We start from the raw sequence: 922,746 nt of genomic DNA, 5'->3' as shown, positions 1-922,746 counted from the left end.
TCCGGTACGGCATCAAAGTAATCGGTATGCACCGTACAAGACTGCACATCATCCTCATGCACGTTTCCTGAGGCCGGCTGCAGTTTGGTCCATGTTCCTCCCTGCACCGCAAACAATCGCAAGGCCGGCGTTGCGTCCCCCGGCAGCGCTCCGGTGACGGCATATTCTGTCCGTGTCTCACCGGGGGTAGCTTTCACACTGAACAGCCTCACCCCATTTTGTTCACCGCCCTCAATCTGACCTGTGCGGGTAAGGGAGGCGTCTGCCGAAACCGTAAAAGAAAGCGTGTAAGACCCCTGCAGCGGCGTCTTTACTTCTGAACCGACGACGCCATCCCCTGTTTTCACCCCCACCAGGTGGGATAGGGTCAGCGATGCCTGCATATCCTGGGTATCGCCGGTATAGTTCTGCAGATTATAGTCCATCTCACAGACAAAGGTTCTGGCATCCTGTTTTCGGAAACAAGGCAGGAGATCGTTGGTCACGGGCTCTCCATTCAAGGTAACGCCGCCGTACAACGTGTTAGCCTCCGCCTCGGTGGTATCTTCCCACAGAAGGGGCGGATCGATGGTCACGGTCTCAAAACCCGCCAGACTGTCATCTTCGGCAGTCAGCACAAGCCCCACCCGCAGATACAGTTCGTCGCAGTATACCTGACTCAGCGTCACCGCATAAGGCAGCCCCAAGGTATCCTGCTGCGCATCGCTTTCCGGGGCATCCTGCTCCGAGGATTCCGCCTGCAGCTGCACCGACTGGGCATATTCCGTCAGCTGTTCACTCTGCAGCGGGGCCTTTGTCAGATGGTTGATATAGGCAAACACATCTCCCAGCACGGGCAAATCCTGCGCCAATGCCGGATTGAAACCATTAAGCCCCACCAGCAATACCGCGCATGCTACGCCGCTGACCAGTACCTTGCCCCAGACGGGCCATTTCCGCCTGCAGTACCTGCGCCCGGAGTGTGCGGACTTTTCCCGGATACGGTGCAGTACCGCCATGCTCAATGCATCCATCTCCGATTTCGTCAGCGGTTCGTCATCACTTGCAAGATTGTTCAGACAATTCATCAGATCACGATCGTCATACATGGGTGATACCTCCTTCGCGCAGTTGTCGGCGCAGCCGTTCCCGGCCACGGGAAAGCCGTGTATTCACATTGGTCACACTCAATCCCAGGGCAGCTGCGATCTCCCGGCTGGATTGCAGCAGATAGTATTTGCGCAGAAAAATTTCTCGGTCCGGCGGGTCCATGGCCGCCACCAGCCGTCCCACTGCTTCGGTGGCGTCCCCCGTCCTGCCCTCCGTCAGATCCGCCAGGGTGCGGACCATCTCCTCGGTCAGGGGAATCTCTGTGCGGCGGCTCAATCTACGATAGCGGTTTATGCCGGTGTTCCGTGCCGTCACAATCAGCCAGGCCCGCACCGGAATTTGCTTCTCCTGCAGGTGCTGGGCATTGCGCCACAGCGCCACAAAGACATCCGCCATGCATTCTTCCACATCGTCCTCCCTGCCGGGCAGAATCCGTCGCAGGATGCCGCGGACCAGCGCAGCATAGTCCCGCATAGCCCAGCGTAAACCGGTTTCCGGATCACGCAGGATGGCCTGCGTCAGCATGGGTGTGCCGGTAGTTTCCATTGCCTCTCCTCCTTTGTGGTTTTCGTTTCACCCTGATAAACAAACCGCGGCGGGGATTTCTTACGTCCTGCGTGCCCTTTCACAAAAAAACAGCCGCCCCGGTCAAAAGCCGGGACGGCTGTACAAAGCTGTCATTTTTTGTTTTGATCGTCGATCTTATCGATCTCATTCTGCAGCAACTGGGAAACCGGATTGCGTGCATTGCGCAGCCGCCGGCTGCCCGCCGGTTTGGGCGATGCCGGAGCGGCGTTCCGATGACTCCGCAGCGGCTGCGCCGTCGCTTTGACGCGGAACTGTGGTGCAGACGGCTTGGAGGGAGCGGGTTGCTCCTGGGCAGGCTGCGGTTCCGTCCACTCCGGCGTTCCCTGAGCAAAATCCCGCATTTCGGTGCCCAGTTCTTTGAGTTCTGCCTCGGTGTCATCCAGCGCCTGGTAAATTGCCTGGGTCAGGCCATCCAGATCCAGCGTGGCCGCGCTCAGGCGCTGGTCCACGCTGGCCAGACGGTCACGGACCAGCATCACTCCAGCCGCAATACCGCGGGCATTTTCCGCCATACGGCTCTTCTGGGTGTCAGCCTGCTGCTTGAGTTCTTTCTCGGCACTCTCGGCATAGAGCTTGGCATCCGACAGGATTTTGCGGGCTTCCAGACGTGCTTCCCGCACCGCATCGGGTGTCGGTGCGGTTCCTGTCTGCCGCGACGCTGCCAGCTGCTTCTGCAAATCTTCCACCTGCTGCTGGAGGTCATGACACTTGAGCTGCCAGACATTGGCGTTTTTCTGGCTTTCTTTCTGGCCGGACTGGTATGTATCCAGCTGTTTCTGCAGATTCTCCAGCTGTTCTTCCCCCTCGCGGCGCTTGTTTTCCGCCGCCTCGGCCCGCTGGTTGGCCGCAGCCGCTTCTGCCTGCAGAGCCTTGATGCGAGCATCCGCATCCTGTCGCTCGCTGCGCAGCGTGTCCAGTTCCGACTGTACCCGGCGCAGCTTCTGCTCGTATTCCATCTCATGCTGCTGGGCTTCGTCTGCCAATGCGTTCATGTACGCCAGCACATCATTTTTATCAAATCCGAACAAACTGGAACGGAATCCCTGTTCCTGAATGTTCTTGGTATCAGAAGGCATGGCGTTTTACATCCTCTCGCAGCAAAATGTGCAGAAATCAGGAGCGCTTGTTCAGAATGCTGAGCAGATCATCGAAGTAATCGCCGTCATCCTCTTCTTCAGCCGGGGCCGGGCTGCTGCCCACCTGGGTATCCACACCGGTATTGAAAGACTGGGTGAAGATGGGGTTGGGCATGACGGGGCTGATGTCCGGAGCTGCCGTCTGCGCCTTTTCGGCGGGCTGAGCAGCCTCCACGGGCTGGGTCGCTGCAGCGCGCTTGGCGTCCACATGGGCCTGGATCGGCTCGTCGACCTCCGGCGTGCTCTCAAAGCCGGTGGCCACCACGGTGATGCTCATCTCATCGCTCAGGCGCTCATCGAAGGCAGTACCCCAGATGATGTTGGCATCGGGATGGGCAGACTGGGTAATCATGGAAGCAGCGGTCTCCACATCGTCCAGACCGATATCGGGGCTGGAGGTAATGTTGATGATGACGCCGCGTGCACCGGCAATGCTGGTCTCCAGCAGCGGGCTGGAGATGGCCGCCTTGGCCGCATTCTCTGCCTTGCCAGCGCCCTTGGCCACGCCGACGCCCATGTGGGCAAAACCGGCGTCCTTCATGATGGAGCGCACATCGGCGAAGTCCAGGTTGATGAAGGCCGGAATATTGATCAGGCTGGAGATGCTCTCGACGCCCTGACGCAACACATTGTCGGCCGCCTCAAAAGCGTTCATCAGCGTGATGCGCTCCTGGCTGATCAGCTTCAGGCGCTCATTGGGAATGACAATCAGAGAGTCCACATGCATCATCAGGGAGGCAATGCCCTGCTCAGCCAGGCTCATCTTGCGCTTGCCTTCAAAGGCAAAGGGCTTGGTGACAATGCCGACGGTCAGGATACCCAGGTCATGGGCAGTCTCCGCCACAACAGGGGCAGCACCAGTGCCGGTACCGCCGCCCATGCCGGCAGTGATGAAGACCATCTGGGCACCCTTCAGGGCGTTGGAAATCTCGTCCTTGCTTTCCTCGGCAGCGCGCTGACCAACCTCCGGGTCGGCGCCGGCACCGCGGCCCTTGGTGAGCTTGGCGCCCAGCTGGACCTTCTGCGTGGCCTTGGAATTGAGCAAGGCCTGCTGATCGGTGTTCATCGCAACGAACTCGACCCCGGACAGGCCGGACTCCACCATGCGGTTCACAGCGTTGCCGCCGCCGCCACCTACGCCGATGACCTTGATATTGGTCACATTTTGCATTTCTTCGTCGAGAACGAATGCCATGAGTGTATCCCCCTAAAATGTAAAAGTGTCAGCGGACCTTCAGGTCATCCCACCAAAATGGGCACACTGGTCCGTGAATTTTTTGCATATAACCGATTATTAGAATAACAAATTTTCGCCCCGATTTCAATACCTGTGGGGAAAATTCGTAAAAATTGCCTGTTTCAGCACATAATCCACCAACCGTAGGGGGCGGTCCGGCAGATTATTTTGGCGCAAACGTAGAATTTCACCCGGTCGTTCTTTCCCGTTCCGGTATTTTTCCCCGCTGCACGCTGCAGTGCGCGCCGAGGCTGTTCAGTTCTGCCGGCAGATCGGCATACCCGCGGCGGATATGCCCCGGATCACAGAGTTCCGTGACCCCCTGCGCGGCCAGAGCTGCAATCAGCAGGGCCGCCCCGCCCCGCAGGTCCGGTGCCTGCACCCGGGCACCGTGCAGATCAGCCCCGCCTGCGATCCACAGACGGCGCCCCTCCGCACGGCAGCAGGCGCCCATAGCGGCAAACCCTGCCGCACAGGCGAACCGGTTGGCAAACAGGTGGTCATAAATTTCACTGGGGCTGTCGGCTGTGAGCAACACTGCCGCCGCCAGCGGAGCGGTGTCCGTGGCAAAAGCAGGCCATCCGTTGGCATACAGATGCTGTCCGCCGTGCAGTTTCCGGGCAGGATCCCGCGCGACCTCAACGCCGCTTTCCCCCGGCCGGACTTCCACGCCGCAGTCCTGCAGGAAGGTCAGAAAAGCATGATAGTACCGGGGCGCACATCCCGCCACCGTGACCTGTCCTCCGGCTGCTGCAGCCGCAGCCGCATAGGTAGCTGCCGCAATACGGTCCGGCAGCGGTGTATAGCGTACGCCCCCCAGTGCCCGGCGGCCCTGAATCACAAGAACAGGCGTTCCCTCCCCGGTGATCTGGGCGCCGCAGGCACGCAGGAACCCCACAAGATCACAGACCTCCGGTTCGCAGGCCGCTCCCCGCAGCACCGTTGTGCCCATGGCGCAGCAGGCTGCCATCAACAAGGTCATGGTTGCGCCAACGCTGGGCAGCCGCAGCGTGAAATCTGTTCCCTGGAGCGGGCCGAACCTCCGCAGCGTCACTGCCTCCCCCTCCAGTTCCACCTTTGCCCCCATCGCCGCAAGACCGGCCAGATGGATATCCACCGGACGAGGTCCCAACCGGCATCCTCCGGGCAGCGGCAGACGCACCATTCCTGTGCGGCATAACAGTGGGGCCAGATAAAATACCGAGCTGCGCATGGCACCTGCCAGATGGGGCGGGATCTCGCCGCACAGATCCCGAACGTCTGCAGGCAGCGTACACAGATCCGGACCGTGGCGTACCGCTTTGGCGCCCACCGCCTGGAGCAGTGCAAGGCTGGTGTCCACGTCGGACAGTTCCGGAGCATTTTGCAGGCAGCACGGCCCCGCACACAAAAGAGTGGCCGCCAGCAGTGGCAGCACGCTGTTTTTAGCGGCGGCCGGCCGGATGGTTCCCTGCAGGGTATGCCCGCCGGTGATCGTGATTGTCTGCATGATGGCCCCCCAATCCAGATGCGGCACAGCGCAAAAAGGCACGGCACCGCCCCTCGGGACGCGGTGCCTCCGCTGGTATGCCGATATTTCCTCACTAACTTATATATGAAAGCCGGTGCTTGATATGCCATTCTCACAGAAGCATGGGCTGGATCTGCACCCCCCGAAGAGCACTTTCCAGGGTATCCGGCAGCTGGGTAAAATCGCTTTTCAGGCTGTTTGGTTTTTTGTAGCTGTCATCCTGCCCGAAAGGCACAAAATAATAGTGTTTGCGCTGCAGCAGCGCCGCCAGTGCCGGGGCACTGCCCGACAAACCATCGTTGGTGGACGGTGCCACCACAACCGGACATCCGCCGCGCAAAAGACTTTTGGCCGCCAGCGTCACCGGTGTCGAACTGATTCCCGCCGCCAGCAAGGCCATGGTGGTGCCGGTAGCAGGCGCGATGATCAGCGCCCGGGCACGGTGTTCAGGCCCCAGCGGTTCCACGGCCTGCAGGGTGGTGAGCGGTGTGCGGCCGGTCAGTTCCCGCAGGGATTCCCGCAGGGCCTGTGCTGTGCCGAAACGGGTATCCTGTGAAGCAGCACTGGCGCTGAGAATGGGCAGCACATCCCACCCCCGCTCCCGCAGCGCCTGGATCTGCGGCAATACCACCGAAAAACTGCAAAAGCTGCCACACAGCGCAAAGGCCACGGTGCGGGCGCTTTCTTCATGGTTCGTCATGCAAGCTCCCCCTTTCCTCCAATAAGGCCAGCACCGTCTGGGCTATCAGAGTGCCTGCCGTGCGCGGGGCACACTTGCCGGGCAGCGCCAGCGCGTGTTCCGCACGGATTCCCAGTTCGCTTGCCGCCGTAAAGTCCGTGCCGCCAGGACGGCTGGCCAGGTCAATGATCAACGCCTCGGGCGGCAGCTTTTGCAGCAGTTCCCGGGGCAGCACCATCGCCGGGATGGTGTTGATGACGGTGTCAAAAGCTGGCAGAAGCGTCGGCAATGCGCCGAGCGGCGCGGCATGATGACCGGCACACCGTGCATTGGCACGCTGTTCAGCATTGCGGGCCACGACCGTTACATGTCCGCCCAGCAGCTCCAGCCGCCTGGCAACAGCCCTGCCCACCCGTCCGTATCCCAGCACCAGGAAATCGCTTTCCCATATCGTACGCTGCCGCAGTTGCAGCAGCATCGCAAGGCAGCCTTCCGCCGTGGGCACCGCGTTCAGGCATTCCAGTTCCGGGCGCCGGAAGTAGTCGACCATAGGCAGACTGGCTTCCCGTATCGCCCGTTCCACCGGTGCACCCGGGCGTCCTGCCAGCAGCAAGGTGCCCGGGCGTACCGTCTGGAGTGTGCGCGCCACTTCGTCGCTGACCCGGTCCTGAGACATGGGCAGCAGCACATAATCTGCCTGAGCGGCAGCCTCCGGGCCGACCACCCGGTATCCCGCCGTCCGCAGTGCCTGTGCCGCCGCCCGCTGGCGGGCATCACCGCCCACCACACAAAAAGTTTTCGGCATTGCGTCCTCCCCTCCTTTGGGCCATACTATGGCTGACGGGGCCCGGGTGTTCCTCACGCATCGGGGACAGGCATACAAAAAGTGCCCTGTCCCAAGGGGACAGGGCACCAACGTGCAGAATCAATAATATTTGAGGGCATCACACTGACCACGCCAGACCTGCAAAGGATCCACCGGCACTGTGCCAATGCGGACCTCTGCCACGGTGGTCTTGTTGCAGGTGGCAAGCGTCTGCCCCTGTTTGAGCTCCTCGCCGGACTTGACGCTGATCTTCTGCAGATTGTAGAAGATGCTCTTGACGCCGGCACCATGGTCAATGACCAGCGTATAGCCGAAGTCACCGCCCAGATCCTTGGCCAGCAGAACCTTGCCGCTGGCCGGCGCGATCAACAATTCACCGGACGTGGTATCCAGCACCAGATTGGTCAAAGTACGGCCGCCGGACCCGTTGTTGGAATTGCGCTGGCTGTAATTGCGTCCTACATACTCGGTGGTTCCGAACGCCAGCTTGACGTCCAGCGTATTGAGGAACGGCTGGACAAACCCGCCGTTGGACCAGGCAATGGCCGTATCGCTCTGGGTCAGAAGCTTCTGCAATTCGGCCGGAATGTCATACTGCCCGATGTAGGGCGAAATACGCTGGGAATTGTTGTAATAATCCTTGTACTCCCAGCTGACGGCCTTGACCTTAAGTTCCAGTGTTTCGGTATAGCCACCCGCCGTGACCACGATGGTCTGGGTACCTGCCGGTTCATCCCAGGGGACAGGAAGATAGCAGACCCATCCGGAGCTCGCCTTGAAAAAGCCTGCATTTTCCAGCTCGGTCTGCAGGGTAGGCTGTGAACCATCCAGCGTGTCGCCGACGCGAACCGCCACCGCGCTGCCCTGATTGGCCGCCGTGCTGGAGAGCCGGACCGAGGGGCGCACCCCCACAGTAAAATGGAAGTACCAGGTTTCGCTGCCTGTCACCGAGGTATCCCCGGGCACCGAACTGGCGTCACTGTGCACCACCAGCTTGGCCGTGTAGGTACCGTTGCTGGTGAACTGGAAGGAGGAGAAGGTATCGGTATCCCCTTCAAAAATCACATTCTCTTCCGCGTCGGTCACCGTAAGCTCGGTACGGTAATCCGAGGGAGAAATCACAAAGTCTGGGGAGACCTGATCGATGGTCTCGCTCAGATCCACCGGTGTGCTGCTGTAGGTATCGGCATAGGTCCGTTTGAACAAGTTGCCGATGACCGGGACCTTCCACTTGTAGGCGGTGGGTTCCAGCGTCTGGCCGGCAAAAGTCACGGTAATCTGCGGCAGCATATCCGGCGTGGCACTGCGATACAGCCAGGCCACCCCGCAGCCGGCAATGACCAGCACGAAGAACACCACCAGCAGGAACCACTTTGCCATGCCGGACAACCCAGTGCGCAGATGATCCTGCAGGGTAACGGCGGCTTCCTCCTCTTCGTCGTCCGCCTCGGGCTGGATCTCTGCGGCTTCTTCCGCAGCCTCCTCTTCACTGACGCGGGACATGATCTGTTCTACCGACAGCTGTACCGTGCGCGTCAGATCCGAAAGCCGCTGCTCATCTTCCTCGGGAAGTTCTTCTTTAGCAGAAGAATCCTCTTCGGTTTCCGCCAAAGCGGGTTCTTCCGGGGTTTCCTCTGCGGTCTTTTCTTCGGTTTTCTCATCCGTCTCCGGTGTTGGTGCCGTTTTTTCCGACGGTTCCGGAATTGCCGGTTCCTCGGATTTTTCCGGGGATTCAGTCGTTTCCACTTCCGCAGGCGGAGTCGGGCCGGGATTTTCCGGCGCACTCTCTTCCTTGGCGGAAGTCTGCTCTGTTTGCGAAGGTTCCAGGGACTGCGGCCCCTCTGTTTCACCCTCCGGCACCGCCGCTTCCGGTTCCGCGGCAGCCTCTTCATCCGCCGATTCTTCGGCCTTTTGTGCCGGCGTGTCCTCGGCTTCCTGTACGGTTTCCACGGGCTGCGCAGGCTCAGCCAGTTCCGGGGATTCCGGCTCGGCAGCCACTGCGTCCTGCGCCGGGGTGTCTTCTGCCGCCGGTTCAATCTCTTCGCCAGCGGGTTTTGCCTCTTCCGTCACCACATCCGGCTGTGATGCAGCCGGTTCAGGCGGCTGTTCTGCCGTTTCTTCCAAAACGTTTTCCGGCTCCTTCTTTTCCTGTTCCGGCGTTGCCTTCACCGCAGGATGCGCCCCGGCCGCAGAGTTCTTCTTTCTGCGGCGACGCTTTTTGTCCGTTTTCTGCCCAGGCGTGGTCCTGTTCTTCTCTTCTTGCATGGTCTATGCCACTCTCCTGTTCCCCTCGTTGCGCACACCCTGAAAACGCTGTGCAGTCTTCAGGGATTTTCTATGCAAAGGCAGAGCCGCTTATTCCGACTCGCGGTATTGCAAGCCGCTGCTGCCCAGAATCGCTTTATCGGGATCGACAGATTTGTTGCCGATCCGCAGTTCGTAAATCAGGTCATGCTCCTCCCCGGCTGTTCCCACGGCATCACCGGTACTGACCGTCTGGCCTTGCTCCGCCGTGACGGTCTGCAGCCCATACAGATAGCTCTTGACCCCACAGCCGTGGTCGATGACCACCGTGCCGCCCGTCAGCGTCAGTGTGCCGGCAAAGACGACCTTTCCGTTCTGGGGCGCCGTGATGGTCTCTCCCGGAGAAGCCGCATAAGTCAGACCGGTCGCCTGTCCGCTGCGCTGTCCGTCCACCATCTGTACTACGCCATAGGATAACGTGACCTCGGCGGCGCTGGGGCGCTGGAAAGCCCCCGACCAGAGCTTTTCGCTTTCCCCCGTGGTGTACAGCGGCCAGATGGCATTGCGGAATTCCTCGGCCCCACCGGAGTCTTCCTCCGCCGGAACCGCCGCATTGCCGTACTCCGTCTTGCTGACCGACAGGGTCACTTCCTGGGTGAGGCTGCCGCAGGTCAGCGTCATGACATGATCGCCGCTCTCGGCATTGTAGGTTACGGGGATGTAACCCATATATCCGCTGGCCGTTTTACGGAACCAGACCGTTCCCAGGTCAGTTTCCAGGGAAGGCTCCCCGTCCAGAATGCCGGACAGCATGATGGCCACCACACTGCCCTGGGCTGCCCGTTCACTGCTCAGCGTCACAGTAGGCGTGAGCTGCATCGTGTAAGCGGCATGATAGGCATACCACCCCTGGGCGTCAGCGGGCGGCTCATTTTCCTGGTGATAGGCAGTCACGACCAGGTCATAGTCGCCGTTCTGTGTGTAGGTATAGGTATTGCAGTCTTCCACACCGCCGGACCAGCTGGTACCGTCCGGTGCGGTGATCGTGATCTCCGCCCGCGTCACCCAGGCAGGCAGCACAAGCTGGGGCACCGTATCGGTAAAGGTGCCCAGTTTCTGCACGGTCAGATTGGTAAGACTTTGATAGGTCTTGTTGACCGAGTCGCCCAGTACAGGCACAACCCAGTCCCAGCCATTGGGTTCCAGTGACGTCTCACCGAAGGTGACCGGTTCCTGCGGCAGCGCATCCTCCCCGGTACGGCTGTATAAAAAGGCTGCCGTACCGCCCAGAATCAGCGCGACCATGACAATGACCATGACCAGCCAAAGCAGCAATTTGCGCATAACGTCTCCTTGCCAAGCCGTCCCGCATACCGGGGAACACGCACCGGACTCCGGGCGGCTTGCGGCGGGACCGCAAAGCGAGCCATCGCCTTGCGGTGACTAAAAAGCCGGGCGCGGTCAGGTTTGCGCCCGGCGGCTTATTGTATTTTCAGTGGGGCAAAAGCGGCGGATCACAGACCCGCTTCGTCCGCATCCCCGGTAGCTTCGGGTTCCGTGGCAACCGGCTCTTCCTGAATCTTTTCGTAGACGGGACCGTCATCATATTCGTCGTCGTCCTCGTCCTCATATTCATCGTTGAAGAGCAGACGTTCGTACTCGTCCAGCTCCTTCTCACGGCGGTAAAGATACAGCGCAGCAGCGGTCAGCGCACCGGCTGCAGCAAACAAAAACGCCAGCACGGCGCCAAAAGTCGACTTCTTCATCATGGGGCATTCTCCTTTCCGGAATCGGGGCTGCGCAGCCGCAGCCGTACGGTTGTGAACGTCCCGCTGTACGGGCACACACGCCCCGCATCGGGTCCTCTTTATTATACCCGACCCCACACCGGAATACAACACCGCATATGTAAAAATTTGGCGGATCGGGTTTCTATTTTTTCATGTAAGCCGCATAGGCATTGGGCACTGCATAAACCTGTTCCAGCTCTTCCGGCGCTGCCCAAACCCAGCCTTCCGGCAGCGCACAGGCAGGCGCCGCGGCATGCCAGCCACCCAGGTTCCAGATCTTATGGGTAAAGACATGGCGGGCAGCAGGCAGCGCATCACCCCAAGTGACCTGTACACCAATTTTACTCAGTTCTTCTGCCAGTTCTGCCTGGGACATGACAGTTTCCCAGGCTGCCGGCTGCCACAGTCCAGCCAGCAATCCCCTGGCCGGGCGGCGTTGCAGAAGAAGCCCCGCCGGGCTTTCCACCAGCGCCACTGTAACAGCCACCGGTGTTTTTACCTTGGGTGCCGGTTTGACCGGCAGGTCCGCCTGCCGCCCCGCCGCGTATCCCAGACAGAGTGCGGCCAACGGGCAGGCCTCGCAGCGCGGCATGCCCGGCACACAGACCAGCGCCCCCAGTTCCATCAGGGCCTCATTGTAGGGGCCGGGCGTTTCCTTGGGCATCTGCTCCAGCACCCGACCGGTGAACAGCCGCTTGGTGGCGGGCTGCATGATGTCGGCATCGTCATTGTACAGGCGGGCAAAGACCCGCAGCACATTGCCGTCCACCGCAGGTGCCGGGATGCCGAAGGCAATGCTGGCAATGGCACCGGCGGTATAGTCGCCAATGCCCGGCAGTGACCGCAGGGCATCGTAGTCAGACGGCAGGTCCCCGCCGTACTGCTCGCAGACGATACGGGCTGCTTTCTGCATATTGTTGACGCGGTTATAATAACCAAGTCCCTGCCACAGCTTGCGCAGGGCGTCCGGCTCGCAGGACGCCAGCGCCGCCGGATCAGGCAGGGCTGCAATAAAACGGTTGTAGTAGGGAATTGCCGCGGCCACACGGGTCTGCTGGAGCATGATCTCGCTGACCCAGATATGATAGGCAGAAGGCTCCTGCCGGAAAGGCAGGAGCCTTTTGTTTGCCTGAAACCATTGCAGCAGCGGCGGCGCAATGGGCCGCAGCATTTAGAAACCTCCACAGGTGCGCGGGAACGGGATGACGTCCCGGATGTTGGGGATGCCGGTCACATACATCAGCAGGCGCTCGAAGCCCAGGCCGTAGCCCGCATGCTTGACGCTGCCGAAACGGCGCAGATCGAGGTACCAGTCATAGTCCTCCCGGCGCAGTCCCAGCTCGTCCAGACGGGCCAGCAGCACATCCAGGCGCTCTTCACGCTGGGAACCGCCGATCAGCTCGCCGATGCCGGGCACCAGCATGTCGGCAGCGGCAACGGTCTTGCCGTCCTCGTTCTGGCGCATATAGAAAGCCTTGATCTCCTTGGGATAGTCGGTGACAAAGACCGGCTTCTTGAAGATCTGCTCGGTGAGATAACGCTCGTGCTCGGTCTGCAGATCCATGCCCCAGGACACCTTGTACTGGAAATTGGCATCGTTCTGCTTGAGCAGCTCGATGGCGTCGGTGTAGCTGACGCGGGCAAAATCAGAGTTGGCGACCAGCTCCAGACGCTCGATCAGGCCCTTGTCAAAGAACTGGTTGAAGAAGGCCAGTTCGTCGGGGCAGTTGTCCAGCAGATAGCGAATGACATACTTGGTCATTGCCTCGGCGGTGTCCATATAGGTGTTCAGGTCAGCAAAGGCCATCTCCGGCTCGATCATCCAGAACTCGGCCGCATGGCGGGTATCATAGCTCTTCTCAGCACGGAAGGTCGGTCCGAAGGTATAGACATTGCCCAGGGCCATAGCCATGGCTTCCGCTTCCAGCTGACCGGACACCGTCAGGTTCACCGGGCGCTTGAAGAAATCCTTGGTATAGTCCACGGCACCGTCCTCGGTGCGGGGAATGTCGTTGAGGTCCATGGTCGTGACCTGGAACATCTCGCCGGCGCCCTCACAGTCGGAGCCGGTGAAGATGGGGGTATGCACGTAGGTAAAGCCCCGCTCATGGAAGAACTGATGGATGGCAAAGGCAGCCTGACCGCGCACACGGAAAGCCGCGTTGAAGGTGTTGGTGCGCGGACGCAGGTGGGTCATGGTACGCAGATAGTCCATGCCCATCTTCTTCTTCTGCAGCGGATACTCGGGACCGCAGGGCCCCAGCACCGTGATAGCATCGGCGTTGATCTCAAAGGGCTGCTTGGCATTGGGGGTCAGCACCAGCGTGCCGGTGACCTCAAAGCTGGTATACAGACCGCACTTGGCGATCTCGGCGTAATTGGCCAGTTTATCGGCCTGGAATACGATCTGGACAGGCTTGTAGCAGCTGCCGTCGGACAGCGAGATAAAGCCGATATTCTTGGAATCGCGCACCGTTTTGGCCCAGCCGCAGACGGTGACTTTGGTGCCGTCGGCGGGGGTGGCCTTGTACAGCGATACGAGTTCGGTTCTCTGCATGGGTGGTCCACTCCTCTTTATTAAAAACAATGATTGTTTTTATTATAGCGGGTCGGGACCGAATTGTACAGTATTTTTTTGACAGGCTTTCCTCATTCCACATGGCCGCCCAGCAGCACGGCCAGCGCCTCGGCTGCATACTGTCCGCCGCGGATTGCCTCCGCCACTGTGTTGGCATGACCGCCGATCTCGATGAGCAGGCTGCCGGTGGTCAGGTCCTGATTGTAGTACCGGTAGGCGCACATGACCGGCCGGGTCAGCCCCGGCGTGCGGCTTTCCATGGCATCTTCCCAGGCCGCCGCGAAGCGCAGATTGAGCCGCCAGTTGGGCAGGCGGATACTGGAACCGTTATCACACCCGGCAATGATCATGACCTGGGCGGTGTCTTCCCCGTCCACGGTGCACAGCGGTTTGACCCGCGTGCCGTCGGCATCCTCGATGGCATCCCGGTGGACGTCCAGCACCACCTTGATGGAAGGGTATTTTTCCAGATACGCCTGGGTGGTGGCGTAGCTGCGGTCATAGCTTTCGGTGTAGCTGGGAGAATCGTGGAGTGTGGTGTCATGCAGCGTGTTGATGCCCGCCGCATTGAGAACTTCCGCCATCTTCTCCCCCACCGCGCACATATTGAGTTCGTTGTTCTGGGTGCGGGCGGTAAAGTCAGGATCGTAGACAAGATCCGGCCAGGTCTGGTAGGTCTCGGTGGCGTGGGTGTGCAGGATCAGCACCTGGGGTTCCTCGCTGTCCACCTCCACGGCAAAGGGCAGCGACGGCGTCGTGACGGCTGCCCGCAGATCGGCGTCGCTGTACTGGGTAAGGTTATGGATGCTGCCGGCTCCCAGGGTAATATACCCGGTCCCGCTGCCCTGCCCGTACTGTTCCGCCCGGATGGAGCCGGGGTTTTCGATTTGCGGCGCAGCGCTGGGCAGCGGTGTGACGGTGGGTTCCGGGGACGGGGACGGAGAAACAACCGTGCTTTCTGGTTGTGAGTCCGGGGAAGGCTGCGGAGTAGCCTCGGGGCTGACCGCAGAAGGCTGCGGAGTGGCGGGGCGCGGCTTTTCCACCGGCACCGGCCAGCTCAGCGATACCGTCGCCGCCGGGTCCTGGCAAAGCATCGCCCCGCGCAGCAGCCAGGCCCGCCCCGGCAGACGGGCCACCGCCGCCAGTGTCAGAGCCGTTCCGCCCACCAGTACCGCCGTACAGAGCAGAACCGCCAGGCAGCGGCGCAGCAAAGCCATAGACTCCACCTCCATTCCCTCCCACTTTATGTGGTTTTTGTGCCTTTCATGAATATTTTTTTGAAAAAGGACTTGCAAGGGCTGAAAAAATGTGGTAGGATAACTTGTACTGTTATGGGGAACCAAGGAGGTGGAACGAATGCCTAACATCAAATCTCAGAAGGACCGCGTTGTCCAGGCCAAGAAAGAGGCCATGCACAACAAGGCCATCAAGTCCAACCTGAAAACAGTGATCAAAAAGGCAGACGCTGCCATCGACAGCAATGCTGCTGACAAAGACGCCGTCATGAAAGCCGCCGTCTCTGCCATTGACTCTGCCAAGAGCAAGGGTGTCATCCATAAGAACACCGCTGCCCGCAAGGTCAGCCGCATGGCTAAGCGCGCCAACAAGGCTGCTGCTCAGTAATTGATCGCATGAACAATGCCCGCCGGGGAAACCCGACGGGCATTTTCATTTGCCTTAATTCTGATCCCGGCTTTTGCCCACCAGCGCCGCCAGCAAGGCAAACAAAAGGCTGGCCGCGATACCGCCGGAAGCTGCCGTCAGGCCGCCGGTAAAAACGCCGGGCAGCCCGCACTGGTCCACCGCCTGCCGGACCCCCTGGGCCAGCAGATGGCCGAACCCCAGCAGCGGCACACTGGCCCCGGCCCCGGCCAGGTCCGCCAGAGGCTTGTACAGTCCCACTGCGCTGAGGATTACCCCACCGACCACGTACCCCGTCAGGATCCGCGCCGGACTCAGACTGGTATAGTCGATGAGCAGTTGCCCCACGACGCAGATGGCGCCGCCAATTACAAAGGCCCAAAAATAATTCATACCGTTTCCTCCCCTGCCAGTTCCACACAATGGGCAATGCCGGGAATGCTCTCCCCCTGCAGAAAGGTGGTCTGACTCATCAGAGCCCCGGTTGCCACAAACAGCACCCGGTGGTATTGCCCGCTCTGCAGTCCCGGCAAAATATGGCTGCAGAGTACCGCCGCGCTGCAGCCGGCTCCGCTGCCGCCCGCCTGTACATTCTGGGCGGGCACATCATATAAAAGGCAGCCGCAGTCCTTGTGATTGGGCAGCGGGATGCCCTCCCGTTCCATCTGCTCCTTCAGAAGCGCACTGCCCACTTCGCCCAGATCCCCGGTAAACACCGCATCAAAATCCGTCGGTGCGGCACCGGTGGCCGCAAAATAGCGAAGCAGCGTGGAGGCTGCCGCCGGCATCATGGCGGCCCCCATATTATTGATGTCGTGCACCGCATAGTCCTGCACACGGCCGAACGTCACCGACAGAACCGGCACGCCGCGCTGTCCGGGCCCCCGGAGCAGACAGGCTCCCGCGGCAGTGGCTGTCCACTGGGCGGTAGGCGTGCGTTTGGCGCCGTAATCCAGCGGTGTACGGAACTGACGCTCCGCTGCACAGAAATGGCTGCTGGTCAGCGCCATCACCTGATGCACAATACCTCCGGCAGCCAGGGAAGCCGCCAGGCATAGCGTTTCGGCCATGGTGGAGCAGGCGCCATAAACACCGGCAAAGGGAATCTCCAACGCCCGCATCGTGTAGTTGCTGGCCGTACACTGGGCCTGCAAATCCCCTGCCAGAGCCAGGTCCACCTCCTTGCGGCTGATACCTGCCTTGCGCAGACAGAGTTCGGCGGCCTTCTGCTGCAAAAAGCTCTCCGCCTGCTCCCAGTTGGCACACGATTGGTCAGGGAAAGAGGCATCCTGGGTCAGAAAATCAAACCCCGGCGCCAGCGGACCCTCACTTTCTTTTTTGCCGCCCGCTGCCGCCCACGCTGCAATGACCGGCGGCTTTTCAAAAAGTACGGTATCTTTTCTGCGGATGGCCATGGTTCACCCGACCTTTCCCAGCAGCCAGTAGAGCACGCCCCACACCGCCGATGCCGCGGTGCCGTAGGCGATGACCGGCCCCGCAATCCCGAAAATTTTGGCGCCCACACCGGTGACCCAGCCTTCCGCCTTGAATTCAATGGCCGGGCTCACCACCGAATTGGCAAAACCCGTGATGGGCACGAGTGTCCCTGCACCTGCTTTGGTCGCCAGTTTCTGATACCAGCCCAGTGTCGTGCAGACCGCTGACAGAAAGATCAAGGCGATGCTTGTCAGCGTGCCGGCGAGAGACGCGTCGTACCAGATCAGGAAAAACTGGCGTAGCGCTTCCCCCAGCAGGCAGATCCCGCCGCCAACAAAAAATGCCCACAGGCAATCCCGGATCGCAGGCGAAGGCGGCGACGCACGGGATACCATGTCGGCATACTCTTTTGGATTCAGTTTCATCGTTACTACGCCCCCTTGAGGGGTAGTATACCCTCAGGGACCGAAAAATATCACGTTGCCGCGATAATAGGGTTCCGGGACCATCATGCGGTAAAGATCCTTGAGTTCCTGCCCCACCACTTCGTCAGCCGCGTGACCGCCGCAGGGCAGCGTCAGGATGCGGTAGCGCACGCCGAACACCCGGCTTTCGATCCGGGTGGCACAGGCCCCCGCCCGCAGATAAAACGCAATGCGGCGCTCTGCCACTGCCCGGTCGGGCGCTTCGTCGGGGTGCTCACACTCCAGGATCAGATCATCGAGGCGATCTTTGTAATAAGCGGCCAGGGTGTGCAGGGCCCGGGTCCCGATGCCCCCGCCCCGCAGGTCGCTGCGAACGGCGAAATAGTCCAGCAGGGCGCTGCGCCGCCCCGGGAGCAGCACCTGCCAGGCGTAGGCCTGCAGATGACCGTTCTCATCTTCCAGAGCCAGGGGTTCGTAGATTCCCGCCTGCATCATCTCACGCACGGCGGTAAAGGGTTTGAGTTCCGCAGCAGGAAAGTCCTGCACCATGCGGGTCTCGTAGATTTTTTGCGCCGCAGCGCAGTCCAGCAAACGGATTTGCATGGGGATTTCTCCTTTCTACATTGAATTGTGAGGGGGTTTCCTGTATAATACAGATAATTTGAAACGGAGGACTTTTCGTATGGAATGGACCGATATCAGCATCACCGTCGCCAAACGCGACGCCGACACCGCCGAAGCCATCGCCACGATGGTTGCCAACGGCGGCATCTATATTGAGGATTACAGCGACCTGGAACAGCAATCCTGGGAGATCGCCCATGTGGACCTCATCGAGCAGGAACTGCTGGACAAGCCCCGGGACATCGTCATCGTGCACATGTATCTGGCACCCGACGAAAACCCGGCGGAGATCCTGCCCCTGTTCGAGGAGCGCCTGAAAAACAGCGGCATTGAATACCAGCTGAACACCACCGGTGTGGAGCAGGAAGACTGGCAGAACGCCTGGAAAAAATACTACCACCCCATGGATATCGGCAATCGCCTGGCCATTGTCCCCGGCTGGGAGAAGTATGACACCGACCGCATCGCCATCACCATGGATCCCGGCATGGCCTTCGGCACCGGGACCCACGAGACCACCAGTCTGTGCCTGGAAACGCTGGACGCCATCGTAAAAGGCGGCGAGCGGGTACTGGATATCGGCACCGGTTCCGGCATTCTGGCCATCGCAGCCTTGAAACTGGGGGCCAAAGTGGCCGAGGGTGTGGACATTGATCCCATGTGCGTGCGCACCGCCGGGGAAAACGCCGAGCGTAACGGTGTAGCGGACCGCTTCACCGTGCTGGTGGGGGACCTTTCGGACAAGGCGAGCGGTCAGTACAACATCATCACCGCCAACATCGTGGCGTCGGCCATTCTGTCGCTGGCACCTCACGTACCGGCTTTGATGGCACCGGGCGCCCGGTTCATCGCCAGCGGTATCATCGACGAGCGCAAGCAGGAAGTGCTGGACGGTCTGGCGGCCGCCGGGCTGACGCCGGTGGAAGTCAAGGAAAAGCGCGGCTGGGTCTGCATCATCTGCGAAAAGAAAGAGGCATAAGATGCCGCACCGCTATTTTACCAGAGAACTGGCCGATGGGCAAGCCGCCCTCACCGGCAGCGACGCCCATCATCTGGCCAACGTCATGCGCGCCCGCGCGGGGGAGGAAGTGGTCCTCTGCGGACCGGACGGACTGGAATACACCGGCACCGTCACCGCCATCCAGCCTGGGCGGGTGGAATTTTCTGTCAGCGAGGGTGCCCCCAGCAAGGCAGAACCCGACATGGCAGTCACCCTGTTTGTGGGATACCCCAAGCAGGGCAAGCTGGACGAGATCATCCGTCACAGCGTCGAGTTGGGCGTGCATGAGATCATCCCCTTCTTCAGCCGTTACTGTGTGGCCGCCCCCAAGAAGGAAGATGCCAAGAACGAGCGGTACAACCGGATTGCCGCCGAAGCTGCCAAACAGGCCGGACGGGCACAGATTCCCCATGTAGCTATGCCGCTGGAGAACTTTGACGCCGTCTGCCGCGCCCTGTCCGCCTACGACAAATCGCTCTTTTTCTACGAGGGAGGAGGTTCCCCCTTGCGGGAACTGCTGACCCCCGGCTGTGCGCAGCGGCTGGCCCTGGTCACCGGCAGCGAAGGCGGCTTTTCCACCGAGGAGGCCGCGGCCGCCGCAGAAGCCGGTGCCATGACCGTGGGTCTGGGGCCGCGCATTCTGCGCTGCGAGACCGCGCCGCTGGCCGCACTGACCGCCGCCATGCTGTTGACCGGCAACCTGGAGTAACCCATACTATGGCAGTCAGCTTTCCTGCGTGTCTGCCTTTTCCCGCCGCAAAGATAAGCCCTCTGTCCAAAAGACAGAGGGCTTTTGCTGTTTTCAGTTGTCACCGCGGCCATGGGCATGCTGGAAGGCTTCCCGGTATTCCTCCGGGATATCTTCCGCCGTCTGGCCATCATGGATGGAGGTCGTACCGGCGGCCTCGGAGGTCTGGTAGAACCAGAGCTTATAGTCCAGCAGATCCAGCGTCTTCTGCAGCTGGGCCATCTGCTGCTGCACAGCCCGGCGCCGGTTCACAAACAGCTGCAGCCGCTCCGGGATGGTGGAATCCCCTTCCCAGCACAGATCGATGTACCGCCGGATCTCCTTGATGGAAAGCCCCGACTGCTTGAGGCATTCGATGATGCTCAGCCATTCGTAGTCCTTCTCCTTGAAGACCCGGATGCCGCCGTCCGAACGTTCCACATAGGGCAGCAGCCCTTCCTTGTCATAATAGCGCAGCGTCGAAGGGGCCACCCCCAGACGTTTCGCCATCTGTCCTACCGTATATTGCATGATGGTTTTCCTTATCAGAACAGTTTGTCCGTGGGATACAAGCCGTCGGCGCTCATCTTCTGCAGCGCCGCCACAAGGTCGGGCTTATCCTCGCGGTAGGTGATGCCGTACCACTTGTCGGCACTGGTCAGCACATGGACATCCGCTTCTTTCCGCTGCAGGGAAGCCGTCACCACGGAGGGCAGGTAGTACTCGCACTTCAGCGGATTCACCGGCAGATTCTCTTTCAGGAAGGCGGCAAAACCGGCCTTTGCCTCGGCAATGTACCCCGGCGTAAAGCCCCACAGGTTCATGGAGACCACTGTGTCGGCGGGCAGGTCGGTCCAGGTGGTGCCGCCGTCCTCGGTAAAATGGATACCGCCGTCATAGGGTTCGATACAGGTGCGCTCGGTCACACTGACCAGATTGCTGTTTGCATCCGTAACGCAGACGCCGCGGCTGACACTGCCGTTGGCGCTAACCGTATTGCCCAGCAGGAACCCGACCATTGACCAGGCATACCGGTCGCCGTCCGCATGGGTGCTGAGGTAGTCGTAGATCAGCCGGAAGCCCTGGGGACCATAGTAATCGTCGGCGTTGATGACCGCAAACGGGGCGTCGCCGATGGCTTCCTCTGCCACCAGAATGGCGTGAGCCGTGCCCCAGGGTTTGACGCGTCCCTCCGGCACAGGGAAGCCTTCCGGCAGCTTGTCCAGCTGCTGGTAGGCATAGCGGACTTCCAGCCCGGCGCGCTGGGCCCGCGCTCCCACAGCCTCCTTGAAAGCGTCTTCGATTTCGTGCTTGATGATAAACACAACCGTCTCAAAACCCGCGCGGCGGGCGTCGTAGAGGCTGTAGTCGATGATGGCTTCCCCGGAGGGGCCCACCGGATCAATCTGCTTCAGACCGCCGTACCGGCTGCCCATGCCGGCGGCCATGACCACCAGAATCGGTTTTTTTGCCATAAAGAATCTCCTTCCCCCACCCGGGCACAGCAAGGCAACCGGATGGTTTCCACTGTCTCCATGATACACGCTCTCCGCCTTTCTTGCAAGTCCTGCACCGCCAAGGGAACAAAATCCCGAAAATGTTACGCAATTCCTGGTAGCAATCCCCGGTGGAGAATGGTATAATGGGTATAAATATCCATTTTACCTGCAAGGAGGGGTGCCGCCATGCCGAGATCCAAGCCTGTGCGCGCGCTGGTCCTGGCCGGCGGCGGCGCCAAGGGCAGTTACCAGGTAGGCGTCTGGCGCGCCCTGCAGGAGCTGGACTGGCATCCCGCCATCATTACCGGCGCCAGTGTAGGAACGCTCAACGGCTGTATGTTCACCCTGGGCAAGGCCCGCGAGGTGGAAGAGCTGTGGCGATCCCTGGAGATTCACGATGTTCTGGACGTTCCCGCCACCCTCAACCCCGAAGAGCTGAACGCCTTTTTTCAGGATGTGATCCGCAGCGGCGGCCTGAACGTGGAACCCCTGGCCGAGCGCATCGACGTCCTCATCGACGAAGATGCCGTACGCCGGGCACCGATTCACTTTGGTCTGGTCATGACCGAGATGTCCACCATGCGCAGCCTGCAGTGTCCCATTGAAGCCATCCCCCAGGGACGGCTGAAGGATTACCTGCTGGCCTCCAGTGCCTGCTTTCCGGCGCTGCGCCCCCGTGAAATCGACGGTGTGAAATACATCGACGGCGGCTGGCGGGACAACATGCCCCTGCAGCTGGCCGCCTCCATGGGCGCCACCGAACTGTTGGGAGTGGACATCGACGGCATCGGCATCGTACGGCAGAACAACACCGGACTGCCCACCCGCATCGTGCGCAGTCACTGGAATCTGGGCCCCACCCTGGACTTTGATCCCGCACGGGCGGCGCGTAACATGGCACTGGGATACTTTGACACCCTGCGTCTGTTTGGCCGCATGGGCGGTACCGCGTATGCCATCCAACCGGATCCCGACGCGTTTCTTTCCCGTTTTGCAGAAGGCTATCAACGGCTGCTGGCCGAAGTCAACGCCCGCGCCCCCGGTATGGACCGGGTGGAAAAGAGCGCCCGGCAGCGCACCGGTTATCCGGCCCCCTTCGCCCCCAATCCCAGTGCCCCCACCCGTGGAGCACTGGCCCCGTTGGAACTGGCCTGTGAACGGCTGCATGTGCCGGAGGACCTGGCCTACACCCCTAAACTTCTGGCGGCCGCTTTTCTGGGCAGCTTTGACAAGGACCCGGCTGATCGCTTTCCCGCGCTGCTGAGCGGCAAGGACGGCAGTCTTGTGGCGGAACGCGCTCTAGCCACCGCTGTGCCGGAAGAATTTGTGACAGCCTTGGTCAGCCGGGTTCTGACCGGCATGTCCCCGCTGTAACCGTCAAAGGAGGCTTGTATGTATACATTTACCGGTGTATCCGCATCCGCCGGGATCGCGATCGGCCCGGTAGAGCAGATCGATCACGGCACCGCCGGGCTGCACCGCATTGTGTGTGACCCGTTCCGGGAGCGCGCCCTGTACGATGTAGCGGTGGTGCTCGCCAAGGATGAGCTGCGCCGCCTGAGCCAGCGCGCCAAAGGACCGGACGCTGACATTCTCCTGTTCCAGATCGCGCTGCTGGAGGATGAATCCTTCACCAACGAAATCGGTGATTACATAGCGGCCGGCGCCGGTGGCGCCGCCGCCGTAGAGCGTGCCGAGCAGATTTTTGCCGGGCGCCTGAACAATGTGGATGATGAATACATCCGGGAGCGCAGCGTGGACGTCTGCGATGTATGCCGCCGTGTGGTGGATATTCTGGACGGCCGCCCCCGCCGCCGGCTGCACCTGAAGCGGCCAAGCATTTTGGTTGCGGACCGCTTTTTCCCCAGCGATCTGTTCAGTCTGGACCGGCGGATGATCCTGGGACTGGCGAGTAATCAGGACAGTTCGGTGAGCCACGCAGCCATCATGGCCCGCAGCATGGGCATTCCCGCCGTGATCCAGCTGGGCGACGGCGTGGCGGCACTGGCCGCCGGACACCGGGCGATCCTGGATGCCTCCGACGGAGACACCGGCACCCTTATCATCGAACCGGACGGAACTCATATGGCTCAGGCCGACTGCAAAGTGGCCGAGAATCGGCTGCACGGGCGCACACCCGACCCGGTGGCAGCCCTCCCCTGCCTGACCAGGGACGGCACAGCCTTCCGCCTGTTGACCGCCACCAATGCCACCTCCGACCCCGGGGAACTGCTGCCCCAGGGTTCAGCGGGCATCGGCCTGCTGCGCACCGAATCCGTCATCATGGATGATCTTTCGGAAGACGCGCAGTTTGCCCGTATCCGGGAAAAACTCCAGTATTCCGACGGTGCCATGGTGGCCGTACGTACCTGCGACACCCACGCAGATGACGACTCTCCCTGGACCGCCGAGATTGCCAAACGCCTGCAGGGGCACCGCCTTTTCTGGCCCCAGATCAAAGCCCTGCTGCGGGCAGCACCTTACGGAGACCTGCGGCTACTCTTCCCCATGATTGCCGGCGTGGAGGACTGGGACGCCTGCATGAATGAAGTGGAGACCTGCCGTCAGGAGTTGTACAAAGACGCCCCCGACGCAGCGATGCCGCCTTTCGGCTGCATTGTGGATACGCCTTCGGCGGCGCTGCTGGCCGGGGAGCTCATTGAACACGGCGCCCAGATGCTGGCGATCGACATTGAGGATCTGACCCGCTACACACTGGGCCTTATACAGGATTCCACCGCTGCCGTCGCCAAGGTGGATAACCCTGCCGTGCGGCGCCTGGTCAAGGAGGTCCTGCAACAGGCCGAGGCCCGCGGCGTGGAAGTGTATCTGTGCGGCATCACCGTCGAGAGCATCGCCCGCATTCCGGTTTATCTCCATTTAGGAATACGGACCTTCAGCGTGGAACCAGCGGCCATTCTGCCGCTGAAAAAGCTGCTGATGCAGGAAGACCTTCGCCAGGATCAGAACTGAATTCCGTGGATAACAATAAATCCCACCTGCTTTGCGGCAGGTGGGATTTTGCTTCATTGACTCTGTGCGGAATCCGAGGCTGCGCTGTCTGCACCGCTCTGGCTTTCGCCGTCACCGGTGGTTGCCACCAGCGTATCATCCCGCTCTCCGGCAATGAAAACACTGACGATGGTCTTTCCGGCGTCAAACTTGGTTCCGGCCAGCACATCGGTCTTGGCCACACAGCCTTCCGCCATGGTGCCGTCGTTTTCCACGATCTGCATCTTGTACTGGATGCCCCGCTCATCCAGCTGCTTGCTGGCATTGGACTGGGTGAAACCGATGATATCCGGCATTTCCACCAGGTTCGGGCCTTTGCTGACCACGATCTGGATGATCTCCCCCTCCTCGGTCTTGAGGGTTCCCGCCACCGGATCCTGGCTGATGACAATTCCCGCCGCAATCTCGGAACTGTTTTCTTCGGTCATGACGATGCGGTATCCCGTATACAGGTCATTGTCCTTGATCTCGCTGGCATAGCGCTTTCCCACCAGGTCCGGGATGGTTTCCGTCGCCTGGGAGGACGCCTCCCCGCTCTGTGCGCTGTCACTGGCTGTCTGAGTCGGCACCGGTGTCTCCGCACGGTTGTTTCCGCTGGTATCCAGCAGGCTCCAGACCAACAAAATCGCCAGCACAACGATCACAACCAGCGAGACCGCCATAATTTTGCGGGTACTGATCTGATTATCCCCCCGCTCAAACATGGCATTGGCCACATTGGGGTCGGTGAGAGCGCTCATCAGTTCCGGCACCGTCTGCATCCGGCGTGCGGGATCCAGACGCAAGGCGCAGGCCAGCACCTGGGAAAACCAGGTCGGCACACCGGCTTCCAGGCTGTGTGCCGACTCCAGGCTGTCCCGCACCTTGCGTTGGGGCGCCGAAACCGGGGTCTGGCCCGTCACCAGTTTGTAGCAGACTGCCGCCAGGGCATAGACGTCTGTATAGCGGCCACTGAACTCCGCCGCCGAATATTGTTCCGGCGCCGCATATCCCGGATACAGCTGACTCTTCAGTTCGCTGCCGCCGGTGCGCAGAGCCAACGTTCCATAGCCGGTCAGCCGGGCTGTACCATCAATGGGCAGCAGAATATTGTCCGGGCAGATGCCGCGATGGATCAGCCCTGCTTTGTGCAGTTGGGTGACGCCCTCCATGATGGGCTGCAGCAGCGTCCGGGCTTCGGCAGGCGTCAGCGTGCGGCTGCGCAGACTCAGATAATGCGTCAGCGTCATGCCTTTCTCGCTTTCCTCCACGGCATAGACGGTATTGTTTTCTTCCATGACATCCAGGATCGTGCTCAGTCCGGTGGCCGGTGTCAGATTGTGGAGGTCATCGTACAGATCCTTGAAATCCATCCGGCTGGTTTTGAACAGCACCTCCTTGCCCTCCTTGGGCATCAGGGCTCCGTCGGCGCTGCGTCCGTTGCAGAGCGTCACCGGGAAGTATTCTTTGATCAGGACGAACCTTTTTTCCTCATTGAGCACGCCCCGGTAAGAAAGTCCGTCGCCGTCGGCGCTGAGATAGCTGCCCACCGTGTAGCGTCCCGCCAGCTGGGTGCCCAGCGGCAGCGCTCCTTCGGGATTCTGGTTTTCCAGCGATCGGCCGCAATGGGGACAGTCCCCGTGGTACCCGCCCGCAAGAGGCTGCAGGCAATGCGGGCAAAGAAGTTCCGCCATAGAAGTTCCTTTCGTTAAAACAAGAAAAGAGAGCTGGGTTTGGCCCTTCGCTCTCTCCTTTTCCTCTTATCGGTCGAGGTCTTCCTCATTCTCCAGCGAATGCCAGGCGTTCTGCACGTCGTCGTCATCGTCCAGCGCATCCAGCAGCTTGCCCATCTGGGTCAGCTGGTCGGGATCGGTCAGCGTGGTGGTGGTGGCGGGCACCTGCGCCACATCGGCGGAGATGAAAGTATATCCCTTGTTCTGCAGCGCATCGCAGACCGCAGTGAAGTTTTCCGGCGTGGTGGTGACCTGGGCGGCTTCCTCCCCGGCGTCAAAATCCTCTGCACCGGCATCCAGGGCATCCATCATCAGTTCATCGGGATCCTTGTCCTCCAGATCCACAACGATAACGCCCTTCTGGGTGAACATGAAGCTGACGCAGCCCATCTGGCCCAGGTTACCGCCGAACTTATCAAAGTAGTGGCGCATGTTGGCCGCCGTACGGTTGCGGTTATCGGTCAGGGTCTCCACCATGACTGCCACACCGCCGGGACCGTAGCCCTCGTAGGTCATGGCTTCGTAATCCGCCTTGTCGCCGCCTTCGGCGCGTTTGATGATGCGCTGGATGTTATCGTTGGGCACACTGTTGGCCTTGGCCTTGGTGATCAGGGCCGCCAGCTTGGAGTTGGAGGCAGGGTTGGAACCGCCTTCCTTGACAGCAACAGCGATCTCGCGGCCGATCTTGGTGAACACCTTGGCGCGGGCGCCGTCGGTCTTTTCCTTCTTACGCTTGATATTGTTCCATTTGCTATGTCCGGACATAAATATGGGTCCCCCTCGTTTGTATTCATTCAGGCTTTTGACTTTGAGCCGATAATTACCAGTTAAGTATTATAGCACAACCAGACGTCCTTTTCAAGTACCGGCTCCGCCGCTTCTGTCAGGAATTTGGGCAGTTTTACGGCTGTCCATACAAAAAAAGCCCCGCCTGTCGGCGGGACCCGAATACCGTTTAATATTTGGCCGGGTTGGCGGAGAGGTACTTCTTGACCATCAGCGCCACCTTGAAGACGATGGCATCGTCAAAGTTGCGCAGATCCAGACCGGTCAGCTTGCGGATCTTCTCCAGACGATAGACCAGCGTGTTGCGGTGCACGAACAGCCCACGGCTCGTTTCGGAAACGTTGAGGTTGTTTTCAAAGAAGCGCTGGATGGTGAACAGTGTCTCGGCATCCAACGAATCAATGCTCTCCTGTTTGAAGACTTCCCGCAGGAATGCCTCACACAGCGTGGTGGGCAGCTGATAGATCAGACGGGCGATCCCCAGGTGATCGTAGCTGATGACCTGGCGCTCGGTATCAAACACCTTGCCCACTTCCATCGCGATCTGGGCTTCCTTGAAGCTGGAGGCCAGATCCTTGATGTTGTTGATGGGCGTACCGATACCCACCACAGCCTTGATGTAATGGTCCCCCTGGAGCGTATCCACGATGGAGGTGGCCAGTTTTTCCATATCCCGGGTGTTGTTGTCAGGCTTGATCTCCTTGACCAGGACGGTATCGCTCTCGCTGATGTTGAAGACGAAATCCTTCTGCTTGTCCGGGAAGAGGCCGCTGACCACATCATAGGCCGAGATATCGTTGCCGGAGGTCACACGGATGAGCAGCACCACCCGCTGTGCATCCGAGATGAAATGCAGCTCCCGCGCCTTGGCATAGATATCGCCGGGCAGGATGTTGTCCAGCACCACATTCTTGATGAAGTTGGTTTTGTCAAACTTCTCATCATGGTACTGCTTGATGCACTGCAGGCTGATGGACAGCATCGCCGCAAACTGTGCCGCCGTGGGGTCGGTGCCCTCCACAAAAGCCGCATAGTCATTGTGCTTGGCATTGGAGAACTGGTGGTAGGAATATCCGTCCCGCACAAAGGCGTCCCCGGCCGTCTGCCGCACGGCGGCCACTCCGTCGCGCACTTCGCCGATCTGCCCCAGTTCGGAGCAGGAGATTACCGTACCGGTTTCATCCACGACGCCGACCACGCGGTCAACGGCCTCTTTCATCTGGTACACCACGTTCTGGAATACCCTGTTCGCCATAGTCTGTAACTCCCCTTTGGTTCATTTGGGCGATTTGGCAAAATGCCTTTTGGTAAACTGCCCGAAAACAGAAAGCTCTTGATGTATATTTTACACAATCCTGTTGACTTTTGCAACATATTTTAACGAAAAAAGCAAGATTTTCTTGTACAATTTTCGTTCATCTGCAAAAAACACCCCGCTGAAGCGGAATTCAGCGGGGTAAAAGCTCCGTCATTTTGACGACGTATCCTTTTGGGAAGCGTCCATTGCCCCGGTGCCGCCCTCGACGACACCGCGGCGCTGGAACACATAGGTGAAGCTGCGGAAGAAGATGCTGCAGTCCATGCCGAAGGTCAGGTGGGCCGCATACTCACCATCGTACTTTGCTTTCACATCGATGGGCAGTTCATCGCGGCCATTGACCTGCGCCAGCCCGGTCAGACCGGGGCGGATATCGTTGGCGTGGACCTTATCCCGCGCCTCAATCAAGTCATACTGGTTGTACAAAGCCGGGCGAGGCCCGATGATGCTCATCTGCCCTACCAGAATGTTGTAGATCTGGGGCAGCTCATCCAGACTGGTCTTGCGCAGAAACGCACCGCTTCTGGTAATGTAGCTGTCGGGGTTCTTGAGCAGATGTGTCGGCACATCATGGGGGGTGTCCCCGCGCATGGTGCGGAATTTCAGGATATTGAAGTGGGTCTTGCCCTGCCCTACCCGGCGCTGCTTGAAAAAGACCGGTCCCGGGGAATCACATTTGATCCAGATGGCAATGATGGCCATAGGAATTGCCAGCACAATGACCGCCGCCAGCGAGAGCAAAAAATCCAGCAGGCGTTTGATATAGCGTTGATACACGGCGTCAGCCCTCCTTCGCCGGGTTTTCGGATTGCCGTTCCTTCATCTGTTTCTCGATTTCTTCTTTGGAGAAAAGGCCGGTGTTGCCATTCATCGCCACCACCGTGTGGTCGGCACGGACACGGCGGTTGGGATGGTAACTCGGCACCATATGCTGCAGGCACTCCACCACCGCGTCGTCGTTGTGATGGGCCGCCACCAGCAGCGCCTGCAGGCCATTGTAGAAATCAGCCAGATCGATCTGCATGGGCGGGGCGATGAAGATCTTGTTGTGCGCCGTTTTGCGCATCTTGTCCTGCTCGGTGTCCATGAGCAGTTCCTCGTAGAGCTTCTCACCAGGTCGCAGACCGGTGATCTTGATCTGCATGTTGACCCCCGGCTCATAGCCATAGAAACGGATCAGACGATTGGCCAGATCCATGATCTTCACAGGTTTTCCCATATCCAGCACATAGATGCTGCCGCCTTTGGCCAGACCGCCGGCCTGCAGCACCAGCTGGGCCGCCTCGGTGATGGTCATGAAATACCGGACAATGTCGGGATGGGTGATGGTGACAGGGCCGCCGCGCTTGATCTGTTCCTCAAACAGCGGGATGACACTGCCATGACTGCCCAGCACGTTGCCGAAGCGGACCGCCATGCACTTCATATCGGTACCGCCGTCAAAGGACTGGATCAGCATCTCACACAGCCGTTTGGTACAGCCCATGACGTTGGTGGGGTTGACCGCCTTGTCGGTGGACAGCTGCACAAAACGCTCCACGCCGTGTTCCGCCGCAGAGGTGAGCAGATTCTTGGTGCCGAAAACGTTGTTTTTGACCGCTTCCGCCGGGCTGATTTCCATCAGCGGCACATGCTTGTGGGCTGCGGCATGGAAGACGACCGACGGATGGTAGGTGTCGAATACCTCATCCAAACGTTCCTTGTCCCGGATAGAGCCGATCAGCGTGATGACCGGCGCATCGGCACCGTACTTGTTGCGCAGTTCGGTCTCCAGCTCATAGGCGCAGTTTTCGTAAATGTCAAAAATGAGCAGCCGCCGGGGCTGGTAGCGCATGATCTGCCGGCAGAGTTCACTGCCGATGGAACCGCCGCCGCCCGTGACCAGCACGACCTTATCGTGCAGGTACTCCGAGATCTGGGCATTGTTGAGCTGGATCTCGTCTCGGGAGAGGAAGTCCGCCGTGTTCAGTTCCCGGAAGCCGGCCGCCACCGGGTTGCCGTTCTCGTCCACCGCCTGGGGATCGGACAGCATCCGAACCCGGCAATGGGTGGAGTTGCAGAGGTTGATGATTTCGCTCAGGCGATCGCCTTTGACTGTCGTGATGGCGATGACGATTTCCATGATGTGGTATTTCCGTACCAGTTCCGGAATATCCGAAATGGTGCCCCGTACCGGAACGCCCTGCACGCGCAGCCCCTTCTTGGTCAGATCATCGTCCACCATGCAGATGGGATCCCCGAAACTCTGGTTCTTGTTTTTGCAGAGGTTGACGGCCCAGGCGCCGGCATTGCCCGCGCCGACAATGAGCAGCGGCGTGGGGTTTTCCTGTTTGTGGGAGCGGGCACCACGCACGGTCTTGATCAGCCGCCACAAAAAGCGTACACCGGCAATGGCCGCCGTATTGAAGACCGCGCCGAAGATCAGTACTGCGCCGCTGATGGGGCGGCTGCGGTAAAACAGATCGAAGAGCATGATCAGGCCGGTGGCCAACCCGGAAAGACAGGTCAGCCTGGCCAGGTCCCGCATGCCGGCGTACTCCCACATGATCTCGTACAAGCCGCCGAACCAGAACACGATCATGTAGATGGGCAGCACATAGTACAGCATGGGTGCCATCGCCCGCAAGACCTCGGCGCGCTGGTAGGCCTCACCGCTGTCGAACCGGAGCATGACGGCCAGCCAGTAACAGAAAACGATCAGTCCGCAGTCCAGCAGCATCAGGGCGATACGCCGGGGCAGACCTTTGATGATTTGTTTGGAATCCTGTAGCATGAGTCTGTTTGTTCCTTTTATCTTCCATCGATCCGAAGATCGGAAATTGCTCTATATGGCAGTATTATAACACAAATCTGCCCCGTTTGTCTTGCGGCAAACGAGGCAAACGGGGCGAAAACTACCCAAAAATAGACAACAAATTTTGGCAAATAAAGCGACGGATCTTATTCGACCGTCACGCTCTTGGCCAGATTGCGGGGTTTATCCACATCCAGCCCCTTGGCGCAGCTGACATAATAGGCCAGCAGCTGCAGCGGAATGACGGCCAGGCTCGTGGCAAAATGCGGATCGGTCTTGGGAACATAAACCGTGAATCCGGCTGTGTCCTCAATGCTGTAATTGCCGTAGGTGGTCAGACCCATGAGGAACGCACCGCGGCTCTTGACCTCCACCATGTTGGAGACGCTCTTCTCGAAGAGATCCGGCTGGGTCAGGATTCCCACCACCAGCGTACCGTTCTCCACCAGAGAGATGGGGCCATGCTTCATTTCGCCCGCGGCAAAAGCCTCCGAGTGGATGTAGCTGATCTCCTTGAATTTCAGACTGCCTTCCAGCGCCGTGGCATAGTCCAGTCCGCGTCCGATGAAGAAAGCGTCCTTCGCATTGGCATACTTGCTGGCAAACCACTGGATTCGCTCCTTGTCTGCCAGAATCTTTTCAATCTTGTCGGGCAGCGCCTCCATCTCGGCGACCAGGTTCTCATACTGGCCGTCCACCAGTGTGCCGCGCACCCGGGCAAACTCTGTGGCCAGCAGATAGCAGGCCGCCAGCTGGGTGCTGTACGCCTTGGTGGTAGCCACCGAAATTTCCGGTCCTGCCCAGGTGTACATCGTGGCATCCGCCTCCCGGGCAATGCTGGAGCCCACCACGTTCACAATGCCGATGGTCCGGACGCCCCGTTCCTTGCACAGACGCAGGGCAGCCAGCGTGTCGGCAGTCTCGCCGCTCTGGCTGATCACCAGCGCCAGGGAATCCTTCTCCAGCACCGGATTGCGGTAGCGGAACTCGCTGGCCACATCCACTTCCACCGGCAGACGGGCCAGACTCTCGAAGACGTAACGGGCCGCCATGCCCACATGGTAGGCGGAACCGCAGCCGATGATATAGACGCGGCGCACCGTGCGGATGGCCTCCTCATCCAGGGCCAGCTCCGACAGATCGATCTTGCCGTCCTTCAAACGGGGGGAGATGGTATCCCGCACGGCGGCCGGCTGCTCGTGGATCTCCTTCATCATGAAATGCTCATAGCCGCCCTTTTCGGCCGCCTCAGCATCCCACTCAATGGTGGTAGTCTCATGGCTGACAGGTTCTTTGTCGATATTGAAGAACTCGATGGAGTCCGGCGTCAGGCGCGCAATCTCCAGATTGTCGATGTAGTAGACGGTGCGGGTGTACTTGAGCAGCGCCGGCACATCGGAAGCGATGATGGAGCCGTTCTCGCACTGACCGACAATCAGTGGGCTGTCCTTGCGCACAGCATACAGTGTGCCGGGCTGATCCGCGAAAAGGATGCCCAGCGCATAAGAGCCGCGCACATGCAGCATCATGCGGGAGATGGCATCCAGTGCATCACCGGCCGATTCCCCGGTGTAGTAGTAGTCCAGCAGCTGGGCCACCACCTCGGTATCCGTCTGGGAGACAAAGGTATATCCACGGTTGACCAGGCGTTCCTTGATCTCCAGGTAGTTTTCGATGATGCCGTTGTGCACCACGGCGATCTTCTGGTCCCGGGAATAATGCGGATGGGCGTTGACCACCGAAGGCTCCCCATGGGTAGCCCAGCGCGTGTGACCGATCCCGCAGCTTCCCGGCACAGCGTTACCGCCGTCGGTCATTTCATGCAGGACCTTCAGGCGCCCCTTGGCCTTGACCACTTCGATCTTGCCGGCAGCATTCTGCACCGCCAGTCCGGCCGAATCATAGCCGCGATATTCCAGTTTGGCAAGTCCGTCCAGCAAAATCGGCGCGGCCTGCGCCGCCCCCGTAAAGCCTACGATTCCACACATTGGCGTACTCCTCCCTGTTGCAGGTGTGATAACTATGTATTTAGAATTCTTGTGTTTTCCTTTATAGAAACAGGTATACTGATTACCAGTATATTCGATTGGGCCGAAAATGTCTACCCGTTTGTACAAAAAAGCGGGCGGCCGTCAAGGGCAACGACCGCCCGCCTTGCGCATTCTCCCTTTCCGGTTTCTTACACCATAAGAACCTTTCCGAGTCCTTGCGCAGCTCTCAGCATACCACATTTTGGAAGAGTCAGCAAGCCAAAAGCAGCACGCCGCTTCCTTTTGCCGCCTTTACAAAATAAAATGAGGTATTGGCATTGAAAACTTAATTTTATTTGTCATCTACCCGGCGTGCCACGACCACATACCGGCCATTGTCACTGGAATACTCGCAGGTGGATAGGGTCAGCAGCTGCTCGCCGTAGCTCGGACGGATTCCGGTGTCCACATCGCTGCGGGAAATGACCTCCTCCACATACTCGTTGTATTGCGCTTCGTCCAGATCCACGTACTGATTGTAGGCAAAACTCGTATCGTTCACCACGTCAATGGCGAAGGCGGCGAATACTTCGTAGGTTCCATCCCCGTACACCGTATCAAATTGGATCCGGGGATGTTCAGTGTAGTAATCCGCCTTTTTGTAGCCGGTCAGGCAGCCGAAGATCGTGCCGGTCTTCATGTTGTGCCCATAGACGATGAGGTTTTCACTCTGGTCGTTGGCCCCCAGCGTCGTCTTTTCATCGAGATAAGGCACCCCGTAGACGCTGTATTCCTTATTGAAATCATGCCGCAGGTAGAAATCCTTATTGTCCGGGGCAAACATCACCGGGAAATCCAGATTGGTTCCCTCGATGGAGATCCAGCCGATGAAATCGCCGTTCTGGTCCCGCAGGGCAGCAAACTTGGCGCTGTTGCTCTCCTCCCCCGTGGCCGCGGCATCCGTATCGATCATGGACTGCAGATTGGCAAACTCATTCTCGGTCTGGCGGTCATCGTAATACCGCTTGGCCAAAATGCCACCACTGACCAGAAAGACCGCCAGGCAGATGAACATCAACACGTTGTAAATCACATTGGATCTGCTGTGCTTTCCGCCGCCTGCGGAGCCGCTCTGCTTACGGCGGCGCGGCGGTTCTGCCTGGGGGGTATGCTCTTCCGGCCGGGGCGGTTCCGGCGTCGGCTCGGGCACCTGGATGGGAGGCAGATGCCGTGTTTTATAGGGATCATCGTCCCGACGAATTTTTGCCATACTTGTCTTCACCTCGTCAAAGTCGTTTTTACTATACGCCTTTGGGACGGAAATTGCAAGCAAAACCGCCGTGCTCCTTCACGGAACACGGCGGTTTTTACGGCCGGATCACTCGCGGATCTCGATGCCGAGTTTGAATTTCAGGTTGCCCAGGATCTTCTTGATGAAGCGGTCGATCTCCTCGGGCGTAAAGGCTTTTTCGCCGGGCTGGAAGTAGAGGCTGAATGCCATACTCTTCCTGCCCGCGCCCAGCTTCTCGCCGCGGTAGATATCAAACAGTTCCACCTTGGTCAGCTGCTTGCAGGCACGCTGCATTTCGGCCATCAAAGCACCGCACTCGGTTTCCTCCGGGGCCACCAGTGCCAGGTCGCGCTGGACCGGCGCCAGTTCAGGAATCGGCGTGTAGTGCAGCGCCTTGGGCACCAGATCGTAGAACTTGGGCCAGTCGATCTCGCCCAGGTAGATGTTCTGGTTGCTGCGGCTGTCCTTGGGCAGCTTGAGTTCGGCGGTCACATCATTGGCCAGCTTGCCGAAGACGCCGATACGCTCCCCTTTGCAGAGGATGTACGCGGCAATGCCGGGATGCAGCCAGGCCACGTCGGCGGCGCGCTCCACCGTCAGGTCGGTGCCGAAGGCAGCGCCCAGCGCCTCCACAGCCCCCTTGACGGCAAAGAAGTCTTCACCGTCGCCCCAGGCTGCGAAGCCCAGGTGCAGACGTTCCTCCGGCAGTTCGGTGACGGGCTGCTGTTTGGGGATATAGATGTTGGACAGTTCGAACAGACGACCGTCGTTGTTGCCCTTCTTCAGGTTCTCCACCACCACATTGAGCAGAGACGGTGCCAGCAGAGAACGCATGATCGTCAGGTTGGAGGAGATGGGATTCAGAATGCGGATGACGTTGCGCTCCGGCGCGTCGGGAGCGATGTGCAGCATGTCCAGGTCGGCATCGGCGTAGAAAGCCAGCGTCTCGGCCTCATAGAAGCCCTGGGCGCACATGGCACGCTTGGCCTTGGCACGGGCCTTCTGAACGGTGGTCAGGCCGCCGGTGGTCACCTGCGCTGCTTTCAGGAAGGTGGGCTTGATGTGTTCGTACCCGTACTCACGGATGACTTCCTCCGCCAGATCCGGCTCACCGATCTCGATGTCCTCACGCCAGCGGGGCGCAGTGACCTCCATGGTATCGCCGTCAGCCTGCAGCTCCACCTCGAACTGCAGGCGGCGCAGAATATCCAGCACCGCGTCGGTGGGCACCGTGATGCCGAGAATGGCGTTGATGCCGCTGATGGTGGCGGTGAATTTCTTACCCTCCCGGGGCGCACCTGCCGAGCAGTCGAAGTGGGTAGCAGTCACTTCACCACAGCCCAGCTCCTGAATCAAATGCAGGGCGCGGGCCATGCCCAGCTCGGTGGTGTACTCCGAAATGCCTTTCTCGTAATGGCTGGAGGCATCGGTGTTCTGGCCGAGACCGCGGGCCGTCTTGCGGATGTTGTCCCGGGCAAACTTGGCAGACTCAAAGAGCAGCTGGGTGGTGGTATCCTTGATTTCGCTGTTCAGACCGCCCATGACGCCAGCCAGCGCCACCGGCTTGCTGCCGTCGCAGATGACCAGGTTGTTGGGGGTCAGTTTGAATTCCTTGCCGTCCAGCGTGGTGATCTCCTCGCCGTCTTTGGCGCGGCGGACAATGATCTGGCAGCTTTCCAGCGTGTCCATATCAAAAGCGTGCATGGGCTGACCGATTTCCAGCATGACATAGTTGGTGATGTCCACCACGTTGGAAATGCTGCGCAGACCGCACAGGGCCAGCTGGCGGCGCATCCAGCGGGGCGAGGGGCCCGGCGTGATGTTGTGCACGTAGTGGCCGATGTACCGCGGGCAGAGATCCGGTGCCTCCACCGTGATGGACAGACGGGGATCGGTGGTGTCGGACTCGGTATAATCGATGGCCGGCATCTTCAGGGGCTTGCCCAGCACGGCCGCCACTTCACGGGCGATGCCGAGAACGCTCTGGCAGTCGGGACGGTTGGAGGTAACGGCAATATCGAAGATATAGTCGTCAAGGCCAACGACCTGCTGGATGGGTGTGCCGGGGACGGTGTCCTTGGGCAGATCCAGAAGGCCGTAGACTTCGGCTCCGGGATACAGGTCCTCGTTGAGGCCCAGTTCCTCACCGCTGCAGAGCATGCCGTTGGACTCAACGCCCATCAGCGGTTTGGCCTTGATCTTCACGCCGCCGGGCAGCGTGGAGCCGTCCAGTGCCGCAGGGGTGTGCATGCCCTCATAGACATTGGGGGCACCGGTGGAGATCTGGATATCGTGGCCGTATTCACCGCAATCCACCTTGCAGATGTGCAGATGGGTTCCCTCCTGCGGGACACACTCGCTCACAACGCCAACGACGACCTTGTCGATGTCTGCGGACAGGTCGATGAGCTCTTCCACCTCAAAACCACAGTCAAAGAGCTTCTTTTCCAGTTCTTCGGCGGTGACGTCAATTTCTACATACTGTTTCAGCCAGCTGAATGGTACTTTCATTCCAGACTTCCCCCTCTCAATCTTCGAACTGCTTCAGGAAACGCAGATCGTTTTCAAACATCAGGCCGATGTTGTTGATGCCGTACTTGAGCATGGCAATACGCTCAATGCCGATGCCGAAAGCAAAGCCGGAATAGACCTTCGGATCGATGCCGCAGTTCTCCAGCACGCTGTGATGCACCACGCCGGCGCCCAGGACCTCGATCCAGCCGGTGTGCTTGCACAGCGAGCAGCCCTTGCCGCCGCACTCAAAGCAGGAAACATCCACCTCCACGCTGGGTTCGGTGAAGGGGAAGTAGGACGGACGCAGCCGGGTCTTGACCTCGGGTCCGAACAGCGCCTGGACAAACTTGTCCAGCATGCCCTGCAAGTCGCACAGGGTGATGCCCTTATCCACGACCAGACCTTCCATCTGATGGAACATGGGACTGTGGGTGGCGTCGGAATCCGAACGGAACACACGGCCGGGCACCAGCACCTTGATGGGCGGCTTTTCCATATCCATGACACGGATCTGGCCGCCGCTGGTCTGGGTACGCAGCACGATGTCGTCGGCCACATAGAAGGTATCCTGCATGTCGCGGGCCGGATGGTTCTTCGGCACGTTCAGGCGGGTGAAATTGTGGTCATCGTCCTCGATTTCAGGGCCCTCGTAGATTTCAAAGCCCATGCCGGAGAAAACATCCACGATCTCGTTCTTGACGAGGGTGATGGGATGCAGATTGCCGGTGGTGCGGGTCTTGGCCGGCAGCGTGATGTCCACCGTTTCCGCCGCATTGCGGGCGGCCAATGCTGCCTTCTCCACCTGGGCAGACAGCGCCTGGTACTGCCCCTCTGCCCAGTTCTTGAACTCGTTGATGGTCTTGCCCATGGCAGGACGGTCTTCCTTGGGCACGTCGCGCAGCGCCTTGGTGAGACCGGCCACCGCACCATTCTTGCTCAGAAACTTCTGCCAGAACTCCGACAGTTCCGCCTCATTGGCGACGGCCGCGCCCGCCTGCTCGATGGCGGCGCGCAATTCCTTGATTTTTTCTTCCATAGTGCACCTCTGCTCTGTACGGGGCGGGGCATACAAAAAAGGCCTCGTCCCTGGATTTGCTCAGGGACGAAGCCTTGACGTTCCAAAACTCCGCGGTACCACCCGTGTTCCGCATCCTGGGATGCGGCACTCTTTGTCTGCCGGTAACGGTGCAGGACCGTTGCGCACTACTGGACTGCCCTGGGGCAGCTGTTCCCGCGCACCACTCGGGAGCGAACTTCGGTGCGGGTGCTTCGCAGGCGGCTTACAGCCGATGACCGCCCTCTCTGGTCCCAAGACCCCGCACGTACTTTCTCCGTCAGCGTGTTTTTTCAATACGAATATTAGTATAGCCAGCCCGCCGGAATTTGTCAAGGCTGGCACGACGCAAAAAGGAGGGCCCGCAGGCCCTCCCTTTCCGGCAGATCAGTCGTTGCGGCGACCGACCATGCGCAGGATATACAGGAAAATGTTGATGAAATCCAGATACAGATTCAGCGCACCGATGATGGAAGCCTTGTGCAGCATCGCCGCATCCCCGCCGAAGTAGGCGTAATGATGCTTGAGCATCTGGGTATCATAGGCAGTCAGCCCCATGAAGATCAGAAGACCGATGGCGCAGAGTACCAGGTCCATCAGGCCGAAGCGCACGCCGAACAGGCTGAACAGGCTGCCTACCAGGGAGCAGACCAGCATGGCGATCAGACCGGCAAACAGCTTCGGCCCCCAGCCGGTGAGATCACGCCGGGTGGTCGCACCGTAGACGGCCATGACCCCGAAATAGACGGCGCCCACCAGGAAGGCCAGCACCAGGCTGCCCACATCGTACACCAGGAAGATGGTGGAAAGATTGACGCCGTTGAGCACGGCATAGCCGAAGAACAGACCGGTAGCGGTACCGGGCTGGATATGGGTAATCCGGGCCGAGAGCACGAACACCATCACCAGTTCGGCAATAGCGGTAAGGAAGATCAGGCCGGTGGAGGCAAACAGCCAGACCAGACCGCTGGTCACGGTACCGATGCCGACGGCAAAGGTCACCAGCAAACCGGCGAACATCCAGCCGAAAGTTTTGGTCATATACTGACTTAGCGTGCCAAACGGGCTTTCCGCATAAGAAATGTCATTGTAATTTTGGTACATGGTTGATTCCCCTTTCTTAATACGGTATTATAGCCATAAAAGATGTGAAAACCATCACAAATTTATGAAGGACCTGTTAACAGTATCCTATAGAAAAGGAAAAAAGTCAAGAATGGATTCTTTTGGTATCTATCTGCACATTCCCTACTGCAAATCCAAGTGCCGCTACTGCGATTTCTACTCGGCACCGGGCGCCCTCGGCGTCCCCCAGCCCTATGTGGATGCCCTGCTGCGGGAGTTAGAGAAAAACCGCCGCCGTCCCGACACCCTTTATTTCGGCGGCGGTACACCGGCCCTGCTCTCCCCTGCCCAGGTTTCCATCCTAATCCAGGCTGTCAATCCGCTGCCGGGTTCCGAAATCACCCTGGAAGCCAACCCGGATGCCGTAACGCCGCAGTCCCTGCAGGGTTTCCGGGCCGCCGGGGTGACCCGTATCAGTTTCGGCGTTCAGAGCGCCGATGATGTCCAACTGAAGCGTCTGGGGCGCACCCACACCGCGGCCGGAGCCGCCGAAGCGCTGCAATGGGCACGGCAGGCCGGTTTTCCCGAGATCTGCGGCGACATCATGCTGGCCCTCCCCAACTATTCCAACGCCGAATTCGATGCCACGCTGGACCTTTTGCAGCAAGGCGGCTGTACCCACATTTCCGCCTACCTCCTGAAGATTGAACCCGGCACCGCCTTTGCGAAATTCCCTCCCGACGGTCTGCCCGGCCCTGACGAGGCCGCCGACTTTTATCTATATGCGGTAAAACGGCTGGCCGAAGCCGGTTACCAGCAATACGAGATCAGCAACTTCTCCCGGCCCGGCCATGAGGGGCGGCACAATCTTCTGTACTGGAACTGCCGGGATTACCGGGGCGTGGGACCGGCAGCCCACAGTTGCATCCAGAATGTGCGCCGTTATTGGCCCGACGATGTGCAGTCTTTCCTAGACGGCCGTGCCGTGGAACAGGAAGAAGGACAATGCGATGCCGAAGACTTTCTGCTCATGCAGCTGCGGCTGAACCGCGGGCTGGATCTGGACGAGTATGCCCAATGGGGCGGACATTTCACCAAAGCCCAGATGGCATTTCTGCGCCATTGCGTGGCCAGCGGCTATGCCTTGTTTGACGGCAGCCGCCTGCGGCTTACCCCCTCCGGCATGATCGTACAGAACGCCATCCTGGAAGCCCTTATATAACAAAACGGAGGCACCCACCATCAGGGTGTCTCCGTTTTGTTGGTTTTATTCCTCAAAGTGCCGCACCGGCCAGCCCAGCATTTCGGCGGCCGCCGCATCATGGGTGACAAGGATCACCGGCCGCGCTCCCGCCAGACGCACCGTGACAGCCGCCGCCTGAACCACCAGTTCGGCGTCCATCCCGGTGAAAGGTTCGTCCATCAGCAAGGTCTTCGCGTCCTTGCAGAGCAGCGCCCGCAGCAGGGCAGCCCGGCGTTTCTGTCCGCCGGACAGCCGGCAGGCCGGCAGCTTCAGGTCGCTTTCAGCGAACCCCAGCGTTCGCAGCTCCGTCTCGGCTTCCCGCAGCGTCAGACCATGGCCCGTCAGGACAAGATTGTCCCCTGCCGTCAGCTGCGGGCAAAGCCGGTCTTCCTGAAACACCGCCGCCGGTGTTTCCGCTCCCGTAACAGTCCCGGAATCCAAGCGTTCCAATCCCAGCAGGATGCGCAGTAGTGTAGTTTTGCCACAACCGGAAGGTCCCATGAGCACCATCGGGCGGTTCACCGTCCAGCTGAAGTGATCGAGGACGGTCTTTTCTCCGAAACGCTTACAGAGGTCGTCCATGATGATGCTCATGCCGTCACCTCCCCGCAAAGCCGCACTTTGGCCGCACGCAGCAGCCGGGCCGCCACCGCCGACAACAACGCCGACAGCAGCACGATCACCAGTGTCCAGGCAAAAACGTCAGGCGTGGAGAGGGTGATCTTGGCGCGATACAGTGCGTCCCCCACCGAATGATCCGGCAAACCGATGACCTCGGCCGAAACACCGCTTTTCCAGCACATCCCCATGGCCGCGATGCAGCTTTCACTGAAAGACGGGAAGATTCCCGGCAGCCAGATATAGCGCAGCCGCGCCATCCAGGGCAATCGGTAGACCCGTGCCATTTCCAGAAGCTGGGGGTCTGTATCGGCTATTCCCGCCAACACACCGGCGTAGACCACCGGCAGCACATGGGTGAAGCTGACAATTACCGAAAGATTGCTGCCGCTGACCCACAACAGCGCCAGAATGACAAAGCTTGCCACCGGCATAGCGCGGATGAGCTGCATCACAGGATCCACAAAGACCCGCACGGCATGCCATCGGGCGCCTGCCGCTCCCAGCACCAGACCGCCCACCACAGCCAGCACAAAACCGGCCACAATGCGCAACGCACTGAAAGCAATACGGTGCCAGAAAGCGGATGTCGGGAGCAAAAGCCCCAGCGCCCGCAGCGTCTGCAGCGGGGTAGCCAGGAACAGTCCACCGTGGCCCAGTGTCACCGCGGCGATCTGCCAAACGATGACCCAGGCTACAATAGCGATCAGACATTCCCGGTACTTAGACGCCATAGTAGAAATCGTCGGCCGGCATAGCGCCGCCCACACTGGTGGGATCGGCGTCGTAAAGGACCTGGAAGTAGTTGACCAGATCGGTCTTCATCTGTTCGCCGCGCTCAAAGACAATGTTGCACTCCGGCAGTGCCTTCTGGGCCAGTGCCGCCTTGGCCACGATGCCATAGCTTTCACAGAGGGCTGCCGTGCCTTCCAGATCGGTGTTGGCCGCCTCCACACTGGCCGCATAACCGTTCAGGAACTCCTCGAATGCATCGGGATCGGCTTCCACCGCATCCTTGCGGACCACCAGCACACCGGTGACCAGCTGGGAACCGGCAACCTTCTGCCATTCCTCATTCATATCCAACGCCACACGCAGGCCCTCGACCTGAGACAGCGCGCTGGTCACGAAAGGCTGAGGCAGCATGGCAATGGTTGCCTCCCCGGCCTGGACCTTGCTCAATGCTTCGGTGGATTCGCTGCAGTACTCGATGGTGACGTCGTTGTCCGGATCAATACCGTTCTCGCTCAGCACATAGCGCAGCACGTACTCCGGCGTGGTGCCCTTGCCGGTGGTCACAATGGTCTGGCCCTTGAGGTCAGCCACCGACTGGATGGTATCACCGTTTTCCACAATGTAGAGAACACCCAGCGTGTTGACGCAGGCCACTTCCACCTGACCGCTGGTCTTCTGGTAGAGGGTCGCCGCCAGATTGGCCGGGATAGCCGCCGCATCCAGATCCCCTTTGACCAGCAGCGGCACGATCTCGTCTGCCGCGCCGTACATCGTAAAGGTGTAGTTGGCACCGTCATCGCTCTCCATCAGGTTGACAAGGCCCATGGTGGTGGGGCCTTTCAGGCCGGCCACACGCAGCCCCTCCGCTGCGGTTTCCGGGCTGGCGGTCGCTTCCGCCACCGCAGAGGATGCCGGTGCAGACTCCGCCGTAGCAGCCTCAGAAGAAGCCGTGGACGAAGCCGCCCCGCAGCCCGCCAGGGAAACACACAGGGCCGCCGCCGTAACGGTCGCCCAGATACGCTTGAAATTCATAATGCCATTCCTCCTTATTGCATTTGCGGCCTCACTATACTATAATGTTAAAAAATTGTCTGTTGCCTTGGCAACAGTCTCTTGTGAGGTTGTGTATGGACTATACCCCTTATTATGAGGTGCTGCGCCGCACCAGTTTACTGCAGGGCATGCCAGACCGGGACCTGGAAACACTGATGACCTGTTTTGCCCCCCACATGCGCCGGTATGATCGCGGCGAGCTGCTGCTGATGGCCGGATATCCGACCCGGGAAGTGGGCATCGTGCTGGAGGGCGAAATCGTGGCGGCCAAGCCCATGCCCGACGGCACGGCAGTAGTCATGGCCCGCATGGGGCCGGGCGGCGTTTTTGCCGATGTACTGGCCGGCGGGCAGAGCAAGAGTCCCGTCAACGTAACGGCAGCGGCCCCCTGCCTGGTTCTGTACCTCCCCTGCGAGGCCCTGCTGCGCCCCTGCGGTGCGCTGCATCCGGCTCATCTGCAGCTGCTGCACAATTGGCTCCAGACCATCAGCAGCAAATACTTTGCGTTGGACCGCCGCCTGGAACTGCTGTGCTGCAAGAGTCTGCGCGGACGCATCTGCCTGTGGCTGCTGGAGCAGCGGGAGGAAGCCGGTGCAGACACCTTTGACACGCCGCTGACCCGGGCGGAGCTGGCCTCCTATCTGAACTGCGACCGCAGCGCCCTGTGCAGGGAACTGGGCCGTATGCAGGAGGAGGGACTGATCGAGCTGTTCCGGCGCAGCTTCAAATTGTTGGCGCCTAACCGGCTGCGTTCCATGGTGCAATGATTGAAGTTCCAGACCGTTCTATGTTATAATGGATGCGTTTACATTACATTCCTGAATCGTTTTCATTTGCTACGCAGGTGGATGCTCCCGTACCACAGGGAAGACCACTTGCCAGAGCGTCCGCGACGACTCTTCCGACCGAGGTATGATTGCTATGGAAAACCGTCAAACACCTGTTCTCTATATCGTGATTCCCTGCTACAACGAGCAGGAAGTGCTCCCCCTCACGGCACCGCAGTTTCTGAAAAAAATCACCGACCTGGCGGCTGCCGGCAAGATCAGTTCCGACAGCCGGGTGCTCTTCGTGAACGACGGTTCCAAGGACCGCACCTGGGCCATCATCCATGAGCTAGCCGCCTCCGACCCGCACTATGTAGGGATCTGCCAGAGCCGCAACCGAGGCCACCAGAATGCCGTGCTGGCCGGTCTGATGGAAGCCAAGGACCGCTGTGACATCACGATTTCCATCGATTGTGATGGGCAGGACGACATCAACGCCATGGATGGGATGGTGGATGCCTACCGCGACGGCTGTGACGTCGTCTACGGCGTACGCAGCAAACGCGATACCGATACTTTCTTCAAGCGTTTCACCGCGGAAAGTTTCTACAAACTGCTCAACGCGATGGGCGCCGAGGTGGTTTTCAATCACGCGGACTACCGCCTGATGAGCGCCCGTGTGCTGCAGGAATTTGCCCGGTTCAAAGAGGTCAATCTGTTTCTGCGCGGCATGGTGCCGCTGGTCGGCTTCAAATCCACCTGCGTGACCTACGAACGTCACGAGCGCCTCGCCGGAGAAAGCCATTATCCCCTGTCCAAGATGCTTTCCCTGGCCTTTGACGGCATCACAAGTCTGTCCATCAAGCCCATCCGTTTCATCACCGGCTTCGGGGTGCTGGTAGCTCTGATCAGCTTTATCGGCGTGCTGTGGGCTGTGGTGGAGGCGGCTCTCGGCATGACGGTGTCCGGCTGGGCCAGCATGACCAGCATTATCTGCTTTGTGTCCGGTGTACAGCTGATCTGCCTGGGTGTCATCGGCGAATACATCGGCAAAATCTATATGGAAACCAAGCGCCGTCCGCGTTACATCATCAGTGAGACGACCCCCAATTTTACACGCAGCAAGGAGGAAGATGCATGAGCCGTCAGGTCTGGAAGGGTTCCACCCTGCTCAACCCCGAACCGCCGGTGCTGGTAAGCTGCGGCAGCCCCGATAAGCCGAATCTGATCACGGTGGGCTGGTGCGGCACCATCTGCACCCAGCCGCCCATGCTGTCCATCAGTGTGCGTCCCGAGCGCTACAGCCATCACCTGATCAAGGAGAGCGGCGAGTTCGTCGTCAACTTGCCCACCGAATCGCTGGTGCGCGCCGTGGACTGGTGCGGTGTCAAAAGCGGGCGGGATGTGGATAAATTTGCCGCCATGAAACTGACCCCCGTGCCCGCCGCCAAAGTGGGTACCGTGCTGGTGGAAGAAAGTCCGGTCAATCTGGAATGCAAAGTCACCCAGGTGATCTCCTTGGGCAGCCATGATCTTTTCCTGGCCGAATGTGTGGCCGTGGACGTGGACGAATCCCTGCTGAATGAGGACGGCAAGCTCTGTCTGAACAAGGCACGGCTGATCGTCTACTCCCACGGGGATTACCTGGCCCTGGGCCGCCGCCTGGGTACCTTCGGCTACAGCGTGCGCAAACGCAAACCCCGCCGGTAATCTTTTTAACAGCAATGAAGATGAACCGAACCAGTAAAATCAGACAATAGACAAAACGCCCCCTGATGTAGGAAAATGGAAGTACTACATCAGGGGGTATTTTAATGACCAGGAACTATGAAAAAGTGAAGGCACTTCTTCCAGACGTCCAGCAACTGCAGGCGGAAGGGAAAACGAGGAAGAGATCGCAAAGTGAGAGAGCAGTAAAAGATTTGCTCTGCCGCGCACGACACAAGCAGGAAAAGGTCCTTCCTAAACAGCGGGGAAGAAAGCCAGCCAAGACATTGGCGGAGTACAAATACGAGAACAAAAGGCTAAAGATGGAGAACGAACTGTTGCGGGATTTTCTGCAATCTGTCGAAAGGAAGTGAGGCCCAAACTCAAATACCAGGTGATATACCGGCACCGAGCAGAATATTCCGTGTCCGTCATGTGCAGATTTTTTGGTGTATCCCGCAGCGGCTATTATGATTTTGTTCGCCGTGCAGACAGGCCCAACAGCAAATGGGGCACGGACATTTCCTACATTCACACCAAGCAAGGTGTACTGTACCTGTCCATGATCCGCGATCTCTACGATAATTGCATTGTAGCTTACAAAACCGGAACGGAACAAACAGTAAATCTGCTTCTGGATACCATGCATCTTGCTATGAAGCAAGTAAAAAAGAAGGTCGCTGAAGCGCTGCAACTCCACAGCGACCAGGGTGCTCAATACGCCTCGCAAGCATATTTTGAGCCGACTCCAACATACGGCATTACGCCGTCTATGTCAAGACGAGGAAACCCATATGACAATGCGATGGCAGAAAATTTCTTCTCTATTCTCAAAACAGAATGTATCTACCGATACAAACCAGCTACCTTTTCAGAGGCCAACGAGATGATTGACCGCTATATTCAATTCTATAACCATGAACGTATCCAGCTAAAAACTGGAGAGGCGCCGCTGGCGCGACGCCTCTCTTACTAAAACTTCCGTTCCCTTACATCCCCAGGCGTTTTTTGTGATGTCCGCACAATTTGGGGCAGTTCACAAGTCTGCGGGGCGGCTTTTCTTATTTCAGGATACCGGGAACAGCACTTTCTGGCTGTCCAGGTCAAACAGGTTTTCCCGGTTAATGACGCGGGTCGCGGTATCCACGTGTTTTTCCACTTCACTGCGCTGACCGCTGAGCAGTTTGTAGGCGCTCTGCACCCCAAAATACCCCATCTCGTAGGTGTTCTGAATGACCAGCGCATCCACCACGCCGGTCTGTAGCGCGTCGATTGTGACCAGATTGGAATCAAAGGCCACCATCCACAGGGCATTCTGCAGATGCAGCTCCTCCACCGCCTGAGCCGCCCCCACGCTGGTGGGTTCGTTAAAGGCCAGAAGCGCATTGATCTCCGGGTGGTCCTGCAACATCTTCCGGGTATCCTCCTGAGCGCTGGAAGCCTCCGCCAGCGTGTGGATCGTGGCCACAATTTCGGCCCGTCCGCTCTCGGCAAAGGTGTCCACCGCGCCGCGCTCCCGGTCCTGTCCATTGGCACTGTTCACATCGTAATTGACGATGCCCACTTTCAGGGTGCCTTCGGTCCCCTGCAGCGCTGCCTCAGCCGCCATCTGCCCCGCGCTGTAGTTGTCGGTGCCAATATAGGTTGCCACATCCTCCGTATTCACCGCCGAGTCGATGACAACGATCTTGACTCCTTTATCTGCAGCTTCCTCGATGGCCGGGGCATTGGCATCAAAATCAATGGCCGAAAATACCAACGCCTGGGCCCCGTTCTCCACGGCTTCGGCGATCATCCGGTTCTGGGTCTCGTAGTCTTCCTCGGTCTCGGGACCATCGATGGTCAGGTCCATATTGTATTCGGTGGCTGCCGCTTCCGCCCCCACAAAAACCGCTTTCCAGAAATCCGTGTTGGTGGATTTGGCCACCAGCGCCACCTTGTAACGGTTTTCCTCCGGCACCTGAGCCGCAGAGGAGGCGCATCCCGCCAGCAGACAGAGCGCTGCCAGCAGCGCCGGCAGGCGCTTACTGTGTTTTATCATAATCGCCCTCCCGGTCCTCCGGCACGCGCGGCATCCGGATGGTCACCGTCGTTCCCTCGTCGGGAACGCTTTCGATGGACATGCCGTACTGCGGGCCAAAATAGATCCGCAGCCGGTCATTCACATTCTTGATGCCGATGCCGGTGCGGTCACTGGGTTCATTCTTCAGAAGTTCCGCCACCTGTTCCCGGGACATGCCTATACCGTCATCGGTCACCTTGAACAGGATGTCATCCCCGTCGGAGCAGACCTCGATCTCAATATGTCCCGGGTCCACCAGGAGGTCCAGTCCGTGGGTGATGGAATTTTCGATGATCGGCTGCAGCGTGATCTTGTTGCACAGGCAGTGCAGACAGCTTTCATCTACCGTAAAATGATAGGTGAACTGGTTTTTATACCGGAATTTCTGGATCAGCAGATAGGATTCTGCATGCTGCAATTCCTTTTCAATGGGGATCAGCTCATGTCCACGGCTGATGCTGATGCGGAACAGCCGCGCCAGGGCGTGGACCATCTTTACTGCATCGGCATTCTTTCCGCGTTCGCACATCCAGGCAATGGAGTCCAGCGTATTGTACAGGAAGTGCGGGTTGATCTGCGCCTGCAGGGCCTTGAGCTCGGTTTTGCGCAGGTCGATTTCTTCCTCCCGCACGGTGGTCATCAGCTTCTGGATGCGCACGACCATATGGCCGAAGGAATCCGAAAGTTCCTGTACCTCCCGGGTGCCGGCCACCGGCGTATAGGTGAAACCGTCGGCATTCTGCTCAAACTCTTCCATGGCGGTTTCCAGCTGCTGCAGCGGGCGGCTGAGCAGATGGGAGATGACCCATCCGGCCAGCAGCGCCGCCGCCAGAATCAGCACCGAGGACGCCAGCGTGATGCGGACCATCTGCCAGAAGCTCTGGTTCACCGTCTCGTCGATATAACTGACGCCCACCACCCGCCAGTTGCTGTCCGGTACATCCTGCAGGCTGTAGATGACGGTATCCTCCACATAGGTACCGTCCGCGAGGTTGGCCAGCCGGGCCACTTCCTCGCTCTTGATCCCGGCGTACAGCAGCTGCTGCTGGGGATGATAGACCATGTTGCCATGCTCATCCATCAGGTAGCAATACCCGTGCTGGCCGATGCCGACGCCGTTGATGCTGGATCCCAGCCCCGAAAAACGCACATCCACCGCCACCCAGCTGGCACTGCCGCCCCCCGGCATGGGGCGTACCACTGTGACCACCCAGGGATAGTACCCTTCAAAGATGGATTCCACATGGGGCGAACTGATATAACCCTCGTCATACCATTGGGCCATGCTCAGGTCAAAGGAAAGATTTTCAAAAATTTTCCCACGAGGCTTGTGCCCCAACGCCCAACAATCCTGCAATGTACCGGCGGCGTCGTAGGTCGTCACGGCCACCACCTCACTGCGGGCGTTCAACCATGCATTGAGGTAGGCGTCCCGGCTCTCCTCCGGAGCATTCATCTCCTCCATGACGTCGTTGACCGTCTCTTCCAGGTTCTCCACATAGTTGCTGACGGTTCCCACAACCTGGCTTACCGCCTGGGCACTGCTGGTACGGGCGCTCTGCACCACCGAGGCACGGTAACTCTGCAGGAAGGTTCCCACGCACAGCAGCAGCGTGACCGCCGCCACCGCCGTGATCAGAACAACGATCAGCGGCGCCGTGCGGGGCGGCCGGCAGGACCGCTTCATGAGACAGCCCCTTCCCTGGCTGCCTGGGCCGCGCGCTGACGCCGCAGTGCCCCCGGCGAAGTTCCGCTGTACTTTTTAAAGCAATAACTGAAATAATGCTGGTCGGAGTAGCCGCAGCGACGGGCAATTTCCTGCACCTGCAGGTTGGTGGTCAGAAGCAGCTGCTGAGCAGCCTCCATCCTCCGACGCACCAGAATATTGATAAAGGTCTCCCCCGCTGTCTTCTTGATGCAGGCGCTCAGATGGTTGGGGCTTACATCCAGCATAGCGCTCAGAGACGCCAGCGAAAGGTCTTCATCCATGTAATGCTGTTCGATGATCTCCAGCGCGCGCTCGCACAGCCCCCCGCCCTTGCGGGTATCCGCCGTAAAGCTGACGCCGCCTTCGCTCTCCTCGGCAGCATGCAGCGCTTCCAGCGCCTGCCGGTAGGCCCCGTTGAGCTGGGTGAACTGGGCCACCGGGCGTCCTACGCCCACCAGCACCCGCTCTCCCAGCGCACGCTCGGTCAACTGGCAGATCTCATCGGCCAGAATATGCAGATACTCATCAAAATCCGAGGGATTGCCGAGGAGCACCGCCACCGCCCGTCCACTGGACAGAAAGACAAAATGGCGCAGATATTTGTTGGCCAGCTGCTCCACCAGGCGCACAAAGCCCGGCTCACAGGGCTTGCCGTCCGACATCATCGCCGTCAGGACCACCAGCAGGGCGCGGTCATCCACACCGCGCAGCAGGCCGCAGGCCGCCGCATTTTCCCGCAGAGAATTTTCCAGTCCCTCCGGGGCTGCGTCGTAATGTTCCAGCACCAGCGGGATCAGGAACGCCGCCCGGTCCCCCTGGTTGTTGTCCCGACGACGCAGGCTGGCATAGCGCTGGTCGATCTTTTCGTGAATGACCTTCAGTTCCGCAGCCAGACCGTCCATCGTCAGCGGCTTGAGCATGTAACTGATGATGTTGTACTGAATGGCCTGCTTGGCATACTCAAAATCATCATAGCCGCTCAAGAACGCAATGTGCATGGCGGGACGGATCTCACGCACCTGGCGGGCCAGTTCAATGCCTGAGATAAAAGGCATCCGGATATCGGTCAACAGCAGGTCCGGCTCCAACCGCTCCACCAGTTCCAGGGCATCCAGACCATTGCTGGCATTGCCCACCAAATGGAAGCCCAGGGCCTCCCAGGGGGTCATGGTACAGACCGCTTCCCGCAGCTCGTCTTCGTCGTCCGCCACGACCACCGTATAAATATTTTTATCAGCCATACGATTTTCTCCTTCGTTTGCTGCCTTTTATTATAGTGGTTACGACTCCATTATGCAAGGCAAAAGGCCCTCCCGGATAGCTCCGGAAGGACCTTTTGGTGAACCGGTCACAGCCAGAACTGGACCAGGCGACTCACATTTTGATACAGCGACGGATTCTGCCCGATCAGCCCGGGCTCCGCCGTAAAATACACGCAGAAATTGTAGGCGGCTCCCACCAGTACCGCCAGCGGCAGCGCCCTGCGATAGCAGGTTTGCAGCATCCTCATCCCGGGCTGCCCTGCATGGTCCTGCAGGACCTGCTCTGCCAGCAGCCAGGCCATAGCTCCCGCCAGGAGCAGCGGTCCGAGCCAGTCGCTCTGATACCGGTAGAGCACGCCGGCCATCTCGCAGTCCAGGACAGCCAACAGCAGTACGAGTGTCAGGACAACGTACAGTATGCCCCGCAGATCGCGGTGTTTCTGCAGACGCTTCGGAACCATGGGCAGAACCGCCAGCGCCCACAGAAACGGCAGGCAGACGAGTGCCCCGCCGTAGAACAGCTCGGTAATGGTCAACCCCATATAGTTGGTGCTCATTTTCGTAGCGCTGAGGTACGGGAACACCGTGCTGAATCCCGGCACCCCAAACAAGAAGGTCACCACCGCCGGGGCAATGCGTCCCACACTGAACCCGCGGCGGGTCATGTCGTTGCTTGTCAGATTGTAGGTTGCCCCAAAGTCAAAGGGCGAACCAAAGCGCGCGGCATTGTACCACAGGAGCACCGCCGCCACTGCCATGACCGGCAGCAGGAAAGCCACTAACTCTCCCGCTCCGGCGCGACTGCGCAGGCGCTTTCCCGTTCCATACCGCTGCCAGAAAATCGGCAGCGCCAGCACGGCAAAGACCTCCATCTGCGGTCGGCATCCGGCCACCAGTGCCATGCACAGACTGCCCACTGCAAGGTGCGCGATCAGACGGCCCCGTTTTCCCACCGGGGTATTGGCAGCGGTCAGCCATTGCCAGAGTCCCAGCATGACGAAAGCGGCTCCGCAGAGGATCGCATATTCATAGACCGAAGGCCGCAACAGCAGATACCAAATCTGGCTGCCGGACGCCGCGCCGGTGGCAGCCAGCAGATAGGCCGCCGCACTTGCCCGCGGGAACCAGCGTCGCAGGGTCTGCTTGACGCAACCGAAAGCCGCCAGGATCATAAGCCAGGACATAAGGATCATGGGCAGACTGGGCGGCAGGTCCCCCACACCGGTCAGCGCCTCAAAGGGCAGCTGGAACAGAAGGCAGGGCACCAGACCAAAGTATACGTAGTAGCGTCCCCCATAGTAGGCCACATCCCACAGCGCGTCGGGCGCTGCATCCTGCCGGGCGGCGGTGTCGTAGGGGTTTTCCAGGGTGGCCATTCCTTCCGGCGGATCCTTTTCCAGATCCAGACGCCCGTTCAGAAGACTGTGTGCCAGCGAGCCGTATTGGGCAGCCGTGTCGTTGACCCAGTCATTGATGTGTTTGGTGAAGGTAATGCGGCTCTCTCCGTCCCAGTCTGCCGTGTTGTAAAACGAGGTGGCCACGCCGGCGTTGAATCGATCGGCAAAGGGAGCCAAAAACGCCAGCACCGCCAGCACCGCCATAACCAGCAGCACCGCCGGGCGGTAACGGCGGGTGTGTTCCAGATAGGCATCCCGCCACAGGACACTGGCCGGGCGCAGCGCAAAGGCCGCTCCCAGCAGCGCAAACAGCACCGCGAACCGCACCAGGGAAAAATCCAGAGGACGCGGCACATTGGCATACACCGTCTGCAGCGTATAGCTGAGGGGATACTGGCGGTACTCCCCCGCATAGGCATAGCCGGTCAGCGTCAGGGTGGACGCCTTGCCCGAGAGATCCAAGCTGCAGGTCTGACTGCGCACCGCGTTGGCGGCAATCTGCCAGGGCCAGCTCTGACGGGAGACCGAACTGGCTTCGTCGGCAGCGGCCACCGTCATGGTAAACAGCGGATTCTGCACCTCGGGGTGGGGACCGTCGTACTGATAGGAAAGACCCGAAAGCTGGAGGTTGTACAGTTCCTGATCCAGCCCCACAAACGTCAGGGTGTTGTGTTCGTCGTTCAGCGTCAACGGTGCGTCCGAATCGGCCTCCTCCGTCAGGTAGGGGCGCAGGTCCACCGGTGTGTAGCTGTGGGTAGCCCAGAAGTTGAGGTTGCAGACAAACAGTTCCAGTCCCAGCGCCGAGACCAGCAGCAGGCCCAGCGCCGCTGCGGTACGCCCTTTGGGCAGGTGATGGCGCAGCCGGAATCCTGCTGTGACGGCGCAAGCCCACAAAGCCATCCCGGCGATGCCCAACAGGCGGAATCCGTCAAAATCCACCGCAAGCCCCGGTTTGGAATAAATGCACCCCGCCCAGACCCAAACCGCCAGGACAAGCCCCGGACCGCTCAGGACGTCGGCCCGGTGCAGAGGGCGATGTTCCAGCCGAGCCGGAAGCCAGGCAAACAATACCGCGATCAGCAGTGTCAGAAGAATCGTAAGAATGAGCATAGAACGCTCCCCTGTGTGTTGTTTTTGCAGATGGTCATATTCTGACCGCCATTCCGATTATACTCCATTGCGCAGGGCGTTGTACAGCTTTTCCGCCTTGGCGTGGCTGATGCCCTTGACCTCCTCCAGGTCCGAAATGCTGGCCGCCTTCACCGCCGCCACCGTCTTGAAATGCGCCAACAAAGCCGCACTGGTCTTTTCCCCCACGCCGGGCAGGGCGGTCAGCGTGGCCGCATAGGAGCGCTTTTTCATGGCGCGTTTTCGGTAGTCATTGGCGTAACGGTGGGTCTCGTCCTGGATGTTCGTGACAAACGTAAAAATATTGCGGTTCCGGTTGATGGCAATTTCTCCGCCTGCATCGTCCACAATGGCACGGGTGCGGTGATGATCGTCCTTGACCATGCCGAAGGTGGGCACATGCTCCAGCGCCGTGCCTTTCAGCGCCTGTTTGACGGCGCCCACCTGCCCCCGTCCGCCGTCGATGAGCAGCAGGTCCGGCAGCGTGGCGAACTGGTTCTGGGGGCCATCCGGTTTTTCACCCCGGCGGGCCGCTTCATACTCTGCCGCCCGGCGGGAAAGCGTCTCTGCCAGCGAAGCATAGTCGTCGGTTCCTGCCACCGTCTTCATCTTGAAGCGGCGATACCCGGAGCGGTGGGGTTTGCCATCCTTGAAGACCACCATACCGCATACGCTGGAGCCGTCCCCCCAGTTGGAGATATCATAACTTTCAATGACCCGGGGCGGCGCCTTCAGTCCCAGCATCTGGGCGGCTTCCTCCAGCAGTTTTTCCTCCCGGGTGTAGCGGCCGCTTTCCCGGCCCAGACGCTCCACTGCGTTGGTATACGCCATGGTCACCAGCTTGGCCACATCCCCCCGCTGGGGTACATAGAGTTCCACCTTGCTGCCGCGAGTCTGGTTCAGCGCCTCGTTCAACGCCTCGGCGTCGGCGGGCAGTTTGTCCACTGCAATGATTTTGGGGATGGTCTCCCCATCCAGATAATACTGGGGCAGGAATTCCTCCCGCACCTGTTCGATATCGGTGGTATCGTGAAAGACAAATTCCCGTTTGTCGGTCAGGCGACCATCCCGATAGCGCAGTACCGCCGCACACACCGCCCGGGTCGTGCCCGCCAACGCGATGACATCCATCTCGGTGTCCCCATCCATAACCACCTTCTGACCGGCCGCCACCCGTTCAATGGCCTGGATCTGATCCCGCAGCAAGGCGGCCGTTTCAAAATCCAGCCGCTCCGAAGCTGCCTCCATCTTTTCGCGCAGCTGTTTGACGATGTCCTTTTTGCCGTAGCGGATCATCCGCAAGGCTCCCTGCACCGCTTCATTGTAGGCTTCGCAGCTGATCTTGCCGCTGCACACCGCCATACATTTACCGATATGGGCATTCAGGCAGGGACGCCCTTTGCCGAAATCCCGGGGGAATTCCCGGTTACAGCGCGGCAGCAAAAAGCAATCCTGGGCCATCTCCACCATTTCCCGCACCGCAAAGGAGGAGGTAAAGGGGCCGATATAGTCGGCACCATCATCGTCCTTCTGCAGCGCTGCCGAGATCCGCGGCCAGGGGCCCTTTGTCACCTTGACATAGCTGTAGCCCTTGTCATCCTTGAGCAGAATGTTGTATTTCGGCGTATGGGCCTTGATCTGGCTGGCCTCCAGTACCAGGGCCTCAAACTCGCTCTGGCAGACGATCACATCGAAGGTAAAGGCATGGGCGATCATCTGGGTCACCTTGGCATCATGGGGCACCCCTTCCCGGAAATATTGGGATACCCGGGTCTTGAGGCGCTTGGCCTTGCCGATATAGATGATGGTGTCGCTTTTGTCCCGGATGATATACACACCGGGCAGCAGCGGCAGCATACAGGCTTTGCGGTAGAGTTCAGCTTTTGTCATGAGTCACCTTTACAAAACAGCAGAAAATAAAAAAGCGGCGGGTCGCCCCGCCGTTACAGTTGTGAGAAGAATTACTCGGCAAAGCCGGAGCTGACCAGCTTGACCAGACCGTCGACCGCAGCCTGCTCGTCGGCGCCATCGGCAATGATGCGAATGGTCGTGCCGCCCACGATGCCCAGGCTCAGAACACCGAGCAGGCTCTTGGCGTTGACGCGGCGCTCCTCTTTCTCGACCCAGATGGAAGACTTGTACTCGTTCGCCTTCTGGATGAAGAAGGTAGCCGGACGGGCGTGCAGACCAACCTGATTCTCAACGGTAACTTCTTTCACGTACATAGTTATTCTCTCCTACTTTTGAAAATAATATGCCCCTGCGTTTCTACCGTGGGCGCTTGTCGTCAGGCGGTCTTCGCGCATGATACGCCGCCTTGATTGTTTCTATTTTATCCTATTTCGTCGATTTTGTACAGTAGGATTTTGCAAATTTGGCAGGATTCTGTAATTCCGCCAAATCTCAGCTTTTTCCTTTGTGCATATTTACCAGTTTATTTTCAACATCATTGTAGATTGACAACAAAACCTTGTTTTATTGTGCCTCATATCGTAATTTTAATTCCTGGCAATACACGGCAGCTGTGGGATCATCGGCCGGGTCATACACCGCCTCCACCCCTGCCGGACGCCAGCCCATACGGCGGTACAGCGCCAGCGCCCGGGTGTTGGTATCCAACACCGTCAGCGTGGGATGCTCGTATTCGGCCAGCTTTTTGCGGGCAAAATCCAGCATTTTGCTTCCGATGCCCCGACCGCGGGCTTCCGACGTCACAAACAGATGGCTGATCTGCCCGGTTTTATGGCAGACCCCCACCATGCCGTCCGCCTCATTTTTGGTGGAGTGCAGATAAAACGCCCAGCCATTCTGTCGTTCGCTTTGCAATTCCTCCCGGCAGTGTTCCGGCGTCAGGGTATCAAGATACAGCGGCGTGCATACGTCCTTGCAGACATCATGGCGTCCCTCGGCGAAAAGCCGGGCCGCCACATCCCACTGTTCCTCGGTCTTGACCAGCCGCATGTTTTCGCCGCGCTTCCACTTGGGCAGTTCTGTCAGCGGATGGGTATCACACCAGTGCTCATAGAGATCCGGCCGGCGCAAACGGGTGCGGGTACGGCTCTGCTGTCCCCGCCAGGCATCAATCTTCTGGTGATCCCCGGTCAGCAGTACCGATGGGACAGCTCGTCCTTCCCAGACTTCCGGGCGGGTGTACTGCGGATATTCCAGCAGGCCATCCCAGTAGCTCTCCTCCTGGTATCCCTTTTCTTCCGCCAGCACCCCGGGCTGCAGCCGCAGCACACTGTCGGCCACCACCAGACTGGCCAGTTCCCCTCCGGTGAGCACATAATCCCCGATGGAGATTTCTTCATCGCCGAAGGCTTCAATCACCCGCTCGTCAATGCCTTCATAGTGGCCGCAGACCAGTGTCACCGCCTCATACTGCGCCAAGCGCTTGGCCGCCTCCTCGTTATAGGGATGGCCCGCCGCCGTCAGAAACACCACATGGGGCTTGGCCCGGCCCTGTTCCGCACACTGGCGCTGCACCTCCCGCAGGCAATCAGCGATAGGCTGGGCATACAGCACCATGCCGCAGCCGCCCCCGTAAGGGTAATCGTCGGTCTGCTTCTGCTTGTTGGTGGTGTAGTCCCGGATCTGGTGGCAGTGCGCCTCGAACAGATTCTTGGCACGCGCCCGCCCCAGAATACTGGCCGACAGGAAACTGTCACACAGTTCAGGGAACAGCGTCACAATATCAATGCGCATGGCTTACTCCTTGTCGCCGTTGACGGCCTCATTGAACATACCGTCGATGGGCGTCACCGTGATGGTGCGGGCTTCCAGGTCGATCTCCCGCACAAATTCCGGTACCGCCGGCAGCATATGGGTGCCGCCCTCCCCATCGGTCACGGTATAAATGTCCTGGGCGGCGGGATGATCCACCGCCGTCAGGGTACCGTACACCCGGCCGTTTTCGGCATCCACCACACGACAGCCCAGCAAATCATCAATGAAATAGCGGCCTTTGGGCAGCCGGGCATCCCCTTTGGCAAAATAGTAGGTGCGCCCCACCTGGGCCCGGGCGGCATCCATGTCGGCGACCCCCTCCAGGCGCAGCAAAATCACATTGCCCTGGGCGCGAACGCCCAGCACCCGGACTTCTCCGGTGCCGTCCGCTTTGGCAAACAGCCGCTTGAATTTGGAAAGAAACGCCGCGCCGTCACACAACGGCAGCGCCTTCATTTCGCCCCGCACTCCATGAGTGGAGACGATCTTGCAGGCGGGAAGATAGTTCTGCATAGTTAATTCGACCTTCCGTTCGTTTGGGTAAAAAGGCGGCCTCACCGCCCGATATACAAAAAAGCACTCTGCCAAAACGGCAAAGTGCTTTTGGCTTTTAGTCGATCTCGACGATGACTTTTTCGCCCTGACGGACCGCGGCGGCACGCATGACGACGCGAATCGCTTTGGCAATGCGTCCCTGCTTGCCGATGACACGGCCCATGTCGGCCTCGGCCACTTTGAGGTGATAGACGACGGTGCCGTCCTCCCGTGCGGGATCAACGGTCACCTGCACGGCCTCCTTGTCCTCGACAAGGCCGCGGGCAACGGCTACTAAGAGTTCCTGCATGCGGCGTTCCCTCCCTCAGAAAAAGTGAACAGCAGATTACAGAACGGCAGCCTTCTTCAGCAGCTCACGGACGGTGTCGGTGGGCTGGGCGCCGTTGGCGAGCCACTGCTTGGCCTTGTCGGCATCGATGCTGACAACGCTGGGCTCCTTGGTCGGATCGTAGTAGCCGATCTCCTCGATGAAGCGGCCATCACGGGCAAAACGGCTGTCGGCAACAACCACACGGTAGAAGGGAGCCTTCTTGGCGCCCATACGGCGCAGACGAATCTTAACCATTGTAAATTCCTCCAAATACTTGTTTACGGCCCTTGTGGGGCGAATTTTATATTGTACATCCCGTGGGCCGTATAGCCGTGCGGGTCATACCAAAACAATCAGCGGCCGAAGCCTTTGAAGCCGCCCATACCGCCCAGATTTCCCAGGCTGCGCATGAATCCCTTGGGATTGCGGCGGACCTTCTTCATCATTTTCTGCATCATTTCATATTGACGCAGCAGTTTGTTTACTGCCTCCACCGTCTGGCCGGAACCGGCCGCGATGCGGCGTTTACGCTTGGGATTGATGATCTCAGGCTTGGCCCGTTCCGCCGGGGTCATGGAATAGATGATGGCCTCGATGCGGGGCAGCATCTTGTCGTCCAGCGCGTCGGCGTCGATCTGGTTGCCGCCGGGCATCATCGCCAGCAGCGCCGAGGCGCCGCCCATCTTCTTTACCTGCTGGAACTGCGCCAGCAGATCGTTCATATCAAATTTGTTTTCCATCATCCGCCGGGCGGCGGCTTCCGCTTCCTTGTCGTTCTGGACGCTCTGGGCTTTCTCGATGAGGGAAAGCACATCGCCCATGCCGAGGATACGGCTGGCCATCCGGGAGGGATAGAAGGGTTCCAGATCCTCCAGCTTTTCGCCGGTGCCCTGAAAGTAGATCGGCTTACCCGTAACCGCCAGCACCGAGAGGGCTGCACCACCGCGGGTATCGCCGTCGGTCTTGGTCAGTACCACACCGGTGATGCCGATCTTTTCGTTAAAGGTCTTGGCCACGTTCACGGCTTCCTGGCCGGCCATGGCATCCACCACCAGCAGCGTCTCGTCCACCTCGACGGCTTCCTTGATGCGCACCAGCTCATCCATCAGCGCATCGTCGATCTGCAGACGGCCGGCAGTATCGAGGATCACAATATCGTTGCCGTGATCCCGGGCGTGGGCCATCGCCTGCTGGGCAATATGTTCCGGTTTTTCGGTGCCCATGGTAAAGACGGGAACACCGGCCTGTTCACCCACAATCTGCAACTGCTGGATGGCTGCCGGGCGATACACGTCACAGGCAACCAGCAGCGGGCGGCGGCCCTGACTGCGATAATACTTGCCCAGTTTGGCGGCGTGGGTGGTTTTACCATTGCCCTGCAGACCACACATCATCAGGACCGTCTGCCCCTTGTTCTTGATGTGCAGATACTGCGGTTCGTCGCCGCCCATGAGCTTGGTCAGCTCTTCGTTGACGATCTTGACCACCTGCTGGGCGGGGGTCAGACTCTCCATGACCTCCTGACCCATGGCACGCTCCGAGACCTGCGCACAGAAATCCTTGGCAACCTTGTAGTTGACGTCGGCTTCCAACAGCGCCATACGGACTTCCCGCATGGCCGCCTTGATGTCCGCTTCATTGAGCTTGCCCTTGCCGCGCAGCTTTTTGAATACGCCGTTCAGGCGCTCTGTCAATGATTCAAAGGCCATCGGTATCCTCCTGCGTATCCAATCGGTCCAAAATCCGAAGCATTTCGTCGGTGTCGGTGCGGATCTGCGGGACCGGATTGAAGAGTCCCGAGTTGCAGCACCGGATCTCCATGACCAGCTGGCGCAGCCGCGTCAGGTCCTGCTGCGTCGCCGTGTGGTGCCGCGCATTCCCCAGTTTGGCTTCCAGTTCGTCCAGAGCGGCCTCGCCATGCTTGATGGCGTCCCGCACCCCCTGCCGGGTAATGCCGAAATTTTCGGCGATCTCGGCCAGGGAAAGATCCTCGTCATAATACTCTGTCAGGATCAGGCGCTGCTTCTCGGTCAGGACCGGGCCGTAAAAGTCCAGCAGGACCGAGTAGGCCAGATTTTTCTGCGGTTTGCCCGCCATAATCTGCGCCCCTTCCTGTATCTGACATGTTGTGTAAAGTTTTTTTCTTTACATCCAGCCTATGAATTATAACAGGGAGCAACGGGAAAGTCAAGGGGATTTCCCTACTTTTTTACACATTCCGGCGTAAAATCAGCCGCTTGCCCCTCCGCCATGCTACAAAAATGAGAGGAGGTTTCCGGTTTTTCCGTGCAAAACCGGTCGGAGTGTGTTATAATATGGAATACTCTGCCCTGCGCGAAAGGAGGTGTCTGCCGTGGGAATTCTCAAAAGCTACTATCAGGAAGTCTACCGTTCTCCCGTTGTGCGCCTGGACGGTTATTCCGGCCGCCACAATCTGAGTTCCAGTATTCTGGCGTATCTGGATTTCGGCGGCGCAACAGGCACCTCCAAGGACGGTCTTGCCGAAACGATGCTGGCCCTTGCCACCGAAAGGGGTGCGCTGAAGCCCGGCATGCCGGTGGTGGAAGCCAGTTCGGGCAGTTTCGGTGCGGCGCTGGCGGTAAGCTGCGCTACCACAGGCCATCCCTGCATCCTGGTCGTGCCCAGCAGCCTGCCTATCGCACGCCGTAAGCGGCTGCAGGATCTGGGAGCCAGGATTGTTGTCAGCAGCAGCGCCGGCCGCCGGGCAATGGACCGTATTGCGGAAGAGACGGCCCAGCGTTATGGCGGGTATTTTACCCATTACTTTGCCAACGATGATAATCCCGAATACCACCGCCGGGTGACCGGGCCGCAGATTCTCAAGGCCGCCGGCGATGCCGTGGATGCCATCGTCATCGGCGTAGGCAGCGGCGGCACTGTCACCGGTGTGGGCGAATACATCAAAGCGTGGAACAGCATGATCCGCATTGTGGCGGTGGAACCCACCGAGTGTGCGGCCATTTCAGGGGGCTTCATCGGCCAGCACGGCATTGCAGGCATTGGCCCCGGATTCGTGCCGGAGAATTACAACCCCTATGTGGTGGACACCGTGTTGACGGTAACCACCGCCGACGCGGAGCGCGCCGCGCAGGAAGTCCTCTTCTTTGACGGGGTGCCTGCCTGCGCCAGCGCTGGCGCCACCCTGGCTGCGGCGGTCCAGCTGATCGGAACCGGAAAAGCCAAACGACCGCTCTGCGTCTTTGCCGGGCGAAAAATGTACGAATAGTTCCCTGCCATCCGCCTTGTACGGATGGCTTTTTCGTTTCTTGCCGCTTCCCTCCAGCGTATTTGGGCGGTTCGGACATATCCGCACCTTTTTTCACATAGGATTTGACAGAAATTCCATGTGAGGGGGTAAGGGTATGAAAGGTGACCCGGAGGAGCGGGCTGTGGCCGTAGGGCGGTACATCGTGCGCAGCGGCGCCACCGTGCGCGCGGCAGCCGCGGTGTTCGGGGTGAGCAAAAGCACGATCTGGAAAGATCAGAGCAGGCTGCGCCACACCCATCCCGGCTTATGGGCCGAGGTGCAGACCGTAGTGCAGCGTAACAAGGCCGAACGACATCTGCGGGGCGGCGAGGCTACCCGCAGGAAATATTTACACAAAGAATCTTGCGCCACCGTACGGCGCACAGTATAATAAATGTAAAAAATACAAAGGAAAGGGACGCTATGAAACGAACGGATTATATCAGCTGGGATGAATACTTTATGGGCATTGCCCTGCTTTCCGCCATGCGCTCCAAGGATAACAACAGCCAGGTGGGCGCCTGCATCGTCAGCCCCGAAAATAAAATCCTGTCGCTGGGCTACAACGGTATGCCCATCGGCTGCAACGACGACGATATGCCCTGGGAGCGGGAAGGCGACGACCTGAACACCAAATACATGTACGTCTGCCACTCGGAACTGAATGCAATTCTCAACAGCCCACACAACGATCTGACCGGTGCGCGGATGTACGTGACGCTGTTCCCCTGCAACGAATGTGCCAAGGCGATCATTCAAAGCGGCATCAAGGAACTGATCTACCTGTCGGACAAATACCACGACACGCACGCCAGCATCGCCAGCCGTCGCATGTTCAATATGACCGGCGTCAAATATCGTGCCTACCAGCCCACCGGCCGGGAGATTCATCTGGAAGTGTAAAAGAGAGGGTACGGAATGAATACCATCATCATCGGGATTGCCGGCGGCACCGGCAGCGGCAAGACCACTCTGACTGAACGGCTTCGTGACCATTTTGGTGCCGACGAGGTCAGCGTCATCAACCACGACAGCTACTACAAGCGCCACGATGAGCTGCCTTACGAAGAACGCTGCAAACTGAACTACGACCATCCCGACAGCTTCGACACCCCACTGATGGTTGCTCATCTGCGGGAGTTGCGGGCCGGACATCCGGTACAGGTTCCTGTGTACGACTACACCATTCACAACCGCAGCAACGAGACGGTGCTCGTCAAGCCGGCCCCGGTCATCATCGTGGAGGGCATCCTGATCTTTGACTCTCCCGAACTCTGTGATCTGATGGATATGAAGGTCTTTGTGGACACCGATGCCGATGTGCGGATTCTGCGCCGTATCGTGCGGGACGTGAAGGAGCGAGGCCGTACGCTGGACAGCGTAGTGACTCAGTACCTGACCACCGTCAAACCGATGCACGAACAGTTCGTAGAGCCCAGCAAGCGCAAAGCGGACCTGATCGTCCCCGAAGGCGGCCACAACCTTGTGGCGCTGGAGCTGCTCATCAAATGGGTGGCGGATCATTTAAAGGAGCAATGATATCATGTCTGTTATAAAGCAGCGATACAATTCATTGGATTTTATTCGGGCACTTGCTGCCTTCTGCGTTGTTGTCAATCATAGTATTGGATTTTTATTTTCTCAGACCGATCTATCAAAAGCTGGATGGTATACAAGATGTTTTATGTATACATTCTTCACATTTGGTAGATTAGGCGTTCCATTTTTCATGTTATTAACGGGCTACCTACTTTTTTCAAGAGCTTATACTTATGACCAAACCATTCATTTTTACAAGAAAAATCTCCTTCCATTGATCATCACTTGGGAAATATGGCTCCTGCTATATAATATTTTTTTGTCCTATTATAATCAATCTCCTTTTAGCTTTTCGACCTATATTCGCAATGCACTTTTCCTTCAATCGCTAAGTCTTGGGCATGGCTGGTACATACCCATGATCATTGGAACATATATTTTTCTTCCGATTGTATCGACTGCGCTGCACTCCCTCCCCAAAAAATTGATTATTTCTGTATGTGCGGTTTTGTTTTTGTATGAATTTCTTGTTCCTAGCAGCAATTGGCTGTTACCCTTTCTCAATCAACCAACTATCGTCACCCAACTAGATTTGAGTTTTGGTGGTGGACAATACGGTTTATATTTCATCCTCGGATATATATTTGCAAAAATGTCTCCTTCCACATGCAAAAAATTCCAACATCGGATTTTCTCTTTTATCATTTTCGTTTTATTTTTCCTTACAGTTATTATCGAAATGATCTGTGTAGAAGGTGTTTGGTATAATTTTTTCTCCCTTCCCATAATGAGTAGTTTACTTTTCATTCGTCTAAAAGGGATCCATTTAGGAAATCTCCTTAGTTTTATCCAGTCTCTTTCTCTTTGTTCTTTCGGTATATATCTTTTACACTATCCCTTACTCATGATATTTTATCGGCACCTCGGGACTGATTGTAATCCATTCATTTGGAGTATCTCTCTAGCGCTTATCACCTATTGTATCGCCTTTTTGCTAGTATACGCTATAAGTAAATTTTTTCATTGTGGTCAGATCCTCTTTTTAAAAAAATACTAATGTGATTGCAAACAGTAAGAATTTTCTAGTGGAGAATTTCACATACATTATCTTTCATTTAACAACAGTTGTTTCTTTGTGAGGGTAAAAGTATTTTCTCGGCTAACACCACAACAATCACATTTTACAAGAGCCGCAGTATGGAAAGCAAATGGTTTCTATGCTGCGGCTCTTACTCCGTTTGTGCAATGACCACTGCATACTGTCCCCGTTCCAGATAGCATTCTGCAAAACGGTCCCGGCTCACCGTTTCCACTTCCAGCATGGGGTCCGCCAGATAGCAGGTTTCGTCATCGTAGCCTGTCAGCACCAGACAATGAGAGTTGCTGTAGGGCCAGCTGCCGTTGGGCAGCTGAAAGGTGTAGTTGTACAGCGGATCACTGAAAGCGCGGGTCGTCCAGACCAGCACCGGCGTACCGTTGGCCACCCACTGGTAAAGTTCCTCCACAGGCGCCCCGCTGATGTCCAGCGCCGTGTAGCTGCTGCCCACGTCCTCCAGATAGTCGTTGACCGCCGTAACCACCGCCCCCGGCAGACAGTAAAAGGCCAGTTCATCCTCCGGATTGCCCATAAACTCCACGTTCGGGTCGGCATCCCAGTACGGCACATACCGGGGCAGATACTCCTCGGCCAGGGTCACTTTATCCACATCGAATCCCAAATAGTTCAGTACGATGGCCGCCGAGGTAATCTCACAGCCGTTGGGCAGTTCGGGATTCTGATCAATATTTTCCACCTCCAGCTGCGCCTCAAACGGCAGCCAGACCGCGGTTTCAGCCGTTCCCTGCAACATCGCCAGCACCGGCCAGACGTCCTCCGGCACATCCCCCTCAGGCAGCATGGACCCTATCTGACTGCGGGAAGCGGCTACCGCAGTCTCCCCCGTCGCCTGATTTTCCGCCGGGATGACCGCCGTGGCTCCGCACGCCGAGAGTGCCGCGAGCAGCATTAGAACCGGACCCAGTCGTTCCGGAAATTTGTTGTCCACAATTTTCACACTCGATCTTTTCTCACTTACACAGGTTCTTTTTATTTTAAGATAAAACAATTCTGTGAAAAACGCAAGAAAAAAACCGGCGGGTTTCCCCGCCGGTTTTGAAACATTTGTGAAATTTTCCTCCGTGCCTTCGCTTACCAGAGGTTGACGACCTCATTGTACAGGCCCTCGTAGCTCTTCGCCGAGTTGGCCCAGCTGAAATCGCACTCCATGGCACGGCGGACCAGAATCGGCCAGCCATCCTTCTGCCAGTAGCCTTCCTTGGCACGCCAGCAGGCTTCGTACAGTTCATGGGCGTTGTAGTTGGCAAAGGTGAAACCGTTGCCGAAACCGTCGCCGGAGTCGTGAATGGAGTCCCGCAGCCCGCCGGTTTCCCGGACGATGGGAATCGTGCCGTACCGGCAGGAAACCATCTGCGCCAGACCACAGGGTTCAGAGCGGGACGGCATCAGGAACATATCTGCACCCGCGTAGATACGCTGGGCCAGCTGCGCATTGAAGCCGATGTAGACGCCCACACGTCCCGGATTCCGTGCGCAGAGTTCGTTGAAGAAATTCTCGTATTGCGCTTCACCGGAGCCCAGCACCACCAGCTCGATGCCCTGCTGCAGCAAACCTTCGGCGATGGCGCGGACCAGGTCGACACCCTTGTGACCCACCAGGCGCGTGACCATGGCCATGACGGGGCTGCCGTCCTTGTGCAGATGCATCTCATCCTGGAGCGCCGCCTTGCAGACTGCTTTGCCGTCCTCAAAGGTGTTGACATCGTAATTCTTGGCAATATCGGGATCGGTCGCGGGATTGAAGACATCCACATCGATGCCGTTCAGAATGCCGCAGGTCTTGTACTGCTTCTGACGCAGCAGACCATCCAATCCATGGCTGAACCAGGGATCCAGAATCTCTTGGGCATAGGTCGGACTGACAGTGGTGACCTTGTCGGCGGTCTCGATGGCGCCCTTCATGAAGTTGGCACAGCCGTCATATTCCACCACATGGGCATCCCGTGCGCCGATGCCGCAGGTATCCTCGAGAATATCCAGGCCATACTTGCCCTGGTAGGCGATGTTGTGGATGGTGAATACCGTCTTGATGCGGTTGAACTTATCCAGATGGCGATAGTACAGGTTCAGGTACACCGGAGTCAGCGCCGTCTGCCAGTCATTGCAGTTGATGATGTCCGGCTCGAAATCGGTGTAAAAGAGCATCTCCAGAATGGCGCGGGAGAAGAAGGCGAAACGTTCGCCGTCGTCATAGAACCCGTACAGGCCGCTGCGCTTGAAATAGTACTCATTGTCGATGAAGTAGAATACAACACCGTCGCGCTCCGCCTTGAACAGGCCGCAGTACTGACTGCGCCAGCCCACCGGCACGCTGAAATTGGTGACATAGGTCAGGGTATCCTTGAATTTCAGATCGCCGTACAGCGGCATGACGACCCGACAGTCGATCCCGTCCTTGACCAGTGCCTTGGGCAGTGCGCCCGCCACATCGGCCAGACCGCCGGACTTGGCATACGGGGCAGCCTCACTGGCCGCGTACAAAATTTTCATAAGCACCTCCATACAGATGGTGAGTGATTCAAAAAAACAGGAGGACGGGCAGGCCGTACGGTCTCCCCGTCCCCCTCATCTAAGCTGTCTCCGGGGAGAAGGAGAGCAGCCTCTATGAGCTCATTATACGCTGTGGTTCTTGGCAATGAAGACCGGGAAGGTATCCGTACCGGTCAGCTTCTTGCCTTCGGTGATATGAACATTCTTATCGGTGACCACGTGCTCCACCACGCAGTTCGGCTCCACCACGGTATCCTGCATCAGCACGCAGTTCTTGACCACGGCGCCTTTCTTGACCTGGCAGCCACGGAACAGAACGCAGTTCTCCACCGTGCCTTCGATAACGCAGCCGTCGGCCAGCAGGCTGTTCTTGACAGCACTGCCTTCCAGGTAACGGGTGGGGTTATCGTCACGAATCTTGGTGTAGATGGGAGCACCACCGAACAGTGCCTCCATGCTGCCGGGCTCCAGCAGACGCATGTTCTCGTCGAAGTAGCTCTTCATATCGGAGATACGCGCTGCGTAACCCTTGAATTCAAATGCATGTACATTCAGCAGCTTGAGGTTGCGTGCCAGAATATCGCGCTCAAAGTAAACCAGGCCGCGCACGGCTGCATCGTGAATCAGATGGATCAGGCTCTCACGCTCGATGACGTACATATTCATCGACAGATTCTGCTCACCAAGACGGTAATCGTTGGAGAGGATCTCGGTCACACGACCGGTATCGTCGATGCGGATGGTGTAGTTATCGCTGCGGGCCCCCTCGGGAATCGGTGCACGATTGTAGACCATCGTGACATCGGCGCCGCTGGCCACATGCTCGTCAATCAGCTTGCCGAAGTCAAAGTTGACAGCGATATAGGAGTCGGAGAGGATGACGTAGCGCTCCTTCTGGGCTTCCAGCCAGGAAAGGATGCTTTCGATGGCATCCACGCGGCCGGAATACATCTTGACGCTGCGCTCCGCAAAGGGAGGCACAATGTTCAGGCCGCCGCGCTTGCGGGTCAGGTCCCATTCACGGCCGGAGCCGAGGTGGTCCATCAAAGAGTGGTAGTTCTTACGGACGATGACCGAAACGTTGTCGATGCCGGCATTGGCCATGCTGGACAGCGTAAAGTCGATCAGACGATAACGGCCGCCGAACGGGATGGACGCCATAGAGCGCTCCGCCACCAGTTCGGGAACAAGATTATCATAGGTGTTGGCGAAAATGACGCCGAGAGCGTTGACGTTGCTGTTTACCATTGTTCCTCACCATCCTTTACATCGCTGGAAACCATTGCTTTGGGGCCGACCGTTGCACCTTTGCCGATCACGACGCCGGAGCCAACAGTGGCGACATCACCGGGTTCGGCGATGTTCAGGCCGCCTTCGGGCATAGCGCCCACCGTAGCGCCCTCTTCGATCGTGACGTTCTCCGCCACAATGCAGTGCTTGACGCTGGCGCCCGCCTTGATGATGGTGCCGCCCATGACCACGGCTGCCTCCACCGTGGCGCCCTTTTCCACGACAACGCCGGGGAACAGGATGGAGTTATTGACCGTACCGTCCACACGGCAGCCTTCCGAGATCATCGAGTTTACGATGGTCGCGTCATTGCCGATGCGCTGGCAGGGTTTGCCGGAGTTACGGGAGTAAATCTTCCAGTTTTCGTCAAACAGGTTGATGCCGGAATGGCTGGGATCGAGGACCTCCATGTTGGCCTGCCACAGGCTGGAGATGGTACCCACATCCTTCCAGTAACCGCTGAAGTGATAGGCGTACATACGGCGGCCGTCACGCAGCAGGTTGGGGATGACGTTCTTGCCGAAGTCATTCTCGGAGTTGGGATCGGCTTCGTCCTCGGTGAGGTACTTCTTCAGGATATCCCAGTTGAAGATGTAGATGCCCATGGAAGCCAGATTGGACTTCGGGTTCTTCGGCTTTTCCTGGAATTCGCTGATCTTGTCGTCCTCATCGGTGACCATCAGACCGAAGCGGGATGCTTCGCTCCAGGGCACTTCCATGACGGCGACGGAGAACTCGGCATCCTTCTCCTTGTGGAAACGCAGGAAGTCGGAGTAGTCCTGTTTGCAGATCTGGTCACCGGACAGGATGATGACATATTTGGGATCATACCGGTCGATGAAAGAAATATTCTGATAGATCGCGTTGGCCGTGCCTTTATACCAGTCGGAGCCGGAAGCCTGCTGGTAGGGCGGCAGCACATGGACACCGCCATGCAGACGGTCAAGGTCCCACGGCTGGCCATTGCCGATGTACTCGTTGAGGACCAGCGGCTGATACTGGGTCAAGATGCCGACGGTGTCGATGTCGGAGTTGACGCAGTTGGACAGCGGGAAGTCGATGATACGATACTTTCCGCCGAACGGAACTGCAGGCTTGGCGAGCTTTTGGGTCAGCGCATACAGGCGCGATCCCTGGCCGCCGGCCAGGATCATTGCGATCATTTCTTTTGCCATAAGATTTCTCCCCTTAAATTTCTGGCTTACGCCATTTCTACTAGACTATGGGTATACGATCTATCCATCACGCAGGAACAGCTTAGGCCTGCGGTTTGGCTTTGGTAGTGCGGGTGCGCTTGGCTGCCGGCGCCTTCTTGGCTTTGGCAGATGTCTTGGATTCCGTGTCCGTCTCTTCCTTCTTGGCGCGGGGCTTGCGGGCCGCCGGGACCTGGAAGTACATCGTGGACAGCGGCGGCAGCGTCAGCGATACGTGCTGCTCGAAGCCATGCATTTCGCCCTTCTTGCTGCGCACCGTACCGTTGGTCACACCGGAACCGCCGTACTTGGGATCATCCGAGTTGAGGATCTCCTTGTAGCTGCCGGGATTGGGCACGCCCATCTCGTAGTTCTGACGCAGCACCGGGTTGAAGTTGCAGACGATCATGATCATCTTGCCCTCGGCATCCCGGCGCAGGAAAGCGATGACGCTCTGCTGGTTGTCGTCCGGCACGATCCACTGGAACCCTTCCCAGCTGTAATCCACCTGCCACATGGCGGGGGTCTCACGATAGAAATGGTTCAGATCCTTGACGTAGTTCTGCAGCTGACGATGCTTGTCATAACCGAGCAGCATCCAGTCCAGCTGCTTCTTCTCATCCCATTCGATGAACTGGCCGAATTCCTGCCCCATGAAGAGCAGCTTCTTGCCGGGATGGGCCATCATGTAGCCGTAGAAGGTGCGCAGATTGGCGAACTTTTCTTCATAATCGCCGGGCATCTTGTTGATGAGGCTGCACTTGCCGTGCACCACTTCATCGTGGCTGATGGGCAGCACGAAATTCTCACTGAAAGCGTAGAAGAAGCTGAAAGTCACCTTGCCGTGATTGCCGGCACGGAACAGCGGGTCGGTCTTCATGTAGCTGAGCATGTCATTCATCCAGCCCATGTTCCACTTGAAGTTGAAGCCCAGACCGCCATCCGCCGCAGGCTTGGTCACCAGCGGCCAGGCCGTGGATTCCTCGGCGATCATCATCTTGTGAGGATAGCGTGTCAGAACCGCGGTGTTCAGTTTCTGCAGGAAGGCAATGGCTTCAAGATTTTCCTTGCCGCCCTTGGAGTTCTGCTCCCACTCGCCGTCACGACGGTTGTAATCAAGATACAGCATGCTGGCCACGGCATCCACACGCAGACCATCCACATGGTATTTCTCGATCCAGAACATGGCACTGGAAACCAGGAAGCTGGCCACTTCGTTCATGCCATAGTTGAAGACCATGGTGCCCCATTCCTTGTGCTCGCCGCGGCGGGGGTTGGGATCCTCGTAGCAGGGGGCGCCGTCAAACATGTACAGACCATAGGCATCCTTCGGGAAGTGGGCCGGTACCCAGTCCAGGATCACGCCGATCCCCGCCTGATGCAGCTTATCCACAAAGGCCATGAAATCCTTGGGGGTGCCGTAACGGCTGGTGGGCGCAAAATAACCCGTGACCTGATAGCCCCAGCTCCCATCAAAGGGATACTCTGTGATGGGCAGCAGTTCCACATGGGTGTAGCCCATCTCTTTTATGTAGGGCACCAGCTGATCGGCCAGCTCGGAATAATTGTACGGCACGCCGTTGTCGGGGTCTTTCATCTTCCAGCTGCCGGCCTGCAGCTCATAAATAGACATCGGGCTGTTGATGACATCCCGCTTTTCCTCCGCCTTGTTCCAGGCGTCATCCCCCCAGGGATAGCCCTCAATATCATAGACCTTGCTGCCGTTGGAAGGCCGGGTCTCGGTATGGAAGGCATAGGGATCAGCCTTATAGATCAGCTCGTCCGATGCGGTGGTAATGCAGTATTTGTAAACGTCGTATTCCTTGATGCCCGGAATGAACAGTTCCCAGATGCCGTCGGCGACCTTCTGCATGGGATGGTCCCCCGGCGCCCAGTTGTTGAAATCTCCTACGACCGCGACCGCGTTGGCATGCGGCGCCCAGACACGGAACACCGCGCCGGCCTGGCCGTCCTGCTCACACAGATGCGCACCAAAATACCGGTACGCTTCCTGATTGTTGCCCTGCCGGAACAGATAGATGGGCAAGTCAGAACTCTTGGGCGTCTGTTTGCCTTGCTTCAACGTAATCTCCCCTTTTGGGCTGCGTTTACACACAGTCCGTGTATTTAGCTATTACTATATTACCCGTTTCAGGCATGAATTTCAAGGTTTTTCTGTAATAATCCGCTAAAATTTTCCGGCTTGTCATTTGTGATTTGTGCAAATTCGACACAATGCTCGTTGTAATGTTGTATCGTTATACAAAAAAGCCCTACGCAAGGTACTTTTTACACCTTGCGCAGGGTTGTTTAACAATTATGCCCCGTAAATGTAATAGGGGTTTTGTCCGCTGTACAGGCTGCGGCGGTTCCATACCGTGTGCGTGGCGAGGTACTCCGCCCAGGCACGATAGCCGGAAGGTGTGAAATGCACACCGTCGGAAGTCTGGTAATCATCGATCTGGCTGCCGTCCGCCGGGTTGGTCAGCACCTCCCGGATGTTGACAAAATAGCAGCCCTTGCGCAGCGCCAGATTGGCCAAAAGGTCATTGACGGTGGCAATGCGGGCGTTGTCCAGTCCGGGCTTGGACTGCACAACGGTCTCCTGTACGCCGGGAATGGCCTGGATATAGTAGATCACCCCGGGGTTGAGCTGCTCCCGCAGCATATCGATAAGCCGCTCATAGTAAGCCAGAAAGCTCTCCTCGTTGCCCTGGGTCACCAGATTGTTGGTTCCCACAAGAATATAGACATAATCCGGCTGGGAAGCCACGATGGTCTCCATGGGCGTTTCCTCGGTTTTGGTCACAGCGTTCTTCATCGTGGTATTGTTGACGAAACTGTTGACGCCGGCGCCGGTATAAGTCGCATAGTGAGCGTTGGGGTAACCGGTGGTATAGATCCCCAGGCCCGAGGCGATGCTGTCCCCCACAAAGGTAACAGTATCGAAATACCGGTTGGTGACGGTGCCCAGCATGGGGACGCCGATCATGCGGTGATCGGTGTTAAGATATTCCGTATCGATGGTCTGTGCCACCGCCGTGGAGGTATTCCACGCAGCGGTATCCACCGCCTGCACGATACGTTCCGGAGATTTGCCGGTAACCGGTGTGGGCTGCGGCGTTGCCGTCGCTTCCGGAGTTGCCGTCACTGCGGCCGTCGGTTCCGCCGATACTTCCGGCGCCGAACCGTTGCCGTCTTCTTTCTGATACCAGAACCAGCCGGCCGCCGCGCACAGCAGTGCCAGAATGATCAGCAAAATCAGCACCAGACGGCGCTTGCGGCGCCGCCGGGCGAACTCATTGCGATAGGTATAAAAATCAGCCATTGAAAGCTCCTGACTTTTGTTGCATTGTGATGCTCCTATTATAACGCGTTTACCGGGCAGGGGCAAGGGGCCCGCCAATCTTTTACAAACCCGCCGGGACAGGGCGCAAATCTTTCACTTGACGGGCCCGTCCCCGCCCCCTATAATAAAATCAAAATGACTTTTATATAAAGGAGGCACTGCTTTATGGCGTGGATGATCGTATCCGACAGTTCCTGCGAGATCCGGGAACTGCAGCATCCGGCCCCCGGGGTACAGTTTGCCTTGGTACCTTTTAAAATCCGGATCGGTGAACGGGAATACGTAGACCTTCCCACCCTGAATGTGCCGCAGATGCTGCAGGCCATGACCGATTACAACGGCGCCAGCACCAGCGCCTGTCCCAGCCCTGAAGAATGGGCGGAGTGTTTTTTACAGGCAGATCAAATCATCGCACTGACCATCAGCAGCAACCTTTCGGGCAGCTACAATGCAGCGCTCTCGGCACGGGAGATGATCCTGGAGGAACACCCTGAGAAACAGATCTTTATCCTGGATACTCTGAGTTGTGCCGGTGCGCTGGGCGATGCCGCCGAGCTGGCCAACAAACTCATCGGAGAAGGGCTTGGTTTTGAGGACGTTTGCTTTGCGCTGAAAAAATTCGCCGCCACCACCCACATCCTGTTCGCCCTGGCCAGCTTTGACAATCTTGCCAAAAACGGCCGTGTCAACCGGGTGGTGGGCTTTATTGCCGGGCGGCTGAACATGCGGGTGCTGGGACGCCGTACCAATGACGGCAAGATCGACTTTTTCTTCAAAACCCGCGGCGAGACACGTGTGCTGGCCAAAATTCTGGAACAGATGGATGACGACAAATACGACGGCGTGCATCCGGTTCTGATCAGCCAATGCAACAACATGAACGCCGCCAAACTTCTGGAGCACGGCATCCATTCCAAGTGGCCGGAGGCATCGGTCCGCATTCTGCCCTGCTCCGGTCTGTGCAGCTTCTATGCTCAGGATCAGGGGCTTATCATCACCTATTGATCATTGCAGCAAACAAAAAGTCCCGGATGGTCCGGGACTTTTTTCTTATGCCTGTTCGCGTTCCTTCTTGCGTTTCATTCGCTCCGCCAGGGCTGCGCGCTGCTTGTTCCAGCGTGCATCGGCCTCCGGCGTGGCGGGGTCTGTGCAGCGTGCAAAACTCCAGTGCAGTCCATCCCGGCGGCTCAGTTTGAACCGCACATACCAGGGACCGCAATACGGGCAGATGCTGCGGGTGTAATAACCTGTATTGCCACGCTTGAGCCATATCTCATCGTGGGTCAGCGGTGCACCGCACTCCGGGCACTGGGCCTGGTTGACTTCCGGTGCATTGCGGTAATCGTCATGGTCCAGCCGGTCCGGAAAAATCCGAACATCCCGCGCCGCGGTGTCATCGCCCAGCAGCGCTTCCCGCAGCATCTCCTCATCGGTGGGATAGGTCGCCAGCCCTTCGTTCAGCGGCAGCTTGCGGCAGATCTTCGCAGTGTACAGCGCATCATCCAGCGCATTGTGGAACGGCTCCTCCTTGGGAATGCCCAGCCGGTCCACCACACTTTCCAGCGTCATCCCCTCCCCTTCTTTGCGCGGATAGGTCTGCAAAAAAATTCGCTGCAGATCATACCAGCGCTCAGGCCAGCGTTCATCCAGCCCGTTCAGGAAGAGATTCTGCTTGAGCACCGGCACATCGTCCAGTCCCCACTCCGCCAGTTCGGCATCGGGTCCGGCCCAGTCCAGAAATTTCTGCAGGCCTTCCTTCATGGGCATTCCGGCATCCAGGTCTCCCTGGCTGAGGCCGGTCACCTTGGCAATATGATGCTGCAATTTCCGGAAGATCCGCGGCCGCAGGTTCACTTCAAAGGTATCCAGCACGTCGCCCCACTCGTTGATACGCGCAGCACCGATCTGAATGATCTCTCCGCGCAGCGTCAGTTCGGTCCCATGATACAGGAAAGTCTTGGGCTGGTACCCGATATTCCATTCCAGGTCAAAAACGATCAGATTCACAAATCAGGTCTCCTCGCTCAAAATATACTGTTCCACAGCCAGACCGACACCATCATGGTCGTTGTCGGCCGTCTGGCAGTCCGCAGCCGCCTTGACCGGCGCCTGGGCATTACCCATTGCCACGCCCAGCCCTGCAAAACGGATCATGGGCAGATCATTCCACCCGTCGCCGCAGGCCATCAGGTTTTCCGCCGTGAGCCCTTTGCTGCGCAGCAACAAATCCAGCGAGGCGGCTTTTTCCACATTCAGCGGCATCGTCTCGATGAAGAAAGGCTGGGAACGGTAGATGGAAAGCTTGCCGGCAAACTCCTGCTGCATCAGTTCCTCCACATGGGGCATGTCCGCCGGATCGCCGGTCAGCAACAGCTTATGAATAGGATAGCGCACCTCCGCCGGGAGATCCGGCACTTCCCGTACCGGGATCTTGTTGATCCGTGCCTCCTCCTGCACATAGGGGCTGTCTGCATGTTCCGTCACCACACCGCCGGCATCATAGGTCAGCGGCACCACGTTCCAATAGCGGCTGAAGGTGCACACTGGCTCGATGAGATCCGGCGGAAACGCATGCTGTACCAGCGTCTTGCCGGTCTTGCAGTCGATGATTTTGCCGCCATTGTAGCTCAGAATGCAGCCGCCGAATTTCTCCAGTTCCAGTTCCCGTGCCAACGGCTGGATGCCCACCGTCGGACGGCCGCTGGCCAACACAATGCAGACGCCACGCCGTGCCGCCTCCTGCAATGCAGCTTTCGTCCGCGGCGTGATGATTTTTTCGCTGTTGGTCAGTGTGCCGTCCAGATCCAGCGCCAATACCTTATATTTCATACTTCCGTCCCCTTGGTCCAGTTTATGCCTATTGTACTCTAAAACCGACCATTGTGCAAGCTGCAATCCCCGATCTGACAGCTTCGCTTGACAAGGACTCTCCGGCATGATAAGATACTAGCAATGTGTAAGGGAGTAGTCGGCACAGTAGCGGAGCAGCTGCGGTGCAGTTCTGTCAACAGAATGGGCCTTATGGCTCTGGCTTAACTTGAAATGGCGAGACTTACCTGTTCCGTATCCGCGGGACAGGTGGGTCTTTTTTATTTTTCAAAAACGGAGGCTTTTACCTATGACACTGTTCGACCTGATCCTGATTGCCATCAGCCTTTCGATGGACGCCTTTGCCGTCTCCATCTGCAAAGGGCTGTCAGTCCGCAGGGTAAATTTCCGCCATGCCCTGACCTGCGGACTGTGGTTCGGCGGTTTCCAGGCCCTGATGCCCGCACTGGGGTATTTTCTCGGCGACCGCTTTTCCTCGCTGCTGACCCGCTTCGGTCCCTGGATTGCCTTCCTGCTGCTGACCATCATCGGCACCAATATGTTCAAGGAAAGTTTCGGCCAGGAGGAGTCCCTGGATGATGACTATTCGGCCAAAGCCATGCTGCCCTTGGCCATCGCCACCAGCATTGATGCCTTCGCGGTGGGCGTGAGCTTTGCTGCCATGCAGGTACAGATTCTTCCCGCTGTAGCGCTCATCGGCTGCACCACCTGCCTTCTTTCTGCTCTGGGCGTTAAAGTAGGCGCCCTCTTTGGTGACAAATACCGTGCTCCCGCCGAACGCGTCGGCGGCATTGTGCTGATCTTAATCGGCTTGAAAACGCTGTTCAGTGGCTTGGGCATTTTGTAATATATACCGTAAAAAGGACGGAGCGTCTGCCCCGTCCTTTTCTTTTGCCGTCTGCAGCTCCGGCCCCATCTGGCAAGCCCTTGAAAGCGCTTTTCCTGCCTGTCAAACCGCAAAACCGGTCAGCAGTCCTATAGCGATACAGAGGATGCCTGCTATTTTTGCGCCCAGTACAGCGTTTTTCTCATAATCACTGTTCTTCCATCTCTCAGGGCAAACCGGATGCAAAAGACAGAGCCCTCCATACAGTATCCAGGCATGGTTGACCAGAACGCCAGCATGAAGCACAAAGGCCATCCCGTTGGCAACAGCGATCAACACAACGCCCACCAAGACGAGTCTGTCAAACGTCAGTTTTTTCATGGCACGGTCACCTTGTTTCTGTAATTTTCTGTCGCTTAGTTTTCCGCATTGTACCATACTTCCCACAATCCCGCAAGATCATTGATCCCCCTGTGCGGTTTTCACACTAAGCCGCATTTTTCTCGATGATTCGGAGGTAAACGAATCATCGGTTTACTTTCTGAAAACTCCGTGCTATGCTTTTAACACAAAGAAGGGGGCATTTCTATGGATGCAAAAGCATTTGGCTCTTTTTTGGCTGAGACCCGCAAAGCCAAAGGCCTGACCCAGAGTGCATTGGCAGAGCAATTGCACGTGACCGACAAGGCAGTCAGCCGCTGGGAACGAGGATTGGGCTTTCCCGATATCAACACGCTGGAGCCCCTTGCAGCGGCCCTGGGGCTGACGCTGGCTCAGCTGATGCATGCAGATCCCGGCGACGGGGAGGACGCTGGTCAGTCCCTGGAAGATTTTTTTGCCTTACTCGTTCCAGGGCGTATTCAGTGGATATCCGTTGCCAACGCCATTTTCTGGCTGACCATCGGACTAGCTCTTTGGATTCAGCTGGTCCTGCCCTTTCAGGTCGCCGTGCAATGGCATCCGGAAGAAAACGGTATCCTTACGCCAAGCCTGACCATGCCCAAACCGGTTGTCTGCCTTATATGCATCGCGCTCAGTGCTTTGGTAACGCAGATCTGTAAAGCAGCAGAGCATGGTTTCTTTATGCATTCATTTTTTATCTGGGGAAGGGCTTTTCATTCCCGCCTTTTTTCCTGGTTGGAACTTGCCCTTCATCTGTGGTATACCTGGATGTCCCTGTGCCCTCCATTCGTGGAAGCAATGATTCTTTTGTTTAATTAAATAAGAAAGGCGGCAGGACAGATCTGCCGCCTTTCTGTGTTTTCAAATTAAGACAGATGTTTGCCGCTGAACACAGGAAACACGTCAAACTCGCCGTAGCTTTCAATCTTTTTCAGCGTCATCAACGTCTCCATATCGGCATCTGCAATGACGAAATCCACCGATGCATTACTCCGCATATGGGCTGGGTTGGCGGTCTTGGGCAATGCCACCGTTCCCAACTGAACCGCATACCGGATGCACAATTGAGCCGGTGAGACGCCGTACTTTTCTGCCATTTTCGTAACCGCCGGATTTTCCAGGGCTTTTCCGTGGGCAATGGGAGAGTATGCCTCCACAAGAATATTTTTTTGCCGGCAGTACTTCAGCAGGTCAAGGTCTGTGTTGGTAATATGCAGCAGGATCTGATTAACCATCGGTGCCACACGGCAATCCGACAACAGATGATCCAGATCATCCTGCAGGAAATTGGATACACCGATAGCCCGCAGCTTGCCCGCCTGGTAAGCATCCTCCAGGGCACGCCAGACTTCCTTATTTTCATGGAAATAGCGTTTTTCCTCCCGGAACTCTGCCCAGGGCTGAGGGCTGTGGATGATCATCAGATCCAGATAATCCAGCCCCATTTTGCTCAGGGTCTCCTCGATGGAGCGCGCAGCGCTCTCATAGGTTTTGGCTTCTGCGGCAACCTTGCTGGTAACAAAAATCTGATCACGCGGCATACCGCGGGTCCGCACGCCCTCGCCTACGCCTCGCTCGTTGCCATATGCCTGAGCCGTATCTATCAGGCGGTACCCCTGGGCAATCGCCGCGCGCACGGCCTCGGCAGCCTCCTGATCTTCGATAAACCAGGTTCCCAATCCCAGTTTGGGAATAGCAACACCATTGGGAAGGCGGTATGTTTCTTGTATAATCATCTTTTTCTCCCTTACGCTCACAGGCCGGCATACTGCTCATCCGTGACGGGTTCGCACCATTCATTGCTGCAGCCATCCCCAGGCACCTCAATGGCAATATGGCTGAACCAACTGTCCGCCTTGGCTCCATGCCAATGTTTGACCTCCGGCGGAATCGTAATGACCGTTCCCGGGACCAGACTGACTGCCGGCTTTCCCTCTTCCTGATACCATCCTTCGCCTGCCGTGCAGACCAGAATCTGACCGCCACCTTTGGTCGCATGATGAATATGCCAGTTGTTGCGGCATCCAGGTTCAAATGTCACATTGGCCAGAAATACGCCACACTGTGGATCTGTCAACGGATTCAGGAAAGAATGACCAATAAAATATTGCGCGTAGACGTCATTGGGGGCACCAGCACCGAATACATTTTGTGCTTCAAATTGACCTTTGTCTGTTATTTTCATTTCAGATACCTCCCGTTTGAGAATTCAAAAGATCAGAAACAAAAACCTGACAATAGCATTCCGATGGTCAGCTTGATGCGGTACAATTTGTTTCTGTATCATTATCATACAAGTTAAACCGCACTTTAAGTCAAGAGTTTTTTATAAAAAAAGACGCTGCCCTGTGGCGCAACGCCTTGATCATAATAAAAAAATACCTGCTCAAAATGAGCAGGTATTTTCTGGTGACCCGTGCGGGAATCGAACCCACGTTAACGGCGTGAGAGGCCGCTGTCTTAACCGCTTGACCAACGGGCCATATAAAAGAGAAGCCGGCATCTACCTATTTTCACAGGCCGTCTCCAGCCAACTATCTTCGGCACAAGTGAGCTTAACTTCTGTGTTCGGAATGGGAACAGGTGGAACCTCACCGTCATCGACACCGGCCATGCAATGACCTTTGTCATGCTTCTCTTTTGTTGAGGATGTACCCTCAAAACTGAATATCGAACCGCTTTGCAAACAGAGTATCTGATCAAGATGGGGTCAAGCCCTCGACCTATTAGTACACGCTTGCTGAATGGATCACTCCACTTACACATTGTGCCTATCAACCTTGTAGTCTTCAAGGGGTCTTACCTGATTGACTCAGTGGGATATCTTATCTTAAGGCCGGCTTCACGCTTAGATGCTTTCAGCGTTTATCCGATCCGAACATAGCTGCCCAGCTGTGCCACTGGCGTGACAACTGGTGCACCAGAGGTTCGTCCATCCCGGTCCTCTCGTACTAGGGACAGCGCCTTTCAAATATCCTGCGCCCACGACAGATAGGGACCGAACTGTCTCACGACGTTCTGAACCCAGCTCGCGTACCGCTTTAATTGGCGAACAGCCAAACCCTTGGGACCGAATTCAGCCCCAGGATGCGATGAGCCGACATCGAGGTGCCAAACCTCCCCGTCGATGTGGACTCTTGGGGGAGATCAGCCTGTTATCCCCAGGGTAACTTTTATCCGTTGAGCGATGGCATTTCCACTCACATACCACCGGATCACTAACTCCGACTTTCGTCTCTGCTCGACCCGTCAGTCTCGCAGTCAGGCTCGTTTATGCGTTTGCACTCTTTCATCTGGTTTCCGTCCAGATCGAACGAACCTTTGAACGCCTCCGCTACATTTTAGGAGGCGACCGCCCCAGTCAAACTGCCCACCTGACAATGTCCCCCGCCCTGATTCAAGGGCGCAGGTTAGAATTCCAATGTCGCAAGGATGGTATCCCAACGTCCGCTCCACAAAGGCCAAAGCCTCTGCTTCCTAGCGTCCCATCTATCCTGTGCATGCAACACCGAAACCCAATATCAGGCTACAGTAAAGCTCCATGGGGTCTTTCCGTCTTGTCGCGGGAAACCGGCATCTTCACCGGTACTACAATTTCGCCGGGCGGGCTGTTGAGACAGTGCCCAGATCATTACGCCTTTCATGCGGGTCAGAACTTACCTGACAAGGAATTTCGCTACCTTAGGACCGTTATAGTTACGGCCGCCGTTCACTGGGGCTTCAATTCAATGCTTGCACATCTCCTTTTAACCTTCCAGCACCGGGCAGGCGTCAGCTCGTATACGTCATCTTTCGATTTAGCACAAACCTGTGTTTTTGGTAAACAGTTGCCTGGGCCTATTCTCTGCGGCTCACTCTCGTGAGCACCCCTTATTCCGAAGTTACGGGGTCAACTTGCCGAGTTCCTTAACAACCCTTCTCCCGTTGGCCTTAGAATCTTCTTCCTACCTACCTGTGTCGGTTTGCGGTACGGGCACCTTAGATATACACGCAGCTTTTCTCGCCTCTCATTCAGCCAGACTTCGGTACTAAATTTCCCTCGATCACTACCGGAACCAACACCCGGCTCTGACCTTCAAAAAGTGTCCCTGCGCTTAAATCTTTCGGTGGGGACGGAATCTCTACCGTCTGTGCATCGGCTACGCCTTTCGGCCTCACCTTAGCTCCCGCCTAACTTGGAGCGGACGAACCTTCCTCCAAAAACCTGAGGTTTCCGGCCATGCAGATTCTCACTGCATTCGCGCTACTCATTCCGGCATTCTCACTTCTGTAAACTCCACAGCCGCTTACGCTACTGTTTCTCCGCTTACACAACGCTCCCCTACCCCGCATCTTACGATGCAGCCTAAGCTTCGGTTTGTATCTTAGCCCCGTTAAATTTTCCGCGCAAAGACGCTCGACCAGTGAGCTATTACGCACTCTTTAAATGAGTGGCTGCTTCTGAGCCAACATCCTGGTTGTCTGTGTATTTTCACATCGTTTTCCACTTAGATACAATTTGGGACCTTAGCTGTAGATCTGGGCTGTTTCCCTTTTGACAATGAGATTTATCTCACACTGTCTGACTCCCATGCATCGATACTCCGGCATTCTTAGTTTGATAGGCTTCGCTACCCTCTCGGGCGCTAGGCCATTCAGTGCTTTACCTCCGGGTATCTAACATGAGGCTAGCCCTAAAGCTATTTCGGGGAGAACCAGCTATCTCCGAGTTCGATTGGAATTTCTCCGCTACCCACAATTCATCCGCCGCCTTTTCAACGGAGGTCGGTTCGGCCCTCCATGAAATTTTACTTTCACTTCAGCCTGATCATGGGTAGGTCACCCGGTTTCGGGCCCATTGCACGTTACTGAACGCCCTATTCAGACTCGCTCTCGCTACGCCTCCGCACCTGAAGTGCTTAAGCTCGCAACGTACAATCGCTCGCCGGACCGTTCTACAAAAAGTACCATATCACACGTTGATGTGCTCTATGTGCTTGTAGGCACAAGGTTTCAGGTTCTTTTTCACTCCCCTCCCGGGGTCCTTTTCACCTTTCCTTCACAGTACTATACGCTATCGGTCACTGGGTAGTATTTAGGGTTGGAGGGTGGTCCCCCCATCTTCCGACCAGGTTTCACGTGTCTGGCCGTACTCTGGAACTCGCGCAGCCCTCGCCGTTTTCGCCTACGTGTCTCTCACACTCTCCGGATGGCTTTCCCACACCATTCGGCTAACAGCTTGGGTCCTAAAAGCGGTCCGTACCCCGGAAGGATTTCTCCTTCCGGTTTGCCCTCTTCCGCGTTCGCTCGCCACTACTAACGGAATCTCGGTTGATGTCTCTTCCTCGCCCTACTTAGATGTTTCAGTTCAGGCGGTTCCCCTCCTGCACCTATGGATTCAGTGCAGGATACTGAAGTATGAGCTTCAGTGAGTTTCCTCATTCAGAAATCCCTGGATCAAAGGATGTTTGCTCCTCCCCAAGGCTTATCGCAGCTTACCACGTCTTTCATCGGCTCCCAGTGCCAAGGCATTCTCCTTGCGCCCTTTGTAGCTTGACCGTTGTTTATCTCTCGATAAACATATCTCTTTTCAGATTCTCCATTTGCCAACGAGATTTTACCGCTTGGTGAAATTATAGATTTTATTAAAAAATCAGGAATTTTACTAGCTTAAAATCTCATTTCGCAGTTCTATATTCAGTTTTCAAGGTACTTCCTTGCATAAGGATTTGGGTTACCCAGCACACTGGATAACCAGTGGTGGGCTGAAATGGACTCGAACCATCGACCTCTCGGTTATCAGCCGAGTGCTCTAACCAGCTGAGCTATCAGCCCAAATGGTGGAGATAAAGGGATTCGAACCCTTGACCCCCTGCTTGCAAAGCAGGTGCTCTCCCAACTGAGCTATACCCCCGCGCCTTTACAGCGTTTCGGGTTTCGCTGTCCCTTATGCTTTGAGGTTCGCTTTGCAGCGGCCCTCAAAATTGAACAATACTGAAACTTGTTTCCCTGTCCATTCACTCAAAGACCAGCTTTGACTGAATGTCTGACTCCCTAGAAAGGAGGTGATCCAGCCGCACCTTCCGATACGGCTACCTTGTTACGACTTCACCCCAATCACCAGTTTTACCTTCGGCGGCGTCCTCCTTGCGGTTAGACTACCGACTTCGGGTCCCCCCGGCTCTCATGGTGTGACGGGCGGTGTGTACAAGGCCCGGGAACGTATTCACCGCGGCATGCTGATCCGCGATTACTAGCAATTCCGACTTCATGCAGGCGAGTTGCAGCCTGCAATCTGAACTGAGACGTTGTTTTTGAGTTTTGCTCCACCTCGCGGTCTTGCTTCTCTTTGTTAAACGCCATTGTAGTACGTGTGTAGCCCAGGTCATAAAGGGCATGATGATTTGACGTCATCCCCACCTTCCTCCGTTTTGTCAACGGCAGTCTCGCCAGAGTCCTCTTGCGTAGTAACTGGCAATAAGGGTTGCGCTCGTTGCGGGACTTAACCCAACATCTCACGACACGAGCTGACGACAACCATGCACCACCTGTCTCGATGTCCCGAAGGACTTCATGCATCTCTGCACTATGCATCGGATGTCAAGACCTGGTAAGGTTCTTCGCGTTGCTTCGAATTAAACCACATACTCCACTGCTTGTGCGGGCCCCCGTCAATTCCTTTGAGTTTCAACCTTGCGGTCGTACTCCCCAGGTGGATTACTTATTGTGTTAACTGCGGCACTGAAGGGGTCAATCCTCCAACACCTAGTAATCATCGTTTACGGCATGGACTACCAGGGTATCTAATCCTGTTTGCTACCCATGCTTTCGAGCCTCAGCGTCAGTTGGTGCCCAGTAGGTCGCCTTCGCCACTGGTGTTCCTCCCGATATCTACGCATTCCACCGCTACACCGGGAATTCCACCTACCTCTGCACTACTCAAGGCCAGCAGTTTTGAAAGCAATTTATGGGTTGAGCCCATAGATTTCACTTCCAACTTGCCGGTCCGCCTGCGCTCCCTTTACACCCAGTAATTCCGGACAACGCTTGCACCCTACGTTTTACCGCGGCTGCTGGCACGTAGTTAGCCGGTGCTTTCTTGTTAGGTACCGTCAAGATTCGTCCCTAACGACAGGAGTTTACAATCCGAAAACCTTCTTCCTCCACGCGGCGTCGCTGCATCAGGGTTTCCCCCATTGTGCAATATCCCCCACTGCTGCCTCCCGTAGGAGTCTGGGCCGTGTCTCAGTCCCAATGTGGCCGTTCAACCTCTCAGTCCGGCTACCAATCGTCGCCTTGGTGGGCCGTTACCTCACCAACTAGCTAATTGGACGCGAGTCCATCCTGAAGCGAATAAATCCTTTTCCCTCAATCCGATGCCGGATCGTGGGCTTATGCGGTATTAGCAGTCGTTTCCAACTGTTGTCCCCCACTCCAGGGCAGGTTACTCACGCGTTACTCACCCGTTCGCCACTAAGTTAAACCAGTATCCATCCGAAAACTTCAACCGGAATAACTCCGTTCGACTTGCATGTGTTAGGCGCGCCGCCAGCGTTCGTCCTGAGCCAGGATCAAACTCTTTATAAAATGGTATTAAATCACTTTATAAGTGTTTAATCTTGTAAATCACTCAGACACAATCGCTTGCGTCCTGTTTGAATTACTTGTAATTTGGAATTGATTTACGTGGGTTTCCACCCACGATAAGGTTCCACAAGTTTCAGTTTTGTTCAATTTTCAAGGTCCCGCTCGCTGTTCGCATCTCGCGTGACAGCCTATTTATTATATCTCGTGAAGTTCATTTTGTCAAGAACTTTTTTGAGATTTTTTTGAAGTTTTTTCAGGAGCCGAAGCTTCCGAAAAGCCCTCAAAGGCTGTTGTTATGCGGTTTTTCAGCGGCCGTCCGTGTCGCTTCCGCGCCGGACAGCCTGACTATAATACCACCAGAGGTCTCGTTTGTCAACACCTTTTTCGATTTTTTTCGCAGATTTTTTCAAACCCTTGAGAGAAAGACGTTGTATCGTTTTTTCCTTCGATGGTAGGCGTATCATACCACACGCTGTACGATTCTGTCAATATAAAAGTCGCACTTTTGGTAAGAAGCACAATTTCCAAAGCAAAAAGCGTGCATTTTGACGAACGCACGCTTTCTTTTGTTGGATTATAACGCAGGCAAACTTTCCCCTAACAGTTCCGCCCGCATCCATTTGAGAACTTTGCGTTCCCGCCGGGATATCTGTACCTGGGTTGTCCCGAGAACCCTGGCTGTTTCGCTTTGGGTTCTCCCTCCAAAAAAGCGAAGTCGAATCATCTGGCGGTCCGTCGGGGACAGCTTTTCCATCACTTCCGCCAGGCCGATGCGATCCGACAGGCTCTCTTCCGGGGAGTCCACCGGAACGTCCCATTCTCTCTGCCCATCTTCCTCGTCGGTAGGGGTCAAGGAGATGGCCGGCAAGGATGCACGGATGGCCAATGCAATCTGCTCCGGCGTGGTCTGCAGGATTTCTGCCAGCTGGGTCACACCAGGTTCCTGACCGGTCTTTTTGAGACAGCGTTCCCGTTCGGCGTTAATTTTCAGGCTCAGCTCTTTGAGAGATCGGCTGACCTTGACCGTGCCGCCGTCCCGGAACAGCTTTTTGATCTCCCCAAGGATCACCGGCACCGCATAGGTGGAGAAACATACTCCGCGGCTTGTATCAAACCCATCGCAAGCTTTCACCAGCCCCAGACACCCCGCCGCATAGAGTTCCTCGTATTCAATGCCGCGGCCCTTGAAACGTCCGGCGCAGGCATGAACCAGCCCCAGATTCTTTTCAATAAATTCCGCGCGCGGCAGCAGCTCGATGCTTTGTGCAGGCATAGCGGTTCCCCCTTCACTATATATGTAAAGGTCAATCGCGGGGCGCCAGCCTCTTGGTCAGGGTAACGCGCGTCCCCTTGCCCGGGGTGGAGGAAGCCCGGACTTTGTCCATAAAGCTTTGCATTACTGCAAACCCCAACCCCGCTCGCTCCGATGGATCTCCGGTGGTAAACATCGGCTCCATTGCTTTTTGAACATCCTCAATCCCCACGCCACGGTCACTGATGGTGATGCGAACCAAGCCGCCTTCATACAGCCCTGCCGTCATCGTGACAGGACCAATGGAATCCGGATAGGCATGTACAATACAGTTGGTAACCGCCTCGGACACAGCCGTCTTCAAATCAGCCAGCTGTGGTACCGTGGGGTCCAGCTGCACCAAAAATGCAGCCAGCGCCGCCCGGGCAAATCCCTCATTGACAGAACGGCTGGCAAACGTAATCTTCACTTGATTGAGCATTTTCATGGCAGATTCTCCTCAGGCATAGGTAATACGGGCCAAATCCAACATACGTCGCACGGCAGGCGGTGGGTTCTGTACAGTCAGCCTTCCTCCCAGGGAAGCAATGTGCCGGTCCCGCCCCAGAATCAGCCCCACACCGGACGAGTCCATAAATGTAACGCCGGAAAAATCCAGCGTCAGCAACTCCGGCAACCGATCATCCACCTGGGCGTCAATTTCCCGCCGCAGCGACTGCGCGGCATGATGGTCGATTTCGCCGCTGAGATAGGCAGCCAACGTGCCGCTGCCCGGCACAAAACACACCTTCGCCATAAGGTTGTCCCCTTTTCATTACGGATTGTGCGGCCCGCACCAGCCGCAAAGGCTATACAAAAAAGCCTGTATCTTTACGATACAGGCTTACAGGCAAATATTTTGTTGGAAGAGGGCGGCTTCGGATTATTTTTCCGCTTCTTTGAGCAGCCAGGGACGCGCTTCCGCCGCCAGATACAGCGATCCGCAGACGACCACCCCCGCCAGGTTATGATCCTCCGCATAGCGCACCGCCGCGCGCAATGCCTCAGGTACGGTAGCGGCCGCTTCAGCATCCATGTGGAATCGTGCAGCCTTCTGCAGATCCTCCCCGCTGAGTGCCCGCGGGCAGTTCGGGGTGACGGTATACACTTTGGCAAAGCAAGGCGCCAGGATTTCCAGCATCTTCTGGTAGTCCTTGTCCGCCAGCATACCCAACACCCCCACCAGGTTTTCCTCGTACTTCGCTTTCTGCAGGGTTTCAGCCAGAGCACGGGTTCCGTCCGGATTATGGCAGCCATCCAGAAGCAGCAGCGGATGACGGCGCAGTACCTCGATGCGGGCCGGCATGCGGGCAGCCGCCAGCCCCTGCAGAATGGCATCATCAGAAATTTCGTAGCCGTACTCCCGCCAGAGCGCCAGCGCGATCTCTACCGCCATAGCCGCATGGTTGGCCTGGTGCGCACCGGGGAAGGCCAGTGAAGCCTGATACCCTCCGTAATCAATGCGGTTTTCCAGCGTCTTGCCGGGCAGCTGACGGATATCCTCCAGCTCCGGTGTAATGATGCTGGTATGTGCCTCCGCGGCGGCAGTCAGGATGGGGCCCATCGCCTCGGCCGGCTGGTCGGGATAACAAACTACCGCGCAGCCTTCCTTGATAATACCAGCTTTTTCTGCCGCAATTTTGTCCAGCGTGTCCCCCAGCAGTTCCATATGATCGTAGCCGATCTTGGTGATGGCCGCCACCAGCGTATGGGGCACCGCATTGGTAGCATCGTACCGGCCGCCCAGACCAGTTTCCAGAACCACCAGGTCGCACTTCTCCCGGGCAAACCACAAAAGAGCCAGCGCCGTGACTGCTTCAAACTGGACAGGTTCTTCCCCGCCCTCCTGCCGGATTGCTTCTATGGCACCCAGCACTTTCTGAGTCAGCGAGGCCAGGGTACGGGGAGGAATCATCTCTCCGTCGATCTGAAACCGCTCTCTGAAATCCACCACATAGGGGCTGATGGTAAGGCCGGTTTTATAACCAGCGGCCGTCAGGATTGCCGCGGTCATGGCCGCCAGACTGCCCTTGCCGTTGGTGCCGGCAATATGCACACACTGCAGGCTTTCTTCCGGATTGCCCAGATGTGCCAGCAGGTTCTTCATCCGCTCCAGCCCGGGTTTGCCGCTGCCCAACCGGGGCAGGGCATGCAGGGCTTCCATTGCTTGTTGTGTCGTCATTCCGAATGTTCCTCCTCATTTTCCCACGGTGCTTCAGAATTTATCTCGCCATGTCCGAGCTGCGCTTCGTGCGCGCGGTGGGCTGCACGCTGGGCCAGACGCTCATGTTCCTGTTCCTGCTGAGCACGGCGCAACTGCTCCCGCTCTTCCCGCAGAGCCCGGTTTTCCCGTTCAATACGGGCGAACGCCATCACGGCGCGCACAATCAGCAAAATAATCAGCGCTACCAGCAGGCCAGCCACAATGCCCATCATGTCGATCCAAACGTCGGTAACCATAGAGGTCCGGTTGGGAATAAACAGCTGAATGGTCTCATCCATCAAAGCGGTACTCATTCCAATCAGTAACGGCCAACTCATATGCCGTACAAAATGGGCCGTATAGACGCGCAGGCAAAGCATCAGCAAAAAGCCTTCCAGCGAAAACTCCAGAAAATGTGCCGTTTTTCGGATCACATGTTCCGAAACCGGGCCCAGATGCACCTTTCCCAGTGTCTCATTGACAGCTTGCATCACGGCCTGGCTGCGCGCAGAAGACTGGGCTCCGGTCTGCAGCGAGTTACGGAAAATATATGCAATGCAGGCCAGCAGCGCGATCGTAAAGATCACACGAAAAGCGATCAGCCACGGATTGTTTTTTTGTGTTTCCATAGTTCTCCTTTTATATACTTGGTACAGAATACGCCTCTGTAGAACGATATTATAGCACCCCCATACCGCCACGGCAAGCCAGTGCCAGGAAAAAAGCCCGCAGACACTACCGGCATGGGGCGATTTTTCACTTGACAACGGCCGGAAGGTGCGGTAGGATACCTAATATATAAATGCTATGAAAAAGAGTGCGCTTTGTTCCGCTTTTGCAGAGAGCCGGCGTCGGGTGCGAGTCCGGCAAAGCAGGCAAAGCAGCTGTCGCTTTTGAGCAGGTACGGTGAGCCTTTGGGGTAGCTGTACACGGGTTTGCCGCCGTTATCCGGGCAGGCGGGGTGTTTGCTCTGCCGCAAAGAGGCCTTCGTCGGAAGGCAACTTGGGTGGTACCGCGACTTGATTTTTTCAGGCCGTCCCATGATCGTTCATGGGGCGGCCGTTTTGTTTGTCAAAAAGGAGCCCCGCAACAAAGACCAGGAGGTTTTGTTTATGCCGAAAGAACTCGCCAAACAGTATGCGCCCCAGGGCGCCGAGGATCGCATCTACCAGAACTGGTGCGACAAAGGGTATTTCCATACCCAGATCGACCGCAGCAAAAAGCCGTTCACCATTGTGATGCCGCCGCCGAACGTCACCGGTCAGCTGCACATGGGCCATGCCATGGACGAAACCTGGCAGGACATCCTGACCCGCTATAAGCGGATGCAGGGCTACGCGGCCCTGTGGGTGCCGGGCACCGACCATGCATCCATCGCCACCGAGGCCAAGGTGGTCGCCAAGATGCGGGAAGAGGGCCTGACCAAGGAAATGGTCGGCCGCGACGGTTTCCTGGAACGGGCCTGGGCCTGGAAAAACACCTACGGCAACCGCATCGTCAGCCAGCTGAAAAAGCTGGGCTGTTCCTGCGACTGGCAGCGTGAGCGTTTCACCATGGATGAGGGCTGCTCCGATGCCGTCAAGGAAGTGTTTGTCCGGCTGTACAACAAGGGCCTGATCTATCGGGGCAACCGGATGGTCAACTGGTGCCCTCACTGCAACACTTCCATTTCCGACGCGGAGGTGGAGTACGAAGCCAAAGAGGGCAGCTTCTGGCACCTGCTCTATAAAGTAAAGGAAACCGGCGAGATGCTGGAACTGGCAACCACCCGTCCCGAGACCATGCTGGGTGATACCGCCGTGGCCATCAATGCCGACGACCCGCGCTACGCCCATCTGCACGGCTGCCATGTGATCCTGCCGCTGCTGGACCGGGAAATTCCCATCGTCTGCGATGAGCATGCCGACATGGAAAAGGGCACCGGTGTCGTGAAGATCACCCCCGCCCATGACCCCAACGACTTTGAGGTCGGCAAGCGCCACAACCTGCCGATGATCCGCGTGCTGACCTATGACGGCCACATGACCGGTGCTGCCGACAAGGCTGCCGTAGACGCCGAAAAAGCCGCCGGCCGTGCCGCCGCGGACGAGCCCGATGTGCTGGATTGCGGCAAGTACGCCGGTATGACTGCCATGGAAGCCCGCAAGGCGATCCTGGCCGATCTGGAAGCCTGTGGCGCCCTCAAGGAGACCGAGAGCCTGACCCATGACGTAGGCACCTGCTACCGCTGCCACTCGGTCATCGAGCCGATGGTTTCCAAGCAGTGGTTCGTCAAGATGGAACCCTTGGCCGGTCCCGCCATCGAGGCGGTGGAAAAGGGCGACATCAAGTTTGTGCCCGAACGCTTCACCAAGAACTATATCAACTGGATGAAGGGCGGCCGCGACTGGTGCATCAGCCGTCAGCTGTGGTGGGGTCACCAGATTCCCGCCTGGTACTGCGACGACTGCGGTGAGACGGTAGTGGCCAAGGAAGCGCCTTCCGTCTGTCCCAAGTGCGGCAGCACCCATCTGACCCAGGACCCCGATACGCTGGACACCTGGTTCAGCTCCGCCCTGTGGCCTTTCTCCACCCTGGGCTGGCCCGATGAAAATGCCCCCGATTACAACTACTTCTATCCCACCAATACGCTGGTCACCGGCTACGACATCATCGGTTTCTGGGTTTCCCGCATGATCTTCTCAGGTCTGGCCTACACCGGCAAGGCGCCCTTTGACACGGTACTGATCCACGGTATCGTCCGCGACAGCCAGGGCCGCAAGATGTCCAAGAGTCTGGGCAACGGCATCGATCCGCTGGAAGTCATCGACCAGTACGGTGCCGACGCCTTGCGCATGATGCTGATCGTCGGCTCCACCGCCGGCAATGATATGCGCTACAGCGACGAAAAGGTCACTGCCAGCCGCAACTTTGCCAACAAGCTGTGGAACGCCGCCCGCTTTGTGCTCATGAATCTGCCGGAAGATTTCCAGCCCGGCATGCCGGAGGAATCCCTGCTGGATATGAGCGACAAATGGGTACTCTCCGAGCTGGCAAAAGTCACCGCCGAGGCCACCGCAAACCTGGACAAATACGAGCTGGGTCTGGCCGCCGAAAAGGTGGAGAACTTCATCTGGGAAGTCTACTGCGACTGGTATATCGAGATCTGCAAGTCCCGCCTGAACAGCGACGACGCCGTCCAGGCCGATACCGCCCGCAAGGTGCTGGTCTATGTGCTGGACAAGGCGCTGAAGTTGCTGCATCCTTTCATGCCGTTCATCACCGAGGAAATCTATCAGGCTCTGCCCGGCAGCGGCGAGACCATCATGCTGGAGACCTGGCCCGGCAATCTGGAAATGCCGATCTGGGCGGACGAATGCGCCGACTTTGAGAAGCTGATGGACTACATCAAGGCCGTTCGCGCCATGCGCAGCGAGATGAATGTCCACCCGGCCAAGAAGACGACGATGGTCATTGAGACCGCCTCGCCTGCCGCTTTCGAGAAAGGCAGCGCCTATCTGGCCCGCTTTGCCTTTGCCACCGATGTGACGCTGACCGAAAAGTACGAGGGTTCCACCGAAGGCATGGTTACGGTGGCCACGCCCCATGCCCGCGGCTTCATCCCCATGATGGAACTGATCGACCGGGACAAGGAGCTGGCACGCCTGAACAAGGAGCTGGCCAAGGCCGAGAAGGAAATGGGCATGTTCCAGAATCAGCTGAACAACCCGAAGTTTGTGGAGAAAGCGCCGGCCAAACTGGTGGAGGATACCCGCGCCAAGCTGGCCGCCGCCCAGGAGAAGGCCGCCAAGATCCAGGATTCCATCAAGGCGCTGGGCTGACCCGCCGTTTTGCAAAGGAGCGATAGACTATGGAAGCAGGTATCACACGGGAACAGGCCTGGACCCTGCTGCGGGAATATAACCAGGAACCTTTTCATCTGCAGCATGCCCTGACGGTGGAAGCCGTCATGCGGTGGTTCGCCAACGAATTGGGCTATGGAGAGGATGCAGATTTCTGGGCGCTGTGTGGCCTTTTGCACGACGTGGATTTTGAGCGCTATCCCGAGCAGCACTGCACCAAAGCTGCCGAGATCCTGCCCGCTGCCGGCGCCAGTGAGGCGCTGACCCACGCGGTGTGCTGCCACGGGTATGGCCTGTGCAGCGACGTCAAGCCGGAACACGAGATGGAAAAGGTGCTGTTTGCCACCGATGAACTCACGGGTCTGATCGGCGCCGCCGCCAAGATGCGCCCCAGCAAGAGCTGCACCGATATGGAGCTGTCCAGCCTGAAAAAGAAGTTCAAGGACAAGAAGTTTGCCGCCGGCTGTTCCCGGGATGTGATCCGTCAGGGTGCCGAAATGCTGGGCTGGGAACTGGACACCCTGCTGGACAAGACTTTGCAGGCCATGCGCGCCAGTGAAGCGGAAATCCGCACAGCGATGGAAGCTCAGTAAAAAACATTTTTTTGCAATACAGCCCCCTGCGGCGATGCCCTCCCCCGGGCATCACCGCAGGGATTTTTTTGCCCTTTTCAATCAAAAAAGCCCCCGTACCTTTCGGCACGGGGGCTCACTCGTTCCAACACAAAATTCGCAGCAGGGATCAATCCGACGGTGGATTATTTGCCGGTCTTCTTGGAGACAGGCTTCTTGGCCGCGGGCTTCTTCGCAGCAGCCGGCTTCTTGGCGGCAGACTTCACAGCCTCGCTGGCAGCCTTGACGGCCTCCTCCACCACAGGTTTGGCGGCCTTGACAGCTTCCTTGACAACGGGGGTTGCGGCTTTGACTGCCTCATCGGCGGCCGGCTTCACCGTATCGGTCACTGCTTTGACGGTATCGTTGACGGCCTTGGCGGCCTTCTTGGCAGCGGGTTTGGTGCTGGCCTTCTTGACAGCCTTGACCACTTCCTCGGCGGCATCCGCAGCAGCATCGGCCACATTCTCTGCGGCGGCAGTCAGCTCTGCCTTGGCCTTGGCCGCACTGGCTTTGGCGCTGGCCTTCGGCTTGCGAGTCACTTCGCTGATGGTCCAGTACTGGGTGGTACCGTTCTCATCGCGCCAGATCTGCAGCGCAGCGCCGTTGTCAGTGTTCATGCCCACCACATCCAGCAGCTTGCCTGCCAGGTTGGACTTGATCTTGACCCGGCCGTCATTGGAAGGCTCCACAACCCACAGCTGGCTGGACGCCGGAGCGCCCTCCCACTGATGGACGCGGGTACCGTCGCTGACTCCACCGCAGTCCAGATCCAGCATCTTGCCGGTAAAACGGTTCTGGATGCGGTAGACGCCGTCGCCGGCGGCGACGAAGTTCCACTGCTGCCATTCGGCGTTCACATTGTCCCACAGCTGGATCTTGGCGCCGTTGTCGATGTTATAATCAGCAACCTCCACGACCTTGCCGTTGGCAGCGCTGATGGTATAAAACTTACCGTCGGTAAGTACGGTCTGGGCCACTTTCTTTTTAAGTGCCATATCGGAATTCCTCCTAATACGTTGGGCGGCCGCTTTTCTGTGTTTGCTCCCTCGGGCCGCATAGTGTTCCACAGCAAATTTGCGTGGCTACGTCCTCTATTATAACCACTTTTTTCCAATTCGTCAACTTTTTGGCGCTGTTGCGGCATTTTGCACAAAAAAGCCGGAATGGCACAAAGCCATCCCGGCAAATTTGATTGATTCCTGTGGATTTTTTACCGTTCTTTTACGAATTCTCAGCAAAATTACCGGTGTACAGACGGTAATAACGGCCCTTCTGGGCAATCAGTTCGTCGTGGGTACCGCGCTCGATGATGCGGCCCTGCTCCAGAACCATGATGCAGTCGGAGTTGCGGACCGTGGAAAGGCGGTGGGCAATGACGAAGGTGGTGCGGCCGTACATCAGGCCGTCCATGCCGTCCTGAACCAGTTTCTCGGTGCGGGTATCGATGGAGGAAGTCGCCTCGTCCAGGATCAGCACCGGCGGATCGGCCACAGCTGCACGGGCAATGGCCAACAGCTGACGCTGGCCCTGGCTCAGGTTGGTACCGTCACCGGTCAGCATGGTGTTGTAGCCGTCGGGCAGATGCTTGATGAATCCATCGGCATTGGCCAGACGGGCCGCCGCGATGCACTCTTCATCGGTGGCTGTCAGGCGACCGTAGCGGATGTTCTCCATAACGGTGCCGGTGAACAGATGGGTGTCCTGCAGCACAATGCCCAGGGAGGAGCGCAGAGCATCCTTCTCGATGGACTTGATGTCATGACCATCATAGAGAATCTGACCCTTCTGGATGTCGTAAAAACGGTTGATCAGGTTGGTGATCGTCGTCTTGCCGGCACCGGTGGAGCCGACAAACGCGATTTTCTGGCCCGGCCGGCCGTAAAGATTGATGTCATGCAGCACAATCTTGCCGGGATCGTAGCCGAAATCCACATCCTTGAAGACGATGTCGCCCTTCAGTTCGGTATAGGTGCTCTGGCCGTTGGCATCAGTCTTCTTCCAGGCCCAGGTGCCGGTGGGCTCGCTGGCCTCAGTCACGCTGTTGTCGGGCTGATACTTGGCGTACACCAGAGTGATATCCCCTTCGTTGACCTCCGGCTTCTCATCCAGCAGCGCGAAGATACGCTGACCGCCGGCCAGTGCCATAACCACCGAGTTCAGCTGCATGGAGATCTGGGTGATGGGCTGGTTGAAGTTGCGGGTCAGTACCAGGAAGCTGGCCAGCTTGCCCAGCGTCAGGCCGCCGAAACCGTTGATGGCCAGGGCACCGCCGATGATGGCGCAGAGCACATAGCTCAGGTTGCCCAGCTGGCCGTTCACAGGCATGGCCACCAGAGAGAAGGCGTTGGCCTTGTCGGCGCTGTGGAACAGTTCGTCGTTGAGTTCGTCGAACCGCTCGATAGCAGCTTCCTCATGGCAGAAGACCTTGACGACCTTCTGGCCGTTCATCATCTCTTCAATGTATCCGTTGACACGGCCCAGTTCCCGCTGCTGATCCACGAAGAACTTGCCGGAACGGCCGGTGAGGAACTTGGTGCAGAGCAGCATGACACCCACCATGAGCAGGGCCACCACCGTCAGGGCCGGGCTGAGCACCAGCATGGAGATCAGCACGCTGACCACCGTGATGCAGGTATTGACCAGCTGCGGCAGACTCTGGCTGATCATCTGGCGCAGGGTATCGGTATCGTTGGTGTAGATCGACATGATGTCGCCGTGGGCATGGGTGTCGAAATACTTGATGGGCAGCGTCTGCATGTGGGTGAACATCTCATCACGCAGATTCTTCAGCGTGCCCTGGGTGACGCGGGCCATCGTGCGGTTCTGCAGGAAGATGGCCAGAATGCCGATGGCGTAGAACACTGCCACGCGGGTGATGGCCCGGATCAGGCCGGAGAAGTCGTTGCTCTTCTCGGTCAGCATGGGCGTGATGTAACCGTCGATCAGGGTCTGCATGAACAAGGTACCTTGTACCTGGGCGAAGACGCTGATGAAGATGCAGCAGAGCACGGCAATAACCGGGAACTTATAGCGGTGCATGACATAGGCAAGAATGCGCTTGAGGATCTTGCCGGGGTTTTCCACCTTGGGACGCGGGCCGTGGTTGCGGCCGGGGCCCACCAATTTAGCCTGCTGTGCCATTACGCCTCGCCCCCTTTCTCGTCGAAGTCTCCGGAGCCTTTGGTCTGGTTGTTGTAGACTTCCTGATAGATCGCATTGGTCTTGAGCAGATTTTCCGGCGTATCGTAGCCGCTGATGCGGCCGTTGTCCAGTACCAGAACGTGATCGGCGTTCTCTACGCTGGAGATACGCTGGGCAATGATGAAGACGGTGGTGCCGGGAATCTTCTCGGCAAAGCTGTGGCGGATCTTGGCATCGGTAGCCGTATCCACCGCGGAGGTGGAGTCGTCCAGGATCAGGATCTTGGGCTTCTTCAGCAGCGCACGGGCAATGCACAGACGCTGCTTCTGGCCACCGGACACGTTGGTACCGCCCTGCTCGATGTAGGTTTCATACTTGTCGGGGAAACGCTCGATGAACTCGTCGGCGCAGGCCTGCTTGCAGGCTTCCTCGATCTCGGCATCGGTGGCGTGGGGATTGCCCCAGCGCAGGTTCTCGGCGATGGTACCGCTGAACAGTTCGTTCTTCTGCAGCACCATGGCCACGCTGTTTCGCAGGGTCTCGAGGTCGTACTTGCGCACGTCCACACCGCCGACCTCCACACTGCCTTCGGTCACGTCGTACAGACGGGGCAGCAGCTGCACCAGGCTGGACTTGGCAGAACCGGTACCGCCGATGACGCCCACCGTCTCACCGGACTTGATGTCCAGGTTGATATTTTCCAGCGCCTTTTCGCCATCCTTCTTGTAGGCAAAGCTGACGTTGTTGAACTTGACGGCACCGTCCTTGACTTCCGTCACAGGATTCTCACCGTTGGTCAGGTCGGACTTCTCATCCAGGACTTCGGCGACACGTTTGGCGGAAGCGGCGGACATGGTGATCATGACAAAGACCATGGAGAGCATCATCAAGCTCATGAGGATGTTCATGCAGTAGCTCAGCATGCTCATCAGGTCACCGGTGGTGAAGCTGGTGGCGCCGGACAGAACGATCAGACGGGCGCCCAGCCAGGAGATAATCAGGATGCAGCTGTAAACAGCCAGCGTCATGAGCGGGGCGTTCCAGGCCAGGATCAGTTCAGCACGCATGAGCAGCTGACGCACGTTCTCGCTGGCCTTGCGGAATTTTTCGCCCTCAAATTTTTCACGCACGTAAGCCTTGACCACGCGGATGGCGGAGACGTTCTCCTGCACGCTCTCGTTCAGGTCATCATACTTACGGAAGGCGCCGGTGAAGTAGTTGGTGGCATGCACCATAATGTACATCAGCGCGCAGCCCAGCAGCACCACAGCTACCAGGTAAACGCTGGCCAGCTGGGCATTGATGGTGAAGGACATGATCAGCGCCACGATCATGCTGGCAGGCGCACGGATTGCCATGCGCAGCAGCATCTGGTAGGCGTTCTGGATATTGGTCACGTCGGTGGTCATACGGGTGACCAGACCGGCTGTGGAGTATTTGTCAATATTAGCAAAGCTGAACGTCTGGATGTTGCGGAACATGCCGCGGCGCAGGTTGCGCGCAAAGCCCGTTGCCGCGTGGGAACCGAACATGGCCCCCAGGATGCCTACCAGCAGGCCGATGATTGCGGCCACTAGCATTTTGGCACCGACCGAATAGATGACATCCATGTTGCCGGCGGTAACACCGTCGTCCACGATGGTTGCCATCAGTTTGGGGATGATCATTTCCATGATCACTTCGCCGATCATACAGATCGGCGTCAGGATCGAGACCAGACGAAAGCCCTTGGTCTCACGTCCAAGTGTCTTGAACAAGATTGATTGCTCCTTTCTTCCTTTACATACTGCCCTTCCCTACCGGGAAAAGCGGGCTCGCGCCCGCGTCAGCCATTTTCTGCGGCCGTGCTTTCCGATGCCGGCCGTGTTTCGCCTGCCAGACTGTGCGCATTGGCCAGGATCTGTTCCAGCACCGCCCGGGCCACGGCCTGCCGCTCCGGCTCGACGCCGCGCTGCAGCTCCCGCTCGAAGTTGTCGATGCTCAGGCGGATGCGCTCATGGTAGGCAACGCCTTTGGCCGTGGCATTCAGCCTCTTGAGGCGGGCGTCACGCTCTACGGAACAACGGGTAATGAACCCGTCCTGCTCCATCGCCTGGAGGACCGCCGTCACACTGGAACGCCGGATCTGCATCCAGTGCTCCACATCCCGCTGGTAAACGTCCCGGTTTTCCTTATTGGCCCGGACGATTTCTCCCAGCAGCATACCGCGGACACCCGTCAGTTCGGGCGTCACCTCGGCCGCAATGCGCGCATCCATGGCGCGGCGGATCACGCGGAAGGTCTGGCCTACCAGCGCGCCGAAGTGTTCCTCGCCGCAGCAGCCGGACATACAGCCGGTCTGTTGTTTCTTCGTGTTCGTCACCTGCCCCCTCGTTTTTGTTAGCTTGCGAACAGTTCACTTCCTAACAGTTCGTTGGCGTACCTAACCAGTATAACACGGGTTTATCAATTGTCAATAGAAAAAAACATAAAAAAAGCGAGGCCTTTTTTTCCTTGTCGGCAGCAAGAAACCGGGACACCTTTTTATAAGGTATCCCGGTTTCAATAATGCAGATCATTCAGGGGCTTTCATGCTCTCCACCATGGAGATTTTCTTCAGAGTCCGCCCCATCACCAGATTGACCAGTGTACTGAACAAAAGCGTCAGCGCAATGGCATACACAAAGCTGAGCGGCTGGATGTCGCGGCCGAACATCACCGCATCCACCTCCACCGTCACTATGATGAACCGATGCAGGGCCATGCCGCCGAAGATACCGAAGAGTGTGCCGATCAATGTCAGCGCCATGCTTTCGCGGTTGACATAAGCGTACACCTCCCGATCATAGAACCCCAGCACTTTGATGGTGGCAATCTCCTTGATACGTTCGGCAATGTTGATGTTGGAAAGGTTATACAACACCACAAAGGCCAGGCAGGCTGCGCAGACAATGATCAGCACCACCACAGCATCGATGGAATTGAGCATATTCAGCACCTGGGCCACGCTATCCCGTGTGAAGGTCAGACTGGCCACATTGTCCATCTCCAGCAAAGCGGCGGAGACTGTATCATGCGCTTCTTCGCTGTCATCGGCCATCTTGCTGATGACTGCATTGTAGCTGACAGCCTCCCCGAAACCAGCCTCGTAGGTGGAGGCGCTCATATAAACATAGTTGCTCACATAGTGCTCACAGACACCGCTGACCACAAAGGTGCCGGTCTTTTCATCCCCGTTTTCCAGGGTGACGGTATCTCCGGCCTGGACACCCAGCAGTTTGGCCAGCTTCTCGGTCAGGACCACGCCCTCCTCACCCAACGGAGTGGGTGTGCGGCTGATGCGTTCATGGAGATCCAGGAAATCGGCAAACTGCCCCACATCCTGCGGCACCATCAGGTAGACGTCGGCCTCTCCGTCGGCCACCGGCTGGCGGGTGCTTTGAACAGCCACCGTCAGGGATTCGGTAAAGTTTTGAGGATCGTTCAGATAGGCATATACATCCCCCTGTTCAGTGGCCCCCTCCTTGGTGACCACCGTCATCAGGTCATAATGGGAGATATCACTGAACTGTTTGGTAATAATGGCATTGAGAGAATCCGAAATGCCGAAGCCCGACACCAGAAGCGACATACATCCCGCCACACCGATGACCGTCATCCAGAAACGCTTTTTATAGCGCAGCAGATTGCGGCAGGTGACCTTCCAGGTAAAGGGAAAACGCCGCCACAGCGGGGTGATGCGCTCCAGCAGAATGCGCTTGCCGGCCTTGGGGGCGCGGGGCAGCATAAGGGTGGCCGGCACTTCCCGCAGGGACGCCCGGCAGGCCAGGGCTGTGACCCCTACCGACAGCACGGTAAGGGTGCCGCCCGCAAAGATTGCCTGGAAAACCCGCCAGGGCGTATAGATGGCAGGCATGTAGTACATCATGGCATAGGCCGACCAGATAATGGCCGGGAAGGCCCGGAATCCTACGGCGAGGCCCACAGCGGTACCACAGGCTGCCGCCGCGAAAGCATACCACAGATATTTCTGCATGATCTCCCGGCGGGTATATCCCAGCGCCTTGAGCGTGCCGATCTGCAGGCGTTCCTCCTCCACCATGCGGGTCATGGTCGTGGAGACCACCAGCGCCGCTACCAGGAAGAAAAACACCGGGAAGATCGTGGTGATGGCGGTCAGCTTATCCACGTTGCCGGTAAAGGAAGCATAGCTCACATTGTTGCTGCGGTCCCAGACATACCATTCCGGCATCTCGATCTCGTCCAGTTCCTTCTGGCCGTCCTCGATCTCGGCCCGGGCATCGGCCAGCTCCTGCTCCGCCTCGGCTTTGGCATCCTCGTATTCGATCTCACCGTCGCGCAACTTCTGGGCGTTCTCCGCGATGGTCTGCCGGGCGTCATCCAATTCTGCCCGTGCGTCAGCCAGTTCCGCCTTGGCGTCGTTGATCTGGCGGCGGGCATCGTCCAGTTCCAGCTGTTTGTCGGTCAGGGTCGCCCAGCCTTCCTCCAGCTGCTTGCGACCGTCGGCCAGTTCTTTCTTGCCGGCTTCGTACTCCGCCACTCCGTCATTGTATTCTTTCCAGCCATCATCCAGCTGTTTTTTGGCCGCTTCCAACTGCGGGGCACTGGCTTCCAGCTGCTTACGGCCGTCAGCCAGCTTCTGTGCATTGGCCTCATAGGCATCCCAGCCGGCATCCAACTGACGGCGTCCGCTGACGACCCGGGCAAACCCGGTGACCGCCTCTCCCATCAGTGCCTGTTCCTGCTGCAGTCCATACAGACCAACGTTTACCAGCGCGGCAAAATTCTGGAGAAGATCCGATTTCTGGCTTTCTTCATCCTGCGCTGCCCACCACTGCTGTGCATCCGTCAGAACGGCCTGCATCCCGGCGCGGTCCGCCGTCACGATAGCGTTCAGCTGTCCCGCCAGTTCGGCCAGCTGCTCCTCGGTAAGTCCCGGCTCCGTGGGTACTGTCGGGTCCGACAGCGGCGCTTTCTGCTTGGAGGCACTTTCCGCGCGCTCCTCCTGCGGCTTTTCTCCGCCATTCGGTTCCCCATCGTTCGGAGTGGGTTCCGTCGGTTCTTCCGTTTCAGGCTCGGCATCCCCCTCTGCGGGAGCACCATCTGCAGGCTCCTGCTCCGCCCACGCCGATTCTTGCTGTGTTTCCGCTTCCGGCTGCTCTTCCGGCAAGGTTTCTGCCTCTTCGGGAATTTCATCCGCCGGGATGGTTTCTTCCTGCGGCAGCTCCGTTATTTCTGCTGCCTGGTCCTGCGGTTCCGCTGTTATTTCCGGCTTGGAATCTTCCGGCGCACCGCCTTCTTCTCCGGTCTGCGGCGGCATGGTGCTCATCATTTCCAGCATCTTTTGTGCACCGCTCTGGACTCCACGGGCAGCGGAAGTCAACCCGACCCCCTCGGCGGTGAGCCCATATGGCTGCAGATAAGCGTCCAGATCATCCAGCAGTTCGTCATAGCTCTGCGGGACCGGGTATTCATTTTCATTCAGCCAGCTGACAAAATCACCGATATCCTCCGCTTTCACTGTAACCGTCAGATCCGGGTCCTGCTTCTGGAGCATAGCGGTAATTTCCGCCGCCATGCTTTCCAGCCCCGCGGCATAGGTCTGTTCCTGTTTGTTCAGCTCGGCCTTGCCGTCGGCCAGCTGTTGCTCCCCTTCCTCGATATGAGCCAGGGCATCGTTGTATTCCTGCAGACCGGCCTCGTATTCCGCCTGCCCTTCTTCCAGCTTTTTGCGGGCATCTGCCAGCTTCGGCTCATTGGCTGCTAGCTCCGCTTCGCCCTCTTCTACCTTGGCCTGGTTGTCCAGCAATTCCTGCCGGCCTTCCTCCAGCTGTACGGCGCCGTCATTGACCTTGGCCTCGTTGTCGGCCAGTTCCTGCACACCGTCGGCATATTCCTGCTCGCCGTCCCGGTATTCCTGCTCGCCGTCCGCCAGTTCCCGGCGTCCGTCCGCCAGTTCCTGCGCGGCGTCGGCCAGCTCCTGCTGTGCGTCCGCCTCCGCATCATAGTATTCCGACCAGGCATCGTCGATCTCCGCCTGTGCATCGGAGCGGATTTCATCGTAGCGCGCCTGGCAGCGTGCGTCCTGAATGGCTTCCACGCGGGTCTGGACCGCCTCAACGGTGGCCTCGTATCCATCCTCCATGCTGTTTTGCTGCAGGGCACCTTCGGCGGTCACGTATATTTCGGTGTAAGTATCGTAGGCGAAATCTTCCGGCAGAAGGTACATCACCAATTCCACCGTACCGTTGCCCACACTGGCCGGTTCCCGCTCAAAACTGAAATAGTTGGTGTTATGTACAATGCCCACCACCGTGTACTCTGTGCAGGACAGCTTGGTATCCAAATCTTCGTTGTCCGCACTGCTGACGGTCAGAGTGGAACCGATAGGATAGTCCCCGCCGGTGATGTTGGCACTGGCTTCCACCACGCATTCCCCGGATTTTTCCGGCAGGCGTCCTTCCGCGAGAACCAGCCGGTTAATGGCATCCTCTTCTTGCGGCGGCAGGCTGTGCAGCCGGGACACCACCACGTCACTCCCGGCTTCTACCAGCAGATCCGCCGAATAGGCCGGCTGCACCGTTTCGACGCCGTCCACCTGACGTAAGGCCTCCACATCGTCGTCGGTCAGTCCCATAGTGGAGACGATGCGCAGATCATAAAAGTTGCCATCGTCCAGATACTGCTCCATGGATTCCTTCATGTCCACGGGCGTTGCATTCAGGCCTGCCAAAAAACCAACGCCCAGGGCTACGATGGAAAAAATCGCCACAAAGCGGCTGCGTGCACTTTTAAAGGTACGCAGTATATTTTTTCGGTAGGTTCGCGTCATTTACCATTCGATCCTTTCCACGGGGGTGGGGTTGGGATTGATTTTTTCCTCGATCACGCGGCCACTGTTGATTCGGATGACCCGGTCAGCCATGGCGGCCAGCGCACTGTTGTGGGTGATGACGATGACCGTGCGGCCTTTCCGGCGGCAGGTGTCCTGCAGAAGCGCCAGCACCTGTTTGCCGGTCTTGTAATCCAACGCACCGGTGGGTTCATCACAGAGCAGAATCTTGGGATTTTTGGCCAGAGCCCGGGCAATGGAGACACGCTGCTGTTCCCCGCCGGAAAGCTGTGCCGGGAAGTTGTTGCGGCGATGGGCCAGCCCCACTTCCTCCAGCACGGTATCGGCATCCAGCGGATCACGGCAGATTTCCGCCGCCAGTTCCACATTTTCCCGCGCCGTGAGATTCTGCACAAGGTTATAGAACTGGAACACAAATCCCACATCATACCGGCGATAGGTCGTCAGACGCTTCTGATTGAAGCTGCTGACTTTTTCCCCGTCCAGCAGGATGGTCCCCTCATCACAGGTATCCATCCCGCCCAGCATATTGAGAACCGTGGTCTTGCCGGCCCCCGAAGGACCCAGAATGACGCAGAATTCTCCTTTTTCGATGGTGAAACTCACATGATCCGATGCGGCAATCCGCGTATCTCCCATCTGATAATATTTGCATACGTTGTCAAATACGACAAAGGGCTGATGCCCGGTTTGTGTGTTGGCCATGGTTTTCTCCCGTTTTTTATACACCTTGTTTAGGGTTATTATAGCAAAATTTTCATCAGAATTCCCGTACATTTTCTGAACATTGACAAAATCCGCAGAAATTTCACCTTTTTCCATCGTTTTTCTGAAGTCCCTTTTTCCTCCCTTTTCGAGTCATTTTTTAAACGAACCACGCAGCATTTTGTTCTTTTTGTCATCTTTTGAATATTCAAAAGTTTCGTTTTCGTCTATTTTTTACAAAATAAAGCAAGAAATGCCTTGACGTGCCCCGAATTCTTGTATACACTGGTGTAAGTTGCCTGTCTGTACCCTGAAGGCCCGGACCACCTTCTGCGGTCAGTATCCTGCAGCAAAACCGAAAGAAAGGACCAAGTATCGTGGAAAACAAAGAATTCCAACCCTATGTGCCTGCCGACAAGGTCATGCCCGAGTTTACGGTGGTATCCATCGTTCTGGGCGCCATTCTGGCCATTGTGTTCGGCGGTGCCAACGCCTATCTGGGCTTGCGCGTCGGCATGACGGTATCTGCCTCCATCCCTGCAGCCGTTATCTCGATGGGCATCATCCGCAAGATTTTGCACCGGGACTCCATTCTGGAAAACAACATGGTGCAGACCATCGGTTCCGCCGGTGAATCGGTAGCAGCCGGTGCCATCTTCACCCTGCCCGCCCTTTTCATGTGGGCCAAGGAGGGCCTCTGCGCCACCCCTTCTCTCATCGAGATCGGCCTCATCGCCCTGTGCGGCGGTGTGCTGGGCACCCTGATGATGATTCCCCTGCGCAGCGCTCTCATCGTCAAGGAGCATGGCACCCTGGCCTATCCGGAAGGCCAGGCCTGTGCCGAAGTCCTCATTGCCGGCGAAGAGGGCGGTGCCAAGGCCTCCACCGTCTTCTCCGGCCTGGGCATTGCCGCCGTATACAAGTTCGTCACAGACGGCCTAAAAATCTTCCCCAGTGAAATCACCTACGACATCTCCGCCTACAAAGGCGCCGGTGTGGGCATTGATGTCCTGCCTGCCCTGGCGGGTGTGGGCTACATATGCGGCGCCAAAGTGTCCTCTTACCTGTTTGCCGGCGGTGTGCTGGGCTGGCTGGTCATCATGCCGCTGATGGTTCTCTTCGGCGGTGAGTCTGTCCTTTTCCCTGTTACCGATATGACCATCAACGAACTGGTCGCCCAAAACGGTGTCTCGGCCCTGTGGAGCAACTACCTGCGTTACATCGGCGCCGGCGCCGTGGCCTGCGGCGGTGTGCTGAGCCTCATCAAATCCCTGCCCCTCATCGTCCGCACCTTCCGTGACTCGATGAAAGCCTACGGCAAGGGCCGTACCGCCAGCAGCCTGCGCACCGAGCAGGATATTCCCATGCCTTTTGTGCTCCTCGGCGTGCTGGTCATCGCTGTGGTGCTGTGGCTGTTCCCCGCCATCCCGCTGAACTTCTTCACCGCACTCATCGTCATCATCTTCGGCTTCTTCTTCGCCACCGTTTCCTCCCGCATGGTCGGCCTGATCGGTTCTTCCAACAACCCCGTTTCCGGCATGGTCATCGCCACCCTGCTCATCTCCACCATGCTGCTCAAATCCACCGGCTCTACCGGCATTGAGGGTATGACGGCAGCCATCGTTATTGGCGGCGTCATCTGCGTCATCGCAGCCATCGCCGGCGATACCTCCCAGGACCTCAAGACCGGCTTCCTGGTGGGCGCCACCCCCAAAAAGCAGCAGATGGGCGAGATCATCGGCGTGGTGGTTTCCTCCATTGCCATCGGCGGGATCCTGTACCTTCTGTCCATGGCCTGGGGCGGCTATGGTTCCAACGACCTGCCCGCCCCGCAGGCGATTCTCATGAAGATGATCGTCGAGGGCGTCATGGGCGGCAACCTGCCCTGGAACCTCGTCTTTGCCGGCGTCTTCATCGCCATCGTCATCGAGATCCTCGGCATTCCTGTTCTGCCTTTCTCCATTGGTCTGTATCTGCCCATCTATCTCTCGGTGCCCATGATGCTGGGCGGCGCCCTGCGCTGGGTCCTGGAAAAGCGCAAGTACGCTTCCGACAAGGAGAAAAACAACGTGGTCCAGTCCGGCGTTCTCTACTCCTCCGGCCTGATTGCCGGTGAAGGTATCGTCGGCATTCTGCTGGCAGTCTTTGCGGTCATCCCCATGGGCGCCAGCAACGTCGGTGAGTTCATCAATATCAGCGGCATCTTCAGCATCGGGCAGATTGGCGGTCTGATCGTCTTTGCCCTGCTGCTGGTTACCATCTATCTCTTTGCCACCAAAGACCAGAAGAAGTCCAAATAAACGCATTGCGTTCTTGCAGACAGGGCTGTATACTTGGGTATGCAGCCCTGTTTTGAGTAAAACAATCCGGGAGAATATCTATGGCCAAAAGCAAGCAGGAAAATTATCTGGATTTTGTCCCCGTACCCAACCCCAAAAACAGCTGGAGCGAGGACGACAAAGGCATTGTCACCATCGATATGGTACACCGCGGTTTCTATGCCTCCATCGCGCAGAAATTCTTTCATACGCCGCGGGTCAGCCACATTGCCCTGGACGAATACGGCAGTTTTCTGTGGAAAGAGATAGACGGCGTGCAGAGTGTAGGGGATCTGGCCCGCAAAATGAAAGCCCAGTTCGGTGACAAAGCGGAACCCTTGTACGACCGGCTGGTCAAGTATATGCAGATTCTGCACAACAATGAGTTCATTCTCTTTGTGGGGAAAGACAAGGTGAAGCCATGAGCATCCCGCAGATCATTCTGGGCATTCTGTTGTTCGCTGCCGCAACCATGGTACTTTATCTCTGGGGGCTGCGCCGCAGCATGACGCAGCAAAGGGATCTGGAGCGGATCCTACTGAGCAAATGTGCCGCACGGGTACTTCATCGGCTGAAGAAGCAGCAAACCATCACCCGCAAAGAGTTAGCCCGTGAGATCCAGGGTGTCCGGGCCGGACTGTTCTGGTCCCGCAATCGTCTGGAGGTTCAGGATGCCGCCGCTTTTGCAGACAAACTGACCCGCTATATGGTAGAGCAGCAGATGCTGCAAGAGGCCGGCGGCGGTCGCTACCGGCTCCGCAGCTAATTTTGTAGAAAAGGAGTGTCGTCTATGAAGATATTGGAGAATCTGGAACCCCAAAACGTATTCCGCTTTTTTGAAGAGATGTCCGCCATCCCCCGCGGCTCCGGCAACACCAAGGCGGTGAGCGACTGGTGTGCCGCCTTTGCACGCCAGCGCGGGCTGGAATATCACCAGGATGCCGACAACAATATAATCATCATCAAGGAAGCTACCCCTGGTTATGAACAGGCTGAGCCGGTGATTCTGCAGGGGCACCTGGACATGGTGTGTGAAAAAGAACCTGGCTGCCCCAAAGACATGGCCCAGGAGGGACTGGACCTTGAGGTGGAGGGAGACTATATCAGCGCCAAAGGAACCACGCTGGGCGGAGACGACGGCATTGCCGTGGCGATGGCGTTGGCCGTGCTGGATGCCGATGACCTTCCTCACCCTCGCCTGGAAGCCGTCTTTACGGTGGATGAGGAGATCGGTCTGCTGGGAGCTGGTTCACTGGATGTGAGCCCGCTGAAAGGCCGCCGCATGCTGAATATGGACTCCGAGGCTGAGGGGATTTTCACGGTCAGCTGTGCAGGCGGCAACAATACCATTTCCCTGCTGCCTCTGATACACACCGCCTTTGCTGGTGCGGCCCTTACTGTCACAGTGGGGGGACTGACCGGCGGTCATTCCGGTTCCGAGATCGACAAAGGCCGGGCCAATGCCAACATGCTGATGGGCCGCGTCCTGCAGGATCTGGCAGCCCAGACACCCCTGCGACTGGTAGAGGTGCATGGCGGGCTGAAGAGCAACGCCATCCCGGTAGAAAGCACCGCCACCGTGGTGGTCGCCGACGCACAGGCCGCCCGCAATGCCGTTGCCGCTATGGAGAAGACGCTGCGCAACGAATATCGTGTGACGGATCCCTCCCTTTTCCTGCAAGTGGAAAACGCTACGGTTGCCGACGATCCCATGGATGCCGCAACCACTGAGAAGGTGGTCTGCCTGCTGACCTGTCTGCCCAATGGCATCCAGGCTATGAGTCCTGACATTGCAGGGCTTGTGCAGACCTCGCTGAACCTGGGCATCCTGACCACAGAGACCGATACCCTGCGGGCCGTGTCCAGCCTGCGCAGTTCGGTGGACTCCCAGAAGGAGATGCTCAAACGCCGGCTTGCCTGCTTGCTGGCGCAGTTGGGAGGCCGGGTGGAATATGAGGGTGAATACACCGGTTGGCAGTACCAGGAGCACTCTCCGCTTCGTGAGTTGATGGTACAGGTCTATACTGAACAGTATGGTGAGGCCCCGCGGGTGGAAGCCATCCACGCCGGTCTGGAATGCGGCCTGTTCGCCGGTAAGATGCCGGGTTTGGACTGCGTATCCATTGGTCCCAACCTGTTGGAGATTCACACGCCCCGTGAGCGGATGAGCATCAGTTCTGTGCAGCGCGTGTGGAAGTTCCTGGTGGAGGTGCTCAAGCGCGCCCGCTGATTTTTGCCTATCGATAACAGAACACCGCCGGAAGCAAGGCTGCTTCCGGCGGTGTTTTTGTCGTTGTGTCATGGAGATTCTGTGGACTCCGGCTGCACTTCTGGTTCGATACCAAGATACGGCAAAGCTTTCGCCAATACCTCGGCGCAGACCGGTCCCGAAAGTGTACCGCCGCTGGTCGTCCAGCTGTGGGGTTCATCCAGACAAACCAATACCGCCAGCCGCGGCGCATCAATGGGCGCCACCGCCACAAAACTGCTGATGCGGGCTCCTTCGTTTTCGCTGTCCAGCTTCTGGCTGGTACCACTTTTCCCGCCCACAAAATAACCGTTTACCGCCGCATGCTTGCCGGTCCCCTCCGTAACGACCCCCTCCATCAGCTGGCACATGGTGGCACTGGTTTCCTCGCTTATGACCCGGCGCTTGACCGTTGGTTCTATTTCCTGCAGTACCGTACCGTCTGGGGCCTGGATCGTCTGCACTACATACGGCTGCATCAGATTGCCGCCGTTGACCACGGCACACACCGCCGTGAGCATCTGCAGGTAACTGACCTTGCTGCTCTGTCCGAAAGAACAACTGGCCAGCTCTACCGGGCCCGGCTGGTACAAGGGTTTGGACTATAAAATCATTCCCCTTTATCAGGCATACATCTCACTGGTTTTTGTACAATCTTCTCGACGAAGATCATTTTCAATTTGGCTTTATAAGCATGTTTAACAATGCTGACGTAATTACGCTTTTAATTTCAAAATTATATGGCAGATACGGTCCACATCTTCCAGCGCCAAGTCTGCATAAAGGGGAAGCGTCAACACCCTCTCCGATACATAACGAGCCACAGGTGTTTCATCCGCATTGTACTTATTATGGAAACAAGCAAAAGTATTGGTCAATGGATAAAAATACTTGCGTGCACAGACTCCCCGCTTTGCCAGTGCATCAAATACCTCATTGCGGCTGGCACCAAACACTTTTTCATCAAACACTACCGGGAAGTAAGCATAATTGTACTTCACATCCGGCTGCTCCACATTCAGCTGCAGACCCGCAACACCTTCCAAGTGTTCACGGTAACGTTCTACAACCTTTTTGCGCTTCGCAATTTCTTCGTCCACATGCCTCAAATTGCATAATCCCATGGCCGCGCAGAACTCATTCATCTTGGCATTTGCACCTACGGCATCCACTTCTTCGGGGCCATGAATACCAAAGTTTTTCAGTTCATACAGCCGTTTACCCAGTTCTTCATTGTGATAGCATACTGCGCCACCCTCGATAGTGTTGTACACCTTAGTTGCATGGAAGCTGAAGCAAGAGGCATCTCCAAAAGAGCCAATCCCACGCCCCTTATAGGTTTCACCAAAAGTATGGGCTGCATCATAAATCACTTTCAAACCATACTTTCGGGCAATACGTTCAATTTCCTCCATATTGCAGACGTTACCATAAACATGTACAGGCATGATGGCACAAGTACGGTCAGTAATCAATTTTTCTACTTTAGACGCATCCAATGTATAGGTCACCGGATCAATATCACAAAAAACCGGCTCCAAGCCATTGCGCACTATGGCGTGCGTAGTAGACGCGAAGGTAAATGGCGTTGTAATAACCTCCCCCTGCAGGTTCATGGCCTGAAGGGTCAGTTCCAGCGCCATATGGCCATTGGTTAACAATTCCACATAATCAACAGCCAAATATTCTTCAAGTTTACGTTGCAGTTCCTTATGCTTCGGTCCCATATTGGTCAGCCAGTGGCTTTCCCATATGGGGCGGATTTCTTCTATGTATTCCTCCAGACTAGGCATGGAGGAACGTGTAACTAGAATATTATCCATCATATACCTCAATCCCAATAATGCGTACGCTTCACCAAATCATGATATTCTTCGGCCAAAATGCCAACGACCACCAAGTCTCGATATGAGCCATTTTTGAAAATATATTCTCTGCGTACACCTTCTTCTACCCATCCACATTTTGTATACATCGTTTTTGAGGCAATATTATCTTTGAACCATGCGCCATCTAAGCGATGAAGTTGTAATTCATCAAATGCATAGCGCATAATGGCCATCACAGCATCCGTTCCAATTCCTTTTGAGCGCCGTTCCTTTTTTGCCAGTTTAATACCATGATCAGCACTTCTATTTTTCCAGTCGATGTTAGTCAACGTAGCAATTCCAACCGCCCCGTCTTCTGGCGTTTCAATCACAAAGCGGAAATTGGTATTGTCTGCATAATGATTTTCAAACCATTTCTCCTGAGCATAGCTGGAAAGGGGGAACGCCCAACCAATCACTAGCTTTTCAATTTCCGGATCATTAAACATTTCCCGGACCATCTCACAATCTTGTTTTTCCATTGCCCGGAGAGTAACTCTTTTCCCTTTGATATTCACTGTGTGCACTCCTCACTTTCTACAAGAGAAACTAATTTTTGAATAGAATTCACAATATACATCATATCTTTCTCCCCATATCGCTGGTCGATAGGGAGTGGCAATATATCCTCGGCATATTTATATTCTAGCATATCTTCCGAACACCATTCTTTTACAGAGGGCCATAGGGTTGGTATATAAATTTTTTCTTGCTGCAATTTTTTACGAATCAGTGCCCCGTTTTGAGTCATAAAAGGATACATGAACGTTCCTTCGTTCTCATTCAGACAAAGTTGATTTTTATGTCCGAGTTCCCTATGCAAAAAAGCAAAATTTTTCTTTCTAATCTTCTCTATACCGGAATAATCGATTCCTCGCAACAAATTTTGTGTCAACCGGGACATCTTCTTCAAAGGCTCATTATCAAAGAAATCGTTATTGGCCACGTATTCCGAATAAAACTCACTGGCCGAACGTTCGAATCTTCCTAAAAGGAAATGCATTCGTTCGTGGGACTCATCCCGCTCTAGTGGGCGCTCCAGTTGCGTATCAGTATACAAAAAAGCTCCATCCGCCACGCCGAAATACTTACGGCAGGTATATAAAGTGTCTACACCTTCAACCGGCATTTGAAAATAGCTCTGTGCGTTATCAACAATTATTCGGTCATACTGTACTTTCAAGCGGCTAATTTCCTCGTTAGACAGTTGGCCATAATAATTAACCAAGTATAGCCAAGCACCTTCTGACGACGATTCTGCAAACAGCGGCTCCAATTTTGGTCCAACATGGTAGAACTGATAATCAATCTTCAGTTTTTTGCATTCATTCACTACCGAATCGCAAAGAAAATAAGGTAGATACAGTTTTTGGATTTTCTTTGTCTCCCACAGATACGCCAGCGCGCTTCGTCCACAGTTCAAAGCCACTGCACTATCATGGAACATACTGCCGTTATAGTATTCAAACTCAATATATCCGCCAATTTCTCTCACATTGCACCTTCTTTTCTGCCCACCGCAATCGTTTGGTCATTTTTTCAGATTAACATACAGCCAGCGCTCCGTATGGCCTGTAATCTCGTCCAGCTGTTCCCGACTTTCAAACTGCAAAAACATATCTCCCAGGGACATATTGGCTCCCGTAAAGGGCTGCACATGGTCTCCCTCTTTTTTCGTCAGGCTAATCTGACGGAGATATTTTTTCTCCACTTCACGGTCCATCCGGATACTCTGCAAGATTCCTTCCATGCCTGGTTTGGCATGAACCACCAATTCACACCAGTGCCCCTGGCAAGGATGAGGCTGCAATTCCAGTAAAGGCATTCCCACAGCCTTTCGGACTTCGTTTTCGATCAGATCAACGCCATAGGCCATCTTCTGTAATTCAGCGATACGACATCCACCTCCCCTGGGGGAGACTTCCATAATATAGGGTTTATCATTGGCCCCCACACAGGTCTCGATGTTGTATATGCCTGTCCCGGTATGCAAAAGGTCCATTAACCGCTGGATTTCTCTTGTCAGATACTCCTGATGTTCTTCTTTCATGGACGACGGCCAAATAATTCTTGCCGGCGTATAGGGGTTTTCTGCTTCAGGGTCAAACAGCTGGTCTGAATAGGTAATAAACTGCAACTTTCCATCCACAGTAAAAGGATCGGTACTTGAATGATAACCTTCAAACGTAAGGAAATCTTCAATGATAAAGGCGCCGTTATGTGATTGTTCAACCGCCACATCAATCGCTGCAAGCAATTCCTCCGGTGTGTTTACCTTTGTGACGCCTTTGCTTCCCGCAGAATCTACCGGCTTAACAATAACCGGCCAGGTAAAGAAGTTCAAATCTTCTGCTGGCACATTTTTCTCAGTATAGCGTTTTGCGTGGGGCACATTGAATCCATGCTTGGTAAGAAATTCTCGGAAAAGCCCTTTGTCTTGCAAGATGCAAGCAGCCTCATAGGAGCACTGGAACGGGAGTCCCATTTTTTCTGCCACATATGCCGCAGTCACAACTCCAGGGTCGCAGGCGAAGGACATAACACCACTGATATTCTCTTTTTTAGCAGCCTCTAACACCTTATCTTTTTCAATAATACTGAGATCAATATATTTGTCTGAGTACTTATGAGCTGTATTATCCGGCAAGTAGTCACAGGTGATCACATAGAGCCCGAGCTTACGCGCCGTTTCAATCACTGGCAATAAGTATCCAGATCCTCCTAAAAGAAGTAATTTTTTCATAAAGGGCCTCCTCCCCCAATCTCACTCAACGTCAATTTTCAAGTCGCTATTTTAAAAAGAGCCAATACTCGTTTCTTCAAATACTCGTAAGATTCAAACCTAAACAGGGCGGATCCCACCCAATAAATAAAAGCTCCCAACGGAATTTGAATCAATAAAGTGACTCCAACTTTCAGATCTAAAAGAGATACTCCCCATACACAGACACCCATTATAACTGCCAGTAAGATAGATGGGAATATATCCCGTAGCTGGTCCAAGTAATTGTACTGTAATAGCTTTCTGTTTGGCCAAGAATTGATAATTTGTCCTGCTACACTTGAAATGATCATACTGTAAGCCATTGCCAAAACACTGATGCGCATCGCAATAAGCAACAAAAGCAGCCCAACAATTTTTTTCACAATCTCCAGTCGCAAGAAAATATCGCTACGGCCCATCGCTTTAATGGCATTTAGGTTTGCTGTATGTATTGGCCAAAACATATAAGTAAAACAGAATATTCTTATATATGGCACACATGGCAACCACTTTTCAGTCAGAACCAGTTTCACAATAGGTTCGGCACAAAATGCCAGTCCCATCATGAGAGGAGCCATAATATAAATGCTTGTTTTGATAGCACGACGTGTCATACTCCTGACACGCACTCGATCATCTTGAGCGCTAGACATCGTCGGCAGCAAAACGCTATCAATCGATGTATTTATATTTGTAATAACGGTCTTTGGGAGTTTATCTCCCTGATTATAGTAAGCCAGATCTGAAGATGAATATAGCTTTCCAATAATTAAGTTGCACAGATTATTGTACGTAGTATCTAAGAGCGACGATACCAGCAGTTTCCAACCAAATGATAACAGCCGTTGTAATCTTTTCCACGAAAACATCTTTTGGGGACGCCACTTAACCGTAACCCAAAGTATTATTGTGCCCACAATTACATTGGATAATTGTTGGACTACCAACGCCCAAACCCCAAAGCCAGCATAGGCCATCCCGACGCCAAATATGGCAGAAACAACCGTTCCGCCAAGTGTAGAAAAGAAGAATCGTTTAAATAGCATATTGCGGGAGACATAAGATTGCTGAATTCCCCGCACTCCAGACACTACAATGGTTAAGCTTAACACCCGCACCACAGGTACTAGTGTAATATCATTATAGAATAAAGCGATAGCTGGTGCAGCGGCAAAGATTGCGACATACAGAATGACGCATACCAATATATTAAAATAAAATACCGAAGAGAAATCCAAATCATTAGCGTTCTTTTTCTGAACAAGAGCTGTGCTCAAACCGCTGTCCACGAAAACCTGTAAAATTGTTGTAAAGACAGTTACTAGTGCAATTGTACCATAATTTTCTGGTGTCAAAAGGCGTGCTAAAAGGATCGACACAACAAATTGTACGCCCTGCGATCCACATCTTTCAGCAAAACGCCACAACAAATTGCTGATGGTTGATTTCATTATGTTCCCCTATATCTTATTTTTATGCCCTAACGATTGATGGCTTCTAAGAAATCGTTCCACTCTCGTATATACTGTTCATAAGTAAAAGTTTGGTCACATATATTTTCATTTTTTTCTTTATCTTTTGATGTAAAGTGAATAAATTGTTCATAAGTCAATTCAGGAATTTTTGCTGCATCAAATATAGTGTATCCTTTTGAACAGTAGCTTTCCCACATCGTCGTTTCGCGTCTAATATAAACCTTTTTACCTAAAGCAAGTAAAAAAAGAATATTTCCCATTCCTTGTTGCCGATTACAATTAATGATTCCAATATCCATTGTGGACAAAAACTTTACGTAGCTCAATGTATTCATGTATTGCACAATTGGGACCGCAGATATGCCATATTTTTCTTTTGAGATTCTAATAATTCTATTTCTATATTCGGAATCTCCATAGGAAAGCGGCATATAGATTGTAATTTCCTTATCCGAATACTTACTTAACCAGTTAAGCACTTCTTCGTGCCTATTAGATTTCGTTGCAGAGTTACCAATCATAATATTAATATTGTTTTTTTTTATTTTTTTCTGTCGCAGTTCACAAATTTCTTGCACTATTTCTTTCACATAGTCCGTAGGCATAGACACAACAAAATTCCTGTCAAATTTCCCGAATATCGCTTCATATTTCTTGTATTCTCCCTGAATCAAAAAAATATGCCCTGCACAACTATTGTACAGTCGTTTTCTCATAAACCTATGTAGATAATAACGAATATGAATCGGGGAGCGGAATTCAGAGTAACTATAAAAATCCGCTCCCCAAAATTGCAAATACGTCTTTTTTAATAACCTTCTGGGCAACTGCTTTAACAAATAAATGCTATTAAAAATTCCGGAGAAAATAATAGCATCACTTTCATCCATTAGTGCCAGCAATTCATTTGATATTGTTTTTTCAAAGCTTTTAACATAAAAAACATTGTTTTGATCTACTAGGTCGAGTTTTTGTTCCGCTTGAATTATAAAACAATGTTCATATCGAGCCATTTGTGTTTTCATAAAGTTAATATACCCTTTTGTAAATTTATCTCTATGGACCACATGTATGACTTTCATAAGCCACAAATTTCCTTTCTTCCTATCAACCGTTGTATCGCCTTATCCAAAATTCCAACACAGATGCACACATTCTACACTCAGTTTTGCCTTCACTGCCGTGGTTTTCTTTTGTTCAGAATCATTTTCACTATCTCATAATCTTTTCTTTTAGTTTATTTTTTATCATCTTTAACACCATCCCGCCTGCATAACGTAGACTTTCCACTTTAGTGTCATAATACCACTGCTCTAAGGTCGTATCGCAAAATTTGTTTTCCGCACGTTCTTTCGTATCATAAAGATAAATAGATTTTCCCGAAATTCCCAACAGTACGTTCATTTCTGCGGGTCTCAATTTATACCCATACTGCTCTAATATTTTATATCCAAGTTGCTGTGAAGACACAAGATATCGTTTTTGCGAATCTATCTTTCTGACACCATTAATATCAAAAATCACATCATCCTTCGAAATTTTCAATCTATCAATACCAATTTCACGCTCAAAAAACGCATCATAATAAACACCATCTTCCGCACCAAAACGGCAAAAATTGTATCGTTCTTTATGACCATAAAGCATAGGCACTTGATATACTGAGCTAGGGATCTTGCAATGTTGGCCTAGCTCCACAAAGTTGGTGGACAAAGAATCGTACGGGTAGACAAAATACTTATTTTCTAAAATACAGTATTCGATATGATATTTCAGCCACGACGTATTAGGCCATCTTCGGAGGTATTCAGGTATTTTATCAGAAGAAATAATATCTCCATCGTTGTTTTTATACCATTGCCGAAATTGACGCCATTGTTTTGTCATCCATATCTGGCCCCAGGATTGGGCATACTTTAGAAAATAATTATCAAAATTTCCTTTTTGTGCGAGAAAAGGGCGCTGACAATTCTCGCAAAACATATGATTATATAGAGAAATTCCTGCAATGGATTCATCGTCTTTATAAAATCCTACTGCCTGCTTCATATAATTATAGAAATCCGGAGAAACAAAAATGTCATCTTCGAATACTGCAATCGCACTATAATCTTCCGTATAATCGCCACATTGCAAAATGTGGTTTCTCAATCCCTGCCTTTCCGGGAAGGTTCGGATAATTTTTTCTCCGTATTCCCATACTACAGTATTTGCATACATTTCAACTATATTAGTCCCTGAATTATCAATGCTGATAATTAAGTCAACGGTATCCCCCATATAATCTACTTTTTGCAAGGAAGATATCAATCGTTTCAGACTATCACAACGGTTATATCCCACTACTACGATTGCAAATTCAGATTTTCTCGTCGTCATTTCCTATCTCCTCACCCAAATATACTATATTTTAAATATGTATAATAACGCTATACTTTATGACATCTAGGATTCTAAAATGTTTTCTGGAATCTTGAAATATAAATAAAAATTCTGAGTTTATAATATCCCTCTACTGAATCACAATATACCATACCAATTGGCGTAGTAATTGCGAGCTTTCGCCTTACGACTTATTATCAAATCAATTCTACTCTTCGAACAGTTCTGAAACACCATCGCTTCAACGATTTACTTGTCTTAAAATTTTGTTTCTTACAAACGAAAAGCCGATGAAATAGTAAAAACAACATCAGATAATATCTAAAGTATCAAACATAGCTTGCAGCTCGCGTCAAGTTAAGTTCGCAAAAAGGTTTCCCACAAGATACAAAGTTAAGCCTCCGACCGCAGCACCGTCTGAACAGTTTGCTTCTTGGAAACCTTTGAGGCTCCCCCAAAAAGTCCGGTGTGTGCATTGGGAACCACCAATCTCGGAGTGCGAAGTTTCTGCTCTTGCACTCCTCGGAAAAGCACAAGATACGATTTTTTTCAACTTTACCATCATGCGTTCTCTCTGCACATACTCATCCACACCACAGACCACAAGTACTACCATTCTTACAATTCTGCTTTTCCATCTTACGAGCGCATATCCCCTACACGAAGGCAACCTTAACCATCTGAATCAATGCCGCTTCACTGCGCTTGCGCTCAGTAACAAAGAACGGTATGTTACCACCATGTCGTACCTTCGGCATCATGAATACAGGGTACTCATCCGCATATTCAACCTGCGAGACCGGTAGCCGTCACACTTCTCAGATTCCTTCATTTCGAGAATCAGCTTTTCCCTACAAAGCTATCAACCATTTTTCCATTTATAATCTCTTGTATTTTCTCTCATCTGATTTTTCAACACGGTCTTTTAGTAGTTTTATATCCGAGAAATATAAAGCATGGTTTTGTATCCATTTTTCTTGTCGATTCCACCATTGCAATTGATTTAGAAAGTTTATTTCATCCTTGGTGAATCTGTACCGAATAATCTTCGCGGGGACTCCTCCGACAATTGCAAAATCAGGCACATCTTTCGTGACAACTGCGCCAGAAGCAACGATCGCGCCGTTTCCGATTTTAACTCCCTGCAGTATAATTACATCACTGCCTATCCAAACATCATTGCCAATCTCACAAAAATACCGTTTGTCATCATCCACATAGCGATACTCTTCAAAACGCTGTTCCTGTGTATATGAACAGATGCCCTCGGTTTTTATTGAGAAGAAACCTGGGATATGTAGAAACCCAGTTCTTTGCAGGATGTGTTCCCGCAACAAGTTTGACATTCCAAGAGATTGAACAGTATTTGCCAATTCTCGTTCTTGGCAAACTGCTGTTTTCTCTAATATAACTGCCATACCCGATCACTGAATTTGAAAGATTTGATCGTGCTGCAAGTAGATTTTTCCCTTCAAATTTCGCGTTGTCTACATGAGCAGTTATGGAAATTCTAACCTTTTTCTTTTTGTTGATTATAATTGCCTTTATCACATTGAAGAATCGCTGAAACATAACGCATCTCTCATCACATTAAAGTTGATTTGCAAAGTCACTTTTAGAATAACCTCTTTCACTCAAGTTATCCAACAGCATCAGCAAGCTATGGTCCTACTCCAAAGACTGAATTGCTCTCGCAATATTTTTCCATTGTTTGCCTCAACGTAGCTGTTCCTTCAATTTAAACTCAGATTGGACGAATCTTTTGCCCTTCAAATCCCATATATTCAGCACAAAATCTAGCCAACCAAATTTAGCAAATTAATTAGAAATTATTATACCTTAGTAGGGCAAAAAAGTCTAGGTTCTCATATGATTTTCGTTTTACGCCCCAAAATCTATTGTATTCCAACAATGATTAGTCACGGCCATTATGAAATCAATTTCGAAGGCATTTGTCCCTCCTTCCGGGAGGAATACTTTGTTGGCTGCAGCGAGTGTGGCCGCCTGATCTCCAACAGCGAAGCATGGTATGACGGGAACGACTACGAAACGCTGCCTTACTGTGAATCCTGTTACCGGGAGAAAGTAGGCAACGCCCTGCATCCCTACAGCTACAAGCCCTCCCCCGTATTCTATGGCGGTGGGCCGCTCTATCTGGGGGGGGGACCTGAAGTTGACGATACCGAGCAGAGCGCCTCCCATACCCGCACAGTCTTGAATGTAATCAACCGCCTGGAAGAGTACGCCTACATGAAAACCGGCGGTAGCCTGGATGATGGTCTAGAGCTGGTGACCAATCCCTGCACGCTGGAAGAACACCGCACCAAGGTCCCCTAGGCCGAAACGGTGGCCGCCTTCCGGGAGATGCACTATAACAGCCATAACGCCGGGACCTTCGGCCTGCATATCCATGTGAACCGGGACGCCCTGGGTGAACACAGCGCGACCCAGGATGGAACCATCTCCAAAATCCTCTATCTGTTCGAACGGTTCTGGCAGGAGATTTTACGATCCAGCCTCCGCACCGAAAGATTAGGCTGCCCGCCATGAGTATAAGATCAACGCCAAGGAAATTCTGGAGCCCCCTCAATATAACTCAGGGAACGGTTGCTATGCCTGCGTCAACCTGACACCCCCAACACCATCGAGTTCCGGGCTTTTCCGGGGTAAGCTCAAGTTCAACACCCTCATAACCCCACTACAGTTTGTGGATCGCATCTGCCGGGTGGCTCTTGCTTTATCCGAGAGTGAGGACAAGAATCTGAGCTGGCCCGAGTTCGTGCTCCGTCTGCCCCCCGGAATCAATCCAGTATCTGAAAGAACGCCGTCTGTACATCAACGAGCCGGTAACGGCAAAATGGGAGGTGTAATCACGTGCAGATTGTTTGGATTCAGTGACCCGTCTCGCAGCCTGCCCCACGCCAGGCCCGTCAGCGTCTTCGCTCCTTGTCGTTGAGCAGCATGGTACAAGGTACCGATGCACCGGTATTGCCTACAACATCCATGACCGGCTGCACATCTACAAACGCCCCAAACCCGCCAACAAGACACTGCTTCTGACATCTGCCTCCGTCCGTGTAGTCATGGGCCATGTACGGATGACTACACAAGGGAATGCCCAGTCCAATTATAACAATCATCCCTTTCCCGGCAATCTGGACGGACACCTTCCCGGCAACGGTCCCGACTTTGCCATTGCCCACGACGGCATTCTGAACAATGCTCTTCTGCTGCGCCATCAGCTGCATCTGCCCAAGACGCGGATCGAGACAGACATCTATGTTGCCGTGCAGATGCTTACATCCACCGGAACACTGGGCATACCAGTATTGACGGATATTGCCAAGCAGCTGAAAGGAACCTTCGCACTGACCATTCTGGACAAGCTGTACAGCCTCTACTTCGTGCGGGGCAACAATCCCGCCTGGTAAAATTTCCCCGTACGGGATTATTTGTCTATGCCAGCATCTCGGAGATCTTTCAGAATGCCATTTCCCGTCTGGGTTTTGAAGAGGAAGATGTGATGATCTTACAGGGATGCGGGTATTGTCCCTATGAAATAAAGGTATGGATTCCGACCTTATCATGATAAAGCTGACAGACAATGGAAGAAAACGCTCAACACTTGGAAGCATTATAAAATTTCTCCTGAAGTTCAGAAAATCCTGGGGGGGGGTAAGGACAGAAATATACCTTCAAAAGCCAATCTCATAGAAAGACAAACGATCACATAATAAATAGAGGAAACGAACAAAAAAGAAGGCCAGTTGAGCCTTTCCGCCTATGAGCGGTCGGTTCAATCAGCCTTTTTCCCCGGCTCCATGAAATTAAAGGTAACGGTAATATGCTTGTGGGCATCCACCTCCACACGGCGTACCAGCTGCTGCAGCTGTCCTTTTTCCAGATGATCGAATTGCAGAAACGTCCGGATCTTTTTTTCGATGGCATCCGTCTGGTCCAGATCGTTTTCCAAGTGTGCCAGTTGTTCCAGTTCCTTTTGACAGCGTTCCTCCTCCTTGCGCAGATTCTGAGAGATATAGGAAAACTCATCCTCACGCAAGATCCCGGCGGCTTTATCCTTGTAGGCACCCAACCGGGTTTTGCGTGCTGATTCCATCTGCTGTTCCAGCTTGCTGCGGCGGCTTTTCAGATCCTGCCGTCCCTGCTGCTTTTGCGCACGCTTGCGGGCCATCGCCTTGGAATCCACCTGATTCTGTGCCAATGCACGCAGCGCATCCACCACCGCCTGCACCACCACATCTTCCCGGATGCTGTGCGAGGTACAGTGATGTGCTGTGGGGTCGCGATAGTATCCATAGCAATTCAGATACCAGTACTTTCCCCTCTTTTTGGCATAGAGGGGGCTGCCGCAGTCGGCGCAGTAGGCAATGCCGGTGAGCAGATGGGGATGGTCGGTGGTTTCGTATGTACGGACCTTCTGCATCTGCTGCGCCAGGGCGAAGTCTTCCCGGCTGACCAGTGGCGTATGGGTGTTTTTCACCACGATCCAGTCCTCGGGATCGACCCGGCGGCGATTGTGCACCTTATAGTTGATCGTGCGGGTGAACTGCTGGGCCATATCGCCCTGATACACCGGATGGCTCAGGATTCGCCGGATGGTCTCCGCATTCCACAGCCCCGTAAAACGGCGGCTCTTGTCGGTCATCTGCTTTTGGGCTGCCGGCGAGGGAATCCCCTCCCGATTGAGGACCTTGGCAATCCGGGTACGGCTGGCTCCGCCCAGAAACAGCGCAAAGATGCGCCGCACCGTGGGAGCTGTCTCCTCATCGGGCAGAAGATGATATCTGTCATCGGGGTCGATGCGGTACCCATAGGGCGCCTGCCGCCCCAGGAATTTGCCCTGCCGCTTGAGGATGCCCAGAGAGGTCCTCACCTTGGCACTGGCATCGGCGGCATATAAATCGTTGAATACATTTTTGAATACGGCCATCTGCTGGACACTGTCGGTGTTGCTGGCAGAGTCGTATTGATCGTTTACGGCGATGAACCGGATTCCCAAACGCGGGAAGATTTCTTCCAGATATCGCCCGGTCTCGGCATAGTTGCGCCCCAGACGGGAAAGGTCTTCTTGTGTCAAGTAGGGACTAAAAAAATTTTGAGAATTTACAAGCCGTTCATAGGTGGACAACCACCCGTGAACGGCTTGCGTTTTCTCTATGCTCTTGTGCCGTTCTTTGTGCGACGCTTCTTATACGCCGCCGCAAATGCCTCCATCATCGGAGTGACCGGAAGCTCGTTGTCAGGCTTGGACAGATATTCGAACCGAATGCCGTTCTCCCGAAACTTTCGCTCAAACCTCATGAAAGAGGAAGTGTCCCGGCTGATTCGCGAGGTGTCGCGGGTGAGGATCGTACCGATGTCCTGACGCTTGGCTTCGTTCAGCAGGAAGTTCATGATACCTTCCGTATGGACGCCGGAGATGCCGTCTGCCGCCACAGCAGCAGCCACCTCATAGCCTTTGTCCTTCGCATAGCGTTCCAGCTCTTCCCGCTGGTCTGCTGCCGCAAGCTGATCCGCACAGGCAACGCGGGTATAAAGAAATACTTTCATTTGGCTTCTCCTTCTGATGTAGTGAGGAAGTCCTTGAACTTCCAGACGATTTCTATGTTGTCAAGATCGTAAATGTAGACCGCAGAAATGAATGCGTGGGTCAGCTCATAGGTCAGAGCTTTGCAGTCGGCGTACTGTTCGCAGACCGCATCCAGCTTTTCATCTGAACAGGCGGTCTCGGAGTCAAGCTCCTTCATCCGTTCGTGACTGCGCTGGATTACTCCATCGTTTTCAGCAATCTTCACATCCGCTGCCGCCTTCTGCTGAATGTACGCCTCCTTCGTGATGCTTCCGGCTGCATACTTCTCGTAGAGCCTCAGCTTGGACGCCTTGTGCTGCTCGTTCTGCTTTTGCAGAGTGCGGATTTTATCAGCACATTCCTTGATGGCAGATTTCCGCAGATCACCGACTTCGCGGTTCTGTATTGCTTCCTTCTGTGCCAAAGCAAGAAACTGAGTAAGGGCATGGAAGACAACCTTCTCAATATCCATTTCCGGAAAGCTCCTGCCAACCGGACAGTCTGTGTTTCCGTTGTTGACCGAGTGAATGCACTGGAAGTATCGAATGCCAGCCTTGTTCTTTCGGCGTGTCATAGCACGTTTACAGTTACCGCAGCGGACGAGTCCCTTGAGCGGATAGTCATGCTGCTTGCGCGTGGGATTCCGTCCTCCGCCTCGAATGACCTTCTGAGCAAGCTCAAAGTCTTCCTTGCTGATAATCGCTTCATGCGTACCTTCTACGATAATCGGCTCATTGACAACACGTTTTTTTGAGCCGACACCGCAGGACTTCATTTTGCGGCTGACCAGTGTTCCGGTGTAAACAAGGTTTTTGAGGATGTTATAGACCATCACGGTTTCCCAACTGATTTTCTCGCTCATGTTACTGAACTTCTTCTTGTCGGGATGCTTGCTCTTGAAGTATTGCCCCGGCGTCGGGATGCCGTCATCATTCAGGCTGCGGGCGATCTGAGAGGTGTTGCTGCCTTCCAGCGCCTCGCGGAAAATACGACGGATCACATCAGCCGCCTCCGGGTCTACGGCAAGTTTGTTCCGAATGGTGGGATGCAGGACGTAGCCGTATGGGGCGTAGCCACCGACATACTTGCCCTGCTTCATCATCTGGATTTTTGCCGATGTGGTCTTTACGGAAAGGTCTTTGCTGTATGCGGCGTAGATGATGCTGCGCATAACCACTTCCAGACCGCCCGTTGTGCCTTTGTAATCGTCACTGTCATAGCCGTCGTTGATGGAAATAAAGCGGACGCCCATGAATGGAAAAGTGCATTCCAGATAGTTTCCCGTTTCAATGTAGTCACGAGAAAAGCGGGAAAAGTCTTTGACGCAGATCAGGTTAATCTCGCCGCGCTTGACCTTCTCCATCATCTGCGTGAACTGAGGACGGTGAAAGTTCGTGCCGGTATAACCGTCATCCGCAAACTCAGACCGCTGACAGTGAGACAACTCCAAATGATTGTCGAGAAAGCGATTGATGAGCATACGCTGGTTGCCGATGCTGTCACTTTCCGCCTTGCTGCCATAGCCGGTATCTTCATCAGCCATTGAGAGGCGGATGTAGATGCCAATGTTGTATTCCTTGCTCATTTACATCGCCTCCTGTACTTCCTTGATACTCTGAACGGTCAGAGCGTAAATATCGCCGTATTTCATGACCAGCTCGATTGAGCCGTCCTCATAGACTTTCACAAGCTCTACGGACTCGTCAATCAGCTCCTGAGAGAGCATCGTTGCACCGCTGACGGATTTCATCAGCGTGAGCCACTTGTTATCCTCGGACATTGCCTCGGCAAACTTTACCTTCCGCTGAACCGCTTCATCCAACCGCCGGGAAAGGTCGGCATACTGCTCATCGTAGGCTTTCTTGGCAAAGGCGTATTCCTCTTCATCGAGAATGCCTTCCGTGAAGTCCTCATAGAGACGGGTACGCTTCTTGGAAATACCGCTGAGTTTCAGATTCAGGCTTGTAATGAGCGCATTCTGCTGATCGCGGATGCTGCGTTCGCCTTCGCTGTTTCTCAGCTTGGCAAACAGCTTATCGTAATTGAGAGCCGCCTTGACTTGAAGCTGGATCGCCGCAAGCACATCGGCTTCGAGTTTGTCCTGCCGCGTATAGTGCGGCGTACAGAGATTGCCGCGCTTGACGGATGAGCTGCACTCATAGAAGGCGTACCATGCGCCGTCCTTGCGCTTGTCAACGCGCTTGCGATGGAAATAGAGCTTCCTGCCGCAGTCTGCGCAGACGATTTTGTCTTCAAAGAGATTGATCAGTGTAGCACGGATTTTCTCCGTGCGCTCCATCTTCTCAATCCTTGTCCTTGCAGCAGCGTCGCGCAGCTCTTGTACCTTTTGGAAGTCCTCACGGGAAATAATCGCCTCGTGAGTATTGGGAAAAACAATCCATTCCTCGCGGTCGATATGCTGATTCTTGACGCCCTTGTAGATGGCGTTCAGCGTCCGTCCGAGAACGGTATCTCCGACGTAATGGGGATTATCCAGAATGGTAGTGAGTGAAGACTTGTTCCAAATCTTCTTTGCCGTAGCATTGCCTGTGCGGACGCCGACCTGATACTTCTGAAACTCCGGATTGGGCGCGTTCATTGCATCAAGCCGGTCTGCAATCGCAGGAAGGGACAATCCTTCAATTTTCCATTGGAAAATCTTCTGGACAATCGGTGCGGTTTCTTCATCGAAAACCATATTGCTGTGTTCTTCATCCCAGCGATAACCATACGGGAGATTGCGCTTCTTGAACTCTCCACTTTCCATCTGTGCTTTGAGCGCAGTAGAAACCTTGCGGGAGATGTCCTTCGAGTAAAGGGTGTTGATCATGTTTTGCAGAGGGATGATGAGGCTTTCGCCGGAGCCGTCCGTATCAAAGTTGTCGTAGTTCTCTTTGATAGCGATAAACCGAAGCCCGATCTGCGGAAAAACCCGTTCCAGATAGGTTCCAGCCTCGATGTAGTCACGCCCGAACCGGCTGAGATCACGAACTACAAGGCACTTGATCCTGCCGGTGCGGATGTCGTTCATCAGCCGGTTGAACTCCGGTCTATCAAAAACCGTTCCTGTTCGTCCGTTGTCCACATAGGTATCTATCAGATTCAGGTAGGGACGCTCTGCAATGTAGGACTTGCAAATCTCAATCTGATTTGCGATGACATCCACCTTTTCGGACTTGCCGCTGTTTTCAACGGAAAGACGGGCATAGATGGCTGTTGAGAAGACCTCGGAAGAAACAGGTTCGATAACCGGCTCTTCGACTGCAATTTGTTTTCTGCTTTTTCTTGCCATTTGCTCATCCCTCCTTTATACGGCAATATCCAGTTCGTCGGCATAGCCGAGAATGTATTCAAGCGTCTGCTGGTATTCGTCCCTATATTTGAAGACGATTTCGATTGCATGGTTTTCGTGAATCAGGATGCGGTCAACCAACGACATCAGCACACGGCGGTTCAGCTCTTCGACGTTTTCATACTGCTTGAAAAGCGTCACCCAGTTTCGTTCAGTCGTACCGGTTGTCACCGTCTGCTTCATTTCTTTTTTAACCCGCAGAAGCGCGTCCTGCTTGCCCTCAATGATTTTGGTGTAGCTGTTGCGGAACTCGAAGTATTCCGATTTATCAATGACGCCGCCGATGAAGTTTTCGTAAAGCCCCAGCTTGAGCTTTTGGTACCGTTCAATCTCTTCCTCGATTTTGGTGATCTGAGCTTCGTAATTGAAAGCCTTACGGCTCTGAGACGGAAGCCGTTCTATCATCGCAAGCGCGTGTTCCAGATTGATGACAAGCTCGATCTGATCATGGATGGCACGGAAGACCTTTTCCTCAACCTCTTTTGCGGCGATGCTGTGCGGGCTGCACGTCCGGCTGTGCTTATTGGTGGAGCAGACGTAGTAGATATACTTTTTCGTCTTCGACGGGACAGTCTTGCGGATCATTGGCTGCTGGCAGTCTCCGCAGAACAGGAAACCGGAAAACAGGTGTGCTTCATCCTGATCGGGTGAGCAGCGCATATCCCGCTGCATCATGACCTTGACTGCCATGAAGTCCTCGTAGGACACAAGAGCTTCATGCGCGTTTTCAACCTTGACCCACTCGGATTCATCCTTGCTTTTCACGACGCGGACTTTGTAGTTGGGAGTGCCTCGCTTGCCCTGAGCCAGAACGCCGATATAAACCTCGTTGGTGAGAATACGCTGGACGGCTTTGTATGTCCATTTTGCGGTATCGCCGGTTTTGAAGACGGTATCGAACTTTACGCCGACGGAATGCTTGTATTCCATTGGGGACAGGACGCCCATCTGGTTCAGACGCTTTGCAATACGTCCGATGGAGAAGCCGTCCTTGTACATGGAAAAGATCATCTGCACATATTCGCTGACCGCTTCATCCACGATGAGCTGATTTTTGTTCTCCGGCGATTTCATGTAGCCGTAAGGCGCGAACGAGCCGACGAACTCACCGCTCTTCTGCTTGACTTCCAGACTGCTTCGGATTTTCATGGAGATGTCCTTGCAGTAAGAATCGTTAATCAGGTTTTTGAACGGGATAACAAAGGAGTCGGACTGCGGATCACCGGTCAGACTGTCATACGCATCATTGATTGCAATGAAGCGAATGCCGAGCTGCGGGAAAATCTTTTCAATGTAGCGCCCGCCGTCGATGTAGTTTCTTGAGAAGCGGCTGAGATCCTTGACCACAATGCAGTCAAGCGCACCCTTGCGGATTGCCTCTTCCAGCTTTTTGAACTGAGGACGATTGAAGGAAACGCCGCTGTAACCGTCATCCACAAACGGCTCACAGACCAGCTCCAAATCCTCATGCCTTGCGATGTAGTCCTCGCAGATGGCTCTCTGGCTGGCGATGGAGTTGCTTTCTACTTTGTCTCCATCCTCACGGGACAGACGGCAGTAGATCGCCGTGCGGTAAACCTTGTCTGGCATAAAAATAACCTCCGTTTTTCTGTTTGGTGTGGTACATCAAATCAGAAAGACGAAGGCTTGCTTCAACTCTTATGAAGAGGAACACGAAAACGCCACATGACCATCAAGGCAAGCGGCTTAATCCGTATTCTTCTTTTTTGACCGATTAAATTATACCACAGGCTCAATCGCTTGTCCATAGAACCGGGCGAAAAGATTCAGACTGTTCATAAATCAAAGACCTCTCAGATAGTGTTCCAGACAATCTTCCATTGTCGTATCCGTCTCGGTGAAGCTGATCTTCACCACAGTTTTTCCGTCCAGATAACAATAGGGATTTCTGATCTGCTTAATGAACTCCCTCAGCCTGTCCTCTCGCGGTGCCGCAGGATCAAGCCGGATGCTGCTTCTCTGAACGAGTGTGCTTCGGTCAACCGTTTTCGGGCTGACATTTTTCATTGCTTCAATGCCCATCATATTCTAAGCACCTCCTGTTTCGTGAAAATATTCAGGACAAAAGGATATGGCAGAGCATCTTGTGAAGATACCCTGCCACATAGTTTTCATCCTGAAACTATATAGTAAGTTTCTTTTGGGTTTGTTTCATTGTCCGGCATATTTGCAGCACGCGCCCCTGCCAGAAGAACTTTGCAGTTCCGGGAATGCTGCGGACTACCAATGGTCAATCGGTATCATGGGACTCTCACCCCTCCGAGGAACGCTCCGAGCCGCCCATTCAAAGAAAAGACGGAAGTATCATTATACCCGGCATCTGCATCGTCGCAAGCAGCCGCACCACACGACTGTTATAGCTCTCCGGAGGTCGCTCACTCCCTTTCGGGAGGTCTTGGCGTCGGAAGCTGTGTTGCTTCGCAGAAGCGGAAAGATCCGCAGCACTGAACTATTCAGTTTTCAAGGAGCAGTGAAGTGGTCTGATTGACCCTTTCACTTTACAACGGACATCTTTTTGCCGTTTGTTGAGTACCGCTCAAAAAATTCTTTGAAATTTTTTCTGCACCGCTGCTTTGAGGTCAAATGCAGCTCTGATGCCGATGCCTTTCCTTCGGGCAAACTCTCGAAGAGTCAGTCCTTCACGGGTCATCGCAAGATACAATTCGCGCTGCTTCTCGGTCAGAATGGAAAGAAGCTCCTTCTCTTTGAGGGCGGTGATCAGTTCCTCCATGCAGTCGCGGGAGTCTGCCAGCCATGCAGCGGACTTCACATCGTCCTCCGGCATAGCGTCAAGGGACAGCACGGTATCAGAAATTTTCTCTGCGCCGTCCTCATTCTCAGAGGTGTTGTCAGAGCCATACGAGCGTCTGATCCGCTTTTCCTCCGCGCGAAGGATTCTCATAACCTTGCGGTCAACCTCGGAAACTTCGCCGGTTCGTTTCACGCGAACCATGCACTTGCCGTCCTCCGTAGTCCAGAGGTCGTAATCGAACGCGATAGGGGTTTTAGGGATTTTCATTGTTCATCCTTTCCGCTGCGCGGGAGCAGCGGGAAGGGTGAAGACAGAAAAAGAGCCGCATGACGGTGAGGTTTGAATCCCATGCCGATAAAACAGAGTAATTACACTCTGTCTCATGCGGCATTAGGATGACTTCACCTATCAGGCGGCTCCACAGCTCAGCTATGACATATATTTTATTTTAGAACAGAGGCTTGTCCTCTGGTTCTTACTTGGTACGCGGTCGCAGTCTTCTCATATTCAGCACATCAAAGACTGTGATCCGCCCGCATTTCTTGCACTTTGATTCTACATGACCTCTCGTGTCTTCGTAGACAGCAATGGCATTATGCTGACAATAGGGACATTTCAGGTATCGGGGCTTCTGCTGGGAAATGGCAACTCTTGCCCTGCGGATTTTTTCGATCAGCTCCGGCGTCGGTTCCTGAACCCGAATGGATGCTCTCTTCATTACCACACCTCCAATGGGTCAACATACTCACTGAATGGACGATCTACCATGTAGCCGAGCTGACGAAGGCGGATAGACGCCGTTGTCTTGGAGACACCGAACAACCGGCAGAAAAGGCGCAGCGTTAAGTGATCACCATACGAATACCTCCCCTCGTAATTGATCAGCGACGTTTCTGCAAACCGACGCATTGCCAGGTCAACCTCTTTTTGAGGAAGCAGGATCGCCGCGCCCAAGACATTTGCTTGCCACTCGTTCCAGTCCTCGCGGGTTTTCAGCTCTCGCGGCGTATAGGCTGTCCGTGCGGAATATTTCATTTCGCAGGACGCCTTTACCTCTTCCGATTCCAGTTGGAAGAGAATCTGATGGGCGCACTCGTGGGCAAGGGTAAATCTGCGCTTGGCGCAGAGCCGCTGCACGTTTCCGGATCGAATGAAGCTCTCGTCCAAGATGACCTGATTACGCTTCAAAGCCAGTGTGCGCGTAATACCAAGTTCCGTGATCTTGTACTCAGTGTCGGCATAGGCAGTGACACCGCAGATGCTTCCGTCCGGCGAGAGACGGGCGAATGATACGCGAAGACCGAGATAGTTCTTTGCAAACTGATCAATGGGTGTTGGCAAAGCTGATCGGTCGGGCTTGTCAGCCTCATCCCCGAAAAAGAACCGGTTGAAGTCCTTCGTTGTTGAGGCTGCAATTTCTTCAAGTTGGCGCTGGGATAAAATCATGAGCAGTTGTCCTCCTTTGCTTCGACGAACCACTTGTCTCCTTCGTGGAAAAGAAATGACTCCTTTCCGCGAATCTGAACTGTGTAACGGATGCCTCCGCCCCCAACCTTTTTGGATGTGGCGCGGCATTTGTATAGAATCTGGTCGATTTGAAAGATTACACCGTTGTCCCACCAGATAAGGCGAGGAAGGATTGCCCCCTCCTTGTCCACATCCAGCGTAACCGGGACGTATGCTTTTCTGTACTGTGTAGCCATTTCCGTTTTTCTCACTCCTGTTCCCTCATACCGGTGTATGCCGGTACGGATGATCTTCGGCAGCATAAATGCCTGTCCATTTGAACTGCTCAAAAGATGTAACTTTTTCGTGTACAACTACTCATGCCCCTTGACAGGATGAGCAATTCAAGATATACTATGAGTAGTTGGATTGCTCAGTCATTATTATACGCACTTCAAGTGCCTTTGTCAATAGACTTGCGCAATTTGATGTCGCAAACTTTTTGTGAACAGGAGTGATTACCAAAATGACGTTTGGAGAGAAATTCAAGGCTGAACGGGAGAAGCGGAAGCTGACCCAGCAGGAAGTAGCCGATGCACTGGGGATCAACAGGCGTATGATTACCCGGTACGAGAACGGCATTTCCTTTCCCCGTACCAAGGACGCTTACAGAAAAATCGCGGAATACTTCAAGGTGGATGTGAACTATCTGCTGACCGAGGACGAAGAGTTTGTGGTTCAGGCATCCGAGCAGTACGGCTCCCGTGGCATGAAACAGGCAAAGGACCTAATTGAAGGGATGTCCGGCTTGTTTGCGGGCGGTACGCTGTCTGAGCAGGACAAGGATGCGGTGATGAAGGCGTTGCAGGATATATATTGGGAATCCAAAGCCCGGAATGTTGAGAAATACACGCCGAAGAAATACAAGAAGACCGGTACGGACGCAGAGGAATAACTGTCTGCGTCTCGGTTTCTTGACGGATTTACTTTGACTGTTTTCAACATGAAAGGGGTGAAGGTCCCGTGATAATTCGCTCCGAGGAAATATACAAAAAGGCGAACAGTATTGTCAAAAGCTGTGGAACAAGAGATACCTTGAAGATTGCCCGTGAGCTGGGCATTCATCTCCATTTTCTTGACAATCTGAACGATCTGCTCGGAATGTACACCTACCGCCATAAAGAGCGGCATATTCTTCTGAACTCCAACATGGAGTTTCTGATCATGCAAATGGTTTGCGGTCACGAGATCGGGCATGATACCTTTCACCGTGATCTTGCCAAAGGAAACGAACCGCTCCCGGAGTTCGTGCTGTTCGATATGCGCACAAAACACGAATATGAGGCGAATGCGTTTGCCTCACACCTGATCATTGACGATGATGAGCTGATTGACCTGATGAAGCAGGACTACGATGTGGTGCAGCTCTCGGCTGCAATGGGAACAAACATCAACCTGATGCTGATCAAGCTCAACGAACTGAACCGCATGGGCTGGCAGCTCAACTTGCCTTATGTACCGCACTCTGACTTCCTGAAAAATGTCAGACCGGAGGGGTGAATGAGGATGAAGGATAGTAATTAGATGAACAACGACGACTATAAAGAAGCCCTTTTCTATGCCGCTTCCATCTTTAACGAACGCTTGGGGGCAGAGTTCAGTGAGGACAACCTTGTACTGCGCTGCTTTCAGACGGAAAACCAGCAGGAAGTCTTTGAGCAGTTCTGCAAGCAGTATTTCCCTGACCGGCTGGAAGACCGCTATACAGAGGACGGCTATTTTGACTTTCACGCCTCTGCCTTCATCGGCAAAGAAGACGGCGTTGACGGAATCCTGCTGCGGACAGACATAGCGCGTCATCCGGCAGTGTTAAAACACATTCTTCTGCATGAGCTGGCGCATATCTTCTGCATCCGCAACGAGCTTGACGGAGATAACTTCTATGAGCAATACTGTATGGACGATACCATCAGCCGCGAAGAGGACGGAACCATTAACGCCGGTTATGCGGTCTGGCGGGAACTGATTGCGGAGCTGATTGCATTTGAACTGGATGACAACTGTGATATGGTTCCGCTCCGACGCAAGAAAGACCTACTCAGCTATTACGAAGGAGAACTCCTGACCGGCAACGGGAAAATGGGCATCAGCATGATTCTCTGCGAGGCGATGACCAGTGCTGAGGGCGAAGCGTCCATGACATGGGACGCTGCCAAAAGCAAGTTTGCACGGTTCAAGCCCTTTGATGATCCACTGTACAGGGACTTGCTGGAACTGGTCTTCACACACATTAGAGAATGCTTTATCGAGATTGACCGCGACTTTATTTATGAAATTGGAGTTTTGTATCTAAGCATTGCCGCACAAGCGATGATTGCGTCCCTAAAGAACAGATTTCAGGAAGAATAGACAGACCGATAGAGAGAAAGGACGGGCAATGATATGAAATATAAGCTGTTTCGCTCCCCCGGTGATCTGGACAAGGCGGTCCGGAAGCACGAACTGGTTGCCGTGGAGACCGGCAAAAGCATTGATGATGTGGCAGACGCGCTTATCCGTGATGTTCGGGATGATCTTGCGGAAATGCCGGAGTATGCGCACTGTGAAACCGCTGCGTATGCACCGGAACCAATTCAGGAGCATCGCCGCGTAAGACGTTATCAGTATGAGATGATGGGTGTTGTTTACCCGCAGTATGCGGAGAAGAACATCCTGATTGATTATGGCGTGATTGAAGAGGCAGAGTAATGTCAGAGCGAGATGTCGGACAACTGCATAGTGCCGATGACTTGATTGCCGCTGTTGAGCAATACGGCTTTCTGCCCTTCTTTCGGAATGAGATTCACGGCTTCTCCATCGAGGAACTTTGTCCACCTGAGTTATGGTTTGCGGATGATGTAGATGGTCCGTGGGAATGGAAAGGTCCGGCTGCGCGGAGCGGCAAATGTCTCTACGGCAAACTTTTCAACAAGAAAGCTGGATTTGTGAGTCGGGAGTGGATTCCGGACTTTGCGAACTTCCGGCGTGACGGCTATGACTTTGACGCCCGTTGGGATGACGGCTTGGCGTCCTACAAGGACAAGGAGCTTTATGAAGCCATAGACGGTGAAGGCGGGATGCTTTCCAAACGGCTGAAAGAGGCTCTGAACTACCGCAAGGGCGGCAACACCGGTTTTGAGACGTGCATCACGCGGCTGCAAATGCAGAGCTATGTCTGCATCGCGGATTTCGTCTATATGCAGGACAGATACGGAAGACCTTATGGCTGGGGTGTCGCAGAGTATGCGACGCCGGAAGAACTTTTCGGGTACGACCTTATCACATCTGCCTATCAGCGAGACCCGCAGGAATCCAAAGAACGCATTCTAAAACATCTGCAATCACGTCTGCCTAACGCGACCGAAATGCAGCTTGAGAAAATCATAAAGGGGTAACGCAATGGACGATATTATCTTTGAGAAGGATTACCGGGAAACCGAGTCTGCCGAATACGATAAATGGTGCGATGAGGTGTTTGACCGCGCAGTTAATTGTGGTATGCTGAAAGCGTACTCCGAAGCAATGGACAAGATACCAAAGATCATTGTACCGGAGGACAAGAAGAACTACGAGTATCTTCTGGAACGCTGTGATGCGTTTGTCAAGCAACACCGCGGGTATATCAAGGGAATCGTGGACTATCATCGTTGGCACGCGGAAATCAATATGTTTCTTCCGTTTGCGGAGTTCGATGACTCAGAAGACCTTGCATTTTTGAAAGAAATTGCAGAAAAATCGCAAACCGTCTGCTTCTCCCCGGACGAAGAAGGTGGCATTCGCGTTCATATTTTTATCAACTACTTTGAAGAATTGATGTCAGCCGAACACAAGTCATACATCGAATACGATGCTATTATGCAGGACAAGAAACTATCTGAGTTACTTGGCATACCGGAGCTTTCTGACGAGGAAAAAGAACTCGCCCTGAAAATGAAGGGCATACTTGACCGCATTGATGAGGAAACAAGGATTGACCGTACCACGGCTTTTCGAGCCGTGCTTGATAAGATGACAAAAGAGCCGGAAGAAAACTGGTCGCTTCATTATATGGCAACATTGCTGGAAGCTCTGCTATACTTCATGCTGAATGAAGGAAATGAAAAGATTGATGAGGAAGAACACAATGAGTAATAAACTTGTAGCATATTTTTCTGCGTCCGGCGTGACCGCGAAGGTAGCTGAGACGCTGGCAGAGGCAATCGGCGCGGACATCTTTGAGATTGAGCCGAAGGTGCCTTACACGGAAGCCGATCTGAACTGGATGGACAAGAACGCCCGCAGCACGATTGAGATGAACGATCCTGCTTCCCGTCCTGAGATTGCCGTAAAGCGGGACAACATGAAGGACTACGATACCATCTTTGTGGGCTTCCCGATCTGGTGGTACGTTGCGCCGACGATTATCAATACATTTCTTGAGAGCTATGACCTGACCGGCAAGACGGTCATCCCGTTTGCGACCTCCGGAGGAAGCGACATTGGCAAGACGAACGAACGCCTTGCGCCGAGCTGCAAAGGCGCAAAGCTGATGGACGGCAAGGTTTTCAAGGGCTGCGTCGGGCATCAGGAGCTTGCGGCGTGGGTTGAAGGACTTGGACTTTAAGGGGCAGACAAATCGGAAGTTGTGGAGGTGCTTTATGAACGAGAGAGAAAGAATTATCCGATTATGGTTTGATATGTGGATTAAGAAAGCAGATTTAGGAATTGACAATATTTTTACAGATGATGTTGTATATACTGAGAGTTGGAGTCCTAAATATGAAAACCGCAAAACGGTAAAGCACTGGTTTGACGAATGGAATACACGCGGAAGTGTTCTTGTCTGGGAGATTAAGCAATTTTTTCATCAAGGCAATCAAACAATCGTGGAGTGGTATTTTAAAAACAAAATGAATAATGGAAATGTTGAAGAATTTGACGGAATATCTTTAATTGTATGGACACAGGATAACAAAATAAAATCATTAAAAGAGTTTGGTTGCAATCTTCATAATTACAATCCATATCGAGATAGTGATATTCCCGTATTTCGAGAAGAAAAAGCAAATTGGTTTTGAGAGGACTATAAATTCCAGTTTAACGAACAGGAGATGATGAACGCATGAAAATCCTACATGAACTTTCTTGGCTATGGGAAACGCTGGGCATTGCGCTTGTTGCTGCGGCTGTCTGCATGGCTTGCACTGCTCTGATTGGCAAGGCAGCAAAGAAGAAACTCAGCAAAAAGTTGTTGGCGGTCATAGGGGCTGCGGCATTTGTGGGCGCGATTCTGGCGGTCATTCTGATCGCCCGGACACCGATGCCGCTTTGACAGAATAGGAGAAACTGACAATGATTGTTCTTACAGAGCAGATAGAGATTCCGGCTTCCTATGAAAAATTAAAGGCATGGACTGCTAACTTTGAGGAAGAGTTTGTGAAATGGAGTCCCTACCACATCGAATGTAATCTCTATAACGGGAACTATCATGCGGGAAGCAAGGTCCGCTTCCGCGAGATTGTTATGGGGCTGGACTACGATGTGACAGGCTCGATTACGGAATGCGAACAGGATGAGAACCACTTCCGCATTGTATTCCGGAGCGACAAGAAAACAGCGTTCATCATCTTTGAAGGAAAAAGAACTGAAACAGGATGCCATTTCTCTCACACCGAGGCTTTCGGCATGACCACGCCGGTAATTGGGGCGATCATGAACTTTCTGATCTTCAAGGTGTTTTTCAGGAAAAAGGCAAACTGGCAGCTTATCCGGGATGATATGATTCTGGATAACAGGTATTTATATGACATTCTGACCGAGGGAAAATACCCGGAAAGAATCCCGATGGACAAGCTGCTGACCGGCGCGAAGTAACCGAATGGGAGGGCTTGATCATGCCGCTTCAAATCGTCAGAAATGACATCACAAAAATGAAGGTGGACGCCATCGTCAATGCTGCCAACGAGTCGCTGCTGGGTGGCGGCGGTGTGGACGGCTGCATTCATCGCGCTGCAGGACCGGAGCTGCTGGCGGAATGTGAAACGCTCCACGGCTGCAAAACCGGGAGCGCAAAAATCACGAAGGGCTACAAGCTGCCCTGCAAATATGTCATTCACGCAGTCGGTCCGCGCTGGTATGACGGGCGGCACGGTGAGTGCGAACTGCTGATCTCCTGCTATCGGACATCGCTCATGCTGGCGAAGAAATACGGATGCGAGTCGGTTGCGTTCCCGCTGATTTCCTCCGGCATTTTCGGCTATCCGAAGGATCAGGCTCTCAAAGTGGCGATTGACACCATCAGCAGTTTCCTTCTTGAAAACGAAATGACGGTGTACATCGTCATTTTCGACCGCAAAGCCTATCAGATCAGCGGCAAGCTGTTTGCCGACATTGCAGCGTACATAGACGACCGCTATGTGGATGAGCATACCGATCCTCGTTCTGAGCGGCTGCGCAGAATGAGTGCCTTCCGGATGGAAGAGCCGATGCCTTGCGAGTCATCCGTCTGCGATGAAGATGCAATCGAACAGCTCATCCCTCCTGTCTCTGTGGCGGCTGCTCCTAAAAAGGCGGCAACTCTCGACGATGCACTGGAACAGATCGATGAGAGCTTTTCCGAGATGCTGCTGCGGAAGATTGACGAACGCGGCATGACGGACGCGCAGTGCTACAAGAAGGCAAATATTGACCGGAAACTCTTCTCGAAGATCCGCTCGGACAAGTCCTACAAGCCTTCCAAGCCCACCGTCATTGCATTTGCCATCGCTCTTGAGCTGCCACTTTCCGAAATGAAGGATATGCTCATGAAGGCGGGCTTTGCACTTTCCCACTCCAACAAGTTTGACATCATCGTGGAGTATTTCGTGGAGCATGGGAACTATAACGTCTTTGAGATCAACGAGGCTCTGTTTGCTTTTGACCAGAGCTTGATAGGAGCATAATCTGACTATGAAGGAGGCTTAGAAGATGAAACAACACACCTATATCGCAATCGACCTGAAATCTTTCTACGCCTCCGTGGAGTGCCGGGAGCGCGGCTTAGATCCTCTGGACACAAACCTCGTTGTTGCAGATGAGAGCCGGACGGATAAGACCATCTGCCTTGCCGTTACTCCCTCTCTCAAGAGCTACGGCATCTCCGGACGCGGGCGGCTATTTGAAGTCAAACAGCGCGTGAAGGAAGCGAATGCCGGACGGCAGCACGACGCACCGGGACGCAGACTGGACGGCACATCGCACTTCTTCTCGGAGCTGCAAGCAAACCCGTCTCTGTCGATTGACTTCATCATCGCGCCGCCTCGGATGGCGTACTACATGGAGTACAGCACCCGCATCTATCAGGTTTATCTCAAGTATATTGCCCCGGAAGATATTGTGGTCTACTCCATCGACGAGGTGTTCATGGACGTGACGGACTACCTGAATACCTACAAGCTCTCAGCACATGACCTCGCCATGAAGATCATCCTCGACGTGCTTGAGACAACCGGCATCACGGCAACCGCTGGGATTGGGACGAATCTCTTTCTCTGCAAGGTGGCAATGGACATTGTGGCGAAACACATCCCCGCCGACAAAAACGGCGTCCGCATTGCGGAGCTGGATGAAATGAAGTTCCGGCGTGAGCTTTGGGCGCACCAGCCTCTCACGGATTTCTGGCGCGTGGGTCGAGGTATTGCGAAAAAACTTGAGCAGAACGGGATGTTCACAATGGGCGATGTTGCCCTCTGTTCAGAGCGGAATGAGGACTTGCTTTATAAGCTGTTCGGCAAGAATGCGGAATTGCTCATCGACCATGCGTGGGGCTGGGAACCGACCACCATTGAAGCAATCAAGGCGTACCGCCCCAGCTCCAACAGCCTCAGCTCCGGTCAGGTTTTGCACTGCCCCTATGAGGCAGATAAAGCGAAGCTCGTCATCCGCGAGATGACGGACTTGCTTGTGCTGGACTTGGTGGACAAGGGGCTTGTTACCGACCAGATGGTTCTCACAGTCGGCTACGACATTGAGAACCTGACCGATCCGGCACGACGGGCAAAGTATCACGGCGCGGTTGAGACAGATCATTATGGGAGGCAGATTCCGAAACAGGCGCACGGCTCTATCAATCTCGACGGTCACACATCATCTACTCGCAAAATAATGTGTGCTGTGTCAGAACTCTTCGACCGGATCGTGGATAAGAATCTGCTCGTCCGCCGTATGTATGTTGTGGCAAATCACGTCCTGCCGGAAGCGGACACGCCGAAGAAAAATGACGGGGTTGTCCAGCTCGACCTCTTTACCGACTATGCCGCCGAAGAGGAAAAGCAGAAAGCCGAAGATGCCGCTTTGGAGCGTGAGCGGAAGATACAAGCCGCCACGCTTGCCATCAAGAAGAAGTATGGAAAGAACGCCATCCTCAAGGCAATGAATCTTGAAGAAGGTGCAACCGCGAAAGACCGCAATGCGCAGATTGGAGGGCATAAGGCGTGAACGGAAAATACGACGAGATCATGGGACTTCCTCACCACGTTTCCAAAACGCGACCACAAATGCCGATGTCAGATCGTGCAGCGCAGTTTGCGCCCTTTGCCGCCCTCACCGGCTATGATTCTGCAATCAAGGAAACCGGACGTCTGACCGACGAAAGGATTGAGCTTGATGAGGGAGCCTTGACCGCTTTGAACATGAGGTATCAGCTCCTCATGGATGCCCTTGATGAAGAGCCGGAGGTTGAAATAACCTACTTCAAACCTGATGAGCGCAAAGCTGGCGGTGCGTATGTAACTGCAACCGGCGCAGTCATAAAGGTTGATGACTTTGAGCGCCTGATTACCATGCAGGACGGCACGAAGATTCCGATGGATGACATCCTAAGCATTGACGGAGAGCTGTTCTTGTCCTTAGAATAATGTCGCTTGCCATACGACCAAATGAAGTGAATACCGAAGTACAATATGACTGTAAGGTGAGACACCAAGCAGTCATATTTTTATATACGGAGGTACAAAACATGAGAAAGAACTTGACGGAGATCGTATTCATCCTTGATCGCAGCGGCTCTATGAGCGGACTGGAAACAGACACCATCGGAGGATTCAACTCCATGATTGAAAAGCAGAAAAAAGAGAATGGCGAGGCATTGATCTCTACCGTTCTCTTTGACAACGTGAGCGAGGTTATCCATGACCGTGTGCCGGTTCAGAAGGTGGAGCCGATGACCGACAGGGACTATTCCGTTCGCGGCTGCACCGCGCTTCTGGATGCTATCGGCGGAGCGATTCATCACATTGGGAATGTCCACAAGTACGCAAGAAATGAGGATGTCCCTGAACATACGCTGTTCGTCATCACAACGGACGGCATGGAGAATGCAAGCCGCCGTTATGACAGCGAGACAGTTAAGAAAATGATCGAGCGGCAGAAGGAAAAGTACGGCTGGGAGTTTCTATTCCTCGGCGCAAATATTGACGCAGTTGAAACGGCAAAGCACTTCGGTATTGGAGCAGACCGAGCGGTCAATTATCACTCTGACCATAAGGGAACGCAGCTCAACTATGAGGTTCTGAGCGAAGCGGTTTCTGCTGTCCGTTGCAGCGTACCACTGGGTACGAATTGGAAAAAGCGTATTGATGAGGACTTTAATTCCAGAAAGGACGGGAGAAAGCAATGAGAACGATCACCGTAAAAGGGACAGGCAATGTCTCCGCAAGACCGGATTACATCATCCTCTCCTTGAACATTGAAACCTTATCTAAAACCTATGACCGTGCAATGTCGGAAGCTACCGAGAGAATCGAAAGACTGCAAGGTGCCGCAGTCTGCGTTGGGTATCACAAAGAAGACTTGAAAACCACGAGCTTTGATGTCCAGACAAGGTACGAGAACGTCAAGGATCGGCAAGGAAATTACAAGCGAGAGTTTGTCGGATATGCTTGCAGCTATCGCTTGAAACTTGCATTTGACTTTGACAGCAAACAGCTTGCAAAGGTCATTTCTGCGATTGCGGATTGCGGTGCAAAGCCGGAACTCAGTATCGCATTCACTGTAAGAAACCCATCAGCGGTCAGCGAAAAGCTGCTGATCAGCGCGACGGAGAACGCCAGAGCGAAGGCGGAGATTCTTTGCAAAGCATCAGGAAGTACGCTTGGGCAGTTGCTCAACATCGACTACAACTGGGGCGAACTCAATGTGTATTCCAGAACGAGCTACGAGGTTGAAGACTGCATTCAGCCTCTTATGGCGATGAGTAAATGCTCTGCGCCGGAGATCGAGCCGGACGATATTGACGTGTCGGACACCGTGGCTTTCACATGGGAAATCCAATGATTTTTTGACTTTTTTGAAATCCGGTACTCAACAAACGCTCTTATTGTGTCCGTTGTAAAGTGAAGGGACATTTCACGGAGGAATCTTCGGGGAATACGATTTTGGGAGATTAGCAAGCAAATCCGGTGAGTACCCACCGGAGAAAAATCAGTTAAGGGGACCCTGCCCTTAACATCAGATTTTTGCTTGTTGGGATAGCCCCAAACCCTTCTAATCTTTACGACGGAGGGCGCAGCATGGTACGAAGAACACGAGACATTCAGAAGAAGATTTGGCTGACACCGCAGGAAGAACGGACGATTGCAAAGAAGATGGAGATGATCGGCACGGAGAACTTCGGTGCGTATGCAAGGAAGATGCTGATCGACGGCTACATCATCGTTGTGGACTACACGGAGCAGAAAAAGCTCGCCGCCGAAATCAACAAGATCGGTGTGAACATCAATACCGTCTGCCGCAGGATCAACTCGACGGGACGATTCTATCAGGACGATATTGACGAGCTGAAAGAAAAGATGGATGCAGTATGGCAGTTACTAAAATCAAAGCAATCCGAGGAACTTTGAGCAAGGCAATCGCGTACATTCTGAATCCCGAAAAGACCGACGAGAAGCTGCTGGTCTCGTCCTACGGCTGTGCCAGCGAGACCGCAGCGCGGGAATTTGAGTGGACGCGGAAAATAGCCGAGCAAAAAGGGATGAATCCGGTCAGGATCATAGCCCGTCATGTGATCCAGTCCTTTGAAATTGGAGAGGTCACACCGGAGCTTGCCCACGAGATCGGCAAGCAGTTTGCAGATGAAATCCTCGGTGGAAAATATGAGTATGTGCTGACCACTCACATTGACAAGGATCATGTTCATAACCACCTGATTTTCAATGCGGTTGACTTCATGGACTACCACGCATACAAGAGCTACAAGCGGATTTACTATGATATGCGTGAGGTCAGCGACCGGCTCTGTAAGGAAAACGGTCTCTCTGTTATCCCTCCCTCTCAGAACAAGGGCATGGGCTACAAGGAGTACACCGAAGCCAAACGCGGCACGAGCTGGAAGCAAAAGTTCAAGCAAACCATCGACCGGCTTGTCATCACAGCCAAGGACTACGATGATTTTCTGCGGCTTATGCAGGAAGCCGGTTATGAAATTAAGACCGGCAAATACATCTCCTTCCGCGCTGAAGGTCAGGAGCGGTTTACCCGTTCTAAGACCATCGGAGAGAACTACACCGAGGAACGCATCAAGGAGCGTATTGCCGGACGGACGCCCCGAAGAAGTCAGAGACAAGCCACGCCGAAGGGCATCTCTCTTATCGGAGATATTCAGGCGCGGATCAGGCTCATCGACAGCAAGGGTTACGAGCATAAAGCAAAGCTCACTATCCTCAAGGAAGCGGCACGGACACTCAACTATCTCACGGAAAACAACTTGCTTCAATACGCCGATCTTGAGAAGAAGGTCGAGGATGTTCACAGCTCCTATGACCGTACCGGCAAGGAACTGAAAGGCGTTGAAGCACGTCTGCGGGAAGTCCAGCCGCTTATCAAAAACATCTCCAACTACCAGCGCCTCAAGCCCGTATATGACGCATTCCAGAAGGCAAAAGATAAGCCGGGTTTCAAAGCAAAGCACGAAGCCGAGCTTGTGATCTTTGAGGCAGCGAGAAGCACATTACTTGCCATGCAGGGCGATGAAAAACTGCCGAGCTTGAAGACACTGCAAGCGGAACAGCAGCGACTTCTTGAAGAGCAACAGCGGCTCTATGATGAACGTGTGAAGCTCAAAAAAGAAGTAAAGCAAATAGAGACGATCAAGTCTAATGTTGATACGTTTCTCGCTCCTTCTGTTGACCATGACCGTGATCATCTGCGCAGCACACAGCGCGAATAGTCCTTTCAAAAGCAGGGCATCTCCTGTTGACCGGAGATGCCCTGCATCCTTAAGAGAAGGTTCGAGAAGTTGAAACTTTTTCTTTAATTTCTGCATCAACGGATTGCTTTTGAGAACGAAATCCAGTATAATATTATAAGCGATGTTGAATGCAAGCAAGCGAAAGGATGGTTGCCGTGCGCATAAGCTATAAGAAACTATGGATGCTTCTTCTGGAACGCGACATAAAGAAGGCTTCTCTACGACATGAAATAGGGCTGTCTGCCGGAACATGGACAAAACTGAATAAGGGGGAAGAAGTGTCCCTCTCTATTTTGCTGCGCATTTGTGATTACTTGAACTGTGACATCGGAGATATATGTGAGGCTGTGCGAACGGACAAGAACTGAGTCCGGTTTTTCGTACAGCTCTTTTTGTAAAATAGGTTAGATAAATACACAGGGAGGATTTTGATATGGCACGAGCCGCATCGGCACCGAAGAAGGAGATTTCTATGGAGGAAGCTCTGTGGAAGTCCGCAGATAAACTCCGTGGTTCTGTCGAGCCAGCAGAATATAAACACGTCGTTCTCAGTCTCTTCTTTTTGAAGTTTGCCAGCGATAAGTTTGAGGCACAAAGGAAAGCTATTTCTGAAAAATACGGTGAGAAGTTTGTTGACAATGTTGCCTTCTATACGAAGGATAATGTATTCTTCCTGCCTGAGATCAGCCGTTGGTCTTTCATCATGGAGAATGCGAAACAGGATGACATTGCGCTGAAAATCGACACCGCCCTCTATACGATTGAGAAAGCGAATCCCGCACTGAAAGGCGCACTGCCGGACAACTACTACTCACGTCTTCACATCGACACAGCAAAGCTGGCATCACTGCTGGACGAGATTGATAAGATCAACACCGGCGATAAAGAGAATGACATTATCGGGCGGGTCTACGAATACTTCCTGAGCAAGTTTGCTCTTGCGGAAGGCAAGGGCAAGGGCGAGTTCTATACGCCGAAGTGTATTGTCAATTTGATTGCAGAAATGATTGAACCGTATGATGGCATTCTGTACGACCCTTGTTGCGGTTCTGGCGGTATGTTCGTGCAGTCAATGAAGTTCGTGGAGGCACATCACGGCAACAAGAAGAAGGTCTCTATCTATGGTCAGGAATATACAAACACGACGTACAAGCTGTGCAAAATGAATCTGGCTATTCGCGGCATCTCTGCAAACCTCGGAGAAATGGCAGCGAACACATTCACCAATGACCAGCACAAGGACCTCAAGGCAGATTACATTATGGCAAACCCGCCTTTTAATCAGAAAGAATGGCGTGGTGATAATGAGCTGATTGATGATCCGCGCTGGGACGGCTATGAAGTTCCGCCCACGAGCAACGCAAACTATGGCTGGATTCTGAACATTGTTTCAAAGCTCTCTCAGAACGGTGTTGCCGGTTTCCTGCTTGCAAACGGCGCACTATCTGACGATGGTACAGAGTTAAAAATCCGCCGTCAGCTTATAGAGAACAATCTCGTCGAGGCAATCATTATCCTTCCCCGAAACCTCTTCTACACCACGGACATCAGCGTTACGCTTTGGATTCTGAACAAGAATAAAAAGGCTCGTGTGGTTGAAGAAACCGGTGAAGTAAAACGCTTCCGTAACCGTGAGCGCGAGATCCTTTTCATGGACTTGCGGCAAATGGGAAGCCCTTATGAAAAGAAGTATATTGAACTGACAGAAGAAGACCGTGCAAAAGTCACGGGCGTCTATCACGCATGGCAGCAGGAAGGCTATGAAGAAACTTATCAGAATGTGCCTGAATTTTGTTACAGCGCATCCTTCGATGAGGTTGCTGAAAAGGGCTTTACCCTTGTTCCGAGCCGTTACATTGAGTTTGTAAACCGCGATGAGAACATCGACTTTGATACGAAAATGAAGGCGCTGCAAAGTGAACTGCGTGATCTGCTCATTGCAGAAGAAAAGTCAAAGGCAGACCTGTTGACCGTGTTTAAGGAGCTGGGCTATGAAATCGAATTATGAACCTCTTGGTAAACACATTCGGCTTGTTGATTATCGAAACTCCGAGGAAGTCACCAGCACTGTTCTTGGCATAAGCATCGACAAAGAGTTTATGCCTTCCGTCGCAAATGTAATTGGCACAGATTTGAGTCGGTATAAACTGATCAGCAAGGGGCTATTTGCCTGTAACCCAATGCACGTTGGACGCGATGAACGTCTTCCGATTGCGCTCTATGAGAAAGACAACGCCGCAATAGTTTCTCCGGCGTATTTCATGTTTGAGATTATTGACCGCGATGTCTTAAATGAAGAGTATTTGATGATGTGGTTTCGTAGACCGGAGTTTGACCGTGAATGCTGGTTCATGACGGATGGCAGTGTTCGTGGCGGCATCTCATGGGATGATCTTTGCCGCATTCAGCTCCCGGTTCCTCCCTACGAGCGGCAGCTTGATGTAGTAGAATCCTATCGAGCAATCACAAGGCGAATTGCTATGAAGAAGGAGATAAATGATAATTTAGAAGCGGTACTGGCGGCGTCGCATTCTAAGATGTTTTTTTCAAAAGACACATCAGAACACTCCAAATTGGGTGAGCTAATGACTTTCGGTAACGGAAAATCGCGCCCGAAAACAGATGGACCTATCCCTGTTTACGGAGGAAATGGCGTTCTTTCCTACACAGACCATCACAACATTGAAAACGCAGTCCTAATCGGTCGTGTTGGTGCATATTGCGGAAGCGTTTACCTTGAACAAGGAATATGCTGGGTAAGCGACAATGCAATTTTCGCAAAATCAAAAATCACAAAGGATGAGTTTTTCGATTATTTCCTTTTGAAGAGACTGAATCTTTTCAATCACCACGTTGGAACTGGTCAGCAGTTGCTCACGCAGGAAATCTTAAATAATATAGAAGTTCCAAAGCCGGTCACTGAACAGATAGAACTCTTTAATCGAAAAGCTACATCAATTTTTGAAACCATTTTCACAAACAGCCGTGAGATCATTCGGCTTCAAGAGCTATCTGATTTGCTGCTTTCTCGATTGGCTGGCTAAGCCGCTAAATTATCATTTATCTTCCGCTTGAGTTCAATCCGATCCGTAATCGTATTGTATGCCTTTACAATGCTGCGTTGCTTCTCGATAGAGGGGACAGGCAGTTCAACCTTGCACATTTCATCCCAGTCCATAATTTCCCGGACGCTGCCGTGAGACTTAAAACGTGCATAACGATCAAACTCCGGTCTGCTGAACCAGAGCATTAGGTATTCGGGCAGTAGCTCGTTTTCATCTTTCACTTCAAAAACGGTATAGATATTGCTGACAAGCCCCTCATCATAATCCGTTAGAAGAGCAATACCAATTTTGTCTCCACGCCGAGAAGTATCTGGAATGTAGGTAAACTGCCCCCGTTTGACTACCTTGTATTTCGTAAAGTCGGTACCAACCGTGTTTGCAATAGAGGGAATGAACATCTTTTGGACGGAAACACCTAAAAGGTTTTCCTCTTTTCCGTCTGTGTTCCTGACATCGACTTGGCGAATGAAGTCTCCAAGCAGCCTATATCCTTCTTTCATTGTGACACCTCACCCTATGTATTTTCTGTGTGCCAGCTTGACGTTTTGCTGTTTGACCATAGCATAGTGCATGGTCGTGTCGATCTTCTGATGCCCTAAGAGCTGCTGGACTTGCTCTATGGGCATTCCTTTATCTATGGCTGATGTTGCCAATGTTCTTCGGAACTTATGTGGGTGGACACGAGGCAAATCCAGTCGTCGTCCCAACTCCCGCAATCGTCTTTCAATACCGCCGATCTGTAACCGCCCATGTGGGGATGCCAGAGAAACAAACAAAGCGGGATTGCTGTCACTACGGCTCTCCAAATAGTTTTGAAGGTGAATCTTCGTCCTGGCATCGAAGTAAACGATTCTTTCCTTGCTGCCTTTTCCGAACACTACGCATTCGCGCTCGTTGAAATTGATGTCATCTCTGTTGAGTGCGCTCATTTCTCCGACACGCATTCCAGAGGATGCCAACAGATCAATCATGGCGAGATCACGGATAGAAGAGCAGTTATCTCGCATGATCTCCAAAGTCTCGTCTGAATAAGTCTCTTTGATTACCTTTGCCGTTTTGACCTTATGTATGCGGCGAACCGGACTTTTCACGATATGATCTTCATCCTCCATCCACGAGAAGTAGCTGGATAGAATCCTGCGAATGTTATCAATCGTGACCTTGCTGGATTTTCTTTGCGTTTGGTAGTCCGTGAGATACCTGCGCAAGTCTTCTGTGGTGATTTCCTGCGCCAATTTTCCAATGCCGGACAGCATTGCAAAGATGGTCTGGCGATAGTAGTTCAGCGTTTTTTCCGAGCAGCCCTCAATTCGCTTGGCTGTGATAAACAAGGAAACCGTGTCTACGCTTTCACTTACATCAGCAGCTTTGTCTCGATGGACTGTTACGCCGGTCAGTGCCTTCTCAAGTACAGCTTTAAGCTGCTTGAGCTGTGCATTGTTCAGATACGGAAGCATCTGCCGCTGCACTTCTTGAATTAGATGTTCTTTCATTGTCGTTTCTCCTTTGTTTTAACTCAGAGAACGACAATCAGTGGCAGTTCCTTGTGGTAAAACTCTCGCCACTGGTGAGAGTTGTGGACTGTAAATGATAATTTAGCGGCTTGATAACATCTTCACCATTGTATCTTTGACCTCGTGGAGCTTTGATATTTCCGTTTCATTAGACTCGATAACTCCGAGAAACGAGGAAATCTTTGTGTTGAACTCTGGCAGACTTTGCTTATTAGGAATAGAAAGCTCAAATTCCCCTAAAAGCGGAGGATTTGCTTGCGGTTGAGCTGAACCCCCAGCGTTCGTCTGAACAAAATTAAGGAACTCGGCAGATGTAATTGCAAGTCCAAAGTAGTATCTGTATTCGTCATCAATGGGTCTTATTCTAACAAGGAACGATGCAAATACAGAATCGGGAATATTTCTGCCGACCATTTTAGCATACCCCACGGTTGCTCCTGTCCGAGCTACAACGACATCGCCTTCCGAGAGAACATATTTTTCATGATTTTCCTCGCTGATTGGACAATATGGTACACCATTCCAATCAATATAATTTTGAGCGATGTCTGTTATACGCAAGAACTTCGGTCCAACTGGTTCGGTGGTAGCTGTTTCAGTGTAACCGTACTGCATAACTGAGTAATCTTTGAGTTTGCCTGTTATTGAAGCGTTATTTGCTGTATATTCCTTGAAATATGCTCGCATTTGAGCCGCTAAATTATCATTTTCCTACGAAGGGAGGGACGAAAATGGACAAGGAAACATTGATCAGAATTGCCGAAGAACTTCACCAGGGAGCTTTCGACGCAAAAGCCTACTACCTGATCATGCAGCAGTATCGGAAGAACCAACGTAATTATGCCGAAGAGATGAAGGTTTCGCCAGCATTCTACCATACAGTCTATGATGCTCTGATGAAAGCCTGTTTCATGGAGATTGCCAAACTGTATGATACCTCGAATGGTGTCGTGTCCATTGGAACCCTCCTTGTTAAATGCGAGGGAAATCAAGACCTTTTCCCGAAGTACAGAGAAACTTTGACGGTGGATCATGACGGAACAACCTTTTTCTACCCGATCCCATATCAGCACCAACTCAAGCCGCAAGAGGAATGCTTTTTTAAGGATCGGGTTGAGGCAGATAGAAAACTCTTCGCCGCGTTTGATATTCCTGATGCGGACAATGTTCCTGTTCGGGTGGATTTGACTTTTCCAGAATTTTTAGACCTATATCAGAAGCGGTTCAACGGACTGAGTAAAAAGAGAGATAACATCCGAATGCAGAGAAACAAACTCTATGCCCACAACGATGAGAAGCGCATCGTGAACAGTGAAAACTTTCCGAATCGTTACCCTATTTCCTATCCGGACGTTCAGGAAATGATAGACTTTGCGCTTGATTGTACGGGCTTGATTCTTGGTATTCTCACAGATGTAAACCACGCAACTCAATACTCAAATATAGATGACTGGGAAGGTACACTCATGCTGGCACGTCTGGGTTTGAAGTATCAGGAGTACGACTTCCAGCAAAGTGAAAAAGCCTTTGAAGCAGAAATGCAGAGGCAGTTAGGGGGAAATGATAATGGCGAACTTCAATGAGCATTCTCTTGAAATGTCCATCATGGATTTGTTTCAAGATGAAGGGTATATCTATTTGAATGGTGAGCAGATCCACCGTGAACGCTCTGAGGTTCTGCTTATCGACGATCTGCGGAAATACCTCCTGAACAGGTATGCCTCAGAGGGACTTACCCCAAGCGAAGTTGATAGCATCATCCTTCGCCTGAGGTCTATTTCCGGTACGATCTACGAAGCAAACAAAGCAGTCTGCAAAATGATTTGTGACGGCTTCATCTTCAACCGTGAGGATCACACAAAGAAAGACATTTACATTGAGCTGATTGACTTTGATGAGCCAGAGAAAAACGTGTTCAAGATCGTCAATCAATTTGAAATTGAAGGCATCAACAACCAGCTACGCATACCGGACGGGATTGTCTTCATCAACGGCATTCCTGTTGTTGTGCTTGAGTTCAAGAGCGCAGTCAAAGAAAACACAACGATCATGGACGCCTATACTCAGCTTACCGTGCGTTATCGCCGTGATATTCCTGAACTCTTCAAGTATAACGCCTTCATCGTCATAAGCGATGGTGCAAATAATAAATACGGTTCCTTCTTCTCCCCGTATGACTTCTTCTATGCGTGGAGAAAGATTGAAGCTGACGATAAGGAATTGGACGGCATCAATTCCCTTGTAACTATGGTGAGTGGACTGTTCCGCAAAGAACGGCTTTTGGCAGTCATCAAGGATTTTGTCTATTTCCCTGATAGCTCGGACAAAGACCTCAAAATCGTCTGCCGCTATCCTCAGTATTTTGCTGCGGTCAAGCTGTTTGAGAATATCAAGGCACATCTCAGACCGGAGGGGGACGGCAAGGGCGGCACATACTTCGGCGCGACAGGCTGCGGAAAAAGCTATACTATGCTCTTCCTCACAAGAATGCTTATGAAGAGTACCTTCTTCCATAGCCCTACAATCCTGATTATTACCGACCGAACGGATTTGGACGACCAGCTCTCAAAGCAGTTTGTAGCATCCAAGAAGTACATTGGTGACGAAACCGTTGTGAGCATTGATTCCCGCGAAAAGCTGCGTCAGGAACTTCAAGGCAGGGCAAGCGGTGGGGTGTACATGACCACCATCCAAAAGTTCACCGAGGACTTGGAGCTTCTGACGGATAGAGCGAATGTGATCTGCATATCCGATGAAGCACACCGTAGTCAGATAAACCTCGATCAGAAAGTCAAGGTCACTGCCGAAGGTGTAGAGCGAAGCTATGGATTCGCAAAGTACCTACACGATTCTCTCCCCAATGCTACCTATGTCGGTTTCACCGGCACGCCCGTAGATGGCACGATTGAAGTCTTCGGTCCGGTTGTCGATGCCTACACAATGACAGAGGCGGTCAAAGACGGTATCACAGTCAACCTTGTCTACGACGGACGCGCTGCACGGGTCACTCTTGATCAGGCAAAGGTTCGGGAAATTGAAGATTATTATGACCGCTGTGCTGTTGAAGGTGCAAATGAGCATCAGATTGAGGAAAGCCAGAAGGCGGTTGCTCATATTGATGCGATCATCGGTGATCCTGACCGACTTCACGCAGTTGCGGAGGACTTCATTAACCACTATGAGACCCGCGTTGCCGAAGGAGCTACCGTTGCAGGAAAAGCAATGTTTGTCTGCTCTAATCGCAAGATTGCATACGCTTTTTATCAGATTATAGTTGGAATGAGACCGGAATGGGCAGAGAAAAAGATTTGCCCTGACAGGGTTCAACTGACGGAAAAAGAGAAAAAGGAACTCAAACCCATCGAGAAGATCAAGCTCATCATGACGCGAAATAAAGATGATGAGCCTGAGCTATATGAAATGCTGGGAACGAAAGAGGATCGCAAGGAGTTTGACCGTCAGTTTAAGAACGTTAAATCAAACTTCAAAATTGCCATCGTTGTTGATATGTGGCTTACCGGCTTCGACGTACCGGCACTCGACACAATCTACATCGACAAGCCCATCCAGCAGCACAGCCTTATCCAGACGATTTCCCGCGTCAACCGCGTCTATACCGGCAAGGACAAGGGCTTGATCGTGGACTACATCGGCATTAAGAAAAACATGAATCTCGCCCTCAAGAAATACACCAACTTTGAGAGCGATGAGTTTGAAGGCGTCGAGCAGTCTATCACGATTGTTAAAGACCAGCTCGATGTCTTGGCTCAGATGTTCCACAACTTCAATAGCACGGATTACTTCAACGGCTCACCGAAAGAGCAGCTTGCTTGCCTCAATCGGGCTGTTGAGTATGTACAGCTCACGGAAGATTTGGAAACTCGCTTTATGGCGGCAGTCAAACGCATGAAACAAGCGTTCAACCTATGCAGTTCAAGTGAGGCTATCTCTGATAAAGAAAAGGACTATCTGCACTTCTACTGTGCTGTGCGCTCTATTCTTTTCAAACTCACAAAGGGTGATGCCCCTGACATTTCACAAATGAATACCCGTGTCCGTGAACTTCTTGAAGGTGCAATTCAATCTGATGGTATAGAGGAACTGTTTGAGACGGGAAAGCACATCTCTGTTGATATTTTCAGTGACGAGTATCTGGATAAGATCAATGCAATCCAACTTCCAAACACAAAGATAAAGGTGTTGCAGAGGCTTCTTTCTCAAGCGATTGATGAGTATAAAAAGGTCAACCGCATTATGGGCATGGAGTTCTCAGACCGCCTCAAGCGGGTTGTTGATGAGTACAACAATCGCCGTCGTGATGAGGCTTTTGCTAATGAAGTTCTTGACGATGTGGCGGAGCAGCTTGCGAAGCTCCTTGAAGAACTCAAAAAGGAAAAAGACTCCTTCAAGGGCATGGGAATTGACTACGAGGAAAAAGCCTTTTATGACATTCTCAAGGCGGTTGCCAAGAAGTATGAGTTCGAGTACCCGGACGATAAGATGATTGAATTGTCAAAGCGGATTAAGATTATTGTCGATGACAAAGCTAAATACACCGACTGGTCTACCCGCGATGACATTAAGGCAAATCTGCAAGTTGACCTCATACTGCTACTGGATGAATTTGACTATCCCCCCGTAACCATTGATGATGTCTACAAGGAGGTTCTGGAACAAGCTGAAAACTTCAAAAAGTACGCTCAATAACCCGCGTTCCATCGAAAGGAGTAGATCATGGGCAATTCAGTCATGTTGAATGGCGTCGAATATGCCGGAGAACAGATTGCCTACAAAGACAGCACCTATGAACTTGTGTCAAAGGTAGCATATCTGATCGGCGTCCCGCTCCGTATTTTTCAAAATGAACACGAGCCGCCGAAGATAGAGATATACGACCGGCTTGAACAGGATAAAAATGTGCCCCCATACCCGATTTGCCGGACAGAAAAACAATCTGTATAATGGAAAGGGGTAATGAAAAATGTCAACCAAAGAACGAAAACACCCAGCGCCGCCGCGTTACGATGAGGCCTTCAAGGCGGGGGCAGTGCGGATGGTCACCGAGCAGGGGCGGCCCAGCCGGGAGGTGGCCGCGGAACTCGGCATCTGCATCGACACGCTGCGCAGCTGGCTGAAAGCGGCGGGCGCACCATCGCCGGGGCAAGCAGACCGCCAAAACCGCGACGCCAGACGCCTGCGCGAACTGGAGGCGGAGATTCGAGCACTGCGCAAGAAGCTTGAAGAGAAAGACGGGGTCATTGACATCCTAAAAAAATCCGTCGGCATACTTTCCAAACCATAGAGGACAAGTACCGGTACATCCGTACGGCCCGCGCGGGGGCCTCTGTGGAACTTGTATGCCGACTGCTGGAGGTCTCCCGCAGCGGGTACTACGAATGGCTGGGCCGCAAACCCTCTTTGCGCCGGCAGAAGGATCAGGAACTGAAACGCCGGCTGCTGAGCCTGCACCAGCGTTATCCCGCCCTTGGGCTGGACAGCCTGTATCACCTGATCCGCCCGCAGCTTTCCTGCTCGCGCAAGCGCATCCACCGCCTGATGAACGAGATGAACATCTCCTCCACACGCAGGCGTGCCTACAAAGCCACGACCAACTCAAGACACGCGCACCCCATCGCGCCCAATCTCCTTGCGCGCCGCTTCTCCTTTGACAAGCCAGACACCGCATGGGTCGGCGATATTACCTATATCCCCACCGGCGAGGGCTGGCTCTACTGCGCTGTTGTGAAAGACCTTTGCACAAAGCAGATCGTCGGCTACGCCTTCTCCGACCGCATCGACACAAATCTCACTCTCGCCGCCCTCGGCATGGCCGTCCGGCGCCGCAAGCCTCTGCCCGGCCTCATCTTCCACTCCGACCGCGGCGTCCAATACGCCGCCTACGCTTACCGTCAGCGTCTCGCCAGCCTCGGCATCCGGCAAAGCATGTCCCGCAAGGGCGATCCCTATGACAACGCCGTGGCCGAAAACTTCTTCAGCTGCCTCAAGTGCGAGTGCGTCCATCTGCGCCATTTCGCCTCAAGGGCACAAGCCATGGCAGACGTCTTCGCTTATATCGAGACCTTTTACAACCCGGTGCGCCCGCATTCCTCTATTGGCTGGCGTCCTCCGGATGCCTTCGCGCGTGCCTTGTCTGAGCATCCCGCCGCCTGACTGTGATACGACAAGATATCCTGCGTTTCTTTCTGTTTTTTCTTCATTTTTACTGTCCACGAAACCGGGAAGGGCACACTAAATGAACTGTCTCATAACTAAGACACGGAAAAACGCCCCCGACACTGTGCCAGACGCACAGTGCCGGGGGCGTTCCCGTTTCCAGCGATTTATTTTTCTCTCGGCAAGGGACTGTTCATAAGGTGACACTTTCCGTTTTACGAAGCCGTGAAAATTCGATGTGTTCCGTGGAGATGTTCACTGGGCAGCATACGCCGTACACGTTTCCAATAATCACCGAGTAGTGCAATGTGTATTCACTATCGGGAAATACTTCACGGTTTTCGCAACGCTTGATTCAGGAGTGGGATTTTTGCCTTATTCCCGCGTGACATCAAGGGAAACCGGATTGATAACGATGATAGATTTGCCCTTTTTGTGGGCATATCTCACGGTGTTCCCGGTACCGCTGGGGCATCCATTCCATACTGCGAGAATATAATCGGCGTGATCGACCATGTACCGATTTCTCTTGTCCATGCAGTCCGACGTGTACTCCCGTTGCAGCATGGTCTCCTTGTCACACTTTGCCGCGATATTATAATACCGTTCCCGTGAAGCCATAGACCATTTGATCGCTTGTGTCTCACAAGGGATTGCACTTTCCAGAGTAATGTGAGGGTATTTTGATTTCAAATCGAGTACAATTTCCGCAGCGTACATATCGACGCCAAGAGCCATGCCGGTAATAAAATGCGTGACGCCCTCGTTCTCGATGAGTGCTACAATCTGATCCCGCATAACAGATTTCAAAGAAGTACAACGCTTATCGGATTCATCAAAGCCGAACGGAAGACTCTGCGGTCTATGACCGGTAAACGCACAAGTCTTGCCTTGAACGGATTGCTTTTCAGCTTTTTGAGCAGACTTTCTAAACTCAATAATGCGCGACATGACACCCCTTCTTTCACTCTTTTGGTAGGTAACTCCATTCTATCACCCTCATCACGGACAGTCAACGCATTGTCGTTAGTAAAATCAACGACGGCGTACCGTGGATAATGACACCGCCGTTAGGTACACTAAATGCAAAGGTGGTGAGGCTATGCGAGAGAAGAAGGACATCAATATTGAAATCGGCGGCAATATTCAAGTGGCAAGAGAACAGGCGGGCTATACGCAGGACACGCTCTCAGAAATGCTTGGCATGACGCCGAATCACCTGAGTGCTATTGAGCGTGGTGCTTCCGGTATTTCTCTTGAAGCCTTGCAGCGTCTTTGCCGTTTGCTGGGCGTCAGTGCGGACCGAATTATCTTTGGGACCGATGAGCCAGAAGCGGAAGCCCTTGCGCTTGCCAGACGTATTTCGGATATTAAGCCGGAATACCGGCAACAGGTTCAAGAGCTGCTGTCCGCTATTTTGAATATGTCGTAAAAAAAGAGCCTCTGCCGACACCCAAACCGGGCATCGACAGAGGCTCTTGGTTCGTTTTCCGGGCATTCAAACAAGTGCCGAAATCGACACTTATTTCCGCGCTAAAGAAGAAACTGCGCAGGGAATACAATCACTTAGGCTGGTCAATTTGCGCCGCTCTGAGGCTTGCAATCACAGGCTTTTTCGACCCCTAACTGTCTACACTGCGATGCCTTGCGGGAGAAGTGCGGACAGGCGATGAGATCGGCACGGAAACTCTGCTTGCAGCTATGGACGCAGCGGACGCAGAAGCGGTTATACTTCCGGCGTCCGCTGTCCCCGATGAAGAACGACCACTCCTGTCTCCATTTCTGACTTCTGCTCACAGCTCAATCTCTCCTTTGTGCTTTTTGGGAGGGCAGCATTCCTTCTGCTTTTCAGCCTTTGCAGACTTGAGCCTGTCCATGATGGAGGACTTTTCGCCCCTTTCGGGGGCTTTGACCTCTGCGGTCTTGTCTTCCTTCGGACCGTTGTTGATGATCCCGTCAATCATGCCGTAGTCATCCTCCATCGACATCTCCGCTGCCTTGAGGTAGTTTTCCTTCTCAAGTGCCGCCATCCAGCTTCCCTTGCTGATACCGAGCATTCCGCCCTTTGCCGCATGATCGGCAATCTCTTTGGCATCAACGCACAAGCCCTCGGTGTTATCGGAATAGAGACGGTAAACCTCGCAGCCCTTCTCCAAAGCCTTCTCAGCCGCCTCCTGACCGGCGGGAAGAACGCCAGCCCATGCGTAGCCGTAGTCCTTCATATCCTGAACGGAGAGCGCGGGATCGGGCATTTCCGGCACTTCCTTGACTTCAAGGTCAAGAAGGCGGAGTGTGTCATCGTCAAAGCCGTTGTAGACATCATCAAGGACGAGTTTGCCGCGCTCATCGACGATGATGCAAGCCGCCTCATCGCCGTAGGTGTCATGCTCCATCAGATAAAAGCTGTGACCGCCGACTTCGTGCTGGTCAATGGTGTGCCACGTCCCGATGTGACCGGCAACCGTCAGACCGGAGATTTCGGCGTTCATCTCAAAGTCCTTCTGCTGGGCGACTTCCTGTTTCTGCTGTTCCTTCGAGATCATGGGGATCGCAACAATCTTATCGCCCAACTTAACAAACTGCTCCGGAACTTTGAAGAGGTCGGAGAACTTCTGCATCTGCTCTACGGTCAGAGAACCGAAGCTGTCATCCGTCAAGCCGACTACCAAGAATGTTCCGGCAACAATGTCGTAGATGTCACCGTCCTCATCCCGCAGAGCGCGGTTCAGGGGCAGACCTTCCAGCTTGCCTTCCTCGTTGCAGACTAAGGCAACAGGGTCTTCGTAGGGATAAATTGCCTCGATGTAACCGCCGACCTCATGCTGCAAGGACTCCAGACCGGAGTCAATCTCCTTCACATAAGGCTCCTTTCCCGGCTCAACAATGAGAACGGCGATGGTGCTGTCACGCTCGGTGACTTCCCCTGAGCCGGTGATCCGGTATTCATCGGGAATATCATCAAGCTCCCCGTTAAACTGCCTGTCCCACCTCTCGCTTGCGACACGGACATAGCCCTCATCGGTGAAGCGTCCCTGCTCATCCATCGCAATGTCGCGCCCATAGCGTTCATAGTCGATGTAATTTGCCAGAGGACCGAGATCCTTTTCAGCGTAGATACCGGCTTCGTGGGCGTAATAATAGCCGAGGTCGGATTCATCGTTGATACCGGGCATGATGTCGTAGCAGTCCAGATTGAACGTCAGGTTGATGAGATCGTCGATGTCGCTGACCTCATCGCAGCCAGCCTCCATAATGGCAACGAGCTTTTCCTGATCGCTCAGGGAAAGCTCGTCAATCAAAGCGGCAAGGTAGTTGAGCTTATCAAGGCTCTCGTACTCGCCAAGCATCTTCTGAACGCCGTAAATGGGGCATTCGTAGTCGGTGATAAACCACTCTTCATAGGGCTGACCGAACTCATCCTGCTTGCCGATCCCGATGCGCTCAAAGACCTTCTGCATCTCTTCCTCGGTGGTGGGCAGCTTCACCCACTCACCGACCAGCATACCCTCGTTGTACTTGCCAAGGTTCGTGACGAAGGCTTCAAAATCACCGTCTAATACGGGCATAGGCATCCTCCTTTCAGTCATCCAACATGCCGTCCGGCATGATATACAGTTCCTCAAACTCCGCGTCGCTCATGGCTTCGAGCTTCTGGATGGTCTTATACATCAGCTCTGCGATCTCTCCGTCCATGTCGTTCAGGGTGACGCTCTTCATATCGTCGATCAGCCGCTTCCGGCTGGACGTGTTGAAGCAGCACATCAGGTTGATTTCTTCCACGGTAAAGTTTTTCATATCAGAGTTCCATATCCTTTCCTTTCAATTTCTGCGGCTTCGGTGTGTGGGGCGGCTGGGCTTTCTGCGCGGATTTCAGCTTGTCGCGGATGGATTCACGGGCAGCGGGCTTCTTTGGGATGGTGTCGTAGATGGCAGTTCCGGCATCCTCCACATAGGAGCGGACATACTGGATGCTTTCAGAAAAGCGAATGGGGCGGTTCTTGTCCTCGATATTCGTCAGCCGGACTTCATCGACGGCAAAATCAACCGCGTCGATTCTGCACTTGATCCCATCCACATTCAGCGTCGCACCGACAGGAATGTAATCTGCGGCTTTGAGTTCCTTGAAGGTCTCGCCGTCCTTGCTGAGAAAGACATCCACGCCGGACTTCCAGAGCTTGTGAGAACCGGCTACCCATGCGCTTTCACGGAAGCCGGTCACCGGCATGGAGGGCTTGCCGCGTACCTTCTTCTCAAGGAGCTTTGTGCCGAGAAGCGGCGCGGCTTTCTCCGCGTCCTTGCCGTAAAGCTCAAAATAGCCGTTCTGGGCAAAGCAAACCAGCGCGTCGGGATGTACCTTTTTGACCGCTTCGTACTTCCGGAGTTCTGCGACGGGGAGCGGCGAAAGCACCTCCGTCCTATCTGCCTCCGGCAGTCTGTCACGGCGGGTTTTCTGCTTGGACAGCACTTCCGCCAGAGCATCCGCGTCCTTCGGGAGCGTCTGGTGGGTCTTGACGCCGCCATGCTCACCGATCAGAGCCATTGCTGCATCGAAGCTGCTGCGGCAGGGGGCTTCCAGCACAAAGCCGTCTGCAAAGGTCAGCCGGTCGTGATCCGGCGCAACCGAGTTCTGCGCCACATTTGCCGCCTGTTCCCGGTAGTTGATCTCAAAGACATCTCCGAAGACCTTGCCGCGCTTGACGGCTTTCGGGACAATGACGCGGGCAACGCATTCGTCGTAGGTCTGTTCCGCGTAAAAGCGGAAGGTGTTGTGATCTCGCGTTCCCTGAATAAAGACTTGATTTTCATTGAGGCAGTGCGTCCCATGCGGACGGCAGAACCACATCAGCGTCTTGTCTTCGGGATTCTGGCTTTCGGCGGCGCGGCGGATGATGCGCTTGTCGATGTCGAAGTCTTCCTTGTAGCTGTCTACATGACTATCCACAAGCTTCTGCAGCTCCGCAACGATGTCAACGTCTGTGTATTTCTTCATGCTTCTCCTTTCTCACAACTCCATGTCGTGTGTTTTGGATTTGACCGGGGACTTCTTCTCCGGCTGCGTTTTCGCGGCAGCTTTGAGCTGATCGCGGATAGAGGGCTTTTCCTGCTTCTGCTCCTGCTTGACGTATTCCAGCGTCGGCATCAGCTCACGGTAGCAGCCCTGTGTTTTCCGCGCCGCATGACGGCGATGGATTTTGAACAGCGGCTCACCGTTCTGCGTGACCGTGTTGCCCTCGATCCTGACGCCGTTCCGTGCCAGCAGATTGAAGGAATGGTTAGAGGCGCGATAGGACGCCCGCATACCGTCATTGTTATAGGCAATCTGCCCCTTGAGCGTGTCCATGACGGCGGCTTTGATTTCCTTCTCTTCGGCAGTCAGGCGGTGTGCCTTCGGTGCTTTCGCTGCTTCCTCCGGCAAGGGGACAACGGGAGGCTTGACCTCCACGGTTTTTACCTCGATAGAGGTAATCTCATCGTTCTCCCACGCAACGACCTCCGGGTCTCTTTCCTCTGTTTTCTCAGAAGTGACTTCCTTCTGGGGTTCGGTCTGCTGACGGAACGCATCCACGAAAAGTGCGGTCAGTCCGGGATTGGCTTTGTCCACGAGGAAGTGGGAGGCGTTCTCAGGGCAGACCTCAACGTTCTTCGCCCATTCCTTGAGGGGCTGGGGAATGCGCCCGTCAAAGTCTTTCTGCTGAATGGTGTTTGCGAGGACATACCGGACGCGCTCTGGAGAGAACTGCTCAAGGACACTTTTCACGGCAGCATCCGCATCCAGTCGGTTGTCCCCATAGTTAGAACTGATCGCCGCTTCAATCGCACTGCGGCATTCCACGTTTGCGGCGAGAGAAGCACGGTATGCTTCCATCTCACCGGCTTCATAGGCGTAATTCGCTGTCTCGCGGTAAATGGGGACTTCCGGCTTTTCCTCCGGAACAGCTTCCTTTATGGGAGCTTCGACTTCCTTCTCTGCGGACTGTGCTTTCTCTGCCAGCAGCACCTTGAGCTTGGCGTCAATGCCCTCGATCATCTCAGCCGCCGTCTTGCGGATGGTGTCCAGAGAGCTTTTCAACTCCTTGGTTTCCTTGCCGGATGACCAACCGGCGATGTACCCGAAGGAGTAGTCCGAGGTTTCAATGCCGTACCGCTGACAGACAGTGTAAGCTACGCTTTCCGCTTCAACCTCCTTGGTGTGACGATCCTTCTTGTCTTCGGGGGCGGTTTTCTCGTCCGGCTTTACAGCGTGGAGCTTTGCGTGGGCGATCTCGTGAATGGCGGTCTTGACCGTTTGGATTTCGCTCATGCCTTCCTGAATGGCAATGCGGCTTTCAACCGGTGAGAAGAATCCCTTTGCGCCGCCCGGAATATCCTCAAAGGAAATGGGGACGGGAGATTCCTGCTTGAGTGCATCGAAGAACGCCTCGTAGTTCTCGACGGTGCCTTTCAGCTCATCGACGATGATGTCCGGAAGCTCCTTGCCGTCCGTCTGGGAAACATCAAAGACACTTACCACCTTGAAGGCAGGACGCAGGACCTCAACCGTTTCCGTGACAGCCTTCCCATCTGCGCCGATCACCGGCTTCTGCGTCAAAGGATCAATCTTCTCACGCTCTTCCTGCGCCTTGTACGGCGCGGGTGCAAGAATCTTGATGCCCTTTTCGCCCTTCATGACCTGACGGTCAAAGTTGCGCTGCCACGAGGTATAACCGGCAACATAGGTTGCCTCCGGCTTCTGCATCGCAATGAGCAGCGTGTTGTTGAAGGAATAGTTGTAGAACTTGGACATCGTGCGGAGATATTCCTTGAACCGCTCGGATTCAAAAAGCTCCTTGATGCCCTGTTCCAGCTTGTCCGTGATTTCGCGGACTTGCTGTGCATTTCTGTTTTCAGCCATATCAAACCTCCATTTCGTATTTGCTTCGGGGAGAAGAAAACCCCGTCTGGGATTTGCTCAGTAAACGAGCCTTTACCTCAGACGGGGTTTCTCTGCGCGTCATCCGACGATGGAAGATGTTATCCTCGTTCTCCCATTCAATCAGCCGGTCAAATATATCCGGGTGCTTTGTGACCATGTGCAGCAGCTCCGAGTCACTGGCGTTGGGACAGAACCAGCAGCCGTTTCTTCGGCAGTGAGCGTAGATTGGGGAAAGCAGCCCGTGTTCCTGACAGAGCTTGTAGGCGTCCGCCTCGGTCATACCGTATTTGGCAAGCAGACTGACCTTCGTTATTCCATCCAGACGAGCAAGGCGTTTTGGCTCATCCTCCGCGATGCCGACATAGCTCACAGTGTCCGGCGAGAGTGCGGCATTGTACTTGCGGACTGGCGGGATTTTGCAGTCACGATTGACTGCACACATACCAGCCCATGCAAAGCCGCGAACCACACCCTTGTGCGGTCCACGGGTGATGACATGATGGAACACCTCATCGTAGGTCTTGTCTGCATGGAGAATGGTGAACTTGATGCCCAGCTCCTTTTCGCAGAAGGGCTTGAGCCGGTCATAAATGAAGTCCCGGTGTTCCGGGACTTCGCCGCTTGTGTCCTGATCAAACATGACCTCACTGAAAACCGCCTCGTCAAGCGGCTCATTGTGCTGTGCAGCCAGCAGGAGCGTCGCTACGCTGTCTTTGCCTCCGCTGCATGAAGCAACATACTTTGGGTGGGTCATCGATCAAACTCCATCTTGAAGCTGACGTATTTGCCGCCGCTGTCATCCAGCCGGATCACCGCATCGTAGAGCTGAGGCTTCTTCGGCGTGTAAAGCCCGGTCACGCGGCACCAGCCCTTGTCCAGCAGCTCCTTTGCAATCTTCTTGGTCAGCTTCTTTTTCTTGCTGGAAAAGAACTTGTTGTCTTCCCACAGGCAGAAGGAGCATTCCTTGTTCGAGCAGTAGAAATTGCCCTTGCCGACATAGACCGGAGATCCACAGCGGGGACATTTGCCGATTTCCTCTTTGCCCGTGCCGAAACGCTGGGCTTCGGCATCGGAGAGAAACGGATAGGCTTTCACGAGATCCCCGGTCATCCGGACAATGCCGCTGAGGAATGCGTCTGCATCCGCATTGCCGCGCTCAATCTCCATGAGCGTGTTTTCCCATTCCGCCGTCATTGCGGGAGATGTGATCTGTTCCGGCAGGACGCAGACAAGGTTGCAGCCGTCCTTCGTGGGAATGAGGGATTTGCCTTTGCGCTCTGCAAAGCCGGATTTCACCAGCTTTTCAATGATACCGGCGCGGGTCGCGGGTGTTCCGAGACCTTTCTTCTCGGTGTCATCGTCAAACTGATCGTTTCCGGCAGTCTCCATTGCAGACAGGAGCGTGTCTTCTGAAAGCTTTTGTCAAGGGGGTGCATGGATATTTTTCATATTACTTACGCAGATTCTCCCTCTGCTTCTGCCTGAATAATGCGTTTCAATCTGTCCTCAGCAGTCAAACCGCTACTATGGTCAAAAAACACTTTGACTTTATAATTTGTTTTGCCTTGCTTAATCACAAAAACTCCATCCGGTTTGTTTTTCTCCGAATGGTTATTTGGGGTGGGTAGTGTACTGTTCACGATATTTGTCATACGATATTCCTCCTTAAATGAAAAAAGCCCGACAAGGAAAGGTCTGACAACGAAGTTCCGACAACGGACATCAGAAAACCTTTTTTCTTTATCGGGCGATACTATCTTTTTACTATTTTCTTTTTCTCTATAATATTGGTTGTCATGGTTGTCAGAGAGGGAAAAGTGCCGCAATATCAAGGCTTTCGGGATTTTTGCCCGACAACCAGACCGACAACCGGCTCGACAACCGAAGCGACAACGGGCTTTTATTTTTGCTTCAACCATTCCTCCGGAAGTCCTAACTGTTCCATTTCCTCTGTCGGGATTTCCTGAAAACCATCCATGCTGTTGTCAGGCTCGTTGTCGTTCCTGATACGCTCCCAGCCCTTTTGTCTGCGGTAAGGCTCTGGAAAATATCTCGGATTGCTGAACGCCATCCAGCCTGTGACAGCGTTATTCATAATGTCATTGATCTCTCGCAGTTCCCATTGTTTCGGTTCGTCATAATCATGCCCCAGTGCTTCCTTGTAAAGCTGCTTAGAGCAGACTATGCTGCCGGAATAGCGTTCCAGATAGTCTAAAATCTGTCCTGCCTTTGTGTCCTCCGGCATAAAATCCTTTTGGTGGGCTTTCAGATAATCGTTCATAGCCGGACTGAATCTCAGACGGAAATTGCCGCTTCTGTAAATCTCCATAGCTTCTGCCCACATCTGATTGATATACTCTCTGGAAGCCTGTTCATCCGCCAAAATATGAACCTCAGCCCTTTCAGGATAGACCATAACCGGAACGAAGCGGCGGTTGCCTGTTCGGTCAAGGGGAAGAAAGTCAAGGGTATTAGAAGAACCTCCAAACACACATTGTCGTTTTCTGTCTGCCGGATGTGTTTCATACGGTATCTTATAGGTTTCCTTTTGGCGGCTCAGAAAGGACTTGATTTCTTCAATGCTCTTAGCGTTAGCGGTTGCAATCATTTCCGACATTTCAATAATCCAATGCCCCTGCATTTTGCGGTACACATTTTCATCATCCAGCTTTTTCAAGTCATCAGAGAACCAGTCATCATTGACCGCAAGCAAACGGAAGAAAGAGGACTTTCCAGCTCCCTGACCGCCCACAAGACAGAGCATAACCTCAAATTTGCACCCCGGCTTAAAGGCTCGTGAGATAGCACCCAACAGAAACAACTTCAATGCTTCATAGGTGTAATCATCTGTATCAGAACCGAGAAAGCGGTGCAGACAGAAGCGTATGCGTTCTGTTCCGTCCCATTGCAGGGCATTAAGAAAATCACAGACAGGGTGGTAACGGTTTTCGTTGGCAATAACCGCAACTGCGTCTATGATTTTCTTCTCTACGGTCAATCCATAGTTTTCTTCAAAATATAGGAGCAGATATTTCACATCCACATCCGTCAATGTCGGGCTGTCACGATACCAACCGAGGGGCTTCACAATGTCGATTCTTTCGGTCAGAAGATTTTTTCGGATAGCCCCTTTCAAAAGTGGATCATATTGCAGAACACGCTTATAATTTGCGGCAGTATTATAAACCTTACCTTTCTCGCTCTGCTCTAAGCTGTTTCGGATTTCTTCTACTGTGCATGGTTCTGTCTGCTGACAGTTCTGCAATTCGCTGTTCAAGTTTTAACACCTCCTTTCTCTGTTCTGCCACAAGTGCTTTTCGTTCCTCCAATGAACCATACAGAAGAATATCAAGCAGATATTCGATATAGTTCTTCTTATGCAGTGCTTCTGCAAACAGGGGATTCCATTCCTCATCCGGCTGTTTAGGAGCGTATTTCTTTTCCCATTCTCTAAGAAGATGAAAATAATCCGTCAGCACCTTGTAGCAATGATTTTCTCCTTTTTGATACTTCTGTTCCGGTGTCGGCTCACGAATACGAGGGCGGACACTGGGCTTTTGTCGGCTGTCATAGTTAAGACCAAAATCTTCAGCAAGTTTGACAGCAGCTTCCCTCAGCCCGATACCGAATAGCTTCGCTGTGAGATCAACAGCGTCTCCGGTTGCTCCGCAGCCAAAACAGTAATAGCGTTCATCCAGCTTCATACTGGGGGACTTATCTGAGTGAAACGGACAGCACGCCATACCTGTGCGACCCACTTTCAAGCCATAGGCTTCTGCGGCTTGTCGGGCAGTAACATTTTCTTTTACAACTTCAAATACATTCATGTGACTCCTTTCCTGAAACGAAAAAAGCACCTGTCATTTTCAAAACGAAAACAGCAAGTGCCTTAGAGTTCCATATTTAATTTTAGGTGCAAAAAAGCAGGAGACCTTTTCAGATTTCCTGCTTAGCAAAGCTGTGAAGATTTAATTGTGGTTGGGTTGCCAGTTATACAAACTGGAAATTTTCTTTTTAGAATGAATTATTTAATTTCTACAATAGCACCATATTTCGTATGCGGAAGATATTGTACCTTTAAATAAGTATTTTTATCAATATACCTTGAAAATACTGTGATTTCGATTTCATCATCTTTAACTTTATCATATAGAAAAATACTTCTTCTTTCAGAAGATATATCTGCACCACCATGAGATTGTTCAGTTACATATCCTTCTGCATAACTATACTGTTTGTTTATGATGTAAGGCATATCTAAAACAAAATCTTTCAAATATAAGATTAAAAGAATAGCTACTATAACAAGAATGGTATTAGCCAATCGAAGAAATATTATATCATTTTTTCCAGTATATTCTTTTTTTATCGCTTCTTTATCAAAAAATATCGAATAGATAAGTTTTCTTTTTTTAATTAGATAGATAATGCAAGCAATTAACGCTATAACAAATAATGAAACTCTTATAAACAATCTAAATATAGCAAAATCCATAATATCATCCCCTTAAACTTCAAGTTTGTTGCTTACATTATACTTCATCAACCTAAAGAATGGAAGATTTTTTCTTGCCTCCCAAAGCAAAAGCACCTGTCATTTTCAAAACGAAGACAGCAAGTGTCTTAGAGTTCCACATTCTATTTTGAGTGCAAAAAAGCAGGAGAACTTTTCAGATTTCCTGCTTAGTAAAGCTGTGAAGATTTAATTGTAGTCAGTTTTTCTTATACCATCCGAAATTTATACTTTAATGTTCTCTCATAACAAAAATCAATTTTGTCCTCCAACAAAAATACCGTTTGGGGGATTATCCCATATAAAATTATCCTCAGCCACTTCGCTCTCCAATGCAATTTCAATTTTATATATCCCCACATTTTGAGCATTTTCATCATCCTCACTATACATATAAAAATTCATACAATACCGTTCCTTCTCTGTCAATATGAGATACATACCATCCAATTCCGTTTTCCTTTTACCATAGTTGCTTTCACTTGATGATGCACAATCGCCCTCAAAACTTTGGATACTGCCCTCAATATAATCGAAAAAAGCAGAGATTTCAGTGTCTAAATTCTCAATGTTCTTTTTGCTTTCTTCGGAAAATAGAGATTTGAGTTTCTCTGAATCCTGTTGCTTACATGCCTCGATAATTTGTTGACACATCTTATCCGTTTCATTTTGTTCAGAGCTAAACCAGTCATTGAAATATTTGTTAGAGCAGCCTGTTAAACCGAGTATAATAATCACACTGGAAAGCAACAATACTTTTTTCATATAATTACATCCTTTACTGAATAATTGCAAAATCACTTATTGGATTAAGGTCATTACAAAAAATTTCTTACTATCATTATACTTCATCAACCTAAAGAATGGAAGATATTTTCTTACTCCCTAAAGCAAAAGCACCTGTCATTTTCAAAGTGAAAACAGCAAGTGCTTTAGAGTTCCATATCCTGTTTTTTGCTTTTTGCCTGATCCGTCCGGCTGACTTCACGCTCTGCAATTTCTTTCTTTTTGCGGCTCAACTGCTCTATAATAGAATTTTTGGCTTTCTTCTTGATTTGCTCCGTTCCGGCTTTTTTGACCTCCGGTTTCATCAGCGTGGTTTGGATTTTCTGAATGGTTGATTTCATAGCGTTTGTGATTCTGGCAATCACGCCATCCAATCGTTTCACTGCATACTCAACTTCTTTCTTTGAAGCCTTACGCTCAGGGGAGAGAACCCACGCTTTAGACTGCTCCACCAGCTTAATATCCTCCTTGTGCGTTTCCAGTTTTACAGTATCAGCAACGACCTCAACCGCCTTGTCATAGGCAATATCGGCAACCTCGTCCACCAGAGCTTCCACATCTTCAATCTTCATCGTGAGTTCTTCCAACTTTTGCTCCTGTGCTGCCAGTTGCTCCTTTTGCTTGAAAAGAATATAGTCCTGTTTTTCCAGATAAGCACGACCACCATATTCCGGTTCTTCTTCCAGTTGTAAGCCATGCTTTTTCGCCACATCAAACAACAGCACTCGGCAGGCTGAATCGAAAGTCATCTTGCGGTTATTTTTTCTTCCGACAGGCTTCTCCGGTTCTGGCAGTTCAAACCCCAGTGCTTCCAAAGCCTTTTCCTGTTGTGGGGCAATCTCCCCATATTGATTTTCACAGTCGAACACATGACGCTCGTGAATATGAGGGGTGCTTTCATCCAAGTGCAGTGCCCAATTCAGGATATGGACATGAGAGCCGAAACGCTCATTTACGATTTCCATAAATTCTGTGACGATCTCAATGAGCAGTTCTGGTGGAACATGATTATCAAGCGTTCCAATCTGATAGACCGTTTCCTCTGGGCAGGTCTTTTTGCTTTTGAGCAAATCTCCGGTTTCCTTATTTCTTTCAGGGTGTCGGTTCTTCACATTTCTTTCGTTCTGTCCGGTCACAAAATCACGATACCGCTGACGATAAAAAAGCTGTTCCACATCTTCAAAAGTGGCAGACAGCTCATTTTCCTTTTCGGGATTTTTGAAATTGCGGAAGCCATTGTAACAGTCCCAATAGAGATTTTGTTTGGCTCGTTCTTCGTCAATGTGTTCGCTGTTGGCAATGTCAAAACTGCGGTCATTGTGCTTCGGATTATAAACGCCATTCTTTCCGGCTCGTCCATTGTGCCTTGTTAATTTCACATGAGTTCCTCCTTCTTTTTGATTTCCCCGACAGGGGAGAAGGGCAGCGAAGCTGATTCCTTGCGGCTTTCTGCGTCAAGTAATACCCAGTACTAAGTGGCGAAACGCCACTTAACTGGGCAAGGCTGCCGCCCTTGACCTGCACAGGGATATTGCATTCCCTGTACCCATGCACAAAGGGTTGCACCCTCTGTACTCCCGCCCGAACAAACTGACTTCGCCCCGTCCCAAGCTCTGTCAGTTCCTTCGGTTTTACAAAACAGTCCACCGGACTATTTTGCAAAAAGAAAAACCGACGCATGATCGCTTTACGCTCAATACATCGGTTTCTTCATCTGACCTTGACGGTCATATTCAGTTGTGGCAGATTAGCCAATTTGAAAAATTACTCTGGCACATCTACTGAGTAGCTCAGACAATCGCCTCTTTTATTGCTTTTCAAATCGTTATAATACCACATATACATCGTTCTACCATATTCTTCATATTCTATAATCCCATCTGGCTTTTGACCTTCTACTTCTAATGAGTAAATTTCTTTATCATGTGCATAGCCAAAAACGAATCTGGTATCCGGATAATTTGGATTTAAGTCTTGTTGAATATCACTTATTGTTAAAGATAAATGGATAAATTTTTTGAAGTCTCCCCCATAAGTGGTATCTGGTGTAGTGGTAGCTGGTGTAGCATTTACAAACGCATATTGTGTACTTTCATTTTCTATCTTTTTTTTGCAGCGTGCAATCACAAAACCTTGAACGGGATCGTTATCACTTCCTGCCCGATAGAAAATAGTATCATACTGTTTGCCATTCCATATATGCAATATTTCATCAACATGATTAAGAAAATCTTCTGGAACAGAAAATTCTTCATTTTCAGCATTCAAAGGAGAATTCAAAATAGCTTCTTCGACAGAACTATAATATATGAGTTCAGAATCCTTTTTATCGTAATCACTCAAATTGAATTCGACATATGCATTGTCTTTATTGTCATCTTCCGGAACATAAGTATAACGACCATTTTCAATATGGTCATCATAATCAACAAACAGTCCAATACATATCAGCGCTGCAAAAATCAAAAAAACTATTCCTACAATGATTAGCAATATTTTCAAAAATTTTTTCATACAAAAGTCCACCTTCTTGCTTCATTTCAGTAAATTATATCATACCGATATGAACAATTCAATTCACGCTCTATCAAGTAGTTTTTTACTTACCTATAACGCACATTTCCGCAAAATCCATAGTCTCCGATACTTTCCTCACAGGCGATATACAGTCGGAATTCTGTCAGCTCATGAAATAAGAAAAACCGACGCATGATCGCTTTACGCTCAATACATCGGTTTCTTCATCCGACTTTGACGGTCATATTCAGTTGTCTAACATCGTACTGTTATAAAATCTATGTCATTTACGATTCTTCTTATGCTGATTTGTCCAGTAAGATTTTACAGGGATTCTTCTTCTCTCTATATCTTCCATAAATTCTTCTTTATCGATATTACTATCAATGGTAAATAGCTTTTCCCCATTTACATATACACGCACAGAACCTTTTTTTCTCTCGCAGTAGGTAATATCCCCAAAACGAAAAGTTCTCTTTTTTCCAAAAGTTGACCGCCATGTGATTTCATCTCCGTTCACTTCCAGTTTCCACATTACCATATTGACTATTCCGCTTATGCCTACTAAAAAAAATATTCCAAATATACAAATGACAAACATATCTTCTTTTTCCCTAAGACTCATAGCCGTACAACAAGCAAAAAATATTGTACCTACGATAAATGCCACGACAAGGAATTTCTCTGTTTTTATTGTATAATGCGTTCTAATTATTCCCTTTTTCTGTTCTTCCTCTCGTTCTTTAGCTCTCTTTTGTTGAAGATTTACAAGATATTTCAAAAGAAGAAGTACAACTAAATAGGGACCTATTTGTGTAATTATATTAAAACACATTCGTAAAAAATCATTCATTTTGCCCTCCATAGTCCCAGATATATAAAAATGATTGTTTGAAATCGAGCATTAAAAACCTCAATTTTTCATATTTTATTATACTTCATCAACTTAAAGAATGGAAGAAAAAATTTTGTGTGCAGAGTTCCTGTTCAAGCCTTGTAACGCACATTTCTGCAAAATCCATAGTCCCCGATACTTTCCTCACAGGCGATAGGCAACGGTCAAAACATCAGGTCTGTACCTGACATTTTAACCGCATATCAGCCCTGATTATCACATTATCCCTGCTGACTGTTCAGCCCATGCTTTTTCGCATATTCACTGGCTTTCTGTCTGCGTTCCTCACTGTAAGGCGGCAGGAAACGGATAGACAGACGGGACTTTGCCAGCTCATAAGAAACACCGCCTTGAACATTGGATTTTTCCAGTCGGCAAAGGTCAGGGTACTTCTTAGCAAAAGCAGCCAACCTCTTTTTCAATCCGGCGTTGTGGGTGTAGATATTTGCCTTGTCCTCGCCCTCATTAAAGAGAACGATTGTTTCTTTCTCAATCTTCGTCAGTCTCTCCATAGCAGCCCTCCCTATGGTTTTTCAACACACGCAGCTTGCAGTAAAAGCAGCGATACCACCTTTCAACACCCTCAGCACTCAGCTTGACAGAAAGCATATAAAACAGCTTCTTCGCCGCTGGATCGGGTGCAAGGGCAGCCACCATACGCAAACGCTCGACAGTTGCTTTCAGGTTCGGACAGCCAAAGGCATAAAGGGTTTCCATTTCATTCCGGTTCATCTTCATTGTGTTTTCCTCCTTAAAATTTGATAAATGAAAAGCGACAGACACTTCATAAGGAAATACCTGTCGCTTCGTTTACGATATAAATTTGTTGGTTTTGGACTTGATAAAATCAGCAGTAAATCATTTCCTGTCTGATGATTTCTTCGGCTCGGTTACGAATAGAGTTCATGGACTGTACCCACAACATCTGATTGTCTGCTTTCATGGTTTCGGTCACACCCTCGGCTTGTTTCATCTGCTCAATGATAAGGCTGCACCTTTCCGTTGCCTGTTTGTTCAGGTCAGCAAGGTAAGTATGCAGTTCGCCGGATAAACAGAGGGCAGAGAACCTTGCAGGGCGGTATTGCTCCAAATATGTCCTGTGCAGTCTGCCCCACATACCGATAGGGCGGTGTTCCTCCGGCAGCTTCAAGTCCGGCACATAGTAATCGCCCACAAGAACATAGTCCAGACCGTTGCTTTCATCATGGATTCGTGGTTTCAATTCTGTCATGCTATTTTTTCTCCTTTCACTTTTTGCCGATTTGATTTGCTTGTGGCGTTCTGTTCAGCACACAGCTTGCTATCAGAACTTTTTTCTTCTGCTATACGCTCATGCTCCGCAAATTTTTTTGATTTCTCACGAATCTTTTTCATATACTTACGATTGGATTCTCGTTTTCTGCGAAGTCGATCTGCTTCTTTTTCAGCAGCAATCCTTTCTTCCTCTGTTGGTTCATGCTGCTCCACAGGTACTTGAAATTGCCCGACATAGTTAAGATATATCTCCACCTCTGTGGTGCGGTCTGCACCTTTTCCCTGTGGCTCGTGAACCAGTATTTTATCTATAAATTCATTTATCATGACAGGAGTAAGCTCTGTAATGTTCTCATACTTTTTAACCAGCTTTAAAAAACGCTCCACATTATTTTGACCGCCTATAATTCGTTGCATATCAGCGGTGTCAGTCTCAATAATCTTGTTTAGCTCGTTCTGCTCATTTTCATAATCAGTAAGCATACTCTGAAAAAGCCTGTCCGGCAATCTTCCAATTACATTATCTTCATAGATTTTCCTGATAAGCATATCCAGTTCGTGAACTCGCTTCTGATTTCTTTCAATGCGGTTTTTTACAGTTTCAGAAACAGCAATATCTTTCATCGCCGATTCTTCTTGCAGAGAATAAACAAACTCCCGCTCATTCAAAGAAACATAATGGCAAGTCTCCTGTATGGTTTTCAGAATGATGCTTTTAAGTGCTTTTGTTGAAATATGGTGGCAAGTACAATGCCGGTCATATCTCTGACAACCCAGATTATATGTGGAACATTCATAACAATCTGCCGGATTGGAATGACTTGTCCTTTTTTCGCCTTTGGCAGTATAGTATATTCTTTCTCGCCCTTTCCGCTGCCTGTGATTATACATCGGCGCACCACAATCAGCACAGTAAATCTTTCCGGTCAGAACATTAGGCTCGCCCATAGGAGCTGCTTTTCTTACATTCTGTCTTAACTTTTGAGCAAGCAGCCATGTTTCTTCATCGACAATAGGCTCTTGTGTATCATCAAAAACCACCCAATCTTCCTTATCTGCCCTTTTCGTCTTTTTGTCCTTATAGGAATTTTTGAATGTCCTGAAATTGACAGTCTTTCCGATATACTCTGGTCGGGCAATCAGAGTAGTAACCTGATTTCCTCGCCACATATACGGATTTTCTTTGTCATAGTTGCTTGCATGATTTCCAAGTCCCTTTTTGCCAAGATAATAAGATGGTCTTTCTATTTTTTCTTCTGAAAGTTCTCTTGCTATCTGATAAGGTCCTTTTCCCTCAATAGTCATGCGATAAATTCTGCGGACTACTTCAGCAGCTTCTTCATCAATAATCCAATGGTCGGGGTTTTCGGGGTCTTTCAAATAGCCGTATGGTGGAATATTACTTGTATGAGCGTTGCCGGAAGAACCTCTGGATTTCAGTACAGCTTTAATTTTCTTACTTGTGTCCCTGACAAACCACTCATTCATGATATTCAGAAAAGGGGCAAACTCACTGGTTTCTTGACGGTCACTGTCAATACCATTATTGATTGCTATAAATCGAACTTCCTTTTCTCTAAACAGAATGTCAGTGAAAAAACCTACTTGCAGATGATCTCTGCCGATTCTGGACATATCTTTGCAGATACAGGCAGTGATTTCTCCGTTTTTAACACCTTCAACAAGTCTGTTCCATGAAGGTCTGTCAAAGGTCGCTCCACTCCAACCATCATCGGTAAAATGAACAAGATTCGTAAAACCATGTTTCATAGCATAATCTTCAAGCATTTGCTTTTGATGAACTATACTGTTACTCTCTCCAGCATTATCATCATCACGAGACAGTCTTTCATACAAAGCAGTAATGCCATTGCTTTTATCTTTTTTTCTTCTCATGCTGAACTCCTTTCTTCAATTCCTATCCACTCCTTACGCTCACAAAATATCACATCCGTGTACTGCTTCGGAGGCGTTGTGAAGCGTTCGGTGACGCTGGCAGACACACCATCCAGCATATCGCCCTCATGGACTTCGGGCAGGGACTTCACGGGATCGTCTTTTTCCTTCGCCTTGAGGGAAGCCTTGAACAGCTCTTCGATGGCTTTCCATCCGTTTTGAACGACGGTCTTGCCCTTGGTTTTGAACTCGTAGCCCTCGCAGGAGAGCGAGATCTGCGTTTCTGCGTAGGTGTGCTTCTCGCCGGTCGCACACAGAAGGCGCATCCCGACAAGATTGAGAATTTTCTGCTCCGACTGAGGGAGTGCGGAAACATCCTGCTTTTCAAGCTGGACGGTCGGGAGAATGGCATGGTGATCTGTGACCTTGCTGTTGTCGGTTACGCGGGCAGTGTCCGGAGTAACCGAAACACCGGAGAAAAGCGGAAGCTGGCGGCAGACAATAGAAATGACCTGACGGGCGGTGTCCTCCATATCGTCCGTAATGAACTGGCTGTCCGTGCGCGGATAGGTCAGGAGCTTCTTTTCGTAGAGTGTTTGTACGAGATCGAGCGTCTGCTGGGCGGTGAAGCCGTAATATCGGTTTGCCTCGCGCTGCAAGGTGGTCAGATCATAGAGCTTCGGAGGGTTGACGGTTTTCGTCTCCCGCTTGAGAGAAGAAACGACGGCTTGCTTTTTCTCGCAAGCCGCCGCAATCTTCTTTGCTTCCTCTTCGGTTTTGACCTTTTCCAGATCGGCGGTCAGATCGCCCTTGCCGACGTGGACGTTGAAATACTTCTTCTTATGGAACGTGGAGATTTTCCCGTCACGCTCCACCAGCATTGCAAGGGTCGGCGTCTGGACGCGCCCGACCACCAGCTTCTTGTGATAGAGCGTGGTGAACAGGCGGGTGCCGTTGATGCCGACAATCCAGTCCGCCTTCGAGCGGCTGAGTGCCGCTTCATAGAGGCGGTCATATTCCTTGCCGTCCCGGAGATGGTTGAAGCCTTCGCGGATGGCGGAGTCCTCCAACGAGCTGATCCACAGACGCTTGAAGGGCTTGACGCATCCGGCTTTGTCGTAGACCAGCCGGAAGATCAGCTCACCCTCGCGTCCTGCATCGGTTGCGCAGACCAGCTCAGTGACGCGCTTGTCCTTCATGAGAGCGGACAGCACCTTGAACTGCTGTGCTTTGTCCTTCGTGACCTCAAACATCCAGTTTTCCGGAACAATAGGCAGATCGTCATACCGCCACTTGGCATACCGCTCATCGTAGGAGCTGGCGTCTGCCAGCTCCACCAGATGACCGAAGCACCACGAAACGATGTAATTGCCGCCCTCCATATAGCCGTCCTTTCGGGACGTTGCGCCCAGAACCTTTGCGATGGACTGGGCAACGCTGGGCTTTTCAGCAATGACTAAGATCAATCTTCATCACCATCCGTTTCAGCATCCTCCGCAATCTGCGGCTCATCATCCTCGTTGATGTACGGCTCTTCCTCGTAGCCTTCATCGTCGAAGAAGTCCATATCTTCATCCTTGGGCTTTCTGCCCTTGACGAACTTGATGTAGTAATAAGCTGCACCCGCAGCACCGGCAAGAACGAAGATGACGAGGATCATGCCGATGTTGGATTTCTTTTCGGGTTTAGGGGCGGGAGCATCGGTTTCCGCATCCTTATCCGGCTCAGGTGTAACGGGGGCTGTGCCGGTGCATTCGCTCATGTTGGTCTTGCAGACCGGGCAGTCGGTGTTGACCTGACCGGCAGCGCATTTCTCTTTGCAATTACAGGTAGTCAGAGCAGCCGCAGTGTCTTCATCCAGCAGCGCAAGCAGATCGCTCTCATCGACCATGTTGAGAAAGTACGTCTGATACTGTTCCTCATCCTCGTTGATGGGCGCATCGTAGTCGATGACAATGAAGAAGGTGTTGCCGTTCTTCGTTTGGACAGTGATGAACTGCTTGTTGGTTGCCTTGTCATAGAGCAAGTCGCGGGTGTAGGCGTTGCCCTCATCGTCAATCGGCTCACCCTTCGGCTTTTCCGGCGCGGGAGTAGTCTCAGGCTGCTGTTCCGGCTGGGTTGCCTCCGTAACGGGAAGGTTCTGCTCGGTATCATCGGCGTAGGCAAACGCCGTCACCGAGAAGCAGGACAGAACCATGACGCAGACCGCAAGGACGGTCAGAAAACGAAACTTCTTACGCATTGTCGATTACCTCCGTATTTCCGGCGGGCTTGGTGCCGCCCTTCATGGAAGACAGGAACGCCATGATCTGATCCTTTTCCATAACCATAGAGCGCACAGTATTGATGATTTCAAGGTTTTCCAGCTCTGTCTTCTTGTCATACAGCTCCTTGAGCTGACCTTCGATTTCGGACTTCTTCTTTTCAGCCTTCTCAATGTCGGAGAGGACTTTCTGATACTTGGGATTCATGAAAAACTCCTTTCTTTTAATAGGCGGGTCTTCCGAAGGCGTAGAAATGCTGCTGCCAATAGGAAGAGTTGATGGATGTGTACTGAATGGGATCGCCGCAGTGGATCATGACCCCATCACCAACGTAGATGCCGACGTGAGACACGCCGGGGGTGTCATACGTCCCGACAAAGAAGATGAGATCACCGGGCTGTGCATTCGCCTTTGAGACCGGCGCACAGACGTTGTAAAGCCCCTGTGCGCCCAGCCGCCCGGTGTTCACAAGCCCGCTGTTCGTGAGAACATAGCTGACAAGGCCGGAGCAGTCAAAGGATGTGTCGGGATTGGAGCCGCCCCACACATACGGATAGCCGAGATACTTTTCCGCCTCAGTGATCAGTGTCGCAAACTTCTCGTCGTTCAAGTATTCCGGGTTGACATCGTAGTCGGCAGGAGGATTTGTGATGTACTTGTCCACATAGGGAGAGTCACCGAACAGATCCTCGCGGTTGCCCAGCACCGACATATACGTCGCGTACATGGAAAGCTGTTCCTGAGACATGATGTAGACCGGGACGTGGGAGAGATTGAAGTTTTCGAGCTTCACGTTGCAGATGTAGTAGTCATACGGGACACGGTAGGTTTCCGTGTGCGTGTTGCCGTCTGCGTCCGTCCATGTGTCGGTCTCCGTGCGGTATCTGGTTTCGACGATGACCTCTTCGGTGAGGATGTACTGCTTTTCAAACAGCATTTGGAGCGTACCCTGCACCTCGTCCAGTGTGAACTCGCCCTCATGGAGAGCCGAGAGAATGGAGATCAGCACATAGGGGTCATGCTCAATATCATCCAGATCGAAGTGATATTCGTCATAGTCATGAGTGCCTTCATAGTTATCCAGATAGCTTTGCAGCTCTTGCTCCATCCGGTAATACTGCGCTTCCGCGCCCAGCATCGCGTCATCCTCACTGAGATAAGAGGAAGCGATAACCGTCGAGCCGGTAGAAGTAAGCATCGAACACGAGCTGATTCCGGCACCGAGCAAAACGAGAAGGGCAATTCCGACGCCGATCCAGATAAAGACCTTCTTGTTCTTCTCAAAGAACTCCTTGATCTTTTCGGACGCCTTCTCACCGAGCTTCTTGCCGGTATTCTTTGTGGCAGTCCCGGCAGTCTGAGACCCGGCATTTCGAGCGGCGGCATATTCCTTCTTAATGTTCTGCTTCTGGTAGTGCTTGTTCATGTTCTGCTTCTTCATCTCAGGATGCTCCTGCTGATTTCTCTCATATTGGAGCTTCGCATCAGCAGCATCCGCCTTGTGTTCCAGCTTGGAGACCTTCTCGTAGGGCTTGTTGACGCTGCTTTCCCGATGATGACTGAAATGCCGAGCGGCAATCTCAGCGGCGATCTCCGTTTTATGCGCCGCCTCAACCGCCGTGTTTTCCTGTTCGACCTCATGGATTTTGCCGTGAATGCCGGAAGCAAGGGTGTCACCGACCTTGCGGACGGTTTTATCTGCCTCAAATTGCAGCTTGCCTTTGCTCTTGGGCTTTTTCAGCTCATCCTCAAAATGAAGGCGGGTTTTGCCCTTTCCGGTCTCTTCATCAAAGACACGCTCTTTCTTGAGAACCTTGTGCGTGGGCAGCTTTTCACGGGCAGCATCCAGACGCTCATGTGCCTTCTCAGACTTCCTTTCGAGCTTCTGCATCCGCTTCGTGGGCGGGACGGCATCGTCCGAGAGCGGCTTTGCAGAGGCAGTCTCCGCCGCTTGAGTGAGAACGGCATCTGCATCAACGGCTTCAACCGCAGAGGTCTTGCGCAGCTTGTGGGTGACAACCGTTTCGGCAATCACCGTGCCGGTATGCGAAGAAACGCCGTGCTGCTCCAAAACAGGGGGATTGAACGGCGTTTCCGAGGGCAGCGGTTCAGGTGCATTCTGGGGTGGATTTTCTGCCCTTTTCTCTTCTGTGACGGACGTTTCCGAGGGCGGCTGTGTGTCGTTATCCTCGGCGTGTTCCGCCTGAAACTGACGATGCTGACGGCGCATCTGCACCTTTTTCTGTTCCTCCGCAGAAAGAGCTTCGGAAGGCGCGACTGTCTCAGCGGACTTCACCAACTCTGCTTCTTCCAGCCGCTTTGACACACGCTGCTCGGTGCCAGCCGTCAGGTTTTTCTCGACCGCGCCGTCTCGCGTCATCCGCAGAACTACCTTGTCGCGGGCTTTGAGTTCCGGTTCCTTGGACATCAGATTTCACCTCCGATCCGCTTGTAGGCAAGCTCGGTGTACGCCGGATTCAGCTCGATGCCGACGAAATGACGCCCCATCTGCGCGGCAACCATGCCGGTTGTGCCGCTTCCCATGAATGGGTCAAGCACAACGCCGCCTTCGGGACAACCGGCGAGAAGGCAGGTCTCAACCAGCTTCGGAGGGTAGGCGGCGTAATGACCGCCCTTGAAGGGAACGGTGTTGATCTTCCAGACATCGCGCTTATTGCGAAGCGGATTGATGTCTGCGTCCTTGATCTCGCCATGCTCACGGGGGCGGTTGATGGACTGCGGCTGAGGCTGACCGGGAACGGGCTTGCCGTACTTGTTACCGCCCTTCATGCCGCGCTTGAGGCGTTCCGCCGTTGCAGGGGCAATCGGCTCGGAGATCGCCTTGTAGTCAAAGAAATACTTCTTCGACTTGGAGAACAGAAAAATATGCTCATAGCAGCGGGCGCACCGGTCTTTCACACTCTCCGGCATGGGGTTATCCTTCATCCAGATGATGTCGTTGCGCAGATACCAGCCGGTATCGCGGAGGGCAAAAGCCAGCATCCACGGAATGCCGATCATGTCCTTGGGCTTGCAGCCCTCAACCTTGTTGTTGAGAGCCACAGCCTGACCGTTTCTGCCGTTGGGGTTCTTCGGGTCATTGAAATCACCCTGATTGCCCTTTCCGGCGTAGGTGTCTGAAATGTTCAGCCAGAGCGTTCCATCTGAACGCAAAACGCGCCTGACTTCGGTAAACACTTCCGTCAGGCGCGAGATATATTCCTTCGGCGTTGTCTCTCTGCCGATCTGAGCATCCATGCCGTAATCGCGGAGCGCGTAATACGGAGGGGACGTCACACAGCAATGAACGCTGTCATCGGGCAGGGTTTTCAGGATTTCAAGGCAATCGCCGGTATGAATGATGTCAAGTTGTATGGTGATGTACCTCCTGTTCTGTTGGATTTGTGTTCCACTGAAATGTTGGCTGTAAAACCCGACAACATTTCAATGGGTATCAGTCGGAGTAATACTCGTCCGGCTCGTAGTCCTCATCTTCAATGAAGTCCTCGTCGAGATCGTCAATCTCGTCTGCCCAACGGTCGAAGATTTCCTCGGCTTCCTTCGCCGCCTCACGATAGAGGCTCAGGCGGTTATTCTCAAAGGCAGCAAAGGCGGGGACGAACTTGCCGAACTCGCGGATTGCCTTCACATCCTGCGTGCGCATATCTGCGACGCACTGAATGATTTCGGACATGGTGAGCAGATCGTCGATCATCAGCTCATACTCATCCTTGGGGATAGATACGGTTTCATCATCCGCCGCGTCAGCGAAAGGGGTATTCTCGTCGCTGTTGCTGCTTTCGGAAACATCAACCTTGAAGTAGAAACCGATCATATCCACAGATACCTTTGTCATAATCTGACGCGCCTCCTTGACCTTTTCGTCGATGTCCTCCCTCACATGGAGGTAGGCGCGGTGATGCTTCTTGAGGTCGCTTTCCAGTCGGATCAGATCGGTCAGCTCCCACAGAGCCTTAAACAGCGCGGAGGTGTTCTCTCCGTATTCGATAGCGTCCGCGTAGGGAATGGTAATCATCGTGTTGTTCATATTCAAAATCCTCCTTAGTTCTGTACGGTTTCTTCTAAGCGGGTGGTCATGATGCGGTAGAGCTGGGTGTCCTTCGGGAAATCGTCCTTGAAGGGAACGATGGTCGAGCCGTAGAAGATCAGTCCCTCACCGGCGTTGGAGTTGGTGATGTAGTTCTGCTGGCTGGGCGAGATGTTCAGCGCCTTCGAGAGAATCTGCCGGTCGCCGGATGCCTGATTCAGAAGGTAGACAAAATCCGAGTTTTCAAAGATGTTCTCCACCTCACGGGACGCAAGAAGATCCTTGACGTTCTGCGTAATTCCGGTCGGGATGCCGCCCCATTTTCTGAAACGCTTCCAGATTTCCACGCTGTATGCGGCGGTCTGTTCCTCCTTCAAGAGCAGATGGAACTCGTCCATGTAGTAGCGAGTTGCCTTGTGCTGGGCGCGGTTGATTGTAACTCTGTTCCAAACCTGATCCTGCACAATCAGCATACCGAGCTTCTTGAGCTGCTTGCCGAGTTCGCGGATGTCATAGCAGACGAAGCGGTTGTTGACATCCACATTCGTTCTGTGATTGAAGACGTTCAGAGAGCCGTGAACATAGATTTCAAGGGCGGTTGCGATGCGCTGCGCCTCCGGCTCCTTCTGATTTCTCAGAATGTTGTAAAGGTCTTCGAGGATCGGCATTTTCTCCGGTTTGGGGTCTGCAAGGAACTCCTGATAAACCATGCGGACACTGCGGTCAATGATGGTCTTCTCAACCGGCTGCAAGCCGTCCTTGCCGCCGACAATCAGCTCACACATGGAGAGGATAAAGTCGGATTTCAGCGTCAGCGGGTTTTCCTCTTCGGAGTAGTTCGTGTTGATGTCCAGCGGATTGATGTAATCCGTGCTGACCGGCGAAATGCGGATAACCTGACCACCGAGCTTCTGCACAAGGGGGAAATACTCGGCTTCGGGGTCACAGACGATGATGTCATCCTCCGTGATGAGGAAGGCGTTCGTCATTTCGCGCTTGGCGGAGAAGGACTTACCGGAACCGGGTGTACCCAAGATCAGCCCGTTGGGGTTCTTGAGCCGCTTGCGGTCAACCATGATCATGTTGTTGGACAGCGCGTTCAGCCCGTAGTAGAGAGCTTCGCCGCCCTGAAAAAGCTCCTGCGTGGTGAACGGCACGAAAACCGCCGTGCTGGAAGTGGTCAGTCCGCGTTCAATTTCCACCTGATTAACGCCGATAGGCAGAGAGGACATCAGCCCCTCTTCCTGCTGGAAGTCAAGACGCTTGAGCGCACAGTTATACTTTTGGGCAATGGCGGCGGTCTGGAACACCGCATTTTCGAGCTTCTGGCGGCTGGTTGCTGTGTTCATGATGAGGATAGTCACAAGGAACAGTCTCTCATTGCGGGTCTGGAGATCCTGCAACAGACGCTTCGCCTCACCGCCGAAGGTGGCGAGATCGGACGGGATGATGTCCATATCGTAGCCGGAGCGGACCGCCTTTTTCTGCTCTTCAATCTTCATCTTGTCGAGGTCGGTGATCTTCGACTTGATGCTCTTGATTGCCTTCGCCTGGTCAATCGTCCGGATATGAAAATTGACCGTGATGTTGCTGTCCATCTCAAGGAAGTCGGCAAGCATACGGTCATTGAGTTCCGGAGCGAGGATTTGCAGAAAGCTCACCGCGCCGACGGTTCTGCCCATCTTGAAGCACTTGCCTTCACGGAAATCAAAGGAAGTGGGCGCGATGAAGTCCTTCGTGCTGAGTCCCGTCCGGGCTACCATGTCAAAGGAAAAGCGGAACGGCTCATTGGTATCCGTGTTGAACACATCATGAAGCACTTTCAGCCGCTCGTAGCCGGACAGCGGCTCGGTTCTCACACCGAGGGTTTTGAAGTTGTTGAGAATGTCGGTTTCAATGCGTTCGAGCTTCGGCTTTGCCGTGCGGAGGGAGTCTGCCTCAATGCCGAAGGTGATGTACTTCTTCTTGACCAGTCCGTTGTTGCCCTTGGTGAGCTGGTTTTGCAGCATACCGGAATACTCGGAGCGGATGTCGTTGAAGGCGTCCTCCCGTGCCGGAATGTTGATGCGCTTGCGGAACTCATTGAGGCTTGCCTTCTGATTGATGAAGGAGAGCTGGACGAAAATCGAACTGTCGAAGTAGTTCAGAAAGTCGCACCAGTTCTCAAAGATGGCAGTTTTGTCCTCGTTCTGCGCAAGCTGGTAGTTGATGTCCTCAAAGGCGATGGACTTCGTGTAGAGGCGGCTGTTCACCTTGCAGATACCGTCACGGCACATCTCCACATAGGGGATGGTCTGCTGGGCGGACTTGCGGACTTTCTTTGCCTTCCTGTCCTTTTTCTTCTGCATGACGATCCGCTTCTTTTCCTGAGCGGAAAGGGCATCGCCGTAAACGACGCCGTTTTTGACGGTCATCTTAGGCTTTGCCTTTGCTGTGCTGTTGTTCAAGCTGCAATTCCTCCTGTTCTTTGATTTTCTGCTGAATCTCAGCGTAGAGATTGTTCGTGCGGTAGGGACGCACCTTGTCCCGGATGAACATGGACTGTACGATGTGGTACAGATACTTTTCGGCGGGCTGACCGTCCTTCTCGTAAAGCGCGAAGAAGATAAACGGGAGCATGATAACCACCATCAGCATTGCCGCCGTAGACAAGTCGAGATGTGCCTTCGCCAGAAAGAAAATCGGGACACCGACTGCCGCAGCGATGGAAAAACAAATGAGCTGCCGCTTGGTCAGGTTGAACATGACCTTCGTTTTGACGCGGTTAAGATCCTTCGGGACCGGAACAAATGCCATTGACTGTTTCCTCCTTTCTAAGCTGCTTTTCATAGCGCAGCTTCATTTGTGCGGGATATTGATCCTCCTTCGGCTGACGCTTGCCTGTCCAGCGAAGCCCACCCGCTTTGCCTTGACAGATCCAGCCGGAAGCACGAAGGCTTGCACCGTTTTCGCTTTCCAGCGTGTAGGTGATGATGCGCTTATAGCCCATAGCCGCAGCAGCTCTTGCCGCCGCGCCGTAGAGAAAGCTGCAAGCGTTCTTCGCCCCGTTGGTGCATAGCCTTGTAACCTCCAATGTGAAGCCGTCATCCAGATACCGGCTGACGGGACGCCCGACGATGATTACACCGACCAGCTCACCGTCTGCTTCACAGCCGATGGAAAACTTGTGACCGGCAACCGGCTTATGATGCCGGTGATACTTCCGGACATACTCGTTGGCGTCTCGAAGAGAGATAGGTCTTAGCCGCAGCATGGTGTTTCCTCCATTGGAAGATGTGCCGTGCATTCGACCTCGTTGCCCCAAACGTCCCAGCCTTCGGGAGACTGACGGGCAAAAAGCTCTACGCGGGGAAGGTCTCCCATGAGCCGAACAATGCGTTCCCGCGCCTCATCCGGCTTTTTGGAATGCTCTTCGATGTGGCTGAGGATGACCTGACGCACACCGGCGTCAACTCGCTTCGGATGTCCCTTCGTGGCAAGGATGCAGATTTCCGCGTTTGCCCTTGTCCAATACCCCATGCCGGTGAAGAGGTCATCGTTCTTGCGGTTTTGCTTCACCCATACAAAAGCCACGGTCTTATAAGAAAAGCCCCATGCCGTCAGCACTTCGAGTGCTTCACAGAGGCACGGGAACGTGATCCAGAGGGACAGAGCGCAGTCCTTGGCGGCAAGCTCACCGACCGGAAGTGCCTTGATGTCTTCAATGCACATCGTCGGATAATGGCTTTCTGCCGACCGTCCCTGTCCCTTCTTGGAGTAAGTCCGATACGCCCAAGGGGGATCGGCGTAGATGATGCTGTACTTCTTCATGCTGCCGACCTCCTTAGTGCGCATGGAAAATGGATTTTGCGAGGCTTCCGGTCTTGAACAGCGAGAAACACAGAATGACCGTGTACGCCGCCACAGAGAACAGAGCCGAGTGAATGTTGTCTGCAATAATCATGCCGTTGATCAGCACCGCATAGATGCCGACGCAGACCATGATGAGAAAGCCCTGAAATGCCAAAGCGAACAAGCCTTTCAGATAGTTCGTGCCGATGCTGCCCCATTCGCGGTTGCTCATGGTTGCGATGGGAATAGGCGCGATGCTCACGGTGCAGTAAATCTCAATCATGCGCCCGTAGAGGATAACCGTAATGAGGATCGCCATGATTTTGAGGCACAAGCTGATCAGGAGCGTTTCTATCGACAGTCCGAGCAGTTCTCCGACACCCATGTTCTCCATGCCGGTACGCATCTGCGCAATCGTCGAATCAATATCAATGCTGGTGTTGCCGTGGATGACTCCGGCTGCACCAGAAACCACGTTCTGCCCGATGTCGAATACTGCCATCACGATGTCAAACGTATGCGTCACGAGGTAGATCGCCACAGCCGCCTTGAAAAACCACTTGAAGAACATCCATGTGTCCATGTCGTGAAGGTTGTTTTTCTCGGTGATCATGGAGATCAGTTCGTAGCACAAAACGAAGGTGATGATGATACCAGCGATGGGTACTATCACGTTTTCGGATAGTCCCCGGATCATCTGGTACACGCCGCCGTTCCAGCCGGACGGGGTTTGTCCGACCTCGGCGGCAATCGTTCCTACCTTCTCATTGACATCGGTGAACATATTGGTCAGGTTGCTCTCGATCCATCCGATCAGCATATCCTTGAGAGCCTGTTCGATCTTTTCTAAAATGCTGCCCAATATTTCACCACCCTTCGGTTAAGCTGGGCTTGCCGTGGATTAGCCGAACAAACCGGAGAGCAGGGGGATGAGGGTCGTGCCGATCAGCACCACACCGCCGCCAGCCATGAGCTGCTTGATGCCCTGAGACTTAGCGCCGGGGTTGTCGTTGCCGTAGCCTTCCATGAGGTTGACAACTCCCCACACCGCAAGACCTGCACCGAGGGCGATAACAAGCGTCTGGAGAACCGTAACTGCCTGATTGATAAATGCCATACTTGAATTTCCTCCTTAAATCGTTGGTGAATTGTGAAGGGCGAGTGCCTTTTCCGGCACCCGCCCCGATGGTTACTTCTGCGTGGCTGCCGGATTAACCGAACAGACCGGAGAGCAGAGGGATGAGGGTCGTACCGATCAGCACCACACCACCGCCAGCCATGAGCTGCTTGATGCCCTGAGACTTGGCGCCGGGGTTGTCGTTGCCGTAGCCTTCCATGAGGTTGACAACACCCCACACTGCGAGACCTGCGCCGAGGGCGATAACGAGCGTCTGAAGAACCGTGACAGCCTGATTGATAAAAGCCATAGATTTTCCTCCTTGAATCGATGAAAGTTGAGTGTGTATTTTTGAAAATGGGCATAAAAAAAGAAGCCCCGTCGCTGTTCTGCTTTGGGATGAGCCATCAGGCTTTACCCACTGCGCAGTGCAGCGACGGGGCTTTAATCTGCATCGACCTCGCCCATATCATAGAGGTCGAATGTGTCATCGGGCTTGACTACCAGCTTGTGCTGCCGGTACTTCTCGATGTCAAAGACGTTCCGCTTGTTATAGTCGGAGAGCTGCCGGTACTTTGGATGCTTCGTAATGTCGTATTTGTTACTGAGAAAAGGTCTCACGCCTCGAAGCTGCAAAATACACTTTGCTCCGTCCATGACGGCGATCTCATCCTGAGACATCAGTTCCTTGCCGGTTTTCTGATAATTCAAGCCATAGGAGTTGTTGTTGGAACGGGTTTCTGAGGTGTTGTAAAGGTCGATTGTCTCCTTACCCAGCACCTCGCTGATTTCCTTGAGCGTGGATTTCTCCTTACCGCCAAGAAAAAGTGTGCAGTCGCAGTTACCTGTGATGGTGTCAGCCGCATCCTTGTAGATGGTCTTGAGCTGAGACTGGGACTGCAAGATGATTGACGCCGAGATTTCCCGGCTTCGGATGGTTGCGATGAGCTTATCAAACTTGGGGATTTGACCGATGTTCGCAAACTCGTCCAGCAGACAGCGCACATGGACGGGAAGCCGTCCGTTGTAAACGTCATCTGCTTTGTCGCAGAGAAGGTTGAAGAGCTGGGAATACATGATTGCCACAACGAAATTGAAGGTATCGTCGGTATCGGAAATGATGACGAACAGCGCCGTCTTTCGGTCTCCGATGGTGTCCAGCTCCATTTCATCGTAGCTCATCAGATCCCGCAGCTCTGCGATGTCGAAGGGCGCAAGCCTTGCACCGCAGGAAATTAAAATCGACTTAGCGGTTTTGCCCGCCGCCAGCTTGTATTTGCGGTATTGCTTGACCGCAAAGTGGTCAGGATCGCAGGCTTCCAGCTCATCGAACATGACATCCACGGGGTTCTTGAAGGTCTCATCGTCCTCTCTGGCTTCCGAGGCATTGATCATTTCGAGCAGAGTAGTAAAGTTTTTCTCGTGGTCGGGTGCCTCGTACCAGATGTAGCCGATGAGAGCTGTGTAGTAGAGCTTTTCCGCCTTGACCCAGAAATCTTCGCCGGACTTATCGCCGTCTCCCTTCGTATTGACGATGATCGTATTGACCAGCTTGAGGATGTCCTTCTCGCTGCGGATGTAGCTGAACGGGTTGTAGTGCATGGATTTCCGGAAATTGATGGTGTTCAGCGACTTGATGACGTAGCCGCCCTTTTCGAGCATCCTGCCGCACTCTACCAGCACCGTACCCTTCGGGTCAGTGACCACATAGGAGCTGTGCATCTGCATCAGGTTTGGCTTCACGAAAAAGCGCGTCTTACCTGAGCCGGAACCGCCGATGACAAGGATGTTTTTGTTGCGGGCGTATTTTGGCTGCTTCGGGCGGCTGTTCATGGTCAGGAACTCCGTCTGCGTCAGGATAACGTTGTTGGAAAACTCCGGGTCCATGTACGGCTTGATGTCCTCCGGTTTGCCCCATCGTGCAGAGCCGTACTCTTCGCCCTGCCGGAACTTTTTGCGGTTCTTGCCCTTGACGTAGACTGCCAGCTTGAGCAGCGCACCGGCAATCAGCCCGATAAGCAGATCGACGGGATGAAAGCTGGGCAGCGGATTTGCAAAGGCTGTGCCGAACACGGCAAAACCGTTTGTCAGCTTGTCGATGAACTCTGTGCCGGGTGCGAGACGGAACACGGCGGCAATCTTATCTGCAAAGTAGAAGGCGAAGACATACGGAAGGTTCAGAAGAACGAGCTTCTTCACATCGGGTTTGTTCACAGCTCCACACCCCGATCCTTGGTTTTGACCTTGACCTTCTCCTTGTGCTGCGCCTTGCTCTGAGCTTTCTCCTGATCCAGCTTGTGCCGGATGGACGGCTGTTCCTTCTGCTTGACGGTTTTGGCGGAGAACTCCTTGAACGCGGCGGTCATCACATCAACATCTCGTCCCTTGAAGAAGACAAGATAGCTGGGCGGCTCAACGGAAACGTCCTTCTTGAGCGCAAAGTCCAGACCGTATTTGCTGGCAGTACGCTCAAAGGACTTGATGTTGCCGTCCGTCACTTCAATGTTGGAGATGGCGGCATTCTGGCTCATCAGATGCTTGATGGACTGCTTGCCGCGATAGGTTTTTGGCTGCTGCATCTGCTTCTGCGCCTTCTCAATCTCCTGCACGAACTTGTCCAGTGCCTTTTTCAGCACCTCGGCTGAGATTTTGCCGCCCTTGATCATGATTGCAACAACTTTGGTGTTGACTTCATCCTGCATTGCGGCGTTTACCTCCTTTCGTTGGAATGATTATGGGAATGCTACCTCAGCTAAGGCGGCACAATCCGGCGATAGATGATTTTCATTTACACTGTCCTCCTTTCCGAGCATTGCTCACGATGGTATTCATTAAAGAGTGTCTTCACAAAGGCTATAATCGTAGGTCTTCGGCTTCTTTGACCCTGCCGATCTGTCCTGCCCGTAGAAATCATGATTGACGAGCGCGGAGTAGTAATTGTCTATCGTCAGAGAGGCGTTATACAGAGCGGTCAACAGGTACGCCCGGATATTACGGATGTCTGACGGGTTCTTGTTCATTGCTTCCAGAACGTACTCTATGTGGCTGCTATTCAGCTTGAGAAAGCGGGACTTAACCACTTGCTGCGGCATATCCTCGCCATTGATACGGATGGTCGTAGCGGTAGAGCAGACGGCATCCAGCATGATGTCCATGATCTCCCGGAAGCGGTCTTTATCGAACTTCGGATCCTGACAGAGAATGTCGTAGTCAAGATTCTCTTTGATAATCTCTTCATACTCGCTTCGCTCATCCATCCTGTCCATCCCATCAAGATTGATGGATTGATAGTTCTTTGAGAGAGTATTTCTTTCTTGGGTAATTACTTGATCAGTATTTATTTGTGCGGACTTATCCCCGCGTGGATTATCCACATCTGGCTTCTCCACACATGGATTTTCCGTGTGTGGCTTTTCCCGTTCTGGCGTGGACTCCTGCGGCTCTTCGTATATCTCAAAGATTGTGCAGCTCATCCTGCCTTTACCGTCTCTCTGCCGGTGCCGGACAAGGTAGCCGTGCTTTTCAAGCTCACGGAGCGCGGAGAGAATGGCATCCGGACCTTCCTTGCAGATTGCAGAAAGCCCCTTGGTTGAGAACTTCCAGCCATCATTGAACGAGAGCATCTTTGAGAGAAGACCGACTGCCTTGAGTGACAGGCTCTTGTCTCGAAGGTGGAAGTTCGCCATGACGGTATAGCTACGATTCTTGTTTACGCGATAGACTGCCACGAAAATCACCTTGCCATCTTGGGAAGCAGCTCTTCACCGCACTTCTTCTGGAACTTCATTCGGACGACCTCCTTGCCCTTCGGCGTGAAGTAGGTCTGAGAACCGGTGTAGCAGTACGTCACAAAATCGCGGACGATGAACAGTCCGGCATTGCTGTCCTTGTTGTAGGGAAGAAGCTGACCGGAGGGAGAGCGAAACAGGTACTTCTCTCTGAGAAGGAACTGAACGAACTTGCGCTCCGGGATTTTCAGTTCCTTCGCCGTCGTTCGGATATTGGTGCAGTCATCCGGATTGATGAAGGCGTCGTAGTAATCGGCTTTGGGCTTTGCCGTGTTCAGCTCACACTCAAGAGCCTTCACGCGATTCTTTTCCAGAATCAACGCCTGAGCGAACTCCATGATGACCGCCGGTTCCTTCTGAATGCGTTCCAGAAGGGAGTCTGTCATGTATCCACCGGTTTTGCGGATGGTGGGAATGACCTCATGTGTGATCCAGCGTTTGAAGGCTTTGGCTTCGGGCTTGCGGCTTTTCAAAATAAGCGAATAGAGTCCTGCTTCGCTGATTACATTCAGCATTTGAGCGCCGCCCAGCTTTCCGGAGTGACCCTCATTAGTAGTGAGGGTCACTTTTTCGTCATCGTCGAGCTTTGAAATAGCTTGCGACGGATTCCCAATATCAAGGGCATTGCACACATCAACCGCAACAAACCACGGTTCACCACCGATGAGGATCGTCCGCACCTCACCGAACTGTTCGTTCTTGAAGATTTCAATTTTGTTATCCATGACTGGCTTCCTTTCCGGCATCAGATGTGCCACTTTGATTTTTGAGGGTTGAAACGGGATTGCTGCAGTAGGGACACTCTGCAAACACGCAGGACTGATATTTCCAGAAGGGACGATGAAAGCGGCAGCTTCGGCACTCAGGGAGAATGCCATCCGCGCCGCTGTCAAAATGCTCAAAGCCGGGTGTGGTCTGCATCAGTAATTCCAGTGCTTGCAGATCACCGGCTGTCATGCGTTTCATGCTTAAAAACTCCTTTCTTTCGCCGCATCGCCAGCAAATATTCCGGCTTTTGGGCAACAAAAAAAGAGGGTTTGCTTCTTACTCCAAATTGGAGAAGAAACAAACCCTCTTCGTTTACGATGTAGTTCAGATGATTTCTCGGATGGTATGAATGACACCGAGCAGCAGCCCGATGAAGAAGGCGAGTCCTCCGATAAGACCGCCTATGATTAAGTTCAATGCGAAGATGCCGACTGAGCCGGAGATGCCGTAACCGCTTGGAACGAGCCAGAGGCACATCCTCCGGATGCCGAATGGCAAGCCGACGCAGATCCACATTAGGAAGTAGTCGCATACGCCGTCAGGCATATAGATCGGCTTGAGAAATGACGCAAGACAGAACGCAAGCGCGATTGGCAGCACAACCTCCTTCAAGAAGACTTTGATAGCACCCACTATATCCTCCTTCTGCCGGAAGTGTGCAGCGGCACCCTCCGGCTTGCTTGATTATTGTGAAAGTCCTTTGTTTTCGGTCAAAAAAAGAAGGGACTAAGCCAGAATGCCTTGGTTTTCAAGGTCTTTCTGATTTAGTCCTATTATCGCACAATAATCCTTGACGATGACGCAGCGCACGCTGCCATCCATCAGGCATTGACTCAGTTCCTGAAAACCGGGACGCGCAAAGTCTGTGCCGGTGTGGCCATCGTCCACAAATTCCCGGGCAATAGTAATGTCATGATGTTGTGCCCATTCCCGAAGGAAGGAACGCTGATTTTGTATAGAGTCCGACTCAGCGGCAGGACCGTCGGCGGCGGACAGTCTTAGGTAAATGGCAGCCTCCTGTGCAAAACCGGTCAGCACTCGCTTATTGCCTTGTCTCATGCATCTTTTTTCTCTATTTTCTCAAGATCCAAGTTGCACAACAGTTGCTCCAAACATTCCTCCAGCGTTCGAGCTCCCTTTTCTGTTGAGAACACAACCGTAACATACTGTACATTCATAATTGGACTCCGTTTCTTCGTGCCCTACGTTCGTCTGTTTCTTTAGCCAATACTATGCAGGTTCTTCACAAGATATTTTCTTTTTTAGATGAAGTAAGGTGAAAATCGGATTACCTTCTAGATGCATGCGAACAAGTGTGCGCTGATCACTCCTGGTGCAATGTTTCAGGATTTTTTCGGAACCAGAGATTTAATTAGGCATCTGCCTCACAACGTTCGGTGACCTCATCACGGTAAAGCGGATTCTTTTCCGGTATACTCCTTGCAGTAACTGCAAGGAGGGTTTCCATGAATCCAGGGAAGAAGCGCCGCAAGGCCGTTGTGGAAGAACGGGACTGTGTGGCCTGCGGCTGTTGTGTCAAGGTATGCCCGCTGGGCGCCATCCAGGTACTCCACGGCATCACTGCACGGGTGAATCCGGACAAGTGCGTAGGCTGCGAGAAATGCGTCCGGGAGTGTCCGGCCAGCGTGATCCAGCTGCAGGAGGTGGAAGCATGAAAAAACACTGGTACGACTATCTGTGGATCGTTTCGCTGCTCTACCTGGTGCTGGGATTTTTCAACATCCTGTTTGCCTGGCTGGGTCTGGCTTGCTTCTTTCTGCCGCTGCTCATCTCGATCACAACGGGCAGCAAGGCGTACTGCAACCGCTATTGCGGCCGGGGCCAGCTCTTTGGATTGCTGGGCGGCCGGTTCGGGTTATCTCGCAAGCACGATATTCCCCGCTGGATGAAAAGCAAGGCATTTCGCTACGGCTTTCTGGCCTTTTTCTTTGTGATGTTCTTCGTGATGCTCTGGAACACCTGGCTGGTCTTTGCCGGCGCCCAGGATCTCAAGCAGGTCGTCACCCTGCTGTGGACCTTCAAGCTGCCCTGGCATTGGGCCTACCACGGCACGCTGCTCCACCCCGGCGTGGCCCAGTTTGCCTTCGGCTTCTACAGCGTCATGCTCACTTCCACCGTGCTGGGCCTTGTGACGATGGCCCTTTTCAAGCCCCGCAGCTGGTGCGTCTACTGCCCTATGGGCACCATGACCCAGCTGATCTGCAAAGCCCGGAACCCGGTACGCTGACCCGCTTTTCCGCCGGGTGCACGGTCATTCACACAAAAAAAGAGCTGCTCCTGCGTTTCATCCCGCAGGAGCAGCTTGTTTTTTATCGTTTATTCGTTATTTTTTAATAGTCCAAAACTCTGTACCAGCCCCATCCGATCGGCGGTATAGTATTCGCTGCGCTTGATCTCGCCCGGCAAGTCTATGCCGGTAGCCTCCCGCAGACCAAAAGCCTCGAAATAGTTGCAGAAGTTTTCCTTGCCAAGCCGCGCCCCAATTTGAATGAAGCAAGGGTTGCAGCTGACGGCCAGTCCCTGGGCAAAAGTCTCCACGCCGTGGATATGCCCGTTGGCGCAGCGAAACCAGGTCCCCGCCACATTGATTTTGCCGGCGCAGACAAAGGTATCGGTCGGGGTACAGACGCCGGTGTCCAGCGCCGCAGCTGCCGTAATGAGTTTGAATACGCTGCCCGGTTCATACAGATCGCTGATGGCCTTGTTGCGCCACTGGGTCTGCTGCGCCTCCTGCAGGGCTGCACTGCGCGCTTCCCCGGTCAGCGCATCCACCTGGGCACGAATCTCCTCGTTGATGATCTGCCGCGGTGTATTGGGGTCGTAATCCGGCTGGCTGGTCATGGCCAGAATCGCCCCCGTCTGCACATCCATGACAATGCCCACACCGCGCTGCGCCACATTGTGTTCCCGTACGGCGGCATCCATCGCGCTTTCCAGCCAGTGTTGGATATTGGCATCGATGGTCAGTGTCAGCGTATTGCCAGGCACTGCGTCCACCAGTGTCTGGTAATGGGTGGGCATATCGTACCCCCAGGCATTTTTGGCCGTCAGAATTTCTCCGTTCTGTCCGGTGAGTTCCTCATTGTACTTCAGCTCCAGCCCCCACAGCCCTGCATTGTCCACATCGGTAAAGCCCAGAATGCCTCCCATAAAATCCCCTTCCGGGTAGACACGCTTGGTGTCCTGCCGGATCTGGATTCCTTCGGCTCCGTTTTCAATACACCAGCTGCGCACGGCCTCGGCCATTTCGCGGTCCACACGGCGTCGCAGCAGGCAGTCATTGGAGGTCCGCTGGCTGAATTTTTCCAGCGTGTCCTCATACTCAATTTCCAGAATCTCGCTCAATGCCCGGGCTGCCGGTTCCACCAGCGCATCGTCCAGTTCCCGGGGAGACGCCCGGATCGTCCAACAGGTTTCACTGGCTGCCAGCAACGTACCATCGGAGGAATAGATTTTCCCCCGGGGCGCCGGCAGCGTTGCACCGCGCAGCTGCTGATCTGCCGCACGGGCCGCATACCCATCCGGATCCATCACCTGCAGAAGGAACAGTCGCACCAGCAGCCCGCCGAAGCAGACCAGCGCCAGAATGCCTGCCAGAATATGGGCCCGCCGGCGCATCAGACGATTTTGCAGCGGGGTCAGATGACGCATAATCGGCCTCCTTTCCGTGCGAAACAGAGTGGTTTCGCCCCTGTTGCACCCTATGCCCACACATCCGTCAAAATGCCGAATTTATGTGCGCAAATTCTCCTTATCGCCGATTGACGTTTGGACAAAGATTCGGTATACTGTAGATAATCACATTGACAATTTATTGTCAATTCGTTAGGAGGTCATTCCCATGGCAAGATTTACTTTACCCCGCGACCTGTATCACGGCCCCAATGCACTGGAAGCCCTGAAAACGCTCCCCGGCAAGCGCGCGATGATCTGTGTCGGCGGCGGTTCTATGAAACGCTTTGGATTCCTGGATCGTGCCGAGGCCTACTTAAAAGAAGCCGGTATGGAAGTTGCCCTGTTTGAAGGAATCGAGCCCGATCCGTCGGTAGAGACCGTCATGAAGGGTGCAGCTGCCATGCAGAAATTCCAGCCGGACTGGATCGTCGCCATCGGCGGCGGCTCCCCCATCGACGCAGCCAAGGCCATGTGGATCAAGTACGAATATCCTGACATCACCTTCGAGGATATGTGCAAGGTCTTCGGCATTCCGCCGCTGCGCCGCAAAGCACATTTCTGCGCGATTTCCTCCACCTCCGGCACCGCCACCGAAGTCACTGCGTTCTCCATCATCACAGACTATGCCAAGGGCATCAAGTATCCCATTGCGGACTTTGAGATCACCCCTGACGTGGCCATCGTCGATCCCGAACTGGCTCACACCATGCCCAAAAAGCTGGTGGCCCACACCGGTATGGACGCCATGACCCACGCCATCGAGGCCTATGTTTCCACGGCGAACTGCGACTTTACCGATCCGCTGGCCCTGCATGCCATCGAAATGATTCAGGCGGATCTGGTGGGCAGCTACAACGGCGATATGACCAAGCGAGACGCCATGCACAATGCCCAGTGTCTGGCCGGCATGGCTTTCTCCAACGCTCTTCTGGGCATCGTCCACAGCATGGCGCACAAGACCGGCGCAGCCTTTGCCGACTACGGTGCCCACATCATCCACGGTGCGGCCAATGCCATGTACCTGCCCAAGGTCATCGCCTTCAACGCCAAGGACCCCACCGCCAAGAAGCGCTACGGCGTCATCGCCGACAAGATGCACCTGGGCGGTGAGAACGATGACGAGAAGGTCGCCCTGCTGATCAAGTATCTGCGCGGCATGAACGACGACCTGAACATCCCGCACTGCATTGGTCACTATGGTGCCGATTCTTTCCCCTGCGAGCAAGGCTTTGTGCCCGAGGAAGTGTTCCTGGAGCGCCTGCCTGAGATTGCCAAGAACGCCATCGGCGATGCATGCACCGGGTCCAACCCGCGGCAACCCTCCCAGGAGGAAATGGAAAAGCTGCTGAAATGCTGCTACTATGATACCGAGGTAGACTTCTGACCCATACCTTCCCGCGGCAGGGAATTCCTGCTGACCGGAAAAAACACGCTCTCTGTCATGCAGAGAGCGTGTTTTTGTTTTCGGGGCGAACCCGGTCCTTTCTTGACAGAATTGGTCTATCGTGATAGACTTTCCCTATACAGGTCTATCACAATAAACCGTTTTCCCGATTCAAGAGGACTTTTGCCATGTCGTACTCCCATCTGCGTTGTGCCGTCGCCGCTTTGCTGTTCTTACTGTTGGTTGTGGCCGCTCTGCCGGCGGCCGCTGAGGACCGCCAGCAATCACTTAGCGAACAGAAAACGCAGGCACAACAGGAATATGAAAACGCGCAAAAGGAATTGTCCGAAATCCAGGAGCAGCAGGCGGAGACCGAATCCCAGATCGGACAGTTGGAGGGGCAGGCCGCGACGGTAGCCGCCCAGCTCCAGAATGTATATGCTTCCCTGCAGGAAGCCGAGCGGGAATTGCTGACACGCCAGGCAGAGGCAAACCAGGCCGCTGAGGCGCTGGTTCAGAAGCAGGCCGAATACAATGACTGTCTGGGGCGCAGCAAAGAGCAGATGCGCGCCATGCAGATGCTGGAGGGCGACGGAGCCATCGGTTTGCTGGCCCAGGCCAAAAGCCTGTATCAGCTGCTGACATTTTCCGAAGTTTTGCAGCAGATCGTTTCCAAAAACAATGAGGTCCTCACCGACCTGCGTGTTCAGGCCCAGGCCCTGGAGGAAGCCCGCCAGCAGGCAGAGGCCGCCGCACAGGAGGCAGAATCCGCCAAACTTGCATTGGATGCGCAGCAGAACCAGCTGGACAGCATGCAGGATGCGCTGGAAACCGCCCTTCAGCAGGCCAATGAGACATGGAGTGCCCAGGAATCCGCCGAGCAAGCCCAGGCGGTCATGACCGAAGCGGCCAGGAAAGCTTACGAGGAGGCCACCGCTGCCCTGGACGCCTATGTGCGTGCCCAAAGCGACCGCTACACCACCGATGACCTGATTTTGACCAGCCTCGATTTTCGCTGCCCCTTGGACAGCTACAGCATGATCACCACACAATTCGGAGAGGCGGATCCCTGGGGCATCCCCCACCGGGGAACGGACTTTGCCGCCCCCAACGGCACGCCGATCTACGCCATTGCTGACGGCATCATCAGTGCGGCCGGGCCGGTGAACAGCTACGGCAACTGTGTGCAGGTCAGCCATGGTACCGCCGGGGACGGCAGCCGCTATGACAGCTTGTACGCCCATATGAGCCGCATTGCCGTCAGTCAGGGACAAGCGGTGCACAAGGGGGATGTCATCGGCTATGTGGGCAACACCGGCAATGTATTCGGTGCCAACGGCGGTTATCATCTGCATCTGGAGCTGCGGGTCAACGGCAGCCGCGTAAATCCGCTGGCCTACGTGCCGCAATAAACACTGGAAGGAGATCGTTGCGGATGCCGCTTTTTCGCTTGCTGCAAAATCCACTGGGGGATTTTCTCTACGCTGTTGGATTTTTTGTGGAATATACCCTGGTCCGGCTTTTCCGCAGGCTGCGCATGGTGTTTTGCTGGCTGCGCCGGGCCCTGGGCAATCTGTTGCTGCTGGCGCTGCGTCCGCCTATCCAGGCGCTGCTGGACCTTGGTGTCGCGCTGCATTCTCCGGGACGATTCCTCCTCGGGTATCTCCTGCCGGCAGCCGCCACAATCGGGCTCATCCTGCTGGTCCGTGCAGGGCTGTCCCTCCCCTTCGCCCTGCGGGTGACCGTCAACGGGCAGACGGTAGGGTACGTTGCCAGCGAAGAGGCTTTCGACAATGCCCGCGCCGATGTGCTGGCCCGTGTGAACTCCGCCCGGGAGCTGCTGGCTGCCGACCGCCAGACATTGTCCTGGGATCTGGAGCCCAGCTATACGCTGTCCATCAGCGATGTGACCATGACGGAAAGCGAAGTGGCCAACGAGATCCTGCGCATCAGCGGCAGCGAGATCAGCGAAGCCACCGCCGTTTATGTGGACGGCGTGCTGTGCTTCGTGACTACCGAGGGAGATCATCTGCGCCGGTATCTGAACAGTATCAAAGCCCCGTGGGAGGATCCCACCAGCCAGACCACACGGGTCAGTTTTGTGCACGGGCTGCGGTTGGTGGACGGCATCTATCTGACGGATTCGGTGGTCCCCTATGCCGATGTTCTGGCCGCCCTGCAGGCCAATGACGGAGAAGACCTCCAGGTGAAGGTCAGTGAGCGTATCACGGAAACCCAGGAGATTCCCTATGACACCGAGACCCAGGAGGACAGCGAGCTGGATTTCGGCAAAAGCGAAACCGTGCAGGAAGGCGTTCCCGGCAGCGAGGCCGTCACCCGGGAACTGACCTACATCAACGGAACCCTCGTGGACGACCAGGTCGTGGATGTCCAGGTGCAGCAGTCCCCCACCCCGGAAATCATCCGCCGGGGCACCCGGCTGAAAAACGGCATGATCGGCAAACTGGGCACCGGCACCTTCATCTGGCCGGTGCCGGGGTACCGGACCATTTCCCGCTGGGCCAACCTGCAGGTTCGCGGCGGCCACCGCGGCGTGGACATTGCTGCCCCCTACGGCACACCGATCTATGCCTCCGACAGTGGCACCGTGGTGGAGGTTGTGAACATGCACCCCAGCTGGGGCAACTATGTGACCATCGATCACGGCAACGGGTACAAAACGCTGTATGCCCATATGTCCTCTTTTGCCGTTTCCCTGGGCGATACCGTAAGCCAGGGACAGGTCATCGGCTATGTGGGGTCCACCGGCGACTCCACCGGCAACCATTGTCATTTCGAGATGAGTTACAACAACGTCCTGTTCAGCGCCTATGACGTCTTCCCCAATATGCCGATCAAGAATCCCGACTTCTGAGACAAACAGAAACCGCCCGCCCCCAAGGGGCAGGCGGTTTCTGTTTTGCTTATCGGGCGCCGCGGCCTGCAAAGACCACGACCACCGTTTTGAGCAGGATCTTCACGTCATTCCACAGTGACCAGTTGTCGATGTAGCGGACATCCAACCGAACCACTTCCTCGAAGTTCTCAATATCGCTGCGGCCGCTGATCTGCCACAAACCTGTGATGCCCGGCTTCATGCTCAGGCGGCGCTTGTGATGACTCTCATACTGTTTATACTCATCCAGTGTGGGCGGCCTGGTCCCCACCAGCGACATATTGCCCCTGAGCACATCAAAGAACTGGGGCAACTCATCAATGCTGGTGCGCCGGATGAATCGTCCCACCTTGGTGATGCGCGGGTCATCTTCCATCTTGAACATCAGACCTTCCATCTCGTTCTGAGACATCAGTTCCTTTTTGCGCGCCTCCGCGTCCACATACATGCTGCGCAGCTTGTGAATATAAAAATACCGGCCATTGAGGCCCACCCGCTTCTGCTTGAAAATCAGCGGTCCGGGACTTTCCAGTTTGAGCGGGATTGCCACCACGGCGATGATCGGAATGCTGATGATGCATCCCACCAGAGCACCGACAATATCCATCATCCGCTTGAGCATCATATCCCGCAGTTCCAGTTCGATGGTGCCCATGGTGACAATGTTGCCGCCGGCGCAGCGCCCCAGCTCCCGGCTCAGACGGGCCGCGCTGGTTTCATCACAGCAGACCTCCTCAATGCGGTCCAGCATCTTGAGGCGGAAATGCACGGTCAGGCCCATGCTCTCCATCTCTTCGAGGTAAGGAATAAAGGATTCCCCGCTGTCCATCGGGATATCCACATAGATCTCATCCAGCGCCGCCCGCCGGATCCAATCCATGAAATCATCAAAATTGGCGCGCACCGGTACCCCTCCGAAATCCTTGCCCACCTGCTCGGCCGGCGCGTCCAGCAGTACCACGCCGCACACCCGTTTGGACCAATCGTCCCGCAATTCCCGGATGACGGCGCCCGCGTGGTCCACCGTTGACAGGATGCCCACCAGACTTTCCATGCCGCTGCGGTTCTGGGAGCGCAACAGATAGCGCTTGAGCAGCGTGTGCGTCAGCGGCATCATCAGCGCATTGACCAGCGGCACCGCTACGGCGAAGTACCGGGAATCCAGCATTTCCGCTTTGGCCAGCAGCATCAGGGTGGAGTAGACCGCCGCCATCAGCACGTTGAAGCGCACCGACAGTACCATTTCCCGTCCTGGCCCGCGGGTCACGATATTTTCTCTCTGGTTGAAAAAAAAGAAGGTCATGATAAAAGCGACTACTAGCAGACAGATCGTCTGCACCCAGTCGCTCCTGCTATAGGGGACAATACGCCCCAACAATCCGTCTGTAATGAGCCATGCCAGCAACACGCTGAGCAGCAGCGTTACCAGATCCAGCGCAAATACATAGGCATATTGCAGTTTTTCGCGTTTATTGATCATTCCGTTTTCCTGATTTCCCTTTGTCTCCCTGTTCCCGCGCACAGAGAGCCTATTCTCCATAATATCAGTTTATTGTAGCATGTTTGGTCTGTTTTTTCAATTGCGGGCCAAGGATTGTCAGCAGAGTGTCACTTTTTGCTCCGTTTTCGCCAAATTGCAGCTTCCGTTTTTCTTTCTTTTGTGTTTTCCTTTACTTACCGTGCCTCTTGTGCTACAATACTTTCGATAATAAAGCTTTCACCTTTTCAATACACGACACCATCTGTGGCAAGGAGTCACCTTATGGATCATATAGACCGCAAAATTATTGACATGCTGCAAAAAAATGCCCGCGCGCCGCTGAAGGAAATCGCCGACCACGTCTTTTTGTCCAGCCCGGCCGTATCGGCCCGCATCGCCCGGCTGGAAAGCGCCGGCATCCTCTCCGGCTATCAGGCCCAGATCGACGCCCCCAAGCTGGGATACATGGTCAAGGCCTTCATCAATCTGGATATGGACCCCCAGCGCAAACCGGAGTTTTATCCCTATATCCAGCAATGCCCTCAGGTCGTGGAATGCAACTGCGTGACCGGTGACTACAGCATGCTCATCGAGGTGCTCTTCGGTACCACCCAGGAACTGGACCAGTTCATCAACCACCTGCAACAGTTCGGCCGCACCCATACGCAGATCGTCTTTTCCACCCCGGTGGAGCACCGCGGCGTCCCGGTGTCGGATCCCGATGAAGAATAACCTTTTCCCGCCCCGCAAGGGCGGGATTTTTTTGTTCTGCCTCTTGACAACTGTGTATATCGTGTATATACTGTAAATATCGAATATGTACAGTTCGATGCAAAGGAGCGCTTCATGGAAATCTATCTGTCCAATTCCGGTCAGGAACCGATCTACGCGCAGATCACGCGGCAGATCAAAGAACAGATCCTGTCCGGGCAACTGCACGAGGGGGACGCCCTGCCCAGCATCCGGCTTTTGGCCAAAGAACTGCGTATCAGCGTCATCACCACCAAACGTGCCTACGAAGACCTGGAATCCGCCGGGTTCATCCTCACCCAGCCGGGGCGCGGCAGCTTTGTGGCGGCCCAGAACCCTGCGCTGGTCCGGGAAGAACATCTGAAGAACGTCGAGAGCAGCCTGCAGGGTGCGGTGGATGCCGCACGGCTGGGCGGCATCGGCTACGAGGAAGTATGCGAGATGTTGCGCCTTTTATGGGAGGGCTGACTATGGCAAACGAAGCCGCCGTTCTGCGAGGAGTGCAGAAACAGTACAAAAACTTTACTCTGGGTCCCATCGATCTGACGGTTCCTGCCGGCACCATCGTGGGGCTGGTGGGGGAAAACGGCGCTGGAAAAACCACCACGCTGAGAATCCTCTGCGGCGTGAATTCCCCCGATGCCGGGGAGGTCACCCTGCTGGGCAGCACCCCCGCCGACAAAGCCGCCCGGGCCCGGCTGGGGGTAGTGTTCGAGGATGCCTACTTTTTTGGTGGCCTTACCGCCGAGCGTATCGGCAAGAGCATGGCGGGGATTTTTGGTTCCCGCTGGGATGCCGGGCAGTTTGCCGCCTATCTGCAGCGGTTCGGACTGGACAGCCGGAAAAAGTTTTCGGAATACAGCCGCGGCATGCGGATGAAGCTGAGTCTGGCCACCGCTTTGGCCCACCATCCCGACCTGCTGGTGCTGGACGAGGCCACTGCAGGGCTGGACCCGGTGGTACGCGGCGAGATGCTGGACCTGTTCCTGGAGTTCATCCAGGATGAACAGCACAGCATCCTCATGAGCAGCCACATCACCGGCGATCTGGAGCAGGTGGCGGATTCCATTGCCTACCTGCACCATGGGCAGCTGCTCTTCCATGAAAATAAGGATGCCCTTTTGCAGGAATATGGCCTGCTGCGGTGCCGCCGCGCCGATCTGGAGAAGCTGCCTGCCGGCTGCGTGGTCTTCACCCGGCAGAATGCGTTCGGCTGCGAGAGCCTGGTCAAGAACCGGGAGACAGTCCAGCGGCTGCTGCCCGATGTCATCTGTGATTCGGCCGGCATCGACGACATCATGCGCTTTTACAGCGGGAGGGATGGACAATGAAAGGCTTGCTCTACAAAGACTGGACGATGATTTTTGGCGGATACAAAACCAATTTTCTCTTTCTGCTGCTGTTTTACGGTGGCTTCACGGCTCTGTGCCGGATCAGTTTCCTGAGTTACGCGCTGGTCTTTGTGTTGGGCATGTATGCTTCCTCCACCATCAGCATGGATGAAAGCAGCCATTGGGATGCTTACGCTCGGACGCTGCCCGTTTCCCCCCGCCAGTTGGTATCCGCGAAATACCTGCTCACCCTGTTGCTGACCGCGGTCAGTATTCCGCTGGGCCTTCTGCTGATTTTGCTGATTCCCGATCCGAAACCCTCCGTGATGGAAACCGCCAGCGGCATGATCTCCGCCGCTGCCGTCACCCTGATGTATATCTCCTTTGTCATGCCGCTGTCCTACCGCTTTGGTGCCGCCAAGGCCCGCAGTTGGGTGTCCATCACGATTTTCATCGTGTTCTTCGGACCTGTGGCTTTCTTCGCCTTGATGAAGGATGCCGAGAGCAATCCGGCAACACAGCTACTGCATACGCTCAAGCAGATGATGGAGGCTTCTTCCCTGTCGGATCAGCAGTGGATTTTGCTGTTTCTTTCCGCTGTGTTGGGTGCAGCGTTGGTCTGTCTTCTCATCAGCTGGGCCGTCAGTGTCCGTATCTACGCCAAAAAGAACTATTAAAAAGAAGCGGAGTTTCTCCCCCAACGGGAGTCACTCCGCTTTCTGTTTAAATAAGATCACAGCCAGCCGCCGCCGTGCAGAATAAAGATCCACCCGGTGAGCGTCAGGGCCGAAAGCAGCGTCGTCGCCGCAATGGCGCTGGCCGTCACCACACCTTCATGACCCATATTTTTGGCCATGACGTAGGAACTGGGAGTCGTGGGACTGCCCAGCATGATGAGCAATGCGATGAGTTCCTTTTCCCGGAAGCCCAGCGCCAGCGCGCAGGGAATAAAGATGGCCGACAACCCCACTGTCTTGATCAGGGCAGCCACCAGTGTGGGGCCGGCCTTTTTCAGCGCCTTGGGCCCCTCAAAGCTGGCGCCGATGGACAGCAGCGCCAGCGGTGTGGTCAGCGAAGCCAGACTGTTCAGCGTCTTGTCCGCAATGGTGGGCAGCTCTACCGGCAGCAGGCTGAAAATGGTGCCTGCGATAATGCCCAACAGAATGGGGTTGGTGATCACGCCGTGCACCAGCTGGCCAGGACGGGGCGCTTCGTGCTGTTCCTGGGGAGATTCGATCATCAGAATCAGCACCGCAAAGATGTTGAAAAGCGGCACGCTGCCCAGAATCATCAAGGGTGCCATACCCGCTTCGCCATAAATATTCTGGATAAAGGCCACGCCCAGCACCGCCGCGCTGCTGCGGTAGGATGCCTGCACGAACTCACCGATGATGGATTTATCCCGCATCAGCAGCCGCGCCAGTCCCCAGATCACCAGAATACTGATCAGCGTTGCCCCGAAGCAGAACAGCACGAACCTGGGCTGAAAATCATGGCGCATATCCACATCCGCCATATCCAGGAACAGCATGATGGGCAAGGTGATCTTAAAGGTCAGCTTGTCCGATGCCTTGCAGAATTCCTTGGGCAGAAAGCCCAGCTTTCCCAGAATACCGCCCGCCACCATGACCAGGAAGACCGGCAGCGTAGCATCCAGGCTGAAAATCAGATTTTCCAAACCATTCATATTTTTCCCCTCACACACAAAACGGACCTTGTACGGCCTTGCCGATTTATGGTATCATGAAAATGTTGATTTTGCAACCCGGTGGCAAAACGGGGCAATTTTCGTCTATTTTTCTGCATACAGCGCGAAAAACCCGGCCGGCAGCCCTTGACAAGAAACCAATGACTTGCTATAATAAATTGCTGTGCCAAACGGCACAGTTTATCCTTGCCCTTTGCATGGGCAAAGGGCCATACGTCCAAAAGGAGGTGCACAGAATATGGCTAAGTACGAAACCATGATGGTTACCACCGCCAACCTCGACGAGGAGGCTTCCGCCGCTCTGATCAACAAGTTCAAGAACCTGATTGCGGCGAATGGTACGATCGATTCTGTTGATGATTGGGGCAAGAAGCGTCTCGCCTATCCCATCAACGATGAGACCGAGGGTGTGTACACGGTGATCAAGTTCACCAGCGAGCCCGATTTCCCGGCCGAGCTGGATCGTGTCTACAAGATCACTGAAGGCGTTCTTCGCAGCATGATCATTGCTGAGGAGGAGTAAGGAGTACCGAAAATGCTGAATGTTGTTGCTATTATGGGCCGCCTTGCCCGCGACCCCGAACTTCGCCAGACCACGTCCGGCAAAAGCGTGGCATCCTTTACCATTGCGTGTGACCGCAACGGCAAGCGTGATGCCAGCGGCCAGAGCCAGGCCGACTGGATCCCCGTAACCGCGTGGGACCGCACGGCGGAATTTGTGTGCAAGTATTTCCAGAAGGGTTCGCTGATTGCCGTGGACGGCCGTCTGCAGAGCCGGTCCTATCAGGACAAAAACGGAAACAACCGCACCGCCATTGAAATCGTGGCCAACAACGTCAACTTTGCCGGACCCAAATCCGCCAACGCAGCACCCAGCATGGGCGGCGCCAACTACGGCGCGCCCATGGCAGACCCCGCCGCCCGCCCCGCTGTGCAACAGGCACCTGCGCCGAGCTATTCTGCCGGCAGCAACGATGACTTTGCACTGATCGAGGATGAAGGCGATCTGCCGTTCTGACAAATCGATTGTAGAATCCAACAAGGAGGTTACCACAATGGCTATGGATCGTTCTTCCCGCCCGATGCATCGTGGCCGCAAGAAGGTTTGCAGCTTCTGCGTCGATCGCGTTGAGCACATTGATTACAAGGATCTGCCCCGCCTGCGCAAGTACGTGAGCGAGCGCGCCAAGATCATTCCCCGCCGTGTGACCGGTACCTGCGCGTTCCATCAGCGTGAGCTGACGGTCGCCATCAAGCGTGCCCGTTATATGGCGCTGATGCCCTACGTGAGCGACTAATCGCCCCGGCATCCAAACCGTGCAAAAAAAGAGCAACTCTTGCGAGTTGCTCTTTTTCTTTTGTAGGATAACACAACAGCCGGGCAGCCCTTGGAGGGCCGCCCGGCTGATTTTGTGTACTCAGGATCAGGAGCTGAACCGGTCACGCAGATTCTTGAAGAATCCCTTGCGTTTCTCGTAGTTTTCGTCCTTGAGGCTGTCCTCAAAGGCTTTCAGTGCCTCACGCTGGGTGCGGTTGAGTTTCTTGGGGATCTCCACCTCCACGATGACATACTGGTCACCGCGGCCGCGGCCATTCAGATACTGGATGCCCTGACCGCGCAGGCGGAATTTGGTGCCGCTCTGGGTCCCCTCGGGGATCTTCTGCGCCACCTTGCCATCCACGGTAGGCACCTCGATCTCGGCGCCCAGAACCGCCTGGGAGTAGGTGATGGGCACACGGACATACACATCGTAGCCGTCACGCTCGAAGACCGCGTCCCGTTTGACCGTCACATGGACGATCACATCGCCGGCAGGGCCGCCGTTGCTGCCTGCATCGCCCTGACCGCGCAGCGCGATGTTCTGATCATCATCGATACCGGCCGGAATCTTCACTTCCAGCGTCTTGCGGGTGCTGGTTTTACCGGTACCGCGGCAGGTCTTGCAGGGGTTCTTGATGATGGTGCCGCGACCACCGCAGTGCGGGCAGGGCTGCTGGCTCTGCATCACACCAAAGGGGGTGCGCTGCTGGGTCACCACATAGCCGCGGCCTCCGCACTGGGTGCAGGTCTCCGGGCTGGAACCGGCCTCACAGCCATTGCCGTGGCAATCGGGGCAGGTCTGCTGACGATTCAGGGTAATCTTCTTGGCGCAGCCGTGGGCGGCCTCCTCGAAGGTCAGGATCACACTGGCCTGGATGTCATGCCCCTTGCGCGGCGCATTGGGATTGGAGCGGGTGGAACCGCCGAAACCACCAAATCCGCCGAAACCGCCGCCGAAGATATCGCCGAAGATATCGCCCAGGTCCACACCACCTGCGCCGCCGAAGCCACCGAATCCGGCACCGCCGCCCTGGCCGGCCCCATAGTTGGGGTCGACCCCGGCAAAGCCGAACTGGTCATAGCGCTTGCGCTTTTCCGGGTCCGAAAGAATATCGTGGGCCTCGTTGACCTCCTTGAACTTTTCCTCGGCAACCTTGTCGCCGGGATTCAGGTCGGGGTGGTACTTTTTGGCCAGCTTGCGGTAGGCGCTTTTGATCTCGGCATCGGTGGCATTTTTGCCGAGGCCCAGCACCTCATAGTAATCACGTTTTTCTGCCATAGAATCAATCCCCTCTATTTGGGCTTTCTTTCATTAACCCCGCAAGGGCCGCCGCCTTGCCGGGCGGCGGCCTTTGTTTCAGGGTTCAGATTGTATCAGACTTCGTGGAAGTCGGCATCCACAGCGCCGTCATCCTTGGGCTGGCTGCCGCCCTGGGCACCGTTGTCGGCACCGGGCTGCTGCTGCGCACCCTGGTTCTGGGCGGCCTGCTTGTAGACCTTCTCGCTGATGGCGTAGAAAGCCTTCTGCAGATCATCCTGCTTGGCCTTGATGTCATCGATGGAACCGGTCTTCAGAGCTTCCTTCAGGGCGGAGAGCTTGGTCTCCACGTCGCCCTTCTCCTCGGCGGAGATCTTGTCGCCGAACTCGTTCATGGCCTTCTCGGTCTGGAACACCATCTGGTCGGCGTTGTTGCGGATATCCACTTCCTCACGGCGCTTCTTGTCCTCGGCGGCATACTGCTCGGCGTCCTTGACAGCCTTGTCGATGTCGTCCTTGCTCATGTTGGTGGAAGCGGTGATCGTGATGCTCTGCTCCTTGCCGGTGCCCAGATCCTTGGCGCTGACATGGACGATACCGTTGGCGTCGATATCGAAGGTAACTTCGATCTGCGGCACACCACGGGGCGCCGGAGCAATACCATCCAGATGGAAGGTTCCCAGGCTCTTGTTGTCCTTGGCGAACTCACGCTCGCCCTGCAGGACGTTGACCTCAACGCTGGGCTGGTTATCCGCAGCGGTGGAGAAGATCTGGCTCTTCTTGGTGGGGATGGTGGTGTTACGGTCGATGATCTTGGTGCAGACACCGCCCAGAGTCTCAATGCCCAGGCTCAGCGGGGTAACATCCAGGAGCAGCAGGCCCTTGACATCGCCCTGCAGGACACCGCCCTGAATGGCGGCACCGACGGCGACGCATTCATCGGGGTTGATGCCCTTGAACGGCTCGCAGTTCAGTTCCTTCTTGACGGCGTCGTAGACGGCGGGGATACGGGTGGAACCACCGACCATCAGCACCTTGGCCAGATCGGAAGCCTTCAGACCAGCATCGGCCAGAGCCTTGCGGACAGGGGTCATGGTGCGGTCCACCAGGTCAGCGGTCAGCTCATTGAACTTGGCGCGGGTGAGCGTCATATCCAGATGCTTGGGGCCGTTGGCGTCGGCAGTGATGAAGGGCAGGTTGATGTTGGTGGAAGTGGCGCTGGACAGCTCGATCTTCGCCTTCTCGGCTGCTTCCTTCAGACGCTGGGCAGCCATCTTGTCCTGACGCAGGTCGATGTTGTTCTCGCGCTTGAAGTCCTCGGCCATCCAGTCAATGATGCGCTGGTCGAAGTCATCGCCGCCCAGGTGGGTATCACCGTTGGTGGCCAGAACTTCGGTAACGCCGTCGCCCATCTCGATGATGGAGACATCGAAGGTGCCGCCGCCCAGGTCGTAGACCATGATCTTCTGATCGGCTTCCTTATCGATGCCGTAGGCCAGAGAAGCGGCCGTGGGCTCGTTGATGATACGCTTGACGTTCAGGCCTGCAATGGTGCCGGCGTTCTTGGTGGCCTGACGCTGGCTGTCGTTGAAGTAGGCAGGCACCGTGATGACGGCCTCGGTAACGGGCTCGCCCAGGTAAGCTTCGGCATCCGCCTTCAGCTTGGAAAGGATCATGGCGCTGATCTCTTCAGGGGTGTAATCCTTGCCGCCGGCATGAACCTTCTCGGCAGTACCCATCTTACGCTTGATGGAAGAAATGGTATTTTCGGGGTTGGTGATCGCCTGACGCTTTGCGACCTGGCCTACCAGGCGCTCGCCGGTCTTGGTGAAACCGACGACAGAAGGCGTGGTGCGCGCGCCCTCGGCGTTGGCGATAACGACGGGCTCGCCGCCCTCCATAACGGCAACACAGCTGTTGGTGGTGCCAAGGTCAATACCAATGATTTTGCTCATACTATAAAACTCCCTTCAAAAGAACTTTGAATGTGGTGAATGTCTATTTATCTGAAACGGGCGATGCCCGATTCATGCGTTATTCCGCGACGACCACCGTTGCATGACGGATGATCTTGTCGCCGATCTTGTAGCCCTTCTGGAACACCTGAACCACGGTGCCGCTCTCCTGCCCTTCAGCGGGCGGGACCTGCTGCACAGCGTTCATGAAGTTGGGATCAAAGGGCTTGGAAAGCGCTTCAATCTCGGTGATGTGGAGATTTTCCAGCGCTTTCGCAGCTTTGTCCAGCGTCATCATGACGCCCTTCTTGTAGTTCTCGTCACTGCAGGCGGCATTGGCGGCCATGTCCAGGGTATCCAGGATGCCCAGGATCTGGGTGACGGCGTGGGAAATGCCGTCGTTGAATTTCTGGTCCGCCTCGCGCTGGGAGCGCTTGCGGTAGTTATCATACTCGGCCGCGGTGCGCAGCAGCTGATCTTTCAGCTCGGCGTTTTTCTTCTCACTGGCTTCCAGTTTGGCCTGCAGCGCCGCTTCCGCGTGGTGATGCTTTTCTTTCTTTTCGGCCTTTTCCGCCTTGGGAGCCGCTTCTGCGGTCTGTCCCTTGGCTTCGGTCTCGGGGGCCTCGGCAGCCTGTTCAGGCTGTGTCGCCGTGTTCTTTTCTTTTTCTGTCTCGTGGCTCATTGCGGGTCCTCCTTATCTGTTTATTGGCCCTGCCCGGCCATGCTCTGTCCCAGCTTGACGGAGAAATAATCCAGAATCGGCAGCAGCCGCCGGTATTCCATCCGTGTGGAACCGATCAGCGCCACCGAACCGGTCAGACCGCCGCCGGCCAGATACCGCTTGCTGACGATGCAGGCCCCCGGCATGGCAGGATCCAGATCACTGCCCAGTGTGGCCGTGATCTTGCCGCCGTCGGGGCGAAGCAGCTCGGTGGCTGCCTCGTTGTCGGAAAAGATCTCCAGCAGCGTGCCGAGATTCTCGCGCACGTCGGGCATCTTGGCCAGGTACTGGGCGCCCTGCAGGCAGGCCTGCGGGCCGGTGGTGACCAGTGCCTGAGCAGCCAGCACCACCGGTGCCAGCCGCTCCCCTGCTGCCAGCACCATGCTGGCCGTCAGCATCGGGCTCAGATCCTGGGGCGCCACAAAGGTCAGTCCCCGGTTGAGCAGCTGGGCCAGGTTGGCGGCATCGTCCCGCGTCAGGCCGGTGTCCACCCGGGCCACCCGGGTGCGGACGCCGCCTGCACTGGTGACGGCCAGCACCGCTGCCGAATAGCGGCCGACCTGCACGACCTCAAAGTGAGCGATGCAAAGGTCCGGTGCCTGAGGCGTGGTGACGGCTGCTGCACATTCGGTCAGATCAGCCAGACTGCGTGCCGCCGCGGGGGCCAGTTTTTCGGGCTCCACATCCATGCCCGCGAAGAGGTCGTCGATGTGTTCGCGATCCTCCTCCGGCAGCTGGATGCTGCCCGGAGCGTCGATCAGGTGATCCAGGTAGTAACGATACCCTTGAGCGCTGGGCACCCGCCCGGCACTGGTGTGTGGCTGTTCCAGCAGCCCCAGCTTGGTCAGCGCCGCCATCTCATTGCGCAGGGTGGCGCTGGACAACGCCATATCAAAGTAGTTGGCCAGCAGACCGGAACCCACCGGCTCACCGTCACTGGCGTACAGGGCAACAATAGCTTCCAGGATCCGCTGCTTGCGCGCGTCCATCGCCATGTCGCTCATCTCCTTTGTGCTTCCCTTTGATTCGTTTTAGCACTCCTTATCTCTGAGTGCTAAATTTATTATACCCTCCTTTTTTTCTCTGTCAAGGGGTTTGGCAAAACTTTTTGCAAGTTTAACAGTTTCGACACAATCCCGGCTTCGACCTGCCTTGACACCTTCCTGCGCCGGATTTATACTACTTTATAACCTTATTATAATGTAAAGAAGGGACCATTGCGATGCAAACCCATTCCGACGACAAAGCGTTCCTCGCCACCGACCCTCTTGGCAGTCTTCTGCTTCGGCTGGCACTTCCCACCGTGGCCGCGCAGCTCATCAACATGCTGTACAACATCGTGGACCGCATCTACATCGGCCACATCCCAGAGACCGGCGCCCTGGCTCTGACCGGCGTGGGGGTCTGCCTGCCGCTGATCATGATTGTCTCCGCTTTCGCTGCCTTGGTGGGCAATGGCGGCGCCCCCCGTGCCACCATTGCCATGGGTCAGGGCAACAAAGAAAAGGCCGAGGTGATCCTGGGCAACTGCTTCGCCCTGCAGATCGTAGTCTCGGTCGTGCTGACGGTGATTCTGTTTTTGGGGGACCGGGCCTTTCTGCTGGCCTTTGGCGCCAGCGCCAACACCATAGACTACGCGGTGGCCTACATGGATATCTATGCGGTGGGCACCATCTTTGTGCAGATGACGCTGGGCATGAATGCCTTCATCACCGCCCAGGGCTTTGCCAAGGAGGGCATGCTGTCGGTGCTTATTGGTGCCGTAGCCAACATCATTCTGGATCCCATTTTTATCTTCTGGTTCGGCCTGGGGGTGCGGGGTGCAGCCCTGGCCACCATCTTGTCACAGGCCCTTTCCTGTATCTGGGTACTGGCCTTTCTTTTCGGCAAGCGCACCTTCCTGCGGCTGCGCAAAGAGACCATCCGCCTCTCCCCTGCCGTACTGCTGCCCTGTGTGGCACTTGGCGCCGCCACCTTTATCATGCAGGCCAGCGAGAGTGTGATCTCAGTAGCGTTCAACTCTTCTTTGCTGCAATACGGCGGCGATCTGGCCGTAGGCGCCATGACGATCCTGTCCAGCGTCATGCAGTTCGCCATGCTGCCGCTGCAGGGTCTGGGCCAGGGAGCACAGCCTATCATCAGCTACAATTATGGTGCCGGCAAACGGGACCGCGTAAAAAAAGCATTTTTCCTGCTGCTGCGGGTCAGCCTGTTCTACTCCTGCCTGCTGTGGGCTCTGGTAGAGCTGTTTCCCCAGGCGTTCGCCTCCCTGTTCACCAGCGATGGGGAGCTGGTCGCCTACACCGGCAACGCCCTGCGCCTCTACGTAGCGGCGCTCTTCCTGTTCGGTATCCAGATGGCCTGCCAGATGACCTTTACCTCCCTGGGCAAGGCCAAGCAATCCATCCTGGTGGCGGTCATGCGCAAATTCATCCTGCTGCTGCCACTGATCTATCTGATGCCTGTCCTGTTCCGTGACGATCAGGCCCGGGCCGTCTATATGGCGGAGCCGGTGGCCGACACATTGGCGGTGCTCTTCACTTCGGTGCTCTTCTTCTTCACCTTCCGCAAGGTGCTGCGCCAGATGAACAAGTCCGCCTGAGGGGTCATTCCTCCATCCAGCGGGAAAGGAAATTGGCGGCAGTAGCCAGCACCTGTACGGTGTCCGGGCGGGGTGCCGGGTCCCGCGCTGTGCCGGGCAGCAGGACGCCGCCCTCAATATCTCCATGAGCCACAATGGGCGCCGCACAGAGGATCAGACGCTCGCCGCGCTCAAACAAATGCAGGCGTTTGGCAGAATTGTCCGGCGCCGTGTAGACCGTCCGCCCGGACAGGAGATGCTCCACCTCGGTGGAGATTTCCCGTCCCATCATATCCCCCTTTCCGGTGCCGGAGGCCGCCGTAATGCAGGTACGGTCGCAGACCAGCACCGTGCAGCCGAGGCTTTTGGCCAGCACATCGGTGTAAATGGCCGAGATCTGCCCCAGTTCCACCAGAGGAGAATACTTTTTGAAGATGACCTCCCCGTCGGCGGCGGTGTAGATTTCCAGCGTATCGCCCTGGCGGATTCTTTGGGTGCGGCGGATCTCCTTGGGGATCACCACCCGCCCCAGTTCATCGATACGACGTACAATTCCTGTTGCTTTCATACTGCTTCCCTCCGGGATGATTTTATGGTAGTATCTGCTAAAAAACCCGATTTATGTATAGGAGACTGTGTATGGATCTTTTGCAGACCACCCTTTGCTATCTGGAACACAACGACTGTTACCTGATGCTCCATCGCGTAAAGAAGAAAAAAGATGTCAACCATGACAAGTGGATCGGCGTCGGCGGCAAGTTTGAGCCCGGAGAGGATGCCCTTACCTGCGCGCTGCGGGAGGTCCGGGAAGAAACAGGTCTGACGATGCAGAACCCGCAGTATCGCGGTATCGTGGACTTTTACTGTTCCCCCTGGCCCGCCGAGCGGATGCATCTCTACACCTGTACGGAATTTACCGGCTGCATGATTGACTGCAATGAAGGCACGCTGGAATGGGTCCCCAAAGAAGCGGTACCAGATCTGCCCATCTGGCCGGGCGACAAACTGTTTTTCCGGTTGCTGGCCGAAGAGGCCCCTTTTTTTCATCTGGAACTTACCTACAACGGCGACTCTCTGACCCGGGCCGTGCTGGACGGGCAGGAAATGGCGCTCTGACACAAAAACACCCCGCATGGAAAATATCCATGCGGGGTGTTTCGTTTTGAACGTATGTTACAGCGGGCAGACTTTGAAGCCATCCTTGCCCAGGACCTGAACCTTGGAGTAGCCCAGTTCCTTGAGCTTGGCCGCTGCTTCCTCGTAGCCGAAGGTCAGCGCCTTGGCGTCGTGGGCATCCGCCGTGATAACCACGTTGCCGGAAAGAGCCAGCCAGTCCTTGAGGATCTCATCCGAGGGGAAGAAGTCCTTGCGGAAGCCGCGGAAGACCGCCGAGGTGTTGACTTCCAACACGCAGCGGTTGCGGGCCGCCACCATCAGGGCGCTGTCCGCCGCCGCCTTGTAGCGCGGGTCATGCTCATCGAAGAACTTGCCGTCGCCGTTGATCTTTTTGATCAGGTCGAAGTGGCCCAGGATGGTGGGCTTCTTCTCCGCCACCTTGGCCACATTGGCAAAGTAGGCTTCCACCACTGCCAGGCCATCGCCGTCAAAGTCATCGGCGATGCAGGCGGCCAGGTCGCTTTCCCGCCAGTCGATCTCGTAATACTTGCCGGTCTTGGGACCCTGGACGTAGTGGCAGCTGCCGATAAAGTAATCATAATCCGCCGGGTTATCGTCGCTGAAGAGGTCCCACTCCAGTCCGCAGAGGATATCCAGCTTGCCGGCGTAGCGCTCCTTGAGCTTGGCGATCTGCGCCTTGTAGAGCGCCGTGCGGCTCTGGGTCATGCAGTACTCCAGATCGCACGGGGTGTGGCTGTGGCCGCTGAAGCCCAGCGTCTGCAGACCGGCACGCCACGCCGTGACTGCCAGTTCCTCTAAGGTGTTTTTGCCGTCGCACAGTTTGGAATGTACGTGGACGGAACTTTTCAGGTATTCGCCCGCCATATTACTGCATCCTTTCCTGCTTTACTTTGTGGTCGATGACATGCCGCTTTTCCAGCTCCTTGGTGATATCCTCCACCGAGATGCCCAGTTCGATCATCAGCACCATCACGTGATAGGCCAGGTCACTGATCTCGAAGATGGTCTCCTCTTTGTCGCGCTTGGCACCGGCAATGATGACTTCGGTGGATTCCTCGCCCACCTTCTTGAGGATCTTTTCCAGGCCCTTGTCAAAAAGGTAGCTGGTGTAGCTGCCCTCTTTCGGGTCGGTCTTGCGCCCCTCGATCAGTTCATACAGCCCCTGCCAGGTGAACTGCTTCAGTTCATCCGACACATAGACGGGATTGAAGAAGCAGCTCTCGGCGCCGGTATGGCAGGCCGGACCGGACTTGATGACGTCGATGACCAGGGCATCCTTGTCGCAGTCCGCCGTGATGGAGACGACCCGCTGCACGTTGCCGGACGTCTCGCCCTTGCGCCAGATCTCCTGACGGCTGCGGGACCAGAACACCGTGCGGCCCTCCGCGATGGTCAGCGCCAGCGTCTCGGCATTCATATAGGCGAGAGTCAGCACCTCTTTGGTATAGTGATCCTGCACGATGGCCGGAATCAGCCCGTGGGAATTGAAGTGGAGCGATTGGGAATTCTGGGTGATTTCCATCTTGAGAAACCTCCTGCTCAATAACGGTTGGTGCGGGCCGCACTCATGGCACTGCCCGCCCAACGAAAATATATGTATAGTGTACCTGTTTTCGCCGCGTTTGGCAAGGGGTCAAAGCCGCATTTCCACACCGTTTTCGCGCAGATAGCCTTTGAGATCCCGGATTTCCACCTGCTTGGTGTGGAAGATGGAGGCTGCCAGCCCCGCATCCACCGCCGGGTGATTGCGGAACAGCTCCAGGAAATCCTCCTTGCGGCCTGCACCGCCCGAGGCGATGATGGGCACCGCACAGCGGGCCGCCACCGCATCCAGCAGTTCCAGGTCAAAGCCGTTCTTGACGCCGTCGGTATCGATGGAGTTGACCACCAGTTCCCCGGCGCCGTTCTTCACCCCCTGCTCCAGCCAGTCCAGGGCATCGATGCCGGTATTTTCCCGGCCGCCCTTGGCAAAGAGCATGAATCGGCCGTCCACCCGTTTGATGTCTGCCGAGAGTACCACGCACTGATTGCCGTACTTCTGAGCCGCTGCGGGGATGATCCCGGGGTTGGCGATAGCACCGGAGTTGACGCTGACCTTGTCGGCGCCGCATTTGAGGACCCGGTCAAAATCCTCCAGCGTGCGGATGCCGCCGCCCACCGTCAGCGGGATAAAGATCTGGCTGGCCACCCGGCGCAGAATATCGGTAAAGAGGGTGCGCCCCTCCACGCTGGCGGTGATGTCGTAAAACACCAGTTCGTCAGCGCCGGATTCGTTGTAATACCGGGCCATCTCCACGGGGTCGGCCATATCCTGCAGCCCCTCAAAGTTGACCCCCTTGACCACACGGCCGTTTTTGACGTCCAGACAGGGAATGATGCGTTTGGTAATCATGCTGCGCCCTCCTCAGTCCTGATAGCGGCGCACGGCCTCAGCCAGGTCGATGGCGCCTGTGTAGATGGATTTTCCCAAAATGGCCGCATGGCAGCCCATGGCCTGCAGTTCGGCCAGTTCCTCCATGCGGGCGATGCCGCCGGAGGCCGTGACTTCGATGCCGGGGATCGTCAGCAGTTCCCGGTAAAGATCCAGGTTGGTCCCCTGCATGGTGCCGTCCCGGGAGATATCGGTGGCGATGATGGCCTTCACGCCGGCATCGGCGCAGCGGCGGCAGAAATCCACACCCGGCTCGGGGGTGACTTCCTTCCAGCCGTTGACCGCCACATATCCCTGTTTCATGTCCACCCCCACGGCAATGCGGGAGCCGTAGATCCGGGCCATCCTTTCGGTGAAGGCAAAATCCTTGACCGCAATGGTTCCGAGGATGCAGCGATCGACGCCGAGATCCAGATAGCGCCGGATGCGTTCCTCGTCCCGGATACCGCCGCCCACCTCGATCCGGAGGCCGCCCTGTCCGGCAATGGCCGCAATGGTCTGCAGGTTGGCGGTGGTATCGTCCTTGGCGCCGTCCAGATCCACCACATGGAGGTACTGGGCGCCGGCTTCGATGAAGGACCGGGCCTGGGCCACCGGATCCGCGTTGTAAACGGTCATCTGATCGTAATCACCCTGATAGAGCCGCACGGCCTGACCGCCGCGCAGATCAATGGCGGGATAGAGTTTCATACCGTCCCCTCCTTACAGTTCTGCAAACGCCTTGAGCAGGCGCAGGCCGGTGTCGCCGGATTTTTCGGGGTGGAACTGGGTGCCGTATACATGGCCGCTGCGCACCGCACCCGTAACGGGAATGCTGTACTCGCTGGTGGCCAGGGTGGAGGCCGCGCAGTCCTTGGCGTAGTAGCTGTGGACGTAGTAGACGTACTCCCCGTTTTTCACATACCGGAACAGCGGATCGTTTTCCCGGCCCGGTACAATGTCCAGCGCGTTCCAGCCGATGTGCGGCACCTTCAAACTCGGGTCTTTCAGATCGTCGGCCAGCGGGCAGACCGAACCGGGAATCAGTCCCAGGCCGGCATGTTCGCCGTATTCGTAACTCTTTTCAAAGAGCAGCTGCATGCCCAGGCAGATGCCCAGCAGCGGCTTGTGCTGTACCTCTTCTTTCAGAACCGGAACCAGGCCGGTGGCCTCCAGCTTGGCCATGGCATCGGCAAAGGCCCCTACGCCGGGCAGCAGGATGTGACTGGCCGCACGCAGGTCCTCTGCTTTGCCGGTGACGCGCACCTCGGCCCCCAGACTCTGTACGCTGGACGACAGGCTGAACAGGTTGCCCACGCCGTAATCCACAATGGCAATCATGACTTTCCCTCCTCTTCTACATCTCAGCTCCGGGGCAGGATTTCATCCAGCGCCGCGAAGAAGCGCTCCATCTGTTCCGGCGTGCCGATGGTGATGCGCAGCCAGTTGTCGATGCGCGGAGCGCTGAAATAACGGATCAGGATGCCCCGTTCCCGCAGTTTCTCAAAAATTTCCCGGCAGGGCATCCGGTCGGTGGTGACAAACAGGAAATTGGTGGCAGAATCCAGCACGGTAAAGCCCCGTACCCGCAGCTTTTCGGTGGTATCGGCGCGGGTGGCCAGGACTTTTTGAGTGACCTGGCGGAAGTACGCTTCGTCCCGGATAGCCGCAGTACCTGCCGCCTGGGTCAGAGAATTGACGTTATAGGGACTGTAGCTGAACTTGACCCGGTTCATATCGGCGATGAGTTCCGGCCGGGCCAGACAGAAGCCCAGCCGGGCCCCCGCCAGGTTGTGGGTTTTGGAGAAGGTATGGGTGATAACCAGATTATCGTATTTTGCCAGCAGCGGCAGGCAGGTGGAGCCCGCCGGGGCGAATTCTATGTAGGTCTCGTCCACAATGACGATGTTGTCCGGATTGGTGCGCAGTACCTCCTCGATGGCATCCACCGGCGCCAGCAGACTGGTAGGCGCGTTGGGATTGGCGATCACGATGGTCTCGTGCAGTCCGTGGTATTGGTGCAGGTCGATGGTAAAGTCATCCTCCAGAGGAATGACATGCTGCGGAATATGCAGCAGATCACACAGAACCGGGTAAAAACTGTAGGTAATGTCGGCGAAGGCCAGCGGGGTCTCCTCGTCGCAGAAAGCCCGCAGCGCCAACAACAGGTTTTCGTCGCTGCCGTTGCCGCATAGGACATTTTCCGGCTGGACACCCCAGTGCCCGGCAATGGCCCGGTTGAGTTCGGCGTTGGTCAGATCGGAATACAACCGAAGCCCCGGCACTGCCGCCGCCACCGCCGCCGCCACGCCGGGCGCCGGCGGATAGGGATTTTCATTGGCGTTGAGCTTGACGAGGTTGTCCATTTTAAGCTGCTCGCCGGGGGTATAGGGTTCCAGCGCGGCCAGCGTTTTGGTAAAATAACGGCTCATCCTTTTCGCCTCCCGCTCACTGGTCCTCAAATCGGATGGTCACACTTTTGGCGTGGGCGTGCAGCCCCTCGTGCTCCGCAAAGTTGGCGATGCGCTTTTCCACCTGGCCCAGCGCCTCCCGGGTATAATAGATGAAGCTGGACTTCTTCACGAAATCATCCACCCCCAGGGGGCTGCTGAACCGGGCCGTACCACTGGTAGGCAGCGTGTGGTTGGGACCGGCAAAGTAGTCGCCCAGCGCTTCCGGCACATTCTTGCCCAGGAAGATGCTGCCGGCGTTTTCGATGCGGCCCAGTACTGCAAAAGGATCGTCCACACAGATTTCCAGATGCTCCGGCGCGATGATGTTGACCGCCTCGATGGCCTTGTTCATATCATCGGTGACGATGATCTTGCCGTTGGTGTCCACGCTGGCCCGGGCAATGGCTGCGCGGGCCAGCTGCGGGATCTGAACTTCCAGTTCCGCCTGGACCGCCTTGGCCAGCTCCCAACTGTCGGTGACCAGCACCGGTGTGGCCAGTTTGTCATGTTCTGCCTGGCTGAGCATGTCCGCCGCCACCCAGGCCGGGTTGCAGCTGCCGTCCGCCAGCACCAGGATCTCCGACGGGCCGGCGATCATATCGATGCCCACCTTGCCAAAAACCTTCCGTTTGGCCGTGGCCACATAGATATTGCCGGGGCCAACGATCTTATCCACAGCGGGCACGCTCTCAGTGCCGTAAGCCAGGGCCGCCACCGCCTGGGCTCCGCCGCTCTTGAAGATCTTATCGATGCCTGCGATGACCGCCGCCGCCAGAATGCCGGGGTTCACCTTGCCGCCGGGGCCCGCCGGCGTGGTCATGACGATCTGTTTGACGCCTGCCACTTTGGCAGGGATCACATCCATCAGCACGGTGGAAGGATAGGCCGCCGTGCCCCCCGGCACATAGACGCCCGCCCGCTGGATGGGGGTGTATTTCTGTCCCAGCACCACGCCGGGCTTGTCGGTCAGGATAAAGTTCTTGTGAAGCTGCTGCTCATGGAAATGCCGGATATTCTCCGCCGCCATTTTCAGGGTCGTGATGAATTCGGGATCCTGGGCGTCCAGTTCCGCGAAAGCCTCGTCAATCTCCTGCTGGGTGACCTGCACCGACTGCAGCTCCGCATGGTCGAACTTGGCCGCATACTCGATCAGGGCAGCGTCCCCCCGGGCGCGCACATCGGCAATGATGGCATCCACCGTGGCCTCCACGTCCGCTTCGGCACGGATGTCGCGGTTGAGAATTTCCTCAGGTTTGACTTTGTCAAAATCATACAGGCGGATCATTGGGCAAGAGCCTCCTTCATCTTGTTGAGCAGTGTGCTCATCTGCTGATATTTGAACTTATAGCTGGCTTTGTTGGCAATAAACCGGGCGGAAATGGGCATGAATTCCTCGATGACGGCCAGATTGTTTTCCCGCAGGGTAGTGCCGGTCTCCACGATATCCACGATGACGTCGGACAGCCCCAGAATTGGTGCCAGCTCGATGGAACCGTTGAGTTTGATGATGTCAATATCCCGGCCGCAACGCTCGTAATGGTCCCGGGCGATGTTTACAAACTTGGTGGCCACCCGCAGCGCCCGGCTCTCGTCATCTGCAAAGTCTTTGGGGCCTGCCACGCACATCCGGCATTTGCCCATGCCGGTATCCAGCAGTTCGTAGACGTCGGCATCGGATTCGGCCAGGATGTCTTTGCCTACGATACCAATATCCGCCGCGCCATGCTCCACATAGATGGCCACGTCGCTGGGTTTGACGAGGAAGTACCGCACCCCGGCCTCGGGGTTTTCCACCACCAGCTTGCGGGTGTCGTTGTAATCCTCATTGGCACGGTAGCCTGCCTCCGCCAACAGTTTATAGGCCTTATCGCCCAGGCGGCCCTTGGGCAGCGCAATGTTGAGCCAGACCTTTTCGCTGCCGGGCCGGTCTTCCCCGCTCTGTGCCGTCAGCCGTTCCAGCTCATCCAGATAGATGGCAAAACCGATGGCGTTGGCTCCCGGCGTGAAACGCTGCATCAGATAGTCATACCGGCCACCCTTGAGCACCGCACGGGGCACACCGGCCACATAACCGGTAAAGACCAGGCCATTGTAATATTCCATCTCATCGGCCATGCTCAGGTCCAGCATCGTGCCGCGGCCGTCTTCTCCCAACCGGTTCTGCAGCGCCTGCAGTTCTTCCAGCGCCGCCCGCTGGGCATCACTGCGGCAGCAATTCCGGGCAGCCGTCAGCGTAGCCCCCAAGGGGCCATGGAGCTGCAGCAAGCCGCACAACGCCTCGGCTCCCTCCTCGGTCAATCCAGCGGCCCGTGCAGCAGCATCCAATTCATGGGCATTTTTCTCGTTGAGCAATTCCAGAAGCCGGCCGCGGGATTCCTCCGGCACCTTCAGCGCATCCAGCAGGCCGGTCACAAAGCCCATGTGGCTGACCTCCAGCACCGTGGGGACCTCCAGCGCCGCCAGACTTTGCAGCGCCAGCCGCACGACCTCTGCCTGGGCCGCCGCATCCACCGCGCCCATACATTCCAGTCCCATCTGGTGTATGGTCTGGAAGGTGTGGCTTTCCCGGCTGGGACGGCAGACCTCCTCATTATAATAGAAGCGTTTGCATTCACCGGGCGCCGGCTGGGCTGTCTTGGCGATGGACAGCGTCACATCCGGTTTGATGGCCCGCAGTTTGCCGTCCAGATCGGTAAAGGTCACCACCTGGGCATCCGGCAAAAATCGCCGGTATTCCTGATACAGCGCATACTCCTCAAACCGGGAGCACCGGTATTTGCGGTAGCCCGCCTGCTCGTACAAAGCCCGCAGCCGGAAGGTCGCCTGCTCCGCGGGGGTAAAATTCTGCAGCTGGATTTCCATTGTCAATTCCCTGCCTCTCGCACATATAAGTGTATTATACTTTAGTGCAATAAAGTTGTAAAGCGCATTTTTATTCAATTGAATCCAAAATAATGCAAAAGGCGCACCTTTGCCTTCACAAAGATGCGCCTGAAGCGTTCGGTTTATCAACCCTTGCAGCCCTGTTCGTCCCAATCGCCAAAGTCCGCGGGATCCGCGATCTTGGTAGCGTCGTACTTACCGTCTGCCGTCTTGGGGACCTCCACAGCACCCAGTTCCACCGGGTTTGCATTGGGGGTATCGTCGCCGGTCTGCACGGGATGGGCAGCCATGGGCGGCTGGTATACGGCATCAGTCTCCGGGGACGCGGCGGCAGGGGCCTGTTCAGCCTCGGCAGACGCATCGTCTTCGGGCTCGGCGTCGGTTTCAACCTCGTCCGCCGGGCCCACAATATGCTCGTACTCCTCGCCGTGCTCGCGCTTCTGCAGCACATACACAGCGGCGCCCACAGCAGCGGCACCCACGGCCAGACCGGCCAGTTTCTTCAGCAAAGACATGTCAAAACCTCTTTTCGCATTCCCAACTTGGTTTTGGGTTAGTATACCACACTCCGCGGCAAAATACAAGTATAGGAATTTTTTCACAAAATTTTGTTCTGGTAATTGTATGATCTGACAAGAAGTGGTATGATGAGTCAGCATTCTAGCATAAAGAGGGATCGTATATGAAGTTCGTGTTTCAATTTGCCCGGATCGTGGGCTTCTGCCTGCTGGGGGAAGCGTTGGCTGCCGTGCTGCCGCTGCCCATCCCGGCCAGCGTCTACGGCCTGCTGCTGATGGTTGCCGCGCTGAAGCTCCGATTGCTCAGACTGGAACAGGTACGGGAGACCGGTCTGTTCCTGACCGGCATCTTCCCGCTGCTGTTCGTGCCGGCGGCCAGCGGTGTCATGGAACTGGGCAGCCAGTTGGCGGATGTCTTTGTGCCGGTGGTAATTGCCATCATTCCCATCACAGCTTTGGTCATGGCGGTGACCGGTCTGGTGGCCCAACATTGTACTGCCGGCCAGGAGGTGGAAAGTCATGAGTGAATTCCTGCAGAATTGCGGCAGCTGGGGCGTTTTTGCCACGCTGGCCGCCTATGCCCTTGGTGTTCTGATCAATCGCAAAACCCGGCTGGCCATCTTTAACCCCCTGTTGATGGGCAGCATCTTCATGATCGTTTTCCTGCGCTGTTTTGCCATCCCTTACGCCGACTACAGTGCCAGCGCCGCCCCGGTCAACTGGCTGCTGGCCCCTGCCACCGTCAGCCTGGCTATTCCTCTGTATGAGAAATGGGATCTGCTGGAGAAAAACGTGGGCGCCATCCTGGCGGCGATTCTGGCCGGTGTCATCACCAGCCTGGGCAGCGTCCTGGTCATGGCTCACGTACTGAAAATGGCCCATGCCAACGCCGTTACACTTCTGCCCAAGTCGGTGACGACCGCCATCGGTATGGATATTGCCGCAACACTGGGCGGCACGGCCGCTCTGGCGGGCGCCGTCATCATCCTGACCGGCATCGCCGGCAGCCTGCTGGCGGAGACCGTCTGCAAAGTTTGTCATATCACCCACCCCATCGCCAAGGGGTTGGCTCTGGGCACCTCCGCCCATGCGGTGGGCACCAGCAAGGCCCTGGAGATGGGCGAGGTGGAAGGCGCCATCAGCGGACTGGCCATCGCGGTGGCCGGTGTGCTGACCGCAGTGCTGGCCCCGGTGGCAGCCAACTTCCTGCCGTGACCCCTGATCCTTTATAAAAACACCAAAGCGGCGCCCTAAACGGGTGCCGCTTTTTTATCAGGCCGCGCGGCGGCGCTGGATCCACTTGACCAGTTCCACAATGGGAATCACCAGCACCGCCAGGGCCAGGGCCAACAGGTATTCCGGCAGCGATACCGGCGTAAAGCCGAACATCCTGGCCAGCACCGGGATTTCCAGCACGGCGGTGGTCAGCAGCAAACTGCCCAGCATCGCTCCCCACAGCATAAAGTTATGGGTATGCAGAGAGAATACACTCTTGCGCTGGCTGCGCAGATTGAAACTGTGGAAGATTTCGCACATGCTCATGGTCAGGAACGCCATGGTCATACCGTCGGGACTGACGTCCCGGGGCATTTCCAGCGCTCCTGCCTCGATGCAGTGGCCCAGAATATAGGACAGCATGGTGATTCCCGCAATGAGAACGCCCTGGTAGGCAATATCCGTTCCCAGCCCACCGGCGAAGATGCCGTCGGAAGTACGGCGGGGTGGCCGGGACATAGTGTCCGGCTCACCGGGTTCCATGCCCAGTGCCAGTGCCGGGAAACAGTCGGTGATCAGGTTGATGAAGAGGAGATGCACCGGGTTGAGCAGCGTAAAGCCCAGCAGGGTGGCCCCGAACACCCCCAGCACTTCGCTCATGTTGGACGCCAGCAGGAACTGGATGGACTTGCGGATGTTGTCGTAGATGCGGCGGCCTTCCTCTACCGCCGCCACAATGGTGGCGAAATTGTCATCCGCCAACACCATATCGGCCACATTTTTGGTCACATCGGTGCCGGTGACACCCATGCCGATGCCGATATCCGCCATCTTCAGGGAGGGAGCGTCGTTGACCCCGTCTCCCGACATGGCCGTCACGGCACCGCGGCGGCGCCAGGCAGCCACAATACGGGTTTTATGTTCCGGCTGCACCCGGGCATAGACGGTGTAGCAGGTCACGGCTTGCGCCAGCTCCTCGTCGGAGAGGGTATCCAGTTCCGCGCCGGTCACTGCCTGGGAGGCATCGTCCAGAATCTGCAGCTGGCGGGCGATGGCCACAGCGGTGTCCTTATGGTCACCGGTAATCATCACGGGACGGATCCCCGCCCGGCGGCATTCCGCGATGGCATCCATGACCTCCGGCCTCACCGGGTCGATCATACCGGTCAGTCCCAGGAAGCATAGGTCCTGTTCCAGCATTTCCGGAGCCTCGGACGCCGGCTTCTGCCCCCAGTGCCGTTCTGCCGCCGCCAGCACCCGCAGCGCCCGGTCTGCCATCGCTTTATTTTTTTCCAGAAACTCCCGGCGTTTTTCGGGCGTCATGGTATAGACCGTACCGTTTTCCCGGTAGGCCGTGCAGCGATCCAGCACTACGTCGGGCGCCCCCTTGGTGTACTGGATAAAGCCGTCTGCCCCCCGGTGTATGGTAGACATCATCTTGCGCCCGGAGTCAAAGGGAGCTTCCCCTACCCGGGGCTGTGCTGCCTCCAGCCTGTCCTTGGGCAATCCTTCTGCAGCGGCGAAGTCCACCAGAGCCGCCTCGGTGGGTTCGCCCTCGGCACGGCCATCGTCGTTCAGAGCCGCATCACTGCAAAGAGCCATCGCCGTGGCCAGCGGAACTATATCTCCCTGGTGTTCCACCACCGTCATCCGGTTCTGCGTCAGCGTACCGGTTTTATCGGTACAGATGACCTGGGTACAGCCCAGCGTCTCCACCGCCGTCAGCCGCCGGATGACCGCCTTACGGCGGCTCATGTTGGTGACTCCGATGGAGAGGACCACCGTCACCACAGTGGCCAGGCCTTCCGGGATGGCTGCCACCGCCAGCGAGACCGCCACCATAAAGGTGGAGAGCACGCTTTGCAGCGTGAAGGAGCCCGCAACAACCAGGTCAAACACAAAGATGAATACGCAGATGGCAAGCACCAGCTTGGAAAGAGTGCGCCCCAGTTCATCCAGCCGACGCTGCAGCGGGGTCTGTTCTTCCCCGGTTCCGGAGAGTGCCCCCGCAATCTTGCCCATCTCGGTCTGCATACCGGTAGCTGTGATGACTGCCCGCCCCCGGCCGTAGACCACCGTTGAACCCATATAGCACATATTTTTGCGGTCTGCCAACGGCACTTCCCCCTGCCCGGGCGCCAACCCCAGCAACTGCACCGCCTTGGTAACCGGCACGCTCTCTCCTGTCAGCGCTGCCTCCTCAATCTTGAGGCTGGCGCTCTCCAGCAGACGTCCATCCGCCGGGACACTGTCCCCCGCTTCCAGCACGACCACATCGCCAGGGACCAGCTCCTCGCTGTGCAGCACCCTCTGATGCCCGTCCCGCAGCACCTTGCAGGTGGCTGCCGTCATGGTCTGCAGTGCTTCGATGGCCGCCTCGGCCTTACTCTCCTGCACCACACCAAGCACCGCATTGAGCAGTACCACAATGAGGATGATTGCCGCTTCTGCAAAATTTTCTCCAGCGAGGAAATCCGTCACGCCCGAGACCACCGCCGCCGCCAGCAGGATCAGCAGCATGGGGTCCTTGAGCTGCGCCGCAAACCGCTGCATCAGTGTGGGTTTGGGCACACCGCGCAGCTTATTGGGGCCGTATTGCTGCAGACGCGCTTCTGCCTGCTGCGTGGAAAGCCCCTGTTCCGAAGCGTCCAGCTGCCGCAAGAGTTCGGCAACGGATTGAGTGTATGCCTGTTTCATCGCGGGTCGCTCCTTTCCGGTGGGTAATAAAAAAACTCATGCACAGGGTAAGCCTGTGCATGAGTCTCATTCCTTTGTTCCGGCGGTCCGGGCCGGGTGGCCGGGTATGGCGAACACGCCGCGCACCATGCAGTGCGGAATTACTCCCCCATGGCACTTTCATTGTACGCAGAAAGCCCCATGTTTGTCAAGGATAACCACACCACAAACCGGCGTCAGCCCGTCTTTTCCACCGTAATACTGGTGATGGTGACGGGCGTATCATCCAGCGTGTGCACCGCCGTGCGCCAATAGTACAGCGGCTCCCCGGTGGAGAACGTGAAAACCATCTTTCCGGGGTCGATCCCGATGAACTCAATGTCCAGCTTATAAGTTTCCTGGTTGATGAGTCCATGGCGCGCGTAAATATAGCTGTGGTCAAAACCGCTCCCGGTGAGCGTCACCTGATAGGTTCCCGGGAAGAGCATCCAGGCATCCGTCATCATTTCGCCGCCGCTGCTCAGCTCCACGCCCTCCCCGGTGACGGAACCATTGCTCACATCGGAAAGACTCAGATCCACCTCGTGGGCATCTGCCGCGGGCACCGGGTCTTCCGTCAGGTCCAGTGGTTCCACACTGCCGATCAGAACACCGTCGAGCCGGTAATAGTGCAGCCCGAAGGAGTCCCGTGCCAGCTCATCCTCATCGATAAAAACGTACAGCGTGTCGGGAGAAAGGGTGTTCATCTCCCCGGCCAGCGTCACCGCCGCCAGGTTGCCGTCCATATGGCCCATGTAGAAGCTGTTGGACGTCCAGCCATGGTCCGCCGCAAAAGCGGCAAGATCCCAGAACTCATCGTGTTCAAAGTCGAAGCTCACAAAGGCCAGATGGCTGAACTTGCCCTGCTCGCCCAGCGTCTCCCAGGCAGGATCGGTCAGGATGGTCTGGTTCGTATAGGTTTCAGCGTCGTGGTAACGGCTGAACCGGTTTGCCAGTTCCTCCCGCTGGCCGTATCCCTGGAGAAGTGCGCCAGCCGCCAGCAGGATCACCGCCGCGCGGCCGTTCCAGAGCCGCAGCACCACACCGCAGGCCAGCAACGCCAGCAAAAGCCCTGCCAGCCAGGCCAGCCGCGCACAGGAAGAAAACATGGCCCAGAAGTCCATCAGCGCCTGGGGAATGGGGATGGTGCCCAGTGTGTGACCGCCCAGAGTGAGGGTGTTGCCCATGGCAGCGACCGCATCCAGGACCAGCACCGCTGTGCCGGCGAACATCCAGCCGCCATGGCGGCGGCAGAACGCCCCAAAGCGGATTTTGCCCCGCACGCAGGCCACCACCAGGCTGACAGCCGCCAGCACCAGAACCGCCACCGCACCGAGGCCGATGTAGACATTCTGTTCCCAGCTGGCCTCGATCCCCGGCACCACCAGATTGAGCAGATCGGCACCACTGAGATAGCCGTTGGAATACCCCGCGAAATTGGCCGCAAAAGCGCCCAGAATGACCAGTTCGGCGCCAGCCGCCGCGCAGAAGCAGAGCACCGGCAGCAGCACGGCGGCCGCCCCGCGCTTTTGCAGGCCGCGGCGAACCGCATACCCTACCAGGACAATGCCGACCATGGGCAGATAGTACAGATGAATTCCCGCACAGAGGATACCCATACCCGCCCAGACCAGGCAAGCGCGATGGGTGGTGGGCAACAGACGATCACTTTGCAGCCAGAGCCATACCGCCAGCAGAATCAGCCAGTTGGCGGCCAGCGCCGTATGGGCGAACATCCGCATGGTCAACGCCGGGAACAGCACAACAATCCCGGCCCCCGCCACCGTGGCCCAGCCACGGGCAGTCTGCTCTTTGCGCACACCGCCCAGCCGGGCCAGGATGGCCTGGGCCAGCCCGCCCTGCAGGGCATAGCAAGCCAGACCCCACCACCCGAAATACTGGAACCGATCCGGCAGAATGGGGCTGAGACATTTGAACAGCAGCGCCAGCAGCGGGATGGAATCGGTGAACAGGATGCTGGTACGGTAGGGATAGATGGCGCTGTAGTTGGCGCCCAGATAGGGCGGGCGCACCGTGCTCCGGCGGAAGAAGGCCCACCCCAGATAATGCTGGGAGGGATCGGGGCTGGGGTTATTCAAAATCCAGTCCACGCAGGTGGGGTCCAGCACCCGTACCCCGTATAAAGCCACAAAGACCAGCGCGCCCAAGAGCGCGCCGGTCAGCGGCCAGCGATTACGACGGATCGCAGCAAATCCTTGCATGAGAACTCCTCAGCGCACGAAAGTCGTGGACAGGGTGGTGGACCAGCTCTCGCCCCGCTTGAGCGACGCCGCACAGGGACGCTGCTCCCATTCCAGCGGACCGTCCTCTTCCCCGGGCAGGCTGTGCCAGGGTTCGATACAGACGAAATGGAGCGGTTTTTTCAGAGCCGACCAGATCAGCACATACGGATACCCCTCCACGTCGCAGATCACGCTGCGGCCGGTATCCTTCTCCACGATGGAGACATGCTGGCTGCGCAGATTCACCATACAGTGGCTGTCGTTATCGAACAGATCATCGGTCAGCGGAATGGCCTCCACGTTGCGGGCCAGATAGTAGCTCTTGCCGCTGAGCAGACCATTGGGCATAGCGCTGACACACAGGGGAGATTCAATGCCGTCAAAGCGGATCTCGTAATCCTCGGTGGTGTGACGGTCATCAAAGGGCAGTGCAAAAGCCGGATGATACCCGATGCCGAAACGCAGCTGTTCCTCCACAGGATTCTCCACACAGAGGGTGTGGTGGACAGTCTCCCCCTCCAGCACAAAGGTGGAGCGCAGCACAAAGGCATAGGGCCACTTGGGCAGCGTCTGGGCATTGGCGTGCAGCTCAAATTCCAGGGTGTCGTCGGTCTGGCGGGTCATCGTGTGCTCTACATCCCGGGCAAATCCATGCTGAGCGCCCTGGTATTCCACCCCTTTGGCGATCATCTTGCCGCCGGTCAGTTTGCCGGTGTAGGGGAACAGAATCGGCGCGTGACGTCCCCAGACTGCGGGATCGCCGCTCCAGATCATCTCCGCACCGGTGGGTTTGTGAATGACACTGACCACCTCGGCGCCCAGGGAATCCACTGTCAGGCGCAGGATGTCATTTTCGATGGTATACTGCATAGCTGTTTCCTCCCGAATCTTTTGTTTCCCGCGGCTGCGGGCAGTTTTTATAGAACGACCACCTGCAGAAGCATGCCGGCCACCGCGCCGACCGCCCACAGAAGACCGGTCATGAACAGATTCTGTTTCCAGCTGGGGTTGACCCGCCACAGCACTGCCAGGCCCACACCGGCACCGGCCGTCAGGCCGGCAAACAGGCTGCCGAAGGAGATTGCCCCCTCCATATAGAGCTGGGCCAGCAGTACGCTGGCAGCACAGTTGGGTACAAGGCCCACCAGTGCGGTGAGCATGGGCTGGAAGATGCCCATACCGGCCAAAGCCGAGCTGATAGCGTCCTCCCCCACCGAAGCAAAAACAAGGCCGATCAGCAGACTGAACAGCAGAATAAAGACAAAGATCTCCAGCGTGTGACGCAGAGCCGCCAGCCAGATGCCGCTGTGCTCTTCGTGCTCTTCATGGCAGTCCACCTCATCTGCGTGACCGGCGTAACCGCCGTACAGGGACTTGGGCAGCACATGCCGCAGCGGAATATCCAGCAAGGCCCCGCCCACCATACCGAAGCCTGCCTTGCAGACCAGCAAGGCCACCAGACTGGGCCACTGGGACGGCTCTGCCGCCAGCAGCGGCACGGCTTCATCACTGGTGGCGATAAAGACCGCCAGCAGTGTGCCAGGGGTGATGACCCGGCTGGCATACAGGTTGGAAGCCACCGCGCTGAATCCACACTGGGGGATACAGCCCAACAGAGAACCCGGCACAAAGCCCCAGCGTCCGCCGCCGGCCAGCGCCGCCTCGATGCGGTCGCCGTGATGGCGTTCCAGCCATTCGATCAGCAGGTACGCCAGATAAAGAAACGGCAGCATTTTGACGCTGTCGGTCAATGCATCCCGCAGCGCATCCAGAAAGAATTCCATAAAACCTCTATATTCATCATGATTGTGTTCAGCGGAAACTGCGCAGCAGTTTCACCGCCGGACGCACGGCCCTGTCGGGGATCCGTGCCCGGAACCGGGCCACCGTGCGGGCCGAAAACGGCATTTGGTCGGTGAATGATTCCATTCCCAGAAAATATTGCAGGTAGGGACTTTCCTGCACCAGAGACACGACCTCCCGGTCCGATACCCGGTAGTGCAGCTGGATGATCCGGCAGCCCAGCGCGATCCGCGCCGAGATAGCCGCCTTGCCCCCCGGGGCGAACAGCTCACTGTAGGATTTCTCAAACTGGTCCCAGTCGATGGCATCCGCCAGCAGCATCCAGCGGTTGCGGCCGCTGAGTTCGCCGTGATACGGCGGCAGGAAATCATAGATGGACATCTGTTTTTCCCGGGTACGATACACGTCCAAAGCCCCTTTCCATGTTTGGGGCTTCAGCCCCTTTGCCTCAATACCGCTGCAGCAGCGGGAAGATCAGTGCCAGCACGCACCAGACCGCCTGATACAGCACAAAGGCCGCCAGCGGCAGGGTAATAAGTCCGCCGGTCAGCGAGAGCAGCACGCCCAGCGCACAGCCGAACAGTGCTGCGGCCGTCACGAAGACAGACGCCTTGTGTTCTCCCTCCGCGGCACCGGCGGCAGCCTCCAGGCCGCCCACAAAGCTGGCAAAGCTGCCCAGATGGAGCATGTTGCCCTCGCTTTCCGGCAGCCAGGCCACGGCCGGGTCCAGCGTCTTGCGTTCTGCCGCGTTCAGCACCTTGACCGAACCGGCGGGCAGGCTGTATGCCGCTTCCAGCAGCTGTACATCGCAGTTGAAGTCATCACAGTCCACCACGAGAGAAAGTCCCGTGCGGCGCAGGCTTTCCAGCACCACAGCGGTATCGGGGTCGCGCTGATAGGCCACCTGGAACATGGCAAACATCTTGCCGGATACCGCCAGGTAGATGACCCGGCGCTGGTTGACGGTATGGTGCTGTTCATATTCCAGACTGGGAACTTTAACGCCGTAATCCTGCATGAGGGCACGGTTGCCCACCAGCACCCGGCGTTTGTTGATCCAGCCCACATAACCCTTGCCGTAGACTGTCTCCCGGTCCTCCACTTCCGCAAGCAGATTGCGGTTTTCGCCCAGCATGCCCAGGAATACCTCCCGCAGCGTGGGCCCGGCTTCCGCCAGGATGGAGGCGGCATAGACGATGGCCAGATCGATGTGTTCCGGTTTGACCGGCTTGATACCGGAAAGCGTCACACAGCCGGTGGGGAAAAGATCCCGGGCCGTGACCTGAATGACGTTGATGCGGCCGAGCTGACGGATATCCCGCCAGCCGGGCACCACGGCGCCCACCTGCGCAGCGCTGCGCTGCATCATGCGGGCAGGCAGTGCCGACAGAAGCGTCCCTGCCAAAGGAGCGCCCAGGCAGAGCACCGCCGCCAGAACCATCATGGCCGAGGCGCTGTCCTTGGTACGGATCAGCGTGATCAGCATGGCCACCAGTGCGCAGACACCGGCCAGCCAGGCAAACTGCTGCTGATTTTTGTCGCTGGTGCCCGCTGCCGTGCTGTTGCGCAGGAAACTGCGGAAGATCTGCGTCGGGCGGTTAATGAGCACATTGGGATGCGGCTCCGCCAGACCGGTGGTCACGGCGCGCAGTGCGCCGGCATCCTTCAGCCGATAGGCCACCGAATGTTCCACCTTTGCGCTGACCAGACGGAAGTTTTCCTGCATGGTGCAGGCATTCATACGTTTGCCGATGGTGTTCAGGCAGAGGACCAGCACCGCCGGACCGGCCATCAGCGTCACGTCGGAAGTATAGTTGCCTGCGATGAGCAGCGCCACACACTGTATGGCAGCCCCCAGCAGAGGAAGTACCGCCAGACTGTCAGGCGTGGCCCGTTTGGCCAGTCCCACCACACCGGAAACCACGGTGCGCCAGCACAGACCTCCCGCCGCCAGCAGCAGAACAAGCACCACCGCCGGATAGACGGTGGGGTCGGCCAGCGGACCGGGCAGCGACGGCAGAGCCGCCGCCATCAACCCCAGCACCAGCAACACCACCGTGATGGCTGCCGTGGCAAAAGTGGCCGTAGTGTAATAAAGCACCTGCTGGCTCAGTTCCCGGCGCACCACCGGGGCGTCCTCGGCGCGCTCATACTCATGGTGGCGGATGGGCGGGATCTCCGCCGTCTCAAAAGGCTGTGCTGCGGAATCCGCCTGCTCATCCTCCGGTTTGCCGCCCAGCCGCATCATATTCTTGGCCAGGCGTTTGGCCCGTCTGCGGCCGCGGCGTTCTTCCTCCTCTGCCGCATCCGCCAGCGACTCCGTCAGGCGGGCGGCTGCCGTATCAAAGCGGGCAGTTCCTTCCGGCGCGGTGCCCGTATTGATGGCCTGGGCAATGTCGTGCACAAAGGACGCCGTACCCGGTTCGGCCGGTTCTCCTCCCGCCAGATTCTGGGTGAACCCGGTGGATGCCTGTGCGCCGCCACCCAGATCCTGGGTAAAGCCGCTATGAGCCGGAGCCGCTGCGCCGCCGCTCAGGTCCTGGGTAAAGCCGCTATGCTCCGGCGCCTGGGGCGTCAGTCGGATTTTGCCGGTCAATGTATCCACGAGTTCGTCCACTGCATCCGGCTCCCGGCGCCCCAGCAGACTTTCTTCGGAAGGCAGCCCCACCACCCGGGTATCGGCATAGGGGTCCCGGCCCGGCGTCTGCGGGGCAGACTGCGCCGGTGCCTCGGCTTCTGTATGCTGCTGCGGATCGGCCTCACGGGGTGCCGTGCGGGGGCGCACCGCATTGTAGGCGTTCATGAAATCCTGGGTGCTGTCCACCGGGGCAGCATCCAGTGCGCCCAACTGCATGGTAAAGCCCGTACTGGCAGCCTGATGCCGGGGCAGATTGATGGGCTCGCCCACCGGTTCCCCGGCAGGAGGATCCGGCATTGCCTGGGCAGGCGGTGCCGTGCGGATCTTCTGCCCGGGGGTAAATTCCACCGTATTGCGCTTTTTGCGGTAGATGGTACCCGTAGCACTGGTAGCACTCGGGGCCGTGCGCTCCCGCATCCCCTTCTGGATGCCGCGGAGCATCTGCATGGTATCGCCCTCGTCTGCCGAGGGCGCTGCCGGAGCCGCCGGAGCACGGGTATACTTGCTGTGCCAGACATTTTCCACCGTATCTCCCTGAGGTTCTTCCTGGGGTTCCGGTGCCCGCCGCTGGGCATGGTAGGTGGCCGGCGGTTCCTCCTGCCGTGCCTCGGGAATAACGATCTCCTCGGTATTGGACTCCCTGCTGCCGAAAAGCCCGCCCAGCAGACCATGCTTTTTGGCGGGCGGCGCAGACCGCACCGGTTCCCGGTCGGGGAAATACTCCTCCTGCGGCGATTCCTCCACAGGTTCCTGGGCAGACTCCTCCTGATTCTGGCTTCCGCCGCCCAGCGAGACATTGATGGGCACAAATTCGTCGGTATCTTCTGCGGATTTCAACCCGAACAGGCCCCGCTTCTTTTTGCCGGGCTCCCGGATCTTTCCCTTTTCATCAGGCACCACCGCCACCGAGTCCCGGAAAAATTTCTGGAACTGGTTCTTGCCCTGATTCAGCGCATCGGTATCCGCCCCGGCATCCGGTGCCATCTTGAGCAGAAAACCTTTGATGATGCCGGTGCGGGTGGTATCTCCCAGCGTGCCGGTATCGGAGGGGTCCTTCGCCGCCTCCTGCTGCACCTCGGGGCGTGCCGTCTCCACCGGACGCACAGGCTGCGCCGTCACAGGGGCTGCCTGTACCGACTGCACCGGCTGTGCAGTGGATCGCGGCGCAGCCGTCCGGGAGGATGCCGGCACCGCAGCCGTCTGTCGCGGCTGCACAGGTGCAGGATTGACAAAATCCTCAAACCCATCCAGGTCGTCAAGGCCCGCAAAGGCAATCTTATGGTCCTGTTCCGGCGTGCCATGCAGCGGTGTGGTGGAAATGCCCACACTGCGCAGGATCTCATCCACCTGATGATCGGTCACGGTGTTCTGCACACCGGCGGCCGTCTGCTGCTGGTTGAGATCCTGCAAAATGCGGTCCACTGAATCATTGGTACGTTTGCTTGGCATGTTCGATTGCTCCCTTTACAGAAAAGGTGAAATTCACTGCGCGGTACGGCGGCGCAGCACATCGTAGCACAGGATGCCTGCCGCCACACTGACATTATAGCTGTCCACACCGGTTGCCTGGCCGGGGGCCATTTCCAGTGTCACCGCTGCGTCGCAGAGCTTGCGGGTCAGTGCACCAGGACCGCCGCCCTCACTGCCCAGCACCAGGGCCACCGGCCCCGACAGGTCGGTGCGGGAAAGCGGGGCGCCGCCCAGATCCGCGCAGTAGACAAAAACATTATGTTCCTTGATCGTGCGGATGGCCTGGGCAAGGTTGGTCACCCGGGCTACCGGCAGGCGGGCCGCCGCACCGGCGCTGGCTTTCATAACCGTACCGGTCACCCCCACGCCGCCCCGCTTGGGGATGACAACACCGTGGGCGCCGCACAGATACGCCGAACGGATGATGGCCCCCAGATTATGGGGATCCTCCACCCCGTCACACAAGACGAGGAACGGCGCTTCGTTTTTGGCAGAAGCTGCGGCAAAAAGGTCCTCCAGGGAAGCGTACTGCACCTCTGCCGCGCGGGCCGCAACCCCCTGATGATCAGGCGTGCCGCAGAGCTTCTGCAGCTTGTTGCCGGGCACCCGCTTGACCACAGCGCCGCTCTGTTTGGCCAGTGCCGTATAGTATCCCGCCACCGCCTGGGGCAGCGAATCCGCCAGATAGACAGTATCCACCGTCTCCCCGCTTTTGAGCAGTTCGGTCACGGGGTTCTTGCCCCATACCAGCGTGTCGGTGTGCTGCGGTGCCTGTTCGCGACCCGGTCTTTCCATCCCATACCTCCTGGGGGACGCCCTGGTCCCCTGCCTTTATCTTTCTGATTTGTAGTGCTGACTATACAGATAACAGTATAGCACAAGGCGCGACGCTTTGTCACCTTTTTTTGCAGTTTTTGTCGGGTCCTGCGGTGTTTTTTTCCGCCACGCTTGCCGGGATGCGCCAAAAGTGCAAACCCTTTTTCGGATTGCACGATACAACATCCTTTATACGTTTTGTAGAGGAAAACCGGTTTTCCCATTGTTGAAAACTCTGTGGAAAGTGTGGAAAAGCCGCATTCTCATCCACTTTTCCACCATTTGGGAGCCAAGTTTTGCACCGGCTGTTGAAAAGTTTTCCCTATAACAGCCCGGATAAGTCCTTTTGTCAAGTGGGCAAAGCGATCAATTTTGACTGCAAAAGTCCCCGGTTTTCCCGCGGAATTTACAAAATCTTCCACGCAATTTCTTTTCGCGGCAAAATGGGCAAAAAGTACATAGAGCCCGGCAAAAAATGCTGTTGCTTTTTTGTCAAAGTCAGGGTATAATGAAACCGACGGCACGCCGGGGGTCGGTGTGCCCTGTCCGACAAACATCATGTGGAGGTATCTGATATGCTGGTAAATGCTACCAATATGCTGCTGAAAGCACGCGATGGCCACTATGCAGTGGGCCAGTTCAACATCAATAACCTGGAGTGGACCAAGAGCATCCTGCTGACTGCGCAGGAACTCAATTCGCCCGTGATCCTCGGTGTTTCCGAGGGCGCCGGCAAATATATGACCGGTTTCAAGACCGTTGCCGCCATGGTCAAGGCCATGGATGAGAGCCTGGGCATCACGGTTCCCGTCGCCCTGCATCTGGATCACGGCACCTACGAAGGCGCCAAGGCCTGCGTTGCCGCCGGCTTCACCTCCATCATGTTCGACGGCAGCCACTACGACATCGAAGAGAACGTTGCCAAGACCACCGAGCTGGTCGCGCTGGCCCATGACCATGGCCTGTCCATCGAGGCCGAGGTCGGTTCCATCGGCGGTGAGGAAGACGGCGTCATCGGCATGGGTGAAGTGGCCGATCCCGCACAGTGCGCCATGATCTCCAGCCTGGGCATCGATTTCCTGGCTGCCGGCATCGGCAACATCCACGGCAAGTACCCCGCCAACTGGAAGGGCCTGGACTTCGACGCGCTGGACAAGATCCACGCTGCCACCAACAACATTCCTCTGGTTCTGCACGGCGGCACGGGCATTCCCGATGACATGATCAAGAAGGCCATCAGCCTGGGCGTTTCCAAGATCAACGTCAACACCGAATGCCAGCTCAGCTTTGCGGATGCCACCCGTAAGTATATCGAGGCCGGCAAGGATGTGCAGGGCAAGGGTTATGATCCCCGTAAGCTGCTGGCTCCCGGTGCCGAGGCCATCAAGGCCACCGTGCGCGAGAAGATTGCCCTGTTCGGCTCTGCCAACAAGGCCTGATTTCCTCTCGTTTCATTCAATACAGTCAAGGGGCCGGCGGGAAATTCCCGCCGGCCCCTTTTTGTGTTCACCTTTTGTCCCCCGCTGTCATAGCCTGTGGGCAGGAGGTGTTTTTTGTATGCCAAATGGAACATTACGCGTCTTTGCCTCGGTGGCGAATCAGGCAGCACCGCTGTCCGGCGTACGGCTGACGGTGCAGAGCGAATCCGGCAATGTCCTGGCCCGGCTGACCACCGATGTATCGGGCGCCGCCGGTCCTCTGGACCTGGAGGCCCCCGACGCCAGCTACAGTCTGGACGAAGACAATCAGACCATCCGGCCTTACGGGGTCTACCGCCTTGCCGCCGAAGCCGACGGCTGGCAGAGCCAGATTCTGGACGGGGTGCAGATCTTCGCCGGTCAGGAGACCGTCGCCCGGTTGTCCTTCCTGCCTGCCGGACCGGCGGACGTCCCCACCCTCACCGACGCCCGCACCGAAGAGCAGAATGTGGAAGTTACCACCATTCCGCCCCATGTCTTGTTTGCGGGAGGCGGCGGCAGCGGCCCTACTCCGGAGGAAAATCTCAACGCCCGGGTCCTGAACGAAGTGGTCATTCCCAAAAAAATCACGGTACACCTGGGCAAGCCCTCCGCCAACGTGAGCAACGTGACGGTAGGGTTTCAGGAATACATCGCCAACGTAGCTTCCAGCGAAATCTACCCCACCTGGCCCGAGCAGGCCATCCGGGCCAACATCCTGGCACAGATCAGTCTGGCGCTCAACCGCATCTGGACCGAGTGGTATCCCAGCCGCGGCTATGCCTTCAATATCACAGGATCGCCAGGCTACGACCAGGCCTACGTAGCGGGACGCACGGTTTTTGCCATTATGGAACGGATCACGGCGGAGCTCTTCAACACCTACGTGCGGCGCTCCGGCGACCAGGAGCCCTACTTCACCGAATACTGCGACGGCAAGCAGGTCACCTGCCCCGGTATGAAACAGTGGGGCACCGTGGATCGTGCCAACGAAGGAAAATCCGCCCTGCAGATCCTGCGGTACTACTACGGCGACCGAGTACAGCTGGTGACGTCCAACAACATTGCGGATATTCCCGTCAGCTGGCCCGGCGTGACGCTGAAACTGGGTTCCACCGGCACCAGCGTGAGCACTCTGTAGCGTCAGCTTTCCCGCATTGCCAAGGACTATCCCTCCTTTGGCAAGCCGGAGGTTACCGGCACCTTTGACGCTGCCACCGAACAGTGTGTGAAAAACTTCCAGAAACAATTCAGCCTGACCGCCGACGGTTTGGTAGGTAAGGCAACCTGGTATAAAATCAGCTACATCTACGTCAGCGTCAAGGATCTGGCCGAGCTGACCAGCGAAGGCGAGACTGCCACCGGCACAGAAAGTTCCGGCAGCTGGCCCGGCGTGGTTCTCAAACGGGGTTCCACCGGCAGCGAAGTGGAGCAGGTGCAGTTCTGGCTTTCGGAACTGGCACAGTTCAACAGTGCCCTGCCGGCTCTGACGGTGGACGGGAACTTTGGTGCCGCCACCGAGCGGGCCGTCAAGATTTTCCAGCAGGAGCAGGGCCTGACAGCCGACGGCGTTGTGGGGCAGGCCACCTGGGAGGCACTGTATTCCGCCTGGCTGGATATGCAGAGTGACCTGGGCGGCACCGCCTGGCCCGGCATCGTGCTGCGTCGCGGAGACACCGGTATGGAAGTTCGTCTGGTACAGTTCTGGCTGCGGCTGGCGGCGGAAAACTACTCAGCCCTGGCCGCCGTCAGTGTGGATGGCAATTTCGGCGCCTCCACCCAGCGGGCTGTCACGGGATTCCAGAGCCTGTTCGGGCTGACGGCAGACGGTCTGGTGGGCCGTGCCACCTGGAACAAACTCAACGAAGTGGCGCTGGCCGTAGCCAACGAGATCGTGGAGCCCAATGTAGCTCCCGGCCAGTTCACCACCACCGTGCGGGAAGGCAACCGCGGCACCACGGTGCGGGCTGTCCAGTACTATCTGCGCCGGTTGTCGGCGTACTACAGCGACATCCCCTCGGTGACAGTGGACGGCGTTTTCGGTTCAGCGACGACCAAAGCCGTGAAAGCCTGGCAGGCCCGGGCGGGCCTCACGGTAGATGGTGTTGTGGGACGGCTGACCTGGAACAGTCTGTATGCCGCCGTGGAGAATCTGGCAGAGAGCGGCCCTGTGGTACGGGCAGCTTCTCTGCCGGCGCCGACTTCGACGCTGCAGCCCGGCGATACCGGTGCCTCGGTGCTGCGGCTGGATCGTCTGCTCCTTTTCTTGGGACAGTGGCTGCCCGAGATCAACTTTTTGGGCAGTACCGCACCCAGTGATGTATACTCCAACGACCTGGAGATCACCGTCCGCAGCGCCCAGCGGTATTTCGGCCTGCCGGAGACCGGTCAGGTGACCGCCGCCGACTGGAATGTTTTCCTGAAAGCAGCGCAGTCCCTGTCCGAGGTCAACCCTGCGGCCGCCGCCCCGGAACCGGATGGAATCTGGCCTGCTTCGGCGCTGACGCTGGGCAGTTCCGGCCCTGCCGTGCTGCAGGTGCAGCGCTGGCTGAATCTGATTGCCTCGGTGGACCAGGGATACAGCTTTGTACCGGAGACCGGGGATTTCGATGACGCCACCCAGAACGCGCTGGAGAATTACCAGCTGACTGCCGGTCTGCCAACGCTGGGCGTGGTGGACGCAGCCACCTGGGAGAGTCTGCGCACCGCCGCCGAGGCGCTGTGCAGCACCTGCCAACAAGCCAAGGAGGGATAACATCATGGCAAAAGTATTTGTTTACGACTCTTACACCAACAAATTCTACACCTATACCCTGAACGAGAGCGATCCCATGCCCTACAGTTCCGGCACCACACTGCGGGTACGGGAGTTCCGCGGGTCCAGCAAGTCCAGCGTGCTGTGGACCACCGTGGCCGCCATGGAGGCCTGGAACCTGACCCGGCGCAACTACGGCAGCAGCATTCCGGTGGGGTATGCTTTCAAACGGATCTGGGAAGGCGGCCACGGCACGACCAGTCAGCACTATGCCGGTGTAGCCTTCGACGTAGGCCAGAGTCTGAGCAGCACCGCCCGCAAAAAGATCTATGACACCGCTGTGGCCACCGGCGCCTGGGGCTATGTGGAGCCGTTGTCCATGACCCCCACCTGGGTCCATTTTGACCGACGCTACGGCAAACCCGCCTGTCCCAACACCACCGCAGGCTACCCCACCGTGCGCCGCGGCAGCCGGAACACCTATGTGTTGATCCTGCAGGACGCCCTCAATGCCCTGGGCTATCCCAGCGGTTCCCTGGACGGCGTATTTGGTTCCGCCACCGAAAGCGCCCTCAAAGCCATCCAGAAGGACTTCTCGCTGACGGCCGACGGCGTCTGCGGCTGCAACAGCTGGAAAAAGATTGCCTCCGCAGCCGTAGGCATCGGCCGCACTTCCACAGTGGTTGATAAATAAAGTCAGGACTGCTATACTGATACAAAAAACAAAGGATGTGACCCTCTGTGGATATGATGGAATTTTTGCGTACCCGGCGCACCTATCGACGCTTCGAACAGCGCCCTGTGGCACCGGAAATCCTGACCGAGGCTGTGGAAGCCGCCCGCATTGCCAGCTGCGGCAACAACCGGCAGACCCTGAAATATGTGATCGTGCAGAGTCCTGAGGCCGTGGCCGCCGTCCAGCCGCTGGTGCATTGGGCCGCCAGCCTGCCGCCGGAGTTGGGCTGTCCCAAACCGGGTGAACAACCGGTGGCTTTTATCGCCGTACTGCAGGACGAACGCCTGCCCGGCTGCAGCGACACCGATGTGGGTCTTGCCATGGGCAGCATGACAGCCGCCGCCTGGGCTCACGGGGTAGGCAGTTGCCTGATGGGCTCCATCGACCGGCCGGCACTGACAGAACTGCTGGCGCTTCCCGAGGGCGTCAAGCTGCGGTATATGGTGGCTTTCGGCTATCCCAGCCATCAGAGCCACCTGGTCACCGCCGTGGACGGCAACACCAAATATTATTTGGACGATGCAAGGGACTACTGTGTGCCCAAGCGCCCCATGGAAGAAGTTCTGCTGAAGACCCTGTAACGGATACAGAAAATGTCCCCGACCCAATATGGGCCGGGGACATTGTTTTTGTATGGCCGGATCAGCCAAGAATGGCGAAGCTCTGGGCGCCCAGCAGCAGGGTTTCCCCTCGCACTTCGGCGTTGCCGATGACGAAGAGGGGCCGAGTTCCCTCCTCCAGCTTGAGAGGCAGTTCTGCCGCTGCCCCCGCCGGGTTGACGGCGCAGATCAGTGCGCCGCAGCGCCAGGCAAAGGGGCGGTACTCCCCTTTTGCCTTGGGGGCAAACAGGACCTTGAACGGCGCGTCGGAATCCAGATCCCGGTGCCCGTGGCGGAAAGCCAACAGCTCCTGCACCGTATGCCACAGGCTGTGGGGATCTGTCTGCTGGGCTGCCACCGTGGGCGCATCGGCCGCCGGGTCCACCGGCAGATAGAGAGCCTCCGGCGCGGCGTCCGAGAATCCCAGATTTTTCCCCGGTGCCCACTGCATGGGGGTGCGGGAACCGGTGCGGAAGTAGCCGCCCTCCTTGGTGGGCAGTTTCTGATACCGCATGCCGATCTCGTCGCCGTAGTAAAGGAACGGCGCACCGGGCATCGTAAAGATCATGGCATAAGCCAGCCGCAGTTCCTCGGTGGTAAGTCCCGCCGAAGGCCGTACCGTATCGTGGTTGCAGGTGATCAGGCAGTAAAGTCCGTCCTTGTGCGTCGCCTTGTAGCTGGGCAGCCAGTCGTCCAGGAACTTGTCGATCCCGGTGCCGGAATCCTTGCAGAAGTAAGCCTTGCCGATGTTGTGGGGATTGGAATCCATCCCGCCGTCGTAGGCACGCATCAGCCAGTCATATCCGTTGCCGTCCTGGTTGAGCATGAAATCCATATCAAACCCGTTTTTCAGTGCCATCCGCGGTCCGTTCCACTCGCTGACCAACACCGCCTCGGGGTATTCCTCATGCAACATGGCGGCTATGTCCCGCCAGATCGCACAGGTATATTTTTTGTGATGGGTATCGTTCTTCACAAGACTGGACGCCATATCCACCCGGAAACCATCGCATCCCCTATCCAGCCAGAACCGCATGACATCCTTCATGGCCTCCACCGTCGCCTTGCAGTCCGGCGCATCGGTGGGCTGCTGCCAGCTCTCGTGGATCTTGCCGTAGCCATAATTCAGCGCCGGCTGGCATTTGAAAAAGTTCAGAATATAGGTGCCGCTGCGCTCGCTCTCCCCGCCGATGAACGGCATACCGTCCCCCGAGGCAAAACAATGGTTGGTCCAGATGTACCGCCCGGAATATTCGTTTTTCTCCGCTTTGCTGCTGGCAAGGAACCAGGGATGTTCTTCACTGGTGTGCCCCGGTACCAGATCCAGCAGCACATGGATGCCTTTCGCGTGGGCCGCTCGGAACAGTGCCTCCGCATCCTCATTGGTGCCGTAGCGCGGCGCGATTTTCTTGTAATCCCGCACATCATAACCCGCATCCTTGAACGGGGAATCAAAGCAGGGATTGATCCACAGGGCATTGCATCCCAATTCCTTTATATAATCCAGTTTGGCAATGATACCCGGCAGATCGCCGATGCCATCACCATTGGTATCGTAAAAACTCTGGGGATAGATCTCATAAAAGACTGCGTCCTTCAACCACGCTTTCATCACAGACCTCCTGTTTGCTGCGGCGGATGCGCCGTTTTTCTTTATACTAGTCAATCAAATGTGTCTTGTCAATTCTGCACCTTTCACAAAACAGTCCATATATTTTCTACTTTTTTGCCCAAAAATTGTCATTCTTCCAAATTATTAATAAATTATGGATAAATTGTTGACACGCCCACATCAGCGCGCTAAAGTAATGAAGCAAGCGATTGTAATCCATTATACGGAAAGAGGGAGTAAGAAATCATGAATACGCTTGTGATCGTTCTGATTGCAGCGGTCTGTCTGGTATGTGCGTACGCCGGGTATGGCCGCTGGATCGCCAAAAACTGGGGTATCGACCCCAACGCCAAGACTCCTGCTGTGCGGCTGGAAGATGGCAAAGACTACGTTCCCACCAACGGCTGGACCGTGTTCAGCCACCAGTTCTCCTCCATTGCAGGTGCGGGCCCCGTTACCGGTGCCATCCAGGCCGCTGCGTTCGGCTGGCTGCCCGTCCTGCTGTGGGTACTGCTGGGCGGCATCTTCTTCGGTGCTGTGACCGACTTCGGCGCGCTGTATGCCAGCGTCAAGAATGACGGCAAGTCCATGGGCATGCTGATCGAGAAATACATCGGCAAGCTGGGCCGCCGCCTGTTCCTGCTGTTCTGCTGGCTGTTCACCCTGCTGGTCATCGCGGCCTTCGCCGACATGGTGGCCGATACCTTCAACGCCTACACCACCACCGATGGCGTGACTTCTCTGGCCGCTGCCGCCAACACCAACGGCGCCGCCGGCATGGTCTCCATCATGTTCATGGTGTTTGCCGTCATCTTCGGCCTGATCCAGAAGAAGTTCAACTTTGACGGCTGGAAAGAAGCGGTCATCGGCATCGTCTTTATCGTGCTGTCCTTCGTGATCGGCTCCAACTGCCCGATCATCCTCGCCAAAGAGGGCTGGATCTACATCACCTTCATCTACATCTTCTTCGCGGCTGTGCTGCCCATGTGGCTGCTCAAACAGCCCCGTGACTACATGACCACCTTCATGTTCATCTTCATGATCGCCGGTGCGGCCGTCGGTCTGCTGGTGGCCCATCCCACGATGAACCTGCACGCCTTCACCGCCTGGAATGTGGTCAAGGGTGAGAACGGCAGCCTCATCAGCGGCAGCTTGTTCCCCATCCTATTCGTCACCGTGGCCTGCGGTGCCGTGTCCGGCTTCCACAGCCTGGTTTCTTCCGGCACCTCCTCCAAGACCGTGGAGAATGAAAAGGATATGCTCAAGGTCGGTTACGGCGCCATGGTGCTGGAAAGTCTGCTGGCGGTCCTGGCCCTCTGCGTGGCCGGTGCTTCCGCCGCTGCGGACGGCACTCCCGCCGCCGGCACCCCCTTCCAGGTCTTCAGCAACGGTGTGGCCGGTTTCTTTGAGATGTTCGGCGTGCCCGTGTACGCCGCCACCGTCTTCATGACGATGTGCGTTTCCGCTCTGGCCCTGACCAGCCTGGATGCCGTGGCCCGTATCGGCCGCATGAGCTTCCAGGAGCTGTTCAGCGTGGACGATATGGAACACGCTGAGGGCTGGCGCAAGCTGTTCTGCAACACCTACTTCTCCACTATCGTGACGCTGGTTTTCGGCTTCATTCTGGCGAAGATCGGTTACAGCAACATCTGGCCTCTGTTTGGTTCTGCCAACCAGCTGCTCAGCGCTCTGGTGCTCGTCACCCTCTGCGTCTTCCTGAAGGTGACCGGCCGCAGCAACAAGATGCTCTTCCCGCCGCTGGTCATTATGCTCTGCGTGACCTTCACCGCCCTGGTACAGATCCTGGTGGGCTGTGTGCAGGCCTATGCCGCCGGCACCGCCACTTTCCTGATGCAGGGCCTGCAGCTGATCCTGGCCATCCTGCTGATCCTGTTGGGTGTCATCATCGTGGTCAACTCGCTGCGCGTCTACGCTGCCAGCGAGAAGAACAGCGAAAAGGCTTCCGCACAGTGATCCGTTTTTTCCCAATTCGGGAAGCAATCTTGACAAAGTGGAGTCTATAGCGTACAATACCGATATGGCCGCAACGGCGCGGCTGCGCGCTGCGCCGTATTGCTGCCGGGATTTGTAGCTTAAACCCCGGTATTCCACGAGAATACCGGGGTTTTTAGCGGTATTGAGGGAAATGGTAAATCTAAGGAGGAGACCCTGATGAAACTGAAGAAAACATTGAGCCTGTGCCTGGCTGCCCTTCTGACGGCCGGCCTGGTCGGCTGCGGTTCCACCGCGACCACCGACAGCACTGCTGCCAGCGACAGCGCCGCTTCCACCGCCGAAACCGGCACCGAAGCGGATACCACGGCTGCTCCGGACGGCGACGGCGATCCCACCACTCTGACGGTGGCCATGGAATGCGCCTACGCCCCCTACAACTGGACCCAGAGCGACGATTCCAACGGCGCTGTGCAGATCCGCGATTCCAGCGACTATGCCTACGGCTATGACGTCATGATGGCGAAGAAGATCGCCGAGGCGCTGGGCCAGAATGTCCAGGTCGTCAAGCTGGACTGGGACAGCCTGATCCCCGCTGTCATGAGCGGTGATGTGGACTGTGTCATTGCCGGCCAGTCCATCACCAGCGAGCGTGCCCAGCAGGTGGATTTCTCTGACCCGTACTACTACGCTTCCATCATCACCCTGGTGAAGAAGGACGGCCCCTACGCCAACGCCAAGAGCGTGGCCGATCTGAGCGGTGCCACCTGCACCAGCCAGCTGGGTACCATCTGGTACGACAACTGCCTGCCCCAGATTCCCGACGCCAACATCCTGCCCGCCCAGGAGACCGCTCCGGCCATGCTGGTGGCCCTGAACAGCGGTGCCTGTGATGTGGTCGTCACCGACCGTCCCACCGCCCAGGCCGCTCTGGTCGCCTACCCTGACTTTGTGGCGCTGGACTTCGGCGGCGGCGATGAGGACTTCCAGGTCAGCGACGAGGATATCAACATCGGCATCTCCATGAAGAAGGGCAACACCGCCCTGAAGGATGCCATCAACGGCGTGCTGGCCACCATGACCACCGACGATTACAACACCATGATGGACGAAGCCATCAGCGTGCAGCCCCTGAGCGAGTAAAATCGTATACCCGTTGCCCCAGGCAGTCCTCTCGGACTGTCTGGGGCTATGGTGGTTTCAGGCCCCCTGGCGAGGAAATCAAAAAGGAGTTATCCCCATGCAAGACTTTTTCGTAAACTGCGCCACCGTACTGCAAAAATACGGTTTTTCCTACCTGCGCGGCGCAGGCACTACCCTGCTGCTGGCCCTGGTGGGCACCTTTTTCGGTTGCCTGATCGGCTTTGCCATCGGCGCACTGCAGACCATTCCGGTGGACAAGCAGCGTGATCCCGCCTGGAAACGGGCCCTGATCCGCATTCTGCACGGCGTACTGCGCTGCTATGTGGAACTGTTCCGCGGCACCCCCATGATCGTGCAGGCCGTCTTTATCTACTACGGCCTGCTGCAGGTATTCGGCATCAAGATGGGGATGTGGACAGCCGGCTTCCTCATTGTCTCCATCAACACCGGCGCCTACATGGCGGAGACGGTCCGCGGCGGCATCGTTTCCATCGATCCCGGCCAGACCGAGGGCGCCATGTCCATCGGCATGACCCACTGGCAGACCATGCTCCATGTCATTCTGCCCCAGGCGCTGCGCAACATCATCCCCCAGATCGGCAACAACTTCATCATCAACATCAAAGATACCTCGGTGTTGTCGGTTATCTCCATTACCGACCTGTTCTTTGTCCACAAGAGCGTGGTGGGAGCCCTGTACACCTACTTTGAGAGCGCCACCATCGTCATGATCATTTATCTGACGATGACGCTGCTGGCCAGCTATCTGCTGCGCCTGTGGGAGAAAGCGCTGGACGGCCCGCAGAACTACGACCTGAACACCACCGATACCCTGGCCTACACCAGCGGCATGTACAATGCCCCCAACCCTGTCCATGAACCCCAGAATCTGGATATGAAAGGAGAGGTTTCCCATGTCTGAGCCGATCATCCAAGTGCGCCACCTCTCCAAGAGTTTCGGCACCCATGTGGTGCTGCGGGATGTGGATTTTACCGTCAACGCCGGCGACGTGACCTGTGTCATCGGTGCTTCGGGCAGCGGCAAATCCACCCTGCTGCGCTGCATCAACCTGCTGGAAACGCCCACCAACGGCAACGTGCTCTTCCATGGGCAGGAGATCACCGCCAAAGGGTTTGACCCCTGCGCCTACCGCGCCAAGGTGGGCATGGTGTTCCAGAGCTTCAACCTCTTCAACAACATGTCGGTGCTGGACAACTGCACGGCCGGCCTGCGGTATGTGCTGCATCAGGACAAGGAGACCGCCCGCCGCACCGCGCTGGCCAACCTGGAAAAGGTGGGTATGGCGCCCTATATCCACGCCAAGCCCCGCCAGCTTTCCGGCGGCCAGAAACAGCGCGTGGCCATCGCCCGCGCCCTTTCCATGCAGCCGGAAGTCCTGCTCTTCGACGAACCCACCTCCGCCCTGGATCCCCAGATGGTGGGCGAAGTGCTGGCCGTTATGCGGCAGCTGGCCAAGGACGGCCTGACGATGATCGTCGTCACCCACGAGATGGCCTTTGCCCGGGATGTTTCCAGCCATGTGGTCTACATGGCCGACGGTGTCATCGCCGAGGAAGGCACCCCCGCCGACATCTTTGAGCATCCCCAGAATCCGCGCACCGTGGAATTCCTTTCCCGGTTCCGCCAGGAATAAAGCCGCAAAAGAGCCGCCTGACAAAACAGGCGGCTCTTATTATTTATTGCAACAGTTCCCGTACGGTCTGTATGCCTTCTTCGGTCAGGGCGCTCTCCTGCCCCGCCCGCTGTGTGGCGGCCGTGGTATATTGGACGGTCAATCCCGACTGGGCGGTCAGATAGGTCAGCGTCTTTTCCACCCCTCCCAGCTCGGTGGCCATCAGGTCGGTCAGTGTGCGGGCGCTGTACTGCCGCCAGGCTTCCGGCAGTGAAGCCAGAAGATCAGGATTCTGCCGGACAAAGGCCTCCCACACCGCGGCCCGCACGTCCGCCTGCTTGCCGGTGGTATCCAGGCAGCTCTGCATCTGTTCGATCAGTGCGGGGGCATCGGCGGCGGTGATCTCAGCCACCGAGTCCTCCCCGTAGCCGATCTCCTCCCGCTGGCTTCGGGAAAGGAGCGCCGCGGTATCCAGGCGGGCCGTCGTGCTCTCTCCCACGCAGTCCTGCCAGCAGGCAGGCGTAGCCGCCAGGTAGTACAGCTGCTGCACGGCAGTCTCTCCCGTGGCCGCCGTCTGGCTCAACAGCTGGGCGGCCCGTCCCGCCCCTGCCGACAGTGCACAGGCCGACAGTGTCGTCGTTCCCGCCGGCGCCGCCACCTGCAGATCTCCGGGCAAGGCACAGAGCGTCACCGTCTGCGCCGGACCGTCCACCCGGGCCAACACAAAGGCGGGGTCCTCCTGCTGGACCACCAGCAGCATCCGCCAGGTATCCTGTGCCCCCTGCTCCACCGGCAGGCCGCCCCGTTCCGCTGCCGCCTGCCGCAGCACATTCTGTTCCTGCCGTTGATGAACAAAAAAGGCAGTCAGACCGATCAAAGGCAGCAGCAGCAAAAGCGTCAGCCCCAGGCTGTACCAAAAAACACCGGGCCGTGAACGCATAAACAACACCTCACTGTGTCAGAATCTAGGTATAGTGTGGGCCAAGGAGCCCGCCTGTATACCAAAGGAGGTTGTAGTTATGTTTCATGAACCGTTTGGCCCCCGGGGCGCTGAGGATGAGCGAGATACCTTCTGGACTGACCTGGGTGAAGTGACCGACGCCGCTTACCGGGAAGACCCCGAAGAGGCCGCCGCCCGCCGCACCGTGGGCACCGAGGCTGCCCGACATCCCGCCCACTACGTGCCCGATACCGTACAGCAGGTCCTGCCGCTGGCCCCGGAGACTCTTTCCGGAGAGGACACAGCCAGCCGTCAGGATCCGCTGGGCAGCTGGACCGGCGTACCCAGTGACAACGAATACGAGACCCCCACCCAGGACGCTGACGATCTGTAACCATCAAAAACAGCCCTCTGCCAAGTGGCAGAGGGCTGTTTGTCTGTTCTTCAGATTTTGCGGTAAACAAGATAGCGGAACCCGATCTCGGTGGTCAGACGGTGACATGCTGCCAGCCGGGCAGCGCCATCGGCCGGTGTATTCCAGTAGTAGGGCGTCATGGCAAAGAGCTACTGCACGCTCTCCCCTTCCAGGGTAATGGAGGCCGCGGCCTCCCGCTCCTCCACAAAGGCAAAGCCGTCATAGGCGGTCTGCTTGACCTCGTTTTCGTAGGGCGTGGCATAGAGTACCTGCTTGAGCCCGTAGAGATGCCGGGCCGTGGGCACCGCATAGACCAGGAATCCTCCGGGGCGCAGCATGCGATGAAACTCCGTTCCCGCAAAGGGCGAAAAGATGTTGAGCAGCAGATCGGCCCAACCGTCCCGCACGGGAGCGCTGAAGCTGCCTCCCACGCAGAAAGCAGCTTCGGGCACCCGTTTGGCCGCCAGCCGAACCGCCTCCTTGGAGAGATCGAATCCCACGATCTGCGCCTCGGGCAGGGCATCCTGCAGGTAACGGTCATAGCTGCCTTCCCCGCAGCCCGCATCCACCATGTGGGCGTGGGGCAGCCCGGCGCAAAGTTCCGCCAGCACTTTCATCAAAGGCGCATAATATCCTGCCGAGAGGAAGGCGCGGCGAGCACGGACCATTTCCTTGCCGTCGCCAGGGTCAGCGGCATGTTTCTTCTGGATGGCCAGCAGGTTGGCATATCCCTCTTTGGCCAGGTCAAAGCTGTGGGCCTTGGGGCAGCGCAGACTGCGCCCCACCAGCAGAAGCGGACCGCCGCAGACCGGACAGCGCAGTGCCTGCGCCAGCGCGGGGGTCATTCGGCGGCTCCCTCAGCGGCCGGGGACGTTTCTTCCTCCGGCAGCGGTACGGTCATACCGCCGTGGGCAGCCAGATACTCCTCGAAGTTGGCAAATTTCTGTTTCGGCGGGCGGCGGGCAATCAGCTCCAGCCCCGGGTCCTCATCCACGGCTTTGCGCTGGCTGCGTGCAGCACGGGAGGAAGGCTTCTGGGCATGATTCTGCTCCTTGGCCGGCGCCTGCTGGCTGCCGTTTCCACCGCGGCTGCGGCGTCCGGCAGGTGCAGCCTGCGGGGCCGTTTCTCCCTGGGCACCGCGATGGCGGCTGCGGGAAGCCGGAACAGCGGACGCTGTCTCCTTGTTCTCCTTGCGGCCAGGCTGCTGACGACTCGTCTTTTCCTTGGCGGCAGGCTGGGAAGCCTTACCGTTCTCCCGCGTCGGATTGGCCTGGGGATTCTGGGAAGCTCCCCCGCCGGAACCGCGACGACGGCGGCGACGGCGCGGTGCGCCGGACGGATTTTCTGCGGTTTTTTCCATACTTCACCTGATTTTCTTTAACCGATCACTCGGCATTCATTGTAATAACGTTTTTCCTCGGCATGCCCCATGCTGAAGGTCTTGCGGGGCAACACACCGCCCAGCACAACGCCGCGGAAGAGGTCCGCCTTGTCGAAGTCGGGCAGCAGGATGGCAGCCGCCGGATGGTCAGGCCGTGCTGCCAGCGCCATCGCCGTGGAGGCGCCATGGATGTAATCCACCCGGGCGTCCGGATGTTTCGGGAGCCATTCGCTCAGGAAAGCCTCAATGCTCCCCACTGTCAGCGGCGCCGGCGGATTCTGCAAGGCCACCGCGATCTCCCCCTGACGGTCTGCCAGGCGGAAACGCTGGGCGGAAGGCTCGGTCCGATTGTCCTGGGCGTTGTCCCACCGGTCCAGGTCCTGATACAGTTCTTTGGCTGTTACACCGAACACCACCCGATGGATGGGTTCGATCTCGATGGCCGGACTGTGCACATTGCAGACTTCCGCCAGACACCACCGGGCCGGATGATTCTGCTTCTGCTCGTCGGTCAGGGTGGGTTTCAGTTCCTCCCAGTAGGCCTTGGCGGTGGCAAGACTGTGGTTGCCGTCGCCCACGGCCAGGACCATGGGGGTCTGCCCCGCCGCGGCCGGCCAGCGCCGGGCAAAGGCTTCGGGATCGGCCAGGGCCGCCAGGGCCGCGTCAATCTGCGCAATCTTGGCAGGATCTTCCACGGCCCAGCCGCGCAGATGGCCGCCGCCCAGCATCAGCTCCCCATCGTAGAGCAGCGGCAATTCCTCTTTGCAGGCACCGATGGGCTCAATCAGCGTTTTGCCGGCATCATCGGCCAGCATCATCACATGGGGGGTTTCCAGCAGCGCCCCCCGCCGTACCTTCAGGCGCGGCGGGATGCGCTCGACCACAGTGCTTTCGCTGGGGCGGATGGCCGTATTGCTGCCCGGCGTGTAATCGTACGCCTCCAGGTCCACCGCACCGATCAGTCCCTGCCGGACGCTGCCGTCCATCTGGGTGCGTTCCACATAAACATATCCGTGAACATGACGGGTCAGCACCTGAATGCGGTACCGCTCCATCGTGGCGCGGATGTCATGCAGACGCTGTTCCTCCTGCGGGGTTCCCAGATAGGCCTCGGGCAGGACAATGTGCAGTGTGCTGGGGTGGTCCTTGGCCAGTTCCTCGGCTCGCTGCCAGTATTCCGGCTGCGAGGTAAACTGATCCACCGCAATGCAGGCCCAGGGATTCAACGGGGTTTCTGCGGCGGGAAGAAGGATATCCGCAGCGACAAAGCACGGAAGTGCCATAGTAAAAGCCTCCTATAACATCAGAGCACAACGGCATGGCCGACCAGACCATAGATGGCCAGCGACAGAACGCCGATATAAATCAAGGAACTGGGCAGTCCCTGGAAGATAGAGGGTACATCCTTACTGCGCAGACGGCGACGGCCTTCGCGCACGATAAAGATAATGAAGACATAGCCCAGCGCGCTGCCCAGGCCAAAGGCGATGCTCTGCATCATGGTATAGTTCTGGTTGGCGCAAATGAGCAAAGTGCCCAGCACAGCCGTGCTGCAGCCGCCCAGCGTCAGCTGGGCATGGCAGGCCTGCCGCTGACGGCGCGGCAGCACAAAGAGCAGCAGCCAGGTGAGGATCATGGCCACAGAAGCGCAGCTCAGATAGATCAGCGGGCGCAGCGCCGAGACCGGCAGCCAGGCAGGCAGGTAGTTGCGCAGCCAGGGGAAGAGCATGTTATGCACCGCCCAGCCCATAGGGGCCGAGATTGTCATCACCAGAATGAACGGCAGGCTGAAATCCCAGACCTGGGCTTTATGGTCGGGAACGAGTTTCAGCAGACGGGTGACGCCGAGGGCGCGGGCCAGGATGACGTTTTCCGCAAAGATGGCAAGGCCCATATAGCTGATAAAGTCCAGCACACCGCGCAGCAGCGGCAGGAACTCAATGTTTACGGCCGGCATACAGGCGATGCACCTCCTCCCGTTTATAATCGGTGTAGGCGTTGGCCACAGCACACCATACCGCCGCGATAACGCCCACCAGCACGAAACCGCCGGCAGGCTGTGCAGCCAACGGCAGCAGGGCCATATGAATCACCTCATGGCCGAATACCGTGCCGCTGGCCAGGAACTCCCGCAGGCAGCCTACGATCAGCAGGGCCACACACATGCCGATGCCGTTGTTGAAGCCATGCCGCAGCGCATCCCGCAGCGGCTCCAGCTCGGCAAACTCCATGCGCTTGACGATGGCCGGCTCCACCACGAGAATGGGAAGGTAGATGCCCAGCGCCGTCAGACTGTTGCCGAAGAATTCATAGAGCAGAATGTACACAGGAATGTACAGCAACGCGGCAGCATAGCTGTAGATGATGGGGCGGAACCGGTTGCCGCTGAGATGGCACACCGCCACCGCCAGCACCCGCGTGAAGGTGATGAGCAGCAGGCTGGCCACACAGAGAATCAGGGCCCGCTCTCCATCCAGGGCAGCCCCCACCACGGGGGCCAGGCCGAGCCCGCAGACCATCACCGGGTTGGACAGCCAGATATGATCGCTGCGGATCTTTTCGTTCAGTTCCGCCTCCGCCTCAGCACGGCTGCGCAAAAGGCCCGCATGCCGTTTGGGCGCAGGCTGTGGTTGTTCCTTCGGTGCAGCCGGTGCAACCGGCGCAGCAGGTTCTGTGGACTTGACCGGCTGCGCTGCCGCCTTCGGTTCGGGAGCCGGCTGTGCCGGTCCCGCCACACGGGCAGGTTGTTCCTGAGGCTGGGGTTGCGGTGCCGGCTTTACCGCCGGTATGCGGATCGTGGCATCCGGCCGTGTTTCCGCCGGTTCTGCCGGTGTGGCGGCGGGCGGTTCCTCCCGTGCAGCCCGGGGGGCCGGGAAATGCCAGGCCGGACGCTGGGTGCGTCGGGAGGCTTCCTCCCGGCGTTCTTCCTCGCGCTGGGCTCGCTCCTGGCGCATCTGTTCCAGCATCGCCTTGCGCTCCTCGTCGGTGTGGCGCTTGCGGCTGGTGGGGATGATGCGGCGCGCATCCGGTTCCGGTTTCGGCTGGGACTCCGGCTCCGGATTCGCCGTGGCGACCCCCTGCATCTGGGCGATGGCCTGCTCGATCTCCGCACGGGAGGCCCCCTGCGCGGCCATGGCGCGCGCCTTTTCCAGCATCTCTTTGGTGATATGGGGAATGATCAGCGTTTCGGAATGTTCCTCCCGCTTGCGGCGGTTATTCCGGTTTTGTGAATTGGGCAAGGCGCCGTTCCTCCTTCCTCATGAAGCGGATGCGTTCGGTGCGGTGGCTGATCAGATCCAGCCACTCGGGGATGGCGCCTACAATGAGCAGCGCAAAACAGGCCGCGCTCTCGTAGGGGCTGAACACCCGGAAGGCGTGGGTGGCAATGCCCAGCGCCGTGCCGTACACAATACGGCTGCTCGTACGGTTAGGCATCGTCACCGGTTCGCAGATCAGGAACAGGCCGCCAAACAGCACCGTGCCCGAGAGAATGACATACTTTTCCAGATAAATGCGCTGGCGCACATACTCCCACGGCCAGCTGAACACCGGCAGCTCACTGAGCTGCGGCAGCAGCCAGGGCAAACCGATGCAGAAGATCAGGAAGGGAATCAGCACCGACAGACGGATATGCCCCCGCACCAGCAGGAACAGGCCGCAGGCCATCACGACGAGAGCTGCCGTGATGCCCAATCCGCCCGAAACATTGCCGGTCAGCAGATTCATGGTACTGGCACTGGGCAGACCGCCGTTGCGCAGCGTGGCATTCATTCCCTCCACCAGGGTTCCGTCAGAAGCCCCGAACACCGGCAGCCAGGTGCCCGGCGTCGGATAGCGGTAGACAGAGTCCGGCCAGGAGATTCCGGCCACCGCCATGCCTACCGCCGCCGGGTGGAAGGGATAATGCCCTTCGCCGCCGAAAGCCTCCTTGACCAGTACGGCGGCAATAACCGCCGCCACGACCACCGCGTAAGGCACAGTGGCCGGCATCATCAGCACAATGAGCGCCGCGAAGCATTCGCTGGACGGCTCGTGGGAGTGGTACCCTTCCCCGTGCAGCGGTGCCAGGGCACAGTCACACAGATAGGCGACCAACAGCCCCGTCAGCATCAGCAAAACCGGGCGCGGGCCGTAATAGTACCAGGCCATTCCGGTGAGCGGAACAGCACACCACAGCAGATCACGATAGTAGTCGTAATTCTCGCTGCGTTCGATTTTCATACGATTGGCCATGGGATTTGGTATCTCCTTTGGTTCGTTCAGGCTTGTCCGTGGAGCAGGCGTACCACGGCTGCCGGATCCGCGGCATGGAACAGCGAACTGCCGGCGACCAGCCAGTCCGCTCCTGCCTGGACGCACAGCGGTCCGGTCTCGGCATTGATACCGCCGTCCACCTCCAGGATCGTGGCGCAGCCCCTGCGTTTGCGCTCGGCATCCAGGGCAGCCAGCCGCTGGGGGGTACCGGGCAGAAATTTCTGTCCGCCGAATCCAGGCTCCACACTCATTACCAGAATCAGGTCCACAACCCCCAGATAGGGGAAAGCAGCTTCCACCGGCGTACCTGGCCGGATGCTGATGCCCACCTGGCAGCCGGTGGCCCGGATGGCGGCAATGACTTCTTCCGCCGTATCAGGCACCGCTTCCAGATGGAAGGTGATGAGCCCGGCCCCCGCTTTGGCGAAATCCGCCGCATAGCGGGCGGGATCGCTGATCATCAGGTGGACGTCATAGTAGGCATCGGGCAGCGCCTTGTGCAGACACTGCAGAACCGGCGCACCGTAACTGATGTTGGGCACAAAGTGGCCGTCCATCACGTCGATATGCAACAGATCTGCGCCCTCCTGCAGCAGGCGCGTACAGTCATGCTGCAGGTTGGCAAAGTCAGCCGACAGGATCGAAGCGGCAATTTTGGTCATAGAAAGTTTCTCCCTTTGTCTATCTTTCCCACAATCGCCTGTGCCATCATTCCGCACAGCGATATACTAGATTATTATAGCTTATCACCGCTTAAAAAGCAAGGCGGCCACCCGCCGGCCATCAGCAAAAATACCGCAGGTCCGCCCTCCGGCGGCTCTGCGGTATTTTTTTGCATCAGGCCAGTTCAGCCCGCACACGGTCCAGCGCCACTTCGATGACGCGGTCCATATCGTAGTACTTGTACTCGCCCAGGCGCCCGCCGAACAGTACATTGGGCTGGGCGTCGGCCAGCTCCTTGTAACGGGCATACAGGGCCCCGTTTTCTTCATCGTTGACCGGGTAGTAGGGCTCGTCGCCAGGCTTCCACTCAGCAGAATATTCCCGGCTGATGACGGTCTTGGTGCCCGGTTCGGTGGAGCCGAACACAAAATGCTTGTGCTCGATGATGCGGGTATAAGGGGTCTCGGAATCGGTATAGTTTACCACCGCATTGCCCTGGTAGTTGGGCATATCCAGCGTTTCGGTCTCAAACCGGACGCTGCGGTACTGCAAGGCCCCCAGCTTGTAATCGAAGTAGGCGTCGATGGGACCGGTGTAGACTACTTTTTTGGCCAGCGCATCCAGGGCGGACCGGTCGGCGAGATAATCGGTGTTCAGGCGGACCTCAATGCCGTCCAGCAGATTGACGACCAGCGCTGTATATCCCTCGTTGGGGATGCCTTGATAGAGGGCGTTGAAATAGTTGTTGTCGAAGGTGAAGCGCACCGGCAGCCGCTTGATGATGAACGCCGGCAGAGCCGTGCAGGGACGTCCCCACTGTTTCTCGGTATACCCTTTGATGAGCTTTTCGTAGATATCCATGCCCACCAGGTTGATGGCCTGCTCCTCAAGATTCCGGGGATGCTCGGTGTAGTGCGCAGCTCGCTGTTCCTCGATCTTGGCCTGCGCTTCCGCCGGGGTGATCACCCCCCACATTTTGTTGAAGGTGTTCATATTGAAGGGCATGTTGTACAACTCACCCTTGTAGTTTGCCACCGGGGAGTTGGTGTACCGGTTGAAGGTGGCAAACCGATTCACATAGTCCCACACCTCCTTGTTGTTGGTGTGGAAAATATGGGCACCGTAGCGGTGCACAGCAATGCCTTCCCTATCCTCGGTATAAATGTTGCCGGCAATATGGTCCCGCTTGTCGATGACCAGGCAGCGCTTGCCTGCCGCAGTAGCTTCATGGGCGAACACAGCGCCGAAAAGTCCAGCGCCAACAATCAGATAATCATACATAAACTTTTTCCTCCTCAACTGTTTTCTTGCGCAAGGGCTGCCGCCTGCGGCGCAGAGACTGCACCGCCCAGCCAAGCAGGCCCAGTGCCGTCACCAGGGTGACAGCCTCGGCAATATGCCAGGCCACCGGCGGTGTATAGCGCACCTGCACGGTGCCGCTGTACCCTGCCGGTAAAGTGACCCGCAGGCAATGCTGCTCATTTTCGGTCAGCGGCAGGACCGTGCCGGTAGCCGCATCCGTCGCCGTATAATACCGGTAGGCCAGCAGCGGCAGATCCACGTCGGCCGTCTGTCCGGAGTCATTCCGGCACTGAACCATACCCTTTCCCTGCCAGGCTGCCGATACGTCCGCATCCCGGGTGGTGGCTTCCACCCGGGCAAAGGTGGAAAAGTCCGCCCCTGCCGGCAGATAATCGTAGCCCATCGTTTCATAGGGAAAGTCGGTGACGGTTTCGGTACTGATAAGCGTCATCGTCCCCTGCCGATATGCATAATCGCTGTAAAACACACCCACATACATCAGGGTTGCCGCCACCAGAGCGATGGCAGTTCCCCGGGCCAGGCGCGGTGCCACAGATTCTGCCAGATCCAGCGCCAGCACCGCGACCACTCCGATGAGTACCGCCGCAATGGCCAGATACCGCCAGCTGAACTGGGGCTTGAGCAGAATGTCAATCACCTTCTGCGGCAGTTTGTTGGTCAGCCAATCCCAGGGAAACAGCGTGGTAGACAGCCACATGGCCAGCAGGCACAGGGCAAGACTGCCGCGCAGCCCCAACCATTGCCGGTTGGTTTCCTGCGTATATTGCCAGCGGGCACGCTGCAGGCAGCACCACAGTGCCAACACAAGCACCAGACCGCCCGCCAGGCCCAGGGTCAGAGGCATGTCGCCGGTGGTTCCTTCCCCTGAGCCGCCGCCTGCAAAGCCGAAGAAGCCCAACAGCTGGATCAGATAGGTTCCCGTGGACTGCAGCGGTGCCGGGTGCACGTCGCTGATCATAACTTTCTGGTTGCGCAGCGTATCCATGCAGGGCAGCAGATACCAGGCAGTCAGGCCTGCCGCAGCCACCACCGCCTTGCAGGCCGCCAGCAACCGGGCCGGACGGAACATGACCTGCAGATTGCAGATCCAGAACAGCGCCAAAAACAGGCCCGCCAGTTCGGTGGTAAGCAGATGGCTCTGTACCAGCCCCGCCATGCCCAAAGCCAGCGGCAGCCAGTCCCGGGCCTGCGGACGGTCCTGCCGTGCGATGGCCCAGGCTCCCAACGCCACCAGAGGCAGGAAGATCATGGCGGTATACTCCCCTACCGCTCCCCGCAGCAGCATATTGGTCAGGCGGTAGGCGCACAGTGTGTAGACAAAGGCGGCCACCGCACCGTACAGACGATTCCCACCAATGCGCGCAAAGCTGTAATAAGCGGCCAGCATCGTGGCAGCATTGACAAGCAGCACATAGATCTGGTAACAGGTCTGCAGCGGCAGGAAGGCATTATACAAAAGTGCCGGAACATACAGAAACAGATCGCAGTAATACAGGGGCGTCGCCGCGCCGTATCCGTTAAACCCATCGGTAAAAATCCGCACCGGGAACTGACCGTCGGCAATGGCCTGCGCTGCCGCCCAGATGCGGTAACAATGGAACCGAAGATCATGTCCGGTATACAGAAAATCCGCACAGTACGGCAGACTGGCCACCACAATACCGCCGGCCAGCAACAAAACCACGCCCCAACCGCAGCGCGGCGCACGGGGCGCCTGCCCCAAAAACAACACGCTCAGCAACAGATCCACAACCGCAAAGAGAAGCAGCCAACCGAGCAGGGAGGTCACCCGCCAAACCGGCTGTTCCGTCAGGGTAACGCTTTGCAGTTCCACTGTCTGTCCTTCGGCCGGAGTCTCGGCTAGGGTCAGCGTCAGATCGTTCACCGTGGAAGCCGTGCCGATCCAGAGCCGTGCCGTTACGGTGGAAAAGGTATCCGTGAGAGTAATGGTGTCGCTTTGCAGCGCCGCCGGATTTCGGGAGGAAGCGAAACGCAGGGTCGCCACCGGTTGTGCGTCGGTACGTTCCGGCTCTTCCGGATAAAATGCCTGATACTGAACCGTGACCCGGTATCCGCCGGCGGACAGCGTCATGGGCTGAGAGACTGCGCTGCCGTCCTCCTGCTGCGTCATTTCTTCCAGCGGGATGGAGATCTCCGCCAGCGGCCGCAGGGATCCGGCCAGCATCGCGGCCAGAAACAGCAGCTCTACAAGAAATACCGCCCCGAACAGCGGATGAATTTTCAGGAATGCCCGGGTGCGGGCGGTGGTATTCATTCCCGGGCCGTGCTCTGCCAATGCTGCACGGTCTGAAGCTGGAATTCAAAATCGCGGGCATCTTTCGCCAGCTGACTCGAGAGAATGACGCCCGACACAAACAACAGCAGCGCCGCCACCAGCACAAAGCAGCACACGATGAGCGTGGGGAACCGCGGGACCAGGCCGGTGTGGAAATATTCATTGAGGACCGGGATCATAAACCCTACGCCGAACACCGCCAGCACCGCCGCCAGCACGCCGAAAAACGCAAAGGGGCGATAGTTTTTGAACAGGCGCAGGATGGTCCCCAGAACTTTGAACCCGTCGGAATAGGTGTTGAGCTTGCTTTCAGATCCTTCGGGACGGTCGCGGTATTCGATGACCACGTTGTCCACCTGCATGTTGCGCTGCAGGGCATGAATAGTCATCTCGGTCTCGATCTCAAAGCCGCGGGACAGTACCGGATAGGTCTTGACGAACTGGAAGCTGAAGGCGCGGTAACCTGTCATGATGTCCTTGATTTTACCGCCGAACAGGTTGTTGGTACAAAAACGTACCAGATCATTGCCGAAATTGTGGAACGGACGCTTGTTCTGGGTGTAGTAGGTGCTGGACAGACGATCACCCACCACCATATCCGCCTGCCGCTCGGTGACAGCACGCACCATCTCAGGGGCGGCCTCCGCAGGATAAGTGTCATCACCGTCCACCAGCACATAGGCTTCGGCATCGATTTCCCGGAACATCCGGCGCATCACGTTGCCCTTGCCCTGCTGATATTCATGCCGCACCACCGCACCGGCTGCTGCGGCCAGCTCTGCCGTCCCGTCGGTCGAGTTGTTATCATAAACGTAGACCGTTGCCTCCGGCAGCACCCGCCGGAAATCCGTGACGACCTTTTCCACCGTTTTGGCCTCGTTGTAACAGGGAATCAAAACAGCAATTTTGTCCATAAAACGCGGACCTCTCTTTCTTGCCTTTACATCCAGAACTGAACCAGCCGGTTCACCGTATAATACAGCGACGGATTCATTCCCTGCAGCCAGGGTTCCATCGCAAACAATGTGCAGAAACGATAGAATACACTCCATGCCAGCGTCGCCGCCATACCGATGCGCAGTACCGGCAGCAGGGAAACAGCCAGGTTCTCCCCGCCGTCAGCCCGCCGGGCCAGCGTTGTTTCGGCCAGCAGCCAGCAAAGGGCTGCCCCCAGCAGCAATACCGGGCTGTAATCCATCAAATACCGGTAGAGCACCCCTGCCATCTGACAATCCAGCACCGTGATCAGCAGCATCGCCGCCACCGAGCCGTAAACAACAGCCGCCGCCCCCCGGCGCCGGTGCAGGCCGCGCCGGGCCAACGGGATCACCGGAAGCAACAGCGCCCAGGTGAAGGGAGTAGCCCCCAGCATGCCGCCGCAGAACTTTTCGCTGATGGTACGGATGACCGCATTAGTGGTCACATCTGTCTCCTGCAGATAGGGGAACACGCTCTTCAGCCGCGGCAGATCCAGCAGGCTTGTGAAGATTGCCGGACCGATGCGCACCACATTGAAACCGCGCTTGGTCATATCATTCCCGGTAATATTATAGTTCGCACCAAAATCAAAGGGCGACTCAAAGCGGGCGTAATTGTACCACATCAGCCCCGCTGCCACGACCAGCACCGGCAGCAGAAAGGCCACCGCCTCCCGCACGCCGGCGCCACTGTGAAGCCGTCTGCGGGCAATATAGCGATTCCAGAAAATAGGCAACGCCAGCAGGGCAAATACCTCCATCTGGGGGCGGCAGCCGGCCACCAACGCCACGCACAGGCTGCCCAGGGTCAGCCGAAGCGTCAGCAACCCGCCGCGGGATACCGGCGTAGCCGCTGCTGCGAACCAGAGCCACAATCCCAGCATCAGCAGGGCCGCACCGCACACGATGGTATATTCGTAGATATAGGGTCGTACCAGAAGGGAGTACAGCTGGCTGCCCAGCACCAGTGCGGCTACACAGATAAGATAGGCCGCGGTAGAAGCCTGGGGAAACCAGCGCCGTACCACTTGACTCAGCACACCAAAACAGCTGAGCAAAAACACAAGCCCCAGAATCACCATACACGGGGCATAGGCCAGATTCTGAATTCCGGTGATGGCTTCAAAAGGCAGCTGGAACAAAAGACAGGGTACGATGCCGAAATAGACATAATACCGGCCGTTGTAAAAAGCATGGTCCCAGCGTCCCCCCTGGATCTGCAGGGCATCCCGGGCCGCAGCATCATAGGGGTTTTCCATCTCCACCAGTGCGGCAGGGGGATCTTCCTCCAGATCCAGGCGTCCGTTGAGCAAGCTGTGGGCCAGCGCTCCGTATTGCTGGTAGACAAAGCTGACTGTGCTCTCCCCGTCCCAGTAGGCCGTATTGTAGGTGGCGGTAGCCAGGCCGGTATTGCCAGGCTGCCAGAAGGGCACAACCACCACAAATCCTGCCAGGATCAACCCCAGCACCACTGCCGCCGCACGGTCACAGACATTGCCGGCCAGCCACCGCCGCTGCCACAAACCGCTGCCGGGTCGCAGCAGATACAACGCACCGAAGATCATCCACAGCACGACAAAACGCAGCAGAGACAACTGCAGCGGCCGCGGCATGTTGGCTGTGATGCCGGTCACCGTAAAGGCAACCGGATACTGGGCATGATCGCTGCTGTATCCACTGGCCTGCAGGGTCAGGGTTCCCACACGGCCGGTCAGATCCAGGCTGATGGTGTGGGTGCGTCCGGCCTGCGGTGCCACCTCCCAGCTGCCGAAACGGATCAGCGCCCCGTTGGCTTCATCCGTTCCCTCGATGGTCAGGGTAAAGGTACTGTCTGCATGCAGCGGGTCGGTATCGTCATTGGTAAGGTTATCCAGATGCAGATTGTAGATGGGCTGACCCACTTCCAGGAACCGCAGATAGGTGCGGTCCTCGTCCAGGGTATAGGTACCGTTGCCCCGCCCCACATTGACATTGGGATCCAGATAGTCCATGAGCTGGAACGGCTCATAGCTATGGGTATTGAAATAGGTCACATTGCCGACAAACAACTCCGCGCCGGCCGCCAGCACAACGAGCAGAGGCAGCACATACCGCGCGCCGCGGTGCCCGAAGATCCGCAGTCCGGCGGCGCAGATTCCCGCCCAGCCGGTCATCGCCGTAATGGCTGCCAACCGGAACAGGTCAAATCCTACGGTAAGACCGGGACGATGATAGGCACACAGAGCGTACACCCATACAACCAACCAGATCCCGGCCGCCCAGCCGAAATCCCGGCCCGCCGCCCGGCGCCGTTGGATGGTGGCCGGCAGCAGTCCGAATATCAGGGAGATCCCGATTGTCAGGAGAATCGCGAATAAAATCATGTCAACCGTTTCCGCCTTTTTCCTTTACGGCAGGGACTTGTCCTCGCCAGCGGCAATACAGTTCTGCCGCTGCGCAGGAGAGTGCCCACGCCGTAATCATGAGCTCCTTATGGGTGTATCCGTAGTGGATGTAAGAATGGTTCACCGTCACAAAATACCATGCGAACGGCATGCAAGCCACCAGTAACAGAGGCACAAGCATCGACACATCCTTGGCAAAGGAGCCTTTTCCTTGCAGGATCCTCACCACAATCAGGAAAACCAGTGCTGCCAGCAACAAGCCAAAGAGAACCTTCCAGATTCGGAGATCATACCCCTTGAAATTATTCTGCAGTGTGGCACCGTAGGTAAGTTCCTGCCCCTCCGTTTCGTGGGAGGAACGCAGCATCAGGCTGTTCCAGGCATCCGCAAAGAGATTTTCTCCCAGTACCAGAGAACCAATGATCCACTTTTCGGCCCAGAAAGCCACATAGCCGATGCCCCAGCAGAAGCTGCTGCGCACGATCGCCACCACGCCACCACGCCAGGACTTTCCCACCAGCAGAAGATACAAAACCAGCGGAATCCCCAGCGTGATAAGGGGGAAAGTCAAGAAGTCCAGGTAACAGGTTGCCATACCGATGGCCAGGAAAAACAGCCCTGCATGGCGGCATACAAAATCGGGATACCGCAGCACAACCACGCAGGCGATTGCCATAACATAGAAGCACGGCATATACTGCAGGCATAACGCCATGGCAACCGGTGTCAGCATACCAAACGCCAGTGCCATAGGAAGCAGCAGATATCCCCGACTTCTTTTCAGCAGAAGCTGCGCGATCCAGAGCATCAGCAGCAGCTGTGCCAGCATATTGAGCGTGAGAATATCCTTGTAATCGAAAACAAACAGCAGCGGTTTGAGATATACCAGGTTGCCGTGCCAATACCGTGCATAAGCGGCTCCGTTCTGCTCTTCTTCCAGAGCCGCTTTCACTTTGCGCAGCGTCCAGGCTTCCTCCCCTTCCGCATTGATCGCATTACTGTAGACAGCGGCGGCCTGATTCCAGGGAGATTCCTCCCCTTTGTACACTGCTTCCGCCAGAATCATGGAGTCCGTCAGGTAATCCACCCACATTCCGGTATCATCCTTCAGCAGTGTGGTGGGCCCATCGGCAAAAGCGTCCACGCAGCTTTCCAGATGCTGCTGCATCCGTTCCACCGGCAGACAGTACACCAGAACCAGCAAAAGATATCCCACTACCGCCCCGGCCAACAGCAGGATCAGCCCCTGCAGCCATCCGGATGGTTGTTTTTTTGCCATACTCTTTCTCACATCCAAAACAGATTATTGCTCCGCGTACTTCTTGATCTGTTCCAGCCAGAAGGCCGCCGTTTTGTCCCAGCTGTACTTTTCCAGTACCTTGTCGGGCGGCGCCACCGGCTGAGCCGCCAGCGCGTCCAGATCCACCTCATAATCATAGGGATCAAAGTACCGCGCCGTATCGCCGTACAGTTCCGGCAGGCAGCTGGCCCGGGCCAGCGCAATGGGAGCTCCCAGCGACAACGCTTCCAGCGGCGGAATTCCGAATCCTTCAAAGATCGCCGGATGCAGGAACAATTTGCAGTGCTTCATCAGCGCAGCGTTTTCCTCATCGCTGACATAACCAGGATAAAAAACATTGGCGGTGTCCTTTGCCTCGGCATCGTCCCCGAAAGCGCGCAGATCCTTGCCGCCCGCCACCACAAAGGTCTTGTCGGGGTTGCGGCGGGCAACCTCCCGGATCCATTTGAAATTCTTGTGCTTGGCAAGACTGCCCAGCGCGTAAAAATACGCTCCTTTTTTCACACCCGGCAGTTTGTCAAAAACGCCTTCATCGGGCACCACACTGCGCATATGTTCCCAGCCGTTGTAGGTAACGCCGATCCTGTCCATGGGGATGCCCAGTTTGTCGCTGATCAGGCGGCGCTGATCCTCGCTGACTGTGTAGACCTTCTGTGCAAACCATTTGGTGGACAGACAATGCACCCAGAACTTAAACCGGAAAAAGCCCCGGTCGGTATCCATCACCAAGGGGCGGATATCATGCAGCACCACCACGCTGCGGCGGGTCATGAGCATATCGCTGGCCAGCCCCACAAAAAAGGCGTGGTTGCGCCGCAGATAGGTCGGCAGCACCACCATGTTGTAAAAGTACTTGACTGCCTTGAGCGGTACCAGCTTGATATTTTTCAGTTCCGGCAGGTGGATGGGCCGTCCGTCATCCCGGTAGGCGATGCGCACATCCAGACCCGTTCCCTCCAGCAGGGTATCCAGCCGGATGACCGTCTCATACACATAACGCGGAATACCGGTGATATTGTCGCACAGCACCGTGCCGTTGATGACAATGGGGTTCAATCCAGTTCCTCCTTCTGCCAATGGGAGCAGTCCAGCAGTTCCTGCTGCCAGTCTGTCATGCGACGGGCGCAGTATTCCCGCAGCTCATTTTCAAACCGTTCCTCGCTGAAAGAGCGGCTGTGCTCCCGGATTTCTTCCTTGGAATAGGCCACGCCGTCGCGTTCAAACAGTTCAATACAACGCATAAGGCTATCGGCGGTCTGTTCTGCAAACCAGTAACCGGTCTTGCCGGGCAGTACCGTCTCGCAGGCGCCGCCGCGGCCATAGGCCAGCACCGGCGTGCCCGCCGACTGAGCTTCTACCGGCGTGATGCCGAAGTCCTCTTCCCCCGGGAAGAGAAACGCCTTGGCCCGCAGATAATACTGACGGACTTCTTCATCGCTGAGTCCGCCTCCCTTGAACTCAATGGTGGGGCCAGCCATTGCCTTGATTTTGCCTTCTTCCCCACCGCTGCCGATGACTACCAGCCGTTTGCCCAGTTTGGTACAGGCGGCTACCGCCAGATCAATCCGCTTGTACCAGGTCATACGGCCGACCACCAGGTAGAAGTCCTCCTTTTTGACAAAGGGGGCTTCGTTGATATGGCAGCAGGGATAAATCACATCGCTGTCCCGACGATAGTATTTTTTGATACGCTGGGCGATATAATGAGAATTGGCAATAAAATAATCCACCCGGTCAGCGGCACACTTGTCCCAGATCCGCATCTTGTGCATCTGATGGGGCATGACCCTGCGCACCAGCCAGTTGGCGTTGTCGCGATAGGTATAGTAAAAGTCCCACACATACCGGATCGGCGTATGGCAATAGCAGATATGTACGGCGTCCGGCCGCGTGATGACCCCCTTGGAGCAGGAAGATGACGAGGACAGCACCAGGTCATACTCCGACAGGTCCAGCGCTTCAAAAGCACCGGGCATCAGCGGCAGCAGGCTCTTGTAGATTTTGGTGGCGAAAGGGATCTTCTGCACCCAGGTGGTGCGGATGTCGTAGTCCTTGAACCACGCCGGCATCTTCTTCTCATCGTAGACCAGCGTATAGATCACAGCGTTGGGGAATACATGATGCATGCAGTCCACCACCCGGTCGGCGCCGGCGTAGGTCACCAGCCAGTCGTGTACGATGGCAACTTTCGGTTCTGTCTTGCTCATAAACTCTCACCCGGTTTCCAGTGGGCTCACTGTATTTTTTCGTCGTTGATCATCTTGCCGCCGAACACCGTGCGAAAGATAATCTTGATATCCAGTGCCACGGTCCAGTTTTCGATATACCAGATATCATAGCGGATACGCTCGGCAATGTCGGTGTCCCCGCGCAGGCCGTGGATCTGCGCCCAGCCGGTACAGCCGGGGCGCACCTGCTGGCGCACCAGATACCGGGGAATCTCCTCCTTGAAGTGCTCCACATGGAAAGGCACTTCCGGGCGGGGCCCCACCAGGGACATATCCCCTTTCAGCACGTTGAAGAACTGCGGCAGCTCATCCAGGCTGAATTTCCGGATCAGGCTGCCGAACCTCGTCTTGCGGGGGTCGTAGTCGGTGGACCAGCCGGTCTCCTGCCTGGCGTTGACCCGCATGGAACGGAACTTGTACATCATGAAGGGCTTTTTGTTGAGCCCGATGCGTTCCTGCCGGAAGATCACCGGTCCGGGGCTGGACAGCTTGACGCCGATGGCCGTGACCAGCATCACAGGACTGGTCAGCACGATCAGAAGAAGGCTCCCCACAATGTCCAGGCCGCGCTTGACGGCCGCATTGAGGATGTTGTCAAAGGGGGTCTGCCGCACATTGATGAGCTTGCACTCGTCCAGCACATCGATGGTGGGACGGGCGGGCAAATAGTCACTGTAGAACGGCACCATGGTGATCCGGGTGCCATGTTTGTCACAGGCCGCGAAGGTGCGGGGCAGCATCTGGATTTCGTCCGCCTCCAGCGCCACCACCACCTCATCGATCAGGGGATTTTCCAGGCAGGTATCCAGCTTTTCATAGCTGCCGAAGTAGGGCACCCCAAAGCCCGGTTCTTCCATAGGGGCAAGGTATCCATCCACCGCGAAACCGTAGTACGGATTATGTTCCAACGCCCGCAGATACAAAGCGGCCGACTTGCCGCCGCCTACCAGCAGAATATGCCGCAGCCCCAGCCCCTTGCGCCGGCGGGCACGGTCGTACCAGCGGCGGATCATCCGTTTGGCTACCACCAGCGCCGTGGAGAAGCAGTAGAACAGTGCCAGCACCACGCGGGAGTAGTCGTCCAGGTGCATCAGGTAGAGAATAAAGACAAAGCCCAGAATGCCCCCGGCATTGATGACGGCGATCCGGGTACAGCGCACCGACAAGCCACGCAGCCGGGAATTGCTGTAGATGCCCGCCACCCAGTAGACAACGACCAGCAGCAGCGCTGTAGCTGCTCCCGCCAGAAGGTTTCGCGGGTCCTGGGCCACATGCAGTGCCGGTCCGGCACCGCCCGGCTCGAAAAAGCGGACATAGTTGAAACGCACATAGTTGGCCAGCAAAAATCCGGCAAACAGCAGCACCACATCCAGCAAACCGCTGAGGATACTTTTATAACGTTGGTTTTTTTCCAGCACCGAGGGTGCCCTCCTTACGAGATTGGTTCTGTGCCGCCGCAGCGACCGGTCTTTCCGCCATAGCGCGGAAAGTGTATCGTATCAGCATACCACAATTTGCACGGTTTTGCAATCAACGATAGAGCTCCTGCAAACGATCCAGCGTCTTTTTCATCTCGGCGCGGACCTCCGGAGGTCCGGCCACAACCACGCCCGTGCCGAAGCCCGCCACCCAGCCGAAGAACTGCGGGCTGACTTGGATCTCGGCAGTCATGGTGAAATGCTCGCCATCCTCGCAGGGAAGAAGAATAGGCCCGGTGCCGAAACGGTCGATCATCGCACCGGCAAAGCGGTTTTCACACAGCAGCGTCACTTTTTTCAGCGGGCCGTTGAACATGCCAAACATCTGCTGCATATAGGTGTTGACATCAAAGGCAGCGTATTCGGCGGCACCTTCCCGCTTGCTGCCGGCCACCTGATGCACGTTCTGCATCTTGTCCACCCGGTAATGTTTCAGGCGCCCCTCGGTGTAGGCAATCAGATAATAGTTGCCGTTTTCCCACACCAGCACCCAGGGGCTGACCTGGTACAGCTGGCCGTCGTGGCGGGGCGTCATCTTTTTCTGCAGATTCCAGTCGCAGTATTTGAACTGCACCTGCTCCCCTGCCGTGATGGCGGTATGCAGCGCATCCACGGTATACAGGATCTTTTCATCGGTACTCTTGATCCGGCCGCTGACCAGGACCTTGCGGTCCAGTTCCGCCTGACGGTAGCGCGAGGTGAACTGCCCCAGTTTGTCGATCAGCGTCTTGGATTTCCGGGCCGTAATAAACTTGCTGGCATACACAGCATCCACCAGCAATTTGAGCTCGGCCAGTTCAAACAGCACGTCGGTCATATAGTAACCGCCGCCCCGGCCGCGCAGCTGCACAATCTCGTAGGGAGCCCCCGGCAGGCTGTTCAGTGTATTCAGATCGCCGTAGACGCTCTTGCGCTCGGCTTCGATCCCATGTTCCTGCAGCTTTTCCACCAGCTGCGGCACACTCAACGGATGTTTTTCGTCCGTTTCCCGGGCCAGGATCTCCAAAAGGACAAGCAATTTGCGTTTCTGACCTTCTTTGCGTGGCATGGCGCAGTCCCTCCCGTATTTTCACATATACAGTCCTATTATACACCCTGCAACCCTGTTGGGCAAGTAGCGGGCAAGAGTTTACAAATCTTTCAATTCCACAGCAAAAAGCCGCCGCCCGGCAGATACCGGGCGACGGCAGAAATTATGCAGTTTGCAAAGGAGATCAGGCGTTGGCCTGGGAAGCAGCAACCGCGCAGGCGACGGTCATACCGACCATCGGGTTGTTGCCGGCGCCGATCAGGCCCATCATCTCCACGTGAGCAGGCACGGAGGAGGAGCCAGCGAACTGGGCATCACCATGCATACGGCCCATGGAGTCGGTCAGGCCGTAAGAGGCAGGACCGGCAGCCACGTTGTCGGGATGCAGGGTACGGCCCGTGCCGCCGCCGGAAGCGACGGAGAAGTACTTCTTGCCATTCTCGATGGCCCACTTCTTGTAGGTGCCGGCAACCAGGTGCTGGAAGCGGGTGGGGTTGGTGGAGTTACCGGTGATGGAAACCTCAACGCCCTCAGCCTTCATGATGGCAACGCCTTCCAGAACGTCGTTGGCGCCGTAGCACTTGACGGCAGCGCGCTCACCATCGGAGTAAGCGGTGGTGTTGACAATCTTCAGCTCGCCGGTCTTGAAGTCATAGTCGGTCTGGACGTAGGTAAAGCCGTTGATACGGCTGATGATCATAGCAGCATCCTTGCCCAGGCCGTTCAGGATAACACGCAGGGGCTCCTTGCGGACCTTGTTGGCGGTACGGGCAATGCCGATGGCGCCTTCGGCGGCGGCGAAGGACTCGTGGCCGGCCAGGAAGGCGAAGCAATGGGTGTCCTCATGCAGCAGCATGGCGCCCAGATTGCCGTGGCCGAGGCCAACCTTGCGCTGCTCGGCAACAGAACCGGGCACGGTGAAGGCTTCCAGGCCCTCGCCGATGGCGGCGGCGCACTCGGCGGCGCTCTTCAGGCCGCGCTTGACGGCGATGGCCGTGCCGAGGGTGTAAGCCCATACGGCGTTGTCGAAGCAGATGGGCTGGATGCCGCGGATGATCTTATCGCAGTCGATGCCCTTGGCCAGCAGCATTTCGTTGCAGGCATCGAGGCTCTCCAGGCCATTGGCTTTCAGGCAGGCCTCGATCTTGGGCATACGGCGTTCCTGGGATTCAAAAGTTGCCATAGTGTATGTTCCTCCCTCTCTTATTCTTCACGCGGGTCGATGTACTTGACAGCGCCCTGCTCAGCAGAGAAGCGGCCGTAAGTGCCGATGTTCTTCTCGTAGGCTTCCTTGGGATCCTTGCCGTGGCGGATGTCTTCCATCATCTTGCCGAGGCGGACAAACTGGTAACCGATGACCTGGTTGTCCTTGTCCAGCGCGGTCTTGAGGATATAACCCTCGGTCAGTTCGAGGTAACGAACGCCCTTGGCCTTGGTGGAGAAAATGGTGCCGGTCATGCTGCGCAGACCTTTGCCCAGGTCATCCAGGCCAGCGCCGACGGGCAGGCCGTTCTCAGAGAAAGCGGTCTGGCTGCGGCCGTAGACGATCTGCAGGAACAGCTCACGCATGGCCACGTTGATGGCATCGCAGACCAGGTCGGTGTTCAGCGCTTCCAGAATGGTCTTGCCGGGCAGGATCTCACCGGCCATGGCGGCGGAGTGGGTCATGCCGGAGCAGCCGATGGTCTCGACCAGGGCTTCTTCGATGATGCCGTTCTTGATGTTCAGGCTGAGCTTGCAGGTGCCCTGCTGAGGAGCGCACCAGCCCACACCGTGGGTATAGCCGCTGATGTCCTCAATTTTATAGGCCTTTACCCATTCGCCCTCTTCGGGAATGGGCGCGGGACCGTGCTTGGGCCCTTTTGTGATCGGGCACATGTTATTGACCTGTGCGGAGTATTCGATCATAATTTTCTCTCCTTTGCATATTGTTAGGCTTTTCACAGCTAAGTTTATTATAAAGGGTCGACGCGCTTTTTGCAAGATGTTAGCAAATACTAACACTTCGTTTTTTTGCCCGTTTTCCCCTTTTTCTCAAAACAGAAATCCGAAGAACACCCGGGAAGCCGCACCGCACACCGCCATCATCACAACGGCCGCCACGGCGGGCGGCGCCCACAGCCGAATAAGCCCCGGCTTGGCCAGCGGTTCTTCCCTCTTCTTTGCCTTGCCGTGCCGCGGTTTTTCCGCCGGGGCGCTTTCCTCCTCCGGCGGGCGGCAGAACACCATCAGCAGGGCAAAGAGCAGCATGATTTCCGGAAAGATCATGGACACCCGGATGGACACCACCGCATGGGCCAGATAGCTGACCAGTGCCAGCGCCACCGGCGCCACGCCGGGCCGCAGCCAGTTTTTGGCAGCGCGGCGCAGATGGGCCACGATAAACCAGACCCAGGCAGCCAGCCCCAGCACGCCGGTGGTGAGCAGCTGTTCCAGATATTCATTATGGGCTGCATAGAAGGTTTTCATACGGTCAGTGACGCCGGTGCCCGCCCAGTCCATCATAGCGGTGTGCATCATGCCGGTACCCACCCCGATGATCTTGCGCCACAGCGGCTGGGAAAGCCAGGTGCTCCAGGTGATCCGCCAGGCCGTACCGCGGTAGGTGCCCCAGTCGTCGTTGATGATGAGGATATCATCCAGCCGTCCGAGACTGGGAAACCCCGGCCAGAAGTTGGCCAGGCCGTACAGCAGCACCGCCGCCGTCACGGCCACCGCCGCCACCACACGTCCGGCGCGCCAGAGGGGAATTTCCCGTCCGTGCAGGCCGAACCGCAGTACCGCCCACAGAATCGTACAGGCAGCCAGTCCTTCCAGCCCCATATGTCCCAGCGCCGCCAGCATGGGTTTGCCGCCCTGGGTATAGACGTGGGTGCGCATGTACTGCATCCAACCGGCGTGGAAAAAGAAAAAGGCTCCGATCACTGCGATGCGCCGCAAGGTGCGGGTGGTAAACATCTTCTGGCAGATGAGCACCAGCACCGCCGCGCCGATACCCAGAGCCAGACCCTCGGCATCCACCACCGCCAGGGCCAGCCCGCCGAAGAAGGCCGGGATCCCGTAGAAAATGGTGTGCCGTACGCCCCGGGCCACCAGGAAGGCGTAAAAGACCAGCGGCAGTGCGAAGGCCATGAAACCGGAGTTGAAGTTTTTCTGGCCCAGGGTAGAAAAGAACTGGGCACGCTCCACCACAGCGGTGTCGGCGTAGGTACCGATGAGGTCAATATTGAAGATGTTGAGCACATAGAGCACCGTGACGATGGCCGTGGTGATACCGACGCAGAACGTCAGACCGTTGAGCAGATCCTGGGGTGCAAAGGCCCGGATGGCCAGGTAGCCGGCCGCCGTAAAGAACACCATCATAAGACCGCCGTAGTAACCGCCCAATCCCCAGAAGGACGCTACCGGCGACAGGGACGTTGCGGTGGAGACCAGCGTCACAAGGACGAAGGCGCCCAGCGACCAGAGGGTGGGATCCTGGGTGGTGAATCGCCCGGGGCGGGGCACAGCGCCCACCAGTGCCAGGGCGCCCAGCCAAAGGCAGAACGCCCAGGAGAGGGTGCAGACGCCGGTGAACTTGACCACGCCGAGGTTGGAAAATTTATCGATGTACAAGGGGTAAACGCAGAGCACCGCCAACAAAAAGGCGGTGGCCGAGCGCGCTGCGAGCTGCCGCAACTGTTGTGTTTGCTGCATGGGTCCTCCTTTGGAATCGTTTGCGAAAAGGGATAACCTATATAGTGTACACGTTCCAACGCGCCATTTCAAGATTTTGCCGCAGGTTTTACAAGACGTACACAGAACAGCCCCGCCAGGGCGCAGCCGCCGGCCAGCCAGTGACGCGCCGTGAGCGGCAGGGCCTGACTGCCGACATAGCTCAGCAGACTGCCCGCGCTCATGCCCAGGGCGATGAAGCCGTAGTTGACCCCGGCATGGCGCAGCCCAAAGAGATCGGTGTTGAGGGCCGGCTGGACGGCAGCCCCGCCGGAATAGAAAAAGGTCAGCAGCGCATAGGATGCCAGCACCCATCCTCCCCGGGCAAAGGCAAAGCCCACGGAACCCGCCGCCAGGCCCAGATACACCCCATAGAGCACCCGTTTACGCCCCCAGTGATCACTGCCCGCCGGGCAGAGCAGCCGCCCGGCCGCGCTGGCCGCCGACCCCAGCACAATGCTGAACGGAGCCAGATTTTCCGGCAGGCCGCGGTCTGCCGCAATGGTGTAGATCTCCGGGCTGAAGAGCAGCACCGGGGGCGCGCTGAGCGCTACCGCCGCCACACAGAGTTTGTATTGTTTTGTGCGGATCATCTGCCTGTAGTCGATGCCCGGCAGAGGCGCAGCCTGCCCGGGTCGGGGCGGATCCTGCAGCACAGCGGCCCCACTGCCGCAGACGATCAGCATGAGAAGTCCCAACGCCGCAAAGCAGATCCGGATCCCCCACTGTCCGCCCACCAGACGGACAAACAACGTATAAAAAGCGCCGGAAAGTCCCATGGCTACCCCGGTCACGCCGGTGGCCCAGCCTTTTTTCTTCTGATACCATTTCTGGGCGCAGGCCAGTACCGCCGGAGCCAGAAAGGCGCTGCCCACCCCAGCCGGCAGGCTGTAGACCAGAAGAAACATCGGCGCATTGCCGGCAGGCACCAGAGCAGCGGCAAGGAATCCCCCCGACAGCAAAGCTGTTCCCCAGAGTCCGGCCGCACGAGGGCCGCGGCGGTCCTGCAAAAGGCCGCCCACGGCACATCCCACCCCGTAGGAGGCCACCAGCACCGCAAAGACCAGCATGGCCTGCCCGCGAGACAGACCATATCCCTGCATGACCGGACGCTGGAATGCCCCCCACGCTGCCGGAATACCGGTAAGCAGCTGTACGCCGGCCCCCGCCGCCAGAATGTACGGTCCGCGGTTCTGTTTTTTCATCCAGGATCCCTCCCCTGTCCTTTCAGTATGCCCGGTTTGCATTGACAAAATGCGGCAGGGAGTTTATCATGATACCATTATAAATGTTAAGGAGTCCTTGCCGATGAAAACCCAGCCATTAAAAGGCATGCGCGACCTGCTGCCCCATGAGCAGGCTCTGCGTGACTATATTCAGGGCCAGATTCTGGCCACCTACCGCGCCGCGGGCTTCCAGCGGATCTCCACCCCCATTCTGGAGGATATGGAGAATCTGGACAAGAGCGACGGCGGCGACAACCTCAACCTGATTTTCAAGGTACTCAAGCGCGGCGACAAACTGGAGAAAGCGCTGGCCACCGGGGACGAGAAACAGCTTTCCGACATGGGGCTGCGCTATGACCTGACGCTGCCCCTCTCCCGCTATTATGCAGCCAACCGCAATGAACTGCCCACCCCCTTCAAGGTCATCCAGACCGACCGCGTCTACCGCGCCGAGCGCCCCCAGAAAGGCCGTCTGCGGGAATTCGTCCAGTGCGATATTGATATTCTGGGAGATTCCAGCCCCAACGCCGAGGTGGAGCTCATCGATGTGACCGCCCGTGCCCTGCTGGCCATCGGCTTTACCGGCTTTACCGTCAACATCAATGATCGCCGCATCCTGCGGGCCATGCTGCAGAAGATGGGATTTGCCGCCGGGGATCTGGATTCCGTCTGCATCAGCTTTGACAAGCTGGACAAGATCGGAGCCGACGGCGTGAAAGCCGAGCTGACCGAGAAGGGTTTTGCTGCTGAAGCCGTAGAAGCCCTGGATGAATTCCTGCGCGCCGGAGATTTCAGCCTGGACACCGTGGCCGCCAAGGTGGACGACGAGGCCCTCACCGCCGATCTGCGGTATGTCATCGCCACCAGCGAGAAGATTGCCGCCGGGCGGTACGGCATCGCCTATGCTCCCAGCCTGGTCCGCGGCCAGGGCTACTACACCGGCATGGTATTCGAGGTCACCTGCCCGCAGTTCAGCGGTGCGGTGGCCGGCGGCGGACGCTACGACAACATGGTGGGCAAGTTCATCGGCCAGCAGGTACCGGCGGTGGGCTTCTCCATCGGATTTGAGCGGGTCTGCGGCATCCTGCTGGAGCAGGGCTACCAGATTCCCGGTGCCAAGCCGCGTCTGGCGCTGCTCTACTGCAAGGACGCCGATTTTGCCGCCGTACTGGCCAAGGCCCAGACGCTGCGCGCCGACTATGACGTGACGGTGCTGCCCCAAGCCAAAAAACTGGGCAAGCAGTTCGGCACGCTGGAGGGCGCCGGTTATAACGCCGTTGCCTTTGCCGACAACGACGATCTCAAGCTCCTTGGGCAGAAAGCCGAATAATCCTTCCGTTTTTGTGGAACAGGCCGGAATTTGTCCGACCTGTTCCTTTTTTGTAGCCGTTTTGTTGGCAAGCTGTAATCCACAAGCCGCGGTTTTTATGCTATACTGAAGCCACAGAAAACAGGATATACGGAGTTGCTCCGCCACCAAGAAAGGAGGGCCTTATGAAACGACGCATTTCCCGCCTGGCGGCCACCCTGCTGGCTGCAGCTTTGCTGGCCGGCTGTGGTGCTTCCGGCGGCAGTACCAACAGTTCCGCTGCCACCTACGAGATGAGCAGCGATGCCGCCATGGCCCAGGAGGCCGGCGGCGCCGAAAGTGCCCTGCTCCCCGAAGGCACAAACGCCACCACCGAGACTGCCCAGAAGATGATCTACCGGGCGAATCTTTCGCTGGAATCCACCGATTTCGACACCGCCCGGGACACCCTGCTGGCCGCTGTGGATGCCAACGATGCCTGGCTGGAGTACAGCCACCTCAGCGGCAGCGCCGACGACCATGACCGCCGCGCCAGCTATACGGTGCGGGTCCCGGCGGACAACTACAGTACCTTCCTTGCCCAGGCCGGGGAGAGCGGCAACCTTCTGAATCTGGAAGAAAATGCCGAGAACGTCACCAGCGACTACATAGACCTGCAGGCGCGCATCGACTCGCTGGAAAACCAGCGGGACCGCCTCAACGAGCTGGCCGCCGGGGCCGAAACCACCGCCGATCTGCTGGAAATTGAGAGTCAGCTTTCCGACGTGCAGTACCAGCTGGAAAGCTACACCCAGCAGATGCGCGCCCTGAGCGGACAGATCACCTACTCCACCGTGGACATCTCTCTGCGGGAGGTTGCCTCGCTGACCCCCTCCGGCACCACCTTCCCCGAGCGCCTGACCGACGCCTTCCGGGGCGGCTGGAACGGCTTTGTTCTCTGTGTACAGGGCATCGTGCTGGTGGTCGTCTATCTGTGGCCTCTGCTGATCATCGCTGTCCTTGCGGTCATCGTGATTCGGGTACTGGCCCGCCGTCATCGCGCCCGCCATCCTCGGCCGTCCAAACCGACCGCCCCCTCTTCCAGCCCGGCTTCTTACGGCGCACCGCCAACTTCTTCTGAACCGCCGGCGGATGACACAAAACCCAAATACTGAAAACACACAAGGCCCCCGCTCTACGGCGGGGGCCTTGCCCTGTAAAAAAGCCCTGCGTCTGTGTGACGCAGGGCTTTGGTAGTTTATTCTTTTTCCGGCAGGGTCAGCGCAATGGACAGATCAGCCAGCTGCTTCTCGTCCACCACATCAGGGGCGCCGCTCATGGGCTCACCAGCGTTCTGCACCTTCGGGAACGCAATGACGTCGCGGATGGAGTCCTTCTTGAGCATCAACATGACCATGCGGTCCAGGCCGTAGGCCATACCGCCGTGGGGCGGCGCACCGAACTTGTAGGCATCCATCAGGAAGCCGAAGCTGGCGCGGGCCTTCTCCTCAGTGAAGCCCAAAGCCTTGAACATCCGGTCCTGCAGGGCCGGATCGTTGATACGCATGGAACCGCCGCCCAGTTCCACACCGTTGAGCACGATGTCGTAGGCCACGGCATGGCAGGCACCGGGATCGCTCTCGATCTTGTCCAGATCTTCCGCCTTGGGCATGGTGAAGGGATGGTGCATGGCCATCCAGCGTCCTTCCTGCTCGCTGTACTCAAACAGCGGGAAGTCCACCACCCACAGGAAGTTGAACTTGTCATTGTCGATGAGGTCATGCTTGCGGGCAATGTCCAGACGGACCTGGCCCAGGGCCGTGCAGGCCTTCACCCAGTCGGCGTCGCTGACCAGCAGCAGCACGTCGCCCGTCTCGGCGCCCAGGGCTGCATACAGGGCAGTCTTTTCCTCCTCGGTGAGGAACTTCTCGAAGCTGGAGGAGGTACCGTCGGCGGTCAGACGGCTGTAAGCCAGGCCCTTGGCACCGTAAGTCTTGGCGACCTCGCCCAGCTTGTCAATGTTCTTGCGGCTCAGCTTGTCGGCCAGGCCCTTGGCGTTGATGGCCCGGATGGTGCCCTTGGCCTCGATGACGGCGGCAAAGGGCTTGAACTCGGTATTCGCAAACACCGAAGTGACATCCTGAATCTCCAGGCCGAACCGGGTGTCCGGCTTGTCGGAGCCGAAACGGCTCATGGCGTCGTTCCAGGGCATCCGCTCAAAGGGGGTGACCAGGTCGATGCCCAGCATCTCTTTCCACAGACGCTTGAGCAGTCCCTCGTTGACGGTCATGATATCGTCCTCGGTGACAAAGGACATTTCCTCGTCCACCTGGGTGAACTCGGGCTGACGGTCGGCGCGCAGGTCCTCGTCGCGGTAGCAGCGGGCGATCTGGAAATACCGGTCAAAGCCGGACAGCATCAGGATCTGCTTGTAGAGCTGCGGGCTCTGGGGCAGCGCGTAGAAGTGGCCCGGCTGCACGCGGCTGGGCACCAGATAGTCACGGGCGCCCTCCGGCGTGGACTTGATGAGGGTGGGCGTCTCGATCTCGGTAAAGTGGTTGTCAGTGAAGTAGCTGCGGATGATCTGCATGATCTTGCTGCGCAGCACGATGGGCTCATGCATGGAGGGACGGCGCAGATCCAGATACCGGTAGCGCAGACGCAGGTCGTCATTAACGTTGATCTCGTCACGGATCTCGAAGGGCGGGGTCTGGGCTTCGCTGAGCACCCGCAGTTCCGAGACATACAGCTCCACGTCACCGGTGGCGATCTTGTCGGTCTTGGAGGCGCGCTCCCGCAGCTTGCCGCGGCAGATCACCACATACTCGCTCTTGAGGCTCTCCGCCTTGGCGAAGACCTCTTTCGGCGTATCCTCATCGAACACCAGCTGCAGAATGCCGGTGGTATCGCGCAGGTCGGCAAAGATGATGCCGCCCTTATCGCGGGCACGGGCGATGGAGCCGCAGACGGTCATCTCCTGGCCGGCGTCGGCCAGGCTGACCTCCCCGCAATAACGGGTACGGCGCAGGTTGCCCAAAGTTTCCATATTTCCAATCCCCTTTACGGTTTTTATTCTAAAAATGTATTATACCGCGACGGCGTCTGTTTGGCAAGGGCGGCCGCAGAAAAGCCCGGGGATTTTTTCGGATTTGTTCGGAAAAAGATATTGACAAACGCCGCCCGCCTTGGTATACTATTAAGGCTGCAATCCCAGTGATGCACAGCGTCATGTGCCCGTAGCTCAGTTGGTAGAGCATCTGACTTTTAATCAGAGGGTCCAGGATTCGAGTTCCTGCGGGCGCACCAAAAGCCGTACGACAATGTCGTACGGCTTTTCTTTTTTGCCGCATTGCACAGCCGTTCCGGGTATGGTATACTGGTTCCGACAGGACCGGCGGGGCGCTTCCGACCGGCATTCAGCACAGAGAAAAGAGTTGTGTAATGAAAATAGGATTTGATAACGACAAATATCTGGCCATGCAGTCCACCCACATCCGGGAGCGGATTGCCCAGTTCGACAACAAGCTGTATCTGGAATTCGGCGGCAAGTTGTTCGACGACTACCATGCTTCCCGCGTTTTGCCGGGTTTCCAGCCCGATTCCAAGCTGCAGATGCTGCTGCAGCTGAAGGATCAGGCCGAGATCGTGGTGGTCATCAGTGCCGAGGACATCGTCAGCAACAAGCTGCGGGGCGACTACGGCATCACCTACGACATGGACGTGCTGCGCCTCATCGACGCCTTCCAGGGCGTAGGGCTGTTTGTGGGCAGCGTCTGCGTGACAATGTACACTCCTGCCCCCGAAGTGGAGGCTTTCGAGAACCGGCTGCACACACTGGGCATCCGCACTTTCCGCCATTACAAGATCGCCGGCTACCCCAACGACGTGGCCCGCATCGTCAGCGATGAAGGCTACGGCAAGAACGACTACATTGAGACGGAGCGCCCGCTGGTGGTCATCACAGCGCCGGGGCCCGGCAGCGGCAAGATGGCGGTCTGCCTGTCCCAGCTCTACCACGAGCACAAGCGCGGCGTCAAGGCCGGTTACGCCAAGTTCGAGACCTTCCCCATCTGGAATCTGCCGCTGAAACATCCGGTGAACCTGGCCTACGAGGCCGCCACCGCCGATCTGAACGACGTGAACATGATCGACCCCTTCCATCTGGAAGCCTATGGGGAGACTGCCGTCAACTACAACCGGGACATCGAGATTTTCCCGGTGCTGCACGCCATGTTCGAGATGATTTCGGGACAGAGCCCCTACCAGTCTCCCACCGATATGGGCGTGAACATGGCGGGCAACTGTATCGTGGATGACGAAGTCTGCTGCGAGGCTTCCCGCAAGGAGATCCTGCGCCGTTACCTCAAATGTCTGTGCGAGCAGAAGGTGGGCGGCACCGTCAAAGAGGAGCGCTTCAAGTTGGAGCTGCTGCTCAACCAGGCCGGGCTGACCGTGGGCAGCCGCGCCGTGGAACAGCAGGCCCATGCCCGGTCCGAAGCCACCGGCGGACTGCCTGCCGCGGCCATCGAGCTGGCCGACGGCACCATCGTCACCGGCAAGACCGGTCCGCTGCTGGGCGCAGCCTCCTCGGCGCTGCTCAATGCCCTGAAACAGCTGGCCGGCATCGGTCCCGAGGTGGAGCTGGTCTCAGCCCGGGCCATCGAACCGATCCAGACGCTGAAAACCACCTACCTGGGCAGCAAGAATCCCCGGCTCCACACCGACGAGATCCTGATCGCCCTGTCCAGCTCGGTATCGGAAAACGAGTATGCCGCTGCAGCGCTCTCCCAGCTGCCCAAACTCAAGGGCTGCGATATGCACTCCACGGTGATCCTGTCCAGTGTGGACAGCGACACCCTGAACAAACTGGGCATCTATCTGACCTGCGATCCCGCCTACGAGGAGGAAGATCGCAAATACCACAAAAAGTAAGGGGTACGGCCCCCAGGAGGCTGCCATGAAACTGCTCATCGTTGTGGACATGCAGAAGGATTTTATCGACGGAAGTCTGGGGACGCCCGAAGCCCAGACCATTCTGGACAATGTGGCGGCCAAAATCGCCGCCTACGCCCCGGAATCCGTCTTTGTCACCCGGGACACCCACACGCCGGACTATCTCGCCAGCTGTGAAGGGCGGCATCTGCCGGTGGTACATTGTGTCGCCGGCACCCCCGGCCATGCCCTGGACCCGAAAATCGACGCCGCACTGGCGGCAGTGGCCCCCGACCACATCTTTGACAAGCCCACCTTCGGCTCGATGGAACTGGCTGAACGACTGCGCCCTCTGGCCAACGGGAACGAGCCGGTGGAGATCGAGCTGGTGGGCCTTTGCACCGGCATCTGTGTGCTCTCCAACGCCATTCTGCTCAAGGCTGCCCTGCCGGAAGCGGAGATTTCGGTGGATGCGGCCTGCTGTGCCTGCGTGACACCCCAGTCTCACGACACCGCTCTGGCCGCCATGAAACTGTGCCACATCACGGTGGAAAACGAAGGGCAGGAACCCTGGCGCCACTGATTTTTTGACAAGCAAAGAGGAGCGGATTCTCCCTGCAGGGAGAATCCGCTCCTCTTTTATTCCTTATGATGTTATCCCAACAACAGCACCGCTCCGCTGCCCAGCAGCGTGCCCACGGCATTGAGGCCCACATCCAACCAGGCAAAGTGCCGTCCCGGCACCATCCGTTTGGTGACCTCATCTCCCCAGCACCAGAGGAGCTGGGCTATCCCCGCCGGGAGCAGGCCTGTCCGGCAACCGGCAGATCGCAGTGCCAGACCAATAAACATCGCCAGTCCGGCAAAGAGAATCGGGTGTGCGGCTTTGCGCAGCAAGATGTTGAGGGCGTCTGTCTCCACCCCGGGCAGCAGACTGTGCAGTTCCTCGGCCAGTTCCCGGCTGGTGCGGCTGGTCTCGGGCCCGGCCTGGTGAGAAAGCCAGGTCATCCCCCCAAACCAGACTGCGGCCACGGTGACCCACAAAACCGTCGTCATTCCGGTTTCCTTTCCGGCAGCGGCGGGCGTCAGCCCTTGTGTGCCGCCAGGAAGGTCTTGATATGCATCGCCTTGTCGATGCTGCCCTCCACCTTCAGCTTGCCCATAAGCACCGACGCCACCGGATCCGCCTTGCCCGCAGCCAGCTTGAAGAGCAGGTCTGCCGAGCAGGTAAAGGCCGCGTCGCAGTCATGGTATTCGTAGGGTTCAATAAACATTTTCCCGTCCCGCACTTCCACATAGAAGGCGCCGGCGCCCTCCCCTGTGATGTTGAACTGGTACGCCAGATGCTCCCGGATGTTGCTCACATCGGCACTGCCGAACATGGTCCGGACTTTTTCCACTACTTCCTGATAAGTCATAACAATCTCCTTTCCACGCCGCCGGGGCGGATGGTTTTTTCTTTTCCTCAGGGACGTTTATTCCTCGCCCCAGCCTTTGCAGACATCCACCCAGGCCTTGTATCCCGAATATCGTTCCAGTTCCGGGATGGTCAGTTCAATGGCACTGTTGCTGCTGCCGCAGGCCGGGAAGACCGTTTCAAACCGCTTGAGGGATGCATCCAGATACACTTCCACACCGGGCTGCACCGCAAAGGGGCAGACACCGCCCACCGCATGGCCGATGCGTTCGGCCGCCTGTTCCGGCGTGAGCATTTTGGCCTTGGTGCCGAACTGCGCCTTGTATTTGTGGTTGTCGATTTTGGTGTCGCCGGCCGCCACGATCAGCACCGGGATCTCCCCCACCGCAAAGGACAGCGTCTTGGCAATGCGGCATGGCTCGCAGTGCAGCGCCTCGGCGGCCAATTCCACCGTGGCGCTGGATACCGGGAACTCCAGAATGCGGTCCTGCATCCCAAACTTTGCAAAATAGGCTTTTACCTTTTCAATGGACATAATGTAAATAACTTCCTCTCCCCTGTATGGCTTTCCTTTTACCCTTCCAGTCCGGTGAGCACCGCTCCCAGATCCTCAAACAGGTCCTGGGGCAGCATAGCGGTCATGCTCCGGCGCTCAGCACAGTGGTCCGCTGCCGCACCGTGCAGCCAGACGGCCATCATGGCCGCTTCCAGTGCGCTGCGTCCCTGCCGCCAACCCGCCGCCAGAATACCGGCCATGAGTCCGGCCAGAATATCCCCGCTGCCGCCCCGGGCCAGCCCGGCATTGCCGGTGGTGTTGCGCCAGACCGGCTCCCCGGGCGCCGCGATCAGCGTACCGTTGCCTTTGAGCACCGCCACACAGTGATATTCCTCGGCCAGCTGACGCACTGCCTGTTCCCGGTCGGCCTGTACCTCGCCCACCGTGGTATGCAGCAGACGGGCCGCTTCCCCGGGATGCGGTGTCAGGATGGTGTGCTCCGGCAGCGGGCCGCGCAGTGTTCCCGCCGCCAGGGCGTTGAGAGCATCTGCGTCCAGCACAGCCGCCACCCAGGGGGCCCGTTTACCCAACAGGCCGCCGCAGATGGCTCCGGCGCCTTCCCCCAGCCCCGGCCCCGCCAGCAGCACGGTATTCTTATCGGCAAACCATTCCCGCAGCGCAGCGGTGTCCTGGGCACGGATGCCGCCGCCATTGTCGGTGCGGCATCCGCAGGGGCAGCACTCCGGGGTGCGGGTCAGCACCAGCTGCAGGACCGGTTCGATGGCCGCCAGATAGACAAGCCCTGCGCCGCCCCGCAGCGCCCCCTCTACACAGAGCGATGCCGCCCCGCGGTACGCCATACTGCCGGCCACCGCCAGCACACTGCCGAAACTGCCTTTGTTGGTATCGGCATCGCGCCGGGGCAGCAGCCCCTGCACCACACTGCGCGTGATCTCCTGCATCTTGCATCCCCCTTGTTTTGCACTTATAATGTAGTTATACGCTGCGTTTTTTCCATTATAATCCATCCGCAGCAAAAACGAAAGGGGAAGTTTGTATGGTTCCGGCGCTGGAAGCGATCCTGGCAAAATCCAAAAATATGGTATTTTTCGGCGGGGCAGGAGTTTCCACCGAGAGCGGCATTCCGGATTTCCGTTCGGTGGACGGTCTGTACCACCAGAAATTCCGCTACCCGCCTGAGGTCATGCTCTCCCACAGTTTCTACGAGACCCATACGGCGGAATTTTTTGATTTCTACCGCAATAAACTGATCGTGCACGGTGCCAAGCCCAACGCCGCCCATCTTCGGCTGGCCAGGCTGGAGCGCCAGGGCGTCTGCAAGGCCGTGGTGACCCAGAATATTGACGGTCTGCACCAGGCGGCAGGCAGCCGCACGGTCTACGAGCTGCACGGTTCCACTCTTCGCAATTACTGCACCCGCTGTGGGAAATTCTATCCGGTGGAATTCATCGAGCAGGCCGCCGGCCAGGGGGACGGCATCCCCCGCTGCACCGAGTGCGGCGGCATCGTAAAGCCCGATGTGGTGCTCTACGAGGAGGGCCTGGACGAACAGACGATGGAAAATGCCGTGCGGGCCATCGCCGCCGCCGATACCCTGATCGTGGGCGGCACCAGCCTGGCCGTCTACCCTGCCGCCGGGCTGCTGCGCTACTTCCGGGGCGACGATCTGGTGGTCATCAACAAGCAGCCCACGCCCGCGGATTCCATGGCCACTCTGGTACTGAATCAGCCCATCGGGCAGGCTCTCCGTGAAGAGGGCAATCCCTAAAATTGTATTTTTGTACAAAAGACAGATTTTTTTCAAAAAAAGCATTGCCAAGCACCGGGTGCTTTTGTTATGATAGGGGTGTATAAAGTATCGTCCGGGAAGGCATTGGGGGGTTGGCATCATGGCAAACGCATTGACGGATTTTACCAAAAGACGTGAATTTTTGGTCTGCATGGATTCAGACGGCTGTGTGATGAACACCGTGCGCATCAAGCATACAACGGTCATGTGTCCGGAGCTCATCCGCGTGTTTGCGCTGGAGGACTATGCCGACTTTGTCTCCTCCGCCTGGGAGGAGATCAATCTCCATACTCTCACGCGGGGCATTTCCCGTTTCGAGAGCGTGGTGCTGATCTTTGACCGGCTGAAAAACCGGGGCATCGAGATCCCAGGCAGCGAGGACATCGCCACCTGGGTGAATACCGCCACCGAGCTCTCCACCGCCAGTCTGCAGCTGGAGATCAAAAAGACAGGCAGCCTGACGCTGCGCAAGCTGTTGGAATGGAGCAACGCCTGTAACCGGCGCATCCAGGCACTGGAACCCACCTTCGAGCCGTTCCCCGGCGTACAGGAAAGTCTGCGCCAGCTCCATACCGTGGCAGATCTGGCGGTGGTAAGCGCCGCCAACGAAAGCGCCATCGCCAGCGAATGGAAACGCTACGGTCTGGCCCAGCACGCCGACATCATCTTCGGTCAGGAAGTGGGCAGCAAGGCCAATTCCATTGCCACCATGCTGGCCTGCGGGTATGAGAGCCGCAAGGTCATGATGGTGGGCGACGCCATGGGGGATGCCCAGGCCGCCGCTGCCAACGGTGTTTCCTTTGTGCCGATCCTTCCGGGCCGTGAAGCCGAGAGCTGGCGGCGCCTCCAGGAGGAAGCCCTGCCCAAACTGCTGCACGGCACCTTCAGCCCGGAATATCAGGCTGAACTGCTGGCTGCCCTGCGCAGTGCCCTGCACGGCTGATTGTATAGCTTTTTTCTTGCCACCACTCTTGTGGTGGCTTTTTCTTTATGGTATACTGACTACGTATATTTATCATTCCAAAAGCAAAGGAGCCGTTCCGTATGGACCTGTTACAGCAAGCGCGCACCGAAATCGACGCCATCGATGCCCAAATGGCCACCCTCTTTGAACGGCGCATGCGGGCGGTGGCCGATGTGGCGCGCTACAAGGCCCAGACCGGAAAGCCGGTGTTCGACGCCGTACGCGAGGCGGCCGTTCTGGATAAAAACACAGCCCGTCTGCAGGACGAAGCCCTGCGCCCTTACTACCGTACTTTTTTGCAGGAAGCGATGGCGGTCTCCCGCGCGTACCAGCGTGCCATGCTGGGCCGGGACACCGCCGCTTACCAGGGAGTACAGGGGGCCTGGAGCCACATCGCTCTGCGGCGGCTGTTTCCTTTTTCCCGCACCCTTTCCTTTGCCACCTGGGGCGAAGTATTCGACGCCGTCCAGAACGGCGATGCCGAGTTCGGCGTGCTCCCCTTTGAAAATTCCAATGCCGGGGATGTTTCCACCGTACTGGATCTGCTCTACACTCACCCCGGCCTGATCGTGGCCCGGATGTGCGATCTGCCTATCCGCCAGGACCTGCTGGGCGTACCGGGGGCATCGCTGGCCGGTGTGCGCACCGTCATCAGCCATCCCCAGGCACTGGCCCAGAGCAGCGTGTTCCTGCAGCAGCACGGTCTGGCCACCCAGGCCTGGAGCAACACCGCCGACGCCGCCCGCCATATTGCCGAGCTCAACGACCCGTCGGTGGCGGCCATTGCCAGCGCCGAGACGGCCGACCTCTACGGGCTCAAAATTCTGGCGGCGGGTGTGAACGCTGACGGTGACAACACCACCCGGTTTATCGTGATTGAGCGCGCCGACGAAGCGCCTGTGATGACCGGCGAGGGCCAGCGGCTGGCGCTGCTTTTTACCGCCCGGCATGAACCGGGGCAGCTGGCCGCCGTGCTGGATCAGATCGGCGCCCGCGGCTTCAATATGGAGTGCATCAAGAGCCGCCCGCTGCCCCATGTTCCCTTTGAATATTATTTCTATGTCCAGTTGGTCTGTCCGGCCGGCAGCACCCGCGCCGACTGCGAGGCCCTGCTGGACACTCTGCGCACCGACTGCAGCACGCTGCGTCTTGTGGGCGCATTTACCCTGGATACCGCGGAAAAATAACCGATGACAAAAGGACGTGCGAAGCATGAAACTGACGATGCAACTGAAAAGCCGCAGCTATGACATTATTCTGAAAGCGGGCTGTCTTGCCAACCTGCATCAGTTCACCAACGTAGAGAACCGCAAGGTATTTGTTCTGACCGATTCCGGCGTGCCCCGGCAGTATGCCGAGACCATTGCCGCCCAGTGTCCCCATTCCACGATCTATACCATTCCCCAGGGCGAGGGCAGCAAATGCCTGAAAGTCTACGGCCAGGTCCTGCAGGCCATGTTGGAATTCGATATGGACCGCAAGGATCTGCTGGTCGCTGTAGGCGGCGGCGTGGTGGGCGATCTGGGCGGATTCTGTGCCGCCAGCTATATGCGCGGCATCGACTTTGTCAACTGCCCCACCACCGTGCTGGCTCAGGTGGATTCCTCCATCGGCGGCAAGACCGCTATCGACCTGGGCGAGACGAAAAACATCGTCGGCGCCTTCTGGCAGCCCAAAGTCGTGCTGGTGGATTTTGATACCCTGGCTACCCTGCCCCACCGCCACGTGGTCAACGGTCTGGCAGAGGCCCTCAAAACCGGCCTGATCGGCGACGCCCAGCTGTTTGCCCTCTTCGAGAGCAAGGACCCCGAGGCTCAGATCGAACAGATCGTCTACCGCAGCCTGAAATTCAAGAAGAAGATTGTGGAGCAGGACGAGCGGGAGGGCAGCGTACGCGCCTGCCTGAACTTCGGCCACACCATCGGCCACGGCATCGAGGCGGTCCGGGGCATCCGCGGCCGCCGCACCACCGGACTGTACCACGGCGAGTGCGTGGCGCTGGGCATGCTGCCCATGATCGAAGATCCCGCCCTGGTCAAACGGGTGCGGGCCATCTACCGCACGCTGGGCCTACCCACCCGCACCGGCGCCAACAAAGCCAAAGTGCTGGAATATATGCAGCACGACAAAAAGACCCGCGGTGATCACATCACCGTCATCAAATGCCCGGGCCTGGGGTGCTGGCGGGCCGACACCATCTCCACCACCGAACTACCCCAGTTGCTGGGCATGGAATAATTTCTCTGCGGCGGATCATTTCTCCGCGGAAAGGACCCTTCCTGATGAAAAACACCTTTGGCAACGCGATCAGCCTGACCATTTTCGGGGAAAGCCACGGCCCTGCCGTGGGGGCGGTGCTGGACGGCCTTGCCGCCGGTCTTCCGGTGGATGAAGCTGCCATCGCCGCCGCGATGGACCGCCGCCGCGCCCGCGGCGACGGTCTTTCCACTGCCCGCACCGAGGCCGACGCCGTGGAGTTTCTCTCCGGCGTATACCAGGGCCATACCACCGGCACGCCGGTCACGCTCATGATCCGCAATCTGAATACCCGCAGCGGCGACTATGCCAAAACCGCCGATCTGCTGCGCCCCGGCCACGCCGATTTTACGGCCTACGCCAAATATGAGGGATTTCAGGACGCCCGGGGCGGCGGACATTTTTCCGGCCGGATCACTGCGGCAGCAGTGGCCGCCGGGGCCCTGTGTGAGAGTGTGCTGAAGTCGCTGGGCATCCGGGTCTACACCCACATCGCGGCCTGCGCAGGCATCGAGGATGCACCGCTTTCCAGCGCCGCCGGGCTGGTGATGCCTGAACCGGAACCCGGCCATTTTGCGCTGCTGGATCCCGGCAAGGAAGCCGCCATGCAGGAGGCCATCCGGGCGGCCGGCAGTGACCGGGACAGCGTGGGCGGCATTCTGGAGACCATCGTCACAGGGCTGCCCGCCGGGATCGGCGAGCCCTGGTTCGACAGTGTGGAAAGCGAACTGGCTCATCTGATGTTTGCCATTCCCGCCTGCAAAGGGCTGGAGTTCGGCGCCGGGTTCCGGTTTGCCAGCATGCGGGGCAGCGAGGCCAACGACCCCTTCACCATGCGGGAGGGCAGGATCGTCACCGCCACCAACCGCAACGGCGGTATCAACGGCGGCATCACCAACGGCATGCCGCTGGTCTTCCGCACCGTTATCAAGCCCACCCCCAGCATTTACAAAGAACAGCACACCGTGGATTATCTGGCACAGACCGATGCCACTCTGCAGATCAAGGGCCGTCATGATCCCTGCATCGTACCGCGGGCAGCCGTGGTGCAGAATACCCTGACCGCCTTCGGGCTGCTGGATCTTCTGACGGTGCGTTACGGCACCCTGGCACAGAAGCACGGCCTGCCTGAATCTCATTCTGAGGAAAGGATGTGAACCGCTATGGAACACAAGTTGTATGGTCTGATTGGTGCCAAGCTGGGGCACAGCTATTCCAAAATCATCCACGAGCAGCTGGCCGGATACCAGTATGAGCTGATGCCGCTGCCTACGGAGGCCGAAGCCCGCGCCTTTATGGAGAAGCGCGCTTTTTCCGCCATCAATGTGACGATTCCCTACAAGCAGCTTGTCATCCCCTACTGCGATGTGATCGACCCCAAGGCCAAATCCATCGGAGCGATCAACACCATCGTCAACCGGGACGGCAAGCTCTACGGTTACAATACCGATTACGCCGGATTTTCCTATCTGGCCCGGGTACACGGCGTGGATTTTGCCGACAAGACCGTGCTGATCCTCGGCACCGGCGGCACCCATTCCACAGTGGAAGCAGTCTGCCGTGATGAGGGTGCCCGAACGATCCTGTCCGCCAGCCGTACCGGAAAATACGGTGCCCTGACCTACAACGAGGCCATGCGCCGGCGGGATGTGCAGATCATCATCAACACCACCCCTTGCGGCATGTACCCCAACGTGGGGCAGTGCATGCTGGATCCCACGGCTTTCCCCGCCCTGGAAGCGGTGCTGGACGTCATCTACAACCCGTTCCGCACCGAACTGCTGCTACGGGCCGAGGAACACGGCATCAAGACCGCCGGTGGCTTTGAGATGCTGGTAGCCCAGGCGGTCTACGCCGCCCAGCACTTTACCGGCCGGTTCTACGCCGTGGACAGCGTGATTCCCACCGCCAGCCGCCGGCTGCAGCATCAGCTTGCCAACATTTCGCTGATCGGTATGCCGGGATGCGGTAAATCCACGGTGGGCGCCGCCCTGGCCAAACGGCTGAACAAGACCTTAGTAGACCTGGACGAGGAAATCGAGCGCCGTACCGGCAACAACATTCCCGACATCTTCGCCCATGAGGGAGAGGATGCCTTCCGCCGCTACGAGGCGGAGATCCTGGCCGACATCGCCAAAGGCACCGGGCAGGTCATCGCCTGCGGCGGCGGCGTCATCAAGACGCCCGCCAACGTTCACGCCATGCGTCAGAACGGCTGCGTGCTGTGGGTCCAGCGTCCGCTGGGCAAACTGGCCACCAGCGGACGGCCGCTGTCCAAAGGCGGTGCCGCCCTCAAGCAGCTGCAGGCCGAGCGCACGCCGCTCTACCGTGCTGCGTCCCACGCGGTGCTGGACAATTCCGGCCCGCTGACGAACACCGTCGAGGCTGCCGTACGGTTGTTTGAATCGGATATTGCACTGTGATGTTGTATAAATTTGTGAGAAAGAGGTTTCCTTCATGATTATTTCCACCAAAAAGGGTACGCCGCAGGCGGAACTGGACCGCATTATTGACAGTTTTGAGAAGCAGGGACTTTCGGTCACGCTGATCCGCGGCACCGACTATAACGTCTTTGGTCTGGTGGGCGATACCACCAAGATCGCCGAAAAGGACGTGCTGGCCAATCCCTGGGTCGAGAACGTCACCCGTGTTTCGGCCCCCTACAAGCGGGCCAACCGCCTGTTCCATCCCGAGGACACCATCATTGACGTCAACGGCACCAAGATTGGCGGCCAATCTCCTATCGCCGTCATGGCCGGTCCCTGCAGCGTGGAAGGCGAGGAGCATATGATCAAGATGGCCAAGCTCGTCAAGGCGGGCGGTGCCAACTTCCTGCGCGGCGGCGCCTACAAGCCCCGCACCAGCCCGTACTCCTTCCAGGGTCTGGGCACCGAAGGCATTCTGGACCTGGTCAAGGCCCGGGAAGCCACCGGTCTGCCCATCGTCAGCGAGCTGATGGACGAGGCCCACATTGACGAGTTCGAGGAGTACGTGGATGTGGTGCAGATCGGCGCACGCAACATGCAGAACTTCCAGCTGCTGAAGGCCGTGGGCAAGATGCACAAACCGGTGCTGCTCAAGCGCGGCCTGGCCAATACCATCGAGGAGTGGATCATGTCCGCCGAGTACATCATGGCCGGCGGCAACGAGAACGTCATCCTCTGCGAGCGCGGCATCCGCACCTTCGAGCGCGCCACCCGCAACACGCTGGATCTGTCGGCGGTGCCGGTGGTGAAGGAGAAAACCCATCTGCCCATCATCGTGGATCCCAGCCATGCCACTGGTGACTACAAGTATGTGGAGAGCATGGCCATCGCCGCCGTGGCGGCCGGTGCCGACGGTCTGGAGATCGAGGTACATGACAATCCACAGTGCGCCTGGAGCGACGGTGCCCAGTGCCTGAAACCCGACAAATTTGCCGAAACCATCGCCATGTGCCGCAAGGTGGCCGCGGCCATCGGCCGGGAGATGTGAGCGTGGATGCCCGTCTGTACGTCAGCCGCCTGAGCGGTTCGGCCACCGTGCCGCCCAGTAAAAGCGCAGCCCATAGGGCGGTGCTCTGCGCGGCGCTGGCCGACGGCGTGAGCCACATTACCAACATCGAATACAGCCAGGACATCCGGGCCACCCTGGGAGCAGCCGCCCAGCTGGGCGCCAAGATCCAGGAGGAGCCGGATTCCCTGACCATCACCGGGCGGGGCAACGCCAGCGGCTTTGTCACGGTGACGCGGCCGGTCTTCTGCAACGAGAGCGGCTCCACTCTGCGGTTCATGATCCCGCTGTTCAGCCTGACTGCCCAAAAAGTCCGTTTTACCGGCAACGGGCGTCTGTTTGACCGGCCCCAGGCAGTCTACCAGATGCTGTTTGACCGCCAGGGGCTGCGGTTTGAGCAGGCCCACGACGGCATCACGATTTTCGGGCGGCTGCGGCCCGGTGGTTTCACCCTGCCGGGGGATGTATCCAGCCAGTTCATCAGCGGCCTGCTGTTTGCCACCCCGCTGATGGAGTCGGAGAGCACCATTGAGGTATTGGCCCCCTATGAGAGCCGTTCCTACGTGGATCTGACCATCGCGGCCATGCAGCAGTTCGGCATCAAGGTGGCCTCCCGGGCGCGGAAGAACGGCAGCGTGCTCTACCGCATTCCGGCGCCCCAGCGCTACATCGCCAGCGACTTTGCCGTGGAGGGCGACTACAGCCAGGCCGCGTTCCTGGCTGTGCTGGGCTGCGTGATCGGCGGCATTTCGGTGACCGGACTCAACCCGGCCAGCCAGCAGGGCGACAAGGTCATTCTGGAGATTTTGCAGCGCTGCGGCGGCAAGTTCAAGGCCGTGGAGGGCGGATACAAGTTCTCCCGCAGCCTGCTGCGCGCCACCGAGATCGACCTGGCTGACTGTCCTGACCTGGGACCGGTGCTCTTTACGCTGGGTTGTTTCTGCAGCGGCGAGACCGTCATCCACAATGCGGGGCGGCTGCGGCTGAAGGAATCCGACCGCATCGAGGCCATGCAGACCGAGCTGAAAAAGATGGGGGCCCGCATTGAGGTGGACGGCGACGAGGTGCACATCACCGGTGTGGCGCTGCACGCCCCCAACGCACCTCTGTCCGGCCACAACGATCATCGCATCGTCATGGCACTGGCCGTGGCTGCCTGCGGCTCCGGCCTGCCGGCACTGATCTCCGGCGCCGAGGCGGTAAACAAAAGCTGGCCCGCTTTCTGGGATACCCTGCGCTCCCTGGGGGCCAAAGTGGAATTTGACTAAAGTTTGGGCGTGAGTACTATGTTGGACAAAAGCAAAACCTATCTGATCGTGGGGCTGGGCCTGCTGGGCGGCAAATACGCCCAGGTGCTCAGCCAGAAAGGCTACCGCGTGACCGGCATCACCCACAGCCAGTCCACGCTGGACTATGCCCTGCGCCACGAGTATATCTGTGCCGGAAAGACCGCGGATTTCGCCGATCTGGTGCAAGAGGCCGACTGCGTGATCTTCGGCCTCTACCCCACCGTGCTGCTGGACTGGATCCGTTCCTACGGAGATCTCTTGCAGCCCGGCGCCCTGGTGACCGACGTGTCCGGCGTGAAGCGCGGCGTGGTGGAACCGATCCAGGAGATGCTGCCCCAGGGTGTGGAGTTCATCGCCAGCCATCCCATGGCCGGGCGGGAGACCAGCGGCATCACCCACAGTGCCGAGGTGGATTTTGCCCCTGCCAACTTCATCATCACCCCCACGGTTCGCAATACCCAGGCCGGTATCGACTGGTGCCGCGACCTGGCCGAAACCCTGGGCTTCAAGCGCATCAGTGAGCTGACCCCCGCCGAGCACGATCACATGATCGGCTATGTGAGCCAGCTCTGCCACGCCATCGCCGTGAGTCTGATGTGCGCTTCGGACAACTCGGAGCTGGCCTGCTACACCGGCGATTCCTTCCGGGATCTGACCCGGATCGCCCGGATCAACGACAAAATGTGGGCAGAGTTGTTCCTGTGGAACAAGGACAACCTGATCTCGGAGATTGACATGTTCACCAATGCGCTGCTGGATATGCGCAAGAAGCTGGTGGAGGATGACCGGGAAGGGCTGGAGGAGATGTTCCGCCTGTCCACCAAACGACGGGAAGCCTTCGACAAGCGATAAAAAAATCCCTGTGCCTGACAAGGCACAGGTTTTTTTACATATGCAGGCGTTTTTCCAGTTCGCTGCGCAGGTTGCGCCCCTGGAAGATGATCAGGCCCAGGCAGGTCACGGCGCTGATGATCAGGCAGATGACCCAGGGGATGCTGTGGGCATCGATACGCCCCGTCCCCACCCGGAAGAGCAGCAGCAGATAGGGCAGGATGCCCACACCGATGTTCAGGATCATATACACCAGCGCATTCTGGGTGAAATGACTGCGCCAGAAGGCAAAGATAAAATTGCACACCAGCGTGACGCTGCAGAGAATTGGGATGACTATATCCAGGCTGTACCCGGTATAGCCGTTGTACCAGTCGGTGAAGATGAGCAGCGCCGACACCAGCAACAGCAGCGAGAACACCTGCCGCGGCCCGTTGTAGCGGCGGCGCAGCAGCCCCCGCAGTACCAGCAGCGCCGCCACCACCCAGACCAGCATCAGCAGGCTTTCGTGGTGGTGCGGTTCCGGCACCAGCAGAAAGTCGATGGCCATAACCACCATCGTGGCGGCCAGCAGCACAAAGGCAACGATCTTGAACAGCAGACTGAACCGGCGCACCTGGGGCGTGATCTTGGGCCACCAGGGGGCCTCATCGGGGCCGGACAAGCGGTTCTGGCAAAGCGGGCAGTAGGTGGCATTGCCGCCGATCTCGATATGACAGTGCGGACAGGTCTTCACTTTTCCACCTCCGTTGCATAGAGCGTCACATGCAGGCCGTCGGCGGCCAGCCCCCGGTAGAATCGCCGCAGCACGTTGGTGCTGCGCAGCGCCGAGGCCGTCCCCAGCACCAGGTCATCTCCATAGGAGCAGACGCAGGTAAACAGCCCTTCACAGCTGGAGAACGCTGCGAATTGCCGGATAAAGGGCCGCAGTTCTTCGGCCACATCCACCCGCCCCATGTTGGAGAGCACCGCCGTGACATGCTTGTCCTCCAACCGGGTGAAAAAGCGCACCGCCATGTTCTTGATGAACAGCGGCACCGGGCGGATGCCCGGCATATGCTCCAGTTTTTCGTATTCATCCATCTGGGCTTTGATGTTCTCGGGATGCAGGATCTCCTTGAGTTTGGCGTCAAATACCGGCGCCACCGTAGCCAGCGTGTCGCCGTCTGTCAGGGTATGGCTCACATACACCGAATTGAAGAAATTGCGCGCCGTCTCGCTGGGATAGTAGTTGCGCAGATTCACAGGCAGGCTGATGGAAATGGGTTTGCGGCGGTCCATCGCGGCCATCTCCCCATAAACGGCCAGCATCAGGGAGGCCCCGAGATAGCTCGTCAGCGACACACCCAGCGTGCGGGCCCGGGACAGTACCTCTTTGGCGCTGAGATGCCCCTCGAAATACTGGAGCTGATCGTAGGGCAGCCGTGCTCCCCGCAGATGGTAGGCCTTGGGCAGCTTGGCCGGACTGGCGCGGCGGGTCCCCTCATAGAAATTCTTGAAGCTGTCCTGGGCCAGATCCGCCTCCGAGGCCCCGTTGGGGGTGGGCACATTCTCCAGCGTACCGGGATGGCGCAGCACCAGATAGTTGCGCACCAGGGATTTCAGAAACAGAAAACCGCCATTGCCGTCGGTCATGGCGTGGAACATCTCCAGGTTGATCCGCGCGCCAAAGTAGCTCACCCGGTAGATGAGCTGGTTGCGGCGCTCCGGCACATAGAGCGGTGCACAGGGTTCCTTGTTTTCCAGCTTGGCCACCGGCAGCTGGTCGGTGGATTCAAAATAGTGCCAGAACAGACCGCGGTGCAGCGTGACCTGAAACTGCGGCCATTCCTGGGCCGTGCGTTGCAATGCCTCGTTGAGGGTATCCGGGTCTACCTCTTCCGTCAGGGTGCAGGAAATCCGGAAGACCCGCGGATCGCGGCGGGTGGTGGTGGCCAGAAACACCTTGGCCACATTATCAACTTTGTACCATGCTTGGGACATAGGACTCCTCGTTTTCTGGGCGTACAGCGGTCACATCAGCCGCTGTACGAACCGCCCGGCAGCCTCCATCGCCACCTCGGCGCGGTGAATGGGCATCTGCTGGAATACATGCCAGCACTCCTCGTACACTTCCAGTTTGGCGTATCCGCCGGCCTTTTGCAGGGCTTCGGCCAACCGTTCGCTGTCGGAACGCAGAATTTCATTGGTTCCCACCTGGATCAAAGCGGGCGGCATGCCGCGCAGGTCGGCAAAAAGCGGGCTGTAGCGCGGATCCGCCCATTCGGCATTGGGTCCGGCATAGGCGGCCCGCACCGCTTCCACATATTCCAGGGTCAGCATGGGATCCAGATCCTTACAGGTGCGGTAGCTCTTGCCGCCGGCCGTCATGTCGGTCCAGGGGCTGAACAGAAGCAGCCCCCGGGGCTGGGCCCGCCCCTGGGCCTTGAGTTTGAGGCAGAGCTCCAGCGCCAGGTTGCCGCCGGCGGAATCCCCCGCCACGATGACATCCCGGGCTCCGTAGCCCATATACATCATATAATCCCACATGGCCAGTGCGTCCTGCAGCGCCGCCGGGTAGCGGTGTTCGGGCGCCAGACGGTACTCAAAGGAGAGCACATCAAACCCCGTACAGAGCGCCAGCTTGCTGGCAAGGATCCGGGCATACCCCAGCTGACCGCAGGTATAGCCGCCGCCATGGCAGTAGAGCACCGCATGGCGCCGGTCATGGCCGTGTTCCAGGCTGACCCACTCGGCGGGCACCTCTCCCACCGTCAGGCCGTCGTTGCGGATGCCCAGGGACGGCGCCACCAGTCTTCCGAACAGCTCCTGGGCCGCCCGTTGGTGTTCCAGGTCCTCCGGGGAGGTGGAGGTATTGTCGGTAACGCTGTGCACCGCCTTGATGGCACGCATCATGGGCCCCAGCTCGTCGGCGCTCTGGCCGCGCTGGGGGATCAGGGTCTTGATGACGGTTTCCAGCCGTTGGGTCAGGTCTTTGGGGGTGCGTCGGGACATAGGTTCTCCTTTTTACCACGATTTAGCTCAGTTTAACCAGAATCCATACCCATAAGGTTTTTAAAAATGGGGGACGTGCAGCAGGCAAACAGCAAATTTTACGTATCTTCTCCATTGACGGAAAGTTTCCCGTTTTTACATACTGATTATAAATCAATTTAAGCTGTCGTTCCTTGGCAGCGCCGGGCAAATGTAAAACACAAACGGGATCCAAAATATAATTTGTGCAGACAAAATAAAAATGCCAGCCCAGCCAGTATCGAAAAATATAGGCGTTGGCCGCCCGCACCGGCTCCCCGGCCAACAGACTCCGGTAGGCCGCACCGCACCAGATAGCTTCGTCCCCTTCTCTGGGGGTGATGTCTGCCGCCTGCAGCTCAGCAAAATAGTCACAGCACCGCTGCAGAAATACTTGTAACCGTGCCTTGCTGCCCGCCACCAGTTCACCACCGAAGTGGGTCAAAACATGAGGTGCTCCTTCGGGGCAGACTTCATCATAAATCCGGGAAATGGCCTGTGCCATCCCCTGGCTGGCCGCGTGGGGCGTCTGATACAGCAGCACGGCCTCATCGGCCTCCCGCCAGAGATCGTCCAACGGGTATTGGGTGTAGGTGTCCAGGTCCAACATGGCCGCCCGGGCGAAATCCCGATGGGCCAGCACCCACTCCATGGCGCAGAGCTTATAGTAGGCCAGCGCCCAGTTGGTATCCGCCGGGACACGGTAGGTTTCGTACGGGCAGTCCCAGACTTCCACCCCCGCCGCCGTCAGCTGCCCCAGATAGGGCTCGGGCAACGGCGCATTGGTCACCAGCGCCACCGTACAGTTGGGGTTCTGTACTTTGGCGCTGCACAAAGCCACTACCGTACAGCGATCATATGCTACTCTGCCACGGTTTTGTCCCTCCCCTTCGCGGTAGCCGTCCAGTGTGGCAAAGGCACCGAAAATCAGGTTTTCCATCGCGGGCCTCCTCTATTGTACAGATAGTATTATTATAGTCGCTTTTCTGTGCCTTGTCTATGGCCGCCGCGATGGGCCACGGGGTACCTTCCGCGAAAAAAATGCCTGTTTCTGTCGAATCCTGCCTTGCCGAATCCGCTGCGACGCCGTATAATGGAAACAGATGTAAAATTTTTATGAAAGATGCAGGTCCCTGTATGGCATTTTCCTCGGTACAGTTTCTCTTTGTATTTCTGCCGCTGACGCTGGCAGTCTATTACCTTTTGCCCCGCTTTGCACGCAATGCCGTGCTCTGTCTGTTCAGCCTGGTGTTCTTCGCCTGGTCCGGCCTGCGGGGTGCCGCCCTGCTGGTGGGTCTGGCGGCCCTCAACTGGCTGGGAGGTCTGGCCCTCAAGCGGATTCCTGCCAAAAAGGTGCTGCTCACCCTGCTGATCCTGGCGGATCTGGGTGTGCTGGCGGTCTTCAAATATGCCGGTTTTGCCGCCGAGAGCGTCAACGCCCTCTTTCCCGGCCTGCTGCCGGTACTCTCCCCCGCCCTGCCCCTGGGCATCAGCTTTTATATCTTCACCGCCATCGGTTACTGCATTGACGTAGCCGCCGGGCATGTGCAGCCCGCGCGCAGTCCTCTTCGTTTTTTTGTGTTTCTCGCTTTCTTCGGCCATGGTCCCTCCGGCCCCATCGTCCGCTACGGCCAGCAGGCCCCTATGCTGGACCCCCGGGCGGAGCCCCGCCGCGTCACCGCCGACCGCTTCTGCTACGGCATCAAGCGCTTCATCTTCGGGCTTTCCAAAAAGGCTCTCATCGCCGATCAGATTGCCCTGATCTACCAGCGGGTGACCTCTGTGCCCGCCGACACCGTCCCTGCCCCCATGCTGGTGCTGGGGTATGTGGCCTACATGCTGCAGCTGTATTTTGACTTTTCCGGCTACAGCGATATGGCCATCGGTATCGGCTGCTTCTTCGGGCTGGACCTGCCGGAAAACTTTGACTACCCCTACCTTGCCAAAAGCGTGGGCGAATACTGGCGCCGGTGGCATATTTCCCTGTCCAGCTGGTTCCGGGATTACCTCTACTTTCCCCTGGGCGGCAGCCACTGCAGCACCCTGTGTACCTGCCGCAATCTGGTCATCGTTTTTCTTCTGACCGGTCTGTGGCACGGCGCCGCCTGGCAGTATGTGGTCTTTGGCCTGCTCCACGGCTTGCTGCTCTGCCTGGAACGCCTGGGCTTGCGCCGCCTGCTGGAAAAGCTGCCCGGTGCGGTACAGCATCTCTACACCGTGGTTGTGCTTTGGCTGACCCTCATCATCTTCGGTGCGCCGGGCCTGGGCCAGGGGTTGGGCGCTTTAAGCGGTATCTTCCACTGGCAGAGCGGTGCCCCCGGCTATACGCTGGCGGCCTTTACAGACACCAAGTTGCTGCTCCTGCTGGCGGCAGCCGTGATCCTTTGCGGTCCGCTGCAGGCCCTTTTCCCGCGGCTGAAGGAAGCCCTGTATTCCCGCGAAACACCGGGCCTTCCCATGATGGCGGGGCTGCTGGTGCTCTTCTTTTTCAGCCTCATGCGGGTGACCGCCGGCACCTACAGCGCTTTTATCTATTTCCAGTTCTGAGGAGTGTTCACCCATGAAAAAAACAGCGCAAACCATTTTTATTGTGATCTTCTGCGCGGTACTGGGGCTCTCCTTTGCCGTGTTCAACATCTTTTCCAAGCAGCTGTCTATGGACAGCCATGAAAACCGGCTGATGACCGGTCTGCCCCAGGTCCTGCAAAGTCCTCTGCGGGAACTGAGCAAAAACCTGGACAATTTCTTTGTGGACAACTCCCCCTTCCGCTACCAGTTTGTCCTGCTGAATGCGGGGCTGGACTACAAGCTCTTCGGCAGCAGCCAAAGCGATCAGGTACTGCCGGGCAAGGACGGCTGGCTGTTCTACAAGGACGGCCCCACAGCGGCTCAGCCGGTGGCCAACTACCAGGGTTTGACCAGCCAGGAGGACAGCGAGGAGACCCTGGCCCACGCCAGCGCGGCGTTGCAGATCCTGAGCGACGACCTGGCCGAAAACGGCTGCACCCTGGTGCTGGATCTGACCCCCAGCAAGGACCGCATCTACCGGGAATATATGCCCGACGGCTACCCCATCGTCAACGAGGAGAACCGCACCGACCGGATGGCTGCCTACCTGCAGTCCCACACCACGGTGCCGGTGGTCTGGCGGTATAACACCCTGCGCAGCCAGGCAAAGCTCCACCCCGACCGGCTGCTCTACTACAAAACCGATACCCACTGGAATGCGGTGGGCGCCCTCATCGGGCTGGACGGTATTTTTGAAGCGCTGGGCATGTCCACCCTGGCCCCGGAAGAGTACCCCGTCCAGGCCAGCGGCACCACCACCGGCGATATGGCCAACGTGGCGGCGCTCTATGCTGTACTGCCCCCTGAGTCCTCCTACGAGGTACCCGGCTACGACACCCTGTTTGAGAAGGATGACCGGGTGGTGCGGGTCATCGGCGATTCCTTCAGCGAATACTATATGCCCTATCTGGAAAGCCGGTTTGCCGGCTGCTGGCGCGAGCATATCGATACCTTTGACCCCATTGTCGCCGAACAGCCCGGCTGCGACATCCTGATTCTGGAATTCAATGAGCGCAGCCTGGATACCATGCTCTCCATCCTGTCCAACTTCTATCCTGCCTAAAGAGAAAAAGGGCTTCCCTCCCGGGAAGCTCCTTTTTGTTATTCGTGATTTTCTGCGCTGCGCATCGCAATGCCCAAGTCCGCCAGAATATCGGTGCGGGAGTCCAGCGCCATGGCCGCAATCCGCCGGATGCGTTCCGGGGTCATATAGGGGGTCAGGCCGCTGATGGAGAAGGCGCTGTCCGCCCGGCCATCCGGTCCTGGAATGGCCACCGCCACGCAGCGCACCCCCAGCTCGTTCTCCTCGTCATCCACCGCGTAGCCGTTGGCACGCACCTCCTGGAGCTGTTCCTGCAGATGGGGCAGATCCGCCACCGTACGTTCCGTCAGCTTGCGGGGCCGGCTGTGCGCCCATACATCTGCCACCTCCTCGGCGGGCAGCGTGGCCAGAATGGCCTTGCCCACCCCCGTGCAGTATAGCGGGCTGCGCAGTCCCACCCGGCTGGACATCCGCATGGGACCGTTCTCTGTTTTATAAATGTAGACGATGTCCTGCCCGTCCCGGATGACCAGATGCACTGCCTCGCCGGTGCGCTGAGCCAGACGTTCCAGATGTGCTTTAGCCACCCCCATAATGGCCATACTATTGACGATGCCGCTGGAAAGTTCGAACATCTTCAGCGTCAGGCGATACCGCCCGGTGGTCTCCTCCTGGGAAACGTACCCCAACCCCACCAGACTGGCCAGCAGCCGGTGGACCGTACTCTTGGCCAGGTCCGTTCCCTGGGCCAGACTCTGCAGGCTGGCCCCCGCCGGGTGGGCTGCCAGCAGCTCGATCAGTGCAAAGATCCGCTCCACACTCTGCACGCCGTTCTTTTCCGCCATAAGATCGCCCTCTCCCCAAAATTTAACAAAATATTCACATTTTCGTCGTTGGCGGCTGCCGCGCGCCATCGTTCCGCAATACGGAACGATTATAACAAGGATCGCCGGAATTTGCAAGTCCTTATGCCGGATTGCGGAATCCCGGGCTTTTGTGACAAAAAATATTTGCCTATCACTGTATATTTGGCCCGATTGACGGCCGCGGCACCGCTGGATATAATGATACTAAACCAGTACGCAGGTATGCGCCGGGCCCTCCGGCGGCACCGCGCACCGAACCAGTGAAGGAGAATTGCTATGAATCCTGTTGTACAGCGTGTGTATGAGATCGGCATTATCCCGGTCATTGCCTTCAACAGCGTGGACGAGGCCCTGCCCCTGTGCAAGGCCCTGATTGCCGGCGGCCTGCCCGCTGCGGAGGTCACCTTCCGCACGGCCTGCGCCGAAGAGTGCATCAAGAAGATCCACGAGGAACTGCCCGACATGCTGCTGGGCGCCGGCACCGTTCTGACCACCGATCAGGCGGACCGTGCCATGGCTGCGGGCGCTTCTTTCATCGTCTCGCCGGGCTTTGACCCCAACGTCACCAAGCACGTCTTCGACAAGGGCGGCCTGATGATGCCCGGTACCTGCAGCGCCGGTGAGATGCAGCAGGCCATGAACTTGGGCTGCGAGGCCATCAAGTTCTTCCCGGCCGAGGCTAACGGCGGCGTGGCGATGCTCAAGAACATCGGCGGCGCCCTCAAGACCTGCAAGTGGATGTGCACCGGCGGCATCAACGCCAAGAACGTCAACGAGTACCTGGCCTACGACCCGATCTTTGCTGTGGGCGGCACCTGGATGTGCAAGAGCGACAAGATCAAGGCCGGCGCCTGGGATGAGATCACCGCCATGTGCCGTGAGGCCGTTGACACCATGCTGGGCCTGGAGCTGGGCCACATCGGCATCAACTGCGCCGACGACGCCGAGGCCGCCAAGACCGCTGAGACCATCGGCAATCTGCTGAGCATGGCCGTCAAGCCGGGCAACAGCAGCATCTTCGTGGGCAAGAAGGAATTCGAGATCATGAAGCAGCCGGGCCGCGGCACCCATGGCCATATCGCGATCCTGACCAACAATGTTGACCGCGCCATCTTCCACCTGGGCCAGCGCGGCATCAAGTTCGACATGGACAGCAAGAAGGTCAAGGACGGCAAGACCACCGCTATCTATTTTGCGGATGAGATCGCCGGCTTCGCCCTGCACCTGGTCCAGCGCTGAGCTTTTCCACCTCGTTTTGAAAACAATATACAATAAATATACAATAAAGGAGTCTCTTCATGAAAGTCGTTACTTTTGGCGAACTGATGGTCCGTCTGCAGCCGTACAACTACGAGCGTTTCGTTCAGGCTGATCACCTGGAATTCACCTTCGGCGGCGGTGAGGCCAACGTGGCCGTCTCCCTGGCCAACTATGGCGCCGACGCTGTCTACGTGACCAAGCTGCCCGCCCATGCCATCGGTCAGGCCGCTGTCAACAGCCTGCGCCGCTACGGCGTCGACACCTCCAAGATCACCCGCGGTGGTGACCGTGTGGGCATCTACTACAACGAGAAGGGCGCTTCTCAGCGTGGTTCTGTCTGCATCTACGACCGTGCTCACTCCGCCATTCAGGAAGCCACCACGGCCGATTTCGACTGGGATTCCATCTTCGAGGGCGTGGACTGGTTCCACTTCACCGGCATCACCCCGGCCCTGGGCCCCAATGTTGTGGACATCTGCCGCGAAGCCTGCAAGGCTGCCAAGGCTCATGGCGTCAAGATCAGCTGCGACCTGAACTACCGCGGCAAGCTGTGGACCCGTGAGCGGGCCCGCGCTGCCATGACCGACCTGTGCCAGTACGTGGACGTCTGCATCTCCAACGAGGAGGATGCCAAGGACGTCTTCGGCATCGAGGCTGAAGCCACCGACATCTACGCTGGCGAGATCAACCGCGAAGGCTACAAGAGCGTTGCCAAGCAGCTGGCCGACAAGTTCGGCTTCGAGAAGGTTGCCATCACCCTGCGTGAGAGCCACTCTGCCTTCGACAACGGCTGGAGCGCCATGCTCTACGACGTTGCTTCCAACGAGTACTGCTTCAGCAAGAAGTACGACCTGCACATCATCGACCGCGTCGGCGGCGGTGACAGCTTCGGCGGCGGCCTGATCTATGCTCTGCTGTCCGGCAAGAGCACCCAGGATGCCGTGGAGTTCGCCGTGGCTGCTTCTGCCCTGAAGCACTCCATCGAGGGCGACTACAACATGGTCACCGTGGCTGAGGTTGAGAAGCTCGCCGGTGGCGACGGTTCCGGCCGTATCCAGCGCTGATTCTTCCCCACGTTGCTTTTTACGAAGAGGTCCGCATTCGCGGATCTCTTCTTTTTTTACAGTGATTGTCAACCCTTATTTCCCATTCACGTTGACATCGGCAACATTTCCCGGCTATACTGAGGAGGCAGGTGCAAGGGAGGGATGCCTCTTGGGAAAATCACAAGTCCTGGCGGCACTGGAGTGCGCCCGCGGGCGCTATCTTTCGGGACAGGAGCTGGCACAACAGCTGGGTGTCAGCCGTACCGCTGTCTGGAAGGCCGTGGCCGCCCTGCGTGCCGATGGAGTTCCCATCGAAGCGGTAACCAACCGGGGGTATCGTCTGTGCCCCGAAGCCGACATCCTCCATGGGGATGCCGTCACCGCCCTGCTGGATCCCGAGGTTGCCTCTGCGCTGCACATCGAAGTCTATGACCGGCTGCCCGGCACCAACGCCGCCTTGCGCGGCCGTGCGGCAGAAGGTGCCCCCGAAGGGCTGGTCCTCATCGCCCAGGCCCAATCGGCCGGACGCGGCCGCAGCGGCCGCAGTTTCTTTTCCCCGCCGGGCGGCCTGTATATGAGTCTGCTTGTACGGCCCGCCTTCGGTGCCCGGCAGGCGGTTCTCCTCACGGTGATGGCCGCCGTGGCCGCTGCCCGTGCCTGTGAGGCCCTCTGCGGAGCACCCATTCAGATCAAATGGGTCAATGACCTGTGGAAAGATCAGCGGAAGGTCTGCGGCATCCTGACGGAAGCCTCCCTGGATGTGGAATCCGGCCTTCTGGACTACGCCATTGTTGGCCCCGGGTTCAACCTGATTCCCCCCGCCGACGGCTGGCCCGACGAACTGCAGGGCATTGCCGGGAGCCTGTTTGCACACACACCGCCGCCCGGTGCCCGCGCCCGCCTGGCGGCCGCCTTTCTGAACGAGTTCTGGCCCCTCTACCGCCATGGCCGGAAGCGGGATTTTCTGCCGGAATACCGGACCCGCCAGGCACTGCCGGGCTGCCACGTGGAAGTCCACCCCGGCAGCGGCACACCCTACGGTGCCACCGTGCTGGATGTGGATGAAGAGTGCCGCCTACTGGTCCGCCCCGACGGCAGCACTGATCCCGTCGCCCTGAGCAGCGGCGAAGTGCGCATCCTGCCCCAGTATCTCCCCACACAACCATGAAAGGAACATCCGCTATGCATACCGCTTCTGCCAATCGCGTTCGCCACCTGGTCCTCTGTGCCCTCTTCGCCGCGCTGACCGCTGTCTGCAGTCAGATCGCTATTCCCATGCCCTGGGGTGTCCCCATCAATCTGGCCGTCTTTGCCGCCTGTATGGCCGGCAGCATGCTGGGCCCTGTCTGGGGCACCGCCAGCCTGGCTGTCTATGTGGCACTGGCCGCCATCGGCGTGCCGGTTCTGGCTGGGTTCCAGGGCGGTCCCGCCGCCATCTTCGGCAAGACCGGCGGCTATGCCGTGGGCTATATCCTCACGGCACTGCTCACAGGCCTTTTGGCCAAGGTGCTGGGACGCCGTTTCTGGACGCTGTGCTTTGCCATGGTCGTAGGCTGCCTGGCCTGCTACGCTCTGGGGACCCTGTGGTTCATGTTCCTGACCCACAGTCCCCTGCTTACCGCCCTGACCCTCTGTGTGCTGCCCTACCTGCCCGCCGATGCCCTGAAGATCGCCCTGGCCGCCCTGCTGACGGTCCAGCTGGACCGCCGCCTGCCCCAGGGACTTCTGTAATTCCAGAACCTCTTTCTGCCGCCCGTATGGGCGGCTTTTTGTTTGCGTTGCGGGCCCAAACGTGTTATACTGATGCCAAACCCTGTAACCAAAGGAGAAACCGCCGATGAAATGGCTTGCCGTAGACTACGGCGATGCGCGCACCGGGTTGGCCGGCTGTGACGCATCGGAAACCATCACCAGCCCCATCACCCCGCAGATCGAGGAAAAAAGCATGAACAAGGTGGCCGCCGCCGTCACCCAGGTGGCTGTCCAGCGCGGCGCCGAGGGCATCGTCTGCGGGCTGCCCAAGAATATGGACGGCACCGAGGGTTCCCGCGCCGCCAAGAGCCGCCGGTTCGCCCAACGGCTGGCCAACACCGCCGGACGTCCCGTGGTGTTGTGGGATGAACGCCGGACCACCGTCTCCGCCACCGCCATCCTGGCCGATAACGACACCTTCGGACAGAAGCGCAAGGCGCGGCTGGATTCCGTCTCGGCCGCTGTGATTCTGGAAAGTTTTCTCAACTGGCGCGCCCATCACCCCGGCGAGGAACCGCCGGAGCAGCTGCAGCCTCAGGCGCCCGAACAACCATAACCGAAAAGGAGTCCCGTTATGCCCAACGAAACCGTTTCCCGCATTCCCACCCACGCCGCCATCATCGTGGACGGCAACCGCCGCTGGGCCCGTCAGCGCATGCTGCCCGCCAGCCTGGGCCACAAGGCCGGCTTTGACCGCCTGAAGGAGATCACCCGCTACGCCGTAGGCGACCGGGGCGTGAAGGTGCTGTCTCTTTACGTCTTCTCCACCGAGAATTTTGCCCGCGACGCCAAGGAAGTGGGCTATCTGATGGATCTGTTTGCCAACAACTTCCGCACCATTGCCGACGAGATGAACGAGCGCGGCTGTCAGGTGCTGTTCAGCGGCCGCCGGGAAGGGCTGCAGCAGCGGGTGCTGGATGCCATGGATTACATGATGGATCTGACCAAGGACAACACCAAGGGCATCGTCAACTTCTGCCTGAACTACGGCAGCCATGCCGAGATCACCGATGCCGTGCGCAGCATCGCCCGGGAAGTGAAATCCGGCACGCTGCAGCCGGATGCCATCGACGAGAAAACCATCGAAAGTCATCTCTACCGCCAGCTGCCGCCGGTGGATCTGATGATCCGCACCAGCGGCGAAGAGCGGCTTTCCAACTTCCTGCTGTGGCAGTGCGCCTACGCGGAATTCTATTTCACGCCGGTGCTCTTCCCCGATTTCACCAAGGAATGCTTCGACCAGGCACTGGAAGAGTACGCCCGCCGCGACCGCCGCATGGGCGGCAACACCAAGAAGTGATTGCAATATAGCCAAAAAATCCCCGTGAACTTTGGCCGGTCTGCCAAGGGTTCACGGGGATTTTGCTGCATATTCTAGAAGCAGTGGGGCGTTCAACCCACCGCCTCGCTGTGCGAAGAAGCGGAGGATTCCGCTGCGCTCTCGCTCTGGGCGGCCAGTTCCTCTGCCGTGGGCCCTGGATAGTTGGCAATGGTCACACTCTCGATGGTGATGGTATCCTCCTCAGTGGGGCGCCAGGTGTCGGTGCCATCCTCATTCTGTTCGGTATCCACGCAGGCCATCTTGTCCACCACATCCATGCCCTGGTAGACCTGGCCGAACACGGTGTCGGTGTTGTCCAGGTAGGGCAGGCCGCCCGCCGCAGCATAGGCCGCAATCTGAGCCTCACTGTAGCCGTTCTGGGCCAGCTGCTCCTGCTGGGTCTTGTCCACACTGTCGGGCAGTGCCTGCACAAAGTAGAACTGGCTGTTGCCGCCTGTCGCGTCACCGCCCGAAGCAAAAGCTGCGCAGAGTGCTCCCGCATAATGTTTCAGGCTGCCGTTCGCCTCCAGCGGGTAGGGATTGTTGCTCCAGATGGTGGAACCGCCGGTCCCGGTGCCGGTGGAATCGCCTCCCTGCACCGCAAAGCCGTACTGGCTGCGCCAGATGATGGTGCCGTTATAGTAGCCCGTGCGGGCCAGGCCCACAAAATTGTAGACCGCCATGGGGGCAGCGTCGGGATACAGAACCGCCCGCACCTCGCCGAGATTCGTAGTGAAGATGGCGATGAGGTTCCCGTCGGCCGGCGCGGTGAACTGCCGTTCCTCGCTGGTAACTTCGGGCCGATTGGGCGCGGATTTCCCGCTGCCGCTGCAGCCGCACAACAGTGCCAGCAGCAGCGACAACACCACACAGACCGTCTTTTTCATGGCGGAACCTCCCCGGGGCGAAAAAATTTGTAATTACTCATAGTATACCACACTTTGCGTGCCATGAACACCCTTGACGTTTCTTCAAAAAAAGGGTACACTAGAGGCAGTAAAAATTCCAAACACAGGAGGGACGATCATGTCTGACGAACTGAGCCCCGAAATGCTGGAAGAAGCCAAGCCCGATCTTCTGACCCTGGAGGATGAGGACGGGCAGGAAGTCACCTTTGAAGTTATCGATGCCACCGAAGTCAACGGCACCCGGTATCTGGCCGTCATCCCCTACCAGGAGGATCCCGCCAGCCTGCAGGAGGATGCCGAGCTGATTCTCATGCGTATCGGCACCGACGACGAAGGCGAATATATGGATATCGTGGACGACGACGAGGAGCTGCTGACAGTCGGTAAAGTCTTTGAGGAACGTCTGCGCGCCATGTACGACATCGACGATTCCGAATTGGACTGAGTTTTCGTACCCATCCCTGCTCGGTGCGATTTGTTGCAGCCTTTATAGAATCCTACTAATCAAATATTGGGAGCCCGCGTCGGATGCCGGATCGCAGACCTCCCGCCTCGGCGGAAGAAGGGAGCGTGATCGCACCCGTAGGGCACCCACCTGCCTGTACCGGTAGGTTTTGATTGGCTGCAGACGGCCAAGCGGGGTTTTTCTGACATTTCACCCGGACGGTTCACCCTGTCCGGGTTTTTGGGTGATTTACCAAAAGAAGGAGGTTGTTTCATGGCAGAGAAGATTGCTGTCGGGGACAAGCTCCCTTTCTTTTTGTACGACACACCCTACAGTGCCCAGAACCGTTTCCGTGATCTGCTGGCGGCCAAAAGCCCGCTGGTGCTGATTTTCATGGCCAACTTCGGGCATCCCATCACCCGTACCTTTGCCAGCCGTTATGCCGAGACCTACGGTGCGCTGCGGGACGGTGCCATGGCTCTGGTGGTTCGCTCCCGGGCTGACAAGCTATCCCGGAACATCGGGCCCGACACACTGCCTTATCCCCTGCTCTGTGATGCTGATGGTGTGCTGTATGAGTATCTGGACATTCCCCAGAACAGCAGTACCCTGATGACCTACTCACTGGAGGGCTGGCGCATCCTGCGGGAAGCCAAAAAGCAGGGCTACCGCGCCGCCAAGGGTACACCCCAGCAGCTGCCGTTGACGCTGATTCTGGACAAGGACGGTACAGTCCTGTTCTGCCACTATGGCGCCAGCCTGACCGATGTACCGGAAGACTGCGAAGCAATCCAGAGCCTGCTGGAAGAACTGGAGCTGACACCGGAGGAACCTGAGATCGACGCGGAGGCCTTCCACGAGGTCTACGATACGCATAGCGACACCGTTCAGGAGGATGAACCCTCCGAGCGCCCCCGCCGCAGCCGTCATGGGCGCCGCCGCAGAACCGCGGTGGACGATTTCGGCCCCTCGGAGCGGGTCCGGGAATATAACGTTCCCGATATGGACAAAACCTCGGTGGTCAGTCTTTTCGACGATCCCTACGCGGATGACTGATTCCCTTTCCAAAAAGAAAAAATCCGCCGGCTTTCAAGCCGGCGGATTTTTTGTTTGCAGGTCATCCTATGGAAGGGTATTTCAGTTTTCCGTACACACACTGGTCGTGGAAGGTTCCGTTTTTGAAGATGGCATCTTGCATCCGACCTTCCGCCTGGAAGCCGTTTTTCTCCAGCACCCGGCAGGAAGCCGTATTGTCGGCGTACACAAGGCCGGTAATCCGCACAATGTCCAGTTCCTCAAAGGCAATGGCACAGACCTGACGGACCGCCTCGGTCATGATGCCCCGGGACCACAGCCCGGTGACAAGAAAATATCCGATGTCAGCGTCCTTGCGATATACATCTTCCTTTTGATCCACCGAAATGGTCCCGACGATCTGTCCATCCACCACAATAGCCCGGAAGATGCCGTTCTTACCGTCCCTCGCCATCACACTGTGCAGCCACTGGTCCGCCGCCGTTTCGGTATACGGATCCGGCAGCCGGTCCGACAGAAAACTTCTGTCCACCGCATTGCCGATGGCCGCCAGGGCAACCCGGTCTTCGGGCGCCCACTTTTTCAGTTGAATTTCCATCCCGCACTCCCCTTTCCGGTGATTCAGTCCAGCGCCGCTTTGGCCGCGCGCACCGCTCCGGCATCCGTCTGCTGGATGTGCCACTCGTCCAGACCGGGCAGACCCATGGGCACGCCCTCACGGCGGAACCGCATACCGCTCTCGATGAGTATTTTGCCGCTCATATGAAAGGCCCGTGCCCCGGGCAGGCGGGCCTGCAAGGTGCGGATTCCCTCGGCGTTGACACCGGCGCCAATCAGCACTTCCGGGCCACCGATTTCCTCCCGCAGCGCCAGCAGCCGCGCCAGCATATCCATCCCCTCCAGGCAGGATGCAGCGGCTCCGCTGGTCAGGACCGTATCAACCCCCAGCGCCGCCGCGGTACGGTAGACCTGCTCGGGGTCCTGCGCCACATCGATGCAGCGGTGCAGCGTGACTGGCTGCCCGGCGCAGGCATCCAGAAGTTTCTGCATGGCATCTTCATCCAGAGCACCGTCCAGCGTCAGGGCGCCCAGCACAAAGCCATCTGCCCCTGCCGCACGCAGATGCCGGATCTGTTCGCATAAAAGTTCAATTTCTTCTGCCGTATACAAGAAATCCCCGGCGCGCGGGCGCATCAGGCAGCGTACCGGCAGCGCACATACGGCTTTGATCTGCTGCAGCAGCTCCCCGTAAGGGCTCAGCCCCCCTACCGCCAGCGCACTGCAGAGCTCCAGACGGTCGGCTCCACCCTCAGCCGCCGCTTTTGCAGAGGCGAGGCTGTCCACACACACTTCCAGAATCTTCTTCATCGTTCCCACGCTCCTTTGTGGGCATTGTAGCACACCATGCGGCAAACAACAACCCCCGGACACCGCTGTGCCCGGGGATTGCTGTTGTTATATGCAGTACCCGCACCAGAGCAGGGATACCCTTGCTTCAGGCCGCACGGCCGCCCCGCACAACACGCAGTTGTACCGGGCGCAGGGCCTCCGGCTGTTGTGCCTCCTCTTTTTTCTCCTCCGGGAGCAGCACCCCGCAGGCCGTATTCAGGATCATGAGGCCCAACACGCCCAGCAGAACCGCTGCCCACACCGGCAGGCTGCCGGCCGCCGCAGCCGGAACCAGCACCAAAAACAGCAGCATCGAAGCCGTCGCCGCCAGTTTTCCCATCAACGCCTTGATCCATACCTGTTTCATCCCGAATTCCTCCTTCTTTAATTCCAAGGGCTATTCTGCCCACCGCATTGGAATAGACAACTCTTTGTTGTTTGTTGTCTCTACTATAATACTACCATTAGTTGTTGTCAAGAAGTTTTTACAACTTTATTTTGATTTATTTTGGATTTTTCTCTTTACAAAGACCACGTGCAGTTGTATAATGAACGTAACAAAAAGGATTCCACCCGTTACAAGTAAGGAGTTCCGCCATGTTTGCAGATCGTCTGAAAGAAGCCCGCAAGGCGAAAAAATACAGTCAGGCTGAAATCTCCCGGATGCTGGGCGTCACCCAGCAGGCTGTGGGCAAGTGGGAAACCGGCCGTTCCACGCCGGATCCCCAGACGGTGGCCCGGCTGGCCGAGATCCTGGACACTACCGCCGATGTGCTGCTTGGCCTGCAGAAGAGCCCTTCTGAGGCACCGGCCGTAGGCCGTTACGCTTTCAGCCGCTATGCCGAGTGCCTGATCCCGGTGGTCGGTACCGTTCGGGCCGGTTACGGTGCCCTGGCCTTTGAGGAGGACTACGGCAAAGAATATGCCAGCGTCAAAGACCCGCAGAATTATTTCTACCTGGTGGTCAAGGGCGACAGTATGGAACCCCGTATTTCGGATGGTGACCTGGCCCTGGTTCATCGTCAGAACACGCTGGACAACGGTGACCTGGGCGTGCTGGTCTACGGTGCCGACGGAGAAGGTACCTTAAAGAAGTACATCCAGCGCGGCAACTCGGTGGTCCTGCACCCCTTCAATCCCGCCTATGAGGAACTAGTCATCAAGGGTGAAGAGCTCGACCACCTCTACATTGCCGGCAAGGTTGTAGAGACCAAAGCCAAGTGGTAATCTCTTGCTGACAAGATCATTGTAGCAAGTAGTTTATCCCATAATACGGACTTTCAAAAGCGATCCGCTCAAAATACTGCCCGCAGCAGGCTTGCAAGACAAGCCTATGCGGCGGGCTGTATTTTTTATACCCTTTTTTCAGGAGAACACGACCATGGACCTGGGTGAAAAACTGGAAATTCTGGCCGACAGTGCCAAATATGACGTAGCCTGCACCTCCAGCGGTGTGGACCGGCCGGGGCAACACGGCAGCCTGGGCAGCTGTGCGGCAGCGGGCATCTGCCATGCCTTCACGCCCGACGGCCGCTGTGTCTCGCTGCTGAAGGTCCTCTACTCCAACGCCTGCTCCTACGATTGCAAGTACTGCGTCAACCGCCGTTCCAACGACCGCCCCCGGGCCACGTTCACTCCGCGGGAACTGGCAGATCTGACCATCGGATTCTATCGCCGGAATTATATTGAGGGGCTGTTTCTTTCCAGTGCGGTGCTGGGTACCCCTGACCGTACGATGGAGCTAATGATCGAAGCCCTGCGGATCCTGCGTCAGGAATACCATTTCAACGGCTACATCCACGCCAAGACCATTCCCGGATCCGATCCGCTGCTGGTGGAGCGCATCGGGCTTTTGGCAGACCGGCTCTCGGTCAACATCGAGCTTCCCAGCGAGATGAGCCTGAATCAGCTGGCCCCCGACAAAAAGAAAAACGCCATCCTGCGCCCCATGGGACAGATCGCCGTAAAAAGCGCCGAAAGCCGCCGTGAACTGGCGGTCTACAAGCGCGCCCCGGCCTTTGCACCGGCCGGGCAGAGCACCCAGATGATCATTGGCGCCACGCCGGAGAATGATCTGCACATCCTGAATCTTACCGAAGGATTATACAAAAAATACGCGCTAAAGCGCGTATTCTTCTCCGCTTATCTGCCGGTGGTGGCCGACGACCACCTGCCCGCGCTTACCACCCGTCCGCCTCTGTTGCGGGAGCATCGCCTGTATCAGGCAGACTGGCTGCTGCGGTACTATCACTTTTCCGCCCACGAGCTGCTCAACGAGGAGGAGCCCAACTTCGACCCCTACCTGGATCCCAAATGCACCTGGGCGGTGCGTCACCCGGAGTTTTTCCCTGTGGAAGTCAACACCGCCAGCCGTGCCGAACTGCTGCGGGTGCCGGGCATCGGCCCCAAAAGTGCCACCCGCATCGTACAGGCACGCCGGCTCCAGAAGCTGGGTATGTCCGAACTCAAACGCATCGGGGTGGTGCTCAAGCGGGCCCAGTATTTCATCACCTGCAGCGGCCACACGCCCAATCACGGTACCCGCGCCGAGATTGCCGGCGCCTTGCTGGATCCCAAGGCCTTCGGCGTAGGGGTCCAGCAGCTGAGTCTGGACGATTTCACCACCAAACCACTGCCGGCGGCCGCCCCCGCCGTGCACGAGCTGACCGACCATGGAATGGCCGCTGACCAGGCCGCCCGCCTGGTGCGGGAGGAGGCACTGACATGCCTTACCAAGCGAATGTAACCGACACTGCCTACCACTACGACGGCAGTTTTCCAGGTTTCCTGTGCTGTATTTTCGAGAGCTTTTCCCGTCGGGAGATTCCGGCCGCCGTCTGTCCTCCTGAGGAGGCCCAGATGACTCTGTTCGGCATGCGGGAAATTGCCACCGATCCTGTCCGTGCCCGGCGTGTGGCTTCCGGTCTGGAGCGGCTGGGTCCGGTGGTGCGGGATCGCATCACCACCGGTTTTTTGTGCACCGATCCCGGCAAGGACCTGAAGCTGCTGCGCTTTGCCCGCCTTTGCTTTGATGTTGGGCCGCGGGCCGCCCAGATGCTGGGCAATGCCGACGCCGCCGATGCGTTTGCCATCGAAAGGGCCGTCAACTGTGAGGCCCACCGCTACATCGAATTCATCCGCTTTGAGGAACGGGACGGCATGTTGGGTACCGTGATCCATCCCAAGCACCACGTACTGCCCCTTTTGCGGGGACATTTCTGCAGTCGGCTGCCTGACGAGGATTTTCTGATCTTCGATGCCACCCACGGCTCCGCCTTGCTGCGCCGCGATCGTCGGGTGCAATATCTGGCGATGGAGCACTATACGCCCTGCACAGACGAAGCCGAACTGAACTGGCAGTCACTCTGGAAGCGCTTTTTCAAGGCGCTGACCATCGAGGAGCGCCGCAACGAACGGCTGCAGCAAGGGCACGTCTTCAAACGGTTCCGGCCCGACATGTGCGAGATGCGTCCCGATCTGCCCGCAGAGCCGGGTGCTCACTCGTAATCGTATTCGGGATTGGCGGCCTGATACTCCCCCAGCCAACGCAGCAGGCGTTCGATATCTGCATAGCCGATGCGGTCGGTATCGGCCAATGCCCGCACAAAGCGGCGCAGATCGCCGCCGTACAATGTCTGCAGATGAGCCTCACTGACAGCACCGCAGTAGGTCAGCCTGCGCACCAGCGGTGTATACAGGTTTTTGTTGCCCTGTTTTTCCGTGCGGAGAAACGATTTTTTCTCCAGCCGCAAAAGAAAATTCAATAAAGTAGTATCCGCCCAACGGCATTCCGGCGGCAGTTTGGCCGCGATTTCCCGCCGGGTGGCAGCCCGGCCGCAGTCCCAGAGTGCCACCATAACCTGTTCTTCCCTGCGAGATAAGATCTCCATAAAAGCCTCTTTTCTACATTTGTAGTAGTATTACGATTTATATTTTACATTTGTAGTAGTTATTTTGTCCAGTAGGCATATTGCACAAAATAAAGGCTGTCATTTTTATATGCAGATCCAAATTCTTCTACATTTGTAGTATATACTGTTTTTCTATTAAAAACACTTTGCCGTTTTACAGAAACACCTCGCTTTTTTGCTTTCTTTTTTCGGGATTTTGCCCGCTTGCCGCCCCGGATGCACCTCCGTATAATAAATGCATAGCCGCAGCGGCGCGGCACAGGCAGCCGCCCAGCGCGCTGCCATTTGTATTGTTTGAACGGAGGAAACCATCATGGCAAGAGTATACAACTTCAGCGCCGGTCCGTCGATGCTGCCGGAAGCTGTTCTGAAAACCGCCCAGGCCGAGTTGCTGGATTATCACGGTTCCGGCATGAGCGTGATGGAGATGAGCCATCGCAGCAAATGGTTCGACGAGATCATCCAGAACACCGAAGCCTCCCTGCGCCGGGTGCTGAACATTCCCGACAATTACAAAGTGGGATTTTTCCAGGGCGGCGCCACCCAGCAGTTTGCCATGGTTCCGCTGAACTTCCTGACCACCGGCACCGCCGATTACCTGGTCACCGGCAACTTCAGCAAGAAGGCTGCCGAGGAAGCCGCCAAGTTCGGCACCGCCCGCATCGCGGCCAGCAGCAAGGACAAGAATTTCACCTACATTCCCGACGTGAAAGCCATCGATTATGACCCCAACGCCAGTTACATCCATATCTGCCAGAACAACACGATCTTCGGCACCAAATACGTGGACGTTCCCCAGGTGGATGGAATCCCCCTGGTAGCGGACATGAGCTCGATGATCTGCTCTGAACCGGTGGACGTGAGCAAGTACGGCGTCATCTATTTCGGTGTACAGAAGAACGTTGCCCCCGCCGGCATGGCCGTAGCCATCGTGCGGGAAGACCTGCTGGGCAAGAGCGCCAAGGGTATCACCCCCGCTCAGATTCCCACCATGATGAACTACACCACCCTGCTGGAGAAAGACAGCATGTACAACACTCCTCCCTGCTGGTGCATCTACATGACCGGTCTGGTGATGGATTACCTGGAGCACGAAGTGGGTGGTCTGGAAGAGATGAAGCGCCGCAACGAGGCCAAAGCCAAGGTGCTCTACGATTATCTGGACAGCCAGGATTTCTACCACAACCCGGTGCAGAAGGAATACCGCAGCCTGATGAACGTGACCTTCACCAGCCCCGACGCCGACACCGACAAGGCGTTCTGCGCCGCCGCCACCGAAGCCGGCTTCGTCAACCTGAAGGGGCACCGCCTGGTGGGCGGCATGCGCGCTTCCATCTACAACGCCATGCCCGCCGAAGGTGTGGACAAACTGGTGGCGTTCATGGAGCAGTTCCGCAAAGAGCACCAATAAAGCAGGAAGAGGACGATCATTATGTATACCATCAAAACGCTGAACGCTATTTCGCCGGTGGGCCTGGCCAAGCTGCCCGCCAGCCAGTTCGAGATCGACAACGAAGCCGCCGCGCCCCAGGGCATTCTGGTGCGCAGTGCCGACATGCACGAGATGCCTCTGCCCGAAAGCCTGCTGGCCATCGCCCGGGCTGGCGCCGGCACCAACAACATTCCCATCGAGGAATGCACCAACGCCGGCATCGTGGTGTTCAACACCCCGGGCGCCAACGCCAACGCTGTGGCGGAACTGGTGGTGGGTGCCCTCATTGCCGGCAGCCGCAACATGGTGGACGCCGTCCAGTGGGCCCAGGGCCTGAAAGGCCGCGACACCATTGCCAAGGATGTGGAGAAGGGTAAAAAGCAATTTGTAGGCCCCGAACTGCGTGGCAAGACGCTGGGCGTCATCGGCCTGGGTGCCATCGGCGCCCGGGTGGCCAACGCCGCCGTTTCGCTGGGCATGGAAGTGCTGGGCTATGACCCGTACATTTCCATCGATGCCGCGTGGAGCCTCTCCCGCAGCGTACAGCACTGCGTCACGCTGGGCGATATGCTGCCCCGCTGCGATTACCTGACCATCCATGTGCCCTACCTGCCCACCACCCGCCATACCATCAACGCCCAGACCCTGGCCATGTGCAAGGACGGTGTGCGGGTACTGAACTTCGCCCGCGGCGAACTGGTGGACAATGCCGCCCTGCTGGACGCCCTGGACAGCGGCAAGGTGGCCCACTACTTCTGCGACTTCCCCACCGAGGAGCTGCTGGGTGTCAAGGGCGTGGAGTGCACGCCTCACCTGGGCGCCAGCACGCCGGAAAGCGAAACCAACTGTGCCGTGATGGCCGCCGCCGAGCTCAGCGATTACCTGAAAAACGGCAACATCACCCACAGCGTCAACCTGCCGGATGTGAGCCAGCCCCGGGTAGGCGGCCGCCGCATCTGCATCATCCACAAGAATGCTCCGGGTGCCATCTCGGCCATCACCGGTATTCTGACCGCCGCGCACCTCAACATCGAAAATATGGTCAACAAGAGCAAAAAGGACATCGCCTACACCCTGCTGGATGTGACCGGCGAGATTTCCGACACGCTGGCAGCCGAGCTCAGCGGCATCGAGCCTGCCATCCGTGTGCGCATCCTGTAATCTTCCTGCAAACAGCAAAGCTCCCGGCAATGAGCCGGGAGCTTTTTGCGTCACCAGTGCATCTGCTGCACAGCTTTGTCCAGATCCACCAGGGTCTTTTCCGCGCCTTTGGCCAGCTTATGGACGGTCTTGCGCATCTGACGGCGGTCCTGGGTAGCCATGCCCATCACCGCGGCGCCCACCGCCATGCCGACAGCCGCCGAAGCCATTGTGGAAACATTCATAACGTGCCCCTCCTTTGGTTTTTCAGGTACGGCCTTATCATGTGCCGTTCCCGCCGTTTTATGCGGATTTTGCCCCGAAAAAGACAGGGAAAAGTTTTCTTTCGCCCCGATACGCCTTTTTTTGTGGGCCCGTTTGTGATAGAATCGTAGAGAAATCACACAACAGAAGGATCTTTGTCTATGTCCAACGCACCCAAAACCGTATTAGCCATCCATGACCTGCCCGGATTCGGCCGGGCGGCCCTGTCGGTCATTGTGCCTGTGCTGTCCTGCCTGGGCGTGCAGGCCGTGGCCCTGCCCACCGCCGTTCTCTCCACCCACACCGGCGGGCTGGGTTCTCCTGCCAAGCTCTCCAATCCCGGGTACGGCCCCGCCGCCCTGGCACACTACCACCGCCTGGGACTGCGCTTTGACTGCATCTACTCCGGGTACTTAGCCGATCCTACCCAGGCCAAACTGGTGGAGCAGGCCTTCGAGCTGTGGCCTCAGGCACTCAAAGTGGTGGACCCTGTGCTGGGCGACAGCGGCCGGCTGTACAAAGGTCTTGGCGCCGAGATGGTCCCCGCCATGTACAATCTGTGCAGCAAGGCGGACCTCATCACTCCCAACGTCACCGAAGCCGCCCTGCTGCTGGGGGATCCGCTGCCCGGCGTGGGCAGTGCCGAACAGGCCGCCGAGCAGACGGCCCGGCTTACCCGCATCGCACCCCAGGTGGTGGTCACCGGCGTGACCGGTGTTTCGGGCGGGCGCTGCATCGGCTGCGTGGGCGCCGCCCGGGGCGGCCAGGGATATTTTGTCAAAACGCCGCTGATCCCGCGGATGTACCACGGCACCGGCGACATCTTCGGCGCCGTACTGGTAGGGCGGATTCTCCAGGGCAATGTGCCCCAGGCCGCCGTCCAGGCCGCTGCCGCCTTTGTGGCGGACTGCATCCGGATGACGCCGGAAGGCGCCGACGAACGGCTGGGAGTCTGGCTGGAAGCCGCCCTGCCCAAACTGATGACGCAGTGAGCCCGCCGGGCCGCTGCCGGAAAAAACAGGAAGTGAAACGATGCCAACCGTAAACATTGTACTGGTGGAGCCGCAGATCCCCCAGAACTCCGGCAATATTGCACGTACCTGCGCGGTAACCGGAGCGCGGCTGCACATGGTGGGACCGATGGGATTTGCCATCGACGACAAAAAATTAAAGCGTGCCGGTCTTGACTATTGGCACCAGCTTGATATAACATATTATAAGGACCTTGCGGATTTCTTTAGCAAAAACAAGGGGCCGTTCTTTTATTTTACCTCCAAGGGACCGCGCCGCCACGTGGATGTGCAGTATCCCGATGGAGCGTATCTGGTCTTTGGCCGCGAGGACGCCGGCCTGCCCGAAGAACTGCTGGTCCGGCACGAAGCGGACTGTGTGCGCATGCCCATGCGGCGCGGGGAACGCTGTTTGAACCTTTCCAACGCGGTGGCCGTCGGTGTGTACGAGGTATTGCGGCAATGGGATTTTGCCGGGCTCGAGACCCACGGACAGCTGACCCGGTACGAATGGAGTGAGGATGTACAATGAGCAAAATCGGATTTTTGACGGACTCTTCCGCTGACATTCCGCAGGAACTTGCGGAAAAATACGGAATCGAAGTCATAGGGTTCCCCATCAATGTAGATGGCACCGAGTACATTGAACGCAAGGATTTCACCAACGACCAGTTCTATCAGATCATGCGGGACGCCCAGGGCGTCCCCACCACGGCGGCCATCACCCAGCTGCAGTGGTGCGAGATCTATGAGCGGTATGTGGACGAAGGCTACACCGATCTGGTGCACCTGAGCATCAACAGCAACGGTTCCAGCACCTACAACAATGCCCTGAAGGCAGTAGAGATGCTGGCCGAGGAACGTCCCGGCCACAAGCTGCGCATTCAGGTACTGGACAGCCACACCTATTCCATGGTGTTCGGCTGGCATCTGTGTGAGTGCGCCCGCAAGGTGCGCAACGGCGGAGAACTTTCCACCTGCATCGACGAAATGATGTACAACCTGGACTGCGCGGAGGTCTGCCTGGCCGCCTACAGCCTGAAACAGATGAAGAAATCCGGCCGCGTCAGCGCGGCAGCCGCCGTTGTGGGTGACCTGCTGGGCATCCGGCCCATCATCAGCCTGAACGAGGGCATCTCCAAGGTGGAGGCCAAGGTGCGCGGCGACGCGGCGGTCCCCCCTGCCATGGTCAAATGGGTGGCCAGCCGGGTGGACAATGTGCGGGACATGCCCTACATCGTTGGCTACACCTCCAGCAAGACCAAGCGGGACGAGCTGGTCAAGCTCTGCAAGAAGACCTTCGGCCATGCTCCGCTGACCACCTTCCAGTTGGGTGCGGCCGTCAGCGCCAACACCGGTCCCGATGCCATCGCCATTGCCTTCAAGGGCAAGCCCCGTCATCTGGAGGCCTATGCGCCCCAGCTGCCGTAACAGAATCCTTCTTCCGGGAGAGACTTCGGTCTCCCCCGGTTTTGTTTTGCGCGCCTTGCACCTGCCGATAAACTCTGCTATAATACAATCATTCTGAATGAGGGGGCCTATTGTACTATGAAAGCTGTTATCACCGTCATCGGCCGCGACACCGTGGGCGTCGTCGCCAAGGTCAGCGCCGTCTGCGCCGAACTCAACATCAACATTGAAGATATCTCCCAGTCCATCATGCAGGAGATGTTCTGCATGATCATGCTGGTGAGCCTGAACCACTGCACCGCCGATCCCGCCGCTGTGCGCGACCGTTTTGCCGCACTGGGCGAAGAGATGAAGATGCAGGTCACCGTGACCCGCCAGGAAGTCTTTGACGCAATGCATACCATCTGACGGGGAGGGCTATACAGACCATGAGAATTCTGAACAGCGGCGATATCCTCGAGACCATCGAGATGCTGACCGCCGAAAATCTGGATGTACGTACCGTCACCATGGGCATCAGCCTGCTGGACTGCATCGATCCCGACGGCGACAAAGCCTGTGAGAAGATCTACAACAAGATCGTCCGGCTGGCCGGCAATCTGGTCCCTGTGGTGGACGGCATCAGCGCCGAGTACGGTGTGCCCATCGTCAACAAGCGCATCAGCGTGACCCCCATCGCCATGCTGCTGGGCGCCGCCCCCGACGCCGATCCCGTGGCCTACGCCAAGGCGCTGGACCGCGCCGCCAAGGCCGTGGGCGTCAACTTCATCGGCGGCTTCGGCGCGCTGGTCCACAAGGGCTTCTCCGCCGGAGACAAGCGACTGATCGAGGCCATCCCCCGCGCGCTGGCAGAGACCGACCTGGTCTGCTCCAGCGTCAACGTCGGTTCCACCAAGTCCGGCATCAACATGGATGCCGTCCGTCTGATGGGCCAGGTGGTCCGGGAAACCGCCGAACTGACCAAGGACAACATGTGCATGGGCGATGCCAAGCTCGTGGTATTCTGCAATGCGCCGGAGGACAACCCCTTCATGGCCGGCGCCTTCCATGGTCCCGGTGAGCCGGACTGTGAGATCCACGTGGGCGTTTCCGGTCCCGGCGCTGTGCGCGCTGCCCTGGCCAAACTGCCCAAGGACGCCCCCATGGACGAGGTGGCCGAACTGGTCAAACGCACCGCTTTCAAGATCACCCGTCTGGGTCAGCTGGTGGCCAACCTGGCCAGCGAACGGCTGGGCGTGCCCGCCGGCATCATCGACCTGTCCCTGGCCCCCACCCCGGCCATCGGCGACAGCGTGGCCAACATCCTGGAAGAGATGGGCCTGGAAAGCTGCGGCTGCTGCGGCACCACCGCCTGCCTGGCCCTGCTGAACGACGCCGTCAAAAAGGGTGGCGTCATGGCCTCCAACCACGTGGGCGGCCTGTCCGGCGCCTTCATTCCGGTATCGGAGGATGACGGCATGATCCAGGCCGCCAACTGTGGCAGCCTGACCCTGGAAAAGCTGGAAGCCATGACCGCCGTCTGCTCGGTAGGCATCGACATGGTGGTCATTCCCGGCGACACTTCGGCTGAAGTCATCAGCGGCCTCATCGCCGACGAAGCCGCCATCGGCATGGTCAACAGCAAGACCACCGCTGTGCGTGTGATCCCCGCCATCGGCCACAAGGCCGGGGACGTTCTGGACTTCGGCGGCCTGCTGGGCCACGCCCCCATCATGCCCATCAGCCAGTACAGCCCCGCCGTCATGATCCACCGCGGCGGACGCATCCCCGCCCCCATGCAGGCGCTGAAAAACTGATCCGTTGTACAAAAGGAGCCTTTCCCGACCGGGAAAGGCTCCTTTTTCTGTGGTTTTACGCCTGCTGGACCCAGACAGCCCGCGCGGCGTTCAGCGCATTGAACAGCCGCGGGATGCCCATGTAAGGCATGGCATGAACCAGAGCGGCCAGGATACGGTCGCGGCTGTTGCCTGCCTTTTCAGCGCCCAGCACATGGGCCTTGACCTGTACCTCGGCACCGCCCAGAGCCGCCAGCATGACTACCGTCAGCAGTTCCCGCCGGGCCTCGTCAAGACCGTTGCGGCTGGCAAAATCCCCGAAGCAGAATTCCGTCAGGAACCGCGGGATGGCCTCGGCATAGACCTCCGGCAGATCCCGGTACCGGTCGGCGATCTCGGTGCCGTAGAGCGGCGCCTGGACCGCCAGGCCGGTTTCATACCGTGTTTCCTCGGTCACCGTGCCCTGGGGTTCCAGGGGCAGCGCAATTCCAGCCGCCGTGAACGCCTCGTTCATCGCCGCGATGGCATTGAGGGTCTTGGGGAACCCGATGAAGGGAGCGCACTGATAGACCGCTTCCCGGATGGCCACCGGCGTGCAGCCCGCGTTGAGCGCCGCCCCCACATGGGCCTTGAGCTGGGGCAGCGTCTGGTTGACGGCCAGCACCGTCACCGTGACCAGTTCCCGGTCCTCATCGCTGAGTTCGCCGGTATAGCAGACTTCCCCAAAAATAAAGCGCTGCAAAATCTTCATAAATTCGGGATCGGTGCCTTCCTCTCCGGCCGGAGCAGCGCCAAACAGCATACCGAATTTTTCCGCGCAGCGTTGGATACGATCTTCCATAGAAAAAACCTCCTGACTTCGTTGCTTTGTGTACATCGTATCACTTAAAGTGCACTTGAAGTCAAGAGGTATTTTCTCAATCCAGGATCCGACCGTCGGTGGAGATCGTCACCACCTGCCACGGAATAAACTTGCCGCTGGCCTGCAGTGCCCGCTTGGCGGCATTCTCCAGCCCGCCGCAGCAGGGCACCTCCATCCGCACCACCGTCACTTCCCGGATATCATTGCGGCGCAGAATCTCGGTCAGCTTCTCGCTGTAGTCCACACTGTCCAGCTTGGGGCAGCCCACCAGTGTGATATGTCCACGGATGAACCGCTCATGGAAGGCTGCATAGGCGTAGGCCGTGCAGTCCGCCGCGATGAGCAGCTTGGCACCGTCAAAGAAGGGCGCCTCGATAGGCACCAGCTTGATCTGGACCGGCCACTGGCGCAGACGGCTGGGCGCAGCAGTGGGCGCCGCCGGTTCTTCGGCACCGCCCGCAAATACCTGCGCCCGGCTGCCGGGGCAACCTGCGTGCAGGGCATGGGCTGCACTGCCGGGGCAGCTGCCGGCTGCCTGGGCCTTGCGCTGCTTGGCAGCCAGCACCGCGGCCTCATCGTAGGGAACGGCCTCCCGTTCCACAAAGGTGATGGCACCGGTGGGGCAAGTGGGCAGGCAGTCACCCAGTCCGTCACAGTAGTCATCCCGCATCAGGCGGGCTTTGCCGTCCACCATGGCGATGGCACCCTCGTGGCAGGCAGCTGCACAGGCACCACAGCCGTTGCACTTGGCTTCATCAATCTGAATGATCCGTCGTTTCATAGTTTTGCCTCCGTATTGACTTTCTGGAATGAGTTTACTACAATGGGCACAGAATGTATGTTGTAGCTACAACGTTGCAGGAGGAAATCCCATGGATATTCAGGATCTGCCCGCCACGCCGCTGTTCCGGGGTCTGACCGCCGGGGAAGCCCAGCGGGCGCTGACGGCCCTGGACGCCCGCCGCCAGACCTTTCAAAAGGAGGAGCTGCTGCTGCAGGCCGGGCATTGCATCACCCATATGGGTCTGGTACTGAAAGGCCGGGTACACATTGAACATCTGGACGTGTGGGGCAGCAAGACCCTGTTGGGGCAGGCCGGCGAGGGAGATCTGTTCGCCGAAACCTATGCCTGTCTGCCCCAGGAGGCCTTGCTGGTCAACGTGATGGCCGCCAGCGACGGGGAAGCGCTGTTTCTGGCCGCCGACCGGCTGCTGCATCCCGGCAGCGAACCCTGGCTGCAGCGGATGGCCCAGAACCTCTTGCAGATCGCCGCACGGAAAAACCTGGGCCTGGCACGGCGCAACCTGTACACCGCTCCCAAGACCATCCGCGGCCGGGTGATGGCCTATTTTTCGGCGCTGGCCGTCAAGAACGGCGGGCTTCGGTTCACCCTCCCTTTTGACCGGCAGCAGCTGGCGGATTTTCTGGGGGTGGACCGCAGTGCCCTGAGCAGCACCCTCTCCCAGATGCAGCGGGACGGGCTGCTGACTCTGAAGCAGCGCACGGTGGAACTCCATACCGCGCCGGAGGATTTTTCCCTCTGACACACAAAAACCGGGGCACAGGCTAACACCTGTGCCCCGGTTTGACTGTTTAAAAAAATCTTACTTGGTGCCGAAGATACGGTCGCCGGCGTCGCCCAAGCCGGGAACGATGTAACCCTTGTCGTTCAGGCCCTCGTCCAGGGTGCCCACGTAGATGTCCACGTCGGGATGGGCTTCGTGCAGGGCCTTCATGCCCTCGGGAGCCGCGATCAGGCCGATGAACTTGATATGCTTGGCGCCGCGCTTCTTGATCTGGGTGATAGCGTCGGAGGCGCTGCCGCCGGTGGCCAGCATGGGATCCAGCACGATGACTTCGCGCTCGTTGATGTCGCTGGGCAGCTTGCAGTAGTATTCCACCGGCTTCAGGGACTCTTCGTCACGGTACAGACCGATGTGGCCCACCTTGGCGGCGGGGATCAGGCGCAGCATGCCGTCCACCATGCCCAGACCGGCGCGCAGAATGGGAACCAGCGCCAGCTTGCGTCCGGCCAGCACCTTGGTGCGGGCCAGGGCAATGGGCGTTTCCACTTCCACTTCCTCGGTGGGCAGGTCACGGGTGGCCTCGTAGCAAAGCAGCATGGCCACTTCGCTGGCCAGATCACGGAATTCCTTGGTGCCGGTATTGCGATCCCGCATCAGGCTGATTTTGTGCTGAATCAGGGGATGATCTACGATTTCGACAACGCTCATGGTACAATCTCCTTGTCAAACAATTTTTATCGGCAGCCTGCGCGGGCAGGCCAAAAACAACTTACTGGTTCTGCAGCGCCATCATCTTGTCGATGCGCGTCTGGTGGCGGCCGCCTTCAAACTCGGCGTTGAGGAAGGCGTCCACGATCTTGCAGGCAAGACCGGCCCCCACCACACGGCCGCCCAGGCACAGGGCATTGGCATTGTTGTGGCGGCGGGTAAGTTCGGCGCTGAAGGTATCGCTGCAGCAGCAGGCACGGATCCCCTGCATCTTGTTGGCACACATGGACATACCCACACCGGTACCACAGCAGAGAATCACCAGCGCACAGCGGCCATCCTGCACGGCCTTGCAGCCCACCACGGCATAGTCCGGGTAATCCACACTGGCGGTGGAATCGGTGCCGAAGTCCTCATAGGCCACACCCAGCTCATCCAAATGAGCCTTGATGGCCTCTTTCAGCTCGTAGCCGCCATGGTCGGCAGCCAGTGCGATCGGTTTGTCAAATTGCATTGGTCGTTTCCCCCTGTTGTTTTTCTCTTTCGGCCCGTTCCCGCTCTGCCTGGCTCAGCCGGTGGTAATCCGGCAGCAGTTCGGCAGGCGGCACACAGCCGTTCTGTTTCCACAAAGCTCTGGCGGCCAACGCCACCCCTGCTCCGCGCAGCACCTGCAGCGCGGGCGGGCAAACGGTCACGCCCGGCACCTGTTCATAGGTATTGTAACACAAAGCGGCGCCGTCGCCAACAAAAAACAGCGGTTTTTTACAGTTCTGTACAAATTCCTCCAGCGCCGTCACCGGCTCCGCTGCATCGGGGGTCAGCCGTTGGTGGCTTTCCAGATCGAAAGCCGCCCAGTAGACCTGCCCGCGGCGGGCGTCCTGGGCACCGATCACCGTTCCCTGCCCCGCCATGCCGTAGGCCAGCGCCGCCATGGTGGACACCGGTGCGCAGGGGATCTGCCACGGCAACGCCAACCCCTTGATCACCGACAAACCAATGCGCAGTCCCGTAAAGCTGCCCGGACCGTTGGTGGCGGCCAGCAGATCCAGGTCCTCCACCGTCAGGCCGCAGGCACGCAGCGCCGTGTCGATCATGGGCAGCAGCGTCTCGCTGTGTGTCAGGCCATTGTTGCACTGAGTCTCATACAACAGGGTATCGTCGCGCACAACCGCAACCGCCGCTGTCTTGCCTGCGGTATCAACCGCCAGTATATTCATAGAATCACCTGTACAAAATGTAATATTTTATATGTTCTATCCAGTTTGTATCCTCACTCAATGGTGATCCGGCGCGTCGTTTCGTCGATGCGCTGGATGTCAATATGAATGGGGTGTTCCTGTTCCAGCAGGTCGGCGCAGTTCTCGCTCCATTCGCAGGCCACCACCGCCCCCATATCCAGATAATCATAGAACCCCGCCGCTGCCAGATCATTCTCGGTATGAATGCGGTACAGATCAAAGTGCGCCAGCGGGCGCGGCCCCCGGTAATAGTTGACAATAGCAAAGGTGGGGCTGCTCACCGGGTCGGTACAGCCCAGCCCTTCCGCCAACCCCTGGCAGAACGCCGTCTTGCCGGCACCCAATCCGCCGGTAAAGGTGATGAGCGCCCCCGCGGGCAGCGTTTTGGCAAAGCTGTGGCCCAAGGCCACCGTCTCTTCCCGGGAATGTGTGGTATACTCCTGCATGGCAGTCATACTCCTTGCTGCGTAGTCGTATTTATTATAGTACACAACGGGCGATTTGTAAAATTTAATTCTCAGCCGTGGTCAAATGCCCGCCGTTGCGCTATAATAAGAGAAATGACCCGAAGGGAGTTGCCGTATGTACCCACTGATCCGCCGATATCTGCACCGCGTGGATGTGCTTTATCTCGCCCTGTGCGTGCTGTGCTCGGCACTCAGCGTTGTGGTGCTGGTCTCGCTGGGGTACAGCCAGCTGGGCTCCAACAACAAGGCATCGGTGCAGGTCATCGCCAGTCTGCTGGGGGTGATGCTGGCCATCGTCTTCTCCACCGTAGATTACCGCGCCCTGGCACGTGCCTGGCCGCTGCACGCCACCGTGGCCTGGGGCCTGGTCCTGCCCACCCTGTTTTTCCACAATGTAAACTTCGGCGTGCTGACCATCGGCTACGACGCCGGCGGCACCTCCAACTACAGCTGGTACCGCGTGGGCGGCATGACCTTTCAGCCCGCGGAACTGGCCAAGATCAGCTTCATCCTGACCCTGGCCCTCCATCTGAGCCAACTGCGGGGGCAGGTCAACCGGCCGAAGAATCTGTTTTTGCTGCTGGTGCACATGATCGTTCCGCCCTTCCTCATCCATATCCAGGGCGACGACGGAACAGCACTGGTCTTTTTGGGCATCGGCCTGGTGATGCTTTACGCCGGCGGGCTTTCCCACTGGCTGGTGGGCGGCGTACTGGCCGCCGGGATTGCGGGCGGCGGCGCCCTGCTGATGCTCAAGCCCGACCTGCTCAAAGGCTATCAGTTCCAGCGGATCATGGCGATCCTGACGCCGGAAGATCCTGCGCTGTCCGATATCACCTACCAGCAGAACAAAGGCGCCATGGCCATCGGCACCGGCGGCCTGACCGGGCAGGGCCTGTTCAGCGGCGACCACATCTTCGTGCCCAATGCCTGGAACGACTTCATCTTCGCCTATCTGGCCAATGTGCTGGGATTTCTGGGAGCGGCAGCGGCCCTGATTCTGCTGTTCGCCCTCTGCCTGCGCACCCTGCAGACGGCACTGCGCAGCGCCGACGCTCTGGGGCGTTATATCTGTGTGGGCATTTTTGCCGCCCTGTTTGTGCAGAGCGTCATCAACCTGGGCATGAATCTGCAGGTGTTGCCGGTCATTGGTGTGACGCTGCCCTTTTTCTCGGCGGGCGGTTCCAGCGTGGTCATGATGTACTTCTGTGTGGGATTGGTGCTCAGCGTGGGCATGCATGCCCGCAGCAGTCATCTGCAGGCGGGACCGGTACTGTAAACTATGTAAGGCGGGCTATTGCCCGCCTTTTTCAATGGGTATGAGGCTGCGCCTGGGGTTCGTCGCCCATAAAAAGGCTGGGCACCAGGCAGAGCGCCGCTACACCGACCACAATGAAGATGGTGCGGGCCAGCCAGTTCAGGCTGCCGCCGGTGAGCCAGCCCACGGCGTTGAAGCCCCAGATGCCGTAGATACCCCAGTTGATGCCGCCCACAATGGCGAGCAGCAACAGAATCTTTTTGAACATGGACATAAAAATCCCTCCTTTGGGTAGCAGTATGCCACCCAAGGGAGGGATTTATGCGTAGCGGAACGGTTTGTGCCCGGACTGACGTGCATTTTTCCTTGAGGGATAGGGTCTTGCGCAGACAGCCCTGTTCACTTTCTCCCCACGTCCATACAAAAAAGCGTCCCCAGGCGGGACACGCCTGGGGACGCCTTTTTGTATGCCGGTGGTGGGGGTCGAACCCACACGGTGTCACCACCAACGGATTTTGAGTTTTCGGGACAATCCCGAACCTGCTACCCTCTAGTGGAACCAACTGGACTTCTCGGACACCTACTGAGGGGTCAAAAACCGCTGAAATACTGATAAAATCGGCATTTCCAGAACAAAAGCCTTAAAAACCGGGCATTTCCCAGCCATCCAAATTCTAACCGCTTTGGAGCTGTTTTTGAGCCGTTTGCGGGATGCGGAAGGGATGTGTGCGGGATACCCACGAACTTAATTATGATTCGAGTGGCGCTGCCACTGCGAAATTAACATCATTGTAGCAGATCTTCCCCGCTGTTGGCAATACATTTTGGAGGAATATGCTCAATGAAAAACCGAAAATATTACGAAAATCTTTTCGCAGACTATCCCAGCGTTGTGACGCTTACACAGTTTCGCGGGATGTTAGGCGGGATAGGCGACAGCACCGCTCGGAAGCTGATGAGAGAAAATCGCGTGAAACATTATTACATCCGCATGACTTATCTGATCCCCAAGGATTGGGTGATTGACTATGTTCTAAGCGAACATTATGCGGAGTACAAGGAACAACTGAAGGTCCAGGTTTAGCCCTGCCCTTCTCCATACCGGCATCGAAAGGCACTCAGAAATGGGTGCCTATTTTTATGCCCATACGGGAGGTGAATATAATCTATGAACCCACAAATCATCGCCGTCGCCAACCAGAAGGGCGGCGTCGGCAAAACGACCACCTGCGCGAACTTGGGCATCGGGCTGGCCCAGGCCGGGAAGAAGGTGCTGCTGGTGGACGCCGATCCCCAGGCCAGCCTTACCATCAGCCTGGGCAACCCGCAGCCGGACAAGCTGCCCTTTACCCTCTCGGACGCGATGGGCCGCATCCTGATGGACGAGCCGATCAAACCCGACGAGGGTATCCTGCACCACCCGGAGGGTGTGGACCTGATGCCCGCCGACATCCAGCTCTCCGGCATGGAGGTCAGCTTGGTGAACGCCATGAGCCGAGAGACCATCCTGCGGCAGTATCTGGACACGCTCAAAGGACAGTATTCCCATATCCTGATTGACTGCCAGCCCTCCCTGGGGATGCTCACGGTCAACGCGCTGGCCGCCGCCAACAGGATCATAGTCCCCGTCCAGGCGGAGTATCTGCCCGCCAAGGGCCTGGAACAGCTACTGTCCACCATCAACAAGGTCAAGCGGCAGCTGAACCCCAAGCTCCAGATTGACGGAATTCTGCTGACGATGGTGGACAACCGCACCAACTTTGCCAAGGAGATCGCCGCCCTGCTGCGGGAGACCTACGGCAGCAAAATCAAGGTGTTCGGCACCGAGATACCCCATTCCGTCCGGGCCAAGGAGACCAGCGCCGAGGGCAAGAGCATCTATGCTCACGACCCCGGCGGCAAGGTGGCCGAAGGCTACCGAGATCTGACGAAGGAGGTGTTGAAACTTGAAAAGCAGCGCGAAAAAAGTAGAGCTGGCTTCGGTCGATGACCTGTTTTCCACCGAGGAAAGTCGGGCCGACGCCCAGCGGGAAAAGGTTCTGGAAATTCCCTTGTCGGAGCTGCACCCGTTCAAAGACCACCCCTTCAAGGTCAAGGATGACGGGGCCATGATGGAAACCGCCGACAGCATCCGGCAGTATGGCGTGCTGGTCCCAGCCATCGCCCGCCCGGACCCGAACGGCGGCTATGAGCTGGTCGCCGGGCACCGGCGTCACCGGGCCAGCGAACTGGCTGGCAAGGATACCATGCCGGTCATTGTCCGTGACCTGGACGACGATCAGGCCACCATTATCATGGTTGACAGCAATTTGCAGCGGGAAAGCCTGCTCCCCAGTGAGCGGGCTTTTGCTTACAAGATGAAGCTGGAAGCTATGAACCATCAAGGTGCCCGCGCCGATTTAACTTGTTCCCAAGTTGGGAACAAGTTGCCAGGAAAGAAATCCAGCGAGGTATTGGCTGAACAGGTCGGCCAGAGCAAAAATCAGATTTTCCGCTATATCCGCCTCACCGAGCTGATCCCCGAACTGCTGGACATGGTGGATGAAAAGAAAATCGCCTTCAACCCCGCCTACGAGCTGTCTTTCCTCAAAAAAGAGGAACAGGTTGACCTGCTGGACGCGATGGAGAGCGAACAGGCCACCCCCTCCCTCTCCCAGGCCCAGCGGCTGAAAAAGTACAGCCAGGAGGGCCACCTGACCCTCGACATGATGCGGGTCATCATGGGCGAGGAAAAGAAAAGTGACCTGGACAAGATCACCTTCACCAGCGACACCCTGCGCAAATATTTTCCCCGGAGCTACACGCCCCAGCGGATGCAGGAGACCATCATCAAGCTGCTGGAACAGTGGCAGCGCAAGCGCCAGCAACAGCACGACCGCTGAGAAAGGAGAGCCTATGAGGGATATTTCAGCCCGTGAGCTGAAAGGACATAACATTTTGGCTGTGGAGCGATTTCAGGACAGCACCCGATGGATGATTGAATTTGCGGTCCGCAAGCCCCGTACCCCCTACGGCAGCCCCGGCGATGAGGTTCGCCTGTTTCTCACCGAGGACGGCTACCGGCAGGCCCTGGACGCCCAGCGCAGCCAGCAAATCAAAATCAAGCGGTATGCCCACGTTGTAGAGGGCCATATCCTCGATTTCAAACCGAGAAAGAAACGCCGTCACCCGTAAACCTGCCATCTACCAAGAAAGGAATGAATTATGTGTACCGTTACTATGACCTGTTCATCGACCTGCACCACAGTACCAACCTGCGCACCACCGCCAAGGAGCTGGACGTGCCGGAGCGGCGGTTCGTCCGCTTCCTGCTGGAACGGCGATTTGTCTACCGCGCTCCTTCCGGCTGCGTGCTGCCCTACGCCAAGAGCGCCAATGATGGGCTGTTCTGTGTGCGGGACTACTACCGCAACGGCCACACCGGCTCCTACACGCTGGTGACGCCCAAGGGCAAACTGCACTTTGCCGGTCTGCGTGACCTGATTCTGGTGACGGTATGACGGGCCGGTATCTTTTGCGGCGGCTGGTGGTCCCGCCTTAGTATTCAAGACCATCCACTGCATAACCGACGAAGGGAGGGATGACCTATGCAGGAGGAAGTGGAAAACAGGACTTTGACGCTGGTAGTCAGCGGCACCAAGTTCACCGGCAGGCTGTTCAAGGCCGCCATATCCAAGTACATGGCCCACCGCAGGGAGAAAAAGCTGGAAAAGCAGCGCAGCCGGGATTCTCCCGTTACCCCGAAGGGCAAGCAGACGGTGAAGCAGCTCATCGGGCAGAACCAGGGCGTCTCCAACATCGAGATCAACGACCCGTCCATTCGGGATTTTGAGCGCATCGCCCGCAAGTACGGCGTGGACTATGCGGTGAAAAAGGACCGCAGCACCTCGCCGCCCAAGTACCTGATCTTCTTCAAGGCCCGCGATGCCGACGCCCTGACGGCGGCATTCTCGGAGTACACCCAGAGGAAGGTCAAGAAGGCCGACCGCAGCGAGCGCCCGTCGGTGCTGGAGAAGCTCAGCCACTTCAAGGAGCTTATTAAAAATGCGGTGGTGGACAGGACAAAGCGGAAGGAGCTGGAACGATGAAGCAGCTGAATGTAAAAAAACTGGTGCTGCTGAACCTGCCCTATTTTCTGCTGGGCCTGTTTGCCACCAACTTGGGCGAAGCCTGGCGGCTGGCTGTTGGGGCGGATGCCTCGGCCAAAATGCTCTCGTTCTTTTCCACCCTGCCGGTGGCCCTGGGAAGCTGGTGGCCCAGCCTGCACCCGCTGGACCTGGCTGTTGGCCTGTGCTGCGGCGCCGGCCTGCGTCTGGCGGTGTATCTGCACGGTAAGAACGCCAAGAAGTACCGCCACAATGTGGAGTATGGTTCGGCCCGTTGGGGCACCCATGACGATATTGCCCCCTACATCGACCCGGTGTTCCAGAATAATGTCATTCTGACCCAGACCGAACGGCTCACCATGTCCAGCCGCCCCAAGAACCCCAAGTATGCCCGCAACAAAAACGTGCTGGTCATCGGCGGTTCCGGCTCCGGCAAGACCCGCTTCTGGCTCAAGCCCAATCTGATGCAGATGCACAGTTCCTATGTGGTCACCGACCCAAAGGGCACCATCCTGGTGGAGTGCGGCAAAATGCTTCAGCGGGGCGCGCCCAAGCTGGGCAAGGACGGCAAGCCGGTGAAGGACAAAAACGGCAAAGTCATCTATGAGCCGTACCAGATCAAGGTGCTGAACACCATCAACTTCAAGAAGTCCATGCACTATAACCCTTTCAGCTACATTCACAGCGAAAAGGATATTTTGAAGCTGGTGACAACGCTCATCGCCAATACCAAGGGCGAGGGCAAGGCCGGGGACGATTTCTGGGTCAAGGCCGAGACGCTGCTGTACTGCGCGCTCATCGGCTACATCCACTACGAGGCCCCGGTGGAGGAACAGAACTTTTCCACACTCATCGAGATGATAAACAGCATGGAGGTCCGGGAGGACGATGAGGAGTTCAAAAATGCCGTTGACCTGATGTTTGATGAGCTGAAAGAGCGGGAACCCAACCACTTTGCGGTGCGCCAATATGCCAAATATAAATTGGCCGCAGGCAAAACTGCGAAGTCGATTTTGGTGAGCTGCGGCGCACGGCTGGCGGTGTTCGACATTGCCGAGCTGCGGGAGGTCACAGCCTATGACGAGCTGGAGCTGGACACCCTGGGAGACCGACGAACCGCATTGTTCCTGATTATGAGCGACACCGATGACAGTTTTAACTTCCTCATCTCCATGTGCTACACCCAGCTGTTCAACCTGCTCTGTGAAAAGGCCGACGATGTGTACGGCGGGCGGCTGCCGGTTCATGTGCGCTGCCTCATTGATGAGTGCGCCAACATTGGCCAGATCCCCAAGCTGGAGAAGTTGGTCGCCACCATCCGCAGTCGAGAAATCTCTGCCTGTCTGGTGTTGCAGGCGCAGAGCCAGCTCAAGGCCATCTACAAGGACAACGCTGATACCATCATCGGCAATATGGACAGCTCCATCTTCCTGGGCGGCAAGGAGCCGACCACGCTCAAAGAGTTGGCCGCCGTGCTGGGCAAGGAGACCATCGACACCTACAACACCGGCGAGAGCCGTGGGCGGGAAACTTCCCACTCGCTCAACTACCAGAAGCTCGGCAAAGAGCTGATGAGCCAGGATGAGCTGGCCGTCATGGACGGCGGCAAGTGCATCCTCCAGCTGCGCGGGGTGCGGCCGTTTCTGTCGGACAAGTACGACATCACCCAGCACCCCAACTACAAGTACACCGCCGACGCCGACCCGAAAAATGCGTTCAGCATTGAAGATTTCCTGCGGGCCAGGCTGAAGCTGAAACCCAACCAGGTCTGCGACGTGTATGAGATCGACGCCGCAGCCGACGATTGATGTTCCGCTATGAAAGGAGGGGTCCTATCTACCCGCCACAACCGCCCCGGACGGGGCCATCGGCGTACAAAGCGGACGATCTCTATCAAAAAATGAAAAAGGAGGAAGGCCGGAGTCAGCCAGCCCGAAAACCGGGCGGCAGATTGTCCGGCTTTTGTATGCCTATGAACCATGACTAAAAACCAATTTCAAAACAGATTCCGGCCAACTTTATTTATGGAATTTTTTAATCAGGCAATCACCGTTCTCCAGACCCTCGTTATCGCCCTCGGTGCCGGTCTCGGCGTGTGGGGCGTGATTAACCTCTTGGAAGGTTACGGCAACGACAACCCTGGTGCCAATGCTCATGTACGGTAAGGAAGCAAGCAACCGAAAACAAGAGATAGACCGCCAGCACTACACTATTCCGAACCAAAGACCAAAAGATAAGCATTGTGGGAAAATCTAAACTTTTGGATTTTCCTACAATGCCAACTACGGCGGAATCCCTCCCACTCCTTATATCTTTCTGTATACATTGAATTTGTATTTAGTAAAATGCAGACAACACCACGGATCGGCTTTTGGTTGGACAATTCCAACCAAACACCACAGCAGACAGCAGAAAACATTCTGAACGCTAGGAAGCCGGTATGATTGTTACATATAAGGGGAAGAAAAATTTCTTTTAGGTACTTGCTTTCCTAAAACTGATGTGATACAATGATTTAATCCAGAAAAGGAGTAAAAAATATGCGGCAAGGTATTCTTAAATAAAACTATAATCAAATAGTGGGAACAAAGGATTATGATAGCTCCTTTTGTAGGGGCTTATTTTTTGTACCCAATTTAAGAATACTTTTGCCTTATCAATTTTGACATATCCCCAAAAACAGCAATCACAAACAGGTGTATGCTGTATATGTGTATGTCCGCAACTTATAATCCCCAGTGGTAAAAGTATTTTACTGCTGGGGATTTTTATGCCCTTTGGGGCTGTAAAGGGAGGACAATCACATGAAAATAATCAATATTGGAATTCTTGCCCATGTAGACGCTGGAAAGACGACCTTGACGGAGAGCCTGCTATATGCCAGCGGAGCCATTTCAGAACCGGGGAGCGTCGAAAAAGGGACAACGAGGACGGACACCATGTTTTTGGAGCGGCAGCGTGGGATTACCATTCAAGCGGCAGTCACTTCCTTCCAGTGGCACAGATGTAAAGTTAACATTGTGGATACGCCCGGCCACATGGATTTTTTGGCGGAGGTGTACCGCTCTTTGGCTGTTTTAGATGGGGCCATCTTGGTGATCTCCGCTAAAGATGGCGTGCAGGCCCAGACCCGTATTCTGTTCCATGCCCTGCGGAAAATGAACATTCCCACCGTTATCTTTATCAACAAGATCGACCAGGCTGGCGTTGATTTGCAGAGCGTGGTTCAGTCTGTTCGGGATAAGCTCTCCGCCGATATTATCATCAAGCAGACGGTGTCGCTGTCCCCGGAAATAGTCCTGGAGGAAAATACCGACATAGAAGCATGGGATGCGGTCATCGAAAATAACGATGAATTATTGGAAAAGTATATCGCAGGAGAACCAATCAGCCGGGAAAAACTTGCGCGGGAGGAACAGCAGCGGGTTCAAGACGCCTCCCTGTTCCCAGTCTATCATGGCAGCGCCAAAAATGGCCTTGGCATTCAACCGTTGATGGATGCGGTGACAGGGCTGTTCCAACCGATTGGGGAACAGGGGGGCGCCGCCCTATGCGGCAGCGTTTTCAAGGTTGAGTACACCGATTGCGGCCAGCGGCGTGTCTATCTACGGTTATACAGCGGAACGCTGCGCCTGCGGGATACGGTGGCCCTGGCCGGGAGAGAAAAGCTGAAAATCACAGAGATGCGTATTCCATCCAAAGGGGAAATTGTTCGGACAGACACCGCTTATCAGGGTGAAATTGTTATCCTTCCCAGCGACAGCGTGAGGTTAAACGATGTATTAGGGGACCAAACCCGGCTCCCTCGTAAAAGGTGGCGCGAGGACCCCCTCCCCATGCTGCGGACGACGATTGCGCCGAAAACGGCAGCGCAAAGAGAACGGCTGCTGGACGCTCTTACGCAACTTGCGGATACTGACCCGCTTTTGCGTTGCGAAGTGGATTCCATCACCCATGAGATCATTCTTTCTTTTTTGGGCCGGGTGCAGTTGGAGGTTGTTTCCGCTTTGCTGTCGGAAAAATACAAGCTTGAAACAGTGGTAAAGGAACCCTCCGTCATTTATATGGAGCGGCCGCTCAAAGCAGCCAGCCACACCATCCATATCGAGGTGCCGCCCAACCCGTTTTGGGCATCCATAGGACTGTCTGTTACACCACTCTCGCTTGGCTCCGGTGTACAATACGAGAGCCGGGTTTCGCTGGGATACTTGAACCAGAGTTTTCAAAACGCTGTCAGGGATGGTATCCGTTACGGGCTGGAGCAGGGCTTGTTCGGCTGGAACGTAACGGACTGTAAGATTTGCTTTGAATACGGGCTTTATTACAGTCCGGTCAGCACGCCGGCGGACTTCCGCTCATTGGCCCCGATTGTATTGGAACAGGCATTGAAGGAATCGGGGACGCAGCTGCTGGAACCTTATCTCTCCTTCATCCTCTATGCGCCCCAGGAATACCTTTCCAGGGCTTATCATGATGCACCGAAATACTGTGCCACCATCGAAACGGCCCAGGTAAAAAAGGATGAAGTTGTCTTTACTGGCGAGATTCCCGCCCGCTGTATACAGGCATACCGTACTGATCTGGCCTTTTACACCAACGGGCGGAGCGTATGCCTTACAGAGCTGAAAGGATATCAGGCCGCTGTCGGTCAGCCGGTCATCCAGCCCCGCCGTCCAAACAGCCGCCTGGACAAGGTGCGCCATATGTTTCAGAAGGTAATGTAAAGATACATAATCGTCAAGACGGCAACAATCAGAAGTTATGGAGGGTAACAATGGAATATAGTAAGGAAGATTTAATGGAAGCAAAAAAGCAAATTTGGGGAGTGGGAGAGAACATGGGAACAGAGGAAAGTAAAAAAATCTGGGAGGAGAACGCACAATTTTGGGATAATGCAATGGGTGACGAATCTAATGAATTTCACAGAGAGGTAGTGCGTCCCAAAGTAACGGAACTTCTATCTCCTAATCCTGCGGATTACATTTTGGATATTGCGTGTGGCAATGGAAATTATTCTTCGTATCTTGCACAAAGAGGCGCTTCGGTTGTCGCTTTTGATTACAGCAAAAAAATGATAGAATTGGCTAAAAGACGGCAATCACAATATGCAAAACAAATTGAATTTTGTGTGGCGGATGCGACCGATAGAAAAAGTATATTAGAATTAAAAAGAAATCGAGCCTTTACGAAAGCAGTTTCTAATATGGCAATTATGGATATTACGGATATTGAACCACTTCTTATGGCTGTTTATGAACTGTTGCAGGAAAGCGGAATTTTTGTCTTTGCAACGCAACACCCTTGTTTTGTCACGTTGACTGAAAAATATATGACACCGCACAGTTACTATGATATAGCGATTGAAGGGCAACCGAAAGAGCAGATTTATTATCATCGTTCCATACAAGATATTTTTAACCTTTGTTTTAGAGCTGGATTTGTCATTGATGGATTTTATGAAGAATGTTTTAAAACCAACAAAGAAATTCCTATGGTAATGATAGTAAGGCTTAAGAAGGTAAAACGTGATAGCTTAAAATAAATTCAAGTTTGTCGGGTAAATAGCAAACCCAGCCGAGCCAGTCAACGGTCAAGATGAACGGCGCATATGCGCAGCCGTTGACAGCCCCGCCCGCCTTTGCTGGTAGGCAATCAAGGGGCGACAGCAAGAAGTGCCACCGCCCCGCACTATTATTCAGAAAGGGGAATTTCCATGACCGACCAGATAGCCTATCAAGAATATATCCAGCGCAGGTACAACGCCTTTTGCAAGACTGTTATCCGCTGTGCCGCCTTGGACAAGATTTTGAAGCTTAAACGGCAATGGGAACGGCAAGTTTCCCTTGACTATCTGATGAACGAGAAGTTTGTCCAGTTTGCCGCGTCGGAGCCGGACGAGGAATACCCATTTACCGTCTGCGGTCAGACCGTCCTGCTCTGCAACGCCGCCCTTGCCGACGCGATCTCTGTTTTGCCGGAGCAGACGCGGGAAGAAATCCTGCGCTATTACTTTCTGCGCCAGCCGCAGCGCGTGATCGGCGCGTGTATTGGCCGGTCACGCAGCACAGCGGGGCGGCATATCCAGCTTGCCTTGCAGCGGCTACGCGAAGAAATGGGGGTGAGCCGGTATGAGTAGACTTCTCCCCTATGAAACAATCCTCAAAGCCCGTGAGGGCGACCCAGAAGCCGTGAACGCTGTCCTGCTCCACTACGCCGGATATATCCGCTATTTCTCAAAAGTGAACGGGCAGGTCAACGCCGAGGTGGAGGACTATGTAAAGCAGCGGTTAATTGACTGTCAATTCAAGTTCCGGCTTGACGAACCACCGGACAAGTCATAAAAACTGAATACCAGCCGCCACCGACGCGGCCAGCGAAAGCAGTAAGTCTTGAAAAAGATTTACTGCTTTTTTTGTTGTCCGGCTCCGCTCCCGGCCATTTTGCCCCCTGCCGGTTGTAGTAGTAAGCGAGGAGGGAATTTTTCTGCCCTGGTGTTTGGCATTTGGAGCATTTACCCGTAGTAGAGGGCAAAGAGAAAGGATTTCTCCAACACCGGGTAGAAACCACTGCGTCCGGTGTCATTTTAGCGAAAGCGGGCAGGAATGCCCTTTACAGGATTAGTAGTAGCAGAAAAAGAGAAACAAACTTTTGTGGTTGCAGTTTTCCAAAAAAGTGGCGGACGGAAGTGAGAGAAAGTTTGCAGTCACGGAGAGCAAGTTTCTACCACGGTGCCAAAATCCGCAATTCTGCAGTTTTGCCCCTCGCGGGAAACTTGTTGGGGAGTGCCTTCCCCAAACCCTGCTCATGCGCCCTTACGGGCGAGAAAGGAGGTCACACCATGCGAAAGAAATACAACACGCCCCACCGCAGCCGCGTTGTGAAAACCCGGCTGTCCGAAGATGAGTATGCCGACTTCACAGCGCGGCTTGCGCCCTATGGTATCAGCCAGTCCGAATTTCTCCGGCAGGCGATACGGCGGGCGACCATACGCCCGGTTGTCCATGTGTCGTCGGTCAATGACGAGTTGCTTTCCGCTGTCGGGAAGCTGACAGCCGAGTACGGCAGGATCGGCGGCAACCTCAATCAGATTGCCCGGTATCTGAACGAATACGGCGTACCCTACTATGACCTGGACATGATCGGCCACGACCCGCATGAGCTGGCGGCCTATCTGGCCGCCGTCTTGCAGGGCTACACGCGGGCAAGCGCCCAGGCGGAGTTGGAACGCATCTTCGCAGCCCAATACCAGCTGACGCTGACCGAGGAAGTGGAGGTGCGCTAATCCGTATCCTTGCCGCATTCTTCCGCAACTGCTACGATATAAGCGTCAACAGCGGGTGAATACAGCTACTGCTTGGAAGGAGGAAAACAATGGTAGCAGGACACCTGAGAGAACAAAATGGTTACTATCAAATGATTCTGAGCTGGAAAGGCAAGGATGGAAAGCGCAAAGGCAAATCCATTAGTACCGGGCTGCCGGTCAAAGGCAATAAGAAGCGGGCGGAGGCAATATTGCTCAAAACACGCAAAGAATTTAACCCGGACAACCTTATGGAAAATGCAGATATGCTTTTCACGGACTTCCTCTCTAAATGGCTCAAGGACAAAGCTGTGGCGCTTGGCACCAGCACCTATGCTGAGTATGCCTACGACATCAAAAACTACATCATGCCCTATTTCCAGGACCATCCGATAGCTCTCTTAAAGATGACGGCCAGAGACTTGGAGAGTTTCTACCGCCATGAGCGTCAGCAAAACGAAGCGACTGCCAATGAGCTGCTGATGTACCATGAGATCATCGTTGCGACTTTTCAATATGCGGTCGATCTGGAATGGGTCAAAGAAAACATCATGGCGCAGGTCAATCCCTGCGCGGATGAAGCCCCGATTCTGTTTACGGATTTTTTGCTGGAATGGCTGGATATGATGAAGAACAGCGTGGAAGTCACAACGTATGCTTCCTACTGCACATCCATCAAAAGCAGCATCATCCCATATTTCCAGGACAAAAAGCTCACGCTTCAAGACCTGGAAAAGCACCCAAAGTACATCCAGGAATACTATCAGCAAGAACTGAACGCAGGGCTATCCGCGAATACGGTCATCCACCGCCACGCGAACATTCGCAAATGCCTGCAATATGCGTTCCAAATCGGCCTGATTAAGTCTAATCCTGCCGACCGCGTGGAACGGCCCAGAAAGGCCAAATACGTTGCTACTATCTACAATCAGGATGAGCTTGAAACTCTTTTCAATGTGGTGCGTGGCGACCCGATTGAGCTGGCTGTTATTCTTGCCGCATTTTATGGCTTGCGCCGCAGTGAGGTTGTTGGACTGAAATGGGACGCCATCGACTTTGAAAAAAAGACGTTCACCATTAAACACACAGTAACGCAGGTTACGGTGGACGGTAAGGAAGTCACGATCCAGAAAGACCGAACCAAGACGAAATCCAGCTATCGCACGCTGCCGCTGGTCCCGCCTTTTGAGGAATTACTGCACCGGCTCAGACAGGAGCAACTGGTCAATCAGAAGGTGTGTGGAACAGCCTATTGCCAGAAGTACCTTGATTACATCTATGTCAATGCGATGGGCGAGCTTGTGAAGCCAAATTTTATCACCCAACATTTTGAGATCACACTGAAAAATAACGGGCTGAAAAAAATCCGTTTCCACGACCTTCGCCACCCGTATGTCAAGCACACGACAAAAAAATATAATTCTGAAAAGCAGAAAACCCAAGCTACCAAGATTGTGGATTTGATAGCCTGGGGTTTCTGTTTTTGTTTCGTCTGTTATTCAAAGCGGTCATGGACCTTGTAAACAATCCCAATGCGGTTGTCGGGGAATATATATACCTTTTCAATCAGCAGATCGGTCAGCTCGGAAGTTAGCGCATCCGCTTCTGCAATCGAGTGAACGATCTCTTGCCGGTTGCTTTGGCGGTCCTGTTCTTCTCGCTTCAGTTTTGCCTGGGCGGTGACAGCAGCATAGGCATTTTTGACTTTCCGTATTTCTGCGTCATAATCTGTTTTCCGCGATTTATAAGTGTCCAGCTCGATCTGCCCCAGGAGATACCGTTCAAAGAGAGCTTGCTTCTGATCCCTCAAATCTTCCAACTGTTTCTCATATTCGGAGCATTTAGCGGCGGTGGCGTCCAGGTGAAGGGTTCCGTCCTCATGTGCAGGCAGCAGGATTTCCAGCTGTTTTTTCAATGTGATAAGCACCGCTTCTTCCAGCCCGGCAGCGTCCGCTCGTATAGTATGGCAGCGGCTGTTTACGTCGGCAGTCGAATGACGGCACATATAAAACGGCTTCTTTTGAGCAATGCGGGAAAGTGCATGGTCACAGCAGCCACAATAGACCTTGCCTTTCAGTGGATACTCCCTGATTTTCCGGGTCGGTAAGGAAAACCGGCGCTGCACGGCCTGCACCTTCTCAAACAGCTCTTTCTCAATAATTGCCGGATGGTGGTCGGGAATAATGAACCATTTGTCACGGTCCTTCATGCGGCTCCGTGTACCTCCCACTTCAATGACTGCCCGCCGTCCAATGACGTAGGAACCGATATAGCGTTCGTCCTCCAGGATGTGGAGAACCGTAGAACTGCTCCAGCGGCCACGAGAGCGTGAGACATCGTGGTACTGCTGTCCATGAGCGGCTTTATATTCCCCTGGGGTTGGGATGCCTCGCTTAAATAGTTCCCTGGTAATGGCTGCCGCCCCAATGCCGGTTGCCGCAAGCTGGAAAATGAGCTGTACCACCGCAGCAGTTTCCGGGTTTGGCTCCATTCTGCCATCGGCGCTTTTGCGATACCCATACGGGCAAATCTTACTCTGATATTCTCCGCGCTGCATTTTGGCGTACTTGGCGCTTTTGGTTTTCATGGACATATCGCGGCTGTAATACTCGCTGATCAAATATTTGAAAGCCACATCCATCCCGCCGGTATCGCCTTTGTGCTGATCGCTGTCGAAATCGTCATTGATGGAGATGAACCGGGTGTGAAACAATGGGAACACCCGCTCGATGAAGTATCCGGTTTCGATGCTGTTTCGCCCAAATCGAGAAAAATCTTTGACAATGATGCAGTCAATCTGATTGGCCCGAACCAGTTCAATCAGTTCCTGGACTTTGGGACGCTCAAAATTTGTCCCGCTATATCCGTTGTCGATAAATTCCAGAACCTCTGCGTCAGTGGACTCCGGCATGGAAGAAACGAACTCGTTCAGCACAAGGTGCTGGTTCTCAATGCTCATGCTGTCGTATTTGTAATCCTCCAGGGAAAGACGGATATATAGGGCGATTACATATTTCTGCATTGGTTCAGCACCTCCTCGCAATGCTCAAATTCGCTTTGAAAACGGAAATGAACTGTAATCTGTTTCTCCCTGGAAACCTCCACACGTTCAATCAGCCGGTCAATCAGGGCTGCCGTCAGATGGCGATCTTCCTTGATATGCTGTGCATCCTGGGACAGCATTTTATACTGTTCCAGCTGCCTGGCAATAATCGCAAGCCCTGCTTTCAGCTGCTCGATTTCCTTGCTGACCGCCTCGATTTTGGCTTCGTACTTGTCCTTTAAGGCAAAATACTCGTCTTGTGACAGATGGTTCTGGATCAGACCCTCATACAATCCGCGCTGGTAGGTACGCAGCTGTTGGATTTCCTGTTTCCGGCTGGCAATTTTATCCTGAATACTTTTCTGTTCCTTAGCTTCTTTGGAGAGATTTTCCGGGCTGAGGGAGTATTGCCCCAGCGTGGTATCGAGCTGTTCCTGCAATATATCCGCCAACGCATCCAGCAGGTTCATTTCATCAATGAAAACGCCGGGGCAAGCACCCTTTTTGATGCGGTTATTGCTGATACAATGGTAGACATATACATCCGGCGTCTTTTTGCGGACGCATTTTTGCCGGTGGAGGCTGTGTCCGCAGTGGGCGCAGAAAATTTTCCCTCTCAAAAGATTGGGGGACCAGGAATGTATTTCCCTGTCTTTGGCCTGTTGTGCGGCACAGTCTAAGACTTTTTGTACAGCATCGAACAGCTCTCTGCTCACAATGGCCTCATGCGTATCACGAACGACCGTCCATTCATCGGCGCTGGCCCTGACCTGTTTGTGGTCGATGACCTTGGAAACGCCCTGCACAAGATCGCCGGCATAAACGCCTGCCCGGAGAATTTTGGCAACCGTGCGCGTCTGCCAATTCCCATTTCCAATCAAATTCTCATGGGTAATCTCGCCCAGCCTTTTCTTATAGTGACTTGGGGCGAGGACTCCGGCCTCGTTTAATCGAACCGCAATAGTGTTCAGGCCATCGCCTTCAGCGGCCCACTGAAACATAGTTTTGACCACCTCAGCCGCCACCGGGTCAACGATCAGCTGGTGGCAATCATCGGGGGCTTTCAAATATCCATAGGGTGTACGCCCGCCAACGTACTTGCCATCTTTCATTGCCTGCCGCTGCTGCGCTTTGATCTTTTTCGCTATATCCAGCGCATAGGCTTCGTTAATCATGTTCCGCAGAGGAATGATGATGCCATCATGGGCATGATCCGGGGAGGAAGAATCATAGCGGTCATTCACAGCGATAAATCGAACCCCCTGTGCAGGAAAATACCGCTCGATATAGTAGCCAGTGTCGATGACATTCCTCCCCAGGCGGGAAAGATCTTTGACAATGACACAGTTGATAAGGCCCGCTTCAATATCGGAGAGCATCTGCTGGAAGCCGGGCCGGTGAAAATTCGTACCCGTTGCACCGTTGTCAATGTAGGTTTGAACCACGATGATTTCCGGGTTCTGCTCCAGACACCGGGCGATAATCAACTGCTGGGTTTCAATAGAGGCAGTACGGGTATGCTTATCCTCAACGGAAAGCCGCACATAAACTCCGGCACGGCAAGTTGTATCTATCTCCGGTGCAGGAAGCACCACGGTTTCTTTTCTGCTTTTTCTTGCCACAAATCATCCCACCTTTCTTTGGCTTGTCTGCTCCGCCAGCTGAATCAGCTGAATGGCTTTCTGATATTCATCCTGATATGTGAAGGTGATCTCCAGTTCCTTTTTCCCAATCACCTTGATACTCTGTATCATGTGGACCACAGCTTTGCGGTCCAGGGTCTCCATCGTGGAAAACTGCGTGAAATGAGAAATCCAACGGTTTCGCTCACTTCGGTTTTCCAACACATCGGACAGCTTATCTTTCAGAGTGCGGATCGCTTCTTTCGCATTTTCCGCAGCCCTTGTGTATTTGGCTTTATAATCGGTGTATTCTTCTTTGTTGATTGTGCCGGTAACCAGGTTTTCGTAAAGGCGGGCCTTAAACTCCAACGCCTGCGCCAACTGCCGCTCATTGGCTGCGATGTGGGAAGCGTATTCATTCGCCAGCGCCTGGTTGATGCTGCTCTGGTCGATGCCGTCCAGAATGGCTTGCAGGCAGGTCACATTGTCTATGTACCCCTTCAGGCTGTCTTTGACACACTCCACCAGATCGCTCTCCTTGAGCATCACAGGATTGGCACAGCCATGCTTTTTCCCGGTGGGGCAGTAATAATAGTGGTATTCCTTGCCCTTGACCCGGTTCGTTTTCCGCGTCATGCGCGCCCCGCAGCAGCCGCAGATTAAGATGCCGGAGAACAAATACACAGTGTCTTTCTTTGGTGACGTGCGGGTATCCAGTCTGCGGATACGCTGAACAAGCTCGAAATCCTGCTTGGGGATCAGCGCCTCATGAGCGTCAGGAACGCGAATCCATTCAGAGGATGGCCGCTGCTCCATCTGCTTGATTTTATAGTGCGGCGTACCCTGTTTTCCCTGTACCAGCGTGCCAGTATAGGTTTCGTCCTGCAAAATGCGGATAACCGTCGTAGCAGACCATTTACAGTCCTCTTTGTCTGTGTATCCATGTTTGGCATAAGGGAAACCGTTGTTTTTCTTATAGGCCAGTGGCGACAGGACGCCCATCTCATTTAAGGTAGTGGCGATCCGCAGTGCGCTTGTCCCATCCAGGCGCATACGGAAAATGTCCTGGACAACACGGGCCGCATACGGGTCTGGTACAAGCAGGTTTTTGTCTTCCTCTGACTTCATATAGCCGTAAACAGGGAAAGCCCCAACAAAATCTCCGTTCCGCCGCTTTATATCCAAAGAGGTACGGGTTTTGATGGAAATGTCCCGGCAGTAGGCTTCGTTCATAATGTTCTTGACGGATACGGTCAAGTCGTCCCCGCTGTTTTCATGGGCGGTGTCGATGTTGTCCGTAATCGCAATAAAACGGACTCCATAAGCGGGAAACACCCGCCGCAGGTAGCGCCCGGTTTCGATGTATTCCCGCCCCAGGCGGGAAAGGTCTTTGACTATGACGCAGTTGATCTTGCCATCGGTAATATCCTGCATCATTTCCTTAAACGCCGGACGGTCAAAAATGATACCGCTGTAACCATCGTCGATTTTTTCGGATATGATTTCAATGTCCGGGTTCCGTTCAATAAAATTCTCAATCAGCTTTCGCTGATTGGTAACGCTGTCGCTCTCGCTGGAGCGGTCATCTGTGTAAGACAGACGAATGTAAGAGGTTGCCTGATATTTTGGCATGAAAAAGCACTCCTTTCCTCCCGGAAGCTCCCGCAAGAAAAGAGAGGTTTTTGAGGTTTTCAGTTTTCATCCTTTTCCAAGTCCATCGTAACATGGGCTCTGGAAAAAATCGAGGATGTCGATCATCTCAAAATCCCTTGCAGGCATTCCTCCAATGTGACCCCGTTGTTGGCAAAAGCAGCGTTTACCACAAAATCGCCGCAGCGGAAACGATATGGATTTTTGATTTGGTGAAGAAAGGCTGCAATCCGTTCCTCTTTGGGTAGTGCCTTATCTACCGCAACTTCACGGATGTCAACCAATTCATCGGTTGTAGCTGGTGAACAAGTTTGCATCAACTGGCTCATAGGGATACTCCTTTCTTTGTGGTCGTGTTCAAAGTTACATGAATACGCTGGCAGCCGAAACTGCCAGCGCATGGTATCTAACTTTGAAAGGCAACCCCCATCGGCGCTCATGCACCGATGGGGAATCGCCGCGAAAACAATTTGGTTATCACGCCACATTTGCCACGCATCCCTGACGCTGGGGACAGAACAGGTCTCCGCTGGCGCGGCTGTCATAACTCCGCAACGTCGTTCATAGCGTGCGCCGCAGGGTTCCCCCCAAGTCTTTGGCGGGCCGTGAGGAAGTATCTTTAAGCCCCCGCGTCCTCATCGCGCCGGATGTGCCACCATCCGGGGTACAGGGCCGTTGATCGCTCCGAAACAGCTTGTCCATCACCTCCTGGCTGTTCCATCTTCGCGGCGTCCTGCACTCGCTCATACGCGGGTTATGTACCTGTTCTGCCGTGTATTCGGTTGTCAAAGATCAGCGAAGGAAAAATCCCCTTCTTGATAACCATGACAAAAACAGGCGATTTGTCCTGCCTGTTACGCAAATTTTTTGAAAAAATTTTTAGCCTTGCCGCCTGGCCGGGGCTGTACACAGAGCAAGCATCTGGTAAACAAAATAAAATAGGTACTATCGTGCCCAAACGAGCCTCCTATAAGGTTCTTCCAGACAGAGAATGGGAACGATAAAATATTATTAAGGAGACGATAGTACCTATGGAGATGTTAAAAGAACTGGGACGGCGAATTCAAAAAGCCCGTAAGGTGAAAAAACTTACACAACAGGAACTCGCTGATTTGAGCCATGTTTCGCTGAAGCACGTTCAAAGTTGTGAAAGAGGGGAAAAGAACCCTTCTTTTGAGGTTCTGCGTGCTTTTGGTAAAGTTTTGAATTTGTCCTTGGACTCCCTGATGAATCTTGATCTGCCCGAAGATGAACAATCCGCCAACGATATGCGGCAGCTCTACCTTTCGTGCCCTCCGGCGGCCAGAAAGGCGCTGTTAAACTCGGCCCGTGCGCTGGCTGATGAACTAAAAGAGATGACGCAGGCAGACGAATGTGACCAAGATAAAAAAGCAGAGGAGAAATAAGCCGGTGGAGGAATAAAAATCCCCCACCGGCTCTTTTTTTGCCGCTGTGCGGCGGTCAGGTTATCGGGCTGTGTCCAGCAGGCGCGCCAGCTTCTTCAGCCCGCGACGGATGCTCGCCCACACGCGGCGGCGGTCGGTGCCCTCGATCTGGGCGATCTCGGCCACCGTCATGCCCAGGTAGAACCGGGCGTAGATACGCCGGGCCTGGATGGCGGGCAGCTTCATCAGCGCAGCATACACTTCTTCCCGCAGTTGCTTCTGCTCCAGAATTTCCTCCGGGGTGAGCGGCCGGTTGAGGGCATCGTTTTCAATGCCATCCTCCCGGTTCAGAGAGTAATGGGCCTTGTGCCGGAACTTCCGACGCTCATAGGCCGCATCGCCCTGCTCCTGTCCCTGGATCGCGGCCAGCACTTCCTCGGCCACATCCACAAAGACATCGGTTTTATACACATCGGGATACAGCTCCCGAAGATTGATCTTCTGCATTATGTACCTCCGTTTCAATTCACTGGTTGACGGGTGAACCGAAACGAAGGCGGCGGGCGACACCGTTCGGGGAAATTCCCGAAAAAACGACAAGGAAAAGCGCCAGCTTCCGATGTACGGTGGCTGGCGCTTTTTATATGCGTCTTATAGGTCTTATGAACCATCCACGATAGTGCCTGTTCATAAGCAGATGGGGGCCGGTTGGCGGCCTGGCTTTTTTTGGCAGGTAAATCCCTGCCGAATTATGTCGAAGCTGTTCTCGCTTCACGGCGGCTCCCTCCTAAAGCCGCCGTTACATTCAGCACAGGGTCGTCATCCTCATAAGGGCATAGAGAACGGCGGCCTTGAAATGTATTTCAAAACCGCCGTCTGGATAAAGTTATGTAATGGGCGCACGAAACTACCTACCCCAGCAACGGTTTTTTTCTTTCCCCGTTTACCGGGGCAGGATAGTCTCGATTATTTAATTTAGTCCTGTTCTTGTTCGGCTGCCTCTTTCAGCCGTGAAAAGCTCTCATCACTGATGATGTGTTCAATCCGGCAGGCGTCGGCCTCCGCAGTTTTGGGGTCAACACCTGCGGCAATAAGCTGCTCGGTAAAGAAACAATGTCTCTCATAGATTTTTTCGGCAACCTCGCGGCCCACATCGGTCAGATGGAGAAAGTGATCTTCGTCCATCGTGAGAAAGCCGCCGTCCCGCAAGGTAGCCACTGCATGGCACACGCTGGGCTTTGACACCTCCATGTGCCGGGCCACATCTACGGAGCGTACCATACCGAGTTTCTTTTGGAGAACAAGGATGGTTTCCAGGTAGTCCTCCCCGGACGCATGAAGTTTCATTAAGACCTCCCTTACTCTATCCGCCAGCCTTCGGCTTGTTCACGGATTTGGATGAACTTTTTATAAGTCCCTTCCTGTTGCAGCAGTTCCCTATGTGTACCTCTCTGGGCCACCGTCCCGCCATCAATCACAAGGATTTGGTCGGCGTTTTCAATCGTAGCCAGGCGATGGGCAATCGTAATAATGGTCTTGCCATGTGTCAGGGCAGAAATAGCTTCCTGGATCAAATGCTCATTCTCAGGGTCAATGCTTGCTGTTGCCTCATCCAAGATAACAATGGGAGCATCCTTGAGCATTGCCCTGGCGATAGAAATTCTTTGCTTTTCACCGCCGGAAAGAGAAGAACCCCCTTCACCAATCACCGTGTCATATCCGTCTGGCAAAGCCATTATGAAGTCATGACAGCGGGCGGCTTTTGCGGCGGCGACAATCTGCTCATCCGTAGCGTCCGGGCTGCCGAATTTAATGTTATTCTTGATGGTATCCCGGAACAAATAGACATTCTGAAAAACCATACTGATATTTTTGAGCAGACTATCGCAGGTAAATCTGCGAATATCCGTTCCACCAATGGTAATCATTCCGCTGTTAACATCGTAAAAACGGGCAATCAGGTTACACAGCGTAGATTTTCCACTGCCAGATGGCCCCACGATGGCCGTTGTACTATTCTGCGGAATTTTGAAGTTCAGGTCATGCAGAACAATCCGGCTGTCATATCCGAAAGAAACATCCCTAAACTCAATATCATAGGTTGCCGGTTTTATGTCGGTGCCATCCTGGTCGATATAGTTTACATTCTCCAATGCTTCCAGCTTATTCATAGCAGAGTCCACAACTCCAAGCATATGGGCTGCGTCATTGATATTCTCCACGCTGCCAAACATCACAAAAGAGAACAGAACAAACATCAGGAAGAATGCTATACTCATTTGTCCCTGCAACGCCTGCCATGCACAAATAAAGACAATTCCCATCGAAGCCAGTTTTAAGGCAAACAAATGCAGACAGTTAAAGGGGGTAAAGCCTTTTTCCACCTTGATATGAATATCTTTCAGGTCTTTACTGGCATTACGAAAGTTCTCAATAGAGGCTCCTTCCTGTCCAAAAGACTTCACAATGGAAAGTCCCCGGATGTATTCAATCGCTGCGCCGGACATATCTTCCATTGCTTTATGGGTTGTTGCAGCGGTTTTTTCACTGTGTCTGCTGATCCCTTGCAAAGCCAGCGCCGAAAGAGCAACGCCGACAATGGAAATAACCGCAGCAACGGGGCTGAAGAAGATCAGACATAAAACGATGGCAATAAACTTTGCGTATCCATTGATGATGACATCCACCATTTTCATGCCCTGTAATTCCAAAGTAGACAATTCCGTGGTAACACCTGCCAGAATGTCACCGACACTGTTCTGCGAAAAGTATCCAAGGGGAACCCGTTTCAGTACATCGCCCAAATGAATGCGCTGTCCGGCGGCCACTTCATATCCAATGCTTTCCTGCAATACTGCCCGGAGATAAGAAAGCAGGAAGTTCAGTGCAATCGAGCCAATAATGATCCCCAGCATTTGCCAGATTAAAACAGTATCAATCGCAGTATTCGTCCAGTATGCCTGGATCGCTTTATCCAGTGCGAATGCGGCTACCATTGTAGGAATGGCAGTAGACAAACTGCTGAAAAAGGAACACACAGAGCCAAGATAGAGGCGGCCTTTATATTTACCAGCCCATCGGATAATGCGTTTCATTGACTTAAACATTGACACCCACCTCCTTTTTCTCGCCCACAGACCAGTTCTTTGCGCCAATATGCGCCTGCCACATATCTGTATAAAGCGGGCAGCGTTCCAAAAGTTCCTCCTGCTTTCCGCAGTCAACAATCTGCCCTTTCTTCAGAACGACAATCTGATCTGCGTTTTGAATGGTAGACAGACGATGTGCGATCACCAGCAGGGTCTTTCCTTTGGAAAGGGCCATGATGGATTTCTGGATTTTATCTTCGTTCTGCGGGTCAGTGAAGGCAGTTGCCTCGTCCAAAATCACAATAGGCGCATTTTTCAGGATTGCTCTCGCAATGGCAATTCGTTGCTTTTCTCCGCCGGAGAGCCGCTTGCCAGCGTCACCGGCCGGGGTATCATATCCTTTTTCCAGCCGGACAATGAAATCATCACAGCAGGCCGCTTTTGCGGCGGCATATACTTCCTCATCCGTAGCATTTGGATTACCCAGGCGGATGTTCTCTTTGAGAGAGCAGTTGAACAGGAAATTGTCCTGTGTCACGAAACTGACCAATTCGGAAAGCTGCCGGATGGAAAGTTCCTTGATATTCGTACCGCCTATGGAGATACTGCCGCCGGTCACATCCCAAAATCGAGCAATCAGTCGGGCAACGGTGGACTTGCCCCCGCCGGATGGCCCAACCAGGGCTGTAAAACTTCCCTGCGGCATTTTCAGGCTGATGTCATGCAGCACTTCGTTTTGCCCGGTGCCATCATAGGAGAAAGACACATTCTGTAAAACAATATCTGTGTGCCTGATCGGAACAATCTTTCCAGAGTCCGGCAATACAGGCAGGTTCAGAAGTTCATTTGCGGCTTCTACTGCATACTCCATTGACTTTGCCTCGTTGATAAAAGTAGTAGCTTTCATCAGCGGGCCGACAATACTCAGCGAAAGAATAATTCCCATCGCCAATTCAGCAGGCGTGATACTTCCACTCTGCGCCAGCAGCAAACCGATGGGAAGTACCCCCAACAGGGTGGTGGGCATAATCGCCATCATCAGGTTCATTGTTTTCCAGGTACTCTTGAACCATGCCAGAGTAAAATCCTTAAAGGACTTTACCGCTCCTACAAACTTTTCATAGGAACTGGTGCTTTGATTGAACGCCTTAACAACCTCAATGCCTTCCACATACTCAATAATGACATTGTTTACATGATTGTTTGCCTCCATATAAGCTGCGTACTGGCTGTTATAGTTCCGCATGAGAAAGAACATGGGGATCATGGCCAGAACCGGGGCAATCAGGACTGCAAGGCCCAAACGCCAGTCAATCGCCAGCATCCAGATAAAAATGGCAATCGGAAGGAGCAGGTTCGATGTCAGCTCCGGGATCATGTGGGCCAGAGGCGGCTCCAAATCCTCCACCTTGTCCATGATAATATTCTTCAAATACCCAATCCTTCGTCCCATTACTTCGCCAAGAGGCGCCCTCATCAGACGGTTTGCAATTTTCAGGCGGATGCCTTCCAGTATCGTGTAAGCGGAGATATGTGCCAAAATTGTGGAAATGCCAAAGCAGATGACGCGGATCAGGTATCCGCCCACGCCCACCAAACACCAGAGCATAATGTTGTTCAAAGTAGCGGTCCGGTTAATGAACAGGAGCAGGATTTCATACACCGCCCAAAACGGAACAAAGCCTCCGACAACACTTAAAATGGCACACAAAACCGAGAGGGTCATTTTCCCCTTGCAGGGACCTGCAAAAGAGAAAAGTGTTTTGACCCAATGCTCTTTTTGCTGCTTCATATCAATTCACCTCTCTCGATCAATTTAGCCAGCAAAGAAAAAAGGATGGTTAATCTTCGCTAACCATCCTCAATGCTATCACAATTCAATTTTTCTTTCCGCTCCACACGGCCTTTTTTATTCCAATCAGATAATTGATTTTCGATATTCCAGCGGCGTTTTCCCCATTGTCTGATGAAATGCGGACGCAAATTTGCTGGGACTGTCATATCCCACAAGTCCCGCAATCTCAGCCACTTTCAACGACTTATCTGATTTCAGTAAAGAGGCAGCATAGTTCATGCGATAGTTTCTCATGTATGTAAAAATCGGGCTGCCATATACCGATTTGAAACAGTTTTTCATAGGGGTCAGGGCAATATCAAACCGCGCGGAGAGTTCTTCCAAAGTATAGTTTTTTGTCAAATCCTGCGTCAGAAGTGCCTGGATCGCTTTGATTTTTTCAATCTGGCCTTTATAAAAATAGGGGCGTTCTTCTGTATGGCCTGAAAGTTCCAGCGCGTCCAGATACAGCAGCAGCTCCAACACCTTAATCTTGAAATAGTCCTTTTTGATTTTGACCGGCACATTGTAGAGTTCGGAAAAAATATGCTCAATGGCCGGTTCTCCTGGAATGACATAGGGTGTACGGTCACTGCAATACTTTTTCTGCAATTCATAAAGATCCACAGAAAAGCCTTTCATAGAGGCCGGGATTTCTTTTGCCGCAATCTCCATCTGAAAGCCAATGGAAATGCCGTGGTAGTGAGAAAGTGGAAATTCCACCTTGCCGGAATGATGGATGCGGCGATCCACCCGAAGATCGCCAGCCTCCAAATAGCTAAAGGCATTCTGGCCGACTTCCTGTTCAATGCGCCCTTCCCGGCAGTGGTCAATACAGAGCAGATCCATATCTGTCTGGAAGCCCGAAATGCACTCCTTCATGTGGAAATCATTATACATGAGAAATACACCGGGAAAGACATGATAGAGCGTCATCATGCCTTCACCGGAGTTATCACTTAAACGCATGACCTTACAATCATCGGACTCGACCAGGTTTTGAACATTCGGGCCGTAGTACATTTCCTGGAATAATTCCGGCATAGACGCTGCCTCCTTTCCTCTGTTTGGCGTGCTTTTCACGCCCTCCAGTTACACCCACAGGGTGTTTCTTTGGAGCATCCCTCCATATTAAATATTTTATCACAAGTCCGGCCCAAAAACTCAAAATCATGGGAAACAATGATGATAACTTTATTTTCATCATTCAACTTGCGGATCATGTCGCTTACTTCCAGCATACGATGATAGTCCAGCCCACTGGTAGGCTCGTCAAAGACAAGCACATCCTTGTCGGAGAGAATAGCGGTTGCCACCGCAAGGCGCTGTTTCTGTCCTCCTGACAGGGCCATCGGATGACGGTCTTTGAAATCCAGCAAATCAAAAGACCTGAGAATTTCTTCAATCCGCTCCGGCGGACAATCCGGCTGCGCCAGTTCACATTCGTTCCATACGCTGTCTGAAAAAAGCTGATGGTTCACATCCTGCATCACGCAGAAGCTGGCCTTATTACGCTGTTTTGCTTTCAGTGTTTGTCCGTCCAGCCGGACCGTTCCATTCACTTCTTTCAAAAGCCCGCACAGGCAGCGTGTCATCGTCGTTTTTCCTGCGCCGTTATGACCGACAATCCCCAACACTTCACCCCGTTTTGCAGAAAAGCCGAGGCCGCTGAATACCGGCTGCTTATCAAAGGCACAGGAAAGATTTTCTACGGATAAGCCTTCCTGCGCTCCTGGCGGATCGGCGGGAGGCAGCTCCAGCACAGGATGGACAAGACTTCTAAGCCCCATACTGATACGCTGCTCATCTGAAAGATTACGAAACTCATCCCCGGAAAATATCTGAACGATTTTCCCCTTTTGAATGAAGATTGCGCGGTCAATCAGGTCCATCAGGAAATACAGGCGGTGTTCGGCAATAACAACCGTCCGTCCTTCTTTTTTGATCTGGATAATCTGCTGGCGTAAGGTGTCAATCGCGTCAGCATCCAGATTTGCCGTCGGCTCGTCCAGTACAAAAATAGATGGGTTCATGGCATATACAGAGGCAAACGCAAGACTTTGTTTTTCTCCGCCAGACATGGAAAAAATGTTCCTTCCCAAAAGCGATTGAATTTTCAGGGCGGAAACAGTGGCCTCATATCGCTCTTTGATTTTCTTTGGTTCGACACCCGCATTTTCCAGACCGAAAGTGATTTCGCTGTCCGAGTCAATATTGAAAAACTGAGATTTCGGATTTTGGAACACAGATCCAACCTGCTCTGCCAGACGGTACATTTCTGTTTTCGGCACTTCCATACCGTTTACAATCGCCCGGCCAGATAAAGTGCCGCCCTCGACAAAATGAGGAATTAAGCCGTTAATCAGTTTTGTCACTGTTGTTTTGCCACAGCCCGACTCCCCTGTAAGGACAACGCATTCTCCCTGTTGGATATTCAAATCAATATGGGAAAGCGTTCCCTGCTCTTTCTCATATTCAAACGATACATCCTGAATTTGGATCACATGGAACACCTCCTTATCCCACTGTAATTGAAATCACACAGAAAACCACACCTGCCGCCAAACATAAAAAGTCCTGCACGCCGAACTTCATTTCAATCATGCTGGTCTTTGGCGCAGGATTTTCAATGCCCCGCGTAACAGCGGCTGCGGACAATTCTTCCGCTGTCGTTGTTGCAGAGATCATGGTCGGCACCAATAAGCACTCAATTTTTTGTACCCCATGAATATTACGGAGCTTCATGGCATCCCGGATATAGCTGGTTTCTTCTTTCAAGGCCGGAAAATACCGGACGGTTACAGACAAAGGAATAATCAGTCCCTGCGGGATATGCCATTTCCGAAGGGCAACCATCAATTCCCGGACGGGCGTTTTCTGTAAAACCATCGTACCGACAATCAAACAAGGGAAAATCTTTCTTGCATACGATACGATGATCGTGAAGCTGCTGGCTAAAATTTTTGGCCCGTTTGGGAATACATAGTATTGCAGCGCCAGACAAATCCCAAATGCGATTGCCAGTTTGCCTGCGGATTTTTGGCACCCGCAGGCAACAATCAGCAGGAGCAGAAAAACAACCCATGTAATTTCGACCCATACGGAGTGCTGGGTAAAGGCCACAATATTTGCCAGCACCAGCAAAAGCAATTCCGTCCGTGGATCGAACCTTAATGTATGTTTTTTGCCCGCCCCATTCATCACACAATTCCTGCCTTTACAAAGTGCTTTTTGAACAAACCTCTGGCAATAAATGCACCGATGATACCACCGATGATTGGAGCAACAAACAGAACGATTAACATTGCATTGGACGACAGAGCTTCAACTGCCGCAACATAATCAGCGGGCATTCCCTGTTCTGTAATCTGCGCCAGGAAATCGGCCTTAAACAACCAGATGGGAAGGGGAGAACCAACCATTCCCAGCGAAAAAATCACATAGGCAATCGAATTTCCCTTGAAGCTGTTATACTTAGTCACAGCTCGGACAACTTCGGCCAAAATACAGGTAGAAGCCATCGAGATCAGAATTACCAGGGTAAATTGTCCAGTGACAAAATAGATAAGAGCAGTGATAAGCCCCATCAGGAAAACTGCACCCAGTTTTTGAACCTTTGCGACCATCAGCATAAAAGGAATGCCTGCAAACGCAGCAATGAAGCCGGGCATCAGCATCCAAAGAACAGGGTGAATCCCTCCCAGAAGCATGAAGGCAAAGTTGATGACAAAGTAGATTGCGGAAAAGATACCGATTGTAATGAGGTCTTTTCCTTTCAGTTTTTTGTCCGTACTCACTTCAGACATTGAACATTCCTCCTTTTAGTTAGGTTTTGCTAACCCATAGGCTTTTTGAAAGCGCCCTTCGGCGCTTACAGTAACCATCATAGCAGACCTGAAAAGTCTTTTCCGCTCCAATCGGCCTTTTTTGTTCCGATAAGACTTTTTTCTCTTTGCCGTTTACATGGTGTCATTCAAACAACTCTAAGAACATAAAAGCAAAAGCCGGGGAAATACACCTTACAGTATTTTGCTCCCGACTTCTGCTATATCACTAAATTTATATGTAGATTAGTTCTTGAAATAAAACTTCCTCCGCCTGTGCTTTCGGCGTGTTCATTAGCCCTACCCAGCGCATAGGGTCGCGGGCTTTCAATTCCTCGGTGACGCCTGCCGCCTCCATCATGCGGGGCAATATGGCGTCCATCCGTTCACGCGCGGCCTTAGTAAAAGCCGATGGAGACAAATTGCCCCCACCGGCTCTTTTTTTGCCGCTGTGCGGCGGTCAGGTTATCGGGCTGTGTCCAGCAGGCGCGCCAGCTTCTTCAGCCCGCGACGGATGCTCGCCCACACGCGGCGGCGGTCGGTGCCCTCGATCTGGGCGATCTCGGCCACCGTCATGCCCAGGTAGAACCGGGCGTAGATACGCCGGGCCTGGATGGCGGGCAGCTTCATCAGCGCAGCATACACTTCTTCCCGCAGTTGCTTCTGCTCCAGAATTTCCTCCGGGGTGAGCGGCCGGTTGAGGGCATCGTTTTCAATGCCATCCTCCCGGTTCAGAGAGTAATGGGCCTTGTGCCGGAACTTCCGACGCTCATAGGCCGCATCGCCCTGCTCCTGTCCCTGGATCGCGGCCAGCACTTCCTCGGCCACATCCACAAAGACATCGGTTTTATACACATCGGGATACAGCTCCCGAAGATTGATCTTCTGCATTATGTACCTCCATTTCGATTCACGGGTTGACGGGTGAAGCGAAATGAAGGCGGTGGGCGACACCGTTCGGGGAAATTCCCGAAAAAACGACAAGCAAAAGCGCCAGCATCCGAAGAACGGCGGCTGGCGCTGCTAAAAGAGGACTTATGACGCTTATGGACCAGCCACGATAGTGCCTGTTCATAAGCAGATGGAGGCCGATTAACGGTCAGACTTTTTTTGGCAGGTAAATCCCTGCCGAATTATGTCGAAGCTGTTCTCGCTTCACGGCGGCTCCCTCCTAAAGCCGCCGTAATCTTTAGCGTATGGTCGTCATTCCTTCGAAGGGTACAAAAGAGCGGCGGCCCTGAATTTCTTCAAAGCCGCCGGTACATGATAAAGGCATGGTAATTGCCTGCTGAACGACGGCTTTTTTTCTTTTGCCGTCGTCCGGCAGATGTTGATAAGAAATTTTCTAAAGTAGATTGCAATTATAATTCGTTGATTGTTTCAGTAATTGCCAAGTTGCGTATGCGTTTTGCCGGAGCGTAAACGGATATAACACATGAGAAAATGACCAGTAAAAGTATGATTGCAATCGAAGTAAAAGGAATCTTCCAAATACCACCAAAATGGGTAATAACAACCTTTACATAAATCAGATGGTGCAGCAGCAATCCAAGTACAACCCCGGCTACTGTGCCGCAAATAGAGTATGTAGCAGCTTCAGCAGCTATCATTTTTGTTACCTGTCTGCTTCCCATTCCAACCGCACGCATGACCCCATATTGCTTAATTCTTGCAGATACGCCCATTGAAACGCTGTTCATAATATTCAATATGGTAATAAGGGAAATAATCGCCAAAAAACTATACGCAGCAATTCGGAATACCCAATAAGAGCCACTTACTTCGCTGTTTTTCTCCCTGCTATCTGCAATTATATTTCCCTCTGCCAAATCGTAAATTTTATTTACTGCCATTTCGGACACATCTTTTTCCAATACAACGCCTACCATAGCGTAATCCTGTTCTCCTGTTAAGCGCGTATAAGTTTCTTCCGAACATACCACAACTGCTGAACCACTAACGCTTCCTACACCCTCGGACACAACGCACCCAATTTCAAGTTCTTCGTCTCCAATTTTAACCTTATCTCCGACATTCAAGGCGGTGTATTCACTATATACTGCCAACACATATTTGGAATTTCCATATATCTTTGACATATCTCCGCTGATAACGGATTTTTTGAAGCTGTCCATCATGGTATCCCCGTAGGAATATAGATCAACCGTTTCCGCATTTCCGTTAATTTCAGCAGGACATTCTATACTATACATCATGCCAAAAACAGACTCTATTCCTGGTATCTCCGAAATTTCTTCTGCCAAACTCGGGTCTATGGAATTCGAATCATCTTGACTTGCGATCGTAATGTCCGGAGTAAAATCACTCACCGACGGAAGCAGCTTATGAACAATATCAAGGCAGGCTGAGAATGTCAGAAAGAGCATAATCGTAAGTGCAAAGGAGCCTGTCATAAGGATTAAATTTTTCTTAGCTCCTGTTGCATGATGGATACCAAGAGAGGTTTCCACTTTGAGAAATTTGGTATTTGCTGCATGGACAATTTTTCCCGATACGCCTGTGTTACCAGATATTGCTGCCACAGGGGAAACCTTTGACGCCTGTTTAGCCGGTGATTGGGCTGCGATAAATACAGTGATAATACCGACGGCAGCTCCACAAAGGATACCGTTTATACTCACCGAAAACAGCGGCATATCTACCCATTCGCCTTTTACGATAAATTTTAATACCGCACACGATACCCAACAAGTTACTGTTCCCAATGCACAGCCAATAGGAATTGCGGTTTTACACCAATTCAACGCCTCAAGCCTAACAAAACGTACAATCTGCTGTTTGCTTGCACCAATACAGCGCATCATTCCAAAAAATTTTGTCCGTTGCGCCACATTGCTGTTCATACAGCTTGAAATCATAAAAATTCCTGCGATTAGAATGATAACAAAGCAAGCTACCGCTAAAGGATAAAGCGCATTTATACTTTCATTTGTACTTGCTCCCAACAGGCTCAAAACGGGTGTATTCTCACTGACATTTTCAGATGTGAGGGAATACTGCTCTTTTATATTGGCAATCGTTTTTTTCAAACCGTTCTCATTCTTAAAGCGAACATAAAATCGAGACATGGATTCCAACCCATTTAGGCTTCGCACTTCATCAAACGTGGCTCTGCACATATACACACAGGTCCCGTCAATAATATCGTTAAAATCCTCGTCATCTTCATAAAACCCTGATATAGTATAATTAAAATCTCCCGCAGGTGTATTCAAGATAATGTTGTCGCCTATCTGGACGTTAAAGAGTTCCTTTGCGTCTGCACTAAGAGCAACTTCTTTTTCGTTTTGTGGATATGAGCCTTCCAACGGATATTTCATAATATCCGTAACATAAGTTTCCTCAATACCATACAGCACAGCATTTTTCCCATTGATATAATAACCCTGGTCTGCATTAACATTTATATCATCATACCAAGAAGAATACGCTACATCAGAGCTATCTATAATCTGTTTTGCTTCATCTTCGGACATATTTTGAAGAATAATGTGCCAATCGCCATGATTACTCCTCATTGCCATTGTTTGTCCATTTGTCCACATCTCTAACAAAGAAAAAATCGAGGTGACAAGAAAGACAGCAAGAATGATACAAATGCGTGTCATGCGGCTTTGCCGCCTATGCACCTTTGCAGAAATCGGGATCAAGCTCAGATAACTTTTCATTCCTTGCACCTCCCCAAATCCGTCACCACACCGTCCGACACCCGCAAAATGCGATCGGCGGTCTGGGCGATACTCTGACTGTGGGTAATCATAACGATGGTCTGCTCATATAGCCTGGAGGCTTCTTTCAGCAGAGCGATCACCTCACTGGTATTTTGGGTGTCCAGGTTGCCGGTCGGCTCGTCGGCCAGAATCAGGGCCGGACGGGTAATCAGAGCGCGGCCTATCGCCACACGTTGCTGTTGGCCGCCGGAAAGCTGGCTGGGCAGATGATTGCGCCGCTCTTTCAGGCCCAGCACCGTCAGCAGTTCTTCCAGATACTTTTTGTTTGGCTTCTGGTAGTCCAGCAGCACCGGGAAGATGATGTTCTGTTCTACCGTCAGCTCTGGGATCAGGTTGAAACTCTGGAAGATGAAGCCGATGTTTCGTCGGCGGAACACCGTCAGGTTACGCTCTTTCATCGAAAAAATATCTTTTCCGTCAATGAACACCTTCCCCGAAGTGGGAGTGTCCAGCGCGCCGATCATATTCAGCAGCGTACTTTTGCCGGAACCAGACTCACCGACAACCGCAACAAACTCACCTTTGGGGACGGAGAAGGTGGCGTCTTTCAAAGCATGAACCGTAGCCTCGCCGGTCCCGTATGTTTTTGAGATATTCTTAACTTCTAACAAATCCATATCGTGTAACACCTCTTTCTGTTTTGATGTAGAAAGAGTAACACGTCAATCCTACTGCATTATGACAAGAACCCTACAATTTTGTAGGAATTGCAGAAATCAAAACCACCCGTTGAACGGGTGGTTTGAACAGGCCCTATAAGGGCCTATCTCCTGTGGTAGCCCTCTAAAGAGGGCATTGAACTATTTTTCAATCACACCTTTTGCACTGCAAGCCCCTTATACGGGGCTATATCAAGCAATCTGTACACTATTCAAAACCATATTCCTTCACTTTAGGTTCCGGCTAACGCCGGAACCTATTCCATTTACTGAAGTAATTTTATTGACCCCCAGTTGAACTGGGGGATTTTATCATGCCTATTCGGCGCCAATAAAAGCAACGGCCTTGATGGTTATCTCAAAGCCGTTGCTTTTATGTATGACGCTATTTATTTTGTAATTGTCTTTGCCTGATCTTCGGTAATATAGTCGTACTTTACCATCTGTTTGACCACATATTTCTGCCGCTGCTCCGCCAAAGCGGGATTTTCTGTCAAGGAGTACACGGAGGGCGCATTGGGAATCCCCGCCATGAGGGTACACTCATAATCCGTCATTTCAATGGGAGATTCACTCAAATAACCTTCGCAGGCGTCACCAATGCCGTAATAGCCATCTCCAAAATAAATGGAATTGACATACAACTCCAGAATTTCCTCTTTCGTGTAAGCGCGTTCCAGCCGGAACGCCATAAACATTTCTGCTACCTTGCGAATAAAGCTCTTTTCCTGCGTGAAATACATATTTTTTGCAAGCTGTTGCGTAATTGTGCTGCCGCCTTCCCGCAGGCTCCAAGTGGTTAGGTTATTCCATGCGGCCCGTCCTATGGCAATCAGATCAATTCCAAAATGCTGTTCAAAACGATGATCCTCAACGGCCACAACGGCATTCAGATACATTTCAGGAAGTCCTGATAATTCCGTATAGCCCGGATCTGACTGAATTTCCTCTACTTTGCTTTCAAGACTTTGCTGGGTCAGCGCCGCCTGATACATCTGGTAGCCACGGCCAATCAACACACATCCTGCCATAACCGCTGCGGCAATTACCAGAAGCAACAGCCGCACAATGGTTTTTCTCAATGTCCTCATGGCGCGCTTTTCCCTATGTTTGTATCGGCTCATAACTGCCGTTACAGTTCGTTGATGGTTTCCGTCACCGAGATGGTTCGTATCCGTTTTGCCGGAGAATAAGCGGCAAGCACCGCCGCGGCAATGACAAACAGGACGATGACGGCCAGCGACCCGACAGGCAGGCTCCAGGACGCATAAGGGAATTGGTTTGTGATAAGGAAATCGTACATCATTTTGCTGAAGGGCAAGCCAATCGCGCAGCCAATGAAGCAGCCCCAAAAAGCATAGGTGAAGGCTTCTGCCAGAATCATCTTGGAAAGCTGGCGGCCATCCATGCCCACCGCCCGCATGGAACCATACTGCTTGATGCGGGCCGATACACTCATAGAGATGCTGTTCATGATGTTCATCACAGTAACCAGCGTGATAATACCAAGGAAAGCATAGACGCAGGCAACAAAGGCAAAATAGGTGCCGGATGTACGCTCGTCCCGCTTATCGTTCATGGTATAACCGTTTTGCTCCACGATCTGACGAATTGCGGCCACTTCCTCATCCGTTACACCGGAAGTTGTCTGAATCATAATCAGTGAATAGTCGGTGATACCAGTCAACCGGGTGAATGTCTCGCCAGATGTAATCAGCGTGATCTTCCCGCCAGTAAGGCCATCTCCGCTGAACGGGTCATATTTCAACAGCCCGGCAATCGTGAGCTGCTCGTTCCCTACAAGGATGGTATCACCTACGGCCCAGGAACTGTTCTGATCCCAGGTTGCAAGGACATACCCGCTGTCGCCATAGACCTTTGATAAGTCACTGCCCCAACGAAGCGTACCGTCTTTTTGGAGAGCCTTCAGGTCAAAATCGTCAAAGGAAACCAAATCCACAGTGCTGGAAAGGGTCGTGTCTCCGTCCAGGCCAGCAGCCACGTCGAAGCTGCTTCTGCGTCCGTAAACCTGTTTGACACCTTCCATATTTGTAAGTGTCTGCACCAGATCGCTGTCAATAGAATTAGCCCCATCGCTGCTTGAAATGTCAATATCAGAGGTGGCAGCCGATTGCGGCATCAGGTGATCGACAAAATCAATCAGGACAGAAAAGCTCAAAAACAGAATAATACTCAGGGCAAAGGAGCTAATCATTAAAAACAGGTTCTTCTTTGCGGCCACAGCATGATGAACCCCCAGCGTTGTTTCAATCCTGAGAAAGCCTGTATGGACGGCGTGGTGACCCGTTTTTACCGTTTCAGAATTTCCAGTAACCGCCGCAACGGGAGAAACCTTTGCGGCGTGTTTGGCCGGAGTCCTCGCTGCCAACAGGACGCTAATCACACCAACCAAAATACCACTGACAATTCCAATGCCGCTGATACCAAACAGCGGAATGTTGGAGAATTCTTCCCCGACAAGAAATCGTAAGACAGCGCATAATACCCAGGAAGCCAAAATTCCCAAGACAAGGCCAATGGGAACGGCGGTTTTGCACCAGTTCAGGGCTTCCAGACGGACAAAGCGGATAATCTGCTGCTTACTCATGCCGATGCAGCGCATCATGCCAAAGAACTGAGTGCGCTGCGCCACACTGCTGTTCATGCTGCTGGAGATCATCAGTACCCCGGCAATCAGAACCAGCAGAAACATTACAACCGCCGTAACCATCAGCGTCTGTCCCATTACGGTGTCCACCAGACTGTCAACGAGCGAAAAATCACCATGTTTATCTGACAGCCTGGATTGTTCAATCCGAGCGCCCATTTCCGCCATGCTGAAAATAGCTGTGACCATAAACACGGCGAAAATGATGCAGAGCAGCGTCATGCGGTTTTGCCGCCGGTGAACCTTTGCAGAGATGGGGATCAGGCTCAAATAACTTCTCATTCCCGGCACCTCCCAAAATCCGTCACCACACCATCTGATACCTGCAAAATGCGGTCAGCGGTCTGGGCGATACTCTGACTATGGGTAATCATAACGATGGTCTGCTCATACAGCCTGGAGGCTTCTTTCAGCAGAGCGATGACCTCACTGGTATTTTGGGTGTCCAGGTTGCCGGTCGGCTCGTCGGCCAGAATCAGGGCCGGACGGGTAATCAGAGCGCGGCCTATCGCCACACGTTGCTGTTGGCCGCCGGAAAGCTGGCTGGGCAGATGATTGCGCCACTCTTTCAGGCCCAGCACCGTCAGCAGTTCTTCCAGATACTTTTTGTTTGGCTTCTGGTAGTCCAGCAGCACTGGGAAGATGATGTTCTGTTCTACCGTCAGTTCCGGAATCAGATTAAAACTCTGGAAGATGAAGCCGATATTCCGTCGGCGGAATACCGTCAGGTTGCGTTCCTTCATCGAGAAAATGTCTTTACTGTCGATGAACACTTTGCCGGAAGTGGGAGTGTCCAGTGCGCCGATCATATTCAGCAGCGTACTTTTGCCGGAACCAGACTCACCGACAACTGCAACAAACTCACCTTTGGGGACGGAGAAGGTGGCGTCTTTCAAAGCATGAACCGTAGCCTCGCCGGTCCCGTATGTTTTGGAGATATTCTTAACTTCTAACAAATCCATATCGTGGTTCACCTCTTTCTGTTTTGGTATAGAAAGAGTAGCACGTCAACCCTACTGCATTATGACTGGAATCCTACAATTTTGTAGGATTCAGAAAATTGATGGTAAAGGTCGTACCGACACCTAACGTACTATTCACCTCAATCGTTCCATTATGATCTTCTATAATCGCTTTCGCCAATGGCAATCCCAGGCCAATTCCCTGGGTATCTTTGGAAAAACGGCTGCGGTAAAACCGCTTAAAAATATGGGGCAGATCCTCCGGGTGGATACCGCTGCCATTATCGCTTACGATAATCTGCACCATAGAAGCGAAAGCACGCCATGCAATACGGATGGTAGCTCCTGCTTTTGTGTGGTCGAAAGCGTTTTTCACGATATTGCTGATTGCTTCGATCAGCCAGGTCTGGTCGCAAACAAGGGTGACTTCCTCATCCCCTGAAAGAATAAGAGTTTTTCCCTGCTGCTGTGCCTGGTAAGCGAAGTGCCTTTCAATATATCCCATCATATCCGCAACATTTTGGGGCTGCTTTTCCAGTGTAATGGTTCCCGCGTCCAATTTTGTGATTTTCAAAAGGTTTTGGACAAGGTTTTCAATCCGATCTAATTCCTGCTCGGAGAGAGAGGTGAACTCTTTCAGTTCCGGGCTGTCGTTTACCTCCTGCTGCATTAGACCATTATAAATATTGAGAGCGGCCAATGGCGTTTTCAACTGATGGGAAATGTCTGAAATGGTATCCTTCATAAAGGTTTTTGCGCGCCCTTCGTTCTCGGCATGAGCGTTCAAAATTGTTACCAGGGAATTGACCTCATGGAACAGCTTGTACAGATCACCCTCATCATCGCATTCGATACGGGCATTTCGGTTCCCAGCAATATATTCCCGAATTTGTGCTATGGCTTCATTCATGGTTTTGCTTTGATCCCGAAAATACCAATACAGGGCAGCAAAAATGATGAGCGTCATCAGCACGGCAGCGATTGCCACATAAAGGGCCGCGTTATTCAGTCCCAGGCAAATTGTGAGAACGGAAGCTGCGGTGAACACTGCCACCGATAGCAACACACACAGAAATAGCCGTTTAATTTTTCGATTGACCAGTATTTTCATGGCTCACCTCATCCCGTTGTGTTCCATTTATACCCCATACGTCGGACCGTCACAATCTTTTGAGGATCGGCAGGGTTATCTTCTACTTTTGTTCGGAGTCGCCGGATATACACAGTCAGAGTATTGTTATCAATGTATTTCTCATCACAATCCCAGAGCTTGCTCAGAATTTGCTCTGGAGAAAGAATGATGTTCGGGTTTTCCATAAACAGGCACAGTAATTTATATTCGCTGGCTGTTAAGTCAAGCGGTGTCCCGTTTTTAATAACCTTTTGCTTGAGAAGCTGAATCTGTATACCATTGGATTGCAGCTCTGTCTCAGCCTGTTCCTGATTAAAGTTTTCACTACGCCGCAGCAAGGCATTGATCCTGGAAAGGAACACAGCCAGTTTGAATGGTTTTGTCATATAGTCATCGCCGCCAATGTCAAGACCCATGATAATATCCGTTTCTTCGTCGGCAGCCGTCAAAAACATGATCGGCACTTTGGAGGATGCCCGGATTTTCCGGCACAGGTCAAAGCCTGATCCGTCCGGCAATGTCACATCCAAAATCACAAGATCATAGTTACCATTCGTCCACAACTGTTCAGCTTCAACGCTGGTACGCGCAATCGTCAGTTCATAGCCTTGCTTCTTGATTGCAAAGGATAGGCCGTTGATTAAACTCAAGTCATCCTCCACAAAGAAAATGTGCTTCATTTGTTTTCACCATCCTTACAGCGTGTGCTTTTGAATCTTCTGTCGGCGGGCTTTTGAGAATCTTTAGGTATCAACCAGACGGTTCCCATTTTTATTGCGCCAGGAATCCGTCCAGAAGAACAATAATAGTTTATCCAGCGTGGGGTTACTCCCCATATTGCACTTGCTTCCTTCAGTGTCATATAGTCCATAGATGCACCTCCAAACTTATTATAATTCGTTTTCTCGAATAGCACAAGATTGTTCCAGAGGCAAAAGACACTATGACTGAAGATTAGCAAACTGCGAATGAGATGTTGCAACTTTGTCTTTCGTGTCCTCCGGCAGCCAGAAAGATTCTATTGAATTCGACCCGTGCATTGGCTGATGAGCTAAATTGGAAAGTAAATAGCCGGTGGAGGAATAAATGAACCCCCACCGGCTCTCTTTTTGCCGCTATGCGGCGGTCAGGTTACCGGGCCGTGTCCAGCAGACGCGCCAGCTTCTTCAGCCCGCGCCGGATGCTGTCCCACACACGGCGGCGGTCGGTGCCCTCGATCTGGGCGATCTCGGCCACTGTCATGCCCAGGTAAAACCGGGCGTAGATACGCCGGGCCTGGATGGCGGGTAGCTTCATCAGCGCGGCATACACTTCTTCCCGCAGCTGCTTCTGCTCCAGGATTTCCTCCGGGGTGAGTGGCCGGTTGAGGGCATCGTTTTCAATGCCATCCTCCCGGTTCAGAGAGTAATGGGCCTTGTGCCGGAACTTCCGGCGCTCATAGGCGGCATCGTCCTGCTCCTGGCCCCGGATTGCGGCCAAGACTTCCTCGGCTACGTCCACAAAGACATCAGTTTTATATGTATCGGGATACAGGTCCCGAAGATTGATCTTCTGCATGATGTACCTCCGTTTCAATTCACTGGTTGACAGGTGAACCGAAACGAAGGCGGTGGGCGACACCGTTCGGGGAAATTCCCGAAAAAACGACAAGCAAAAGCGCCAGCATCCGAAGAACGGCGGCTGGCGCTTTTGAAAGGGGGTTGATAGTGCTTCCGAACCAGCCACGATAGTGCCTGTTCATAAGCAGATGGAGGCCGATTGACGGTCAGGCTTTTTTTGACAGGTAAATCCCTGCCGAATTATGTCGAAGCGGTCTTTGCTTCACGGCGGCTCCCTCCTAAAGCCGCCGTGTCAGCGTGTAGTCGTCACTCCTTTGTCGAGGGCATAAGGAACGGCGGCCTTGATTTTGTCAAAGCCGCCGTAGGTGTATTTAGGGCATGGCGATTGCCTGCTGAACGACGGCTTTTTTTCTTTTGCCGTCGCCCGGCAGAGACATTGTTTACCCTTATTCTATTGCGATCTGAATATAGCCTGAATAGTCGGTTCCGCTGATACCGATATAGTTAGCTCCTGCTTGAAGTTGAACGGTAACGCTCCCGTTGCCGGATTCAGCAAGCACTTTTTCCTCTAATTCAGGGGAAATATAGATGAGCTGGCAGTTCCCAGATTGAACATCAAAACTATACTGGATGGTGATTTCCCGGCACTCATTTTCTTTGAGGTCGGTATCTGCTACCAAAATATCCTGTCCATCGAAGCCCATTACAGAAGCGTCATAAGTAGCTTGAAAAGCATCGCTGTCCGAAGTACGGCTGCCCTCAAAGGACTGATAAGGTGTTATAAGTGCGTTGCTTTTCCCAATTACCACATCGTCACTGAGTTGCTCTGCCCCGTCCTTCAAATTATCACTTAATCTTTCGAGGCCGGAACAGGCAGTACAGGATAGTAAAGAAAGAGTAATCAGACAGCACCCAAAAATTTTTCCGATTTTACGCATAACCATTTCCTCACTGAACGAAAGAAAGGAACAAAGCGAGTGCGACAATTCCTACCATCAGCAACAACCAAAAAGCACTGACTGCTGTTGATACGATATTGATAACACTGCGGCTTTCCCTGTTCCGCACACAAACTACCGAAAGAATCAGGCCCAGCAGGACAAAGACGATATTGGCTCCGGCCCAAACAGTTCGGATGCCGTCCGACAGCGAGAGGTGCAGAAAGGACGGGACAAGGGCTGCCAGCGGCAGGATGCTCACAATGAGCGCAGCAATACTGATTGATTGAAGTTTTTTCTTTTCCATAGATTTACCTCATTTCTTTTTTCCCAAAGCGGGTGACAGCCAGCGCGAAAAGCAGACCGAACACGATGATCGCACATGGCAGGAACGGAAACAGCGAAAAAGCGGCATCGGAGGTTTCTGCTGTAAAGTCATGGAGAGAGCAGGAAACGAGATAGCCACTGTAACAGTACGGATAAACAATCCACAGCGGCGTATTCGCAACCAAGATACCGGGAATTACAAGCAGCAAATTCAACCCAACGGAAAGAAGCGGCTTTTCAAACAGAACCGTGATTGCCCACATAGCCGCAATACACGGCAGCATTGTCAGGAACAGCCCCAGGCACCATTTCAGCAGATACAGGATCGGCAAGGTTTCTGTTACTCCCATCGTCTGTGTCGCAATCAATCCCGCAATTACAAACACTGCAAGAAACACCACCATTTCCATGAACAGGTAAAATGCCAGCACACAGAACTTGGCAATCGAAAGCGCGTATCGGCTGACCGGCAACGCCAGCATTTTTAAGATGCCATTGTTACCGGTTTCCCGGCCTGCAATCATTACACAGACAACAATCATACTGAACGGCAACAGGTAATACGCATAAACCAGTGCGCTCTGAATGAACATGGCAGGCCATGCGTTTGTATATTCCGGGGTAAAATAGCGGCTCAGGCTTGCAACCCCGGAGGCAACCACCAACAGTGGTGCGATAAAGATCAGCGGCACGATCTTTGAACGTTTTACCTTCATAAACTCAATTTTGAGCAGTTCCAAAAAGCTCATATCTTCAATCCCTCCTTACTCATAGCGTTTGCTTTTCGCCAGCCACAGTGCGATAGCAAGGAACAAAACAGTCTCTATCAGAGATACCACGCTCACAGTCATATCGGGCTGGGCGCTCATGGCAACTGCCGGTTTCAGCATAAGCACAAAAGGATGAGCCATCAGGACAGCAAGATTTGAACTGGCCAGCGCCATACCGCTTAAAAATCCAGCTACCCCTACACCGAGTGGTATCCACATATTTTCAAAGCGCGAAGAAATCAGCAACATAAACGATAACACCGGCATGGATGTGAGGAAAGAGTATCCGGCAAAGCGCACCAGTGTTCCCATCTCAAATGCTCCTTCCGGCAAGTCTGTCATGCCGATCTGCATAAGCGCTAAATTTTGCAGTACGATTGCAATCAAAAACATGACCGTCAGAATCAGAAATTTGCATAGGTACATAGCCGGAACGCTCATAGGGAGCATATACATCTTCTTAATGGCGCTGCCCTTAAACTCCATGTTGTAGATCATGCAGGTGGCAACCACGATGCCGAACAGGTTCAGGATCATAATTACACCGTAGAGCTGGGTCAGCAGAACATCCATCGGGGCCAGCGGCAAATTGAGAAGCGTGTCTTTCCTCACAAGGAAATTTACAAATGCGTAGGCTGCACCTAACACGCCAACAGCCAGCAACACAGGAATGACGCCGGTTCGCTTTTCTTTCCGAAGTTCGATTGACAGTACATTCATAGCTGTGCCCTCTGCTTTCTGGCCGCGTTATCTTTCTCTACCATCGAGAGGAACATATCCTCCAAATTGTCCGCCGCGAAACCGGCCCGTAAAGCACTTTGGCGAAGCTCATCCAGACTTCCTTCAAACAGAAGCCGGCCATGATTGAGAATACCAATATCATCCGCGATCAGTTCGATCTCTGACAGCATGTGGGACGAGATCAGGATGGTGCAGTCGTACAGATCCGGCAGGGACTTCACCAGGTTGCGGATTTCATGGATTCCGGACGGGTCAAGCCCGTTTGTCGGCTCATCTAAAATCAGGATCGGGGGTCTGCCCAGCAGCGCACCAGCGAGGCCGAGACGCTGTTTCATTCCCAGCGAATATTTTTTTGCCAGCCGATCACCAAACTCAGTCAAGCCAACAAGGTCCAGTGCATCCTCCACGGCACTTTTCGGCAGGCCCAAAATCCTGCGGATAACATCGAGATTTTCCCGGCCCGTCAGGTTCGCGTAAAACGAAGGTGACTCAATGAACGAGCCGACCTCCTTCAAAATCGCAATACGGTCAGTCGGGAATTGCTTTCCATCAATGGTAAAGCTGCCTTTTGTGGGGGCGGTCAACCCCAGCAGCATTTTCATAGTGGTGGATTTGCCTGCCCCATTCGGGCCGAGAAAACCATAAATACTGCCTTTGCGGATATGAAGCGAAACATGGTTGACAGAAGTGAAGTTCTTATATTTCTTCGTCAACTGTTCCGTAGTAATCATGTAATCCATAAGAACATCTCCTTTCATTGACTTCATCATAAAACATCAACCTGACTTCTACATTCTCGCGTCCTTACTTTTACCTTACTTTTTCGGAATACCCGTCACAGGCTGGCATCCTGTGCTATAATAATTTCAGGAGGTGACGCTATGGACAACTCTTTTCTGCATCGAAAAAAGCTCCTGCTTGTAGATGACGAGCCGGAGCTGCTGAAAATGGTATCAGATATTTTGAAAGATGCCGGTTTTGAAACTGTTCTTACTGCCGGATCAGTGAAAGAAGCTGTCATGGCGGCAAAACAGGAAAAACCTGATTTGATGATATTGGATGTCATGCTGCCGGATGGAGACGGCTTTTCCCTGATGGAGCAGCTCCGCACCTTTACTGATGTGCCGGTTATTTTTCTGACTGCAAAAGACGAAGCGGCTGACAAACTGGCCGGTCTTGGCCTTGGTGCGGATGATTACATTTCAAAGCCATTCATGCCACAGGAGCTATTGCTGCGTGTCTATGCGGTCTTGCGCCGCACTTACAAAGAGGACAGCCCTCTGGTTGTCCTGGATGGATGCACGATTGATTTTAGCCGGGCAGAGGTCAACAAAGGCGGCAAGATTATCCCCCTGACCGCAAAAGAACATACTCTATTGGAAACGCTGGCTCGCAACGAGGGAAAGATTGTTACGGTTGATGCCCTTTGTGAAGCATTATGGGGTGACAATCCTTTCGGCTATGAAAACAGCTTGAACGCCCATGTGCGGCGTGTTCGGGAAAAAATTGAAGCCGATCCCTCAAAGCCTGTTTCCTTGATTACGATTAAGGGGCTGGGCTATAAATTGATTACAAGGAAGTGACGCCATGAAATCTTTTGGAACATATATTTCAAAGCATTTGGCGTCTTTCGCTGTATTTCTCCTAATACTGGTGATCGTCAACATCATTCTGTTTGGCATGACCTTTTATCACACGGTTTCAGAGGATTACGGAGAATCGTCCCCACGCGCTATGCTTGAGATGACCTCTACTGCGGCAACCACCGAAGGCTTGCCCGATAACGCGGTACAGAAATTGCGCCAGTACAATATTTGGGCCATGTATCTGACGCCAACAGGCAAATGCTTTTGGACGCTCGATCTGCCGGAAGAAGTGCCGCAAAACTATAACATTCAGGATGTAGCCCTATTTTCAAAAGGCTATCTGGAAGATTATCCCGTTTTTGTCTGGAATACGGATGAGGGATTGTTAGTTTTAGGGTATCCAAAGAATAGCTACATGAAGCTCACCAGCAACTACTATTCCATTGAGGCAATTCAAAAAATTCCTCTCTATGTGATAGGAATGGTAGGCATGGATGCACTGTGTCTGTTTTTGGCCTATTATTTTTCAAAACGCAGGATCATCCAGAATACAGAGCCGATTGTAGATGCCATTGAAACATTGGCTGATGGCAAACCTGCTTCGCTTCATGTTGAAGGTGAGTTGTCTGAGATTGCAGGCAGTGTAAATAAAGCATCTCAGATAATAAGCAGACAGAACGAAGCCCGCGCCAACTGGATCAGCGGCGTCTCCCATGACATCCGCACACCGCTTTCTATGATTATGGGGTATGCTGGCCGGATTGCTGCAAACGAAGCAACCAGTGATACAGTTAGGGAGCAGGCAGAAATCGTGCGAAAACAAAGCGTCAAAATCAAAGAACTTGTGCAGGATTTGAATTTAGTATCCCAACTGGAATATGAAATGCAGCCGCTTCACAAGGAAAAAATACGCCTGTCTAAACTCATTCGTTCCTATGTGGCCGAATTGCTCAACTCCGGGCTTTCTGATGCCTATACGATTGAAATTGATGTAGCACCCGAAGCGGAAAACGCCATGTTGGAATGTGATGCTCGATTGATTTCACGGGCGGTCAACAACCTTGTCCAGAACAGTATCAAGCATAATCCGCAAGGCTGCAAAATCCAGCTTTCCCTTAAAAGCACCGGCGAGGCACTTAGTCTAATTGTTGCAGACAATGGTGTAGGGCTTACCCCTGAAAAGCTGCAAGAATTAGAAGAAAAGCCACACTATATGGAAAGCACCGATGAACGGCTCGATTTGCGGCACGGGTTAGGGCTTTTGCTTGTGCGCCAAATCGTTGAGGCGCATGGCGGATCTATGAGAATGGATAGTATTTCAAATCAGGGATGCCAAACTACCTTATCCTTTCGGGTAAGCCCAACAAGAGGATAAATTGCTAAAAGAGCAGGAAGGAAAAATGGATGAGCCAATATTTAGAAGCATTACAACAAGCCATGTTCATCTTTCCGATAATCGTGATTCTGTTCACGGTGCCATACATCGCATGGAGCTATCACAAATATGGGTCAGTTCTCAGTTTACGAGTGCTGATTGTGTACAGCTTTATCCTATATCTTCTCTGCGTTTACTGCCTGGTCATTCTTCCATTACCTACGCCGGAGAAAGCTGCTACGCTGCATGGACATAAAGCACAGCTTGTCCCTTTTTCTTTCGTAGCTGATATAGCCAAACAAGCGCAGATCCAGCCTGGACAGCCTGCAAGTTGGCTTAGCATTTTCACCGGCAGTGCCTTCTGGACCACCGTATTCAATCTGTTTATGACAATGCCTTTCGGTGTCTATCTGCGTTACTACTTCTGCTATAATTGGCGCAAAACTTTGCGACTATCTTTTTTGCTCTCTCTGTTTTTCGAGCTGACCCAACTCAGCGGCCTGTATTTTGTCTATCCAGGCAGCTACCGCCTATTTGACGTAGACGACCTGATCGTCAACACTGCGGGCAGCATGATTGGATTTGCCTTGGCTGGACCAGTGAGCCGTCTACTGCCTACCCGACAAGAATTGGATACCGTCAGTTTCCGGCGGGGTGCATCCATCTCCTTTACGCGGCGTGTTTTCTCATTTCTGGCCGATATGGCTTGCCTGACCTTTGCATCGTGCATCCTGGCCGTGTTCGTAGTTCCGTTTGGAATCACCCTTTCCATTCAATGGCTGCCGGTTCTATTTCTTCTATACTTTGGGCTGCTTCCTGCTTTTTGTCACGGGCAGACCCCAGGTAAGCGGCTGACACGAATGAAAATCGTGCAAGCGAACAGCGACACAGCGCATTGGTATCAATATTTTCTTCGGTATGGCCTGCTGATAACTGGTCTGGTCGGGGTTCCATACTGGTTGAACCGGCTGCTGTTTATTCTGATGAATGTACTACACCTGGACAGCCTGGCATCTCTTGTACTTCACGGATTACTGGTCGGCGGGTATTTGTTCTGGCTATTCTTTGCCGGGATTCGCATGGCCCTGCACAAACCCTTGTTCTACGAGCGATGGTCGAGGACAAAGTTAATAAGTACAGTAAAACGCACATAAAATCAGACTTTGTAATATTGTAAGATAAGGACGGGAGTGACCGGCAAGCAATGCCCCTGGATAGCCATTCGGCTTCCGGCGCTGCTTGTTGAGGGTATCCCCCAAGCCCCCATGAACGCAGAATTTCATTCTGCGGCTGCGCGTCCGTTGGACGCTTTTAGCCAGGCTAAGAATAGCCCTGAATATGACTTTTGAGGGATCTGTTTGTTGGTAAAAAATAAATCGGGCGGCAGAATTGCCGCCCGATTCGTATATGACTGGGGATAGTATATTTTTATTCCCCCTTAAGTCGTACAGGTGAACAGATACTTATGAACGAAGAGTAAAACACAGAATTCACCATAGGAATTCACGACTGCGGGAGCTACGCTGTTTCGAGAGGAGGATCAGCGGGAGTTTTAACTAAATACCATTCTTCGTTAATCCAAATATAGCAGTCATCTATGCTCAGATAACGAAAGCGCACTTCTCCACTATTTATGTCAAAGAGCCAAGATTCTCCACCGGCATAAGTTTCGTTTGGAGCCTCTCCCTCGGCAAAGGTTGTGTAGTGAAGTTCAAGGTTTTCTGCCCATTCTTTAATAGCACTTAGCTCAACACCACTCATTTTTCGTGATGTAATAGAAGTGTTTTTCTCATGGGTAACTTCTATTGAAGTGACATCATCAGGGAATAGAGCCAGTGCTGTTGTTTGCTTTTGTTGACCACATCCAGAGAAAAGGGAGAAAATAAACAGAACACAAAGAAGCCCGATCCTGCACTTTTTCATTGCCCACAATCTCCTTTGCTTCAGTTCACAGCTTCGTCTCCATTAAATTCACAGTTGGTTTTCCCGTTTTGATTACAGCTTACGGTTATGGTTGCAGACGAAGAAAGTGTATCTCCCCAGAAACCTTCTTTGTAAAGATTAAAAACTCCAACTGCTTTTGCAAGAGTGGGCGATACCTGTTCTTCTGACGGGGTATCTTCTACCCGCCAGCCGTCAGCGACATTCCAAATACTGTTTTGGCAGTCTGTCACATTACAGATAGACCCATCATATGTGAACGTTCCGGTGGTCTTAAATTCCCCCAGCGTTGAATTATCCGACTTCAAATAAAATCGACCAGATTGCCATGCAGATTTTTCCCGATAAGCAAAAGTTGTGATGGGGTTGGAAATATAAATTTCAATGCCAACCTCTGGATTATTTGTGTTCAGAATAAGGGAACCATTATGTACAGGTTCAACCGGAGGAATATCAGTTGCGAATGAATTGGTAGGCAATGCAATACAAAGCATAAATGCCGCAACAACGACAGCAAAGATTTTTTTCAATCTCTTTAACATTGTGTCTTTCACCCCATTTCAAATCTTAGATAATGGTTGATTCATCATAGTTCCCAGAAAAAGTGATGGTTCCATTTTTAGTGCATTTTGCTTTGCAGCTGGCACTGTTATTATATTTTCCATCTTTTTTGAGTGTATAGTTCCCGATGATTGCCGCACTTCCATCATCATTTTCTTCGTCATTCAGATTATACGATCCACTCCATCCAGTAGCCGCCGAATTATGATAGCCGCTGGAACCAGTTGGTGATGCTTTGCTCCCAGTATATTCAAAGGTTCCTTCTAAGCCGTATACTGAAACAATTTCCTTGTTTGATGTTAAACGGAACCAGCCTTCCATAGAAAAACTTTTAGCACTGCTACGGCTTAAATTATCGACCCGGATAATGATTTCGGTATAAACCTCTTCATCTATATTTAGCGTAACAGGGATAGATGTGATTCCATTTTGAACAGTAATATCAGCGGGATTGGCCAACGAGAGAGCTTCTTCCAGCGATATTTCAAATGATTGACCCGTCTGTGCTTCATTGAAATCAGCAGCAAATGCCGGAATGGAGATACTGAAAATCAACGCAAAAACGGTTAATAATGATAAGATTTTTTTCATATTTATGACCATTCCTTTCCGCTGCGCTCCAAGGCACCAAAGGAATATGAAACCCGGTACCTCTAACGCAGCCAGTCGTAATTTGTTAGAATAGGCTTGAGGAAGCAGGCACACTACAGAGCACGTGAAGGTGAGTAGGCTCAACATTGTGTTGGACTGAATATTTATGTGTGCCGGACGCTCTTTCAAGCACCGATGAGTAGGGCATTGTACCCTGTAACCTTATCTTTGGAGAGACGGACTACTTCAATCTTTCAGTGAGCGGCCAGTCCCTGCCTGTTCCCCTCAAATACTGTTTCGAGGGGATGTGTTATGCTTAAAATCGTCTACCGTATCTGCTGTGGAATGGATATCCACAAATCTTTTGTCGTTGCCTGTATTGCTTCTACCAATGAGCAGGGTGTGACAACCTACAAGAGCAAACGTTTTTCCACCTTCACTGGGGATTTACGACGGTGTGCGGATTGGCTTTCTGAGAACAACTGCAAGGATGTGTGCATGGAATCCACCGGGAAGTATTGGATTCCTGTTTATAACATTCTGGAACCCACCTGCAACATCGTCCTCGCCCACCCTAAGTATGTGAAGGCCATCCGGGGCAAGAAGACCGACAAACGAGACGCCAAGTGGATTGCCGACATCTTCAAGCACGATCTTGTCTCAGGGAGTTTTATCCCTCCGGCAGATATCCGTCAGCTTAGAGATCTGTTCCGCTATCGTTGGAAACTCACTAACTTTACTACCGGCGAGAAAAACCGGGCGCAAAACTGTTTGACAGTCTCCAATTTCAAACTGGACGATGTGTTCTCGGATGTGTTTGGTAAAGCAGCCTCCGCAATTACTGCTTGGATTCTGGAACATCCAACGGAGAAAATTACAGATATTTCTGCCTTCCGAACCAAAGGCATGAAAGCGACCGACGAACGGGTGCTCTCTGCTGTGGATGGAGAGATGTGTGAAGAACAGGCTGAAAAGCTCCGCATCATCCGCTCCCACATGAGTAGTCTCCAACTGTGCAAACTCGATCTGGAATCTCTGATTCTGTCTACCGCTGAGAAGTACCTTCCCCAACTCAATCTTGTTATGACGGCGCCGGGTATCCAATCCTTTGCCGCAATTGGCATTATTTCTGAAATCGGAGTGGATATGTCCGTGTTCCCCACCTCGAAGCACCTGTGCTCATGGGCTGGGCTTACGCCGCAGAACAATGAGAGTGCCGGAAAGAAGAAAACCACCAGAATCAGCCGGGCCGGAGCTTACATCAAGCCATTGCTTGTTCAGTGCGCTCTCTGCGCCATTCGTGCCAAGCAGTTCCCGGAAGTCCGCAATCGCTACCTTGCACTCAAGAAACGCAGAGGCAACAAAAAAGCAATCATCGCTATTGCCAGGATGCTGCTCACCGCCATTTACAATATGCTCAAGAAAAATGAGCCTTACAATCCTGAACTATACCGGAAGGCAGACCGGCCGCCTGCACACCGTGAGGTTTCCGTAGACGAGGCCATCTTTATCCTCCAGCGGCAGGGATATCTGGTGACTGCTCCATCCACCACTTAGACTTTAAGCATAACTGCATTTTTCGCCCGCTCTTAGGGGGCTTGGTTTTGTGCGTCCTTTTTCGGAATGGTACTTAGATTACAATGTTTCAACCTTTATTTCTCCTCGGAACTATTTAGCTGTTGTTTTTTTCCTTGCAAAAAAGAAAGAAATACTGCAAACAATAACGACTAATGCGATAATCACTCCGTAAAAAAGGAACATTGGGTGTCTGGCTTCAATATTATCAACCACTGTTCCTCCAGCTAACTCAGGATCTGCTTCCGGCAAGTTATTGGCTATATCTTTAACCCGTTCGTAACTGAAAATTTCAGAACCGCCCCTTGTGGTAGGACCAATCAGATTACTGTCATATTCTGTATCAGTAACTGGGATAAGACTATCAATCATTCCTGCATCGTTTGGAATGAGTGCTACAACATCTTGGAAAATAGGCAGGCTACCAACTAACAATGTTCCTTCCGGTATCTCTCCGATTATGTTAGAAAGTCTTGCTTCGTAATTGTAATTTGAATTGCCCGAGTTATAAAAAGCAAGACTGGAAACAGTCCATTTTCCAACATTGTCGATAACTTCCTGTTGTTCATCTTCTGTGAGGACAGCTTTGGCATTGTCGCTTAACGGAAGCCCTTTTTGAAGATTGACTACTACTGTTCCATTAGCTGTATTAACCGGAAGCACATAAACATAGTTTCCGTTTTCAAGGGCTGCTTCAATCTCAGCCGCGGAATTAGTGGTTAATGTAAATACATCAGTATCAACATAAACCTTATAGGCTTTAGCATAATCTACGTCCGCAGCTGTGACAGTAACACTTTTATCACCATACACTTCATTGATCGCTGTTACAATCTTGTTTGATACGCTCTCCAGCTCATATTCTGCGTTTCCCGAAAAGTCAGTCGCAAAGGCTGGAATGGACAGCAAAAAGGCCATCGAAAGCGTTAATAGACTAGCAAAGAATTTTTTCATGGTCGCTACCTCCCAACTATATTAAGTTCAACGACTTTATAGGCCGATTACTGTCTGTAAATAGTGGTTTCATAACAGCGTGTTCCCAGTGTTCCCGTACTACCATTTACAAGACCTGTATACGAAAAATACTGTGCATCAACATTAGGTGATGGATCGAGGATATACAGATAATTTGTAGAACCGGTTTTATATCCACTGGCTACTATGACATGGCTTAGTGCACCATTTTTTCCTTGCAACCATACGATAAACGGATCGCTATTGTCTATCTCCGTTTCGCATTCACTAAAAGAAAGCGCGCTTGATTTACTCGTGAAAGTTACACTGTTATTAGACACATATTTTATCGCGTCGCAAATATTGGAAGTATTACCAGGCTGATTATCTGTATTTCCTTTGATATATTCAACTAGATCATACTGATCACGGTTACTTCCGCTATCATAATATTTGCCAATCATTTCCGAACAAGCTGCCCAACACCATTCCGTTTTATTTTGGTCAATTTCCGAAACCCCCAGGGTTTTTGAAGCCGCAAAAGCCGGAATAGCTAAGGCAAAAAACAGCGCAACAACAATAGAGAACGTTAGCAAACGATGTTTCATGAGATATTCCTCCATTCTTTGAAGCGAATTATTGTTAAAAACTGATCGACAAAAAACAAACCATTGGAATCACCCCTTTTTATGGTGAATTATGGGCAAGTTCCTTCGATAGAAAACTCAGGCAAAGCTTTCCCTTCAAGAGTAACATCAACCGTTAATTTATAAGTTTTCCCCCTGGTAACACTTGCCTCTCCGCTAAAGGCTAGATCTCCAACAGAAGATCGTTTCCAAGTTTCGATGCACCGGCTTCCTTCCCACAACTTTATTACTGCATCAATGTCGTCAGTCATTTGTTCTGCAGCAATGAACACCGTACAGGTAGCCGTTGTCCCACTAAAAGAGATACCAGGAACAACTTGTGCTACTCGAGGTGAGGCAGCATAGGCAGTGGAGGAAAATACCATAAGAAAGACAAACAAGATGGGAAGAATTCGTTTTTTCAATGAGATGACCTCCTTCATTCGCTTATACCCCGTAAACGAATGAAGGAGGTCATTTTGGACAGTTACTTTGATTTTTTGATTATTTTTTTTGGATGCCTTCAGCCAGTTTGATTATCGTATCTTTTGACAAAGGTGCCGTAATGCAAAAACACAAGTTTTCTTTCTCTGATACCCAAACCAACCCATTAGGAGATGTTTCTTGGCTAGCTTGATAGAAGTCTGCTTTTATGCTTCCAATTTGAATGGATTGTACTTCAGTATAGTCCGCTGCCATAAATAAACTCGTAGAATCATTTCCTTGCAAATAGGAAAAAATAATGCGCTGCCCAGAATTATCAGTATAAGTGAGATATGTGCTGTTACCAAGACTCTGTTCTTTTTGAAAGGAAAAACCTTCAGGCAGCCATGTTAACTCATAATCCACAATTTCACTTTCTTGCGGCGCTTCACCAATAAATCTGTACTCAACAAATGCCTCGTACTGCTCACGCACCCATGCGAAAAAAGCAGCTCTGGCTTCAACATCAACGGTCAACCATGTACCGCCAGCGAGAGCTACCACAAGAACAAAGCAGGCTGCATATTTGGGCAGTTGATAGATCACAGGATGGTTTGCTTTGCGGAAGATTCGGCGCATTTTTCTTTGAAACGATGGGGAAAATTCATGTTTACAGTCTGCTGGAGCGGGGAGCGAATTCCTAATTGCCTGATCCGCTTCAGCTGCCGCTTTTTTCAGCATTTCTTCGCTTATCACAGGATTCCCGCCTCCTCACACAATTTTTTCAATTTGTTTTTAGCCCGCTGATCCAATTTGATTGCAGCTGCAAGGGAGATGTCCATTATGTTGGTAATCTCTCTAACACTGTATCCATGATGATAGCGAAGCAATATCATTTCTCGATAACGGGCAGGTAATTTTAAGATGCATTTTGTTAAATCGTTATTCCCTTCATAATGTGCCTCTGTCCCTTGAATATCATCAATTAGTTCGACAGTCTGGTGTTTTTGCCGCTTTCGGTACTGATCTATTGCTTTATTCTCAACAATAGTAACGACGTAGCTATGCGTTTTTGGACACACCGGCTCACCGATTCTTTTAATGTTTTCCGCCACCTTTACAAAAGCCTGATGTACAGCATCCTCGGCATCCTGCTCATTATGTAAAATATCATAGGCCACATGGAACATGAGCCCTTTATACTCCAGATAGATCTGTTCAAATTTTGACCGTTCCGCTGGAGTGTCAATCATTTGCAAGTATATTAGCATAAATCTGCCCTCCCGCAGTTGTTACCATTAATTATACCGTAAACCACGCCTACTTTCTATGCCCAACGTAATGAGGGCAGAATAATTTGGAAGGAATAGAGGTTGCAACAGTTTAAGAGAAAGTAAGCCGATAACAACAAGGGGCACATGAAATGAAACGACCTCGCTTCAAATTTTTCCGCTTATAAGGTCTTATCGGCCATGCCCATGGTCTTTATCTTCCTGTCTTTCTTCCTCCATGCTCATAAGTCGATCCACATTGTTCTTGACGGTCAGCAGCTCCCGCATGGTGGCGCGGGTCTGCCGGTACTCTCCGTAAGCCGCTTTCTTATCCGCCAGCAGCTGGGCATACTCGGTCTGAAGCTCCTTGACCGTAGGCAGCTTCTTCACATTCAGCTCGTTGAAGGCTTCCTTGGCGGCCTGGTGCAGCAAGATTTCCTCCTCATGCTCCTGCCGGAATTTCCGTGAATACCCGGCCTTGCGGTAAGCCACATAGGTGTCGCGGGTCTTGGCGTAGTTGACGATATGGGTGCGCAGCACGGCGATCTCGGCCATGCGCTTCTCGGCGGCCTTGATCTGGTCGGACAGCGCATGGTAACGGGCCGTCGCCTCTGTTGTTTTTGTTTCCAGATCGGCATAATCCAGCAGCCCGTGTTCGGACAGGTAGTTGAGGGTCTGCGCCATCTGTTTGAGGTTGAACACCTTGGCCCAGCGGGCATACCCGGCACCTTTCCCGTCCTGCAATTTCGCCTGGATGTCCACCAGCAGATTGACCTTGAGCGGGGCGGCCTGCGGGACGGCTTGCTTGCGGGGCGTATGCTCTTTCTGGCCGGAGAGAACTGCCAACAGATCGTCCAGCGTGTAGCCGTCCCCCAGCCGGTCAAAGCGGACGTTGTTGCCCCAGCCCTCCGCGCCGATGGAGATGGTTTTTCCACGCCGGTGAACGGTAAAGCCGTCCTGCTCCAACAGGCGCAGCAACTCCTCCAGGCTGGCCGGTTTCTGTGCCAGCGCCCGGTCAATAGCCTGGCGCAGCTGCTCTTTGTGGGAGGGCTTTGCCGCATTGCCCAGCCACTTGTTGTAGCTCTGGCCGCGCCGCTTGGGAGCCTCCACAATGGAGTAGCCGTTTTCGATGCAGATGGTATCGCTCAGACGGTGGACAGCGCGGGTGCTGCCCCAAAAGTTGCGGAACTTGCGGTCACACTCCAGCGTGGTGGAGTTCCATATAATATGGTTGTGGACGTGAGCCTTGTCGATGTGGGTACAGACGATGAAAGCGTGCTTGCCCTTGGTGAAGCGCCGGGCCAGCTCCACGCCCAGGCGGTTTGCTTCCTCCGGCGTGATCTCGCCCGGCACAAAGGACTGCCGCAGGTGGTAGGCGATCACGTCGTCCGCACCGCGCACCCGGCCGGTGCGGGCGGCGTAGGTCTGCTTGTCCAGCAGGAACTGCGCATCGGCCACGCGGCTGTCACACTGGTAGCTGGTGATGAGCCTACCGTGGTCGGTCTTTTCTGGATTTTTTACATAGTCGATGATGTCGCTGATCGCCTTGCCGACCGTGCGGCCCTTGCCGGCGTGCAGCGGTATAATGCGGGTGGTGGCCATGTGGGGTCCGCCTCCTTTCCAAAAAATAAGCGGCCTGCTCATCACAGACCGCATCGGTTTACTCTATATCAGTTTCCTCGTCCATATAAAAATCGAAATCTTCTTCAAAGTCATCTTCCAATTCATCCAGTTCTATCCTGGGAGGGAACCGAATTTCATATTGTTCCGTCGCCAGGGTTCGCACGGCATCCCGCTTGTCCTTCATCCGTTTCTTCAGCCACGAAAGTTGTTCTTTGGATAATCGCCAGGGAAGGTTGACAAGCCGGGTAAGCGTCATTTCTTCTGCCTGCTTTTCTGGCGGGAGAGCGGCGCAGGTTTTACAAATGTGCGCGGCGTGTCCCTTGCCAGAAAACTTTTCGTTTGCCTTATACTCGCCACAGACCTTGCAGTAGTGTCCACGCTTTTTCATACCGTGCCCTCGCAACGAGCGAACAGCTGACGGACCGCAGCCATGACCGTATCCCAGCCAAGGTCGGACGCATAGGAGAACTTTTTCTGATAGGCCGCCCACAGGTCCTGCATGACCGGGCTGTTCTCCACTTCATCAAAGACTTCGGCGGCCTCGGCCAGATGGCGCTCGGTGCCGCGCTTGTGGGCTGTCGCCAGCAGCGCGTCATGGAGAACGTGCGGGTCCAGAGTGCTGCCATAGAGTTGTTGTAAAATGGCGATGTCGTAAAAATCTCTCATGCGGGTGTTGGTCGTGGTGCGGGTGATGATGGTTTCCAGCTTTTCAGCCAGCACGGTCTCCAGGTTATAGGCCCAAACGTCAATGGAGCGGTCCTCCAGCATGAGCTTGAAGCTGTACCGCACCTCTTTAGGGGTGATGGCGTCGCCGGTGGAAATGTCGATTTTCAGCGGGGTGCGCACCCCGTCAAAGAGCGTTGTCATCGTGACCCGAATGCCGGGATATTCCGCTTCATCCATGATTTCCGAAATGCTTTTCACCTGGAAGGTAACGCCGTCATCAATGGGAACAGCGATGATCTCGGCCATCATGTTCTCCACATCCTCGACACTGACGTTGGCCCCCTTGACCGTTGCGTCCAGGTCCATCGTGGAGCGGGCGTCCAGACCGACCATCGCGGCCACCAGCATCCCGCCCTTGAGGATGAATTTGTCCTGGTAGGACGAGAGAGAAATGCGTTCCAGAAAACGCTCCATCATATAGTTGCGCGTCAAAACCTGCGCATCCGCAGCATTTTTCTTTGACAGGTTACGGATCAAATCTTTCAGTTGTCTGGCTGTCTTTATCATAGGAGTACCTCCAAATACTGGCGTAAAATCTTCTCGACCCGGAACAGCCTGGCATAGCGCACCAGCGTCCGCAGGTCCTTATCTTTCCGGCGGGCATACGCTTTCAGAGCGTCTTGGAATGTCTGTATCTCAATGTGGCTCCGGCTGCGCAGCACATCGCAGATTGTCCGTTCCATATCATAGACCGGCACATCGTGACCGAAGGGGGTCTGCGCGGTTGTCAGGCCGACCTCATGCAGCTCCGCCTTGATGGTAAAGACCTGGACGCCCTCACCTTTAAGCCGGGTGGGGTTGTACCCCGTCTTGACCGTGACAGAATAGGCCAGCGGCTCCCGGTCGGTCAGGTCGTGGAAAAACAGCGCCGTTTCATGGGAAAAAACCGCCTGCGGACAGCGAAGATGCAGCAGATACATGGCATCCACCCAGGCGTCTTTGGAAAGATAAATCCCATGCGCCGCCTGTTCCAGCCCACGAGACTGCACGAATTGATAAAAAACAGGTTTTGAGATCCCGGCCGCGAGGGCCTGCCCGGTGCGCAGCATCCCGTCCTGACGTTCCATCAGCTGGTCCAGCTGTTGAAATTGGCTCACGTCCTTCACCTTCCTTTCATGCTAATATTATACGCGAAATTAGCACGAAAGTAAAGTCAAAATTGCCGGGGCTTCACTCCCGGCAATTCTTCGCTTCCTATTCAGCCGTACACCGCGTCCTGGATCGCATACCGCAGGTCCTGCACCTTACCCACCAGCCAGGCAGCGGCCATCGGCAGGCCCAGCGGGCTGACCAGGAAGGCAATCACCAGCAGGATCAGGCCGTTTTGCGGCGAGTAGGTCACAAGCACCGCGATCCCCAGCAGCGCCACCACTGCGGAGGCCAGGCCGAAGATAAAGCTGGACGCATACAGCAGCCCGAAGCATACCCAGGTGAACAACATCAGCGCCAGCACCAACGGCGCAGCCAGGATTTTCAGCCCCAATTTCAAAACAAACAGCACCGCTCTCATTTCAGCGCCTCCTTCCGCCAGTCCAGGTAGGGCTGGCACAATTTTCCCACGGCTTTTTCATCGGCCTCTGTAACCTCTCGGCGGCCTTTCGTCCGGCGGAGCAATTCAAAGTCCTGGTAATCCGTGAGCAGCAGGTCAAACAGTTCCTCCGGGGTCCGGCAGAGGATGCCGTCCACGCAGTAGCGGGAATCCTTGTTCCAGGTCAATCGGACATAGCCACGCTTGCAGGGGAGGACTTCTTCCTCCGAGTCACGCAGCAGATACTCTTGAAACAACTCCAAGATATTTTCAAATGTCAACATCAGCCTTCACCTCCGTTTCTGATGATATTATCGCCTGCGGCCCGCAAAAGTGCAACGATACGGGCAAAGAAAAAAAGAGGGAGGCCAGCGATGCAGCCTGCACACGCCGGACCTCCCTCAAAGCCGGGGCGTATGCCCCTGTCACGTCAGCTTTGCCAGCTGGGTCAATATCCGATGCACCCCATCCCACAAAGCATCCTGCCTCCGGGTTATATCCTCCAGGTCGGCGTCGTAAATGCGCCCGGTTTCATGCACGCGGCGGGTCAGCTGGTTTAAGTTGTTGCTGGAATAGCGCATCAGGGACACCAACTCCTTCAGCTCCGGCAGTTCCAGGCGCACCACATAGCCGTCCAGGGCCATCTTGCGCAGGTAGGCTTCCCGGTTCTTTGTCCCCAGCTGGGCCATCTTCTGCTCAATCAGCGCCAGTTCCTCCGGCGAGACCCGGAAGTTCAGCTGCACCTCCCGTTTGCGTTTGGGGCCGCTCACCGCTCCGGCTCCTTTTTCTTATGGATGTGAGCTTTCTTTTCAGCGGGGCGCGGCTCCTGTTTCAGCTGGCGGCGGACCGAAGGGCGGCGCTGGCGCAGCTCTTTGGAACGGTCCTCGCTGGCCAGGATAGTGACATAGGTGCCGGGGCGGTCCACCAGCCCGGTGATCGCCAGGCTGCGGAACGGCAGCAGCGCCATCAGCCGGTCATGGGCCTGGGTGCCGGCGCGGGCCAGAAAGTCCGGCGAGATGCGGGCCATGTAATGGGTGCCGTGGGGGCTGTTGGGCGTATCCGGCGCACGAAGCTCCTGCAACAGCCGGGCGGCCTCGGCGTGAATCTCCTCCGATGTCAGCGGCTGGAGCCGCAGATAATCCTGCCGCGCCTGGCTCAAGAACAGATCGACCAGGCCGGAGTGGCTGTCCACCACAAAGTCCAGGTTGCGTTCGCCGCCAAAGCCGTCCGGGTTGGGCGGGATGTCCACCGTCCTGGCCCACGCCTTGTTGGCCGGGCTGAAACGCTCATCCCACTCTTTCTGCTGCACGGTATTTGCCAGCACATAGAGGGTGCGGGTATAGCCGAACTGCTCAATCACCTGGGGCACCGCATCCTTGTCCAGCCGGTTGTCCCGGTAATGTTCCGAAATGGACGCCTCGATGGCCTCCTTGCAGGCGATGTTGGCGCGGCGGGACGCCCGGTACAAATCCAGATCGCCCTGTTCGCGGGCATAGGCGGCGTCGTGCCGGTAGAGCGGAAGCTCCCGCTGGGCGTCCAGCGCCGCCTCGGCCCGCTGCTCGATACTGTCCCGCACCACATCCATGTAGGAAGTCTCCCGGTCGGCAAACTCCTTGTAGACATCCGCCAGCGGGGACGGGGAGGCCAGCAGCGCGGCGGCCCGGCTTTGGGGCAGGTCCAGTTCCTCCATCGCCATCAGAATATCCTCTCGGACGGTATACTCGTAGGCATGATTTAAGATTTCCTCCGGGGGATGGCTTTTCAGCCAGTCCCGAAACTTATCCTGTTCGGCGGCCATCTTCTCATAGAGGGCCGTGTTTTTATTGGTATTCATGTTATCGCACCTCCTGTTCGTGGTGTTTGGGTTTCTTCTCAGGGCAGCGCGGCGGCACCGGGCGTTTCAGCCCTTCCAGCACCGAGGGGCGGCCGCTCTTGGCAAGCACCGCTTCCGGCGCAGGGCGGCCCCGGCCGTCCATGTTCAGCAGTACGTCCAGCTCGGCCAGCCGGGCGGATTTGTCTCGCAGTTCCTGTTCCTGGGGGAAGGGCTTGCCCACTTCGGCCTTGGCGGCGGCCTGCTGCTGGTAAAGGTTGTCAAGCTGGTTCTTCACCGCCTCCAGCCGCTGGGGCATCTGACTGAGCGCATTGTCGATGCGAGTGAGATTTCCACGCGGGTCAGTGCCGAGGGTCGCCCGGTGGGTCATCTGGCTTTTCAGCAGGAGCATATACTCCTGCCGGAAAGCGTCAAACGACACCGACATAGCGAAGCCCCGGTAGCTGCCCACCGGCACAGGGTCGGACCCCTTGACCTCCTTGCAGGCGTCCAGCAGCGCCGCACCGGCATTCTCCTTGTCGGTGAGGGTGTCGCCACGGACTTCCATGCCAGCAAAGCCGTCCTCCGGGTGGGGGTGTTCCGCCAGCGTTTTCATATCGGTTTCCAGCCCGGCGATAAAGCCCTTATTTTTTTCGATCTCCTCCGGGAAGGTTTTCAGCAGCTGGTCCTCCAGCCGGTACTGCTTGCTCTGGTGGTCGGCCTTCAGCAGCTTCAGCCGGGACACGTCCACATCCAGGTCCATGCGCTCTTTGATGCGGGGGTCCCCGGCGCAAAGGGCCTTGATCTCGGCAAAGGAGAGCGCCGTTTCATCCACATCATCACAGGAGCGTACCGGGCTTTTGGAGGTCATGATTTGACTGATGAATTTCTGCTTGTTTTCCACCGTCTGCCAGAGGTAGGCATCAAACGTCCCCTCAGTGACGTAACGGTACACATGGACGGTCTCGTTTTGGTTGCCCTGTCGTTCAATTCTGCCTTTCCGCTGGGCCAGGTCGCCGGGCCGCCAGGGGCAGTCCAGGTCATGCAGCGCCACCAGGCGGTCCTGGACGTTGGTGCCTGCGCCCATCTTTTGGGTGCTGCCCAGCAGGACGCGCACCTGGCCGGTGCGGACCTTGGAAAACAACTCCTTTTTGCGCACTTCGGTGTTGGCCTCATGGATAAAGGCGATCTGTTCGGCGGGCACGCCTTTGGCGATGAGCTTTTGACGGATGTCCTCATACACCGTAAAGGCCGGTTCCGGCTCCGGCAGCGGCACCGCGTCCTCCAAAGCGTGGAGGGTCGGGTTGTCCAGGGCCTTCGCCACCTTTTTGGCGGGTTTGGCCTGGGGCGTGGAGATGTCGCAGAACACCATCTGGGTCAGCTTGTCGGCCTCGCCGTCCCGCCAGATCTGCATGATGTTGTCCACGCACTGGTTGACCTTGGTGCCCGGTTCGTCCGGCAGCATCTGGTTGATGATCCGCTGGTCCAGGCCCAGCTTGCGCCCATCCGACGTGATCTTGAGCATATTGTCCACTGACGGGTCCACGCTGCCCCGGTGTACTTCGGACGCACGTTCAGAGAGGGCCTTTACCATCTCTTTCTGGATGTCGGTGGGCTGGGCCACGATGTTGTGGTACTCCACCTGGGGCGTGGGCAGGTGCAGCTGGTCGGCGGTCTTGATGTCCGCGATTTCTTTGAAAAGGTTCATTAGCTCCGGCAGGTTAAAAAACTTGGAGAAGCGGGTCCGCGCCCGGTAGCCGGTGCCCTCCGGGGCCAGCTCCAGCGCCGTCACGGTCTCGCCAAACCGGGAGGCCCAGCAGTCAAAATGGGTCATGCCCAGCTCTTGCAGCCGGTCATATTGGAGATACCGCTGCATGGTATAAAGCTCGGTCATGGAGTTGGAAACCGGCGTGCCGGTGGCAAAGATAACGCCCCGGCTGCCGGTGATCTCGTCCATGTAGCGGCACTTGGCGAACATATCGCTGGATTTCTGCGCGTCCGTCGTGGAGAGGCCCGCCACGTTGCGCATTTTTGTGTAGAGAAAGAGGTTCTTGTAGTTGTGCGCCTCGTCCACGAACAGCCGGTCCACGCCCAACTGCTCAAAGGTCACCACATCGTCCTTGCGGCCTTCCGCTTGCAGCTTTTCCAGCCTGGCCTCCAGGGATTTCTTGGTCCGCTCCAACTGTTTCACCGTGAAGCGTTCCCCGCCGCTGGACTCCACCTCGGAGATGCCCTCGGTGATTTCCCAAATCTGCTCATGCAGCAGCCGCTCCTGGCGTTCCTTGCTGATGGGGATTTTCTCGAACTGGGAGTGGCCCATAATGATGGCATCATAGTCGCCGGTGGCGATGCGGGCACAAAACTTCTTGCGGTTGTGCTTTTCAAAGTCCTTTTTGGTTGTCACCAGGATATTGGCGGACGGGTACAGACGCAGGAACTCCGAAGCCCACTGTTCGGTCAGGTGGTTTGGCACCACAAAGAGGGATTTCTGGCACAGCCCCAGGCGCTTGGCCTCCATCGCGGCCCCCACCATTTCAAAGGTCTTGCCCGCGCCCACCTCGTGGGCCAGCAGCGTGTTTCCGCCGTACAGCACATGGGCGATGGCATTTTTCTGATGCTCCCGCAGGGTGATGGACGGGTTCATGCCGCCGAAAACAATGTGGCTGCCGTCATACTCGCGGGGGCGGGTGGCGTTCATTTCCTCGTTGTACTGGCGCACCAGCGCCTGCCGCCGCTCCGGGTCCCGCCAAATCCAGTCCTTGAACGCCTCCCGGATGGCCTGCTGCTTCTGGGCGGCCAGGGTGGTCTCCTTGGCGTTCAGCACCCGGCGCTCCTTGCCGTCCGCATCTTCAACAGTATCGTAGATACGCACATCCCGCAGGTTGAGGGAATCTTCGAGGATTTTATAGGCGTTGGCGCGGCCGGTCCCGTAGGTGGTATAGGCTGCCACATCTCTCTGTCCCACAGCGTTTTTGCCGGAGATCTGCCACTCGGCGGTAAATGCAGAGTAGTGGACTTCAATGCTGCGCTGAAGGTAAAAGGGCGTGTCAAAGGTTTCGTACATGAATTGCTGAATGTACTCTTTGTCAATCCAGGTTGCCCCCAGCCGCACCTCGATCTCGGAAGCGTCCAGGTCCTTGGGCTGGGCGGCGGTGAGGGCCTCCACGTTGACCGCAAAGGCCGGGTCCTGTTCCGCCGCCCGCTGGGCCTGGCGCAGCTTCCGGCGCACGTTGCCGGAGAGGTATTCATCGGCGGTCACATAATGGGGCGTCCCGTCCGGTTCGGTCTGGCCCGGCACACGGAAGATGACACCCCGCAGCTCGTCCGCCAGTTCCTCGCCGGTTTTGCCGGTGAGCTGTTCCATATAAGCCATGTCCACGCAGGCTTTCTCCGAGATGGAGACCGCCAGCGCCTCGCTGGCCGTGTCCACGGTGGTGACGGCCTCATGGGGTTTGATAGTGCGCTTGGTGAACATATCCGCCTTGCGTTCCAGCCTGCCGTCCTCGTCCAGCACTTCCAGCGCACAGAGCAGGTAATAGCTGCTGTCATCGGCAAAGGCCAGCCGGTTTGCCCGGTCGTTGATAAGGCCATATTTAGCGGAGAAATCGTCATAGCGGCGGTTCAGTTCGGCCATCTGCGCCCGGATGTCGGCATCCGGCGCGGCGGCGTCCATCTCCAGGTCGATGAGCTGCTGCACACAGTCCCGCAGCCCCACCAGCCCTTTGACGCGGGCCTCGGCGGTGGCGTTTAAGTCAGGGCGCACCATGCGGCTGTTTTCCCGAAAGTACACCGCCCCGTCCACCACCGTGTAGGAATAGTTTTTTACATCCGGGTCAGCCGGGAGGGAATCGTCGATGTCCTCGCCCTCGCCCAGCTCCGGCAGCGCGGCCTCCTGGTAGGTGCCGTGAATATACTTCACGGCATCGTGCAGCTGGTCGGCCAGCTCCAGCCCCTCGATGGGGACCACGGTGTAATCCTGCTTGCCGTATTGGGTGCTTTCGGCGGTGGGCTGCCCCAGCACCATCTCCGGGTGGTCGAGAAAATACTGGTTGACCGTGAAGCCTTCCTCGGTCCGGCCGGTCTGCGTCCAGTCCGGGGTAATGTCCAGCGGACGGTCCCGCTTTTGCAGGAAGAGAATATCCGAAACGACCTCAGTTCCGGCATTTGCCTTGAACGCATTGTTTGGCAGGCGGATGGCTCCCAGCAGCTCGGCCCGCTGGGCCAGATACCGGCGCACGGTGGAATCCTTGGCGTCCATCGTATAGCGGCTGGTGACGAAAGCCACCACGCCGCCCGGCCGCACCTGGTCCAACGATTTTGCGAAAAAGTAGTTGTGAATGTTGAAGCCCAGTTTGTTGTAGGCTTTGTCGTTCACCTGATACTGTCCGAAAGGGACGTTACCGATGGCAAGGTCATAGAAGTCCCGCCGGTCGGTGGTCTCAAATCCTGCCACGGTGATGTCGGCCTTGGGGTAGAGCTGCTTTGCAATCCGGCCGCTGATGGAATCCAGTTCCACGCCGTACAGACGGCTGCCGGCCATGCTCTCCGGCAGCATCCCGAAGAAATTGCCCACACCGCAGGACGGCTCCAGAATGTTGCCGGTGCGAAAGCCCATCTGTTCTACCGCGTCGTAGATGGCGCGAATCACAGTGGGGCTGGTGTAGTGGGCGTTGAGGGTGGAGGCTCTGGCCGCTTCATATTCTTCCGGGGTCAGCAGTTCCTTCAGCTCCGCATACTCAGCGGCCCACGCGGGTTTGTCCGGGTCGAAGGCGTCCGCCAGCCCGCCCCAGCCCACATATTGCGAGAGAATATGCTGTTCTTCCGGGGTGGCATAGCGATTTTCCTGCTCGATCTGCTTCAGTGTGGCGATTGCTTTGATATTGCGCCAGAATTTTTCCTTTGGCCCGCCTTTCCCCAGGTCATCGTCCAGAATGCGGAAATTCTCAGGCGGACGCGGTTCCGGCGGCGTAGGTTCCGGCTGGTTAACGTGCAGCCGCTCCACCACCACATCATAGGGCAGATGGTTCTGTTCGCCAGGATAGACGGTCACCGGCTCGGAATGGAACGCCGGTGTCTCGGCGGTGGGTTCCTCGGTGGGCTTGGCGGTTTCAATAGGTTCTTCGACAGTGGTATCAGCGGCAATAGCCGGTTCGGCCTGCTCCTGCCCAAAGCCGTCCAGCTGGCGGGCATACAGCCCGCGCAGCAGGGGCGCGACCTCATCCCAGCGGAAGAACAGCATGGCCAGCCGCTTTTCGTCTGCATCCAGCACTTCCAACTCGATGCCTTCGGACGTGGTGCGGTAATCGGCGGTGTCGCCGGTCTCCAGCTCCATCGTTTCCACGATGCCGGGGAAGGCCCGGCCCAGCCACTGGGCGATCTCGCGGTTGGGCTTGCCGGTGCGCATCAGTTCGGACAGCTCCGCCTTGTCCGGCGCGCCGATCAGGCCGTGGGCCAGCACGTCCCGCAGGTCCTGGTCTGCCGTGTCGGGGTTTACAGGCAAAAAGTCGTTGATGGCTTCGTTGCGGGTGTCCGCACGCAGCAGCGTCTCGAACCGCTCCCGGCTCTCGACCCGGTAAATGGGGTAGCTCATGCCGGTGGGCAGCAGCTGCACCGTATCTTCCCGCAGCTCGGTGAGCTGGTACTCCTGATTGTCCAGATAAACCGTATCACCCACATGGTAAGGGGGTGTTGCGGGGTCGTAGGTGGCGGGGGCTTCTGTTTCCGGGATAGCCTGCCGGATGGCTTCATCTTCCTCATCCGATACGGTAATATCCATCTCATGGGTAGGTTCGCCGCTGCCGATGGTGAGAGTGTCTCCCTCGCGGGTGATGGGCTGGCCGGATAAGTCCGGCACAGGTACAGGCAGGAACTCACCATTGTCCAGATATTTCTCAAATATTTCGCGCCGCATCTCTACTGGCTCCTGGTCAGGGACGCTGGGCATGGTGTACCAAATGTAATCCTCGTCCACATGGTCAAGAACCATCCGAACCACGGGGCTTTTATCATCAATGAAAGCGTCTATGGCATCTCCTGGGTGATAGGTGCGGCCACCTGGGCTGGTGTAGGCTTCCGGCTCATCCCCTCCGGCGGCACGTTCCACGTTGGCCATGACCTGCTGGATAAACGGGTCATTGTCCAGCTTTTCCGGGTCTACCACCTGGCCGTTCACGATGCCGCGCTCGGCCAGAGCTTCCCGGATGGCGATGGGGTCGATGTTGTCAAAACGGTCCTGTTCCACTTCGGTATAGAACCGATCTTCCTTGATAAGCTGGGCGATCCGGCGCTGCACCTTGGGCCAGGGCAGCATCGTTCCATTGGGGCTTTCCGGGCGTACTGCAAACGGAGTTTTGCTGTCGCCGCCGTCAAACTCATGGGCCAGCCATGCGGCGGTGTCTTTTTCACGGGCGTGGTCCTTCATGTAGCGGACAACGGCGTGCTTGCTTTCGATCTTGCCGTTCCAGTCCTGGATGGCTCGGTCAATGTCATTGTCCGAAAGTGGGCGCAGCAGCTCATGGAGTTTGGGATAGGTCTCGTCAATGACCTCGCCATGCAGGCGGTGACGGAACTCCGGCACATCGGAGTAGAGCCGGATCAGTTCCAGGTCGCCGGAATTTAGCACCGCCCGGCGCACGGCGGCGTTGCCCTCGATTACTGCGTTTTCGTGATCCGAGTGGCCGCAGGCGTTGCGGTAGGCGGTATCCGCCTCCAGCGCGGTGCGAACAATGGGTTTGTACTGTTCCAAAGAATCCTGGATGGACAGTTCAGCCTGCTGCGCCGCCATAGCGTCTGCTTCGGCAAGGTCTGCTTCTTCCTGCCGCTGCTCCAACTCGGCCTGCTCCTGCGCTGAAAGGTAGCGCCCTTGTTGAATCAGGGCGGTGATCCGCTTGGCAGCTTTATCCCAGGTGAGATGCACGTCCGGGCATCCGGCTTTTTTGAAGTGCAATCCTTTTCCGTCATACCATTCATCACTGCCAGCCGCGCCGGACAAGGCGTGGGAACGTCCGCCGATGCCATATTCGTGCTTGAGAAAATCTACCTTCTCCTTGTCGGTATGGCTTTCCTGGAAAAAGGCAAAAATACGTCCTTTACCGCCTGCCATGCCGCTGCCGCTGGTCAGAGCGGCATCTATTTCATCCTCTGTGATAAACCGCTTGGCCGATGGCACCTCCGCCAGCTCGGTAGAGAAGGTTTTACGCGGCAGGTCCAGGTCACGGAGCCTTGCCAGCATCCCTTCCAGGTGGTGATAATGGAACCGCAGCAGCGCCCGGTTATCCTGATGGGCAGTCAAAAACTGCTGATACTCGTCCAAAAGTGCTGCCCGAAACGCCGGATTTGCCAGCTGCCCGGTAAGCCACGCGGACTCCTCCGGGAAACCATTCCCTTGAATGAGGGAAAGGCTTTGCAGGTATCCGGCGTTCCTGGCTTCCTCACTTAAGTCGTGGTACAGGCTCCAAAACTCGTCTGCCAGCAGGGACCGTTCATAACTTTCGGCCTCAGCCAGCTCCACATTGGAGGCAAACTGGCCCACTTCCAAAAGCTGCCCAATCCGTTCGGCGGCGTCCTGCCAGGACAAAAGCTGCGCGGATCTGTCATAGCGGGCGAATTTTCCGTGGGAAAGGTGGATGCCGTCCTCGGCGTACCATGCGGTAACACTGCCGACCCCGCTGCCGCCGTGGTAGAGGGTTGGCAGATACGCCGCGATTTCTGAAATAGGCTTCTGCTTTTCAAATTCCACAGCGACACGCTCCCGAAAGCGGTCCGTGTTGCCGCCGAGCCGCAGAACATGGTCTATATCTGCCTGGGCAAAAGAAAAAGCAGAGGGCGTTTTCACACTCTCTGCTTCGTCGATCTGTTGAATCTGTTCCGCTTCGGAGAGGAACAGGTTTAGGGTCAGCTGTTGATAAGTTCCATCATCAGAATCTCCTCGGCCTGGGCTTTGCAGGTGTTCATCAGGCCCACCCACTGCATCGGGTCGGCGGCTTTCAGCGCTTCCGTCGCGCCCACTTCCTCGGCCAGCTGCGGCATCATCTGTTCCAGACGGCTCTGTGCCGTCTCGTCGATCTCCAGAAGGTGCGGGTACAGCTTCTCGGTCATCAGCAGCTGGTTGTAAAGGATGGGCCGGTGTTCCTTCAGATAGGCTTTCCTCATCCTGCCGTACTTGCCCAGGGGCTTCTGCGGCTGCTCGCTCAGGCGCAGGTCGGGAATCAGGTAATCCCCGCTCTGAATGTAAGTCAGGTTGTTCTCCATGTGTGGCACTCCTTTCCGCGCTCTTGGCGCGCTCATAGTTCTGGATGGTGACGCCGATCTGCCGCAGCACCTGCTGGTTTGCCTGGCTGATGGCTGTGCCCAGCGCCCCGATCACGGCGGGGGTGTTGAAGTCGAAGATCGGCATGAAGTCCTCATGGCTGAAATATTGCTCCGGCTCCAGCCCGCAGCGGGACATCAGGGCGTAGGTGATGCTGACCGTGGCGGCGGATTTGAACTGGACTTCGATGTTGTACTCATCGTACTCCTCCAAAAAGGAACCGTCAACGATAGGGAGAATATCCCGCCGGTGGTCAGCCCAGTATTCCTCCGCCAGCTTGGCGGCCACATCGGCCAGCTGCTGGGCCAGGTCGCCGCCGCTCACATCGTAGTTGCGTTCCAGCATCGCCATGACCGGCGCGGTGTGTTCCTCGTTCAGCGTCCACAGCCAGGGGGTGCGGGAATGTTCCCGCGTGCCGGTGTCGGAAATATCGAACACATAGCGCAGGCGGGGCCGGTCCCCGGAATCGTCCACCAGGGCGATGCCCTTGGAACCGCGCCGCACATACCGGCCCATGCGGTCATTCCACAGGTCGTACTCGGCGCAGGCGGTAGCGTCCGGGCGCTGAGCGTAGATCATCAGCTGCTCATGGAATGGATACTTGTAGAGTCGGGCAGCGTTGGTGAGAAAGCCCGCCCACTCCTGCCAACTGCCGGTGAGCTGGACCGCGACCTTCTCCGCCATCTGCGCGTACATTTCTGCTTTGGTTGGCATGGTTATCTGTCCTCCCTTCCATTCAGGAATCGAAAAGGGGCGGCACGGTGGCCGCCCCGGCTGGTCAAAACAGGGTGTTACTCGTCAAAATCCGGGTACAGTTCCAGCTCGTCAAACTCGACGTCAGTCATGGCACGCAGCTTGGCGAGGGTGCTGTCGGTCAGGGCCAGCAGTTCGGTCTCGTCCGGCTCCAGATGGCCACGCATCTCGGACAACGCCTCGATGGCTCCCAGGCGACTGCCGGGGTTGTAGATACACAGCAAATTGGTTTCCTCAAAGGTCATAGCGTTCATATCAGATCTCCCTTTCCGCGCTCTTTTTGGGCGCTGTCTTTTTGTGTTCGGATTTAGGCTGACTTTTCAGCTGATCCATGACGGACTTCTTCTTGTCCCGATCTTCCCGGTGGGCGGCGGCCGCCAAATCCATGAGAGAGATGGGCTGGCCGCTGCGGGCCTGCTGTTCCAGCTGGGCCACCGTCGGCTCCTTGGTGCCGTTGTTGATAACGCCGTCGATCATGCCGTAGTCGTCCTCCACCGTCATCTCCGCACTTTTCAGCGGATTGTCCGGCAGGAAGCCGGGGATTTGCTGAAAGCCAAAACTGTCGCAGTAATGACAGGATACCTTGCCGTCCTGCTTGATGGCAACGATGTCACTGACGCTCATAGACGGGTGGCGGTAGTCGGCAGGGTGTTCGTTGTTGAAGCGGTATTCAAGATTATCCAGCACGCTGCCTTTCAGGTCGCCGGGTGTGAGCGGCGCAGTATAGACCAGATCGTAGTTATCGCGCTGCACAGTCCGCCCGATGGACTTGACCCATTCCAGCCCTTCATAGCGAATGTCCCTCAGTTCATCGGTGTGCTTTACCTGATAGATGGCATAGCAATCGCCCTTGTGGTTGAGAAACGCCTGCTCCCGTTCCTGCTGGTGGTCCATGCGGTCCATGACCTGAGCATCAAAGGAGGGACTATCCTCCCATTCCTCACGGGTGACGGCAAAAATGCCATCGTGGGCGTCCAGGTCGGCGGTATCAAAGGCCATCGCCGGATTCTCTCCCTGCTGGACCATGTACACAGTCAGGTCCTGCGCCATCAGCTCGTAGGCCCGCTCTTTGGAAAGGGGCAGAAGGTCGCTGTCCAGGTAGCCGCACTTTTCCAAATCGTCTTGGGTCAGCGCCGGGTCCGGCATGGGGTATTCGTCCAGCGCCTGCTCCGGGGCATCCGGCAGCTGGGTGACTTCCGGCACAGCGGCTTGAGCCGCTGCCTGCATCTGTTGGATTGCCGCCTCCTGCAAGGTCTCGATCATGGACAGCGGTGCATAGCGAATGGACTGGCCGCCCATGCCGCGCATCTCACAGATTTTCAGCGCAGCGGTGGACAGCGACAGCTCCGGCGCATCCAGCTGGCCGCCGTCCAGCTGCTTCATGGTCGCTGCATCGTAGAGCGTGTAGTCCCAGCCGGTGTCGCAGGACTGAACATGAAGATAAGTGGCATCATCAACCAGCAACAGGGCCTCCTGGGCTTCGGCGCTGGGCTGGGTCCTTTCAGTATCGAAGGATACCGGGAATTCCTTATCAGAGTTCCACGCAGTATCTACGCCCATCGCCCTCGCTTCATCCGCCATTTTCACAAGGTTGGGGTCAGGTTCCGGCACCAGCTGGTCCAGACGATCCAACAGCTCGGCAGCTTTTGTGACCGCTTCTCCAGGTTCATTTTCATCGGCAAATTCCTGGAGCCAGTCCCGAACACCGCTGGCATCCCCGCTGCGGAGCGTAGCGGTCAGTTCCCGCAGCGCATCCTCACGATTATCCACCTGATCCCGATATTCATAGGTATCGTAGTCAAAAGAAAACTGGTCGATGTCGGCTGCCAGCTGCTCGATAGGGTCCAGCTGCGGTTCCGGGGCAGCAGTCAGGTCAATACCGCGCTCCTTGCAGATAACCTTATAGTGCCGGTCGATGTCGTTAATCAGCTCACCGGCGGTCTTATTGATAGTTTCCAAACTGGCCCGCAGCTCCGGCAGCTCCTTACCCTGGCTCCAGTTGGCGATGTAGCCGAAGCTGTTCTCGCCGGTCTGGATACCGTAATACTGGCAAACCGCGTAGGAAATGCTCTCGGCTTCCACCTCCTCGGTATTGCGGTCTTTCTTCTTGGGCGGCTCCTTGTCACCGGCCCTGACCGCTTCCTCCTGAGCCTTAGCGTAGTTGTGCAGCTTGCTGTGGGCGATCTCATGGACGGCGGCGGAAACGGTCTGTACCTCGCTCATGCCAGCACGGATGGCGATGCGCTGCCGGTCCGGCGAGAAATATCCGTCCATGTTGGCTGCCATCGGCTCCACAGAGAGCGGCACCGGCGCGGACCGGCGCAGCGCCTCCATGAAAGCCTCGTAGTTCTGGACGTTCCCGGACAGGGTGGACGCCAGCTCCGGCAGGGGTTTGCCGTCCGTCTGGCTTACATCGAACACCTTCACCGGGCGGAACATGGGGATCTCAACTTCCCGTTCCTCCATGACCGCCTTGCCCTCTGCGTCCAGGATGGGGGCCTTGGTGTCCGGGTCCAGCTTCTGTTCCTCAATCTTTTTCTTGAATGGCGTGGGCGCAATGATGGTAATGCCGTGTTCGCCGCGCTTCACATGACGCTCAAACTGATTTTTCCACTTGTTGTACCCGGCCACCAGCGTGGCGTCCGGCTTCTGCATATAGATGAGCATGGTGTTGTTGACGGAGTAGCGGTGGAACCGGGACATCACGGACAGGTAGCGCATATACTTTTCGCTCTCGAACAGTTCCTTGATACCCTGCTCGATGCCCGCCGTGATTTGCTGCAACCGTTCCCGGTTGGTGGGTTTGTCAGCCATGATGTTCACTCTCCCTTCTATGGCCGAAATTTCAGCGGTGTGTTCTGCGATCCACTGGTCCTGTTCCTCGGTGCTGCTGTCGAGAAAGGTGTCCAGCAGATAGCCCATGTAGTCTTTTTTCTGGATGGCCTCCAAAAAGCGCGGGTGCGGGTCCTCGTCCGGCATCTTGGGGGAATAGTCGGCCTCCCATTTTCGGAGCAGGTGGTAGTAGTCCGTCAGGACGCGCCAGCCGTGTTCCCGTTTTTCTTTCCGTACCTGCGCCTCGGATTTTTGCCGGACATAGCTTCGCCGGGGCGGGGCCTTGTTGTCATAGGAAAGGCCAAAATCCTGGGCCAGCTTTTCGGCGGCCTCCTTGGGGGACAGGTCATAGAGCCGGGCGGTGAAGTCGATCACGTCGCCGTCTGCGCCGCAGCCAAAACAGTGGAAACGGGCGTCCACCTTCATGCTGGGGTGGCGGTCATCGTGGAAGGGGCAACAGGCCATGCCGCTGCGCCCCACCGCGATGCCGTAAAGCTCCGCCGCTTCCCGGACGGTGACGGACTGTTTTACGACTTCAAATACGCTCTCGCCCATGCTCACTTACCGCCCGCTTTGGGGATGGGCGGCCTGTACCCGGCAGCCTTGGCCCGTTCGCTGGCGGCCTTGCGGCGCTCGGCGCTGTACGGCTCCCGCACCGACACGCAGCGTTTGGGCACCACGAAGGTCTGGCGGTCCTTTTTCACGATCTGGTCCGGGTATTTCTCCGCCAGCCGCCGCAGCTTTTCCAGCAGGCGCGGGTCGTGGGAATAGACCTCGGCGGTGGCCTCGGCCTGGTTATAGAGGATAATCGTTTCCTGTTCATACAAACTCAGTTTCATTTGCCGCCGCCTTTCTGCCGGTCAAAGTCCAGCTTGAAGTTGACGTACTGGCCGGTATCCTCCAGCACCACGGTGGCGTCGTAGGTCTTGCCGCTTTTCTCGGAATACAGGCCGGTCACGCGAGCGCGGCCATCCTTCAAAAGCGCCGCCACGATGGCCTTGGTGGGCTGTTTACGCTTCGCGGCCCACCACTTGCTGTTCTTCCAGATTGCAAATTTGCAAGATTTGTCCTGGCAGAAGAAGCCTTTTTGCATTTCTGCAATTTCGCCGCCGCAGCGGGGGCATCTGCCCACTACCTCACGGGGCGGGGTGAACAGGTACTCGCTGCCCTTGATGACCTGATAGGTCCCCACCAGCTCCTTCAGCATGGCGGTGATCTCGGCCATAAAGTCCTCCGGGGCCAGCTCGCCGCGCTCGATCTTGCCCAGCCGGTACTCCCACTCGGCGGTCAGCAGCGGGGATTGAAGCTGCTCCGGCAGGACGGTAATCAGGGAAATGGCATCGTGGGAGGGCATGAGCTGTACGGTTTTCTTACTCTTTTTGCGTTCCAGAAAGCCGGTGGACACCAGCTTTTCCAAAATCCCGGCACGGGTGGCAGGCGTCCCCAGCCCTTTGCGCTCGGCATCCTCCGGCATATCGTCTTTCCCGGCAGTTTCCATCGCGGAGAGCAGTGTGTCCTCGGTGAAGTGTTTGGGCGGGGTAGTCTTGCCCTCCTTAACGGCGGCACCGGCGACCGGCAGTTCCTGGCCTTCGGCCAGTTCCGGCAACGCCTTATCTTCGGAATTGCCGTCCTGTTCCGGCGCACTTTTCATGCTGGCCCGATAGGCAGCGTCCAGCGCCCGCCAGCCGGGCTGCTTCACCGTGCGCCCTTTGGCGGTGAACTCCGCGCCATCGCACTCCACAACAACGGCAGTTTCCGCAAAGGTATAGGGCTGGGCCACCGCACACAGCAGCCGCAGGGCCACCAGCTCCAAAATCGCCCGTTCCCCCACTGGCAAAGCAGACAGGTCCGCCTCCCGGATGTTGCGTGTAGGGATTACCGCATGGTGGTCGGTCACTTTCTTGTCGTTGATGACCGCCGCTGTATCGCAGGAAATGGCGATGCCTTTGCGGAACGGCATGGCGTTGGCGACCAAATTCACCAGCACCGGCAGGCTTTCAGCCATATCCGAGGTCAGGTATCGGCTGTCCGTCCGGGGATAGGTGCATAGCTTCTTTTCATAGAGGTTTTGCAGATAGTCCAGCGTCTGCTGCGCCGTGAAGCCTAACAGGCGGTTGGCGTCCCGTTGGAGGGTGGTGAGGTCATAGAGGGCGGGCGGCTTCTCGGATTTGTCCCTGCGCGCCACCTGTTTGACCGTCACCGTGCCGCTTTGGCAGGCGTTTTTCAGCTGTTCGGCATCGGCTTTCTTGTCCATGCGGGCGCTGGCAGCGGTAAAACCGGGCAGGTCCAGCGCCACCGTATAAAACGGCACCGGCTTGAAGGCGTCGATCTCTGCCTCCCGCTGAACGATGAGGGCCAGCGTCGGGGACATGACCCGCCCAATGTTGAGAGTGCGGTGGTACAGTACCGAAAACAGCCGGGTGGCGTTGATACCCACCAGCCAGTCCGCTTTGGCACGGCAGAGGGCCGCCTGATGCAGTCCGTCATAGTCCGCGCCGGGGCGCAGGTGTGCAAAGCCCTCCCGGATGGCGGAATCCTCCATGCTGCTGATCCACAGCCGTTTCATGGGCTTCTGGCAGCCCGCCAGGCAGTAGACCGTGCGGAAGATCAGCTCGCCCTCGCGCCCGGCGTCGCAGGCGTTGACTACCTCGGTCACGTCCTCCCGCCGCAGCAGGGTACGCAGCACGTCAAACTGATCCCGTTTGTCCTTGGCGATGGTAAAACGCCAGGTTTCCGGCAGAATCGGCAGGTCATCATAGCGCCACTTGGCATAGTCGGGGTTGTAAGTGGCGGCATCTGCCAGCCCGGCCAGGTGCCCCAGGCACCAGCTCACCAGCCAACCGTTGCCCTCCAGGTAGCCATCTTTGCGGGTGGCAGCGCCCAGCACGGTGGCCAGGGATTTTGCCACCGAGGGCTTCTCAGCGATCACAAGGCGCATCTTCCTCAACCTCCATTTCTTCGTTGGATTTTTTCAGTTTTCTGGAAACGCTGTTGCCATCGTCCAGAAGGCAGTCATAACCGACGTTGTAATCATAGCGGTACAGCTTTCCCAGCAGGTCGTTGATGATGACCCGGCAGGCCAGCAGCACCCGCTCCTTATCTACCTGCATGAGCTGGTAGCGGCGGTAATCGCTGAAATATTCCTCGCGCTGGCGGGTCCGGGCGGCGGTTTCCTCCATCAGAATGTCGATCACGTCCTTGTCGCCGTCCTCTTTCGCACCCTCGGCGTAGTTCAGCATCTCCATCACCATCGGGAAGCTCTGCTCATCCATCGGGGCTTCCTCTTTGAGATAGCCGATCAGGGCGCAGAACAGGAACCGCGCCGCCGTCTGCTCCGGCTCGGTCAAGGTGGAAAGCGTCTCCTGCCCGCAGGGCAGAAGTTTGTTTCGGACAAAATCGTGGACCTCGCCGCGGAACAAGTGGCGGATGGCGTCAATGGACAGAGGCGGTTCAGCGGGTTCGTCCTCCACTTCAAATTCATAGGGGTCTTTCTGGCCCGGTTTTTTGCGTACCTTGGCAAGCGCCGTGCAAACGATGTCGCCGCCAAAGTAGACGCCGAAGCAGATCAGGTCGAACACAATGAGAAATTGAATAAAAGGGTTCATTTTGCTTTTTTCCTTTCACGCAGCCACGCGGTCAGCTCTTTGTGGCAGAAACCCACGCAAGGCTGGCCGGGGCGGTAGTTTCCGCAGCCATAACAGGGGTGGCCGGGAGATAAAGAGGGAGGACGGGAAGCTGCCTTCCCGCCCTCCGGCCTGCGCGTCATCATGGGTTCATAGGGGTTGTCGGTAAATCGGGTCATTTGGCCGGGGTCTCGCTTTCCTCATCGCCGCCCCCGTCAACGTCCTCCGGCTCGTCGGATTCCTTGGCCTCCCAGAGGTCCTCGTCCTCCTGTTCGGTATCGTCCTCGCCGTAGTCGTAATCATCCAGGTTGTCGCTGCCCTTGGTCTTGGGCTTCTGCTTGATGAATTTGAAGTAGACCAGCGCACCGATGCCGCCCAGCACAGCCAGCACCACCAGCAGCATCGCCGGGTTCAGCCCTGCCGGTTCCTGTTCCGGCTCCGGCTCTGTTTCCGGGTCAGGGGTGGGTTCCGGCTCCTGGCCCGTACACTCTGCCATATTCACGGCGCACACCGGGCAGGCCGTGTCCACCGCACCGGCGGCGCATTTTTCCGTGCAGTTGCAGACGGCAGGGGCTTCCTGTGTAGTCTCTTCGTCCTCCATCAGCGCCATCAGGTCGGCCTCGTCCACCTGGTTTAAGAAGTGGACGGCGGTTTCCTTGTCCTCGTTGGCACGGTCGATGAGGATATAGAAGTAGTTGCCCGCCTTGGTGGTGACGGTGATGAGCTGCTTGTTGCCGCCGTAGTCATCCACCAGGGCGGCGTTGCCTTCCGGGGTCAGCGGCGGGGTATCCTCGGTTTCTTCCACCACCACATTGCTGTCGTTGGTGGCGTCCGCAGCCGGTGTGGCCGTGGGCGCAGGGTCAGCGCCCTGGGCAAAGGCAGTCACAGAGAAACCGCCCATCAGCATCAGGCAGATGCAAAGGGCGGCAAAGGTTCTGAAAATCTTCTTATTCTTCATGGGTCATGTCCTCCTGTTCGGGATCGGCGGGAAGCGCCGCCTGGCCGGGCACCATGCCGCCCGACAGCAGGGCGTTCAGCTGGGCCGGGGTCATGCGCACAGCGCGCACCATCTGAACGATTTCCAGGTTCTCCGCCTCGGTTTTCTGCGCTTCCAGGGCCTTCAGCTTTTCCTGCTGTTCCGCGATCTTCTCGCGAGTTTTGGCGATCTCCTGGTCGATGCGCTCGATTTTGTTCTTAGCCATAGTCAATCACTCCATTCCATATCGCTCTTTCCAAGCGTAGTTGCGCCCCAACCCCTTGACGGTCTTGAGATGGGGCATTGCATTTTCTTCAATGGCAAGCGCCCGCCGGTACAGGTCGGGGTATTGCCGTTTCAGGGTTTCGATTTCCTTGCGCTTCATACTGGGGCAGAAAAAGCAGGACGATTTGCCGGGCAGAGGCAGCCCCGCCTCCTGGATCGCCCGAATACAATCGTCTCGCGTCCAGTGCCAATCCTCGATCAGCGGGTAGCGGTTCTCATATTTTTTGTCCGCCTCATTGAATTTTCTGGAATGTTCATACCGTTTCCGCTCCCCGGCATCGTAGCCGATAAACCGCGTGACCCGTCCACCTGCCTGCCACACGGCGCGGCACAGCGGGTGATGGTTGCAGAATTTCTCCTGCGGTCCGATCTTGTGCTTCTGTGAACACCGCTTGAAGCCGTAGGCGATGGAGGGCAGCGTACATGAACGCAGGCACTCGGTTTCCAAAGTCAGGCGGTTGCCGCTGCGGTCCATCTTCTCCACCACCGTGATGGGCGGCATCCCATGTTCCCGCAGCCATTGGTTCATGGTTTCAAGGAACTGATAGGTGTGGGGCTGCTCCGCCCCGGTGTCCGCAAAGGTGATGAGGTCAACGGGAATCCCGTGCCGGTGAAGCCCAACTAAAAGAGCGGCACTGTTCGTGCCGCCCCCAAAGGATACAATATTCAGTTTTTATACCTCCGCAAAAATCACCAGTTCATCAGGCCGTAGCCCTTGATGCACTCATAAGTCAGCGAGTAGCTCTTGATCTTGCAGGCGTCGCCGGAATTGCCCTCCACAGTGTAGACTTTGCTGCCGTCGGTGCCCACCACGATCCCCACATGGTCGGCCCGGCCGTCCAAATCCCAGTCAAAGAAGATGGCATCGCCGGGGGCGATGTTGGCGTAATCCCGCCCGCCCCATTGTCCATGCGACTGGAACCAGGGGATGCCCTGGGCCTGGCAGGCCGAAAAGCGCGGCTCGGAAAGGCCCATCTGGCCGTAGCACCAGGACACGAAGCAGGCGCACCACTCCACGCGGGAATTAAAACCGTACCAGCTCCAATAGGGCTGGCCGCCCACGTTGCCCACCTGGCTTTTAGCGATGTCCACCACCTCCTGATTGCCGGGCCGGGTGCCGTTCACAAACTCCACACCGGCCAAACTCTCGGAATCGCTGGTGTCGGCGGACCCGCCGCCGAAGATCAGGGGCTTGTTGCCCAGCGTCTGCCGGTACACCTGGTACATTTCCAGCTGATCCGGCGTCAGCAGCTCCAACGCCACGGAGGAGATGGGCTTGCTGGTGAGGGTCACATTTAAGATGTAGTAGTTGTAGGGCACTTCCACGTCATACTCGTTGCCCTCGCTGTCTGTCCGGGTCTCGGTGCGGTAGCGCACCTCCACTTCCTCGGTCAGCGTCAGCTGGTATTGGGCCGCGAAAATGCGTTCCAGCTCCGCCTGGGCGCTTGCCCGCGTGTAGCCTTGCAGCACAGCGGACAGGTAGGCCGCCAGCTCGTGGGGGTCGTGGCCGATCATATCCAGGTCATAGCGGTACTCGTCATAGCCGGGGTGGCTGCTCTCGATGTTGTCGATCTCGGCTTGCAGCGCGGCCTCCTTGGCGGCGTAGTTGGCCTCCACCGCCACCAGCTCCGGGTCATCCGATGGGTAGGTGGTGCCGGAGATCATCGAACCGATGCTCTGCGCCATCATGGAGCAGGAGGACATGGTGTTGAGCAGCAAGCAGACGATTAAAAATAGGCCCAGGGCGATGCCAAAGCCCTTTTTATGGCGCATCACATAGGCCCCGGCCTGCTGGGCTTTCTCCTTGACCGTCTTGGCCGCTTTGCCGGTCTTTTGGGCGGCACCGGCGGCGCTCCCGCCGGACTGTGCGGCCCGTTTGGCGGCGGCGTACTGCTTCTTGATCTGCTGTTTCTGCTGCCAGCGGGACAGCGGGTTGCTGGCTGCCGCAGGGTTTTCATAGACAGACTTCTGGAACAGCGCCTCGATGTTGGCCTTTTCCAGCTTCCGCTCGGCCTGGGCGGCCTTGCGGTAAGGTTTCAGTTTGTGGCTGCGGTAGCCCTCCCTCGCCAGATGCACGCCGGTCTCTACGGCTTCCTCAGACTTGTGGGCGCTTTCCACGCCCACGTTACCGTCCTCGGTCTTGCGGATCTCCTGGTGGAGCTTGCCCGCCACTGCGTTGCCCGGCGCGTCCCGCACTGTATGGGACAGTTTGGAGGGCGGCCGGGGCTTATCCTCCAGCACCAGCTTGGTCGTGACCTTGCCGGTCTTGGGGTCCACCTCGGCCCGTTTGACCTGCTTTTTCGGGATTTTTGCCTGCGCCTTGTCCGCTTTGACGGCGGCCTTCTCCGCCTTGCGGATGGGCTTTTCCAGCGCCGGGTCCGCCCGTTCTTCCTCCGTGAAGCGCAGGCGCGGTTCCTTAATCAAACCATTCCCCCAGCATGAGGGAGGCCGCCATGCTGGAAAGCTCCGCATAGGCCGCCAGCCCCAGCGGACCCACGAAGCGGCACTCGGTCAGGCAGGCGTAGAGCTGGGCCACTACGTCGGCCAAAATCTGGACCTCGGTGCCCTCCAGCACAGTCTCACCGGCCTGCCCGCGCTGGACCTTGGCGGCGCACAGAATCTCCACCAGCCGCAGCAGGCCGGTCTCGCCGGTCTCGGTCAGTTCAGCGGCCTGATCCGCCGCCGTGCGGCACTCGGAAACGGCGTCCGCCATCGCCGTCAGGAGCGCGGTGCGCTGGGTTTCCAGCGCCCGGTCCAGAAACATCATGTGGTCGTTATGCAGAATTTCGGGTTTCATCGTCCATCAGCCTCCTTCATTTCCTGGGGTTTGGTCGTCATAATGCGATACAGTTCGGTATTCTTGGGGAAGTGGTCCACAAAGGGCAGGATGGTGGAGCCGTAGAACAGCAGCCCCTCGCCCTCGCCGGAGTGGGTCACATAGGACAGCTGGTGCGGGGAAATACCCAGCTGCCGGGCCAAAATCTGCCGGTCACCGCCCGCCTGGTTGAGCATATACACGAAGTCGGAGTTTTCAAAGATGTTCTCCACCTCGCGGGAAGAAAGCAGGTCCTTCACGTTCTGGGTGATGCCCGTGGGAATGCCGCCCCACTTTCGGAACCGCTTCCAAATCTCCACCGTGTAGGCGGCAGTCTGTTCCTCTTTCAAGAGCAGGTGCATCTCGTCGATGTAGTAGCGGGTAGACTTGCGGGCGGCCCGGTTGATGGTGACGCGGTTCCACACCTGGTCCTGGACCACCAGCATCCCGATCTTTTTCAGCTGCTTGCCCAGCTCCTTGATGTCGTAGCAGACAATGCGGTTGTTGATGTCCACGTTGCTGCGGTGGTTGAACACGTTGAGGGAGCCGGTGACGTAGATTTCCAGCGCCGTTGCGATGTACTGCGCCTCTTTCTCATCCTGCGCCCGCAGCAGGTCGTACAAATCCTCCAGAATGGGCATATTCTCCGGGCGCGGATCGTTGAGGTAGTCCTGATACACCAGCCGCACACAGCGGTCAATGATGGTTTTCTGCACCGGCTGCAATCCGTCCTTGCCGCCCACAATCAGTTCACACAGCGACAGGATAAAGTCGGATTTCAGCGACAGCGGGCTTTCATCGTCCGAATAGTCCAGGTTCAGGTCCATCGGGTTGATGTAGTTGGTGGAGGTGGGCGAAATCTTGATGACCTGCCCGTGCAGGCGCTCCACCAGCGGCGCGTACTCGGCCTCCGGGTCGCAGATGATGACATCATCCGAAGTCAGCAGGAAGCAGTTGGCGATCTCGCGCTTGGCGCTGAAGGATTTGCCGCTGCCCGGCGTACCCAGAATCAGGCCGTTGGGGTTTTTCAGCAGTTTGCGGTCCACCATGATGAGGTTGTTGGACAGGGCGTTGATGCCGTAGTACAGCGCCTCCTTGCCGTTCTGAAAAAGCTCCTGGGTCGTGAACGGCACGAAGATGGCGGTGGAGCTGGTAGTCAGCCCCCGCTGAATTTCCACCTGGTTCAGCCCCAGCGGCAGAGAGGACATCAAGCCTTCCTCCTGCTGGAAGTCCAGCCGGGTCAGCTGGCAGTTGTACTTTTGCGCGATGGAGCTGGCCTGGAAGATGTTGTTGCCCAGCTGGCGGGGATTGTCCGCCGTGTTCAGCACCAGGAACGTCACCAGGAACATCCGCTCGTTGCGGCTTTGCAGGTCCTGCAACAGCTTCTTGGCCTCGGCCCCGTAGGTGGCAAGGTCGGAGGGGATGATGTCCATGTCATACCCGGCGCGGACGGCCTTTTTCTGTTCCTCGATCTTGCTGCGGTCCAGGTCGGTGATTTTCCGCTTTACCGTCTTGATGGCCTTCACCTGATCCACCGACTGGATGTGCAGATTCACAATGAGGGAACTTTCCATATCGAGAAAGTCCGCCAGCATACGGTCATTCAGCTCCGGGGCCAGAATCTGCACGAAGCTGACGGCCCCGTACTTCTTTCCCATGCGGAACTGCTTGCCGGTACGGAACTCGAAGCCGGACGGCGCGATAAAGTCCTTGGTGGAAAGGCCGCTGGGAGCCAGCCAGTCCCACTCGAACTGGAAGGGCGCCTGCTCGTCCATGTGGAAGATGGCGTGAAGCTGGGCCAGCCGGGCTTTGCCGTCCAGAACCTCGGCGGCCACGCCCAACCGCTTAAAGTTGTTCAGCACATCGGTCTCGATGCGCTCCAGACGGGGCTTGGCGGAGCGGATGCTGTCGGCCTCGATGGAAAAGGTCAGGTACTTGGTCTTGATGAGGCCGTTGTTGCCCCGCGCCAGCTGATTTTGCAGCATCTGCGTGTACTCCACCCGGATGGGGTCAAAATCATCCCCCTGGGCCGGAATGGCGATGCTGTTGGCGAAGGTCTCCTGGGACGCCGCCAGGTTCAAAAAGGACAGCTGGAAACGGATGGAGCTGTCAAAATAGTTGAGAAAATCACACCATCCCTCGAAGATGGCGGTCTTGTCCTCGTTCTGGCTGAGCTGGTAGTTGATGTCCTGGAACTGGATGGTCTTGGTGTAGCGGCCATCCGCCACCTTGCAGATGCCGTCCGGCCACATCCGCTCATAGGGGATGCTGTCCTGGGCGGACAGCTCTTTTTTGTCCGTGCGGTTAGCGCGGGCAATCGCTGCCTCGATCTGTTTGCGTTCGGCGCGGGTCAGCTTACGCCGGGGTTTGGTCTGCGGCTCTGCCGGTTCGGCCTGCCGCTTTGTCTTTGCCGCGAACAATGTCATACACCTCCTTGTCGAGATTTGCCTGCCGCTCCAACACGGCATAGAAGTTGTTGGTGCGGTAGGGGCGCTGCTTGGGCCGGATGACGGCCACCTTGAGGATGTTGCCGATGATCTTTTCCAGGGGCTGGCCGTGTTTTTCATACATCGCCAGCATGAAGAAGGGCAGCATGACGAGCATCATGCACATGGCCGCCACGCTGTTGCCAGCAGGCCCCCGGAGCAAAAAGAAAAGCGGCACGCCGATGAGCGCCCCGCAGCCGAAGCAGACAAGCTGCCTTTTGGTTAAGTTGAATGCGACCTTGGTTTTGACTTTCGTCAGGTCTTTGGGTACGGGTACATAAGCCATTTTGCGTTTCCTCCTTCCTGGCTCAGTGCGCCTGAAACACTGCTTTCGCGAGACTGCCGGTTTTGAACAGTGTGAAGCACAGCAGCACGGTATAGCCCACGCAGCTCCAAATCGCCATGATGATGTCCTCCTCGGTGGCGATGTTCTGCACCAGTACGGCGTAGATCGCCACACAGACGATAATCAAAAACGCCTGGAAGCCCAGGGCCAGCAGGCTGCGCAAGTAGTTCTGGCCCATGCCGCCCCATTCCTTGCCCATCATGGTCGCCATTGGGATGGGGGCCACCGATGTGACCAGGTAAATTTCGATCATACGGCCATAAATCACGATAAAAATGCAGATATACAGCGCCCACATGGTAATGCCGATAAAGAGCGACTGGAACCACAGGCCGAACAGCGGCCCCAGGTCCATATCCATCAGCCGGGACTCCATATCGGTCATGACGGCGGAGATGTCGATGGAAGCGTCCGAGCCGATGATGCCGGACGCTTGGGCCACCACGCTTTGGGCCATGTCGAACACGCCCATGACGAGGTTCCAGGTGTTGGTGACCAGCAAAATCACGGCGGCGGATTTGAACACCCATTTGAAGATCATCCAGGTGTCCACATCATGCAGGTTGTTGCGGTCGGTAATCATCTGGATCAGCTCCAGCGTCATCACGATGGCCAGGATCACGCCTGCAATCGGCACCATGATGGAGTTGGAGAGGCTCTGGATCATGTTGAAAATGTCGCCGTTCCAGCCCTGCGGGGTCTGGCCCACCTGTACGGATATATCCGCGACCTGCTGGTTCACGCTGTCGAACATCCCCGTTAAGTTTCCCATGATGCCGCCCACCAGCATTTCCTTCAGCCAGTTGGTCAGGGCATCCAATAAGAAATCCATACGGTGTCAAACCTCCTTTCTGCCCCTCCCGTGCACAGCGGGAGGGGGCGAGGATTTCAGCGGGTAACGATCAGACGGTGAACAGGCCGGACAGCAGGGGCACCAGCACCATGCCGACGATAGCGACACCCGCGCCGGCCATGAGCTGTTTCATGCCCTGGCTTTTGGCACCGGGGTTGTCGTTGCCGTAACCTTCCAGCAGGTTGATGACGCCCCACACGCCGAGACCGGCACCGAGGGCGATAACGAGGGTCTGGAGAACGGTGATTGCCTGATTGAAAAATTCCATAAATAAAGTTGGCCGGAATCATTTGAAAAAGATTGATTAGTTATGGTTCATAGGCATACAAAAGCCGGACAATCGCCGCCCGATTTCCGGGCTGGCTGATTCCGGCCTTCCTCCTTTTTCATTATTTTGATAGAGATCGTCCGCTTTGTACGCCGATGGCCCCAGCGGGGCGGTTGTGGCGGATAGATAGGACCCCTCCTTTCACAGCGGAGCATCATTCGTTGGCTGCGGCGTCGATCTCATACACGTCGCAGACCTGGTTGGGTTTGAGCTTCAGCCGGGCCTTGAGATAGCCTTCAATATCAAAGGCGTTCTTCGGGTCGGCGTCGGCGGTGTACTTGTAGTTGGGGTGCTGGGTGATGTCGTACTTGTCCGAGAGGAACGGCCGCACACCGCGCAGCTGCAAAATGCACTTGCTGCCGTCCATGACGGCCAGCTCGTCTTGGCTCATCAGCGCCTTCCCCAATTTTTGATAGTTGAGCGAGTGGGAAGTCTCCCGCCCACGGCTTTCGCCGGTGTTGTAGGTGTCGATGGTCTCCTTGCCCAGCACGGCCTCCAGCTCTTTGAGCGTGGTCGGCTCCTTGCCGCCCAGGAAGATGGAAGAATCCATATTTCCGATGATGGTGTCGGCGTTGTCCTTGTAGATGGCCTTGAGCTGGCTCTGTGCCTGCAAGACCAGGCAGGCGGAAATCTCCCGGCTTCGGATGGTGGCGACCAGCTTTTCCAGCTTGGGGATCTGGCCGATGTTGGCGCACTCGTCGATGAGGCACCGCACATGGACCGGCAGCCGCCCGCCGTACACATCGTCGGCCTTTTCACAGAGGAGGTTGAATAGCTGGGTGTAACACATGGAGATTAAGAAATTAAAGGAATCGTCCGTGTCACTCATAATCAAAAACAGCGCCGTCCGGCGGTCGCCCAGGGTGTCCAGCTCCAACTCGTCGTAGGACGTGACCTCCCGCAGCTCGGCAATGTCGAACACCGCCAGCCGGGCGCCGCAGCTCACCAAAATCGACTTGGCGGTTTTGCCCGCAGCCAATTTATATTTGGCATATTGCCGCACCGCAAAGTGGTTGGGTTCCCGCTCTTTCAGCTCATCGAACATCAGGTCCACGGCGTTTTTGAACTCCTCATCGTCCTCCCGGACCTCCATGCTGTTGATCATCTCAATGAGGGTGGAGAAATTCTGTTCCTCCACCGGGGCTTCGTAGTGGATGTAGCCGATCAGCGCGCAGTACAGCAGCGTCTCCGCTTTGACCCAGAAATCGTCCCCGGCCTTGCCCTCGCCCTTGGTGTTGGCGATCAGCGTTGTCACCAGCTTCAAAATGTCCTTTTCGGAGTGAATGTAGCTGAAGGGGTTATAGTGCATCGACTTGTTGAAGTTGATGGTGTTCAGCACCCGGATCTGGTACGGCTCGTAAATGACCTTTCCGTGCTTGTCCTTCATGGGCTTGCCGTCCTTGCCCAGCTTGGGCGCGCCACGCTGAAGCATTTTGCCGCACTCCACCAGGATGGTGCCCTTGGGGTCCGTGACCACATAGGAGCTGTGCATCTGCATCAGATTGGGCTTCAACCAGAAGCGGGTCTTGCCGCTGCCGGAACCGCCGATGACCAGCACGTTCTTGTTGCGGGCATACTTGGGGTTCTTGGGGCGGCTGGACATGGTAAGCCGCTCGGTTTGGGTCAGAATGACGTTATTCTGGAACACCGGGTCGATGTAGGGGGCAATATCGTCATGGGTGCCCCAACGGGCCGAACCATACTCCACGTTGTGGCGGTACTTCTTGGCGTTCTTGCCTTTCAGGTACACCGCCAGCCGCAGGCCAGCGCCGCAGCAAAGCCCCACCAGCAAATCCAGTGGGTGCAGGCTGGGCCACCAGCTTGCCAGCGCCACCGGCAGGGTGGAGAAGAACGAGAGCATCTTGGCGGACGCATCCGCGCCGGTCGCCAGCCGCCAGGCTTCCCCCAGGTTGGTGGCAAACAGGCCCAGCAGGATATAGGGCAGGTTCAGCAGCATCAGCTTTTTCACATTCAGCTGCTTCATCGTTCCAGCTCCTTCCGGCGGCTGCGGTCCACCACGGTATTTTTGAGCAGCTCCTTGAACTGAGCCAGCTTCGCCAGCACGGACGGGCGCTCGCTGCGGTCGGCCTTCTTGACCTTCTTCTGGGTGTACTCCGAGAATGCCGCCGTCAGGGCGTCGGCGTCACGGGCTTTGAAGAAGATCAGGTACTTGGGCGGCAAGGCGCTGCGGTCCTTTTTTACCGCATAGTCCACGCCGTACTTGCGGGCGATGCGCTCAAAATCACGGATGGACGGGTCGTTGATCTCGATGTTGGAGACGCCCTGGTTCTGCCCGATGAGCTGCTTCACCGTCTGCTTGCCCTTGGGGGTAACGGGGGAATCCCGGCTGCGCTGCTTTTCCAGCTTTTTCTCCCTGCGGTGGGCCATGTACTTGGATATGGCGGCCTTGAACAGCCGCCCGGTGAACTTTGTCCCGCTGACGATCAGCGTCAAAGTCCTGTTTTCCACTTCCTCCTGCATTTTTCTCGCCTCCCTTCGTCGGTTATGCAGTGGGTGGTCTTGAATCTAAGGCGGGACCACCAGCCGCCGCAGCAGATACCGGCCTGTCATACCGTCACCAGGATCAGCGACCGCAGTTCTGCAAAGTGCAGCTTGCCCTTGGGCGTCACCAGCGTGTAGGAGCCAGTGTGGCCGTTGCGGCAAAAATCCTTCACACAGAACAGCCCCTCGTTGGCGCTCTTGGCGTAGGGCAGCACACAGCCGGAGGGGGCGCGGTAAACGTACCGGCGTTCCAGCAGGAAACGGACGAAGCGCCGCTCCGGCACCTCCAACTCCTTGGCGGTGGTGCGCAGGTTGGTGCTGTGCCGCAGGTCGATAAACAGGTCGTAGTAGACGGCCTTGCCTTGCAGCCGGGCGTTGTCCGCTTGCAGCGCCGCGTTCTTCTCGCGCTCGGCCAGCAGGTCGGAGCAGAGCTTCAGCAGCGCCTCCGGCGAGGTGGCGACCTCCCACAGTTTTTCCCTGGTGAGGTAGGCCCCGTGCTGGCGGATGCTGGGCAGGACCTCAGACGTGACCCAGCGGCGGAACTGCTTTGCTTTGGGAAGTTTGCTGGACAACACCAGAGAATACAGGCCGGACTCGTTGATGATAGGGAGTTTCTGAATCCCGCCAGGGGTGAGAATTTCGCTCACCCCTTTGTCCTCTGCGTCAACGTGGTTGCGGATCGCCTCCTGCGGATTTTTATACCCTAACGCTAACGCCACATCTTTTCCGACCAGCCAAGGCTCTCCGTCAATCTCTACGGCGCGGATAGCCCCAAACTCCGGGTTTTTGAAAATTTCCATCTGGTTCATATCGTGCCTCCTTGGGCGGTGCAGCAGAAAAGGCGGCCATTACCAGCCGCCTGCGTGCATATCGTGGTTGACCTGGGCCGTGTAGTGATTGTTCATGGTGGTGGGCGCGTTGAACAGCACGGTCAGCAGGTACTGCTTCATGTTGCGGACCTCGGTGGTGTTGTTGTGCAGACACTCCATGACGAACTCGATGTGGGAGCTGTCCAGCTTCAAGAACCGCGACCGCACGACCTCATGGGGAAAGTCCGCCCCGGCAATGCGGGTGGTCTTGCGTCTGGCGCAGACCGTTTCCACGATCAGCTCCACGATCTCGTCCAGATCCTCCCGGTAGGTCGAAAACTCCCGGCACAGGTGGTCGTACTCGATGTTCTCCAACACCAAATCCCGATAACTCTCCATTTCTTCCACCGACATCGCATCCCGTCCTTTCCGTTCCGGCGGCCTGGCCGCCGCAAATCCCCGGAAGGGAATGGAATCGGTACTTGGTACATCCGTTGTTTGTTTTTGGGCCTTTGATTTCTCTATATTTAATTCTGCGGGCTTTTCCGTATCCGGGTCAGCCAGATACGGGTTTTCCGTATCTGGTGAAGCCGTATCCGGCTGGGGCGTATCCGGCTCTTTGGGCTGGGGCTTCTCATAGATGACATACTCGGTGTCGCTGATGCGTCCTTGGCGGTCCCGCATCTGGTGGCGGACGATGTACCCGGCGGCTTCCAGCTCCCGCAGCGCCCCGCCGATGGCGTCCACGCCCTCCTTGCAGATCTTCGCCAGACCGCGTGTGGTGTAGTTCCAGTCCTCTGGCAGAGATAACATCATGGACAAAAGCCCCTTGGATTTCAGAGACAGCGCCTTATCACGCAGGTGGTGGTTGCTCATCACGGTATAATCACGGGTCCGTTCAATACGAAAAACGGCCATTTCATCACTCCTCTCGGCATTCATGGCATGAAAAAAGCCGCAATCTTCAAAGAGACTGCGGCGGTCAGGTGCGGTAGTTCCGGCTGTGCCAGGAATACGGCGGCTTCGGCACAGGGGGCCGGGTAAAAACATCCTGCGCGGTGCCGAAGGGCAGGCGCTGCATCACCTGGTCGATCTCGGTGCTTTCCATGTCATGCTGGGATTGGCAGTGTTCGCGGATGGCTTCTTCAATGTCTCTAACGGTACACATAGTTCATTCCTTTCTTGGCAAGTGGTTGGTTTACGGGTGGCGGCGCTTTTTCTTCGGCTTGAAGTCGATGATGTGCCCCTCGACAACGTGGGCATGGCGCTTAATTTTGATCTGCTGGCTGCGCTGGGCGTCCAGGGCCTGCCGGTAGCCGTCCTCGGTGAGAAACAGGCGCACCTCGTCGCCGGGGCTGCCGTAAGGGGTGCGGGGCTTGCGGACCGCAAACTCCACCATCCAGCGGGTGCTGTCCTGAAATCGCTCCACAGCCAAAATGTTATGTCCTTTCAGCTCGCGGGCTGAAATATCCCTCATAGGCAACTCCTCTCTCAGCGTTCATGCTGTTGCTGTCGCTTGCGCTGCCACTGTTCCAGCAGCTTGATGATGGTTTCCTGCATCCGCTGGGGCGTATAGCTCCGGGGAAAATATTTGCGCAGGGTGTCGCTGGTGAAGGTGATCTTGTCCAGGTCGCTTTTCTTTTCTTCGCCCATGATGACCCGCATCATGTCGAGGGTCAGGTGGCCCTCCTGGCTGTACTTTTTCAGCCGCTGGGCCTGGGAGAGCGACGGCGTGGCCTGTTCGCTGTCCATCGCGTCCAGCAAATCCACCTGTTCCTCTTTTTTGAGGAAGGACAGCTCGTAGGCCGGATTGAAGGCGATTTTCTTCTCGTCCACCATGTCCAGCAGTTCGGGAATTAGCTCGGTGAGGCGGATATAACGAAAAATCTGGTTTTTACTCTGGCCGACCTGTTCAGCCAATACCTCGCTCGACTTCTTCCCAAAATCGTTCCCAACTTGGGAACAATTTTCTTTGGACGGTCTGCCAGCTTGTCGCTTCATAGCTTCCAGCTTCATCTTGTAGGCAAAAGCCCTTTCACTGGGGAGCAGGCTTTCCCGCTGCAAATTGCTGTCAACCATGATGATGGTGGCCTGGTCATCGTCCAGGTCGCGGACAATCACCGGCATGGTTTCTTTACCCGCCAGCTCGCTAGCTCGGTGCCGCCGGTGCCCGGCAACCAGCTCATAGCCGCCATTAGGGTCCGGGCGGGCAATGGCCGGGACCAGTACGCCGTACTGCCGGATGCTGTCGGCGGTCTCCATCATGGCCTCATCGTCCTTGACCTTAAAGGGGTGATCCTTGAATGGGTGCAGCTCCGACAAGGGAATTTCCATGACTTTTTCACGCTGGGCGTCGGCGCGGCTTTCCTCGGTGGAAAACAGGTCATCGACTGAGGCCAGCTCTACTTTTTTCGCGCTGCTTTTCAAGTTTTATCACCTCCCGCGTCAGATTTTTATAGGCTTCCGCCACCTTGCCGCCGGGGTCATGTGCGAAGATGCTCTTGCCCTCGGCGCTGATCTCCTTGGCTCGAACCGAGTGGGGAATCTCGGTGCCGAACACCTTGATTTTGCTGCCGTAGGTCTCCCGCAGCAGGGCGGCGATCTCTTTGGCAAAGTTGGTGCGGTTGTCCACCATCGTCAGCAGAATACCGTCGATCTGGAGCTTGGGATTTAACTGCCGCTTGACCTTGTTGATGGTGGACAGCAGCTGTTCCAGGCCCTTGGCGGGCAGATACTCCGCTTGGACGGGGACTATGATCCTGTTGGCGGCGGCCAGCGCGTTGACCGTGAGCATTCCCAGGGAGGGTTGGCAGTCGATGAGGATATGGGAATACTGTCCCTTCACCGTGTCCAGATACTGCCGCAGAATCGTCTCGCGGCTCATGGCATTCACTAGGGATACCTCCATGCCGGAGAGCTGGATGTCGGCAGGCATCAGGTCCACGCCCTCCGGGTGGTGCAGGATGCCCTCGCCGGGTTTGATCGGCTCGTCCATGAGAATACGGCCCATCGCATCGGACAGGGTAAAGGGCAGCTTGTCCGGCTGCGGGTTGCCCAGGCTGATGGTGAGGCTGGCCTGCGGGTCAGCATCCACCAGCAGCACCTTCTTTCCGGCCTGCGCCAGCCCGATGCCTAAGTTGGCGCAGGTAGTCGTTTTGCCGACGCCGCCCTTCTGGTTGGCAACGGCGATGATTTGTGGGTTCAATGACTTCACCTCATTTCTGATTGGGTGTTGTCATGTGCCTGCATAACAGCCCTGGAAACAACAAAAGCCGCCACTTAAAACAAGTGACGGCTTCGCTTAAATCCAATATTCTGTTGTGTTTGGAATCAAAAGGTTTTGAGTTCCTTTCTGCTATTCATTTGTCGTTAATGAAACACCTCCTGCAATTCGACTTATTTCAGTATGATTTTTCGGTTTGGAAAAGGATGAAAAAATCAGACTGAAAACCTCAAAACCCTTGATCCTACGGGGCTTTTCCGGTTTGTCGTAATTATACCGTAAGGGCACAGCTGCGCCAGCCTCCTTTACGCAAATGGCGTCAGCTTGAAGGAAATCCAGGAATGGCTGGGGCACAGTGATATTGGAACGACTTCCAACATCTACACCCATCTGGATTACAGCAGCAAGGTTTCTTCTGCGAATGCGATCCTGGCGTTCTACCCAGAGAACACGGGAGTACAGACCATTGGGCAATAGAAAAGCCCTGAACCGTGAAGCTCAGGGCTGAAAATTCTGGTGCCGGTGGTGGGACTCGAACCCACACGGATTTCTCCACACGATTTTGAGTCGCGGTCGTCTGCCAATTCCGACACACCGGCATTTATATTTTAATTTCCCTTGTGTCCCGCACATCTCAGATTTTGGAGGGATGTGCGGGAGGGATATTAAAACCAAATGAAAATATGAAGTTGTGAAAGCGCCGATTTATCAAGGGTTTTGCCAGGGCACCCAACATTCTACGAAGTAGATTTTGAGTCCGTCTCGTCTGCCAATTCCAACACACCGGCTTGTAACTCTTGAATTATAAACGGTTTGCGTGGGAAAGTCAAGCCCGTTTGCCCTTTTACGTCAATTTTTGCGTCAAACCCTCTTGCAACCGTTATCTTGCTTTGTTATAATAGCATTTTGTTGAGCAACTTAGGATTTTAGGCTCCGCCGCAGCTTCCGCGGCGCAAACCGGTGTCAGGCTGGCGGTCTGGCATGCGGTCAAAATCTATCCGCCGGAGTGTTTGTATGTATATTGCAATTCTGTCCGTCGTCGCCATTGTGGCGGCGTTCCTGGCCGTTCGTCTGGCCCTGCCCCGCACCGATGGTCAAGTCTCGGTCCAGCGTCTGGTGCGCTGCGCCGTCATCGCTGCCGTCTATGTGGTGCTCTGCCTGGTGCTGGCGCCCTTCAGCTACGGTGCCGTCCAGGTCCGCATCGCAGAGGCCCTCTGCCTGCTGCCCGTCTTCGGCGCCGAGTACATCATCGGCGTGACACTGGGCTGCTTCCTGGCCAACCTGTTCGGCTCCACCATCATCGACGTCATCTTCGGCACCATCGCCACCCTGCTGGCCTGCCTTGTGACCTACCGCCTGCGTAATCTGCGCATCAAAGGTCTGGCGATTCCGGCCTCCCTGCCGCCGGTACTCTTCAATGCCGTTATCGTGGGCATTGAGATCACCCTCTTCTTCACCGATTACACCGCCATGAGTGCTCCCGTCTGGCTGCTCTGCATCACCAACGGCATCTCGGTGGGTATCGGCGAACTGATCAGCTGCACCGTCCTGGGTGTGGCTCTGGTCAAACTCATTGAATCCAACACCGCTCTCAAGCGGATCTTTACCGAAAAATAATCTGAGGTAACACCCTATGCGCCCGGAACTGATTTTGTGGGATTGGAACGGTACCCTGCTGGATGATGTAGCACTGTGCGTGGACGCGCTCAACCGTCTGCTGGCACGCTATGGTTATCCCCAGCGGTACGACCGCGATCAGTACCGGGCGATTTTTGGTTTTCCGGTGCAGGACTACTACGCCCGCGCCGGGTTTGATTTCAGCCGCGACAGCTTTGACGAGCTGGCCGTCAGCTTTATGGAAGATTACATCCCCGCCAGCGAAGCCTGCCCCCTGGCAGACGGTGCCCGGGACGCCCTGGACGCTTTTGCCGCCGCCGGGCTGCGGCAGGTGATTCTTTCGGCCAGCCCCATCACCACGCTGCAGCACCAGGTGGAAACGCGGCGTGTTGCCGGGTATTTTGACCGGCTGCTGGGCCTGGGCGACATTTATGCCAAGAGCAAGGTAGAGCTGGGGCTGCAGTATCTGCGGGAAGCCGGCTTTGATCCGGACCGCGCCGTGATGATCGGCGACTCCACCCACGATTTTGAGGTGGCGCAGGCACTGGGTGTTCACTGCGTGCTGCAGTCCGCCGGGCATCAGCCGCCCGAGGTGCTGCGCCAGACCGGTGCACCGGTGGTTCCGGGCCTGCGGGAAGCCGCCGCTTTGATTCTAAGGAGGAAAAACGAGGATGTCTGATCGGGTAAAGGGCGCCTGTCTGACCATGGGCGGCGCAGCGTGCTGGGGCGTATCCGGCTGTATGGGGCAATATCTCTTCACGCGGGAGAACATGGACTCCACCTGGCTGGTGCCCATCCGGCTTTTTCTGGCCGGGCTGCTCCTCTGCGGATTCTACTTTTTCAAAGACCGCAAAACGCTGTTCGATCCGTGGAACATCAAAAAGAATCCCCGCAACGCCATCGACCTGGTGATCTACGGAGTGGCCGGTGTCAGCTGCTGTCAGTTCCTTTACTTTCTGACCATCCAGCTGTCCACCGCCGGCATCGCCACCATCCTGCAGGATCTCTCCCCCGTACTGATTCTGCTGGTGCTCTGCCTGCAGCAGCGCCGCGCCCCCCGTCTGTTTGAACTCTGTTCCATTGTGCTGGCTCTGGTAGGCGTCTTCCTGCTGACCACCCACGGCAGCTTCACCAGCCTGGCCATCAGTCCGGCGGCGCTCCTTGCCGGTATTGTCTGTGCCGGCACCGTGGTCATCTACACCATGTGGCCCAAAAATCTGCAGGCCCAGTACCCCACCCCCATGCTCCAGGGGTGGGCGTTCCTGATGGGCGGCACCCTCTTTCACCTGGTGTTCCGTCCCTGGACCATGGGCTATGTCCCCAGCGCTGTAGGCGTTTTCGGCATCATCGTGGTGGTGGTCGTGGGCAATGTGCTGGCCTTCAGCCTCTATATGTCCGGTGTGCCGCTCATCGGTCCCCAGCGCGCCAGTCTGTACAGCTTCGCCGAGCCCGTCACCGCCGCCATCATCAGCACCCTGGTGCTGGGCTCCCCCTTCACCGGCTGGGACGCCCTGGGCTTCGCCTGCATCTTCGTGATGCTGGTCCTGTTGAGCCTGCCGGCTCCTCATAAAGACGCAAATTAATTTGGAAATACACCCGCACAGGTTTGACAGCATCCCCTGTGCGGGTGTATTATATTAGAGTGTGTAAAACTAACTTGCCGCGCCTGATTGCGGCGGAAATACAGGGGTTTTCCTATGTCTTTTTTTGAAAAACTGTTCGGGTCTTTCTCGGACAAAGAGCTCAAGCGCATCAAGCCTCTGGCGGACAAGGTGCTGGCACTGGAGCCGGAAATGCAGAAGCTGACCGATGAGCAGCTGCAGGCCAAGACCACCGAGTTCAAGGACCGGCTGACCAAAGGCGAAACGCTGGACGACCTGCTGCCTGAAGCCTTTGCCGTCTGCCGCGAAGCCGACTGGCGTGTGCTGGGCCTCAAACCCTACCCGGTGCAGATCATCGGCGGCATCGTACTGCATCGCGCCTGCATCGCCGAGATGCAGACCGGTGAAGGCAAAACGCTGGTGGCCACCATGCCGGTCTACCTCAACGCTCTGACCGGCAAGGGTGTTCACGTGGTCACCGTCAACGATTACCTGGCCCGCCGCGACAGTGAGTGGATGGGCAAGGTGTACCGTTTCCTGGGCCTGACCGTGGGTCTGGTGGTCCACAGCGTGGCCCCGGCCGACCGCAAAAAGGCCTACGAGGCGGACGTCACCTACGGCACCAACAACGAATTCGGTTTTGACTATCTGCGGGACAACATGGTGGTCTACAAGGCCAACATGGTCCAGCGCGGTCACGCCTACGCCATCGTGGACGAGGTGGACTCCATCCTCATCGACGAGGCCCGTACCCCGCTGATCATCAGCGGCAAAGGCGAGGATTCCAGCGCCATGTACAAGCGCGCCGACGACTTCGCCAAGACGCTGAAGAAGAGCGTCATCGTGGAACTGGACGACAAGGTGGCCGCCGAGGAACAGGTGGACGGCGACTACGTGGTGGACGAGAAGCGCAAGACCGCCACCCTGACCGAGTCCGGTGTCCAGAAGGCCGAAGCCTACTTCGGTGTGGAAAACCTGGCCGACGCCGACAACATGGCTCTGCGCCACTACATTGACGGCGCCATCAAGGCCCGGGGCGTCATGCACCGCGATACCGACTACATCGTCAAGGACGGCGAGGTCATCATCGTGGATGAGTTCACCGGCCGTCTGATGTACGGCCGCCGGTTCAACGACGGTCTGCACCAGGCCATCGAGGCCAAGGAAGGCGTCAACGTGGCCGCCGAGAGCAAGACGCTTGCCACCGTCACCTTCCAGAACTACTTCCGTATGTACGACAAGCTGGCCGGCATGACCGGTACGGCTTCCACCGAGGCTGACGAGTTCAGCGAGATCTACGGTCTGCAGATCGTCACCATCCCCACCAACAAGCCCCGCGCCCGCAAGGACCTGCCGGACAGCGTCTACAAAACCGTCAACGGCAAGTACAACGCGGTCATCGAGCAGGTGGCGGAGTGCCACGCCAAAGGCCAGCCCGTTCTGGTGGGCACCGTCAGCGTGGAGAAGAGCGAAGCGCTGTCCAAGCTGCTGAAAAAGCGCGGCATCGAGCACAACGTCCTGAACGCCAAGCAGCATGAGCGCGAGGCGGAGATCGTCGCCCAGGCCGGCAAGCAGGGCGCCGTGACCATCGCCACCAACATGGCCGGCCGTGGTACCGATATCATGCTGGGCGGCAACGTGACCTATATGGCCAAGGCAGCCCTGAAGAAGGAACTGACCAAAGAGCTGACCAAGGACCTGGACCAGCGCAAGGACGAGTATGAGCACGCCAAGGCCCGTGCCAAGGCCACCGGCACCGAGCTGCCCACCCCGCCGGAAGCGGACATCGACGCCAAGCTGGAAATGCTGCTCACCGAGTGTGACGGCCATGCCGACACCGAGGACGCCGAGATTCTGGCGGCCCGCAAGCGGTTCGATGAGCTGTGCGCGGAGTTTGAGCCGGAAGTCAAGCGGGAGGCCGAGGCCGTGCGCGAAGCGGGCGGTCTGTTCATCATCGGCACCGAGCGCCACGAAAGCCGCCGTATCGACAACCAGCTGCGCGGCCGTGCCGGCCGTCAGGGCGACCCGGGTGCGTCCCGGTTCTTCCTGAGCCTGGAAGACGATCTGATGCGCATCTTCGGCGGCGAGCGGGTGCAGAACCTGATGGATACCCTGGGTCTCGAGGAAGATGTGCCCATCGAGAACAAGCTCATCACCAACACCATCGAGAGCGCCCAGAAAAAGCTGGAAGCCTCCAACTTTGCCATCCGCAAACAGGTGCTGCAGTACGACGACGTCATGAACCAGCAGCGCGAGATCATCTATAAGCAGCGCCAGATGGTGCTCAACGGTGAAGATATCTCCGACAAGCTCCATGAGATGATGCGCCAGAGCATCGACGATGCCTGCGCCAACTACCTCAACGGCGACACCGCCGACGACTGGGATTTTGCCGGTCTGCGCCGCCATTTCATGAACTGGCTCTGCCTGCCCACCGACTTCAACTACACCACGGAACAGCTCAACGACGTGACCCGCGAGGGTATCGCCGACGAGCTGTACAAGCGCGGCATGGACATCCTGACCGCCAAGGAAGCCAAGTACGGTGCCCCCACCATGCGGGAACTGGAGCGCATCTGCCTGCTGCGCAACGTGGACTCCAAGTGGATGGAGCACATCGACAACATGGACCAGCTCAAACAGGGCATGGGTCTGCGCGGATACGGCCAGCACGATCCCGTGGTGGAGTACCGCATCGAAGGCTTTGCCATGTTTGACGAGATGATCGCTTCCATCCGGGAGGATGCCGTCCACATGCTGCTGACCATCGAGATCCGCCAGCAGAGCGCCCAGCCCAAGCGGGAACAGGTCGCCAAGCCCACCGGCGAAGGCGCCCCTGCCAAGGCCGGCGCCAAGGGCGCGGCTCCGGTGCGGGTGACCAAGATCGGCCGCAACGATCCCTGCCCCTGCGGCAGCGGTCTGAAGTGGAAGAAGTGCACCTGCAAGGAATATCATCCCGACCTGTAAATTTTCTTTGACCTGAAGCGCGCCGCCGCAAGACGGCGCGCTTTTTGCAACACGAGGTATCTGTTATGAAAGCACATATTGTCCGGGAACCCCGCTGCGCACTGCTGTGGCGGTTTGATTCGTCCAGCGCCGGCTACGAGGCCGTGGAGCGGGCCGCGCACGCCTGCGGTGTTAAGCTGCGCCTTGTGGGCAACGCCGAGCTGGGCGGCATCGTGGGGGATCTCTGTGCCGGAAAGGCCGCCCCCGCCTTTGCACCGCTGATCGCCGTGCCGGAACGCCCGGCGCTGATCGTCAGCGGGCTGAGCCACCAGACCGGGGAACTGGGCCGGTTCATCGACCTGGTGCGGGAGAGCGGCGCCGACCTGCCGCTGCGTGCCATGGTGACCCCCACCAGCAAGGGCTGGACGCTGTCCGCCTTGCTGCTGGAGCTGAACCGGGAACATGACGCGGTATCGGAGGGCGGCAACCCATGACCTCCCGTCTGCCGCGCATCGGTCTGGCGCTGGCGGCAGCCGTCCTGCTGGCGGCCATCGTCGTCACCAGCGCAGTGAACCGCCGCACGCTCTACACCACCACCTGGTTCGATCTCTTCGACACTGTCTCGGTGGTCAAGGGGTACGCCCGCAGCCAGGCGGAATGGGACGAGCAGATGGAGGCCCTGCACGCCGATCTGCTCCACTACCACCAGCTGTTTGACATCTACCATTCCTATGACGGCATGGTGAACCTCTGCGATGTCAACGCCCGGGCTGCCGAAGCGCCGGTGGCGGTGGAAGATGACCTGTATGGGTTTCTGGACTGGTGCGCCAATACCATCTATTCCGAGACCGACGGCGCCACCAACATTGCTGCCGGGGCTGTGCTCTCTCTCTGGCACGACGCCCGGGAGAGCGACGCCCCTGCCCCGCCGGACAGCGCCCGGATCGAGCAGGCACTGGGGCATATCTCGATGGAAAACCTGCAGCTGGACGCCGCTGCCCATACGGTGTTCTTTGCAGATGCTGCCATGAGCCTGGATGTGGGGGCTGTGGGCAAGGGCTATGCGGTGGAAAAAGCCGCGGAAGCCGCCCAGGCCCGCGGTCTGGACAGTGCCCTGCTGAACATCGGCGGCAACCTGCGGGCCATTGGAGAAAAAGCCAACAGCGAGGGGGCCTGGACCGTGGGGGTGGAAAATCCCTGGGGCAACGAGCCTACCTACATTCAGACGCTCACCCTGCCCGACGGCTACAGCCTCATCGTCAGCGGGGACTACCAGCGTTACTTCGAGTATGAGGGGGTGCGGTACTCCCACCTGATCGACCTGACCACCGGGTATCCGGCACGGTACTGCAGCAGCGTGGCCATTCTGGCCCCGGCCGGAGGCGGCGGCACCGGGGATGCCCTTTCCACGGCATTGTTCTGTCTGCCGGAAGAGACCGGCCGCACCGTACTGGAAAACGCCGAAGGGTACGAAGCCCTGTGGATGTACCCGGACGGCAGCACCACCCAGAGCGACGGCTGGACCGGACAACCCACCGAATAACGGAAAAAGGACCACCCTTGCGGGGTGGTCCTTCTTGCATTCAGGCATCCTTGCTCAGCAGGATGCGGTCGTTGTCCAGCTGGTGTCCCACATTCTGGGCGAAGCGTTCCAGCAGCTCCGGCACCGTCATGTGGGTGCGCTCTTCCCCGCCCACATCCAGCACGATGCGGCCGTGATCCATCATCAGGGTCCGGTTGCCCAGAGTCAGGGCATCGTGCATATTGTGGGTGATCATAAGGCAGGTGATATGGTGTTCCGCCACGATCTTTTTGGTCAGATCCAGCACCTTTTCGGCGGTAGCGGGATCCAGGGCCGCCGTATGTTCATCCAGCAGCAGCAGTTTGGGCGTCACCAGGGTGGCCATGAGCAGGGTCAGCGCCTGGCGCTGTCCGCCCGAGAGCAACCCCACCGGCTGCTTCATCCGGTCCTCCAGGCCCAGGCCCAGCGCCGAGAGTTTTTCGGCAAACAGCGCCCGGTCCGCCTTGCTGATGCGTGAGAACGGTGAGGTCTGATGGGAAGCACGCAGGAAAGCCAGGGCCAGATTTTCCTCGATGGTCATGTGGGGGGCCGTTCCCTTGAGGGGATCCTGGAACATCCGGCCGATGACCTTGGAGCGGCGATAGTCCGGCATCATGGTGATGTCCTGCCCCGCCAGAGTGATGGTGCCGGTGTCGGCGATGAATTCCCCGGCGATGGCATTGAACAGGGTGGATTTACCCGCCCCGTTGGAGCCCACAATGGTGGCGAAATCGCCCTCCTCCAGGTGGAGGTCCACATTCTGCAGCGCCACCTTCTCGTTGACGGTGCCGGGGTTGAAGGTTTTGCTCACATGTTTCAGATCAAGCACGGGGAGCACCTTCTTTCTCGGCGCGGGCGCGACGGCGGCGGAAGGCTGCCTGCGCCTGCAGGGCGGGCGCGGCAATGGCCAGCGCCACGATGACGGCGGAAATCAGTTTGAGGCATTCCGACGGGACGTTGGCCCGCAGGGCAATGGCGATGATGAACCGGTAGATCACGCTGCCGGCCACCGCCGCCACGGCTTTGCGCCACATACCGCTCCGGCCGAAAAGCGTCTCGCCGATGATCAGCGATGCCAGGCCGATGACCACCATGCCGGTGCCCAGGTTGATGTCGGCGGATTTCTGGTACTGGGCCAGCACGGCGCCGGAGAGGGCCGTCATGGCGTTGGCAATGCAGAGCCCCACCGTGATGGTAAAGGTCGTATTGATGGAGGATGCGCGCACCATGTCGGGATTGTCACCGGTGGCCCGGATGGAAAGGCCCAGCCGGGTGCCCAGAAAGAGGATCAGCAGCACGCAGGCCACCACCGTGATGAGCACCGCCACCAGCAGTTTGTAGGGGGCGCTGTCCCCCAGCACCGTCTGGGCGGCGGTGAAGATGGTTTGGGTCTTGAGCATAGGCACATTGGAGGAAAAACCCATAACCGCCAGGTTCACGGTGTACAGTCCGGTGTTGGTGATGATGCCGGCCAGAATGGAGGGCACGGCCAGACGGGTCTGCAGAAAAGCGGTGACAAACCCGGCTGCTGCACCGGAAACCATGGCCAGCGGCAACCCGAGAAAGGGATGCCCGGCCACAGCCGCGGTGGCGGACACCGCGCATCCCAGCGTGAAGGCGCCATCGGTGGTCATATCGGCGATGTTGAGCACACGGAAGCTCAGAAACAACGCCATGGCAACCAGCGCGTAGATAAAGCCAAGTTCCAGTGCACTGAGCACGGTGGCAACGGTAAACATGAAACAGAACGCTCCTTTGTATGGGGATTCAGCGCAAAAGAGAAAAGGACGTGATGGCGTCCCCTTCTCTTTGCAAAGTCAGATTATTGGGCGCTGGTGGTCACTTCCACCACCTTGCCGGCCAGTTCCTGGAAGGCACTGTAGTCAATGCCCAGCGCCTTGGCGGTGTCGGTGTTGACGGTGATGATGCCGCCGTCCATCACATGGTATTCCGGCACGGTGCCCGTCTCCAGCACATCCAGCGCCATGTCAGCGGTGTAGGTGCCCAGTTCGGTGTAGTTGACGCCGTTGGTAGCGAAGGCACCGGCGGTAACGAAGCTGTCGGCCCCGGTATAGAACGGAATGCCCGCCTCGGTCAGCGTCTCGGAGACGGCTGCCGCAGCGTTCATGACCACGTTATCGGTGGGGGTGAAGACGGCATCCACCTGGCCTACCATGCTGGCCGCCGCGGTGAGGATCTCATCGTTGGTGTTGCCGGTCTTTTCAATGTAGGAAATCCCCTTGGAATCCAGGTATTCCTTGGCCTCGGCAATGGGCGTGGCGGAGTTGGCTTCCGAGTTGGAGTAGAGCAGCCCCACCGTCTTGACGTCGGGCTGGACGGCCAGCATCATGTCCAGGATGGACTGGGTATTCAGCGCATCGGAGGTGCCGGTAACGTAGTCGATCCCGGTGAGATCCGCGGCCGCCGGATCGGAGATGGCGGCGTAGATCACAGGCGTTTTGGTGGACTCGCAGGCGGTGGCCATGCACTGGGCCGCCAGCGTGGCGATGGGAATGACGGCGTCATAGCCGTCCGAAATGACCTGGGTTCCGATCTGGTTCAGCGTGGTGGCATCGTTCTGGCCATTGAAATCCTTATACTCGATGGCGATGCCCTGCTCTGCCGCTTTGGCGTCCAGCTCCGCCTCGATGGCGGTGCGGATCTCGTCCAGGCTGGAGTGGTCCATCTGCTGGACAATGGCGATCTTGTAACCGCCGGAAGTCGCCTCGGCGGTGGCGGCGGAGGACGCGGCAGAGGAAGAACCGGCGGTGGTGTCAGCGGTGGCACCGCAGGCGGCCAGGCTGGTCATCATGGCGGCGGCGGACAGAACAGCAACAAACTTTTTCATGGTAGAATCTCCTTTTCAGCAAATCATAGATGGTTCATTGTTCGGCCAAAAAGGGTCGCCATCGCTCTTTCAGCTGGATCATCTTCATCGTTGCAACCTCCTCGGGTTGGTGTGCAAAAACAAAACTGCCCTTGCACAGAAGGATTCCTTCCGTGCAAGGGCAGATACAACGATCTGTGGTGCCACCTTGCTTGCTATGCCTGGCATAGCCACTCTGTAGGGAACCAACATTCCCCTGCCCTGTAACGGGAGCGCCCGTCAACGGATACTCAGGCTCTGCCTTTTCCCCGTGCCCTCCGCGAACCATTGTACTGCACCGCTCTGCATCCCTTTTCCAGCGCCGGGGACTCTCTGTAGCTGCGCTTGCAGTTTTACTTTCGCTTCATTGGTTTGAAGCATTTATACCACAATGCCGCGCGTTTGTCAACGCCTTTTGGCAAAAAAGTTCAGAAAGCCGTATCCGACGCGGCATCTTCCGGCGTCGCCGTGCTGACCTTGTTGTCAGGATTCAGAATCAGCAGCTTCTGCGCCACACGGGTCACATCCGCTTCGGCGTCCTGCAGCAACGAGGTTTCACCATCATCAAAGGGGCAATCCTCGCCGTCCAGCGCCAGCAGCAGATCCTTGCCGGGGGTGACATATTCGCCCAGCCAGTCTCCCAGGCCCTCGGCATTCCAGAGGCCCTCTTCCTCGGGGTTAAAGGTCGTGTCGTTGCGCCACTTGCCGTAGAGCACCCCGATGGAGCAGACCTTTTCGTCCGCCTCATCCAGCGTTTCCTGCAGTCGGGCCGCTACACTGTCCCCACTCTGCAGGGCTGCGTCCCCCGGCACAAAGGCCAGGATCTGTTCCTCCGGCCAGGCTTCCAGCAGTTGGGTGAGGTCTTCCGTGACCTGATCGTCCCCTGCTTCCAGGTTGCCCTGCAAACCATTGTACAGACGCTGGGCCAGCGCAAAGGCATCCTCGCCCAGATAGTCCGCCATGGCCTCGGGCTGTTCCTCCATGGCCTGGCGGAACCAGTAGACCACCGTGCGGGCATTGGCGCTCTGCATTCCCTGCACAGCGTTTTCCAGTTCTTCGGCCGGCGTGCCCACACTCTGCCCTGTCAGCAGCTGTGCGGCATAGCCCACCGCCGTCTGGGCGGAGTCCGCCCCCACACCCGCCGCGTGCAGCGCGCCGGGATACTGACGGTAGGTCTCCTGCCAGAGGATCCGCGCCTCGGCGCGCTGGTCGGCGGGCAGCGTGGCCAGATAGCGGCTCAGCGAGACACCGTCGCCGGTCTGCAGGTAGTCGTCCAGCAGCATACCGGCCGCCGCACCGCCCGGCACCGCGATCACCCGCACGCCCTGGGCGGCAAGGTAATCCACCAGCGTGTTCCGCACATCGATATCCCGGCTGCCGCCCAGGGAAGCCAGGAACAGGCGGTACTCGCTGCTGCCGAAGTCACTGTCGCTGAGCGGATAGGCCAGATCCACTGTATGCAGATTCTGGCGGATGTATGTTTCCGCCGGATCGGTCTCCCGGTCCCAGGCAGAGGTGGATTCTGATTCGGATGCCGGGTCGCTATCCGAATCACTCTCTTTTCTTTCCTCTTCGGCGGCGGCTGTCTCCGGTGTGGCTGCGATGACCTCGTCGGCCGTCTTACCGTTGTACAGGAAATCCTGCAGCGCCGTGGTATTCACATACCAATCGGGATCGTACATCAGACGGTCATCCATGCCGGTGCGCACCCCGTAGGTGCCCTGCAGCGGCAGCGAGAGCTGCTCTACATCGGCCCCCAGGAAGGCCGGCAGCTGCACCAGCAGCGCCGTGATTTCCGACTTGGTAAAGTTGGTCTGCACCAGCGGCAGCACGGTGTTCAGCAGATTGTCCAGCTCCACCACGCTGGCGTTCTTGACCTGATCCAGCACTGCGTTGATCACGGTGCGCTGGCGCTCAATGCGCTTCCAGTCGCTGTCGATCTTGCGCAGACGGGCATACTGCAATGCCGTGTAGCCGTCAAAATGGTTGAGCCCCGGCTCCACCTTGTTGACGATCAGCATGGAGTTGGAGGGCACTTCCCAGTTCAGGGCCTTGGCCTCCAGATCGGTAATCTCGATGTCCACACCGCCCACGGCGTCCACGATCTGTACGAAGGAGTTGAAGTTCACCCGCACATAGTGATCCACCTGCACGTTGAAGCAGTCCTCCACCGTGTCCATGGTCAGCTTGGCGCCACCGTAACGGAAGGTATGGGTGATCCAGTCATACTGGCCCTCGTAACCGTCCAACAGGATGGGCACGCCGGTGGCACGCTCGATGGAGGCCAGTCGGATGGTATGATCGTTGATGTTCAGCGAGACAAGAATCATGGCATCCGCCCGGGCATCATCGCTGAATTCGGTGGTATCCTCGGTGCCGTCCAGCTGGTTCAGATGGGTGAAGGCATCGGCATCGTTGACGGCCTCGGTGCGCTCATCGGTGCCGATGAGCAGGATGTTCAGCACATTTTCGTCGGCGAAGGGACTGCCCTCGGGCATCTCCATCTCGTCGCTGTTATGTACCAGACCGCTGGCATCCAGGTCCTGGTCTTCGCTGGCGTGGATGGTTCCCACACCATCCACGCTGCCGTCATCGTAGCGCAGCAGGTCCAGCTTGCCGTTGACATACAGCGCTCCGGCACCTGCCACCACTGCCAGCACAACCACCACCGCAATAAGGATCTTGCCCCACCGCGGCAGCTTCTTGCGGACCTTCCCGGCCGCTTCGGTTTTCGGTTTTTCTTCCGTCGTTTTCATATACTTTCCTTTTTTCCCATCAAACGTCGCGTCATCTTGCGCAGATCACAGGCAAAATACAAAAAGGCCAGCCCTGCAAAGAGCGTCAGGCCCAGGGCACGCCAGGTGAACCATCCATGCTGGATGCTGTGGGTGCGCAGCACGGCAAACCAGACCAGCGGCATGGCCGCCGCCAGGGCCAGGGGCAAGGCCCGCACCAGCGCCGCACGGCTGCGGACGCTGAGCGCAAACACCGCCACAGCCACCACAAACAGCCCCACCAGCGGCCAGAACAGGCTCCGGTCCGCCAGCGTAGAATATACAAACTGTATAATATTACGCCATGTCAATTCCATGCCGTGCCAGGTGTCGGCGGCGGTGCGCACGCCGATCTGGTGCAAAGCATCGTCGATGACGCTCTGTCCCGTCACAAGGCCCGCCAGTACCCATTTGAGGGCCCAGCAGACACCATACCCGGCACCCCAGCTCAGGGCACCGCCCACAACCAGGGCACACTGTCTGCCGCCGGCGCGCAGCCGCTGCTGGGGTTCCAGCAGCCAGCAGACCAGCGGCAGTCCCAGGGTCAGGATCGGCGTGACCAGAAGATCACAGAAAGCCGTCACCGTGCCGAGGACCACCAGCCCCAGGCAGAGCACATCGCTGCGGCGGGGCCTGGCCAGCACCCAGACGCAGCCTGCATAGGCCACGGCAAAACAGGTGAAATACTGAATCTGGTGCGGCACCCAGAAGACCGTCACCAGCAGCTGGCTGACAGCAAACCACAGGGCCGCCCGCAGTCCGGCACGGCGGCGCAGCAGCACCAGCACCGCCGCAAACAGCGCGAAAAGCAGGATATACTGTACCACCCGCACCCCGCTGTAAGGCATGAGGCAGAGCAGCGGCCGCACCCAGATCAGATACCCATGCCAGTACCGCGCATAGGAAAAAGGTTCCAGCCCGGCCTGCTCCCCCGTCTTGCCTGCCTCCCGGGCCTCCAGATAGGCGGCCAGGTCCTCCCCCAGCGTTTCAAAGTTGTCCACGTTGTAGGCGGTATTGGTCATCATGGCGGTGAGTGGGTCCGTCTCGTCGGCGGAAGCCGCTTCCATCAGCATGAGGGTGTCGGTGTAGTTGTCCATCTGGAAAAGCTTACACCCAAAATAGGAGGGATACAGACCTTCCTCGATGATGGTCGCCGCCGAAGCGGTCAGGTGGGCGCGCACCGGCTCGCCGGGCAGCGCACAGGCCCCCAGCAGCAGCACAAAAAGAAGTACCAGCGTCACGCCGAAGGCCGCCAGCGCCCGCAGCGCAAAAGGCGGTTTACGGTTTTGTGTTTCCGGCACGGCTTCACCCCATTCTCCTAGAAATACTGATTTATTATACGGCAAAAGGCCACGGGATTCAACCGTGGCCCTGTGAAATTTTGTCGGAATTTGTTGACAGTTCAAACCAGGTCCGCCTGCCGGGAGACCGAGAGTACAATGCCCATTTCCCCCAGCAGCATCATCAGGCTGGTGCCGCCCGAGGAGAAGAATGGAAGACTGATGCCGGTGTTGGGGATGGTGTTGGTGACCACCGCAATGTTGAGGATGGCCTGCAGCACCACCTGCACCACAAAACCCACCACCAGCAGGGCGCCGAATTTATCCCGGGCGCGCACGGCGATGGAGATGCCCCGCAGCAGCAGAAGAAGAAACAGCAGGACCACCAGCGCCGCCCCGATAAAGCCCAGCTCCTCACAGAGGATGGAAAAGATGAAGTCATTCTGGGGCTCCGGCACGTAGAGGTATTTCTGGCGGCTGTTGCCCAGCCCCAGCCCGGCAATGCCCCCCGACGCAATGGCATAGAGGCTCTGGATGGTCTGATGCCCCTCCCCCAGGGGGTCGGCAAAGGGGTCCTGCCAGGAGACCAGGCGATCGGTGGCATAGGGCACCAGTTCCGGCAGGGCGATAACGGCCGCCGCAATGGCACCCACGCCGAGACCGCCCGCAATGCCGAACCATTTGAGGCCGGTGCCGCCCACAAACATGAGCACCGCACCGATGGAGAGGATGAGCAGCGTACCCGAAAGGTGGGGTTCCAGCAGCATGAGCACCGCCACGGTGCCAAGGATGAGCCCGAAAGGCAGCACACCGGTGGAAAAGGTCTTCATCCGGTCATGGTTCAGCGAGATGATATGGGCAAACACCAGCACCACCGAAAATTTGGCGATCTCGCTGGGCTGCAGAGTGCCCAGTCCCGGCAGCACGATCCACCGCTTGCAGCCGTTATACTCCGGCATAAAGAGAACGATGGTAAGCAATAGCAGCGAAATCCCCAGCATAGGCCAGGCCAGCTTGTGCCAGACGTGATAGTCGATGAGGCTGGCCGCATACATGGCCGCCACGCCCAGTGCCGCAAAGAGCAGCTGAGGCCGGATGTAGGTGTAGGCATCACCGCGGCGGTAGAGCGCCACCGCATACCCCGCCGAGAACAGCATGATAAGGCCGTAACACAGCAGGATCAGCAGAATGGCGAGAAAGGGCACATCCAGTGCCGGACAGGACGCAAGACGCGTCCGCAGACGTTGTGCGTAGGACGACATAGAAAAATCCCCCCGCGTATAGTCTACGCAGAGGGATCCTTTGGTATGCGAAACCGTCCGGTCACAGCAGGCCAAAATGGCGCAGCGCCTTGGCCAGACCGTCGGCGGTCACATCGTCGGTGATGTAGTCGGCGGCCGCTTTGGCTTCCGGGCAGGCATTGCCCATGGCCACGCCGATGCCCGCCCAGCGCAGCATCTCCACATCGTTGCCGCCGTCCCCGAAGGCGATGGCCTGCTCCCGTGCAAGGCCCAGGGCCTTCAGCACATGGGCGAGCCCTTCGGTCTTGCCGCCGCCCGCGGGCAGTACGTCGGCAAAGGCGTCATTCCAGCGCACCGCCACACAGCCCGGGCAGCTGCGCAGAAATTCCGCCTCCTTGGCTTCCGGCAGAAAAGCGCTGAGCTGGTAGATGGGAGCCGCCTCGATGCGGGCCGCCACGTCCCCGATGTCCTGCTGCATCCGCTGACAGAACTCAGCGCTGAGGTCATCAATGAGATTAAAGGTGGAACGGTCTTTTTCGATGAATCCCACCGAAATGCGTTCCCGCTGGATGTAGGGCAGCAGGGTGCGCAGGGAGGCCGGGTCGATGGCATGGTCGTAAAGCAGGGTACCGTCGCGGAGATAACAATACTGGCCGTTCATCGTCACATACCCGTCGAAGGGAATCCCGTCCAGCGCATGCAACAAAGGCAGATGGATGGGCGGACGGCCGGTAGCGATAAAGGTCCGGACGCCGTTGCGATGCAGGGTTTCCAGAGCGTTCCGGGTGGAAAGGGGCAGTGCCTCGGCCCCGAAGGGCAGCAGTGTGCCGTCAATGTCAAAGAAGGCGGCCCGGATGGAAGGCTCCATACCGATGTACCTCACTCCCGTTTGAGATCACGGCCCATCAGGGAAGCCAGCGCATTGCTGGCCGCCAGACGGCCGCCGAGGATGGCGTCCACACTCTGGACGATGGGCATGTCCACCTTGTATTTCTTGGCCAGACGGCAGGCGGCAGGCAGCGCGTTGATGCCCTCCACCACCTGACCGACCTCGGTCTTGGCTTCCTCCACGGTCTTCCCGTGGCCCAGCAGCATACCGGCGTGGAGGTTGCGGCTGTGCATGCTGGTACAGGTAACGATCAGGTCACCCATACCTGAGAGGCCCGAGAAGGTTTCGGGCTTGCAGCCCATAGCGATGCCCAGGCGGGACAGTTCGGCGTTGCCGCGGGTGATGAGCGCCGCCTTGGCGTTGTCACCGTAGCCCAGGCCCAGGGCGATGCCCACGGCCAGCGCGATGACATTCTTCACCGCACCGCCCAGCTCGGTGCCGCGGCGGTCGGTGTTGGTGTAGACCCGGAAGGTGGGCGTGGAGAAGGCTTTCTGCACCGCCTTGGCGGCTTCCTCGTCCTCGCTGGCGGCCACGATCAGGGTAGGCATATCCCGGGCGACCTCCTCGGCATGGGTGGGGCCGGAGAGGGCCACCACCCTGGCCGACCGCTTCTGCTTGGTGAGCTCATCCTCGATGATCTCACTCATGGTCATCAGGGTCTTGTCCTCGATGCCTTTGGCCACATCCACGATCAGCTGGCTGTCGGAAATGTAGGGTGCCGCCTTCTTGGCTGTGGAACGCACAAAAGGAGAAGGCACCGCAAACAGCAGGATGTCCTTGCCGGCGCAGGCCTCGGCGATGTCAGCGGTGTAGTGCATCGTGGACGGCAGTTCCATGCCGGGCAGATTGGGGTGACGGTGGGTGGTGCTCAGGGACTTGAGTTCGGTGGGAATGGCGCTCCACACTGTGACATCCCGTCCGTTGACCGCCAACAGGCGCGCCAGAGCAATGCCCCAGGTACCCGCGCCAAAGACTGCGATTTTGATCATAACTGTTCTCCTTACCCTAGATTATCTCTGCCACAGGCGCGACATCAGCCGATGCTGCGGCCGGGGCGGCGCCGGTTCCACATCCAGATAGATCCGCTCAAAGCAGTTGACGATGCGGGTGGACCCGTACAGGTGCTCCCGCTGGATGTTGGCGCCGTAATTCATATGTACATGACCGTGCAGCATCAGCTGCGGATGGTACCGGTCCAGAAGTTCCCGGAACACCGTAAAACCACGGTGGGCCAGGTCGTTGAGGTCCCCGTAACCATGCAGCGGCGCATGGGTCACCAGCACGTCCACCCCCCGGTGCCGCTCGATCTTGCTGCGCAGGTGGTTGACGCGCTTTTTCATTTCCGCCTCGGTGAACTGCCAGGCACCGGTGCGATACCGGCAGGCTCCGCCCAGCCCGGCAATACGCAGGCCATGGTATTCGATCACGTCATCATCGATGCATACAGCCCCCTCCGGCGGGTGGCTGTCGTATCCCTCGTCATGGTTGCCGTGCACATAAAACACCGGCACCGGCACCATGGTGGCCAGATACTCCAGATAATGCCGGTTCAGGTCTCCACAGGCCACAATCAGTTCCACACCCTCGAATTTTTCGGGGCTGTAGTACTCCCACAAAGCCTTGCATTCTTCGTCCGCAACGGCCAGCAGCTTCATAGTTCGGCCTCCTTCTCCACCGGCAGACGGTCACGGTGGATTCCCTGCATCCGGTACATGGCACGGGAAGCCTCGGCCAGTTCATCATATTCCGGCACATGGCCTTCCACAGCGTCGCACAGCCAGTCCATGTGCACGATCTGTTCCAGATCCAGTCCGCGGCGGCCGCTGTTCTTGGTGCTGCCGTCCTGGGCGGTGATGCGGCAGGCAAAGGGATCGATCATGCCGGAGATCACGCCCTCCCGCAGGATCCGTGCCAGATGCTGCACATCCTGGGGCAGTTCGCGGCTGAGCAGCACATCCATGACGCCGCTGTTCATGCCCCACCAGTAGTTAACGGCACGGCCGTCGGTGCCCGATTTGTCCCGGGTCCAGCCACCGTCCAGCACGCTGCGCACCACGTTTTCATAGAACTGGCCCCAGTGCCAGAACGGCGTGGCCAGATCCTGCAGCACACCGCCCGGACGGATCAGGAAGGTACCGAACTCCCGCTGCGGCCGCCCCGGCATGGGCGCGTCCCGGCCGGAAACCACCGTGATGCCCTTGCGGGTGAAGAGGGTCAGCGGGTCCTCCTGCTCCGGCAGACAGGTCCAGAACAGTTCCACCTTGATGCGGGGGTTGACCATCCGGGCCCCCAGGGCAAAGGCATTGATGTTGGCGGGCACGCCGAAGCTGGGGTAGTCCGCTACATAGCCGATGCGGTCCCCCACCGCCATGGCACCGGCAATGGCGCCGGTGATGAACTTTGCTTCATAAACACGGGTATAGTAGGTGCGGATGCTGGCGTAGGGCATCTCCATGGAACAGTTGAGAATGCGCACCTGCGGATGCTTCACCGCCGCCCGCAGCGACGCGCCCACCAGCTTGGGGCTGGTGGTAAAGACAATGTCGGCGCCCTCGGCGATGGCCTGCTCTACCAGATCGTCGGCATTCTCCCCCGCCACGGCGTTGAAGTAGGCGGCGGTTTCCACCTTGCCCTCAAAGACGGTATCCAGCTGGCTGCGGCCGAATTCATGCTGGCTCGTCCAGGCGCTGGTCTCCGCCGTACGCTCGTGCACAAAGGCCACCTTCAGATGGGTGGGGGCGGTCTGGCGGATGCCGGGCAGGATCTTCTCGATGAGGGTCTCCTTGGGTTTGGCGGGTTCCGCCGGCTTCACGCTGACCGTGACGGGGTCATCGTTCTGCAGCGCCAGCACGTCATCCCACAGGGCGTCCAGCTTCTGGCTCAGCTCCGCCGGGGTGCTCTCGGCCAGCTGCTGGCGTGAATACAGCCGCAGAAGCAGCAGCAGTACATCGCCGGTGGTGCAGCGCAGATTGTCGCCCCCATGCGCCCGGAAGGCCTTGCCCACCCAGTTGTACAGCGACAGGATGTCGGCGCGGTCCTCGTCGCTCCATTCCTCCTCGGGGCCTTTGCCCATGAGTTTCTGCAGCCGGGCAAAGCTGCCGGTTTTGGTGAACCGCAGCGTATAGGTCTTGATCAGCGGATAGTAGCGCATGAACTCGTAGTACAGACGCACTTCCGGCGTCTCGTTGTACCGCGGCACCACCCGGGTGACGTTGGCCGACACGCTGCTGGCGTCAAAGTATTTCAGCACACTGACCCGCTTGTTGCCTTCCTGCACATAAAAGCGGCCCAGGTATTCAAAGCAGCGGATGGGATCCCGGATGCCTTCCTCCAGGTGGGCGATGCACAGGCTGGTCCACTTGGTGCCGAACTCGCTCTTGAGTTCCAGCAGCGGCATGAAGTTGCTGGCAAACGCCGCCGTGCGGCCCGCCGTTTTGGTGCCCACCACCAGTTCCAGCGGCACCTCGATCAGGCCCAGCGGCAGCTGGTTTTCGATCTCCACATTCTGCAGGATGTCATCCAGCACCGGCAGGAACGGGGACTGTCCGGCCGCGGTCTTTTCCCGGTATTCACGCTGGCCCTGTTTCTGAGCCTTGGTGTAATACTCCATTGCCTCTGTACGGGTCATGGCAGAATCCTCCTCCGATTCCTGTGTCACATTTCACAAAATTCTATCTTTATCTTCGTACAAAATGATTATAGCACATTGGGCGGAAAGATACAAAATAATTCTGCTGCGTCCTCAGCCGGTGTGCACTGCCTTGGGATAGACTGCCTGCATACGGGCGTCATCGTAGTGTTCGTCCAGGTAGACCTGCAGACTGTTCTGGGCCGGCACTCCTTCGATACGGGCGTTGTAGCGCATGAGGGCCAGCGAACTGACGGCGATATCCGCCACCATGAACAGGCACAGCGCCCAGGTCAGCACCGTACCGGCCCGGCGGGGAAGCCGCTCGATCAGGTCCGAGATGGGCGGGTAAAGTACCTTGAACCAGGCCACCGCCGCAAAGCCCCAGAAGAAGCAGTAGAGCAAATTGATGCGGCCTCCCAGGTTGAAGGGGATCTGGCTGTAGTCCCAGAACACCGCCCCGAAGACCACCTCGGTGAAGACGCTGCACAGGTATTCATAGGCGCCGCCCAGCAGTGTACCGGCCACAAAGAGCCAGCTGGCGGATTTGTCCTTATACCGGTAGAGCAGCAGCGTGACCAGCGCGATGGCCAGCCCCCACACGATGGAGAAGGGCCCCCACACCACGCTGGAACGGCTCATCCAGTAGCCTGCAGTGATGCGGCAGAAGATGGTCTCGATGACATCGCCGAGGAAGGCGCCGATGAAAAACAGCAGCACGATCTTGTACGGGCTGCAGCCGGCGGCGAACACCGTGGTTTTCGCCTTTTTATGATGTTCAAAGGTCAGGGCGGGATGAGCCTTGGCCATACGGTTTTCCACGCTGCCGAGGATCCACATGCCGGCGCGCAGCGTCAGGTTTGCCAGACGGTTTTCCACCGCTTCCGCCGGGGGCCAGCGATAGCGCAGGCCCAGCATGGTCAGCACGGTGCCCACGGCGTCGATGGCGAAGACCACCAGCAGCACCCAAATGGCCACCGTACGCACGGTGACGGGGATCAGCCCGAAGAGCGCCAGCAGCAGCGGGTTGCCCCATTTGATGGTGATGACGCTCAGCGCACCCCACAGGAAGGAGGCGCCCAGGCAGATGTAGCCGTCCAGGTTGAACCATTCATCGCTGTAGTCCCACCACCGGGTGCCGCTGACCCGCTCCAGCAGGTGACCGGCCACCCATTCCAGCACGGTGGCATAGATGGCACTGAGGCCAAACAGGAAAACCCAGCTCTGCTGCAGTTCTCCGAGGGCAAAGCTGACGGTCAGCCCGCCCACACCATACAGAATACACAGCGGCCCGTTGAGGACGCCGCGGTCCTGATACCGGCGCTTGCGCACGGCGGTGGTGACGACCTCGCCCAGCCATCCCAAGAAGGAGTAGGCAAAAAACAGATAGACAAACTGATAGAAACCCATACAAAGCTCCTCTTATTCGCAGGTCAGGCGGCGGCCGGGGGTGTCCTCGCTGACATAGCGGGTGGTGCGGCTCATCTGGTTATCCAGCGTCTGGCCGGCAGCGAACCGCTGCAGATTGTGTGCGAAGATCCCCACGATGTTTTCCAGGGTGCGGGGCAGGCTGAATCGCCCCGAGATATGGGGCGTGATGAGCACGGTGTCCAGCCCCCACAGAGGATGGTCGGGCGGCAGCGGCTCGGGGTCGGTCACGTCGATGGCCGCCCCATAGAGCGCTCCGCTCTGCACGGCGGCCGCCAGCGCATCGCAGTCCACGGTGCTGCCCCGCCCCACATTGAGCAGGATCGCCCCCTGTTTGCAGCGGGCCAGCCGGGCGGCATCAAACATCCGGTACGTCTGGGGTGTGCCGGGCAGGCTCAGCGCCACCAGGTCGGCCGCGGGCAGCTCCTCGTCCAGGTGGGCGGTGTCCACCACCCGCAGGCAATAGTCGGGGCATTCTCCCGCATGGCGGCGCACCCCCACCACCTCGGCGCCCAGCAGATGGGCCCGCCGGGCAAAGCTGGCACCGATGTCCCCCATCCCGACGCAGAGCACCCGCGCCCCGGCGATGGAACGCACCGGACGCTCGATGGCATTCCACTCGTGGCGGTGCTGCCGGTCGCGGTAGAGCACCAGATCCTTGGCCAGGGCCAGCCACATGCCCAGCATCCACTCGCTGATGGCCAGCCCGTAGGCGCCGGTGGCGTTGGTCACAAGGCAGTCGGCGGGCAGCACACCGGGTTCCAGATAGGGGTCCGGCCCCGCAAAGTTGGACTGGAACCAGGCAAGATGGTCATTCTGCCGGATCAGATCCACCGGCACGTTGCCCAGAATGGCATCCGCCCAGAGGATCTCCTCCCGCGTCACGGTCTCCTGGGTGGTGAAGCGGTAGGCAAACCGGGGCGCCGCCTGCCGGATGGTCTCGCGCTGCGCTTCCGTCAGGGGCAGCGCCACAAGGATGTGTTTTTCCATAGTATTTCCTTTTCCTCTATGATTTTTCCGGAAGGGTCAGACGCCCCGTTCCTGTTTGCTGAATACGCAGCCGCAGTAGTCCTGCCGGTAGAGCCCGTATTCCGCGCTGAGCTGCAGGCTGCGCTTGTAGCCGTCCTTTTTGCGGAACTCGCTGGGCAGGAACCGCACGCCGTACCGTGCCCCCAGCTCGTTTCCCAGCGCGTTGATGCGCACCGGGTCCTTCATGGGAGAGATGGACAGGGTGGTGCAGAACCAGTCAAACCCGTTTTCGGCGGCGTACCGTGCCGCCTGTTCCAGCCGCAGCCGGTAGCATGCCGTGCAGCGCTCCCCTTTTTCCGGTTCCTGTTCCAGCCCCTTTACGGCATCGTAAAACTCCTGGGGTTCGTAGGGCAGCTCCACCACCGGGAAGCGGTACCCGGCCTGCTCCACAAACCGTTCCAGTTCTGCTTCACGGCGATGGTATTCCGCCGGAGGATAGATATTGGGATTATAATAAAGAATGGTCAGGTCAAAATGATCGGCCAGCCGCTCCAGTGTGGCGCTGGAACAGGGGGCGCAGCAGGCGTGCAGCAGGAGCTTCGGGCGGATGCCCTCTGCCTCCAGCTGCCGGAAGACCTTCTCCATCTCCAGTTGGTAATTGATTCGATTCGGCATAGTTTCTGTTTCCTTTTTGTGGTAAGCAGGCCACCCGAGGGAAGTCTGCGATGTCTCTTTTCCATGATACCATATGCCGCACCGTTTTGCATCAGGTATCGCAGATTTTCTCCTGCTTTTTACGACAGGGATTTTTAAAATTTGTTTCGATTTCTTTTGCAATTTCTTGAAACTTCTTTCACCTCTTTGTCACAAACAACCGATATACTGTAAGTGTCCTCAGGAAGGGAGCAGGGACCCGACCCGAGGCAGGGACCCCAAGTTTTTTCATCCATACTCCTCTTTTCTTTTGACACCAGAGCGGCACCGGCGAAAGCCTGTGCCGCTTTGGCGTTTTTTCGGCCCAAAGGGACATTTTCCGCCCCGCAGGCTTGCCAAACCAGCTAAAAAAAGGTAGAATAAGATGATATGGTATCGGTAGGAGTAGGCTGTTTGTGACTCCCACACGCAAAAAAGTGCGTTGGAACGATACCGATCCCGCAATTTCCCGTTTTTCCGCAGGAGGTTACATCCCTATGAGAGTTGGTTTGGACATTGGTTCCACGACCATTAAATGTGTAGTGCTGAACGACGCCGGTGAGATCCTGTTTTCCACCTACGAACGTCATTTCAGCCATATTCTGGAGAAGGGCAAAGCCCTGCTCGAAAAAGTGGCCGCCGAATACCTGCCCGACGGCCGTGCCTACCTGGCCATTTCCGGTTCTGCCGGCATGGGCCTGGCAGACAGCTGCAAAGTTCCCTTTGTGCAGGAAGTATTCGCCACCCGTGTGGCAGCCAACCGTCTGGTGCCCGGCACCGACTGCATCATCGAGCTGGGCGGTGAGGATGCCAAGATCCTTTTTCTGACCAACGGCACTGAGGTGCGTATGAACGGCAGCTGTGCCGGCGGCACCGGCGCCTTCATCGACCAGATGGCCACCCTTCTGAAGATGGGCGCCGATGAGATGGACGCTGCCGCCCAGACCGCCACCCGCACCTACACCATCGCCAGCCGCTGCGGTGTCTTTGCCAAGAGCGACATCCAGCCGCTGATCAACCAGGGCGCCCAGGCCGGTGACATCGCCGCCTCCATCTACCAGGCCGTGGTCAACCAGACCATCGCCGGCCTGGCCCAGGGCCGTCCCATCCAGGGCAACATCGTCTATCTGGGCGGGCCTCTGACCTTCAGCAAGACGCTGCGCCAGAGCTTTGACAAGACGCTGGGCGTCAAGGGCCTCTGCCCCGAGAACAGCCTGCTCTTCGTGGCGCTGGGCGCCGCCTTCTACGCCGACGAGGAGTCCGACCTGCACGAGGTGGCCCGCCGTCTGGACGATTACAGCGCCACGGCCACCTACGTGAGCCTGCCGCCGCTCTTCGCCAACCAGCAGGAATACGAAGAATTCCATGCGCGGCATCTGAAAGCCACCGTTCCCTGCCTGCCCTTCAGCGCCCAGTGCGGGCCGGTGCACATCGGCATCGATTCCGGTTCCACCACCATCAAGCTGGTGGTCATCGACCAGAACGCCAACATCCTGTTTGAGAGCTACCGCCCCAACCTGGGCAACCCGGTACCGCTGGTACGGGAGACGCTGCTCAAGCTCTACCAGGACCATCCGGGGCTGGAGATCGCCAGCGTCACCACCACCGGCTACGGCGAGGAGCTCATCAAGAACGCCTTCCACTGTGACCGCGGTCTGGTGGAGACGGTGGCCCATTTCACCGCTGCCAAGCATTTCATGCCCGACGTGGATTTCATCATCGACATCGGCGGTCAGGACATGAAGTGCTTCAAGATCGAGGACGGTGCCATCAGCAACATCTTCCTCAACGAGGCCTGTTCCTCCGGCTGCGGCAGCTTCCTGCAGACCTTTGCCCAGGCTCTGGGCTACGATGTCAAGGAGTTCGCCGCCCTGGGCCTGTTCGCCGACAAGCCCGTAGACCTGGGCAGCCGCTGCACCGTCTTCATGAACTCCTCGGTGAAGCAGGCCCAGAAGGACGGTGCTTCCATCCAGAACATCAGCGCCGGTCTTTCCATCTCGGTGGTCAAGAACGCGCTGTACAAGGTCATCCGTGCTTCCAGCCCCGAGGAACTGGGCCGCAACATCGTGGTCCAGGGCGGCACCTTCTACAACGAAGCCGTACTGCGCGCCTTTGAGAAGGAGATGGGCGTGGAGGTCATCCGCCCCGATATCGCCGGTCTGATGGGCGCTTATGGCGCGGCGCTCCATGGCCTGAAACATGCCGGAGCGAACGCCCGCAGCACCGTACTGACCCAGGACGAGCTGGAGAACTTCAGCCAGACCGTCAAGACCGTACAGTGCAACGGCTGCGGCAACCATTGCCAGCTCACCGTCAACGTCTTTGCGGACGGCAAACGGTTCATTTCCGGCAACCGCTGCGACAAGCCGGTCACCGGCAAGGCCAACAACGAGGACCTCAACCTCTACGCCTACAAGCTCAAGCTGCTGGAGGACTACCGCAACGCCCCAGCGCCGGAACAGCCCCGGGCCAAAATCGGCATTCCTCTCTGCCTGAATATGTATGAACTGCTGCCCTTCTGGCATACCCTGTTTACGAAGCTGGACTTCCAGGTGGTGGTCAGCCCCTTCTCCAGCCGCAAACTCTACCAGGCCGGACAGGCTACCATTCCCAGCGATACGGCCTGCTTCCCGGCCAAGCTCAGCCACGGTCACATCCACTGGCTGGCCGAACAGGGCGTGGACGCCGTATTCTACCCCTGCATGAGCTACAACCTGGATGAACACCTGGGCGACAACCACTACAACTGCCCGGTGGTGGCCTACTATCCCGAAGTGCTGGAGGGCAACTGTCCCGAACTGACCAAGATCCCGCTGCTCTACGATTACTTCAATCTGGAGCGGCGCAAGGATTTCTACAAACGGTTCTACCAGTCCATCACCAAGACCTTCCCGGGGCTGGACAAGAAGGCCGTCCATGCGGCCATCGACGCCGCCTACGACGAGTACGCCCGTCATATGCAGCAGGTCCGCGACAAGGGCACGGCCATCATCGCCGAAGCCCGCAAGGAGGGCAAACATATCATCGTGCTGGCAGGCCGTCCCTACCATGTGGACCCCGAGGTCAACCACGGCATCGACCAGCTGATCATCCGGCAGGGCGCGGCCGTCGTCACCGAGGATTCGGTGAGCTGGCATGAAGAGAAATTCAACACCTCGGTGCTGAACCAGTGGACCTATCACAGCCGTCTGTACGCTGCTGCCAAGTACTGCATCGGCCAGCCCGACATGGATCTGGTGCAGCTGGTCTCTTTCGGCTGCGGTCTGGACGCCATCACCACCGACGAGACCCGCGAGATCCTGCAGGCCGGCGGTAAGCTGTACACCCAGCTGAAGATCGACGAGATCACCAACCTGGGCGCCGTCAACATCCGGTTGCGCAGCCTGTTCGCCGCACTGGAAGAGCGCCGCGAAGCCGCTGCCGAGCGGGCGTGACGCATCTTCTTTCCTGAAAAAGAGGCAAAGTATATGGAATACATGACCCCCAATTTTACCAAAGAGATGGTAAAGACCCACAAGATCCTGATCCCCAACATGGCGGTGACCCAGTTCCGTCTGATGCAGGCCGCCCTGGCCAGCGAAGGCTACCAGACCGAGGTGCTGGGCAACTGCGGCAGCGAGGTGGCCCAGCTGGGCCTGAAATACGTCCACAACGACACCTGCTACCCCGCCCTGCTGGTCATCGGACAATTTCTGGACGCGCTGAACAGCGGCAAGTACGATCTGGATCACACGGCCCTGCTCATCACCCAGACGGGCGGCGGCTGCCGTGCTTCCAACTACATCAAACTTCTGCGCAAGGCGCTGGTCAAAGCCGGCTACGGCAACATTCCGGTGGCGTCGCTGAACTTCTCGGGCCTGGAGAAAGGCAGCGGCCTGCCCCTGACCCTGCCGCTGCTGCGCAAGGTCATTGCTGCCATCTTCTACGGCGACATGCTGGTAGCGCTGCGCAGCCAGACTGCCCCCTACGAGAACCGCAAGGGCGACGCCGACGCCATGACCGAGAAGTGGATCGCCCGCATCCAGGAATGGATCCGCAGCGACCGCAACTACTCGGCCCCGGCCATGAAGAAGCAGTTCCCTGCCATCGCCGCCGACTATGCCACCATTCCCGTCACCCGGGTCCCCAAGGTCAAAGTGGGTGTTGTGGGCGAGATCTACGTCAAATACTCCCCCCTGGGCAACAACGACCTGGAAAAGTTCCTGGAAAGCCAGGACTGCGAGGTCAACCTGCCCGGTCTGATGGGCTTTGTGGAATACTGCGTGGCCAACACCCGGCTGGACATCGACCTCTACGGCGGCAACAAGCTGGTCGCCGGCGGTGCCGACGCCTTCCTGGGCTGGCTGGATTCTATCGGCGTGGCCAGCTACGACGCCATGCGGAAGTACGGCTTCTATGCGCCGGGCTCCTTCCGGGAACTGATGAAAAAACCGGAGGGCATCATCTCCCTGGGTGCCAAGATGGGCGAGGGCTGGCTGCTCACCGCTGAAATGCTGGAACTGGTGGAGGGCGGCTACGGCAACATCGTCTGTGCCCAGCCCTTCGGCTGCCTGCCCAACCACATCGTGGGCAAAGGCATGATCAACAAGATCCGCGCCCTGCACCCTGAAGCCAACATCACCCCCGTGGACTATGACCCCAGCGCCACCCGCGTCAACCAGGAAAACCGCATCAAGCTGATGCTGGCCGTGGCCCGGGAGCGGCTGAACCAGCCTGTCGAGGCACCGTCCCCCCTCACCGCCGAGGAGCTGGCCGGCGGCGCCCCCCAGTTGCAGACCACTGTGCAGTAATTTTTCTCTGATACAGCAAACACCCCGCACATCTTCGGATGTGCGGGGTGTTGTTGTTTTATTTCAGATGGTGCAGATCGCCGCTCTCCCGGAAGTCCTCATAGTCCAGGGAGAGAGAGGGATTGTAGTATGGGTCGTGGAGGATGTTTTCCCGGCCATGCACCTCATACAGGCGGTCATGTTCGGCGTCAAACCGGGCTTTTTTGGCGGGATCCTTCTCGTCGGAACCGCGGGATTTGCTCTCGTGGTGGTAAAGCTCGGCGTAGGGCGTCCAGACGATCCGCCAGCCGGCATCCCGCACCCGCAGGCAGAAGTCCACATCGTTGTAAGCCACGGTCAGGCTCTCGTCCAGGCCGTGGACGGCGTCGAACACCGCCGTGCGCACCAGCAGGCAGGCCGCCGTCACCGCGGAGAAATCCTGCACGGTGGCCAGCCGGAACATATAACCGCTGCCGCCCCGCTTGTGGTACTTGTGGCTGTGACCCGCATAGCCGCCCAGCCCCGTGATGATGCCGGCATGCTGGATGGTATCGTCGGGATAGTAGAGCATGGCGCCGCAGATGCCCACACCGGGCTGCAGGCACTCCCCTACCATCTGGGTCAGCCAGTCGCCGTTGATGACTTCGATGTCATTGTTGAGCAGCAAAAGGTAGCTGCCGGTGGCGTACTTGCGGCCGAAGTTGTTGATGCGGCTGAAGTTGAACCCGCCCTTATAACGCACCACCCGTGCGCGGTCGTACCGCTGGGGCAGCTGCTGATAGTAGGCTTCGGTGGCGGGGTCGGTGGAGTTGTTCTCGATGACGATGACCTCGAAATTGTCGTAGGTCGTTTTGGCATACAGACTGTGCAGGCACTTCTCCAGATCGGCGGTGTGGTCCTTGTTGGGGATCAGGATGGACACCAGCGGCTGGGGTTCGGGAATCTCCCATACCACATGGCAGGTGCCGGGGAACTTGCCCGCTTCCACGGCGCCGTGGCGGCCGGTGGCGGCCAGATGGTCGGCCACCGCCTTGCGGGCCGCTGCCTCCACATAGGGCTTGGCCCCGGTGCCGCCGCTGGTGGACGCCGCATGCACCCGCCAGTAATAGAGCACCTGGGGAACGTGCAGGGGGCGCGCCGCCGGGTTCCGGCGCTGCATCTCGTCGATAAGGCGCAGGAAAAGGTCATGGTCCTGGGCGCCGTCACATGCAGGGCGTTCGCCGCCCACCGCCGCAAACAGCTCCCGACGGAACACTGCCAGGTGGCAGATATAGTTGACGGCCATCAGGTATTCCGGGGCGTAATCCGGCTTGAAGTGGCCCACCCGCGGGCGCTGGGGGACCTTTTCAAAGAGGGCTTCGTCACTGTAGGCAAAATCGGCCTTGCTTTCGGCCAGGGCCTTGCTCATGCAGTAGATGGCATGGGGGGCCAGCATATCGTCGTGGTCCGCCAGCGCCAGATAGTCCCCGGTGGCCAGCGCCGCCGCCGCGTTGGTGTTGGCCGCGATGCCGCCGTTTTGAATTTTTTGGTAGACAATACGGCTGTCCTCCGCGGCCCGTTGCTGTACCGCCCGGCCCACTTCGCCGTGAGCGTCATCGCTGGCGTCCACCAGCACCAGCTGCCAGTTGGGTGCCGTCTGCTCCTGGACACTGTCCAGGAATTGCTGCAAAAACCGGGGCGGCGTATTGTACAGCGGCGTCAGGATGCTGATGGTGGGCCATTCTTTGGCATGCAGGGCGGCCTCGCTGCGCTGGGTTTCCAGCGTCTTTTTGGCGGGCAGATACCGCGCCCGCTTGCCGAAAAACCGCCGCTTGAAAAAGCCGGCGGCCCGGCTGGCCATGACCCCAACGCCCTGCTCTTTGGTCAGAGTGCGGGCGTAGCCGAACAGTTCCTTGATCCGTTTGGTCTGCTGACTCATGGCATCAGCCGTGCAGGCCGTTGGCCTGACGCTCCATATTTTCGATGATGATGGTGTGGATGTCACCCTGGGTGGCGGCGTATTCCAGCACCTTCCAGGGGGTATCGGTGTGGTAGTGGACCTTGATCAGGTCCTCGTCCCCCACCACCAGCAGGCAGTCGCCCTCGGCACAGTTCAGGATGCCTTCGTGGATGACGTCCTCATCCAGGTCGTGTCCTTCGATCAAAAGCTGGGTATCAAAGCGGTTTTTCATGGCTGGGCCTCCTTATTTCAGGCCGAAGTTTTCAAACAGATTGTTGAAATGCGGGTTGTAGTAGGGATCGTAGTTGTCGATATACTGCCGGTATTTGGCGTAGAAGTTGGCCTTCTCCCGCTCGTAGCGTTTGGCGTTCTCCGACAGGGTATCCAGTCCCCGGCTCTTGCTCTCGTAGTGGTAGGCTTCGGCGCGGGGGGTGTAGACATTAAGCAGACCCTGCATCCAGAGTTTCAGGCAATAGTCCACGTCGTTGTAGGCCACGGCAAACCTTTCTTCGTCGAGGCCACCAGCTGCCTTATACAGCGAGGCCTTGGTCATCAGGCAGGCGCCGGTGACGGCCATATAGTCCTGGGTAGTCACCAGGCGGTACATGTCGCCCACCGCCGTGCGGGGGTAGCTCTTGTGGCTGTGGCCCGCACTGCCGTTGATGCCCATGAGCACGCCTGCATGCTGGATGGTATCGTCGGGATAATAGAGTTTGGCGCCCACCGCGCCCACGTCGGGGCGCTGGCTGTAGCTAAGCAGTTCCCGCAGGAAATCTTCCGAGAGAATCTCGATATCGTTGTTCAGCAGCAGCAGATGTTCGCCCTGGGCAAATTTTGCGCCGAAGTTGTTGATGGCCGAGAAGTTGAAGGGCCCCTCATACCGCACCACCCGGCACCGGTCAAACCGCTGGGGCAGGGTCTGGTAGTAGGCTTCGGTGGCAGGGTCTGTGGAGTTGTTCTCGATGACGAGGACCTCGAAGTTATCGTACCCGGCGTTTTTATAAAGGCTCGTCAGGCAGCGGTCCAGATCGTCGGTATGGTCCTTGTTGGGGATGAGCACGCTGATCAGCGGATGACCCGTGAGTTCGTACCGCACCTGGAAAGCGCCGGGCGCGTCGGCCACTGCCATGGCCCGGCCGGGCAGGCCCAGCCGCTTCAGCTGGGCGTCGATGGCCCGCTCCCCTGCCGCAATGGCGTAGGGTTTGGCTTCCATGCCCGCCGCCGTGGATCCCGCGTGGCCCCGCCAGATATAGAGCACCTGTTTGATGTGCTCGATCTTTTTGGCCTTTTCGGTGAGCCGCAGGATCAGGTCATGGTCCTGGGCGCCGTCAAACTCGCTGGATTCATAGGCCCCCGCCGCGTCCAGCAGCGGACGGCTGAATACCGCCAGATGGGTGATGAAGTTGACGCCCCGCAGATAATCGGGAGCAAAGTCCGGTTTGAAATGGTAACCGCCCAGCTGTTTCAGGTCTGCCGACAGCACGATCTCGTCACTGTAGACAAAATCCGTGCCGGTATTTTGGATGGTCTGCACACATTCAAAGAGGGCGTTGGGATAGAGCACGTCGTCGTGGTCCAGCAGGGCCAGATAGCCGCCGGTTGCCGCAGCAAAGCCCGCCGTCGTGTTGGCAGCAATGCCCTGGTTTTCAATCTTCTGGCAGATGATGCGGCTGTCCTTGGCGGCGTACTGTTGTGCCCGCCGGGAGACCTCCCCGTGGCCTTCGTCGCTGGCATCCACCAGCACCAGCTGCCAGTTGGCATAGGTCTGGCGCTGGACGCTCTTCACCATCTCGTCGAAAAAGCGCAGCGGCGTATTGAAGACCGGCACCACCACACTGACGCAAGGGCCCTGCAGACCGGCGGCCCGCTGGGCTTTCAGGGTGCGGCGCAGGGGCAGGTCTGCCCGGTGCCGCCAGTCGTCGTGATGAAAGGCCAGCCCCACCCGGAAGGACACATCCCGCCAGAGCTGTTCCGCCCCCTGCTCCCGCAGAGTGACCATCGAACGGTGGGCCAGATCCCGCAGATGGGCGGGATTCAGCAGACGGCGGGCCATCCCGCCCACGCTGTCCTGTACGGCCAGATCGGCGGGACGTTCGTTGTTGGGTTGTTGCTTCATGGGTGGTTCATTCCTCCGTCCGCTTGGCGGGTAGGGCGTCTTCCTTCTGGAAATGGCGGTATTCCGGGGTGATGTCGGCGGTCAGGCCGTTGCGGCGCAGATGGCCGTGGTCCAGCCAGGCCACCTTATTGCACATCCGCTCGATCTGGTCGATAGAATGGCTGACCAGGATGACCGTGGTGCCGCCAGAGAGCAGCTCCGCCATGCGGCGCTCGCATTTTTCCTGGAAGAGGAAGTCGCCCACCGACAGGATCTCGTCGGCGATGAGGATATCTGGCTTGGTCATCGTCGCCACGGCGAAAGCCAGGCGGGCTACCATGCCGGAAGAGTAGTTTTTCAGCGGCACATCGAGAAAATCTTTCAGTTCGCTGAACTCCACAATATCGTCGAACTTGGAGTCGATATACTTGGGTGTGTAGCCCAGCACCGTACCGTTGAGGTAGATGTTTTCCCGGGCGGTCAGGTCCATGTCGAAGCCGGCCCCCAGCTCGATGAGCGGGGCGATGGTGCCGCGTACCGTCACCTTGCCGCTGGAGGGCTTGTACACACCGGAAATGATCTTGAGCAGCGTGCTCTTGCCGCTGCCGTTGAGACCGATGAGGCCGTAGAAGTCCCCGGGCATGATGTCAAAGCTGACGTCATCCAGGGCGAAGAACTCGTCAAAGCGGACACCGCCGTGCATAAGGGCCACAAAGTATTCTTTCAGGCTCTCGTGCTTTTCCTTGGCGAGATTGAAGCGCATCGAGACATGGTCGATGGAGATGATCGGCTGTTGCGCTGCCATAGGTGCGCCCCCTTACATGTACAGGACAAACTTGTCCTGATTTTTCTTGAAAACCACAATACCCAGCACCATGCTGACGGCGGCGCAGAGGAAGCAGACCACCATCATGGTGGCATCCAGCCCCTGGCCCCACAGCACACAGCGGCGGAAGGCCGTGATATACCAGTACATGGGGTTGATATGGATGAGCCGCTGCATGATGCCGGACAGCGTTTCGGGATCATAGAAGATGGCGCTGGCGTAGACCAGCAGCGTGCAGAACACTTCCCAGATATGCATGATGTCCCGCACAAAGACGTAGAGCGCCGACAGCAGCAGGCCGATGCCCAGGCTGAAGAAAAAGAGCATGATCAGCGGGTAGATGGCCATCCAGGCGGTGGCCCAGGTCACCGGCGTCCAGGTAATGACAAAGACGATGACCAGCGCAATGAAACTGAAAGCGCAGTTCACCAGGGCGAAGCAGCACTTCTCCATGGGGAAGATGTATTTGGGGATATAGACCTTGCGCAGCAACGGCGCATTCTTGAGCACGCTCTCCATGGCCATGCTGGTGGACTCCCGGAAGAAGTTGAACAGCAGCTGGCCGATGATCAGAAAGCCCGCAAAGTTGGGGATGCCCTCCCCGCGCAGGCCCTTCATGATGGAGTCGAACACCAGGAACATGACCAGGCAGGTCAGCAGCGGGTTCAGCACGCTCCAGGCCACGCCCAGCACGCTGCGCCGGTATTTCAGCTTGAAGTCCCGCGTGATGAGGTTCTGCAAGAGATAACGGTACTTCCAGAAACTGGCAAAACTGTTTTTGAAACTTTGCACGGTGACTCCTTAGTACTTCTCGAAGAATTCAAACTTCTGTTCCGCGAAGGGGGTATGCTCCTTGTCCTTGGCGCTGGTCTTGTGCTCGCAGCCGCAGTCCGGCCACTGCACGTTGACAGTGGGATCATCGTAGGGGATGCCGCCTTCCGAGGTGGGATCATACACATCGGTGCACTTGTAGCAGAATTCCGCCACGTCGGACAGCACCACGAAACCGTGGGCAAAACCCTCGGGGATGTAGAGCATCTTCTTGTTTTCGGCCGAGAGGGTCACGCCCACCCATTTGCCGAAGGTGGCACTGTGAGGACGGCAGTCCACGGCCACGTCGAAGACTTCGCCCAGCGTCACACGCACCAGTTTTCCCTGGGTGTGGTTCTTCTGGAAATGCAGCCCGCGCAGCACGCCCTTGGTGGAACGGCTCTGGTTGTCCTGCACAAAGGGCTTGTCGATGCCGGCAGCGGCAAAGTCGTCGATCTGGTAGGTCTCCATGAAATAACCGCGGTCATCGCCGAACACTGTCGGTTCGATCACCTGCACTTCGGGGATCTCGGTCTTGATAAAATTGAACTTGCCCATGATGAATACGGCTCCTTTACTTCCTACACAAATTCAATGTGTTTTTCTTTCTCTTTCGGGATATTGGCACATAACAATACAGGATATATTATACTCCATTTTCCTGCTGCGGGCAAGATGGGCACTCCCCCTTTGCCGCAGTTTTCACCGGATACGGTGTAGAATTTTGTTACTTGCCAGAACCCGCCGCCTGTGGTATGATAGCCGCGAACCGGGAGAAGGAGGGTTCGCCATGACCAAACGGGAGGCCCGCGCCCGCGCAAAAGCCCTGCGCGCCGCGCTGAATATGCAAACTACGGGCAGGGATATGGCCAAGGCGCTGTTTGCGCTGCCCTGCTGGCAAAAGGCGGACACCGTGCTGGCCTTTGCCTCCCTGCCCGACGAGCCCAACACCTGGCCTATTCTCCAGCGCGCCTTAGCCGACGGCAAGCGGCTTTTGCTGCCCCGGGTGAGCGGGGCAGGCCGGATGGAGTGGGTGGAGATTCCCGATCTTGCCCTTTTGCGGCAGGGTGCCTACGGTATTCCGGAACCGCCCGGCGACCTTTTGGCGGTCTGTCCGCCCGAAGGCGACCGCACGCTGCTGCTCATCCCCTGCCTGGCCGTCCGGTCCGATGGTGTGCGGCTGGGCCGCGGCGGCGGGTATTATGACCGATTTTTGGCACATGCTAAGGGAAAGCGTCTGCTGCTTTGTCCCGCAGCGCTGGTACTGCCCGACCTGCCCGCCGATGGATGGGACATCCGGTTTTCCCCTGATGAAATTCTGACCGAGAAAGGACTTTTACAATGAAAAAAGCACTGTTTTGCCTGAGCCTGGCCGCTGCCCTGCTGCTTGCTGCCTGCAGCAACACCCAGGAGCCCACCGAGGCCACCCCCACCCCGCTGCCCGATGAGATCCTCAACGATCCCGTGGCGTCGGACGACGGCGTTGCCTCCGATCCCGGCATGGAAGTCACCCCCGAGACCGGCGTGGCCCTGACCCCCGACGCCGAACTCAGCGGTATGGTGGACAAGATCTACGAAGCCTACCCGGTGGAACTGATGATGCTGACCACCAATGCCATCGACCTGAGTGACGCCAGCTGGTGCACCTACCACACCGGCCTGACCGCCGACCAGGCCGCCCTGGTGGATGCGGGCGTATATTCCGAATCGCTGACCGGCAGCCAGGCCTACAGTCTGGTGCTGCTGCGGGTCAAGGACGAAGCCGATGCCCAGACCATCGCCGATGCGGTGCTGGAGAACGTCCAGATGAACAAGTGGGTCTGCGTCATGGCCGACAAAGCCCGGGTGGCCACCTTCGGCGACAAGGTTCTCTTTGTGATGACCAACAGCGAGCTTACCGACGTAGACGCCCTGATGGACGCCGTCCCCGGTGCCCTGGGTGTGACCTTCGATTACACCAACAGCAAGGACGCTGAAATCTGATTGTAATAACAGTGAAGAGCCGCTCCGGTAAAACGGGGCGGCCTTTTTGGCAATCTGCAACACAAAAAGGCGCCGCAGCTTTCGCTGCGGCGCCTTTTATTTCAGATCAACGTGATCCGGAAATCAGGCCTTGGCGGCGCGGATCTCCTTGATCAGTTCGGGAACGACCTTGAACAGATCGCCGACGATGCCGTAGGTGGCAACATCGAAGATCGGGGCGCTCTCGTTCTTGTTGATGGCGATGATGGTATCGGAATCCTGCATACCGGCCACATGCTGGATGGCGCCGGAGATACCCAGGGCCACATAGATGCGGGGATGCACGGTCTTGCCGGTCTGGCCGACCTGATGATCGCTGGACAGCCAGCCCTCATCGGTAACGGCACGGGAAGCACCGACAACGCCGCCCAGAACGCCGGCCAGTTCCTCGGCCAGGGCAATGCCCTTGTCCACGTCGGAGCTGATGCCGCGGCCGACGGAAACGACCACATCGGCACCGATCAGGTCGACCATCTTCTTGGCGCTCTTCTTGATGTCGAGGATCTCCACATGGATATCATCGGCGGTCAGTGCGGGAGCGATCTTCTCGACAACGACCTTGGCAGCACCGGCCTCGTCGAAGGCCTGGGTCTGCATAACGCCGGGACGGACGGTGGACATCTGCGGACGGAAACGGGGGCAGATGATGGTGGCCATCAGGTGACCGCCGAAAGCAGGACGGGTCATCTTCAGGTTGGTGTTCTCCTCGAACTTGGTGTTGTCCACGTCGATGTTGGAGGTGGTGCGCAGGAAGTTCTTGTACTTCTCCACGTCCACATCCAGGTGGGTGCAGTCGGCGGTCAGGCCGGTGTGCAGACGGGCAGCGCAGCGGGGACCAAGGTCACGGCCCAGGTTGGTGGCGCCGATCAGCATGATCTCGGGCTTCTTCTCCATGATGAGGTCGCACAGCGCCTTGGCATAGCCATCGGTGGTGTAGTCCTTCAGCAGGGGGCTGTCCAGGTAGTAGACGCGGTCGGCACCGTAGCCGCCCAGCGCCTTGATGTAATCTTCGTTGAGCTCGCTGCCCATAACGACACCGCACAGCTCAACGCCGAGGTCGTTGGCCAGCTTGCGGCCTTCGCTCAGCAGCTGATAGCTGATGGTCTGGATCTGGCCTTCGCGCTGCTCGCAGAAAACCCACACGCCCTTGAAGGCGGCGGTGTCCATTGCATTGAATTCAGCCATTGTACGTTTCTCCTTCCTCAAATCAGGTGCTTGTCGTTCAGGATGCCAACCAGCTGGGCCGCATCCTCGACCATCATGCCCGCGCCCTTGACCGGAGGAGCAAAGGACTTGTAAACATTCGTCGGGGAGCCCTTGAGGCCGATGGTGTCGGTCTCGATGAGCGGGTCATCTTTCAGGGTGTTGTAATCGAAAACGTCGATGGGCTTGTCGTAGCACTCGAAGATGCCGGACACGCTCATGTAACGGGGATTGTTCAGCTCCTTGATGCAGGTCAGCAGGCAGGGCGTGTTGACCTTCAGCTCCATGTAGCCGTCCTCAAGCTGGCGCTTGACAACCAGAGAGTTGCCGTCCTTCTTGATGTCGGTGACATAGGTGACCTGGGGCAGATGCAGCTTCTCGGCGATCTGGGGACCAACCTGAGCGGTATCGCCGTCGATGGCCTGACGGCCGCAGAAGACGATGTCCTCGGGGCCAACGCCGATCTTGTTGACGGCAGCGGCCAGGATCTGGGAAGTAGCGAAGGTATCGGAACCGCCGAACTCACGGCCGGAAACCAGCACGCCGCGGTCGGCACCGCGGGCGATCAGCTCACGGAGCATGCCTTCGGCCGGCGGCGGGCCCATGGTGACGACAACGACTTCGCAGCCGGTCTCGTCCTTGAGCTGCAGGGCGGCCTCGACGGCGTTCAGGTCGTCGGGGTTGGTGATGGTTGCCATCGCTGCGCGGTCCATGGTGCCGTCAGCCTTGACAGCGACCTTGCCCTGCGTATCGGGAACCTGTTTGACACAAACAATTGCTTTCATGGTACGTCTTGCCTCCTTACTTCAGCATCGCGCCGGAAATGACCATCATCTGGACTTCGCTGGTGCCTTCGTAGATCTCGGTGATCTTGGCATCGCGCATCATGCGCTCGATGGGATAGTCACGGGTGTAGCCATAACCGCCGAACAGCTGCAGGCAGCGGCGGGTCACATCGCTGGCGGTACGGGCGGCGATCAGCTTGGCCTCGGCGGCCTCGACGCTGTAACGGGCCTTGGCGCCGTCCATCACGCTCTGCTTCTTCAGAGCGGCCTGGTAAACCAGGAACTTGGCGGCATCCACGCGAGCCTTCATCTCGGCCAGCTCGAACTGGGTGTTCTGGAACGCAGAGATGGAACGGCCGAACTGCTTACGCTCTTTGACGTAGGCGACGGTCTCGTCCAGGGCGCCCTCGGCGATGCCCAGAGCCTGGGCAGCAATGCCGATACGGCCGCCGTCCAGGGTGGCCATGGCCAGCTGGAAGCCCTTGCCCTTGACACCCAGCAGACGGTCCTTCGGGATGATGCAGTCTTCCATGATCAGCTCGCAGGTGGAGGAACCACGGATGCCCATCTTGTCCTCGGGCTTGCCGACCTTGAAACCGGGATCGGTGCGCTCGACGATGAAGGCGGAGATTTCCTTCTGCTTGCGGCCGCGCTTGTCCAGCACGGTGCCGGTAACGGCGATGATGATGAAGACGTTGGCGTAGCCGGCGTTGGTGATGAAGATCTTGGAGCCGTTCAGCTTCCAGTGATCGCCCTCGTCAACGGCGAAGGTCTGCTGGCCCTGGGCATCGGTGCCGGCGCCGGGCTCGGTCAGACCGAACGCGCCGATCCACTCGCCGCTGCACAGCTTGGGCAGGTACTTGGCCTTCTGCTCGGGGGTGCCGTTCTCGAAAATGGGAGCGGCGCACAGAGAGGTGTGGGCGGAGATGATGACACCGGTGGTGCCGCAGACCTTGGACATCTCCTCAACGGCCATGACGTAGGACAGCACATCGCCGCCGGCGCCGCCGACTTCCTTCGGGAAGTAGATGCCCATCATGCCCAGCTTCGCCATCTTCTGAACGGTCTCAACGGGGAAATATTCCTCGGCATCGACCTTTTTGGCGAGAGGCTTGACTTCGTTCTCAGCAAATTCCTTGTACATTTTCTGGACCATTTGCTGCTGCTTGGACAGAGTAAAATCCATTTGATAAACCTCCATTACTCAAACAAACGCAGCCCGGCGCGGTATTGCCCGCGCCAGGCGCGAAAGTTTTACTGAATTACAGGGCGTCCACAGGGGTCTTGGTGCGATCGGCGTTGTAGACATAGAAGCCCTTGCCGGTCTTGCAGCCCAGGTTGCCGCCGCGGACCATCTTGCGGATCAGCGGGCAGGCACGGTACTTGCTGTCGCCGGTCTCCTTGTACAGGACGTCCATGATGGCCAGGCAGATGTCCAGGCCGACGAAGTCGCCCAGCTCCAGGGGTCCCATGGGATGGTTGGCACCCAGCTTCATGGCGGTGTCGATGCCGGCGATGTCGGAAACGCCCTCCATCTTGATGAAGGCAGCTTCGTTGATCATGGGGATCAGGATGCGGTTGACGACGAAGCCGGCAGCCTCATTGACCTGAACGGGAGTCTTGCCGATCTCCACGCTGATCTTCTTGATGGTCTCCACGGTCTCGGCGGGGGTGTTCACACCGGCGATGACCTCGATGAGCTTCATGCGGTCGGCGGGGTTGAAGAAGTGCATGCCCACCAGAGGACGGGACAGGCCCTTGCCGATCTCAGTGATGGACAGAGAGGAAGTGTTGGAAGCGAAAACGCACTCCGGCTTGCAGATCTTGTCCAGCGCGGAGAAGGTGTCCTGCTTGACCTTCACGTCCTCGAAAGCAGCCTCGACGATGAGGTCGCAGTCGGCGCAGATGTCTTCCTTCAGGCCCGGGGTGATGGCCGCCAGACGGCGATCCACTTCAGCCTGGTCCAGCTTGCCCTTGGCAACCAGCTTGGCGTAGCCCTTGGCGATCTTGTCCTTGCCGCCCTCGGCCCACTCCTGCTTGATGTCGCACAGAGCCACGGTGTAACCCTCGACCTGCGCAAAAGCCTTTGCAATGCCCTGGCCCATGGTGCCAGCGCCAATAACGCCTACCTTCATAGTAGTAACCCTCCTGAAATTGTTATTTATAAAAAATCAGTTGTTGGTGAAAACCGGTTTGGGTTTCGGCTTCTCGCGGCTGAGGAAGCAGCCCATGCCCTCCACCTGATCGTGGGTCTCGAAGCAGTCGCCGAACAGCTTTTCTTCCACTTCCACGGCCTTCTCGATGGGCAGGCTGATGCCGTCGTTAATGGCCTTCTTGCAGTTGCGGACGGCGATGGGCGCGTTCTTCGCGATCTTGCCGGCCAGCTTGAGCGCCGCAGGCATCAGCTCTTCCTGGGTGTACACGGCGTTGACCAGACCGATGCGCAGAGCCTCATCCGCCTTGATGTTCAGAGCGGAGTAGACCATCTGCTTGGCCATGCCCATGCCCACCAGACGGGCCAGGCGCTGGGTGCCGCCGAAGCCCGGGGTGATGCCCAGGCCCACTTCGGGCTGACCGAAGACGGCGTTGTCGGAGCAAATGCGGATGTCGCAGCTCATGGCCAGCTCGTTGCCGCCGCCCAGGGCAAAACCGTTGACGGCCGCGATGACGGGCAGCGGGAAGTGCTCGATCATCAGGAAGATGTCGTTGCCCAGCTTGCCGAAGGCCTCGCCTTCCGCCTTGGTCATGGTGGACATGGAGCCGATATCGGCACCGGCCACGAAGCTCTTGTCACCGGCGCCGGTGAGGACCACGCAGCGCACGGTGTTCTGGTCAATGGATTCGAAGGCGGCCTTCAGGTCGGCCAGCACTTCGGGATTCAGGGCGTTGAGCGCCTTGGGACGGTCAATCGTCACAACGGCGACAGCGTCCTGGATTTCGGTATTGACAAAGGACATTTCCGATTCCTCCGTAACTTACATTTCCACGATGGTGGCGCAGCCCATGCCGCCGCCGATGCACAGGGTAGCCAGGCCCTTGTGAGCGCCGCGATGCTTCATGGCGTAGAGCAGGGTGACGAGGATACGGGCACCGGAAGCGCCGACGGGATGGCCCAGGGCGATGGCGCCGCCGTTGACGTTGACCTTGCTCATGTCGAACTTCAGGTCATGGGCAACAGCCAGGCTCTGCGCAGCGAAGGCTTCGTTGGCCTCGATGAGGTCCATGTCGTCCACGGTCAGGCCGGTCTTGGCCATGACCTTGTTGGTGGCGGCGATGGGGCCGACACCCATGATGGAGGGATCTACGCCGCCCAGAGCGCCGCCGACCCAGGTAGCCATGGGGGTGATGCCCAGTTCCTTGGCCTTGTCCTCGCTCATGATGACGAGGGCAGCAGCGCCGTCGTTGATGGCGGAGGAGTTGCCGGCGGTGACGATGCCGTCCTTCTTGAAGGCGGGCTTCAGCTTGCCCAGCACTTCCATCGGGCTGAGACGGGGGCCTTCATCGGTATCGAAGACGATCTCGGCCTTCTTGGTCTTGATGGTGACGGGAACGATCTCGTCCTTGAAGGCACCGCTCTTGATGGCGGCGTCGGCCTTGACCTGGCTGTTGTAAGCGAACTCGTCCAGCTGCTCACGGGTCAGGCCCCACTGCTCAGCCACGTTCTCAGCGGTGATGCCCATGTGGTAGTTGTTGAAAGCGTCCCACAGAGCGTCGTTGACCATGGTGTCCACCAGCTCGCTCTTGCCCATGGGGGAGCCCATGCGGTAGCCGTAGCGGCCCTTCATCATGGCGAAGGGAGCCATATCCATGTTCTCAGTACCGCCGGCCACGACGATGTCAGCATCGCCGGCCTCGATCATCTGGGCAGCCATGTTGACGCAGTTCAGGCCGGAGCCGCAGACCACGTTGACGGTGACAGCCGGGGTGGTGACGGGCAGACCGGCCTTCAGGCTGGCCTGACGGGCAACGTTCTGGCCCAGGCCTGCCTGGATGACACAGCCCATGTAGACATGGTCGACCTGCTCAGGCTTGATGCCGGCGCGGTTGATGGCTTCCTTGATGACAATGGAGCCCAGTTCCGCAGCGGGGACGTTGGACAGCGTGCCGCCGAACTTGCCGATGGCAGTACGGCAGGCGCTTGCAATGACGATCTTCTTCATAAGTAGCCTCCTGAAAACATTTTTTGTGGATAGACTTCTTTAGTAAACCGTGTATCTTCAAACCGCCGGGGCGGTGTGAATTCTGTGCTCAGAGTTTGCCTGCCGCCCGCTTGGCGAGCAGTTCCTTCTCCACGTTGGGCGGCACGAACCGGGAAACGTCCTGCCCGTAGTGGGCGGCCTCCCGCACGATGGTGGAAGACAGGTAACTCCATTTGATGGCCGTGGCCAGGAACATCGTCTCGATCTCCGGCATCATGGCGTAATTGGTGTGGGCGAGCTGGATCTCATTCTCGAAATCCGTGACCGCGCGCAGCCCCCGTACCATGACGGTGGCCCCCTTCTGCTTGGCAAAGCTCACGGTCAGGCCGTTGAAGGAATCCACCTCCACGTTGGGCATATCCTTGCAGCACTCCCGCAGCATGGCAACGCGCTCCTCGACCGTAAACAGCGGCGTCTTCGCACTGTTGACCAGCACGGCGACGATCAGCTTGTCAAACATACGGCTGGAGCGCTTGATGATATCCAGATGCCCGCGGGTAACGGGGTCAAAGCTGCCGGGATACATGGCAATGGGCATGGTACACAAACCTTTCCTCTTCCGCCCTATCTGTTAAAAATTAAACAACCTTGGGCGGAAATGTAGGCACCGGCGCCGTGGCTGGCTTCAGGCAATCATCAAAAACCGACTCGGTCAGGTGCGCGGCGGCTGGTGCCGCAGGGTTTCCGGCGCATTTCCAGAAACTCTACTATAGTTTTACCATCTTGTTAAGGTTTTGTCAATTGCCCAACTGTTAAAATTATGTTGAAATCGCAGATTTGTTTTGGCATTCCGCACAAAACTTTTCTTTTCCGCAGGGGTGGTCTCCATGCAGCCTACCTATTTAATAGGGGTACTGCGCCGTCCGCGCTGAACAGCGACGGGTGTTTTGCCTCTTGACCCGCAGGCGCTACCGTGTTATTATTTTAACATGCGAGGGTGTGTCCCTCTGGATTACCTGCCAGGATACAATAAACGAGGTGCTGTACCATGAATTTTGAGGATCTGATCGCAAAAGTAAAGACCTGCGGCAAGCAGAAGCTGGCCGTAGCCGCCGCCGAGGACGACGCCGTTCTGGAAGCCGTCGACGCGGCCCACAAGCAGGGCATTGCCGACGCCATTCTCGTCGGCGACGAAGCCGCCATCCGCAAGATCGCTGCGGAGCTCAACATTGACCTGAGCGACTACGAGATCATCAACGAGCCGGACAAGGTCCAGGCCTCGCTGAAGGCCGTCAAGCTGGCCCACGACGGTGTGGCCAACATGTACATGAAGGGCCTGCTGGACACCAAGACCTTCCTGAAGAGTGTGCTGGACAAGGAAGTGGGTCTGCGCACCGGCAAGACGCTGTCCCATGTGGCCGTGTTCGAAGTCAAGGGCATCGAGCAGCTGCTCTTCCTCACCGACGTGGCCTTCATGACCTACCCCACCCTGGAGGACAAGGTCCACATCATCGAGAACACCGTGGCCGTGGCCCATGCCTGCGGCGTGGAGTGCCCCAAGGTAGCGCCCCTGGCCGCTGTTGAGGTGGTCAACCCCAAGATGCCCTGCACCGTGGATGCCGACGAACTGCGCAAGATGAACGAAGAGGGCAAGATCACCGGCTGCGTGGTGGACGGTCCCCTATCCATGGACATCGCCATCGATCCCGAGGCCGCTCATCACAAGGGCGCCCAGGACCGTCCGGCCGCCGGCCATGCCGACATCCTGCTTTTCCCCGACATCCAGGCCGGCAACCTTGTCTACAAGACGCTGGTCCACACCGCCGAGTGCAAGAACGGCTGCATCCTGACCGGTACCAAGGTGCCCGCCATCCTGACCAGCCGCTCCGATTCCTTCCAGACCAAGGTCAACTCCATCGCGCTGGCCGCCGTTGTGGCTGCCGGCCTGAAGCAGGAATAAGAGAAGAAAAGGAGAAGAGATACCATGTCCATCAAAACGTTGGTCATCAACCCCGGTTCCACCTCCACCAAGGTTGGTGTGTTCGAGGATGAGACCCTGCTGTTCGAGGAAACGCTGCGCCACCCCACCGAGGAGATCGCCAAGTACGCCAGCGTCATCGACCAGAAGGACTTCCGCAAGGAGATCATTCTGGACTTCCTGAAAGAGAAGAACTGTGACCCCAAGAGCCTGAACGTCATCGTCGGCCGCGGCGGTCTGCTCAAGCCCATTCCCGGCGGCACCTACGCCGTCAGCGACGCCCTGCTGGCCGACCTGAAAGCCGGCGTCCAGGGCCAGCACGCCTCCAACCTGGGCGGCATCCTGGCCCGCGAGATTGGCGACGCCCTGGGCGTGCCCAGCTACATTGTGGACCCCGTCGTGGTGGATGAGCTGACCGACAAGGCCCGTCTGTCCGGCATGCCGGAGCTGCCCCGCCGCTCCATCTTCCACGCCCTGAACCAGAAGGCCGTGGCCCGCCGCTTCGCCAAGGAGAACGGCAAGCGCTACGAGGATCTGAACCTCATCGTCATCCACATGGGCGGCGGTGTTTCCGTCGGCGCCCACAACCACGGCAAGGTGGTGGATGTCAACAACATTCTGGACGGCGAAGGCTGCTTCAGCCCCGAGCGCAGCGGCACCGTGCCGGTGGGCGACCTGGTGAAGATGTGCTTCAGCGGCAAGTACACCCAGCAGGAAGTCTACAAGAAGATCTGCGGCAACGGCGGCTTCAACGCCTATCTGCACACCAACGACGCCCGCACGGTGGACAAGATGGCCAAGGAAGGCAACGCCGAAGCCAAGCTGGTGCAGGACGCCTTCTACTACCAGATCGCCAAGGAAGCCGGCGCCATGGCAGCCGTGCTCTGCGGCCAGGTGGACCAGATCATCCTGACCGGCGGCATCGCCTACAACGACTACACCCGTGAGGTTCTGCAGAAGTACCTGGGCTTCATTGCCCCCATCACCGTCTACCCCGGCGAGGACGAGCTGCTGGCGCTCTGCCAGGGCGCCCTGCGCGTGGTCACCGGCGAAGAGGAAGCCAAGGAATATTGATGGCCCGGCAGGGTCCCTCTCCCCTGCCATGAATAAAAAAGCAGGAAAGGCAATCGCCTTTCCTGCTTTTTGTTATGTTACGAAGCGGAATCGTCAGAGGCGTCCATCTGCGCCAGCAGCGAATCCATGATCTCGTTGTTCTGATCCTCGTACTGTGCCGCCACCGCGTCATCGATGATGTAGACCGTCACCGGCACCACGGCGCTCTCCACCGATTCCTGGTAGGTCTGGTAGTACAGATCCACGAAGGCGTGGCCCTCCATCATGGCGGTACCGGTATCCGCCGCATAGGCGTACCCGTACACAAAGGTCCCGTCGTCGCTGGTGATGTACATCAGGGTCCCGTAGGGAATGACATTGGGATTGACCGCCACCGTGCCGTAGGTCAGCCGCCGGCCGCTGGCCCCCTTGGCCGTGGACGATGCGGAATACCCTGTGGAGCGCTGGCCGGTATACGTCTCGGTAACGCCCTCCGAGGGCACACCATCCACGATCTCCGGCCCCACAAAGGAGGATACCGGCGCCTGATCCCCATAGACCTTGACGATGGTGGGCACCATGCCCACCTGGGTCACGCGGTCCAGTTCCTGTTTTTCCGACCATTCCCCGTCAATATAGACGTCCCGCCAGGTCACGGTATCCAACCCGTCGCTGCCTTCCTGCAGCGTCATGGTTTCGTCGTGGTCACGGTAAAACAGGCTGGTGGGGATCTCCTGCCGCTCCGACGGGATCACCACGTCCTCGGTGTAGTCCACATATTCCACCCGCTGCAGCGTCAGGCTGCTGCCCTCCGTTACAGTCTCATCCGCCGCGGGCGTCAGGATGTCGTTGTCATCGTAGGAAATTCCCAGCTGGGCCAGCAGTTCCGAGGCGGTGGCGCCGGTGGTAATGACCTCCCGGGTCTCTCCGTCTGCCGTGACCGGCACGGTATAGGCCCGCAGCACCTGCATCAGCCTGCCATCGGCGTTCTGGGACCAGACGATCTTGTCGTTTTCTTCCAGAGGCGGCGTGTCGGTCATGGTGAGCAGCGCTTCTTCACTGCTGGAGGATGTCAGAATGCGGGTGCTGCCGCCGTGGGTGTCGCTGACCACCACAAAATGCAGCGACTGGGACGTGAACGCAATGGCCAGGCCCAGTGCCAGGGCTCCACCGGCCAGAGCGCCCCATTTGGGCAGTTCCAGCACAAGGCGGCGGCGGATATGTTCTTTGGTTTTGAGGGATAAAGGCATAGGGGGCTCCTCACAAAGAAAGTGCCGGCCCCGTGAAGGACCGGCACCATGGAATAGAATACAGGGTTGATCAGCATCTGCTGAATTTTGCGGTGCGGGCAACGAGTGATTTTCGTTTCAATTCTTGCACTTTCGAGTTGAAATAATAACACAAAATCGTGTGTTTTGCAAGCATTTCGACAAAACAACCGCACTTATACCCAAAATTTACCGGGGCTGCGGCTTCTTTTGTGCTTGTTGCCACGGCCCGGCAGGACGTACTGCGCCGCCCTTACAGCAGGACATACTTGAGGATGAACAGCACCGTCAGCACGTACATCAGGGGGCTGATCTTCTTCTCCTTGGCCTTGCCGGTGATGAGATTCAGCAGCGTCCAGGAGATGACGCCGATGGCGATGCCCTCCGAGATGCTGTACGCCAGGGGCATGGCCACGATGGTCAGGAAGGCCGGGATGGCATCGGAAGGATCGTCAAAGTCGATCTTTGCCACCGCGCCCAGCATATAGAAGCCCACCACGATCAGGGCGGGAGCCGTCGCAAAGGAAGGGATGGTCAGGAACAGGGGGCTGAAGATCACCGCCAGCAGGAAGAGGACACCGGTGGTCATGGCCGTCAGGCCGGTGCGGCCGCCCTCGGTGACGCCGGAAGCGCTCTCCACGTAGGTGGTGGTGGTGGAAGTGCCCAGCACGGCACCGGCGCTGGTGGCGATGGCATCGGCCAGCAGCGCGCCCTTGATGCGGGGCAGACGGCCATTCTCATCCAGCATATCCGCCTTGGAGGCAACGCCGATGAGGGTGCCCAGGGTGTCGAACAGGTCCACAAAGAGGAAGGCGAACATCACGGCGAAGAAATCCAGCACGTTCAGTCCGGCGAAGTCCACCTTGAACACCTGGCCGAAGGTCTGGCCCAGGGCGGAGAAGTCAAAGCTGACGAAGGAAGTGGGAATGACGGAGTACATACCGGCCTCGGCGTCGGGGATGTACACACCGCACAGTTCGCAGAGGATGCCCAGCACCCAGGTGATCACGATGCCGTAGAGGATGGCCCCCTTGACCTGCTTGACCAGCATGATGGCGATGATCAGCACACCGATCAGGGCCAGGATGGCGCCCACACCCACGCTGTGGAAGGTTTCGCCCTTAAAGCTCTGGTAGGTCAGCAGAGTGGAGTCACTGTTGACGATGAGCTTGGCGTTCTGCAGGCCCACAAAAGCGATAAACAGGCCGATGCCCACGCTGACAGCGGATTTGAGGGTGGTGGGGATGGCGTTGAAGAGCGCCTCCCGGACGTTGGTCAGGGACAGGATGATGAAGATGATGCCTTCCGCAAAGACGGCCATCAGGGCCATCTGCCAGGTGTAGCCCATTTTCAGGACGACGGTGTAGGCGAAGTAGGCATTCAGGCCCATGCCGGGGGCCAGCGCAAAGGGATAGTTGGCCAGCAGTGCCATCAGCGCCGTGCCAATGAAAGCAGACAGCGAAGTGGCAATGAGGATCGCGTTGGGATCCATACCGGCAGCGGACAGGACGCTGGGGTTGACCGCAAGGATATACGCCATGGTCATGAAGGTGGTGATACCTGCCATGATCTCTGTTTTGACGTTGGTATGATTTTCCCGCAGTTTGAAAACTTTTTCTAACATGAAATTCCTCCCGTTTGAATTTATGGTTTTTCTCCTCGCTCCTCGGGCAGAAGCGTGGGCCAAAAACACGAAAACCATTGTACCATCTTGGACATAGTTTGTCCATATTTCGGCAAAATCCATTTTTGTGTCCATTGGCAGGAGGGCGCCCCCTCCCATAAAAAAGCCCGGAACCTTCCGGTTCCGGGCTTGGATGCATGGGAAAAAGGAATCAGCGCTTGCTGAACTGTTTCCGGTGCGGCGACTGTGTTTTGGCTACTTCGGTTTGAGCGTTTTCCGGAAGCAATAACAACACAGAACCGTGCATTTTACAATCATCCAGGCAAAAGTTTTTACAACTTCAGCCAGAATCTGCAAGGCACCTTGCTTCTTTTCTGCTTCTTATCCACGGCAGCTCAGGGCTGTGGAGGGAGTACGAAGGGGCAAGGTGCTTATTAGCTTCCCCCAGCATGCGGGTGCTGTAATTAGCTGGCGCTTTTTTCGCTTTTTTCCATAGATACAACCGGTAGACAAGGAACGGAAGAATGTAAATAGCATTATAGATAAAAATTGACAGTGCATCTAAAAATCCTGTTGCATTGATTTTCCCTACAGAAGATGGATTCAGGGATATAAAAACAGCAAACTGGTTGTTCAGATAATGTAAGACAGCCAACAACCAGATATTATTTGTCACTTCTTTTGAGAAAGTCAAAAAGAAGCCCAAACAGATGCAGAATGCAATTTGCCTTAATCCCGCATAGAAAACGTCATTGCTTGCATGGCTAAGGATAAGCATGGAAATATGCCAAAGACCCCGCATAGAACCATTGATCAGCGTGCCGATCCAATATCCGAACTTCTTTTGCAATAATGACTGCAGGCAATATCTCCAGTCATATTCCTCCCCCAAAAACGGCAGATATGCCACAACAAACAGGAACGGTAAATAGAGAAGATACAGGGCTCTCTAATATAACTGCTCCGCGAAGGCTTCTGTATATTCCAGGTCTGCATATCCGGGGGTCAGTCTAACGAAGTACAGTAGAATAAAGAGCGCAATGACACAGCCATTGGTACTACCTTTTCCAAAGAAGTAAATTCAGAATACAAGGCCACATCGGAATAGATCATTAATCGCTCTTTGAATTTCCTGATTTTCAATGCCAGACGATTTCAACTGCATAGCATAAATAATCCGTTGTAAGAAAATCAAATCCAACAAAGATAGACCTATAAAATCCTCGTCCAAGTCGCCATGCGCGAAATGATTTCTCTGATCTCCAATCCTTTTGCCCATATCAGCATAATTTAATTGCTCTTTATTCAAACTATATAGCGGTTGTCCAAAAGGCTCTAGCAACGCTCCCATATCAGAACCTATTTTTTCGATTTTATTGGCCAAACTTGGGCTGAACTCTATACACCTCAACAGGGATTTGTAAATTTTCTTAGTCTTTCCACTGCTCATGTCAATTAGTTCGTTGAGTTTTTGAGAAACCTCGTGTTCAGCGTCTATACGTTGTTGACTTTTTTCAATTCCATCAGGGAATAACCTATCAAATTCCCACTCGAACGCTGCGGTAATCATTACAAAACGCGCTGCATCAATATGTTTACTACTTTCAAGAGAGTCAGGCAAATGACGTAAATATAATTTATCGTCTGCTATGTCTGCCAATATCTGTCCTTCATGGCCTGATATATACACCTGTTTAATGTATTGTCCATCCTTTAGCCCTTGAATGTCCGCCTTTTCTCCTCCATCCAGAACATATAGCTCTGCAAAATTCTCATGTTTTCCATCTTGATATGGTGCAGCTAATTCCACTTTATTAAACTCCACGTTTTTCCTATAACAAAGGAATTGAATAAACTGCTTTGCTATATACCATAGTCTAAGAATAAATCTATAATCATCAGTTGCATCAAATTCGAACATCATATTTGACGAAAGCGTCATGGGCGGTTCCCAGATCTTCGCACCCATCGTGCGGGAAATGCCAAAACAAACAGAAACTTTTTTCCCGTCCACAACAAATGGCTGCCTTTTAGTTGTGGTGCACTCAAAATCTTTCGTCGTCACTGCAAAGGTACCATTATTTATAAATGATTCTATATCGAACGTACATTCGATGGCTTGATTTGTAGGATGAATACAATTGATTTCTGGACCATTAAAGCTAATTCGGTCTATGGAATTTCTTTCACGTTTACATACAATGTAAGCCGTCAGCTTAATAATCAACACAGTATTGGTCTTAGAAATATATGCTCCTTTTTGGGGCAGAAAAACGATTTGCTCATTACTTTCATGACATCTTCCAACTAAAATATCCTCTTCCATACGAGGCGGCTCATCCGATGTATAAACTCCTTTGGCAATTTCTTTCTTGCCAAATTTCCACATTTCCGCTCTTTTTTCTTTGGACGCAGGAATCAGTTTTAATTTTCCGCTTGAAAAAACAAATTGGTAATCATCACCTGCATACTCAAGTATTCCTGTATAAATTTTGTTATCAAAATCCGCATCCTTACTGCTCATAGTACCACCTTCTTATCATTGCTCTGTGAGATTTTTTGTAGATATTACTTAGACGCTCCTACATCGACATATTCTTATTAATAATTGTCTTCTATCCATGGGGCAAAATCGTTTTTAATTATGGCGACAATGAAGACATCTTGGTCAAAACTAGAACAAACAATATTCCGTAGATGACCGATCTATTTTAAAAAACATTTACGAGTAGTTGCTGAATAATATCATCATTTACGCCAACATTTTTCAAAAAACTAGCGTAAAGAAGCGCTAACAAAATCACATATGTTGCTGCATTATCGCCCCATTCGATTTCACCGTTATGTGTTTTATTATTTCTTAGCCTTACAAAAGATCGTACTCTGCTTTCATTAATTTGAGGTAAAGATTTATGAGCTATAAAGCCATCTATTATAGATTGACACTCACTATAAAGTGTGAGAATCTTATCAGTTAACGTAAAATCCAAATATTTAAATGCACTTGCTATATTTGTATCATCTTGTATGCTGATTTCTAGCTCACCTTGTTTTAATTTGCTCTGGACAAATGCGCTTATAGTATCATTAATAGAGGCTTTCAGTTCTTCAATCAATGTGTCTTTAGGCCTTTTATGTTTGTTCTCATTGTATATTATTTCTAACGCAGTACATAAATCTTGAACATTGGTTATTGAAATTCGATTTATGTTCGCGTTATCATCAGGAAGTACATCAAGGATAGACTGAGCCTTACCTACTGCAATGCTTTCAACTATCTTAGGGATATGATCGAATACACTTAATATCTGTATTACTTTATGGCTCTTGCGAACAGAATAATTTTGAAAGCTATCAAATATTTTACAAACACCAGTTCTGTGAAATAATCCATCTTTCTCTTTTTGGCTTAGATAAACATTAAATACAACATTATTCTGTGCAGTTAAAATTGCTATTAAAGAATAAATAATCTGATAGTATCTCTCAATCTTTTCAAACTTTTGTGCCTCGTCGAAAGAAAGTCGTACATAGGCGCTCAATTCTCCGACATTATAAGAATTCATGTGTTCTTCATTAGTTCCCTCCGTTTGATAAAGGGAAACCGTAAGCGTTGATTTTGTTCCATCAATTTCAATTTCGGTAGAGTGTGAATAATAACTACTTGGCTGAAGTTCAATAGCTATCGCTTCTTCACCATCAACCTGTCCTTGAGAATACCTAGGTTTTCGTGCAATAGCTGGAGGAAAAATTGCATTTATGTTCCCCCCAAAAAAGGTTATTGCATGAAAGCAATCCCATTCAGCCGTTAATTGGCTTTTGAAATAGTGAGTATTACCAGCCGCCTTAATTATAATTGGTGTTCTAAACCTAACAATTGGGCTCAACTGTAGCACGTCCATAGAAAAGTTCGTGTTACGTTCAAAGGCTATTGTACTGTTCCCATCATTTCCAAAAAAGAACTCAGGGTGATCAGTATCGTGAGATCGTAGCCGAGAAAGCATTGCTTCAATTTTCTTTGGGTCGCTTTCCGCTGGAAGTAATGTAACCAACGATTTAGTTATATTGAAGACGAATTTATCATTTCCTACATTTAGATATCCGCAAAAATTGTTGCCTATTTTTAACATATCAAATTACTTCTCCTTAAATAGTTCGCCCATTCAATTCCAATTTCCAATATTTAATATCATTATATCAAATAAAAAAGATCAACTCTATATAGAATTCTACTTTACATACAAAGCAAGTTTTATATTTTCGAATTATTCAAACACCTCAAGTCATTTAGAATTTATAATAACAAAAGCCGACCAGGATAACTCTCGGTCGGCTTTTTCTTTTCATGATTATACAAGATCTACATTTTTATCTCTCGTTTCGTTCGGTGAACAGATTTTCCTTCCATACAATTCCATGTTTACGCAGAAGCGCCACCATGCCTGCCTTTTCCCGTTTGAGGCGTGTGTTTTCTTTTTCCATCTGCATCCGCCGTGCTCTTTCCAACATGAGTGACTGACGATGATGAGAGGTCTGCTCTGCCAGTCTGTTGGTCAGATCATTCACTTTCTCTTTCAGACTGTTCAGCACACTTTCCAGCTGCCGGATTTTCTCCTGGGCGGCATCCAGCAGTTTCTGCAGCTGTTCATCCTGACGGCGGTACACCACATACTGTTTGGCCGCATGGAACAGGCTCTCAAAGTCACTGCGCGGCAGCGTTACCCGATCACTCAAAAGCGCCTTTTTCGCACTGACAGCCTCGATCTTATCAAGGTCCACCACTTGTTTCTGGACCGCCTGCAAGGTATCCTCTATCTTTTCCACTTCGGTGCGTTTCTGCGCAATGGCGGAATCCAGTTCCTTGACCTCCTTGCTGCGTTCCTGCTTTTTGTACTCCAATACCGATAGGTGTTCTTCGTGGGTGCCGAGCTGCTCCCATTCGATGCCATGCTCCCGCATGATATCCGCCAGCACCTGCTTTTCCCGCTGCACCCAAAGATTCCACTCTGTGGCGCTGCGTGTTCCGCCCACAAAGCCCATCTGCGCCAGCGCCTGTTTGAGGGATACACGGGTATCCATTCCCCGTTTGCTGCCGGTGATATAGGGCACAAAATCAATATGGACATGGGGCGTCGCTTCATCCATGTGCAAATGAGCGGAGAACATACGCAGTGTGTGGTTTCGCGCTTGGAAGCCGTGGACATACATTTCCAGACATTGCCGGGCGAGGTCTGCCGTTTCCGAGCCGATACCGGTATCATCCTTGTTTCCGATTTGCAGCACAATCTCATGGAAGGGCTTTTCCTGCTTGGAAGAACTGATTTTTGTGTAATAGTCCGCTATACGGCGGTCACTGCGTGTCTGCCTTGCATTGTAACGCTGCTGTGCTGCGTCAAACAGTTCATGATACACCGTTCGGATATCTTCCTTGCAGAATTCCACGTTCAGATGGCTGCGGGACGGGTCTACATTGGGGGCGTAAAACTCACGGCTGTTATGATTGAGGGAGCCTTTCCCAACCATGGCGCTGATTGTCCTTTTCAAAATTTCTCCTTTCTCCGGCGCAAGCCGGCGGGTTCTGTTACTCTTGCCAAGAGTAACGCAAAAGCACTTTTGACACTTCGCATCAAAAGCGCCTTTGCGCCCTGCGGGGCTACCTAGCTGAAAAAGCAATCTCTTGTTTTCAAGAAGGCAAGATGCCCTGTTCTTATAGATAGGGTCATCTTGCCTCCTTAAATTATTCTTGTGGCAATTCCCACAACCATCGTTTTCCCACCTTGTGGGAAGTGACACCCAATTCGTACCGGGCATTGCGCAGCGTTTTGGGCTTGATGCCTTTTTGCTCCGCAGCTGCCTCTATTTCAGTTTGCGGCAGAGCCCCTTCCGCCAGCACTTCCTGCAGGAAATTCTGTGCTTCCCGCAGCTTGTGCCCTCGGCTGTTGCCTGAAAGCAAATCTTCTGCGCTGATGTCATATTCACCTGCCCATTGAAAGCCCTGCTCCGGGTCGAGGCGAAAGGCGATAGCCTTTCCTTCCGGAGCCAGGGAACTTTTGGTGGGGCAGACAACCCGCAGCGTCGGATCATCCTTGATACGGCCCACCACCAGAACACTTCTGGCAGCAGCCTGAAAGTCGATGGAACCGAGTCCCCGGTAACTGGATTTTTCCCCGCTGTTCTTGTTCATGTGCCCGATCAGGACAATGGCACAGTGATGCTTTTCAGCCAAGACACCGATCCTGTGCATCAGCGGTCTGATCTCATTGGCGCGGTGCATATCCACCCCGGCCCCGATGTAGCCTTGGATCGGGTCAAGCACAACCAGCCGTGCATGGGTCTGCACAATGGCCTGTTCCAGCCGGTCATCCTCCAGTGTCAGCGCCCTATCGCTGTCGTCGATCATCAGCACCTTGTCACAGGCCGCACCGGCGGCGAGCAGTCTTGGCTTGATGGTATCCGACAGACCATCCTCCGCCGTCTGGTAGATCACGTTGCCGGGTGTCATAGGAGACATTCCGTCCCATGCAGGTCTGCCGGTAGTGAGACGCGCGATCAGCTGCAGAATAAAGGTCGTTTTCCCTTCGCCGGGATCGCCCTGAATGATGGTGATCTTTCCGCAGGGAATGAATGGATATACCAGCCACTCCACTTCTTGTACGGGAATTGTATCCAGGGAAATCAATTTTACAGTACTCTCATTTTCCATAAAGCCTCCCATTTTTTCTTCAAAAATGGCGGCTGCTGTGGTAAAATATCAGTGGTGCCTGATAGTTACACACAGCAGCCGCTGTTGGTACTGTCTTTCATCGGAGCGTTTACCCCTGCACGGGTAAGCGCTCTTTTTTGTTACCCAACATGACTCTCCGGGTTAAAATAGCCGATTTCCTCCCATACCTTGCGGTCAGGACAGTAGTAGTTATACTCGTTGGAACCTTCCAGCTTGACTGCGTAACCGAACTTGAAAATTCCCTGTTGCAGGCCCACTCGTACATACTGCGCGTCCTTGTGCATTGCCCTTGCAATTTCCGTTACCGGCACATTTCTCCCCGTAAACGGCGGCATCTTTCCGTAGTTCTGACTTTCTCCCATGCTTTCCACCTCCTTCTGCTTGTGATTGCTTTTCAGCAATTACATTATACGCAGTTTTATTGCGTATGTCAATCTTGTATATGAGTTTAATTTTCATATAATTTGCCTAAGATGCTTGATTTCTTCGCATTCCTATGATAGTATTAAGACGAGGTGAGAAGCCATGAATCTTACAAACGAACAAATCGGACAGCGCATCAAAGAAGTCCGCACAGAAAAAAATATTACACAGACTCAACTTGCGAAGTTTTTGGGGAAAAGCCTGCGCACCGTGCAGAGCTACGAAAGTGGTGAAAGCAGGATTTTCTTTGACACCGTATGCAGCATTGCAAACTTTTTGGGGGTAACCCCTTCCTACCTGTTGGGGTTTGAAGAACCCCAACTGCAACTGAACTCTCTGTCCGACGTCATCGCAGTACTCTATGAGCTCAATAAAAAGAAAGAGCTACATTTTGATGTGGACATCAAACACGAACAAAACGATGATGGGAATTTCACCGCTTCCCTGATTTTTCGTGCTGACAATCCCGATGCCAGTCTGAATGGAACGCTTTGCTACCTTCTGGAGAACTTCTCCTCCGCACGCACATGGTCCGAAGAGTACTGGCACAATCCCAAACAGATGAAAAGCTGGATGCAGGAGAATACGGCCCAATATGCCGGAACGCCCTTGACAGACAAGCCCCTCTACTCCGCCGATCTCAGCAAATATAGCCTTGCCGAGCTGAAGACCATGACCAAGGAGCAGCTGGAAAATCTGAAGTAATGCTGATAAGAGGTTTTCCTCTTTATCATAAAATCTGCCTGAGCGAAAGGGAGTTTGATAAAAACATGAAATTACCCAATGGCTACGGCAGCGTAGTCAAAATGTCCGGAAAACGCAGAAAACCCTATATGGTACGCAAAACCATCGGCTGGCATTTGGATAAAGGAAAAGGCAGACAGATTCAGGATTTCATCATCATCGGCTATGCTGAAACCCGAGCCGAAGGTCTGAAAATGCTGGCCGAATACAATCAGAACCCTTATGATGTGGATACCGCCAAGGTCACTTTCGCCGAAGTGTACGAGCGCTGGTCCAAATCCAAGTATCCCACTATCTCACATTCCAATGTAAAGGGGTATGAGGCTTCGTACAAAGTCTGCGGATTTTTGTACGATAAAGCCTTCCGTGAGATCAAACTGTGTGACTTGCAGCTTGTCATTGAAACCTGCGGCAAGAACTATCCTACGCTGAAAAAGCTAAAGGGTCTGTTCAACCAGATGTATGCCTATGCCATGAAGAACGACATCTGCAATAAGGACTATTCCCAATTTGTCGATCTGGCAGGTTACCGGGACAAGAATCCCAACCGGCGTGACCGCAATATCTTCACAAAAGAAGAGCTGGCAACCCTGTGGGCGCACAAAGCCAATCCCTATTGTCAGATTTTGCTCATGCTCAATTACAATGCCTGCCGCATTTCGGAGTTTCTGGATCTGAAGAAGGAGAACGTCCATCTGGAAAAACAGTATTTTGATGTGGTGGAAAGCAAAACCGAAAACGGTATCCGGAAGGTGCCCATTGCAGACAAGATGCTGCCCTTTTACAAAGGATGGATGGAGCGCTCGCCCTGCGAGTATCTGCTTTGCACCACCGACGGCAAGCATCTGGACTACTTCAATTACTGCGACACCTACTGGGACCCTTTGATGGAAGAATACGGGATGAAGCACAAGCCCCACGACACCCGGCATACCTGTATTTCCATGATGGCTGATGCCGGTGTGAACCCCACCATTCAGAAGAAGATTGCCGGTCATTCCGGTGCCATGAGCCTGACCGAACGTGTGTACACTCATCTGGATATCCAGACCCTTATCGACGGTATCAACATGATTTGCAAGCCATAAGGTCTTTCTTTTTTGCAAATAAAAAAGCAGGAGACGTTCTCCTTGCGAAAAACGTCTCCTGCGATAGGCAATTTGCTTCGGGATGGTCTGCTGCATACTCGCTTCTTACCTGCTGCTTTTTCAGCAGGTTCCAAGGCGATTTGCTGCATTCCACCACGTCAGGCGCATCCGATTTTCTGCACACAATCGTGCAAAAAAGTCGTGAAGCGTACTGAAAAGTTCGCAAGTAGTGCGGACAATCAGCGCTTGCTGAACTGGGGAGCGCGACGGGCAGCCTTCAAGCCGTACTGCGCGAGTTTTTGAGCTGTTTTTCCTTGATACTCCGGGCTTTTCCGGCTTTCTGCCTCTCAGTTATCCGGTGTGCGGACCATAAAAAACGGCCTTTTTTCATTCAGCAATAGCCTGATGAAACGCACCATTTACTACCCCAAACAGCTCCTCTGGTTTATTGTACTTCACTTTTGCATAGATGTCCATAGTTGTTTTGCTGTTTTCGTGTCCGGCAAGGTATTGGACGGTCTTTGGATCAACACCAGCATAGAGAAGATTGGTAATGTAAGTGTGCCGTAGCTGATGCGGGGTTACATCAAAGTCCAGCGTATATCTGATTTTGGGTTGATTTTTCTGGGTCATGCCCAGCGTTGGGGTAACCGCGTATTTGATGCTCTGCCCATTCACATACTTATAATAGTTCCGGGGCTTAGTGGAGCGGACAACGACATACTGCCACACTCTTTGAAACTGCGAAGCAGCCAGCGGCTCCCCTTTACTGTCAGCAATCACATAATCTGATATGGAATTTTCTTTCGTTTCTCTCAGACAATCCACCAAACACTTCGGTATCGGAATATCCCTTTTTGCCGCCGGAGTCTTTAGCACCGTAGAAATCACGGGTCTGTTATGCTCTGTACGCCATGCCCGCCTCACCGATAGATAAGGTGTATCCTCGTCCAGAAATACACAATCCCATTGCAGTGCAAGAATTTCTTCCCGACGCAGACCGGAATATAAACCGAGCATAATAAACAAATATGGAGGAAGCCCCTTGACTGTATCCAGAAGCACGGCTACCTGCTGATCTGTCAATGCCTCTCTCTTTTTTGATGGTTTTCCGCCCTTGCCCGATATTCCCACACAGGGATTGTGTTCAAGAATTTGGTTTCTCTCTGCCGCATAAAAAATGCACTTGAGTAGCATATTGACCTTATTGTATAAGCCTTCCGATTTCTTTGACAATGGAACAAGCGCCAGCCGAATATCGTCAGCGGTCACTTCTTCCATATACATCTCTCCCAGAGGTTTTATGATATAGTTTGTCATATCCCTCGTATAACCTCTGAGTGTAGACGCAGACACCTTTGCCGACTGCATCAGCAGCCACTTCTCTCCATACTCGGCTACTGTCGGGTGCTGCCGGTGAAAGATAATTTCTTCCACCTGCTTCCGGGCCTCTAACTGCTTCTCATACAATTCTTCACAAGTTGCGGCATACAAACTCAACTCTTTGCCATCTGCATCCGTAATCCTGGTTCTGTAATACTGGATTCCTTTCAATGTAATGGTCCCGTACTTCGGGATCTGTGTTTTCTTTTTTGCCATCTTTGATCGTCCTTTCTTGATAATGTGTAGTCTCCGTATCTACACTCTCTTTTTATCAGAAAGCCTCGATTTAATCAAAGATACGGCTGAGGTAAAACAAAGAGCGAGACATCCTTGCCTCGCTCCTGCTTCATTTCCTATTTGTTATTACTGTGCTGCATCCCAGCTTGCAAACGCACAGTTCATTGATCTGACCAACTCATTTGGTCTGTTGTACTTAACCTTTGCATAAATGTCCATGGTAATCTTGCTGCTTTCATGGCCTGCCAGGTATTGAACCGTTTTGGGATCTACCGATGCATGAATGAGATTGGTAATGTAAGTATGCCGCAGCTGATGGGGTGTTACTTCAAAGTCCAGACTGTAAACCACTTTTCCGTTATGAGCAGCCTTTTCTCCCAAGACAGGTGTGACAGTATGCTTTACTCTTTTTCCATCTTCATACCGATAATAGCTCCGCTCCTTGACCGTCCTCGTAACAATATACTGCCAAAGTCGCTTAAACTGCGTGTAGGACAGCGGTTCGCCATCCCGGTTTGAAACCACATACTCCGAAGTCGAAGTTTCCTTTGCTGCTTTCAAACACTCAGCCAAGCAAACAGGAAGGGGGATATTTCTCTCCGCAGCCTTGGTTTTCAATTCATCCGAAATCACCGGTCTGTTATGTTCGGTGTGCCATGCCCGTCTTACCGTCAGATATGGAGTATCTGTATCCAGATATACTGAATCCCATTGCAGAGCAAGAATTTCTTCCCGGCGTAGCCCTGCATATAAACCAATCATGACAAAGACATAAGGCGGCAAATCTCGGATAGCATCCAAAAGGCGCTCCACCTGTTCATCTGTCAAAGCCTGACGATCCTCTTGTGGAACACCGCCACCTTTTGTGGTCAGATAAATCGTTGGGTTGTGGTCAATAATCCTGCTTTCCATCGCTGCGCGAAAGATAGATTTGTAAAGGATTACCACAGATTTATAAACCGATGCAGATTTTTTGGAAACCGGAACAAGGGCAAGCTGAATATCATCCAGGCTAACCTCACCCATCCGTTTATCTCCCAATTCCGCTATAATATGCCGCCTGACCTTTGATGTGTAATCCGTCAAGGTAGTGGCTCGTACATGAACCGACTGCATCAGAAGCCACTTTTCACAATACTCTGCAACTGTGGGCGTTTTCCGATGAAAAGTAGCATTCTCAATCTGTTCCAACGCAAGCGTTTCTTTGTTATATAGTTCTTCAGGTGTTTTTGCGTAGATAGCTACGAGCTTACCATTCGCATCTTTGATTCTGGTCCTATAATATAGGACACCTCTTTTCATGACTGTGCCATATTGAGGAAGTATTATTTTTCTATTTGCCAATTCCTCCACCTCCTAAGAATAATCTCCAGCGCTGTACCTTTGTTTTATCAGACCTCTCTGATTCCATCAAGGATACGGACCGGCTCACGATCTTCCGCTTCGAGGTTTACGGTAAGTTGCGCTTCTCTCAACTGGTTTTGCTCTGTGCGTGCATTTTGCGATATACTCCTGGAGACCTGCCGCAGTAAAATACACACAGCCATTCTGAACATACTGCACATAAGAGATTAAGCCGTTGTTACGGGCGGCATCCAGCGTTGCTATGCTGATTCCTAAGATTTCAGCAGCTTCTTTTCGTGTAATGAGCTTTTCCATAGACTATATTCCCTCCTATCTGTCAAGGTTATCATCGTGCTTTCAAAATCACATGAATACGCTGGCAGCCGAAACTGCCAGCGCATGGTATCTGATTTTGAATAGAAAGCGGCCACCCAAAAGAGCAGTCGCTTCCTATTTTAATATGACTCAATTCTCGTCACATTTGCCACGCCCCCTGACGATGGGAACACAACAGGTCTCCGCTGGCGCGGCTGTCATAACTCCGCAGCATCGTTCGTATCGTGTGCCGCAGGGTTCCCCCCAAGTCTTTGGCGGGCCGTGAGGAAGTATCTTTAAGCCCCCATGCAGTCATCGCGCCGAATCTGCCACAATCCGTTTTATGAAATCGTAGATCGCTCCGAAGCAGTTCTTTCATCACCTCCCTGACTGCTCCATCTTCGCGGCGTTTCATATTCGCTCATACATGGGTTATGTACCTGTTGTGCTGTCTATTCGATTGTCAATGTACTGATGAAGGAGGAAAACTTGTCCTTCTTATTAACACTGACAAAAAAGGCAAAAAACAGGCGCATCAAATGAAACTTTATCAAAAATATTTTCCGAGCTGCTTTAAACCACGCCGGATGCTGTCCCGGACACGGCTTGGGTCTACACCTTCTACTTCAGCAATTTCATTTACCGTCATTCCCAGGTAGTATCTGGCATAAATCCTCTTTGCCTGTTTCTCCGGCAGCTTCATCACAGCAGCATAGACCTGCTCCTGAAACTGTTTTTCCTCCAAAACCATCTCCGGTGTTTGCGGCTTCAACAGCACCGCATTTTCAATGCCGTTGTCACAGTCCAGGGAGTAATGCGCCTTATAGCGATACATCCTCCGGTCATAGGCAGCTTCTGCACGCTCAGCAGCTCGAATAGCCTCCATTACTTCCTCTGTCACATCTACCAAAAAGTCTGTTGTATAAACATCAGGATAAAGTTCTCGAAGGTTAATTTTCTTCATTCTGTACCTCCATTTCGATTCACGGGTGATTGACAAGTGAATCGAAAGGAGGTGGGGAACGGCATCGGCAAACAACCGGATCATCTCTGAAAAAATGGCAACAAAAAACGCCAGATTTCCGCGATGGAAAACTGGCGCGCCAAAAACAACCACTATTATGCCGAATTACATAGAACGATAATGCCGATACAATATTATACTTGCCCGGAGGAGGAGCAATGCTTTTTTTAACTGATGTAGATCATGTGAGCTTTGAAAAAGCAAACGGGACACGGTAAATTAACCTCCAATCGGCTACCGTGTCCCTGCAAGTCGTCATTGGTTTGTGCAAACGCAAAGAAACGGCGGCTCTGAAAATCAAAGCCGCCGTTTCAAATGGGCGTGTCAAATTGTCTGCTCTACGACGGCTTTTTTTCTTTTGCCGTCGTCCGGCAGATGGTATCTTTATTTAGTTGCTGACTAAGGCTTTAATTTTACGGATTAAATCAAAATCAGTTTTGCAACAGAAACCACCATAGTACAGTTTGGCTTTTTGCTCTAATGTTCTACTGTCATCGCCAGACATTAGCAGAAAAGGCGTTCTCAAACCTTTATGTCGGATTTTTTCAAGCAAACCCAACCCCGTGCCATCTTTCATGTTGAAATCGGAACAGATTGCATCAACTGTGACTGCTTGAAGTATGTCCAATGCTTCCTTGACGCCCGTGGCCTTAATCGTATCAAAATCGCCCGATAACACAGATGACAGGACTTGCAGATATTCCGTGTTATCATCCACTACCAATATTCGTTTCATATCATTCTATCGTTTATCCCACAGTAATCTGGATCGCGCCCGAATAGTCTGTGCCGGTGATTCCGATGTAGTTCGCTCCAGCTTGAAGCTGAACGGCAACGCTTCCGCTGGCAGATTCAGAAAGCACTTGCTCCTCCAAGTCCGGGGAGATGTAAATGAGTTGACAGTCCCCATCAAGAGAATCAAACTGGTATCGGATTACAATTTCACGGCACTCATTTTCCTTGAGGTCGGTGTCAGCAACCAAAATATCCTGTCCGTTAAATCCAGTTACAGAAGCGTCATAGGTGGCCAGAAAAGCATCGTTGTCCGAAGTCCGGCTGCCCTCAAAAGACTGATAAGGGGCTATAAGAGCGTTGCTTTTCCCAATCACTACATCATCACCTAATTGCTCTGCTCCTTCCCTGAGATTTTCACTTAACCTGTCGAGGCCGGAGCAGGCAGTACAGGCCAGTAAAGAAACAGCAATCAGGCAACATCCAATGATTTTCCGCATAGCAATTTCCTCACTGAACGAAAGTAAGGAACACGGCAAGCGCAACAATTCCCACCATCAGTAACGCCCAAAACGCGCTGATTGCCGTGGATGCGATATTGATAACGCTGCGGCTTTCCTTGCTCCGCACACATACCACCGAAAGGATCAGGCTCAGCAGGACAAAAACGATATTGGCTCCGGCCCAAGCGGTTCGGACTCTGTCCGACAGCGAAAGGTGCAGGAACGACGGGGCAAGAGCCGCCAGCGGCAGGATGCTCACAATGAGCGCAGCGATACTAACTGATTGAAGTTTTTTCCTTTCCATAGTTTTACCTCATTTCTTTTTTCCCAAATTGGGTGACAGCCAGCGCGAAAAACAGACCAAACACGACTATCGCGCACGGCAGGAACGGAAACATCGAAAAAGCGGCGTCGGAAGTTTCTGCTGTAAAGTCATGGAGAGAGCAGGAAACGAGATAACCGCTGTAACAATACGGGTAGGCGATCCACAGCGGCGTATTTGCAACCAATACACCAGGAATCACAAGCAGCAAATTCAATCCCACAGAGAGAAGCGGCTTTTCAAACAGTACGGTGATGGCCCACATAGCCGCAATGCACGGCAGCATAGTCAGAAACAGCCCCAAGCACCATTTCAGAAGATACAGGATTGGCAGGGTCTCTGTGACCACCATTGTCTGTGTTGCAATCAACCCAGCGATTACAAATACGACAAGAAACACCACCATCTCCATAAACAGATAAAAGGTAAGCACACAGAATTTGGCAATGGATAATGCGCAGCGGCTGACCGGCAGCGCCAGCATTTTCAGAATCCCATTATTTCCTGTTTCTCGTCCTGCGATCATCACGCAAACCACGATCATGCTGAATGGAAGCAGATAGTAGGCGTAAACAAGCGCACTTTGAATAAACATAGCAGGCCACGCATTGGTGTATTCCGGCGTAAAGTAGTTGCTCAAACTCGCAACCCCAGAAACCACCACCAATAGAGGTGCAATGAAAATCAGGGGTACGATTTTGGAGCGTTTTACTTTCATAAACTCGATTTTGAGCAAATCCAAAAAGCTCATTTCTTATTATCCCTCCTTACTCGTAGCGTCTGTACTTCGCCAGCCACAAGCCAACACCAAGGAACAACAGTGTTTCCGCCAAAGCGACAAGAGCAACCGTCGGATCAGGCTGGGCGCTCATGGCTACCGCAGGTTTCAGAATAATCACAAAAGGATGCACCAGCAAAAGCGTCAGCCCCGAATTTGCAAGGGCCATACCACTTAGAAAACCGGCAACACCAATTCCAAGCGGCACCCACATATTTTCAAAGCGCGAGGAAATCAGCAGCATAAACGACAGTACCGGCATGGATGTGAGAAAAGAGTATCCGGCAAAGCTTACCAGCGTACCCATCTCAAACGCTCCGTCCGGCAAATCCGTCATGCCGATTTGTGCAAGCGCCAAGTTTTGCAGCACGATTGCAACCAAAAACATGACCGTTAGAATCAGAAATTTGCACAGATACATGGCCGGGACGCTGACGGGAAGCATATACATCTTCTTAACGGCGCTTCCCTTAAATTCCACGTTGTAGATCATGCAGGTAGCAACCACGATACCGAACAGATTCAGCACCATAATCATGCCGTAGAGCTGGGTCAACAAGACATCCATCGGGGCCAGCGGCAGATTCAGAAGTGTGTCTTTCCGCACAATGAAATTGACAAATGCGTAGGCGGCTCCCAAGACACCAACGGCCAGCAGCACAGGAATCACGCCGGTTCGCTTTTCTTTCCGAAGTTCGATTGCCAGCGTTTTCATAATTTTGCCCTCTGCTTTCTGTCCATGTTATCTTTCTCAACCATAGAAAGGAACACATCTTCCAGATTGTCCGCAGCAAAACCGGATTGCAGAGCGTACTGACGCAGATCATTCATACTTCCCTCAAATAGCATCCGCCCGTGGTTGAGAATCCCAATGTCATCTGCAATCAATTCGATTTCAGACAGCATATGGGACGAGATCAGCACCGTGCAGTCGTAAAGGCTGGGCAAGGATTTTACCAGATTGCGGATTTCGTGGATACCGGACGGGTCAAGGCCGTTGGTGGGTTCGTCCAGAATCAGGATCGGCGGACGCCCCAGCAGCGCCCCGGCAAGGCCCAAGCGTTGCTTCATTCCCAGCGAATACTTTTTTGCCAGCCGGTCGCCAAACTCAGTCAGCCCTACCAGTTCCAGAGCATCCTCCACATCGGCTTTCGGCAGTCCCAAAATGCGGCGGATAATATCAAGATTTTCCCGCCCGGTCAGGTTTGCGTAGAAAGACGGCGCTTCGATGAAAGAGCCGATCTCTTTGAGAATGGCAATCCGATCATTCGGGAACTGCTTCCCATCAATAGTAAAGCTGCCCTTTGTCGGCGCGGTCAGGCCCAGCAGCATTTTCATGGTCGTAGATTTCCCCGCACCGTTGGGGCCGAGAAAACCATAAATGCTGCCCTTGCGAATATGAAGCGAAGCATTGTTGACCGAGATGAAATTTTTGTACTTCTTTGTCAACTGTTCCGTTGTGATGATATAGTCCATAGAAACATCTCCTTTCGATGTTTTTATGGTACAGCTTCAACCTGACATCTACATTCTCCCGTCCTTACTTTTACCTTACTTTTTAAGGGACAAGATCGCAGAATGGACAGCCTATGATATAATAGAAGCAAAGAAAATCAGATTGGAGAGGATGCTATGGATAATTCTTTTTTACATAGTAAAAGGCTCCTGTTGGTAGATGACGAACAGGAACTATTGAAGATGATATCAGATATATTGAAAGATGCAGGATTTGAAACTGTCCTTACTGCTATGTCGGTCAAAGAAGCTATTTTGACCGCAAAAGAGGAAACTCCTGATTTAATTGTTTTGGATGTCATGCTGCCAGATGGGGACGGCTTTTCTTTGATGCAGCAGCTCCGCACCTTTACCAATGTGCCGATCATTTTTTTAACAGCGAAGGACGAGGCAACAGACAAATTATCGGGGTTGGGGCTTGGTGCAGACGATTACATTTCAAAGCCCTTTATGCCACAGGAATTACTACTGCGTATCTATGCGGTACTCCGGCGAACCTATAAAGAGGATTCCCCACTGCTTGTATTAGATGGGTGTAAGATTGATTTCAGCCGGGCTGAAGTCTATAAGGGCAACGAGGTTATTTCCCTAACGGCCAAAGAACACGCCCTGCTTGAAACGCTTGCCCGCAATGCGGGAAAGATCGTTACCGTAGATGCGCTTTGCGAAGCCTTGTGGGGGGATAACCCATTCGGCTACGAAAACAGCCTCAATGCTCATGTGCGGCGTGTCCGGGAAAAGATTGAAACCGATCCATCAAAACCTGTATCCCTGATAACTATTAAAGGTTTGGGCTACAAGCTGATAGCAAGGAAGTAATGCCATGAGATCATTTGCACATTATATATCAAAACATCTTATATCTTTCGCTACTTTTATTCTGATACTACTGTTTCTTAACGCAGTGGTATTCGGCCTGACATTTCAAAAGGTTGTGACCGAGGATTATGGAACTTCATCCCCGCACCCCATGTTGGAAATGACCGCTGCTGCCGCCACACCAGAACGATTATCAGATGACGCAGCGCAAAAGCTCCGGCAGAATCATATTTGGGCAATCTACTTAAACGCTGATGGGCAGTGTTATTGGTCGGTTGATTTGCCCGATGAAGTGCCAAAAAGTTACACTATTCAAGATGTCGCATTGTTTTCAAAAGGATATATTGAAGATTATCCGGTTTTTGTCTGGAACACCGATGATGGACTGTTGGTATTGGGTTATCCAAAAGACAGCTATACAAAACTCACCAGCAATTACTATTCCATTTCAGCACTTCGACGGCTCCCCGTCTTTGTGCTTGGAATGTTGGGATTGGATGTACTGTGCCTCTTTTGTGCCTATTATTTCTCCAAACGCAAAATCATCCGTAATACCGAACCGATCGTATCTGCCGTGGAAACTCTGGCAGATGGAAAGCCAGTCTCACTTCATATCAGCGGAGAACTGTCGGATATTGCAAGCAGCGTAAACAAAGCTTCTTCCATTTTGAATCGGCAAAATGAAGCACGGGCGAACTGGATCAGCGGCGTTTCCCATGACATCCGCACACCGCTCTCCATGATTATGGGGTATGCGGGCCGCATTGCGGAAAATGAATCTACCAGCAAGACCATCCAAGAACAGGCTGAAATAGTACGGAAGCAAAGCGTAAGAATCAAAGAACTGGTGCAGGATTTGAATTTAGTATCGCAGTTGGAATATGAAATGCAGCCACTTCACAAAGAGATGGTTCGCTTATCCAAATTGCTACGAACCTATGTAGCAGACCTATTGAACATAGGAATTTCCGATAGCTATAATATTGGAATTGAAATTGCTAATGACGCTGAAAACACTATGTTAGAATGTGATGCCAGATTGATTTCACGAGCCGTGAATAATCTTGTTCAAAATAGTATGAAGCACAACCCGCTGGGATGTAGGATTCTGTTATCTTTAAGACGGATGGAAAATACCATTCAGCTTATTGTGCAAGACGATGGTATAGGACTCTCCGAAGAAAAACTACAAGAACTTAAAGAAAAACCTCATTATTTAGAAAGCACAGATGAGCGCTTAGATCTTCGACATGGGCTGGGGCTTGTTTTGGTTCGACAAATTGTAGCGGCACATGAAGGGACTATGACCATTGACAGTAAGATTAACTGTGGATGTAAAATCATCTTGACTTTTGACTCTACAGATACAATCCCAAAAGCCCATTTGAGTTAAGTCAAAAGCATTTTGGATATTTATCACTAGCACAAAAGAAGCCGGAAATCTGAAAAGGTCCCTGCTTCTTTTGCATCCAAAGACAACTCTGCGAAATACTCCTCTAAAGCTACTGCAATAGATGGGGCGCAAGGTCCTGTGCCAGAAGCACTTTGATACCTTGCGCCCTTTGCTTATTCTATCTTAAAAAACTTTGCCAGTTGCTTCAGACCGCGCCGGATGCTGTCACGGACACGGCTTGGGTCTACACCCTCCGCTGCGGCGATCTCGCTCACACGCATACCCAGATAATACCGGGCATAGATCCGCTTGGCCTGTTTCTCCGGCAGCGCCATCACTGCGGCGTAGAGCTGCTCCCGCAGCTGCTTTTCCTCCAGAAGCATTTCCGGTGTCTGGGGCTTCATCAGGATCGCATTTTCAATGCCGTTGTCGCAGTCCAGGGAGTAATACGCCTTATAGCGATACATCCTCCGGTCATAGGCAGCTTCTGCACGCTCAGCGTCACGGATCGTCTCCAGCACATCTTCTGTTACCTCTATAAAATGATCTGTTTTATAAACATCAGGATATAAGTCCCTAAGATTGACTTTCTTCATTATGTACCTCCATTTCGATTCACGGGTGGTTAACGGGTGAATCGAATGGAGGTGGAGACCGACAGCGGTAACAAACCGCTCGTCTATCTAAAAAACAGCAAGCAAAAACGCCAGCTCCCCGCAAAGGGATACTGGCGCGCAAAAATAAGCCATAATTATTCCGTTTTACCTGCCATGATAATACCGATGAATGAGCCTGATAACCTAGAGGAGGGGCAAGGCTTTTTTTAACTGATGTAACTCATGGGTATTGTGGACCACTAACGCAGACATGACGGCATCCTCCTTATATGCCGCCCCAGCTGATTGCATAAGGGTCGTCGGGTTTCTATTTTAGGCAAAAAGAAACGGCGGCTCTGAATTTCTCAAAGCCGCCAAAAGATAGTATAGGCGTGTTAATAGGTCTGCTGTACGACGGCTTTTTTCTTTTGCCGTCGTCCGGCAGATTTTCTCTTTTAAGGAAATATTTATGAAGTTCTATGATACAGCAAGATCCAATAAGTCTACTCACTTTTTATTGCTGATAAAATACTCGCTTTTTTCAATTCCATTTTGGAATACATCGAAAAAACAAGGTATATCACCAATAATACACAAATCAGTGCCAACAGGAAAAACCACGGTAATTTCAACGTAATACAATGATTGATGGCATCTAATCGTCTGCATACAATTACACTAAAAATACTTCCGCATATAAGAGATATTGCCAATGAACCTCCGAGGTAAATTCCAATCTCCCTATTCAGCATTGCTTTCAACTGTTTTCGCGTTACCCCAACAGCTTCCAACAGACCGAATTCACGCTTTCTATTCTGAAAATCAACCATAAGCATATTCATAAGACTGATACTTCCAAAGACGAACAGAATAGCAGAAGTCATATATAGAGCATTTATAGATGCACTGTATCGATGCTGAATATTTTTAATCGTTTGTTCAATCGTATTTACTTCTATTTTTTCATTTTTATCCGCAATCTTCTGAACTGCGGTCAAAACTTCATCAAAACATCCCTCTGAATTTTTAATCGCCAGAATCCCCGTCTGTTCCGTTATCCCTGTCAGTTTCTTTGCTGTGTCATAAGTCATAATGAAGTAGGGGCTTCCAGGAACAACCGGGCTATCCTCCATTAAATCAGATCTATTGTATGTGCCTACAACAACGGCTTCCACATCAAAGGTTCTACCATCAAAAGCTCTGCCCTCAATCTTCAAAGTATCGCCAACTTGTGCTATATCTTCTGCAACCAATATTCCATTTTTCTCAACCATATCATCGTAATCTGCTGTTCCAGAGGATAACGCCGCCTGCTTTTCTTCTGTCTGTTCCCGATTTAAGGTTGGAAAGAAGTCTGAAATGCTCGTGATAGAACCACTTTCGCCCGAAAAAGTAGCTGTCATATAAACGCTGTCAAATGCGGTAATCTTTTCTATCCCATCTACCTTTTCTAATTCCTGCATCAATGCCTGATCTTCAAGTGGATTTTCTTCCAGTTGCAATTTTGCACTTCCGTATGGCTCCGCTTCGTTATCGAAAGAGCTGCCAACTGTATTTCTTATTTGTATAAGAATGTTACCGGCAGGATAATATTTGAAACTTGCCTGTTTTGCCGGATCAATAGAACCAGCAACCGTAGAAGTAACCAGTAAAAGAGCTCCGCTTACTCCAAGCATTAAAAGCGTCAGAACTGCTTTTTGTTTGTTTCTTTGTATATTTATTTTCGCCAGATTAAACGGCGTAAGTTTCCGATGCAGTTTTGAGCTGCTTTTTGCCTTTCCAGCATACGCAAGGTATTTAGCACCCTCTACCGGGGAAGTATTCATTGCTACTCGGACAGGCTTAAAAATGGCAATATTCACTGTTACAAAGGCTACTGCGGCAATCAGTACAGCATAAATAACTGTTGTTTTTAGCCGGAATCCATCAGGACAGCCAATAAATCCAATCAGTACACCAATGACAAGCCCCAAAGGAATACCAGCTAAGGCATATAAACGTCCCTCTTTACTTGCCATCCGTTTAATCTGTCTTTTTGTCATGCCAACTGTCCGCAGTTGCCCAAACATCTGAACATTTTTTACAATCTTTGTGTAAAAAACACCATAGACAATCGTTGCCGCCAAAATAGCCGTCAACGCCGCCAGTAGTGGTACTGGAATCGGAATACCCGATGTTATCACACCCGACATAACAGCAGAATACTCTGTAAGCATTACCTGTTCCTCGACAATGCCTGTATTTTGTATTGCTTTGCCGGCAAAATTAAGAATAGCCGTGGAACTTATGGCGTCTGTATTCAACCGCGTATATGCTGTAACCTGAAAAGAATCTTTTGCCAAATCTTGGGCAAGCTCTTTACTAACATAAATAAAATATCCGTTGCTTTCTTTTGTATTATTCAAAACACCTGAAAGTGTATATTCTGCTTTCTGTCCTGTTCCAGTCAGGTCAATAGAAATTGTATCGCCAGTCTGATAGGATTTTCCTAAAAAATCAAGGTAGTTCTGGGGGAGCATAATCTCATCCGCTTTCTGCGGCACACTTCCCTGAAAAGTTTTTTCTTCCTGATGTAAAAAATAATCTTCATTTCCATAAGCAACAGTGATTGTTTTATTTTCAACATAAAACACACCTATAGCGGAATATTCGCCAACCCATGTAATATTTTCGTTTTGATGCAGCTGAGCCGTTTGTTCGTCTGTAACTCCCAAAATGCCAATCTGCGCTTTATTCCTCTGTGTGTTCTTGAATTTCTCTTGTGTACCTGTTGATATTAGGAGAATCGAAAAAACCATACAGACAGAGATGGCGATTGTCAAAAGCAGAAATGCCTTGTTTCTCTTATCCGCTTGCATACTCCTACCTGCCAATTTTTTTACAATGGCACTTGTATCATTTTCAAAAGGCCATGTCATAGTCTGCCACCTCCTTACTCCACAATCTTGCCATCCTCAATGCGGACAATCCGATCTGCAAGGCGGGCTATGTCGTTATTGTGGGTAATCATCACAACAGTCTGCCGGAACTCCGCACTTGTGCGCTTGATAAGCCCCAGCACCTCGGCGCTGGTCTTGCTGTCAAGGTTGCCGGTCGGCTCGTCGGCCAGCACGATAGCCGGTTTGGTAATCAGGGCGCGGGCAATCGCCACACGCTGCTGCTGGCCGCCGGAAAGATTGTTAGGCATATTTTTCAGTTTATCTTCCAGCCCCAGCAGGTGAACGATCTCGTCCAAAAACTTCTGATCCACCGTGTCCCCGTCTAACTCCACCGGCAGGACGATGTTCTCATACACATTCAGGATGGGAACAAGGTTATAGTTCTGGAAGATAAAGCCGATGTTGCGGCGGCGGAAGATGGTAAGCTGCTCGTCGTTCATTTTTGACAGCTCTTTGTCCCGGACAATGACATTGCCGGAAGTAGGGGTGTCCAGCCCGCCCATCATGTGAAGCAGGGTAGACTTGCCGCTGCCGGAGGTTCCCACAACAGCCACAAACTCGCCGTCCTCCACGGAGAAGTTCACGCCGTCAAGGGCGCGGGTGATGTTCGGCTCTGTGCCGTAATACTTTTTCAGATCAATCGTCTGTAAAACGCTCATACTCAAAACTCCTTTCAAGGCTTTCTGCCTGTTGATAAGGGTATTGTAAAACCCAAATGTCCGCGAAATGTTACAGCGGCCAAAAAATTTCATTGAAAATCAGGGTGAAATGTTACAACGCTCGGACATTTCAAAAAAATTTACGGCGGCAGCCGGAAATGGCCGTCCGCCGCGTTCTATTTTGTAGGCAGCATAATGGAAAATTCCGAACCCTTGCCCGGCTCCGAAACCACTTTGATATAACCGCCCTGTCGCGTTACGATCTCGCGAGCCAGATATAGGCCAATGCCCACGCCCTGCTGTTCGTGTACTTCTTCCTCACGATAGAAGCGCCGGAAGATGGCGGCCTGATTGCTTTCAGAAATGCCCTTGCCGGTGTCGGTCACTTTGATCTCCACATACATTTCCCACAGCACCACCAACACAGCGATTTTCCCGCCTGCCGGGGTGTACTTCACCGCATTGTCCAGCAGGTTAAAGAGGGCTTCGGATGTCCACTTGCTGTCATGGGAAACGGTCAAATCCTCCGGGCAGTCCACGGACACGGCAATTTCCTTTTTCTCCGCTGCATACACGATCCCACTCATGGCCTGCGCCACAGTATCAAAGAGGCGGCCCGGTTTCTTGTTCAACTGGATCACGCCCGTTTCCAGCCGGGAGGTTTTCACAAGGGCCTGAAAGAGAAAGTCCAGCTTATCCGTCTGGCTGCGGATTCCCCGGATAAAGTCGGTGCGCTCCGCCTCGGTCATGGGCTTTTCCAGCAGGGTGTCCGTCGCCATTTTCAGATTGCTTACCGGCGTTTTCACTTGATGGGAAATATCCGATACAAGGGTCTGTAACTCCTGCCGTTCCTCGTCCACCCGGCGGCGGTTCTCCTGCATGATCTGGTAAAGCCTTGCCAGCCGGTGCCCGATTCTGGCAAGCTGGGTTTCGCTGTCCTCCGGGCGCTGGGGCGCTTCATTTCCAGCGATCATGTGGTCTAAAGTCTGGCACAGGTCAGCGGTAAACTGCGATAGCCGCTTTCCAAAGGTCTGCGTTAATACGAAAATCCCCACAAGGGCGCACAACAGCAGCGCCCCGCCCGTCAGCAGCACCGCAATCTGTTTTGTCACAAGAAACAGGGCTATGGTGATCCCGGACATGGAGAGGACAAGCCCCATTGCCACCCGGCCAAACAGCCGCTTTACCGAGAGGTTTTGAAACTTCATTTTGCCTCGCCTCCCGTCCATTGATAGCCCATGCCGTAAACGGTCTTGATGTAGGGGGCACCTCCGTCGGATTCAATCTTGCTGCGAATCCGACTGATGGAGGTTGTCAGGGTGTGTTCGTCCACATACTTCTCGTCTATATCCCACAGCTTTTCCAAAAGCTGTCCACGAGTCAGCACTTGCCGGGGATTTTTGCGAAACAGGTTCAGCATTTTGTACTCCATCGGGGATAGAGTCAGAGGCTTTCCATTTAAGGAAGCCGCCTGCTCTGAAAAGTCCAGAAACAGCCGTCCATCGTCGTAAATGTCTTTAGCTGGTTTGTGGTGTTCCAGCATGGCGAACATGGCTTTGATTTTTCGCTGCAAGGCTCTGAGCACAAAGGGCTTTGTGATGTAGTCCACCGCGCCCACCTCATAACCCCGTATCTGGTCGCTCTCCTGATCGTTGGCGGTCAGGAAAATTATGATGGTGTCCGGGTGCTGGGGCTTTATTAGCCTGCACAGTTCAAAACCGTTGCCGTCCGGCAGGTTGACGTCCAGCAGAACTAAATCAAACTCCCGTTGGCGGATGGCATCGGCTGCGGTTCTGGCGTTTAGGGCAGAAGTCACGCCATAGCCATCTGCGGTCAGGTTATAAGTCAACATCTTATTCAAAAAACTGTCGTCCTCGACAATTAAAATCTGCTTCATATCCTCACTTCCTTTGCTTTTTGCAGATAGTATAACAGGCAAATGTCCGCGAAATGTTACAGCGGACGGATTTTTTTCAAAAAAATTTCCATCTATATTATAAGTTGATCCAGTTAGTGATACAAGGATGGTATTCAGGTCTTTATTAAAAACCGGCATAATCAAACCTATTAACCGGTATAATAAGGTTATTCCTTTGTGCAAATCGGCACGATAGAATATACTTGAGGTGGATGATTATGCCGATTGATGATTTAACTGCTTTAGGGCAAAAAATGCGGGAAGCCCGAAAGAATAAAGAACTGACACAACAGGAACTTTCCGATCTAAGCCATGTTTCTGTAAAGCAAATTGCCAATATCGAAAAAGGGAAAATGAACCCGTCCTATTTGATTTTGAGAGCATTGGCAAAGGTCCTGCACATCTCTTTAGATACGCTTATAAATCCAGATATTTCTCTGGAGGATGAGGGTGTCAATCAGATGAAAATGCTTTATTCCAGCTGTCCGCCAGAAATGCGCGACACCCTGTTGCATCACACACAGGAAACGGTGAAAGAGCTAACAGAGTTGTCCGAGAAATTTGAAATGAATTGAGCCAGTGAGTGAAATTTAACGATTTTCTCACTGGTTCTTTTTATTTCCAGAGAAAAGAGGCAAGCAATGCCTGTGTTAATACACACAGGCCCGCAGAGAAGAAAATCCCTCCGTGATTTTCCTCTCCGCTTGCTTGTTGAGGGCAGCGCCCCCAAGCCCCTTTGAACACAGAATTTCATTCTGTGGCTGCGCGTTCTGCGAACGCTTTTGACCAGGACCAGCTTACCGCTGGCCGTGGTCTTTTTCTTTTTCAACATCCTGTTCTACCTCCATTTTCAGCACTCGATCTACATTTGCCTTTGCCGTTAAAAGCTCCCGCATTTCCTCACGGGAACGCCGGTACTCGGCATAGGTCTTTTTCTTTTCTTCCAGCAATTTCGCGTACTCCGTCTGCAACTCTTTGACCTTGGGAAGCTTCTTGACGCCCATCTCATCAAAGGCATTCTTAGCAGCCTGGTGGAGCAGAATTTCTTCCTCATGTTCCTCCCGGAATTTCTTAGAGTAACCCGCCTTGCGGTATGCCACATAGACCTCACGGGTCTTGGCATAATTTACGATGTGAGTACGCAGAACAGCGATCTCTGCCATGCGCTTTTCAGCCGCTTTGATCTGCGCCGAAAGATCATTGTGATGTGCCGTGGCAGCCGCAGCCTTTTCTTCCAAAACCGCATACTCCAGCAGGTTATGCTCTGACAGGTAATTCATGGTCTTTGCCATTTGTTTCAGATTGAAAACCTTAGCCCATCGAGCATAGCCAGCACCTTTTCCGGCCTGCAATTTTGCCTGAATGTCCACCAGCAGATTGATCTTTGGCGGCTCTGCCTGTGCGACTGTTTTTTTTCGCGGGGTATGTGCTTTCTTCCCTAAGAGAACTGCCCGCAAATCTTCCAATCCATATCCTTCGCCCAGACTCTCCATGCGGGCGGCTTTCTCCCAACCAGAGAGCTTCAGTCGATACGATTTTCCGCGCTTTGAGACTTCACAACCATACTCTTGCAACAGCTTCAGCAGTTCTTCAAAGTCAGCAGGACTTTGTGATAATGCGTTGTCAATCATCACACGCAGCTGTTCCCGATGGGAGGGCTTGGCCTGTTCGCCCAGCCACTTGTTGTAGCTTTTTCCGTGGGGGTTTGGGTCCTCCACAATGGACAATCCGTTCTCGATACAGATGGTATCGCTCAAGCGCCGGACGGCTCTGGTGCTGCCCCAAAAGTTGCGGAATTTTCGGTCACAATCTGCATTGACCGCCGACCAGATGATGTGATTATGAACGTGCGATTTGTCTATGTGGGTGCAGACCACAAAGGCGTGATTGCCCTTGGTAAACCGCTTGGCAAATTCCACGCCCAGGCGGTTTGCTTCCTCCGGCGTGATTTCACCGGGTTTGAATGACTGGCGCACATGGTAAGCAATCACATCATCCGCGCCGCGCACTCGTCCGGTGGCGGCAATGTACTGCCGCTTTGCCAGAAGAAACTCTGCATCGGCGGTCCGGCTGTCACACGCATAGCCGGTAATGAGCTTGCCGTTATCTGTTTTCTTTGGGTTTTCCACATAGTCGATGATGTCACTGATTGCCCGGCTTTCTGTGCGACCCTTGCCAACATGAAGCGGCATGATTCTTGTAGTTGCCATAATAGAAGGACCTCCTCTCATAAATATTTTTGTTTTCGCTGAACTCTTTGTTTCTATCGTTGCAATAACTTTCTCCGCTGGGTATAATAAAAAAGAACTTTCTACAACCTCAAAGGAGGGATTTTTATGATAGAACAGCTCATTGCCGAAGCAACAGAATGTGATTTCAAAGTTGCTCTCGAAATAAAAAAGCCAAAAAGCTGGTTAAAAAGTGTCAGTGCCTTTTCCAATGGAATCGGCGGCACTCTGTTTTTCGGGGTCTCTGATGACCGGAAGCCTATCGGCTTGTCTGATGTTCAAAAGGATGCTGAGGCGATCAGCCGCTTAATCAAAGAACGAATCACACCATTACCTCAGTTTATCTTAAAGCCATTGCAGGAAGATGGTAAAAACCTATTGGCTCTGGAGGTTTCTCCCGGCCGCAGCACCCCATATTATTACAAGGCAGACGGAGTGATGGAAGCATATATCCGTGTTGGAAATGAAAGCGTAATTGCCCCGGATTACATTGTGAATGAACTGATCTTAAAGGGAACCAATCAGTCCTTTGATACCCTAACAACAGATGCGGTAAAAAAGGATTACAGCTTTACACTTCTGGAAGCAACCTATCTGGAACGGACTGGTCTCCGCTTTGAGCCATCCGATTATGTCTCCTTCGGTTTGGCTGACAAAAATGGGGTCTTGACCAATGCCGGAAAGCTCATGACCGATCAGCACACAGTCTATAACTCCCGTATGTTCTGTACCCGGTGGAATGGCTTGGAAAAAGGCTCTATCTTTGATGATGCATTGGACGATAAAGAATACGAAGGGAATCTGATTTATCTACTGAAAAGTGGCAGTGAATTTATTCGCAATAATTCCAAAGTCCGTTTTGTCAAAGAGGCACAGTATCGTGTAGACAAGCCGGATTATGCTGAACGAGCTGTGACAGAGGCTCTTGTCAATGCGCTTATCCATCGTGATTATATTGTGCTTGGCAGCGAAATCCATATTGATATGTTTGATGATCGGGTGGAAATCACATCTCCGGGCGGTATGTTTGGCGGCGGCTCAATTCAGGAATACGATATTTACAGTATTCGTTCGATGCGACGAAACCCTGTGATTGCTGACCTGTTCCACCGCATGAAGTACATGGAACGCCGTGGAAGTGGTCTACGCAAAATCGTCAGTGAAACCGAAAAGCTGCCTGGATACACAGAGGCATATAAGCCCGAATTTTCCTCAACAGCGACAGATTTCAGAGTTATTTTGAAAAATGTGAATTACCATCTTAGTCAGAAAGACTTAGTCAGTGACCAAGATTGTGACCAAGTTAGTGATCAAGATAAATCACAGGACATCCTACACGCAGTCTTGGATTTTTGTATAACAGAAAAAAGCAAACAAGAAATTTGCTCGTTTATTGGTTATCGAAATCTCACTTATTTTACAAGAAAATATTTGAATCCACTACTGGAAAGTGGCCAGCTTAAAATGACTATTCCAGATAAGCCAAACAGTCGAAAACAAAAATATATTACAGTTCGTTCCGAATAAACAGAGAAGCAGGGCATTGGGTCTCATCTCCCATTGTCCTGCTTCTTTTTCATTCCAAATTATATTCACATCATTTACCCATACACCCAATCCTGTATCGCAAATTTCAAACTCTGCACCTTTCCCAGTAGCCGGATCGCAGCCAGCGGCAGCCCCATCGGGCTAATCAAAAATGCCATAACCAGCAAAATCACACCATTCTGCGGGGAATAGGTAATCAGCACAGCCACGCCAAGCAGAGCAATTACTGTGCTTAGTAGACCAAGCACCAGACCGGATATGTAGATCAGCCCCGTGCAGAGCCAGACAAAAAGCGTCAACACCAAAACGACCGGTGCAGTTACGATCATCAGCAGACATTTCAAAATCTTCATTCCTGTTCCTCCTTCCAACGCTCCAGATGCCGTTTGCACAGGGCATCCGCTTCTCTCTCATCATCTTCCGTCACTTCCCGTTTTCCTTTGGTCAGTTCAATCTCCAGATAAGTCCGGTAATCATCGGCTAAGAGGTCGAACAGTTCCTTGGGAGTATGGCACACCTCGCCAGAGCAATAGTGAAAATCTTGGTCAAATTCAACTCTTACACATCCATGGCGGCTGATATAAACTTCTATGGTCTCGTCTGCGGTCAGGTAATCCGCAAAAATCTCCAGCACCTTTTCAAAGGTCAGCATCTGTTTTCACTCCTTTGCTACGCTTCTTATTCTACTCATATTATCCGGTACGGACAGGCAAAAGACAAGGATACAGACAAAAAGAAAAAGCGGAGGAAGGTGCGGCGAAGAAACGCCGTTCCTCCCTCCGCAAATGGAGTACCTATCCCTGTTATGAAAGTTTGGAGAGTTGGGTAAGGATTTCCTTCACACCCTCCCACAGTTGTTCCTGCCGCTGGGATATATCCTCCAAGTCAGCATTATAAACCCGCCCGGTCTCATGCACTTTGCGGGTCAGCTGGTTCAAGTTGTTGCTGCTTCGGCGCAGCAGGGATACCAGTTCTTTCAGTTCCGGCAAATCCAGCTGCACCACATAGCCGTCCACAGCCATTTTCCGCAGATAGGCGCTCAGGTTTTTTGTCCCAAACTGTGCCATTTTCTGCTGAATCAACTCCATTTCATCAGCGGATACCCAAAACAGAACCGGCACATCCCGCTTGCGCTTGGGACTGCTCATCGCTCCGGCTCCTGATTCTTCGGGGCGACAGGCTTATGGGCAGGCGGTTCCTGTTTGAGCTTTTGCAGGACAGAACTTTTCTGCTGTTCCTGCATGGTTTTTCTGGCCTGCCTGGTAAACAGATCGGTCAGACCGGGATTGACCCCATCCACAACCAGATAGGCGCAGTGGCGGGAAGCGCCGCTGTCCTCCGGCATGGGAATGGTTTTTGCCCAGGCTTTATTGTCCTGAGAGATACGCCCGTCATGGTTCTTGTGCTGGATGGTGTTTGCAAGAATGAACTGTACCCGTTCCGTCCCGAACTTTTCCAGCACATCTTTGACCGCAGCCTCCGTATCCAGCCGATTCTCTGCATAGTGGGCGCTGATGGTCTGCTCAATGGCTTCTTTGCAGGCGCTGTTCGCCTGATATGAGAGGTTGTACTGTGCCATTTCCCCATGCTCGGACGCATAGGCAGCAGAATGTGGATAGACCGGTGTTGTTCGCAGTTCCTCTTTGGCTCTGCACACATCGTCGGCACGGCTTTCAATGCTGTCCCGGATCACATCCATATAGCCGGTCTCCAGCTTTTCAAAATAGCGGTACACATCCGCCAGCGGAGAGGGAGATTCCAAAAGTGCCTGAGCCTGGGTGTCGATCAACTCCAGTTCCTCCATTGCCATCACGATGTCCTCGCGGATGGTGTACTCATAGGCATGGTTTAAGACTTCTTCCGGGGGCTGGCTTTTCAGCCAGTCCCGGAACTTGTCCTGTTCGGCAGCCATCTTTTCATAAAGGGCTGTATTCAGATCGTTAGTATTCATGTTATCGCACCTCCTCATGCTGTTTTGGTTTCTTGTCTGTACTGCGGGGTTGCACCGGGCGTTTTAGGTTATCCAGCACCGAAGGCCGTGTACTTTTGGCAACAACAGACTCGGTGTGTGCCTGCCCCTTTCCGTCGATGTTGAGCAGGGTATCCAGCTCCACCAGACGGGCGTTTTTGCATCTCAGTTCTTCTTCATAAAGGAATGGCTTTCCGACTTCCTCCTTTGCCGCAGCTTGCTGCTGACAGAGGTTATCCAGCTGTGCCTTTGCCGCCTCCAGACGCTGGGGCATCTGGGCGAGGGCATTGTCGATACGGGTAAGATTTCCGCGAGGGTCTGTACCAAGGGTTGCCCGGTGGGTCATCTGTCCTTTCAGCAGGAGCGTATACTCCTGTTTCCATGCGGAAAATTCCACGGATATGGCATAGCCCCGGTAGCTGCCGATCTGCACCGGATCGGAGGTTTTGACCTCCTTGCAGGCATCCAAAAGGGCTGCGCCAGCGTTCTCCTTATCGGTCAGCAGATCGCCGCGGATTTCCATACCAGCAAAACCGTCCTCCGGGTGCGGGTGCGCTGCCAAAACCTCCAGATCGGATTCAAAACCCTTGATAAAGCCTTTGTGCTTTTCAATCTCCTCCGGGAAGTATTTGAGCAGCTGGTCCTCCAGACGATATTGCTTACTCTGGTGGTCGGCTTTCATCAGCTTCAGGCGGGATACCTCCACATCCAAATCCATACGCTCCTTGATGCGGGGATCTCCGGCGCACAGAGCCTTGATCTCGGCAAAACTGAGGGCTGTTTCATCCACATCATCGCAGGAACGCACCGGCGATTTAGAAGTCATGATCTGGCTGATGAATTTCTGCTTATTCTCCACCGTCTGCCAGAGGTATGCATCAAAGGTTCCTTCTGTCACATAGCGGTACACATGGACAAGAGGATTCTTGTTACCCTGACGCTCGATACGACCCTTGCGCTGGGCAAGGTCTCCCGGTCTCCACGGACAGTCCAGGTCATGAAGTGCCACCAGACGGTCCTGCACATTGGTGCCTGCGCCCATCTTGGCGGTGCTGCCTAAGAGGACACGAACCTGACCGGTACGGACTTTAGAGAACAGCTCCTTTTTCCGCACTTCGGTATTGGCTTCATGGATAAAAGCGATCTGGTCGGCAGGCATCCCCTGGGCAATAAGTTTCTGACGAATATCGTCATATACCGTAAAGGCCGGCTCCTGCTCCGGCAGAGGCACAGTGCCTTCCAATGCGTGAAGCAGTGGATTATCCAGCGTTTTCGCCGCCTTGCTTGCAGGAGCTTTTGCCTGTGGTGTAGAAATGTCGCAGAACACCAGCTGGGTCAGCTTGTCAGCTTTGCCGTCCCGCCAGATCTGCATGATGTTGTCCACACACTGATTGACCTTTGTGCCAGGTTCGTCCGGCAGCATCTGGTTGACGATCCTCTGGTCAAGCCCCAACTTACGGCCATCCGAGGTAATCTTGAGCATGTTATCCTGGGACGGGTCAACAGTTCCGCTGTGTACCAGCGATGCACGCTCCGAAAGAGCTTTGACCATTTCCTGCTGATGTTCGGTGGGCTGCGCCACGATGTTGTGGTACTCCACTTCCGGGGTAGGGAGATTTAACTGGTCGGCAGTCTTAATGTCCGCCACTTCTTTGAACAGGTTCATCAGCTCCGGCAGATTAAAGAACTTGCTGAATCTCGTTCTTGCCCGGTAGCCGGTGCCTTCCGGTGCCAGCTCCAATGCTGTGACGGTCTCCCCAAATCGGGAAGCCCAGCAGTCGAAGTGGGTCATGTTCAGTTCTTGCAGGCGTTCATATTGAAGATAACGCTGCATGGTGTAAAGCTCGGTCATGGAGTTGCTGACCGGTGTGCCGGTGGCAAAGATCACGCCACGGTTTCCGGTGATCTCATCCATATAGCGGCACTTGGCAAACATATCGGAGGATTTCTGTGCATCCGATGTGGAAAGACCAGCCACATTCCGCATTTTTGTGTATAGAAACAATGACGATAGGTAATCCTTTGAACGTGATGTGCGGCGAAGCCGCACATTCGTTTCCTCCGGATTTTCCCCCGTCTCACGCCGGGCGTGCACCTTTCAGCGCACCCGGCCTACCATCAGATTGACTTACTTTCTACTGATTTCATTGCATCTGTACCCTCACGAATACAGCGCACTTGTAAATTTCACTTTTTGAGTTTTTCACGATATTTCTTGATTTTGCGTACCGCCTTGGCATCCAACTCTGGCGGTATAGGACTGTTGTGTACCATGCGGTGACACGGTATACATAGCCATGCTAAATTTGGAACTTTGTTGATTCTTTCAATCGGAAGTCGTGGATTTACATGATGACAATGCTTCGGAATCAGTTCAGAGAAATATCTACCACAGCATTTGCATTTTCCCTTATCTCGGTTGTAGGCATATTCCCGATTCATAAAATACTCGAAATTGGCTTTCCATCCCTTGCCGCTAGCGTAGATGGATAAGGCTATATCTTCGGGTGTATTGATGGAGGGGCGGTCACAGGGCAACGGTTTATGCTTGGTACGATAATTTACATACCGCCTGCGTCCATCCTCCGTATAAGGGGTCATTTTCTGGTCAAATGGTTTGCTTTCATAACGACTGTGTGTAATAAACGCATAGGTTATTCCGAACCATTTCCCATCAATTTGAATTGCGAAGGTTTTACTGTCATAACCTTCGTGCCGATGTGGCAGATTACTTAATTCCTTTAACGGCACCTGCATTTGGTTGTACTGCTTGGGAAACAGGTTTTTCCATACTGCCAACGCCGTATTATTCACTCTACGGTCAATGGCATGGTAGGCATGAGAACAGATAGAGGGTTGCAAATACTGTGCCAGTCCCATAATCACGGAGTTCACATACTGGATTTGAGCCGCCTGCGTGTTGGATTGCGTGTATAATCCAATTTTCCTAACTTCTTTTTGCAAGGTATGGATTTTCTTCGTCAATCGTTCCATATCAGGGAATGGCTTTCCTACCAGATTATCTGACCATGTGGCTGGGTCTGGTGTTTTCCTCTTTCGTTCTGCCTTGACTATGTAACCGAGGAAATGAATACCATTCTTTCTCAAATCGGTTACATAGGTCTTTTCCTGTGACAGTTCCAACTTCATGCGATGCTTAAAATACTTTGTCAGTTCATGCTTCATACGGAACGCTTCCTGTTCCGTAGAGGTCAGGATCACCCAATCATCCGCATAGCGAAAATTGTATTTCGGGGTGATTCCAGACCATTTCAGCCTTCGGGTATCGTTGCATTTGTGCTTGCATTGACGGTGCGGCTCCATATAGCAGCGCCCCACATACCAGTCAAAGTCATTGAGATACACATTGGACAGCAACGGAGATAATATACCGCCCTGTGGTGTTCCCATTTCTGTTGCATGGTATAAGTCCTGATCGATATATCCGGCTTTTAGCATTTGGCTGATGATTTTCAGAACCCTCTTATCGTGGATTCCGATTCGCCATAGCTTTTTCAGCAACAATCTATGATTGATGTTGTCAAAACAGCCCTTTATATCTCCCTCGACTGCCCATACCGGCTGGTCTTTGGATTTCACACTTGCATTGATGACATTGACAATATCCCGGATAGCGTGCTTCTGCGCCCGGTAAGGACGGAAACCATAGCTGTGCGGATAGAATCTCGCTTCGCATATCGGTTCCAGAATCAGTCGCATACATTCCTGTATAATCCTATCCAATACAGTGGGAATACCCAGAGGTCGCTTTTTGCCGTTTGCCTTTTCGATATACTTCCGTTTGGCTGGCTTCGGCTTGTAATTGGAGATATTTGATTGAATCAACTGAAATAGTTCTTCTTTTGGCATTTGCAGATACTTGTCCATTTTCATCCTGTCCACACCGGCAGTTTTGCTGCCCTTGTTGGACTTGATGTTATGAACAGCGGTTACAATAGTCACTTCGCTGACCATTGCTTCCAACAGTCCCGTGAATGAAACGCCTTGCCCCGATTTTTCATAGAGCAGGTCTTGAAACTGTTTCAATTCTTTTTCTGTTGAAAATCTGACGCTTAAATGCACAAGGTTTTCACCTCGCAGTTCGCCACCCGTCTTTCAGGGAGTTATTGGATTTTCTTTCGTGAAATTTACAAATCAATCTGACTCGTGCCCTTCGCCGTGGGGCATTTCAGCCCCGTGTAATTGGCATTACCCAATTGCAGACTACTATGGCGCGGCTGACTTCCTGTATTCTTCATTGTGCTGTAACACTCCAAATACAGGCTCTCAAACGTTCCCAAATCTCTATCCTTGTGGTCAATAGACCGTTGAAACCCTTAGGCCGCTACCTTACACCGGGAGAACCTAACCACACTTTGAATCACAGTTGTTGTGTGGTTCCGCATGAATATTTCATTTCATGGGGCATATACGGAAAAACCAGCCGTATCTGCTTTCTCCAATCTTCATCCTTTCGGATGCCAAGCACTCTTACGATGCTGCATAGCTTTCACTACTGGATAGCCATAGGTTTCGGAAGCCCGCACCATTATTATCCATGCCTTTCGGTTTAGGTTTTCAGGTTACGACTTCACCACGCTTTGTACCCTGTCTATTTACAGATAGACAACGCACAGTGGAGTATTAGCTCTCGTACTGCCTGCGGTTTGACAGACCGCTGAGGGATTTCTCCTTTCCGGCATTGATTCTGTACGGCAGAGGAATTTCGCCTCTGAATTTGAGATTTGAGTTCTCTACGATATTTTCTTGATATATCAAGTGCTATCGCATGGTGCTTTTCGTCATAGCTGTCTGCTACGACTTATGCACAACGTTTCGCACGGTTTTTATAGTTGTGGGCCTCGTCCACAAACAAACGGTCCACACCCAGCTGCTCAAAAGTCACCACATCGTCTTTTCGTCCCTCGGCTTGCAGCTTTTCCAGTCTGGCTTCCAGAGACTTTCTGGTACGCTCCAGCTGCTTGACGGTAAAACGCTCGCCGCCACTGGCCTGTACCTCTGCAATCCCCTCAGTGATCTCGTCGATCTGTTCATAGAGAAGCCGTTCCTGACGCTCCCGGCTGATGGGGATACGCTCAAACTGGCTATGGCCCATGATGATGGCATCATAATCACCCGTCGCAATACGAGCGCAGAACTTCTTTCGGTTATTGGTCTCAAAGTCCTTTTTGGTGGTGACTAAGATATTGGCGGAAGGATAGAGACGCAGAAACTCCGACGCCCACTGCTCGGTCAGATGGTTTGGAACCACAAAGAGAGATTTCTGGCACAGTCCCAGGCGTTTGGCTTCCATCGAAGCAGCTACCATCTCAAAAGATAGCGATAGGTAATCCTTTGGGCGGGATATGCAGCCGCAGGCTGCATATCCGTTCCTCCAGATTTTCCCCCGCTCCAAACCGTGCGTGACAGTTTCCCATCACACGGCTTTCCATCGTCAGCACTTTTTATGACAATCTATACATCAAACAGATTTGCCCTTTAGAAAACGAGTTCCAGCATTTCTGCCATCACACGAAGTTTATTGAGCTTTGCCAACTGCTTTTTATCCAGGTTTAGCACTTTCAGATATTTTCGGATGGTGCGCTCATTACTGGAATGAATGAGAATGTGAACCACAGCGGAGACAATAATCAGGTTTTGGTAGCTGTCATTGCCCCCAAGCACCAATGGCTTTTTGTGGTGACAGTCCACTTGCTTTGCTTCCAGTTCCACACCGGAGACGGCACATTTTCCTTTCTGTGCAACATAGAGCGCAATGCGGTTATCGTTGTATTCCACACTTTGCTTACCGCATGGATTGTTCATCAGATGATAGAGTACTGCCATATTGATACCGGCAAGATCCTTATGAATCTCAACCCGTCCTTCTGGCGTGTACTTGTTTACTCGACTTTTCTTATCCATAGGTACTCTATGCTGAACATAGGCAATCGGGACGATGGCATGACCATTCAGATAACGCACCTCCCGGCTTGTGCCGTATTTTTCCTTGATATACCTGTTTGTGATTTGACCTTTCTTTTGCAGTCTGTGCTTCAATCTGTTGTAAAGGCTCTTTTTGACATCGAAAGCGATTTTGTGGAAGTCAAGATTCACATGGGTTGCAATGCTGTAATAGTTATGAACGCCCATGACATAGGAGTTGTATTTCTGTATCAGACGATATTCCATTCCTGGGTCATAGGTCTGCCGTATCTGCCCAATAATTTCCTTGCTTTTCTCCCGGATTTTCTGCAATGCTTTATCCTTGATATGCGCTTCTACTACATACCTTGGTTGTCCATCTGGCTTCTTTCCTTTTGTTCGAACTTTCAGCTTAAAGCCAAGAAATTCAGAGTAATGGCGTTTCAGATTTACGATCTTTGATTTCTCTGGGCTGATTTCCAGTCCCAGACGATCTAAAAGCCATTGTTTCGTAGCCTCGAACAGCTTGACTGCATCCGACCGCTTTTTGCAAAAGATTTTGAAATCATCTGCATAGCGGACAAAATAGCACTCTTTCAGATTCGTGTAGTTGCGCAGGGTTCGGATGGTACTGCTTTTGTCGGGAGTTCCATTCGCATAGATTCTGTGTACATAGTTCCTTTGGGTAGGCATTTCTTCCCACTGGCTGACAATCCACCAATCCAGTTCATTCAGGACGATGTTTGACAACAGTGGGGAAATGATACCGCCCTGTGGCGTACCCTTTTCGGGAAAACCGATTCCAGCCACTTCTGCCTTTAGCATGGCAGAAATGATAGACAGCAGCTTTTTATCCCTAATTCCGAGTGTCCACATCTGCTTCAGCAGTTTTCCGTGGTTCACATTGTCAAAGAAAGACTTGATATCTATATCAATGACATAGTGGCAACCTACGTTCTGTATCATTCTCTCCGCTTGGGCAATGGCATTTTCTGCACTGTGGTTTGGTCTGAAACCATTGCTTCGCTTGAAGAATTTTGCTTCACAGATAGGTTCTAATACTTGCAGAATACATTGCTGAATGAGCCTGTCCATAATCGTGGGTATTCCAAGGGGGCGGGTTTTCCCGTTATCCTTTGGTATTTCCACTCTGCGGACAGCATTAGGAACATACCAGTCCAGCTTGCGCTGAACATGGGCGACCAGAGCATTTTCGTTCCATTTGTTCAAATCGCTTATTGTCTTATTATCCACACCCGCCGTTCGACTGCCGCTGTTCTTTCGGATATTTCTGTAGGCCAGCTTGATGTTTTCAGGGCGTTTTATCAGTTCCACAAGATTGCAGAACCGCTGCCCCTTGACACTTGCGGCATACAGTTCGTCAAGAACGAGCTGCATATCGTAGTATTCGGAGTTGCGGATTTTCTGTTTCTTTAAGGGTTTCTTCTTGTTTGCCAAAGTCAGGTACTTTCCTTTCTTTCGAGAGGATTTCGCTTTTCTTAGTCATACTCGAACCTTTGTGTCTGTATAGTTTTCAATTTATTGATTGCTGACGACTAATGGCCATCCCTCCACCGTATTTCTACGGCTTCAACGGTACTGTGCCATCTCTCTCAACTGGATAAAGGATTGTTATACGCAATACGCTTTCCAATCCAACACCTCATAGCCTGTAACCGGCTCCGTGTTCCAGCCTTTCCACGTTCCAATATTCCTATCTGTACATATCTGCCCTTAGGTGTCCCTCTGAGCCTGTATGCTGGGCGGTGCCTGTAACACCGCAAGGACTTTCATAGTAAAAATTCTTACTCATCCTCACATACTTCCGTAATCGGAAAGGAGCATTTCTGCTCCTGCGCCTTTTAGACCCGTACATTCGGGATTTCGTCAGTCATCCATGACATTCTGACCATAGGCAGTTTATAGACCTCCGGCGTATCATGCACATATCCCACCTCTGGGACACTTTCCACGGCATAATCCGTTTGGGTGCATTTCCGCCGACTTTAGCGAGCGTTATACCGTAGCCCTTGTTACAGAGGACTGCCGCATATCGCAGTTTATAAGGTAGGCGTTTCAGGGCGTTACCCCTTCATTCCACCTATCGGAATATTAGTTCTCCAAGTCTTTTCAGGGACTCCTTTCAAATCCCGATTCTATTGTTAGCTGACTTGTGCGTAACCTTTTCAGTTACGAACGTGTCGCACTTTTGCCTGCGCCTACTTCATGTGCCAACAGGGTATTTCCTCCATACAGCACATGGGCGATGGCGCTTTTCTGGTGTTCCCGCAGGGTAATGGCCGGGTTCATTCCCCCAAAAGTGATATGGCTGCCATCATATTCACGGGGACGGGTAGAGTTCATTTCCTCGTTGTACTGGCGCACCAAAGTCTGGCGGCGTTCCGGGTCTCTCCAGATCCAGTCCCTAAAGGCTTCCCGGATTGCCTGCTGTTTTTGAGCCGCCAGGGTGGTCTCCTTGGCATTCAGTACGCGGCGCTCTTTTCCGTCTGCGTCCTCTATGGTGTCATAGATGCGGACATCCCGCAGGTTCAGGCTGTCCTCTAAAATCTTGTAGGCATTGGCACGACTGGTCCCATAGGTGGTATAAGCTGCCACATCGTTGTAGGATACAGAAGATTTCCCCTTGATCTGCCATTCAGCGGTAAAGGACGAATAGTTGACCTCGATACTGCGCTGGAGATAAAACGGGGTGTTGAAGGTCTCATACATAAACTGCTGGATGTACTCTTTGTCGATCCAGGTAGCTCCCAGACGCACCTCAATCTCCGACGCATCCAGGTCTTTGGGCTGGGCGGCGGTAAGAGCTTCCACATTGACTGCATAAACCGGGTCCTGCTGTGCGGCCCGCTGCGCCTGACGCAGTTTGCGGCGTACATTGCCGGAGAGGTATTCATCAGCAGTCACATAATGGGGCGTTCCGTCCTGCTCCAACTGTCCCGGTACACGGAAAATTACGCCTTGCAGCTCTCCGGCCAGTGCTTCTTTTGTTTTTCCGGTAAGCTGGCTCATATAGTCCATATCCACGCAGGCTTTTTCCGAGATGGACACCGCCAGTGCTTCACTTGCCGTATCCACCACAGCCACCGCCTGATGGGGCTTGATGGTCCGTTTGGTGAACATATCTGCCTTGCGTTCCAGCTTCCCGTCCTCGTCGATGACTTCCAGCGCACAGAGTAGGTAATAGGAAGAATCATCTGCATAGGCCAGTCGGTTTGCACGGTCATTGATAAGGCCATATTTTTCAGAAAAGCTGTCATATAGGCTGTTCAGTTCCGCCTGCTTTTGGGTAATGGTGCTGTCTGGAACCGCTGCATCCATCTGAAGGTCGATCAGTTCCTGCACACAATCACGCAGTCCCACAAGACCTTTCACGCGGGCTTCTGCGGTGGCGTTGAGGTCAGGGCGCACCATACGGCTGTTTTCCCGGTAGTACACCTGCCCGTCTACAATGGCATAGGAATAGTTCTTCACATTGGGGTCAGCAGGAATGGAGGTGTCAATGGCTTCGCCTTCGCCCAGCTCCGGCAGCTCTGCCTCCTGATAAGTGCCATGAATATACTTCACCGCATCATGCAGCTGGTCGGAAAGCTCCAGTCCCTCGATAGGGTTCACGGTGTAGTCCATACCATGAGCAGTGCTTACCGGCTCCTGTCTGCCCAGCACCATTTCCGGGTGGTCGATAAAATACCGGTTGATGGCAAACCCATCCTCCGTTTGTCCGGTCTGCGTCCACTCTGGTGCAATGTCCAGCGGACGGTCCCGCTTTTGGAGAAAGATGATGTCCGATACCACCTCGGCACCGGCATTCTTTTTGAACGCATCATTAGGCAGACGGATCGCTCCCAACAGCTCGGCACGCTGGGCAAGATAACGGCGCACGGTGGAATCCTTGGCGTCCATGGTATAGCGGGAGGTCACAAAAGCTACCACACCGCCGGGACGCACCTGATCCAGTGCTTTGGCGAAAAAGTAATTATGAATGTTGAAATTCAGCTTGTTGTAGGCTTTGTCATTGACCTGATACTGACCAAAAGGCACATTGCCGATGGCAAGGTCAAAGAAGTCACGCCTGTCGGTGGTCTCAAAGCCGCCTACTGTGATGTCCGCCTTGGGATAGAGCTGCTTTGCGATGCGCCCGGAAACAGGGTCCAGCTCCACGCCGTACAGACGGCTGTTTCGCATTTTCTCCGGCAGCATACCAAAGAAATTGCCCACACCCATAGACGGCTCCAAAATATTTCCGGTCTCAAATCCCATACGGTCCACCGCTTCATAGATGGCCTGAATGACCGTAGGGCTGGTGTAATGGGCGTTGAGGGTAGAGCTTCTGGCGGCGGCATATTCCTCCGGGGTCAGCAGTTCTTTTAGCTGGGCATACTCTAAAGCCCATGCCGGTTTCTCCGGGTCAAACGCATCAGAGAGACCTCCCCAGCCCACATATCGAGAAAGAACCTCCTGCTGTTCGGGGCTTGCCTGCTGTCCGGCAGCTTCCAGCTCTTTCAGCAAACGAATCGCATTGACATTTGCCTGGAACTTGGCTTTCGGACCGCCTTCGCCCAAATGCTCATCGGTAATGCGGAAGTTTTTTGCATTGCGGCGCAGGTTAGCCTTGTATTCCTCATAGGAGGCTTCCTCGGCAGCTTTGGCATTGGGAAAGGTCTGCCACTGGCCATTGACCTGAATGGAAACCGGGTGTTCATCCAACACTTCCTCAAAGGTTTTCTCCGGCTCAGTCACAGGGGCTGGTGGCTCCGGCTCCTCGATATGCAGTCGTTCCACCACCACATCATAAGGCAGATTGTTCTTATCGCCCGGATAGACGGCCATGGTCTCAGAATGGAAGGTCGGGGATTCGGTAGCCGGTTGGGGCTGTTCCTGTCCAAAACCGTCCTGCTGACGGGCATACATCCCGCGCAGCAAAGGCGCAACCTCATCCCAGCGGAAATACAGCATAGCCAGACGCTTTTCCTCTGCATCCATGACTTCCAGTTCTATGCCCTGTGCCGTGGTACGGTAATCGGCAATATCGCCGGTCTCCAGATTCAGTGTCTCAATCTCACCGGAATAGGCTCTGCTCAGCCAGTAGGCGATCTCGCTGTTGCTCCTGCCGGATTGCAGCAGCGTGGAAATCTGCTTTTTATCCGCTTCATCCATCAGTCCATGAGCCAATACATCCCGCAAGTCCTGATCTGCCTTGTCCGGGTCAATAGGAAGAAACTCGGTATAGTAAGCATTGCGGCGGTCTGCCCGAAGCAGCTGCTCGAACTGTTCTTTGCGCTCTGCCCGGTAGATGGGATATACCATCCCGGTGGGCAGAAGCTGTACGGTGTCCTCCCGCAGCTCTGTGATCTGATAGGCGTCATCTTCGATATACACGGTATCGCCCACGGCATAGACCGGGGCGGCTGGGTCATAGGAGGTTCTTTGCGGAATTGGGCGGCGAACTGCGTCATATTCCTCATCGGAAATGGAAACTTTGGAAGTCTGCTCTGTCTCGGCATCTGCGATCTGCTCGGCATCTGACATCACCTGTTGGATAAACGGGGCATTGTCCAGTTTTTCCGTGTCTGCCACCTGGCCGTTGACGATCCCTCTTTCCTCCAGAGCTTCCCGGATGGCGATTGGGTCGATGTCGTCAAAACGGTCCTGTTCTTCTTCGGTATAGAACCGGTCCTCCTGAATGAGCTGGGCAAGCCTGCGCTGTACCTTCGGCCAGGGCAGCTGCGTTTCCTCCGGGCTGCCGGCACGGACAACGAACAGGCTGTTGCTGTTACTGCCGCCGTATTCCTGAGCCAGCCATGCGGCGGTATCTTTTTCTCTTGCATGGTCTTTCATATAGCGGACAACAGCGTGTTTACTCTCGATATTGCCGTTCCATGCACAAAGGGCAGTATCAATATCTTCCTGAGAAAGAGGGCGCAGAAGCTCATGGAGCTTTGGATAGGTCTCGTCGATCACTTCCCGGTGTAGACGCTGACGGAACTCCGGCACATCCGAATAGAGTCGGATCAGCTCCATATCCTTAGAACCAAGGACTGCACGGCGCACAGCGGCATTGCCCTCGATGACAGCATTTTCACGGTCAGAATGACCGCAGGCATTGCGATATGCGGTATCCTCGGAAATGGCGGCAGTCACCACAGGCTTATACTGCTCAAACTGCTCCCCAAGGGTAGGCTTTGGCGTTTCTTTCTCCACCTCCGGCTGCTGTGCTTGAATGGCATCTTCTTCGGCCAGTTCCTGTTTAGACTGGATTTTGTCATACTGCGCCTGTTCCTGTTCGGTAAGATAGCGGTCTTTCTGGACAAGTGAGGTAATGCGCTTGGCAACCTTTTCCCAGTTCAAGTGAACATCTGGGCAGTCCTGCTTTTTATAGTGCAGTCCTTTCCCATCGTGATCTTCGCCGCTGTGTGTTGCGCCGGACAGGGCATGAGAGCGTCCGCCAATGCCATACTCGTCTTTGAGGAATCTCACTTTCTCCTTATCCGTATGGTTTGCCATGAAGAACGCATAGATACGGCCTTTTCCTCCGGCGAAACTGCTGCCGCCGGTCATAGCGGCGTCGATCTCATCCTCGGTAATGAAGTGCTGAACGGTTGGCACTTGGGAAAGGTCTGAAGAAAAGGTCCTGCGTGGCAGGTCAAGGTCCTTCAGGTTCTCCCAGATCTCCCTTGGTCTGTGATAGTGAAAACGCAACAGATCACGGTCCTGCTGATAGGCAGTCCAGAAGGCGGCGTATTCTTCCTTGAGTGTCTGGCGGAAAGCCGGGTCACTCAGCTGCTCCGTCAGGCGGCGAGTCTCCTCCGGGAAACCATTGCCTTTGATCTCTGACAGGCAGGACAAATATCCGGCTTTTCTGGCGTCCTCACTGAGATCGTGATACAGATGCCAGAGCTTTTCCGAGAGGAGGGAGCGTTCATAGCCTGCCGCTTCTGTAAGCTCCACATTGGAGGCAAACTGGCCGCTCTCCAAAAGCTCCCCGATACGCTCTGCGGCGCTCTCCCAGGAAATGACCTGGGCAGACCTGTCATAACGGACAGACTTCCCATGGGAAAGATGGATACCATCCTCGGCATACCATGCGCTCACACTGCCAAGGCCATTGCCGCCGTGGTACAGCGTTTTCAGTATCTTGGCAATCTCAGCGGTGGTTTTCTGCTTTTCAAAGGCTGCAACCACACGCTCCCTTTGACGGTCTGTATTGCCGCCCAAACGCAGCACATGGTCGATGTCATTTTGGGCAAAAGAAAAAGCAGAGGATGTATGCGCTACATTCTCTGCTTCATCTATGGATTGGATCTGTTCCGCTTCGGAGAGGAACAGGTTTAGGGTCAGCTGTTGATAAGCTCCGCCATCAGAATCTCCTCGGCCTGGGCTTTGCAGGTGTTCATCAGCCCCACCCACTTCATGGGATCGCTGGCTTTCAGTTCCTCGGTGGCTCCCGCTTCCTTCGCCAGTTGGGGTATCATCTGCTCCAGTCTGCTCTGGGCGGTCTCGTCGATCTCCAGAAGGTGCGGGTACAGCTTCTCGCTCAGTAGCATCTGGTTGTAGAGGATGGGACGGTGTTCCTTCAGATAGGTTTTCCTCATCCTGCCGTACTTGCCCAGGGATTTCTCCGGCTGCTGGCTCAGCTTCAGGTCGGGAATCAGATAGTCTCCGTTCTGGATATAGGTCATGGGATTGTTCATCTTGTTTGCTCCTTTCTTGGTTGGCTTCGCGCTCTGCATTTCGGACGGTGACGCCGATCTGCCGTAGCACCTGCTGGTTGATCTGGCTGACCGCTGTTCCCAGCGCCCCGATGGTGGACGGGGTGTTGAAATCAAAGATCGCCATGAAATCTTCGTGGTCGAAGTAGCGTTCCGGCTCCAGTCCACAGCGGGACATCAAAGCGTAAGTGATGCTGACGGTGGCGGCTGCCTTAAACTGCACTCCGATGTTATACTCATCATATTCCTCCAAAAAGGAACCGTCAACGATATAGAAGAAGTCCTGCTGATGCTCCGTCCAGTATTCCTCGGCCAGTTTTCCGGCTACCTCGGTGAGTTGTCCGGCAAGGTCATCACCGGAAACATCGTAGGTGCGCTCCAGCATGGCCTGCACGGAATCCAGATGACGCTCCTCCAGCTGCCACAGCCAAGGAGTGCGGGAATGTTCACGGGTTCCGGTGTCGGAAATGTCAAAGACATAGCGCAGGCGTGGTCTGTCCCAGGAATCGTCCACCAGAGCGATTCCCTTGGAACCGCGCCTTACATATCGGCCCATCTTTTCATTCCACAAATCGTACTCTGCACAGGCGGTGGCGTCCGGTCGCTGGGCGTAGATCATCAGCTGCTCATGGAACGGGTATTTGTAAAGGCGGGAAGCAGTGGTGAGAAACCCTGCCCATTCCTGCCAGCTCCCCGTGAGCTGTGTTGCCACCTTGTCCGCCATCTGCGCATACAGTTCAGCTTTGGTTGGCATGGTGTTCTGTCCTCCTTTCGGTTTTTGGATAAAAGAAAAGCAGGAAACCTAAATAATTTCCTGCTGGGTAAAACTGTGAATATTAAATTGGGGTTAGGTTATTTGTTATGCAAACTGTATTTTTTATAGATTTACAATCATAATATACTCCTCATCATTTTCGTCAACAACAGTAAATCCCACTTTCTCATACATTTTCACTGCATAATTACTTTTCTGAACGGACAGGGATATTTTTGAATATCCAGCCAATCTTTCTACTTGTAATAGTTGTTTCAATAATGAAGTTCCAATGCCTAATCCTCTATATCGAGGGCAGACAGACATAGCAAGAGATGGTGTATCATTATCAATGTGTCCATAATCATTCATAATTCTTACCCAAATAGCTCCTACTATATCTCCTTGAATTTCTGCAACTAAGGCTTTATCGTGTTTTCGATTCCCAAACTCAATGATATATTCTTGTAATTCTGGAAAGTCTATGACTGATCTAGGTGGTGCTTCAACACCTTCCGGAATATAAATCGCTTCGTATAAAAAATCGCTTAACAATCTGTATTCTTGGCTTTTCATTTCTCGTATCATATATTGCATAACTTCTCTCACCACCTCATCTTGGTTCAATAAATTTACTGGTCAACATCTGGATACAACCCCAGTTTAGGAGTAAGGTTTTGAGTGTTTAGTTGTTTAATATCTCTGCAATCGTGTTTGGTGCATATTTATTGAGTTCATGTCCTGCATTTGGAACGATGTGCAAAGTAGCTTGGGGTAGCAATTCTTTTAGCCTTTTAGAAGCCTTTAGATTGGCAGTATCCTTTTTGCCACACAAAATTGTCACTGGACAACAAATATTATTTAATTGCGCAGTAAAATCCAATGATCGCATAGAGTGAGCCAATTTTATGGTGCTGCTTTTTGATAGTCCCATACTTTCAAAAGCCTTGTTTGGCATACAACGGAAGATAAGATTTTGAAAATCTATCAGTAAGCTTGGAACTTTATATTGTGCGCCAATCAAAACCAGCGAAGCCACTTTTTCTTCATGCTGAATAGCAAAATCAATCGCAAGAAGCGCACCTAACGAAAGACCACAGATACGAAGCGGCTCTTTTTCTTCAGAATACCGCTGTTCTAAATCGCCTAAAATCTGCGAATATGATATTTCATCTTCTGTTGAAGAAAAAAGTTCTGGGCAATCGACATCGGAAATTGATAGTTGTTGGACTACTTCTTTCCAATCCTGTGCAGTTTGTCCCAACCCATGTAAAAGAACCGTTTTCATTAAACACCTCCTAAGTTCAAGATATTCATCAACGCACACAAGTTGCTCTTGAAAACCTGTCATTGTGTTTAGAATTTTCAACAATCCATTCGTCCAAAAACTTCATCTGTTCTTCTGTATGAAACCAGTGTTCTCCATTTCTCATGACAGAAAGTGTTGAATGGGTTCTTTGGGCAAATTCAAATATCGTTCCATAAGCGGTAAGATTATCTTTTTCACCATACAAAATGTGCGTTGGGATTTTCCATATAATAGGATTTTCTCTTACATAGCAAAGATAATCCCATGAAAGGGTCTCTCCAAAGGTTGTCTGAATTTCTTTTTTCTCTTTGAGTTCATCTTCTGTAACATTTGCCCAAATCATCATATCAGCAATAAGCCTTTCCATATCTACAATGGGCGAAATAAAATATGCTTTCTCTATTTGCTGATTTGATAAGGCATTGATAGCAAAATACGCTCCAATGCTATTGGCGATTATTTCAACAGTCTTGTAGTTTCTATAAATCGAATTAAAAAGTAATGGAAATTCTTCTTTTGCTTCCCATGGAAACTGTGCAGTATAGTCAAGACCAATTACATCACAATCACTAAAGAGCGACTTGTAATGGAGAGCTTCTTCAGCATCTCCTCCTTTTCCATGTATATAAATAACTGCTTTATCCACGATAGTAATCCTCCATAATTTCTATGTTTATCCATCATTCATTATAATTTCCTCAACCTTAAAAGTATAGTGGGCTTTTGTAAAAAACAAAAGAAACCGCCTTTCCATCGGACAGTTTCTCTCACTATGTCATCCTGACACGATAAATTTACTGGTCAAAATCCGGGTACAGCTCCAGCTGAGAGAAGTCCTCATCGGTCATCGCACAGAGCTTCGTAAGGGCACTGTCGGTCAGCTCCCTCAGTTCCGTTTCCTCCGGCGAAAGCTCGCCGTGCATTTCACGCAGGCTGTCGATCAGCCCGGTGCGGCTGCCGGTATTGTAAATGCACATCAGGTTCATTTCCTCAAAAGTAAAGTTTCCCATATCAAATCTCCCTTTCCGCACTCTTTTTGGGTGCTGTCTTTTTGTGTTCTGCTTTGGGCTGGTTTTTCAGCTGTTCCACAACGGATTTTTTCTTTTCCCATTCCTCCCGATGGGTGGCGGCTGCCAGAGCCATCAGGGAAATGGGCTGACCGCTTCGGGCCTGCTGTTCCAGCTCTGCCACCGTAGGCTCTTTTGCGCCATTGTTGATGATGCCGTCGATCATGCCGTAATCGTCCTCTACGGCCATCTCTGCATTTTTCAGCGGATTTTCCGGCAGGAATCCGGGGATCTGGGTAAAACCAACGCTGTCGCAGTAATGACAGGATACCTTACCGTCCTGTTTGATCGCAACGATGTCGCTGACGCTCATGGAGGGACTGTGAAAGTCTACGGGTTTTTCCAGATTGAATTGCTGATAGAGTTTTTCCAGCTGCTCCGGCACAGTGCCAGACTCACTCAGCGGAGCGGTGTAGATGAGGTCATAATTGCTGCGGTCTACGGAAACATCATGGGACTCTAACCAGTCCAGATTCATAAAGCGCACATTCTGCGGATCGTCACGGCTCACCTGGTAGATGGCAAAGCAGTTTCTGTTCTGGGAGAGAAATGCCTGTTCTCGTTCCTGCTGATGTTCCTGACGCTCCATGACCTTTTCGTGGAACTGAGGGCTTTTCTCCCATTCCTCACGATCCACGCCGAAAAGACCGCCATGCTCCATGATCTCCTGCGGGTCAAACACCATGCTCTCCGTATTGTCCTCATGCAGCACATAGACAGTCAAACCGGCGGCATCCAGTTCCAGCGCCCGTTCTCTGGTAACAGGGAGCATCCCGTCATAAGAGTAACCGTATTTCTGCATATCCGGTGTGGAGACCTGCTCATCCGGCGTTGGGTATTCATCCAGCGCCTGCTCCTGTGCCTCCGGCAGCTGGGAAGAAGCAGTCATCTGACTGGCCTCTGCCTGCATCTGCTGGTAGGCAGCTTCCTGCAAGGTCTCAATCATGGACAACGGTGCGTATTTTACCGAGTCTCTGCCCAAATCGTTGTCATCACAAATCTGGAGAACTGCCTTCATGCGGGAAATCTCCGGCATATCCAGCTGACCACCATCCAACTCTTTCATGGATGCGGCATCGTAAAGGGTATAGTCCCAGCCGCTGTCACAGGACTGGATATGAAGATAGGTGGCATTGTCGATCAGAAACAAAGCCTCCTGCTGATTGGCGTCCGCCCCCAGCACTTCCATTTCCGGCATTGCCGCAGCCAGTTCCTTTACCGCTTTTTGCACCAGAGGATTATCACGGTAATAGTCGATTGCCTGGATGGTGTCCAGGTCAATGGTCTGGCCGGTCAAAATCGGAAAAGGTCCTTCATAGTCGCTTCCGTCTTTCAGCTCAAAACCAATGCCCTTGATCCCGTTCATTCGCTCTGCCGGAATCTCCTGATAAATGCGGACAGCTTCCTCCAAAGACAGGTTATCGTGGTATTCTCCGAGGTTTGGAAACTCCATGCACTCTGCTACATAGTAGGTCAGATTGCCGGTCTGCTGTCCATCAGATACCTTAGCGGCATCTTCTGGCTGCTCTATCGGGGCGGGTTCCGGCTCTACCTTTGCATGAGGGTCGATTCCGCGCTCTTTGCAGATTTCCTTATAGTGGCGCTCAATATCGGAGATCAAAGTGTCGGAGGTTTTGTTGATGGTCTCCAAACTGGCTCTCAGTTCTTTCAGTTCCTTGCCCTTACTCCAGCTTGCAATATAGCCGAAGCTGTTTTCTCCAGTCTCGATGCCAAAATACTTGCAGACCGCATAGGAAATGCTTTCAGCCTCCACTTCCTCCGTGTGACGGTTTTTGATTGCCTGTTTTTCTGCGGTTGCATCTTCCTCAACTGCAAGCCGCCATTCAAACTGATTTTCGTCCACATAGCGCCAATCCATATCAGAAGCAAACTGTTCAGCTTCTTTTTCTGTGGCAAAATCCAGCTTGAAATCATGCTTGGTTCCACCTTCACTCTCCAGCACAACCTTCCATGACGGTAGCATTTCATATTTTTTAGGGTCATGGAGCTTGCTGTGGGCAATCTCGTGTACTGTGGCCGAAACCGTCTGCACCTCACTCATGCCCCGACGAATGGCGATTTTCTGATGATCGGTAGAAAAATAGCCGTCCGTATCGGCGGCCATTGCTTCAAAAGTGATCGGCACCGGCGCACTGCGGCGCAGAGCCTCCATGAATGCCTCATAATTTGGCACATTGCCGGAAAGGGAGGAAGCAAGCTCCGGCAAAGGTTTCCCATCGGTCTGGCTCACATCAAAGACCTTGACCGGACGAAACATGGGGATTTCGATTTCTTTTTCCTCTGTGACGATCTTTCCGTCTTTATCCAGAATCGGAGCCTTGGTATCCGGGTCCAGCTTCTGCTCCTCGATTTTCTTCTTATACGGTGTGGGGGCGATGATGGTAATGCCATGCTCGCCCTTTTTTACATGACGCTCAAACTGGTCTTTCCACTTATTGTATCCGGCTACCAATGTGGCGTCCGGCTTCTGCATATAGATGAGCATGGTGTTGTTTACCGAATAGCGGTGGAAGCGGGACATGACGGACAGATAGCGCATATACTTTTCACTCTCAAACAGTTCCTTGATCCCCTGCTCGATGCCATCTGTGATTTCCCTTAGCCGCTCTCGGTTGGTGGGTTTGTTCTCAGCCATGATTTTCAATCTCCTTTCCAAGTGTGTGATTTCTGCTGTGTGTTCTGCAACCCATACCCTTTGTTCTTCTTCACTTTCATAAAGAAAAAGGTCCAACAGGTACTCTACATAGGTTTTCTTCTGGATTGCTTCCACAAAGCGGGGGTGCGGTTCTTCCTCCGGTGTCCGGGGAGAATGGTCAATCCCCCATTTTTTCAGCAGATGGTAGTAATCGGACAGTACGCGATAACACCGCTGCCGGTCCTCACGAAACTTCTGCGCCTCGGTTTTCTGCCGGACATATCTCCTGCGGGGCGGGGCCTGACTGTCATAGATCAGGCCAAAGTCCTGTGCCAGTTTCTCCGCCGCTTCTTTTGAAGAGAGGTCAAAGAGCTTTGCGGTAAAGTCGATCACATCCCCATCTTCACCGCAGCCAAAGCAGTGGAACCGCTGGTCTACCTTCATGCTGGGGTTCTTATCATCGTGAAAGGGACAGCAGGCCATGCCATTTCGTTTGACTTTTATCCCATAAAGCTCTGCCGCTTCTCTTGTGCTGACCGACTGCTTGACTGCTTCAAATACATTCTCTGCCATGTGCCTTTAACTGCCGGACTTTCTCGCAGGGGGCTGGTATCCGGCAGCTTTCGCACGCTCACTGGCAGCTTTGCGGCGTTCTGCGCTATATGGCTCTCGGACTGATACACACCGCTTGGGGACGGTAAAGTTATGGGCGTCCTTTCGGATGATCTGGTCGGGGTGCTTTTTTGCCAGCAGATCCAGCTTCTCCATCAGACGGGGATCATGAGTATAGATCTCAGCCATTGGTTCTGCCTGGTTATAGAGGAGAATGGTTTCCCGTTCCACTAAAGAGAGCTTCATCGGCTGCCTCCTTTCCGCTGGTCAAATTCCAGCTTGAAGTTGGCGTACTGTCCATCATCCTCCAAAACCACAGCGGCATCGTAGGTCTTTCCGGTTTTCTCCGAATATAGGCCCGTCACATGGACACGGCCATCGTTAAGCAGTGCAGACACCACAGCCTTGGTCGGCTGTTTTTTCTTGGCAGCCCACCATTTGTTATTTTTCCAGATTGCAAATTTGCAAGAATCATTCTGACAGAAGAAGCCTTTTTGCAGTTCTGCAACTTCCCCACCGCAGCGAGGGCATTTGCCTACCACCTCACGGGGCGGGGCAAACAGGTACTCGGTTCCCTTGATGACCTGATAAGTCCCCACCAGATCTTTCAGCATGGCACTGATACCGTCTAAAAACTCCTCCAGGGCAAGCTGCCCGCGCTCGATCTCGCCCAGGCGGTACTCCCACTCGGCAGTCAAAAGCGGAGATTGCAGCTGTTCCGGCAGAACGGTGATCAGGGAAACTGCATCGTGGGAAGGGAGAAGCTGCACCGTTTTCCTGTTCTTTTTTCGTTCCAGAAAACCGGCAGATACCAGCTTTTCCAAAATACCGGCACGGGTGGCCGGTGTCCCCAAACCTTTTCGCTCGGCATCCTCCGGCATATCCTCTTTTCCGGCAGTCTCCATCGCGGACAATAGGGTATCCTCCGTAAAGTGCTGAGGCGGACTGCTTTTGCCTTCTTTGACGATTGCCGCAGCAACCGAAAGGGTCTGTCCTTCAGTCAGCTCCGGCAGGGCTTTCTCTGCGCCCTCTTTTTTCGGCTCTGCATCCTTCATTTTGGCACGGTAGGCGTCCTCCAGTGCTTTCCATCCGGGGTGCTTCACCGTTTTTCCTTTGGCGGTAAACTCCCTACCGGCACACGCTGCAATCACAACGGTTTCCGAATAGATATGGGGCTGGGCCACTGCACACAGCAGACGCAGGGCCACCAGCTCCAGCACCGCTTTTTCTCCCGCAGGAAGGGCAGAAAGGTCTGCATCCTTGAGATTTCTGGTAGGGATTACTGCGTGGTGGTCGGTTACTTTCTTATCGTTGATGACTGTCTGCGGATCACAGGTAATGGCGATCCCTTTGCGAAACAGCATAGCATTGGCAACCAGATTCACCAACACCGGCAGGCTGTCTGCCATATCACCGGTCAGATAGCGGCTGTCAGTACGGGGATAGGTGCAGAGCTTCTTTTCATACAGGCTTTGCAGATAGTCCAGGGTCTGCTGGGCTGTAAATCCAAGCAGGCGGTTGGCATCTCTTTGCAGAGTAGTCAGGTCATAGAGGGCAGGCGGCTTTTCGGACTTTTCCTTGCACTCCACTTTTTTGATTGTGACAGCTGCACCCTGACAGGCTTCTTTCAGCTGCTCTGCGCTTGCTCGGTCACTCATACGCTCCCCGGATACGGTAAGACCGGGCAGCTCCAGCGCCACGGTATAAAAGGGAACCGGCTTAAAGGTGTCGATCTCAGCTTCTCGTTGGACAATGAGCGCCAGCGTTGGGGACATAACGCGCCCGATGTTGAGGGTGCGGTGGTACAGCACGGAAAAAAGCCTTGTCGCATTGATCCCCACCAGCCAGTCGGCCTTGGCACGGCAGAGGGCAGCATCTCGAAGTCCGTCATAGTCCGCACCGGGGCGCAGGTTTGTAAAGCCTTCCCTTATGGCGGAGTCCTCCATTGAAGAAATCCAGAGCCTTTTCATCGGCTTTTGACAGCCTGCCAGCTCATAGACGCTGCGGAAGATCAGCTCGCCCTCGCGTCCGGCATCGCAGGCATTTACCACTTCGGTCACATCCGGGGCGTTCATCAGCTTTTTGAGAATATCAAACTGCTTTTTCTTATCCTTTCCCACCACCATCTGCCAATGCTCCGGCAGAATAGGCAGGTCATCATATCGCCACTTGGCATACTTGGGATCATAACTGTCTGCATCCGCAAGACCGGCCAGATGGCCCACGCACCAGCTGACACGCCAGCCGTTCCCCTCCAGATAGCCGTCCTTACGAGCAGTCGCGCCGATCACGGCGGCCAGACTTTGTGCAACCGATGGTTTTTCAGCGATTACCAGTTTATATCTCATCATCTTCAGCCTCCCATTCTTCCCGCACAGGCGTGTGCAGTTTTTTCTCTATGCTGTTTTCCTCATCCAGTAGCAGGTTATAACCAAACCGGTAGTCATAGCGGTACAGTTTCCCCAGCAGGTCATTGATGATGATACGGCAAGCCAAAATGACACGGGTTTTATCCACCTGCATCAGCTGGTAGCGTTGATAATTGCTGTAATATTCTTCGTGACGGCGGGTATTGCAGGCGGCATCTTCAAGTAAACTATCTACTGCATCCTGACAACCATCTTCTTTTTCCCCTTCCATGCAGTTCAGAAGTTCCATCATCAAAGGAAAGCTCTGTTCATCCATAGGAGCTTCTGCTGCAAGAAAACCGATCAGAGCGGATAAGAGCAGATGAGCCGCCGTCTGTTCTTGTTCCGTCAAAACGGCCATTGTTTTCTCCGCATTTGGCAGGATCTTTTCTTCCACAAAATCTGCCGCGTCACCGGAATAAAGCTGACGGATAGAATCTATGGACAATGAAACTGTCGTGGTATCTAAGGAGAAATCAAAGGGATCATCTTGCTTTGGCTTTCTCCAAAGTTTGTTTAACATGGTAGAAAGAATGTCGCCGCCAAAATACACGGCGATCACAAGCAGGTCAAAAACAGCAATCAGCTTGATAAATATAATCAGAACACTCATTTTTTTCGTTTCCTTTCTTTGAGCCAGCGTTCCATCTCACGATGGCAGATACCTACGCAGGGACTTCCATAACTCCCGCAACCATAGCAGGGGTGGTTGTGGGATAAAGAATGAGGACGGGAAGTTTCCCTCCCGCCCTCCGGCCTGCGTGTCATCATGCGTTCATAGGGACTGTCTGTGAAACGGGTCATTTCACACTGTCCTCATCATCATCTTCTGTGCTGCCCCCGCCAGCGTCAGGCTCATCTGACTCCTCATTTTCGGTTTCCCATTCCTCGGAATCTTCCTCGCCATAATCATAATCGTCCAGACTGTCATTGCCCTTGGTCTTAGGCTTATTCTTAATGAGCTTCAAGTAGGCAAATACGCCACCGCCTCCAAGCAGAGCCAGCAAAAGGACTATCGCAGCCGGGTTCAGTCCGGCAGGCTTCTCTTTTTCCGGTTCCGGTGTTTCTGCCGGAGGTTCCGGTGCTTTGCCCGTACATTTACTCTTATCAGTTGCACAGACCGGACAAGCCGTATTGACTGCCCCTGCTTCACATTTTGTCGTGCAGCTACACACAGCAGCCGGCTTCTCTTTGACATTTTCATCTTCCATCAGTGCCATCAAATCCGCTTCATCCACCTGGTTCAGAAAATGAACAGCAGTCTTTTTATCCTCATTCGCCCTGTCGATCAAAATGTAAAAATAATTGCCAGCCTTGGTGGTAACAGTAATGAGCTGCTTATTACCTCCAAAATCATCCACCAGTGCCGCATTCCCCTCCGGTGTAAGTGCCGGTGCTGGTTCTGTTTCTTCCACAATCACATTGCTATCATTGGTAGAATCCTCTGCCGGTGCCGCCGGAGCCTGTTCTGACCCCTGTGCAAAAGCAGGGATCGTAAAGCCAAATGCCACAACCATTGTCAGGCAAAAGGCGGAAAGTGTTCGGAGCAATCGTTTATTCCTCATAGCTGTTTTCCTCCTGTTCGTTATTTTCATCAGCCAAACTGCCGGGAACTGTGCCACCGGACAGCATGGCGCTCAACTGGGTCGGGGTCATACGCAGGGCGCGCACCATCTGGACGATCTCCAGATTTTCTGCCTCGGTTTTCTGTGCTTCCAGCGCCTTGAGCTTTTCCTGATACTCTGCGATCTTCTCGCGGACCTTTGTAATCTCCTGGTCAATGCGCTCAATTTTGTTTTTTGCCATAACCGTTCACTCCTTTCCACAAAGTCTGTTACCAGTTCATCAGACCATAGCCTTTAATGCTTTGATAATTCAGGTCATAACTTTTGATCTTGCAGGCATCGCCGGAATTTCCCTCCACAGTATAAACACGGCTGCCATCCGTACCGATCACGATACCCACATGGTCTGCTGTCCCATCCAAATCCCAATCAAAGAAAATTGCATCTCCGGGAGCCAGATTATTATAGCCTCTTGCACCCCATTGTCCATGAGACTGGAACCACGGAACGCCCTGCCACTCACAGCCTGCAAAGCGCGGTTCACTTTTTCCAGCCTGGTTATAACACCAGGATACAAAGCAGGCGCACCACTCCACGCGGCTGTCAAAGCCATACCAGCTCCAATAAGGATAGCCGCCCACATTGCCCACCTGACGCTTGGCCAGTTCCACCAGCTGAGGATTGCCGGGGCGGGTACCGTTAATGAACTGCACACCGGACAGATCTTCCGAGCCGCTGGTATCAGGGGAACCGCCGCCAAACAACAACGACTTATTGCCCATGGTCTGTCGGTAGACCTGATACATTTCCATCTGCTCCGGGGTCAGTAACTCCGACGCCACAGCGGAAATGGGCTTGCTGGTGAGTTTCACATTCAAAATGTAATACTCATAGGGGACTTCTTCTGAGGTGGTCTCGCCGGTCTCCGGGTCGGTGGAGGTCTCCGTGCGGTAGCGAATCTCCACTTCCTCAGTAAGCGTCAGCTGATACTGTGCTGCAAACACACGCGCCAGCTCTGCCTGAGCGCTCTGCTGGGTGTAACCTTGCAAGACGGCAGACAGAAATGCTGCCAGCTCATGAGGGTCATGGCCGATCATACCAAGGTCATAGCGATACTCGTCATACCCTGGGTGGCTGCTTTCAATGTTGTCGATTTCCTCCTGCAGCTGGACTTCTCTGACTGCATAATCTGCCTCCACTGCCAACATTTCCGGGTCATCCGACGGATAAGTGGTGCCGGAGAGAACGGAACCGATGCTCTGCGCCATCATGGAGCAGGAGGACATGGTATTCATCAGCATACAGGTAATGAGGAACAAAACCCCTGCCATCAGGAAACCCTTCTTGTGGCGCATGACGAACGCCCCTGCCTGCTGTGCCTTTTCTTTTACCGTCCTTGCGGCTTTTCCGGTTTTGGATGCAGCCTGGGCGGTATTTCCGGCAGTCTGACCGGCGTGTTTGGCGGCGGCATACTGCTTTTTGATGGCCTGCTTTTGCTGCCAGCGGGAAAGAGGGTTGCTGGCAAACTGGGGATTTTCCTGTAAAGATTTCTGGTACAGAACATTTACATTTGCCTTTTCCAGTTGGCGCTCTGCCTGTGCTGCTTTGCGGTATGGCTTCAGCTTGTGGCTGCGATAGCCCTCCCGCACCAGATAAGCGCCGGTCTCCACCGCTTCCTCGGACTTGTGGGCGCTTTCCACGCCCACATTGTCCTGCTCTGTTTCCCGGATCTCTTTGTGTAGCTTGCCTGCGACCAGATAGACGGGAGCTTCCCTGACTCCTTGAGAAACTTTGGAGGGTGGCTTTTTCTTGTCCTCAAAGGTCAGCTTCGAGGTCTTTTTTCCGGTATCCGGGTCAATGACCGTCTGCCTGACCTTTTTCTTTGGGATATTGGCCTGCGCCTTATCTGCTCTAGCCGCAGCTTTCTCCGCTTTACGGATCGGCTTTTCCAGTGCAGGATCAGACCGTTCCTCATCAGTAAAGCGCAGGCGCGGCTCCTTATTCAAACCATTCTCCCAGCATGAGGGAGGACATCATGTAGTGCAGCTCTGCATAAATGGCCATTCCCACAGGATCGTTGAACATACAACCGGACAGGTAGGCGTAAAACTGTGCCACCACATCGGACAGGATTTTCGCTTCGGTTCCTTCCAGAACCAGACCGCCCATACCTTCCTTGGCACGGATGGTGCTCCAGACCTCTGCCAGACGGAGCAGCCCCACCTGACCGGTCTCATTCAGTTCGGCTGCCTGATCTGCCGCCGTGCGGCACTCACTTACCGCATCGGCCATGACCGTAAGCAGCTGGCTGCGCTGGGCATTTACCGCCCTGTCAAAAAACATCAGCGGGTTTTGATTCAAAATGTTGGGGTTCATCATCATTCATCCTCCTTCTTTTTCAGTTCCTGGGGTTTGGTGGTCATAATGCGGTACAGCTCGGTACTCTTCGGGAAGTGGTCCACGAAAGGCAGAATTGTGGAGCCATAGAACAGCAGGCCCTCGCCCTCACCGGAGTGGGTCACATAGCTAAGCTGGTGCGTGGAAATGCCCAGCTGCTTGGCGAGGATCTGACGGTCTCCGCCTGCCTGGTTGAGCATATACACGAAGTCGGAATTTTCAAAGATATTTTCCACCTCGCGGCTGCTCAAAAGGTCTTTGACATTCTGGGTGATACCTGTCGGAATACCGCCCCATTTTCTGAATCGCTTCCAAATTTCTACCGTATAGGCGGCGGTCTGTTCCTCCTTCAAAAGCAGGTGCATCTCGTCGATGTAGTAACGGGTGGACTTGTGGGCGGCACGGTTGATGGTAACGCGGTTCCATACCTGATCCTGAACCACCAGCATACCGATTTTTTTAAGCTGCTTGCCCAGTTCCTTGATGTCATAGCAGACAATGCGGTTGTTGATGTCCACATTGCTCTGGTGATTGAATACATTGAGGGAGCCGGTTACATAGATTTCAAGGGCCGTAGCGATATACTGAGCTTCCTTTTCTTCCTGTTCCCGGAGCAGGTTATACAGATCCTCCAAAACGGGCATATTCTCCGGGCGCGGGTCATTGAGATAGGTCTGATAGACCAGGCGCACACAGCGGTCGATGATGGTTTTCTGCACCGGCTGCAAGCCCTCCTTACCACCCACAATCAGCTCACACAAGCTGAGGATAAAGTCAGACTTGAGTGACAGCGGGCTTTCATCATCCGAATAGTCCAGATTCAGATCCATCGGATTGATGTAGTTGGTGGAGGTAGGCGAGATCTTGATGACCTGCCCATGCAGACGCTCCACCAGAGGTGCGTACTCTGCTTCCGGGTCACAGATGATAACATCATCACTGGTAAGCAAAAAGCAGTTGGCAATTTCTCGTTTTGCGCTGAAGGACTTACCGGAACCCGGCGTACCCAAAATCAGGCCGTTTGGGTTTTTCAGCAGCTTTCGATCCACCATGATGAGGTTGTTGGATAGAGCATTGATGCCATAGTACAGAGCTTCTTTGCCGTTCTGGAATAATTCCTGTGTGGTGAACGGTACAAAGATAGCCGTAGAACTGGTGGTCAGTCCTCGCTGGATCTCGATCTGATTGAGTCCCAGGGGCAGACAGCTCATCAGCCCTTCTTCCTGCTGGAAGTCCAGCCTGGTCAACTGACAGTTATACTTCTGGGCAATGGAGCCTGCCTGGAAAATGTTGTTGCCAAGCTGACGGGGATTGTCCGCTGTGTTCAGCACCAGAAAGGTCAAAAGGAACATTCTCTCGTTGCGGCTCTGCAAATCCTGCAAGAGTTTTTTCGCTTCACTGCCGTAGGTAGCAAGGTCAGATGGAATGATGTCCATGTCGTATCCGGCACGGACTGCTTTTTTCTGTTCCTCGATCTTGCTGCGGTCCAGGTCGGTAATCTTCCGCTTTACCGTTTTGATGGCTTTCACCTGATCCACCGACTGAATGTGCATACTCACAATGAGCGAGCTTTCCATATCCAGAAAATCAGCCAGCAAACGGTCATTCAGTTCCGGTGCGAGAATCTGCAAAAAAGAAACAGCCCCGTATTTCTTGCCCATACGGAACTGCTTGCCGGTGCGGAACTCAAAGGAGCTTGGTGCAATAAAATCCTTTGTGGACAGACCGGAAGGAGCCAGCCAGTCCCATTCAAACTGAAACGGGAGTTGTTCATCCATGTGGAATACCGCATGAAGCTGAAAAAGCCTTTCTTTACCGTCCAGCGTTCTGGCAGCTACACCAAGACGCTTGAAGTTATTAAGTATATCTGTCTCAATACGCTCCAGACGGGGCTTGGCGGCTTTGATGCTGTCCGCGTCGATACCAAAGGTCAGGTATTTGGTCTTGATGAGACCGTTGTTACCTCTGGCCAGCTGATTTTGCAGCATTGTGGTGTATTCCTCGCGGATACTGTCAAAGGCGTCCCTCTGGGGCGGGATGGAAATGGAGTTAGCAAAGGTCTCCTCCGATGCCGCAAGGTTCAAAAAAGACAGCTGGAAATGAATCGAGCTGTCAAAATAATTGAGGAAATCACACCACCCCTCAAAGATTGCCGTCTTATCTTCGTTTTGGGAGAGCTGATAGTTGATGTCCTGAAACTGGATGGTCTTTGTGTAGTGGCTGTCCGATACGCGGCAGATTCCGTCCGGCCACATCCGTTCATAAGGGATACTGTCCTGCGCAGATTTTCCTTTTTTGTCCGTGCGGTTAGCGCGGGCAATGGCCGCTTCGATCTGCTTCTTATCGGCGCGGGACAGCTTTTTCTTTGTCTTTACCGGCTGCACAGTTTTTTCCTCGGTTTTTCCGAACATCCGATGCAGCCATTTTTTTATTGCGGTGAACAATGTCATACACCTCCTTATCGAGCATTTCCTGCCGCTTTAATACGGCATAAAAGTTGTTGGTCTGGTAAGGTCGCTGCTTTGGACGGATCACAGCTACTTTGAGAATGTTGCCCACGATCTTTTCCAGGGGCTGTCCATGCTTTTCGTACATAGCCAGCATAAAGAAGGGCAGCATAACCAGCATCATACACATAGCCGCTACACTGTTTCCGGTAGGTTTTCTGAGCAAAAAGAAAAGCGGTACGCCAATAAGCGCTCCGCCCGTGAAGCAGATAAGCTGCCGCTTGGTCAGATTGAACATGACCTTTGTTTTGACTTTTGTTAAGTCCTTGGGTACGGGTACATAAGCCAATGTGGAAACCTCCTTCCGTTTTAGTGCGCCTGAAAGACTGATTTGGCGAGACTTCCGGTTTTGAACAGCGTAAAACATAGCAGTACGGTGTAGCCCACGCAGCTCCAGATTGCCATGATGATGTCATCTTCCAGAGCGATGTTCTGCACCAGCACAGCATAAATTGCCACACAGACGATAATGAGAAACGCCTGAAAGCCCAGTGCCAGCAGGGATCGGAGGTAATTCTGTCCCATACCGCCCCATTCTTTACCCATCATTGCAGCCATTGGAACGGGAGCCACCGAAGTTACAAGGTAGATCTCGATCATACGGCCATAAATAACGATAAAGATACAGATATACAACGCCCACATGGTAATGCCAATAAAGAGGGATTGGAACCACAGTCCGAACAGCGGTCCCAAATCCATTTCCATCAGCCTCGGTTCCAGATCGGTCATAACTGAGGAAATGTCAATGGACGCATCCGAATTGATAATCCCTGCCGCCTGCGCCACCACGCTCTGCGCCATATCAAAGACGCCCATCACGATATTCCATGTGTTTGTGACAATGAGGATGGCAGCAGCTGATTTGAACACCCACTTGAAAATCATCCAGGTATCCACATCATGCAGGTTGTTCTTGTCTGCAATCATCTGGATCAGGTCTACGGTCATCACGATAGCCAGGATCACACCTGCAATCGGCACCATGATGGAGTTTGACAGATTCTCAATCATATTGAAAATACTGCCATTCCATCCCTGTGGGGTCTGTCCTACCTGTACGGATATATCCGCGACCTGTTGGTTTACGCTGTCAAACATCCCCGAAAGGTTGCTCATAATACCGCCCACCAGCATTTCTTTCAGCCAATTTGTCAGGGCTTCAAGTAAGAAATCCATACGGTGTCAACCTCCTTTCCGCCGCCCCCGCAAAGCTGCGGGAGCGGCAAGGATTTCATGCAGGAACGCTTAGACAGAGAACAGTCCGGAGAGCAGAGGTACAAGGACCATGCCGACTACGGCTACACCAGCGCCGGCCATGAGCTGCTTCATGCCCTGAGATTTTGCGCCAGGGTTGTCGTTGCCGTAACCTTCCAACAGGTTGATGACACCCCAGATACCAAGACCAGCGCCCAGAGCGATAACGAGAGTCTGAAGAACGGTAATTGCCTGTTCAAAAAATGCCATATAGTTTGTTAGCCGGAATCTGATTAAAAAATAGGTTTGTCATGTTTCATAGGCATACAAAAGCCGGAACAATCTACCGCCCGGTTTCCGGGGGCATGATTCCGGCTGTCCTCCTTTTTCATTATTTTGTTGATGATTGCCCGCTTTGTACGCCAATGGCCTCAACAGAGGCAGTTGCGGCAAATAGATACGATCACTCCTTTCTCAGCGGAACCGTATTACACGCCCTCCGTGTCTACTTCATATACATCGCAGACCTCATCAGGCTTGAGTTTTAGTCTGGCAGACAAAAATGCTTCAATATCAAAGGTATTTCGCTTGTCTGCATCAGCTGTGTATTTGAAATTAGGGTGTCTGGTAATGTCATACTTGTCTGAAAGAAACGGACGCACACCGCGCAACTGCAAGATGCACTTGCCGCCATCCATAACTGCCAGCTCGTCCTGGCTCATCAGCTCTTTTCCCAATTTCTGATAGTTGAGCGAGTGGGAAGTCTCCCTGCCACGGCTCTCTCCGGTGTTGTAGGTGTCGATGGTTTCCTTGCCCAGCACGGCAGCCAGCTCCTTGAGGGTGGTCGGTTCCTTACCGCCCAGGAAGATGGAAGTATCCATGTTACCGATGATGGTATCCGCGTTGTCCTTATAGATCGCCTTGAGCTGACTCTGCGCCTGCAACACCAGACAGGCGGAGATCTCACGGCTTCGGATGGTGGCCACCAGCTTTTCCAGTTTCGGAATCTGCCCGATGTTGGCACACTCATCAATCAGACAGCGCACATGAACCGGAAGCCTGCCGCCATACACATCGTCGGCCTTTTCACAAAGCAGGTTGAATAACTGGGTGTAGCACATGGAAATGAGAAAGTTAAAACTGTCATCCGTATCACTCATAATGAGGAACAGGGCAGTTTTCCGGTCTCCCAGAGTATCCAGCTCCAGCTCGTCATAAGCTGTGACCTCGCGCAACTCTGCAATGTCAAATACGGCAAGGCGCGCACCACAGGAAATAAGAATCGACTTGGCTGTTTTTCCGGCTGCCAGCTTATATTTCTTATACTGCCGCACTGCGAAGTGGTTTGGCTTTTCCGATTCCAGTGCATCAAACATCAGGTCTACCGGGTTTTTGAACTCCTCGTCATCCTCCCGAACCTCCATGGCGTTGATGAACTCGATGAGGGTAGAGAAATTCTGCTCCTCTACCGGAGCCTCATAGTGGATATACCCAATCAGCGCGCAATACAGCAAGGTCTCTGCTTTGACCCAAAAATCGTCCCCGGCCTTGCCTTCGCCTTTGGTATTGGCGATCAGCGTTGTGACCAGCTTCAAGATGTCCTTTTCGCTATGGATATAGGCGAAAGGGTTATAGTGCATTGATTTTCGGAAGTTGATGGTATTTAGAACCTTGATGCGGTACGGCTCATAAATGACCTTGCCGTGCTTATCCTTCATGGGCTTTCCGTCCTTTCCCAGTTTGGGTGCGCCCCTTTGGAGCATTTTCCCGCACTCCACCAAAATGGTTCCCTTCGGGTCTGTGACCACATAAGAACTGTGCATCTGCATCAGATTTGGTTTGAGCCAGAAACGGGTCTTACCGGAACCGGAGCCGCCGATCACCAGCACATTTTTGTTTCTGGCGGTCTTTGGGTCCTTGGGGCGGCTGTTCATGGTCAGGCTTTCGGTTTTTGTGAGAATGACATTGTTCTGGAACACCGGGTCGATGTAGGGAGCAATATCCTCACTGGTTCCCCAACGGGCAGAACCATACTCCATGCCATGACGGTACTTCTTGGCGTTTTTACTTTTGAGATACACCGCCAGACGCAGGCCAGCACCGCAGCACAGCCCCACCAGCAGATCCAACGGGTGCAGGCTGGGCCAGAAACTTTGCAGCGCTCCAGGCAGGACAGCAAACAGGGAAAGGAATTTCTCTGAAGCATTTGCCCCCTGTGCCAGCCGCCATGCCTCCCCGAAGTTGGTAGCAAACAGCCCCATCAGGAGATAGGGCAGGTTCAGCAAAACGAGCTTTTTGATGTCAAGCTGCTTTTTCATCGTTCCAGCTCCTTTCGCTTGGTGCGGTCCACCACGGCATTTTTGACCATCTCTTTGAACTGACTGAGTTTTGCCAGCACAGACGGGCGTTCCGTTTTCTCGGCCTTCTTGACCTTTTTGCTGGTGTACTCGGTAAATGCAGCGGTCAGCGCATCGGCGTCACGGCCTTTGAAAAAGATCAGGTACTTGGGCGGGGAGCTGCTGCGGTCTTTCTTCACCGCATAATCCACACCATATTTCCGGGCGATCTTCTCAAATTCCTTGATGGAAGGGTCTGTGATCTCGATATTGGAGATCCCCTGATTCTGACCAATGAGCTGCTTGACGGTCTGTTTGCCGTGGGGTGTCACAGGAGCGTCACGGCTTCTTTGCTTTTGCAGCTTCTTTTCCTTGCAGTGGGCCATGTACTTGCTGATGGCGGCTTTGAGCAGCCTGCCGGTGAACTTTGTTCCACTGACAACCAGCGTTAAAGTCCTGTTTTCCACTTCTTCCTGCATTTTCATCGCCTCCTTTCCACAAAATGTGCAGGGGTGGTGCATTTATTTCTAAGGCGGAACCACCAGCCTCCGGAGAAAATATTTCTTCATCGCTCCATCCCGCGGCTCTTTTTCTTTACCGGCTTCTTATCCGGCAGATTCCACTCTTTCCGAAACTCAGCCACACCTTTGGGGTCAAATGCCTTCAACTTCTCCAGATCAAAGGCAACGGCAGAATATTTTCCATAACCGGACTGCACCTGGTAGGGAAGCACCTTCCCCAATTTGTTCTCTTTGATGAATCGCAGCAGGTCCTTGCTGATGTCACCGGAAATAAACGCCTCTCCGGGGTCCAGGGAATACCCCGGAAGGTTCACCGTCATATCTGCAAACGGTTCCTCCCCATCTTCTGTATGGGTAATCATGCCGATATAAAGCCGCTGATTATTCGCATACATCCCAAGTTGCAGCGATATGGTTTCTTCCCCATATTCCCACTTAAAGGCTACTTTCTTTTCCTCATTCATATCGGATTCCTCCTATCGTATCTGTTCTTTGTGGTCATAAAACAAATCTCCATTTCTGACCTTTGCATGGCTGAGAATCTTGATCTGCCCCTTTGCCTGACTGTCCAGAGCTTTTTCATAGCCTATCTCTGACAAAAACAGGCGGGTGCGTTCTCCTTTCCAGCCCACCGGGGAATCATGCGTCAGCACATCAAAAATAATCATGTGCCGGGTGTTCTCCGCAAACCGCTGGAGATCCATGTAGTCATGGCCGTGATAGTTCTGCGCCCCGGCTTTCTGGCGCATTTCCTCCATCAGCTGACCGATTGTTTTGCCTTCCTGCATAAAACCCACTTTCTTTCCGTTCTTATGAGACCAGCAAGATCATCTCCCGCAGCTGGGCAAAGTAGAGCTTTCCCTGGGGCGTGACCAGCGTGTAGGAACCGGTATGACCGTGGTTGCAGTAGTCTTTAACGCAAAACAGTCCTGCATTTTTCACATTGGCATAAGGCAGCACATTGCCGGATGCCGTGCGGTACACAAACCGCCGTTCTATCAGAAACCGGACAAACCGGCGCTCTGGGACATCCAACTCTTTGGCGGTAGTCCTGAGATTGGTGCTGTGCTTTAAGTCGATGAACAGGTCATAGAAAGCGGCTTTGCCCTCCAGCTGTGCATTTTCCTTACGCAGAGAAATATTCGCTTCACGCTCAGCCAGCAAGTCTGAGCAGAGCTTCATCAGAGCTTCCGGGGAAGTGGCAACCTCCCACAGCTTCTCTTTCGTGAGATAGGCCCCGTGCTTGCGAATGGTAGGCAGGACCTCATCGAACACCCACCGTTCAAACCGTTCTGCCGATGGCAATTTGCTGTGAACGATTAGGCGGTACAAATCGCCTTCTGGGATAAAAGTCATACTGATTTTGCGGTCGGGGCTTTGTGGGTGAGGTGCGTCGCGTTTCACGACATACCTACAATGGCGGATAATTGCATCGCGGGGATTACTGTACCCCAGCGCAGCAGCCACATCCGTTCCGCTGAACAAGTATTTGCCGTTTTCCTCAATGACACGGATACTGCCAAACTCCGGGTTTTTGAAAATTTCCATCTGGTTCATGTCGTGCCTCCTTTGGCATGATAAAAGGCGGCCTTTACCAGCCGCCTGCGTGCATATCGTGATTGACCAGTGAAGTGTAGTGGTTATTCATGGTGGTAGGCGCATTGAACAGCACCGCAAGCAGGTACTGCTTCATGTTGCGTACCTGGGTGGTATTCTTTTGCAGACAGTCCATGACAAACTCGATGTGGGAGCTGTCCAGTTTCAAAAAACGGGAACGCACGATCTCGTGAGGGAAGTCTGCCCCAGAGATCCGGGTGGTCTTTCGTTTGGCACAGACCGTTTCGACCAACAGCTCTACGATCTCATTCAGGTCATCCAGGTAGAGAGGATAACGCTGTTTCATGCAGTCATACTCGATATTCTCCAAAATCAACTCCCGATAATTTTCTATCTCTGTGACAGACATCGCATCCCTTCCTTTCCGTTCCGGCGGTCTTTCCGCCGCTGTTTCCCGGAAGGGAATGGAATCGGTACTTGATCCATAAGTAATTGATTTTTCTGTATTTGATTTCTCTATATTTAATTCTGCGGGCTTTTCCGTATCCGGTTTTACCATATCCGGGTTTTCCGTATCTGGTGAAGCCGTATCCGGCTGGGACATATCTGGCTGGGGCTGTTCATAGATGACATACTCGGTATCTGTGATCCGCCCACTTTTATCGCGTCTCTGATGGCGCACGATATATCCGGCTCCTTCCAGTTCACGCAGGGCAGCACCGATGGCATCCACGCCCTCCTTACAGATCTTTGCAAGGCCACGGGTGGTGTAGTTCCAGTCCTCTGGCAAAGACAGCATCATGGAAAGCAGCCCCTTGGCTTTTAACGACAGGTTTGCATTTCGTAAATGATGATTGCTCATCACGGTATAATCACGGGTCCGTTCAATGCGAAAAACGGCCATCGACCTCACTCCTTCCGAATTTTGGGTACAAAAAAACCGCAATCCTCATTTCAAAGAATTGCGGTGTTCAGCGCTTTTCAAATTTTCTTGCATAGAACCAAAACAGTGGCTTTTGGGGACGCACCTCTGTAAATGGCTCCTCCTGGGCGAAAGGAAGTGTTTGCATCACGCGGTCAATATCTGTTGAATCCATGTCATGCTGAGATCTGCAATCTTCCCGGATTGCTTCTTGAATTTCCTTTACCGTACACATAGTCATTCCTTTCCTTTCGTTGTATGGGTTTATGAGCGGCGGCGTTTTCCCGGTTTGAAATCGAGGATATGTCCCTCAATCACACGAGCGTAACGCTTGATCTTGATCTCCCGGCGCTGCTGGCTTTGCAGGGCGGTCTGATACCCGTCCTCAGTCAAAAACAACCGCATTTCATCTCCGGGGCTTCCGTAAGCAGTGCTGGGACGCAGGACGGAAAACTCAATCATCCAGCGCGTGTTATCCCAAAACCTCTCTACGGCGAGAATGTTGTGTCCTTTCAGCTCACGGGCTGAAATATCCCTCATAGGCGGCTCCTTGTATTATAGAGTAGTAGTTATTAGAGCCCCTCTCCAAGGGCTGTGCTACACTGTAAGGGATGCTGTGGATTGGTTGGCGGCTCCTACCACAAGATGGTTCACGAAAGGTTCCAACCACAGCCCCTTACAATTTTGTTAATCAGTTAAATACCGCCAGACGGTTTATGTGGAACAAGGCTACAAAAGTAAGGTGTACTGTGGATGCAGCATCACATATTTTCTCTGGAGGTATTTGTTATGGTAGTTTCTGTTGGCATTGATGTCTCAAAAAACAAGCATGATTGCTTCATTGTAAGCTCAGAGGGTGAAGTCCTGGCGGATGTTTTTACTATCCCTAACAACATGGACGGTTTTTATGCTCTACTGGAAAAAATTCGAGCTTGTACTACACCGCAGGACAAAATAAAAGTAGGGCTTGAGGCAACCGGGCATTACAGCTACAACATTCTTGGGTTTCTTCTGGACAACGGTCTGGCCACCTATGTCTTGAATCCCTTACGCACGAATCTCTACCGGAAAAGTCTCAGCCTGCGAAAGACCAAGACCGACCGTGTAGATGCTCGAACCATTGCTGCTATGCTGTTATCCGATGTGGGCCTCAAACCCTACACGAATACAGCATATCACAACGAGGAACTAAAGTCACTCACCAGATACCGTTTTGACAAGGTGAAAGAACGAGCAAAGCTGAAAAGCTCAATTTCCAGACTGGTTTGCATTCTCTTCCCTGAACTGGAGAAGCTGGTGTCCTCTCTCCATTTGGCGACTGTCTACGCTCTGCTGGAAGAGTTTCCAGGTTCCAAACAGATTGCCAAGGCACACCTGACAAGGCTCAAAACCCTTTTGGGGAACGCCTCCAAAGGTCGCTACGGTCGGGATATGGCTGTTACTATCCGGAGCGCTGCTCAGAATTCTGTTGGGTCCTGTATGCCTGCCAAATCCCTGGAATTGCAACATACCATCCGGCTTATCCGTGAATTGGATGCTGAGATCGCTGAAATCGAGGCTGAAATTGAGACAATGATGGACAAGATACAGTCTCCCATTACAACTATCCCTGGCATGGGCTTTCGTATGGCTGCCATGATTCTTGCTGAAATCGGCGACTTCTCTCGGTTTGAGTCACCGGACAAATTATTGGCCTACGCCGGAATGTCGCCTTCTACTTACCAGTCCGGGCAGCTCAAAAATTGCTATCCCCACATGGAGAAGCGTGGCTCTCGATACTTACGCTACGCTCTTTACAACGCAGCCAAGTATGTATGTCACTGGGACCCAACCTTTGCTGCTTACCTTGCTAAGAAAAGAGATGAAGGCAAACACTACAATGTCGCACTTTCTCATGCCACCAAAAAGTTAGTTCGTCTGCTGTTTGCCCTGGAAAGATCCAGACAGCCTTATTGCAGCTTGGCGGCCTAATTCCATCTTGTTAGCCTACGCCGGGGTCCCTACGGACCTCTGCTTTGCTATACCTTTCTTGAACTATCTCTTTTCACCACCACCATTCATTTTTGGGGTTGACTTTTAATAGTTAATCTTTCATCGTTCATGGTCTCTCTGGCGCTTTTTCTGCCACCCCTCCAGCAGCTTGATGATGGTTTCCTGCATCCGCTGGGGCGTGTAGCTCTTGGGAAAATACTTCCGCAGGATGTCGGCAGAAAGGGTCACTTTGTCGAGATCGCTTTTCTTTTCCTCGCCCATGATGACGCGCATCATATCAAGGGTCAGATGTCCCTCCTGGCTGTATTTCTTGAGCCGCTGGGCCTGGGAGAGAGAAGGGGTAGACTGTTCGCTGTCCATCGCGTCCAACAAGTCCCGCTGCTCCTCTTTTTTGAGGAAAGACAGCTCATAAGCCGGGTTGAGCGCGATTTTCTTTTCATCCACCATATCCAGCAGTTCAGGGATCAGCTCCGTCAGGCGGATATAGCGTTGCACCTGCCGCTGGCTTTCACCGGCTTGGCTTGCAACAAGCTGAATAGAAGTCTGCGACTTCTCGCCAACTTGGCGAGAAGTTAAGTCAGAGCGTTCCCCCTGATGTTTAATAGCCTCCAGCTTCATCTTGTAAGCAAAGGCCCTCTCGCTGGGGAGCAGGCTTTCCCGCTGCAAGTTGCTGTCCACCATGATGATGGTGGCGGCATCATCGTCCAGGTCTCGGACAATGACCGGCATGGTTTCTTTCTCGGCCAGCTCACTGGCCCGGTGCCGCCTGTGACCGGCCACCAGCTCATAGCCGCCCTCCGGGTCCGGGCGGGCAATCGCCGGAACCAGAACACCATACTGCCGAACGCTGTCGGCGGTCTCCATCATGGCCTCGTCATCCTTGACTTTGAAGGGGTGGTTCTTGAAAGGATGCAGCTCAGACAGCGGGATTTCCCGTACTTTTTCCAGCTTGGCATCCTGGCGGCTTTCCTCAGTGGAAAACAAGTCATCGTATGGAGCCAGCTCTACTTTTTTCGCGCTGCTTTTCAAGTTTTATCACCTCCTGGGTCAGATTTTTGTAGCCCTCGGCCACCTTGCCATTAGGGTCATGGGCAAAAATGCTTTTGCCCTCGGCGCTGATTTCTTTAGCCCGGACGGAATGAGGAATCTCGGTGCCAAACACCTTGATTTTGCTGCCGTAGGTTTCCCGCAGCAGGGCAGCGATCTCCTTGGCAAAATTGGTGCGGTTGTCCACCATCGTCAGCAATATGCCGTCGATCTGGAGTTTGGGATTGATCTGCCGCTTCACCTTATTGATCGTCTGGAGCAGCTGTTCCAGGCCCTTGGCGGGCAGATACTCCGCCTGGACGGGGATTATGACCCTGTTGGCGGCTGCCAGCGCGTTGACCGTGAGCATACCCAGGGATGGCTGGCAGTCAATCAGGATATGGGAATACTGTCCCTTGAGCGTGTCCAGATACTGCCGCAGGATAGTCTCTCGGCTCATGGCGTTCACCAGGGAGACCTCCATGCCGGAGAGCTGGATGTCAGCGGGCATCAGGTCAACGCCTTCCGGGTGGTGCAAGATACCCTCGCCAGGGCGCAGCGGCTCGTCCATCAGGATACGGCCCATAGCGTCGGACAGGGTAAAGGGCAGCTTGTCCGGCTGGGGATGGCCCAGGCTGATGGTCAGGCTTCCTTGCGGGTCCCCGTCGATCAGCAGCACCTTCTTCCCGGCCTGCACCAGCCCGATCCCCAAGTTCGCGCAGGTGGTTGTCTTGCCAACGCCGCCTTTCTGGTTGGCAATGGCAATGATTTGCGTGTTCATTGACTTCACCTCATTTCTAATTGTTTCTGTTGCTTCTGGAAATAGAAAAAGCCGCCACTCCAAAATAAAAGGTGAAGTGACGGCTCTTTCTATCGCCGGAATACGAGTTCCTGAAATGAAAAAAGCACCCAGTCATTTTATACTGAGTGCTGAATCAAATTCATATTCAATTATTCAAATTAGGTCAAACTATGCCAAACTGCCACAGCCCAAAACGAGGGGAAGGCAGGCTGAAAAGCACCTCCAAAAACACCCCCAAAATCGGCTCTCGGTTAACCACTTTGGGCACCACTTGACCCTCTTTTTGCCCTCTTTTTGGCCGGTTAACCACTTGCGGACCACTAAAAATTGGGTGAAAACGGCTCTAGTTTTGCCAAATTTGGTCAAACCATATCAGCCCGTTTAGATATAGCAAAAGCCCGGAAAACCTTGATTTTCCGGGCTTTTTGAACCATTTTGATATAGTCTGAGCAGTCGATTATCGCTTGCTGAACTGCGGAGCGCGACGAGCTGCTTTGAGACCGTACTTCTTACGTTCCTTCATACGAGGATCGCGGGTCAGGAAGCCAGCCTTCTTCAGCGCGGGGCGCAGCTCAGGGTTGAACTGCAGCAGGGCGCGGGACAGGCCATGACGGATAGCGCCGGCCTGGCCGGAGCAGCCGCCGCCAACCACGTTGACGACCACGTCGAACTTGCCTTCGGTCTCGGTGAGGACCAGCGGGCTGTTGACCAGGAGCTTCAGGGTCTCCAGGCCGAAATAATCGTTGATGTCGCGGCCGTTGATGGTCATCTTGCCGGTGCCATTGTAGACACGCACGCGGGCAACGGAATGCTTACGACGGCCGGTGCCGTAGAAATAAGGTTTCGTCTCGTACATCTTCTATTGCCTCCTTAACTCAAAACTCAACGGCTTCGGGCTTCTGAGCCGCATGGGAATGGTCAGCAGCCTTGTAGCAGTGCAGGCGGGTCATGGCCTTGGCGCCCAGGGTGTTGCTGGGAACCATGCCCTTGACGGCATAGGTCATGGCCTTGTCGCTGGCCTCAGCCATCAGGGTCTTGTACTGGGTCTCCTTCAGGCCGCCGATCCAGCCGGAATGGGTGCGATGGAACTTCTTCTCCAGCTTCTTGCCGGTCAGGACAGCTTCGTCGCAGTTGATGATGATGACATGATCGCCACAGTCAACGTTGGGAGTGAAAGTGGGCTTGTTCTTGCCGCGCAGGATGACAGCAGCCTTGGCAGCAACGCGGCCGAGGGGTTTGCCGGCGGCGTCGATCACATACCACTTGCGGTCAGCCATTTCAGCGGGCTTAGCGAGAGTCGTGCTCATAATAGGGACCTCCATTGAAATAGTAACACGTCCGTTCCAAAACGGTATCTTACAGCGCCGGACAGCGAACGTGTCCGCGGCGCTTTTTCGCGCAAGTGTGATTATAGCAGAACCGCACTCCGAAGTCAACGATTTTTGCCAAGAATTTTAATATATTCCCGTGTAGCTTTCAATTCCTCTTGTTTTCTCTTGAATTCTCTTGTTTTCTAAATTCCTATTTTTCGTTTTTCCGATAGGGGTATCACGCTGCATCGATGCAAAAAGCCCGGCCCGCCGGACAGACAAAGCTGTACCAGCGGGCCGGGCTCTCTTGGTTGGATTTCCGATTTACTGTTTGATTGCGCTGACGACGCGACGCAGGTCGCACTCATCTTCGCAGACAATCTTCACGGGGTGGCTGTAGTCCAGGCTCATCATCCCCAGGATGCTCTTGGCATCGGCAATGCTGCCCTTCATGTCGTGCACGCCGACCGCGTTATAGCATTTGGCGGCAGCAGACACGATTCCCTTGACCTCAGTAAAGTTGGAAACCTTGACTTGTTTCACCATAGTTATGACCTCCAGACATTTTCCCTCTGCAGACCGCCTTGGGCGACAACATCCAAATGATGTCCGCCGCGCGGTCCGCATCCAGGGCGGGCCGGACCACCATGTCCTGTTTTCCCGTCCCTGTATTGGGCATTATATCACAATTATTCCCGCTTTGTTTGTGCGAGATGCACAAAGCCCATTTTTTCCATTTCCTGCACAAAAGGGCCAAATCTGCATTTTAGGGATTTGTTGAGTTTGCTCAATTTTCTGAATTATAACGGGTGTTCTTTCATATTGTTTTCGTTTTCTGGAAGTATTATTTATGTATTTGCACCGATTTTTGGCATTTTTTGAATTTTTCAGATTTTTTTTGATCCGAAATTCCGCCAATTTTTAAGACTCGTTGCAACAAAAGCACATATTTTAGGGTGCTTATACGGACAAAACGCTCTTTTACAGGCCCTTCATGGTCAACGCAATACGCTTTTTGGCAACATCCACAGAGAGAACTTTCACTTTTACGATGTCACCGACCTTGAGCACCTCCCGCGGATGCTTGATGAAACGGTTGCTGATCTGAGAAATATGCACCAGGCCATCCTGATGCACCCCCAGATCCACGAAGGCGCCGAAGTCGATGACGTTGCGCACCGTACCGGTCAGCTCCATACCGGGTTTGAGGTCCTCCAGGCTCATGACGTCGCTGCGCAGCAGCGGTTTGGGCAGGCTGTCCCGCACGTCGCGGCCCGGCTTGCACAGTTCCGATACGATATCATGCAGCGTGGGAGCGCCGACGCCCAGCGTTTCGCAGAGGGTCTTCTCCCCCTTTGCCTTGACGGCGGCAGGCAGCGCCGACAATTTCTCGGTGCCGATCTCTGCCGTGGTGTAGCCGCAGGCTTCCAGCAGCGCCTTGGCCGCCGCATAGCTTTCCGGATGGACCGCGGTGGCATCCAGACGGTTTTTCGCTTCCGGCAGCCGCAGGAAGCCCGCACACTGTTCATAAGCCTTGGGCCCCAGCCCCTTGACCTTTTTCAGCTGGGCACGGGAGGTAAACGCCCCCTCCTCCTCCCGCCAGGCCACGATGTTCTTGGCCGTGGCGGCGCTGACGCCTGCCACACGGCGCAGCAGCGGCGCGCTGGCGGTATTCAGGTCCACACCCACGCTGTTGACGCAGTCCTCCACCACACCGTCCAGTGTTTCGTTCAGGCGTTTCTGGGGCATATCGTGCTGATACTGCCCCACACCTACCGCTTTGGGATCGATCTTGACCAGTTCCGCCAGCGGATCCTGCAGACGGCGGGCAATGGACACCGCACTGCGCAGGTTCACATCGAACTGGGGGAATTCCTCGGCCGCCAGCTTGCTGGCCGAATACACCGAGGCCCCCGCCTCGCTGACCACCATATACTGCAGATGCAGACCGGATTCCTCGGCCAGTTCCCGGATGACAGCGGCGGCAAACTCCTCGGTCTCATGACCGGCGGTACCGTTGCCGATGGCCATGACCTCCACACCGTTTTTGCGCACCATTTCCTTGATGATCCGTTTGGCCTGGTCCACCCGCTTGAATTCCGGCACCGGGTAGACCACGTTGGTATCCAGCACCTTGCCGGTGGGATCCACCACCGCCACCTTGCAGCCCATCCGGTAGCCGGGATCCAGACCCATCACCGTTTTGCCGCGGATAGGCGGCTGGAGCAGCAGCTGGCGCAGGTTATCACCGAAGACCTTGATGGCCCCTTCGGCCGCTGCATCGGAGAGCTCTCCCCGCAGTTCATTGGAAAGGCTGGGGTGGATCAGCCGGCTGTAGGCATCCAGGGCAGCCTCCTCCACCAGCGCCGCGCTGGCGCCGCCGGTCTTTTTGCGGGCAAACATCCAGGCCGCAATGGCCCCGGCCCGCTCGGCATCCACCTCGATGCTCACCTTCAGATACCCTTCCCGCTCGCCGCGGTCCAGCGCCAGCACGCGATGGCCAGGAATCTTGGCGATGGGCTCGGCGTAGTCGTAATACTGGGCATAAACGCTGTCCTCATCCTTGGCCTTGGTGCTGGCGATCCGTCCGAACGCACGGTAGTACCGGCGCAGCTCGGCACGGCAGGCTGCATCGTCGGAAACCCTTTCCGCGATGATATCCCGGGCACCGGCCAGCGCCGCCTCCACGTCGGGCACTTCCTCGTTGAGGTACGCCGCAGCAGCAGCCTGCGGGTCCAGGGAAGCGTCCTGCCGGAAAATGGCGTCGGCCAGGGGTTCCAGCCCCCGGGCCTTGGCGATGCTGGCCCGGGTCTTGCGCTTGGGTTTGTAGGGCCGGTAAAGGTCCTCCACCTCCGCCAGCGTCTTGGCCTTGGCCAGGGCTGCGGTCAGTTCCGGCGTCATGGCCCCCTGTTCGGTGATGGAGGCGGTGACCTCCTCCTTGCGTTTGTCCAGGCCCCGCAGGTATTCCAGGCGGTCCCCCAGATTGCGCAGCACCTGGTCATCCATCGAGCCGGTGGCCTCCTTGCGGTAGCGGGCAATGAACGGGATGGTGTTGCCCTGGTCGATCAGATCGATGGCCCCCTGCACGTTCTTGACGCTCAGATTCAGTTCAGCGGCCAGTTGTTCAGCATGGTTCGGCATTCAGTTTCCTCTTTCTTATTCGATACAAAATCAGCAGATACACGCCGTAGACCATCACCCCGGCCAGACTGATTCCGGCCGAGAGCGACAGCCCCGGTGTGTGGTACGTAAAGGTAATATCGGCGTCCCCCGCCGGGACCAGCACCGCCATCAGGCCGTTGTCCACCTTCTCGATGACGGCCGGCACGCCGTTGACGGTGGCGGTAAACCCATCATCGTAGGGCACACTGAAAAAGACCAGTTCCTGGTCGGCATAGCTGGTGTGGGCGGTAAACCCGGTACGGGTGGCCGTAAAGTTTGCGACACTGCTGCCCCGACGGTCGGCGCAGTCCTCGGTGTAGGTGGTAAAAGAACGGTCATCCAGTTCCGCCTCGGGCAGCGGCTGCAGCAGTCCGGCGTAGGTTTCCGCCTGATCTTCGTCCAGCAGCAGCGCCCGCATCAGGATCTGGGCGCGCTCCTCCTCCGGCACCGCTTCCAGCTGGTCGGCGGTGACGTAATAATCGTAGGTAAAGCCCATGGGCACCCAGTTGTCGTTGCGGTAGATGTCATAGGCCGACGTCTCACCACAAAGGGTCCAGCCGGCCAGCTTCTCGTTGGCCCAGTCATCGGCGCTGTCCTTGGCCACCAGCGTATACCGCACGCTGAGCAGCCCCCGCAGCGCATAATTCTGGGCGGCGGGCTTGGAATTCACATCCCGGGTGACACCCACCTCGGGGTAGAATTCCATGATGCTGGGCGCCACAGTGGAGTTGAAGAACTGCAGGCAGCTCTTGTCAAACCACAGGCCCAGATTGTTGTGCGCCCCATAGGCATCCAACCGGTAGAAAGCATCCTCGGGCAGGATCTCGTTGATCTCGTCCACGGAATCGTAGGTTTCGGCGATGAGGTTGGCATCGGTCTCCCATTGGGGATATTTGGTCAGGGACAGATGCACCGTTCCGTACAAAAAGCTGAAGGCCAGCACCCCTGCCAGAAAGGCCCTGGCCCAGCCGCGGCGGCCGGCGGCCAGTTTCCAGAGCGCCCAGAAGAGCAGCACGCCCAGCACACTCACCGCAAAGATGCCCCAGAACCGGGGCTGCAAGTCCACCACACCCAGCTTGAAATTGCCGTCCTCATCGGTGTTGGGCACCACCGCAAAGGCCGCGGCACTGAGGGTCACCAGAGCCACCAGCCGCCAGGCGCGGGGCACCTGACGCTGGGCCAGATGGGGCCGTCCCAGCACATAGGCGGTGGCGCCGCAGAGCACCAGCACCGGCATATAATACCACCGGGCGTAGTAGCTGGAATTGAGGGCATAGAAGGCACTGTTGAGCACCGGCACAAAGGCGCAGAGGATGCAGGTCTTTAAAATATAGGTAAAGGGATGGTTGCGCCGCCCGCGGCAGAAGGCAATGCCGCCCACAATGCCCACCAGCGGCAGATAGGCCGTCATGCTGGTATGTTTGAGGATGCCCTCCTGGAACATATCCTTGAAATAGGGAGCATCGGGCATGAGGAAGGCGCTGTAGAGAATGGCCCCATACTGCTGGGAATTGCCGTAGACCAGATACCCATAGCCGTTGTAGGGGTCGATGGTGCGTGGATTCTGCAGCAGCGAAAGGCCCGCCGGGATCAGCAGCACACAGCCCATGGCGCAGCCGAGGATCGTCTCCCCCGCCAGGGCCGCAAAACTGCGGGGACCGATCTTATAGACCCGCCCCGCCAGCATACACAGAAAATACAGGATCAGAAAGACGGCCTGGCCGGCAAAAAAGAAGTAGTTATTCACAAGATTCAGCGCCACCCAGAAGGGGAAGGGCCCCCGCTTGCCGTCCAGCACAGCGTCGTCCAGGGAGGCCAGCATATAGGGAAACAGCGCCACCACGTCCAGGAAGTGGTTGAAAAAGATGTTGTAGACCGTAAACCCGGAGAAAGCATACAGGCAGCCGGCCACCACGCTCCAGTCCTCGTTGCGGACCCAGCGGCGGGCCCACAGGTAGGCACCGCCTCCGGCCAGGGCCATCTTGAGGCAGAGCAGCGGCACCATCATCCAGGGCATGAGCCGGGCGGGCACCCAGAGGCTCAGCCAGAAGAAGGGACTGCCCAGCAGATAGAAGGAATAGGCGTTGACGAACCCGCTGCCCAGATCGGTGGCCCAGCTGAAAGTCCCGCCCTGCTTCACAAAGGCGTTGGCGTACTGGTAGAAGTTGATCTGCTGGTCATTGAAGTCGCCGGCATAGTGGAAATACCCGCCGCCTCCCACCGCGTCCGCGATGCAGTGGGGCAGGAAGAGCGCTGCCGCCACCAGGAAGCAGAGCAGAAAGACCTGTCGGTAACGGGATTTTTGTTTTGGAAGTGTAAGCTGCATGGCCAGAACCCGGGAAACAATCCCAATCAATGTACTGTGTTTATGGTAAAATCGTGGTATACTGATTCTAACACACAGGAAAGGTCGCGTAAAGATGAAAACCTACCCGCTGAGTGCCCTGCTGGGGCGCATGAAGTACATCACCCGCTGGAGCCTGATGCGCAACGGCCGTCCCGAGAGTCTGAGCGAGCACACCGCCGACACGGCCCTGCTGGCCCATATGCTTTGCCTGATCGCCAGAAAGTGCACCGGCACCGGCGCCGGTCTGCGCCCCGAGATGGTGGCCACGGCGGCGCTCTACCACGACGCGCCGGAGATCCTGACCGGAGACATGCCCACCCCGGTGAAGTACAAGAACGATGCGCTGCGCAACGCCTACAAGGCCGTGGAGCGGGAAAGTGCCCGGGTGATGGCCAGCCTGCAGCCCGAAGAACTGCGGGCCGAGACCGAAGCCTATCTGACGGGAACGGTGCTCAACGATGCCGAGCGCAAGGTGCTCAAGGCAGCGGACCGGCTTTCCGCTCTCATCAAATGTATCGAGGAGAGCCAGGGCGGCAATCATGAATTTGAGGCCGCCCGGGAACAGCAGCTGGCTGCCCTGCACGAGATGAACTGCCCCGAGGCAGAGTATTTCATCCAGCACATGCTGCCCTGCTACGCCCAGAACCTGGACGAGCTGACCCGGGGGCGTTTTTAATCCTGCAGGCGGTAGACGGCATCGATCAGTTTGTCTACGTCGGTAAAATGTTCCAGCATGGAGCAGTAACGCCGCAGGGAAGCCGCCCCCCGCAGCCCCTTCATATAATGCATGGCCTGGCTGCGGGCCTGGGGCATGGCCAGCCACTCCCCTTTTTCCTCGCACATCTCGTAGATCTGCCGGCGCAGCGCCATCATCCGCTGGTTGAGGCTGGGTTCGGCGGGCGGTTCCTCGCCCAGCAGTGCCGCGCGCACCCGTTCAAACAGCCAGGGATCTCCCAAGGCGCCCCGGCCGATCATGACGCCGTCACAGCCGGTTTTGGCCAGCAGATCCAGCGCTCCCTCGGCGGTGGTCACATCGCCGTTGGCCAGCACCGGGATCTGCACCGCCTGCTTGACGGCAGCAATGGCGTCGGTATCGATGGGCGGGATATACATCTGTTCCCGGGTGCGGCCATGCACCGCCAGCAGGTCGGCGCCGTTGGCTTCGCACTGCCTGGCCACCTCCACCCCGGTCATATGATCGGCGTCCCAGCCGATGCGCATTTTAACCGTCAGGGGCGTGTCATCTCCCAGCGCCTTGCGGGCGGCAGCCACCATGGCACCGCAGAGGGGCGGATCCAGCAAAAGATGGCTGCCCGCGCCGCTGGAGGTGATCTTGGGTGCCGGACATCCCATATTGATGTCCAGAATGTCGAAGCGGATGCCCTTTTCCCGCACCAGCAGAATGGCCTTGGCCAGGGTTTCCGGCTCGGCACCGAAGAGCTGGATGGCATAGATGCCATGGGGATCGGGGTCCTTGAGCAGGGCGAAGGATTTGCGGTCACCGAAATTCAGCGCCTTGGCGCTGGCCATCTCGCTGACGGTCCAGGCCGCTCCATGGTCCGCCATCATCCGGCGGCAGGCGGCGTCGGTCAACCCGGCCATGGGCGCGAAAACCGCCCCCACCGGGATCTGCAGATTTTTCAGTTGCATGGGATACCTCGTTTTTCAATTTCGCATTCCATTCTACCACATTTGCGCCGTTTGTGGTATACTTATTCCATATGCAAATGGCACCAAAGGAGCTTTTCTATGAAATTGATGGTACTGGACGGCAACAGTCTGGTCAACCGGGCCTTCTTCGGCATCAAACTGCTGACGACCAAGGACGGCCGCTACACCAACGCGATCTTCGGATTCCAGAACATTCTGCTCAACCTGCTCAGCGCCCACCAGCCCGATGCGGTGGCCATCGCCTGGGATGAGCGGGCCCCCACCTTCCGCCACAAAGCCTACGACGGCTACAAGGCCACCCGCCACGGCATGCCGGAGGAGCTGGCCCAGCAGATGCCGGTACTGAAGGAACTGCTGAAGGATCTGGGCTTTGTGCAGGTGAGCAAGGAGGGCTGGGAGGCCGACGACATCCTCGGCACCCTGGCCGCCGCCTGCGAGGCACAGGGCGGCACCACCCTGCTGGCCACCGGCGACCGGGACAGCCTGCAGCTGGTGGACGACGCCACCACGGTACTGCTGGCGACAAACAAGGAGACCATCCCCATGGATCCCGCCGCCATCCAGGAGAAATACGGCGTCACCCCGGCCCAGCTCATCGACGTGAAGAGCCTGATGGGCGATTCGTCGGACAACATCCCCGGTGTGCCGGGCATCGGCGAGAAAACCGCCCTGGCTCTGGTCCAGAAGTTCGGCAGTCTGCAATCCATTTATGACCATCTGGAAGACCCCGCCATCAAGCCCGGGCAGCGCACCAAGCTGGGCGCCAACCGGGACAAGGCGGAGCTCTCCTATATGCTGGGCACCATCCGCAAGGACGCCCCCATCGACACCGATCCCGCCGCTTACACCCGCCGTCCCGGCGACCCGACGGCCGCTGCCCATCTGCTGGCCGGTCTCGAGATGCACAAGCTCATCGACCGCTGGCAGCTGGAAACTGGCAGCACCCCCGCCGCGGCGGAATCGGCGGCACCTTTGGAAGCGGTGGAACCTTCTCCCCTGCCGCTGGTGGTGGAAGGCCGGCTCTACCTGGCCCAGAACGCCGATGGCAGCTGGTATGCCGTGCAGGACGGACAGGTTTTTCTGCCCGGCACCGACCGGCTGGCCGCCCTGCTGGACAGCGACGCGGACCTCTGGGTCTTCGATGCGAAACCGCTCTACCACCTGGCACTGGACCGCGGCGGCATCGGCAAGGCCATCCATTTTGACGGCAAGCTGGCGGCCTATCTGCTGAACCCGTCGGCCAGCGGCTATGCCGTGAAAAATCTGGCCGGGGAATACGATGTACCCGCCGCCTTTACCTGTGAAGCCGCCCCCGACGCCGGGGTACTGGCGGCCCTGCTGGACAAGCTGGCCGCCGCCCTGGACGAGAGCGGGCAGCGCAAACTCCACGATGAGATGGAGCTGCCCCTGGCCCGGGTGCTGGCGGATATGGAACGCATCGGCTTTGCGGTGGACGCCGACGGCATCCGCGCTTTCGGCGACAGCCTGCGAGGCGAGCTGGACGGCATCCTGCAGAGCATCTACGAGGAAGTAGGCTACGAATTCAACGTAAACAGCCCCAAACAGCTGGGCGAGGCTCTCTTTGACAAGCTGGGCCTGCCGCCGCGGAAAAAGACTTCCCGCGGTTATTCCACCGACGCCGCCACCCTGGAGAGCCTGCGCCCCTACAGTCCGGTCATCGACCAGATCCTGAAATACCGCACCTACGCCAAGCTGCTCTCCACCTACGTGGAAGGGCTGCTCTCCGCCCAGGCCGCCGATGGCCGGGTGCATTCCACCTTCATCCAGACCGAAGCCCGCACCGGGCGGATCTCCTCCACCGAGCCCAACCTGCAGAACATCCCCATCCGCACCGAACTGGGCAGCCGTCTGCGGGGCTTCTTCGTGGCCGGGGCTGGCAAGGAACTGGTGGACGCCGACTACTCCCAGATCGAGCTGCGCATTCTCGCCCACATCACCGGCGACGAGGCCATGCAGCAGGCGTTCCTGCACGGGGCGGACATCCACCGCTCCACCGCCGCCAAGATCTACCACATTCCGGAGAGTGAGGTCACACCCCAGCTGCGCTCCGCCAGCAAGGCCATCAACTTCGGCATCATGTACGGCAAGGGGGCCTTCTCCTTGAGCAAGGACCTGGATGTATCGGTGAAGGAAGCCGACGCTTTCCTGAAAACCTATCTAGCCACCTTCCCCAAGGTGGATGGCTATATGCAGGACTGCATCGCTCACGCCAAGGAAAAAGGCTATGTGGAAACGCTGTTCGGACGCCGCCGGGCCTTGCCGGAACTGGCAAGTTCCAATTTCCAGGTGCGGGCCAGCGGCGAACGGATGGCCCGGAACACCCCCATCCAGGGCACCGCGGCCGACATCATCAAGCTGGCCATGGTCCATGTGTGGCAGCGGCTGCGGGACGAAAAGCTGGAAGCCCGGCTGCTCTTGCAGGTCCACGACGAACTGATCGTGGAAGCCCCCGAGGCCGAGGTGGAGGAAGTCAAGCGCGTGCTGCGCGAGGAAATGGAACAGGTCGTGCAGTACAGCGTACCGCTGACCACCGACGTGGGCACCGGCAAGACCTGGCTGGAAGCACATTGAGAGGACTGGATTACCCATGTATGTTTTAGGAATTGAATCCACCTGCGACGAAACCGCCGCCGCCATTGTGGAGGACGGCCGCAAGGTGATTTCCAACGTCATCGCCACCAGCGTCAAGGAACAGGCACTTTACGGCGGCGTGGTACCGGAGATTGCCAGCCGCCGCCACGCGGAATATATCAGTGCCACGGTGGACAAGGCCTTGGCCGACGCCGATATGACCATGGCCGACGTGGGCGCCGTGGCTGTCACCTTTGCCCCGGGTCTCATCGGCGCAGTGCTGGTGGGCGTCAACTTCGCCAAGGGGCTGGCCTATGCCGCCGGCAAACCGCTGGTGCCGGTGCACCATCTGCGGGGACACATCGCCGCCAACTATCTGACCCATCCGGCGCTGCATCCGCCGTTTCTCTGCCTGGTGGCCAGCGGCGGTCACAGCCACATCGTACTGGTGGAGGACTGGTGCCGCTACAAGGTGCTGGGCCGCACGGTGGACGACGCCGCCGGCGAAGCCTACGACAAAGTGGCCCGCACACTGGGGCTCTCCTACCCCGGCGGTCCCAGCGTGGCCGCCGCGGCCAAGGGCGGCAATCCCCACGCCTACAAGCTGCCGGTGCCCCATGTGGAGGGCAAGTATAACGTGAGTTTCAGCGGCCTGAAGACTGCTGTCATCAACGAGGTGCACAACGCCCAGCAAAAGGGCGAGGAGATCAATGTCTCCGATATGGCGGCCAGCTTCCAGGAACGCATCGACCAGATCCTGGCCAAAAAGCTGCTGTCGGCCGCTGCCGACACCGGTGCCCAGACCATCTGTCTCGCCGGCGGCGTGGCCGCCAACGGACGGCTGCGTCAGCTGGTCAACGACGGCGCCCAGAAGCTGGGAGCCAAGATCTATCTGCCGGAGCTGAAATACTGCGGCGACAACGGCGCCATGATCGCGGCCCAGGGCTACTATGAATACCGGGACGGCAACCTGGCCGGCTGGGATCTCAACGGCCTGCCCACCCTGCCCATCGATTACCGCTGATCGTTCCATACAAAAAGCCGACTGCCCAAGCAGTCGGCTTTTTCCTTTTTTGTTCAGCGCACCATCGGTGCCAGCAGGCAATGTTTGCCCTCCTTATTGCGCAAATCCGCTTTGCGCTGCAGATAATGAAAGTAGTCCTCATCCACTGCGCAATGATGCAGCGCTGAATACAGATTGCAACGACGGCAGAACAGGAAATACGGCAGCATATACTTCCAGCCCAGGCAGTTGTACACCCGGCGATACCGGTCTTCCCGGCTGGCACTGCGGTTCAGACTGGCCGGGCGGTGGTTCGGGTCCAGAAATCCCCGTTTGGAGAAATCCACCTCGATGCCTTCCTTGGCAAACAGGGGAACCACATCCTCCCGGACCCATTGGCCATGGCAGATGCCCATCCACTGTCCTTTGCGATACCCGTAGTCCATAAATCGGTCTTCCTCGCGCAGGACACAATAGAACTTTTCCTGCGGATGCGCCGCCGTCAGGACGTTGCAGCGCTCCTCCCAGTCCCAGGGACTGACGTCGTGCTGCCAGTATTCCCGCATCTTGCTGGTACGCCAGACCGCCGCCTGCAGATTCAGCGTATAGCGGTTGCCCGCCGGCAGCCGGCGGTACCCCGGATACCGGTTGACTTCCCGATCACAGGCAGCCTCGGTCACGTCACAGTTGAAATAGACGATCTTTCGGTCCGCCTCCATCCAGTCAATGATGTCGGCCAGACGATCCATCCGGACCGGTTCCCGCAAAAAGAAATCGTCCAGCATCAAAAGCAGATACTCGGTGTCGATCTTGTCCAGCGCCGCCCGCATCCGCGCGCCGTAGCTTTCCGCCGTGGAGTTCACCGTATCGATCCGCAACCCGGGGAAGGTACAGGTTTTCGTCTCGGTATTGACGACGATCCGCATCTGCAACGGCACAAAATAGCGCTGCAGCAGCGTAAAAAACGGCTGCCACAGATCCTCATAGGCGTCGCAGGTATTGACCAGCAGCGTGACCTTGTTTTGCCAGTTGGGATTACTCATCGTTTATGTCTTCCTTTTTGGGCGGCAGGCGGCGCTGCAGCCAGCGTGCCGCCCGCTTCATAAAGTCATTGCAGCGCACAACATACCGGGGCAGCTCGGTGGCCGGAGCATCCTTGCGCAACTGCTGTACATCGAAATACCGTGCCTTGCTGCGGATCAGGATACGGCAGGGCAACGGCAGATTCCAGCCTTCCGGCCAGCAGTAGCTGGGCGAAAGCACCCGGACATCCCTGCGCCACAAAATATACCGGTTGATGTGGGATTCATCGTGCCACTGGGCGATGACATTGTGAGCCAGATCCTTGCGGATGCGCTTGTCCAACGTGTGGCACAGTTTGAGAAAGGCCGCTGCCTCACCGCCGTTGATGCCGCCGCAGACATAATATCTGCCCAGTCCCATGGGGATGAATGCCCGGCAGCGGGGGTTGCGGTCATAGGTGAACTCATAGTTGGGTTTGGTGTAAAAGGACGGATGCTGTACCACCAGCAGATGCTCTCCCCGGTCCGCCCGGGGTAGAAACATTTCCGGTGTGATTGTCGTCATGATCTGGGCATTGGCGTTGAAAAAGAAAATATAATCAAACGCCTTCAGTTCCTCTTCCCGGCTGAGAAAGATTTCGAACCGACGCAGCGTGGCAAAAGGCCAGGAATATGCCTCCTGCGGGCAGCGGTGAATCCGGGGATTGGCTTCTTCCCCGTACAGGACAGGCGCATCGGTGAACACAAAGTAATGCACCTCACACCCCGGCAGCAGATTCTGTTCGGCACTGTCGTAAAATTCCGGCCAGAACGCAATATACTTGCCGGTGCAGATATACAGCGCAGCAACTTTAGTCATGGTACTTCTCCGTTTTTTCGGTCAGCACGGCATTGGGCAGCTGAATGGGGCCCCAGGCCACCGTGTTCCACTCGGTTTCATGTTCCAGCAGGGTATCCACAATCTTGAAGGTCATGCCGGGCACCCAATCCTCCACCGTATGGGCACCGCCCTCCCCCAGCGTGAAGACGGTAAAATAGCTGCCGTGTTTGCCGGGTGCCAGCACGCTCAGGTCATACCGCACGGTGAATGCGGTGATTCCCTCGCTCAGTTCCAGATCGTACACACAGGCGGCAGCCAGCGGATTGCCCACCTCATCGCGGATCTCCAGCCGGATTCCCACAGCTTCAGCCGGCTGTTGCGCCCGGATCGTGTACCGGAGCACCACCGGTTCACGGCGCTCCAGCACGCCCTGCCGGGAACTGAGCATCCGCACCTCCTGCAAGCGAAGATTGTCACGCTTATACCAGTTGTCGCGTTTGTAATGGGAGTAGTCCACACAATCGGAATCCTGGGTTTTGGTGGCCAGATACCGGGCAATGCCCTCATCCACATCGCCGTCAAAGACAATGCGTCCCTGATCCAGCACGATGCACCGGTCGCACAGGTCGCGGATGGTTGCCATATTGTGGCTGACATAAAGCACCGTCTTGCCGTCCCGCTTGGCAGCCTGGCGCATCTTGGTCAGACATTTTTTCTGGAATTTCATATCCCCGACGGCCAGCACTTCGTCCATGATCATGATCTCGCTGTCCAGATGTGCAGCCACGCTGAACGCCAGCTTCACATACATGCCGCTGGAATAGCGCTTCACCGGGGTGTCGATGAAATCGCCCACCTCAGAGAAGGCTATGATCTCGTTCATCTTGGCGTCGATCTCCGACCGGGTCATACCGAGGATCGCACCGTTGAGATAGACGTTCTCGCGGCCGGTCATCTCGGGGTGGAAGCCAGTGCCCACCTCCAGCATGGAAGCTACCCGGCCATACAGATCGATATCCCCTTCCGTCGGAGCGGTAACGTGGGTCAGCAGTTTGAGCAGCGTGCTCTTGCCGGCACCGTTGGAGCCGATGATGCCCACGGCTTCCCCCTTGTACACATCAAAGCTCAGTCCGTTCAGCGCCATGAAGGTGGTGCCGATGAGCCGCTGATCGGTGCCGATGAGGGTATTGGGGTCCTCCTTGCCGCGCTTGCGGGCCCACCAGCTCTGCAGGTCACCGCGCAGTGTGCCGCCGCCGATCTGGCCCAGTTTGTACTTTTTCTTGACGTTGCGGACGCGGATCATGATTTCCTTGTTTTGCTGCATGATACACGCCTCCTTACACAGTATCGACAAAGGTCTTTTCGACCTTGCTGAAAAGGGACAATCCCAACGCCAGCAGGGCAACGGTCCAGAGAAGAGAGATCGCCCACATCAGGGCGTTCACCTGCCCGGAACCGAAAAAGATATAGCGGAAAGACTCCATCGGTGCCGTCATGGGGTTGAGGAGCATGGCCGCATACAGTGCCCGGCTCATTCCCCCTACCATGGACAGCGGATAGACCACCGGCGTGCCGTACATCCAAAGCTGTACGCCGAAGGTGACCACCACCATCAGGTCACGGTAGCGGGTGGTCAGGCTGGAAACGATGATGCCGCACCCCAACCCCAGCAGGCCTACCTGGGCCAGCAGCAGCACGGTCAGCGGCATCAGCACCCAGTTGGGGTGGACATCGCCCTTGGCCACATAGAACAGCAGCATCACGAAGAACATGACGAACTGCAGCACAAAGTTGATAAACGCCGACAGCATTGTGGAGATGGGCATGGCCAGGCGCGGGAAATAGACCTTGCTGAAGATGGCCGAGTTGGTGGTGAAGGTGGCGGAAATTTTGTTGATGCAGGCAGAGAAAAAACCCCACAGGGCGGTTCCGGCCAGATAGAACAGCGTCTGCGGCACCCCGTCGGTGGACAGCCCTGCGATGACGCCGAACATGACGGTATACATGGCGGCGGACAAAATGGGGTTGATGAGCACCCACGCCGGGCCCAGGACCGTCTGTTTGTACATGACGGTAAAATCCCGCTTGACAAACAGCCAGATCAGGTCTTTATAGCGCCACAGTTCGCGGAAATCCACCCGCGCCCAGCCTTTGGCAGGACTGTAGTGTACGTGGTATTGCTTTTGCATCTGCTCCATGTGTAGCTCCTTTTTTCTCCGGCATCCGCCGGACGGCAGTCCTTACTGCCTGCTTTGCAAGAATTTGAGATAGACCGGCAGGCCCAAACGCAGCAGGAAAGCCCGCAGGGCCATACTGTGCTGTCCGGTCCGGCGTGCCAGCATGCCGTAGGCATCGGCACAGCCGCGGCAGGCCACCCGGTACCGTTCCCGCTGCCTTTGGGTGGACAGGTCGAACCGTTCCTTTTCGCTGAGGTTGCGGATAGCATCGTTCAGCAGGCCTTCCGCCCGCAGCATGTCCCCTTTTCCGGCAAAATAGTCGCACCATTCCAGCAGGAATTCGCTGCGGTCCAGATAGTTGCGGCTGGATCCCTGGGCCATGATGCTGCCGCCCCGCTGCACATAGCGGTACCCCGGATAGCCCAGGCAGACGATGGTCCGGCACTGTGCCAGCAGCCCGGGCAGCAGGAACTGGTCCTCGTACCGTTTGCCCTCGGCATAGCGCAGGGTGGCAAACAGCTCCCGTTTATAGAGTTTGTTCCAGGCCACCACATAATAGATCTTCTGTTCGGCCAGCGCAAAGTAACGCTGCCATACCTCGTCCGCGTCCAGAACTTCATCCCGGAAACCGGTAAAATCCGGTACAGGCAGCACTTTATTCCGGTCATCCACATATACCAGGTTAAAAATCACCAGATCGGCGTTGTGCTGCCGCTGGGCCTGGTAAGCCCGGCGCAGGGTATCGGGTTCCAGCAGATCATCGGCATCCACAAAGGCCAGAAAGTCCCCTGTGGCCGCCTCAATCCCGGTATTGCGGGCCGCCGAGAGGCCGCCGTTTTCCCGGTGGATCACCCGCACCCGGGGATCCTTCTGCGCCCAGGCATCACAAAGGGCCGGGCAGCCGTCGGGACTGCCGTCGTCCACCAGCAGGATCTCCAGGTCGGAAAACGTCTGTCCCTCCACGCTGGCAACGCAGGCGTCCAGATAACGCTCCACCTGATAGACCGGGATGATGACGCTGATGGCAGGCATGGCAGTCTCCTTTTTGGTAAAATCAGCTGTGCCGGGCAGCCAGCAGGGTCCGGTAGGCGTGGAATACCGGCAACCCCGCATGCAGGGCCGCCGCGCGCAGTTTCAGCGAGCGGGCCCCTTTGCGGACCGCCAGATCGTTGTAAACGCGGCAGAGTTCCGTTTTGACGGCGGTGAACTCGGCCCGGTGGCCGGGCTTGCGCAGATCGTAGGCCGCCTTGTTGCGGTAGAGAAACTCCGCCGCATCGGTGAGCGCCCCCTCGGCCCGGTCATACCATCCGCGGGTGAGAAAATACGCCGCCCGGTGGATGTCGCCCCGGGTCATGGCCAAACGCACCTCATGGCGGGCCGTGGCCGTGATGCTGCCTTCATGCTGCAGCACGTAGTATCCCGTATAGGCCAGGCACTGAATCTTGCCGCACCGGGCAATGAGATCGGGCAAAATATAGTAATCCTCGTGCACCATGCCCTCGGGGTAGCGCACACCGTCAAACAGCCTGGCCGCATACAGCCGATGGGCCGTACCGGTGAACTGGTTGATCCAGGGGGTGTTGAAGGCGTCCCAGAAGGCGTCCTCCTCCAGCAGCGTGTCGGTGCCGAACCGCTGTTCTGCGGGCAGGTCCCGGCAGCTGCCATCGGGAAAACGCTGGCAGCTGTTGCAGATCACCAGATCGGCACCGCTCTCCTGCGCCGCCGCATACAGCGTGGCAAAAAGATCCGGGGCTATCGTATCATCACTGTCCACCATGGTGATCCAGGCGCCCCGGGCCGCATCCAGCCCGGCGTTGCGTGCACCGGACGGTCCCGGGCCTGTTTTTTTCGGGTGCAGCGCCCGGATGCGCGGGTCCCGGGCTGCCCAGGCGTCGCAGAGCGCCGGACAATCATCGGGGCTTTCGTCGTCCACCAGCAGCAGTTCAAAATCTTCCAGCGTCTGGGCCAGGATGCTCTGCACACAGGCATCCAGCGTTTCTTCTGCCCGGTAGACCGGCACCAGTACGCTGATTTTCGGGGTTTGTTCCAACATAACGGTTCCTTTACCGGGCATCGGCCGGCTGATCGTCCACCCCAGGCAGATGCATCATGCTGCCTACATAGAGGTTGGCGCTTTCGGGGTGCCAGCGGGAGATACCGCTCTCGGTGGTCAGGGTCAGCTCCCCGAACTTGATAGTTCCGTCGGGCAGCGAGTACAGGTCCACCCGCACCATCGTGAAGCCGGCGCTGAGCGTCCGGGCGATCTCCACCATCTTTTCCAGATTCTTCGGGCGCGGAATATCCTGGGGCTGTTCCAGCGGCATATCGTAGTTGAAGGGCTGCAGGTTCCAGTCGGTATCGTAGAAGATCATCCGCTCCTGCCCGTCGGTATAGCGGTCCGTCACATACAGGATGATCTTCGGTTCCCCGTCAAAGCAGAAGAACTTGTAGTCGTAGAGATCACCGCCGTTGTTTTCGATATACTGTTCAATGATGATGCGCGGGCGGATCTTCTCATACTGACGGTCCAGGCCGCCCATCAGGTAGCAGTAGTTCAGCTTGAGCCAGCGCTCCACCTTTTCCCGGGCTTCGGCTTTGTCAAACTTGCTCTTGTCCAGGACGGGAATGTTCCACCCCGCGCCGTGGTTGGTCTTGAGCATGAACTTGTCCGGCAGCTTGTCAAAGTCGATCTCATCAAAGTGATCGTAGACTCCCAGCAGCGGGATCAGGTACTCCTCTCCGATCTTTTCCTTGACCCAGTCCCGCACAAGATACTTGTCCACCAGCATGTACTTGTCTTCCAGATGGTCGTGCAGCTTGAGCCACTGGGTCTTTTCGCTGAAGGTCCTGGGATGGTCCAGGTCCAGCGGCGTGTGGGTGTAGTTGGTCTCCAGGAACCACTTTTTCAGCGCCTCGGGATAGTCCTTCTCCTTCAGGCAGGCCCAGTAGGCATAGTCCTTGTTGGCGATCTTGTGGTACTTTGCATACAGGATGATGTACCGCACACTGGTCACCGGGCCGTTGTGCAAAAGGTACTTCAGGCCCCGGGCCGCATGGCGGGGCAGCCAGGTGATGGCCCGGCCGATTTTGTAGGATGAGGAACCATATACCGCTTCCAGTTCATGGCGCAACAGCTGCGCCTGCTGTTCAGCGGTCAGTTCATGCATATCTTCCATAGGATGATCCTTCCCTTTTCAGGCATTCTGTTCCTGCTTGCGGCGCGATTCCTCCAGCAGAGCACGCACCTTCGGTTTCCAGATAAAATGGCGGCAGACCCGGGTGAGAAAGAACCAGACCGGATTCTCGATCTCGCACCACAGGCGCGCCGGAAGACTTTCGTTGTTGTAGTTGACAATGCGCCGCAGACGCCCCGCATGATACCTGCGGATGTTGTCCATATAGGTCTGGGCTTCCCTGGTCAGCTGAGGATTCCTGCGGGCGGCAAACAGCTCTCCGTATTCGAACACGGTGCGCACCAGACCGCTGGCAAAAAATCCCTTGCAGATCACCGCCTGCTGATAGAGCATCAGCGCATTGAGAATATAGTTCTGGTAGACACTGCGTCGATGGTAGGTGCTGCCCTCCATCTGCCGGTAGTTGAACATGCAGTCGGGCAGATAGTAGATCCCGCCATAGGGCAGGAACTGGAAGGTGAGCATATTGTCGATGATCTGCACCCCGCTGGTGTAGGGATCGATCCCCTGCAACCCCACATTGCGCAGCATCAGGGCGTTGGTGTGGATGTAGAGGAAACTCCAGTACTCCTTCGCCGTCAGGCTGCAGGCGCGCAGCGGCTTTTCGATGGGTTCGGTCCTGCCGGTACTCTCCCAGTAGTAGCAGCCGTTGTGGCCGCAGCCCACGTATTGATGCTCGGTATCGGCGTCGAGAATGTCCGCCTGCTTCTGCAGTTTGTGCTCGTCGGTATAAAAATCATCCCCGTCGAGGTAGCAGACATATTCCCCTTTGGCCTCATAGAAGAGACGCCCGCGGATGGCGTTCATCCGCTGGATGCGCTCGTTGGCCTCGTATTTGGCTCCGGGGACGCGGTCCATCACGAAGACCCGCACGGAGTCGGGATATTTCTGTTCCCAGGCCCGCAGCTTTTCGATGGTGCCGTCGTCTGAACCGTCATCGGCGCAGAGGATCTCCACCGGGAAGTCGGTTTTCTGGGCCAGGACGCTTTCCAGCGTCTGGTCCACGTAGGGCGCCAGATTATAAAAGGAGATCAGTACACTGACCTTTGGCTGTTTCATCGCTTCGTTTCCTTTTCAGAGTCTTCGGGCAGGAGGGACTCCAGACCGAAGTGCTGTTTTCCGGCCAGGTCCAGTCCGTCGTACCAGCGTTGGAAATCGCTGTCCTCCCAGGGCATATAGGTCTTGAAATGATGCCGCCAGGGATACACCGGTTCCCCGGTGATCTTGTTTTTCACCTTGCGCACATCGGAGGTCACCCGGCCGGGATTGCCCACAACCACCGCATAGGGCGGCACCGGCTTGGTCACGATGGCGCCGGCCGCCACCAGGGCGTCCTGGCCGATTTCCAGCCCCGGCATGACCAGCGCGCCGGTGGCCACGATGGAAAAGCTGTGCAGGTGCACCCCCACAAAATTTTCCGAGGGCGGTGTGGGATCGTTGGTCAGCACCACATAGGGGAAGATCCACACAAAGTCATCCACCCGGGACAGCTGTCCGATATGCACATTGCTGTGCATCCGCACGTAGTTGCCGATACGGCAGTTGCCCTGAATATCCGACAGGGTGCCCACGCTCACATGGTCGCCGATCCAGGTCTTTTCCCGGATCGTCACGTGGTGCCCGGTCTGGAAGCCCTCCCCGATGGAAGAACCGCTGTACAGAACCGTGTTGCTGCGGATCAGCGCATGGGCCCCGATGGTCAGCGGATGAACGGGCGCGCTGCGATCCCGGCAAAAATCCATCTGATATTCGCCGAGGATGCAGTTGGCGCCCACAAAAGAATCCGCCCCCAGCGTCACCCCGCGGCGGACGATGGTGTTGGAATCGAGATAGACATTGTCGCCAAGGACTACGCCGTCCTCCAGGATGCAGTGGTGGCCCAGCGTGACATTTTCACCGAACCGGACATCGCTGCCGATGACACATTGGCTGCCCTGCCGGGCGGGCTGATTCTGCTGCATAGTGTGTTTCCTCCTGGGTCAGTTCTGGCCGGGATGGGCAACCGCCGCCAGAAAGGCGTCGTAATCCCGGATGTAATCGTCGGCATCGTAGTAAGAATCGGCCGCCACGCAGAGCACCGAGTCCTTCTGCTGCCAGATCATCTCCCGCCACATATAGTGCTCCACGATGAGCCCCTTGGCCGGGTCATTGAGCAGTACCTCGCTCTTTTCGGTGCCGTCGTCCAGCCGGATCAGGATGCTGCCGTAGGGGCACCACAGCACCTGGCGCAGCGCTTTATGGGCATGCCCGCCGCGCTGCACCCCTTCGGGAGCCCCGTAAATATAATAGATGCGCTTGATGGCAAAGGGCACATCCCGCTCCGCCTCAAAGACCGAGAGCGTTCCCATCCCCTCTGCCGTCACGCTTTTCATGCTGATGGTTTGAAGAATCATCGTTTGCTGCCTTTCTTTATGAGATCCTGACGACCGCTGTACCGTCGATCATCGCACAATAGCCGTCATACGGATAGACCGGCATCTCTTCCACGCGGGAATCTTCCGCCCAGGCATTGAGCTGCGCCTGATCGGCCACCACGTTGGCCGTGCTGCCCATCACATGCTGGAACCACCATTTGATGGTTCCGTCGTAGGTCACGGCGGAGTTGACCTGGTGCAGGTCCCCCTCCTCATAGCGGCTGAACGCCGGATTTTCATAGGCAAAGAGCGAGTCGGTGAAATCCCCCACGAAGGCAACCGGCGTGGTTCCCTCCTCATATCCGGGCAGCTGCTGTACCTCTGCCATCACAGCCGTCATCTGCCGCGCCGTCTGGTCATAGACCAGTTTTGTGTAAACATACGCGCCGTTGGCACAGATGATCATCCGCACCATCAGGAACACACAGAGCAGGGCCGTACCCCAGCGCCAGAGCGCACGGGGCGGGCGGGGAAGGTCTTCCCCGGAGAGCAGCAGCAGAGGCAATGCATAGATCAGGAAAACCGCGTGCTGCATCAGAATGTACACATTGCCGGATGCCAGCAGATATACCACGTTGAGTCCCAGGGGCAGCAGAACCACCGCGATCAGCGTCTGCAGCACGGTACGGTCCTTGCGTCCGCGCAGCCGCACCCAAAGGCCCCACAGGGCCAGCAGCAGCATGAACGCGCTGGCCACCCGCATCCCCCGGTCATTCCACCCGGAATAGCCCAGCAGGGTCTGGAAGAAGTTTTTATAGGTAGCCGGGATCCCCGCCAGGATCGCCGCCGGCCCCAGCCGGGTCAGCTGCGCAAGACCATTGCCGGTATCAGCCAGCTGGTAGCCGGTCAGCGCCAGGGAAACCTTGACGGAAATCAGATACAGCACGGCTCCCGCCGCCAATGCCGCCAGCGCGCGCACGCCGTGCAGCAGCCAGGCCCGCCAGGAGGTATCTTCCAGGGCCTGCCGCACCAGGATCAGCAAAAACAGTCCCAGCGCGAACTGAATATAGGCCTGATAAAAAGCCAGACAACCGCAGAACAGGACCGCCGCGGCGCAGAACCCGGGAACCGGGCGTGCCTTTTCCAGGCAGAAGACGCCGGCGCAGGCCAGGACCATCCCCATAAGATGGGCATCCGTCCACAGATTGTAGGTGGCCAGCATAGCGGTCACCGTAGCACAGCAGGCGAGCAATCCGGTCAAAAGTGCGGCGGCGCTCCGGCGAAGCCGCAGCAAAGCCGCTATGCAGTACCCCGAAAATGCAATATACACCGTACTGAAAATACCGATCAGCCAGGGCGCCGCAATCTTGCCGCGGATCAGCGGAAAGTAGAGGTTCTGCGCCCAGCGGCCCAGCACGTACATGGTCCACTGGGCGTCGAAAACGACGACGGTGCTGTCATGATTGGGGAAAAGGTTGGCGAAAGCAAACCCGTGAGCCAGCAGCATACCGGCCAGTGCCGCCAGAGACACCGCCGCCAGCAGCGGACGGTCAATCCGCCTGACTCCGCCGCGCACCTTCTCTTCCATTGTATCCAAAAACTGCTCCATGAAGGGGGCTTCTCCTTACAGACTGGTTTTACGGCTGTGCCGCCGTGGCATAGATTTGCTGCAGCTGTGCGGCCTCCCCGTTGGTCGGGGGCTGCCAGGCCCGCTGCGCTTTCTTGAACGGCGCGTTCTGGGGTACCACCAGACGCCCGATCACCCCGCGCACCAGCCGGCTTTTGTGCCGGTCATTGAAAAAATAGGCGTATGCCAGGCGGACCGTGCGGTCCCTGGGATACTGCCGGTGGAGCAGTTCCACCATGGCACGCCATTCGGCGGCCATCCGCCGGCGGGCTGCCTCGTCGGTGGAAACACCCCCGCCATACTCATACCAGCTGGTCAGCCGGTCATACCGCGTAATACGGATGCCCTGCACCGCAAACAGCCGCAGGGCAAAATCCTCCGCCAGGCGGACCTGCCCGGCCATGGTCTGCAGCGCCTCCGCCAGCAGATCCCGCTCGTACACCATGCCGCAGCCGCTGATGCCGTCATCGTAAAGCAGCAGATTGCGCTTGATAGCAGCCGCATCGTAGTGCGCCGGGTCATAGGGAGTGCGGTCAAAGGGTGTTTCCCCCGGAACGGGTATCGGTTCCGGTACCGGCGTGTAGTAGGCCTGCCGGCCGAAGGCTACCCGAGGTTGATCCGCCTGCAGGCGTTCCAGCCACCAGCGCAGCGTCCCCTCATCATAGAGATAGTCCCCCGGCGAAATGGTCAGCACCCAGCGGCTGGCAACCTTCTGCAAGCCGTTGAGGACGTTGCACACCGTACCGCCGTTCTGCGGCAGAGCCACGGCCTGCACTTCGGTGATGCCGTGGGCTGCCAGGTAGGCTGTACTCTCCGCAAAGAAATTCTGCGAAGAACCGTCATCCGCCAGCACCACGGAGAAATCCCGGGTATCCTGCAAAACCAGGGAAGCCAGCGTGCGCCGCAGCGCCGCCCCGTCGGGCCGGTACTGTGCCACCAGCACGGTCAGCAGATTTTCCATCGCGGCCCATTCCCCTTTCGTTGACAGTTCATTCCATGCGCCCCATCCGGCCGCGCCAGAAATCCAGCGCGCCGCGGAAAGCGCCATAGCTGCGGCCTTTTTTGCGGCCCAGCAGTTTGGTCAGAGCGTACCGTGCCGCCCCGGTCAGAAGCACCGGCAGTGTCCTGGCGCGGATGGCGGCAGGGCTTTTGCCCTTGCAGGTCAGATACAGCGTGTTGCGGGTGATGTAGTATACCGACAGCATGCCGCCGGCACTGCCGCCGGCCTTATGCCAGATTCTGGCATCGGGCAGAAACCACAGCGGTACACCGGCGTCCGCCAGACGGATGCAGTAATCCACATCCTCGCAGTACATAAACAGCGTTTCATCCAGGAAACCCACCCGTTCGATCACCTGCCGCGGCAGCAGCACGCAGCAGAAGGTAATGAAACTGACCTGTTTTTTTTCGGCAAAGGCCGGACCATCCTTCGCGTGGCCGCCCAGGTGCTTCACCTTGCCGGTGGCCCGGTCCAGTTCCCCGCCCGCAAACCAGATCTCATCCGGCGGGTCCATAAACAGCATCTTGGGGCAGCTGACCGCCCCCGCCGGGGTTTCCCGCAGCAGCGTTTCCACAAAATCCGGGGCAGCCACCGTATCATTGTTGAGCAGCAGCACCCATTGGCAGCCGTCCGCCAGCGCCCGGCGCATGCCCACGTTGTTCACCGCCGCAAAGCCGGTGTTTTCCTGCTGGGGCAAAAAGACGGTATTGTCTGTCAGATGCTGCTGCAGCTGCTGCACCGAATCGTTGGTGGAGGCATCATCCAGCAGGATGATCTCGAAGTCCCGGCAGGTCTGCTTTTGCAGGCTTTCCAGACACCGGACGGTGTCCTGCCAGCCGTTATAGTTGGAGATAACGATCCCGACGTTTGGCATGATTACTCCTTATACGAATTGACGGCGTCGATGACGGCCTGCACCTGTTCTTCGGTCATTCCGTAGTACATGGGCAGACTGAGTTCCGTGGCGGAGATTTCCTCGGCGATGGGCAGTGCCCCGCGGGCAAGGCCCAGTTCCCGATACGTCCCCTGCAGGTGGATCGGGGTGGGATAGTGTTTGTTGGTGCCGATGCCCCGCTCGTGGAGGTGGGCTTCCAGCGCATCCCGGCTCTTGCAGCGCACCGCAAAAATATGGTACACATGCTCGCAGCCCTCGGCCACGGTGGGCAGGATCACCGCCGGATTGGTGATGCCGGCGCAGTAGCAAGCCGCAATGCGGCGGCGTTCGGCGTTCATCCGGTCCAGGTGGGGCAGCTTGGCCGCCAGAAAAGCAGCCTGCAGTTCATCCAGACGGGAATTCTGCCCTTTATAAATATGATGGTATTTGTAGTCACTGCCGTAGTTGCCCAGTGCCCGTACCTTTTTGGCCAGATCCGGGTCGTTGGTAGTCACGCAGCCGGCATCCCCCAGGGCGCCCAGGTTCTTGCCGGGATAAAAACTGAACCCGGCGGCATCGCCCAGACTGCCCGCACGGCGGCCTTTCCAGGTAGCGCCGTGGGCCTGGGCCGCATCCTCGATGACCTTGAGGCCATGGGCTTTGGCGATGGTGCAGATGGCGTCCATCTCGGCGCACTGGCCGTAGAGATGCACCGCCATAATGGCTTTGGTGCGGGGCGTAACGGCAGCCTCGATGCGGTCAGGGTCAAGGTTGTAGGTGGCCAGTCTGGGCTCCACCAGCACCGGTTCGGCCCCCGCATAGCTGATGGCCAGCACGGTGGCGATGAAGGTGTTGGAGGGCACAATGACCTCGTCCCCCGGGCCGATGCCCATCGCCTTAAGGATCAGCACCAGGGAATCCAGTCCGTTGCCGCAGCCGATGCAGTACCCCACACCGCAATAGGCGGCAAAAGCCTTTTCAAATGCTTCATCTTCCCGGCCTTCAATGTACCAGCTGTTCGCCAGGACCCGGTCAAAGGCCCCGCGCAGGTCGGCGTCCAGTTCCTTCTCCAACGGGCGGAAAGAAACGAACGGCACGGAAATCGGCGGATTGGACATACGCAGCGCGCCTCACTTTGCAAAAAATTGGCAGACGGGCACACGCCGCCTACTATATCGTCTTATTATACAACGATTCGGGCGCTTTCGCAACCGTAAAAAACAGGGCGCTCCCTCCCACGGGAACGCCCTGCAGCGGCTCAGGAACGGCTCTGCCGCGCCGTCTTGCGGGTGGTGCATTTGGGCCCGCAGCCGCACTCATCGATGCAGACGTGATCGGCACAGCAGGCCCGCCCCTCGAGATATTTGCAGCCCTTGTCGTCGCAGCGGACTTCGGTCTCCACCGTGGCGGGGGCATTGTCGGTGGCCACATTGCCCACGCTCTCGTTGCAGCGGTAACTGCTGCAGACCGCGTCCTTCTCCCCTGCGTGATGCACCTTGATGCTGCCCAGGTAGCAGGCACCGGCTTTATTGTGACAGCAGTCGTACTGCGCACAGTCCAGATAAACCATCTTGAAACACCTCCGGGGCTAGTGTGCCCGCCTGCGGTGCTGATATACAAAAAAACAGCGCTGCGTAAAAACGCAACGCTGTTTTGGTTGGGCCGGCCGGATTTGAACCGACGGATGGAGGAGTCAAAGTCCTCTGCCTTACCGCTTGGCGACGGCCCAGAAAAAGAAAAGACCGTGCGGGACGGGCCTACACGGTCTTTGGTGGGGTGCCTAGAGAGATTCGAACTCTCGGCCTCCAGAGCCACAATCTGGCGCGCTAACCAACTGCGCCATAGGCACCACGAAATGCGCCCGAAGGGACTCGAACCCCTGGCCCACTGCTTAGAAGGCAGTTGCTCTATCCACCTGAGCTACGGGCGCACATGGTTCGTGCCCATAGGGGCATGCTGCGAGGGATATTATAGCAAACAGTGCGGCACAAGTCAAGAGGATTTCGCAAGATTTTTTGACATTTTTTAAAATTGCGGCGGCAGCGAGTCCACGAAGTAGAGTTCGTACCACAGGATGAAGCAGTAGAAGCTCCAGATTTTGGTCATGGCATTGACCTTGCCGGTGCGGTGAGCCTCCAGCAGATCACACAACGCCCGGGTGTCGAAGAATCTCTCGGCCACAGGCCCCACAAACTTTTCCCGCACCATGGTGTAGTAGGTGTCCTGCCGCAGCCAGTCCGCCAGCGGCACCGGAAACCCCCGCTTTTTGCGCCCCGAAAGTTCCGGCGGCAGACTGCGGGCTGCAGCAGCCCGCAGCGCCACCTTGGTTTTGCGGCGGGTGCAGCGGTAAACGCGGGGCAGTCCCATGGCGACGGCCAGCACCTCCCGGTCCAGGAAGGGAACCCGCAGTTCCAGACTGTGGGCCATGCTCATCCGGTCAGCCTTGCGCAGAATATCCCGGGGCAGCCAGGTATGCAGGTCCACCCACTGCAGCGCCGTGGCTTCGTCGAGGCTGCGCACTCTGTCAAAATACGGTTTGAACCGCTGGGCCGGGGTCTGGGAAGAATATTTTCGTTTGAGGTAGCGGTCCCGCTCTTCCGGCGAGGCAAAGACGTAGTTGGCCCGGGCGCAGCGCTGCCAGCGGCTCTGGGCGCCACGCCGCAAAAAGCCACGGTCCGGCGCCAGCCGGGCCAGGGTCCGCCGCAGTCCTTTGGGCAGACGCTGCCAGGCATCCATATGCACCCCCTGGCAGTAGAGCGGATAGCCGCCGAACAGTTCGTCGGCGCCCTCCCCCGAGAGCACCACCTTGACCCGCTGCCGGGCGCTCTTGCAGAGAAAATACAGCGGCACTTCCGCCGGGTTGGGCATGGGTTCGTCCAGATACCACTGGATGGCCCGGTTGGCGGCAAAGAACTCACCGGCGCTGACGGTGGTCTCGGTGCAGGGTACCTCCAGGGCTTCCGCTGCCTGCCGGGCGGCGGGCAGCTCGGAGTAGGCTTCCTCGGCATACCCCACCGAAAAACATTGCAGATGACTCTGCTGCCGGGCCGCCTTGCAGGCCGTCAGGCTGGAATCCACCCCGCCCGACAGAAAGCATCCCACCTCCACATCGGCGATCTTGTGGGCGGCTACGCTGTCGGTAAAGGCTTTGTCGATACGCTCCGCCCACTCGTCCAGGGTGCGGTCCTCCCGGATACGGTAACGGATCTTGCCATACCGCTGCAGATCCAGGTGCCCCTCCTGCCAGGTGAAGCAGTGGCCGGGCAGCAGCTCATGGACACCGACAAACAACGTTTCGTCCCCGGGCAGATATTCGGTGCTCAGGTAATCGGGCAGACGGTCCTCGTTGAACCGCTTTACAAATCCCGGGTGGGCCAGAAAGGCTTTGATCTCACTGGCAAAAAGCAGCAGTTCCCCCCGGCGATAATAGTACAGCGGCTTGATGCCGAACAGATCCCGGGCCCCGAACAGCGTGCCGGTTTCCCGATCCCACAGCACAAAGGCAAACATCCCACGCAGCTTGCCGGGCAGCGCTTTGCCCCACTGTTCCCAGCCGTGGAGCAGCACCTCGGTGTCCGACCGAGTGGCAAAGGTATGCCCCGCTGCCGACAGCTGCCGGGCCAGTTCCCGGTAGTTGTAGATTTCTCCGTTGAAGACCACCACCAGGCTGCCATCCTCGTTGAACATGGGCTGGCCGCCGCCCTCCAGATCGATGATGGACAGCCGCCGGTGTCCCAGTGCCGCCCGGTCATCGGCGTACAGCCCCTCCCCGTCGGGGCCGCGATGCCGGATCAGCGCCGCCATCCCCTGCAGGGTGCGGCGGGCTTGGGCGGGGTCATGGTGTGCTTCGGCAAAGCCGACAATGCCGCACATGGCGTGCCTCCTTCCGATACAAAAAGCGGGCCGCAGCGGCCCGTCAGGAATGGTTTCTCATCTTGCGTCCATAGGCACCCTGCCGCAGCAAAAACCAGAATCGCCGGGCAGGGCCCTCCCCCGGTGCCAGCAGATGACACCGCCCGCGTCCCCGGTACCGCAGGCTGGCCGCCCGCCGCAACAGATGCCTGTCGGGGCAGTACCGCCGCACCACGCCCCAGGGCGCTGTATACCACACCGAGGGACGCAGCACCGGCAGCGTGACAGAATCCTGCAGCACCAGATCCTCCACCAGCGGCCGGGCCAGGTTGGCCCCCGCCGCCGTGCAGAAGTAGGACGCCCGCCCCTGCCGGGGATTCATCTCAAAAAGGACGGGTTCCCCGCAGCGGTCATATTTCAGGTCAAAATTGGCATAGCCCCGCCAGCCGCTCCGGCGCAAAAGGTTCGCCAGAGATTCCAGCAGCGCGGTGTCCTGCCGGGCGGGTTCCGTCAGAATGGCCCCATAGTTGCCGATGCCTTCCGGCGTGCGTTCCTGCAAAAGCACCTGGCCCTGCACGATCCACGGCACGCTGCCATCCCGGGCGCAGTAGGCGTTGACTACCCCCAGCGCCGTGTCGGGGCCGGGGATGTACTCCTGCAGCAGCAGATCTGCCGTATAGCCTCCCTGACGGACGGTCTGCACCACCCTTTCCAGTTCCGTTTCGCTGTGGGTGAGATACACCTTCCGTTTGCCGGGGAAATGGCAGTTCCAGTAGGCCGGGGAATCCGCCGGCTTGACGATGACCGGCCCGGCAAAGGGCAGGTCCGGCAGCGGCGCTCCGGCAGCCAGCGTAACACTCCGGGGGGTACGCAGGCCCTGCTCCGCGCAGACCCGGGCAAAGCCTTCCTTGGTCCCCAGGGATCGCACCGTCGCCGGGTCGGGGCAGGCAAAACGATAGTAGGGTGCCAGGGCTTCCCGACAGCGGGCCAGCTGCATGGTGTACCCGTCGGCGCAGGAGACCAGCAGGCAGGTTTTGTCCGGGTGCGCTTTGGCCAGCGCCGTGAGCACCGCCGTAAACACGCCGTCTTCCTCCAGACGCCCGTTTTCCACCGCCGCTTTCACGAGACGGCTGTGGGCCAGCGCCGGCAGTGCCCGTTTGCACACCGCCACACTGTGCACACCGTACGCCTCATAAAAGCTGCGCGCCATGCCGTAGACGTTGGCGTCGCCGCCCAGCAGAACAGGCAAGACCCCGGCCACCGCCATCACCCCCTGTCTTAGTGTATGACAAAAGGGCTTGGCTATGCGCCGGGGTCCCGGAAATTTCCTGTATTATGGTTTTTCCGAAAGCGGGTGAATATCCGTCCAGACATTGCCGTTTTTGTCGGTGACCTGGGCCACAAACCTGACGTCGCCGTCCTCGTAGGGCCAGCCATCCTTGACTTCCTCGTTCCAGAAGGTCCCGCTCCACTGCGACAGGTTGCGGGTATCGCTCTGCCAGCTATCGTCACACGTCAGCTCGATCTCCGCCGCCGGTTCCCCGGCCGCTCCCTTCAGCCGCAGTTCCACCGTCACCGACTGTATCTGCATCCAGGCAGGACAATCCAGGTCCATTTGCACCGAATAATTCGTCAGGGTCAGCATCGTCCGGCCGACTTCCATCCGGGTGCGATATCCGTAGTCAAAGTCCGTACCATATCCATCCCACAAAAATTCCGGACCAAGGGTATACTCGGTGCAAACCACCGTGCCCAGCGGTTCGTTGGTCGTCGTGCCGCCGGTGCTCTGCCACTGCACCGAGAGGTCCACCGTCTCCCCCACGGTAAAAATCAGCCCCCGTTCCACCCGGTAGACGCCGTCGGCCCCCAGGGACATGGCCATCAGCTCGGTGGTGCCGTCGTACCGGCCGCCCTGGTGGACCACCACCAGCTGACCGGTCATCCCCTCGGTGGCGGTGCGGGGCGTCACCGAAACGCTCACCGGCACCCAACTCCAGTCCAGGTCATGGACCACCTTGCCGTTGGGCTGCCAGCTCCAGTCCAGCACGGTGGCCTCCCCCTGCCGTATCGCCGCCTGCAGCTCCTCGATCTGGGCCGAGAGTTCACTCTGGGTGGCAGAGAACTGCTGCTGCGCCTGGGCATAGTTTTCCTTCAGGGCTTGCACCTGGCGGTCATACTGCCAGGCCACGCCGAAAATCCCGCAGAGCAGCAGCGCCGCCACAGCCAAAGCCGCACCGCCCCACAGCCGGGTCCGGCGCCGCTTTTCGGCATCCCGGGCTTCCAGCAGCGCCCGCAGGGTATCCAGGGTCAGCGACGGTTCCGGGGTGCCGCCCGGCCGTGCCGTTCCCAGCAGCCCATCCACGCTCACATCCAGGGCAGCGGCCAGCGCCTGCAGATTGTCCAGGCTGGGCAGGGCGGTATCCTTCTCCCACTTGCCCAGGGCCTGGCGGCTGACCCCCACCTGTTCAGCCAGCGCTTCCTGGCTGAGTCCTTTTTTCTTGCGCGCCGCCTGGATGTTCTCTCCCAGCGTCATGGAAAGCGCCCCCTTTCTTGGGTCTCATTGTAGCATACCCACTGCCAAAACACCAGCAAGCCCTCTTGCCAAACCGGCAACCCGTGGTTGCTTTGGCATTTCTGCGCATACTATAAAGCAGTTCAGGGGAAGTGAGGGACACGGCATGTGTGGAATTGCGGGATTTGTCAACGCCCGGGGCGATGCGGAAGGCCCGGTACTGCAGGCGATGCTGCGGCGCATCGCCCACCGCGGGCCGGACGGCCAGGGCGTATTTCTGGAGGGGCGGGCGGCGCTGGGACACCGGCGGCTGGCGATCATCGATCTGGAGGGCGGCCCCCAGCCCATGTTCAACGAAGACGGGCGTTTTGTGGTGGTTTTCAACGGGGAGATCTACAACTACCAGGCACTGACGGAAGAACTGGTCGCCGCCGGGCACACCTTTGCCACCCGGTCGGACACCGAGGTACTGCTCCACGGCTGGGAAGCCTGGGGCCGGGATCTGCTGCCCCGGCTGCGGGGGATGTTTGCCTTTGCCCTGTGGGACCGAAAAACCGGCACGCTGTTCTGTGCCCGGGACCCTTTCGGCATCAAGCCGCTGTATTATTACCAGGCGGCGGACGGCACACTGCTGTTCGCCAGCGAGATCAAGGCGTTTCTGGATCATCCGGCCTTTGAAAAGCGCCTCAACGAGAGTCAGCTGGAACTCTACCTGAGTTTTCAGTATTCACCGGGGGAGGAGACCTTTTTTCGCGGCGTGAAAAAGCTGCTGCCCGCCCACTGTCTGACGCTGGACAGCAGCGGCCTGCGGGTGGAACGGTGGTGGCAGGCAGAATTCACCCCGGAGCTTTCCCCCACCGACTGGGCCGCGGCCATCGACGATACCATGCAGGGCAGCGTCGCCGCCCACAAGATCGCCGACGTGGAGGTGGCGGGCTTTCTTTCGGGCGGGGTGGATTCCGCCTACATCACCGCACTGGCCCGCCCCACCCGCTGCTATACCATCGGGTATGCCGAGGCCGGCTACGACGAAGCGGACCAGGCGGCCCACCTGGCCAGGGTGCTGGGCATCCAGAGCCGGGTGCGGCGCATCACGCCGGAAGAATTCTGGAACGCCATTCCCGCCGTCCAGTACCACATGGACGAACCGCTGGCGGATGCCGCCGCGGTGGCCCTGTATTTTCTCAACGGGGAGGCGGCAAAGGATGTAAAGGTCTGCCTTTCCGGCGAGGGTGCCGACGAATTCTTTGCGGGGTACAACATCTACAAAGAACCCTTTACCGCCACCTGGTACGACCGGCTGCCCGCCGGGCTGCGCCGGGTACTGGGAGCGGTGGCGGAACGTCTGCCCGCGGTGCCGGGGGTGAATTTTCTGGTACGGCGGGCGCGGCCGCTGGCCCAGCGGTACTACGGCAACACCGCCCTGTTCACCGAACGGCAGAAACGCAGGCTGCTGCGCCACGACTACCGCGCCGCCCTGCCCTTTGACCTGGCTCGTCCCTACTGGCAGGCCAGCGCCGGGCTGGACCCGGTGACCCGGATGCAGTGGTGTGATCTGCACCTGTGGCTGGCCGGGGACATCCTTCTTAAGGCCGACAAGATGAGCATGGCCCACAGCCTGGAGCTTCGGGTGCCCTTTCTGGACCGGGAGGTCTTTGCCCTGGCCCGCCGCCTGCCCCCCGACGCCAAAGCCGACGCCCGCCAGACCAAAAAGGCCCTGCGGGCCGCGGCGGCCCGGCATCTGCCTTTGCCCAGCGCCGAGCGGAAAAAGCGGGGTTTTCCGGTGCCGGTGCGGGACTGGCTGCGGGACCCGGTGTACGCAGCCCGGGTGCGTGCCGCTTTCGACAGCCCGGCGGCGGCGCGGTTCTTTCAGGTTCGGCAGCTGCATATCCTGTTAGACCGGCACTTGCGGCGCCGGCAGGACAATTGGCGGCAGATCTTTTGTATCTACTGCTTTCTGGTTTGGTATGAGCAGTTTTTTGGGAGTGATGCGGCATGAATTTGTGTGAGCTTTTGCAGGCCACCGACGGCGTCCTGCTCCAGGGAGACGCCCGCGCCGACGTACAGACCCTGTGTTATGATTCCCGCGCCGTGACGCCGGGCGCGCTCTTTGTCTGCCTGCCCGGTCTGCACACCGACGGGCACGCCTATGCAGTCCGGGCCGCCGCGGCGGGGGCCGTAGGCATTGTCTGTGAGCGGCCGATCCCCGGCCTGCCCGAAGCACTGCCCGTGATCCAGGTGACCCACAGCCGCCGGGCGCTGGCCCAGCTGGCCATCCGGCTTTACGGCGAACCGGCCCGGCAGCTGACCATGATCGGCATCACCGGCACCAAGGGCAAGACCACCACCGCCCATCTGGTCGCTGCCGTGCTCACAGCCGCCGGGCGCAAGGTTGGACTCATCGGCACCAACGGTGTGCGCTGGCCGGGATACCGCCATCCGCTGGACCACACCACGCCGGAGAGCAGCGATCTCCAGCAGCTTCTGCGCCGGATGGTGGACGCCGGCTGCGACACCTGCGTCATGGAGGTTTCCAGTCTCGGCCTCAAGATGGACCGGGTCACCGGCATCGAATATGACATCGGCATCTTCACCAACCTTTCCCCCGATCACATCGGGCCGGGAGAACACGCCAGCTTTGCCGAGTACCGGGCCTGGAAGAGCGTGCTGTTCCGACGCTGCCGGGTGGGCATCGTCAACGCCGATGATCCGCAGACCGAAGCCATCCTGACCCAGCACACCTGCCGGGTGGTGACCTACGGCATGGACCGCCCCGCCGACTGGCGGGCCGGGACGGATTTCACACTGCTCCATCGCCCGGGACTTCTGGGCGTCACCTTTACCGCCGCCGGGCCGGAGGGCGGTTCCCGGGAATACCAGCTGGCCATGCCGGGACGGTTCAGCATCTACAACGCCCTGGCGGCCATCGCCGCGGCGGGGATTCTGCAGCTGCCCGACACCGCCGTACAGACAGGGCTGCGCACCGCCGTGGTGGAAGGCCGGGTGGAGCCGGTGCCGATCCACGCCCCCTTCACCGTGGTACTGGACTACGCCCACAACGAAGCGGCCGCCGAAAATCTGCTGACCACCCTGCGGGCTTACCGGCCCACCCGGCTGATCGTAGTGTTCGGCTGCGGCGGCGGAAGAAGCCGGGTGCGGCGGTTCGGCATGGGGGAAGCCTGCGCCCGGCTGGCGGATTTCTGCATCGTGACGGAGGACAACAGCCGCGGGGAACCGCTGGCGGATATTCTGGCAGACATCCGCACCGGGCTGCGCCGGGGCAATCCCGACACGCCTTTTGTGGAAATTTCCGACCGGCGGCAGGCGCTCTATGATGCGCTGGACATGGCCCGTCCCGGGGACATTGTGGCGGTCATCGGCAAAGGGCACGAGACAACGCTGCAGCGCGGCAGCGAAACGATTCCCTTCTGTGAGCGGGAGATCATCCGGAATTACATGGCAGGCAGACGGACATAAAAAAGCGGAGGCATCCCGGACCGGGGTGCCTCCGCTTGGTTTATCGTTTTTGCAGCAGGGCCAGTTCTTCGGCGGTAAGTTCCCGCCACTGTCCCGGTGCCAGCGCCGCATCCAGCGCTACGCCGCCGATGGCGTACCGGTGCAGGGCATTGACCCCCGCCCCGTAGACGCCGAACATCCGTTTGATCTGGTGGTAGACCCCCTGGTGCAGCGTGACCTTTACCACGCAGGGGTCCTCCCCCGCCGGTTCCGCTTCCGCCGGAGCCATGGTCTCGCCGTCGGCCAGCGTCACCCCCGCGGCAAACCCTGCCCGCATGGCGTCGGTCAGCGGAGTGTCCAGGGTGACCAGGTACTGCTTGTCCACATGGTGAGCCGGAGAGAGCAGGTCATGGGCCAGGGCGCCGTCATCGGTGAGCAGCACAAAGCCGGTGCTGGTCTTGTCCAGACGCCCCGCCGGAAACAGCGCCCGCCGCGGGAAATCCGCCGCCACCAGGTCCACCACCGTGGTGTCCCGCTTGTCCCGGCTGGCACTGACCACCCCCTCGGGTTTGTTCAGCATGATATAGACATATTTCTGGTAGCTGCCCGCCAGCGGGGTGCCGTCCACGGCGATGGCCGCGTCCTCGGCCACCTGGGTGTCCGCCTTGCGGCAGACCATGCCGTTCACCGCCACCCGGCCTTTGGTGATGGCCTTGCGGCTCTCGCTGCGGGTCAGGCCGGTGCGTTCCGACAGGTACTTATCCAGCCGCATCATGCCTCGTGCTCCTGGGTGATGGCCGCCGTCTTGCCCCGGGAAGCCTTGATCAGGTCGGCGGGAGCGCACTCGATCTGGGTGCCGATCCGCCCGCCCGAGACCAGCATGGTGGGCTGGGCCAGGCAGCTCTCGTCAAACACCGTGACGTACTGCTTCTTCATGCCCACCGGGCTGCAGCCGCCCCGGATGTACCCGGTGACCTTGTTGATGTCCGCCACATGGATCATGGCCACGCTCTTGACGCCGGCCGCCTTGGCCGCTTTTTTCAGGTCCAGCTCCGCCAGCACCGGCACCACGAACACATAGTAGTTGCGGTCCGCCCCCTGGGTGACCAGCGTCTTGAACACTCTGGCCGGGTCCTGCCCCGTCAGCCTGGCCACCGAGGCGCCGTCCACCGCCTGGCCCTCCTCGTGAGGATATTCATGCGCCGTATAGGCGATCTTGGCGCGCTCCAGCATCCGCATGGCGTTGGTTTTTGCTTCTTTTCCCATAAAGAATCCCTCTTTTGCAAACTCTTGTTGGCCCCTATTATAAGCCGGTCCTCTTTTTTCTGCAAGGGGGCTTGACTTCAATGCTTTAAAGTGTTAAAATCCCGGTATCGAGAAAAATCTAGGGTACAGGAGACAGGAAAATGATCATCGTATTGAAGCAGAACGCCCCCGCCGACCAGGTTGCCGCTTTTTGCACCGAATTGCGCGGTATGGGTTTTGAAATCAACGACTCCACCGGCCATGACACCCACATTCTGGGACTCATCGGGGACACCAAGGCCCTGGCCGAGAGCTGGGTGCTGGCCAACCCCGTGGTGGACACCTGCCGCCGGGTCAGTGAGCCCTACAAAAAGGCCAACCGGAAATTCCACCCCGACGATACCGTGGTGGATGTGGGCGGCCACAAGATCGGCGGCGGCTACTTTGCGGTGATGAGCGGTCCCTGCAGCGTGGAAGGCAAGGACCAGATCATCGGCATCGCCCAGCGGGTGAAAGCCGCCGGAGCCAGCATCCTGCGGGGCGGGGCCTTCAAACCACGCACCAGCCCCTACAGTTTCCAGGGGCTGCGGGCCGAGGGGCTGGAGCTCTTGCAGGAAGCCCGGGCCGTGACCGGGCAGCCCATCGTCACCGAGCTGATGAACAATGAGCACATTCCCCTATTCCTGGACGCCAAGGTGGATATGATCCAGATCGGCGCCCGCAACATGCAGAACTTTGAGCTGCTCAAGGCGGTGGGCAAGCTGAAGATTCCTGTGCTGCTCAAGCGGGGACTCTCCTCCACGCTGGAGGAGCTGGTCATGAGCGCCGAGTACATCATGGCGGAGGGCAACCCCAACGTGGTGCTCTGCGAACGGGGCATCCGCACCTTCGAGACCAGCATGCGCAACACGCTGGACATCTCCGCTGTGCCCATGCTGAAAAAGATGACCCACCTGCCGGTGGTCATCGACCCCAGCCACGCGGCAGGCATTGCCTTCATGGTACCGGCACTGGCCCAGGCGGCCGTGGCTGTGGGGGCCGACGGTCTGATGATCGAGACCCACAACGATCCCGCCAAAGCCAAGAGCGACGGCGCCCAGAGCCTGACTCCCGATCAGTTCGACGCGCTCATGGGCGTGATTCGTCCCGAACTGGAATTCTTCGGCAAAACCCTGAACTGATTTCCATTCCTCCAAAAAAGGCGAACGGTCAAAAGACCGTCCGCCTTTTTGTGTTACGTGGACAGGGATGTGATGGCCTGGGAGAAAAAGCTGAGGATGATCACAATGGCAACGATCCACCCGAGCCAGCGGTTGGCCGCCTTCTGATCCTGCTTTTTGTTTCCCAGCTGATAGGGATGGGCCGGTGTCCGGCGCGGCTGCGGTTTGGCAGGGCGTGCCGCCGGTTTCCTGTCGGGCACCTGCCGTACCCGGTGCAGAATCTTTTCCCTGTTGACTTCGTGGGTGTGTACAGTTTCGCTGCGCAGGGTGTAGCGGTTTTCCGGCGGGATGGGCATGCCGCAGTCCTCACACCGTCCGTTGACGACTTTGCCGCCGCACAGGCTGCATTTTTGCATAGGGGTCCCTCCTTCCATAGATTTCTGAAGTTTTATCGCCTTTTCAGGACGCTGCGTTGGCAGCTCGGTGGGCCGCCGTCTTGCGGTGCATGGCCTCCGAAGAGACCGTCATAAGGATCAGTGCCGCCAGCAGATACCACGGGAACAGCGTCATGCTGATATGCTGGGCCAGCAGTCCGAAGAAGGGCGGCAGCAGTGTGGTGCCCACATAGGCAGCGGCCATCTGCACCCCGGTCATGGACATGCTGAGATTGCGCCCGAAGTTGGCGGGGGTTTCGTGGATGATGCTGGGATAGATGGGCGCGCAGCCCAACCCCACGATGATGAGGCCCGCGAAGAGCAGGCCGTTGCCCGCCGGCAGGAAGATCAGGAGCAGTCCCGCCAGGATCACCGCCTGCCCGCCCAGGATCATCTGGTGGTCGTTGAATTTCATGGTGAGAAAGCCGCAGAAAAACCGGCCCACCGTGATGCCCAGATAGAACAGGCTGGCCCAGCCCGCCGCGGTGCCGGCGTCGATGCCCCGCACCAGGGTGCAGTAGCTGGCCGCCCACATACCGGTGGTGCATTCCACTGCCGAATAGCAGGCGAAGCTGACCATGACCTCCGGCACGCCGGGAATCCGCATAAGCTGGGGCAAGCTGCGGTGTTCCGGCGTAATATCAGCCGCCCCCGTCCGGTCCGGACGCTTCCAGAGCGGCAGACTGAAAACCAGCACCGCGGTGAGGACGATCTGCAGCAGCGAAATGATCCGATAGCCGCTCTGCCAGGTATCTGCCGCCAGAGCCCACCCCATGATCACAGGGCCGATGCTGGCGCCGATGCCCCACATGCAGTGCAGCCAGCTCATATGGCGGCTTTCGTAATGAAGGGCCACATAGTTGTTGAGGGCCGCATCCACGCTGCCGGCGCCCAGACCGTAGGGCACCGCCCACAGGCAGAGCTGCCAGAAGGCTGTGGAGAGGGAAAACCCGAACAGCGCCACCGCCGTCAGGGCCACACTGCAGGCGGTGACCTTGCCGGTCCCCAGGCGGCTGTTGAGCCGGTCGCTGGCCAGGCTGGACACGATGGTGCCTGCCGAGATGATCATGGATACCGCCCCGGCCCAGGAGAGGTCCGCCCCCATTTGTCCGTACATGCTGGGCCAGGCCGCTCCCAGCAGACCGTCAGGCAGGCCCAGACTGATGAATGCCAGATAGATCACCGGCAGCAGCAACGAAACCATAGAATCCTCTTTTCCTGTTTCTCCAATCTGTCTTGATTATATCATGTCCGGTCGCCGGTGGGTATGCCCTTTGGCGAATTTTGTCCGCTTTTTCCACAAAAAAACACGCAGCGGCCGCACAACCGCTGCGTGTTTTGTCTGGATCAGCGCGTCACTTCAGTACAGCGCCCTGGTTGGCGCTGGTGACAAGCCGCGCATACCGTGCCAGCCAACCCGACTTGACGTTGGGTTCCGGCTGGACGTAGGCCGCCTTGCGGCGGGCCAGCTCTTCGTCGTCCACCGCCAGATGGATGGACGCGTTGGGAATATCGATCTCGATGGTGTCTCCCTCTTTGACCAGACCGATGGGACCGCCCGAGGCTGCCTCCGGCGAAACATGGCCGATGGCCGCACCGCGGCTGGCCCCGGAGAACCGCCCGTCGGTGATGAGCGCCACGGTGGTGTCCAGCTTCATGCCCGCCAGCGCGCTGGTGGGGTTGAGCATCTCCCGCATGCCGGGGCCGCCCTTGGGACCCTCATACCGGATGACCACCACGTCACCGGGATGGATCTCGCCGGCGTAGATGGCCGCGATGGCGGTCTCCTCACTGTCGAAGACCCGGGCCGGACCGCTGTGGACCTGCATTTCGGGCGCCACGGCGCTGCGCTTGACCACGCAGCCGTCGGGGGCGATGTTGCCCCAGAGGATCTGCAAACCGCCGTTGGGACTGTAGGGGTTGGTGATGGGCCGGATGGCCTTCTCGTCCAGAATCTTCGCCCCTGCGATGTTCTCTCCCAGGGTCTTGCCGGTGACGGTGGGCACCTCCAGGTCCAGCAGGCCCGCCTTGGCCAGCTCCGCCTGCACGGCGGGGATGCCGCCCGCCTCGTAAAGGTCGGGCATATGGGTGGGACCCGCCGGGGCCAGATGACAGAGGTTGGGCGTTTTGGCGCTGATCTCATTGAAGAGCTTCAGGTCGATGGGCACCCCTGCCTCCTCGGCGATGGCCAGCAGGTGCAGCACCGTATTGGTGGAGCAGCCCAGAGCCATATCGCAGGTCAGGGCATTGCGGATGCTCCGCTCGTTGATGATCTGCCGTGCCGTCACGCCCCGGTTCACCAGGTCCATGATGGCCATACCGGCGCGCTTGCCCAGCTGGAGCCGCTTGGCGTAGACGGCGGGAATGGTGCCGTTACCGGGCAGCGCAATGCCGATGGCTTCGCACAGGCAATTCATGCTGTTGGCGGTGTACATGCCGGAGCAGGAACCGCAGCCGGGGCAGCAGTTGCAGGTGCAGTCCTCCAGCTGTTCGTCGTTGATGAGGCCCGCTTTATAGGCACCCACCGCCTCGAACATCTTGGAAAGGCTGACCTCCTCGCCGCCGTAGCGTCCGGCCAGCATGGGGCCGCCGGAGCACACGATGGCGGGCACGTCCATCCGCACCGCCGCCATGACCATGCCGGGCACAATCTTGTCGCAGTTGGGCACCAGCACCAGGCCGTCCAGCTGGTGGGCCATATACATGGTCTCCACGCTGTCGCAGATCAGCTCGCGGCTGGCCAGAGAGTATTTCATACCCACGTGGCCCATGGCGATGCCGTCGCAGACGCCGATGGCCGGGATGAGGATCGGGGTGCCGCCGGCCATCCGCACACCGGCCTTGACGGCATCCGCCAGCTTGTCCAGGTTCATGTGGCCGGGCACGATCTCGCTGTAGGCCGAGACCACACCGATCAGCGGGCGATCCAGTTCCTCCGGCGTGTAGCCCAGCGCATAGAACAGGCTGCGGTTGGGCGCCCGTTCGGGGCCCTTTTTCACGTTATCGCTGTTCATTGGTCTTTTCTCCATTCGGTTGGATTTGAGGGATTCTCCGGCGCAGAATTACTTCTTCAGCCAGCTCATCATCTGACGCAGTTCCTTGCCCACCTTCTCGATGAGGTGCTCGGACTGCATGCGGCGCTCCGCCAGGAAGTGGACCTTACGGCCGCCGTTGGGGCTCATCTCGGTGAGGAATTCGGAGGCAAAGGTGCCGTCCTGGATCTCCTGCAGGACCTTCTTCATCTCCTTGCGGGTCTCGGCGGTGATCAGGCGCTTGCCGGTGCGGTAGTCGCCGTACTCGGCAGTGTTGGAGATGGAGTAGCGCATCTTGTCGAAGCCGCCCTCGTTGATCAGGTCGACGATGAGCTTCATCTCATGGCAGGTCTCGAAGTAAGCCATCTCCGGCGCGTAGCCCGCTTCCACCAGGGTGTCGAAGCCGGCATGGATGAGCTCGCAGACACCGCCGCACAGCACAGCCTGCTCGCCGAAGAGGTCGGTCTCGGTCTCCTCCTTGAAGGTGGTCTCCAGGATGCCCGCACGGCCGGCGCCGATGCCGGAAGCATAGGCCAGGGCCAGATCCTTGGCCTTGCCGGTGTAATCCTGCTCCACGCAGATCAGGGACGGGCAGCCCTCACCCTCGGTGTACAGACGGCGGACGATGTGACCGGGGCCCTTGGGGGCGATCATGATGACGTCCACATTCTTCGGCGGGGTGATGGTCTTGAAATGGATGTTGAAGCCGTGGGCAAAGGCCAGGGCCTTGCCTTCGGTCATGTAGGGGGCGATCTGGCGGTTGTAGATGTCGGCGCACAGTTCATCGGGCACGAGCATCATGACGATGTCGCCGGCCTTGGCAGCCTCTTCCACTTCCATGACCTTGAAGTTGGGATGGGTGGCGGCAAATTCAGAGGCCTTCTCCCAGTGGCTGGAGCCTTTGCGCAGACCGACCACGACGTTGACGCCGCTTTCGGCCAGGTTTTCGGAATGGGCGTGGCCCTGAGAACCGAAGCCGATGACGGCGACGGTCTTGCCATCGAGCATGCCGAGGTTGCAGTCGGAATCGTAGTACTTGTTGATAGCCATGATGATTGTCTCCTTTTTATATAATCTCTCTATAATCTTCCTCTATAGGGGGAACAAAGTGGTGGGCCCTCACTCCTGAGGGCAGTGGGTGCCGGGCAGCGGCAGCTGGGCTTCCCGGACTTCCTGCACCGGCTTCTGCATGTGCTGGTGCTTGCCGCCCCGCTCCAGCGCCGTGACGCCGGTGCGGCAGAGTTCCAGGATCTCGTAGCCGCCGAACATGGTCAGGAACGCATCGATCTTGTCCGGCTTGCCGGTGAGTTCAAAGACCATACTGTCCGGCGAAAGGTCGATGATCTTGGCTTTGTAGATGCTGGAGATCTCCCGCAGTTCGGCCCGGTTCTGGTTGGTGCAGGCCACCTTGAGCAGCAGCAGTTCCCGCTGCAGGCTCTTCTCGGGGGTCAGTTCAAAGATCTGACGGGTGACTTCCAGCCGCTCGGTCTGAAGGATCAGCTGGCTGACTTCCTGCTCGTTGCCGTGCAGCGTCACCGTGATGCGGCTGATCTTGGGATCGTTGGTGGCGGAAACCGTCAGGCTGTCGATGTTGAAGCCGCGGCGGCAGAACAGGCTGGCCACCCGCGCCAGAACACCGTTCTGGTTGTCCACCAGCAGGCTGATGACCCGCCGCTGGCTGGCATTGTTTTGCTGCATAGAATCCATCCTGTTCACCTCATTCCATGATGATATCGTTGATGTCGCCGCCGCCGGGGATCATGGGCAGCACCTTCTCGTCCTTGCCGATGCGGCAGTCGATCCAGCTGGGTCCCTGTTGCTTCATGGCGTCGGCAAAGGCCGCCTTGAATTCCTCCGGGGTGGTGGCGCGGTATCCCTTGGCTCCGAAGCCCTCGGCCACCTTGACGAAATCGGTGTGGCGGTGGGGGTCGGTGTCAGAATAGCGCTTGCCGTAGAAGGTGGTCTGCCACTGGCGGACCATGCCCAGCACCTGGTTGTTGAAGATCACCGTGATGATGGGCAGGCCGTAGCTGACGGCGGTGCAGCCCTCGTTGAGGTTCATGTGGAAGGAACCGTCACCGGTGAGCATGATGACCCGGGCGTCCCGGCCCAGCGCCATCTGGGCGCCGATAGCCGCGCCGTAGCCGAAGCCCATGGTGCCCAGACCGCCGCTGGTGAGGAAGCCGCGGCTCTTGGTGTGGTGCAGGTACTGGGCCGCCCACATCTGATGCTGGCCCACGTCGGTGACGTAGACCGCCTCGGGACCGGCCTGGCGGCAGATCTCGGCGATCATCTGGTGGGGCTTGAGTTCGGTGTCACTGTCCACCGGCTTGTAGTCGTTTTTCTGCCACTGGCGGATCTGCTCCATCCAGAGCTTGTGCTCGGTCTTTTCCACGTAGGGAAGGATGGCCTGGAGAATGTAGCTGGCGTCGCCGGTCAGGCTCAGGTCCACCGCCACGTTCTTGCCCAGCTCGCTGGGGTCGATGTCGATCTGGATGATCTTGGCCCGCTTGGCGAAGGTGTCGGGATTGAGCGCCACCCGGTCGCTGAACCGGGTGCCCACGGCGATGACCAGGTCGGCCTCGTCGATGGCCTTGTTGGCGGTGTAGCAGCCGTGCATGCCCAGCAGGCCCAGGTTATGGGGTTCGCCGTAGCTGAGAACGCCGGCGGCCATCAGGGTGTAGGTGGCCGGCATACCGGCCTTTTCCAGCAGGTCCCGCAGGGGCTGGCAGCCCGCCGCGCTGCGGACGCCGCCGCCGAAGTAGACGACGGGACGCTGGGCGGCGTTGATCATCTCGGCCGCTTTCTTCACGTCCTCCTCATTGTAACTGGTGACGGTGCGGATGAGTTCCGGCGCCTTGGGGGTGAACTCGCAGACGGCGGCAGTCACATCCTTGGGGATGTCCACCAGCACCGGGCCCTTGCGGCCCTGCTGGGCGATGCGGAAAGCCGCCCGCATGGTGTCGGCCAGGTCCTCCACCCGGCGCACCGTGTAGTTGTGCTTGGTGATGGGCATCGTGATGCCCTCGATGTAGGCTTCCTGGAAGGAGTCCCGGCCCAGCAATGTGGTGGCCACGTTGCCGGTGAAGGCAACCATGGGCACGCTGTCCATATAGGCGGTGGCGATGCCGGTGACCAGATTGGTGGCACCGGGGCCGCTGGTGGCCAGCACCACGCCGGTGCGGCCGGTGGCCCGGGCATAGCCGTCCGCCGCGTGGGAGGCGCCCTGCTCGTGGGCGGTCAGCACGGTGTGGATGCGGTCGGAATTCTTATACAATTCGTCGTAGAGGTTGAGGACGGCGCCGCCGGGATAGCCGAACAGGGTATCGACCCCCTGCTCTGCCAGGACCTCAACAAAGATCTGCGAACCGTTGAGTTTCATTTGCTTCTTCTCCTTCCTATTTTCTGCGCCGGCTGCGGGGTGCGCAAACAAGAATAAAAAAACAGCCTTTGCCCCTTGAACCCAAGAGACAAAGGCTGTGTAAGCGCTCTGCGGTACCACTCTTATTGGGACGTTCGTCCCCACTCACCGGACTTCCAACAAAGTCCTGCACTGTAACGGGTGCCCCCGTATCCTCTTACTGGCCGAAGCGTTCAGTGGATCTGCTCCGGGATCAGTTCGCGATCTGCTCGCCCTGCTGCCTTGCACCAACCGGCAGTTCTCTGGTGGCTGTGTTCAGACCGTTACTAGTTCCCATCCAAGCATTTGCTGAATTTGTGTTAAACTATACCGCACTTTGACCCGTTTGTCAAGTTTTTTTGTGAAAATCTTGCAACTTTATGCGGTACTGTTTATACTGAGAGTAGTTTTCTTGGGAAAGGATCGATAACTATGCAACGTATGGAATGGCTGGCACGTCTGGATGCTCTGGTGGTGTTCCGCAATCTGCTGGACACGGCGCTCCTGCGTGCGCTGCGCGCGGCACTGGCCGCGGAGGAATGTGATCTGGGCGGCACGGTGGCCGCTTTTGAGGCGGTACTGTTTGCCCGCGGCACCAACTGGACCGACGCCCTGCTGGACGCCGTGCTGGAGGATGAGAACCTCTGTCTGCGCACGGCAGCGGGAGGCGATGCGGGGCCGGTGCTGGAAAAGGCCCTGACCGGAGAGCTGGACTTCCTGCAGGCGCTGGGCCGGGCAAGCCTGGACGACCTGTGCCACGGTGCGCCGGACTATCTGCCCCGGTGGGAGACCACCCCGGATGCCGACTTCCACGCCGCCTACGCGGCACGGCGGGCGGCGGTGGGCCAGAAGGGCTACGGCATCTTTGCCCGGCATCACGTCTTCACGCTGGAGGACGGGCATCTGGTGCCGGTGCGGTACCCCGATCCCCAGCGGCTGAGCGAACTGCCCGGCTATGAGCGGGAGCGGGAAAAGGTCATTGCCAACACCCGGGCGCTGCTGGAGGGTAAACCCACCAACAACGTGCTGCTCTACGGCGATGCAGGCACCGGCAAGTCCAGCACGGTGAAGGCCATCGCCAACGAGTTTGCCCCCGACGGGCTGCGGCTCATCGAAGTGAAGAAGAACCAGCTGTATCAGATCCCCGCCCTGATGGATGATCTGGCGAAGAATCCCCTGAAGTTCATCCTCTTCATCGACGACCTGAGCTTTACCGCCAACGACGACAACTTTGCGGCGCTGAAAGCCATTCTGGAGGGCAGCGTGGGCGGCCGCAGCCACAACGTGGCGGTGTATGCCACCAGCAACCGGCGGCATCTTGTGAAAGAATCCATGTCGGATCGCAGCGGCGACGACCTGCACGCCTCGGACACCCGCCAGGAGCTCATGAGCCTGGCGGCCCGCTTCGGCCTGACGGTCACCTTCCAGCAGCCCGACAAGGAGCGGTTCGACACCATTCTGCTGGAACTGGCCCGCCAGTACGGCGTCCAGATGCCCAGCGACCAGCTCTTCATCAAAGGGTCGGCCTTCGCCCTGCGGGCGGGGGGCCGAAGCCCCCGGGTGGCCAAGCAGTTCATCGAGATGCTGGCCGGCGGCGTGAAGGTGTAAATCAGAAGATGGGGACAGGGGTCTTCGGGCCCCTGTTCTTTTTATACGCGCTCGCTGACCAGTTCAAAACCGGCTTCGGTGAGGCGCTGCTTGATTTCCTCGATCTGGGCGGCGTTGCGGGTCTCCAGCCCCAGCTTGAGGAAGCAGCTGGTAATGGCCATGTTGGCGTCCGACCGATCGTGGTGAACGCTGACCACGTTGGCTCCGCAGGCCGAAATGATGTCACTGACCAGCGTCAGCTGACCGGGTTTGTCCTCCAGGGCGATCATCAGGTTGGCTTTGCGGCCGCTCATGACCAGCCCGCGGGTGATGACCCGGGAGAGGATATTCACGTCGATGTTGCCCCCCGAGATCAGGCAGACCACCTTTTTGCCCGCCAGCGGCAGCTTGCCGAAGAGGGCCGCCGCCACCGGCGTGGCACCGGCGCCCTCCGCCACCAGCTTCTGGTTTTCCATCAGCGAGAGAATGGCCGCGGCGATCTCATCCTCACTGACCGTGACCACATCGTCCACGTAGTTTTCCACCATCTGGTAGGTCAGCTCGCCGGGCGTCTTGACGGCGATGCCGTCCGCAAAGGTGTCCACACGGTCCAGTGTTTCGTAGTGGTGATCGTGGAAGGCCCGCGCCATGCTGGGAGCACCCGCCGCCTGTACACCGTAGACCTTGACTTCGGGGCGCAGACTCTTGATGGCAAAGGCTACACCGGAGATCAGGCCGCCGCCCCCCACCGGCACGATGACCGCGTCCACATCGGGCAGCTGGTCCAGGATCTCCAGACCGATGGTCCCCTGCCCCGCAATGACCAGTTCGTCATCGTAGGGATGGATGAAGGTCATGCCTGTCTCCTGCTGGAGCTCCACCGCCCGGTCATGGGCATCGTCGTAGGTGCCTTTGACCAGTTCCACCTCGGCCCCCAGCCGCTTGGTGCTCTCCACCTTCATGATGGGGGCGCCGTCCGGCATGCAGACCACGCTCTTGATGCCCATGCGGGTGGCGGCCAGCGCCACACCCTGGGCATGGTTGCCCGCCGAGCAGGCAATGACACCCTTGGCCCGCTCCGCCTCGGTGAGCTGGCTGATCTTGTAGTAGGCGCCGCGCACCTTGAAGCTGCCGGTCACCTGCAGGTTCTCCGTCTTGAGGTACAGATCGGTGCCGGGGCAAAGCCGCGGGGCGGCGATGAGGTCGGTCTTGCGCGCGATCTGCTTGAGAATGAATTTGGCGTGATAGATCTTATCCAGTGTGAGCATGGACGTCTCCCCCTCGTTTGACAAATAGCACAGCCCGACCCGGAAAACTTCCGGACCGGGCTTTGGATTGCTTCCTCGCAATCTGTGGCGCTTGTTTGATTATAGTTGAGTATTTCTAATTTGTAAAGTGAAAAATATTCACGTATAATGCAATTGTACAGTTGCACAAAAGACGACTTTATTTTTTGTGCATTCCTGAGAAGATTGTCCAGTGAAAAAAACAAAACAGGCCTTCCGCACTTCTGTGTGGAAAGCCTGCCAAACAAAAACCGGGGTGCTCCAGCAGGGACACCCCAGTTTTTACGCTTGCTTATTCCTCGGTGAAGGAATCCTTGCCCAGACCGCAGACGGGGCAGACCCAATCAGCGGGGACATCCTCCCAGGCAGTGCCGGGGGCGATGCCATTGTCGGGATCACCGACGGCGGGATCATACACATAGCCACAGGGGCAGGCATACTTCTTCATAGTAAAACGCTCCTTTTATCGTAAAAAATTTGGAAAACTGGGAAATCAAGCCTTCCACAGACCATGCAGGTTGCAGTAGGCGTAGACAGCCACGACCTCGTCGCCGGCCGTCAGGGCGAAATCCGCCTTGGGGGCCTCGCCGGGCTTCAGATGCTTGATCTGGCTGCCCTGCTTGGTCTGCAGCGAAATCCAGGGGATGTAATGCTCGTCCATCATGGGATGCTCCACGCTGCCCACCGTCACATGCACGACGCCATTGTCGACGGTGTAAACCGGGATGTGCTTCTCATGGGCAGCCTCCACGGTGCCGGGCACCAGCGGAGTCATCTTCTGACCGCAGCAGAATACCGGGACACCCTTGTCCTCCACCATCGTGATGATGTTGCCGCAGTGCTCGCAGATAAAGTATTTCAGTTCCATAGCTTGCCTCCTTGGGTTTGCTCTGTATTATAATTAAGATTACTTCTCAGTGCGGACCGTGCTCCCCGGTCCTTGGCTTTATTATATCATACTATTTTACTTTGTAAAGGGCTTTTTAAGATTTATTACTAATTTTTTTGAATTGTACAATCACCCTGTACAATCGGGGCGAAAAAAGGTACAATAATAGCATTCTGCACAAAGGGGATAGGCTATGAAACGTTTGGTGGTAGGTCTGATGGCCCACGTGGACAGCGGGAAGACGACGCTGGCCGAGGGGCTTTTGTACCGCGCGGGAGTGCTGCGCAAGCTGGGCAGGGTGGACCACCGGGACGCGTTTCTGGATACCGACGCCCAGGAGCGGGCGCGGGGCATTACGATCTTTGCCAAGCAGGCGGTACTGACGCTGCCCGCGTCCGGTGACGCCGAGGAGACCGAGCTGACCCTGCTGGACACGCCGGGGCATGTGGATTTTTCCGCCGAAGCGGAGCGCGCCCTACGGGTGCTGGATTATGCGGTGCTGGTGGTCAGCGGCACCGATGGCGTGCAGGCTCACACCGAAACCCTGTGGAAGCTGCTGGCCCGTTACCGGGTGCCCACCTTTGTGTTTGTGAACAAGATGGATCTGCCGGGAGCTGACGCCGCCGTGCGGCTGCGGGAGCTGCGGGGACGGTTCGGGGACGGCTGTGTGGATTTCACCGGCGAACCCGACCCGGAAGCCCTGGCGCTCTGCAGCGAACCGCTGATGGAGGAAGTGCTGGCCGACGGCGTACCGCAGCACGATACATTGGTGACGGCCATCGCCCGGCGGCAGGTATTTCCCTGTTTCTTCGGTGCGGCGCTGCGGCTGGACGGCCTGGACCGGCTGCTGCAGGGCCTGCAGACGCTGACCCGGATGCCGCCGGTCTGGCCGGAATTCGGCGCCCGGATATTCAAGATCAGCCAGGACGACGCCGGCACCCGGCTGAGCTGGCTGAAAGTCACCGGCGGTGAACTGCCGGTGAAAGCGGTGCTGCCAAACGGCGAGAAAGCGGACGCCCTGCGGTTGTACAACGGCAGCAAGTTCCGCCTGGTGAGTACAGCCTGTCCCGGCATGGTGGTAGCCGTGGCCGGCCCCGCCGCCACCCGCCCCGGCCAGGGGTTGGGTGCCGAGGCGGACGCCGAAGCGCCGCTGCTGGAGCCGGTTCTCAACTACCGGGCGGACTGTCCCGATGCCGACCCGCACACCCTGCTGAAAGCCCTGCAGACCCTGGAGGACGAGGACCCGCAGCTGCATGTAGCCTGGCGGGACGATCTGGCCGAGGTGCACGTGCAGCTCATGGGCGAAGTGCAGCTGGAGATCCTGCAGACGCTGCTGGAGAGCCGTTTCGGGCTGAAGGTCAGTTTCCACGAGGGCGGTATTCTATATAAAGAAACGATCACTGCATCGGTGGAGGGCATCGGTCATTATGAGCCGCTGCGCCATTATGCCGAGGTGCATCTGCTGCTGGAGCCGGGGCCCCGGGGCAGCGGCGTGCAGCTGGCGGCAGACTGTCCGCCCGACACGCTGGCGGAAAACTGGCAGCGGCTGGTCCTGACCCATCTGGCGGAGCGTACCCATCCCGGGGTACTCACCGGGGCGCCGCTCACCGATGTGAAGATCACCCTGGCGGCGGGCAAAGCCCACCTGAAACATACCGAAGGCGGCGATTTCCGCCAGGCCACCTACCGCGCCGTGCGGCAGGGGCTGCGGACGGCCCAGAGCAAAAACGCCGTACAGCTGCTGGAGCCCTGGTATGATTTCACACTGGAGGTGCCGGCCGACGCCATCGGCCGGGCCATGGCGGACATCCAGCGGATGTGCGGCACCTTTGAGCCGCCCGAAACGCTGGGCGATACCGCCCGCCTCACCGGACGCTTGCCGGTAGCCACCTCCCGGGGCTATGCCCGGGAGATCGCCGCCTACACCCACGGCCTGGGCCGCTGGGCGGTGCTGCCCGCCGGATACGATGCCTGCCACAACGCCGAGGAGGTCATTGCGGCGCTGGGGTACGACGCCGACGCCGACGTGGAGAATCCCGCCGATTCGGTGTTCTGTTCCCACGGCGCCGGGTATGTGGTGAAGTGGGACGAGGTGCCCGCCAAAGCCCACGTGGACAGCGGACTGGCCCGACGTCTGGCTCCCGCCGGGCAGGCGGAAGCACCCGAAGAGGAGGACAGCGGGGCACGTCGCCGCCGGGCCGACGCCTACCGCGGCACTCTGGAGCAGGACAAGGAGCTGCTGGCCATCTTTGAGCGCACCTACGGCAAGATCAGGCACCGGGGCGAGAACGGCACCGATGCCAAGAAGGCCGCCCGGGCGGCGCTGCACACCGCCCCGGCCAGTGCTCCGGCACCGGCCAAGCCCCAGCCCACCGGGCCGGATTACCTGCTGGTGGACGGATACAATGTGATCTTTGCCTGGGACGATCTGCGGCGCATCGCCGAGAGCAACCTGGACGCTGCCCGCCGCCGGCTGATGGACATCCTTTGCAACTATGCCGGGTACAAGCGGTGTGTGCCCATTCTGGTGTTCGACGCCTACAAGGTGCGGGGCGGCGTGCGGGAGGTGGAGAAATTCCACAATCTGTATGTAGTCTACACCCAGGAGGCCGAGACTGCCGACATGTACATCGAGCGGGCCACCCACGAGCTGGCGAAGGAGCGCCGTACCCGGGTGGTGAGCAGCGACGGGGCCGAACAGGTCATCGTACTGGGGCACGGCGCGTTGCGGGTGTCGGCCCGGGCCTTTGCCGAGGAGGTCGCCGCCGTGGAGAAAGAGATCCGGGAATTTTTGCAGCAATAAAAAAACAGGCATCCGCCTTGCGGCGGGTGCCTGTTGGTTTTATGGGACGTACGGGGATCAGACGATGCCCTGGCTCATCATGGCGGAGGCGATCTTCAGGAAGCCCGCGATGTTGGCGCCGGCCACCAGGTTGCCCTTGCAGCCGTATTCCTCGGCGGCAGCGGCAGCGTTCTTGTAGATGTTGACCATGATGTCGTGCAGGCGCTGATCGACCTCCTCGAAGGTCCAGCCCAGACGCAGGGAGTTCTGGCTCATCTCCAGACCGGAGGTAGCCACACCGCCGGCGTTGGACGCCTTGGCGGGTGCAAACAGCACGTTGTTGGCCTGCAGGTAGGCGATGGCCTCCGGGGTGGAAGGCATGTTGGCGCCTTCGGCCACGGCGTAGCAGCCGTTGGCAACGAGCGCCTTGGCACCTTCCAGCGGCAGCTCGTTCTGGGTGGCGCAGGGCAGGGCGATGTCGCAGGCAACGGTCCAGATGCCCTGGCTGCCCTCCACGTACTTGGCGGTGGGAACGTAATCCAGGTAGGTCTTGATGCGGGCACGCTTGACTTCCTTGATCTCCTGCATGACCTTGTAGTCGATGCCGTTCTCATCCACGATGTAGCCGTTGGAGTCGCTCATAGCGATGACCTTGCCGCCCAGCTGGGTAGCCTTCTGGTTGGCGTAGATGGCCACGTTGCCGGAACCGGAGATGACCACCTTGGCGCCCTGGAAGCTCTTGCCGTTGGCCTTGAGCATCTCGTCGGCAAAGTAGCACAGACCGTAGCCGGTGGCTTCGGTGCGGGCCAGGGAACCGCCGAAAGGAATGCCCTTGCCGGTGAGCACGCCGGTAAACTCGTTGCGGATGCGCTTGTACTGGCCGAACAGGTAGCCCACTTCACGGCCGCCCACGCCGATATCACCGGCGGGCACGTCGGTGTCGGGACCGATGTGGCGGTACAGCTCGGTCATGAAGCTCTGGCAGAAACGCATGACCTCGCCGTCGGACTTGCCATGGGGATCGAAGTCGGCGCCGCCCTTGCCGCCGCCCATGGGCAGACCGGTCAGGCTGTTCTTGAAGCACTGCTCAAAGCCCAGGAACTTGATGATGGACAGGTTGACGCTGGGATGGAACCGCAGGCCGCCTTTGTAGGGACCGATGGCAGAGTTGAACTGCACACGGTAGCCACGGTTGACCTGGACCTTGCCGTTGTCATCGACCCAGGGCACGCGGAACATCACAACGCGCTCGGGCTCGACCATACGCTCGATCAGACCGGCCTTCTCGTACTCGGGATGGGCGGCAATGACGGGTTCCAGGCTTTCGAGGACTTCCTCGGCCGCCTGCAGGAACTCTTTCTGCTCGGGGTTGCGCTGGACCAGGCCGTCATAGACGCCCTTGAGGTACTCATTCGTAATCGACATGGGGGACACTCTCCTTTATATAAATTTCTTAACACCGCCTCTATCCTATCACCCTATACGCAATTTTTCAAGTTTTTTGTATATATTTTCAAAATTTTTGTCTGTTGTCAAGTGGCAGGTGTCCCTATATCGCGTACATATTTTTACTTTTTATCATTCCACCGTCGTTATCAATGTGTAGTCTGTGCTGCCCTGCAAAAAGGCTTCGGCGTCGATGAGGGCGTAGTGATAGTCATAAAAGTCGTCGCTCCGTCCCACACAGAGCAGGAACCGCCCGTCATCGGTGAGGGGCGGACTGCCCAGATCCTGTTGGAGCCGGACCTGCTCGGAGGACATCGTGGGTTCATATAACACGCCGGAAAGTCGGTCCAGAATCTGCATGGACAGCAAGCCACCGTCACCGCTGTGTATAAGCCACAGGTACCGTCCCTCCTGCTGTGCAACATCCGGCAGTCCCACCACGGTGGGATCATTCATCCAGACACTCTTGCGGGGCAGATGGTACTCCAGTTCCTGCTGCCCGGTGGTCGTGTCGAAGGCAAGAATCGTCATGAGGACATCGCCCTCGGGCTGGGTCTGCTGCTCCAGAAAGTAGAGCTGCCCGCCTGCGATACCGCTGAAATCCCCATTTTGGGCGATCAAGCTGCCCGGCAGTTCCAGCAGTTTTTCACGCTTGCCGCTGGCCGGATCCAGACTGTAACATTCCAGCGTGGCATTTTGCAGGATGGCCTGGTAGGCCTCCCACTCGGTCTGCGGATCGGGGAAAGGAACGTCCGACACCACCCGGGCCGTCAGTAGCAACCGCCCCTCGGCAGCCACAATCCCTTCCCCCGCCAGCATGGAAAAGGTCGTCACCTGGCCGGTGGCAAGTTCCACCCGGAAGCCCTGTACCGGGGTATCCAAGGCGTCGAGAGACAAGCAGCCGTAGAGCGCCGTACCGTCGCACCAGCACAGCGCAGTGTTCCGTTCCAGATTCTCCGACAGGTCGATGCGCCGTTGTTCACTGCCGTCCCGCGCCATCGCATACAGACAGGCGGGCTGACGGAGCTGAACGAACCGATTGTGATAGGAGATTTCAAATTCCTGGGGCGTCCGGCCCTGCAACATATCTTCGTCGTTCAGATAGGGCGCCACATTCTGCTCATAGTAGCTGTTCCAGTCCGTGACCTCCTCGTACGAGCGGGCTTTGTAGACATAGACGGTATCTTCAGTGGCAAAGGTGGTGTAATCCCAGATCTGCCCCGGCAGCCAGGCCGGACAGGCATCGGAATCGTGGGTACAGCCCGGCACACTGCAGAGCACGCCACGGGTGGCGGTATCGCAGTCGATTCGGAACAGCAGACAGTATCCACTTCGCGGCCGCAGTTCATAGAACACATCGCCGGCGTTGAACAGGGTATTCATGCCAATTACCGGCTGTATGGCATAGAAGTCCCCGGCCACCGGGATTGCCGCAGTCTCGGCAGTCTCCACGGCCTGGGGCGTCGCAGCCGTTTCCGGGGTATCGGCGGTTTGGGGCTGGCCGCTGCAGGCAACCAGTTCCAGCGTCAGCGCCGCCGTCAGGGCGAGGGAAAGAAGCCGTTTCATACGCTACACCTCCGGTATGGATATATCAGGACGCCACAACGGGCGTATAGTCGGTGCTTCCCTGCAAAAAGGCTTCGGCGTCGATAAGACCGTAGACGTACACCGGACCACCGTATTCGTCCTGCTGCTGTGCTGTCCGGACCAGGAAGCGTCCGTCGTCAGTGAGGGCGACGACACCCGCGACCCAGTTGGAGACTCCCTCCCCCTCCATCTTCTGCGTCACCGGGAAGAGTTTTCCGCTCTGGGTATCCAGCATCCAGCCCAGGTTTTCGCCGCTGACATTGTCGGAGCCACTGAGCCAGAGATACCGCCCCTGCTGTTCGGCGCTGCCGGGCAATGCCGCCACCGTCACACCGACCAGCCGCATAGTCTGGTCCGTGATGGGACGCAGCAGGTCCTGCCACTGGCCGGTGACGGTGTCGTAGGCACAGAAGGCGTTGCGCCGGGGTTCGCCATTCTCCTCCGGCGTCCAATCTTCAAAATAGAGCTTGCCGTCCAGCAGGCCGAAGAAATCCGCATTGCCAAAGGTAGAACCATCATGGGGGCGTTCCAGCACCTTGGTGCGGGCGCCGGTGGACGGGTCCAGACAGTCATATTCCACCGTGGCGTTCTGCAGAACTGCCCGGTAGGCATCCCAGCCTTCGGCGTTGTAGTCGGGCAGTGGTATCTCGGTGACCGTATGGGACGTGAGCAGCCGGGTACCCTCGGTGCCGAGAATCTGCTCCTGCTGCTGCAGGGGGAAGGTGGTCACGCTGCCATCCGCCAGAGAAATTCGATACCCGGTGGAATTGCCAACTGCGGGTTCCGACAGCTCATAACCGTAGAGCGCCGTGCCGTCGCACCAGCCCACCATCACGTTGCGCAGGTCCTGGGACGTCTGAATATCCTGCCGGGAGGCGCCGTCCCCCTCGATGCAATAGAGGCCCGCCGAGGCAGAACGTTCCTCATACTGGCCGCGGCAGCAGGCCACCAGTTCCTCGTCGGTCAGGTCCTCCCACCCCTGGGGACGCTCTTTCAGCCAGCGTTCCACGATCTCGGCGTAGTAGTCCTCCCAACTGCCCGCATAGTACATGGTGGCCACCGGGTGGTAGACATAAACCGTGTTCCCCGCCGTGAAGAGCCTTACCTCGCTTCCCTTCCCCGGCAGCCAGGCCGGGCAGGCTTCCGAATCATGGGTGCAGCCCGGCACGCTGCAGAGCACCCGCCGGGTGGCGGTGGCGTAGTCGGTTTTGGTGACCAGGCAGTAGCCCAGATGATTTTCCAGAGAGTACCAGGCATCCCCCGCGTTGAAGCCGGAGCCGGTGAGATAGTTGGAACTGATGGTATAGAAGTCCCCCGCCGGGGTGACTTCCGCCGCGGCCTCTGCCGGGGCGGTTTCGGGGGTCCGGGTGGCCTGCGGGGTGGACACCACATCGGCCGTCGTGCCGCAGGCGGCAAGACCAAAGGCCAGCGCGCCCGCCAGGAAAAGGGCCCGCGTCAGGCCCAGGGAAACAAGTTGTTTCATGCAAGATTCTCCTGTCCGATCATTCCGGCATCGTCACCGGGGTATAGTTTGTACGCCCCTGGAGAAAGTCCTCCACAGGCTGCAGACTGTAACAATCCTCCACCCGAAGGTCGGTGATGCCATAGGCAGAGATGGGTTCCTCCCCGCTGTCTTTCTGGGCCGTACAGAGCAAAAAGCGTCCGTCATCCGTCAGGGCCAGCGGCATCACGGCCGTCTCATAGAGCGCTCCCTCCACTTTCTGGGAAACGGTATGGAGTTCGCCGCTCTCACTGTCCAGAATCCACCCCAGGTTGAGTCCCTGCCAGACATCCGAGCCATCCAGGCGGAGATACCTCGCCTGGCTCTCTGCCGCTTCCGGCAGCGCCGCCGTAGGTTCACTGCGCAGCTGTGCCGCCGGGTCCGGAAGGGTTTGCAGGACCGTCTGCCACTGTCCGGTGGCACTGTCCAGCGCCCGCACGGCGGCCTGTTCGTCCTCGCCATAGTTCACAAAATAAAGCATTCCGTTTGCCAGACCGCGGAAGGCTGCTGTGCCATCCGCCGTGCCGTCGCCCGGTTGCTCCAGCACCTTGCTCCGCGTCCCGGTGGAGGGGTTCAGCCAGTCAAATTCCACCACCGTATTCTGCATGGCCGCTTCGTAGATGTCCCAGCCAACCATCGCCGGGTCGGGCAGCGGCGCGTCGGTGACGATCCGGCTGGTCAGCAGCCGATCCTTTTCCGCTCCGCGGATCAGTTCATTCGCCATCATGGGGAAGGTGGTCACCTGCCCGTCTGCCAGACTGATCCGGTACCCTTCGGTGTCGCCGTTTTGCCCACTGTACTCGCCGTACAGAGCAACGCCGTCACACCAGGAGAACCCGATATTGGGGATCTGCCGGGACAGTTCAATGGTCTCCCGGACCGCGCCGCCTTCCCCGATCCGGTAAAGACAGGCCGGCGTGACCGCCTCCCTGTAACAGTTCTGGTAATAGCGGATGAGTTCCTCCTCTGTATGGCCGCCCGGATTTTCCAGCGCCGGTTCCACCACCTCGGCGCGGTATTGTTCCCAGCTGCCGTCGTAGGCCATGGCCGGTGTGCTGTGGTAGAGATAAACGTCCTCCCCCGCGGTGAAAAGACTGTATTCCAGCCCCGTCCCGGGGAACCAGGCAGGGCAATCAGAGGAATCGTGGGCACAGCCCGGAATGCTGCAAAGGGCCCGCCGGCTGGCCGTGGCATAGTCTGTCTCGGTGACCAGAAAATAGCCCGGGCTATGCGGCTGCAAGGAGTAGAAACACGCCCCTGTGTTGAAGGTGGAGCCGGTCCTGTAAAAGCCGGACGGTTCCGCCGCGGTTTCTGCCGTGGCCGTCTCGGGCGTCCGGGCGGTTTCCGGAGCCGGGGTCCGGGGCGGGGCGGCACAGGCCGTCAGCGAAAGGACCAACACTGCCGTAAGACCAAAAGAAACAAGATGTTTCATAGCCATCCTCCTTTTCAGAACGCAGTCAGGACACCAGAGTGGGCAGCTCCTCCGGCGTACAGGGTTCCAGGCTCAGGCTCAGGAACCACCGGTCACTGACGACGGAGCTGCTGTTGGCCCAGCCCGTATACTGATAGGGGCTTACGGTGGCGGTGATAAGCGCCGCCCCGTTGGCGCTGTAGAGCGCATGGGTGTAGGGAGTCTGGTCCGGCACCGCCCAGTCTCCCAGACTTTCCAGCCCGGCCAGGTCCGCAAAGGCCCGCAGCCCCGCCTCGTCGGGGGCCGCCGGGGCGGTATCGTCTTCCCGCGGGGCCGAGATCCAGAGCTGGGTCACCACACCGGTGCGGGAATCCATTGTCAGGCTGAAGACGGTGTACAGCGACCCCTGATCCAGCGCAAACCGCTTGAGGGTGACAAACCCCAGACTGTCGGTGGCGTAGTAGGGCACGTCCAGCGCATAGGTCTGCCCGTTGTAGCCCTCGTAGTATTGGTTCCCGCCCCAATCCGTGGCCCACTGCGCCCAGCTCACGTCAATGACGCCCCTTTCCGCCAGGCTTTGCAGGGTGGTGCTGACTGTCTCCATATAATCGTAGCCGTTGACCATGCTTTCCAGGCTGTTCTGCGCACCAATGTACATTTTCAGCGCCATGGATGTCCGGTCTTCTTCCTCCGGCGGTGCGTAGGCGGCTGCGCTCTGCTGCTGCCGCGCCGTAAGCTGACGCAGAATATAGTAGTCCTCTCCTCTGGGGGTCGGCGCCTCGTAGGCATTTTGCACCGACGCACTGCGCCCCAGCACCGCCGCATCCACCGCTGTCAGAAACACCGCCGGTGCCGCCGCGCAGACCAGCACCGCCGCCGTACACAATCCCGCCATGAAGCGGGGATGCTGCCAAAGGCTCATACGGCGCCTCCTTTCTGCAGAAAGACACGCACGGTGGTGCCGCGTCCCTGCACACTCTCGATCACAAGATCACTGCCGTGGGCCGCCGCAATGCGCTTGCAGAGCGCCAGCCCCAACCCACTGCCTCCCTGTTTGCGGGCGCGGGATTTGTCCACCATGTAAAAGGGTTCGGTGACACGCCGGATCTCTGTCTCCGGAATGCCGCAGCCGTGGTCCTCCACCGCCAGCATCACCGCCGTACCGTTGTCCCGGCAGAGCACCGCTACCGGCGTGCCGGGCGCACTGGCCTTTGCCCCGTTCTGCACCAGGTTGCAAAGCAGATCCAGCAGCAGATCGGCGTCGCCCCGCACCATCCAGTGCCCCGCAGGCGTCTCCAGCGAAACGGTGGGACAGGCCGCCCGCAGCGGTTTCCACAGGGTCGCCAGATCCACGTCGGTCAGTTCCAGCTCCTCGCCGCCCAGCGCCAGCAATGCCAGCAGCTTCTGGCTCAGGGATTCCAGCCGCCGCCCCTCGTGATAGATGGCGGCCGCCGCCTCCCGCTGCTCGTCGGGGTCGGTCTGCAGATTGCGCAGCACGTCGGCATAGCCGATGATGCTGGTCATGGGCGTCTTCAGCTCATGGGTGAAAGCCCCCATGAAGTCCTCCCGCTTCTGCACGTCGGCCTCCAGGTCGGCGATCTTCTCCTGCACAGCGTCCGCCATCTTGTCAAAGCTGCGGCTCACCTGCTCGATCTCGTCACCGGTATGCAGCGCCGTCCGCCGGGCATAGTCGCCCCCCGCAATCTCGGCACTGGTGGCGGTGAGCACCCGCAGCGGACGGGTCACCTGCCGGGCCAGCAGCGCCATCACCGCCGCCCCCGCCGCCAGCACCACCGCTTCCAACCCCAGAAACCGCCGCAGGCTGGCATCCCGGTCCCGGTAGAGTCCCGTCAGATCAAAGGAACTGACCAGGTGCAGCTCTCCCTGCAGGTCACTGCCGTAGAGCGCTGCCACCCTGTCGCCGCTGCGCACCGTGCGCATGGTGCCGTTTTCCAGCGGGGCGTCACAGGGCACCGCCAGCGCATCGTACAGCAGTGTCTCGTCCCGCCACAGAGCCGCCGTTGCCCCCTGGGCTTCCAGTAAAGCCGCCACCGTTTCATCCCCGGTGTCGTCGCCTCGGCGCTGCAGGTCGAGGATCTCGGTCTGCAGCAGTGTGCAGGTCTGGGCGTGAGCGGACGCGTTGGCCGTGCCGGTACGCGCCAGCTGTACGCCGAAATCGCTGTACAACAGATAACAGCCCCCCACGCCGAAGGAGGCGCTGAGGACCAGCAGCAACAGACAGATGAGTTTTTGTGCGTAACGCATGGGGTTACTCCTTTTTTAAGCGGTAGCCGATGCGGTAAACGGTCTCGATATGGTCGTACCAGTGCAGCTTGCGCCGCAGTCGCATGATGTGCAGATCCAGGGTGCGGGTGTCGGTCTCGGCCCGGTCGCCGCCCCAGACCCGCTCATACAGCGTGTCCCGGTAGAGCGCCGCCCCCCGGTTGCGCATGAGCTGTTCCAGCAGCTGGAATTCGTTGGGGGTCAGATCCACCGGCTGGCCGTTCTGGGTCACCGTGTGCTCCCCCGCGTCCAGCACCACGTCAAAGGCCTGCATGACGTTGCCGCGGCCTGCCCGGCGCAGCACCGATTCCACCCGGGCCAGCAGTTCCTCCACCACAAAAGGTTTGACGATGTAGTCGTCCGCCCCCCGGCGCAGTCCTTCCACCCGCTCTTTTACCGTGCCCTTGGCCGTAATGAAGATCACCGGCACCCCCTGGGGCCGCAGATAGTCCAGCAGTTCGTAACCGTCCAGTCCCGGCAGCATGATGTCCAGCAGCGCCAGGTCGTAGTCATTTGCCTCGATCAGATCGGCGGCGGTACGGCCATCCCCCGCCACCGTGCATGCATATCCCGCCCGCGTCAGGCTCATCTCGATGAGCCGCGCGATGAGGTGTTCGTCCTCCACGATCAATACCTGTGTCATATCCAGACTCCTTTTTCTTCCCCTGTATCCTACACCCGGTTTGTATCGTACTTGTAACAAACGCGGTGGTAAATTTACACAATTTCCTTTATTTTAGCATAGGTATCGTGATATAATGTACCAAAACCACGAAAAATGTCAAAAAGGAGTCAACGACCATGAACGCTACGGTGGAAGAACTGGTTCAGGCCCTGACGTTGGAGGAAAAGGCCGGCCTGTGTTCCGGTGCGGATTTCTGGCATACCAAGGCGGTGGAGCGGCTGGGCATTCCGGCCATGATGGTGTCCGACGGCCCCCACGGGCTGCGCACCCAGAAGCCCGGCAGCGACAGCCCCAACGACAGTATCGAGGCGGTCTGCTATCCCGCCGGCTGTGCAGCTGCCGCCAGCTTTGACCCTGCGCTGACCCGACGCCTGGGCGCTGCTTTGGGCCGGGAGGCCCGGGCCTCCGGTGTGGGGGTGGTGCTGGGGCCGGCCATCAACATCAAGCGCAGTCCGCTGTGCGGCCGCAATTTTGAATATTACAGCGAGGACCCGTTCCTGGCCGGAGAGCTGGCCGCCGGATTCATTCAGGGCGTCCAGAGCGAAGGGGTAGGCGCCTGCCCCAAGCATTTTGCCGCCAACAGCCAGGAGACCCGCCGCATGACGGCGGACAGCCGGATGGACGAGCGGACGCTGCGGGAGATCTATCTGCCCGCCTTTGAGACGGCGGTGAAAGACGGCAAGCCCTGGACGCTGATGTGCAGCTACAACCGGGTGAACGGCACCTATGCCAGCGAGCACCCGCTGCTGCTCAGCGAGATCCTGCGGGAGGAGTGGGGCTTTACCGGCTTCACCATGTCGGACTGGGGAGCCGTCAATGACCGGGTGCGCGGTGTAGCGGCCGGCCTGGACCTGGAGATGCCGGGTTCCGGCGGCGTGAACGATCAGAAGATTGTAGAAGCCGTGCGCAGCGGTGCCCTGGATGAGGCGGTGCTGGACCAGGCGGTAACCCGCATTCTGAATATCGTGCTGCGGGCGGCGGATCTGGCCAAAACGCCGGCGGTGTTTGACCGGGCAGCGGACCATGCTCTGGCGGTGGCCCTGGCCAAGGAGAGTGCCGTGCTGGTGCAGAACCTGGGCGCGCTGCCGCTGCGCGAAGGACAGCGGGTGGCCTATATCGGAGCCTTTGCCGAGACCCCGCGCTACCAGGGCGGCGGTTCCAGCCACGTAAACACCCAGGCTGCCGTGGGCGCCCTTTTCACCGCCCGGGCCAGGGAACGGATGGTCTCCTACGTGGAAGGCTTCCCCGCCGACCGCGACCAACGGGACGAGGAGGAATTCCTGCGGGCGGTCAGTGCCGCCGAGGAAGCCGACGTGGCGGTCATCTTTGCGGGGCTGCCGGAAATCTTTGAGAGCGAGGGCGCCGACCGCCGCCACATGCGGCTGCCGGACTGCCAGAACAACCTGATCGCCCGGGTGGCCGCCGTACAGAAGAACACCGTGGTGGTGCTGCACACCGGTGCGCCGGTGGAATGCCCCTGGGCGGGAGATGTGTCCGCCGTGCTGTGCATGTATCTGGCCGGGGAGGGCATCGGCGAAGCCACCGACGCCCTGCTTTGGGGCGAAGCCAATCCCTGCGGCCGCCTGCCGGAGACCTGGCCCCTGCGACTGGAGGACACCCCCTGCTATTTGGATTACCCCGGTGACGGCATCACTGCCGACTACCGGGAGGGGGTCTACGTGGGCTACCGCTGGTACGACGGACGGCGGATGCCGGTGCGCTGGCCTTTCGGCCACGGCCTGAGCTATACGGGCTTTGTCTACCGGGACGCCGCGCTGGACACCCCCACCCTCACCGAGGACGGCAGCGTCACACTGCGGGTCAAGGTGCGCAACAGCGGGGCCCTGGCCGGGGCCGAGGTGGTGCAGCTCTACGTCAGCGACGCCACCGGCACGCCGGCAGCGGGCGGCCGGGTGGTACAGGCCTTGCGGGGCTTCCAGAAAGTATGGCTGGAAGCCGGTCAGGAATGTGAGGTCAGCTTTACCATCACTGCCCGGGACCTGAGCCGTTACAGCGAGGAACTGCACGACTGGTACGCCGCACCGGGCCGGTACGAGCTGCGCCTGGGCCATTCCAGCCGGGACATCCGCACCACGGTGCCGCTGCAGTTTTCCACCCAACGGCACCTGCCGTTGACGGTGGACGAAAATACCCCGCTGGGTCTGCTGCTGGCCGATCCGCGCACGGCAGAGCCGGTGCGGCAAATGCTGGCAGCCAACAGCCAGGCTATGGCCAACGGCGGCGGCGACGGTCTGATGCCCCCCGACGCGGTAGCCCAGATGCTGGACGCCATGCCCCTGCGAGGGCTGGTGAACTTCGGCGGGCCTGAGGCAGCCGCTGCACTGCCCGCCCTGCTGGACACCCTGCGCAAAGCCGCAGAATCCTGAACCATACAACAAAAACCACCTCCGGGAGGCAATGCCCGGAGGTGGTTTTGCTGTATCAGGGATCACCGCGCGTTGCGGGTGTCCTGCTGTTTCTGGATGGTGCGGCGGTATTCCATGGGGCTCATCCCCTCCAGACGGCGGAAGCTCTGGGAGAAATAGCTGGGAGAACTGAACCCCACCAGCTCGCTGATCTGGGTCAGGCTGTGGTCGGTGCTGGCCAGCAGGGCCTTGCTCTCGGTGATGCGGCGGCGCAGCAGATAGTTGATGGGAGAAATGTTGTACTCCTTCTGGAACGCATGGGCCAGATAGTACTTGTTGATGTGGGTCACCGACGCCAGCTGGTCCAGGGAGACGCTCTCCCGGAAGTTTTCGTCGATGTACCGCTTGGCAGCCTCGCACTCCTTGTTCTTGGAGGGCGCCTTGGTCAGCCGCAGCGACACCGACGCCCGCCGCACCAGACGGACCAGCAGCACTTCCAGGATGTCCTGGCAGATCATCTCGCAGCCGTCCTCCTTGTTGTCCATCTCCCGCAGCAGCAGTCGGATCATGTAGAGCATATCCTCCCGCATGTCGTGGCACTTGAGCATGGTGTACCCCAGGTTCTTCTGGTCAAAGAGGAACTCCACCCCCTCGATGCCCAGCACCACATACTCCAGCGGGCTGGCCTGGTAGCTCAGCTCGGTGTGCTGCACCCGGGGATTGACGATGATCAGATCGTCCGGCTCCACGTTGTGGAGTTGCCCCTCGATGTTGAACTGGCCGCGGCCGCCGATGCAGTAAAACATCTCGCTGCAGGCATGGGTATGGGGCACCGAATGCCAGTCCCCGCCAAACCGGCTCTTGCTGATATACAAAAGGCGTACAGCCTCCCGCGGGGGTACTTCCATGTTCAGATCATAGCGGGTATTCATGACAGCCTCCTCGCCGCGCAAAATATATAAAGTTTAGAGCAAATCAATTAAAATTTCACACACATTCAAAAATTGCGCTTTCTTGTTTTTATTATAACGAGACCCTTCCGGTTTGACAAGCACCTTCCCGCACTTTTTTGTTTTTCTATGTTTTTTCGAAAAAACGTAAAAAATCCGTTTTGTTCCTGTCATGCGCAAATTCCATAAGAAAGTTTCCTCAAATTTGGGCAGTATTTTTCAAAATCTTGTTCCTTTTCTGATTTTGCGCAGCTTAAAGCAATATCTCTAAATAGTTACTCAAGAAAATATCTGTCGGACAAAGGCAGAACCCGGTATCATAGGGATGACAACAGGAGAACCCGCCGGGGCGCGGGTTCGCTCCGCCCGTTTCTTTGAGAAGGAGGAAACACAATATGAAGAAAGTCATTTCCCTGGCGTTGGCTGCCAGCATGGCGCTTTCCCTGGCCGCCTGCGGCGGCGCGGGTTCCAGCTCTGCCGCGGCCGACAGCACCGCAGCTACCGGCGAGGGCGCTGCCGCCGAAGCCACCACCATCAAGGTCGCGGCCATCGAGACTGCCTACGGCACCGAGATGTGGCAGAAAGTGGCCGATGCCTTCACCGAGCAGACCGGCATCAATGTGGAGCTGACCACCGACAAGAACCTGGAGGACGTCATCGGACCCTCGATGCAGGGCGGCGACTACCCCGACGTGATCCACCTGGCCACCGGTCGTGAAGCGGCTCTGACCGAGCAGTTCATCAAGGGCAACCTGATCGCCGACATCACCGATGTGCTGAGCATGAACGTGCCCGGCGAGGATGTGAAAGTCAGCGACAAGATCGCCGGCGGCTTCACCGAGACCTCCCTGACCAACCCCTACAACGACGGCAAGACCTACCTGGCGCCCATGTTCTACAGCCCCTGCGGCCTGTTCTACAACGCCGGTCTGCTGAAGGAAAAGGGCTGGGAAGTGCCCACCACCTGGGATGAGATGTGGGAGCTGGGCGACAAGGCCGCAGCGGAAGGCATCTCGCTGTTTACCTACCCCACCACCGGTTACTTTGACGCTTTCTTCTATGCGCTGATGTACTCCGCCGGCGGCCCCGAGTTCTTCGAGAAGGCCACCCACTATGAGGAAGGCATCTGGGATACCCCCGAAGCGCAGACCTGCTTTGACATCGTCACCAAGCTGGCCCAGTACACCAACCCCATCACCCCGGCCCAGGCCAACGACCAGGACTTCACCCAGAACCAGCAGCTGGTGCTGGACAACAAGGCGATCTTCATGCCCAACGGCACCTGGATCGTGGGCGAGATGGCCGAAGCGCCCCGTGCCGACGGCTTTGAGTGGGGCATGACCGCCCTGCCCGCCGTCACCGCCGACGGCGACCGCTACAGCTACACCTGGTTCGAGCAGTGCTGGATTCCCAGCGGTGCTGAGCATCAGGATGCCGCCAAGCAGTTCATCGCCTTCCTCTACAGCGACACTGCCTGCCAGATCTTCGCCGAGTCCGGCGCCATCCAGCCTGTGCTGGGCATCGCCGACACCCTGGAGGGCGACAACAAGCTCTTCTACTCCATCTACGACAACGGCGCCAAGGCCGCTATGGGCAACTTTGCCGCCTTCACCGCCATCCCCGGCGTGGAAGTCCGCACCGCCTTCTTTGATCCCGTCAACTCCCTGGTCTCCGGTTCCATCACCGAGCAGCAGTGGATCGACGGCGTCAAGTCCGCCAGCGATCAGATGCGCGCCAACATCATCCAGTAACTGCAGCAAGAGCGGGGGCGCGCGCATGCGCCCCCGCCTTTTCTTATCATGAAAGGAGCGACCGGTTCCTATGAATAAAAACAAGGGCCGCAGCCGGTTCCTGGTGCTCTGTCTGGCACCGGCTACCATCCTGTTTTTCGTATTTATGATCATCCCCACCCTCAACGTCTTCCGGATGTCGCTGTTTGAGCGGGGCGCCTACTCCCCCAACGAGACCTTCGTGGGGCTGAAAAACTTCCAGATGCTCGTTACCGACACCCAGTTCATCCGGTCCATGCAGAACATGATCCTGCTGGTGGTCATCGTCACCATCATCACCTTCGGGTTTGCCCTGGTCTTTGCCGGCATCCTGACCCGGGAGAAAATCAAAGGCCAGAACTTCTTCCGGGTGGTGTTCTACATTCCCAACATCCTGTCGGTGGTGGTCATCGCCGGTATCTTCTCGGCCATCTACAAACCGGAAAACGGCATGCTCAACAGCATCATCGGCCTCTTCACCACCATGACCGATCCCATCCTCTGGAAGGGCGAGACCCTGGTCATCCCCTCGCTGATCATGGCCATGGTCTGGCAGGCCATCGGCTACTACATGGTCATGTACATGGCCTCCATGTCCGCCGTGCCCGAGAGCCTCTATGAGAGCGCCAACCTGGACGGCGCCGGCCGGGTGACCCAGTTCTTCCAGATCACCATCCCCCTGATCTGGACCAACATCCGCACCACCCTGACCTTCTTCATCATCTCCACCATCAACATGGCTTTCCTGTTCGTCAAGGCCATGACCAGCGGCGGCCCCAACGGTGCCTCCGACGTGGCGCTCAACTACATGTACAGCCAGAAGGACGCCGGTCTCTACGGCTACAGCATGGCCATCGGCGTGGTGATCTTCCTGTTCTCCTTCGCGCTGTCCGCTGTGGTCAACAAGGTCACCGACCGCGAACCGCTGGAATTTTAAGGAGGGCCAACCATGCAACAAAAAACATCCTCCCGTTCGGGCGAACGGCTGTATATGGCGTTCATCTACCTGGTCCTGGCGCTGCTGGCCATCAGCATCCTGGTGCCGGTGGCCTGGGTCTTCATGGCGTCCATCAAACAGAATTCGGAATTTTACGGCAACCCCTGGGCCCTGCCCGCCGGTTTCTACTGGCAGAACTTCGTGGAAGCCTGGAACGGCGCCAAAATGGGTTCCTACATGCTCAACTCGGTGATCGTCACGGCGCTGGCCCTGGTACTGCTCCTTGTCATCGCCCTGCCCGCCGCCTACTGCCTGGCCCGCTTCAAATTCATGGGGCAGAAACTGCTGCACACCCTCTTCATGGCGGGGCTTTTTATCAACGTGAACTACATCGTGGTGCCCATCTTCCTGATGCTCCGCGACGGCGACAACTGGCTGAAAAACCTCACCGGCACCAGCTTTTTGCTGAACAACCTCTTTGTGCTGGCCGTCGTCTACGCCGCCACCGCCCTGCCTTTCACCATCTATCTGCTGTCGGGCTACTTCGCCACCCTGGCCCACGATTACGAGGAAGCCGCCTACATCGACGGCGCCGGCTACGGCACCACGATGATCCGCATCATCTTCCCCATGGCCAAACCCAGCATCATCACCATCATCCTGTTCAACTTCCTCTCCTTCTGGAACGAATACATCATCTCGATGACGCTGATGAGCTCCACCAGCGCGCCCCGCACCCTGCCGGTGGGTCTGCTCAACCTCATGCAGGCCCAGCAGAGCGCCGCCCAGTACGGCACCATGTACGCCGGCCTGGTGCTGGTCATGCTGCCCACCCTCATCCTCTACATCTGCGTGCAGAAACAGCTGACCCAGGGCATGACCGTGGGCGGCCTGAAAGGCTAAGGTGATCCTATGGCATTCTGGAAAGAACATCCCGCTCTGCGCATCGCGGCCATCGCGGTACTCTTCGTGCTGGCCCTGGTGCTCATCGTGGCCGGCTGGGGCATGACCGGCGAACTGGCAGGCCTTGGCATTATGGTGCTGGGCGTGGCCCTGCTGCTGGCCGCCCTGGCCATCTACAACAAACCGTTCGAGGACGGCAAACCGGGAAAGAAATAAGAAAGGGAGAATCTCACTATGCAGGATTCCAAACCCCGCGGTCGCGTCACCATCCCCACCGACATCGACGTGATCCCCCAGACCAAAGAACTGCTGGCGCGCTGGGGCGCCGACGCCATCCGCGACTGTGACGGCACCGACTTTCCGCAGGAACTCAAAGACACCGGCGCCAAAGTCTACGCCACCTACTACACCACCCGCAAGGACAATGCCTGGGCCAAGGCCCACCCCGAGGAAGTGCAGCAGTGCTACATCATGACGGCGTTCTACACCGCCGACGAGGGTCCGCTGTCCATCCCGCTGATGAAGGGCATCAGCCCCGAGCTCATGCAGCCCAACACCCGGGACGACATCACCCGCTGGTGGGAGGTGGTGGACCGCACCACCGGCCAGCCCATCCCTGCGGCCGCCTGGTGTTATGACGAGAGCACCGGCTGCGTCATCATCGACAAACCCGCCCCCTACCATGAGTACACCGTCAGTTTCCTGGCCTACCTGATCTGGGACCCTGTGCATATGTACAACGCCGTGGTCAACGACTGGAAGGACTTTGAGCACCAGATCACCTTCGACGTGCGCCAGCCCAAGACCCACCAGTACACCATGGAGCGGCTGCGCAAGTTCATCGAGACTCACCCCTACGTCAACGTCATCCGGTATACCACCTTCTTCCATCAGTTCACCCTGATGTTCGACGAACTCAAGCGGGAAAAGTACGTGGACTGGTACGGTTATTCCGCCAGCGTCAGCCCTTATATTCTCCAGCAATTTGAGGAAGAGGTGGGTTACAAGTTCCGCCCCGAGTTCATCATCGACCAGGGCTACTACAACAACCAGTACCGGGTGCCCAGCAAGGAGTACAAGGACTTCCAGGCCTTCCAGCGCCGGGAGGTGGCGAAACTGGTGCGGGAGATGACCGACATCACCCACGAGTACGGCAAGGAAGCCATGATGTTCCTGGGCGACCACTGGATCGGCACCGAACCTTTCATGCCGGAGTTCCAGCAGGCCGGGGTGGATGCCGTGGTGGGCAGCGTGGGCAACGGTTCCACCCTGCGCCTGATCTCCGACATCAAAGGCGTCAAGTACACCGAGGGCCGGTTCCTGCCCTACTTCTTCCCCGACACCTTCCACGAGGGCGGCGACCCCGTCCGGGAAGCCAAGGAAAACTGGGTCACCGCCCGCCGGGCCATCCTGCGCAGCCCCATCGACCGCATCGGCTACGGCGGCTACCTGAAACTGGCCTGTGAATTCCCCGAGTTCCTCGACTATGTGGAGAGCGTTTGCAACGAGTTCCGGGAGCTGTACGGCAACATCAAGGGCACCACGCCCTACTGCGTCAAGACGGTAGCCGTGCTGAACTGCTGGGGCAAGATGCGGGCCTGGGGCTGCCACATGGTGCACCACGCCCTCTACCAGAAGCAGAACTACAGCTACGCCGGCGTCATCGAGGCGCTGTCCGGCGCGCCCTTTGATGTGAAGTTCATCAGCTTTGACGACATCAAGGCAGACCCCCATGTACTGGATTCCATCGACGTGCTCATCAACGTGGGCGACGGCGATACCGCCCACACCGGCGGTAAGGTCTGGGAGGATCCCGAAATTGCTGCGGCGGTCAAGGGCTTTGTCTACCGCGGCGGCGGCCTCATTGGCGTGGGTGAGCCGGGCGGCCACCAGTACCAGGGCCGGTACCTGCAGCTGGCAGCCCCCCTGGGCGTGGAGAAGGAGACCGGCTTCACCCTGAACTACGACAAGTACAACTGGGAGGAGCACCGGGACCACTTCATCCTGGCCGACTGCCCCGACCACGATGTGGACTTCGGCGAGGGCAAGAAGAGCATCTACGCCTTGGAGGGCACCGAGATCCTGATCCAGCGGGACAAGGAAGTGCAGATGGCCGCCCATGACTACGGCCAGGGCCGCGGCGTCTACATCAGCGGCCTGCCCTACAGCTTCATCAACAACCGGGTGCTCTACCGCGCCATTCTGTGGGCGGCCCATGCCGAAGACCAGCTGCACACCTGGTTTTCCACCAACTGCAACGCGGAAGTCCACGCCTATGTCAAGAACGGTAAATACTGCGTGGTCAACAACACCTACGAACCGCAGGACACCACGGTCTACCGGGGCGACGGGTCCAGCTTTGATCTGCACCTGGACGCCAACGAGATCCGCTGGTACGAGATCTGAGGGGGATTTTATATGGAATACTGTTTTGAACACCCCGATGTGCTGGCTGCCTGGGACTGGGGCGGCACGGTAGCCGGTGCCCTTCCCTATGGTGAGGGACACATCAACGCCACCCACTGCATCTATGTACAGCTGCCCGACGGGGACAGCCGCCGCTATATTCTGCAGAAAATCAACACCGCCACCTTCACCGACCCCGACGGTCTGATGGAGAACATCTGCGGTGTGACGGAATATCTGCGTCAACAAGCTGTGGCACGGGGTGCCGATCCCGCCCGGGTGACGCTACAGGTCATCCCCACAAAGGACGGCAAGCCGTACTACCGGGATGCCCAGGATGGCTGCTGGCGGGTCTACGCCTTTGTGGAAAATACCGTCTGCCTGCAGCAGGTCCAGACGCCGGAGGATTTTTACCAGAGCGCGGTAGCCTTCGGCAATTTCCAGAAGCAGCTGGCCGGCTACCCCGCCGCCACCCTGCACGAGACGATCCCCCATTTTCACGACACGCCCCGCCGGTTCGACAACTTCGAGAAGGCCCTGGCCGCCGACACCATGGGCCGGGCCAAGGACGTAGCCGCGGAGATCGCTTTCGTGCGCGCCCGCAAGGCCGACTGCGCCTATATGACCGATCTGCTGGCCGCCGGCAAGCTGCCGCTGCGGGTCACCCACAACGACACCAAGCTCAACAACATCCTGTTTGACAAGGCCACCGGCGAAGGCCTCTGCGTCATCGACCTGGACACCGTCATGCCGGGTCTGGCCGCCAATGATTTCGGAGATTCCATCCGGTTCGGCGCCAACCACAACGCCGAGGATGAGCCCGACCAGTCCAAGGTGCACTTTGCCCTGAATCTCTTTGAGATCTACACCAAAGGATTCCTCCAGGCCGCCGGGGACGCCTTTACCCCCCTGGAAAAGGAGACCCTGCCCTGGGGCGCCAAGCTCATGACGCTGGAATGCGGCATCCGCTTCCTGACCGACTACCTGGAGGGCGATCACTACTTCCACACCACCCGGCCGGGGCAGAACCTTGACCGGGCCCGCACCCAGTTCAAGCTGGTGCAGGACATGGAGGACTGCTGGGCGCAGATGGCCGCCATCGTGGAAAAATACAGCTGAGCGTTTCTCTTCCTACTGAAAATCCCGCGGCGGGACTCCGGACCGGAACCCGCCGCGGGATTTTTCATGTTTACCGATTGAGCAGCCAGACCGCCCCGTTGAGATACCCCGCAAAGGTCACCCACAACAGATAGGGGATCTGCAGCCAGGCCGCCGGACGGCTGACGGCCGCAAAGGCAGCGATCATGGCCAGGATGGCCAGCCAGAGGATCACCAGGCAGAGCAGCGCCGCAAAATAATACCCGCCGCCGAAGAACAGCAGACTCCAGCTGAAATTCAGTGCCAGCTGCAAAGCCCAGAACACCACCGCCTGGGTCACCCCTGCCCCGCCTTTATACACCACCAGCCCCAGCCCGACGCCCATGAGGAGATAGAGCACCGACCACACGATGGGAAACACCGCCCCCGGCGGCGTCAACGGCGATTTTTCCAACAGCGGATAGACCGTTTCCAGCCCTGTGCGGGACAGAAATCCCGCCAGGCCGCCCACGGCCAGTGCGATAACCGGAAACACAAAAAATCCCCATTTTTTCATTGCCTGCACCTCCCTGTTCCCACTGTATGCAGGATGGGCCGGTGGGGGTGCATCCAGACAAAAAAAGCGACTGCTTCCGGGAGCAGCCGCTTTTCATGGCTTTGTGTCAAGATCCGGCGATCATATCAATGCCTTTCTGCAGGGTGTCGCCGTCGATGGCGCCCCGGGCCCAGGCCGTGATGGTACCATCCGCCGCAATGAAGTAGGTGGTGGGCAGCGAATAGACGCTGTAGGTCATGGCGGCGTCGGCATCGGTGTCAAACAGCACCGGGAAGGTATAGCCCTCCTGCGCCAGCAGCGCCTGGGCGTCTTCCTTGGTCTCCCGGCCGGTGGTCATGTTCACCATCAGGAACTGCACATCGGCCAGTTCCTCATATTTCTGCTGGAATTCCGGCATCTCGCTCTGGCAGGGGCCACACCAGCTGGCCCAGAAATTCAGCACCAGCGGCTTTCCGAAGTAGTCCGAGAGCTTCACCGCGTTGCCGTCGGCGTCATAGGCTGTGAAGTCCGGCGCGGTCTGGACAGCTTCCGCCGTGGGTTCCGCCGCCTCGGCGGTGGCCGCCGTCTGTTCCGGCGAAGCCGTCTGGGCGGGGACGGGCGTTGCCTCCACCGCCAGCTGATTGGGGGCATACCGGCTGCCGAGGGTCTTATACAGAATTCCCGCGCCGACGATGAGCACGACGAGCAGGGCAACCAGAATTCCGGTCACTTTGTTACGCATGGTTTCCTCCTTAACTGAGCAGGCTCAGGAAGCGGCCCATCAGGCCGGTGGCCATCAGCACACCCACCAGAATAAGGAAACCGCCGCTGACTGCATTGATGATATCGTAATGGCGCTTGATCCAGTCAAAGGCCGTCTTCAGCCGGTCGATGAGCACCGCACTCAAGACAAAGGGCACGCCCAGGCCCAGGGAATAGACTAAGAGCAGCAGCATGCCTTCCAGCACATGGCCCTGCTGGGAGGCCAGCGCCAGCGCCGAGCCCAGGAAGGCGCCCACACAGGGGGTCCACCCCACCGAGAAGATCACCCCGAATACCAGCGCCGAGAAGAAATTCATGTTGTCGGCCCGGACGGCGTGGTGGCTGCCCTTGAAGAGGGTCAGCCTGATGACGCCGAGGAAGTTCAGCCCAAAGAAGATGACGACGAGACCGGAGATCACATTGACCGCCGTCTGGTGGTGCTGCAGAAAACTGCCCAGCGTACCGGCCAGCGCTCCCAGCAGTACAAAGACCACGGTAAAGCCGGTGACGAAACCGGCGGCACCGGTCAGCGTCTTGCGGGAAGAATGTTCCCCGCCGCCTGCAAAGTAGGACAGGTAGACGGGCAGCATGGGCAGCAGGCAGGGCGAAACGAAGGTGATGATACCTTCAAGGAAGGAAATCAGATATTGCATCGGCAAAACTCCTGTTGCTTGGTGTGTATGGACATTGTATCGTGATCCCGCGGCCAATTCCGTGACAAGGTCACGCAGCCGGGCTATTGCTTTATCCTACCACATCGCCGGGTTTCTCCGCAACCGGAGGCAGGCGGAATTTTGCCGGACATTTTCCCGGAAAGTATGCTATAATGAAGAAAAATTGTCAAGGAGGGTCTTCCATGCTGGAAGTTTTGTTCAGCGACAGCGCCGCCGGCAGCATGAAGTACGGCATGCATCATGGTGCGGAGATCGGCGGGGCCATCAGCGTCATTGCCACCGATGAAAAGGGGTGTCCTGTTTCCTCGGAAGAAACGGCCCGGCTGCAGCGGGAGGCGGAAGAAAAGGAGCGCCGCCGCTGGGCCGAAGCGGTGCCGCTGGAGAGCAGTGTGCAGGATATTCTGCCCTTTTCCCTCTGGCTGAGCATCGGCCCCATCGACGAGGAGGGGATCGGCCCCGCGCGGGAAGCGACGCTGACCCGGCTGCTTTCCATCTATCCCCAGGGGCAGCAGACCGCCGCCGAGATCCTGACCGCCGCCCGCCAGCGGCTGCGCAACCTGCTGACCCGGGCATCCAAAGAACCGGTGCGCCTCTGGGTGGATCACACCCCCGACGCCGCCTGCGGACTGCGCTGGGTGCTGGCGCAGCTGCGCCCCCTGGGGTTGAAGCACCTCGACCTGCGGGTGGTGGAATTGCCCGCCCAGGCCCCCCACAAAGAAGGCGGCCTGATCTTGCGCAATCTGGGGGAACTGCATCCCAGCGAGTGGGGTGGTCTGGCCAGGGACGCGCGTGTGCTGCCCGCCGCCCAGGCTGCCGCCCTCGTCACCCAGTGGCAGACGCTGCAGGCGCAAAATGCTCCGCTGCGGGCGGTACTCAACGGGGTGCTGGTCAGCGCGGATGAAGGGCTGTATGACCCTTACCTGCGGCGGATGCTGGACGGTCTGCCCGACACCTTCCGCGAAGCCGAACTCATCGGGCGGACGCTGGGACAGTTCCCCCTGGGCTGCGGCGACGCCTGGCTGGCCCTGCGGGTGGAGCAGTGGATCGCCGACGGAAAGCTGCAGGCGGTGACCCAGCCGGAACCTGACAGCCCCCTCTACCACCGGACGCTGCGAAAAATCACCGTCTGATATAGATACAAACCCAAAATCCCGGAAATTTCCCTTGCTGGAAAATTCCGGGATTTTTTTGGAATTTGTTGCAAAAAAACAATTGGTCCGATCGTTAGTATAGGCAAAGGATCATTTTTCCTCTTGCCAAGGAGGTTTTCTCTATGAAGATTTTACTGACGACCGACACCTGGACCCCCACCGTCAACGGGGTGGTCACTTCCACTGTAGCGCTGCGCACTGAGCTGCTGGCCCGGGGCCATGATGTCCGGGTGCTGACGCTGGCGGGCAGCGGCCGCACCTTCACCGAGGACGGCGTGACCTATCTGGGTTCCCTGGACGCGGGGCTCATCTACCCCGGCGCCCGGCTCCGGGCCCCTGCCCTGAACGGCGCGCTCCATGCCCTGGCCGCCTGGCAGCCCGACGTGGTGCACTCCCAGTGCGAGTTCAGCACCTTTGCCCCCGCCCGGCAGCTGGCCAAAGCCGCCGGTGCACCGCTGCTCCATACCTACCACACCGTCTATGAGGATTATACCCACTACTTCTCCCCCAGCCGCCGGATGGGCCGGTGCCTGGCGGAGCTGTTCACCCGCAGCATCTGTGCCTCCTGCGATGCCGTCATCGCCCCCACCCGGAAGATCAAGTGGCTGCTCACCGGCTACGGCGTACACTGCCCGGTGGAGGTCATCCCCACCGGGCTGGACCTGGACCGCTTTGCCGTACAGCCCGACCCGGCCCTGCGCCGGGCATTGGATCTGCCGGAGAGCGAACCGGTGCTGCTCTACCTGGGACGGCTGGCCAAGGAGAAAAACATTGCCGAACTCATTGCCGCGCTGCCGCAGATCGCCCGGGGGGTACTGCTCATTGTGGGGGACGGGCCCGAACGTGCCACCCTGGAACAGCTGGCCGAAGAGCTGGGGGTAGCCCATCGGATACGGTTTGCAGGCATGGTCGCCCCCGCGGACGTGCCCTGCTACTATGCCCTGGCCGACGCCTTTGTGAGCGCCTCCACCAGCGAAGCCCAGGGGCTGACCTACATCGAGGCACTGGCCGCCGGGCTGCCGTTGCTTTGCCGGGACGACCCCTGCGTGCGGAGTCTCATCACGCCGGGGCAGGACGGCTGGATCTACCATACCGCGGAGGAGCTGGCTGCCCTGGCCAACGCCCTGCCCTGGGGCCCTGCCGCCGAACCGCTGCGGCAGAAAGCCCGCCAGGCTGCCGCGCCCTATGGCCGGCAGACCTTCGGCGCCTCGGTGGAAGCACTCTACCGGCGCACCATTCTGGACAAAACCGCGGCGCCCCGCGCCGCCCGACCCAAGGGGGTACTTCTATGGTAAAAACCATCAACCGTGCAGCCTCGGTGCTGGGGCTGGTGCTCTGCTGCGTGATGGCCTATTCCTTCTGGCGCGCCGGGCTGTTTGACTCCCGGGAGGCACTGACCTCCTACATCGGCCAGTTCGGCTGGGCCGGACCGGTGGTCTTCATGGCGTTCCAGGCCGTGCAGGTGGTCATCCCCATCCTGCCCGGCGGACTGGGGTGTCTGGCGGGCGTCATCCTCTTCGGCGCCTGGCAGGGTTTCTGGTACAACTACATCGGCATCTGCGTGGGTTCCCTGGCGGCTTTCGCCATCGCCCGTGCCTGCGGACGGCCGCTGCTGGAATCCCTGTTTCCGCCCAAGATGATTGAAAAATACGACCGCTGGATGGGCACCGGCAACCGGTTTGCCCGGTGGTTTGCCTTCCTGATCTTTATTCCGGTGGCCCCCGACGACTACCTGTGTTTTCTGGCCGGGACCACCCGCATCGACTGGCGGCTCTACACCGCCATCATCTTCCTGTGCAAGCCGGCGGCCATCGCCCTCTACAGTCTGGGGCTGACCGTGGTGGCACAGAACGTACTGGGACTCTGGAGGTGACGGAAATGTTTCGTGTGCATATCTACAGCGGATCGCTGGCTCTGGTGGGCAAAAGCGGCGTGGGACAGGCTGCCAACCATCAGCATGAGGCCCTGGAGCGCACCGGGGTATCGGTGGTCACCGACTGGCAGCCCCGGGCAGACGTCGTCCACATCAATACCGTGCTGCCCTGCTCCTTCCGGGCGGCCCGCCGCGCCCGGCGGGAGGGCATTCCGGTGATCTGGTACGGTCACTCCACCGAGGCGGATTTCCGCCACTCCTTTGTAGGGTCCGATCTGCTGGCCCCCCTCTTCAAGCGGTGGCTCTGCCTGTGCTACAACCAGGCCGACCTGATCCTGACCCCCACGCCCTATGCAGCAAACATTCTGAACGGCTACGGGCTGCGTCCGCCCGTACAGGCCCTCTCCAATGGGGTGGATACCGATTTCTTTGCCCCTGACCCCGCCCGGCGCCGGGCCTTCCGGGAGGCCTACGGTCTGACGGACCGGGACAAGGCCGTCATCAGCGTGGGGCATTTCATGGAACGCAAAGGCATCCTGGATTTCATCGAACTGGCCCGCAGCACCCCTCAGGTACGGTTTTACTGGTTCGGACACACCGACCCGGCGCTGGTGCCCCGCAAGATCCGCGAGGCCATGGCCGCTGCCCCCGCCAACCTGGAATTTCCGGGATTTCTTTCCCAGAGCGAACTGCGGGACGCCTACTGCGGCGCCGACGCCTTCCTCTTCTGCAGTCACGAGGAGACCGAGGGCATCGTGGTGCTGGAGGCGCTGGCCTGCGGCACTCCCGTTCTGCTGCGGGATATTCCAGTCTACAACGGCTGGCTCACCGACGGCGTCAACGTCTACAAGGGCCGGAACGGCTGGGAACTGCGGCAGAAGCTGGCGGGCATCCTCTCCGGACGGCTGCCCGACCTGACCGAAGCCGGACGCCAGGTGGCCCTGGCCCGCAGCCTGCCCAACATCGGCCGGGCGCTGCAGGACATTTACGCCGCACTGCCTGCCCGGAAGAAATCTTCCCTGCCCCTGCGGCCCCGCCGCCGCATGGCATAAACCAAAAAAATTCCCGGACCGCTTGGGTCCGGGGATTTTTGTTTGTATCAGGATCTGTGCGAGGTGGCACGCAGACGGGCTGTGGCACGGGCCAGGGCCGCCTTGCTGCGGAAATGTTCCTGCTGGCTGCCGTGCTGGCGCAGGCGCTCTTCGGCACGCTCCTTGGCGCGGGCGGCACGGGCCGCATCGATCTCCTCCGGCTTTTCCGCCGTGGAGACCAGCACCACGGCATACTCCGAGGTGATCTCGGCAAAGCCCTGGGTCACAATGACGTTGTGCCAGACGCCGTCCGCCTTGAAGCGGGCCTCGCCCGGCTCCACGGCGGTCACCACCGGCTCATGACCGGGCAGGACGCCGTATTCGCCGTCCAGGGCGGGCAGCACGAGGCTTTCCACCTGGCCGGTATAGAACTGGCGCTCCGGCGTGATGATTTCCAGCTGAAAGGTCTTTTCCATCAGACCGCCCCCTGTGCACGGGCTTTCTCACGCACTTCGTCGATGGTGCCCACCGAGGCGAAGGCGGATTCGGGGTATTTGTCCAGCTCGCCGCCCAGCAGGGCCTCGAAGCCCTTGAGGGTCTCGGCCAGCGGCACGTACCGGCCCTGCAGACCGGTGAACTGTTCGGCCACGAAGAAGGGCTGGGAGAAGAACTGCTGCATCCGGCGCGCACGGGCGACGGTACGGCGGTCATCCTCGGACAGTTCCTCCATACCCAGAATGGCGATGATGTCCTGCAGGTCGCGGTAGCGCTGCAGCAGCTCCTGGGCACCACGGGCGATCTCGTAGTGACGGCGGCCCACGATGTCGGGCTCCAGGATCCGGCTGGTGGATTCCAGCGGGTCAACGGCCGGGTAGATGCCCTGTTCCACGATCTTACGGGACAGAACGGTGGTAGCATCCAGATGGCTGAAGGTGGTGGCGGGCGCCGGGTCGGTCAGGTCATCGGCGGGCACATAGACGGCCTGCACCGAGGTGATGGCGCCGTCCTTGGTGGAGGTGATACGCTCCTGCAGAGCACCCACTTCGTCCGCCAGGGTGGGCTGGTAACCGACGGCGGAAGGCATACGGCCCATCAGGGCGCTGACTTCCGAACCGGCCTGGACGTAACGGAAGATGTTGTCGATGAAGAGCAGCACGTTCTGCTTCTGGCGGTCACGGAAGTACTCAGCCATGGTCAGACCGGTGAGGGCCACGCGCATACGGGCTCCCGGCGGTTCGTTCATCTGACCGAAGACCAGGGCGGTCTTGGACAGAACGCCGCTCTCCCCCATCTCGCGCCAGAGGTCGTTGCCCTCACGGGTACGCTCACCGACGCCGGTGAAGATGGAGTAGCCGCCGTGTTCGGTGGCGATGTTGCGGATCAGTTCCTGGATCAGAACGGTTTTGCCAACGCCGGCGCCGCCGAACAGGCCGATCTTGCCGCCCTTGGCGTAGGGAGCCAGCAGGTCGATGACCTTGATGCCGGTCTCCAGAATTTCGGTGGTGGGGCTCTGTTTATCAAAAGCCGGGGGATCCCGGTGGATGGACCACTTTTCAGGGGTTTCCACAGGACCCTTCTCATCGATGGGCTCGCCCAGGACGTTGAACATACGGCCCAGGGTGGCTTCGCCGACGGGCGTCTCGATGGTGTGGCCGGTCGCGATGACTTCGTCACCACGGCCCAGACCTTCACCGGGCGAAAGCAGGATGCAGCGCACGGCGCCGTGTCCGATCTCGCGGGCGACTTCCATCACACGGTGCTCGCCGTCTTTCTCGACGACCAGCTCCTCGTTGATCTGCGGCAGGCTGCCCTCGGCGAACTGTACGTCCACCACGGGGCCCAGCACCTGCGCGATCACACCTTTGTGTTGCATAGCAGTCTTTCCTTTCTCTATGGTTGTCCGGTGGGAGACCGGAAGTTACAGGTCGGCTTCCTCGTCGGCCCAGTCGTCGTCCTCCCAGTCATCGCCGCCCGGCTGCGCGCCGCCGACGATCTCGGTGATCTCCTGGGTGATGGCGGACTGACGCGCACGGTTGTAGTGCAGCGACAGTTCCTTCAGCAGGGACCGGGCGTTGTCGGTGGCGGTGTCCATGGCGTTCATACGGGCGTTCTGCTCGGAGCAGAAGGACTCCACCAGGGTGCCGAACAGCAGCCCTTTCAGGTAGGAAGGTACGATGTGGTTGAGCACGTGCTCAGGGGACGGCACATAGGTCACCACGTGCCGTTCGCTGCCGTCGGCGCTGCGGCGCGGAGTCCAGGGGAAGGCGTCGCGGTCCAGGGGCAGCAGTTTGACCATCCTGGGTTCCATCTGCATGGGGGTGACCATCTCGGTAAAGACCACGTACACTTCATCCAGATGTCCCTTGCGGAACAGCTCGATGAAGGTATCGCCGATCTCCCGGGCACGGTAGACCGTGGGGTCCTGGGCGGTGTACATGAACTCACCGTCGATGTTGACACCCTTGTGCTGGAAGTAGTTGCGGCCGGCCTGGCCGATCAGAAACAGTGTGGGATCCTCCACCTTGGCCATTTCCTCTTCCACCAGGCGCAGCACGTTGTGGTTGTAGGCGCCTGCCAGGCCCTTGTCGCCGGTGATGACGATGTAGCCCACCTTGTGGGGACGGCCGGGACGGGTGTCGAAGTAGACATGGTCCACGCCTGCCGTGCGGTGCAGAATGTCGGAAATGGTCTGGGTGATCTTCTCAAAGTAGGGCTGCACGTCGGTCAGCTGACGGCGGGCCTTGCGCAGCTTGGAGGAGGAGATCAGGTACATGGCGTTGGTGATCTTGAGGGTCTGCTGCACACTGTCGATGTGGGTGCGAATCTCCTTTATGCTTTCCATGTGGCGCTCACCTGCTCTTTGTAGCTCTGCAGCGTGGTGCGGATCTGCTCGGTGGCGGTGCCGGACAATGCACCGGTCTCGTTGATCTCCTGCATCAGGTCAGCCTGCTCGCGCTCCAGCAGGTCGGCGAAATCCTTGGCGAAGGCGGCGGACTTCTCCACCGGCACGTCGTTCAGCAGGCCGTTGGTGGCGATGTACAGGATAACCGCCTGGCGGGCCACCGACATGGGCGAGCAGAGGGGCTGGCGCAGCAGCGCCATCATCCGCTTGCCGTGGTCCAGGGCCTGGCGGGTCTCGGCGTCCAGGTCGGAGCTGAACTGGGTGAAGACTTCCAGTTCACGGTACCGGGCCAGGTCGATACGCAGGGTACCGGCGGTCTTCTTGATGGCCCGGGTCTGGGCGGCACCGCCCACACGGGACACCGACAGGCCCACGTTGACGGCGGGGCGCTGGCCCGAGAAGAACAGGCCGCTTTCCAGGTAGATCTGGCCGTCGGTGATGGAAATGACGTTGGTGGGAATATAGGCCGAAACGTCGCCGGCCTGGGTCTCGACGATAGGCAGGGCCGTCATGGAACCGCCGCCGTACTCCTTGGTCAGGCGGCAGGCGCGCTCCAGCAGACGGGAATGCAGATAGAAGACGTCGCCGGGATAGGCTTCACGGCCGGGAGAACGGCGCAGCAGCAGGGACAGCGTACGGTAGGCCACCGCGTGCTTGGACAGGTCATCGTAGACGATGAGGACGTCCTTGCCCTTGGACATGAAGTATTCGCCCATGGCAGCGCCCGCATAGGGAGCGATGTACTGCATGGAAGCACCCTCGGCGGCGGGAGCCGACACGATGATGCTGTACTCCATGGCGCCGTGCTTCTTCAGGGTCTCCCGCAGGCGGGCGACGGTGGAAGCCTTCTGGCCGATGGCCACGTAGATGCAGATCATATCCTGCCCCTTCTGGTTCAGGATGGCATCGGTGGCGATGGAGGTCTTGCCGGTCTGGCGGTCGCCGATGATCAATTCACGCTGGCCGCGGCCGATGGGCACCATGGCGTCGATGGCCAGGATGCCGGTCTGCATGGGCTGGGTGACCGGTTCACGGCTGACCACGCCGGAGGCCTCATGCTCGATGGGGCGGGTCTCGGTGCAGTCGATGGGGCCCAGGCCATCAATGGGCTGGCCCAGGGCGTTGACGGTACGGCCGATGAGGGCTTCGCCCACCGGCACGTCGGCGGGACGGCCGGTGCGGCGCACCAGGCTGCCCTCGGTCAGACCCTCGGCGCTGCCCAGCAGCACCACACCGGTGCGCTTGCGGCGCAGGTCCAGGATCAGACCGGCGGTGCCGTTCTCAAATTCCACGCGCTCGCCGTAGACGGCGTGGCGCAGGCCGCTGACGTTGGCAATGCCGTCACCGATCTCCAGCACGCGGCCGGTCTCGGTGGCCATGGTATCCCCGGCAGAACCGGAGAGGGCCTCCTTCATCTGGGCAGCCAGCTGATCCAGCGTATCGTCGCTGTTGTTGTTCTCGATGCCGCGGGCCAGACGGTCCAGACGGCCCTTGACGCTGCGGTCATAGGTCACGCCGTCGATATCCAGCACAAAACCGCCCAGCAGGCTGGGGTCGATCTTGATCTGCAGCACCACATTGTCGGCGCCGCGCAGCTTGCAGGCCGCCTTGCGCACGGCCTCCTGGGTGGCCTCGTCCGGCTGACGGGCGCAGGTCATCACACATTCCATACCGCCCTGGGCATTCAGTGCCAGGCGGGAAAATTCCGGCAGGATCTCCGGCAGGGCGTTCAGATGACCTTCCGCCAGCAGCAGCTGCAGGAAAGCCTTCAGCGCGTCCTGTCCGTCCAGCTGCGGCGCACCGGCCAGCAGCTCCTTCTTCTCGGCGTCGGTGGTGGCATCACTCACCAGCACGTTCCAGCGCTGGGTGTCCGCCATCAGGGCATCGGCGGCAGCGCGCACGGCCCCCGCGTCGCCCTGGGCAGCCCCGAACAGGGCCGCAGCGTAACGCTCGGTCGCTTCGCTCATGCCTGCTCACCCACCTTTGCCAAGAATTCCTCCGCCAGCGCACGGTCGGAGTCGGTATCCAGCCGCTTGCCGGCCACCTCGGTGGCGGCCATCACGGCCAGATGGGCCACTTCGCCGCGGGCAGTGCGCAACATCTCGCTGCGCTCGGCGGCAATGCGGGCCTCGGCTTCCGCCGCCGTCTGCTTGGCGTCGGCTTCGGCCTGCGCCATACGGTCGGCGTAGGCCACATCGGCACGGCGCTTGGCGTCCGCCACCAGATCGGCGGCTTCCTGCCGGGCACCGGCCAGTTTCGTCTCATATTCCTGCTTGGTCTTCTGGGCCTCGGCGTTGTTTTTCTCGGCCTCCTCGACCTGGCTGCGGATCAGCTGCTCACGCTGTTCAAGCACGGCATTGATGCGCCCAAACAGGAATTTGCGGAAAAAGAAATACAAAATCAACAGGTTGACGATGGTAAAAAAGATCGTCCACGGCTGGAAATCCAGCATTTGGGCACACCTCCTTTTAACCCACGAAGATGATGATCAGCGCGGTGATGAAACCGAAGATGGCAGTACCTTCTGCCATGGCGCAGCCCAGCAGCAGGGTGCTGTTGATCTTGCCGGATGCTTCGGGCTGACGGGCGATGGCGTCGCTGGCGTGGCCGGTGGCGATGCCGATACCGATACCGGCGCCAAAACCGGTGAGAACTGCGAGACCTGCGGCGATGATTCCGATAGACATAGTAGTTTCCTCCTGAAAGTTCTTTTCATGGGAGCGCGGCATGTACCGCGCGGGTGGGGGCGGGGCTTACTCTTCTTCCTTGATGCCCTCGCCTGCGAACAGAGCGGTCAAAAAGACAAAGACAATGGTCTGGATGAGGCCGTCGAACAGATCGAAGTAGATGCAGAAGACGGCGGGCACCACGGCGGGTACCAGGTACTTGATGATCTCCATGATGATGAAAGCGCCCAGAACGTTGCCGAACAGTCGCATGCACAGCGCCAGCGGACGGATGGCGATTTCCATCAGGTTGATGGGGAGCAGCACAGGCATGGGGTCGGCAAAACGCTTCATACCGCCGCGCAGACCGTTGTAGCGGAACTGCGCACCGTAGATCAGCACCAGGCTCATGAACGCCAGGGCGGCGGTCACGCTGACGTCCTTGGTGGGGGGCGTCAGGCCGAAAATGCTGATGATGTTTGCCAGGCCGATGTAAAGCGCCACGCTGCCCAGATAGGGGGCAAAGGGCCGCCAGTGGGGGCCGATGGTCTCCTTGACGAATCCGTTGAGGAACTCCACGGCGGATTCCAGAATGACCTGCAGCTTACCGGGGTTGCTGACCTTCAGATTGCGGGTGGCCAGCAGCGTGAAGATGATCCAGAACGCCATAATGATCCAGGTCACCAGCACGGCCGAGCTGATGGGAATGCCGCCGAGGACCGGGATCGTGAACGCGGTCTCATTGGCAAGGGCATCAACCAGGGCTTCTTTAAAACCTTCCAAACTTGTTCACCTCTTTTTCGTACCCATCTTACGCCCGCGGCGGCGGGGTGGTAAGTCTTACGAAAATAAAAAAAACAAAACCGTGCAAAGGGATGCATTTGTCCTGCCGATGGCGGAGAAACTTTGTGCAAGATTGACGATTCTGTACGAAGGTGGTATCATTACCGCAGAAACTGTCCTATTATAAAAAAGGGGTGTCCTATGGAAAAGAAGTCGACCGGCCATACCGTCTACCAGCAGATCCGCCGGGTGTCGGTGCTGGGCATTCTGGTAGCCATGGTGCTGGCCACCGGCGCAGGGCTTTCGCTGAACCTTTTCCAGGAGCGGCGCATCCGCGACGACACCCTGACCACCGCGGTGCAGGCGGTCTCCCATACGCTGACCATCACCGACGGCGACGAACCCGCCCTCATCATGGAATATGTGGACCGGACGGTGCACGGCATCTCGGGCATTGACCTTTTTGCCGTCTACGACGCCGACGGCCAGCCGGTCTATCTGTGCGACGTCACCGACAGCGAGAGCAGCGCCGCTTCCCTGGAATCGCTGGACGAGGCCCTTATGAACCGCTTGTCCGCGAGTGAGGATGCCCTGCTGGACGATGCCCGTGCCCCCGAGGGCGCCGACCACTGCGCCTACGCCGCCGTGCACCGCCCTGACGGATCGGTCAAAGGCTATGTGATGGCCGGGCTCTACCTGAGTTCCATCCGCTCCACCGGTCTGCGCACACTGGAGATCTATCTGCTCATCGGCGCGGCAGCGTTGGGGGTAGGTTCCTTTTTGAGCATGCAGCTGGCCCAGCGCATCAAGAGCGACCTGCTGGGCTACGAGCCGGACGCCTTCCGCGATCTGTTTTTGCGCCGGATGGAGCTGCTGGACGCCCTGGACGAGGGACTGCTGGCCATCGACCGGGAGGAGCACATCATCTACATCAACCGGGCGGCGGCTGAGATGCTCTCCTTTGACAAAAGCGCTGTGGTGGGCAAGCCTCTGTCCGAGGTTTATCCCCAATCCACCATCCCCCGGGTCATGCACACCGAACAGCCGGAGTACAACATCAGCCTGGAATCGCTGCACCACATCCGCATCCTTTCCGACCGGATGCCGGTACGCCGGGACGGACAGATCGTGGGCGCGGTGGCGATTTTCCGCAACCGCACCGAAGTGGCCAACCTGGCCCGGGAACTGACCGGCGTGCAGCATATCGTGGAGGCCATGCGCGCCTACACCCACGAATTCATGAACAAGCTCCACGTGATCCTGGGGCTTCTGCAACTGGGCGAGGCCAAGCAGGCCGAGGACTATGTGCTCCAGCTGACCCAGACCAAGGCCCTGTCGGTGGGGCGGATCTCCCAGAGCATCGCCGAGCCGTCGGTGGCGGCGCTGCTCATCGGCAAGAGCTGCCGCGCGGCAGAGCTGGGAGTGCGGCTTACCCTGGACCCTGAGAGCCACCTGAGTTCCGACACCCACTACCTGCCCGCCTCCGGTATGATCACCATTCTGGGCAATCTCATCGAGAACGCTTTCGACGCCTTCGGCAATACCCCTTCCGACACCCTGCATGAGATCGACGTCTCGGTGCGGGAGAGCGAACGGGGGCTGATCCTGAGCGTGGACGACAACGCCTGCGGCATGCCGGAGGAAGTCCGGGAACACATCTTTGAGCGGGGCAGCACCTCCAAGGGGGAGGGCCACGGCACCGGACTGTTCTTAGTCAAGAGCGTGGTGGACGCCTACGACGGTGAGATCCGGGTGGAGTCCACCCAGGGCGTGGGCAGTTCCTTCATCATTACCTTCCGTCCGCCCCGGGCGGCGGACACCTGAGAAAGAGGCAAATCATGTACACCGTTGTCATCGTAGAAGACGATCCCATGATCACCGAACTGAACCGCCGGTACGCCGAGAAGGATGGCCGGTTCACGGTGGCCCAGACCTTCAGCCAGCCCCGCCGGGCGCTGGACTGGCTGCGGCACAACCCTGCCGACCTGGTGATCCTGGATTTCTACATGCCCCAGATGAACGGGCTGGAATTCCTGCGGGCGGTGCGCGCCGCCGGGGTGGAATCCGACGTCATCATGATCACCGCCGCCAACGACGCCGCCACCGTGGAGGCGCTAACCCGGCTGGGGGTGGTGGACTATCTGGTCAAGCCCTTTGCCTACGAGCGTTTCTGCCGGGCGCTGGATGCCTTCTGCCGACGGCGCAGCGCCATGCGGGGCAGCCTGGACCAGACCGCCCTGGACAATCTGCTTCACGCGGTGCCCCCTGCCCCGGCCACGCTGCCCAAGGGGATGCAGGCACAGACCCAGGAACGGGTGCTGGCCTGCATGCGGGATGACCCAGGCCACGCCTACACCTGCGAGGAGATTGCCGCAGCCTCCGGACTTTCGGTGGTGACGGTGCGGCGCTACATGGGCTATCTGGCCCAGCAGGGACAGGTGACCGGCGACATGAACTACGGCACCGGCGGCCGGCCCTGTCTGGTCTACCGGCTGGCGACCTGAATCCTTGGAATTTACCGCCGCACCTTGCTTGGGTGCGGCGGTTGACTTTTGGATCAAAAAGTTTTATACTGATTGTTGTACGTTGTTTTGTATCGTCGGGGCCGGGACCTGCTTTGCGGGACCTGCCCCGCGTTGTGTTGTGGGAAAGGAGGAAATCCATGAGCTCTGCCAAAGCCGCGGCGGTGCGTTCCTTCGGGAAGTTTTCCGCCTCGTCGCTCTCCTCCAGCGTGGTGGACCTGGGTGCCTTCACGGTGCTGTGCGCCCTGCTGCGGCCCTACCTGGGCGGGGGTCCGGCCATCGTGGCGGCTACCATTCTGGCGCGGGTGCTATCGTCGCTGTGCAACTATCTGCTGAATTACTTCCTTGTCTTCCACAGCCACACTTCCCACGGCAAATCCGCCAGCCTCTACACCGTCATCACGGTGCTCAAGACCCTGGCCAGTGCCCTGCTGGTGGCTGTCCTGGCCGGGTGGCTCCCCGCCGGCATCCCCGAACTGGCCGTGAAGATCCCGGTGGATGTGGCGCTGTTCTTCGCCAATTATCTGGCCCAGAAAACCTTTGTCTATTGATAAAAAAATCCCGGACCCAACAGGTCCGGGATTTTTCGTTTACAGGATCCAGTTCAGGATCAGCAGCAGCGCCAGCATGCCCACGTTGCACACCGTGAACCAGATGAGGTAGGTGTTGCGCCGTTCGGGGCTGTTCTGGGCCACCAGCTTATAGGAGATCAGGCTGGCCATGGAGGCGATGAGAGTCCCCAGACCGCCCAGATTGCAGCCGATGAGCAGCCCCTTCCAGTCTTCGGTAAAACCGGAGAGCAGCAGGGCCGCGGGCACGTTGCTGATGACCTGGCTGGCCAGCACCGACACCGCCACCACATGGCCGTCCAGCACCGAGGCGATGAAGTCCTTGAACCAGGCCACGCTGCCCAGGTTGCCGATGAAGATAAAGAAAGCGATGAAGGTGCCCAGCAGGGAGTAATCCACCTTGGCCAGCACACCCCGGTCATAGAAAGCCAGGAACACAGCGGCAATGGCCGCGATGATGAGCGGCGGCAGCACATCGAAAATGCCCAGCAGACAGAGGGCAAACCCGGCGCCGTAGACCGCCAGCGTGCGGGGCGGCGCCAGTTTGCTCTGGACGGTGGCCGCCTGCACCGGCACCGAGTCGCACCGCAGGATGAGCAGCGCCAGGCAGACCGCCGACAGCAATGCGTAGGGCAGCATCAGGCCCACCAGCTCCAGAAAGGACGTGCCGGATTTTGTGTAGAGATACAGATTCTGGGGGTTGCCCATAGGGGTGAGCATGCTGCCCAGGTTGGCCGCCACCGTCTGGAGAATGACCAGCGGCACCACCAGCCAGTCCTGCCCGGCCATATGCAGCACCACCAGGGCGAAAGGCACAAAGGTGATGAGGGATACGTCGTTGGTGATGATCATGCTGCAGAAAAAGGGCAGGAACACCAGCACAAAGAGCATTTTGCGGGTGGTGTCGGTGCGGCGCAGCAGACAGTTGCCCAGCCAGACAAAAAGCCCGGCCTTCTGGAATCCCTTCATCACCGCCATCAGGCTGAAGAGCATGGCCAGGGTGTCCCAGTCGATGTAGCCTGCATAGGCCGCGCTGGGCGGGTTGAAGACTACCGAGATCACCGCCAGCACCGCCGCGATGCACAATACCGTTTCCTGCTTGAAAAAGGCAGCACACCGCTGCCCGAATCCGCTTTTCATGTTTCCATGCCTCATTTTCAACCAAATTTCCTACGGTATTATAGAAAACGGGCGGCGGACTGTCAATTCTCTTTTTACACAAAAATCCCGCCGGGCACACAGGCCCGGCGGGATTCGGGTTAGGGAGGATCACTCAGCAGGCGGCACGTCGATTTCCATATCCGCCCGCGGGTAGGTCACACAGGGGTGGATCCAGCCGAACTTGCGGTCGGCGGCCCGGCGGCCGTCCCGGCCGTCCGCCACCAGATAATCGCCGCCCAGCCACTTGCTGTGGCAGTAGCCGCAGCCGCCGGCCCGGCACTTGTTGGGCGCCTGGATGCCGGCCCGCTCCATGGACACCAGCAGCGTCTCGTCCTCCCGGGCGGGCACGGTGTAAACCTTGTCCCGGATGTGGACGGTGAGGGTGAAGGTGCGGGGGTTTTCCACCGCGCAGGCACCGCAGCAGGTGGCGTCCTTGCGCACTGCCTTCACCGGCAGGTGCAGCGGCGCCAGTTCTTTCTGGATAAAGGCGTACATGGCCGCCGGGCCGCAGAGGAAGAAGGTCACATCCTGCAGGTCGGCGTATTTTGCCATCAGCTCCGCCGAGACAAACCCGTGCTCGTAGCCTTCCCGGGTCTCGTCGCTGAGGACGTAGACCACCTGGAGCACTCCTTCGGCGGCCAGGGCGTCCAGCTCGGCCTTGTAGGCCAGATGGGCCTCATCCCGGGCGCCGTAGAAAAGCAGCATCTCGTAGGGTTCGTCCCCCTCCTTCCGGCTCTTGGCCATCGAGAGGAAGGGCGTGATGCCGCTGCCGCCCGCCACGCAGAGGATCTTTTTGTGATCCCGCAGCGTCTCGTAGTGAAATTCCCCGGCGGGCTCGGTCATGAGGAAGCGGTCTCCCACCTTGGCCTGACGGTTGAGGTAGTCTGAGAAGAATCCGGCATCCTCGATGCCCAGGGTCAGCTTGTTCTGCAGCGCTTCCCGGGGGCTGGAGGAGATGGAGTAGGGACGGCTGACCACGCTGCCCTCCACGGTGCCCTGCAGCGAGACATACTGCCCCGCCCGGAAGAAGGGAAACGCATCGGCATCGGTGCGGCGGAAGGTCAGTTCGGTCATCCGGTCGGTGAGGGCACGCACGGCGGTGACCTCCACCTCCATGCGGCCGGGATGCAGCGCCTTGGCCAGCTCGTTGACCCGGTACTGCTGGGGCAGCGGCGTATCGGCGCCGGAAGCCAGCTCCTTGCGGCGGTTGGGCACCAGCTTGGTGAAGCGGAGCATATCCATGAATCCGAAGATCTGTTTTTTGAAGTTCATATCACTGCGCCTCCTTCTTGAGATCGCCCACCGTCTGGCGGCCGGACAGATCGCCCGACACATAGGCACTGGAATAGCCGCTGGAACGCATGGCGTAGCCGCCGGCAAACCGCAGACCCGGGCAGAGGGCGGCGTCCTCCTTCATCATCATCATGCGGGGCATCAGGCTGTCCCAGCCGGCGGTCTCGTAGCCATAGATGACGCCCTCGGGATGGCCGCAGTACCGCGCGTAGGTCGTGGGGGACGCCACGGCGATCTCCTCGATGGCATCGCGGATCTTGCAGCCGGTCTCCCGCTCAAAGACGTTGATCATATCCTCTGCCAGGCGGTCCTTGGCCTTGAAGTAGTCCGTCTCGGAGACATTGCCCCAGTCGTCCGACATGATGAGGGTGGTGAAATACATCATGCAGGTGCCCTCGGGGGAGCACTCGGGGTAGGCGTTGTTCAGGCAGACGGTGGCCTGGGCATGGTTGGTGGAAACCTTGCGCATCAGGTCGTACTGTTTGGCGGTGTCGGCGGTATCGTAGATGAAGTAGTTGTGGCTCTTGATGCCCAGTTCCTCGGCGGATTTGTTGAGTCCCAGGAAAAGGGTGAAGCCGCGGCCCGCGAAGGTCCGGGCGTTGGTGGCGCGGACCTGGGCCTCGGTGACGGACTTCTTGTCCAGCATCTTGCCAAAAACCAGGTGCGGGGCACAGTTGGCGATGACATGGCGGGTCTCGATGACGGTGCCGTCGGTGAGCTGCACGCCGGTGATGGCCCGGTTGGCATCGGTGAGGATGGACGCAGCCTCGGAATGATACCAGATGTCACCGCCCAGCTCCCTGATGCGGGCGTCCATGGCCAGGCTGATCTCGTGGGAGCGCATCTTGGGCATCCAGGCATCCCGGGTAATGTAGCGGATGACCATGGAGCCGTAGTGCAAAAAGCTCAGCCGGTCGCAGTCCACGCCCAGATAGCACCAGTAGGCGTTGAGGATGTCCTGGGCCGCCTTGGGCATCTTCAGGGCGTCCAGCACCTCATTCACCGAGTAGCTGCCTGCCTTGATGAAGTTGGGGAAATGGGACTTCATATAGTCCGAATCGGTGTTGCCGTTCACCGAGTTGGAGTAGGTCTGGGCGTCCCGCACCTCGTTGCAGAGTTCGAAGAATTCCGTCATGGATTTGCGGGAACCCGGCACATACTGCTCCATCTTGTCGATGAAGGCCTCCACGCCGAAGGGCATCTCGCAGTCATATTTCTTGTCGGTGGTGATCAGGTGGTAGGCCTCGGGGATGCGGATCCAGTCGATCTTGTCCTCCACCCCCAGGTCCCGGAACAGCGTGCGGATGTCGCCGGGTTCGGTGGGCGAACCGAAGTCGTTGAGCTCGTGCAGGCTGGCCTCGAACTCGAAGCGCCCCCGCTTGAAACTGGTGGCAAAGCCGCCGGGCAGATTGTGCTTTTCCAGCAGCAGGCAGGAATACCCGCCCTGCAGCACCCGGATGGCGGCGGTCAGACCGCCGTTGCCGGCGCCGATGACCACCACGTCATAGCGTTTTGTGTTTTGCGTTTCCATAAAAACCTCCTTGCAAATCACAGGATCAGATGGCGGGAACGCCCCAGCCAGTACTGCAGCTGGGCGTCGTCGGTAATGCCCTTGTAATGGCGCAGGATGATGATGTAAAACTCGGTCAGTTCGGCTTCGATCTGCGCCTCCGTGAGTTCGCAGTAGTCGGTGGCCAGCATGACGCCCATACCGTAACAGCGATACTGCATCTGGTGATGCATCCGGCGGGCGGTCTCGGGATCCATCTCCAGGTTCTGGCTGAGCAGCCGGATGGTCTCGTCAAAGTTGATGTCATCCAGCAGCGTCTCCCCCGGCGCCCGGCGGCGCAGATAGACGAACCGGAACAGTTCCTTCTCCTGCCGGGCAAAGTTCAGGAAATGGCGGCCAAACTCTTTATAGTTGCTGCACCGGAACTGCAGATAGTGCTCCCGCACATAGGGCAGCAGCGCTGCCCGCAGCTGCTCCACGTTTTCAAATTCGTAATACAGCGGCTGGGTGGAACACCCCAGCTCCCCCGCTATACTGCGCACCGTCAGCGCGCCCTCCCCTTTTTGCCGGATGATCTCTGTGGCGGCGCGCAGGATGTCCTCCTTCTCAATCTGTTTGGTACGCGGCATGGGTCCTCCTTTTTTGTAACAGGTGTTATTTTATGATTCCATTGTACCACGCCTTGTTAAAAAAGCAACAAAAATTTTGCCCATTTTGCGAATTTTTACAGCAAAAAAACAGCAGCGCCTTTCCGGGAAGGCACTGCCAGGGTTATGGGTGTTTGGGATGGGCGGCTTTGGGGGCTGTCAGGGCATAGCTTTCGCCGATGAGCTGGAACACTTGGTTCTCGGTCATGGATCCGTCCAGGATGATGCCGATCCAGTGGCGTTTGTTCATGTGGTAGGCCGGGACCACCGCCGGATAGGTGGATTTCCAGAAATCTCCCCAGCCGGGCTCCGCCTTGACGTTGACCCAGAGTTTTCCCTGGTGTTCAAAGATCAGGGCAAAGGATTTATGGTTGCTTTTGTGCCGCATGACGGTCCAGTTGGGGTCATGGAAGGGATAATCCTCCCAGGCGTCGGGCAGCTGCAGGCAGAGGCGGATCACTTGGGCACGGTCCATCTTGCTTTCCTCCTTGCTCACAGGTCCAGCGGCATCCCGCTGTGCAGCGGCTGCAGCTGATCCCCCGGAATTTTCAGCAGCCCACCCCGGGCGGTTTTGCCGGTACAGCGGCCGGCAGCGGTCCGGAATGTTGAGAATCCCGTTGTGGGCGCACCGGGGGCGTTCTCCATGAGTGTGATGATCCGCATGGGCCATTCCTCCCGTTTTTTGGTTCCAGTATAGCACAAAAGGCGGCACAGCCCAAGCTGTGCCGCCCGAAAGATCGCGCTTTTTTCCGATCAGCCGGTGACGGTGACCGAAGTGATGTGGGGGTTGACGCCCTCGTACCAGTAGAGGAAGCCCTCGGCATCGATGGTCTGGCCCACCTGCAGATTCTTCACGGCGCTGTACACGTCGGTGGTGTTGTCGCAGAGGTAGCTCTCCACGGTGAAGGTGTAGGTCTCGCCGTTGTAGGAAACGTTGAAGTACAGGTCGTCGCCGTCCTCACCGGAGCCGTCGTAGTTGTACAGGAAGGCAGCCTCGTTGCCGTTGGCATCGGTGCTGGGCTCCACGGTCAGGCCCTTGAAGGTGACCAGCTCGTTCTGATGGTCGATGAGCTCGTCGGTGCCCAGCAGCTCGGTGACATCCAGAGGCTCGGCCACGAAGGTGTCGGCGCCGTCCACGAAGGTAAAGGTCGCATCAATGATCTCCACCTCGCCGCTCCACTCGCTCTTGTAACCGGTGACGCGGATGCAGGTGCCCTGGGTCAGCTTGTCGTAGTCCTCTTCGGAGCAGGCCATGTCATAGGCAAAGTAGGCGCCATCCTGGTCCTGCAGATAGACGGTGGCGGTAGCCTGATCGGCGTACCAGGACTGCTTGGCCTGGACGTAGGCTTCGATGGTGACCTCGGTGTCCAGATCGGCGGCCATGTACTCGTCATAGCTCATCACGGTGCCGGCAGCGGCAGCCTCGGAAGTGGCCGCTTCGGAAGAAACAGCCTCGGACTCGGCGGCAGAGGCAGACTCAGACTCGGAAGCAGCTTCGCTGGAAGACGAAGTGCTGCCCGCACAGGCGGCGAGCGAGAAGGTCATGCCCAGTGCCATCAGCACAGACAAAATCTTTTTCATTATTCTTATCCTCCTTAACGGGACCGCAGTCAGGTGCGATTCCCTTGCTATTATACCGCAACGGGCAGGAAAATCAACCTTTTTTGCCCACATCAAGGCCTTTTTGCACCGTTTGGGCACGGCGGCGGCGCATCGTCTGGACCGCCAGGTAGGCAAGAATCAGCACCCAGGCCAGGGCCAGGCCTGCCAGCAGCGCCACCGCCGTGCCGGGCAGCGGACCGAGATCCGCCTTGCCGCCCGAGGGGGAAGCAGCGTCCAGATGGTAGAGAGACTGGGTATCGGCATAGAGGGACTGGATATAGGCTTCATCCACCGTCTGGCTGCGCCGCACCGACTTGGTCACGTCCTCGATGAGCTGACCCGCCGCGTCCCGCAGGGAGGCCGAGCCGTTGAAGACCGCCGTCACGAAGGTATCGTCCAGATGGTCCAGCAGCAGCTGCACGGCATCCAGCTTGACCTGGTAGTGGGTATCGTTGTCCTCTCCCGCCCGGCTCAGATAGTCCTGATAGTCGGGGTCCTGCTGGGCTTTGGTGGTCACCGGCACATAGCCCTCCGTCTCGGAGTAGGCGATCTGTACCTTGTCGGTGAGCAGATACTGGGCAAACAGCCAGGAGGCCAGCACCTCCTGGGGATCCTCCTTGTTGAAGATGCAAATCGACGGCCCCTGGGAGATCATCTGGGGATGGTCGGGGTCAAACTGGGGGATCATCCGCACTTCGGTGTCAAAGGAGACTACCTCGTCGGCGGCAATGTCCATCAGCGGCGCGTCGCTGCCCATCCAGGTGGAACCGGCGGTGGAGTCCACCGCAAAGACGCACTGCCCGGCGTTGAGGAAGTTGGCCGGGTAGCCGGAAATTTTAAAGGTGGAGAAGGCGCCGCTGGCCGTATGGGCGGCGATGCCCTCCAGCAGCTGGGTGGTGGTGTCGTTGAAGAGCTGGATGTCGCCGGTGGAGGTGGAGTAGCCCGCCCCCTTCTGGCGCAGCATCTGGATCATCATATTGTCGGTGGATTTGTAGAGGAACGGGATCAGCACCTTCTGGCCGTTGAGGCTGTAGACCCCGTCGGCCCCCTTGGTGGCGGCCGCCGCTTCCGACACTTCCCACACAAAATCCCAGGTCAGCACATCGGGGACTTCATAGCCCAGCGCTTCCACAAAATCCTTGTTGATGTAGCAGGCCTCGGTGGAGCGCATATAGGGGATGGCGTAGTAGCTGCCGCCCAGCTTACATTCCTCCAGGAACTGGGGCACGATCTCGTCCTGTGCGGGGCCGTCGTAGAGCAGCTCGTCACCGCCCAGACCGTAGTGCTCGTCGGCAAACAGGTCGTCCAGGGGTACCACTACGTTATCGCCGGTAAGGTAGGTGGCGATGTGGTCGGGATAGGTGATGCAGACGTTGGGAGTGGTGCCGGTGGAGATGTTGGTGATGACGTCGTTGTAGATATCGCCGTAGTCGGTGTAGAGCCGCAGCGTCACCGTAATGTTGGGATAGAGCTGCTGGAAATCCTCGATGGCCTGCTTATAAATGTCGGTCTGGGTCTTGTTGGTATCGTTCTTGGCCCAGAAGACCACCTCGTAGTTTTTCGAGGTGTCAAAGGAGTCCGGCACCGCGAAGGCCGCCTGTTCCCGGCGGCCGTGGCAGCCCGAGAGCGCCAGCGCCCCCAGCAGCAGCGCCGCCGTGCAGAGGGATATAAACTTTTTCATCCTTTGATGCCTCCCCGGGACGCGCCCTCCATGATCTTGTTGCGGAACGCCAGGAAGAGCGCCACCAGCGGCACCGAGATGACCACCACGGCGGCCATCATGGCGGGGATATTCTCCCGGCCGAAGCCCTCCTCCCGGATCTGCTGGATGCCGTTGGACACCAGGAAGTAGGCCTGATCGTCGGTGACCAGCCGGGGCCAGACGTAGGAGTTCCAGCATTCGATGAGCTTGAGAATCGTCACCGTGACGATGGTGGGGCGGCAGATGGGGATCATGACCTTCCACAGATATTTCAGGTCGGAGGTGCCGTCCACCTTGGCCGCCCGGTAGAGTTCGTCGGGCACCTGCTCAAAGCTCTCCTTGAGCAGGTAGATATAGAAGATGGAGGTGATGGAGGGCAGGATCAGGCCGGTGAAGGTGTTGCGCAGATCCAGGTTGGTGATGGTCACATAGTTGGTGATGACCACCAGTTCGCTGGGGATCATCATGAGGGACAGAAAGGCCCCGAAGAGCAGGTTCTTGCCCCGGAACTCCAGCCGGGCGAAGGCGTAGGCGGCCAGCGTGCTGACCACCACCATGGCCGCGGTGGTGATGAGGGCGAAGATCAGGGTATTGAGCAGATAGCCCCCCAGCGGCACCGCCGTGAAAGCCTGCTGATAGTTTTCCAGGGTGGGATGCAGGGTAAAGAACTGGGGCGTATGCTCCGAGTTGTAGGCACCGTAGCTCTTCAGCGAGGTGAGCACCATCCAGTAGAACGGAAAGAGCACCACCACGGCCCAGATGCTGAGTCCCAGATAGGTCAGCGCCTGGCGCAGCCCCGCTTTGCGGCCGGCCGCACGGCGCCGGGCTTCAAAATCTTCCGACATAGTACAGCCTCCTTAGTCGCGCAGCTGCCGGCGGGTGACCAGCAGGTTGATGCAGGTGATGGTGAGGACGATGACGAACAGGATGATGGCCGCCGCCGACGCGTAGGACGGGTAGCCGCCGCTGTCACCGTAGAGCATGTCGTAGACATAGCCCACGATGGTGTTCATCCCCGCGGCGTTGAGGTCGGTGCCGAAGAGGGCCACCGCGTCGCTGTAGGCCTTGAAGGCGCCGATGAAGCCGGTGATGACCAGATAGACGATCATGGGCGAGATGAGCGGCAGGGTGATGCGGAAGAAGATCCGCCGCCGGGAGGTGCCGTCCACCCGGGCGGCCTTGTAGTAGTCCTGGTTCACCGAGGCCAGCGCTCCGGTGAGCACGAGGATCTTGAAAGGCATGACCACCCAGATGGTATAGAAGCAGAGCACGAACATCTTGGCCCAGTGGGGACCGTTGATGAAGTCGATGGGTCCGGCGCCGAACCAGCGGAGCATGAGGTTCACAAGACCGTCGGTGTACTCGGTCTTCTGGAAGAGCACCATGAAGACCAGGCCCACGGCCAGGGTATTGGTGACGTAGGGCAGGAAGTAGACGGTCTGGTAAAGTTTGCGCAGCGGCCGGATGGAGCTGAGCCCCGCCGAGATCAGCAGCGCCAGCCCGGTGGAGATGGGCACTGTGATGATGACAAGAACGAAGGTATTCCGGACCGCCTGCAGGAAGTAGGGGTCGTGGAGCACATAGCTGTAGTTGTACAACCCTACCCCGAAGTAGGTCTGGGAGGCAAAGTTGAAGCCTTCCTCCACCGAGTAGATCAGCACGTCGATGAGGGGATAGACGAGAAACGCTCCCAGCAGTACCAGCGACGGCAGCAGGTAGAGCCACGCCTTGTGGGAATTGCGATGCATGGACAGTTTCCTCCCTTCGGGGTCGTCAGCCCTGGGTGCCGAAGCGGATGCGGGCTTCGGTCTGGTGATCAAACAGGAACACCTTGTCGGGGTGCAGGGTGAAGCGGACGGTACCGGCGGCATCGTCCACATCGTGGCGGGCGTTGACGATGGCCCGCAGGGTGTCGGTGGTGCAGGCGGGATGGGTGCAGACGATGCTCACGTCCCGGCCCAGGACCTCCACCCGGGAGAGTCCGCACACCACCGGGCCCTGGGGGTCGGGCACAAATCCCTCGGGGCGGATGCCCACCCAGACGTCGCCGTCCGGGGCGCCGGGCACGGGGAGCACATCTTGCCCGGCCAGCAGCAGCTGCTGGTTCCGGACCGTGCCCTCAAACACATTGATGGGCGGTGTGCCCAGGAATTTGGCCACAAACAGGTTGGCCGGGTCGTCGTAGACCTGCTGGGGTTTGCCCTGCTGCATGAGCAGACCATCCTTCATCACCACGATGCGGTCCGAGATGCTCATGGCCTCCTCCTGGTCATGGGTGACGAACAGGGTGGTGATGCCGGTCTTTTTCTGGATCTTGCAGATCTCCTCCCGGGTCTGCAGCCGCAGCCGGGCGTCCAGGTTGGAGAGGGGTTCGTCCAGCAGCAGCACCTTGGGCATCTTGACCAGCGCCCGGGCGATGGCCACCCGCTGCTGCTGCCCGCCGGAGAGTTCCTTCGGTTTGCGGTCCAACAGTTCCTCGATCTGTACCAGTGCGGCGGCCTCCAAAGCGCGGCGGCGCATCTCGGTCCTGGACAGCTTCTGGGCCCCTTTCAGGTTTTCCAGCGGAAAGGTGATGTTCTGCAAAACCGTCAGATGCGGGTAGAGAGCGTAGTTCTGGAACACCATCCCCACACCCCGCAGTTCAGGCGGCAGGTCGGTCACGTCCTTCCCGCCGAAGAAGATCCTGCCCTCCGTGGGGGTCTCCAACCCGCAGATCATGTTCAGCGTGGTGCTCTTGCCGCAGCCCGACGGGCCCAGCAATCCCACCAGCAGACCGTCCGGCACTTCAAACGTCAGCCTGTCCACCGCCGTGACCTCGCCGCGGGCTTTCCGGCCCCGGGCCGGGAAACGCTTGGTCAGGTCCTGCAACTGAATATTCATGCACTCCATCTCCCCTGTGCTTTGCGTTTTGTCCTTTATTATACAGGGTTTCGCCCCGCTTCACAAGGCTTCGGCCGGTTTTTGCCTCGATCCATGCTTGACACCCTGCCCCGGGGCGCGTAGGATAGGAGAGAAATTATACAAAACAGAGGTGTGGGAAAAAGCGTGTTTGAAAAAAATGTTTCCCTGACCAGCGGCAGCGTGGCCAGGGGTATGCTTGTGTTTGCGGTGCCCATCTTCTTCAGCAACCTGTTCCAGCAGCTCTACAACGCGGTGGACTCGCTGATCGTGGGCAACTTCCTGGGCGGTGAGGCCCTGGCGGCTGTGGGGTCATCGGGCAGCCTGATCTTTCTGCTCACCGGCTTCGTCAACGGCGTCAGTCTGGGTGCCGGCGTGCTGGTGGCCCGCCATTACGGTGCCAAGGACGACACCGCTCTGCGTCGGGCCGTTCATACCACGGTAGCCCTGGGCCTGGCCGCCGGTGTGGCCTTGAGCGTCATCGGCGTACTGCTGACGCCCCAGATCCTGCGCTGGATGGATACCCCCGAGGAGGTCCTGCCCAACTCCATCATCTACTTCCGGGTTTACTTTCTGGGTTCCCTGGCCGTGGTCATGTACAATGTGGGGGCCAGCATCCTGCAGTCGGTGGGCGACAGCCGCAGCCCCATGCGCTACCTGATCACCGCCTCGGTGCTCAACGTCATCCTGGACCTGTGGTTCATCGCCGGGCTGCACATGGGCGTGGGCGGTGCGGCCTTCGCCACCATCCTCTCCCAGACGGTCAGCGCCGTGCTGGCCTTCCGCCGCCTCTCCCTGACCAAGGAAGCCTACGGCGTGCACTGGCGGGAAGTCCGCTTCCACCCCGCCACCCTGCGGGCTGTGGTGGCCCAGGGCGTGCCCTCCGGCGTGCAGAACTCGGTCATCTCCATCGCCAACGTCATCGTCCAGGCCAACATCAACGCCTTCGGTGCCAACGCCATGGCGGGCTGCGGCGCCTACAGCAAGGTGGAAGGCTTCGCCTTCCTGCCGGTGACCTGCTTCTCCATGGCGCTGGCCACCTTCGTGAGCCAGAACATCGGCGCCGGTCAGCTGGACCGGGTGCGCCGCGGCATGCGGTTCGGCATCGTCTGCTCCACCCTGCTGGCGGAGTGCGTGGGCCTGGCCATGTTTACCCTGGCGCCCATCCTCATCGGCGCTTTCAGCGGCGAGGCGGATGTCATCGCTTTCGGCGTGCATCAGGCCCGCACCGTGTCGCTGTTCTACTGCCTGCTGGCCTTCAGCCACTGCTGCGCCGGCATCCTGCGGGGACTGGGCCGCCCCATGGTGCCCATGGTCGTCATGCTGGCCATCTGGTGTGCACTGCGCATCACCTACATCACCATCACGGTGCACTTCATTCCCCGGATCGCGGTGGTTTTCTGGGCCTATCCCATCACCTGGACCATCAGCTCGCTGCTCTTTGCCTGGTATCTGACCCACTGCCCCATGCCGGCCCCCGGCGGCGGTGCCCAGCAGCATCCAGCCTAATTTTCAGCAAGACAAAACGTGAAGAACTGTACAAAAAATCCATTGATTTTACGATGCAACGGGTGTATCATAGAATAAGCGCATCCTATGCAAAAAACACCGTAACCACTGAAACGGGCGAGGGTTTTCCGGTCGGTCTCCGGCCGGAGGACCCGCCGTTTTTTTTGCACAGGCACCGGCGCGGAGAGTAGAGAGAGGGAACATTATGCAAGTAGTAGAGACTTTCGGGCGGGCCGTGGAGTCCTGGAGCAACCAGAACCCCACCCGTGCGCGCAGACTGCTGCGCACCGGCTGGGAAGCCCAGAACCTGAAAAACCGGTTCAGCCCCGACAAACGCCTGCAGCCGGCGGACCGCAAGCTGGCCCGCATCATGATGGACGCCATGCTGGCCCCGCTGCAGGACCCCGACCATTCGGCCATGGTCAGCGTCTTCACCCCCTGTGAGATGCTCCAGGAGGTGGGACTGCACCCCTACAATGTAGAGGCGTTCTCCTGCTATCTGTCGGGCTCCCAGGCGGAGCGCGGCTTTCTGCAGCAGGCGGAGAACACCGGAATTTCCGAGACGCTGTGCAGCTACCACAAGACCTTTCTGGGAGCGGCCCAGAAAGGGGTGCTGCCCCAACCGAAGTGCATCGTCTACACCAACCTGACCTGCGATGCCAACCTGCTGACCTTCCGCACGCTGAGCCAGCTGTACCATGTGCAGCCCTTTGCCATCGACGTGCCCATGCAGCAGAACGAGGACAACGTGGCCTATGTGGCCGCCCAGCTGCGGGCGCTGGCCTCCTTCCTGGAGCAGCAGACCGGCCGCACCATCGACGAGGAAGCGCTGAAGGAGCGGCTGCGCCGTTCCAAGCGCACCCTGGAAAAATACCGCAGCTATCAGCAGAAGCGGGCCGACCGGTATGTGCCTACCGATCTGGTGACGCCGCTGTACTGCGGCATGACCAACAACATCCTGCTGGGCACGCCCCAGGTGGAAGCCTATGTGGACGAGCTGCTCCGGGACGTGGAGAAAGCTCCCGCCGCCAAGGGCAAGCGCATCTATTGGATGCACACCATCCCCTTCTGGTCGGACGCCATCAAGGAAGGCCTGCTCTTCCAGGAGGACGCCCAGATCGTAGGGTGTGAACTCAGCGAAGTATCCGAACCGGACTTTGATTCCGAACATCCCTATGAGGCCATGGCCCACCGGATGGTCTACCATGCCCTCAACGGCAGCGCGGTGCGCCGCATCGAGGCGGGCATCCGCCACGCCAAGCAGGTAAAGGCCGACGGCGTGGTGTGGTTCGACCATTGGGGCTGCAAGCACACCCTGGGCGCGGCCCAGCTGGCCAAGAAGAAGTTTGAGGAAGCGGGGCTGCCGCTGCTGATCCTGGACGGCGACGGCTGCGACCGCAGCCACGGCGGTGAGGGCCAGACCTCCACCCGCCTGGGCGCCTTCCTGGAGATGCTGAACGAACCGGGCCGCACCGAGGAAGGAGCGCAAGGATGAACAAAACCTATTATGTGTGCAAATATACGCCCATTGAACTGCTGACCGCTCTGGGTGCGGAGTGCGAGAACCTGAACGGCATGCAGGAGGGCTTTGACCGGGCCGATCAGCTGGCCCATTCCAACATCTGCGGTTTCGGCAAATCCCTGCTGGAAGCGGTGATGAGCGGCCAGGTCCACGAGCTGGTACTGGTGAACTGCTGCGACACCATCCGCAGCGTCTACGACGTCTTGGAGGAGAGCGGCAAGCTGGACTTCCTCTACATCGTGGACATGCTGCACAGCGGCGGCGAGTGCAGCCGGGAGCGCACAGCTGCCCAGCTGAAAGGGCTGGCCAAGGCCTACGCGGCCTACAAGGGCACGACCTTTGATGCCGATGCCTTCCGGGCGGCCTTCCATGCTCCCGAGAAGACCCGCGGTCCCCACATCAGCGTGCTGGGTGCCCGGATGGGCAAGGAGCTCTTCGAGATGGTGCAGAACGCCATGCCCTATCCCGTGGAGAACGAGACCTGCGTGCACAACCGGTCGGTGGGCGAGGTGCTGCCGCCGGAGGACGCCGACTTTGACGCCCTGATGGAGTGGTATGCCGCCGAGCTGCTGGGGCAGATCCCCTGCATGCGGATGATGGACAACACCGGCCGCAAGCGGCTTTTCAACGATCCCGACCTGAAGGGGATCATCTATCACACGGTAAAATTCTGCGATTTTTACAGCTTTGAGTACGCCCAGGTGAAACAGAGTGTGGCGGTGCCGCTGCTGAAGATCGAATCCGACTATACGCTGCAGAGCAGCGGTCAGCTGCTGACCCGTCTGGAGGCCTTTGCCGAGAGCATGGACCCCAGCCAGGGGGAGGAAAAGGAGATCAAGATGGGAAAAGGCTATTTTGCAGGCATTGACAGCGGTTCCACCAGCACCGACGTGGTGATCCTGGACAAGGAAAAGCAGATGGTCACCGGCGTGATTCTGCCCACCGGTGCCGGCGCTGCCGTGGGTGCTGAGCGCGCCCTGGAGCAGGCCCTGGAACAGGCCGGACTGCAGCGGGAGGACATCGATGCCATCGTCACCACCGGCTACGGCCGCACGGCCATCCAGGACGGCGACAAGAGCATCACCGAGATCACCTGCCATGCCCGGGGTGCCCACTATCTGGATCCCAGCGTCCGCACCGTCATTGACATCGGCGGTCAGGACAGCAAGGTCATCCGGCTGGACGAAAACGGCGCCGTGGTGAACTTCGTCATGAATGACAAGTGCGCCGCCGGCACCGGCCGCTTCCTGGAGATGATGGCCCGCACCATGGAGATGAACCTGGACGAGATGAGCAAGGCCGGTCTGCATTATAAGGAAGACATCACCATCTCCAGCATGTGCACGGTGTTTGCCGAGTCGGAGGTCGTCTCCCTCATCGCCCAGAACAAGCCCACCGACGACATCGTTCACGGGCTGAACAAGGCGGTGGCCTCCAAGACCGCCGCGCTGGCCAAGCGCGTGGGCGGCGAGGAGCGCTACATGATGACCGGCGGCGTCTCCAAGAACCAGGGTCTGGTCAAGACGCTGGAAGAAAAGCTGGGCACCACCCTGGTGGTCAGCGACAAGGCACAGCTCTGCGGTGCCCTGGGTGCCGCCCTGTTCGCCATGGATATGGTAACCACCCACTGAGTCTGCCAACAAAAAAGGCCTGCTTTCTTACGAAAGCAGGTCTTTTTTTGGTTTACCGCAGCAGTTCCGGGTCAATGGCGTGCTGTTTGAAGTAGTATTCCCGGTCGTTGTCGCTGACCGGGCGCAGCACCCGGCAGGGGTTGCCCACCGCCACCACATTGTCCGGCAGGTCCTTCGTCACCACGCTGCCCGCGCCCACCACCACGTTGTCCCCGATGGTGATACCCGGCAAAATCACAGCCCCCGCGCCGATCCAGCAATTCCTGCCGATGTGCACCGCCGCGTTGTACTGATACCCCTGGGCCCGCAGTTCCGGCAGGATGGGATGGCCCGCCGTGGCCACCGTGACGTTGGGGCCGAACATGGTGCAGTCCCCCACATAGATGTGGGTATCATCCACCAGGGTCAGGTTGAAGTTTGCATAGACATTTTTTCCGAAATGGACAAACTTGCCGCCGAAGTTAGCGTGCAGCGGCGGCTCAATGTAGCTGCCCTCACCGAACTCCGCAAACATCTCCCGGAGCAGAGCGGTGCGCTTTTCCCCTTCCCCCGGGCGAGTAGCGTTGTAGTCGTAGAGTTTTTCCAGGCACTTGGTTTGTTCCGCCACGATGGAGGGGTCGTTGGGCAGATACAGCGACACATTGTGCATCTTTTCCTGCATCGTCATACGTAGTCCTCCTCCAGATCCGCCTCTTGCTGTTCCGCCGCCAGATGGATGAGCTTGGCCATCAGCGGCAGATAGGTCACAAAGAAGAGCGGCAGCCCGACGGCCACAGCGGTCTTTTTATGTTTGGGCGGGACCATCGCGCCTATGACAATTCCCAGCCCCAGCAGGCAGAATTTGAGCAGGGCCATGGTCTTCCAGTCGGATTCCTGCAGAAAGCGGTCAGCCAATGCAAACAGTTTTTTCATGGACGGTCCCTCCTGTTCCATTTTTCTTCATTATGACAGATTACACACGTTGTGTAAAGAGAATTTTTGTTCCTTCTGCGGCAGTTTACGGCAGTCAAATACGGAAGGCGTCCTCCGCAGGGAGGACGCCTTCCGTTTCTATTTCTTCTATGGTATTCCTCAGAAGATGGCCCGGACTTCCGCTTCGGGCACCACGCTGGTGATGCCGCCGTGGGTCTGGGTGGAAAGGCTGGCCGCGCAGCAGGCAAAGCGGGTGATGGTGCGCAGTTCCTCCACCGTCAGGGCCTCGGGGGCCTTGCCCAGGTGCAGGAACTGGCTCATGGCGCTGCCGCCGAAGATGTCCCCGGCGCCTGTCGTGTCGATGACATGCAGTCCCGTGGGAGAAGGCACTTCGCAGCTGCCGTTGCGGTTCGCCACATGGCAGCCCTTGGGGCCTAAGGTGGCGTAGACCAGTTTCACGCCGTATTCCCCGAGGAGTTTCTGAGCGCCTTCCTCGGGAGAGAGGCCCCACAGGAATTCGATCTCCTCGTCGCTGATCTTCACAATGTCCGCCTGGTGCAGGCCCCACTCGATCTGCTCCTTGGCGGCCTCGTCGCTGGGCCACAGGGGCTTGCGCAGGTTGGGGTCAAAGCTGATGAGCTTGCCCTGCTTTTTGGCGTAGGCCACCGCGTCCCGGGTGGCCGAGCGGGCGGGTTCGCTGGTAAGGCTCAGGGTGCCGAAATGGAAGACCTTGCAGTCCTCCAGCAGGGCGGTGTTGACCTCCTCGCTGCGCAGACAGGTGTCGGCACCGGGCTTGCGGGCAAAACTGAAGGACCGGTTGCCGGTGGCGTCCAGCGTCACAAAAGCCATGGTGGTGAAGACCGCCGGGTCGATGATCAAACCGGTGGTATCGATGCCGATTTTGTCCAGCGTGCCTTTGAGCAGATGGCCGAAGGTATCATCCCCCACCTTCCCGATGAGGCCGGTGGTGCAGCCGTACTGCTGCAGCGCCGCCAGGAAGTTGCCGGGGGCGCCGCCGGGCTGGGCTTTCAGGGTGGGATAGCCCGCCTCGTCGGTGGAAACAGGGGCAAAATCAATGAGCAGTTCGCCCAGGGCTACAACATCTTTCATGGAAAACCTCCCTACAAAGCGCTTTCCTGCGCTTTATTCCTGACAGCATTATAGCACACATTCCTGCCGGCGTTAACGATTTTCTGAAAATTCTGCCGGAAGCCGTTCAGGATTCCCGGAACGCATGCACCACAAACCGCTGCAGACCGCTGCCATAGCTGGTGGCGCAGGTGGAGAGCGTCAGCACCTGTGCCCCCTGGGGGACTTCCGTGCCGGTGTCATAGAGCGAGGCCGCCTTCAGTTCCGCCACGAAGGCGTCATATTCCTCCCCGCTGGTACGCCCGGTACGGTAGAGTTCCTCGGTATCGGTGGCGTCGTGGCAGGAGAAGATCCGCCAGGTCTGGTCCCCCTGCGGCGTGCAGAGGGTAAAGGTGGGGTTTGCCTGGAAGAACGCCTCTTCCCCGTAGCGGGTCAGCCCGCTGAACATGGAGCCGGTATGCAGGTTATGGCCGTAGATCACCCGGTAGAGGTCCGGTTCCTCCCCGCCGGACACCCCGAAGAAGAGGCATCCCTCGGGGGAAGGCTGTCCGTCGAATCCCTGATGCAGCCAGGTCTGGTTGTCCTTTGCCTGGACCACCGGCAGTTCCAGTTCCAGACCCGGCATTTCCAGCCAGGCCGCGGTATCCCCATTGATGGCCTGCAGCGCTGCGAAATCGATCTTGCTCCCGCTTTCCTCCGCCGCTTGCCCGGTCCGGACAGTCTGCTGCAGTTGCTGGTAATAGCGGCCGCTTTTCAGGTACCCGTACTGCTCATACCCGAAAAGGCCGAGAAATCCCACGCCCGCCAGCAGCAGGAGAAGGCTGAGCACCAGCCAACCCCGGGCAGGGGGCTTGATCAGGCGGCTGTCGCCGCGAAAACTTTTCATTGGTCACGCATCCCCAATCGCCAGTAGGCCGGTATATGGGACCGGCGGTAGTAGAACAGCCCTGTGACTGCCGAGGCACACAGGCAGACAACCCCCAGTGCCAGCCAGACCCACATCCAGGGGCTGTCCCCCGTCTGGACCCGTTCCGGCGGGGTGGACGGCGGCGTGGTGGGCGGGGTTTCCGCCGGCGGTGTGGCAGTGGGCGGCGTCTCGGACAGGTCCTCCATCGTCACGGTGTAATATCCGTGGTCGGGGATCGTGCCGTCCCCGTTGAAGACAAACTCCACGTCCTCCGCCAGCAGATACCCTTCGGGGGCGCTTTCCTCATGGAGAAGATAGGTATGCCCCGCCACCAGTACCGTGCCGCCCTCCGTTTGGAAGGTGATCTCGTGGGGTTCCGAGGTGGTGGTCCAACGGTCGATTTCCGTTCCGTCGGTCTTGTCGGTGAGCGTCAGCACCGCCCCCGGCAAAGGATTGCCGGAACCGTCCACCTTGGCAAACTTTACGGTCAGTTCCCGGTCGGTGACGATGAGGGTATCCCCGTCCAGCGAGCCGGTGTCCCCGTCCAGCTGGACCGTCAGATCCTCCCGCACCGTGAAGGGAATATCCTGACTGACGGCATATCCCGCCGGAGCCAGATCCTCATGCAGATTGAACCGCCCCGGGTTCAGCTGTACCGTGTGGGGTTCCGAGCCTGAGGTCCACTGGTCGATCAGGGTCTGCCCGCCGTCGCTGGAAAGGCAGTACAGCTCCATCCGGGCGCCGGCCAGTTCCTCCTCCCCCGCCAGGCTCCGCTTGCTGATGAAGACCGTCTTGCTGCTGGTATTGGTAAAGGTATAGGTCGCCCCGTCCTCGCTCACCGTCATGGTGCTGGTATAGCCGTCCAGCCCCGTCATGTCCTCCTCCAGGCGGCAGTTGGTCATATCATTGCGGATGGTGAACTCGGCCTCCGCATCGTCTCCTTTCAGAATGCGCTCCGAGGTTTTTTCCACCCCGTTTTCGGTGTAATGCAGTACGATCTTGGCGTCGGGGTGCGGCTGCCCCCCTGTCTGCCAGATCTTCCGCACATGGATGTCGCCATAGGTGCTGATGGTCCCCAGCATGTCGCTGGGGGATTCCGCCACCACGAGCGGAAACACCCAATCGTCGGTACCGGGCACATAGTAGCCGTCGGTGCCGGGAATGCGGATCTCGTCCAGCGCCTTGCCCAGCGTCACCCCGATGGAAAAGTACCCTGCATCGGCATAGGTATCCTGCCCGATGCCGCCGGGAAAATAGACATACAGATACTGATCCCGCTGCTCGAAGGATACACCGCCCTCGGTGTACTCCACCTGGAATCCGTCGGGGCAGGACTGCAGCAGCCAGCTCAGATCCAGACGCAGACAGCTGCTGTCCGCACTGCGGTTGATCACCATCAGGGAGGAATCATCCAAAATGCCGGTGGCACCGGGGGCCACCGTCTCCCCGTTCAAATAGGTGGTTCCGTTGGTATACACCACATGCACCGACCCATCCTCGTCCAGCTGGGTGGGATCTTCCGGCTCATAGGCACGGCCGCACAGCGCAAACCGGAAGTTGAAGGAGGCCGTATCCCCCAGCCCCAGCGTCAGCGGTGTTCCCGCGTTTTTCAGCGCCTGCAGTTCCTGGGTGGTGTATTCCTGTCCGTTCACCGTCATGGTGATCTGCTTCATGTAGGCCATCAGGTCCAGATACCCGTTCTGAGCCGCCTGATACCCCGGATAGAAATAGGAATCCTCTGTCGCCTGTGCCCGGACCGGCAGCGCTGCGGCTGCCATCAGCAGACAACCGATGCCGAACAGCAGCAGCGCCCGGCCCAGTTCCCCCCATCTCCTTTGTCTCATCGTTCCCCGTCCCATCGTTTTTCTCTATGCCGCTTTTCCGAAGGAAACAGGCACCGTCTTCTCTGCTCTGCGGCGGATCGGAACCGTGCCTGCACCCCATCCTATTTACATCATTTCGGTTTTTTCGTTGTATTTTCCCGAAAATTCATTCGATAAAAATTGTAGCACCGCGCTTTGCAATTGGCAAGCGTTTTTCACTGTATCGCACGGTATTTTCCTGTATCTTCCCGTATATGACCGGGTAAAGAAATCCACCCCGGGTATCTGCCCGCCGGATGCGCAAAATAATACTTGCATTCGGGGCAAAATCATGGTATAGTTTCTTGTTGAAAAGGGAGTAGTTGTAAGTCGCACCGTCAACATCCCGATTCCGTACAAGGAATCGGGCGGAGCGCGCCCATCATGTGGTAACAAGACTTTTCGGCCGGGAGCGATCCCACAGGCCGGGAAGTCTTTTTTCTTTTCCCGTCCGGGGCGGCCCGGTACATTTTTGAACAGGAGAGGCGAGAAATAAGTATGCAGAAACCCTATTTCAATCTGTCCCCCAAAGAGACCCTGGAGCAGCTGGGCGTCACAGCCGGCGGTCTGACCGGCCAGCAGGCGGCCCAGCGGCTGGAGCAGTACGGCCCCAACCGTCTGGCGGAAGGGGAAAAGAAGAGCTGGCTGGCGGTGTTTGCCGAGCAGTTCAAGGATCTTCTGGTGGCCATCCTCATTGTGGCGGCCATCATCTCGATGTTCTCGGGCAACCTGGAGAGTACCCTGGTCATCTTCGCGGTGCTGATCCTCAACGCCGTGCTGGGCACCGTGCAGTATTTCAAGGCCGAGAAATCCCTGGAAAGCCTGAAAGCCATGAGCGCTCCTTCCGCCAAAGTGCTGCGGGACGGCCAGCGGATGGAAGTCCCCGGGGACCAGGTGGTGCCCGGCGACATCGTGGAACTGGAGGCCGGCGATCTGATCGTGGCGGACGGCCGCATCCTCAACAGCTGGTCGCTGAAGGTCAACGAGAGTTCCCTCACCGGCGAGTCCGAAGCCGTGGAGAAGAGCCGTGACGCCATCGAGGGCGCCGAAGTAGCCCTGGGCGACCAGAAGAACATGGCATTTTCCGGTTCTCTGGTCACCTACGGCCGGGCCACCATGGTGGTCACCGGCACCGGCATGGACACCCAGCTGGGCCGCATTGCCAGCCTGATGAACGAGACCCAGCAGCGCAAGACCCCCCTGCAGAAAAACCTGGACGATTTCTCCGGCAAGCTGGCCGTGGTCATCATGGTCATCTGCGCCGTGGTGTTCCTGCTGTCGGTGTTCCGCAACGGCATGGGGGTGCTGGACGCCCTGATGTTCGCCGTGGCCCTGGCTGTGGCGGCTATTCCCGAGGCGCTGAGCTCCATCGTCACCATCGTGCTGGCCATGGGCACCCAGAAGATGGCCCGGCAGAACGCGATCATCAAGGAACTGAAGGCTGTGGAAAGCCTGGGTTCGGTGCAGGTCATCTGCTCCGACAAGACCGGCACCCTGACCCAGAACCGGATGACCGTGCAGAAGATCTGGGCCGACGGCACCCTGACCCCCGGCACCGACCTGGAGCTGGCCAACGACGCTCAGCGTGCCCTACTGAAAATTGCCGTGCTGGACAGCGACGCCACCATGAACGCCGAGAGCGGCGCCGGGGTGGGCGATCCCACCGAGGTGGCGCTGGTACAGCTGGGCAACTACTTCTATGTGGATGCGCCGGTCTACCGCAGCCAGCATCCCCGCCTGGCGGAGCTGGCCTTTGACTCCGACCGCAAGCTGATGAGCACCCTGCACAACACCGACGACGGCCCCATGCTCTACACCAAGGGCGCCATCGACGTGCTGCTGGATCGCTCCACCCATCTGCTGACCGGCGACGGCGTGGTCCCCATGACGCCGGAACGCCGCGCCGAGATCGAAAAAGTCAACCGGGAGCTCTCCGAAAACGGCCTGCGGGTGCTGGCCTTTGCCCAGCGTCCCCTGCCCGAAGCCCGGCTGCTCACCCTGGAGGATGAGCAGGACTACACCTTTGTGGGCTTGATTTCCATGATCGACCCGCCCCGTCCCGAGAGCGTCAAGGCGGTGGCCGAAGCCAAGAAGGCCGGCATCCGCACCGTCATGATCACCGGCGACCACAAGGTCACCGCCACCGCCATCGCCAAACAGATCGGCATCTTCGAGGAGGGCGACCTGGCGGTGGACGGCGTGGAACTGGAGAACATGTCCGACGCCGAGCTGGACGAAAAGCTGCCCCACATTGCCGTGTATGCCCGTGTTTCCCCGGAGCACAAGATCCGCATCGTCACGGCGTGGCAGCGCCGGGGCTGCATTGCGGCCATGACCGGCGACGGCGTCAATGATGCCCCCGCCCTGAAGAAGGCCGACGTGGGCGTGGCCATGGGCATCACCGGCACCGAGGTCAGCAAGGATGCCGCCGCCATGATCCTGGCGGACGACAATTTTGCCACCATCGTCAAGGCGGTTCTCAACGGCCGCAGCGTCTACGCCAACATCCGCAACGCCATCCAGTTCCTGCTGTCCGGCAACATGGGCGCCATTCTGGCGGTCATCTACGCCTCTCTGGCAGGCCTGAGCGTCCCCTTCCAGCCGGTGCACCTGCTCTTCATCAACCTGCTCACCGACAGCCTGCCCGCCATCGCTCTGGGCATGGAGCCCGCCCGCCCCGGTCTGATGGACCAGAAGCCCCGGGATCCCAACGCCTCCATGATGGACAAGCCCATGCTCAGCCATGTCTTCGGCCAGGGCCTGATGATCGGTGTGGTGGCCATGATCGCCTTCTATATCGGTCTTGCTCAGGGCGGCGCGGCGCTGGCCAGCACCATGGCTTTCTCCACCCTGACCCTGGCCCGGCTGTTCCACGGCTTCAACTGCCGCGGCACCGAGTCCATCTTCCGGTTGGGCCTTTCCGGCAATCCCTATTCCCTGATGGCCTTCGGCACCGGCGTGCTGCTGCTGGCCTTTGTGCTCTTTGTCCCGGCCCTGGAAGGCCTGTTCCTGGTGGCTCCCATCAACGGGTTCCAGCTGCTGTGCATCGTGGTGCTGGCCTTCCTGCCCACCCTGCTGATCCAGCTCTCCCGTGTGATCCGCGGCAAATAATTCCTTACAGCCAAAAGGCGGCACCTTCGGGTGCCGTCTTTTTTTGTCGGATGTACAATTTTTTTATTACTTTTTGGGTAAAACGTCACTTGAAACCTTCCAGCCATTGCCTGTAGACTGATACTATACGGCGGCCGGCATCGCCAGTATCCCTGCTGCGGTGCCAATCCCGGCCGCCGAAAAGACAGGGTTGCGGGGATCCTATTGCACAACAGCCGCAGGATCCCAAAAGAGGTGTTGATTTTGAAAAAAGCAAAATCCCTTTGCGCGCTTGGCGTGATCTTTTTCCTCTGGTTCCTGCTGCCGGCAGCGGTGCGGGCCGAGCCGGCCGATGCCGAAGCCGGCTCCGTCCGGGTTCTTCCCGACACGGAGACCTGGTACACCGACACGCTGGCTTCCTTCCCCGCACCGGATTCCTCCTGGGATTCCACACTCACCGGACCGCCCGCCGGCTACACCGAGGATGCGGGCAGCCGGACCGTCACCCTGGGGACCGCTGATGCCCTGGCCTGGTGGGCCGGGCAGGTCAACAGCGGCGCTTCCTTTGCGGGATATACCGTGAATCTGACCGCCGACGTGGACCTGTCCGCCCACAGCTGGACACCGGTCTGCGGCACCGGCGGTGCACTGGAGGGCACCGTCTTCCTGGGAGGCGGTCACACCATTGCCGGGCTGACCGTCCGGGAAGGGCAGGACCGCGCGGCTTTTATCGGATACAATGACGGCAATCTGACCCTGGAGGACCTGACCTTTGCCGACGCCTGGATCGCCGCCGATGAATCCTCCGGCGACTGCGGCGCTGCGGCTGTGGTGGTGGGCACACAGTCGGGCGGCAGCCTGACGCTGCGCCGTGTGACGGTATGCCGCGGACAGGTCCTGGCCCCGCAGCAGGTTTCCGCCCTTGCGGGCAGCCTGACGGAGGGTGCTGCACTGACTGCCGACCGGTGTGAGATCACAGACAGCTTTTTGTCCGCCCGCACTCTGGCCGCTCCCATCGTGGGCTGCGGTACCGAAGCCCAGGTCACGGTGAAGGGCATCCGGCTCTCCGGCAACACCATCACCGCCGGTGAGGCCGGGTGCTGTACCTTCGACGACGCGGCCGGCGCCCAGTACCGCTGCGATCCCCGCACCCCCGACGGGAGCTCCGCGCTGAACGCCTGCACCACCGCCCTGTTCACCGACGGCCGGACGGACACGGGTTCCGGCCATCCGCTGGACCTCACGGCCGAAACAGAGGACTACCGCTATCCCACGCTGGCCGCTGCCGTACAGGCGGTGGTGAATTCCCACAGCCAGGCCGGCACGGTCACACTGCTCCGGGATGCGGCGGGCAGCGGCATCGGACTTTTCAACAAAAACGAGGCCAGCCATGTCGCACTGACCATCGACTTCGGAGGACACACCTATACCTGCCGGGACCCCGCCCCCGGCTGTCTGGACACCGAGACCCAGGGCTTCTATCTGGAGAAGGGCAATACCGTGACGCTGAAAAACGGCACGATCCGGGTCGATGAGGAGAGCTGGAACACGGCAATCCTCCTGCAGAACTACAGCGATCTGACCCTGCAGGATCTGAACCTGCAGGGAGGAGCCTTCACACAGTATCTGATCTCCTGCAACTACGGCAGCATGGTGCTGGACAACGTCAATGCCGACGGCACTGCCCCCGATCTGGTCGCCATCGATCTGATGCACTGGCTGAACGAGCTGTACCGGGACCAGGCTCCGGCCATCGCCATCCACAATACAGAGGCGAATACCATCCGGGGCAGCATCGACGTATACTGCTACGACGATGCCACCGGCGCCATTGCCTCCGACTGTGCGGACAAACCCTCCCTGCGCATTTACGGCGGCAACTACAGCACCGATCCCACCCGTTATCTGGCACAGGAGGTTTCCCTGACGGTCCGGCCGTCAAAAGAGTTCTACCAGGTGAAGATCTATGATCCGGAGATCGTGGTATCTCCTGTTCCGTCCGGGACGGAGGAACTGCAGCTGGACATGGGGGAGGACGCACAGCAGCAGCTGACCGCCGAGGCGGAACAGATCGTGACAGAGATCCTGCAGGGGGATCTGCCCGCGGGCGTCGACGCGGAGACGGCCGGAAAACTTTCGGCGACGCAAGCCGACCCCCTCACCGTCTCGGTGGAATTCCAGGAAAAAAGTACGGACGACCTCCATCCTGCCGAGATCACCGCGGTGGAAAATACCACGGCCGCCAACGATACCCTGGCCCAGTTCTTCTCCCTTTCGCTGGTGCTGAAGGACGGCCAGGAAGACCTGGGCCTGCTGACCGAACTGAGCACCCCGCTCTGCTTTACCCTGTCCGTGCCCAAGGCACTGGTGCAGGACAGCCGCACCTTTTTTATCCTCCGGGTCCACAACGGTCAATCGGAAAAACTGCCTGTGGAATTTGACGCGGATCAGGCTGCACTGACCTTTTCCACGGACCGATTCTCTACCTACGCGCTGGGATATACCGATCTGCCGGTTTCCCCATCCGCAGAACCGGCATCTACCTCCGGAGCCGCGTCCTCCGGGATGGCCGCCAGCCGGGAGGAAAAAGCCGCCGTTCCCACCGCGCCGACCCGGCAGGCCGCTCCAGCTCCCGCCGCACCGGTTCCCACCGCGGTCCCTGCCGCCCACATTTCCGCGGCCTCGATCCCCCAGACCGGCGACAACAGCCATCCCCTGCTGTGGATGGTCCTGTTCAGCCTGTCCGGCGCGGGCATTGCCGCCCTTGGGTTCCTGGCTCTGTGGAAGAGAAAACGCCCATAACCGCACCTTACCGCAGCAACAAAAAGCGGCTGCCCCTTTACGGGGCAGCCGTTTTTCCTGTTTTTTATGCTTGCCGGGAGGGCGTTTTCCGCTTTCGCCGGCGGCGGGCCCACAGACCTGCGCCCAGCAGCAGAAGCAGCGCTGCACCCGCACCTGCCAACAGCGGCAGCGGAATGGAACGGCGGGGCACCGCGGCCAGGGCGGTATCCCCTTCCTGCAAAGTGCAGACAAGGTAGCTGCCGTCATCGGTGGCATCGGCCTTGCGCCAGCTTCCGTCCGCCCCGCGCAGGTAGAGGTCCGTATGGTCCTGCAGCGGCAGATAGTGCAGCCGCACGGTGCCGGATGTCTCGCCGGGCAGGGTGAACTGCCAGCTTTCCGTCGTACCGGGGGCCGGAGTATCCTCACAGGCGGTCAGCGTCATACTGCCGCCGTCAAAGCAGCCCTCGGCCAGCAGGATGGCCCGGCCGTCCTCCCGCTGCTCGGCACCGGTGATGACGGTTTCATAGGGGGTGTAGACCGCCGCAACGGTCTGGTCAAAGGTAATGGCTTCCCGGGTGAAATCCGGCCAGGCAGCGGTATACCCCGCCTTTTCGGGAATGGCCGGGGCGTCGGACGGGTCGAAGTCGGCCCCGTATTCCACCGGGATCGTGGCCACCGTCTGGCCATCGGCCACAAAGGTCAGCGTGATGCGGGAGAATGTTTCCGGCAGACCCTCCTGCTGTGCCCGGGCACTGAAATCCGCAAAAGTCACCGGTTCGGCCTGCCCGGCGTAACTCACGCCGTCAATGCCGCCCAGCGTCTCGCTGACAAAGAGATTGCCCTGCAGGTCACTCTCGCTGTCCTGCAGACGGTTGACCGTGTTGCTCAGGGAATCCTCCGCCAGCAGGCCGCCGGCAATGGCGCCCAGCTGCTCGGTGCCGGTGACTTCCACCATGGCGCGGCAGTCGGTCAGTGTATAGCCGCTGCCCGCAATGCCGCCCACAAAGCGATCGCCGGACAGACGCCCCTTGGCGGCACACTGACGGATGGGCGCGCGGCTCTGTCCGGCAATGCCGCCCACATAATCGGCGTCCTCCGCCAGCAGATCGGCGGTGTTGTAGCTCTGCAGCACACTGCCCAGCTCCATGCTGCCGACGATGCCGCCGGCACACTGCTTTTTGGCCTGTACCGTGCCCTGGTTGGTGCAGCCCCGCACCACGATGCGGGTCTTGTAGGTCATGTTCAGCGAACTGCTGCCGCTGATCTTGGTGTCATCCTCGGGGTCCAGGTCATTTTCCCGCGCCATAGCGCCGGTGATGCCCCCCGCGTTCAGGTCGGCATAGACCTCCCCTGCATTCAGGCAGTTGGAGACTTTGCCCTCGGTGTCCCCGTCGCCGTCCTCATCGGACACATCCTCAAAGATGGTGCCCTGTCCGGCGTTTTCCGCCGCCCCCAGCAGTGTGTTGCCGATCTTGTTCAGCTGATTGGTGATGGCCTCCATATCCCGGATCAGGGCCTGGGTGTGGTCGCCGGTATCGGTGGTGAGGGAATCCACCCCGTCGGAAATGGCCGTCAGGCTGCCGCTCAGACTGCTGCGCGCCGCCGTAATGGCATCCTGGTTGTTGATCTCGATGCTCGGCACCGTCAGGTTGGCCTGGCCGTCCAGCGACGCCGAGCCTTCCCCGCCTACGCCGCCGGAAACCTGGACGCCATTCTCCTTGTCGATGGAAATTTCCGGTGCCCGGTGGGGCGGCTGGTTATGGGCCTCCTCGGCGCGGTCGGTTACCCCGGCGTCCGTGGGAACAGATTCTGACGAAGCGTCGCTGCTTTCCGGGACTTCCTCCGGGGTCGGCTGCGGCGTGGTTTCCGGCACAGGGGTGGGTTCCGGTTCGGGGACAGGCGTATTTTCAGGGACCGGCGTTGCCGACGGCTCCGGTGTTTCGGTGGGTTCCGGAGTGGGATTGACCGTCACATCGGTGGAGGAAGAGGTATCCGCCTGTACATCGCCGCCGGCACTGCCCTGCCCGGTCAGATCCGCCAGAGCCGTTACCGTCAGGTTCTGGGTGCCGATGTCGATGCCGTCAGCCACCTTCTGGAGCAGGGTGTCCACCGCACTGCGGGCGCTGTCCACCCGGTTCTTGAGATCCTCAAACCGGGCGGTCAGTTCGCTGGAAGAGGCCGAAGCGTCACTGGTGGCCTGGTTCATCAGCCCTTGAAGCGTATCCAGTTCGCCCCGCAGCTGCTGCAGGGTATCCTCGCTGTACTGCAGCACGCTGGAGGGTTCCATCTGGCCCACAATGCCGCCGCCCTCCTTGCGGGCATGGACGGTACCGTAGTTGACACACCCCTCCACATAGCCGGTCTGGCTGCCCGCGATGCCGCCCACATTGTAACCGATGTGGTCATAGCCCACAGCACCCCGGTTGATGCAGGCGCGCACCACGCCGGCAGAGTTGCCCGCGATGCCGCCGATGTCGGTGATGTCCGCCGCGCGCTCGGTGGTGAGCAGATCGGTAAGGGTCAGGTCATTCAGTTTGACCTCGTTCTGGCTCACCGTTGTGTTGACGGCGGCGTTGTTGGTGCAGCCCGAGACCACACCGTCATTCTGGCCGGTCATGCCGCCCACAAAGTGGTCGCCGTAGACGCTGCCGTCCACCGTGCAGCCGGTGATGACCCCGGTGACGGTATTGCTGCCGGCGATGCCGCCGATGCGGCTGGTGCCGCTGACGGTGCCGCTGAAGGAGCAATTGCGGATGGTGCCGGCGTTCTGCCCGGCAAAGGCGCCCACGTCAGCCCGGGTCCCGCCGGGCTGGACCGTACCGCTCAGATGCAGATTCTGCACCACGGCCCCCTGCTGGAGATAGCGGAACAATCCCTGGACACTGCCCTCCGTCGAGAGGGTCAGTCCGCTGATGGTATGGCCGCCGCCTTCCAGCGTACCGCCGAAGGTGGGAATGCCGGCAAAGTCGGTGCCGGACAGGTCAATATCCGCCGTGAGTTCCACGATGCGTCCCTGACTCCAGCTGTCCAGTCGGCAGTCCCGGGCGAGAGCCAGCAGACCGTCGGCATCGGAGATCTGCAAAGCGGCGGGTTCTTCTTCCTCGGCCCGGACGGCCGGTGCCAGCAAAGCCGCCAGCATACATAGGCTCAGCAGCGCCGAGAGAAGGCGTTGTATTCTCTTGTTCATACTTCCTCCCCCTCGGTATAGCTCTGGGCCCAGACCGCGGCGTCCTGCGGCAGGGCGTAATCCGGCTCGGCCGGTTCGATGGTGGTGCCCGAAGTCACGGCGGCGTTCAGGGTGCCGTGCAGCGTGCCCTTGATCTCGGCGTCAATGACGCCGTTCACATAGCCGCGTACCCGGCCGCTGACCCGCATATTGCCGCTGGCCGTGCGGTTGATCCGCGTCAGATCGATGGGGGCCTTCATGGCAAAGCTGGTGCGTTCCACAATGGAGTCACCGATGAGCAAAATCTGCGGCAGCACGGCCAGGACCAGCACAATGGAGATCACTGTACCGCGGCCCAGGCAGCTGCCGATGGCGGCGATGACCGGGTTGGTGGTCATGCGGCCGATCAGCGCACCGGCCACCGCCAGGATGGTGCCGGAGGTAAAGATGGTGGGGAATGCCTCGTTGAGGGCGGCCACGATGGCCTGCCGTGGCGGCATCTCCTTTTTGCGGTCACTGTAATGGCTGGAGATGACGATGGCGTAGTCGATGTTGGCGCCCATCTGGATGGCATTGACGATGAGGTAGCCCAGGAAATACAGCGGTTCCTGCTGCAGCGTGGGCACCGCGAAGTTGATCCAGATACTGCCCTGAATGACGATGATGAGCAGGATGGGCAGCCCCACCGACTGGAAGGTGAACAGCAGGATCAGCACCACGAAGAGGGCCGACAGCACGCTGATGAGGACGTTGTCCTGCACGAAGGAGCTGGACAGGTCCTTGACGTTGGTGGAGTTGCCCACTACATAGGTATTGCCGCTGTAGTATTTTGCCAGGATGCCGTGGATGGTGTCCAGGAAGGCCATCGTCTCGTCGCTTTCCTCGGGCAGATTCAGGTAGACCACCAGACGGCTGTACTGGTCGCTCTGCAGCTGGACCTGGGCCCAGTTGAGCTGGTCGAAGAGATCGTCCACCGTCTGCTGCATCTCCCCTTCCAGCGTGATGTTGCCCGCCTTCATCTCATCCTGCAGGAACATGAACAGGTCAAACAGCGGCACCTTGTAATCGCCGATGCCGCTGAGCACGCTGCCGTACTCATCATGGTCCACGGCGTAGGCCACATACAGTGCCTCGGCCACCTCGTAGTCGGTGCCCGCCAGTTCCGAGAACTGCCGGGGCGTCACCGCATCGGCCAGCATGTAGCCGTCCTGGGCCTCGGTGTTGGCCAGACCCTGACAGGACTTGACCTCGGGGCAGGCTTCCAGCTCCTGGAGCACGGCGCGCTCGGCGTCATAGTTGCCCTTGGGCACGATGAGCGCCACCATATTCTCGTTGCCGAAGGTGGCCTTGATCTTCTGGTGGGCGATCTGGCTTTCGCTCTGCTTGGCGGTGACCAGGTCGGTGAAGCTGTAGCAGTAGGGACAGTTGTTGGCCAGCACCGCCGCCACGATGACCACCACCGCAAAGACGGGCGGGATCACCCAGCGGGTGGCCACGTCGAACTTACCCAGGAAGTTGATCTGGGGAATGAGTTTGCGGTGCCGGGTGGCGTCGATCTTCTTGCTGAAGAGCATGAGCAGACCGGGCATCAGCGTAAAGACCGACAGCAGGCTGAAGAGGATGGCCTTGATGAGGACGGTGGCCATATCCCGTCCAATGCCGAAGTGCATGAAGGCCAGTGCCCCCAGACCGGAGATGGTGGTCAGGGAGGAGGAGCTGATCTCGGGAATGGCTTTGGCCAGCGCCGCGATGCAGGCCTCCCGGGTGTCCTTGGTCTCGTGCTCGTCGGAGAACCGGTGGCAGAGGATGATGGCATAGTCGATGGCCAGTGCCAGCTGGAGAATCACCGTCACCGAGTTGGAGATAAAGGAGATCTTGCCGCACAGGAAGTTGGTGCCCATATTGAGCACCGCCGCCGCGCCGAAGGTCAGCAGCAGTACCGGAACTTCGGCGTAGGAGCGGGACGTCAGGGTCAGCACTACCACGATGATGACTGCCGCAATCACCAGGATGGTGCCCATTTCATCGGCCAGCTCCGCCGACATATCCTGCCCCACTTCGGTGTCGATATAGACATCCTGCCCCGCCAGGGCCTCCCGGATTCCCTGTACCGCCGCAATGCTCACATCATCCTCGGCGGTACCATCGAAGGTCACCGAGTAGAGCGCCGCGGCCCCCTTGTAGTGCTCCTCGGTGGCGTCAAACTCCACACTGTAGACGCCATCCACATCCTCGATGGTCTTCTGCAGCGCGGCGGCGGTGTCCGCCGTGACATTGGATACCATGACCCGCGCCGTGCCGAAGGTGGTGAAGTTGTCATCCATCACCGTCAGGCCCTGGCGGGTCTCGGTGTCGGCGGGCAGGTAGGTGGTGATGTCATTTTCCACCTGTACCCAGCCCGACGCGACGACGCTGAAGATCAGCGCCAGAATATACAAAAGGAAGAACAGGTTGCGTTTGTCCACAATGAACGCTGCGACCTTTTCCATCCCGCTGGTTTTCGGTTTCTTTTCCTGCAAAGAGAAGTCCCTCCGTTCCATAAGAAAAACAGCCCCTCCCAGAGCTGTTTTTTCATCATACTACGGAAGGACTCCCCGCACCATGGACACTTTTGAACATCTGTCTAATGTTTAGACGTTTTTTCTTCCTTTGTATTAAAAAAGCCGGCCCACAGGGCCGGCCTGAAAAGGCTGTCAATGACTGCGCAGTGCCTGCGCTGCCGCCAGGGCACCGCCCTCCTGTACGAACAGAGCGGCGTACCGCTGTTCTCCCGCGGGGTCTGCCGCCGCCCGGCTTGCCAGCACCAGCATCCAGCAGACATCCAGCTTGGCCAGCTTGGTGGGCAGCCGGCGCATGGTCTCCTCCAGAGCGGCACGGTCGGCAGGGCGCCCCCGCAGCAGACCGCACCAGGTGGTATACAAGGTCACATCCCCCTGCAGATTGTCTGCCAGGCGAGGGTTGGAGGCCCGCAGTGCTTCCACATTCCCGGCAAAGGCCTGCAGTTCCTTCCGGGCCTGTTCCGGCTGGCTGCCCCACAGACAGTACCGGCATCGGCTGCGCTGCACCAGCGCCTGCAGGGCACTGCGCCGGGGCTCCGGAATGGCCGCCGAGGGCATCACAAGGGTCTGCAGGGCCTGCTGCCAATTTCCGTCGGCGCAGTATCCGTCCGCCAGATTCACCGCCGCCGTGACAGCTCCCGCCGAATCGGGCCGCTGCGCCCGGACGACCGATTCATAGTCACGCAAAAATGCCCGGGGCTGCAGTTTCAGATGCAGCTCCTCCAGCATAGATTCCTCACAGGCGGAAGCCACCATACCGGCGACCAGACGGGTGGCAGTCAGACAGACCACGGCCGCCAGCACCAGTGTCACAACCTGCTGCCACACCGGCATTCCGCGGCGGCTGATGACCAGTGCCGCCAGGCAGACCAGCGTGGCCAGTCCCCCGGCCTGCAGTACCCGGCGGCTTTTGGTCAGTTTCCAACACAGACCCATTGGGAAAACCTCCTCTTCCGTTTGTATCCAGCATACACCTTGCAACAGAAAATGAAAAGTAGAATTCACAGCCTGTGTTTTTGTGCACTTTTTATCAAAAACAATCTTTTTGACAAAATATTGTAGCATTCTTGTTATCCATACCAATGAAAATCTGTCGACAACATGGTATAATAGCGACGATATAGATATAACAGAACAGCCCATCCACCCAAGGAGGAATCGCAGATGATCCGCATAATGACGTTGATGGAAAATCAGCCCTCGGAGAACAAGGCACTGAAAGCCGAACATGGCCTTTCCTTTCTGGTGGAAGCCGGCGGCAAACGATTTCTTTTTGACTGCGGCTCCGGGGAAGATACCTTGTATAACGCCCACCGCCTGGGCGTGGATCTGACCCGGGTGGATTTTACGGTCTGTTCTCACAGCCATTACGATCACGCCGCAGGGTTCCGGGATCTGGCAGAACAGGGGGCCGGGGGAGGCTGCCTGTACACCGGACCGGGTTTCTGGGAAACCAAATACGCCTTTGACGGCGTCAAATACACCGACCTTTCCGCCGGATATGATGCGGATTTTCTGAAAGAGCACCAGATCGCCCACCGGGTGTGCGAAGGGCTGCTGCCCCTGGCCGAAGGATGCTGGCTGGTAGGAAATTTTGCCCGCCGCACCGCCTTTGAGACGATTCCGCCTCGCTTTGTGAAGGGCGAGATTCCCCATACCGTGACGGATGATTTTTCCGACGAGATCTGCCTGGCCCTGCAGACGAGCCGGGGGCTTGTCGTGCTGGTGGGGTGTTCCCATCCGGGCATTCTGAATATGATCCGCACCGTACATGAAGTTTTGCACCAGCCGGTGTATGCGATCTTCGGCGGCACCCATCTGGTGGAGGCCGACGAGGCCCGCATCCAGGCCACCGTCACGGAGTTGCAGACGATGGGACTGACCGTTCTGGGGCTGTGCCACTGCTCCGGTTCTCTGGCCGAAAACTGGCTGACCTGTCACAGCAGCCTGCAGGCCTGTCATATGGCGGTAGGCGACTGCATCGCATTTGAATAAGGATTTATGCATTTTGAGGAACTGGCACAACAACTTGTGCAGACAGCGTCCACCTTGCTGAACGGACGCATTGTGAATATCATGGACACCCGGGGTATTATCGTCGCCTCCACCGAAGCACACCGCATCGGCACCCGGCACGAAGGTGCCTGTCAGGTACTGCGCACCCGGCGGCCGGTGGCCATCCACCGGGAGGAGCTGGCTCTCTACCCGGGCGCCAAGGAAGGCTACAACCTGCCGGTCTGGAACGACGGCCAGCTCATGGCTGTGGTGGGGATCTTCGGCAATCCCGACGAAGTGCGGGACAGCGCCCATATTCTGGCCGCCTATACCGAACAGTTTTTCCATCAGCATGCCCTGGACCAGCGGGCCCGGGTGGCCGGGGAACTGCGCTCCAGTTACCTGCGTATGGTGCTGAGTACCCTGTCCCCCGACGCCAGTGAACAGCTGGCCATCCTGGCGGAGGCGCTGAACCTGCACCTGCGGTTTCCGGTGCAGGTGCTGGCCCTGCGGGTTCCCAGCGTTACCAGCCCCTGCGACCAGCAACAGCTGCTGGACCGGGCCATAGAGGAACTGATTTTCCGCCGCCTGGTGGCACCGTCCTGCGATGTATGGGCCATCATGGACAACCGGCTGATGCTTCTGAAAAGCGCCACCGACACCCCTGCTTCCCCCCTGCCCAGAATGGTCAGTGCGCTGGAACAGGCCCTGGGCCGCCCGGTCCAGTTGTGTGTGGGTACGCCCTGCACCAGCGTGCGGCAGATCCACCGCGCCGGGGCGGAGGCTTCCCTCCTGTGCGATCTGGACCGCTCCGGCGTGCTGGACATCCAGGATGCTTCCTGTCGGTTTTTCTATCTGATGCAGCGCACCGCCCTGCGGGAGTCCGATTTTATAGACGATATGTTGGAAAAACTGGTCCGGCAGTTCGGCGACAAGGAGCTGGACGTGCTGCTGACCACCGCCTGCGCCTACTATCACTGCTGCGGCAGTGTGAACCAGGCGGCCACGCAGCTGCACATCCATAAAAATACCCTGCAGTATCGCCTGCACCGCCTCTGGGACGTTCTGTGTCCCGGCGATGAATCTCCTTTTGAACGGGAATATCTGCTGCGGCTCTGTATCATGCGCCGCCTGCACCGTTGACAGCTTTGTCCTTTGTACCAAAAGGCACCGCAGCCTTAGAAATATTTTTTGAACGGAGGAATCAAACCATGTCATCCATCTACCTGTTCGGCGTGATCTTTCTGGCCGTCCTGGTCATGATCATCGCGATCTCCAAATTCAATCTGCACCCCTTTATCGTGCTGGTTGTCATCTCCATTGCGGTGGGTCTTGCCTGCGGCCTGGACACCGTCACCGTGATCAACACCGTCAAGAGTGGCTTTGGCAACATACTGGCCAGCATCGGCATCGTGATCTTGTGCGGTACCATCATCGGTACCATCCTGGAAAAGACCGGTGCCGCGCTGACCATGGCCAACACCATCCTGAAAATTGTGGGCAAAAAGCGCAGCGTGGTTACCATGGGTGCCATGGGCTACGTCACCGGCATCCCCGTCTTCTGTGATTCCGGTTTCGTCGTTCTTTCCCCCATCAGCCGCGCTCTGGCCGCCCAGAGCAACACCTCGCTGGCCGTCATGGCCACCGCCCTTTCCGGCGGTCTGTATGCCACCCACTGCCTGGTTCCTCCCACCCCCGGCCCCATCGCTATGGCCGGTACGCTGGAAGCTGACCTGGGCCTGACCATCCTTGTGGGCCTGCTGATTTCCATTCCTGCGGTTGCCGTGGTCATTCTGTACGCCACCAAGATTTCCAGCAAAATCGACATCCCCGCCAACCCCGAGTACACCATTGAAGAACTGACCGAAAAGTACGGCAAGCTCCCCGGCGCGCTGCACAGCTTCTCGCCCATCCTGCTGCCCATCGTCCTCATCGGCCTGTCCTCCATTGCCTCTCTGCCTTCCCTGCCTTTCGGCGAGGGCGCCGTGTATGCCTTCCTGAACTTCATCGGCAATCCTGTGGTGGCTTTGCTGCTGGGCGTCTTCCTGTCCATGACGCTGATCCCCAAGAGTGAACAGAAGAACACCCTGGAATGGGTTACCAAAGGCGTCACCGATTCCGCTGCCATTATCGCCATTACCGGCGCAGGCGGCTCTTTCGGCGAGATCCTCAAGCTGCTCCCCATCGCAGATGCCACCACCGGTCTGCTGGCCACCGGCCTGGGCGTGCTGGTTCCCTTTGTCATCGCGATGATCCTCAAGCTGGCCATGGGCGCTTCCACCGTGGCGATGATCACCACCGCCGGCATGGTGGCCCCCATGCTGACCAACATGGGCCTCACCAGCCCTCTGGGCCGCGTGCTGGTCGTCATGGCCATCGGCGCCGGTTCCATGGTCGCCTCCCATGCCAACGACTCCTACTTCTGGGTGGTATCCCAGTTCTCCGACATGAAGACCAGTGAGGCTTATCGCTGCCAGACCGGCATGACCGCCGTCATGGGCATCACCGTCATCATCATCGTATACATTCTTTCGTTGTTCGTTGTCTGACCGCCCTTTCGTCAGGCAATCGCCCTTGGCCCGGCCGACCGCCCCCTTTCCGGGCGGCGGCCGGGTTTCTGTTTCACAGGAGGTAGTACAATATGAGCATTCGTCAGGACGCAGACCAGATTCTGCAGCAGGCTCTGCACGCCGCACAGCCCGACACCGCCGTGGCCAAGGCCCTGACCGGGCATACCTTCCGCCCCGGCAAGCTGGTTCTGATCGCCGCCGGCAAGGCTGCCTGGCAGATGGCCAGCGCCGCCGTCGCCCTGCTGGGGGACCGCATCGACCATGGCGTGGTGGTGACCAAATACGGGCACAGCAAAGGCCCATTGCCGCCGCTGCGCATCCGGGAGGCGGGGCACCCGGTGCCGGATGAAAACTCCTTTTCCGCCACCCAGGAGGCCATCGATGCCGTCACCGGCCTGACCGACCAGGACAATGTCTTGTTCCTGCTGTCGGGCGGCGGATCGGCTCTTTTCGAGAAGCCGCTGGTTCCCGCCGCCGACCTGGAGGAAATGACCCGGCAATTGCTGGCCTGTGGCGCCGGTATTGTGGAGATCAATACCCTGCGCAAGCGGGTCAGTGCCGTAAAAGGCGGACGCTTTGCCCAGCTGTGTGCCCCGGCCCAGGTGTTCTCGGTGGTCTTGTCCGACATTCTGGGAGACCCGCTGGACATGATCGCCTCGGGCCCCGCCTACCCCGACGCTTCCACCTGCCGGCAAGCGCTGGACATTGTTGAAAAGTATCATCTGCGGCTCAGCGACGCCGTTCTGGAGCATCTGCATCAGGAGACCCCCAAGGCATTGGATAATGTGGAGACCTGCATCACCGGCAGTGTGCGCCAGCTCTGCGCCGCCGCCCGGCAGACCTGCCTGGAACTGGGCTACGAGCCGGTGGTGCTGACAGCGGAACTCTGCTGCACCGCCCGGGACGCCGGCAGCTTTTTGGGTTCCATCGCCCGCCACCACAGCGGCGGAGGCCGCAAGCTGGCGTTTCTGGCCGGCGGCGAGACGGTGGTCCACCTGACGGGCCACGGTCTGGGCGGCCGCAACCAGGAAATTGCCCTGGCCAGCGCCCCGCTGCTGGATGGATTGCCGGATGTGGCCGTTTTTTCCTTTGGCTCGGACGGCACCGATGGTCCCACCGATGCGGCAGGCGGCTATTGTGACGGCCGGACCATGGCGGCCTTGCGAGCCGCAGGCCTGGATGTGGATGCCGTGCTGGCCGATAATGACGCCTACCACGCCCTGCAGCAATGCGGCGGGCTGCTGATCACCGGCCCCACCGGCACCAACGTGAACGACCTCTCGGTTGCGCTGATCGGCGGCTGACAGATACAGCACAAAAAGAGGCTACCCTTGCGGGTAGCCTCTTTTTGTGTGAAAGGAAGATCAGACGCGGTACTGCTCGGGCAGCTGGTCGATGGTCTGCCATTTTTCCATGGCTTCCTCCAGCTTCATGCCGTTGGCAACAGCATCGCGGCGGCAGGAGTTGATGGCCTGGATTTCCTTCATCTTGTCGCCGGTGAGGGTATACCCCTTCATGGCGATGAGGGTAGCAGCCCAGGCGACCATGGGAATGATGCAGAACAGGATGATGACCACCCAGTTCATGCCGCTGGCGTACTCGGTGTACTGCGTGGGCAGCTTGGACAGGCCAATGGCCGAGACAGCGATGCCCACCACGGTGGCGGACAGGCTGGAGACCAGCTTGTCAACCAGGCTGAACAGCGTACCCATGATACCGGGGATATACTTGCCGGAACGATAGGTCTCGTAGTCGGAGCAGTCGGCGACCATGGGGATGGGCATGTCGGCGGTGGCGTAGTAGGCGCCGTAGCCGATGCCGAAGAAGACGATGAAGAGCACCGTGTACAGGTTGATGGTCAGGTTGAACTTGCCGTCCGTCATGGAGTAGATGGAGAACATGAAGTTGGGGTTCTCGGGGTTCCAGAGGAGCAGCAGGACCAGGACGCCCACGTACATCAGCAGTGCGATGGAGACGTAGCGCACCAGAGAGGCCTTCTGGCCCTTCTTCTGGCTGGTGCGGACCGTCAGCAGGAAGAACGGCACGCTGAAGACGTAGCCCAGCACCATCATGGGCAGATACAGGGTATCGTAGTTGCCCATCATGCAGCCGTAGAGCATGCACAGAACCGTGGTGTTGGTGGCGATGGAGAGGGCCAGCTTGCAGCCGGCACCGGCGACCATCAGGCGCTGCATGGGGTTGTTGGCCTTGATGATGGCGATATACTCGCTCATCTTGACCTTCTCGGTGGAGGTGCTGCCGCCCAGACCGAAGTACTTGGGCTGGTCCTTCTCCCAGATGCCGATGATGGCCAGGATGGTCAGGGCAATGGAGATCACGATGCCCACGGGGGCAAAGACCGCATAGAATTCTGCGGCGCCGTAGCCGCCTTCCGCCTGGAAGCCGGAGGCGATGATGGGAGCGGAGAACTGCATGACACCCATGCCCACCAGGCTGCCCACCGTATTGAAGATGGTGAACAGCGGGCGCTGCTTGGGATCATTGGTCAGAACAGTCTGGCCCGCACGGGTGACCGAGGTCTGGAAGGTGTAGCCGATGACCCAGACGCCGTACAGCAGCACGAACATGACGTAGCGCAGCGGCATCATGGTTTCGGGGATCATGGGGGTGGCAATATACAGGATCAATACGCTGACCGCCATGATCAGGTTGCCGATGACCATAAACGGTCGGAATTTACCAAATTTACCGTTGGTACGGTCCATCAACGCACCGATGATGGGGTCGGTGATGGCGTCAAAGACGCGCATTGCGGTGACCATGACCGAAGCGAACACCGTGCCCAGCAGCAGAACCGTGCTGCCGAAGGTGGCCACATAGGACAGGATCAGAACATAATAGACGTTGGTCGCACCGTTATTCAGGGGGAAAAGCACCAGCTGATACGGCTTGGCACGATTGAGACCGGTCGTCTTGGGGGTCTGTTCGCTCATCTGCGGATTCTCCTTTGCCAAAAAAGGGGTGCCCCCGCCCCGGGATGGGCGGGGGCACAGGGTTTCATCAGTTATACAATGGGAAAGTGCGCAAGACCTGGGGGATTACTCCGCCTTCATGGTCTTCTTCTTGTTGACGGCCTTGACCAGCATGACCACGCAAATGACGGTCAGCACAGCCAGGACACCGCACAGGCTCCAGGCAGCCAGTTTCCACCACGGAGTAATGACTTCCAGACGGTCGGCAGAAGACCAGCCGTTCATGGCGTTGGAGTTGACCACGGTGTACAGGATCTTGTGGGTGGCTTCGCGCATCTGGGTAACGATGTAGGCATCGTTCTCATAGTTCTCGAGGATACCGGTGTGCAGCGGCGTGGGGCTGTCCCAGATCTCGGTACCGGCGATCAGCGCATCGGCGGAATCCATATAGTGGCTGCCGCCGGAGTAGTCGGTGATGGACATGCCGCGCATGCCCAGCTCGCCGCGCAGGTAGTCGGTCTGCAGGTTCTCGTACTTGCCGCACCAGGTGGCGCCCCAGCGGTTGAAGCCGGACATGGTGCACCAGGCACCGCCGTCCACAACGGCCTTGTCGGCCACTTCCAGGTAGACCTCACGGGCGGTCTGCTCGTTGACCCAGGTGTTGACGCCCATACGGCTGGACTCGGAGTCGTTCAGGGCCACATGCTTCAGGTAGACATAGACGCCCATGGACTGGATGCCCTGGACCTCGGAGGCGCAGATCTCGCCGGCGATGAAGGGATCCTCGGCGTAGTACTCGAAGTTACGGCCGGAGTAGGGAGTGCGATGCATGTTGATGCCGGGTCCGTAGAGGCCGGAATAGCCCATGGCCAGGCAGTCCTCGCCAATGCAGCGGCCCACATCGTTGATCAGGTCGCGGTTGAAGGTGGCGGCCATGACGTCCTCGGAGGTGTAGCACATCGCGGAGGCACCGCCGGTCAGGGCGGCCGTCAGGCCCTGGGGACCGTTCTCGTCCTTGGTGGCCGTCTTGCCGATGGAGGCAACGGCCTTGGTGTTGTGGAAGCCCTGGGTGATGAGCAGGTTCATCTCGTCGAAGGTGATCTGATCCAGCAGAGCATCCCACTGGGGATCGTCGTAGTCGGCACCGATCATGCTGGCGAGGGTCAGGTCGCCTTCGGCACCCAGGGTGGGCATCTCGACGCTGTCGGCCTGAGAGCCGTCATACTGGGTGTTCTCCAGCGCGGCGGCCAGCTCATCGTTCATGGCCAGATCGAAGCTGCCGGTGGGATAGGTGGCAGTCCAGTCGGAGCGGCTCAGCCAGGTCACGCTGCCCGGAGAGTAGCTGACCTTGTTGGGGTCGGCGTCGTCAAACAGGTTGGTGATGGCGTTGCCGGTAGCTTCGCTGGTAGCAAAGGTGGTGGTGTCGAGGGCGGCGTTGTTCCACTTCCAGGTCAGGGTGGCGTCGCCGGCGGTATCCATGCGGTTCTCGGTGGTCTCGGGGGTGTAGCCCTTGGCGGCGAGGACGTTGTTCACAGCCTCGTGGGAGCCGTCGGCCACGGTGAAGTAGTAGTCACCGGCATCCAGGATGTAGGTCTTGGCGCCGTTGGAATCGTAGGTGCGCAGTTCGCTCTTGTCCACCGTGATGGTGACATTCTCGGAAGCGCCGGGCTCCAGAATGGCGGTCTTCTCAAAGCCGCAGAGCTCCACGCTGGCCTTCTCGATGCCGTTCTGCTTGTCGTAATCGGTGTAGGGGCTCTGGAAGTAGACCTGAACGGTCTTCTTGCCGGCCACGGAACCGGTGTTGGTGACGGTCACATTGACGGTGAAGGCATCGGCATCCTCGGTCACAGAGTAGTTGGAGTAGCCGAAGGTGGTGTAGCTGTCGCCGTAGCCGAAGGGATAGGCAACGGTGGTGCCGTAGTTGAAGGTGCCCGCGTTGCCGGTGCCCATGACGTAGTCCTCGTAACGGGTCTCAGCGTAGCGGTAGCCCAGGTAGATGCCCTCCTGGTAAACAACGTAGTAACCCTGGTTGCCGTTGTCCTTGTCGTCAGCGGCGAAGCCATAGTCGGCGTTGTTGGTGTAGGGGCGGGAGTAGAAGTTGGTCACAGCGGGGTTGGCCAGGTTGTCGTACCAGTAGGTATCCACCAGGCTGCCCGAGGGGTTGACCGCACCGGCCAGCAGCATGCCCACGCCGTTGGCGCCGGTCTGGCCCACGTCACCGACCCACAGGCAGGAGTCGATGCCGTAGTCCACGCCGCAGATCTCGGGGTTCAGGAAGTCCAGCTCCAGAGCATTGGAGGTGTTGAGCAGCACGATGATGCTCTTGAAGGTGCCGGCGTCCTTGAGGGCCTTCAGGCCGGAGAGCAGGTCCTTCTCTTCCTGGGAGAGTTCCAGATAGTTGGTGTCGCCGGTCCAGTCCACACCGGAGCCGTTGTCACCGCTGGGCAGGTCGGCACCCTCGCCGCCGGAGCGGGAGAATACCACGATGGCCGCGTCGCCGTACTCGGCGAAGCTGGAGGCGTTGGCGGTCTCGACTTCAGACCAGGGCGCCTCGTTGACGCCGTACTGGCTGTTGGCACCCAGCGCATCGGAGATGGCGTCGGGGGTCACACGGCTGTACTTGGAGGCAATGTCCTCGGAGCTGTACCAGTCCCACAGGGTCTGGTTCACGGTGATGCCCTGGGCTTCCAGCGCGTCCTTCAGCGTCGGGGCGGAGGAGGTGTCGACCGCACCGGAACCGGTGCCGCCGTACATCAGGTCAACCGAGCCGCGCGCAAACAGGCTGACCTTGGCGCCGGATGCCAGAGGCAGCGCGGCGTTGTCGTTCTTGAGGAGTGCGGCACCCTCGGACTCCACGGTGGCGCAGAGTTCCGCTTCATAGGCCTCGCGCTCATCGTCAGAGGCAAAGGTGCTGGTGAAGTAGTTGGTGTCTTCGTTGGTTTCGCCCTTGATAATGCGGTAGGTGCTTGCGTTCGTGGCCACATTGATGGTGGTCTCGTACATGGGAGCCACCACAAAAGTAGCCACCATTGCGGCCGCCGTCAGAACGGCGCTGACCGCCGTCAAGCCGGACCACAATGCAACTTTGGGTTTCTTTTGCATGTTGTTTTCCTCTCTTCCGTTTATCTTGGACCGGTCCCCTGTTCCGCGCAGCGGCCGGCTGCGCGCGTTGCACAGCCGCTGCGGGTTCGCCGGAGGCCCGCCCTGTCAACCACCCTGCCTGCCGGCAGGGGATAACCTTGGTACGGCAGCGCCTTATACCCAGTTGGCGCTGTTGGAACTGGCCCGACTCAGCTTATAGTCGGGGTTGGGGGCATCCACGTGACGGAACATCGCTTCGTCGATGCGGTCACCGGCCACCGCCTTCACATGGACCTCACCGGACAGGGGCAGGCGGAAGGTGAAGACATGCTCACCGGTCTGCTCGCCGATCTTCTGGCCGTCGGCGTAGAGGGCCACGGTCTTCTGGTTGGAGTAGACCTTGACTTCGATCTCGCTCTCGGTGCGGTCTACAAACCGCTTGGAGCAGATGTGCACGAAGGGATCGTTGCTCCACCAGGCTTTATAAATGAAGAAACTGTCCTTCTTGGTCTTGCGGTCAAAGGTCACCAGCCCCTTGTGGTTCATGCCGGGTTCGCCGCCCTGGTCACGGGCGTCGGCGGCAAAGTCGAACATGTTCCAGACGTGGGTCGCCCACAGCCAGGGATGCCGCCGGAAGCACTCCAGCATATACTCGTGGTAGACAGCCTGGTATTCCTCGGTGTGGTCACCGCGGCGGGGCTTGGAGCTGTGCAGGTTGGGCATGCCCTCGGCACCGTACTCCGAGAAGCCCAGCGGGCGGTTGGGGTAAACGGTGTGGAAGAAGTCCATCCACAGATCGTTGAGGAAGAGGCCCGGCACATACCAGCCCAGGTACAGGTTCCAGCTGACCAGGTCGGTGATGTGGGCCACCCGGTTGAAGGGGCCGCACATGGCGTAGCAGGCCAGGGTGGTCAGACGGGTCTTGTCCATCTCATGGCAGAGGTCGTTGAGGACGCGGTGGTTGTCCAGCATGTCCTTCTTGTCCTTGGTGGAGATGGTGATCTCGTTGGAGACGCCCCAGCAGACGATGGAGGGATGGTTGTAGTTCTGGACGATCAGTTCCTTCATCTGGCTGATGGTGTTGTCCCGGCCGCCCGGCATATGCTCCGAGATATAAGGGATCTCGGCCCAGACGACCATGCCGTTCTCGTCGCAGAGATCGTAGAAATACTGGTCGTGCTGGTAGTGGGCCAGGCGGATGGTGTTGGCGCCCAGCTCCTTGATGAGTTCCATATCCTCATCGTGCATCTCCCGGGTGATGGCGTTGCCCAGGCCCTTGCGGTCCTGATGGCGGGAGACGCCGTGGAGCGGATAGGCTTTGCCGTTGAGGAAGAAGCCCTTCTTGGCATCCACCGAGAAGCTGCGCACGCCGAAACGCTGGCGCACCTCGTCCACGGGGGTGCCGTTCTTGACCATACGGACCACACAGGTATAGAGATAGGGATCCTCGCGGCCGTTCCAGAGGTGGGCGTTCTCGATCTTGAGATCGGCGTCCAGCCCGCTGCCCTGCGCCACCACGGTGCCGTCGGCAGCCTGGAGTTCGATCTCCACCTCGCCTTCGCCCTCCACCCAGGTCTTCACGTTGACCGAGGCGTCGGCGCCCTGGACGGTGGGAGTGATCTGCACGCCGCAGCCGCCCAGATAGCCCAGGGCGATGTGGTCGCGGCTGACCACGATGAGGCTCACATCCCGGTAGATGCCGCCGTAGAAGGTGAAGTCCGCCTTCTGAGGGTAGACCGAGTCGTTGCGGCTGTTGTCCACCGCCACGGTCAGGGTGTTCTGCTCTGCCAGGATGCCGGTGATGTCGGCCCGGAAGGTGGAGTAGCCGCCGTCATGGTGGGTGACCTTCTGACCGTTGACCGTGACATCGGCGGTGGCGTTGACGCCCTCGAACTGCAGCCAGACCTGCTGGGTGGCCGCGTCATAGGCGGGCGCCGCGAACTGGGTCGTATAGGTGCAGGTACCGCGCCAATAGTCGTTGCCGCCGTCCTGGCCATCGATGTTGTTCCAGGTGTGGGGCAAATCGACCGCGGCGGTGCTCCCGTCGGGGCCGGTGAACTGCCAGTTTTTCATCAGCTTGGTATAGGTGCGCATAACCCGCCTCCATTTGTTAATTTTTTGCGAACGTTGATAAGAATATGGTATCGTATGCACAAAAATTGTGCAACGGGTTTGCGAAAATTGGTTGCTTTATGTGAATAATTGGTTATTTCGCATCAAAAAAATCCGCGCCGACTTTGTGTAGTTTGCACAAAGTTGGCGCGGATTGTATTACGACTCAGACGGCAAAGGAATCAAAACCTTGAGGGAAGAGAACCCTTCCCGGGTCTCTGCCGTGGCGGTGCCGCTGTACTTCTGGGCGATGCGGCGCACCACCTTGAATTCATACCGGCTGGCCGGCGGGGCAGCGGCGGGGTCCTCCGGCCCCACCAGGTTGAGCACCGCAAACCCCTGCCGGGCGTAGAGCAGCAGATCGATCATGGCGTGATCTGGTGCTTCCTGCCGGGACGCCGCCTCGATGGCGGGATCCAGGGCGTTGGCAAACAGTGCATAGAGGTCGCCCGGTTCCAGGAAGGCCAGGCAGCTCCCGTCCGCCACGCAGTTGAGGCGGACGCCGTGGGACTCGCAAAGCAGGCTTTTTTCGGTGAGGGCCACATCCAGCACCTCGTTGCCGGTGTGCACATCGGCATTGTAGAGCTTGGCGGCCTGTTCCGCCTCGTCCAGGCTTTTCTGCATGCCGGCGTCGGGATGCAGCCGGCGCAGATCGGCGATCTGTACCTTGAGCTCGTGGCATTTGCGGTTGATGATCTGCACGTTCTGCCGGGCCACCCGGTATTGCTGGCGCTGGCGGTCATACAGGAGGTTGAGGGCCTCCATCTCCTTCTGCATGGCGGACTTCTTGAACAGTTCGGTCTGCAGGTAGAGCAGCGTCAGGCAGTACAGCTGGGTCAGCACCGCCGGTACGGTGAGCTGTTCGCTCCAGTCCGAGGGCATGCCCCAGATGCGCTGCAGGGAGAGGAACTGGAACCAGAACATCCCCCCCAGCAGGACGGCGCTGAAGATCTGCCGCGGACCGATGCGGTAGATGCCGTCCTCCGGCATGCCGCGGCCGATGGTCAGATGAATGCCCAGGCAGCACAGGGCAAAGAAGAGAAGCTGAACGGCCCGGGCCGGCAGCGTGTCCGGCGGCGGGGCAAAACCGGCGCCGGCGGCCACCAGCGTCAGAAAAAGCCAGAGTTCGTAGATCACATCCACGGTGAGCAGGATCCAGATGGAGCAGTAACAGCTGGCGATCCAGTCCTGTTCCGCGCAGAAGTGTACCGCGACGATCCCCCACCCAAGGCTGACCAGGCTGCTGGCAAAGTAGTACGGGATGGTGTTGCCCAGTCCCCAGGACAGGGCCAGCAGCGGCAGCAGAGCCACCGCCAGGCAGAGGACCAGACGGCGGGCAAAGTGCGTTCGGCGGCGCAGCGGCAGCAGAAAGGCCAGCGCCGCACCGCCCAGCAGCAGGAAGAGGGTCATAACAGCGCACCCCCGACGTAGGCTGCCACCGCCGCCATGAATGCCGTGCGCTGGCGGCGGCTGATGGCCAGGCGGTCCTTGCCCACCAGGACAAAGTCATCCTGCACCGACTGGATGTGCCGCAGATTGACCAGATAGCACTGATTACAGCGCACAAAGTGGAAGGCCGCCAGCTGTTTTTCCGCGCTCTGCATGCTGGCACGCACCGGCAGGACCTCGTCGGCGGTATGGTAGTAGAGCATCCGGTTGTGGGTCTCCAGATAATAGATGTCGTCGGTGTTGAGCACCCGCAAGGCACCGCCCGTCTGGATGGTCACCTGGGCACTGCCCCGGCGTTCGATACGGCGGATAGCCCGCTCCAGCTTGACTTTGAACTGGTAGTAGTTCACCGGCTTGAGCACGAAGTCCAGCGCGTCCACCTCGTAGCCGCGGATGGCATACTGTGCCATGTTGGTCACAAACACCAGCACCACACTCTGGTCCACAGCCCGGATCCGCGCCGCGGTGTCCAGCCCCCCTTGCTGCGGCATCTCGATGTCCATGAAAATAATGTCAAAACCGCCCTGGTAGGGGGTGATGGCACTGCCGTCCGCAAAAGCTTCCACGTCCAGCGGAATCTGGCTTTCCGCCGCGTATTGTTCCACAAAACCGCAGAGCTGTGCCCGCACGTCGGCATTGTCTTCCACGATTGCGATGCGCATGGGCGTTCTCCTTTACCTTGTTGGGTCGGGCAGAGGCCCCAGGCCTGCAGCTGCCCTATTTTCCTAATATTATAAAAGAGAGCGCCGACAAAATCAAGCGGCATTGTCATACTTTCGGCGGCACAAAAAGCCCCGGTGCCGGAACGGCATCGGGGCGGGCAAAAGGCCGCTCAGCGTTCGCTGAGGAAGGGGCCGTTGAAGACGTAGCTGTCCAGGTGGCGGAAGGCCTCCTCCACCCGGGAAAGAGGCAACGCCAGGTTCATCCGGATGGCGCAGGGGCCGTGGAACATCCGGCCGTCCTGCCAGGCCACTCCCACGTCCCAGCCTGCCTGCAGCACCTGGGCGATGGTGCGGTCATGGGCGGCACACCAGTCGGTGCAGTCCAGGAAGAGCATGTAGGTGCCCTCCGGCTTGGCCACCGATACCCCGGCAAAGTGTTCGGCGATGTAATCGCAGGCAAAGTTGATGTTGCCGCTGAGCACCTGGCAGAGCTCATCCACCCAGACGTGGCCCTCCGGCCGGTAGGCGCCGATGAGGGCGTGCATGGACAGGACGTTCATCTCATTGTAGTGGGGTTTGGAGCTCTTGGCCGTCACCCGGTCCCGCAGATAAGGATTATAAATGATGTGGTAGCTGCCCACCAGACCCGCCAGGTTGAAGGTCTTGCTGGGGGCATAGAGGGCCACTGTGCGCTGCCGGGCATCCTCGCTCACCGACTGGGTGGGGGTATGCTTGTGGCCGTTGAGCAGGATATCCGACCAGATCTCGTCGGAAATGACCAGGCAGTCATTGGCCCGGTAGACCTCCATGGCCTGCTCGATCTCCTCCCGCGTCCAGACCCGGCCGCAGGGATTGTGGGGTGAGCAGAAAATCGCCACATGAATGTGGTACTGTTTGAGCTTGGCATCCATATCGGCGTAGTCCATCCGCCAGACGCCCTGCGCATCCCGGACCAACGGCGAATGCACGATGCGGTAGCCGTTGTTTTGGAGGGACTTGGTAAAGCCGATGTAGGTGGGGCTGTGGAGCAGTACGCCGTCCCCGGGGGCGGCAAAGCTGGTCAACGCCGAGACCACACCGCCCAGCACGCCGTTCTCATAGCCGATGCAGTCCTTGGTCAGCAGGGCAGGATCGGCGCCGTTGCGCCGTACCTGCCAGTCGATGATGGCGTTGTAGTAGGCGTCGGTGGCTTCAAAATAGCCGAAGGCCGGGTGCTGCGCCCGCCGGATGATGGCTTCCGGCACGGTGGGAACGGTGGGAAAATTCATGTCGGCCACCCACATGGGGATGGCGTCAAAGCCGGGCTTGGGCGCGCCGGGGGCAAATCCGCCCGGTTTGCCCAAAGCATCCACCGCAATGGCATCCTGGCCGCGGCGGTCCATGATCGTTGTGAAATCGTATTGCATGAGACTGGGTCCTTTCCGACGGCGGCGACCGTCTGTTTTATGACCCATTATAGCACATTCTGTTCCGATGCAACAGCAAAATACAAACCCCCGCCCCTGTCCGGTCAGACAGAAGCGGGGGACCTGTGCTCAGACGCCGTGGGCGTCGCAGTGGGCACAGTTCTCACAGTCGGGGAAGACCTTTTTGTCGTAGTCGATGCCGTGGCGGTCATAGTAATCCTTGAGCGCCAGCTTGATGGCCTCCTCGGCCAGCACCGAACAGTGGATCTTGTGGGTGGGCAGACCGTCCAGCGCCTCCACCACCGCCTTGTTGGTGACGGCCAGGGCGTCGGAGACCGGCTTGCCCTTGATCATCTCGGTGGCCATGGAGCTGGAGGCGATGGCGCTGCCGCAGCCGAAGGTCTCGAACTTGGCGTCGGTGATGGTGTCGTTGTCGATCTTGAGGTAGATCTTCATGATATCGCCGCACTTGGCGTTACCCACCTCCCCCACACCGTCGGCGTTCTCGATGACGCCCACATTGCGGGGATGGCGGAAATGATCCATAACGGTTTCGCTGTACAAAGCCATAGCTAACACTCCTTATGCAATGATGTAATCCCGCACGCCCCGCTGCAGGTCCCGCCATACCGGCGAGATGCTCCGCAGATAGGCCACGGTCTCGGTGACGGCCTGGATGAGGTAGTCGATCTCTTCTTCGGTGACGTCGGCGCCCAGGGACAGCCGCAGGGAGCCGTGGGCCACGTCGTGTACCCGGCCGATGGCCAGCAGCACGTGGCTGGGGTCCAGGGATCCCGAGGTGCAGGCCGACCCGGAGGAGGCACAGATGCCCTTGTCGTCCAGAAGCAGCAGCAGGGATTCCCCCTCGATGCCCTCGAAGCAGAAACTGACATTGCCGGGCAGCCGCTGCTTTGCGTCGCCGTTGAGTACCGCGTGGGGGATCCGGGACAGCCCCGCAATGAGCCGGTCCCGCAGCGGGATAAGGCGGGCGGTGTACTCATCCAGATGGTCGCAGGCCTCGTCCAGCGCCGCCGCCATGCCCACAATGGCGGGCAGGTTCTCGGTACCGGCGCGGCGGCCCCGCTCCTGGGCGCCGCCTTCGATGAGGGGTTCCAGATAGATTCCCTTGCGCACATAGAGGGCGCCGGTGCCCTTGGGGCCGTGGAATTTATGGGCCGACAGGGAGAGCAGGTCGATGTTCTGGGCCTTCACGTCGATGGGCAGGTGCCCCACCGCCTGGACCGCGTCGGTGTGGAAGAGCACCCCCGCCTCCCGGCAGACCCGACCGATCTCAGCAATGGGCTGGATGGTGCCGATCTCATTGTTGGCATACATCACGCTGACCAGGCAGGTGTCCGGCCGGATCGCCGCCCGCACCTCTTCGGGGGTGACGATGCCGTTCTCATGCACGTCCAGCAAAGTGACGGTGAAGCCTTCCTTCTCCAGCTTGCGCAGGGTGTGCAGCACGGCGTGGTGCTCAAAGGCCGTGGAGATGATATGCTTTTTGCCCTTGGCCGCGCCCAGGTGGGCGATGCCCCGCAGGGCCTGGTTGTCCGCCTCGCTGCCGCCGGAGGTGAAGATCAGCTCAGCAGGCTCGCAGCCCAGCCGGGCCGCGATGCGCCCGCGGGCGTCGGCCAGGGCTTCGGCCGCCTTCTGACCGGCGGAGTGCAGGCTGCTGGGGTTGCCGTCGCTCTCCCGCATACAGGTGAGCATGGCGTCTATGGCCGCCGGGCTGATGGCCGTGGTGGCGGCGTTATCTGCGTAGATTCGCATGGAATTCATCCTTTCCCGCAGGGAGGGGGCACCGGGCGGCGTCCCATTCCCTACTTGTTTTGTATGTATTGTACGCCTCATTTTCCTACTTGTCAAGTAGGTTTTTGATTTTGTCTTTTGTCCGCCGCCCCTGACACAAACCGGCAAACCTCTCGGCGGTTTTTGCCTATAGTAGGGATATGGCGCTGCTGCGCCAGGAGAGGAAATCCATGATGAAGCATTTGCTGCAACGAATGACCGCGCTGCTGCTGGCCGGGGTCCTGGCAGGCTGCGGTATGACGGCGGCGGCCCTGGCCACCCCGGAGCAGGCTGCCACCCCGGAGGCCGCCGTTCCGGAGCTGTCCCCCGCCCCGGAAACCGCCACGCCGGAAAACGCTGCCACCACCCTGCTGCAGGCGCCCTCCCTGCCCCGGACCGGGCAGGTGGTGACCGGCACGGTCTCCCCCATCGGCACAACGATCAACCTGTTCGACTACTGGATCACCACCCGGGACGCCCCCGACAATGTGAACCCCGCCAATATGGACCAGGGCATCAACGCCGGCAAAGCGCTGATCTTCACGGCCAATCCCGGCCGCGGCAGCGGCATCAACAACTATACCGGCAGTGCCAGCCCCCGCCCCAACATGGTGCTGCCCACACTGCAAGGCGGGTATCCCCAGCTGACCCAGAGCGGCCAATCCCTGGATTACCTGTTCAATCCCGCCCTGCCCAACGCCGGCAAGGCCTCCTACGCCAACGTGCGGGACCTGTTGCAGATCGATTCCGACGGTTATTACTATTACGACTGCACCCAGGATTTTGCCCAGTTCGACGAGGCTTCCAACGCTTTCACACTGTACACCCCGCCGGGTGTACAGACCGCCGGGGCTCAGCCCCTGCTGGGACAGTTCTTTCCCTTCAACAATTACGAGCAGGTGAAAAACCTCAACGCCCGCAACCCCGCCATCAACCACTATTTCGGTCTGACCATGACCACCCGTTTTGTCCAGCAGCCCTACGGCACGGTGGACGGCACCGCCGGCGGCACCCCCGTGACCTACGACTTCTCCGGCGACGACGATGTCTGGGTTTTCATCGACAATGTGCTGGTGGGGGATCTGGGGGGCATCCACGATGCAGCCTCCCTGTCCATCAACTTCCAGACCGGGCAGATCCTCATCAACGGCCAGCCCAACGGCACCCTACGCAGTAAGTTTGAGGCCGCGGGGGCGCCCTGGACCAACGGCAGTTCCAACACCTTTGCCGACGACACCTACCATACCCTGAAATTCTTTTATCTGGAGCGGGGCAACGTGGACTCCAACATGCAGCTGAAATTCAACCTGGTCTCCATTCCCCAGAGCGATCTCATCAAGGTGGACCAGACCGGCGCTGCCGTGCCGGGGGCACGGTTCAACCTCTACTACGCCAACGAGGACTATACATACGATCCGCAGAACCTCATCGCCACCGGTACCACAGGGCCGGACGGCACCTTTGTGTTCCAGAATCCCGACGGCACCCTGCTGAGCCTGAACAACCTGAAAAACGAATACGGCGGCCCCGGCCAGACCGGCAAGTTCGTGCTGGTGGAGGAGGACGTGCCCGCCGGCTACCGCGCGCCCGGGCCCATCGACCTGTATTTTCCCGCCGACTTTCCCCAGCTGGCCACCCTGCTCTCGGCCAATCCCTGGGACACCGGCGCCTATGCCAGTCCCACCGTCACCGTGACCCTGCCCGATACCGTGGAGGACCTGCAGGGGCAGCAGTATCCCGCCGATTCCGGCACCTACTTTGCGGTGGTGCTCAAGCGCCAGACCGCCGGCGGCAACGGCAGCAGCACCCAGAGCCAGTGGTACCCGGTGTCGGGGGACCCCATCACCGGTTGGAACGTGGCAGCCGGCACCGACATGAGCGCTGTGCTCCAGGCCGCCCGGGCCAATCCCTACCTCTTTGTGCTGGACAGCAGCGGTGCCTACAAGGATACCATCGACAATCTGCCCGGGGACATCCTGACCTACTACTATGTGCTGACCTCCAACGATCAGTTGACCGACAGCAATGCCCAATATACCGTCGGCTTCTACCGTACCAGCGCCGCCAGTCTGGCCGATGCCACCCCCGAAAACACCGTGCGCCTCAACGACGGGGAGGCCATCAACGGCCAGGACTTCGACCGGGAATTTGCGGTGCGGCTGTTTGTGCCCGACATCAAGAACTATCTGTTTGTGCAGAAGGTAGCCGAGGACGGCTACACCCCGCTGACCGGTGCGGAGTTTGCCCTGTACCAAGCCAGCGACGTCACCGACGGGGTGGTAAACCCCGGTGCCCAACCCTTTGACACGGTGACCACCCGGGACCAGAGCCAGGCCCAGGGCGATGTGATCACCCTGGGCGGCGCAGGGGTCTTTCCCAACACCCAGCCGGTGCTGCCCGACGGCACCTACTATCTGAAAGAGCTCCAAGCACCGGCCGGGTACGCCCCCAGTTCCGATCTGGTGGAGGTGGTGGTGGACAACACCGACGTCTACGCCGACGCCGGCACCCCCTACGACGACGTCACGGTGCTGCGGGGCGTGGGCAAGATCGTGCGTAGCATGCTGCAGTTCGCCGTGCCCGACGACATCAACGCCACCCTGACCGACATCAAGGCATCCCTGTACACCGCCTCCCGGTATACGCCGGATACCGGCAACGACTGGTCGGTATGGACAGCCTCGGGGCAGGCACCACTGGAGCTTTCCTACTATCAGAACAACCAGATCCTGGAATACGGCCCCACCGTGCCGGGGGATCCCGTCTATTTTGCGGTGCCCGCCGGGTGGTCCCGGCTGAAAATCACCCAGAACTACACGGCCGGCACCGACCAGGACCTGAAGATCGATCTGGGCGACCAGGACGTGAGCAATGTCTTTGCCCGGAGCACCATCGTGCAGGTGCGCAACCAGTCCACCCGGCTGGTGCTGCAGAAGGTGGTCACCGGACCGCTGGGAGAAGTGACCCGGCCGTTTTCCTTCACGGTCACCCTGCGGGACGGGAACGGTACCCCACTGACAGGGGAATACGGCGGACTAACCTTCAGTGATCAGGGCACCGCCGAGACCGCCCTGACCGACGGCGGCGAGATCACGCTGCGCGGCCTGCCGGACGGCACCGTCTGCACAGTGCACGAGGAACCGGTGCCCGGCTACGAAACCACCGTGCGCATCAACGGCGGGGCCCCCCTCCCCGGCCCCGAGGCAACGGTGACCACCCAACCGGGACTGACCAGCATCCTGTATACCAACCACTGCACCCTGACGCCGCCCCCCGATGAACCCGGCCGGGGCACGGGAAGCGCTCCCACGCCCACCCCCGGCCCTGCCGCCACTCCCACCGCGGTGGTTTCCTCCCCCACTCCGCCGGGCAATCCCCCCACCGGAGACGACTTTTCGCCCGGGTTCTGGCTGGAGCTGAGCGCCGCCGCAGGCGGGCTGGGACTGATGCTCCGGCGGCACAAAAAACTGTAATGCACAGCGGACACCCCGCACCGGGTGGCCGCTGTTTCTTTTTACAAAAACGGAGCCTTTTGTAAATTGCGGCAAAACATTTTGGAAATTTCTGTAAAGATTTTGTCCCGCCCCCGGCCTGTTTTCCGGGCAAAAAGCGCCCCGCGCGCTGTTTTTTGACGTGCTGCGGTCTTTTGACACAGCCACCAAATGTTTGCACAGGTTTTACCAAATCATGGACGACAGCGCCGGGGCCGATGCCGTATGATAACGGACGGGCGGAAAAACCGCCTGCAACCCATGTGCTACCAGAGGGGGAGACAAAATTCTTTATGGCTGAGATCGTGTTGAAAGATGTTTGCAAGGTCTTTGAGAAGGACCAGTACGCGGTGAGCAACTTCTCGCTGCGCATCCGGGACGGGGAGTTCATCGTGTTCGTGGGACCGTCGGGCTGCGGCAAGTCCACCACCCTGCGGATGATCGCCGGACTGGAAGATATCACCAGCGGGGAGCTGTGGATCGGCGACCGGCTGTGCAACTACGCCGACCCGGGGGAGCGGGACCTGTCCATGGTGTTCCAGAACTACGCCCTCTACCCGCAGATGTCGGTGTACGACAACATGGCCTTTGCGCTTTCGGTGCGCAAGGTCCCCAAAAAGGAGATCCGCCAGCGGGTGGAGACCACCGCCGAAATGCTGGGCATCTCCCACCTGCTTTCCCGCCGGCCGTCGGCGCTCTCCGGCGGGCAGAAACAGCGGGTGGCCATCGGCAGTGCCATTCTGCGCAAGCCCAAGGCCTTCCTGATGGACGAGCCGCTGTCCAACCTGGACGCCAAACTGCGCACCCACATGCGGGTGGAACTGGCCGCCCTCCACCACAAGCTGGGCACCACCACCATCTACGTCACCCATGACCAGACCGAGGCCATGACCCTGGCCGACCGCATCGTGGTCATGAAGGCTGGTTACATCCAGCAGGTGGCCACCCCGGTGGAACTGTACAACCGCCCCACCAACATGTTTGTGGCAGGCTTCATCGGTTCCCCGGCCATGAGCTTCCTGCGGGGCAAGGTCCGGCGCGCCGGGGACGGTGCCGCCTTCCTCACCGAGGCAGGGCAGGTCTTCCCGCTGACCGCCGCCCAGGCAAAAGTGCTGTGGCCCCAGTACGACAACCGCGCCCTGGTGCTGGGCATCCGCCCGGAAGACCTGTACGCCGCCCCCGCCCGCACCGGCAGGCTCTACGGCAAGATGCAGGGTATGATCACCGCCTGCGAGAGTCTGGGCCACGAGGCCATCCTCCACCTGGAAACCGAAGACGGCGAGTTCGCCGCCCGGGTGGAGCCCGGCCACGGCGCCGCTGTGGACCAGCCGGCCACTCTGTATCTGGACATGGCCAACGCCCACTTCTTTGACGGCGAGGCCGAGCAGAACATCTTTTACCAGTGGAGGAACGAAGAATGAAAGCCTTTGCGGAAAAACTCAAGGGATGCAGTCCCTACGCCTATCTGATCCCCTGCTTTGCCATCTTCGCCATGTTCCTGTTTTATCCCTTTGTGAAGACCATCTACCTGAGCTTCTTCCTCACCGATAAACTGGGCCGTGCCAAGATCTTTGTGGGGGCGGAAAACTACACCGACCTGCTCACCTCGGAGAGCTTTTACAACAGCATCCTGGTGACGCTGATCTTCGTGGTCATCGTGGTTTTCGGCAGCATGCTGCTGGGACTCATCGCCGCCGTGCTGTGCAGCAAGACCTTTCCGGGCATCCGGGCGTTCAGCACCGCCTACGCCCTGCCCATGGCCATTGCCTCCAGCGGCGCGGCCATGATCTTCAAGGTCATCCTCAATCCCACCATCGGCCTGTTCAACAAGATCACCGGGCTGGACATCAACTGGATCAGCGATCCCCGCTACGCCCTGATCTGTGTGGCCGTGCTCACCGCCTGGCTCAACAGCGGCATCAACTTCCTGTACTTCTCGGCGGGGCTGGGCAACATCGACGAATCCATCTACGAGCGCGCCTCGGTGGACGGCGCCAACGCCTTCCAGAAATTCTTCCGCCTGACCCTGCCGGGCCTGAGCCCCATCATGTTCTACACCCTGGTCGTCAACATCATCCAGGCCTTCCAGTCCTTCGGCCAGGTAAAGATCCTGACCCAGGGTGGCCCCGGCGAGTCCACCAACCTCATCGTCTACTCCATCTACCGCGATGCCTTCTTCAACTACAAATTCGGCAGCGCGGCAGCCCAGTCCGTGATCCTCTTCCTCATCATCATGGCGCTGACGCTGGTTATGTTCAAGATCGAAAAGAAGGGAGTCAAATACTGATGGATACCTCCGCTGCCCTGCACGCCCCCGCCGCGTCTTTGACCCGCGGGCGCTATACCAAAGAAGAACTGCAGGCCCTCCACCGCAAGATGGGGCTGGCCGCCCTGCGCCGCCGGCGCATCCGCACCGCCGTGCTCATCACGCTGAATATCCTCATGGCCCTGTTCATCCTCTTCCCGCTGCTCTACGCCGTCAGCGTCTCGCTGATGCCCGGTGAGGAACTCTTCACCATGGAGATGAACCTGCTGCCCAAGCATCCCGATTTCGGCAACTACCTGCGCGCCTGGACCCAGGTGCCGCTGGTGCGGTTCATCCTCAACTCCTTCCTGGTGTCGGGATGCATCACGGTGGGCCAGATCATCACCTGCTCCCTGGCGGCCTTCGCCTTCTCCTTCCTGAACTTCAAGGGCAAGAACGTGCTGTTCATGCTGGTCATGGCCACCATGATGGTCCCCGGTGAGGCCACCATCATCTCCAACTATCTGACCGTCAGCTCCCTGGGCATCCTGGACACCTACCTCGTCCTCATCCTGCCGTCGCTGACCTCCGCCATGGGCATCTTCCTGTTCCGCCAGTTCTACATGACCTTCCCCATGTCGCTGTACGAGTCCGCCAAGCTGGACGGCTGCTCCAACCTGCGGTTCATCGTCAGCATCCTGCTGCCCCTGACCAAGTCCGCCATCGGCGCCATGTCGGTGTACACCTTCATCAACGCCTGGAACATGTACATGTGGCCTCTGCTGGTCACCGGCTCCCAGGAGATGCGCACCGTCCAGATCGGCATCAGCATGCTGGACAACACCGACGCCCAGTCCATCACCCTGATGATGGCCGGTGTGGTCTCGGTAATCATCCCCAGCATGATCATCTTCATCGTGGGTCAGAAACAGCTGATCCGGGGCATGTTCTCCGGCGCTGTCAAGGGCTGATTTTGCTGGACCGGTGACTTTTCACCGTTTCATATAGATTTGTGCAAAAAAATGTACTATTATTAGGAGTGTGTAAGTAGATGAAAGCCAACAAAGTTCTCACCGGCCTGCTGGCCGCCGCCCTGGTGGGCGTTCCCCTGGCCGGCTGCAGCGCCCAGGCCGCCGATACCGCCACCGCCGACACCGCATCCACCGCGGCCGCCAGTGAAGCAGAGGCCGCCGCGGCCCTCATCGGGGACGATTTCAACACCCTGGACACCACCGGCACCAAGCTGACCTTCTGGCATTCCATGGGCGGCGTCAACGGCGAGGCCATGACCGCCCTGGTGGACAAATTCAACCAGGAGAACGAATACGGCATCACCGTGGAGGCGGTCTACCAGGGCAGCTACGACGACGCCATCAACAAGCTGAAAAGCGCCCAGATCGGCAACATGGGCGCCGACCTGGTCCAGATCTACGACATCGGCACCCGTTTCATGATCGATTCCGGCTGGGTGGTGCCCATGCAGCAGCTCATCGACGCCGCCGGGTACGACGCCTCCCAGATCGAGCCCAACATCGCCGCCTACTACACCACCGACGCGGGGCTGTACTCCATGCCCTTCAACTCCTCCACCCCGCTGCTCTACTACAACAAGGATATGTTTGACGCCGCCGGCATCACCGAGATTCCCACCAGTCTGGAAGGCATTGCCGCGGTGGGCGATCAGCTGAAAGAAAAAGCCGGCACCCAGGAAGTGCTGGCCATGAGCGTCTACGGCTGGTGGTTCGAGCAGTTCCTCTGCAAGCAGGGCCTGGAGATGGTGGACAACGGCAACGGCCGCACCGCTCCCGCCACCAAAGTGGTCTTTGACGAGAACGGCGGCGCGCTGAACATCCTCAACGCCTGGAAAGAGCTCTACGACGGCGGCTATGCCCCCAACGTGGGCCGCAGCGGCAGCGATACCGCCACCACCGATTTCACCTCCGGCAAGGCGGCCATGATGCTGGGCTCCACCGCCTCCCTGAAGCAGGTGCTCCAGGATACCGGTGACTCCTTCGAGGTGGGCACTGCCTACTTCCCCGCCGTCACCGACGCCGACCAGGGCGGTGTGTCCATCGGCGGCGGCTCCCTGTGGGCGCTGAACAACAACGACCCCGTCAAGCTGGCGGCCACCTGGCGGTTCATCGAGTTCCTGATCTCGCCGGAATCCCAGGCCTACTGGAACGCCCAGACCGGTTACTTCCCGGTGACCACCGCGGCGGCCAATGAGGATACCTACAAGGCCAACATGGAACAGTATCCCCAGTTCCAGACCGCCATCGACCAGCTGCACGATTCCGCCCCGCAGTACGCCGGCGCCCTGCTCAGCGTCTTCCCCGAGTCCCGCCAGATCGTGGAGACCGAGATTGAGGAGATGCTGAACGGCACCCAGTCCCCCGAGGAAGCGGTCGCCTCCATCACCGAGCAGGTCAACGACTCCATCGAGACTTACAACCTCATCAACGGATAAGGCAACACTACCGGGAAAGGCCGCGGCTTTTCCCGGTTTTTGCACAGGAAAGGAAGCTGTACGACAATGAAACAGGTAAAGGTATACGCCCATCGGGGCGCCAGCGCCTACGCGCCGGAAAACACCCTGCCGGCCTTTGCGCTGGCCATGGAACAGGGGGCCGACGGCATCGAGCTGGACATCCATCTGACGAAGGACGGCGAGCTGGTGGTCATCCACGATGAAAAGGTGGACCGCACCACCAACGGCACCGGTCTGGTACAGGACTACACCCTGGCCGAGCTGCGGGCCCTGTGTGCCGACAACGGCATGGACGGCTTTGCCGAGGCGCGCATCCCCACCCTGCGGGAGGTGCTGGCCCTGGTGAAGCCCGGCAAGATGCTGGTGAACATCGAGATCAAGACCGGCATCCTGTGGTATGACGGCATCGAGGAGAAAGCCCTGCGTCTGGTGGAAGGCATGGGGATGCAGGACCGGGTGATCTGGTCCTCCTTCAACCACTACAGCATCGAAAAAATCCGCCAGCTGGCCCCCGAGGCCGCGACGGCCTACCTCCTCGGCGACATCATCTGCGACGTGGAGAAATATGCCGCCGCCCACGGAGTACAGGGGCTGCATCCGGGGCTGTACAACGTAAAAATGGCGGACCTGCTGCAGCGGTATCTCGACAGTGGGCTGACCGTGCGGGTCTGGACGGTGAACGGGGCGGAGGATCTGCGCTGGCTGATGGGCCAGGGTGCCGACGTCATCACCAACGACCCCAAACTGGCGCTGGAGATCCGCCGCGGCCTCACGGCGAGCCAGGCATGACCAAGCGGCTGTTTCTTCTGGACATCGACGGCACCATCTGCCGGGGCAACGCCCTGATCCCCGGTGCCGGGGAGTTTCTGCAGGCGGTGCGGCGCAGCGGGGGGCAGTATGTTTTCATCACCAACAATTCCACCCGCAGCACGGCGGATTACATCCGGTTTTTCCGCACCCTGGGGGTGCCCAGCGACGAGGGCAACTACCTCACCGCCGGGACCACCACCATCCGTTACCTGAAAGAGCACTACGCCGGGCAGCACATCTACGCCCTGGCCACCGATTCCTTCCTGAAGGAGTGCCGCCGCAGCGGTCTGCAGATCACCACCAATGCCCACGACAAGGCCATCACCTGTGTGCTGGTGTCCTACGATAACGCCCTGACCTACGAGAAGATCAAGGACGTCTGCCTGCTTTTGACCACCCGGGAGGTGGATTATATCGCCACCAACCCCGACCTCGTCTGCCCGGTGGATTTCGGCTATCTGCCGGACTGCGGCGCCATCTGCAACATGATCGAGACCGCCACCCACCGGCGTCCGAAATTTCTGGGCAAGCCGGAACCGGCCATGGTGCAGTACGCCCTGGAGGCCACCGGATTTTCCCCCGAGGAAGCCCTGGTGGTGGGCGACCGACTCTACACCGACATTGCCTGCGGCCTGCGCGCCGGGGTGGACACCGCCCTGGTGCTCAGCGGCGAAGCCACCCTGGCTGACGTAGAGGCCAGCGCCCACCGGCCCACCTGGATCTTTCCTTCGGTGGCGGAGCTGCGGCAGGCATTCCTGCCGGATCCCGCCCGGCCCTGCCACACCAGTTCCCCTGCGGGCATTGCCGCCAACGCATAAGCCAAAAGCCCCGCCGCCGCGGAAATCCGCGGCGGCGGGGCCGTTTTGTTTTGGTTCAGCTGCGGCGCACAGCGCGCAGCACCAGACCGATGACCAGACCGATGAGGGCGGGCAGCACCCAGCCGAAGCCCTGTTCACACAGCGGCAGCCAGGACTGGGCCAGCGCCACCACGCCTTCCAGATGGAGGAACGCCTGGGTCTCCCCGGGCAGGGTGCGCAGCAGGTCCACCAGCGCCGCCAGCGCCGTGCAGCCGATGGTCCAGCGCAGCACGGTGGGATGGTTGCCGAAAAGCCGCCCGCCCAGCGTGAGCAGGATCAGCACGATGGACAGGGGGTACAGGAACATCAGCATGGGGGTGGAATAGGCCAGGATGGCGTTGAGTCCCAGGTTGGCGATGAGGAAGGACACCACACAGAAGGTCACCGCCCACACCCGGTAGGAGGGGCCGTGGGGGAAGATCTTCACGAAGGTCTCGCCGCAGCTGGTGATGAGTCCCACCGCCGTTTTCAGGCAGGCGATGGTGACGGTGGCCGCCAGGATCAGGGCCCCCGCCGGTCCGAAGTAGTGCTCGGCGATCTGGGCCAGGGCCTCGCCGCCGTTGCTGGCTGCCGCGAACTGGCCGCGGCTCTGGGCGCCCACCACGGTGACCAGCAGATAGATCACTGCCATGAGCAGCGAGCTGAAGATGCCCGCAAAGACCGTGCTTTTGGCCACCTGACCGGGTTCCTCCACCCCCAGGCCCCGGATGGCGTTGACCACAATGATGCCGAAGGCCAGGCTGGCCAGGGCATCCATGGTGTTGTAGCCTTCCAGCAGGCCGGTGGGCAGCGCTGCCGCAGCGTAGCTGCCGGTGGGGTCGATGTCGGCCACGGCACCCAGGGGTGCCGTAAGAGCCCGCAGCACCAGCACCGCCAGAAAGACGAGGAACAGCGGGTTGAGCACCTTGCCGATCCAGGTGAGAATCTCCCCGGGGCGCAGAGAGAAGAAAAGCACCGCCGCAAAGAACACCAGGGAGAAAACCGCCAGCGCCAGGGTCTGGCCGGTTTCGGGGAGCATCCGCTGGATGCCCACCGTATAGGATACGGTGGCGCAGCGGGGAATGGCGAAGAAGGGGCCGATGGTCAGATAGAGCAGACAGGTGAAGAACAGGCCGTAGCCCTTGCTGACCCGACCGCTCAGTTCCAGCAGGCCTTCTTCCCGGCTGATGCCCAGCGCCGCCACACCCAGCAGCGGCAGCCCCACGCCGGTGATGAGGAAGCCCACCGAGGCCAGCCAGAGGTTGCGTCCCGCCAGCTGACCCATGGAAGCCGGGAAGATCAGGTTGCCCGCGCCGAAGAACATGCCGAACAGCATACTGGCCACGGTCAGCAGCTGCCGAAAGGTAAGTTTTTTCATAGTCCTATTTCCTTTACACACACGGTTGAAATCGGTTTTATTATAACGCGGTTCAGCGCCGGGGTAAAGACAGAACGGCGAAATTTTACAGCAGACAAGGGGCGGCCGACCGGCCGCCCCTTGCTTTGATTCATTCGATTATTCGTTGTTTTTCTCCTGGTCATCCGGCAGCGTGCGCACCCCGAACAAGAAGTAGAGCACATGTCCCACCCAGACAAAGGCCAGCACGATGCGTCCCACCGCCACGGCATCCATGGCGATGAATCCCGCCGCCATGAACAGCGTGACGGTGACCATGATGCGGATCTTGGCGCGGCGGGTCAGTCCCCGGCCGGCGGCCAGGTCCTCCAGGTTATCCCGGTAGAGCCGGGTGCCTTTGAACCAGCGGTCCAGCCGCTCGCTGCCGCGGCCGAAACCGTAGGCCGCCAGCAGCAGAAAGGGAAAGGCGGGCAGCAGGGGCAGTACCGCCCCCACAGCGCCCAGGGCCAGCCCCAGAAAGCCCAGGGCCAGATACAACAGTTTGCGCAGGGTCATGGGAGTCTCCTTTTCTTGCGTTCGTGATGGGATTCCAACAGGTGGCGCACCGCCAGCACCGGGTGGACCAGCAGCATCCGCGGACCGGCAAACCGCATGACATCGCGGATCTTTTGCCGCATATCGGCTCGGTAACAGTGCACGGTGCAGTGGGAACAGAAGGTCTTGGTCTCCATGAACGGGCAGCGGTCGCTGCGCTGCCGGGCGTAGTCGTCCAGCGCGGCGCAGTCGGGGCAAAGCCCGGTTTTTGTATGATGTTTGCGGCGGCAGTACAGGGCGATCATGCAGGAGACCACCTGCTTTTCCCGCTCCCGCTTGTGGGCGGTGGTCATCAGCTCACCCTCCCGTTTTCCACCGAATAGACGGTGTCGGCGATGCCCATGGTGGACACCCGGTGGGAGACCAGCACCACCGTGCGTTTGCCGTGTTCCTCCGCCAGCGCCCGCAGGATGACCGCTTCATTCAGGCTGTCCAGGTTGCTGGTGGGCTCGTCCAGCAGCAGGAAGGGGGCATCGTGCAGGAAGGCCCGGGCCAGGCCCAGCCGCTGCCGTTCCCCGCCCGACAGGGTATCCCCCAGTTCCCCCACGGGGGTGTCGTAGCCCCGGGGCAGCGCCGCAATGAAGTCATGGATGGATGCCTTTTTACAGGCGGCCACCAGTTCCGCATCGGTGGCGTCCTGCCTGGCGATCCGCAGATTGTTGCGGATGGAATCCTGGAAGAGATGGGTCTCCTGAGTGACGAGGGCCTGCATCCGGCGCAGATTTTGGGTATTGATCTGCTCCACGCTGCGACCCGACAGCTGTACCCGGCCCTGTTCCACCTGCCAGAACCGCAGGAACAGCTTGAGCAGGGTGGATTTGCCGCTGCCCGACCGGCCCACAATGCCGATGGTCCGGCCGGCGGGAACGGGGACCGTCACGTTCTGCAGGATGGTCTCCTCCCCGTAGCCGAAGGTCACATCCTCCGCCCCCGCCCCGGCAAAGGTCACATCGGGCTGGCCGTGGATGTCCCGGACCAGGGGCGTTTCTTCCAGAATATCCAGCACCCGGTTGCCCGCGGCGAAGGTATTCTGCAGGGTGGCGCCCAGGTTGGCCAGTGCCACCACCGGGCCGAAGGAACTCATGAGCGCCAGGGTGGGAAGGAGCACCCCGGCAAAATCCACCGCGCCCCGCAGATAGAGGGCGGACGCTGCAAAGAGCATCGCGAGGTCAAAGCACCAGAGGATCAGCTGGGTGGCGGCAGTTCCCCGCCCGGCCGCCGCCTTGAGCCGTGCCTCCCTGCGGGAGAGGGCCTCGGTGCGGTCCTGCATCTGCTGCAGCCGGGATGCACCCGCACCGTATTGCAGAATTTCCGGCAGGCCCCGCAGGCTGTCCAGCACAAAAGCTGCCAGCGCTCCCGCCTCGTTGCGAAGCCGCAGCCCCTCCTGACCGCTGGCCCGGGAGACGGCCAGCGGCACCGCCAGCCCCACCACGGCGTAGGCGGCCAGTGCCAGCGCCCCCAGCAGCGGATGGTAGCTGCCGATGAATGCCGTCAGCAGCCCGCTGAAGAGCAGCGCGATGAGCGCCGGGGAGATGGTGTGGGCGTAGAACACCTCCAGCAGCTCGATGTCCGAGGTGATGACGGCGATCAGGTCCCCCTTTTCCCGTCCCTCCAGTTTGGCCGGGGCCAGACGGCGCAGGGCGCGGAACACCTTGTCCCGCAGCAGGGCCAGCAGTTTGAAGGCAATAAAATGGTTGCAGGCCTGCTCGCCGTAGCGCAGCACCGCCCGCAGTACCGCCATGACCGCCGCCGCGACGAACAGCCCGGTCAGGGGCAGCGGTGCCTCCAGGCCCAGCACCCGCAGGATGCCGAACCCGCCGAGCACCGTAATCCACGTGGCGCAGAGATGCCCCGCCAGACCCATGGCTACGGCCAGGGCCATATACCCGGCCAGCGGCCGCACCAGCCCGATGAGTCGGGCCATCACGGCAAAACCGCTTCGCTTCATGCCGATACCTCCTGTCCTGTATAGTGTTCCAGCTGCTGCTGGGCATTCCACAGCCGGGCATAGGCCCCCTGTGCCGCCAGCAGGTCGGTGTGGGTGCCCGCTTCGGCCACCCGGCCCTCCGCCAGCAGATAGAGTTTGTCGGCGCCGGTGACGTTGGCCAGCCGGTGGGAGATCAGGATCACCGTTTTGCGGCAGGCCAGCGTGCGGATCAGCGCCATAATATCGTTTTCACTCTCCACGTCGATGTTGGAGGTGGCTTCGTCAAAGATATACACCGGGGTGTCGTGGAGCAGCGCCCGGGCCAGGGCCAGCCGCTGGCACTGCCCGCCCGACAGGTTGGACGCCTTCTCCTGGAGCGGGGTGTCCAGCCCCTGTTCGGCCCGCAGGAAGTCCGCCAGCCGCACCTGCTCCAGCACCTTCCAGAGGGCGGCGTCATCGGCATCGGGGGCGGCCATCCGCAGGTTATCCCGCACAGTGCCCTTGAAGAGGTAGCTGTTGTGGGAGAGATAGGTCACCGTGGCGGCCAGGCTTGCCTCGTCCAGTTCCCCCAGCGGCACACCGCCCAGGGTGATGCGCCCCGCCTGCCCATGACGGCGGCCGGTGAGCAGCGCCGCCACGGTGGATTTGCCGCAGCCAGATTCCCCCACAAGCGCCGTAAAGCTGCCTTTGGGAAATTGCATGGTAACCTTCCTCAGGATGGGGCGGGCTTCCTCAAAGGCAAAATCCACCGCTTCCAGGGCCAGGGTACAGTCCGCCGGGGCGGGGCGGTTTCCCCGGGCCGGTTCCGGCGTATCCAGCAGCCGGAAGATCTTCTCGCTGGCGGCCATGCCGTTCATGGCCACATGGAAGAAGCTGCCCAACAGGCGCATGGGCAGGAAGAAATCCGCCGCCAGCAGCAGGATCATCAGGCAGCCCTGCAGGCTGATGGCCCCCGCCGCCAGCCGGCTCACCGCCAGGATCATCCCGGCCGCCGCGCCGCCGTAGGCGATGAGGTCCATGATGGTGATGGAGTTGAGCTGCATGGTCAGTACCCGCATGGTGATCTTGCGGAAGGCCTCCGCCTGGGCGTTCATCTCCCGGTTTTTGAAGTCGTCGGCCTCGTAGATCTTGAGGGTGGTCAGCCCCTGCAGATTTTCCAGGAAGGTATCCCCCAGCGCCGTGTACTGGCCCCAGTAACGACCCAGCAGCTTTTTGGCCCAGGTCTGCACCGCTGCAATGGACGCCGGGATCAGCGGCACACAGAGGAGCAGTACCGCCGCCGAGGGCAGATCAATGGGCGCCAGCACCGCAAACAGGGTCAGCGGCGCCAGCATGGCGTAGAAAAACTGGGGCAGGTACTGCCCGAAATAGATCTCCAGCTGGTCCACGCCTTCCACGGCCACCTGGACCACCTCACTGGTCTGGACCGACTCCCGGTAGGCCGTACCCAGGCGGAGCAGCTTTTCGTAAAGCAGGCCCCGCAGCCGGGTCTTCACCCACCGGCTGGAAAGGTAACTCATCCGGGCGGCCCCCACGGCGCAGGCGAACCGCACGGCCAGGGCCACCACGGCCACCCCCGCCGTGGCCGCCAGATCCCCGGAGAGCGCGGTCCCCGCCCACAGGCGGGTCAGCAGACGGCAGACTGCCGTGACCAGCACCATGTTGGCGGCCAGGGCCAGCCACTGCAGGGCCACGTTGGCGGCAATATACCGTTTGCTTTCCGGGACGGCGGAAAGCAGACGCTTGTCGATCATCATGGTTCAGTTCTCCTTTCCCAGGCGGCGGTACGCAAAGACAAAAATATGAATGGCCAGGAAAAACACACAGGTAATGGACACCGCCTTGTGCAGCGCCAGCACCAGGGGCAGCTCCGCAAAGACCAGGCTGAGCACCCCCGTCCCGAAAGCCAGCAGGATCCCGCCCAGCAGGGCCCACCGTTTGGCGCCCAGCTTTTTGCGGTACAGGATGACATGGACCAGACAGAGCAGCAAAAACACCGTGCTGGCCAGCTTGTGAACGATGAGGCCGGTGAGCGGCACCAGCAGGGTGAGGACAAAACTGGCCAGCAGAAGCCAGGAAAGACATTTTTTCATGGAGACAACCTTTCTTTCCGATCCTCCAGGAAGTTAGTATAGGCTAACACCCAGGCCGTAAAAAAGCCGCCGCAGATTAGCGACAGCTAACTCTCGATAGGATACCAGATTTCCGACGCCTTGTCAACCCCTGTTTCCGCGCGGTCATGGTCCGGAACGGTTCAGCGCTTGAGAGCATAGCCCTTGCGCATAACGGCCCGCAGTTCGCCCCGCAGTCCCAGCTTGCGGCGCAGCCGGGCAATGTGGATGTCCACCGTGCGGGTGCGGAGGGGCACCGTGACGCCCCAGACCCGGTACAGCAGTTCCTCCCGGGAGAACACCCGTCCGGATCCCCCCAGCAGCACCAGCAGCAGGCGGTATTCGGTCCGGGTCATGTGGACCTCCTCCCCCTGCCGCCAGACGCGCTGGGCGGCCGTATCCACGAGTATATCCTTGTAGTGAATCATATCCGCCTGCCTGGTTTGGATGGGTTTCGGTGTACCCTTTCAGTATAGCCCGGCAGGGGCGGATTTTCCAGAAAACGGTCATGAACGCAGGAAACCGTGTCGTGAACGCAGGGTACCCGCCTCCGGGCCAGCGTCGTCGCGGTCCGGCCAGTCCACACTGAAGACAAAGCGGCCGTTTTCATAAAAACAGGTAAATTCTGCCTGGTAGCGCTCCAGGATCTCCCGCACGTTCTGCAGCCCGAAGCCGTGGAGCAGCGGGTCGGGTTTGGTGGTGGCCACCCGGCCGTCGGTCACCGTGACGGGACGGCTGGGGTTCACCACCGAGAGGGACAGGCTGGGCGGATTGCCCTGGGCGTGGTAGAGGATCTCCGCCTCCGCCCACCGGTCCCGCTCCGGCAGGCCGGCACAGGCTTCCATGGCGTTGTCCAGCAGATTGCCCAGCACCAGCGTCACATCCACGGCGTTGAGCCGCAGCGCCGACAGATCGTTGACCCGGAACCGCAGGTCCACACCCCGTTTGCCCGCGGCGTAGCCTTTCTGGTTGAGGATGGCGTCGATAGCCGCGTTGTGGGTGTTCACCAGCAGGATGCGCTCGGTCTGGCGGACCTTGAGTTCTTCCAGATACCGCTGGGCCTGGGCCACCTCCCCTTGTTCCAGCAGCCCCGACAGGGTGGTCAGGCAGGCGCGGAAATCGTGGGTCAGCTTGCGCTGGGCGCCGTAGGCCTGGCTGAGAGCCTGCAGGTTTTCATCCTGCACCCGGGCCCGTTCGTGGGCGGCTACCAGCGCCTCCCGGTCCATGGCGCTTCGTTCCAGCCGGTCAAAGAGCAGCAGGGCCGCCACGTCCACGATCTCCAGCACCAGCAGCGTGCCCTGCCACTGGCGGGGGTCCTGGGCGTAGGTGCCGTACAGGGCCACCAGGGTCAGCATCGGGAAGATGGTGGCCAGCGGCACCCAGACGCGGGGTGGTGCATCGGTGGCGGGCAGCGGTTTGTGCAGTCGCCAGATGAGCCAGCCCAGGAGCAGGCTGGCCAGGGATTTGCCGATAAACACCACTGAATAAAGCGGAATGTTCCAGACCAGTTCCTCCCGGCTGAGCCCCAGCAGCTGCATGACGACCCAGTCGGTCCAGTAGTTGGGCGCGCTGCACAGCACGTAGGCTGTCACCGCCACAAAAAAGGCCCGGTCCCACCGCGCCCGGTAGAGAAGCCGCATGAGGACGGCATTGAGCAGGCAGATGCCCACCGCCCGAAGCAGCTCTTTTCCACCGTCCCAGGATCCGAACAACAGGCAGAGCCCCGCCAGATACCACGCCAGCAGAGCGCTCCCGTACCGGAATCCCCGGGTGGTACGGCGAAAAAAGCTCTCGAAGATCAGCAGCATGCCGGCACTGTTGGTGAGCGAGTTGAAAACCGTCAGGATGTTCCCCCACAGATCTAGCATATCTGCCGTCCTTTCCAGGCCAGAAACCGCTGTTTGCTGGTACGGTAGCTCCGGGCACTCACCGGCAGGGCGGTACCGTCGGTCAGGCGGGCGCCGGTGCTCTGCAGGGTATCCAGAAAGGCCATATTCACCAGATAACTCTTGTGCAGCCGCAGGAACCCTTCCTCCGCCAGCATGGTTTCCAGCTGGGCCAGCGTGGTGTGGGTGACCAGCTGGGCCCGGGGCCCCCCCTGCAGATGAAGGCGCCGGTCCCGGCCCCGGCTTTCGATGTACACCAGAGAGGGCAGCGGTACTGCCACCGGTTCCCCGCCGCAGATCAGCTCCACCGTACGCCGCCGGGCACAGCACACCGCCAGGGCATCCTCAAAGTAGGCCGCCAGCTTGCTGTCCAGCTCCCCCTTGGCCAGATACCGGAAGGCGTTGACCTCATACCCTTCGGGGGCATATTCCTTGTAGTTGGTCACGAAGATCAGCACGGTATCCGGCCGGGTGCGGCGCAGGCGGCGGGCTACTTCGATGCCGTTTTCCCGGCCCAGGTCGATGTCCAGGAACAAAAGGTCGCAGGGTTCCTCCGCCAGCGCGGCGGCGTCGGTCAGGCACCGCACCCGCATGCTGCGGGGGGAGAAATCCGGCAGGGCTTCGATCCTTTGGGCCAGCGACGCAGCAAAGGCCGCCTCGTCATCGCAGACCACGATGTGCAGCATACATGTTCCTCCTGTTTGACAAAAAGGATTCTGTTTTCACAATACGCCCCGGGTGGGATTTTGTCAATCGCTTCGGCAGCCGGCGCCTTTTGCGCAAAAGGCAAAGCCCGGCCCCTTGCGGGGGCCGGGCTTTGCAACATGCAGAAGAATCCGGAAGATGGCAAAAAGAATGGATCAGCCTTCACACAGCCAGGGCAGGATCTCGCGGATGGTCCGGTCCCAGTAATCCCACTCGTGGCCGCCTTCGCCCTCCACAAAGGGGACGTCGGCGCCCATGGAGACCAGACGCTCGTGCACGGCCTTGTTCATGCCGTACAGGAAATCGCTGCGGCCGCAGGCGTGGTAAAGGGCGGGCACGCAGCCCTTGGCGCGGTCGGCTTCATACAGGGCAAAGAGGTCCGCCTTGCTGCCCGCCAGATGTTCGGGATCGGCGAAGACGTTCTCCCAGGGGAAGGGGCTGTCGATGACGCCCTGCTTGCCCTGCTCGTAGGTGGCCACGATATCCAGCGCGCCGGACATGGCGGCCGCCTTGCCGTAAAGGTCGGGGCGGGACAGGGCCAGGAACCAGGCGCCGTAGCCGCCCATGGAGAAGCCCGCCACATAGGTCTTTTCCCGCTGATGGGTGACGGGGAACAGATGCTTGACCAGGGTGGGCAGTTCCTCGGTAAAGAAGGTGAAGTAGGGGTTGCCGTGGGCCATGTCCTGGTAGAAGCTGTTCTCCGCCGAGGCCATGATCAGCACCACGCCGTACTGCTGGGCGTACCGCTCAATATTGCTGAAACGGCTCCAGGAGGCGTAGCTGCCGTAGGCGCCGTGCAGCAGGTAGATCACCGGAAAGCCGTCGCCGTCGGCGCGGCTCTTGGTCTGCTGGTCGGTGACCTGCTCGTTGCCTTCGGGGGTGGGGACCACCGCATTGAAGGTCACATTCTGTTTGAGGGTCGTGCTGAAGCAAGTACAAGTCAAAATCGCCATGACGCTTATCCTCCTGTTGCTGGTTAAGTTGATTTTTCTTCCAGTATACGCAAATTGCCGCCGGCGGGCTATACGCAAATTGCCCTTCTTTTGGGGATGTTTAACATTTTTTGCTCAATATTGACTAAAAAATTGAGGATTGTTTCCCGAATTTGACTGGTGATAAAAATCACAAAAACGGCAAAATACGTCAAACTTCCCGGGCAGAACTAGCAATTTCGGTGTAGTGCCAAAAGCCCGTACAGGCTACAATGGTAAAAGAAAAAGTCCGCCGGACCAACCGGGTCCCGCGGGAAAAGGGAATCATGTTTCGGAAAGGAAGTATGCCCATGAAAGTTTGTACGCATGTGAACGAGATTCGCCGGGAAGGCGCCACCGTCCGCATCCTGACGGACGGGGTGGAGTTGCGGGTCCTGCTGCTGACCGACGACATCGTACGCATCCGCGCCGGCTTTGACGGCGACTTTGCGGAGGAGTCCTACACCCTGGTGACCACCGCCTGGGAGGACCGTCTGGATGATTTCATGAAGGATATCCGCAAGCGCATCGAGCCCGCCGCCTACACGCTGGAGGACGGCGCCGACAAGGCGGTGCTCCAGGGCGCCAAACTGCGGGTGGAGATCGAGAAGGATCCCTTCCGCATCTGTGTCTATGATGCCGAGGGCACCCAGCTCCACGCCGACATTGTGGACCTGGCCTATCTGGAGGACAGCAACCACCGCCGCATCCACACCAGCGAGATCTCGCCCCGGGATTGCTTCTACGGCTTCGGCGAAAAGACCGGCCGCTGGAACAAGGCCCAGAAGTTCATGGGCATGAGCCCCAAGGACGCCATGGGCTACGATCCCCAGGAGACCGACTCGCTGTACAAGCACATTCCTTTTTACATCAAGCTCAACCGGGACACCCGCAAGGCCGTGGGCTATTTCTACCACAACACCTACGAGTGCGACTTTGACATGGGCCGGGAGAAGAGCAACTACTGGAAACCCCACAGCCGCTACCGCACCGACGGCGGCGATATCGACCTGTTCCTCATCGCCGGGCCCACCATCCGTGAGGTGGTGGAGCGCTACACCGACCTGACCGGCAAGCCGGCCATGCTGCCCCGCACCGCCCTGGGCTACCTGGGTTCCTCCATGTACTACCCCGAGCTGGAGCGGGACTGCGACGACGCCATCGTGGAGTTCATCGACACCACCAAGGAGGAAGAGATCCCGGTGGACGGCTTCCAGCTCTCCTCGGGCTACACCTCCCAGGAGACGCCGGAGGGCCTCAAGCGCTGTGTCTTCACCTGGAACACCCAGCGGTTCAAGGATCCCAAGAAGTTCTTCCGTCAGATGGAGGAGCGGGGCATCACCGTCTCCCCCAACGTCAAGCCGGGCATCCTGCTGTGCCATCCCGACCTGGAGGCCATGAAGGCCGAGGGCATCTTCGTGCGCAGCAGCACCTCCGACGAGCCCGGCGTGGGCACCTGGTGGGGCGGCAAGGGCGTCTTTGCGGACTTCACCCACGCCCACACCCGGGATGTCTGGAAGAAGATGCTGAAGGAAACGGTGCTGGATATGGGCACCTCCTCGGTGTGGAACGACAACTGCGAGTACGACAGCATGGTGGACAAGGACTGCCGCTGTGACTTTGACGGCAAGGAGGGCACCATCGGCCAGCTGAAATCCGTCATGTCCAACCTGATGTGCCACATCACCCAGGAGGCCATCCAGGAGACCTATCCCGACCGCCGTCCCTTCATCGTCTGCCGCAGCGGCCACTGCGGCATCCAGCGCTACGCCCAGACCTGGGCCGGCGACAACCGCACCGGCTGGGATACCCTGAAGTACAACATCGCCACCATCCTGGGCATGGGCCTGTCCGGCCAGCCCAACGAAGGCTGCGACATCGGCGGCTTCCACGGCGAATCCCCCGAGGCCGAGCTCTTTGTGCGCTGGGTCCAGAACGGCATCTTCCAGCCCCGGTTCTCGGTGCATTCGGTGAACACCGACAACACCGTCACCGAGCCCTGGATGTACAGCGGCCACAAGCAGTACATCCGGGACGCCATGCAGTTCCGCTACCGGCTGCTGCCCTACCTCTACGCCCTGATGACCCGGGCTGCCGAGACCGGCCTGCCCATCATGGAGCCGCTGTGCAGCGCCTTCCAGGAGGATCCCGCCTGCTACGACGAGGGCGTGGACTTCATGCTGGGCGACAGCCTGCTGGTGGCCAACGTGGTGGAGAAGGGCGCCACCACCCGCAAGGTCTACCTGCCCGCCGGCCGCCGGTTCTACGACTTCTACACCCGCGAGGCCTATGAGGGCGGCCAGACCATCGAGGTCCCGGTCACCATCGCCTCCATCCCGCTGTTCCTGCCCGAGGGCGCCATCCTGCCCCTGGCCACCAACCAGATCTTCAATGCCGCCACCCAGTCCATCACCGGTCTGCACCTGATCTGCGCGCCGGGACGGGACAACACCTTCGCCCTCTACGAAGACGACGGCATCACCCTGGGCTATCAGCGCGGCGACTATTGCCGCACCCGGGTGGAGATGACCGGCGGCGAACGCACCACCCTGGCTTTCCATCAGGAAGGCAACTATCCCACGGCCGTGGAGCGGATGGAGCTGGATGTGATCCACCGCGAAAAGGCTCCCTACTGGGTGACCCTGGACGGCGCCGAACTACCCCACTTCCTGCACCGGCGCAAGTTTGAGGAAGCGGAGCGCGGCTGGTACTACAGCCAGACGCTGAAATCCGTCCAGATCAAATACCCCAACCCCAAAGGCGATCATACCGTCGTGATCTCCTTTGAGCAATTCGACATGCTTGGTATGTGAGGAAGGAGAAAAACACAGATGAAAAAGCGTGTACTCAGCATTCTGTTGTCCGGCATGATGCTGCTGGGCCTGAGCGCCTGTTCGGACTACGGTGTGACGAACAGCGCCGATGCCACTGCAGAAAACCCCATGGTCATCACGCTGGCACACAACCTCAGTGACACCCACGTCACCGGTATCGCCATCCAGGAATTTGCGGACAAGGTCAAGGAACTCAGCGACGGCCGGATCGAGATCCGGATCTTCCCCAACGGCACGCTGGGCAGCGAGACCGAGGTCATGGAGCAGCTGATGGCCGGCGTCGTGGATATGACCAAGGTCTCGGCCCCCGGCATGGCCACCTACAATGCCGGTTACCACACCTTCGGCCTGCCCTACCTCTTCGAGAACGAGGAGCAGTTCTACAAGGTCATGGACTCCCAGGACATGCAGGACTTCTTCCTCTCCAGCGAGGATGACGGCTTTGTGACGCTGACCTACTACACCTCCGGCGCCCGCAGCTTCTACACCGTGGACAAGCCCATCCGCACCCCGGAGGACCTGAAGGGCCTGAAGCTCCGCGTACAGGACATGAAGAGCCAGACCGACATGGTCAAGATGCTGGGCGGCACCCCCGTGGCCATGGCCCTGGGCGATGTCTACACCGCCCTGGAGACCGGCATCATCGACGGCAGTGAGAACAACGAGACCGCCATGGTCCTGGGCCACGGCGAAGTGTGCAAATACTACTCGGTGGACCAGCACTCCATGATCCCCGACGTCATGGTCATCAGCACCTCTACCTGGAATTCCCTGACGCCGGAAGACCAGCAGATCCTCCTGCAGGCCGCCAAGGAATCCACCGCCGACCACATCGTGGCCTGGGACAAGGAGATCGACGAGGCCATCGAGACCGCCAAGAACGAGCTGGGCGTGACCTTCATTGAGGATGTGGACAAGGAAGCCTTCCAGGAAGCCACCGCCAGCATGGTGGATGACTACTGTGCCCAGTATCCGGAGGTCCAGGAAGTCGTCGACATCATCGAAGCCAACAAGTAAGGGGGAAAAACGCATGATCGAACTTATGACCAAGATCCGGCGCGGCATCAACGCGCTGCTTTCCACCATTGCGGCGATCATTCTGATCACGATGAGCGTGCTGGTCATCTACCAGGTGTTCACCCGCTACGTCCTGAACAATCCCGCCGACTTCACCGAAGAGATCATCCGCTACCTGCTGATCTGGATCTGCTTCATCGGCGCGGCTTACGCCTTCAACTCCCGCCAGCATATGGCCCTGCTCTTCGTGCAGGCCAAGATGAAACCCGCCGCCCGGCGCGCCCTGGTCATCTTCTCGGATGTCCTGGTGCTGCTGTTCGCCATCTTCGTCATGGTCATGGGCGGCATCAACCTGGCCGTCAGCGCCCGGCAGGAGTTCTCCTCGCTGCTGGGCATCCCCCGCAGCCTGGTCTACGCCATGGCGCCCATCGCCGGCGTCTTCACCATCGTGGCGCAGATCATCAACCTGGTGGAAGACTTCACCGGCATCGAGATCAAGTAAGGAGGGCGCTGTATGAATATTTTACTTTCCGTTATCGTTCTGTTCGGGATTTTCTTCGTCCTGCTCTTCCTGGGCGTGCCCATCTCGGTGGGTATCGTCATCTCCTCCCTGGCCACCACCCTGATGAACCTGCCCTGGGATCAGGTCATCTTCATCATCATGCAGAAGATGAACAGCGGCGTGGAAAGCTTCAGCCTGCTGGCCATCCCCCTGTTCATCCTGGCCGGCAACATCATGAATAACGGCGGCATCGCCCGGCGGCTCATCAACTTCGCCAAGCTCATTGTCGGCCGCATCCCCGGCGCCCTGGCCCACACCAACGTCCTGGGCAACATGCTCTTCGGCGCCCTGTCCGGCTCTGCCGTGGCGGCTGCGGCGGCCATCGGCGGCACCCTGAACCCCATGGAGGAGGAAGAGGGCTATGATCCCGCCTTCTCCACCGCCGTCAACATCGCTTCCGCTCCCACCGGCCTGCTGATCCCCCCGACCAGCGCCTTCATCGTCTACTCCAGCATCGCGGGCGGCGTTTCCATCTCCGCCCTGTTCATGGCCGGCTATGTGCCCGGTATCCTCATGGGCCTGGTGGCCATGGTCATTGCCTTCTTCTACGCCAAAAAGCATAACTACTCGGTCACCGAGAAGGTCCCCATGAAGGACGCCATCCGCATCACCCTGGATGCCCTGCCCAGCCTGCTGCTCATCGTCATCGTCATCGGCGGTATCGTCGGCGGCATCTTCACCGCCACCGAGGGCGCCGGCATCGCGGTGCTCTACTGCGCCATCCTCTCGCTGATCTACCGCAGCGTGGACTTCAAGACCCTGATGAAGATCCTGCTGGACAGCGCCAACACCAGCGGCATCATCCTGTTCCTCATCGCGGCTTCCTCCGCCATGAGCTGGGTCATGGCCTACACCGGCATCCCCAACGCCATCAGCAATGCCATCATGTCTGTCTCTGACAACAAGTATGTCATCCTGCTGCTCATGAACGTGGTGCTGCTCATCGTGGGCACCTTCCTGGACATCACCCCCGCCTGCCTGATCTTCACCCCCATCTTCCTGCCCATCGTCACCAGCCTGGGCATGAACCTGGTCCAGTTCGGCGTGGTGCTGACCTTCAACATGTGCCTGGGCACCATGACCCCGCCGGTTGGCTCGGTCCTGTTCGTCTCCTGCGGCATCAGCAAGCTGCCCATTGAAAAGGTCATCCGCACCCTGATCCCCTATGTGGTGGCGGAGATCATCCTGCTGTTGCTGGTCACCTACATTCCGGCCATCTCCCTGGCGCTTCCCACGGCGATGGGTCTGGTCTGATCGTATCTTTCCCGTGCAGGCCGGAGCCACAGGCTCCGGCCTGCTTGCTTTGTATTGGCAGAGGAATCTGTTTCGTGTATAATGGGGATATTCCCCGGAAAACGGCGCACCGGCGCCAGAAAGGAAGCGCGCTATGGTCGACAAGGCAGCATTTTTCATGGCGGAGGGCAGACCGTTTGCCAGCGAGCGGATCGCGGGCGTCAACGACAATATGGTCCGCTCCCACTACCATGAATTTTTTGAAATCTACTATCTGGAACAGGGCCGGCGGCAGCACATCATCGAGGACAGCCAGTACATCCTCCAGCCCGACGAGTTCATCATCTTCCCGCCCTTTGTGATGCATCACTCCTTTGAGGAAAATGATGTGCCTTTCCGGCGGCTGCTGCTCTACTTCAACCCCGAAGTCATCCGTTCTCCCCAGATCCTGCGCACCCTCAGCGAGCGCGCCCGGGTGTACAAACTGCCCCGGGCCCAGAGTGCGCCCATCTACAATCTCATGAAGGACATCCTGCAGGAACAGGAGCGGGACGATCTCTATTCCCGGGAACTGATCACCCTGATGGTCAACGCCCTGGCCCTGCAGCTGGTGCGCAACTCCGACGAGGCCGCCCGCCCCGAACAGCGCAACCGGGTCACCGACATCATCAACTACCTCCACGAACATTTTACCGAGGACATCACCCTGGAACAGCTGGCCAACCATTTCTATGTCAGCCAGTATCATCTGTGCCGGGAGTTCAAGCGCTACACCAGCAGCACCATCGTGCAGTACATCCACAACCTGCGGGTGCTCCACGCCCAGCGGCTGCTCCAGGAATCCGACTACTCCATCACCGAGATCAGCAAGCGGGTGGGCTTTTCCAACGTGACCCACTTCAACCGGGTCTACAAGTCGGTGACCGGCATGTCCCCCTCCCAGAACAAGCAGGCCTATCTCAAGCGGGGCAAACCCGCCGACCTGGGCATGCTGGAATCCATCCGGGATGACATGACGGTGGGGGATCTGTGCCAGCTGGCTCCCCTCAAGACCCTGTCGCCTTATCTGTTCACCCATATGTCGGAGGATATGTGGAGCCGCCAGCTTTCCGCCTTCGGGCTGGAAAAGTGCGCCATTCCCCAGGCTCTGGGCGCTTTCTGCCAGGCCGAGCGGGCCGGCACCTTCCGCATCCTGGACGTCTACAGCCGGGAGGTCACCGACCGTGACCCCGAAAAGGCCCAGGTCAAGCTGCTCTACCTGGCCGGCAAGGCCGACATGCCCTTTGCCCTGGTCTGCCCCGGGGGCGGCTACAACCGCCAGTGGACCCTGGTGGAAGGACTGCCCATCGCCTGGCAGCTCAGCCAGATGGGCTACCACGCCTTCATCCTGCTCTACCGCGCCGGCAAGACCGGCCTGCTGCCCGACCCGCTGGAGGACATCGCCCAGTCGCTGCAGGTCATCGGTTCGCTGGCGGAGTCCTGCCATTTCACCACCCAACACTATGCCGTCTGCGGTTTCTCGGCGGGGGGCAACCTGGCAGCCCTCTGGGGCACCCGGGCGGAAGGCTACGCCCGCTACGGCGCGCCCCGTCCCGCGGCCCTGCTGCTGGGCTACCCCAGCACCGCCCACGGGCTGATGTACGACCTGCTGGAAGCCTCCCGGGATCCCGCCTTCCGCACCGGCACCGGCCAGTATCTGGCCCGGGTGGCGGGCAGCAACTTCACCCGGGAGTCCCTGGGGCGGTTCAGCCCCGTCACCCAAATGGATGCCGACTTCCCGCCGGTCTACCTGGTGCACTGCCAGGACGATCCCACCGTGCCGGTCCAGAGCAGCCACCTCTTTGAGGAGGCCCTGAACCAGGCGGGCATCGTCCACCGCTGCCGGTTCCCCGCCCATGGCGGTCACGGCTTCGGGCTGGGCATCGGCACTGACGCCGAGGGCTGGCTGGACCAGGCGGTCCGGTTCTGGCAGGAGGCGATGGGCCCCACCGACGGGAAATGAACTTTTTTGACAGAATCCATTGACGTGCCCCCTTGCCGGGGCTATAATAACAACAAACAGAACAACCGGGGGAGCTTGTGTTGACAGGCTGAGAGGAAGGAATCACCTTCGACCCTTACACCTGATGCGGATAATGCCGCCGTAGGAAGTCGTGGTAGATTGTACTTTTTCCGGGAGGCACCGCGCAGGTGCCTCCCGATTTTTTTGTGTTTTTTCCGGGAAAGGAAGTGAAAAGGGGTCCGCGGACGGTGCCGCGGCGGGCAGAGGGGGAGCGCCCTGTGTTCCGGGAGGTTCAGCGATGGGAAGCCGTGTTCCGGCGTGAGAGGAGGCCAGCAAGCCTCGACCGCTTTTTCCGTGTGCGGGGATTGCCCTGCACGTCCTTCTGCGGGAAAGTGTCGCTGTTCGTCCTTTCCCGCCCTGTCTGCAAAGGAGTTTTTTACCATGAAACATCAAAACGTCCATAAGCTGGCCCTGGCCGGCATCTTCTGCGCCATCGCCGTCGTCGGCAGCCTCTTTTCCTTCCCCATGTTCGGCAGCAAATGCGCGCCCATCCAGCATATGGTCAACATCCTGTGCGCCGTACTGCTGGGACCCTGGTACGGCATCGGTGTGGCCTTCGCGGCCAGCCTCATCCGCAACCTCACGGGGCTGGGCAGCCTGATGGCCTTCCCCGGCAGCATGTTCGGCGCCCTGCTCTGCGGTCTGGCCTACGCCGGCACCCGCAACCTGCCCCTGACCCTGATTGCCGAGGTGTTCGGCACCTCCATCCTGGGCGGGCTGTGCGCCTATCCTGTGGCCATCCTCTTCATGGGCCAGGCCGCCGGAGACATCGCCTTCTACGCCTACATTGTGCCCTTCCTGGTCTCCACCGCCGCCGGGTCCATCCTGTCCGGCGTGCTGGTCTACGCCCTGCGGGGCACCGGCGCCCTGAACCGGATGCAGAAAACCCTCTCCCACTGAAAAGGAATCATCTATGTTTGCACCGCTCCTCCAGAATCTGCGGGACCGCCATCCGCTGGTCCACGCCATCACCAACTACGTCACCGCCAACGACTGCGCCAACCTGCTGCTGGCCTGCGGGGCCTCCCCCATCATGGCCGATGAGCCGGAGGAAGCCCCCGAGATCACGGCCCGGGCCGCCGGGCTGGTGCTGAACCTGGGCACCCTGCACCGAGCCACCCTGCCCGCGCTGCCCGCCTGTGGCCGCACCGCCAATGCCCGGGGCATCCCTGTGGTGCTGGACCCGGTGGGAGTGGGGGCCTCCCGTTTTCGCCGGGACACCGCCCTGCGCCTGCTGCGGGAGGTGCGGTTCACCGTCATCCGGGGCAATCTCTCCGAGATCGAGACCCTGGCCCGGGGTCAGGAGGGCGCTCCCGGCGTGGACAGCACCGACCGGGTGACCGCCGACAATCTGGACGCCTGCTGCGCCCTGGTCCGGGAATTTGCCCGCCGCACAGGAGCCGTGGTGGCCATGAGCGGCTCCGTGGATCTGGTCAGCGACGGGCAGACCGTCTACTGCATTCGCAACGGTCACCCCATGATGGGGCTGGTCACCGGCACGGGCTGTCAGCTTTCCTGCCTGACGGGGGCTTTTGCGGCGGCCAACCCCGACCGGCCGCTGGAAGCTGCCGCCGCGGCGGTATGTGCCATGGGACTGTGCGGTGAGATCGCCCACGCCCGGCTGGGGCCGGAGGACGGCAGCGGCAGCTTCCGCACCTACCTGATGGACGCCGTGTGCCGTCTGACCCCCGACCAACTGGAGAAAGGAGCCCGTTATGAACTTCGATAAAGACCGGCTGCGGCTCTACGCCGTCACCGACCGCAGCTGGCTGCACGGCCAGACGCTGCGCGCCCAGGTGGAGGCCGCTTTACAGGGCGGCGTGACCTGTGTGCAGCTGCGGGAAAAGCAGCTGCACCGGGAGAGTTTTATCCATCTGGGCCGCAGCATCGGCTGCCTGTGCCAGCGCTACGGCGTGCCGCTGATCATCAACGACGACCTGGAGGTAGCGCTGGCCTGCGGCGCCGACGGCGTCCATGTGGGACAGGACGACCTGCCGGTGGAAGAAGTGCGCCGCCGGGTGGGCGACAAGATGATCGTGGGCGTATCGGCCCACACCCCCGAGGAAGCCCGCCGGGCGTACGAAGGCGGGGCTGACTATCTGGGCGCCGGGGCGGTGTTCGGCAGCACAACAAAAAACAACGTGACCGCTCTCTCCCACGAAACGCTGCGCGCCATCTGTGACGCTGTGCCCATCCCTGTGGTGGCCATCGGCGGCATCACCCGGGAGAACCTGCCCCGGCTGGCCGGCACCGGCGTAGCCGGGGTGGCAGTGGTCTCGGCCATCTTTGCCGCCGAGGACATCACCGCCGCCAGCCGGGAACTGCGCGCCCTCTCGGACGCCATGACCCAATCCCACTGAATCCCCGCGGCAGACCGGGGGCACCACTCTCTGCCGCGTTACAAAAGAAATGCGAGGTATCTGTATGAGAACTGCATTATCCATCGCCGGAAGCGATTCCAGCGCAGGCGCCGGTATTCAGGCCGATCTCAAAACGATGACGATGAACGGCGTCTACGGCATGACCGCCATCACCGCTTTGACCGCCCAAAACACCACCGGCGTGACCGCCATTTCCGAAGTCAGCCCCGAATTCCTGGCCCAGCAGCTGGACGCGGTGTTCACCGACATCCGCCCCGACGCCGTCAAGATCGGGATGGTCTCCTCCCCCGCCCTCATCGAGGTCATCGGGGAGCGGCTGCGGTTTTACCAAGCCAAACACATCGTGGTGGACCCCGTGATGGTGGCCACCAGCGGTGCGCGGCTCATCCGCCCCGAGGCCGTGGAGACGCTGACCAGAACCCTGCTGCCTCTGGCCGAGGTGGCCACCCCCAACATTCCCGAGGCGGAACTGCTGGCGGGCTGCACCATCGAAAGCCCCGCGGAGATGGAGGCGGCCGCCCGGACCATCCGGGACCGGTACGGCTGCGCCGTGCTGCTCAAGGGCGGGCACTGTGTCAACGACGCCAACGACCTGCTGCTGGACGGCAGCGGCGCCCGGTGGTTCACCGGCAAGCGCATCGCCACCACCAACACCCACGGCACCGGCTGCACGCTGTCCAGCGCCATCGCGGCCAATCTGGCCAAGGGTTTTGCCCTGCCTGACGCCGTACAGCGGGCGAAGGACTATCTGTCCGGGGCGCTGGCCGCCGGGCTGGATCTGGGCAAGGGCAGCGGTCCCATGGACCACGCCTGGACCTTACAGGGACGTTACGCCGAACAAGCGGACTGAATACATACAAAGGAGCAAAACAAAGATGAGTGAACGGAATTATGCCACCCAGATGGAGGCGGCGCGCAAGGGCATCGTGACCCCGCAGCTGGAGATCGTTGCCAAAAAAGAGCGTATGACGGTGGAGGAGCTGCTGCCCCTGGTGGCCAGCGGCAAGGTGGTCATCCCCGCCAACAAGAACCACACCTGCCTGGACCCCGAGGGCGTGGGTTCCATGCTGCGCACCAAGATCAACGTGAACCTGGGCGTGTCGCGGGACTGCAAGGACTACGACGTGGAGATGCAGAAGGTGATGGCCGCCGTCAAGATGGGCGGCGAGGCCATCATGGACCTGTCCAGCCACGGCAACACCCAGCCCTTCCGCCAGAAGCTGACCCACGAGTGTCCCGCCATGATCGGCACCGTGCCGGTGTATGACAGCGTCATCCACTACCAGCGGGATCTGGACACCCTGACCGCCAAGGACTTCATCGACGTGGTGCGGCTCCACGCCCAGGACGGCGTGGACTTCGTGACGCTGCACTGCGGCATCACCCGCAAGACCATCGACCAGATCCGCAAGCACAAGCGCAAGATGAACATCGTCTCCCGGGGCGGTTCGCTGGTCTTCGCCTGGATGTGCATGACCGGGGAGGAAAATCCGTTCTATCAGTATTATGACGAGATTCTCGACATCTGCCGGGAATACGACGTCACCATCTCTCTGGGCGACGCCTGCCGTCCCGGCTGTCTGGCCGACGCCACCGACGTCTGCCAGATCGAGGAGCTGGTGCGGCTGGGCGAGCTGACCAAGCGCGCCTGGGAGAAGGATGTCCAGGTCATGGTGGAAGGCCCCGGCCACGTGCCCATGGACCAGATCGCCGCCAACATGAAGGTGCAGCAGTCCATCTGCATGGGCGCCCCCTTCTATGTGCTGGGCCCCCTGGTCACCGACATTGCCCCCGGCTACGACCACATCACGGCAGCCATCGGCGGCGCCATTGCCGCCATGAACGGCGCGGCCTTCCTGTGCTATGTGACCCCCGCCGAGCATCTGGCCCTGCCCAACCTGGAGGACGTGAAGCAGGGCATCATCGCCAGCAAGATCGCCGCCCATGCCGCCGACATCGCCAAGGGGGTGCGCGGCGCCCGGGAGATCGACGACAAGATGGGCGATGCCCGCCGCGCCCTGGACTGGGAAGCTCAGTGGGCCTGCGCCCTGGACCCCGAGACCGCCAAGGCCATCCGGGCAGACCGCTCCCCCGAGCATGACGACACCTGCTCCATGTGTGGCAAGTTCTGCGCCGTGCGCAGCATGAACAAAGCCCTGAACGGCGAACACATCGACATTCTGTAACTGTTACAACAAAAAGACTCCCTGTTTTGCCAAAAGGCAGAACAGGGAGTTTTGTATTAACAGTATTTTACCGCGTATGCCAGGCATCCGCCGGGGAGGGAATTTTCAGGAACTCTTCCCGGTAGCGGAACAGGAAGACACCGAATCCGATGCCCGATACCGCACCGGCCACACCGGCCAGGGCATTGAAGAGGTTGCCCGAGAGAACCGCCAGAAGAGAGAGCAGACCGCCCAGGATGCTCATAACAGCCACATAGACAGAGATTTTGCCCTGAGGCGTACCCGTCCGGATGGATCTGCGGAAGCATTCGATGGTGGTGATGGTTTTCACCGAATAGAGGATCGCCAGCGCTACTATGACGGCCGCGATCAGAAGAACCACCACGATCAGCGCGCTGGCAGCACCGGTATTATCATACGACCCCAGCGTGCTGATCAGGATGGCGACGGCACCGAACAGCAGCAGCACCAGCAGGCATACCACCACCAGCGAAATGATCTGAAGGACCCGGAGAAGGGTCAGACCGGCGGTCTTGATGGGCGCACCGGACTGGTTTGCCGCCGAGGCAAAGGTCATCCAGATGCCCACCGCCGCCAGGATGGAGAAGATATAGCTCAGCGGCAGGGCACTGAAGGTCACCGAGGTGGTGTAGATGTTCTGAAGGAACGCGTTGGTTTCCACCGTCTGGGTGACCACCGGGTCCAGAGAGACCTGGGCGACGCCGAAGAAGGTAGCCGCTATCTGGAAAAGGACCATACAGGTGTACGCAATGGCCGGCACCAGAAAAACCGGCGAGCGGGCCATCCGGCGCATCAGCTGGATCACCGGCATTTCCGACGACTGGTACGCCGGCTGGTACGCCGGGGGTGGGTCAGCCACCGGCGGCCGCGTATAGATCGGCGCCGAGGCCTCCGGTTGGGCGTTGGGCTGCAGGGATGCACCGCAATACGGGCAGGTCATCGTGCCGTCTTCGACGGATTTTCCGCACTGGGGACAGAGCATAGTTTTTTCCTCCTTTCGGTTTTGAAGGCCGTGGCGGCGGAGCGGAACACTTTCCGCCGTTTTTCATCCTGGTTTCAGTATACCAGCCGGTCTCCCCGCCCGCAAGGGGAACGCCGCCGTTTTTCGCCTTTTTTTCGGCAATACGCAAAAAAGCGGCACATCTGCTTGACGGCTCCCATAAAATGGGGTATAATATGAAAACTCTTTGCACTGCATTACATCCCCCGATCGGGGTGCGAGATCTCCAGTACAAACTGAGCAGGCGACGCCCTTTGCAGGGCGTGGGGCCGGGCCGCCCGTGCGGCAGCAGATGAAGGTAACGGCATCTGTGGGACAGTTGTATGTTCCACAGGTGCCTTTTTCTATTCTTTTTCGGGGTTCCTGGGAACAACCGTTCTCGAAAAGGTGCACACAAGAGTAATCACACCGCCGGGATTTTCCCGGTCACAACAGGAGGTTTTCTTGTATGGCAACCCAAAACAAAACGGCACCGCTGGATGAAGCGGTGGTCATCCGCAAACTGTCCCTGGTCAGCGTCATCGGCAACGCGGTGCTCTCGGGATTCAAGCTGTTCGCCGGCGTCACCGGCCACTCCAGCGCCATGATCTCGGACGCCGTCCACTCCTTCTCCGATGTGCTCACCACCCTCATCGCCTGGATCGGCGTCAAGATCTCCAAAAAGGCGTCGGATGAGGAACATCCCTACGGCCACGAGCGGCTGGAATGCGTAGCCTCCCTGCTGCTGGGCGTGGTGCTGCTGCTCACCGGTCTGGGTATCGGCAAGGCCGGACTGGAGACCATCTTCTCCGGCAACTACCAGACCCTCGCCGTGCCCGGGCCCATCGCCCTGGCTGCCGCCATCATCTCCATCGTGGGCAAGGAGGCCATGTACTGGTACACCCGCCACTATGCCCTGCTCATCCATTCCTCGGCCTTCCTCGCCGACGCCTGGCATCACCGCTCCGACGCCTTCTCCTCCATCGGTTCCCTCATCGGCATCGCCGGTGCCATGCTGGGATTCCCGGTGCTGGACTCGGTGGCCAGCGTGGTCATCTGCCTGTTCATCCTGAAAGTGTCCTACGACATCCTGAAGGACGCCATCAACAAACTGCTGGACACCTCCTGCGGGGAGGAGTATGAAAACAAACTCCGCGCCTTCATCTCCGGCCGTCCCGGCGTGGAGGCCGTGGACCTGCTCCATACCCGGATGTTCGGCAACAAGGTCTACATCGACCTGGAGATTGAAGTCGACGGCGACAAAACGCTGCGGGAAGCCCACGAGGTGGCCGAACAGGTCCACACCGACGTGGAAAAGGAATATCCCGAAGTCAAGCATGTGATGATCCATGTAAACCCGGCCAAGACCTGACCCCCTTGCCAAACCGGCCGGTCCGCCGTATACTGGGGGCAATCCAACCAAGGGAGGGCTTTTTGTGAAAGTATACGGAACCCATATCTGCATCGACTGCCGCAACTACCAGGCGCTGCAGGCCCGCCGGGGTTTTGCGGCGGACTTCGTTGACATTACCGAGAACACCGCCAACCTCAAGGAATTCCTGGCCCTGCGGGACCACGACCCGGTGTTTGCCCCGGTGCGGGAGCGCGGCGGCATCGGCATTCCGCTGTTTGTGAACGAGGACGGCCGCAAGACCTTCGATGTGGACGAAGCGCTGGGCTGGATCGGCCAGCCGCCGGTGCAGCCGGAGGAGATCGCCGAACAGCGCCCGGCCTGCGGGGTGGGCGGCTGCCGCTGATTTTGGAATTTCTTCCAAAAGTACGTCCTTTTCTTTAGTAAAAAAAGCAAATTTTCAACGGACCACTTGACAAGCGCTGCAGATTCTGGTACACTCCCAGACAATTCAACGAGTTAAACTGTTGAATCAGCAAACCGAGGACGCAGAAGAGTACGCAGAGAACCGGGATCCTCCAGAGAGCCGCGGACAGGTGGGAGCGCGGCGGTGACCGCTTTGCCGAATGGACTGCCGAGGGCGGAGCGAACGGGTCAGTGCCCCAGTAGCGGCCGACGGATTTCCCCCGTTAGCGGGAACGGTGTGTGTTGGCACATCGGATGAGCGGGCGAAGCAATTCGCCAATTTGGGTGGCACCGCAGAAGCTATCAGGCTTTTGTCCCAAAGGGTATTTTACACATGCCCTGTGGGACAAAGGCCTTTTTGTTTTGTCCCGCGCGGCACACAGAAAGGAGCCTGTTGTATGAGCACCGAGAAAATCCCCTACAAGATCTACCTGTCCGAAGAGGAACTGCCGCGCACCTGGTACAATGTCCGGGCCGACATGAAGACGAAACCCGCGCCGCTGCTGAACCCCGGCACCGGCCAGCCCATGGGCTACGACGACCTGCGCCCGGTGTTCTGCGACGAGCTGATCCGCCAGGAACTGGACAACGACACCCGGGAGATCCCCATTCCCGAGGAGATCCGGGACTTCTACAAGATGTACCGCCCTGCGCCGCTGGTGCGGGCTTACTGCCTGGAGAAAAAGCTGGGCACCCCGGCAAAAATCTACTACAAGTTCGAGGGCAACAATACCTCGGGCAGCCACAAGCTGAACAGCGCCATCGCCCAGGCCTACTACGCCAAGCAGCAGAGGCTGAAAGGCGTCACCACCGAGACCGGTGCCGGTCAGTGGGGCACCGCGCTGTCCATGGCCTGCGCCTATCTGGGTCTGGACTGCAAGGTCTATATGGTAAAGTGCTCCTACGAGCAGAAACCCTTCCGCCGGGAGGTCATGCGGGTGTACGGCGCCTCGGTGACGCCCTCCCCCTCCCCGGAGACCGAGGTGGGCCGCCGCATCCTGGCCGAACATCCCGGCACCACCGGCTCTCTGGGCTGCGCCATCAGCGAGGCGGTGGAGGTGGCCACCACCACCCCGGGCTACCGGTATGTGCTGGGCAGCGTGCTCAACCAGGTGCTGCTGCACCAGAGCATCATCGGCGTGGAGACCAAGACTGCCCTGGACAAATACGGCGTCAAGCCGGACATCATCATCGGCTGCGCCGGCGGCGGCAGCAACCTGGGCGGGCTGATCTCGCCGTTCATGGGCCAGAAGCTCCGGGGCGAGGCGGACTACCGCTTCATCGCCGTGGAACCGGCCTCCTGCCCCAGCTTCACCCGGGGCAGATTCGCCTACGACTTCTGCGACACCGGCATGGTCTGTCCCCTGGCCAAGATGTACACCCTGGGCAGCAACTTCATCCCCTCGGCCAACCACGCGGGCGGCCTGCGCTACCACGGTATGAGTCCCGTGCTGGCCCAGCTCTACCACGACGGTCTGATGGAGGCCGTGGCGGTGGAACAGACCAAGGTCTTTGAGGCCGCCGAGCAGTTCGCCCGGGTGGAGGGCATCCTGCCTGCGCCGGAGAGCAGCCACGCCATCCGGGTGGCCATCGACGAGGCGCTGCGCTGCAAGGAGACCGGCGAGGAGAAGACCATCCTCTTCGGCCTGACCGGCACCGGCTACTTCGACATGGTAGCCTACGAGAAGTTCCACGACGGCACGATGACCGACACCATTCCCACCAACGCCGAGCTGGAAGCCAGCTTTGCCCGGCTACCCAAGGTGCCCGGCCAGAGCTGATCGTCATAATAACGGCAGGGCGCCCTCCGCCATTGGCGGAGGGCGCCCTGCTGTTGGATGGAAGAGAAGATTCCCAAAAGGAAGGAAAATGTCAGATGCGGGCGATGGTGTTCAGCCGGGCGTTCAGCGAGAGCAGCGTTTCCTTGGTCAGCTTGTTCTCACCCAGGGTGCCCACCAGGCCGGAGAGCCGCAGCACCGTGAAGCCGCCGATCATCCGGGCGAAATTCTCATCGGGTTCCCCGTTTCCGCCCATACCCACCGTGGACAGCAGATCGAGAATGACCTGTTTGCCCTCGGGGGCTTTCATGATGTCGCTGATCTTGTCGTTCAGCGAGTAGAAGCCCTCCTTTTCGGTGACGTCAAACCAGTTGAGGATGGCGCCGCGCTCCCGCAGGCGATAGCTTTCGTCGGGGGTATCCACATGGCAGATGGTGCCGCTGTCACGGCAGGCACCGGCCACAGCCTCCAGCCGGGTCACGCCCTGGTTGGGCACCGTGAAGCGGAAGAAGTGGTCCTCCGCCCGCTGCACGCCCAGGGAGATCCCGTTGGCAAACAGTTCCACCTCGGGCTGGTTGGAGTAGACGGTGATGCGCACCGTGTCGCCGGTATGATTCACGAACCGCTTGCCGCACAGGTGGACAAAAGGCTCATCGGATAGCCAGGCCTTGTAGGCGTAGAAGGCATCCTTTTTGTACTGGCGGTCGATGGTCACCAGGCCCTTGTGGTTCTGGCCGTTCTCGCCGCCCTCGTTGCGGGCGTCGGCGCCGAAGTCAAACATATTCCACACGTGGGTGGCCCAGATATAGGGCCGGCTGAAAAGCTGCTTGATGAGCTCCTCGTGGTAGTAGGCCTGGTATTCCTCGGTGTAGTCCCCCTGCTGCGGGGTGTCGGAATGCCAGTTCAGAGCCTCGCAGCCGTACTCGCTGCAGCCGATGGGCAGGGTGGGATGCTCGGCATGGAACTTGTCGAACCAGGGGCCGTTCATGGCGGTGTCGCCGCCGTACCAGCCGAAATAGTGGTTGTAGGAGATGGCATCGGGGATCTCCAGGTAGGGGCTGTCGGTGGGGCACATGCTCACCACCGCCATGACGGTGGGGCGGGTGGGATCCATGGTGTGGCACAGGTCGTTGAGCTCATGGTGGTTGTCCAGCAGGTCAGGGTCGCTGTCCCCTTTCATGGTGATCTCGTTGCTCAGGCCCCAGACCACGATGGACGCATGATGATGGTTCTGCACGATGAGTTCCCGCATCTGGCTCAGGGTGTTCGCCCGGCCGGTGGGCATATGCTGGGAGATATAGGGGATCTCGGCCCAGACCACCAAGCCGCGCTCGTCGCACAGGTCATAGAAGAACTGGTCGTGCTGGTAGTGGGCCAGACGGATGGTGTTGGCGCCCACCTCGCAGATCAGGTCCATATCCCGGATGTGGTCTTCCTTGCTGATGGCGTTGCCCTTCTGCCAGCCATCCTGGTGGCGGGAAACACCGTGCAGCGGATAGCTTTCGCCGTTGAGGAAGAAGCCCTTGTCGGGGTCGATTCTGTAGCTGCGGAAACCGAACCGGCGGCTGACGCTGTCCAGCACCGTGCCGTCCCGGAGCAGCTCGGCGGTGAGGGTGTAGAGGTAGGGGTCCTTGCGGCCATGCCACAGATGGACCTGGGCCACCTGCAGTTCGGTCTTGTCGGCGGCGGTGGTGGTCTGGGCAGCCACGTTGCCGGCGGCATCGCAGATGGTATACCGCACGGTGGTGCCGTCGGCAGGACCGGCGAGCCAGCGCTCCACCGTCACCTTGCCGCTGACATCGGGGGTCAGGTGCAGGCCGCAGCCGCCGTAGTAGGACAGCTCAAAATGGGTGGCGGGCACGCAGAGGATGTTCACATCCCGGTAGAGGCCGCCGTAGAAGGTGAAGTCCGCCGACTGGGGATAGACCCGGTCGTTGGGGGCGTTGTCCACCGTGATGACCAGCAGGTTTTCCTCCTGCAGCTTGCCGGTGAGCTCCACCCGCCAGGTGGAGTAACCGCCGTCATGGTGGGCCAGCTTCTCGCCGTTCAGGTAGACATCCGCCGAGGAGTTGGCGCCATTGATCTCCAGGAAATAAGCCCCGGCTTCGGGCAGGTCGGCGCGCTCCAGCGTCCGCACATAGACGGCGGTGCCGCGCCAGTAGTCATTGCCGCCGTCCTGGCCGTCAATGTTGTTCCAGCTGTGGGGCAGATTGACCAGGTCCCAGTCGGCGGGGAAGGTTTCGGGCAGCGGGGCGCCCTTGCGGAAAGCCCATTTGTGGTTGATGTTGCAGACAGTTCTCATACAGAAGTACCTCCTTGTGGATTATGCTTCGGCGGCATGCTTTTCTTTCAGGGCCTGCACGTTCTCCTCCACCTGCTTTTTATGCAGCGGATACCAGAACCACAGGATGGCGGCCAGCAGGGCAAATCCCAGCGCCGGCACCAGCACCGAGATATTGAACAGTCCTTCCTGCACCACGGGATCGGTGCGGGTGGCGGCCGAGTAGCCGATGAGTTCCAGCAGCAGACCGGTCAGACCGGCGGAAGCGGCCTGGCCCAGCTTGCGGGCAAAGGAATACAGCGCGTAGACGGTGCCGTCCTCCCGACGGCCGGTCTTGAGTTCCGAGTAGTCGATGACGTCGGTGATGAGCGCCCAGCAGACCATGGAGAACATCCCCAGGCCCAGCCAGCAGAGGAACTGGAAGCCCACATAGACCCAGACGTTCTGGGGACGTACAAAGAAAAGGATGACGTTGACCACCACGGCAAAGACGCTGGCCGCTACGCTGATTTCGCACTTGCCGAACCGCTTGGCCAGCGGCTTGACCGCACCGGCGGCCAGCATCATGCCCACCATCATGGTGAGGGTGGAGGCGGACTGGGCAGCCGCGTTGTTGTAGTAGTCGGGGTAGACGTAGCCGCTCATGCCCTGCATGGTGAGCTGGGCCAGCAGCATGACGATGGACGCCGCGATGATGGAGATAAGGGCCCGGTTGTGTACGGCGCTCTTGAGCATCTGGAGTACCGACTCCTGTTTGCGGTCGGGTGCCTCCACGCGGACACGCTCGGTAACCAGATTATAGCACAAAAGGTAGCAGGCCACAGCCAGCACCGAGAATACACCGGCCGCCAGGGTGACCCGGGAACCGATGAGGGTCTCCACACCGTCCACCTTCTGGTAGGCGATGAGGGGCAGGCCCACGCCGATGATCACACCGGCCAGCGTGCCGCCCATGGTGCGGAAGGTGGACAGGGACTGCCGGTCATCGGGGTCCTCCGAGATGGCGGAGGCCATGGACCCGTAGGGAATGTTGATGGCCGTATAGAAGACCGATCCCCACAGGATGTAGGTCACGAACAGGTAGGCGATCTTGGCCCCCATGGGCAGTCCCGCCAGGCCGCTCTGGTAGATCAGGAAGGAGGCAATGGCCACCGGGCCGCACATGCGAAGCAGCCAGGGCTTGAACTTGCCGTGGTCCGTGGTGCGGCTGCGGTCACAGATACGGCCCATGGTCACATCGGTGAAGGCATCCACGATGCGCGCAATGGTCATGACCAGGCCGACCACACCGGCCGAAACACCCATGACGTCGGTGTAGAACTTCATGAGCATCATGGTGGAAAAGATAAAGGTAAAATCGTTGCCAAAGTCTCCGAACAGGTAACCGACCTTGTCGCGGAGCCCGAAGGGACGTGCCGTGGCGCTGCGGTTCATACAATCACTCCTTACTCCAACAGTGTAGAGGGTAAAAATTCGTTGTCCGGACGTTGTATGTATCTTATCAGAATTGGGGTTCCTTGGATTAGAATGTTTTCGTGCCAAAATAGCATTATTTTTGTTTTCTCTCTTGTCATTGTGCAGAAAAAGGCGCATACTGTATGTATAGTTTGCTGACACCGCCAAAAGTTTGAGATGTTTTTTGTATGAAGTGTGCAAATGAGTTTGCTTTTTTCCTGAAAGTGCTGGAAAGATCCGGCATCGGCAGCCGGGAATTCACGCTGCCCGCCGATACCGACCTGGAGATCGACGCCGGGCTGCGCCGTCAGCTGGGGGTGACACCCTCGGTATTTGCAGGATGCCAGATGTTTTTCCCCCACATGGAGGCAGGCTCGGTCTACCATGTCACCGATTGCTTTTATCTGCACTATCTGTTTTTTCTGCTGCCCGACACGCCCCGCTGCATGGTGATCGGGCCGTATCTCTCCCTTCGGCCTTCGGGACAGCAGATCCTGGAAACGGCAGAACGGTATGACCTGCCGCCGGCCCGGGCGCATCTGCTGGAAGAGTTCTACCCCACCCTGCCCCGGATCGCCGACAACAGTACCTTCTACGCCATGCTCTACAGTCTGTGCGAGCTGCTGTACGGCCGCCAGGCCGAGGTGCGTCCCATCAGTCTGGAGGATGAGCTCTCCCCCGCCGCCCTGTCGGTGCCCACCCGGGAGGCCGATCTGCCCGCCGCCATGCAGCGGCTGGAGATGCGCTACCAACTGGAAGATGCCATGCTGCAGGCGGTGGCCGATGGGGATCGCGCCCGGCTGCATCAGCTGCTCCACGACGCCGACCTGAATGTGGCGGTGGAACACCGGCTGGCCGATCCGGTGCGCAACATCAAAAACTACTGCATCGTCCTCAACACTGTACTGCGCAAGGCCGCCCAGCGGGGCGGGGTGCATCCCATCTATCTGGATGATCTGTCCCGCACCTGCGCGGCCCGCATCGAGCAGCTGCCCACCACCGGCGCTGCCCAGCGGCTGGTGCAGGAGATCGCCGACCAGTACTGTCTGCTGGTGCAGCGCCACAGCACCCAGGGGTACACCGAACCGGTGCAGACAGCCATGCTCTATGTGCGCCAGCATCTGGCCGAACCGTTGAGCCTGCGCACCGTGGCCGGCGCCCTGGACTGCAACGCCAGCTATTTTTCCGCCCGCTTCAAAAAAGAGACGGGGCATACCCTGACCGGATTCATCCTTCAGGAGCGGATGCGGCTGGCGATCAGCCTGCTGCTCAGCACCCGGCTGCAGGTCCAGACTATCGCCCAGCATTGCGGTTTTCTGGATGTGAACTATTTTTCCCGCATTTTCCGCCAGACCACCGGCTGCAGCCCCAGCGAGTACCGCAAAACCGGCCGTGCCCTCCAGCTGTGATCTCTTTTCCGGACAGATCCACCGCTTTGTCCATTGCGCCGGGCTGTTCCCTGTGATAAGGTAAAGTCACCGGGGCGCGGGTATAAACGGACCCACACCGTCGCATACCAATGCCGGGAGGAACTGTGCATGAAAAACAATCGTCATTCCATCGACCGCAACCTGATGAACCTGATCCTCTGCATTGGCGAGATCGTCATCGGTGCCTTGCTGCTCATCAACCCCGTCGCCTTCACCTCTGCCGTCCTGGTGGCGCTGGGGGTCATCCTCGTCCTGCTGGGCGGTGCCCGCCTGACGGGCTATTTCCGCGCCGCCCCCGAGGTGGCCGCCCAGAGCGGCGGTCTGGTCACCGGGCTGAGCTTTCTGCTGGCGGGCCTGTTCTGCATCTTCCGATGGGAATGGTTTGTCCTCACCTTTCCCATCCTGACGGTGGTCTACGGGGTGCTCACCCTGGCCAACGGCATCAACAAACTCCAGTGGGCCGTGGACGCCCTGCGGCTGGGCCAGAAATACTGGTATCTGGCCATGATCGGCGCCGGTCTGACGCTGGTCTTCGGAGGGCTGATTGTCTTCAACCCCTTCACCACCACCGCGGTGCTGTGGACCTTCATCGGTATCTCGCTGATCATCGAGGCAGTGCTGGACATCCTCTGTTTCGTATTCGGGAAAAAATAAGAAAAAACCGGCCGGAGGCAGCAGCCTCCGGCCGGTTTTTCGGCTGGAAAGGATCAGACGGCAAAAGCGGGCCGCCGGGTCCGGTAGACATAGACCGAGAGCAGCACCGTGAGCACGTCGGCCACGATCTGGGACCAGACGATGCCGTACATACCGATGCAGAAATTCAAAAGATAGAGCATGGGGATGTTGAACACCGCCCACCGCACCACGCCCAGGAAGAGGGAGATTCGTCCGTTGCCGAAGCCCTGGAAGATGTAGACGGTGAAGAAGCTCAGGAACATCAGGGGCGTGGCCAGGATGCGGATGCGCAGGAAGGTAGTGGCCAGCGCCACGGTGGGGGCGTCCGAGATGAAGACCCGGACGATCCAGGGGGTGAAGAGTTCATACAGCAGGATGCTGGCGGCAGCCACCACCAGTCCGGTGGCCAGGGAGAGCCGGATGACCTGGTTCATCCGCTTTTCGTTGCCCGAGGCACAGTTGTAGGCCACCAGCGGCACCATGCCCTGGCAGATGCCGATGCCCACGTTGAGGGGCAGCCGTTCCACCTTGAGGACAATGCCGATGGCCGCCAGGGCCACCTCGCTGTAGGAGACCATGAGTTTGTCGATGACCACATAGTCCAGATCAAACAGCAGGCTGGCCACCGCCGAGGGGATGCCCACACCGAAGACCGCGGCGATGTTCCGCCCGCAGGGCAGGCCGCCCCGGGGGTCGGCGGTGAGGACGGTATGCTGCCGGATCTGCCAGAGGATCACCAGGAAGTAGACGCAGGCCACACAGTTGGAGAGCAGCGTGGCAATGCCCACCCCCAGCACCTGCTGGCCGTCGGGCAGGATCAGGTACATGAACACCGGGTCCAGGGCGATGTTGAGCACCGCCCCCAGAGTGATGCCGAAGCCGGCCTCCCGGGACATGCCCACGCTGCGCACCAGGTGGGCCATAACGTTGGAGAGCACCGTGGGCACCGCCCCCAGCACGATGACGCAGAAGGAATACTGCCGGGCGTAGAGGAAGATGTTGTCCCCCGCCCCCAGGAACCGCAGCGCCGGCGTCATGAAGCAGCCCAGCCCCAGGGAGAAGGCCAGCGACAGGGCCACCGCCAGCCAGAAGCTGAAGGCGCTGACCTTGCGGGCCTCCTCTTCCTCCCCGCTGCCCAGCAGCCGGGAGATCAGCGTCCCGCCGCCGATGCCCGCCAGGGAGGACAGGCAGAGCAGCATGTTGAAGACCGGCAAAATCAGCGACGCCCCCGCCAGCATGTAGGGGTCGTTGGTGCGGCCGATATAAAAAGTATCGGCCATGTTGTAGATCAGCACGATGATCTGGCTGACGGCGGCAGGCACGATCATCTGCCGCAAAGCCACCGGCACCGGCACCGAGGCAAAGAGTTCATTTTTTTCCATCCGGGAAGACCTTCTTTTCGATTGTATGGCATATTTTCAGTATAGCCCTTTTGGCGAAAAAAGCCAATCCTTTCCCAAAAACGGAAAAATTCGCCGGTTTATTGTGTTTGCTGCTAAAAAGAAAAACCGCAGGAGCCAATGGCTCCTGCGGTTGGATCGCGGTAACATTCAGGACTGCATCGTCTCGCGCTGGGCAAAGGCGATCATCTTGCTGTAGGTTTCCTCGCTGAGATCATGTTCGATCTTACAGGCATCGTGGGCGGCCACCTCGGGATCCACCCCCAGCGCCACAAAGAACTGGGTCAGCTTGCGGTGCCGGTCATAGATGCGCCGGGCAATGACCATGCCGGGCTCTTCCAGGTGGATGTAGCCGTCGCCATCCACCGAGATATAGCCGTTTTCCCGCAGATTCTTCATGGCCACGCTGACGCTGGGCTTGGAGAATCCCATCGCCACGGCAATGTCGATGGAACGCACCGAGCCTTTCTGCTCCTGGAGCATGAGGATCTTTTCCAGATAGTCTTCCGCCGATTCATGAATCTTCATGGGAACGGCCCCCTTTCGGTACGGTATGTATTTAACTATACCACGCGGGGCGCCGTTTTGCAACCAAAAGCGGGGCACGCTGCCGTGCCCCGCCAGGAAGTTCAGGTTGTCTTTTGGGTGTGACAGTGGCCGCTGCATCCGCTGCAGCCCCCGGCGCAGCCGCAGGAGCCGGAACAGCCCCCGCAGCTGCAGGAACCGCCCGCCTTGTGGCTGCGCCAGAGCAGCCAGCCCGTACCGCCGAAGACGATCACCGCCCCGATCACGGTGGGCAGGTTGAAGTTTGCTGTCAAGAATTCCAGCATGGCAAGGACTCCTTTCCGAAAAAAGCGTTATTCCGTGACGGTCGCGCGGGAAGGGGCCACCCGTTCCCGCTCTTTCTCATAGGGGTTGGGGCGCACCAGCAGGAAGATTGCCAACGCCACCAGAGCCAGCGCTACCACGGTGAAGAAGTTGAAGCCCACTTCCCCGGTGACCAGCCCGCCCAGCTGGTAGACCACCAGCGCGGTGCAGTAGGCCAGCAGGCACATATACCCGATGGCAATGGCCGTCCAGCGGCCGTTGTTCATCTCCCGCTTGATGGCGCCCATGGCGGCAAAGCAGGGAGCGCAGAGCAGATTGAAGATCATGAAGCTGTAGGCCGACAGCATGGTGAAATCCCGGGCGATGTTGGCCCAGATCTCGTCGCCGTTCTCCGCCACCTCGGCAAAACCGTAGAGCACACCGAAGGTGCCCACCACGTTCTCCTTGGCGATGAGGCCGGTGACGGTGGCCACGGTGGCCTGCCAGCTGGCGAATCCCAGGGGGGCAAAGAGCCAGGACACCGCCCCGCCGATGCCGGCCAGCAGGCTGGTGTTGTTATCCTCCACCATACCGAAGGTGCCGTCGGTGAAGCCGAAGCCCTGCAAAAACCACAGCACGATGGTGGAGGCCAGGATCACGGTGCCCGCCCGCTTGATGAAGGACCAGCCCCGCTCCCAAGTAGCCCGCAGCACGTTGCCCCAGGCCGGGACGTGGTAGGCGGGCAGCTCCATGACAAAGGGCGCCGGGTCCCCGGCGAAGAGTCTGGTCTTTTTGAGGATGACGCCCGACACGATGATGGCCGCCATGCCGATGAAGTAGGCCGAGGTAGCCACCAGACCCGAACCGCCGAAGAGGGCTCCGGCGAACAGGCCGATGATGGGCATCTTGGCGCTGCAGGGGATGAAGCAGGTGGTCATGATGGTCATGCGGCGGTCCCGCTCGTTTTCAATGGTGCGGGAGGCCATGACGCCGGGCACGCCGCAGCCGGTACCTACCAGCATGGGGATGAAGCTCTTGCCCGACAGGCCGAACTTGCGGAAGATGCGGTCCATGATAAAAGCCACCCGAGCCATATAGCCCACATCCTCCAGCAGGGAGAGCATGAGGAAGAGTACCAGCATCTGGGGCACAAAGCCCAGCACGGCGCCCACGCCGGCCACGATGCCGTCCACCACCAGACCCTGGAGCCAGGGGGCCACGCCGGCCCCCTCCAGGAAGGCGTTGAGGGCGTTGGGCACCCAATCCCCGAAGAGGACATCGTTGGTCCAGTCGGTGGCCATCCGACCGATGGCAAAATTGCTGCTGCCCATGGACAGGGTATAGATGGCCGCCATAATCACCGCGAAGATGGGCAGCGCCAGGATGCGGTTGGTCACGATGCGGTCGATCTTATCGGAGACCGTCAGGTGCTCGGTGCGGGCCTTCTTCTGCACCGCCCGGCTCACCACCCTGTGAATGTAGGCGTAACGCTGGTTGGTGATGATGCTCTCGGCGTCATCGTCCATCTCCTTCTCGCAGTCGGCGATGTGCTCGTCCAGATGGGCCAGCAGTCCGGCGTCCAGTCCCAGTTCCGACTGGACCTTGTCGTCCCGCTCGAAGAGCTTGACCGCATACCACCGCAGGAACCGCTCGTCCACCTTGCCCTGGATGGATTCCTCGATGTGGGCCAGGGCATGTTCCACGCTGCCGGTGAAAACATGGGGCAGTTCCCCGGTGCAGGATTCCCGGGCGGCTTCCACCGCCAGTTGAGCCGCCTGACGGCTGCCCTCCCCCTTGAGGGCGCTGATCTCGATGGCTTCACAGCCCAGTTCCCTGCTCAACCGCTTCAGATCGATGGTGTCGCCGTTTTTCCGCACCAGGTCGATCATGTTCACCGCCATCACCACCGGGATGCCCAGCTCGATGAGCTGGGTGGTCAGGTAGAGGTTGCGTTCAATGTTGGTGCCGTCGATGATGTTCAGGATGACGTCGGGCTTCTCCCCCACCAGGTAGCCCCGGGCCACCACCTCCTCCAGCGTGTAGGGGGAAAGTGAATAGATGCCCGGCAGGTCCTGGATGACCACGTCCTTGTGACCCTTGAGCCTGCCTTCCTTCTTTTCCACCGTCACGCCGGGCCAGTTGCCCACATACTGGTTGGAGCCGGTCAGATCGTTGAACAGCGTGGTCTTGCCGCAGTTCGGGTTGCCGGCCAGTGCGATTTTGATTGCCATTATTCCAATTACCCCTTTCCGGACGCCTGGGTGCAAGCGCCTGTTTACTCGACCTCCACCATGGCGGCGTCGGCCTTGCGGATGCTCAGCTCATAGTTGCGCACCGTCAGTTCCAGCGGATCCCCCAGGGGCGCCACCTTGCGCAGATACACCTGGGTACCCTTGGTCAGACCCATGTCCATAATGCGCCGCCGCACCGGCCCTTCGCCGTGCAGCCGCACCACCGTGGCCGTCTGGCCCACTTTCAGTTCCTTCAATGTCTTCATTGCATTGCCTCCCCGGATTTTTCTATCGTTGCGGGACATTCGCCCCGGAGCGTCGGCTTTCAGGCCACCAGGATCCGCATGGCCAGCGTCTGATCCAGCGCGATGCGGCTCTCCTTGACCTGCAGAATCAGGTTGCCGCCCAGCACATTCACCACCGTGACCGACTCCCCCACCACAAATCCCAGCTCGGCCAGGTGCTGGCGCACCTCGTCCCGGCCGGTGATCCTGCGGATGGTGACGGTATCCCCTGCTTTTGCCATGGTCAACGGCATACTCTGTGACTCCTTTCCTGTCTCCACAAATTAGTTTCAACTAACCATCGAGTCCAAAAGAAGCTCCGCAGCAGCAGGCGGCGCTGGACCGGCTCAAGGTTAGTTATAGCTAATCCAATATCCCGATAAAACCGCACCGCGCGGAAGGTCGCCGCACGGTACGGTCATGGTTGGGGAAAATCGGGCCGTAGCCCTCTGTCTGGTCTGTGGTTAGCTTTCGCTAACACCGATACTATACCACGGAGCCGCGGCTTTGTCAACGGCATCGACAAAAAAATTGCAAAAAAAGAGAGGGGCGCTGCCCCTCTCTCTGCGGTGCTCAGTAGTTGCTGCTCTTGAGCTCGAAGTAAGCCTGCGGATGGGCGCAGACCGGGCACTTCACCGGCGCGTGCTGGCCGATATAGATATAGCCGCAGTTCCGGCACTGCCAGACCTGCTCGGTCTCCCGGGCAAAGACCTTGCCCGCCTCGATGTTGGCGGCCAGGGCCTTGTAGCGCTCCTCATGCTCCTTCTCGATGGAAGCTACCATGGTGAAGAGGGCGGCGATGTGATCGAACCCTTCCTCCTTGGCTTCGGCAGCCATCCGCGGATACATCGAGGTGTGCTCCTCGTTCTCACCGGCGGCGGCCATCTTCAGGCAGGTCAGGGTGTCGGGAATCTCACCGTTCTCCATCAGGAGCTTGAACCAGATCTTGGCGTGCTCCTTCTCGTTGTTGGCGGTGGCGTCGAAGATGGAGGCAATCTGCTCATAGCCTTCCTTCTTGGCCTTGGATGCAAAGTAGGTGTACTTGTTGCGGGCCTGGCTTTCACCAGCGAATGCTTCCCACAAATTCTTCTCGGTCTTGCTGCCTTTGAGTTCCATAACGCTTACCTCCGTTTGTATGATTTGTTCTCTTGCTTCAAGAATCCGTCTTGCTTTGGCTTCATTATATCATAATTTTTTTCTCTGTCAACCCTATTTTTAAGAATTATTCTTATTATTTCTAGAATTGCCTGTTGACAAAAATCAAGAAATCGTGTATTCTATCTTTTAAGATAAAGTCTTATTCAGGAAGGAGGCCCGCCCATGACCCGCCAAAAAGCGCTGATCCTGGAGATCATGCGCCAGCAGCGCCCGCAGCATCTGACGGCTGACGAGATCTTTTGCCACGCCCGCCAGCAGATGCCCCACATCGCCCGCGGCACCGTGTATCGCAACCTGAAGCTGATGGAGCGCGACGGAGAAGTCGCCCATCTGGAAATGGCCGGTGGTCCGGACCGCTACGACTGCAACCCCATCCCCCACGGACATCTTCTGTGTGACGGATGCGGGGAACTGACCGACCTGCCGGTGGTGGGACTGATCCGCGAGGTGGAAGCCGCCATCGGCACCGAAGTGCGCGGTTACACACTGACCATCCATTATCTGTGTCCCCATTGCCGCGCCAAAAACGCACAATGACCCCCTGCGCCGTACGGCTCTGCTTGCCGTGCGGCGCTTTTTGCGGTATACTGACCTTATTCTAAAGGAAACGGGGTACATCTTTATGGCGAAACAGCGCGACGGGGTCCTGGATGCCATGCGCGGCATCGGCATCGTGCTGATGGTGGTGGGGCATTCGGGCTTTCCCGGCTCCGGTTTTATCTATCTGTTCCACATGGCCCTGTTTTTTATGCTCAGCGGCTATTTTTTCCGGCTGGGGGAGGGTGTGGCCGGGCTGCGGCATTTCTGCGTCCGCCGCCTGCTGACGCTGTGGCTGCCCTTTGTGGCCGCCAACACGGTGTTCACCCTCTGCAACAATCTCTTCCTCCGGCTCAACATCCTGACAAGCGATCCCCGCATCCTGGACCTGCCCGGCAACCAGCTCACCGACCCGGTGACTCTCAAGGACATCGTGGGACGCACCCTACACTGGTGCGTCTTTGACGGCGGCACCCAGCTGGGCGGCGCGCTGTGGTTCGTGCAGGCGCTGTTCCAGATTTCCCTTCTGTACGCGTTGGTGGAGTTCCTGCTGCGCAGACTGGCCCCCGGACGGGACACCCTGCTGCCCCAGGGCCTTGTGGCCGGGGCGCTGCTGATGGTGGGCTGGACCTGTTCCCGCACCGGCTGGAACGTCTGGGGGCTGGGCATTGCCGCCAGCGGGTATTCCCTGTACTACCTGGGTGCGCTGGTACACCGCATCGGCCAGCCCGCCCGCAAACCGGCAGGACGGGTGCTCATCGCCGCCGGGGCTTTTGTGGTCCTGCTGGTGCTGCTGCCCCTGGGCTCGGTGGGGCTGGCCGCCAACCAGTACCCCCACTGGCTGTTTTTACTGATCGCCAGCGCCGCGGGCTGGGTGCTGGTCTATGAGTGCGCCCATCTGGCCGTGCTGCTGCCCCGGCTGGGCCAGGCGCTGTCCGCCCTGGGCCGGGCCACCATGCCCATCGTGATCCTGCATTTTCTCAGCTTCAAGCTGGTGACCTGGCTGGGCCTGCAGATCACCGGCGGTGAGCCCTATCTGCTGGCGGCCTTCCCCACCCTATTCACCGGCGGGGCCTGGTGGCTGGCCTACACAGCGGCGGGGCTGGCCCTGCCCCTGCTGGTCTACCAGCCCTACCGGGCCGTCAAGCAATCCATCCTATGCAGAATGAGGAAATCCTGATGCAAAAAGAATACTGGCAGGGCGAGGTTTTTGATGCCCTGGACCCCGGCGCCCTGCTACGCGGGGCGGAATACAACGACTGTACCTTCAAAAACTGCCGCTGGGACGGCGTGCGGATCGAAAACTGCAGTTTTCTGTCCTGCACCTTTGAACATTGCACCTGGAGCGGCGTGGTGTTCAGCTTCAGCCAGATGAGCGACGCCTGGTTTTCCGGCTGCGCCTTCCGGTCGGTGGCCTGGGGCGGCCTGCAGGGACGCAGCGCCCTGGTGCAACCCTTCGGCAAGGCCGAGCGGTGCGAGTTCCGGTACAACGAGTTTTCCGGCATGACGCTGACCCGGTTTGATTTTTCCAGCTGCCGGTTCGGCGACTGCACCTTTGATGACTGCCGGCTGGCGGGGGCAGATTTCCGCGGTGTGCCCCTGGGCCGCACCCAGTTCAGCCGGTGCGACCTGGAAAAGGCGGATTTCCGGGAGGCGTCGGAGTACATCATCGACCCAACCGTCAACCGACTGCGGGGTGCGCGGTTCAGCTTCCCCGACGTGGTGGCGCTGCTGAGCGGCTTCGGGCTGAAAATCGAATAAAAGTGAAAGCGGCAAAAATTTGCCGCTTTTTTGTTTAGGGGTGACACAAACAGAGCTCTGGCGGCGTTATAAGGGTGAAAAGACTCCCAGGAAAGGAAGTGATCCGGTATGCAGACCGAGCAGGACCTGGAAAAACTGGTCCGCGCCTACACCCCACCGCTGCTGCGGTACTGTACGGCTATGCTGGGCAGCGAAGCGGACGCCCAGGACGCCGTGCAGGCCACCTTCGTGAAGGCCTGGCTGCGGCGGAACAGCCTGCGGGGCGACGGGCAGGACAACGAGCGGGCCTGGCTCTACCGCATCGCCTACCGCACGGCGCTGGACATGCTGCGCGCCGCCAAGCGGGCGGAGCAGCGCAGGCCGCCCGAACCGGCCCCGCCGGACCCCGGCATCAGCGAAAATCTGCGGGAGGCGCTGAACACCCTGGACCCGCTGGACCGGGCGCTGGTGCTGGAACGGGTGCTGGACGGCATGGACTACGCCGCCCTGGCGAAGATCCACCACCGGCCAGAAAGTTATCTGCGTACCCGCTACCACCGGGCCAAACGACGACTGGCCGCACTTTTGGAGAAGGAGGGATTTTGCCATGACACCTGACCGCGACGAAGCCCTGCTGCGCCAGGCGCTGCAGGAAGGGCTACACCCCGCCGAAACCGACCTCTGGTCTGCCGTGGCCGAGGCGCTGCCCGCCGGGGAGAAACGGCAGAAGCGCCGCACCCGGGCCCTGCGGCTGGCAGTCTGCATCGGGGCGCCGCTGCTGCTGGCCGCCGGAGCCCTGCTGGGCCGGGCGCAGTTCAGCAACCTGCGCACCAATCCCCGCCCTAGCTTTGCCCCCGAAAACAACACCGGATACGCCATACAGTACGACCAGACCGCCTATCAGCTGCCCGACAAGCTGATGGATTCCCTGATGGCACACTATAACGATGAATGGGATGCCGACGGGGTGCCGCCGATGGAAACATATCTGAGCGGCCGCGACCTGCCACCCTCGGGTCCCGGCGGTCACGGCTACAGCAGCTGGGCCGACCTGACCGAGGCCACCGGCCTGCCCCTGGCGCAAAGTGACCTGCTGGACAGCGGAACGCCCATGGACAACTCTTTTTACGTATCCCCTGTCACGGCTGAAATCCCCCGGCCCGACAACTTGGAAACCATGTCACTGGAAGAAGTAAACGCCTTTTACAAAGCTTACTATGAAGATTGCAACCGTCTGGCCGGAGCCTGGCCCGCAGGTTTCTCGGTTGAGTGGGAGGAGGACGCCCCGCTGCAGCTGTTCCCCCGCCGGATGGATATGCTGGAAAACGGTTACACCATAGAGACCCAGGCCTATGTGCTGCTGGCCTCGGAAGACCGCCCTGCCGGGACCTCATTGGCCGGGCACCAGGTTTATTTTGCTAAAAAGGACGGTCTTGTGTGGGAAGTGGAGGAATACACCACCCCGTCCGGCATCACCGCGCTGCTGCCTGTCTGCACCAGCAACGGGAAAACCAGTCCCTACCTGAATTCCTACGTGTTCTTTGAGCTGAACGGCATCTTCTACCGCCTGGATGTGACACCTTACAGCGGTTACGGCAACACCGGCGACGCCGGTGCCGCCGCCCGCAACGTCCTGAAGGAAGTGCTGGACAGTTTCACGCCCGCGGCGTAACAGGGCAAAGGCGTAACACCGCGAAAAATACCGCAATTGGGCCCAACATTCACAATTTAGCCAAATTTATACAGCGATATGCTTGTGTGTGCAGGCATATCGCTGTTTTTCCTTTTTAAACAAAATTTGTACACAATTTCGCGCTACACTGGGGGAGTAAAAATCCGCCTCAGGCGAAGGGAGCTTCGGAACATTTATGTCGGAACATGACACTGCCGCGCGCCGTCCGCTGGACTGGTTCAAGCGCCACAATCCCCTGCATTGGTTCAAACGTCACAAAAAGCTGACGATTTTTCTGGTCATTCTGCTGCTGATCCTGGCCTTTGTGGTCTCCTTTCTGGGCCGCACCGCCGCCGTCAGCAAGACCCTGACCTATCAGTTTGTGCGCACCACCACCCTGCAGAAAACCAACCTGACCGATTCGGTCAGCGTCAACGGCACGGTGGCCTCCGGGTCCACGGCCAGCGTCACGGCTTCGGATTCCGTCAAGACCTACAAGGTAACGGCGGTGAACGTGGCGGTGGGCGACACCGTCAAGACCGGCGACGTCATCGCCACGCTGGACACCTCCGACGTGGAAAAACAGATCGAGACCGCCCAGCAGAACTACAACGACAGTCTGGACCAGGCCGAGACCACCTACACCCAGAGCGTGGAGGACCAGGCTACCAACCTGGCCCAGTTGCAGGAGAAACTGGACCAGGCCCAGCAGGACTACGACACCCTGGGGCTGACCGACTACTATTCTTCCATGCAGAACGCCAACGGCGCCAAGGGCACCAACCGCGAGCTGGTGGAATACTACTACGGCCTGTACTCCGAGAAGATCGCCCAGCTGCAGAATACCATCTCCAATCTGCAGATCCAGCTGACCCAGGCCCAGAGCGACGGCAGCACCGACCGCCAGCAGGAAATCCAGAACCAGCTTTCGGATTACCAGAATCAGCTGAGCATCGCCAAGGGCGAGTGCAGCATCCCCGAACTGGGCCTGCAGGGCTTTGATACCATTGCCCAGTACTACAACCAGATCGAGCAGCTGCGGGATGCCCTGGATCAGGCCCAGCAGAACTACGACAACGCGGTGACCACCAACTCCCGCAACGTGGACAGCGCCGAGACCAAGCTGGAACAGGCCAGCCGCACCTCCGACACGCTGACCACCCTGCAGTCCACCCTGGAGGACTGCACCCTCACCGCCACCATGGACGGCACCATCACCGAGCTGAACGCCACCGTGGGTTCGGTCTGCACCGGCACCGTGGCCACCATCCAGGACGTGTCCGACCTGACGGTGGAGGTCACCATCCCCGCCAGCTCGGTGGGCAAGCTGTCCACCGGCATGCAGTGCAATATCACCAGCGACGCCACCGGCGACGCGGTGATCCCCGGCACGCTGACCCGCATCGACCCCGTGGCCAACTCGGAGGGTTCCTTCGGCGCCACGGTCACCGTCAGCGGCACCGACTCCGGGCTGCTCATCGGCATCTCCGCCCAGGTGGAGATCGTCATCAGCGAGAAGGACGACATCTTCACGGTGCCCCGTGACGCCGTGGGCACCCATGACGACGGCTCCACCTATGTGCTGCGCAAGACCGGCGGCGAGGGCGTGGACATGACCTTTGAGGAAGTGACCGTCACCACCGGCGAATCCAATGACTACTACATCGAAATTTCCGGCGATGACCTGAACGAGGGCGACGTTATCCGTTCCAGCGCCGACCTGACCCAGGGCATCGAGACCACCGACAACACCACCGACCCGCTGACCGAGATGATGCAGGGCGGCGGTGAGATGGGCGGTGCCGCCCCGGCGGACGCCCCCGTTGGCGGCGGTGACCGCGGCCCCGGCGGTGGCGGCGATATGGGCGGCGGCAACGCAGGCGGCGCGCCGGGAGGCATGTAAGATGCACGACACCGAACAATTTGCCAAAGAGGTCGCCAGCAAACTGCTGGATGAAACGCCCGAGGCCTCCCGCAAGCTGCATCTGCCCGACGCCCCGGGGGAGGCCCCCCGGCCGCTCATCGAGATGCACGACATCCACAAGAGCTACTACATCGGCAAGCCCAACGAGCTGGAGATCCTCCACGGCATCAGCCTGCAGGTCTACCCCGGCGAGTTCGTGGCCATCGTGGGCGAGTCGGGTTCCGGCAAGTCCACCCTGATGAACATCATCGGCGTGCTGGATAAACCCACCAGCGGCCAGTACACCCTGGACGGGGTGGACATTCACAACGCGGCGGACAACGAACTGGCGGCCATCCGCAACCGCAAGATCGGCTTTGTGTTCCAGACCTACAACCTCATCGGCCGGCAGAGCGCTCTGAAAAACGTGGAGCTGCCCATGCTCTATGCGGGCGTTCCCGCGGGGGAGCGTACCCGCCGGGCCAAGGAATGGCTGACCCGGGTGGGGATGGCCGAACGGATGAAACACCAGCCCAACGAGCTGTCCGGCGGCCAGAAACAGCGTGTGGCCATCGCCCGGGCCATGGTGAACGAACCGGCGCTGATCCTGGCCGACGAGCCTACCGGCGCCCTGGACAGCCAGACCAGCCGCATCGTCATGGACCTGTTCCATGAGATGCACGAAAAATACCACAAGACCATCGTGCTGATCACCCACAACCCCCAGTTGGCCGAGGAATGCCAGCGGGTGCTGACGCTGCGCGACGGTCTGATCGTGGGAGAACGAAAGGGGTCCGGCGAACGTGCAGCTCTTTGAGAATATCTCCATGGCACTGGCCAGTGTGCGCAGCAACAAGATGCGCAGCCTGCTGACCATGCTGGGCATCATCATCGGCATCGCAGCGGTCATCGCCATCGTCACGGTGGGCAACAGCATGACCGGCACCGTCACCGATTCCATGTCCGGCATGGGCGTGAGCAACATCACGGTCAGCCTGACCCAGAAGGACTCCGACGACACCTCCGGCACCGCGGCAGGGGTAACGCTGCGGCGGTTCATGGACTCCACCCCGTCCGCCGACGACCTGATTACCGACGACATGCTGGCGGACTTCACCGCCGCCTTCCCCACCGAGGTCAGCCGCATCGAGCTGACCCAGGAGGTGGGCACCGGTACCATTGAAAAATACGGCGACCCCACCACTACCATCAGCGCTTCGGTGTCGGGCGCCAACGCCGCCGAACTCCAGGCCATGGAGGACGATACCCCCATCCTGGCGGGGCGCTGGCTGGACGACACCAAGGACGCCGGCCGCAAGGTGGCGGTAGTCTCCGAGAAGTTTGTGGAACAGGCCATCGGCGGCAGCAATCTGGACGCCATCGGCAAGTCCTTCACGCTGACCATCAACAAGAATCTGTATACCTTTTATATAATGGGCGTCTACGAATACACCGAGAACGTCTACGCCAGCATGTTCGGTGTCACCGACGACGACCAGATCCAGACCAACATCTATCTGCCGCTGGATGTTGCCAAATCCATCACCGACGCCGATCCCGGCTACCAGAGCATCACCGTGGTGGCCGCCTCCGGCGTGGATGTGACCAGCTTTGTGGACACGGTGGGCAGCTTCTTTGCCAGCTACTACACCTACAATGACACCTGGACCGTCAGCGCCAGCAGCATCTCCAGCCTGGTGGAATCCATGACCGAAATGCTGGATACCCTGTCCCTGGGCATCTCGGCCATCGCCGCCATCTCGCTGCTGGTGGGCGGCATCGGCGTCATGAACATCATGATGGTCTCGGTCACCGAGCGTACCCGGGAGATCGGCACCCGCAAGGCGCTGGGCGCCCCCGGCTCCGCCATCCGCATGCAGTTCATCACCGAGAGCGTCATCCTCTGCATGATCGGCGGCATCATCGGCGTGGCCCTGGGCATCGGCCTGGGCGCGCTGCTCAGCAGCGTGGTGGGCATGGCCGCCAAGCCCAGCATCGCTTCCATCCTCATTGCGGTGGGCTTCAGCATGGCCATCGGCGTCTTCTTCGGGTACTACCCCGCCAACAAGGCCGCCCAGCTCAACCCCATCGACGCCCTGCGCTACGAATAAGCTCTCCGGGCGCCTCTGCCCCGTGCATTGCACGGGGTTCTTTTTTGTGTTATACTCATCTGCGGGAAAGTTATAGAGAGAAGGGATTTGCTGCCATGCAGCAACAAAACAAACCGATTTTTACCAACCGCCAGCTCATCACCCTGCTGTGGCCCCTCATCATCGAGCAGGCCCTGGAGGTCCTGGTGGGCATGGCCGATACCATGATGGTCTCCTCCGCCGGGGAGGCCGCCATCTCCGGTGTTTCGCTGGTGGACATGATCAACCAGCTCATCATCACCGTCTTCGGCGCCCTGGCTACCGGCGGCGCCGTCGTCACCAGCCAGTACCTGGGCGCCCGCAAGGAGGGGGCAGCCGCCCGCAGCGCCGGGCAGCTGGTCACCCTCAGCGCCATTCTGGGGTGCGCCATCGCCGCCTTCTGTCTGGTGGCCCGCACCCTCCTGCTGCGCCTTTTCTTCGGCTCCATCACCGACGACGTCATGCACGCCGCCCTCATCTACTTCACCATCACAGCGCTCTCCTTCCCCTTCCTGGCCCTGTACAACGCCGGTGCGGCCATCTTCCGCTCCACCGGCAACAGCGCTGTCTCCATGAAGGTGTCGGTCATCGTCAACATCATCAACTTCTGCGGCAACGCCCTCTGCGTTTACGTGCTGAAAATGGGCGTAGCCGGTGTGGCCGTCCCCACCCTGGTTTCCCGTGCGGTGGGCGCCGTCATCATCCTGTCCCTGGCCTCCCGCCACGACTACCAGCTCCGCCTCACCGCCCGCAGCGTCACCCATCTGGAGGGCGGCACCGTCAAAAGCATCCTGGCCATCGGAATTCCCTCAGCCTGCGAGAACAGCCTCTTCCAGCTGGGCCGCGTTCTGGTGGTCAGCATGATCTCCCTCTTCGGCACCGTCCACATCTCGGCCAACGCCGTGGCCAACAACCTGGACAACGTGGGCTGCATCATCGGCAACGCCATGTGCCTGGCCATGATCACCGTGGTGGGCCGCTGCGTGGGCGCCCAGGACTTTGACCAGGCCGTCCGTTACACCAAAAAACTCATGCGGTGGGACTACATCGCCCAGGGCCTGACCAACGCCACCGTCCTGGCGCTGCTCAACCCGCTGCTCAGCCTGTATACCCTCTCCCCCGAGACCGCCAAACTCTCCGCCCAGCTGATCTGGATCCACTGCGGTATGGGCATCCTGCTCTGGCCGCTGGCTTTCGTGCTGCCCAACGCCCTGCGCGCCGCCAACGACGTGCGGTTCACCATGATGGTGTCGGTCATCTCGATGCTCGTCTGGCGGCTGGGCTTCAGCCAGATCCTCTGCGTCCAGCTGGGCTGGGGCGCCCTGGGCGTCTGGTGGGCCATGATCATCGACTGGGTCTGCCGGCTGCTCTGCTTCGTCATCCGTTTTGCCAGCGGCGCCTGGAAAAAACACGCCGTCAAAACCCCTGCCTGATCCCCACAAAGGAGGACCTCTATGAAATTCGTAAGCTGGAACGTCAACGGCCTGCGGGCCTGCCTGAAAAAGGGCTTTGAGGAGACCTTCCGCACCCTGGACGCCGATTTCTTCTGCATCCAGGAGACCAAGATGCAGCCCGGCCAGGCCGATTTTGCCCCGGAGGGCTACACCGAATACATCTACAGCGCCGACAAGAAGGGCTATTCCGGCACCGCCATCTGGGCCAGGACCCCGGCGCTGTCGGTGCGGTACGGCCTGGAGGAGGACCTGCACAACCACGAAGGCCGGGCCATCACGCTGGAATATCCCGACTTTTATCTGGTGAACCTCTATGTGCCCAACTCCCAGAATGAGCTGGCCCGCATCGACTACCGCATGCAGTGGGAGGACGACCTGCGCCGTTATCTGCAGGCACTGGACGCCCAAAAGCCGGTGATCCTCTGCGGCGACCTGAACGTGGCCCACACCGAGATCGATCTGAAGAACCCCGGCCCCAACCGCGGCGCCGCGGGCTTCAGCGACCAGGAGCGGGGCAAGCTGGACGAGCTGCTGGCCGCCGGTTTCACCGACACCTTCCGCCATCTGCACCCCGATGCCACCGGCATCTACAGCTGGTGGAGCATGCGGTTCCGTGCCCGGGAGCGCAACGCCGGATGGCGCATCGACTATTTCCTCGTCAGCAACCGGCTGGCCCCCCAGATCCGGAAGGCCGACATCCTGATGGACATTCTGGGCAGCGACCACTGTCCGGTGACACTGGAACTGGACCTGTAAGGTTTGCTTCAACCAAAATTTTTTTCAAAAAAATTCCCCCGCGTTGCAAAATCCGACGCGGGGGAATCGTCTTATTGAATAGAAAGAGAACGCAAAGGAGGTGTGGGGTCTGACCAACGAAGAATTCACCGGCTTGATGCAGCAATACCAGCGGCTGATCTATACGGTCTGTCTGCAGTTCGTCCACGACCCCCACACCGCCGAGGACCTGACCCAGGACACCTTTGTAGCGGCATTTTCCGCCATTGACCGGTGCGAACCGCAATACTACAAGGCGTGGCTGGTGCGGGTGGCGGCCAACAAGTGCAAGGACCACCTGAAAAGCGCCTGGGTGCGCCGGGTGGAAGCGCCGGGGGACGACGCTCTGCCCGAACCGCGGGGCGCGCCCCAAGGGGACGCCGCCGACCCGGCCGAACAGCTGGCCGACCGCGCCGGGGCCGAGGAACTGGAAGCGCTGGTCCGCAATCTGCGTGAACCCTACGGGCGGGTGGCGGTGCTCTATTTTCTGGAACACCGGGACACTGCCCAGATCGCCGCGCTGGTGGGCCGTCCCCCCGCGACGGTGAGCAGCCAGCTGTGGCGTGCCAAACTGCTGCTGCGCCAGCAGATTCATGAGAGGAGGCTGAAGGAATGAGCCTGTATTTTGACAATGAAAAACTCTTTGACCAGGAAGGACATCTGACCGACGACGGTCTGTACGCCCTGAAAGACGGTACGCTGGATGACCTGGGCGCCCTGGAAGCCGCCGAACATCTGAGCTTCTGCGATCTGTGTCTGCTGCGCTACACCGACCTCATCGACGCCGCTCCCGCCTGCCTGCAGGAACCCATGCGGGATCTGATCCCCCAGGTGCAGAACCTGATGCGGCTGCGCCGGTTCCGGATCATGACCAACCGGTATGTGTCCGCCGCGGCGGCTGTGGTGCTGGCCTTTGTGCTGTGGGGCTTTGCCTCCCTGGGCGCTTCCCGGCGGATGGCCGAACGCACGGTGGAACCCCAGCAGCCCCGGGCGAGTTTCGGCCAGTGGCTGGACACCACCGTCAGCGGTTTCTACGACAGTCTGGACGACACTTTCAGCAACTTTACGCTGGCCGCCGAGAACGGTCTGGCCCAGCTGCAACACCATGAGGACGGCGACACGTCCGCCAAGGGAGATTGATACCATGAAAAAGAACGCCTTGCTTACCTTTATCTTTGCCTGCATTCCCGGCGCCGGGCAGATGTACTACGGCTATATGCAGCGCGGACTTTCGCTGATCACGCTGTTCTGCGCCTGCTTCATCCTCGGCGCCCTGGCCAGCCCCCTGGCCATCACCTGTTTTATCGTCTGGATGTACAGCTTCTTCGACACCTACGACCTGATTCGTCATCTGGCCGCCGGGGATCCCAAGCCCGACGAGCTGTTGCTGCTGGGCAACTGGAACGATGTGAAGCTGCTGATCCCCCGCCACAACCGGCTGCTAGGCTGGGGTCTGGTGGCCCTGGGCGCCTGGTCGCTCTACAGCATCCTCATCGAGCCCATGCTCTATGACCTGCTGACCCTGCTCAACATCGATAACGCCTACTACTATATCAGTTCCATCCCCACGATGATTATCGCACTGCTCCTCATCGCCGCGGGTATCTGGCTGTTGGGGCTTCATCCCCAGCGCCGGGAGGGCAGCGATCTGCCCCCCTACCCCCACGACGATCTTCCGCAGTAATACAATCCGTATAAAATAGCAAGAGGTAAACAAAATGGACGAAAACAAGACTGCTTCGGCTTCCCAGACTGCCCCAGCCCCCAAAAAGGTACGCCGGGTGGGCCGCATCGCCTTTGCCCTGCTGCTGATCCTGGCCGGCGTCCTGCTGCTGGTGCAGCAGTTCGTGCCCCACTTTGATCTGTTGAGCATTGTGCGGTTTTCCCCGGTGCTGCTCATTCTTCTGGGCATCGAGGTACTGGTCTACTCTGCCAATCCCGCCATCCAGGTCAAGTTTGACTGGCTCAGTCTGCTGGGCTGCGGCTTTATCCTGGTGGTCGTGGGATGTTCTTCCCTGGTGCCGGTGGTGTGGAACCTCTACAACCCTCAGCGGGACTACAGCCAGAGCCGCTACCAGTCCCAGCTGCAGAGCCAGTTCTACCAGGCGCTCAACGCCGACACCGATCTGAAAGCCAGGATCCGCAATCTGCAGATCTATGTGGACTTTAACCACACCGAGAGTGGGGAATACACACTGCAGGATGGCGATACGGTGACTGTCTATGTGGAACTGCCGGAAAACGGTTATGCCGACGCCGCGGCTTTTGCCGCCGACTGCCGCCGCATCACCGAACTCAGCGAGCAGGGCGGCGTACGTGCCGACGACTACAGCTTCACCAGCTCCACCGGCAACAGCGGCACCGGCAGCGGATACTCCCTGGATTTTCTCGCCAGCTTTGCCAACGGCCTGACCGATGAACAGCTGGCTCAGCGTGTTGTGTCCTACTACGAGTACGACGGCACCCGCTACGACACCAAGGCGGAGCGGGACAGCGCCGCCAAGGCGGAACTGCGGGAGCAGATCATCGACGAGTTTGCCAGCGAGAACGACGGCAACTATCCCGGGGAAGACTACCTCAACCAGGAAGTGGAGAAGCGCTTCCAGGCGCTCTTCCCTGCCGCACCGGCAGCACCGGCCGCCACCCCTGAGACGGCAGCCTGATTTTTTCAACAAGACAAGCGCCCCGCACCGGACATCCGGATGCGGGGCGCTTGCCGTTTTTGGGGAGACGTTACTTTTTCTGGCCGCGGTCGATGGCAGCCACCACACCGGACAGCGCCAGCAGCGCCAGCAGGTTGGGGATGGCCATGAGGCCGTTGAAGAAGTCGGCCATGGCCCAGACCAGATCCACCTTGAGGGTGGAGCCGATCAGGATGAAGACCACCACGATGAGGCTGTAGAGGGGCAGGGCCTTTTCTCCGAAGAGGGCCTTGAAGTTGGTGTGGCCGAAGAAATACCAGCCGATGATGGTGGAGAAGGCGAAGAAGAACATGCAGATGGCGATGAAGATAGGGCCGAAGGCACCGAAGGACTGGCTGAAGGCCGCCTGGGTCAGGGCGGTACCGGTGAGGCCCTGGGGCACGAGGCCGGAGGAGATCAGCACCAGACCGGTGAGGGTAAGTACCACAAAGGTGTCGATGAAGACGCCCAGGATGGCCACTGCCCCCTGGTCCTGGGGCTGCTTGACCTTGGCCAGCGCGTGGGCGTGGGGCGTGGAGCCCAGGCCCGCCTCGTTGGAGAAGAGGCCGCGGGCCACGCCGAACCGCATGGCCTGCTGGACCGTAACACCGGCCACACCGCCGGCCATGGCCTGGGGATCAAAGGCCAGCACAAAGATCTGGGCGAAGGTGTTAGGCAGGGCCCTGGCGTTCATGACCAGGATGACCAGACAGCCCAGGATGTAGAAGGCCGCCATGACGGGGACGATCTTCTCGGTGACGGAGGCGATGCGCTGCACACCGCCCAGGAAGATGAAGGCCGCGATGGCCGCCACGATGACGCCCACCAGCAGCCGGTTGAGGCCGAAAGCGTTGGCGAAGGCATCGCCGATGGAGTTGGACTGTACCATGTTGCCCATGAAGCCCAGGGCCAGGATGATGAGCACCGAGAAGATGCCCGCCAGCACCCGGCCGAACCGGCCTTTGAAGGCCGCCCGGATGTAGTAGGCCGGACCGCCGGTGACCCGGCCGTTCTCCACCGTCTTGTAGTGCTGGGCCAGGACGGCCTCGGCGTAGATGGTGGCCATACCGAAGAAGGCCGACACCCACACCCAGAACAGGGCGCCGGGGCCGCCGCTGACCACGGCGGTGGCGCAGCCGGTAATATTGCCGGTGCCCACCTGGGCCGCAATGGCGGTGGTCAGCGCCTGGAAGGAGCTCATGCCGTCATGGCCGGCCTTTTTGCCCCGCAGGGTGAAGCCGCCGAAGACCCGGCGGAACCCCTCGCCGAAGCGGCGGAGCTGTACGCCCCGCAGCCGGATGGTGAAAAAGATGCCGGTGCCCACCAGCAGAAACAGCAAAAGATAATCCCACAAAAAACTGCTGGCCTGTTCGACCAGCGCAGTAAACAGTTCCATGATCTTCCCCCTATACTTTCTTAACAATCCATACATTTCCCCTGCCGGCCGCGCGGCAGACAATGTAGTAACTATACTATGCTTTTTGGATAAAGTCAAGTGTATTTGTATGGCGTACAGTTTTAAGAAAACAAAATGCCGCCCGGAGGGGAGATTCCGGACGGCAGGCGGTCAGCGCACGGTGACGCCGTGGATATATTTGCGGTCCAGACCGTAGCGGACGGCCGCGCTGAGCACCACCCAGGTGAGGAACACTTCCAGGGGCAGCAGCAGGGTGTTTTTCACAAGACCGGTGGTGGCATAGTAGAGATAACCTTTGCCGTAGAGCATGGCCTTCCAGACGCTGCCCAGCAGCACGTTGCTGCCGTAGTTGATGATGAGCCGCAGCAGGATGATCCGCCACACCGTGGGTTTGCGGCGGTAGAGCACCAGCCCGTAGAGCAACCCCGACAAAATGGCGGTAAGGAGAAACCCGGGGAAATAGGGTTCCCCGAAGCTGGAGATCAGAAAGCCCACCGTGTCGATGACCGCGCCGGCCATCATGCCCACCAGGGGGCCGTAGCACATGCAGCCCAGCGACACGGCCAGAAAGCTGAAATAGATCTTGAGGCTGGGCCCCATCAGGAAGATGGGGAAACTCTCCAGCACAACGGCCATGGCGCAGACCAGCCCGGCGAAAGCCAGCACCCGCACGTTGCGGAGCTCGGCCCGGGCGGTGTGCCAGTAGGCGGCGGAAAAGACGGACAGCGATTGGTTCTGCATACAACAATACCTCCTCGATTGTGCATTGCTGCACAAAGGAGGAGGCAAAAAGGCGGGCGTGGACACACTGTACCACACCCGCCGTTGCGCACCGTCATGCAGCAGCGGGATGCGGGATGCGCACCGCGGACCTTCCGGTCACTTCGTCCTGCCACAACTCCCCGTCGGTCAGGCACTTCGGGGCCACTGCCCCACGCGCGGATCCCTACTCTGCAATGGATTTACCAACGCCATTATAGGCTGCTCCGGGTAAGAATGCAACCCCTTTTGGCGAAAATTTACGAATACAGGCACATCATTGCCCGCTGGCGCCGTAGTTGGAGAGCACCCGGGCGCTGGGGTCGTTGACGTCGCAGCCCGGCCATGCCTTGTTGGGCATCCAGTAATCCACGATCATCTCGGCCTGGCCGGGGTAATATTTCTCGAAGATCTCCCGGTAGAGCAGGCTCTCCTTGGTGAAGGGCCGGGCATAGGCGTACTTCCCTGCCCGCTCGGCAAACTCCCGGTCGGTGTACTTTTCCTCGGCGTACTCCTTCAGGTCGTCCACCATGGAATGGCCCACCGCGTCGCTGAAAGCCGCCTTCTCACGCCAGAGGATCTCGTCGGGCAGCCAGTCGCCCTCGAAGGCCTTGCGCAGCAGGTACTTGCCCTTGCCGTAGGTGTTCAGCTTCTTCGCCGGGTCGATGGCCATGACGTATTTCACGAAATCCAGGTCGCCGAAGGGCACCCGGGCCTCCAGACTGTTCACGCTGATGGAACGGTCGGCGCGCAGCACATCGTACATATACAGCTCCCGGATGCGCTTCTGGCTCTCGGCCTGGAAGGCGGCGGCGCTGGGGGCGAAGTCGGTGTATTTGTAGCCGAACAGCTCATCGGAGATCTCGCCGGTGAGCAGCACCCGGATGTCGGTGTGCTCATGGATATACTTGCAGACCAGATACATGCCCACCGAGGCACGGATGGTGGTGATGTCCCAGGTACCCAGCATGGCGATGACTTCCTCCAGGGCATCCAGCACGATCTGCTTGTTGATGATGACTTCGGTGTGGTCGCTGTGGAGATAATCCGCCACCTGCTTGGCGTATTTCAGGTCGATGGCGTCCTCGCTCATGCCGATGGCAAAGGTGCGGATGGGTTTGCCCAGCTTCTTGGCCGCGATGGCGCAGACCAGGCTGGAATCCAGGCCGCCGGAGAGCAGGAAGCCCACGGGGGTGTCGGCGTCCAGGCGTTTGTCCACGCCGGCCACCAGCTTTTCCCGGATGTTTGTGAGGATTTCCGGCATCTCGTCGTGGGAGTAGGCCGGGGTATCGGCGATGTCGCAGTACCGCACGAACTGGCCGTTGCAGTAGTAGCTGCCGATGGGGAAAGGATAGACCTTTTTGCACAGCCCGATAAGGTTCTTCGCCTCCGAGGCGAAGGCGATGCAGCCCGACTCGCTGTAGCCGTAGAAGAGCGGGCGGATGCCGATGGGATCCCGCGCCGCGATGAGCAGCTTCTTGCGGCTGTCGTAGAGGATCATGGCGAACTCGGCGTCCAGATGCTTGAACATATCCAGACCGTACTTGTAGTAGAGCGGCAGGATGATCTCACAGTCGGAATCCGACTGGAAGGTGTAGCCCTCCGCTTCCAGCTCCTTTTTCACAGGGCGGAAGCCGTACAGCTCGCCGTTGCAGGCCACGCAGTCCGCCCCGCGGAAGAAGGGCTGCATGCCCTCCGGCGTCAGACCCATGATGGCCAGACGCCCGAAGCCCAAAAGACCGAACTCGGTCTCGCAGACCCGCTGGTCATCCGGCCCGCGGGAGGTGGTGCGCAGAAGATACTCGGTGAAAGTTTCCTTGGGCAGATCATGCCCGGCATAGCCCATGATACAGCACATTTTGATGACACTCCTTACTTTCTTACAACCGTGTTTCCCCGAGCGGCTCCAAATAAAAAAAGACAGCCCGCTCGCCCTTTGTATAGGACGAGTTGCTGTCTTGAACCCGCGGTGCCACCTATCTTACCGCAGCCGGAATAACCGGCGTACGGTCACTTTTCCGTACACGTTCACCTTTGAAACGCTGCCGCTGTAACGCGCGGCCTGCGGCGCCCCTACTGCCCGCTTTTCAACGGGGTTCAGGTTGCAGCTCCCGGGTGTTCTTTCCCGCCCCGTCCCTGTCCCGGCTCGCAGCCTGATGCCGGGCTCTCTGTGCAGATGTTGGGCGGTACTTTTCCCGATCAACGCTTTTAACAGCTAAAGCATAGCACCATTGCCCCCGCTCTGTCAAGATTTTTTTCGGGTCCAGGCAGAGATTTTTTGCTAAAATCTACCATTTTTATAGAGATTCCCCTTGTACTTTGCCCCTGTTCATGGTATAGTATTATTTCGGTAGGATACGGCAATACTTGCACTATCCCTAACCCCCAACAAAGGAGCTTCTTTACCATGCTAGAACTGCGTAACGTCGGCTACGAAACCGACGACAATAAAGAAATCCTGCACGATGTCTCTCTTACCGTACAGGAGCGTTTTGTGGCCATCACCGGCCCCAACGGCGGCGGCAAATCCACCCTGGCCAAGGTCATCGCGGGCATCTACCAGCCCACCAGCGGCCAGATCCTGCTGGACGGCGTGGACATCACCCATATGTCCATCACCGAGCGCGCCAATCTGGGCATGAGCTATGCCTTCCAGCAGCCGGTGCGGTTCAAGGGCCTGCAGGTCAAGGATCTGCTGAGCCTGGCCGCCGGCAAGAATACCAGCGTCACCGAGGCCTGCAACTACCTCAGCGAGGTGGGACTCTGCGCCCGGGACTACATCGACCGCGAGCTCAACGACAGCCTTTCGGGCGGCGAGCTCAAGCGCATCGAGATCGCCATGGTGCTGGCCCGGGGCACCAAGCTGTCCATCTTCGACGAACCGGAAGCGGGCATCGACCTGTGGAGCTTCCAGAACCTGATCCGCGTCTTTGAGAAGATGTACGAGCAGACCCGCGGCAGCATCCTCATCATCAGCCATCAGGAGCGAATCCTGAACATTGCCGACAAGATCGTCGTCATCAAGGACGGCCAGATCCAGAAAGAAGGCCCCCGCGCCGAGATCCTGCCCGCTCTGCTGGGCAGCGCCGACGCCTCCAGCCCGGCCTGCAGCGTTCTGACCGATAAAGTAGAGGGGGTGCGCGGCTGATGGACGCCATTGAAAAGAATCTTCTGAAAGAAGTCGCCGAACTGGACAGCCTGCCGGTGGGCGCGTACAATATCCGGGCCAACGGTCAGCTGGCGGGGCGCAACACCACCGCCAACATCGACATCGTCACCAAGACCGACAAACCGGGCATCGACATCTACATCCGCCCGTTCACCAAGAACGAGAGCGTGCACATTCCGGTGATCCTGAGCCAGACCGGCCTGAAGGACCTGGTATACAACGACTTCCACATCGGTGAGGGCGCCGACGTGACCATCATCGCCGGGTGCGGCATCCACAACTGCGGCGGCGGCAACGCCGAGCACGACGGCATCCACACCTTCTGGCTGGCCAAGAACGCCAAGCTGCGCTATGTGGAAAAGCACTACGGCGAGGGCGACGGCCGCGGCAAGCAGATCATGAACCCCACCACCATCGTGCATCTGGCCGAGGGCGCCGAGATGGAGATGGAGACCACCCAGATCGCCGGCGTGGACGACACCATCCGCAAGACCGGCGGCGACCTGGCCGAGGGCGCCAGCCTGGTGGTGAAGGAGAAGATCATGACCACCGGCGACCAGCATGCCGTCACCGACTTCAACGTGGACCTGAACGGCGAGGGCTGCTCGGCCAACATCGTCTCCCGCAGCGTAGCCAAGGACGAGAGCAAGCAGGAATTCATCAGCCACATCAACGGCAACTGCGCCTGCGCGGGCCACTCCGAGTGCGACGCCATCATCATGGACCATGCTTCGGTCATCGCCAGCCCGGCCCTGACCGCCAACAGCGTGGACGCCAGCCTCATCCACGAGGCTGCCATCGGCAAGATCGCCGGGGAGCAGCTCATCAAGCTCATGACCCTGGGTCTGACCGAAAAAGAAGCCGAGGACCAGATCGTCAACGGCTTCCTGAAATAAGGAATCTTACGCAGAGAACCCCCGCCGCGGCATCGCGGCGGGGGTTCTTTTGTTTATGGGATTCAGGAGATGGTGGCGGGGTCCCGGCTTTCCGGTTCCGCTGTCTCATCGGGTTGGGGCTGGGGTGTGCCGTCCCGGTGGCGGCCCTCGGCGTCGATGCCCCGGCGGTCCAGCAGATAGACCACCACCTCATGGAGCAGCCCGTAGAGGGTGGCGAACAGCGGCACGCCGACGACCATGCCTACGAGACCGAAGAGGTCGCCGCCCACCACGATGGAGAAGAGCACCCACAGCGAGGAGATGCCGATGGACTGGCCCAGGATCTTGGGGCCGATGAAGTTGCCGTCCAGCTGCTGGATGAAGAGGATAAGCACCGCGAAGATCAGCGCCTGGACGGGATCCACCAGCAGCAGGATGAAGATGCTGGGGATAGCGCCGATGAAGGGGCCGAACACCGGGATGATGTTGGTGATGCCCACAAAGACGCTGACCAGCAGGGCGAAGTCCAGCCGCAGGATGGACATGAGCACGAAGGTCAGCACGCCGATGATGGCGGAGTCGATGATCTTGCCCACAAAGAAACCGGTGAAGTTTTCGTTGGCATAGTGGCAGATGCGCAGGGTGTTGCTGGCCACCGATTCCGGCAGGAAGGCGTGGACCAGCGTCTTGATCTGGTGGATGAGCTTATCCTTGCCGGAGAGCATATAGACGCTGGAAGCCACCGCCGTGAAGACCGCCACAAAGTTGGAGGCCACGCTGCCGATGGTGGTGACGATCTGGGGCATGGCCGCGACGGCCACATTGTACAGTTCCCGCATCATGGCTTCGGAATCGTCCAGGATGCGCAGCACGTTCTGCATCTGCAGGCCGTAGTGATCCTGCAGGTAGAGCAGGGTGTTCTGCAGTCCCTCAAAATAGCCGGGCAGGCTGTTGAAGAGGATGGCGATGCTGGAGATGATCTGCGGCACCACCAGCCAGGCCAGCAGTGCCAGCAGCAGCGCCGCCACAATGTAGGACAGCAGGATGGCCACCCACCGCAGGCGGGGATCCTGCTTCAGCAGCACCCGGTGGAACCACATGGCCATGGGGTTGAGCACAAAAGCGATGACCACGCCGCCCGCAAAGGGAGACAGGATCCGCAGCAGTTCGCGGAAGCCGCCCACGAAATAGCCCAGGTTGCTCAAAAACAGATAAAAGGCAATGCTGGCAAAGATCAGTGTGGTCCATTCCAGTATGGTATCGGGTTTTTTATCCCAGAAATGCTTGGTGTTCAAGGTGTGATTTTCCCCTTTTTCAACGTCTTCCCTCCTATTGTACCGTTCGCCGGACGGAGACACAAGGGGCCACTTGTTAATTTTTTGTGTCGGGCAGAGGATTTCCGTCCTCGTCGATGCCCCGGGCCTGCAGGCCCGCCCCCACCGCTTCCTTGAGCAGGGTCACGATGACCGCCAGAGTGGGCACACCAATGACCATGCCGGGGATGCCGAAGAGACTGCCGCCCACGATGATGGCCAGCAATACCCCCAGCCCCGGCAGGCCGGTGGCCCCGCCGATGATCCGCGGCGCGATGAAGTTGCCGTCGATCTGCTGCACCACCAGGATGATGAGGACAAATTCCACCGCCTGCAGCGGGGATTCCAGCAGCAGGATGACGGCGCCGGGCACCGCTCCGATAAAGGGGCCCAGCACCGGGATGATGTTGGTCACCCCCACCAGCACCGCGATGAGGGGCGCGTAGTCCAGCCGGAACAGCGACATGAGCACAAAGGTCTCCACCCCCACCAGCAGGGCGTCCACCAGCTGGCCGCCGATATACCCGCTGAAGGTGCGGTTGGCCATGGTGCACACCGAGAAGAGGCTTCCCGCTTGGCGGGGCGGCAGGGCCGCCCGCAGGCAGGTACGCACGGCGCGCAGCAGCAGGTCCTTGCTGCCCAGCAGGTAGATGCTCACCGCCAGCGTCACGAAGGCATCCATGGCAGCGCCGGCCACCCCGGCTGCCGCGTCAGCCGCCGCCTGGGCCGCCTGGCCCGACACCGACTTGAACCAGTTCTGCAGTTCCCGGGTCAGCTCCCCCACATACCCTTCCAGGGTCTCGGTGTCGATGCCGAAGGTCTGCCGCACCCAGTCCAGGGCGTTCTGAATGTCCTTCTCGTAGGTGCTCAGGCGTCCCACGAAGGAGCTGATACTCTCCGCCAGCTGGGGCACCACCAGGGAGAGCAGCAATCCCACCACACTGAACAGCAGCAGGTAGCTGAGCACCACCGCAAAGCCCCGCTTGCCGCCGAAGAGTTTTTCGGCAAAAAAGCGGGCGGGGATGTCCAGCACGTAGGCCAGCACGATGCCCCAGGCAAAGGGGCTCAGGATGTCCATGAATTTCTGCACGCCGCCTGCAATGGCCGGCAGCTGCCACACGATGCCGAAGATCACCGCCACGCCCAGCGCCAGGCGCAGAAAATCGCCGGAGGTCCGGGGCATTCGTTCCAACCAATGTTTCAAGAGAAGTTTCCTCCCTGGGTTCGTTCTGTTTGAAGGCCATTATAGCATATACCATTAGAATATGCCACCGAAGCGGCGCGGCAAACCAGAAATTTACAAAAAACGGCCCGCGCCTTGCGGCGCGGGCCGGTAACTCAATGATGCTTGTAGTAGTTGATGAGGCAGCCGTCCGCCAGGATCTGGCGCTCGGCATCGGTCATGGCCCCCAGCCGCACAGTGAACTTCACCATGCCGCCGTCCGGCTTAACCGCCACGGCCTCCAGCTCGTCCGCCGCTTCCAGCAGCGCTTTGCGCACGCCGGGCAGGTAGACGTAGTCGCCGTTGTCCAGCACGTTGGGGGTATCCAGCAGGAAGGGCAGCATGCCCCAGTTGATGCAGTTGGAGCGGTACCGCTTGGTGGCGTACTCGCAGGCGAAGTTGGCCGCGCCGCCCAGCACCCGCTGGCAGCTGGCCGCCTGTTCCCGGGCGGAACCGTCGCCGGGCTTGTTGGCAAAGATGGCCGAACCGATGTTGGTGGCCTTGGCATCGGGGGTGTAGCCCAGCTTGGCCAGTTCGGCGTAGACCTTGGCCACTTCCTCGGGCAGGTTGCCGGCGCGGCGGGCCTCATCCAGGGCATGGACGGCCTTGGCGCCCGGCACATAGGCCGGGTCCTTGCGGGAGAGGGTGAACTCCGCCAGACGCAGCGGGTTGGACCGGAAGGAGGAAGTCTCACCGGAGGGGATGAGCTCGTCGGTGGTGGTGACGGGGTCGGTGATGTAGCTGACGATCTTTACCAACAGGTCGTCACTCAGGGCGGGCTGCTCGGGCCAGTCCTTGATGTTGGGGCCGAACTTCAGGGCGTAGTCCGGTTCGGGATGGCCCCAGCCGTTGTAGACCCGCTTGTCGTAGACGCCCTGATCGAAGTGGTATTCGGGGGCGGTGTACTCGGTGTCGCAGACCTCGCTGGCGGCGGTCAGGTAGCCGCCGTTGGCCGCCGTGGCCGCAATGGACCGGGCGTCCATGAGGGCCACCGCGCTGATCTGGCCCTCGCCGGGCTTGGAGCCTTCCCGGTTGGGGAAGTTGCGGGTGGTGTGGCGGATGGAGAACTCCCCGTTGGCCGGGGTGTCGCCGGCGCCGAAGCAGGGGCCGCAGAAGCACTCCCGGAAGATGCCGCCCGCGCTGACAATGTCGGCCACCGCACCGTTCTTGACCAGTTCCAGGTAGGTGGGCATACTGTCGGGGTAGACGCTGAACTTGAAGGCGCCGTTGCCGCAGTTCTGCCCGCGGAGGATGTCGGCCACCGCACAGATATTTTCATAGGTACCGCCGGAGCAGCCGGCCACCACGCCCTGCTCCACATAGATGCGGCCGTCGGGCTGGATCTTGCTGACCAGGTCCATGGTGACCTTGCCGCCCAGCTGCTTGTTGGCCTGCTCCTGGGCCGCCGCCAGAATTTCCTTGGCGTTGGCTTTCAGTTCCCGGATGGGATAGGCATAGCTGGGATGCATGGGCAGCGCGATCATGCACTCCACGGTGGACAGATCCAGCTCGATGCAGCCGTCGTAGTAGGCCACATCGGCGGGTTTCAGTTCCTGGTAGGCTTCGGGACGGCTGTGCTGCAGGAAATACTGCTCGGTGACTTCGTCGGTCTGCCAGATGGAGGACCAGCAGGTGGTCTCGGTGGTCATGACGTCGATGCCGTTGCGGTAGTCCGCCGACAGGTTGGCCACGCCGGGGCCGATGAACTCCATGACCTTGTTCTTCACATAGCCGTTGGCGTAGGTGGCGCCCACCAGTGCCAGCGCCACGTCATGGGGACCCACGCCGGGGTTGGGCTTGCCGGTGAGGTAGATAGCCACCACGCCGGGGTAGGCCATATCATAGGTGCGGCCCACCAGCTGCTTGGCCAGCTCGCCGCCGCCCTCGCCCACCGCCATGGTGCCCAGGGCGCCGTAGCGGGTGTGGGAGTCGGAACCCAGGATCATCCGACCGCAGCCCGACATCATCTCCCGGTTGTAGCTGTGGATGACCGCCATATTCGGCGGCACATAGATGCCGCCGTATTTGTGGGCGGCAGACAGGGCAAACTGATGGTCGTCCTCGTTGATGGTGCCGCCCACGGCGCACAGACTGTTGTGGCAGTTGGTCATGACATAGGGCAGCGGAAATTTCTCCATGCCGGAGGCCCGGGCCGTCTGGATGATGCCCACATAGGTGATGTCGTGGCTGGTCATCGAGTCAAACTTCATGCGCAGGTTGGCCATATCGCCGCTGGTGTTGTGCGCTTCCAGAATGGAGTGCGCAATGGTGCCGCGGCGCGCGTCGGCTTCGGTGACGCCGGCAGGGGCGCTGTCCTGCAGCACACCGTTCACAAGATACACGCCCTGGGGGTGCAGTTTCATCGTGGATGTTCCCTCCGTTTCCGATTTCAGACACAGCAGCGCTTGGACACGCTGCCCGATTATCTATACTCTTCTTACACTATACCCGCTTTGGTCGGGGTTGTCAACGCGGTTTTTTATGCAAAGCCGGGTAAAGCGACCATCAGCTTAATAAAATAAAGTGTCCGCTTGGTTATTCTGACAGAATTTTAAGTTTTTCTTGACGAAAAGCAGGGAGCATATTAGAATGAAAGTATTCACCCCGCGCGGGAGTGTTGCATGAACCGCGCAGGATGCGCGAATAAATATACAATATACAGGGAAAGAAAGAGGGGCTTGCCGATGTATTACCCGGACGTACCGGCCCTGGAGCCGGATGAACTGGAACTGCTTTGCCATGAGTATCTGGAGCACAACGCGCACCTGGACCCCAAGCTGGCCGACCAGATGGGCGTCAAGCGCGGCCTGCGCAACCTGGATGGTACCGGCGTGCTGGCCGGCATCACCAACGTATCCAGCGTAATCGGCTACGACCGGACGCCGGACGGGACCATTGTGCCCATTCCGGGACGCCTTGTCTACCGCGGCATCGACATCGATACCCTGGCCGCCGAGGCCGACAACCACGACCGGTTCCTCTTTGAGGAAGTGGTGTGGCTGCTGCTCTTCGGCTCACTGCCCAACAAGGAGCAGCACGCCAAGTTCTGCAAGCTGCTGGAACACCACCGGGAACTGCCCCGGGGCTTTGCGGACGACATGATCCTGAATTCGCCCTCCCCCAACCTGATGAACAAGATGGCCCGCAGCGTGCTGGCCATGTACAGCTACGATGAGCACGCCGAGGACTCCAGCCTGCCCAACATCCTGCGGCAGAGCATCAACCTCATCGCCGAGCTGCCCACCATGATGGTCAACGCCTACCAGATCAAGCGCCGGGTGTACGACCGGTCCAGCATGTACTTCCACCTGCCCACCGAAGGCCAGAGCACGGCTGAGCACATCCTGAGCACCTACCGCGCCGACCAGAAGTTCACCCACGAGGAAGCCCGGCTGCTGGACCTCTGCCTGATGGTCCACGCCGACCACGGCGGCGGCAACTGCTCCACCTTCACCTGCCGCGTGCTGTCCAGCTCCGGCACCGATACCTACGCGGCCATCTCGGCAGCCATCGGCGCCCTGAAAGGCCCCAAGCACGGCGGCGCCAACCTGAAGGTCATGCACCAGCTGGATTACATTCTGGAAAATGTGGAGAATCCCGCCGACGATGGCGAGGTGCGGGAATTCCTGCGCAAGATCATCCGCAAGGAAGCCGGCGACGGCAGCGGTCTGATCTACGGCATGGGCCACGCGGTGTACACCGTCAGCGACCCCCGCGCCCAGATCCTGAAGAATCACGCCCGCCGCATGGCCTATGCCAAGGGCTACGACGAGGAATTCGAGATGCTGTGCAGCATTGAGCGGCTGGCTCCCCAGGTCTTTGCGGAGGAAAAGCACGGTCCCAAAAAGGTCTGCGCCAACGTGGACCTGTTCAGCGGTCTGATCTACCGTATGCTGGGCATCAGCGAGGATCTGTACACGCCGCTGTTTGCCATCGCCCGTGTGCCGGGCTGGTGTGCCCACCGGGTGGAGGAAGTGGAGTTTGCCAACCGCATCATCCGCCCTGCCTACAAGTATGTGGGCAAACCTCAGCCCTACATCACACTGGCAGAACGCGCCTGAACCAAAAATGCCGCCCCGGCCGGGGCGGCATTTTTTTATACTGTGAACACCCCCTGCACCAGCACCATGTAGAGGGCCGTGCCTGCGGCAATGCTGAGCAGGGTATTCTTGCGCCAGAGCTGCAATCCCACCACGGCAGCCCCGGCCAGCAGTTCCGGCAGGGCGTGGGTGGGCCCCAGAGGATCGGCGCCCCGCAGACAGTAGACCACCAGCATGGCCATGATGGCGCAGGGCAGCACCCGGGCCAGGTAGACCACATACCGGGGCGTGGGGCGCCCGCCGCCGAACACCGCAAAGGGCAGAAAGCGCAGCAGCATGGTCACCGCTGCGATGACCGCCACCAGGGCGGCGGAATGCAGATCAATCCCGAACATCGTCCGTCTCCTCCTTCGCCTGCAGTGCCCCGCGCAGCAGGGTGAGCACCAGGGTGATGCCGATCATGGCCGGGATGAGGAAATCCTCCGCTCCGAACACCAGCAGGCAGACCAGGGATACCCCCAGTCCCGCCAGCGCCGGACGGTGGTCCTTCGTGGTGCGCCACTGTTCGGTCATGACCACAAGGAAGAGCGCGGTCATGGAGAAGTCGATGCCGGTGCTGTCAAAGGGCAGCACGGCGCCCACCAGAGCCCCCGCCACGCTGCCCGCGATCCAGTACAGATGGTCGAAGAGCGACACCAGGAAGAAATACCGCTTCCGGTCCACCCCGTCCGGCACCTCGCCGCTGCAGACCAGGGAGTAGGTCTCGTCGGTGAGGGCAAAGATCAGGTAGGGTTTGGCCGGCCCTGCGTCCCGGTAGCGCTCCACCATGGAGATGCCGTAGAACAGATGCCGCGCGTTGACGGTCACCGTCATGAGGGCTGCCGCGATCAGCGACGCGCCGCCTGCCAGCAGGTCCACCGCCACATACTGCATGCTGCCCGCATAGATCAGGGTGCTCATGGCCAGCGCCCAGCCCACGCCGTAGCCCTTGGATTCCAGCAGCACACCAAACCCCAGACCCAGTACCAGATACCCCGCCATCACCGGCAGCGACCGCACAAACGCATACTTTGCCGTTTTTCCCATTTCTTACGCCTCTTTTTGGGTCAGATTTTCGTTTTTTATGATAGCACAAAGGCCCGGAACTCCACAAGAGTTCCGGGCCTTGCACCACAGGGAGGCTCGGGCGTCACTTCCGCCGGGGCCTCCCCCTCTATTGATCAGGTCTGTTGTGTCTGCTCGCTCTCCCACTGATTGACCAGCGGTGTTGCCACCGCAAACAGCGCTTCCCGCGCCGTGTTGATGGCCTGCACATCCGCAGGGGTGAGCTTTTCCGCCTTCTTGTGGCGGGTGACTTTTTCCAGGGCGCGCTCGGCGTCCTTGATCTTGTTTTTCGTCTCCTTGTCCAGCGCCTTGCCGGTCTTGCTGCCCAGGGCCGTGTTCACCCGGTAGATCGCCGCCTCGGCGGCATTCAGCGCTTCCAGCGCTGCCTTGCGCTCCTGGTCCTGCCCCGCAAAAACCGCTGCATCCCGCATGGCCCGCTGGATCTCCTCCTCACTGAGGTTGGAGGAGCCGGTGATGGTGATGCCCTGCTGTTTGCCGGTGTCCAGATCCTTGGCACTGACCTTCACGATGCCGTTGGCGTCGATGTCAAAGGTCACCTCGATCTTGGGCACCCCCGCCCAGGCCCGTTTGATGCCCCGCAGGGTGAAGGTGCCCAGAAGTTTGTTGTCCTTGGCAAATTCCCGCTCGCCCTGCAGCACCTTGATCTCCACGGTGGACTGGAAGGGCGCAGCCGTGGTGAACACCTTGCTGAACCGGGTGGGGATGGTGGCGTTGCGCTCGATCAGGTGGGTGGCCACACCGCCCAGTGTCTCGATGGAGAGGGTCAGCGGCGTCACGTCCATGAGCAGCAGCCCTTCCCCGGCACCGGCCAGGGCCACACCGCCCAGCCGTCCTGCCTGCACGGCAGCCCCCAGGGCCACGCATTCGTCGGGGTTGAGCGTCCGGGAGGGTTCCAGCCCCACCATCCGGCGGACCTTGTCCTGCACCGCCGGGATGCGGGTGGAACCGCCCACCAGCAGCACCTGATCCAGGTCGCTGGCCGTCAGATGGGCGTCGCTCAGGGCGTTGCGCACCGGCAGCGCCGTCCGCTCGATGAGATCGGCGCAGAGTTCCTCGAACTTGGTCCGGGTCAGCGTGGCCTGCAGATGCACCGGTCCCTCCGGCCCCACCGTGAGGAAGGGCAGGTTGATCTCGGTGCGGGTGGCCGCCGACAGCTCCTTCTTGGCCTTTTCGGCCTCCTCCCGCAGACGCTGCATGGCCACCCGGTCGGCAGTCAGGTCGGTCCCGTGTTCGGCGCGGAAATTCTCCGCCAGCCAGTCCACGATGCGGGCGTCGAAGTCGTCGCCGCCCAGATAGTTGTCGCCGCAGGTGGCCAGCACCTGCACGATGCCGTCCCCGATCTGGATCAGCGACACATCAAAGGTACCGCCGCCCAGATCGTAGACCATGACGGTCTGGGCGCGGCCGTTGTCCAGACCGTAGGCCAGCGCCGCCGCCGTGGGTTCGTTGATGATCCGCCGCACGTTCAGCCCGGCGATGCGCCCGGCATCCTTGGTGGCCTGGCGCTGGGCATCGTTGAAATAGGCGGGCACCGTGATGACCGCCTCGGTCACCGGTTCCCCCAGATAGCTCTCGGCGTCGGCCTTGATCTTCTGCAGGATCAGGGCGCTGATCTGCTGCGGGGCATAGCATTTGCCGTCGATGGGGATACGCGTCTCACTGCCCATCTGCCGCTTGACGCTGCAGATGGTCCGCGGGGCGTTGGTGACGGCCTGCCGTTTGGCGGCATCCCCCACCAGCCGTTCCCCCGTTTTGGTGAACGCCACCACCGACGGTGTGGTGCGCTGGCCCTCGGCATTGGGAATAACCACCGGCTTGCCCCCCTCGATGACGGCGGCACAGCTGTTGGTCGTTCCCAAATCAATTCCGATGATCTTTGCCATAGTGCGGTTGTCCTTTCAAAAAAGACCAGCCAGGGCCCGCCCCCTCCACGGTCGGGCGCGAAACGGCGCGGAAATCCCTGATTTGTTTTTATTGTAGCGCGCAGACGCACAAAATGTGTTGCGATTTCGTAAATAAATTTTACAAATATAACGGCCATTTCCCCCAAACGGCGCTTTAAAGCGTTGACGCTTCGGTCCGGCCGTGCTATAGTTTTAGGTATATTGCAGCCCACAGGCGGGAAAGGAGCCACACTCTATGGCACGCACAGCAACGGTAACGCGCACGACGCGGGAAACGCAGATCACCCTGACGCTGAATCTGGACGGCACCGGCAAGGCCGATCTTCACACCGGCATCGGCTTTTTTGACCACATGCTGGACGGCTTTGCCCGCCACGGTCTGTTCGACCTGACCGTGGACTGCCACGGCGACCTGGAGGTGGACTGCCACCACACCATTGAGGATATCGGCATCGCCCTGGGCACCGCCCTGCGCCAGGCCCTGGGCGACAAGGCCGGGCTGGTACGCTACGGCAGCTGCCTTTTGCCCATGGACGAGACGCTGGCCCTCTGTGCGGTGGATCTGGGCGGACGGCCCTATTTCGTCTACGACGCCCAGTTTGCCACCCCCGCCTGCGGCGGCATGGATACCCAGATGGCCCGGGAATTCTTTTACGCCATCTCCTATGCGGCGGCCATCAACCTGCACCTGAAGGTGCTCTACGGCGAGAACGACCACCACAAACTGGAGGCGATGTTCAAGGCCTTTGCCAAGGCCCTGGACGCCGCCACCCGCACCGATGCCCGGATCGAAGGCGTGCTTTCCACCAAAGGCATGCTGTGATCTCTGCATATACATTTAACAGCATAGAGAATCAGGGAGGTAAAGGGAAATGTATCAGGACATGATCGACACCATCGGCTTTGTACAGAGCGCCGACCCCGAGGTGGGCGCCGCCATGCAGCGCGAGCTGGGCCGTCAGCGGGCCAACATCGAGCTCATCGCCAGCGAGAACATCGTCTCCCCGGCCGTGATGGCCGCCATGGGCAGCGTGCTGACCAACAAGTACGCCGAGGGCTACCCCGGTCACCGCTACTACGGCGGCTGCCAGTTCGTGGACGAGGTGGAGCAGATCGCCATCGACCGCGCCTGCAAGCTGTTCGGCGCCAAGTACGCCAACGTGCAGCCCCATTCCGGCGCCCAGGCCAACCTGGCCGTCTACTTTGCCCTGCTGGATGTGGGCGACACCGTCATGGGCATGGATCTGTCCCAGGGCGGTCACCTGACCCACGGTTCCCCCGTGAACATGAGCGGCAAGAACTACCACTTCGTCTCCTACGGCGTGGGTGAGGACGGCCGCATCGACTACGCCGCCCTGGCCAAGCAGGTGGCCAAGGTCCGGCCCAAGCTGCTGGTGGCCGGTGCGTCGGCCTATCCCCGTGCCATCGACTTTGCAAAGCTGGCTGAGATCGCCCACGGCTACGGCGCCATGCTCATGGTGGATATGGCCCACATCGCCGGTCTGGTGGCGGGCGGCATGCACCAGAACCCCGTGCCCTACGCCGACGTGGTGACCACCACCACCCACAAGACGCTGCGCGGTCCCCGGGGCGGCCTGATCCTGACCAACAACGAATATCTCATCAAGCGGATCAACTCGGCCATCTTCCCCGGCACCCAGGGCGGCCCGCTGGAGCATGTCATCGCCGCCAAGGCCGTCTGCTTCGGCGAGGCGCTGCAGCCCGCCTTCCGGGAGTACGCCCGCAAGATCGTGGAGAACGCGGCGGCCCTGGCCGACGAACTCACCGCCCGGGGCGTCAAGCTGGTTTCCGGCGGCACCGACAACCATCTGCTGCTCATCGATCTGACCGACGAGGACTGCACCGGCAAGGAGCTGGAGCACAATCTGGACGAGGTGCACATCACCGCCAACAAGAACACCGTCCCCGGCGAGAAGCGCAGCCCCTTCGTGACCAGCGGTGTCCGCGTGGGCACCCCCGCCGTGACCACCCGCGGCATGGGCCCCGCCGAGATGAAGATCATCGCCGACTGCATCGCCGACTGCATCTTTGACTTCGAGGCCAAGAAGGAAGACATCGCCGCCCGGGTGGCCGAGCTTTCCGCCCGGTTCCCGCTGTACGAATAACACCGGTTTCCCAGAATTTTCCTGCGTCCGCCCTTTCCGGGCGGGCGCTTTTTTGCGGCGCGGCGGGGCGGTTTCCCGCTTGCGTTTTGCCAGGATTCAGGGTATACTATAGACAGGTAAGTATGCATTTTTATTCAAAAATGCACTTTTCAGAATGTGAGGTGTACCGAGTATGGAACCGATTGTCATTACCATTGCCCGTGAATTTGCTTCGGGCGGCAGCGAGATCGCCCAGGCCGTGGCGGAGAAGATGAACATTCCCCTGTACAACAAGGAGCTCATCACCCGGGCGGCCAAGAAGAGCGGCCTGACGGAGGAGGCCATCGCCGCCAGCGAAAATCAGCGCAGCGGCAGCCTGATCTACAGTCTGTACATGATGGGCAACACCATGCCTCTGGCCGACCAGGTCTACATCCTGCAGAGCAACGTCATCAAGGAGCTGGCCTCGGAAGGTTCCTGCGTCATTCTGGGCCGCTGCGGCGACTACGTGCTGCGGGAGCGCCCCAACGTGCTGAGCGTCTTCATCTACGCGCCGCTGGACGACCGTATCCAGCGGGCCAAGGACCGCCCCGGCGCCAAGGACCTGGCTGACCGCCAGTGGGAGGTCCAGCTGGCCAAGCATGACCGCGCCCGCGCCAGCTACTACAACTACTACACCGAAAACCGCTGGGGCGAGGCCAAGAACTACGATCTGTGCCTCAACGCCGCCCTGGGTCTGGACACCTGCGCTAATCTGATCGTGGATGCCGCCCGGGCCATGGAGGCCGCCCAGTCCTGAATGTCCGTCCAATCCTGACCGGAAGGAGCGCACGTCTATGCTGCGTTACGTCAAAAACGGCATGCTGATCCTCAGCATTGCCTTCATAGCCCTCGGCCTGCTGCTGCTCGTCATGCCCGAGACCAGCCTGCTGTGGATCTGCTATGCCTTCGGCGCCGTGGTGCTCATCACCGGCATCGTCTGCCTGGTGCAGTACGCCCGCCTGCGGGGCAGCGGATTTGCCGCCCCCTTCTTCCTGGTGGCCGGCGTCATCACCGCCGCGCTGGGCCTCTTCACCCTGGCACAGCCCCAGGTGGTGGCCAGCTTCCTGCCGGTGGTGTTCGGGCTGTTCATCCTCATCGACGGATGCAGCCGCATCGGCACCGCCATCGAGCTGGCCCGCCGCCGGGCCGACAAGTGGTGGATGATGCTGCTGTTCAGCGTGCTGTCCATCGCCCTGGGGGTCCTGCTGCTGGTCAATCCCTTCGGGGCGGCCGTCAGCGTGGTGATGGTCTGCGGCGTGCTGCTCATCATCGAGGGTGTGGTCAACCTGAGCTGCGTGGTCTATACGGCCATGGAGCTGCGCACCCTGGACCGGATGGCCGACGCTGCCCAGACCGCCGCCCTGGACGCCCTGGGCCAGATGCTGGACGAGGAGGAGGCCGAAGCCCTGAACCGGGACCACGACGGCGTCGTCTACAATGCCGAGAGCACCGAGGTGTCCGACGACACCCACCAATCCCAATAAGCCCATTTTTTGTAAGGAGTTTTTTCAACCCATGTATGATCTGATCATCGTAGGCGCCGGTCCTGCCGGCATTTTCACCGCCCTGGAGCTGCTGCGCAAGAGCGACAAGCCCCACAAGATCCTGCTGGTGGAAAAGGGCAAACCGGTGGAAAAGCGCCATTGCCCCAAGGACAAGACCGGCGTCTGCGTCAACTGCAAGCCCACCTGCGCCATCACCACCGGATTTTCCGGGGCGGGCGCCTTCTCGGACGGCAAGCTGTCCCTCTCCTACCAGGTGGGCGGCGAACTGCCCGACCTGATCGGCGAGGATTTTGCCCAGGAACTCATCGACTACACCGACAAGATCTATCTGGAATTCGGCGCCGACCCCAAGGTGGAAGGCATCTATGAAGGCCAGGAGGTCAAGGATATCCGCAAGCGCGCCATCCAGGCGGGCCTGCAGCTGGTGGACTGCCCCATCCGTCACCTGGGCACCGAGAAGGCCCAGCAGCTCTACCTGAACATCCAGAACCATCTGCTGGCCGCCGGCGTGGAGATGCTCTTCGAGACGGAGTGCGAGAACATCATCCTGGAGGGTTCGGTCTGCAAGGGTGTGCTCCTGCGGGAAAAGACCGGCACCCGGGAAGTGCTGGGCAAGCAGGTGGTCATCGCCACCGGCCGCCGCGGCGCCGACTGGCTGGAAAAGCTCTGCGCCGAGCACAACATCGCCCACAAGCCGGGCACCGTGGACATCGGCGTCCGGGTGGAGTGCCGCAACGAGGTCATGGAAACCATCAACAAGGTGCTCTATGAGGGCAAGCTCATCGGCTACCCGGCCCCCTGGCGCAACAAGGTGCGCACCTTCTGCCAGAATCCCGGCGGCTTTGTGGCTCAGGAGAACTACGACAACGACCTGGCGGTGGTCAACGGCCACAGCTTCAAGGAAAAGAAGAGCAACAACACCAACCTGGCCATTCTGGTCAGCCACAACTTTACCGAGCCCTTCAACCAGCCCATCGCCTACGCCCAGAAGGTGGGCGAACTGACCAACATGCTGGGCGCCGGGCATATTCTGGTGCAGCGCTACGGCGATATCCTGGACGGCAAGCGCACCTGGGCCAAGGAACTGGCCCGGGCCAACGTCCGCCCCACCCTGAAGGATGCCGTGGCCGGCGACATCACCGCCGCCATGCCCTACCGCGCCATGGTCAACATCATCGAGTTCATCAAGATGGTGGACCAGGTGGTGCCGGGCTTTGCCAGCTCCGAGACGCTGCTCTACAGCCCCGAGCTGAAGTTCTACTCCAACAAGGTCAAGATGGATACCGACCTGGAGACCAACATCGAAGGCCTGCACTGCCTGGGAGATTCCTCCGGCTGGACCCGCGGCCTGATGATGGCTTCGGTCATGGGCGTGCTCATGGGCCGCAAGCTCATGGAGAAGCACGGATTCTGATTTTTCCCTGAGAGAATACAAACAGCGGACCCCCGCCGCAAGGCGAGGGTCCGCTGTTTGTCGTTTCTCAGATCAGGCATTCTCCCCGAAGAAGAGCTTCATGTCCTCCTCCACGGTGCCGATGCCGGCGATGCCGAAGTTGTCCACCAGCACCTTGGCCACGTTGGGGCTGAGGAAGGCCGGCAGTGTGGGGCCCAGGTGAATGTTCTTCACCCCCAGATAGAGCAGGGCCAGCAGCACGATGACCGCCTTCTGCTCATACCAGGCGATGTTGTAGATAATCGGCAGGTCGTTGATGTCCTCCAGGCCGAAAACCTCCTTCAGCTTGAGGGCAATGACCGCCAGGGAGTAGGAGTCGTTGCACTGGCCGGCATCCAGCACCCGGGGGATGCCGCCGATGTCACCCAGGTCCAGCTTGTTGTACTTGTACTTGGCGCAGCCCGCCGTGAGGATCACAGTATCCCTGGGCAGGGCCTTGGCGAACTCGGTGTAGTATTCCCGGCTCTTGGCGCGGCCGTCACAGCCCGCCATGACCACGAATTTCTTAATGGCCCCGCTTTTGACGGCGTCCACGATCTTGTCGGCCAGGGCCAGCACCTGGGCATGGGCAAAGCCGCCCACGATCTCACCGGTTTCCAGCTCCTCCGGGGGTGCGCAGCGCTTGGCATGCTCGATGAGGGCCGAAAAGTCCTTCTGCTCCCCGATGCCGCCGGGAATGTGCACGCAGCCCGGATAACCCGCAGCGCCGGTGGTGTAGAGCCGGTCCTTGTAGCTGTCCTTGGGCGGGACGATGCAGTTGGTGGTCATGAGGACGGGGCCGTGGAAGGACTCGAACTCCTCCTTCTGCTTCCACCAGGCGTTGCCGTAGTTGCCTACAAAATGGGGATATTTCTTGAACGCCGGGTAGTAGTGGGCGGGCAGCATCTCGGAATGGGTGTAGACGTCCACGCCGGTGCCGGCGGTCTGCTCCAGCAGCATCTCCAGGTCCCGCAGGTCATGGCCCGACACCAGGATGCCGGGGTTCTTGCCCACACCAATGTTGACTTTCGTGATCTCGGGGTTACCGTAGGCCGTGGTGTTGGCCTTGTCCAGCAGCGCCATCCCCTGTACGCCGTACTTGCCGGTTTCCAGGGTCAGCGCCACCAGATCGTCGGCAGTCAGGCTGTCATCCAGCGTGGCAGCCAGGGCCCGCTGCAAAAAGGCATCCACTTCCTCGTCGTCCTGGAGCAGAGCGTTGGCGTGCTTGGAGTAGGCCGACAGGCCCTTGAGACCGTAGGTGATCAGCTCCCGCAGCGAGCGGATATCCTCATTTTCGGTGGAGAGCACCCCCACCGTGCGGGCCCTGGCCATCCAGTCCCCCTCGCCGTCCCAGCGGGCGGCTTCGGGCAGCGCGGCAGCATCCCCCAGCCGGGCCATCAGTTCCCGCTTGGTATCCAGGGTGGCGGTGATCCGTGCCTCGATGTCGGCCCGATCAAAGTTCGCGTTGGTGATGGTGGTGAACAGGTTCAGCGTGAGGAGGTGATTCACATCCGCCGGGACCGCCTGCCCCTGCTGCCGCAGAGCGGTGGTCACCGCGGCCAGCCCCTTGCTGGTCCAGACCAGCAGATCCTGCATGGCCGCCACATCGGGCTGCTTGCCGCAGACGCCCACCATGGTGCAGCCTTTGCAGCCGGCGGTCTCCTGGCACTGATAACAAAACATCTTCTCGTTCATGGGGTTCTCCTTTGTACAACAGAATTCAGAATACGACGACGAGCAGCATCTTGAACTGCTCCTGTCCGAAGACGGCATGGGGATGCCCGGCCGGCATCACGATGGACTCGCCCTCGTGCAGAAGATAGTCTTCCCCGTCGATGGTGATTTTTCCGGTGCCGTCCAGGCAGGTGACAAAGGCGTCCCCGCCCGAGGCGTGGGTGCTGATCTCCTCCCCTTTGTCAAAGGAAAACAGCGTGATGCTCACCGCCTCGTTCTGGGCCAGCGTCTTGCTGACCACCTGTCCCGGCTGGTAGCTGATCTGATCTTTCAGCACCAGGACTTCCGCCTGGCTGATATTTTTCATCTTTACGCTCATAACAGAACCTCCCTGTCTGTACTGTCCGGTATTAGGATGCCCCGCAGGGCTGTTGTCAGGATACAACAGTTTGTCCGTTCTGTATGTTGTAGATACAACAAAAGAGACGGTTCCTTGCGGAAACGTCTCCCGAAAATGCTCTGTATGGTCGGGGCCGACGCCGTTATTGGGCGTCCCCCTGCGTTTTTTCGGCGGCCAGATGCTGCAGATACTCGTCCATCTCGTCGGCCACCTGCTTGGAATAGCGCACCGCTTCCACCACGGTGCGGGCCCCCAGCACCACGTCGCCGCTGGCAAAGATGCCGGGGCGGGTGGTCTCGCCGTGGTCGTCGGTGGCCAGCAGGCCGTGGTCGGTCATCTCCAGCCCGGTGGTAGTGCTGACGATCCGGTTCTGCGCCCCCTGGCTGATGGCCACCACCACGCTGCTGGCTGGGAAGAACTTCGGCTCGGAAAGTTCCGTAACGTTGCCTTCCTCATCGAAGGACGCCTGCTGATAGCGCACTCCATCGTCGGTGATCTCCACCGGGCGGGCGCCGTAGAGGAATTCCACCCCGTCGGCGATGGCATATTCGATCTCCCGCACGCTGGCGGCCGCCTGGTTGCGGCGGCAGAACACCGTCACGTGCTTGACCCCTTTGCGCAGCGCCGTGCGGGCCACGTCCATGGCGGAATTGCCCGCACCGATGACCACCAGATCATTGCCCAGGTCGTAGACATCGGGATTGACCAGGTAGTCGATGGCAAAATGAACATGCCCCAGGCTCTCGCCGGGGATGCCCAGCTTCTTGGGCCGCCAGACGCCGGTACCGATGAAGATGGCTTCGTATCCGTCCCGCTGCAGGTCATCCACCGTCAGCGCCCGGCCGATGGCCGTGTTGGGCCGGATCTTGATGCCCAGCCGGATGAGCTGGGTCTTGTAGCGGTCCAGGATCTCCTTGGGCAGACGGAATTCCGGGATGCCGTAGCGCAGCACGCCGCCGATCTTTTCCCGGCTTTCAAACAGGGTCACGTCGTAGCCCCGCTGGGCCAGCAGCACCGAGATGGTGATGCCCGCCGGGCCGGACCCGATGATGGCCACCCGCTGCCCCTTGCGGGGTTCCGGTTTCAGTTCCATCCGGTCCAGGTAGGCGTCCGAGATATAGTTCTCGATGCTGGAAATGTGCACCGGTGCGCCCTTGATGCCCTGGACACAGTGTCCCTCGCACTGCTTCTCGTGGTCGCAGACCAGCGAGCAGACCACCGACAGCGGATTGTTGCGGAAGAGCATCTCCCCCGCCTGCTCCAGCTCATTTTCCCGGAAGAGCCGGATCATATCGGGGATGGGGGTGTTGATGGGGCAGCCGGTACGGCAGCGGGGATTCTTGCACTGCAGGCAGCGCTTGGCTTCATTGACAACATGGATGGGCATGGGAAACAACCTCCTTCTTTCCGATCACAGCACGGTCATACAATATCCAGCGGCGTCTTGTACCGCGGCGCCGGGAAGGCCCGGTCCAGCATGGCCAGTTCGTCGGGCGTCAGCCGGATGGCGGCCGCCTGGGCGTTCTGACGGGTATGGTGTGCCTTGCCGCTGCGGGGAATGGGCACCACCCCCGGCTGGGCCAGCAAAAAGGCCAGCAGGATCTGGGCCGGGGTGGCGCCGTGGGCATGGGCCAGCTTCTGCACTGACGGCGACGCCATCAGGCCTCTGCGCAGCCGTCCGGCCTGGGCCAGCGGGCAGTAGGCCATCACCGGGATGCTGCGCTCCCGCAGCAGCGGCAGCAGATCATATTCGATGCCCCGGCTGGCCAGGTGGTACAGCACCTGGTCGGTGGCGCAGCGGCCTCCCTCCGGCAGGGCCAGCAGTTCCTCCATGTCGGCGGTGTCCAGGTTGGACACACCCCACGCCCGGATCTTGCCCTGGGCCTTGAGTTCCTCCATGCAGGCCACCGTCTCGGCCAGCGGCACGCTCCCCCGCCAGTGCAGCAGGTAGAGGTCCAGATAGTCGGTGTGCATCCGGCGCAGGCTGTTTTCGCAGCTGGTGAAGATGTCCCTCCGCCCCGCATGGAAGGGATAGACCTTGCTGACCAGGAACAGGCCTTCCCGCGCAAAGCCCCGGGTCGCCTCCCCCACCAGCGTCTCGGCCGCTCCCTCGCCGTACATCTCGGCGGTGTCGATGAGGTTCATCCCCTGCTCGATGCCCGCCCGCAGGGCATTGCACTCCTCCCGGAAGGTGGCGGGATGCTCCCCCAGATACCAGGTTCCCTGTCCGACGGGACCTACCGCGGCCCCGCACGCCGTGACAAATGCACTCATGTTGGCTCCTTCTTTCCTTTCATTTTCCTCTTCCATTGTAGCGGCGGCACCTGCTTCTGGCAAGAATCGTTATTTCTTTCACTGCAACAATCTGGAATAAAGATTCCCGTTTTTGAAGTAAACCATTTCATCTTCTGCAATTCTATCCGTTGTGGTAAAAAGCTGTGCCCTTTTTTGTGGAGTTTGCTTCTTGTCGCGGTGCACGGGGTTCTGTATACTGGGGGCAATGGAAGGGCGCACAGCGCCCGCGGTCCAACGGAAATGCAAACAGGAGGTTTTACAATATGAAAATCGGTCTGATCGGTCTGGGCATCATGGGCAAACCCATGGCCAAAAATCTGCTCAAGGCGGGCTACACCGACCTGCTGGTCAGTGACCTGAACAAGGCTGCCGTGGAGGAGGTCGTCGCCGCCGGCGCCACCGCCGCCACCAACACCGAGATCGGCGAACAGTGCGATCTGGTGCTGACTATGCTGCCCAACTCGCCCCAGGTCAAGCAGGTCATGCTGGGGGAGGACGGCGTGGCCGCCCATATGCGTCCCGGCACCACCTTCATCGATATGAGCTCCATCAACCCGGTGGCCAGCAAGGAGATCGCCGCCGTGCTGGCCGAGAAGAACATCGAGATGCTGGACGCCCCGGTCTCCGGCGGCGAGCCCAAGGCTATCGACGGCACCCTGTCCTTCATGGTGGGCGGCAAGCAGGAAGTCTTTGACAAGTACAAGGATCTGCTGGGCACCATGGGTGCCAGCGTGGTGCGCTGCGGCGACGTGGGCGCCGGCAACACCACCAAGCTGGCCAACCAGATCATCGTGGCCTGCAACATCCAGGCCCTGGCCGAGGCCCTGACCCTGGCCCAGAAGGCCGGTGTTGACCCGCAGCTGGTCTTTGAGGCCATCCGCGGCGGTCTGGCCGGTTCCACCGTCATGAACGCCAAGGCGCCCATGATGATCGCCGGCGATCCCAAGCCCGGCTTCAAGATCGACCTGCACATCAAGGACCTGAACAACGCCCTGGACTGCGCCCACACGGTGGGCTGCCCGGTCCCCATGACCGCCGAGGTCCAGGAAGTGCTGCAGTGGCTGCACAACAACGGCGAGGGCCAGCATGACCACAGCTGCATCGCCCACTACTACGAGAAGCTGACCGGCATCCAGATCGGCCGCTGATCCCATTGATGATTTCCTGATTGGATGGATTCTCCTGAGTCGGAAAAGCCGGGTGCAAACCCGGCTTTTTCCGTTCCTGTCCTTGACAGGAGCGGCCGGGGCGGGATACACTGAAACCACAACCTTTTCCTCTCAGAAAGGAGTGCCGGGTCATGGCAAAAGTTGCCGTTTTGGTCCCCTACCGCGAGATGTGCGAGATCGCGCGTCCCATGCTGGAGGGCTACCCTCACATACAGACGATGTGCGTGGAATACGCCACCACCGACACCATCTCGGAACGTGCCCGGGTGCTGGAAGCCCAGGGATGCGAGCTGATCATCTCCCGCGGGCTGCACGCCCAGATCATCCGCCCTCTGGTGAAGATCCCCGTGCTGGAGATGCGCATCACCGCCCAGGAGCTGGGTTCGGTGGTGGTGGACCTGAAGCGGGAGCTGGGCGTCGACCATCCCCGGCTGGCGCTGATCGGCTTTGAGAACATGTTCTGCGACACCAGCTGTTTCGACGACCTGTTCGGCATCGAGCTGCGGCGGTACATGGTGGAGCATTCCAATCAGCTGGCCCCCTACACCGAGCAGGCCGCCCGGGAGGGCTGCGTAGGTGTCGTGGGCGGCGACATCGTCTGCGAGACGGCCCGCCGCATCCAGCTTCCCTACCGGTTCACCCCTTCGGGGGCCGAGAGCATGCGGGAAGCGCTGGACACCGCCTCCCGCATCTGCCATGCCATCGACCGGGAGAAGCGCAACTCCGCCGAGATGGACGCCATGCTGAACTACACCTTCAGCGGCATCATGCAGGTGGACCGCAACGGCACGGTGCGGCGGATCAACCGGGCGGGATACGATCTGCTGGGCAAGGCCCCCAACGAACTGCTGGGCCGCCCCATCACCCAGCTGCTGCCCAACCTCAGCGAGAAGGTCCTGCAGGACACCCTCTACCAGGGCAAGGAAGCCTACGCCTTTCTGCTGGACATCCGCCACAAGGCGGTCATCGTGAACATCGCGCCCATCCTGGTGGACGGCGACATTGAGGGCGCCGTGCTCACCTTCCAGGAAGGGCGGCGCATCAGCGAGATGGACAACGAGCTGCGCCGGGAGCTCTATCAGCGCGGGTTCATCGCCAAGTACAACTTCGACAATCTGGTCTGCGAGAGCAGCGAGAGCCGCCAGATGATCGCCCTGGCCAAGCGCATTGCCAAGTATGCGGCGCCGGTGATGATCACCGGGGAGAGCGGCACCGGCAAATCCATTCTGGCCCAGTGCATCCACAACGAGAGCCTGATGCGCAAAAACGCCTTCATTCCGCTGGACTGCAGCGCCTGGATGCCCGAAACACTGGACAACATGCTCTTCGGCAACTACTCCGCCCGCCACGACACCGGCGACAGCATGGCTGAGCTGGCCCAGAACGGCACCCTCTACCTCAACCACGTGGAGGCCCTGCCGCTGGAGACCCAGTACAAACTGCTGGGCCTGATCCGCGGCCGGTTCCTGCACAACGGCTCCAACCGCCCCACCGCGACCAGCGTGCGGGTCATCGCTTCCAGCGACGTGAACCTGATCTCCCGGGTGGAAAAGGGCGAGTTCCGCAGCGATCTCTACTACGCGCTGACCGTGCTGAGCCTGGAACTGCTGCCCCTGCGCCGCCGCCCGGCGGACATCATGGGCTGGGTCAACCGCCAGCTGGACGAATGGCAGGAAAAGTACAAGCGGTACGTCCACCTGACCCAGGGCGCCCAGGAGTTCCTGCGCAACTACGACTGGCCCGGCAACCTGAACCAGATCAACAACGTCTGCGAGCGGATCGTCCTGCTGACCGAGAAACGCAACATCGACGAGATCTTTGTGCGCCGTCAGCTGGAGCAGGTCACGCCCAAGCTGCTGCCCGGGTCGGAGCGGGTGGTGCTCTACAAGGACCAGAAAGCCGTCCAGATCACCGAGCTGCTGCGCAAGTACAACGGCAGCCGGGAGAAGGTCGCCGCCGAGCTGGGCGTCAGCAAGACGACGCTGTGGCGCTACATCAAGAAGTTCGGCATCGAGGAAGATTACTCCTACTGACCGCAAAACACCCCGCCCCCGGCTGGATTCCCAGTCGGGGGGCGGGGTGTTTCTATAGGAGGGGCAAAGGTTGGGTCAGGCATCCAGCAGCGTCACGGCCACATCGTTGACGTTGGTGCCGGTGGGGCCGGTGATGAGCAGGCCGTCCACCGCCTGCAGGGCGTGGTAGGCGTCGTTCTGCTGCAGCACCGTGAAAACGTCCAGGCCCTTGGCCCGGAGGTCCTCCATGGTGGTGCCGTCCACATAGCCGCCGGCGGCGTCGGTGGGGCCGTCGGTGCCGTCCGAACCCACGCTGAACACCGCGGCGTTTTCCAGGCCTGCCAGGCCCGGCGCGGCGGCCAGGGCCAGTTCCTGGTTGCGGCCGCCCAGGCCCTGACCGGTCAGGTGGACAACAGTCTCGCCCCCGGCGAGGAAGGCCAGCTTGCGGCCCTCCCGGGCGTGGGTGCGCAGCACATCGGCCAGGAAACGCCCGGCCTCCCGCGCCTCGCAGTCCAGGCAGTCGGTGAGCAGCAGCGGCTCATAGCCCAGAGCGCGGCACTGTTCGGCCGCGGCGGCGCAGAGTTCCCGCACACTGCCGGTGATGCGGGTGGTGACGTTGTCCAGCGCTTTGGGGGTCTCCTGCCCCAGCAGCTCCTGCGCCGCCGGGGAGAGCTGCAGCCCGTACCGCCGGGCGATGGCCGCCGCCTCTTCGCAGGTGGAGGAATCGGGGTAGGCCGGGCCGGAGGCGATCATATCCAGCGGGTCACCCAGAATGTCGGACAGCACGATGCTGTACACCTGCGCCGGGGCGCAGGCCTGGGCGAACCGGCCGCCCTTCACCGCCGACAGCCGCTTGCGGATGGTGTTCATGGCCACGATGTCGGCGCCGCTGGCCAGCAGCTGCCGGGTGATGTCCTGCAGCTCATCGCCGGGGATCAGCGGTTTTTCAAACAGCGCACTGCCGCCGCCCGAGAGCAGAAACAACACGGTATCTTCCGCCGTCAGGCCGCGGACCAGCTCCAGTGCCTTGGCGGTGGCGGCAAAACTGTTTTCGTCGGGCACCGGATGCCCGGCCTCGCAGCAGACCACCCCGGGGATCTCCCCCTTGACGTGGCCGTACTTCGTCACCACCACGCCGCCGTCCACACCGCCCAGCGCTTCCACCGCCGCATGGGCCATCTGCCAGGCCGCCTTGCCGGCGGCCACCAGCAGGGTCTTGCCCGGGCCGGGGGTAAAGTCTTCCAGCGCACGGCGCACCGCCCGGTCGGGCAGCACCGCCGCAATGCTGGCCTGGACAATGGCATCGGCCTGTTTGCGTAAGTTCCGGTTCATGGCAGATTGTCTCCTTTCAGCGGCGGGTCAGACCAGTTTCATCTCCGCCAGCACGCTGCGCAGTTTTTCTTTTTCGGCCGGGGTCAGTTCCTGGATGGGATCCAGGCACTTGCCCACCGGGATGCCCTGCATGTTCAGCCCTTCCTTGATGACCTCGGGGAAGGTGCCCATGTTGGTGGCAATGCGCAGCGGGGCCAGGCGGAACTGGGCTTCCAGCGCACCTTTCCAGTCGCCGTCCATGAATTTGTCGTAGATGTCCGCTACCACCCGGGGCGCCACGTTGGCACAGCTGGCCACGGCGCCTGCGCAGCCGTAGTGCAGGCCGGCGTAGATCATGGTATCACGGCCCATGATCACCTGGAAGTGGTCCCGCTCGCCGGCGGTCAGCCGCAGGTATTCCCCGCAGTTGGTCATGTCGCCGCTGGAATCCTTGATGCCGATGATGTTGCCGCAGTCATGGGCCAGCCGGGCCGCCGTGGCCGGGGCAATGTTGACGTTGGTCTTGGGGGGATTGTTGTACATCAGCACCGGCATGGTGGTGCTGTCGGCGATGGTCTTGTAGTAGGTGTACAGCTCTTCCTGGGTCTGACTGACAAACATGGGCGTCAGCACGCTGACGGCGTCGTAGCCGCCCACCTGCTCCACCAGCTTGATCAGCCGGATGACCTCCCGGGTGGTGATGTGGCTGCAGCCTGCAATGAGCTGGATGGGCTTGCCGCTGCGGGTGGTCTTGCCGGCTACCGCGTCGCGCACCGTCTCCAGCCCTTTGACGAACTCGTCGTCGTGCAGGGCGTAGAACTCGCCGGTGGTGCCGAAGGGAAACAGCCCGTGGACGCCGCCGTCCACCAGAAAGACCGCCATCTTTGCCATGGCGGCAAAATCTACGTGACCCTCGGCGTCAAAGGGGGTGATGATGGGAGGAATAATGCCATAGGGTTTAAACATACTCGTTCTCTCCTTTTGCAGGATCAGCGGCCGATCTCGATGCCGGTCAGCTTCTCGTAATAGTGGGCGATGCAGCTGTGGTCATGCTGGCCCTCGCCCTGATTGTGCAGCCATTGCAGCACTTCCTGGACCTCGGCGGTCATGGGGACCGGGCAGCCCACCGTGTGGGCGCAGTCCAGGGCGTTGTTCAGATCCTTGATGTGCAGGTCGATCTTGAAGCCGGGCTTGGGATCCCCGGCGATCATCATGGGGGCCTTGGCGTTCATGACGGTGGAACCGGCCAGGCCGCCGCGGATGGCCTCAAAGACCAGCTGCGGGTCAACGCCGGCTTTCTGGGCCAGGGTCAGGGCCTCGGCCAGGGCCTGGATGTTGCAGGCCACGATGATCTGGTTGGCCAGCTTGGTGGTGTTGCCGGCGCCCACGTCGCCGCAGCGCACCACGCTGGTGCCCATGGCCTCCAGCAGCGGCTTGAAGCGGTCAAAGACCTCCTGCTTGCCGCCCACCATGAAGGACAGGGTGCCGTCGATGGCCTTGGGCTCGCCGCCGGAGACCGGGGCGTCCAGCATCTCGATGCCCTTCTCTGCCAGGGCGGCGGCGATCTCCTTGCTGGCAATGGGGTTGATGGAGGTCATATCGATGAAGGTGGTGCCGGGGCGCATGTGGGCGGCCACGCCGTCCTCCCCCAGCATGACCTGCTTGACCTGGGGCGAGTTGGGCAGCATGGTCAGCACCACGTCGCATTGTTCGCCGATCTCGGCCTGGGTGGCGGGCGTTGCCCCGCAAGCAGCCAGCTCCTTCATGGGGGCTTCGCTGCGGTTGTTCACCAGCAGCGTGTACCCGGCTTTGAGCAGATTCTTCGCCATGGGCTTTCCCATGATGCCCAGACCGATCAATCCAATCTTCATATACAATCCATCCTTTCCTGTGAAAAAACAGCGGTTCCGCGCCGCTGCGTGACAACTTTTTCTGCTGCAGCTTTGCTTTTAGTGTACACAAACCAGGCCGCAGCGGCAATTGGCAAACCCCACAAAGCAACGCCCCAAAAGGTGGTGTCTCTGCCAGTTTTTCAGCTTTTGAAACAAGCTTTGAAAACAAATGTAAGGCGGGTTTCATTTTTTTGACCCGTTACACACAAACGCCGGGCCCCTGTAGGCAGGAGCCCGGCGCTTATACCCGTACAGGGGACGGGACAAATGCCGTAATGAAACTTACCGCTTGCCCAGCTCTTTCTCCGCCGCCCACATCAGGCCCTTCATGAAGCCGGTGGGATAGCAGAAGGAACCCGGCATGCCGCCGAAGCCCTCCATGGGCTTGAAGCCGTGGTCGATGGAGATGACCGCGTTGCAGTCGCAGGCCACCAGCTGCTTCATGATGGCATACATGTCGGCGTAGCCATCCTCGGGCAGGGTCTCCTCAAAGACCGGCAGGGTGCTGTCCACATTGCGGAAGTGGACGCAGAGGATGCGGTCGTCGGCGCAGAATTCCTTGATATCGGACATCAGATCGCCGAAATCGTCGCCGCCCTCCAGCCAGCAGCCCACGCAGAGCTTCATGCCCAGCGCCTTGCTGCCATGGGCCATGGCGAAGGCCTTGCGGTAGCACTCGGTGTTGTAGATCAGGCTGGGGATGCCCGCCATGCAGGCCAGCGGCGGGTCGTTGGGATGCAGCGCCATCCGTACGCCGGTCTCCTCGGCCACGGGGATGACCTTGTCGAGGAAATACTGGAAGTTGTCCCAGATCTCCTGGTCGGTGTAGGCGCGGTCCTCGGCGTTGGGGCGGGCCATGATCTCGTTCTGGTCGCAGAAAGCCGAGATACCGCCGCGGGTGTGCTGGCCTACCCGGTGGTCGGTGCGCAGGATGCCGTTGGGCTGCCAGGCTACCGAGGTGAACGGCACCTTGGCCTTGCCCATGACCCGCAGCATGTTGTTGAAGCGCTCGATCTGCTCGTCGCGGTCGGCGAGGTTCAGATGGATGCTCTTGTTTTTCTGCAGTTCGTTGCAGGCCGCGTCGGAGACCGTCAGGCCGAAGCCTGCCAGGCGTTCCTGCTGGGCAGCGATGCAGTCATAGGTGAGTTCGTCCGGCGTCAGGAAGAGGCTGACGTTTTCCACACCCATCTGACGGATGAAGGAAAGGGCCTGGTCACTTTCGACGGTGCGGACGGGGATCTGAGGACGCATAGACATAGTCGTTTTCTCCTTATGATGGCGGCGGGCTCAGGCAGCGGCCCGGGGCCGGGTTGTCAGCCGTAGATCGGGAAGGCGATGTTGGCGGTCAGCACCACCGCAACGATGGCGATTGCCATGAACGGCAGCGTGTACTTGAGGGTCTGGGGGATCTTGTAGCCGCCCACGCCGTAGGCAATGCCGCAGGCGGGAGAGCCGGAGGGGAAGGCAATGGCGATGTTGGAGCAGAAGAAGACGATGCAGACGACGCCGCGGGGATCCCAGCCGGCAGCCAGGCAGGTGGAGGCAGCGATGGGGATCAGCACGTTGCGGGTGGCGGCGTTGGACATGAAGGTGGTCATGACGGTGGTCACCACAGCGAAGACGAAGAGGACCATCATGCCGCTGGGGTTGCCGCCCAGGATGGTGAGGATGAAGTTGCCGATGACTTCACCGGCACCGGAATCGCCCAGAGCGTTGGCCATGACCAGCACGCCGGCGGCCATCCAGATGGCATCCTGGGTCAGGGCGCCGACGGTCTCTTTGACGCTCATGGCCTTGGTGATGAGCAGGACGATGACGCCGATGGCGGGCGTGACATACATGATGTTGCCCAGCTGAGTGCCGAAGAACAGGGAAAGCATGACGAGGACGAAGACCACGTAGATGATGTTCTCATCCCGCTTGGAGATGGCCGCCTGCTCCTTGGATTCGTGGACGTCGCCGATGTTGTAGTTGGACTTGGTGGGCATCAGCTTGTAGGCAAAGACCGCATAAATTGTGCAGATGATGCTGGGGACCACCGCCACCTTGGCGTAGTCCAGGAACTGGAGGAGCTGGTTTTCATTGGTGACGATGCCCTCATAGAGGACGTTGTTCTGGGCAAAGACGGTGGAGCCCAGACCCACGGGGAGCACCGCGCACCAGACGCTGAGGATGCTCAGGGCGGGGATGGTGATGGTGGTGGGGGTGATGTCGCCGGTGTTGCCCAGGGCGATGATGAACATCAGGGTGATGGTCATCATGGCGGTGGTGGGAATGAAGGCGGCCAGCACCGCGATGAAGGCGAACATGGCGGCCAGCAGCAGGTAGCCGCGCTTGCCTTTCAGGATGACCATCTGGTTCTGAATCTTCTTCAGCAGGCTGGTCTTGCCGAAGGCGGCACTCAATGCGAACATGGGTGCCAGCAGGATGATGTTCTGGTTGGCAAAGCCTGAGAAGGCCTGGGCCGGGGTGTAGAAGCCGGTAACGACCAGCAGCACGCAGCAGATCATAGCGGTCACGCCGAAGGGGAATTTATGGACGACGAAACTGATGATCATGAACGCCAGGATCGCAAGGACGATGTACAATTGCATGATGTTTCCTCCTGTTTTTTACGTACAACAAAGTCTTGGCGTGCGCACACCCTTTTGTTTGTGTCTATCATACGCTACGGGTCTGCTTTCCACAATTCGCAAAAAAGAGAAAACCCACCGCCCTTTTTCGACAAAAAAGCCGGTCTTTCAAAATATGAAATCAAAACGTTTCCTTACAGTGAAATGCATTTCATTCCTTGCATCCGAAAGGAAGATTGCAGCTCTGAACCCTGCCGATTGCAAAAACTGCAATTTCTTCGGGCATAACAACCGGCGCCTCCTTTTTTGGGCAGGTTGGCTCTTGGCGGGCGCCCGCCGCGCCCTATATAATAAGGAAAAACATTCTGTAACCAAGGAGGAACCGCCCCATGAAACGAACCATTGATCCTGGCACCGGCCGCCCCACCGTCTTTTTCTTTGACCACCTGGTCTTTTCCCACACCACCGACCTGGCGGGCAACCCGGTCACCCTGGAGATGTCCCTGCTGTGCCAGATGGACCGTCCCCAGCTGCAGCGCGCCCTGGGCCGCAGCATCCCCGAGGAGATTCCCGCCGACGCCGGTGCCCGCCACGGCCTGCGCCCGGCCATGATCTGGTTCAACGGCAACGGCTGGCGGGGCATCGACAAGAACAGTCAGATCGGGGACCTGGTCTTTCTGGCAGAGCATGGCTATGCCGTATTCTGTGCCGACTTCCGCACCAGCGCCCAGGCCCACTTCCCTGCCCAGATCATCGACGCCAAGGCCGCCGTGCGGTTTGTCCGCGCCCAGGCCGGCCGGTACGGGGTGGACCCCGACCGCATCGGCGTCATGGGCCGCAGCGCCGGCGGGCAGATCGTCTCGATGCTGGGACTCAACGACGGCAAATATCTGTCGGAAGAGTGGAAGGAATATTCCTCCGATGTGCAGCTGGTCTTTGATATGTTCGGCCCCGTGGACCTGAAAAAGAGCGTGGGGATGGACATGGAAGCCTACGCCAACGGCACCGCCGATACCAGCCGCTGGACCTGTGTGGAACAGACCCACGCCGGTGCCTACCTGGGCGGCAGCGGGGAGGAACTGCTCCGCCGCGCCGCCGAGGCCAGCCCCGCCCTGCAGGTCCACGACGGAATGCCGCCCTTCCTGATCATGCACGGCAACGCCGACCCCGCTGTTCCCTGCTCCCAGAGCGAAGAATTCTATGAAAAGATCCTGGCTGCCGGTCCCCACAATGTGGCCGACCTCTATCTGCTCCAGGGCGCAGGCCACGGCACGCCGGAATTCTTCGCCCCCATGAGCCAGCAGATCGCCCTGGACTTCCTTGCCAAACATCTTTGATTTCTCCCCACAGAAAAAGGGTCCTGACCTTACGGTCAGGACCCTTTTCCGATGCCGGGGCGGATCAGCAGGTGGCGCCGCCGGTAACTTTCTTCTGCAGGACAGCGTCCTTGTCCACGGGCGCGGTCAGCAGCTTGTTCTGGACGTAGTCAAAGCCCAGGCGGTCGATGGTGTCGGCGAACCGCTCGCCGGTGATGCCCTCATCCCGGAAGAAGAGGATGGCGCGCTCCACGATGTCCAGCACTTCCTCCTCCGAGGTGAAGATCTTGTCCATGGGGTGGCCGTGGGCGATCCGCTTGCCCCACCGGCCGCCAAGATAGATCTTGTAACCGTCGGTGAATTCCTCGGTAACGCCGAAGGGGCACTTGCCCTTGCAGCGGCCGCAGTGGTTGCAGGCTTCGGGATCAATGTGCAGCACACCGTTCTCCAGCTTGGCCACATGGATGGGGCAGTTGGCCTCCACCTGGCAGACCTTGCAGCCGCGGCACTTGGCGGGGTCGATCATAGGCACCCGCTGGCCCACGATGCCCAGGTCATTCAGGTCGGGCTTGACACAGTTGTTGGGGCAGCCGCCCACCGCAATTTTGAACTTGTGGGGCAGCGTGACGCTGTGGTAGCCCAGGTAGAACCGCTCGTGGAGTTTCTCGCTCAGGCCGAAGGAATCCAGCAGGCCGTACTGGCAGGTGGTTCCCTTGCAGGAGACGATGGGCCGCACCAGCGAACCGGTGCCGCCGGTCTGCAGCCCGGCATCCGCCAGGAAGGCCCGCAGTTCGTCCAGTTTGTCATACGGTACGCACTGGATCTCCAGCGTCAGGCGGGTGGTCATGGTGACTTCCCCGGAGCCGAACTTTTCGGCGGCCTCGGCGATGACCCGCTGCTCCTCCGCCGTGATCTTGCCGTTGCGGGTGATGACCCGGATGTTGAACCGGTCGGGATACCGCTTGTCCTGCAGGCAGCCCAGCCCCTTGACCCGCTTGATTTCCTCCGGCGGGATGGTGCCCTTGAAGGCCACCTTCACCTGGTTGAAGGTCATGCCGCCCTCCAGCACCCGGGTGTTGGTGTAGCCGAAGGCCTTGAGCCGGTTCTGCAGGAAGTAGCCCCGCTTGCCCCGGGCGCAGACCAGCAGCAGCTTGGCGTCCTTGGCCAGCCCTTCGATGGGGCCGGTGACCGTGCCCAGGTTGACCCACTTGGCCCCCGGGATGGACGCCTGGGGCAGCACGTCGATGACCTGGTAATCCGCGGCGGCACCGGCGGCGTATTCCGCGGGGGTGAAGGTTTCAAAAATGCCCGCCAGCTTGTTTTCCAGAATGTAACAGGCCTGGACAAAGGGATGGATGGCCGTGGAGAAGGGCGGCGCGTAGGCGAAGTCCAGGGTATCGAAGTTCTCCAGGGTGGCGCCCATGGCGATGCCGGTGACGGCGATGTCCACCATCTTGTCCACCGCCCCGGCGCCCAGCACCTGGATGCCCAGCAGCTTGTGGGTGGCCTTGTCGGCGATGAGCTTGGTGATGAACATATCGGCGCCGGGATAGTAGTGGGCCTTGTCGTCGGTGACGCAGACCACGCTCACCGGGTCAAACCCGGCGTCCCGGGCCTGGGCCTCGGTGAGACCGGTGCGGCCGGCGTTGAGGGTATCCAGCAGCTTGACCACGCCGGTACCCAGGCAGCCGCCGTAGAGTGCCTCGTGCCCCGACAGGTTGCGGGCCAGGCAGCGGCCGGTGATGTTGGCGGTGGAACCCATGGCGGACCACTGGGGTTTGCCGGTGAGGGCATTGTGGACCATAGCGCAGTCGCCCACAGCGTAGACGTCGGGCAGGTTGGTGGCCTGTTTGTTGTCCACCAGGATGGTGCCCTTGAACATCTCCAGACCGCTGCCCTGCAGGAAAGCGGTGGCCGGACGGATGCCGATGGCCAGCACCACCAGGTCCGCCGGGATGCTGCCGGCGTCGGTGGCGATGCCCTCGGCCTTGTCGGTGCCGTTGACGCCTTTAAAAGCCGTGCCGGTGAGCACCCGCACGCCCTTGGCCTGGAGTTTCCGCTTGACGTAACCGGCCATCTCGGGATCAAAGATGTTGGGCATGAGCTGCGGCGCCATATCCACCACGGTCACCGAGAGGCCCTGGGCCATGAGATTCTCGGCCACTTCCAGGCCGATAAAACCGCCGCCCACCACCACGGCGCGGCGGGACTGGTTCTGCTTGACCCAATCCCGCACGGCGATGGCATCGTCGGGGGTACGCATCCGGAAAACCCCCGGCAGCGCGGTGCCCGGCACATCGGGCACAAAGGGTTCGGCTCCCACGGCCAGGATCAGCTTGTCGTAGCCCTGGGTCTGCTGGGCGCCGGTGGCCACATCCCGCAGCGTCACAGTCTTGCCTGCGGCGTCCAGGGCGGTGGCCTCCTGCCCGGTGTGGACCTCCACCCGGGTCAGGCCCGCGTACTTCTGGGGCGTGTTGACGATGAGGTCCTCCCGGGTGGGGATGCTGCCGCCCACATAGTAGGGCAGGCCGCAGCCCGCGTAGGAGATGTCCGCGCCCTTGCTGTAGAGCACCACTTCGGCGTCTGGCTGTTCCCGCTTGAGTTTCGCCGCCGCCTTGGTGCCGGCGGCCACGCCGCCGATGACGATGATTTTCATGCAAATACCTCCGTTTCCGGGGGAAGAGTCCTGCCGTGCACGACCCGCTCCCCTTGGTTTCGTGTGTCTCTGGTTTCATTATACGAGCATCAACGCCCATCTACAAGAGATTCCCGGCCGCGTCGCCCACAAAATTTTGCCGCTTGCCAGGGGGCAGCCCCCCGTGGTATGATGGAACCGGTCCCGGACGGAGGCTGTCCGGCGGCCCATTCATTGAGGAGGTGCGAACCATGAAACTGGGAATCTTGGGAGCGGGCGCCATTGCCCGCATAATGGCCGACACCCTGCGGCAGCTGCAGGCGTCCGGCAACCAGGAAGTGGAACTGTATGCCGTGGCCGCCCGGGATCTTGGCCGGGCCCAGGCCTTTGCCGCCGCCGAGGGCGTTGCCCGCGCCTACGGCAGCTATGAGGCTATGCTGGAGGATCCGGCGGTGGATTTTGTCTACATCGCCACGCCGCACTCCCACCATTACCGCCACATCAAACTCTGCATCGACCACGGCAAGGCCGTGCTGTGCGAAAAGCCCTTTACGGTCAACGCCCGCCAGGCGGAGGACGTTTTCCGCTATGCCCGGTCCAAGGGCGTGCTGGTGACCGAGGCCATCTGGACCCGGTACCAGCCCATGCGGCGGATGATCGCCGAGGCACTGGACAGCGGCGTCATCGGCACCCCCAAACTGATGACCGCCAACCTGGGCTATGCCATGCTCAACAAACCCCGCATCATCGACCCGGCCCTGGCGGGAGGTGCGCTGCTGGATGTGGGCATCTATGCCCTGAATTTTGCCGAGATGTTCTTCGGCGATCCCGACGGCGTGCAGGGATTCTGCACCAAGTATGAGACCGGCGTGGACCTGACCGACAGCATCACGCTGACCTGGAAGGACGGCCGTGCCGCCCATCTGACCTCGGCCGCCAACGTCCACACCGACCGCCACGGGGCGATCTTCGGCGACAAGGGGTACCTGGTGGTGACCAACATCAACAATCCTCAGCGGTTCCGCATCTTTGACCCCGACCACAATGTCCTGCAGTCGGTGGACTGCCCGCCCCAGCTGACCGGCTACGAGTACGAAGTGCTGGAGATGGCCGATACCTTGGGCAAGGGACTGCTGGAATGCCCCTCCATGCCCCACCGGGACACCCTGCGGATGATGCAGGTGATGGACGATCTGCGCGCGCAGATGGGCATCCGCTACCCCTGCGAGGGCGTGGACGACGATACCACCCTCTGAGAAAACAGCAAGACAGGCCGCCGGGCAGCATGCCCGGCGGCCTGTTGGTTTGTTCTGCGGTTCACTCCCCGTAGAGCAGCGTGCAGAGTTCCCTGCCCGCCGCGGTGCGGAAGATCTTGTCCCGGGCGGTGCGGATGCCCTCGGCGGGGACCTGGTCCTCGTAGAAATTCACCAGGAAATCCGCCTCCACCAGGATCTGGTAATCCATACCGTCGATGCCCTCGTAGGTGTGGTGATGCCCCACCAGATAACAGATGCGGTCGATGTCCGCCGCCGGCAGGCCCGCCTCCCGGAGCAGCGCCCGGGCCGCAGCCGGGCCTTCCTGCTCCTGCAGTTTGCCGTCGCAGCGGCCATATTTGGCCTCGGCCGGGTGGATGCCGATGTCGTGGACAATGGCCGCACACTCTGTCACAAAGCGGGTATGGTCATCCAGTTGTTCCTGCCGGGCGATGAGCTGGGCAAAGCGGTGCACCTTCAGAAAATGCTGGATGCGCATGGGATCCCCCTTGTCAAATTCCATCATCTTCCCGGTGATCCGGTCCAGCAATTTGGTTTGGGTCATGGTCAGTCCCTCTTTTCTGCAGCAATACATCTCTTCCCCATTGTAGCGGGAGTTCCGGCAAAAGGCAAGTCCGCCCCTCCCCAAAAGACTGCCATAAGAACTATCCGGTGGTGTCGGCCTGGAAGACTTCCATCTCCCCGGGTGTCATGCTGATGATCCGCCAGCCGAGTCCGGCCGCCCCGTCCAGGCGGGCGTAGAGGCAGGCATCGGCGCTGTAGCGCGCGTCGCCATGGCTGCCCGCGTACCCGTTCAGTGTCTGGGGCTGCCAGTCCGAAAAGCCATCCAGCCCGCAGAAAGTCAGCAGTTCCTCCCAGGCGGGCAGCGGGGCAGCGGGGCCGTTTTGCAGATCCAGCAGGACGGGCACCCCCTCCGCCGTGAAGATGGCCTGGAAGTACAGCCCCGGCCAGCGGCGCACCGGGCCGTTGGGGTCTTGGTCTGACCGGGCTCGCTCCAGCGTCCACTGCTCCAGGTTGCTGCCCAGCGTGTACCGGGTCAGTGTCAGGTGGGCGGGATCGTCCAGCGCGGTCTGCAGTGCCTGCCGCTGGACCTCATCCAGGATCCCACCCGCAGTCAGGGCATCCAGCCGGGCGGCCAGATCGGTGCGCAGTCCGGTCGGCGAGGCAGCGGTATCGGCGGTCCAGCCATTTGTATCGCCCTGGAGCGACTGGCTCAGGCTGTGGGCGCAGCCATAGAGCAGGCAGGCCGTAGCGTTCTGCCGTCCGGCCGCCGGGAGGTCCTCCCCGGCCGGCAAAGCAAAGGGAGCCGTCACCACCAGCACGGCGTCCCACACACCGAAACAGAGAAAAGGCAGCGCCAGGCAGGCGGCCACCACCAGCCGGATACGGGTCCACAGCGATTTACGGGTCATTGTGAGGCACCTCCTCCCACAGCGGCAGGGCCAGCCGCACACAAGTCCCCTGTCCCGGCACACTCCGGAATTCCAGCGCCGTACCGTGAAGTTCGGCGATACGGCGGCAGAGCGTCAGCCCGATACCGCTGCCTCCGTTGCGGCGGGACCGGGATTTGTCCACCATATAAAAGGGTTCGGTCAACCGGTCCAGTTCCTCCGCCGGGATGCCGCAGCCGTTGTCCTCCACCGTGAGCAGCGCCCTGCCGTCCTCTTCCCGGCAGGTCACGACCACCCGGCCATCCGCCTTCTCCCGGCAGGCCGTGCGGGCGTTGCGCACCAGATTCAGTACCAGATCCTGCAGCAGGCTCTTGTCCCCGCAGAGCGTACAGCCTCCGGGACTGTATTCCACCGCAGCGCCGTCCTCCAGCCGCCCCATACTGCGCTGGACCGCCGCAAAAAGTGTCCGGTCGGACACCGGAAGGCGCTCCGGCTCCCGCCGGTCCATCTGCAGCAGCGCCAGCAGCTTGAAGGAAAACTCCTCCAGACGGTGCGTCTCGTGGTAGATGTAGTCGGCGGCCTCCTTCACGGCGGCCGCATCCGCCGAACCGGCCCGCAGCCAGTCGGCGTAGCCCATCATCGTGGTCATGGGAGTCTTGAGTTCATGGGTAAAGGCCGCCACGAACTCCTTCTCCCGGCGCAGCCCCTCGTCCAGCGCCTCCACCCGGTCCTGCACCGCCCCGGCCATGGCGTCAAAGTGGGTGCTCAGTGCGCCGATCTCGTCATCGGTCTGCACGCCGGTACGGCGGGCATAGTCCCCGGCCGCGATGGCCCGGCTGGCAGATTCCAGATGAGCCAGCGGCGCCGTGAGCCGGGCACTGATCCGGGTACAGACCAGACTGCCCAGAGCCAGTGCCCCGGCAGCCGCCGCCAGCCAGGTGAGCAGCTGGGCGTTGCGGGCGTGGAAAACCGGCGTCAGGTCGGCGGCCGTGAGAAGGACGATCTGCTGCCCCGGCACCGGCAACGGTGTGGAGAGCAGCAAAAGGTCACTGCCGTCCTGGCGGCACAGCATGGCGCCGTTTCCGGTATCTCCCAACAGCGGGGCCAGGTCTGTCTGGCGCAGCGTCGCCGGCAGGGCAGAATAGACCGGCAGGCTGCCGTCGCGGTAGAGAGCAAAGACCGTATCCTGATGTTGGGCGGCATACTGAATGGCTGCCTGGCTGAGGAGTCCCTGGGGATAGGGGCTGTCCGAGGCGGGCATCGTGTAGTATTCCTGCAGCAGCGCAGTCTGCAGCTGGCGGTGATTCTGCTGCGCGGCGGTGCGGGCGGTGGCCAGGTTGGCCGCAAAGGCCTGGCCCATGACCAGCACGCCCACCAGCGCCAGCGCCCCGGCCAGCAGAGCGATGACCGCCGCCGTGATCTTGGCGCGAAGTTTCATCGTACTTTTTCCTCTGGAAGTCACAGTATCGTGTCGGGGTCCAGCAGGGTGCAGATCTGCCAGTCCTGGTCGCCGTCCAGATAGGCGCCCAGATCCGACACCGCATACACCGAAAGCGGACTGTTGAAGGTGTAGGTGGCACCGTCCTGTCCCATGGTGGTCAGCATCCGGTCCTGGGTGCCCACCAGCATCAGGCAGCGGTCCCCCGCCACCTGACAGAACACCGGAGCCCGGGGCACCGCCCCATCCTTGGCCCAGGTGGCGGGCAGGGTCACCGTGTCTCCGGTGGCAGTGTCAATGACATACCGCGTATCCCCGGCTACGTCGCTTACATCCACCATCAGCCGACCGTTGTACACCAGTTCCGGAGTCATGCTGTTGCTGTCCTCCGCCCCGGGGAGGGTGCAGAGGGTGCGGCTCTCGCCGGTGCACAGGTCCACCGCCTCCAGGTCGGCACTATGGAGAGACATCCTGTACCAGTGTCCGTCCAGGATGGTGGTCCCGTTCACCGTATTTTTCCAGTCGCCGTTTGTGAAGGTCAGCAGCGGCTCCCCCAGGGTGCCGTCGCAGCCCAGCACCCGCAGTTCGCTGGTGCTGTTTTTATAGTTGTCGGCCAGGCTGCCGGTGTCGGGGCCGGGATACTGGACCTGCACCACGATCTGCCCGTCCAGCAGACCCACATAGCCGGTGTTTCCGTCCCGCACCTGCCGCCAGACCACCTGGGCGGCATAAGGCACTTCGCTGCCCTCGGGGGCGGGCGCAAGGTGCACCAGCGTGGCCGCGAAGGTCTGCTCGCCGGTGGTCTCGTCCGGCGGATTGGAGGTAATGTAGGCCCACAGGGTTTCCCCGTCGGTGAACCAGCGGATGTCCATACAGGAATTGTCCTGCAGGAAGTCGCCGCAGTAGTTGGGTGTGCCGGCCAGCCACTCCGCCGGCGGCGCGGCGGCCCCCTCCGGGCCGGTGACGAAAACCGAGCTTTGGGGGGTGTTGTTTTCCATGCCGTAGTGCCCGTAATCGGAGCGGTTCACCCAGTAGAGCCGCTCCCCGTCGGTGTAGACGTCCAGCCACTGGGGCTGGGCTACGGTACTGGCCCGCATCCAGGCCCAGCAGCTCTCGTCCTGATGGGCGCAGCCCGGCCTGGAACAGCATACCCGCTGCCGGCCGTCGTACAGGTTCACCGTGGTCAGAAAGACCTGCCCCGATTCATCGATGCCTGACGCCACATAATACTGCCCGTCGGCACAGCGGGTCAGTTCCCGCAGCACCGGGCGGGCGGATTCCTCCGCCGGGACGGCCTCGGCCGTGTCGGCGGTGGCAGGCTGTGAGGCCGGAGCCGCCGGAGCCGCCGTGCAGCCCGCCAGGCAGAGGGCGGCCGCCAGCAGCAGACAAATACGTTGTTTCATGGGTGTACCTCCTTGGGGGATTCCGGCCGCAGGCAGTAGCCCACCCGCCAGACCGTTTCAATCTCCTCGTCCCAGCCCAGTTTGCGGCGCAGCCGACGGATGTGGGTGTCCACCGTGCGGGTGGTGTCCAGTTCGGCGTCCAGGCCCCAGACCGTCTCCAGGATATAATCCCGGTAGAGCGCCCGGCCCCGGTTGCGCAGCAAAAGCAGCAGCAGTTCGTATTCCTTGGGGGTCAGTTCCACCGGCTGTCCCTTCCGGGCCACCTGCTGGCGGGCGGTGTCCACCGTCACATCCCAGGCGCGCAGCACCGCCATCCCCCGTCCGGTGCGGCGCAGCACCGCCTCCACCCGGGCCAGCAGTTCCGCCGGGGCAAAGGGTTTGACGATGTAGTCGTCCGCCCCCTGCCGCAATCCCTGGACCCTGTCCTCCAGAGCCGCTTTGGCCGTGAGGAAGATCACCGGCGTACCGGTGGGGCGCAGGAACCGGAGCAGGTCGTAGCCGTCCACCTCGGGCATCATGATGTCCAGCAATACCAGTTCGTAGCGGTTCTGTTCGATCCGATCAGCGGCAAGGCGGCTGTCGGTGACGCCCTCGCAGCGGTAGCCCGCCGCCGTGAGGGTGCGGCAGAGCAGCGCCGTGATGGGTTCTTCGTCGTCCACAATGAGGATCGGTTCCATGTCTGACCACCTCCTGTCTCCATTATACCGCCAAATGTGACCAACTTGTCACCAAATCGCCCCCACGGGCACAAAAAATGCAAAGGCGCCCCGGCCATTTGACCGGGGCGCCTTTGCGGACCAAAAGAAAACAAAGAATAAGAGAATGGCAATGAGAAAGTTTACCGGTGTTCAGCGGCACCAGCGGATTCCACGGCAGGTACACTCAACCCGTGCCATGGCCGCGGCCGGTACAGATTTTACGTTTTGCGCAGGACGGGGGATTTTCTCCTCCTCCCCTCCTGCGGATCCGAACACGCGGCATGAAAAACAAAAAAAGCACAAGGATTCCGGGAGTCTTTCCCGTACGTCCTTGTACTGGTTTACAGTATAGTCTCCCTTCCGGAAAAAGAAAAGCCTTTTCGAAAAAAATACGACATTCCAGACGGTTTTCTGCGGATTGTACAAACCGTCGTCGTTTCCCAGCTTTCTTTTTTGCCAGATTTTCAAAGAGCAGGACGACTCTTCTCGCCGACAGCGACGCTATTTTCCGCAAAGTCTTCCAAAGCTGTATCAAGCCGGGATCCCGGGCGGGGCGGCCCGTTTTTTCTTGCGACCGGTTTTGACACAAAACCCCACACAGCTGCGCAACTTTTACTTGACAACTTTCGGAAAACCCACTATCATAAATAGTACAAACAGGACAAGGACGTCTGAACGGCACGTCCCTGTCCTGTTTTTTTAGTTTGGTACCAGGATGGTGATTGGAAATGGAAGACCTGATCCGCCATGCAGAGCAGATCAACCGCCAGCTGGCCCGTCACGGGGTCAAGTTCGGAATTTACAAAAACGGCACCTTCGAGGAGCGGCTCTTCCCCTTTGACGCGATCCCCCGTGTGATCACGGCCGCCGAGTGGGATACCCTCTCCCGGGGGTTGGTGCAGCGTGTGCGGGCGCTGAACCTCTTTCTGAAGGACATCTACGGCGACAAAAAGATCCTGGCCGACGGCGTGGTGCCGGAGGAGTTCGTCTACCGTTCTCCCGGCTACCTGGCTCCCTGTGAGGGCATCCTGCCCCCGGGCGGGGTGTACAGCCACATCTCGGGCATCGACCTGGTGAAGGGCAAGGACGGCGTGTGGTATGTGCTGGAGGACAACCTGCGCATCCCGTCGGGCGCCTCCTACCCGCTGATCGCCCGGTCCCTCTGCCGCCGCTGCAGCCCCGACACCTTCCGCCACAACGCGGTGCTGGACAACCGCCACTACGGGGATCTGCTGCGCCGCACCATGGACAGCGTGAACACCGGCGGCATCAACGTGGTGTTTACACCGGGGCGGTACAACGCCGCCTACTTTGAGCACTCCTTCCTGGCGGAACAGACCGAGGCGGTGCTGGCCGAGGCCGGGGACCTCTATGTGCGGGACAACGTGCTGTACTACCGCGCCACCCACGGCGACTGCCGGGTGGGCGCTCTCTACCGCCGGGTGTCCGACGAGTATATGGACCCGCTGACCTTTGAGCCCTCCTCCCTCATCGGCATCCCCAACCTCATGGCCGCCTACCGGGCCGGCAACGTGGCGGTGCTCAACGCCTTCGGCAACGGTGCCGCCGACGACAAGGGCATCTACTACTTCGTGCCCAGAATGGTGGAGTACTATCTGGGGGAGAAGGCCATTCTGCACAACGCCCCCACCTACCTGCCCTTCTACGAGGAGGACCGCCGCTATGTGCTGGACCATCTGGACCGTCTGGTCATCAAGGATGTGGCGGAGGCCGGAGGCTACGGCGTGGTGTTCGGCAGCAAGCTGAGCCGCGCCGAGCTGGACAAGATGCGGGACACCATTCTGGCCCAGCCGCGGCGGTTCATCGCCCAGGAGGTCATCGACTTCGAGGACCTGCCCATCATGGAGGGGGATGCCCGGGTGGAGCGCAAGGCCGATCTGCGGGCCTTCGTGCTGTCCGGTGCCAGGGATACCGTGGCCTGGCCCAGCGGGCTGACCCGTTTTTCCCGCAATCCCGACAGTTTCATCGTCAACTCGTCACAAGGAGGAGGTTTCAAGGATACATGGGTCCTGTCACACTGAGCAAACAGAACCGGCTGTACTGGCTGGGGCGCTACGCCGAGCGGGTCTACATGACCGTACAGCTGCTGATGAAGGATTTGGACGCCCTGCTGGACGGCACCGGCATGGATTATGCGGATTTCTGCCGCCGTCTGGGGGCCGAGAACGTCTACCGGGACGCGGAGGATTTCTGCCGCCGGTATCTGTTCGACGGCAGCCAGCCCTGCTCGGCCAAAGCCAGCATGGAGGCGCTGCTGGGCAACGGCATGGTGCTGCGGGAGACCATCTCCACCCCTACCTTGTCCTACCTGCAGATGGCGGAGAGTGCCATGGAGATGGCCAGCCGCAGCGAAGCCCCCGCCGTGGAACTGCAGTGGGTGCTGGACGACATCATGGCCTTCCGCGGCAGCTTTGACGAGGCGGTGGACCATGAGGGAGTACGCAACATCACCAAGACGGGCGGCACCGTGGAGCGGCTGAGCCTGATGCTGCGGCTGGGTCTGCAGCCTGAGCGGCTCCATCAGGAGATGCGCAAGCTGCTGAACCGGCTGTACAAGACCGACCTGGTCACCGACCCGGAGGCGCTGCAGACCATCACGGCCTACGCGGTGGAGGAAACCGACGTGCCCAAACCCGAACTGCTGCGCTGTGTGGAAGGGTTGTTCGTGGTATGAGCCGGGTGCTGGATTTTTCCTATGACATCACGCTGACCTTTGACAAGCCGGTGACCCGCCACAGCTTTGTGCTGCGCTGTCTGCCGGGGGACGGCCCGGGGCAGCGGGTACTGACTGCCACCCTGACGCTGGATCCCGCCGTTCCTTTCACCGAGCAGCGGGACAGCTTCGGCAACCGGCTGCAGATCGGGCGGCTGGACGCGCCCCACAGCCATTTCCACTACCGGGCCGCAGGTACCGTCCTGCGGGACGATACCGGGCGGAGCTGTGAAGCGGACCGGAGCATTTTCCGGTATCCGTCGCCCTGTACCCAGCCCGACGAAGCCCTGCAGCGGACTGCGGCCTCCCTGGCGCTGCCCAGGGATCCCCGCGGCAGGGCCTGGGCTTTGCTGGAAGCGGTGCGTGCCCGGCTGACCTATGCTCCCGGCGTGACGGGGGTCACTACCACCGCCGCCCAGGCCTTCGCCCTGGGGCAGGGCGTCTGCCAGGACTACGCCCATGTGTATCTGGCGCTGGCCCGGCTGTACGGACTCAGTGCCCGGTACGTCAACGGCCTGCCGGAAGGCGAGGGCGCCAGCCACGCCTGGTGTGAAGTCTGGCTGGACGGCGTCTGGACCGGCATCGACCCCACCCGGGGCCGCTGGGCCGACGAGGGCTACATCCGGTTCGGTGTCGGCCGGGATTTCACCGACTGTCCCATGGAGCGGGGGGTCTTTCTGGGCGGCGCCAACCAGTGCCAGACCGTCTTCATGCAGGTCAGCCAGCAATAAACCAAAACAAAGGAGTACATCCATCTATGATTCAGGAAGTGGTACGCGTACCGCTGGCCGTGAGCGAGGATCTGGTGATCCAGAAGCGGCGCATCGGCAGCGGCAGCCCGCGGCTCTGCATCGTCACCGGCACCCACGGCGACGAGCTGGAGGGCCAGTATGTGGCGTGGCGGCTCAACCGACTGCTGCAGGAAAACGCTGCCCATCTGCACGGCACGGTGGACATCTATCCGGCGCTGAACCCGCTGGGCATCAGCACCATGACCCGGGGCATGCCGCTGTGCGACCTCGACATGAACCGCACCTTTCCCGGCAGCCGGGAGGGGGCCATGTCGGAGCTCATCGCCGCCCGCATCATCGAGGACATCACCGGGGCGGACCTCTGCATCGACATCCATGCCAGCAACATCTTTCTGCGGGAGATCCCCCAGGTGCGCATCAATGTGAACACCGCCGACAAACTGGTTCCCCTGGCCAAATACCTGAATATGAACCTGCTGTGGATCCACGCGGCCGCCACCGTGCTGGAATCCACCCTGGCCCACAGCCTGAACGCCGCCGGCACCCCCACCCTGGTGGTGGAGATGGGCATCGGCATCCGCATCACCCGGGCCTTCGGCGAGCAGCTGCTCACCGGCATCCTCTCACTGATGGCCCATCTGGGCATGTGGGACGCCCCGGTGGCTCCCATCGCGCCGCCCATCGTCAGTTCCGACGGAGCGGTCTCCTTCGTGAACGCCAACTTTCCCGGCATGTTCTTTCCGTCGGTGGAACACGGCGTCCGGGTGGAGAAGGGCCAGGAACTGGGCATCATCGCCGACCCGCTCACCGGCGGCATCCGGGAGACGCTCTACAGTCCCGCCGCCGGGCTGCTCTTCACCCTGCGGGAATATCCGGTGGTCTACGCGGGATCGCTGATCGCCCGCGTGTTGGGAGGCAGTGTATGAGAGAGGAAGTTCTGTTTACCCTGGACACCCCCTACCGTCAGCCGCTGGCGGTGAGGGGCTGGTTTTTCGGCGCGCCGGGGAAAAAGACCCTGGCCGTCATGGGCGCCCTGCGCGGCAACGAGATCCAGCAGATGTACCTGTGTTCCCAGCTGATCCAGCATCTGGCGGCACTGGAACAGTCGGGGGCACTGTCGGAGGAATGCGGCATCCTGGTCATTCCCTGCGCCAACCAGTTTTCCATGAACGTGGGGCGGCGGTTCTGGGCCGCCGACAACACCGACATCAACCGGATGTTCCCCGGCTACGACGCCGGGGAGACCACCCAGCGCATCGCAGCGCGGATCTTCGAGGCGCTGCAGGGCTACGCCTACGGTATCCATGTGACCAGCCTGTATCTGCCGGGGAGCTGCCTGCCCCACCTGCGGATCATGAAGACCGGCTACCAGGCCCCCGAGACCGCCCGGGATTTCGGGCTGCCCTACATTGTGCTGCGGGAGCCCCATCCCTACGACACCACCACCCTGAACTACAACTGGCAGATCTGGAACACCGAGACCTTCTCCCTCTACACCCCCGCCACCGACCGTGTGGACGCCCCCGCCGCCCAGCAGGGCGTGGAGGCGGTGCTGCGCTTTCTGCAGCAGCGGGGCCTCTGCCGGTGCGGCGCCGGCGCCGGGGAGGAAGCCCGCATCTTCGCGGAGGAATCTCTGTGCAGCGTCAAGCCCACCGCCGGCGGACTGCTGGTGCACAAGGTGACGCTGGGCAGTCAGGTCTGGCGCAGCCAGCCCCTGGCCGAGGTGCTGGACCCCTGTTCCGGCACGGTGCGCCAGACGCTGCGCGCCCCGGTGGACGGCCGGGTATTCTTCGCCCACGAAGCCTGCCTGATCAACGGCTACGACGTGGCCATGCGCATCCTGCCCGACAAGGCTGAAGAAATCCACCAGAACTGAAAACCACCCCCTGCGGAAAATTCCGCAGGGGGTGGTTTGCATTGCAGGGAAAATCAGCGGCGGCGGGCGGCGGCTTCGGCGGCAGCGATGCGGCGCAGCCGGTCCTCCGCGTGGGCGAAGAACTGCCGGAAAGCCGGGCAGTAGTAGTTCTGCCGTTCTCCCGATCCGTCGGTGGTCCAGTCCCGCTTGCAGCCGCCCCGGCACAGGGACTGCCACCGGCAGTCGGCGCAGGCGGCGGGACGGTCCAGCCCTTCCCGCAGGAAGTCTTCTGCCCGCGGACTGCGGCCCAGTTCCGCCAGCGGCGTCTCCCACAGGCTGCCCAGCTTCCACTCATCCAGCACATAGAAATCGCAGGGGTAGACGCTGCCGTCCGCCTCCACCACATAGTAGGCGCCGCACTGGCCGCCGGAGGCGCAGGTGGAGGGCGGCAGCCCCATGGCCATATGGACGTAATCCTCAAACAGCCGGACGCTTGTGTAGTTTCCTGTCTCCCAGTCACGGTACCACTCGTCAAAGAGCGCACAGAGGAACTGTCCGTAGTCCTGCGGCGTCAGCGACCAGGGCCGCTGCCCCCGGGGCTCTCCCAGCGGGTCGAGGCAGGGGATGAACTGCAGATACCGCACGCCGGTCTTCTGCAGAGCGTGGTAGACGCGCACCGCGCTTTTGGCGCAGCGGCGGGTCACCACGCAGAGGAGGTTGCAGGCCACCCCGGCCCGCTGGAGCATGGCCAGGTTTTTCTGCACCCGGTTCCAGGTCCCCTTGCCGGCGGCATCCACCCGGAACTCGTCGTGGAGGGTCTTGTCCCCGTCCACCGAGACCCCCACCAGAAACCGGTGCCGGGCCAGAAAGGCCGCCCAGTCTTCGTCCAGGGCCAGCCCGTTGGTCTGCAGGGCGTAGGACACCGGGATCCGGGCGGTATTGTACCGGGCCAGGTCCTCCACGAAATCCCGGAAAAAGCCGAGGCCCGCCACCGTGGGCTCGCCCCCCTGGAAGGCAATGGTGAGCCGTCCCGACGGCCCCGCCGCCTCCAGCGCCTGCTGCACCATCCGCCCGGCGGTGTCCCGGGTCATGAGCCCCATACTGGCCTGGCTGCGGTTGGCAGCCTCGTCCTCATAAAAACAGTAGCGGCATCGCATATTGCACAGGCTGGACGCCGGTTTCACCAGCAGACTGACATTGGGCATGGTTTACCTCCCGGGGCCCGCCGCCGGACGGCGGGCCGTTGTGTTACCCCCATTATACGGGGTGGCGGCGCCCGCTGCAATCCCCAAAATGTCAACAGCCCTTGACCGTCTTCCCGCGGGGTGGTATGCTCTGAACAGAAACAACGGTGCCGGTCCGCCCGGCGCCGAACCCGAAGAAAGAAGGATTCATCCATGAGCAAGATCGTCATTCTGGAATCGCTGGGCATCTCGGCCGAGGAGCTGGCCGCCCGCAAGGCGCCGTTTGAGGCCCAGGGCCACACCTTTGCAGAGTTTGCCCGTTCCACCGACCCCGCCGTTCTGGCGGATGAGGCCAAGGACGCCGACGCCCTGATCCTGGCCAACATGCCGCTGCCCGGCGCCGTCATCGAGGGCTGCGACAAGCTGAAATTCATCGACGTGGCCTTCACCGGCGTGGACCACATCGGCCTGGACGCCGCCAGAGCCAAGGGCATCACCGTGAGCAACGCCTCCGGCTACTCCAACGAGGCGGTGGCCGAACTGGTGCTGGGGATGGCGCTCTCGCTGAGCCGCAACCTGACCGCCGTGGAACAGCGCTGCCGCGACGGCAAGACCAAGGACGGCCTGGTGGGCTTTGAGCTGGCCGGAAAGACGGTGGGCATCGTGGGGCTGGGCAAGATCGGCAGCCGCACGGCGGAACTGTTCCACGCCCTGGGCTGCCCCATCCTGGCCCACAGCCGCACCGTCCACGCCGATGCACCGGACTATGTGCGCCAGGTCAGCCTGGAGGACCTGCTGGCTCAGTCCGACCTGGTGGTGCTGCACTGCCCGCTGAACGACAGCACCCGCGGCATGATCAACGCCGAAAAGCTGGCCATGATGAAGTCCACGGCCCTGCTCATCAACGTGGCCCGCGGCCCCGTGGTGGTGGCCGGGGACCTGGCCGACGCGCTGGATCAGGGCGTCATTGCCGGAGCGGGCATCGACGTTTTCGACAAGGAACCGCCCCTGGACGCCGGCGAGCCGCTGCTCCACTGCAAGAACTGCCTGGTCACGCCCCACGTGGCCTTTGCCACCCGGGAGAGCATGACCCTGCGGGCGGAGATCGTCTTTGACAACCTGGCCGCCTGGCTGGCGGGTCATCCGAAAAACGTCGTCTTGTAAGGGGCCCAGTGCTTGCACATCGGGGCGCCAGGCAGTATAATATTTGGTATATCACCAAGGACAAGACCCGTCGGCGTCCCGCCGCGGGCAGACCGCACAGGGCGTGGGGCCCTGCCATTCTGAGAGAAATGAGGTAGCTGCCAATGGAAAAGATCAAGATGACCACTCCCCTGGTGGAGATGGACGGCGACGAGATGACCCGCATCCTGTGGAAACAGATCAAGGATGAAGTCATCCTGCCCTTTGTGGACCTGAAGACCGAGTACTATGATCTGGGGCTGGTCCACCGGGAGGAGACCAAGGACCAGGTGACCATCGACGCCGCCAACGCCAACAAGAAGTATGGCGTGGGCGTCAAGTGCGCCACCATCACCCCCAACGCCCAGCGGGTGAAGGAGTACAACCTCTCCCAGATGTGGAAGAGCCCCAACGGCACCATCCGCGCCATCCTGGACGGCACGGTCTTCCGGGCGCCCATCATGGTCAAGGGCATCTCCCCCGTGGTGCGCACCTGGCAGAAGCCCATCACCATCGCCCGTCATGCCTTCGGTGACGTCTACCGCGCCACCGAATACCGCGTGCCCGGCCCCGGCAAGGCGGAACTGCTCTTCACCGGCGCCGACGGCACCACCTTCCGGGAGACCATCAACGACTTTGACGGTGCCGGCGTCATCCAGGGCCAGTTCAACAAGGACAGCTCCATCTCCAGCTTTGCCCGGTCCTGCTTCCAGTTCGCCGTGGACACCAAACAGGATCTGTGGTTCTCCACCAAGGATACCATCTCCAAGCAGTACGACCACACCTTCAAGGACATCTTCCAGGAGATCTACGACGCCGAATACAAGGAGAAGTTCGAGGCCCTGGGCATCGAATACTTCTACACCCTCATCGACGACGCCGTGGCCCGGGTCATCCGCTCCAAGGGCGGCTTCATCTGGGCCTGCAAGAACTACGACGGCGACGTCATGAGCGACATGGTCTCCACCGCCTTCGGCTCCCTGGCCATGATGACCTCGGTGCTGGTCTCCCCCGACGGCAACTACGAGTACGAGGCCGCCCACGGCACCGTCACCCGCCACTACTACAAGTACCTGAAGGGCGAGGAGACCTCCACCAACCCGGTGGCCACCCTCTTTGCCTGGTCGGGCGCATTGCGCAAGCGGGGCGAGCTGGACGGCATCGACGCCCTTGGCCGCTTTGCCGACGCCCTGGAAAAGGCCACCATCGACACCATCGAATCCGGCGTCATGACCGGCGACCTCTGCGCCATGTGGGAGGGCGAAGCCCCCGCCCGCAAGGTGACCTCCCTGCAGTTCCTGCAGGAGATCCGCGCCCGCCTGGAAGCCGCCCTGGCCTGAGTTTTTTCCCGCACAACAAAAGCCGTGCCCCGTCAAAAACGGGACACGGCTTTTTTGCATGATCAGGCAGTCAGTGGGACCAGATGTTGTTTTCCAGGTCCTTCAGCCGGCCCTTGTAGTCGGCGATGAGCGCCTCGGTCTTGTCGCTGTCCGGGAAGGTGACGAGATAATCGTCCCCCGCCTGGTGGAATCCCACAACGCCCGCCAGGCCGGCCATCTCGGCCACCTTGACCAGGGTGTGGTAATCATACTCTTTGGAACTGATGAACAGATTCATGACAAGCGCTCCTTTTCTGCACGATACTTTTTTAAGTGTATCACAATCGCCCGCACCTGTGCAAGGGCAGCGCCGGAAAAAACCGCCCCGGCCCATACCGGCCGGAGCGGTTTGCAAAAGCGGTCAGTCCACCCGGACCACGCCGTTTTCCTGGATCGTGATGGTCATACCGTCCTTGACATAGGCGAGGAATTCTTCGCCCAGGCAGTCGATGACCGGCATGCTCACATTGTCCAGCCAGACGGCGGCCAGCACCGAACCGGCGGCGGCCAGCGAGTCGATGGGGTTGGAGAAGAGCAGGCAGGCCGGCTGGCGGTGCATGGAGCAGGCGCAGTAGAGCACCAGCCCGCCGGTGGTGGAGCCGATGGTCTGTGGCAGGCAGAGCGCCTTGCCCGCCATGGGCTTGCCGTAGAGGTCGGGGTTGTTCTGGTCCCCGCAGGTGGCCTTTTTGTCGCCGAACTGCAGAGCCTTCTGGAAGGAGGCCAGCGTGTTCAGTCCCCCGTGGGAGACCAGCGCCGGGGCGCTGACGCAGCCGGGGGCAATGACCCGTCCGTGGAACTCTTTCATGCGCGGTCGCCTCCTTTCGTGATCCGGGCAAGGATCTCGTCCTCGGTGTAATAGCGGGCGGTGGTGTAGGTGCGCAGCTTGTTGGAGCAGGTGATCACCGGCATGGGCCCGCAGAGGGGATTGTTCATGTACATCAGCGGGCAGATGCAGGAGAGGATGACGCCGGTGGCGGCCAGCCGCGCGCCATACCCGGTGGCCTCAAAGGCCTTCCTGACGCCGGGGGCGGTGGTGAACACCGTGGGCACACAGACCTTGCTGCGGCCGTTTTCTTTCAGCGCCGCCTCCAGCCGGTCGGTCCAGTCCTGGAGCTGCTGCAGGCTCAGGTGGGGGCAGCCCACAAAGCAGAGCTTGGGGGTGGCGTCGGGATTTTTCCACACCAGGGGGTAGTTGTCCTTGACCCGCTGGAGTTCGGCGTCGTCGATGACGTACTCTTTGGCGTCGGGGGCGATGAGGGCCTTGCCCAGCTCCTTGGCCTCGGGGGTCAGGCCGTCGATATGGTAGAGCCCCACCGCGCCGTTGGAGGCGGTGGCCGCGCCGAAGTCTTTGAGATAAGCACAGGCGGCGTCATCCAGGTCGCTGCCCAGCCATTTGTCCAGCCCCATGACGTAGGGCACGTCCTCCATGACCTTCATGCCGATGGCGGAGCCCAGCAACTGGGCTTCCGGTTTTTTCGTCGTTTCCACCCGGATGACCCAGGTGGCCTTGCGGCCTTCGTCGGTGAGCAGGCCGAAATACGGCACATACCCGGCCACCGAACCCATCAGGTCCATGATGCCGGAGTTGCGGTTGCACCGGGCCCCCAGCACCGAGTTGGCGTAGACCACCGCCGAGGATTCCGCCCAGCTGAGCACCTCCCCTTTCTTGGGGCGGTTGCCCTGCTCGTCCAGGTAGCAGGCGCAGCTGAAGGCGTCCTCGTTCATGAGGCCCAGCTGGCGCAGCTGGTTTTCGTAGAAGTCCTGCTTGCTGTACATGAACTTTTTGAAGACCAGATTCTGCAGGAAGTTGGCGGGCACGTTGGGGTCCAGCGGACGGGGGTCCACCGAGAATTTCTGCCCCGACACGGCCCCCGCCTGGATGAGCTGGTCCATGAGGTCATAGACCGGGCCCAGCGCTTTCAGGCCGAAGGAGGTGACCAGGTGGTTATACTGCGAAGTCACCGGCACCAGTTTTTCGGCGCCGAAGATCTCGCCGTACATGATGAGGGTCTTCATGACCTTGGCCATTGTCTCGCCCTTGGCGCCGTCCAGGATGGCCTGTTGTTCTTTGGTAAGTTCCATGACACTGCCTCCTTACAGCTTCATGCAGACGTCCCACGCCCGCCAGATGACGGTGCGCAGGTTGCCCACCTTGTTGGCATCGCCTACCAGGTGGATATGACCGCCCTTGGGTGCCAGGGGCGCCGGGCGGTAGCCCACCGAGAGGATCACCGAATCCGCCGGGAGTTCTTTCGTGGTGCCGTCCTTGGCGGTGACGGTGACGCTGCCGTCCCGGATCTCTTTGAGGGAGGTTTCCAGGTAGACCGGCACCTGGTTGGTCTTGAAGAAGTCCCGCAGGAAGCTGGCATTGGCCAGACAGACGGTGGGCGACGCGATGAGATCGTCCTTCATCTCCACGATGGCGGGCTGTTTGCCCTGGAGGTAGAGGTCATAGGCGATCTCGCAGCCGGTGAGGCCGCCGCCTACAATGACCACCTTTTCCCCCACCGGGGCCTTGCCCAGCAGGTAGTCCACCGCCTGGATGCCCTTGTCGGCTCCCGGCACCCGCAGGCTGATGGCGGAGGCGCCGGTGGCGACGATCACCTCGTCGGCCCCCAGAGCGGCCAGGTCGGTGACTTCGGTGTGGAGCTTCACGGTGATGCGGGGGTTCTGGCTCAGTGCCCGGGCGTACCAGGTCAGCAGGGCGCGGTCCTTCTCCTTGAAGGAGGGAGCTGCCGCCGCCACAAAGACGCCGCCCAGAGCGCCGCTCTTCTCGTAGATCGTCACGGTGTGGCCGCGCTGGGCGCAGACCAGGGCGGACTCCATGCCGCCGATGCCGCCGCCGATGACCGCGATGTTCTTCTTGTGTTCCGCCGGGGTGATCTTGTACTTTTGGGACTGCATGGTGGGCGGATTGATGGCGCAGCGGGCCATGCCCCGGGTGTCGGGGAAGGACTGGGCGTTGGCGTGGCCCTTGTAGTGGGAAAGGTTGAAGCAGCCGTTATGGCAGCAGATGCAGGGACGGATGTCGTCGGTGCGGTCCTCCAGCAGCTTGGTGACCCACTCGCCGTCCGCCAGGAACTGCCGCGCCACGCCCATGGCGTCGATGCGCCCCGCGGCGATGGCCTCGGCGGCCACGTCGGGCTCCATCCGACCGGCGCAGACCACCGGGATGTCCACGCAGCCCTTGATGTAGGCCACGTCGTCCAGGTTGCAGTTCTGGGGCATGTACATGGGCGGATGGGACCAGTACCAGGAATCGTAGGTGCCGTTGTCGGCGTCCAGCATGTCGTAGCCGGCGTCCTGGAGGTACTTGGCGGCCTTTTCGCTCTCCTCCATATCCCGGCCGATCTCGGTGTAGTCGGTCTCGCCGGGCAGAGCGCCGTAACAGAAATCCTTCACCTTGGAGATGACGCTGTACCGGATGGACACAGGGTAATCCTGGCCGCAGACCGCCTTGATGGCCTTGACGATCTCCACGGCAAAGCGGTAGCGGTTCTCGAAGCTGCCGCCGTAGGCATCGGTGCGGTGGTTGGTGTACTTCATGGCGAACTGGTCCAGCAGGTAGCCTTCATGCACCGCGTGGACCTCCACGCCGTCCACCCCTGCCTCCTTGCAGAGCAGGGCGGTCTTGGCGAAGGCCTCGATGATCTCCTCGATCTGGGGCACCGTCATCTCGGGGCAGGTGACGTCCTCCGCCCAGCGGGCGGGCAGCGGACTGGGGCTGGCCAGCTGGTAGTCGGTGTCCAGGATGGGCTTGGCCAGGGTGCGCAGGACGGGATTCTTGTGCAGGGGCAGCACCTGGTCGGAGATGCCCCAGGACCGGCCCATGCCCGCCGTGAGCTGGACAAAGAGCTTGGCGCCGGTGGCATGGATCTGCTCCATGTAGGGTTTGAGCTGCCGGAACATCTTTTTGTTCTGGTAGAGCCAGCGCCCGCCGATGGTGTCCCGGATGGGCGCGATGCCGGGAATGATGAGGCCCACGTTGTTGCGGGCCCGCTCCAGGAAAAACCGGGCGGCCTCGGTGTCAAAGTGGTTGGGTTCCATCCAGCCGAAGAGGGAGGTGCCGCCCATGGGGCAGAGCACAATGCGGTTCTTGATCTCCACGTCGCGGATCTTCCAGGGGGTGAACAGGGACTGATAGGCCTGGTTCATAGGGATGCTCCTTTCTGTGCGGGTTGTTTCTGGTATCAGTATACCATTGCCCCCGTTTCGCCGCAAGAAACGGGGGCAGGAATCATTGGGCCGGCGAGAAGCTGAATACCGCCGTGGGATCGTCGTAATTTTCGTTGGATACCCACAGGGCGGTCTTCTGGGTCAGGTTGTAGACCACGCTGTGCACGGTGCAGTTGTTTTTGTCGTCGCTGTCCCAGGTGCGGCGGCCCACACTCCGGAGAATGTCCATGGCAGCCTGCTCGTCGGCCACCACGCCGTCGGTGGCCTGCAGGGCCTCGTAGAGATGGTCGTAGCGGTCGGCGCCTTTCTTTTCCTCGGCGGCCACACCCTCATAATAGCCGGGCTGCAGCACGAAGTTGGTCACCACCTGGAAGTTGCTGGCGCCCTCCCGCTCGCCGATGGCGCTGTCCTGGTCGTTGTAGATCACCTTCAGGGTGCGCTGGCTGCCGTCGTTGTCGGTGGCGTCGGTGGCGGCATCGTTGGTCCATTCCAGGATGGCGCTCTTGCCGCTGGCGTCCGCCACCATGTAATGGTAGGAGGTATCCGCCGAGTCGTGCAGGTCATAGGAGGAGGCGATCTCCACCGCTTCCTCCACGTTGTCGGCGTAGTCCAGGATCAGACGCAGCAGCGTGGTGGAGGTGAAGTCCGGCTTGTCGGTATCCTGGGCGGTGGCCACCGTCTTGTCGCCGCCCTGGTAGGTCATGTAGATGCCGCAGCTGACGCCGGCGTCGTTGATGCCGTCCAGCGGGGTGTAGGGCGCCGCCAGGCAGATGACCTCATTCATCAGGCCGCTCAGGTCCTGGTCCACGTCGATGCCCAGGAACTGCAGATCGGTGGTGGAGATGGTGGCATGGCGGCCTTCGCTGGCCTCGGTGAAGACCAGCATGGTGTTGGTCTTGGAGAAGTCATAGTTGCGGCCGAACAGGGCATCCCCGTTCTCCGCCGTGGCGGTGAAGGAGGAGCAGCCGATGGTGGGGGCCGTCATATTCAGGTCCACCACGCCGTGGGTGATGTGGTCGGTGATGAACTGGATCAGTTCGGTATCGTTGCTGACGCCGCCCTGGGCCACGAAATCGTCCAGGTAAAAGCCGCCCTGGACGTTCATGGAGTAGACGGCGCCGTCCTGATGGTCGTCGTTGCGCTCCCGCAGCATCTTGATGCTGGCCACGGTGCCGATCTCGTTATGCCAGATGCCGAAGATCACCGCGGCGGCGGCCACGACCAGCACCACCAGCACGGCCACCACGGCCAGCAGGATCTTTTTTACACTCCGTTTGGGTTTTACTTCCACTGCATTCATAGGTTTTTCCTTTCCACTTTCCTCTTATCCGGGGATCCCCTCTTGACTCAGACGCCGGAGGTTGTCCGTGATGGATTCCAGCGCCCGGTAAAAGGTATCCCGCTCCGCCTCGCTCAGGTCCCGGCCCGCTTCCTCCACGGCACGGCAGGCCCGCTGCTGCACCTGGCGCGCCGCCTTCTGCCCGGTTTCGGTGAGCACCACCTTGCCGCCGTAGCCCCCCTGCTTGCAGACCAGCCCTTTCTCCTCCAGGATGGCCAGCATCCGGGAAGCGTCGGACTTGTCCTTCAGGGTCAGCTCGCACAGCTCCGGAACCGTCACCCCATTGGGATGGCGCAGCAGGATGGTCAGGTAGGTAGCGTGGGCCCCCTTGAGGCCGTAGACCTTCATCTCCTCCCCCGCCAGCTTGTGCCAGCAGCGGGAACTTTCGGCGATGGCCAGGGAAAACCGCTCAAACCGCTCGACCATGGACAACCCCCTCTCTTTTGTTCAAAAGTTGCGTTTACAACTTTTCAAGTATAGCAGTCGGAAGTTGCCTTGTCAACTTTTGGCTGGATTTTTTTACCGCACCTTTTTTGCGGTAGTGACAGAAGGACGATTCTATAGTATACTGAAAGACAAACACGAAAGACCGTGGATTCCATCGAAAGAAAAGAGAGAGACGCCAAGTTCATGAAAAATCCCCAGAGCAAGGAATATCTGTTTGAGCACATGCCGGTGCCCGGCGCCGTGCTGCAGCTTTCCACCCCCATCGTCATCAGTTCCCTGGTGACCATCCTCTACAACCTGGCCGACACCTTCTTCGTGGGGATGCTCAACGACCCGGTCCAGAACGCCGCCGTCACCCTGGTCTACCCCGTGACCCTGGCCTTCAACGCCGTGAACAACCTCTTCGGCGTGGGGGTGTCCAGCGCCATGAGCCGCAACCTGGGCCGCAAGGCCTACGACGAGGTGCGCACCTGCTCGGCCTTCGGCTTTTACGGCGCGCTGTGCAGCGGCCTGCTCTTTTCCGCCCTCTGCCTGCTCTTCCGTACTCCGCTGCTGACGCTGCTGGGCACCGACGCCGAAACGCTGAACGCCACCCTGGGCTACATGCAGTGGACGGTGTTCTGCGGGGCGCTGCCTGCCATCCTCAACGTGGTGCAGAGCTACATGGTCCGCAGCGAGGGCAGCACCCTCCACGCCAGCATCGGCACCATGAGCGGCTGCCTTCTGAACATCCTGCTGGATCCCATCTTCATCCTGCCCTGGGGCTTCAACATGGGGGCCGCCGGCGCCGGGCTGGCCACCTTCCTGTCCAACTGCATCGCCTGCCTGTACTTCCTGGTGCTGGCCCGGATCAAGAAGGGCAGCACCTTCGTCTCGATGAATCCCAGAATGCTCCGCCGCCTGACCATGAGCCAGGTGCGGGACATCCTGGGCGTGGGCATCCCCGCCTCCATCCAGAACCTGCTCAACGTCACCGGCACCACCCTGCTGAACAACTTCACCGCCCCCTTCGGCGCCGCCGCCATCGCCGCCATGGGCATCAGCCAGAAACTCTACATGATCCCCATGCAGATGTCCCTGGGCTTCTCCCAGGGGATCATGCCGCTGGTCAGCTACAACTACGCCAGCGGCAACCGCGCCCGCATGAAGGAGGCCATCCTCTTTGCCCTGCGCATCATCGTGGGCTCCATGCTCTTCCTGACGGCGGTCTATTTCCTGGGCGCCCCGGCCATGATCCGCGCCTTCATGGACAGCGACCAGATCGTGGGCTACGGCACCCGGTTCTTGCGGGTCATGAGCCTGGGCTTTGTCTTCCTGTGCACCGACTTTCTGGCGGTGGGCGTCTTCCAGGCCCTGGGCATGGGCCGCAACGCCCTGTTCTTTGCCATCTGCCGCAAGCTGGTGCTGGAGATTCCGCTGCTCTTCCTGCTCAACCATTTCTATCCCCTCTACGGGCTGCCTTTCGCCCAGCTCATCACCGAGGTGTTCCTGTGCGCCCTGGGATTGTGGATGCTGCGGCGCATCTTCCGCGCAGAAGTCCACTGACCTGTTTTCACAGCCAAAAAACCGCCCCGGCCCTGCCAAAGCAGGACCGGGGCGGTCTGTGTTATGGGGGATACGGGGAACTCAGCGCAGCTGCGGCGTGCCGCCGTCTGCCACCGGTGCGAAGTCCCACACCTCCTCCGACCAGCCGAGACGGCCGGTGTAGAAGGCGGGGTCACGGCTCTCCTCCTCGGAGATGGCGTGGATCTGTTCGGTGTTCGTATCGGTGACGCTGGTCTGGCTGTCCGAGCTGTCCAGCTCATAGAGGTTCCGGGCCGCGCCCAGGATGGGGAATCCGCTGAGGCGGAAGGCATTGGGGCCGGTGGACAGACTGACCGAATCGTAGATCATGGCGCTACCCACGTTGGGACCGCCGATCAGGCCGCCGTTGCCCTGAGGCTTGGCGCCGGAGATCAGCGCCCGCACATAGCAGTTTTGCAGCGTGCTGTTGCTGGTGAGCCAGCCGGTGATGCCGCCGGCCCGGGAACCCAGGTTGTTGTTCAGGGTGCCCGAGACCGAGCCGGTCACCAGGCAGTCGGTGAGGGTGGTGCCGTCCATCTGGCCTGCCAGACCGCCCACCGTATTGTTGGCGGCGACGGTGATGTCGGCCAGGGTGATGCGGGTCAGGGTGCCCGAGCGGATCAGCCCCGCCACCATGCCCACCTGGTTGGAATTGTTGGTGAGGGAGCTGCCGGTGATGCGGACGTTATCCAGCCGGCTGGCGATGAGGGTATTGCAGAACAGTCCCTTGTACCCGTTGCCGGTGAGGGCCGCGTCAGCCAGGGTGAGGTTTTTCACCTCGGCGCCGTCCACCGTTTCAAAGAGCGGCGCGGTCAGGCCGCGGATGGTGTGCCCGTCGCCGTCCAGCTTGCCGCTGAAGGTACCGTTCACCACCGCACCGCTGAGGGCGATGCCGCTGAAATCCAGGTCTTCGGTGAGACGGTAGTCCATCTTGCGGGCGGTATCCGACCCGGCGATGGCCAGCAGTTCTTCCGGTGTGGAGAGGGTCTTCTGGCCGATGGTAGTGCCCACCTCGCCCCATTCGTAGTAACCGCCGGATTTCTGTTTGACCAGCGGCAGGTTGAGGTCGGCATTTTCGATTTTGACATTCTCCAGGACGGTGTTCTTGGCGCTGAGGGCCAGGTAAGCCGCCGCGTCGCCGCTGTAGGCGGGCGACTGGATGGTCAGGTTGAGGATCTGGCCGTAGACCATCTCCTTGAAGAGGGTGTGGGACACCCCCGTCAGGCTGTGGCCGTTGCCGTCCAGCGTGCCGATGAACCGGGCCGCGATGTATGCGCCCTGGTCCGCGGACAGATCGGTGAAGTCGATGTCGTTTTCCAGCAGGTAGTAGCCCATGGGATTGTCCGCCACCGCCTGGACCAGCTGTTCCGCCGTGGTGATGCGGGTGGGCTCCACGCCGTAGATGCCGCCGGTAACAAAGTCCCCGGTGGCCCGCTTGACGATGCCGTACAGCGTGCGCTGCAGCGCGATGCTGCTGGCGCGCTTGTCGTTGTCCTGGCGGAAGGCCTCCATAAAGGCCTGGATCACCGCTTCCGGCTCAAAGTAGGGGATGCTGTCCAGATTGGCAGCCACATAATCGTACCGTCCCAGCTTGTAGTCCCGCCAGGTGAGGTCGGGATTGCCGGTGATGGTGCGCAGTGCCTCCAGATCTGTCTTGCTCCGGGCGGAAATGTAGGTCACATAGCCGTCCTCATAGCCGCCGATGCCCAGCATCTCCTGGCCCAGCCGCTTGAAGGAGTGGCTGTCGGTGACGCCCGTGTCGCAGTGGGGCTGATACCAGTTGATCTCGTAGAAGCTCTCGTAGCCGTAGGAGCCGCCGCCGGATGCCCGGTTGCCCGGGGTCTTGACGGCGATCCGGTTGTCCCACAGGTCCGCCATGGACTCCAGGTGCATATCGCGGAGCTGGTCGGCGGTCAGACGGGTATAGATGGAGCGGAAGGAGTTGCCCTGGGGCTCCTCGGTGGCCTGCACGGCCACCCGGGCCTGCTCCTCCGGTGTCAGCCGCAGGAAGGCCTGCCCTGCCAGGTAGTCGATGACATAGGAGGTATCGAACATCTTGGCGTAGTAGTCCTTGACCCGGTCGGCAGTCTCGATGCGGGTATAACTGAGATTGTTGGTCACATCGCTGGCCGGATCGCAGATGCGGGAGATGTTGAACACCATGCTGCCGTCCTCGATCTGCTGGGCGATGTTGCCGTCGGCGTGGGCCTCGGCACCGGTACCGCTGCGGCGGCCGTAGCCGGCGTAGAAGTAGCGGCCGTCCTGGTTGTGGGCGGTCTCATGGGTCAGGGCATAGAAGGTGAAGTCGGTGCCGATGGCCGGATAGGCCACACAGTAGACGTCGGTACCGTTGGCGTAGGCACCCACGCCGCCCATGTCGGAATAGGCACCGACGGCCTCGTACACCCACTTGATGACGGGATCCTGGGTCACCCCCTGGACCTGTTCGCCCTGGTTCGTCACGGAGTTGGCCGGGAAGTTGAACCGGGTGTCATACTGGATGTTCACGAAACCGTTGAGAATGGCCGGTGCGTTGGTGATCCAGTTGGCCGAGATGCCGTAGAAATGGCCGTAGCGCTGGGCGTAGCTCTCGATATTGGCACGCATGCGGTCCCGCTCGCCGCCGTCCTTGTCGACGTAGGTGCCGTAGCGGTTCATGCTGCCGATGATCAGCTGAGAGGGTACCGACAGCAGATACATATCCTGCTGGGGAGCCGTCATAATGGGCAGAACGATCTGCCGGCGGCTGCCCAGCGTCTGGAAGGCGTGCCAGATGCGGTACTCGATGCCCTCCCGCTGGCTGATGGCCGGCTGTTCCACCAGGATGCCGTCAAACTCCGCAGCGAACCAGTCGCTGGGGTCGTCGTAGCCGGCGCCCTTGGCCAGACGGGCCAGGAAGTCCAGCAGTTCCCGGTTGGTGTAGGGCTGCAGGACCTGGGTGTAGAAGTCGTAGGTCTTGTTGGTGCCCCGCAGCGCCGAAGTGGTGTTCAGCAGGCTGTCGGTGAGCGTTTTGGCCGAAAGGTCCGGTGCTACCAGGTCCCCCGCAAAGAAGAGCAGGTCGCTGAGTTTCACACCGGCAAAATGGATGCTGTACCATTTGTCGTAGTAGTTGTAGGCGTAGAGCGTCCGGGTCAGCAGGTCGGGGGCCTGCAGCCGCTGCTGCACCAGCCGCTGCACCGCCGGGCTGGCGGTGTAGGCCGGGAATTCCTGCTGGGACAGCACCAGGCTGCGCAGCACCGAATCCAGCCGGGGATGTACGGTGTCATTGTAGTAGTCGCGGTAGAGACGGCCCTCCGTCTCGGTGGTCAGGGCGGCGATGTCGCCGTCGTAGTCCAGGGCGGAGGTGGTCTGGACCAGGGTGTCCAGACCCAGGCCCGACAGATCCTTCAGGTAGCCGCGGAACTGGTACTTCAGGCCGGTGTCACCCAGGCGGTAGACCGCCAGCAGGTCGTCCTGCGTCTTGTGGAAGGTGACCGGCAGTTCCTCGGCGCCGCCGTCGGTGTAGACCAGCCGGATGCGCTGCACCGCGTCGGGGGCCGACAGTTCCAGGCCGGTGACCAGGCTGCCGTCCCCGTCCAGGGGCAGGATGTAGTCGATGGGGCGGGTCAGCAGGGTGCTGTCCGACGCCAGGGCGTTGCCGTAGGCCACCCAGTCCGCCGTGTCCGCAAAGGGCATCAAGCGGGACAGGTTGGCGTAGGCGATCTCCCGGTCAGCGCGGTAGTCCGGCTGGGCCCGCAGCCGCTGATAGCTGGGGATGCCGTTGGCATTGGCTTCGATCTCGGCATCTGCCTCGTTCTTGGGCAGCGGGTCGCCCGCCAGGCTGGGCAGACGGGTCCCGCCCGCCAGATCCAGATACCACACGCCGTCCTGCAGGCCCAGAGTGTCCTCATAGAAGGCACGGGTGAGCTCCGACACCTCCTTGACCTTGTCGGCGTTGCCGTCGGTGCGGTTGGTAGTGCTGTTGGAGGCGGCGTACTCGTAGACTTCCTCGGCCGACGACAGGGTGACGGTGAAGCCGGCGATGCGGTAGGCCGTACCGCCGCCCAGGCTGACGCAATGGCTGATCTTGCTGCCGTTGGCGCTGCTGGGACCTCCGATAATGCCGCCGTTGCCGGTCTTGCTGGGGGCGGCGATGGTAACGTTGGTGAGGCAGCGCTCGATGATGGTGCCGCTGTGCCAGCCGGTGATGCCGCCCACCCGGGCGCCCAGATTGTTGTGGACGCGGGTGCCCTGCAGCTTGCCGGTGACGTAGCAGTCCTGGATGCGGCTGCCGGCATAGGTCTGGCCCACCATGCCGCCGATGGTGTTGTCGGCCTGGAGGGTCAGGTTGATGGCGGCACTCTGCCGGATGGTGGCGTTGGTCAGGCTGCCGGTGAAGCCGCCCACCATGTTGCCCGCGGCATTGCGCAGCGAGCAGTCCACCAGAAAGACTTTTTCCACCGTGGCGCCGCCGTCGATGGAACCGGCCAGGATGCCCTTGGCATCGGTGGTGACGGCCGCATCCTCCAGCACCAGATCGGTGACGGTGGCCTTGCTCAGCTTCTGGAAGAGGCCGGCAGGCAGGTTGTAGATGGTATGACCGTTGCCGTTGAGGGTACCGGTGAAGGTGCCCGGCACGGCGTAGCTGCCCGTGATGCCCGCGGCATCCAGGTCGCAGTCCAGCGTGAAGGTGCCGTCCAGGTCGGAGGCCATCTGCCGGAAGAGTTCCGCCGCGCTCTCGATGAGGGCGTGGTCGGTGTCTCCCTGGCGGTAGGCCACCGGGAAGGCGTAGGTGTTGCTTCGGGTGCCGTCGGCCCGCCAGGCCACCAGGTTGTCCCGGTCCAGCACGGCGTAGAGCCGGTGGGCTTCCTCGTCCAGACGGAATTCCCGGATGCCGGCGTAGAAGTCCGGCAGATCCTTCATCCCGATGACGGCATAGTAGTTTTCGGTGTCGGCGGGCAGGCCGTCGGTGATGTCCAGCCGGTCCACCTTCTCCACGCCCTCCGCCGTGGCACGGTAGAGTGTCTGGCTCTCCACGTCCTTGAGCTCGATGGCGTCCCGGGAAGCAGCCACCTCCCTGGTGAAAATTTCTTCGTCGGTGTGGTGGTTAGCATCGCCGCCCAGCGCGCCGGAATCCCGGTCGTAGCTGGCCCGCACCGTCACGGTGTAGTGTTCGCCGGTGCCCAGGGGCACGGTCTTTTCGTTGGGGCCGCTCTCCGCCGCCTCGTCCAGCAGCGTGCGGCCGGTCTCGTCGGCAATGGTCACCCGGGCGCTTTCCAGCGCGCCGTCGGCGTCCTGCAGGGTGAACTGCACCCGCAGGGTATCCTGTTCGGTCTTTTCGTGGGTGAAATCCGTCACCGACGGGGCATCCCGCAGCACTTCATAGGCCAGCGTGCGGCCGCCGTCGATGGGAACCTGTTTGCCGTTGTTCATCCGCAGGGAATCGGCGGTGAAGGACGCCGGTCCCGCCTGGCCGCCGGCGGTCAGCTGCAGGGTGTAGCTGCCCTCCTCGCCGGGGGTCAGGGGATACTCGGTCTCGCCGCTCACCAGGGTCTGGGGCACAAACTGCGTCTTGTTCTGCGAAGTGAACCGGACGGTGAAGGGCGCATTCTTTTCCACATAGGCAGTCCCGGCGCCGTCGGCATCCACCGCCGTCAGGGCGGACACTTCCAGTTCGTAGTCCCGGATCATCTGGATGGGGCAGGACAGCACCGTTTCCTCGGCGGTCTGGGTGCCGTCGGTGCTGCGGGCGGCGGTGAGGGTCACCGTGAAGGTGTAGGGTTTGCCTTCGGTCACCGGCAGGACCAGCGTCTGCTCGCCGGAAGCGGTGATCTCCTGGCGGGCAGCCTGCTGGCCGTCCTCGCCGGCGATAAGCACCGCCGCGCCGCCGGTGAGGGCCCCGTCGGGGTCCCGGATCACAAAGGAGAGATGGACCTGGCTCTTTTCAAAGTCGTCCCAGGACTCGTAGCTTCCCAGGGAAGGCAGGTCCCGCAGGACCTCCACCGTCTGCCGGTCCGCCACCTGCACCACGGTGCCGTCGGTGAGGACGGCCTGGCTCAGCGCCAGGGTCTGCGGGCCCGCCTGGCTGCCCAGGGGCAGGCTGACTTGCCACAGACCGTCCTCCCGTTCCTGCACCGGCAGGTCCAGGTTGTTGACGGTGAGGGTCTCCACCCCGTGGGGGCGGTTGGTGGCCAGGCGGCAGGTCAGGACCGCCCAGGCGTTCTTTTCATAATAGGTTTGGTCCGCCGCAAAGTCGGCGATCACCACCCGGGGTACCGCCTCGAAGGTCCGGCTGCCCAGCAGGCAGTCGGTTTCCGGGGCGCTGCCGTTGATGGAGAGGTCCCAGTCGGCCACCACCTCCACTGTGTAGTTTCCGGTGAGTGTCCCGTCCAGCTCCACCGCGCCGTCGAAGGCGTTGCCGGTGAAGGAGACTTCTTTCAGCACACCGCCGTCGGCGTCCTTGATGACCAGCTTCCGGTTGGCCAGCGCGTTGTCGGGATCGTTCAGCGTGAAGGAGACCCGGATGCGTTTGCCCGCTTCCTCTTCCTGGAAGGTCACCTCCCCCACGGTGGGCAGTTCCTTCTGGATCTCCACCGCGGCGGTCTGGCCGTCCAGGGCAAAGGCCTTGCCGTTTTCCAGCACCAGCCGCTGGGCGGTGATGGTCCGGGCGCCGCTCTCGGCAAAGCCGGGCAGCGTCACCCGGTACAGGCCGTCCTCGCCGGCCGCCTCCACGGGATAGTCGGCGCCGTCCACCGTGAGGGTGGCGGGGACAAAGTCCGTGCGGTTGGTGCTGCGGAACTGCAGCGTGATGGCCTGATGCTTGCCGAAACGGTCCTGGGCCCCCCCGTCATGCAGGGTGGCCAGCTCCCCGAAGGCAAAACCGTAATCCATCTGGAACCGGACGTCTTTCTGCAGGCCGGTGCTGCCGGTGTAGTCGGTGCCGCTTTCCGGCATCTCGCCGGTGGTGCGGTCGTAGGGCAGGCAGATGGTGAGCCGGCAGTCGGTATCCTCCGGGACGTTAAGCACCACGGTGTTCTCCCCCGCCTGCAGCGTCTCGGTCTGGATCACCTCCACCCCGGCGTCCCCCTCCCGGGTCAGCTCCAGCGTGGCTCCGGTGCGGGCGCCGTCGGGGTCCTGGATGGTGAAGGTGGCCTGCATCTGGGCCGAGGCCACCAGGTCCTCGATGGTGTACTGTTCCACCCGGGGAATGTCCTTGAGCACCTCGATGTTCTCGGTGAAATCCACCGCCACCTCCTGCCCGCCGGCCAGCGTCACCGCCGTGAACCGGCAGGGCAGCACGCCGGCCGCCGCGCCGCTGTCCAGCGTCAGGGTATAGAGGTTGCCGCTGCGCTCCACCGGGTAGCTCCGGCCGTTGACGACAACGTCGGTGATGGCGGCGTCATAGGTCACCTGGGCCTGGAAGGTGAGCTGCGCAGGCTGATTCTTTTCAAAAAAGCGGTTTTCCGCCGCCGAGGTCAGCGTCACCTCGTACCGCACGGTCTTTTCCACCGCACGGATGAGCAGCGCCAGGTCGGTGGCGGTCAGCTGTCCGTCGGAGTCCATATCCGCGGCCAGCCGCTGGGGGGTGTCCATGGAATCCAGCCCCACCAGGTGGCGGGCAAAAATCGCCACGTCGGCGTAGTCCACCTGGCTGTCGTCGTTGAGATCGCCCTTTTTCTGCAGGCCGTAGACGATGCCGCCGCAGACCACGGCGATGAGCCCCACCGCCAGCAGCGCGGCCAGGATCCGGCCCGCCTTTCTGCCCAGCCAGCCCTTGCGGGTGGCCAGCAGCACCAGCAGCAGGATCAGCAGCACGATGCCCCCGGCGATGAGGAAGCCGGTGCGGTCCCGCGGGGGCACCTCGTCGATGCCCAGAGCGGGAGCGCTCTCCTGGGTGGCGGGCGCCGCGGTGGCTGCCGGGGCCGCCGTGGGCGTGGCGATGGGCGCCGGCGTGGGGGTGGGTTCCGCCGCTTCATCCGGCATGGCAGTGGCCCCCGGCCGTTTGGTGGCCTGGGGCGCGGTGCCGCCGGCGGCGGTGCCGGCCGTGGGGACCGGGGTGACCGCGGGCAGCGCCGTGGGGGCCGGCGTTCCGGCAGACGGGGCCTGCCCGGCGTTTTCCGCCGCGGCGTCCCCGTTCCCGGCAGCGGGCGGGTTGCCCCCGCCGGAGGAGACCTGGTCCGAGATGACCTGCACCGGCACTTGTGCTGCGTCGGGCTGCAGGTCGCCCTGCCCCTCGGAGGCCTGGACCTCCGAGAAGGCGATGGCGGTCTCGGCCGGGGAAAGGCTGGCGTTGGCCTTGAGCTTGAAGCGGAACACCTCGCCGCCGTCCCTGTCCCCGGCCCGGCTGATGACCAGCAGACGGCCGGTGTCGGGATTATAGTAGACGTCGTCCCAGTCCGCAGCCGCCGCAATGTCGGCGGCGGTCAGCGGCTGGAAGACCGCCTGATTATAGGTAAGGGTGCCCATCAGGACGTTGATGCCGTCCTGGATGTCCCGGGCGCCGTCCAGCGAGAAGGTGACGTCCACCGTCTCCCCTTTGCGCACCCAGCCCTGGCTGACCTGCAGCACGCCGCGGTCCAGTTCCGCCGCCCCCGCGGTGGTCCAGCCGCCGCACAGGGTCAGCGCCAGGAACACCGCTCCCAGCAGCCTCCGCATTCGTTTCATACAAACCTCCTCTTCGCACCCCGGGTCCCATACCCGGCGCAAAAAAACACCCGGCCCCCCTGGGGTCCGGGCTTGCCTGTGTCCGGGTACCGCGGCCTGCTCCCCGCCGGGAGAAGGTCTGCGGGGCTCGCCGCCGATCGCTGTCGGTTTCAAGTTCCTCTTCACCCGGACAGGGAAAATGCCCGCGGCCCCACAGACCGGGTCCTCCTGTTTTCCACCGGCGGCACCGGGCAAGGCCGGCACCGCCGCATCCTTGGATTTTTTTCGTAGTTGCGTGCAAGCAAAGTACTAGGGTTTGCCCGCACGCCAGACTGGTCAAAGTATACAATACCGTCGGACAGGTGTCAAGCCGCTGGAACTTTTTTGTTATAAAATCATAGTTTTTTGAGATTTTCTCTTAAAAATAAGAAAAAACGCAAGAAAATCTTTACACTTTGCCCATCCGCCGCCCAACACAAAAAAAAACCGGCCATCCATTCCGGATGGCCGGTTTTGTGTTCCGATCAGTTCTGCACCGGGCAGGGTACAGCGATCAGGATTCCCACTTCCAGTCCAGGATCTCGGGCAGGTCCTGGCCCACTTCGTGGATGTAGTTCTTGTGCTCCACCAGCTTGTCGTTCATCTGCTGGACCAGGTAGGCGCCGCGGTTGCCCAGCTGGGGCAGATGCAGCACCGCGTCCTTGACCAGATGGAAACGGTCGATCTCGTTCTGCACGCGCATGTCGAAGGGCGTGGTGATGGTGCCCTCCTCCTGGTAACCGTGGACGCTCAGGTTGCGGTTGGTACGGTTGTAGGTCAGTTCGTGGATGAGGGTCGGATAGCCGTGGAAGGCGAAGATGATGGGCTTGTCCTTGGTGAACAGCGCATCATAGTCGGCATCGGTAAGGCCGTGGGGATGCTTGGTGGCAGGCTCCAGCTTCATCAGGTCCACCACGTTGACCACACGGATCTTCAGCTCCGGCAGGGCCTTGCGCAGGATGCTGACGGCAGCCAGCGTCTCCAGCGTGGGGGTGTCGCCGCAGCAGGCCATGACCACGTCGGGTTCCTGGCCGGCATCGTTGGAGGCCCACTCCCAGATGCCCACGCCCTGGGTGCAGTGCTTGACGGCCTGCTCCATGGTCAGCCACTGGGGCCGGGGATGCTTGGAGGTGACCAGCACGTTCACATAGTCACGGCTACGGATGCAGTGGTCGAAGCAGGACAGCAGGCAGTTGGCATCCGGCGGCAGGTACAGGCGGACGACGTCGGCCTTCTTGTTGGCGATGTGGTCCAGGAAGCCGGGATCCTGATGGGTGAAGCCGTTGTGGTCCTGCTGCCAGACGTTGGAGGAGAGGATCAGGTTCAGCGAAGCGATGCTCTGGCGCCAGGGCAGCTGGTTGCAGACCTTGAGCCACTTGGCATGCTGGGCCACCATGGAGTCCACCACGCGGATGAAGCTCTCGTAGGAGGCGAAGAAGCCGTGACGGCCGGTGAGCAGGTAGCCTTCCAGCCAGCCCTCGCACATATGCTCGGACAGCATGGAGTCCATGATGCGGCCGTCGCTGGCCAGGAACTCGTCGCCGGGGACCACGGTGGAGTTCCAGTCGCGGTTGGTGGCTTCGAAGCACTTGTACAGACGGTTGGACATCGTCTCGTCCGGTCCGAAGATGCGGAAGTTCTTGGCATCGGCATTCAGGCGGAACAGGTCGCGGATGTAGCCGCCCAGCTCGATCATATCCTGCTTTTCCACGCTGCCGGGGGCGGGCAGGTCGATGGCGTAATCCTTGAAGTCCGGGGTGCGCAGGTCACGCAGCAGTTTGCCGCCGTTGGCGTGGGGGTTGGCCGCAATGCGGCGGTCCCCGGTGGGCGCCAGTTCCTGCAGCTCGGGGATCAGGGTGCCGTTCTCGTCAAACAGCTCCTCGGGATGGTAGCTGCGCAGCCATTCCTCGATCTGCTTGAGGTGCTCTTCCTGGTTGGGGGTGCCCACCGTGATGTCGATGGGCACCTGATGGGCGCGGAAGGTGCCCTCGATGGGCTTGCCGTCCACCACCTTGGGGCCGGTCCAGCCCTTGGGGGTGCGCAGCACGATCATCGGCCACTGGATGTGGCCCATCTCCTCGCCAGCGCGGGCGCGGCGCTGGATGTCGTGGATCTCCTCGATGACGGTGTCCAGGGTCTCGGCCATCTTGGCGTGCATCGTCATGGGGTCGTCGCCCTCCACGAAGTAGGGCTTCCAGGAGCAGCCCAGGAAGAAGTGCTCGATCTCTTCGTGGGTCATGCGGCCGAACACCGTGGGGTTGGAGATCTTGTAGCCGTTCAGGTGCAGGATGGGCAGCACAGCGCCGTCGCCCTTGGGGTTCAGGAACTTGTTGGACTGCCAGCTGGTGGCCAGGGGGCCGGTCTCGGCCTCGCCGTCACCCACCGTGACCGCGGCGATCAGGTCGGGGTTGTCAAAGACGGCGCCGAAGGCATGGGCGATGGAATAGCCCAGCTCGCCGCCTTCGTTGATGGAACCGGGGGTCTCGGGCGCCACATGGCTGGAGATGCCGCCCGGGAAGCTGAACTGCTTGAACAGACGGCGCATACCCTCTTCATCACGGCTGATGTTGGGGTAGACCTCGCTGTAGGTGCCGTCCAGGTAGGCGTTGGCGACAAAGAAGTTGCCGCCGTGGCCCGGGCCGGAGATCAGGATGAGATCCTGGTCATACTTTTTAATGATGCGGTTCAGGTGCACATAGACGAAGTTCTGACCGGGTACGGTGCCCCAGTGGCCGACGATCTTCTTCTTGACGTCGTCGCGGGTGAGCGGACGGCGCAGAAGAGGATTGTCCAGCAGGTAGAGCTGTCCCGCTGCCAGGTAGTTGGCAGCACGCCAGTAGGCGTCGATCTTTTTCAGGTCGGTGCTGTTCATGATCATCTGTCCTTTCTCAATAAATTCGGTCCTTGGTTGATACCGGGCCTTGTTTTCCTCTTCCATGATACTGCGCGCGATGCACGGCGTCAAGCCATCCGTCATAAAGTTTTTGCCTGGTTGCCGGTTCCATCGCGGGACGATAGTAGGTATAGGCCGGTCGGCCGAATTCTCCGCAGGGGCAGACCCCCGCCGCCTGGGCGGCCGCCCGGGCCGCCCCCAGGGCGGAAAGCTCCTGCACCGCCGGTACCGCCAGGGGCAGATCCGCCAGATCGCTCTGGCGCTGCATGAGGTAGCGGTTGGCCGTGGGGCCGCCGTCCACCCGCAGTTCGGTGAGGGGCAGACCGGCGTCAGCCTGCATCCGGCGCAGCAGGTCGGTGATCTGGTAGGCGATGCTGTCCAGGCAGGCCCGGACGATCTCGGCCCGGCCGGTGGTGCGGGTGACTCCCGTCAGCAGGCCGGTGGCCTCGCTGTCCCAGTAGGGGGCGCCCAGGCCGGTGAAGGCCGGCACGAAGTAGGTGCGGTCGCCGGGCTTGGCCTGGCGGGCCAGCTGCTCGCTCTCGGCGTCGGTCTCCAGCAGGCCCACGTCCTTTTTCAGCCAGCTGATGACGGCGCCGGTATAGTTGAGGTTGCCTTCCAGCACATAGGCCACCTTGCCGGAAAGTCCCCAGGCCAGGCTGGTGACCAGCCCGCCGGGGCTGCGGGTGCAGGCGTCGCCGGTCTGCATCATGACGCTGGAGCCGGTGCCGTAGGTGGCCTTGACGCTGCCCGGGGCAAAGCAGCCCTGGCCCAGCAGGGCGGCGTGGCTGTCCCCCAGCACGCCGCAGACCGGCACCGGACGGTCCAGCAGACCGCCCAGGTCGGTGGTGCCGAACACCGAGTCCGACATGCAGACTTCGGCCAGGGCGGCGCGGGGCACGCCGTAGAGGGCACAGAGTTCCTCATCCCAGCAGAGGGTGTGGATATTGAAAAGACCGGTGCGGCTGGCGTTGGAATAGTCGGTGCGCAGGACCTGCTCTTTCGTCAGGTTCCAGAGCAGCCAGCTGTCCACCGTGCCGCAGCAGAGGGTCCCGGCGTCCGCCGCGGCGCGCACCGCCGGCACGAAGCGCAGCATCCACGCCAGTTTGGGGGCGCTGAAATAGGGCGAAAGGGGCAGGCCGGTCTTGTCCTGCACCATGGCGGCGGCGCCGGACAGTTCCTCGCAGAGGTCCTTTGCCCGGCCGCACTGCCAGACAATGGCGTTGTACAGCGGTTTGCCGGTGATCTTGTCCCAGGCAAGGACCGTCTCCCGCTGGTTGGAAAGCCCCACCGCCGCCAGACCGTCCCGGTCCACGCCGGCCTTTTCCAGGGCGTCCCGGGCCACGGCCAGGGTGTTGCGCAGGATCTCCTCGGGGTCATGTTCCACCCAGCCGTTGGCATCGATCTTCTGGGCGTGGGGACGGTCTGCCCGGGCCAGCAGCGCGCCGTCGGGGCCGAAGACGACCCCCTTGGTGCCCTGGGTGCTCTGGTCGATGGCCAGGATACAGCCTTTCATCGGATCAGCTCCCGGGCGGCCGCCGCGATGCCTGCGGCATCCAGGCCGTAGTAGACAAAGACTTCCTTGCTGGTGCCGGTGATGACCGGAGCGTCGGGCAGGCTGAGGTTCTTCACCTTGCGCGGGCAGTTGGCCGACACCACCTGGGCCACCATGCTGCCCAGGCCGCCGTAGGGGGCGTGCTCCTCCACGGTCAGCACGGCCCTGGCGTTCCGGGCGGCGCGGATCACCGCGTCGGCGTCCAGGGGTTTGACGCAGTACATATCCAGCACGGTGGCGGAGATGCCCTCCGCCCGCAGGGCTTCGGCGGCGTCCAGCGCCGGGCGGACCATCTCGCCGCAGGCGATGATGGCTACATCCTCCCCTTCACAGAGCCAGGTGGCCTTGTCCATGGTGAAGGGGCAGTTTTCCGCAGTGTAGATGTCCTCCACCGGGTTGCGGCCCACCCGCAGATAGGCGGGCTTTTCGTCCTGGAGCAGGGTATCGATGAGTTTGGCCGTCTGGAAACGGTCGCTGGGCAGATAGACCCGCATGTTGGGCAGGGCGGCCATGGCGGCGATGTCCTGGGCGCTGTGATGGCTCATGCCCAGTGCGCCGTAGCTGATGCCCCCCGAGATACCGATGAGGGTCACGTTGGTGTTGGAGTAGGCGCAGTCCACCTTGGCCTGTTCATAGCTGCGGGTGGAGACGAAGCAGGCGGGCGAGGCCGCAAAGGCCTTTTTGCCGCAGTGGGCCAGGCCCGCCGCGATGGACACCAGGTCCTGTTCGGCGATGCCCACCTCCACGAACTGTTCGGGGTAGGTATCGGCAAAACGGCTCAGCGAAGCGGACCCGCGGGAATCGCTGCAGAGCACGACGATGTTCTTGTCCTGGGCAGCCCGGGCCAGCAGCGTGTCGCAGATGGCCTGGCGGTTGGGAATGGTGTTAGACATGACGGGCGGCCTCCTCTCGTTTGGCAAAATCCGCGAGGATCTGCTCATATTCCTCGGCGGTGGGCAGGTGATGATGCCAGCCGGCCTTGTTCTCCATCAGCGGGGAACCGTAGCCCTTGGTGGTGTTGGTAATGATGACGGTGGGCTGGCCCTTGTGATGCTTGGCAGCGGTGTAGGCGGCATCCATGGCTTCGATGCTGTTGCCGTCCACGCTGATGACGTTCCAGCCGAAGGCAGCCCAGCGCTGTTCCTGGCTGTCCTGCTTCATGACGTCCTCGGTGTTGCCGGAGATCTGCAGCCGGTTGCGGTCCACCACGGCGCAGAGGTTGTCCAGCCCGTAGTTGGCCGCCGCCATGGCGCCCTCCCAGACGGAGCCTTCGGCCAGTTCGCCGTCCCCCATGATGGTGTAGACGCGGTAGCTGCGGCCATCCATCCGGCCCGCCAGGGCCATACCCACACAGACCGGCAGGCCGTGGCCCAGGGAGCCGGAGTTCATCTCGATGCCGCAGAGCTTGTTGTTGGGATGGCCGATGTAGGGCGAGCCGAACTTGGAGAACCGGGCCTTGATGTCCTCCAGGTCCAGGAAGCCGCAGTCCGCCAGCACGGCGTAGTAGCTCTCCATGGAATGGCCCTTGCTCAGCACGAAGCGGTCCCGGTCGGGATCGTCCACCGTGGCCGGGGTGATGCGCAGATGATTCTTGTAGAGCACCAGCAGCGCGTTGAGCACGCTCATATCGCCGCCGATGTGTCCCCCGCCGCCGGCCATGATGATGTCCACCACGTCACGGCGGAGTTTCCAGCTCAGCACTTCCAGTTCCTGTGTGGTCATACCGATTCTCCTCTCCAGTAGGCTTTGATCTTCTCCTCGATGGGGTCATACAGGTCGGGCTGCACGCCGATGTACTTGCAGGCCTCGTACAACACCGGCACCACATCCTTGTGGATGCCGACGCAGTGATGAATGTAGGGGCCTTCCACCAGCTTGGCTTCCAGCCGCTTGATGTTGTCCACCTTGACCCAGAGGTAGGTGCCCATCCCCTTGGGACCGTCCACGCCCTCGGCGTTGCCCAGCAGCAGGCTGTACTGGCCGTTGTCGCCGTCAAAGCGGGCCAGCGTCACCTCGCCGTGTTTGGCCTCGGCGGTCAGCGAACCCGGGCAGTCGAAGGCCAGCGGGTAGGTGATGCGGGGACGGCAGCCTGCCACCGACAGCGGCCAGGGACCGCAGTGCTGCAGCAGCTCGCCGTTGGGTTCGTCGGGATGGCGGATGGTCCAGTCCGCAAAAAAGCTGCGGGTGTCGTCGTTGGCCGCCGCCTCCACCAGCAGCGCCGTGATGGCACCGTGGATGTCGGTCTCGCAGACGATGGGAATGCCCTCGTCGTTGAGCAGGGCGTTGGCCGCACAGGGCATGATGCCCAGCTCGCCCTGCAGGGCGTTCCAGCACTGGATGGCCCCCGCCTGGCAGTGGTATTTGGCGATGAGGTGCCGCATGGCCACCGCCAGCCCCGCGATGTTGCGCAGCTGGTCGTCGGTGACCTCCACCTCCATCTTCTCCCGGCAGTAGGCCATGGTCTTTTCCACCTCGGTGCCGTCGGCGATCGCCTTTTTCACCTCCGCCGTCAGCTCGGGCAGCGGCACCGGCGCCAGTTCCACACCGAACCGCTCCAGCAGCTCGCCCTCGTTGCACATGGTGGACCAGAAATCAAAGGGCCGGGGACCGATCTGCAGGATGCGCATCTTCTTAAAGGTGCGCACCACGTTGCAGACCGCCAGGAAATCCCGCACGCCCTGGGCAAAGACCGGGTCGCTGAGGCGGCAGTTGGTCAGGTAGGTAAAGGGCACGCCGAACCGCCGCAGCACCTTGCCGGTGGCAAACAGACCGCACTGGGTGTCCCGCAGACGGGTGCCGTCCGGCTCGGGGCGCTCGTCCAGCGGGCCCCACAGCAGTACCGGCACCCCCAGGTCCTTGGCCAGCCGGGCGCAAAGATACTCGGTGCCGAAGTTGCAGTGGGCCAGCAGCAGACCATCCACGCCGGCGGCGCGGAATTTTTCCAGCATCTTCAGGCGGTCCTCCTCGCAGTAGAGCAGGCCCTCCTCGTTGATGTCGGTGATGTCCACAAAGTCCACCCCCAGCTCCTGCAGGCGCTGGGCCGTGAGGTTGCGGTACTTGACGGCGTCGGGCGCCGAGAAGATGCTGCGCCGGGTGGGCGCATAGGCCAGTTTGATCGGTTTCATCTGTATTTCCTCCAACAATTATCGGCGCTGCTTGCCCATCCACTCCCACAGAGTGACCGGCACGCCGTCGCACAGGACCCGGCTGCCGTCCAGATCGGTACGGCAGGCATCATCCAGCATCAGGATCCACACCCCATGCCGGAAATAGCTGCGCGGGCGTCCGTCAGCTTCCCGGTACCGACCGGTGGGATCTACCACTTCATCCCAGTAGGTCATATGCAGGTTTTCCATACCACGGTCCTTGAGGCGGCGGTACAGCGGCAGCGACGTCTGGGTTGGATCCACCAGTTCATCACCCTTCGCATGGGTTAGCCAGAGCGGAGTCTGCTGTACGGCATCCAGAACGCTGTCGGTAAGGTTTTCCTCAAAAAAAGCCTCACATCCGGGAGCGGCCGCAGCGAAAAATCCCGGGTAATCCGCCAGCATGCGAATCGTCATGAATCCGCCGTTGGAAACGCCCGCCACCCAGATACGGTCGCGGTCAATGCTGTCGGCATGCTGCTCCACAAAGGCGTCAATGCAGGCCTTGAGCGGTTTCACGTAGATGCTTTGGTTGACGTGGCTCAGCTGTTCCCGTCCATCGTCCATCCAGACAGTGGGACACTGCGGCACCAGGATCCAGGCCGCACCGCCCAGTTTGGTTTGCACTTCCGGGCTGGACAGTGCCGTGACACGGTTGCCGGTATAGGCCACCAGCGGATCGTCGCCGCCTTCCCCCGCGCCATGCAGCCAGACAAGCAGCGGAAGCTTCTCGCCACCATTTGCCTGTGCCGGTGTATAGGCCCCGTACCGCAGTGTATTTTCCCCGTTGGTCCAGCCTTCCAGCGCCGGGCAAAGATCTTCTGTGCAGGTGTCAAACACAAGACCGCTCAGCGCTACGCCGCCTTCCTCCCGGGGCGGCAAATCCCGGATCTGAGTGACACGGTAGGCATTGCGGATATACCGGCTTGCGAGCACACTGCCTTCGATGCGTTTGTTCAGCCGCTCCTCCTCCAGTTCCAGAGCTGCAAAGCACCCGCTAAGCAGCCGTCTGCCCTCTGCATCGCAGGGATAGGCCACGCGCACCGTCACAGTGCCCAGGGAAGGCAGCGCCTTGTCGGCACCGCGCTCCTTGCGCATCAGAATCGTGCCGTCCTTTTCATAACGGGTGACGTGCACATGGAACCCTGCGGGGCTCAGATCGTTGGCTCCGGCTTCCCGGCCCAGGTCCAGAATCAGTTTTTCGATGTATGGGCCCGTATCGGTCATACGGGTCACTGTTTTATAGTTGGCCATAAGCAAGAATCTCCTGTCTGATGCCAAACGCCGGGCGCAGCGGCCCGGCGTCGGTAAAGTTTGCAGATGTACAAGGATGCCGGCAGATTTATTCTTCAATCAGTTTGTCGCTGAAGGTAAGGTATGCACTGACGGCACTGCCCACCAGACCGACTATCACGCCGATCAGGATGCCCACACCGCCGGGCAGCAGCGATACAAAAGCGGGCATCGTGTAGATGCTGATGGTGCCCAGATTGATGATGCAGTCTGCACCGGAAGCCGCGATGATAGCACCGCCGACGCCGGTAAACAGGCTGGCGCACACAAAGGGCCGCTTATACTTGAGGTTGACGCCGTAGATCGCAGGTTCCGAGATGGTGCCGAGGATACCGGAGCTGAAAGCGGAGAATCCGATCTCCTTCAGGTCTTTGTTTTTGGTGCGCAGCGCAACACCCAGGGCAGCTCCGGCATGGGCGAAGGTGCAGGGGAAGGTAACGGGCAGCATCAGCATATGGCCGGTGGTCATCAGGTTGTTGACCTCGATCATGACCAGCGGCATATGCATGCCGAGCATGATCATCAGCGACCACAACGCACCCACCAGGAAACCGGTAACCGGCGGTGCCACCGTGATCAGGAAGGAAACTCCGCTGGCGATGGCAGAACCGATGGCGTCGGTCACGGGGCCGATCACGATCAGGGCGATGGGAACGGTGATCAACATATCCAGGACCGGTACGAAGATATTGGCAATGACCTTGGGCATGAATTTGCGCAGACTCTTATCCACAAAGGCCAGCAGAAGGCAGGCCACCAGGACCGGGAGCACCGTCTGCGGATAGCTGATCAGGTCCACCGGGATGCCGAAGAAGTCCACCGCCGCACCACTGGATTGCAGTTCGGTGATTTGCGGGTAGAGGAACACCGCACCCACGAACATGCCCAGGAACTGATTGGCGCCGAATTTCTTGGCGGCGCTGGCACCCAGCAGAATGGGCAGGAAGTAGAAGAAAGCGTCACCCAACGCGTAGAGGATCGTATAAGTCGTGCTTTCCGTGCTGACCAGCCCGAACGTGGAAACCATGGCGCACAGGGCCTTGAGAAGACCGCCCGCCATCATGGCCGGCAGCAGCGGCATGAAAGCGCCGGAAACGGTATCCACCACAACGTTCAGGGCGCTTTTCTTTTCCTTGGGAAGATCGTCTTTTTCTACAACGTCCACCGCACCGTCCAGCTGAATTCCGGGAATGCGGCCCACTGCCTGGTAGGCGTCATCCACGTCGCTGCCGATGACCACCTGGTACTGACCGCCGGCCTGAACCACCGCTACGACGCCCTTAATCTTTTTGACATCCGCGGTCTGGGCCTTGCTTTCGTCCCGCAGCTTGAACCGGAGTCGGGTCACACAGTGGGTCACCGACTGGATGTTTTCTGCACCGCCGATTTTTTCGACGACAGAACGTGCCAACGCATCATAATCCTTTGCCATTATGTTTTCCTCCTTCACAAACTTCCCGCCGGCCGTGGCGCCGGCCTGGATTTGTTGTACTCAGTATATCGGGCGTTCAACTGAATGGCAATGAATTATTCAGAAATTTTACTGAATAATCAACTGAACATATTGAATTTTCAATTCATTTTCAGTACAATACGCTTAAAAGAATCACATTTCCGGAGGAGATGTCAAAATGTCTGTTACTGCAAAAGAAATTGCCCGTCGCCTTCATCTTTCACCGGCTGCGGTCTCGATGGCACTCAATGACCGCCCCGGCATCAGCAATGCCACCCGCAAGCTGGTCTACCAGACCGCCGAACAGATGGGCTACGATTTTTCCCGCCTGAGTTCAAAAGCGGAAGAACATGGTACCATCTATTTCATCTGTTTCCAGGCGTCCTCCGCAATTTTGCAGTATTCTCCCATCTTTGACGACATTCTGCGGGGCGCCATGCAGGAGTGCCAGAGTCAGGGATATCGCATGAAAGTGCTGCAATTTTATGCCCAGCAGATGGATCTGAAACAGCAGATCACCGATCTGCGGATATCGGACTGCCGGGGCATCATCCTGCTGGGCACTGAAATCGAGCCGGAAATCGCCCAGCTGTTCTTTTCCCTCTCGGTGCCAGTGGTCGTGGTGGATTCCAACCTAGAGCCGCTGGACTGCACCTGCGTACTGATCAACAATATTCAGGGCGCCTATCTGGCAACGGATTACCTCATCAACCGCCGGATGACCCAGCCCGGCTACCTGAAATCCTTTGTACCTCTGCGTAATTTTGACGAACGCTGGCAGGGTTTCCAGAATGCCCTGCGCAGCAACGGAATGCATCCGGCCAAAAGCATCGTCCATGAACTGACCCCGACCATCGAAGGCGCTGAAGCAGACATGATGGAGATTCTGGCCCGTAAAGATCCGCTGGCCAGCTGCTACTTTGCTGAGAATGACCTGATTGCCATTGGTGTCATGCGCGCTTTGCGGCGCTGCGGCTACCGGATTCCGGAGGATATAGCTCTGGTGGGTTTTGACAATATTTCTGAGAGCGCCCTGGTGGAGCCCCCTTTGACCACCATCAGCATTCCACGGGTTTACATGGGCCGGGTGGCTGCCCGGCAGCTGCTCTATCTGCTGGATGACCCGGTGCCCCACAGTCTGCGCATCGAAGTTTCCACCGAACTGGTCAAACGTGCTTCCGTTTGACCCGGATTACGATAAGGAGGATTATATCATGAGTATTTTTCCCGAAGGGTTCCTGTGGGGCGGCGCTACCGCCGCCAACCAGTGCGAGGGCGCCTGGCAGGCGGACGGCAAGGGACTGTCCACCGTGGACGTCATCCCCTACGGCCCCGACCGGATGCCGGTAGCCCGGGGCAAGCTGCGGATGCTGGCCCCCGACGACGTCCACAGCTATCCCGCCCACGAGGCCATCGACATGTACCACCGCTACAAGGAGGATATCGCCCTGTTTGCCGAGATGGGCTTCAAATGCTACCGGCTTTCCATCGCCTGGACCCGCATCCTGCCCCACGGCGACGACGACACCCCCAACGAGGCGGGCCTGGCCTTCTACGAGCAGGTCATCGACGAATGCCTGCGCCACGGCATCCAGCCGCTGGTGACCATCTGCCACTTCGACACCCCCATCGACCTGATCAAGAAGTACGGCGGCTGGAAGGACCGGCGGATGATCGACGCCTACCTGAAATTCTGCACGGCCATCTTCACCCGGTTTGCGGGCAAGGTCAAATACTGGCTGACCTTCAACGAGATCAACATGCTGCTGCACATGCCCTTCATGGGGGCGGGCATCCTGTTTGAAGAGGGCGAGAACGAAACGGAAGTCAAGTACCGCGCCGCCCATTACGAGATCGTGGCCAGCGCCAAGGCCGTGCAGCTGGCCCACAAGCTGATGCCGGACTGCATGGTGGGCTGCATGCTGGCCGCCGGGCAGTATTATCCCTTCACCTGCGCGCCGGAGGACGTCTACGCCGCCATGGAAGCGGACCGGGACAACTACTTCTTCATCGACGCCCAGGCCCGGGGCAGCTACCCCGTATGGGCCTGGAAGCGGATGGAGCGCGCCGGCATCCGGCTGGACTGCACCGAGGAGGACCTGGCCGAGATGCGCCGGGGCACGGTGGATTTCATCAGTTTCAGCTACTATTCCTCCCGCTGCACCTCCGCCGACCCCGCCACGGTGGAAAAATACAAAAAGCCGGGCAATGCGGCCATCATGTCGCTGAAGAATCCCCATCTGCAGGCCAGCGAGTGGGGCTGGCAGATCGACCCCATCGGCCTGCGCGTCACGATGAACACCCTCTACGACCGCTACCAGAAGCCGCTCTTCATCGTGGAGAACGGTCTGGGCGCTGTGGACAAGGTGGAACCGGACGGTTCCATCCACGACCCCTACCGGGTGGACTATCTGCGGGCCCACATCCGGGAGATGGGCAAGGCCATCGCCGAGGACGGCCTGCCGGTGTTGGGCTACACCATGTGGGGGCCCATCGACATCGTGTCGGCTTCCTCCGGCGAGATGAAGAAGCGCTACGGCTTCATCTACGTGGACAAGGACAACGACGGCAACGGTACGCTGGAACGCCGCCGCAAGGACAGTTTCTACTGGTACAAGAAGGTCATCGCCACCAACGGCGCCGACCTGGACTGAGGAGGCAACCATGCACGGACCGATCACCGTCCATTCCGACCACCGCACGCTGCTGCGGGACGGCACGCCCTTTTTCTGGCTGGCCGACACCTGCTGGAGTGCCTTCACCAACATCACCGACGAGGAGTGGGACCACTATCTGGACCGCCGGGCGGAGCAGGGCTTCACGGTGCTGCAGCTCAACACGCTGACCCAGTGGGACCGCTGCGGCGCCCCCCGCACCCGCCATCCCTTCGCCACGGAGGACGGCATCCGCTACGACTTCACCCGGCCGGATCCCGCCTACTTTGCCCACGCTCAGGCCATGTGCCGGCGGGCCGTGGACAAGGGCTTCACCCTGGCACTGGTGGTCATGTGGTGCAACTATGTGCCCGACACCTGGGCCTCCCACATCTTCCCCGACAACGTCCTGCCGGAAGAACTGGTGGAGCCGGTGGTGCGCACCGTCTGCGAGACCTTCCGGGAGTTCAACCCGGTGTGGATCGTCAGCGGCGACACCGACTTCAAGAGTGAGGCCGCCCGCACCCGTTACCGGCAGGTCACCGAGCTGGTGGAGCAGTACGGCCCCGGCCTGCCCAAGGCCTACCACATCTGCGGGCGCAGCGCCGACCTGCCCGACTGGTTTGCCGACCACGCCGACTTCTACCTTTACCAGTCCGGCCACAACCGCGCCGGGCAGGACTGCACCTTCACCCTGGCCGAACAGTTTGCCGCCCGGACGCCCCGGCGCCCGGTGATCAATTCCGAGCCCTGCTACGAGCAGATGGGCTTCAGCCACAAGGAGTACGGCCGGTTCCGCCGTTCCGACACCCGCCGGGCCCTCTGGCAGAGCCTGCTGGCCGGGGCGTCGGCGGGCATCACCTACGGCGCCCACGGCGTCTGGAACTGGCAGCGGGACAACGCCCCCGCCCAGCAGCTGATCCGCCATCCCGGCGAGGAACCGGTACATTTCGGCGAGGGCTTCCTGCGGGCTCTTTCCTGGGACAAGGCCCTGACCTTCCCCGGGGCGGCGGACTACGCTTTTGCCCGCCGCTTCTGGCTGGAACGCGCCCCCGCCCTGCCGGAGCCCTGCCAGGAGATCCTGGCCGCCTACACGCCCCAGGTGCGCGCCGCCCGGTGGGGACAGGAGATCGTCATCTACCTGCCGGTGAACGCGCCGCTGCCGCTGCAGGGCGACTGGTCGGGGTACACCGCCGAAGCGCTGGACCTTTCCGGCGCCGGGACCCGGGCACCGGTGTCCCTGGACGTGCAGGCGGACGGCACCACCCGGCTGGGGATGCATCCCTTCTATGAAGACGCGCTGCTGATTCTCCGCGCCAACCCCCGCGCATGACAATAGCCCGGCACCTCCTGCAGAGGTGCCGGGCTATTCTTGTCTTTGTTACGCGCAGCGGCGGATTACCACGGCGTCAGTTCCAGATAGAGGTCCTTGTACTGACGGGCGGAGTTCTGCCAGGAAACATCCTTGGCCATATCCCGCTGGACCACCTCGTCCCAGTGATACCGGTTGACGAAGTACTCGGTCTTGGCGCGGTTGACGGCGTCCAGCAGCAGACCCGCATCGTAGCGGTCAAAGGTGAAGCCGTTGCCGTCGCCGGTGAAGATGTTGTAGGGTTCCACGGTGTCCTTCAGGCCGCCGGTCTCCCGCACGATGGGCAGGGTGCCGTAGTGCATGGCGTTGAGCTGGGTCAGGCCGCAGGGCTCAAACCGGGAGGGCACCAGCAGGGCGTCGGCGCCCGCATAGATGCGGTGGGCGCGGGACTCGTCATACTGGATGCAGGCGCTGAACATGCCGCGGTAGGCGTCCTCGTAGTAGCGGAAGGTGTCCTCGTACTGCTTGTCGCCGGTGCCCAGCACGATGACCTGGGTGTTGCCGTCCATGAGTTCGGGGACGATGGCGTTCACCAGGTCCAGGCCCTTCTGGTTGGTCAGGCGGGAGATCAGGCCGATGACAAACTTGCCCTGGTCCTGCACCAGACCCAGTTCCTGCTGCAGCGCCAGCTTGTTCTGCCACTTGTGGTCCAGCACGTTGGTGATGTCGTAGTTGACGGCCAGGGCCGGGTCGGTGGCGGGGTTCCACATGCCGTAGTCGATGCCGTTGACGATGCCCCGCAGCTTGTAGCTGTGGTAGCGCAGATGGTCTTCCAGCTTTTCGCCGTACTCGGGGGTCTGGATTTCCCAGGCGTAGGTGCCGCTCACCGTGGTGATGCGGTCGGCGTAGGCCAGGCCGCCCTTGAGCATGTTGGCGTCCTCGTAGCCCTGCTTCAGCGCGCCCATGTTGAACACTTCGTCGGGCAGGCCAGTCCAGTATTTCAGCGTGGGGATGTTGTAGATGCCCTGGAACCGCAGGTTGTGGATGGTCAGCACCGTCTTGGCGTGGCCCACCGGCGTGCCCTGGAACATGGTGCGCAGATACACCGGCACCAGTGCCGCCTGCCAGTCATGGCAGTGGATGATATCGGGGATCCAGTTCAGGTAGTTCAGCGCCGCCAGCGCCGCCTTGCTGAAGTAGCAGTACTTGGGAATGTCGTCCACCAGGCTGATGTAGGGATTGCCCGAGGAGAAGAACTCCTGGTTGTCGATGAAGTCGTAGACCACACCGTCCCAGACATACTCCATGATGCCCACGTAATAGCTGCGGCCCGTCAGGCCCAGATCCATGTAAAATTCGCCGCGGTAGACCATCTTGTCCTGGTACTGCTGCGGGATGCAGGCGTACCGGGGCAGAATCACCCGGACGTCACAGTTCTGCTTCACCAGCTCACGGGGCAGGGCGTACATCACGTCGCCCAGGCCGCCGGTCTTCACAAAGGGATGGCATTCCGATCCGATGAACGCAATGCTTCTGCGGGGGGTATCGTAATACTGTTCCATGGTGGGTTCCTCCTCCGGCCGGGCCGGTTCTTCCACAGGCGCCGGGGCCTCCTCCACGGGGGTCGGGGCGGGTTTCTTCACCGCGGGCTTGCTCTTTTTCGCGGCGGGCTTGGCCGCCTTCTTTGCCGCGGGCTTCTCCGCTTTCTTTGCTGCGGGTTTGGCCGCCGGAGCGGTGCGCTCCGCGGCGGGCGTTTCTGCCTTGGCCGCCGGTTTGGGCGCCGCTTTGGCAGTGGGCTCCGCCTGGACAGCCGCCGGGGCTGCCTTGACCGGTTCGGGCGTTTTCGCCGCCGGCTTGGCCGCCTTGTCCGGGGCTTCCGCCTGGGCGGCAGCGGGCTTCGCGGCCGGGGTGGCCGCCTGCTCCTTCTTCGCCGCGGGTGCCGTCCTGGCCGGCTGCTTCTTGGTGGATGCGGGTTGTTTCCGTGCCATAGGTTCTCTTCCTTTCGATTGCTCGTTCACTGGCACCGCGCCGCGCGCCCCTGCAGGGCCCGCGCCCGCCGTGTCCGGCCCCGGGACGGGTCCACCATCCCATGAGCCTATACAGAAATCCTAACATATTTCCGTTGAAATTTCAATCGAAACCGCAGGCTTCCCCCGCATTTCGGCTTTTTATCCCCGCGCCTTTACTCCGCTTCCCGCAGCAGCTCCTCCGGCGGCAGGCCGTAGAGCCGGGCCAGCGCCATGAGGTTGGTGGTGCTGGGGTCGGACTTTCCGCTCTCCCACTTGGAGACCGCCTGCCGGCTGACCCCCAGGGATTCCGCCACGAACTCCTGGGTCATCCTGCAGTCGGTGCGGTGCTGCCGCAGCACCTCCCCCAGCGTTCTGGCCTGCCGGGCCTTCTCCTGCCGGACCGGCGCCGTGGCCAGGTATTTGCGCAGCGCCCGGATCAGCAGATACACCAGATACCCCAGCACCGCCGTGATCCCCACCAGCGCTGCCAGGTTGAAAATGCCCCACAAGGTTGCTATGAACATTCTGTACGCCTCCTTTTCTGCCTCCAGTATACCGGAAAAGGGCCGGTTGCGCTACCAACTATGGCGCAACTTCGGGACATCTGTGCAATTTTGCTTGACAGAATCCATCTGCCTGCTTATAATAAGCATTGTTATTGATTGAATGCTTACTATTGGTATGCAGACAGCAGCTTCGGGTGTGGCCGGGCCGGGGAAAGGGTCCGGCGGCGCGCCCGCTTTTCACCACATTGCGGATTTCTGCCGAAAGGAAGCCTGTGAAAACAGGCTTCCTTTCTCTTGCGCAAAGGCCGCCGATGAGCATACGGCTGTACCGGCCGTTTTCCCCACCGGCGGTCTTTCCCTCTGCCTTGCTGCAGCGGGAGGAAGGGACGGCAGAGGGATCCCACCGGCTGCCGGAAGTGCGCATACCCCACGGGAAAGGAAAGGCAAGAATGAAAGAAAAAAGCATCAAAATGGCAAAGTGTGTCCTCGTCTACTGCATGGGCCTCTTCATCATGGCCCTGGGGGTGTCCTTCTCCGGCACCGCCGACCTGGGCATGTCCCCGGTGAACTCCATCCCCTACGTCCTCAGCGAGATCTTCGCCTCCCTGTCCATGGGCACCTGGATCATCATCATTTTCTCGGCATACATCCTGATCCAGTTCGTCATCCTGGGCCGCGATTTCCAGCCCTGGCGCATCCTGCAGCTGATCTGCACCACCCTGTTCGGCTACTTCACCGACTTCACCAACTTCCTGGCCGGCCTCTTCCTGCCGGACCCGGCCCGGATGACCTTCGCCCCCGCCGTGGTCTACGGCGTGCGGCTGCTCTACCTGGCCATCAGCATGGTGCTCATCGCCCTGGGCATCCTCTTCTACCTGGCACCCAACCTGATCTCTCTGCCCGGCGAGGGCATCATGCAGGTCATCGCCCACAAGCTGGACAAGCCCCTGCCCGTCATCAAGATGTGCTTTGACTGCACGGTCTCCCTCATCGCCCTGGCCATCTCCCTGGCCTACTTCCGCCAGTTCCACGGCATCCGGGAGGGCACCGTCATCGCCGCCTTCGGCGTGGGCAAGATCCTGGGTCTGTACGATCCCCTCAAGCCCGCCCTGCACCGCTTCATGCACGGTCTGGAAGTGGAATAACCCCACACAACAAAAGCCGGTCGGCCTTTCGGTCGACCGGCTTTTTCTGTCAGGACCCCGGCAGGGAAAACCCCGCTGCCCGGTAGAGCATCCCGTCCCGGGGCGTCTGCATCTGCAGGGCCACGCCGGGGGCGTCAGTGAGTGGGTCCACGATGCCTACCCAGAAGCTGTAGTCTCCGCCGGGCAGGGCCCCCGCCCCCGGCAGCGAGATCCGCACGGTGTGCCGTCCCGGTCCCCAGTCGGAGAAGGGCACCCCGGTGCGGCCCGACCAGACGGTCTGCCCCGTCCCGTCCCGCAGTTCCAGCGCGACGGGCCAGTCACCGTAGAGGGGTGCCAGGCCGGTATTCTCCCAGGTGAGTTCCGCCTGCAGCGTGCGGGAAAACGCCGTGCGCCACACCGTACACTGCCGCACCCCCAGGGTGTAGCCCATCCCGGCCACCAGGGTGCGGAGGTTGGCCGCCTCGGTGCCGGAAAGCGCCCCGTATGCCGGGGCGTTGGGTCCCAGAAAGGTGGTGTGGCTTTCTTCCAGCAGGGCCAGCGTAGTGGGGAACTGTGCATCGGTGAAGTACCAGCCGTCCGCCTCTTCGGGGGAGAATTCGCCCCCCGAGGGCGCGAACCGCCAGAAGTCCGGCATGCCGGGCAGCCATTCCCCGTTCTGGTCGGACCGGTAGCCGTCGGCGATCCAGGAGAGCCATTCCCGGTGGGAGTCCGGCAGGCCGAAGGAATCGTTGTACAGCCCCAGCCCTTGGTCCCGGCCGATGGTATAGGGGCGGCGCAGCAGCAGCTGTTCCGGCGCAAAGGCGTCCAGGTAATCCTGCACATAGCCGTCGGTGACCTCCTGGGTGGGAAAGGACGGCAGCCCTGCCTCGGTGTCCAGATGCCATTCGCCCCAGTGGCCCAGGCTGCCCAGCTCCACAAAGGCCAGCTGGGGGTCATCGGCATAGCGCTGCCCCAGGGCGGCGATCAGTTCCCGGTGCGCCTGGCGGAAGACCTCGTTCTCATAATCGGGGCTGAAGCCCTGGCCGTAGGCCCCGTCGTACCAGGTGCCGGCGCCGTCCATGGCGTCGTAGAGCCACTGAGGAATGTCCATATGCCGTTCCCCGGTGGGGGTGTCGCAGACCAGCCGCAGGATCAGCCGCACCCCGTCGGCCCGCCACCGGGCAAACTGGCAGCGCGCCTCCAGCGCCGCAAAGTCGTATTCCCCCTGCCGGGGCTCCAGCTCACTCCAGGACACCGGCACGTAGGCGAAGGCCACATAGGGGTCCTGGCGGTAGTTCTCCCCCCAGGCGGCCAGCCCTTTCATGGGGTTGGTCACCGGCTTGTCCGAGGGGTCGATCTGTGCCGTTGCCAGCGGGATGCGCAGCCGCAGCAGGGACACCGCCGCCAGCGCCAGTCCCAACAGCAGCAGCGGCAGCCATCGGCGGGCCTGCATCAGGCCTCCAGGTTGCCGCGGTACTCCACCAGCGTCACATCCTGCACCCCGTCGATGTTCTGCACCGGCTGGGTGATGTTCAGGTTGTCGGTTTTCAGGTAGAGTTCCATGGTCAGTTCGGTGGTACCGCCCTTGACCACCTTGGAGCGGAACTTGCCGGGCTGGGCATGCAGGCACCGGCGGACGGCCTCCTCCACCGCCGGGTCGGAGCGGTAGGTGACGATGAGCACATAGGTGCCGGCGCTGCCCTTGATCCGTTTGAGGAAGACCAGCGCCAGGGTGACGACGATCCAGGCCACGAGAGCTATGTAGTAGTACTGGGCGCCGATGGCGATGCCCGAGGTGATGGCCCAGAAGAGGAACATCAGGTCAAGGGGGTTCTTGACGGCGGTGCGGTAGCGCACGATGCTCAGGGCGCCCACCATGCCCAGGGAGAGGGTGATGTTGGTGCTGATGGTGACGATGATGACGGCCACCAGCAGCGTCATGATGACCAGGGAGAGGTTGAGGGCATGGTCGTAGACCACCCCGATGAAGCAGCGACGGTAGACGGCAAAGATGCCCATGCCCACAAGAAAGGCGATGACCAGCGTGAGGATGAGGGTCAGCGGTTCGATCTGGTTGGGGAAGAGTTCCAGGGCGGATTTTTTGAACAGATCTTGAAAGGTCATAACGAAAGATTCCTCCTGCTCGGCGCGGCGCTCACCGCAGGACATGCCGGACCCGGTCCGCACAGAGGCAGAACTTGGAGGCCGACGTCCTGACAAAGGAGTACGCGCGAAAGATACTTTGAATATACTCCGGCAGAATGCCGGTAAACTTGACTTCCAGAATCATCTGGTCCGGGGGCAGCACGTGGTAGCCGGCAGCGGCGGGGTCGAAGAGATCCTGCCGGGGGTCCATGGCCGTGAGGGCCTTGTCGAAGGTGATGCGCACGGTGCCCACGTCGTTGACGAAGGCCTCCCGGTCGTAGGCCACGATGACGCAGGGCCGGATGAGGTTGGCCCGGGCCTCCACATAGAACTGCCGGGCCAGCGGCTGGTCTTTCTGCAAAAGAAAGCCCAGACTGCCCCCGCAGAAGGCACCGTACTCCGCCTCGGTGAGGGGGACGGCCTCCTTATGGATGTAGGCGCCGTTTTTGTACTTGCATTCCAGGGCGATATGCCCGGTGCGGCAGTCGTAGATGCGCACCCGGTATTTTTTGCGCACTTCCACCCCGGCCATCTTCTGGCGGTAGGCCGTGTGGTAGAGGTCGTCCAGGTAGAGGCTGCGGATGTGGTAGACGCCCTCCGGTCCGGCGTGAGCGTCCTGCCCCAGCAGCGAGTGCAGCACGGTCCGGAGCTGACGGTACTCGGCCTGACTGACCAGGTACTTCAGCTCGTGGCGGTAGGCGGGGATCATCCGGTCACCTCCACCCGGTCCACGCCGGGATAGTAGACGTCGCTGACCTGGATCTTGTTCATGGCGGGAGCCGTGCGGCCGTCCTGGGTGGAGGCGGTGACCTCATAGTACCAGGTCCCCGCCGGGAGCTGGGCCGACGGCACCTCGTACGCGGTGCTGTCCAGCCCCGCCACATCCACCGCCGGGCTGGCGAAGTCCGGCGTGGCCGCCACCCGCAACCGGTAGGTGATGGGCTGGTTGTCGAAGTCGTAGGCGTCCTCCCACACAAAGCGCACCGTGCCGTTTTCCTGCTCCGGCACATACATAAAGAAGGGCATCAGCTCGTGCAGGCTGTTGTAAAACTGCCGGTAGGCCAGCTCCACCTGGTCGCCCAGCCCCGCCAGGATGGTCTCCCGCTCCGCCGCCGTGTTGCCCAGGTAGTAAAAATCCGGCATGGAAAGGACATAGGGCCGCACCACCCCGTCGTACTGCTCCGCCAGCGCGCTGACGGTCTCCCCGTTGATGGTCTCGTGGAGCTCGTCCACCCTGGCGGCCAGGGCGGCCCGGTTGTCGGCGTCCTTCAGGAACCGCTGGTGCAGCAGCACCCCCCAGTAGTTGGCCACCCCGTGCTCCCAGCCGCCGTAGCTGGCCGTCAGCCCTTCGATGTCGTCCTCCTGCCAGTGGAGGCAGTTGTCCCCGTCCCAGGGGATGAAAAACCACTTCTGGCTGTTCAGCGGGCTGTAGAGATAGAAGTTCTGCACCGTGGTGTCGCTGTTGCCCAACAGGATGTTGTAGGCCAGCCAGGTCAGGTAGTTGTCCCGGTCGATGTAGTCCCCCACGATGGTGTTGATGTCCACCGTGCGGTCGGCGATGAGATTCACCAGGTCGATGAGCTTCTGGTTGTCCTGCCGTCCCTTGCAGCTCAGGATCTTCTCAAAGGCGGTCTGGTCAAAGGCCGGGTCGTCGAAGTTCTTCAGCCCCTCCGACATCTCGAAGTTGAAGCTGATGGCCTTGTAGAGATACCCCTCGGAATCCAGGCCGTGGTTGGCCAGGTATTTTTTGGTGGGCACCTCCGCCTGAGTGAACAGCCCGTAGTCGGTGAAGGTGGTCTCCCCCGCCGTCTCGTCCTTGATGTAGAGCCGCACGAACTGGGTGCGCAGGCTGGAAATGTCCTCCACCGGGCGCAGCAGGTCAAAGTAGAGCTTGTTGCGCAGCCGGGTGGCGTCAAAGGTATGTTTGTTCAGGGCGATGTTGCTCTGCCCCCGCCACAGCCCCGCCTCGTCGTCCAGGTCCAGCTTGTAGGACTTCTGGGGCCGCACCGAGGATGAATTTCCCCGCACCCGGATGGTGGCGTTGCTGGCGGTGGCGTCGTAGCCCAGCATGCCGGGCCGGGGGCCGTCGGCGTCCCCCACCTGCACGATGGCCCGGGCATAGATGTCGTTGTCCACGTGGCTGTCCTCCGCAAAGCGGACGGCGCTGTTCACCTCCGCAAAGGAATGGTCGGTGTCCGAGCCCGCATCCCCCCGCTGCACCGTCACGTAGAAATACACAAGGCTTTCGGGGTCGTCCTCGCTGTAGATAGTCTTGTTCTCCGCCATGCCCACCGTGTTGATGTCCCGGCCCGTTTCCGGCGTGGCGGTGGCCTCCGGTTCCGGCAGGAGGATGCTCTCCTCCGGGGCGGCGGGCTGCCGCCAGAACGCCACCCCCACTGCCGCGGCCGCCAGCACCACAAACAGGGCGATCTCGATTTTATTCCCGATATTTTTCACGGGGATGCCTCCTTTGTGCAAAAGCCCGGTCGGCCCGGGCCAGATGTTCCTCGGCGCGGCAGAGCACGCCGTCCCGGGGTTCCTCAAAAAGGGGCTGCTCGCAGAACACATGGTATTCCAGCTCCCCCAGATACCGCCGCAGCCGCCGCAGTACCCAGAAGCCGGTGACCGCCCCCGCCGCCAGGAACCCGGCACCCCAGGTGTCGGGGCCGGTGGCCAGCGTCACCAGGGAGGCTGCCGCGCTCAGCGCCGCGAAGAGTCCCGCCGCCCGGCAGGCCCCGGCGCGGTCGTCGAAGTAGAGCAGCACCACGATGCCGCACTTGACCAGCCCGTACAGGCAGTAGCCGAAGCAGAGCAGCCGGAAGGTACCGGCCATCGTCTCGTCCAGGCCCGCCGTCTGGAGGAAATTGCCCAGAAACGCCACCGACGCCACCGCCACGATGAACTGCAGCTGCAGCATGTGGGCCAGTTCGGCGTAGAGGGCGGTCTCCATCTCCTGCTTGGCGGCGCGGATGTCCTCCAGACGGCCGCCGTAGAGGATGGCGTCAAAATAGGCCCGGTGCCGCCGGGCGAAGCGGGTCTCCAGCCCCACCACGAACTGCACCAGCATGGGCAGGATGGTCAGGGTGGCGAAAAAGGCGGGCACATCGTACCGGGCGCAGCAGACCCCGGTGGGAAACACCCGGACCCGGGCATCGCTGGCCCAGAAGACGAAGTTGTGGCCGTACAGTCCCAGGCCCAGCAGCAGTCCGGTGAGCAGCAGCCCCGGATAGCGCTGCAGCGCCGGGAAAAAGACCAGCAGATTCCAGCTGCCCGCGGGGTAGCAGGCCAGCAGCTGCCCCATATAGAGGAAGAGCAGCACCAAGAATCCCAGGGCGGTGCCCCACAGCGCCGCCGCCAGCGGGTCCATGCCGCCCCGCAGAAAAGCCCAGGCCAGCACCAGCGCCGTGACGGTGCCCGCCACGAAGCCCAGCAGCAGATACCCGTACCGCTTGACGGCGGACAGACAGCTCATCTGCACCCAGAGGATGAGCAGCACGCAGAAGAGCAGTCCGGCGGCCATCCGCACGCTGCCGCTCACCGGCAGGGTATGCAGGTAGATCGCCGCGGCGGGAGCGCCCGCCAGCAGCAGGAAGAAGACCAGCCCGCAGAAGGCGGGGAGCACATCCTCCAGACGGCGGCCGTAGATGCAGTCCGAGATGAACCGGTCGAAAAAGAGCAGCACGGTGTCGGCCAGAATCAGCGAGAAGATCATGGCGTAGGTCATGAAAAAGAGGAACTGTTCCCGCACCCGGTAGGCAGCCCCGCTGTCCGCCAGCAGCCGCTGCAGGGTGAAGAGCAGCACGATCATGAGCACCATGGGGCCCTCGGTGACCACAGCGGTGAGGGAATAGCCCCGCAGCACCGCAAAGACGCCGCCGCCCCGGAAGACCTTTTTCAGTTCAAAGCCGATGCCTGCCACGGTTCTCTCACCTCCTGTGTCTGTACGGCTTCCCGGTAGAGTGCCCGGTAAGCCGAAAGAAAATCCTTATCCTGATAATACCGCACCACCCGGCGATAGCCGTTCTCCGCCAGGGCGCGCAGGGTGGCCGGGGTGCGGCTGATCTCCAGTATGCCCTGGGCGATGGCCGCCGGGCTCATGACCGGCACCACCCACCCCGCCGGGCCGAGGCCGTCCTCCGCCCCCTCGATGATCTCCCGGCAGGCGCCCACGTTGGTGGCCACCACCGGACGGCGGGCCGCCATGGCCTCCAGCAGCACAAAGGGCTGCCCCTCCGAGATGCTGGTGAGCAGCAGAAGGTCCAGCTTGGGCAGCCAATCGGTCACATCGGCCCGGCCCACGAAGCGGATGTCCCGGCAGCCCAGCCGGCGGATCAGGTCCCTGCATTCCTGGTAGTAGGCGGGGTCCTCGTCATAGGGACCGATGAGGTCCAGCGTGGCGTCGGGCCGCGCCGCCTTGACACGGTGGAAACTGTAGATCATCGTCTTGACGTCCTTGATGGGCACGATGCGCAGCACCGCCCCCAGATGGAGGGGATGGGGTGCCGGGTCCAGGGGCGGAATGGCCGCAAACCGGCTGATGTCGATGCCGTTGGGGATGACCCGGCATTTGCGCTCGTCGGCACCCAGGCCGATCTGCAGTTCCCGCGCCCCCTGAAACAGCGACACGATGGTCCGCGCCTGGCGGTAGGCCGCCTGGCTCAGCGCCCGGAAGTAGCCGATCCAGGTGGGTTTGAAATATCCCGGCACCCAATCGGCCTTGAGGATCTCCTCCTCCCGTTCCCGGGTATAGATGCCGTGTTCGGTCAGCAGCAGAGGCTTGTGGGCGAAGTAGCTGAACTTGGCCCCCAGCAGCCCCGCGTAGCCGGTGGCCACCGCATGGTAGACGTCCGCTTCGGGTACCGGGCAGCGCAGCAGTTCCAGCGCCGGCAGCAGCATGGAGCGCAGCGTCCAGAACAGGTCCTTGAAAGGGGTGTTGCGGCCGGTGGTTTCCGCCAGGCCCCGGGCCAGGGCGAGAAAATCCTCCGACATGAGGAACTCCTCCACCGGGCGGGGCTGTTCACCGCCGAAGGCCTCAAAGAGGCGGGGCCAGTCCGGGGCGGTGCCTTGGACCAGATCCAGCAGCGCCTGCCGGGCGGCGGCGGACAGAGGCCGGCCGGAAGCCCCGGGTTCCCGCCCCAGGGGTTCGTCCAGGAAATATTCCCGCAGTTCGGTCACATTGGCGGGGATCTCGTAGCGGAACTGTCCCCGCTGGCGGCGCTGCGCCCCGATGGAAACAAGGAGGAACTGGTGCTCCGGCATCTGCCGGAGGAGCATCTGCACCCAGGCAGACACCCCGCCCACCACATAGGGGTAGCACCCCTCCACGATCAGACAGATTTTCATGCCGTCACCAGCCTTATGGTAAAATTGGGCTCTGTTGCCGTGACCAGGTAGTACCCTTCCCCCGTCCCCGGACTGATGCGCCGGATGGTACAGGCGTCGTCCGCCGCCTTGGGGGTACGGTCGGTCTTGAGGTAAAAACTCACCGGCCCGAGAAAGTTTTCAATGCTGCCCTGCACCGACTCCCCGGTGATGACCAGGTGGGGCTGTGCGCCGTCGCAGATGCGCAGGGCGTCGCCGGCCTGGGCCGCCGACAGGGAGCGCAGCCAGGGACAGGCCGTATGGATCTCCCCCATAAAGGTGCAGTAGCTGCGGTAGAGTTCCTCCCAGGTCTGGCCGCCGCCCCGCTCGGCGTCAAAGATGTCGTCGGGGTGGATAAAGTGGGAGAAGGCCCCGTACAGGCCCAGGGCACTGTAGGCGGACAGCCGCTCAAAATCGCTGGGGGCCATGCCGGAGGTCACCCGGGGGAATTCGGCGATGCCGTCCTCCGCCACGGCGAAGTCCTGCACATAGACCTGGCCCTCCTCCCCTTCGTCGGTGTAGATGCCCGAGATCACCCCCAGGTCGGGCAGGGCCTGCACCACGGCGCGGCGGCCTTCCTCGCTGAGGTAGTTGGAGGGCGGCACATAGCTGCGCAGCGTCACCGCCGGGAAGAGCCGGGCCGTGATATCCCGCAGCGTCTGCAGCGAGGTGACCATATCTTCCTCCGACGCCCAGGGACGATAGTCCAGCTCCTCCGGGGTGCCCCCCGCCAGGGTCAGCGGCTGGTGGTTGTAGCCGTGGGCCCCCATCTCGAAGCCGTTTTTCAACAGGCTGTTGCCGAAATACTGCTCGGTGGCCGACGTTGTGTCGCTCTGCCGGGCAGGGTCAGTCTCGTCGTTGTAGGTGGCCACAAACAGCCCGGTGTACACATCCCCGTAGACGTTGGCGATCTGCAGCATATCGGGCCACCAGATGTCCCGGTAGAATTCCTTGGCCGAACGGTTGTACTCCTCCCGCACCACGTCGCTCTCGCTCTCATACTGGGGCGAGGGGAAATCGTCGATGAAAAGGCACAGGGCGTTGATCACCGGGTAGAGCACGGTGTCCCACAGGGTGTTGATGCAGCCCGCCAGGATGCCCCGCCAGAAATCCCCGCTGCCCGACGTGCCGTTGAAGACCGCCACCCGGCCCTGCCCGCAGTCGTAGGACCAGATCAGCGGCGTGCGGCGGTCCCGGGCGTCGCTGGCCCAGGCGTAGACCCGGGCGCCGGTCTCCAGCGTGACGGACAGCGCCACGTCGGTGAACTCCTCCCCCGTAAAGGCCTGCCCCGTCAGCCCCGGCAGCAGGTCCCGGGCAAAGGTGACGGTATCGTAGTCCAGGTAATCCCCGAAATCCACAATGCCCAGACGGCGGTAACTCACGTTGAACTGCGCCCCCACCGATTCCGGCACCGAGGTCAGCAGCAGCCTGCCGCCCTGCTCCACATAGTCCAGGAGCCGGGCGGCGGACTCGGGCAGTTCCTCCTCCCAGTAGGCCGTGGCCAGGATCACCAGGTCATAGTCGGCATAGTTCACGCCGGTGGCCTGGGCCAGGGGCAGGGATTCCCCCTGGATGCGCAGATGGTCCAGGGCAATGCGGATGTTTTCCTCGCAGGATTCCGAGTCGGACCGCCCGGGACTGTAGAATACCAGCGCCCGGGGTGCGGTATCTTCGGTGATCTCCAGCGGTTCAGCGCTGGGGGCCTCCTGCAGCGCCACCGCCGAGGCAGGCTGCAGCGCCAGCCCCGACAGCGTCATGCCGCTGTTGCTGATCAGGATGACCACGGCAAAGGCCACGCAGAGCCACAGCAGGGCCGTCAGTTTGGTGCGATCTCTCTTCACGGTGTTTCTTCCTCTTTTCTGAAAGCCCGGACCCAGGCCAGGGTGGGCGCCGTCAGCAGCACCGGGCGGCGGCGCAGACCGGCCAGAAAGGCCTGCAGCCCCGCCCCGTTTTTGGCCTGCACGCAGACCTCCATCTGGTCCCGCACCGCCTGCTCACTGCCGGGGTAGAGGGTCAGATACCGGCTGCACAGCCGCTGGGCCCGGGCGATGTTTTTCTGGCCCAGGGCCTGGCGGATGCCGTGGTGCAGGCAGGTCTCGGAGGGACGCTCCGCCCGCAGCATCCGGTCGGTGAGCGCGGTATAGCGGCCCTGCAGGCGGCGCCGTACCTCCGGGTCAAACAGATCGGTCTCCAGCACCCGGTAGAGCAGGTCCTCCCACGCCGCACAGGCTCCGGCGTCCCGGGGTGCCCGGCGCCACCGGGCTTCCGCCTCGTCCAGCTGCTGCTGGAGTTTGCGCCGCAGCTCCATGATGGCCACGCTGGCATAGTGGGAGGTCTCGCCGTCCTCGTTGGCCAGGGCGCGGCGCAGCGCCGGCAGATAGACCAGCGGATCCTCCACATCCAGCAGCCCCATGACCATCCGGCGGCGGTAGCTCCGGTCGGACACCTCCAGCGCCTCCTCCATGGGCACGCGGTCGGTCTCGGCATACAGGTCCGGCTTCTGCAGCCGGCCCAGATCGTCGGGGCAGAATTCGCCCCCGCGGTACAATTCATGATAGTCCCAGGGCGCGGCAGTCCGGGCCCGGCCGTCCCAGAACCAGAGCAGCAGCGGCCCCGCCCCCGGCAAGGCCAGGCAGAGCACCAGGCAGAAAGCCCCTTTCTGGAGGCTGCCCGCCTGCCGCGCCGTCACCCAGGCATCCAGCAGGCTGAACAGCAGGTACAGGCCCCCTGCCAGCCCCCAGAACCACGGCGTCACAGCGCCGCCTCCCGGGCCAGCGGCCGCTCGGAACGGGGCACCTCCAGCGCCCGCACCAGATCCCGCTCGATGAGGCCCACCACCACCTTGAGCAGATCCCGGTAGTAGGTGGTGAACCGGTCGGGCCCCAGCTCATAGGCCGCCACCAGGCCGTACAGCCGTCCGTCGCAGCGGATGGCCGCCGCCAGATCGGGCCGGCCGGGGGTCAGCTCGGTGTTGGCAAAGACCGGCTGCCGGGCCAGCACGGTACACAGTGCCGCCAGCTTGCCGCCGTCGGGCACGGCGGGGGCCCGGGTCTCCATGGCGGGGGAACAGGCCGCCAGCGACGCACTGCGGCCGTCGGGGGTCATGCGGTAGACCACCACGTGATCGCACTGCAGCAGGTCTTCCACAATGCCCACCGTGTGTTCCAGGATCCGGGGCGGGTCCAGCCGGTCCAGTTCCCGGACGATGCGGTAGAGATCCGCAAAGCTGTGCCGCTCCGCCGTGATGCGCTGCTGCAGCCGGCTCTTGATCTCCAGGGTCTCCCCCTGCACCGCCTGCAGCTGGTGGAATTTTTCCGCCAGCAGGTCGTTTTTCCGCCGCAGCGCCGCCATCTCGTCCCGGCGGCGGCCCGTGAGGTACCCCAGCACCGAACCGGTAACGGCGTAGATCACAAAGGGCACCCAGGTGTCCACGCTGTAGAGCAGGTAGCTGATGTCCACATAGGACACCGCCAGGCTGTACAGGTAGGACAGCGACGCCAGGCCCACCGCCGCCAGCCCCATGCCGCTGCCGTAGCAGCTGGCCACCACGGCCACGAACATCAGCCGGATGTCCACATATTTGAGGTCGGATACATCCCTGGAAAAGCGCAGCAGCCCCAGCGTGATGCCGAAGAGCACCAGCGTCTCGGCGGCGCTGCGCAGCGCCGGGGAGAGCCTGTTCCACCGCCGCTTCGGGGCCGGAGCCTGCTGCCGGGGCCGGGGCTGCGGGGCGTCCCGCAGCAGCTGCCAGCCCTCCTCCTCCAGCAGGGTGTAGGGCACCCAGCCGGTGGCCTCTTTCAAAGGGGCGGCGGAGTACCGGGCGGCGTCCATCGTATGGCGCGCCCGGGTCCATTCGATCTGCGCCGGGGCGCCCGCCGCCCGCTCCAGGCAGCCGTAATAGGTCTGCAGGGACAAGGGATGTCCCGTGACCAGCAGATACCGGCCGGTCTGTGTATGTAATACCAGACGGTAGATGGCCGCCGCCGCGTCGGAGGCCGCCAGGGCGTCGATGCAGTCGTCTGGGCCGTAGGGGCTCGGGACAGACTGCCCCTCCCGGATGGCCTGCAGCGCCGCCCCGGTGACCCCCATCTCCTCGGGCGCCGCCCGGCCGTAGAGCCAGCCCATCCGCAGCACCAGCAGCGGCAGACCGTCGTGGTCCCGGGCCGCCCGGCAGCGCAGTTCCACCGCCGCCAGCGCTGCCAGCCGGGGGGTCAGCGGCCCCTGCCAGGCCAGCTCCACCGAGGACAGACAGACAAAACTCTGCACCGGATACTCCCGCAGGGCCTCCAGCAGAGCGGTCAGCCGTCCGGGGTGTTCTTCGGGGCAGAGATCGCCGCCCTCCCGCAGGCCCGCGGTGAGCAGAATCACCGCCTCGATATGGTGCCGCCGCAAAAAGGCCAGGATCTGCGCCGGGGTGCTTTCCCCCCGGCATACCGCCCCCTTGCATTTAGCGTCCCATAAGCTTCGGTTTTCCTCCGCCGTCAGCCAGCAGACCTCGTGGCCTTCCCGCCAGAAATATTCCGCTGTGGCCTTGCCCGCCAGATCCCACGGCCCCGCAAACAGTACCTTCATCCGCTCGTCTCCTTACCTGCGTGCTGCGGCGGCTGCCGCAAATGTATTTACACTGTACTGCCTGGGGAATGAAAAATCTGCCGAAATAGAAAACCGGCGGCGGGAAAGCAACCCGAACCAACAAAAAAAGCCCCCTTCCCGTAAAGGGAAGGGAGCGCTGTCAGGAAAGGGATTCCACCGACCGGGCCACCACATGGTAGCTGGGCAGGCCGCCGCAGTCATATTCTTCAAAGGTGCCGGTGACCAGCAGTTCGGTGCCGGTCTCGGGCAGGGTGCCGCCGTCCCATACGAATTCCAAGCCGGTCTGGCAGCAGGCGGTGGCATCCTGGATCACCACCGTATAAAAGTAGTCCACGCCCAGGGCGGGGTTGGCCTCATAGGCCATGAGCGGGCCCTGCATCCGCACGGTCTTGCCCAGATAGTCCTCCGGTGTGCGAACCATGGCCGACACCTCGGCAAAGACCATGGTGGAGGAGAGGGTGGTCAGGTCCACGTCGATGCCGTCGGGGTCCGGGGTGGCCGTGGGCGCAGGCGTTGCCGTGGGGGCCGGTGCAGGGGCAGGCGCGGCGGTGGGAACCGGCGTGGCGGCGGGGACCGGGTCCGGGGCGGGGGCGCAGGCGGTGAGCAGCAGGCTCAGGGCGGCCAGGGCCGCCAGACGGCGGCTCATGAGGCCCCCCGCAAAGCGCCGGCCAGCCAGAAGAGACCGAAGCCCGCCAGATCCACTGCCACGATGGTCGCCCCCACCGGCGTACCGGCCAGGATGGCCGTGACGATGCCCCCCGCCGCGCAGACCACCGAGAAGACCGCCGCGCAGAGGGTCACCCCCAGAAAGCTGCGGCAGACCCGCATGGCGGCCAGGGCCGGGAAGATGATAAGAGCCGAGATGAGCAGCGAGCCCACCAGGTACATGGCCAGCACGATGATGACGGCGATGATGACGGCCAGCAGCAGCTGCCACCGGGCCGCGCCCATGCCACAGGCCCGGGCGAAGGCTTCGTCGAAGGTGACGGCGAAGATCTTATGGTAGAGCAGCACGAAGAGTGCCACGACCACCACGGCCAGCCCGGCGCAGAGCCAGACCTCGGCCTCGGTGAGGGTGAGGATGGAGGTGGAGCCAAAGAGGGTGCTGCAGACATCCCCCGCCAGGTTGGGGGTGGCAGAGAAAAGGTTCACCACCAGATAGCCCAGGGCCAGGGTGCTCACCGAGAGCATGCCCACGGCGGCGTCGCCGCGGATCTTGGCGTTCTGGCCGCCCCGCAGCAGCAGCACGGCGCAGAGGACGGTCACCGGCAGCACCAGCAGCATGGAATCGGCCAGGCGCAGCACGGTGGCCACCGACATGGCGCCGAAAGCCACGTGGGAGAGGCCGTCCCCCAGGTAGGAGAACCGCTTGAGCACCAGGGTGACGCCGAACAGCGAGGAGCACAGGGCGATGAGCACCCCCACGATGAGGGCGTACCGCACAAAGGGGAAGGTCCAGTAATATTGCAGGGTGGCGATCATGCGGGGCCTCCTTCCGGGCGGGCGAAGCGGCGGCCCGCTTCGCTCTGCAGGTAGTCCTGGCGGCTGCCGCAGAAGACGGTGCCGCCGATCTGCAGGATGCGGGTGGCCGACCGCAGCGCCGGGCCCACATCGTGGGTGATCATGAGGATGGTGACCCCTTCGGCGTGGAGGCGGTCCACAAGGTCATACAGGGTGGCGGCAGCCTCCGGGTCCAGGCCGGTGACCGGTTCGTCCAGCAGCAGGGCTTTGCGGGCCGCGCAGAGGGCCCGGGCCAGCAGCACCCGCTGCTGCTGCCCGCCGGAAAGTTCCCGGTAGCACCGCCCGGCCAGGTCCGCCGCCCCCACCTTTTCCAGCATGCGGAGGGCTTCGGCCTTTTCTTCTTTGGTGTAAAAGGGGCGCAGGCCGCACCGCCCCTGAAACCCGGAGCAGACGATCTCCCGCACCAGGGCCGGGAAATCCCGCTGCACCTCGGTCTGCTGGGGCAGGTAGCCGATGTCCTTGCGGGTGAGGCCCTCCCCGAACCGGATGCGCCCCGCCAGCGGCGGCTGCAGCCCCAGCAGCGTCTTCATCAGGGTGGTCTTGCCGCTGCCGTTCTCCCCCACGATGCAGAGGTAATCCCCCGCTTCCACCGTAAAGTTCAGGTCCCGCAGCACCGCTTTGCCATCGTAGCCCAGGGTCAGGTTTTCGCCGGTGATCTGTGCCATCAGGCCTCCTCCCCGGCGCCCAGCGCCTGCCGCAGCACCGTCAGGTTCTGCTCCATCACCGAAAGGTAGGTGGTGCCCGCGGCAATGTCCGCCGACGAGGTCCCCTGCATGGCATCCAGCGTCAGGATGGCCCGGTCGCCCCCGGCGTTTTCCACGATGGTCCGGGCGATCTTCTGGTCAGAGCCCTCGATGGTCAGCACGGCGGGCAGGTCCAGTTCCGCCGCCTTGCCCGCCAGGAAGGCCACCGTCTCGAAGCTGGCTTCCGTCTCGGCGGAGCAGCCCGGGAAGGCCGCGTAATAGGCAAGACCGTAGTCCTCCACCAGATAGCGGAAGGGAAACCGGTCCCCGAAGAGCAGCGTCTTCACGGGAGCCGCTTCCACCGCGGCGGCATAGTCGCCGTCCAGGGCGGTCAGCTTCTCCCCGTAGGCCGCGGCGTTTTCGGTGTAGCGGGCGGCGTTGGCCGGGTCCAGCTCGCCCAGCGCATCGCCCAGGGCCGCCGACAGCTCTGCGGCGTTCTGCAGCGAGGTCCAGATATGCTCGTCGGTCTCCTCTTCCCCGTGGTCGTGGTCGTCATGGTCCTCAGGTTCCATGCCCTCCACGGTTTCCTCCTCATAGACCCGGCTGCCCAGCAGCTCCATCAGGTTCACCACCTGGCGGTCAGGGTTGGGGGATTCCTGCAGCGCGTCGGCCACCCAGGCGTCCGAGGCGCCGCCCACATAGACAAAGAGGTCGCACCCCGCGATGGCCGCCACATCCTGGGCCGAGGGCTGGTAGCTGTGCAGGTCGGTGCTGCCGTCCAGCAGCAGGGTCAGGTCCAGGTTGGCAGCGTCGGGGCCGGCCACCTCCCGCACCCAGTCGTACACCGGGAAGATGGTGGCGACCACCCGCAGTTTGTGGGCGGATTCAGGGGACGCCTGGGGCACCGCCGGGGCGGAACAGCCCGCCAGCAGTGCGGCGGACAACAGAACAGAAAGGATTTTTTTCATAGGAATTTCCTCCGGTATGGGTCAGATGACAAAAAAGGGTACAAAAAACCAGGGGCCCGGCGCGCCTGACGGCGCACTGCGTCCCTTCACGGAGGAAAATTCAATTGTCCAGCCGGACCTTGCGGGCCACCAGCGTGGCCGCGGGCAGGCAGCGGGTGCCGCCGCCCAGCACCCGAACGGCCGCAAAAGCAGCAGCCAGGGCAGCCGCCGCGGCAGCGGCCGGCCGGGACCCGGCTCGCAGCTGCCGGGCCGCCTCCCGCAGGCAGGCACAAACAGGGCAATCCGCCCCTGTGCAGGTATGGCGGACCTCCCGCACCAGGAACCAGGCCGAGACCAGAAGGCCCGCTGCCAGCAGGACGCAGAACGCCCAGGCGGTCAGTCGGCGGCGGATGGAATGCATGGCGGCTCCTTGTATTATAGAGTAGTAGTTATTAGAGCCCCTCTCCAAGGGCTGTGCTACACTGTAAGGGATGCTGTGGATTGGTTGGCGGCTCCTACCACAAGATGGTTCACGAAAGGTTCCAACCACAGCCCCTTACAATTTTGTTAATCAGTTAAATACCGCCAGACGGTTTATGTGGAACAAGGCTACAAAAGTAAGGTGTACTGTGGATGCAGCATCACATATTTTCTCTGGAGGTATTTGTTATGGTAGTTTCTGTTGGCATTGATGTCTCAAAAAACAAGCATGATTGCTTCATTGTAAGCTCAGAGGGTGAAGTCCTGGCGGATGTTTTTACTATCCCTAACAACATGGACGGTTTTTATGCTCTACTGGAAAAAATTCGAGCTTGTACTACACCGCAGGACAAAATAAAAGTAGGGCTTGAGGCAACCGGGCATTACAGCTACAACATTCTTGGGTTTCTTCTGGACAACGGTCTGGCCACCTATGTCTTGAATCCCTTACGCACGAATCTCTACCGGAAAAGTCTCAGCCTGCGAAAGACCAAGACCGACCGTGTAGATGCTCGAACCATTGCTGCTATGCTGTTATCCGATGTGGGCCTCAAACCCTACACGAATACAGCATATCACAACGAGGAACTAAAGTCACTCACCAGATACCGTTTTGACAAGGTGAAAGAACGAGCAAAGCTGAAAAGCTCAATTTCCAGACTGGTTTGCATTCTCTTCCCTGAACTGGAGAAGCTGGTGTCCTCTCTCCATTTGGCGACTGTCTACGCTCTGCTGGAAGAGTTTCCAGGTTCCAAACAGATTGCCAAGGCACACCTGACAAGGCTCAAAACCCTTTTGGGGAACGCCTCCAAAGGTCGCTACGGTCGGGATATGGCTGTTACTATCCGGAGCGCTGCTCAGAATTCTGTTGGGTCCTGTATGCCTGCCAAATCCCTGGAATTGCAACATACCATCCGGCTTATCCGTGAATTGGATGCTGAGATCGCTGAAATCGAGGCTGAAATTGAGACAATGATGGACAAGATACAGTCTCCCATTACAACTATCCCTGGCATGGGCTTTCGTATGGCTGCCATGATTCTTGCTGAAATCGGCGACTTCTCTCGGTTTGAGTCACCGGACAAATTATTGGCCTACGCCGGAATGTCGCCTTCTACTTACCAGTCCGGGCAGCTCAAAAATTGCTATCCCCACATGGAGAAGCGTGGCTCTCGATACTTACGCTACGCTCTTTACAACGCAGCCAAGTATGTATGTCACTGGGACCCAACCTTTGCTGCTTACCTTGCTAAGAAAAGAGATGAAGGCAAACACTACAATGTCGCACTTTCTCATGCCACCAAAAAGTTAGTTCGTCTGCTGTTTGCCCTGGAAAGATCCAGACAGCCTTATTGCAGCTTGGCGGCCTAATTCCATCTTGTTAGCCTACGCCGGGGTCCCTACGGACCTCTGCTTTGCTATACCTTTCTTGAACTATCTCTTTTCACCACCACCATTCATTTTTGGGGTTGACTTTTAATAGTTAATCTTTCGGGTGGTCGGGAAAAATTCAGGGGTTGCGGGCGGTGCGGCAGGCTTCGCAAAGGCCGTAGAACACCGTGCGGCGTTCGTCCAGGGCAAAACCGTGGTGGGCCAGCATGTGGCGGCGCAGATGCTCCACCTCGTCGCAGTGCAGATGGATCAGCGCCCCGCACTGCTCGCATTTGCAGTGGTAACAGGGGGCGGCGGTGGTTTCCTCGGGGCCGGTGTAGGCATAGCAGGCCCCGGTGGCGCCGTCCACCGTGTAGCGGGTGACGGTCCCCTCCGCCACCATCCGGTCCAGATGGCGGTAGACGGTGGCCTTTCCCATCTGCATCCCCTTTTGGGCGAAATAGACGCAGAGCTCCGCCGCTGTGACATGCTGTCCCGGCCGGCTGCGCAGATAGTCGGCGATCTGCTCGCTCTGACGGGTCCTGTAATGGTTTTTGGTTTCCACAGCGGGCGCCCCTCTCAATTTGAAACTGTGTTTCAGTTTACAGGACACACCGCCCTTTTGTCAAGGGGGAGGGAAAAACTGGAGGCGGACCTGTTCATGCCGGGTGGTGAGCCGGTCATTGTTTTCCCGCCTCGCCGGACAAAGTCGGCCCAAAAGCTGTGCCGCCCCGGGGCAGGCTTGTTTCCCGGCAGGTGGGTGTGGTATGATGGACATGATATACGGAATTGTGTTATCTCTCCGGCGCGGGGAGAACGCAAAAAGGAGGAACAGTTCCATGGTTCGGATCGCAGTGGCTGAGAACGCCCCGGAAGAAATGACGCGGTTGACCGAGTATCTGGAACGCTACCGCCAGGAACACGGGCTGACTTTTGAGGTCAGCTGCTTTACCGATGGTGCGGATCTGATGGAGCACTATCAGGCGGCATATGACGTGATCTTTCTGGACATCGAGATGCCCAACATGGACGGAATGTCCACAGCCCGGCGCATCCGGGAAGTGGATTCCGAAGTCATTCTGGTCTTCGTCACCCACATGGCCCAGTATGCGCTGAAAGGCTATGAAGTCCGGGCCATGGATTTTCTGGTCAAGCCCCTGGTGTACGAAACCTTTGCTCTGCGCATGGACCTGCTGCTGCCGCGCATTCCCGAAGAGAACGAGCACACGCTGCTGCTGAACAGCAAAAACGAAACCAGAAGAATTTCCGTGGAACGCCTCATCTATGTGGAAGCCAACAAGCATAAGATGTACTTTCATACGGAAGACGGCGTATTCGAGAGCAACTGCACCATGAAATGGGTGGAAGAGCAGCTGGCAAGGGCCGACTTTTTCCGCTGCGACCACGGGCTGCTGGTCAATCTGCGGTATGTCACCTGGGTAGGACAAAACGAATTGCTGGCGGGCGGGCAGCGCCTGAAGATCAGCCGTCCCAAGCGGAAGCTGTTCATGCAGGCTTTTGCCGACTACATCGGGGGCAATCTATGAACGGAATTTTCGACATGATCCGCGGCAACCAGTACATTACCGAGATCCTGGGAGCCTGTCTTCTTTTCATCCTGCCCCACCGCAAGCGGGAGTTCTTCTGGCCCCGGATGATTTCCTTCTGTGTGCTGGTGGAACTGGTTTCCCTGCTCATCATGAACAGTGCCTGGGCCAGAGCCATCTGGCAGAGCCCGGCCAACGTGGTGGCCAGCTGCATCATCTTTATTCTGGTGTTTCCACTGGTATCGGCGGTCTTCATCGCGTTCTGCTGCCCAGCCACCGGGAAAGAGCTGGTCTACTGCGTGGCGCTGAGCCTGTGCATCCAGCATTTTTCCTCCGCGTTCCAGCTGCTGCTGCTCGGCCTTGTGCCCGGCACCGGGCTGGGCTATGATCTGGTTATCGAGTTCCTGACGGTTCCGGTGGTCTACTGTATCTTTTATCGTTCCAGCATCCGGCGCATCTGTGAAAACGGGGTCTACCAGCTGGATAACCTGCGCCTGACCGCCGCCACCTGTCTGATCTTTCTGGTTGCCGCGTTCACCAGCATCGCGGTGAAGGGCGCCACCGGGCAAGCCTACAGTCCGCTGTTCCTGTTCTGCCAGGTCTATGAGATGCTGTGCTGTTTCTTCCTGATGTGGATCCAGGTCAACCAGAAGCAGGCACTGGACTATCAGCATGAGCTGGATATGCAGAGTTATGTGCAGCATATGGGATATGAACAGCTGGAAAACAGCCGCCAGAACCGGGATCTGCTCACCCACCTGATGCACGATCTGAAGCACCAGATCGCCGGCATGCTGGTGCCCCAGAGCGACGCCCAGCGCAGCGATCTGGTCCAGCAGATCGAGCAGAATCTGATGCTGTACGACGGGGAATACTGGATGAAGAACGAGGCGCTGAACACCGCGCTGGTGGAGCGCAGCCTCTATTGCCGCGAGCACCACATCCAGATCATGTGCGTGGCTGACTGCGAAAGCCTGCAGTTTGTCAGGACGGGGGATCTCTACCTTCTGCTGCGCAACGGCCTGGACAACGCCATCGAGGGAGTCTGCCAGCTGGATCCGCCGGAACGCCGGGTGGTGGACCTGAAGGTCTACCGCTGGGAGCGCGTTCTGATGATCCAGATCCAGAACCCCTATACCGGGCGGCTGGTGTTCCGCAACGGACTGCCCCGCACCACCAAGACCGACCCGCGCTTTCACGGCTACGGGTTGAAACTCATCCGGCAGATCGCCAAGAAATACGGCGGGGAGATGACCGTCAACGGGGAGCACCAGATGTTCTCGCTGCGGGTGCTCCTGCCCATTCCGGACGGCAATACCACATAAAAAACGGACCCGTTGGGTCCGTTTTTTTGTGAAATACGCAATGTGTGCAAGGATAATGACAAAGTGTGCGAAGACACTTGAGGTTGTGAAAAAAAGGAAGATAATGGAATCAGGTTATGAAGGCGCCCGCAAACAACCCTAGATCATTCCGAACCAAACCCTTGGGAAAAGGAGAGAAATGGAGGCAAAAACATGAAAAAAGCAATCAAAATGGTATTGTCACTCACCATGGCGCTTGCACTGTCGGCCGGCCTGTTCGGCTGCTCATCCGAGCCCACCGTCACCGACGTGCAGCTGATGATGACCGCCGACAAGGAAGAGTATGTCATCGGAGAGTCCTTCGATCCCACCGGTCTCATGCTCACCGAAGTATATTCCGACGGCACCCGCAAGGAAGTCACCGACTACACCTACTCCCCCGACGGCCCCCTGACCGAAGACGACACCGTGGTGACTATCCAGTACGGCGACTACACCTTTGAAAATCCCATCACGGTCATTCCCGCCAGCGACAAGATCATTGTGACGCTGAACAATGGCGTTGACCGCTGCGAACTGCACGCCGACGGCACCCTGCAGCTGCAGGGCGGTGCCCTGGATTATATGGGACCGGTCAGCGGACACTGGTCCTGGGACGGCCAGACCCTGAAGATCATGCTTCCCATCTACCGCAGCAAGGAGGATTTCGACGATTTCGAGACCGAAATGCAGCTGGAATACGACGAACAGAACAACGTCTCCTTCGACTATCTGCTTCTGGGCAACTGGTCCATGCATTATTTCTGCTCCTATGCCGACTGGTCCCAGGTGCTGACGCCGGATGTGAAGTATCCGCAGTAAATGAGGAGGAACTGCTATGCAAAAAAACAATTTGCTCCGGGGCTTCACTTCGGTGGTAGCCTTTGTGGAGGCCGTGGCGCTGGGTTTATCCTTTGCGGCGTTTGACAACGCGGCCGTCATCAACAACGCCCTGGGCGTTTCCACCAGCAAGCTCGTGCTGAAGGACGGCATCCAGAGCGAAGATGATGTGGAAAAACCCCAGTATTTTACCAGCGACTTTGCCCAGGATGTGAACAACCCCACCGAGGCGGAGATCGCCGCCAAGAATGAGGCGGTAGCCGCCTTTGTGGAACAGGAGGAAGAGGAGGGCGCCGTCCTGCTGCAGAACAGCAACAACGCCCTGCCCCTGGCAGCGGGCAGCAAGGTCACGCTGTTCGGCCAGGCTACCGTGAACCCTTACATGAAAGGCAACTCCGGCGGCGGCAGCGGCGGCACCCAGGTCACCTATGTGGATGCCCTGACCGACCCCGAACGCGCCGGATTCCAGGTGAACCAGACGCTGATCGACGCCTACAAAGCGCTGGATGCCGGCGGCCTGAAGAGAAGCTCCTCCACCCGTACCATCGGTGAGGCGCCCAAGTCGGTGTACACCGATGAGGTAAAAGCCACCTTCCAGAACTATTCCGATGCGGCCATCGTGATCCTGGCCCGGGAGGGTGCCGAGTCCAACGACCTGTACACCAAGGACAGCGAAGGCATCAGCGAGCTGGCCCTGCACCAGGATGAAAAGGACATGCTGGAAGTTGTCAAGCAGTACAAGGACCAGGGCGTGTTCAAAAAAGTCATTGTTCTGCTGAACAGCGGTCATCCCATGGAGGTCAAAGAGCTGGCCAACTACGGTGTGGATGCCATCCTGCTCATCGGCGGCCCCGGCCAGAGCACCGGTTTCCGCGGCGTGTCCGACCTGCTGGTGGGCAACGTCAGCCCCTCCGGCCGCCTGGTGGACACCTACGCCTCCAACTCCCTGTCCGCCCCCGCCACGGTGAACTTCGGCGAATTCACCTACACCAACAGCTCCGACGTGGCCAAGGGCATGACTGACAACGCCTCGGAAGGCCAGTACTACGTGGTGCAGGCCGAGGGCATCTACGTGGGCTACAAATACTACGAGACCCGCTACGAGGACCTGATCCTGGGCCAGGGGGGCGCCGATGCCAACGTGGGCATCTGGGATTCCCAGGGCGGCAGCTGGAACTATGCCGATGAGGTCTCCTATCCCTTCGGCTACGGCCTGTCCTATACCACCTTCACCCAGACCATGGACGGAACCACCGACAACGGCGACGGCACCATGACCGTCAAGGGCACCGTCACCAACACCGGCAGCGTGGCCGGCAAGTCGGTGGTGGAACTCTACGCCCAGACGCCCTACGGCGATTACGAGAAGGAAAACAACGTGGAGAAGTCCGCCGTACAGCTGGTGGGCTTCACCAAGACCGACCTGGTGGAACCGGGCCAGACCGTGGATTACGAGATCACTTTTGACAAGTATTTCCTGGCCAGCTACGACTACACCAACGCCAAAGGCTACATCATGAGCCAGGGCGACTACTACCTGGCCGTCGGCGACAACGCCCACGATGCCCTGAACAACATCCTGGCCAAGAAGCAGGCCACCGGTATGTACGACGAAAACGGCAACGCGGTCAACGGCGACGCCAACAAGGTCTACACCTGGAATGAGGCGGCACTGGACACCGAGACCTACAAGTCCACCGAGTACGGCGAAGTCACCAACCGTCTGGACGAGGCTGACCTGAACCACTGGATCGAGAACGGCGTGACCTACCTGTCCCGCAAGGACTGGGCCGGCACCTACCCCCAGCAGGCCACCCAGATCACCGCCACCGACGAGATGATCGCCAAACTCTGCGACGGCAACTACACCAAGGCCGAGGATGCGCCTTCCGCCCTGAGCATTCCCGTGGGCGTGGACAGCGGCATCCAGCTGGCCGACATGTACGGGCTGGACTATGATGATCCCCTGTGGGAGACCTTCATCAACCAGATCCCTCTGGCCGACCTGATCGCCAACACCATGGAGAACGGCGGCATCGGCGAGAACCTGAGCATCGGTTCCCCCGCCACCAGCAACGGCGACGGCCCTGACGGCATTGCCGGCAACGCCTATGTCAACGAGAGCGTGGCGGCCGCTTCCTGGAGCAAGGACATGCTGGCCAAGCGCGGCTACTACATGGGTGAGGATGCCCTGCTGGCCAAGAGCGCACACGAGGTCTGGTGCCCCGGTGTGGACACCCACAGAACTCCCTTCGGCGGGCGCAACTTCGAATACTACAGTGAAGATCCCATCCTGGCTTATGAACTGTCCGCCGTCCAGACCGCCGAAATGGAGGCCAAGGGCGTGTCGGTAGGCCCCAAGCATTTCTTCGCCAACGATCAGGAAACCTGGCGTACCGGTGTTTCCACCTTCGGAAACGAGCAGGGCTTCCGTGAGATCCAGCTCCGCGCCTTCGAGGGTGCCTTCACCAAGGGCGGTGCCAGCAGCGTCATGACCGCCTTCAACCGTGTGGGCCTGACCTGGGTCGGCCACTCCAGCGACATCCAGGACGGCATCCTCCGCGGTGAATGGGGCTTCCAGGGCTTCGTCATCACCGATGCCGCCGGTGTCAACTCCTACATGCACTCGGTAGATGCCCTGATGAACGGCACCGACATGTTCTGCTACACCTCCGGCGCTGCGGGCGACAGCCGTACCAAGGAGATCAACGCTGCCATCCGCGAAACCGATGACGGCAACATCGTGGAGCAGCTCAAAGAGATCAACCACAGAATCTTCTACACCTATGCCCACACCCACCTGATGAACGGTCTGGCTTCGGCTTACGATATTGTCTCGGTCACCCCGTGGTGGCAGCCGGTGATCCTGGGCGGCAACATCGCCCTCATCGTGATCACCGCCGGGCTGTACGCGCTGTTCCTTGTCAACGAAAAAAAGAAGAAGACCAAGGAGGTCAAGTAAGGTGAAAAAGTTGCTTGCAAGCCACAATGTTGGCTATAAAATCGGCCTGCTTGGCGGCGCCATCGGTCTAATCACCGCCGTCATTTACACGGTATACAGCACCTCGGTGGGACATTTCGACCCGGTAGTGCTGGGGCTGATGGTCCTGGGCGTCTGCGGCGCGGTGTTCGCAGCCCTGTCCGACAAGAGATCCGCCCCGCTGGTCCCCGCCATCCTGTTCTCCCTGGCGTTCGGTATGTACATCAATGACCGCGTCATCATGTTTGAAGAGATGATCAACAAGATCTACGGCATGAACGAACGCGGCGCGATCCTGGAAGTGGTCATCGCCATCCTGGTCCTGCAATTTGTCAGTATCCTGCTGAGCATGATTGCCTGCTTTACCAGCGATCGCAAATAATCGGAACCTTACCCGGGAGAGATCCAACAGCATAGTGTTTCCTGCTGGGTCTCTCCCTTTTTCTATTCCATGACGAGAAGAGTGCGGTGATACATGCAAAAGATTCTTTTTAACCAGGGCTGGTGCTTTACGCGGCTGGAAAACGCCGGAAACGGCGGCGAACCGCAGCCCGTCACCCTGCCCCACGACGCCATGCTGGCCGAACCGCGCACCCCGGAATCTGCGGGAGGCACCAACACCGGCTGGTTCGTCGGATCGGATTATCTCTACGAAAAAACCTTTACAGCCCCCGCCGAATGGGCCGGCCAACAGGTCTTTGTGGCCTTTGAAGGCGTCTACCACCGGGCTGAGGTCTGGCTCAACGGGGAACAGCTGCTCTTTTTCCCCAACGGTTACCTGCCCTTCCGGGTGGAGCTGACCCGGCACCTGCGCTACGGACAGGAAAATACCCTCCGGGTCATTGCCCGCAACGCCGACCAGCCCAACAGCCGGTGGTATTCCGGTGCCGGGATCTACCGCTCCGTCTGGCTGCTGCTGCTCCCCCAGGAGCACCTGGCGCTGGACGGTGTGAAGATCCGTACGCGGGACTATACCATTCCCTCCATCGAGGTGGCACTGGATGCGCCCTGCGCCGGGGACGCCTGTGTGGAAATTCTGGACGGCGAGACGCTGCTTTCCCGGCAGACCGTCTCTTTGTCCGGGCAGGTCCGTCTGCCTCTGGATCTGCCCGGCGCCCAACTCTGGAGCCCGGAACATCCCAAGCGCTATCTCTGCCGCGTGCAGTTCGGCCAGGATGTGCGGGAGATATGGTTCGGCATCCGCCAGATCCGGTGCGACGCCAAACAGGGATTCTGCCTCAACGGGCAGCGGATCATCCTGCGCGGTGCCTGTATCCATCATGACAACGGCCTGCTGGGCGCGGTATCCCACCCCTTTGCGGAGGAGCGCAAGGTCCGCCTGCTGATGCAGGCCGGCTACAACGCCATCCGCGCGGCACACAACGCCTGCTCCCCCGCCCTGCTGGATGCCTGTGACCGGCTGGGCATGCTGGTCATGGATGAGTATGCCGATATGTGGTATATCCACAAGACCCGGTATGACTACGCCGACTACCTGCCCCAGCGCTGGCAGGAGGACCTGAAGATCCTGGTGGACCGGGATTTCAACCATCCGTCGGTGGTACTGTACTCCATCGGCAACGAGGTCAGCGAGACCGCCCAGCAGCGGGGCATTGAACTTACCGGACAGATGACGGACTATCTCCACACCATGGATGACCGCCCCGTAACCTGCGGCGTAAACATCTTCTTCAACTTTCTCAGCTCCCTGGGCCTTGGCGTCTACAGCGACAAAAACGCCGAAAAGGAAGCCCGGCAGGCGGAAAAGCGCCGGGGAGAGACAAAGAAGAAAAAAGCGGTGGGCAGCGAGTTCTTCAACAACCTGGCCGGACTGGCCGGTTCCGGGTTCATGAAGTTCGGCGCCACCCTCCACGGCAGCGATGTAAAGACCCGGGACGCCTTTGCCAGGATGGACGTGGCCGGCTACAACTACGGCATCAACCGGTACCGCAAGGATTTCCGCCGCTATCCCGACCGGGTGATCCTGGGCAGCGAGACCTTCTGTTCCGATGCCTACCGCTTCTGGGAGCTGGCCAAGGAGCATCCTGCCCTGATCGGGGACTTCGTGTGGTCCGGCATGGACTATCTGGGCGAATGCGGTATCGGTGCCTGGGAGTACAAGGATTACGCCCCGGAATTTGACCACGGCCCGGGCTGGCTGACCGCCGGTGCCGGACGGCTGGACATCACCGGCCGTCCCAATGGCGAGGCAGCCTACACCCAGGTAGCCTTTGAGCTTTCCCCCATCCGCATCGGGGTGGTGCCCGCCGACCACGCAGGGGACCCCCATTCCCCCTCCGCCTGGAAGATGACCAACACCTGGGAAAGCTGGTCCTGGAACGGCTGCGAAGGCCGGAAGACCCAGGTGGAAGTTTACGCCCGGGGAGCCCGCATCGCCCTCTTCCTCAACGGAGAAAAGCTGGGAGAAAAGGCCCCCAAAGGGGACTGCCGCGTGGTCTTCCCGGTGACCTACCAGCCCGGCGTACTGCTGGCGGTGGCCTATGCTGCCGACGGCACCGAGCTGTGCCGCACCAGTCTGCAGAGCGCCCAGGGGGATACCCGTCTTTTCCTTTGCCCTGAACAGTCCTCCGTGACGCCGGAAGAACTCTGCTATGTCCGGCTGCGGTACACCGACGGACAGGGCACCCTGAAACCGCTGACCCGCGGCAGGATCCACGTCTCGGTGCAGGGGGGCACCCTCCTGGGACTGGGCAGCGGCTGCCCCTATACCGAGACCGGCTACCTCACCGCCAGTACCGACACCTACTACGGCGAGGCGCTGGCCATCGTGCGGCCGGACGGCCCCGGCACCGTGCAGATCACAGCGGAAAGCCCGCTGGGCACCGCGCAGACACAGATCCTATGCAAATAAGGGGGCAACGAAGATGAAACCAAGGGCAGAACGCGGCCCCCTGCAGGCGGTCATCCGCTGCTGGAAGGCACACCCGCGTATTGCACAGTTTATTACCTATTTCATGGTGGGCAACCTGGCCACCGTGGTACAGCTGGTCCTCATTCCCGTCCTGCAGCCGATCCTCGGCAGCACCGGGTTGGTAAACGTGGATCTGCACCTGTTCGGCCCCATCGGCGATCCCCAGGCCATGACCACCGTGACCGCTGCAGGCCAGACGGTCAGCGGCCTGAACCCCTACTACGTTTTCAACTTTACCGGCGGGCCCGTCAACACCCTGGTGACCAAGACCCTCAACGGCATCACCGGCAGCTACCTGGCCCACGGCGGCGTCGCCTATTTTCTGGCCACCTTCATTCCGCTGATTCTCTCCCAGATCGTCAGCTTCTTTTTGCAGCGCAAGGTGACCTTCAAGTCCAGCGGCAACGTTGCCTGGCAGGCTCTTTGGTATTTTGCAGCATTCCTGGTCATTACGGTGGGTGCCAACGCCCTGTATGGCATCTATCAGCCCTGGCTGTACAGCACGCTGGGCGAAGCCATCGGCGGACTCATCGCAGCCTTCCTCCAGTGCTGCATCGCTTTCTGGGTGTTTTTCCCCATCATGAAGCTGATCTTCCCCAGCCAAAAAGAGGGTTGACCGGCACAGAACCGTTCCCATAAACCGCAAAGGCAGCCTCGGACCGGCGGTGTGACTTTCCACACGCCGATACGATGGCTGCCTTTGCTTCGGTTCCGGGAAAAATTACCGAGAAATTCGAACAAAAATCCAGTAAAGCGAACATCCATGACTATCCCTGCGGCGGCGCAGGATGTATGATAGAAGCAGTAGTGGGTCACTGCCCCGTTTCGGCGAACTGTTTGCGGTACGCCTGGGGGGTAAACCCGGTCTGCTGCCGGAACACCCGGAAGAAATAATTGTAGTCCGCCATGCCGATCCGCTGGCAGATCTCGCTGTTGGTCAGCTTGGTGGTGGTGAGCAGGCGCATGGCATACTGGATGCGCAGCCGCCGTACATACTCGTGGATGCCGCAGCCGTAGGTCTGTTTGGAGAGCTCATACAGCGCCGTGCGTCCCACCCCCAGGGCGGTACAGATCCGCTCGCTGGAGAGATCCTCCGCCAGATGCTCCGACACAAAATGGGTGAGCCGCTCCTGCAGGCTGCCGGGCACCAGCCGGGCCATCTGGGCCTGACACAGGGCCTGGGCCGAGAAGGACAGCAGATCCCCCGCGGCGCGCAGGATGCGGTAGGGCGTGCGGGGCAGCTGACGGTAGGCATCGTACAATGCGTCCTCCGGGATGCCGTACTTCTGGCACAGTTCCCGGGCCCGCTGCCATTCCGCCTCCTCATCCGCTCCCTGGACGATGTGGCTCAGCAGCAGATACCCCACCACCACCCCGTCCACCTGGATGGGGGTGATGGCCTCGATGAGCCCCGCGTGGCAGGGGTAAATTTGCGTCTTGCGCTCCCGCCGGGCCTGACGGCAGGCCTTCTGGTCGCACAGGCGGCAGCCCAGCGCCCCCTCCGGCGTGGCCCGCACCAGACGGCAAAAGGCCGGCAGTTCCGAGGGATAGGACAGAATATCCATGCCCCACTCGTCAAACACCACGGTGCGCAGGCCGGTGAGTTCATAAAAATCCTGCAGCAGCACCCGCAGCTCTTTCTTGTCAAAGACGGCTCCCACGTCCTGCTCCCCCTTTTTTTCTCTTTTCTGTATTGTAAATGGCGCCAACGGCGCTGTCAATCTTCCTTTATCATAAATCTCACAGGCGGTGATCTCATGAAAAAGTTTGAACAAAAATCCACTGCATTGGGCATCGAGCTGGGTTCCACCCGCATCAAGGCCGTGCTGGCAGGCCCCGACGGTTCGGTGCTGGCCAGCGGCGCCCACGACTGGGAGAACCATTTTGAGGGCGGCTACTGGACCTATCCCCTGTCGGAAGTCTGGGACGGCATCCAGGATGCCTACCATAACCTGGCCGAGGACTACCAGAAAACCTGCGGCGAGCCGCTGACCACGGTGGGCGCCCTGGGCGTTTCCGCCATGATGCACGGCTACCTGCCCTTTGACAAGGAGGGCAACCAGCTGGCCGCCTTCCGCACCTGGCGCAACACCACCACCGGCCCCGCGGCGGAGGCGCTGACTGAGCGGTTCCACTTCAACATTCCCCAGCGGTGGAGCGTGGCCCATCTCTACCAGGCCATCCTCAACGGGGAGGACCATGTAAAAGACATCGACTTCCTGACCACCCTGGCCGGGTATGTCCACTGGCAGCTCACCGGCAAGAAGGTGCTGGGCATCGGCGATGCGGCGGGGATGTTCCCCATCGACAGCGCCACCTGCGACTACGACGCCGCCATGATGGCCAGCTTTGACGAACTGCTGGCCGAGGCGAAACTTCCCTGCCATCTGCGGGACCTGCTGCCTCAGGTGCTCTGCGCCGGGCAGGACGCCGGGACCCTCACCGAAGCGGGCGCCAAACTGCTGGATCCCACCGGCACGCTGCAGTCCGGTGCGCCGGTCTGCCCGCCGGAGGGCGACGCCGGTACCGGCATGGCGGCCACCAACACGGTGGCGGTGCGCACCGGCAACGTGAGCGCGGGCACCTCCATCTTTGCCATGGTGGTGCTGGAAAAACCGCTGCAGAACGTCTACCCCGAGATCGATTTGGTCACCACGCCGGACGGCGCCCCGGTGGCCATGGTCCACTGCAACAACTGCACCAGCGACCTGAACGCCTGGGTGAACCTCTTCGGTCAGGTGGCGGCTCTCTGCGGAGCCAAAATGCCCGCCTCCCAGCTGTTCCCGCTGCTCTTCAACGCCTCGCTGGAAGGCGCGCCGGACTGCGGCGACGTGGTGCCGGTGAACTACTATTCCGGCGAGGGCGTGACCCACTTCGACGCGGGTCATCCCCTGCTGCTGCGCACGGCGGGCAGCGATTTCTCGCTGGCCAACCTCATGCGCGCGAACATCTACTCCGCCATGGCCACCCTCAAGATCGGGCTGGACATTCTGCAGGATGAGAAGGTAGCGGTGGACCGTCTGCTGGGCCACGGCGGTCTCTTCAAGACCCCCGGCGTTGCCCAGCGGTATCTGGCGGCGGCGGCCCAGGCCCCCGTCACCGTCATGGAGACCGCCGGTGAGGGCGGCCCCTACGGCATGGCCCTGCTGGCCGGCTACCGTCTGGCCGTGCTGGAAGGCTGCCCGCTGAACCTGGCGGACTACCTGCAGCAGAAGATCTTTGCCGACGCCCCCGGCTCCACCCTGGAACCCCGGGAGGAGGACGTGCGCGGCTTCACCGCATTTTTGGAACGATACAAAGCAGCTCTGGAGGCGGAACGCGCCGCCGTGGAGCATTTCTGAGGAGGTTTTCCCCATGCATATGCAAGATTATGAATTCTGGTTTGTGGTGGGCAGTCAGTTCCTGTACGGCCCCGAGGTACTGGAAACCGTGGCCAAACGTGCCGCCGAGATGACCGAGGTGCTGAACGCTTCCGGCAATCTGCCCTGCAAGATCGTCTACAAGGTCACCGCCAAGACCAACAAGGAGATCGCCGACGTGGTGCGGGAGGCCAACTATGACCCCCGCTGCGCGGGCATCATCACCTGGTGCCATACCTTCAGCCCCAGCAAGATGTGGATCAACGGCTTTGTGGACCTGCAGAAGCCCTACTGCCACTTTGCCACCCAGTACAACCGGGAGATCCCCAACGAGGAGATCGACATGGACTTCATGAACCTGAACCAGGCCGCCCACGGCGACCGGGAGCACGGGTTCATCGCCGCCCGGCTGCGGATGCCCCGCAAGATCATCGCCGGCTACTGGCAGGACGAGGAAGTCCAGAAGCGCCTGGGCCGCTGGATGCGGGTGGCCGTGGGCGTGGCCGTCTCCCGTGACCTCAAGGTCATGCGCTTTGGCGACAACATGCGGGAAGTGGCCGTCACCGAGGGCGACAAGGTGGAAGTGCAGGCCAAGCTGGGCTGGCAGGTGAACACCTGGGCCGTGGGCGACCTGGTGAAGGTGATGCACGAAGTCACCGACGCCGAGATCGATGCCCTGATGGAAGTTTACCGCGCCAGCTACGAGATCGCCACCGACGACATCGACGCCATCCGCTACCAGGCCCGGGAGGAGATCGCCATCAAGAAGATGCTGGACGCCGAGGGCTGCAAGGCCTTCTCCAACACCTTCCAGGACCTGTACGGCATGGAACAGCTGCCGGGTCTGGCCAGCCAGCACCTGATGGCCCAGGGCTACGGCTACGGCGGCGAGGGCGACTGGAAGGTAGCCGCCATGACCGCCATCCTGAAAGCCATGGGAGAGGGCGGCAACGGCTGCTCCCTCTTCATGGAGGACTACACCTACAATCTGGTGCCCGGTGCCGAGTACAGCCTGGGCGCCCACATGCTGGAAGTCTGCCCCTGCTGCGCGGCGGAAAAGCCCCGCATCGAGACCCACCCCCTGGGCATCGGCATGAACGAGAAGGACCCCGCCCGTCTGGTCTTTGAGGGCAAGCCCGGCAAGGCCATCGTGGTGAGCCTCATCGACATGGGCGGCCGCCTGCGGCTGATCTGCCAGGACATCGAGTGCGTGAAGCCCATCCTGCCCATGCCCAACCTGCCGGTAGCCCGGGTCATGTGGAAAGCCCTGCCCAGCCTGACCACCGGCGTGGAGTGCTGGATCACGGCGGGCGGCGCCCACCACACGGTGCTGAGCTACGACGTCACCGCCGAGCAGATGCACGACTGGGCCAACATCATGGGCATTGAGTTCGTTCACATCGGCAAGGACACCACCCCCGAGGGGCTGGAACACGACCTGTTCCTGGCCGACCTTGCCTGGAAACTGAAGTGAGGTACACTATGCTGGAAGAACTGCGCAAACAGGTCTATGAGGCCAATATGGAACTGCCCCGCCGCAACCTCGTGACCTATACCTGGGGCAATGTATCGGGCATCGACCGGAAGAAGGGCCTGGTGGTCATCAAGCCCTCCGGTGTGGAATACGACGAGCTGACGCCGGAAAACCTCGTGGTGCTGGATCTGGACGGCAACCGGGTGGAGGGGGAGCTGAACCCCTCCAGCGATACCAAGACCCATCTGGAGCTGTACAAGGCCTTCCCCACCCTGGGCGGCATCGTCCACACCCACAGCCCCTACGCGGTGGCCTGGGCCCAGGCCGGGCGGGACATTCCCTGCTACGGCACCACCCACGCCGACTACTTCTACGGTGCCGTGCCCTGTGCCCGCCACCTGACCAGGGAGGAGCTGGACGAGGACTACGAGAAGAACACCGGCAAGATCATCATCGAAACCTTCACTGACCGGGGCATCGACCCGGTGGCGGTACCGGGGGTCATCTGCCACAGCCACGGCCCCTTCACCTGGGGCAAGGATGCGGCCCAGGCCGTCTACCACGCCGTGGTGCTGGAAGAGGTGGCGAAAATGGCCCTGCTGACCCGTCAGGTGGACCCCGACGCCGCCCCGGCGCCCCAGTACCTGCAGGACAAGCACTACATGCGCAAACACGGACCCAACGCCTATTACGGACAAAAGAAATAAGGAGTGCTGCTGTATGAAATTCTTCATTGATACGGCCAATGTGGAGGAAATCCGCAAGGCCAACGATATGGGCGTCATCGCAGGCGTCACCACCAACCCCAGCCTCATCGCCAAAGAAGGCCGGGACTACGCCGAGACGCTGGCGGAGATCGCCACCATCGTGGACGGCCCCATCAGCGGTGAAGTGAAAGCCACCACCACCGACGCCGAAACCATGGTCAAGGAGGGCGAGGCCATCTACGCCCTGGATCCCAAGCACATGGTGGTCAAGATCCCCATGACTGCCGAGGGCCTCAAGGCCATCAAAGCGCTGAGTGCCAAGGGCATCCCCACCAACTGCACCCTGATTTTCAGCGCCAACCAGGCGCTACTGGCCGCCCGGGCCGGTGCCACCTACGTCAGCCCCTTCCTGGGGCGCCTGGACGATATCTCCCAGCGGGGCATCGAGCTCATCGAGACCATCCACGACATGTTCCTCAACTACCCCGACATCGAGACCCAGATCATCGCCGCCAGCGTGCGCAACCCCATCCATGTGACGGACTGCGCCCTGGCCGGGGCGGACATCGCCACGGTGCCCTACAAGGTCATCGAGCAGATGCTCCATCACCCCCTGACCGATTCCGGCATCGAGAAGTTCAAGGCCGACTACTGCAAGGTCTTTGGTGAATGATATGACGAACGAAGAACGTCTGGCGCTGCAGATCGCAGCCTGCAAGGTGCGGATGGGCATCATCGAATCCACCCACGGCGCCAAGGCCGGGCATCCCGGCGGCAGCCTTTCGGCGGCGGAACTGTTTGCCTACCTGTACAACAAAGAGATGCGCATCGACCCCGCCAACCCCAAATGGGAGGACCGGGACCGGTTCGTCCTCTCCAAGGGCCATACCGCGCCGGGGCTGTACAGCGCCCTGGCCTACCGGGGATTTTTCCCGGTGGCGGACCTGCCCACCCTGCGCCACATCGACAGCTACCTCCAGGGCCACCCCAACATGAACACGGTGCCCGGCGTGGATATGTCCACCGGCAGCCTGGGCCAGGGTGTTTCCTGCGCGGCGGGCATGGCCAAGGCCGCCAAGTACCTGCACAAGGATGACGTGCGGGTCTACGCCCTGCTGGGGGACGGCGAGATCGAGGAGGGCGAAGTATGGGAAGCATTCCTCTTCGCCGCCAAGTACAAGCTGGACAACCTCTGTGTCATCATCGACCTGAACGGCCTGCAGATCGACGGCCCCACCAAGGAAGTCATGCCCACTGACCCGGTGGATGCCAAGATGCGGGACTTCGGGTTCCGCACCGTGTCCATCGACGGCCACGACTTTGTCCAGATGGAGGACGCCTTCCAGTATTTCCACCGGCAGACTGGTGCGCCCACGGCCATCCTGATGCACACCACCAAGGGCAAGGGCGTCAGCTATATGGAAAACCAGGTGGGCTGGCACGGCAAGGCCCCCAACGATGAGGAATACAAGATCGCCATGGACGAACTGAACGCCCAGCTGGCGGGACTGGAGGCGCAGGTATGAGTGAGGTCAAGAAAATCGCCACCCGCGACAGCTACGGCGCCGCGCTGGTGGAACTGGCGAAAGACCATCCCGACGTGGTGGTGCTGGATGCCGACCTGGCCGCCGCTACCAAGACCGGCGTCTTCAAGAAAGCCTACCCCGACCGTCATTTTGACTGCGGCATTGCCGAGAGCAATATGATGGCCACCGCCGCCGGTATGGCGGCCATGGGGCTGGTGCCTTTTGCCTCCAGCTTTGCCATGTTCGCCGCGGGCCGCGCCTTTGAGCAGGTGCGCAATTCCATCGGCTACCCCCACCTGAACGTGAAGATCGGTGCCACCCACGGCGGCATCTCGGTGGGCGAGGACGGTGCCTCCCACCAGTGCTGCGAGGATTTCGCGCTCATGCGCTCCATCCCCGGCATGACGGTGCTCTGCCCCTCCGACGACGTGGAAGCCCGCGCCGCCGTGAAAGCAGCCTATGCGCACCAGGGCCCCGTCTACCTGCGGTTCGGCCGTCTGGCCGTGCCGGTCTTCCATGACGAAGCCAACTTCAAATTTGAGATCGGCAAGGGCGAGCAGCTCACCGAGGGCAATGACGTGGCGATTATTGCCACCGGCCTGGAGGTGGGCGAGGCTCTCACCGCTGCCGAACAGCTGAAAAACGAGGGCATCCAGGCCCGGGTCATCAACCTCTGCACCATCAAGCCGCTGGACGAGGAGATCGTCATTAAGGCGGCCAAAGAATGCGGTGCCGTCGTCACCTGCGAGGAGCACAGCATTCTGGGTGGTCTGGGCGAAGCCGTGGCCGCCGTGCTGGGCGAGCAGTGCCCCACGAAGATGCGCCGGGTGGGCGTGAAGGATGTCTTCGGCCACTCCGGCCCCGCCTGGGACCTGCTGGAACAGTTCGGCCTGCGCAGCGACGCCATCGTGGCTGCTGTGAAGGAGCTGGTCTGAGATGACCGCCCGCAACTGCAGCGAAGCATCCTTTGAGCTCTGCCCTTCCATCCTGGCGGCGGACTTTTCCTGCCTGGCCCGGGATGTGCAGGCGGCCGACGCCGCCGGAGCGGATGCTTTCCACATCGACATCATGGACGGGCATTTTGTGCCGGCCATTTCCTTCGGCCCCGGTATGGTGCGCACCATGCGCGCCCTCACCCGCAAACCGCTGGACGTCCATCTGATGGTGGACCGCCCGCTGGATCTTGTGGCGGAACTGGCTGCCCTGGGGGTGGAACGGGTATCGGTCCACGCCGAGGTGCCGGGCGGTCCCGGTGCAGCCCTGGCGGCCATCCGGGCCGCGGGCATGCAGGGAGGCCTGGTCCTCAACCCCGAAACGCCGGTGGAAACCGCCGGAGCCTATCTTCCGCTGATCAGCCAGCTGCTGCTCATGACGGTGCAGCCGGGCCGGGGCGGCCAGCCCTATCTGCCCGGCAGCAATGCCCGGATCGCAGCGGCCCAGGCCCTGCTGCAGACCGCGCCCCATCCGGTGACCATCCAGGTGGATGGCGGCATCACCGCCCGCACCCTGCCCGGCGCCTGGGCGGCCGGTGCCCGCAGTGTGGTGGCCGGCAGCGCGGTGTTCGACGGGGACATCGCCCGCAACATCGCCGTCCTGCGCCGTTCGGTTTTCCCCTGATCTGTCCATCGGCCCACCCCTTGCGGGGCGGGCCGATGGTTTATCTTTCTGTTTTTCATCCGATCCTCTCCGGATGAACTGGCGCCTTTTTTTCCCGGTTTGACTCTGTTTCTTCCCCCATGGTATAATACAGCCAGTTGCGCTCCCCCCGGGAGCCGGCGTGGTTCTTTGACAACCTGCACACTTTTGTGCAGGTTGTTTTTTGCAGAAAAATCCGCCGCGGGGCGCAAAAAAACGCAGTAAACCTCAAAAAAGAGTAGCCGGGCGGGCGATCCTGCCATGGTATACTGGGTTCTATAAGGAGAAGTGTGTCATGACGATCCGCCGAAAACTGTTTTTTCTCTGTGGCATCCTGGCATTTCTGGGGATGCTGGTATCGGTGGTGTGGTACCGCACCGCCCAGGACATCACCCGGCTGTATCTGAACAACCTGTCCCAGAGCGCCATGCGGGATGCCTACAATGCCTTCGACTACATCCTCACCGACACCCAGCACATGTGCACGATGATCGCCCTCAACGAGGAGAACGTGGTGAATCCCCTGGCCGCCATCGAGCACAACGTGGTGGAGGTCAACGGAGTCCTCAACGGTACTTACTTGCAGAACCAGCGCATCCTCAAGGAGTTCATCAGCTCGATGAACGGCTACAAATATTATATTGTGGGCATCGACATCGTTTCCTGCAAAGGGTACCGGTTCACCAGCGGGCACATCGTGCAGAATTACGACAAACTCAGCGAGATGATTGCCGAGACCGACGATGAGCAGCTGCGGCAATCCATGGTCATGCTGAGTCCCCTGCAGGTGGACAACGTGGGGGTCTATCTGACCTCGGATTTCGTGGTGCCCTCGGTGCGGGCCGTCCTGGATTCCAACCGGGAACTGGTGGGCTACACCGTGCTCTACTTTGACTACAGTGTCATCGAGCAGATGTTCAGCGACCATCTGCCGGAGGGCAGTCTGTTCCAGGTGCAGAACGACCGCCAGGACATGATCTTCACCAACTGCGGCGATGCCCCCCTGCAGACCCGCCGGGACGACGCCGACTATGTTTACAGCACCTACGCCGCGCCCCAGGCAGGCTGGACGCTGCACATGATGATCCCCAGCGCCGTCTATACCCGGGAGATCCAGCACGGCCTGTACTACAGCGGCGGGTTGGTGCTTGCGGTCTTTCTGCTGGCTTTCGGCATTGCCATGGCCATCTCCCGGCGGATCAACGCCGAGATCGCGGGCTTCCGCAACGCCATGCACCAGGTGGGCCAGGGCGACCTGGATGTGCGCTACACCGTCAGCACCCGGGACGAGATCGCCGTCATGGCCTCCACCTTCAATCACATGGTGGCCCGGCTGAAAAAGCTGATAAACGAGGTGGCGGTCTACGAGCGCCAGAAACAGGACATGCAGCTCAAGCTGCTGCAGGCCCAGATCAACCCCCATTTTGTCTCCAACACGCTGAACGTGGTGGCCTGGATGGCCAAGGTCCAGCATGCCGACAGCATCATTCCGCTGACCAACGCCCTGTCCCGGCTGCTGCGCAGCGTCATGCGGCAGAGCGAACGGTTCGTGCCCCTTTCCGCCGAGCTGGACTATGTGAAGAGCTATCTGGAGATCATGGAGTACAGCGGCAACTACCAGTTCGAGGTGGAGTACGCTGTGGAGGAGGACTGCCAGGCCCTTTTTGTGCCCCGGTTCATCCTGCAGCCGGTGGTAGAGAACGCCCTGGTCCACGGCTTTTCCCACAGTCTGTCCTGCAACAACCTGCTGCGCATCGCCGCCCAGGTGGAGGAGGACCGGCTGCTCATCACGGTGGAGGACAACGGCGCCGGCATGACCGACGCCCAGATCCGGGCACTGATGACCGACAGCCGCCGCACCGGGGTGTCGGTGAGCAGCATCGGGGTGCCCAACGTGATGCAGCGCATCCGGATGGAATGTGATGAGCCCTTCGGGCTGGAGTACACCAGCGAGATCGGCCGGTATACCCGGGCGATCTTCACGCTGCCGGTGCGCCGCCGGGCTGAGGAGGAAGAGGAGGAGGCTGCGGCGCTCACCGCAGCCCAGGAGAGGAGGAAAACGGATGAACAAGATCCGGATCGTGATCGTGGATGACGACCTGGCCGCCCGCAATTCCATCAAGCTGCACCTGCAGGACCATCCGCTGTACGAGGTGGCAGCGGATTTCCAGGACGGCCGGGCCGCCCTGCGGTGGCTGCGGGAGAACGATGTGGAGATCCTGCTGTGCGACATGCAGATGCCCGCCATGGACGGGCTGGAACTGCTGCAGATGATCCGGATATCCCTGCCGGACATCGCGGTGATCGCCATTTCCAGCTTTGACGATTTCCGCTACACCCGCGGCTGCATGGTGGCAGGGGTGGCGGACTATCTGCTCAAGCACGACCTGACCCGGGAGCGGCTGCTGGAGGTTCTGGACGCCGTGCGGGAACGCTACCACATCCAGCCCGTAGGCCGGACGCTGAAAAATCTGGCGGGCTACTGCTTCGAGAGCCCCGACCACTTCACCGCCGAGACCATCGGTGCCATGGTGGACCGGGGAGAGATCGCTTTTGACAAGAGCGGTCTGGCGCCCCTGGTCATCAGCCCCGACTACCGCTGCGCCCCCGGCGTTCACTGGCAGGAGATCCGCCGGGACGTCTGCAAGGCGGTGTGCGACATCATCGCCCAGATCCTGGGCACCAAATACCGCTATGTCTACTGCCTCACCCAACAGCAGCACATCCTGCTGATCCTCTCCTTTTTTGACCAGAACAGCCTGCTCTTCGTCATGAACAGCGTCAACAACTTCTGTTCCCGTCTCAAGCGCACCAGCCTGCGGCTGCTGGACACCACCCTGACCATCGGCGTGGGCAGCCCCCAGCTGGATCTGCCCCGGGCCCTGGAACAGATCAACCGGCTGGACGCCGCCATGGAGGCCAAGCTCTTTCTCGGCGGCGACCGGATCTTCCCGGTGGCCCACAGCCCCGCCGTCCATCAGCGCCCCCTGCCCCTGCCCGGCAGCGCCTGGTCGGCGCTCTCCTTCGCCGTGCAGCAGCGGGACAGCACCAACGCCCAGGACGCCATCCAGGAGCTGTTCGCCTTCCTGCGGCGGGAACACGCCTGCCGCAAGGCCGTGCGCGCCGCCCTGCGCCGGATCACCGAGCTGTACCTCCACGTGGGGCTGCTGGACGAGGCGGGCCGGGCGGAACTGTTCCAGCGGCTGGCCCAGTTTGAGATCCTGGACCAGACCGCGGCAGACCTGCGGGAACAGACCCTGCGGCTGATGCGCAGCGAGCCGGCCCAGACCCCCTCCTCGGCGGCGGTGGCCCGGGCCCAGGAATTCATCCTGCAGAACTACGCCCGGGACATCTCCCTCCAGGACTGCGCCGACTACGCCGGGGTCAGCTACACCCACCTGAGCCGCGCCTTCAAGAGCGAGGTGGGCCAGCGGTTCGTGGAGTTCCTCAACGCCGTGCGGCTGCGCGCAGCCAAGGCCCTGCTGATCCGCCAGGACCTTTCCATGAAGGAGATCGTGGAGCGCACGGGATTCCGCAGCTACAACTATTTCTTCAAGGTCTTCCGGGAGAGCGAGGGGATGACCCCCTCGGAGTTTGTAGCAAAAAATTGTAGTAAAAACTAAATATTTTCCGTCAGATTGCGCCAGCCGGAATGGTATCATAACGACACAAACGGAGGTGTCGCTATGCGAATGATATCAAAAAACGGTTGGCGCAATTATTTGTACCTTGTGCCTATCCTCGTACTGTCCCTGGCTTTCATCTACTACTGCATCGGCTTTACCCTGGTGATCAGTTTCACCGACTGGAACGGCATCTCGGACAGCTGGGAATGGGTCCAGCTGGACAACTATAAAGAGATGCTCACCGACAGCACCTTCTGGCTGGCCGTGCGCAACAACGTCATTTTCTTCTTCGGCACGGTGTTCCCCCAGGCACTGCTGGGCTTTATTTTGGCGGTGCTGCTGAAATACCGCTTCAAGGGCAGCAACGTCTACAAGACCATCTTCTTCCTGCCCATCGCCCTGGCCACATCCATCACCACGGCCATCTTCCGCATCATCCTCAACCCCGCCACCGGCGACCTGAACAACCTCTTCCGCTCCCTGGGCATGGACTGGGCCGCCCAGTCCTGGCTGGGCGACAAGAAATGGGCCCTGTTCTCCATCATCATGGTCAACATCTTCCAGTGGATGGGCTTCTCGATGATCACCTACTACGCCGCCCTCATGAGCCTGCCCGACGATGTCTATGAATCCGCCATGCTGGACGGCGCCGGTTTCTGGCGCACCACCTTCAGCATCACCCTGCCCATGGTCCGCGGCACCACCAACGTGCTGATCATCCTGGGCATCGTAGGTTCGCTGAAGACCTTCGACCTGGTCAAACTGCTGACCAACGGCGGCCCCGGCCGCGCTACCGCCTTCCTGAACACCTATCTGTACGAGAAGGCTTTCAAGGACTTCAACGCCGGTGAGAGTGCCGCCATCGGTGTGGCCATCCTGGTCATCGCCCTGATCATGGCGGTGCTGCAGGTGCGCCTGAGCAAGGAGGAGGACTGACAACCATGAGAGAACAGCGCCGGAAACTGATGATCCCCACCTACGTGGTCCTTACCGTCTGTGCGGTGATCTGGATCACCCCCATGCTGCTGGCCCTGGCCAAATCCTTCCAGGTCAACGGCCTGGACAACTACGTCTACGTACTGACCTACGAGAAGATCCCTTACTTCAACGTCATCTTCAACAGCTTCTTCATCGCGGCTTCCACCGCCGTCATCGTCTGCCTCATCGCTTCCCTGGCGGGCTACGCTTTCAGCAAGCTGCGCATCCGGGGCGGCAAGTACATCTACGGCGCCCTGCTGGCCTGCCTGGCCCTGCCCTCCGCTGCCGTGGTCACCCCCATGTTCTCCACCATCAACAAGATGGGCCTCATCGACACCCACCTGGGCTGCATCATCCCCATGGTGGCCTTCAACGCCCCCATGATGCTGATGATGACCAAGAACTACTTCGACACCGTCCCCAATGAACTGGTGGAAAGCGCCACCATCGACGGCGCCAGCACCCTGCGCATCTGGGCCCAGCTGATGATGCCCCTGAGCGTGCCCATCATCGCCAACGTCCTGGTGCTGACCTTCATCTATTCCTGGAACGACTACCTGATCCCCCTGTTGATGGTGCGCAGCGATGCCAACTACACCGTCACCCTGGCCGCCCAGTACTTTGTGTCCGGCACCTTCCAGAGCCCCTCGGAAGTGGCCCGCATCTACGCCGTCATGGTCCTGCTGACGCTGCCCTCCATCGTGGTCTACCTGACCAGCCAGAAGTGGCTGGTGTCCGGCATCACGGCGGGCGCCGTCAAGGGCTGAGGAGGTTTTCCATGCCGAATCTGTTCTGCAATCCCGTTCCCTTCGCGGACGGGGCACACCACACCAATCCCGACCCCTTTGTGCTGCGCTGGTGCGGCCAATATTACTGCTACGCCACCGACGCCGACGGCGTCAAGGTCAGCAGTTCCCCCGACCTGGTCCACTGGACCTGGCAGGGTTACGCCATCCAGCAGCCGAGACGCCACGATTTCTGGGCGCCGGCGGTGATCTACCGCAATGGCACCTTCTGCATGTACTATTCCAGCAACCCCATCGGGGAGGACGACGGCAACGGCGAAAAGATGCAGCTGGCCACCGCCACCGATCCCCTGGGCCCCTTTACCTGGCAGAAGACCCTCTTCCCCACCTTTTCCATCGACGCCCATCCGGTGGTCTGGCACAATGAGGTGTATCTGTTCTACTCGGTGAACAACTGGGTGGGCAACACCCAGGACGCCCCCGGCACCTGCATTCTGGTGGACAAGTTCATCGCCCCCGACCGGCTGGAGGGCAATCCCGCCCCGGTGGTGCTGCCCAGCCTGCCCCAGGAGATCTACGAGAAAAACCGCTTCGGCGACGGGCGGGACTGGTATACCATCGAGGGGGCCTGCTTCGTGCCCGGGCCGCAGCGCAGCTTCCTGCTCTATTCGGCCAACTGCTACACCGACGTGAACTACTATGTGGGCTACGCCTGGGCCGAAAACAAAGCAGACCTGCGGGAAATGGACTGGAAGAAGCAAACCCTGAACGGGTCCTGGGCGCCGCTGATCCGCAAGAACGGCCAGGTGGAAGGCACCGGCCACAACACGGTGGCCTTTGCCCCCGACCTGACCGACCTGTGGATGGTCTACCACGGCCGGGACGCCACCCAGCCCATCCGCCCCGGGGAGGAACAGCGGGAAATGCACATTGCGCCGCTGGAACAGGGGATGCGGGGGCTGTACATGGCGCCGCCCACCACCGACGCCCAGCCCGTTCCCGCCCCCGCCACGGTGAGCCTGCCATCGCTGCACCTGCGGGACTGTGAAGAATACACCGTCTGCCCCATGCCCGAGGCGGTGCGTGCCGAACTGTGGCTTTGCCCCACCCTGCTGCACACCGGCGCCCGTTACGGCGTGGTGCTGCGGGAGGACGGTGCGGGCAACCGGCTGGAAATACAGTTCAATACGGGGCGCGGCTGCGTCACCGTGCTGGAGACCACCGGCCGCATCACCCGCACCCTGGCTTCGGCCCGGATGCCCGCCGGCTGGGATCCCTTTGTGCCCCATCTTTTGCAGGCGGAGGGCTGCTGCGAAGCCTGGACGCTGCGCTACGATGAGGACCTGCTGCTGACCTTTGCCAGCCGGGTGCGCGGCGGTGACTGCAAGGTCCGTGTCTACTACAGCGAACTGACGGTGACCGGCCTGACGGTGACCGACCACTGGGATCTGTGGGGGGATGATCTGGCCCGGCTGGGGGAGCGCTTCACGGTGAGCCCCGCCACCGCAGACCGGGAGGGCCTGCACGGCGCCCGCGGCCTGCTGACGCTGGAAGGCATCTGCCCCGAAGACCGGGAGGAAGTCTTTGTGCTCCAGGCCGGGGGAGAAGGCGCCGTGACCCTGCAGGCCGGGGAAACGGTCTGCCTGGAGCGGCAGTTCACCGGGGAACTGGTGCTGCGCTGCCGCCGGCAGGGCGATCACCTGGCGATGCGGGTCAACGCCCTGCCCGCCGGGGAAGCGTCCGCCCTGCCCGCCGGAAGTTCCCTGCGCCTGCAGCTGGAACACGCCGTCCTGACCGGATGGCAATCCACAAAAATCTGATATAAACCGCAAATTATTTGAGTGCCCTGCCCCGCAAATTTTTGCTATACTGCACACAGGAACCAACGGAAACCATCCGGCCCCTGCGCCGGAATAAAGTTAGGAGGAAACGTATGAAAAAGATGAAACGCGCGCTCGCCCTGGGCCTGGCCATGAGCCTGGCTGTCTCCTCGCTGGCAGGCTGCGGCGGCAGCTCCGCCAGTGAGTCCGCCAGCGAAGCCGCCGGTGCATCCACCGGGGAAGCTGCTTCCGCCGGGGACGAGCAGGTCACCCTGACCTTCTGGTCCTGGCTGCCCACCACCATCCAGTGGGAAGAGATGGTCGTGGCCTTTGAGGAGCAGTACCCCAACATCAAGATCGACTACACCCGCACCGAGCAGGACGACTTCACGGAGAAACTCCAGGTCGTCATGGCCTCCGGCACCGGCCCCGACCTGTTCGGCCTGAGCACCGGCACCATGGCCACCCAGTACGCCCCCTTCGTGGCGGATATGTCGGAACTGGCCGACCAGTACATGCCCGGCTGGCAGGATGTGATCTCCTCCACCGCGGTGGAACAGTGCAAGGTGGATGATACCCTGGTGGGTATGCCCCTGCTGGTGGCCGGCATGACCGACCTGCTGTACAACCAGACCATCCTGGAAGAGTGCGGCATCACCGAGATCCCCCGCACCTATGAAGAACTGAAGGCCGACGCCGAGCTCATCAAGGCCAAGGGCTACATTCCCGTGGCTGTGGGCGCTGCGGACGACTGGATCAACTCCGACGTCTTCGTGCAGGTGTCCAACCAGTTCGAGGAAGGCGCCGTCTATGAGGCCGAGGCCGGCGAGCGCTCCTTCACCGACCAGTGCTTCGTGGATACCATGACCGCCTGGCAGAAGCTGTTCACCGACGGCATCTTCGAGGAAGGCGCCCTGGGCGTCAACTCCTACCCCGACGCCCGTGACCAGTACTTCTTCAACCGCAAGGCTGCCTTCTTCCTCACCGGTTCCTGGCACCTGGGCCCCATCTCTCCCAGCAACACCGAGATCCAGGGCACCGAGATCGCCAACCAGGGTGATGTCATCGGCATGTGCGTCCTGCCCTCTCTGAGCCCCAGCGGCACCCTGTGCGGCACCGCCGGTGTGGACACCATGATCGCCGTGAACAAGGACTGCAAGAACGCCGAAGCCGCCATGAAGTTCGTGGAATTCATGGCCAACGGCACCGGCCAGCAGATCTACGTGGACTACCTGCAGGGCGCGCCCGTCTCCAACGAGATCACCTACCAGGGTGAAGTGGACGGCAAGCTGCAGCAGCAGTCCATCGACGAAGTCAACAGCTACGTGAGCAACGCCGTGGGCAACCGCAAGCTGCAGAACAGCGAGCTGGAGACCGCTATCGTCGTGGCCATGCAGAATGTGGCCGCCGGCAGCGATCCCGCCACCGAACTGCAGACCGTACAGGAAGTGGCCGAGAGCCTGCGCTGAGTTCCTTCCCGCTGACAAGCAACCTTAAATAGAATCCCCGGCTGCGGCAGTTTTGCCGCAGCCGGGGATTCTTCCTTTTACAGCCGCACCGGGATGGCCTGACGGATGGCCAGGCTGCCGGGGGTGACATCACATTCCATGGCCAGCACGGTCACGTCCCCTGCCGCCGCCCGGCGCAGCGCCGCGCCGAAGGCAGGGTGGGTGGCGTCGTTGGGGGCAAAATCCACCATGCCGCCCATCTGCACCACAAAGCAGACCGCTGCCTCGTACCCTTCCGCCCGGGCGCGGGTCAGCTCCTCCAGGTGCTTGACGCCCCGCAGGGTGGGCGCATCGGGGAACCGGGCGTGGCCGCCCTCCTCCAGGGTGACCCCCTTCACCTCCACAAAGCCCCGGCGGCCGGCGGCATCCTCCCAGTAGAAATCAAACCGGGAATTGCCCCACACCGTCTCGGGCCGCAGCAGCGTCAGCTCCGGGCGGAAGCCCCCCGCCCGGGCCCACTGGGCAAACACCTTGTTGGGTGCCTGGGAATCCAGATTCACCAGCAGCGGCCCCTTTTCCACCGCCACCAGGTCGTACCGGGTCTTGCGGGCGGGGTTTGTCCCCTCGGCCAGATAGACCCGCGCCCCCGGCACCAGCAGTTCCCGGCAGCGGCCGGTGTTCTTCACATGAACGGTCTCTCGGTTGCCGTCCAGCAGCACCCGGGCCACAAACCGGTTGGGCCGGGCCACAAACTCCGCCGGCCGCACATTGCCATATTCCATAGGTTGCGTTCCTCCTGTGTTTACAGTATACACAGCAGGACCGCCCCGCACAAGAACAAACCGGAACTGCCAAAAATTCCTTGGGTCACGGCCGCAGCGGCCCGTAGAAGTAGGAGGCGGTGGCACCGCCGTCCATCAGGAAATCCGCTCCCGTGATGAAGGCGCCCTTGTCGCTCATCAGCAGTTCCGCCACATTGGCCACCTCATCCGCCGTGCCGGGCCGCCCGGCCGGACATCTGGCAAACATATCCTTGTAAAAATCTCCCCGGGGCCCGTTGAATTCATCCAGGGCCAGCGGCGTCACGATGATCCCCGGCGAGATGGCGTTGATGCGGGCCCCTCTGGCGCCCCATTTCACCGATTCGGCCATGACCCGCTTTTCGTTGCAGCGCTTGGCCAGCTGGTAGGCATGCAGGGTGTCCCGGATGTTCTCCGGCCGGAGCAGCGGCAGCGCCAGCAGCTCCTCGGCGGGCGTGCAGGCCAGCTGCTCGTCCTCCTCAGGGGTGAGCTGCTTCATCCGATGGCCGGACTGGCTGGAGATGGTCACCCCCACACCACCCGGCGCAATCACCTTGCCCACTTCCTCCAGCAGCACCGCCGTGCCGTACAGGTCCACCTGCAGGATCGCCTGGATGGGCGCCTGGCTGGGGGATACGCCTGCGGCGTTCACCAGCATCTTCAGCGGGCCCAGCTGCTGCACTTCGGCCAGCAGCGCCTGGATGGAGGCCCGGCTGCCCAGATCCATCTCCCGGGGCAGCGCATCAAACCCGGCTCCATTCAGGAGCTCCGCCGCGGCCCTGGCGTTCTCCGGTTTCTTGTCCGCTACCACGATCTTTTTCCCGCTCCCCATCCGGCGGGCAATGGCCATGCCGATCTGCCCGGCACCGGTCAGAAGCAAAACCTCTTTTTTCATGACTGATTTCTCCTTTCGACTCACTCGGACAGCCAGCGCAGCACCGCGTCCCGGCAGCGGTCCGCATCGGAGCCGCGCACCGCCAGCCCTTTGGCCCCTTCGCCCCCGGACATGCCGCTGCGATCCGGCTTTCCGTCCCGGACAGACCGCTGCCCTCATGGGTGCAGAAGGGATGAATCGTCTTACCCGTCCAGTCCAGGGATTCCAGCAGCGTGTACACCGCCATGGGCAGATCGCCCCAGTAGTTGGGATAGCCCAGATATACCTCCCCGTACCGGTCAAAATCGGCGGGCAGCCCCGTCAGTTCCGGCCGGGCCCCCGCCCGCTGGTCCGCCTGCGCCTGCCGGATGCAGGTCCGGTAGTCCGCCGCATAGGGCACCTTCTGCTCTATGGCAAAGAGCGCCGCCCCCGTGGCCGCGGCAATACAGCGGGCCACCTTCTCGGTGTTGCCGGTCTCCACGTAACGATACTCCCCGCCGAAATAGTTTTCCCCGGCGCGGGAGTAATAAAGGATCAGTTTTTCCATCTTTCTGCCTCCCCGATGTGGTTTCTGTCTCCAGTATACAGGGGCCGGACCTGCCAATCAATTTTTGTTTTGCGGGTTTTCTATAAGTTTTTCTAATAAGAAAGCCGATGCTTCCCGGGAAAAGCATCGGCTTTTTCTTATTCATTGAGGGGAGAATCTGTCTTGCAGCAGCGCGGCGAAGGCCTCGAGACAGGGCCCGGCGGACTCCTTTTTCCAGAACAGGCACTGGTTGCAGGTGATGGGCTCCCGTCCCCGCCAAAGGGGAATGCGGCACAGCGTTTCCCGGTAGGGCTCCGGGAGGGAGGTTTCCGTCTCCGGCAGGACGCCCTGCCCGCTGACGGCCAGCAGCCGGGCCTCCTCCAGCGTTTCGGCAAACAGGAAGCCGCCTTCCAGACCGATGACGGTGCGGTAGTAGTCCTCCTCGGTCTGCCGCTGGGAGGGAACGGCCACCAGGATACAGGGCAGGTTTTTCAGTTCTCCGGGTGTCACCCCCGGCAGCGCCGCCAGCGCACTGCGCGCCGAAAGTTCCACATACAGCGGGCGCACCGCCACGATCCGGTTGACGTATGCCTCCGAAAACATCCGCCGCTGATCGTTGAGCACCAGGTCGGCACCGCCGCTGCGCAGCAGGCCGAACAGCTCCTCGTGATTGCCGGGCAGAAGCTGCACCGACACCTGGGGATACCGGGCGGCGAAATCGTCCAGCGCCCGGGGGATCTCCGCCCCGCCATAGCCGCGGGGATAGCCCAGCCGCAACACCGCCGTATCGCCGCGGGCGATCCGGGCGGACTCCCGGCAGAGCTGCTCATAGTCGGCCACCAGGACCAGACTTTTCCGGTAGAAGTGTTCCCCCGCCGGGGTCAGCACAAATTTCCGATTTTTTCGTTCCAGCAGCGGGAATCCCAGTTCCGATTCCAGCGCCTTGATCTGCTGGGAGATGGCGGACTGGGAGATGTGGCATTCCTCCGCCGCCTCGGAAAAGCTGTGCCTGGCCACCACCGCCTGGAAATACCGGATCTGCCGCAGCATGGCGGTTCCCCCTTTCGTACGGTTTGGTTCCATTATAGCACACCGCTGGAGAAAAACCTACCGTGACCGCTTGTTGCCCCTTGCGGGATGCGCTACAATAAAGACAGACAGGAGGCTTACCATGAACAAACAGGACGTATACGATTTTCTGGACGCCGAGGGGATTGCCCACGAGATCACCGAGCACCCCGCCGTCTACAACATGGAGGAGCTGGCCCGGGTAGCACTGCCCTACCCCGACCGGGACGCCAAGAATCTTTTTGTGCGGGACGACAAGCGGCGGAATTACTATCTGATCACCGTGCGGGGCGACAAGCGGGTGAACCTGAAGGATTTCCGCCGCAAACAGGGCACCAAACCGCTGACCTTCGCCTCCCCCGAGGAACTGCAGGAGCTGCTGGGGCTGATCCCCGGAGCGGTGACCCCCTTCGGGCTGCTCAACGACCGGGACTGCCGGGTACATTTTTACATCGACCGGGATTTCTGGCAGGGGTCCGGCCTGATCGGGGTCCATCCCAACGACAACACCGCCACCGTCTGGCTGCAGGCCGAGGACCTGGTGGGGCTGCTGCGGGCCCACGGCACCGCGGTGGACATCGTGGAGCTGGACTGAAACATTGATTTTACATCGCCGGAAAGGAGTGACCGCTATGCCGATGCTGGGTGCTATTCTGACACCCCACCCGCCCGTGCTGCTGCCCAAGGTGGGCCGGGGCCGGGAACGGGACATTGCCGCCACAGGCAAGGCCATGGAGCAGGCCGCCGGGGAGGTGGCCCGCTGGGATCCCGAGGTGCTCATCGTGGCCTCGCCCCACACCATCCTGTACGGGGATTACTTCCACATCGCGCCGGGCAGCGGCGCTTCGGGTTCCATGGCGGACTTCGGGGCGCCCCAGGTCCGGATGGACGTGACCTATGATGCGCCCCTGCGGGCGGAGATCCTCCGCCGGGCCGAAGAGGCGGGGCTGCGGGCGGGCACGCTGGGCCAGCGGGACCCGAGCCTTGACCACGGCGTGCTGATCCCCCTGTATTTTCTGCGCAAGGCCGGGGTGCACTGTCCCATCGTGCGGATGGGGTTGTCCGGATTTTCGGCGCTGGACCACTACCGGCTGGGACAGTGCGTGGCCGGGGCGGTGGAGGCACTGGACCGCCGCGCCGTCTTTGTGGCCAGCGGGGACCTTTCCCACAAGCTCAAAGCCGACGGCCCCTACGGCTTTGCCCCGGAAGGGCCGGTCTTTGACGAGGCCGTGACCCGTACCATGGCCTCCGGCAACTTCCTGGAATTTCTCACCCTGGACCCGTCCCTCTGCCAGCGGGCGGCGGAATGCGGCCTGCGCTCCTTCCAGATCATGGCGGGCGCGCTGGACGGACTGGCGGTAGAGCCCCGGCTGCTCAGCCACGAGGGCACCTTCGGGGTGGGCTACGGCGTGGCCCTCTTCCCGGTCACCGGGCGGGACGACACCCGCCGGTATGCCTCCGCCTGCCAGCGGATCCGCCGGGAACGGCTGGACGCCCGCCGCGCCAAGGAGGATCCCTGGGTGCGGCTGGCCCGGCTGTCCCTGGAGACCACTGTCCGGGAGGGCCATCCCCTGAAAGTGCTGCCGGACGCCCTGCCCGCCGCACTGACCGACCGGGCCGCCGGCGTGTTTGTATCGCTGCATAAGGACGGACAGCTGCGGGGCTGCATCGGGACCATCGCCCCCACCGAGGAGAATGTGGCCCGGGAGATCGTGCAGAATGCCGTCTCGGCGGGGACCCGGGATCCGCGGTTCCCGCCGGTGCGCGCCGACGAACTGGACGAGCTGGAATACAGCGTGGATGTACTGGGGCGTCCCGAACCGGTGGATTCGCCCGCCCAGCTGGACCCGAAACGATACGGCGTCATCGTCCGATACGGGCAGAAACGCGGGCTGCTGCTGCCCGACCTGGACGGGGTGGACACGGCGGAGGAACAGGTGACCATCGCCCGCCGCAAGGGCGGCATCCGGGCGGAGGATCCCTACACCCTCCAGCGGTTTGAGGTGGTGCGGCATCTATGAGTGTGACCTGTACCCTGTGTTTTCACCACTGCCGCCTGGAGGAGGGCCAGACCGGCCTCTGCCGTGCCAGGGCCAACCGGGGCGGCGTCCTGCAGCCGCTGAACTACGGCCGCCTCACCGCCCTGGCCCTGGATCCCATCGAGAAAAAGCCCCTGCGCCGGTTTCACCCCGGCAGCCTGATCCTGTCGGTGGGCAGCTTCGGCTGCAACCTGCACTGTCCCTTCTGCCAGAACGCCGGCATCGCCGCCGCGGGGGCGGAGTCTCCCACCCGGGACTGCACGCCCCGGCAGCTGGCCGAGGAGGCCCTGCGGCTGCGGCCCCGGGGCAACATCGGGGTAGCCTACACCTACAACGAACCGCTGGTGGGCTACGAATTTGTGCGGGACTGCGCCGAAGAGGTCCGCCGGGCAGGGCTTTGCAACGTGCTGGTGACCAACGGCACGCTGGAGGAACAGCCCTGGCGGGCGCTGCTGCCCCTGCTGGACGCGGTGAACATCGACCTGAAAGGCTTTACCGAAGGCTGGTACCGGCGGCTGGGCGGGGATCTGGAGACGGTCAAACGGTCCATCGTCCTGGCGGCGTCCTGCTGCCATCCGGAGGTCACCACCCTGGTGGTCCCCGGGGAGAACGACAGCGAGGAGGAGATGCGGGCGCTGTCGGCCTGGCTGGCTTCGGTGCGCCCCGACATCCCGCTGCATGTGTCCCGCTTCTTCCCGCGGCACCGCATGCAGGACCGCCCGCCCACGCCGGTACAGACGGTCTACCGCCTGGCGGAGGTGGCCCGGGAACAGCTTTCCTATGTGTATACGGGCAACTGCTGACGGGGATCGCCGGCCTGCAGGAATGTGCCGATAAACCACAAAACCCCCGCGGACAAAGCAAGCTTTGTCCGCGGGGGTCAATCATTGTTGAGCCGCCGCGCGGATGTCCTGTCCCATGCAGGAGACGAAGACATCCCCACAGATCGCCACCGTCTTGGTTCCGCCGGTGGTGGACAGCGCATCGGGGATTTCCCGGAACGTGGCGGTTCCCGCCTGCAGCTGTTCCAGACAGGCGATCAGATTGGGCAGTACATCGGGGTTGAGCGGCGCCCCGAAGCCCCGGAAATCATGGTGGAAATTGTACACGGCATCATACTGATCCCGCATCCCCCAGATCCGTTGCAGCGCCTGAAGAGAGATTTGCACCCCTTCCCGGAACGTGGGAGCCAGGTCCTTGTTCAGCAGCCAGTTGCAGTTGCAGGCATCCCCGCACAGCAGTGTACGGGTCAGATCGTCGATGAGGACGATCTCGCCGGGGGTGTGTCCGGGACAGTGCCAGGCTGTGACGGTGCGCCCGCCCAGATCGAAGGTCTGGCCGTCGGACAGTTCCCGCCAGACCGGTTCCCCGGGCCAGGGGCGGATATCCTGCTGGGGATCATAGGCGTAATATTTGCCCTCCCGCCTGCGGATCAGCTCCGCATAATCCCTGCGGAAAGCCAGCGTGGGGGCGGTGGAGGCATCCTGGTTCTGCAGATCCAGCGGATGCATCCAGACCTCGTCGAAGAAGCCGGCACCCCCGATGTGATCGCCATGGTTGTGGGTGGCCACCACCGTATACGGTTTGTCGGTGATGCGGTGTTCCACCACCCAGCGCAGATCGCCGATGCCCACGCCGGTGTCCAGCAGCAGGGCACGTTCGGTACCTACAATGACGAAGCAACTGGCGCAGTCAAATTCATCGATCTCGAAAATGCCGGGGCGACATTCGTAAAAAGGCATTGTCGTGCAGGCCATACAAACACCCCTCCTGTTCTCAGGCTGCCTTTTTCTTGTTGACGACCTGGTAGCAGTCGATGGCAACGGCCGCCAGCAGGATGACACCCTTGACGACACTCTGCCAGTTGGAGTTTACGCTCATCAGGACCAGGCCGTTGTCCAGCATGCCGAGGATCAGCACGCCCACGACGGTACCGCTGATCTTGCCTTCACCGCCGGCGATGGAGACGCCGCCCAGGCAGGCTGCGGTCATGCAGTCGAAGGCGTAGCTGCTGCCGGCGCCGGGCTGGGAGGCGTTGGTCCGGCCGACCATGATCAGGGCCGCGATGCTGGCTGCGAAGCCGCAGAAGGTGTAGACAATGATGGTCAGGCGGTCGACATTGATACCGGCCAGACGGGCCGCTTCCCGGTTGCCGCCGATGGCGTAGATCTCACGGCCGAGGTAGGTCTTGTTCATGACGATCCAGCCGAAGATGACAAAGGCGGCAAAGATGATGACGGGGATGGGGATGATGCCCAGATAGCCCTGACCGATGACGGTGAAGGCTTCCGGCATGCCGGTAATGGGATAACCACCGGTGATGAGGTACGCCACACCTTCCAGGATGAGCATGGTGCCCAGGGTGACGATGATGGGCATGATGTGCAGTTTGACGGCCACCACACCGTTGAGCGCTCCCATCAGGCAGCCGATGACGATGGTGGCCACAATGGCCAGGGGGATCGGCAGGCCGGAGTTGACCATCATGTAGCCTACCAGCATGCCGTCCACGGCCATCTGGCTGCCCACCGACAGATCCATGCCGCCACCGATCATGACCATCGAAACGCCCACAACGACGATGCCGAACATCGAGCACTGCCGCACGATGTTGATGACGTTCTTGGCCGACAGGAAGTTGGGTGCCGCCACGGCGAACACCACGAAGACGACGGCCAGCAGAATGTAAATACCGAACTTTTTATAAATGTCCACGAACTTTTTCATGCTTAGACTGCTCCTTTCATCGTACCGCCGGAGGCAAGATCCAGAATGTAGTTCTGGTTGAAGTCCTTCTTCTCCACCTCGCCGGTCTTTTCGCCTTCGGCGATGACGACAATGCGGTCAGACATGCCCAACAGTTCCGGCATATCGGAAGATACCATGATGATGGATTTTCCGCCGTCTTCCACCAGACGGTTCATGAGTTTGTAGATTTCCTGTTTGGCCTCGACGTCGATGCCGCGGGTCGGTTCATCAAAGATGACGATCTGGGAATCGGCGGCCAGGGTCTTGGCGATGACCACCTTCTGCTGGTTGCCGCCCGAGAGGTTGCCTACCAGCTGGTCCAGGGAGGGCGTCTTGATCTGGAACGCCTTTTCATAGCGCTGGGCCACATCTTTCTGCTTTTCTTCGCTGAGGAAGGGCCCGTTGCAGAAGGCCCGCAGATTGTTCATGACCACATTCCACTGAATGGACATCCGCAGGAACACACCGTGGTTTTTGCGGTCCTCGGGAATGTAGCCGATGCCCTGCTCGATGGCTTCCCGGCAGGAACGGATGTGGACCTCCTTGCCGTTGAGGATGATCTTGCCATCCTCCAGCGGGTCGGCGCCGTAAAGTACCCGCATCAGTTCGGTGCGGCCGGCGCCCACCAGACCTGCCAGTCCCAGGATCTCGCCCTTGTGCAGCGTGAAGGAGATGTTGCGGTCCCCGTTGCCGGTCACATTTTCCAGCCGCAGCACTTCCTCACCGATGGTGTTGTGGCGCACGGGATAACTTTCCTTGAGTTCCCGGCCCGCCATCATGGCAATGAGCTTTTTGCGGTCGATATCGGCAATGTTCTCGGTGCCCACGTACTGGCCGTCCCGCATGACGGTGACCCGGTCGGCCACCTCGAAGAGTTCCTCCAGACGGTGGGAAATGTAGATGATGGTAACGCCCTTCTTTTTCAGGTCCCGGATGACCTGGAACAGGGTGTCCACCTCATTGACGGTCAGCGGCGCCGTAGGTTCGTCCATGATGAGCAGCCGGGCGTTTTTGCTCACGGCCTTGGCGATCTCCACGATCTGCTGGCAGGCAGGCGAGAGATTCCGCACCGGCTGGGTGGGATCGATATTCACATGCATCTGGTCGAACAGTTCCTTGGTCCGGCGGATGCGTTCCTCGAAGTTGACGAAAACGCCGTCGCTGGTCTTCTGGCCCAGGAAAACGTTTTCCGCCGCGCTGATGCCCGGCACCAGGGTGAATTCCTGGTAGATGACGCCGACGCCCTGTTCCTTGGAGAGGATGGGGGTCATCGCTTCAAAGGTCTTGCCGCCGATGGTGATGGAGCCGCTGTCGGGCTGGATTGCACCGGACAGCACCTTGATGAGGGTGGATTTTCCGGCGCCGTTTTCCCCGATGAGGGCGTGAACCTCCCCCTCCCGCACATCGAAGGAGACATGGTCGATGGCCACCACGCCGGGATAGGTTTTGACAATATTCCGGATGCTCAGAATGTTGTTTTCTGACATGAGATCCTTCCTTTCTAAAACAGCACTACCCGGCCCGGATAGTGCTGTTTCTGTCTTCTGGGAATCTGTGGGGATCAGCCGTTGTACCAGTCGCTGACGTTGTCCTTGGTGACCTCGGTGCCTTCCATCATGACAGGCTCGTCGAAGGTCTCGCCGGCCAGCAGGCGCTGGCTGTACTCAAACATCTGGGTGCCGATGGCCTCGCTGGCGATGGTGCCGCGCAGAATGTCGTTGTTGGCAATGCTGGCCAGCGCCTGGTTGGTGCCATCGCAGGAGAAGATGCCGAAATCATCGCTGTTCAGGCCGGCCGCCTTGATGGCTTCCATGGCTTCCACAGCCGCCGCGTCGCCGTAGCAGGCGATCATGTTCAGGTCGGGGTATTTCTGGAGCATGTTCTCGGTGGTGGAGGTACCGCTGCCCACGATGTCCTTGCCGATGTCCACCACTTCCAGCAGGTTGGCCTCGGGCATCATTTCCTGGATCTTGTCCTGGATGCCCTGGCCGCGGTTCTGCATGTCGGCATCCTGGTAGGTGGTATAAATCACGTAGTTCACGTTCTCGGCGCCCAGCTGGTCGATGGCCCAGTTGCTGGCCATCTCGCCGATGCGCTCGCCCCAATTGTACTGGTCAACATTCAGGCAGCAGTCATAGACGGCCGTCTCGACGCCGCATTCCACGATCTTGACGCCCTCGGCCTGCGCAGCGGCCAGCGCGTCGTCACAGGAAGTATCGGAAACCATGGCCACGATGACGTCACAGCCGGCGGTGACCATATTCTCGATGCCGGTAACGGCCGTGGCCGAGTCACCGGCAAAATCGACGCTGGTGTATTCATAGCCATTGGCTTCGCAGGCCGCTTTCAGGTCGTTGTCAATGCCGATGAAGAATTCCGTCTGCAGGGTAGGCGCCAGAAACCCGATCTTGCCGCCCTCTGCGGTGGATTCTGCGGTGGCGGACGAAGTCTCCGACGTGGAGTCCGCTGCAGTGGAAGACGAGGAAGTGGTGCTGCCGCAGGCGGCCAGCGAGAGAGCCATCGTCAGTGCCAGTGTGGTTGCCATTGCTTTTTTCATAGTGTTTTTCTCCTTCCCGAATGTGTAAAACTCCTTCGCCTCTCGGCAGTCTTAGAATACCAGAATGGCAAGGCCGCTCTCAAGGGAAGGAGTTTTGGTTTTAGGGGGAGCATCTTCAGTTTTTTATCCATTATGCCTTGTGTTTTCGTTAATTTGGGCAAAAAATACAGCCAAAATCACAGCACCTTCCACAATCAGGCGGTAATGTGTCAGCCCGAAATAGAGCAGCAGCTGCTCCACCATCGTCATGGAGATGGCCCCCGCCAGCAGGCGCGGCGTTTCCGGCACACTGCCCCGGCGCGTAAAGCCGCCGCCCAGGCCCACCGCCGCCAGCACCTGATACAGATAGCTACTGTTGCGGCTGCTGCTGCCGTAGGGCGCCACAAACAGCATCATCAGGGTGCCGAAGGCAAACAGGATGGAGGCCAGCCCGTACACCACCGTGCTGATGAGCTTTGTATTCACACCGCACCGACGCACAGCCTCCGCATTCTCACGCAGGGCCAGCGTATATTTGCCCCACCAGGTGCCGTGCAGATACAGCTGCACCCCCGCCGCACAGAGCAGCAGCAGAACCAGCATGCTTAAGGTAAACTGCAGGTAGTAGCGGTAGGTGCTGATCTCCAGGATCAGCATCTGGTCAGGGGCGCTCAGGTTGGAAAAAATCGTGGCCAGCGCCAGCGTCAGGATGATGGCGGGGATCTGCAGTTTTTCGATCAGCCAGCCTCGTGCCGCCCCCACCGCCAGGTTGAACAGCACCACCGCCGCAACCATCAGCGCCGTGGGCATCCCCTCGCGGTAGAGGACTGCGGCCAGCACAGTGGACAGGGCCGCCTGGGCCATAAAGCAGAGGTCGATGCCGCCCGAGAGGGCGATCCACCCGGCTCCCAGCGTAAAAAAGCCCAGCATGCAACTCTGGCGGGCGAAATACAGCGTATTCCACCCCAGTCCGTTGCAGCTGACCGCCAGCATGTACCCGACCGCCACCAGCAGATTCAGCCAGCCGTACCCGCGCACAAGGCGGCGAAAAAGCCAACATATCCTATCTTTCTTTTTCATATGGCGATCACCCGATCGGCCCGGCCGCTCCAGTCACGTCCGGTGTTTTCCAGCAGGATCACGGCGGTGCCCCGGCGGCAGAGTTCCCGCAGCCGGGTGTAGAGCCGTTCCTGGGTATCTTCCCCCACCGCCGACAGCAGTCCGTACACCACCAGAATCCGCGGATGGAACAGTTTCCAGCGGCAGAAAAGGATCTCCCAGCTGTAGGCCGGTGCCTCTGCCGTCAGGTCAAGAGCGTCCAGTTCATCGCCCCAGAAATCCCGGTCCCGCAGGATCCTGCGGGCGGTTTTTTCAAAAAAGACACCGCGGCTGATCCGTCGCAGGCTGGGCAGCAGGATGTTTTCCGCCGTGGTCATATTTTCCTGCAGGCGGGCCGCCCGCCCGCGGCGGCTCCACAGCAGGATGCGGTGGCGGCGCAGAGAAGCGGGACTGCGGCAGGGGATCCTTCCCCCGTCCAGGAGAAAGCAGCACTTCCGGCCGCCGCCCTGCAGAGCCTGCCAGCATCCGTCCAGAACACTCTGGTCCTCGCTGAGCAGCAGCGTAATCTGCCCGAATGCAAACTGCTCGGTCACGGTGGCACCGTGGTATTCCAATACCGCCGCAAACCCCTCCGTCCGGTCCGGGGATACCTCGGACGGCAGCGGCATGGGGGCCGGGGGCAGGATCTTGTCCTTCCGGGCGAAATCCCCGGCGCGCAGTTTGCGCACCACCTCGCCCTCCTGCAGCAGGACCATCCAGTCCGCGACCGGTTCAAACCAGCCGGACCAGTTGTCCGCCAGCAGAATGCCCACGCCCCGCTGTTTGACCCGCCGCAGCAGCGCCAGCACCTGGGTTGCCTGGGGCAGGGAAAGGCCCTGGGAAATATCTTCCAGAACGATGAGCTTTGCCCCCTGATCCACCGCCCGGGCAATGCCGATCAGGACACGATCCACCCGGTTCAGCCGCTCCACAGGGCAATTCTGGGCATAGTGCAGCCCCAGTTCCTCCAGGGCCTGGGTGGTGCGCAGCCGCATGGCCCGCCGGTTCAGCAGCAGCTTGTTCAGTCGGTTGCGGCGCATCAGGAAGAAATTTTCCGAAAGGTCCATGGACCGCAAAAAATCCGGCGCCCCGCGCAGATAGTATACATGGCGCGCCCGTTCCCATTGCTCGGGGGAGAAGTCCGTTACCCGGTCCCCTTCCGCCCATACCGTCCCGCCGGCGGGCACGATGCCCCCCGCCAGAAAGCCGGTCAGCAGATATTTGCCGGAATTTTCCGCCCCCGCCAGGATGCAGCATTCCCCCGCGCGCAGAAGCAGATGCACCCCGCACAGTGACCGGTGCGGCGGCTGTTCGATGTGCAGCTCTGCCAGACGCAGCAGCTCCTCCTTCATGATACCGCCTCCTGGAAGGGCAGGTCTTCCTTCTTCCAGACCAGCGGCAGCAGGATCTCCACATCGGTGCCTGCCCGTTCGGTGCTGTAGATCTGCACACCGTACTCCGCCCCATAGATCAGTCGGATCCGCTGGTTCACATTGTGCATGGCAATGCCGTTGCCGTGGGAGCTGCCCGATGCCTGGCCGGTGGCCGGTTCCTCCATGCTGCGCCGCATCTTTTCCAGCGTCTGCCGGGACATGCCTACTCCGTCATCCGAAATGACGATACGCAGCAGCGTTTCGGTTCGATCCAATGTGATGGTTACCCTGCCCTCCCCCGCCTTGGGTTCCAGCCCGTGGAAGATGCAGTTTTCCACCACCGGCTGCATGGTCATTTTGGGAATCAGGCAGTCCAGGACCGTACCGTCCTCCTCGTCCCGGATCTCCAGGGAGAAGCGGTTTTCAAACCGGAATTGCTGGATGAAAAAATAGTTGTGGATGTTGCGCAGCTCGTCCTCCACCGTAACGATGTTTTCCCGCCGGCTGATGCTGTAGCGGAAAAATGCCGCCAGCGCGTGGGACATCTCCGCAATGCTGCCGCAGTCCTGCAGCAGTGCCTCGCTGCGGATACATTCAAGGGTATTGTACAGAAAATGGGGGTTGATCTGGTTCTGCAGGGTACTGATGTGGGACTGGCTGTCCATCATCTGGGCCGAATGTTGTTCCTGCTGCCGGTTTTCCTGGCGGATCCAGCTCTGTTCCAGTTCCCGGCCCAGGGCCGTGCCCATTCTGCCGGCGCCCGGCCCCGACCGGAGAAGCGTCTGCATATCCCGGCAGTGCCGATACAGCGCCACCGCCAGTACCAACAGGCAGACCAGAACCCCTGCTGCCCCCAGCCGGGCTGCCCATCCGCTGCTCCAGACACAGGCGGCCAGGCAGCCTGTTCCCACCGCAGCCGGCAGCCATGCCTTCCAGGATGATCTCATCGCCGCTGCCTCCTCAGTAGTAGAGTTTCCGGTATTCCGTGGGCTTCATGCCCGCATAGCGGGCAAACTGCTGGCTGAAGTACTTGGCATCCTTGTACCCCGCCGCCTCGGCGACCTCATACACCGTCTTCCGGGTGTTGCGCAGCATTTCCTTGGCTGCCGCCATCCGCACTTCGGTGAGGTAATCCGAAAAGTTCTTACCGCTCTTTCGCTTGAATACATCGGAAAAATACGTGGGATTGAACCCGCTCATCGCCGCCACATCTTCCAGCGTAATGTGCTCGGCGTAGTGTTTCTGCACATACTCCATGGCCACCCGAATGGGGCGGTCCTCCTGCCGCAGCTGCTGTTCGTGCAGCGTCTGCAGTTCCCCTTCCATTGCCTCGCATACGCAGCGGCACAGCGTGGTCACCGACTGACAGTTCTCACATCGCTCCTGGGTGTGCTCCCGCCAGCCGGCCGTCAGCGTCAGCGAACGGCTGGCCGCCCACTTTGCAAAAACCTCCGTGATCCGTTCTACCAGCGCAAAATACAGCCAGGCCGCCAGGCGCCTTTCCCGGGCATTCTCGAAGAGCAACCGGACCCGGGCAGACACTGCCTCTCCCTGCATGGAATCCATGCTGTTGGCCAGCGCCGCCTCCTGGGTCCGCCACAGCTCCTCCAGCGGCCGGGCATCTTCCTCGCCGGGCAGCGGTTTCAACCGCATCCCGTACCCTTCAAACAGTTTGCGCAGCATCGTATGTTCGGCCATTTTCAGCAGCCGGGCACACTGGGAAAAATCCCGGCTCTCCTCACTGGAGCCCATACAGATGCGGTAGCAGTGGTAGTTTTCGGCATAGTTGCGGCAGTCCTCCACCAACCGGCGCAGCACCTGGGACTGGGTTTCCCGCTCCTGAGGAGCATAGTTGAAGAGCAGCATGAACCGCATCCCCTCCTGCACACAGCACAAAAAGTGCTGTCCCTGCAGGGTCTTTTCGATCCTGGCACGCAGCTTGTCCATCAGAAGCCGCTCGGCATCGGCATGAGGCTCGGTGTCCGTGGCCCGATCCACCTTGACCACCAGGGCCTGATAGCATCCCTCCAGGAAACCGGTACCGTAATCCTGGTTCAGGGTGCCCACGTCGGTGATCCCGCCCGAAAGCAGCTGCTGCAGAATCTCCCGGTCCAGCAGCCGCCGACTGTTGCGGAAGCTGTTCTCCATCCGGGTCAGATGCTCCTGGCGGCTTTGCTGGTCCGCTTTTTCCGCGCAAATCTTCCCCAGTACCCGGTTGAGTTCCTCCTCATCGATGGGCTTGAGCAGATAATCCTGCACGCCGTATTTGATGGCCCGCTGGGCATACTCAAAATACCGGTAGCCGCTGATGACCACAAAGCGCACCTGAGGCTCACTTTCCAGCGTCTTTTCGATCAGCTCCAGACCGGACAGGACCGGCATGCGGATATCTGTGATGACGATATCGGGGTGCAGCTGCCGGATCGCATCCAGTGCGCTCTGTCCATCCTGGAACAAGCCAACGCATTCCAGTCCCTGTTCCTGCCAGTGAATCAGCTGCTTGACCAGCATCGCCACACGCGGTTCATCATCGGCAATCAGTACTTTGAGCATCGTTTTGCGTCCTTTCTTTGCAGATCAACGGCCCCCTTTCCGGGGGCCGCTGTTTTACTCTGATTGTTTTATTGTACCGTATCAAAGTCAAAATGCAAAGGTTTTCACCAATTTTTTTCTCTGTTTGTCATTTTTTTGGTTGCTTTTGCCTGACGTATCCGCTTTTCTTCAGCCCGGCGCACATCCAAAAGCAGACAGCCGGAACCGTTCCGGGCCGGTGGCGGGTTCGTGCGTTTATGGGGTGCCACCCTTCTCCCCTGGTTTTTTCTTGCATCCACCCGCCGCTTTTGCTATACTGTAAAGAACTTTTTGCAGCGGGCGGCCTCAACGCTGTCCCCGTTCTTTTTGAAACCAAAGGAGATTTTCCATGGCAGACTGGCGTCAAGCCCTTCATCTGGAGCCCCCCCAGGGCTGGCTCAACGACCCCAACGGGTTGTGCTATTTTCATGGATTGTACCATGTCTTTTTTCAGTATTGTCCCGGCAGCGCGGAGGGTACCTCGGCCAAAGGCTGGGGCCACTGGCAGAGTCCCGACCTGCTGCACTGGACCTTTACCGGCGAACCCCTGCTGCCCGACACCCCCTGGGAGCGCAGCGGCGCCTACTCGGGCTGCGCGGTGCCCTGCGGCGACACGCTGCGGCTGTACTACACCGGCAATGTGAAGCATCCCGGCCCCCACGACTACATCCACACGGGGCGGGAGTCCAACACCCTGCTGGCCGAGACCCCCGACGGCATCCATGTGGGGCCCAAGCGGCGGCTGATGGCCAGCGCCGACTACCCCGCCGACTGTTCCCTCCATGTGCGGGACCCCAAGGTCTGGCGGGAGGGGGACCGGTGGTATATGCTGCTGGGTGCCCGCAGTCTGGCGGACGCCGGACGGGTGCTGCTCTACCGCAGCGCCGACGGCCTGGCCTGGGAGCTGGCCCGGGTGCTGGAACCCACCCCCGCCTTCGGCTATATGTGGGAGTGCCCCGACCACTTTGTCCTGGACGGCCGCCGCTGGCTGAGCGTATGTCCCCAGGGCCTGCCCCACGGGGAGACGGAAAACCAGAACCAGTACCAGAGCGGCTGGTTTGCTCTGGAGGGGGATCTGGAGACCGGCACCCTGTCCGGGTTCACCGAGTGGGACAAGGGCTTTGACTTCTACGCCCCCCAGACGCTGCAGGCCCCGGACGGCCGCCTCCTGCTCATCGGCTGGATGGGCATGCCCGATGCTGACTACCGCAACCCCACCGCTGCCCTGGGCTGGCAGCACTGTCTGACCCTGCCCCGGGAGATCGAGGCCGGTCCCGGAGGGCTGCGCCAGCGCCCCGCCCGGGAGCTGGACGCCCTGGCCGCGGGCCGTTCCCTGGCCCTGGCGGCGGGGCAGACCGCCACGGTGCCCCTGCCCTTCCGGCTGGGGATGACCGCCCCCGGCGACTTCACCCTGACGCTGGCCGGCGGCCTGCATCTGGAACGCAGCGGGGACCGGCTGACCCTCCGCTTCACCGACGAAGCCCTGGGCGGCGGGCGCACCCTCCGCCGGGCGGTGTGCGGCAGCGGGCCGCTGACGCTGGACCTGGTGGCGGACCGCGCCTCGCTGGAATTCTATTGCAACGACGGCACCACCGTCTTCTCCACCCGGTTTTACCCCGCAGAGCCGGCCGTCTCCCTCTGCCTGCAGGGGGCCGACGCCGTGGTACAGCCCCTGCATCCCATGACCTTTTCCCTGGCATAAGCGCTTTTCCGCCCCGTACCGCCTGCGCGGTGCGGGGCGTTTTGCTGTGCCGCCCCCGGAATACTGCACAAAATACGGCTCAAATTTTTGTGTGTTCCACGAATGGAATTGCGCGGTCCGTTATTGTAGAATACCAATGGAAACGCAAGAATACGAATTCACGGAGGATTTTTCCTATGATCACCATGGCCGAGATCGCACGGCTGACCCATGTGTCCCAGCCCACGGTTTCCCGGGTGCTCAACGGCAACCCCAAGGTTTCCCCCGAGATCCGGGAGCGGGTGCTGGCCTGCGCCCGGGAGCACGACTACCAGCTCAACGCCCTGGCCAAAGGGCTGAAGGGCAGCCCCACCCACCTGCTGGGGGTGCTGGTCACCGACATTTCCAACGGCTTTTTCGCCGACCTGACCAAACAGATCGAGATCTGCGCCCGGGAGCGGGGCTACAGCATCATCCTGTTCAACAGCGACTACAACCCCGCCAACGAGCAGGAATACCTGGATGTGGTGCGCCGCTACCGGGTGGACGGGGTGCTGGCGGTGCCCATCCGGGAGACCAGCGCCGAATGGTACAACTACGTGCAGCGGCTGGACGTGCCGGTGGTGACCATCACCCGCCGGGCAGAAGGGCTGGACTCCTTCTATGTGGACCATCCCACCGCCGGGGCCCAGGTGGCCGCCTGCCTGACGGAACAGGGCTACCGCCGGTTCCTCTTCATCGGCAAGGACTATGACGGCAAATACGTGGGCTTCCGCCAGTGGCTGGAGGAGCACGGATTCGGGGACGCCGTCACCAACCGGGTATTGGGGGACCACGACGCCTTCCGCCGGGAGCTGACCTGCTGGCTGGCGGAGCAGGAGGACCGGGCCGCCGTCTTTGCCGGCAACGACATCTACGCCCTGCAGGCCCTGGACATTCTGCGGGCGCTGGAGATCGAGGTGCCCGCCCGGGTGGGGGTCATCGGTTTTGACGACACCTTCATGGGCCGGTTCCTCAACCCCCGGCTGAGCACCGTCCGCCAGCCCACCGCCCGGATGGCCCGGGAGGCGGTGACCCATCTGCTGGGCCGCATCGAACACCCCGGCGACCACCCGCCCGTGCTGCGCTCTTTTCCGGCGGAGCTGGTCCTGCGGGAAAGTACCTGAGCCTGCCGCCCCAGAAGAAACGGCAGGCAGGGTCTTTTTTACCCGGTTGTGAATACGTATTCACAGCCTGATCTGTTCTTTTTGTATTCCGGTCCCCCGGGCGGGGGATTGAATAAACAGCTTTCAGAAAGGATGAATGGAATGGATTACAAGAAAGTAGCCCAGGAGATCTACGACAAGGTCGGGCGAAAAGAAAACATCGTGTCGGCGGCCCACTGCGCCACCCGGCTGCGGCTGGTGCTGGTGGACAACGCCAAGTGCGACGCCAAAGCGGTGGAGGACATTGAGGGCGTCAAGGGCGTCTTCAGCGCCTCGGGACAGCTGCAGATCATTCTGGGCACCGGCGTGGTGAACAAGGTCTACGACGAGTTCATCGCCATCGCAGGCATCAGCGCCGCCACCAAGGATGAGGTCAAGGCGGCAGCCGCCGCCCGCCAGAACCCCTTCAAGCGGGCCATCAAGACGCTGGGCGACATCTTTGTGCCCATCATCCCCGCCATCGTGGCCAGCGGCTTCCTCATGGGCATCATGGAAGCGCTGAACTTCATGGTGAACAACAACTTCCTGAACATCGACACCTCCGGCTCCATCTATGTGTTCGCCAACCTCTTCTCCAACACGGCGTACACCTTCCTGCCCATCCTCATCGCCTACAGCGCCGCCAAAGCCTTCGGCGGCAACCCCTACCTGGGCGCCGTCATCGGCATGATGATGATCCACCCCAACCTCCAGAACGCCTGGACCGTGGCCACCGAGGGCGTCAAGCAGACCCAGAGCGTCTGGTTCGGCCTCTACTCGGTGGACCTGGTGGGCTATCAGGGCCACGTCATCCCAGTCATCATCGCGGTGTGGGTCATGTGCTTCCTGGAAAAGAAGCTCCACAAGATCGTCCCCGCCATGTTTGACCTCTTCGTCACCCCGCTGGTCAGCGTCTTCGTCACCGGCTACCTGACCTTCTCCATCATCGGACCCATCTTCGTCACCATCGAGAACGGCATCATCGGCGGCATCCAGACCCTGCTCACCCTGCCCTTCGGCATCGGCAGCTTCATCATGGGCGGCCTGTACTCCACCACCGTGGTGGCCGGTATCCATCATATGTACACCGTCATTGATATGGGCCAGCTCTCCATGTACGGCGTCACCTACTGGCTGCCCCTGGCCTCCGCCGCCAACATGGCCCAGGGCGCCGCCACCCTGGCCGTGGCCCTCAAGAGCAAAAACGGCAAGACCAAGGCTGTGGCCCTGCCCTCCGCCTTCTCCTGCTTCATGGGCATCACCGAGCCCGCCATCTTCGGCGTCAACCTGCGCTTCTTCAAGCCCTTTGTCTGCGGCGCCGTGGGCGGCGCGGCGGGCGCCATGTACGCCTCCCTGGTCCATCTGGGCGCCAGCGGCACCGGCGTCACCGGCATCTTCGGCCTGCTGCTCTGCCTGCAGCATCCCCTGGAATACATCATCATGGCGGCCATCTCCATCGGCGTGGCTTTCACCCTGACCTGGCTGTTCGGCTACAAGGACCCCGCCCCTGAGGCCCCCAAGGCGGAAGAACCCACCCCCGCGCCCGAAATGCCCGCAGCTGCCGGCAAGCCCGGCACCGTGGGCGCCCCGGTGGCCGGTGAGGCCGTTCCTTCCGAGCAGATCCCCGACGAGACCTTCGCCACCGGCGTGCTGGGCCGGGGCGCCGGCATCCAGCCTGCGGAGGAGACCATCGTGGCTCCCTTTGACGGGGAGATCTCCTCGGTCACCGACACCCACCATGCGGTGGGCATCACCTCCGCCGACGGGATGGAGCTGCTCATCCATGTGGGCGTGGACACGGTGGACATGAAGGGCGACGGCTTTGCCTGCTTCGTGCAGGAAGGCCAGAAGGTCAAGGCCGGCGACAAGCTGCTGACCTTTGACCGGAAAAAGATCGCCGCGGCGGGACATCCCGACATGGTGGCAGTGCTGCTGACCAACGCCGACGACTTCGGCGAGATGACGGTACACACCGGCGCCTGCCAGGCTCTGCAGCCCCTGCTGGAAGTCGCGGCCCGGTAACCCAAAAGGAGGCAACGCCCCATGAAGATCCGTTATCTGGGCACCGCCGCCGCGGAAGGCTGGCCTGCCCTGTTCTGCTCCTGTCCCATCTGCACCAAGGCCCGGGCGGAGGGCGGCAGGAACCTGCGCACCCGCACCCAGGCCATTCTGGACGGGGAATTGCTGCTGGATTTTCCGCCCGACACCTACTGCCACGCCCTGCGGTACAATCTGGAACTGGCCAGGGTCCACACCCTGCTGGTGACCCACAGCCATATGGACCACTGGTTCCCCACCGATCTGATCCACCGGCACGAGCATTTCGGCCACGGGGTCACGGGGGTGCTGGAGGTCTACGGCAACCAGGCCGTGAAGGACGCCTTCGACGCCCACATCCTGGTGGACCGGTTCAAGCCCCATCCCATCGGGGACGTGGTGCACTTCCATGTGACCCACGGCGGGGACCGGTTCGAGAGCCACGGCTGGCAGATCACCGCCGTGCCCGCCGACCACGACAAGCGGGAGGAATGCCTGGTCTATATCTGCCAGAAGGACGGCAAGACGCTGTTCTACGGCCACGACACCGGGCTGAACCTCTCGGAGGAGGCCTGGGCGCTGGTCACCGCCCGGCAGTATGACCTCATCAGCCTGGACGCCACCATGGGCAAAAAGACCATCGGCGGCTACCACATGGGCCTGCCCGATGTGGAGGCGATGATCGCCCGGCTGACCGACGCCGGCTGCATCGACGACCACACCGTGAAGGTCATCAACCACTTCAGCCACAACGGCGAGATGACCCACGACGAGCTCACCGCCTGGGGTGCCCAGCGGGGCATCCTGGCGGCCTACGACGGCATGGAAGTGGAATTCTGACACAGAGCACCCGCGCCCTGCGGCCTTCGGCTGCAGGGCCTTGGGTGTTTTTGCGCATCCGAAAGGAAGGGACCGTTTTGCTGCAGGATTTTTTGCATCTGAAAGCCCCGGGGCACTGGATCAACGACCCCAACGGCTTCATCTATTATAAAGGGCAGTACCATCTGTTCTACCAGCACTTCCCCTACCTGCCCCGCTGGGGCACCATGCACTGGGGCCACGCCGTCAGCGACGATCTGGTCCACTGGGAGCACCGGGGCATCGCCCTCTATCCCAGCAAGGCCTACGACCGCAACGGGGTGTTTTCCGGCAGCGCGGTGGAGGTGGAGGGGGCTTTGTACCTCTACTACACGGCCATCCGCTACGACGAGGAAAATCCCGACAACATCCACCGGGCGCTGAACAACCGGTTCCGGGCCAGCCAGGCGCTGGTGATCTCCCCCGACGGGGTCACCTTCGACAACCTGGACGCCAAGCGGCAGGTACTGCCGGTGCCCGCCGCGCCGGAGGCGGGGGATCCCCAGAACACCCGGGACCCCAAGGTCTGGCGGGCGGCGGACGGCAGTTTCCGGATGGTGCTGGGCAGCACCCGGGAGGGCGTGGGCCAGCTGCTGTTCTACCGCAGCGAGGACGGCCTGACCTGGACCGCCGCCGGGCGGTTCGGGGACCCGGTTCTGGGCACCACGCTGGAATGTCCCGACCTGTTCTGCCTGGACGGCCGCTGGGTGCTGCTGGGTTCCCCCATGGGCATCACGGCGGACGGGCTGCACTACCCCGACCAGTCCACCTGGACGGCGGCGGACTTCGACGAGGCCGGCTGCCGCTTTGCCCTGCAGGGCACCCCGGCCATGGTGGACTGGGGCCTGGACCTCTATGCCCCCCAGACCACCCTGGACGAGGATGGCCGCCGGGTGCTCATCGGCTGGATGCGGATGCCCTGCCCGGTGGAGGACCCCCCCGATGGCCGGGGTCCCTGGCGGGGCATGATGAGCCTGCCCCGGCTGGTGGAATGGCGGGACGGGCAGCTCTGCTTCCCGGTGCATCCCCACGTGACCGCCTGCTTCACCCAGCCGGCGGAGGGCCTGGCCCCCCTGGCCCACCACCGGCCGGTGCGGCTGCAGGGCACGCTGCGCAGCGGCCAGGCCTGGAACATCGGCGGCTACCGTCTCAAGCTGGAGGACGGGCGGCTCTGCACCGACCGCAGCGCCGTCTTTGCCCACCAGCCGGACAGCCGCCTCACCGCCTGCACCCCCGCCCTGGGCCGGGACGCCTGCGCCCTGGACATCTTTGTGGAGGACCACCTCATCGAGATCTTCCTGGACGGCGGGCGTTTTGTGCTCAGCCATGTGGTGTTTGATCTGGACGGGACGCTGGAGGGCGATTTCGACGCCGTGACCACCACCCGGACTTAAAACAGAACAGCGCCGGATTTTGTGAATTCTCACAAAATCCGGCGCTGCTTTTTGTGCGGCGTGTTCAGGCGACAGGGCGCTCCCCCTCGGGGAAGATGATCTTGAAGACAAAAAAGAAGATGACCATCGACACGCCGCCGGTGATGACGGTAACGAGGATGTTGTAGACCGCCGGCGCCACAAAGGCCGCGGCCACCGGCATCCAGAGATTGTTGAAGGCGTTGCAGATCAGCGAGATGACCACCCAGGCCACAAAGTACCACAGAACCTGCACCACCGGGTTGCCGTGGCTCTTGAAGGTGATATTGCGCTGCAGCGGAAAGTTGATGCACTGGGCCACAAAGGAGCCGATCTCATAGCTGAGGAAGTAACCCAGCCCGCCGCCGATGACCACATTCCCGGCGGCATCGTAGAGCACGTTGTAGCCCAGCAGGCTCCAGGTAAAGTCCACGCCGAAAAGGTGCAGGGGCACCCGGGGCCACATGAATTCGGTGGCGGCCAGTTCCGGGCCCAGCACCCCCGGCAGGAAGGTGAAGAAGAGGTACTGGACGATAGTGACCCCCATACTGAACACAAAGAAAGAGAAGATCTGGTAGAGCCACTTGGCCAGCGTGGGGTGCTTTTGGGCAAAAGCCTGCCACCAGGCGGGACCGGTCACAGATTGGGACATGGTTCATTCCTCCTTACAGTCGGCGGACAGCATGGCCACGTAGGCCTCGTTCTTGGCCCGGTTGCGGAAGAAGCCCCGCACCGTGCGGGTGAGTCCCTTCCAGAAATGGCCGTTCACCATGAGCACCAGCCCGTCCACCATCTCACTGCTGACGGCGCCGCCGGTCATCTTGGCGATGGCCCGGAAGGGCATATTGTAGATGAACAGTATGTTCAGGTCAGGGGTACCTGCGGCCTCGCTCCTCTGCTTTTTGCGGGTCAGGATGCGGCAGACCAGCCGGGCCAGAGAGCTCCGGGCATAGTACATCTGGCAGATGGCGTCGTTGGCCGTGAGCGCACCGCTCCAGCGGCCGTCGGGGATGGGCGTGCCCAGCAGGGCCTCGAACTCCTCGTCGGGCACCTGGCGGATGTCGCCGCTCCGGTAGTGGGGCAGGGCTTTGCCCTCGCAGGGCAGCTGGTCGGTGGTGGCTTCTTTCTCCACCGTGCCGGTCAGCCGGATGTCGGTACTGCTGGCGCCCACCTCCACCCGGTAGACGCCGCCCTCCACCGCCCAGCGGTTGGCGGCGGTGTTCCAGTAACGGAAGGTCTTGTCGTCAAAGGCAATATGTACTCGCTGACGCTCCCCGGCCTTCAGGAACACCTTCTGGAATCCTTTCAGTTCCCGCACCGGGCGGAACACCCGGGCGTCCTGCTTGCCGATGTAGAGCTGCACCACCTCGGCGCCGTCCCGGAGGCCGGTGTTTTCCACCGTCAGCGTCACGCCGTCCTCGTCCACCACCAGGTCGCGGTAGGCAAAGCTCGTGTAGGACAGCCCGTACCCGAAGGGGAACAGCACCGGAACGCGGGCGGTGGCGTAGTAGCGGTAGCCCACATAGGGGCCTTCCCGGTATTCGGCGTTGCGCTGTTCGCTGGGGTAGTACCGGTAGGCGGGGGTGTCCTCGTAGTGCAGGGGGTAGCTTTCCGCCAGACGGCCGGAGGGGTTCACCGCCCCGGTGAGGATGTCCAGCATGGCCCCGGCCCCCGCCTGGCCGTAGAGATACCCGTGGAGCAGCGCCTGGCAGCAGGACAGCCAGGGCATCTCCACCGCCGCCCCGGCGCTGAGCACCCCCACAATGTGGGGATTCACCCGGGCCAGGGCTTCCAGCAGGGCGATCTGGTGGCCGGGAAGCCGCATGTGACTGCGGTCGATGCCCTCCGACTCGCTGCGCTCATCCAGACCGAAACAGTAGATCACCACATCGGCGGCCCGGGCCAGGTCCAGGGCATTCTTTTCCCGTTCGGGGTCGGGGGTGCCGTCCCGGGTATAGCCCCGGGCGGTGCCCAGCCAGTCCAGACCGCTGTCGGGCAGCAGGGCCTCCATGGTGTCCACCCGGGTGGCGTTCACCATGCTGGAACCCGCCCCCTGATACCGCGGCGTGAAGGCAAAATCCCCGATGAGGGCCACCCGGGTGCCGGGTTTCAGGGGCAGGAGGTCGTCCTCGTTTTTCAGCAGCACCGCACTCTCCGAGGCAGCGCGGCGGGCCAGGGTGTGGTGGGCTTCTTTGTCAAAGCTGCGGGGCCGGTCCCGGGTCTCGTGCAGGGCCAGCGTGGCCCGCACCAGCCGGGCCGCACAGGCATCCACAGCGGATTCCGGCAAGCGGCCGGACCGCACCGCCTCCACCAGCTGCCGGGCGGAGTCCATGCCGGGGTTGGGCATCTCCAGGTCGGAGCCGTTGCGCACCCCCTCCACATGGTCGTTGGAGCCGCCCCAGTCGGTGATGACCAGGCCGTCGTAGCCCCACTCCCCCCGCAGGATGTCCTGCAAAAGGTGGGGATTTTCGTTGGCGTAGGTCCCGTTGACCTGATTGTAGCTGGTCATGATGGCCCCGGGGCCGCCCTCCCGCACGGCGATTTCAAAGCCGGTGAGATAGATCTCCCGCAGGGTGCGCTCGTCCACCACGGCGTTCATGGCCATGCGGCGCAGCTCCTGGCTGTTCACGGCGAAATGCTTGGGGCAGGCGTAGACGCCCTGGCTCTGGATGCCCCGGATGTAGCCCGCCGCCAGCTTGCCGGCGAGATAGGGGTCTTCGGAGAAATATTCAAAGTTGCGGCCGCACAGCGGGCTGCGCTTGATGTTCAGCCCCGGGCCCAGCACGATGTTGACGCCCTGGGCAGCGGCTTCCTCCCCCAACGCCTGGCCGATCTCCTCGCCGAGATCGGGGTCCCAGCTGCCCGCTACGGTGGCTGCCGTGGGAAAGCAGGTGGCGGGCAGGGAGGGGTTGAGCCCCAGATGGTCCCCCGCCCCGGCCTGCCGCCGGATGCCGTGGGGGCCGTCGGAACAGACCAGGGAGGGTACCCCCGCCCGGGGCAGGTCCCAGGTCTCCCATTCGCCCTTGCCGCTGAGCAGGGCGCATTTTTCTTCCAGGGTCAATGTGGAAAGAATGGATTGGTTCATCTTGCACCTCGTTTCAGGAAAAAGGGAGCAGGCCGCGGGCATGCCCGCGGCCTGCTCCCGCTTTTTCTGTGGGTTTTCCGGACGGTCCCCGGTCTCTCCCCTGACCGCAGGGCCGGCGGGTTCCCCTTCTATCAGACGGCTCTGGCCCCCTGGTACCGGTCGGGATGACGCTTTTCATCCCGCACCCGCAGGATGCTGAGCACCACCACCGCCGCAAAGAGCAGACCGGTGATGACGATGGCCACGGCACAGCCCATCTCCCACGGAGCCAGGGAATAGGTGATGGTGGAACCGGGCGCCATGCCGTTCATGGCGTTGGAGTTGGCCACCATGTAGCACATTTCGTGGGTGGCCTTTTGCAGATAGGTCACCGTGGTGGCGCTGGGATTGTTCTGGTCCACAAAGTCCTTGCGGTTGGACTGCAGGCAGGCGGTGCCGCCGTTGCGGATCATCTGGTCGGGATACATGAAATCGTGGAGGGCGTAGTCGGTGAGGGCGGTGCCGGTAAAGCCCCATTCATCCCGCAGGACGGTCTGGAGCAGGGCGTGGTTGCCGCCCGACCAGGTGTTGCCCACGCAGCAGAAGGCCGTCATGACGCCGGTGGCGCAGCGGAAATCTTCCGCCACCTGCTCGTTGCCCTCGCCGTCCAGATAGTGCAGGTCGGTGGTGGCCTCCTTGATGGCGATCTCAAAGGCCTTGAGGTAGATCTCCCGCATGGTCTGTTCGGTGGCCCAGGTCATGAGCATCCATTCGGGGTTCTGGTAGCGGTCGAGACTTTCGTCCATATGCATGCCGCAGCACCAGGACCGGCAGAAGGCTTCCTGCTCGTTGAGGGCAAAGTGCTTGATGTAGGTGAAGACGCCGTATTGGGCGGCACCGGAGATTTCCTTGGCGGCCAGCTTGCCCGCCAGGAAGGGATCCTCCGAGAAATACTCGAAGTTGCGGCCGCCGAAGGCCGTGCGGTGGGTGTTCAGGCCCGGCGCATACCAGCCGGTCATGCCGTTGGCGGCACCCTCGGCGCCCACGTTCTCGCCGATCTCCTCCAGCAGGTCCTCGTTCCAGGTGCAGGAGAGCAGCGCCTCGCAGGGGTATGCGGTCATATAGTAGGTGTCCACCCGCTCGTTCTCCTCGCCCAGGGCCTGGTGACGGAAGGCTTGCGGGCCGTCATTGTCCAGGGTGGTGGGCTTGCCGTACTCGGGGAAGGCTTCGGTCTGGAAACCGGCCTTACCCAGCAGCAGGGCCATCTCGCCGGGGGTCCACTGCTCGATGTAGGTCTGCCACAGGGGGTCGTCGAAGGACAGGCCCCGCAGGTTGATGAGCTGCAGACCGTTGTTCTGACCGGTGGCGGGCATTTCCACCTCCTCGTCGTGGAGGGCGGTGGCTTCTTTGGTGCTGTAGTTGTTGTCGTCCAGGATGGCTTTGAGTTCCTCGGGCATGACGGTGTCCTCGGCGGTGGGGGCGGTGGGCCAGGAGGCCGCAAAGCCGTCCGCCCGGGTCATAGTGGCGTCGCCGTTAGAAACCTTCAGGTTGTTGCCGGTCATCTCCCGCTGGAAGGCGTTGGTGGCGGTGGTCATATCACTGTCCCGCTTGCCGTCGTGCTCATCGTTGTAGATGCGGGTGGCGGCGATGGCGTCCGCCGCGGCGTAGGTCACGGCGTTGGCGCCGGCCGCGCTCTTGGAATCCGCCGGGGTGGCGTAGGCCCAGGCGTGGGCGCCGTAGACCGTGCCGTTCACGGTGCCCAGATAGAAGGTGTAGTCCCCCGCATCCAGCACATAGCACTGGTTGACGGTGTCGTCGTAGGAGGCCAGGTCCTGCTCGTCCACCGTGAGGGTCACCGTCTCGCTGGCCCCGGGGTCGAGGGTCTGGGTCTTGTCAAAGGCGCAGAGCACCACCTTGGATTTCTCGATGCCGCCGGGGGTGTAGGGGGTCTCGGCGTAGAGTTCCACCACATCCTTGCCGGCCACCGAACCGGTGTTTTTCACCGTCACATCGAAGGTGAAGGTACCGTCGGCGTAGGAGGTATCGGTGATTTCCTGGGTGAAGGTGGTGTAGGAAAGGCCGTAGCCGAAGGGATAGATGACGCCGTTGTCCCGGTTGTAGTAGGGGTCGGTGACGCCCGCGGGCAGGTTGGCGGAGGTGAAGTAGCCGTCGGCGGCGGCCGATTCATAGAAGCGGTAGCCCATATAGATGCCTTCCTCGTAGCCCACGAACATGATGGGCCGCTGGGAAGTGCTGCCGTCGGCATCGGTATAGTCGATCATGGTGTCGTACTGGTTGGGGAAGGCCGCGTCGGGGTCATAGTAGACCTTGCTGCTGAAGTTCTCCATGGCGGGGCTGGCCAGAAGGTCGGCGGCGTAGGTATCGGCCAGGCGGCCCGAGGGGTTCACCGTGCCGTTGAGCACATCCCCGATGGCGTAGAAGCCCTGCTTGCCGGGGCCGCCCACAAAGAGGATGGCATCCACCTTGTCGTCGTCCTGCAGCTCGCCCAGCTCCATGGTGTTGTTGGCGTTGACGATGACGATGACCTTGCCGTTCTCCCCGCGGAGTTCCTCCGCCTTGGCCAGCACGGCCTCCTCCTCGTCGGTGAGTTCCAGGTAGTGCTTGTCGGGGTTGATGCCGTAGGTGTTGACGCTGCCGCCCTCCTTGGTCATGGTGGTGGGGCAGTCGTGGTACTCACCGCCGCCCCGGCCGATCCAGACGATCTGCACGTTGTTGGCTGCGGCGTCGGACTGGGCGCAGGCTTCCGCCACCAGCTGGGCGTTCAGCTCCGGCACATCCCAGGCGGCCTGGTAGGTCTTGCTCACCGAGGGCCGCGCCGGTGCGGTGTTGGTGTCCTCGTCGGTGTAGTAGCCGTTGGCCTTGGTGACCATCCACTCGGTGTAGTGCTGGTCGGACCAGTCGAGGTAGTAGCTTTCCAGCGCCTCATTGATGTTGATACCCGCGGCGGCCAGGGCCTCCTTGGGGGAGACAAGGCCGTCGGAACCCACGGCGCCCGAACCGGAGCCGCCGGTGCTGGGATAGTAGAAGGACCAGCCCAGGGCGTTGACGGTGATGGGGTTGGATTCGGACAGCGGGGCGCCGCCGTTGGTTAGCGGCAGGGCGCCGTTCTGGTTTTTCAGCAGCACGATGCCCTCGGCTTCCGCCCGGCGCGCCAGCTCGGCGCCCTGGGCGGCGGTGTCCTCGGGGGTCATGCCGTCGGCATTGAGGTTGTAGTAATCGGTGTTCCAGTTTTCGGTGCCGGGGGCGGCGTCGATGGAGATCGTCGCTTCCCCGAAAACCGCATCCATGACCGTGCTCCAGTACTCCATCACGCAGGTGATGACGATGGAGGTGACCAGCAGCACCGCCGTGACCGGCAGAAAAATCGCCATGAACTTGCGGCTGCTCATTTTCTTTTTGGCCGTCATGTTGACCTACTCCTTCTTACAGTGGCAGTGGTGATGCATCCCGGCAGTGGCGGGACGCCGGTGAGGTTCCGGGGCGCCGCGGCCGCCCCTTTCGCTGTGCCCACTCTATCACATCTTCCAAAAGAATAAAACATCCATTACTGTTTTTGTCGTTTTCGCTACACCGTTTGCACAAAAATGCCCGGCCGTGCCCCGGCCGGGTCCCAAAAAACGTCTTCAGCGGGCGGTGACCGGCTCGGGCAGGATGACGTCCACGCAGAACAGATGATCCTTTGCGTGTACCGACATCTCGCCGCCGTATTTCTCCGCCGTCAGCTGGATGCTGCGCAGCCCGAAGCCGTGATAGCTCTTGTTCTCCTTGGTGGTGCGGGGCAGCGCCGCGTCACCGGTGCGGTCGGGCCCCTCGTAGTAGTTCTCCACATGGATGGCCGCCAGCGCCCCCTGCCCCTTCACCGACACATGGAGGAACCGCTTCTCCGGGTCGGACAGCGTCTGCAGGTATTCGATGGCGTTCTCGGTGGCGTTGCCGAAGAGGGTGTAGATGTCCCCCGTCTCCATACCCGCCAGCCGGGCTCCGTCGGCAATGCAGCTGAAGGTGATCCCCTTGGCCTGGCAGAGCATGCTTTTCTCCCCCAGCACCAGGTCCAGGGCGTCGTTGCCGGTGCGCACCAGGGTGTCGTACCGGTTCACCGCCTCCTCCATCCCCCGCAGGGCATTCTGGTCCACCACCTGGCGCAGCAGCCCCAGCTGGTGTTTCAGGTCGTGGTGCTTGATGTTGATGAGTTCCATGCTTTCCTGCCGGATGCGGTACTGTTCCTCCTTCTGGGCCAGCATCTGCCGCAGCAGGTCCCGGTCCTGCTCCAGGTGCCGCCTGGACAGCACCCCGAACTGCAAAAAGAGAAGCAGCACACAGCACAGCAGGTTGTAGACGTTCTCCAGCAGCACCGAGGCGGCGTCCGCCGAGGTGTGGAGCACCGTGACCATATGCAGCACGATGTTCACCGCCACCCCCAGTCCCGAAAAGGCGATGAGGGGTTTGCGCCCCAGGCTCAGGTCCTCGCCCCGGGACATCCGTTGGCCGAGAAAATACCCGAAATACCAGTAAAACAGGAAATAGCAGTCGACGTAGGCCAGGATGGTCAGCGGATTGAGGGCGCTCTGGATGGTGGCCTCGCCGTAGGGGTTCAGGGCGGTGCCCATCCGGGCCAGCAGCCCCGTGAGGCCCAGCCCGGTGACGATCATGTTGTAGGCCACAAAGGTGATGTGCTGCACCGAATACCCGGCGATGGCGCAGAACAGAAGGTTCCACCAGCTCTCCTCAAAACAGAACCGGCAGCCCACCAGCGTGACGAAAAAGAGGGCGAAAAACAGCGCCGAATAGCTGCCCACCGAGGCCGCGCCCGCCGGGCAGAGCACCGCGGCGGCAAAGCAGACCCCCAGACTGAGCACCAGCCGCCCCCAGAACAGGGAGCGGCGGCGCAGTTTGCGGCAGAAAAGGGCTTCGGCCGCCAGCAGTTCCGCCATAAAGATCACTTTATATACCGAAAGTTGCGTCAGCTGCAGCATCTTATTGTCCTCCGAAATATTCCGACATCCGCTGCAGAAACGCCTTGCGCCGGGTGCGGCTGATGAGCAGCCGGTCCCCGGCCACCACCACGTCGCTGCCCTCCACCCCGCGGACATACCGCAGATTCACCAGATAGCCATTGTTGCACCGGGCAAAACTCTGGCCGGCCAGCTGTTCCTCCAGCTTTTTCAGGCTGCCGGTGGTGTCAAAGACGCCGTCCTCGGTGTGGAAGATGGTGTGGTGGTTGAACATCTCGATGTAGTGCACCCGGGCCGAATCCAGATGGTAGGTGCCGTCCTTGGTGTGCAGCACCAGCGCCACCCCCGCTTCGGTCTGCAGGCGGCCCCGGGCCTTGGTCAGCGACGCCGCCAGCCGGTAATAGCTCACCGGCTTGAGGATGAAATCCATGGCGTCCACGGCATAGCCCTCGATGGCGAACTGGGCCATATTGGTGATGAAGATCAGCACCAGCCGCCGGTTCTGTTCCCGCAGCTGCCGCGCCGCCGCCATGCCGTCCAGCCCCGGCATCTGGATGTCCAGCAGCACAATGTCGAACCCGCCGGGGTCCTGGCGCAGGAATTCCTGGGCATCCCCGCAGGATACGATGCCGAAGGATACGCCGTTTTCCCGCTCATAGCGGTGCAGGCAGTCTTCCAGCAGGGTGCGCTGTTCCCGTTCGTCGTCCACCACCGCGATCTGCAGCATAGCCCATCCCTCCCCTGGATCGGAGTCAAGATTTTCTATAGAATATTGTACCAGAAAGGCATTCCCGCGGCAATGCAGCGGGCGGCCTCCCGGGCCCCCATTTCCAAATTCCGGAAAAAGAAACCGTTTTCTTTCCTGTCTTGTCTCCCGGCCCGCCTGCCTGTATAATCAAAGAGGAAGGAGGGGTCCCCATGCAATACGGAAAACTGCTGGCGGTGCTGCTGAGCACGGCGGCCAGCGAACGGCCCGATTCCCTGGACCAGCGCATCGCCCAGTATATCATGGACCACCTGGGGGACGCCGAGGCCATCACGATGAAACGGATGGAACAGACCTGCCATGTGGGCAACGCGTCCCTCTCCCGCTTTTGCCGCAAGATCGGGCTGCGGGATTTCTTCGAGCTGCGGGAGCTGGTGGGCAGCGTGCAGTTCCAGGCCAGCGGCGACGACGCCCACACCTTTGCCGGGCGGATGACCGCTCACCGGGATTCCATCCTGCGCAGCCTGGACATGGTCACCGCCTCCCTGTCCGAGACGGCGGTCTATGCCCTCTGCGCCGACATCCACCATTATGCCCGGGTGGCGGTGTTCGGCATCCTGAAATCCGAGGCCGCAGCCCTGGTCATGCAGAGCGAGATGGCTGCCCTGGGCAAGAACGTCTTTACCGTGGTATCCCATGTGCAGCAGCGGGAATGGCTGCGCACCGCCGGGCCGGAGGACCTGATTTTGCTGCTGAGCTACCGGGGCATCTACTTTGACTACCTCCAGGGGGATGACCTGTCCACCCTGCTGGCCGCCCCCCGGGTCTGGCTGATCACCGGGTCGGACGCCCCGCCTCCGCCGGGGGTGGACGCCGTGCTGCGGTTTGCCAGCGACCTGACTCAGGAACACCATCCCCACCAGATCGCCTTTGCGTGCAGCACCGTGGTGCGGGAATACGCCCGGCTCTACGGACTGCCGCCCCGGAAGACCCCCTGAAACGCAAAAAAGGACTGCCCCCGCTACGGGTCGGCAGTCCTTTTTTGTTTATTCCGAGACCGGCGTCATTCCCTGGAAGCGGAGGAAGGACTGTCCGCCCTCGGTCAGGACGGTGTACACCGCCTGGTAGGGGCCGAAGTCTTTCCGGTGCTGTCCTGCCGTGTCCACAATGAGCTGTTCGCTGTTCAGCCGGAAGGACACCGTCACCGTATCCCCCGCCATCTCCCCCACGGGATCCTGGCAGTAATAGTGGGCGGTGGGCAGCGCCTGGCTCACATCAAAATAATATTCCGGCACGGTGCTGTCGTACCAAGCGGGATCGTCATAGGACCAGTCCTCCACGCCGAAAAGCTGGTACACGACAGCCCGGGCGGTCTGTTCCGGCACATGGTCGATGATGCCCTCCCCATCGCCGAAGGTGGTGGTGACCGCCGCGCGGTAGGGATATTCCGGGCTCTTGCTGTTCTGCCCCATGGTCCACAGGAAGTTCAGGATCTCCCCGTCGTCCAGCGCCTCCACCCCTGCCGTCTCCTCAAAGGGCTGCAGGCAGTAATCCACCAGCTGGCAGGTAAGGAAATAGGCCTGGGTTTCCCAGTTTTCCTGTTCCGCCGCCGACCAGCGGCTCTCCACGGGCGGGGGCGTTGTTTCCGGCGCCTGGGTGGCTGCCGGCGCCGACGGCACCGGAGTGGCGGTGGGGCTTGGGGTGGCCGTGGGTGCCGAAGCAGCCTGCGAGGAAGAGGCCGCGGCACTTTCCGACGGCCCGTCCTGGGGCGCCGCACCGCAGCCACAGAACCCGGCAGCCAGCAGAACACCGGCCAGAACCGTACAGAGTTTTTTCATGATGACCTCCCGGAGAGAATGAACGTCCTGCTTCCATAGTAGCAACATCGGGCCCGGGAATCAATAAAGATTTTTTCAAAAGGGCAAGATTTTACAAGAGCTTTCGCTGCACCGCCGTGCAAGACCAACCCCCAGGGGGGATAAGCCCCCCCTGGGGGGTTGGTGTAAAATGAGGTCAGCCGCCCCGGCTATGGGGGTCAGGCCCAGGGATTTTCGGTGGGATAGGGCAGGGTCTTGGGCTGGTTGTAGGCGATGTCGCCGATGCCCAGATACTTGAAGACCTCGAACAGCGCCTTGCCGCAGTGGCTGAAGGCCACGGAGCCATGGTGCGGGTAACGCTTCTGGATCAGCACATGGCGGTAGAAGCGGCCCATTTCGGGGATGGCAAAGATGCCGATGCCGCCGAAGGAGCGGGTAGCCACCGGCAGCACCTCGCCCTGGGCAATGTAGGCGCGGAGGTTGCCCTCGCTGTCACACTGCAGGCGGTAGAAGGTGATGTCGGAAGCCGCGATGTCGCCCTCCAGGGTGCCGCGGGTGAAGTCGGGATCGCTGCCCGCCGGCTCCAGCAGACGGTGCTGGATCAGCTGGTACTTCACGGCACGGTCGGCGCACATCTTGCAGGACGGCGTGTTGCCGCAGTGGAAGCCCATGAAGGTATCGGTGAGGGTGTAGGGGAACTTGCCGGCGATCTCCTCGTCGTAGATGTACTTGGGCACGCTGTTGTTGATGTCCAGCAGGGTGACGGTGTCGCCGGTGACGCACATGCCGATATACTCCGACAGAGCGCCGTAGATGTCCACCTCGCAGGAGACAGGGATGCCGCGGCTGACCAGGCGGCTGTTCACATAGCAGGGCTCAAAGCCGAACTGGGACGGGAAGGCCGGCCAGCACTTGTCGGCGAAGGCCACATACTTCTTGCTGCCCTTGTGGGCGTCGGCCCAGTCCAGCAGGGTCAGTTCGAACTGCGCCATCCGGGCCAGCAGGTCGGGGTAGTATTTGCCCTCGCCCATCTCGGCGGCCATGTCGGCGCAGACGTCGGCGATGCGGGGATCGTTGGCATGGGCCTTGTAGGAGACCAGCAGGTCCAGCTCGGAGTTCTCCTCGATCTCCACCCCCAGCTCATACAGACCCTTGATGGGGGCGTTGCAGGCAAAGAAGTCCTGGGGACGGGGGCCGAAGGAGATGATCTTCAGGTCCTTCACGCCCAGGATGGTCCGGGCGATGGGCACGAACTCGGCGATCTTGTCCGCCAGTTCCTCGGCGGTGCCCACGGGGTACTCGGGGATGTAGGCGCCCAGATGGCGCATGCCCAGGTTGTAGGAGCAGTTCAGCATGCCGCAGTAGGCGTCGCCGCGGCCGTTGATCATGTCGCCGTCACCCTCGGCTGCCGCCACATACATGACGGGGCCGTCGAAGTATTTGGCGATGAGGGTCTCGGGGGTCTCGGGGCCGAAGTTGCCCAGGAAGACCGTGAGGGCGTTGCAGCCCGCGGCCTGCACATCGGCCACCGCCTTGAGCATGTCGGCCTCGTTTTCCACAGTCACGGGGCACTGGTAGATTTCTACGCCCTTGGCCTTGCAGGCGGCGGTGATGTTCTCACGGCGCTGGGTGGACAGGGCAATGGGGAAACAGTCACGGCTGACGGCGATGATGCCGAGATGCACGTCGGGAATATTGGTAGATTTCATGGGGAAGTACCTCCTTGTGTTCAGATACAGCACAAACGAAGGACAGCGGGGGCCCTTCGTTTGTGCGCCGGGAATCCCGGCTTACTTGTTCTTTTCCTTGAAGTAGGCGAAGACGCTCTGCAGGACGATGAAGAAGCAGAGCAGGGCCGCGGTGAGGATGTTGGGCCAGGAGCTGGCCAGCTTGCCGTTGGCCTTGACGATGGTGGAGATGGTACCGGTGATGAGCACGCCGAAGAAGGAACCGATGACGTTGCCCACGCCGCCGGTGAGCAGCGTACCGCCGATAACCGACGAAGCGATGGCGTCCATCTCCATGCCGGTGGCCTGGCTGACGCTGGCCGAGGTGGTGTTCAGGCAGTAGCAGATGCCGCCGATGGAGCACAGGAAGGAGCAGAGCACATGGGCTTTCATGCGGGTACGCTTGACATCCAGGCCCATCATGGCGGCGGACTGTTCGCTGCCGCCCACAGCGTAGAGGGAGCGGCCGAAGCGGGTGTAGCGCAGCAGCAGGAAGACCACCACCAGCACGAGCATGGCCACCACCACGCCGATGCGGATGTAGGGCATGACCATCTTGCCGGCCTTGTTCATCACGCCGCCGAAGGGCAGGTAGATGCGGTAGTTGGCCCAGTTGTAGAAGATCTCACTCACATCCTGGGTGATGGAGAGCTGGTTGGTAGAAATGACGGCGGTCATACCGCGGGCAAAGAACATGCCCGCCATGGTGACGATGAAGGGCTGGATGCGCAGATAGCCCACGCAGAAGCCCTGCACCATGCCGAAGACCACGCCCACCACCAGGACGATGAGGCACATGAGCCAGGCGTTGATCTTCCATTCCCCCATGCCGTAGGCCAGGAGCATGCAGTCCAGGGCCACCAGGGAGCCCACCGAGATGTCGATGCCGCCGGTGAGCATGACGCAGGTCATGCCGCAGGCCACGCAGATGAGGCCGGCGTTGTTGATGAAAAGGTTCAAAAAGGTCTGCAGGTTGGTGAAGCCTTTGCTGGCATACACGATGCAGCCGGCCGCGTAGAGCACGATGAACAGGCCGATGGTGATGAAGAGCAACAGGGTGTTGCTGTTGATGGATTTCTTTTTCAGTGCGGTTTTCATACGCGGACAGCCTCCTTTTTCGCGGCGCGCCGGGCGCTGAGTTTGCGCAGCGCATCCCGCACGGGCGGGGCCTGGATGGCCACGATGACGATGACGATCACAGCCTTGAACACCGGGTTGACGGCGGTGGAGACGCCCAGGTTGTACATCGTGGTGGTGATGGCCTGGATGGTGTAGGCGCCGATGATGGAGCCGGCCAGGTTAAACCGGCCGCCGCCCAGGCTGTTGCCGCCCAGGGCCACCGCCAGGATGGCGTCCAGTTCCATGTCCAGGCCGATGTTGTTGGAGTCGGCGCTGGTGATGCGGGAGGAGGCCACGATACCGGCGATGCCGGCGCAGAGGCCGCAGAGCAGGTAGCACAGGAAGATGATCCGCCGGGAGTTCAGACCGGCGATGCGGGAGGCCTTCTTGTTGATGCCCACAGCCTGGATGTACATGCCCATGGCGGTGGTCTTCAGCAGGATGGCGGCCACGGCCACGCAGATGGCCGCGATGAGGATGGGCGTGGGGAAGGGTCCGATGTAGCCGCCCAGGATGCCGTATTCCGGCACGCGGATGTAGACGATGAGGTTGTTGCAGAGCAGCAGGCCGATGGCGCGGGCGGCCGACCAGAGGATCAGGGTGGCCACCATGGGCTGGATGTTCAGCCCGGCCACCAGGAAGCCGTTGAAAGCGCCGCACAGGCAGCCCATGACCAGGGCGCCCAGCAGGCCGACGATCATCGGCATGGCGAACTCATCCGCCGAGGAGACCGAGGACACGCCGAAACCGGCGATGAGCATGCAGCAGAAGGAAGCGCAGAGCGACATGACCGAGCCCACCGAGATATCGGTACCGGCGGAGGCCGAGACCACCAGCGTCATGCCGATGGAGAGGATGGCCACCTCGCTGCCGCGGTTGAGGATGGTGATCAGACGGCCCTGGAGCATGCCGTTGGTCATGGCGATGTGGAAGAAGTTGAAGGCATTGTTGCCCTGGGAAATATCGTAGACGATGTTTACCGCCAGCACCAGCAGTACGCAGACAAGAGGCAGAAACAGCTGGTAGCTCGTCAGTTTTTTAAGCTTTTTGGTCATTGTTCGCACCTCCTGCGATGGCTGCCATCACACGTTCCTGGGTCAGATCGCCGTCCAGCTCGCCCACCATGGCGCCGTCCCGCAGCACGGCCATCCGGTTGCAGGTGCGCAGCATCTCCTCGATCTCGGAGGAGATGAACATGACGCTCTTGCCCTGGGCGGCCAGATCCACAATGAGCTTCTGGATCTCGGTCTTGGTGCCCACGTCGATGCCGCGGGTGGGTTCATCCAGGATCAGGAAATCGGGGTCGGTGGCCAGCCACCGGGCCAGGATGGCCTTCTGCTGGTTGCCGCCCGAAAGCTGCTTGATGGGGGTCTCCCGGCTGGCGGTCTTGATCTGCAGCAGATCGATGTACCGGTCGGCGATCTCCTCCTGCTTGGCCCGGGGCAGCTGACGGAACATGCCCCGCTTGGCCTGCAGCGCCAGGATGATGTTCTCCCGCACCGACAGATCGCCGATGATGCCCTCGGCCTTGCGGTCGTCGGGCAGCAGGCCCATGCCCAGGTTCATGGCGTCCAGGGGCTGCTTGATGTGGGCTTCCTTGCCGGCCACCTCCAGCTTGCCGGTCTGGGCGCGGTCGGCACCGTAGATGGTGCGGGCCAGTTCACTGCGGCCGGAACCCAGCAGGCCGGTGAGGCCGATGACCTCGCCCTTGCGGATGTTCAGGTTGAAGGGTTTGATGGTGCCCTTGTGGCTCAGGCCCTCGGCCTGGATCTCCATGGGGGCGTTCTCGTCAAAATGGAAGCCTTCCGGCTTGATGTCGGCCAGGTCGTCGAAGTCCTTGCCCATCATGGCCGCCACCAGCTTGACCCGGGGCAGCTCGGACACCGGCCACTCCCCTACCAGGGTGCCGTCCCGCAGCACCGTGATGCGGTCGCAGACGGCGTAGACCTGCTCCAGGAAGTGGGTGACGAAGATGATGCCCACGCCGTGCTCTTTCAGGCGGCGCATCATGGTGAAGAGCTTCTCCACCTCACTGTCGTCCAGGGAGGAGGTGGGCTCGTCCAGGATCAGCACCTTGCAGTCCATGTCCACCGCCCGGGCGATGGCGATCATCTGCTGGATGGCCAGGGAATAGTTTTCCAGGTTCTGGGTCACGTCGGCCTTGATGCCCAGCCGCTTGACCAGTTCGTCGGCCTTGCGGAACATCGCCCGCCGGTCGATGGTGTGGAACCGGGTCATGGGCTCCCGGCCGATGTAGAGATTCTCCGCCACGCTCAGGTTGGGGCAGAGGTTCACCTCCTGATACACCGTGGAGATGCCCACCTTCTGGGCGTCCAGGGTGGAGGTATTTTTCACGGGGCCCTCCACGCCGTCCACCCGGATCTCGCCGGCCTCAAAGTCGTTGATGCCGGTCAGACATTTGATCAGGGTGGATTTGCCCGCGCCGTTTTCCCCCATCAGCGCGTGGATCTCGCCCTTGCGCAGGGTAAAGTCTACTTTATCCAGCGCCTTGACGCCGGGAAAAGTCATGGTAATGCCCCGCATCGTCAAAACCACATTGTTTTCCATGTTTGTCACCTCGTCTGCCAATGAAAGGGGGAGGACCCCTGAGCGAAAAGGGGCCCTCCCTCGGGGATTCCGGATTGTGTTTTCTGTGTTACAGAACGGAACTTAGTAAGGACGGGCGTCCAACACATCCTGGGTCACATGGACCATTTCCTGCTGGGTGCCGTTGACGTTGATGGTGCTGACGATGTCCTCGGCTGCGAACCAGGACTCATCCATGTAGATCTCCTTTTCGGGGGTCTCGCCGGCCTGCAGCTGCTGGATGACCTGCTCCACGAAGGGAGCGGCCATGGGGTTGCACTCGAAGTTGGCAGTGATCTTGCCGTCCATGACCAGCTGGAGGGCGGGCTTGTTGGCGTCGAAGGAAACCAGGACCACGTCGCCGTCCACACCGTAGCTCACACCGGCGTTGTCCATGGCGGTCATGGCGCCGAAGGCTTCGTTATCGTTCTGGCAGATGACCACGTTGAACTGGCCCGCATAGCTCTGGCAGAAGCTCTCCATGACTTCCTGACCGCCGGCCTCGGTGAAGTCGCCGCTCTGGGAATCCAGGATGGTCCAGCCGTACTTGTCGGCGATCTCCTTGAAGCCGTCGGTACGGCCGATGGTGGCGGAGGCACCGGTGGAGCCTTCGATGACCAGGGCGTTGATCTCGCCCATGCCCTTGGCGTCGGCGTAGGCTTTCAGCCATTCGCCGCAGGCCAGGCCCTCATCCTTGAAGTTGGAGCCGACCCAGGATACGTACTTGTCGGAGTCGTCGATGGTACGGTCGATGACGATGACCGGGATGCCGGCATCCTCACATTCGGTCAGGACGGTGTCCCAGCCGGTGGAGACGATGGGGTCGATGATGATGTAGTCCACATCCTGCTGGATGAAGCCGCGGACGGCCTCCAGCTGGGCGGCGGAGTCGTTGTCGCAGTCCACGAAGGACAGCTCGTAGCCGTTGGCCTCGGAGAAGACATCCTGGGCGGACTTGGTGGACGCGGTGCGCCAGTCGGATTCATGGCCCACCTGGGCGAAGCCGATGCTGATCAGATCGCCGGAACCCGCGTCGGCGGTGTCGGTGGTCTCTGCCGTGGCGGCGGAAGAGATGTCCGCCGCTTCACTGGTCTGCTCGGTGGAGGCGGTGCCGCCGCCGCAGGCCGCCAGGCTCAGGACCATGGATGCGGCCAGAACCGCGCTGAGATACTTTTTCATGTGTGTGACCTCCAATTCTTTTCTTGCATTTTGCCGGCGGGAACCCGTTTCCCACACCGGACCGGATTTGCTTTCGGTGCCCCCATTAAACGGCATTTCGGGGAGAAAGTCAATACGAAAACGGTCGAATTGCACGGATTCGGGACGTTGAACAATACAAATATTATGCAATATGCTGCATCGGATACAAATTCGACAGGTTCGGCCCCGGAACGGTTTGTTTTTCTACGATTTGTCCCGCCTTTGGTTGAAAATTCTACGATGGGCGGCGCCGGCAGGCGGTTCTATCCCCCTTTGCAAATTGACCGTCCCTCACCGAAAACGGGAAAATTTCCGGGCAGGCGGCAAAAATGTCATAAAATATTCACCCTTCCGGCGGGGATGTACGTACAAATCGGTGGAATTTTATGGCAAGGTGTACCAAACTCGATAGGAAATCCCACCCTTTTGTTGTACAAACCGCACCGGGATGTTGGTATAATGAGGACAACCAACATACAACCTGCGGAAAGGAGGTGGGCGGATGGCCGCCAAATACCAGACCCTGGCCGAGACCCTGCGCCAGGAACTGCTGCACCAGGGACAACACGGTTACAAGCTGCCCACCGAGCAGGAACTGTCGGAACGGTACGGGCTGAGCCGCCAGACGGTGCGCCACGCCCTGCAGATGCTGGAGCAGGAAGGGCTGATCCAGCGGCGGCAGGGCAGCGGCAGTTTTTCCACCGGGCGGGGCGGCAGCACCTCCCGGCAGGTGGCGGTGGTAGCCACCTTTCTGGACGACTACATCTTCCCCACCATCCTCCACGACGCCCAGAGCGTCTTTGCCCGGGAGGGCTATTCCACCCTGGTCTACGCCACCGAGAACGAGGTGAGCACCGAGCGGGACATCCTGCAGCAGCTGCTCAGCCAGCCGGTGGCGGGCATCCTGGTGGAGGGAGCCAAGACCGCCCTGCCCAATCCCAACCTGCAGCTCTACCGCCAGCTGCGGGACAGCGGCGTGCCCCTGCTGTTCCTCCACGGGGCCTGCGCCGAGCTGAAAGGGGTGCCCTGCATCTCGGACGACAACTATTCCGGGGGCTACCTGCTGGCCCGGCACCTGCTGGACAAGGGCCACCGCAGCATTGCGGGCATCTTCAAGAGCGACGACCTCCAGGGGCCCCAGCGCTACCACGGGTGTGTGTCGGCCATCCGGGACGCCGGGCTGCCCCTGCGGGACCGGAGCTTCCTGTGGTACGACACCCAGGACCGGCTGGAGATGGTCAACCTCAACGACATCAGCCTGCTGCGCCGGTTCCTCGACGTGCGGCTGGACAAATCCACCGCGGTGATCTGCTACAACGACGAGATCGCCTTCCTGCTCATCCGGGAGCTGCTGGCCCGGGGGGTGCGCGTGCCCCAGGACGTGGCGGTGGTGAGCTTTGACAACAGCTATTACAGCCAGATCAGCCAGGTGCCCATCACCTCGCTGCGCCATCCGGTGCCGCGGATGGGTCAGGTGGCCGCCGAACAGCTGCTCCGGATGCTCCAGGGCGAATCCGGCCATTCCCGGGCCCTGCCCTGGGAACTGGTGGAGCGCGCCAGCGGCTGAACCTTCCCTACAGAAAAAACCCGTGCCTGCCCAGAGGGCAGACACGGGTTTTCTGTTGCAGATTCTGTATCAGTAGGTGCGGCCGGCCAGCAGGCTCTCGGTGACCTGACTTGGAGTGAAGGTCTTTTCCTCCACATACTGCTGCCGGGGCAGGGTGCCCCCCTGCTCCAGCGTCCGGATGGCCTGCTCCACCAGCGGGCCCAGCAGCGGATTGCACTCCACCTCCAGGGCGATCTTGCCCTGGGCGCAGAGTTCCAGCCCGCTGGTGGTGGCGTCAAAGGAGATCACCGTCACCCCCTCCGGCCCGCAGGGATAGCCGTTTTCCTCCAGCGCCTGGATGGTGCCAAAGGCTTCGTTGTCGTTCTCACAGTAGACCACGTCGATGGGCACCGGCTCCGGCTGTCCGGCCAGGAATTCATTCACCACCTCGTAGGCCTTGGCCTGGGTGAAATCCCCGTCCAGCCGGGTGAGCAGCGTCCAGTCGGGATGGCGGCCCAGCGCCTCCTCCAGGGCGTCGGAACGGCCCTGCTGGGCGCTGGAATCCATGGTGCCCCGGATGTGCATGATGGAGAGGGGCTTTCCCTCGGGGGTGCGCTGCTCCAGCCAGTCCATGGCGGTGCGTCCCTCCTGGAGGAAGTCCGAACCGATGTGGGTGGCGTAGAGCGTCTCGTCCTCCACATCCACCATGCGGTCCACCAGGATCACCGGGATCCCGGCCTCCCGGGCTTCCTGCAGCACCGACTCCCAGCCCGTCTCGGTGATGGGCATGAGCACAATATAGTCCACCTGCTGCTGGATAAACCGCCGGATGGCCCGGAACTGGTTCTCCTGCTTTTGCTGGGCGTCCTCAAAATAGAGCTGGTAGCCGTTTTCCTCGGTGAAGGTGCCCTTGATGGACTCGGAATTGGCCACCCGCCAGTCGGACTCCGCCCCGATCTGGCAGACGCCCACACTGATCAGGTCGGTGTCGGGTTCTTCGCTCACAGGCGCCCGACTACACCCCGACAGCAGCAAGACCGCCGCTGTCAGCAGGGACAGGATGCGTTTCACCGGTTTCCTCCTTCTCTGTCTGGCGGGGGATGCGCACAAACACCGTGGTGCCTACCCCCTCCCGGCTGTGGATGGTCAGACCGTACCCCGGCCCGAACAGCAGCCGCAGCCGCTCGTGGATGGTGGACAGGCCAAAGCCTACCCGCTCTCCGTTTTCCATACTGCGGATCAGCTGCTGCAGCCGCTCCTCCGACATGCCTGCGCCGTCATCGGTGACCTGCAGCACCAGGTCCTCCCCCTCCTGCTTGCCCAGAATGTAGATGTGCCCCATGCCGCGCTTCATCTTGATGCCGTGATACAGGGCGTTCTCCACCAGCGGCTGCAGGGTCAGCTTGGGGATGCGCACCGCCCCGAACTTGTCGGGCAGATCGATGGTGTAGCGCAGGATGTCGGCGTAGCGCGCCTGCTGGATCTGCAGGTAGCTGCGCACATGGCTTTCCTCCTCCGCCAGGGTGATGATGTCCTTGCCCTTGCTCAGGGAATGGCGGAAGAAGTTGGACAGATCCGACACCATCTGGGTGGCCTCCTGACTTTTGCCCGCCTCGATGAGCCAGATGATGGTGTCCATCGTGTTGTAGAGGAAATGGGGGTTGATCTGGGCCTGGAGCAGCGCCAGCTCCATGCGGCGCAGGGTGGCCTGTTTCTGGGTGGCTTCCTCCAGCAAAGTGTGCAGCCGCCCGGCCATCTCCTCCACGCCCTCACTGAGGGTGCGCAGCTCCCGGATGTCCGAGGCCACCGGCTCATGCCGCTGCAGATCGCCGTTGCCGATCTGCTCCATGCGGGTGCACAGCGCCGTGATGGGCCCGGTGACCGACCGCCCGATGCGCAGCGTCCGCCGCATGAGGAACGCCAGCAGCGCCGCCGTGCCGAGGATGAGCAGCACCAGTTCGGTGGCCAGCCGCAGCTGCATGTCGTGCTGCAGGGCGTTGAGCTGGACGGCCTCGTAGTACAGGTAGTTGTACATGTACTCCTGGATCAGGCTGGTGATGACGTTGATGTTGTTCTCCAGCTGGGCCTGCCGTTCATCGTAGGACTCGGTGTCCCGGATCTGGTAGATCTTTTCCTCCAGGTTCTCGCAGAGGTGCAGCACGCTGCTGATGGCCAGCCGGCTCTCCCGCTGGGTGGTGGTGTTCAGCAGTTCCCGGGCCAGCTGCTGGGCGTCCTGCACCTCGTCCAGGGGCAGTCCCTCGGAATACCGGCTGCCGATGACATAATAGTACATCTTCTGGTCGATGTTGGTCTTGAAGTCCTGGTTGAACTCCGACGCCGTGGTCACATTGTGCAGCAGCTCGTTGTACCGCATGGTGTGGGCGGCCAGCAGCACCAGGATGGTCGCCACCACCGCGATGACCGATACCACCACCGGCAGCACCAGCCGGTTGACGGTCTGCTGGATGGGAGCCGGCCCGGAACGGAAACCTTTCATGCCTTGCCACCTCCCGTGCGGTAGTCCCGGGGGGTGCAGCCCTGGGTCTTCTTGAACAGGAAGCTGAAATAGTGGGGATCCCGGTAGCCCACCGCAAAGGCCACCTCCCCGGAGCGCTTGCCGGTGGTGCGCAGCAGTTCCTTGGCCTTCTCCATCCGTTTGCCTGTGACGTACTCGGTGAAGGTCATGCCCATCTCCTGGCTGAACACCGCCGAGAGATAGTTGGCACTGACACTGATCTCCCGCGCCACCTGGTTGAGGGAGAGACTCTCGTCGGTGTAGTGTTCCTCCAGATAGAGCACCGCCTGCCGGAAAAGGCTGCGGCCCTGGCGGCTGGAGGCGTTGTCCCGCAGATGCAGCGCCTGGAGCAGGATCTGCAGCAGGCAGGCCCGCAGCGTCTGGGGCGAAACCGCCTGGCGCAGCAGCTGCCAGTCCTCCAGGCCGTCGGCCAGCTGGGCCGGGTCGCCGCCCAGTTCCTGCAGGAAGCCGGCGGCGCAGAAGTAAGCCCCCAGCGCCAGATACTGCCGCAGTGCCGGGGAATCCAGCGCGCTGCCCACGTTGCGCAGGTACTGCTCCACAAAGCTCTCGGCCTCGTTGGCGTCGGCGGATTCCAGAAAGCTGCGCAGGATGGAGGGGTCCATTTTGGCGGGGTCCAGCGCCGCCAGATCGCCGCCGCTCTCCTGCCCGCCCAGAAAGGCGGTGGTCTCCTCGGTCAGAATGTGCTGCTTGGGCAGAAGGTGCCGGTAGGCCCACAGCCGGGACAGCGTCTCGAAACAGCCGGGCAGCGCGCTGAGCCGGGTCACCGCGGGGGAAACCGCCACGTACCAGTCGGGCACCGAACTCTCCGCCGCGTAGACCTGCTGCACCAGGTCCACCGTCCGCCGGGTCCAGCTGTGGATGCGGTCGGCGGAACTCATGATGAGCACCAGATAGGTGTTCAGCCGCCAGTGGAGCAGCAGATATTCGGGGTACTTCAGAAAGTTGGTCATCAGGGCGTCCCGGATGCGCAGATTCGCCTCGGAAAACTGCTTCTCCCGCAGGGGACTGTCCGACGGGGTGGAGAAAAAGGCCAGGGCGTAGCTCTCGGCCCGCACATCCAGCTCCAGCCGCTGGGCCTGCTCGTAGATCTGGGGCACGCTCAGCGCCCCCGCCACCACCTGCTCCATGAACTGCAGCCGGGCGTACTGCTCATACTCCTGGGCTTCCAGACGGAACCGTTTGAGGTAGTTTTCCTGCTCGGTCTCGCTCTCGATCTTCTCCTTGACCTCGGTGAGCACCTGGGTCAGCGTGCTCTTGGTCACCGGCTTGAGCAGATACCGCTCCACCCCCAGGTCGATGGCCTTGCGGGCATAGTCGAAGTCGTCATATCCCGACAGGATGATGATCTTGGTGTGGGGAAATTCCTGCAGCACCAGCTTGCTCAGCTCCAGCCCGTCCATGAAGGGCATCCGGATGTCGGTGATCAGCACATCGGGCTTCACCTGCCGCAGCAGGGGCAGCGCCATCTCGCCGTCCCCGGCCTCCCCCACGAACTCATACCCCACCTGATTCCAGGGCACCGTGTCCCGCAGGGTTTCCCGGATCGTGCTCTCGTCCTCTACCAAAAAGACCCGCAACATAGCCTAATCCTTCCCGCTGCCGCCGCAGCGCACACCGCCGTCCCCCGCCGCAAAATAGAACGTACGGTCATAAAAATTTTCTCATCCAAAAAAGTTTCTTTCGGGCCGATTATAGGGCAAATGCCGCGGCCTGTCAAGATGGCGGGGCGGGAGGATACCGGCGGTATCCATGGCCAGGGGCCTCCGTTGCCGCAGCAAAAAGGCAAGGGGCTCCTCCCTCTTCGGGAGAAGCCGCCTTGCCTTTTTCTTACGGATTTTCCTGGGGCGTCCTTGTCCTTACCACGCCAGGTAGGCCCCTTTCATGGGGCTGGCCGCGTGTTCGCTGAAGAGGCGCAGCACGCCGCTCTTGTATTTGCGGGGTTTGGGTGTCCACTTTGCGCGGCGCCGGGCCAGCACGGCATCGATCTCCTCGGGGGTCTTGCGCTCCCCGGCGATCCCCACGATGGCCAGTTTGCGGCCGGGGATGTCGATCTCGATGAGGTCCCCCTCCTCCACCAGGGCGATGGGGCCGCCGGCCTGGGCTTCGGGGCTGCAGTGGCCGATGACCGGTCCGGTGGACGCGCCGGAGAACCGGCCGTCGGTGATCAGGGCGATGCTGCGGCCCAGCTCGGCGTCGGAGCTGATGGCCTCGCTGGTGTAGAACATCTCGGGCATACCGCTGCCCTGGGGGCCCTCATACCGGATGAACACCGCGTCGCCCTTCTGGACCTTGTGGTGCAGCACCGCGTCCAGGCACGCTTCCTCGCTGTCGAAGGGGCGGGCCCGGAGCACGGCGTGGAACATCTCCTTGGGGCAGGCCGTATGCTTGATGACGGCGCCCTCGGGGGCCAGGTTTCCCTTGAGCACCGCGATGGAGCCGTCGGTGCCGATGGGGTCGGAGGCCGGGCGAATGATGTCCGCCCGGGTCAGATGCAGCCCACACCGGGCGTTGGCCTCGTCCAGCAGCTGCTGGCAGTGCTCGTAGAAGCCGTTTGCTTTCAGTTCGGCCAGGTTCTCCCCCAGCGTCTTGCCGGTGACGGTCATCGCGTCCAGGTGCAGTACCTCCCGGATCTCCTCCATGATGGCGGGCACGCCGCCGGCATAGTAGAAGAACTCGGCGGGCCAGCGGCCTGCGGGACGGATGTCCAGCAGATATTTGGCCCCGCGGTGCAGCCGGTCGAAGGTATCGCCGTCGATCTCGATGCCGAATTCATGGGCGATGGCCGGCAGGTGGAGCAGAGCGTTGGTGGAGCCCGAGATGGCCGCGTGGACCAGGATGGCGTTCTCGAAGCTGTCCATCGTCACAATGTCACTGGGACGCAGTCCCTGCCGGGCCAGGGCCACCGCCTGACGGCCCGCACGGCGGGCGTAGTCTTCCAGGTCGGGGCTGGTGGCGGGCAGCAGGGCGCTGCCGGGCAGCGTCAGGCCCAGGGCCTCGGCCATGATCTGCATGGTGGAAGCCGTACCGATGAAGCTGCAGGCGCCGCAGCTGGGGCAGGCGTTCTGCTTGGCCCAGTTCAGCTTGGACTCGTCGATCTCGCCGCGCTCGTACTTGGCGCTGTACATGCCCAGCTGCTCCAGGGTGAGCAGCTCGGGGCCGGCCGCCATGGTGCCGCCGGTGACCACCACCGCCGGGGTGTTCACCCGGGCCAGCCCCATCAGGTTGGCGGGCATGCCCTTGTCGCAGCTGGCGATATAGACCGCCCCGTCAAAAGGGGTGGCGTTGGCATGGATTTCGATCATGTTGGCGATCATTTCCCGGCTGGCCAGGCTGAAATTGATGCCGTCGGTGCCCTGGCTTTCGCCGTCACAGATGTCGGTGCAGAAATACCGGGCTCCGTGGCCGCCGGCTTCCGCGGCGCCCTGGCAGGCGGCCGCCACCAGCTTGTCCAGATGGCCGCTGCCGGGATGGCTGTCGCCGAAGGTGCTTTCCACCAGGATCTGGGGTTTGGCCAGATCCTCGGGGTTCCAGCCGGTGCCCAGCCGCAGGGGATCCAGTTCCGGGGCCAGGGTGCGCATTTTCTGGCTGATCAGTTCCATTTGCTTTTCCTCCTTATATAGGGACACACCGATGCCGCCGCAGGGCATACAGGCTCTGCGGCGGCAAAAAATCAGTGCAGTTCGGGCCAGTAATCCTTGTTGGCCTCGATCAGGTCATCCAGGATCTCCTTGGCCACCTTGGCGCTGGGCACGGTCTTGCTCAGCGTCAGGGCCTGCCAGAGTTTCTGGTAGCTGTGCTCGCAGTAGGCCTGCACCACCAGTTTCTCCACCGCCACCTGCTGCTGCATCATACCCAGCTGGAAGGTCGGGATCTCGCCCTGGCACATCGGCTCGGGGCCGTCATTGCCCACCAGGCAGGGCACCTCCACCATGGCGTGGGGATCAAAGTTTTCGATGGCACCCTTGTTCTCCACGATGCAGAGCATCCGCTCGTGGGTGTTGTAGGCAATGGCGCGGGCCAGGTCCACGATGAAGGACGCATGGTTGTCGATCTCGAACTCATCCCCCTTGAATTCTCCGGCGGCGATGATGCTGCGCGCCGCACCGAAGACCTTCTTTTCCCGGCCGTTGATGACCTCGTTGGCGCGGGTGTAGTTGGGGTCGGAGTGCTCCACCACATAGTCGGGGTAGAGGTAGTATTTCAGGTAGGTGTTGGGCAGGCAGTCCGGCGTGACGGCCAGCAGATCCGCTGCCTTTTTGTGCGTGGCCTGCCAGCTTTCGTCCATGTGCTGGGTCTCGATGGCTTTCTGGGTCAGATAGCCGTTCTTGCTCACATAGTCGATGAGCTGGGGGGTGTAGTCGGTGCCGTCTTTGCCTTTGACGCTGGTCCACCAGCCGAAATGGTTCAGGCCGTAGTACCGTACATCCAGCTCCTTAGGGGTCTTGCCCACGATGTAGCTCATGCGGCGCAGCGTGCCCACCGGCATGTCGCAGATGTTGATGATCCTGGCATGGGGACGCAGCACACGGCAGGCCTCCGCCACGATGGACGCCGGGTTGGAATAGTTCAGCATCCAGCAGTTGGGGCTGTACTGTTCCATGTAGTCGATGAGCTGCATGATGTCGGGGATGCTGCGCAGGCCGTAGGCGATGCCGCCGGGGCCGCAGGTCTCCTGGCCCACCACGCCGTGCTGCAGGGGGATCTTTTCATCCTTCTCGCGCATGGGGTAGCCGCCGCTGCGGATATGGGCCATGCAGAAGTCCACATCGGTGAAGGCCACCGCCGGGTCGGTGGTGTAGGAGAACGCCACCTGAGGTGCCTTCTTTTTCAGGGCGATGCCCACAGCCTCGGCGATGATCTTCTGCCGTTCGGGGTCGTTATCGTACAGTTTCAGGCTTCGGATGGGGAAGCGGTCGAGACTGTCCATGAGCATCATGACGATGCCGGGCGTATAGGTACTGCCGCCGCCCGCAATGACTACAGAAAATTCTTTCATGATAAACTCCTTTCTCAGTCGGTTTCCTGAATGCCCAGTTCCTCGTCCACGGCCTTGCGCACAGCGTTGACCTGCAGGCCGTAGACGACCTGCACGTTCTTGCCCTTGCGCACAATGGCGGTGGCACCGGTCTGGTTTTTCAGCTTATCCTCGTCCACCAGGTCGGGGTTGACAAGTTCGGTGCGCAGACGGGTGTAGCAGTTGGTGACTTTCAGGATGTTGTCCTTGCCGCCCAGACCTTCCACCACGACGGCGCCGTCCACCTGGGCAGCGGCCTTGGCCGGCGCAGCAGCGGTGCTGTCCGCCGCGACCTTGGCCTTGTACTCCGCCTTGGAGTGGAGCTTCATCTCCATGCCTTCGCTCTCGCGGCCCAGGGTATGGAGGTTCAGTTTGACGATGAGGAAGCGGAAGATCACGTAGTACAGCGCGAAGTAGAGCACACCCACCAGGATGTACAGAGGCCAGCGGGTCTTTTCAAAGCCCAGGGGCACGTTGTACAGCAGGAAGTCGATAAAACCGTTGGGGCCGATGGCGCGGCAGCCGATGAGGTTGAGGATCACGAAGCTGGAACCGGCCAGCACGGCATGGACCACGAAGAGGATGGGGGCCACAAACAGGAAGCTGAATTCGATGGGCTCGGTAACACCGGCAATGAAGGAGGTGGTAGCCGCCGCAATGAGCATGGCCTTGATCTTGCCGCGGTTTTCCGGGCGGGCGGTGTGGTACATGGCCAGGCAGGCGCCGATGAGGCCGAACATCTTGGAGATGCCGCGGGCGTCCCAGATGACCGACTGGCTCAGCACCTTGATGCTCTCATCGGCAATTTCGGCGTAGTAGATGTTGCGGGCGCCCTCGTAGACCTGACCCGCGATGGTCTCCACGCCGCCCAGCGAGGTGTACAGGAAGGGGGTGTAGACCAGGTGATGCAGACCGGTGGGGATCAGCAGACGTTCCAGCATGCCGTAGATGAACAGACCGAAGTTGCCGGTGGTCTGGATGAAGCCGCCCAGCGCATTGATGCCGGCCTGGGCAAAGGGCCACAGGTAGGTCATGACCACGGCGAAGACCACCATGATGGGGATCAGCACGATGAAGACGAAGCGGGTGCCGCCATAGATCTGGAAAGCGTTGTTGAACTCGGTCTCACAGAAGCGGTTGTGGATGATGGCCACGATGATGCCCAGCATCAATCCCAGGAAGACGCCCATGTCCAGCACCTGGACGCCCAGCACCAGCGCCTGGCCGGTGCCGCTCAGGCTGCCTTCCACCAGCATGCCCTGCAGGCCCATGAACTTGTTCATGGCGTTGATGAAGACGAGGAAAGCCAGCAGGGAGATGAAACCGGCCTCACTCTTTTTCTTGTTGGCCAGGCCCACAGCCAGACCCACGCAGAAGATGACGCCCAGGTTGGTCAGGATGGCGTTGAGGGAACCGGAGAGCAGCGTGCCGAACCCGATGGTGACAGGGTTGTTCAGGAAGGGCAGCACCGCCTGCAGGCGGGTGTTGGTGAAGAGGTTGCCCACCGCGATCAGGATACCGGCGATGGGCAGGATCAGCACGGGGATAAACATGGCCTTGGAAAACTTTTGCAGGCCATCCATTATTTTTTCTTTCATGTTTTTCTCCTTTTGCACACCGTATAGAGATTGCTTTGCGGGTGCGTCCACCCATCCGCGACGCTCACGGCCGTATCGCTGAATTCACTATGCCACAAAAAAAACGCACTGTAAACCATTTTGGGAACACAAAAAACGGGTTACCGTGATTGATAACCCGTTACCTGTTTTTTTGACTTTTTTTACAATTCTGTGCCGCTCTCATTTTGCGAAATGCACAAACGATGATACTCGTAGGCAATGAGTTCCGCCAGCATCAGTGCCTGGGGGAAAAACGTATTGGGCCGCACATTCTGGTCATCCAGTTTGCAGTAATCCTCCACCCGGAACCACAGGTCGGCGTACTGGCTGACACTGTTGGGCCGTTCCCCTGTGATGGCCACCGTGGGCACACCGTTTTCCCGGGCAGTCTTGATCTTGTCCCGCACCAGGGCCGTCTCACCGGATTTGGAAACGCAGAGGAACAGCCCCATACTGTCCAGGCTGTTTTCAAACATTCCCACCGAGTCTCCGCCGCCCGCAAACAGACACAGCCGCCCCATGTTGGTCAGCTTTTTGGCCAGATATTCCCCCACCAGGCCGGAAAATCCCGTTGCATATACAAAGATGAATTTCCCGTTCAACCCGGCGATGTGTTGGGCGCAGGCCTTGAGCTGGTCGTAGGCATTGTACGCCAGCAGGGAATCCAGATTGAACCCGTCCAGGAAATTCTGCGCCTCGCTGACCTGCTCGGTGTGTTCCTGGGTCAGCGTGCGCAGCTTATAGCACATATCCACAAAACCGGCATAACCCATCTTGTGGGACAGGCGCATGATCGTGGACGTGGAGGTGTAATTCTGGCGCGCAATGTCCCGCACGCCCTGGGCCAGCGCCACATCCAGGTGATCCAATATGTAGATCAGCACCTGCTGCTCCGCATCGGTCAGTTTTTTGCCCTGAACCATCTTCTTGATATCCACAGCGTTTTTCCCCCTGTTTTCCTTCTGGCGGGACAGGCATCCACGCCCGGTCCCGACTTACCATTTCTGTCCATTATATCCTTTGCGCCGCCCATTCGCAAGCACGGAACGGGGATGACCTGTGCCCTTCTCCTTTCTTGATTTTTGCGGGGCAAAGTGCTACCATCGTAGATAAGGAAAGCGCCTGCGGGCGCCCATATTTATAATATAGAAGGCGAACAGTATGGAAAGTATGAAGTACAGCGACACCGCATTCCCCGTGGCCCTGGATCCCCGCCAGATCGTGGCGGAAGTCCACGCCAACACGGTGGACCTGCCCAAGCGGACGGTGCGGGAGCACATCGAGTATGCCCTGGATCATCCCATCGGGGCGGGGCCTCTCTCGGAGGCTGTCCGGCCGGGGGACAAGGTCTGCATCATCATCTCGGACACCACCCGCCGCTGGCAGCAGCCCAGCACCTATCTGCCGGTGCTGGTGGAACGGCTCAACCAGGCGGGCATCCCCGACCGGGACATCCTCATCCTCTGCGCCACCGGCACCCACCGGCAGCAGACCGAGGAGGAGCACATCTCCCTGGTGGGGGAGGACCTCTACCGCCGCATCCGGTTCATCGACCACAACTGCGATGACAAGGAACACCTGACCTACATGGGCACCACCCGCCGGGGCACCCCGGTGTGGCTGGACAGCTACGCCATGGCCTGCGACAAGATCATCCTCACCGGCGGCGTGGTCTACCACTTCCTGGCCGGGTTCGGCGGCGGGCGAAAGTCCATCGTGCCGGGCATCGCGGGCCGGGAGACCATCAACACCAACCACAACAACGCCCTGAACCCGGGCCTGGGCAGCGGCTCCAACCCCAAGGCCTGCAACGGCAACATGACCGAGAGCAACCCCTTCCACAGCGACCTGGTGGAGTGCGCCGCCTTTGCCAAGCCCGCCTACCTGCTCAACGTCATCGTGGACGACAACTACCAGATCGTGGGCGCTTTCGCCGGGGACTGGCAGAAGGCCCACGCCGCTGCCGCCAAGGTGGTGGAACAGCTGGACGGCGTGCCCATTCCCCGCCGCACCCCGCTGGTGGTCTCCAGCGCGGGCGGCTACCCCAAGGACATCAACCTCTACCAGACCTCCAAGACCCTCTCCAACGCCCTGGCGGCGGTGGCCCCCGGCGGCACGATGATCCTGCTGTCCCAGTGCCGGGAGGGCTTCGGCGACCCCGACTGCGAGGCCCAGATCTGCAACTTTGACTCCATGGAAGCGCGGGAGAAAGCCCTGCGCGCCGACTTCTCCATCGGCGGCTTCGTGGGATTCCTCTTTGCCGAGACGGCGGAGCACTACCATCTGATCCTCGTCACCGACATCCCCGCAGAGCGGTTTGCCCATACCAAAATCCAGGTAGCCCGCACGCTGGACGAGGCCCTGGCCCTGGCAGCCCGGGCCAACGGCGGCAGCCTGGACGGGGTGGAGACCACCCTCATGCCCCACGGCGGCAGCACCTTCCCCCTGCCCCAGGCGTAAGGGCCCCCACAAGAGAGGAGCATCTATGGAAGAACCTTTTTACACCTACGACGAATTTCCCGAGAACCTGTCCGCCGAAGCGGGCATGAAGGTCATCTACGGCAAAGATGAAATGGGCATCACCTGCCGCCCCGATGTGGTCTACGCCGTGAAAGACGGCATGGAACTCCATCTGCGCGCCATGCTGCCCACCGTTCTGAATGCCAGCCGCCGGTATCCCACGATCTTTCATATCCAGGGTTCGGCCTGGCTGCAGCAGAACCTGAACTCCCATATGGGGGATTTCAGCCCCCTGGTCAAAGCCGGCTATGCGGTGATCCTCATCGAGTACCGCTATGCCCCCGCCCACCGGTTTCCCTGCCAGGTGGAGGACGGCAAAACCGCCGTCCGCTATGTGATGGACCATCTGGATGAATTTCCCGTGGACCCCCACAACCTGTTCCTCAGCGGGGACAGTTCCGGCGGCCACACGGCCATGATGATGGCAGCCACCTGGAACACCATGGAATTCGACGCCGAAAAGACGCCGCTGCCCGCCCTGAACGGCGGCATCGACCTCTACGGGTCGGTCAACTGCCTGACCATGAACGACGCGCCTTCCGCCTACGACCACATGGCCGCCCACTCGGCCGCCAGCAACTATCTGGGATTCTGCCCGCCGGACGATCCCGCAGAATGCCAGCGGCGGATGCCCTTTTTCTACATCCACGAGGACACCGTCCTGCCGCCCCTGCTGCTCATGCACGGCAGCAAGGACCGGACGGTCCCCTTCACCCAGAGCCTGGAACTGTACCGGCATCTGAAAGCCATGGGCAAAACCGCCGAATTCTATAAAGTGAAAAACGCCGACCATGGCGGGAACGTCTTCTATTGCCGGGCCACCCTGGAGGTCATTCTGGACTTTCTGAACCGTCACCTGGCATAACCCAAAACAGCAAGGCCCCTTTTGCCGGTTCCCGGCAAAGGGGGCCTTTTCCGCTGCCGCGCACCGGTGATTTTGTCACGGTACGCCGGGGGAAAATCCGGTATACTGTCCTCAGAACCACAGAAAAGCAACCCTCCCCTGCGGGGGAGCATCACCGGACAGGAGGCGACAGCATATGTTACGGGAACTCTGGAAAAAATGGCGGCGGCCCATCCTTTTCACCGCCGGCGGCGCACTGGTGGGGCTGGTCTACTACGCTCTGGTGGGGTGTCCCACCGGGAGCTGCGCCATCACCTCCAACCCCTTCAACACCATGGTCTATGCGGGGTTGATCGGGCTGCTGCTCTCGGGCAGTCTGGGAGGCTGCTGCTGCGGCGGCGGAAGCTGCCACACCAAACCGCCGGAATCCTGAACTACAAAACGCCGCAGGCTCCCTGCGGCGTTTTTCGGGTGGATGCCCGCATTTTATTCCCATCACACAGGAGGAAACCCATGCCCATGGAAGTATGGCAGGGGCTGCTGATCCCCTTTGCCGGGACAACACTCGGTGCAGCCTGCGTCTTTTTTATGCGAAATCACCTGAGAGAATCGGTCCAGCGCGCCCTGACCGGCTTTGCGGCGGGCGTCATGGTGGCGGCCTCCATCTGGAGCCTGCTGCTGCCCGCCATGGAGCAGTCGGCCGGCCTGGGGCCCTGGTCCTTTGTTCCCGCCGTGGCGGGGTTCTGGCTGGGCGTACTGTTCCTGCTGGGGCTGGACCAGCTCATCCCCCATCTCCACCAGCACAGCCCGGAGGCCGAAGGTCCCCGGAGCCAGCTGTCCCGGACCACCATGCTGACACTGGCCGTGGCGCTGCACAATATTCCGGAGGGCATGGCCATCGGCGCCATCTTCGCCGGGTGGCTGTACGGGGACAGCAGCATCACCCTGGCCGGGGCGCTGACCCTCTCCCTGGGGATCGCCATCCAGAATTTCCCCGAAGGCGCCATCATCTCCCTGCCCCTGCGGTCGGAGGGCCTTTCCAAACCCCGGGCCTTCCTCTACGGGGTGCTGTCCGGCGCGGTGGAACCGCTGGGCGCCCTGGTCACCATCCTGCTGGCGGGCATCATGGTCCCGGTGCTGCCCTACGCCCTCAGCTTTGCGGCCGGCGCCATGATCTATGTGGTGGTGGAGGAACTGATCCCGGAAATGTCCGCCGGCAAACATTCCAATCTGGGAACCCTTCTGTTTGCCGCCGGTTTCACCCTCATGATGACGCTGGACGTGGCGCTGGGCTGACACTATTTATTACATAGAATTATCGTCATATAACAATTCTTCATTTTATTTTATAGTTCCGCTGCGCTATAATCAGGATGCAAGCGAAAAAACATCCGGAAAGGAAGCGTTGGACTATGTACGATATTCTCATCATCGGCGCGGGCCCTGCGGGCATCAGCGCGGGCATCTATGCGGTCAGCCGCGGCAAGCGCACCCTGGTCCTGGAAAAAGCCCAGGTCGGCGGCATCATCGGCAAGGTTTCCACCGTCACCCACTACACCGCTCTCCAGCAGCAGGAAACCGGCGCCACCTTCGCCGCCCGCATGAAGGAGCAGGCGCTCCGGGCCGGTGTGGAGATCGTCCGCGCTGAGGTCACCCGGGTGAGCCTGACCGGAGAGGTCAAGTCGGTCACCACCGACCAGGGCGTCTACGAAGCCCGGCGGATCATTCTGGCCAACGGCGGCACGCCCCGGAAGCTGGGCATCCCCGGGGAGGCAGAGCTGGCCGGCAAGGGCATGGGGATGAACGCCGCCCGGGACGGTGCTGCCTATACCGGCAAGAACATCTATGTGGTGGGCGGTGCCGACGGCGCCGTGAAAGAGGCCCTGTATCTGGCTTCCTTTGCCAAGCATCTGACCATCATCCACTTCGAGGACCAGCTGGGCTGCATCGCCGAATTCCGCCAGAAGGTGGCCGCTGCCGGGAACATCTCCCTGCGGCTGGGCTCCCGCCTCCACGCCGTCTACGGGAAAGACCGGGTGGAGCGGCTGGAGATCGCCAGCGAACACGACGGCAGCCTGGAAGTCATCGAGGATCCCGGCTGCGGCATCTTCGTCTACGCCGGTGTGACCCCCAACACCGCCCTCTATCCGGAACTGACGCTGGTGGACAGCTACATCCCCACCAACGAAAAGATGGAGACCGCCATCCCCGGTGTCTATGCCGCCGGCGACATCCGGGTCAAACAGGTGCGCCAGGTGGCCACCGCCGTCTCCGACGGCGCCATCGCCGCCATCAACGCTGCGATGTAACGGTACAGTGTATAACAATCCCCCCGGATCTTTTCAAAAGATCCGGGGGGATTCTTCTTCAGGCGGTCTGCCGCTGCTCCACAAAGTTCACAATGGCCTCCACCGTCTGGGCCTGCTGTTCCTCCGCCGAGATCGTGGCAACGGCATCGCCCTTCTGCGGGCCGTAGTTGCCGAACTGGGCATGGTTGCCGCCCTGGATCTCCACCACGTTTTCGGTGTAGTCCAGTTTGTCCTCCACGCTCTGGTTCAGCGAGCCGTACACCGTCAGGGTATCGGCGGGCGGGTAGTCCCCATACATATAGGCCCCCAGCAGGATCAGCCCGTCGACCGACTCCGGGTGGTCGGCGGCAAACTGCGAGGCCATCGCCCCGCCCATGGAGTGCCCGGCGATATACCAGTGGCTGTACTGCGGGAACCGGGCCATCACATCCCCGGCGGCGTCCGCATCGAAGATGGCCATATGAAAGGGCATATCCACCAGAATGCAGGTCAGGCCGTTCTGCCGCAGTTTGTCCAGCAGCGGCAGGTAGGCTTCCGCCTCCACCTTGGCGCCCGGATAAAAGACCACCGCCGTGTCCCCCGGCACCGAGGGCGCCAGCACGGTGAGATTGTCCTCCACCGTGAGGCCGCTGCCGTTCTCCGCCACGGCCAGGGCCACGTCCTCCGCCCGGTAGTAGTCCGACACGTACCAGAAAAAGGCTCCCGCCAGCAGCACCACCACCGCCGCCAGGATGCCCAGTCCCCGCAAAAGCCGGGATTTTTTCGTTGTTTTTTCTTGTTTCATCCCTGTCTCCTCCGTATGTCACAGGCCCGCAAAGGCACAGAGTACCGCGATCACAATGGACGGCAGCATATTGGCCACCTTGAGTTTTCGCTCCCACAGCAGGTTGATGCCCACGCAGAAGATCAGGATGGAGCCGGTGAGCGAAAGATTGGCCAGGGCGGCCTCAGTCATCACCGGCTGGATGGCCCGGGCCAGCAGGGTGACCGTCCCCTGCAGGATCCCCACGGGAAGGGCCGCAAAGAGACAGCCCTTGCCCATGGAGGCGCTCATCACACAGATGATGACCATATCCAGGATAGCCTTGAGGGCCAGGGTGGAATGGTCCCCGGCGATGCCGTCCTGGATGGACCCCACGATGGCCATGGCGCCGATGCTGACGGTCAGCGACGCCGTCACAAAGGCATCCACGAACCGCTTTTCCCGGGCGTTGCCGGTCTTGACCTTCAGCCAGCTGCCGAACTGCTCGATCCGCCGTTCCAGGTTGATCCACTCGCCCAGCAAAGACCCCACAGCGTAGCTGATGACCACCATCATCGTGCCGCCGCTCTGCAGGCCGTCCGCCGTCACCGTCATCATCTCCTGCACGGCGCCGCCGATGCCCACAAAGATCACACAGACCCCGATGGCCTGCATCAGCGTCTCCTGGTAGCGGGCACTGATGGCCTTGCTGAACACCAGCCCGATCACACCGCCCGCCAGGATCGCCGCCACATTGAGGATCGTTCCCAATCCTATCATATCCTTACGCCTTCCCCCTGCAAAACTTTACCGGTCACAACGAATAGGAGTATACGCTTTTCCCGGGAAAATGACAAGAAAAACCGGTCCTGGCGGACCGGTTTTTTCACAGGTTGAGCAGCACCAGGGCCGCCAGGATCATACCGGCCGCGCCCATCTGGCGGCCGTTGAGCCGTTCCCGGAAGAGGAAAAAGCTGGCCACGCTAATGACCAGGATCACCCCCACGCTGTAGGAGGGGTAGACCAGGAAGGCGGGCAGTTGGGTGAGGGCCGCCAGCAGCAGGCGGGAGGAGAGAAAGTTGGGCACCCCCACCAGGACGCCGAAGAAGACATCCCGGGGCGTGAGGGGCCGGTGTTCTTTCACCAGCAGCGCCAGGGTGGCCAGGCCGGCGAAGAGGAAGATGTAAAACATGAACAGGCCATCGTCCTGGCGTCGGCCCAGCTGGGTGAACACCTTGGACATGGCGTCGGCGGCGCCGTTGAGCAGCAAAGTCAGCACCAGCGGCAGCAGGAAGATCCTGTTTTGGGGGGATGACGCTGCCGGTTTGCCGGGGAGCCCGTTCATGAGGACGGCGGCCGCCACCGCCAGCACCACCCCCAGACCCTGGAGCAGGGTGGGCCGTTCCCCGAACAGCGCCACCGACAATACAATGGGCACCAGCACCCCCAGGCGGGTGAACACCGAGGAGAGGATCGCGCCGTTTTTGTGGATGCTGTATCCGTTGGCGCAGAGGGAGGCCAGATAGATCAGCCCCGTGATGCCTCCCAGCCAGCAGGGGGTGGCGTCCCCGTTATAGAGCGCCTTGGGCTCCATAGCGGCAAAAGCGAGCAGCGTGCAGGTGATGTAGTTGACAAAATAGACGCCGTAGGGGCTGCCGGTGTTCAGATATTTCAGCACCAGGGCCAGCACCGCGCTGAACAGCAGGGCCAGTACCAGGAAAATCATGGGGAGTCTCCTCTCTTGTTTCACAAACGCCTCTATTATAGTACACCTGGCAGGCAAAAGAAAGCCGTCGGCGGGCCTGGCTCCCGCAGCGTTCTCCCCGAAAAATCCCCCTGCCCTTCCCAGCAAAGGCTGCGAAGAGCAGGGGGATCCGCTCAGGAACGGGTTGTGTGCTTCTGCCTGCGGTGCAAGGCGAGCAAAGTTCCCACCAGAAGGACCGGGAAGATGGTGGCGGTCAGCAGTCCGGTTTTCAGATCGTCACCGGCCAGCTCCGCCAGGGTTCCCACCGCAGCCGGGCCGACCGTACCGCCCAAGTCCCCCGCCAGTGCCAGAAACGCGAACATGGCGGTGCCGCCCTTGGGGCACTTCCGGGAGGAAAGGCTGATGGCCCCCGGCCACAGAATGCCCACGCTGAAACCGCAGAGGGCACAGCCCGCCAGACCGAGCACCGGCCAGGGGGCGAGGGAGGCCACCAGGTAGCAGGCCACGCACAGCACACCGCTGCCCAGCATGGCCCGGGTCAGGTCCCATTTTTCCCCCATGGTTCCGTAGAGCAGACGGGAAAGGCCCATGAAGGCGGCAAACAGGCAGGGACCGGCCAGGTCCCCCACAGTTTTGGAGACGCCCAGCGCCGACTCGGTAAAGGCGGACGCCCACTGGGCCATGGAGGCTTCGGCGGCACCGGCGCAGACCATCAACAGAATCATCATCCACAGCAGGGGGAGCCGCAGCAGTTTGCGGGGCGGCAGGCCCTCGTCCTCCTCCACCAGCCGCTCGATGGGACAGGTGAGGAACTGGAAAACATTGACCAGCGGCACCAGCGCCCACAGCAGGGTGAGAATCCGCCAATGCTCCGTGCCGAACACCGCGAAAAAGAGGGTAGACCCCAGGATCACCCCCACCGCTCCCCAGCAGTAAAAGGAGTGCAGCAGGCTCATGCGGCTCTCCTTGTTTTCAAAGGGGCAGGCTTCCACGATGGGGCTTACCAGCACTTCCACCAGACCGCTGCCGATGGCGTACAGCACCACCGCGATCAGAATCCCCAAAAAGGGCACGGGCAGCAGTCCGGGGAGCACCGCCAGCAGCACCAGCCCTGCCGCGGATACCACCTGGGAAGCCACCACGCAGATGCGGTAGCCGATTTTGTCCGCAAACCGGGTGGCCCCCAGGTCGATCACCAGCTGGGTCAGATAGAACACCCCGGGGATCAGGGCGATTTTTTCCAGCGAGATGCCGTAGGTGGTTTGAAAGGTCAGGAACAGCAGCGGCGCAAAATTGGCGGCGATGGCCTGGGTGACAAAGCCCAGATAACAGGCCACCAGGGTTTTTTGATACTTTCGATTCTCTGCCATATCACTTGCCCGCCCGGATGTTCTTCACGGTTTTCTTCTCGATGGTAAGGTGTTCATACACCCGGATGCCCCCCTGGCCGGTGGGCGCCTGGGCCAGCAGCCCCACCTTGATGACGGGCAGCGCCGGCAGATGGAAATAGCGCATCATGTAATAGTGTTCCCCGTCCGCCGAGTAGTGGAACGCAAAATGGTTCCCCACCCGGCAGACCTGCAGCCAGGCAGTGTTGCCCTCCAGATTGCAGCCGTTGGCGTCGTCGGAATCCCCCCTGGTCACCACGCTCACCGCGGCATGGGTGCCGAAGTCGGTCAGCTCAAAGCAGCACTTGGCCCAGCAGGTTTCATCCTTCATGACCATCACCGAGGCGGAATCGTAGGTATCCTGAAAGGCATGGCTCACCTGCACCCGGAGCACAAAGTCCCCCTCCACCTCGGTATAGTAATAGGGGGCATTGCAGAGGGATTCGGGCAGGATGCCCTCCTCACAGGCGTCGATGCCGCCGCAGAAAAAATCGGTTTTGGCCGGCGCCAGGATCTCGATGCGGTCCCCGGTCTGCCGGATCTTGCTTTGGTTCAGCCATTGAAATTCCATTCCAGATCTTCCTTTCTGTTGGTATGGAACGTATTATAGAACCAAAATCCGGCAAAGCAAAGACACAATACCGCCACAAAGGGGTACTATTTACCCAATTTCCGCTTTTCCCCCGGCGCACAGCCGTACCGTTTGCGGAACTGTCGGCGGAAATACTGGACCGAATGGAAGCCGCAGGCAAGGCTGATCTCCTGCTGGGTCATGTCGGTTTCCTGGAGCATGCGCCACGCCCGCTGCAGGCGGTACTGGATCAGCGCCTCCACCGGAGAGCACCCCAGGTAGGCCTGGAAACACCGCCCCGCCTCGCTTCGGCTGATATGGGCAGCCGCCGCAATGTCCGCCAGGGTGACCGGCTGGGCGTAGTGCTCGTACAGATAGGACAGCATTTTCTGCAGACGGATCTGGGCGGTCAGCTGCACCCGGGACGACGGCAAAGGAGGCAGGGAATCCAGATGGCGGAAGATCGCCTCCAGCACAGAACAAAGGCTGCGCTGGACCGTCAGTTCGTAGCAGGCCGGCCGTTCCCGCATGGCGTCGCACGCCCTGTGGATCTGCTGCCGGACCGCCTGCCAGAGGTCGCTGTCGTGGCGGAACACCACAAAGGGCAGGGTACTGCACCCGAGAACGGGCTGGATGTATTTCCGGTACACCGCACTGTGCTCGGGGGCCACCACCGTGCCGGAAAAGACCAGAATGGGCAGCGGATCCGGCGCCGCGCCGGACAGCTGCCGGATGCCGTGGAGCATGTTCTGGTTGACGAAGATGCTGTCCCCCGGTTCCAGCCTGATGTGGGTCTGCCCCACCTGGTAGTCCAGGACGCCGCTCTGCGCGGTGGCGATCTCGAAGTAGGGATGCCAGTGCACCGGCCCCGCCCGGTCGGGCAGGTCGGCCAGTTCATCGCTGTAAAAGGCGACGGGAAAATCCAGAATATCCGGCGGGATCTGCTCCCGCAGCTGATGATCAAGTACAATGGACATGGCAGATTCCTTTGCGCATAGGCGTTTTGGCTGACAAATCACCCCCCGGCCGGGCTGGGGGGTGATTTTGCCTGTGAACGGCCCGGTTCAGGTTTTCCGGCAGCCGAACCGGCGCCTCCCGGAAGGGCGTGCAGGAAATGCCGATCTCCCCGGCCGACGTGTCCCGGAACAGGTGACGCCCGGCTCCACGGTTCCCGGGCCCATCTTCTTTTGTTAAATTATAGCCTTGTTTCCGGGGCACCGTCAAGCCGTGACAAAACAAGAGGCTTGCTGCGGCGCCCCCTGCGCTTATGCCAGGTCGGCGCCGTTGGAGGCAATGACCTTTTGGTACCAGTAGAAGCTGTCCTTGCGGCGGCGTTCCAGTGTGCCGCGGCCCTCGTCGTCCTGGTCCACGTAGATAAAGCCGTACCGCTTGGACATCTGGTTGGTGGAGGCCGAAATCAGGTCGATGGGCGCCCAGGAAGTGTAGCCCCACATCTCCACGCCCTCGTCGATGGCCTTGCCCATCTCGGCGATGTGCTGGCGGAAATACTCCATGCGGTAGGGATCGTGGATGGAACCGTCCGGCTCCACCGTGTCCTTGGCGCCCACGCCGTTTTCCACCACCATCAGCGGCTTGCGGTAGCGGTCGTACAGCTCGATGAGGCTGTACCGCAACCCCTGGGGGTCGATCTGCCAGCCCCACTCGCTGGAGGGCAGATAGGGATTCTTGACCCCCAGCACCGTGTTGCCGGGGGTACGCTCGGCGTGGGGGTCCACCGACTCGGTCATCGTCATGTAGTAGCTGCAGGAGACAAAATCCACACACCCCGCCTTGAGGATGGCGTCATCCCCCGGCTCGGTGCGGATGGTGATGCCCTTGCGTTCAAACATCCTGAGGATCAGGCGGGGGTATTCGCCCCAGACCTGCACGTCGGCGTAGAACAGGTTCTCCAGGTTCTTGGCCTGGGCGGCCAGCTCATCCGCCGGGGCACAGGTGCGGGCGTAGGTGGTCAGCTTGGTGAGCATACACCCCACCTTGCTGCCGGGGATGACCCCGTGGCAGTCCCGGACCACCAGGGCGCTGGCCACAAGCTGATGGTGCAGGGCCTGGTAACAGGTCTGGGCCATCTGGTCCGCCGGCACCCGGCTGGGAATGATGCCCGCCGTGGTGAAGGGATGCCGGAGGATGCTGTCCACCTCGTTGAAGGTGAGCCAGTACTTGACCAGATCCTTGTACCGCACAAAGCAGACGTGGCAGAACTTTGTGAAGCAGTCGATGACCCGCCGGTCCACCCAGCCGTTGTATTTGGTGGCCAGGGCCAGGGGCATCTCGTAGTGGCTCAGGGTCACCAGCGGTTCAATGCCCAGCCGCCGCATCTCGGTGAAGAGGTCCTCATAGAACTGCAGGCCCTTCTCATTGGGTTCCTCCTCCTCCCCGGTGGGGAAGATGCGGGTCCAGGCGATGGACACCCGCAGCATGGTAAAGCCCATCTCGGCAAAGAGGGCCAGGTCCTCCCTGTACCGGTGATAGAAGTCGATGCCCCGGCGCTTGGGGTAGGCTGCGTCGCTGGGGTCGGCCATCGCCGCCGCGATCTGGGCGTCGCTCATGGCGTTGTGGGCGGCGTAGTCCTTCACGTCGGTGTTGGGTTTATAGGTGGCCACATCAGCCACGCTGGGGCCTTTGCCGTCCACGTTCCAGGCGCCCTCCACCTGATTGGCGGCCAGGGCGCCGCCCCAGAAAAAGCCTTGGGGAAAACTCATACAAACTGCCTCCTTGTTTCAAGCAAAAGCAGGGCGGGCGCTGCAAACGGGCGCCCGCCCTGCGGATGGTCATGCGTTTTCGGAATTCTTTTCGGGGTTGAGGATGAAGGTCACCACGGCGGACACCACGATGGCCACCACCACGGCCACGGCAGCGGCCAGGATGGTCTGCTGGAAGATGGGCAGCGCCAGGATGGTGGAGCAGCCCATGACGTAGACCCGGGCGCCCAGCAGGCCGGCCACGATGCCGCCCGCCGCGCCACCGGCCATGACGCCGATCATGGGGCTCTTGCGGGGCAGGTTGATGCCGTAGATGGCGGGCTCGGTGACACCGGCCACAATGCAGCCGAAGGCAATGCCCAGGGCTTCGGAGCGGAACTCGGCGCTCTTGGCGCGCAGGGCCACGCCGATGCAGGCGCCGCCTTCCACCATGTTGTGCAGGATGAAGGCCGGGCGGAACACCGCGTCATAGCCGGGGTTGGTCAGGGCCTGGGTCATGAAGGGCACCAGCGCCAGGTGCATGCCGCACATGACCAGCCAGGGCAGGCAGGCCGCCAGCACCGCGATGGCGATGGGTCCGACGGTATCACCCAGGAAGCCGAAGACGATGGCCAGGTAGTTGCCGATGTAGCCGCCGATGGGGGCCAGCACCACATAGCCGGCGATCATCGTGACGGTGACGGTGCAAAGACCCACCAGCAGGGATTTGAAGATGCCGGGGATGATCTTGTTGAAGAATTTTTCCAGATAGCAGGCGCAGAGGGTGAGCAGCAGGGCCGGCAGCAGCGAGCTGGAGTAGCTCATCAGGCGCACCGGCAGGCCCAGCAGGGTGACCGGCTCCCCGGCCGCCACCAGCGAGGTGTAGTTGCCATGGAGCAGCGACGCCGCGCAGAGCATGGCGTAGATGGGGGTGGAGCCCAGTTTCTTGGCGGCACCGTAGGCCACGAAGATGGGCATGAAGTAGAAGCAGGCGTCCGCCACGCCGCTGAGCAGGGTGTAGGTGGTAGTCTCGGAGAAACCGGCGTCAATCAGCGTGATGATGAGCAGCAGCACCTTGAGCATACCGCCCGCCACCAGGCCGGTGATCATGGGCGACACAGACGCCGACACATAGCCCAGCACGGCCATCGCCGCGGATTTGACGGTAAGGGGTTTCTTTTCGGGCACCAGGTCCTTGTCCAGGTTTTCGTCGGTGTTTTTCCCTTCGGTGAGGTTGAACTGCTTCTGCACGGCCTCAAAGACCGGGGGCAGGTTCTTGCCCAGCACCACCATATACTGACCGCCTGCCGAGACAACGCCCAGCACGCCCTTTATCTTTTTGATGGCCGCCGTGTCGGCCTTGTCCTCCGCCTTGAGGACGAAACGCAGCCGCGTCATGCAGTGGGAGACCGACTGGATGTTTCCGGTGCCGCCCACCAGCTGAACGATGTCGGCCGCCATTTGTTGAAAATTGAGTGTTTCCGCCACAGAAATGTACCTCCTTCTTTATTTGCCAAACCCGGTCAATGACCGTCTTTTTCCGTCCAGAGGCTTTCGCCCGGGGAGGCGATGACCTCTTTCATCCAGTAGTAGGATTTTTTGGGATGGCGGGCCAGGGTGCCGTTGCCCGCGTCGTCCATATCCACGTAGATGACGCCGTACCGCTTCTTCATCTCGCCTGTAGAGAGGCTGACCAGGTCGAAGGGCCCCCACATGGTGTAGCCCAGGCAGGGCACGCCGTCGATGAGGATGGCTTCCATCATGGCCCGCAGATGGTCCCGCAGGTAGTCGATGCGGTAGTCGTCCTGGATGGTGCCGTCCGCTTCCACCTTGTCGATGGCGCCCAGGCCGTTCTCCACGATGAAGATCGGCTTCTGGTAGCGGTCGTAGACTTCGTTCATGCAGTAGCGCAGACCCAGCGGGTCGATGGGCCAGCCCCAGGGTGTAGAGGGAAGATAGGGGTTGGCGTCGCCGCCCACGACGTTGAACTTGCTGTGGGCGTTGACCGTGCAGGAACGGTAGTAGCTGAAGGAAACGAAATCCAGCGCGCCGGCCTTGAGGATGGCGTCGTCGCCGGGCTCGGTGTGCAGCGTCACGCCGCGGCGGCGCAGCAGGTCGGCGGCGTAGGCCGGGTAGGCGCCCCGGGCCATGACGTCGGCGAAGTACCAGCTCTCCCGGCGGCACTGCATCCGGCGGAAGACATCCTCCTGCTTGCAGGTGGCGGGGTAGATCTCACTGAGGGCGTACATGGCGCCGAACTGGGAACCGGGCATCATCTCATGGCCCAGCTGCACGGCCTGGGCGCTGGCCAGGAACATGTTGTGCGCCGCGTTGTAGTGGGTCTGGTCGTCCGCCTTGCGGGTGCCGCAGGCCGCGAAGCCCCGCACGGCGTTGATCTCGTTGAAGGTCAGCCAGTAGCGGCACCGCTTGCCGAACCGCTCAAACAGGGTGCGGCAGTACCGCAGGTAGCAGTCGATGGTGTGGCGGCTGGACCAGCCGTCATACCGCAGAGCCAGCGCTGCGGGCAGCTCGTCGTGGTGGATGGTGATGAGGGGCTCCATACCGTACTTTTCCAGCTCATCCAGCACCTGCTCGTAGAAGCGCAGGCCCGCCTCGTTGGGGGTGGCCTCCTCGCCGGTGGGATAGATGCGGCTCCAGCAGATGGAGAACCGGAAGACGTTGTACCCCATGCCCGCCATCAGGGCGATGTCCTCCTTGTAGTGGTGGTAGAAGTCCACCGCCTTGTGGCTGGGATAGTACCGGTCGGGGAAAACAAAGGGCTGTCCCCCCTCCGGCAGGCTGTCCGGGCCGAAAAAGTGACTCTTGGCGGTGGCGCAGCTGCCGTCCGGCATGAGCACCGTGTTGCAGCGGGGATGGTCCACCGATCCCGCCGACTCAAAGTCGTGGGTGGACAGCCCCCGGCCGCCCTCCTGATAGCCGCCCTCGGCCTGGAAATCCGCAATGGCGCCGCCCCAGAGGAACTCCTTGGACAATTTCATCATAGCCTCACTCCTTATGTACCCTTCGTCCAGTTTTTTCTCGACTTTCGTTAAAACAACTATACTAAATTTACAAAGAAAACCCCCGGTTTTTCGATTTTCGGAAACTGCAGAACCAAAAAAGCGGCCCCCTGCCGGGCGCCGGTCTTTCGATTTTGGGAAACAAAAACGCCGCAGGGCTTTCGCCCTGCGGCGCTGCGCGGAGGTATCACCCCCGCGTTTTGACATAGACACGGTATTTATAGGCGATGAGGTCGGACAGCATCTGGTAGACCATCCGGTGGGTGTGCAGACTGCCGGTGCGCCGGTAGACCACGCTGTAGGCCACCCGCGGATCGCGGACGGCCTCCTGGCTGGAGGTGATGAGCACCACCTTGGCCTTGGTGTCGTCAAAGTCGCTCTTGCGCACAAAATCCCGGATGTTGCGGTAGCGGTTGAGGTAGTCGCCGCTGTCGCTGAAGATGATGACCAGCGTGTCGGCGTCGGCGTGGCGCAGATAGGCCATCTGTTTGCGGTCGTTCATGCTGGTGGCGATGAATTTGCCGTTGTACCCCAGCTTGATCTGCAGGTCGAGGGCCGCCGTCTCGGAAAACATCATGCCGAAAGCGCCCACCTTTTCGTGGGTGGCGATGTCCTCCACCAGGCGGTCCACCATCGCCCAGTCCAGCGAGGCATAGGATTCCTGCATGTCCCGCAGCACCGTCAGAAGGTAGGAGTCCCCCGAGTGGTGCTCCAGGAAGCCCATGACATCCTCCACAAAATTGTAGTTGTTGTGGTATTTGTTGTCCTGAAAGACCGCCGCGTCCCGGAAATCGGCAAAATCCTCATACCCCAGTTCCCGGATGAATTTGGAGATGGTGGATTTGGAAACGTTGCACAGATCCGCCAGCTGCTGGATGGACAGCCCCGCCAGCCGCCGCATATTCTGCAGCATGACCATGGCAATATGATAATCGGTGGAATCCAGGTCGCTGTCGTTGAGCACGATGAGGAGCCGGTTATACAAAATGCCCATGCCGCACGCCTCCTTTTGCCCTTATTATAGCAAATGCCGTCGGAGAGTTGCAACAGCCTTTCCGATGATTCGTCCCTTTTTTCCCTCCGCCAAAAAGGACCCGGCCGTCTCCGGCCGGGTCGCAGAAATGAGGTTGCGGAAGGAAGATCCGGCGTTTTCAGGCCAGTTCCAGGTAGAGGCCTGCCAGGTCCAGGGTGGCGTGCAGGGCGTCCAGATGGGTGCGCTCCATGCCGTGGGAGGCGTGCACCCCCGGGCCGATGAGGGCCGCCCGGCAATCCATGCCGGCGCGCCAGGCGGCGCCCACGTCGGAACCGTAGTGGGGGTAGATGTCCACCGCATAGGCCACACCGTGGTCTTTGGCCAGCTTCTCCAGGCGGCTGACCATCCCGTAGTCGTAGGGACCGCCGTTGTCCTTGGCGCAGATGGAGACCTGATACTCGGTGCAGCTCAGGTCCTCCCCGATGCAGCCCATATCCACCGCCAGCAGTTCGTCCACCGTGGGCAGGGTGGCGCCGCCGTGGCCCACCTCCTCGTGGACCGTGAGGGTGAAGTAGCTCTCATAGCGGGGTCTGGTACCGGTCTGCTGCATCTGCCACAGCAGGGTCAGCAGGCAGGCGGCGCTGGCCTTGTCGTCCAGAAAGCGGGACTTCACAAAGCCGCTGCCGGTGACCACGGTCTTGGGGTCGTAGCAGACGTAATCCCCGGCGGCAATGCCCAGGGCCTCCACGTCCTCCTTGCCGTGCACCTTCTCGTCGATGCGCACCGCCATGTTCTTCTCGTCCCGGGGGCGGGTGGCCGCGTCATCCTGCACGTGCACCGACGGCGACAGGCTCAGCACCGTGCCGGTGTAGACCTGGCCCTGCCGGGTGTAGATGCGGCAATACTCGCCGTCCAGGGTGGGCAGCAGCGGGCCGCCCACCTTGGTGACCATCAGCATACCGTCGGCGGTGATGGAGCGCACCATCAGCCCCAGGGTGTCCACATGGGCGCAGAGCCCCACCTTGCGGCCGGGTTCCCGGCCGGGCACCGTGATGATCAGGTTGCCCTTGTTGGTCCGCCGGGCGGCAAAGCCCAGTTCCCGGGCGATTGTCTCCGCCGCCGTCACCACCCCGTCGGTAAAGCCGGTGGGGCTGTCCTGCCCCAGCAGTTTCTTCAGGGTATCCACCAGGAAGGCCTGGCGAGCCTCCTGCATTGCTTTTTCTGTCATGGTTGGTCAACCTCCTGCCAATAGCTGCTCTTTGCGGGCAGCGCTTTTTTCAAGGGATCATTTTTCACGCCGTTTCCGGAAGGCCCGCCATCCCAGAGCCGCTGCCGCAGCAACGGCCAGGATCCCCGCGGCCGGAACCGGCCACGGCCATGCGCTGTCCTGCTGTGCCGCGGCGGCTTCAGCCGTTTCTGCCGTTTCCGTCTGCCGGGGCGGCGGGGTCTGGGATTCACTGACGGCCGGGGTCCCGGCAGGCACCGGAGAGGCTGTCGGTTCAGGGGCGGCCGTGGGGACCGGAGAGGCGGTTCCTTTGTGGGAAGCCGTGGTCTTGGAAATAGACGTGCCCTTCGGCGGACTGCCCGCCGCGGGCTGGGTCACCGGGACCGGCGTCGGGGTGGCCGTGGGAGCCGCCGTGGGAGCCGGGGTGGCCGTCGGTGTATTGTTGCTGTTGTTTTCCTCCTGCTGAGAGGAAGCGGACTCTTGCCGGATGACCACCTGAACGCAGGCGGGCAGGCTATCCCGGTGGGAATCATCCCCCGCCACCTTGTACCATACGGTATAGGTCCCGGCGTCGGTTCCGGTGGGGATAGCGGTGGTGTAGCCGCCCTCCTTGCGCAGGCTGTACTGCAGGGTGCCGCCTGTGGCGGTGCCCGCCGTCACCAGTTCCTGGGCCTGCCCGTTGCAGGTCAGCTGGTTGGCCGCAGGCGCCTTTGTCACCGCCGCCCACCGGATGGCATAGAGGGTGGTGTCCCCGTCAAAGGTCCGGTCATCCGGCACTTCGGTGGTGCAGGCTTCCTCCTCATAGTACGTGCAGTTTGCTTCAAATCCCACCGGCCTGCCGGCGTTGGCCCAGAGGATCTCCGTTGTCCCGGTCCCCTTGGTCATATCCTGAACGGTGATGCGGATCACCCTCCGGGAAGGATCCGTTGTGCAAACGGGGAAAGGATCCACCCCGACTGTCTGTCCCCAGACCAGGTCGGTCCGGCCCTTCTGCAGCAGCCAGGCCACCGAACCGGAAGCAAACT

General features: G+C 58.4%; 827 protein-coding genes, 8 tRNA genes, 3 rRNA genes, 1 other RNA gene, 8 pseudogenes, 4 riboswitches and 3 other annotated features (2 of these 854 only partly in view). Of the genes and pseudogenes, 285 read left to right on the top strand and 562 right to left on the bottom strand.

Annotated features, from left to right (window positions below; genetic code table 11):
• The 13 genes from NQ490_RS13185 to spoIIP all read right to left on the bottom strand — a co-directional run.
• Positions 1 to 1,088: the 5' portion of a DUF4179 domain-containing protein gene (locus tag NQ490_RS13185; RefSeq protein WP_007046697.1), read on the bottom strand. 91 nt of this gene lie to the left of the window's left edge; only the first 1,088 of its 1,179 coding nucleotides appear in the window; the start codon lies at positions 1,086 to 1,088; the stop codon falls past the left edge of the window.
• Positions 1,081 to 1,635 carry a sigma-70 family RNA polymerase sigma factor gene (locus NQ490_RS13180; protein ID WP_007046698.1) on the bottom strand — a complete coding sequence of 185 codons (555 nt, stop codon included), beginning with the start codon at positions 1,633 to 1,635 and terminating at the stop codon, positions 1,081 to 1,083. The genes NQ490_RS13185 and NQ490_RS13180 overlap by 8 nt, the downstream gene beginning before the upstream one ends.
• A 131-nt stretch (positions 1,636 to 1,766) precedes the next feature.
• Positions 1,767 to 2,753, bottom strand: a complete 987-nt coding sequence (locus NQ490_RS13175) for a hypothetical protein (protein ID WP_007046699.1) — start codon at positions 2,751 to 2,753, stop codon at positions 1,767 to 1,769.
• 37 nt (positions 2,754 to 2,790) lie between these two features.
• Positions 2,791 to 4,008 carry a cell division protein FtsZ gene (gene ftsZ / locus NQ490_RS13170; RefSeq protein ID WP_007046700.1) on the bottom strand — a complete coding sequence of 406 codons (1,218 nt, stop codon included), beginning with the start codon at positions 4,006 to 4,008 and terminating at the stop codon, positions 2,791 to 2,793.
• 229 nt (positions 4,009 to 4,237) lie between these two features.
• Complete coding sequence (locus NQ490_RS13165; RefSeq protein WP_007046702.1) at positions 4,238 to 5,539, bottom strand: UDP-N-acetylglucosamine 1-carboxyvinyltransferase; 1,302 nt, start codon at positions 5,537 to 5,539, stop codon at positions 4,238 to 4,240.
• Positions 5,540 to 5,672: 133 nt separating this feature from the next.
• Positions 5,673 to 6,260, bottom strand: coding sequence for a dipicolinate synthase subunit B (locus NQ490_RS13160; protein WP_007046703.1), 588 nt, complete (start codon positions 6,258 to 6,260; stop codon positions 5,673 to 5,675).
• Complete coding sequence (locus NQ490_RS13155) at positions 6,247 to 7,044, bottom strand: NAD(P)-dependent oxidoreductase (RefSeq protein ID WP_007046704.1); 798 nt, start codon at positions 7,042 to 7,044, stop codon at positions 6,247 to 6,249. Before NQ490_RS13155 ends, NQ490_RS13160 begins: the two co-directional genes overlap by 14 nt.
• 120 nt (positions 7,045 to 7,164) lie before the next feature.
• Positions 7,165 to 9,330: a M23 family metallopeptidase gene (locus NQ490_RS13150; protein WP_007046705.1), complete on the bottom strand. Its 2,166-nt coding sequence runs from the start codon at positions 9,328 to 9,330 to the stop codon at positions 7,165 to 7,167.
• Between the two features lie 90 nt (positions 9,331 to 9,420).
• Positions 9,421 to 10,653, bottom strand: a complete 1,233-nt coding sequence (locus NQ490_RS13145) for a murein hydrolase activator EnvC family protein (RefSeq protein WP_007046706.1) — start codon at positions 10,651 to 10,653, stop codon at positions 9,421 to 9,423.
• Between the two features lie 170 nt (positions 10,654 to 10,823).
• A complete protein-coding gene (locus NQ490_RS13140) occupies positions 10,824 to 11,078 on the bottom strand; it encodes a hypothetical protein (RefSeq protein WP_007046707.1) in 255 nt (84 codons plus the stop codon).
• A gap of 163 nt (positions 11,079 to 11,241) precedes the next feature.
• The gene (locus NQ490_RS13135) at positions 11,242 to 12,270 is read right to left on the bottom strand and encodes an A/G-specific adenine glycosylase (RefSeq protein WP_007046708.1); all 1,029 of its coding nucleotides are present in this window, start codon (positions 12,268 to 12,270) and stop codon (positions 11,242 to 11,244) included.
• Positions 12,271 to 13,656: an asparagine--tRNA ligase gene (asnS, locus tag NQ490_RS13130; protein WP_007046709.1), complete on the bottom strand. Its 1,386-nt coding sequence runs from the start codon at positions 13,654 to 13,656 to the stop codon at positions 12,271 to 12,273.
• 92 nt (positions 13,657 to 13,748) lie between these two features.
• A complete protein-coding gene (gene spoIIP / locus NQ490_RS13125; RefSeq protein WP_242654984.1) occupies positions 13,749 to 14,894 on the bottom strand; it encodes a stage II sporulation protein P in 1,146 nt (381 codons plus the stop codon).
• A 139-nt stretch (positions 14,895 to 15,033) separates the two neighbouring features.
• On the opposite strand from spoIIP, the gene rpsT reads away from it, so the two are divergent.
• Positions 15,034 to 15,300: a 30S ribosomal protein S20 gene (rpsT, locus tag NQ490_RS13120; protein WP_007046711.1), complete on the top strand. Its 267-nt coding sequence runs from the start codon at positions 15,034 to 15,036 to the stop codon at positions 15,298 to 15,300.
• Positions 15,301 to 15,354: 54 nt separating this feature from the next.
• Here the strand turns inward: rpsT and NQ490_RS13115 are convergent, their stop codons facing one another.
• The 4 genes from NQ490_RS13115 to NQ490_RS13100 are packed head-to-tail and all read right to left on the bottom strand — an operon-like array spanning position 15,355 to position 17,783.
• Positions 15,355 to 15,711: a SpoVA/SpoVAEb family sporulation membrane protein gene (locus NQ490_RS13115; RefSeq protein WP_007046712.1), complete on the bottom strand. Its 357-nt coding sequence runs from the start codon at positions 15,709 to 15,711 to the stop codon at positions 15,355 to 15,357.
• Positions 15,708 to 16,733: a stage V sporulation protein AD gene (locus tag NQ490_RS13110; RefSeq protein WP_007046713.1), complete on the bottom strand. Its 1,026-nt coding sequence runs from the start codon at positions 16,731 to 16,733 to the stop codon at positions 15,708 to 15,710. Before NQ490_RS13110 ends, NQ490_RS13115 begins: the two co-directional genes overlap by 4 nt.
• Before the next feature lie 3 nt (positions 16,734 to 16,736).
• On the bottom strand, positions 16,737 to 17,180 hold the full coding sequence (locus NQ490_RS13105) for a SpoVA/SpoVAEb family sporulation membrane protein (RefSeq protein ID WP_007046714.1): 444 nt from the start codon (positions 17,178 to 17,180) through the stop codon (positions 16,737 to 16,739).
• Between the two features lie 33 nt (positions 17,181 to 17,213).
• The gene (locus tag NQ490_RS13100) at positions 17,214 to 17,783 is read right to left on the bottom strand and encodes a GNAT family N-acetyltransferase (protein WP_007046715.1); all 570 of its coding nucleotides are present in this window, start codon (positions 17,781 to 17,783) and stop codon (positions 17,214 to 17,216) included.
• Positions 17,784 to 17,862: 79 nt separating this feature from the next.
• Here NQ490_RS13100 and prmA point away from each other — a divergent pair, with 79 nt between their 5' ends.
• Entirely contained in the window at positions 17,863 to 18,783 is a 921-nt protein-coding gene (prmA, locus tag NQ490_RS13095) for a 50S ribosomal protein L11 methyltransferase (RefSeq protein ID WP_007046716.1), read from the top strand.
• Between the two features lies 1 nt (position 18,784).
• Complete coding sequence (locus NQ490_RS13090; RefSeq protein ID WP_007046717.1) at positions 18,785 to 19,513, top strand: RsmE family RNA methyltransferase; 729 nt, start codon at positions 18,785 to 18,787, stop codon at positions 19,511 to 19,513.
• Between the two features lie 93 nt (positions 19,514 to 19,606).
• On the opposite strand, the gene NQ490_RS13085 is transcribed toward NQ490_RS13090, so the two are convergent.
• Together NQ490_RS13085 and NQ490_RS13080 are read right to left on the bottom strand one after the other, a co-directional pair.
• Entirely contained in the window at positions 19,607 to 20,062 is a 456-nt protein-coding gene (locus NQ490_RS13085; protein ID WP_007046718.1) for a MerR family transcriptional regulator, read from the bottom strand.
• 14 nt (positions 20,063 to 20,076) lie between these two features.
• Entirely contained in the window at positions 20,077 to 21,006 is a 930-nt protein-coding gene (locus tag NQ490_RS13080; RefSeq protein ID WP_007046719.1) for a nucleotidyltransferase family protein, read from the bottom strand.
• 210 nt (positions 21,007 to 21,216) lie between these two features.
• On the opposite strand from NQ490_RS13080, the gene NQ490_RS13075 reads away from it, so the two are divergent.
• The gene (locus NQ490_RS13075; protein ID WP_007046720.1) at positions 21,217 to 22,404 is read left to right on the top strand and encodes a patatin-like phospholipase family protein; all 1,188 of its coding nucleotides are present in this window, start codon (positions 21,217 to 21,219) and stop codon (positions 22,402 to 22,404) included.
• An 18-nt stretch (positions 22,405 to 22,422) separates the two neighbouring features.
• Entirely contained in the window at positions 22,423 to 24,003 is a 1,581-nt protein-coding gene (locus NQ490_RS13070; RefSeq protein WP_007046721.1) for a putative PEP-binding protein, read from the top strand.
• A 53-nt stretch (positions 24,004 to 24,056) separates the two neighbouring features.
• On the opposite strand, the gene NQ490_RS13065 is transcribed toward NQ490_RS13070, so the two are convergent.
• The 10 genes from NQ490_RS13065 to NQ490_RS13020 form a co-directional block, all read right to left on the bottom strand.
• Positions 24,057 to 25,715: a protein kinase domain-containing protein gene (locus NQ490_RS13065; protein ID WP_007046722.1), complete on the bottom strand. Its 1,659-nt coding sequence runs from the start codon at positions 25,713 to 25,715 to the stop codon at positions 24,057 to 24,059.
• A gap of 66 nt (positions 25,716 to 25,781) precedes the next feature.
• Positions 25,782 to 26,519, bottom strand: coding sequence for a YebC/PmpR family DNA-binding transcriptional regulator (locus NQ490_RS13060; protein WP_007046723.1), 738 nt, complete (start codon positions 26,517 to 26,519; stop codon positions 25,782 to 25,784).
• Between the two features lie 190 nt (positions 26,520 to 26,709).
• Positions 26,710 to 27,795 (bottom strand): PucR family transcriptional regulator, encoded by a 1,086-nt coding sequence (locus NQ490_RS13055; RefSeq protein WP_007046724.1) that lies wholly within the window; start codon positions 27,793 to 27,795, stop codon positions 26,710 to 26,712.
• A gap of 213 nt (positions 27,796 to 28,008) precedes the next feature.
• The gene (locus tag NQ490_RS13050; RefSeq protein WP_007046725.1) at positions 28,009 to 28,635 is read right to left on the bottom strand and encodes a sugar transferase; all 627 of its coding nucleotides are present in this window, start codon (positions 28,633 to 28,635) and stop codon (positions 28,009 to 28,011) included.
• Positions 28,636 to 28,639: 4 nt separating this feature from the next.
• The gene (locus NQ490_RS13045) at positions 28,640 to 30,631 is read right to left on the bottom strand and encodes a polysaccharide biosynthesis protein (protein WP_007046726.1); all 1,992 of its coding nucleotides are present in this window, start codon (positions 30,629 to 30,631) and stop codon (positions 28,640 to 28,642) included.
• Positions 30,632 to 30,798: 167 nt separating this feature from the next.
• Complete coding sequence (gene glmS, locus NQ490_RS13040) at positions 30,799 to 32,640, bottom strand: glutamine--fructose-6-phosphate transaminase (isomerizing) (RefSeq protein ID WP_007046727.1); 1,842 nt, start codon at positions 32,638 to 32,640, stop codon at positions 30,799 to 30,801.
• 334 nt (positions 32,641 to 32,974) lie between these two features.
• On the bottom strand, positions 32,975 to 33,892 hold the full coding sequence (srtB, locus tag NQ490_RS13035) for a class B sortase (protein WP_084759115.1): 918 nt from the start codon (positions 33,890 to 33,892) through the stop codon (positions 32,975 to 32,977).
• A 108-nt stretch (positions 33,893 to 34,000) separates the two neighbouring features.
• Complete coding sequence (gene pheT / locus NQ490_RS13030) at positions 34,001 to 36,424, bottom strand: phenylalanine--tRNA ligase subunit beta (RefSeq protein WP_007046730.1); 2,424 nt, start codon at positions 36,422 to 36,424, stop codon at positions 34,001 to 34,003.
• A 16-nt stretch (positions 36,425 to 36,440) separates the two neighbouring features.
• Entirely contained in the window at positions 36,441 to 37,463 is a 1,023-nt protein-coding gene (gene pheS / locus NQ490_RS13025; RefSeq protein ID WP_007046731.1) for a phenylalanine--tRNA ligase subunit alpha, read from the bottom strand.
• A 405-nt stretch (positions 37,464 to 37,868) separates the two neighbouring features.
• Entirely contained in the window at positions 37,869 to 38,585 is a 717-nt protein-coding gene (locus tag NQ490_RS13020) for a Bax inhibitor-1/YccA family protein (RefSeq protein ID WP_007046732.1), read from the bottom strand.
• Positions 38,586 to 38,697: 112 nt separating this feature from the next.
• Between NQ490_RS13020 and hemW the strand changes: the two genes are divergently transcribed.
• Positions 38,698 to 39,768, top strand: coding sequence for a radical SAM family heme chaperone HemW (gene hemW, locus NQ490_RS13015; RefSeq protein WP_007046733.1), 1,071 nt, complete (start codon positions 38,698 to 38,700; stop codon positions 39,766 to 39,768).
• Between the two features lie 45 nt (positions 39,769 to 39,813).
• Here the strand turns inward: hemW and NQ490_RS13010 are convergent, their stop codons facing one another.
• From NQ490_RS13010 to NQ490_RS13000, 3 genes are read right to left on the bottom strand one after another with little or no spacing between them, the layout of a single operon-like run.
• The gene (locus NQ490_RS13010) at positions 39,814 to 40,383 is read right to left on the bottom strand and encodes an ATP-binding cassette domain-containing protein (RefSeq protein ID WP_007046734.1); all 570 of its coding nucleotides are present in this window, start codon (positions 40,381 to 40,383) and stop codon (positions 39,814 to 39,816) included.
• A complete protein-coding gene (locus tag NQ490_RS13005; RefSeq protein WP_007046735.1) occupies positions 40,380 to 41,141 on the bottom strand; it encodes an ABC transporter permease in 762 nt (253 codons plus the stop codon). Before NQ490_RS13005 ends, NQ490_RS13010 begins: the two co-directional genes overlap by 4 nt.
• The gene (locus tag NQ490_RS13000; protein WP_007046736.1) at positions 41,131 to 42,174 is read right to left on the bottom strand and encodes an ABC transporter substrate-binding protein; all 1,044 of its coding nucleotides are present in this window, start codon (positions 42,172 to 42,174) and stop codon (positions 41,131 to 41,133) included. Before NQ490_RS13000 ends, NQ490_RS13005 begins: the two co-directional genes overlap by 11 nt.
• Before the next feature lie 95 nt (positions 42,175 to 42,269).
• Between NQ490_RS13000 and NQ490_RS12995 the strand changes: the two genes are divergently transcribed.
• From NQ490_RS12995 to NQ490_RS12975, 5 genes are all read left to right on the top strand, one after another.
• Positions 42,270 to 42,962 (top strand): Crp/Fnr family transcriptional regulator, encoded by a 693-nt coding sequence (locus NQ490_RS12995; protein WP_007046737.1) that lies wholly within the window; start codon positions 42,270 to 42,272, stop codon positions 42,960 to 42,962.
• Positions 42,963 to 43,107: 145 nt separating this feature from the next.
• Positions 43,108 to 44,103 carry a glycosyltransferase family 2 protein gene (locus NQ490_RS12990; protein ID WP_007046738.1) on the top strand — a complete coding sequence of 332 codons (996 nt, stop codon included), beginning with the start codon at positions 43,108 to 43,110 and terminating at the stop codon, positions 44,101 to 44,103.
• On the top strand, positions 44,100 to 44,672 hold the full coding sequence (locus NQ490_RS12985) for a flavin reductase family protein (protein WP_007046739.1): 573 nt from the start codon (positions 44,100 to 44,102) through the stop codon (positions 44,670 to 44,672). Before NQ490_RS12990 ends, NQ490_RS12985 begins: the two co-directional genes overlap by 4 nt.
• Before the next feature lie 104 nt (positions 44,673 to 44,776).
• Positions 44,777 to 45,043, top strand: coding sequence for a hypothetical protein (locus tag NQ490_RS12980; protein WP_007046740.1), 267 nt, complete (start codon positions 44,777 to 44,779; stop codon positions 45,041 to 45,043).
• 59 nt (positions 45,044 to 45,102) lie between these two features.
• The gene (locus tag NQ490_RS12975; protein ID WP_242655003.1) at positions 45,103 to 45,645 is read left to right on the top strand and encodes an IS3 family transposase; all 543 of its coding nucleotides are present in this window, start codon (positions 45,103 to 45,105) and stop codon (positions 45,643 to 45,645) included.
• A 90-nt stretch (positions 45,646 to 45,735) separates the two neighbouring features.
• Here NQ490_RS12975 and NQ490_RS12970 read toward each other — a convergent pair whose 3' ends face one another.
• The 12 genes from NQ490_RS12970 to ylxM form a co-directional block, all read right to left on the bottom strand.
• Positions 45,736 to 46,710 carry a substrate-binding domain-containing protein gene (locus tag NQ490_RS12970; RefSeq protein ID WP_007046742.1) on the bottom strand — a complete coding sequence of 325 codons (975 nt, stop codon included), beginning with the start codon at positions 46,708 to 46,710 and terminating at the stop codon, positions 45,736 to 45,738.
• Positions 46,694 to 48,418 (bottom strand): cache domain-containing sensor histidine kinase, encoded by a 1,725-nt coding sequence (locus tag NQ490_RS12965; protein ID WP_007046743.1) that lies wholly within the window; start codon positions 48,416 to 48,418, stop codon positions 46,694 to 46,696. The genes NQ490_RS12970 and NQ490_RS12965 overlap by 17 nt, the downstream gene beginning before the upstream one ends.
• Complete coding sequence (locus NQ490_RS12960) at positions 48,415 to 49,680, bottom strand: helix-turn-helix domain-containing protein (RefSeq protein WP_007046744.1); 1,266 nt, start codon at positions 49,678 to 49,680, stop codon at positions 48,415 to 48,417. The genes NQ490_RS12965 and NQ490_RS12960 overlap by 4 nt, the downstream gene beginning before the upstream one ends.
• A gap of 107 nt (positions 49,681 to 49,787) precedes the next feature.
• Complete coding sequence (locus NQ490_RS12955) at positions 49,788 to 52,208, bottom strand: hypothetical protein (RefSeq protein WP_007046745.1); 2,421 nt, start codon at positions 52,206 to 52,208, stop codon at positions 49,788 to 49,790.
• 57 nt (positions 52,209 to 52,265) lie between these two features.
• The gene (uvrC, locus tag NQ490_RS12950; RefSeq protein ID WP_007046746.1) at positions 52,266 to 54,116 is read right to left on the bottom strand and encodes an excinuclease ABC subunit UvrC; all 1,851 of its coding nucleotides are present in this window, start codon (positions 54,114 to 54,116) and stop codon (positions 52,266 to 52,268) included.
• A 71-nt stretch (positions 54,117 to 54,187) separates the two neighbouring features.
• Positions 54,188 to 54,451, bottom strand: coding sequence for an HPr family phosphocarrier protein (locus tag NQ490_RS12945; protein ID WP_007046747.1), 264 nt, complete (start codon positions 54,449 to 54,451; stop codon positions 54,188 to 54,190).
• Positions 54,452 to 54,701: 250 nt separating this feature from the next.
• Positions 54,702 to 55,931, bottom strand: coding sequence for a tRNA (guanosine(37)-N1)-methyltransferase TrmD (trmD, locus tag NQ490_RS12940; protein WP_007046748.1), 1,230 nt, complete (start codon positions 55,929 to 55,931; stop codon positions 54,702 to 54,704).
• Between the two features lie 3 nt (positions 55,932 to 55,934).
• On the bottom strand, positions 55,935 to 56,465 hold the full coding sequence (rimM, locus tag NQ490_RS12935; protein WP_007046749.1) for a ribosome maturation factor RimM: 531 nt from the start codon (positions 56,463 to 56,465) through the stop codon (positions 55,935 to 55,937).
• 97 nt (positions 56,466 to 56,562) lie between these two features.
• Complete coding sequence (locus NQ490_RS12930) at positions 56,563 to 56,796, bottom strand: KH domain-containing protein (protein WP_007046750.1); 234 nt, start codon at positions 56,794 to 56,796, stop codon at positions 56,563 to 56,565.
• Positions 56,797 to 56,832: 36 nt separating this feature from the next.
• Positions 56,833 to 57,072, bottom strand: a complete 240-nt coding sequence (gene rpsP / locus NQ490_RS12925; protein WP_007046751.1) for a 30S ribosomal protein S16 — start codon at positions 57,070 to 57,072, stop codon at positions 56,833 to 56,835.
• A 98-nt stretch (positions 57,073 to 57,170) separates the two neighbouring features.
• Positions 57,171 to 58,526 carry a signal recognition particle protein gene (gene ffh / locus NQ490_RS12920; RefSeq protein ID WP_007046752.1) on the bottom strand — a complete coding sequence of 452 codons (1,356 nt, stop codon included), beginning with the start codon at positions 58,524 to 58,526 and terminating at the stop codon, positions 57,171 to 57,173.
• Entirely contained in the window at positions 58,516 to 58,914 is a 399-nt protein-coding gene (gene ylxM / locus NQ490_RS12915; protein ID WP_007046753.1) for a YlxM family DNA-binding protein, read from the bottom strand. Before ylxM ends, ffh begins: the two co-directional genes overlap by 11 nt.
• Before the next feature lie 256 nt (positions 58,915 to 59,170).
• Between ylxM and NQ490_RS12910 the strand changes: the two genes are divergently transcribed.
• The 5 genes from NQ490_RS12910 (at position 59,171) to NQ490_RS12890 (ending at position 62,681) form a co-directional block, all read left to right on the top strand.
• Positions 59,171 to 60,064 (top strand): pyridoxal-phosphate dependent enzyme, encoded by an 894-nt coding sequence (locus tag NQ490_RS12910; RefSeq protein WP_040917644.1) that lies wholly within the window; start codon positions 59,171 to 59,173, stop codon positions 60,062 to 60,064.
• A 136-nt stretch (positions 60,065 to 60,200) separates the two neighbouring features.
• Entirely contained in the window at positions 60,201 to 60,476 is a 276-nt protein-coding gene (locus tag NQ490_RS12905; protein ID WP_007046755.1) for a sporulation transcriptional regulator SpoIIID, read from the top strand.
• A 32-nt stretch (positions 60,477 to 60,508) separates the two neighbouring features.
• Complete coding sequence (locus NQ490_RS12900; RefSeq protein ID WP_007046756.1) at positions 60,509 to 60,988, top strand: deoxycytidylate deaminase; 480 nt, start codon at positions 60,509 to 60,511, stop codon at positions 60,986 to 60,988.
• A 15-nt stretch (positions 60,989 to 61,003) separates the two neighbouring features.
• On the top strand, positions 61,004 to 61,624 hold the full coding sequence (udk, locus tag NQ490_RS12895) for a uridine kinase (protein WP_007046757.1): 621 nt from the start codon (positions 61,004 to 61,006) through the stop codon (positions 61,622 to 61,624).
• A 4-nt stretch (positions 61,625 to 61,628) separates the two neighbouring features.
• Positions 61,629 to 62,681 carry an acyltransferase gene (locus tag NQ490_RS12890; protein ID WP_040917646.1) on the top strand — a complete coding sequence of 351 codons (1,053 nt, stop codon included), beginning with the start codon at positions 61,629 to 61,631 and terminating at the stop codon, positions 62,679 to 62,681.
• Positions 62,682 to 62,853: 172 nt separating this feature from the next.
• Here the strand turns inward: NQ490_RS12890 and NQ490_RS12885 are convergent, their stop codons facing one another.
• The 6 genes from NQ490_RS12885 to NQ490_RS12860 all read right to left on the bottom strand — a co-directional run bounded on the left by NQ490_RS12885 (position 62,854) and on the right by NQ490_RS12860 (position 71,042).
• Positions 62,854 to 63,678 (bottom strand): C39 family peptidase, encoded by an 825-nt coding sequence (locus tag NQ490_RS12885; RefSeq protein ID WP_040917648.1) that lies wholly within the window; start codon positions 63,676 to 63,678, stop codon positions 62,854 to 62,856.
• A gap of 134 nt (positions 63,679 to 63,812) precedes the next feature.
• Positions 63,813 to 65,231: a glycogen synthase GlgA gene (gene glgA / locus NQ490_RS12880; RefSeq protein WP_040917649.1), complete on the bottom strand. Its 1,419-nt coding sequence runs from the start codon at positions 65,229 to 65,231 to the stop codon at positions 63,813 to 63,815.
• Between the two features lie 123 nt (positions 65,232 to 65,354).
• Positions 65,355 to 66,479 (bottom strand): glucose-1-phosphate adenylyltransferase subunit GlgD, encoded by a 1,125-nt coding sequence (gene glgD / locus NQ490_RS12875; RefSeq protein WP_007046762.1) that lies wholly within the window; start codon positions 66,477 to 66,479, stop codon positions 65,355 to 65,357.
• Positions 66,473 to 67,696, bottom strand: coding sequence for a glucose-1-phosphate adenylyltransferase (locus tag NQ490_RS12870; protein WP_007046763.1), 1,224 nt, complete (start codon positions 67,694 to 67,696; stop codon positions 66,473 to 66,475). The genes glgD and NQ490_RS12870 overlap by 7 nt, the downstream gene beginning before the upstream one ends.
• An 82-nt stretch (positions 67,697 to 67,778) precedes the next feature.
• Complete coding sequence (gene glgB / locus NQ490_RS12865) at positions 67,779 to 69,797, bottom strand: 1,4-alpha-glucan branching protein GlgB (protein WP_007046764.1); 2,019 nt, start codon at positions 69,795 to 69,797, stop codon at positions 67,779 to 67,781.
• A gap of 234 nt (positions 69,798 to 70,031) precedes the next feature.
• On the bottom strand, positions 70,032 to 71,042 hold the full coding sequence (locus tag NQ490_RS12860) for an SGNH/GDSL hydrolase family protein (protein ID WP_007046765.1): 1,011 nt from the start codon (positions 71,040 to 71,042) through the stop codon (positions 70,032 to 70,034).
• A gap of 186 nt (positions 71,043 to 71,228) precedes the next feature.
• On the opposite strand from NQ490_RS12860, the gene NQ490_RS12855 reads away from it, so the two are divergent.
• A complete protein-coding gene (locus tag NQ490_RS12855; protein ID WP_007046766.1) occupies positions 71,229 to 72,068 on the top strand; it encodes a DegV family protein in 840 nt (279 codons plus the stop codon).
• Positions 72,069 to 72,113: 45 nt separating this feature from the next.
• On the opposite strand, the gene NQ490_RS12850 is transcribed toward NQ490_RS12855, so the two are convergent.
• A complete protein-coding gene (locus NQ490_RS12850; protein WP_007046767.1) occupies positions 72,114 to 73,070 on the bottom strand; it encodes a 3'-5' exonuclease in 957 nt (318 codons plus the stop codon).
• 3 nt (positions 73,071 to 73,073) lie between these two features.
• Positions 73,074 to 73,892, bottom strand: coding sequence for a Cof-type HAD-IIB family hydrolase (locus tag NQ490_RS12845; RefSeq protein ID WP_040917650.1), 819 nt, complete (start codon positions 73,890 to 73,892; stop codon positions 73,074 to 73,076).
• 289 nt (positions 73,893 to 74,181) lie between these two features.
• Here NQ490_RS12845 and NQ490_RS12840 point away from each other — a divergent pair, with 289 nt between their 5' ends.
• On the top strand, positions 74,182 to 74,739 hold the full coding sequence (locus NQ490_RS12840; RefSeq protein WP_007046769.1) for a manganese efflux pump MntP: 558 nt from the start codon (positions 74,182 to 74,184) through the stop codon (positions 74,737 to 74,739).
• A gap of 102 nt (positions 74,740 to 74,841) precedes the next feature.
• On the opposite strand, the gene NQ490_RS12835 is transcribed toward NQ490_RS12840, so the two are convergent.
• Entirely contained in the window at positions 74,842 to 75,099 is a 258-nt protein-coding gene (locus tag NQ490_RS12835; protein WP_040917652.1) for a hypothetical protein, read from the bottom strand.
• Between the two features lie 207 nt (positions 75,100 to 75,306).
• On the opposite strand from NQ490_RS12835, the gene NQ490_RS12830 reads away from it, so the two are divergent.
• Complete coding sequence (locus NQ490_RS12830; RefSeq protein WP_007046771.1) at positions 75,307 to 75,939, top strand: helix-turn-helix domain-containing protein; 633 nt, start codon at positions 75,307 to 75,309, stop codon at positions 75,937 to 75,939.
• 47 nt (positions 75,940 to 75,986) lie between these two features.
• Here the strand turns inward: NQ490_RS12830 and NQ490_RS12825 are convergent, their stop codons facing one another.
• From NQ490_RS12825 to NQ490_RS12765, 13 genes are all read right to left on the bottom strand, one after another.
• Positions 75,987 to 76,856, bottom strand: coding sequence for an aldo/keto reductase (locus NQ490_RS12825; protein ID WP_007046772.1), 870 nt, complete (start codon positions 76,854 to 76,856; stop codon positions 75,987 to 75,989).
• Between the two features lie 17 nt (positions 76,857 to 76,873).
• Complete coding sequence (locus tag NQ490_RS12820; protein WP_007046773.1) at positions 76,874 to 77,305, bottom strand: cupin domain-containing protein; 432 nt, start codon at positions 77,303 to 77,305, stop codon at positions 76,874 to 76,876.
• A gap of 222 nt (positions 77,306 to 77,527) precedes the next feature.
• Positions 77,528 to 77,602 (bottom strand) — tRNA-Glu (locus NQ490_RS12815).
• 12 nt (positions 77,603 to 77,614) lie between these two features.
• A 5S ribosomal RNA gene (gene rrf / locus NQ490_RS12810) occupies positions 77,615 to 77,731 on the bottom strand.
• A 95-nt stretch (positions 77,732 to 77,826) separates the two neighbouring features.
• Positions 77,827 to 80,658 (bottom strand): 23S ribosomal RNA (locus NQ490_RS12805).
• Between the two features lie 199 nt (positions 80,659 to 80,857).
• Positions 80,858 to 80,934: transfer RNA gene (locus tag NQ490_RS12800), tRNA-Ile, on the bottom strand.
• A gap of 3 nt (positions 80,935 to 80,937) precedes the next feature.
• Positions 80,938 to 81,013 (bottom strand) — tRNA-Ala (locus tag NQ490_RS12795).
• A gap of 144 nt (positions 81,014 to 81,157) precedes the next feature.
• Positions 81,158 to 82,686, bottom strand: a 16S ribosomal RNA gene (locus NQ490_RS12790).
• The 16S, 23S and 5S rRNA genes sit together here with 3 tRNA genes alongside, the layout of an rRNA operon.
• A 574-nt stretch (positions 82,687 to 83,260) precedes the next feature.
• The gene (locus NQ490_RS12785; RefSeq protein ID WP_007046194.1) at positions 83,261 to 83,959 is read right to left on the bottom strand and encodes a sigma-70 family RNA polymerase sigma factor; all 699 of its coding nucleotides are present in this window, start codon (positions 83,957 to 83,959) and stop codon (positions 83,261 to 83,263) included.
• Between the two features lie 31 nt (positions 83,960 to 83,990).
• Positions 83,991 to 84,425, bottom strand: coding sequence for an anti-sigma F factor (spoIIAB, locus tag NQ490_RS12780; protein WP_007046193.1), 435 nt, complete (start codon positions 84,423 to 84,425; stop codon positions 83,991 to 83,993).
• Between the two features lie 12 nt (positions 84,426 to 84,437).
• Positions 84,438 to 84,734, bottom strand: a complete 297-nt coding sequence (locus NQ490_RS12775) for an anti-sigma factor antagonist (RefSeq protein WP_007046192.1) — start codon at positions 84,732 to 84,734, stop codon at positions 84,438 to 84,440.
• A 126-nt stretch (positions 84,735 to 84,860) separates the two neighbouring features.
• Complete coding sequence (locus NQ490_RS12770) at positions 84,861 to 86,159, bottom strand: bifunctional folylpolyglutamate synthase/dihydrofolate synthase (RefSeq protein ID WP_007046191.1); 1,299 nt, start codon at positions 86,157 to 86,159, stop codon at positions 84,861 to 84,863.
• Entirely contained in the window at positions 86,156 to 86,809 is a 654-nt protein-coding gene (locus NQ490_RS12765) for a VanZ family protein (RefSeq protein ID WP_007046190.1), read from the bottom strand. Before NQ490_RS12765 ends, NQ490_RS12770 begins: the two co-directional genes overlap by 4 nt.
• Positions 86,810 to 86,978: 169 nt before the next feature.
• Positions 86,979 to 87,224 (top strand) — a binding site (T-box leader).
• Between the two features lie 68 nt (positions 87,225 to 87,292).
• Between NQ490_RS12765 and NQ490_RS12760 the strand changes: the two genes are divergently transcribed.
• Together NQ490_RS12760 and NQ490_RS12755 are read left to right on the top strand one after the other, a co-directional pair.
• Positions 87,293 to 90,001 carry a valine--tRNA ligase gene (locus NQ490_RS12760; RefSeq protein ID WP_040917947.1) on the top strand — a complete coding sequence of 903 codons (2,709 nt, stop codon included), beginning with the start codon at positions 87,293 to 87,295 and terminating at the stop codon, positions 89,999 to 90,001.
• Between the two features lie 29 nt (positions 90,002 to 90,030).
• Complete coding sequence (locus tag NQ490_RS12755; RefSeq protein WP_007046188.1) at positions 90,031 to 90,615, top strand: HD domain-containing protein; 585 nt, start codon at positions 90,031 to 90,033, stop codon at positions 90,613 to 90,615.
• 164 nt (positions 90,616 to 90,779) lie between these two features.
• Here the strand turns inward: NQ490_RS12755 and NQ490_RS12750 are convergent, their stop codons facing one another.
• From NQ490_RS12750 to NQ490_RS12725, 6 genes are all read right to left on the bottom strand, one after another.
• On the bottom strand, positions 90,780 to 91,631 hold the full coding sequence (locus NQ490_RS12750) for an RICIN domain-containing protein (protein ID WP_007046187.1): 852 nt from the start codon (positions 91,629 to 91,631) through the stop codon (positions 90,780 to 90,782).
• 226 nt (positions 91,632 to 91,857) lie between these two features.
• Positions 91,858 to 93,777 (bottom strand): ABC transporter ATP-binding protein, encoded by a 1,920-nt coding sequence (locus NQ490_RS12745; RefSeq protein ID WP_007046185.1) that lies wholly within the window; start codon positions 93,775 to 93,777, stop codon positions 91,858 to 91,860.
• The gene (locus tag NQ490_RS12740; protein ID WP_040917504.1) at positions 93,777 to 95,534 is read right to left on the bottom strand and encodes an ABC transporter ATP-binding protein; all 1,758 of its coding nucleotides are present in this window, start codon (positions 95,532 to 95,534) and stop codon (positions 93,777 to 93,779) included. The genes NQ490_RS12745 and NQ490_RS12740 overlap by 1 nt, the downstream gene beginning before the upstream one ends.
• A 68-nt stretch (positions 95,535 to 95,602) precedes the next feature.
• Positions 95,603 to 96,139, bottom strand: a complete 537-nt coding sequence (locus tag NQ490_RS12735) for a MarR family winged helix-turn-helix transcriptional regulator (protein ID WP_147644644.1) — start codon at positions 96,137 to 96,139, stop codon at positions 95,603 to 95,605.
• Positions 96,140 to 96,331: 192 nt separating this feature from the next.
• Positions 96,332 to 100,609 (bottom strand): FtsX-like permease family protein, encoded by a 4,278-nt coding sequence (locus tag NQ490_RS12730; RefSeq protein ID WP_007046182.1) that lies wholly within the window; start codon positions 100,607 to 100,609, stop codon positions 96,332 to 96,334.
• Positions 100,610 to 101,335, bottom strand: a complete 726-nt coding sequence (locus tag NQ490_RS12725) for an ABC transporter ATP-binding protein (RefSeq protein WP_040917944.1) — start codon at positions 101,333 to 101,335, stop codon at positions 100,610 to 100,612. It abuts the gene before it with no gap.
• A gap of 374 nt (positions 101,336 to 101,709) precedes the next feature.
• Here NQ490_RS12725 and NQ490_RS12720 point away from each other — a divergent pair, with 374 nt between their 5' ends.
• The 4 genes from NQ490_RS12720 to NQ490_RS12705 all read left to right on the top strand — a co-directional run bounded on the left by NQ490_RS12720 (position 101,710) and on the right by NQ490_RS12705 (position 105,883).
• Positions 101,710 to 103,635 (top strand): OPT family oligopeptide transporter, encoded by a 1,926-nt coding sequence (locus NQ490_RS12720; protein WP_187118521.1) that lies wholly within the window; start codon positions 101,710 to 101,712, stop codon positions 103,633 to 103,635.
• An 80-nt stretch (positions 103,636 to 103,715) separates the two neighbouring features.
• Positions 103,716 to 104,078 (top strand): PqqD family protein, encoded by a 363-nt coding sequence (locus tag NQ490_RS12715; protein WP_007046178.1) that lies wholly within the window; start codon positions 103,716 to 103,718, stop codon positions 104,076 to 104,078.
• Positions 104,075 to 104,419 (top strand): hypothetical protein, encoded by a 345-nt coding sequence (locus NQ490_RS12710; protein WP_007046177.1) that lies wholly within the window; start codon positions 104,075 to 104,077, stop codon positions 104,417 to 104,419. Before NQ490_RS12715 ends, NQ490_RS12710 begins: the two co-directional genes overlap by 4 nt.
• A 24-nt stretch (positions 104,420 to 104,443) precedes the next feature.
• Entirely contained in the window at positions 104,444 to 105,883 is a 1,440-nt protein-coding gene (locus tag NQ490_RS12705) for an aminoacyl-histidine dipeptidase (RefSeq protein WP_007046176.1), read from the top strand.
• A gap of 68 nt (positions 105,884 to 105,951) precedes the next feature.
• On the opposite strand, the gene NQ490_RS12700 is transcribed toward NQ490_RS12705, so the two are convergent.
• From NQ490_RS12700 to NQ490_RS15425, 9 genes are all read right to left on the bottom strand, one after another.
• Positions 105,952 to 106,494: a penicillin-binding transpeptidase domain-containing protein gene (locus tag NQ490_RS12700; protein ID WP_007046175.1), complete on the bottom strand. Its 543-nt coding sequence runs from the start codon at positions 106,492 to 106,494 to the stop codon at positions 105,952 to 105,954.
• A gap of 123 nt (positions 106,495 to 106,617) precedes the next feature.
• On the bottom strand, positions 106,618 to 107,727 hold the full coding sequence (locus NQ490_RS12695; protein WP_007046174.1) for a DegT/DnrJ/EryC1/StrS family aminotransferase: 1,110 nt from the start codon (positions 107,725 to 107,727) through the stop codon (positions 106,618 to 106,620).
• Positions 107,728 to 107,732: 5 nt separating this feature from the next.
• Entirely contained in the window at positions 107,733 to 108,287 is a 555-nt protein-coding gene (locus tag NQ490_RS12690) for a GNAT family N-acetyltransferase (RefSeq protein ID WP_040917503.1), read from the bottom strand.
• A complete protein-coding gene (locus NQ490_RS12685; protein ID WP_040917501.1) occupies positions 108,284 to 109,264 on the bottom strand; it encodes a hypothetical protein in 981 nt (326 codons plus the stop codon). The genes NQ490_RS12690 and NQ490_RS12685 overlap by 4 nt, the downstream gene beginning before the upstream one ends.
• 36 nt (positions 109,265 to 109,300) lie before the next feature.
• Complete coding sequence (locus NQ490_RS12680; RefSeq protein ID WP_007046171.1) at positions 109,301 to 110,512, bottom strand: ATP-grasp domain-containing protein; 1,212 nt, start codon at positions 110,510 to 110,512, stop codon at positions 109,301 to 109,303.
• Between the two features lie 38 nt (positions 110,513 to 110,550).
• Positions 110,551 to 111,984, bottom strand: a complete 1,434-nt coding sequence (locus NQ490_RS12675; protein WP_007046170.1) for a lipopolysaccharide biosynthesis protein — start codon at positions 111,982 to 111,984, stop codon at positions 110,551 to 110,553.
• A 29-nt stretch (positions 111,985 to 112,013) separates the two neighbouring features.
• Positions 112,014 to 113,090: a TDP-N-acetylfucosamine:lipid II N-acetylfucosaminyltransferase gene (locus NQ490_RS12670; protein WP_259951329.1), complete on the bottom strand. Its 1,077-nt coding sequence runs from the start codon at positions 113,088 to 113,090 to the stop codon at positions 112,014 to 112,016.
• 130 nt (positions 113,091 to 113,220) lie between these two features.
• On the bottom strand, positions 113,221 to 114,387 hold the full coding sequence (locus tag NQ490_RS12665) for a glycosyltransferase family protein (RefSeq protein WP_040917498.1): 1,167 nt from the start codon (positions 114,385 to 114,387) through the stop codon (positions 113,221 to 113,223).
• A gap of 881 nt (positions 114,388 to 115,268) precedes the next feature.
• Entirely contained in the window at positions 115,269 to 115,808 is a 540-nt protein-coding gene (locus tag NQ490_RS15425; RefSeq protein WP_084759090.1) for a CatB-related O-acetyltransferase, read from the bottom strand.
• A 451-nt stretch (positions 115,809 to 116,259) separates the two neighbouring features.
• Here NQ490_RS15425 and NQ490_RS12655 point away from each other — a divergent pair, with 451 nt between their 5' ends.
• From NQ490_RS12655 to NQ490_RS12645, 3 genes are all read left to right on the top strand, one after another.
• Entirely contained in the window at positions 116,260 to 116,727 is a 468-nt protein-coding gene (locus tag NQ490_RS12655) for a hypothetical protein (RefSeq protein ID WP_147644643.1), read from the top strand.
• A gap of 9 nt (positions 116,728 to 116,736) precedes the next feature.
• Positions 116,737 to 116,940 carry a hypothetical protein gene (locus tag NQ490_RS12650; RefSeq protein WP_007046164.1) on the top strand — a complete coding sequence of 68 codons (204 nt, stop codon included), beginning with the start codon at positions 116,737 to 116,739 and terminating at the stop codon, positions 116,938 to 116,940.
• A gap of 344 nt (positions 116,941 to 117,284) precedes the next feature.
• On the top strand, positions 117,285 to 117,821 hold the full coding sequence (locus NQ490_RS12645) for a class II glutamine amidotransferase (RefSeq protein WP_242655000.1): 537 nt from the start codon (positions 117,285 to 117,287) through the stop codon (positions 117,819 to 117,821).
• A 365-nt stretch (positions 117,822 to 118,186) separates the two neighbouring features.
• Here NQ490_RS12645 and NQ490_RS12640 read toward each other — a convergent pair whose 3' ends face one another.
• From NQ490_RS12640 to NQ490_RS12600, 9 genes are all read right to left on the bottom strand, one after another.
• Positions 118,187 to 119,488: a recombinase family protein gene (locus tag NQ490_RS12640; RefSeq protein ID WP_007046161.1), complete on the bottom strand. Its 1,302-nt coding sequence runs from the start codon at positions 119,486 to 119,488 to the stop codon at positions 118,187 to 118,189.
• A 77-nt stretch (positions 119,489 to 119,565) separates the two neighbouring features.
• Positions 119,566 to 119,961, bottom strand: coding sequence for a recombinase family protein (locus NQ490_RS12635; protein ID WP_007046160.1), 396 nt, complete (start codon positions 119,959 to 119,961; stop codon positions 119,566 to 119,568).
• Positions 119,958 to 121,565, bottom strand: coding sequence for a recombinase family protein (locus tag NQ490_RS12630; RefSeq protein WP_007046159.1), 1,608 nt, complete (start codon positions 121,563 to 121,565; stop codon positions 119,958 to 119,960). The genes NQ490_RS12635 and NQ490_RS12630 overlap by 4 nt, the downstream gene beginning before the upstream one ends.
• On the bottom strand, positions 121,566 to 123,272 hold the full coding sequence (locus tag NQ490_RS12625; RefSeq protein WP_007046158.1) for a recombinase family protein: 1,707 nt from the start codon (positions 123,270 to 123,272) through the stop codon (positions 121,566 to 121,568).
• A gap of 15 nt (positions 123,273 to 123,287) precedes the next feature.
• On the bottom strand, positions 123,288 to 124,922 hold the full coding sequence (locus NQ490_RS12620; protein WP_007046157.1) for a recombinase family protein: 1,635 nt from the start codon (positions 124,920 to 124,922) through the stop codon (positions 123,288 to 123,290).
• 213 nt (positions 124,923 to 125,135) lie between these two features.
• Positions 125,136 to 125,378, bottom strand: coding sequence for a DUF6870 family protein (locus NQ490_RS12615; RefSeq protein WP_007046156.1), 243 nt, complete (start codon positions 125,376 to 125,378; stop codon positions 125,136 to 125,138).
• A 511-nt stretch (positions 125,379 to 125,889) separates the two neighbouring features.
• On the bottom strand, positions 125,890 to 126,372 hold the full coding sequence (locus NQ490_RS12610) for a hypothetical protein (protein WP_007046155.1): 483 nt from the start codon (positions 126,370 to 126,372) through the stop codon (positions 125,890 to 125,892).
• A gap of 450 nt (positions 126,373 to 126,822) precedes the next feature.
• On the bottom strand, positions 126,823 to 127,551 hold the full coding sequence (locus NQ490_RS12605) for an ImmA/IrrE family metallo-endopeptidase (RefSeq protein WP_007046153.1): 729 nt from the start codon (positions 127,549 to 127,551) through the stop codon (positions 126,823 to 126,825).
• Complete coding sequence (locus NQ490_RS12600; protein ID WP_005934743.1) at positions 127,548 to 127,874, bottom strand: hypothetical protein; 327 nt, start codon at positions 127,872 to 127,874, stop codon at positions 127,548 to 127,550. The genes NQ490_RS12605 and NQ490_RS12600 overlap by 4 nt, the downstream gene beginning before the upstream one ends.
• A gap of 203 nt (positions 127,875 to 128,077) precedes the next feature.
• On the opposite strand from NQ490_RS12600, the gene NQ490_RS12595 reads away from it, so the two are divergent.
• The 20 genes from NQ490_RS12595 to NQ490_RS12500 all read left to right on the top strand — a co-directional run bounded on the left by NQ490_RS12595 (position 128,078) and on the right by NQ490_RS12500 (position 142,836).
• Complete coding sequence (locus tag NQ490_RS12595; protein ID WP_005934745.1) at positions 128,078 to 128,506, top strand: helix-turn-helix domain-containing protein; 429 nt, start codon at positions 128,078 to 128,080, stop codon at positions 128,504 to 128,506.
• Between the two features lie 140 nt (positions 128,507 to 128,646).
• Entirely contained in the window at positions 128,647 to 129,111 is a 465-nt protein-coding gene (locus NQ490_RS12590; RefSeq protein WP_242654970.1) for an ImmA/IrrE family metallo-endopeptidase, read from the top strand.
• A 24-nt stretch (positions 129,112 to 129,135) separates the two neighbouring features.
• Positions 129,136 to 129,960 (top strand): hypothetical protein, encoded by an 825-nt coding sequence (locus NQ490_RS12585; RefSeq protein ID WP_007046151.1) that lies wholly within the window; start codon positions 129,136 to 129,138, stop codon positions 129,958 to 129,960.
• Positions 129,961 to 129,993: 33 nt separating this feature from the next.
• Positions 129,994 to 130,299 carry a hypothetical protein gene (locus tag NQ490_RS12580; protein ID WP_007046150.1) on the top strand — a complete coding sequence of 102 codons (306 nt, stop codon included), beginning with the start codon at positions 129,994 to 129,996 and terminating at the stop codon, positions 130,297 to 130,299.
• Entirely contained in the window at positions 130,299 to 130,985 is a 687-nt protein-coding gene (locus tag NQ490_RS12575) for an AlkZ-related protein (protein WP_007046149.1), read from the top strand. Before NQ490_RS12580 ends, NQ490_RS12575 begins: the two co-directional genes overlap by 1 nt.
• A gap of 4 nt (positions 130,986 to 130,989) precedes the next feature.
• The gene (locus tag NQ490_RS12570) at positions 130,990 to 131,721 is read left to right on the top strand and encodes a hypothetical protein (RefSeq protein ID WP_006573502.1); all 732 of its coding nucleotides are present in this window, start codon (positions 130,990 to 130,992) and stop codon (positions 131,719 to 131,721) included.
• Positions 131,714 to 132,193, top strand: a complete 480-nt coding sequence (locus tag NQ490_RS12565) for a flavodoxin (RefSeq protein WP_007046148.1) — start codon at positions 131,714 to 131,716, stop codon at positions 132,191 to 132,193. Before NQ490_RS12570 ends, NQ490_RS12565 begins: the two co-directional genes overlap by 8 nt.
• 34 nt (positions 132,194 to 132,227) lie before the next feature.
• The gene (locus NQ490_RS12560) at positions 132,228 to 132,647 is read left to right on the top strand and encodes a nuclear transport factor 2 family protein (RefSeq protein WP_007046147.1); all 420 of its coding nucleotides are present in this window, start codon (positions 132,228 to 132,230) and stop codon (positions 132,645 to 132,647) included.
• Between the two features lie 44 nt (positions 132,648 to 132,691).
• Positions 132,692 to 132,901 (top strand): hypothetical protein, encoded by a 210-nt coding sequence (locus NQ490_RS12555; RefSeq protein WP_007046146.1) that lies wholly within the window; start codon positions 132,692 to 132,694, stop codon positions 132,899 to 132,901.
• Between the two features lie 20 nt (positions 132,902 to 132,921).
• Positions 132,922 to 133,443, top strand: coding sequence for an SRPBCC family protein (locus tag NQ490_RS12550; protein ID WP_007046145.1), 522 nt, complete (start codon positions 132,922 to 132,924; stop codon positions 133,441 to 133,443).
• A gap of 20 nt (positions 133,444 to 133,463) precedes the next feature.
• The gene (locus NQ490_RS12545; protein ID WP_007046144.1) at positions 133,464 to 134,510 is read left to right on the top strand and encodes an O-acetyl-ADP-ribose deacetylase; all 1,047 of its coding nucleotides are present in this window, start codon (positions 133,464 to 133,466) and stop codon (positions 134,508 to 134,510) included.
• A gap of 25 nt (positions 134,511 to 134,535) precedes the next feature.
• Positions 134,536 to 136,044, top strand: a complete 1,509-nt coding sequence (locus NQ490_RS12540; protein ID WP_007046143.1) for a Y-family DNA polymerase — start codon at positions 134,536 to 134,538, stop codon at positions 136,042 to 136,044.
• Positions 136,041 to 136,463 carry a hypothetical protein gene (locus NQ490_RS12535; RefSeq protein ID WP_008396798.1) on the top strand — a complete coding sequence of 141 codons (423 nt, stop codon included), beginning with the start codon at positions 136,041 to 136,043 and terminating at the stop codon, positions 136,461 to 136,463. Before NQ490_RS12540 ends, NQ490_RS12535 begins: the two co-directional genes overlap by 4 nt.
• A gap of 101 nt (positions 136,464 to 136,564) precedes the next feature.
• Positions 136,565 to 137,224, top strand: coding sequence for a vWA domain-containing protein (locus tag NQ490_RS12530; protein ID WP_040917494.1), 660 nt, complete (start codon positions 136,565 to 136,567; stop codon positions 137,222 to 137,224).
• Positions 137,221 to 137,880, top strand: coding sequence for an SIMPL domain-containing protein (locus tag NQ490_RS12525; protein ID WP_007046140.1), 660 nt, complete (start codon positions 137,221 to 137,223; stop codon positions 137,878 to 137,880). Before NQ490_RS12530 ends, NQ490_RS12525 begins: the two co-directional genes overlap by 4 nt.
• Positions 137,881 to 138,116: 236 nt before the next feature.
• Positions 138,117 to 138,446 (top strand): plasmid mobilization protein, encoded by a 330-nt coding sequence (locus NQ490_RS12520; RefSeq protein WP_005934759.1) that lies wholly within the window; start codon positions 138,117 to 138,119, stop codon positions 138,444 to 138,446.
• The gene (locus tag NQ490_RS12515; protein WP_040917493.1) at positions 138,407 to 139,771 is read left to right on the top strand and encodes a relaxase/mobilization nuclease domain-containing protein; all 1,365 of its coding nucleotides are present in this window, start codon (positions 138,407 to 138,409) and stop codon (positions 139,769 to 139,771) included. Before NQ490_RS12520 ends, NQ490_RS12515 begins: the two co-directional genes overlap by 40 nt.
• Positions 139,772 to 139,920: 149 nt before the next feature.
• Complete coding sequence (locus NQ490_RS12510) at positions 139,921 to 140,160, top strand: helix-turn-helix domain-containing protein (RefSeq protein ID WP_007046138.1); 240 nt, start codon at positions 139,921 to 139,923, stop codon at positions 140,158 to 140,160.
• A 65-nt stretch (positions 140,161 to 140,225) separates the two neighbouring features.
• On the top strand, positions 140,226 to 141,800 hold the full coding sequence (locus tag NQ490_RS12505; RefSeq protein WP_007046137.1) for a type I restriction-modification system subunit M: 1,575 nt from the start codon (positions 140,226 to 140,228) through the stop codon (positions 141,798 to 141,800).
• The gene (locus NQ490_RS12500) at positions 141,784 to 142,836 is read left to right on the top strand and encodes a restriction endonuclease subunit S (RefSeq protein WP_007046136.1); all 1,053 of its coding nucleotides are present in this window, start codon (positions 141,784 to 141,786) and stop codon (positions 142,834 to 142,836) included. The genes NQ490_RS12505 and NQ490_RS12500 overlap by 17 nt, the downstream gene beginning before the upstream one ends.
• Here the strand turns inward: NQ490_RS12500 and NQ490_RS12495 are convergent.
• From NQ490_RS12495 to NQ490_RS12485, 3 genes are all read right to left on the bottom strand, one after another.
• A complete protein-coding gene (locus tag NQ490_RS12495; RefSeq protein ID WP_007046135.1) occupies positions 142,833 to 143,357 on the bottom strand; it encodes a restriction endonuclease subunit S in 525 nt (174 codons plus the stop codon). The two genes, NQ490_RS12500 and NQ490_RS12495, sit on opposite strands and share 4 nt — an antisense overlap.
• A 9-nt stretch (positions 143,358 to 143,366) precedes the next feature.
• Positions 143,367 to 144,350 carry a site-specific tyrosine recombinase/integron integrase gene (gene xerA / locus NQ490_RS12490; RefSeq protein WP_007046134.1) on the bottom strand — a complete coding sequence of 328 codons (984 nt, stop codon included), beginning with the start codon at positions 144,348 to 144,350 and terminating at the stop codon, positions 143,367 to 143,369.
• Positions 144,351 to 144,452: 102 nt separating this feature from the next.
• On the bottom strand, positions 144,453 to 144,986 hold the full coding sequence (locus tag NQ490_RS12485; protein WP_238047105.1) for a restriction endonuclease subunit S: 534 nt from the start codon (positions 144,984 to 144,986) through the stop codon (positions 144,453 to 144,455).
• 116 nt (positions 144,987 to 145,102) lie between these two features.
• On the opposite strand from NQ490_RS12485, the gene NQ490_RS12480 reads away from it, so the two are divergent.
• The 5 genes and pseudogenes from NQ490_RS12480 to NQ490_RS12460 all read left to right on the top strand — a co-directional run bounded on the left by NQ490_RS12480 (position 145,103) and on the right by NQ490_RS12460 (position 150,542).
• Positions 145,103 to 145,954 (top strand): AbiU2 domain-containing protein, encoded by an 852-nt coding sequence (locus tag NQ490_RS12480; protein WP_040917491.1) that lies wholly within the window; start codon positions 145,103 to 145,105, stop codon positions 145,952 to 145,954.
• The gene (locus NQ490_RS12475) at positions 145,938 to 149,078 is read left to right on the top strand and encodes a type I restriction endonuclease subunit R (protein WP_007046131.1); all 3,141 of its coding nucleotides are present in this window, start codon (positions 145,938 to 145,940) and stop codon (positions 149,076 to 149,078) included. Before NQ490_RS12480 ends, NQ490_RS12475 begins: the two co-directional genes overlap by 17 nt.
• A 27-nt stretch (positions 149,079 to 149,105) precedes the next feature.
• Positions 149,106 to 149,288, top strand: a pseudogene (locus tag NQ490_RS12470) (hypothetical protein); the annotation flags it as partial.
• 64 nt (positions 149,289 to 149,352) lie between these two features.
• A complete protein-coding gene (locus NQ490_RS12465) occupies positions 149,353 to 149,673 on the top strand; it encodes a transposase (protein ID WP_007046129.1) in 321 nt (106 codons plus the stop codon).
• Positions 149,646 to 150,542: an IS3 family transposase gene (locus NQ490_RS12460; protein ID WP_119972708.1), complete on the top strand. Its 897-nt coding sequence runs from the start codon at positions 149,646 to 149,648 to the stop codon at positions 150,540 to 150,542. The genes NQ490_RS12465 and NQ490_RS12460 overlap by 28 nt, the downstream gene beginning before the upstream one ends.
• Before the next feature lie 378 nt (positions 150,543 to 150,920).
• Here NQ490_RS12460 and NQ490_RS12455 read toward each other — a convergent pair whose 3' ends face one another.
• Positions 150,921 to 151,496: an SLOG family protein gene (locus NQ490_RS12455; protein WP_007046127.1), complete on the bottom strand. Its 576-nt coding sequence runs from the start codon at positions 151,494 to 151,496 to the stop codon at positions 150,921 to 150,923.
• Between the two features lie 151 nt (positions 151,497 to 151,647).
• Here NQ490_RS12455 and NQ490_RS12450 point away from each other — a divergent pair, with 151 nt between their 5' ends.
• Positions 151,648 to 151,977, top strand: a complete 330-nt coding sequence (locus NQ490_RS12450; protein ID WP_006573527.1) for a helix-turn-helix domain-containing protein — start codon at positions 151,648 to 151,650, stop codon at positions 151,975 to 151,977.
• Positions 151,978 to 152,338: 361 nt separating this feature from the next.
• Here the strand turns inward: NQ490_RS12450 and NQ490_RS12445 are convergent, their stop codons facing one another.
• From NQ490_RS12445 to NQ490_RS12255, 39 genes are all read right to left on the bottom strand, one after another.
• On the bottom strand, positions 152,339 to 154,111 hold the full coding sequence (locus tag NQ490_RS12445) for an antirestriction protein ArdA (RefSeq protein ID WP_242654969.1): 1,773 nt from the start codon (positions 154,109 to 154,111) through the stop codon (positions 152,339 to 152,341).
• 13 nt (positions 154,112 to 154,124) lie between these two features.
• Positions 154,125 to 154,340: a transposon-transfer assisting family protein gene (locus tag NQ490_RS12440; RefSeq protein WP_007046125.1), complete on the bottom strand. Its 216-nt coding sequence runs from the start codon at positions 154,338 to 154,340 to the stop codon at positions 154,125 to 154,127.
• A gap of 1 nt (position 154,341) precedes the next feature.
• Complete coding sequence (locus tag NQ490_RS12435) at positions 154,342 to 155,535, bottom strand: MutS N-terminal domain-containing protein (protein WP_007046124.1); 1,194 nt, start codon at positions 155,533 to 155,535, stop codon at positions 154,342 to 154,344.
• A gap of 12 nt (positions 155,536 to 155,547) precedes the next feature.
• The gene (locus NQ490_RS12430) at positions 155,548 to 157,437 is read right to left on the bottom strand and encodes a DUF3849 domain-containing protein (RefSeq protein WP_007046123.1); all 1,890 of its coding nucleotides are present in this window, start codon (positions 157,435 to 157,437) and stop codon (positions 155,548 to 155,550) included.
• A gap of 1 nt (position 157,438) precedes the next feature.
• Positions 157,439 to 158,212, bottom strand: a complete 774-nt coding sequence (locus NQ490_RS12425; RefSeq protein WP_007046122.1) for a hypothetical protein — start codon at positions 158,210 to 158,212, stop codon at positions 157,439 to 157,441.
• Entirely contained in the window at positions 158,209 to 158,847 is a 639-nt protein-coding gene (locus NQ490_RS12420; protein ID WP_007046121.1) for a DNA topoisomerase, read from the bottom strand. The genes NQ490_RS12425 and NQ490_RS12420 overlap by 4 nt, the downstream gene beginning before the upstream one ends.
• 65 nt (positions 158,848 to 158,912) lie before the next feature.
• The gene (locus NQ490_RS12415; protein ID WP_040917489.1) at positions 158,913 to 159,110 is read right to left on the bottom strand and encodes a hypothetical protein; all 198 of its coding nucleotides are present in this window, start codon (positions 159,108 to 159,110) and stop codon (positions 158,913 to 158,915) included.
• A 248-nt stretch (positions 159,111 to 159,358) separates the two neighbouring features.
• Positions 159,359 to 160,723 carry a VapE domain-containing protein gene (locus NQ490_RS12410; protein WP_040647276.1) on the bottom strand — a complete coding sequence of 455 codons (1,365 nt, stop codon included), beginning with the start codon at positions 160,721 to 160,723 and terminating at the stop codon, positions 159,359 to 159,361.
• Entirely contained in the window at positions 160,647 to 161,285 is a 639-nt protein-coding gene (locus NQ490_RS12405; RefSeq protein WP_003864559.1) for a CHC2 zinc finger domain-containing protein, read from the bottom strand. Before NQ490_RS12405 ends, NQ490_RS12410 begins: the two co-directional genes overlap by 77 nt.
• A 197-nt stretch (positions 161,286 to 161,482) precedes the next feature.
• A complete protein-coding gene (locus NQ490_RS12400) occupies positions 161,483 to 161,953 on the bottom strand; it encodes a hypothetical protein (protein WP_003864560.1) in 471 nt (156 codons plus the stop codon).
• A gap of 273 nt (positions 161,954 to 162,226) precedes the next feature.
• Positions 162,227 to 162,736 carry a DUF5104 domain-containing protein gene (locus NQ490_RS12395; RefSeq protein WP_006573538.1) on the bottom strand — a complete coding sequence of 170 codons (510 nt, stop codon included), beginning with the start codon at positions 162,734 to 162,736 and terminating at the stop codon, positions 162,227 to 162,229.
• 167 nt (positions 162,737 to 162,903) lie between these two features.
• The gene (locus tag NQ490_RS12390; RefSeq protein ID WP_009255108.1) at positions 162,904 to 164,136 is read right to left on the bottom strand and encodes a hypothetical protein; all 1,233 of its coding nucleotides are present in this window, start codon (positions 164,134 to 164,136) and stop codon (positions 162,904 to 162,906) included.
• A gap of 385 nt (positions 164,137 to 164,521) precedes the next feature.
• Positions 164,522 to 165,271, bottom strand: a complete 750-nt coding sequence (locus NQ490_RS12385) for a hypothetical protein (protein ID WP_008371563.1) — start codon at positions 165,269 to 165,271, stop codon at positions 164,522 to 164,524.
• A gap of 286 nt (positions 165,272 to 165,557) precedes the next feature.
• Positions 165,558 to 166,127 (bottom strand): DUF6560 family protein, encoded by a 570-nt coding sequence (locus NQ490_RS12380; RefSeq protein WP_320415296.1) that lies wholly within the window; start codon positions 166,125 to 166,127, stop codon positions 165,558 to 165,560.
• Positions 166,128 to 166,390: 263 nt separating this feature from the next.
• Positions 166,391 to 166,681 carry a hypothetical protein gene (locus NQ490_RS12375; RefSeq protein WP_007046115.1) on the bottom strand — a complete coding sequence of 97 codons (291 nt, stop codon included), beginning with the start codon at positions 166,679 to 166,681 and terminating at the stop codon, positions 166,391 to 166,393.
• On the bottom strand, positions 166,659 to 166,907 hold the full coding sequence (locus tag NQ490_RS12370) for a hypothetical protein (RefSeq protein WP_007046114.1): 249 nt from the start codon (positions 166,905 to 166,907) through the stop codon (positions 166,659 to 166,661). The genes NQ490_RS12375 and NQ490_RS12370 overlap by 23 nt, the downstream gene beginning before the upstream one ends.
• A 109-nt stretch (positions 166,908 to 167,016) precedes the next feature.
• Complete coding sequence (locus tag NQ490_RS12365; protein ID WP_007046113.1) at positions 167,017 to 167,400, bottom strand: TnpV protein; 384 nt, start codon at positions 167,398 to 167,400, stop codon at positions 167,017 to 167,019.
• A complete protein-coding gene (locus NQ490_RS12360; protein WP_007046112.1) occupies positions 167,397 to 169,319 on the bottom strand; it encodes a recombinase family protein in 1,923 nt (640 codons plus the stop codon). The genes NQ490_RS12365 and NQ490_RS12360 overlap by 4 nt, the downstream gene beginning before the upstream one ends.
• Positions 169,316 to 170,785, bottom strand: coding sequence for a DNA topoisomerase (locus NQ490_RS12355; protein ID WP_007046111.1), 1,470 nt, complete (start codon positions 170,783 to 170,785; stop codon positions 169,316 to 169,318). Before NQ490_RS12355 ends, NQ490_RS12360 begins: the two co-directional genes overlap by 4 nt.
• On the bottom strand, positions 170,782 to 171,561 hold the full coding sequence (locus NQ490_RS12350) for a DUF4366 domain-containing protein (RefSeq protein WP_007046110.1): 780 nt from the start codon (positions 171,559 to 171,561) through the stop codon (positions 170,782 to 170,784). The genes NQ490_RS12355 and NQ490_RS12350 overlap by 4 nt, the downstream gene beginning before the upstream one ends.
• Complete coding sequence (locus tag NQ490_RS12345) at positions 171,554 to 171,790, bottom strand: DUF4315 family protein (RefSeq protein ID WP_007046109.1); 237 nt, start codon at positions 171,788 to 171,790, stop codon at positions 171,554 to 171,556. Before NQ490_RS12345 ends, NQ490_RS12350 begins: the two co-directional genes overlap by 8 nt.
• Before the next feature lie 16 nt (positions 171,791 to 171,806).
• On the bottom strand, positions 171,807 to 174,011 hold the full coding sequence (locus NQ490_RS12340; RefSeq protein WP_007046108.1) for a C40 family peptidase: 2,205 nt from the start codon (positions 174,009 to 174,011) through the stop codon (positions 171,807 to 171,809).
• Positions 174,011 to 174,841: a DNA-methyltransferase gene (locus NQ490_RS12335; RefSeq protein WP_007046107.1), complete on the bottom strand. Its 831-nt coding sequence runs from the start codon at positions 174,839 to 174,841 to the stop codon at positions 174,011 to 174,013. Before NQ490_RS12335 ends, NQ490_RS12340 begins: the two co-directional genes overlap by 1 nt.
• Before the next feature lie 196 nt (positions 174,842 to 175,037).
• Positions 175,038 to 175,631 carry a hypothetical protein gene (locus NQ490_RS12330; RefSeq protein ID WP_007046106.1) on the bottom strand — a complete coding sequence of 198 codons (594 nt, stop codon included), beginning with the start codon at positions 175,629 to 175,631 and terminating at the stop codon, positions 175,038 to 175,040.
• Positions 175,632 to 175,645: 14 nt separating this feature from the next.
• The gene (locus NQ490_RS12325) at positions 175,646 to 178,045 is read right to left on the bottom strand and encodes a VirB4-like conjugal transfer ATPase, CD1110 family (RefSeq protein WP_007046105.1); all 2,400 of its coding nucleotides are present in this window, start codon (positions 178,043 to 178,045) and stop codon (positions 175,646 to 175,648) included.
• Between the two features lies 1 nt (position 178,046).
• Positions 178,047 to 178,427, bottom strand: a complete 381-nt coding sequence (locus tag NQ490_RS12320; protein ID WP_005934790.1) for a PrgI family protein — start codon at positions 178,425 to 178,427, stop codon at positions 178,047 to 178,049.
• On the bottom strand, positions 178,396 to 178,884 hold the full coding sequence (locus tag NQ490_RS12315; protein WP_007046103.1) for an XF1762 family protein: 489 nt from the start codon (positions 178,882 to 178,884) through the stop codon (positions 178,396 to 178,398). The genes NQ490_RS12320 and NQ490_RS12315 overlap by 32 nt, the downstream gene beginning before the upstream one ends.
• Positions 178,872 to 179,465 (bottom strand): MT-A70 family methyltransferase, encoded by a 594-nt coding sequence (locus NQ490_RS12310; RefSeq protein WP_007046102.1) that lies wholly within the window; start codon positions 179,463 to 179,465, stop codon positions 178,872 to 178,874. The genes NQ490_RS12315 and NQ490_RS12310 overlap by 13 nt, the downstream gene beginning before the upstream one ends.
• Positions 179,455 to 180,324 carry a VirB6/TrbL-like conjugal transfer protein, CD1112 family gene (locus NQ490_RS12305; RefSeq protein ID WP_007046101.1) on the bottom strand — a complete coding sequence of 290 codons (870 nt, stop codon included), beginning with the start codon at positions 180,322 to 180,324 and terminating at the stop codon, positions 179,455 to 179,457. The genes NQ490_RS12310 and NQ490_RS12305 overlap by 11 nt, the downstream gene beginning before the upstream one ends.
• Before the next feature lie 39 nt (positions 180,325 to 180,363).
• On the bottom strand, positions 180,364 to 180,579 hold the full coding sequence (locus NQ490_RS12300) for a Maff2 family mobile element protein (RefSeq protein WP_005934794.1): 216 nt from the start codon (positions 180,577 to 180,579) through the stop codon (positions 180,364 to 180,366).
• A 94-nt stretch (positions 180,580 to 180,673) separates the two neighbouring features.
• Positions 180,674 to 180,889 carry a Maff2 family mobile element protein gene (locus tag NQ490_RS12295; protein ID WP_005934794.1) on the bottom strand — a complete coding sequence of 72 codons (216 nt, stop codon included), beginning with the start codon at positions 180,887 to 180,889 and terminating at the stop codon, positions 180,674 to 180,676.
• 134 nt (positions 180,890 to 181,023) lie between these two features.
• Entirely contained in the window at positions 181,024 to 182,793 is a 1,770-nt protein-coding gene (locus NQ490_RS12290) for a VirD4-like conjugal transfer protein, CD1115 family (RefSeq protein ID WP_007046100.1), read from the bottom strand.
• Positions 182,790 to 183,281, bottom strand: coding sequence for a PcfB family protein (locus NQ490_RS12285; protein WP_005934796.1), 492 nt, complete (start codon positions 183,279 to 183,281; stop codon positions 182,790 to 182,792). Before NQ490_RS12285 ends, NQ490_RS12290 begins: the two co-directional genes overlap by 4 nt.
• 129 nt (positions 183,282 to 183,410) lie before the next feature.
• Positions 183,411 to 184,316: a DUF6017 domain-containing protein gene (locus NQ490_RS12280; RefSeq protein WP_007046099.1), complete on the bottom strand. Its 906-nt coding sequence runs from the start codon at positions 184,314 to 184,316 to the stop codon at positions 183,411 to 183,413.
• Positions 184,313 to 185,092, bottom strand: a complete 780-nt coding sequence (locus NQ490_RS12275) for a BRO family protein (RefSeq protein ID WP_040917482.1) — start codon at positions 185,090 to 185,092, stop codon at positions 184,313 to 184,315. The genes NQ490_RS12280 and NQ490_RS12275 overlap by 4 nt, the downstream gene beginning before the upstream one ends.
• Entirely contained in the window at positions 185,085 to 185,333 is a 249-nt protein-coding gene (locus NQ490_RS12270) for a hypothetical protein (RefSeq protein ID WP_040917481.1), read from the bottom strand. The genes NQ490_RS12275 and NQ490_RS12270 overlap by 8 nt, the downstream gene beginning before the upstream one ends.
• A 126-nt stretch (positions 185,334 to 185,459) precedes the next feature.
• Positions 185,460 to 185,768 carry a DUF6050 family protein gene (locus tag NQ490_RS12265; RefSeq protein WP_007046096.1) on the bottom strand — a complete coding sequence of 103 codons (309 nt, stop codon included), beginning with the start codon at positions 185,766 to 185,768 and terminating at the stop codon, positions 185,460 to 185,462.
• Between the two features lie 93 nt (positions 185,769 to 185,861).
• Complete coding sequence (locus NQ490_RS12260; RefSeq protein WP_007046095.1) at positions 185,862 to 186,194, bottom strand: recombinase family protein; 333 nt, start codon at positions 186,192 to 186,194, stop codon at positions 185,862 to 185,864.
• Positions 186,191 to 186,313, bottom strand: coding sequence for a hypothetical protein (locus NQ490_RS12255; RefSeq protein WP_007046094.1), 123 nt, complete (start codon positions 186,311 to 186,313; stop codon positions 186,191 to 186,193). The genes NQ490_RS12260 and NQ490_RS12255 overlap by 4 nt, the downstream gene beginning before the upstream one ends.
• 288 nt (positions 186,314 to 186,601) lie before the next feature.
• On the opposite strand from NQ490_RS12255, the gene NQ490_RS12250 reads away from it, so the two are divergent.
• Together NQ490_RS12250 and NQ490_RS12245 are read left to right on the top strand one after the other, a co-directional pair.
• Entirely contained in the window at positions 186,602 to 186,811 is a 210-nt protein-coding gene (locus NQ490_RS12250; protein WP_007046093.1) for an ATP-binding protein, read from the top strand.
• Positions 186,808 to 187,383, top strand: coding sequence for a hypothetical protein (locus NQ490_RS12245; RefSeq protein ID WP_007046092.1), 576 nt, complete (start codon positions 186,808 to 186,810; stop codon positions 187,381 to 187,383). The genes NQ490_RS12250 and NQ490_RS12245 overlap by 4 nt, the downstream gene beginning before the upstream one ends.
• An 89-nt stretch (positions 187,384 to 187,472) precedes the next feature.
• Here NQ490_RS12245 and NQ490_RS12240 read toward each other — a convergent pair whose 3' ends face one another.
• A complete protein-coding gene (locus NQ490_RS12240; protein WP_050764666.1) occupies positions 187,473 to 188,807 on the bottom strand; it encodes a peptidoglycan D,D-transpeptidase FtsI family protein in 1,335 nt (444 codons plus the stop codon).
• Positions 188,808 to 188,997: 190 nt separating this feature from the next.
• On the opposite strand from NQ490_RS12240, the gene NQ490_RS12235 reads away from it, so the two are divergent.
• The 3 genes from NQ490_RS12235 (at position 188,998) to NQ490_RS12225 (ending at position 193,090) form a co-directional block, all read left to right on the top strand.
• On the top strand, positions 188,998 to 190,215 hold the full coding sequence (locus tag NQ490_RS12235; RefSeq protein WP_007046089.1) for an iron-containing alcohol dehydrogenase: 1,218 nt from the start codon (positions 188,998 to 189,000) through the stop codon (positions 190,213 to 190,215).
• Between the two features lie 188 nt (positions 190,216 to 190,403).
• Entirely contained in the window at positions 190,404 to 191,627 is a 1,224-nt protein-coding gene (locus NQ490_RS12230; protein WP_007046088.1) for a murein hydrolase activator EnvC family protein, read from the top strand.
• 23 nt (positions 191,628 to 191,650) lie between these two features.
• Entirely contained in the window at positions 191,651 to 193,090 is a 1,440-nt protein-coding gene (locus NQ490_RS12225) for a peptidoglycan DD-metalloendopeptidase family protein (protein ID WP_007046087.1), read from the top strand.
• Between the two features lie 49 nt (positions 193,091 to 193,139).
• Here the strand turns inward: NQ490_RS12225 and NQ490_RS12220 are convergent, their stop codons facing one another.
• On the bottom strand, positions 193,140 to 194,591 hold the full coding sequence (locus tag NQ490_RS12220; RefSeq protein WP_040917478.1) for a sugar transferase: 1,452 nt from the start codon (positions 194,589 to 194,591) through the stop codon (positions 193,140 to 193,142).
• 282 nt (positions 194,592 to 194,873) lie between these two features.
• On the opposite strand from NQ490_RS12220, the gene NQ490_RS12215 reads away from it, so the two are divergent.
• The 4 genes from NQ490_RS12215 (at position 194,874) to NQ490_RS12200 (ending at position 197,349) form a co-directional block, all read left to right on the top strand.
• Positions 194,874 to 195,323 carry an Lrp/AsnC family transcriptional regulator gene (locus NQ490_RS12215; protein WP_007046084.1) on the top strand — a complete coding sequence of 150 codons (450 nt, stop codon included), beginning with the start codon at positions 194,874 to 194,876 and terminating at the stop codon, positions 195,321 to 195,323.
• Between the two features lie 114 nt (positions 195,324 to 195,437).
• Positions 195,438 to 195,809, top strand: coding sequence for a GntR family transcriptional regulator (locus NQ490_RS12210; protein WP_007046083.1), 372 nt, complete (start codon positions 195,438 to 195,440; stop codon positions 195,807 to 195,809).
• A 2-nt stretch (positions 195,810 to 195,811) separates the two neighbouring features.
• Entirely contained in the window at positions 195,812 to 196,672 is an 861-nt protein-coding gene (locus tag NQ490_RS12205; RefSeq protein ID WP_040917476.1) for an ABC transporter ATP-binding protein, read from the top strand.
• Positions 196,669 to 197,349, top strand: a complete 681-nt coding sequence (locus tag NQ490_RS12200; RefSeq protein ID WP_007046081.1) for an ABC-2 transporter permease — start codon at positions 196,669 to 196,671, stop codon at positions 197,347 to 197,349. The genes NQ490_RS12205 and NQ490_RS12200 overlap by 4 nt, the downstream gene beginning before the upstream one ends.
• A gap of 56 nt (positions 197,350 to 197,405) precedes the next feature.
• On the opposite strand, the gene NQ490_RS12195 is transcribed toward NQ490_RS12200, so the two are convergent.
• Positions 197,406 to 198,359 (bottom strand): AEC family transporter, encoded by a 954-nt coding sequence (locus NQ490_RS12195; RefSeq protein ID WP_007046080.1) that lies wholly within the window; start codon positions 198,357 to 198,359, stop codon positions 197,406 to 197,408.
• 259 nt (positions 198,360 to 198,618) lie between these two features.
• Between NQ490_RS12195 and rpsF the strand changes: the two genes are divergently transcribed.
• The 3 genes from rpsF to rpsR are packed head-to-tail and all read left to right on the top strand — an operon-like array spanning position 198,619 to position 199,678.
• A complete protein-coding gene (rpsF, locus tag NQ490_RS12190; protein WP_007046078.1) occupies positions 198,619 to 198,903 on the top strand; it encodes a 30S ribosomal protein S6 in 285 nt (94 codons plus the stop codon).
• Between the two features lie 12 nt (positions 198,904 to 198,915).
• Positions 198,916 to 199,398: a single-stranded DNA-binding protein gene (locus NQ490_RS12185; protein ID WP_007046077.1), complete on the top strand. Its 483-nt coding sequence runs from the start codon at positions 198,916 to 198,918 to the stop codon at positions 199,396 to 199,398.
• A 37-nt stretch (positions 199,399 to 199,435) separates the two neighbouring features.
• The gene (rpsR, locus tag NQ490_RS12180) at positions 199,436 to 199,678 is read left to right on the top strand and encodes a 30S ribosomal protein S18 (RefSeq protein ID WP_040917474.1); all 243 of its coding nucleotides are present in this window, start codon (positions 199,436 to 199,438) and stop codon (positions 199,676 to 199,678) included.
• A 126-nt stretch (positions 199,679 to 199,804) separates the two neighbouring features.
• Here the strand turns inward: rpsR and dnaJ are convergent, their stop codons facing one another.
• From dnaJ to hrcA, 4 genes are all read right to left on the bottom strand, one after another.
• Positions 199,805 to 200,980: a molecular chaperone DnaJ gene (gene dnaJ, locus NQ490_RS12175; RefSeq protein ID WP_007046075.1), complete on the bottom strand. Its 1,176-nt coding sequence runs from the start codon at positions 200,978 to 200,980 to the stop codon at positions 199,805 to 199,807.
• Positions 200,981 to 201,075: 95 nt separating this feature from the next.
• The gene (gene dnaK, locus NQ490_RS12170; protein ID WP_007046074.1) at positions 201,076 to 202,914 is read right to left on the bottom strand and encodes a molecular chaperone DnaK; all 1,839 of its coding nucleotides are present in this window, start codon (positions 202,912 to 202,914) and stop codon (positions 201,076 to 201,078) included.
• A 79-nt stretch (positions 202,915 to 202,993) separates the two neighbouring features.
• Positions 202,994 to 203,596 (bottom strand): nucleotide exchange factor GrpE, encoded by a 603-nt coding sequence (locus NQ490_RS12165; RefSeq protein ID WP_007046073.1) that lies wholly within the window; start codon positions 203,594 to 203,596, stop codon positions 202,994 to 202,996.
• A 20-nt stretch (positions 203,597 to 203,616) separates the two neighbouring features.
• The gene (gene hrcA, locus NQ490_RS12160; RefSeq protein ID WP_084759085.1) at positions 203,617 to 204,630 is read right to left on the bottom strand and encodes a heat-inducible transcriptional repressor HrcA; all 1,014 of its coding nucleotides are present in this window, start codon (positions 204,628 to 204,630) and stop codon (positions 203,617 to 203,619) included.
• 227 nt (positions 204,631 to 204,857) lie between these two features.
• Between hrcA and NQ490_RS12155 the strand changes: the two genes are divergently transcribed.
• The gene (locus tag NQ490_RS12155; RefSeq protein ID WP_007046071.1) at positions 204,858 to 206,237 is read left to right on the top strand and encodes an MATE family efflux transporter; all 1,380 of its coding nucleotides are present in this window, start codon (positions 204,858 to 204,860) and stop codon (positions 206,235 to 206,237) included.
• A gap of 4 nt (positions 206,238 to 206,241) precedes the next feature.
• On the opposite strand, the gene NQ490_RS15415 is transcribed toward NQ490_RS12155, so the two are convergent.
• Positions 206,242 to 206,784, bottom strand: a complete 543-nt coding sequence (locus tag NQ490_RS15415) for a stage V sporulation T C-terminal domain-containing protein (protein WP_007046070.1) — start codon at positions 206,782 to 206,784, stop codon at positions 206,242 to 206,244.
• A 71-nt stretch (positions 206,785 to 206,855) separates the two neighbouring features.
• Between NQ490_RS15415 and NQ490_RS12140 the strand changes: the two genes are divergently transcribed.
• On the top strand, positions 206,856 to 207,332 hold the full coding sequence (locus NQ490_RS12140; protein WP_007046069.1) for an NUDIX hydrolase: 477 nt from the start codon (positions 206,856 to 206,858) through the stop codon (positions 207,330 to 207,332).
• Positions 207,333 to 207,389: 57 nt separating this feature from the next.
• Here the strand turns inward: NQ490_RS12140 and NQ490_RS12135 are convergent, their stop codons facing one another.
• The 9 genes from NQ490_RS12135 to NQ490_RS12095 all read right to left on the bottom strand — a co-directional run bounded on the left by NQ490_RS12135 (position 207,390) and on the right by NQ490_RS12095 (position 215,614).
• On the bottom strand, positions 207,390 to 208,217 hold the full coding sequence (locus NQ490_RS12135; protein ID WP_007046068.1) for a histidinol-phosphatase HisJ family protein: 828 nt from the start codon (positions 208,215 to 208,217) through the stop codon (positions 207,390 to 207,392).
• 1 nt (position 208,218) lies between these two features.
• Positions 208,219 to 208,875 (bottom strand): bifunctional phosphoribosyl-AMP cyclohydrolase/phosphoribosyl-ATP diphosphatase HisIE, encoded by a 657-nt coding sequence (hisIE, locus tag NQ490_RS12130; RefSeq protein WP_007046067.1) that lies wholly within the window; start codon positions 208,873 to 208,875, stop codon positions 208,219 to 208,221.
• A gap of 111 nt (positions 208,876 to 208,986) precedes the next feature.
• The gene (gene hisF / locus NQ490_RS12125) at positions 208,987 to 209,745 is read right to left on the bottom strand and encodes an imidazole glycerol phosphate synthase subunit HisF (RefSeq protein ID WP_007046066.1); all 759 of its coding nucleotides are present in this window, start codon (positions 209,743 to 209,745) and stop codon (positions 208,987 to 208,989) included.
• A gap of 12 nt (positions 209,746 to 209,757) precedes the next feature.
• The gene (hisA, locus tag NQ490_RS12120) at positions 209,758 to 210,474 is read right to left on the bottom strand and encodes a 1-(5-phosphoribosyl)-5-[(5-phosphoribosylamino)methylideneamino]imidazole-4-carboxamide isomerase (RefSeq protein ID WP_007046065.1); all 717 of its coding nucleotides are present in this window, start codon (positions 210,472 to 210,474) and stop codon (positions 209,758 to 209,760) included.
• Between the two features lie 12 nt (positions 210,475 to 210,486).
• Positions 210,487 to 211,104 carry an imidazole glycerol phosphate synthase subunit HisH gene (gene hisH, locus NQ490_RS12115; RefSeq protein WP_007046064.1) on the bottom strand — a complete coding sequence of 206 codons (618 nt, stop codon included), beginning with the start codon at positions 211,102 to 211,104 and terminating at the stop codon, positions 210,487 to 210,489.
• A gap of 23 nt (positions 211,105 to 211,127) precedes the next feature.
• Positions 211,128 to 212,195, bottom strand: a complete 1,068-nt coding sequence (gene hisC, locus NQ490_RS12110; protein ID WP_007046063.1) for a histidinol-phosphate transaminase — start codon at positions 212,193 to 212,195, stop codon at positions 211,128 to 211,130.
• Positions 212,196 to 212,211: 16 nt separating this feature from the next.
• Positions 212,212 to 213,501 carry a histidinol dehydrogenase gene (gene hisD, locus NQ490_RS12105; RefSeq protein ID WP_007046062.1) on the bottom strand — a complete coding sequence of 430 codons (1,290 nt, stop codon included), beginning with the start codon at positions 213,499 to 213,501 and terminating at the stop codon, positions 212,212 to 212,214.
• Positions 213,498 to 215,078, bottom strand: coding sequence for an ATP phosphoribosyltransferase (hisG, locus tag NQ490_RS12100; RefSeq protein WP_007046061.1), 1,581 nt, complete (start codon positions 215,076 to 215,078; stop codon positions 213,498 to 213,500). The genes hisD and hisG overlap by 4 nt, the downstream gene beginning before the upstream one ends.
• A gap of 146 nt (positions 215,079 to 215,224) precedes the next feature.
• Positions 215,225 to 215,614 (bottom strand): hypothetical protein, encoded by a 390-nt coding sequence (locus NQ490_RS12095; protein ID WP_050764665.1) that lies wholly within the window; start codon positions 215,612 to 215,614, stop codon positions 215,225 to 215,227.
• Positions 215,615 to 215,781: 167 nt separating this feature from the next.
• On the opposite strand from NQ490_RS12095, the gene NQ490_RS12090 reads away from it, so the two are divergent.
• Both NQ490_RS12090 and NQ490_RS12085 read left to right on the top strand, forming a co-directional pair.
• Positions 215,782 to 216,144, top strand: coding sequence for a CidA/LrgA family protein (locus tag NQ490_RS12090; protein WP_007046059.1), 363 nt, complete (start codon positions 215,782 to 215,784; stop codon positions 216,142 to 216,144).
• Entirely contained in the window at positions 216,137 to 216,832 is a 696-nt protein-coding gene (locus NQ490_RS12085) for an LrgB family protein (protein WP_007046058.1), read from the top strand. The genes NQ490_RS12090 and NQ490_RS12085 overlap by 8 nt, the downstream gene beginning before the upstream one ends.
• 57 nt (positions 216,833 to 216,889) lie before the next feature.
• Here the strand turns inward: NQ490_RS12085 and NQ490_RS12080 are convergent, their stop codons facing one another.
• From NQ490_RS12080 to NQ490_RS12045, 8 genes are all read right to left on the bottom strand, one after another.
• On the bottom strand, positions 216,890 to 219,529 hold the full coding sequence (locus NQ490_RS12080; RefSeq protein WP_007046057.1) for a cation-translocating P-type ATPase: 2,640 nt from the start codon (positions 219,527 to 219,529) through the stop codon (positions 216,890 to 216,892).
• Positions 219,530 to 219,744: 215 nt separating this feature from the next.
• Positions 219,745 to 221,769: a DUF6311 domain-containing protein gene (locus NQ490_RS12075; protein ID WP_007046056.1), complete on the bottom strand. Its 2,025-nt coding sequence runs from the start codon at positions 221,767 to 221,769 to the stop codon at positions 219,745 to 219,747.
• A gap of 9 nt (positions 221,770 to 221,778) precedes the next feature.
• The gene (locus tag NQ490_RS12070) at positions 221,779 to 222,660 is read right to left on the bottom strand and encodes an aldose 1-epimerase family protein (protein ID WP_007046055.1); all 882 of its coding nucleotides are present in this window, start codon (positions 222,658 to 222,660) and stop codon (positions 221,779 to 221,781) included.
• Between the two features lie 47 nt (positions 222,661 to 222,707).
• Positions 222,708 to 223,574: a putative manganese transporter gene (locus NQ490_RS12065; protein WP_007046054.1), complete on the bottom strand. Its 867-nt coding sequence runs from the start codon at positions 223,572 to 223,574 to the stop codon at positions 222,708 to 222,710.
• A gap of 28 nt (positions 223,575 to 223,602) precedes the next feature.
• Entirely contained in the window at positions 223,603 to 223,998 is a 396-nt protein-coding gene (locus NQ490_RS12060; RefSeq protein ID WP_050764664.1) for a transposase, read from the bottom strand.
• A gap of 43 nt (positions 223,999 to 224,041) precedes the next feature.
• Positions 224,042 to 227,680: a hypothetical protein gene (locus NQ490_RS12055; RefSeq protein WP_007046052.1), complete on the bottom strand. Its 3,639-nt coding sequence runs from the start codon at positions 227,678 to 227,680 to the stop codon at positions 224,042 to 224,044.
• 33 nt (positions 227,681 to 227,713) lie between these two features.
• Positions 227,714 to 228,496, bottom strand: coding sequence for a 23S rRNA (guanosine(2251)-2'-O)-methyltransferase RlmB (rlmB, locus tag NQ490_RS12050; protein ID WP_007046051.1), 783 nt, complete (start codon positions 228,494 to 228,496; stop codon positions 227,714 to 227,716).
• A 284-nt stretch (positions 228,497 to 228,780) separates the two neighbouring features.
• Positions 228,781 to 229,077 (bottom strand): hypothetical protein, encoded by a 297-nt coding sequence (locus NQ490_RS12045; RefSeq protein WP_147644640.1) that lies wholly within the window; start codon positions 229,075 to 229,077, stop codon positions 228,781 to 228,783.
• Positions 229,078 to 229,092: 15 nt separating this feature from the next.
• On the opposite strand from NQ490_RS12045, the gene fba reads away from it, so the two are divergent.
• The 5 genes from fba (at position 229,093) to NQ490_RS12020 (ending at position 234,046) form a co-directional block, all read left to right on the top strand.
• Positions 229,093 to 229,956 (top strand): class II fructose-1,6-bisphosphate aldolase, encoded by an 864-nt coding sequence (fba, locus tag NQ490_RS12040; RefSeq protein WP_007046048.1) that lies wholly within the window; start codon positions 229,093 to 229,095, stop codon positions 229,954 to 229,956.
• A gap of 118 nt (positions 229,957 to 230,074) precedes the next feature.
• The gene (locus NQ490_RS12035; RefSeq protein ID WP_007046047.1) at positions 230,075 to 231,115 is read left to right on the top strand and encodes a hypothetical protein; all 1,041 of its coding nucleotides are present in this window, start codon (positions 230,075 to 230,077) and stop codon (positions 231,113 to 231,115) included.
• 87 nt (positions 231,116 to 231,202) lie between these two features.
• Positions 231,203 to 232,729: a peptidoglycan-binding domain-containing protein gene (locus tag NQ490_RS12030; RefSeq protein WP_007046046.1), complete on the top strand. Its 1,527-nt coding sequence runs from the start codon at positions 231,203 to 231,205 to the stop codon at positions 232,727 to 232,729.
• Positions 232,730 to 232,733: 4 nt separating this feature from the next.
• On the top strand, positions 232,734 to 233,423 hold the full coding sequence (locus NQ490_RS12025; protein ID WP_007046045.1) for a peptidoglycan-binding domain-containing protein: 690 nt from the start codon (positions 232,734 to 232,736) through the stop codon (positions 233,421 to 233,423).
• 53 nt (positions 233,424 to 233,476) lie between these two features.
• A complete protein-coding gene (locus NQ490_RS12020) occupies positions 233,477 to 234,046 on the top strand; it encodes a nitroreductase family protein (protein WP_007046044.1) in 570 nt (189 codons plus the stop codon).
• A gap of 61 nt (positions 234,047 to 234,107) precedes the next feature.
• On the opposite strand, the gene NQ490_RS12015 is transcribed toward NQ490_RS12020, so the two are convergent.
• Positions 234,108 to 235,676 (bottom strand): alpha-amylase family glycosyl hydrolase, encoded by a 1,569-nt coding sequence (locus tag NQ490_RS12015; protein WP_007046043.1) that lies wholly within the window; start codon positions 235,674 to 235,676, stop codon positions 234,108 to 234,110.
• A 246-nt stretch (positions 235,677 to 235,922) separates the two neighbouring features.
• Between NQ490_RS12015 and NQ490_RS12010 the strand changes: the two genes are divergently transcribed.
• From NQ490_RS12010 to NQ490_RS11995, 4 genes are all read left to right on the top strand, one after another.
• Positions 235,923 to 237,650 carry a carbon starvation CstA family protein gene (locus NQ490_RS12010; protein ID WP_007046042.1) on the top strand — a complete coding sequence of 576 codons (1,728 nt, stop codon included), beginning with the start codon at positions 235,923 to 235,925 and terminating at the stop codon, positions 237,648 to 237,650.
• A gap of 198 nt (positions 237,651 to 237,848) precedes the next feature.
• Positions 237,849 to 238,772, top strand: coding sequence for a transporter substrate-binding domain-containing protein (locus tag NQ490_RS12005; protein ID WP_007046041.1), 924 nt, complete (start codon positions 237,849 to 237,851; stop codon positions 238,770 to 238,772).
• Positions 238,773 to 238,869: 97 nt separating this feature from the next.
• Positions 238,870 to 239,694, top strand: a complete 825-nt coding sequence (locus NQ490_RS12000; RefSeq protein ID WP_007046040.1) for an amino acid ABC transporter permease — start codon at positions 238,870 to 238,872, stop codon at positions 239,692 to 239,694.
• Complete coding sequence (locus NQ490_RS11995) at positions 239,687 to 240,427, top strand: amino acid ABC transporter ATP-binding protein (protein ID WP_007046039.1); 741 nt, start codon at positions 239,687 to 239,689, stop codon at positions 240,425 to 240,427. Before NQ490_RS12000 ends, NQ490_RS11995 begins: the two co-directional genes overlap by 8 nt.
• A gap of 43 nt (positions 240,428 to 240,470) precedes the next feature.
• Here NQ490_RS11995 and NQ490_RS11990 read toward each other — a convergent pair whose 3' ends face one another.
• Entirely contained in the window at positions 240,471 to 241,346 is an 876-nt protein-coding gene (locus tag NQ490_RS11990) for a hypothetical protein (RefSeq protein ID WP_007046038.1), read from the bottom strand.
• A 79-nt stretch (positions 241,347 to 241,425) separates the two neighbouring features.
• On the opposite strand from NQ490_RS11990, the gene NQ490_RS11985 reads away from it, so the two are divergent.
• The gene (locus NQ490_RS11985; RefSeq protein ID WP_007046037.1) at positions 241,426 to 241,740 is read left to right on the top strand and encodes a hypothetical protein; all 315 of its coding nucleotides are present in this window, start codon (positions 241,426 to 241,428) and stop codon (positions 241,738 to 241,740) included.
• 170 nt (positions 241,741 to 241,910) lie between these two features.
• On the opposite strand, the gene NQ490_RS11980 is transcribed toward NQ490_RS11985, so the two are convergent.
• The 20 genes from NQ490_RS11980 to NQ490_RS11885 form a co-directional block, all read right to left on the bottom strand.
• Positions 241,911 to 242,606 (bottom strand): putative RNA methyltransferase, encoded by a 696-nt coding sequence (locus NQ490_RS11980; protein WP_007046036.1) that lies wholly within the window; start codon positions 242,604 to 242,606, stop codon positions 241,911 to 241,913.
• On the bottom strand, positions 242,603 to 243,121 hold the full coding sequence (locus NQ490_RS11975; protein ID WP_007046035.1) for a hypothetical protein: 519 nt from the start codon (positions 243,119 to 243,121) through the stop codon (positions 242,603 to 242,605). The genes NQ490_RS11980 and NQ490_RS11975 overlap by 4 nt, the downstream gene beginning before the upstream one ends.
• Positions 243,122 to 243,138: 17 nt before the next feature.
• A complete protein-coding gene (locus tag NQ490_RS11970) occupies positions 243,139 to 244,425 on the bottom strand; it encodes a DUF1015 domain-containing protein (RefSeq protein ID WP_007046034.1) in 1,287 nt (428 codons plus the stop codon).
• Positions 244,426 to 244,445: 20 nt separating this feature from the next.
• Positions 244,446 to 245,099: an Rnf-Nqr domain containing protein gene (locus NQ490_RS11965; protein ID WP_007046033.1), complete on the bottom strand. Its 654-nt coding sequence runs from the start codon at positions 245,097 to 245,099 to the stop codon at positions 244,446 to 244,448.
• Positions 245,080 to 246,381 (bottom strand): Rnf-Nqr domain containing protein, encoded by a 1,302-nt coding sequence (locus NQ490_RS11960; protein ID WP_050764663.1) that lies wholly within the window; start codon positions 246,379 to 246,381, stop codon positions 245,080 to 245,082. Before NQ490_RS11960 ends, NQ490_RS11965 begins: the two co-directional genes overlap by 20 nt.
• On the bottom strand, positions 246,356 to 247,375 hold the full coding sequence (locus tag NQ490_RS11955) for an RnfABCDGE type electron transport complex subunit D (RefSeq protein ID WP_007046031.1): 1,020 nt from the start codon (positions 247,373 to 247,375) through the stop codon (positions 246,356 to 246,358). Before NQ490_RS11955 ends, NQ490_RS11960 begins: the two co-directional genes overlap by 26 nt.
• A 26-nt stretch (positions 247,376 to 247,401) precedes the next feature.
• On the bottom strand, positions 247,402 to 248,058 hold the full coding sequence (rpe, locus tag NQ490_RS11950; protein WP_007046030.1) for a ribulose-phosphate 3-epimerase: 657 nt from the start codon (positions 248,056 to 248,058) through the stop codon (positions 247,402 to 247,404).
• Between the two features lie 175 nt (positions 248,059 to 248,233).
• Positions 248,234 to 249,340 carry a UDP-galactopyranose mutase gene (glf, locus tag NQ490_RS11945; protein WP_007046029.1) on the bottom strand — a complete coding sequence of 369 codons (1,107 nt, stop codon included), beginning with the start codon at positions 249,338 to 249,340 and terminating at the stop codon, positions 248,234 to 248,236.
• The gene (locus NQ490_RS11940) at positions 249,333 to 251,657 is read right to left on the bottom strand and encodes a hypothetical protein (RefSeq protein ID WP_007046028.1); all 2,325 of its coding nucleotides are present in this window, start codon (positions 251,655 to 251,657) and stop codon (positions 249,333 to 249,335) included. The genes glf and NQ490_RS11940 overlap by 8 nt, the downstream gene beginning before the upstream one ends.
• Positions 251,654 to 252,592, bottom strand: a complete 939-nt coding sequence (locus NQ490_RS11935; protein ID WP_007046027.1) for a glycosyltransferase — start codon at positions 252,590 to 252,592, stop codon at positions 251,654 to 251,656. Before NQ490_RS11935 ends, NQ490_RS11940 begins: the two co-directional genes overlap by 4 nt.
• 26 nt (positions 252,593 to 252,618) lie before the next feature.
• Positions 252,619 to 255,018 (bottom strand): hypothetical protein, encoded by a 2,400-nt coding sequence (locus tag NQ490_RS11930; protein ID WP_007046026.1) that lies wholly within the window; start codon positions 255,016 to 255,018, stop codon positions 252,619 to 252,621.
• 1 nt (position 255,019) lies between these two features.
• Positions 255,020 to 256,318 carry a hypothetical protein gene (locus NQ490_RS11925; protein ID WP_007046025.1) on the bottom strand — a complete coding sequence of 433 codons (1,299 nt, stop codon included), beginning with the start codon at positions 256,316 to 256,318 and terminating at the stop codon, positions 255,020 to 255,022.
• 24 nt (positions 256,319 to 256,342) lie between these two features.
• Positions 256,343 to 257,395 (bottom strand): glycosyltransferase family 4 protein, encoded by a 1,053-nt coding sequence (locus NQ490_RS11920; protein WP_007046024.1) that lies wholly within the window; start codon positions 257,393 to 257,395, stop codon positions 256,343 to 256,345.
• Positions 257,392 to 258,546, bottom strand: a complete 1,155-nt coding sequence (locus NQ490_RS11915; protein ID WP_007046023.1) for a glycosyltransferase — start codon at positions 258,544 to 258,546, stop codon at positions 257,392 to 257,394. Before NQ490_RS11915 ends, NQ490_RS11920 begins: the two co-directional genes overlap by 4 nt.
• A 26-nt stretch (positions 258,547 to 258,572) precedes the next feature.
• Positions 258,573 to 259,985, bottom strand: a complete 1,413-nt coding sequence (locus NQ490_RS11910; RefSeq protein ID WP_007046022.1) for an undecaprenyl-phosphate glucose phosphotransferase — start codon at positions 259,983 to 259,985, stop codon at positions 258,573 to 258,575.
• A 112-nt stretch (positions 259,986 to 260,097) separates the two neighbouring features.
• The gene (locus tag NQ490_RS11905; protein WP_007046021.1) at positions 260,098 to 261,093 is read right to left on the bottom strand and encodes a helix-turn-helix transcriptional regulator; all 996 of its coding nucleotides are present in this window, start codon (positions 261,091 to 261,093) and stop codon (positions 260,098 to 260,100) included.
• 166 nt (positions 261,094 to 261,259) lie between these two features.
• The gene (locus NQ490_RS11900; RefSeq protein ID WP_040917469.1) at positions 261,260 to 262,258 is read right to left on the bottom strand and encodes a GGGtGRT protein; all 999 of its coding nucleotides are present in this window, start codon (positions 262,256 to 262,258) and stop codon (positions 261,260 to 261,262) included.
• A 20-nt stretch (positions 262,259 to 262,278) separates the two neighbouring features.
• Positions 262,279 to 262,980, bottom strand: coding sequence for an iron-sulfur cluster assembly scaffold protein (locus NQ490_RS11895; protein WP_040917932.1), 702 nt, complete (start codon positions 262,978 to 262,980; stop codon positions 262,279 to 262,281).
• 129 nt (positions 262,981 to 263,109) lie between these two features.
• Positions 263,110 to 264,771 carry an O-antigen ligase family protein gene (locus NQ490_RS11890; protein ID WP_007046018.1) on the bottom strand — a complete coding sequence of 554 codons (1,662 nt, stop codon included), beginning with the start codon at positions 264,769 to 264,771 and terminating at the stop codon, positions 263,110 to 263,112.
• A 68-nt stretch (positions 264,772 to 264,839) separates the two neighbouring features.
• A complete protein-coding gene (locus tag NQ490_RS11885) occupies positions 264,840 to 265,994 on the bottom strand; it encodes an MFS transporter (RefSeq protein ID WP_259951326.1) in 1,155 nt (384 codons plus the stop codon).
• A gap of 103 nt (positions 265,995 to 266,097) precedes the next feature.
• Here NQ490_RS11885 and hisS point away from each other — a divergent pair, with 103 nt between their 5' ends.
• Both hisS and NQ490_RS11875 read left to right on the top strand, forming a co-directional pair.
• Positions 266,098 to 267,345, top strand: a complete 1,248-nt coding sequence (hisS, locus tag NQ490_RS11880; RefSeq protein ID WP_040917467.1) for a histidine--tRNA ligase — start codon at positions 266,098 to 266,100, stop codon at positions 267,343 to 267,345.
• A gap of 164 nt (positions 267,346 to 267,509) precedes the next feature.
• Positions 267,510 to 268,478, top strand: coding sequence for a DUF4349 domain-containing protein (locus NQ490_RS11875; protein ID WP_007046014.1), 969 nt, complete (start codon positions 267,510 to 267,512; stop codon positions 268,476 to 268,478).
• A gap of 83 nt (positions 268,479 to 268,561) precedes the next feature.
• On the opposite strand, the gene aspS is transcribed toward NQ490_RS11875, so the two are convergent.
• Positions 268,562 to 270,349, bottom strand: coding sequence for an aspartate--tRNA ligase (aspS, locus tag NQ490_RS11870; RefSeq protein ID WP_007046013.1), 1,788 nt, complete (start codon positions 270,347 to 270,349; stop codon positions 268,562 to 268,564).
• 184 nt (positions 270,350 to 270,533) lie between these two features.
• Here aspS and NQ490_RS11865 point away from each other — a divergent pair.
• From NQ490_RS11865 to NQ490_RS11855, 3 genes are all read left to right on the top strand, one after another.
• Positions 270,534 to 270,609 (top strand) — tRNA-Lys (locus NQ490_RS11865).
• 135 nt (positions 270,610 to 270,744) lie between these two features.
• Positions 270,745 to 272,235, top strand: coding sequence for a DUF1846 domain-containing protein (locus tag NQ490_RS11860; protein WP_007046012.1), 1,491 nt, complete (start codon positions 270,745 to 270,747; stop codon positions 272,233 to 272,235).
• A gap of 25 nt (positions 272,236 to 272,260) precedes the next feature.
• Positions 272,261 to 272,818, top strand: a complete 558-nt coding sequence (locus NQ490_RS11855; protein ID WP_007046011.1) for a cysteine hydrolase family protein — start codon at positions 272,261 to 272,263, stop codon at positions 272,816 to 272,818.
• Positions 272,819 to 272,889: 71 nt separating this feature from the next.
• On the opposite strand, the gene NQ490_RS11850 is transcribed toward NQ490_RS11855, so the two are convergent.
• The 4 genes from NQ490_RS11850 to NQ490_RS11835 are packed head-to-tail and all read right to left on the bottom strand — an operon-like array spanning position 272,890 to position 275,110.
• Positions 272,890 to 273,291 (bottom strand): VanZ family protein, encoded by a 402-nt coding sequence (locus tag NQ490_RS11850; RefSeq protein WP_007046010.1) that lies wholly within the window; start codon positions 273,289 to 273,291, stop codon positions 272,890 to 272,892.
• Positions 273,292 to 273,320: 29 nt separating this feature from the next.
• Complete coding sequence (locus NQ490_RS11845; protein WP_007046009.1) at positions 273,321 to 273,653, bottom strand: SCP2 sterol-binding domain-containing protein; 333 nt, start codon at positions 273,651 to 273,653, stop codon at positions 273,321 to 273,323.
• Between the two features lie 57 nt (positions 273,654 to 273,710).
• Positions 273,711 to 274,187, bottom strand: coding sequence for a YbaK/EbsC family protein (locus NQ490_RS11840; RefSeq protein ID WP_007046008.1), 477 nt, complete (start codon positions 274,185 to 274,187; stop codon positions 273,711 to 273,713).
• A gap of 38 nt (positions 274,188 to 274,225) precedes the next feature.
• Entirely contained in the window at positions 274,226 to 275,110 is an 885-nt protein-coding gene (locus NQ490_RS11835) for an NAD(P)H-hydrate dehydratase (protein ID WP_040917465.1), read from the bottom strand.
• A 95-nt stretch (positions 275,111 to 275,205) separates the two neighbouring features.
• On the opposite strand from NQ490_RS11835, the gene NQ490_RS11830 reads away from it, so the two are divergent.
• The 9 genes from NQ490_RS11830 (at position 275,206) to NQ490_RS11790 (ending at position 284,811) form a co-directional block, all read left to right on the top strand.
• Positions 275,206 to 275,937, top strand: a complete 732-nt coding sequence (locus NQ490_RS11830) for an NAD-dependent protein deacylase (protein WP_007046006.1) — start codon at positions 275,206 to 275,208, stop codon at positions 275,935 to 275,937.
• Between the two features lie 121 nt (positions 275,938 to 276,058).
• Positions 276,059 to 276,901 (top strand): HAD family hydrolase, encoded by an 843-nt coding sequence (locus NQ490_RS11825; protein ID WP_007046005.1) that lies wholly within the window; start codon positions 276,059 to 276,061, stop codon positions 276,899 to 276,901.
• Positions 276,902 to 277,002: 101 nt separating this feature from the next.
• Complete coding sequence (locus tag NQ490_RS11820) at positions 277,003 to 278,109, top strand: bifunctional chorismate mutase/prephenate dehydratase (RefSeq protein WP_007046004.1); 1,107 nt, start codon at positions 277,003 to 277,005, stop codon at positions 278,107 to 278,109.
• A 25-nt stretch (positions 278,110 to 278,134) separates the two neighbouring features.
• A complete protein-coding gene (gene aroB, locus NQ490_RS11815; protein WP_007046003.1) occupies positions 278,135 to 279,160 on the top strand; it encodes a 3-dehydroquinate synthase in 1,026 nt (341 codons plus the stop codon).
• Between the two features lie 44 nt (positions 279,161 to 279,204).
• Positions 279,205 to 280,335 carry a chorismate synthase gene (gene aroC / locus NQ490_RS11810; protein ID WP_259951325.1) on the top strand — a complete coding sequence of 377 codons (1,131 nt, stop codon included), beginning with the start codon at positions 279,205 to 279,207 and terminating at the stop codon, positions 280,333 to 280,335.
• Positions 280,336 to 280,341: 6 nt separating this feature from the next.
• Positions 280,342 to 281,601, top strand: a complete 1,260-nt coding sequence (locus NQ490_RS11805; protein ID WP_007046001.1) for a shikimate kinase — start codon at positions 280,342 to 280,344, stop codon at positions 281,599 to 281,601.
• Between the two features lie 34 nt (positions 281,602 to 281,635).
• Positions 281,636 to 282,652 (top strand): 3-deoxy-7-phosphoheptulonate synthase, encoded by a 1,017-nt coding sequence (gene aroF / locus NQ490_RS11800; protein ID WP_007046000.1) that lies wholly within the window; start codon positions 281,636 to 281,638, stop codon positions 282,650 to 282,652.
• Positions 282,649 to 283,938, top strand: a complete 1,290-nt coding sequence (gene aroA, locus NQ490_RS11795) for a 3-phosphoshikimate 1-carboxyvinyltransferase (protein ID WP_007045999.1) — start codon at positions 282,649 to 282,651, stop codon at positions 283,936 to 283,938. The genes aroF (NQ490_RS11800) and aroA overlap by 4 nt, the downstream gene beginning before the upstream one ends.
• A gap of 18 nt (positions 283,939 to 283,956) precedes the next feature.
• A complete protein-coding gene (locus NQ490_RS11790; protein ID WP_007045998.1) occupies positions 283,957 to 284,811 on the top strand; it encodes a prephenate dehydrogenase in 855 nt (284 codons plus the stop codon).
• A gap of 34 nt (positions 284,812 to 284,845) precedes the next feature.
• Here NQ490_RS11790 and NQ490_RS11785 read toward each other — a convergent pair whose 3' ends face one another.
• From NQ490_RS11785 to NQ490_RS11770, 4 genes are read right to left on the bottom strand one after another with little or no spacing between them, the layout of a single operon-like run.
• Positions 284,846 to 285,526 (bottom strand): DUF6320 domain-containing protein, encoded by a 681-nt coding sequence (locus tag NQ490_RS11785; protein WP_007045997.1) that lies wholly within the window; start codon positions 285,524 to 285,526, stop codon positions 284,846 to 284,848.
• On the bottom strand, positions 285,523 to 286,773 hold the full coding sequence (locus tag NQ490_RS11780) for a hypothetical protein (RefSeq protein WP_007045996.1): 1,251 nt from the start codon (positions 286,771 to 286,773) through the stop codon (positions 285,523 to 285,525). Before NQ490_RS11780 ends, NQ490_RS11785 begins: the two co-directional genes overlap by 4 nt.
• A 30-nt stretch (positions 286,774 to 286,803) precedes the next feature.
• The gene (locus NQ490_RS11775) at positions 286,804 to 287,784 is read right to left on the bottom strand and encodes an alpha/beta hydrolase (protein WP_007045995.1); all 981 of its coding nucleotides are present in this window, start codon (positions 287,782 to 287,784) and stop codon (positions 286,804 to 286,806) included.
• Positions 287,785 to 287,806: 22 nt separating this feature from the next.
• Positions 287,807 to 288,742 (bottom strand): hypothetical protein, encoded by a 936-nt coding sequence (locus tag NQ490_RS11770; RefSeq protein ID WP_007045994.1) that lies wholly within the window; start codon positions 288,740 to 288,742, stop codon positions 287,807 to 287,809.
• Between the two features lie 197 nt (positions 288,743 to 288,939).
• Here NQ490_RS11770 and NQ490_RS11765 point away from each other — a divergent pair, with 197 nt between their 5' ends.
• Positions 288,940 to 290,349 (top strand): MBOAT family O-acyltransferase, encoded by a 1,410-nt coding sequence (locus tag NQ490_RS11765; protein WP_007045993.1) that lies wholly within the window; start codon positions 288,940 to 288,942, stop codon positions 290,347 to 290,349.
• A 13-nt stretch (positions 290,350 to 290,362) separates the two neighbouring features.
• Positions 290,363 to 291,433, top strand: a complete 1,071-nt coding sequence (locus tag NQ490_RS11760; RefSeq protein WP_007045992.1) for an alginate O-acetyltransferase AlgX-related protein — start codon at positions 290,363 to 290,365, stop codon at positions 291,431 to 291,433.
• A 38-nt stretch (positions 291,434 to 291,471) separates the two neighbouring features.
• On the opposite strand, the gene NQ490_RS11755 is transcribed toward NQ490_RS11760, so the two are convergent.
• Complete coding sequence (locus tag NQ490_RS11755; RefSeq protein WP_007045991.1) at positions 291,472 to 292,257, bottom strand: IclR family transcriptional regulator; 786 nt, start codon at positions 292,255 to 292,257, stop codon at positions 291,472 to 291,474.
• A gap of 297 nt (positions 292,258 to 292,554) precedes the next feature.
• Here NQ490_RS11755 and eda point away from each other — a divergent pair, with 297 nt between their 5' ends.
• From eda to uppS, 6 genes are all read left to right on the top strand, one after another.
• Positions 292,555 to 293,517 (top strand): bifunctional 4-hydroxy-2-oxoglutarate aldolase/2-dehydro-3-deoxy-phosphogluconate aldolase, encoded by a 963-nt coding sequence (gene eda, locus NQ490_RS11750; RefSeq protein ID WP_007045990.1) that lies wholly within the window; start codon positions 292,555 to 292,557, stop codon positions 293,515 to 293,517.
• A gap of 59 nt (positions 293,518 to 293,576) precedes the next feature.
• A complete protein-coding gene (locus NQ490_RS11745; protein ID WP_007045989.1) occupies positions 293,577 to 294,602 on the top strand; it encodes a sugar kinase in 1,026 nt (341 codons plus the stop codon).
• A gap of 151 nt (positions 294,603 to 294,753) precedes the next feature.
• Complete coding sequence (locus NQ490_RS11740; protein ID WP_007045988.1) at positions 294,754 to 295,752, top strand: biotin--[acetyl-CoA-carboxylase] ligase; 999 nt, start codon at positions 294,754 to 294,756, stop codon at positions 295,750 to 295,752.
• Between the two features lie 14 nt (positions 295,753 to 295,766).
• Positions 295,767 to 296,315: a biotin transporter BioY gene (locus NQ490_RS11735; RefSeq protein WP_007045987.1), complete on the top strand. Its 549-nt coding sequence runs from the start codon at positions 295,767 to 295,769 to the stop codon at positions 296,313 to 296,315.
• A 106-nt stretch (positions 296,316 to 296,421) separates the two neighbouring features.
• Positions 296,422 to 296,892 carry a Holliday junction resolvase RuvX gene (gene ruvX, locus NQ490_RS11730; protein ID WP_007045986.1) on the top strand — a complete coding sequence of 157 codons (471 nt, stop codon included), beginning with the start codon at positions 296,422 to 296,424 and terminating at the stop codon, positions 296,890 to 296,892.
• 18 nt (positions 296,893 to 296,910) lie between these two features.
• Positions 296,911 to 297,636 (top strand): polyprenyl diphosphate synthase, encoded by a 726-nt coding sequence (uppS, locus tag NQ490_RS11725; RefSeq protein ID WP_007045985.1) that lies wholly within the window; start codon positions 296,911 to 296,913, stop codon positions 297,634 to 297,636.
• A 92-nt stretch (positions 297,637 to 297,728) separates the two neighbouring features.
• On the opposite strand, the gene NQ490_RS11720 is transcribed toward uppS, so the two are convergent.
• Positions 297,729 to 298,544, bottom strand: a complete 816-nt coding sequence (locus NQ490_RS11720; RefSeq protein WP_007045984.1) for a peptidylprolyl isomerase — start codon at positions 298,542 to 298,544, stop codon at positions 297,729 to 297,731.
• A 139-nt stretch (positions 298,545 to 298,683) separates the two neighbouring features.
• Between NQ490_RS11720 and NQ490_RS11715 the strand changes: the two genes are divergently transcribed.
• The 3 genes from NQ490_RS11715 to NQ490_RS11705 all read left to right on the top strand — a co-directional run bounded on the left by NQ490_RS11715 (position 298,684) and on the right by NQ490_RS11705 (position 300,066).
• On the top strand, positions 298,684 to 299,010 hold the full coding sequence (locus NQ490_RS11715; protein ID WP_007045983.1) for a DUF1292 domain-containing protein: 327 nt from the start codon (positions 298,684 to 298,686) through the stop codon (positions 299,008 to 299,010).
• 10 nt (positions 299,011 to 299,020) lie between these two features.
• Positions 299,021 to 299,212, top strand: a non-coding RNA gene (ssrS, locus tag NQ490_RS11710) — 6S RNA.
• 71 nt (positions 299,213 to 299,283) lie between these two features.
• The gene (locus tag NQ490_RS11705; protein ID WP_007045982.1) at positions 299,284 to 300,066 is read left to right on the top strand and encodes a thioredoxin domain-containing protein; all 783 of its coding nucleotides are present in this window, start codon (positions 299,284 to 299,286) and stop codon (positions 300,064 to 300,066) included.
• Between the two features lie 61 nt (positions 300,067 to 300,127).
• Here NQ490_RS11705 and NQ490_RS11700 read toward each other — a convergent pair whose 3' ends face one another.
• From NQ490_RS11700 to NQ490_RS11690, 3 genes are all read right to left on the bottom strand, one after another.
• The gene (locus NQ490_RS11700; RefSeq protein ID WP_007045981.1) at positions 300,128 to 300,643 is read right to left on the bottom strand and encodes a GNAT family N-acetyltransferase; all 516 of its coding nucleotides are present in this window, start codon (positions 300,641 to 300,643) and stop codon (positions 300,128 to 300,130) included.
• 23 nt (positions 300,644 to 300,666) lie between these two features.
• Complete coding sequence (locus tag NQ490_RS11695; protein WP_007045980.1) at positions 300,667 to 301,413, bottom strand: copper homeostasis protein CutC; 747 nt, start codon at positions 301,411 to 301,413, stop codon at positions 300,667 to 300,669.
• A 127-nt stretch (positions 301,414 to 301,540) separates the two neighbouring features.
• Complete coding sequence (locus NQ490_RS11690) at positions 301,541 to 301,801, bottom strand: hypothetical protein (RefSeq protein WP_040917462.1); 261 nt, start codon at positions 301,799 to 301,801, stop codon at positions 301,541 to 301,543.
• A 230-nt stretch (positions 301,802 to 302,031) separates the two neighbouring features.
• Here NQ490_RS11690 and NQ490_RS11685 point away from each other — a divergent pair, with 230 nt between their 5' ends.
• From NQ490_RS11685 to NQ490_RS11675, 3 genes are all read left to right on the top strand, one after another.
• Complete coding sequence (locus tag NQ490_RS11685) at positions 302,032 to 302,661, top strand: LexA family protein (RefSeq protein WP_007045978.1); 630 nt, start codon at positions 302,032 to 302,034, stop codon at positions 302,659 to 302,661.
• A gap of 154 nt (positions 302,662 to 302,815) precedes the next feature.
• Positions 302,816 to 304,180: a putative DNA modification/repair radical SAM protein gene (locus NQ490_RS11680; protein WP_040917461.1), complete on the top strand. Its 1,365-nt coding sequence runs from the start codon at positions 302,816 to 302,818 to the stop codon at positions 304,178 to 304,180.
• Complete coding sequence (locus NQ490_RS11675) at positions 304,159 to 304,941, top strand: TIGR03915 family putative DNA repair protein (RefSeq protein WP_007045976.1); 783 nt, start codon at positions 304,159 to 304,161, stop codon at positions 304,939 to 304,941. Before NQ490_RS11680 ends, NQ490_RS11675 begins: the two co-directional genes overlap by 22 nt.
• On the opposite strand, the gene NQ490_RS11670 is transcribed toward NQ490_RS11675, so the two are convergent.
• The gene (locus NQ490_RS11670; RefSeq protein WP_007045975.1) at positions 304,932 to 305,324 is read right to left on the bottom strand and encodes a BlaI/MecI/CopY family transcriptional regulator; all 393 of its coding nucleotides are present in this window, start codon (positions 305,322 to 305,324) and stop codon (positions 304,932 to 304,934) included. The two genes, NQ490_RS11675 and NQ490_RS11670, sit on opposite strands and share 10 nt — an antisense overlap.
• A gap of 334 nt (positions 305,325 to 305,658) precedes the next feature.
• Here NQ490_RS11670 and serC point away from each other — a divergent pair, with 334 nt between their 5' ends.
• Positions 305,659 to 306,756 (top strand): 3-phosphoserine/phosphohydroxythreonine transaminase, encoded by a 1,098-nt coding sequence (gene serC / locus NQ490_RS11665; RefSeq protein ID WP_007045973.1) that lies wholly within the window; start codon positions 305,659 to 305,661, stop codon positions 306,754 to 306,756.
• Between the two features lie 21 nt (positions 306,757 to 306,777).
• The gene (locus NQ490_RS11660) at positions 306,778 to 307,938 is read left to right on the top strand and encodes a phosphoglycerate dehydrogenase (RefSeq protein ID WP_007045972.1); all 1,161 of its coding nucleotides are present in this window, start codon (positions 306,778 to 306,780) and stop codon (positions 307,936 to 307,938) included.
• A 50-nt stretch (positions 307,939 to 307,988) separates the two neighbouring features.
• Here the strand turns inward: NQ490_RS11660 and NQ490_RS11655 are convergent, their stop codons facing one another.
• On the bottom strand, positions 307,989 to 308,162 hold the full coding sequence (locus NQ490_RS11655) for a hypothetical protein (RefSeq protein WP_007045971.1): 174 nt from the start codon (positions 308,160 to 308,162) through the stop codon (positions 307,989 to 307,991).
• 180 nt (positions 308,163 to 308,342) lie between these two features.
• Between NQ490_RS11655 and NQ490_RS11650 the strand changes: the two genes are divergently transcribed.
• The 5 genes from NQ490_RS11650 (at position 308,343) to NQ490_RS11630 (ending at position 312,397) form a co-directional block, all read left to right on the top strand.
• A complete protein-coding gene (locus tag NQ490_RS11650) occupies positions 308,343 to 309,173 on the top strand; it encodes a pyridoxamine kinase (protein WP_007045969.1) in 831 nt (276 codons plus the stop codon).
• A 40-nt stretch (positions 309,174 to 309,213) separates the two neighbouring features.
• Entirely contained in the window at positions 309,214 to 309,723 is a 510-nt protein-coding gene (locus NQ490_RS11645; protein ID WP_007045968.1) for a tRNA (cytidine(34)-2'-O)-methyltransferase, read from the top strand.
• On the top strand, positions 309,720 to 310,622 hold the full coding sequence (locus NQ490_RS11640; protein ID WP_007045967.1) for a DegV family protein: 903 nt from the start codon (positions 309,720 to 309,722) through the stop codon (positions 310,620 to 310,622). The genes NQ490_RS11645 and NQ490_RS11640 overlap by 4 nt, the downstream gene beginning before the upstream one ends.
• A 117-nt stretch (positions 310,623 to 310,739) precedes the next feature.
• Positions 310,740 to 311,009, top strand: coding sequence for an ACT domain-containing protein (locus NQ490_RS11635; protein ID WP_007045966.1), 270 nt, complete (start codon positions 310,740 to 310,742; stop codon positions 311,007 to 311,009).
• Positions 311,010 to 311,029: 20 nt separating this feature from the next.
• Positions 311,030 to 312,397 (top strand): PFL family protein, encoded by a 1,368-nt coding sequence (locus NQ490_RS11630; protein WP_007045965.1) that lies wholly within the window; start codon positions 311,030 to 311,032, stop codon positions 312,395 to 312,397.
• A gap of 55 nt (positions 312,398 to 312,452) precedes the next feature.
• Here the strand turns inward: NQ490_RS11630 and NQ490_RS11625 are convergent, their stop codons facing one another.
• Together NQ490_RS11625 and NQ490_RS11620 are read right to left on the bottom strand one after the other, a co-directional pair.
• The gene (locus NQ490_RS11625) at positions 312,453 to 313,217 is read right to left on the bottom strand and encodes a carboxymuconolactone decarboxylase family protein (RefSeq protein WP_040917458.1); all 765 of its coding nucleotides are present in this window, start codon (positions 313,215 to 313,217) and stop codon (positions 312,453 to 312,455) included.
• A gap of 76 nt (positions 313,218 to 313,293) precedes the next feature.
• Positions 313,294 to 314,019, bottom strand: coding sequence for an ATP-binding protein (locus NQ490_RS11620; RefSeq protein ID WP_007045963.1), 726 nt, complete (start codon positions 314,017 to 314,019; stop codon positions 313,294 to 313,296).
• Positions 314,020 to 314,110: 91 nt separating this feature from the next.
• On the opposite strand from NQ490_RS11620, the gene NQ490_RS11615 reads away from it, so the two are divergent.
• On the top strand, positions 314,111 to 314,782 hold the full coding sequence (locus NQ490_RS11615) for a Crp/Fnr family transcriptional regulator (protein WP_007045962.1): 672 nt from the start codon (positions 314,111 to 314,113) through the stop codon (positions 314,780 to 314,782).
• A gap of 60 nt (positions 314,783 to 314,842) precedes the next feature.
• Here NQ490_RS11615 and upp read toward each other — a convergent pair whose 3' ends face one another.
• The 4 genes from upp to tsaE all read right to left on the bottom strand — a co-directional run bounded on the left by upp (position 314,843) and on the right by tsaE (position 317,156).
• Positions 314,843 to 315,472 carry a uracil phosphoribosyltransferase gene (upp, locus tag NQ490_RS11610; protein WP_007045961.1) on the bottom strand — a complete coding sequence of 210 codons (630 nt, stop codon included), beginning with the start codon at positions 315,470 to 315,472 and terminating at the stop codon, positions 314,843 to 314,845.
• A 61-nt stretch (positions 315,473 to 315,533) separates the two neighbouring features.
• Positions 315,534 to 315,986, bottom strand: a complete 453-nt coding sequence (gene rpiB / locus NQ490_RS11605; protein WP_007045960.1) for a ribose 5-phosphate isomerase B — start codon at positions 315,984 to 315,986, stop codon at positions 315,534 to 315,536.
• Complete coding sequence (tsaB, locus tag NQ490_RS11600) at positions 315,976 to 316,689, bottom strand: tRNA (adenosine(37)-N6)-threonylcarbamoyltransferase complex dimerization subunit type 1 TsaB (RefSeq protein ID WP_007045959.1); 714 nt, start codon at positions 316,687 to 316,689, stop codon at positions 315,976 to 315,978. Before tsaB ends, rpiB begins: the two co-directional genes overlap by 11 nt.
• Before the next feature lie 53 nt (positions 316,690 to 316,742).
• Positions 316,743 to 317,156, bottom strand: coding sequence for a tRNA (adenosine(37)-N6)-threonylcarbamoyltransferase complex ATPase subunit type 1 TsaE (tsaE, locus tag NQ490_RS11595; RefSeq protein ID WP_040917456.1), 414 nt, complete (start codon positions 317,154 to 317,156; stop codon positions 316,743 to 316,745).
• A gap of 136 nt (positions 317,157 to 317,292) precedes the next feature.
• Between tsaE and NQ490_RS11590 the strand changes: the two genes are divergently transcribed.
• Positions 317,293 to 318,456, top strand: a complete 1,164-nt coding sequence (locus tag NQ490_RS11590) for an FtsW/RodA/SpoVE family cell cycle protein (protein WP_007045957.1) — start codon at positions 317,293 to 317,295, stop codon at positions 318,454 to 318,456.
• Between the two features lie 31 nt (positions 318,457 to 318,487).
• Here the strand turns inward: NQ490_RS11590 and NQ490_RS11585 are convergent, their stop codons facing one another.
• Positions 318,488 to 318,709, bottom strand: a complete 222-nt coding sequence (locus tag NQ490_RS11585) for a DUF378 domain-containing protein (RefSeq protein WP_007045956.1) — start codon at positions 318,707 to 318,709, stop codon at positions 318,488 to 318,490.
• Positions 318,710 to 319,276: 567 nt separating this feature from the next.
• Between NQ490_RS11585 and NQ490_RS11580 the strand changes: the two genes are divergently transcribed.
• From NQ490_RS11580 to NQ490_RS11515, 14 genes and pseudogenes are all read left to right on the top strand, one after another.
• Positions 319,277 to 319,519, top strand: coding sequence for a hypothetical protein (locus NQ490_RS11580; RefSeq protein WP_007045955.1), 243 nt, complete (start codon positions 319,277 to 319,279; stop codon positions 319,517 to 319,519).
• Between the two features lie 84 nt (positions 319,520 to 319,603).
• Positions 319,604 to 320,425, top strand: a complete 822-nt coding sequence (locus NQ490_RS11575) for a ParA family protein (protein ID WP_007045954.1) — start codon at positions 319,604 to 319,606, stop codon at positions 320,423 to 320,425.
• Complete coding sequence (locus NQ490_RS11570; RefSeq protein WP_007045953.1) at positions 320,382 to 321,317, top strand: ParB/RepB/Spo0J family partition protein; 936 nt, start codon at positions 320,382 to 320,384, stop codon at positions 321,315 to 321,317. Before NQ490_RS11575 ends, NQ490_RS11570 begins: the two co-directional genes overlap by 44 nt.
• A 13-nt stretch (positions 321,318 to 321,330) precedes the next feature.
• The gene (locus tag NQ490_RS11565; protein WP_007045952.1) at positions 321,331 to 321,609 is read left to right on the top strand and encodes a DUF5720 family protein; all 279 of its coding nucleotides are present in this window, start codon (positions 321,331 to 321,333) and stop codon (positions 321,607 to 321,609) included.
• Between the two features lie 41 nt (positions 321,610 to 321,650).
• Positions 321,651 to 321,935, top strand: a pseudogene (locus tag NQ490_RS11560) (phage antirepressor KilAC domain-containing protein); the annotation flags it as partial.
• A gap of 87 nt (positions 321,936 to 322,022) precedes the next feature.
• Positions 322,023 to 322,523 (top strand): PcfB family protein, encoded by a 501-nt coding sequence (locus tag NQ490_RS11555; protein WP_007045950.1) that lies wholly within the window; start codon positions 322,023 to 322,025, stop codon positions 322,521 to 322,523.
• The gene (locus NQ490_RS11550) at positions 322,520 to 324,349 is read left to right on the top strand and encodes a VirD4-like conjugal transfer protein, CD1115 family (RefSeq protein WP_007045949.1); all 1,830 of its coding nucleotides are present in this window, start codon (positions 322,520 to 322,522) and stop codon (positions 324,347 to 324,349) included. Before NQ490_RS11555 ends, NQ490_RS11550 begins: the two co-directional genes overlap by 4 nt.
• Before the next feature lie 216 nt (positions 324,350 to 324,565).
• Positions 324,566 to 324,694, top strand: a pseudogene (locus tag NQ490_RS11545) (Maff2 family mobile element protein); the annotation flags it as partial.
• Positions 324,695 to 325,345: 651 nt separating this feature from the next.
• Positions 325,346 to 327,265 (top strand): tetracycline resistance ribosomal protection protein Tet(W), encoded by a 1,920-nt coding sequence (gene tet(W) / locus NQ490_RS11540; RefSeq protein WP_002586627.1) that lies wholly within the window; start codon positions 325,346 to 325,348, stop codon positions 327,263 to 327,265.
• Between the two features lie 50 nt (positions 327,266 to 327,315).
• Positions 327,316 to 328,083 carry a class I SAM-dependent methyltransferase gene (locus NQ490_RS11535; RefSeq protein WP_002586626.1) on the top strand — a complete coding sequence of 256 codons (768 nt, stop codon included), beginning with the start codon at positions 327,316 to 327,318 and terminating at the stop codon, positions 328,081 to 328,083.
• Between the two features lie 171 nt (positions 328,084 to 328,254).
• On the top strand, positions 328,255 to 328,677 hold the full coding sequence (locus tag NQ490_RS11530; RefSeq protein WP_002586616.1) for a sigma-70 RNA polymerase sigma factor region 4 domain-containing protein: 423 nt from the start codon (positions 328,255 to 328,257) through the stop codon (positions 328,675 to 328,677).
• Entirely contained in the window at positions 328,670 to 328,882 is a 213-nt protein-coding gene (locus NQ490_RS11525) for a helix-turn-helix domain-containing protein (protein ID WP_002586615.1), read from the top strand. The genes NQ490_RS11530 and NQ490_RS11525 overlap by 8 nt, the downstream gene beginning before the upstream one ends.
• 497 nt (positions 328,883 to 329,379) lie before the next feature.
• Positions 329,380 to 329,823: a plasmid mobilization protein gene (locus NQ490_RS15410; protein ID WP_007045946.1), complete on the top strand. Its 444-nt coding sequence runs from the start codon at positions 329,380 to 329,382 to the stop codon at positions 329,821 to 329,823.
• An 89-nt stretch (positions 329,824 to 329,912) separates the two neighbouring features.
• Positions 329,913 to 331,364, top strand: coding sequence for a tyrosine-type recombinase/integrase (locus tag NQ490_RS11515; RefSeq protein ID WP_147644638.1), 1,452 nt, complete (start codon positions 329,913 to 329,915; stop codon positions 331,362 to 331,364).
• Here NQ490_RS11515 and NQ490_RS11510 read toward each other — a convergent pair.
• The 5 genes from NQ490_RS11510 to NQ490_RS11490 all read right to left on the bottom strand — a co-directional run bounded on the left by NQ490_RS11510 (position 331,337) and on the right by NQ490_RS11490 (position 337,114).
• Positions 331,337 to 332,800, bottom strand: a complete 1,464-nt coding sequence (locus tag NQ490_RS11510) for a recombinase family protein (protein WP_320415295.1) — start codon at positions 332,798 to 332,800, stop codon at positions 331,337 to 331,339. The two genes, NQ490_RS11515 and NQ490_RS11510, sit on opposite strands and share 28 nt — an antisense overlap.
• A gap of 47 nt (positions 332,801 to 332,847) precedes the next feature.
• Positions 332,848 to 334,506 (bottom strand): recombinase family protein, encoded by a 1,659-nt coding sequence (locus tag NQ490_RS11505; RefSeq protein ID WP_040917454.1) that lies wholly within the window; start codon positions 334,504 to 334,506, stop codon positions 332,848 to 332,850.
• Between the two features lie 3 nt (positions 334,507 to 334,509).
• A complete protein-coding gene (locus NQ490_RS11500; RefSeq protein WP_007045942.1) occupies positions 334,510 to 336,138 on the bottom strand; it encodes a recombinase family protein in 1,629 nt (542 codons plus the stop codon).
• 122 nt (positions 336,139 to 336,260) lie between these two features.
• Complete coding sequence (locus tag NQ490_RS11495; RefSeq protein ID WP_242654968.1) at positions 336,261 to 336,485, bottom strand: DUF6870 family protein; 225 nt, start codon at positions 336,483 to 336,485, stop codon at positions 336,261 to 336,263.
• Between the two features lie 425 nt (positions 336,486 to 336,910).
• On the bottom strand, positions 336,911 to 337,114 hold the full coding sequence (locus NQ490_RS11490) for a hypothetical protein (RefSeq protein ID WP_007045940.1): 204 nt from the start codon (positions 337,112 to 337,114) through the stop codon (positions 336,911 to 336,913).
• 73 nt (positions 337,115 to 337,187) lie between these two features.
• Here NQ490_RS11490 and NQ490_RS11485 point away from each other — a divergent pair, with 73 nt between their 5' ends.
• Entirely contained in the window at positions 337,188 to 337,562 is a 375-nt protein-coding gene (locus NQ490_RS11485; protein WP_007045939.1) for a helix-turn-helix domain-containing protein, read from the top strand.
• Positions 337,563 to 337,622: 60 nt separating this feature from the next.
• Here the strand turns inward: NQ490_RS11485 and NQ490_RS11480 are convergent, their stop codons facing one another.
• The 24 genes and pseudogenes from NQ490_RS11480 to NQ490_RS11365 form a co-directional block, all read right to left on the bottom strand.
• Positions 337,623 to 338,048 carry an RNA polymerase sigma factor gene (locus tag NQ490_RS11480; protein ID WP_007045938.1) on the bottom strand — a complete coding sequence of 142 codons (426 nt, stop codon included), beginning with the start codon at positions 338,046 to 338,048 and terminating at the stop codon, positions 337,623 to 337,625.
• 468 nt (positions 338,049 to 338,516) lie between these two features.
• Positions 338,517 to 338,888, bottom strand: a complete 372-nt coding sequence (locus tag NQ490_RS11475) for a metal-dependent transcriptional regulator (RefSeq protein ID WP_007045937.1) — start codon at positions 338,886 to 338,888, stop codon at positions 338,517 to 338,519.
• An 11-nt stretch (positions 338,889 to 338,899) separates the two neighbouring features.
• Positions 338,900 to 340,648 carry an ABC transporter ATP-binding protein gene (locus tag NQ490_RS11470; RefSeq protein ID WP_040917452.1) on the bottom strand — a complete coding sequence of 583 codons (1,749 nt, stop codon included), beginning with the start codon at positions 340,646 to 340,648 and terminating at the stop codon, positions 338,900 to 338,902.
• Positions 340,641 to 342,422 carry an ABC transporter ATP-binding protein gene (locus NQ490_RS11465; protein WP_007045935.1) on the bottom strand — a complete coding sequence of 594 codons (1,782 nt, stop codon included), beginning with the start codon at positions 342,420 to 342,422 and terminating at the stop codon, positions 340,641 to 340,643. Before NQ490_RS11465 ends, NQ490_RS11470 begins: the two co-directional genes overlap by 8 nt.
• A 126-nt stretch (positions 342,423 to 342,548) precedes the next feature.
• Positions 342,549 to 343,508: a helix-turn-helix domain-containing protein gene (locus NQ490_RS11460; RefSeq protein WP_007045934.1), complete on the bottom strand. Its 960-nt coding sequence runs from the start codon at positions 343,506 to 343,508 to the stop codon at positions 342,549 to 342,551.
• A 35-nt stretch (positions 343,509 to 343,543) separates the two neighbouring features.
• Entirely contained in the window at positions 343,544 to 344,977 is a 1,434-nt protein-coding gene (locus NQ490_RS11455) for an ABC transporter ATP-binding protein (protein WP_007045933.1), read from the bottom strand.
• Between the two features lie 4 nt (positions 344,978 to 344,981).
• Entirely contained in the window at positions 344,982 to 345,665 is a 684-nt protein-coding gene (locus tag NQ490_RS11450) for an energy-coupling factor transporter transmembrane component T (RefSeq protein ID WP_007045932.1), read from the bottom strand.
• Positions 345,665 to 346,270 (bottom strand): MptD family putative ECF transporter S component, encoded by a 606-nt coding sequence (locus tag NQ490_RS11445; RefSeq protein WP_007045931.1) that lies wholly within the window; start codon positions 346,268 to 346,270, stop codon positions 345,665 to 345,667. Before NQ490_RS11445 ends, NQ490_RS11450 begins: the two co-directional genes overlap by 1 nt.
• 253 nt (positions 346,271 to 346,523) lie before the next feature.
• Positions 346,524 to 346,685: pseudogene (locus tag NQ490_RS11440) on the bottom strand (TnpV protein); the annotation flags it as partial.
• 68 nt (positions 346,686 to 346,753) lie between these two features.
• Positions 346,754 to 347,179 carry an RNA polymerase sigma factor gene (locus tag NQ490_RS11435; RefSeq protein WP_007045938.1) on the bottom strand — a complete coding sequence of 142 codons (426 nt, stop codon included), beginning with the start codon at positions 347,177 to 347,179 and terminating at the stop codon, positions 346,754 to 346,756.
• A gap of 470 nt (positions 347,180 to 347,649) precedes the next feature.
• A complete protein-coding gene (locus NQ490_RS11430; protein ID WP_007045927.1) occupies positions 347,650 to 349,977 on the bottom strand; it encodes an ABC transporter permease in 2,328 nt (775 codons plus the stop codon).
• Positions 349,974 to 350,657, bottom strand: a complete 684-nt coding sequence (locus tag NQ490_RS11425; protein ID WP_007045926.1) for an ABC transporter ATP-binding protein — start codon at positions 350,655 to 350,657, stop codon at positions 349,974 to 349,976. Before NQ490_RS11425 ends, NQ490_RS11430 begins: the two co-directional genes overlap by 4 nt.
• Positions 350,658 to 351,088: 431 nt before the next feature.
• Positions 351,089 to 351,790 (bottom strand): biosynthetic peptidoglycan transglycosylase, encoded by a 702-nt coding sequence (locus NQ490_RS11420; protein ID WP_040917449.1) that lies wholly within the window; start codon positions 351,788 to 351,790, stop codon positions 351,089 to 351,091.
• A gap of 41 nt (positions 351,791 to 351,831) precedes the next feature.
• Positions 351,832 to 353,649, bottom strand: coding sequence for an ABC transporter permease (locus NQ490_RS11415; protein WP_007045923.1), 1,818 nt, complete (start codon positions 353,647 to 353,649; stop codon positions 351,832 to 351,834).
• Entirely contained in the window at positions 353,646 to 354,329 is a 684-nt protein-coding gene (locus NQ490_RS11410) for an ABC transporter ATP-binding protein (protein WP_007045922.1), read from the bottom strand. The genes NQ490_RS11415 and NQ490_RS11410 overlap by 4 nt, the downstream gene beginning before the upstream one ends.
• 73 nt (positions 354,330 to 354,402) lie before the next feature.
• Positions 354,403 to 355,440, bottom strand: a complete 1,038-nt coding sequence (locus NQ490_RS11405; protein WP_007045921.1) for a sensor histidine kinase — start codon at positions 355,438 to 355,440, stop codon at positions 354,403 to 354,405.
• 8 nt (positions 355,441 to 355,448) lie between these two features.
• Positions 355,449 to 356,141, bottom strand: a complete 693-nt coding sequence (locus NQ490_RS11400) for a response regulator transcription factor (RefSeq protein ID WP_007045920.1) — start codon at positions 356,139 to 356,141, stop codon at positions 355,449 to 355,451.
• Positions 356,138 to 356,332: a helix-turn-helix domain-containing protein gene (locus tag NQ490_RS11395; protein ID WP_084759075.1), complete on the bottom strand. Its 195-nt coding sequence runs from the start codon at positions 356,330 to 356,332 to the stop codon at positions 356,138 to 356,140. The genes NQ490_RS11400 and NQ490_RS11395 overlap by 4 nt, the downstream gene beginning before the upstream one ends.
• A gap of 260 nt (positions 356,333 to 356,592) precedes the next feature.
• On the bottom strand, positions 356,593 to 357,018 hold the full coding sequence (locus NQ490_RS11390; protein WP_007045919.1) for an RNA polymerase sigma factor: 426 nt from the start codon (positions 357,016 to 357,018) through the stop codon (positions 356,593 to 356,595).
• Between the two features lie 448 nt (positions 357,019 to 357,466).
• Positions 357,467 to 357,958: a hypothetical protein gene (locus NQ490_RS11385; RefSeq protein ID WP_040917446.1), complete on the bottom strand. Its 492-nt coding sequence runs from the start codon at positions 357,956 to 357,958 to the stop codon at positions 357,467 to 357,469.
• A 10-nt stretch (positions 357,959 to 357,968) separates the two neighbouring features.
• The gene (locus tag NQ490_RS11380; protein ID WP_007045917.1) at positions 357,969 to 358,265 is read right to left on the bottom strand and encodes a hypothetical protein; all 297 of its coding nucleotides are present in this window, start codon (positions 358,263 to 358,265) and stop codon (positions 357,969 to 357,971) included.
• Positions 358,266 to 358,269: 4 nt separating this feature from the next.
• Complete coding sequence (locus tag NQ490_RS11375) at positions 358,270 to 359,034, bottom strand: ABC transporter permease (protein WP_007045916.1); 765 nt, start codon at positions 359,032 to 359,034, stop codon at positions 358,270 to 358,272.
• Positions 359,035 to 359,049: 15 nt separating this feature from the next.
• Positions 359,050 to 359,775 carry an ABC transporter permease gene (locus tag NQ490_RS11370; RefSeq protein WP_007045915.1) on the bottom strand — a complete coding sequence of 242 codons (726 nt, stop codon included), beginning with the start codon at positions 359,773 to 359,775 and terminating at the stop codon, positions 359,050 to 359,052.
• Positions 359,772 to 360,536: an ABC transporter ATP-binding protein gene (locus tag NQ490_RS11365; RefSeq protein ID WP_040917445.1), complete on the bottom strand. Its 765-nt coding sequence runs from the start codon at positions 360,534 to 360,536 to the stop codon at positions 359,772 to 359,774. Before NQ490_RS11365 ends, NQ490_RS11370 begins: the two co-directional genes overlap by 4 nt.
• Before the next feature lie 141 nt (positions 360,537 to 360,677).
• Between NQ490_RS11365 and NQ490_RS11360 the strand changes: the two genes are divergently transcribed.
• The 3 genes from NQ490_RS11360 to NQ490_RS11350 are packed head-to-tail and all read left to right on the top strand — an operon-like array spanning position 360,678 to position 363,911.
• Positions 360,678 to 361,379: a response regulator transcription factor gene (locus NQ490_RS11360; protein ID WP_007045913.1), complete on the top strand. Its 702-nt coding sequence runs from the start codon at positions 360,678 to 360,680 to the stop codon at positions 361,377 to 361,379.
• 4 nt (positions 361,380 to 361,383) lie between these two features.
• Positions 361,384 to 362,757, top strand: coding sequence for a sensor histidine kinase (locus NQ490_RS11355; RefSeq protein WP_007045912.1), 1,374 nt, complete (start codon positions 361,384 to 361,386; stop codon positions 362,755 to 362,757).
• A gap of 29 nt (positions 362,758 to 362,786) precedes the next feature.
• Positions 362,787 to 363,911 carry a VanZ family protein gene (locus tag NQ490_RS11350; RefSeq protein ID WP_007045911.1) on the top strand — a complete coding sequence of 375 codons (1,125 nt, stop codon included), beginning with the start codon at positions 362,787 to 362,789 and terminating at the stop codon, positions 363,909 to 363,911.
• Positions 363,912 to 364,275: 364 nt separating this feature from the next.
• Here the strand turns inward: NQ490_RS11350 and NQ490_RS11345 are convergent, their stop codons facing one another.
• Genes NQ490_RS11345 through NQ490_RS11335 form a run of 3 tightly spaced genes read right to left on the bottom strand, consistent with a single transcriptional unit; the run spans position 364,276 to position 365,850 of the window.
• The gene (locus tag NQ490_RS11345) at positions 364,276 to 364,680 is read right to left on the bottom strand and encodes a hypothetical protein (protein ID WP_040917443.1); all 405 of its coding nucleotides are present in this window, start codon (positions 364,678 to 364,680) and stop codon (positions 364,276 to 364,278) included.
• A gap of 20 nt (positions 364,681 to 364,700) precedes the next feature.
• On the bottom strand, positions 364,701 to 365,240 hold the full coding sequence (locus NQ490_RS11340; protein ID WP_007045910.1) for a hypothetical protein: 540 nt from the start codon (positions 365,238 to 365,240) through the stop codon (positions 364,701 to 364,703).
• 25 nt (positions 365,241 to 365,265) lie between these two features.
• Positions 365,266 to 365,850, bottom strand: coding sequence for a hypothetical protein (locus NQ490_RS11335; protein WP_007045909.1), 585 nt, complete (start codon positions 365,848 to 365,850; stop codon positions 365,266 to 365,268).
• Between the two features lie 312 nt (positions 365,851 to 366,162).
• On the opposite strand from NQ490_RS11335, the gene NQ490_RS11330 reads away from it, so the two are divergent.
• On the top strand, positions 366,163 to 367,407 hold the full coding sequence (locus tag NQ490_RS11330) for an IS110 family RNA-guided transposase (RefSeq protein ID WP_007045908.1): 1,245 nt from the start codon (positions 366,163 to 366,165) through the stop codon (positions 367,405 to 367,407).
• A gap of 111 nt (positions 367,408 to 367,518) precedes the next feature.
• Here the strand turns inward: NQ490_RS11330 and NQ490_RS11325 are convergent, their stop codons facing one another.
• From NQ490_RS11325 to NQ490_RS11140, 37 genes are all read right to left on the bottom strand, one after another.
• The gene (locus NQ490_RS11325; RefSeq protein ID WP_007045907.1) at positions 367,519 to 368,379 is read right to left on the bottom strand and encodes a hypothetical protein; all 861 of its coding nucleotides are present in this window, start codon (positions 368,377 to 368,379) and stop codon (positions 367,519 to 367,521) included.
• A gap of 47 nt (positions 368,380 to 368,426) precedes the next feature.
• Complete coding sequence (locus NQ490_RS11320; protein ID WP_187118492.1) at positions 368,427 to 368,987, bottom strand: C39 family peptidase; 561 nt, start codon at positions 368,985 to 368,987, stop codon at positions 368,427 to 368,429.
• Positions 368,988 to 369,076: 89 nt separating this feature from the next.
• The gene (locus NQ490_RS11315) at positions 369,077 to 369,430 is read right to left on the bottom strand and encodes a hypothetical protein (RefSeq protein ID WP_147644637.1); all 354 of its coding nucleotides are present in this window, start codon (positions 369,428 to 369,430) and stop codon (positions 369,077 to 369,079) included.
• A gap of 79 nt (positions 369,431 to 369,509) precedes the next feature.
• Entirely contained in the window at positions 369,510 to 370,184 is a 675-nt protein-coding gene (locus tag NQ490_RS11310; RefSeq protein WP_007045906.1) for a DUF4367 domain-containing protein, read from the bottom strand.
• Positions 370,181 to 370,699, bottom strand: a complete 519-nt coding sequence (locus NQ490_RS11305; RefSeq protein ID WP_007045905.1) for an RNA polymerase sigma factor — start codon at positions 370,697 to 370,699, stop codon at positions 370,181 to 370,183. Before NQ490_RS11305 ends, NQ490_RS11310 begins: the two co-directional genes overlap by 4 nt.
• Before the next feature lie 192 nt (positions 370,700 to 370,891).
• On the bottom strand, positions 370,892 to 372,301 hold the full coding sequence (locus NQ490_RS11300; RefSeq protein ID WP_007045904.1) for a relaxase/mobilization nuclease domain-containing protein: 1,410 nt from the start codon (positions 372,299 to 372,301) through the stop codon (positions 370,892 to 370,894).
• 58 nt (positions 372,302 to 372,359) lie between these two features.
• Positions 372,360 to 372,710, bottom strand: coding sequence for a hypothetical protein (locus NQ490_RS11295; protein WP_007045903.1), 351 nt, complete (start codon positions 372,708 to 372,710; stop codon positions 372,360 to 372,362).
• Positions 372,707 to 373,555 (bottom strand): nucleotidyl transferase AbiEii/AbiGii toxin family protein, encoded by an 849-nt coding sequence (locus NQ490_RS11290; RefSeq protein ID WP_007045902.1) that lies wholly within the window; start codon positions 373,553 to 373,555, stop codon positions 372,707 to 372,709. Before NQ490_RS11290 ends, NQ490_RS11295 begins: the two co-directional genes overlap by 4 nt.
• The gene (locus tag NQ490_RS11285; protein WP_040917442.1) at positions 373,552 to 374,145 is read right to left on the bottom strand and encodes a type IV toxin-antitoxin system AbiEi family antitoxin domain-containing protein; all 594 of its coding nucleotides are present in this window, start codon (positions 374,143 to 374,145) and stop codon (positions 373,552 to 373,554) included. Before NQ490_RS11285 ends, NQ490_RS11290 begins: the two co-directional genes overlap by 4 nt.
• Positions 374,146 to 374,246: 101 nt before the next feature.
• Positions 374,247 to 374,558 (bottom strand): CD1845 family protein, encoded by a 312-nt coding sequence (locus tag NQ490_RS11280; RefSeq protein ID WP_007045900.1) that lies wholly within the window; start codon positions 374,556 to 374,558, stop codon positions 374,247 to 374,249.
• Positions 374,555 to 374,860: a hypothetical protein gene (locus tag NQ490_RS11275; RefSeq protein WP_007045899.1), complete on the bottom strand. Its 306-nt coding sequence runs from the start codon at positions 374,858 to 374,860 to the stop codon at positions 374,555 to 374,557. Before NQ490_RS11275 ends, NQ490_RS11280 begins: the two co-directional genes overlap by 4 nt.
• 141 nt (positions 374,861 to 375,001) lie before the next feature.
• Positions 375,002 to 375,346, bottom strand: coding sequence for a plasmid mobilization protein (locus NQ490_RS11270; protein WP_007045898.1), 345 nt, complete (start codon positions 375,344 to 375,346; stop codon positions 375,002 to 375,004).
• The gene (locus NQ490_RS11265; RefSeq protein WP_007045897.1) at positions 375,343 to 376,410 is read right to left on the bottom strand and encodes a DUF3849 domain-containing protein; all 1,068 of its coding nucleotides are present in this window, start codon (positions 376,408 to 376,410) and stop codon (positions 375,343 to 375,345) included. The genes NQ490_RS11270 and NQ490_RS11265 overlap by 4 nt, the downstream gene beginning before the upstream one ends.
• Position 376,411: 1 nt before the next feature.
• A complete protein-coding gene (locus NQ490_RS11260) occupies positions 376,412 to 381,976 on the bottom strand; it encodes an SNF2-related protein (RefSeq protein WP_423218615.1) in 5,565 nt (1,854 codons plus the stop codon).
• A gap of 2,303 nt (positions 381,977 to 384,279) precedes the next feature.
• Positions 384,280 to 384,636, bottom strand: coding sequence for a TnpV protein (locus tag NQ490_RS11255; RefSeq protein ID WP_147644636.1), 357 nt, complete (start codon positions 384,634 to 384,636; stop codon positions 384,280 to 384,282).
• Between the two features lie 849 nt (positions 384,637 to 385,485).
• Entirely contained in the window at positions 385,486 to 385,701 is a 216-nt protein-coding gene (locus tag NQ490_RS11250; protein WP_007045895.1) for a transposon-transfer assisting family protein, read from the bottom strand.
• A 1-nt stretch (position 385,702) separates the two neighbouring features.
• Positions 385,703 to 388,834 carry an LPD16 domain-containing protein gene (locus tag NQ490_RS11245; protein ID WP_007045894.1) on the bottom strand — a complete coding sequence of 1,044 codons (3,132 nt, stop codon included), beginning with the start codon at positions 388,832 to 388,834 and terminating at the stop codon, positions 385,703 to 385,705.
• A 2-nt stretch (positions 388,835 to 388,836) separates the two neighbouring features.
• Positions 388,837 to 389,118 carry a hypothetical protein gene (locus tag NQ490_RS11240; RefSeq protein WP_007045893.1) on the bottom strand — a complete coding sequence of 94 codons (282 nt, stop codon included), beginning with the start codon at positions 389,116 to 389,118 and terminating at the stop codon, positions 388,837 to 388,839.
• Positions 389,115 to 391,217: a type IA DNA topoisomerase gene (locus NQ490_RS11235; RefSeq protein ID WP_007045892.1), complete on the bottom strand. Its 2,103-nt coding sequence runs from the start codon at positions 391,215 to 391,217 to the stop codon at positions 389,115 to 389,117. Before NQ490_RS11235 ends, NQ490_RS11240 begins: the two co-directional genes overlap by 4 nt.
• Positions 391,198 to 391,884, bottom strand: a complete 687-nt coding sequence (locus NQ490_RS11230; protein WP_007045891.1) for a hypothetical protein — start codon at positions 391,882 to 391,884, stop codon at positions 391,198 to 391,200. Before NQ490_RS11230 ends, NQ490_RS11235 begins: the two co-directional genes overlap by 20 nt.
• A gap of 193 nt (positions 391,885 to 392,077) precedes the next feature.
• Entirely contained in the window at positions 392,078 to 392,860 is a 783-nt protein-coding gene (locus tag NQ490_RS11220; RefSeq protein ID WP_007045889.1) for a DUF4366 domain-containing protein, read from the bottom strand.
• Positions 392,850 to 393,104, bottom strand: coding sequence for a DUF4315 family protein (locus tag NQ490_RS11215; RefSeq protein ID WP_007045888.1), 255 nt, complete (start codon positions 393,102 to 393,104; stop codon positions 392,850 to 392,852). The genes NQ490_RS11220 and NQ490_RS11215 overlap by 11 nt, the downstream gene beginning before the upstream one ends.
• A gap of 6 nt (positions 393,105 to 393,110) precedes the next feature.
• Positions 393,111 to 393,692: a hypothetical protein gene (locus tag NQ490_RS11210; protein ID WP_007045887.1), complete on the bottom strand. Its 582-nt coding sequence runs from the start codon at positions 393,690 to 393,692 to the stop codon at positions 393,111 to 393,113.
• A gap of 161 nt (positions 393,693 to 393,853) precedes the next feature.
• Entirely contained in the window at positions 393,854 to 395,587 is a 1,734-nt protein-coding gene (locus tag NQ490_RS11205) for a CD1108 family mobile element protein (protein ID WP_007045886.1), read from the bottom strand.
• The gene (locus tag NQ490_RS11200) at positions 395,580 to 395,960 is read right to left on the bottom strand and encodes a DUF3851 domain-containing protein (RefSeq protein WP_002576347.1); all 381 of its coding nucleotides are present in this window, start codon (positions 395,958 to 395,960) and stop codon (positions 395,580 to 395,582) included. The genes NQ490_RS11205 and NQ490_RS11200 overlap by 8 nt, the downstream gene beginning before the upstream one ends.
• On the bottom strand, positions 395,957 to 398,404 hold the full coding sequence (locus NQ490_RS11195; protein WP_007045885.1) for a VirB4-like conjugal transfer ATPase, CD1110 family: 2,448 nt from the start codon (positions 398,402 to 398,404) through the stop codon (positions 395,957 to 395,959). Before NQ490_RS11195 ends, NQ490_RS11200 begins: the two co-directional genes overlap by 4 nt.
• Positions 398,334 to 398,750: a PrgI family protein gene (locus NQ490_RS11190; protein WP_007045884.1), complete on the bottom strand. Its 417-nt coding sequence runs from the start codon at positions 398,748 to 398,750 to the stop codon at positions 398,334 to 398,336. Before NQ490_RS11190 ends, NQ490_RS11195 begins: the two co-directional genes overlap by 71 nt.
• Before the next feature lie 22 nt (positions 398,751 to 398,772).
• A complete protein-coding gene (locus NQ490_RS11185) occupies positions 398,773 to 399,642 on the bottom strand; it encodes a VirB6/TrbL-like conjugal transfer protein, CD1112 family (RefSeq protein WP_007045883.1) in 870 nt (289 codons plus the stop codon).
• Positions 399,643 to 399,712: 70 nt separating this feature from the next.
• Entirely contained in the window at positions 399,713 to 399,931 is a 219-nt protein-coding gene (locus NQ490_RS11180; protein ID WP_007045882.1) for a Maff2 family mobile element protein, read from the bottom strand.
• A gap of 214 nt (positions 399,932 to 400,145) precedes the next feature.
• The gene (locus tag NQ490_RS11175) at positions 400,146 to 401,975 is read right to left on the bottom strand and encodes a VirD4-like conjugal transfer protein, CD1115 family (protein WP_007045880.1); all 1,830 of its coding nucleotides are present in this window, start codon (positions 401,973 to 401,975) and stop codon (positions 400,146 to 400,148) included.
• Positions 401,972 to 402,472: a PcfB family protein gene (locus tag NQ490_RS11170; protein ID WP_007045879.1), complete on the bottom strand. Its 501-nt coding sequence runs from the start codon at positions 402,470 to 402,472 to the stop codon at positions 401,972 to 401,974. Before NQ490_RS11170 ends, NQ490_RS11175 begins: the two co-directional genes overlap by 4 nt.
• Before the next feature lie 86 nt (positions 402,473 to 402,558).
• Positions 402,559 to 403,302 (bottom strand): BRO family protein, encoded by a 744-nt coding sequence (locus tag NQ490_RS11165; protein ID WP_007045878.1) that lies wholly within the window; start codon positions 403,300 to 403,302, stop codon positions 402,559 to 402,561.
• A 39-nt stretch (positions 403,303 to 403,341) separates the two neighbouring features.
• Complete coding sequence (locus NQ490_RS11160) at positions 403,342 to 404,220, bottom strand: DUF6017 domain-containing protein (protein ID WP_040917438.1); 879 nt, start codon at positions 404,218 to 404,220, stop codon at positions 403,342 to 403,344.
• 64 nt (positions 404,221 to 404,284) lie between these two features.
• The gene (locus NQ490_RS11155; protein WP_007045876.1) at positions 404,285 to 404,470 is read right to left on the bottom strand and encodes a hypothetical protein; all 186 of its coding nucleotides are present in this window, start codon (positions 404,468 to 404,470) and stop codon (positions 404,285 to 404,287) included.
• A 30-nt stretch (positions 404,471 to 404,500) separates the two neighbouring features.
• Complete coding sequence (locus NQ490_RS11150; protein ID WP_007045875.1) at positions 404,501 to 404,779, bottom strand: DUF5720 family protein; 279 nt, start codon at positions 404,777 to 404,779, stop codon at positions 404,501 to 404,503.
• A 14-nt stretch (positions 404,780 to 404,793) separates the two neighbouring features.
• Positions 404,794 to 405,729, bottom strand: coding sequence for a ParB/RepB/Spo0J family partition protein (locus tag NQ490_RS11145; protein ID WP_040917437.1), 936 nt, complete (start codon positions 405,727 to 405,729; stop codon positions 404,794 to 404,796).
• Entirely contained in the window at positions 405,686 to 406,507 is an 822-nt protein-coding gene (locus tag NQ490_RS11140; RefSeq protein ID WP_040917436.1) for a ParA family protein, read from the bottom strand. The genes NQ490_RS11145 and NQ490_RS11140 overlap by 44 nt, the downstream gene beginning before the upstream one ends.
• Positions 406,508 to 406,810: 303 nt before the next feature.
• Between NQ490_RS11140 and NQ490_RS11135 the strand changes: the two are divergent.
• Positions 406,811 to 407,002: pseudogene (locus NQ490_RS11135) on the top strand (tyrosine-type recombinase/integrase); the annotation flags it as partial.
• Positions 407,003 to 407,039: 37 nt separating this feature from the next.
• Here NQ490_RS11135 and NQ490_RS11130 read toward each other — a convergent pair.
• A tRNA-Leu gene (locus NQ490_RS11130) sits at positions 407,040 to 407,124 on the bottom strand.
• A gap of 312 nt (positions 407,125 to 407,436) precedes the next feature.
• Positions 407,437 to 407,532, top strand: a riboswitch (PreQ1-III riboswitch).
• A 7-nt stretch (positions 407,533 to 407,539) separates the two neighbouring features.
• Between NQ490_RS11130 and NQ490_RS11125 the strand changes: the two genes are divergently transcribed.
• The 6 genes from NQ490_RS11125 to NQ490_RS11100 all read left to right on the top strand — a co-directional run bounded on the left by NQ490_RS11125 (position 407,540) and on the right by NQ490_RS11100 (position 414,232).
• A complete protein-coding gene (locus tag NQ490_RS11125) occupies positions 407,540 to 408,142 on the top strand; it encodes a QueT transporter family protein (protein WP_007045870.1) in 603 nt (200 codons plus the stop codon).
• Between the two features lie 16 nt (positions 408,143 to 408,158).
• Positions 408,159 to 408,821 carry an HAD family hydrolase gene (locus tag NQ490_RS11120; RefSeq protein ID WP_007045869.1) on the top strand — a complete coding sequence of 221 codons (663 nt, stop codon included), beginning with the start codon at positions 408,159 to 408,161 and terminating at the stop codon, positions 408,819 to 408,821.
• Positions 408,814 to 409,725: a DMT family transporter gene (locus tag NQ490_RS11115; RefSeq protein WP_007045868.1), complete on the top strand. Its 912-nt coding sequence runs from the start codon at positions 408,814 to 408,816 to the stop codon at positions 409,723 to 409,725. Before NQ490_RS11120 ends, NQ490_RS11115 begins: the two co-directional genes overlap by 8 nt.
• A 114-nt stretch (positions 409,726 to 409,839) precedes the next feature.
• Positions 409,840 to 412,710: a preprotein translocase subunit SecA gene (gene secA, locus NQ490_RS11110; RefSeq protein ID WP_007045867.1), complete on the top strand. Its 2,871-nt coding sequence runs from the start codon at positions 409,840 to 409,842 to the stop codon at positions 412,708 to 412,710.
• Between the two features lie 65 nt (positions 412,711 to 412,775).
• The gene (locus tag NQ490_RS11105) at positions 412,776 to 413,183 is read left to right on the top strand and encodes a DUF3783 domain-containing protein (RefSeq protein ID WP_007045866.1); all 408 of its coding nucleotides are present in this window, start codon (positions 412,776 to 412,778) and stop codon (positions 413,181 to 413,183) included.
• Positions 413,180 to 414,232: an FAD:protein FMN transferase gene (locus tag NQ490_RS11100; protein ID WP_007045865.1), complete on the top strand. Its 1,053-nt coding sequence runs from the start codon at positions 413,180 to 413,182 to the stop codon at positions 414,230 to 414,232. Before NQ490_RS11105 ends, NQ490_RS11100 begins: the two co-directional genes overlap by 4 nt.
• A gap of 40 nt (positions 414,233 to 414,272) precedes the next feature.
• Here NQ490_RS11100 and NQ490_RS11095 read toward each other — a convergent pair whose 3' ends face one another.
• The 13 genes from NQ490_RS11095 to NQ490_RS11035 form a co-directional block, all read right to left on the bottom strand.
• Positions 414,273 to 415,079, bottom strand: a complete 807-nt coding sequence (locus NQ490_RS11095; RefSeq protein ID WP_040917435.1) for an ABC transporter ATP-binding protein — start codon at positions 415,077 to 415,079, stop codon at positions 414,273 to 414,275.
• On the bottom strand, positions 415,072 to 415,989 hold the full coding sequence (locus NQ490_RS11090; RefSeq protein WP_007045863.1) for an ABC transporter permease: 918 nt from the start codon (positions 415,987 to 415,989) through the stop codon (positions 415,072 to 415,074). Before NQ490_RS11090 ends, NQ490_RS11095 begins: the two co-directional genes overlap by 8 nt.
• 83 nt (positions 415,990 to 416,072) lie before the next feature.
• Positions 416,073 to 417,098, bottom strand: a complete 1,026-nt coding sequence (locus NQ490_RS11085; RefSeq protein WP_007045862.1) for an ABC transporter substrate-binding protein — start codon at positions 417,096 to 417,098, stop codon at positions 416,073 to 416,075.
• A gap of 446 nt (positions 417,099 to 417,544) precedes the next feature.
• Positions 417,545 to 419,872, bottom strand: a complete 2,328-nt coding sequence (locus tag NQ490_RS11080) for an LCP family protein (RefSeq protein WP_007045859.1) — start codon at positions 419,870 to 419,872, stop codon at positions 417,545 to 417,547.
• On the bottom strand, positions 419,869 to 421,191 hold the full coding sequence (locus tag NQ490_RS11075) for a hypothetical protein (protein WP_007045858.1): 1,323 nt from the start codon (positions 421,189 to 421,191) through the stop codon (positions 419,869 to 419,871). Before NQ490_RS11075 ends, NQ490_RS11080 begins: the two co-directional genes overlap by 4 nt.
• 101 nt (positions 421,192 to 421,292) lie before the next feature.
• The gene (locus NQ490_RS11070) at positions 421,293 to 422,432 is read right to left on the bottom strand and encodes an FtsW/RodA/SpoVE family cell cycle protein (protein ID WP_050764714.1); all 1,140 of its coding nucleotides are present in this window, start codon (positions 422,430 to 422,432) and stop codon (positions 421,293 to 421,295) included.
• A 61-nt stretch (positions 422,433 to 422,493) separates the two neighbouring features.
• The gene (locus tag NQ490_RS11065; RefSeq protein ID WP_040917433.1) at positions 422,494 to 423,279 is read right to left on the bottom strand and encodes a Cof-type HAD-IIB family hydrolase; all 786 of its coding nucleotides are present in this window, start codon (positions 423,277 to 423,279) and stop codon (positions 422,494 to 422,496) included.
• A gap of 11 nt (positions 423,280 to 423,290) precedes the next feature.
• Positions 423,291 to 424,289, bottom strand: a complete 999-nt coding sequence (locus tag NQ490_RS11060; protein WP_007045855.1) for an NAD(P)H-dependent glycerol-3-phosphate dehydrogenase — start codon at positions 424,287 to 424,289, stop codon at positions 423,291 to 423,293.
• Between the two features lie 21 nt (positions 424,290 to 424,310).
• Entirely contained in the window at positions 424,311 to 424,955 is a 645-nt protein-coding gene (locus NQ490_RS11055) for a metallophosphoesterase family protein (RefSeq protein WP_007045854.1), read from the bottom strand.
• Positions 424,952 to 426,928, bottom strand: coding sequence for a BMP family ABC transporter substrate-binding protein (locus NQ490_RS11050; protein WP_007045853.1), 1,977 nt, complete (start codon positions 426,926 to 426,928; stop codon positions 424,952 to 424,954). The genes NQ490_RS11055 and NQ490_RS11050 overlap by 4 nt, the downstream gene beginning before the upstream one ends.
• A gap of 114 nt (positions 426,929 to 427,042) precedes the next feature.
• Complete coding sequence (locus tag NQ490_RS11045; protein WP_007045852.1) at positions 427,043 to 428,338, bottom strand: putative ABC transporter permease; 1,296 nt, start codon at positions 428,336 to 428,338, stop codon at positions 427,043 to 427,045.
• Positions 428,339 to 428,350: 12 nt separating this feature from the next.
• Positions 428,351 to 429,346: a D-2-hydroxyacid dehydrogenase gene (locus NQ490_RS11040; protein ID WP_007045851.1), complete on the bottom strand. Its 996-nt coding sequence runs from the start codon at positions 429,344 to 429,346 to the stop codon at positions 428,351 to 428,353.
• A gap of 36 nt (positions 429,347 to 429,382) precedes the next feature.
• Positions 429,383 to 430,000 carry an epoxyqueuosine reductase QueH gene (locus tag NQ490_RS11035; RefSeq protein ID WP_007045850.1) on the bottom strand — a complete coding sequence of 206 codons (618 nt, stop codon included), beginning with the start codon at positions 429,998 to 430,000 and terminating at the stop codon, positions 429,383 to 429,385.
• A 515-nt stretch (positions 430,001 to 430,515) separates the two neighbouring features.
• Between NQ490_RS11035 and NQ490_RS11030 the strand changes: the two genes are divergently transcribed.
• Both NQ490_RS11030 and NQ490_RS11025 read left to right on the top strand, forming a co-directional pair.
• Positions 430,516 to 433,452: an acyl-CoA dehydratase activase gene (locus NQ490_RS11030; RefSeq protein ID WP_007045847.1), complete on the top strand. Its 2,937-nt coding sequence runs from the start codon at positions 430,516 to 430,518 to the stop codon at positions 433,450 to 433,452.
• Between the two features lie 33 nt (positions 433,453 to 433,485).
• Positions 433,486 to 434,808, top strand: coding sequence for a 2-hydroxyacyl-CoA dehydratase (locus tag NQ490_RS11025; protein WP_007045846.1), 1,323 nt, complete (start codon positions 433,486 to 433,488; stop codon positions 434,806 to 434,808).
• 58 nt (positions 434,809 to 434,866) lie between these two features.
• On the opposite strand, the gene NQ490_RS11020 is transcribed toward NQ490_RS11025, so the two are convergent.
• The 6 genes from NQ490_RS11020 to rfbC are packed head-to-tail and all read right to left on the bottom strand — an operon-like array spanning position 434,867 to position 441,015.
• Positions 434,867 to 436,705, bottom strand: coding sequence for a glycosyltransferase family 2 protein (locus NQ490_RS11020; protein WP_007045845.1), 1,839 nt, complete (start codon positions 436,703 to 436,705; stop codon positions 434,867 to 434,869).
• A 4-nt stretch (positions 436,706 to 436,709) separates the two neighbouring features.
• Positions 436,710 to 436,958: a hypothetical protein gene (locus NQ490_RS11015; RefSeq protein ID WP_007045844.1), complete on the bottom strand. Its 249-nt coding sequence runs from the start codon at positions 436,956 to 436,958 to the stop codon at positions 436,710 to 436,712.
• A 12-nt stretch (positions 436,959 to 436,970) separates the two neighbouring features.
• Entirely contained in the window at positions 436,971 to 438,842 is a 1,872-nt protein-coding gene (locus NQ490_RS11010) for a glycosyltransferase family 2 protein (protein ID WP_007045843.1), read from the bottom strand.
• Between the two features lie 7 nt (positions 438,843 to 438,849).
• Entirely contained in the window at positions 438,850 to 439,626 is a 777-nt protein-coding gene (locus NQ490_RS11005) for an ABC transporter ATP-binding protein (RefSeq protein ID WP_007045842.1), read from the bottom strand.
• A gap of 12 nt (positions 439,627 to 439,638) precedes the next feature.
• Entirely contained in the window at positions 439,639 to 440,439 is an 801-nt protein-coding gene (locus NQ490_RS11000; RefSeq protein WP_007045841.1) for an ABC transporter permease, read from the bottom strand.
• A 9-nt stretch (positions 440,440 to 440,448) separates the two neighbouring features.
• A complete protein-coding gene (gene rfbC, locus NQ490_RS10995) occupies positions 440,449 to 441,015 on the bottom strand; it encodes a dTDP-4-dehydrorhamnose 3,5-epimerase (protein ID WP_007045840.1) in 567 nt (188 codons plus the stop codon).
• 232 nt (positions 441,016 to 441,247) lie between these two features.
• Here rfbC and NQ490_RS10990 point away from each other — a divergent pair, with 232 nt between their 5' ends.
• The gene (locus NQ490_RS10990; protein WP_007045838.1) at positions 441,248 to 441,802 is read left to right on the top strand and encodes a 5-formyltetrahydrofolate cyclo-ligase; all 555 of its coding nucleotides are present in this window, start codon (positions 441,248 to 441,250) and stop codon (positions 441,800 to 441,802) included.
• Entirely contained in the window at positions 441,799 to 442,440 is a 642-nt protein-coding gene (locus tag NQ490_RS10985) for a hypothetical protein (RefSeq protein ID WP_007045837.1), read from the top strand. The genes NQ490_RS10990 and NQ490_RS10985 overlap by 4 nt, the downstream gene beginning before the upstream one ends.
• A 123-nt stretch (positions 442,441 to 442,563) precedes the next feature.
• Here NQ490_RS10985 and acrA read toward each other — a convergent pair whose 3' ends face one another.
• The 7 genes from acrA to coaD all read right to left on the bottom strand — a co-directional run bounded on the left by acrA (position 442,564) and on the right by coaD (position 449,204).
• Entirely contained in the window at positions 442,564 to 443,664 is a 1,101-nt protein-coding gene (acrA, locus tag NQ490_RS10980) for an acryloyl-CoA reductase electron transfer subunit beta (RefSeq protein ID WP_007045836.1), read from the bottom strand.
• A gap of 17 nt (positions 443,665 to 443,681) precedes the next feature.
• Positions 443,682 to 444,467 (bottom strand): acryloyl-CoA reductase electron transfer subunit gamma, encoded by a 786-nt coding sequence (gene acrB, locus NQ490_RS10975; RefSeq protein WP_007045835.1) that lies wholly within the window; start codon positions 444,465 to 444,467, stop codon positions 443,682 to 443,684.
• Between the two features lie 16 nt (positions 444,468 to 444,483).
• Complete coding sequence (locus NQ490_RS10970; RefSeq protein WP_040917430.1) at positions 444,484 to 445,653, bottom strand: acyl-CoA dehydrogenase family protein; 1,170 nt, start codon at positions 445,651 to 445,653, stop codon at positions 444,484 to 444,486.
• 76 nt (positions 445,654 to 445,729) lie between these two features.
• Complete coding sequence (locus NQ490_RS10965; RefSeq protein ID WP_007045833.1) at positions 445,730 to 446,602, bottom strand: 3-hydroxyacyl-CoA dehydrogenase family protein; 873 nt, start codon at positions 446,600 to 446,602, stop codon at positions 445,730 to 445,732.
• 36 nt (positions 446,603 to 446,638) lie between these two features.
• The gene (locus tag NQ490_RS10960) at positions 446,639 to 447,424 is read right to left on the bottom strand and encodes an enoyl-CoA hydratase-related protein (RefSeq protein WP_007045832.1); all 786 of its coding nucleotides are present in this window, start codon (positions 447,422 to 447,424) and stop codon (positions 446,639 to 446,641) included.
• Between the two features lie 18 nt (positions 447,425 to 447,442).
• Positions 447,443 to 448,627 carry an acetyl-CoA C-acetyltransferase gene (locus tag NQ490_RS10955; RefSeq protein ID WP_007045831.1) on the bottom strand — a complete coding sequence of 395 codons (1,185 nt, stop codon included), beginning with the start codon at positions 448,625 to 448,627 and terminating at the stop codon, positions 447,443 to 447,445.
• A gap of 88 nt (positions 448,628 to 448,715) precedes the next feature.
• Positions 448,716 to 449,204 carry a pantetheine-phosphate adenylyltransferase gene (gene coaD, locus NQ490_RS10950; RefSeq protein WP_007045830.1) on the bottom strand — a complete coding sequence of 163 codons (489 nt, stop codon included), beginning with the start codon at positions 449,202 to 449,204 and terminating at the stop codon, positions 448,716 to 448,718.
• A 450-nt stretch (positions 449,205 to 449,654) separates the two neighbouring features.
• Here coaD and ptb point away from each other — a divergent pair, with 450 nt between their 5' ends.
• Entirely contained in the window at positions 449,655 to 450,566 is a 912-nt protein-coding gene (gene ptb / locus NQ490_RS10945; protein ID WP_007045829.1) for a phosphate butyryltransferase, read from the top strand.
• Positions 450,567 to 450,590: 24 nt separating this feature from the next.
• A complete protein-coding gene (buk, locus tag NQ490_RS10940; protein ID WP_259951280.1) occupies positions 450,591 to 451,658 on the top strand; it encodes a butyrate kinase in 1,068 nt (355 codons plus the stop codon).
• 77 nt (positions 451,659 to 451,735) lie between these two features.
• Here the strand turns inward: buk and NQ490_RS10935 are convergent, their stop codons facing one another.
• The 8 genes from NQ490_RS10935 to NQ490_RS10900 all read right to left on the bottom strand — a co-directional run bounded on the left by NQ490_RS10935 (position 451,736) and on the right by NQ490_RS10900 (position 461,615).
• Positions 451,736 to 452,887 carry a 3D domain-containing protein gene (locus NQ490_RS10935; protein WP_007045827.1) on the bottom strand — a complete coding sequence of 384 codons (1,152 nt, stop codon included), beginning with the start codon at positions 452,885 to 452,887 and terminating at the stop codon, positions 451,736 to 451,738.
• 271 nt (positions 452,888 to 453,158) lie between these two features.
• Complete coding sequence (locus NQ490_RS10930; RefSeq protein ID WP_040917428.1) at positions 453,159 to 454,529, bottom strand: NCS2 family permease; 1,371 nt, start codon at positions 454,527 to 454,529, stop codon at positions 453,159 to 453,161.
• Positions 454,530 to 454,869: 340 nt separating this feature from the next.
• The gene (locus NQ490_RS10925; RefSeq protein WP_007045825.1) at positions 454,870 to 455,439 is read right to left on the bottom strand and encodes a CPBP family intramembrane glutamic endopeptidase; all 570 of its coding nucleotides are present in this window, start codon (positions 455,437 to 455,439) and stop codon (positions 454,870 to 454,872) included.
• Positions 455,440 to 455,610: 171 nt separating this feature from the next.
• Positions 455,611 to 457,053 carry a hypothetical protein gene (locus tag NQ490_RS10920; protein ID WP_007045824.1) on the bottom strand — a complete coding sequence of 481 codons (1,443 nt, stop codon included), beginning with the start codon at positions 457,051 to 457,053 and terminating at the stop codon, positions 455,611 to 455,613.
• Positions 457,054 to 457,240: 187 nt separating this feature from the next.
• The gene (locus NQ490_RS10915; protein WP_040917424.1) at positions 457,241 to 458,659 is read right to left on the bottom strand and encodes a hypothetical protein; all 1,419 of its coding nucleotides are present in this window, start codon (positions 458,657 to 458,659) and stop codon (positions 457,241 to 457,243) included.
• Positions 458,660 to 458,897: 238 nt separating this feature from the next.
• A complete protein-coding gene (locus tag NQ490_RS10910) occupies positions 458,898 to 460,073 on the bottom strand; it encodes a plasmid recombination protein (RefSeq protein ID WP_341271061.1) in 1,176 nt (391 codons plus the stop codon).
• 193 nt (positions 460,074 to 460,266) lie between these two features.
• The gene (locus NQ490_RS10905) at positions 460,267 to 461,232 is read right to left on the bottom strand and encodes an AAA family ATPase (RefSeq protein ID WP_147644633.1); all 966 of its coding nucleotides are present in this window, start codon (positions 461,230 to 461,232) and stop codon (positions 460,267 to 460,269) included.
• Positions 461,233 to 461,372: 140 nt separating this feature from the next.
• Positions 461,373 to 461,615, bottom strand: a complete 243-nt coding sequence (locus NQ490_RS10900; protein WP_040917423.1) for a hypothetical protein — start codon at positions 461,613 to 461,615, stop codon at positions 461,373 to 461,375.
• Positions 461,616 to 461,778: 163 nt separating this feature from the next.
• Between NQ490_RS10900 and NQ490_RS10895 the strand changes: the two genes are divergently transcribed.
• The gene (locus tag NQ490_RS10895; protein ID WP_007045819.1) at positions 461,779 to 462,381 is read left to right on the top strand and encodes a helix-turn-helix domain-containing protein; all 603 of its coding nucleotides are present in this window, start codon (positions 461,779 to 461,781) and stop codon (positions 462,379 to 462,381) included.
• Positions 462,382 to 462,446: 65 nt separating this feature from the next.
• Complete coding sequence (locus NQ490_RS10890) at positions 462,447 to 463,508, top strand: tyrosine-type recombinase/integrase (RefSeq protein WP_040917421.1); 1,062 nt, start codon at positions 462,447 to 462,449, stop codon at positions 463,506 to 463,508.
• Between the two features lie 387 nt (positions 463,509 to 463,895).
• Here the strand turns inward: NQ490_RS10890 and NQ490_RS10885 are convergent, their stop codons facing one another.
• From NQ490_RS10885 to NQ490_RS10840, 10 genes are all read right to left on the bottom strand, one after another.
• Complete coding sequence (locus NQ490_RS10885) at positions 463,896 to 465,107, bottom strand: tyrosine-type recombinase/integrase (RefSeq protein WP_007045816.1); 1,212 nt, start codon at positions 465,105 to 465,107, stop codon at positions 463,896 to 463,898.
• 147 nt (positions 465,108 to 465,254) lie between these two features.
• Positions 465,255 to 466,472, bottom strand: a complete 1,218-nt coding sequence (locus tag NQ490_RS10880; protein WP_040917419.1) for a tyrosine-type recombinase/integrase — start codon at positions 466,470 to 466,472, stop codon at positions 465,255 to 465,257.
• Positions 466,473 to 466,556: 84 nt separating this feature from the next.
• The gene (locus NQ490_RS10875; protein ID WP_009321998.1) at positions 466,557 to 466,787 is read right to left on the bottom strand and encodes a helix-turn-helix domain-containing protein; all 231 of its coding nucleotides are present in this window, start codon (positions 466,785 to 466,787) and stop codon (positions 466,557 to 466,559) included.
• 550 nt (positions 466,788 to 467,337) lie between these two features.
• The gene (locus tag NQ490_RS10870) at positions 467,338 to 467,751 is read right to left on the bottom strand and encodes a sigma-70 family RNA polymerase sigma factor (RefSeq protein WP_040917417.1); all 414 of its coding nucleotides are present in this window, start codon (positions 467,749 to 467,751) and stop codon (positions 467,338 to 467,340) included.
• A 448-nt stretch (positions 467,752 to 468,199) separates the two neighbouring features.
• Positions 468,200 to 468,547, bottom strand: a complete 348-nt coding sequence (locus tag NQ490_RS10865; protein ID WP_007045812.1) for a response regulator — start codon at positions 468,545 to 468,547, stop codon at positions 468,200 to 468,202.
• Positions 468,548 to 468,560: 13 nt separating this feature from the next.
• Complete coding sequence (locus tag NQ490_RS10860) at positions 468,561 to 469,043, bottom strand: hypothetical protein (protein WP_007045811.1); 483 nt, start codon at positions 469,041 to 469,043, stop codon at positions 468,561 to 468,563.
• Between the two features lie 10 nt (positions 469,044 to 469,053).
• Complete coding sequence (locus NQ490_RS10855) at positions 469,054 to 469,350, bottom strand: hypothetical protein (RefSeq protein WP_007045810.1); 297 nt, start codon at positions 469,348 to 469,350, stop codon at positions 469,054 to 469,056.
• Between the two features lie 4 nt (positions 469,351 to 469,354).
• Positions 469,355 to 470,119 carry an ABC transporter permease gene (locus NQ490_RS10850; RefSeq protein ID WP_007045809.1) on the bottom strand — a complete coding sequence of 255 codons (765 nt, stop codon included), beginning with the start codon at positions 470,117 to 470,119 and terminating at the stop codon, positions 469,355 to 469,357.
• A gap of 16 nt (positions 470,120 to 470,135) precedes the next feature.
• The gene (locus NQ490_RS10845; RefSeq protein WP_007045808.1) at positions 470,136 to 470,861 is read right to left on the bottom strand and encodes an ABC transporter permease; all 726 of its coding nucleotides are present in this window, start codon (positions 470,859 to 470,861) and stop codon (positions 470,136 to 470,138) included.
• A complete protein-coding gene (locus NQ490_RS10840; RefSeq protein ID WP_007045807.1) occupies positions 470,858 to 471,622 on the bottom strand; it encodes an ABC transporter ATP-binding protein in 765 nt (254 codons plus the stop codon). The genes NQ490_RS10845 and NQ490_RS10840 overlap by 4 nt, the downstream gene beginning before the upstream one ends.
• A gap of 156 nt (positions 471,623 to 471,778) precedes the next feature.
• Here NQ490_RS10840 and NQ490_RS10835 point away from each other — a divergent pair, with 156 nt between their 5' ends.
• The gene (locus tag NQ490_RS10835) at positions 471,779 to 472,480 is read left to right on the top strand and encodes a response regulator transcription factor (RefSeq protein ID WP_007045806.1); all 702 of its coding nucleotides are present in this window, start codon (positions 471,779 to 471,781) and stop codon (positions 472,478 to 472,480) included.
• 4 nt (positions 472,481 to 472,484) lie between these two features.
• Positions 472,485 to 473,873 (top strand): sensor histidine kinase, encoded by a 1,389-nt coding sequence (locus NQ490_RS10830; protein WP_007045805.1) that lies wholly within the window; start codon positions 472,485 to 472,487, stop codon positions 473,871 to 473,873.
• A 173-nt stretch (positions 473,874 to 474,046) separates the two neighbouring features.
• On the opposite strand, the gene NQ490_RS10825 is transcribed toward NQ490_RS10830, so the two are convergent.
• Positions 474,047 to 474,469, bottom strand: coding sequence for an RNA polymerase sigma factor (locus NQ490_RS10825; RefSeq protein WP_007045804.1), 423 nt, complete (start codon positions 474,467 to 474,469; stop codon positions 474,047 to 474,049).
• Positions 474,470 to 474,505: 36 nt separating this feature from the next.
• On the opposite strand from NQ490_RS10825, the gene NQ490_RS10820 reads away from it, so the two are divergent.
• Positions 474,506 to 474,700, top strand: a complete 195-nt coding sequence (locus NQ490_RS10820) for a hypothetical protein (protein WP_147343604.1) — start codon at positions 474,506 to 474,508, stop codon at positions 474,698 to 474,700.
• 272 nt (positions 474,701 to 474,972) lie between these two features.
• Here the strand turns inward: NQ490_RS10820 and NQ490_RS10815 are convergent, their stop codons facing one another.
• The 4 genes from NQ490_RS10815 to NQ490_RS10800 all read right to left on the bottom strand — a co-directional run bounded on the left by NQ490_RS10815 (position 474,973) and on the right by NQ490_RS10800 (position 479,964).
• Positions 474,973 to 477,387 (bottom strand): ABC transporter permease, encoded by a 2,415-nt coding sequence (locus NQ490_RS10815; RefSeq protein WP_040917415.1) that lies wholly within the window; start codon positions 477,385 to 477,387, stop codon positions 474,973 to 474,975.
• A gap of 14 nt (positions 477,388 to 477,401) precedes the next feature.
• A complete protein-coding gene (locus tag NQ490_RS10810; protein WP_002592092.1) occupies positions 477,402 to 478,067 on the bottom strand; it encodes an ABC transporter ATP-binding protein in 666 nt (221 codons plus the stop codon).
• A gap of 176 nt (positions 478,068 to 478,243) precedes the next feature.
• The gene (locus tag NQ490_RS10805; RefSeq protein ID WP_002592093.1) at positions 478,244 to 479,275 is read right to left on the bottom strand and encodes a sensor histidine kinase; all 1,032 of its coding nucleotides are present in this window, start codon (positions 479,273 to 479,275) and stop codon (positions 478,244 to 478,246) included.
• The gene (locus NQ490_RS10800) at positions 479,272 to 479,964 is read right to left on the bottom strand and encodes a response regulator transcription factor (protein WP_007045799.1); all 693 of its coding nucleotides are present in this window, start codon (positions 479,962 to 479,964) and stop codon (positions 479,272 to 479,274) included. The genes NQ490_RS10805 and NQ490_RS10800 overlap by 4 nt, the downstream gene beginning before the upstream one ends.
• 239 nt (positions 479,965 to 480,203) lie before the next feature.
• Between NQ490_RS10800 and NQ490_RS10795 the strand changes: the two genes are divergently transcribed.
• Positions 480,204 to 480,560, top strand: coding sequence for a helix-turn-helix domain-containing protein (locus tag NQ490_RS10795; RefSeq protein WP_008728409.1), 357 nt, complete (start codon positions 480,204 to 480,206; stop codon positions 480,558 to 480,560).
• A gap of 222 nt (positions 480,561 to 480,782) precedes the next feature.
• Here the strand turns inward: NQ490_RS10795 and NQ490_RS10790 are convergent, their stop codons facing one another.
• Positions 480,783 to 482,195: a relaxase/mobilization nuclease domain-containing protein gene (locus NQ490_RS10790; RefSeq protein WP_040917412.1), complete on the bottom strand. Its 1,413-nt coding sequence runs from the start codon at positions 482,193 to 482,195 to the stop codon at positions 480,783 to 480,785.
• Positions 482,196 to 482,321: 126 nt separating this feature from the next.
• Between NQ490_RS10790 and NQ490_RS10785 the strand changes: the two genes are divergently transcribed.
• Complete coding sequence (locus NQ490_RS10785) at positions 482,322 to 483,740, top strand: ATP-binding protein (protein ID WP_007045796.1); 1,419 nt, start codon at positions 482,322 to 482,324, stop codon at positions 483,738 to 483,740.
• Positions 483,741 to 483,814: 74 nt separating this feature from the next.
• On the opposite strand, the gene NQ490_RS10780 is transcribed toward NQ490_RS10785, so the two are convergent.
• The 10 genes and pseudogenes from NQ490_RS10780 to NQ490_RS10735 form a co-directional block, all read right to left on the bottom strand.
• Positions 483,815 to 484,114 (bottom strand): CD1845 family protein, encoded by a 300-nt coding sequence (locus NQ490_RS10780; RefSeq protein ID WP_007045795.1) that lies wholly within the window; start codon positions 484,112 to 484,114, stop codon positions 483,815 to 483,817.
• Positions 484,111 to 484,413, bottom strand: a complete 303-nt coding sequence (locus NQ490_RS10775; RefSeq protein ID WP_007045794.1) for a hypothetical protein — start codon at positions 484,411 to 484,413, stop codon at positions 484,111 to 484,113. The genes NQ490_RS10780 and NQ490_RS10775 overlap by 4 nt, the downstream gene beginning before the upstream one ends.
• A gap of 151 nt (positions 484,414 to 484,564) precedes the next feature.
• Entirely contained in the window at positions 484,565 to 484,909 is a 345-nt protein-coding gene (locus tag NQ490_RS10770; protein WP_007045793.1) for a plasmid mobilization protein, read from the bottom strand.
• Positions 484,906 to 485,712 (bottom strand): DUF3849 domain-containing protein, encoded by an 807-nt coding sequence (locus NQ490_RS10765; protein WP_040917411.1) that lies wholly within the window; start codon positions 485,710 to 485,712, stop codon positions 484,906 to 484,908. The genes NQ490_RS10770 and NQ490_RS10765 overlap by 4 nt, the downstream gene beginning before the upstream one ends.
• Before the next feature lies 1 nt (position 485,713).
• Positions 485,714 to 487,738: pseudogene (locus tag NQ490_RS10760) on the bottom strand (helicase-related protein); the annotation flags it as partial.
• Between the two features lie 179 nt (positions 487,739 to 487,917).
• On the bottom strand, positions 487,918 to 489,813 hold the full coding sequence (ltrA, locus tag NQ490_RS10755) for a group II intron reverse transcriptase/maturase (RefSeq protein ID WP_040917410.1): 1,896 nt from the start codon (positions 489,811 to 489,813) through the stop codon (positions 487,918 to 487,920).
• Positions 489,814 to 490,573: 760 nt separating this feature from the next.
• Positions 490,574 to 491,068 (bottom strand): annotated as a pseudogene (locus NQ490_RS10750) (hypothetical protein); the annotation flags it as partial.
• A 161-nt stretch (positions 491,069 to 491,229) separates the two neighbouring features.
• Positions 491,230 to 493,113 carry a group II intron reverse transcriptase/maturase gene (gene ltrA / locus NQ490_RS10745; protein ID WP_007045787.1) on the bottom strand — a complete coding sequence of 628 codons (1,884 nt, stop codon included), beginning with the start codon at positions 493,111 to 493,113 and terminating at the stop codon, positions 491,230 to 491,232.
• A 747-nt stretch (positions 493,114 to 493,860) separates the two neighbouring features.
• Positions 493,861 to 498,765: pseudogene (locus NQ490_RS10740) on the bottom strand (SNF2-related protein); the annotation flags it as partial.
• Positions 498,766 to 499,007: 242 nt separating this feature from the next.
• Positions 499,008 to 499,364: a TnpV protein gene (locus NQ490_RS10735; RefSeq protein ID WP_040917406.1), complete on the bottom strand. Its 357-nt coding sequence runs from the start codon at positions 499,362 to 499,364 to the stop codon at positions 499,008 to 499,010.
• Positions 499,365 to 499,518: 154 nt separating this feature from the next.
• Between NQ490_RS10735 and NQ490_RS10730 the strand changes: the two genes are divergently transcribed.
• Positions 499,519 to 500,265 carry a hypothetical protein gene (locus NQ490_RS10730; protein WP_007045784.1) on the top strand — a complete coding sequence of 249 codons (747 nt, stop codon included), beginning with the start codon at positions 499,519 to 499,521 and terminating at the stop codon, positions 500,263 to 500,265.
• Here NQ490_RS10730 and NQ490_RS10725 read toward each other — a convergent pair.
• The 25 genes from NQ490_RS10725 to NQ490_RS10605 all read right to left on the bottom strand — a co-directional run bounded on the left by NQ490_RS10725 (position 500,260) and on the right by NQ490_RS10605 (position 521,730).
• Entirely contained in the window at positions 500,260 to 500,733 is a 474-nt protein-coding gene (locus NQ490_RS10725) for a GNAT family N-acetyltransferase (protein ID WP_084759067.1), read from the bottom strand. The two genes, NQ490_RS10730 and NQ490_RS10725, sit on opposite strands and share 6 nt — an antisense overlap.
• 88 nt (positions 500,734 to 500,821) lie before the next feature.
• Positions 500,822 to 501,424 (bottom strand): alpha/beta fold hydrolase, encoded by a 603-nt coding sequence (locus tag NQ490_RS10720; RefSeq protein ID WP_007045782.1) that lies wholly within the window; start codon positions 501,422 to 501,424, stop codon positions 500,822 to 500,824.
• Positions 501,425 to 501,452: 28 nt separating this feature from the next.
• Positions 501,453 to 502,091, bottom strand: a complete 639-nt coding sequence (locus NQ490_RS10715) for an alpha/beta fold hydrolase (RefSeq protein ID WP_007045781.1) — start codon at positions 502,089 to 502,091, stop codon at positions 501,453 to 501,455.
• Positions 502,092 to 502,239: 148 nt separating this feature from the next.
• The gene (locus NQ490_RS10710) at positions 502,240 to 502,455 is read right to left on the bottom strand and encodes a transposon-transfer assisting family protein (protein WP_007045780.1); all 216 of its coding nucleotides are present in this window, start codon (positions 502,453 to 502,455) and stop codon (positions 502,240 to 502,242) included.
• A 1-nt stretch (position 502,456) separates the two neighbouring features.
• Positions 502,457 to 505,741 carry a YodL domain-containing protein gene (locus NQ490_RS10705; RefSeq protein ID WP_007045779.1) on the bottom strand — a complete coding sequence of 1,095 codons (3,285 nt, stop codon included), beginning with the start codon at positions 505,739 to 505,741 and terminating at the stop codon, positions 502,457 to 502,459.
• Positions 505,742 to 505,747: 6 nt separating this feature from the next.
• On the bottom strand, positions 505,748 to 506,026 hold the full coding sequence (locus NQ490_RS10700) for a hypothetical protein (protein WP_007045778.1): 279 nt from the start codon (positions 506,024 to 506,026) through the stop codon (positions 505,748 to 505,750).
• Positions 506,023 to 508,131: a type IA DNA topoisomerase gene (locus NQ490_RS10695; protein ID WP_007045777.1), complete on the bottom strand. Its 2,109-nt coding sequence runs from the start codon at positions 508,129 to 508,131 to the stop codon at positions 506,023 to 506,025. The genes NQ490_RS10700 and NQ490_RS10695 overlap by 4 nt, the downstream gene beginning before the upstream one ends.
• Complete coding sequence (locus NQ490_RS10690) at positions 508,118 to 508,801, bottom strand: hypothetical protein (RefSeq protein ID WP_007045776.1); 684 nt, start codon at positions 508,799 to 508,801, stop codon at positions 508,118 to 508,120. The genes NQ490_RS10695 and NQ490_RS10690 overlap by 14 nt, the downstream gene beginning before the upstream one ends.
• Positions 508,798 to 508,992, bottom strand: coding sequence for a hypothetical protein (locus tag NQ490_RS10685; RefSeq protein ID WP_003526245.1), 195 nt, complete (start codon positions 508,990 to 508,992; stop codon positions 508,798 to 508,800). The genes NQ490_RS10690 and NQ490_RS10685 overlap by 4 nt, the downstream gene beginning before the upstream one ends.
• Complete coding sequence (locus NQ490_RS10680; RefSeq protein ID WP_040917404.1) at positions 508,989 to 509,753, bottom strand: DUF4366 domain-containing protein; 765 nt, start codon at positions 509,751 to 509,753, stop codon at positions 508,989 to 508,991. The genes NQ490_RS10685 and NQ490_RS10680 overlap by 4 nt, the downstream gene beginning before the upstream one ends.
• On the bottom strand, positions 509,743 to 509,994 hold the full coding sequence (locus tag NQ490_RS10675) for a DUF4315 family protein (protein ID WP_007045774.1): 252 nt from the start codon (positions 509,992 to 509,994) through the stop codon (positions 509,743 to 509,745). Before NQ490_RS10675 ends, NQ490_RS10680 begins: the two co-directional genes overlap by 11 nt.
• A gap of 28 nt (positions 509,995 to 510,022) precedes the next feature.
• Positions 510,023 to 511,759: a C40 family peptidase gene (locus tag NQ490_RS10670; protein ID WP_007045773.1), complete on the bottom strand. Its 1,737-nt coding sequence runs from the start codon at positions 511,757 to 511,759 to the stop codon at positions 510,023 to 510,025.
• Entirely contained in the window at positions 511,752 to 512,132 is a 381-nt protein-coding gene (locus tag NQ490_RS10665) for a DUF3851 domain-containing protein (protein WP_429835015.1), read from the bottom strand. Before NQ490_RS10665 ends, NQ490_RS10670 begins: the two co-directional genes overlap by 8 nt.
• Positions 512,132 to 514,534, bottom strand: a complete 2,403-nt coding sequence (locus NQ490_RS10660) for a VirB4-like conjugal transfer ATPase, CD1110 family (protein ID WP_007045771.1) — start codon at positions 514,532 to 514,534, stop codon at positions 512,132 to 512,134. Before NQ490_RS10660 ends, NQ490_RS10665 begins: the two co-directional genes overlap by 1 nt.
• A complete protein-coding gene (locus NQ490_RS10655; protein WP_002576235.1) occupies positions 514,491 to 514,946 on the bottom strand; it encodes a PrgI family protein in 456 nt (151 codons plus the stop codon). The genes NQ490_RS10660 and NQ490_RS10655 overlap by 44 nt, the downstream gene beginning before the upstream one ends.
• Before the next feature lie 20 nt (positions 514,947 to 514,966).
• The gene (locus NQ490_RS10650) at positions 514,967 to 515,836 is read right to left on the bottom strand and encodes a VirB6/TrbL-like conjugal transfer protein, CD1112 family (RefSeq protein ID WP_002576236.1); all 870 of its coding nucleotides are present in this window, start codon (positions 515,834 to 515,836) and stop codon (positions 514,967 to 514,969) included.
• Positions 515,837 to 515,905: 69 nt separating this feature from the next.
• Positions 515,906 to 516,124, bottom strand: a complete 219-nt coding sequence (locus NQ490_RS10645) for a Maff2 family mobile element protein (RefSeq protein WP_003525154.1) — start codon at positions 516,122 to 516,124, stop codon at positions 515,906 to 515,908.
• 218 nt (positions 516,125 to 516,342) lie between these two features.
• Positions 516,343 to 518,172: a VirD4-like conjugal transfer protein, CD1115 family gene (locus tag NQ490_RS10640; protein WP_007045768.1), complete on the bottom strand. Its 1,830-nt coding sequence runs from the start codon at positions 518,170 to 518,172 to the stop codon at positions 516,343 to 516,345.
• Complete coding sequence (locus NQ490_RS10635) at positions 518,169 to 518,669, bottom strand: PcfB family protein (RefSeq protein ID WP_002570687.1); 501 nt, start codon at positions 518,667 to 518,669, stop codon at positions 518,169 to 518,171. The genes NQ490_RS10640 and NQ490_RS10635 overlap by 4 nt, the downstream gene beginning before the upstream one ends.
• Positions 518,670 to 518,755: 86 nt before the next feature.
• A complete protein-coding gene (locus NQ490_RS10630) occupies positions 518,756 to 519,175 on the bottom strand; it encodes a DUF4313 domain-containing protein (RefSeq protein WP_007045766.1) in 420 nt (139 codons plus the stop codon).
• Positions 519,176 to 519,187: 12 nt separating this feature from the next.
• Complete coding sequence (locus tag NQ490_RS10625) at positions 519,188 to 519,499, bottom strand: DUF5720 family protein (RefSeq protein WP_007045765.1); 312 nt, start codon at positions 519,497 to 519,499, stop codon at positions 519,188 to 519,190.
• A gap of 22 nt (positions 519,500 to 519,521) precedes the next feature.
• Positions 519,522 to 520,268, bottom strand: a complete 747-nt coding sequence (locus tag NQ490_RS10620; protein WP_007045764.1) for a BRO family protein — start codon at positions 520,266 to 520,268, stop codon at positions 519,522 to 519,524.
• A gap of 34 nt (positions 520,269 to 520,302) precedes the next feature.
• On the bottom strand, positions 520,303 to 521,172 hold the full coding sequence (locus NQ490_RS10615) for a DUF6017 domain-containing protein (protein ID WP_007045763.1): 870 nt from the start codon (positions 521,170 to 521,172) through the stop codon (positions 520,303 to 520,305).
• A gap of 67 nt (positions 521,173 to 521,239) precedes the next feature.
• Complete coding sequence (locus NQ490_RS10610) at positions 521,240 to 521,425, bottom strand: hypothetical protein (protein ID WP_040917401.1); 186 nt, start codon at positions 521,423 to 521,425, stop codon at positions 521,240 to 521,242.
• A 29-nt stretch (positions 521,426 to 521,454) separates the two neighbouring features.
• Positions 521,455 to 521,730 carry a DUF5720 family protein gene (locus NQ490_RS10605; RefSeq protein ID WP_007045761.1) on the bottom strand — a complete coding sequence of 92 codons (276 nt, stop codon included), beginning with the start codon at positions 521,728 to 521,730 and terminating at the stop codon, positions 521,455 to 521,457.
• Between the two features lie 249 nt (positions 521,731 to 521,979).
• Here NQ490_RS10605 and NQ490_RS10600 point away from each other — a divergent pair, with 249 nt between their 5' ends.
• Positions 521,980 to 523,161, top strand: coding sequence for an IS110 family RNA-guided transposase (locus tag NQ490_RS10600; RefSeq protein WP_040917863.1), 1,182 nt, complete (start codon positions 521,980 to 521,982; stop codon positions 523,159 to 523,161).
• Positions 523,162 to 523,281: 120 nt separating this feature from the next.
• Here the strand turns inward: NQ490_RS10600 and NQ490_RS10595 are convergent, their stop codons facing one another.
• The 7 genes from NQ490_RS10595 to NQ490_RS10565 form a co-directional block, all read right to left on the bottom strand.
• Positions 523,282 to 524,211 carry a ParB/RepB/Spo0J family partition protein gene (locus NQ490_RS10595; RefSeq protein ID WP_040917400.1) on the bottom strand — a complete coding sequence of 310 codons (930 nt, stop codon included), beginning with the start codon at positions 524,209 to 524,211 and terminating at the stop codon, positions 523,282 to 523,284.
• Positions 524,168 to 524,989, bottom strand: coding sequence for a ParA family protein (locus NQ490_RS10590; RefSeq protein WP_007045758.1), 822 nt, complete (start codon positions 524,987 to 524,989; stop codon positions 524,168 to 524,170). Before NQ490_RS10590 ends, NQ490_RS10595 begins: the two co-directional genes overlap by 44 nt.
• A gap of 478 nt (positions 524,990 to 525,467) precedes the next feature.
• Positions 525,468 to 525,866 carry a 30S ribosomal protein S9 gene (gene rpsI / locus NQ490_RS10585; protein ID WP_007045756.1) on the bottom strand — a complete coding sequence of 133 codons (399 nt, stop codon included), beginning with the start codon at positions 525,864 to 525,866 and terminating at the stop codon, positions 525,468 to 525,470.
• Positions 525,867 to 525,885: 19 nt separating this feature from the next.
• Positions 525,886 to 526,317, bottom strand: a complete 432-nt coding sequence (gene rplM / locus NQ490_RS10580; protein ID WP_040917399.1) for a 50S ribosomal protein L13 — start codon at positions 526,315 to 526,317, stop codon at positions 525,886 to 525,888.
• 327 nt (positions 526,318 to 526,644) lie between these two features.
• Positions 526,645 to 526,866, bottom strand: a complete 222-nt coding sequence (locus tag NQ490_RS10575) for a hypothetical protein (protein WP_007045754.1) — start codon at positions 526,864 to 526,866, stop codon at positions 526,645 to 526,647.
• 435 nt (positions 526,867 to 527,301) lie between these two features.
• The gene (locus NQ490_RS10570) at positions 527,302 to 529,461 is read right to left on the bottom strand and encodes a Tex family protein (protein WP_007045752.1); all 2,160 of its coding nucleotides are present in this window, start codon (positions 529,459 to 529,461) and stop codon (positions 527,302 to 527,304) included.
• Positions 529,445 to 531,808, bottom strand: a complete 2,364-nt coding sequence (locus tag NQ490_RS10565; protein ID WP_007045751.1) for a YfhO family protein — start codon at positions 531,806 to 531,808, stop codon at positions 529,445 to 529,447. Before NQ490_RS10565 ends, NQ490_RS10570 begins: the two co-directional genes overlap by 17 nt.
• Positions 531,809 to 531,902: 94 nt before the next feature.
• Between NQ490_RS10565 and yfbR the strand changes: the two genes are divergently transcribed.
• The gene (gene yfbR, locus NQ490_RS10560; protein ID WP_007045750.1) at positions 531,903 to 532,505 is read left to right on the top strand and encodes a 5'-deoxynucleotidase; all 603 of its coding nucleotides are present in this window, start codon (positions 531,903 to 531,905) and stop codon (positions 532,503 to 532,505) included.
• Here the strand turns inward: yfbR and dusB are convergent.
• On the bottom strand, positions 532,502 to 533,479 hold the full coding sequence (gene dusB / locus NQ490_RS10555; RefSeq protein ID WP_007045749.1) for a tRNA dihydrouridine synthase DusB: 978 nt from the start codon (positions 533,477 to 533,479) through the stop codon (positions 532,502 to 532,504). The two genes, yfbR and dusB, sit on opposite strands and share 4 nt — an antisense overlap.
• A gap of 99 nt (positions 533,480 to 533,578) precedes the next feature.
• Here dusB and polA point away from each other — a divergent pair, with 99 nt between their 5' ends.
• The gene (polA, locus tag NQ490_RS10550) at positions 533,579 to 536,092 is read left to right on the top strand and encodes a DNA polymerase I (RefSeq protein WP_007045748.1); all 2,514 of its coding nucleotides are present in this window, start codon (positions 533,579 to 533,581) and stop codon (positions 536,090 to 536,092) included.
• Between the two features lie 16 nt (positions 536,093 to 536,108).
• Positions 536,109 to 537,116, top strand: coding sequence for a tRNA (adenosine(37)-N6)-threonylcarbamoyltransferase complex transferase subunit TsaD (gene tsaD / locus NQ490_RS10545; protein ID WP_007045747.1), 1,008 nt, complete (start codon positions 536,109 to 536,111; stop codon positions 537,114 to 537,116).
• A 53-nt stretch (positions 537,117 to 537,169) separates the two neighbouring features.
• Here the strand turns inward: tsaD and NQ490_RS10540 are convergent, their stop codons facing one another.
• From NQ490_RS10540 to NQ490_RS15385, 21 genes are all read right to left on the bottom strand, one after another.
• On the bottom strand, positions 537,170 to 538,138 hold the full coding sequence (locus NQ490_RS10540; protein ID WP_007045746.1) for a hypothetical protein: 969 nt from the start codon (positions 538,136 to 538,138) through the stop codon (positions 537,170 to 537,172).
• On the bottom strand, positions 538,131 to 538,976 hold the full coding sequence (locus NQ490_RS10535) for a family 6 glucosyltransferase (protein ID WP_007045745.1): 846 nt from the start codon (positions 538,974 to 538,976) through the stop codon (positions 538,131 to 538,133). Before NQ490_RS10535 ends, NQ490_RS10540 begins: the two co-directional genes overlap by 8 nt.
• Positions 538,969 to 540,261, bottom strand: coding sequence for an ABC transporter ATP-binding protein (locus NQ490_RS10530; protein WP_007045744.1), 1,293 nt, complete (start codon positions 540,259 to 540,261; stop codon positions 538,969 to 538,971). Before NQ490_RS10530 ends, NQ490_RS10535 begins: the two co-directional genes overlap by 8 nt.
• A 13-nt stretch (positions 540,262 to 540,274) precedes the next feature.
• Complete coding sequence (locus NQ490_RS10525) at positions 540,275 to 541,135, bottom strand: ABC transporter permease (RefSeq protein ID WP_007045743.1); 861 nt, start codon at positions 541,133 to 541,135, stop codon at positions 540,275 to 540,277.
• A gap of 42 nt (positions 541,136 to 541,177) precedes the next feature.
• A complete protein-coding gene (locus NQ490_RS10520; protein WP_007045742.1) occupies positions 541,178 to 542,146 on the bottom strand; it encodes a glycosyltransferase family 2 protein in 969 nt (322 codons plus the stop codon).
• 22 nt (positions 542,147 to 542,168) lie between these two features.
• The gene (locus tag NQ490_RS10515) at positions 542,169 to 543,167 is read right to left on the bottom strand and encodes a glycosyltransferase family 2 protein (protein ID WP_050764660.1); all 999 of its coding nucleotides are present in this window, start codon (positions 543,165 to 543,167) and stop codon (positions 542,169 to 542,171) included.
• Between the two features lie 10 nt (positions 543,168 to 543,177).
• Complete coding sequence (locus tag NQ490_RS10510) at positions 543,178 to 544,290, bottom strand: ATP-grasp fold amidoligase family protein (protein WP_007045740.1); 1,113 nt, start codon at positions 544,288 to 544,290, stop codon at positions 543,178 to 543,180.
• An 18-nt stretch (positions 544,291 to 544,308) separates the two neighbouring features.
• On the bottom strand, positions 544,309 to 545,367 hold the full coding sequence (locus tag NQ490_RS10505; RefSeq protein WP_007045739.1) for a glycosyltransferase family 2 protein: 1,059 nt from the start codon (positions 545,365 to 545,367) through the stop codon (positions 544,309 to 544,311).
• Complete coding sequence (locus NQ490_RS10500) at positions 545,364 to 546,269, bottom strand: N-acetyltransferase (protein WP_007045738.1); 906 nt, start codon at positions 546,267 to 546,269, stop codon at positions 545,364 to 545,366. The genes NQ490_RS10505 and NQ490_RS10500 overlap by 4 nt, the downstream gene beginning before the upstream one ends.
• A gap of 18 nt (positions 546,270 to 546,287) precedes the next feature.
• The gene (locus NQ490_RS10495; RefSeq protein WP_007045737.1) at positions 546,288 to 546,701 is read right to left on the bottom strand and encodes a sugar 3,4-ketoisomerase; all 414 of its coding nucleotides are present in this window, start codon (positions 546,699 to 546,701) and stop codon (positions 546,288 to 546,290) included.
• A 16-nt stretch (positions 546,702 to 546,717) separates the two neighbouring features.
• A complete protein-coding gene (locus NQ490_RS10490; RefSeq protein WP_007045736.1) occupies positions 546,718 to 548,271 on the bottom strand; it encodes a glucosyltransferase domain-containing protein in 1,554 nt (517 codons plus the stop codon).
• 28 nt (positions 548,272 to 548,299) lie between these two features.
• Positions 548,300 to 549,250, bottom strand: coding sequence for a glycosyltransferase (locus NQ490_RS10485; protein ID WP_007045735.1), 951 nt, complete (start codon positions 549,248 to 549,250; stop codon positions 548,300 to 548,302).
• Between the two features lie 28 nt (positions 549,251 to 549,278).
• A complete protein-coding gene (locus tag NQ490_RS10480) occupies positions 549,279 to 550,163 on the bottom strand; it encodes a glycosyltransferase family 2 protein (protein ID WP_007045734.1) in 885 nt (294 codons plus the stop codon).
• Between the two features lie 2 nt (positions 550,164 to 550,165).
• Positions 550,166 to 551,281 (bottom strand): DegT/DnrJ/EryC1/StrS family aminotransferase, encoded by a 1,116-nt coding sequence (locus tag NQ490_RS10475; protein ID WP_007045733.1) that lies wholly within the window; start codon positions 551,279 to 551,281, stop codon positions 550,166 to 550,168.
• Positions 551,282 to 551,421: 140 nt separating this feature from the next.
• Complete coding sequence (locus NQ490_RS10470) at positions 551,422 to 551,733, bottom strand: hypothetical protein (RefSeq protein WP_007045732.1); 312 nt, start codon at positions 551,731 to 551,733, stop codon at positions 551,422 to 551,424.
• An 84-nt stretch (positions 551,734 to 551,817) separates the two neighbouring features.
• Positions 551,818 to 551,892 (bottom strand) — tRNA-Gln (locus NQ490_RS10465).
• Between the two features lie 43 nt (positions 551,893 to 551,935).
• Positions 551,936 to 552,012 (bottom strand) — tRNA-His (locus tag NQ490_RS10460).
• A 7-nt stretch (positions 552,013 to 552,019) separates the two neighbouring features.
• A tRNA-Arg gene (locus NQ490_RS10455) sits at positions 552,020 to 552,093 on the bottom strand.
• A gap of 95 nt (positions 552,094 to 552,188) precedes the next feature.
• Positions 552,189 to 554,036: an asparagine synthase (glutamine-hydrolyzing) gene (gene asnB / locus NQ490_RS10450; RefSeq protein ID WP_007045731.1), complete on the bottom strand. Its 1,848-nt coding sequence runs from the start codon at positions 554,034 to 554,036 to the stop codon at positions 552,189 to 552,191.
• Positions 554,037 to 554,079: 43 nt separating this feature from the next.
• On the bottom strand, positions 554,080 to 555,276 hold the full coding sequence (locus NQ490_RS10445; RefSeq protein ID WP_147644632.1) for a carboxylate--amine ligase: 1,197 nt from the start codon (positions 555,274 to 555,276) through the stop codon (positions 554,080 to 554,082).
• A gap of 72 nt (positions 555,277 to 555,348) precedes the next feature.
• Positions 555,349 to 556,548: a helix-turn-helix domain-containing protein gene (locus NQ490_RS15385; protein ID WP_007045729.1), complete on the bottom strand. Its 1,200-nt coding sequence runs from the start codon at positions 556,546 to 556,548 to the stop codon at positions 555,349 to 555,351.
• Positions 556,549 to 556,693: 145 nt separating this feature from the next.
• Here NQ490_RS15385 and asnB (NQ490_RS10435) point away from each other — a divergent pair, with 145 nt between their 5' ends.
• Positions 556,694 to 558,526 carry an asparagine synthase (glutamine-hydrolyzing) gene (gene asnB / locus NQ490_RS10435; protein ID WP_007045728.1) on the top strand — a complete coding sequence of 611 codons (1,833 nt, stop codon included), beginning with the start codon at positions 556,694 to 556,696 and terminating at the stop codon, positions 558,524 to 558,526.
• On the top strand, positions 558,523 to 560,004 hold the full coding sequence (locus NQ490_RS10430) for a UDP-N-acetylmuramoyl-L-alanyl-D-glutamate--2,6-diaminopimelate ligase (protein WP_007045727.1): 1,482 nt from the start codon (positions 558,523 to 558,525) through the stop codon (positions 560,002 to 560,004). The genes asnB (NQ490_RS10435) and NQ490_RS10430 overlap by 4 nt, the downstream gene beginning before the upstream one ends.
• A gap of 40 nt (positions 560,005 to 560,044) precedes the next feature.
• Here NQ490_RS10430 and NQ490_RS10425 read toward each other — a convergent pair whose 3' ends face one another.
• A complete protein-coding gene (locus NQ490_RS10425) occupies positions 560,045 to 560,755 on the bottom strand; it encodes a pseudouridine synthase (RefSeq protein ID WP_050764712.1) in 711 nt (236 codons plus the stop codon).
• Entirely contained in the window at positions 560,755 to 561,249 is a 495-nt protein-coding gene (gene ybaK / locus NQ490_RS10420) for a Cys-tRNA(Pro) deacylase (protein ID WP_007045725.1), read from the bottom strand. The genes NQ490_RS10425 and ybaK overlap by 1 nt, the downstream gene beginning before the upstream one ends.
• 140 nt (positions 561,250 to 561,389) lie before the next feature.
• On the opposite strand from ybaK, the gene aroF (NQ490_RS10415) reads away from it, so the two are divergent.
• Positions 561,390 to 562,409 (top strand): 3-deoxy-7-phosphoheptulonate synthase, encoded by a 1,020-nt coding sequence (aroF, locus tag NQ490_RS10415; protein ID WP_007045724.1) that lies wholly within the window; start codon positions 561,390 to 561,392, stop codon positions 562,407 to 562,409.
• A 53-nt stretch (positions 562,410 to 562,462) separates the two neighbouring features.
• Here the strand turns inward: aroF (NQ490_RS10415) and NQ490_RS10410 are convergent, their stop codons facing one another.
• The 6 genes from NQ490_RS10410 to ilvB form a co-directional block, all read right to left on the bottom strand.
• Positions 562,463 to 562,804, bottom strand: coding sequence for a hypothetical protein (locus tag NQ490_RS10410; RefSeq protein ID WP_007045723.1), 342 nt, complete (start codon positions 562,802 to 562,804; stop codon positions 562,463 to 562,465).
• A 43-nt stretch (positions 562,805 to 562,847) separates the two neighbouring features.
• The gene (locus tag NQ490_RS10405) at positions 562,848 to 564,026 is read right to left on the bottom strand and encodes an MFS transporter (RefSeq protein ID WP_007045722.1); all 1,179 of its coding nucleotides are present in this window, start codon (positions 564,024 to 564,026) and stop codon (positions 562,848 to 562,850) included.
• A 151-nt stretch (positions 564,027 to 564,177) separates the two neighbouring features.
• Positions 564,178 to 565,836: a dihydroxy-acid dehydratase gene (ilvD, locus tag NQ490_RS10400; RefSeq protein WP_040917396.1), complete on the bottom strand. Its 1,659-nt coding sequence runs from the start codon at positions 565,834 to 565,836 to the stop codon at positions 564,178 to 564,180.
• 48 nt (positions 565,837 to 565,884) lie between these two features.
• The gene (gene ilvC / locus NQ490_RS10395; RefSeq protein ID WP_007045720.1) at positions 565,885 to 566,904 is read right to left on the bottom strand and encodes a ketol-acid reductoisomerase; all 1,020 of its coding nucleotides are present in this window, start codon (positions 566,902 to 566,904) and stop codon (positions 565,885 to 565,887) included.
• 69 nt (positions 566,905 to 566,973) lie between these two features.
• Entirely contained in the window at positions 566,974 to 567,561 is a 588-nt protein-coding gene (ilvN, locus tag NQ490_RS10390) for an acetolactate synthase small subunit (RefSeq protein ID WP_007045719.1), read from the bottom strand.
• Positions 567,562 to 567,571: 10 nt separating this feature from the next.
• Positions 567,572 to 569,236 carry a biosynthetic-type acetolactate synthase large subunit gene (gene ilvB / locus NQ490_RS10385; protein ID WP_040917392.1) on the bottom strand — a complete coding sequence of 555 codons (1,665 nt, stop codon included), beginning with the start codon at positions 569,234 to 569,236 and terminating at the stop codon, positions 567,572 to 567,574.
• 81 nt (positions 569,237 to 569,317) lie between these two features.
• Positions 569,318 to 569,564 (bottom strand) — a binding site (T-box leader).
• Between the two features lie 122 nt (positions 569,565 to 569,686).
• Between ilvB and NQ490_RS10380 the strand changes: the two genes are divergently transcribed.
• Positions 569,687 to 570,862: an ATP-binding protein gene (locus NQ490_RS10380; protein ID WP_007045716.1), complete on the top strand. Its 1,176-nt coding sequence runs from the start codon at positions 569,687 to 569,689 to the stop codon at positions 570,860 to 570,862.
• 41 nt (positions 570,863 to 570,903) lie between these two features.
• On the opposite strand, the gene ilvA is transcribed toward NQ490_RS10380, so the two are convergent.
• The 3 genes from ilvA to NQ490_RS10365 all read right to left on the bottom strand — a co-directional run bounded on the left by ilvA (position 570,904) and on the right by NQ490_RS10365 (position 572,995).
• Positions 570,904 to 572,109 (bottom strand): threonine ammonia-lyase, encoded by a 1,206-nt coding sequence (gene ilvA, locus NQ490_RS10375; RefSeq protein ID WP_007045715.1) that lies wholly within the window; start codon positions 572,107 to 572,109, stop codon positions 570,904 to 570,906.
• Positions 572,110 to 572,419: 310 nt separating this feature from the next.
• Entirely contained in the window at positions 572,420 to 572,575 is a 156-nt protein-coding gene (gene rd, locus NQ490_RS10370; protein ID WP_007045714.1) for a rubredoxin, read from the bottom strand.
• A 45-nt stretch (positions 572,576 to 572,620) separates the two neighbouring features.
• Positions 572,621 to 572,995 carry a desulfoferrodoxin family protein gene (locus NQ490_RS10365; protein ID WP_007045713.1) on the bottom strand — a complete coding sequence of 125 codons (375 nt, stop codon included), beginning with the start codon at positions 572,993 to 572,995 and terminating at the stop codon, positions 572,621 to 572,623.
• Positions 572,996 to 573,209: 214 nt separating this feature from the next.
• Here NQ490_RS10365 and NQ490_RS10360 point away from each other — a divergent pair, with 214 nt between their 5' ends.
• Positions 573,210 to 575,819, top strand: a complete 2,610-nt coding sequence (locus NQ490_RS10360) for a translation factor GTPase family protein (protein ID WP_007045711.1) — start codon at positions 573,210 to 573,212, stop codon at positions 575,817 to 575,819.
• 57 nt (positions 575,820 to 575,876) lie between these two features.
• On the opposite strand, the gene gdhA is transcribed toward NQ490_RS10360, so the two are convergent.
• The 7 genes from gdhA to NQ490_RS10325 all read right to left on the bottom strand — a co-directional run bounded on the left by gdhA (position 575,877) and on the right by NQ490_RS10325 (position 584,669).
• Positions 575,877 to 577,223, bottom strand: coding sequence for an NADP-specific glutamate dehydrogenase (gene gdhA, locus NQ490_RS10355; protein ID WP_007045710.1), 1,347 nt, complete (start codon positions 577,221 to 577,223; stop codon positions 575,877 to 575,879).
• A gap of 153 nt (positions 577,224 to 577,376) precedes the next feature.
• Positions 577,377 to 578,810, bottom strand: a complete 1,434-nt coding sequence (locus tag NQ490_RS10350; RefSeq protein ID WP_007045708.1) for a hypothetical protein — start codon at positions 578,808 to 578,810, stop codon at positions 577,377 to 577,379.
• 25 nt (positions 578,811 to 578,835) lie between these two features.
• Positions 578,836 to 580,314: a hypothetical protein gene (locus NQ490_RS10345; protein ID WP_007045707.1), complete on the bottom strand. Its 1,479-nt coding sequence runs from the start codon at positions 580,312 to 580,314 to the stop codon at positions 578,836 to 578,838.
• A gap of 19 nt (positions 580,315 to 580,333) precedes the next feature.
• Positions 580,334 to 581,764, bottom strand: a complete 1,431-nt coding sequence (locus tag NQ490_RS10340) for a hypothetical protein (RefSeq protein ID WP_040917390.1) — start codon at positions 581,762 to 581,764, stop codon at positions 580,334 to 580,336.
• A 25-nt stretch (positions 581,765 to 581,789) separates the two neighbouring features.
• On the bottom strand, positions 581,790 to 582,665 hold the full coding sequence (locus NQ490_RS10335) for a hypothetical protein (protein ID WP_007045705.1): 876 nt from the start codon (positions 582,663 to 582,665) through the stop codon (positions 581,790 to 581,792).
• Positions 582,662 to 584,008: a sensor histidine kinase gene (locus NQ490_RS10330; protein ID WP_007045704.1), complete on the bottom strand. Its 1,347-nt coding sequence runs from the start codon at positions 584,006 to 584,008 to the stop codon at positions 582,662 to 582,664. Before NQ490_RS10330 ends, NQ490_RS10335 begins: the two co-directional genes overlap by 4 nt.
• Before the next feature lie 4 nt (positions 584,009 to 584,012).
• Positions 584,013 to 584,669: a response regulator transcription factor gene (locus NQ490_RS10325; protein WP_007045703.1), complete on the bottom strand. Its 657-nt coding sequence runs from the start codon at positions 584,667 to 584,669 to the stop codon at positions 584,013 to 584,015.
• A 158-nt stretch (positions 584,670 to 584,827) separates the two neighbouring features.
• Between NQ490_RS10325 and NQ490_RS10320 the strand changes: the two genes are divergently transcribed.
• Positions 584,828 to 587,098: a glycoside hydrolase family 3 C-terminal domain-containing protein gene (locus tag NQ490_RS10320; protein WP_007045701.1), complete on the top strand. Its 2,271-nt coding sequence runs from the start codon at positions 584,828 to 584,830 to the stop codon at positions 587,096 to 587,098.
• A gap of 62 nt (positions 587,099 to 587,160) precedes the next feature.
• Here the strand turns inward: NQ490_RS10320 and NQ490_RS10315 are convergent, their stop codons facing one another.
• Entirely contained in the window at positions 587,161 to 588,009 is an 849-nt protein-coding gene (locus NQ490_RS10315; RefSeq protein ID WP_007045700.1) for a helix-turn-helix transcriptional regulator, read from the bottom strand.
• A gap of 413 nt (positions 588,010 to 588,422) precedes the next feature.
• Between NQ490_RS10315 and NQ490_RS10310 the strand changes: the two genes are divergently transcribed.
• The 6 genes from NQ490_RS10310 to NQ490_RS10285 all read left to right on the top strand — a co-directional run bounded on the left by NQ490_RS10310 (position 588,423) and on the right by NQ490_RS10285 (position 595,161).
• Complete coding sequence (locus NQ490_RS10310; protein WP_007045698.1) at positions 588,423 to 589,778, top strand: carbohydrate ABC transporter substrate-binding protein; 1,356 nt, start codon at positions 588,423 to 588,425, stop codon at positions 589,776 to 589,778.
• Positions 589,779 to 589,848: 70 nt separating this feature from the next.
• Positions 589,849 to 590,733: a carbohydrate ABC transporter permease gene (locus NQ490_RS10305; protein ID WP_007045697.1), complete on the top strand. Its 885-nt coding sequence runs from the start codon at positions 589,849 to 589,851 to the stop codon at positions 590,731 to 590,733.
• Between the two features lie 12 nt (positions 590,734 to 590,745).
• Positions 590,746 to 591,636, top strand: coding sequence for a carbohydrate ABC transporter permease (locus NQ490_RS10300; RefSeq protein WP_040917388.1), 891 nt, complete (start codon positions 590,746 to 590,748; stop codon positions 591,634 to 591,636).
• 9 nt (positions 591,637 to 591,645) lie between these two features.
• Positions 591,646 to 591,852: a DUF6903 family protein gene (locus NQ490_RS10295; RefSeq protein ID WP_007045695.1), complete on the top strand. Its 207-nt coding sequence runs from the start codon at positions 591,646 to 591,648 to the stop codon at positions 591,850 to 591,852.
• 18 nt (positions 591,853 to 591,870) lie between these two features.
• On the top strand, positions 591,871 to 594,042 hold the full coding sequence (gene gnpA / locus NQ490_RS10290; protein WP_007045694.1) for a 1,3-beta-galactosyl-N-acetylhexosamine phosphorylase: 2,172 nt from the start codon (positions 591,871 to 591,873) through the stop codon (positions 594,040 to 594,042).
• Between the two features lie 12 nt (positions 594,043 to 594,054).
• Positions 594,055 to 595,161, top strand: a complete 1,107-nt coding sequence (locus NQ490_RS10285) for a phosphotransferase enzyme family protein (RefSeq protein WP_007045693.1) — start codon at positions 594,055 to 594,057, stop codon at positions 595,159 to 595,161.
• A gap of 70 nt (positions 595,162 to 595,231) precedes the next feature.
• Here NQ490_RS10285 and NQ490_RS10280 read toward each other — a convergent pair whose 3' ends face one another.
• The 3 genes from NQ490_RS10280 to NQ490_RS10270 form a co-directional block, all read right to left on the bottom strand.
• On the bottom strand, positions 595,232 to 595,696 hold the full coding sequence (locus NQ490_RS10280; protein ID WP_007045692.1) for a TspO/MBR family protein: 465 nt from the start codon (positions 595,694 to 595,696) through the stop codon (positions 595,232 to 595,234).
• Between the two features lie 106 nt (positions 595,697 to 595,802).
• The gene (locus NQ490_RS10275) at positions 595,803 to 596,417 is read right to left on the bottom strand and encodes a TlpA family protein disulfide reductase (protein ID WP_007045691.1); all 615 of its coding nucleotides are present in this window, start codon (positions 596,415 to 596,417) and stop codon (positions 595,803 to 595,805) included.
• 10 nt (positions 596,418 to 596,427) lie between these two features.
• On the bottom strand, positions 596,428 to 597,090 hold the full coding sequence (locus NQ490_RS10270; protein ID WP_007045690.1) for a cytochrome c biogenesis CcdA family protein: 663 nt from the start codon (positions 597,088 to 597,090) through the stop codon (positions 596,428 to 596,430).
• A 203-nt stretch (positions 597,091 to 597,293) separates the two neighbouring features.
• Here NQ490_RS10270 and NQ490_RS10265 point away from each other — a divergent pair, with 203 nt between their 5' ends.
• The 4 genes from NQ490_RS10265 to NQ490_RS10250 all read left to right on the top strand — a co-directional run bounded on the left by NQ490_RS10265 (position 597,294) and on the right by NQ490_RS10250 (position 601,187).
• Complete coding sequence (locus tag NQ490_RS10265) at positions 597,294 to 598,241, top strand: DUF3658 domain-containing protein (RefSeq protein WP_007045689.1); 948 nt, start codon at positions 597,294 to 597,296, stop codon at positions 598,239 to 598,241.
• Positions 598,242 to 598,384: 143 nt separating this feature from the next.
• Positions 598,385 to 599,557 carry a glycosyltransferase gene (locus NQ490_RS10260; RefSeq protein WP_007045688.1) on the top strand — a complete coding sequence of 391 codons (1,173 nt, stop codon included), beginning with the start codon at positions 598,385 to 598,387 and terminating at the stop codon, positions 599,555 to 599,557.
• Positions 599,551 to 600,135: a TVP38/TMEM64 family protein gene (locus NQ490_RS10255; RefSeq protein WP_007045687.1), complete on the top strand. Its 585-nt coding sequence runs from the start codon at positions 599,551 to 599,553 to the stop codon at positions 600,133 to 600,135. The genes NQ490_RS10260 and NQ490_RS10255 overlap by 7 nt, the downstream gene beginning before the upstream one ends.
• A gap of 5 nt (positions 600,136 to 600,140) precedes the next feature.
• Entirely contained in the window at positions 600,141 to 601,187 is a 1,047-nt protein-coding gene (locus NQ490_RS10250; protein WP_007045686.1) for a glycosyltransferase family 4 protein, read from the top strand.
• Between the two features lie 47 nt (positions 601,188 to 601,234).
• On the opposite strand, the gene NQ490_RS10245 is transcribed toward NQ490_RS10250, so the two are convergent.
• From NQ490_RS10245 to NQ490_RS10215, 7 genes are all read right to left on the bottom strand, one after another.
• Positions 601,235 to 601,642 (bottom strand): F0F1 ATP synthase subunit epsilon, encoded by a 408-nt coding sequence (locus NQ490_RS10245; protein ID WP_007045685.1) that lies wholly within the window; start codon positions 601,640 to 601,642, stop codon positions 601,235 to 601,237.
• Entirely contained in the window at positions 601,642 to 603,039 is a 1,398-nt protein-coding gene (gene atpD / locus NQ490_RS10240) for a F0F1 ATP synthase subunit beta (protein ID WP_007045684.1), read from the bottom strand. The genes NQ490_RS10245 and atpD overlap by 1 nt, the downstream gene beginning before the upstream one ends.
• Positions 603,040 to 603,084: 45 nt before the next feature.
• Entirely contained in the window at positions 603,085 to 604,008 is a 924-nt protein-coding gene (gene atpG, locus NQ490_RS10235; RefSeq protein WP_007045683.1) for an ATP synthase F1 subunit gamma, read from the bottom strand.
• The gene (gene atpA / locus NQ490_RS10230) at positions 603,996 to 606,035 is read right to left on the bottom strand and encodes a F0F1 ATP synthase subunit alpha (protein WP_007045682.1); all 2,040 of its coding nucleotides are present in this window, start codon (positions 606,033 to 606,035) and stop codon (positions 603,996 to 603,998) included. The genes atpG and atpA overlap by 13 nt, the downstream gene beginning before the upstream one ends.
• The gene (gene atpF / locus NQ490_RS10225) at positions 606,032 to 606,520 is read right to left on the bottom strand and encodes a F0F1 ATP synthase subunit B (protein WP_007045681.1); all 489 of its coding nucleotides are present in this window, start codon (positions 606,518 to 606,520) and stop codon (positions 606,032 to 606,034) included. The genes atpA and atpF overlap by 4 nt, the downstream gene beginning before the upstream one ends.
• Positions 606,521 to 606,536: 16 nt before the next feature.
• Entirely contained in the window at positions 606,537 to 606,755 is a 219-nt protein-coding gene (gene atpE, locus NQ490_RS10220) for an ATP synthase F0 subunit C (protein WP_040917386.1), read from the bottom strand.
• Between the two features lie 66 nt (positions 606,756 to 606,821).
• Positions 606,822 to 607,517, bottom strand: coding sequence for a F0F1 ATP synthase subunit A (locus NQ490_RS10215; protein ID WP_007045679.1), 696 nt, complete (start codon positions 607,515 to 607,517; stop codon positions 606,822 to 606,824).
• 201 nt (positions 607,518 to 607,718) lie between these two features.
• Here NQ490_RS10215 and NQ490_RS10210 point away from each other — a divergent pair, with 201 nt between their 5' ends.
• The 3 genes from NQ490_RS10210 to NQ490_RS10200 all read left to right on the top strand — a co-directional run bounded on the left by NQ490_RS10210 (position 607,719) and on the right by NQ490_RS10200 (position 610,590).
• Positions 607,719 to 609,341 (top strand): sensor histidine kinase, encoded by a 1,623-nt coding sequence (locus NQ490_RS10210; protein WP_007045678.1) that lies wholly within the window; start codon positions 607,719 to 607,721, stop codon positions 609,339 to 609,341.
• Positions 609,342 to 609,355: 14 nt separating this feature from the next.
• A complete protein-coding gene (locus tag NQ490_RS10205) occupies positions 609,356 to 610,021 on the top strand; it encodes a response regulator (RefSeq protein ID WP_007045677.1) in 666 nt (221 codons plus the stop codon).
• 158 nt (positions 610,022 to 610,179) lie between these two features.
• Positions 610,180 to 610,590: a GtrA family protein gene (locus tag NQ490_RS10200; RefSeq protein WP_007045676.1), complete on the top strand. Its 411-nt coding sequence runs from the start codon at positions 610,180 to 610,182 to the stop codon at positions 610,588 to 610,590.
• Positions 610,591 to 610,629: 39 nt separating this feature from the next.
• Here NQ490_RS10200 and NQ490_RS10195 read toward each other — a convergent pair whose 3' ends face one another.
• The 11 genes from NQ490_RS10195 to NQ490_RS10145 form a co-directional block, all read right to left on the bottom strand.
• On the bottom strand, positions 610,630 to 611,748 hold the full coding sequence (locus tag NQ490_RS10195) for an SLC13 family permease (RefSeq protein ID WP_007045675.1): 1,119 nt from the start codon (positions 611,746 to 611,748) through the stop codon (positions 610,630 to 610,632).
• A gap of 129 nt (positions 611,749 to 611,877) precedes the next feature.
• On the bottom strand, positions 611,878 to 613,041 hold the full coding sequence (locus tag NQ490_RS10190; RefSeq protein ID WP_007045674.1) for an iron-sulfur cluster-binding domain-containing protein: 1,164 nt from the start codon (positions 613,039 to 613,041) through the stop codon (positions 611,878 to 611,880).
• 1 nt (position 613,042) lies between these two features.
• On the bottom strand, positions 613,043 to 614,593 hold the full coding sequence (locus NQ490_RS10185; protein ID WP_040917384.1) for a phytoene desaturase family protein: 1,551 nt from the start codon (positions 614,591 to 614,593) through the stop codon (positions 613,043 to 613,045).
• Between the two features lie 17 nt (positions 614,594 to 614,610).
• Positions 614,611 to 615,201: a TetR/AcrR family transcriptional regulator gene (locus NQ490_RS10180; protein WP_007045672.1), complete on the bottom strand. Its 591-nt coding sequence runs from the start codon at positions 615,199 to 615,201 to the stop codon at positions 614,611 to 614,613.
• A gap of 142 nt (positions 615,202 to 615,343) precedes the next feature.
• Positions 615,344 to 615,694 carry an MmcQ/YjbR family DNA-binding protein gene (locus NQ490_RS10175; protein WP_040917382.1) on the bottom strand — a complete coding sequence of 117 codons (351 nt, stop codon included), beginning with the start codon at positions 615,692 to 615,694 and terminating at the stop codon, positions 615,344 to 615,346.
• A 17-nt stretch (positions 615,695 to 615,711) separates the two neighbouring features.
• Positions 615,712 to 615,882: a hypothetical protein gene (locus tag NQ490_RS10170; protein WP_007045670.1), complete on the bottom strand. Its 171-nt coding sequence runs from the start codon at positions 615,880 to 615,882 to the stop codon at positions 615,712 to 615,714.
• A 90-nt stretch (positions 615,883 to 615,972) separates the two neighbouring features.
• Complete coding sequence (locus tag NQ490_RS10165) at positions 615,973 to 616,800, bottom strand: hypothetical protein (protein WP_007045669.1); 828 nt, start codon at positions 616,798 to 616,800, stop codon at positions 615,973 to 615,975.
• 73 nt (positions 616,801 to 616,873) lie between these two features.
• Positions 616,874 to 618,502: an ABC transporter substrate-binding protein gene (locus NQ490_RS10160; RefSeq protein WP_007045668.1), complete on the bottom strand. Its 1,629-nt coding sequence runs from the start codon at positions 618,500 to 618,502 to the stop codon at positions 616,874 to 616,876.
• The gene (locus NQ490_RS10155; RefSeq protein ID WP_007045667.1) at positions 618,499 to 619,368 is read right to left on the bottom strand and encodes a carbohydrate ABC transporter permease; all 870 of its coding nucleotides are present in this window, start codon (positions 619,366 to 619,368) and stop codon (positions 618,499 to 618,501) included. The genes NQ490_RS10160 and NQ490_RS10155 overlap by 4 nt, the downstream gene beginning before the upstream one ends.
• Before the next feature lie 12 nt (positions 619,369 to 619,380).
• Entirely contained in the window at positions 619,381 to 620,271 is an 891-nt protein-coding gene (locus NQ490_RS10150) for a carbohydrate ABC transporter permease (protein WP_007045666.1), read from the bottom strand.
• Positions 620,272 to 620,296: 25 nt separating this feature from the next.
• Positions 620,297 to 621,403: an ABC transporter ATP-binding protein gene (locus NQ490_RS10145; protein ID WP_040917380.1), complete on the bottom strand. Its 1,107-nt coding sequence runs from the start codon at positions 621,401 to 621,403 to the stop codon at positions 620,297 to 620,299.
• A 213-nt stretch (positions 621,404 to 621,616) separates the two neighbouring features.
• Between NQ490_RS10145 and NQ490_RS10140 the strand changes: the two genes are divergently transcribed.
• From NQ490_RS10140 to NQ490_RS10130, 3 genes are all read left to right on the top strand, one after another.
• Complete coding sequence (locus NQ490_RS10140; RefSeq protein WP_007045664.1) at positions 621,617 to 622,930, top strand: MATE family efflux transporter; 1,314 nt, start codon at positions 621,617 to 621,619, stop codon at positions 622,928 to 622,930.
• Positions 622,931 to 623,135: 205 nt separating this feature from the next.
• On the top strand, positions 623,136 to 624,425 hold the full coding sequence (locus NQ490_RS10135; RefSeq protein ID WP_007045662.1) for a 2-hydroxyacyl-CoA dehydratase subunit D: 1,290 nt from the start codon (positions 623,136 to 623,138) through the stop codon (positions 624,423 to 624,425).
• Entirely contained in the window at positions 624,422 to 626,083 is a 1,662-nt protein-coding gene (locus NQ490_RS10130; RefSeq protein ID WP_007045661.1) for an acyl-CoA dehydratase activase, read from the top strand. Before NQ490_RS10135 ends, NQ490_RS10130 begins: the two co-directional genes overlap by 4 nt.
• Positions 626,084 to 626,135: 52 nt before the next feature.
• On the opposite strand, the gene NQ490_RS10125 is transcribed toward NQ490_RS10130, so the two are convergent.
• The 5 genes from NQ490_RS10125 to NQ490_RS10105 all read right to left on the bottom strand — a co-directional run bounded on the left by NQ490_RS10125 (position 626,136) and on the right by NQ490_RS10105 (position 630,835).
• A complete protein-coding gene (locus NQ490_RS10125; protein WP_007045660.1) occupies positions 626,136 to 626,750 on the bottom strand; it encodes a sugar O-acetyltransferase in 615 nt (204 codons plus the stop codon).
• Positions 626,747 to 626,995, bottom strand: a complete 249-nt coding sequence (locus tag NQ490_RS10120) for a hypothetical protein (protein ID WP_040917378.1) — start codon at positions 626,993 to 626,995, stop codon at positions 626,747 to 626,749. Before NQ490_RS10120 ends, NQ490_RS10125 begins: the two co-directional genes overlap by 4 nt.
• Before the next feature lie 159 nt (positions 626,996 to 627,154).
• Positions 627,155 to 628,105, bottom strand: coding sequence for a carbohydrate kinase family protein (locus NQ490_RS10115; RefSeq protein WP_007045658.1), 951 nt, complete (start codon positions 628,103 to 628,105; stop codon positions 627,155 to 627,157).
• 106 nt (positions 628,106 to 628,211) lie between these two features.
• Positions 628,212 to 628,970, bottom strand: coding sequence for a class B sortase (locus NQ490_RS10110; protein WP_007045657.1), 759 nt, complete (start codon positions 628,968 to 628,970; stop codon positions 628,212 to 628,214).
• Positions 628,967 to 630,835: an MSCRAMM family protein gene (locus NQ490_RS10105; RefSeq protein WP_007045656.1), complete on the bottom strand. Its 1,869-nt coding sequence runs from the start codon at positions 630,833 to 630,835 to the stop codon at positions 628,967 to 628,969. Before NQ490_RS10105 ends, NQ490_RS10110 begins: the two co-directional genes overlap by 4 nt.
• A 516-nt stretch (positions 630,836 to 631,351) precedes the next feature.
• On the opposite strand from NQ490_RS10105, the gene NQ490_RS10100 reads away from it, so the two are divergent.
• Both NQ490_RS10100 and NQ490_RS10095 read left to right on the top strand, forming a co-directional pair.
• Positions 631,352 to 633,964, top strand: coding sequence for a cation-translocating P-type ATPase (locus tag NQ490_RS10100; protein WP_007045654.1), 2,613 nt, complete (start codon positions 631,352 to 631,354; stop codon positions 633,962 to 633,964).
• A 243-nt stretch (positions 633,965 to 634,207) separates the two neighbouring features.
• Positions 634,208 to 636,745, top strand: coding sequence for an LPXTG cell wall anchor domain-containing protein (locus tag NQ490_RS10095; protein ID WP_040917377.1), 2,538 nt, complete (start codon positions 634,208 to 634,210; stop codon positions 636,743 to 636,745).
• 64 nt (positions 636,746 to 636,809) lie between these two features.
• Here the strand turns inward: NQ490_RS10095 and NQ490_RS10090 are convergent, their stop codons facing one another.
• The 3 genes from NQ490_RS10090 to NQ490_RS10080 form a co-directional block, all read right to left on the bottom strand.
• Positions 636,810 to 639,911 carry a GLUG motif-containing protein gene (locus NQ490_RS10090; protein ID WP_007045652.1) on the bottom strand — a complete coding sequence of 1,034 codons (3,102 nt, stop codon included), beginning with the start codon at positions 639,909 to 639,911 and terminating at the stop codon, positions 636,810 to 636,812.
• Positions 639,908 to 642,409 carry an MMPL family transporter gene (locus NQ490_RS10085; protein ID WP_242654964.1) on the bottom strand — a complete coding sequence of 834 codons (2,502 nt, stop codon included), beginning with the start codon at positions 642,407 to 642,409 and terminating at the stop codon, positions 639,908 to 639,910. The genes NQ490_RS10090 and NQ490_RS10085 overlap by 4 nt, the downstream gene beginning before the upstream one ends.
• Positions 642,410 to 642,583: 174 nt before the next feature.
• Positions 642,584 to 643,384 carry a hypothetical protein gene (locus NQ490_RS10080; protein ID WP_040917376.1) on the bottom strand — a complete coding sequence of 267 codons (801 nt, stop codon included), beginning with the start codon at positions 643,382 to 643,384 and terminating at the stop codon, positions 642,584 to 642,586.
• A 228-nt stretch (positions 643,385 to 643,612) separates the two neighbouring features.
• Here NQ490_RS10080 and NQ490_RS10075 point away from each other — a divergent pair, with 228 nt between their 5' ends.
• The 4 genes from NQ490_RS10075 to NQ490_RS10060 all read left to right on the top strand — a co-directional run bounded on the left by NQ490_RS10075 (position 643,613) and on the right by NQ490_RS10060 (position 648,317).
• On the top strand, positions 643,613 to 644,443 hold the full coding sequence (locus NQ490_RS10075; RefSeq protein ID WP_007045649.1) for an MBL fold metallo-hydrolase: 831 nt from the start codon (positions 643,613 to 643,615) through the stop codon (positions 644,441 to 644,443).
• Positions 644,444 to 644,449: 6 nt separating this feature from the next.
• Positions 644,450 to 645,586: a CdaR family transcriptional regulator gene (locus NQ490_RS10070; RefSeq protein ID WP_007045648.1), complete on the top strand. Its 1,137-nt coding sequence runs from the start codon at positions 644,450 to 644,452 to the stop codon at positions 645,584 to 645,586.
• A 68-nt stretch (positions 645,587 to 645,654) separates the two neighbouring features.
• A complete protein-coding gene (locus NQ490_RS10065; RefSeq protein ID WP_007045647.1) occupies positions 645,655 to 646,992 on the top strand; it encodes a GntP family permease in 1,338 nt (445 codons plus the stop codon).
• Positions 646,993 to 647,084: 92 nt separating this feature from the next.
• A complete protein-coding gene (locus NQ490_RS10060; RefSeq protein WP_007045646.1) occupies positions 647,085 to 648,317 on the top strand; it encodes a glycerate kinase type-2 family protein in 1,233 nt (410 codons plus the stop codon).
• Positions 648,318 to 648,377: 60 nt separating this feature from the next.
• Here the strand turns inward: NQ490_RS10060 and NQ490_RS10055 are convergent, their stop codons facing one another.
• The 8 genes from NQ490_RS10055 to nifS form a co-directional block, all read right to left on the bottom strand.
• Positions 648,378 to 649,967 (bottom strand): MFS transporter, encoded by a 1,590-nt coding sequence (locus tag NQ490_RS10055; protein WP_007045645.1) that lies wholly within the window; start codon positions 649,965 to 649,967, stop codon positions 648,378 to 648,380.
• 105 nt (positions 649,968 to 650,072) lie between these two features.
• Positions 650,073 to 653,048 (bottom strand): glycoside hydrolase family 3 protein, encoded by a 2,976-nt coding sequence (locus NQ490_RS10050; protein ID WP_007045644.1) that lies wholly within the window; start codon positions 653,046 to 653,048, stop codon positions 650,073 to 650,075.
• A gap of 153 nt (positions 653,049 to 653,201) precedes the next feature.
• On the bottom strand, positions 653,202 to 655,121 hold the full coding sequence (locus NQ490_RS10045; protein ID WP_007045642.1) for a glycoside hydrolase family 2 protein: 1,920 nt from the start codon (positions 655,119 to 655,121) through the stop codon (positions 653,202 to 653,204).
• A gap of 177 nt (positions 655,122 to 655,298) precedes the next feature.
• Positions 655,299 to 656,549 (bottom strand): ATP-binding protein, encoded by a 1,251-nt coding sequence (locus tag NQ490_RS10040; protein WP_007045641.1) that lies wholly within the window; start codon positions 656,547 to 656,549, stop codon positions 655,299 to 655,301.
• Positions 656,546 to 657,250: a LytR/AlgR family response regulator transcription factor gene (locus tag NQ490_RS10035; RefSeq protein WP_007045640.1), complete on the bottom strand. Its 705-nt coding sequence runs from the start codon at positions 657,248 to 657,250 to the stop codon at positions 656,546 to 656,548. Before NQ490_RS10035 ends, NQ490_RS10040 begins: the two co-directional genes overlap by 4 nt.
• Before the next feature lie 170 nt (positions 657,251 to 657,420).
• Entirely contained in the window at positions 657,421 to 658,656 is a 1,236-nt protein-coding gene (locus NQ490_RS10030; RefSeq protein WP_007045639.1) for a MalY/PatB family protein, read from the bottom strand.
• 129 nt (positions 658,657 to 658,785) lie between these two features.
• Complete coding sequence (nifU, locus tag NQ490_RS10025) at positions 658,786 to 659,226, bottom strand: Fe-S cluster assembly scaffold protein NifU (protein ID WP_007045638.1); 441 nt, start codon at positions 659,224 to 659,226, stop codon at positions 658,786 to 658,788.
• Between the two features lie 12 nt (positions 659,227 to 659,238).
• Positions 659,239 to 660,429 carry a cysteine desulfurase NifS gene (nifS, locus tag NQ490_RS10020; RefSeq protein ID WP_040917375.1) on the bottom strand — a complete coding sequence of 397 codons (1,191 nt, stop codon included), beginning with the start codon at positions 660,427 to 660,429 and terminating at the stop codon, positions 659,239 to 659,241.
• Between the two features lie 209 nt (positions 660,430 to 660,638).
• Here nifS and NQ490_RS10015 point away from each other — a divergent pair, with 209 nt between their 5' ends.
• The 7 genes from NQ490_RS10015 (at position 660,639) to NQ490_RS09985 (ending at position 670,299) form a co-directional block, all read left to right on the top strand.
• A complete protein-coding gene (locus NQ490_RS10015; RefSeq protein ID WP_259951222.1) occupies positions 660,639 to 663,920 on the top strand; it encodes a SpaA isopeptide-forming pilin-related protein in 3,282 nt (1,093 codons plus the stop codon).
• A gap of 311 nt (positions 663,921 to 664,231) precedes the next feature.
• Positions 664,232 to 665,359, top strand: coding sequence for an ABC transporter ATP-binding protein (locus tag NQ490_RS10010; protein WP_040917374.1), 1,128 nt, complete (start codon positions 664,232 to 664,234; stop codon positions 665,357 to 665,359).
• Positions 665,356 to 666,225 (top strand): carbohydrate ABC transporter permease, encoded by an 870-nt coding sequence (locus NQ490_RS10005; protein ID WP_007045634.1) that lies wholly within the window; start codon positions 665,356 to 665,358, stop codon positions 666,223 to 666,225. The genes NQ490_RS10010 and NQ490_RS10005 overlap by 4 nt, the downstream gene beginning before the upstream one ends.
• Entirely contained in the window at positions 666,225 to 667,154 is a 930-nt protein-coding gene (locus NQ490_RS10000) for a carbohydrate ABC transporter permease (protein ID WP_007045633.1), read from the top strand. The genes NQ490_RS10005 and NQ490_RS10000 overlap by 1 nt, the downstream gene beginning before the upstream one ends.
• An 80-nt stretch (positions 667,155 to 667,234) precedes the next feature.
• Positions 667,235 to 668,650, top strand: a complete 1,416-nt coding sequence (locus NQ490_RS09995) for an ABC transporter substrate-binding protein (protein ID WP_007045632.1) — start codon at positions 667,235 to 667,237, stop codon at positions 668,648 to 668,650.
• Between the two features lie 66 nt (positions 668,651 to 668,716).
• Positions 668,717 to 669,460, top strand: coding sequence for a glycerophosphodiester phosphodiesterase (locus NQ490_RS09990; RefSeq protein ID WP_007045631.1), 744 nt, complete (start codon positions 668,717 to 668,719; stop codon positions 669,458 to 669,460).
• On the top strand, positions 669,457 to 670,299 hold the full coding sequence (locus NQ490_RS09985; protein WP_007045630.1) for an HAD-IIA family hydrolase: 843 nt from the start codon (positions 669,457 to 669,459) through the stop codon (positions 670,297 to 670,299). The genes NQ490_RS09990 and NQ490_RS09985 overlap by 4 nt, the downstream gene beginning before the upstream one ends.
• A gap of 55 nt (positions 670,300 to 670,354) precedes the next feature.
• On the opposite strand, the gene brnQ is transcribed toward NQ490_RS09985, so the two are convergent.
• The 10 genes from brnQ to NQ490_RS09935 form a co-directional block, all read right to left on the bottom strand.
• Positions 670,355 to 671,695 carry a branched-chain amino acid transport system II carrier protein gene (gene brnQ / locus NQ490_RS09980; RefSeq protein WP_007045629.1) on the bottom strand — a complete coding sequence of 447 codons (1,341 nt, stop codon included), beginning with the start codon at positions 671,693 to 671,695 and terminating at the stop codon, positions 670,355 to 670,357.
• A gap of 138 nt (positions 671,696 to 671,833) precedes the next feature.
• Positions 671,834 to 672,229: a DUF454 family protein gene (locus NQ490_RS09975; protein WP_007045627.1), complete on the bottom strand. Its 396-nt coding sequence runs from the start codon at positions 672,227 to 672,229 to the stop codon at positions 671,834 to 671,836.
• Positions 672,226 to 672,561, bottom strand: coding sequence for a nitrous oxide-stimulated promoter family protein (locus tag NQ490_RS09970; RefSeq protein WP_007045626.1), 336 nt, complete (start codon positions 672,559 to 672,561; stop codon positions 672,226 to 672,228). The genes NQ490_RS09975 and NQ490_RS09970 overlap by 4 nt, the downstream gene beginning before the upstream one ends.
• Positions 672,561 to 674,216 carry a thiol reductant ABC exporter subunit CydC gene (cydC, locus tag NQ490_RS09965; protein WP_007045625.1) on the bottom strand — a complete coding sequence of 552 codons (1,656 nt, stop codon included), beginning with the start codon at positions 674,214 to 674,216 and terminating at the stop codon, positions 672,561 to 672,563. Before cydC ends, NQ490_RS09970 begins: the two co-directional genes overlap by 1 nt.
• Entirely contained in the window at positions 674,213 to 675,952 is a 1,740-nt protein-coding gene (locus tag NQ490_RS09960) for an ABC transporter ATP-binding protein/permease (protein WP_007045624.1), read from the bottom strand. Before NQ490_RS09960 ends, cydC begins: the two co-directional genes overlap by 4 nt.
• A 3-nt stretch (positions 675,953 to 675,955) precedes the next feature.
• Complete coding sequence (locus tag NQ490_RS09955) at positions 675,956 to 676,288, bottom strand: hypothetical protein (protein WP_007045623.1); 333 nt, start codon at positions 676,286 to 676,288, stop codon at positions 675,956 to 675,958.
• Between the two features lie 161 nt (positions 676,289 to 676,449).
• Positions 676,450 to 676,734: a winged helix-turn-helix domain-containing protein gene (locus NQ490_RS09950; protein WP_007045622.1), complete on the bottom strand. Its 285-nt coding sequence runs from the start codon at positions 676,732 to 676,734 to the stop codon at positions 676,450 to 676,452.
• A 78-nt stretch (positions 676,735 to 676,812) separates the two neighbouring features.
• Positions 676,813 to 678,174, bottom strand: a complete 1,362-nt coding sequence (locus NQ490_RS09945; protein ID WP_007045621.1) for a sensor histidine kinase — start codon at positions 678,172 to 678,174, stop codon at positions 676,813 to 676,815.
• Positions 678,168 to 678,878, bottom strand: a complete 711-nt coding sequence (locus tag NQ490_RS09940) for a LytR/AlgR family response regulator transcription factor (RefSeq protein ID WP_259951218.1) — start codon at positions 678,876 to 678,878, stop codon at positions 678,168 to 678,170. Before NQ490_RS09940 ends, NQ490_RS09945 begins: the two co-directional genes overlap by 7 nt.
• Before the next feature lie 174 nt (positions 678,879 to 679,052).
• The gene (locus tag NQ490_RS09935; protein ID WP_007045618.1) at positions 679,053 to 679,850 is read right to left on the bottom strand and encodes an alpha/beta hydrolase; all 798 of its coding nucleotides are present in this window, start codon (positions 679,848 to 679,850) and stop codon (positions 679,053 to 679,055) included.
• Positions 679,851 to 680,179: 329 nt separating this feature from the next.
• Between NQ490_RS09935 and NQ490_RS09930 the strand changes: the two genes are divergently transcribed.
• From NQ490_RS09930 to thiC, 10 genes are all read left to right on the top strand, one after another.
• Entirely contained in the window at positions 680,180 to 682,681 is a 2,502-nt protein-coding gene (locus NQ490_RS09930; protein WP_040917373.1) for a glycoside hydrolase family 31 protein, read from the top strand.
• A gap of 18 nt (positions 682,682 to 682,699) precedes the next feature.
• Positions 682,700 to 683,719, top strand: a complete 1,020-nt coding sequence (locus tag NQ490_RS09925) for a TRAP transporter substrate-binding protein (RefSeq protein WP_007045615.1) — start codon at positions 682,700 to 682,702, stop codon at positions 683,717 to 683,719.
• A gap of 13 nt (positions 683,720 to 683,732) precedes the next feature.
• Entirely contained in the window at positions 683,733 to 684,221 is a 489-nt protein-coding gene (locus NQ490_RS09920; protein ID WP_007045614.1) for a TRAP transporter small permease, read from the top strand.
• 12 nt (positions 684,222 to 684,233) lie between these two features.
• On the top strand, positions 684,234 to 685,535 hold the full coding sequence (locus tag NQ490_RS09915; RefSeq protein ID WP_007045613.1) for a TRAP transporter large permease: 1,302 nt from the start codon (positions 684,234 to 684,236) through the stop codon (positions 685,533 to 685,535).
• A 133-nt stretch (positions 685,536 to 685,668) separates the two neighbouring features.
• Positions 685,669 to 687,516 (top strand): helix-turn-helix domain-containing protein, encoded by a 1,848-nt coding sequence (locus NQ490_RS09910; RefSeq protein ID WP_007045612.1) that lies wholly within the window; start codon positions 685,669 to 685,671, stop codon positions 687,514 to 687,516.
• A 57-nt stretch (positions 687,517 to 687,573) separates the two neighbouring features.
• A riboswitch (TPP riboswitch) is annotated at positions 687,574 to 687,683 on the top strand.
• 274 nt (positions 687,684 to 687,957) lie between these two features.
• Positions 687,958 to 688,476, top strand: a complete 519-nt coding sequence (thiW, locus tag NQ490_RS09905; RefSeq protein WP_007045610.1) for an energy coupling factor transporter S component ThiW — start codon at positions 687,958 to 687,960, stop codon at positions 688,474 to 688,476.
• Positions 688,477 to 688,489: 13 nt separating this feature from the next.
• Positions 688,490 to 689,305, top strand: coding sequence for a hydroxyethylthiazole kinase (thiM, locus tag NQ490_RS09900; RefSeq protein ID WP_007045609.1), 816 nt, complete (start codon positions 688,490 to 688,492; stop codon positions 689,303 to 689,305).
• The gene (thiE, locus tag NQ490_RS09895) at positions 689,292 to 689,936 is read left to right on the top strand and encodes a thiamine phosphate synthase (protein ID WP_007045608.1); all 645 of its coding nucleotides are present in this window, start codon (positions 689,292 to 689,294) and stop codon (positions 689,934 to 689,936) included. The genes thiM and thiE overlap by 14 nt, the downstream gene beginning before the upstream one ends.
• 64 nt (positions 689,937 to 690,000) lie before the next feature.
• A complete protein-coding gene (gene thiD, locus NQ490_RS09890; protein ID WP_007045607.1) occupies positions 690,001 to 690,807 on the top strand; it encodes a bifunctional hydroxymethylpyrimidine kinase/phosphomethylpyrimidine kinase in 807 nt (268 codons plus the stop codon).
• 25 nt (positions 690,808 to 690,832) lie between these two features.
• A complete protein-coding gene (thiC, locus tag NQ490_RS09885; RefSeq protein ID WP_007045606.1) occupies positions 690,833 to 692,143 on the top strand; it encodes a phosphomethylpyrimidine synthase ThiC in 1,311 nt (436 codons plus the stop codon).
• Positions 692,144 to 692,210: 67 nt separating this feature from the next.
• Here thiC and NQ490_RS09880 read toward each other — a convergent pair whose 3' ends face one another.
• A complete protein-coding gene (locus NQ490_RS09880) occupies positions 692,211 to 693,146 on the bottom strand; it encodes a zinc ribbon domain-containing protein (protein WP_007045605.1) in 936 nt (311 codons plus the stop codon).
• A 244-nt stretch (positions 693,147 to 693,390) separates the two neighbouring features.
• Positions 693,391 to 693,485, top strand: a riboswitch (NiCo riboswitch).
• Positions 693,486 to 693,612: 127 nt separating this feature from the next.
• Here NQ490_RS09880 and NQ490_RS09875 point away from each other — a divergent pair.
• From NQ490_RS09875 to NQ490_RS09865, 3 genes are all read left to right on the top strand, one after another.
• On the top strand, positions 693,613 to 694,515 hold the full coding sequence (locus NQ490_RS09875) for a cation diffusion facilitator family transporter (protein ID WP_007045604.1): 903 nt from the start codon (positions 693,613 to 693,615) through the stop codon (positions 694,513 to 694,515).
• A gap of 64 nt (positions 694,516 to 694,579) precedes the next feature.
• Entirely contained in the window at positions 694,580 to 694,900 is a 321-nt protein-coding gene (locus NQ490_RS09870; RefSeq protein WP_007045603.1) for a hypothetical protein, read from the top strand.
• Between the two features lie 457 nt (positions 694,901 to 695,357).
• A complete protein-coding gene (locus NQ490_RS09865) occupies positions 695,358 to 696,740 on the top strand; it encodes a TrpB-like pyridoxal phosphate-dependent enzyme (protein ID WP_007045602.1) in 1,383 nt (460 codons plus the stop codon).
• A 91-nt stretch (positions 696,741 to 696,831) separates the two neighbouring features.
• Here the strand turns inward: NQ490_RS09865 and NQ490_RS09860 are convergent, their stop codons facing one another.
• Both NQ490_RS09860 and NQ490_RS09855 read right to left on the bottom strand, forming a co-directional pair.
• A complete protein-coding gene (locus tag NQ490_RS09860) occupies positions 696,832 to 699,039 on the bottom strand; it encodes a glycoside hydrolase family 2 protein (RefSeq protein WP_007045601.1) in 2,208 nt (735 codons plus the stop codon).
• A gap of 21 nt (positions 699,040 to 699,060) precedes the next feature.
• Positions 699,061 to 700,452 (bottom strand): MFS transporter, encoded by a 1,392-nt coding sequence (locus tag NQ490_RS09855; protein WP_007045600.1) that lies wholly within the window; start codon positions 700,450 to 700,452, stop codon positions 699,061 to 699,063.
• 209 nt (positions 700,453 to 700,661) lie between these two features.
• Here NQ490_RS09855 and NQ490_RS09850 point away from each other — a divergent pair, with 209 nt between their 5' ends.
• Both NQ490_RS09850 and NQ490_RS09845 read left to right on the top strand, forming a co-directional pair.
• Positions 700,662 to 701,882 (top strand): helix-turn-helix transcriptional regulator, encoded by a 1,221-nt coding sequence (locus NQ490_RS09850; protein WP_007045599.1) that lies wholly within the window; start codon positions 700,662 to 700,664, stop codon positions 701,880 to 701,882.
• A 129-nt stretch (positions 701,883 to 702,011) separates the two neighbouring features.
• On the top strand, positions 702,012 to 702,557 hold the full coding sequence (locus NQ490_RS09845) for an HdeD family acid-resistance protein (protein WP_007045598.1): 546 nt from the start codon (positions 702,012 to 702,014) through the stop codon (positions 702,555 to 702,557).
• Positions 702,558 to 702,610: 53 nt separating this feature from the next.
• Here NQ490_RS09845 and NQ490_RS09840 read toward each other — a convergent pair whose 3' ends face one another.
• The 7 genes from NQ490_RS09840 to rbr all read right to left on the bottom strand — a co-directional run bounded on the left by NQ490_RS09840 (position 702,611) and on the right by rbr (position 708,416).
• Positions 702,611 to 703,960, bottom strand: coding sequence for an MATE family efflux transporter (locus NQ490_RS09840; RefSeq protein ID WP_040917372.1), 1,350 nt, complete (start codon positions 703,958 to 703,960; stop codon positions 702,611 to 702,613).
• A 168-nt stretch (positions 703,961 to 704,128) separates the two neighbouring features.
• Complete coding sequence (locus NQ490_RS09835; RefSeq protein WP_259951210.1) at positions 704,129 to 704,506, bottom strand: metal-dependent transcriptional regulator; 378 nt, start codon at positions 704,504 to 704,506, stop codon at positions 704,129 to 704,131.
• Positions 704,507 to 704,607: 101 nt separating this feature from the next.
• Positions 704,608 to 704,808 carry a hypothetical protein gene (locus NQ490_RS09830; RefSeq protein WP_007045594.1) on the bottom strand — a complete coding sequence of 67 codons (201 nt, stop codon included), beginning with the start codon at positions 704,806 to 704,808 and terminating at the stop codon, positions 704,608 to 704,610.
• 27 nt (positions 704,809 to 704,835) lie between these two features.
• Positions 704,836 to 707,016 (bottom strand): ferrous iron transport protein B, encoded by a 2,181-nt coding sequence (gene feoB, locus NQ490_RS09825; RefSeq protein ID WP_007045593.1) that lies wholly within the window; start codon positions 707,014 to 707,016, stop codon positions 704,836 to 704,838.
• Positions 707,017 to 707,060: 44 nt separating this feature from the next.
• On the bottom strand, positions 707,061 to 707,282 hold the full coding sequence (locus tag NQ490_RS09820) for a FeoA family protein (protein ID WP_040917371.1): 222 nt from the start codon (positions 707,280 to 707,282) through the stop codon (positions 707,061 to 707,063).
• Positions 707,283 to 707,341: 59 nt separating this feature from the next.
• Positions 707,342 to 707,554 carry a FeoA family protein gene (locus tag NQ490_RS09815; protein WP_007045591.1) on the bottom strand — a complete coding sequence of 71 codons (213 nt, stop codon included), beginning with the start codon at positions 707,552 to 707,554 and terminating at the stop codon, positions 707,342 to 707,344.
• Between the two features lie 319 nt (positions 707,555 to 707,873).
• On the bottom strand, positions 707,874 to 708,416 hold the full coding sequence (gene rbr, locus NQ490_RS09810; protein ID WP_007045590.1) for a rubrerythrin: 543 nt from the start codon (positions 708,414 to 708,416) through the stop codon (positions 707,874 to 707,876).
• 204 nt (positions 708,417 to 708,620) lie between these two features.
• Between rbr and NQ490_RS09805 the strand changes: the two genes are divergently transcribed.
• From NQ490_RS09805 to NQ490_RS09740, 14 genes are all read left to right on the top strand, one after another.
• Positions 708,621 to 708,995, top strand: a complete 375-nt coding sequence (locus NQ490_RS09805; protein ID WP_007045589.1) for a Fur family transcriptional regulator — start codon at positions 708,621 to 708,623, stop codon at positions 708,993 to 708,995.
• A gap of 85 nt (positions 708,996 to 709,080) precedes the next feature.
• Entirely contained in the window at positions 709,081 to 710,175 is a 1,095-nt protein-coding gene (locus tag NQ490_RS09800) for an acyltransferase family protein (protein WP_040917370.1), read from the top strand.
• Complete coding sequence (locus tag NQ490_RS09795; RefSeq protein ID WP_187118491.1) at positions 710,175 to 710,756, top strand: pentapeptide repeat-containing protein; 582 nt, start codon at positions 710,175 to 710,177, stop codon at positions 710,754 to 710,756. The genes NQ490_RS09800 and NQ490_RS09795 overlap by 1 nt, the downstream gene beginning before the upstream one ends.
• A 108-nt stretch (positions 710,757 to 710,864) precedes the next feature.
• A complete protein-coding gene (locus NQ490_RS09790; protein WP_007045586.1) occupies positions 710,865 to 711,353 on the top strand; it encodes an RNA polymerase sigma factor in 489 nt (162 codons plus the stop codon).
• Entirely contained in the window at positions 711,343 to 712,407 is a 1,065-nt protein-coding gene (locus tag NQ490_RS09785) for a hypothetical protein (protein ID WP_007045585.1), read from the top strand. The genes NQ490_RS09790 and NQ490_RS09785 overlap by 11 nt, the downstream gene beginning before the upstream one ends.
• A gap of 196 nt (positions 712,408 to 712,603) precedes the next feature.
• Positions 712,604 to 714,310, top strand: coding sequence for an efflux RND transporter periplasmic adaptor subunit (locus NQ490_RS09780; RefSeq protein ID WP_259951205.1), 1,707 nt, complete (start codon positions 712,604 to 712,606; stop codon positions 714,308 to 714,310).
• Positions 714,311 to 714,434: 124 nt separating this feature from the next.
• Entirely contained in the window at positions 714,435 to 715,127 is a 693-nt protein-coding gene (locus tag NQ490_RS09775) for an ABC transporter ATP-binding protein (RefSeq protein ID WP_040917880.1), read from the top strand.
• Positions 715,114 to 716,421 carry an ABC transporter permease gene (locus NQ490_RS09770; protein WP_007045582.1) on the top strand — a complete coding sequence of 436 codons (1,308 nt, stop codon included), beginning with the start codon at positions 715,114 to 715,116 and terminating at the stop codon, positions 716,419 to 716,421. Before NQ490_RS09775 ends, NQ490_RS09770 begins: the two co-directional genes overlap by 14 nt.
• A 95-nt stretch (positions 716,422 to 716,516) precedes the next feature.
• The gene (locus NQ490_RS09765; protein ID WP_007045581.1) at positions 716,517 to 717,872 is read left to right on the top strand and encodes an MATE family efflux transporter; all 1,356 of its coding nucleotides are present in this window, start codon (positions 716,517 to 716,519) and stop codon (positions 717,870 to 717,872) included.
• Between the two features lie 21 nt (positions 717,873 to 717,893).
• On the top strand, positions 717,894 to 718,649 hold the full coding sequence (locus NQ490_RS09760; RefSeq protein ID WP_007045580.1) for an exodeoxyribonuclease III: 756 nt from the start codon (positions 717,894 to 717,896) through the stop codon (positions 718,647 to 718,649).
• A gap of 100 nt (positions 718,650 to 718,749) precedes the next feature.
• On the top strand, positions 718,750 to 719,283 hold the full coding sequence (locus NQ490_RS09755) for an RNA polymerase sigma factor (protein ID WP_007045579.1): 534 nt from the start codon (positions 718,750 to 718,752) through the stop codon (positions 719,281 to 719,283).
• The gene (locus NQ490_RS09750) at positions 719,280 to 719,807 is read left to right on the top strand and encodes a hypothetical protein (RefSeq protein WP_007045578.1); all 528 of its coding nucleotides are present in this window, start codon (positions 719,280 to 719,282) and stop codon (positions 719,805 to 719,807) included. The genes NQ490_RS09755 and NQ490_RS09750 overlap by 4 nt, the downstream gene beginning before the upstream one ends.
• Positions 719,808 to 719,811: 4 nt before the next feature.
• Complete coding sequence (locus NQ490_RS09745) at positions 719,812 to 720,351, top strand: hypothetical protein (RefSeq protein ID WP_007045577.1); 540 nt, start codon at positions 719,812 to 719,814, stop codon at positions 720,349 to 720,351.
• Between the two features lie 34 nt (positions 720,352 to 720,385).
• Positions 720,386 to 721,330 carry a hypothetical protein gene (locus NQ490_RS09740; RefSeq protein WP_007045576.1) on the top strand — a complete coding sequence of 315 codons (945 nt, stop codon included), beginning with the start codon at positions 720,386 to 720,388 and terminating at the stop codon, positions 721,328 to 721,330.
• A gap of 70 nt (positions 721,331 to 721,400) precedes the next feature.
• On the opposite strand, the gene NQ490_RS09735 is transcribed toward NQ490_RS09740, so the two are convergent.
• The 3 genes from NQ490_RS09735 to asnB (NQ490_RS09725) form a co-directional block, all read right to left on the bottom strand.
• Entirely contained in the window at positions 721,401 to 722,744 is a 1,344-nt protein-coding gene (locus NQ490_RS09735) for an alanine/glycine:cation symporter family protein (RefSeq protein ID WP_040917369.1), read from the bottom strand.
• A gap of 171 nt (positions 722,745 to 722,915) precedes the next feature.
• Complete coding sequence (locus tag NQ490_RS09730) at positions 722,916 to 723,506, bottom strand: folate family ECF transporter S component (protein WP_007045574.1); 591 nt, start codon at positions 723,504 to 723,506, stop codon at positions 722,916 to 722,918.
• Between the two features lie 100 nt (positions 723,507 to 723,606).
• Positions 723,607 to 723,721, bottom strand: a riboswitch (THF riboswitch).
• An 80-nt stretch (positions 723,722 to 723,801) separates the two neighbouring features.
• Positions 723,802 to 725,382 carry an asparagine synthase B gene (asnB, locus tag NQ490_RS09725; protein WP_040917368.1) on the bottom strand — a complete coding sequence of 527 codons (1,581 nt, stop codon included), beginning with the start codon at positions 725,380 to 725,382 and terminating at the stop codon, positions 723,802 to 723,804.
• A gap of 80 nt (positions 725,383 to 725,462) precedes the next feature.
• Positions 725,463 to 725,736 (bottom strand) — a binding site (T-box leader).
• 195 nt (positions 725,737 to 725,931) lie between these two features.
• Between asnB (NQ490_RS09725) and NQ490_RS09720 the strand changes: the two genes are divergently transcribed.
• Positions 725,932 to 726,672, top strand: a complete 741-nt coding sequence (locus NQ490_RS09720) for an ABC transporter ATP-binding protein (protein WP_007045570.1) — start codon at positions 725,932 to 725,934, stop codon at positions 726,670 to 726,672.
• Positions 726,672 to 727,589 (top strand): SufB/SufD family protein, encoded by a 918-nt coding sequence (locus NQ490_RS09715; protein ID WP_007045569.1) that lies wholly within the window; start codon positions 726,672 to 726,674, stop codon positions 727,587 to 727,589. The genes NQ490_RS09720 and NQ490_RS09715 overlap by 1 nt, the downstream gene beginning before the upstream one ends.
• A 62-nt stretch (positions 727,590 to 727,651) precedes the next feature.
• Here the strand turns inward: NQ490_RS09715 and NQ490_RS09710 are convergent, their stop codons facing one another.
• The 3 genes from NQ490_RS09710 to NQ490_RS09700 form a co-directional block, all read right to left on the bottom strand.
• Positions 727,652 to 728,863 (bottom strand): AI-2E family transporter, encoded by a 1,212-nt coding sequence (locus NQ490_RS09710; RefSeq protein ID WP_050764655.1) that lies wholly within the window; start codon positions 728,861 to 728,863, stop codon positions 727,652 to 727,654.
• Positions 728,864 to 728,939: 76 nt separating this feature from the next.
• Positions 728,940 to 730,085 carry an AI-2E family transporter gene (locus NQ490_RS09705; RefSeq protein WP_147644631.1) on the bottom strand — a complete coding sequence of 382 codons (1,146 nt, stop codon included), beginning with the start codon at positions 730,083 to 730,085 and terminating at the stop codon, positions 728,940 to 728,942.
• A 134-nt stretch (positions 730,086 to 730,219) separates the two neighbouring features.
• A complete protein-coding gene (locus tag NQ490_RS09700) occupies positions 730,220 to 732,466 on the bottom strand; it encodes a hydratase (protein WP_007045566.1) in 2,247 nt (748 codons plus the stop codon).
• A gap of 321 nt (positions 732,467 to 732,787) precedes the next feature.
• Here NQ490_RS09700 and NQ490_RS09695 point away from each other — a divergent pair, with 321 nt between their 5' ends.
• A complete protein-coding gene (locus tag NQ490_RS09695; protein ID WP_007045565.1) occupies positions 732,788 to 734,164 on the top strand; it encodes a citrate synthase in 1,377 nt (458 codons plus the stop codon).
• Positions 734,165 to 734,199: 35 nt separating this feature from the next.
• Here NQ490_RS09695 and NQ490_RS09690 read toward each other — a convergent pair whose 3' ends face one another.
• The 3 genes from NQ490_RS09690 to dnaK (NQ490_RS09680) all read right to left on the bottom strand — a co-directional run bounded on the left by NQ490_RS09690 (position 734,200) and on the right by dnaK (NQ490_RS09680) (position 737,151).
• Positions 734,200 to 734,538 (bottom strand): branched-chain amino acid transporter permease, encoded by a 339-nt coding sequence (locus tag NQ490_RS09690; RefSeq protein WP_007045564.1) that lies wholly within the window; start codon positions 734,536 to 734,538, stop codon positions 734,200 to 734,202.
• Positions 734,525 to 735,229, bottom strand: a complete 705-nt coding sequence (locus NQ490_RS09685; RefSeq protein WP_007045563.1) for an AzlC family ABC transporter permease — start codon at positions 735,227 to 735,229, stop codon at positions 734,525 to 734,527. The genes NQ490_RS09690 and NQ490_RS09685 overlap by 14 nt, the downstream gene beginning before the upstream one ends.
• A gap of 134 nt (positions 735,230 to 735,363) precedes the next feature.
• Positions 735,364 to 737,151: a molecular chaperone DnaK gene (gene dnaK / locus NQ490_RS09680; RefSeq protein WP_007045562.1), complete on the bottom strand. Its 1,788-nt coding sequence runs from the start codon at positions 737,149 to 737,151 to the stop codon at positions 735,364 to 735,366.
• A 256-nt stretch (positions 737,152 to 737,407) separates the two neighbouring features.
• Between dnaK (NQ490_RS09680) and hisB the strand changes: the two genes are divergently transcribed.
• The 5 genes from hisB to NQ490_RS09655 all read left to right on the top strand — a co-directional run bounded on the left by hisB (position 737,408) and on the right by NQ490_RS09655 (position 742,238).
• Entirely contained in the window at positions 737,408 to 737,995 is a 588-nt protein-coding gene (hisB, locus tag NQ490_RS09675) for an imidazoleglycerol-phosphate dehydratase HisB (protein ID WP_007045561.1), read from the top strand.
• 49 nt (positions 737,996 to 738,044) lie between these two features.
• Positions 738,045 to 739,298, top strand: coding sequence for a serine hydroxymethyltransferase (gene glyA, locus NQ490_RS09670; RefSeq protein ID WP_007045560.1), 1,254 nt, complete (start codon positions 738,045 to 738,047; stop codon positions 739,296 to 739,298).
• Positions 739,299 to 739,470: 172 nt separating this feature from the next.
• Complete coding sequence (locus NQ490_RS09665) at positions 739,471 to 740,076, top strand: cytidylate kinase-like family protein (protein WP_007045559.1); 606 nt, start codon at positions 739,471 to 739,473, stop codon at positions 740,074 to 740,076.
• 37 nt (positions 740,077 to 740,113) lie between these two features.
• Positions 740,114 to 740,803 (top strand): HdeD family acid-resistance protein, encoded by a 690-nt coding sequence (locus NQ490_RS09660; protein WP_007045558.1) that lies wholly within the window; start codon positions 740,114 to 740,116, stop codon positions 740,801 to 740,803.
• A gap of 31 nt (positions 740,804 to 740,834) precedes the next feature.
• Positions 740,835 to 742,238 (top strand): NAD(P)/FAD-dependent oxidoreductase, encoded by a 1,404-nt coding sequence (locus tag NQ490_RS09655; RefSeq protein ID WP_007045557.1) that lies wholly within the window; start codon positions 740,835 to 740,837, stop codon positions 742,236 to 742,238.
• A 72-nt stretch (positions 742,239 to 742,310) separates the two neighbouring features.
• Here the strand turns inward: NQ490_RS09655 and hcp are convergent, their stop codons facing one another.
• From hcp to NQ490_RS09635, 4 genes are all read right to left on the bottom strand, one after another.
• Positions 742,311 to 743,951: a hydroxylamine reductase gene (gene hcp / locus NQ490_RS09650; protein WP_007045556.1), complete on the bottom strand. Its 1,641-nt coding sequence runs from the start codon at positions 743,949 to 743,951 to the stop codon at positions 742,311 to 742,313.
• A gap of 25 nt (positions 743,952 to 743,976) precedes the next feature.
• Positions 743,977 to 744,309, bottom strand: a complete 333-nt coding sequence (locus NQ490_RS09645; protein ID WP_007045555.1) for a cupin domain-containing protein — start codon at positions 744,307 to 744,309, stop codon at positions 743,977 to 743,979.
• Positions 744,310 to 744,472: 163 nt separating this feature from the next.
• A complete protein-coding gene (locus tag NQ490_RS09640) occupies positions 744,473 to 745,717 on the bottom strand; it encodes an NAD(P)-dependent oxidoreductase (RefSeq protein WP_007045554.1) in 1,245 nt (414 codons plus the stop codon).
• Between the two features lie 35 nt (positions 745,718 to 745,752).
• A complete protein-coding gene (locus NQ490_RS09635; protein WP_040917367.1) occupies positions 745,753 to 746,604 on the bottom strand; it encodes an aldo/keto reductase in 852 nt (283 codons plus the stop codon).
• 164 nt (positions 746,605 to 746,768) lie between these two features.
• On the opposite strand from NQ490_RS09635, the gene garR (NQ490_RS09630) reads away from it, so the two are divergent.
• A complete protein-coding gene (garR, locus tag NQ490_RS09630; RefSeq protein ID WP_320415294.1) occupies positions 746,769 to 747,773 on the top strand; it encodes a 2-hydroxy-3-oxopropionate reductase in 1,005 nt (334 codons plus the stop codon).
• A gap of 152 nt (positions 747,774 to 747,925) precedes the next feature.
• A complete protein-coding gene (locus NQ490_RS09625) occupies positions 747,926 to 749,827 on the top strand; it encodes a sigma 54-interacting transcriptional regulator (RefSeq protein ID WP_007045550.1) in 1,902 nt (633 codons plus the stop codon).
• Positions 749,828 to 749,902: 75 nt separating this feature from the next.
• Here NQ490_RS09625 and NQ490_RS09620 read toward each other — a convergent pair whose 3' ends face one another.
• From NQ490_RS09620 to NQ490_RS09600, 5 genes are all read right to left on the bottom strand, one after another.
• Positions 749,903 to 751,138 (bottom strand): glycerate kinase type-2 family protein, encoded by a 1,236-nt coding sequence (locus NQ490_RS09620; protein WP_007045549.1) that lies wholly within the window; start codon positions 751,136 to 751,138, stop codon positions 749,903 to 749,905.
• A 27-nt stretch (positions 751,139 to 751,165) separates the two neighbouring features.
• On the bottom strand, positions 751,166 to 752,083 hold the full coding sequence (locus NQ490_RS09615; RefSeq protein WP_007045548.1) for a dihydrodipicolinate synthase family protein: 918 nt from the start codon (positions 752,081 to 752,083) through the stop codon (positions 751,166 to 751,168).
• A 23-nt stretch (positions 752,084 to 752,106) separates the two neighbouring features.
• Complete coding sequence (gene garR, locus NQ490_RS09610) at positions 752,107 to 752,988, bottom strand: 2-hydroxy-3-oxopropionate reductase (RefSeq protein WP_007045547.1); 882 nt, start codon at positions 752,986 to 752,988, stop codon at positions 752,107 to 752,109.
• A 303-nt stretch (positions 752,989 to 753,291) separates the two neighbouring features.
• On the bottom strand, positions 753,292 to 754,266 hold the full coding sequence (locus NQ490_RS09605) for a mannonate dehydratase (protein WP_007045545.1): 975 nt from the start codon (positions 754,264 to 754,266) through the stop codon (positions 753,292 to 753,294).
• 56 nt (positions 754,267 to 754,322) lie between these two features.
• Entirely contained in the window at positions 754,323 to 755,603 is a 1,281-nt protein-coding gene (locus NQ490_RS09600) for an SLC13 family permease (protein WP_007045544.1), read from the bottom strand.
• Between the two features lie 368 nt (positions 755,604 to 755,971).
• Between NQ490_RS09600 and NQ490_RS09595 the strand changes: the two genes are divergently transcribed.
• Entirely contained in the window at positions 755,972 to 756,919 is a 948-nt protein-coding gene (locus NQ490_RS09595; protein WP_007045542.1) for an alpha/beta hydrolase, read from the top strand.
• Positions 756,920 to 756,983: 64 nt separating this feature from the next.
• On the opposite strand, the gene NQ490_RS09590 is transcribed toward NQ490_RS09595, so the two are convergent.
• Positions 756,984 to 759,554, bottom strand: coding sequence for an FAD-dependent oxidoreductase (locus tag NQ490_RS09590; RefSeq protein ID WP_007045541.1), 2,571 nt, complete (start codon positions 759,552 to 759,554; stop codon positions 756,984 to 756,986).
• A 230-nt stretch (positions 759,555 to 759,784) separates the two neighbouring features.
• Between NQ490_RS09590 and NQ490_RS09585 the strand changes: the two genes are divergently transcribed.
• Positions 759,785 to 760,789: a Gfo/Idh/MocA family protein gene (locus tag NQ490_RS09585; RefSeq protein WP_007045539.1), complete on the top strand. Its 1,005-nt coding sequence runs from the start codon at positions 759,785 to 759,787 to the stop codon at positions 760,787 to 760,789.
• A gap of 61 nt (positions 760,790 to 760,850) precedes the next feature.
• Here NQ490_RS09585 and NQ490_RS09580 read toward each other — a convergent pair whose 3' ends face one another.
• The 5 genes from NQ490_RS09580 to NQ490_RS09560 form a co-directional block, all read right to left on the bottom strand.
• Positions 760,851 to 761,351 carry an HD domain-containing protein gene (locus NQ490_RS09580; protein ID WP_007045538.1) on the bottom strand — a complete coding sequence of 167 codons (501 nt, stop codon included), beginning with the start codon at positions 761,349 to 761,351 and terminating at the stop codon, positions 760,851 to 760,853.
• A 100-nt stretch (positions 761,352 to 761,451) separates the two neighbouring features.
• Positions 761,452 to 762,219: a hypothetical protein gene (locus NQ490_RS09575; RefSeq protein WP_007045537.1), complete on the bottom strand. Its 768-nt coding sequence runs from the start codon at positions 762,217 to 762,219 to the stop codon at positions 761,452 to 761,454.
• A complete protein-coding gene (locus tag NQ490_RS09570) occupies positions 762,209 to 763,636 on the bottom strand; it encodes a sensor histidine kinase (protein ID WP_007045536.1) in 1,428 nt (475 codons plus the stop codon). The genes NQ490_RS09575 and NQ490_RS09570 overlap by 11 nt, the downstream gene beginning before the upstream one ends.
• Before the next feature lie 20 nt (positions 763,637 to 763,656).
• The gene (locus NQ490_RS09565) at positions 763,657 to 765,039 is read right to left on the bottom strand and encodes a hypothetical protein (protein ID WP_259951190.1); all 1,383 of its coding nucleotides are present in this window, start codon (positions 765,037 to 765,039) and stop codon (positions 763,657 to 763,659) included.
• Positions 765,036 to 765,716: a response regulator transcription factor gene (locus NQ490_RS09560; RefSeq protein ID WP_007045534.1), complete on the bottom strand. Its 681-nt coding sequence runs from the start codon at positions 765,714 to 765,716 to the stop codon at positions 765,036 to 765,038. Before NQ490_RS09560 ends, NQ490_RS09565 begins: the two co-directional genes overlap by 4 nt.
• A 749-nt stretch (positions 765,717 to 766,465) precedes the next feature.
• Here NQ490_RS09560 and NQ490_RS09555 point away from each other — a divergent pair.
• From NQ490_RS09555 to NQ490_RS09535, 5 genes are read left to right on the top strand one after another with little or no spacing between them, the layout of a single operon-like run.
• Positions 766,466 to 767,779, top strand: a complete 1,314-nt coding sequence (locus NQ490_RS09555) for a circularly permuted type 2 ATP-grasp protein (protein WP_007045531.1) — start codon at positions 766,466 to 766,468, stop codon at positions 767,777 to 767,779.
• Complete coding sequence (locus NQ490_RS09550; RefSeq protein WP_007045530.1) at positions 767,761 to 768,432, top strand: alpha-E domain-containing protein; 672 nt, start codon at positions 767,761 to 767,763, stop codon at positions 768,430 to 768,432. The genes NQ490_RS09555 and NQ490_RS09550 overlap by 19 nt, the downstream gene beginning before the upstream one ends.
• Positions 768,429 to 769,202: a transglutaminase family protein gene (locus tag NQ490_RS09545; RefSeq protein WP_007045529.1), complete on the top strand. Its 774-nt coding sequence runs from the start codon at positions 768,429 to 768,431 to the stop codon at positions 769,200 to 769,202. The genes NQ490_RS09550 and NQ490_RS09545 overlap by 4 nt, the downstream gene beginning before the upstream one ends.
• Before the next feature lie 26 nt (positions 769,203 to 769,228).
• Positions 769,229 to 770,149: a M14 family metallopeptidase gene (locus tag NQ490_RS09540; RefSeq protein WP_007045528.1), complete on the top strand. Its 921-nt coding sequence runs from the start codon at positions 769,229 to 769,231 to the stop codon at positions 770,147 to 770,149.
• On the top strand, positions 770,146 to 771,099 hold the full coding sequence (locus NQ490_RS09535; protein ID WP_007045527.1) for a M14 family metallopeptidase: 954 nt from the start codon (positions 770,146 to 770,148) through the stop codon (positions 771,097 to 771,099). The genes NQ490_RS09540 and NQ490_RS09535 overlap by 4 nt, the downstream gene beginning before the upstream one ends.
• Positions 771,100 to 771,152: 53 nt before the next feature.
• Here the strand turns inward: NQ490_RS09535 and NQ490_RS09530 are convergent, their stop codons facing one another.
• The gene (locus NQ490_RS09530) at positions 771,153 to 772,283 is read right to left on the bottom strand and encodes an anaerobic sulfatase maturase (RefSeq protein WP_007045526.1); all 1,131 of its coding nucleotides are present in this window, start codon (positions 772,281 to 772,283) and stop codon (positions 771,153 to 771,155) included.
• 192 nt (positions 772,284 to 772,475) lie between these two features.
• On the opposite strand from NQ490_RS09530, the gene NQ490_RS09525 reads away from it, so the two are divergent.
• Positions 772,476 to 773,426, top strand: a complete 951-nt coding sequence (locus NQ490_RS09525; RefSeq protein ID WP_007045525.1) for a 2-hydroxyacid dehydrogenase — start codon at positions 772,476 to 772,478, stop codon at positions 773,424 to 773,426.
• 143 nt (positions 773,427 to 773,569) lie between these two features.
• Positions 773,570 to 774,784: an NADP-dependent isocitrate dehydrogenase gene (locus tag NQ490_RS09520; protein WP_007045523.1), complete on the top strand. Its 1,215-nt coding sequence runs from the start codon at positions 773,570 to 773,572 to the stop codon at positions 774,782 to 774,784.
• A gap of 70 nt (positions 774,785 to 774,854) precedes the next feature.
• Here NQ490_RS09520 and NQ490_RS09515 read toward each other — a convergent pair whose 3' ends face one another.
• From NQ490_RS09515 to NQ490_RS09490, 6 genes are all read right to left on the bottom strand, one after another.
• The gene (locus NQ490_RS09515; RefSeq protein ID WP_007045522.1) at positions 774,855 to 775,061 is read right to left on the bottom strand and encodes a hypothetical protein; all 207 of its coding nucleotides are present in this window, start codon (positions 775,059 to 775,061) and stop codon (positions 774,855 to 774,857) included.
• Between the two features lie 123 nt (positions 775,062 to 775,184).
• Complete coding sequence (locus NQ490_RS09510; protein WP_007045521.1) at positions 775,185 to 775,628, bottom strand: aconitase X swivel domain-containing protein; 444 nt, start codon at positions 775,626 to 775,628, stop codon at positions 775,185 to 775,187.
• Positions 775,625 to 776,905 carry an aconitase X gene (locus NQ490_RS09505; protein ID WP_007045520.1) on the bottom strand — a complete coding sequence of 427 codons (1,281 nt, stop codon included), beginning with the start codon at positions 776,903 to 776,905 and terminating at the stop codon, positions 775,625 to 775,627. Before NQ490_RS09505 ends, NQ490_RS09510 begins: the two co-directional genes overlap by 4 nt.
• 12 nt (positions 776,906 to 776,917) lie before the next feature.
• Positions 776,918 to 778,978: an oxidoreductase gene (locus tag NQ490_RS09500; protein WP_007045519.1), complete on the bottom strand. Its 2,061-nt coding sequence runs from the start codon at positions 778,976 to 778,978 to the stop codon at positions 776,918 to 776,920.
• 82 nt (positions 778,979 to 779,060) lie between these two features.
• Complete coding sequence (locus NQ490_RS09495) at positions 779,061 to 780,299, bottom strand: carcinine hydrolase/isopenicillin-N N-acyltransferase family protein (RefSeq protein ID WP_007045518.1); 1,239 nt, start codon at positions 780,297 to 780,299, stop codon at positions 779,061 to 779,063.
• 24 nt (positions 780,300 to 780,323) lie between these two features.
• Positions 780,324 to 780,764, bottom strand: coding sequence for a MarR family winged helix-turn-helix transcriptional regulator (locus NQ490_RS09490; protein ID WP_007045517.1), 441 nt, complete (start codon positions 780,762 to 780,764; stop codon positions 780,324 to 780,326).
• Positions 780,765 to 780,968: 204 nt separating this feature from the next.
• Between NQ490_RS09490 and NQ490_RS09485 the strand changes: the two genes are divergently transcribed.
• Complete coding sequence (locus NQ490_RS09485; RefSeq protein ID WP_040917364.1) at positions 780,969 to 782,330, top strand: MATE family efflux transporter; 1,362 nt, start codon at positions 780,969 to 780,971, stop codon at positions 782,328 to 782,330.
• Positions 782,331 to 782,411: 81 nt separating this feature from the next.
• Here NQ490_RS09485 and NQ490_RS09480 read toward each other — a convergent pair whose 3' ends face one another.
• The 8 genes from NQ490_RS09480 to NQ490_RS09445 all read right to left on the bottom strand — a co-directional run bounded on the left by NQ490_RS09480 (position 782,412) and on the right by NQ490_RS09445 (position 801,325).
• Positions 782,412 to 790,991 (bottom strand): ZmpA/ZmpB/ZmpC family metallo-endopeptidase-related protein, encoded by an 8,580-nt coding sequence (locus NQ490_RS09480; protein ID WP_259951184.1) that lies wholly within the window; start codon positions 790,989 to 790,991, stop codon positions 782,412 to 782,414.
• Positions 790,992 to 791,523: 532 nt separating this feature from the next.
• Positions 791,524 to 793,887 (bottom strand): phosphoketolase family protein, encoded by a 2,364-nt coding sequence (locus NQ490_RS09475; protein WP_040917362.1) that lies wholly within the window; start codon positions 793,885 to 793,887, stop codon positions 791,524 to 791,526.
• 10 nt (positions 793,888 to 793,897) lie between these two features.
• Positions 793,898 to 795,415 (bottom strand): FGGY family carbohydrate kinase, encoded by a 1,518-nt coding sequence (locus tag NQ490_RS09470; RefSeq protein ID WP_007045511.1) that lies wholly within the window; start codon positions 795,413 to 795,415, stop codon positions 793,898 to 793,900.
• Positions 795,412 to 796,347: a transketolase family protein gene (locus tag NQ490_RS09465; RefSeq protein WP_007045510.1), complete on the bottom strand. Its 936-nt coding sequence runs from the start codon at positions 796,345 to 796,347 to the stop codon at positions 795,412 to 795,414. Before NQ490_RS09465 ends, NQ490_RS09470 begins: the two co-directional genes overlap by 4 nt.
• Entirely contained in the window at positions 796,340 to 797,176 is an 837-nt protein-coding gene (locus NQ490_RS09460; protein ID WP_007045509.1) for a transketolase, read from the bottom strand. The genes NQ490_RS09465 and NQ490_RS09460 overlap by 8 nt, the downstream gene beginning before the upstream one ends.
• Positions 797,173 to 798,579, bottom strand: coding sequence for an L-fucose/L-arabinose isomerase family protein (locus NQ490_RS09455; protein WP_040917361.1), 1,407 nt, complete (start codon positions 798,577 to 798,579; stop codon positions 797,173 to 797,175). The genes NQ490_RS09460 and NQ490_RS09455 overlap by 4 nt, the downstream gene beginning before the upstream one ends.
• Positions 798,580 to 798,597: 18 nt before the next feature.
• The gene (locus tag NQ490_RS09450; protein ID WP_007045507.1) at positions 798,598 to 799,854 is read right to left on the bottom strand and encodes a prolyl oligopeptidase family serine peptidase; all 1,257 of its coding nucleotides are present in this window, start codon (positions 799,852 to 799,854) and stop codon (positions 798,598 to 798,600) included.
• An 88-nt stretch (positions 799,855 to 799,942) separates the two neighbouring features.
• Positions 799,943 to 801,325 (bottom strand): PTS transporter subunit EIIC, encoded by a 1,383-nt coding sequence (locus NQ490_RS09445; protein WP_040917360.1) that lies wholly within the window; start codon positions 801,323 to 801,325, stop codon positions 799,943 to 799,945.
• 199 nt (positions 801,326 to 801,524) lie between these two features.
• Between NQ490_RS09445 and NQ490_RS09440 the strand changes: the two genes are divergently transcribed.
• The 3 genes from NQ490_RS09440 to NQ490_RS09430 are packed head-to-tail and all read left to right on the top strand — an operon-like array spanning position 801,525 to position 805,333.
• On the top strand, positions 801,525 to 802,532 hold the full coding sequence (locus NQ490_RS09440; RefSeq protein WP_040917359.1) for a LacI family DNA-binding transcriptional regulator: 1,008 nt from the start codon (positions 801,525 to 801,527) through the stop codon (positions 802,530 to 802,532).
• A gap of 28 nt (positions 802,533 to 802,560) precedes the next feature.
• Positions 802,561 to 804,000: a 6-phospho-beta-glucosidase gene (locus NQ490_RS09435; RefSeq protein WP_040917358.1), complete on the top strand. Its 1,440-nt coding sequence runs from the start codon at positions 802,561 to 802,563 to the stop codon at positions 803,998 to 804,000.
• A 10-nt stretch (positions 804,001 to 804,010) separates the two neighbouring features.
• Positions 804,011 to 805,333, top strand: coding sequence for an apiosidase-like domain-containing protein (locus tag NQ490_RS09430; protein WP_007045502.1), 1,323 nt, complete (start codon positions 804,011 to 804,013; stop codon positions 805,331 to 805,333).
• A gap of 65 nt (positions 805,334 to 805,398) precedes the next feature.
• On the opposite strand, the gene NQ490_RS09425 is transcribed toward NQ490_RS09430, so the two are convergent.
• Complete coding sequence (locus NQ490_RS09425) at positions 805,399 to 807,300, bottom strand: glycogen synthase (protein WP_259951179.1); 1,902 nt, start codon at positions 807,298 to 807,300, stop codon at positions 805,399 to 805,401.
• A gap of 194 nt (positions 807,301 to 807,494) precedes the next feature.
• Entirely contained in the window at positions 807,495 to 807,845 is a 351-nt protein-coding gene (locus NQ490_RS09420; RefSeq protein ID WP_007045499.1) for a helix-turn-helix domain-containing protein, read from the bottom strand.
• A 431-nt stretch (positions 807,846 to 808,276) separates the two neighbouring features.
• Here NQ490_RS09420 and NQ490_RS09415 point away from each other — a divergent pair, with 431 nt between their 5' ends.
• Positions 808,277 to 808,972, top strand: coding sequence for a YczE/YyaS/YitT family protein (locus NQ490_RS09415; RefSeq protein WP_050764654.1), 696 nt, complete (start codon positions 808,277 to 808,279; stop codon positions 808,970 to 808,972).
• Between the two features lie 49 nt (positions 808,973 to 809,021).
• On the opposite strand, the gene NQ490_RS09410 is transcribed toward NQ490_RS09415, so the two are convergent.
• The 14 genes from NQ490_RS09410 to NQ490_RS09340 form a co-directional block, all read right to left on the bottom strand.
• Positions 809,022 to 810,404: a DUF4832 domain-containing protein gene (locus tag NQ490_RS09410; RefSeq protein ID WP_007045497.1), complete on the bottom strand. Its 1,383-nt coding sequence runs from the start codon at positions 810,402 to 810,404 to the stop codon at positions 809,022 to 809,024.
• The gene (locus tag NQ490_RS09405; RefSeq protein WP_040917357.1) at positions 810,404 to 811,075 is read right to left on the bottom strand and encodes a DUF4956 domain-containing protein; all 672 of its coding nucleotides are present in this window, start codon (positions 811,073 to 811,075) and stop codon (positions 810,404 to 810,406) included. Before NQ490_RS09405 ends, NQ490_RS09410 begins: the two co-directional genes overlap by 1 nt.
• Before the next feature lie 31 nt (positions 811,076 to 811,106).
• Positions 811,107 to 811,805 (bottom strand): polyphosphate polymerase domain-containing protein, encoded by a 699-nt coding sequence (locus NQ490_RS09400; protein WP_007045495.1) that lies wholly within the window; start codon positions 811,803 to 811,805, stop codon positions 811,107 to 811,109.
• A complete protein-coding gene (locus NQ490_RS09395) occupies positions 811,802 to 813,553 on the bottom strand; it encodes a CotH kinase family protein (RefSeq protein WP_007045494.1) in 1,752 nt (583 codons plus the stop codon). Before NQ490_RS09395 ends, NQ490_RS09400 begins: the two co-directional genes overlap by 4 nt.
• Positions 813,534 to 815,015 (bottom strand): exopolysaccharide Pel transporter PelG, encoded by a 1,482-nt coding sequence (pelG, locus tag NQ490_RS09390; protein ID WP_007045493.1) that lies wholly within the window; start codon positions 815,013 to 815,015, stop codon positions 813,534 to 813,536. Before pelG ends, NQ490_RS09395 begins: the two co-directional genes overlap by 20 nt.
• Positions 814,991 to 816,439 (bottom strand): GT4 family glycosyltransferase PelF, encoded by a 1,449-nt coding sequence (pelF, locus tag NQ490_RS09385; protein WP_007045492.1) that lies wholly within the window; start codon positions 816,437 to 816,439, stop codon positions 814,991 to 814,993. The genes pelG and pelF overlap by 25 nt, the downstream gene beginning before the upstream one ends.
• Positions 816,436 to 818,298: a DUF2194 domain-containing protein gene (locus NQ490_RS09380; RefSeq protein WP_007045491.1), complete on the bottom strand. Its 1,863-nt coding sequence runs from the start codon at positions 818,296 to 818,298 to the stop codon at positions 816,436 to 816,438. The genes pelF and NQ490_RS09380 overlap by 4 nt, the downstream gene beginning before the upstream one ends.
• The gene (locus tag NQ490_RS09375) at positions 818,295 to 819,212 is read right to left on the bottom strand and encodes a hypothetical protein (protein WP_007045490.1); all 918 of its coding nucleotides are present in this window, start codon (positions 819,210 to 819,212) and stop codon (positions 818,295 to 818,297) included. The genes NQ490_RS09380 and NQ490_RS09375 overlap by 4 nt, the downstream gene beginning before the upstream one ends.
• Positions 819,209 to 821,029 (bottom strand): GAF domain-containing protein, encoded by a 1,821-nt coding sequence (locus NQ490_RS15380; protein WP_265799333.1) that lies wholly within the window; start codon positions 821,027 to 821,029, stop codon positions 819,209 to 819,211. The genes NQ490_RS09375 and NQ490_RS15380 overlap by 4 nt, the downstream gene beginning before the upstream one ends.
• Positions 821,030 to 821,189: 160 nt before the next feature.
• Positions 821,190 to 821,696 carry a hypothetical protein gene (locus NQ490_RS09360; RefSeq protein WP_259951176.1) on the bottom strand — a complete coding sequence of 169 codons (507 nt, stop codon included), beginning with the start codon at positions 821,694 to 821,696 and terminating at the stop codon, positions 821,190 to 821,192.
• Complete coding sequence (locus tag NQ490_RS09355; RefSeq protein ID WP_007045485.1) at positions 821,693 to 822,532, bottom strand: metal ABC transporter permease; 840 nt, start codon at positions 822,530 to 822,532, stop codon at positions 821,693 to 821,695. Before NQ490_RS09355 ends, NQ490_RS09360 begins: the two co-directional genes overlap by 4 nt.
• The gene (locus NQ490_RS09350; RefSeq protein ID WP_007045484.1) at positions 822,529 to 823,236 is read right to left on the bottom strand and encodes a metal ABC transporter ATP-binding protein; all 708 of its coding nucleotides are present in this window, start codon (positions 823,234 to 823,236) and stop codon (positions 822,529 to 822,531) included. Before NQ490_RS09350 ends, NQ490_RS09355 begins: the two co-directional genes overlap by 4 nt.
• Positions 823,236 to 824,222, bottom strand: coding sequence for a metal ABC transporter substrate-binding protein (locus NQ490_RS09345; protein WP_007045483.1), 987 nt, complete (start codon positions 824,220 to 824,222; stop codon positions 823,236 to 823,238). The genes NQ490_RS09350 and NQ490_RS09345 overlap by 1 nt, the downstream gene beginning before the upstream one ends.
• Before the next feature lie 100 nt (positions 824,223 to 824,322).
• On the bottom strand, positions 824,323 to 824,622 hold the full coding sequence (locus NQ490_RS09340; RefSeq protein WP_259951173.1) for a hypothetical protein: 300 nt from the start codon (positions 824,620 to 824,622) through the stop codon (positions 824,323 to 824,325).
• A 248-nt stretch (positions 824,623 to 824,870) separates the two neighbouring features.
• Here NQ490_RS09340 and NQ490_RS09335 point away from each other — a divergent pair, with 248 nt between their 5' ends.
• Positions 824,871 to 826,052 (top strand): IS110 family RNA-guided transposase, encoded by a 1,182-nt coding sequence (locus tag NQ490_RS09335; protein WP_040917863.1) that lies wholly within the window; start codon positions 824,871 to 824,873, stop codon positions 826,050 to 826,052.
• 139 nt (positions 826,053 to 826,191) lie between these two features.
• On the opposite strand, the gene NQ490_RS09330 is transcribed toward NQ490_RS09335, so the two are convergent.
• The gene (locus tag NQ490_RS09330; RefSeq protein WP_007045479.1) at positions 826,192 to 826,617 is read right to left on the bottom strand and encodes a Fur family transcriptional regulator; all 426 of its coding nucleotides are present in this window, start codon (positions 826,615 to 826,617) and stop codon (positions 826,192 to 826,194) included.
• A 274-nt stretch (positions 826,618 to 826,891) separates the two neighbouring features.
• Between NQ490_RS09330 and NQ490_RS09325 the strand changes: the two genes are divergently transcribed.
• The 7 genes from NQ490_RS09325 (at position 826,892) to NQ490_RS09295 (ending at position 836,310) form a co-directional block, all read left to right on the top strand.
• Positions 826,892 to 827,599 (top strand): LytR/AlgR family response regulator transcription factor, encoded by a 708-nt coding sequence (locus NQ490_RS09325; protein ID WP_040917356.1) that lies wholly within the window; start codon positions 826,892 to 826,894, stop codon positions 827,597 to 827,599.
• The gene (locus NQ490_RS09320) at positions 827,596 to 828,924 is read left to right on the top strand and encodes an ATP-binding protein (RefSeq protein WP_007045477.1); all 1,329 of its coding nucleotides are present in this window, start codon (positions 827,596 to 827,598) and stop codon (positions 828,922 to 828,924) included. The genes NQ490_RS09325 and NQ490_RS09320 overlap by 4 nt, the downstream gene beginning before the upstream one ends.
• Positions 828,925 to 829,116: 192 nt before the next feature.
• Positions 829,117 to 829,764, top strand: a complete 648-nt coding sequence (locus tag NQ490_RS09315) for a bacterial Ig-like domain-containing protein (protein WP_007045476.1) — start codon at positions 829,117 to 829,119, stop codon at positions 829,762 to 829,764.
• Between the two features lie 16 nt (positions 829,765 to 829,780).
• A complete protein-coding gene (locus NQ490_RS09310) occupies positions 829,781 to 832,744 on the top strand; it encodes a glycoside hydrolase family 3 protein (RefSeq protein ID WP_007045475.1) in 2,964 nt (987 codons plus the stop codon).
• Position 832,745: 1 nt separating this feature from the next.
• Positions 832,746 to 833,144, top strand: a complete 399-nt coding sequence (locus NQ490_RS09305; protein ID WP_007045474.1) for a hypothetical protein — start codon at positions 832,746 to 832,748, stop codon at positions 833,142 to 833,144.
• 93 nt (positions 833,145 to 833,237) lie between these two features.
• Positions 833,238 to 835,634, top strand: coding sequence for a glycoside hydrolase family 2 TIM barrel-domain containing protein (locus tag NQ490_RS09300; RefSeq protein WP_007045473.1), 2,397 nt, complete (start codon positions 833,238 to 833,240; stop codon positions 835,632 to 835,634).
• Between the two features lie 13 nt (positions 835,635 to 835,647).
• Positions 835,648 to 836,310 carry a GtrA domain-containing protein gene (locus NQ490_RS09295; protein ID WP_007045472.1) on the top strand — a complete coding sequence of 221 codons (663 nt, stop codon included), beginning with the start codon at positions 835,648 to 835,650 and terminating at the stop codon, positions 836,308 to 836,310.
• Positions 836,311 to 836,506: 196 nt separating this feature from the next.
• Here the strand turns inward: NQ490_RS09295 and NQ490_RS09290 are convergent, their stop codons facing one another.
• Positions 836,507 to 837,355, bottom strand: coding sequence for a PocR ligand-binding domain-containing protein (locus tag NQ490_RS09290; protein ID WP_187118490.1), 849 nt, complete (start codon positions 837,353 to 837,355; stop codon positions 836,507 to 836,509).
• A gap of 96 nt (positions 837,356 to 837,451) precedes the next feature.
• Between NQ490_RS09290 and NQ490_RS09285 the strand changes: the two genes are divergently transcribed.
• From NQ490_RS09285 to NQ490_RS09225, 13 genes are all read left to right on the top strand, one after another.
• Entirely contained in the window at positions 837,452 to 839,035 is a 1,584-nt protein-coding gene (locus NQ490_RS09285; RefSeq protein WP_007045470.1) for a xylulokinase, read from the top strand.
• A 13-nt stretch (positions 839,036 to 839,048) separates the two neighbouring features.
• A complete protein-coding gene (gene araA, locus NQ490_RS09280) occupies positions 839,049 to 840,527 on the top strand; it encodes an L-arabinose isomerase (protein WP_007045469.1) in 1,479 nt (492 codons plus the stop codon).
• Positions 840,528 to 840,535: 8 nt separating this feature from the next.
• The gene (locus NQ490_RS09275) at positions 840,536 to 841,234 is read left to right on the top strand and encodes an L-ribulose-5-phosphate 4-epimerase (RefSeq protein WP_007045468.1); all 699 of its coding nucleotides are present in this window, start codon (positions 840,536 to 840,538) and stop codon (positions 841,232 to 841,234) included.
• 13 nt (positions 841,235 to 841,247) lie between these two features.
• The gene (gene fsa, locus NQ490_RS09270; protein ID WP_007048732.1) at positions 841,248 to 841,907 is read left to right on the top strand and encodes a fructose-6-phosphate aldolase; all 660 of its coding nucleotides are present in this window, start codon (positions 841,248 to 841,250) and stop codon (positions 841,905 to 841,907) included.
• 1 nt (position 841,908) lies between these two features.
• Positions 841,909 to 842,760 (top strand): transketolase, encoded by an 852-nt coding sequence (locus NQ490_RS09265; protein ID WP_007048106.1) that lies wholly within the window; start codon positions 841,909 to 841,911, stop codon positions 842,758 to 842,760.
• Positions 842,757 to 843,695 (top strand): transketolase family protein, encoded by a 939-nt coding sequence (locus tag NQ490_RS09260; protein WP_007048107.1) that lies wholly within the window; start codon positions 842,757 to 842,759, stop codon positions 843,693 to 843,695. The genes NQ490_RS09265 and NQ490_RS09260 overlap by 4 nt, the downstream gene beginning before the upstream one ends.
• Before the next feature lies 1 nt (position 843,696).
• Positions 843,697 to 844,377, top strand: coding sequence for a ribulose-phosphate 3-epimerase (locus NQ490_RS09255; RefSeq protein WP_007048108.1), 681 nt, complete (start codon positions 843,697 to 843,699; stop codon positions 844,375 to 844,377).
• A 313-nt stretch (positions 844,378 to 844,690) separates the two neighbouring features.
• Positions 844,691 to 846,490, top strand: coding sequence for a histidine kinase (locus tag NQ490_RS09250; RefSeq protein WP_007048110.1), 1,800 nt, complete (start codon positions 844,691 to 844,693; stop codon positions 846,488 to 846,490).
• Positions 846,459 to 848,018: a response regulator gene (locus tag NQ490_RS09245; protein ID WP_007048111.1), complete on the top strand. Its 1,560-nt coding sequence runs from the start codon at positions 846,459 to 846,461 to the stop codon at positions 848,016 to 848,018. Before NQ490_RS09250 ends, NQ490_RS09245 begins: the two co-directional genes overlap by 32 nt.
• Positions 848,019 to 848,081: 63 nt before the next feature.
• Positions 848,082 to 848,957 (top strand): carbohydrate ABC transporter permease, encoded by an 876-nt coding sequence (locus NQ490_RS09240; RefSeq protein ID WP_040918432.1) that lies wholly within the window; start codon positions 848,082 to 848,084, stop codon positions 848,955 to 848,957.
• A 5-nt stretch (positions 848,958 to 848,962) separates the two neighbouring features.
• Entirely contained in the window at positions 848,963 to 849,766 is an 804-nt protein-coding gene (locus tag NQ490_RS09235) for a carbohydrate ABC transporter permease (RefSeq protein ID WP_007048113.1), read from the top strand.
• A gap of 11 nt (positions 849,767 to 849,777) precedes the next feature.
• Positions 849,778 to 851,565 carry a glycoside hydrolase family 43 protein gene (locus tag NQ490_RS09230; protein ID WP_007048114.1) on the top strand — a complete coding sequence of 596 codons (1,788 nt, stop codon included), beginning with the start codon at positions 849,778 to 849,780 and terminating at the stop codon, positions 851,563 to 851,565.
• A gap of 113 nt (positions 851,566 to 851,678) precedes the next feature.
• Positions 851,679 to 853,034, top strand: a complete 1,356-nt coding sequence (locus NQ490_RS09225) for an ABC transporter substrate-binding protein (protein ID WP_007048115.1) — start codon at positions 851,679 to 851,681, stop codon at positions 853,032 to 853,034.
• Positions 853,035 to 853,111: 77 nt separating this feature from the next.
• On the opposite strand, the gene sfsA is transcribed toward NQ490_RS09225, so the two are convergent.
• The 4 genes from sfsA to NQ490_RS09205 all read right to left on the bottom strand — a co-directional run bounded on the left by sfsA (position 853,112) and on the right by NQ490_RS09205 (position 856,263).
• Positions 853,112 to 853,795, bottom strand: coding sequence for a DNA/RNA nuclease SfsA (gene sfsA / locus NQ490_RS09220; RefSeq protein WP_007048116.1), 684 nt, complete (start codon positions 853,793 to 853,795; stop codon positions 853,112 to 853,114).
• An 85-nt stretch (positions 853,796 to 853,880) separates the two neighbouring features.
• Positions 853,881 to 854,663: an SDR family oxidoreductase gene (locus NQ490_RS09215; RefSeq protein WP_242655018.1), complete on the bottom strand. Its 783-nt coding sequence runs from the start codon at positions 854,661 to 854,663 to the stop codon at positions 853,881 to 853,883.
• Positions 854,557 to 855,234, bottom strand: coding sequence for a flavodoxin (locus NQ490_RS09210; RefSeq protein WP_007048118.1), 678 nt, complete (start codon positions 855,232 to 855,234; stop codon positions 854,557 to 854,559). Before NQ490_RS09210 ends, NQ490_RS09215 begins: the two co-directional genes overlap by 107 nt.
• A 141-nt stretch (positions 855,235 to 855,375) precedes the next feature.
• Entirely contained in the window at positions 855,376 to 856,263 is an 888-nt protein-coding gene (locus NQ490_RS09205; RefSeq protein WP_007048119.1) for a LysR family transcriptional regulator, read from the bottom strand.
• Between the two features lie 121 nt (positions 856,264 to 856,384).
• On the opposite strand from NQ490_RS09205, the gene NQ490_RS09200 reads away from it, so the two are divergent.
• The 3 genes from NQ490_RS09200 to amrS are packed head-to-tail and all read left to right on the top strand — an operon-like array spanning position 856,385 to position 859,123.
• Complete coding sequence (locus tag NQ490_RS09200) at positions 856,385 to 856,876, top strand: prolyl-tRNA synthetase associated domain-containing protein (RefSeq protein ID WP_040918434.1); 492 nt, start codon at positions 856,385 to 856,387, stop codon at positions 856,874 to 856,876.
• 37 nt (positions 856,877 to 856,913) lie between these two features.
• Positions 856,914 to 858,302 (top strand): AmmeMemoRadiSam system protein A, encoded by a 1,389-nt coding sequence (gene amrA / locus NQ490_RS09195; RefSeq protein WP_007048121.1) that lies wholly within the window; start codon positions 856,914 to 856,916, stop codon positions 858,300 to 858,302.
• Positions 858,299 to 859,123, top strand: a complete 825-nt coding sequence (amrS, locus tag NQ490_RS09190) for an AmmeMemoRadiSam system radical SAM enzyme (RefSeq protein ID WP_007048122.1) — start codon at positions 858,299 to 858,301, stop codon at positions 859,121 to 859,123. Before amrA ends, amrS begins: the two co-directional genes overlap by 4 nt.
• Before the next feature lie 81 nt (positions 859,124 to 859,204).
• On the opposite strand, the gene NQ490_RS09185 is transcribed toward amrS, so the two are convergent.
• The 8 genes from NQ490_RS09185 to NQ490_RS09150 all read right to left on the bottom strand — a co-directional run bounded on the left by NQ490_RS09185 (position 859,205) and on the right by NQ490_RS09150 (position 868,628).
• Complete coding sequence (locus NQ490_RS09185) at positions 859,205 to 860,077, bottom strand: MBL fold metallo-hydrolase (protein ID WP_007048123.1); 873 nt, start codon at positions 860,075 to 860,077, stop codon at positions 859,205 to 859,207.
• A 19-nt stretch (positions 860,078 to 860,096) separates the two neighbouring features.
• A complete protein-coding gene (locus NQ490_RS09180) occupies positions 860,097 to 861,047 on the bottom strand; it encodes an ABC transporter permease (RefSeq protein WP_007048124.1) in 951 nt (316 codons plus the stop codon).
• Positions 861,048 to 861,049: 2 nt separating this feature from the next.
• Positions 861,050 to 862,555, bottom strand: coding sequence for a sugar ABC transporter ATP-binding protein (locus NQ490_RS09175; protein ID WP_007048125.1), 1,506 nt, complete (start codon positions 862,553 to 862,555; stop codon positions 861,050 to 861,052).
• 74 nt (positions 862,556 to 862,629) lie between these two features.
• Positions 862,630 to 863,625 carry a sugar ABC transporter substrate-binding protein gene (locus NQ490_RS09170; protein ID WP_007048126.1) on the bottom strand — a complete coding sequence of 332 codons (996 nt, stop codon included), beginning with the start codon at positions 863,623 to 863,625 and terminating at the stop codon, positions 862,630 to 862,632.
• 123 nt (positions 863,626 to 863,748) lie between these two features.
• A complete protein-coding gene (locus tag NQ490_RS09165; protein ID WP_007048127.1) occupies positions 863,749 to 864,684 on the bottom strand; it encodes an ABC transporter permease in 936 nt (311 codons plus the stop codon).
• Positions 864,681 to 866,054 (bottom strand): ATP-binding cassette domain-containing protein, encoded by a 1,374-nt coding sequence (locus NQ490_RS09160; RefSeq protein ID WP_007048128.1) that lies wholly within the window; start codon positions 866,052 to 866,054, stop codon positions 864,681 to 864,683. The genes NQ490_RS09165 and NQ490_RS09160 overlap by 4 nt, the downstream gene beginning before the upstream one ends.
• Positions 866,051 to 867,022, bottom strand: coding sequence for a sensor histidine kinase (locus tag NQ490_RS09155; RefSeq protein ID WP_147644608.1), 972 nt, complete (start codon positions 867,020 to 867,022; stop codon positions 866,051 to 866,053). The genes NQ490_RS09160 and NQ490_RS09155 overlap by 4 nt, the downstream gene beginning before the upstream one ends.
• Positions 867,023 to 867,035: 13 nt before the next feature.
• Complete coding sequence (locus tag NQ490_RS09150) at positions 867,036 to 868,628, bottom strand: response regulator transcription factor (RefSeq protein WP_007048130.1); 1,593 nt, start codon at positions 868,626 to 868,628, stop codon at positions 867,036 to 867,038.
• A 367-nt stretch (positions 868,629 to 868,995) separates the two neighbouring features.
• Between NQ490_RS09150 and NQ490_RS09145 the strand changes: the two genes are divergently transcribed.
• From NQ490_RS09145 to NQ490_RS09125, 5 genes are all read left to right on the top strand, one after another.
• Positions 868,996 to 870,348 (top strand): glycoside hydrolase family 32 protein, encoded by a 1,353-nt coding sequence (locus tag NQ490_RS09145; RefSeq protein WP_259951153.1) that lies wholly within the window; start codon positions 868,996 to 868,998, stop codon positions 870,346 to 870,348.
• Positions 870,349 to 870,524: 176 nt separating this feature from the next.
• Positions 870,525 to 871,493, top strand: coding sequence for a LacI family DNA-binding transcriptional regulator (locus NQ490_RS09140; protein ID WP_007048134.1), 969 nt, complete (start codon positions 870,525 to 870,527; stop codon positions 871,491 to 871,493).
• Between the two features lie 141 nt (positions 871,494 to 871,634).
• Positions 871,635 to 873,533, top strand: a complete 1,899-nt coding sequence (locus tag NQ490_RS09135; protein ID WP_007048135.1) for a PTS beta-glucoside transporter subunit IIBCA — start codon at positions 871,635 to 871,637, stop codon at positions 873,531 to 873,533.
• Between the two features lie 21 nt (positions 873,534 to 873,554).
• On the top strand, positions 873,555 to 874,388 hold the full coding sequence (locus NQ490_RS09130; RefSeq protein ID WP_007048136.1) for an MBL fold metallo-hydrolase: 834 nt from the start codon (positions 873,555 to 873,557) through the stop codon (positions 874,386 to 874,388).
• A gap of 77 nt (positions 874,389 to 874,465) precedes the next feature.
• Entirely contained in the window at positions 874,466 to 875,800 is a 1,335-nt protein-coding gene (locus NQ490_RS09125) for a glycoside hydrolase family 32 protein (protein WP_278078314.1), read from the top strand.
• A 64-nt stretch (positions 875,801 to 875,864) separates the two neighbouring features.
• On the opposite strand, the gene NQ490_RS09120 is transcribed toward NQ490_RS09125, so the two are convergent.
• The 5 genes from NQ490_RS09120 to NQ490_RS09100 all read right to left on the bottom strand — a co-directional run bounded on the left by NQ490_RS09120 (position 875,865) and on the right by NQ490_RS09100 (position 884,582).
• Positions 875,865 to 876,470, bottom strand: coding sequence for a hypothetical protein (locus tag NQ490_RS09120; RefSeq protein WP_007048138.1), 606 nt, complete (start codon positions 876,468 to 876,470; stop codon positions 875,865 to 875,867).
• A 3-nt stretch (positions 876,471 to 876,473) separates the two neighbouring features.
• Positions 876,474 to 878,903, bottom strand: a complete 2,430-nt coding sequence (locus NQ490_RS09115; RefSeq protein ID WP_007048139.1) for a beta-glucosidase family protein — start codon at positions 878,901 to 878,903, stop codon at positions 876,474 to 876,476.
• Positions 878,904 to 879,034: 131 nt separating this feature from the next.
• Complete coding sequence (locus NQ490_RS09110) at positions 879,035 to 882,310, bottom strand: beta-glucosidase (RefSeq protein ID WP_007048140.1); 3,276 nt, start codon at positions 882,308 to 882,310, stop codon at positions 879,035 to 879,037.
• A 216-nt stretch (positions 882,311 to 882,526) separates the two neighbouring features.
• The gene (locus tag NQ490_RS09105; protein WP_007048141.1) at positions 882,527 to 883,876 is read right to left on the bottom strand and encodes an ATP-binding protein; all 1,350 of its coding nucleotides are present in this window, start codon (positions 883,874 to 883,876) and stop codon (positions 882,527 to 882,529) included.
• Position 883,877: 1 nt separating this feature from the next.
• Positions 883,878 to 884,582, bottom strand: coding sequence for a LytR/AlgR family response regulator transcription factor (locus NQ490_RS09100; RefSeq protein ID WP_007048142.1), 705 nt, complete (start codon positions 884,580 to 884,582; stop codon positions 883,878 to 883,880).
• Between the two features lie 191 nt (positions 884,583 to 884,773).
• On the opposite strand from NQ490_RS09100, the gene NQ490_RS09095 reads away from it, so the two are divergent.
• Entirely contained in the window at positions 884,774 to 885,559 is a 786-nt protein-coding gene (locus NQ490_RS09095; RefSeq protein ID WP_007048144.1) for a MurR/RpiR family transcriptional regulator, read from the top strand.
• 48 nt (positions 885,560 to 885,607) lie between these two features.
• On the opposite strand, the gene NQ490_RS09090 is transcribed toward NQ490_RS09095, so the two are convergent.
• From NQ490_RS09090 to NQ490_RS09065, 6 genes are all read right to left on the bottom strand, one after another.
• Positions 885,608 to 886,399: a hypothetical protein gene (locus NQ490_RS09090; protein WP_040918439.1), complete on the bottom strand. Its 792-nt coding sequence runs from the start codon at positions 886,397 to 886,399 to the stop codon at positions 885,608 to 885,610.
• 197 nt (positions 886,400 to 886,596) lie between these two features.
• Entirely contained in the window at positions 886,597 to 888,087 is a 1,491-nt protein-coding gene (locus tag NQ490_RS09085) for an L-fucose/L-arabinose isomerase family protein (protein ID WP_259951148.1), read from the bottom strand.
• An 81-nt stretch (positions 888,088 to 888,168) separates the two neighbouring features.
• On the bottom strand, positions 888,169 to 889,203 hold the full coding sequence (locus NQ490_RS09080) for an ABC transporter permease subunit (protein ID WP_007048149.1): 1,035 nt from the start codon (positions 889,201 to 889,203) through the stop codon (positions 888,169 to 888,171).
• Positions 889,200 to 890,279 (bottom strand): ABC transporter permease, encoded by a 1,080-nt coding sequence (locus tag NQ490_RS09075; protein ID WP_007048150.1) that lies wholly within the window; start codon positions 890,277 to 890,279, stop codon positions 889,200 to 889,202. The genes NQ490_RS09080 and NQ490_RS09075 overlap by 4 nt, the downstream gene beginning before the upstream one ends.
• Complete coding sequence (locus NQ490_RS09070; protein ID WP_007048151.1) at positions 890,263 to 891,792, bottom strand: sugar ABC transporter ATP-binding protein; 1,530 nt, start codon at positions 891,790 to 891,792, stop codon at positions 890,263 to 890,265. Before NQ490_RS09070 ends, NQ490_RS09075 begins: the two co-directional genes overlap by 17 nt.
• A gap of 102 nt (positions 891,793 to 891,894) precedes the next feature.
• Positions 891,895 to 892,989, bottom strand: a complete 1,095-nt coding sequence (locus NQ490_RS09065) for an ABC transporter substrate-binding protein (protein ID WP_040918446.1) — start codon at positions 892,987 to 892,989, stop codon at positions 891,895 to 891,897.
• Between the two features lie 523 nt (positions 892,990 to 893,512).
• Between NQ490_RS09065 and NQ490_RS09055 the strand changes: the two genes are divergently transcribed.
• Positions 893,513 to 894,577, top strand: a complete 1,065-nt coding sequence (locus NQ490_RS09055; protein WP_007048155.1) for a GntR family transcriptional regulator — start codon at positions 893,513 to 893,515, stop codon at positions 894,575 to 894,577.
• A gap of 69 nt (positions 894,578 to 894,646) precedes the next feature.
• Here NQ490_RS09055 and NQ490_RS09050 read toward each other — a convergent pair whose 3' ends face one another.
• From NQ490_RS09050 to NQ490_RS09020, 7 genes are all read right to left on the bottom strand, one after another.
• Positions 894,647 to 895,627 carry an ABC transporter substrate-binding protein gene (locus tag NQ490_RS09050; RefSeq protein ID WP_040918449.1) on the bottom strand — a complete coding sequence of 327 codons (981 nt, stop codon included), beginning with the start codon at positions 895,625 to 895,627 and terminating at the stop codon, positions 894,647 to 894,649.
• On the bottom strand, positions 895,572 to 897,053 hold the full coding sequence (locus NQ490_RS09045) for a sensor histidine kinase (RefSeq protein ID WP_007048157.1): 1,482 nt from the start codon (positions 897,051 to 897,053) through the stop codon (positions 895,572 to 895,574). The genes NQ490_RS09050 and NQ490_RS09045 overlap by 56 nt, the downstream gene beginning before the upstream one ends.
• Positions 897,050 to 898,672 (bottom strand): response regulator, encoded by a 1,623-nt coding sequence (locus tag NQ490_RS09040; protein ID WP_007048158.1) that lies wholly within the window; start codon positions 898,670 to 898,672, stop codon positions 897,050 to 897,052. The genes NQ490_RS09045 and NQ490_RS09040 overlap by 4 nt, the downstream gene beginning before the upstream one ends.
• Before the next feature lie 276 nt (positions 898,673 to 898,948).
• Positions 898,949 to 900,685 carry a dihydroxy-acid dehydratase gene (gene ilvD, locus NQ490_RS09035; protein ID WP_341271071.1) on the bottom strand — a complete coding sequence of 579 codons (1,737 nt, stop codon included), beginning with the start codon at positions 900,683 to 900,685 and terminating at the stop codon, positions 898,949 to 898,951.
• A gap of 77 nt (positions 900,686 to 900,762) precedes the next feature.
• Positions 900,763 to 902,088: a 6-phospho-alpha-glucosidase gene (locus NQ490_RS09030; RefSeq protein WP_007048161.1), complete on the bottom strand. Its 1,326-nt coding sequence runs from the start codon at positions 902,086 to 902,088 to the stop codon at positions 900,763 to 900,765.
• 14 nt (positions 902,089 to 902,102) lie between these two features.
• Positions 902,103 to 903,704, bottom strand: coding sequence for a PTS transporter subunit EIIC (locus tag NQ490_RS09025; RefSeq protein WP_040918453.1), 1,602 nt, complete (start codon positions 903,702 to 903,704; stop codon positions 902,103 to 902,105).
• A gap of 182 nt (positions 903,705 to 903,886) precedes the next feature.
• A complete protein-coding gene (locus NQ490_RS09020) occupies positions 903,887 to 904,663 on the bottom strand; it encodes a MurR/RpiR family transcriptional regulator (RefSeq protein ID WP_007048163.1) in 777 nt (258 codons plus the stop codon).
• Positions 904,664 to 904,886: 223 nt separating this feature from the next.
• Here NQ490_RS09020 and NQ490_RS09015 point away from each other — a divergent pair, with 223 nt between their 5' ends.
• The 5 genes from NQ490_RS09015 (at position 904,887) to NQ490_RS08995 (ending at position 909,398) form a co-directional block, all read left to right on the top strand.
• Entirely contained in the window at positions 904,887 to 906,185 is a 1,299-nt protein-coding gene (locus NQ490_RS09015; RefSeq protein WP_007048164.1) for a lactate racemase domain-containing protein, read from the top strand.
• Positions 906,186 to 906,210: 25 nt separating this feature from the next.
• Positions 906,211 to 907,110, top strand: a complete 900-nt coding sequence (locus NQ490_RS09010; protein ID WP_007048165.1) for an alpha/beta hydrolase — start codon at positions 906,211 to 906,213, stop codon at positions 907,108 to 907,110.
• Positions 907,111 to 907,285: 175 nt separating this feature from the next.
• Entirely contained in the window at positions 907,286 to 907,522 is a 237-nt protein-coding gene (locus tag NQ490_RS09005) for a hypothetical protein (RefSeq protein ID WP_007048167.1), read from the top strand.
• 80 nt (positions 907,523 to 907,602) lie between these two features.
• The gene (locus NQ490_RS09000; RefSeq protein WP_007048168.1) at positions 907,603 to 908,385 is read left to right on the top strand and encodes a ZIP family metal transporter; all 783 of its coding nucleotides are present in this window, start codon (positions 907,603 to 907,605) and stop codon (positions 908,383 to 908,385) included.
• A 116-nt stretch (positions 908,386 to 908,501) separates the two neighbouring features.
• Positions 908,502 to 909,398 (top strand): NAD(P)/FAD-dependent oxidoreductase, encoded by an 897-nt coding sequence (locus NQ490_RS08995; protein ID WP_040918456.1) that lies wholly within the window; start codon positions 908,502 to 908,504, stop codon positions 909,396 to 909,398.
• A 58-nt stretch (positions 909,399 to 909,456) separates the two neighbouring features.
• On the opposite strand, the gene NQ490_RS08990 is transcribed toward NQ490_RS08995, so the two are convergent.
• From NQ490_RS08990 to NQ490_RS08935, 12 genes are all read right to left on the bottom strand, one after another.
• Positions 909,457 to 910,182: an alpha/beta fold hydrolase gene (locus NQ490_RS08990; RefSeq protein WP_007048170.1), complete on the bottom strand. Its 726-nt coding sequence runs from the start codon at positions 910,180 to 910,182 to the stop codon at positions 909,457 to 909,459.
• Between the two features lie 18 nt (positions 910,183 to 910,200).
• The gene (locus NQ490_RS08985; RefSeq protein ID WP_007048171.1) at positions 910,201 to 910,920 is read right to left on the bottom strand and encodes a DUF554 domain-containing protein; all 720 of its coding nucleotides are present in this window, start codon (positions 910,918 to 910,920) and stop codon (positions 910,201 to 910,203) included.
• A 106-nt stretch (positions 910,921 to 911,026) separates the two neighbouring features.
• Positions 911,027 to 911,866: an EamA family transporter gene (locus tag NQ490_RS08980; RefSeq protein WP_040918460.1), complete on the bottom strand. Its 840-nt coding sequence runs from the start codon at positions 911,864 to 911,866 to the stop codon at positions 911,027 to 911,029.
• A gap of 152 nt (positions 911,867 to 912,018) precedes the next feature.
• Positions 912,019 to 913,215 (bottom strand): MFS transporter, encoded by a 1,197-nt coding sequence (locus tag NQ490_RS08975; protein WP_007048173.1) that lies wholly within the window; start codon positions 913,213 to 913,215, stop codon positions 912,019 to 912,021.
• 1 nt (position 913,216) lies between these two features.
• Positions 913,217 to 913,804: a DUF1349 domain-containing protein gene (locus NQ490_RS08970; RefSeq protein WP_007048174.1), complete on the bottom strand. Its 588-nt coding sequence runs from the start codon at positions 913,802 to 913,804 to the stop codon at positions 913,217 to 913,219.
• Between the two features lie 86 nt (positions 913,805 to 913,890).
• Complete coding sequence (locus NQ490_RS08965; RefSeq protein ID WP_007048175.1) at positions 913,891 to 914,781, bottom strand: AraC family transcriptional regulator; 891 nt, start codon at positions 914,779 to 914,781, stop codon at positions 913,891 to 913,893.
• Positions 914,782 to 915,069: 288 nt separating this feature from the next.
• Positions 915,070 to 916,524 (bottom strand): glycoside hydrolase family 1 protein, encoded by a 1,455-nt coding sequence (locus NQ490_RS08960; RefSeq protein ID WP_007048177.1) that lies wholly within the window; start codon positions 916,522 to 916,524, stop codon positions 915,070 to 915,072.
• 69 nt (positions 916,525 to 916,593) lie between these two features.
• Positions 916,594 to 917,991 carry a PTS transporter subunit EIIC gene (locus NQ490_RS08955; protein WP_198005063.1) on the bottom strand — a complete coding sequence of 466 codons (1,398 nt, stop codon included), beginning with the start codon at positions 917,989 to 917,991 and terminating at the stop codon, positions 916,594 to 916,596.
• 35 nt (positions 917,992 to 918,026) lie between these two features.
• A complete protein-coding gene (locus NQ490_RS08950) occupies positions 918,027 to 919,505 on the bottom strand; it encodes a family 1 glycosylhydrolase (protein WP_007048179.1) in 1,479 nt (492 codons plus the stop codon).
• Positions 919,506 to 919,710: 205 nt separating this feature from the next.
• Entirely contained in the window at positions 919,711 to 920,517 is an 807-nt protein-coding gene (locus NQ490_RS08945; RefSeq protein ID WP_007048180.1) for a MurR/RpiR family transcriptional regulator, read from the bottom strand.
• A gap of 157 nt (positions 920,518 to 920,674) precedes the next feature.
• Positions 920,675 to 921,709, bottom strand: coding sequence for a M42 family metallopeptidase (locus NQ490_RS08940; RefSeq protein ID WP_040918604.1), 1,035 nt, complete (start codon positions 921,707 to 921,709; stop codon positions 920,675 to 920,677).
• 72 nt (positions 921,710 to 921,781) lie between these two features.
• Positions 921,782 to 922,746, bottom strand: the final stretch of a protein-coding gene (locus tag NQ490_RS08935) for a ubiquitin-like protein (protein ID WP_242655015.1). Its footprint extends 1,063 nt past the window's final position; 965 of the gene's 2,028 nt are visible here — the last part of the coding sequence; its start codon lies beyond the right edge, outside the window; the stop codon is at positions 921,782 to 921,784.

The sequence above is a fragment of the Subdoligranulum variabile genome, assembly GCF_025152575.1.
Taxonomy (GTDB): domain Bacteria; phylum Bacillota; class Clostridia; order Oscillospirales; family Ruminococcaceae; genus Gemmiger; species Gemmiger variabilis.
Note: the sequence above shows the minus strand (reverse complement) of the source record. Positions and strands in the feature narration are given on the sequence as shown.

Excerpts from the sequence above, each read along its gene's own strand:
- NQ490_RS13180 (WP_007046698.1), bottom strand. The coding sequence starts at position 1,635 with ATGGAAACTACCGGCACACCCATGCTGACGCAGGCCATCCTGCGTGAT.
- NQ490_RS13175 (WP_007046699.1), bottom strand. The coding sequence starts at position 2,753 with ATGCCTTCTGATACCAAGAACATTCAGGAACAGGGATTCCGTTCCAGT.
- ftsZ (WP_007046700.1), bottom strand. The coding sequence starts at position 4,008 with ATGGCATTCGTTCTCGACGAAGAAATGCAAAATGTGACCAATATCAAG.
- NQ490_RS13165 (WP_007046702.1), bottom strand. The coding sequence starts at position 5,539 with ATGCAGACAATCACGATCACCGGCGGGCATACCCTGCAGGGAACCATC.
- NQ490_RS13160 (WP_007046703.1), bottom strand. The coding sequence starts at position 6,260 with ATGACGAACCATGAAGAAAGCGCCCGCACCGTGGCCTTTGCGCTGTGT.
- NQ490_RS13155 (WP_007046704.1), bottom strand. The coding sequence starts at position 7,044 with ATGCCGAAAACTTTTTGTGTGGTGGGCGGTGATGCCCGCCAGCGGGCG.
- NQ490_RS13150 (WP_007046705.1), bottom strand. The coding sequence starts at position 9,330 with ATGCAAGAAGAGAAGAACAGGACCACGCCTGGGCAGAAAACGGACAAA.
- NQ490_RS13145 (WP_007046706.1), bottom strand. The coding sequence starts at position 10,653 with ATGCGCAAATTGCTGCTTTGGCTGGTCATGGTCATTGTCATGGTCGCG.
- NQ490_RS13140 (WP_007046707.1), bottom strand. The coding sequence starts at position 11,078 with ATGATGAAGAAGTCGACTTTTGGCGCCGTGCTGGCGTTTTTGTTTGCT.
- NQ490_RS13135 (WP_007046708.1), bottom strand. The coding sequence starts at position 12,270 with ATGCTGCGGCCCATTGCGCCGCCGCTGCTGCAATGGTTTCAGGCAAAC.
- asnS (WP_007046709.1), bottom strand. The coding sequence starts at position 13,656 with ATGCAGAGAACCGAACTCGTATCGCTGTACAAGGCCACCCCCGCCGAC.
- spoIIP (WP_242654984.1), bottom strand. The coding sequence starts at position 14,894 with ATGGCTTTGCTGCGCCGCTGCCTGGCGGTTCTGCTCTGTACGGCGGTA.
- rpsT (WP_007046711.1), top strand. The coding sequence starts at position 15,034 with ATGCCTAACATCAAATCTCAGAAGGACCGCGTTGTCCAGGCCAAGAAA.
- NQ490_RS13115 (WP_007046712.1), bottom strand. The coding sequence starts at position 15,711 with ATGAATTATTTTTGGGCCTTTGTAATTGGCGGCGCCATCTGCGTCGTG.
- NQ490_RS13110 (WP_007046713.1), bottom strand. The coding sequence starts at position 16,733 with ATGGCCATCCGCAGAAAAGATACCGTACTTTTTGAAAAGCCGCCGGTC.
- NQ490_RS13105 (WP_007046714.1), bottom strand. The coding sequence starts at position 17,180 with ATGAAACTGAATCCAAAAGAGTATGCCGACATGGTATCCCGTGCGTCG.
- NQ490_RS13100 (WP_007046715.1), bottom strand. The coding sequence starts at position 17,783 with ATGCAAATCCGTTTGCTGGACTGCGCTGCGGCGCAAAAAATCTACGAG.
- prmA (WP_007046716.1), top strand. The coding sequence starts at position 17,863 with ATGGAATGGACCGATATCAGCATCACCGTCGCCAAACGCGACGCCGAC.
- NQ490_RS13090 (WP_007046717.1), top strand. The coding sequence starts at position 18,785 with ATGCCGCACCGCTATTTTACCAGAGAACTGGCCGATGGGCAAGCCGCC.
- NQ490_RS13085 (WP_007046718.1), bottom strand. The coding sequence starts at position 20,062 with ATGCAATATACGGTAGGACAGATGGCGAAACGTCTGGGGGTGGCCCCT.
- NQ490_RS13080 (WP_007046719.1), bottom strand. The coding sequence starts at position 21,006 with ATGGCAAAAAAACCGATTCTGGTGGTCATGGCCGCCGGCATGGGCAGC.
- NQ490_RS13075 (WP_007046720.1), top strand. The coding sequence starts at position 21,217 with ATGCCGAGATCCAAGCCTGTGCGCGCGCTGGTCCTGGCCGGCGGCGGC.
- NQ490_RS13070 (WP_007046721.1), top strand. The coding sequence starts at position 22,423 with ATGTATACATTTACCGGTGTATCCGCATCCGCCGGGATCGCGATCGGC.
- NQ490_RS13065 (WP_007046722.1), bottom strand. The coding sequence starts at position 25,715 with ATGGCGGAACTTCTTTGCCCGCATTGCCTGCAGCCTCTTGCGGGCGGG.
- NQ490_RS13060 (WP_007046723.1), bottom strand. The coding sequence starts at position 26,519 with ATGTCCGGACATAGCAAATGGAACAATATCAAGCGTAAGAAGGAAAAG.
- NQ490_RS13055 (WP_007046724.1), bottom strand. The coding sequence starts at position 27,795 with ATGGCGAACAGGGTATTCCAGAACGTGGTGTACCAGATGAAAGAGGCC.
- NQ490_RS13045 (WP_007046726.1), bottom strand. The coding sequence starts at position 30,631 with ATGCTACAGGATTCCAAACAAATCATCAAAGGTCTGCCCCGGCGTATC.
- glmS (WP_007046727.1), bottom strand. The coding sequence starts at position 32,640 with ATGTGTGGAATCGTAGGCTTTACGGGGGCGGCGCAGGCCGCGCCGATT.
- srtB (WP_084759115.1), bottom strand. The coding sequence starts at position 33,892 with ATGGCAAAAATTCGTCGGGACGATGATCCCTATAAAACACGGCATCTG.
- pheT (WP_007046730.1), bottom strand. The coding sequence starts at position 36,424 with ATGAAAGTACCATTCAGCTGGCTGAAACAGTATGTAGAAATTGACGTC.
- pheS (WP_007046731.1), bottom strand. The coding sequence starts at position 37,463 with ATGGAAGAAAAAATCAAGGAATTGCGCGCCGCCATCGAGCAGGCGGGC.
- NQ490_RS13020 (WP_007046732.1), bottom strand. The coding sequence starts at position 38,585 with ATGTACCAAAATTACAATGACATTTCTTATGCGGAAAGCCCGTTTGGC.
- hemW (WP_007046733.1), top strand. The coding sequence starts at position 38,698 with ATGGATTCTTTTGGTATCTATCTGCACATTCCCTACTGCAAATCCAAG.
- NQ490_RS13010 (WP_007046734.1), bottom strand. The coding sequence starts at position 40,383 with ATGAGCATCATCATGGACGACCTCTGTAAGCGTTTCGGAGAAAAGACC.
- NQ490_RS13005 (WP_007046735.1), bottom strand. The coding sequence starts at position 41,141 with ATGGCGTCTAAGTACCGGGAATGTCTGATCGCTATTGTAGCCTGGGTC.
- NQ490_RS13000 (WP_007046736.1), bottom strand. The coding sequence starts at position 42,174 with ATGAATTTCAAGCGTATCTGGGCGACCGTTACGGCGGCGGCCCTGTGT.
- NQ490_RS12995 (WP_007046737.1), top strand. The coding sequence starts at position 42,270 with ATGGACTATACCCCTTATTATGAGGTGCTGCGCCGCACCAGTTTACTG.
- NQ490_RS12990 (WP_007046738.1), top strand. The coding sequence starts at position 43,108 with ATGATTGCTATGGAAAACCGTCAAACACCTGTTCTCTATATCGTGATT.
- NQ490_RS12985 (WP_007046739.1), top strand. The coding sequence starts at position 44,100 with ATGAGCCGTCAGGTCTGGAAGGGTTCCACCCTGCTCAACCCCGAACCG.
- NQ490_RS12980 (WP_007046740.1), top strand. The coding sequence starts at position 44,777 with ATGACCAGGAACTATGAAAAAGTGAAGGCACTTCTTCCAGACGTCCAG.
- NQ490_RS12975 (WP_242655003.1), top strand. The coding sequence starts at position 45,103 with ATGTGCAGATTTTTTGGTGTATCCCGCAGCGGCTATTATGATTTTGTT.
- NQ490_RS12970 (WP_007046742.1), bottom strand. The coding sequence starts at position 46,710 with ATGATAAAACACAGTAAGCGCCTGCCGGCGCTGCTGGCAGCGCTCTGT.
- NQ490_RS12965 (WP_007046743.1), bottom strand. The coding sequence starts at position 48,418 with ATGAAGCGGTCCTGCCGGCCGCCCCGCACGGCGCCGCTGATCGTTGTT.
- NQ490_RS12960 (WP_007046744.1), bottom strand. The coding sequence starts at position 49,680 with ATGGCTGATAAAAATATTTATACGGTGGTCGTGGCGGACGACGAAGAC.
- NQ490_RS12955 (WP_007046745.1), bottom strand. The coding sequence starts at position 52,208 with ATGCTCATTCTTACGATTCTTCTGACACTGCTGATCGCGGTATTGTTT.
- uvrC (WP_007046746.1), bottom strand. The coding sequence starts at position 54,116 with ATGACAAAAGCTGAACTCTACCGCAAAGCCTGTATGCTGCCGCTGCTG.
- NQ490_RS12945 (WP_007046747.1), bottom strand. The coding sequence starts at position 54,451 with ATGTACGTGAAAGAAGTTACCGTTGAGAATCAGGTTGGTCTGCACGCC.
- trmD (WP_007046748.1), bottom strand. The coding sequence starts at position 55,931 with ATGCGCATTGATATTGTGACGCTGTTCCCTGAACTGTGTGACAGTTTC.
- rimM (WP_007046749.1), bottom strand. The coding sequence starts at position 56,465 with ATGCAGAACTATCTTCCCGCCTGCAAGATCGTCTCCACTCATGGAGTG.
- NQ490_RS12930 (WP_007046750.1), bottom strand. The coding sequence starts at position 56,796 with ATGCAGGAACTCTTAGTAGCCGTTGCCCGCGGCCTTGTCGAGGACAAG.
- rpsP (WP_007046751.1), bottom strand. The coding sequence starts at position 57,072 with ATGGTTAAGATTCGTCTGCGCCGTATGGGCGCCAAGAAGGCTCCCTTC.
- ffh (WP_007046752.1), bottom strand. The coding sequence starts at position 58,526 with ATGGCCTTTGAATCATTGACAGAGCGCCTGAACGGCGTATTCAAAAAG.
- ylxM (WP_007046753.1), bottom strand. The coding sequence starts at position 58,914 with ATGGCGGGCAAACCGCAGAAAAATCTGGCCTACTCGGTCCTGCTGGAC.
- NQ490_RS12905 (WP_007046755.1), top strand. The coding sequence starts at position 60,201 with ATGAAAGGTGACCCGGAGGAGCGGGCTGTGGCCGTAGGGCGGTACATC.
- NQ490_RS12900 (WP_007046756.1), top strand. The coding sequence starts at position 60,509 with ATGAAACGAACGGATTATATCAGCTGGGATGAATACTTTATGGGCATT.
- udk (WP_007046757.1), top strand. The coding sequence starts at position 61,004 with ATGAATACCATCATCATCGGGATTGCCGGCGGCACCGGCAGCGGCAAG.
- NQ490_RS12890 (WP_040917646.1), top strand. The coding sequence starts at position 61,629 with ATGTCTGTTATAAAGCAGCGATACAATTCATTGGATTTTATTCGGGCA.
- glgA (WP_040917649.1), bottom strand. The coding sequence starts at position 65,231 with ATGAAAATTTTGTACGCGGCCAGTGAGGCTGCCCCGTATGCCAAGTCC.
- glgD (WP_007046762.1), bottom strand. The coding sequence starts at position 66,479 with ATGGTAAACAGCAACGTCAACGCTCTCGGCGTCATTTTCGCCAACACC.
- NQ490_RS12870 (WP_007046763.1), bottom strand. The coding sequence starts at position 67,696 with ATGGCAAAAGAAATGATCGCAATGATCCTGGCCGGCGGCCAGGGATCG.
- NQ490_RS12860 (WP_007046765.1), bottom strand. The coding sequence starts at position 71,042 with ATGGCTGATTTTTATACCTATCGCAATGAGTTCGCCCGGCGGCGCCGC.
- NQ490_RS12855 (WP_007046766.1), top strand. The coding sequence starts at position 71,229 with ATGGCGTGGATGATCGTATCCGACAGTTCCTGCGAGATCCGGGAACTG.
- NQ490_RS12845 (WP_040917650.1), bottom strand. The coding sequence starts at position 73,892 with ATGAAATATAAGGTATTGGCGCTGGATCTGGACGGCACACTGACCAAC.
- NQ490_RS12840 (WP_007046769.1), top strand. The coding sequence starts at position 74,182 with ATGACACTGTTCGACCTGATCCTGATTGCCATCAGCCTTTCGATGGAC.
- NQ490_RS12835 (WP_040917652.1), bottom strand. The coding sequence starts at position 75,099 with ATGAAAAAACTGACGTTTGACAGACTCGTCTTGGTGGGCGTTGTGTTG.
- NQ490_RS12830 (WP_007046771.1), top strand. The coding sequence starts at position 75,307 with ATGGATGCAAAAGCATTTGGCTCTTTTTTGGCTGAGACCCGCAAAGCC.
- NQ490_RS12825 (WP_007046772.1), bottom strand. The coding sequence starts at position 76,856 with ATGATTATACAAGAAACATACCGCCTTCCCAATGGTGTTGCTATTCCC.
- NQ490_RS12820 (WP_007046773.1), bottom strand. The coding sequence starts at position 77,305 with ATGAAAATAACAGACAAAGGTCAATTTGAAGCACAAAATGTATTCGGT.
- NQ490_RS12785 (WP_007046194.1), bottom strand. The coding sequence starts at position 83,959 with ATGCCTGCACAAAGCATCGAGCTGCTGCCGCGCGCGGAATTTATTGAA.
- spoIIAB (WP_007046193.1), bottom strand. The coding sequence starts at position 84,425 with ATGAAAATGCTCAATCAAGTGAAGATTACGTTTGCCAGCCGTTCTGTC.
- NQ490_RS12775 (WP_007046192.1), bottom strand. The coding sequence starts at position 84,734 with ATGGCGAAGGTGTGTTTTGTGCCGGGCAGCGGCACGTTGGCTGCCTAT.
- NQ490_RS12770 (WP_007046191.1), bottom strand. The coding sequence starts at position 86,159 with ATGACGACACAACAAGCAATGGAAGCCCTGCATGCCCTGCCCCGGTTG.
- NQ490_RS12765 (WP_007046190.1), bottom strand. The coding sequence starts at position 86,809 with ATGGAAACACAAAAAAACAATCCGTGGCTGATCGCTTTTCGTGTGATC.
- NQ490_RS12760 (WP_040917947.1), top strand. The coding sequence starts at position 87,293 with ATGCCGAAAGAACTCGCCAAACAGTATGCGCCCCAGGGCGCCGAGGAT.
- NQ490_RS12755 (WP_007046188.1), top strand. The coding sequence starts at position 90,031 with ATGGAAGCAGGTATCACACGGGAACAGGCCTGGACCCTGCTGCGGGAA.
- NQ490_RS12750 (WP_007046187.1), bottom strand. The coding sequence starts at position 91,631 with ATGGCACTTAAAAAGAAAGTGGCCCAGACCGTACTTACCGACGGTAAG.
- NQ490_RS12745 (WP_007046185.1), bottom strand. The coding sequence starts at position 93,777 with ATGGCACAGCAGGCTAAATTGGTGGGCCCCGGCCGCAACCACGGCCCG.
- NQ490_RS12730 (WP_007046182.1), bottom strand. The coding sequence starts at position 100,609 with ATGACGCGAACCTACCGAAAAAATATACTGCGTACCTTTAAAAGTGCA.
- NQ490_RS12725 (WP_040917944.1), bottom strand. The coding sequence starts at position 101,335 with ATGGCCAACACACAAACCGGGCATCAGCCCTTTGTCGTATTTGACAAC.
- NQ490_RS12715 (WP_007046178.1), top strand. The coding sequence starts at position 103,716 with ATGGCCAAAAGCAAGCAGGAAAATTATCTGGATTTTGTCCCCGTACCC.
- NQ490_RS12710 (WP_007046177.1), top strand. The coding sequence starts at position 104,075 with ATGAGCATCCCGCAGATCATTCTGGGCATTCTGTTGTTCGCTGCCGCA.
- NQ490_RS12705 (WP_007046176.1), top strand. The coding sequence starts at position 104,444 with ATGAAGATATTGGAGAATCTGGAACCCCAAAACGTATTCCGCTTTTTT.
- NQ490_RS12695 (WP_007046174.1), bottom strand. The coding sequence starts at position 107,727 with ATGATGGATAATATTCTAGTTACACGTTCCTCCATGCCTAGTCTGGAG.
- NQ490_RS12680 (WP_007046171.1), bottom strand. The coding sequence starts at position 110,512 with ATGAAAAAATTACTTCTTTTAGGAGGATCTGGATACTTATTGCCAGTG.
- NQ490_RS12675 (WP_007046170.1), bottom strand. The coding sequence starts at position 111,984 with ATGAAATCAACCATCAGCAATTTGTTGTGGCGTTTTGCTGAAAGATGT.
- NQ490_RS12670 (WP_259951329.1), bottom strand. The coding sequence starts at position 113,090 with ATGAAAGTCATACATGTGGTCCATAGAGATAAATTTACAAAAGGGTAT.
- NQ490_RS12665 (WP_040917498.1), bottom strand. The coding sequence starts at position 114,387 with ATGACGACGAGAAAATCTGAATTTGCAATCGTAGTAGTGGGATATAAC.
- NQ490_RS15425 (WP_084759090.1), bottom strand. The coding sequence starts at position 115,808 with ATGGCAGTTATATTAGAGAAAACAGCAGTTTGCCAAGAACGAGAATTG.
- NQ490_RS12655 (WP_147644643.1), top strand. The coding sequence starts at position 116,260 with ATGATTTTCGTTTTACGCCCCAAAATCTATTGTATTCCAACAATGATT.
- NQ490_RS12635 (WP_007046160.1), bottom strand. The coding sequence starts at position 119,961 with ATGAAAGTATTTCTTTATACCCGCGTTGCCTGTGCGGATCAGCTTGCG.
- NQ490_RS12630 (WP_007046159.1), bottom strand. The coding sequence starts at position 121,565 with ATGAGCAAGGAATACAACATTGGCATCTACATCCGCCTCTCAATGGCT.
- NQ490_RS12625 (WP_007046158.1), bottom strand. The coding sequence starts at position 123,272 with ATGGCAAGAAAAAGCAGAAAACAAATTGCAGTCGAAGAGCCGGTTATC.
- NQ490_RS12620 (WP_007046157.1), bottom strand. The coding sequence starts at position 124,922 with ATGCCAGACAAGGTTTACCGCACGGCGATCTACTGCCGTCTGTCCCGT.
- NQ490_RS12615 (WP_007046156.1), bottom strand. The coding sequence starts at position 125,378 with ATGATGGGCATTGAAGCAATGAAAAATGTCAGCCCGAAAACGGTTGAC.
- NQ490_RS12610 (WP_007046155.1), bottom strand. The coding sequence starts at position 126,372 with ATGAAAATCCCTAAAACCCCTATCGCGTTCGATTACGACCTCTGGACT.
- NQ490_RS12605 (WP_007046153.1), bottom strand. The coding sequence starts at position 127,551 with ATGATTTTATCCCAGCGCCAACTTGAAGAAATTGCAGCCTCAACAACG.
- NQ490_RS12600 (WP_005934743.1), bottom strand. The coding sequence starts at position 127,874 with ATGCTGCCGAAGATCATCCGTACCGGCATACACCGGTATGAGGGAACA.
- NQ490_RS12595 (WP_005934745.1), top strand. The coding sequence starts at position 128,078 with ATGACGTTTGGAGAGAAATTCAAGGCTGAACGGGAGAAGCGGAAGCTG.
- NQ490_RS12585 (WP_007046151.1), top strand. The coding sequence starts at position 129,136 with ATGAACAACGACGACTATAAAGAAGCCCTTTTCTATGCCGCTTCCATC.
- NQ490_RS12580 (WP_007046150.1), top strand. The coding sequence starts at position 129,994 with ATGAAATATAAGCTGTTTCGCTCCCCCGGTGATCTGGACAAGGCGGTC.
- NQ490_RS12575 (WP_007046149.1), top strand. The coding sequence starts at position 130,299 with ATGTCAGAGCGAGATGTCGGACAACTGCATAGTGCCGATGACTTGATT.
- NQ490_RS12570 (WP_006573502.1), top strand. The coding sequence starts at position 130,990 with ATGGACGATATTATCTTTGAGAAGGATTACCGGGAAACCGAGTCTGCC.
- NQ490_RS12565 (WP_007046148.1), top strand. The coding sequence starts at position 131,714 with ATGAGTAATAAACTTGTAGCATATTTTTCTGCGTCCGGCGTGACCGCG.
- NQ490_RS12560 (WP_007046147.1), top strand. The coding sequence starts at position 132,228 with ATGAACGAGAGAGAAAGAATTATCCGATTATGGTTTGATATGTGGATT.
- NQ490_RS12555 (WP_007046146.1), top strand. The coding sequence starts at position 132,692 with ATGAAAATCCTACATGAACTTTCTTGGCTATGGGAAACGCTGGGCATT.
- NQ490_RS12550 (WP_007046145.1), top strand. The coding sequence starts at position 132,922 with ATGATTGTTCTTACAGAGCAGATAGAGATTCCGGCTTCCTATGAAAAA.
- NQ490_RS12545 (WP_007046144.1), top strand. The coding sequence starts at position 133,464 with ATGCCGCTTCAAATCGTCAGAAATGACATCACAAAAATGAAGGTGGAC.
- NQ490_RS12540 (WP_007046143.1), top strand. The coding sequence starts at position 134,536 with ATGAAACAACACACCTATATCGCAATCGACCTGAAATCTTTCTACGCC.
- NQ490_RS12530 (WP_040917494.1), top strand. The coding sequence starts at position 136,565 with ATGAGAAAGAACTTGACGGAGATCGTATTCATCCTTGATCGCAGCGGC.
- NQ490_RS12525 (WP_007046140.1), top strand. The coding sequence starts at position 137,221 with ATGAGAACGATCACCGTAAAAGGGACAGGCAATGTCTCCGCAAGACCG.
- NQ490_RS12520 (WP_005934759.1), top strand. The coding sequence starts at position 138,117 with ATGGTACGAAGAACACGAGACATTCAGAAGAAGATTTGGCTGACACCG.
- NQ490_RS12515 (WP_040917493.1), top strand. The coding sequence starts at position 138,407 with ATGGCAGTTACTAAAATCAAAGCAATCCGAGGAACTTTGAGCAAGGCA.
- NQ490_RS12510 (WP_007046138.1), top strand. The coding sequence starts at position 139,921 with ATGCAAGCAAGCGAAAGGATGGTTGCCGTGCGCATAAGCTATAAGAAA.
- NQ490_RS12505 (WP_007046137.1), top strand. The coding sequence starts at position 140,226 with ATGGCACGAGCCGCATCGGCACCGAAGAAGGAGATTTCTATGGAGGAA.
- NQ490_RS12500 (WP_007046136.1), top strand. The coding sequence starts at position 141,784 with ATGAAATCGAATTATGAACCTCTTGGTAAACACATTCGGCTTGTTGAT.
- NQ490_RS12495 (WP_007046135.1), bottom strand. The coding sequence starts at position 143,357 with ATGAAAGAAGGATATAGGCTGCTTGGAGACTTCATTCGCCAAGTCGAT.
- xerA (WP_007046134.1), bottom strand. The coding sequence starts at position 144,350 with ATGAAAGAACATCTAATTCAAGAAGTGCAGCGGCAGATGCTTCCGTAT.
- NQ490_RS12485 (WP_238047105.1), bottom strand. The coding sequence starts at position 144,986 with ATGCAGTACGGTTACACTGAAACAGCTACCACCGAACCAGTTGGACCG.
- NQ490_RS12480 (WP_040917491.1), top strand. The coding sequence starts at position 145,103 with ATGGACAAGGAAACATTGATCAGAATTGCCGAAGAACTTCACCAGGGA.
- NQ490_RS12475 (WP_007046131.1), top strand. The coding sequence starts at position 145,938 with ATGGCGAACTTCAATGAGCATTCTCTTGAAATGTCCATCATGGATTTG.
- NQ490_RS12465 (WP_007046129.1), top strand. The coding sequence starts at position 149,353 with ATGTCAACCAAAGAACGAAAACACCCAGCGCCGCCGCGTTACGATGAG.
- NQ490_RS12455 (WP_007046127.1), bottom strand. The coding sequence starts at position 151,496 with ATGTCGCGCATTATTGAGTTTAGAAAGTCTGCTCAAAAAGCTGAAAAG.
- NQ490_RS12450 (WP_006573527.1), top strand. The coding sequence starts at position 151,648 with ATGCGAGAGAAGAAGGACATCAATATTGAAATCGGCGGCAATATTCAA.
- NQ490_RS12445 (WP_242654969.1), bottom strand. The coding sequence starts at position 154,111 with ATGCCCGTATTAGACGGTGATTTTGAAGCCTTCGTCACGAACCTTGGC.
- NQ490_RS12440 (WP_007046125.1), bottom strand. The coding sequence starts at position 154,340 with ATGAAAAACTTTACCGTGGAAGAAATCAACCTGATGTGCTGCTTCAAC.
- NQ490_RS12435 (WP_007046124.1), bottom strand. The coding sequence starts at position 155,535 with ATGAAGAAATACACAGACGTTGACATCGTTGCGGAGCTGCAGAAGCTT.
- NQ490_RS12430 (WP_007046123.1), bottom strand. The coding sequence starts at position 157,437 with ATGGCTGAAAACAGAAATGCACAGCAAGTCCGCGAAATCACGGACAAG.
- NQ490_RS12425 (WP_007046122.1), bottom strand. The coding sequence starts at position 158,212 with ATGACCCACCCAAAGTATGTTGCTTCATGCAGCGGAGGCAAAGACAGC.
- NQ490_RS12420 (WP_007046121.1), bottom strand. The coding sequence starts at position 158,847 with ATGGAGACTGCCGGAAACGATCAGTTTGACGATGACACCGAGAAGAAA.
- NQ490_RS12415 (WP_040917489.1), bottom strand. The coding sequence starts at position 159,110 with ATGACAAATATCGTGAACAGTACACTACCCACCCCAAATAACCATTCG.
- NQ490_RS12405 (WP_003864559.1), bottom strand. The coding sequence starts at position 161,285 with ATGAATGTATTTGAAGTTGTAAAAGAAAATGTTACTGCCCGACAAGCC.
- NQ490_RS12400 (WP_003864560.1), bottom strand. The coding sequence starts at position 161,953 with ATGGATTTTGCTATATTTAGATTGTTTATAAGAGTTTCATTATTTGTT.
- NQ490_RS12395 (WP_006573538.1), bottom strand. The coding sequence starts at position 162,736 with ATGAAAAAAGTATTGTTGCTTTCCAGTGTGATTATTATACTCGGTTTA.
- NQ490_RS12385 (WP_008371563.1), bottom strand. The coding sequence starts at position 165,271 with ATGAAAAAATTTTTGAAAATATTGCTAATCATTGTAGGAATAGTTTTT.
- NQ490_RS12380 (WP_320415296.1), bottom strand. The coding sequence starts at position 166,127 with ATGAATGATTTTTTACGAATGTGTTTTAATATAATTACACAAATAGGT.
- NQ490_RS12375 (WP_007046115.1), bottom strand. The coding sequence starts at position 166,681 with ATGGAGAGACTGACGAAGATTGAGAAAGAAACAATCGTTCTCTTTAAT.
- NQ490_RS12370 (WP_007046114.1), bottom strand. The coding sequence starts at position 166,907 with ATGAAGATGAACCGGAATGAAATGGAAACCCTTTATGCCTTTGGCTGT.
- NQ490_RS12365 (WP_007046113.1), bottom strand. The coding sequence starts at position 167,400 with ATGACAGAATTGAAACCACGAATCCATGATGAAAGCAACGGTCTGGAC.
- NQ490_RS12360 (WP_007046112.1), bottom strand. The coding sequence starts at position 169,319 with ATGAGAAGAAAAAAAGATAAAAGCAATGGCATTACTGCTTTGTATGAA.
- NQ490_RS12350 (WP_007046110.1), bottom strand. The coding sequence starts at position 171,561 with ATGCGTAAGAAGTTTCGTTTTCTGACCGTCCTTGCGGTCTGCGTCATG.
- NQ490_RS12345 (WP_007046109.1), bottom strand. The coding sequence starts at position 171,790 with ATGAATCCCAAGTATCAGAAAGTCCTCTCCGACATTGAGAAGGCTGAA.
- NQ490_RS12340 (WP_007046108.1), bottom strand. The coding sequence starts at position 174,011 with ATGTCCAAGGAACCGGAACTCAAAGCCCGCGACAAGGTAGTTCTGCGG.
- NQ490_RS12335 (WP_007046107.1), bottom strand. The coding sequence starts at position 174,841 with ATGGATGCTCAGATCGGCAGAGAGACAACGCCGAAGGAATATATCTCG.
- NQ490_RS12330 (WP_007046106.1), bottom strand. The coding sequence starts at position 175,631 with ATGAACAACACGATGATTACCATTCCCTACGCGGACGCTATCGAATAC.
- NQ490_RS12325 (WP_007046105.1), bottom strand. The coding sequence starts at position 178,045 with ATGACCGTCAAAAACGGCGTCGTTTACGGCGATGCCCTTTCCGCTCAG.
- NQ490_RS12320 (WP_005934790.1), bottom strand. The coding sequence starts at position 178,427 with ATGGCATTTGTTCCGGTCCCGAAGGATCTTAACCGCGTCAAAACGAAG.
- NQ490_RS12315 (WP_007046103.1), bottom strand. The coding sequence starts at position 178,884 with ATGCTGCGGCTAAGACCTATCTCTCTTCGAGACGCCAACGAGTATGTC.
- NQ490_RS12310 (WP_007046102.1), bottom strand. The coding sequence starts at position 179,465 with ATGCGCACTAAGGAGGTCGGCAGCATGAAGAAGTACAGCATCATCTAC.
- NQ490_RS12300 (WP_005934794.1), bottom strand. The coding sequence starts at position 180,579 with ATGGCATTTATCAATCAGGCAGTTACGGTTCTCCAGACGCTTGTTATC.
- NQ490_RS12295 (WP_005934794.1), bottom strand. The coding sequence starts at position 180,889 with ATGGCTTTTATCAATCAGGCTGTCACGGTTCTTCAGACGCTCGTTATC.
- NQ490_RS12285 (WP_005934796.1), bottom strand. The coding sequence starts at position 183,281 with ATGCAGGATGAAGTCAACACCAAAGTTGTTGCAATCATGATCAAGGGC.
- NQ490_RS12275 (WP_040917482.1), bottom strand. The coding sequence starts at position 185,092 with ATGGATAACAAAATTGAAATCTTCAAGAACGAACAGTTCGGTGAGGTG.
- NQ490_RS12270 (WP_040917481.1), bottom strand. The coding sequence starts at position 185,333 with ATGAAACGCATGACAGCCGGTGATCTGCAAGCACTGGAATTACTGATG.
- NQ490_RS12260 (WP_007046095.1), bottom strand. The coding sequence starts at position 186,194 with ATGAGACAAGGCAATAAGCGAGTGCTGACCGGTTTTGCACAGGAGGCT.
- NQ490_RS12255 (WP_007046094.1), bottom strand. The coding sequence starts at position 186,313 with ATGAATGTACAGTATGTTACGGTTGTGTTCTCAACAGAAAAGGGAGCT.
- NQ490_RS12250 (WP_007046093.1), top strand. The coding sequence starts at position 186,602 with ATGAATCCAGGGAAGAAGCGCCGCAAGGCCGTTGTGGAAGAACGGGAC.
- NQ490_RS12245 (WP_007046092.1), top strand. The coding sequence starts at position 186,808 with ATGAAAAAACACTGGTACGACTATCTGTGGATCGTTTCGCTGCTCTAC.
- NQ490_RS12240 (WP_050764666.1), bottom strand. The coding sequence starts at position 188,807 with ATGCGTCATCTGACCCCGCTGCAAAATCGTCTGATGCGCCGGCGGGCC.
- NQ490_RS12235 (WP_007046089.1), top strand. The coding sequence starts at position 188,998 with ATGGCAAGATTTACTTTACCCCGCGACCTGTATCACGGCCCCAATGCA.
- NQ490_RS12230 (WP_007046088.1), top strand. The coding sequence starts at position 190,404 with ATGTCGTACTCCCATCTGCGTTGTGCCGTCGCCGCTTTGCTGTTCTTA.
- NQ490_RS12225 (WP_007046087.1), top strand. The coding sequence starts at position 191,651 with ATGCCGCTTTTTCGCTTGCTGCAAAATCCACTGGGGGATTTTCTCTAC.
- NQ490_RS12220 (WP_040917478.1), bottom strand. The coding sequence starts at position 194,591 with ATGATCAATAAACGCGAAAAACTGCAATATGCCTATGTATTTGCGCTG.
- NQ490_RS12215 (WP_007046084.1), top strand. The coding sequence starts at position 194,874 with ATGGATCATATAGACCGCAAAATTATTGACATGCTGCAAAAAAATGCC.
- NQ490_RS12210 (WP_007046083.1), top strand. The coding sequence starts at position 195,438 with ATGGAAATCTATCTGTCCAATTCCGGTCAGGAACCGATCTACGCGCAG.
- NQ490_RS12205 (WP_040917476.1), top strand. The coding sequence starts at position 195,812 with ATGGCAAACGAAGCCGCCGTTCTGCGAGGAGTGCAGAAACAGTACAAA.
- NQ490_RS12200 (WP_007046081.1), top strand. The coding sequence starts at position 196,669 with ATGAAAGGCTTGCTCTACAAAGACTGGACGATGATTTTTGGCGGATAC.
- NQ490_RS12195 (WP_007046080.1), bottom strand. The coding sequence starts at position 198,359 with ATGAATGGTTTGGAAAATCTGATTTTCAGCCTGGATGCTACGCTGCCG.
- rpsF (WP_007046078.1), top strand. The coding sequence starts at position 198,619 with ATGGCTAAGTACGAAACCATGATGGTTACCACCGCCAACCTCGACGAG.
- NQ490_RS12185 (WP_007046077.1), top strand. The coding sequence starts at position 198,916 with ATGCTGAATGTTGTTGCTATTATGGGCCGCCTTGCCCGCGACCCCGAA.
- rpsR (WP_040917474.1), top strand. The coding sequence starts at position 199,436 with ATGGCTATGGATCGTTCTTCCCGCCCGATGCATCGTGGCCGCAAGAAG.
- dnaJ (WP_007046075.1), bottom strand. The coding sequence starts at position 200,980 with ATGGCAGAAAAACGTGATTACTATGAGGTGCTGGGCCTCGGCAAAAAT.
- dnaK (WP_007046074.1), bottom strand. The coding sequence starts at position 202,914 with ATGAGCAAAATCATTGGTATTGACCTTGGCACCACCAACAGCTGTGTT.
- NQ490_RS12165 (WP_007046073.1), bottom strand. The coding sequence starts at position 203,596 with ATGAGCCACGAGACAGAAAAAGAAAAGAACACGGCGACACAGCCTGAA.
- hrcA (WP_084759085.1), bottom strand. The coding sequence starts at position 204,630 with ATGGCGATGGACGCGCGCAAGCAGCGGATCCTGGAAGCTATTGTTGCC.
- NQ490_RS12155 (WP_007046071.1), top strand. The coding sequence starts at position 204,858 with ATGCAAACCCATTCCGACGACAAAGCGTTCCTCGCCACCGACCCTCTT.
- NQ490_RS15415 (WP_007046070.1), bottom strand. The coding sequence starts at position 206,784 with ATGAAAGCAACAGGAATTGTACGTCGTATCGATGAACTGGGGCGGGTG.
- NQ490_RS12140 (WP_007046069.1), top strand. The coding sequence starts at position 206,856 with ATGGATCTTTTGCAGACCACCCTTTGCTATCTGGAACACAACGACTGT.
- NQ490_RS12135 (WP_007046068.1), bottom strand. The coding sequence starts at position 208,217 with ATGGCGGGCGAATACCTGAAAAGTTCCGTCCACGTACATTCCAAACTG.
- hisIE (WP_007046067.1), bottom strand. The coding sequence starts at position 208,875 with ATGGAAATCACCCAGAATTCCCAATCGCTCCACTTCAATTCCCACGGG.
- hisF (WP_007046066.1), bottom strand. The coding sequence starts at position 209,745 with ATGATTACCAAACGCATCATTCCCTGTCTGGACGTCAAAAACGGCCGT.
- hisA (WP_007046065.1), bottom strand. The coding sequence starts at position 210,474 with ATGAAACTCTATCCCGCCATTGATCTGCGCGGCGGTCAGGCCGTGCGG.
- hisH (WP_007046064.1), bottom strand. The coding sequence starts at position 211,104 with ATGATTGCCATTGTGGATTACGGCGTGGGCAACCTGTTCAGCCTGTCG.
- hisC (WP_007046063.1), bottom strand. The coding sequence starts at position 212,195 with ATGAGCCGTTATTTTACCAAAACGCTGGCCGCGCTGGAACCCTATACC.
- hisD (WP_007046062.1), bottom strand. The coding sequence starts at position 213,501 with ATGATCCGCCTGTATGATTTTGACAAAGTCAAACCTGAGGAAATTCTC.
- hisG (WP_007046061.1), bottom strand. The coding sequence starts at position 215,078 with ATGGAAATCCAGCTGCAGAATTTTACCCCCGCGGAGCAGGCGACCTTC.
- NQ490_RS12095 (WP_050764665.1), bottom strand. The coding sequence starts at position 215,614 with ATGTCTTTGCTGAAGAAACTGGCCGGTCTGGCCGTGGGTGCCGCTGCT.
- NQ490_RS12090 (WP_007046059.1), top strand. The coding sequence starts at position 215,782 with ATGAAGTTCGTGTTTCAATTTGCCCGGATCGTGGGCTTCTGCCTGCTG.
- NQ490_RS12085 (WP_007046058.1), top strand. The coding sequence starts at position 216,137 with ATGAGTGAATTCCTGCAGAATTGCGGCAGCTGGGGCGTTTTTGCCACG.
- NQ490_RS12080 (WP_007046057.1), bottom strand. The coding sequence starts at position 219,529 with ATGAAACAGGCATACACTCAATCCGTTGCCGAACTCTTGCGGCAGCTG.
- NQ490_RS12075 (WP_007046056.1), bottom strand. The coding sequence starts at position 221,769 with ATGCAAGGATTTGCTGCGATCCGTCGTAATCGCTGGCCGCTGACCGGC.
- NQ490_RS12070 (WP_007046055.1), bottom strand. The coding sequence starts at position 222,660 with ATGCAGTATACCATCGAAAATGACATCCTGCGCCTGACAGTGGATTCC.
- NQ490_RS12065 (WP_007046054.1), bottom strand. The coding sequence starts at position 223,574 with ATGGAATTCTTTCTGGATGCGCTGCGGGATGCATTGACCGACAGCGTC.
- NQ490_RS12055 (WP_007046052.1), bottom strand. The coding sequence starts at position 227,680 with ATGCCAAGCAAACGTACCAATGATTCAGTGGACCGCATTTTGCAGGAT.
- rlmB (WP_007046051.1), bottom strand. The coding sequence starts at position 228,496 with ATGGAAAGACCGGGTCGCGAACAGGCACCGCAGCACACCGACACGCTG.
- NQ490_RS12045 (WP_147644640.1), bottom strand. The coding sequence starts at position 229,077 with ATGATGTTTGTCGGACAGGGCACACCGACCCCCGGCGTGCCGTCGGTT.
- fba (WP_007046048.1), top strand. The coding sequence starts at position 229,093 with ATGCTGGTAAATGCTACCAATATGCTGCTGAAAGCACGCGATGGCCAC.
- NQ490_RS12035 (WP_007046047.1), top strand. The coding sequence starts at position 230,075 with ATGCCAAATGGAACATTACGCGTCTTTGCCTCGGTGGCGAATCAGGCA.
- NQ490_RS12025 (WP_007046045.1), top strand. The coding sequence starts at position 232,734 with ATGGCAAAAGTATTTGTTTACGACTCTTACACCAACAAATTCTACACC.
- NQ490_RS12020 (WP_007046044.1), top strand. The coding sequence starts at position 233,477 with ATGATGGAATTTTTGCGTACCCGGCGCACCTATCGACGCTTCGAACAG.
- NQ490_RS12015 (WP_007046043.1), bottom strand. The coding sequence starts at position 235,676 with ATGAAAGCGTGGTTGAAGGACGCAGTCTTTTATGAGATCTATCCCCAG.
- NQ490_RS12010 (WP_007046042.1), top strand. The coding sequence starts at position 235,923 with ATGAATACGCTTGTGATCGTTCTGATTGCAGCGGTCTGTCTGGTATGT.
- NQ490_RS12005 (WP_007046041.1), top strand. The coding sequence starts at position 237,849 with ATGAAACTGAAGAAAACATTGAGCCTGTGCCTGGCTGCCCTTCTGACG.
- NQ490_RS12000 (WP_007046040.1), top strand. The coding sequence starts at position 238,870 with ATGCAAGACTTTTTCGTAAACTGCGCCACCGTACTGCAAAAATACGGT.
- NQ490_RS11995 (WP_007046039.1), top strand. The coding sequence starts at position 239,687 with ATGTCTGAGCCGATCATCCAAGTGCGCCACCTCTCCAAGAGTTTCGGC.
- NQ490_RS11990 (WP_007046038.1), bottom strand. The coding sequence starts at position 241,346 with ATGCGTTCACGGCCCGGTGTTTTTTGGTACAGCCTGGGGCTGACGCTT.
- NQ490_RS11985 (WP_007046037.1), top strand. The coding sequence starts at position 241,426 with ATGTTTCATGAACCGTTTGGCCCCCGGGGCGCTGAGGATGAGCGAGAT.
- NQ490_RS11980 (WP_007046036.1), bottom strand. The coding sequence starts at position 242,606 with ATGACCCCCGCGCTGGCGCAGGCACTGCGCTGTCCGGTCTGCGGCGGT.
- NQ490_RS11975 (WP_007046035.1), bottom strand. The coding sequence starts at position 243,121 with ATGGAAAAAACCGCAGAAAATCCGTCCGGCGCACCGCGCCGTCGCCGC.
- NQ490_RS11970 (WP_007046034.1), bottom strand. The coding sequence starts at position 244,425 with ATGGCACTTCCGTGCTTTGTCGCTGCGGATATCCTTCTTCCCGCCGCA.
- NQ490_RS11965 (WP_007046033.1), bottom strand. The coding sequence starts at position 245,099 with ATGCCGGCCGTAAACATTGAGTTCCTGCCGCTGCTGCGCGGTGTGCTG.
- NQ490_RS11955 (WP_007046031.1), bottom strand. The coding sequence starts at position 247,375 with ATGGCCAATCGTATGAAAATCGAACGCAGCGAGAATTACGACTACTAT.
- rpe (WP_007046030.1), bottom strand. The coding sequence starts at position 248,058 with ATGACCAAAATTGCCGCTTCGATCCTGTCGGCTGACTTTGCCAACCTG.
- glf (WP_007046029.1), bottom strand. The coding sequence starts at position 249,340 with ATGTATGATTATCTGATTGTTGGCGCTGGACTTTTCGGCGCTGTGTTC.
- NQ490_RS11940 (WP_007046028.1), bottom strand. The coding sequence starts at position 251,657 with ATGAATACCACCGCCCGCACCCGGGCATTCCTGAAAATTCATCCGCTG.
- NQ490_RS11935 (WP_007046027.1), bottom strand. The coding sequence starts at position 252,592 with ATGGACAAAATTGCTGTTTTGATTCCCTGTTACAACGAGGCCAAAACG.
- NQ490_RS11930 (WP_007046026.1), bottom strand. The coding sequence starts at position 255,018 with ATGATTTTATTCGCGATTCTCCTGACAATCGGGATCTCCCTGATATTC.
- NQ490_RS11925 (WP_007046025.1), bottom strand. The coding sequence starts at position 256,318 with ATGGCAAAAAAACAACCATCCGGATGGCTGCAGGGGCTGATCCTGCTG.
- NQ490_RS11915 (WP_007046023.1), bottom strand. The coding sequence starts at position 258,546 with ATGAGCAAGACAGAACCGAAAGTTGCCATCGTACACGACTGGCTGGTG.
- NQ490_RS11905 (WP_007046021.1), bottom strand. The coding sequence starts at position 261,093 with ATGCCACGCAAAGAAGGTCAGAAACGCAAATTGCTTGTCCTTTTGGAG.
- NQ490_RS11900 (WP_040917469.1), bottom strand. The coding sequence starts at position 262,258 with ATGGCAACTTTTGAATCCCAGGAACGCCGTATGCCCAAGATCGAGGCC.
- NQ490_RS11890 (WP_007046018.1), bottom strand. The coding sequence starts at position 264,771 with ATGCAGCAAACACAACAGTTGCGGCAGCTCGCAGCGCGCTCGGCCACC.
- NQ490_RS11885 (WP_259951326.1), bottom strand. The coding sequence starts at position 265,994 with ATGAAAAAACAGAACCGCGGACCGTACATTCTGGCGGCGGGGGCCGGC.
- hisS (WP_040917467.1), top strand. The coding sequence starts at position 266,098 with ATGAAAACCCAGCCATTAAAAGGCATGCGCGACCTGCTGCCCCATGAG.
- NQ490_RS11875 (WP_007046014.1), top strand. The coding sequence starts at position 267,510 with ATGAAACGACGCATTTCCCGCCTGGCGGCCACCCTGCTGGCTGCAGCT.
- aspS (WP_007046013.1), bottom strand. The coding sequence starts at position 270,349 with ATGGAAACTTTGGGCAACCTGCGCCGTACCCGTTATTGCGGGGAGGTC.
- NQ490_RS11860 (WP_007046012.1), top strand. The coding sequence starts at position 270,745 with ATGAAAATAGGATTTGATAACGACAAATATCTGGCCATGCAGTCCACC.
- NQ490_RS11855 (WP_007046011.1), top strand. The coding sequence starts at position 272,261 with ATGAAACTGCTCATCGTTGTGGACATGCAGAAGGATTTTATCGACGGA.
- NQ490_RS11850 (WP_007046010.1), bottom strand. The coding sequence starts at position 273,291 with ATGACGACGGTTTTGTGGGTCACCGTGGCCGCAGTCTGGTTTGGGGGG.
- NQ490_RS11845 (WP_007046009.1), bottom strand. The coding sequence starts at position 273,653 with ATGACTTATCAGGAAGTAGTGGAAAAAGTCCGGACCATGTTCGGCAGT.
- NQ490_RS11840 (WP_007046008.1), bottom strand. The coding sequence starts at position 274,187 with ATGTCCATTGAAAAGGTAAAAGCCTATTTTGCAAAGTTTGGGATGCAG.
- NQ490_RS11835 (WP_040917465.1), bottom strand. The coding sequence starts at position 275,110 with ATGCAGGAGATCACGCGCAGTGTGGTGCAGGGGCTGCTGCCCCGGCGC.
- NQ490_RS11830 (WP_007046006.1), top strand. The coding sequence starts at position 275,206 with ATGGTTCCGGCGCTGGAAGCGATCCTGGCAAAATCCAAAAATATGGTA.
- NQ490_RS11825 (WP_007046005.1), top strand. The coding sequence starts at position 276,059 with ATGGCAAACGCATTGACGGATTTTACCAAAAGACGTGAATTTTTGGTC.
- NQ490_RS11820 (WP_007046004.1), top strand. The coding sequence starts at position 277,003 with ATGGACCTGTTACAGCAAGCGCGCACCGAAATCGACGCCATCGATGCC.
- aroB (WP_007046003.1), top strand. The coding sequence starts at position 278,135 with ATGAAACTGACGATGCAACTGAAAAGCCGCAGCTATGACATTATTCTG.
- aroC (WP_259951325.1), top strand. The coding sequence starts at position 279,205 with ATGAAAAACACCTTTGGCAACGCGATCAGCCTGACCATTTTCGGGGAA.
- NQ490_RS11805 (WP_007046001.1), top strand. The coding sequence starts at position 280,342 with ATGGAACACAAGTTGTATGGTCTGATTGGTGCCAAGCTGGGGCACAGC.
- aroF (WP_007046000.1), top strand. The coding sequence starts at position 281,636 with ATGATTATTTCCACCAAAAAGGGTACGCCGCAGGCGGAACTGGACCGC.
- NQ490_RS11790 (WP_007045998.1), top strand. The coding sequence starts at position 283,957 with ATGTTGGACAAAAGCAAAACCTATCTGATCGTGGGGCTGGGCCTGCTG.
- NQ490_RS11780 (WP_007045996.1), bottom strand. The coding sequence starts at position 286,773 with ATGTCCCAAGCATGGTACAAAGTTGATAATGTGGCCAAGGTGTTTCTG.
- NQ490_RS11775 (WP_007045995.1), bottom strand. The coding sequence starts at position 287,784 with ATGTCCCGACGCACCCCCAAAGACCTGACCCAACGGCTGGAAACCGTC.
- NQ490_RS11770 (WP_007045994.1), bottom strand. The coding sequence starts at position 288,742 with ATGGAAAACCTGATTTTCGGTGCCTTTGCCACACTGGACGGCTACCGC.
- NQ490_RS11765 (WP_007045993.1), top strand. The coding sequence starts at position 288,940 with ATGGCATTTTCCTCGGTACAGTTTCTCTTTGTATTTCTGCCGCTGACG.
- NQ490_RS11760 (WP_007045992.1), top strand. The coding sequence starts at position 290,363 with ATGAAAAAAACAGCGCAAACCATTTTTATTGTGATCTTCTGCGCGGTA.
- NQ490_RS11755 (WP_007045991.1), bottom strand. The coding sequence starts at position 292,257 with ATGGCGGAAAAGAACGGCGTGCAGAGTGTGGAGCGGATCTTTGCACTG.
- eda (WP_007045990.1), top strand. The coding sequence starts at position 292,555 with ATGAATCCTGTTGTACAGCGTGTGTATGAGATCGGCATTATCCCGGTC.
- NQ490_RS11745 (WP_007045989.1), top strand. The coding sequence starts at position 293,577 with ATGAAAGTCGTTACTTTTGGCGAACTGATGGTCCGTCTGCAGCCGTAC.
- NQ490_RS11735 (WP_007045987.1), top strand. The coding sequence starts at position 295,767 with ATGCATACCGCTTCTGCCAATCGCGTTCGCCACCTGGTCCTCTGTGCC.
- ruvX (WP_007045986.1), top strand. The coding sequence starts at position 296,422 with ATGAAATGGCTTGCCGTAGACTACGGCGATGCGCGCACCGGGTTGGCC.
- uppS (WP_007045985.1), top strand. The coding sequence starts at position 296,911 with ATGCCCAACGAAACCGTTTCCCGCATTCCCACCCACGCCGCCATCATC.
- NQ490_RS11720 (WP_007045984.1), bottom strand. The coding sequence starts at position 298,544 with ATGAAAAAGACGGTCTGTGTGGTGTTGTCGCTGCTGCTGGCACTGTTG.
- NQ490_RS11715 (WP_007045983.1), top strand. The coding sequence starts at position 298,684 with ATGTCTGACGAACTGAGCCCCGAAATGCTGGAAGAAGCCAAGCCCGAT.
- NQ490_RS11705 (WP_007045982.1), top strand. The coding sequence starts at position 299,284 with ATGGCAGAGAAGATTGCTGTCGGGGACAAGCTCCCTTTCTTTTTGTAC.
- NQ490_RS11700 (WP_007045981.1), bottom strand. The coding sequence starts at position 300,643 with ATGGAAATTCAACTGAAAAAGTGGGCGCCCGAAGACCGGGTTGCCCTG.
- NQ490_RS11695 (WP_007045980.1), bottom strand. The coding sequence starts at position 301,413 with ATGAAGAAGATTCTGGAAGTGTGTGTGGACAGCCTCGCCTCTGCAAAA.
- NQ490_RS11690 (WP_040917462.1), bottom strand. The coding sequence starts at position 301,801 with ATGAAACAGGTATGGATCAAGGCGTTGATGGGAAAACTGGCGGCGACG.
- NQ490_RS11685 (WP_007045978.1), top strand. The coding sequence starts at position 302,032 with ATGTTTGCAGATCGTCTGAAAGAAGCCCGCAAGGCGAAAAAATACAGT.
- NQ490_RS11680 (WP_040917461.1), top strand. The coding sequence starts at position 302,816 with ATGGACCTGGGTGAAAAACTGGAAATTCTGGCCGACAGTGCCAAATAT.
- NQ490_RS11675 (WP_007045976.1), top strand. The coding sequence starts at position 304,159 with ATGCCTTACCAAGCGAATGTAACCGACACTGCCTACCACTACGACGGC.
- NQ490_RS11670 (WP_007045975.1), bottom strand. The coding sequence starts at position 305,324 with ATGGAGATCTTATCTCGCAGGGAAGAACAGGTTATGGTGGCACTCTGG.
- serC (WP_007045973.1), top strand. The coding sequence starts at position 305,659 with ATGGCAAGAGTATACAACTTCAGCGCCGGTCCGTCGATGCTGCCGGAA.
- NQ490_RS11660 (WP_007045972.1), top strand. The coding sequence starts at position 306,778 with ATGTATACCATCAAAACGCTGAACGCTATTTCGCCGGTGGGCCTGGCC.
- NQ490_RS11655 (WP_007045971.1), bottom strand. The coding sequence starts at position 308,162 with ATGAATGTTTCCACAATGGCTTCGGCGGCTGTCGGCATGGCGGTGGGC.
- NQ490_RS11650 (WP_007045969.1), top strand. The coding sequence starts at position 308,343 with ATGTCCAACGCACCCAAAACCGTATTAGCCATCCATGACCTGCCCGGA.
- NQ490_RS11645 (WP_007045968.1), top strand. The coding sequence starts at position 309,214 with ATGCCAACCGTAAACATTGTACTGGTGGAGCCGCAGATCCCCCAGAAC.
- NQ490_RS11640 (WP_007045967.1), top strand. The coding sequence starts at position 309,720 with ATGAGCAAAATCGGATTTTTGACGGACTCTTCCGCTGACATTCCGCAG.
- NQ490_RS11635 (WP_007045966.1), top strand. The coding sequence starts at position 310,740 with ATGAAAGCTGTTATCACCGTCATCGGCCGCGACACCGTGGGCGTCGTC.
- NQ490_RS11630 (WP_007045965.1), top strand. The coding sequence starts at position 311,030 with ATGAGAATTCTGAACAGCGGCGATATCCTCGAGACCATCGAGATGCTG.
- NQ490_RS11625 (WP_040917458.1), bottom strand. The coding sequence starts at position 313,217 with ATGGAAGATCGTATCCAACGCTGCGCGGAAAAATTCGGTATGCTGTTT.
- NQ490_RS11620 (WP_007045963.1), bottom strand. The coding sequence starts at position 314,019 with ATGAAACGACGGATCATTCAGATTGATGAAGCCAAGTGCAACGGCTGT.
- NQ490_RS11615 (WP_007045962.1), top strand. The coding sequence starts at position 314,111 with ATGGATATTCAGGATCTGCCCGCCACGCCGCTGTTCCGGGGTCTGACC.
- upp (WP_007045961.1), bottom strand. The coding sequence starts at position 315,472 with ATGAGCGTTGTCGAAATCGTAGATCATCCCCTGATTCAGCACAAAATC.
- rpiB (WP_007045960.1), bottom strand. The coding sequence starts at position 315,986 with ATGCAATTTGACAAACCGATCGCACTGGCTGCCGACCATGGCGGCTAC.
- tsaB (WP_007045959.1), bottom strand. The coding sequence starts at position 316,689 with ATGAATATACTGGCGGTTGATACCGCAGGCAAGACAGCGGCGGTTGCG.
- tsaE (WP_040917456.1), bottom strand. The coding sequence starts at position 317,156 with ATGCAGGAGTATACCACACATTCCCGGGAAGAGACGGTGGCCTTGGGC.
- NQ490_RS11590 (WP_007045957.1), top strand. The coding sequence starts at position 317,293 with ATGTACCCACTGATCCGCCGATATCTGCACCGCGTGGATGTGCTTTAT.
- NQ490_RS11585 (WP_007045956.1), bottom strand. The coding sequence starts at position 318,709 with ATGTCCATGTTCAAAAAGATTCTGTTGCTGCTCGCCATTGTGGGCGGC.
- NQ490_RS11580 (WP_007045955.1), top strand. The coding sequence starts at position 319,277 with ATGAAAAACCGAAAATATTACGAAAATCTTTTCGCAGACTATCCCAGC.
- NQ490_RS11575 (WP_007045954.1), top strand. The coding sequence starts at position 319,604 with ATGAACCCACAAATCATCGCCGTCGCCAACCAGAAGGGCGGCGTCGGC.
- NQ490_RS11565 (WP_007045952.1), top strand. The coding sequence starts at position 321,331 with ATGAGGGATATTTCAGCCCGTGAGCTGAAAGGACATAACATTTTGGCT.
- NQ490_RS11555 (WP_007045950.1), top strand. The coding sequence starts at position 322,023 with ATGCAGGAGGAAGTGGAAAACAGGACTTTGACGCTGGTAGTCAGCGGC.
- NQ490_RS11550 (WP_007045949.1), top strand. The coding sequence starts at position 322,520 with ATGAAGCAGCTGAATGTAAAAAAACTGGTGCTGCTGAACCTGCCCTAT.
- NQ490_RS11535 (WP_002586626.1), top strand. The coding sequence starts at position 327,316 with ATGGAATATAGTAAGGAAGATTTAATGGAAGCAAAAAAGCAAATTTGG.
- NQ490_RS11530 (WP_002586616.1), top strand. The coding sequence starts at position 328,255 with ATGACCGACCAGATAGCCTATCAAGAATATATCCAGCGCAGGTACAAC.
- NQ490_RS11525 (WP_002586615.1), top strand. The coding sequence starts at position 328,670 with ATGAGTAGACTTCTCCCCTATGAAACAATCCTCAAAGCCCGTGAGGGC.
- NQ490_RS15410 (WP_007045946.1), top strand. The coding sequence starts at position 329,380 with ATGCGAAAGAAATACAACACGCCCCACCGCAGCCGCGTTGTGAAAACC.
- NQ490_RS11515 (WP_147644638.1), top strand. The coding sequence starts at position 329,913 with ATGGTAGCAGGACACCTGAGAGAACAAAATGGTTACTATCAAATGATT.
- NQ490_RS11510 (WP_320415295.1), bottom strand. The coding sequence starts at position 332,800 with ATGAGCATTGAGAACCAGCACCTTGTGCTGAACGAGTTCGTTTCTTCC.
- NQ490_RS11500 (WP_007045942.1), bottom strand. The coding sequence starts at position 336,138 with ATGCCAAAATATCAGGCAACCTCTTACATTCGTCTGTCTTACACAGAT.
- NQ490_RS11495 (WP_242654968.1), bottom strand. The coding sequence starts at position 336,485 with ATGAGCCAGTTGATGCAAACTTGTTCACCAGCTACAACCGATGAATTG.
- NQ490_RS11485 (WP_007045939.1), top strand. The coding sequence starts at position 337,188 with ATGGAGATGTTAAAAGAACTGGGACGGCGAATTCAAAAAGCCCGTAAG.
- NQ490_RS11480 (WP_007045938.1), bottom strand. The coding sequence starts at position 338,048 with ATGCAGAAGATCAATCTTCGGGAGCTGTATCCCGATGTGTATAAAACC.
- NQ490_RS11475 (WP_007045937.1), bottom strand. The coding sequence starts at position 338,888 with ATGAAACTTCATGCGTCCGGGGAGGACTACCTGGAAACCATCCTTGTT.
- NQ490_RS11470 (WP_040917452.1), bottom strand. The coding sequence starts at position 340,648 with ATGTTTAAGTCAATGAAACGCATTATCCGATGGGCTGGTAAATATAAA.
- NQ490_RS11465 (WP_007045935.1), bottom strand. The coding sequence starts at position 342,422 with ATGAAGCAGCAAAAAGAGCATTGGGTCAAAACACTTTTCTCTTTTGCA.
- NQ490_RS11460 (WP_007045934.1), bottom strand. The coding sequence starts at position 343,508 with ATGCCGGAATTATTCCAGGAAATGTACTACGGCCCGAATGTTCAAAAC.
- NQ490_RS11450 (WP_007045932.1), bottom strand. The coding sequence starts at position 345,665 with ATGAATGGGGCGGGCAAAAAACATACATTAAGGTTCGATCCACGGACG.
- NQ490_RS11445 (WP_007045931.1), bottom strand. The coding sequence starts at position 346,270 with ATGTCTGAAGTGAGTACGGACAAAAAACTGAAAGGAAAAGACCTCATT.
- NQ490_RS11435 (WP_007045938.1), bottom strand. The coding sequence starts at position 347,179 with ATGCAGAAGATCAATCTTCGGGAGCTGTATCCCGATGTGTATAAAACC.
- NQ490_RS11430 (WP_007045927.1), bottom strand. The coding sequence starts at position 349,977 with ATGAAAAGTTATCTGAGCTTGATCCCGATTTCTGCAAAGGTGCATAGG.
- NQ490_RS11425 (WP_007045926.1), bottom strand. The coding sequence starts at position 350,657 with ATGGATTTGTTAGAAGTTAAGAATATCTCAAAAACATACGGGACCGGC.
- NQ490_RS11420 (WP_040917449.1), bottom strand. The coding sequence starts at position 351,790 with ATGAGGACATTGAGAAAAACCATTGTGCGGCTGTTGCTTCTGGTAATT.
- NQ490_RS11415 (WP_007045923.1), bottom strand. The coding sequence starts at position 353,649 with ATGAGAAGTTATTTGAGCCTGATCCCCATCTCTGCAAAGGTTCACCGG.
- NQ490_RS11410 (WP_007045922.1), bottom strand. The coding sequence starts at position 354,329 with ATGGATTTGTTAGAAGTTAAGAATATCTCCAAAACATACGGGACCGGC.
- NQ490_RS11405 (WP_007045921.1), bottom strand. The coding sequence starts at position 355,440 with ATGAAAATACTGGTCAATCGAAAAATTAAACGGCTATTTCTGTGTGTG.
- NQ490_RS11400 (WP_007045920.1), bottom strand. The coding sequence starts at position 356,141 with ATGAAGCACATTTTCTTTGTGGAGGATGACTTGAGTTTAATCAACGGC.
- NQ490_RS11395 (WP_084759075.1), bottom strand. The coding sequence starts at position 356,332 with ATGGACTATATGACACTGAAGGAAGCAAGTGCAATATGGGGAGTAACC.
- NQ490_RS11390 (WP_007045919.1), bottom strand. The coding sequence starts at position 357,018 with ATGCAGAAGATCAATCTTCGGGACCTGTATCCCGATACATATAAAACT.
- NQ490_RS11385 (WP_040917446.1), bottom strand. The coding sequence starts at position 357,958 with ATGCGTAAAATCGGAAAAATTTTTGGGTGCTGTCTGATTACTCTTTCT.
- NQ490_RS11380 (WP_007045917.1), bottom strand. The coding sequence starts at position 358,265 with ATGGAAAAGAAAAAACTTCAATCAATCAGTATTGCTGCGCTCATTGTG.
- NQ490_RS11375 (WP_007045916.1), bottom strand. The coding sequence starts at position 359,034 with ATGAGCTTTTTGGAACTGCTCAAAATTGAGTTTATGAAGGTAAAACGT.
- NQ490_RS11370 (WP_007045915.1), bottom strand. The coding sequence starts at position 359,775 with ATGAATGTACTGTCAATCGAACTTCGGAAAGAAAAGCGAACCGGCGTC.
- NQ490_RS11365 (WP_040917445.1), bottom strand. The coding sequence starts at position 360,536 with ATGGATTACATGATTACTACGGAACAGTTGACGAAGAAATATAAGAAC.
- NQ490_RS11360 (WP_007045913.1), top strand. The coding sequence starts at position 360,678 with ATGGACAACTCTTTTCTGCATCGAAAAAAGCTCCTGCTTGTAGATGAC.
- NQ490_RS11355 (WP_007045912.1), top strand. The coding sequence starts at position 361,384 with ATGAAATCTTTTGGAACATATATTTCAAAGCATTTGGCGTCTTTCGCT.
- NQ490_RS11350 (WP_007045911.1), top strand. The coding sequence starts at position 362,787 with ATGAGCCAATATTTAGAAGCATTACAACAAGCCATGTTCATCTTTCCG.
- NQ490_RS11345 (WP_040917443.1), bottom strand. The coding sequence starts at position 364,680 with ATGAAAAAGTGCAGGATCGGGCTTCTTTGTGTTCTGTTTATTTTCTCC.
- NQ490_RS11340 (WP_007045910.1), bottom strand. The coding sequence starts at position 365,240 with ATGTTAAAGAGATTGAAAAAAATCTTTGCTGTCGTTGTTGCGGCATTT.
- NQ490_RS11335 (WP_007045909.1), bottom strand. The coding sequence starts at position 365,850 with ATGAAAAAAATCTTATCATTATTAACCGTTTTTGCGTTGATTTTCAGT.
- NQ490_RS11330 (WP_007045908.1), top strand. The coding sequence starts at position 366,163 with ATGCTTAAAATCGTCTACCGTATCTGCTGTGGAATGGATATCCACAAA.
- NQ490_RS11325 (WP_007045907.1), bottom strand. The coding sequence starts at position 368,379 with ATGAAAAAATTCTTTGCTAGTCTATTAACGCTTTCGATGGCCTTTTTG.
- NQ490_RS11320 (WP_187118492.1), bottom strand. The coding sequence starts at position 368,987 with ATGAAACATCGTTTGCTAACGTTCTCTATTGTTGTTGCGCTGTTTTTT.
- NQ490_RS11305 (WP_007045905.1), bottom strand. The coding sequence starts at position 370,699 with ATGCTAATATACTTGCAAATGATTGACACTCCAGCGGAACGGTCAAAA.
- NQ490_RS11300 (WP_007045904.1), bottom strand. The coding sequence starts at position 372,301 with ATGGCCACCACCCGCATTATACCGCTGCACGCCGGCAAGGGCCGCACG.
- NQ490_RS11295 (WP_007045903.1), bottom strand. The coding sequence starts at position 372,710 with ATGAAAAAGCGTGGACACTACTGCAAGGTCTGTGGCGAGTATAAGGCA.
- NQ490_RS11290 (WP_007045902.1), bottom strand. The coding sequence starts at position 373,555 with ATGATAAAGACAGCCAGACAACTGAAAGATTTGATCCGTAACCTGTCA.
- NQ490_RS11280 (WP_007045900.1), bottom strand. The coding sequence starts at position 374,558 with ATGAGAGCGGTGCTGTTTGTTTTGAAATTGGGGCTGAAAATCCTGGCT.
- NQ490_RS11275 (WP_007045899.1), bottom strand. The coding sequence starts at position 374,860 with ATGTTGACATTTGAAAATATCTTGGAGTTGTTTCAAGAGTATCTGCTG.
- NQ490_RS11265 (WP_007045897.1), bottom strand. The coding sequence starts at position 376,410 with ATGAATACCAATAAAAACACGGCCCTCTATGAGAAGATGGCCGCCGAA.
- NQ490_RS11260 (WP_423218615.1), bottom strand. The coding sequence starts at position 381,976 with ATGAGCTACCCCATTTACCGGGTCGAGAGCCGGGAGCGGTTCGAGACG.
- NQ490_RS11255 (WP_147644636.1), bottom strand. The coding sequence starts at position 384,636 with ATGGAGAACAACCTGACTTACATTCAGAGCGGGGATTACCTGATTCCC.
- NQ490_RS11250 (WP_007045895.1), bottom strand. The coding sequence starts at position 385,701 with ATGAACGCTATGACCTTTGAGGAAACCAATTTGCTGTGTATCTACAAC.
- NQ490_RS11245 (WP_007045894.1), bottom strand. The coding sequence starts at position 388,834 with ATGGGCGAGAGCGTATTTGAAGTCGTAAAACAGTCCGTCACCGTCCGG.
- NQ490_RS11240 (WP_007045893.1), bottom strand. The coding sequence starts at position 389,118 with ATGAAACTGAGTTTGTATGAACAGGAAACGATTATCCTCTATAACCAG.
- NQ490_RS11235 (WP_007045892.1), bottom strand. The coding sequence starts at position 391,217 with ATGCGCCTTGTGATCGCTGAGAAGCCCTCGGTGGCAAAATCCCTGGCC.
- NQ490_RS11230 (WP_007045891.1), bottom strand. The coding sequence starts at position 391,884 with ATGAACCCTTTTATTCAATTTCTCATTGTGTTCGACCTGATCTGCTTC.
- NQ490_RS11220 (WP_007045889.1), bottom strand. The coding sequence starts at position 392,860 with ATGAAGAATAAGAAGATTTTCAGAACCTTTGCCGCCCTTTGCATCTGC.
- NQ490_RS11215 (WP_007045888.1), bottom strand. The coding sequence starts at position 393,104 with ATGGCTAAGAACAAAATCGAGCGCATCGACCAGGAGATCGCCAAAACT.
- NQ490_RS11210 (WP_007045887.1), bottom strand. The coding sequence starts at position 393,692 with ATGAACCAATGGCTGCGGGAACATGGGATGCCGCCCATCACGGTGGTG.
- NQ490_RS11200 (WP_002576347.1), bottom strand. The coding sequence starts at position 395,960 with ATGAAACCCGAAATTCTGCATAACGACCACATGATGTTTCTGGACCGG.
- NQ490_RS11195 (WP_007045885.1), bottom strand. The coding sequence starts at position 398,404 with ATGACATTGTTCGCGGCAAAGACAAAGCGGCAGGCCGAACCGGCAGAG.
- NQ490_RS11190 (WP_007045884.1), bottom strand. The coding sequence starts at position 398,750 with ATGGCTTATGTACCCGTACCCAAAGACCTGACGAAAGTCAAAACCAAG.
- NQ490_RS11185 (WP_007045883.1), bottom strand. The coding sequence starts at position 399,642 with ATGGATTTCTTATTGGATGCCCTGACCAACTGGCTGAAGGAAATGCTG.
- NQ490_RS11180 (WP_007045882.1), bottom strand. The coding sequence starts at position 399,931 with ATGGAATTTTTCAATCAGGCAATCACCGTTCTCCAGACCCTCGTTATC.
- NQ490_RS11175 (WP_007045880.1), bottom strand. The coding sequence starts at position 401,975 with ATGAAGCAGCTGAATGTGAAAAAGCTGATGCTGCTGAACCTGCCCTAT.
- NQ490_RS11170 (WP_007045879.1), bottom strand. The coding sequence starts at position 402,472 with ATGCAGGAGGAAGTGGAAAACAGGACTTTGACGCTGATCGTCAGCGGG.
- NQ490_RS11165 (WP_007045878.1), bottom strand. The coding sequence starts at position 403,302 with ATGAACCAGATGGAAATTTTCAAAAACCCGGAGTTTGGGGCTATCCGC.
- NQ490_RS11160 (WP_040917438.1), bottom strand. The coding sequence starts at position 404,220 with ATGGCCGTTTTTCGTATTGAACGGACCCGTGATTATACCGTGATGAGC.
- NQ490_RS11155 (WP_007045876.1), bottom strand. The coding sequence starts at position 404,470 with ATGTGTACCGTTAGAGACATTGAAGAAGCCATCCGCGAACACTGCCAA.
- NQ490_RS11150 (WP_007045875.1), bottom strand. The coding sequence starts at position 404,779 with ATGAGGGATATTTCAGCCCGCGAGCTGAAAGGACATAACATTTTGGCT.
- NQ490_RS11125 (WP_007045870.1), top strand. The coding sequence starts at position 407,540 with ATGTATATTGCAATTCTGTCCGTCGTCGCCATTGTGGCGGCGTTCCTG.
- NQ490_RS11120 (WP_007045869.1), top strand. The coding sequence starts at position 408,159 with ATGCGCCCGGAACTGATTTTGTGGGATTGGAACGGTACCCTGCTGGAT.
- NQ490_RS11115 (WP_007045868.1), top strand. The coding sequence starts at position 408,814 with ATGTCTGATCGGGTAAAGGGCGCCTGTCTGACCATGGGCGGCGCAGCG.
- secA (WP_007045867.1), top strand. The coding sequence starts at position 409,840 with ATGTCTTTTTTTGAAAAACTGTTCGGGTCTTTCTCGGACAAAGAGCTC.
- NQ490_RS11105 (WP_007045866.1), top strand. The coding sequence starts at position 412,776 with ATGAAAGCACATATTGTCCGGGAACCCCGCTGCGCACTGCTGTGGCGG.
- NQ490_RS11100 (WP_007045865.1), top strand. The coding sequence starts at position 413,180 with ATGACCTCCCGTCTGCCGCGCATCGGTCTGGCGCTGGCGGCAGCCGTC.
- NQ490_RS11090 (WP_007045863.1), bottom strand. The coding sequence starts at position 415,989 with ATGTTTACCGTTGCCACCGTGCTCAGTGCACTGGAACTTGGCTTTATC.
- NQ490_RS11085 (WP_007045862.1), bottom strand. The coding sequence starts at position 417,098 with ATGAAAAAGTTTGTTGCTGTTCTGTCCGCCGCCGCCATGATGACCAGC.
- NQ490_RS11080 (WP_007045859.1), bottom strand. The coding sequence starts at position 419,872 with ATGAAAACGACGGAAGAAAAACCGAAAACCGAAGCGGCCGGGAAGGTC.
- NQ490_RS11070 (WP_050764714.1), bottom strand. The coding sequence starts at position 422,432 with ATGTCGTCCTACGCACAACGTCTGCGGACGCGTCTTGCGTCCTGTCCG.
- NQ490_RS11065 (WP_040917433.1), bottom strand. The coding sequence starts at position 423,279 with ATGGAGCCTTCCATCCGGGCCGCCTTCTTTGACATTGACGGCACACTG.
- NQ490_RS11060 (WP_007045855.1), bottom strand. The coding sequence starts at position 424,289 with ATGATCAAAATCGCAGTCTTTGGCGCGGGTACCTGGGGCATTGCTCTG.
- NQ490_RS11055 (WP_007045854.1), bottom strand. The coding sequence starts at position 424,955 with ATGAAGCTGCTGGCCGTTGCGGACGAAGAATGCAAGGCTTTGTGGGAG.
- NQ490_RS11050 (WP_007045853.1), bottom strand. The coding sequence starts at position 426,928 with ATGACCCGTACAGAGGCAATGGAGTATTACACCAAGGCTCAGAAACAG.
- NQ490_RS11045 (WP_007045852.1), bottom strand. The coding sequence starts at position 428,338 with ATGGGTTTCTATCAGTTTGTCTATCTGTTTTTTGCCTACTCCTTCTTG.
- NQ490_RS11040 (WP_007045851.1), bottom strand. The coding sequence starts at position 429,346 with ATGGAAAAACACATCCTTGTGGCGCTGCCCCTGACGGAAGCGCAGCGC.
- NQ490_RS11035 (WP_007045850.1), bottom strand. The coding sequence starts at position 430,000 with ATGCCGAATCGAATCAATTACCAACTGGAGATGGAGAAGGTCTTCCGG.
- NQ490_RS11030 (WP_007045847.1), top strand. The coding sequence starts at position 430,516 with ATGAGAGTTGGTTTGGACATTGGTTCCACGACCATTAAATGTGTAGTG.
- NQ490_RS11025 (WP_007045846.1), top strand. The coding sequence starts at position 433,486 with ATGGAATACATGACCCCCAATTTTACCAAAGAGATGGTAAAGACCCAC.
- NQ490_RS11020 (WP_007045845.1), bottom strand. The coding sequence starts at position 436,705 with ATGAGTCAGCAGACCAAACGGATCAAGGAACTGTTCGGCTACGCCCGC.
- NQ490_RS11015 (WP_007045844.1), bottom strand. The coding sequence starts at position 436,958 with ATGAAAAACCGCTTTGATACCCAGCTTTTGATCGAAGGACACGACCTG.
- NQ490_RS11010 (WP_007045843.1), bottom strand. The coding sequence starts at position 438,842 with ATGAAGCAACAACCCAACAACGAACGTCCCGCCGATCTGGCCGTACAG.
- NQ490_RS11005 (WP_007045842.1), bottom strand. The coding sequence starts at position 439,626 with ATGGCAGCGCAACAGCCGATCATCTCCATCGACCATGTCTCGATGCGC.
- rfbC (WP_007045840.1), bottom strand. The coding sequence starts at position 441,015 with ATGGGCAAGTTCAATTTTATCAAGACCGAGATCCCCGAAGTGCAGGTG.
- NQ490_RS10990 (WP_007045838.1), top strand. The coding sequence starts at position 441,248 with ATGACCAAACGGGAGGCCCGCGCCCGCGCAAAAGCCCTGCGCGCCGCG.
- NQ490_RS10985 (WP_007045837.1), top strand. The coding sequence starts at position 441,799 with ATGAAAAAAGCACTGTTTTGCCTGAGCCTGGCCGCTGCCCTGCTGCTT.
- acrA (WP_007045836.1), bottom strand. The coding sequence starts at position 443,664 with ATGGCTGAATTCAATGCAATGGACACCGCCGCCTTCAAGGGCGTGTGG.
- acrB (WP_007045835.1), bottom strand. The coding sequence starts at position 444,467 with ATGAAAGCAATTGTTTGTGTCAAACAGGTTCCCGATACGCAGGGCAAG.
- NQ490_RS10970 (WP_040917430.1), bottom strand. The coding sequence starts at position 445,653 with ATGGATTTTACTCTGTCCAAGCAGCAGCAAATGGTCCAGAAAATGTAC.
- NQ490_RS10965 (WP_007045833.1), bottom strand. The coding sequence starts at position 446,602 with ATGAAGGTAGGCGTTATTGGCGCTGGCACCATGGGCCAGGGCATTGCA.
- NQ490_RS10960 (WP_007045832.1), bottom strand. The coding sequence starts at position 447,424 with ATGTCCTTTGTCAATACCGAAATCCAGGACGCTGTCGCCGTTGTGACG.
- NQ490_RS10955 (WP_007045831.1), bottom strand. The coding sequence starts at position 448,627 with ATGAAGAAGATCGTCATTGCAAGCGCCTGCCGTACTGCCATCGGCAAG.
- coaD (WP_007045830.1), bottom strand. The coding sequence starts at position 449,204 with ATGCCCATTGCCATGTATCCCGGCAGCTTTGACCCCGTTACCCGCGGG.
- ptb (WP_007045829.1), top strand. The coding sequence starts at position 449,655 with ATGAATTTTGAGGATCTGATCGCAAAAGTAAAGACCTGCGGCAAGCAG.
- buk (WP_259951280.1), top strand. The coding sequence starts at position 450,591 with ATGTCCATCAAAACGTTGGTCATCAACCCCGGTTCCACCTCCACCAAG.
- NQ490_RS10935 (WP_007045827.1), bottom strand. The coding sequence starts at position 452,887 with ATGCCTTTATCCCTCAAAACCAAAGAACATATCCGCCGCCGCCTTGTG.
- NQ490_RS10930 (WP_040917428.1), bottom strand. The coding sequence starts at position 454,529 with ATGTTAGAAAAAGTTTTCAAACTGCGGGAAAATCATACCAACGTCAAA.
- NQ490_RS10920 (WP_007045824.1), bottom strand. The coding sequence starts at position 457,053 with ATGAGCAGTAAGGATGCGGATTTTGATAACAAAATTTATACAGGAATA.
- NQ490_RS10915 (WP_040917424.1), bottom strand. The coding sequence starts at position 458,659 with ATGTTAAAAATAGGCAACAATTTTTGCGGATATCTAAATGTAGGAAAT.
- NQ490_RS10905 (WP_147644633.1), bottom strand. The coding sequence starts at position 461,232 with ATGGAAAATGAGAGTACTGTAAAATTGATTTCCCTGGATACAATTCCC.
- NQ490_RS10900 (WP_040917423.1), bottom strand. The coding sequence starts at position 461,615 with ATGGGAGAAAGTCAGAACTACGGAAAGATGCCGCCGTTTACGGGGAGA.
- NQ490_RS10895 (WP_007045819.1), top strand. The coding sequence starts at position 461,779 with ATGAATCTTACAAACGAACAAATCGGACAGCGCATCAAAGAAGTCCGC.
- NQ490_RS10890 (WP_040917421.1), top strand. The coding sequence starts at position 462,447 with ATGAAATTACCCAATGGCTACGGCAGCGTAGTCAAAATGTCCGGAAAA.
- NQ490_RS10885 (WP_007045816.1), bottom strand. The coding sequence starts at position 465,107 with ATGGCAAAAAAGAAAACACAGATCCCGAAGTACGGGACCATTACATTG.
- NQ490_RS10875 (WP_009321998.1), bottom strand. The coding sequence starts at position 466,787 with ATGGAAAAGCTCATTACACGAAAAGAAGCTGCTGAAATCTTAGGAATC.
- NQ490_RS10870 (WP_040917417.1), bottom strand. The coding sequence starts at position 467,751 with ATGAAGAAAATTAACCTTCGAGAACTTTATCCTGATGTTTATACAACA.
- NQ490_RS10865 (WP_007045812.1), bottom strand. The coding sequence starts at position 468,547 with ATGAAACGAATATTGGTAGTGGATGATAACACGGAATATCTGCAAGTC.
- NQ490_RS10860 (WP_007045811.1), bottom strand. The coding sequence starts at position 469,043 with ATGCGGAAAATCATTGGATGTTGCCTGATTGCTGTTTCTTTACTGGCC.
- NQ490_RS10855 (WP_007045810.1), bottom strand. The coding sequence starts at position 469,350 with ATGGAAAGGAAAAAACTTCAATCAGTTAGTATCGCTGCGCTCATTGTG.
- NQ490_RS10850 (WP_007045809.1), bottom strand. The coding sequence starts at position 470,119 with ATGAGCTTTTTGGATTTGCTCAAAATCGAGTTTATGAAAGTAAAACGC.
- NQ490_RS10845 (WP_007045808.1), bottom strand. The coding sequence starts at position 470,861 with ATGAAAACGCTGGCAATCGAACTTCGGAAAGAAAAGCGAACCGGCGTG.
- NQ490_RS10840 (WP_007045807.1), bottom strand. The coding sequence starts at position 471,622 with ATGGACTATATCATCACAACGGAACAGTTGACAAAGAAGTACAAAAAT.
- NQ490_RS10835 (WP_007045806.1), top strand. The coding sequence starts at position 471,779 with ATGGATAATTCTTTTTTACATAGTAAAAGGCTCCTGTTGGTAGATGAC.
- NQ490_RS10830 (WP_007045805.1), top strand. The coding sequence starts at position 472,485 with ATGAGATCATTTGCACATTATATATCAAAACATCTTATATCTTTCGCT.
- NQ490_RS10825 (WP_007045804.1), bottom strand. The coding sequence starts at position 474,469 with ATGAAGAAAGTCAATCTTAGGGACTTATATCCTGATGTTTATAAAACA.
- NQ490_RS10815 (WP_040917415.1), bottom strand. The coding sequence starts at position 477,387 with ATGACATGGCCTTTTGAAAATGATACAAGTGCCATTGTAAAAAAATTG.
- NQ490_RS10810 (WP_002592092.1), bottom strand. The coding sequence starts at position 478,067 with ATGAGCGTTTTACAGACGATTGATCTGAAAAAGTATTACGGCACAGAG.
- NQ490_RS10805 (WP_002592093.1), bottom strand. The coding sequence starts at position 479,275 with ATGAAGTTTCAAAACCTCTCGGTAAAGCGGCTGTTTGGCCGGGTGGCA.
- NQ490_RS10800 (WP_007045799.1), bottom strand. The coding sequence starts at position 479,964 with ATGAAGCAGATTTTAATTGTCGAGGACGACAGTTTTTTGAATAAGATG.
- NQ490_RS10795 (WP_008728409.1), top strand. The coding sequence starts at position 480,204 with ATGCCGATTGATGATTTAACTGCTTTAGGGCAAAAAATGCGGGAAGCC.
- NQ490_RS10790 (WP_040917412.1), bottom strand. The coding sequence starts at position 482,195 with ATGGCAACTACAAGAATCATGCCGCTTCATGTTGGCAAGGGTCGCACA.
- NQ490_RS10785 (WP_007045796.1), top strand. The coding sequence starts at position 482,322 with ATGATAGAACAGCTCATTGCCGAAGCAACAGAATGTGATTTCAAAGTT.
- NQ490_RS10780 (WP_007045795.1), bottom strand. The coding sequence starts at position 484,114 with ATGAAGATTTTGAAATGTCTGCTGATGATCGTAACTGCACCGGTCGTT.
- NQ490_RS10775 (WP_007045794.1), bottom strand. The coding sequence starts at position 484,413 with ATGCTGACCTTTGAAAAGGTGCTGGAGATTTTTGCGGATTACCTGACC.
- NQ490_RS10770 (WP_007045793.1), bottom strand. The coding sequence starts at position 484,909 with ATGAGCAGTCCCAAGCGCAAGCGGGATGTGCCGGTTCTGTTTTGGGTA.
- NQ490_RS10765 (WP_040917411.1), bottom strand. The coding sequence starts at position 485,712 with ATGAATACTAACGATCTGAATACAGCCCTTTATGAAAAGATGGCTGCC.
- NQ490_RS10735 (WP_040917406.1), bottom strand. The coding sequence starts at position 499,364 with ATGAACAATCCCATGACCTATATCCAGAACGGAGACTATCTGATTCCC.
- NQ490_RS10725 (WP_084759067.1), bottom strand. The coding sequence starts at position 500,733 with ATGCAATATATGATACGAGAAATGAAAAGCCAAGAATACAGATTGTTA.
- NQ490_RS10720 (WP_007045782.1), bottom strand. The coding sequence starts at position 501,424 with ATGAAAACGGTTCTTTTACATGGGTTGGGACAAACTGCACAGGATTGG.
- NQ490_RS10710 (WP_007045780.1), bottom strand. The coding sequence starts at position 502,455 with ATGGGAAACTTTACTTTTGAGGAAATGAACCTGATGTGCATTTACAAT.
- NQ490_RS10705 (WP_007045779.1), bottom strand. The coding sequence starts at position 505,741 with ATGGCAGAGAATGTATTTGAAGCAGTCAAGCAGTCGGTCAGCACAAGA.
- NQ490_RS10700 (WP_007045778.1), bottom strand. The coding sequence starts at position 506,026 with ATGAAGCTCTCTTTAGTGGAACGGGAAACCATTCTCCTCTATAACCAG.
- NQ490_RS10695 (WP_007045777.1), bottom strand. The coding sequence starts at position 508,131 with ATGATGAGATATAAACTGGTAATCGCTGAAAAACCATCGGTTGCACAA.
- NQ490_RS10690 (WP_007045776.1), bottom strand. The coding sequence starts at position 508,801 with ATGAGTGTTCTGATTATATTTATCAAGCTGATTGCTGTTTTTGACCTG.
- NQ490_RS10685 (WP_003526245.1), bottom strand. The coding sequence starts at position 508,992 with ATGACCCGTTTCACAGACAGTCCCTATGAACGCATGATGACACGCAGG.
- NQ490_RS10680 (WP_040917404.1), bottom strand. The coding sequence starts at position 509,753 with ATGAGGAATAAACGATTGCTCCGAACACTTTCCGCCTTTTGCCTGACA.
- NQ490_RS10675 (WP_007045774.1), bottom strand. The coding sequence starts at position 509,994 with ATGGCAAAAAACAAAATTGAGCGCATTGACCAGGAGATTACAAAGGTC.
- NQ490_RS10665 (WP_429835015.1), bottom strand. The coding sequence starts at position 512,132 with ATGATGAACCCCAACATTTTGAATCAAAACCCGCTGATGTTTTTTGAC.
- NQ490_RS10650 (WP_002576236.1), bottom strand. The coding sequence starts at position 515,836 with ATGGATTTCTTACTTGAAGCCCTGACAAATTGGCTGAAAGAAATGCTG.
- NQ490_RS10645 (WP_003525154.1), bottom strand. The coding sequence starts at position 516,124 with ATGGCATTTTTTGAACAGGCAATTACCGTTCTTCAGACTCTCGTTATC.
- NQ490_RS10640 (WP_007045768.1), bottom strand. The coding sequence starts at position 518,172 with ATGAAAAAGCAGCTTGACATCAAAAAGCTCGTTTTGCTGAACCTGCCC.
- NQ490_RS10635 (WP_002570687.1), bottom strand. The coding sequence starts at position 518,669 with ATGCAGGAAGAAGTGGAAAACAGGACTTTAACGCTGGTTGTCAGTGGA.
- NQ490_RS10630 (WP_007045766.1), bottom strand. The coding sequence starts at position 519,175 with ATGAATGAGGAAAAGAAAGTAGCCTTTAAGTGGGAATATGGGGAAGAA.
- NQ490_RS10625 (WP_007045765.1), bottom strand. The coding sequence starts at position 519,499 with ATGCAGGAAGGCAAAACAATCGGTCAGCTGATGGAGGAAATGCGCCAG.
- NQ490_RS10620 (WP_007045764.1), bottom strand. The coding sequence starts at position 520,268 with ATGAACCAGATGGAAATTTTCAAAAACCCGGAGTTTGGCAGTATCCGT.
- NQ490_RS10615 (WP_007045763.1), bottom strand. The coding sequence starts at position 521,172 with ATGGCCGTTTTTCGCATTGAACGGACCCGTGATTATACCGTGATGAGC.
- NQ490_RS10610 (WP_040917401.1), bottom strand. The coding sequence starts at position 521,425 with ATGTGTACGGTAAAGGAAATTCAAGAAGCAATCCGGGAAGATTGCAGA.
- NQ490_RS10605 (WP_007045761.1), bottom strand. The coding sequence starts at position 521,730 with ATGAGGGATATTTCAGCCCGTGAGCTGAAAGGACACAACATTCTCGCC.
- NQ490_RS10600 (WP_040917863.1), top strand. The coding sequence starts at position 521,980 with ATGGTAGTTTCTGTTGGCATTGATGTCTCAAAAAACAAGCATGATTGC.
- NQ490_RS10590 (WP_007045758.1), bottom strand. The coding sequence starts at position 524,989 with ATGAACACGCAAATCATTGCCATTGCCAACCAGAAAGGCGGCGTTGGC.
- rpsI (WP_007045756.1), bottom strand. The coding sequence starts at position 525,866 with ATGTACGAGACGAAACCTTATTTCTACGGCACCGGCCGTCGTAAGCAT.
- rplM (WP_040917399.1), bottom strand. The coding sequence starts at position 526,317 with ATGAGCACGACTCTCGCTAAGCCCGCTGAAATGGCTGACCGCAAGTGG.
- NQ490_RS10575 (WP_007045754.1), bottom strand. The coding sequence starts at position 526,866 with ATGGTGAAACAAGTCAAGGTTTCCAACTTTACTGAGGTCAAGGGAATC.
- NQ490_RS10570 (WP_007045752.1), bottom strand. The coding sequence starts at position 529,461 with ATGCCGAACCATGCTGAACAACTGGCCGCTGAACTGAATCTGAGCGTC.
- NQ490_RS10565 (WP_007045751.1), bottom strand. The coding sequence starts at position 531,808 with ATGCAGCTTACACTTCCAAAACAAAAATCCCGTTACCGACAGGTCTTT.
- yfbR (WP_007045750.1), top strand. The coding sequence starts at position 531,903 with ATGAAAACCTACCCGCTGAGTGCCCTGCTGGGGCGCATGAAGTACATC.
- dusB (WP_007045749.1), bottom strand. The coding sequence starts at position 533,479 with ATGCAACTGAAAAATCTGCAGATCCCGGTGGGGGCGGTTTTCGCGCCC.
- polA (WP_007045748.1), top strand. The coding sequence starts at position 533,579 with ATGAAATTGATGGTACTGGACGGCAACAGTCTGGTCAACCGGGCCTTC.
- tsaD (WP_007045747.1), top strand. The coding sequence starts at position 536,109 with ATGTATGTTTTAGGAATTGAATCCACCTGCGACGAAACCGCCGCCGCC.
- NQ490_RS10540 (WP_007045746.1), bottom strand. The coding sequence starts at position 538,138 with ATGAGTAATCCCAACTGGCAAAACAAGGTCACGCTGCTGGTCAATACC.
- NQ490_RS10535 (WP_007045745.1), bottom strand. The coding sequence starts at position 538,976 with ATGACTAAAGTTGCTGCGCTGTATATCTGCACCGGCAAGTATATTGCG.
- NQ490_RS10530 (WP_007045744.1), bottom strand. The coding sequence starts at position 540,261 with ATGCAGCAAAACAAGGAAATCATGATCCGCGTCCGCAACGTCAAGAAA.
- NQ490_RS10525 (WP_007045743.1), bottom strand. The coding sequence starts at position 541,135 with ATGGAGCAGATGCAAAAGCAATACCACGTACACTACAGTCCTGCCAAA.
- NQ490_RS10520 (WP_007045742.1), bottom strand. The coding sequence starts at position 542,146 with ATGCCTGCCATCAGCGTCATCATCCCGGTCTATCAGGTGGAGCGTTAT.
- NQ490_RS10515 (WP_050764660.1), bottom strand. The coding sequence starts at position 543,167 with ATGTTGGAACAAACCCCGAAAATCAGCGTACTGGTGCCGGTCTACCGG.
- NQ490_RS10510 (WP_007045740.1), bottom strand. The coding sequence starts at position 544,290 with ATGGAAGATATGCATGAACTGACCGCTGAACAGCAGGCGCAGCTGTTG.
- NQ490_RS10505 (WP_007045739.1), bottom strand. The coding sequence starts at position 545,367 with ATGAAACAGCCAAAGGTCAGTGTACTGATCTCCTTTTATAATCTGGCG.
- NQ490_RS10500 (WP_007045738.1), bottom strand. The coding sequence starts at position 546,269 with ATGCAGCAGAATCAGCCCGCCCGGCAGGGCAGCCAATGTGTCATCGGC.
- NQ490_RS10495 (WP_007045737.1), bottom strand. The coding sequence starts at position 546,701 with ATGATTCTTCAAACCATCAGCATGAAAAGCGTGACGGCAGAGGGGATG.
- NQ490_RS10490 (WP_007045736.1), bottom strand. The coding sequence starts at position 548,271 with ATGGAGCAGTTTTTGGATACAATGGAAGAGAAGGTGCGCGGCGGAGTC.
- NQ490_RS10485 (WP_007045735.1), bottom strand. The coding sequence starts at position 549,250 with ATGGAAAATCTGCTGACCGTGCTGGTGGCACAGTACCGGCCCGACGGG.
- NQ490_RS10480 (WP_007045734.1), bottom strand. The coding sequence starts at position 550,163 with ATGCCAAACGTCGGGATCGTTATCTCCAACTATAACGGCTGGCAGGAC.
- NQ490_RS10475 (WP_007045733.1), bottom strand. The coding sequence starts at position 551,281 with ATGTCCAATCCGCCGATTTCCGTGCCGTTCGTTTCTTTCCGCCCGTTG.
- NQ490_RS10470 (WP_007045732.1), bottom strand. The coding sequence starts at position 551,733 with ATGGTTTATCTGGACTGTGCGCAGTACGACTGCTGTCACAATAAAGCC.
- asnB (WP_007045731.1), bottom strand. The coding sequence starts at position 554,036 with ATGTGCGGCATTGTCGGCTTTGCCGAAGCACACCATGACCCCGCCCAA.
- NQ490_RS15385 (WP_007045729.1), bottom strand. The coding sequence starts at position 556,548 with ATGACGCTGGGAGAGAACATCCAGGCGGCGCGCAAGAAAAAAGGACTC.
- asnB (WP_007045728.1), top strand. The coding sequence starts at position 556,694 with ATGTGTGGAATTGCGGGATTTGTCAACGCCCGGGGCGATGCGGAAGGC.
- NQ490_RS10430 (WP_007045727.1), top strand. The coding sequence starts at position 558,523 with ATGAATTTGTGTGAGCTTTTGCAGGCCACCGACGGCGTCCTGCTCCAG.
- NQ490_RS10425 (WP_050764712.1), bottom strand. The coding sequence starts at position 560,755 with ATGCGGCTGGATAAGTACCTGTCGGAACGCACCGGCCTGACCCGCAGC.
- ybaK (WP_007045725.1), bottom strand. The coding sequence starts at position 561,249 with ATGGGAAAAGAAGCAAAAACCAACGCCATGCGGATGCTGGAGCGCGCC.
- aroF (WP_007045724.1), top strand. The coding sequence starts at position 561,390 with ATGATCATCGTATTGAAGCAGAACGCCCCCGCCGACCAGGTTGCCGCT.
- NQ490_RS10410 (WP_007045723.1), bottom strand. The coding sequence starts at position 562,804 with ATGCAAAAATGCAGCCTGTGCGGCGGCAAAGTCGTCAACGGACGGTGT.
- NQ490_RS10405 (WP_007045722.1), bottom strand. The coding sequence starts at position 564,026 with ATGGTTTCGTTGCTGCTGCCGGTGATCTATCTGGCATTCATCAGTCTG.
- ilvD (WP_040917396.1), bottom strand. The coding sequence starts at position 565,836 with ATGAACAGCGATAACGTGAAAAAGGGCCCCGAACGGGCGCCCAACCGC.
- ilvC (WP_007045720.1), bottom strand. The coding sequence starts at position 566,904 with ATGGCTATCAACAAGTACTACGATTCCGACTGCAACCTCGGCATGCTC.
- ilvN (WP_007045719.1), bottom strand. The coding sequence starts at position 567,561 with ATGGATTCTATGCAGCAAAACAATGCCAGCCAGCGGCGGGTCATCAGC.
- ilvB (WP_040917392.1), bottom strand. The coding sequence starts at position 569,236 with ATGAAACTCAACGGTTCGCAGATCTTTGTTGAGGTCCTGGCAGAGCAG.
- NQ490_RS10380 (WP_007045716.1), top strand. The coding sequence starts at position 569,687 with ATGCAACGTATGGAATGGCTGGCACGTCTGGATGCTCTGGTGGTGTTC.
- ilvA (WP_007045715.1), bottom strand. The coding sequence starts at position 572,109 with ATGCTCACACTGGATAAGATCTATCACGCCAAATTCATTCTCAAGCAG.
- rd (WP_007045714.1), bottom strand. The coding sequence starts at position 572,575 with ATGAAGAAGTATGCCTGCCCCTGTGGCTATGTGTATGATCCCGCCGTC.
- NQ490_RS10365 (WP_007045713.1), bottom strand. The coding sequence starts at position 572,995 with ATGGAACTGAAATACTTTATCTGCGAGCACTGCGGCAACATCATCACG.
- NQ490_RS10360 (WP_007045711.1), top strand. The coding sequence starts at position 573,210 with ATGAAACGTTTGGTGGTAGGTCTGATGGCCCACGTGGACAGCGGGAAG.
- gdhA (WP_007045710.1), bottom strand. The coding sequence starts at position 577,223 with ATGTCGATTACGAATGAGTACCTCAAGGGCGTCTATGACGGCCTGGTC.
- NQ490_RS10350 (WP_007045708.1), bottom strand. The coding sequence starts at position 578,810 with ATGAAACGGCTTCTTTCCCTCGCCCTGACGGCGGCGCTGACGCTGGAA.
- NQ490_RS10345 (WP_007045707.1), bottom strand. The coding sequence starts at position 580,314 with ATGAAACAACTTGTTTCCCTGGGCCTGACGCGGGCCCTTTTCCTGGCG.
- NQ490_RS10340 (WP_040917390.1), bottom strand. The coding sequence starts at position 581,764 with ATGAAACATCTTGTTTCTTTTGGTCTTACGGCAGTGTTGGTCCTTTCG.
- NQ490_RS10335 (WP_007045705.1), bottom strand. The coding sequence starts at position 582,665 with ATGAGCCTTTGGCAGCATCCCCGCTTCATGGCGGGATTGTGTACGGCG.
- NQ490_RS10330 (WP_007045704.1), bottom strand. The coding sequence starts at position 584,008 with ATGCGTTACGCACAAAAACTCATCTGTCTGTTGCTGCTGGTCCTCAGC.
- NQ490_RS10325 (WP_007045703.1), bottom strand. The coding sequence starts at position 584,669 with ATGACACAGGTATTGATCGTGGAGGACGAACACCTCATCGCGCGGCTC.
- NQ490_RS10320 (WP_007045701.1), top strand. The coding sequence starts at position 584,828 with ATGAACGCTACGGTGGAAGAACTGGTTCAGGCCCTGACGTTGGAGGAA.
- NQ490_RS10315 (WP_007045700.1), bottom strand. The coding sequence starts at position 588,009 with ATGAATACCCGCTATGATCTGAACATGGAAGTACCCCCGCGGGAGGCT.
- NQ490_RS10310 (WP_007045698.1), top strand. The coding sequence starts at position 588,423 with ATGAAGAAAGTCATTTCCCTGGCGTTGGCTGCCAGCATGGCGCTTTCC.
- NQ490_RS10305 (WP_007045697.1), top strand. The coding sequence starts at position 589,849 with ATGAATAAAAACAAGGGCCGCAGCCGGTTCCTGGTGCTCTGTCTGGCA.
- NQ490_RS10300 (WP_040917388.1), top strand. The coding sequence starts at position 590,746 with ATGCAACAAAAAACATCCTCCCGTTCGGGCGAACGGCTGTATATGGCG.
- NQ490_RS10295 (WP_007045695.1), top strand. The coding sequence starts at position 591,646 with ATGGCATTCTGGAAAGAACATCCCGCTCTGCGCATCGCGGCCATCGCG.
- gnpA (WP_007045694.1), top strand. The coding sequence starts at position 591,871 with ATGCAGGATTCCAAACCCCGCGGTCGCGTCACCATCCCCACCGACATC.
- NQ490_RS10285 (WP_007045693.1), top strand. The coding sequence starts at position 594,055 with ATGGAATACTGTTTTGAACACCCCGATGTGCTGGCTGCCTGGGACTGG.
- NQ490_RS10280 (WP_007045692.1), bottom strand. The coding sequence starts at position 595,696 with ATGAAAAAATGGGGATTTTTTGTGTTTCCGGTTATCGCACTGGCCGTG.
- NQ490_RS10275 (WP_007045691.1), bottom strand. The coding sequence starts at position 596,417 with ATGCGTAACAAAGTGACCGGAATTCTGGTTGCCCTGCTCGTCGTGCTC.
- NQ490_RS10270 (WP_007045690.1), bottom strand. The coding sequence starts at position 597,090 with ATGCAATATCTGATTTCCTTCCTTGAAGGTATCATCACCTTCGTTTCG.
- NQ490_RS10265 (WP_007045689.1), top strand. The coding sequence starts at position 597,294 with ATGCTGGAAGTTTTGTTCAGCGACAGCGCCGCCGGCAGCATGAAGTAC.
- NQ490_RS10260 (WP_007045688.1), top strand. The coding sequence starts at position 598,385 with ATGAAGATTTTACTGACGACCGACACCTGGACCCCCACCGTCAACGGG.
- NQ490_RS10255 (WP_007045687.1), top strand. The coding sequence starts at position 599,551 with ATGGTAAAAACCATCAACCGTGCAGCCTCGGTGCTGGGGCTGGTGCTC.
- NQ490_RS10250 (WP_007045686.1), top strand. The coding sequence starts at position 600,141 with ATGTTTCGTGTGCATATCTACAGCGGATCGCTGGCTCTGGTGGGCAAA.
- NQ490_RS10245 (WP_007045685.1), bottom strand. The coding sequence starts at position 601,642 with ATGGAAAAGACCTTTCAGCTGGAAATCATCACGCCGGAGCGCCAGTTC.
- atpD (WP_007045684.1), bottom strand. The coding sequence starts at position 603,039 with ATGCAACACAAAGGTGTGATCGCGCAGGTGCTGGGCCCCGTGGTGGAC.
- atpG (WP_007045683.1), bottom strand. The coding sequence starts at position 604,008 with ATGGAAAGCATAAAGGAGATTCGCACCCACATCGACAGTGTGCAGCAG.
- atpA (WP_007045682.1), bottom strand. The coding sequence starts at position 606,035 with ATGAGCGAAGCGACCGAGCGTTACGCTGCGGCCCTGTTCGGGGCTGCC.
- atpF (WP_007045681.1), bottom strand. The coding sequence starts at position 606,520 with ATGCTGGATTTCCAGCCGTGGACGATCTTTTTTACCATCGTCAACCTG.
- atpE (WP_040917386.1), bottom strand. The coding sequence starts at position 606,755 with ATGTCTATCGGAATCATCGCCGCAGGTCTCGCAGTTCTCACCGGTTTT.
- NQ490_RS10210 (WP_007045678.1), top strand. The coding sequence starts at position 607,719 with ATGGAAAAGAAGTCGACCGGCCATACCGTCTACCAGCAGATCCGCCGG.
- NQ490_RS10205 (WP_007045677.1), top strand. The coding sequence starts at position 609,356 with ATGTACACCGTTGTCATCGTAGAAGACGATCCCATGATCACCGAACTG.
- NQ490_RS10200 (WP_007045676.1), top strand. The coding sequence starts at position 610,180 with ATGAGCTCTGCCAAAGCCGCGGCGGTGCGTTCCTTCGGGAAGTTTTCC.
- NQ490_RS10195 (WP_007045675.1), bottom strand. The coding sequence starts at position 611,748 with ATGAAAAGCGGATTCGGGCAGCGGTGTGCTGCCTTTTTCAAGCAGGAA.
- NQ490_RS10190 (WP_007045674.1), bottom strand. The coding sequence starts at position 613,041 with ATGAACTTCAAAAAACAGATCTTCGGATTCATGGATATGCTCCGCTTC.
- NQ490_RS10185 (WP_040917384.1), bottom strand. The coding sequence starts at position 614,593 with ATGGAAACGCAAAACACAAAACGCTATGACGTGGTGGTCATCGGCGCC.
- NQ490_RS10180 (WP_007045672.1), bottom strand. The coding sequence starts at position 615,201 with ATGCCGCGTACCAAACAGATTGAGAAGGAGGACATCCTGCGCGCCGCC.
- NQ490_RS10175 (WP_040917382.1), bottom strand. The coding sequence starts at position 615,694 with ATGGACCGTGCCCAAGTGATCCGCCTCTGCCTGCAGCTGCCCGACGCC.
- NQ490_RS10170 (WP_007045670.1), bottom strand. The coding sequence starts at position 615,882 with ATGCGGATCATCACACTCATGGAGAACGCCCCCGGTGCGCCCACAACG.
- NQ490_RS10165 (WP_007045669.1), bottom strand. The coding sequence starts at position 616,800 with ATGAAAAAGATTTTGTCTGTGCTGATGGCACTGGGCATGACCTTCTCG.
- NQ490_RS10160 (WP_007045668.1), bottom strand. The coding sequence starts at position 618,502 with ATGAAAAAGTTTATATCCCTCTGCACGGCGGCGCTGCTGCTGGGGGCG.
- NQ490_RS10155 (WP_007045667.1), bottom strand. The coding sequence starts at position 619,368 with ATGTCGGAAGATTTTGAAGCCCGGCGCCGTGCGGCCGGCCGCAAAGCG.
- NQ490_RS10150 (WP_007045666.1), bottom strand. The coding sequence starts at position 620,271 with ATGCATCGCAATTCCCACAAGGCGTGGCTCTACCTGCTGCCGTCGCTG.
- NQ490_RS10145 (WP_040917380.1), bottom strand. The coding sequence starts at position 621,403 with ATGAATATTCAGTTGCAGGACCTGACCAAGCGTTTCCCGGCCCGGGGC.
- NQ490_RS10140 (WP_007045664.1), top strand. The coding sequence starts at position 621,617 with ATGCTTGTGTTTGCGGTGCCCATCTTCTTCAGCAACCTGTTCCAGCAG.
- NQ490_RS10135 (WP_007045662.1), top strand. The coding sequence starts at position 623,136 with ATGCAAGTAGTAGAGACTTTCGGGCGGGCCGTGGAGTCCTGGAGCAAC.
- NQ490_RS10130 (WP_007045661.1), top strand. The coding sequence starts at position 624,422 with ATGAACAAAACCTATTATGTGTGCAAATATACGCCCATTGAACTGCTG.
- NQ490_RS10125 (WP_007045660.1), bottom strand. The coding sequence starts at position 626,750 with ATGACGATGCAGGAAAAGATGCACAATGTGTCGCTGTATCTGCCCAAC.
- NQ490_RS10120 (WP_040917378.1), bottom strand. The coding sequence starts at position 626,995 with ATGAAAAAACTGTTTGCATTGGCTGACCGCTTTCTGCAGGAATCCGAC.
- NQ490_RS10115 (WP_007045658.1), bottom strand. The coding sequence starts at position 628,105 with ATGAAAGATGTTGTAGCCCTGGGCGAACTGCTCATTGATTTTGCCCCT.
- NQ490_RS10110 (WP_007045657.1), bottom strand. The coding sequence starts at position 628,970 with ATGAAAAGTTTTCGCGGCGACAGCCGCCTGATCAAGCCCCCTGCCCGG.
- NQ490_RS10105 (WP_007045656.1), bottom strand. The coding sequence starts at position 630,835 with ATGAGACAAAGGAGATGGGGGGAACTGGGCCGGGCGCTGCTGCTGTTC.
- NQ490_RS10100 (WP_007045654.1), top strand. The coding sequence starts at position 631,352 with ATGCAGAAACCCTATTTCAATCTGTCCCCCAAAGAGACCCTGGAGCAG.
- NQ490_RS10090 (WP_007045652.1), bottom strand. The coding sequence starts at position 639,911 with ATGAACAAGAGAATACAACGCCTTCTCTCGGCGCTGCTGAGCCTATGT.
- NQ490_RS10080 (WP_040917376.1), bottom strand. The coding sequence starts at position 643,384 with ATGGGTCTGTGTTGGAAACTGACCAAAAGCCGCCGGGTACTGCAGGCC.
- NQ490_RS10075 (WP_007045649.1), top strand. The coding sequence starts at position 643,613 with ATGATCCGCATAATGACGTTGATGGAAAATCAGCCCTCGGAGAACAAG.
- NQ490_RS10070 (WP_007045648.1), top strand. The coding sequence starts at position 644,450 with ATGCATTTTGAGGAACTGGCACAACAACTTGTGCAGACAGCGTCCACC.
- NQ490_RS10065 (WP_007045647.1), top strand. The coding sequence starts at position 645,655 with ATGTCATCCATCTACCTGTTCGGCGTGATCTTTCTGGCCGTCCTGGTC.
- NQ490_RS10060 (WP_007045646.1), top strand. The coding sequence starts at position 647,085 with ATGAGCATTCGTCAGGACGCAGACCAGATTCTGCAGCAGGCTCTGCAC.
- NQ490_RS10055 (WP_007045645.1), bottom strand. The coding sequence starts at position 649,967 with ATGAGCGAACAGACCCCCAAGACGACCGGTCTCAATCGTGCCAAGCCG.
- NQ490_RS10050 (WP_007045644.1), bottom strand. The coding sequence starts at position 653,048 with ATGCAAAAGAAACCCAAAGTTGCATTGTGGTCCGGCTTGACGGCGGTC.
- NQ490_RS10045 (WP_007045642.1), bottom strand. The coding sequence starts at position 655,121 with ATGCGCACCTATACCAAGCTGATGAAAAACTGGCAGTTCACCGGCCCC.
- NQ490_RS10040 (WP_007045641.1), bottom strand. The coding sequence starts at position 656,549 with ATGACCCTCTTCCTGCTGCTGGGCGGTGCGGCGCTGGCCTTTCTGCTG.
- NQ490_RS10035 (WP_007045640.1), bottom strand. The coding sequence starts at position 657,250 with ATGCGCATCGCAATCGTGGAAGACAATGCCGACGTGCGGGCACAGCTC.
- NQ490_RS10030 (WP_007045639.1), bottom strand. The coding sequence starts at position 658,656 with ATGCAATACGATTTCACAACGATCATGGACCGCCGCGGCCAGGATGCC.
- nifU (WP_007045638.1), bottom strand. The coding sequence starts at position 659,226 with ATGGCTTTGTACAGCGAAACCGTTATGGATCATTTCCGCCATCCCCGC.
- nifS (WP_040917375.1), bottom strand. The coding sequence starts at position 660,429 with ATGCGAATCTACGCAGATAACGCCGCCACCACGGCCATCAGCCCGGCG.
- NQ490_RS10015 (WP_259951222.1), top strand. The coding sequence starts at position 660,639 with ATGATGAAGCATTTGCTGCAACGAATGACCGCGCTGCTGCTGGCCGGG.
- NQ490_RS10010 (WP_040917374.1), top strand. The coding sequence starts at position 664,232 with ATGGCTGAGATCGTGTTGAAAGATGTTTGCAAGGTCTTTGAGAAGGAC.
- NQ490_RS10005 (WP_007045634.1), top strand. The coding sequence starts at position 665,356 with ATGAAAGCCTTTGCGGAAAAACTCAAGGGATGCAGTCCCTACGCCTAT.
- NQ490_RS10000 (WP_007045633.1), top strand. The coding sequence starts at position 666,225 with ATGGATACCTCCGCTGCCCTGCACGCCCCCGCCGCGTCTTTGACCCGC.
- NQ490_RS09995 (WP_007045632.1), top strand. The coding sequence starts at position 667,235 with ATGAAAGCCAACAAAGTTCTCACCGGCCTGCTGGCCGCCGCCCTGGTG.
- NQ490_RS09990 (WP_007045631.1), top strand. The coding sequence starts at position 668,717 with ATGAAACAGGTAAAGGTATACGCCCATCGGGGCGCCAGCGCCTACGCG.
- NQ490_RS09985 (WP_007045630.1), top strand. The coding sequence starts at position 669,457 with ATGACCAAGCGGCTGTTTCTTCTGGACATCGACGGCACCATCTGCCGG.
- brnQ (WP_007045629.1), bottom strand. The coding sequence starts at position 671,695 with ATGAAAAAACTTACCTTTCGGCAGCTGCTGACCGTGGCCAGTATGCTG.
- NQ490_RS09975 (WP_007045627.1), bottom strand. The coding sequence starts at position 672,229 with ATGACCCTGCGCAAACTGTTGTATCTGGCCCTGGGCTTTCTGGGGCTG.
- NQ490_RS09970 (WP_007045626.1), bottom strand. The coding sequence starts at position 672,561 with ATGACCACCGCCCACAAGCGGGAGCGGGAAAAGCAGGTGGTCTCCTGC.
- cydC (WP_007045625.1), bottom strand. The coding sequence starts at position 674,216 with ATGAAGCGAAGCGGTTTTGCCGTGATGGCCCGACTCATCGGGCTGGTG.
- NQ490_RS09960 (WP_007045624.1), bottom strand. The coding sequence starts at position 675,952 with ATGATGATCGACAAGCGTCTGCTTTCCGCCGTCCCGGAAAGCAAACGG.
- NQ490_RS09955 (WP_007045623.1), bottom strand. The coding sequence starts at position 676,288 with ATGAAAAAATGTCTTTCCTGGCTTCTGCTGGCCAGTTTTGTCCTCACC.
- NQ490_RS09950 (WP_007045622.1), bottom strand. The coding sequence starts at position 676,734 with ATGATTCACTACAAGGATATACTCGTGGATACGGCCGCCCAGCGCGTC.
- NQ490_RS09945 (WP_007045621.1), bottom strand. The coding sequence starts at position 678,174 with ATGCTAGATCTGTGGGGGAACATCCTGACGGTTTTCAACTCGCTCACC.
- NQ490_RS09940 (WP_259951218.1), bottom strand. The coding sequence starts at position 678,878 with ATGCTGCACATCGTGGTCTGCGATGACGAGGCGGCCTTTGCTGCGTCG.
- NQ490_RS09935 (WP_007045618.1), bottom strand. The coding sequence starts at position 679,850 with ATGGCGATTTTGACTTGTACTTGCTTCAGCACGACCCTCAAACAGAAT.
- NQ490_RS09930 (WP_040917373.1), top strand. The coding sequence starts at position 680,180 with ATGAAAGTTTGTACGCATGTGAACGAGATTCGCCGGGAAGGCGCCACC.
- NQ490_RS09925 (WP_007045615.1), top strand. The coding sequence starts at position 682,700 with ATGAAAAAGCGTGTACTCAGCATTCTGTTGTCCGGCATGATGCTGCTG.
- NQ490_RS09920 (WP_007045614.1), top strand. The coding sequence starts at position 683,733 with ATGATCGAACTTATGACCAAGATCCGGCGCGGCATCAACGCGCTGCTT.
- NQ490_RS09915 (WP_007045613.1), top strand. The coding sequence starts at position 684,234 with ATGAATATTTTACTTTCCGTTATCGTTCTGTTCGGGATTTTCTTCGTC.
- NQ490_RS09910 (WP_007045612.1), top strand. The coding sequence starts at position 685,669 with ATGGTCGACAAGGCAGCATTTTTCATGGCGGAGGGCAGACCGTTTGCC.
- thiW (WP_007045610.1), top strand. The coding sequence starts at position 687,958 with ATGAAACATCAAAACGTCCATAAGCTGGCCCTGGCCGGCATCTTCTGC.
- thiM (WP_007045609.1), top strand. The coding sequence starts at position 688,490 with ATGTTTGCACCGCTCCTCCAGAATCTGCGGGACCGCCATCCGCTGGTC.
- thiE (WP_007045608.1), top strand. The coding sequence starts at position 689,292 with ATGAACTTCGATAAAGACCGGCTGCGGCTCTACGCCGTCACCGACCGC.
- thiD (WP_007045607.1), top strand. The coding sequence starts at position 690,001 with ATGAGAACTGCATTATCCATCGCCGGAAGCGATTCCAGCGCAGGCGCC.
- thiC (WP_007045606.1), top strand. The coding sequence starts at position 690,833 with ATGAGTGAACGGAATTATGCCACCCAGATGGAGGCGGCGCGCAAGGGC.
- NQ490_RS09880 (WP_007045605.1), bottom strand. The coding sequence starts at position 693,146 with ATGCTCTGTCCCCAGTGCGGAAAATCCGTCGAAGACGGCACGATGACC.
- NQ490_RS09875 (WP_007045604.1), top strand. The coding sequence starts at position 693,613 with ATGGCAACCCAAAACAAAACGGCACCGCTGGATGAAGCGGTGGTCATC.
- NQ490_RS09865 (WP_007045602.1), top strand. The coding sequence starts at position 695,358 with ATGAGCACCGAGAAAATCCCCTACAAGATCTACCTGTCCGAAGAGGAA.
- NQ490_RS09860 (WP_007045601.1), bottom strand. The coding sequence starts at position 699,039 with ATGAGAACTGTCTGCAACATCAACCACAAATGGGCTTTCCGCAAGGGC.
- NQ490_RS09855 (WP_007045600.1), bottom strand. The coding sequence starts at position 700,452 with ATGAACCGCAGCGCCACGGCACGTCCCTTCGGGCTCCGCGACAAGGTC.
- NQ490_RS09850 (WP_007045599.1), top strand. The coding sequence starts at position 700,662 with ATGAAGTGTGCAAATGAGTTTGCTTTTTTCCTGAAAGTGCTGGAAAGA.
- NQ490_RS09845 (WP_007045598.1), top strand. The coding sequence starts at position 702,012 with ATGAAAAACAATCGTCATTCCATCGACCGCAACCTGATGAACCTGATC.
- NQ490_RS09840 (WP_040917372.1), bottom strand. The coding sequence starts at position 703,960 with ATGGAAAAAAATGAACTCTTTGCCTCGGTGCCGGTGCCGGTGGCTTTG.
- NQ490_RS09835 (WP_259951210.1), bottom strand. The coding sequence starts at position 704,506 with ATGAAGATTCATGAATCGGCGGAAGACTATCTGGAAAAGATCCTCATG.
- NQ490_RS09830 (WP_007045594.1), bottom strand. The coding sequence starts at position 704,808 with ATGCTGGAATTCTTGACAGCAAACTTCAACCTGCCCACCGTGATCGGG.
- feoB (WP_007045593.1), bottom strand. The coding sequence starts at position 707,016 with ATGGCAATCAAAATCGCACTGGCCGGCAACCCGAACTGCGGCAAGACC.
- NQ490_RS09820 (WP_040917371.1), bottom strand. The coding sequence starts at position 707,282 with ATGAAGACATTGAAGGAACTGAAAGTGGGCCAGACGGCCACGGTGGTG.
- NQ490_RS09815 (WP_007045591.1), bottom strand. The coding sequence starts at position 707,554 with ATGCCGTTGACCATGGCAAAAGCAGGGGATACCGTCACCATCCGCAGG.
- rbr (WP_007045590.1), bottom strand. The coding sequence starts at position 708,416 with ATGGAACTCAAAGGCAGCAAGACCGAGAAGAATTTGTGGGAAGCATTC.
- NQ490_RS09805 (WP_007045589.1), top strand. The coding sequence starts at position 708,621 with ATGACCCGCCAAAAAGCGCTGATCCTGGAGATCATGCGCCAGCAGCGC.
- NQ490_RS09800 (WP_040917370.1), top strand. The coding sequence starts at position 709,081 with ATGGCGAAACAGCGCGACGGGGTCCTGGATGCCATGCGCGGCATCGGC.
- NQ490_RS09795 (WP_187118491.1), top strand. The coding sequence starts at position 710,175 with ATGCAAAAAGAATACTGGCAGGGCGAGGTTTTTGATGCCCTGGACCCC.
- NQ490_RS09790 (WP_007045586.1), top strand. The coding sequence starts at position 710,865 with ATGCAGACCGAGCAGGACCTGGAAAAACTGGTCCGCGCCTACACCCCA.
- NQ490_RS09785 (WP_007045585.1), top strand. The coding sequence starts at position 711,343 with ATGACACCTGACCGCGACGAAGCCCTGCTGCGCCAGGCGCTGCAGGAA.
- NQ490_RS09780 (WP_259951205.1), top strand. The coding sequence starts at position 712,604 with ATGTCGGAACATGACACTGCCGCGCGCCGTCCGCTGGACTGGTTCAAG.
- NQ490_RS09775 (WP_040917880.1), top strand. The coding sequence starts at position 714,435 with ATGCACGACATCCACAAGAGCTACTACATCGGCAAGCCCAACGAGCTG.
- NQ490_RS09765 (WP_007045581.1), top strand. The coding sequence starts at position 716,517 with ATGCAGCAACAAAACAAACCGATTTTTACCAACCGCCAGCTCATCACC.
- NQ490_RS09760 (WP_007045580.1), top strand. The coding sequence starts at position 717,894 with ATGAAATTCGTAAGCTGGAACGTCAACGGCCTGCGGGCCTGCCTGAAA.
- NQ490_RS09750 (WP_007045578.1), top strand. The coding sequence starts at position 719,280 with ATGAGCCTGTATTTTGACAATGAAAAACTCTTTGACCAGGAAGGACAT.
- NQ490_RS09745 (WP_007045577.1), top strand. The coding sequence starts at position 719,812 with ATGAAAAAGAACGCCTTGCTTACCTTTATCTTTGCCTGCATTCCCGGC.
- NQ490_RS09740 (WP_007045576.1), top strand. The coding sequence starts at position 720,386 with ATGGACGAAAACAAGACTGCTTCGGCTTCCCAGACTGCCCCAGCCCCC.
- NQ490_RS09735 (WP_040917369.1), bottom strand. The coding sequence starts at position 722,744 with ATGGAACTGTTTACTGCGCTGGTCGAACAGGCCAGCAGTTTTTTGTGG.
- NQ490_RS09730 (WP_007045574.1), bottom strand. The coding sequence starts at position 723,506 with ATGCAGAACCAATCGCTGTCCGTCTTTTCCGCCGCCTACTGGCACACC.
- asnB (WP_040917368.1), bottom strand. The coding sequence starts at position 725,382 with ATGTGCTGTATCATGGGCTATGCCGGGCATGATCTGCCCAAGGAAACT.
- NQ490_RS09720 (WP_007045570.1), top strand. The coding sequence starts at position 725,932 with ATGCTAGAACTGCGTAACGTCGGCTACGAAACCGACGACAATAAAGAA.
- NQ490_RS09715 (WP_007045569.1), top strand. The coding sequence starts at position 726,672 with ATGGACGCCATTGAAAAGAATCTTCTGAAAGAAGTCGCCGAACTGGAC.
- NQ490_RS09700 (WP_007045566.1), bottom strand. The coding sequence starts at position 732,466 with ATGAAACTGCACCCCCAGGGCGTGTATCTTGTGAACGGTGTGCTGCAG.
- NQ490_RS09695 (WP_007045565.1), top strand. The coding sequence starts at position 732,788 with ATGTATTACCCGGACGTACCGGCCCTGGAGCCGGATGAACTGGAACTG.
- NQ490_RS09690 (WP_007045564.1), bottom strand. The coding sequence starts at position 734,538 with ATGTTCGGGATTGATCTGCATTCCGCCGCCCTGGTGGCGGTCATCGCA.
- NQ490_RS09685 (WP_007045563.1), bottom strand. The coding sequence starts at position 735,229 with ATGGGAAAAACGGCAAAGTATGCGTTTGTGCGGTCGCTGCCGGTGATG.
- dnaK (WP_007045562.1), bottom strand. The coding sequence starts at position 737,151 with ATGGCAAAGATCATCGGAATTGATTTGGGAACGACCAACAGCTGTGCC.
- hisB (WP_007045561.1), top strand. The coding sequence starts at position 737,408 with ATGGCACGCACAGCAACGGTAACGCGCACGACGCGGGAAACGCAGATC.
- glyA (WP_007045560.1), top strand. The coding sequence starts at position 738,045 with ATGTATCAGGACATGATCGACACCATCGGCTTTGTACAGAGCGCCGAC.
- NQ490_RS09665 (WP_007045559.1), top strand. The coding sequence starts at position 739,471 with ATGGAACCGATTGTCATTACCATTGCCCGTGAATTTGCTTCGGGCGGC.
- NQ490_RS09660 (WP_007045558.1), top strand. The coding sequence starts at position 740,114 with ATGCTGCGTTACGTCAAAAACGGCATGCTGATCCTCAGCATTGCCTTC.
- NQ490_RS09655 (WP_007045557.1), top strand. The coding sequence starts at position 740,835 with ATGTATGATCTGATCATCGTAGGCGCCGGTCCTGCCGGCATTTTCACC.
- hcp (WP_007045556.1), bottom strand. The coding sequence starts at position 743,951 with ATGAACGAGAAGATGTTTTGTTATCAGTGCCAGGAGACCGCCGGCTGC.
- NQ490_RS09645 (WP_007045555.1), bottom strand. The coding sequence starts at position 744,309 with ATGAGCGTAAAGATGAAAAATATCAGCCAGGCGGAAGTCCTGGTGCTG.
- NQ490_RS09640 (WP_007045554.1), bottom strand. The coding sequence starts at position 745,717 with ATGCCCATCCATGTTGTCAATGAAGCCAAGCGCTGCCTGCAGTGCAAG.
- NQ490_RS09635 (WP_040917367.1), bottom strand. The coding sequence starts at position 746,604 with ATGAGTGCATTTGTCACGGCGTGCGGGGCCGCGGTAGGTCCCGTCGGA.
- NQ490_RS09625 (WP_007045550.1), top strand. The coding sequence starts at position 747,926 with ATGGCAAAAGTTGCCGTTTTGGTCCCCTACCGCGAGATGTGCGAGATC.
- NQ490_RS09620 (WP_007045549.1), bottom strand. The coding sequence starts at position 751,138 with ATGAACCGGAACTTACGCAAACAGGCCGATGCCATTGTCCAGGCCAGC.
- NQ490_RS09615 (WP_007045548.1), bottom strand. The coding sequence starts at position 752,083 with ATGTTTAAACCCTATGGCATTATTCCTCCCATCATCACCCCCTTTGAC.
- garR (WP_007045547.1), bottom strand. The coding sequence starts at position 752,988 with ATGAAGATTGGATTGATCGGTCTGGGCATCATGGGAAAGCCCATGGCG.
- NQ490_RS09605 (WP_007045545.1), bottom strand. The coding sequence starts at position 754,266 with ATGTCTATGCGTCCTCAGATCCCCGTCCGCACCGTCGAAAGTGACCAG.
- NQ490_RS09600 (WP_007045544.1), bottom strand. The coding sequence starts at position 755,603 with ATGCAATTGTACATCGTCCTTGCGATCCTGGCGTTCATGATCATCAGT.
- NQ490_RS09595 (WP_007045542.1), top strand. The coding sequence starts at position 755,972 with ATGAAACGAACCATTGATCCTGGCACCGGCCGCCCCACCGTCTTTTTC.
- NQ490_RS09590 (WP_007045541.1), bottom strand. The coding sequence starts at position 759,554 with ATGAAAATCATCGTCATCGGCGGCGTGGCCGCCGGCACCAAGGCGGCG.
- NQ490_RS09585 (WP_007045539.1), top strand. The coding sequence starts at position 759,785 with ATGAAACTGGGAATCTTGGGAGCGGGCGCCATTGCCCGCATAATGGCC.
- NQ490_RS09580 (WP_007045538.1), bottom strand. The coding sequence starts at position 761,351 with ATGACCCAAACCAAATTGCTGGACCGGATCACCGGGAAGATGATGGAA.
- NQ490_RS09575 (WP_007045537.1), bottom strand. The coding sequence starts at position 762,219 with ATGACCCGTAAATCGCTGTGGACCCGTATCCGGCTGGTGGTGGCCGCC.
- NQ490_RS09570 (WP_007045536.1), bottom strand. The coding sequence starts at position 763,636 with ATGAAACTTCGCGCCAAGATCACGGCGGCGGTCATCGCTCTGCTGGCC.
- NQ490_RS09565 (WP_259951190.1), bottom strand. The coding sequence starts at position 765,039 with ATGAAACAACGTATTTGTCTGCTGCTGGCGGCCGCCCTCTGCCTGGCG.
- NQ490_RS09560 (WP_007045534.1), bottom strand. The coding sequence starts at position 765,716 with ATGGAACCGATCCTCATTGTGGACGACGAAGAACCCATCACGGCGCTG.
- NQ490_RS09555 (WP_007045531.1), top strand. The coding sequence starts at position 766,466 with ATGGAAGACCTGATCCGCCATGCAGAGCAGATCAACCGCCAGCTGGCC.
- NQ490_RS09550 (WP_007045530.1), top strand. The coding sequence starts at position 767,761 with ATGGGTCCTGTCACACTGAGCAAACAGAACCGGCTGTACTGGCTGGGG.
- NQ490_RS09545 (WP_007045529.1), top strand. The coding sequence starts at position 768,429 with ATGAGCCGGGTGCTGGATTTTTCCTATGACATCACGCTGACCTTTGAC.
- NQ490_RS09540 (WP_007045528.1), top strand. The coding sequence starts at position 769,229 with ATGATTCAGGAAGTGGTACGCGTACCGCTGGCCGTGAGCGAGGATCTG.
- NQ490_RS09535 (WP_007045527.1), top strand. The coding sequence starts at position 770,146 with ATGAGAGAGGAAGTTCTGTTTACCCTGGACACCCCCTACCGTCAGCCG.
- NQ490_RS09530 (WP_007045526.1), bottom strand. The coding sequence starts at position 772,283 with ATGCCCAATGTCAGTCTGCTGGTGAAACCGGCGTCCAGCCTGTGCAAT.
- NQ490_RS09525 (WP_007045525.1), top strand. The coding sequence starts at position 772,476 with ATGAGCAAGATCGTCATTCTGGAATCGCTGGGCATCTCGGCCGAGGAG.
- NQ490_RS09520 (WP_007045523.1), top strand. The coding sequence starts at position 773,570 with ATGGAAAAGATCAAGATGACCACTCCCCTGGTGGAGATGGACGGCGAC.
- NQ490_RS09515 (WP_007045522.1), bottom strand. The coding sequence starts at position 775,061 with ATGAATCTGTTCATCAGTTCCAAAGAGTATGATTACCACACCCTGGTC.
- NQ490_RS09510 (WP_007045521.1), bottom strand. The coding sequence starts at position 775,628 with ATGAAAGAGTTCCACGGACGGGTCATTGCCCCCGGCTGCGTCAGCGCC.
- NQ490_RS09505 (WP_007045520.1), bottom strand. The coding sequence starts at position 776,905 with ATGGAACTTACCAAAGAACAACAGGCCATCCTGGACGGCGCCAAGGGC.
- NQ490_RS09500 (WP_007045519.1), bottom strand. The coding sequence starts at position 778,978 with ATGAACCAGGCCTATCAGTCCCTGTTCACCCCCTGGAAGATCCGCGAC.
- NQ490_RS09495 (WP_007045518.1), bottom strand. The coding sequence starts at position 780,299 with ATGAATGCAGTGGAAGTAAAACCCAAACGGAGTGTAAAAAAGATCCTG.
- NQ490_RS09490 (WP_007045517.1), bottom strand. The coding sequence starts at position 780,764 with ATGGTCGAGCGGTTTGAGCGGTTTTCCCTGGCCATCGCCGAAAGTTCC.
- NQ490_RS09485 (WP_040917364.1), top strand. The coding sequence starts at position 780,969 with ATGAAAAATCCCCAGAGCAAGGAATATCTGTTTGAGCACATGCCGGTG.
- NQ490_RS09480 (WP_259951184.1), bottom strand. The coding sequence starts at position 790,991 with ATGAAACGAATGCGGAGGCTGCTGGGAGCGGTGTTCCTGGCGCTGACC.
- NQ490_RS09475 (WP_040917362.1), bottom strand. The coding sequence starts at position 793,887 with ATGATCATGAACAGCACCGACCTGAAAAAGATCGACGCCTACTGGCGT.
- NQ490_RS09470 (WP_007045511.1), bottom strand. The coding sequence starts at position 795,415 with ATGAAAGGCTGTATCCTGGCCATCGACCAGAGCACCCAGGGCACCAAG.
- NQ490_RS09465 (WP_007045510.1), bottom strand. The coding sequence starts at position 796,347 with ATGTCTAACACCATTCCCAACCGCCAGGCCATCTGCGACACGCTGCTG.
- NQ490_RS09460 (WP_007045509.1), bottom strand. The coding sequence starts at position 797,176 with ATGACCACACAGGAACTGGAAGTGCTGAGCTGGAAACTCCGCCGTGAC.
- NQ490_RS09455 (WP_040917361.1), bottom strand. The coding sequence starts at position 798,579 with ATGAAACCGATCAAACTGGCCTATGCGCCCACCCGGCGCAGCATCTTC.
- NQ490_RS09450 (WP_007045507.1), bottom strand. The coding sequence starts at position 799,854 with ATGGCCAACTATAAAACAGTGACCCGTATGACCGATACGGGCCCATAC.
- NQ490_RS09445 (WP_040917360.1), bottom strand. The coding sequence starts at position 801,325 with ATGGCAAAGGATTATGATGCGTTGGCACGTTCTGTCGTCGAAAAAATC.
- NQ490_RS09440 (WP_040917359.1), top strand. The coding sequence starts at position 801,525 with ATGTCTGTTACTGCAAAAGAAATTGCCCGTCGCCTTCATCTTTCACCG.
- NQ490_RS09435 (WP_040917358.1), top strand. The coding sequence starts at position 802,561 with ATGAGTATTTTTCCCGAAGGGTTCCTGTGGGGCGGCGCTACCGCCGCC.
- NQ490_RS09430 (WP_007045502.1), top strand. The coding sequence starts at position 804,011 with ATGCACGGACCGATCACCGTCCATTCCGACCACCGCACGCTGCTGCGG.
- NQ490_RS09425 (WP_259951179.1), bottom strand. The coding sequence starts at position 807,300 with ATGGCACGGAAACAACCCGCATCCACCAAGAAGCAGCCGGCCAGGACG.
- NQ490_RS09420 (WP_007045499.1), bottom strand. The coding sequence starts at position 807,845 with ATGTTCATAGCAACCTTGTGGGGCATTTTCAACCTGGCAGCGCTGGTG.
- NQ490_RS09415 (WP_050764654.1), top strand. The coding sequence starts at position 808,277 with ATGAAAGAAAAAAGCATCAAAATGGCAAAGTGTGTCCTCGTCTACTGC.
- NQ490_RS09410 (WP_007045497.1), bottom strand. The coding sequence starts at position 810,404 with ATGCAGGCCCGCCGATGGCTGCCGCTGCTGCTGTTGGGACTGGCGCTG.
- NQ490_RS09405 (WP_040917357.1), bottom strand. The coding sequence starts at position 811,075 with ATGACCTTTCAAGATCTGTTCAAAAAATCCGCCCTGGAACTCTTCCCC.
- NQ490_RS09400 (WP_007045495.1), bottom strand. The coding sequence starts at position 811,805 with ATGATCCCCGCCTACCGCCACGAGCTGAAGTACCTGGTCAGTCAGGCC.
- pelF (WP_007045492.1), bottom strand. The coding sequence starts at position 816,439 with ATGAAAATCTGTCTGATCGTGGAGGGGTGCTACCCCTATGTGGTGGGC.
- NQ490_RS15380 (WP_265799333.1), bottom strand. The coding sequence starts at position 821,029 with ATGAAGGTACTGTTTGCGGGGCCGTGGGATCTGGCGGGCAAGGCCACA.
- NQ490_RS09360 (WP_259951176.1), bottom strand. The coding sequence starts at position 821,696 with ATGAGCCGCCGTCTGGCGGCCCTGGCCGCCCTGAGCCTGCTGCTCACC.
- NQ490_RS09355 (WP_007045485.1), bottom strand. The coding sequence starts at position 822,532 with ATGATCGCCACCCTGCAATATTACTGGACCTTCCCCTTTGTGCGGTAC.
- NQ490_RS09350 (WP_007045484.1), bottom strand. The coding sequence starts at position 823,236 with ATGGCACAGATCACCGGCGAAAACCTGACCCTGGGCTACGATGGCAAA.
- NQ490_RS09345 (WP_007045483.1), bottom strand. The coding sequence starts at position 824,222 with ATGAAAAAAATCCTTTCTGTTCTGTTGTCCGCCGCACTGCTGGCGGGC.
- NQ490_RS09340 (WP_259951173.1), bottom strand. The coding sequence starts at position 824,622 with ATGCATTCCATCCGCCGCCGACTGACCGCCTGGGCGTTCTGCGTCCTG.
- NQ490_RS09335 (WP_040917863.1), top strand. The coding sequence starts at position 824,871 with ATGGTAGTTTCTGTTGGCATTGATGTCTCAAAAAACAAGCATGATTGC.
- NQ490_RS09325 (WP_040917356.1), top strand. The coding sequence starts at position 826,892 with ATGGTTCGGATCGCAGTGGCTGAGAACGCCCCGGAAGAAATGACGCGG.
- NQ490_RS09320 (WP_007045477.1), top strand. The coding sequence starts at position 827,596 with ATGAACGGAATTTTCGACATGATCCGCGGCAACCAGTACATTACCGAG.
- NQ490_RS09315 (WP_007045476.1), top strand. The coding sequence starts at position 829,117 with ATGAAAAAAGCAATCAAAATGGTATTGTCACTCACCATGGCGCTTGCA.
- NQ490_RS09310 (WP_007045475.1), top strand. The coding sequence starts at position 829,781 with ATGCAAAAAAACAATTTGCTCCGGGGCTTCACTTCGGTGGTAGCCTTT.
- NQ490_RS09300 (WP_007045473.1), top strand. The coding sequence starts at position 833,238 with ATGCAAAAGATTCTTTTTAACCAGGGCTGGTGCTTTACGCGGCTGGAA.
- NQ490_RS09295 (WP_007045472.1), top strand. The coding sequence starts at position 835,648 with ATGAAACCAAGGGCAGAACGCGGCCCCCTGCAGGCGGTCATCCGCTGC.
- NQ490_RS09285 (WP_007045470.1), top strand. The coding sequence starts at position 837,452 with ATGAAAAAGTTTGAACAAAAATCCACTGCATTGGGCATCGAGCTGGGT.
- araA (WP_007045469.1), top strand. The coding sequence starts at position 839,049 with ATGCATATGCAAGATTATGAATTCTGGTTTGTGGTGGGCAGTCAGTTC.
- NQ490_RS09275 (WP_007045468.1), top strand. The coding sequence starts at position 840,536 with ATGCTGGAAGAACTGCGCAAACAGGTCTATGAGGCCAATATGGAACTG.
- fsa (WP_007048732.1), top strand. The coding sequence starts at position 841,248 with ATGAAATTCTTCATTGATACGGCCAATGTGGAGGAAATCCGCAAGGCC.
- NQ490_RS09265 (WP_007048106.1), top strand. The coding sequence starts at position 841,909 with ATGACGAACGAAGAACGTCTGGCGCTGCAGATCGCAGCCTGCAAGGTG.
- NQ490_RS09260 (WP_007048107.1), top strand. The coding sequence starts at position 842,757 with ATGAGTGAGGTCAAGAAAATCGCCACCCGCGACAGCTACGGCGCCGCG.
- NQ490_RS09255 (WP_007048108.1), top strand. The coding sequence starts at position 843,697 with ATGACCGCCCGCAACTGCAGCGAAGCATCCTTTGAGCTCTGCCCTTCC.
- NQ490_RS09250 (WP_007048110.1), top strand. The coding sequence starts at position 844,691 with ATGACGATCCGCCGAAAACTGTTTTTTCTCTGTGGCATCCTGGCATTT.
- NQ490_RS09245 (WP_007048111.1), top strand. The coding sequence starts at position 846,459 with ATGAACAAGATCCGGATCGTGATCGTGGATGACGACCTGGCCGCCCGC.
- NQ490_RS09240 (WP_040918432.1), top strand. The coding sequence starts at position 848,082 with ATGCGAATGATATCAAAAAACGGTTGGCGCAATTATTTGTACCTTGTG.
- NQ490_RS09235 (WP_007048113.1), top strand. The coding sequence starts at position 848,963 with ATGAGAGAACAGCGCCGGAAACTGATGATCCCCACCTACGTGGTCCTT.
- NQ490_RS09230 (WP_007048114.1), top strand. The coding sequence starts at position 849,778 with ATGCCGAATCTGTTCTGCAATCCCGTTCCCTTCGCGGACGGGGCACAC.
- NQ490_RS09225 (WP_007048115.1), top strand. The coding sequence starts at position 851,679 with ATGAAAAAGATGAAACGCGCGCTCGCCCTGGGCCTGGCCATGAGCCTG.
- sfsA (WP_007048116.1), bottom strand. The coding sequence starts at position 853,795 with ATGGAATATGGCAATGTGCGGCCGGCGGAGTTTGTGGCCCGGCCCAAC.
- NQ490_RS09215 (WP_242655018.1), bottom strand. The coding sequence starts at position 854,663 with ATGGCCATTGCCCGCCGGATGGGGAGCGGGAAAAAGATCGTGGTAGCG.
- NQ490_RS09210 (WP_007048118.1), bottom strand. The coding sequence starts at position 855,234 with ATGGAAAAACTGATCCTTTATTACTCCCGCGCCGGGGAAAACTATTTC.
- NQ490_RS09205 (WP_007048119.1), bottom strand. The coding sequence starts at position 856,263 with ATGCTGCGGCAGATCCGGTATTTCCAGGCGGTGGTGGCCAGGCACAGC.
- NQ490_RS09200 (WP_040918434.1), top strand. The coding sequence starts at position 856,385 with ATGAACAAACAGGACGTATACGATTTTCTGGACGCCGAGGGGATTGCC.
- amrA (WP_007048121.1), top strand. The coding sequence starts at position 856,914 with ATGCCGATGCTGGGTGCTATTCTGACACCCCACCCGCCCGTGCTGCTG.
- amrS (WP_007048122.1), top strand. The coding sequence starts at position 858,299 with ATGAGTGTGACCTGTACCCTGTGTTTTCACCACTGCCGCCTGGAGGAG.
- NQ490_RS09185 (WP_007048123.1), bottom strand. The coding sequence starts at position 860,077 with ATGGCCTGCACGACAATGCCTTTTTACGAATGTCGCCCCGGCATTTTC.
- NQ490_RS09180 (WP_007048124.1), bottom strand. The coding sequence starts at position 861,047 with ATGAAAAAGTTCGTGGACATTTATAAAAAGTTCGGTATTTACATTCTG.
- NQ490_RS09175 (WP_007048125.1), bottom strand. The coding sequence starts at position 862,555 with ATGTCAGAAAACAACATTCTGAGCATCCGGAATATTGTCAAAACCTAT.
- NQ490_RS09170 (WP_007048126.1), bottom strand. The coding sequence starts at position 863,625 with ATGAAAAAAGCAATGGCAACCACACTGGCACTGACGATGGCTCTCTCG.
- NQ490_RS09165 (WP_007048127.1), bottom strand. The coding sequence starts at position 864,684 with ATGAAAAAGAAAGATAGGATATGTTGGCTTTTTCGCCGCCTTGTGCGC.
- NQ490_RS09160 (WP_007048128.1), bottom strand. The coding sequence starts at position 866,054 with ATGAAGGAGGAGCTGCTGCGTCTGGCAGAGCTGCACATCGAACAGCCG.
- NQ490_RS09155 (WP_147644608.1), bottom strand. The coding sequence starts at position 867,022 with ATGAGATCATCCTGGAAGGCATGGCTGCCGGCTGCGGTGGGAACAGGC.
- NQ490_RS09150 (WP_007048130.1), bottom strand. The coding sequence starts at position 868,628 with ATGCTCAAAGTACTGATTGCCGATGATGAACCGCGTGTGGCGATGCTG.
- NQ490_RS09145 (WP_259951153.1), top strand. The coding sequence starts at position 868,996 with ATGGCAGACTGGCGTCAAGCCCTTCATCTGGAGCCCCCCCAGGGCTGG.
- NQ490_RS09140 (WP_007048134.1), top strand. The coding sequence starts at position 870,525 with ATGATCACCATGGCCGAGATCGCACGGCTGACCCATGTGTCCCAGCCC.
- NQ490_RS09135 (WP_007048135.1), top strand. The coding sequence starts at position 871,635 with ATGGATTACAAGAAAGTAGCCCAGGAGATCTACGACAAGGTCGGGCGA.
- NQ490_RS09130 (WP_007048136.1), top strand. The coding sequence starts at position 873,555 with ATGAAGATCCGTTATCTGGGCACCGCCGCCGCGGAAGGCTGGCCTGCC.
- NQ490_RS09120 (WP_007048138.1), bottom strand. The coding sequence starts at position 876,470 with ATGTCCCAATCTGTGACCGGTCCCGCCTGGTGGCAGGCTTTTGCCCAA.
- NQ490_RS09115 (WP_007048139.1), bottom strand. The coding sequence starts at position 878,903 with ATGAACCAATCCATTCTTTCCACATTGACCCTGGAAGAAAAATGCGCC.
- NQ490_RS09110 (WP_007048140.1), bottom strand. The coding sequence starts at position 882,310 with ATGACGGCCAAAAAGAAAATGAGCAGCCGCAAGTTCATGGCGATTTTT.
- NQ490_RS09105 (WP_007048141.1), bottom strand. The coding sequence starts at position 883,876 with ATGCTGCAGCTGACGCAACTTTCGGTATATAAAGTGATCTTTATGGCG.
- NQ490_RS09100 (WP_007048142.1), bottom strand. The coding sequence starts at position 884,582 with ATGCTGCAGATCGCGGTGGTGGACGACGAACGGGAACAGCGCACCCTG.
- NQ490_RS09095 (WP_007048144.1), top strand. The coding sequence starts at position 884,774 with ATGCAATACGGAAAACTGCTGGCGGTGCTGCTGAGCACGGCGGCCAGC.
- NQ490_RS09090 (WP_040918439.1), bottom strand. The coding sequence starts at position 886,399 with ATGAAAAAACTCTGTACGGTTCTGGCCGGTGTTCTGCTGGCTGCCGGG.
- NQ490_RS09085 (WP_259951148.1), bottom strand. The coding sequence starts at position 888,087 with ATGAAATCTACCAATATTCCCGACGTGCATCTCGGCATCATCGCCGTC.
- NQ490_RS09080 (WP_007048149.1), bottom strand. The coding sequence starts at position 889,203 with ATGAAAACCGCACTGAAAAAGAAATCCATCAACAGCAACACCCTGTTG.
- NQ490_RS09075 (WP_007048150.1), bottom strand. The coding sequence starts at position 890,279 with ATGACCAAAAAGCTTAAAAAACTGACGAGCTACCAGCTGTTTCTGCCT.
- NQ490_RS09070 (WP_007048151.1), bottom strand. The coding sequence starts at position 891,792 with ATGGAAAACAATGTGGTTTTGACGATGCGGGGCATTACCATGACTTTT.
- NQ490_RS09065 (WP_040918446.1), bottom strand. The coding sequence starts at position 892,989 with ATGAAAAAGTATCTCAGCGCGGTTCTGGCCGCATCCATGGTCCTGAGC.
- NQ490_RS09055 (WP_007048155.1), top strand. The coding sequence starts at position 893,513 with ATGGCCGCCAAATACCAGACCCTGGCCGAGACCCTGCGCCAGGAACTG.
- NQ490_RS09045 (WP_007048157.1), bottom strand. The coding sequence starts at position 897,053 with ATGAAAGGTTTCCGTTCCGGGCCGGCTCCCATCCAGCAGACCGTCAAC.
- NQ490_RS09040 (WP_007048158.1), bottom strand. The coding sequence starts at position 898,672 with ATGTTGCGGGTCTTTTTGGTAGAGGACGAGAGCACGATCCGGGAAACC.
- NQ490_RS09030 (WP_007048161.1), bottom strand. The coding sequence starts at position 902,088 with ATGAAAGAATTTTCTGTAGTCATTGCGGGCGGCGGCAGTACCTATACG.
- NQ490_RS09025 (WP_040918453.1), bottom strand. The coding sequence starts at position 903,704 with ATGAAAGAAAAAATAATGGATGGCCTGCAAAAGTTTTCCAAGGCCATG.
- NQ490_RS09015 (WP_007048164.1), top strand. The coding sequence starts at position 904,887 with ATGGAAAGTATGAAGTACAGCGACACCGCATTCCCCGTGGCCCTGGAT.
- NQ490_RS09010 (WP_007048165.1), top strand. The coding sequence starts at position 906,211 with ATGGAAGAACCTTTTTACACCTACGACGAATTTCCCGAGAACCTGTCC.
- NQ490_RS09005 (WP_007048167.1), top strand. The coding sequence starts at position 907,286 with ATGTTACGGGAACTCTGGAAAAAATGGCGGCGGCCCATCCTTTTCACC.
- NQ490_RS09000 (WP_007048168.1), top strand. The coding sequence starts at position 907,603 with ATGCCCATGGAAGTATGGCAGGGGCTGCTGATCCCCTTTGCCGGGACA.
- NQ490_RS08995 (WP_040918456.1), top strand. The coding sequence starts at position 908,502 with ATGTACGATATTCTCATCATCGGCGCGGGCCCTGCGGGCATCAGCGCG.
- NQ490_RS08990 (WP_007048170.1), bottom strand. The coding sequence starts at position 910,182 with ATGAAACAAGAAAAAACAACGAAAAAATCCCGGCTTTTGCGGGGACTG.
- NQ490_RS08985 (WP_007048171.1), bottom strand. The coding sequence starts at position 910,920 with ATGATAGGATTGGGAACGATCCTCAATGTGGCGGCGATCCTGGCGGGC.
- NQ490_RS08980 (WP_040918460.1), bottom strand. The coding sequence starts at position 911,866 with ATGATTTTCCTGGTACTGGCCCTGCTGTTCAGCGCGGTGCTGGCCCTG.
- NQ490_RS08975 (WP_007048173.1), bottom strand. The coding sequence starts at position 913,215 with ATGGCAGAGAATCGAAAGTATCAAAAAACCCTGGTGGCCTGTTATCTG.
- NQ490_RS08970 (WP_007048174.1), bottom strand. The coding sequence starts at position 913,804 with ATGGAATTTCAATGGCTGAACCAAAGCAAGATCCGGCAGACCGGGGAC.
- NQ490_RS08965 (WP_007048175.1), bottom strand. The coding sequence starts at position 914,781 with ATGTCCATTGTACTTGATCATCAGCTGCGGGAGCAGATCCCGCCGGAT.
- NQ490_RS08960 (WP_007048177.1), bottom strand. The coding sequence starts at position 916,524 with ATGAGTTTTCCCCAAGGCTTTTTCTGGGGCGGCGCCCTGGCCGCCAAT.
- NQ490_RS08950 (WP_007048179.1), bottom strand. The coding sequence starts at position 919,505 with ATGATGAAATTGTCCAAGGAGTTCCTCTGGGGCGGCGCCATTGCGGAT.
- NQ490_RS08945 (WP_007048180.1), bottom strand. The coding sequence starts at position 920,517 with ATGGGCATTTTGTATAACCGGCTCCTCATCGTGCTCAACGACAGCGAC.
- NQ490_RS08940 (WP_040918604.1), bottom strand. The coding sequence starts at position 921,709 with ATGCAGGAGGCTCGCCAGGCCTTCCTGGTGGATACCCTGAAGAAACTG.